This window comes from Citrobacter sp. RHBSTW-00881 (assembly GCF_013728515.1).
GTDB lineage: Bacteria > Pseudomonadota > Gammaproteobacteria > Enterobacterales > Enterobacteriaceae > Citrobacter > Citrobacter braakii.
In genome coordinates, this window is record NZ_CP056269.1 from 518,078 (window position 1) to 1,440,823 (window position 922,746).

Annotated in this window: 819 protein-coding genes, 14 tRNA genes, 3 rRNA genes, 3 other RNA genes, 17 pseudogenes, 1 CRISPR repeat array, 1 riboswitch and 1 other annotated feature (2 of these 859 only partly in view); of the genes and pseudogenes, 488 read left to right on the forward strand and 368 right to left on the reverse strand. The window is 52.3% G+C overall.

The window, feature by feature from the left end; genetic code table 11:
• Positions 1 to 4,453, reverse strand: the 5' portion of a protein-coding gene (gene gltB, locus HV311_RS02565; RefSeq protein WP_049040924.1) for a glutamate synthase large subunit. The gene continues 8 nt to the left of window position 1, outside the view; only the first 4,453 of its 4,461 coding nucleotides appear in the window; it begins with the start codon at positions 4,451 to 4,453; the stop codon falls past the left edge of the window.
• A 684-nt stretch (positions 4,454 to 5,137) separates the two neighbouring features.
• Between gltB and HV311_RS02570 the strand changes: the two genes are divergently transcribed.
• From HV311_RS02570 to mtgA, 4 genes are all read left to right on the forward strand, one after another.
• On the forward strand, positions 5,138 to 6,067 hold the full coding sequence (locus HV311_RS02570) for a TIGR01212 family radical SAM protein (RefSeq protein ID WP_049040958.1): 930 nt from the start codon (positions 5,138 to 5,140) through the stop codon (positions 6,065 to 6,067).
• A 167-nt stretch (positions 6,068 to 6,234) separates the two neighbouring features.
• Positions 6,235 to 8,571 carry an aerobic respiration two-component sensor histidine kinase ArcB gene (gene arcB / locus HV311_RS02575; protein ID WP_016154693.1) on the forward strand — a complete coding sequence of 779 codons (2,337 nt, stop codon included), beginning with the start codon at positions 6,235 to 6,237 and terminating at the stop codon, positions 8,569 to 8,571.
• Positions 8,572 to 8,800: 229 nt separating this feature from the next.
• The gene (elbB, locus tag HV311_RS02580) at positions 8,801 to 9,454 is read left to right on the forward strand and encodes an isoprenoid biosynthesis glyoxalase ElbB (RefSeq protein WP_016154692.1); all 654 of its coding nucleotides are present in this window, start codon (positions 8,801 to 8,803) and stop codon (positions 9,452 to 9,454) included.
• Complete coding sequence (gene mtgA / locus HV311_RS02585) at positions 9,451 to 10,170, forward strand: monofunctional biosynthetic peptidoglycan transglycosylase (protein WP_016157575.1); 720 nt, start codon at positions 9,451 to 9,453, stop codon at positions 10,168 to 10,170. The genes elbB and mtgA overlap by 4 nt, the downstream gene beginning before the upstream one ends.
• A gap of 86 nt (positions 10,171 to 10,256) precedes the next feature.
• Here the strand turns inward: mtgA and npr are convergent, their stop codons facing one another.
• The 11 genes from npr to HV311_RS02640 all read right to left on the reverse strand — a co-directional run bounded on the left by npr (position 10,257) and on the right by HV311_RS02640 (position 18,176).
• A complete protein-coding gene (npr, locus tag HV311_RS02590) occupies positions 10,257 to 10,529 on the reverse strand; it encodes a PTS phosphocarrier protein NPr (RefSeq protein WP_003828770.1) in 273 nt (90 codons plus the stop codon).
• Entirely contained in the window at positions 10,526 to 11,380 is an 855-nt protein-coding gene (gene rapZ / locus HV311_RS02595; protein ID WP_003025085.1) for an RNase adapter RapZ, read from the reverse strand. The genes npr and rapZ overlap by 4 nt, the downstream gene beginning before the upstream one ends.
• A gap of 45 nt (positions 11,381 to 11,425) precedes the next feature.
• The gene (gene ptsN / locus HV311_RS02600) at positions 11,426 to 11,917 is read right to left on the reverse strand and encodes a PTS IIA-like nitrogen regulatory protein PtsN (RefSeq protein WP_016154690.1); all 492 of its coding nucleotides are present in this window, start codon (positions 11,915 to 11,917) and stop codon (positions 11,426 to 11,428) included.
• An 83-nt stretch (positions 11,918 to 12,000) separates the two neighbouring features.
• Positions 12,001 to 12,288 (reverse strand): ribosome hibernation promoting factor, encoded by a 288-nt coding sequence (hpf, locus tag HV311_RS02605; RefSeq protein ID WP_003025078.1) that lies wholly within the window; start codon positions 12,286 to 12,288, stop codon positions 12,001 to 12,003.
• A gap of 22 nt (positions 12,289 to 12,310) precedes the next feature.
• Positions 12,311 to 13,744: an RNA polymerase factor sigma-54 gene (gene rpoN / locus HV311_RS02610; protein WP_016154689.1), complete on the reverse strand. Its 1,434-nt coding sequence runs from the start codon at positions 13,742 to 13,744 to the stop codon at positions 12,311 to 12,313.
• A gap of 46 nt (positions 13,745 to 13,790) precedes the next feature.
• Entirely contained in the window at positions 13,791 to 14,516 is a 726-nt protein-coding gene (gene lptB / locus HV311_RS02615; RefSeq protein WP_003025073.1) for an LPS export ABC transporter ATP-binding protein, read from the reverse strand.
• A 6-nt stretch (positions 14,517 to 14,522) separates the two neighbouring features.
• On the reverse strand, positions 14,523 to 15,071 hold the full coding sequence (gene lptA / locus HV311_RS02620) for a lipopolysaccharide ABC transporter substrate-binding protein LptA (RefSeq protein ID WP_016154688.1): 549 nt from the start codon (positions 15,069 to 15,071) through the stop codon (positions 14,523 to 14,525).
• Positions 15,040 to 15,615, reverse strand: a complete 576-nt coding sequence (gene lptC, locus HV311_RS02625; RefSeq protein WP_047358522.1) for an LPS export ABC transporter periplasmic protein LptC — start codon at positions 15,613 to 15,615, stop codon at positions 15,040 to 15,042. The genes lptA and lptC overlap by 32 nt, the downstream gene beginning before the upstream one ends.
• On the reverse strand, positions 15,612 to 16,178 hold the full coding sequence (gene kdsC, locus HV311_RS02630) for a 3-deoxy-manno-octulosonate-8-phosphatase KdsC (RefSeq protein WP_046276014.1): 567 nt from the start codon (positions 16,176 to 16,178) through the stop codon (positions 15,612 to 15,614). The genes lptC and kdsC overlap by 4 nt, the downstream gene beginning before the upstream one ends.
• A 20-nt stretch (positions 16,179 to 16,198) precedes the next feature.
• Positions 16,199 to 17,185, reverse strand: a complete 987-nt coding sequence (gene kdsD / locus HV311_RS02635) for an arabinose-5-phosphate isomerase KdsD (RefSeq protein ID WP_016154685.1) — start codon at positions 17,183 to 17,185, stop codon at positions 16,199 to 16,201.
• Positions 17,186 to 17,198: 13 nt separating this feature from the next.
• Positions 17,199 to 18,176, reverse strand: coding sequence for a calcium/sodium antiporter (locus HV311_RS02640; protein WP_016154684.1), 978 nt, complete (start codon positions 18,174 to 18,176; stop codon positions 17,199 to 17,201).
• A 214-nt stretch (positions 18,177 to 18,390) separates the two neighbouring features.
• Here HV311_RS02640 and mlaF point away from each other — a divergent pair, with 214 nt between their 5' ends.
• The 7 genes from mlaF (at position 18,391) to murA (ending at position 23,239) form a co-directional block, all read left to right on the forward strand.
• Positions 18,391 to 19,203 (forward strand): phospholipid ABC transporter ATP-binding protein MlaF, encoded by an 813-nt coding sequence (mlaF, locus tag HV311_RS02645; RefSeq protein ID WP_016154683.1) that lies wholly within the window; start codon positions 18,391 to 18,393, stop codon positions 19,201 to 19,203.
• A gap of 7 nt (positions 19,204 to 19,210) precedes the next feature.
• Complete coding sequence (gene mlaE, locus HV311_RS02650) at positions 19,211 to 19,993, forward strand: lipid asymmetry maintenance ABC transporter permease subunit MlaE (protein WP_003025053.1); 783 nt, start codon at positions 19,211 to 19,213, stop codon at positions 19,991 to 19,993.
• A gap of 4 nt (positions 19,994 to 19,997) precedes the next feature.
• Positions 19,998 to 20,555, forward strand: coding sequence for an outer membrane lipid asymmetry maintenance protein MlaD (mlaD, locus tag HV311_RS02655; RefSeq protein ID WP_016154682.1), 558 nt, complete (start codon positions 19,998 to 20,000; stop codon positions 20,553 to 20,555).
• Positions 20,556 to 20,573: 18 nt separating this feature from the next.
• Positions 20,574 to 21,209, forward strand: coding sequence for a phospholipid-binding protein MlaC (gene mlaC / locus HV311_RS02660; protein ID WP_016154681.1), 636 nt, complete (start codon positions 20,574 to 20,576; stop codon positions 21,207 to 21,209).
• Entirely contained in the window at positions 21,209 to 21,502 is a 294-nt protein-coding gene (gene mlaB, locus HV311_RS02665; protein WP_191220682.1) for a lipid asymmetry maintenance protein MlaB, read from the forward strand. The genes mlaC and mlaB overlap by 1 nt, the downstream gene beginning before the upstream one ends.
• A 169-nt stretch (positions 21,503 to 21,671) precedes the next feature.
• On the forward strand, positions 21,672 to 21,926 hold the full coding sequence (ibaG, locus tag HV311_RS02670; RefSeq protein WP_003025040.1) for a BolA family iron metabolism protein IbaG: 255 nt from the start codon (positions 21,672 to 21,674) through the stop codon (positions 21,924 to 21,926).
• Positions 21,927 to 21,979: 53 nt separating this feature from the next.
• A complete protein-coding gene (murA, locus tag HV311_RS02675; RefSeq protein WP_003839949.1) occupies positions 21,980 to 23,239 on the forward strand; it encodes a UDP-N-acetylglucosamine 1-carboxyvinyltransferase in 1,260 nt (419 codons plus the stop codon).
• Positions 23,240 to 23,298: 59 nt separating this feature from the next.
• Here murA and sfsB read toward each other — a convergent pair whose 3' ends face one another.
• Positions 23,299 to 23,583, reverse strand: a complete 285-nt coding sequence (gene sfsB / locus HV311_RS02680; RefSeq protein WP_191220683.1) for a DNA-binding transcriptional regulator SfsB — start codon at positions 23,581 to 23,583, stop codon at positions 23,299 to 23,301.
• 222 nt (positions 23,584 to 23,805) lie between these two features.
• Positions 23,806 to 24,777, reverse strand: a complete 972-nt coding sequence (gene ispB, locus HV311_RS02685; protein ID WP_019077785.1) for an octaprenyl diphosphate synthase — start codon at positions 24,775 to 24,777, stop codon at positions 23,806 to 23,808.
• Between the two features lie 257 nt (positions 24,778 to 25,034).
• Here ispB and rplU point away from each other — a divergent pair, with 257 nt between their 5' ends.
• The 4 genes from rplU to cgtA all read left to right on the forward strand — a co-directional run bounded on the left by rplU (position 25,035) and on the right by cgtA (position 27,904).
• The gene (gene rplU, locus HV311_RS02690) at positions 25,035 to 25,346 is read left to right on the forward strand and encodes a 50S ribosomal protein L21 (RefSeq protein ID WP_003025032.1); all 312 of its coding nucleotides are present in this window, start codon (positions 25,035 to 25,037) and stop codon (positions 25,344 to 25,346) included.
• Between the two features lie 19 nt (positions 25,347 to 25,365).
• Positions 25,366 to 25,623 carry a 50S ribosomal protein L27 gene (gene rpmA / locus HV311_RS02695; protein WP_003025030.1) on the forward strand — a complete coding sequence of 86 codons (258 nt, stop codon included), beginning with the start codon at positions 25,366 to 25,368 and terminating at the stop codon, positions 25,621 to 25,623.
• A gap of 127 nt (positions 25,624 to 25,750) precedes the next feature.
• Entirely contained in the window at positions 25,751 to 26,716 is a 966-nt protein-coding gene (locus HV311_RS02700) for a DMT family transporter (protein WP_016154677.1), read from the forward strand.
• Positions 26,717 to 26,731: 15 nt separating this feature from the next.
• Complete coding sequence (gene cgtA / locus HV311_RS02705) at positions 26,732 to 27,904, forward strand: Obg family GTPase CgtA (protein ID WP_016154676.1); 1,173 nt, start codon at positions 26,732 to 26,734, stop codon at positions 27,902 to 27,904.
• A gap of 95 nt (positions 27,905 to 27,999) precedes the next feature.
• On the opposite strand, the gene dacB is transcribed toward cgtA, so the two are convergent.
• Positions 28,000 to 29,433: a serine-type D-Ala-D-Ala carboxypeptidase gene (gene dacB, locus HV311_RS02710; RefSeq protein WP_191220684.1), complete on the reverse strand. Its 1,434-nt coding sequence runs from the start codon at positions 29,431 to 29,433 to the stop codon at positions 28,000 to 28,002.
• A 248-nt stretch (positions 29,434 to 29,681) separates the two neighbouring features.
• Here dacB and greA point away from each other — a divergent pair, with 248 nt between their 5' ends.
• A complete protein-coding gene (greA, locus tag HV311_RS02715; RefSeq protein ID WP_016154674.1) occupies positions 29,682 to 30,158 on the forward strand; it encodes a transcription elongation factor GreA in 477 nt (158 codons plus the stop codon).
• A 153-nt stretch (positions 30,159 to 30,311) separates the two neighbouring features.
• Here the strand turns inward: greA and yhbY are convergent, their stop codons facing one another.
• Positions 30,312 to 30,605: a ribosome assembly RNA-binding protein YhbY gene (gene yhbY / locus HV311_RS02720; protein WP_003025016.1), complete on the reverse strand. Its 294-nt coding sequence runs from the start codon at positions 30,603 to 30,605 to the stop codon at positions 30,312 to 30,314.
• 125 nt (positions 30,606 to 30,730) lie between these two features.
• Between yhbY and rlmE the strand changes: the two genes are divergently transcribed.
• The 4 genes from rlmE (at position 30,731) to glmM (ending at position 35,671) form a co-directional block, all read left to right on the forward strand.
• Positions 30,731 to 31,360: a 23S rRNA (uridine(2552)-2'-O)-methyltransferase RlmE gene (rlmE, locus tag HV311_RS02725; RefSeq protein ID WP_003025015.1), complete on the forward strand. Its 630-nt coding sequence runs from the start codon at positions 30,731 to 30,733 to the stop codon at positions 31,358 to 31,360.
• Between the two features lie 99 nt (positions 31,361 to 31,459).
• Entirely contained in the window at positions 31,460 to 33,394 is a 1,935-nt protein-coding gene (gene ftsH, locus HV311_RS02730) for an ATP-dependent zinc metalloprotease FtsH (protein WP_019077783.1), read from the forward strand.
• 98 nt (positions 33,395 to 33,492) lie between these two features.
• A complete protein-coding gene (folP, locus tag HV311_RS02735; RefSeq protein WP_181636214.1) occupies positions 33,493 to 34,341 on the forward strand; it encodes a dihydropteroate synthase in 849 nt (282 codons plus the stop codon).
• On the forward strand, positions 34,334 to 35,671 hold the full coding sequence (glmM, locus tag HV311_RS02740; protein ID WP_047413953.1) for a phosphoglucosamine mutase: 1,338 nt from the start codon (positions 34,334 to 34,336) through the stop codon (positions 35,669 to 35,671). Before folP ends, glmM begins: the two co-directional genes overlap by 8 nt.
• A 45-nt stretch (positions 35,672 to 35,716) precedes the next feature.
• On the opposite strand, the gene dcuC is transcribed toward glmM, so the two are convergent.
• Positions 35,717 to 37,183: a C4-dicarboxylate transporter DcuC gene (dcuC, locus tag HV311_RS02745; protein ID WP_016157568.1), complete on the reverse strand. Its 1,467-nt coding sequence runs from the start codon at positions 37,181 to 37,183 to the stop codon at positions 35,717 to 35,719.
• A 10-nt stretch (positions 37,184 to 37,193) separates the two neighbouring features.
• Positions 37,194 to 38,327: a beta-aspartyl-peptidase gene (gene iadA, locus HV311_RS02750; protein WP_103284281.1), complete on the reverse strand. Its 1,134-nt coding sequence runs from the start codon at positions 38,325 to 38,327 to the stop codon at positions 37,194 to 37,196.
• Between the two features lie 148 nt (positions 38,328 to 38,475).
• Between iadA (HV311_RS02750) and HV311_RS02755 the strand changes: the two genes are divergently transcribed.
• The 3 genes from HV311_RS02755 to HV311_RS02765 all read left to right on the forward strand — a co-directional run bounded on the left by HV311_RS02755 (position 38,476) and on the right by HV311_RS02765 (position 39,965).
• Positions 38,476 to 39,369 (forward strand): LysR family transcriptional regulator, encoded by an 894-nt coding sequence (locus HV311_RS02755; RefSeq protein WP_191220685.1) that lies wholly within the window; start codon positions 38,476 to 38,478, stop codon positions 39,367 to 39,369.
• Positions 39,370 to 39,536: 167 nt separating this feature from the next.
• On the forward strand, positions 39,537 to 39,869 hold the full coding sequence (gene secG / locus HV311_RS02760) for a preprotein translocase subunit SecG (RefSeq protein ID WP_003025000.1): 333 nt from the start codon (positions 39,537 to 39,539) through the stop codon (positions 39,867 to 39,869).
• Between the two features lie 9 nt (positions 39,870 to 39,878).
• Positions 39,879 to 39,965 (forward strand) — tRNA-Leu (locus HV311_RS02765).
• 204 nt (positions 39,966 to 40,169) lie between these two features.
• On the opposite strand, the gene argG is transcribed toward HV311_RS02765, so the two are convergent.
• Complete coding sequence (gene argG, locus HV311_RS02770; RefSeq protein ID WP_003024998.1) at positions 40,170 to 41,513, reverse strand: argininosuccinate synthase; 1,344 nt, start codon at positions 41,511 to 41,513, stop codon at positions 40,170 to 40,172.
• Positions 41,514 to 41,847: 334 nt separating this feature from the next.
• Here argG and HV311_RS02775 point away from each other — a divergent pair.
• The 12 genes from HV311_RS02775 to mtr all read left to right on the forward strand — a co-directional run bounded on the left by HV311_RS02775 (position 41,848) and on the right by mtr (position 55,808).
• A tRNA-Met gene (locus tag HV311_RS02775) sits at positions 41,848 to 41,924 on the forward strand.
• Between the two features lie 207 nt (positions 41,925 to 42,131).
• The gene (gene rimP / locus HV311_RS02780; protein ID WP_003024996.1) at positions 42,132 to 42,584 is read left to right on the forward strand and encodes a ribosome maturation factor RimP; all 453 of its coding nucleotides are present in this window, start codon (positions 42,132 to 42,134) and stop codon (positions 42,582 to 42,584) included.
• 28 nt (positions 42,585 to 42,612) lie between these two features.
• Positions 42,613 to 44,100, forward strand: a complete 1,488-nt coding sequence (nusA, locus tag HV311_RS02785) for a transcription termination factor NusA (RefSeq protein WP_003024992.1) — start codon at positions 42,613 to 42,615, stop codon at positions 44,098 to 44,100.
• Positions 44,101 to 44,124: 24 nt separating this feature from the next.
• Positions 44,125 to 46,815: a translation initiation factor IF-2 gene (infB, locus tag HV311_RS02790; RefSeq protein WP_016154667.1), complete on the forward strand. Its 2,691-nt coding sequence runs from the start codon at positions 44,125 to 44,127 to the stop codon at positions 46,813 to 46,815.
• Positions 46,816 to 47,035: 220 nt separating this feature from the next.
• Positions 47,036 to 47,440: a 30S ribosome-binding factor RbfA gene (gene rbfA, locus HV311_RS02795; protein WP_003024988.1), complete on the forward strand. Its 405-nt coding sequence runs from the start codon at positions 47,036 to 47,038 to the stop codon at positions 47,438 to 47,440.
• On the forward strand, positions 47,440 to 48,384 hold the full coding sequence (gene truB, locus HV311_RS02800; protein WP_047413954.1) for a tRNA pseudouridine(55) synthase TruB: 945 nt from the start codon (positions 47,440 to 47,442) through the stop codon (positions 48,382 to 48,384). Before rbfA ends, truB begins: the two co-directional genes overlap by 1 nt.
• Positions 48,385 to 48,656: 272 nt before the next feature.
• Positions 48,657 to 48,926 (forward strand): 30S ribosomal protein S15, encoded by a 270-nt coding sequence (gene rpsO / locus HV311_RS02805; RefSeq protein WP_000059465.1) that lies wholly within the window; start codon positions 48,657 to 48,659, stop codon positions 48,924 to 48,926.
• A 246-nt stretch (positions 48,927 to 49,172) separates the two neighbouring features.
• Entirely contained in the window at positions 49,173 to 51,305 is a 2,133-nt protein-coding gene (pnp, locus tag HV311_RS02810) for a polyribonucleotide nucleotidyltransferase (protein ID WP_008785911.1), read from the forward strand.
• Between the two features lie 109 nt (positions 51,306 to 51,414).
• Entirely contained in the window at positions 51,415 to 52,299 is an 885-nt protein-coding gene (gene nlpI / locus HV311_RS02815) for a lipoprotein NlpI (RefSeq protein ID WP_003024982.1), read from the forward strand.
• Between the two features lie 106 nt (positions 52,300 to 52,405).
• Complete coding sequence (gene yrbN, locus HV311_RS02820) at positions 52,406 to 52,486, forward strand: protein YrbN (protein WP_010723222.1); 81 nt, start codon at positions 52,406 to 52,408, stop codon at positions 52,484 to 52,486.
• Entirely contained in the window at positions 52,479 to 54,410 is a 1,932-nt protein-coding gene (locus HV311_RS02825; protein WP_191220686.1) for a DEAD/DEAH family ATP-dependent RNA helicase, read from the forward strand. Before yrbN ends, HV311_RS02825 begins: the two co-directional genes overlap by 8 nt.
• 153 nt (positions 54,411 to 54,563) lie before the next feature.
• Positions 54,564 to 55,808 (forward strand): tryptophan permease, encoded by a 1,245-nt coding sequence (gene mtr / locus HV311_RS02830; RefSeq protein ID WP_016154664.1) that lies wholly within the window; start codon positions 54,564 to 54,566, stop codon positions 55,806 to 55,808.
• A gap of 89 nt (positions 55,809 to 55,897) precedes the next feature.
• On the opposite strand, the gene HV311_RS02835 is transcribed toward mtr, so the two are convergent.
• From HV311_RS02835 to ubiU, 3 genes are all read right to left on the reverse strand, one after another.
• Entirely contained in the window at positions 55,898 to 56,905 is a 1,008-nt protein-coding gene (locus HV311_RS02835; protein WP_191220687.1) for a luciferase-like monooxygenase, read from the reverse strand.
• Between the two features lie 80 nt (positions 56,906 to 56,985).
• Positions 56,986 to 57,864: a U32 family peptidase gene (locus tag HV311_RS02840; RefSeq protein WP_019077776.1), complete on the reverse strand. Its 879-nt coding sequence runs from the start codon at positions 57,862 to 57,864 to the stop codon at positions 56,986 to 56,988.
• A gap of 8 nt (positions 57,865 to 57,872) precedes the next feature.
• Entirely contained in the window at positions 57,873 to 58,868 is a 996-nt protein-coding gene (gene ubiU / locus HV311_RS02845; RefSeq protein ID WP_016154661.1) for a ubiquinone anaerobic biosynthesis protein UbiU, read from the reverse strand.
• A gap of 219 nt (positions 58,869 to 59,087) precedes the next feature.
• Here ubiU and ubiT point away from each other — a divergent pair, with 219 nt between their 5' ends.
• Positions 59,088 to 59,612 carry a ubiquinone anaerobic biosynthesis accessory factor UbiT gene (gene ubiT / locus HV311_RS02850; protein WP_016154660.1) on the forward strand — a complete coding sequence of 175 codons (525 nt, stop codon included), beginning with the start codon at positions 59,088 to 59,090 and terminating at the stop codon, positions 59,610 to 59,612.
• The gene (locus HV311_RS02855; protein WP_016157563.1) at positions 59,606 to 60,109 is read left to right on the forward strand and encodes a GNAT family N-acetyltransferase; all 504 of its coding nucleotides are present in this window, start codon (positions 59,606 to 59,608) and stop codon (positions 60,107 to 60,109) included. Before ubiT ends, HV311_RS02855 begins: the two co-directional genes overlap by 7 nt.
• Here HV311_RS02855 and HV311_RS02860 read toward each other — a convergent pair.
• Positions 60,096 to 60,405, reverse strand: a pseudogene (locus HV311_RS02860) (GIY-YIG nuclease family protein). The gene HV311_RS02855 and the pseudogene HV311_RS02860 sit on opposite strands and share 14 nt — an antisense overlap.
• A gap of 43 nt (positions 60,406 to 60,448) precedes the next feature.
• Here HV311_RS02860 and HV311_RS02865 point away from each other — a divergent pair.
• Entirely contained in the window at positions 60,449 to 60,877 is a 429-nt protein-coding gene (locus HV311_RS02865; protein ID WP_016157562.1) for a YhbP family protein, read from the forward strand.
• Positions 60,878 to 60,914: 37 nt separating this feature from the next.
• A complete protein-coding gene (locus tag HV311_RS02870) occupies positions 60,915 to 61,550 on the forward strand; it encodes an NAD(P)H-binding protein (protein ID WP_016154656.1) in 636 nt (211 codons plus the stop codon).
• 49 nt (positions 61,551 to 61,599) lie between these two features.
• Here the strand turns inward: HV311_RS02870 and dolP are convergent, their stop codons facing one another.
• Genes dolP through HV311_RS02890 form a run of 4 tightly spaced genes read right to left on the reverse strand, consistent with a single transcriptional unit; the run spans position 61,600 to position 65,214 of the window.
• Positions 61,600 to 62,175, reverse strand: coding sequence for a division/outer membrane stress-associated lipid-binding lipoprotein (gene dolP, locus HV311_RS02875; RefSeq protein WP_003024954.1), 576 nt, complete (start codon positions 62,173 to 62,175; stop codon positions 61,600 to 61,602).
• Between the two features lie 9 nt (positions 62,176 to 62,184).
• Positions 62,185 to 62,775, reverse strand: coding sequence for a DnaA initiator-associating protein DiaA (diaA, locus tag HV311_RS02880; protein WP_003024948.1), 591 nt, complete (start codon positions 62,773 to 62,775; stop codon positions 62,185 to 62,187).
• A 34-nt stretch (positions 62,776 to 62,809) separates the two neighbouring features.
• Positions 62,810 to 63,205 (reverse strand): YraN family protein, encoded by a 396-nt coding sequence (locus tag HV311_RS02885; protein WP_019077774.1) that lies wholly within the window; start codon positions 63,203 to 63,205, stop codon positions 62,810 to 62,812.
• Positions 63,163 to 65,214: a penicillin-binding protein activator gene (locus HV311_RS02890; RefSeq protein ID WP_191220688.1), complete on the reverse strand. Its 2,052-nt coding sequence runs from the start codon at positions 65,212 to 65,214 to the stop codon at positions 63,163 to 63,165. Before HV311_RS02890 ends, HV311_RS02885 begins: the two co-directional genes overlap by 43 nt.
• A 63-nt stretch (positions 65,215 to 65,277) precedes the next feature.
• Here HV311_RS02890 and rsmI point away from each other — a divergent pair, with 63 nt between their 5' ends.
• Positions 65,278 to 66,141: a 16S rRNA (cytidine(1402)-2'-O)-methyltransferase gene (rsmI, locus tag HV311_RS02895; RefSeq protein ID WP_016154652.1), complete on the forward strand. Its 864-nt coding sequence runs from the start codon at positions 65,278 to 65,280 to the stop codon at positions 66,139 to 66,141.
• Positions 66,142 to 66,143: 2 nt separating this feature from the next.
• On the forward strand, positions 66,144 to 67,145 hold the full coding sequence (locus HV311_RS02900; protein WP_191220689.1) for a Fic family protein: 1,002 nt from the start codon (positions 66,144 to 66,146) through the stop codon (positions 67,143 to 67,145).
• Here HV311_RS02900 and HV311_RS02905 read toward each other — a convergent pair.
• From HV311_RS02905 to garD, 8 genes are all read right to left on the reverse strand, one after another.
• Positions 67,142 to 67,915 (reverse strand): DeoR/GlpR family DNA-binding transcription regulator, encoded by a 774-nt coding sequence (locus HV311_RS02905; RefSeq protein ID WP_003828620.1) that lies wholly within the window; start codon positions 67,913 to 67,915, stop codon positions 67,142 to 67,144. The two genes, HV311_RS02900 and HV311_RS02905, sit on opposite strands and share 4 nt — an antisense overlap.
• A 111-nt stretch (positions 67,916 to 68,026) precedes the next feature.
• On the reverse strand, positions 68,027 to 69,070 hold the full coding sequence (gatD, locus tag HV311_RS02910) for a galactitol-1-phosphate 5-dehydrogenase (protein ID WP_191220690.1): 1,044 nt from the start codon (positions 69,068 to 69,070) through the stop codon (positions 68,027 to 68,029).
• 44 nt (positions 69,071 to 69,114) lie between these two features.
• A complete protein-coding gene (locus HV311_RS02915; protein WP_016154648.1) occupies positions 69,115 to 70,488 on the reverse strand; it encodes a galactitol-specific PTS transporter subunit IIC in 1,374 nt (457 codons plus the stop codon).
• Between the two features lie 4 nt (positions 70,489 to 70,492).
• Positions 70,493 to 70,777, reverse strand: coding sequence for a PTS galactitol transporter subunit IIB (gene gatB / locus HV311_RS02920; protein WP_003828616.1), 285 nt, complete (start codon positions 70,775 to 70,777; stop codon positions 70,493 to 70,495).
• Between the two features lie 29 nt (positions 70,778 to 70,806).
• The gene (gene gatA, locus HV311_RS02925; RefSeq protein ID WP_019077770.1) at positions 70,807 to 71,271 is read right to left on the reverse strand and encodes a PTS galactitol transporter subunit IIA; all 465 of its coding nucleotides are present in this window, start codon (positions 71,269 to 71,271) and stop codon (positions 70,807 to 70,809) included.
• Positions 71,272 to 71,285: 14 nt separating this feature from the next.
• Positions 71,286 to 72,557, reverse strand: coding sequence for a tagatose-bisphosphate aldolase subunit GatZ (gene gatZ / locus HV311_RS02930; protein ID WP_191220691.1), 1,272 nt, complete (start codon positions 72,555 to 72,557; stop codon positions 71,286 to 71,288).
• Positions 72,558 to 72,689: 132 nt separating this feature from the next.
• Positions 72,690 to 73,544 (reverse strand): tagatose bisphosphate family class II aldolase, encoded by an 855-nt coding sequence (locus HV311_RS02935; RefSeq protein WP_103284275.1) that lies wholly within the window; start codon positions 73,542 to 73,544, stop codon positions 72,690 to 72,692.
• A 179-nt stretch (positions 73,545 to 73,723) separates the two neighbouring features.
• A complete protein-coding gene (gene garD, locus HV311_RS02940; RefSeq protein ID WP_016154637.1) occupies positions 73,724 to 75,295 on the reverse strand; it encodes a galactarate dehydratase in 1,572 nt (523 codons plus the stop codon).
• 403 nt (positions 75,296 to 75,698) lie between these two features.
• Between garD and garP the strand changes: the two genes are divergently transcribed.
• From garP to HV311_RS02975, 7 genes and pseudogenes are all read left to right on the forward strand, one after another.
• Positions 75,699 to 77,033 (forward strand): galactarate/glucarate/glycerate transporter GarP, encoded by a 1,335-nt coding sequence (gene garP / locus HV311_RS02945; protein WP_003024898.1) that lies wholly within the window; start codon positions 75,699 to 75,701, stop codon positions 77,031 to 77,033.
• 15 nt (positions 77,034 to 77,048) lie between these two features.
• Positions 77,049 to 77,819 carry a 2-dehydro-3-deoxyglucarate aldolase gene (gene garL, locus HV311_RS02950; protein WP_005131731.1) on the forward strand — a complete coding sequence of 257 codons (771 nt, stop codon included), beginning with the start codon at positions 77,049 to 77,051 and terminating at the stop codon, positions 77,817 to 77,819.
• 30 nt (positions 77,820 to 77,849) lie between these two features.
• Positions 77,850 to 78,740, forward strand: coding sequence for a 2-hydroxy-3-oxopropionate reductase (gene garR, locus HV311_RS02955; RefSeq protein WP_016154635.1), 891 nt, complete (start codon positions 77,850 to 77,852; stop codon positions 78,738 to 78,740).
• A 65-nt stretch (positions 78,741 to 78,805) separates the two neighbouring features.
• Positions 78,806 to 79,951: a glycerate 2-kinase gene (garK, locus tag HV311_RS02960; protein WP_047358544.1), complete on the forward strand. Its 1,146-nt coding sequence runs from the start codon at positions 78,806 to 78,808 to the stop codon at positions 79,949 to 79,951.
• Positions 79,952 to 79,983: 32 nt separating this feature from the next.
• Positions 79,984 to 80,360, forward strand: an RNA gene (gene rnpB / locus HV311_RS02965) — RNase P RNA component class A.
• 1,000 nt (positions 80,361 to 81,360) lie between these two features.
• Positions 81,361 to 82,299 carry a transcriptional regulator TdcA gene (gene tdcA / locus HV311_RS02970; RefSeq protein WP_003828596.1) on the forward strand — a complete coding sequence of 313 codons (939 nt, stop codon included), beginning with the start codon at positions 81,361 to 81,363 and terminating at the stop codon, positions 82,297 to 82,299.
• A 98-nt stretch (positions 82,300 to 82,397) separates the two neighbouring features.
• A pseudogene (locus tag HV311_RS02975) lies at positions 82,398 to 82,808 on the forward strand (pyridoxal-phosphate dependent enzyme); the annotation flags it as partial.
• Between the two features lie 146 nt (positions 82,809 to 82,954).
• Here the strand turns inward: HV311_RS02975 and HV311_RS02980 are convergent.
• The gene (locus HV311_RS02980) at positions 82,955 to 83,935 is read right to left on the reverse strand and encodes an IS5-like element ISKpn26 family transposase (RefSeq protein WP_000019445.1); all 981 of its coding nucleotides are present in this window, start codon (positions 83,933 to 83,935) and stop codon (positions 82,955 to 82,957) included.
• Positions 83,936 to 83,996: 61 nt separating this feature from the next.
• On the opposite strand from HV311_RS02980, the pseudogene HV311_RS02985 reads away from it, so the two are divergent.
• The 8 genes and pseudogenes from HV311_RS02985 to HV311_RS03020 all read left to right on the forward strand — a co-directional run.
• Positions 83,997 to 84,587 (forward strand): annotated as a pseudogene (locus HV311_RS02985) (pyridoxal-phosphate dependent enzyme); the annotation flags it as partial.
• Positions 84,588 to 84,609: 22 nt separating this feature from the next.
• Positions 84,610 to 85,941 carry a threonine/serine transporter TdcC gene (gene tdcC / locus HV311_RS02990; RefSeq protein ID WP_016154633.1) on the forward strand — a complete coding sequence of 444 codons (1,332 nt, stop codon included), beginning with the start codon at positions 84,610 to 84,612 and terminating at the stop codon, positions 85,939 to 85,941.
• A 31-nt stretch (positions 85,942 to 85,972) separates the two neighbouring features.
• The gene (gene tdcD / locus HV311_RS02995) at positions 85,973 to 87,181 is read left to right on the forward strand and encodes a propionate kinase (RefSeq protein ID WP_016154632.1); all 1,209 of its coding nucleotides are present in this window, start codon (positions 85,973 to 85,975) and stop codon (positions 87,179 to 87,181) included.
• Positions 87,182 to 87,209: 28 nt separating this feature from the next.
• The gene (pflB, locus tag HV311_RS03000) at positions 87,210 to 89,504 is read left to right on the forward strand and encodes a formate C-acetyltransferase (protein ID WP_016154631.1); all 2,295 of its coding nucleotides are present in this window, start codon (positions 87,210 to 87,212) and stop codon (positions 89,502 to 89,504) included.
• Between the two features lie 13 nt (positions 89,505 to 89,517).
• The gene (locus HV311_RS03005) at positions 89,518 to 89,913 is read left to right on the forward strand and encodes an enamine/imine deaminase (protein ID WP_016157544.1); all 396 of its coding nucleotides are present in this window, start codon (positions 89,518 to 89,520) and stop codon (positions 89,911 to 89,913) included.
• 87 nt (positions 89,914 to 90,000) lie between these two features.
• Entirely contained in the window at positions 90,001 to 91,365 is a 1,365-nt protein-coding gene (tdcG, locus tag HV311_RS03010) for an L-serine ammonia-lyase (RefSeq protein WP_047413964.1), read from the forward strand.
• A gap of 325 nt (positions 91,366 to 91,690) precedes the next feature.
• Positions 91,691 to 93,022 (forward strand): amino acid permease, encoded by a 1,332-nt coding sequence (locus tag HV311_RS03015; protein ID WP_016157542.1) that lies wholly within the window; start codon positions 91,691 to 91,693, stop codon positions 93,020 to 93,022.
• Positions 93,023 to 93,046: 24 nt separating this feature from the next.
• Positions 93,047 to 94,357 carry an L-cysteine desulfidase family protein gene (locus HV311_RS03020; protein WP_137367095.1) on the forward strand — a complete coding sequence of 437 codons (1,311 nt, stop codon included), beginning with the start codon at positions 93,047 to 93,049 and terminating at the stop codon, positions 94,355 to 94,357.
• Positions 94,358 to 94,410: 53 nt separating this feature from the next.
• On the opposite strand, the gene HV311_RS03025 is transcribed toward HV311_RS03020, so the two are convergent.
• Together HV311_RS03025 and HV311_RS03030 are read right to left on the reverse strand one after the other, a co-directional pair.
• Positions 94,411 to 94,560, reverse strand: coding sequence for a hypothetical protein (locus HV311_RS03025; RefSeq protein ID WP_016157540.1), 150 nt, complete (start codon positions 94,558 to 94,560; stop codon positions 94,411 to 94,413).
• A 26-nt stretch (positions 94,561 to 94,586) separates the two neighbouring features.
• Positions 94,587 to 95,288, reverse strand: coding sequence for a pirin family protein (locus tag HV311_RS03030; RefSeq protein ID WP_016157539.1), 702 nt, complete (start codon positions 95,286 to 95,288; stop codon positions 94,587 to 94,589).
• 104 nt (positions 95,289 to 95,392) lie between these two features.
• Here HV311_RS03030 and yhaJ point away from each other — a divergent pair, with 104 nt between their 5' ends.
• Entirely contained in the window at positions 95,393 to 96,289 is an 897-nt protein-coding gene (yhaJ, locus tag HV311_RS03035; RefSeq protein WP_016154624.1) for a DNA-binding transcriptional regulator YhaJ, read from the forward strand.
• A gap of 64 nt (positions 96,290 to 96,353) precedes the next feature.
• Here the strand turns inward: yhaJ and HV311_RS03040 are convergent, their stop codons facing one another.
• From HV311_RS03040 to HV311_RS03090, 11 genes are all read right to left on the reverse strand, one after another.
• Positions 96,354 to 96,719 carry a DUF805 domain-containing protein gene (locus HV311_RS03040; protein WP_016154623.1) on the reverse strand — a complete coding sequence of 122 codons (366 nt, stop codon included), beginning with the start codon at positions 96,717 to 96,719 and terminating at the stop codon, positions 96,354 to 96,356.
• A gap of 124 nt (positions 96,720 to 96,843) precedes the next feature.
• Complete coding sequence (gene yqjG / locus HV311_RS03045) at positions 96,844 to 97,830, reverse strand: glutathionyl-hydroquinone reductase YqjG (protein ID WP_016154622.1); 987 nt, start codon at positions 97,828 to 97,830, stop codon at positions 96,844 to 96,846.
• Positions 97,831 to 97,901: 71 nt separating this feature from the next.
• Positions 97,902 to 98,294 (reverse strand): DoxX family protein, encoded by a 393-nt coding sequence (locus tag HV311_RS03050; protein WP_003024847.1) that lies wholly within the window; start codon positions 98,292 to 98,294, stop codon positions 97,902 to 97,904.
• Positions 98,295 to 98,468: 174 nt separating this feature from the next.
• Positions 98,469 to 98,768, reverse strand: coding sequence for a YqjK-like family protein (locus tag HV311_RS03055; protein WP_003024845.1), 300 nt, complete (start codon positions 98,766 to 98,768; stop codon positions 98,469 to 98,471).
• Complete coding sequence (locus HV311_RS03060) at positions 98,768 to 99,163, reverse strand: phage holin family protein (RefSeq protein ID WP_016157537.1); 396 nt, start codon at positions 99,161 to 99,163, stop codon at positions 98,768 to 98,770. The genes HV311_RS03055 and HV311_RS03060 overlap by 1 nt, the downstream gene beginning before the upstream one ends.
• A gap of 2 nt (positions 99,164 to 99,165) precedes the next feature.
• Positions 99,166 to 99,471 (reverse strand): DUF883 family protein, encoded by a 306-nt coding sequence (locus tag HV311_RS03065; RefSeq protein WP_003024832.1) that lies wholly within the window; start codon positions 99,469 to 99,471, stop codon positions 99,166 to 99,168.
• A gap of 33 nt (positions 99,472 to 99,504) precedes the next feature.
• Positions 99,505 to 99,873 carry a DUF1090 domain-containing protein gene (locus HV311_RS03070; protein ID WP_016154619.1) on the reverse strand — a complete coding sequence of 123 codons (369 nt, stop codon included), beginning with the start codon at positions 99,871 to 99,873 and terminating at the stop codon, positions 99,505 to 99,507.
• A gap of 147 nt (positions 99,874 to 100,020) precedes the next feature.
• Complete coding sequence (mzrA, locus tag HV311_RS03075; RefSeq protein WP_029139667.1) at positions 100,021 to 100,389, reverse strand: EnvZ/OmpR regulon moderator MzrA; 369 nt, start codon at positions 100,387 to 100,389, stop codon at positions 100,021 to 100,023.
• Positions 100,390 to 100,407: 18 nt separating this feature from the next.
• The gene (gene yqjA / locus HV311_RS03080; RefSeq protein ID WP_003024820.1) at positions 100,408 to 101,070 is read right to left on the reverse strand and encodes a DedA family general envelope maintenance protein YqjA; all 663 of its coding nucleotides are present in this window, start codon (positions 101,068 to 101,070) and stop codon (positions 100,408 to 100,410) included.
• A 348-nt stretch (positions 101,071 to 101,418) separates the two neighbouring features.
• Positions 101,419 to 102,195: a transcriptional regulator ExuR gene (exuR, locus tag HV311_RS03085; RefSeq protein WP_016157536.1), complete on the reverse strand. Its 777-nt coding sequence runs from the start codon at positions 102,193 to 102,195 to the stop codon at positions 101,419 to 101,421.
• 133 nt (positions 102,196 to 102,328) lie between these two features.
• Positions 102,329 to 103,630: an MFS transporter gene (locus HV311_RS03090; protein ID WP_016154616.1), complete on the reverse strand. Its 1,302-nt coding sequence runs from the start codon at positions 103,628 to 103,630 to the stop codon at positions 102,329 to 102,331.
• Between the two features lie 472 nt (positions 103,631 to 104,102).
• Here HV311_RS03090 and uxaC point away from each other — a divergent pair, with 472 nt between their 5' ends.
• The 3 genes from uxaC to HV311_RS03105 all read left to right on the forward strand — a co-directional run bounded on the left by uxaC (position 104,103) and on the right by HV311_RS03105 (position 107,779).
• Positions 104,103 to 105,515 (forward strand): glucuronate isomerase, encoded by a 1,413-nt coding sequence (gene uxaC, locus HV311_RS03095; protein ID WP_191220692.1) that lies wholly within the window; start codon positions 104,103 to 104,105, stop codon positions 105,513 to 105,515.
• Between the two features lie 15 nt (positions 105,516 to 105,530).
• Positions 105,531 to 107,018 (forward strand): UxaA family hydrolase, encoded by a 1,488-nt coding sequence (locus HV311_RS03100; protein ID WP_016157534.1) that lies wholly within the window; start codon positions 105,531 to 105,533, stop codon positions 107,016 to 107,018.
• Positions 107,019 to 107,224: 206 nt separating this feature from the next.
• Positions 107,225 to 107,779 carry a YgjV family protein gene (locus HV311_RS03105; RefSeq protein ID WP_016154613.1) on the forward strand — a complete coding sequence of 185 codons (555 nt, stop codon included), beginning with the start codon at positions 107,225 to 107,227 and terminating at the stop codon, positions 107,777 to 107,779.
• A gap of 14 nt (positions 107,780 to 107,793) precedes the next feature.
• Here HV311_RS03105 and sstT read toward each other — a convergent pair whose 3' ends face one another.
• From sstT to HV311_RS03125, 4 genes are all read right to left on the reverse strand, one after another.
• Positions 107,794 to 109,038, reverse strand: coding sequence for a serine/threonine transporter SstT (gene sstT, locus HV311_RS03110; RefSeq protein ID WP_016154612.1), 1,245 nt, complete (start codon positions 109,036 to 109,038; stop codon positions 107,794 to 107,796).
• A gap of 242 nt (positions 109,039 to 109,280) precedes the next feature.
• Positions 109,281 to 110,249 carry a TerC family protein gene (locus HV311_RS03115; protein WP_016154611.1) on the reverse strand — a complete coding sequence of 323 codons (969 nt, stop codon included), beginning with the start codon at positions 110,247 to 110,249 and terminating at the stop codon, positions 109,281 to 109,283.
• A gap of 271 nt (positions 110,250 to 110,520) precedes the next feature.
• The gene (locus HV311_RS03120; RefSeq protein WP_181636232.1) at positions 110,521 to 111,519 is read right to left on the reverse strand and encodes a Gfo/Idh/MocA family protein; all 999 of its coding nucleotides are present in this window, start codon (positions 111,517 to 111,519) and stop codon (positions 110,521 to 110,523) included.
• Positions 111,520 to 111,591: 72 nt separating this feature from the next.
• Positions 111,592 to 112,092 carry a M48 metallopeptidase family protein gene (locus HV311_RS03125; protein ID WP_016154609.1) on the reverse strand — a complete coding sequence of 167 codons (501 nt, stop codon included), beginning with the start codon at positions 112,090 to 112,092 and terminating at the stop codon, positions 111,592 to 111,594.
• Positions 112,093 to 112,175: 83 nt separating this feature from the next.
• Here HV311_RS03125 and rlmG point away from each other — a divergent pair, with 83 nt between their 5' ends.
• On the forward strand, positions 112,176 to 113,312 hold the full coding sequence (gene rlmG / locus HV311_RS03130) for a 23S rRNA (guanine(1835)-N(2))-methyltransferase RlmG (protein WP_191220693.1): 1,137 nt from the start codon (positions 112,176 to 112,178) through the stop codon (positions 113,310 to 113,312).
• 56 nt (positions 113,313 to 113,368) lie between these two features.
• Here rlmG and HV311_RS03135 read toward each other — a convergent pair whose 3' ends face one another.
• The 4 genes from HV311_RS03135 to HV311_RS03150 all read right to left on the reverse strand — a co-directional run bounded on the left by HV311_RS03135 (position 113,369) and on the right by HV311_RS03150 (position 119,053).
• Positions 113,369 to 115,387, reverse strand: coding sequence for an oxidoreductase (locus HV311_RS03135; RefSeq protein ID WP_191220694.1), 2,019 nt, complete (start codon positions 115,385 to 115,387; stop codon positions 113,369 to 113,371).
• 141 nt (positions 115,388 to 115,528) lie between these two features.
• A complete protein-coding gene (locus tag HV311_RS03140; RefSeq protein ID WP_049040409.1) occupies positions 115,529 to 116,596 on the reverse strand; it encodes an ABC transporter ATP-binding protein in 1,068 nt (355 codons plus the stop codon).
• Positions 116,593 to 117,981 (reverse strand): phosphomannomutase CpsG, encoded by a 1,389-nt coding sequence (locus HV311_RS03145; protein ID WP_191220695.1) that lies wholly within the window; start codon positions 117,979 to 117,981, stop codon positions 116,593 to 116,595. Before HV311_RS03145 ends, HV311_RS03140 begins: the two co-directional genes overlap by 4 nt.
• Positions 117,982 to 118,006: 25 nt before the next feature.
• Positions 118,007 to 119,053 carry a LacI family DNA-binding transcriptional regulator gene (locus HV311_RS03150; RefSeq protein WP_191220696.1) on the reverse strand — a complete coding sequence of 349 codons (1,047 nt, stop codon included), beginning with the start codon at positions 119,051 to 119,053 and terminating at the stop codon, positions 118,007 to 118,009.
• Between the two features lie 211 nt (positions 119,054 to 119,264).
• Here HV311_RS03150 and HV311_RS03155 point away from each other — a divergent pair, with 211 nt between their 5' ends.
• The 5 genes from HV311_RS03155 to HV311_RS03175 are packed head-to-tail and all read left to right on the forward strand — an operon-like array spanning position 119,265 to position 124,892.
• Positions 119,265 to 120,551, forward strand: coding sequence for an ABC transporter substrate-binding protein (locus tag HV311_RS03155; protein WP_191220697.1), 1,287 nt, complete (start codon positions 119,265 to 119,267; stop codon positions 120,549 to 120,551).
• A 9-nt stretch (positions 120,552 to 120,560) separates the two neighbouring features.
• Complete coding sequence (locus HV311_RS03160) at positions 120,561 to 121,427, forward strand: carbohydrate ABC transporter permease (protein ID WP_016154602.1); 867 nt, start codon at positions 120,561 to 120,563, stop codon at positions 121,425 to 121,427.
• Entirely contained in the window at positions 121,428 to 122,255 is an 828-nt protein-coding gene (locus HV311_RS03165; protein ID WP_016154601.1) for a carbohydrate ABC transporter permease, read from the forward strand. It begins immediately after the preceding gene.
• An 11-nt stretch (positions 122,256 to 122,266) separates the two neighbouring features.
• Positions 122,267 to 123,850: an alpha-glucosidase gene (locus HV311_RS03170; protein ID WP_191220698.1), complete on the forward strand. Its 1,584-nt coding sequence runs from the start codon at positions 122,267 to 122,269 to the stop codon at positions 123,848 to 123,850.
• Entirely contained in the window at positions 123,834 to 124,892 is a 1,059-nt protein-coding gene (locus tag HV311_RS03175; protein ID WP_149382533.1) for a glycoside hydrolase family 130 protein, read from the forward strand. Before HV311_RS03170 ends, HV311_RS03175 begins: the two co-directional genes overlap by 17 nt.
• A 213-nt stretch (positions 124,893 to 125,105) precedes the next feature.
• Here the strand turns inward: HV311_RS03175 and HV311_RS03180 are convergent, their stop codons facing one another.
• From HV311_RS03180 to ebgR, 4 genes are all read right to left on the reverse strand, one after another.
• The gene (locus HV311_RS03180; protein ID WP_191220699.1) at positions 125,106 to 126,539 is read right to left on the reverse strand and encodes an amino acid permease; all 1,434 of its coding nucleotides are present in this window, start codon (positions 126,537 to 126,539) and stop codon (positions 125,106 to 125,108) included.
• 65 nt (positions 126,540 to 126,604) lie between these two features.
• On the reverse strand, positions 126,605 to 127,054 hold the full coding sequence (locus HV311_RS03185) for a beta-galactosidase subunit beta (protein ID WP_016154597.1): 450 nt from the start codon (positions 127,052 to 127,054) through the stop codon (positions 126,605 to 126,607).
• On the reverse strand, positions 127,051 to 130,143 hold the full coding sequence (gene ebgA, locus HV311_RS03190; RefSeq protein WP_191220700.1) for a beta-galactosidase subunit alpha: 3,093 nt from the start codon (positions 130,141 to 130,143) through the stop codon (positions 127,051 to 127,053). The genes HV311_RS03185 and ebgA overlap by 4 nt, the downstream gene beginning before the upstream one ends.
• Positions 130,144 to 130,349: 206 nt before the next feature.
• Positions 130,350 to 131,333, reverse strand: coding sequence for a transcriptional regulator EbgR (gene ebgR / locus HV311_RS03195; protein WP_109017958.1), 984 nt, complete (start codon positions 131,331 to 131,333; stop codon positions 130,350 to 130,352).
• Positions 131,334 to 131,542: 209 nt separating this feature from the next.
• On the opposite strand from ebgR, the gene HV311_RS03200 reads away from it, so the two are divergent.
• Entirely contained in the window at positions 131,543 to 131,875 is a 333-nt protein-coding gene (locus HV311_RS03200; protein ID WP_016157522.1) for a tRNA-binding protein, read from the forward strand.
• A 90-nt stretch (positions 131,876 to 131,965) separates the two neighbouring features.
• Here HV311_RS03200 and ygjG read toward each other — a convergent pair whose 3' ends face one another.
• Positions 131,966 to 133,345, reverse strand: a complete 1,380-nt coding sequence (gene ygjG / locus HV311_RS03205) for a putrescine aminotransferase (RefSeq protein ID WP_049259762.1) — start codon at positions 133,343 to 133,345, stop codon at positions 131,966 to 131,968.
• Positions 133,346 to 133,775: 430 nt separating this feature from the next.
• Here ygjG and HV311_RS03210 point away from each other — a divergent pair, with 430 nt between their 5' ends.
• The gene (locus HV311_RS03210) at positions 133,776 to 135,296 is read left to right on the forward strand and encodes a methyl-accepting chemotaxis protein (RefSeq protein ID WP_016154592.1); all 1,521 of its coding nucleotides are present in this window, start codon (positions 133,776 to 133,778) and stop codon (positions 135,294 to 135,296) included.
• A 52-nt stretch (positions 135,297 to 135,348) separates the two neighbouring features.
• Here HV311_RS03210 and HV311_RS03215 read toward each other — a convergent pair whose 3' ends face one another.
• Positions 135,349 to 136,023, reverse strand: a complete 675-nt coding sequence (locus HV311_RS03215) for a PadR family transcriptional regulator (RefSeq protein ID WP_161623113.1) — start codon at positions 136,021 to 136,023, stop codon at positions 135,349 to 135,351.
• 236 nt (positions 136,024 to 136,259) lie between these two features.
• Here HV311_RS03215 and HV311_RS03220 point away from each other — a divergent pair, with 236 nt between their 5' ends.
• The gene (locus HV311_RS03220; protein WP_191220701.1) at positions 136,260 to 137,033 is read left to right on the forward strand and encodes a siderophore-interacting protein; all 774 of its coding nucleotides are present in this window, start codon (positions 136,260 to 136,262) and stop codon (positions 137,031 to 137,033) included.
• Here the strand turns inward: HV311_RS03220 and HV311_RS03225 are convergent, their stop codons facing one another.
• The gene (locus HV311_RS03225; protein ID WP_016154589.1) at positions 137,034 to 137,882 is read right to left on the reverse strand and encodes a helix-turn-helix domain-containing protein; all 849 of its coding nucleotides are present in this window, start codon (positions 137,880 to 137,882) and stop codon (positions 137,034 to 137,036) included.
• A gap of 67 nt (positions 137,883 to 137,949) precedes the next feature.
• Between HV311_RS03225 and cfa the strand changes: the two genes are divergently transcribed.
• Entirely contained in the window at positions 137,950 to 139,104 is a 1,155-nt protein-coding gene (gene cfa / locus HV311_RS03230; protein ID WP_019077741.1) for a cyclopropane fatty acyl phospholipid synthase, read from the forward strand.
• Positions 139,105 to 139,169: 65 nt separating this feature from the next.
• Here the strand turns inward: cfa and HV311_RS03235 are convergent, their stop codons facing one another.
• A complete protein-coding gene (locus HV311_RS03235) occupies positions 139,170 to 140,828 on the reverse strand; it encodes a glycerone kinase (protein ID WP_191220702.1) in 1,659 nt (552 codons plus the stop codon).
• Between the two features lie 561 nt (positions 140,829 to 141,389).
• On the opposite strand from HV311_RS03235, the gene HV311_RS03240 reads away from it, so the two are divergent.
• Entirely contained in the window at positions 141,390 to 142,487 is a 1,098-nt protein-coding gene (locus tag HV311_RS03240) for a glycerol dehydrogenase (RefSeq protein WP_016154586.1), read from the forward strand.
• Between the two features lie 92 nt (positions 142,488 to 142,579).
• On the forward strand, positions 142,580 to 144,505 hold the full coding sequence (gene dhaR / locus HV311_RS03245; protein WP_016154585.1) for a dihydroxyacetone kinase operon transcriptional regulator DhaR: 1,926 nt from the start codon (positions 142,580 to 142,582) through the stop codon (positions 144,503 to 144,505).
• Here the strand turns inward: dhaR and HV311_RS03250 are convergent.
• From HV311_RS03250 to HV311_RS03265, 4 genes are read right to left on the reverse strand one after another with little or no spacing between them, the layout of a single operon-like run.
• The gene (locus HV311_RS03250) at positions 144,483 to 145,013 is read right to left on the reverse strand and encodes a cob(I)yrinic acid a,c-diamide adenosyltransferase (RefSeq protein ID WP_016157513.1); all 531 of its coding nucleotides are present in this window, start codon (positions 145,011 to 145,013) and stop codon (positions 144,483 to 144,485) included. The genes dhaR and HV311_RS03250 overlap by 23 nt on opposite strands.
• Complete coding sequence (locus HV311_RS03255; protein ID WP_049040240.1) at positions 145,014 to 145,367, reverse strand: glycerol dehydratase reactivase beta/small subunit family protein; 354 nt, start codon at positions 145,365 to 145,367, stop codon at positions 145,014 to 145,016.
• Positions 145,368 to 145,383: 16 nt separating this feature from the next.
• On the reverse strand, positions 145,384 to 146,547 hold the full coding sequence (dhaT, locus tag HV311_RS03260) for a 1,3-propanediol dehydrogenase (RefSeq protein ID WP_191220703.1): 1,164 nt from the start codon (positions 146,545 to 146,547) through the stop codon (positions 145,384 to 145,386).
• Positions 146,548 to 146,569: 22 nt separating this feature from the next.
• Entirely contained in the window at positions 146,570 to 146,998 is a 429-nt protein-coding gene (locus HV311_RS03265; protein ID WP_049040241.1) for a GlcG/HbpS family heme-binding protein, read from the reverse strand.
• Positions 146,999 to 147,389: 391 nt separating this feature from the next.
• Here HV311_RS03265 and HV311_RS03270 point away from each other — a divergent pair, with 391 nt between their 5' ends.
• The 5 genes from HV311_RS03270 to HV311_RS03290 all read left to right on the forward strand — a co-directional run bounded on the left by HV311_RS03270 (position 147,390) and on the right by HV311_RS03290 (position 152,343).
• Positions 147,390 to 149,057 carry a propanediol/glycerol family dehydratase large subunit gene (locus HV311_RS03270; RefSeq protein ID WP_016154580.1) on the forward strand — a complete coding sequence of 556 codons (1,668 nt, stop codon included), beginning with the start codon at positions 147,390 to 147,392 and terminating at the stop codon, positions 149,055 to 149,057.
• An 11-nt stretch (positions 149,058 to 149,068) separates the two neighbouring features.
• Positions 149,069 to 149,653 carry a propanediol/glycerol family dehydratase medium subunit gene (locus HV311_RS03275; protein WP_016154579.1) on the forward strand — a complete coding sequence of 195 codons (585 nt, stop codon included), beginning with the start codon at positions 149,069 to 149,071 and terminating at the stop codon, positions 149,651 to 149,653.
• 2 nt (positions 149,654 to 149,655) lie between these two features.
• Positions 149,656 to 150,084, forward strand: a complete 429-nt coding sequence (locus HV311_RS03280) for a diol dehydratase small subunit (RefSeq protein WP_047358662.1) — start codon at positions 149,656 to 149,658, stop codon at positions 150,082 to 150,084.
• Between the two features lie 10 nt (positions 150,085 to 150,094).
• Positions 150,095 to 151,906 carry a diol dehydratase reactivase subunit alpha gene (locus HV311_RS03285; protein WP_191220704.1) on the forward strand — a complete coding sequence of 604 codons (1,812 nt, stop codon included), beginning with the start codon at positions 150,095 to 150,097 and terminating at the stop codon, positions 151,904 to 151,906.
• Between the two features lie 113 nt (positions 151,907 to 152,019).
• Positions 152,020 to 152,343 (forward strand): DUF1889 family protein, encoded by a 324-nt coding sequence (locus tag HV311_RS03290; protein WP_071524484.1) that lies wholly within the window; start codon positions 152,020 to 152,022, stop codon positions 152,341 to 152,343.
• Between the two features lie 475 nt (positions 152,344 to 152,818).
• Here the strand turns inward: HV311_RS03290 and HV311_RS03295 are convergent, their stop codons facing one another.
• From HV311_RS03295 to HV311_RS03310, 4 genes are all read right to left on the reverse strand, one after another.
• Positions 152,819 to 154,381 carry an ATP-dependent nuclease gene (locus HV311_RS03295; protein ID WP_103767092.1) on the reverse strand — a complete coding sequence of 521 codons (1,563 nt, stop codon included), beginning with the start codon at positions 154,379 to 154,381 and terminating at the stop codon, positions 152,819 to 152,821.
• Positions 154,382 to 154,472: 91 nt separating this feature from the next.
• Positions 154,473 to 155,489 carry a phage integrase gene (locus HV311_RS03300; protein ID WP_103767093.1) on the reverse strand — a complete coding sequence of 339 codons (1,017 nt, stop codon included), beginning with the start codon at positions 155,487 to 155,489 and terminating at the stop codon, positions 154,473 to 154,475.
• Positions 155,490 to 155,492: 3 nt separating this feature from the next.
• Positions 155,493 to 156,386, reverse strand: coding sequence for a BRCT domain-containing protein (locus tag HV311_RS03305; protein WP_191220705.1), 894 nt, complete (start codon positions 156,384 to 156,386; stop codon positions 155,493 to 155,495).
• Between the two features lie 11 nt (positions 156,387 to 156,397).
• A complete protein-coding gene (locus HV311_RS03310; protein ID WP_103767161.1) occupies positions 156,398 to 157,021 on the reverse strand; it encodes a phage repressor protein CI in 624 nt (207 codons plus the stop codon).
• 100 nt (positions 157,022 to 157,121) lie between these two features.
• Here HV311_RS03310 and HV311_RS03315 point away from each other — a divergent pair.
• Positions 157,122 to 157,274: pseudogene (locus HV311_RS03315) on the forward strand (regulator); the annotation flags it as partial.
• A gap of 483 nt (positions 157,275 to 157,757) precedes the next feature.
• Here HV311_RS03315 and HV311_RS03320 read toward each other — a convergent pair.
• Positions 157,758 to 157,833: transfer RNA gene (locus HV311_RS03320), tRNA-Ile, on the reverse strand.
• A gap of 125 nt (positions 157,834 to 157,958) precedes the next feature.
• Between HV311_RS03320 and mug the strand changes: the two genes are divergently transcribed.
• The gene (gene mug, locus HV311_RS03325) at positions 157,959 to 158,465 is read left to right on the forward strand and encodes a G/U mismatch-specific DNA glycosylase (protein WP_103767095.1); all 507 of its coding nucleotides are present in this window, start codon (positions 157,959 to 157,961) and stop codon (positions 158,463 to 158,465) included.
• A gap of 45 nt (positions 158,466 to 158,510) precedes the next feature.
• On the opposite strand, the gene rpoD is transcribed toward mug, so the two are convergent.
• The 3 genes from rpoD to rpsU all read right to left on the reverse strand — a co-directional run bounded on the left by rpoD (position 158,511) and on the right by rpsU (position 162,720).
• The gene (gene rpoD / locus HV311_RS03330; RefSeq protein WP_016154549.1) at positions 158,511 to 160,355 is read right to left on the reverse strand and encodes an RNA polymerase sigma factor RpoD; all 1,845 of its coding nucleotides are present in this window, start codon (positions 160,353 to 160,355) and stop codon (positions 158,511 to 158,513) included.
• Between the two features lie 164 nt (positions 160,356 to 160,519).
• Positions 160,520 to 162,265 (reverse strand): DNA primase, encoded by a 1,746-nt coding sequence (gene dnaG / locus HV311_RS03335; RefSeq protein ID WP_019077713.1) that lies wholly within the window; start codon positions 162,263 to 162,265, stop codon positions 160,520 to 160,522.
• Positions 162,266 to 162,504: 239 nt separating this feature from the next.
• The gene (rpsU, locus tag HV311_RS03340; protein ID WP_001144069.1) at positions 162,505 to 162,720 is read right to left on the reverse strand and encodes a 30S ribosomal protein S21; all 216 of its coding nucleotides are present in this window, start codon (positions 162,718 to 162,720) and stop codon (positions 162,505 to 162,507) included.
• A 235-nt stretch (positions 162,721 to 162,955) separates the two neighbouring features.
• Between rpsU and tsaD the strand changes: the two genes are divergently transcribed.
• The gene (gene tsaD, locus HV311_RS03345) at positions 162,956 to 163,969 is read left to right on the forward strand and encodes a tRNA (adenosine(37)-N6)-threonylcarbamoyltransferase complex transferase subunit TsaD (RefSeq protein ID WP_003024694.1); all 1,014 of its coding nucleotides are present in this window, start codon (positions 162,956 to 162,958) and stop codon (positions 163,967 to 163,969) included.
• Between the two features lie 48 nt (positions 163,970 to 164,017).
• On the opposite strand, the gene ureG is transcribed toward tsaD, so the two are convergent.
• From ureG to ttdA, 10 genes are all read right to left on the reverse strand, one after another.
• Positions 164,018 to 164,635 carry an urease accessory protein UreG gene (gene ureG, locus HV311_RS03350; protein ID WP_019077712.1) on the reverse strand — a complete coding sequence of 206 codons (618 nt, stop codon included), beginning with the start codon at positions 164,633 to 164,635 and terminating at the stop codon, positions 164,018 to 164,020.
• Between the two features lie 9 nt (positions 164,636 to 164,644).
• Positions 164,645 to 165,316, reverse strand: coding sequence for an urease accessory protein UreF (locus HV311_RS03355; protein WP_016154546.1), 672 nt, complete (start codon positions 165,314 to 165,316; stop codon positions 164,645 to 164,647).
• Positions 165,316 to 165,774 carry an urease accessory protein UreE gene (ureE, locus tag HV311_RS03360; RefSeq protein WP_094168675.1) on the reverse strand — a complete coding sequence of 153 codons (459 nt, stop codon included), beginning with the start codon at positions 165,772 to 165,774 and terminating at the stop codon, positions 165,316 to 165,318. Before ureE ends, HV311_RS03355 begins: the two co-directional genes overlap by 1 nt.
• A gap of 9 nt (positions 165,775 to 165,783) precedes the next feature.
• Complete coding sequence (gene ureC / locus HV311_RS03365) at positions 165,784 to 167,487, reverse strand: urease subunit alpha (protein ID WP_181627439.1); 1,704 nt, start codon at positions 167,485 to 167,487, stop codon at positions 165,784 to 165,786.
• Complete coding sequence (locus tag HV311_RS03370) at positions 167,480 to 167,800, reverse strand: urease subunit beta (protein ID WP_016154543.1); 321 nt, start codon at positions 167,798 to 167,800, stop codon at positions 167,480 to 167,482. The genes ureC and HV311_RS03370 overlap by 8 nt, the downstream gene beginning before the upstream one ends.
• 9 nt (positions 167,801 to 167,809) lie before the next feature.
• Positions 167,810 to 168,112, reverse strand: a complete 303-nt coding sequence (locus HV311_RS03375) for an urease subunit gamma (protein WP_019077709.1) — start codon at positions 168,110 to 168,112, stop codon at positions 167,810 to 167,812.
• Positions 168,113 to 168,122: 10 nt separating this feature from the next.
• Complete coding sequence (locus HV311_RS03380; RefSeq protein ID WP_220131812.1) at positions 168,123 to 168,947, reverse strand: urease accessory protein UreD; 825 nt, start codon at positions 168,945 to 168,947, stop codon at positions 168,123 to 168,125.
• A gap of 123 nt (positions 168,948 to 169,070) precedes the next feature.
• Positions 169,071 to 170,534, reverse strand: coding sequence for an anion permease (locus HV311_RS03385; protein ID WP_049283285.1), 1,464 nt, complete (start codon positions 170,532 to 170,534; stop codon positions 169,071 to 169,073).
• 48 nt (positions 170,535 to 170,582) lie between these two features.
• Positions 170,583 to 171,188 carry a L(+)-tartrate dehydratase subunit beta gene (gene ttdB / locus HV311_RS03390; RefSeq protein ID WP_016154539.1) on the reverse strand — a complete coding sequence of 202 codons (606 nt, stop codon included), beginning with the start codon at positions 171,186 to 171,188 and terminating at the stop codon, positions 170,583 to 170,585.
• Positions 171,185 to 172,093 carry a L(+)-tartrate dehydratase subunit alpha gene (ttdA, locus tag HV311_RS03395; protein ID WP_016154538.1) on the reverse strand — a complete coding sequence of 303 codons (909 nt, stop codon included), beginning with the start codon at positions 172,091 to 172,093 and terminating at the stop codon, positions 171,185 to 171,187. Before ttdA ends, ttdB begins: the two co-directional genes overlap by 4 nt.
• A gap of 212 nt (positions 172,094 to 172,305) precedes the next feature.
• Here ttdA and ttdR point away from each other — a divergent pair, with 212 nt between their 5' ends.
• On the forward strand, positions 172,306 to 173,247 hold the full coding sequence (gene ttdR, locus HV311_RS03400) for an L-tartrate utilization transcriptional activator TtdR (RefSeq protein WP_191220707.1): 942 nt from the start codon (positions 172,306 to 172,308) through the stop codon (positions 173,245 to 173,247).
• A gap of 31 nt (positions 173,248 to 173,278) precedes the next feature.
• Here ttdR and plsY read toward each other — a convergent pair whose 3' ends face one another.
• Positions 173,279 to 173,896: a glycerol-3-phosphate 1-O-acyltransferase PlsY gene (gene plsY, locus HV311_RS03405; protein ID WP_016154536.1), complete on the reverse strand. Its 618-nt coding sequence runs from the start codon at positions 173,894 to 173,896 to the stop codon at positions 173,279 to 173,281.
• 106 nt (positions 173,897 to 174,002) lie between these two features.
• Here plsY and folB point away from each other — a divergent pair, with 106 nt between their 5' ends.
• Both folB and bacA read left to right on the forward strand, forming a co-directional pair.
• Positions 174,003 to 174,371 carry a bifunctional dihydroneopterin aldolase/7,8-dihydroneopterin epimerase gene (gene folB / locus HV311_RS03410; RefSeq protein WP_003828442.1) on the forward strand — a complete coding sequence of 123 codons (369 nt, stop codon included), beginning with the start codon at positions 174,003 to 174,005 and terminating at the stop codon, positions 174,369 to 174,371.
• An 86-nt stretch (positions 174,372 to 174,457) separates the two neighbouring features.
• Positions 174,458 to 175,276, forward strand: a complete 819-nt coding sequence (bacA, locus tag HV311_RS03415) for an undecaprenyl-diphosphate phosphatase (protein ID WP_016154535.1) — start codon at positions 174,458 to 174,460, stop codon at positions 175,274 to 175,276.
• A 52-nt stretch (positions 175,277 to 175,328) separates the two neighbouring features.
• Here the strand turns inward: bacA and HV311_RS03420 are convergent, their stop codons facing one another.
• Positions 175,329 to 176,564: a multifunctional CCA addition/repair protein gene (locus tag HV311_RS03420; RefSeq protein WP_047414044.1), complete on the reverse strand. Its 1,236-nt coding sequence runs from the start codon at positions 176,562 to 176,564 to the stop codon at positions 175,329 to 175,331.
• Positions 176,565 to 176,625: 61 nt separating this feature from the next.
• Complete coding sequence (locus HV311_RS03425) at positions 176,626 to 177,246, reverse strand: TIGR04211 family SH3 domain-containing protein (RefSeq protein ID WP_016154533.1); 621 nt, start codon at positions 177,244 to 177,246, stop codon at positions 176,626 to 176,628.
• Positions 177,247 to 177,487: 241 nt separating this feature from the next.
• Between HV311_RS03425 and HV311_RS03430 the strand changes: the two genes are divergently transcribed.
• The 4 genes from HV311_RS03430 (at position 177,488) to glgS (ending at position 183,762) form a co-directional block, all read left to right on the forward strand.
• Complete coding sequence (locus tag HV311_RS03430; protein ID WP_191220708.1) at positions 177,488 to 178,789, forward strand: CYTH domain-containing protein; 1,302 nt, start codon at positions 177,488 to 177,490, stop codon at positions 178,787 to 178,789.
• A 125-nt stretch (positions 178,790 to 178,914) separates the two neighbouring features.
• The gene (glnE, locus tag HV311_RS03435; protein ID WP_191220709.1) at positions 178,915 to 181,755 is read left to right on the forward strand and encodes a bifunctional [glutamate--ammonia ligase]-adenylyl-L-tyrosine phosphorylase/[glutamate--ammonia-ligase] adenylyltransferase; all 2,841 of its coding nucleotides are present in this window, start codon (positions 178,915 to 178,917) and stop codon (positions 181,753 to 181,755) included.
• Positions 181,756 to 181,814: 59 nt separating this feature from the next.
• Positions 181,815 to 183,248, forward strand: coding sequence for a bifunctional D-glycero-beta-D-manno-heptose-7-phosphate kinase/D-glycero-beta-D-manno-heptose 1-phosphate adenylyltransferase HldE (gene hldE / locus HV311_RS03440; protein WP_016154530.1), 1,434 nt, complete (start codon positions 181,815 to 181,817; stop codon positions 183,246 to 183,248).
• Positions 183,249 to 183,555: 307 nt separating this feature from the next.
• Entirely contained in the window at positions 183,556 to 183,762 is a 207-nt protein-coding gene (glgS, locus tag HV311_RS03445; RefSeq protein ID WP_019077704.1) for a cell surface composition regulator GlgS, read from the forward strand.
• A 34-nt stretch (positions 183,763 to 183,796) separates the two neighbouring features.
• Here glgS and ubiK read toward each other — a convergent pair whose 3' ends face one another.
• Positions 183,797 to 184,093 carry a ubiquinone biosynthesis accessory factor UbiK gene (gene ubiK / locus HV311_RS03450; RefSeq protein WP_003024618.1) on the reverse strand — a complete coding sequence of 99 codons (297 nt, stop codon included), beginning with the start codon at positions 184,091 to 184,093 and terminating at the stop codon, positions 183,797 to 183,799.
• 132 nt (positions 184,094 to 184,225) lie between these two features.
• Positions 184,226 to 184,375, forward strand: a riboswitch (FMN riboswitch).
• 106 nt (positions 184,376 to 184,481) lie between these two features.
• On the opposite strand from ubiK, the gene ribB reads away from it, so the two are divergent.
• Positions 184,482 to 185,135 carry a 3,4-dihydroxy-2-butanone-4-phosphate synthase gene (ribB, locus tag HV311_RS03455; protein ID WP_016154529.1) on the forward strand — a complete coding sequence of 218 codons (654 nt, stop codon included), beginning with the start codon at positions 184,482 to 184,484 and terminating at the stop codon, positions 185,133 to 185,135.
• An 83-nt stretch (positions 185,136 to 185,218) separates the two neighbouring features.
• Here the strand turns inward: ribB and dsbI are convergent, their stop codons facing one another.
• The 3 genes from dsbI to HV311_RS03470 are packed head-to-tail and all read right to left on the reverse strand — an operon-like array spanning position 185,219 to position 188,399.
• Positions 185,219 to 185,896 (reverse strand): protein-disulfide oxidoreductase DsbI, encoded by a 678-nt coding sequence (dsbI, locus tag HV311_RS03460; RefSeq protein ID WP_103928607.1) that lies wholly within the window; start codon positions 185,894 to 185,896, stop codon positions 185,219 to 185,221.
• A 14-nt stretch (positions 185,897 to 185,910) separates the two neighbouring features.
• The gene (locus HV311_RS03465) at positions 185,911 to 186,579 is read right to left on the reverse strand and encodes a thiol:disulfide interchange protein DsbA/DsbL (RefSeq protein WP_019077701.1); all 669 of its coding nucleotides are present in this window, start codon (positions 186,577 to 186,579) and stop codon (positions 185,911 to 185,913) included.
• Positions 186,580 to 186,602: 23 nt separating this feature from the next.
• Entirely contained in the window at positions 186,603 to 188,399 is a 1,797-nt protein-coding gene (locus HV311_RS03470) for an aryl-sulfate sulfotransferase (protein ID WP_191220710.1), read from the reverse strand.
• Positions 188,400 to 188,796: 397 nt separating this feature from the next.
• Between HV311_RS03470 and HV311_RS03475 the strand changes: the two genes are divergently transcribed.
• Positions 188,797 to 188,973, forward strand: a complete 177-nt coding sequence (locus HV311_RS03475; RefSeq protein WP_016154525.1) for a hypothetical protein — start codon at positions 188,797 to 188,799, stop codon at positions 188,971 to 188,973.
• Between the two features lie 65 nt (positions 188,974 to 189,038).
• Here the strand turns inward: HV311_RS03475 and zupT are convergent, their stop codons facing one another.
• The gene (gene zupT / locus HV311_RS03480) at positions 189,039 to 189,812 is read right to left on the reverse strand and encodes a zinc transporter ZupT (protein ID WP_191220711.1); all 774 of its coding nucleotides are present in this window, start codon (positions 189,810 to 189,812) and stop codon (positions 189,039 to 189,041) included.
• Positions 189,813 to 189,959: 147 nt separating this feature from the next.
• Between zupT and ygiD the strand changes: the two genes are divergently transcribed.
• Positions 189,960 to 190,748 (forward strand): 4,5-DOPA dioxygenase extradiol, encoded by a 789-nt coding sequence (ygiD, locus tag HV311_RS03485; protein WP_131380106.1) that lies wholly within the window; start codon positions 189,960 to 189,962, stop codon positions 190,746 to 190,748.
• Between the two features lie 87 nt (positions 190,749 to 190,835).
• Here ygiD and HV311_RS03490 read toward each other — a convergent pair whose 3' ends face one another.
• The 3 genes from HV311_RS03490 to tolC all read right to left on the reverse strand — a co-directional run bounded on the left by HV311_RS03490 (position 190,836) and on the right by tolC (position 194,305).
• The gene (locus tag HV311_RS03490; RefSeq protein ID WP_019077698.1) at positions 190,836 to 191,996 is read right to left on the reverse strand and encodes a glutathionylspermidine synthase family protein; all 1,161 of its coding nucleotides are present in this window, start codon (positions 191,994 to 191,996) and stop codon (positions 190,836 to 190,838) included.
• A 5-nt stretch (positions 191,997 to 192,001) separates the two neighbouring features.
• Entirely contained in the window at positions 192,002 to 192,679 is a 678-nt protein-coding gene (locus tag HV311_RS03495) for a DUF1190 family protein (protein ID WP_016154521.1), read from the reverse strand.
• 147 nt (positions 192,680 to 192,826) lie between these two features.
• Positions 192,827 to 194,305: an outer membrane channel protein TolC gene (tolC, locus tag HV311_RS03500; RefSeq protein ID WP_137367411.1), complete on the reverse strand. Its 1,479-nt coding sequence runs from the start codon at positions 194,303 to 194,305 to the stop codon at positions 192,827 to 192,829.
• A 199-nt stretch (positions 194,306 to 194,504) separates the two neighbouring features.
• Here tolC and nudF point away from each other — a divergent pair, with 199 nt between their 5' ends.
• Genes nudF through parE form a run of 5 tightly spaced genes read left to right on the forward strand, consistent with a single transcriptional unit; the run spans position 194,505 to position 198,910 of the window.
• The gene (gene nudF / locus HV311_RS03505; RefSeq protein WP_019077696.1) at positions 194,505 to 195,137 is read left to right on the forward strand and encodes an ADP-ribose diphosphatase; all 633 of its coding nucleotides are present in this window, start codon (positions 194,505 to 194,507) and stop codon (positions 195,135 to 195,137) included.
• Entirely contained in the window at positions 195,134 to 195,556 is a 423-nt protein-coding gene (locus HV311_RS03510) for a DUF1249 family protein (protein WP_003024582.1), read from the forward strand. Before nudF ends, HV311_RS03510 begins: the two co-directional genes overlap by 4 nt.
• A gap of 24 nt (positions 195,557 to 195,580) precedes the next feature.
• Positions 195,581 to 196,408 carry a 3',5'-cyclic-AMP phosphodiesterase gene (cpdA, locus tag HV311_RS03515; RefSeq protein ID WP_016154517.1) on the forward strand — a complete coding sequence of 276 codons (828 nt, stop codon included), beginning with the start codon at positions 195,581 to 195,583 and terminating at the stop codon, positions 196,406 to 196,408.
• Positions 196,408 to 196,989: an esterase YqiA gene (gene yqiA / locus HV311_RS03520; protein WP_003024575.1), complete on the forward strand. Its 582-nt coding sequence runs from the start codon at positions 196,408 to 196,410 to the stop codon at positions 196,987 to 196,989. Before cpdA ends, yqiA begins: the two co-directional genes overlap by 1 nt.
• A 28-nt stretch (positions 196,990 to 197,017) precedes the next feature.
• Positions 197,018 to 198,910 carry a DNA topoisomerase IV subunit B gene (parE, locus tag HV311_RS03525; protein WP_046276169.1) on the forward strand — a complete coding sequence of 631 codons (1,893 nt, stop codon included), beginning with the start codon at positions 197,018 to 197,020 and terminating at the stop codon, positions 198,908 to 198,910.
• A gap of 100 nt (positions 198,911 to 199,010) precedes the next feature.
• Here the strand turns inward: parE and HV311_RS03530 are convergent, their stop codons facing one another.
• From HV311_RS03530 to qseB, 4 genes are all read right to left on the reverse strand, one after another.
• Positions 199,011 to 199,325: a putative quinol monooxygenase gene (locus tag HV311_RS03530; protein ID WP_016154515.1), complete on the reverse strand. Its 315-nt coding sequence runs from the start codon at positions 199,323 to 199,325 to the stop codon at positions 199,011 to 199,013.
• A 30-nt stretch (positions 199,326 to 199,355) separates the two neighbouring features.
• On the reverse strand, positions 199,356 to 199,937 hold the full coding sequence (locus tag HV311_RS03535) for an NAD(P)H-dependent oxidoreductase (RefSeq protein WP_047358646.1): 582 nt from the start codon (positions 199,935 to 199,937) through the stop codon (positions 199,356 to 199,358).
• A 109-nt stretch (positions 199,938 to 200,046) separates the two neighbouring features.
• The gene (gene qseC / locus HV311_RS03540) at positions 200,047 to 201,396 is read right to left on the reverse strand and encodes a quorum sensing histidine kinase QseC (RefSeq protein ID WP_047499227.1); all 1,350 of its coding nucleotides are present in this window, start codon (positions 201,394 to 201,396) and stop codon (positions 200,047 to 200,049) included.
• On the reverse strand, positions 201,393 to 202,052 hold the full coding sequence (gene qseB, locus HV311_RS03545; RefSeq protein WP_191220712.1) for a quorum sensing response regulator transcription factor QseB: 660 nt from the start codon (positions 202,050 to 202,052) through the stop codon (positions 201,393 to 201,395). Before qseB ends, qseC begins: the two co-directional genes overlap by 4 nt.
• Before the next feature lie 152 nt (positions 202,053 to 202,204).
• Here qseB and HV311_RS03550 point away from each other — a divergent pair, with 152 nt between their 5' ends.
• The 4 genes from HV311_RS03550 (at position 202,205) to ftsP (ending at position 207,394) form a co-directional block, all read left to right on the forward strand.
• Entirely contained in the window at positions 202,205 to 202,600 is a 396-nt protein-coding gene (locus HV311_RS03550; protein WP_016154511.1) for a YgiW/YdeI family stress tolerance OB fold protein, read from the forward strand.
• 118 nt (positions 202,601 to 202,718) lie between these two features.
• Positions 202,719 to 204,977 (forward strand): DNA topoisomerase IV subunit A, encoded by a 2,259-nt coding sequence (gene parC, locus HV311_RS03555; protein ID WP_016157479.1) that lies wholly within the window; start codon positions 202,719 to 202,721, stop codon positions 204,975 to 204,977.
• 195 nt (positions 204,978 to 205,172) lie between these two features.
• Positions 205,173 to 205,910, forward strand: a complete 738-nt coding sequence (gene plsC, locus HV311_RS03560; RefSeq protein WP_016154509.1) for a 1-acylglycerol-3-phosphate O-acyltransferase — start codon at positions 205,173 to 205,175, stop codon at positions 205,908 to 205,910.
• Positions 205,911 to 205,981: 71 nt separating this feature from the next.
• A complete protein-coding gene (ftsP, locus tag HV311_RS03565) occupies positions 205,982 to 207,394 on the forward strand; it encodes a cell division protein FtsP (RefSeq protein ID WP_191220713.1) in 1,413 nt (470 codons plus the stop codon).
• A 16-nt stretch (positions 207,395 to 207,410) separates the two neighbouring features.
• On the opposite strand, the gene HV311_RS03570 is transcribed toward ftsP, so the two are convergent.
• A complete protein-coding gene (locus HV311_RS03570) occupies positions 207,411 to 208,886 on the reverse strand; it encodes a TrkH family potassium uptake protein (protein WP_016157477.1) in 1,476 nt (491 codons plus the stop codon).
• 199 nt (positions 208,887 to 209,085) lie between these two features.
• Between HV311_RS03570 and HV311_RS03575 the strand changes: the two genes are divergently transcribed.
• Positions 209,086 to 211,257 (forward strand): YgiQ family radical SAM protein, encoded by a 2,172-nt coding sequence (locus HV311_RS03575; RefSeq protein ID WP_003024532.1) that lies wholly within the window; start codon positions 209,086 to 209,088, stop codon positions 211,255 to 211,257.
• Positions 211,258 to 211,342: 85 nt separating this feature from the next.
• Here the strand turns inward: HV311_RS03575 and HV311_RS03580 are convergent.
• The 3 genes and pseudogenes from HV311_RS03580 to yqhD form a co-directional block, all read right to left on the reverse strand.
• A pseudogene (locus tag HV311_RS03580) lies at positions 211,343 to 211,480 on the reverse strand (hypothetical protein); the annotation flags it as partial.
• Between the two features lie 91 nt (positions 211,481 to 211,571).
• Complete coding sequence (gene dkgA / locus HV311_RS03585; protein ID WP_016154506.1) at positions 211,572 to 212,399, reverse strand: 2,5-didehydrogluconate reductase DkgA; 828 nt, start codon at positions 212,397 to 212,399, stop codon at positions 211,572 to 211,574.
• Between the two features lie 306 nt (positions 212,400 to 212,705).
• Entirely contained in the window at positions 212,706 to 213,869 is a 1,164-nt protein-coding gene (gene yqhD, locus HV311_RS03590) for an alcohol dehydrogenase (RefSeq protein WP_003838168.1), read from the reverse strand.
• Positions 213,870 to 214,063: 194 nt separating this feature from the next.
• Here yqhD and HV311_RS03595 point away from each other — a divergent pair, with 194 nt between their 5' ends.
• On the forward strand, positions 214,064 to 214,963 hold the full coding sequence (locus HV311_RS03595) for an AraC family transcriptional regulator (RefSeq protein ID WP_191220714.1): 900 nt from the start codon (positions 214,064 to 214,066) through the stop codon (positions 214,961 to 214,963).
• Between the two features lie 77 nt (positions 214,964 to 215,040).
• On the opposite strand, the gene yghB is transcribed toward HV311_RS03595, so the two are convergent.
• Together yghB and metC are read right to left on the reverse strand one after the other, a co-directional pair.
• Positions 215,041 to 215,700, reverse strand: a complete 660-nt coding sequence (gene yghB / locus HV311_RS03600) for a DedA family general envelope maintenance protein YghB (RefSeq protein WP_016154504.1) — start codon at positions 215,698 to 215,700, stop codon at positions 215,041 to 215,043.
• Between the two features lie 131 nt (positions 215,701 to 215,831).
• Positions 215,832 to 217,019, reverse strand: a complete 1,188-nt coding sequence (metC, locus tag HV311_RS03605; protein WP_016157474.1) for a cystathionine beta-lyase — start codon at positions 217,017 to 217,019, stop codon at positions 215,832 to 215,834.
• Positions 217,020 to 217,269: 250 nt separating this feature from the next.
• On the opposite strand from metC, the gene exbB reads away from it, so the two are divergent.
• The gene (exbB, locus tag HV311_RS03610) at positions 217,270 to 218,004 is read left to right on the forward strand and encodes a tol-pal system-associated acyl-CoA thioesterase (RefSeq protein WP_016154502.1); all 735 of its coding nucleotides are present in this window, start codon (positions 217,270 to 217,272) and stop codon (positions 218,002 to 218,004) included.
• Between the two features lie 6 nt (positions 218,005 to 218,010).
• The gene (exbD, locus tag HV311_RS03615) at positions 218,011 to 218,436 is read left to right on the forward strand and encodes a TonB system transport protein ExbD (protein WP_016154501.1); all 426 of its coding nucleotides are present in this window, start codon (positions 218,011 to 218,013) and stop codon (positions 218,434 to 218,436) included.
• A 71-nt stretch (positions 218,437 to 218,507) separates the two neighbouring features.
• Here exbD and HV311_RS03620 read toward each other — a convergent pair whose 3' ends face one another.
• Entirely contained in the window at positions 218,508 to 218,915 is a 408-nt protein-coding gene (locus HV311_RS03620; protein WP_191220715.1) for a cytoplasmic protein, read from the reverse strand.
• Position 218,916: 1 nt separating this feature from the next.
• Entirely contained in the window at positions 218,917 to 219,321 is a 405-nt protein-coding gene (locus HV311_RS03625; protein WP_016154499.1) for a hypothetical protein, read from the reverse strand.
• 104 nt (positions 219,322 to 219,425) lie between these two features.
• On the opposite strand from HV311_RS03625, the gene HV311_RS03630 reads away from it, so the two are divergent.
• Complete coding sequence (locus HV311_RS03630; protein ID WP_016154498.1) at positions 219,426 to 219,929, forward strand: ESA_00282 family adhesion-associated protein; 504 nt, start codon at positions 219,426 to 219,428, stop codon at positions 219,927 to 219,929.
• Between the two features lie 68 nt (positions 219,930 to 219,997).
• Here the strand turns inward: HV311_RS03630 and HV311_RS03635 are convergent, their stop codons facing one another.
• Positions 219,998 to 221,038: an aldo/keto reductase gene (locus HV311_RS03635; RefSeq protein WP_053388758.1), complete on the reverse strand. Its 1,041-nt coding sequence runs from the start codon at positions 221,036 to 221,038 to the stop codon at positions 219,998 to 220,000.
• A 156-nt stretch (positions 221,039 to 221,194) separates the two neighbouring features.
• Here HV311_RS03635 and yghX point away from each other — a divergent pair, with 156 nt between their 5' ends.
• From yghX to hybG, 11 genes are all read left to right on the forward strand, one after another.
• Positions 221,195 to 222,082: a YghX family hydrolase gene (gene yghX, locus HV311_RS03640; protein WP_191220716.1), complete on the forward strand. Its 888-nt coding sequence runs from the start codon at positions 221,195 to 221,197 to the stop codon at positions 222,080 to 222,082.
• A 214-nt stretch (positions 222,083 to 222,296) separates the two neighbouring features.
• Complete coding sequence (locus tag HV311_RS03645) at positions 222,297 to 223,937, forward strand: methyl-accepting chemotaxis protein (protein WP_191220717.1); 1,641 nt, start codon at positions 222,297 to 222,299, stop codon at positions 223,935 to 223,937.
• Between the two features lie 85 nt (positions 223,938 to 224,022).
• Positions 224,023 to 224,310, forward strand: a complete 288-nt coding sequence (locus HV311_RS03650; protein ID WP_016154494.1) for a DUF2623 family protein — start codon at positions 224,023 to 224,025, stop codon at positions 224,308 to 224,310.
• 189 nt (positions 224,311 to 224,499) lie between these two features.
• Complete coding sequence (gene hybO / locus HV311_RS03655) at positions 224,500 to 225,618, forward strand: hydrogenase 2 small subunit (protein ID WP_016154493.1); 1,119 nt, start codon at positions 224,500 to 224,502, stop codon at positions 225,616 to 225,618.
• 2 nt (positions 225,619 to 225,620) lie between these two features.
• A complete protein-coding gene (gene hybA / locus HV311_RS03660; protein ID WP_003828357.1) occupies positions 225,621 to 226,607 on the forward strand; it encodes a hydrogenase 2 operon protein HybA in 987 nt (328 codons plus the stop codon).
• Complete coding sequence (gene hybB / locus HV311_RS03665; protein ID WP_016154492.1) at positions 226,597 to 227,775, forward strand: Ni/Fe-hydrogenase cytochrome b subunit; 1,179 nt, start codon at positions 226,597 to 226,599, stop codon at positions 227,773 to 227,775. Before hybA ends, hybB begins: the two co-directional genes overlap by 11 nt.
• Positions 227,772 to 229,475 carry a hydrogenase 2 large subunit gene (gene hybC, locus HV311_RS03670; protein ID WP_003024476.1) on the forward strand — a complete coding sequence of 568 codons (1,704 nt, stop codon included), beginning with the start codon at positions 227,772 to 227,774 and terminating at the stop codon, positions 229,473 to 229,475. Before hybB ends, hybC begins: the two co-directional genes overlap by 4 nt.
• Entirely contained in the window at positions 229,475 to 229,969 is a 495-nt protein-coding gene (locus tag HV311_RS03675) for a HyaD/HybD family hydrogenase maturation endopeptidase (RefSeq protein ID WP_016154491.1), read from the forward strand. The genes hybC and HV311_RS03675 overlap by 1 nt, the downstream gene beginning before the upstream one ends.
• Positions 229,962 to 230,450 carry a hydrogenase-2 assembly chaperone gene (gene hybE, locus HV311_RS03680; RefSeq protein ID WP_016154490.1) on the forward strand — a complete coding sequence of 163 codons (489 nt, stop codon included), beginning with the start codon at positions 229,962 to 229,964 and terminating at the stop codon, positions 230,448 to 230,450. Before HV311_RS03675 ends, hybE begins: the two co-directional genes overlap by 8 nt.
• Positions 230,443 to 230,784, forward strand: a complete 342-nt coding sequence (gene hypA, locus HV311_RS03685; protein WP_016157467.1) for a hydrogenase maturation nickel metallochaperone HypA — start codon at positions 230,443 to 230,445, stop codon at positions 230,782 to 230,784. Before hybE ends, hypA (HV311_RS03685) begins: the two co-directional genes overlap by 8 nt.
• Before the next feature lie 30 nt (positions 230,785 to 230,814).
• Entirely contained in the window at positions 230,815 to 231,063 is a 249-nt protein-coding gene (gene hybG, locus HV311_RS03690; protein WP_003024459.1) for a hydrogenase maturation factor HybG, read from the forward strand.
• Positions 231,064 to 231,113: 50 nt separating this feature from the next.
• Here hybG and yghU read toward each other — a convergent pair whose 3' ends face one another.
• Positions 231,114 to 231,980 carry a glutathione-dependent disulfide-bond oxidoreductase gene (yghU, locus tag HV311_RS03695; RefSeq protein ID WP_137367415.1) on the reverse strand — a complete coding sequence of 289 codons (867 nt, stop codon included), beginning with the start codon at positions 231,978 to 231,980 and terminating at the stop codon, positions 231,114 to 231,116.
• Positions 231,981 to 232,198: 218 nt separating this feature from the next.
• Here yghU and HV311_RS03700 point away from each other — a divergent pair, with 218 nt between their 5' ends.
• The gene (locus tag HV311_RS03700) at positions 232,199 to 234,487 is read left to right on the forward strand and encodes an FdhF/YdeP family oxidoreductase (protein WP_191220718.1); all 2,289 of its coding nucleotides are present in this window, start codon (positions 232,199 to 232,201) and stop codon (positions 234,485 to 234,487) included.
• A 153-nt stretch (positions 234,488 to 234,640) separates the two neighbouring features.
• Positions 234,641 to 236,503: a bifunctional glutathionylspermidine amidase/synthase gene (gene gss, locus HV311_RS03705; protein WP_047358635.1), complete on the forward strand. Its 1,863-nt coding sequence runs from the start codon at positions 234,641 to 234,643 to the stop codon at positions 236,501 to 236,503.
• A 180-nt stretch (positions 236,504 to 236,683) separates the two neighbouring features.
• On the opposite strand, the gene HV311_RS03710 is transcribed toward gss, so the two are convergent.
• Genes HV311_RS03710 through HV311_RS03720 form a run of 3 tightly spaced genes read right to left on the reverse strand, consistent with a single transcriptional unit; the run spans position 236,684 to position 238,253 of the window.
• On the reverse strand, positions 236,684 to 237,223 hold the full coding sequence (locus tag HV311_RS03710) for a redoxin domain-containing protein (protein WP_053388763.1): 540 nt from the start codon (positions 237,221 to 237,223) through the stop codon (positions 236,684 to 236,686).
• Between the two features lie 41 nt (positions 237,224 to 237,264).
• Positions 237,265 to 238,005: a hypothetical protein gene (locus HV311_RS03715; protein WP_191220719.1), complete on the reverse strand. Its 741-nt coding sequence runs from the start codon at positions 238,003 to 238,005 to the stop codon at positions 237,265 to 237,267.
• A gap of 8 nt (positions 238,006 to 238,013) precedes the next feature.
• On the reverse strand, positions 238,014 to 238,253 hold the full coding sequence (locus HV311_RS03720; RefSeq protein WP_046276182.1) for a thioredoxin: 240 nt from the start codon (positions 238,251 to 238,253) through the stop codon (positions 238,014 to 238,016).
• A gap of 183 nt (positions 238,254 to 238,436) precedes the next feature.
• Between HV311_RS03720 and HV311_RS03725 the strand changes: the two genes are divergently transcribed.
• The 23 genes and pseudogenes from HV311_RS03725 (at position 238,437) to HV311_RS03835 (ending at position 269,596) form a co-directional block, all read left to right on the forward strand.
• Entirely contained in the window at positions 238,437 to 239,024 is a 588-nt protein-coding gene (locus HV311_RS03725) for a MarR family winged helix-turn-helix transcriptional regulator (protein WP_141875638.1), read from the forward strand.
• Positions 239,025 to 239,135: 111 nt separating this feature from the next.
• Positions 239,136 to 239,310 (forward strand): annotated as a pseudogene (locus HV311_RS03730) (IS3 family transposase); the annotation flags it as partial.
• 579 nt (positions 239,311 to 239,889) lie between these two features.
• On the forward strand, positions 239,890 to 240,387 hold the full coding sequence (tssB, locus tag HV311_RS03735; protein WP_016154481.1) for a type VI secretion system contractile sheath small subunit: 498 nt from the start codon (positions 239,890 to 239,892) through the stop codon (positions 240,385 to 240,387).
• Positions 240,388 to 240,420: 33 nt separating this feature from the next.
• Positions 240,421 to 241,968: a type VI secretion system contractile sheath large subunit gene (gene tssC / locus HV311_RS03740; protein WP_191220720.1), complete on the forward strand. Its 1,548-nt coding sequence runs from the start codon at positions 240,421 to 240,423 to the stop codon at positions 241,966 to 241,968.
• A gap of 17 nt (positions 241,969 to 241,985) precedes the next feature.
• Positions 241,986 to 243,326, forward strand: coding sequence for a type VI secretion system baseplate subunit TssK (gene tssK / locus HV311_RS03745; protein ID WP_053388769.1), 1,341 nt, complete (start codon positions 241,986 to 241,988; stop codon positions 243,324 to 243,326).
• On the forward strand, positions 243,323 to 244,012 hold the full coding sequence (tssL, locus tag HV311_RS03750; RefSeq protein ID WP_191220721.1) for a type VI secretion system protein TssL, short form: 690 nt from the start codon (positions 243,323 to 243,325) through the stop codon (positions 244,010 to 244,012). Before tssK ends, tssL begins: the two co-directional genes overlap by 4 nt.
• Positions 244,009 to 245,718 (forward strand): OmpA family protein, encoded by a 1,710-nt coding sequence (locus HV311_RS03755; RefSeq protein ID WP_181636280.1) that lies wholly within the window; start codon positions 244,009 to 244,011, stop codon positions 245,716 to 245,718. The genes tssL and HV311_RS03755 overlap by 4 nt, the downstream gene beginning before the upstream one ends.
• Before the next feature lie 5 nt (positions 245,719 to 245,723).
• Positions 245,724 to 246,215, forward strand: coding sequence for a type VI secretion system effector Hcp (gene hcp / locus HV311_RS03760; RefSeq protein WP_016154476.1), 492 nt, complete (start codon positions 245,724 to 245,726; stop codon positions 246,213 to 246,215).
• A gap of 174 nt (positions 246,216 to 246,389) precedes the next feature.
• Positions 246,390 to 249,044: a type VI secretion system ATPase TssH gene (gene tssH, locus HV311_RS03765; protein WP_191220722.1), complete on the forward strand. Its 2,655-nt coding sequence runs from the start codon at positions 246,390 to 246,392 to the stop codon at positions 249,042 to 249,044.
• Positions 249,041 to 251,536 (forward strand): type VI secretion system Vgr family protein, encoded by a 2,496-nt coding sequence (locus tag HV311_RS03770; RefSeq protein ID WP_191220723.1) that lies wholly within the window; start codon positions 249,041 to 249,043, stop codon positions 251,534 to 251,536. Before tssH ends, HV311_RS03770 begins: the two co-directional genes overlap by 4 nt.
• 1 nt (position 251,537) lies before the next feature.
• Positions 251,538 to 252,587 (forward strand): T6SS immunity protein Tli3 family protein, encoded by a 1,050-nt coding sequence (locus tag HV311_RS03775; protein ID WP_191220724.1) that lies wholly within the window; start codon positions 251,538 to 251,540, stop codon positions 252,585 to 252,587.
• Positions 252,577 to 254,508, forward strand: a complete 1,932-nt coding sequence (locus HV311_RS03780; RefSeq protein WP_181633250.1) for a T6SS effector phospholipase Tle3 domain-containing protein — start codon at positions 252,577 to 252,579, stop codon at positions 254,506 to 254,508. Before HV311_RS03775 ends, HV311_RS03780 begins: the two co-directional genes overlap by 11 nt.
• Before the next feature lie 156 nt (positions 254,509 to 254,664).
• Positions 254,665 to 255,714 (forward strand): T6SS immunity protein Tli3 family protein, encoded by a 1,050-nt coding sequence (locus tag HV311_RS03785; RefSeq protein WP_191220725.1) that lies wholly within the window; start codon positions 254,665 to 254,667, stop codon positions 255,712 to 255,714.
• On the forward strand, positions 255,704 to 257,638 hold the full coding sequence (locus HV311_RS03790; protein ID WP_191220726.1) for a T6SS effector phospholipase Tle3 domain-containing protein: 1,935 nt from the start codon (positions 255,704 to 255,706) through the stop codon (positions 257,636 to 257,638). The genes HV311_RS03785 and HV311_RS03790 overlap by 11 nt, the downstream gene beginning before the upstream one ends.
• Positions 257,639 to 257,728: 90 nt before the next feature.
• Positions 257,729 to 257,992: a PAAR domain-containing protein gene (locus tag HV311_RS03795; protein ID WP_181636284.1), complete on the forward strand. Its 264-nt coding sequence runs from the start codon at positions 257,729 to 257,731 to the stop codon at positions 257,990 to 257,992.
• Positions 257,992 to 259,422 (forward strand): hypothetical protein, encoded by a 1,431-nt coding sequence (locus HV311_RS03800; protein WP_161623261.1) that lies wholly within the window; start codon positions 257,992 to 257,994, stop codon positions 259,420 to 259,422. Before HV311_RS03795 ends, HV311_RS03800 begins: the two co-directional genes overlap by 1 nt.
• A gap of 5 nt (positions 259,423 to 259,427) precedes the next feature.
• Positions 259,428 to 262,832 (forward strand): ImcF-related family protein, encoded by a 3,405-nt coding sequence (locus HV311_RS03805; RefSeq protein ID WP_191220727.1) that lies wholly within the window; start codon positions 259,428 to 259,430, stop codon positions 262,830 to 262,832.
• Entirely contained in the window at positions 262,832 to 264,433 is a 1,602-nt protein-coding gene (gene tssA / locus HV311_RS03810; protein ID WP_181547388.1) for a type VI secretion system protein TssA, read from the forward strand. Before HV311_RS03805 ends, tssA begins: the two co-directional genes overlap by 1 nt.
• A 42-nt stretch (positions 264,434 to 264,475) precedes the next feature.
• Positions 264,476 to 266,230, forward strand: coding sequence for a type VI secretion system baseplate subunit TssF (gene tssF, locus HV311_RS03815; RefSeq protein WP_191220728.1), 1,755 nt, complete (start codon positions 264,476 to 264,478; stop codon positions 266,228 to 266,230).
• Positions 266,194 to 267,279: a type VI secretion system baseplate subunit TssG gene (gene tssG, locus HV311_RS03820; protein ID WP_191220729.1), complete on the forward strand. Its 1,086-nt coding sequence runs from the start codon at positions 266,194 to 266,196 to the stop codon at positions 267,277 to 267,279. The genes tssF and tssG overlap by 37 nt, the downstream gene beginning before the upstream one ends.
• Complete coding sequence (tssJ, locus tag HV311_RS03825; RefSeq protein WP_181636289.1) at positions 267,257 to 267,802, forward strand: type VI secretion system lipoprotein TssJ; 546 nt, start codon at positions 267,257 to 267,259, stop codon at positions 267,800 to 267,802. Before tssG ends, tssJ begins: the two co-directional genes overlap by 23 nt.
• Entirely contained in the window at positions 267,802 to 268,254 is a 453-nt protein-coding gene (gene tssE, locus HV311_RS03830; RefSeq protein WP_181636686.1) for a type VI secretion system baseplate subunit TssE, read from the forward strand. Before tssJ ends, tssE begins: the two co-directional genes overlap by 1 nt.
• Position 268,255: 1 nt before the next feature.
• Positions 268,256 to 269,596, forward strand: a complete 1,341-nt coding sequence (locus tag HV311_RS03835; RefSeq protein WP_191220730.1) for a VasL domain-containing protein — start codon at positions 268,256 to 268,258, stop codon at positions 269,594 to 269,596.
• Between the two features lie 54 nt (positions 269,597 to 269,650).
• On the opposite strand, the gene HV311_RS03840 is transcribed toward HV311_RS03835, so the two are convergent.
• The 4 genes from HV311_RS03840 to HV311_RS03855 form a co-directional block, all read right to left on the reverse strand.
• Positions 269,651 to 270,247: a dienelactone hydrolase family protein gene (locus tag HV311_RS03840; protein ID WP_181636290.1), complete on the reverse strand. Its 597-nt coding sequence runs from the start codon at positions 270,245 to 270,247 to the stop codon at positions 269,651 to 269,653.
• A gap of 48 nt (positions 270,248 to 270,295) precedes the next feature.
• Positions 270,296 to 271,372: a methyl-accepting chemotaxis protein gene (locus tag HV311_RS03845; protein ID WP_191220731.1), complete on the reverse strand. Its 1,077-nt coding sequence runs from the start codon at positions 271,370 to 271,372 to the stop codon at positions 270,296 to 270,298.
• A gap of 625 nt (positions 271,373 to 271,997) precedes the next feature.
• A tRNA-Phe gene (locus HV311_RS03850) sits at positions 271,998 to 272,073 on the reverse strand.
• 105 nt (positions 272,074 to 272,178) lie between these two features.
• A complete protein-coding gene (locus HV311_RS03855; RefSeq protein WP_047357842.1) occupies positions 272,179 to 272,886 on the reverse strand; it encodes a DUF554 domain-containing protein in 708 nt (235 codons plus the stop codon).
• A 468-nt stretch (positions 272,887 to 273,354) separates the two neighbouring features.
• Between HV311_RS03855 and HV311_RS03860 the strand changes: the two genes are divergently transcribed.
• A complete protein-coding gene (locus tag HV311_RS03860; protein ID WP_191220732.1) occupies positions 273,355 to 275,490 on the forward strand; it encodes an ornithine decarboxylase in 2,136 nt (711 codons plus the stop codon).
• Between the two features lie 55 nt (positions 275,491 to 275,545).
• Here HV311_RS03860 and HV311_RS03865 read toward each other — a convergent pair whose 3' ends face one another.
• The 4 genes from HV311_RS03865 to mutY all read right to left on the reverse strand — a co-directional run bounded on the left by HV311_RS03865 (position 275,546) and on the right by mutY (position 279,548).
• Positions 275,546 to 276,802 carry a nucleoside permease gene (locus HV311_RS03865; protein ID WP_016157449.1) on the reverse strand — a complete coding sequence of 419 codons (1,257 nt, stop codon included), beginning with the start codon at positions 276,800 to 276,802 and terminating at the stop codon, positions 275,546 to 275,548.
• Between the two features lie 210 nt (positions 276,803 to 277,012).
• A complete protein-coding gene (gene mltC / locus HV311_RS03870) occupies positions 277,013 to 278,098 on the reverse strand; it encodes a membrane-bound lytic murein transglycosylase MltC (RefSeq protein WP_016154410.1) in 1,086 nt (361 codons plus the stop codon).
• Positions 278,099 to 278,192: 94 nt separating this feature from the next.
• Positions 278,193 to 278,468, reverse strand: a complete 276-nt coding sequence (locus HV311_RS03875) for an oxidative damage protection protein (RefSeq protein ID WP_016154409.1) — start codon at positions 278,466 to 278,468, stop codon at positions 278,193 to 278,195.
• A gap of 27 nt (positions 278,469 to 278,495) precedes the next feature.
• Complete coding sequence (mutY, locus tag HV311_RS03880) at positions 278,496 to 279,548, reverse strand: A/G-specific adenine glycosylase (RefSeq protein ID WP_029139658.1); 1,053 nt, start codon at positions 279,546 to 279,548, stop codon at positions 278,496 to 278,498.
• 160 nt (positions 279,549 to 279,708) lie between these two features.
• Between mutY and trmB the strand changes: the two genes are divergently transcribed.
• The 4 genes from trmB (at position 279,709) to ansB (ending at position 282,758) form a co-directional block, all read left to right on the forward strand.
• Positions 279,709 to 280,428 carry a tRNA (guanosine(46)-N7)-methyltransferase TrmB gene (gene trmB, locus HV311_RS03885; protein ID WP_016154407.1) on the forward strand — a complete coding sequence of 240 codons (720 nt, stop codon included), beginning with the start codon at positions 279,709 to 279,711 and terminating at the stop codon, positions 280,426 to 280,428.
• Positions 280,428 to 280,754: a YggL family protein gene (locus tag HV311_RS03890; protein ID WP_016154406.1), complete on the forward strand. Its 327-nt coding sequence runs from the start codon at positions 280,428 to 280,430 to the stop codon at positions 280,752 to 280,754. The genes trmB and HV311_RS03890 overlap by 1 nt, the downstream gene beginning before the upstream one ends.
• A 49-nt stretch (positions 280,755 to 280,803) precedes the next feature.
• On the forward strand, positions 280,804 to 281,523 hold the full coding sequence (locus tag HV311_RS03895) for a DUF2884 domain-containing protein (RefSeq protein WP_016157447.1): 720 nt from the start codon (positions 280,804 to 280,806) through the stop codon (positions 281,521 to 281,523).
• 188 nt (positions 281,524 to 281,711) lie between these two features.
• Positions 281,712 to 282,758 carry an L-asparaginase 2 gene (gene ansB, locus HV311_RS03900; protein ID WP_137351894.1) on the forward strand — a complete coding sequence of 349 codons (1,047 nt, stop codon included), beginning with the start codon at positions 281,712 to 281,714 and terminating at the stop codon, positions 282,756 to 282,758.
• 63 nt (positions 282,759 to 282,821) lie between these two features.
• Here the strand turns inward: ansB and HV311_RS03905 are convergent, their stop codons facing one another.
• The 8 genes from HV311_RS03905 to HV311_RS03940 all read right to left on the reverse strand — a co-directional run bounded on the left by HV311_RS03905 (position 282,822) and on the right by HV311_RS03940 (position 289,277).
• Complete coding sequence (locus HV311_RS03905) at positions 282,822 to 284,123, reverse strand: TRAP transporter large permease (protein ID WP_016157446.1); 1,302 nt, start codon at positions 284,121 to 284,123, stop codon at positions 282,822 to 282,824.
• Positions 284,123 to 284,626: a TRAP transporter small permease gene (locus HV311_RS03910; RefSeq protein WP_191220733.1), complete on the reverse strand. Its 504-nt coding sequence runs from the start codon at positions 284,624 to 284,626 to the stop codon at positions 284,123 to 284,125. The genes HV311_RS03905 and HV311_RS03910 overlap by 1 nt, the downstream gene beginning before the upstream one ends.
• 44 nt (positions 284,627 to 284,670) lie before the next feature.
• Positions 284,671 to 285,657, reverse strand: coding sequence for a TRAP transporter substrate-binding protein (locus HV311_RS03915; RefSeq protein WP_141875634.1), 987 nt, complete (start codon positions 285,655 to 285,657; stop codon positions 284,671 to 284,673).
• A gap of 313 nt (positions 285,658 to 285,970) precedes the next feature.
• The gene (gene hemW / locus HV311_RS03920) at positions 285,971 to 287,107 is read right to left on the reverse strand and encodes a radical SAM family heme chaperone HemW (protein WP_019077663.1); all 1,137 of its coding nucleotides are present in this window, start codon (positions 287,105 to 287,107) and stop codon (positions 285,971 to 285,973) included.
• Positions 287,100 to 287,693 carry an XTP/dITP diphosphatase gene (locus HV311_RS03925; RefSeq protein WP_016154402.1) on the reverse strand — a complete coding sequence of 198 codons (594 nt, stop codon included), beginning with the start codon at positions 287,691 to 287,693 and terminating at the stop codon, positions 287,100 to 287,102. Before HV311_RS03925 ends, hemW begins: the two co-directional genes overlap by 8 nt.
• Positions 287,694 to 287,700: 7 nt before the next feature.
• A complete protein-coding gene (gene yggU / locus HV311_RS03930; RefSeq protein ID WP_005123286.1) occupies positions 287,701 to 287,991 on the reverse strand; it encodes a DUF167 family protein YggU in 291 nt (96 codons plus the stop codon).
• Complete coding sequence (locus tag HV311_RS03935; RefSeq protein ID WP_016154401.1) at positions 287,988 to 288,554, reverse strand: YggT family protein; 567 nt, start codon at positions 288,552 to 288,554, stop codon at positions 287,988 to 287,990. The genes yggU and HV311_RS03935 overlap by 4 nt, the downstream gene beginning before the upstream one ends.
• A gap of 18 nt (positions 288,555 to 288,572) precedes the next feature.
• Positions 288,573 to 289,277 carry a YggS family pyridoxal phosphate-dependent enzyme gene (locus HV311_RS03940; protein ID WP_016154400.1) on the reverse strand — a complete coding sequence of 235 codons (705 nt, stop codon included), beginning with the start codon at positions 289,275 to 289,277 and terminating at the stop codon, positions 288,573 to 288,575.
• A gap of 17 nt (positions 289,278 to 289,294) precedes the next feature.
• On the opposite strand from HV311_RS03940, the gene HV311_RS03945 reads away from it, so the two are divergent.
• Positions 289,295 to 290,275 carry a type IV pilus twitching motility protein PilT gene (locus tag HV311_RS03945; protein WP_191220734.1) on the forward strand — a complete coding sequence of 327 codons (981 nt, stop codon included), beginning with the start codon at positions 289,295 to 289,297 and terminating at the stop codon, positions 290,273 to 290,275.
• Here HV311_RS03945 and ruvX read toward each other — a convergent pair.
• From ruvX to metK, 8 genes are all read right to left on the reverse strand, one after another.
• Positions 290,272 to 290,688: a Holliday junction resolvase RuvX gene (gene ruvX, locus HV311_RS03950; protein WP_003825428.1), complete on the reverse strand. Its 417-nt coding sequence runs from the start codon at positions 290,686 to 290,688 to the stop codon at positions 290,272 to 290,274. The genes HV311_RS03945 and ruvX overlap by 4 nt on opposite strands.
• Entirely contained in the window at positions 290,688 to 291,251 is a 564-nt protein-coding gene (locus HV311_RS03955; RefSeq protein WP_016154395.1) for a YqgE/AlgH family protein, read from the reverse strand. Before HV311_RS03955 ends, ruvX begins: the two co-directional genes overlap by 1 nt.
• Before the next feature lie 176 nt (positions 291,252 to 291,427).
• Positions 291,428 to 292,375, reverse strand: a complete 948-nt coding sequence (gene gshB / locus HV311_RS03960) for a glutathione synthase (RefSeq protein ID WP_047414456.1) — start codon at positions 292,373 to 292,375, stop codon at positions 291,428 to 291,430.
• A gap of 12 nt (positions 292,376 to 292,387) precedes the next feature.
• Positions 292,388 to 293,119 (reverse strand): 16S rRNA (uracil(1498)-N(3))-methyltransferase, encoded by a 732-nt coding sequence (gene rsmE, locus HV311_RS03965; RefSeq protein ID WP_191220735.1) that lies wholly within the window; start codon positions 293,117 to 293,119, stop codon positions 292,388 to 292,390.
• Between the two features lie 126 nt (positions 293,120 to 293,245).
• A complete protein-coding gene (endA, locus tag HV311_RS03970) occupies positions 293,246 to 293,902 on the reverse strand; it encodes a deoxyribonuclease I (RefSeq protein WP_191220736.1) in 657 nt (218 codons plus the stop codon).
• A 94-nt stretch (positions 293,903 to 293,996) separates the two neighbouring features.
• A complete protein-coding gene (locus tag HV311_RS03975) occupies positions 293,997 to 294,494 on the reverse strand; it encodes a SprT family zinc-dependent metalloprotease (protein WP_016154391.1) in 498 nt (165 codons plus the stop codon).
• Between the two features lie 77 nt (positions 294,495 to 294,571).
• Positions 294,572 to 295,966, reverse strand: coding sequence for a galactose/proton symporter (gene galP, locus HV311_RS03980; RefSeq protein WP_016154390.1), 1,395 nt, complete (start codon positions 295,964 to 295,966; stop codon positions 294,572 to 294,574).
• Positions 295,967 to 296,364: 398 nt separating this feature from the next.
• Positions 296,365 to 297,519: a methionine adenosyltransferase gene (metK, locus tag HV311_RS03985; protein ID WP_003027071.1), complete on the reverse strand. Its 1,155-nt coding sequence runs from the start codon at positions 297,517 to 297,519 to the stop codon at positions 296,365 to 296,367.
• A 538-nt stretch (positions 297,520 to 298,057) separates the two neighbouring features.
• Here metK and HV311_RS27940 point away from each other — a divergent pair.
• From HV311_RS27940 to speB, 5 genes are all read left to right on the forward strand, one after another.
• Positions 298,058 to 298,195: a hypothetical protein gene (locus tag HV311_RS27940; RefSeq protein ID WP_269149342.1), complete on the forward strand. Its 138-nt coding sequence runs from the start codon at positions 298,058 to 298,060 to the stop codon at positions 298,193 to 298,195.
• 91 nt (positions 298,196 to 298,286) lie between these two features.
• Entirely contained in the window at positions 298,287 to 298,418 is a 132-nt protein-coding gene (yqgB, locus tag HV311_RS03995; RefSeq protein ID WP_049041971.1) for an acid stress response protein YqgB, read from the forward strand.
• 8 nt (positions 298,419 to 298,426) lie between these two features.
• Positions 298,427 to 300,403, forward strand: a complete 1,977-nt coding sequence (speA, locus tag HV311_RS04000) for a biosynthetic arginine decarboxylase (protein ID WP_016154389.1) — start codon at positions 298,427 to 298,429, stop codon at positions 300,401 to 300,403.
• A 152-nt stretch (positions 300,404 to 300,555) separates the two neighbouring features.
• A complete protein-coding gene (locus tag HV311_RS04005; RefSeq protein WP_191220737.1) occupies positions 300,556 to 301,287 on the forward strand; it encodes a hypothetical protein in 732 nt (243 codons plus the stop codon).
• A gap of 132 nt (positions 301,288 to 301,419) precedes the next feature.
• Complete coding sequence (gene speB / locus HV311_RS04010) at positions 301,420 to 302,340, forward strand: agmatinase (RefSeq protein ID WP_016154388.1); 921 nt, start codon at positions 301,420 to 301,422, stop codon at positions 302,338 to 302,340.
• 111 nt (positions 302,341 to 302,451) lie between these two features.
• On the opposite strand, the gene HV311_RS04015 is transcribed toward speB, so the two are convergent.
• A complete protein-coding gene (locus HV311_RS04015) occupies positions 302,452 to 303,210 on the reverse strand; it encodes a M48 family metallopeptidase (protein ID WP_191220738.1) in 759 nt (252 codons plus the stop codon).
• A gap of 279 nt (positions 303,211 to 303,489) precedes the next feature.
• Between HV311_RS04015 and tkt the strand changes: the two genes are divergently transcribed.
• The 11 genes from tkt (at position 303,490) to HV311_RS04070 (ending at position 315,889) form a co-directional block, all read left to right on the forward strand.
• A complete protein-coding gene (tkt, locus tag HV311_RS04020) occupies positions 303,490 to 305,481 on the forward strand; it encodes a transketolase (RefSeq protein WP_016154386.1) in 1,992 nt (663 codons plus the stop codon).
• Positions 305,482 to 305,797: 316 nt separating this feature from the next.
• Complete coding sequence (gene cmtB / locus HV311_RS04025; RefSeq protein WP_016157436.1) at positions 305,798 to 306,241, forward strand: PTS mannitol transporter subunit IIA; 444 nt, start codon at positions 305,798 to 305,800, stop codon at positions 306,239 to 306,241.
• 27 nt (positions 306,242 to 306,268) lie between these two features.
• On the forward strand, positions 306,269 to 307,648 hold the full coding sequence (locus tag HV311_RS04030; protein ID WP_191220739.1) for a PTS mannitol transporter subunit IICB: 1,380 nt from the start codon (positions 306,269 to 306,271) through the stop codon (positions 307,646 to 307,648).
• A 24-nt stretch (positions 307,649 to 307,672) separates the two neighbouring features.
• Positions 307,673 to 308,950, forward strand: coding sequence for a zinc-binding dehydrogenase (locus tag HV311_RS04035; RefSeq protein ID WP_016154383.1), 1,278 nt, complete (start codon positions 307,673 to 307,675; stop codon positions 308,948 to 308,950).
• On the forward strand, positions 308,947 to 309,918 hold the full coding sequence (gene glpX, locus HV311_RS04040) for a class II fructose-bisphosphatase (protein WP_131346837.1): 972 nt from the start codon (positions 308,947 to 308,949) through the stop codon (positions 309,916 to 309,918). The genes HV311_RS04035 and glpX overlap by 4 nt, the downstream gene beginning before the upstream one ends.
• Positions 309,919 to 309,933: 15 nt before the next feature.
• On the forward strand, positions 309,934 to 310,443 hold the full coding sequence (locus HV311_RS04045) for an MltR family transcriptional regulator (RefSeq protein ID WP_016154381.1): 510 nt from the start codon (positions 309,934 to 309,936) through the stop codon (positions 310,441 to 310,443).
• Positions 310,440 to 311,150: a nucleoside/nucleotide kinase family protein gene (locus HV311_RS04050; RefSeq protein ID WP_016157432.1), complete on the forward strand. Its 711-nt coding sequence runs from the start codon at positions 310,440 to 310,442 to the stop codon at positions 311,148 to 311,150. The genes HV311_RS04045 and HV311_RS04050 overlap by 4 nt, the downstream gene beginning before the upstream one ends.
• A gap of 287 nt (positions 311,151 to 311,437) precedes the next feature.
• On the forward strand, positions 311,438 to 312,466 hold the full coding sequence (epd, locus tag HV311_RS04055) for an erythrose-4-phosphate dehydrogenase (protein ID WP_016154379.1): 1,029 nt from the start codon (positions 311,438 to 311,440) through the stop codon (positions 312,464 to 312,466).
• A gap of 39 nt (positions 312,467 to 312,505) precedes the next feature.
• Positions 312,506 to 313,669 (forward strand): phosphoglycerate kinase, encoded by a 1,164-nt coding sequence (gene pgk / locus HV311_RS04060; protein WP_003027032.1) that lies wholly within the window; start codon positions 312,506 to 312,508, stop codon positions 313,667 to 313,669.
• An 88-nt stretch (positions 313,670 to 313,757) separates the two neighbouring features.
• A complete protein-coding gene (gene fbaA / locus HV311_RS04065; RefSeq protein WP_003027029.1) occupies positions 313,758 to 314,837 on the forward strand; it encodes a class II fructose-bisphosphate aldolase in 1,080 nt (359 codons plus the stop codon).
• 191 nt (positions 314,838 to 315,028) lie between these two features.
• Complete coding sequence (locus HV311_RS04070) at positions 315,029 to 315,889, forward strand: small-conductance mechanosensitive channel MscS (RefSeq protein WP_016154372.1); 861 nt, start codon at positions 315,029 to 315,031, stop codon at positions 315,887 to 315,889.
• Between the two features lie 41 nt (positions 315,890 to 315,930).
• On the opposite strand, the gene dctP is transcribed toward HV311_RS04070, so the two are convergent.
• Positions 315,931 to 316,977 (reverse strand): TRAP transporter substrate-binding protein DctP, encoded by a 1,047-nt coding sequence (gene dctP / locus HV311_RS04075; RefSeq protein WP_191220740.1) that lies wholly within the window; start codon positions 316,975 to 316,977, stop codon positions 315,931 to 315,933.
• 200 nt (positions 316,978 to 317,177) lie between these two features.
• Here dctP and argO point away from each other — a divergent pair, with 200 nt between their 5' ends.
• The 3 genes from argO (at position 317,178) to srsR (ending at position 319,712) form a co-directional block, all read left to right on the forward strand.
• Complete coding sequence (argO, locus tag HV311_RS04080) at positions 317,178 to 317,813, forward strand: arginine exporter ArgO (protein WP_016157426.1); 636 nt, start codon at positions 317,178 to 317,180, stop codon at positions 317,811 to 317,813.
• Between the two features lie 93 nt (positions 317,814 to 317,906).
• On the forward strand, positions 317,907 to 318,629 hold the full coding sequence (locus HV311_RS04085) for an oxidative stress defense protein (protein ID WP_029139653.1): 723 nt from the start codon (positions 317,907 to 317,909) through the stop codon (positions 318,627 to 318,629).
• A gap of 186 nt (positions 318,630 to 318,815) precedes the next feature.
• Positions 318,816 to 319,712 carry a LysR family transcriptional regulator SrsR gene (srsR, locus tag HV311_RS04090; RefSeq protein WP_191220741.1) on the forward strand — a complete coding sequence of 299 codons (897 nt, stop codon included), beginning with the start codon at positions 318,816 to 318,818 and terminating at the stop codon, positions 319,710 to 319,712.
• Here srsR and HV311_RS04095 read toward each other — a convergent pair.
• The 5 genes from HV311_RS04095 to argP all read right to left on the reverse strand — a co-directional run bounded on the left by HV311_RS04095 (position 319,709) and on the right by argP (position 326,248).
• Positions 319,709 to 321,175 carry an acetyl-CoA hydrolase/transferase family protein gene (locus HV311_RS04095; RefSeq protein WP_016154368.1) on the reverse strand — a complete coding sequence of 489 codons (1,467 nt, stop codon included), beginning with the start codon at positions 321,173 to 321,175 and terminating at the stop codon, positions 319,709 to 319,711. The genes srsR and HV311_RS04095 overlap by 4 nt on opposite strands.
• A gap of 24 nt (positions 321,176 to 321,199) precedes the next feature.
• Positions 321,200 to 321,985, reverse strand: coding sequence for a methylmalonyl-CoA decarboxylase (gene scpB, locus HV311_RS04100; RefSeq protein ID WP_016154367.1), 786 nt, complete (start codon positions 321,983 to 321,985; stop codon positions 321,200 to 321,202).
• Between the two features lie 10 nt (positions 321,986 to 321,995).
• Positions 321,996 to 322,991 (reverse strand): methylmalonyl Co-A mutase-associated GTPase MeaB, encoded by a 996-nt coding sequence (gene meaB / locus HV311_RS04105; protein ID WP_047357829.1) that lies wholly within the window; start codon positions 322,989 to 322,991, stop codon positions 321,996 to 321,998.
• Positions 322,984 to 325,128 (reverse strand): methylmalonyl-CoA mutase, encoded by a 2,145-nt coding sequence (gene scpA, locus HV311_RS04110; RefSeq protein WP_191220742.1) that lies wholly within the window; start codon positions 325,126 to 325,128, stop codon positions 322,984 to 322,986. The genes meaB and scpA overlap by 8 nt, the downstream gene beginning before the upstream one ends.
• Before the next feature lie 226 nt (positions 325,129 to 325,354).
• Complete coding sequence (gene argP, locus HV311_RS04115; RefSeq protein ID WP_003825477.1) at positions 325,355 to 326,248, reverse strand: DNA-binding transcriptional regulator ArgP; 894 nt, start codon at positions 326,246 to 326,248, stop codon at positions 325,355 to 325,357.
• 170 nt (positions 326,249 to 326,418) lie between these two features.
• Here argP and rpiA point away from each other — a divergent pair, with 170 nt between their 5' ends.
• Complete coding sequence (gene rpiA, locus HV311_RS04120; RefSeq protein WP_016154364.1) at positions 326,419 to 327,078, forward strand: ribose-5-phosphate isomerase RpiA; 660 nt, start codon at positions 326,419 to 326,421, stop codon at positions 327,076 to 327,078.
• Positions 327,079 to 327,349: 271 nt separating this feature from the next.
• The gene (gene serA, locus HV311_RS04125; RefSeq protein WP_016154363.1) at positions 327,350 to 328,582 is read left to right on the forward strand and encodes a phosphoglycerate dehydrogenase; all 1,233 of its coding nucleotides are present in this window, start codon (positions 327,350 to 327,352) and stop codon (positions 328,580 to 328,582) included.
• A gap of 381 nt (positions 328,583 to 328,963) precedes the next feature.
• Here serA and HV311_RS04130 read toward each other — a convergent pair whose 3' ends face one another.
• From HV311_RS04130 to zapA, 3 genes are all read right to left on the reverse strand, one after another.
• Complete coding sequence (locus tag HV311_RS04130; RefSeq protein ID WP_191220743.1) at positions 328,964 to 329,560, reverse strand: 5-formyltetrahydrofolate cyclo-ligase; 597 nt, start codon at positions 329,558 to 329,560, stop codon at positions 328,964 to 328,966.
• A gap of 19 nt (positions 329,561 to 329,579) precedes the next feature.
• A non-coding RNA gene (gene ssrS / locus HV311_RS04135) (6S RNA) lies at positions 329,580 to 329,763 on the reverse strand.
• Between the two features lie 41 nt (positions 329,764 to 329,804).
• Positions 329,805 to 330,134, reverse strand: coding sequence for a cell division protein ZapA (gene zapA, locus HV311_RS04140; RefSeq protein WP_003026980.1), 330 nt, complete (start codon positions 330,132 to 330,134; stop codon positions 329,805 to 329,807).
• A gap of 167 nt (positions 330,135 to 330,301) precedes the next feature.
• Here zapA and HV311_RS04145 point away from each other — a divergent pair, with 167 nt between their 5' ends.
• From HV311_RS04145 to HV311_RS04180, 8 genes are all read left to right on the forward strand, one after another.
• Complete coding sequence (locus HV311_RS04145) at positions 330,302 to 330,880, forward strand: YecA/YgfB family protein (protein WP_191220744.1); 579 nt, start codon at positions 330,302 to 330,304, stop codon at positions 330,878 to 330,880.
• 24 nt (positions 330,881 to 330,904) lie between these two features.
• Positions 330,905 to 332,230: a Xaa-Pro aminopeptidase gene (gene pepP, locus HV311_RS04150; RefSeq protein WP_047499310.1), complete on the forward strand. Its 1,326-nt coding sequence runs from the start codon at positions 330,905 to 330,907 to the stop codon at positions 332,228 to 332,230.
• On the forward strand, positions 332,227 to 333,405 hold the full coding sequence (gene ubiH, locus HV311_RS04155) for a 2-octaprenyl-6-methoxyphenyl hydroxylase (RefSeq protein ID WP_016154358.1): 1,179 nt from the start codon (positions 332,227 to 332,229) through the stop codon (positions 333,403 to 333,405). Before pepP ends, ubiH begins: the two co-directional genes overlap by 4 nt.
• Before the next feature lie 139 nt (positions 333,406 to 333,544).
• A complete protein-coding gene (ubiI, locus tag HV311_RS04160) occupies positions 333,545 to 334,747 on the forward strand; it encodes an FAD-dependent 2-octaprenylphenol hydroxylase (RefSeq protein WP_191220745.1) in 1,203 nt (400 codons plus the stop codon).
• A gap of 452 nt (positions 334,748 to 335,199) precedes the next feature.
• Positions 335,200 to 336,294: a glycine cleavage system aminomethyltransferase GcvT gene (gene gcvT / locus HV311_RS04165; protein ID WP_153646916.1), complete on the forward strand. Its 1,095-nt coding sequence runs from the start codon at positions 335,200 to 335,202 to the stop codon at positions 336,292 to 336,294.
• 25 nt (positions 336,295 to 336,319) lie between these two features.
• Positions 336,320 to 336,709, forward strand: a complete 390-nt coding sequence (gene gcvH / locus HV311_RS04170) for a glycine cleavage system protein GcvH (protein ID WP_003026965.1) — start codon at positions 336,320 to 336,322, stop codon at positions 336,707 to 336,709.
• Between the two features lie 176 nt (positions 336,710 to 336,885).
• Complete coding sequence (gcvP, locus tag HV311_RS04175; RefSeq protein WP_191220746.1) at positions 336,886 to 339,759, forward strand: aminomethyl-transferring glycine dehydrogenase; 2,874 nt, start codon at positions 336,886 to 336,888, stop codon at positions 339,757 to 339,759.
• Positions 339,760 to 339,820: 61 nt separating this feature from the next.
• Positions 339,821 to 340,564, forward strand: coding sequence for an SDR family oxidoreductase (locus HV311_RS04180; protein WP_191220747.1), 744 nt, complete (start codon positions 339,821 to 339,823; stop codon positions 340,562 to 340,564).
• Between the two features lie 94 nt (positions 340,565 to 340,658).
• On the opposite strand, the gene bglA is transcribed toward HV311_RS04180, so the two are convergent.
• Both bglA and HV311_RS04190 read right to left on the reverse strand, forming a co-directional pair.
• A complete protein-coding gene (bglA, locus tag HV311_RS04185) occupies positions 340,659 to 342,092 on the reverse strand; it encodes a 6-phospho-beta-glucosidase BglA (RefSeq protein ID WP_016154353.1) in 1,434 nt (477 codons plus the stop codon).
• A gap of 120 nt (positions 342,093 to 342,212) precedes the next feature.
• On the reverse strand, positions 342,213 to 342,941 hold the full coding sequence (locus HV311_RS04190; RefSeq protein ID WP_003838265.1) for a MurR/RpiR family transcriptional regulator: 729 nt from the start codon (positions 342,939 to 342,941) through the stop codon (positions 342,213 to 342,215).
• 52 nt (positions 342,942 to 342,993) lie between these two features.
• On the opposite strand from HV311_RS04190, the gene yqfB reads away from it, so the two are divergent.
• Both yqfB and trhA read left to right on the forward strand, forming a co-directional pair.
• Complete coding sequence (gene yqfB / locus HV311_RS04195) at positions 342,994 to 343,305, forward strand: N(4)-acetylcytidine aminohydrolase (protein ID WP_181598894.1); 312 nt, start codon at positions 342,994 to 342,996, stop codon at positions 343,303 to 343,305.
• Between the two features lie 163 nt (positions 343,306 to 343,468).
• Complete coding sequence (gene trhA, locus HV311_RS04200) at positions 343,469 to 344,128, forward strand: PAQR family membrane homeostasis protein TrhA (RefSeq protein WP_049282171.1); 660 nt, start codon at positions 343,469 to 343,471, stop codon at positions 344,126 to 344,128.
• Between the two features lie 79 nt (positions 344,129 to 344,207).
• On the opposite strand, the gene ygfZ is transcribed toward trhA, so the two are convergent.
• Positions 344,208 to 345,188: a tRNA-modifying protein YgfZ gene (ygfZ, locus tag HV311_RS04205; RefSeq protein ID WP_016154350.1), complete on the reverse strand. Its 981-nt coding sequence runs from the start codon at positions 345,186 to 345,188 to the stop codon at positions 344,208 to 344,210.
• 257 nt (positions 345,189 to 345,445) lie between these two features.
• Here ygfZ and sdhE point away from each other — a divergent pair, with 257 nt between their 5' ends.
• Together sdhE and HV311_RS04215 are read left to right on the forward strand one after the other, a co-directional pair.
• Positions 345,446 to 345,712 carry an FAD assembly factor SdhE gene (sdhE, locus tag HV311_RS04210; protein ID WP_016154349.1) on the forward strand — a complete coding sequence of 89 codons (267 nt, stop codon included), beginning with the start codon at positions 345,446 to 345,448 and terminating at the stop codon, positions 345,710 to 345,712.
• Positions 345,693 to 346,100, forward strand: coding sequence for a protein YgfX (locus HV311_RS04215; RefSeq protein WP_016154348.1), 408 nt, complete (start codon positions 345,693 to 345,695; stop codon positions 346,098 to 346,100). Before sdhE ends, HV311_RS04215 begins: the two co-directional genes overlap by 20 nt.
• 100 nt (positions 346,101 to 346,200) lie before the next feature.
• Here HV311_RS04215 and fldB read toward each other — a convergent pair whose 3' ends face one another.
• Complete coding sequence (gene fldB / locus HV311_RS04220) at positions 346,201 to 346,722, reverse strand: flavodoxin FldB (protein WP_016154347.1); 522 nt, start codon at positions 346,720 to 346,722, stop codon at positions 346,201 to 346,203.
• 113 nt (positions 346,723 to 346,835) lie between these two features.
• Here fldB and xerD point away from each other — a divergent pair, with 113 nt between their 5' ends.
• The 5 genes from xerD to lysS all read left to right on the forward strand — a co-directional run bounded on the left by xerD (position 346,836) and on the right by lysS (position 353,051).
• Complete coding sequence (gene xerD, locus HV311_RS04225; RefSeq protein ID WP_016154346.1) at positions 346,836 to 347,732, forward strand: site-specific tyrosine recombinase XerD; 897 nt, start codon at positions 346,836 to 346,838, stop codon at positions 347,730 to 347,732.
• Positions 347,733 to 347,755: 23 nt separating this feature from the next.
• Positions 347,756 to 348,469 carry a bifunctional protein-disulfide isomerase/oxidoreductase DsbC gene (gene dsbC / locus HV311_RS04230; protein ID WP_047357820.1) on the forward strand — a complete coding sequence of 238 codons (714 nt, stop codon included), beginning with the start codon at positions 347,756 to 347,758 and terminating at the stop codon, positions 348,467 to 348,469.
• A gap of 5 nt (positions 348,470 to 348,474) precedes the next feature.
• Positions 348,475 to 350,208, forward strand: coding sequence for a single-stranded-DNA-specific exonuclease RecJ (recJ, locus tag HV311_RS04235; protein ID WP_016157413.1), 1,734 nt, complete (start codon positions 348,475 to 348,477; stop codon positions 350,206 to 350,208).
• Between the two features lie 217 nt (positions 350,209 to 350,425).
• Positions 350,426 to 351,524, forward strand: a protein-coding gene (prfB, locus tag HV311_RS04240) for a peptide chain release factor 2 (protein ID WP_100250065.1) whose coding sequence is annotated in 2 segments (ribosomal slippage) — positions 350,426 to 350,500 and positions 350,502 to 351,524 — 1,098 coding nt in all. Because the reading frame shifts where the segments join, the coding sequence is not laid out codon by codon here.
• 9 nt (positions 351,525 to 351,533) lie between these two features.
• Positions 351,534 to 353,051, forward strand: a complete 1,518-nt coding sequence (gene lysS / locus HV311_RS04245) for a lysine--tRNA ligase (protein WP_005123357.1) — start codon at positions 351,534 to 351,536, stop codon at positions 353,049 to 353,051.
• A gap of 85 nt (positions 353,052 to 353,136) precedes the next feature.
• Here the strand turns inward: lysS and idi are convergent, their stop codons facing one another.
• Positions 353,137 to 353,685 (reverse strand): isopentenyl-diphosphate Delta-isomerase, encoded by a 549-nt coding sequence (gene idi, locus HV311_RS04250; protein WP_053389487.1) that lies wholly within the window; start codon positions 353,683 to 353,685, stop codon positions 353,137 to 353,139.
• A gap of 166 nt (positions 353,686 to 353,851) precedes the next feature.
• Here idi and actS point away from each other — a divergent pair, with 166 nt between their 5' ends.
• The 12 genes from actS (at position 353,852) to vexE (ending at position 369,336) form a co-directional block, all read left to right on the forward strand.
• Complete coding sequence (actS, locus tag HV311_RS04255; protein ID WP_191220748.1) at positions 353,852 to 354,610, forward strand: amidase activator ActS; 759 nt, start codon at positions 353,852 to 353,854, stop codon at positions 354,608 to 354,610.
• Positions 354,611 to 354,689: 79 nt separating this feature from the next.
• A tRNA-Gly gene (locus HV311_RS04260) sits at positions 354,690 to 354,763 on the forward strand.
• Positions 354,764 to 356,003: 1,240 nt separating this feature from the next.
• Positions 356,004 to 356,531 carry a Vi polysaccharide biosynthesis protein TviA gene (locus HV311_RS04265; protein ID WP_046274927.1) on the forward strand — a complete coding sequence of 176 codons (528 nt, stop codon included), beginning with the start codon at positions 356,004 to 356,006 and terminating at the stop codon, positions 356,529 to 356,531.
• Between the two features lie 256 nt (positions 356,532 to 356,787).
• Positions 356,788 to 358,065: a Vi polysaccharide biosynthesis UDP-N-acetylglucosamine C-6 dehydrogenase TviB gene (tviB, locus tag HV311_RS04270; RefSeq protein ID WP_016157409.1), complete on the forward strand. Its 1,278-nt coding sequence runs from the start codon at positions 356,788 to 356,790 to the stop codon at positions 358,063 to 358,065.
• Positions 358,066 to 358,067: 2 nt separating this feature from the next.
• Positions 358,068 to 359,108 (forward strand): Vi polysaccharide biosynthesis UDP-N-acetylglucosaminuronic acid C-4 epimerase TviC, encoded by a 1,041-nt coding sequence (tviC, locus tag HV311_RS04275; RefSeq protein WP_191220749.1) that lies wholly within the window; start codon positions 358,068 to 358,070, stop codon positions 359,106 to 359,108.
• Positions 359,109 to 359,137: 29 nt separating this feature from the next.
• Positions 359,138 to 361,633: a Vi polysaccharide biosynthesis protein TviD gene (gene tviD / locus HV311_RS04280; RefSeq protein ID WP_191220750.1), complete on the forward strand. Its 2,496-nt coding sequence runs from the start codon at positions 359,138 to 359,140 to the stop codon at positions 361,631 to 361,633.
• Entirely contained in the window at positions 361,633 to 363,369 is a 1,737-nt protein-coding gene (gene tviE, locus HV311_RS04285; RefSeq protein ID WP_191220751.1) for a Vi polysaccharide biosynthesis glycosyltransferase TviE, read from the forward strand. Before tviD ends, tviE begins: the two co-directional genes overlap by 1 nt.
• 45 nt (positions 363,370 to 363,414) lie before the next feature.
• On the forward strand, positions 363,415 to 364,482 hold the full coding sequence (vexA, locus tag HV311_RS04290) for a Vi polysaccharide ABC transporter protein VexA (protein WP_016154313.1): 1,068 nt from the start codon (positions 363,415 to 363,417) through the stop codon (positions 364,480 to 364,482).
• A 9-nt stretch (positions 364,483 to 364,491) separates the two neighbouring features.
• The gene (gene vexB, locus HV311_RS04295; protein ID WP_047499331.1) at positions 364,492 to 365,286 is read left to right on the forward strand and encodes a Vi polysaccharide ABC transporter inner membrane protein VexB; all 795 of its coding nucleotides are present in this window, start codon (positions 364,492 to 364,494) and stop codon (positions 365,284 to 365,286) included.
• Positions 365,287 to 365,311: 25 nt separating this feature from the next.
• Entirely contained in the window at positions 365,312 to 366,007 is a 696-nt protein-coding gene (vexC, locus tag HV311_RS04300) for a Vi polysaccharide ABC transporter ATP-binding protein VexC (protein ID WP_047499332.1), read from the forward strand.
• A 22-nt stretch (positions 366,008 to 366,029) separates the two neighbouring features.
• On the forward strand, positions 366,030 to 367,334 hold the full coding sequence (gene vexD / locus HV311_RS04305) for a Vi polysaccharide ABC transporter inner membrane protein VexD (RefSeq protein WP_191220752.1): 1,305 nt from the start codon (positions 366,030 to 366,032) through the stop codon (positions 367,332 to 367,334).
• Positions 367,335 to 367,353: 19 nt separating this feature from the next.
• Positions 367,354 to 369,336: a Vi polysaccharide transport protein VexE gene (vexE, locus tag HV311_RS04310; protein ID WP_191220753.1), complete on the forward strand. Its 1,983-nt coding sequence runs from the start codon at positions 367,354 to 367,356 to the stop codon at positions 369,334 to 369,336.
• A 228-nt stretch (positions 369,337 to 369,564) separates the two neighbouring features.
• On the opposite strand, the gene HV311_RS04315 is transcribed toward vexE, so the two are convergent.
• A complete protein-coding gene (locus tag HV311_RS04315) occupies positions 369,565 to 370,101 on the reverse strand; it encodes a GNAT family N-acetyltransferase (protein ID WP_047414402.1) in 537 nt (178 codons plus the stop codon).
• 949 nt (positions 370,102 to 371,050) lie between these two features.
• Between HV311_RS04315 and pgaA the strand changes: the two genes are divergently transcribed.
• The 6 genes from pgaA to HV311_RS04345 all read left to right on the forward strand — a co-directional run bounded on the left by pgaA (position 371,051) and on the right by HV311_RS04345 (position 377,975).
• Positions 371,051 to 373,513, forward strand: coding sequence for a poly-beta-1,6 N-acetyl-D-glucosamine export porin PgaA (pgaA, locus tag HV311_RS04320; protein ID WP_191220754.1), 2,463 nt, complete (start codon positions 371,051 to 371,053; stop codon positions 373,511 to 373,513).
• Between the two features lie 9 nt (positions 373,514 to 373,522).
• The gene (pgaB, locus tag HV311_RS04325; RefSeq protein ID WP_191220755.1) at positions 373,523 to 375,544 is read left to right on the forward strand and encodes a poly-beta-1,6-N-acetyl-D-glucosamine N-deacetylase PgaB; all 2,022 of its coding nucleotides are present in this window, start codon (positions 373,523 to 373,525) and stop codon (positions 375,542 to 375,544) included.
• A complete protein-coding gene (gene pgaC, locus HV311_RS04330) occupies positions 375,541 to 376,875 on the forward strand; it encodes a poly-beta-1,6-N-acetyl-D-glucosamine synthase (RefSeq protein ID WP_191220756.1) in 1,335 nt (444 codons plus the stop codon). The genes pgaB and pgaC overlap by 4 nt, the downstream gene beginning before the upstream one ends.
• Positions 376,872 to 377,378: a poly-beta-1,6-N-acetyl-D-glucosamine biosynthesis protein PgaD gene (gene pgaD / locus HV311_RS04335; RefSeq protein WP_049041934.1), complete on the forward strand. Its 507-nt coding sequence runs from the start codon at positions 376,872 to 376,874 to the stop codon at positions 377,376 to 377,378. The genes pgaC and pgaD overlap by 4 nt, the downstream gene beginning before the upstream one ends.
• Positions 377,379 to 377,460: 82 nt before the next feature.
• On the forward strand, positions 377,461 to 377,691 hold the full coding sequence (yjdI, locus tag HV311_RS04340) for a 4Fe-4S mono-cluster protein YjdI (protein WP_016154303.1): 231 nt from the start codon (positions 377,461 to 377,463) through the stop codon (positions 377,689 to 377,691).
• A gap of 11 nt (positions 377,692 to 377,702) precedes the next feature.
• The gene (locus tag HV311_RS04345) at positions 377,703 to 377,975 is read left to right on the forward strand and encodes a GNAT family N-acetyltransferase (RefSeq protein WP_016157396.1); all 273 of its coding nucleotides are present in this window, start codon (positions 377,703 to 377,705) and stop codon (positions 377,973 to 377,975) included.
• 42 nt (positions 377,976 to 378,017) lie between these two features.
• Here HV311_RS04345 and HV311_RS04350 read toward each other — a convergent pair whose 3' ends face one another.
• Complete coding sequence (locus HV311_RS04350; RefSeq protein ID WP_016154301.1) at positions 378,018 to 378,947, reverse strand: LysR substrate-binding domain-containing protein; 930 nt, start codon at positions 378,945 to 378,947, stop codon at positions 378,018 to 378,020.
• 391 nt (positions 378,948 to 379,338) lie between these two features.
• On the opposite strand from HV311_RS04350, the gene HV311_RS04355 reads away from it, so the two are divergent.
• The 7 genes from HV311_RS04355 (at position 379,339) to HV311_RS04385 (ending at position 387,842) form a co-directional block, all read left to right on the forward strand.
• Complete coding sequence (locus HV311_RS04355) at positions 379,339 to 379,944, forward strand: ankyrin repeat domain-containing protein (protein WP_016157395.1); 606 nt, start codon at positions 379,339 to 379,341, stop codon at positions 379,942 to 379,944.
• A 126-nt stretch (positions 379,945 to 380,070) separates the two neighbouring features.
• Positions 380,071 to 380,859, forward strand: coding sequence for a DUF2877 domain-containing protein (locus HV311_RS04360; RefSeq protein ID WP_191220757.1), 789 nt, complete (start codon positions 380,071 to 380,073; stop codon positions 380,857 to 380,859).
• Positions 380,837 to 382,384 carry an acyl-CoA synthetase FdrA gene (gene fdrA, locus HV311_RS04365; RefSeq protein ID WP_016157393.1) on the forward strand — a complete coding sequence of 516 codons (1,548 nt, stop codon included), beginning with the start codon at positions 380,837 to 380,839 and terminating at the stop codon, positions 382,382 to 382,384. The genes HV311_RS04360 and fdrA overlap by 23 nt, the downstream gene beginning before the upstream one ends.
• Positions 382,384 to 383,802, forward strand: a complete 1,419-nt coding sequence (locus HV311_RS04370; RefSeq protein WP_016154297.1) for a DUF1116 domain-containing protein — start codon at positions 382,384 to 382,386, stop codon at positions 383,800 to 383,802. The genes fdrA and HV311_RS04370 overlap by 1 nt, the downstream gene beginning before the upstream one ends.
• Positions 383,803 to 383,919: 117 nt before the next feature.
• Positions 383,920 to 385,470, forward strand: coding sequence for a hypothetical protein (locus HV311_RS04375; protein ID WP_016154296.1), 1,551 nt, complete (start codon positions 383,920 to 383,922; stop codon positions 385,468 to 385,470).
• A 26-nt stretch (positions 385,471 to 385,496) separates the two neighbouring features.
• On the forward strand, positions 385,497 to 386,447 hold the full coding sequence (locus HV311_RS04380) for a carbamate kinase family protein (RefSeq protein WP_047499340.1): 951 nt from the start codon (positions 385,497 to 385,499) through the stop codon (positions 386,445 to 386,447).
• A 12-nt stretch (positions 386,448 to 386,459) separates the two neighbouring features.
• The gene (locus HV311_RS04385; protein WP_016157391.1) at positions 386,460 to 387,842 is read left to right on the forward strand and encodes an amidohydrolase family protein; all 1,383 of its coding nucleotides are present in this window, start codon (positions 386,460 to 386,462) and stop codon (positions 387,840 to 387,842) included.
• Positions 387,843 to 387,887: 45 nt separating this feature from the next.
• Here the strand turns inward: HV311_RS04385 and HV311_RS04390 are convergent, their stop codons facing one another.
• Complete coding sequence (locus HV311_RS04390) at positions 387,888 to 388,754, reverse strand: nickel/cobalt efflux protein RcnA (protein ID WP_019077611.1); 867 nt, start codon at positions 388,752 to 388,754, stop codon at positions 387,888 to 387,890.
• A 120-nt stretch (positions 388,755 to 388,874) separates the two neighbouring features.
• Here HV311_RS04390 and rcnR point away from each other — a divergent pair, with 120 nt between their 5' ends.
• Positions 388,875 to 389,147 (forward strand): Ni(II)/Co(II)-binding transcriptional repressor RcnR, encoded by a 273-nt coding sequence (gene rcnR / locus HV311_RS04395; protein WP_003825567.1) that lies wholly within the window; start codon positions 388,875 to 388,877, stop codon positions 389,145 to 389,147.
• A 53-nt stretch (positions 389,148 to 389,200) separates the two neighbouring features.
• Here the strand turns inward: rcnR and HV311_RS04400 are convergent, their stop codons facing one another.
• Both HV311_RS04400 and HV311_RS04405 read right to left on the reverse strand, forming a co-directional pair.
• Positions 389,201 to 390,430, reverse strand: coding sequence for an amino acid permease (locus HV311_RS04400; RefSeq protein WP_029139645.1), 1,230 nt, complete (start codon positions 390,428 to 390,430; stop codon positions 389,201 to 389,203).
• 142 nt (positions 390,431 to 390,572) lie between these two features.
• Complete coding sequence (locus tag HV311_RS04405) at positions 390,573 to 391,028, reverse strand: multidrug/biocide efflux PACE transporter (protein ID WP_016154290.1); 456 nt, start codon at positions 391,026 to 391,028, stop codon at positions 390,573 to 390,575.
• 101 nt (positions 391,029 to 391,129) lie between these two features.
• On the opposite strand from HV311_RS04405, the gene HV311_RS04410 reads away from it, so the two are divergent.
• The 4 genes from HV311_RS04410 (at position 391,130) to kduD (ending at position 395,435) form a co-directional block, all read left to right on the forward strand.
• On the forward strand, positions 391,130 to 392,014 hold the full coding sequence (locus HV311_RS04410) for a LysR family transcriptional regulator (RefSeq protein ID WP_016154289.1): 885 nt from the start codon (positions 391,130 to 391,132) through the stop codon (positions 392,012 to 392,014).
• Between the two features lie 102 nt (positions 392,015 to 392,116).
• Positions 392,117 to 393,295 (forward strand): acetyl-CoA C-acetyltransferase, encoded by a 1,179-nt coding sequence (locus tag HV311_RS04415; RefSeq protein WP_016157388.1) that lies wholly within the window; start codon positions 392,117 to 392,119, stop codon positions 393,293 to 393,295.
• Between the two features lie 484 nt (positions 393,296 to 393,779).
• Positions 393,780 to 394,616: a 5-dehydro-4-deoxy-D-glucuronate isomerase gene (gene kduI, locus HV311_RS04420; protein WP_016154287.1), complete on the forward strand. Its 837-nt coding sequence runs from the start codon at positions 393,780 to 393,782 to the stop codon at positions 394,614 to 394,616.
• Between the two features lie 57 nt (positions 394,617 to 394,673).
• The gene (gene kduD / locus HV311_RS04425; RefSeq protein ID WP_016154286.1) at positions 394,674 to 395,435 is read left to right on the forward strand and encodes a 2-dehydro-3-deoxy-D-gluconate 5-dehydrogenase KduD; all 762 of its coding nucleotides are present in this window, start codon (positions 394,674 to 394,676) and stop codon (positions 395,433 to 395,435) included.
• A gap of 144 nt (positions 395,436 to 395,579) precedes the next feature.
• Here kduD and HV311_RS04430 read toward each other — a convergent pair whose 3' ends face one another.
• Positions 395,580 to 395,906, reverse strand: coding sequence for a cupin domain-containing protein (locus HV311_RS04430; RefSeq protein WP_191220758.1), 327 nt, complete (start codon positions 395,904 to 395,906; stop codon positions 395,580 to 395,582).
• 137 nt (positions 395,907 to 396,043) lie between these two features.
• Here HV311_RS04430 and HV311_RS04435 point away from each other — a divergent pair, with 137 nt between their 5' ends.
• Positions 396,044 to 396,751: an aspartate/glutamate racemase gene (locus HV311_RS04435; RefSeq protein ID WP_191221177.1), complete on the forward strand. Its 708-nt coding sequence runs from the start codon at positions 396,044 to 396,046 to the stop codon at positions 396,749 to 396,751.
• Here the strand turns inward: HV311_RS04435 and HV311_RS04440 are convergent.
• Positions 396,723 to 397,658 carry a LysR family transcriptional regulator gene (locus HV311_RS04440; protein ID WP_191220759.1) on the reverse strand — a complete coding sequence of 312 codons (936 nt, stop codon included), beginning with the start codon at positions 397,656 to 397,658 and terminating at the stop codon, positions 396,723 to 396,725. The genes HV311_RS04435 and HV311_RS04440 overlap by 29 nt on opposite strands.
• A 118-nt stretch (positions 397,659 to 397,776) precedes the next feature.
• On the opposite strand from HV311_RS04440, the gene lysA reads away from it, so the two are divergent.
• Entirely contained in the window at positions 397,777 to 399,033 is a 1,257-nt protein-coding gene (lysA, locus tag HV311_RS04445; RefSeq protein WP_191220760.1) for a diaminopimelate decarboxylase, read from the forward strand.
• A gap of 51 nt (positions 399,034 to 399,084) precedes the next feature.
• Here the strand turns inward: lysA and HV311_RS04450 are convergent, their stop codons facing one another.
• Both HV311_RS04450 and galR read right to left on the reverse strand, forming a co-directional pair.
• A complete protein-coding gene (locus tag HV311_RS04450) occupies positions 399,085 to 400,086 on the reverse strand; it encodes a LacI family DNA-binding transcriptional regulator (RefSeq protein ID WP_191221178.1) in 1,002 nt (333 codons plus the stop codon).
• 22 nt (positions 400,087 to 400,108) lie between these two features.
• Positions 400,109 to 401,137 (reverse strand): HTH-type transcriptional regulator GalR, encoded by a 1,029-nt coding sequence (gene galR, locus HV311_RS04455; RefSeq protein WP_016157382.1) that lies wholly within the window; start codon positions 401,135 to 401,137, stop codon positions 400,109 to 400,111.
• A gap of 598 nt (positions 401,138 to 401,735) precedes the next feature.
• Here galR and aas point away from each other — a divergent pair.
• Positions 401,736 to 403,895 carry a bifunctional acyl-ACP--phospholipid O-acyltransferase/long-chain-fatty-acid--ACP ligase gene (gene aas / locus HV311_RS04460; protein ID WP_016154280.1) on the forward strand — a complete coding sequence of 720 codons (2,160 nt, stop codon included), beginning with the start codon at positions 401,736 to 401,738 and terminating at the stop codon, positions 403,893 to 403,895.
• Complete coding sequence (gene lplT / locus HV311_RS04465) at positions 403,888 to 405,093, forward strand: lysophospholipid transporter LplT (RefSeq protein WP_016154279.1); 1,206 nt, start codon at positions 403,888 to 403,890, stop codon at positions 405,091 to 405,093. The genes aas and lplT overlap by 8 nt, the downstream gene beginning before the upstream one ends.
• A gap of 100 nt (positions 405,094 to 405,193) precedes the next feature.
• On the opposite strand, the gene HV311_RS04470 is transcribed toward lplT, so the two are convergent.
• From HV311_RS04470 to mutH, 4 genes are all read right to left on the reverse strand, one after another.
• Positions 405,194 to 406,234: an NADP(H)-dependent aldo-keto reductase gene (locus HV311_RS04470; protein ID WP_191220761.1), complete on the reverse strand. Its 1,041-nt coding sequence runs from the start codon at positions 406,232 to 406,234 to the stop codon at positions 405,194 to 405,196.
• A gap of 106 nt (positions 406,235 to 406,340) precedes the next feature.
• Positions 406,341 to 406,559, reverse strand: coding sequence for a lipoprotein YgdR (ygdR, locus tag HV311_RS04475; RefSeq protein ID WP_000758660.1), 219 nt, complete (start codon positions 406,557 to 406,559; stop codon positions 406,341 to 406,343).
• 144 nt (positions 406,560 to 406,703) lie between these two features.
• Positions 406,704 to 407,417: a TerC family protein gene (locus HV311_RS04480; protein WP_016154277.1), complete on the reverse strand. Its 714-nt coding sequence runs from the start codon at positions 407,415 to 407,417 to the stop codon at positions 406,704 to 406,706.
• A 75-nt stretch (positions 407,418 to 407,492) separates the two neighbouring features.
• The gene (mutH, locus tag HV311_RS04485) at positions 407,493 to 408,188 is read right to left on the reverse strand and encodes a DNA mismatch repair endonuclease MutH (RefSeq protein WP_181626981.1); all 696 of its coding nucleotides are present in this window, start codon (positions 408,186 to 408,188) and stop codon (positions 407,493 to 407,495) included.
• Positions 408,189 to 408,872: 684 nt separating this feature from the next.
• On the opposite strand from mutH, the gene rppH reads away from it, so the two are divergent.
• The 12 genes from rppH (at position 408,873) to recD (ending at position 427,227) form a co-directional block, all read left to right on the forward strand.
• A complete protein-coding gene (rppH, locus tag HV311_RS04490; protein ID WP_003825602.1) occupies positions 408,873 to 409,403 on the forward strand; it encodes an RNA pyrophosphohydrolase in 531 nt (176 codons plus the stop codon).
• A 12-nt stretch (positions 409,404 to 409,415) separates the two neighbouring features.
• A complete protein-coding gene (ptsP, locus tag HV311_RS04495; protein WP_016157379.1) occupies positions 409,416 to 411,662 on the forward strand; it encodes a phosphoenolpyruvate--protein phosphotransferase in 2,247 nt (748 codons plus the stop codon).
• 164 nt (positions 411,663 to 411,826) lie between these two features.
• Positions 411,827 to 412,702, forward strand: a complete 876-nt coding sequence (gene lgt, locus HV311_RS04500) for a prolipoprotein diacylglyceryl transferase (protein ID WP_003825606.1) — start codon at positions 411,827 to 411,829, stop codon at positions 412,700 to 412,702.
• Positions 412,703 to 412,708: 6 nt separating this feature from the next.
• Complete coding sequence (gene thyA, locus HV311_RS04505) at positions 412,709 to 413,503, forward strand: thymidylate synthase (protein ID WP_003033990.1); 795 nt, start codon at positions 412,709 to 412,711, stop codon at positions 413,501 to 413,503.
• Between the two features lie 183 nt (positions 413,504 to 413,686).
• Positions 413,687 to 414,157, forward strand: a complete 471-nt coding sequence (locus tag HV311_RS04510) for a prepilin peptidase-dependent protein (protein ID WP_047359083.1) — start codon at positions 413,687 to 413,689, stop codon at positions 414,155 to 414,157.
• Positions 414,148 to 414,711 carry a prepilin peptidase-dependent protein gene (locus HV311_RS04515; protein ID WP_016154273.1) on the forward strand — a complete coding sequence of 188 codons (564 nt, stop codon included), beginning with the start codon at positions 414,148 to 414,150 and terminating at the stop codon, positions 414,709 to 414,711. The genes HV311_RS04510 and HV311_RS04515 overlap by 10 nt, the downstream gene beginning before the upstream one ends.
• Entirely contained in the window at positions 414,708 to 415,115 is a 408-nt protein-coding gene (locus HV311_RS04520) for a DUF2509 family protein (protein WP_016154272.1), read from the forward strand. Before HV311_RS04515 ends, HV311_RS04520 begins: the two co-directional genes overlap by 4 nt.
• Positions 415,100 to 415,423, forward strand: coding sequence for a prepilin-type N-terminal cleavage/methylation domain-containing protein (locus tag HV311_RS04525; RefSeq protein WP_016154271.1), 324 nt, complete (start codon positions 415,100 to 415,102; stop codon positions 415,421 to 415,423). Before HV311_RS04520 ends, HV311_RS04525 begins: the two co-directional genes overlap by 16 nt.
• 12 nt (positions 415,424 to 415,435) lie before the next feature.
• Complete coding sequence (recC, locus tag HV311_RS04530; protein ID WP_191220762.1) at positions 415,436 to 418,798, forward strand: exodeoxyribonuclease V subunit gamma; 3,363 nt, start codon at positions 415,436 to 415,438, stop codon at positions 418,796 to 418,798.
• Between the two features lie 185 nt (positions 418,799 to 418,983).
• Positions 418,984 to 421,872 carry a pitrilysin gene (gene ptrA / locus HV311_RS04535; RefSeq protein WP_191220763.1) on the forward strand — a complete coding sequence of 963 codons (2,889 nt, stop codon included), beginning with the start codon at positions 418,984 to 418,986 and terminating at the stop codon, positions 421,870 to 421,872.
• Positions 421,865 to 425,410, forward strand: a complete 3,546-nt coding sequence (recB, locus tag HV311_RS04540) for an exodeoxyribonuclease V subunit beta (protein WP_191220764.1) — start codon at positions 421,865 to 421,867, stop codon at positions 425,408 to 425,410. The genes ptrA and recB overlap by 8 nt, the downstream gene beginning before the upstream one ends.
• Positions 425,407 to 427,227 carry an exodeoxyribonuclease V subunit alpha gene (gene recD / locus HV311_RS04545; protein WP_191220765.1) on the forward strand — a complete coding sequence of 607 codons (1,821 nt, stop codon included), beginning with the start codon at positions 425,407 to 425,409 and terminating at the stop codon, positions 427,225 to 427,227. The genes recB and recD overlap by 4 nt, the downstream gene beginning before the upstream one ends.
• Positions 427,228 to 427,273: 46 nt before the next feature.
• Here the strand turns inward: recD and argA are convergent, their stop codons facing one another.
• Complete coding sequence (gene argA, locus HV311_RS04550) at positions 427,274 to 428,605, reverse strand: amino-acid N-acetyltransferase (protein ID WP_008785703.1); 1,332 nt, start codon at positions 428,603 to 428,605, stop codon at positions 427,274 to 427,276.
• 235 nt (positions 428,606 to 428,840) lie between these two features.
• Here argA and amiC point away from each other — a divergent pair, with 235 nt between their 5' ends.
• A complete protein-coding gene (gene amiC / locus HV311_RS04555; protein ID WP_016154266.1) occupies positions 428,841 to 430,094 on the forward strand; it encodes an N-acetylmuramoyl-L-alanine amidase AmiC in 1,254 nt (417 codons plus the stop codon).
• A gap of 73 nt (positions 430,095 to 430,167) precedes the next feature.
• On the opposite strand, the gene HV311_RS04560 is transcribed toward amiC, so the two are convergent.
• The 3 genes from HV311_RS04560 to HV311_RS04570 all read right to left on the reverse strand — a co-directional run bounded on the left by HV311_RS04560 (position 430,168) and on the right by HV311_RS04570 (position 430,466).
• Positions 430,168 to 430,244: transfer RNA gene (locus HV311_RS04560), tRNA-Met, on the reverse strand.
• Positions 430,245 to 430,278: 34 nt separating this feature from the next.
• Positions 430,279 to 430,355 (reverse strand) — tRNA-Met (locus HV311_RS04565).
• Between the two features lie 34 nt (positions 430,356 to 430,389).
• Positions 430,390 to 430,466, reverse strand: a tRNA-Met gene (locus HV311_RS04570).
• 205 nt (positions 430,467 to 430,671) lie between these two features.
• Here HV311_RS04570 and mltA point away from each other — a divergent pair.
• Positions 430,672 to 431,769: a murein transglycosylase A gene (mltA, locus tag HV311_RS04575; RefSeq protein WP_019077597.1), complete on the forward strand. Its 1,098-nt coding sequence runs from the start codon at positions 430,672 to 430,674 to the stop codon at positions 431,767 to 431,769.
• Positions 431,770 to 431,808: 39 nt separating this feature from the next.
• Positions 431,809 to 432,615, forward strand: a complete 807-nt coding sequence (gene tcdA, locus HV311_RS04580; protein ID WP_019077596.1) for a tRNA cyclic N6-threonylcarbamoyladenosine(37) synthase TcdA — start codon at positions 431,809 to 431,811, stop codon at positions 432,613 to 432,615.
• A gap of 47 nt (positions 432,616 to 432,662) precedes the next feature.
• Here the strand turns inward: tcdA and csdE are convergent, their stop codons facing one another.
• Both csdE and csdA read right to left on the reverse strand, forming a co-directional pair.
• The gene (gene csdE, locus HV311_RS04585; RefSeq protein ID WP_016154263.1) at positions 432,663 to 433,106 is read right to left on the reverse strand and encodes a cysteine desulfurase sulfur acceptor subunit CsdE; all 444 of its coding nucleotides are present in this window, start codon (positions 433,104 to 433,106) and stop codon (positions 432,663 to 432,665) included.
• A complete protein-coding gene (csdA, locus tag HV311_RS04590) occupies positions 433,106 to 434,311 on the reverse strand; it encodes a cysteine desulfurase CsdA (RefSeq protein WP_181547522.1) in 1,206 nt (401 codons plus the stop codon). The genes csdE and csdA overlap by 1 nt, the downstream gene beginning before the upstream one ends.
• Before the next feature lie 192 nt (positions 434,312 to 434,503).
• On the opposite strand from csdA, the gene HV311_RS04595 reads away from it, so the two are divergent.
• The 4 genes from HV311_RS04595 (at position 434,504) to rlmM (ending at position 437,519) form a co-directional block, all read left to right on the forward strand.
• Positions 434,504 to 434,731, forward strand: coding sequence for a YgdI/YgdR family lipoprotein (locus tag HV311_RS04595; RefSeq protein WP_016154261.1), 228 nt, complete (start codon positions 434,504 to 434,506; stop codon positions 434,729 to 434,731).
• A 363-nt stretch (positions 434,732 to 435,094) separates the two neighbouring features.
• Entirely contained in the window at positions 435,095 to 436,012 is a 918-nt protein-coding gene (gcvA, locus tag HV311_RS04600; protein ID WP_016154260.1) for a glycine cleavage system transcriptional regulator GcvA, read from the forward strand.
• Between the two features lie 18 nt (positions 436,013 to 436,030).
• Positions 436,031 to 436,426 (forward strand): DUF423 domain-containing protein, encoded by a 396-nt coding sequence (locus HV311_RS04605; RefSeq protein WP_003034037.1) that lies wholly within the window; start codon positions 436,031 to 436,033, stop codon positions 436,424 to 436,426.
• Positions 436,419 to 437,519, forward strand: coding sequence for a 23S rRNA (cytidine(2498)-2'-O)-methyltransferase RlmM (rlmM, locus tag HV311_RS04610; RefSeq protein WP_003034040.1), 1,101 nt, complete (start codon positions 436,419 to 436,421; stop codon positions 437,517 to 437,519). Before HV311_RS04605 ends, rlmM begins: the two co-directional genes overlap by 8 nt.
• A 35-nt stretch (positions 437,520 to 437,554) precedes the next feature.
• On the opposite strand, the gene fucR is transcribed toward rlmM, so the two are convergent.
• The 4 genes from fucR to fucI all read right to left on the reverse strand — a co-directional run bounded on the left by fucR (position 437,555) and on the right by fucI (position 442,058).
• On the reverse strand, positions 437,555 to 438,283 hold the full coding sequence (gene fucR / locus HV311_RS04615) for an L-fucose operon activator (protein ID WP_019077594.1): 729 nt from the start codon (positions 438,281 to 438,283) through the stop codon (positions 437,555 to 437,557).
• Between the two features lie 57 nt (positions 438,284 to 438,340).
• On the reverse strand, positions 438,341 to 438,763 hold the full coding sequence (gene fucU, locus HV311_RS04620; protein WP_191220766.1) for an L-fucose mutarotase: 423 nt from the start codon (positions 438,761 to 438,763) through the stop codon (positions 438,341 to 438,343).
• 1 nt (position 438,764) lies between these two features.
• Positions 438,765 to 440,183, reverse strand: coding sequence for an L-fuculokinase (fucK, locus tag HV311_RS04625; RefSeq protein ID WP_191220767.1), 1,419 nt, complete (start codon positions 440,181 to 440,183; stop codon positions 438,765 to 438,767).
• Positions 440,184 to 440,282: 99 nt separating this feature from the next.
• Positions 440,283 to 442,058, reverse strand: coding sequence for an L-fucose isomerase (fucI, locus tag HV311_RS04630; RefSeq protein ID WP_075847504.1), 1,776 nt, complete (start codon positions 442,056 to 442,058; stop codon positions 440,283 to 440,285).
• Between the two features lie 463 nt (positions 442,059 to 442,521).
• On the opposite strand from fucI, the gene HV311_RS04635 reads away from it, so the two are divergent.
• From HV311_RS04635 to fucO, 7 genes are all read left to right on the forward strand, one after another.
• Positions 442,522 to 444,021, forward strand: coding sequence for a sugar ABC transporter ATP-binding protein (locus HV311_RS04635; protein WP_046276142.1), 1,500 nt, complete (start codon positions 442,522 to 442,524; stop codon positions 444,019 to 444,021).
• A 3-nt stretch (positions 444,022 to 444,024) separates the two neighbouring features.
• Positions 444,025 to 445,008: an ABC transporter permease gene (locus tag HV311_RS04640; RefSeq protein WP_003034055.1), complete on the forward strand. Its 984-nt coding sequence runs from the start codon at positions 444,025 to 444,027 to the stop codon at positions 445,006 to 445,008.
• 73 nt (positions 445,009 to 445,081) lie between these two features.
• A complete protein-coding gene (locus HV311_RS04645; RefSeq protein ID WP_016157361.1) occupies positions 445,082 to 446,032 on the forward strand; it encodes an ABC transporter substrate-binding protein in 951 nt (316 codons plus the stop codon).
• Positions 446,033 to 446,085: 53 nt separating this feature from the next.
• Entirely contained in the window at positions 446,086 to 447,666 is a 1,581-nt protein-coding gene (locus HV311_RS04650; RefSeq protein WP_191220768.1) for an FGGY-family carbohydrate kinase, read from the forward strand.
• A 66-nt stretch (positions 447,667 to 447,732) separates the two neighbouring features.
• Positions 447,733 to 448,731: a LacI family DNA-binding transcriptional regulator gene (locus HV311_RS04655; protein WP_016154251.1), complete on the forward strand. Its 999-nt coding sequence runs from the start codon at positions 447,733 to 447,735 to the stop codon at positions 448,729 to 448,731.
• Between the two features lie 141 nt (positions 448,732 to 448,872).
• A complete protein-coding gene (gene fucA, locus HV311_RS04660; protein WP_003034062.1) occupies positions 448,873 to 449,520 on the forward strand; it encodes an L-fuculose-phosphate aldolase in 648 nt (215 codons plus the stop codon).
• 27 nt (positions 449,521 to 449,547) lie between these two features.
• Positions 449,548 to 450,696: a lactaldehyde reductase gene (fucO, locus tag HV311_RS04665; protein ID WP_019077588.1), complete on the forward strand. Its 1,149-nt coding sequence runs from the start codon at positions 449,548 to 449,550 to the stop codon at positions 450,694 to 450,696.
• Between the two features lie 91 nt (positions 450,697 to 450,787).
• Here fucO and xni read toward each other — a convergent pair whose 3' ends face one another.
• From xni to queF, 5 genes are all read right to left on the reverse strand, one after another.
• A complete protein-coding gene (gene xni / locus HV311_RS04670; RefSeq protein WP_016154249.1) occupies positions 450,788 to 451,543 on the reverse strand; it encodes a flap endonuclease Xni in 756 nt (251 codons plus the stop codon).
• Positions 451,544 to 451,680: 137 nt separating this feature from the next.
• On the reverse strand, positions 451,681 to 453,048 hold the full coding sequence (locus HV311_RS04675) for an L-serine ammonia-lyase (RefSeq protein WP_016154248.1): 1,368 nt from the start codon (positions 453,046 to 453,048) through the stop codon (positions 451,681 to 451,683).
• 53 nt (positions 453,049 to 453,101) lie between these two features.
• Positions 453,102 to 454,391, reverse strand: coding sequence for an HAAAP family serine/threonine permease (locus tag HV311_RS04680; RefSeq protein ID WP_016154247.1), 1,290 nt, complete (start codon positions 454,389 to 454,391; stop codon positions 453,102 to 453,104).
• Positions 454,392 to 454,953: 562 nt separating this feature from the next.
• Complete coding sequence (gene ppnN / locus HV311_RS04685; protein WP_003840366.1) at positions 454,954 to 456,318, reverse strand: nucleotide 5'-monophosphate nucleosidase PpnN; 1,365 nt, start codon at positions 456,316 to 456,318, stop codon at positions 454,954 to 454,956.
• 113 nt (positions 456,319 to 456,431) lie between these two features.
• Entirely contained in the window at positions 456,432 to 457,280 is an 849-nt protein-coding gene (gene queF / locus HV311_RS04690; protein WP_191220769.1) for an NADPH-dependent 7-cyano-7-deazaguanine reductase QueF, read from the reverse strand.
• Between the two features lie 69 nt (positions 457,281 to 457,349).
• Between queF and syd the strand changes: the two genes are divergently transcribed.
• The 8 genes from syd to HV311_RS04730 all read left to right on the forward strand — a co-directional run bounded on the left by syd (position 457,350) and on the right by HV311_RS04730 (position 465,753).
• Entirely contained in the window at positions 457,350 to 457,895 is a 546-nt protein-coding gene (gene syd, locus HV311_RS04695) for a SecY-interacting protein (RefSeq protein ID WP_191220770.1), read from the forward strand.
• 631 nt (positions 457,896 to 458,526) lie between these two features.
• Complete coding sequence (locus HV311_RS04700) at positions 458,527 to 458,856, forward strand: YqcC family protein (protein ID WP_016154244.1); 330 nt, start codon at positions 458,527 to 458,529, stop codon at positions 458,854 to 458,856.
• The gene (gene truC / locus HV311_RS04705) at positions 458,856 to 459,638 is read left to right on the forward strand and encodes a tRNA pseudouridine(65) synthase TruC (RefSeq protein ID WP_003825671.1); all 783 of its coding nucleotides are present in this window, start codon (positions 458,856 to 458,858) and stop codon (positions 459,636 to 459,638) included. The genes HV311_RS04700 and truC overlap by 1 nt, the downstream gene beginning before the upstream one ends.
• A 19-nt stretch (positions 459,639 to 459,657) precedes the next feature.
• Complete coding sequence (locus HV311_RS04710; RefSeq protein WP_047499385.1) at positions 459,658 to 460,107, forward strand: flavodoxin; 450 nt, start codon at positions 459,658 to 459,660, stop codon at positions 460,105 to 460,107.
• Between the two features lie 365 nt (positions 460,108 to 460,472).
• Positions 460,473 to 461,825, forward strand: coding sequence for a galactarate/glucarate/glycerate transporter GudP (gudP, locus tag HV311_RS04715; RefSeq protein WP_003034105.1), 1,353 nt, complete (start codon positions 460,473 to 460,475; stop codon positions 461,823 to 461,825).
• Between the two features lie 2 nt (positions 461,826 to 461,827).
• Positions 461,828 to 463,168: an enolase C-terminal domain-like protein gene (locus HV311_RS04720; RefSeq protein ID WP_029139643.1), complete on the forward strand. Its 1,341-nt coding sequence runs from the start codon at positions 461,828 to 461,830 to the stop codon at positions 463,166 to 463,168.
• A 20-nt stretch (positions 463,169 to 463,188) separates the two neighbouring features.
• Positions 463,189 to 464,529 (forward strand): glucarate dehydratase, encoded by a 1,341-nt coding sequence (gene gudD / locus HV311_RS04725; protein WP_191220771.1) that lies wholly within the window; start codon positions 463,189 to 463,191, stop codon positions 464,527 to 464,529.
• Between the two features lie 81 nt (positions 464,530 to 464,610).
• A complete protein-coding gene (locus tag HV311_RS04730) occupies positions 464,611 to 465,753 on the forward strand; it encodes a glycerate kinase (RefSeq protein ID WP_191220772.1) in 1,143 nt (380 codons plus the stop codon).
• A 59-nt stretch (positions 465,754 to 465,812) separates the two neighbouring features.
• Here the strand turns inward: HV311_RS04730 and barA are convergent, their stop codons facing one another.
• Entirely contained in the window at positions 465,813 to 468,560 is a 2,748-nt protein-coding gene (barA, locus tag HV311_RS04735) for a two-component sensor histidine kinase BarA (protein ID WP_016154237.1), read from the reverse strand.
• A 57-nt stretch (positions 468,561 to 468,617) separates the two neighbouring features.
• Between barA and rlmD the strand changes: the two genes are divergently transcribed.
• The 5 genes from rlmD (at position 468,618) to eno (ending at position 476,421) form a co-directional block, all read left to right on the forward strand.
• Complete coding sequence (rlmD, locus tag HV311_RS04740; RefSeq protein ID WP_016157350.1) at positions 468,618 to 469,916, forward strand: 23S rRNA (uracil(1939)-C(5))-methyltransferase RlmD; 1,299 nt, start codon at positions 468,618 to 468,620, stop codon at positions 469,914 to 469,916.
• Between the two features lie 100 nt (positions 469,917 to 470,016).
• Positions 470,017 to 472,251, forward strand: a complete 2,235-nt coding sequence (gene relA / locus HV311_RS04745; protein ID WP_016154235.1) for a GTP diphosphokinase — start codon at positions 470,017 to 470,019, stop codon at positions 472,249 to 472,251.
• Positions 472,252 to 472,381: 130 nt separating this feature from the next.
• On the forward strand, positions 472,382 to 473,173 hold the full coding sequence (mazG, locus tag HV311_RS04750; protein WP_191220773.1) for a nucleoside triphosphate pyrophosphohydrolase: 792 nt from the start codon (positions 472,382 to 472,384) through the stop codon (positions 473,171 to 473,173).
• 224 nt (positions 473,174 to 473,397) lie between these two features.
• A complete protein-coding gene (gene pyrG / locus HV311_RS04755; RefSeq protein WP_016154233.1) occupies positions 473,398 to 475,035 on the forward strand; it encodes a glutamine hydrolyzing CTP synthase in 1,638 nt (545 codons plus the stop codon).
• A gap of 87 nt (positions 475,036 to 475,122) precedes the next feature.
• On the forward strand, positions 475,123 to 476,421 hold the full coding sequence (eno, locus tag HV311_RS04760) for a phosphopyruvate hydratase (RefSeq protein ID WP_003034129.1): 1,299 nt from the start codon (positions 475,123 to 475,125) through the stop codon (positions 476,419 to 476,421).
• Between the two features lie 47 nt (positions 476,422 to 476,468).
• Here eno and HV311_RS04765 read toward each other — a convergent pair whose 3' ends face one another.
• From HV311_RS04765 to HV311_RS04810, 10 genes are all read right to left on the reverse strand, one after another.
• Complete coding sequence (locus HV311_RS04765) at positions 476,469 to 477,104, reverse strand: helix-turn-helix transcriptional regulator (protein ID WP_191220774.1); 636 nt, start codon at positions 477,102 to 477,104, stop codon at positions 476,469 to 476,471.
• Positions 477,105 to 477,356: 252 nt separating this feature from the next.
• Positions 477,357 to 477,872 (reverse strand): fimbrial protein, encoded by a 516-nt coding sequence (locus HV311_RS04770; protein ID WP_191220775.1) that lies wholly within the window; start codon positions 477,870 to 477,872, stop codon positions 477,357 to 477,359.
• A gap of 39 nt (positions 477,873 to 477,911) precedes the next feature.
• Positions 477,912 to 478,937 (reverse strand): fimbrial protein, encoded by a 1,026-nt coding sequence (locus tag HV311_RS04775; RefSeq protein ID WP_191220776.1) that lies wholly within the window; start codon positions 478,935 to 478,937, stop codon positions 477,912 to 477,914.
• Positions 478,938 to 479,017: 80 nt separating this feature from the next.
• On the reverse strand, positions 479,018 to 479,518 hold the full coding sequence (locus tag HV311_RS04780) for a fimbrial protein (protein WP_191220777.1): 501 nt from the start codon (positions 479,516 to 479,518) through the stop codon (positions 479,018 to 479,020).
• Between the two features lie 31 nt (positions 479,519 to 479,549).
• On the reverse strand, positions 479,550 to 480,086 hold the full coding sequence (locus HV311_RS04785) for a fimbrial protein (RefSeq protein ID WP_181627001.1): 537 nt from the start codon (positions 480,084 to 480,086) through the stop codon (positions 479,550 to 479,552).
• A 39-nt stretch (positions 480,087 to 480,125) separates the two neighbouring features.
• A complete protein-coding gene (locus tag HV311_RS04790; RefSeq protein ID WP_191220778.1) occupies positions 480,126 to 481,079 on the reverse strand; it encodes a fimbrial protein in 954 nt (317 codons plus the stop codon).
• Between the two features lie 68 nt (positions 481,080 to 481,147).
• Positions 481,148 to 483,727 (reverse strand): fimbria/pilus outer membrane usher protein, encoded by a 2,580-nt coding sequence (locus tag HV311_RS04795; RefSeq protein WP_191220779.1) that lies wholly within the window; start codon positions 483,725 to 483,727, stop codon positions 481,148 to 481,150.
• 59 nt (positions 483,728 to 483,786) lie between these two features.
• Positions 483,787 to 484,461, reverse strand: a complete 675-nt coding sequence (locus tag HV311_RS04800; protein WP_220131813.1) for a fimbrial biogenesis chaperone — start codon at positions 484,459 to 484,461, stop codon at positions 483,787 to 483,789.
• An 88-nt stretch (positions 484,462 to 484,549) separates the two neighbouring features.
• A complete protein-coding gene (locus HV311_RS04805) occupies positions 484,550 to 485,080 on the reverse strand; it encodes a fimbrial protein (RefSeq protein ID WP_046276152.1) in 531 nt (176 codons plus the stop codon).
• Between the two features lie 400 nt (positions 485,081 to 485,480).
• Positions 485,481 to 486,113, reverse strand: a complete 633-nt coding sequence (locus HV311_RS04810) for a winged helix-turn-helix transcriptional regulator (RefSeq protein WP_223952806.1) — start codon at positions 486,111 to 486,113, stop codon at positions 485,481 to 485,483.
• Between the two features lie 382 nt (positions 486,114 to 486,495).
• Between HV311_RS04810 and HV311_RS04815 the strand changes: the two genes are divergently transcribed.
• Entirely contained in the window at positions 486,496 to 487,152 is a 657-nt protein-coding gene (locus HV311_RS04815) for a winged helix-turn-helix transcriptional regulator (RefSeq protein WP_046276166.1), read from the forward strand.
• A gap of 113 nt (positions 487,153 to 487,265) precedes the next feature.
• Entirely contained in the window at positions 487,266 to 487,937 is a 672-nt protein-coding gene (gene queE / locus HV311_RS04820) for a 7-carboxy-7-deazaguanine synthase QueE (protein WP_016154229.1), read from the forward strand.
• A gap of 52 nt (positions 487,938 to 487,989) precedes the next feature.
• On the opposite strand, the gene HV311_RS04825 is transcribed toward queE, so the two are convergent.
• Together HV311_RS04825 and HV311_RS04830 are read right to left on the reverse strand one after the other, a co-directional pair.
• Positions 487,990 to 489,468 (reverse strand): FGGY-family carbohydrate kinase, encoded by a 1,479-nt coding sequence (locus HV311_RS04825; protein ID WP_191220781.1) that lies wholly within the window; start codon positions 489,466 to 489,468, stop codon positions 487,990 to 487,992.
• A gap of 26 nt (positions 489,469 to 489,494) precedes the next feature.
• Positions 489,495 to 490,793, reverse strand: coding sequence for an MFS transporter (locus HV311_RS04830; protein ID WP_047414311.1), 1,299 nt, complete (start codon positions 490,791 to 490,793; stop codon positions 489,495 to 489,497).
• A gap of 318 nt (positions 490,794 to 491,111) precedes the next feature.
• On the opposite strand from HV311_RS04830, the gene HV311_RS04835 reads away from it, so the two are divergent.
• From HV311_RS04835 to HV311_RS04855, 5 genes and pseudogenes are all read left to right on the forward strand, one after another.
• Positions 491,112 to 491,897 (forward strand): SDR family oxidoreductase, encoded by a 786-nt coding sequence (locus HV311_RS04835; RefSeq protein WP_016154226.1) that lies wholly within the window; start codon positions 491,112 to 491,114, stop codon positions 491,895 to 491,897.
• A gap of 59 nt (positions 491,898 to 491,956) precedes the next feature.
• On the forward strand, positions 491,957 to 493,411 hold the full coding sequence (locus HV311_RS04840; protein ID WP_047357892.1) for an FAD-binding oxidoreductase: 1,455 nt from the start codon (positions 491,957 to 491,959) through the stop codon (positions 493,409 to 493,411).
• Between the two features lie 45 nt (positions 493,412 to 493,456).
• A pseudogene (locus HV311_RS04845) lies at positions 493,457 to 494,815 on the forward strand (MFS transporter); the annotation flags it as partial.
• Positions 494,793 to 495,575 (forward strand): electron transfer flavoprotein subunit beta/FixA family protein, encoded by a 783-nt coding sequence (locus HV311_RS04850; RefSeq protein WP_191220783.1) that lies wholly within the window; start codon positions 494,793 to 494,795, stop codon positions 495,573 to 495,575. The pseudogene HV311_RS04845 and the gene HV311_RS04850, both read left to right, overlap by 23 nt.
• Positions 495,572 to 496,426, forward strand: coding sequence for an electron transfer flavoprotein subunit alpha/FixB family protein (locus HV311_RS04855; RefSeq protein ID WP_191220784.1), 855 nt, complete (start codon positions 495,572 to 495,574; stop codon positions 496,424 to 496,426). The genes HV311_RS04850 and HV311_RS04855 overlap by 4 nt, the downstream gene beginning before the upstream one ends.
• Before the next feature lie 50 nt (positions 496,427 to 496,476).
• Here the strand turns inward: HV311_RS04855 and HV311_RS04860 are convergent, their stop codons facing one another.
• From HV311_RS04860 to queD, 4 genes are all read right to left on the reverse strand, one after another.
• Positions 496,477 to 497,052 (reverse strand): glycerol-3-phosphate responsive antiterminator, encoded by a 576-nt coding sequence (locus tag HV311_RS04860; RefSeq protein WP_016157338.1) that lies wholly within the window; start codon positions 497,050 to 497,052, stop codon positions 496,477 to 496,479.
• A gap of 16 nt (positions 497,053 to 497,068) precedes the next feature.
• The gene (locus tag HV311_RS04865) at positions 497,069 to 497,329 is read right to left on the reverse strand and encodes a ferredoxin family protein (protein ID WP_103847974.1); all 261 of its coding nucleotides are present in this window, start codon (positions 497,327 to 497,329) and stop codon (positions 497,069 to 497,071) included.
• The gene (locus tag HV311_RS04870) at positions 497,320 to 498,591 is read right to left on the reverse strand and encodes an FAD-dependent oxidoreductase (RefSeq protein ID WP_191220785.1); all 1,272 of its coding nucleotides are present in this window, start codon (positions 498,589 to 498,591) and stop codon (positions 497,320 to 497,322) included. Before HV311_RS04870 ends, HV311_RS04865 begins: the two co-directional genes overlap by 10 nt.
• Positions 498,592 to 498,672: 81 nt before the next feature.
• Complete coding sequence (gene queD, locus HV311_RS04875) at positions 498,673 to 499,035, reverse strand: 6-carboxytetrahydropterin synthase QueD (RefSeq protein ID WP_016154218.1); 363 nt, start codon at positions 499,033 to 499,035, stop codon at positions 498,673 to 498,675.
• Positions 499,036 to 499,340: 305 nt separating this feature from the next.
• Between queD and cysJ the strand changes: the two genes are divergently transcribed.
• The 11 genes from cysJ to cas2e all read left to right on the forward strand — a co-directional run bounded on the left by cysJ (position 499,341) and on the right by cas2e (position 512,320).
• Positions 499,341 to 501,140, forward strand: a complete 1,800-nt coding sequence (cysJ, locus tag HV311_RS04880; protein ID WP_191220786.1) for an NADPH-dependent assimilatory sulfite reductase flavoprotein subunit — start codon at positions 499,341 to 499,343, stop codon at positions 501,138 to 501,140.
• Positions 501,140 to 502,852 carry an assimilatory sulfite reductase (NADPH) hemoprotein subunit gene (cysI, locus tag HV311_RS04885; protein ID WP_016154216.1) on the forward strand — a complete coding sequence of 571 codons (1,713 nt, stop codon included), beginning with the start codon at positions 501,140 to 501,142 and terminating at the stop codon, positions 502,850 to 502,852. Before cysJ ends, cysI begins: the two co-directional genes overlap by 1 nt.
• Before the next feature lie 15 nt (positions 502,853 to 502,867).
• Complete coding sequence (cysH, locus tag HV311_RS04890; RefSeq protein ID WP_019077568.1) at positions 502,868 to 503,602, forward strand: phosphoadenosine phosphosulfate reductase; 735 nt, start codon at positions 502,868 to 502,870, stop codon at positions 503,600 to 503,602.
• Between the two features lie 191 nt (positions 503,603 to 503,793).
• Positions 503,794 to 506,481 carry a CRISPR-associated helicase Cas3' gene (cas3, locus tag HV311_RS04895; protein WP_191220787.1) on the forward strand — a complete coding sequence of 896 codons (2,688 nt, stop codon included), beginning with the start codon at positions 503,794 to 503,796 and terminating at the stop codon, positions 506,479 to 506,481.
• A gap of 18 nt (positions 506,482 to 506,499) precedes the next feature.
• A complete protein-coding gene (gene casA, locus HV311_RS04900; protein ID WP_191220788.1) occupies positions 506,500 to 508,062 on the forward strand; it encodes a type I-E CRISPR-associated protein Cse1/CasA in 1,563 nt (520 codons plus the stop codon).
• Positions 508,055 to 508,660, forward strand: a complete 606-nt coding sequence (casB, locus tag HV311_RS04905) for a type I-E CRISPR-associated protein Cse2/CasB (RefSeq protein ID WP_191220789.1) — start codon at positions 508,055 to 508,057, stop codon at positions 508,658 to 508,660. Before casA ends, casB begins: the two co-directional genes overlap by 8 nt.
• Before the next feature lie 14 nt (positions 508,661 to 508,674).
• Positions 508,675 to 509,733: a type I-E CRISPR-associated protein Cas7/Cse4/CasC gene (cas7e, locus tag HV311_RS04910; RefSeq protein WP_191220790.1), complete on the forward strand. Its 1,059-nt coding sequence runs from the start codon at positions 508,675 to 508,677 to the stop codon at positions 509,731 to 509,733.
• Between the two features lie 9 nt (positions 509,734 to 509,742).
• Positions 509,743 to 510,462, forward strand: coding sequence for a type I-E CRISPR-associated protein Cas5/CasD (gene cas5e / locus HV311_RS04915; protein WP_191220792.1), 720 nt, complete (start codon positions 509,743 to 509,745; stop codon positions 510,460 to 510,462).
• Complete coding sequence (gene cas6e / locus HV311_RS04920; protein WP_191220793.1) at positions 510,462 to 511,121, forward strand: type I-E CRISPR-associated protein Cas6/Cse3/CasE; 660 nt, start codon at positions 510,462 to 510,464, stop codon at positions 511,119 to 511,121. The genes cas5e and cas6e overlap by 1 nt, the downstream gene beginning before the upstream one ends.
• Positions 511,118 to 512,032, forward strand: a complete 915-nt coding sequence (gene cas1e, locus HV311_RS04925) for a type I-E CRISPR-associated endonuclease Cas1e (protein ID WP_191220794.1) — start codon at positions 511,118 to 511,120, stop codon at positions 512,030 to 512,032. The genes cas6e and cas1e overlap by 4 nt, the downstream gene beginning before the upstream one ends.
• Positions 512,033 to 512,035: 3 nt before the next feature.
• Positions 512,036 to 512,320: a type I-E CRISPR-associated endoribonuclease Cas2e gene (cas2e, locus tag HV311_RS04930; RefSeq protein WP_046274804.1), complete on the forward strand. Its 285-nt coding sequence runs from the start codon at positions 512,036 to 512,038 to the stop codon at positions 512,318 to 512,320.
• 93 nt (positions 512,321 to 512,413) lie between these two features.
• Positions 512,414 to 517,139: a CRISPR direct-repeat array (repeat unit 29 nt; unit sequence GTGTTCCCCGCGCCAGCGGGGATAAACCG).
• A gap of 94 nt (positions 517,140 to 517,233) precedes the next feature.
• On the opposite strand, the gene HV311_RS04935 is transcribed toward cas2e, so the two are convergent.
• Positions 517,234 to 518,280, reverse strand: a complete 1,047-nt coding sequence (locus tag HV311_RS04935) for an aminopeptidase (RefSeq protein ID WP_191220795.1) — start codon at positions 518,278 to 518,280, stop codon at positions 517,234 to 517,236.
• Positions 518,281 to 518,534: 254 nt separating this feature from the next.
• Between HV311_RS04935 and cysD the strand changes: the two genes are divergently transcribed.
• The 10 genes from cysD (at position 518,535) to HV311_RS04985 (ending at position 525,999) form a co-directional block, all read left to right on the forward strand.
• Complete coding sequence (cysD, locus tag HV311_RS04940) at positions 518,535 to 519,443, forward strand: sulfate adenylyltransferase subunit CysD (protein WP_003034152.1); 909 nt, start codon at positions 518,535 to 518,537, stop codon at positions 519,441 to 519,443.
• Between the two features lie 9 nt (positions 519,444 to 519,452).
• Positions 519,453 to 520,880: a sulfate adenylyltransferase subunit CysN gene (cysN, locus tag HV311_RS04945; RefSeq protein WP_016154213.1), complete on the forward strand. Its 1,428-nt coding sequence runs from the start codon at positions 519,453 to 519,455 to the stop codon at positions 520,878 to 520,880.
• A complete protein-coding gene (gene cysC, locus HV311_RS04950) occupies positions 520,880 to 521,485 on the forward strand; it encodes an adenylyl-sulfate kinase (protein ID WP_019077557.1) in 606 nt (201 codons plus the stop codon). Before cysN ends, cysC begins: the two co-directional genes overlap by 1 nt.
• 47 nt (positions 521,486 to 521,532) lie before the next feature.
• The gene (locus tag HV311_RS04955) at positions 521,533 to 521,856 is read left to right on the forward strand and encodes a DUF3561 family protein (protein WP_016154211.1); all 324 of its coding nucleotides are present in this window, start codon (positions 521,533 to 521,535) and stop codon (positions 521,854 to 521,856) included.
• A gap of 215 nt (positions 521,857 to 522,071) precedes the next feature.
• On the forward strand, positions 522,072 to 522,383 hold the full coding sequence (gene ftsB, locus HV311_RS04960) for a cell division protein FtsB (RefSeq protein WP_003034163.1): 312 nt from the start codon (positions 522,072 to 522,074) through the stop codon (positions 522,381 to 522,383).
• A gap of 18 nt (positions 522,384 to 522,401) precedes the next feature.
• Positions 522,402 to 523,112, forward strand: coding sequence for a 2-C-methyl-D-erythritol 4-phosphate cytidylyltransferase (gene ispD / locus HV311_RS04965; protein WP_191220796.1), 711 nt, complete (start codon positions 522,402 to 522,404; stop codon positions 523,110 to 523,112).
• Positions 523,112 to 523,591 carry a 2-C-methyl-D-erythritol 2,4-cyclodiphosphate synthase gene (gene ispF / locus HV311_RS04970; protein ID WP_016154209.1) on the forward strand — a complete coding sequence of 160 codons (480 nt, stop codon included), beginning with the start codon at positions 523,112 to 523,114 and terminating at the stop codon, positions 523,589 to 523,591. The genes ispD and ispF overlap by 1 nt, the downstream gene beginning before the upstream one ends.
• Complete coding sequence (gene truD / locus HV311_RS04975) at positions 523,588 to 524,637, forward strand: tRNA pseudouridine(13) synthase TruD (RefSeq protein WP_191220797.1); 1,050 nt, start codon at positions 523,588 to 523,590, stop codon at positions 524,635 to 524,637. Before ispF ends, truD begins: the two co-directional genes overlap by 4 nt.
• Positions 524,618 to 525,379, forward strand: coding sequence for a 5'/3'-nucleotidase SurE (gene surE, locus HV311_RS04980; protein WP_016154207.1), 762 nt, complete (start codon positions 524,618 to 524,620; stop codon positions 525,377 to 525,379). The genes truD and surE overlap by 20 nt, the downstream gene beginning before the upstream one ends.
• Complete coding sequence (locus tag HV311_RS04985; protein WP_003034172.1) at positions 525,373 to 525,999, forward strand: protein-L-isoaspartate(D-aspartate) O-methyltransferase; 627 nt, start codon at positions 525,373 to 525,375, stop codon at positions 525,997 to 525,999. Before surE ends, HV311_RS04985 begins: the two co-directional genes overlap by 7 nt.
• Positions 526,000 to 526,031: 32 nt before the next feature.
• On the opposite strand, the gene HV311_RS27945 is transcribed toward HV311_RS04985, so the two are convergent.
• Positions 526,032 to 526,259 carry a hypothetical protein gene (locus HV311_RS27945; protein WP_223870215.1) on the reverse strand — a complete coding sequence of 76 codons (228 nt, stop codon included), beginning with the start codon at positions 526,257 to 526,259 and terminating at the stop codon, positions 526,032 to 526,034.
• On the opposite strand from HV311_RS27945, the gene nlpD reads away from it, so the two are divergent.
• Together nlpD and rpoS are read left to right on the forward strand one after the other, a co-directional pair.
• Positions 526,162 to 527,244: a murein hydrolase activator NlpD gene (gene nlpD / locus HV311_RS04990; RefSeq protein ID WP_230330220.1), complete on the forward strand. Its 1,083-nt coding sequence runs from the start codon at positions 526,162 to 526,164 to the stop codon at positions 527,242 to 527,244. The two genes, HV311_RS27945 and nlpD, sit on opposite strands and share 98 nt — an antisense overlap.
• Positions 527,245 to 527,306: 62 nt before the next feature.
• On the forward strand, positions 527,307 to 528,299 hold the full coding sequence (gene rpoS / locus HV311_RS04995; protein ID WP_000081498.1) for an RNA polymerase sigma factor RpoS: 993 nt from the start codon (positions 527,307 to 527,309) through the stop codon (positions 528,297 to 528,299).
• A gap of 79 nt (positions 528,300 to 528,378) precedes the next feature.
• Here rpoS and mutS read toward each other — a convergent pair whose 3' ends face one another.
• The 11 genes from mutS to HV311_RS05050 all read right to left on the reverse strand — a co-directional run bounded on the left by mutS (position 528,379) and on the right by HV311_RS05050 (position 541,386).
• A complete protein-coding gene (gene mutS, locus HV311_RS05000; protein ID WP_191220798.1) occupies positions 528,379 to 530,940 on the reverse strand; it encodes a DNA mismatch repair protein MutS in 2,562 nt (853 codons plus the stop codon).
• A gap of 409 nt (positions 530,941 to 531,349) precedes the next feature.
• Positions 531,350 to 531,955 carry a hypothetical protein gene (locus tag HV311_RS05005; RefSeq protein ID WP_047414282.1) on the reverse strand — a complete coding sequence of 202 codons (606 nt, stop codon included), beginning with the start codon at positions 531,953 to 531,955 and terminating at the stop codon, positions 531,350 to 531,352.
• A gap of 136 nt (positions 531,956 to 532,091) precedes the next feature.
• Positions 532,092 to 532,766: a Crp/Fnr family transcriptional regulator gene (locus HV311_RS05010; protein WP_191220799.1), complete on the reverse strand. Its 675-nt coding sequence runs from the start codon at positions 532,764 to 532,766 to the stop codon at positions 532,092 to 532,094.
• Between the two features lie 24 nt (positions 532,767 to 532,790).
• Positions 532,791 to 533,264, reverse strand: a complete 474-nt coding sequence (locus HV311_RS05015; protein ID WP_047414279.1) for a hypothetical protein — start codon at positions 533,262 to 533,264, stop codon at positions 532,791 to 532,793.
• A complete protein-coding gene (locus tag HV311_RS05020; protein ID WP_191220800.1) occupies positions 533,261 to 534,037 on the reverse strand; it encodes a winged helix-turn-helix domain-containing protein in 777 nt (258 codons plus the stop codon). The genes HV311_RS05015 and HV311_RS05020 overlap by 4 nt, the downstream gene beginning before the upstream one ends.
• 219 nt (positions 534,038 to 534,256) lie before the next feature.
• Positions 534,257 to 535,237 carry an IS5-like element IS5 family transposase gene (locus tag HV311_RS05025; RefSeq protein ID WP_064349473.1) on the reverse strand — a complete coding sequence of 327 codons (981 nt, stop codon included), beginning with the start codon at positions 535,235 to 535,237 and terminating at the stop codon, positions 534,257 to 534,259.
• Positions 535,238 to 535,323: 86 nt separating this feature from the next.
• Complete coding sequence (locus tag HV311_RS05030; RefSeq protein WP_153646956.1) at positions 535,324 to 537,828, reverse strand: fimbria/pilus outer membrane usher protein; 2,505 nt, start codon at positions 537,826 to 537,828, stop codon at positions 535,324 to 535,326.
• A 33-nt stretch (positions 537,829 to 537,861) separates the two neighbouring features.
• Positions 537,862 to 538,527, reverse strand: coding sequence for a fimbrial biogenesis chaperone (locus HV311_RS05035; protein ID WP_223952813.1), 666 nt, complete (start codon positions 538,525 to 538,527; stop codon positions 537,862 to 537,864).
• Positions 538,528 to 538,610: 83 nt separating this feature from the next.
• Complete coding sequence (locus HV311_RS05040) at positions 538,611 to 539,171, reverse strand: fimbrial protein (RefSeq protein WP_047414269.1); 561 nt, start codon at positions 539,169 to 539,171, stop codon at positions 538,611 to 538,613.
• A 917-nt stretch (positions 539,172 to 540,088) separates the two neighbouring features.
• The gene (locus HV311_RS05045; RefSeq protein WP_016154204.1) at positions 540,089 to 540,601 is read right to left on the reverse strand and encodes a hypothetical protein; all 513 of its coding nucleotides are present in this window, start codon (positions 540,599 to 540,601) and stop codon (positions 540,089 to 540,091) included.
• The gene (locus HV311_RS05050; RefSeq protein ID WP_137380304.1) at positions 540,601 to 541,386 is read right to left on the reverse strand and encodes a winged helix-turn-helix domain-containing protein; all 786 of its coding nucleotides are present in this window, start codon (positions 541,384 to 541,386) and stop codon (positions 540,601 to 540,603) included. The genes HV311_RS05045 and HV311_RS05050 overlap by 1 nt, the downstream gene beginning before the upstream one ends.
• Before the next feature lie 456 nt (positions 541,387 to 541,842).
• Here HV311_RS05050 and HV311_RS05055 point away from each other — a divergent pair, with 456 nt between their 5' ends.
• Complete coding sequence (locus HV311_RS05055) at positions 541,843 to 542,445, forward strand: helix-turn-helix domain-containing protein (protein WP_016154202.1); 603 nt, start codon at positions 541,843 to 541,845, stop codon at positions 542,443 to 542,445.
• 230 nt (positions 542,446 to 542,675) lie between these two features.
• Complete coding sequence (locus HV311_RS05060; RefSeq protein ID WP_016157329.1) at positions 542,676 to 543,473, forward strand: EAL domain-containing protein; 798 nt, start codon at positions 542,676 to 542,678, stop codon at positions 543,471 to 543,473.
• A gap of 108 nt (positions 543,474 to 543,581) precedes the next feature.
• Here the strand turns inward: HV311_RS05060 and sitD are convergent, their stop codons facing one another.
• From sitD to HV311_RS05080, 4 genes are read right to left on the reverse strand one after another with little or no spacing between them, the layout of a single operon-like run.
• On the reverse strand, positions 543,582 to 544,433 hold the full coding sequence (sitD, locus tag HV311_RS05065; RefSeq protein WP_191220801.1) for an iron/manganese ABC transporter permease subunit SitD: 852 nt from the start codon (positions 544,431 to 544,433) through the stop codon (positions 543,582 to 543,584).
• Positions 544,430 to 545,287 (reverse strand): iron/manganese ABC transporter permease subunit SitC, encoded by an 858-nt coding sequence (gene sitC, locus HV311_RS05070; RefSeq protein WP_016154199.1) that lies wholly within the window; start codon positions 545,285 to 545,287, stop codon positions 544,430 to 544,432. Before sitC ends, sitD begins: the two co-directional genes overlap by 4 nt.
• 2 nt (positions 545,288 to 545,289) lie before the next feature.
• On the reverse strand, positions 545,290 to 546,105 hold the full coding sequence (gene sitB, locus HV311_RS05075) for an iron/manganese ABC transporter ATP-binding protein SitB (RefSeq protein ID WP_191220803.1): 816 nt from the start codon (positions 546,103 to 546,105) through the stop codon (positions 545,290 to 545,292).
• Positions 546,102 to 547,019 (reverse strand): metal ABC transporter substrate-binding protein, encoded by a 918-nt coding sequence (locus HV311_RS05080; protein ID WP_019077550.1) that lies wholly within the window; start codon positions 547,017 to 547,019, stop codon positions 546,102 to 546,104. The genes sitB and HV311_RS05080 overlap by 4 nt, the downstream gene beginning before the upstream one ends.
• A gap of 188 nt (positions 547,020 to 547,207) precedes the next feature.
• On the opposite strand from HV311_RS05080, the gene HV311_RS05085 reads away from it, so the two are divergent.
• Positions 547,208 to 547,552, forward strand: coding sequence for a nitrous oxide-stimulated promoter family protein (locus HV311_RS05085; RefSeq protein WP_003825888.1), 345 nt, complete (start codon positions 547,208 to 547,210; stop codon positions 547,550 to 547,552).
• A gap of 106 nt (positions 547,553 to 547,658) precedes the next feature.
• Here the strand turns inward: HV311_RS05085 and flhA are convergent, their stop codons facing one another.
• The 6 genes from flhA to hypA (HV311_RS05115) all read right to left on the reverse strand — a co-directional run bounded on the left by flhA (position 547,659) and on the right by hypA (HV311_RS05115) (position 553,631).
• Positions 547,659 to 549,737 (reverse strand): formate hydrogenlyase transcriptional activator FlhA, encoded by a 2,079-nt coding sequence (gene flhA, locus HV311_RS05090; protein ID WP_191220804.1) that lies wholly within the window; start codon positions 549,735 to 549,737, stop codon positions 547,659 to 547,661.
• Between the two features lie 206 nt (positions 549,738 to 549,943).
• A complete protein-coding gene (gene hypE, locus HV311_RS05095) occupies positions 549,944 to 550,954 on the reverse strand; it encodes a hydrogenase maturation carbamoyl dehydratase HypE (protein ID WP_016157324.1) in 1,011 nt (336 codons plus the stop codon).
• A complete protein-coding gene (gene hypD / locus HV311_RS05100; RefSeq protein ID WP_019077547.1) occupies positions 550,951 to 552,072 on the reverse strand; it encodes a hydrogenase formation protein HypD in 1,122 nt (373 codons plus the stop codon). The genes hypE and hypD overlap by 4 nt, the downstream gene beginning before the upstream one ends.
• Positions 552,072 to 552,344, reverse strand: a complete 273-nt coding sequence (hypC, locus tag HV311_RS05105) for a hydrogenase 3 maturation protein HypC (protein ID WP_003037411.1) — start codon at positions 552,342 to 552,344, stop codon at positions 552,072 to 552,074. The genes hypD and hypC overlap by 1 nt, the downstream gene beginning before the upstream one ends.
• The gene (hypB, locus tag HV311_RS05110) at positions 552,335 to 553,207 is read right to left on the reverse strand and encodes a hydrogenase nickel incorporation protein HypB (RefSeq protein ID WP_016154192.1); all 873 of its coding nucleotides are present in this window, start codon (positions 553,205 to 553,207) and stop codon (positions 552,335 to 552,337) included. Before hypB ends, hypC begins: the two co-directional genes overlap by 10 nt.
• 52 nt (positions 553,208 to 553,259) lie before the next feature.
• Positions 553,260 to 553,631, reverse strand: coding sequence for a hydrogenase maturation nickel metallochaperone HypA (gene hypA, locus HV311_RS05115; protein WP_016154191.1), 372 nt, complete (start codon positions 553,629 to 553,631; stop codon positions 553,260 to 553,262).
• 198 nt (positions 553,632 to 553,829) lie between these two features.
• On the opposite strand from hypA (HV311_RS05115), the gene hycA reads away from it, so the two are divergent.
• From hycA to hycI, 9 genes are all read left to right on the forward strand, one after another.
• Complete coding sequence (gene hycA, locus HV311_RS05120; protein WP_016154190.1) at positions 553,830 to 554,288, forward strand: formate hydrogenlyase regulator HycA; 459 nt, start codon at positions 553,830 to 553,832, stop codon at positions 554,286 to 554,288.
• 141 nt (positions 554,289 to 554,429) lie between these two features.
• Positions 554,430 to 555,041, forward strand: a complete 612-nt coding sequence (gene hycB, locus HV311_RS05125) for a formate hydrogenlyase subunit HycB (protein ID WP_016154189.1) — start codon at positions 554,430 to 554,432, stop codon at positions 555,039 to 555,041.
• Positions 555,038 to 556,864 carry a formate hydrogenlyase subunit 3 gene (gene hycC, locus HV311_RS05130; RefSeq protein WP_047414258.1) on the forward strand — a complete coding sequence of 609 codons (1,827 nt, stop codon included), beginning with the start codon at positions 555,038 to 555,040 and terminating at the stop codon, positions 556,862 to 556,864. The genes hycB and hycC overlap by 4 nt, the downstream gene beginning before the upstream one ends.
• A gap of 2 nt (positions 556,865 to 556,866) precedes the next feature.
• A complete protein-coding gene (locus HV311_RS05135; protein WP_191220805.1) occupies positions 556,867 to 557,790 on the forward strand; it encodes a respiratory chain complex I subunit 1 family protein in 924 nt (307 codons plus the stop codon).
• Positions 557,791 to 557,807: 17 nt separating this feature from the next.
• Positions 557,808 to 559,517 (forward strand): formate hydrogenlyase subunit HycE, encoded by a 1,710-nt coding sequence (gene hycE / locus HV311_RS05140; RefSeq protein ID WP_016154186.1) that lies wholly within the window; start codon positions 557,808 to 557,810, stop codon positions 559,515 to 559,517.
• A gap of 9 nt (positions 559,518 to 559,526) precedes the next feature.
• Positions 559,527 to 560,069, forward strand: a complete 543-nt coding sequence (gene hycF / locus HV311_RS05145) for a formate hydrogenlyase subunit HycF (protein WP_016154185.1) — start codon at positions 559,527 to 559,529, stop codon at positions 560,067 to 560,069.
• Positions 560,069 to 560,836: a formate hydrogenlyase subunit HycG gene (gene hycG / locus HV311_RS05150; protein ID WP_003037388.1), complete on the forward strand. Its 768-nt coding sequence runs from the start codon at positions 560,069 to 560,071 to the stop codon at positions 560,834 to 560,836. Before hycF ends, hycG begins: the two co-directional genes overlap by 1 nt.
• Positions 560,833 to 561,243: a formate hydrogenlyase maturation HycH family protein gene (locus HV311_RS05155; protein ID WP_003037385.1), complete on the forward strand. Its 411-nt coding sequence runs from the start codon at positions 560,833 to 560,835 to the stop codon at positions 561,241 to 561,243. The genes hycG and HV311_RS05155 overlap by 4 nt, the downstream gene beginning before the upstream one ends.
• The gene (gene hycI / locus HV311_RS05160; RefSeq protein WP_016154183.1) at positions 561,236 to 561,706 is read left to right on the forward strand and encodes a hydrogenase maturation peptidase HycI; all 471 of its coding nucleotides are present in this window, start codon (positions 561,236 to 561,238) and stop codon (positions 561,704 to 561,706) included. Before HV311_RS05155 ends, hycI begins: the two co-directional genes overlap by 8 nt.
• A 74-nt stretch (positions 561,707 to 561,780) precedes the next feature.
• On the opposite strand, the gene HV311_RS05165 is transcribed toward hycI, so the two are convergent.
• On the reverse strand, positions 561,781 to 562,020 hold the full coding sequence (locus HV311_RS05165) for a SymE family type I addiction module toxin (protein ID WP_016154182.1): 240 nt from the start codon (positions 562,018 to 562,020) through the stop codon (positions 561,781 to 561,783).
• A gap of 270 nt (positions 562,021 to 562,290) precedes the next feature.
• Here HV311_RS05165 and HV311_RS05170 point away from each other — a divergent pair, with 270 nt between their 5' ends.
• A complete protein-coding gene (locus tag HV311_RS05170; protein WP_016157319.1) occupies positions 562,291 to 562,755 on the forward strand; it encodes an OB-fold putative lipoprotein in 465 nt (154 codons plus the stop codon).
• 83 nt (positions 562,756 to 562,838) lie between these two features.
• Here the strand turns inward: HV311_RS05170 and HV311_RS05175 are convergent, their stop codons facing one another.
• Together HV311_RS05175 and ascF are read right to left on the reverse strand one after the other, a co-directional pair.
• Positions 562,839 to 564,263 carry a 6-phospho-beta-glucosidase gene (locus HV311_RS05175; protein ID WP_191220806.1) on the reverse strand — a complete coding sequence of 475 codons (1,425 nt, stop codon included), beginning with the start codon at positions 564,261 to 564,263 and terminating at the stop codon, positions 562,839 to 562,841.
• 22 nt (positions 564,264 to 564,285) lie between these two features.
• Entirely contained in the window at positions 564,286 to 565,740 is a 1,455-nt protein-coding gene (ascF, locus tag HV311_RS05180; RefSeq protein WP_046274835.1) for a PTS cellobiose/arbutin/salicin transporter subunit IIBC, read from the reverse strand.
• Between the two features lie 264 nt (positions 565,741 to 566,004).
• Here ascF and HV311_RS05185 point away from each other — a divergent pair, with 264 nt between their 5' ends.
• The 3 genes from HV311_RS05185 to hypF all read left to right on the forward strand — a co-directional run bounded on the left by HV311_RS05185 (position 566,005) and on the right by hypF (position 570,044).
• Positions 566,005 to 567,018 (forward strand): LacI family DNA-binding transcriptional regulator, encoded by a 1,014-nt coding sequence (locus HV311_RS05185; RefSeq protein ID WP_103766755.1) that lies wholly within the window; start codon positions 566,005 to 566,007, stop codon positions 567,016 to 567,018.
• A gap of 145 nt (positions 567,019 to 567,163) precedes the next feature.
• Positions 567,164 to 567,709, forward strand: coding sequence for an electron transport protein HydN (gene hydN / locus HV311_RS05190; protein WP_003037366.1), 546 nt, complete (start codon positions 567,164 to 567,166; stop codon positions 567,707 to 567,709).
• Between the two features lie 94 nt (positions 567,710 to 567,803).
• The gene (gene hypF / locus HV311_RS05195) at positions 567,804 to 570,044 is read left to right on the forward strand and encodes a carbamoyltransferase HypF (protein ID WP_191220807.1); all 2,241 of its coding nucleotides are present in this window, start codon (positions 567,804 to 567,806) and stop codon (positions 570,042 to 570,044) included.
• Between the two features lie 110 nt (positions 570,045 to 570,154).
• Here the strand turns inward: hypF and norW are convergent, their stop codons facing one another.
• Positions 570,155 to 571,288: an NADH:flavorubredoxin reductase NorW gene (norW, locus tag HV311_RS05200; RefSeq protein WP_049268539.1), complete on the reverse strand. Its 1,134-nt coding sequence runs from the start codon at positions 571,286 to 571,288 to the stop codon at positions 570,155 to 570,157.
• Positions 571,285 to 572,733, reverse strand: a complete 1,449-nt coding sequence (norV, locus tag HV311_RS05205; protein WP_049268540.1) for an anaerobic nitric oxide reductase flavorubredoxin — start codon at positions 572,731 to 572,733, stop codon at positions 571,285 to 571,287. The genes norW and norV overlap by 4 nt, the downstream gene beginning before the upstream one ends.
• Positions 572,734 to 572,923: 190 nt before the next feature.
• On the opposite strand from norV, the gene norR reads away from it, so the two are divergent.
• Positions 572,924 to 574,441 carry a nitric oxide reductase transcriptional regulator NorR gene (norR, locus tag HV311_RS05210; RefSeq protein ID WP_047414247.1) on the forward strand — a complete coding sequence of 506 codons (1,518 nt, stop codon included), beginning with the start codon at positions 572,924 to 572,926 and terminating at the stop codon, positions 574,439 to 574,441.
• Here the strand turns inward: norR and gutQ are convergent.
• From gutQ to srlA, 7 genes are all read right to left on the reverse strand, one after another.
• Positions 574,438 to 575,403, reverse strand: coding sequence for an arabinose-5-phosphate isomerase GutQ (gutQ, locus tag HV311_RS05215; protein WP_131379923.1), 966 nt, complete (start codon positions 575,401 to 575,403; stop codon positions 574,438 to 574,440). The genes norR and gutQ overlap by 4 nt on opposite strands.
• Entirely contained in the window at positions 575,396 to 576,169 is a 774-nt protein-coding gene (gene srlR / locus HV311_RS05220) for a glucitol operon DNA-binding transcriptional repressor SrlR (protein ID WP_003037350.1), read from the reverse strand. Before srlR ends, gutQ begins: the two co-directional genes overlap by 8 nt.
• Positions 576,170 to 576,239: 70 nt before the next feature.
• On the reverse strand, positions 576,240 to 576,599 hold the full coding sequence (gutM, locus tag HV311_RS05225; RefSeq protein ID WP_016154172.1) for a transcriptional regulator GutM: 360 nt from the start codon (positions 576,597 to 576,599) through the stop codon (positions 576,240 to 576,242).
• Positions 576,600 to 576,696: 97 nt separating this feature from the next.
• Positions 576,697 to 577,476, reverse strand: a complete 780-nt coding sequence (gene srlD / locus HV311_RS05230) for a sorbitol-6-phosphate dehydrogenase (protein ID WP_003037345.1) — start codon at positions 577,474 to 577,476, stop codon at positions 576,697 to 576,699.
• A gap of 17 nt (positions 577,477 to 577,493) precedes the next feature.
• Complete coding sequence (srlB, locus tag HV311_RS05235; RefSeq protein WP_103928514.1) at positions 577,494 to 577,856, reverse strand: PTS glucitol/sorbitol transporter subunit IIA; 363 nt, start codon at positions 577,854 to 577,856, stop codon at positions 577,494 to 577,496.
• A gap of 13 nt (positions 577,857 to 577,869) precedes the next feature.
• The gene (gene srlE / locus HV311_RS05240) at positions 577,870 to 578,841 is read right to left on the reverse strand and encodes a PTS glucitol/sorbitol transporter subunit IIB (RefSeq protein WP_191220808.1); all 972 of its coding nucleotides are present in this window, start codon (positions 578,839 to 578,841) and stop codon (positions 577,870 to 577,872) included.
• Complete coding sequence (gene srlA / locus HV311_RS05245; protein ID WP_016154169.1) at positions 578,838 to 579,401, reverse strand: PTS glucitol/sorbitol transporter subunit IIC; 564 nt, start codon at positions 579,399 to 579,401, stop codon at positions 578,838 to 578,840. Before srlA ends, srlE begins: the two co-directional genes overlap by 4 nt.
• Positions 579,402 to 579,665: 264 nt before the next feature.
• Between srlA and mltB the strand changes: the two genes are divergently transcribed.
• The 15 genes from mltB (at position 579,666) to luxS (ending at position 591,096) form a co-directional block, all read left to right on the forward strand.
• Positions 579,666 to 580,745, forward strand: coding sequence for a lytic murein transglycosylase B (gene mltB, locus HV311_RS05250; protein ID WP_032947148.1), 1,080 nt, complete (start codon positions 579,666 to 579,668; stop codon positions 580,743 to 580,745).
• 191 nt (positions 580,746 to 580,936) lie between these two features.
• On the forward strand, positions 580,937 to 581,434 hold the full coding sequence (pncC, locus tag HV311_RS05255) for a nicotinamide-nucleotide amidase (protein ID WP_016154167.1): 498 nt from the start codon (positions 580,937 to 580,939) through the stop codon (positions 581,432 to 581,434).
• A gap of 92 nt (positions 581,435 to 581,526) precedes the next feature.
• Entirely contained in the window at positions 581,527 to 582,591 is a 1,065-nt protein-coding gene (gene recA / locus HV311_RS05260) for a recombinase RecA (protein WP_016154166.1), read from the forward strand.
• Positions 582,592 to 582,660: 69 nt separating this feature from the next.
• Positions 582,661 to 583,161 (forward strand): recombination regulator RecX, encoded by a 501-nt coding sequence (recX, locus tag HV311_RS05265; protein ID WP_016154165.1) that lies wholly within the window; start codon positions 582,661 to 582,663, stop codon positions 583,159 to 583,161.
• A 128-nt stretch (positions 583,162 to 583,289) separates the two neighbouring features.
• The gene (alaS, locus tag HV311_RS05270) at positions 583,290 to 585,917 is read left to right on the forward strand and encodes an alanine--tRNA ligase (protein WP_016157306.1); all 2,628 of its coding nucleotides are present in this window, start codon (positions 583,290 to 583,292) and stop codon (positions 585,915 to 585,917) included.
• A 238-nt stretch (positions 585,918 to 586,155) separates the two neighbouring features.
• On the forward strand, positions 586,156 to 586,341 hold the full coding sequence (gene csrA, locus HV311_RS05275) for a carbon storage regulator CsrA (protein WP_000906486.1): 186 nt from the start codon (positions 586,156 to 586,158) through the stop codon (positions 586,339 to 586,341).
• A gap of 336 nt (positions 586,342 to 586,677) precedes the next feature.
• Positions 586,678 to 586,770 (forward strand) — tRNA-Ser (locus tag HV311_RS05280).
• A gap of 3 nt (positions 586,771 to 586,773) precedes the next feature.
• Positions 586,774 to 586,850, forward strand: a tRNA-Arg gene (locus tag HV311_RS05285).
• A gap of 91 nt (positions 586,851 to 586,941) precedes the next feature.
• Positions 586,942 to 587,018, forward strand: a tRNA-Arg gene (locus HV311_RS05290).
• A 192-nt stretch (positions 587,019 to 587,210) separates the two neighbouring features.
• Positions 587,211 to 587,287 (forward strand) — tRNA-Arg (locus HV311_RS05295).
• Positions 587,288 to 587,479: 192 nt separating this feature from the next.
• Positions 587,480 to 587,556: transfer RNA gene (locus HV311_RS05300), tRNA-Arg, on the forward strand.
• A gap of 249 nt (positions 587,557 to 587,805) precedes the next feature.
• Positions 587,806 to 588,372 (forward strand): fructose-1-phosphate/6-phosphogluconate phosphatase, encoded by a 567-nt coding sequence (yqaB, locus tag HV311_RS05305; RefSeq protein ID WP_019077532.1) that lies wholly within the window; start codon positions 587,806 to 587,808, stop codon positions 588,370 to 588,372.
• Positions 588,369 to 588,797: a YqaA family protein gene (locus HV311_RS05310; protein ID WP_096755992.1), complete on the forward strand. Its 429-nt coding sequence runs from the start codon at positions 588,369 to 588,371 to the stop codon at positions 588,795 to 588,797. The genes yqaB and HV311_RS05310 overlap by 4 nt, the downstream gene beginning before the upstream one ends.
• 77 nt (positions 588,798 to 588,874) lie before the next feature.
• Positions 588,875 to 590,431, forward strand: coding sequence for a glutamate--cysteine ligase (gshA, locus tag HV311_RS05315; protein WP_191220809.1), 1,557 nt, complete (start codon positions 588,875 to 588,877; stop codon positions 590,429 to 590,431).
• Between the two features lie 149 nt (positions 590,432 to 590,580).
• Positions 590,581 to 591,096, forward strand: coding sequence for an S-ribosylhomocysteine lyase (gene luxS, locus HV311_RS05320; RefSeq protein ID WP_191220810.1), 516 nt, complete (start codon positions 590,581 to 590,583; stop codon positions 591,094 to 591,096).
• Between the two features lie 141 nt (positions 591,097 to 591,237).
• Here the strand turns inward: luxS and emrB are convergent, their stop codons facing one another.
• The 14 genes from emrB to HV311_RS05390 form a co-directional block, all read right to left on the reverse strand.
• The gene (gene emrB / locus HV311_RS05325) at positions 591,238 to 592,776 is read right to left on the reverse strand and encodes a multidrug efflux MFS transporter permease subunit EmrB (RefSeq protein WP_016154159.1); all 1,539 of its coding nucleotides are present in this window, start codon (positions 592,774 to 592,776) and stop codon (positions 591,238 to 591,240) included.
• Between the two features lie 16 nt (positions 592,777 to 592,792).
• Positions 592,793 to 593,965 (reverse strand): multidrug efflux MFS transporter periplasmic adaptor subunit EmrA, encoded by a 1,173-nt coding sequence (gene emrA / locus HV311_RS05330; protein ID WP_049282740.1) that lies wholly within the window; start codon positions 593,963 to 593,965, stop codon positions 592,793 to 592,795.
• 130 nt (positions 593,966 to 594,095) lie between these two features.
• The gene (emrR, locus tag HV311_RS05335) at positions 594,096 to 594,626 is read right to left on the reverse strand and encodes a multidrug efflux transporter EmrAB transcriptional repressor EmrR (protein ID WP_003037300.1); all 531 of its coding nucleotides are present in this window, start codon (positions 594,624 to 594,626) and stop codon (positions 594,096 to 594,098) included.
• A 90-nt stretch (positions 594,627 to 594,716) separates the two neighbouring features.
• Entirely contained in the window at positions 594,717 to 595,052 is a 336-nt protein-coding gene (gene ygaH, locus HV311_RS05340; RefSeq protein ID WP_016154157.1) for an L-valine transporter subunit YgaH, read from the reverse strand.
• The gene (locus tag HV311_RS05345; protein ID WP_191220811.1) at positions 595,042 to 595,779 is read right to left on the reverse strand and encodes an AzlC family ABC transporter permease; all 738 of its coding nucleotides are present in this window, start codon (positions 595,777 to 595,779) and stop codon (positions 595,042 to 595,044) included. Before HV311_RS05345 ends, ygaH begins: the two co-directional genes overlap by 11 nt.
• A gap of 122 nt (positions 595,780 to 595,901) precedes the next feature.
• Entirely contained in the window at positions 595,902 to 597,086 is a 1,185-nt protein-coding gene (locus HV311_RS05350) for an MFS transporter (RefSeq protein WP_191220812.1), read from the reverse strand.
• Between the two features lie 180 nt (positions 597,087 to 597,266).
• Entirely contained in the window at positions 597,267 to 598,262 is a 996-nt protein-coding gene (proX, locus tag HV311_RS05355; RefSeq protein ID WP_016154154.1) for a glycine betaine/L-proline ABC transporter substrate-binding protein ProX, read from the reverse strand.
• Between the two features lie 68 nt (positions 598,263 to 598,330).
• Entirely contained in the window at positions 598,331 to 599,395 is a 1,065-nt protein-coding gene (gene proW, locus HV311_RS05360; RefSeq protein WP_016157302.1) for a glycine betaine/L-proline ABC transporter permease ProW, read from the reverse strand.
• Entirely contained in the window at positions 599,388 to 600,590 is a 1,203-nt protein-coding gene (gene proV, locus HV311_RS05365) for a glycine betaine/L-proline ABC transporter ATP-binding protein ProV (protein WP_016157301.1), read from the reverse strand. Before proV ends, proW begins: the two co-directional genes overlap by 8 nt.
• Before the next feature lie 354 nt (positions 600,591 to 600,944).
• On the reverse strand, positions 600,945 to 601,904 hold the full coding sequence (gene nrdF, locus HV311_RS05370) for a class 1b ribonucleoside-diphosphate reductase subunit beta (RefSeq protein WP_019077528.1): 960 nt from the start codon (positions 601,902 to 601,904) through the stop codon (positions 600,945 to 600,947).
• A gap of 10 nt (positions 601,905 to 601,914) precedes the next feature.
• Positions 601,915 to 604,059, reverse strand: coding sequence for a class 1b ribonucleoside-diphosphate reductase subunit alpha (nrdE, locus tag HV311_RS05375; protein WP_191220813.1), 2,145 nt, complete (start codon positions 604,057 to 604,059; stop codon positions 601,915 to 601,917).
• On the reverse strand, positions 604,032 to 604,442 hold the full coding sequence (nrdI, locus tag HV311_RS05380) for a class Ib ribonucleoside-diphosphate reductase assembly flavoprotein NrdI (protein WP_016157298.1): 411 nt from the start codon (positions 604,440 to 604,442) through the stop codon (positions 604,032 to 604,034). Before nrdI ends, nrdE begins: the two co-directional genes overlap by 28 nt.
• Positions 604,439 to 604,684, reverse strand: a complete 246-nt coding sequence (nrdH, locus tag HV311_RS05385) for a glutaredoxin-like protein NrdH (RefSeq protein ID WP_016154148.1) — start codon at positions 604,682 to 604,684, stop codon at positions 604,439 to 604,441. Before nrdH ends, nrdI begins: the two co-directional genes overlap by 4 nt.
• A 225-nt stretch (positions 604,685 to 604,909) precedes the next feature.
• A complete protein-coding gene (locus HV311_RS05390; protein ID WP_131346641.1) occupies positions 604,910 to 605,341 on the reverse strand; it encodes a carboxymuconolactone decarboxylase family protein in 432 nt (143 codons plus the stop codon).
• 90 nt (positions 605,342 to 605,431) lie between these two features.
• Here HV311_RS05390 and pdxR point away from each other — a divergent pair, with 90 nt between their 5' ends.
• Both pdxR and HV311_RS05400 read left to right on the forward strand, forming a co-directional pair.
• Positions 605,432 to 606,766 carry a MocR-like pyridoxine biosynthesis transcription factor PdxR gene (gene pdxR / locus HV311_RS05395; RefSeq protein ID WP_191220814.1) on the forward strand — a complete coding sequence of 445 codons (1,335 nt, stop codon included), beginning with the start codon at positions 605,432 to 605,434 and terminating at the stop codon, positions 606,764 to 606,766.
• A 125-nt stretch (positions 606,767 to 606,891) separates the two neighbouring features.
• Entirely contained in the window at positions 606,892 to 607,242 is a 351-nt protein-coding gene (locus HV311_RS05400) for a DUF2002 family protein (protein ID WP_016154145.1), read from the forward strand.
• A gap of 36 nt (positions 607,243 to 607,278) precedes the next feature.
• Here HV311_RS05400 and alaE read toward each other — a convergent pair whose 3' ends face one another.
• Positions 607,279 to 607,728: an L-alanine exporter AlaE gene (gene alaE / locus HV311_RS05405; protein ID WP_016154144.1), complete on the reverse strand. Its 450-nt coding sequence runs from the start codon at positions 607,726 to 607,728 to the stop codon at positions 607,279 to 607,281.
• A gap of 557 nt (positions 607,729 to 608,285) precedes the next feature.
• Here alaE and stpA point away from each other — a divergent pair.
• The gene (gene stpA, locus HV311_RS05410) at positions 608,286 to 608,687 is read left to right on the forward strand and encodes a DNA-binding protein StpA (RefSeq protein ID WP_019077523.1); all 402 of its coding nucleotides are present in this window, start codon (positions 608,286 to 608,288) and stop codon (positions 608,685 to 608,687) included.
• A gap of 36 nt (positions 608,688 to 608,723) precedes the next feature.
• Here stpA and HV311_RS05415 read toward each other — a convergent pair whose 3' ends face one another.
• The 3 genes from HV311_RS05415 to HV311_RS05425 all read right to left on the reverse strand — a co-directional run bounded on the left by HV311_RS05415 (position 608,724) and on the right by HV311_RS05425 (position 609,820).
• Positions 608,724 to 608,903, reverse strand: a complete 180-nt coding sequence (locus HV311_RS05415; RefSeq protein ID WP_191220815.1) for a hypothetical protein — start codon at positions 608,901 to 608,903, stop codon at positions 608,724 to 608,726.
• A gap of 80 nt (positions 608,904 to 608,983) precedes the next feature.
• Complete coding sequence (locus HV311_RS05420) at positions 608,984 to 609,511, reverse strand: rhodanese family protein (protein ID WP_016154140.1); 528 nt, start codon at positions 609,509 to 609,511, stop codon at positions 608,984 to 608,986.
• Positions 609,512 to 609,520: 9 nt separating this feature from the next.
• Positions 609,521 to 609,820: an ArsR/SmtB family transcription factor gene (locus HV311_RS05425; protein WP_016154139.1), complete on the reverse strand. Its 300-nt coding sequence runs from the start codon at positions 609,818 to 609,820 to the stop codon at positions 609,521 to 609,523.
• A gap of 184 nt (positions 609,821 to 610,004) precedes the next feature.
• Here HV311_RS05425 and HV311_RS05430 point away from each other — a divergent pair, with 184 nt between their 5' ends.
• Both HV311_RS05430 and lysM read left to right on the forward strand, forming a co-directional pair.
• Positions 610,005 to 610,163 (forward strand): YqaE/Pmp3 family membrane protein, encoded by a 159-nt coding sequence (locus tag HV311_RS05430; protein ID WP_049270951.1) that lies wholly within the window; start codon positions 610,005 to 610,007, stop codon positions 610,161 to 610,163.
• Between the two features lie 96 nt (positions 610,164 to 610,259).
• The gene (lysM, locus tag HV311_RS05435) at positions 610,260 to 610,709 is read left to right on the forward strand and encodes a peptidoglycan-binding protein LysM (RefSeq protein WP_016154138.1); all 450 of its coding nucleotides are present in this window, start codon (positions 610,260 to 610,262) and stop codon (positions 610,707 to 610,709) included.
• A gap of 12 nt (positions 610,710 to 610,721) precedes the next feature.
• On the opposite strand, the gene csiR is transcribed toward lysM, so the two are convergent.
• The 7 genes from csiR to HV311_RS05470 form a co-directional block, all read right to left on the reverse strand.
• Positions 610,722 to 611,408: a DNA-binding transcriptional regulator CsiR gene (gene csiR, locus HV311_RS05440; RefSeq protein ID WP_016154137.1), complete on the reverse strand. Its 687-nt coding sequence runs from the start codon at positions 611,406 to 611,408 to the stop codon at positions 610,722 to 610,724.
• Between the two features lie 45 nt (positions 611,409 to 611,453).
• Entirely contained in the window at positions 611,454 to 612,854 is a 1,401-nt protein-coding gene (gene gabP / locus HV311_RS05445) for a GABA permease (RefSeq protein ID WP_181627034.1), read from the reverse strand.
• 153 nt (positions 612,855 to 613,007) lie between these two features.
• Complete coding sequence (gene gabT, locus HV311_RS05450; RefSeq protein WP_019077521.1) at positions 613,008 to 614,291, reverse strand: 4-aminobutyrate--2-oxoglutarate transaminase; 1,284 nt, start codon at positions 614,289 to 614,291, stop codon at positions 613,008 to 613,010.
• Between the two features lie 25 nt (positions 614,292 to 614,316).
• Entirely contained in the window at positions 614,317 to 615,765 is a 1,449-nt protein-coding gene (gene gabD, locus HV311_RS05455) for an NADP-dependent succinate-semialdehyde dehydrogenase (RefSeq protein WP_191220816.1), read from the reverse strand.
• Positions 615,766 to 615,788: 23 nt separating this feature from the next.
• Positions 615,789 to 617,057, reverse strand: coding sequence for an L-2-hydroxyglutarate oxidase (gene lhgO, locus HV311_RS05460; RefSeq protein ID WP_191220817.1), 1,269 nt, complete (start codon positions 617,055 to 617,057; stop codon positions 615,789 to 615,791).
• 19 nt (positions 617,058 to 617,076) lie between these two features.
• Positions 617,077 to 618,054, reverse strand: a complete 978-nt coding sequence (gene glaH / locus HV311_RS05465) for a glutarate dioxygenase GlaH (protein ID WP_016154132.1) — start codon at positions 618,052 to 618,054, stop codon at positions 617,077 to 617,079.
• 260 nt (positions 618,055 to 618,314) lie between these two features.
• Positions 618,315 to 618,917 (reverse strand): short chain dehydrogenase, encoded by a 603-nt coding sequence (locus HV311_RS05470; protein WP_191220818.1) that lies wholly within the window; start codon positions 618,915 to 618,917, stop codon positions 618,315 to 618,317.
• Between the two features lie 98 nt (positions 618,918 to 619,015).
• Here HV311_RS05470 and HV311_RS05475 point away from each other — a divergent pair, with 98 nt between their 5' ends.
• Positions 619,016 to 619,906 carry a LysR family transcriptional regulator gene (locus HV311_RS05475; protein WP_016154130.1) on the forward strand — a complete coding sequence of 297 codons (891 nt, stop codon included), beginning with the start codon at positions 619,016 to 619,018 and terminating at the stop codon, positions 619,904 to 619,906.
• A gap of 43 nt (positions 619,907 to 619,949) precedes the next feature.
• Here the strand turns inward: HV311_RS05475 and HV311_RS05480 are convergent, their stop codons facing one another.
• The 3 genes from HV311_RS05480 to HV311_RS05490 are packed head-to-tail and all read right to left on the reverse strand — an operon-like array spanning position 619,950 to position 622,901.
• A complete protein-coding gene (locus HV311_RS05480; protein WP_191220819.1) occupies positions 619,950 to 621,464 on the reverse strand; it encodes a tripartite tricarboxylate transporter permease in 1,515 nt (504 codons plus the stop codon).
• Between the two features lie 10 nt (positions 621,465 to 621,474).
• Positions 621,475 to 621,909, reverse strand: a complete 435-nt coding sequence (locus tag HV311_RS05485) for a tripartite tricarboxylate transporter TctB family protein (RefSeq protein WP_016154128.1) — start codon at positions 621,907 to 621,909, stop codon at positions 621,475 to 621,477.
• A 14-nt stretch (positions 621,910 to 621,923) separates the two neighbouring features.
• Positions 621,924 to 622,901, reverse strand: a complete 978-nt coding sequence (locus tag HV311_RS05490) for a Bug family tripartite tricarboxylate transporter substrate binding protein (RefSeq protein WP_080859118.1) — start codon at positions 622,899 to 622,901, stop codon at positions 621,924 to 621,926.
• A 153-nt stretch (positions 622,902 to 623,054) separates the two neighbouring features.
• Between HV311_RS05490 and tctD the strand changes: the two genes are divergently transcribed.
• The gene (tctD, locus tag HV311_RS05495) at positions 623,055 to 623,729 is read left to right on the forward strand and encodes a transcriptional regulator TctD (RefSeq protein WP_016157281.1); all 675 of its coding nucleotides are present in this window, start codon (positions 623,055 to 623,057) and stop codon (positions 623,727 to 623,729) included.
• Entirely contained in the window at positions 623,716 to 625,167 is a 1,452-nt protein-coding gene (locus tag HV311_RS05500) for a sensor histidine kinase (protein WP_191220820.1), read from the forward strand. The genes tctD and HV311_RS05500 overlap by 14 nt, the downstream gene beginning before the upstream one ends.
• Here the strand turns inward: HV311_RS05500 and HV311_RS05505 are convergent.
• Genes HV311_RS05505 through HV311_RS05520 form a run of 4 tightly spaced genes read right to left on the reverse strand, consistent with a single transcriptional unit; the run spans position 625,160 to position 630,117 of the window.
• Positions 625,160 to 626,242 carry a fimbrial protein gene (locus HV311_RS05505; RefSeq protein ID WP_191220821.1) on the reverse strand — a complete coding sequence of 361 codons (1,083 nt, stop codon included), beginning with the start codon at positions 626,240 to 626,242 and terminating at the stop codon, positions 625,160 to 625,162. The two genes, HV311_RS05500 and HV311_RS05505, sit on opposite strands and share 8 nt — an antisense overlap.
• A gap of 10 nt (positions 626,243 to 626,252) precedes the next feature.
• Positions 626,253 to 628,805: a fimbria/pilus outer membrane usher protein gene (locus HV311_RS05510; RefSeq protein WP_191220822.1), complete on the reverse strand. Its 2,553-nt coding sequence runs from the start codon at positions 628,803 to 628,805 to the stop codon at positions 626,253 to 626,255.
• Between the two features lie 13 nt (positions 628,806 to 628,818).
• Positions 628,819 to 629,490: a fimbrial biogenesis chaperone gene (locus HV311_RS05515; RefSeq protein WP_047499484.1), complete on the reverse strand. Its 672-nt coding sequence runs from the start codon at positions 629,488 to 629,490 to the stop codon at positions 628,819 to 628,821.
• A gap of 54 nt (positions 629,491 to 629,544) precedes the next feature.
• Positions 629,545 to 630,117 carry a fimbrial protein gene (locus tag HV311_RS05520; RefSeq protein WP_169330488.1) on the reverse strand — a complete coding sequence of 191 codons (573 nt, stop codon included), beginning with the start codon at positions 630,115 to 630,117 and terminating at the stop codon, positions 629,545 to 629,547.
• Between the two features lie 1,048 nt (positions 630,118 to 631,165).
• Between HV311_RS05520 and HV311_RS05525 the strand changes: the two are divergent.
• From HV311_RS05525 to HV311_RS05580, 13 genes and pseudogenes are all read left to right on the forward strand, one after another.
• Positions 631,166 to 632,581 (forward strand): annotated as a pseudogene (locus tag HV311_RS05525) (undecaprenyl-phosphate glucose phosphotransferase).
• A pseudogene (locus HV311_RS05530) lies at positions 632,571 to 633,689 on the forward strand (capsular biosynthesis protein); the annotation flags it as partial. The pseudogenes HV311_RS05525 and HV311_RS05530, both read left to right, overlap by 11 nt.
• A gap of 68 nt (positions 633,690 to 633,757) precedes the next feature.
• Positions 633,758 to 634,738 (forward strand): IS5-like element IS5 family transposase, encoded by a 981-nt coding sequence (locus HV311_RS05535; RefSeq protein WP_064349473.1) that lies wholly within the window; start codon positions 633,758 to 633,760, stop codon positions 634,736 to 634,738.
• Between the two features lie 141 nt (positions 634,739 to 634,879).
• Positions 634,880 to 635,056: pseudogene (locus HV311_RS27950) on the forward strand (capsular biosynthesis protein); the annotation flags it as partial.
• A gap of 1 nt (position 635,057) precedes the next feature.
• Positions 635,058 to 635,615 (forward strand): polysaccharide biosynthesis/export family protein, encoded by a 558-nt coding sequence (locus HV311_RS05540; protein WP_016154118.1) that lies wholly within the window; start codon positions 635,058 to 635,060, stop codon positions 635,613 to 635,615.
• A gap of 2 nt (positions 635,616 to 635,617) precedes the next feature.
• On the forward strand, positions 635,618 to 637,747 hold the full coding sequence (locus HV311_RS05545) for a GumC family protein (RefSeq protein ID WP_191220823.1): 2,130 nt from the start codon (positions 635,618 to 635,620) through the stop codon (positions 637,745 to 637,747).
• On the forward strand, positions 637,744 to 638,955 hold the full coding sequence (locus HV311_RS05550) for a lipopolysaccharide biosynthesis protein (RefSeq protein ID WP_115190319.1): 1,212 nt from the start codon (positions 637,744 to 637,746) through the stop codon (positions 638,953 to 638,955). Before HV311_RS05545 ends, HV311_RS05550 begins: the two co-directional genes overlap by 4 nt.
• Positions 638,952 to 640,322, forward strand: coding sequence for a hypothetical protein (locus HV311_RS05555; protein ID WP_016154115.1), 1,371 nt, complete (start codon positions 638,952 to 638,954; stop codon positions 640,320 to 640,322). Before HV311_RS05550 ends, HV311_RS05555 begins: the two co-directional genes overlap by 4 nt.
• 4 nt (positions 640,323 to 640,326) lie before the next feature.
• Positions 640,327 to 641,316: a glycosyltransferase gene (locus HV311_RS05560; RefSeq protein WP_016154114.1), complete on the forward strand. Its 990-nt coding sequence runs from the start codon at positions 640,327 to 640,329 to the stop codon at positions 641,314 to 641,316.
• Positions 641,317 to 641,330: 14 nt separating this feature from the next.
• Positions 641,331 to 642,542, forward strand: coding sequence for a glycosyltransferase family 4 protein (locus HV311_RS05565; protein ID WP_191220824.1), 1,212 nt, complete (start codon positions 641,331 to 641,333; stop codon positions 642,540 to 642,542).
• Between the two features lies 1 nt (position 642,543).
• Positions 642,544 to 643,656, forward strand: a complete 1,113-nt coding sequence (locus tag HV311_RS05570) for a glycosyltransferase family 4 protein (protein ID WP_019077506.1) — start codon at positions 642,544 to 642,546, stop codon at positions 643,654 to 643,656.
• Between the two features lie 2 nt (positions 643,657 to 643,658).
• Positions 643,659 to 644,066, forward strand: a complete 408-nt coding sequence (locus HV311_RS05575) for a hypothetical protein (RefSeq protein ID WP_016154111.1) — start codon at positions 643,659 to 643,661, stop codon at positions 644,064 to 644,066.
• Positions 644,067 to 644,097: 31 nt separating this feature from the next.
• A complete protein-coding gene (locus HV311_RS05580) occupies positions 644,098 to 645,489 on the forward strand; it encodes a DUF4832 domain-containing protein (protein ID WP_191220825.1) in 1,392 nt (463 codons plus the stop codon).
• A gap of 46 nt (positions 645,490 to 645,535) precedes the next feature.
• On the opposite strand, the gene galE is transcribed toward HV311_RS05580, so the two are convergent.
• The 7 genes from galE to melR all read right to left on the reverse strand — a co-directional run bounded on the left by galE (position 645,536) and on the right by melR (position 653,600).
• Positions 645,536 to 646,552, reverse strand: a complete 1,017-nt coding sequence (gene galE / locus HV311_RS05585; RefSeq protein ID WP_191220826.1) for a UDP-glucose 4-epimerase GalE — start codon at positions 646,550 to 646,552, stop codon at positions 645,536 to 645,538.
• 66 nt (positions 646,553 to 646,618) lie between these two features.
• Positions 646,619 to 647,557 carry a glucosamine inositolphosphorylceramide transferase family protein gene (locus HV311_RS05590; RefSeq protein ID WP_049270986.1) on the reverse strand — a complete coding sequence of 313 codons (939 nt, stop codon included), beginning with the start codon at positions 647,555 to 647,557 and terminating at the stop codon, positions 646,619 to 646,621.
• Positions 647,558 to 647,709: 152 nt separating this feature from the next.
• Positions 647,710 to 648,741 (reverse strand): IS630-like element ISEc33 family transposase, encoded by a 1,032-nt coding sequence (locus HV311_RS05595; protein WP_032425611.1) that lies wholly within the window; start codon positions 648,739 to 648,741, stop codon positions 647,710 to 647,712.
• Between the two features lie 179 nt (positions 648,742 to 648,920).
• Complete coding sequence (locus HV311_RS05600; protein ID WP_043017275.1) at positions 648,921 to 649,556, reverse strand: carbonic anhydrase; 636 nt, start codon at positions 649,554 to 649,556, stop codon at positions 648,921 to 648,923.
• 154 nt (positions 649,557 to 649,710) lie between these two features.
• Entirely contained in the window at positions 649,711 to 650,883 is a 1,173-nt protein-coding gene (locus HV311_RS05605) for a MalY/PatB family protein (protein WP_191220827.1), read from the reverse strand.
• Positions 650,884 to 651,007: 124 nt separating this feature from the next.
• Entirely contained in the window at positions 651,008 to 652,468 is a 1,461-nt protein-coding gene (gene nhaC / locus HV311_RS05610) for a Na+/H+ antiporter NhaC (protein ID WP_016154105.1), read from the reverse strand.
• Between the two features lie 193 nt (positions 652,469 to 652,661).
• Positions 652,662 to 653,600, reverse strand: a complete 939-nt coding sequence (gene melR / locus HV311_RS05615) for a transcriptional regulator MelR (protein ID WP_181633347.1) — start codon at positions 653,598 to 653,600, stop codon at positions 652,662 to 652,664.
• Between the two features lie 309 nt (positions 653,601 to 653,909).
• On the opposite strand from melR, the gene HV311_RS05620 reads away from it, so the two are divergent.
• A complete protein-coding gene (locus HV311_RS05620; RefSeq protein ID WP_191220828.1) occupies positions 653,910 to 654,410 on the forward strand; it encodes an anti-virulence regulator CigR family protein in 501 nt (166 codons plus the stop codon).
• Between the two features lie 64 nt (positions 654,411 to 654,474).
• Here the strand turns inward: HV311_RS05620 and HV311_RS05625 are convergent, their stop codons facing one another.
• Positions 654,475 to 656,223, reverse strand: a complete 1,749-nt coding sequence (locus tag HV311_RS05625; RefSeq protein WP_191220829.1) for a sigma-54 interaction domain-containing protein — start codon at positions 656,221 to 656,223, stop codon at positions 654,475 to 654,477.
• A 376-nt stretch (positions 656,224 to 656,599) separates the two neighbouring features.
• Between HV311_RS05625 and dpaL the strand changes: the two genes are divergently transcribed.
• The 6 genes from dpaL (at position 656,600) to HV311_RS05655 (ending at position 666,391) form a co-directional block, all read left to right on the forward strand.
• Positions 656,600 to 657,814: a diaminopropionate ammonia-lyase gene (gene dpaL / locus HV311_RS05630; protein WP_442780720.1), complete on the forward strand. Its 1,215-nt coding sequence runs from the start codon at positions 656,600 to 656,602 to the stop codon at positions 657,812 to 657,814.
• 36 nt (positions 657,815 to 657,850) lie between these two features.
• Positions 657,851 to 659,035, forward strand: a complete 1,185-nt coding sequence (locus HV311_RS05635) for a YgeY family selenium metabolism-linked hydrolase (RefSeq protein WP_047499508.1) — start codon at positions 657,851 to 657,853, stop codon at positions 659,033 to 659,035.
• A gap of 67 nt (positions 659,036 to 659,102) precedes the next feature.
• Complete coding sequence (locus tag HV311_RS05640) at positions 659,103 to 660,695, forward strand: N-acyl-D-amino-acid deacylase family protein (RefSeq protein ID WP_016157258.1); 1,593 nt, start codon at positions 659,103 to 659,105, stop codon at positions 660,693 to 660,695.
• A gap of 78 nt (positions 660,696 to 660,773) precedes the next feature.
• The gene (locus tag HV311_RS05645; RefSeq protein ID WP_047358943.1) at positions 660,774 to 662,060 is read left to right on the forward strand and encodes an MFS transporter; all 1,287 of its coding nucleotides are present in this window, start codon (positions 660,774 to 660,776) and stop codon (positions 662,058 to 662,060) included.
• 469 nt (positions 662,061 to 662,529) lie between these two features.
• Positions 662,530 to 663,144: an acid-sensing system DNA-binding response regulator EvgA gene (evgA, locus tag HV311_RS05650; RefSeq protein WP_016157256.1), complete on the forward strand. Its 615-nt coding sequence runs from the start codon at positions 662,530 to 662,532 to the stop codon at positions 663,142 to 663,144.
• A 4-nt stretch (positions 663,145 to 663,148) separates the two neighbouring features.
• The gene (locus HV311_RS05655) at positions 663,149 to 666,391 is read left to right on the forward strand and encodes an ATP-binding protein (RefSeq protein ID WP_191220830.1); all 3,243 of its coding nucleotides are present in this window, start codon (positions 663,149 to 663,151) and stop codon (positions 666,389 to 666,391) included.
• Between the two features lie 74 nt (positions 666,392 to 666,465).
• On the opposite strand, the gene HV311_RS05660 is transcribed toward HV311_RS05655, so the two are convergent.
• A complete protein-coding gene (locus HV311_RS05660) occupies positions 666,466 to 667,092 on the reverse strand; it encodes a YfdX family protein (RefSeq protein WP_016154099.1) in 627 nt (208 codons plus the stop codon).
• 280 nt (positions 667,093 to 667,372) lie between these two features.
• Here HV311_RS05660 and HV311_RS05665 point away from each other — a divergent pair, with 280 nt between their 5' ends.
• Both HV311_RS05665 and HV311_RS05670 read left to right on the forward strand, forming a co-directional pair.
• Positions 667,373 to 667,969: a DUF308 domain-containing protein gene (locus HV311_RS05665; RefSeq protein WP_191220831.1), complete on the forward strand. Its 597-nt coding sequence runs from the start codon at positions 667,373 to 667,375 to the stop codon at positions 667,967 to 667,969.
• Positions 667,969 to 668,316, forward strand: a complete 348-nt coding sequence (locus HV311_RS05670) for an HdeA/HdeB family chaperone (RefSeq protein WP_047414838.1) — start codon at positions 667,969 to 667,971, stop codon at positions 668,314 to 668,316. Before HV311_RS05665 ends, HV311_RS05670 begins: the two co-directional genes overlap by 1 nt.
• A gap of 361 nt (positions 668,317 to 668,677) precedes the next feature.
• Here HV311_RS05670 and HV311_RS05675 read toward each other — a convergent pair whose 3' ends face one another.
• The 5 genes from HV311_RS05675 to HV311_RS05695 form a co-directional block, all read right to left on the reverse strand.
• On the reverse strand, positions 668,678 to 671,794 hold the full coding sequence (locus HV311_RS05675; protein WP_016154096.1) for an efflux RND transporter permease subunit: 3,117 nt from the start codon (positions 671,792 to 671,794) through the stop codon (positions 668,678 to 668,680).
• A 28-nt stretch (positions 671,795 to 671,822) separates the two neighbouring features.
• Positions 671,823 to 672,980: an efflux RND transporter periplasmic adaptor subunit gene (locus HV311_RS05680; RefSeq protein ID WP_181630005.1), complete on the reverse strand. Its 1,158-nt coding sequence runs from the start codon at positions 672,978 to 672,980 to the stop codon at positions 671,823 to 671,825.
• A gap of 278 nt (positions 672,981 to 673,258) precedes the next feature.
• Positions 673,259 to 673,825, reverse strand: a complete 567-nt coding sequence (locus tag HV311_RS05685) for a Slp family lipoprotein (RefSeq protein WP_191220832.1) — start codon at positions 673,823 to 673,825, stop codon at positions 673,259 to 673,261.
• A 269-nt stretch (positions 673,826 to 674,094) separates the two neighbouring features.
• Complete coding sequence (locus HV311_RS05690; RefSeq protein WP_047414843.1) at positions 674,095 to 674,607, reverse strand: hypothetical protein; 513 nt, start codon at positions 674,605 to 674,607, stop codon at positions 674,095 to 674,097.
• Positions 674,597 to 675,367, reverse strand: a complete 771-nt coding sequence (locus HV311_RS05695; RefSeq protein WP_047499516.1) for a winged helix-turn-helix domain-containing protein — start codon at positions 675,365 to 675,367, stop codon at positions 674,597 to 674,599. Before HV311_RS05695 ends, HV311_RS05690 begins: the two co-directional genes overlap by 11 nt.
• A 996-nt stretch (positions 675,368 to 676,363) precedes the next feature.
• On the opposite strand from HV311_RS05695, the gene HV311_RS05700 reads away from it, so the two are divergent.
• Positions 676,364 to 683,278, forward strand: coding sequence for an autotransporter outer membrane beta-barrel domain-containing protein (locus HV311_RS05700; protein WP_223952865.1), 6,915 nt, complete (start codon positions 676,364 to 676,366; stop codon positions 683,276 to 683,278).
• Positions 683,279 to 683,394: 116 nt separating this feature from the next.
• Complete coding sequence (locus HV311_RS05705; RefSeq protein WP_191220834.1) at positions 683,395 to 684,828, forward strand: EAL domain-containing protein; 1,434 nt, start codon at positions 683,395 to 683,397, stop codon at positions 684,826 to 684,828.
• A 58-nt stretch (positions 684,829 to 684,886) separates the two neighbouring features.
• On the opposite strand, the gene HV311_RS05710 is transcribed toward HV311_RS05705, so the two are convergent.
• The 10 genes from HV311_RS05710 to smpB form a co-directional block, all read right to left on the reverse strand.
• Positions 684,887 to 685,243 (reverse strand): hypothetical protein, encoded by a 357-nt coding sequence (locus tag HV311_RS05710; protein WP_016157245.1) that lies wholly within the window; start codon positions 685,241 to 685,243, stop codon positions 684,887 to 684,889.
• 1,138 nt (positions 685,244 to 686,381) lie between these two features.
• Complete coding sequence (locus tag HV311_RS05715; protein ID WP_191220835.1) at positions 686,382 to 686,837, reverse strand: hypothetical protein; 456 nt, start codon at positions 686,835 to 686,837, stop codon at positions 686,382 to 686,384.
• 1 nt (position 686,838) lies between these two features.
• Positions 686,839 to 687,702: an STAS-like domain-containing protein gene (locus tag HV311_RS05720; protein WP_191220836.1), complete on the reverse strand. Its 864-nt coding sequence runs from the start codon at positions 687,700 to 687,702 to the stop codon at positions 686,839 to 686,841.
• Positions 687,703 to 688,143: 441 nt separating this feature from the next.
• Positions 688,144 to 689,385 carry an integrase gene (locus HV311_RS05725; RefSeq protein WP_191220837.1) on the reverse strand — a complete coding sequence of 414 codons (1,242 nt, stop codon included), beginning with the start codon at positions 689,383 to 689,385 and terminating at the stop codon, positions 688,144 to 688,146.
• A 203-nt stretch (positions 689,386 to 689,588) separates the two neighbouring features.
• Positions 689,589 to 689,952: a transfer-messenger RNA gene (gene ssrA / locus HV311_RS05730) on the reverse strand.
• A 72-nt stretch (positions 689,953 to 690,024) separates the two neighbouring features.
• A complete protein-coding gene (locus HV311_RS05735) occupies positions 690,025 to 691,188 on the reverse strand; it encodes an HlyD family efflux transporter periplasmic adaptor subunit (RefSeq protein ID WP_085951071.1) in 1,164 nt (387 codons plus the stop codon).
• A 7-nt stretch (positions 691,189 to 691,195) separates the two neighbouring features.
• Positions 691,196 to 693,382, reverse strand: coding sequence for a type I secretion system permease/ATPase (locus tag HV311_RS05740; RefSeq protein ID WP_191220838.1), 2,187 nt, complete (start codon positions 693,380 to 693,382; stop codon positions 691,196 to 691,198).
• Positions 693,379 to 694,788, reverse strand: a complete 1,410-nt coding sequence (locus tag HV311_RS05745) for a TolC family outer membrane protein (RefSeq protein ID WP_191220839.1) — start codon at positions 694,786 to 694,788, stop codon at positions 693,379 to 693,381. The genes HV311_RS05740 and HV311_RS05745 overlap by 4 nt, the downstream gene beginning before the upstream one ends.
• Before the next feature lie 100 nt (positions 694,789 to 694,888).
• On the reverse strand, positions 694,889 to 706,147 hold the full coding sequence (locus tag HV311_RS05750; RefSeq protein ID WP_191220840.1) for a BapA/Bap/LapF family large adhesin: 11,259 nt from the start codon (positions 706,145 to 706,147) through the stop codon (positions 694,889 to 694,891).
• 581 nt (positions 706,148 to 706,728) lie between these two features.
• Positions 706,729 to 707,211 carry an SsrA-binding protein SmpB gene (gene smpB, locus HV311_RS05755; RefSeq protein ID WP_003031211.1) on the reverse strand — a complete coding sequence of 161 codons (483 nt, stop codon included), beginning with the start codon at positions 707,209 to 707,211 and terminating at the stop codon, positions 706,729 to 706,731.
• 154 nt (positions 707,212 to 707,365) lie between these two features.
• On the opposite strand from smpB, the gene ratA reads away from it, so the two are divergent.
• Both ratA and HV311_RS05765 read left to right on the forward strand, forming a co-directional pair.
• Positions 707,366 to 707,809, forward strand: coding sequence for a type II toxin-antitoxin system toxin RatA (ratA, locus tag HV311_RS05760; RefSeq protein ID WP_003031213.1), 444 nt, complete (start codon positions 707,366 to 707,368; stop codon positions 707,807 to 707,809).
• On the forward strand, positions 707,793 to 708,089 hold the full coding sequence (locus HV311_RS05765; RefSeq protein ID WP_003839823.1) for an RnfH family protein: 297 nt from the start codon (positions 707,793 to 707,795) through the stop codon (positions 708,087 to 708,089). The genes ratA and HV311_RS05765 overlap by 17 nt, the downstream gene beginning before the upstream one ends.
• A 50-nt stretch (positions 708,090 to 708,139) precedes the next feature.
• Here HV311_RS05765 and bamE read toward each other — a convergent pair whose 3' ends face one another.
• The 3 genes from bamE to nadK all read right to left on the reverse strand — a co-directional run bounded on the left by bamE (position 708,140) and on the right by nadK (position 711,259).
• Entirely contained in the window at positions 708,140 to 708,484 is a 345-nt protein-coding gene (gene bamE, locus HV311_RS05770; protein WP_003826401.1) for an outer membrane protein assembly factor BamE, read from the reverse strand.
• 149 nt (positions 708,485 to 708,633) lie between these two features.
• On the reverse strand, positions 708,634 to 710,295 hold the full coding sequence (gene recN / locus HV311_RS05775; RefSeq protein WP_016157188.1) for a DNA repair protein RecN: 1,662 nt from the start codon (positions 710,293 to 710,295) through the stop codon (positions 708,634 to 708,636).
• Between the two features lie 85 nt (positions 710,296 to 710,380).
• Positions 710,381 to 711,259, reverse strand: a complete 879-nt coding sequence (nadK, locus tag HV311_RS05780) for an NAD(+) kinase (protein WP_016154073.1) — start codon at positions 711,257 to 711,259, stop codon at positions 710,381 to 710,383.
• Positions 711,260 to 711,381: 122 nt separating this feature from the next.
• On the opposite strand from nadK, the gene grpE reads away from it, so the two are divergent.
• The gene (gene grpE / locus HV311_RS05785) at positions 711,382 to 711,975 is read left to right on the forward strand and encodes a nucleotide exchange factor GrpE (RefSeq protein ID WP_003031221.1); all 594 of its coding nucleotides are present in this window, start codon (positions 711,382 to 711,384) and stop codon (positions 711,973 to 711,975) included.
• Between the two features lie 50 nt (positions 711,976 to 712,025).
• Here the strand turns inward: grpE and HV311_RS05790 are convergent, their stop codons facing one another.
• The gene (locus tag HV311_RS05790) at positions 712,026 to 713,315 is read right to left on the reverse strand and encodes an HlyC/CorC family transporter (RefSeq protein WP_008785520.1); all 1,290 of its coding nucleotides are present in this window, start codon (positions 713,313 to 713,315) and stop codon (positions 712,026 to 712,028) included.
• 18 nt (positions 713,316 to 713,333) lie between these two features.
• Positions 713,334 to 714,125, reverse strand: coding sequence for a cytochrome C assembly family protein (locus HV311_RS05795; protein WP_003031224.1), 792 nt, complete (start codon positions 714,123 to 714,125; stop codon positions 713,334 to 713,336).
• 165 nt (positions 714,126 to 714,290) lie between these two features.
• On the opposite strand from HV311_RS05795, the gene ffh reads away from it, so the two are divergent.
• The 5 genes from ffh to rplS all read left to right on the forward strand — a co-directional run bounded on the left by ffh (position 714,291) and on the right by rplS (position 717,922).
• Positions 714,291 to 715,652 (forward strand): signal recognition particle protein, encoded by a 1,362-nt coding sequence (ffh, locus tag HV311_RS05800; RefSeq protein ID WP_003031226.1) that lies wholly within the window; start codon positions 714,291 to 714,293, stop codon positions 715,650 to 715,652.
• Between the two features lie 253 nt (positions 715,653 to 715,905).
• A complete protein-coding gene (gene rpsP, locus HV311_RS05805; protein WP_003031228.1) occupies positions 715,906 to 716,154 on the forward strand; it encodes a 30S ribosomal protein S16 in 249 nt (82 codons plus the stop codon).
• A gap of 18 nt (positions 716,155 to 716,172) precedes the next feature.
• The gene (gene rimM / locus HV311_RS05810; RefSeq protein WP_003031230.1) at positions 716,173 to 716,721 is read left to right on the forward strand and encodes a ribosome maturation factor RimM; all 549 of its coding nucleotides are present in this window, start codon (positions 716,173 to 716,175) and stop codon (positions 716,719 to 716,721) included.
• A 44-nt stretch (positions 716,722 to 716,765) separates the two neighbouring features.
• A complete protein-coding gene (gene trmD / locus HV311_RS05815) occupies positions 716,766 to 717,533 on the forward strand; it encodes a tRNA (guanosine(37)-N1)-methyltransferase TrmD (RefSeq protein WP_016157187.1) in 768 nt (255 codons plus the stop codon).
• A 41-nt stretch (positions 717,534 to 717,574) separates the two neighbouring features.
• Positions 717,575 to 717,922, forward strand: a complete 348-nt coding sequence (rplS, locus tag HV311_RS05820; RefSeq protein ID WP_002914145.1) for a 50S ribosomal protein L19 — start codon at positions 717,575 to 717,577, stop codon at positions 717,920 to 717,922.
• A 127-nt stretch (positions 717,923 to 718,049) separates the two neighbouring features.
• Here rplS and HV311_RS05825 read toward each other — a convergent pair whose 3' ends face one another.
• From HV311_RS05825 to HV311_RS05840, 4 genes are all read right to left on the reverse strand, one after another.
• Positions 718,050 to 718,532, reverse strand: a complete 483-nt coding sequence (locus HV311_RS05825; protein ID WP_016154071.1) for an OmpA family protein — start codon at positions 718,530 to 718,532, stop codon at positions 718,050 to 718,052.
• 10 nt (positions 718,533 to 718,542) lie between these two features.
• A complete protein-coding gene (gene dgcN, locus HV311_RS05830; RefSeq protein ID WP_047414892.1) occupies positions 718,543 to 719,769 on the reverse strand; it encodes a diguanylate cyclase DgcN in 1,227 nt (408 codons plus the stop codon).
• Positions 719,762 to 720,280, reverse strand: coding sequence for a YfiR family protein (locus HV311_RS05835; protein ID WP_016157185.1), 519 nt, complete (start codon positions 720,278 to 720,280; stop codon positions 719,762 to 719,764). Before HV311_RS05835 ends, dgcN begins: the two co-directional genes overlap by 8 nt.
• 158 nt (positions 720,281 to 720,438) lie before the next feature.
• Entirely contained in the window at positions 720,439 to 720,813 is a 375-nt protein-coding gene (locus HV311_RS05840) for a DUF2799 domain-containing protein (protein WP_016157184.1), read from the reverse strand.
• A 215-nt stretch (positions 720,814 to 721,028) separates the two neighbouring features.
• Between HV311_RS05840 and aroF the strand changes: the two genes are divergently transcribed.
• Positions 721,029 to 722,099: a 3-deoxy-7-phosphoheptulonate synthase AroF gene (gene aroF, locus HV311_RS05845; protein ID WP_016154067.1), complete on the forward strand. Its 1,071-nt coding sequence runs from the start codon at positions 721,029 to 721,031 to the stop codon at positions 722,097 to 722,099.
• A 10-nt stretch (positions 722,100 to 722,109) separates the two neighbouring features.
• On the forward strand, positions 722,110 to 723,231 hold the full coding sequence (gene tyrA, locus HV311_RS05850) for a bifunctional chorismate mutase/prephenate dehydrogenase (RefSeq protein ID WP_016154066.1): 1,122 nt from the start codon (positions 722,110 to 722,112) through the stop codon (positions 723,229 to 723,231).
• A 101-nt stretch (positions 723,232 to 723,332) separates the two neighbouring features.
• Here tyrA and pheA read toward each other — a convergent pair whose 3' ends face one another.
• The 4 genes from pheA to bamD all read right to left on the reverse strand — a co-directional run bounded on the left by pheA (position 723,333) and on the right by bamD (position 726,088).
• Positions 723,333 to 724,493, reverse strand: a complete 1,161-nt coding sequence (pheA, locus tag HV311_RS05855) for a bifunctional chorismate mutase/prephenate dehydratase (RefSeq protein ID WP_191220841.1) — start codon at positions 724,491 to 724,493, stop codon at positions 723,333 to 723,335.
• A 22-nt stretch (positions 724,494 to 724,515) separates the two neighbouring features.
• Positions 724,516 to 724,641, reverse strand: a sequence feature (Phe leader region).
• A complete protein-coding gene (gene pheL / locus HV311_RS05860) occupies positions 724,593 to 724,640 on the reverse strand; it encodes a pheA operon leader peptide PheL (RefSeq protein ID WP_100250063.1) in 48 nt (15 codons plus the stop codon). (Overlaps the previous feature by 48 nt.)
• 102 nt (positions 724,642 to 724,743) lie before the next feature.
• A complete protein-coding gene (raiA, locus tag HV311_RS05865; RefSeq protein WP_003031244.1) occupies positions 724,744 to 725,082 on the reverse strand; it encodes a ribosome-associated translation inhibitor RaiA in 339 nt (112 codons plus the stop codon).
• A 268-nt stretch (positions 725,083 to 725,350) separates the two neighbouring features.
• Entirely contained in the window at positions 725,351 to 726,088 is a 738-nt protein-coding gene (gene bamD, locus HV311_RS05870) for an outer membrane protein assembly factor BamD (RefSeq protein WP_016154064.1), read from the reverse strand.
• A gap of 131 nt (positions 726,089 to 726,219) precedes the next feature.
• Here bamD and rluD point away from each other — a divergent pair, with 131 nt between their 5' ends.
• From rluD to HV311_RS05910, 8 genes are all read left to right on the forward strand, one after another.
• Positions 726,220 to 727,200: a 23S rRNA pseudouridine(1911/1915/1917) synthase RluD gene (gene rluD, locus HV311_RS05875; RefSeq protein WP_191220842.1), complete on the forward strand. Its 981-nt coding sequence runs from the start codon at positions 726,220 to 726,222 to the stop codon at positions 727,198 to 727,200.
• Complete coding sequence (gene yfiH / locus HV311_RS05880; protein WP_191220843.1) at positions 727,197 to 727,928, forward strand: purine nucleoside phosphorylase YfiH; 732 nt, start codon at positions 727,197 to 727,199, stop codon at positions 727,926 to 727,928. The genes rluD and yfiH overlap by 4 nt, the downstream gene beginning before the upstream one ends.
• Positions 727,929 to 728,057: 129 nt before the next feature.
• On the forward strand, positions 728,058 to 730,631 hold the full coding sequence (gene clpB / locus HV311_RS05885; RefSeq protein WP_016154061.1) for an ATP-dependent chaperone ClpB: 2,574 nt from the start codon (positions 728,058 to 728,060) through the stop codon (positions 730,629 to 730,631).
• A 416-nt stretch (positions 730,632 to 731,047) separates the two neighbouring features.
• Positions 731,048 to 732,589: ribosomal RNA gene (locus HV311_RS05890) — 16S ribosomal RNA — on the forward strand.
• Positions 732,590 to 732,674: 85 nt separating this feature from the next.
• Positions 732,675 to 732,750 (forward strand) — tRNA-Glu (locus tag HV311_RS05895).
• Positions 732,751 to 732,970: 220 nt separating this feature from the next.
• Positions 732,971 to 735,877, forward strand: a 23S ribosomal RNA gene (locus HV311_RS05900).
• Between the two features lie 96 nt (positions 735,878 to 735,973).
• A 5S ribosomal RNA gene (gene rrf / locus HV311_RS05905) occupies positions 735,974 to 736,089 on the forward strand.
• The 16S, 23S and 5S rRNA genes sit together here with 1 tRNA gene alongside, the layout of an rRNA operon.
• 284 nt (positions 736,090 to 736,373) lie before the next feature.
• A complete protein-coding gene (locus HV311_RS05910; RefSeq protein WP_016154060.1) occupies positions 736,374 to 737,672 on the forward strand; it encodes an MFS transporter in 1,299 nt (432 codons plus the stop codon).
• Here HV311_RS05910 and HV311_RS05915 read toward each other — a convergent pair.
• The 5 genes from HV311_RS05915 to trxC all read right to left on the reverse strand — a co-directional run bounded on the left by HV311_RS05915 (position 737,669) and on the right by trxC (position 743,391).
• Positions 737,669 to 737,941 (reverse strand): YfiM family lipoprotein, encoded by a 273-nt coding sequence (locus HV311_RS05915; RefSeq protein WP_231040545.1) that lies wholly within the window; start codon positions 737,939 to 737,941, stop codon positions 737,669 to 737,671. The two genes, HV311_RS05910 and HV311_RS05915, sit on opposite strands and share 4 nt — an antisense overlap.
• 95 nt (positions 737,942 to 738,036) lie before the next feature.
• Positions 738,037 to 739,392 carry a CDP-diacylglycerol--serine O-phosphatidyltransferase gene (gene pssA, locus HV311_RS05920; RefSeq protein WP_191221180.1) on the reverse strand — a complete coding sequence of 452 codons (1,356 nt, stop codon included), beginning with the start codon at positions 739,390 to 739,392 and terminating at the stop codon, positions 738,037 to 738,039.
• 114 nt (positions 739,393 to 739,506) lie between these two features.
• A complete protein-coding gene (locus tag HV311_RS05925) occupies positions 739,507 to 742,167 on the reverse strand; it encodes a bifunctional acetate--CoA ligase family protein/GNAT family N-acetyltransferase (RefSeq protein ID WP_191220844.1) in 2,661 nt (886 codons plus the stop codon).
• 36 nt (positions 742,168 to 742,203) lie between these two features.
• Complete coding sequence (tapT, locus tag HV311_RS05930; RefSeq protein ID WP_104651142.1) at positions 742,204 to 742,902, reverse strand: tRNA-uridine aminocarboxypropyltransferase; 699 nt, start codon at positions 742,900 to 742,902, stop codon at positions 742,204 to 742,206.
• A gap of 69 nt (positions 742,903 to 742,971) precedes the next feature.
• Complete coding sequence (gene trxC, locus HV311_RS05935; RefSeq protein ID WP_003037559.1) at positions 742,972 to 743,391, reverse strand: thioredoxin TrxC; 420 nt, start codon at positions 743,389 to 743,391, stop codon at positions 742,972 to 742,974.
• 207 nt (positions 743,392 to 743,598) lie between these two features.
• On the opposite strand from trxC, the gene HV311_RS05940 reads away from it, so the two are divergent.
• The gene (locus HV311_RS05940) at positions 743,599 to 744,678 is read left to right on the forward strand and encodes a tRNA/rRNA methyltransferase (protein ID WP_153647080.1); all 1,080 of its coding nucleotides are present in this window, start codon (positions 743,599 to 743,601) and stop codon (positions 744,676 to 744,678) included.
• Positions 744,679 to 744,711: 33 nt separating this feature from the next.
• Here the strand turns inward: HV311_RS05940 and ung are convergent, their stop codons facing one another.
• Entirely contained in the window at positions 744,712 to 745,401 is a 690-nt protein-coding gene (gene ung / locus HV311_RS05945; protein WP_016154055.1) for a uracil-DNA glycosylase, read from the reverse strand.
• 317 nt (positions 745,402 to 745,718) lie between these two features.
• Here ung and grcA point away from each other — a divergent pair, with 317 nt between their 5' ends.
• Positions 745,719 to 746,102: an autonomous glycyl radical cofactor GrcA gene (grcA, locus tag HV311_RS05950; protein WP_003037563.1), complete on the forward strand. Its 384-nt coding sequence runs from the start codon at positions 745,719 to 745,721 to the stop codon at positions 746,100 to 746,102.
• A 112-nt stretch (positions 746,103 to 746,214) separates the two neighbouring features.
• Here grcA and srmB read toward each other — a convergent pair whose 3' ends face one another.
• Positions 746,215 to 747,543, reverse strand: a complete 1,329-nt coding sequence (gene srmB, locus HV311_RS05955) for an ATP-dependent RNA helicase SrmB (RefSeq protein ID WP_191220845.1) — start codon at positions 747,541 to 747,543, stop codon at positions 746,215 to 746,217.
• Between the two features lie 130 nt (positions 747,544 to 747,673).
• On the opposite strand from srmB, the gene trmN reads away from it, so the two are divergent.
• Positions 747,674 to 748,411, forward strand: a complete 738-nt coding sequence (gene trmN / locus HV311_RS05960; protein WP_075847623.1) for a tRNA(1)(Val) (adenine(37)-N(6))-methyltransferase TrmN — start codon at positions 747,674 to 747,676, stop codon at positions 748,409 to 748,411.
• Here trmN and nadB read toward each other — a convergent pair.
• Positions 748,396 to 750,018 carry an L-aspartate oxidase gene (nadB, locus tag HV311_RS05965; RefSeq protein WP_047358259.1) on the reverse strand — a complete coding sequence of 541 codons (1,623 nt, stop codon included), beginning with the start codon at positions 750,016 to 750,018 and terminating at the stop codon, positions 748,396 to 748,398. The two genes, trmN and nadB, sit on opposite strands and share 16 nt — an antisense overlap.
• Positions 750,019 to 750,323: 305 nt before the next feature.
• Here nadB and rseD point away from each other — a divergent pair, with 305 nt between their 5' ends.
• The 12 genes from rseD (at position 750,324) to acpS (ending at position 759,962) form a co-directional block, all read left to right on the forward strand.
• The gene (gene rseD, locus HV311_RS05970) at positions 750,324 to 750,446 is read left to right on the forward strand and encodes a rpoE leader peptide RseD (protein ID WP_223306697.1); all 123 of its coding nucleotides are present in this window, start codon (positions 750,324 to 750,326) and stop codon (positions 750,444 to 750,446) included.
• Positions 750,443 to 751,018 (forward strand): RNA polymerase sigma factor RpoE, encoded by a 576-nt coding sequence (gene rpoE / locus HV311_RS05975; RefSeq protein WP_003037573.1) that lies wholly within the window; start codon positions 750,443 to 750,445, stop codon positions 751,016 to 751,018. The genes rseD and rpoE overlap by 4 nt, the downstream gene beginning before the upstream one ends.
• Before the next feature lie 31 nt (positions 751,019 to 751,049).
• On the forward strand, positions 751,050 to 751,700 hold the full coding sequence (gene rseA, locus HV311_RS05980; RefSeq protein WP_019077408.1) for an anti-sigma-E factor RseA: 651 nt from the start codon (positions 751,050 to 751,052) through the stop codon (positions 751,698 to 751,700).
• A complete protein-coding gene (rseB, locus tag HV311_RS05985) occupies positions 751,700 to 752,656 on the forward strand; it encodes a sigma-E factor regulatory protein RseB (RefSeq protein WP_016154050.1) in 957 nt (318 codons plus the stop codon). The genes rseA and rseB overlap by 1 nt, the downstream gene beginning before the upstream one ends.
• Positions 752,653 to 753,117: a SoxR-reducing system protein RseC gene (gene rseC, locus HV311_RS05990; protein ID WP_016157173.1), complete on the forward strand. Its 465-nt coding sequence runs from the start codon at positions 752,653 to 752,655 to the stop codon at positions 753,115 to 753,117. Before rseB ends, rseC begins: the two co-directional genes overlap by 4 nt.
• 215 nt (positions 753,118 to 753,332) lie before the next feature.
• Positions 753,333 to 755,132 carry a translation elongation factor 4 gene (gene lepA, locus HV311_RS05995; RefSeq protein WP_003037577.1) on the forward strand — a complete coding sequence of 600 codons (1,800 nt, stop codon included), beginning with the start codon at positions 753,333 to 753,335 and terminating at the stop codon, positions 755,130 to 755,132.
• A gap of 15 nt (positions 755,133 to 755,147) precedes the next feature.
• Positions 755,148 to 756,122 carry a signal peptidase I gene (lepB, locus tag HV311_RS06000; RefSeq protein ID WP_191220846.1) on the forward strand — a complete coding sequence of 325 codons (975 nt, stop codon included), beginning with the start codon at positions 755,148 to 755,150 and terminating at the stop codon, positions 756,120 to 756,122.
• Between the two features lie 269 nt (positions 756,123 to 756,391).
• Positions 756,392 to 757,072: a ribonuclease III gene (gene rnc, locus HV311_RS06005; protein WP_003037579.1), complete on the forward strand. Its 681-nt coding sequence runs from the start codon at positions 756,392 to 756,394 to the stop codon at positions 757,070 to 757,072.
• On the forward strand, positions 757,069 to 757,974 hold the full coding sequence (era, locus tag HV311_RS06010; RefSeq protein WP_003037581.1) for a GTPase Era: 906 nt from the start codon (positions 757,069 to 757,071) through the stop codon (positions 757,972 to 757,974). Before rnc ends, era begins: the two co-directional genes overlap by 4 nt.
• A gap of 132 nt (positions 757,975 to 758,106) precedes the next feature.
• Complete coding sequence (gene recO, locus HV311_RS06015) at positions 758,107 to 758,835, forward strand: DNA repair protein RecO (protein WP_016154047.1); 729 nt, start codon at positions 758,107 to 758,109, stop codon at positions 758,833 to 758,835.
• A 15-nt stretch (positions 758,836 to 758,850) separates the two neighbouring features.
• On the forward strand, positions 758,851 to 759,582 hold the full coding sequence (gene pdxJ / locus HV311_RS06020; RefSeq protein ID WP_016157172.1) for a pyridoxine 5'-phosphate synthase: 732 nt from the start codon (positions 758,851 to 758,853) through the stop codon (positions 759,580 to 759,582).
• Positions 759,582 to 759,962 (forward strand): holo-ACP synthase, encoded by a 381-nt coding sequence (gene acpS / locus HV311_RS06025; protein WP_003037588.1) that lies wholly within the window; start codon positions 759,582 to 759,584, stop codon positions 759,960 to 759,962. Before pdxJ ends, acpS begins: the two co-directional genes overlap by 1 nt.
• A 40-nt stretch (positions 759,963 to 760,002) precedes the next feature.
• Here acpS and HV311_RS06030 read toward each other — a convergent pair whose 3' ends face one another.
• Positions 760,003 to 760,263: a YfhL family 4Fe-4S dicluster ferredoxin gene (locus HV311_RS06030; protein WP_191220847.1), complete on the reverse strand. Its 261-nt coding sequence runs from the start codon at positions 760,261 to 760,263 to the stop codon at positions 760,003 to 760,005.
• Positions 760,264 to 760,477: 214 nt separating this feature from the next.
• Here HV311_RS06030 and HV311_RS06035 point away from each other — a divergent pair, with 214 nt between their 5' ends.
• Positions 760,478 to 761,875 (forward strand): tyrosine-type recombinase/integrase, encoded by a 1,398-nt coding sequence (locus HV311_RS06035; RefSeq protein WP_180208582.1) that lies wholly within the window; start codon positions 760,478 to 760,480, stop codon positions 761,873 to 761,875.
• A gap of 198 nt (positions 761,876 to 762,073) precedes the next feature.
• On the opposite strand, the gene HV311_RS06040 is transcribed toward HV311_RS06035, so the two are convergent.
• From HV311_RS06040 to HV311_RS06085, 10 genes and pseudogenes are all read right to left on the reverse strand, one after another.
• Complete coding sequence (locus HV311_RS06040; RefSeq protein WP_191220848.1) at positions 762,074 to 762,646, reverse strand: 3'-5' exonuclease; 573 nt, start codon at positions 762,644 to 762,646, stop codon at positions 762,074 to 762,076.
• A 1-nt stretch (position 762,647) separates the two neighbouring features.
• Positions 762,648 to 762,983: a hypothetical protein gene (locus HV311_RS06045; protein WP_230133379.1), complete on the reverse strand. Its 336-nt coding sequence runs from the start codon at positions 762,981 to 762,983 to the stop codon at positions 762,648 to 762,650.
• Positions 762,976 to 763,524 carry a DUF550 domain-containing protein gene (locus tag HV311_RS06050; RefSeq protein WP_326928879.1) on the reverse strand — a complete coding sequence of 183 codons (549 nt, stop codon included), beginning with the start codon at positions 763,522 to 763,524 and terminating at the stop codon, positions 762,976 to 762,978. The genes HV311_RS06045 and HV311_RS06050 overlap by 8 nt, the downstream gene beginning before the upstream one ends.
• A gap of 9 nt (positions 763,525 to 763,533) precedes the next feature.
• On the reverse strand, positions 763,534 to 764,289 hold the full coding sequence (locus HV311_RS06055) for a hypothetical protein (RefSeq protein WP_088583037.1): 756 nt from the start codon (positions 764,287 to 764,289) through the stop codon (positions 763,534 to 763,536).
• 1 nt (position 764,290) lies between these two features.
• Positions 764,291 to 764,725, reverse strand: a complete 435-nt coding sequence (locus tag HV311_RS06060) for an ead/Ea22-like family protein (RefSeq protein WP_191220849.1) — start codon at positions 764,723 to 764,725, stop codon at positions 764,291 to 764,293.
• Positions 764,722 to 764,976: a hypothetical protein gene (locus tag HV311_RS06065; protein ID WP_044711969.1), complete on the reverse strand. Its 255-nt coding sequence runs from the start codon at positions 764,974 to 764,976 to the stop codon at positions 764,722 to 764,724. The genes HV311_RS06060 and HV311_RS06065 overlap by 4 nt, the downstream gene beginning before the upstream one ends.
• The gene (locus HV311_RS06070) at positions 764,973 to 765,149 is read right to left on the reverse strand and encodes a hypothetical protein (protein ID WP_181502018.1); all 177 of its coding nucleotides are present in this window, start codon (positions 765,147 to 765,149) and stop codon (positions 764,973 to 764,975) included. Before HV311_RS06070 ends, HV311_RS06065 begins: the two co-directional genes overlap by 4 nt.
• Positions 765,137 to 765,676: pseudogene (locus HV311_RS06075) on the reverse strand (HD family hydrolase). Before HV311_RS06075 ends, HV311_RS06070 begins: the two are co-directional and overlap by 13 nt.
• Before the next feature lie 128 nt (positions 765,677 to 765,804).
• Positions 765,805 to 766,632: a YfdQ family protein gene (locus HV311_RS06080; RefSeq protein WP_101701130.1), complete on the reverse strand. Its 828-nt coding sequence runs from the start codon at positions 766,630 to 766,632 to the stop codon at positions 765,805 to 765,807.
• Between the two features lie 56 nt (positions 766,633 to 766,688).
• Positions 766,689 to 767,060, reverse strand: a complete 372-nt coding sequence (locus HV311_RS06085) for a hypothetical protein (protein ID WP_001515608.1) — start codon at positions 767,058 to 767,060, stop codon at positions 766,689 to 766,691.
• Between the two features lie 356 nt (positions 767,061 to 767,416).
• Between HV311_RS06085 and HV311_RS06090 the strand changes: the two genes are divergently transcribed.
• On the forward strand, positions 767,417 to 767,617 hold the full coding sequence (locus HV311_RS06090) for a hypothetical protein (RefSeq protein ID WP_191220850.1): 201 nt from the start codon (positions 767,417 to 767,419) through the stop codon (positions 767,615 to 767,617).
• A gap of 42 nt (positions 767,618 to 767,659) precedes the next feature.
• A complete protein-coding gene (locus HV311_RS06095; RefSeq protein ID WP_191220851.1) occupies positions 767,660 to 768,541 on the forward strand; it encodes a BRCT domain-containing protein in 882 nt (293 codons plus the stop codon).
• Here HV311_RS06095 and HV311_RS06100 read toward each other — a convergent pair.
• Positions 768,533 to 769,219 (reverse strand): XRE family transcriptional regulator, encoded by a 687-nt coding sequence (locus HV311_RS06100; RefSeq protein WP_048220746.1) that lies wholly within the window; start codon positions 769,217 to 769,219, stop codon positions 768,533 to 768,535. The two genes, HV311_RS06095 and HV311_RS06100, sit on opposite strands and share 9 nt — an antisense overlap.
• Before the next feature lie 136 nt (positions 769,220 to 769,355).
• Between HV311_RS06100 and HV311_RS06105 the strand changes: the two genes are divergently transcribed.
• From HV311_RS06105 to HV311_RS06145, 9 genes and pseudogenes are all read left to right on the forward strand, one after another.
• Positions 769,356 to 769,598 carry a transcriptional regulator gene (locus tag HV311_RS06105; RefSeq protein ID WP_044702968.1) on the forward strand — a complete coding sequence of 81 codons (243 nt, stop codon included), beginning with the start codon at positions 769,356 to 769,358 and terminating at the stop codon, positions 769,596 to 769,598.
• A gap of 28 nt (positions 769,599 to 769,626) precedes the next feature.
• Positions 769,627 to 770,179: pseudogene (locus tag HV311_RS06110) on the forward strand (YmfL family putative regulatory protein).
• 172 nt (positions 770,180 to 770,351) lie between these two features.
• The gene (locus HV311_RS06115; RefSeq protein WP_071681479.1) at positions 770,352 to 770,531 is read left to right on the forward strand and encodes a DUF4222 domain-containing protein; all 180 of its coding nucleotides are present in this window, start codon (positions 770,352 to 770,354) and stop codon (positions 770,529 to 770,531) included.
• The gene (locus tag HV311_RS06120) at positions 770,521 to 771,387 is read left to right on the forward strand and encodes a conserved phage C-terminal domain-containing protein (protein ID WP_047722330.1); all 867 of its coding nucleotides are present in this window, start codon (positions 770,521 to 770,523) and stop codon (positions 771,385 to 771,387) included. The genes HV311_RS06115 and HV311_RS06120 overlap by 11 nt, the downstream gene beginning before the upstream one ends.
• On the forward strand, positions 771,384 to 772,262 hold the full coding sequence (locus HV311_RS06125) for a phage N-6-adenine-methyltransferase (protein ID WP_191220852.1): 879 nt from the start codon (positions 771,384 to 771,386) through the stop codon (positions 772,260 to 772,262). The genes HV311_RS06120 and HV311_RS06125 overlap by 4 nt, the downstream gene beginning before the upstream one ends.
• On the forward strand, positions 772,259 to 772,657 hold the full coding sequence (locus tag HV311_RS06130; RefSeq protein ID WP_000780154.1) for a RusA family crossover junction endodeoxyribonuclease: 399 nt from the start codon (positions 772,259 to 772,261) through the stop codon (positions 772,655 to 772,657). Before HV311_RS06125 ends, HV311_RS06130 begins: the two co-directional genes overlap by 4 nt.
• A gap of 86 nt (positions 772,658 to 772,743) precedes the next feature.
• Entirely contained in the window at positions 772,744 to 773,631 is an 888-nt protein-coding gene (locus tag HV311_RS06135; RefSeq protein ID WP_326928881.1) for an ORF6N domain-containing protein, read from the forward strand.
• On the forward strand, positions 773,628 to 774,623 hold the full coding sequence (locus tag HV311_RS06140; protein ID WP_191220853.1) for a DUF968 domain-containing protein: 996 nt from the start codon (positions 773,628 to 773,630) through the stop codon (positions 774,621 to 774,623). The genes HV311_RS06135 and HV311_RS06140 overlap by 4 nt, the downstream gene beginning before the upstream one ends.
• Positions 774,624 to 774,639: 16 nt before the next feature.
• A complete protein-coding gene (locus HV311_RS06145; RefSeq protein ID WP_191220854.1) occupies positions 774,640 to 774,984 on the forward strand; it encodes an antiterminator Q family protein in 345 nt (114 codons plus the stop codon).
• On the opposite strand, the gene HV311_RS06150 is transcribed toward HV311_RS06145, so the two are convergent.
• Both HV311_RS06150 and HV311_RS06155 read right to left on the reverse strand, forming a co-directional pair.
• Positions 774,981 to 775,538, reverse strand: coding sequence for a hypothetical protein (locus tag HV311_RS06150; protein WP_326928883.1), 558 nt, complete (start codon positions 775,536 to 775,538; stop codon positions 774,981 to 774,983). The genes HV311_RS06145 and HV311_RS06150 overlap by 4 nt on opposite strands.
• Positions 775,510 to 776,436 (reverse strand): hypothetical protein, encoded by a 927-nt coding sequence (locus HV311_RS06155; protein WP_191221226.1) that lies wholly within the window; start codon positions 776,434 to 776,436, stop codon positions 775,510 to 775,512. The genes HV311_RS06150 and HV311_RS06155 overlap by 29 nt, the downstream gene beginning before the upstream one ends.
• Positions 776,437 to 776,755: 319 nt before the next feature.
• Here HV311_RS06155 and HV311_RS06160 point away from each other — a divergent pair, with 319 nt between their 5' ends.
• From HV311_RS06160 to HV311_RS27960, 28 genes are all read left to right on the forward strand, one after another.
• A complete protein-coding gene (locus tag HV311_RS06160; protein WP_191220855.1) occupies positions 776,756 to 777,808 on the forward strand; it encodes a DNA-methyltransferase in 1,053 nt (350 codons plus the stop codon).
• A 146-nt stretch (positions 777,809 to 777,954) separates the two neighbouring features.
• Positions 777,955 to 778,341 (forward strand): phage holin family protein, encoded by a 387-nt coding sequence (locus tag HV311_RS06165; protein WP_065944628.1) that lies wholly within the window; start codon positions 777,955 to 777,957, stop codon positions 778,339 to 778,341.
• Positions 778,328 to 778,609 carry a phage holin family protein gene (locus tag HV311_RS06170; protein ID WP_024160547.1) on the forward strand — a complete coding sequence of 94 codons (282 nt, stop codon included), beginning with the start codon at positions 778,328 to 778,330 and terminating at the stop codon, positions 778,607 to 778,609. Before HV311_RS06165 ends, HV311_RS06170 begins: the two co-directional genes overlap by 14 nt.
• Positions 778,609 to 779,226 carry a glycoside hydrolase family 19 protein gene (locus tag HV311_RS06175; RefSeq protein WP_047722322.1) on the forward strand — a complete coding sequence of 206 codons (618 nt, stop codon included), beginning with the start codon at positions 778,609 to 778,611 and terminating at the stop codon, positions 779,224 to 779,226. The genes HV311_RS06170 and HV311_RS06175 overlap by 1 nt, the downstream gene beginning before the upstream one ends.
• Positions 779,223 to 779,762: a DUF2514 domain-containing protein gene (locus HV311_RS06180; RefSeq protein WP_191220856.1), complete on the forward strand. Its 540-nt coding sequence runs from the start codon at positions 779,223 to 779,225 to the stop codon at positions 779,760 to 779,762. Before HV311_RS06175 ends, HV311_RS06180 begins: the two co-directional genes overlap by 4 nt.
• 215 nt (positions 779,763 to 779,977) lie before the next feature.
• Entirely contained in the window at positions 779,978 to 780,466 is a 489-nt protein-coding gene (locus HV311_RS06185) for a DUF1441 family protein (protein ID WP_137348429.1), read from the forward strand.
• Complete coding sequence (locus tag HV311_RS06190) at positions 780,466 to 782,568, forward strand: phage terminase large subunit family protein (protein WP_191220857.1); 2,103 nt, start codon at positions 780,466 to 780,468, stop codon at positions 782,566 to 782,568. The genes HV311_RS06185 and HV311_RS06190 overlap by 1 nt, the downstream gene beginning before the upstream one ends.
• A complete protein-coding gene (locus tag HV311_RS06195) occupies positions 782,565 to 782,780 on the forward strand; it encodes a hypothetical protein (RefSeq protein ID WP_001082414.1) in 216 nt (71 codons plus the stop codon). The genes HV311_RS06190 and HV311_RS06195 overlap by 4 nt, the downstream gene beginning before the upstream one ends.
• The gene (locus tag HV311_RS06200; protein ID WP_191220858.1) at positions 782,777 to 784,285 is read left to right on the forward strand and encodes a phage portal protein; all 1,509 of its coding nucleotides are present in this window, start codon (positions 782,777 to 782,779) and stop codon (positions 784,283 to 784,285) included. The genes HV311_RS06195 and HV311_RS06200 overlap by 4 nt, the downstream gene beginning before the upstream one ends.
• Positions 784,212 to 786,242: a ClpP-like prohead protease/major capsid protein fusion protein gene (locus tag HV311_RS06205; protein WP_191220859.1), complete on the forward strand. Its 2,031-nt coding sequence runs from the start codon at positions 784,212 to 784,214 to the stop codon at positions 786,240 to 786,242. Before HV311_RS06200 ends, HV311_RS06205 begins: the two co-directional genes overlap by 74 nt.
• A 90-nt stretch (positions 786,243 to 786,332) precedes the next feature.
• Positions 786,333 to 786,659, forward strand: coding sequence for a DUF2190 family protein (locus HV311_RS06210; RefSeq protein WP_008784475.1), 327 nt, complete (start codon positions 786,333 to 786,335; stop codon positions 786,657 to 786,659).
• Positions 786,652 to 786,927, forward strand: coding sequence for a DNA breaking-rejoining protein (locus tag HV311_RS06215; RefSeq protein WP_008784476.1), 276 nt, complete (start codon positions 786,652 to 786,654; stop codon positions 786,925 to 786,927). Before HV311_RS06210 ends, HV311_RS06215 begins: the two co-directional genes overlap by 8 nt.
• Before the next feature lie 12 nt (positions 786,928 to 786,939).
• The gene (locus tag HV311_RS06220) at positions 786,940 to 787,494 is read left to right on the forward strand and encodes a phage tail protein (RefSeq protein ID WP_191220860.1); all 555 of its coding nucleotides are present in this window, start codon (positions 786,940 to 786,942) and stop codon (positions 787,492 to 787,494) included.
• Positions 787,491 to 787,889, forward strand: a complete 399-nt coding sequence (gpU, locus tag HV311_RS06225) for a phage tail terminator protein (RefSeq protein WP_008784478.1) — start codon at positions 787,491 to 787,493, stop codon at positions 787,887 to 787,889. Before HV311_RS06220 ends, gpU begins: the two co-directional genes overlap by 4 nt.
• 7 nt (positions 787,890 to 787,896) lie before the next feature.
• On the forward strand, positions 787,897 to 788,634 hold the full coding sequence (locus HV311_RS06230; RefSeq protein ID WP_155553803.1) for a phage tail tube protein: 738 nt from the start codon (positions 787,897 to 787,899) through the stop codon (positions 788,632 to 788,634).
• 36 nt (positions 788,635 to 788,670) lie between these two features.
• Entirely contained in the window at positions 788,671 to 789,078 is a 408-nt protein-coding gene (gene gpG, locus HV311_RS06235) for a phage tail assembly chaperone G (protein ID WP_191220861.1), read from the forward strand.
• Positions 789,079 to 789,128: 50 nt separating this feature from the next.
• A complete protein-coding gene (locus HV311_RS06240) occupies positions 789,129 to 789,407 on the forward strand; it encodes a phage tail assembly protein T (RefSeq protein WP_230852506.1) in 279 nt (92 codons plus the stop codon).
• Positions 789,385 to 791,901: a phage tail tape measure protein gene (locus tag HV311_RS06245; protein ID WP_191220862.1), complete on the forward strand. Its 2,517-nt coding sequence runs from the start codon at positions 789,385 to 789,387 to the stop codon at positions 791,899 to 791,901. Before HV311_RS06240 ends, HV311_RS06245 begins: the two co-directional genes overlap by 23 nt.
• 3 nt (positions 791,902 to 791,904) lie before the next feature.
• Positions 791,905 to 792,252: a phage tail protein gene (locus HV311_RS06250; protein WP_155553800.1), complete on the forward strand. Its 348-nt coding sequence runs from the start codon at positions 791,905 to 791,907 to the stop codon at positions 792,250 to 792,252.
• Positions 792,249 to 793,004, forward strand: coding sequence for a phage minor tail protein L (locus HV311_RS06255; protein ID WP_191220863.1), 756 nt, complete (start codon positions 792,249 to 792,251; stop codon positions 793,002 to 793,004). Before HV311_RS06250 ends, HV311_RS06255 begins: the two co-directional genes overlap by 4 nt.
• A 1-nt stretch (position 793,005) precedes the next feature.
• Positions 793,006 to 793,716 (forward strand): C40 family peptidase, encoded by a 711-nt coding sequence (locus HV311_RS06260; protein WP_191220864.1) that lies wholly within the window; start codon positions 793,006 to 793,008, stop codon positions 793,714 to 793,716.
• A gap of 30 nt (positions 793,717 to 793,746) precedes the next feature.
• On the forward strand, positions 793,747 to 794,082 hold the full coding sequence (locus HV311_RS06265; RefSeq protein WP_166465650.1) for a hypothetical protein: 336 nt from the start codon (positions 793,747 to 793,749) through the stop codon (positions 794,080 to 794,082).
• Positions 794,083 to 794,133: 51 nt separating this feature from the next.
• On the forward strand, positions 794,134 to 794,736 hold the full coding sequence (locus tag HV311_RS06270) for a tail assembly protein (RefSeq protein ID WP_032941793.1): 603 nt from the start codon (positions 794,134 to 794,136) through the stop codon (positions 794,734 to 794,736).
• Positions 794,737 to 794,790: 54 nt separating this feature from the next.
• A complete protein-coding gene (locus tag HV311_RS06275) occupies positions 794,791 to 797,976 on the forward strand; it encodes a host specificity protein J (RefSeq protein ID WP_191220865.1) in 3,186 nt (1,061 codons plus the stop codon).
• Positions 797,976 to 798,290 (forward strand): hypothetical protein, encoded by a 315-nt coding sequence (locus tag HV311_RS06280; RefSeq protein WP_191220866.1) that lies wholly within the window; start codon positions 797,976 to 797,978, stop codon positions 798,288 to 798,290. Before HV311_RS06275 ends, HV311_RS06280 begins: the two co-directional genes overlap by 1 nt.
• On the forward strand, positions 798,291 to 798,965 hold the full coding sequence (locus tag HV311_RS06285) for a hypothetical protein (RefSeq protein WP_075847268.1): 675 nt from the start codon (positions 798,291 to 798,293) through the stop codon (positions 798,963 to 798,965).
• A 108-nt stretch (positions 798,966 to 799,073) separates the two neighbouring features.
• Positions 799,074 to 799,313, forward strand: coding sequence for a phage exclusion lipoprotein Cor (gene cor / locus HV311_RS27955; RefSeq protein ID WP_241008074.1), 240 nt, complete (start codon positions 799,074 to 799,076; stop codon positions 799,311 to 799,313).
• 58 nt (positions 799,314 to 799,371) lie between these two features.
• Positions 799,372 to 800,520 (forward strand): tail fiber domain-containing protein, encoded by a 1,149-nt coding sequence (locus HV311_RS27960; RefSeq protein ID WP_326928884.1) that lies wholly within the window; start codon positions 799,372 to 799,374, stop codon positions 800,518 to 800,520.
• A gap of 13 nt (positions 800,521 to 800,533) precedes the next feature.
• Here the strand turns inward: HV311_RS27960 and HV311_RS06295 are convergent, their stop codons facing one another.
• The gene (locus HV311_RS06295) at positions 800,534 to 800,776 is read right to left on the reverse strand and encodes a DinI family protein (RefSeq protein WP_191220867.1); all 243 of its coding nucleotides are present in this window, start codon (positions 800,774 to 800,776) and stop codon (positions 800,534 to 800,536) included.
• A gap of 95 nt (positions 800,777 to 800,871) precedes the next feature.
• Positions 800,872 to 800,949, reverse strand: a pseudogene (locus tag HV311_RS06300) (DinI family protein); the annotation flags it as partial.
• Between the two features lie 146 nt (positions 800,950 to 801,095).
• On the opposite strand from HV311_RS06300, the gene HV311_RS06305 reads away from it, so the two are divergent.
• Positions 801,096 to 801,485: a HumD family translesion DNA polymerase gene (locus tag HV311_RS06305; protein ID WP_191220868.1), complete on the forward strand. Its 390-nt coding sequence runs from the start codon at positions 801,096 to 801,098 to the stop codon at positions 801,483 to 801,485.
• Positions 801,486 to 801,729: 244 nt separating this feature from the next.
• Here HV311_RS06305 and HV311_RS06310 read toward each other — a convergent pair whose 3' ends face one another.
• On the reverse strand, positions 801,730 to 802,578 hold the full coding sequence (locus HV311_RS06310) for a MurR/RpiR family transcriptional regulator (protein ID WP_016154045.1): 849 nt from the start codon (positions 802,576 to 802,578) through the stop codon (positions 801,730 to 801,732).
• Between the two features lie 117 nt (positions 802,579 to 802,695).
• On the opposite strand from HV311_RS06310, the gene murQ reads away from it, so the two are divergent.
• Genes murQ through tadA form a run of 4 tightly spaced genes read left to right on the forward strand, consistent with a single transcriptional unit; the run spans position 802,696 to position 806,157 of the window.
• Complete coding sequence (gene murQ / locus HV311_RS06315) at positions 802,696 to 803,589, forward strand: N-acetylmuramic acid 6-phosphate etherase (RefSeq protein ID WP_016154044.1); 894 nt, start codon at positions 802,696 to 802,698, stop codon at positions 803,587 to 803,589.
• A 9-nt stretch (positions 803,590 to 803,598) separates the two neighbouring features.
• Positions 803,599 to 804,963: a PTS transporter subunit EIIC gene (locus HV311_RS06320; protein ID WP_016157168.1), complete on the forward strand. Its 1,365-nt coding sequence runs from the start codon at positions 803,599 to 803,601 to the stop codon at positions 804,961 to 804,963.
• A gap of 3 nt (positions 804,964 to 804,966) precedes the next feature.
• Positions 804,967 to 805,602, forward strand: coding sequence for a phosphatidylglycerophosphatase C (gene yfhb, locus HV311_RS06325; RefSeq protein ID WP_016157167.1), 636 nt, complete (start codon positions 804,967 to 804,969; stop codon positions 805,600 to 805,602).
• Between the two features lie 57 nt (positions 805,603 to 805,659).
• On the forward strand, positions 805,660 to 806,157 hold the full coding sequence (gene tadA, locus HV311_RS06330; RefSeq protein ID WP_016157166.1) for a tRNA adenosine(34) deaminase TadA: 498 nt from the start codon (positions 805,660 to 805,662) through the stop codon (positions 806,155 to 806,157).
• A 48-nt stretch (positions 806,158 to 806,205) separates the two neighbouring features.
• Here the strand turns inward: tadA and mltF are convergent, their stop codons facing one another.
• The gene (gene mltF, locus HV311_RS06335) at positions 806,206 to 807,756 is read right to left on the reverse strand and encodes a membrane-bound lytic murein transglycosylase MltF (protein ID WP_191220869.1); all 1,551 of its coding nucleotides are present in this window, start codon (positions 807,754 to 807,756) and stop codon (positions 806,206 to 806,208) included.
• Between the two features lie 257 nt (positions 807,757 to 808,013).
• On the opposite strand from mltF, the gene purL reads away from it, so the two are divergent.
• From purL to glnB, 5 genes are all read left to right on the forward strand, one after another.
• Entirely contained in the window at positions 808,014 to 811,901 is a 3,888-nt protein-coding gene (gene purL / locus HV311_RS06340) for a phosphoribosylformylglycinamidine synthase (protein WP_191220870.1), read from the forward strand.
• Positions 811,902 to 812,479: 578 nt separating this feature from the next.
• Positions 812,480 to 813,910, forward strand: coding sequence for a two component system sensor histidine kinase QseE/GlrK (qseE, locus tag HV311_RS06345; protein WP_049282310.1), 1,431 nt, complete (start codon positions 812,480 to 812,482; stop codon positions 813,908 to 813,910).
• A gap of 22 nt (positions 813,911 to 813,932) precedes the next feature.
• Positions 813,933 to 814,676: a two-component system QseEF-associated lipoprotein QseG gene (gene qseG / locus HV311_RS06350; protein WP_049041523.1), complete on the forward strand. Its 744-nt coding sequence runs from the start codon at positions 813,933 to 813,935 to the stop codon at positions 814,674 to 814,676.
• A complete protein-coding gene (glrR, locus tag HV311_RS06355; RefSeq protein ID WP_304412487.1) occupies positions 814,676 to 816,010 on the forward strand; it encodes a two-component system response regulator GlrR in 1,335 nt (444 codons plus the stop codon). Before qseG ends, glrR begins: the two co-directional genes overlap by 1 nt.
• Before the next feature lie 60 nt (positions 816,011 to 816,070).
• Entirely contained in the window at positions 816,071 to 816,409 is a 339-nt protein-coding gene (glnB, locus tag HV311_RS06360; protein ID WP_002914032.1) for a nitrogen regulatory protein P-II, read from the forward strand.
• Here the strand turns inward: glnB and HV311_RS28200 are convergent.
• Together HV311_RS28200 and hmpA are read right to left on the reverse strand one after the other, a co-directional pair.
• Positions 816,406 to 816,501 (reverse strand): annotated as a pseudogene (locus HV311_RS28200) (hypothetical protein); the annotation flags it as partial. The gene glnB and the pseudogene HV311_RS28200 overlap by 4 nt on opposite strands.
• A gap of 3 nt (positions 816,502 to 816,504) precedes the next feature.
• The gene (gene hmpA / locus HV311_RS06365; RefSeq protein WP_049041525.1) at positions 816,505 to 817,695 is read right to left on the reverse strand and encodes an NO-inducible flavohemoprotein; all 1,191 of its coding nucleotides are present in this window, start codon (positions 817,693 to 817,695) and stop codon (positions 816,505 to 816,507) included.
• 326 nt (positions 817,696 to 818,021) lie between these two features.
• Between hmpA and glyA the strand changes: the two genes are divergently transcribed.
• Positions 818,022 to 819,275, forward strand: coding sequence for a serine hydroxymethyltransferase (glyA, locus tag HV311_RS06370; RefSeq protein WP_003835277.1), 1,254 nt, complete (start codon positions 818,022 to 818,024; stop codon positions 819,273 to 819,275).
• Positions 819,276 to 819,333: 58 nt separating this feature from the next.
• On the opposite strand, the gene HV311_RS06375 is transcribed toward glyA, so the two are convergent.
• On the reverse strand, positions 819,334 to 820,527 hold the full coding sequence (locus HV311_RS06375) for an ROK family transcriptional regulator (RefSeq protein ID WP_016154034.1): 1,194 nt from the start codon (positions 820,525 to 820,527) through the stop codon (positions 819,334 to 819,336).
• A gap of 115 nt (positions 820,528 to 820,642) precedes the next feature.
• Here HV311_RS06375 and HV311_RS06380 point away from each other — a divergent pair, with 115 nt between their 5' ends.
• The 6 genes from HV311_RS06380 to HV311_RS06405 all read left to right on the forward strand — a co-directional run bounded on the left by HV311_RS06380 (position 820,643) and on the right by HV311_RS06405 (position 829,595).
• Positions 820,643 to 823,924, forward strand: a complete 3,282-nt coding sequence (locus tag HV311_RS06380; RefSeq protein WP_191220871.1) for a DUF5107 domain-containing protein — start codon at positions 820,643 to 820,645, stop codon at positions 823,922 to 823,924.
• Between the two features lie 139 nt (positions 823,925 to 824,063).
• Positions 824,064 to 825,047 carry a substrate-binding domain-containing protein gene (locus HV311_RS06385; RefSeq protein WP_016157157.1) on the forward strand — a complete coding sequence of 328 codons (984 nt, stop codon included), beginning with the start codon at positions 824,064 to 824,066 and terminating at the stop codon, positions 825,045 to 825,047.
• Positions 825,048 to 825,077: 30 nt separating this feature from the next.
• A complete protein-coding gene (locus HV311_RS06390; RefSeq protein WP_191220872.1) occupies positions 825,078 to 826,595 on the forward strand; it encodes a sugar ABC transporter ATP-binding protein in 1,518 nt (505 codons plus the stop codon).
• Between the two features lie 27 nt (positions 826,596 to 826,622).
• Positions 826,623 to 827,615 carry an ABC transporter permease gene (locus tag HV311_RS06395; RefSeq protein ID WP_016154030.1) on the forward strand — a complete coding sequence of 331 codons (993 nt, stop codon included), beginning with the start codon at positions 826,623 to 826,625 and terminating at the stop codon, positions 827,613 to 827,615.
• A 27-nt stretch (positions 827,616 to 827,642) separates the two neighbouring features.
• Complete coding sequence (locus tag HV311_RS06400) at positions 827,643 to 828,704, forward strand: zinc-dependent alcohol dehydrogenase family protein (protein WP_049041530.1); 1,062 nt, start codon at positions 827,643 to 827,645, stop codon at positions 828,702 to 828,704.
• A gap of 9 nt (positions 828,705 to 828,713) precedes the next feature.
• Positions 828,714 to 829,595 (forward strand): aldose 1-epimerase, encoded by an 882-nt coding sequence (locus HV311_RS06405; RefSeq protein ID WP_016157153.1) that lies wholly within the window; start codon positions 828,714 to 828,716, stop codon positions 829,593 to 829,595.
• Between the two features lie 101 nt (positions 829,596 to 829,696).
• On the opposite strand, the gene hcaD is transcribed toward HV311_RS06405, so the two are convergent.
• Genes hcaD through hcaE form a run of 5 tightly spaced genes read right to left on the reverse strand, consistent with a single transcriptional unit; the run spans position 829,697 to position 833,914 of the window.
• On the reverse strand, positions 829,697 to 830,899 hold the full coding sequence (gene hcaD / locus HV311_RS06410) for a phenylpropionate dioxygenase ferredoxin reductase subunit (RefSeq protein ID WP_191220873.1): 1,203 nt from the start codon (positions 830,897 to 830,899) through the stop codon (positions 829,697 to 829,699).
• Positions 830,900 to 830,908: 9 nt separating this feature from the next.
• On the reverse strand, positions 830,909 to 831,721 hold the full coding sequence (gene hcaB / locus HV311_RS06415) for a 3-phenylpropionate-dihydrodiol/cinnamic acid-dihydrodiol dehydrogenase (protein WP_019077395.1): 813 nt from the start codon (positions 831,719 to 831,721) through the stop codon (positions 830,909 to 830,911).
• Complete coding sequence (hcaC, locus tag HV311_RS06420) at positions 831,718 to 832,038, reverse strand: 3-phenylpropionate/cinnamic acid dioxygenase ferredoxin subunit (RefSeq protein WP_016154025.1); 321 nt, start codon at positions 832,036 to 832,038, stop codon at positions 831,718 to 831,720. The genes hcaB and hcaC overlap by 4 nt, the downstream gene beginning before the upstream one ends.
• Positions 832,038 to 832,556 (reverse strand): 3-phenylpropionate/cinnamic acid dioxygenase subunit beta, encoded by a 519-nt coding sequence (hcaF, locus tag HV311_RS06425; RefSeq protein WP_191220874.1) that lies wholly within the window; start codon positions 832,554 to 832,556, stop codon positions 832,038 to 832,040. Before hcaF ends, hcaC begins: the two co-directional genes overlap by 1 nt.
• Positions 832,553 to 833,914: a 3-phenylpropionate/cinnamic acid dioxygenase subunit alpha gene (hcaE, locus tag HV311_RS06430; RefSeq protein ID WP_191220875.1), complete on the reverse strand. Its 1,362-nt coding sequence runs from the start codon at positions 833,912 to 833,914 to the stop codon at positions 832,553 to 832,555. The genes hcaF and hcaE overlap by 4 nt, the downstream gene beginning before the upstream one ends.
• 135 nt (positions 833,915 to 834,049) lie before the next feature.
• On the opposite strand from hcaE, the gene hcaR reads away from it, so the two are divergent.
• Positions 834,050 to 834,931, forward strand: a complete 882-nt coding sequence (gene hcaR / locus HV311_RS06435; protein ID WP_191220876.1) for a DNA-binding transcriptional regulator HcaR — start codon at positions 834,050 to 834,052, stop codon at positions 834,929 to 834,931.
• Positions 834,932 to 834,934: 3 nt separating this feature from the next.
• Here hcaR and HV311_RS06440 read toward each other — a convergent pair whose 3' ends face one another.
• The 4 genes and pseudogenes from HV311_RS06440 to HV311_RS06455 all read right to left on the reverse strand — a co-directional run bounded on the left by HV311_RS06440 (position 834,935) and on the right by HV311_RS06455 (position 840,297).
• Positions 834,935 to 835,996: a fimbrial protein gene (locus tag HV311_RS06440; RefSeq protein WP_404842028.1), complete on the reverse strand. Its 1,062-nt coding sequence runs from the start codon at positions 835,994 to 835,996 to the stop codon at positions 834,935 to 834,937.
• A gap of 11 nt (positions 835,997 to 836,007) precedes the next feature.
• Positions 836,008 to 838,503: a fimbria/pilus outer membrane usher protein gene (locus HV311_RS06445; RefSeq protein WP_191220878.1), complete on the reverse strand. Its 2,496-nt coding sequence runs from the start codon at positions 838,501 to 838,503 to the stop codon at positions 836,008 to 836,010.
• A 52-nt stretch (positions 838,504 to 838,555) separates the two neighbouring features.
• Positions 838,556 to 839,170: pseudogene (locus HV311_RS06450) on the reverse strand (fimbrial biogenesis chaperone); the annotation flags it as partial.
• Positions 839,171 to 839,316: 146 nt separating this feature from the next.
• A complete protein-coding gene (locus HV311_RS06455; RefSeq protein ID WP_064349473.1) occupies positions 839,317 to 840,297 on the reverse strand; it encodes an IS5-like element IS5 family transposase in 981 nt (326 codons plus the stop codon).
• 522 nt (positions 840,298 to 840,819) lie between these two features.
• Here HV311_RS06455 and HV311_RS06460 point away from each other — a divergent pair.
• Positions 840,820 to 841,968, forward strand: a complete 1,149-nt coding sequence (locus tag HV311_RS06460) for a 3-phenylpropionate MFS transporter (protein WP_101700133.1) — start codon at positions 840,820 to 840,822, stop codon at positions 841,966 to 841,968.
• Here HV311_RS06460 and csiE read toward each other — a convergent pair.
• From csiE to HV311_RS06495, 7 genes are all read right to left on the reverse strand, one after another.
• Complete coding sequence (gene csiE / locus HV311_RS06465) at positions 841,963 to 843,240, reverse strand: stationary phase inducible protein CsiE (RefSeq protein WP_191220879.1); 1,278 nt, start codon at positions 843,238 to 843,240, stop codon at positions 841,963 to 841,965. The two genes, HV311_RS06460 and csiE, sit on opposite strands and share 6 nt — an antisense overlap.
• A 247-nt stretch (positions 843,241 to 843,487) precedes the next feature.
• Entirely contained in the window at positions 843,488 to 844,087 is a 600-nt protein-coding gene (locus HV311_RS06470) for a KpsF/GutQ family sugar-phosphate isomerase (RefSeq protein ID WP_047358248.1), read from the reverse strand.
• Positions 844,084 to 845,721 (reverse strand): FGGY-family carbohydrate kinase, encoded by a 1,638-nt coding sequence (locus tag HV311_RS06475; protein ID WP_003847100.1) that lies wholly within the window; start codon positions 845,719 to 845,721, stop codon positions 844,084 to 844,086. The genes HV311_RS06470 and HV311_RS06475 overlap by 4 nt, the downstream gene beginning before the upstream one ends.
• A gap of 17 nt (positions 845,722 to 845,738) precedes the next feature.
• Complete coding sequence (locus tag HV311_RS06480; RefSeq protein WP_003037658.1) at positions 845,739 to 846,692, reverse strand: ABC transporter permease; 954 nt, start codon at positions 846,690 to 846,692, stop codon at positions 845,739 to 845,741.
• Position 846,693: 1 nt separating this feature from the next.
• Positions 846,694 to 847,683 (reverse strand): ABC transporter permease, encoded by a 990-nt coding sequence (locus tag HV311_RS06485; RefSeq protein ID WP_191220880.1) that lies wholly within the window; start codon positions 847,681 to 847,683, stop codon positions 846,694 to 846,696.
• On the reverse strand, positions 847,676 to 849,184 hold the full coding sequence (locus HV311_RS06490; protein WP_016154014.1) for a sugar ABC transporter ATP-binding protein: 1,509 nt from the start codon (positions 849,182 to 849,184) through the stop codon (positions 847,676 to 847,678). The genes HV311_RS06485 and HV311_RS06490 overlap by 8 nt, the downstream gene beginning before the upstream one ends.
• A gap of 103 nt (positions 849,185 to 849,287) precedes the next feature.
• Entirely contained in the window at positions 849,288 to 850,271 is a 984-nt protein-coding gene (locus HV311_RS06495) for an autoinducer 2 ABC transporter substrate-binding protein (RefSeq protein WP_003037665.1), read from the reverse strand.
• Positions 850,272 to 850,691: 420 nt separating this feature from the next.
• Between HV311_RS06495 and HV311_RS06500 the strand changes: the two genes are divergently transcribed.
• Together HV311_RS06500 and HV311_RS06505 are read left to right on the forward strand one after the other, a co-directional pair.
• Complete coding sequence (locus HV311_RS06500; protein ID WP_019077386.1) at positions 850,692 to 851,330, forward strand: DUF1007 family protein; 639 nt, start codon at positions 850,692 to 850,694, stop codon at positions 851,328 to 851,330.
• Positions 851,321 to 852,301 (forward strand): nickel/cobalt transporter, encoded by a 981-nt coding sequence (locus HV311_RS06505; protein ID WP_016157141.1) that lies wholly within the window; start codon positions 851,321 to 851,323, stop codon positions 852,299 to 852,301. Before HV311_RS06500 ends, HV311_RS06505 begins: the two co-directional genes overlap by 10 nt.
• A gap of 84 nt (positions 852,302 to 852,385) precedes the next feature.
• Here the strand turns inward: HV311_RS06505 and suhB are convergent, their stop codons facing one another.
• On the reverse strand, positions 852,386 to 853,189 hold the full coding sequence (suhB, locus tag HV311_RS06510) for an inositol-1-monophosphatase (RefSeq protein ID WP_191220881.1): 804 nt from the start codon (positions 853,187 to 853,189) through the stop codon (positions 852,386 to 852,388).
• Between the two features lie 118 nt (positions 853,190 to 853,307).
• On the opposite strand from suhB, the gene trmJ reads away from it, so the two are divergent.
• The 11 genes from trmJ to sseB all read left to right on the forward strand — a co-directional run bounded on the left by trmJ (position 853,308) and on the right by sseB (position 862,116).
• Positions 853,308 to 854,039: a tRNA (cytosine(32)/uridine(32)-2'-O)-methyltransferase TrmJ gene (gene trmJ / locus HV311_RS06515; protein ID WP_016157139.1), complete on the forward strand. Its 732-nt coding sequence runs from the start codon at positions 853,308 to 853,310 to the stop codon at positions 854,037 to 854,039.
• Between the two features lie 217 nt (positions 854,040 to 854,256).
• Complete coding sequence (gene iscR / locus HV311_RS06520) at positions 854,257 to 854,748, forward strand: Fe-S cluster assembly transcriptional regulator IscR (RefSeq protein WP_005120405.1); 492 nt, start codon at positions 854,257 to 854,259, stop codon at positions 854,746 to 854,748.
• 167 nt (positions 854,749 to 854,915) lie between these two features.
• Positions 854,916 to 856,130 (forward strand): cysteine desulfurase, encoded by a 1,215-nt coding sequence (gene iscS / locus HV311_RS06525; RefSeq protein ID WP_016154009.1) that lies wholly within the window; start codon positions 854,916 to 854,918, stop codon positions 856,128 to 856,130.
• A gap of 25 nt (positions 856,131 to 856,155) precedes the next feature.
• Positions 856,156 to 856,542, forward strand: coding sequence for a Fe-S cluster assembly scaffold IscU (gene iscU / locus HV311_RS06530; RefSeq protein WP_002913991.1), 387 nt, complete (start codon positions 856,156 to 856,158; stop codon positions 856,540 to 856,542).
• Positions 856,543 to 856,562: 20 nt separating this feature from the next.
• Positions 856,563 to 856,886, forward strand: a complete 324-nt coding sequence (gene iscA, locus HV311_RS06535; RefSeq protein ID WP_003835203.1) for an iron-sulfur cluster assembly protein IscA — start codon at positions 856,563 to 856,565, stop codon at positions 856,884 to 856,886.
• Positions 856,887 to 856,994: 108 nt separating this feature from the next.
• Positions 856,995 to 857,510 (forward strand): co-chaperone HscB, encoded by a 516-nt coding sequence (gene hscB, locus HV311_RS06540; protein WP_016154008.1) that lies wholly within the window; start codon positions 856,995 to 856,997, stop codon positions 857,508 to 857,510.
• A 15-nt stretch (positions 857,511 to 857,525) separates the two neighbouring features.
• Positions 857,526 to 859,376: a Fe-S protein assembly chaperone HscA gene (hscA, locus tag HV311_RS06545; RefSeq protein ID WP_191220882.1), complete on the forward strand. Its 1,851-nt coding sequence runs from the start codon at positions 857,526 to 857,528 to the stop codon at positions 859,374 to 859,376.
• A gap of 1 nt (position 859,377) precedes the next feature.
• Positions 859,378 to 859,713 carry an ISC system 2Fe-2S type ferredoxin gene (gene fdx / locus HV311_RS06550; protein WP_003037690.1) on the forward strand — a complete coding sequence of 112 codons (336 nt, stop codon included), beginning with the start codon at positions 859,378 to 859,380 and terminating at the stop codon, positions 859,711 to 859,713.
• Between the two features lie 11 nt (positions 859,714 to 859,724).
• The gene (gene iscX, locus HV311_RS06555) at positions 859,725 to 859,925 is read left to right on the forward strand and encodes a Fe-S cluster assembly protein IscX (protein WP_003037694.1); all 201 of its coding nucleotides are present in this window, start codon (positions 859,725 to 859,727) and stop codon (positions 859,923 to 859,925) included.
• Between the two features lie 60 nt (positions 859,926 to 859,985).
• Entirely contained in the window at positions 859,986 to 861,269 is a 1,284-nt protein-coding gene (gene pepB / locus HV311_RS06560) for an aminopeptidase PepB (protein ID WP_016157137.1), read from the forward strand.
• Positions 861,270 to 861,339: 70 nt separating this feature from the next.
• A complete protein-coding gene (sseB, locus tag HV311_RS06565; protein ID WP_016157136.1) occupies positions 861,340 to 862,116 on the forward strand; it encodes an enhanced serine sensitivity protein SseB in 777 nt (258 codons plus the stop codon).
• Positions 862,117 to 862,134: 18 nt separating this feature from the next.
• Here sseB and HV311_RS06570 read toward each other — a convergent pair whose 3' ends face one another.
• The 4 genes from HV311_RS06570 to sseA all read right to left on the reverse strand — a co-directional run bounded on the left by HV311_RS06570 (position 862,135) and on the right by sseA (position 866,971).
• Positions 862,135 to 862,905 (reverse strand): MurR/RpiR family transcriptional regulator, encoded by a 771-nt coding sequence (locus tag HV311_RS06570; protein WP_191220883.1) that lies wholly within the window; start codon positions 862,903 to 862,905, stop codon positions 862,135 to 862,137.
• A 127-nt stretch (positions 862,906 to 863,032) separates the two neighbouring features.
• On the reverse strand, positions 863,033 to 864,394 hold the full coding sequence (locus HV311_RS06575) for a 6-phospho-alpha-glucosidase (RefSeq protein ID WP_016157134.1): 1,362 nt from the start codon (positions 864,392 to 864,394) through the stop codon (positions 863,033 to 863,035).
• Between the two features lie 11 nt (positions 864,395 to 864,405).
• On the reverse strand, positions 864,406 to 865,947 hold the full coding sequence (locus tag HV311_RS06580) for a PTS transporter subunit EIIC (RefSeq protein WP_016157133.1): 1,542 nt from the start codon (positions 865,945 to 865,947) through the stop codon (positions 864,406 to 864,408).
• A 163-nt stretch (positions 865,948 to 866,110) separates the two neighbouring features.
• Positions 866,111 to 866,971, reverse strand: coding sequence for a 3-mercaptopyruvate sulfurtransferase (gene sseA, locus HV311_RS06585; protein WP_191220884.1), 861 nt, complete (start codon positions 866,969 to 866,971; stop codon positions 866,111 to 866,113).
• A 207-nt stretch (positions 866,972 to 867,178) separates the two neighbouring features.
• Here sseA and HV311_RS06590 point away from each other — a divergent pair, with 207 nt between their 5' ends.
• From HV311_RS06590 to HV311_RS06650, 13 genes are all read left to right on the forward strand, one after another.
• Entirely contained in the window at positions 867,179 to 872,113 is a 4,935-nt protein-coding gene (locus HV311_RS06590) for an alpha-2-macroglobulin family protein (protein ID WP_191220885.1), read from the forward strand.
• Positions 872,114 to 874,426 carry a peptidoglycan glycosyltransferase PbpC gene (gene pbpC / locus HV311_RS06595; RefSeq protein WP_191220886.1) on the forward strand — a complete coding sequence of 771 codons (2,313 nt, stop codon included), beginning with the start codon at positions 872,114 to 872,116 and terminating at the stop codon, positions 874,424 to 874,426. It begins immediately after the preceding gene.
• A gap of 136 nt (positions 874,427 to 874,562) precedes the next feature.
• Positions 874,563 to 874,994, forward strand: a complete 432-nt coding sequence (gene ndk, locus HV311_RS06600) for a nucleoside-diphosphate kinase (protein WP_003037710.1) — start codon at positions 874,563 to 874,565, stop codon at positions 874,992 to 874,994.
• A 256-nt stretch (positions 874,995 to 875,250) separates the two neighbouring features.
• Positions 875,251 to 876,417, forward strand: coding sequence for a bifunctional tRNA (adenosine(37)-C2)-methyltransferase TrmG/ribosomal RNA large subunit methyltransferase RlmN (locus HV311_RS06605; protein ID WP_016154002.1), 1,167 nt, complete (start codon positions 875,251 to 875,253; stop codon positions 876,415 to 876,417).
• A 284-nt stretch (positions 876,418 to 876,701) separates the two neighbouring features.
• Positions 876,702 to 877,691, forward strand: coding sequence for a cytoskeleton protein RodZ (gene rodZ / locus HV311_RS06610; RefSeq protein WP_191220887.1), 990 nt, complete (start codon positions 876,702 to 876,704; stop codon positions 877,689 to 877,691).
• 26 nt (positions 877,692 to 877,717) lie between these two features.
• Positions 877,718 to 878,836 carry a flavodoxin-dependent (E)-4-hydroxy-3-methylbut-2-enyl-diphosphate synthase gene (gene ispG / locus HV311_RS06615; protein WP_016154000.1) on the forward strand — a complete coding sequence of 373 codons (1,119 nt, stop codon included), beginning with the start codon at positions 877,718 to 877,720 and terminating at the stop codon, positions 878,834 to 878,836.
• Between the two features lie 110 nt (positions 878,837 to 878,946).
• Complete coding sequence (gene hisS, locus HV311_RS06620) at positions 878,947 to 880,221, forward strand: histidine--tRNA ligase (protein ID WP_019077380.1); 1,275 nt, start codon at positions 878,947 to 878,949, stop codon at positions 880,219 to 880,221.
• Positions 880,222 to 880,234: 13 nt separating this feature from the next.
• Positions 880,235 to 880,855 carry a YfgM family protein gene (locus HV311_RS06625; protein ID WP_191220888.1) on the forward strand — a complete coding sequence of 207 codons (621 nt, stop codon included), beginning with the start codon at positions 880,235 to 880,237 and terminating at the stop codon, positions 880,853 to 880,855.
• A gap of 10 nt (positions 880,856 to 880,865) precedes the next feature.
• Positions 880,866 to 882,044 (forward strand): outer membrane protein assembly factor BamB, encoded by a 1,179-nt coding sequence (bamB, locus tag HV311_RS06630; RefSeq protein WP_016153997.1) that lies wholly within the window; start codon positions 880,866 to 880,868, stop codon positions 882,042 to 882,044.
• 118 nt (positions 882,045 to 882,162) lie between these two features.
• Positions 882,163 to 883,635, forward strand: a complete 1,473-nt coding sequence (der, locus tag HV311_RS06635; RefSeq protein WP_016153996.1) for a ribosome biogenesis GTPase Der — start codon at positions 882,163 to 882,165, stop codon at positions 883,633 to 883,635.
• Positions 883,636 to 883,935: 300 nt separating this feature from the next.
• Positions 883,936 to 885,477 carry a peptide MFS transporter gene (locus tag HV311_RS06640; RefSeq protein ID WP_047358235.1) on the forward strand — a complete coding sequence of 514 codons (1,542 nt, stop codon included), beginning with the start codon at positions 883,936 to 883,938 and terminating at the stop codon, positions 885,475 to 885,477.
• 63 nt (positions 885,478 to 885,540) lie between these two features.
• Positions 885,541 to 886,623: a Gfo/Idh/MocA family oxidoreductase gene (locus HV311_RS06645; RefSeq protein WP_191220889.1), complete on the forward strand. Its 1,083-nt coding sequence runs from the start codon at positions 885,541 to 885,543 to the stop codon at positions 886,621 to 886,623.
• Positions 886,624 to 886,674: 51 nt separating this feature from the next.
• Complete coding sequence (locus HV311_RS06650) at positions 886,675 to 886,890, forward strand: zinc ribbon domain-containing protein (RefSeq protein WP_016157125.1); 216 nt, start codon at positions 886,675 to 886,677, stop codon at positions 886,888 to 886,890.
• Here the strand turns inward: HV311_RS06650 and xseA are convergent.
• A complete protein-coding gene (xseA, locus tag HV311_RS06655) occupies positions 886,887 to 888,260 on the reverse strand; it encodes an exodeoxyribonuclease VII large subunit (RefSeq protein WP_191220890.1) in 1,374 nt (457 codons plus the stop codon). The genes HV311_RS06650 and xseA overlap by 4 nt on opposite strands.
• Before the next feature lie 160 nt (positions 888,261 to 888,420).
• Between xseA and guaB the strand changes: the two genes are divergently transcribed.
• The gene (gene guaB, locus HV311_RS06660) at positions 888,421 to 889,887 is read left to right on the forward strand and encodes an IMP dehydrogenase (RefSeq protein WP_181633409.1); all 1,467 of its coding nucleotides are present in this window, start codon (positions 888,421 to 888,423) and stop codon (positions 889,885 to 889,887) included.
• 63 nt (positions 889,888 to 889,950) lie between these two features.
• Positions 889,951 to 891,528, forward strand: a complete 1,578-nt coding sequence (gene guaA, locus HV311_RS06665; protein ID WP_016153990.1) for a glutamine-hydrolyzing GMP synthase — start codon at positions 889,951 to 889,953, stop codon at positions 891,526 to 891,528.
• Positions 891,529 to 892,082: 554 nt separating this feature from the next.
• On the opposite strand, the gene HV311_RS06670 is transcribed toward guaA, so the two are convergent.
• The gene (locus HV311_RS06670; protein ID WP_047416419.1) at positions 892,083 to 892,286 is read right to left on the reverse strand and encodes a YfgG family protein; all 204 of its coding nucleotides are present in this window, start codon (positions 892,284 to 892,286) and stop codon (positions 892,083 to 892,085) included.
• 350 nt (positions 892,287 to 892,636) lie between these two features.
• On the opposite strand from HV311_RS06670, the pseudogene HV311_RS28205 reads away from it, so the two are divergent.
• Positions 892,637 to 892,723 (forward strand): annotated as a pseudogene (locus tag HV311_RS28205) (hypothetical protein); the annotation flags it as partial.
• 148 nt (positions 892,724 to 892,871) lie between these two features.
• Here HV311_RS28205 and HV311_RS06675 read toward each other — a convergent pair.
• Entirely contained in the window at positions 892,872 to 893,852 is a 981-nt protein-coding gene (locus HV311_RS06675; protein WP_064349473.1) for an IS5-like element IS5 family transposase, read from the reverse strand.
• A gap of 53 nt (positions 893,853 to 893,905) precedes the next feature.
• On the opposite strand from HV311_RS06675, the pseudogene HV311_RS06680 reads away from it, so the two are divergent.
• Positions 893,906 to 896,107 (forward strand): annotated as a pseudogene (locus HV311_RS06680) (sensor domain-containing phosphodiesterase); the annotation flags it as partial.
• Here the strand turns inward: HV311_RS06680 and ppx are convergent.
• The 4 genes from ppx to purM all read right to left on the reverse strand — a co-directional run bounded on the left by ppx (position 896,087) and on the right by purM (position 901,588).
• Complete coding sequence (gene ppx, locus HV311_RS06685; RefSeq protein WP_016153985.1) at positions 896,087 to 897,628, reverse strand: exopolyphosphatase; 1,542 nt, start codon at positions 897,626 to 897,628, stop codon at positions 896,087 to 896,089. The pseudogene HV311_RS06680 and the gene ppx sit on opposite strands and share 21 nt — an antisense overlap.
• Before the next feature lie 4 nt (positions 897,629 to 897,632).
• The gene (gene ppk1 / locus HV311_RS06690; RefSeq protein WP_003835119.1) at positions 897,633 to 899,699 is read right to left on the reverse strand and encodes a polyphosphate kinase 1; all 2,067 of its coding nucleotides are present in this window, start codon (positions 899,697 to 899,699) and stop codon (positions 897,633 to 897,635) included.
• 210 nt (positions 899,700 to 899,909) lie between these two features.
• Positions 899,910 to 900,554 (reverse strand): phosphoribosylglycinamide formyltransferase, encoded by a 645-nt coding sequence (gene purN / locus HV311_RS06695; RefSeq protein WP_016153983.1) that lies wholly within the window; start codon positions 900,552 to 900,554, stop codon positions 899,910 to 899,912.
• Entirely contained in the window at positions 900,551 to 901,588 is a 1,038-nt protein-coding gene (gene purM / locus HV311_RS06700) for a phosphoribosylformylglycinamidine cyclo-ligase (protein WP_016157121.1), read from the reverse strand. Before purM ends, purN begins: the two co-directional genes overlap by 4 nt.
• Positions 901,589 to 901,883: 295 nt before the next feature.
• Here purM and HV311_RS06705 point away from each other — a divergent pair, with 295 nt between their 5' ends.
• From HV311_RS06705 to HV311_RS06720, 4 genes are all read left to right on the forward strand, one after another.
• On the forward strand, positions 901,884 to 903,314 hold the full coding sequence (locus tag HV311_RS06705) for a 6-phospho-beta-glucosidase (protein WP_155574448.1): 1,431 nt from the start codon (positions 901,884 to 901,886) through the stop codon (positions 903,312 to 903,314).
• Between the two features lie 183 nt (positions 903,315 to 903,497).
• A complete protein-coding gene (upp, locus tag HV311_RS06710; protein ID WP_003835110.1) occupies positions 903,498 to 904,124 on the forward strand; it encodes a uracil phosphoribosyltransferase in 627 nt (208 codons plus the stop codon).
• 95 nt (positions 904,125 to 904,219) lie between these two features.
• Complete coding sequence (uraA, locus tag HV311_RS06715) at positions 904,220 to 905,509, forward strand: uracil permease (RefSeq protein WP_016157119.1); 1,290 nt, start codon at positions 904,220 to 904,222, stop codon at positions 905,507 to 905,509.
• Positions 905,510 to 905,604: 95 nt separating this feature from the next.
• Positions 905,605 to 906,306 (forward strand): DnaA inactivator Hda, encoded by a 702-nt coding sequence (locus tag HV311_RS06720; protein ID WP_200049399.1) that lies wholly within the window; start codon positions 905,605 to 905,607, stop codon positions 906,304 to 906,306.
• A gap of 35 nt (positions 906,307 to 906,341) precedes the next feature.
• Here HV311_RS06720 and arsC read toward each other — a convergent pair whose 3' ends face one another.
• Together arsC and bepA are read right to left on the reverse strand one after the other, a co-directional pair.
• Positions 906,342 to 906,701 (reverse strand): arsenate reductase (glutaredoxin), encoded by a 360-nt coding sequence (arsC, locus tag HV311_RS06725; RefSeq protein ID WP_046275209.1) that lies wholly within the window; start codon positions 906,699 to 906,701, stop codon positions 906,342 to 906,344.
• Between the two features lie 87 nt (positions 906,702 to 906,788).
• Complete coding sequence (gene bepA, locus HV311_RS06730; protein ID WP_047501595.1) at positions 906,789 to 908,252, reverse strand: beta-barrel assembly-enhancing protease; 1,464 nt, start codon at positions 908,250 to 908,252, stop codon at positions 906,789 to 906,791.
• A gap of 226 nt (positions 908,253 to 908,478) precedes the next feature.
• Between bepA and HV311_RS06735 the strand changes: the two genes are divergently transcribed.
• From HV311_RS06735 to iadA (HV311_RS06750), 4 genes are all read left to right on the forward strand, one after another.
• Complete coding sequence (locus HV311_RS06735; protein ID WP_016153975.1) at positions 908,479 to 909,543, forward strand: AI-2E family transporter; 1,065 nt, start codon at positions 908,479 to 908,481, stop codon at positions 909,541 to 909,543.
• A 166-nt stretch (positions 909,544 to 909,709) separates the two neighbouring features.
• Entirely contained in the window at positions 909,710 to 910,369 is a 660-nt protein-coding gene (locus tag HV311_RS06740; protein WP_016153974.1) for a nucleoside recognition domain-containing protein, read from the forward strand.
• Between the two features lies 1 nt (position 910,370).
• The gene (locus HV311_RS06745) at positions 910,371 to 910,832 is read left to right on the forward strand and encodes a YjiG family protein (RefSeq protein ID WP_016157115.1); all 462 of its coding nucleotides are present in this window, start codon (positions 910,371 to 910,373) and stop codon (positions 910,830 to 910,832) included.
• 11 nt (positions 910,833 to 910,843) lie between these two features.
• Positions 910,844 to 912,007 carry a beta-aspartyl-peptidase gene (iadA, locus tag HV311_RS06750; protein WP_191220891.1) on the forward strand — a complete coding sequence of 388 codons (1,164 nt, stop codon included), beginning with the start codon at positions 910,844 to 910,846 and terminating at the stop codon, positions 912,005 to 912,007.
• A gap of 115 nt (positions 912,008 to 912,122) precedes the next feature.
• Here iadA (HV311_RS06750) and bcp read toward each other — a convergent pair whose 3' ends face one another.
• Both bcp and HV311_RS06760 read right to left on the reverse strand, forming a co-directional pair.
• Complete coding sequence (bcp, locus tag HV311_RS06755) at positions 912,123 to 912,593, reverse strand: thioredoxin-dependent thiol peroxidase (RefSeq protein WP_003835095.1); 471 nt, start codon at positions 912,591 to 912,593, stop codon at positions 912,123 to 912,125.
• Positions 912,593 to 913,165: a glycine cleavage system transcriptional repressor gene (locus tag HV311_RS06760; protein ID WP_019077363.1), complete on the reverse strand. Its 573-nt coding sequence runs from the start codon at positions 913,163 to 913,165 to the stop codon at positions 912,593 to 912,595. The genes bcp and HV311_RS06760 overlap by 1 nt, the downstream gene beginning before the upstream one ends.
• Positions 913,166 to 913,310: 145 nt before the next feature.
• On the opposite strand from HV311_RS06760, the gene dapA reads away from it, so the two are divergent.
• From dapA to ypfH, 6 genes are all read left to right on the forward strand, one after another.
• Positions 913,311 to 914,189, forward strand: a complete 879-nt coding sequence (gene dapA / locus HV311_RS06765; RefSeq protein ID WP_016153972.1) for a 4-hydroxy-tetrahydrodipicolinate synthase — start codon at positions 913,311 to 913,313, stop codon at positions 914,187 to 914,189.
• Between the two features lie 16 nt (positions 914,190 to 914,205).
• Positions 914,206 to 915,240, forward strand: coding sequence for an outer membrane protein assembly factor BamC (gene bamC / locus HV311_RS06770; RefSeq protein WP_191220892.1), 1,035 nt, complete (start codon positions 914,206 to 914,208; stop codon positions 915,238 to 915,240).
• Positions 915,241 to 915,351: 111 nt separating this feature from the next.
• Entirely contained in the window at positions 915,352 to 916,065 is a 714-nt protein-coding gene (gene purC / locus HV311_RS06775; RefSeq protein WP_003835086.1) for a phosphoribosylaminoimidazolesuccinocarboxamide synthase, read from the forward strand.
• Between the two features lie 128 nt (positions 916,066 to 916,193).
• A complete protein-coding gene (gene ypfJ / locus HV311_RS06780) occupies positions 916,194 to 917,060 on the forward strand; it encodes a KPN_02809 family neutral zinc metallopeptidase (RefSeq protein WP_016153970.1) in 867 nt (288 codons plus the stop codon).
• 15 nt (positions 917,061 to 917,075) lie between these two features.
• Complete coding sequence (locus HV311_RS06785) at positions 917,076 to 919,091, forward strand: tRNA(Met) cytidine acetyltransferase TmcA (RefSeq protein ID WP_191220893.1); 2,016 nt, start codon at positions 917,076 to 917,078, stop codon at positions 919,089 to 919,091.
• A 73-nt stretch (positions 919,092 to 919,164) separates the two neighbouring features.
• Entirely contained in the window at positions 919,165 to 919,863 is a 699-nt protein-coding gene (ypfH, locus tag HV311_RS06790) for an esterase (RefSeq protein ID WP_016153968.1), read from the forward strand.
• Positions 919,864 to 919,911: 48 nt separating this feature from the next.
• On the opposite strand, the gene HV311_RS06795 is transcribed toward ypfH, so the two are convergent.
• The 3 genes from HV311_RS06795 to HV311_RS06805 are packed head-to-tail and all read right to left on the reverse strand — an operon-like array spanning position 919,912 to position 921,627.
• Positions 919,912 to 920,112 (reverse strand): YpfN family protein, encoded by a 201-nt coding sequence (locus tag HV311_RS06795; protein ID WP_003835080.1) that lies wholly within the window; start codon positions 920,110 to 920,112, stop codon positions 919,912 to 919,914.
• A gap of 27 nt (positions 920,113 to 920,139) precedes the next feature.
• Positions 920,140 to 921,267: a succinyl-diaminopimelate desuccinylase gene (gene dapE / locus HV311_RS06800; protein ID WP_016153967.1), complete on the reverse strand. Its 1,128-nt coding sequence runs from the start codon at positions 921,265 to 921,267 to the stop codon at positions 920,140 to 920,142.
• A gap of 3 nt (positions 921,268 to 921,270) precedes the next feature.
• On the reverse strand, positions 921,271 to 921,627 hold the full coding sequence (locus HV311_RS06805) for an ArsC family reductase (protein WP_016153966.1): 357 nt from the start codon (positions 921,625 to 921,627) through the stop codon (positions 921,271 to 921,273).
• Between the two features lie 389 nt (positions 921,628 to 922,016).
• On the opposite strand from HV311_RS06805, the gene ypfM reads away from it, so the two are divergent.
• Complete coding sequence (gene ypfM / locus HV311_RS06810; protein ID WP_001386977.1) at positions 922,017 to 922,076, forward strand: protein YpfM; 60 nt, start codon at positions 922,017 to 922,019, stop codon at positions 922,074 to 922,076.
• A gap of 75 nt (positions 922,077 to 922,151) precedes the next feature.
• On the opposite strand, the gene acrD is transcribed toward ypfM, so the two are convergent.
• Positions 922,152 to 922,746 carry the final stretch of a multidrug efflux RND transporter permease AcrD gene (acrD, locus tag HV311_RS06815; RefSeq protein WP_016153965.1) on the reverse strand. The gene runs 2,519 nt beyond the window's last position, so 595 of the gene's 3,114 nt are visible here — the last part of the coding sequence; the start codon falls outside the window, past its right edge; it ends in the stop codon at positions 922,152 to 922,154.

Here is a 922,746-nt window from a genome sequence, read left to right on the forward strand (position 1 = left end):
CCTGCACACGCAGCTCTGCTGCGCTACGACTACGGTGACCCAACAGTGCTTTCACATCACTGGATTTCGGTTTTACCAGCGCGAATTTCGCCGAGAATGCTGGCCAGTTCGCCAGGATCTCTTCGCCGTGTGAAGAACCGGTATGTTGTACGTGCTCGGTAATCAGGCCGCGCAGGTGTTCCTCATGAATAGCCAGCGAGTCCACGCTCAGTACTTCTACCAGTTCCGGGTTCACGCGTTTGCGGAATTCACCGTCTTCGTCGAGCACGTAGGCGAATCCGCCGGTCATGCCTGCACCGAAGTTGACGCCGGTTTTGCCGAGAATACACACGATGCCGCCGGTCATATATTCACAGCCGTTGTCGCCAATACCTTCAACCACGGTAATAGCGCCGGAGTTACGCACCGCAAAACGCTCACCCGCACGACCCGCAGCAAACAGGCGGCCACCGGTAGCACCATACAGGCAGGTGTTACCAATGATGCTCGCCTCATGGCTACGGAAAGCAGAGCCAACCGGAGGACGCACTGCCAGCAGGCCGCCCGCCATGCCTTTACCGACATAGTCGTTGGCATCGCCGGTCAGATACAGCTCCACGCCGCCCGCGTTCCACACGCCGAAGCTCTGGCCTGCGGTACCGCTGAAGTGCGCTTTAATCGGGTCAGATGCCAGCCCCTGATCGCCATGCGTCTGAGCGATATAGCCCGACAGCGATGCGCCGACGGAACGGTCGGTGTTGCGGATATCGAACCAGAAGGTTTTGCTCTGGCGCTCATCGACAAACGGTTTCGCCTGCTGTAACAGCTGGGCGTTCAGCACGCCGTTATCAAACGGCGGATTGTTTTCAGTGCAATGCAGCGCTTTACCTGGATGCGGTTCAGCGGTTTCCAGCAGACGAGACAGCTCCAGCTTCTGCTGCTTGGCGGTAAACCCTTCCAGCTCTTTGAGCAGGTCGGTACGACCAATCAGATCCACCAGACGTTTCACGCCCAGTTGCGCCATCAGCTCGCGGGTTTCGCGGGCGATAAATTCAAAGTAGTTAGTCACTTTGAACGGCAGACCGTGATAGTGGTTCTTACGCAGTTTGTCATCCTGAGTTGCCACGCCGGTTGCGCAGTTGTTCAGATGGCAAATACGCAGGTATTTACAGCCCAGCGCGACCATGGGGCCGGTGCCGAAACCGAAGCTTTCTGCACCCAAAATTGCCGCTTTAATGATATCGACGCCGGTTTTCAGACCGCCATCGACCTGCAGACGGATCTTGTGACGCAGACCGTTAGCCACCAGTGCCTGCTGGGTTTCCACCAGACCGAGTTCCCACGGGCAGCCCGCATACTTCACGGAGGAGAGCGGACTTGCACCGGTACCGCCATCGTAGCCGGCAATGGTAATCAGGTCCGCATAGGCTTTCGCAACGCCGGTGGCAATAGTGCCGACGCCTGGTTCGGAAACCAGCTTCACCGAGATCATCGCTTTCGGGTTGACCTGTTTCAGGTCGAAAATCAGCTGCGCTAAGTCCTCGATAGAGTAGATATCGTGGTGCGGCGGTGGGGAGATCAGCGTCACGCCCGGCACCGAATAACGCAGTTTGGCGATGTACGGGGTGACTTTATCACCCGGTAACTGACCGCCTTCGCCCGGCTTCGCGCCTTGAGCGACTTTAATCTGAATGACATCAGCATTGACCAGGTACGCTGGGGTTACGCCAAAGCGACCGGAAGCCACCTGCTTAATGCGCGACACCTTGTTAGTGCCGTAGCGCGCCGGATCTTCGCCGCCTTCACCGGAGTTCGAGTTACCGCCGATGCTGTTCATGGCTTCGGCCAGCGCCTCGTGTGCTTCCGGGCTTAATGCCCCGATAGACATCGCTGCGGTATCAAAGCGTTTAAACAGTTCGGTTGCGGGTTCTACTTCGCTAATGCTTACGGCTTCATCGCCAGGTGTAATCGCCAGCAGATCGCGCAGCGTGGCCGCCGGACGCTCATTGACCAGCTTTGCATATTCCTGATAGTCGCTGTACTCGCCGCTTTGTACTGCCTGTTGCAGCGTGCGCACCACGTCCGGGTTGTAGGCGTGGTATTCGCCGCCGTGAACGTACTTCAGCAAACCGCCCTGGCTGATAGGCTTACGCGCCAGCCAGGCATGTTTGGAGAGGTTCAGCAGATCCTGCTGGAAGTCGGTAAAACCCGCGCCGCTGATGCGACTGACCACGCCCTGGAAGCATAAAGCCACAACATCATCGTGCAGACCAACGGCTTCAAACAGCTTCGAGCAGCGGTAAGAGGCGATGGTCGAGATGCCCATTTTGGACATGATTTTGTACAGACCCTTGTTGATGCCGTTACGGTAGTTCAGCATCACGGTCCGGTAATCTTTGGCAATCGCCTGAGTGTCGATCAGACGTCCCAGCGTTTCATACGCCAGATACGGATAAATGGCCGTCGCGCCAAAACCGAGCAGAACGGCAAAATGGTGCGGGTCACGGGCGCTGGCGGTTTCAACGATGATGTTGGCATCGCAACGCAGGCTTTGTTCTACCAGACGTGTTTGTACTGCGCCAACGGCCATCGGTGCCGGAACCGGCAAGCGGTTTTTTGCGATATTACGGTCAGAGAGCACCAGTAGCACTGTGCCGTTACGCACCATCTGTTCAGCCTTATCGCACAATGCCTTGACGGTCTCTTCGAGCGTGGTTTCAGTCACGTCGAAGGTGATATCCAGTCGGTCAGCGCGATAATGCTCCTCTTTCATGGTGGTGAGCTGGGTGAAATCGGAGTACAGCAGGATCGGCGACTTAAAGCTCAGACGGTGCGCCTGACCTTCGGCTTCGCAGAAGACGTTCATCTCACGACCGATGCTGGTGGCCAGCGACATGACGTGCGCTTCACGCAGCGGGTCGATCGGCGGGTTGGTGACCTGGGCAAACTGCTGGCGGAAGTAGTCATAAATGATGCGCGGCTGGCTGGAGAGCACGGCAAACGGGGTATCATCGCCCATTGAACCGACCGCTTCCTGACCATTTTCACCGAGCACGCGGATAACGGAATCCAGCTCTTCAGCGCTGTAGTTAAACTGTTTCTGGTAGCTGGCGAGGGTGTCATCGTCCAGTTCACGGCTGCCGACCTGATCGTCAGCCAGGTCTTCGAAAGGCACCAGACGGCGGACGTTCTTCTCCATCCACTCTTTGTAGGGGTGGCGGCTTTTCAGATCGTCATCGGTTTCAGCCGAATGCAGAATGCGCCCGCTGCGGGTATCGATAACCATCAGCTCCCCTGGGCCGACGCGACCTTTCTCAACCACTTCATCCGGCTGATAATCCCAGATCCCGACTTCAGAAGCGCAGGTAATCAGCTTGTCTTTGGTGATGACGTAGCGCGCCGGACGCAGGCCGTTGCGGTCAAGGTTACAGGCGGCAAAGCGACCGTCGGACATAACGATACCCGCCGGACCATCCCACGGCTCCATGTGCATGGAGTTAAAGTCGAAGAACGCGCGCAGCTCCGGGTCCATATCCGGGTTGTTCTGCCAGGCCGGCGGCACCAGTAGACGCATGGCGCGGATGATATCCATCCCGCCCGCCAGCAGCAGTTCCAGCATGTTATCCATCGAGCTGGAGTCGGAGCCGGTTTCGTTAACGAACGGTGCGGCGTCGTGCAGATCAGGGATCAGCGGCGTCTGGAATTTATAGGTACGAGCGCGCGCCCACTGGCGGTTGCCGGTGATGGTGTTGATTTCACCATTGTGCGCCAGGTAGCGAAACGGTTGCGCCAGCGGCCAGCGTGGTACGGTGTTGGTGGAGAAGCGCTGGTGGAACAGGCAGATGGCCGATTCCAGACGCAGGTCCGCCAGGTCCAGGTAAAAGCGCGGCAGATCCGCCGGCATACACAGACCTTTATAGATATTGACCAGGTTCGACAAGCTACAGACGTAGAAGTCTTTATCTTCCTGGAGGCGTTTTTCGATACGACGGCGCGCGATGAACAGGCGACGCTCCATATCACGCGGACGCCAGCCCGCAGGGGCATTAACAAAAATTTGCTCGATACGAGGCAGGGAGGAGAGCGCAATTTCACCGAGAACACCTTCGTTAGTCGGCACGTCGCGCCAGCCGACAATCGACAGGGTCTCCTGCTGTAATTCTTCTTCTACAATGCGACGAGAAGCCGCTGCCAGCTCAGCGTCTTTATTTAAAAAGATCATGCCGACGGCGTAGTTTTTGGCTAAACGCCAGCCGCGCTCTTGCGCTACGATGCGGAAAAAGCGGTCAGGTTTTTGTAACAGCAGGCCGCAACCATCGCCGGTTTTTCCATCGGCAAGAATTGCGCCACGGTGCTGCATGCGGGCCAGTGCGTGTATGGCGGTACGCACTACCTTGTGGCTAGGTTCGCCTTCTATGTGGGCGATCAGGCCGAAACCACAGTTATCCCTCTCAAGGGATTTATCGTACAACATATCAGTGAACCTCCCCAGGCTCTGCGGGATTCCCATCTGGACCGTTGCGCACGGGCACACCAAGAGCATGGCGACGGGGTTTGCGTGTCATACGCTTACCTCGCATTCGCCCTCTTTATCCTTTTCGCACAGGTCAAACAAGTTTGAGGACTTGCTTCAGAGGGAATCTCAATTACTGCATAAATATGATGAGCAGACTGCTCATCCAGAAAGCTTCCAGCGGATTTCCAAGTTATCGGGAATCCACACACAGGTCAAATGGCAATCTTATTTATGCAAAAATGTGCTATTGGGCAATTAACTTTATGAAAATATTGAAATAAAAGGGTTTTATACATTGATATAACCTGAGGAGGATGCCCTGGGAAGTGTGATCTGTCTCACTGTAAGAGAGGCCGGATATCTCTCGTCCTCCCTTTGTTTATCGATATACTTGGCATTTTATGCTGGTTTTTAGAGTTTTGGCGTCTTAAAGATACTGTTTTTACGCTGAGAGTATAAGAAGATAAAAAAAACAGCTGGATATAAGGAAAAGTAATTATATTTTGAGTGAATGTAATTTCGATTATTTTGATTTGTTATGCAATAAATAAAGGCTCGCCAGGGCGATTGATCCTGGTCATCGCCGACTGGGGCAAAAAATGGCAGGCTTTGGCCTCTTTTCAAGGCGCGGTCTACCAGATTATGCAGTTACAGAAATTAGTCAATATGTTTGGTGGGGATCTTTCTCGCCGTTATGGGCAAAAGGTTCATAAACTCACGCTGCACGGCGGATTTAGCTGTCCAAACCGTGATGGCACCATCGGACGCGGCGGATGTACTTTCTGTAATGTCGCCTCGTTTGCCGATGAAGCACAGCAGCACCATTCAATTGCCGAGCAGCTTGAGCATCAGGCTCAGTTGGTCAATCGCGCCAGACGCTATCTGGCCTATTTCCAGGCTTATACCAGCACCTTCGCGGAAGTACAGGTGCTGCGCTCGATGTATCAACAGGCGGTCAGCCAGGCCAACATCGTCGGGTTATGCGTTGGGACGCGCCCCGACTGCGTGCCGGATGCGGTACTCGATCTGCTTTGTGAGTATAAAGACCTCGGCTATGAGGTATGGCTGGAGCTCGGTCTGCAAACTGCGCATGACAAAACTCTGCACCGGATTAACCGCGGCCATGATTTTGCCTGCTATCAGAACACCACGCGGCTGGCGCGCGAGCGCGGGCTGAAAGTGTGCTCACACCTGATTGTTGGTCTGCCGGGAGAAGGACAGGCAGACTGTCTGCAAACCATGGAACGTGTGGTGGAGACGGGCGTTGACGGTATTAAGCTGCATCCGCTGCATATTGTGAAAGGCAGTACGATGGCAAAGGCCTGGGAAGCTGGACGGCTGAACGGAATTGAACTGGACGACTACACGGTTACCGCAGGGGAGATGATCCGCCATACGCCGCCAGAGGTGATTTATCATCGAATCTCTGCCAGCGCGCGTCGCCCAATGTTGTTGGCTCCGCTATGGTGTGAAAACCGCTGGACCGGGATGGTCGAACTGGATCGCTATCTCAATGCTCATGGTGTTCAAGGCTCTGCGCTTGGCACTCCGTGGATTCAGCCTGGGAGCTAACCATCCGGCAATCTGCGCCTGCTTGCCTGATGACGCTACGCTTATCAGGCCCACGTTGAATCTCTCCTCGGTCATTTCACCGATAACCTCCGCATTTCTTGCACAATCTTCAACGTCACGCTGAGAATTGAGTATTATTGTGCCAAGTTGTCGTGAAGGAACCCTCTATGAAGCAAATCCGTATGCTGGCGCAATATTACGTCGACCTGATGATGAAATTGGGTCTGGTGCGCTTTTCGCTGTTATTGGCGCTGGCGCTGGTCGTGTTGGCGATTGTGGTGCAGATGGCTGTCACCATGGTGCTGCATGGCCAGGTAGAAAGCATTGATGTTATCCGCTCTATCTTTTTTGGTCTGTTAATTACCCCCTGGGCCGTCTATTTTCTGTCAGTGGTGGTGGAGCAACTGGAAGAGTCCCGGCAACGCTTGTCACGACTGGTACAAAAGCTGGAAGAGATGCGCGAGCGCGATCTCAAGCTCAATGTGCAGTTGAAAGATAATATTGCCCAGCTTAATCAGGAAATTGTTGAGCGCGAAAAAGCCGAAGCGGAGCGCCAGGATACGTTCGAGCAGTTGAAGGTTGAAATCAAAGAGCGCGAAGAAGCGCAGATTCAGCTTGAGCAGCAGTCTTCCTTTTTACGCTCTTTCCTTGATGCCTCGCCGGATCTGGTTTTTTATCGTAATGAAGATAAAGAATTTTCCGGCTGTAACCGTGCCATGGAACTGCTGACCGGCAAGAGCGAAAAGCAGTTGGTGAATTTAAAACCGGCTGATGTTTACTCCCCTGAGGCGGCAGAAAAGGTCATTGAAACCGACGAGAAGGTGTTCCGTCATAACGTCTCGCTCACCTACGAACAGTGGCTAGACTATCCGGACGGGCGCAAAGCCTGCTTTGAAATTCGCAAAGTACCTTACTATGACCGCGTAGGTAAGCGGCATGGTCTGATGGGTTTTGGGCGCGATATTACCGAGCGTAAGCGTTATCAGGACGCGTTAGAGCGCGCCAGCCGCGATAAGACCACCTTCATTTCTACCATCAGCCACGAACTGCGCACCCCGCTTAACGGCATTGTCGGCTTAAGCCGGATCCTGCTGGATACGGATCTGACCGCTGAGCAGGAAAAATACCTGAAAACAATCCACGTCTCTGCCGTGACGCTGGGAAATATTTTCAACGATATTATCGACATGGATAAGATGGAGCGACGTAAAGTTCAGCTCGATAACCAGCCGATCGATTTCACCAGCTTTATGGCGGATCTGGAAAACCTCTCTGGCCTGCAGGCGCAGCAAAAAGGGCTGCGTTTTGTGCTTGAGCCGACGTTACCACTACCGCATAAGGTCATTACCGACGGCACGCGTTTGCGCCAGATTCTGTGGAATCTGATCAGCAACGCCGTGAAGTTTACCCAGCAGGGACAGGTAACCGTGCGGGCGCGCTATGACCAGGGGAATATACTGCATTTCGAAGTTGAAGATTCCGGGATCGGTATTCCGCAGGATGAGCAAGATAAAATCTTCGCCATGTATTATCAGGTTAAGGACAGCAATGGCGGCAAACCGGCAACGGGAACCGGGATTGGACTGGCCGTATCGAAGCGTCTGGCGAAAAACATGGGCGGCGATATTACGGTCTCCAGCCAGGCTGGCAAAGGCTCCATCTTTACGCTGACCGTGCATGCGCCTGCGGTAGCGGAAGAGATTGAAGACGCCTTTGAAGACGACGACATGCCGCTGCCAGCCCTGAATGTGCTGCTGGTGGAAGATATCGAACTGAACGTTATTGTCGCGCGTTCAGTGCTGGAAAAACTGGGCAACAGCGTGGATGTCGCCATGACCGGGAAAGCCGCGCTGGAAATGTTCACGCCGGGCGAATATGACCTGGTGTTGCTGGATATTCAGCTACCGGATATGACCGGTCTGGATATCTCGCGCGAGCTGACGCAAAAATACGCCCGTGAGGACCTGCCGCCGCTGGTTGCGCTTACCGCCAACGTTCTGAAAGATAAAAAAGAGTATCTGGACGCGGGAATGGACGACGTGCTGAGTAAGCCGCTGTCGGTTCCGGCGTTAACCGCCATGATCAAAAAATACTGGGATACCCGAAACAAAGAGGAGAGCACTGTGACATCTGAAGAGAGCAGTAAATCGCAAGCGCTGTTAGATATTCCTATGTTGGAACAATACCTCGAGCTGGTGGGACCGAAGTTAATAACCGACGGGCTGGCGGTGTTTGAGAAGATGATGCCGGGATATTTGAGCGTGCTGGAGTCTAATCTGACCGCACGGGATAAAAAAGGCGTTGTTGAGGAAGGCCATAAAATTAAAGGCGCGGCAGGTTCCGTGGGGCTGCGCCATCTGCAACAGTTAGGTCAGCAAATCCAGTCGCCAGACCTTCCAGCCTGGGAAGATAATGTTGCTGAATGGATTGAAGAGATGAAGCAGGAGTGGCAGCACGACGTGGCGGTATTGAAGGCCTGGGTGGCGAGCGTGGAAAAAAAATGACCCCGGCTTGACCGGGGTGCGCGAATACTGCGCCAACACCAGGGAAATCGTGGCTGCGCCGTAAATTATTATCATTGTTTACAAGGGCGCAGCCCTAATTTTCAGGCCGCACGCAGTTAAGATAGCAAATCTTAAATAATTTGTTACATGAATCAGTTAAATGTGTGAAGCGTAGCATTTAAATCATAATAACTAATATGTTTCAGCCAGTTGAGAAAGGAGTATCACGATGAAAAAAGTGGGTGTAGTGCTCAGCGGATGCGGCGTGTATGACGGCGCAGAGATCCATGAAACTGTTCTCACGCTTCTGGCGATTGCCCGCAACGGCGCTCAGGCCGTCTGTTTCGCACCGGATAAACAACAAGCGGATGTGATTAATCATCTGACCGGCGAGCCGATGCAGGAAACGCGTAATGTGCTGATTGAAGCCGCCCGTATAACACGCGGTGATATTCGCCCACTTGCTCAGGCAGTCTCAACGGAACTGGATGCGTTGATCGTGCCAGGCGGGTTTGGCGCGGCTAAAAATCTGAGCAATTTTGCCAGCCAGGGCAGTGAGTGCCGGGTTGATAGCGACTTAGCTGCGCTGGCGGTGGCTATGCATCAGGCGGGTAAGCCGCTGGGATTTATGTGCATTGCGCCTGCCATGTTACCTAAAATTTTTGACTTTCCGCTGCGTCTGACCATCGGTACTGATATTGATACGGCAGAGGTGCTGGAAGAGATGGGCGCAGAACATGTGCCTTGTCCGGTTGATGACATTGTCGTTGATGAAGACAACAAAATTGTCACTACTCCCGCCTATATGCTGGCGCAGGACATCGCTCAGGCCGCGAGTGGTATCGATAAACTGGTATCACGTGTGCTGGTGCTGGCTGAATGAGAAAAGGAGTTACCGCCTTTCTGCGACGTATCTTTCTGCGGGCGGTCGTTGTCCTCGCCGTATTTTGGGGCGGGGGCATCGCACTTTTCAGCGTGATGCCAGTCCCTTTCTCTGCCGTGATGGTCGAGCGGCAACTGAGCGCATGGCTGTCCGGTGATTTCGGTTATGTGGCGCACTCAGACTGGGTGAGCATGGATGAGATCTCACCGTGGATGGGACTGGCGGTGATCGCCGCGGAGGACCAGAAGTTTCCCGAGCACTGGGGATTCGATGTTTCCGCCATAGAGAAAGCGCTGGCGCACAACGAACGTAATGAAAACCGTATTCGCGGGGCGTCGACGTTATCGCAACAGACGGCAAAAAACCTCTTTCTGTGGGATGGACGTAGCTGGGTGCGTAAAGGTCTCGAAGCCGGGCTAACGCTGGGTATGGAAACCGTCTGGAGCAAGAAGCGTATTCTGACCGTTTACCTGAATATTGCTGAGTTTGGTGATGGGGTTTTCGGCGTGGAGGCAGCGGCGCAGCGCTATTTCCATAAGCCAGCCAGTCGGCTGAGTCTGTCTGAAGCGGCCTTGCTGGCGGCGGTATTACCCAATCCTTTGCGTTTTAAAGCGAATGCGCCTTCTGGTTATGTACGTAGCCGTCAGGCGTGGATTATGCGCCAAATGCGCCAGCTAGGCGGTGAGTCGTTTATGCGGGAAAATAAGCTGTATTAACGGGTTTATTGCCGGATACGGATCCGGCCTACGGGAGTGAGACGTTGCCGTGTAGGCCTGATGAGCGCAGCGCTTCAGGTACTCGACTAATCTTCATCAAACCCTGAATTAAACAGGGCAATCACCGCTGCCAGGGCTTCCACTTCCTGTGGACCCGTGGCTTCAACTTCTATCTGACGCCCTTTGGCGGAATCCAGCATCAGCAGAGCGATAACACTGTTTGCCTCGGCTTCCGTTCCTTCATCATTACGCAGCAAAACTTCTGCTTCAAAACCCTGCATCAATTCAAACAGTTTCATGGCTGGGCGAGCATGCATACCCAGCTTATTCGTGATTTCAACGGTTTGCTTCACGGTCATGATTTACGTTTTTCCAGCGTACGATGGCGTGACTGTACGTTTTTACCGCGTGAGCGGAAGTAGTCTGCCAGCTGCTCTGCAATATACACCGAACGGTGTTTCCCGCCGGTACAGCCGATAGCTACGGTGAGGTAGCTGCGGTTGTTGGTCTCCAGCATGGGTAACCATAGCTCAAGATAGCTGCGAGTCTGGTAGATAAAATTGTGTACTTCTGTGTGCCTGTCAAGGAAGGCGGCAACGGGGCGGTCAAGACCGGTCATCGGGCGCAGCTTCGGATCCCAGTGCGGGTTAGGCAGGAAGCGCACGTCAAAGACGTAATCCGCATCAATTGGGATACCGTGTTTGAAACCAAAGGATTCGAATACCATCGTCAATTCGCGTTCACGCTTGCCCAGCAGGCGAGTACGCAACATTTCCGCCAGTTCGTGCACGGACATTTCGGAGGTATCCACGATCAGGTCAGCACGAGAGCGCAGAGGCTCCAGCAAATCGCTTTCCTTATCGATAGCGCTCTCCAGAGATAAGTTCTTGCTGGAAAGAGGATGCAGGCGACGCGTGTCGCTGTAGCGGCGAATCAGGGTGTTACGATCGGCGTCAAGGAACAGCAACTGTGGTGAGAAGCCTTCAGGCAGATTGTTCATTGCCTGCTCGAAAATCTCTGGGGACTCAGGCATGTTGCGCACATCAATGCTGACGGCCGCAGAAATCTGGCGATCGGCCAGAGTACGAGCCAGATCGGGCAACAGCACTACGGGAAGGTTATCCACGCAGTAAAAACCCATATCTTCCAGCGCTCGCAGGGCGACAGATTTTCCTGACCCCGAACGACCGCTGACGATCATCAGTACCATGTACTGTTTCTCCTCACAACGACAAAAAAGGATGCCATTGGGTTGTTATGCTTCATCCAGTCCACCTTCGGTGTCCGTGATGATTTGATACAACTCCTGGTCACTCTGTGCTGCGCGCAGGCGGCGGCAGATGGTTTTATCGGCCAGACGTTTGGCGACCAGCGACAACGTATGCAAATGCGTCTTGGTTTGGTCTGCCGGAACCAGCAGGGCGAAAAGCAGATCGACGGGTTGATTATCAATGGCGTCGAAAGCAATTGGCGTTTCAAGTTGCACAAACACGCCAACTGCGCGCATCGTGTCTTCTTCCAGCTTTCCGTGCGGGATAGCAATTCCATTACCGATGCCGGTACTGCCCATTTTTTCACGCGTCAGAATGGCTTCAAATACCACCTGAGAGGGCAAGCTGAGCTGTTTTGCCGCCAGTTCGCTGATGATTTCCAGCGCGCGTTTCTTGCTTTGGCAGTGAACGCCAGCGCGTGTACATTCCTGGTTAAGAACATTGCTCAGTTGTAGAGTCGTATCGTTATTTGTCATAATTTCACCTAAGCGCTAACTGTACAAATGGCCCGTTGTGCTACACAACAGGCCGTCCTGCACCCGCTAACTGCCCGGACAAGTTAGTGCTGTTTCAGTTTATCTTTATGTTTTGTTAACTGCCGAGCCAGTTTATCAATTAAACCGTCAATGGCGGCGTACATATCCTGACCTTCCGCGCTGGCATGAATTTCGCCACCGTTCACATGCAGTGTTGCATCCGAGATATGTGTCACCTTCTCCACTTTCAACACAATATAGACCTGATTAATCCGGTCGAAATATTGTTCTAGCTTGGCGAATTTTGTATTAACAAAATCGCGTAAGGCTTCAGTGATTTCGACGTTGTTTCCAGTGATGTTGAGCTGCATAGTGTCTTCCTTATCGGTTGGGTCAGACCAGCTGTTTGCGCTGGTTTGACGGCGGAATGGATAAAGACTCTCGGTACTTCGCAACAGTGCGGCGTGCCACCATGATACCCTGTTCTGACAGCATAGAGGTTAACTTGCTGTCACTCAGCGGTTTCGCGGGGTTTTCCGCAGCAATTAATTTCTTCACCAGTGCACGTATAGCTGTGGATGAGGCTTCGCCTCCGCCTTCAGTGTTAACGTGACTGGAAAAGAAATACTTCAATTCAAAAATGCCGCGCGGACTGTGCAGATACTTTTGCGTGGTCACTCGGGAAATGGTCGATTCGTGCATCTCGACGGCCTGGGCGATATCCGCCAGCACCATCGGTTTCATAAACTCTTCGCCTTGATCAAAGAAGGCTTGCTGCTGTTCAACGATACAGCGACTGACGCGCAGCAGCGTATCATTGCGACTTTCCAGGCTTTTAATCAGCCACTTTGCATCCTGCAGATTGCTACGAATAAACTGGCTGTCAGCGTCGTTGCGCGCGCTGTTGCACATGGCGGCGTAGTGCTGGTTAATCTGCAACCGTGGAATGCTGTCGCCGTTGAGTTCGACCACCCAGCGATCGTTATGCTTACGCACCAGTACATCCGGAATAACGTATTCTGGCTCCCCGGTCTGGATAGACTGCCCAGGTCTGGGGTCCAGGGACTGAATAAGATTGACGGCTTCTTTCAGCACATCTTCTTTCAGCCGGGTTACGCGCATCAGCGTGCGGAAGTCATGGTTGGCTAACAGATCGAGGTGATCGCTGATGATCAGGCGCGCTTCTTCCAGCCACGGCGTGGCTTTATCAAACTGGGAAAGTTGGATCAATAAGCAGTCGCGGAGATCTTTGGCCGCCACGCCCACGGGATCAAAACGCTGAATGCGTTTAAGCACGGCTTCGATTTCGTCCATGCCGACGTCGTCATCGCCCATGCTTTCGAGAATATCGTCCAGGGTTACGGTGAGATAACCGGTTTCGTCTACCGCATCAACAATGGATGTCGCAATTGCGCGATCGGTATCCGAGAACGGGGTCAGCTCCACTTGCCACATCAGGTAATCCTGCAGCGATTGCGTGGTCTCACCCTGATACACAGGCAGTTCGTCGTCGATGTAATCCCCGCTGGTGCCAGAAGGCGTACCGGCGGTGTAAATTTCATCCCAACTGGCGTCAAGCGGCAGCTCCTCTGGCATCTCTTTTTGTTCGAGAGCATCTGCGGTGTCGAGGGATTCGCTGTCCTGTTTTTCCTGGGTATCAATTTCGTCGTGAAGATCGGTTTGCTCGAGCAGTGGATTACTTTCCAGCGCTTGCTGAAGTTCTTGCTGAAGTTCCAGCGTGGACAGCTGCAACAGACGGATAGCCTGTTGTAGCTGAGGCGTCATCGCCAGTTGTTGGCTAAGCCTGAGTTGCAAACCTTGCTTCATGTTCAGAGTTGTTCTCTCCTGCGGTGACGTGAAGTCTTCTACCCTATCAGAGTCTGAAGTCTTCCCCAAGGTATACGCGTTTAACGTGCTCATCCTGCAGTATTTCTGTTGGCGTGCCATGCGCGATCAGGTGGCCCTGACTCACGATGTAGGCGCGCTCACACACTGCCAGCGTTTCGCGAACGTTATGGTCGGTAATCAGCACCCCAAGCCCGCTGTCGCGCAGGTGTTCGATGATCCGTTTGATATCAATAACGGAAATCGGGTCAACACCGGCAAACGGTTCATCCAGCAGGATAAATTTCGGATTCGCGGCCAGTGCGCGGGCGATCTCCACGCGGCGTCGTTCACCACCGGAGAGCGACTGTCCCATGCTGTCACGCAGGTGTTCGATGTGGAACTCTTCCATCAGCTCGTTGGCGCGATCTTCCCGCTGCTCGCTGGTAAGATCGTCACGAATTTGCAGCACCGCCATCAGGTTATCAAACACGCTCAGGCGACGGAAAATAGACGCTTCCTGCGGCAAGTAGCCGATGCCGCGACGCGCGCGCGCATGCAGAGGCAGCAGGCTGATGTCTTCGTCATCAATGATAATGTTGCCCGCATCACGTGGGACAATGCCGACCACCATGTAAAAGGTCGTTGTCTTGCCCGCACCGTTAGGACCGAGCAGACCGACGATCTCCCCGGAGTTGACGGTCAGACTGACATCTTCCACCACACGGCGGCCCTTATAGGCTTTTGCAAGGTTCTTTGCAGTTAATGTTGCCATAACGAATCAGTTACCTTTTTTCTCTGCCGGAGCCTTGTTTTTGTCCTGCAACTGCGACGGTACCAGAACGGTGGTGACGCGTTTGCCTTTATCGCTGAAGGCCTGCATTTTCTGCTCTTTCACCAGATAGGTGATCTTATCGCCCGTGATGTTGCTATCGAGCTGTTCCAGGTAAGCCTTACCGGTGAGAACGACGAAGTCTTTCGCCAGTTCATAATGCATGTGTGAGGCGTGGCCTTTAACCGGTTTACCGTTGTCCTGCATCTGGTAAAAGGTTGCAGGATTACCGTAGCCATCAATGACTTCTTTACCGTCTTCACCGCCAGGGCGGGTTACGACGACTTTATCGGCGTTAATTTTGATGGTGCCCTGAGTCACAATCACATTGCCAGTAAAGGTCACCACGTTGCCTTGCATATCAAGAGACTGCTGGTCCGACTCAATGTGAATCGGCTGCTCGGTATCGCCGGTAACGGCGAATGCCGGGATGCTGGCGGCCAGAAGTGCGCTGGCAAGCACAAGATTAAGGCTGAGTTTGTTTGTTTTGGATTTCATATGAGGTTCTAACCTTTTCAATCAGCTCGGCGTTCTTGCTGCGTAAGTTGCCGCGCATCTTCAGTCCGCTGGAGTTAAATGTTGTGCCATATAACGTGACGAGATCATCGGAAGTGACGTCTTGTGTCACCAGGTTAATCTGTGCGTTATCGGTCGTCATTCTGCGTAGTTGAGAGTCGGGCACCAGGGCGTTGACCTCAACATGGCCGTACAGATATAGCATCCGATCGTTGGTCAATTTGGCTTTATCAGCCTTGATCGTCCAGGTCGGTACTTTATCCTTATCAAATGTGGTTAATACCGGTTGAGTAAACCACGAAACCGCTTGTTCCGAATAATATTCAACGTTTTGCGCGATCAAGTGATAGCTCAGTGCGCCTTCGGGACTATACACAACGGTATCAGTATGTTCGCTCTTATAGGTTGGCTCGTTATTATTTACGACGACCTCAGCGGTGTCGTCTTTGTCTGCCAGATTAATACCAATCATCACAAGGACAGCCAGCGACAGTAGAATGATAACCCAACGTCTGGTTTTGCTCATATCGATTGCCCTTTGGCCTCGTCCAGTTTGCCCTGCGCCAGGAGTAATAAATCGCAGACTTCGCGTACCGCGCCGCGTCCCCCATCGATGCGGGTGACATAATCAGCCCGCGGGATCAGCAAAGGATGAGCATCCGCCACCGCCACGCTTAATCCCACTTGTGCCATCACCGGCCAGTCGATCAGATCATCGCCAACGTACGCAACATTTTCAGGAGCGATCGCCAGTTTGCTAAGGAGATCGTTAAAGGCGACCAGTTTGTCTGACTGCCCTTGATACAAATGCGTGATCCCCAATGTGGCACAGCGATCTTCTACAAGTTTAGCCTTTCGTCCGGTAATAATGGCAACCTCGATACCGGAAGTGAGCGCACAGCGAATTCCGTAACCATCGCGGACGTTAAAAGCCTTCAGCTCTTCACCGTTGTTGCCCATATAAATCAGACCATCAGACAGTACGCCATCCACATCCAGGATCAGCAAACGGATGTTCTCTGCCCGGGTGATAACGTCTGTGCTGACGGGTCCATAACAGGTCGCAAGCGACGCACCTGCTTTACTCATTTTCTTTATCCTTGAGTTTCTTACACTACACCTGCACGCAGCAGATCATGCATATGTAACACACCAAGTAACCGGTCGCCATCAGCAACCATTACCGAGGTGATATGGCGGGACTGCATTAAGTTCAGGGCATCGACGGCAAGAATGCCCGGACGCACGCGAATGCCGCCAGGGGTCATCACATCGGCAATGCCTAACTGGCGAACATCAACGCCCATATCGAAGACGCGACGTAAATCGCCATCGGTGAAAATACCGTCAATCTTCATGTCATCATCGCAAATGACGGTCATGCCGAGATTTTTACGCGTGATCTCAAGTAAGGCGTCACGCAGGCTGGCGCTTTTAGTCACATGCGGGATCTCATCGCCCGTATGCATAATATCGTTAACGCGCAGTAAAAGCTTACGGCCTAGTGCGCCACCGGGATGAGATAACGCAAAATCTTCCGCGGTAAAGCCACGCGCTTTTAATAATGCCACGGCTAGCGCATCGCCCATCACCAGCGTTGCGGTCGTGCTGCTGGTCGGCGCCAGGCCTAACGGGCAAGCTTCCTTGGGCACTTTAACACACAGATGCACATCTGCCGCACGCGCCATGCTGCTTTCCGGACGACCGGTCATGCAGATAAGCGGTACATGAAGGCGTTTTAACACCGGGATTAACGCCGCTATCTCATTGGATTCACCGGAGTTAGAGATGGCGATGACTACATCCTGCGGCGAGACCATGCCCAGATCGCCATGTGCGGCTTCGCCTGGATGCACGAAAAATGAGGGGGTGCCGGTGCTGGCAAATGTGGCTGCCATTTTCCGCCCGATATGTCCAGATTTCCCCATCCCCATCACTACAACTTTGCCCGGGCAGCTGAATATTTTCTCGCAGGCGAGAGTAAAATTTTGGTTGATGTACTGATCAAGCTCCGCCAGGCCTTCACGTTCAATTGCTAGGACTTCCTTGCCTGCTTGCTGAAAGTCAAAACCCGGTTGCAACTCTAAGTGCGACATAATGCGTTTCCAGTTATCCAACGAGAAGTGGCGATAACCAATACAGCATCGCCAGCCATATGATAAAACCGCCGGTCAGCAGCGCTCCCGCGCCGCGACCAATCTGGCGCGGACGTCGCCAGCAGAGTAGTGCAAAAATTACGCTCACCAGCAGCATGACGCTATAGTCACGGGTGAAGGCCATCGGATTAACTTCACCCGGCGTAATCAGCGCCGGCAGTCCGAGGACGATAACAATATTAAAAATGTTCGCGCCGATGATGTTGCCGACGGCAATATCGTTTTCGCCTTTACGCAGACCCGCAATTGCCGTTGCCAGCTCCGGCAGGCTGGTACCAATGGCGACAACCGTCAGCCCGATGGTGAGTTCGCTCATGGCGAAGTAGTTCGCCAGTACGGTTGCGTTATCTACCACCATACGCGTTGCCATTGGCATAATAATTAGCGCAATACCCAACCACAAAAAGGCGACCGGTAATCCACCTTCGCGCGGCAGTTCCGCGATCTGCTCGCGGGTCAGGCTGTCGTTACCTTGTCGCTCAGCCAGACGGGCGATTTTAACAATGAATAACAGCCATAGCACGGCCAGAAGCAGAAGAAAGAAACCATCGCTGCGACTCAATTGCCCGTCATACAGGACCGATGCGGCTAAGATGCTTACCAGCAACATTAGCGGTAATTCACGACGCAGAACATCAGAATGCACGGTAAAAGGATGAATCAGCGCCGACAGGCCTAAAATAAGCAGAATGTTGGTAATGTTAGAGCCGATGGCGGTACCGACGGCTAAATCAAGCTGCCCGTTCATCGATGCGGCAACGGAGACAATTATCTCGGGTAACGATGTACCAATGCTGACCACGGTCATCCCGATGATAATGGGGGGAATACCGAAGTTTCGACATAAAATGGATGCGGCAAATACCAGTCGGTCGGCACCGTAGACCACCAGAAGTAAACCAATTATTAACAGCGCCGTCGCTAAAAGCATCTAAAGTCCTTTCTTCAGGTATACTCGCCGGTCCACTTGAAGGATTTCTGGAAGCCGTCACGAATTCTTAATTTTGACTTTATGCGGCTAAAAAGTAAAACAAATGCCAGCTTTCGCTAACCAGGACAGGTAATAATCTGTAAATATGTTGGGTTCAGGGCTAAATTGAGCGCCAAGCTCTTCGATCAACGAGGCAATAGTAAAGGATGAATCAATGGGTCAGTCTGTGGCGAATCTAATCGATATGCGCGATGTCAGCTTTTCCCGAGGCGACCGCTGCATCTTTGATAATATTTCCCTGACGGTGCCGCGTGGTAAGGTGACGGCGATCATGGGGCCATCAGGCATCGGCAAAACGACGCTGTTGCGTCTGATCGGCGGACAAATCTCCCCGGATAAGGGCGAGATCCTGTTTGACGGCGAAAATGTCCCGGCCATGTCCCGTTCGCGTTTATTTACCGTGCGTAAGCGCATGAGCATGCTATTCCAGTCTGGTGCGCTGTTTACTGATATGAATGTGTTTGACAACGTTGCATACCCGTTGCGCGAGCATACAACGCTGCCTGCGCCGCTGCTGAAAAGCACGGTAATGATGAAGCTCGAGGCCGTTGGTCTGCGGGGCGCGGCAAAATTAATGCCTTCTGAATTATCCGGTGGGATGGCGCGTCGTGCAGCGTTAGCACGTGCTATCGCGCTGGAGCCAGACCTTATTATGTTTGATGAGCCGTTCGTCGGCCAGGATCCCATCACCATGGGCGTGCTGGTGAAGCTGATTTCTGAACTGAACAGCGCGCTGGGCGTCACCTGCGTGGTGGTTTCCCATGATGTGCCAGAAGTGCTGAGTATTGCGGATTACGCCTATATTATGGCGGACAAAAAAATAGTGGCCTACGGTAGTGCTCAGGCGCTGCAAGAAAATGCCGATCCGCGTGTGCGTCAGTTCCTCGATGGCATTGCCGATGGACCGGTTCCGTTCCGTTACCCGGCGGGCGACTACCACATCGATTTACTCAAAACAGGGAGTTAAGCCACCCATGTTGTTAAATGCGCTGGCATCACTCGGACATCGGGGAATAAAAACCCTCAGGACGTTCGGGCGAGCCGGATTAATGTTGTTCAATGCAGTTGTCGGCAAGCCGGAGTTTCGCAAACATGCGCCGCTGCTGATACGCCAGCTCTATAATGTCGGTGTCTTATCGATGCTGATCATTATTGTTTCTGGCGTGTTCATCGGCATGGTGCTGGGGTTGCAGGGATACCTGGTGCTGACGACCTACAGTGCGGAAACCAGCCTCGGTATGCTGGTGGCGCTGTCATTGCTACGTGAGCTGGGGCCGGTGGTTGCGGCGCTGTTGTTTGCCGGGCGGGCCGGATCGGCCTTAACCGCAGAGATTGGCCTGATGCGGGCGACCGAGCAGCTTTCCAGCCTGGAAATGATGGCCGTCGATCCACTGCGCCGAGTGATCTCCCCGCGTTTTTGGGCCGGTGTCATTTCATTGCCGCTGCTGACGATTATATTTGTCGCGGTGGGGATCTGGGGTGGGTCGTTGGTTGGCGTAAGCTGGAAAGGTATTGATGCAGGCTTTTTCTGGTCGGCTATGCAAAATGCCGTCGACTGGCGTCTGGATCTGGTCAACTGCCTGATTAAGAGCGTGGTTTTTGCCATTACGGTCACCTGGATTGCATTGTTCAATGGTTATGATGCTATCCCGACCTCTGCCGGGATTAGCCGGGCAACGACACGCACCGTAGTGCACGCCTCTCTTGCCGTTCTGGGGCTGGATTTTGTGCTGACCGCACTGATGTTTGGGAATTGAGTTCATGCAAACGAAAAAAAATGAAATTTGGGTCGGGTTATTCCTGCTGGTTGCGCTGCTGGCCGCGCTGTTTGTCTGCCTGAAGGCGGCGAACGTCACCTCAATGCGTACTGAACCGACTTATACGATTTATGCGACCTTTGATAATATCGGCGGTCTGAGAGAGCGCTCTCCGGTGCGGATTGGCGGGGTCGTGGTAGGACGCGTATCGGACATCTCGTTAGATCAGAAAACGTACCTGCCGCGCGTGACGCTGGAAATTGAATCGCGTTTTAACCATATTCCTGACACCAGTTCTCTGAGCATCCGTACTTCCGGTCTGTTGGGCGAACAGTATCTGGCATTGAACGTAGGTTTTGAAGATCCTGAGCTGGGAACGTCTATCCTCAAAGATGGCGGTACGATTCAGGACACGAAATCTGCGATGGTGCTGGAAGATATGATTGGTCAGTTCCTTTACAACAGCAACAGTAAAGGTGATGACAATAAGAATTCTGGCGATGCGCCAGCCGCAACTGAAGGCAATAATGAAGCCACTACGCCTGCGGGCGCAACGAAATAATCTCAGGAGAATCGACGTATGTTTAAACGATTGATGATGGTGGCTATGCTGGTGATTGCTCCACTTAGCGCGGCAACCGCAGCGGACCAGACGAACCCGTACAAACTGATGGATGAGGCGGCGCAGAAGACGTTTGACCGTCTGAAGAACGAGCAACCTAAAATCCGTTCCAACCCGGATTACCTGCGTCAGGTAGTCGATCAGGAACTGCTGCCTTACGTGCAGGTTAAGTATGCAGGCGCACTGGTACTGGGCCGCTACTACAAAGATGCGACCCCGGCTCAGCGTGACGCCTATTTCGCCGCATTCCGTGAATATCTGAAGCAGGCTTACGGTCAGGCGCTGGCGATGTACCACGGCCAGACCTATCAGATTGCCCCTGAGCAGCCGCTGGGTGATGCGACCATCGTGCCTATCCGCGTAACCATCATCGATCCAAACGGTCGTCCTCCGGTACGTCTGGATTTCCAGTGGCGTAAAAATTCCCAGACGGGTAACTGGCAGGCGTATGACATGATTGCTGAAGGCGTAAGTATGATCACCACCAAACAGAATGAGTGGAGCGACCTGCTGCGTACGAAAGGTATTGATGGCCTGACGGCACAGCTGAAATCTATTTCTCAGCAGAAAATCACGCTGGAAGAGAAAAAATAATGACGCAGTCACTCACCTGGATGCGTGAAGGCGACAAGCTGGTGCTGGTGGGAGAGCTGGATCAGGACGTGTTAAACCCATTATGGGATGCGCGAGTTGAGGCGATGAAAGGGGTATCTTGCATCGACCTGAACCAGATTTCCCGGGTGGATACCGGTGGTCTGGCATTACTGCTGCACCTGATTAATGAGGGCAAGCAGCAGGGGAACAGCGTTTCGCTCGCTGGCGTTAACGATAAAGTGTACACGCTGGCGCAGCTTTACAATTTGCCTGAAGACGTTCTTCCGCGTTAATTTTTGTAGGCCGGATAAGGTCTTGTGCCGCCATCCGGCAAATCTTCTGCGGGGGATCTGCCACTAAAGCCTTGTCTGATTTATCAGCGGGGCTTTTTGCTTATTTATGACAGCGCCACTTTGCTCTAAGATGTTGGGCTGTTTTCACTATCTGACGAATGAAGAGCCCATGGAAAATAATGAAATTCAGAGCGTGCTGATGAATGCACTCTCCCTCCAGGAAGTCCACGTTTCTGGCGACGGCAGTCACTTTCAGGTTATTGCCGTGGGTGAGATGTTTGAAGGCATGAGCCGGGTCAAGAAACAGCAATCGGTCTATGGCCCGTTGATGGAGTACATTGCGGACAACCGCATTCATGCCGTGTCGATTAAGGCGTTTACTCCAGCGGAATGGGCGCGCGATCGCAAACTTAACGGTTTTTGAGCTACGGGTGATATGCCGGTAGCGAAGATAAATTCTTAACAGAGAACAGAATAATGGATAAATTTCGTGTTCAGGGGCCAACCAAGCTCCAGGGCGAAGTCACAATTTCAGGCGCTAAAAACGCCGCGCTGCCGATCCTGTTTGCGGCGCTGCTGGCTGAAGAACCTGTAGAGATCCAGAACGTCCCGAAACTGAAGGATGTTGACACCTCAATGAAGCTGCTGAGCCAGTTGGGGGCGAAAGTTGAGCGTAATGGTTCTGTGCACATTGATGCACGTGACGTGAACGTCTTCTGTGCGCCGTACGATCTGGTCAAAACCATGCGTGCATCCATCTGGGCGCTTGGGCCGCTGGTTGCCCGCTTTGGCCAGGGCCAGGTTTCACTGCCGGGCGGCTGCACCATCGGCGCGCGTCCGGTTGACCTGCACATTACTGGTCTGGAGCAGTTAGGCGCGACTATTAAGCTTGAAGAAGGCTATGTGAAAGCGTCCGTTGATGGCCGCCTGAAAGGCGCGCATATCGTCATGGACAAAGTGAGCGTCGGCGCGACGGTCACTATCATGTGCGCAGCAACGCTTGCTGAAGGCACTACCATCATCGAAAACGCCGCGCGTGAACCGGAGATCGTGGATACCGCGAACTTCCTGATTGCGCTGGGCGCAAAAATCACAGGCCAGGGTACCGATCGTATTACCATCGAAGGCGTTGAGCGCCTCGGCGGCGGTGTGTATCGCGTTCTGCCTGACCGCATCGAAACCGGTACTTTCCTGGTCGCAGCGGCAATTTCTCGCGGCAAAATTATCTGTCGTAATGCACAACCTGACACGCTGGATGCCGTTCTGGCGAAGCTGCGTGATGCGGGAGCGGATATCGAAGTCGGTGACGACTGGATCAGCCTGGACATGCACGGTAAACGTCCGAAAGCGGTCAATGTGCGCACGGCACCGCACCCGGCGTTCCCTACCGATATGCAGGCCCAGTTCACGTTGCTGAACCTGGTGGCAGAAGGGACGGGTTTCATCACGGAAACCGTGTTTGAGAACCGCTTTATGCACGTGCCTGAGCTGAGCCGTATGGGCGCTCACGCAGAAATTGAAAGCAATACCGTGATTTGCCACGGCGTGGAAACGCTCTCCGGCGCACAGGTTATGGCGACCGATCTGCGCGCATCTGCAAGCCTCGTGCTGGCAGGGTGTATTGCTGAAGGTACGACGGTAGTCGATCGTATTTATCACATCGATCGCGGCTATGAGCGCATCGAAGATAAACTGCGCGCGCTGGGCGCAAACATTGAGCGCGTGAAAGGCGAGTAATCGTCTACGTCTCTTGTAACCCCCAGTTCTGTGAACCGGGGGTTACTACTCATCAGTGTTCATTCAGGATTCTTTTTCTCTTTGCGTCCCCTCATCATCCGCGTTCTGTCGATAAACTCATGTGTTTTTGCATCGTGATAGCGTGACGGCCAAATCACCCACGGGTCGGTTCCCAACGATCGGGCGATAATCAACTCACCTTTTGGCCATGGGCGTGTTAACGCATTGGCCAGCGTTGATGAGCTTAATCCATTTTTACGTGATTCAGCGGCCATTGAGGTCCCTTTCTTGCGCAGTCCGGCGATGATATCGGCCGGATGCCAGTCAATCAGCTTGTTTTCCATAAACTCATCTCTCCTTTGGTTATCGACTTATGGTTCCACGATCGGTTGTGGAGACACTATAACGCCCGGAGAACGAATGTTCTAAAATGTTCATGTAAAGTGTGAGAATATTCAGAATATGCCAAATTTATGCGAAGATTGCTGGAGAGGGGGGAAGTATTTATTGGAATTTATAAAAGCATCCCGTGCAGGGCACGGGATGATGAAAGATGCCGCAGGGTATTAACGGTCGCGCTGTACGGCGATATGCGCCAGACCAATCAGCGCTTCTCTCCACGGCGTATCAGGCAGTACCTGCAGCGCAGCGATGGCCTTATCAGCCTCTTCTTCTGCACGTTGGCGAGTCCACTCCAGGGAACCACAGGCGTTCATCGCTTCCAGAACAGGCTCCAGAAGGTGACGGCCATTACCCTGCTCAATAGCCTGGCGGATCATTTGTGCTTGTTCAGGGGTGCCGTGGCGCATGGCATGCAGCAGCGGCAGCGTTGGTTTACCCTCGTTGAGGTCATCACCGACGTTTTTACCCAGTTGCTCGCCATCCGCGTTGTAATCCAGCAAATCGTCAATTAACTGGAAAGCAGTACCGAGATAACGGCCATAATCCTGCAACCCTTTCTCTTGTTCTTCGCTGCAACCAGCCAGAATGCCAGAGCATTGGGCAGCCGCTTCAAACAAACGCGCAGTCTTACTGTAGATAACGCGCATATAGTTTTCTTCAGTGATGTCCGGGTCGTTGACGTTCATCAACTGCAAGACTTCACCTTCGGCGATGACGTTGACCGCTTTCGACATGACTTCCAGCACTTTCAGCGAACCGAGGCTGGTCATCATCTGAAAAGCGCGGGTATAGATAAAATCGCCGACCAGCACGCTGGCCGCATTGCCAAACGCCGCATTCGCCGTGGCTTTTCCGCGGCGCATGTCGGACTCATCCACAACATCGTCGTGCAACAGGGTCGCGGTGTGAATAAACTCGATGAGGGCTGCAATCGTAACGTGCGCATTTTCCTGGTAGCCAACTGCACGCGCGGCGAGTACGGCGATCATTGGGCGAATGCGTTTTCCGCCGCCGCTAACGATGTAGTACCCCAGTTGATTGATCAGCTGCACGTCGGAATTGAGCTGTTCAAGGATTGTCGCATTGACCCCCGCCATATCTTGCGCGGTTAACTCATTGATTTTTTCTAAATTCATCGCAAAAGCCGGGCTTCTCGCCCCGATTACCTCACTGTATCGGAAGGTAACGTCGGGTTTAGGGTTATAAATATATGCTGATTGTACTGAAAAAACGCCATAGATAAACGTTACCGTACGTGTTGTGTTTTTTTTCTTCATGTATTGACGTAGCACTTGTCAAAGGCTCGCGTTTTGCGTAATATTCGCGCCCTATTGTGAATATTTATAGCGCACTCTGAATCATCAAAAAGGTGTGCGCGGAAGCGGAGTTTTTTATGTACGCGGTTTTCCAAAGTGGTGGTAAACAACACCGAGTAAGCGAAGGTCAGACCGTTCGCCTGGAAAAGCTGGACATCGCAACTGGCGAATCTGTTGAATTCGCAGAAGTTCTGATGATCGCAAACGGTGAAGAAGTCAAAATCGGCGTTCCTTTCGTTGATGGCGGCGTTATCAAAGCTGAAGTTGTTGCTCACGGTCGTGGCGAGAAAGTTAAAATTGTTAAGTTTCGTCGTCGTAAACACTACCGTAAGCAGCAGGGCCATCGTCAGTGGTTCACTGATGTAAAAATCACTGGCATCAGCGCTTAAGTTAAGGGGAGCAGATTAAATGGCACATAAAAAGGCTGGCGGCTCGACTCGTAACGGTCGCGATTCAGAAGCTAAACGTCTGGGCGTAAAACGCTTCGGCGGTGAAACAGTTCTGGCTGGTAGCATCATCGTTCGTCAACGTGGTACTAAATTCCACGCTGGCTCCAACGTTGGTTGCGGCAAAGACCACACTCTGTTTGCTAAAGCAGACGGTAAAGTGAAATTTGAAGTGAAAGGCCCGAAAAACCGTAAATTCATCAGCATCGTTGCTGAATAAGTTTTTCGCGTCCCGGTAACGGATAAAAGCCCCGCAACACGTTGCGGGGCTTTTTACATTCGACGGCCGGTAAATACGCTCGTCGCGCCGTGATAACCCGGAAACGAGCCCTTGCAGGGAATACGGCATGAAGCAGCAGGCAGGTATTGGTATTCTGTTAGCACTCACAACGGCAGTATGTTGGGGCGCTTTGCCAATAGCGATGAAGCAAGTGCTGGAGGTGATGGAGCCTCCTACCGTGGTGTTCTACCGTTTTTTAATGGCAAGCATTGGCCTTGGCGCTATTCTTGCGGTTAAAAAAAAGCTCCCTCCGTTGCGTATTTTTCGCAAAGCGCGTTGGCTGATCCTGTTGGCTATCGCTACCGGTGGGTTGTTCGGTAACTTCATTCTGTTTAGTTCATCCTTGCAATATTTGAGCCCAACGGCTTCGCAGGTTATCGGTCAGCTGTCACCGGTTGGTATGATGATTGCCAGCGTCTTTATCCTAAAAGAAAAGATGCGCGGTACGCAGGTGATTGGCGCCATTATGCTTCTGAGCGGTCTGGTTCTGTTTTTTAATACCAGTCTGATCGAAATTTTTACCCGTCTCACCGATTACACCTGGGGCGTTATCTTTGGTGTTGGTGCGGCGATGGTCTGGGTGAGCTATGGGGTCGCGCAAAAGGTGTTATTGCGCCGCCTGGCATCACCGCAGATCCTGTTTTTACTGTACACTTTATGTACGATTGCGTTGTTGCCGTTGGCTAAACCCGGTGTCATCACGCAGCTCAGTGACTGGCAGCTGGCATGCCTTGTATTCTGCGGCCTGAATACGCTGGTAGGATACGGTGCTCTCGCGGAAGCGATGGCGCGTTGGCAGGCGGCACAGGTGAGCGCCATTATTACGCTCACTCCGCTGTTTACGTTGTTATTTTCAGATTTATTATCACTGGCCTGGCCCGATTTCTTCGCCAGACCGATGCTAAACCTATTAGGTTATCTCGGTGCGTTTATCGTGGTTGCGGGCGCGATGTATTCCGCCATTGGTCATCGAATTTGGGGCGGTTTACGTAAGCATGAAACGGTGGTTTCGCAGCCCCGCTCAGGCGAATGATTTACGGAGAGTAAAATGAAGTTTGTTGATGAAGCATCGATTCTGGTCGTTGCAGGTGATGGCGGTAATGGTTGCGTCAGCTTCCGCCGCGAAAAGTACATCCCAAAAGGCGGTCCGGACGGTGGAGACGGTGGTGACGGTGGTGACGTTTGGCTGGAAGCCGACGAAAACCTGAACACGCTGATCGATTACCGTTTTGAAAAATCATTCCGCGCGGAACGTGGACAGAATGGCGCGAGCCGTGATTGCACCGGCAAGCGTGGTAAAGATGTCACGATTAAAGTGCCTGTAGGTACGCGTGTAATCGATCAGGGCACGGGCGAAACCATGGGCGACATGACCAAACACGGTCAGCGTCTGATGGTCGCTAAAGGCGGCTGGCACGGTCTGGGCAACACCCGTTTCAAATCCTCGGTCAACCGTACTCCGCGTCAGAAAACGATGGGTACACCGGGCGATAAACGCGATCTGATGCTGGAGCTGATGCTGCTGGCGGACGTGGGGATGCTGGGCATGCCAAACGCCGGTAAATCGACGTTTATCCGTGCGGTGTCCGCGGCGAAGCCGAAAGTCGCTGACTATCCGTTCACCACCCTGGTTCCGAGCCTGGGTGTGGTGCGTATGGACAACGAAAAGAGCTTCGTGGTTGCCGACATTCCGGGTCTGATTGAAGGCGCGGCTGAGGGCGCAGGCTTGGGTATCCGCTTCCTGAAACACCTGGAACGTTGCCGCGTACTGCTACACCTCATTGATATCGATCCGATTGACGGTTCCGATCCGGTTGAAAATGCCCGTATCATTATTGGCGAGCTTGAAAAATACAGCCAGGATCTGGCATCTAAACCGCGTTGGTTAGTGTTCAACAAAATTGATTTGCTGGACAAGGCTGAAGCGGAAGAGAAAGCGAAAGCGATCGCCGAAGCGTTAGGCTGGGAAGGTAAATATTACCTGATCTCCGCCGCCAGCCAGTTGGGCGTGAAGGATCTCTGCTGGGATGTGATGACCTTTATCATCGAGAACCCGATTGTTCAGGCTGAAGAAGCGAAACAGCCAGAGAAAGTCGAGTTCATGTGGGATGATTATCACCGCCAGCAGCTCGCTGAAGTCGAAGACGAAGCAGAAGATGACTGGGATGACGATTGGGACGAAGACGACGAAGAAGGCGTTGAGTTCATCTACAAGCGTTAATCACATTAAAAACCCCGGCCATGTTGCCGGGGTTTTGTTTCCAGGTTTCAGAAGGCCGGATTAGGTGCGTTAGCGCTGCCATCCGGCAAACATACTCAGTTATTCTGATAAATATCCTTGTATAACCGGCTCTCGAAGCGGACCAGTGGAATACGGCGATTACGCTGATCGGCTGGCTCTACCGCATAACCAGACAGATACTGCACAAATGCCATGCGCTGACCGCTTGCCGTGGTGATGAAGCCTGCCAGGTTATAGACCCCCTGCAGTGAGCCTGTCTTCGCCGATACTTTGCCATCTACGCCAGCCTGATGCAGACCCGCACGGTATTGCAAAGAGCCGTCATGGCCTGCCAGCGGCAGCATGGTGATAAAGTTCAGCTCGTTATCGTGCTGAGCGATATATTGCAGTACCTGCATCATGGTCGCCGGGGCAATCAGGTTATGGCGCGAGAGACCAGAACCGTCGGCAATAATGGTGTTGCCGATATCAATACCCGCTTGCTGACGCAGAATCTGGCGTACGGCATCAGAACCTGCTCGCCAGGTGCCAGGCACGTTAAATCGTACATGGCCAATCATACGGAAAACGGTATCGGCAATCATGTTGTCCGATTTTTTCAGCATAATCTTAAGCAGGTCGTGCAGCGGCGCCGACTGCTTACTGGCTACCACGGTCCCCGGCTCGTTGACCAGCGTCTGGCGCAGCAGAGTCCCGCTGTAAGTGATACCGGCTTGTTTTAGCTCATCTTTGATAATCGCCCCGGCATAGCTGGCGCCGTCCTGAATAGCGAATGCCAGCGGCAGCGGATCGGCTCGTTGGGGCAGGCATCCGGTCAACGTAAAGCGGTTGAGATCGCCTGGAACCACGTCCAGTTCACAATATTGCGCTTCGGCAGAGCCACGAGCGAGAGTACGCACCTGACTGAACATGGTGACCGGGTAGTAAGATGCCACGCGGATAAAGGCGAGATCGTTAGGTTTTTGCGCGCTATAGAGTGAAACCGAGAAACAGTTACGATCGACAATGGCTGCCGCGGGCGGTGCGCTAAAACACTGCGTCATGTCGTTCCAGGGCCAACCAGGCGCTTTATCATGGCTGGCGAAAATGGAGGTGTCGATCATGACATTTCCAGCAATTTGCGTCACGCCTGATTTTTTCAGGGTTGCCACCATATTGCGAATATCCTGACGTTTTAGCGTCGGATCGGCACCAAATCGCGCCACTAAGTCACCTTTCAAAACGCCGCCTTCCACGTTGCCTTTAGTCTCAAGCGTGGTGGTAAAACGAAAGTCAGGCCCGAGCTGAATCAATGCCGCCAGCGCGGTGATCACTTTCTGGGTACTGGCCGGCAGCGCCATCTGCTGGCTATGGTAATCAATAGCAGGAGCAGGTGCGCCAACCTTCTGTACCATAAGGGCGAGGTTGGCCCCGGCAGGGAGCTGATTGATATACTCGTCGACGTTCGCAGCCTGAACGCTGAACGCTATACTGGCAGTCAATCCAATGGTAAATCTGGAAAATCGCATAATCTCGCGCTAACAACCTGGAAACAGGCCGTCATACTACGGCGCAACGCCCCAAAAAGTAAACGATGACCCATAGGGAACTCCAGGGTAAAATGATCATCAAATAGAGAATTGTAGCTGACCTGGGACCCTGAGCCCCGGGTCGGTATTTTTTTGCTTCTGACTCTGGCATGGCGTATGCCAGAGTGGGCTTAGCAGCCGGGGTGAGAGCAGCCGCCCCCTACAGGAATGTTCAAGAGGTATAACAAATGCAAGCTATCCCAATGACCTTACGTGGTGCTGAAAAACTGCGCGAAGAACTGGATTTTCTGAAATCGGTGCGCCGTCCTGAAATCATTGCCGCTATCGCAGATGCGCGCGAGCATGGAGACCTGAAAGAAAATGCAGAGTATCACGCGGCGCGCGAACAGCAGGGTTTCTGCGAAGGGCGCATTAAAGATATCGAAGCTAAACTGTCCAACGCGCAGGTTATCGACGTCACAAAAATGCCGAACAATGGTCGCGTAGTTTTCGGCGCGACGGTTACCGTGCTGAATCTCGATAACGACGAAGAGCAGACCTGGCGTATTGTCGGCGATGATGAAGCCGATTTTAAACAGAACCTGATTTCGGTGAACTCGCCTATTGCTCGTGGCCTGATCGGTAAAGAGCAGGATGACGTGGTGGTTATCAAAACGCCGGGCGGTGAAGTGGAATATGAAGTAACGAAGGTAGAATACCTGTAATTCGCATCTTGGTTAAGATGTTGATACATTGTAAAGAAAGGAAAAAGGCCGCTTAGCGGCCTTTTATCAACGAAGAGAGCGTGGCATTTTGCTCTCCTGCTAGCGGAAAATCCCGCGTTTTACACAAACTTCGTGTGCAACTTTGGGATATTCTTAGCGTGGCAGCGAGATTTTACGTTCTTTAGTCGGGCGATACAGTACCAGCGTTTTACCGATGACCTGTACATTGCAGGCGCCGGTTTCGCGTACGATAGCTTCCACGATCAAGGTTTTAGTATCGCGATCTTCCGAGGCGATTTTCACCTTGATAAGTTCATGGTGCTCTAACGCTTGTTCAATCTCGGCCAGTACCCCTTCGGTCAAACCATTGTTGCCAAGCATAACTACAGGCTTGAGCGGATGTGCCAGACCTTTCAGGTGCTGTTTTTGTTTAGTACTCAGATTCATCGTATATTTTTGCTTACGTTGGGATTGAAAACGGGTCATTCTACCGCCATCTCCCATATATCGCCAAATAGCTGTGTAGAAATTTACACCATTGGTTACGATGAACTGCCCTTTGGGAATGTGAAATGACAGGTAAAAAGCGTTCTGCCAGCTCGAGTCGCTGGCTTCAGGAACACTTTAGCGATAAATATGTTCAGCAGGCGCAGAAAAAGGGGTTACGTTCCCGTGCCTGGTTTAAACTTGATGAAATACAGCAAAGTGACAAAATTTTTAAACCGGGGATGACGATTGTTGATCTCGGTGCTGCACCCGGTGGCTGGTCGCAATATGCGGTTACGCAGATCGGCAACACTGGCCGCATTATCGCTTGCGATCTTTTACCTATGGATCCAATCGTTGGTGTGGACTTCCTTCAGGGCGACTTTCGTGATGAATTAGTCCTGAAAGCGTTACTTGAACGCGTAGGTGACAGTAAAGTACAAGTTGTCATGTCTGATATGGCGCCAAATATGTGTGGAACACCGGCGGTGGATATTCCCCGGGCCATGTATCTGGTAGAGCTGGCGCTTGGAATGGCTCGTGATGTATTAGCGCCAGGTGGTAGTTTTGTAGTGAAGGTGTTCCAGGGCGAAGGCTTCGATGAGTATCTAAGAGAGATTCGCTCCCTGTTTACGAAGGTCAAAGTTCGTAAGCCGGACTCTTCTCGCGCCCGTTCGCGTGAAGTGTATATTGTAGCGACCGGGCGTAAACCATAACCGGTAGATTTCAAACGAAAGTTTGAAAGAAACTGGATATAGAGTATCCTGACGCTGTTTTTAACACAGTTGTAATATGAGGTTAATCCCTTGAGTGACATGGCGAAAAACCTAATTCTCTGGCTGGTCATTGCCGTTGTGCTGATGTCAGTATTCCAGAGCTTTGGGCCCAGCGAGTCTAATGGCCGTAAGGTTGATTACTCTACCTTCCTGCAAGAGGTCAATCAGGACCAGGTTCGTGAAGCGAAGATCAACGGACGTGAGATTAACGTTACCAAGAAAGATAGTAACCGTTACACGACCTACATTCCGGTTAACGATCCGAAGCTGCTTGATAACCTGCTGACCAAAAACGTCAAGGTTGTTGGTGAACCGCCTGAAGAGCCGAGCCTGCTGGCTTCTATCTTCATTTCCTGGTTCCCAATGCTGCTGCTGATTGGTGTCTGGATCTTCTTCATGCGTCAAATGCAGGGCGGTGGTGGCAAAGGTGCCATGTCGTTCGGTAAGAGCAAAGCGCGCATGCTGACGGAAGATCAGATCAAAACGACTTTTGCGGACGTTGCTGGTTGCGACGAAGCAAAAGAAGAAGTTGCTGAGCTGGTTGAGTATCTGCGCGAACCGAGCCGTTTCCAGAAGCTGGGCGGTAAAATCCCGAAAGGCGTCCTGATGGTCGGTCCTCCGGGTACGGGTAAAACCCTGCTGGCGAAAGCTATCGCAGGTGAAGCGAAGGTTCCTTTCTTCACCATTTCCGGTTCTGATTTCGTGGAAATGTTCGTGGGTGTCGGTGCATCTCGTGTGCGTGACATGTTCGAACAAGCCAAGAAAGCGGCACCGTGCATCATCTTCATCGATGAAATCGACGCCGTAGGCCGCCAGCGTGGTGCAGGTCTGGGCGGTGGTCACGATGAACGTGAGCAGACACTGAACCAGATGCTGGTTGAGATGGACGGCTTCGAAGGTAACGAAGGCATTATCGTTATCGCGGCAACTAACCGTCCGGACGTTCTTGACCCTGCGCTGCTGCGTCCAGGCCGTTTCGACCGTCAGGTTGTGGTTGGTCTGCCGGATGTCCGCGGTCGTGAACAGATCCTGAAAGTGCATATGCGTCGCGTACCGCTGTCTCCGGATATCGATGCGGCAATCATTGCACGTGGTACGCCTGGCTTCTCCGGTGCAGATCTCGCGAACCTGGTCAACGAAGCGGCGCTGTTTGCAGCTCGTGGCAACAAGCGTGTTGTATCGATGGTTGAATTCGAGAAAGCGAAAGACAAAATCATGATGGGTGCGGAACGTCGCTCCATGGTGATGACGGAAGCGCAGAAAGAATCTACCGCGTATCACGAAGCAGGCCACGCGATTATCGGTCGCTTGGTACCGGAACACGATCCGGTGCACAAAGTGACGATTATCCCGCGCGGTCGTGCGCTGGGTGTGACCTTCTTCCTGCCTGAAGGCGACGCAATCAGCGCCAGCCGTCAGAAACTGGAAAGTCAGATCTCCACGCTGTACGGCGGTCGTCTGGCCGAAGAGATCATCTACGGTGTTGAACATGTTTCTACCGGTGCGTCGAACGACATTAAAGTCGCGACTAACCTGGCGCGTAACATGGTTACTCAGTGGGGCTTCTCCGAGAAACTCGGTCCGTTGCTGTACGCTGAAGAAGAAGGCGAAGTATTCCTGGGACGTTCTGTGGCGAAAGCTAAACATATGTCCGATGAAACGGCTCGTATTATCGATCAGGAAGTTAAACTGCTGATTGAGCGTAACTATGACCGTGCGCGTCGTCTGCTGAACGAAAACATGGACATTCTGCACTCGATGAAAGATGCGCTCATGAAATATGAGACCATCGATGCGCCGCAGATTGATGATCTGATGGCTCGCCGCGAGGTACGTCCGCCAGCGGGTTGGGAAGAACCGGGTTCTTCTAACAACAACTCTGGCAGCACCGGCAAGCCAAGTGCGCCGCGTCCGGTTGATGAACCGCGTGCGCCGGACTCTGGCACCATGTCAGAGCAACTGGGCGACAAATAAGTTATCGTTGATGATGACCGTGTTTTAATTTAAAACCCTGGGGCTTGCCCCGGGGTTTTTCTTATTTGTATATTCAAGATGTTATCAGGGATAAAACTATGAAACTCTTTGCTCAGGGGTCTTCACTGGATCTCAGCCATCCACACGTCATGGGGATTTTGAACGTCACGCCAGATTCCTTTTCCGATGGTGGTGCGCACAACTCTCTGGTTGAGGCGGTAAAACACGCAAACCTGATGATTAACGCCGGGGCGACTATCATTGATGTGGGTGGTGAATCCACACGTCCAGGCGCGGCCGATGTGAGCGTGGAAGAAGAGTTGCAGCGAGTGATCCCGGTGGTGGAGGCGATTGCTCAACGTTTTGAAGTGTGGATTTCGGTCGATACTTCAAAAGCAGAAGTGATTCGCGAGTGCGCCAGAGTCGGCGCACATATCATTAATGACATTCGCTCACTCTCGGAGCCTGGGGCGCTGGAAGCCGCAGCAGAAACGGGATTACCGGTTTGTCTGATGCATATGCAGGGTCAGCCGAAAACCATGCAGGAAGCACCAAAGTACGAGGATGTTTTTGCTGATGTAAACCGTTACTTTGTTGAACAAATAGCACGCTGCGAGCGGGCTGGAATCACAAAAGATAAATTGTTGCTCGACCCTGGGTTCGGATTTGGTAAAAATCTCTCTCATAACTACACATTACTGGCACGTTTGGCTGAGTTTCATCATTTTAATCTGCCATTGCTGGTTGGAATGTCACGAAAATCAATGGTTGGCCAGTTATTGAATGTGGGGCCATCCGAACGCTTGAGCGGGAGCCTTGCGTGCGCGGTCATTGCGGCAATGCAGGGGGCGCATATCGTTCGTGTCCATGACGTCAAAGAAACCGTAGAAGCGATGCGTGTGGTGGAAGCCACATTGTCTGCAAAGGAAAATAAACGCTATGAGTAATCGTAAATATTTTGGCACCGATGGGATCCGTGGTCGCGTAGGCGACGCCCCAATTACCCCTGACTTTGTGCTCAAACTGGGTTGGGCTGCAGGAAAAGTGCTGGCACGTCATGGTTCACGTAAAATTATTATCGGCAAAGATACGCGTATTTCTGGCTATATGCTGGAGTCCGCACTGGAAGCGGGTCTGGCTGCCGCCGGACTGTCGGCTTCTTTCACGGGCCCAATGCCAACACCCGCCATTGCGTATCTGACGCGCGCCTTCCGTGCTGAAGCTGGGATTGTTATCTCCGCTTCGCACAACCCGTACTATGACAACGGGATTAAATTCTTCTCCATCGATGGGACCAAACTGCCGGATGCGGTTGAAGAAGCTATCGAAGCCGAAATGGAAAAAGCGATCACCTGCGTGGACTCGGCTGACCTGGGTAAAGCTACCCGTATCGTTGATGCTGCCGGTCGTTATATCGAGTTTTGCAAAGGCACCTTCCCGAATGAATTGAGTCTGAGTGAGCTTAAAATTGTGGTGGATTGCGCTAATGGTGCGACGTACCACATTGCGCCAAATGTACTGCGTGAGCTGGGCGCAAACGTGATTGCTATTGGCTGTGAGCCAAACGGTGTGAATATCAATGAAGAAGTCGGCGCTACCGACGTCCGTGCCCTGCAGGCGCGCGTGATGGCGGAAAAAGCTGATCTGGGTATTGCGCTGGATGGTGACGGCGACCGCGTCATTATGGTTGACCACGAAGGCAATAAGGTCGATGGCGATCAGATCATGTACATCATTGCCCGTGAAGCCCTGCGTCAGGGGCAACTGCGCGGTGGCGCGGTAGGCACGCTGATGAGCAATATGGGCCTCGAGCTGGCGCTGAAACAGTTGGGTATTCCGTTTGCCCGTGCGAAAGTCGGCGACCGCTACGTACTGGAAAAAATGCAGGAAAAAGGCTGGCGTATCGGTGCTGAAAACTCAGGCCATGTGATCCTGCTGGACAAAACCACCACCGGTGACGGTATCGTGGCGGGCCTGCAGGTACTGGCGGCGATGGTGCGCAACCATATGAGTTTGCACGACCTGTGCAGCGGCATGAAAATGTTCCCGCAACTGCTGGTTAACGTACGTTACACCGCAGGTAGCGGCGATCCGCTGGAACATGAAAACGTGAAAGCGGTGATGGCTGAAGTTGAAGCTGCACTGGGCAATCGCGGACGTGTTCTGCTGCGTAAGTCAGGTACTGAACCGTTAATTCGCGTGATGGTTGAAGGTGAAGATGAAGCGCAGGTGACTGAATTCGCTCACCGTATTGCCGATGCCGTCAAAGCGGTGTAATCACTAAAGACAGTGAAAACCGGAGTCTGGGACTCCGGTTTTTTTTTACTGTACGGGAAGCGATTGTTTATGTCGGCGCTGCCAGAAGTAACCACCGATCATTAATATTACAAGGACTGCCAGCCACGGCAGAACCGCCAGCAAATGCCCTGACCGGGCAAAGGTCAGCGCAATCATCAGTAACCAACCGCCCAGCATCGGAATCGCGGTGCGCTTAACAATGTCCACAGGTGAGACGCCTGCAATTCCCGCGATAGCAATGATGACGCCGGCAATGGGGGATAACGTACGACCAATACCCGCCGATATCTGGATAGGCAACATCATGACTGCGATATCGCTACCGATATGACGGCTGATGTCCGGTACCATTGGGGCGAAGGAGAAAAACGCCGCATTTCCGGAGCCCATTAGCGCTGAAATTGCAAAGGTGATAAGGGTCATCAGCAGGATAATAGAGGCGGCGCTGAGGCCAAATTCACCGGAAAGCGACAGCAGCGCATCGACGGCGCCAATAGCTTTCAGTCCGGCTGAAAAGACTTCACCGGCGATAATCAGCGTGACGACGGTGGCAAAAACGCTGCCCATGCTGTCAAAGACTTTTTGTACGCCTGCCATCACCTCGCGCGCCTTACGATGACGGCAATACTCACAAACCAGGGTAATGGCGAGGCTTATCAGTACGGCGGTATCCAGCGTAATTTTGAGCGAACTGAATACTAAATCACTGCACACCAGCATCAACACCAGAGGTAGCATGGGCAGAAAAAGCCAAGCGATCGGTGCTTCAGTTTCATCGGTCGACGTTAATGTCTGCATCTGCTGAGCCACACCGTCACTGCTTTCCCGATGGTCGAAAAAGCGTTGCACAACAATATGTAACAGGGCGATGAACAGAATAACGGGGACGACGATCGGCAACTGATCCTGCACGAAATAGTTCACCACCTCGATGCCTGCGGTTTTGGCGGCGAGAACCGAGTTGCCGGAACCTGGACCAAATTCAACCGCACAGGTACTGGCGATAACGGCGGCAACGGCAGCGCGGCTACAGCCAAGACGGGTCAGCAGCGGGTAGAGCGTCGCCATCAACAGCAGACCCAGCCCGGTGGCGCTGCTGATAAACAGCGACAGGAATTGACCCAGCAACAGCGCCAGCCCCAACAGCAGATACGGTGAGTTCAGGCGTTGCAAAGGGCGAGATGTCACCCGAACCAGCACCTGGCTTGCGCCAATGGCCGACATATATGTAGCGAAACCACCAATCAGCATAATTTGCAGCCCAAGGCCGCCGAGGCGCACGCTCAGGGTATCGCGAATAAACTCGAAGGCATCAAAGGGGCCGAATCCGGTGCTTTTTTTCACCAGGTCACTGAGCGTGGTCATCCCGCTAAAATGCGCGATAAGCAGCAGCACAATCCCGGTCAACAGCAACACTGACTGGGGGTGATATTTTTTGAGGATCAGACGTCCGGCAAAAATGATGGCAATTAGCGCCAGTAATAATGACATTCTTGCCCCCTTACTCGAAGTTGCCAGTAACCAGGCACTCGCCATCCCGCAGCAACGGCTTACCCGCAGCGAACAGATGGGCCAGCGAGAGGTCATCATTGAGTACACAGATATCAGCACGTTCCCCGGCGCAGAGCACGCCGCCGGAAATACCCAACGAGCGCGCAACGTTTGCCGTCAACATCGCGATCGCTTGTGGCACAGGGATCCCCACATCAATCAAGCGAGGAAGAAGATTAAGGTTACCTGCGACCGGTGCCGCGCTTAAGCCTTCCACAATACCCTGGGCGTTGAAGCGCGGAACGCTGCCATTACCATCAGAGCTGATCGTGATGCGATCGGCTGGAACCTGGGCTTCCAGAGCGTGGAGGATTGCCTGCTCCTGAGGCATAAAGCGACTACCGCCAGACGTAACGTCGATATGGCCGCCACGATGAGCGAACGCAATCGCCTGTTCGAACAAGGGCGCTGTTCTCGCAACATGGGTCGGTGAAATGTGGTGAATCGGAATGCCTGCATCACACAGCTCAATAAGCTGCGACATCCCTTCCGGCAGATTCCCAAGATGTACATGCAGTAACCCTTTTTTGCCTGCCAGCAGGGAAGCCACGCGGATATCGCTTACTATTCTCAGCAATTCCTGGAAAGAGGGGTAAGAACCACGGTGATCGGCGAGGGCGATTTTGACGCCAAGTATCGCCGGAATGAAGGTCATGTCATCGCGGATGGATCGCGTAATGGTTGGGCTGGGTACCGCGTAGGCTCCCGTATGCATAAATGCGCGTAATCCCTCAAGGTTGAGAGACTGCATTTTGGCGTAGAGGTCTTTGGGCGAACGAGAAATGGCATCGGTACCTAACACGCCGACAACCGTGGTAATACCTGCCTGAATCAGATCGCGTAGCTTGACGGCTGGCGTTCGGCTGGCAAATCCAGCCTCGCCACCGCCACCGGTAAGATGGACATGCTGATCGATTATGCCTGGGATAACCCATTTGCCATGACAATCGACGACCTCGTCGACGCCATCAAACAGGGAAATATCTTTTTCTACCGCCACAATTCGGTCGGCATGAATGAGCAGGGAGCAGAGGCCTAAATCCTCGGGAGAAAAAACACGGGCATTGGTCAATAAAGTAAACATATCGGTCCTGTCAAACGTCGTGGGTGAGAGTCGGCAGGTGAAAAGGAATATTGTTGTTATGATGCCCACCATAAAGCCATTACTATAACTATGACTATTACCGATTTGGTATTGGAGGATGCGGTTATGGCATGGTGGAGAGTTCAACGTGGATTGTAAGTGGCTGGAAGATTTTCTGGCATTGAGTCAGCATGGAAACTACTCTCAGGCCGCGGCGCAGCGGCATATTACTCAACCCGCACTCAGTCGGCGTATAAAGGCGCTGGAAGAGGTGTTAGGGGTACCGTTGTTTGACCGGACCACGACCCCCGTTACGCTGACACGCTATGGTGAACGCTTTGAACCCTATGCCCGGCACGTCCTCAGTACACTAACAGAGGCGCGCCACGAGCTATCGGCGATGACGCCAGCAACGGACAATACGCTGGTGATGGTTAGCCTGCATACGCTGTCGGTGAATATCCTGCCGGATATGATCAACTATCTGCGACAGAGCGAACTGCAGTTAAATTTTACGGTTAATGCCAGTATTCAGGGGATAGACAACCACTTTAACGCCTTGATAGATCGGCAAATCGATCTGCTGGTGACCTACGATTTACCGTCTTCGCAGCCGGGGCTGGAGATTGCCGGAGGGTTAAAACGTTCACTATGGCGGTATGAGCGATTTATACCGGTTATTTCTGCGCAGTTGGCTAATGCGCTTAACGATCCGCATGCGCCGATCCCATGGCTATGCTATAGCGACTACACCTTTGTCAGACGCATTATTGAGCCAGCTGAACAACGCGTCCGCCCACGTCTGAAAAAAGTGTTTGAGAGTGGTTTAAGCGAAACGATACGAGAAATGGTGCTGCGGCATATGGGAATGGCATGGTTACCCGAATCGATGGTGGCGGAAGAGTTGGTGAACCAGCAAATTATTCACTGCTGGCCAGAAAACGCTGACCTGATTTGTGAAATCCCCGTTGTGGTATGGGCGAATCTTGACGATCAACGCGCCGTCATGCAGAGATGCTGGGAGAAGTTGCTGCGTTTTTGATTGATATGGCGATTTTTTCCGCAGTTGATACAATGCCAACAAATTGCCCTTGCGAAGGTTATTCGCTTTGGTTAGTATTCACACCCGCTTCAGTGGGAAACAGTAAACATTCCCGCTTTAATGGTCGAAGCATTGTACGCGGCAACTCCGCAAGGAACAGGTTGATTATGCACGAAGCTCTTTTAGTAGTTTTCCTTATTGTGGCAATTGGCCTGGTAGGCTTGATCATGCTGCAGCAAGGCAAAGGCGCTGATATGGGAGCCTCTTTTGGCGCAGGCGCTTCTGGTACTCTGTTTGGTTCAAGTGGTTCTGGTAACTTCATGACCCGCATGACAGCTGTATTGGGAACCTTGTTCTTCATCATCAGTCTGGTGCTGGGTAACATGAACAGCAATAAGACCAATAAAGGAAGTGAGTGGGAAAATCTGAGTGCACCGGCGAAAACCGAGCAAACTCAGCCAGCTGCTCCGGCTCAGCCGACCAGCGATATCCCACGTTAAGTATTCTGTACCGAGGTGGTGGAATTGGTAGACACGCTACCTTGAGGTGGTAGTGCCCTAACGGGCTTGTGGGTTCGAGTCCCATCCTCGGTACCAAATTCCAAAAAAAAGACGCTGCAAAGCGTCTTTTTTTTCGTCTGTCATTTGTGGTAGTTCTGTAGGTCGGATAAGACATTTAGGACGCCATCCGACTATTACAATACCTGATGATGCCAAGCTTATCAGGCCTCAGGGTAACAGAACATCCCTATTTTCTGCGCATAAAAAAGGCCGCTTTCGCGGCCTGAAGATGATGAATATTTACTTCGCCTTGTTTTCCAGATTTTCAACCTGCGGCAGGCCGGTTGTGGAAGAGGCGGTCAGCAGGCCAGACTGCGCATAACCGAACAGCTTCTCGCGGGTATCAGTGATATCCAGATTACGCATGGTCAACTGACCGATACGATCATCCGGAGAGAATACCGAGTCGCCTTTTTCCATCGTCAGACGTTCTGGTTTGTAAGTCAGATTGTCAGACACGGTGTTGAGGATTGAGTAATCATTACCGCGACGCAGTTCCAGCGTCACTTCACCCGTAATCTGGCTGGCAACCCAACGCTGCAGACCGTCACGCAGCATCAGTGCCTGAGAGTCAAACCAGCGACCCTGATACAACAGACGACCAAGCTGGCGACCGTGTGCGTGATACTGCTCGATGGTGTCTTCGTTGTGAATCCCGGTCAGCAGACGCTCGTAGGCGATGTGTAGCAATGCCATCCCCGGAGCTTCGTAGATGCCCCGGCTTTTCGCTTCAATGATACGGTTTTCAATCTGATCGCTCATACCCAGACCGTGACGACCGCCGATGCGGTTGGCTTCCAGCATCATCTCAACGTCGTCGCTGAAGGTTTTACCGTTCAGCGCAACCGGATGACCCTGCTCAAAACGCACGGTGACTTCTTCTGCCGGGATCTTCACGCTCTCATCCCAGAATTTCACGCCCATAATCGGGTTGACGATTTTGACGCTGGAGTTCAGAAACTCGAGGTCTTTTGCTTCGTGGGTCGCCCCGAGCATATTGGAGTCCGTTGAGTACGCTTTCTCAACGGACATCTTGTAGTCGAAACCACAGGCAATCATAAATTCGGACATCTCATGGCGACCGCCGAGTTCATCGATAAAATCGGTATCCAGCCATGGTTTGTAAATCTGCAGTTCGGCGTTGGTCAGCAGACCGTAACGATAGAAGCGTTCAATATCGTTACCTTTATAGGTGCTACCGTCACCCCAAATATTTACGCCATCTTCTTTCATGGCCGCAACCAGCATGGTGCCGGTGACAGCACGGCCCAGCGGAGTGGTATTGAAATAGGTCAGTCCGCCGGTGGTGTTGTGGAATGCTCCGCACTGAATCGCAGCAATCCCTTCGGCAACCAGCTGCTTACGGCAATCTACCAGGCGAGCATTCTCAGCACCATATTCCATTGCACGGCGAGGAATGGCGTCATAGTCATCCTCATCCGGCTGGCCCAAATTCGCAGTATATGCATATGGGACAGCCCCTTTTTGTCGCATCCACAGCAGTGCTGCACTGGTGTCCAGGCCGCCGGAAAAAGCGATACCAATACGTTGACCTACCGGGAGATGCTTGAGAATCGTCGTCATAAAATAAAACCCTGCTTGATAGACTGGTGAAGAGGTCGGCTTATTATACTAATTGCATTTTTATGCAAAATAAGTGAGTTTTCATTTAATCATCTTTTCTGGATGACAGGAAGAGTTTAGTGATAATTTCGTTAAATAACGGCGCGGGTGACACATTTATCTGGTCGAATATTCGCTGGGCAGCATTCATTGATTTGCATAGTCGTAACAAGGTTGACATACCGCATAGTGAATCAATATACTGTGCGCAGATTTTACGTCCCGTCCTCGGTACCAAATCCCAGCAGTATTTGCATTTTTTACCCAAAACGAGTAAAATTTGCCACGTTTCAGGCGCGGGGTGGAGCAGCCTGGTAGCTCGTCGGGCTCATAACCCGAAGGTCGTCGGTTCAAATCCGGCCCCCGCAACCACTTTCCCTTAGAGTTCTTTTTCAAATATACTGTGAAGACTTAGGCCTTCGTAGCTGGATTTGAAAAAAATTCTTTCGGAAGGTTTTCCGAACCGCAGGTGCGGTTATAGGGTTCAGTTATATAAAGCCCCGATTTATCGGGGTTTTTTGTTATCTGACTACAGAATAACTGGGCTTTAGGCCCTTTTTTTATGTCTTGGGGGTGGGCTTGTCCACATTAGAGCAAAAATTAACAGAGATGATTACAGCGCCAGTTGAAGCCCTGGGCTACGAGTTGGTCGGCATCGAATTTATTCGTGGTCGCACATCCACACTGCGCATCTATATTGATAGTGAAGATGGCATCAATGTTGATGATTGTGCTGATGTGAGCCATCAGGTAAGCGCCGTGATGGATGTCGAAGACCCAATCACCGTTGCCTACAACCTGGAAGTCTCCTCTCCGGGTCTCGACCGTCCTCTGTTCACAGCTGAACACTACGTGCGTTTCCTGGGTGAAGAAGTGACGCTGGTTCTTCGTATGGCGGTACAAAACCGTCGTAAATGGCAGGGCGTTATCAAAGCGGTGGATGGTGAGATGATCACGGTCACAGTCGAAGGTAAAGATGAAGTGTTCGCGCTGAGTAATATCCAGAAGGCGAACCTGGTTCCCCACTTTTAACAGTCTGGATTGAGGTGAAAAGCCCGCGATGAACAAAGAAATTTTGGCTGTTGTTGAAGCCGTATCCAACGAAAAAGCGCTGCCACGCGAGAAAATTTTTGAAGCGCTGGAAAGTGCGCTGGCTACAGCAACAAAGAAAAAATATGAGCAAGAGATCGACGTTCGCGTAGAAATCGATCGTAAAAGCGGTGATTTCGATACCTTCCGTCGTTGGGTAATCGTAGAAGAAGTTACTCAGCCGACCAAAGAAATTACGCTGGAAGCGGCACGCTTCGAAGACGAAAGCCTGAACGTGGGCGAATATGTTGAAGATCAGATTGAATCTGTCACCTTTGACCGTATCACCACCCAGACCGCGAAACAGGTTATCGTACAGAAAGTACGTGAAGCCGAACGCGCAATGGTTGTCGATCAGTTCCGCGAACACGAAGGCGAAATCGTCACCGGTGTGGTGAAGAAAGTTAACCGCGACAACATTTCTCTGGATCTGGGCAGCAATGCTGAAGCCGTGATCCTGCGTGAAGACATGCTGCCGCGTGAAAACTTCCGCCCAGGCGACCGTATCCGTGGCGTTCTTTACTCTGTACGCCCGGAAGCGCGCGGTGCCCAGCTGTTCGTAACCCGTTCCAAACCGGAAATGCTGATAGAGCTGTTCCGCATTGAAGTGCCGGAAATTGGCGAAGAAGTGATCGAAATTAAAGCGGCTGCTCGCGATCCGGGCTCACGTGCGAAAATCGCCGTTAAGACCAACGACAAGCGTATTGATCCGGTCGGCGCCTGTGTGGGTATGCGCGGTGCGCGCGTTCAGGCGGTTTCTACCGAACTGGGCGGCGAGCGTATCGATATCGTCCTGTGGGATGATAACCCGGCGCAGTTCGTGATTAACGCAATGGCGCCAGCAGACGTCGCTTCTATCGTGGTGGATGAAGACAAACACACCATGGATATCGCGGTTGAAGCCGGTAACCTGGCTCAGGCGATTGGACGTAATGGTCAGAACGTCCGCCTGGCTTCACAACTGAGCGGTTGGGAACTCAACGTGATGACCGTTGATGACCTGCAGGCGAAGCATCAGGCTGAAGCACATGCAGCCATTGATACCTTCACCAAATATCTCGATATCGATGAAGATTTCGCGACGGTTCTGGTAGAAGAAGGTTTTGCGACGCTGGAAGAACTGGCCTACGTGCCAATGAAAGAGCTGCTGGAAATTGACGGCCTGGATGAACAGACCGTTGAAGCGCTGCGCGAGCGTGCTAAAAACGCACTGACCACTCTGGCACTGGCCCAGGAAGAAAGTCTCGGTGATAACAAACCGGCTGACGATCTGCTGAATCTGGAAGGATTGGATCGTGAGATGGCCTTCAAACTGGCTGCCCGTGGTGTTTGTACGCTGGAAGATCTCGCTGAACAGGGCATTGATGATCTGGCTGATATCGAAGGGTTGACCGACGAAAAAGCCGGTGAGCTGATTATGGCTGCCCGTAATATTTGCTGGTTCGGCGACGAAGCGTAATAAACTGTAGCAGGAAGGAACAGTATGACAGATGTAACCGTAAAAACGCTGGCTGCAGAGATACAGACCTCCGTGGATCGCCTGGTACAGCAATTTGCTGATGCAGGTATCCCGAAGTCTGCTGACGACTCTGTGTCCGCACAAGAGAAACAAACCTTACTGGCGCATCTGAACCGTGAAAACGGCTCAGCGCCCGATAAGTTGACATTGCAGCGTAAAACGCGCAGTACTCTCAATATTCCAGGTACCGGTGGAAAAAGCAAATCGGTACAAATCGAAGTCCGCAAGACACGCACCTTTGTGAAACGCGATCCGCAAGAGGCTGAACGCCTTGCCGCGGAAGAGCAGGCGCAGCGTGAAGCGGAAGAGCAAGCCCGTCGTGAGGCAGAAGAAGCTGCCAAACGCGAGGCGCAACAAAAAGCCGAACGTGAGGCCGCAGAACAAGCTAAGCGTGAAGCCGCTGATAAAGCGAAACGTGAAGCTGCGGAAAAAGACAAAGTGAGCAATCAACAGACCGACGATATGACTAAAACCGCCCAGGCCGAAAAAGCCCGCCGTGAAAATGAAGCCGCAGAACTGAAGCGTAAAGCGGAAGAAGAAGCACGTCGCAAGCTTGAAGAAGAAGCGCGCCGCGTAGCGGAAGAAGCTCGCCGTATGGCGGAAGAAAACGAGAAGAATGGTGTGAATAACGCTGAACCTGTTGAAGATACCAGCGATTATCACGTCACCACCTCTCAGCATGCTCGCCAGGCAGAAGACGAGAACGATCGTGAAGTAGAAGGCGGCCGTGGTCGTACTCGCAGCACGAAAGCAGCGCGTCCGGCGAAGAAAGGTAACAAACACGCTGAATCTAAAGCTGACCGTGAAGAAGCGCGTGCAGCGGTTCGCGGCGGTAAAGGCGGTAAGCAGCGTAAAGGTTCCGCTCTGCAGCAGGGCTTCCAGAAGCCGGCTCAGGCCGTTAACCGTGACGTTGTGATCGGCGAAACCATCACCGTTGGCGATCTGGCGAACAAGATGGCAGTCAAAGGTTCTCAGGTCATCAAAGCGATGATGAAGCTGGGCGCAATGGCGACCATTAACCAGGTCATCGACCAGGAAACCGCACAGCTGGTTGCCGAAGAGATGGGCCACAAAGTTATCCTGCGTCGTGAAAACGAGCTGGAAGAAGCAGTAATGAGCGACCGTGACACCGGCGCTGCGGCAGAACCGCGCGCACCGGTAGTGACCATCATGGGTCACGTTGACCACGGTAAAACATCTCTGCTGGACTACATTCGCTCCACGAAAGTTGCCTCTGGCGAAGCGGGCGGCATTACTCAGCACATCGGTGCGTACCATGTTGAAACTGACAACGGTATGATCACCTTCCTGGATACCCCGGGTCACGCCGCGTTTACCTCCATGCGTGCTCGTGGTGCTCAGGCAACGGATATCGTTGTTCTGGTTGTTGCAGCAGATGACGGCGTGATGCCGCAGACTATCGAAGCTATCCAGCACGCGAAAGCGGCAGGTGTGCCGGTAGTGGTTGCAGTCAACAAAATCGATAAACCAGAAGCGGATCCAGATCGCGTTAAAAACGAACTGTCCCAGTACGGCATCATGCCGGAAGATTGGGGCGGCGAGAGCCAGTTCGTCCACGTTTCTGCGAAAGCGGGTACCGGTATCGACGAACTGCTGGATGCTATCCTGCTGCAGGCCGAAGTACTGGAACTGAAAGCTGTGCGTAAAGGTATGGCGAGCGGTGCGGTTATCGAATCCTTCCTGGATAAAGGTCGTGGTCCGGTTGCTACCGTGCTGGTACGTGAAGGTACGCTGAACAAAGGCGACATCGTACTGTGTGGTTTCGAATACGGCCGTGTTCGTGCGATGCGTAACGAACTGGGTCAGGAAGTACTGGAAGCGGGTCCATCCATTCCGGTGGAAATCCTGGGTCTGTCCGGTGTTCCGGCTGCGGGTGACGAAGTTACCGTTGTTCGTGACGAGAAGAAAGCCCGTGAAGTTGCACTGTACCGTCAGGGCAAATTCCGTGAAGTTAAACTGGCTCGTCAGCAGAAATCTAAACTGGAGAACATGTTCGCCAACATGACCGAAGGCGAAGTTCACGAAGTGAACATCGTTCTGAAGGCCGATGTTCAGGGTTCTGTAGAAGCGATTTCCGACTCTTTACTGAAACTGTCTACCGACGAAGTAAAAGTGAAGATTATCGGTTCTGGCGTAGGTGGTATCACCGAAACCGACGCGACCCTGGCTGCGGCATCCAACGCGATTCTGGTTGGCTTCAACGTCCGTGCTGATGCCTCTGCACGTAAAGTTATCGAATCAGAAAGCCTGGATCTGCGTTACTACTCCGTCATCTATCATCTGATCGACGAAGTGAAAGCAGCGATGAGCGGCATGCTGTCTCCGGAACTGAAACAGCAGATCATTGGTCTGGCTGAAGTTCGTGATGTGTTCAAATCACCGAAATTCGGCGCTATCGCAGGCTGTATGGTTACCGAAGGCACGATTAAACGTCACAACCCAATCCGCGTACTGCGCGACAACGTGGTTATCTATGAAGGCGAGCTGGAATCCCTGCGCCGCTTCAAAGATGACGTCAACGAAGTCCGTAATGGCATGGAATGTGGTATCGGCGTTAAGAACTACAACGACGTTCGCGTTGGCGATATGATCGAAGTGTTCGAGATTATCGAGATCAAACGTACCATCGCATAATCTTCGTCGTCTTTTGGGCCGCAACTGCGTTAGCTGCGCTCGATCACCCCGGTCACATAGTTATCTATGCTCCCGGGGATTTACGAGTTTGCCGCCTTGCTGCAACCCAAAATCCTTAGAAGATGATTAAGTGTAGGCTGGGGAAGCGAAGCGCCACCCGGCAAGAAATTTAAAAAGGGGCTTATGGCCCCTTTTTTGTCTTTATTCTGGAGAATTTATTATGGCGAAAGAATTTGGTCGCCCACAGCGTGTCGCGCAGGAGATGCAGAAAGAAATCGCACTCATCCTGCAACGCGAAATCAAAGACCCGCGTGTTGGTATGATGACCACCGTATCGGGTGTTGAGATGTCCCGAGACCTGGCATACGCTAAAGTGTTCGTGACTTTCCTCAACGATCAGGACGAAGCTGCCGTGAAAAACGGCATTAAGGCACTGCAGGAAGCCTCTGGTTTTATCCGCTCTTTGCTGGGTAAAGCAATGCGTCTGCGTATCGTGCCTGAGCTGACCTTCTTCTACGACAATTCGTTAGTTGAAGGAATGCGCATGTCCAACCTGGTGACCAGCGTGGTGAAACATGACGATGAGCGTCGTGTGAACCCAGCGGACGACAGCAAGGAGGACTGATGAGTCGTCCTCGTCGTCGTGGTCGCGACATTCACGGTGTTCTGCTGCTGGATAAGCCGCAGGGCATGTCCAGCAATGACGTACTGCAAAAAGTAAAGCGCATCTACAATGCCAACCGCGCGGGACATACCGGCGCGCTGGATCCGCTGGCGACAGGCATGCTGCCTATCTGCCTCGGTGAAGCGACTAAGTTTTCCCAGTATTTGCTGGATTCTGACAAACGCTATCGTGTGGTTGCCCGTCTGGGCCAGCGTACCGACACCTCCGATGCCGATGGGCAAATCGTGCAGGAGCGTCCGGTAACCTTCAGCGCAGAGCAGCTTGCCAGCGCGCTGGAGACTTTCCGCGGCGATATCGAGCAGATTCCGTCAATGTATTCGGCGCTGAAGTACCAGGGTAAAAAGCTGTACGAATATGCGCGTCAGGGCATTGAAGTGCCGCGTGAAGCGCGCCCGATTACCGTCTATGAGCTGCTGTTTATTCGCCACGAAGGTAACGAGCTGGAGCTGGAAGTTCACTGCTCCAAAGGCACTTATATTCGCACCATCGTTGACGATCTCGGTGAGAAGCTGGGCTGCGGCGCGCACGTAACGTATCTGCGTCGTCTGACGGTCAGTAAGTATCCGGTGGATCGTATGGTTACGCTGGAACATCTGCATGAGCTGGTTGAACAGGCCGAACAGCAGAACATTCCGGCGGCGCAGTTGCTGGATCCTTTGCTGATGCCAATGGACAGTCCTGCATCGGACTACCCTGTTGTTAATTTGCCTTTAACATCGTCGGTTTACTTTAAAAATGGTAACCCGGTACGGACGTCAGGTGTGCCGCTGGAAGGGTTGGTGCGCGTGACGGAAGGCGATGACGGCAAGTTTATCGGCATGGGGGAGATTGACGATGAAGGTCGTGTCGCCCCTCGTCGCCTGGTGGTTGAGTATCCTGCATAGCGCTCTCTGTCTTGCGATAAAAGGGCGCTGCGAGTAGAATACTGCCGCTTAACGTCGCGTAAATTGTTTAACAATCTGCGTGGCGTGTACACAAAATCATTCGAGCTGCATCAAGGCAGCAGGTCTGAGGATCCTCAGGAGCTTACTCAGGTAAGTGACCGAGGTGAGCGGACACAGCCAGCGCAGGGTCAGTTTGAAGAAGGCGTGTATACACTGGGATAGCTGAATTAGAGATCGGCATCCTTTCATTCTTAACACTTTGGAGTTTTAAAATGTCTCTAAGTACTGAAGCTACCGCTAAAATCGTTTCTGAGTTTGGTCGTGATGCAAACGACACCGGTTCTACCGATGTTCAGGTTGCTCTGTTGACTGCACAGATTAACCACCTGCAGGGCCACTTTGCAGAGCACAAAAAAGATCACCACAGCCGTCGTGGTCTGCTGCGCATGGTTTCTCAGCGTCGTAAACTGCTCGACTACCTGAAACGTAAAGATGTTGCACGTTACACCGCGCTGATCGAGCGTCTGGGTCTGCGTCGCTAATTCTTTCGAGTTTCAGAAAGAGGGGGCCTTCATGGCCCCTTTTTTCCAGCAGATGGCAGCAATTCGCTGGAAACTAATGTATTGTTGCTATGAATGATCTTCCGTTGCAGAGGTTCGCGCGGCTAATGAGAGGCTTTACTCATGCTTATGGGTTAGGGTTGTCATTAGTCGCGAGGATGCGCAGAAGATCGGGTATTAACGATGGCGCAAAAATGTGCCGTCAAAAAATAGAGAAAGGATATTAATTTGCTTAATCCGATCGTTCGTAAATTCCAGTACGGTCAGCATACCGTTACGCTGGAAACCGGCATGATGGCGCGTCAGGCGACTGCCGCTGTTATGGTTAGCATGGATGACACTGCGGTATTCGTTACCGTTGTTGGCCAGAAAAAAGCGAAACCAGGCCAGGACTTTTTCCCACTGACCGTTAACTATCAGGAGCGTACCTACGCTGCTGGCCGTATCCCGGGTAGCTTCTTCCGTCGTGAAGGCCGTCCGAGTGAAGGCGAAACTCTGATCGCGCGTCTGATTGACCGCCCGGTTCGCCCGCTGTTCCCGGAAGGCTTCGTTAACGAAGTTCAGGTTATCGCGACCGTTGTTTCCGTTAACCCGCAGGTTAACCCGGATATCGTGGCAATGATTGGTGCATCTGCTGCGCTGACTCTGTCTGGTATCCCGTTCAACGGCCCGATCGGTGCTGCACGTGTTGGTTACATCAATGACCAGTACGTACTGAACCCGACTCAGGACGAACTGAAAGAAAGCAAGCTGGACCTGGTTGTTGCTGGTACTGAAGCTGCCGTACTGATGGTTGAATCCGAAGCTGAACTGCTGAGCGAAGACCAGATGCTGGGCGCTGTAGTATTCGGCCACGAACAGCAGCAGGTTGTTATTCAGGCTATCAACGAGCTGGCGAAAGAAGCTGGCAAACCGCGTTGGGACTGGCAGCCAGAAGCCGTCAACGAAGCGCTGAACGCACGCGTTGCCGCACTGGCAGAAGCTCGTCTGAGCGATGCTTACCGTATCACTGACAAACAAGAGCGTTACGCTCAGGTTGACGTGATCAAATCTGAAACCATCGCGACTCTGGTGGCTGAAGACGAAACCCTGGACGCTAACGAACTGGGTGAAATCCTGCACGCTATCGAGAAAAATGTTGTTCGCAGCCGCGTACTGGCAGGCGAGCCGCGCATCGATGGTCGTGAAAAAGACATGATCCGTGGTCTGGACGTGCGTACTGGCGTTCTGCCGCGTACCCACGGTTCCGCACTGTTCACCCGTGGTGAAACTCAGGCGCTGGTTACTGCGACCCTGGGCACCACTCGTGATGCGCAGAACCTTGACGAGCTGATGGGCGAGCGTACTGACAACTTCCTGTTCCACTACAACTTCCCTCCGTACTGCGTAGGTGAAACCGGTATGGTCGGTTCTCCGAAGCGTCGTGAGATTGGTCACGGTCGTCTGGCGAAGCGTGGCGTACTGGCAGTGATGCCGGAACTGGATAAATTCCCGTACACCGTACGTGTGGTTTCTGAAATCACCGAATCTAACGGTTCTTCTTCCATGGCTTCCGTATGTGGTGCTTCTCTGGCGCTGATGGACGCAGGCGTGCCGATCAAAGCTGCCGTTGCGGGTATCGCGATGGGTCTGGTGAAAGAAGGCGACAACTTTGTTGTTCTGTCTGACATCCTGGGCGACGAAGACCACCTGGGCGATATGGACTTCAAAGTGGCGGGTTCCCGCGACGGTATCTCTGCACTGCAGATGGATATCAAAATTGAAGGTATCACCAAAGAGATCATGCAGGTTGCTCTGAACCAGGCTAAAGGTGCGCGTCTGCACATCCTGGGTGTGATGGAACAAGCGATCAACGCACCGCGTGGTGACATTTCTCAGTTCGCCCCGCGTATCCACACCATCAAGATCAGCCCGGACAAGATCAAAGACGTTATCGGTAAAGGCGGTTCTGTTATCCGTGCTCTGACCGAAGAAACCGGCACCACCATTGAAATTGAAGATGATGGTACTGTGAAGATTGCTGCGACCGACGGCGAGAAAGCGAAATATGCTATCCGTCGTATCGAAGAGATCACCGCAGAGATCGAAGTAGGCCGTATCTACAATGGTAAAGTGACCCGTATCGTTGACTTTGGCGCATTTGTTGCCATTGGTGGCGGTAAAGAAGGTCTGGTACACATCTCTCAGATCGCTGACAAACGCGTTGAGAAAGTGACCGATTACCTGCAGATGGGCCAGGAAGTACCGGTCAAAGTTCTGGAAGTAGATCGCCAGGGCCGTGTACGTCTGAGCATTAAAGAAGCAACTGAGCAGTCTCAGCCTGCAGGCGAACCGGAAGCTCCGGCAAGCCAGGGCGAGTAAGGTTGCCATTGCCCTCCGTGAAAGCGGAGGGCTTTTAACCCGGCAGGACGCCTTGTTAGCAACCGGGGAACCTGGACGTTCATTCAATCGTTGTCTTCGGGAGTGGGAAATGAAGCCTTTTTTGCGCTGGTGTTTCGTTGCGACAGCACTCACGCTGGCTGGATGCAGTAATTCCGCCTGGCGTAAGAGTGAAGTCCTCGCAGTACCATTGCAACCGACTTTGCAGCAGGAAGTGATTCTGGCACGTATGGAACAAATTCTTGCCAGTCGGGCTTTAACCGATGACGAACGCGCACAGCTTTTATATGAGCGCGGAGTGTTGTATGATAGTCTCGGTCTGAGGGCACTGGCGCGAAATGATTTTTCACAAGCGCTGGCAATCCGACCAGATATGCCTGAAGTATTCAATTACTTAGGTATATATTTAACGCAGGCAGGCAATTTTGATGCTGCCTATGAAGCGTTTGATTCTGTACTTGAGCTTGATCCAACTTACAACTACGCGCACTTAAATCGCGGTATCGCATTGTATTACGGCGGTCGCGACAAGTTAGCGCAAGATGATCTGCTAGCGTTTTATCAAGACGATCCCAATGATCCTTTCCGTAGTCTGTGGCTTTATCTCGCCGAGCAGAAGCTCGATGAGAAGCAGGCTAAAGAAGCGTTAAAGCAACGCTTTGAGAAATCGGATAAAGAGCAATGGGGATGGAACATTGTCGAGTTCTACCTGGGCAACATTAGCGAAGCAACGCTGATGGAACGCCTAAAGGCGGACGCAACGGATAACACCTCGCTCGCTGAGCATCTCAGTGAAACCAACTTCTATTTAGGTAAGTACTACCTAAGTCTGGGGGATTTGGACAACGCTACGGCATTGTTCAAACTGGCGGTGGCTAACAACGTTCATAACTTTGTTGAGCACCGATACGCATTGTTGGAATTATCGCTCCTGGGCCAGGACCAAGATGACCTGGCAGAATCGGACCAGCAATAGCTGACGTACACATCAGCCCGTAATCTTTTTTGATTGCCATCACCTTCACGGGTGAGGGCGTTGTTGTTCGTTAATACACCTACTTTGAGCCGGTTCACACTTTTCAATGAAAATTGCAGATCAATTTCATGATGAGTTATGTAGACTGGCCGCCATTAATTTTGAGGCACACGTACTACATGGCTGAATTCGAAACCACTTTTGCAGATCTGGGCCTGAAGGCTCCTATCCTTGAAGCCCTTACCGATCTGGGTTACGAAAAACCATCTCCAATCCAGGCAGAGTGCATTCCGCATCTGCTGGGCGGCCGCGATGTTCTGGGTATGGCCCAGACGGGTAGCGGCAAAACTGCAGCGTTCTCTTTACCGCTGCTCAACAATCTTGATCCTGAGCTGAAGGCACCTCAGATTCTGGTGCTGGCACCGACCCGCGAACTGGCGGTTCAGGTTGCAGAAGCCATGACGGATTTTTCTAAACACATGCGCGGCGTGAACGTGGTTGCCCTGTACGGCGGCCAGCGTTATGACGTGCAATTACGTGCCCTGCGTCAGGGACCACAGATCGTTGTCGGTACGCCGGGCCGTCTGCTGGATCACCTGAAGCGCGGTACTCTGGACCTCTCCAAACTGAGCGGTCTGGTACTGGACGAAGCGGATGAAATGCTGCGTATGGGCTTCATCGAAGACGTTGAAACCATCATGGCGCAGATCCCGGAAGGTCATCAGACCGCTCTGTTCTCCGCGACTATGCCGGAAGCGATTCGTCGTATTACCCGCCGCTTTATGAAAGAGCCGCAGGAAGTACGCATTCAGTCCAGCGTAACTACCCGTCCTGACATCAGCCAGAGCTACTGGACCGTCTGGGGCATGCGTAAAAATGAAGCGCTGGTGCGTTTCCTGGAAGCAGAAGACTTTGATGCGGCGATTATCTTCGTTCGTACCAAAAATGCGACCCTGGAAGTGGCAGAAGCGCTGGAGCGTAGCGGTTATAGCAGCGCTGCACTGAACGGCGACATGAACCAGTCCCTGCGTGAGCAGACTCTGGAGCGTCTGAAAGATGGCCGTCTGGATATTCTGATTGCTACCGACGTTGCGGCCCGTGGCCTGGACGTTGAGCGTATCAGCCTGGTTGTTAACTACGACATCCCGATGGATTCCGAATCTTACGTTCACCGTATCGGCCGTACCGGTCGTGCGGGCCGTGCGGGTCGCGCGCTGCTGTTCGTTGAGAACCGTGAGCGTCGTCTGCTGCGTAACATCGAACGCACCATGAAGCTGACTATTCCGGAAGTAGAACTGCCGAACGCAGACCTGCTGGGCAAACGCCGTCTGGAAAAATTCGCCGCTAAAGTACAGCAGCAGCAGGAAAGCAGCGATCTGGATCAGTACCGTGCTCTGCTGGCGAAAATGCAGCCGGAAGAAGAACTGGATATCGAAACGCTGGCAGCCGCTCTGCTGAAAATGGCTCAGGGCGAACGTCCGCTGATCCTACCGCCAGATGCGCCGATGCGTCCGAAACGCGAATTCCGCGACCGTGACGATCGTGGTCCGCGTGACCGCAACGATCGTGGCCCGCGTGGTGACCGTAATGAGCGTGGTGGTGAAGACCGTCCGCGTCGTGAACGTCGTGACGTTGGCGATATGCAGCTGTACCGCATTGAAGTGGGCCGTGATGACGGTGTTGAAGTCCGTCATATCGTTGGTGCGATTGCTAACGAAGGCGATATCAGCAGCCGTTACATCGGTAACATCAAGCTGTTTGCTTCCCACTCTACCATCGAGCTGCCGAAAGGTATGCCGGGCGACGTGCTGCAGCACTTTACCCGTACTCGCATCCTGAACAAGCCGATGAACATGCAGCTGGTTGGCGATGCAGTTCCGCACACCGGTGGTGAGCGTCGTGGCGGTGGCCGTTTCAGCGGTGAGCGTCGTGAAGGCGGTCGTGGCGAAGGTCGTGGTTTCAGCGGCGAGCGTCGTGAAGGCGGTCGTAGCGAAGGTCGTCGTTTCAGCGGCGAACGTCGTGAAGGCAACCGCGGTCCGCGTCGTGACGATTCTTCTGCTCCGCGTCGTGATGATTCCGCTGGTCGTCGTCGTTTCGGTGGTGATGCGTAATCCATGCGAAATTACGGTTTAATACCGTAAAGTAAAATATACAGCCCCGATCTCAACAATCGGGGCTTTTTTTATTTCATTTGTACTCGTGTACTGGTACAGTGCAGCACATTGAAATGTAGTCACAATATAAATGACTGGAGAGATGGCTAAATGGCAACACTAACCACCACCCAAACGTCACCTTCGCTGCTTGGCGGCGTGGTGATCATCGGCGGCACCATTATTGGCGCAGGGATGTTTTCTCTGCCAGTGGTCATGTCCGGGGCGTGGTTCTTCTGGTCAATGGCGGCGCTGATCTTCACCTGGTTTTGCATGCTGCACTCCGGACTGATGATCCTTGAAGCTAACCTCAATTACCGCATTGGTTCCAGCTTTGACACCATCACGAAAGATCTGCTGGGCAAAGGCTGGAACGTTGTGAACGGCATCTCGATTGCTTTCGTTCTCTATATCCTTACCTATGCGTATATCTCGGCGAGCGGTTCGATCCTGCATCACACCTTCTCGGAGATGTCGCTGAACGTTCCGGCGCGTGCGGCGGGTCTTGGTTTTGCGCTGCTGGTGGCGTTCGTGGTGTGGTTAAGCACCAAAGCGGTTAGCCGCATGACGGCGATTGTGCTGGGCGCGAAGGTGATTACTTTTTTCCTGACCTTCGGCAGTCTGCTGGGGCATGTTACGCCCACGACGCTGTTTAACGTGGCGCAGAGCAACGCTTCGTATACGCCGTACCTGCTGATGACGTTACCGTTCTGCCTGGCCTCATTCGGCTATCACGGCAACGTCCCGAGCCTGATGAAGTATTACGGCAAAGATCCGAAGACCATCGTTAAGTGCCTGGTGTACGGCACGCTGCTGGCGCTGGTGCTGTATACCGTATGGTTGCTGGGGACGATGGGTAACATCCCGCGTCCGGAATTTATCGGTATTGCGCAGCAGGGTGGTAACATTGATGTGCTGGTACAGGCGCTGAGCGGCGTGCTGAACAGCCGCAGTCTGGATCTGCTGCTGGTGGTGTTCTCCAACTTTGCGGTGGCGAGTTCATTCCTCGGGGTCACGCTCGGTCTGTTTGACTATTTGGCGGATCTGTTTGGCTTTGATGACTCGGCAATGGGACGTTTTAAAACGGCATTGCTGACGTTTGTCCCGCCGATTGTCGGTGGCCTGTTGTGGCCGAACGGTTTCCTGTACGCCATTGGCTATGCAGGGCTTGCCGCGACCATCTGGGCCGCCATTGTTCCGGCGCTGCTGGCCCGTAAATCCCGCGAGCGTTTCGGCAGCCCGAAATTCCGTGTCTGGGGCGGCAAGCCGATGATTGCGCTGATCCTGGTATTCGGCATCGGCAACGCGGTTATCCATATTCTGTCGAGCGTGAATTTGTTGCCTGTGTACCAGTAACCTTTTAGTGCCGGATGGCGGTTGCGCCTTATCCGGCCTATACGATCTCGTAAGCCCGGTAAGCGAAGCGCCACCGGGCAAAACAACGATTACCCCACCAACTCTTCTTTCACCTGCATCGCCAGGTCAAACGAATGTAGACGTGCCTGATGATCAAAAATCTGGCCGTTAACCATAATTTCATCGGCCTGGGTTTCACGCAAAATGGCGTCGAGACCGTGTCGCACTTTCGCTTTATCACCAACCAGCGACATGCTCAGAGCCTGTTGTACGCCGTACTGCTCGGAAGCGGACCACAGCTGATGCATATTCTCTACCGGTGGCGGTAGCTGGCCGGTTTCGCCACGACGCAGTTTCACACACGCCTGCTGCATTGAGGTGAAAAGAAATTCGGCATCGCGGTTGCTGTCGGCGGCAATGATGTTGATGCACACCATTGCATACGGCTTTGCCAGACGCGCTGAGGGCTTGAACTGGGTGCGATACAGATGCAGCGCCTGATGCAACATATCCGGAGCAAAGTGCGAGGCGAAGGCAAATGGCAGGCCGAGCTGGGCTGCCAGCTGTGCGCTGTACAGGCTGGAGCCTAATAACCAGACCGGGATCTGCTCGCCGTAGCCGGGAACCGGACGTACATGAGGATTTGGATCGCGGGCGTCGAACCAGTCCACCAGTTCAGCTACGTCGCGCGGGAAGTTATCGATATCACCACTCATATGGCGGCGCAACGCGCGCATGGTCGGTTGGTCGCTACCCGGCGCGCGGCCAAGCCCGAGATCGATTCGTCCCGGATACAGCGTATTCAGGGTACCGAACTGCTCGGCGATCACCAGCGGCGAATGGTTGGGCAGCATAACGCCGCCAGAACCAAGATGCAGCGTGGTGGTATTGGCCGCCAGATAGCCAATCAGCACAGAGGTCGCAGCGCTGGCGATGCCGGTCATGTTGTGATGTTCTGCCAGCCAGTAGCGGTGGTAGCCGCGCTTTTCGGCCAGTCGAGCGAGATCAAGCGAGTGTGTGAAGGCCTCTTTTGCCGAAGATCCTTCAGGGATCGGCGCCAGATCCAGCACCGAGAACGGAATAGTTTTGTCAGTCATAACGGCTCACTTTGTTACCGGTTAATCTTTTAATACTGCATTAAAGATTAGCGAATGTTGTTAACAAAGTGAGCTATTAATCACGGCTGTAGTTCAAGACCTGCCAGCCGTTTCCAGTAGCCGTTGCAGTCGCTGTGGGCAGCAAGCGGTAATGGGGCAGTGCCATTTTCATTGGCGCGGAAGGCATCGAGCATGGCGAACGTGTCGCTGCCTGAAGGGGACAGACGCACAATATCAACCAGACCCTGCATCGATGTCAGCTCGTTGCCGAGGTTGTAAACATAGCCGCTCATGGTCTGGATGCCGTTGAGGACAAAGACCTGCTGATTCTCCTGCGACAGCACATCGCGCCCATTCGGGTATTTGATGCAGCAGGTTTCACACTCATCTTTTGGACGGTCTTCAGAGCGTGCGGTAAAGCAGCGGGCAGAGTACGCCAGCGGCAGATGCCCGTAGCTCAGCACCTCTACTTCAAACTGATTGCGAATACCCAGCTCTTCACACTGGTTAAGCAGATTGACCAGCCAGTCACGGGACAGTTCTACCGGCATACACCAGCGCACCATGCCCTGCCTGAGCAGCAAACGCAGGGTTACCGCGTTGTAGCAGTTGAGCGCATGCCCGGCGACAAACGGCAGCTTACGCTCGGCACACATGTTTACCACGCCGAGATCGCTGGCTTCCAGCAGGAAGTCGCCGTTTTCGACATAGCGCTTCAGTTCTCCCAGCTCAGAGGAGGCCTGCACCAGCGCCAGCGTTGACAGCACCACCTGTTTACCGCTGCCAGCGAGCGATTTCGCCATATCGATCCAGTCGCCTACTTTGGTAGCGCGGCGTTTACTGCACACCGCTTCGCCAAGATAGATAACGTCGGCCTGGCTGGTGGCGGCCTGCTGATAAAAATCTTCCAGCGTTTCTTTCGGCCAGTACCACAGCACCGGCCCTAAGGAATATTTCATTGCTTCTCTCACTGCCATTTACGGTGATACGCGCCAAGCGTGGTCTGCGTGCCTTCGGACATTGAACCGAGCGTTTCCATCCACGCGGCCTGTGGGGCGTAGTTTTGCGGGTCGGCCATACAGCGGTCGATCGCCTGGCGCCACACTTTCGCCACCTGGCTGACGTAGGCCGGGCTACGCTGACGCCCTTCGATTTTCACCGAGGCAATATTGGCCGCCAGCAGTTCTGGCAGCAGCTCCAGCGTATTCAGGCTGGTGGGTTCTTCCAGCGCATGATAGCGCTCGCCATCAACCAGATAGCGGCCTTTACACAGCGTCGGATAACCGGCGTTTTCTCCGTCCTGATAGCGGTCGATCAGCACTTCATTAAGACGGGATTCCAGCCCTTGTTGGGTCTGCTGCCAGCGAACAAAACGGGCAGGAGAGCAGGCGCCAACCGTATTAGGAGACTCGCCCGTCAGATAGGATGAAAGATAGCAGCGGCCTTCCGCCATAATGCACAGACTGCCAAAGGCGAACACTTCCAGGGGAACTGGCGTGACGCGAGCGAGCTGCTTCACCTGGTGAATAGACAGTACGCGCGGCAGTACCACGCGGGCGACATCAAAGTTGCGATGATAGAAATTAATCGCCTCTTCATTGGTTGCGGATGCCTGAACAGAGACATGACGCTCAATATGCGGGTAGCGCTCTGCGGCATACTCAAGCATGGCGAGGTCGGCGAGGATCAGCGCATCCGCACCCAGTTGCGCCGCCATATCTACGGCACGTTGCCAGCGCGCGTAACCATCCGGATGCGCAAAGGTGTTAATCGCGATGTGCAGCTTACGGCGGTGCTGATGGACAAAACTCACCGCTTCCTGCAATTTTTTCTCGGTAAAATTAAGGCCGGCGAAATGACGGGCGTTGGTATCATCTTTCAGCCCGATGTAGACCGCATCAGCGCCGTTCTCGATGGCCGCCTTAAGCGCCGGGAGGTTTCCGGCAGGGCAGAGCAGCTCCATAATTTATCCTGAACGTTGCGCCGTAAAGGGCGCAGAAATGTTAACGAAGAGGGATTTTAGTTAACCTTGCTGAGACAATTTTTGATTTGAGGCAGTTAAAGTCGTATTGGTGATACCAATAAGAGGTAACAATTTCGTAGCGAATTGTTGATTTATGCCGCTATGTCGTTTATTTGATATGGCAAAATAGCAGGATAATTGAAACAGGGAGTAAAGCTCGTGTTGGATAAACTGCGTTCACGCTTAGTACATTTTGGTCCTTCTCTGATGAGTGTACCGGTTAAACTGACGCCCTTTGCGCTGAAGCGCCAGGTTCTGGAGCAGGTCCTGAGCTGGCAGTTTAGTCAGGCGCTGGCCGATGGGGAGCTGGAGTTTCTCGACGGTCGCTGGCTGAGCATTCATGTGCGTGACATTGGCCTTAAATGGTATACCTCTGTTGAGAACGATAAACTTATCGTCAGCCAGAATGCAGAGGCGGATGTGAGTTTTAGCGCGGATGCCAGCGATCTCCTGATGATCGCGGCGCGTAAGCAGGATCCGGATACGCTGTTCTTCCAGCGTCGCCTGGTGATTGAAGGTGATACAGAATTAGGGCTGTATGTAAAAAATCTGATGGACGCCATCGAACTGGATCAGATGCCTAAAGCGTTGCGCGTCATGCTGATGCAGTTGGCGGATTTTGTTGAGGCGGGGATGAAAACGTCGCCAGAAACCAAACAGACTTCGGTAGGTGAGCCATGCTGATTCGAGTTGAAATTCCCATTGATGCCCCAGGTATTGATGCATTGCTGCGTCGTTCATTTGAGAGCGATGCGGAAGCGAAATTAGTGCACGACCTGCGTGAAGACGGTTTCATAACGCTGGGTCTGGTTGCTACCGATGACGAAGGTCAGGTAGTGGGTTACGTCGCGTTCAGCCCTGTCGATGTCCAGGGCGAAGACCTGCAATGGGTAGGCATGGCGCCGCTCGCGGTGGATGAAAACTACCGTGGGCAGGGCCTGGCGCGTCAGCTGGTCTATGAAGGACTCGATTCCCTGAACGAGTTTGGTTACGCCGCGGTGGTTACGCTGGGCGATCCGGCGCTGTACAGCCGCTTTGGTTTTGAGCTGGCTGCCCATCATGACCTGCGTTGCCGCTGGCCGGGTACCGAAAGCGCGTTCCAGGTTCATCGCCTGGCGGACGATGCGCTGGAGGGTGTGACGGGCCTTGTGGAATACCACGACTACTTCAATCGTTTTTAAGCGCCGGGGGTTTGCAGGCTGCTCAGTAGTGCCTCAAGCCCTTCGCCTTCAACAAGGCGCTCTTTCTGCCGCTTTGTAAGCTGTTTGACGCGATATTCTAAGCGCAGGGCCAGCGAACGGTCGCCGACCTGAGCCGCAAATGCCAACGTGAGTTCCCCCTTTCCGCGCAGCGCCTTCGCGCCTTTCCCACTTTGATGCTGCTTATAGCGGCGCTGCACATCGGTGGTTATTCCGGTGTATAAGGCGTTGTCCGCAGTACGGATCAGGTACAGATACCAGGGTGTCATTGTCACCATCGACGTGATAATTTTCAGGCCTACAGTATAAAAGAGAACAGAAATGGAAACACTGACTGCGGTGACCCGCTGGCTGGCAAAGCAGCACGTCGTGACCTGGTGTGTACATCATGACGGTGAATTATGGTGCGCCAATGCGTTTTACCTGTTTGATGCGCAGAAGATGGTGTTCTATGTGCTGACCGAAGAAAAAACGCGCCATGCGCAGATGTCCGGGCCGCGCGCGCCGATTGCCGGCACGGTAAATGGTCAGCCCAAAACGGTCGCCCTGATTCGCGGCGTACAGTTTAAAGGGGAAATCCGGCGTCTTGAAGGGCAGGAGAGTGAAGCCGCGCGTAACGCCTACAACCGCCGTTTCCCGGTCGCCAGAATGCTGCCAGCGCCCGTATGGGAGATTCGACTGGATGAAGTCAAATTCACGGACAACACGCTGGGCTTTGGCAAAAAAATGCACTGGCAACGTGATCTATAGTTAATAGAGTGATTAAAGAGTCAGGGGAAGATTAGCGATGAGTCAGGTATTAATAACAGGCGCAACGGGGCTGGTAGGCGGAAATTTGCTGCGTATGCTGCTCAATGAACCCCGGGTCAATGCCATCACGGCGCCGACGCGTCGACCGCTGGCTGATACGGCTGGCGTCTATAATCCCTATGATCCGCAGCTAACCGATGCGCTGGCGCAGGTCACCGATCCGGTAGATATTGTCTTTTGTTGTCTGGGAACCACCCGGCGTGAAGCGGGTAGCAAAGAAGCGTTTATCCATGCTGACTATACTCTGGTGGTGGACACGGCCCTGACGGGGCGTCGGTTGGGCGCTCAGCATATGCTGGTGGTCAGTTCGATGGGGGCCAATGCCAATTCACCGTTTTTTTATAACCGGGTGAAAGGGGAAATGGAGCAGGCGCTGATCGCGCAAAATTGGCCGCGGCTGACGATTGTTCGGCCTTCAATGTTACTCGGAGAGCGGGATAAACAGCGGGCGAATGAGAGGTTTTTAGCGCCGTTATTTCGGCTGCTGCCGGGGAACTGGAAGTCGATTGAGGCGCGTGATGTAGCCCGGGCTATGCTGGCGGAGGCACTGGCGCCTGGACATGAAGGCGTTTCGATCCTGACCTCTTCCGAACTGCGCGAAAGAGCCAAATAAAATGCCGGAGAGGACGCTCTGGCGTCCCCATCCGGCATTTGTAGCAGTCTTACTTAATAAACGTAAAAGCCGTCGTGACGCGTTTCACGCCGCTTACCCGGCTGGCGATGTCTGCCGCAGCCTTCGCTTCACGTTCAGTCACCAGACCCAACAGGAACACTTCCCCGTTTTCGGTGGTGACTTTCACGTTAGAGGATTTCACCTGATCGCTGGTCAGCAACTGGGAACGTACTTTAGTGGTTATCCAGGTATCGTTAGACGCATCGCCCAGCCCGATTGGCTGACCCTGACGGATCTCGTTAAAGACCTCAGTGGTACCTTCTACGCCCATCGCAATCTGTTTTGCTCGCGCAGACAGTTCGCTATTTGGCGACTGACCGACCAGCAGCACTTTACCCTGATACGCGCTCACGTTGATACGCGCCTCTTTCTTGATCTGGGCATCTTTCGACAACGCGGTATTGACGCGTAATTCCAGGGTTCCGTCATCTACCTGGGTGCCAACACTGCGAGGATCCGTCGCGGCTTTGGTGCCGACAGCAGCAGTTCCGACAACGGCGGCAGCGACACAGCCTTGCAGTAGCAGGGCAGCGATAATCACAGCAAGCGGCGAAAATGCCTTCATGTGTACTCCTTAATCATCCTGGTGAGGGAAAAGCGTGTTATCGATGAGATCGCAAAGGCAGTTGACCGTCAGCATATGCATTTCCTGAACGCGGGCGCTGTGGTGTGAAGGGATACGGATTTCAACATCCTGCGGCCCCAGTAACCCGGCCAGCTCCCCTCCGTCATACCCGGTCAGTGCGACAATTGTCATGTCGCGTGTCACGGCGGCTTCAACGGCTTTTACGATATCGCGGCTATTACCACGCGTAGAGATTGCCAGCAGAACATCCCCTGCATGTCCCAGCGCACGGACTTGTTTTGCATAAACTTCGTCGTGCAGGCGATCGTTGGCAATCGCAGTTAAGACCACATTATCAGTATTTAGTGCAATCGCAGGTAAACTTGGGCGCTCTGTTTCAAAACGATTGATCATGCTGGCAGCAAAATGCTGTGCGTTGGCAGCGGACGTCCCATTACCACAACAGAGAATTTTGTTGCCATTGAGCAGGGACTGAACCAGCGTCATGGCTGCACGGGAGATCGCATCCGGAAGTGCTTCAGCCGCAGCTATCTGAGTTTGAATGCTTTCTGTAAAGCAGACTTTAATTCTATCTAACACGCTAATCCTTAAGAACCAGGCTCTGAATCTTCAACTATGAGCGGTCGTTGAACGCGTCCTTAAACCACTCAACATCATTTCCGGTGAAGGCTAACACATCGAACCGGCAATCCACAGTATCAAAACTTCCATTGTGGCGCGCAAGCCACAAGCGGGCAGTCTGTAATAATTTGTGTTGTTTGCTCCGGGTCACACTCGCCGCTGCACCGCCAAACTGGGCTGAGCGCCGATAGCGAACCTCAACAAATACGGTGGTGTTGCCTTCACGCATTATCAGGTCGATTTCGCCGCCACGCTCATGCACGTTGGCGGCGATAAAATGCAGTCCCTTGCTCTGCAGCCAGTCACGCGCGGTGGATTCCCACGCGTCACCGGTCTGTTTACTCGTTAACTGGCGGGGACGACTTGTCCTTGCTGGTATTTGAGCCATGATAACTTCCTGTTAATCACACAATCCTGCGTTGCGGTTAAGGCTCCGGTGTTGCCGTTAATTTCGAAACCCTGCACCTGACGCATTTGCGAGAAGTGGTTGGCAAGCGACCAGGCATCGACGCCCATCGCGTACATACGCGCCAGCGAGTAGTCGTTACGAACCGCGCCCAGCGCCTGCTGCATGAGAGGGGCGTTAGCGCCTGCCAGCATCGGAATTTCGCTGTATTGCAAGCCTTCCATCTCCAGACGGAAATCCGGGCCGGCAGTTCCCTGCGCGCTACGGGAGCTGGCGTACAGCGTGGCACCGCTCTGGCTACCGTTGCGCATGGCGATCATCGGCTTTATAAATGCAATTTCTTCCGGCGTTGCCAGAATATATACGGCATCAACACGACCGCTGCCGCCGGTGATTTGCGCATCGGTAGGTGCTGCCGGAATGGTCAGACCGCCAATCGTCACGCCAGGCTGCGCGGGTACAGAAGAGGCGACCGGGCTGCCCGTCAGGGAGATCCCCGAGCCGCCGTTGACGCCCATTTTCAGCTCAGCGGTGGAGCCGAACTTCTGCTGCAGCACCACGCCGCCACCCAGTTTTTGCCACTCCTGTGCAAAGGCGTTGGCAACGCGATCGCCTAACGAACTCCGCGGGATCAACAACAGCGGCGTCTGTTTTCCTTGATCGCGAATGTGGCGTGCTGCGTCGCGCGCTTCATCTTCTGGCGACAGAGCGAAGTAGCAGACGTTCGGCAGGTTTTTCACCGACTCCGGCTGATTAAGCGCCAGGACGTTTAATGGCGTGTTGCTTTTCATCAGCTCTTCAACATTGTTCTTCAACAGTGGGCCAACCACGATGCTGGCGCCATCCTGCTGAACCTGAGTCAGGATCTGATTCAGTGGCTGTGATGACGTGTCGTAGATTTTCAGCTCCGCGGACGGATTCGCTGGTGCGCTGGCGGTTGTTGGCTGCGCAGGCGCTGTTGGCTGTGGGGCTGTAGCTTCTGGCTGTGCTGGCGTCTCGTTGGTCAGATCGCTTACTGACGCCTGAGCCGGGCTGGCAACACCGTCAGTCGTTTGCGGCTGTTCCGTGGTCGTCGCAGCCGCTGTATCCGCAGCAGGCGCGGCAACAGCAGGGTCCGCTACGGGTTGAGTACCCATATTTTTCGCAGCTTCAAAGCCTTGCTGAATAGTACGGCCAAATACAGCGGCCTGACCGTTCAGCGGCAGCAGCAGAGCAATTTTGCTGGTGGAAGCGGGTTTAAAGCTCTGCACGTTAACCAACTGCGTTGGCAACAGTTTTGCCCCCGGGTTTTGTGGATAACGTTTCTGCCAGTCAGCAATACCGGCTTTCATCATGTCTGGATCGTTACGGTTATCGAACCAGACGCGCTGGAGATCTAACCAGCCTTGCAGCACGTTTTCATCCGCATTGATGACCAACGCCTGCGCTTGCTCCTGGGTCATGGATGACAGCGCCAGCCAGGTAGCATCCATGTTTTTCTGCTTAGCGTTCGTGGCCAGCAGCGGTTCCTGGGCGATCAGGGCGCGCAGTAGCGTCAGCGATGGACGACCCTGGTTGACGTCGATTTGCGCCTGCCAGTATCTCACCTGCTGGTTTTGATCAAAATCGGCGGGGGTTAGCTTATCCAGCAGGGCCTGTGCGCCAGCGACATCTTTCTGCGTGAGCTTAATTTCGACGGCCAGCAGTGACTGCTCACGACGCTGGGTATCGCTTAGCTTCTGTGGTAGCTGGTTGAACAGCTCGATAGCCTGCTGGCTCTTGCCTTCTTTCAGCAGTGCACGAATGGCGAGTAATTGCCAATTGGTCTTGCTATCATCTGAGCTTTGCTGCATTTGTTGCAGATAAAAGCCGGAATCAGCCTGCGCAGTGCCCTGCATATGGGCTGCACTCTGGTCTGGCGCCTGGGTGCCACAGCCTGCAAAAATCAGTGCTGCCAGAATGACTGGTAGCGCGCGTGCGGCTTTCAAACGAGAAAATGTTGAGGGTACCATACTGTATCCAGTGATATTTTTTTACTCAATGCTCAATATTAAATCGGCAATACGGACGACACAATGAAACAACACGAATCGGCGGATAATTCTCAAGGCCAACTCTTTATTGTACCTACTCCTATAGGAAATTTGGCTGATATTACCCAACGAGCGCTCGAAGTTTTACAAGCCGTTGATTTGATTGCCGCTGAAGACACTCGTCATACAGGACTCTTGTTACAACACTTCGCGATTAACGCGCGTTTGTTCGCTTTACATGATCACAACGAGCAGCAAAAGGCCGAAACGCTGGTGGCGAAGCTTAAAGAAGGGCAAAACATTGCGCTGGTTTCCGATGCCGGAACGCCGCTGATTAACGATCCTGGCTACCATCTGGTACGGACCTGTCGCGAAGCAGGGATCCGCGTTGTTCCCCTGCCAGGCCCTTGCGCGGCGATTGCTGCCCTGAGCGCTGCAGGTCTGCCTTCAGACCGCTTTTGCTATGAAGGTTTTCTGCCTGCCAAATCGAAAGGGCGTCGTGATGCGATGAAAGCCATTGAGGCTGAACCGCGTACGCTTATTTTTTATGAATCCACCCACCGTTTGCTGGATAGCCTGGAAGACATGGTTGCCGTCTGGGGCGAATCCCGCTACGTGGTGTTGGCGCGTGAGTTGACCAAAACCTGGGAAACTATTCACGGTGCTCCGGTCGGCGAACTGCTGGCGTGGGTCAAGGAAGATGAAAATCGTCGTAAAGGCGAAATGGTGCTGATTGTCGAAGGACACAAAGCGCAAGAAGACGACCTTCCGGCTGATGCGCTGCGTACGCTGGCCTTATTGCAGGCAGAGCTGCCGCTGAAAAAGGCCGCCGCACTGGCCGCTGAGATCCACGGCGTGAAGAAGAATGCGCTGTATAAGTACGCGCTGGAACAGCAGGGGGAGTAACGGTGAGCACCTACCAACCACCTTTCGTCATCACTCCATTGATCCTCAATCAAGTCATTGAAATTGGGGAGTTGATGGGAAATTGGGCGGCGATGGCTGGTAGGGCATCTCCTCTTTTGCGCAAAGAGAATCGTATTCGCACTATTCAGGCCTCTTTAGCGATTGAGCATAATTCGTTGACTACGGAACAAGTCACCGCTCTGATGGAGGGGAAACGTATTCTGGCTCCGGCTAAAGATATACAGGAAGTCAGAAATGCGATTCTGGCCTATGAAAAAATGTCAGAGTGGAAAAGTGAAAGACTCTCCGATCTTTTACAGGCACATCAAATCCTGATGATGGGGCTTGTCGATAACCCGGGTCAATTGCGAACCGGCAATGTCGGTGTTTACAGGGAGAAACAGCTTATCCATATGGCCCCACCGGCGTCACAAGTTCTTCGATTGATGAATGACCTACTGGGCTGGTTAAAAACGACAGAGCTCCACCCACTGATTGCTGGTGCTATTTTCCATTATGAATTTGAATTCATTCATCCTTTTGCCGACGGCAATGGACGGATGGGCCGGTTGTGGCAGACATTAATCCTCCGTGAGTGGCGATCGGAATTGGCGTGGTTACCAGTAGAGACACTGATCCACTACCAACAGGATCGCTACTACCAGGTGTTAGGGCAGTGCGATCGGCAAAGTAGCTGCACGCCATTTATAGAATTTATCCTTGAAAACATCATCTCTGCTTTGCAAGAGGGATTGGGGAAATCATCAGCCCTGTCGGAAGAAATGTCGGAAGAAATGTCGGAAGAAATGTCGCCTGATTTACTGGATATTGAAAAACGCATACTACAAATCTTGTCGAATCAGCCAGGCAGATCCGCCAAAAGTATCGCTGATGAGTGTGAAATCTCAGCCCGAACTGTAGAACGCTATCTGAAAGCGTTGCAGCTAAAAGGCAAACTGCAACGCGTTGGCGCGACGAAAGGGGGGCTATGGAGGGTAATTTAAACGACCAGCAGTTCAACCCCTGTTTTGGCCAGCGCTGATTTATCCTGTTTGCTGATACTGTCGTCGGTTATTACGCAGTTAATCTTCTCCATTGGAAGTACCTGATTAAAACCTCGTCGGTTAAATTTTGTTGCATCCAGTACGGCAATAACCTTATGTGCCGCAGCAGCCATCACGCTACTAATCGAATAGCCTTCGTTGAATGTCGTTATACCATTAGTGGCATCAATCCCGTCGGCGCCAACGAACATCAGGTCTGCGCTTATCCCTTGAAGGGAACGTTCAGCGATAGTGCCATGCATTGAATGAGTTTTGTGACGCACCGTGCCGCCGCAGACGACCAGCGTAATGTCTTTGTTTTCCGATAACGTAAACGCAGCGGGCAGGCTATTGGTAATAACTGTGATATTACTTTTTCGGTTTAGCGCCTCAGCGATCAGTAAGGTCGTGCTTCCGCTATCCAGAATCACGGTCATTCCTTCCTCGACCATTGCCGTTGCAGCCTGAGCGATCCGCTTTTTGGGATCGCTGGCAAGCTGATACCGGTCTTCTAATAATACTTCCTGATTGTCACCTTCAGCCAGATGGCTTCCTGGTTTTGCCGCACCGCCATGAAAACGGGTGACCAGACCCTTCTCTTCTAATAACCGCAGGTCAGCGCGAATGGTTACTTCAGAAATACCAAAGGTATTCGAAAGATCCATTACCAGTACGCTACCTTGCGTATTAATCAGGTCGACAATTTTATTCCTTCTCTCAAATGAGTTCATATTGATTTGCCTGATAATTTGACTGCCACTAGTTTAATCGAAGGATTGCGAAAGGTGAACGCTAAATTTCGAAAGTAAATGTGAGCCAGCGCAGGTTGCTGGCTCGTTGGGTCAGGAGAGTTTGAGCAGAATTTTCCCCTGCATCGGCGCGCCATTGAGTGACTTGACTGCGCTGGCAAAGCTGTCGGCATCACCACTGTGGGCAATTAACGGCTCAAGCTGTAAGCGTTTCTCCGTGAGTAAACGGGCAGCGGTTTCCCACTCTTCTCCAGGCCATGGGCTGGAATAGTTCATCCAACTGCCAAGGATGGTTAACTCTTTACGCAATATTTGCCCAAAAACACCTGAAGCTAGCGCCAGATCGTGATGCAGCGTACCGACTAATGCCAGTTGAGCGCGAGGTCCGGCAATTTCGATCGACAGAGTAACAGTTTGTGGGGTTCCCGCAGTCTCCAGGATGAGTTGGTCAAATTGAATGTTCTCCAGACTGGAGTGGATCTCGGTCGCAGTCATCTCCCTACTGTTAAACACATAGGTTGCCCCCAGTTCTTTTGCTAACGCCAGCTTCTGCGGGTTGATATCAATCGCCGTGATGCTTTTTGCGCCGAGTTCGCGAGCACATTGCATTGCCAGTAAACCGATAGTACCTGCACCAACGATGATCACGTTTTTGCCTTCGCATCCCTGAGCGAGGTGAAAAGCATGCAGGCCAACGGTAATGGGCTCAATGAATGCGCCATCATCAATCGGCATTTCTGAAGGCAGGCGGAACAGGTTGGCGCGTTTTACCACCACATATTCTGCATTGCCGCCTTCGCTGCGCGATCCGACAAACTGATATTGCTTACACAATGAGAAATATCCACGCTCGCACTGAGGACAGTGGAAGCAGGGGAGCAGCGGTACGCAGGCAACGGCATCTCCGGGTTGTAGATCGGTTACGCCCGCGCCGTAAGACTCAACATAGCCACTGAACTCATGCCCAAGTGTGATTGGATAATAGTGAGCGCCATGATTGAAGACTCGGGGAATATCTGAGCCGCAAAGCCCTGAACTGACCACCTTGACCAGTACATCTTCATCAGTTTGTAGTTGTGGTATGGGACGTTCTTCAACGCGTACGTCGCCCTCAGCGTGAATAACCACTGATTTCATAAGTGTCTCCAGAAAAGTGAAGGGGAGCAAATGCTCCCCAGAAATTAAGATGCGGTCTGGCTTTCTGTTATGGCTGCCGCTTTTTCAGCCGCCACGAAATTACGCGCCCGACGCCAGGTCAGCAGTACACCCAGCAGGTAAATAGCACCGATAATGATGAAACCCACCACGTTCTGCCAGGTGAAGAGCTGGATTAGCAGCCAGGTGATTGGGGAACCGCCCTGGTCCATTGAAGCCACCATGCCACCAGCTTTCAATGCGCCCGCATTGGCGGCTAGCTGGGTATGTAAACCAATGGTTTGCGTGGCTATCCACAGGGTGATACCCATGATGATGACGCCGGAGATCAGCGTGCGGAAAAGGTTTCCCTGATGAACGGCTACCGCCATGGCGACAAAGAAACCAATGGTCGCGAGATCGCCGAATGGCAGAACCTGGTTTCCTGGTACCAGAACGGCAATCAGAATGGTCAGCGGGATAAAGATAAGACTGGCGGAAACCACCGACGTATGGCCGAGCAGTAGCGCAGGATCCAGGCCAATCAAGAACTCCTGGCCACCAAATTTTGCCTGCAGGCGCTTGCGAGCATGCTTTGCAATGGGAGTGAGTCCATCCATAATCGGTTTAATGACGCGCGGCATGAGCAACATAACGGCAGCTGTTTTCACCGCCAGTTGGAGCACTGCTTTAACGTCATACCCTGCCAGCATGCCGATCACTAACCCCATCACAAAACCGACGGTCACGGGCTCGCCGAAGGGGCCGAAGCGTTTTTGTACATCATCCGCACTGAAATGAATGCGGTTCAGACCTGGGATTTTTTCAATGATCGTATCAACCAGGACCGCTATCGGGCCCAGATATGCCGAGGAACCATGTGGAATGGCGATGCCTTCCAGGCCAAAAAAGTCGCGCGTGTCTTTGGCAAACCAGTCGCCCAGTTTGTAGACGAAGGCGGCATGAACAACCACACCGAGGATGCCCAACCAGTATGAACCGGTCGCCAGATGCAACATGGCGCCGGTAAACGTCATATGCCAGATATTCCAGATGTCGACATTCACCACGCGGGTCATGCGGGTAACCAGCATCAGGATATTCACCCCAATGGCGACAGGAATCGCAATTAACGCAATTTGTGAAGCCCAGGTCATCGGTGATGAACCAGGCCAGCCGACATCGATGACGTGCAGGTTGATTTGAAACTGTTCTGCCATTGCTTTTGCGGCAGGTCCAATAGAGTCCAGCATCAGGCCGATTACCAGACCGATGCCGACAAACCCAATCCCGATATGCAGACCAGATTTAAAACAATCCCCGAGCTTCATTCCCAGCAATTTTGAGAAGATGATGATCACTAACGGCAGCATAACCGTTGGACCTAAATCGAGGATATAACGCATTATTTCGCTAAACATGGCGTTACCCCACGAGGATGGTCAGGATTTTTTGCTGCAATGCTTCGATACCCACGCCTGAGACAAAAGGCATGCCGTGAACCACCGGGATATCGCCAAATGTACGGTCAACGCGAGCCGTGGTACAAATGAGGTCTGCGCCGTCCATATAGGTTTCGATTTCTGTTACACGACACTGAACCAGGTCGAGTTGTATATTGTTGGCTTCACAGAGTTCTTTAATTTCTTCTGCAGCCATTGTTGAAGTTGCTACAGCACCGCCACAGGCCACAATTACTTTACGTTTCATAGGGTATTCCTTTTATTATCAGTTTTTTATCAAATCTGGGCACAGAGCTCAGACTCAAGGATTTTTTCCCGAAAGAGCATTGCCAGTTCTGCATCGGGCGCATTCAGTAATGCTTCAATGGTGTTCGGGTTTTGTAGCTCACTAAACAGACGACGCAGGAGCTTCAGTTGTGCCGTCGGGTTCTCAACGATTAAGGCGATAATTAAAGAGACGGCGATCTCTTCATCATCATCCGCTTGTTGAAAGTTGACCGGTGTATCCGGGCGAATCAGATAGATAGCAGGAGATTTAGCATGGACAGCTTCACAATGTGGAATCGCAACGGCATGACGTTCCAGCGCTATTCCAGTTGGAAAGGTTGCTTCACGCTCAATCAGGGCCTGCGGGTAGCTTTCGTGCACGACCCCTTTGGCCAGCATCTCCTCCCCAATATGTGTCAGCGCATGCTGACACGAGCTAAAGTTAATTCCTGTTCGGACAAAAAGTTGGCTCATATATTCTCCTGATTTCAGGCAAGTGCTGGTGCGCAACCAAAGCGATAGGCGCGCAGAACGTCCTGAATTTTGTCGATAATCAGATTGTGTGGCGTCGCGGTTAACGTTCCTTCAGACAGACGCTCAAATTGCACGGGCATAAATTGGCTAATTAGCCCCAGTGGTAAAGCGACGTCATTAAGATTGGTTATTAATTTCTCTACGCTTTGACGAATGCGGGGATGCGGCCAGTAGTAACGAATACGGTCGGAGAGACTGAAGTGAATATCAACCATCGCCTGACTCCAGGTTGGGCGATAGTATTTTTTCCAGTAGTCCGGTTCATTCAACATAACTTCGTCAATCACTTCCAATACCCGGCTTCTTTGCTCCGGAGATACCAGTTCATTTTCCATTTGCGCAAGGGCAAAAATAGCTTCACGCAGAGCGAAGGTGAGTGCTGGACCTACTTTCAAAATCGCATAGTGATCGCGTACCAGCGCACGGTATGCCTGGCGGGTTTGATAATCGGTAGAATGCGCTTCGTAGACCATTGGGGTCTCTTTGATCCAGGCGGAAAGCGCTTTTGCAGCTTGTGGCTGATAGTGAATAATTTGAGTGTGATCGAATTCGACGCCGGGCTGGACCACAATGGCGATTACGCGCGTTAACGCTTCTTCAAGCCCTAATGCACTGAAGGCAACCTGATGGGTTTCCAGTGTCCGGGCGGCATCTTCTTCACGTGTGACATGAACGGTACCGATGGTGGTGGCTTCTCCACCAGGTACGGGAACTTCAGTGCCAATCACGTAAGTCAGATGGCGTTTCTGTTCTTCGGTTGCTGTTGATTCTGCTGCCTGGCAAAGTATGGCTGCTCGCTGAGCAACAACCATCGGGTCTAGCGGTGTCGGATCGTCAGCGCAGGGCATTGAAGCATCAAGATGGATTTTGCTGAATCCTGCGGCGACGTAAGCTTTAATCAAGGCTACGGATTTCTCCATCGCTTCTGCCGCTACTTCATTTTGCCAGCAGTTAGGGCCGAGGTGATCGCCCCCCAGGATCAGTCTTTCTCGAGGGAAGCCAATTTCTTGTGCGATGCCATAGACAAAATCACGGAAATCGGCGGGTTTCATCCCGGTATAGCCACCAAACTGATTAACCTGATTAGACGTTGCTTCGATCAGAACTTTACTGTCCGTATTGAGATCAAAGCGTAATGCGGATTCAATGACCAACGGATGTGCTGAACAAACAGAACAAATACCTAAATGTTCACCTGCTTTATGACGAGAGATTATTTCTTTCACTTCTATCTCCGATATCTTTTGTTTATCTTCATAATATTTTTGGATTGAAGGCAAAGGGTAAAAGCAGCTTTCGTGATCCAGCTTTAAAACAGACCTTTGCCAGAATTCATACAATTCATATTAATCAATTGCTTATAGTTTTCCTTCGCAACCGCAGTCGGCAATGACTTTACGTACCACTTCTTTCATGGCGGCTTTTGCTGGCATCATGTAATGCCGTGGGTCATTCGCATTGGTATGTGTACTCAGATAGGTTTTGAGTGCGCCAGAAAAGGCGATTTTGAGTTCGGTAGCGACGTTGACTTTGCAGATCCCTAAAGAGATGGCGCGCTTAATATCATGTGCTGGCAGGCCGGAGGCGCCATGTAGAACCAGTGGAATATCAACCGACTGACGAATTTCTGTTAGCCGTTCAAAATCCAGTTTAGGTTCAGTGCTATACAGACCATGAGCCGTGCCAATCGCGACCGCCAGTGAGTCGATACCGGTTTTTTCCACGAACTCCCGAGCCTGTTCTGGGTGGGTATAAAGCGCATCTTTTCCGTCCACGATTAGGTCATCTTCTTGTCCACCCAACCGTCCCAGCTCAGCTTCAACGCTAACGTCATAGCGATGGCAGTAATCTGTTACGTGTTTAACTAACGCAATGTTGTCGACAAACGGCAGATGGGAACCATCGATCATGACGGAGCGAATACCTGTAGCGACTTTCTCTTCAATATCGGTGGCGCTTTCATGGTGATCGAGATGGATGGCGAGAGGATGGTTCCAGCATCTTGCCAGTTCACTGGCGATTGCAACGATATTACCGACACCGGCATAGCTAAAAGTGCCAGGCGTGCCGGCGACGATCAACGGAGAGCGTAGTTCGGCTGCTGTTTCCACGACAACCTGTAAGGTCTCCAGGTTGTGAATGTTAAACGCCGGTACGGCATAGCCTTCTCGCTGTGCCTTCTTCAGCATCATTTTGCTTGAGATGATAAACATACTTCCTCCGAAGTCTTTCGATTGCTTTCTTCGAAATAAAGTATAGGGTTTCGTAACGTTTTTTTGTGATTTCGATCTGATAAATGAAAGTTTCGAAAGAAAAGGGAGGGTTGCGAAAGTATATGGCGAAAAAAAAAAGCATGCCCGAAGGCATGCTCATGAAGAAAAAACGTGGATAATCAGGTCACTGGCGCCGGGTTAAACACCGCCAGTTGGTTATGCAGTCCCCATTGATCCGAGAAGGTTTTCTTACGCCCGCTGGCGACGTCGAGAATAAACTCGAACAGTTTCAGACCCACGTCTTCAATGGTTTCTTCGCCGGTGGCGATGGTGCCTGCGTTGATGTCCATCAGGTCAAACCAACGGTTGGCCAGCTCGGTACGGGTCGCCATTTTTATCACCGGCACGGCCATCAGGCCGTACGGCGTACCGCGACCGGTGGTGAACACCTGCACGGTGATCCCGGAAGCGACCTGCTGCGTACCGCAGACAAAATCACTGGCGGGTGTAGCCGCGTAAATCAGGCCGCGTTTGGTTGGGCGTTGGCCCGGCGACAAGACTTCGACAATCGCGCTCTTGCCAGACTTGGCAATAGAACCCAGCGCTTTTTCCACCACGTTTGCCAGACCGCCTTTCTTGTTGCCTGGAGAAGGGTTGGCGCTGCGATCCGTTTTGCCCATATCAAGGTAGTTATCGTACCAGGCCATCTCTTCAAGCAGGCGTTTACCTACTTCTTCGTTAATCGCACGTGGGGTCAGAAGATGGATGGCATCGCGCACTTCGGTAACCTCAGAGAACATTACGGTGGCACCGCAGCGTACTAACAGGTCGGAGGCATAACCGACCGCCGGGTTGGCCGTCACGCCGGAAAACGCATCGCTGCCGCCGCACTGCATGCCGACCACCAGTTCTGACGCCGGGCAGGTTTCACGCTGGCGTTGATTGAGTTTTGCCAGATGGCGTTCGGCCACCTGCAAAATATCGGCAACCATCGATTGAAAGCCAACGTGTTTTTCATCCTGCAGGCTGACGATGCTGGCGCTGTCGACCGGAATACTTTTCACGTCGTGCGTGCCTTCCAGCAGGCGCTCTGGCTGCAGTTTTTCGCAGCCGAGTCCAATGACCATCACTTCACCGCCAAAGTTCGGGTTTAGCGCAATATTGTGAATGGTACGAATCGGCACGATGGCGGCTGGGGCATTAATCGCCACGCCGCAGCCGTACAGGTGATTGAGTCCGACCACGCCGTCAACGTTCGGGTATTTGGGCAGCAGATCGCGCTCAATGATTTTCACCACATAATCCACCACGCCCGCCACGCAGTGCACGCTGGTGGAAATACCGAGCAGATTCTTGGTGCCGACACTACCGTCCGCATTGCGATAACCTTCGAAGGTGTAACCTTCAAGAGGCGGCAGCGGCTCTGGCACTTTGGTTGCCAGCGGCAGCGTCTCCAGCGGCGGGGCCTTGGGTAGCTCAACCATTGATTCATCAATCCAACTGCCGCGAGGGATATCGCGAACGGCATAGCCTATCACTTCGCCATAACGCACGATTTCGCCGCGAACAGGAATATCCAGGAGGGCCACTTTATGTCCCTGAGGAATATGTTCAATGAGTTCCAGTCCGTCTGGAAAACGCGTCCCAGCTTTCAGACCATTGTCATTGACAATTATCGCCACATTATCTGTTTCGTGAACTTTAATATAAAACGCCGTTGGCGATTCTTGTCTGATTTCGATGTCGGCCATTGTCCAGTATTCTCCAACAAGGTGGTGATAATAGTGTGGATATTTATATTTTGAATCTAATTATAAGTAATAAAGATTCGGTATCGTGAAATAAGAATGTCAGGAGTTTATCGCCAAGAATGTGATGATGATCACTTAAACTCAGCAAGGCCGCCCCACCAGGGGTAGCAATACGTAAATGTGTGCATTAGCGCCCATGCATGTGTGCATATGCCCAAAACATTATTTTAATAACGCATGTTTAATGAGCGCTTGCACAATGATTAACGTGGCGCTGCTGATTATACTAAATCACGGTTTCATAGTGTCTGATAAATTATTATGCGTTCTTATTATCAGTAATTTATCACCAGGAATATCTACCCAATAATAATAAAAATTTAATGTACCCGAGGTAATTAGAATGATTCTGGATACAGTTGTCGAGAAAAAGAAAGGCACGCACACCCGTTACTTAATATTGCTGATAATATTTATCGTTACAGCCGTTAACTATGCGGACCGTGCAACGCTGTCAATTGCCGGCACGGAAGTAGCGAAAGAGTTACAGCTCAGTGCCATCTCAATGGGGTACATTTTCTCCGCTTTCGGCTGGGCTTACCTGTTAATGCAAATCCCCGGCGGCTGGCTGCTGGATAAGTTCGGTTCAAAGAAAGTCTACACCTACAGCCTGTTCTTCTGGTCGCTGTTTACCTTCCTGCAGGGCTTTGTAGACATGTTCCCGCTAGCCTGGGCGGGTATTTCAATGTTCATCATGCGCTTTATGCTGGGCTTCTCGGAAGCGCCGTCCTTCCCGGCGAATGCCCGTATCGTGGCGGCCTGGTTCCCGACGAAAGAGCGCGGTACGGCGTCCGCAATTTTTAACTCCGCACAGTATTTCTCTCTGGCGCTGTTTTCGCCGCTGCTGGGCTGGCTGACCTTCGCCTGGGGCTGGGAACACGTCTTTACCGTGATGGGCGTGATTGGTTTTGTGCTCACCGGACTGTGGGTAAAGTTTATTCATAACCCAACCGATCACCCGCGTATGTCGCAAGAAGAGCTGAAGTTTATCTCTGAAAACGGCGCGGTCGTGGATATGGACCATAAAAAGCCGGGTGATGTGAAGTCAGGCGGTCCTAAATTGCATTATATCAAGCAGTTGCTCACTAACCGTATGATGCTCGGCGTGTTCTTCGGACAGTATTTTATCAACACAATTACCTGGTTTTTCCTCACCTGGTTCCCGATTTACCTGGTACAGGAAAAAGGCATGTCGATCCTGAAAGTGGGCCTGGTGGCTTCGATTCCTGCGCTGTGCGGATTTGCCGGTGGCGTACTCGGCGGCGTGTTCTCTGATTATCTGATTAAACGTGGCTTCAGCATCACTCTGGCACGTAAGCTGCCGATTGTGCTCGGAATGCTGCTCGCCTCGACCATTATTCTGTGTAACTACACCGATAACACCACCCTGGTGGTGGCGCTGATGGCGCTGGCGTTCTTCGGTAAAGGCTTCGGGGCGCTGGGGTGGCCGGTGATTTCCGATACTGCGCCGAAAGAGATTGTCGGTCTGTGCGGTGGGGTATTTAACGTATTTGGCAATGTGGCTTCCATCGTCACGCCGCTGGTGATTGGGTATCTGGTGAGCGAGCTGCACTCATTTAATGCTGCGCTGATGTTTGTAGGGTGTTCGGCGCTGATGGCAATGGTTTGCTACCTGTTTATTGTCGGTGACATTAAACGTATGGAATTGCAGAAATAAACAAAGGTGTAAGCGATGAATAACACGATTTTTCCGAATAAGTTTAAAGCGGCTCTCGCGGCGCAACAGATTCAGATTGGCTGCTGGTCTGCATTAGCCAGCCCAATCAGTACCGAAGTTTTAGGCCTGGCGGGTTTTGACTGGCTGGTGCTGGACGGCGAACACGCGCCGAACGACATATCGACGTTTATCCCGCAATTGATGGCGCTGAAAGGCAGCGCCAGCGCGCCGGTAGTGCGTGTACCGACCAACGAGCCGGTAATTATCAAACGCCTGCTGGATATCGGATTTTACAACTTCCTGATCCCGTTCGTGGAGACGGAGGAAGAGGCGGTGAACGCCGTGGCGTCGACCCGCTATCCGCCGGAAGGTATTCGCGGTGTGTCCGTATCCCATCGCGCCAATATGTTTGGCACCGTACCGGACTATTTTGCGCAGTCGAATAAGAACATCACCATCATCGTGCAGATCGAAAGTCAGCAGGGCGTCGATAACGTTGACGCAATCGCGGCGACAGAAGGCGTCGACGGGGTCTTCGTCGGCCCAAGCGATCTGGCTGCGGCGTTAGGCCACCTCGGCAATGCGTCACACCCTGATGTGCAGAAAGCTATCCAGCACATTTTTGCCCGCGCGAAAGCACACGGCAAACCAAGCGGCATTCTGGCCCCGGTAGAGGCGGATGCGCGTCGTTATCTGGAGTGGGGCGCGACGTTTGTTGCCGTTGGCAGCGATCTTGGCGTGTTCCGTTCAGCCACGCAAAAATTGGCTGATTCTTTTAAGAAATAACCCCCCTCGACAGTAGAGAGAGATAAAGACATGACAATGAAAGTTGGTTTTATTGGCCTCGGTATTATGGGTAAACCAATGAGTAAAAACCTCCTCAAGGCAGGTTACTCGCTGGTGGTTGCTGACCGTAACCCGGAATCCATTGCGGAAGTAATTGCCGCAGGCGCAGAAACCGCCGCTACGGCGAAAGATATTGCCGAGCAGTGCGATGTGATCATCACCATGCTGCCGAATTCTCCGCATGTGAAAGAAGTGGCGCTGGGAGAGGGTGGCATTATTGAAGGGGCGAAACCGGGGACAGTGCTGATCGACATGAGCTCCATCGCGCCGTTAGCCAGCCGTGAAATCAGCGACGCGCTGAAAGCGAAAGGCGTGGATATGCTGGACGCGCCGGTAAGCGGCGGCGAACCGAAAGCCATCGACGGTACTCTGTCGGTGATGGTTGGCGGTGATAAAGCGATTTTTGACAAATATTACGATCTGATGAAGGCGATGGCAGGTTCCGTGGTACATACCGGTGATATCGGCGCAGGTAACGTCACCAAGCTGGCGAATCAGGTGATTGTGGCGCTGAACATTGCGGCAATGTCGGAAGCGCTGACGCTGGCGACCAAAGCGGGCGTAAACCCGGATCTGGTGTATCAGGCGATCCGTGGTGGGCTGGCGGGAAGCACCGTACTGGATGCGAAAGCGCCGATGGTTATGGACAGAAACTTTAAGCCGGGTTTCCGTATCGACCTGCATATTAAGGATCTGGCGAACGCGCTGGATACCTCTCATGGCGTTGGCGCTCAGTTACCGCTGACTGCTGCAGTCATGGAGATGATGCAGGCGCTACGCGCAGATGGGCTGGGCACCGCCGATCATAGCGCACTCGCATGCTACTACGAAAAACTGGCGAAAGTGGAAGTCACTCGCTAACAAGAAGGGCGCGGATGCGCGCCCTGTATTTCTTGCCTTGCGCGGCACTGTCAGGCTACATAACTATGAAAATCGTAATTGCCCCAGACTCTTATAAAGAAAGCCTTTCTGCCACCGAGGTAGCTCAGGCAATAGAAAAAGGATTTCGGGAAATTTTCCCCGATGCGCAATATGTTTCTGTCCCGGTTGCCGATGGCGGTGAAGGAACGGTCGAAGCCATGATTGCCGCTACGCAGGGGAGTGAACATTCAGCGTGGGTGACGGGGCCGCTGGGCGAAAAAGTGAATGCCTGCTGGGGCATGTCTGGAGATGGTAAAACCGCGTTTATCGAAATGGCGGCAGCCAGCGGTCTGGCGTTAGTTCCTCCTGAAAAGCGTAACCCGTTAGTCACCACGTCGCGCGGCACCGGGGAGTTGATTTTGCAGGCGCTGGATAGCGGTGCGCAGAGCATTATTATTGGTATTGGCGGCAGTGCGACCAACGACGGCGGCGCGGGTATGGTGCAGGCGCTGGGGGCGAAACTCTGCGACGCCAACGGGACAGAGATTGGCAACGGTGGTGGAAGCCTGGAGAGTCTGAACACCATCGATATAACGGGCCTGGATCCGCGCTTAAAAACCTGCTCAATTCGCGTGGCCTGCGATGTAACCAATCCACTCACCGGCGATACTGGCGCTTCGCGCATTTTTGGCCCGCAGAAAGGGGCGACGGAAGAACGCATTATCGAACTGGACCGCAATCTGTCTCACTATGCCGACATCATTAAAAAATCGCTGCGGGTTGATGTGAAAGACGTTCCTGGCTCTGGTGCGGCTGGCGGAATGGGCGCCGCGTTAATGGCTTTTTTAGGTGCGGAGCTGCGCAGTGGTATTGAGATTGTGACCCAGGCGCTCAATCTGGAAGAGCATATTCATGACTGTACGCTGGTGGTGACCGGAGAAGGGCGGATTGACAGCCAGAGCATTCACGGCAAAGTGCCGGTGGGTGTGGCGAATGTCGCGAAGAAGTACCACAAGCCGGTAATTGGTATTGGCGGCAGCCTGACGCGCGATGTGGAGGTGGTGCATCAATATGGTATCGATGCGGTGTTTAGCGTATTAACCACCATCAGCACGCTGGAAGAGGCCTTTCGTGGGGCATTTGATAATATTTATCGCGCTTCAAGAAACATCGCCGCCACGTTGGCGATAGGAATGCGCAGTGCGGGGTGACAATGCCCCGCAAACCCTCTATACTGCGCGCCGAAGCTGACCAGACAGTCGCCGCTTCGTCGTCGTCCTCTTCGGGGGAGACGGGCGGAGGGGAGGAAAGTCCGGGCTCCATAGGGCAGGGTGCCAGGTAACGCCTGGGGGGGAAACCCACGACCAGTGCAACAGAGAGCAAACCGCCGATGGCCCACGCAAGTGGGATCAGGTAAGGGTGAAAGGGTGCGGTAAGAGCGCACCGCGCGGCTGGTAACAGTCCGTGGCACGGTAAACTCCACCCGGAGCAAGGCCAAATAGGGGTTCACAGGGTACGGCCCGTACTGAACCCGGGTAGGCTGCTTGAGCCAGTGAGCGATTGCTGGCCTAGATGAATGACTGTCCACGACAGAACCCGGCTTATCGGTCAGCTTCACCTCTTTATAAAACCCCGCTTCGGCGGGGTTTTTTGCTTTATAGGCAGACTGTCCACGACGCTATGCTCAAAAGAACTCGGCTTATCGGTCAACTTCACTCTTTATAAAAACCCCGCTTCGGCGAGGTTTTTACTTTGTAGGCAAGTGAGATGAATGACTGTCCACGACGCTATGCTCAAAAGAACGCGGCTTATCGGTCAACTTCACTCTTTATAAAACCCCGCTTCGGCGAGGTTTTTTGCTTTATAGACCGGATAAGACGTTTACACTGCCATCCGGCAGACGTTTTTCCTGTCGTGTTGTAGTTGGTTCACCACGAATCTGGCCTTTATTTCCCATTAATCTCATCGTTATTTGACCTTTATTTACGCATTGGGCTTCTTTTATCTGAGGGAATGTCTCGCGGGATAATTCATTTTTTGTGATGACTAGCACAAAACGCTGCGCGATACGTTTTTATCGAGAATAATCGAACGCAATCGATCGCCATCACAAAATTACTGGCTGATAAATCGTACAAAACTACTGTTAATGCAATGTTGCATTTGATAGTTCTTTGTATGTTTTGGTTTAAATATTAATAAATGCAATGTTTCTTTACAAACAAATAAGGCTAAAAAACGTGATGCATAACGTTATTTGACCACTATAAACGATAAAATATAATTATATTTGATAAGTTGCTTATTAAATTTAAGCGCTGTTTTGCCTGGTAATTACTCTGTAATTGATTGAAATATAGCCTTTCGTGGTTTTAAGAAATAGCAGGAGAAATGGTGTTGTTATAGCCATAAAAAATCGTTATCCCCCCATCTTTTTTTGATTAAAGTCAGGATAAAGTGAGATCGATATTTCATATCTATATGATTATTAAGTGATTTCAATTTAAATAATAGTCTTACAAAATGTAAGTCAAGGGGATTTGTGAGTGGTAGCACATATCCTCGTTCGCTTAATTTGGTACACTTCCTGCCGTCAACAAAGTAATTAGCGCAGGTCGATATGAATACTATTACACTCCCTAAAACACAGCACTTAGTGGTCTTTCAGGAAGTCATTAGAAGCGGTTCTATCGGCTCAGCTGCAAAAGAATTAGGTTTAACTCAACCGGCTGTCAGCAAAATCATTAATGATGTAGAAGCTTATTTCGGTATTGAGTTAGTCGTACGCAAAAATACTGGTGTGACTTTAACTCAGGCAGGTCAGGTTATGCTCTCATGGTCTGAATCTATTACCCGTGAAATGAAGAACATGGTTGATGAGATGAACAGCATGACGAGCAATGCGGTCGTTGATGTGTCGTTTGGCTTTCCTTCACTGATTGCCTTCACCATCATGTCCGGCATGATTAAAAAATTCAAAGAAGTGTTCCCGAAAGCGCAGGTTTCCATGTATGAAGCTCAGCTCTCCTCGTTCTTACCTGCGATTCGTGACGGGCGTCTGGACTTCGCGATCGGTACGCTGAGTGATGAGATGAAACTGCACGATCTGCATGTTGAACCGCTCTTTGAGTCAGACTTCATCCTGGTTGCCAGCAAGTCCCGAACATGCACCGGCATCACCTCGCTGAGCGCGTTGAAAAACGAACAGTGGGTGTTGCCACAAACGAATATGGGGTACTACAGTGAACTTCTAACCACGTTACAAAATAATGGCATCAGCAGTGAAAACATCGTTAAAACAGACTCCGTCGTTACGATTTATAATCTTGTTCTCAATGCTGATTTCTTAACAGTAATTCCCTGCGATATGACCACACCATTTGGCTCAAACCAGTTTATTACTATCCCGGTAGAAGAAACCTTACCCGTCGCGCGTTATGCCGCCGTATGGTCGAAAAATTATCGAATTAAAAAAGCAGCATCTATTTTGGTGGAATTAGCCAAAGAGTATTCATCATATAATTGTCGGAGACGAAGGCAATTAATTGAAATTGATTAAAGATTGAATTTGTTTTAACACGAAATCAACGCCATCTGTCTATTTCTGACAATGGTCACGGCTATCTATTTACTTTAATACCCTAGTAAGAGGTTCTAATGCACATTACATACGATCTCCCAGTTGCAATTGAAGATATCCTCGAAGCGAAAAAAAGACTGGCGGGGAAAATTTATAAAACGGGAATGCCTCGCTCTAACTATTTTAGTGAACGTTGCAAAGGGGAAATTTTCCTCAAGTTTGAAAATATGCAGCGTACCGGTTCATTTAAAATCCGTGGCGCGTTTAACAAGCTCAGTTCATTAACCGAAGCTGAAAGATGTAAGGGCGTGGTGGCTTGCTCTGCAGGTAACCATGCGCAAGGGGTTTCTCTCTCCTGCGCCATGCTCGGAATCGACGGCAAAGTGGTCATGCCGAAAGGCGCGCCGAAGTCTAAAGTTGCTGCAACCTGCGATTATTCCGCAGAGGTTGTGCTGCACGGCGACAACTTCAACGACACCATCGCTAAGGAAGGTGCGAATAAGCAGGTCATTTCTTCCCAAGCTGACTCGCTGATTAAAATTTCGCGGATCTGGGCCGATTTTTTTCCCGCAAACACATCGAATCAGCCTATTTAGGCTATTTTTTCCACCATTTCTGGCGTTATTTCCGGTTTTTACTGAGATCTCTCCCACTGACGTATCATTTGGTCCACCCGAAACAGGTTGGCCAGGGTGAATAACATCGCCAGTTGGTTATCGTTTTTCAGCAGCCCCTTGTATCTGGCTTTCACGAAGCCGAACTGCCGCTTGATGATGCGAAACGGGTGCTCCACCCTGGCACGGATGCTGGCTTTCATGTATTCGATGTTGATGGCCGTTTTGTTCTTGCGCGGATGCTGCTTCAAGGTTTTTACCTTGCCGGGACGCTCGGCGATCAGCCAGTCCACATCCACCTCGGCCAGCTCCTCGCGCTGTGGCGCTCCTTGGTAGCCGGCATCGGCTGAGACAAATTGCTCCTCTCCATGAAGCAGATTACCCAGCTGATTGAGGTCATGCTCGTTGGCCGCGGTGGTGACTAGGCTGTGGGTCAGGCCACTCTTGGCATCGACACCAATGTGGGCCTTCATGCCAAAGTGCCACTGATTGCCTTTCTTGGTCTGATGCATCTCCGGATCGCGTTGCTGCTCTTTGTTCTTGGTAGAGCTGGGTGCCTCAATGATGGTGGCATCCACCAAAGTGCCTTGGGTCATCATGACGCCTGCTTCGGCCAGCCAGCGATTGATGGTCTTGAACAATTGACGGGCCAGTTGATGCTGCTCGAGCAGGTGGCGGAAATTCATGATGGTGGTGCGATCCGGCAGGGCGCTATCCAGGGATAATCGGGCAAACAGGCGCATGGAGGCGATTTCGTACAGGGCATCTTCCATGGCACCGTCGCTCAGGTTGTACCAATGCTGCATGCAGTGAATACGCAGCATGGTCTCCAGCGGATAGGGCCGTCGGCCATTGCCCGCCTTGGGATAAAACGGCTCGATGACAGCGGTCATATTCTGCCATGGCAGAATCTGCTCCATGCGGGAGAGGAAAATCTCTTTTCGGGTCTGACGGCGCTTAGTGCTGAATTCACTATCGGCGAAGGTGAGTTGATGGCTCATGATGTCCCTCTGGGATGCGCTCCGGATGAATATGATGATCTCATATCAGGAACTTGTTCGCACCTTCCCTAAGGTTAGCGAGATTGTGGAAACTGAAGGCCGTATCTTTATTCCACCCTATGATGACCCGAAAGTGATTGCTGGTCAGGGCACTATTGGTCTGGAAATTCTGGAAGATCTGTACGATGTCGATAACGTGATTGTGCCAATTGGCGGTGGTGGACTGATTGCTGGTATTGCAGTGGCAATTAAATCTATTAACCCGACTATTAAAATTATTGGCGTACAGTCTGAAAATGTTCATGGCATGGCGGCTTCTTTCCACGCTGGAGAAATAACCACGCACCGAACGACCGGCACCCTGGCGGATGGTTGTGACGTTTCCCGCCCGGGTACTTTAACGTATGAAATTGTTCGTGAGTTGGTGGATGACATTGTCCTGGTCAGCGAAGATGAAATTCGCAACAGCATGGTGGCATTAATTCAGCGAAATAAAGTTGTGACTGAAGGTGCCGGCGCGCTGGCTTGCGCAGCATTATTAAGCGGGAAATTAGATAGCTATATCCAGAACAGAAAAACAGTCAGCATTATTTCTGGCGGTAATATCGACCTTTCTCGTGTATCTCAAATTACTGGTTTAGTTGACGCTTAATATACTTCGTTGAGGATAGGATATGAGTACTACTGATAGCATTGTATCCAGCCAGACAAAACAGTCGTCCTGGCGCAAATCGGACACCACCTGGACACTGGGTTTATTTGGTACAGCCATCGGCGCCGGGGTGCTGTTCTTCCCTATCCGCGCAGGTTTTGGCGGACTGATCCCCATTCTGATAATGCTGGTGTTAGCATACCCCATCGCCTTCTATTGCCACCGTGCGCTGGCACGCCTGTGTCTTTCCGGTTCTAACCCTTCCGGTAACATCACAGAAACGGTTGAAGAGCACTTTGGTAAAACGGGCGGCGTGGTTATCACGTTCCTCTACTTCTTTGCGATTTGTCCGCTGCTGTGGATTTATGGCGTCACCATTACCAACACCTTTATGACCTTTTGGGAAAACCAGTTGCAGATGCCAGCGTTAAACCGTGGCTTCGTGGCACTGTTCCTGCTGCTGTTGATGGCATTCGTCATCTGGTTTGGTAAGGATCTGATGGTTAAAGTAATGAGCTACCTGGTATGGCCGTTTATTGCCAGCCTGGTGCTGATCTCTCTGTCTCTGATTCCTTACTGGAACTCTGCGGTTATCGATCAGGTTGATCTCAGCAATATCGCTCTGACTGGCCATGACGGCATCCTGGTTACCGTGTGGCTGGGTATTTCCATCATGGTGTTCTCTTTCAACTTCTCACCTATCGTTTCTTCCTTCGTGGTCTCTAAACGTGAAGAGTATGAGAAAGATTACGGTCGCGAATTTACCGAGCAGAAATGTTCAAAAATCATCTCCCGCGCCAGTATGCTGATGGTTGCCGTGGTGATGTTCTTTGCCTTTAGCTGCCTGTTCACGCTCTCTCCGGCAAACATGGCGGATGCGAAAGCGCAGAACATTCCAGTACTGTCTTACCTGGCGAACCACTTCGCTTCACTGTCCGGTTCGAAGTCCACCTTCGCGACCGTTCTGGAGTACGGCGCTTCAATCATCGCACTGGTTGCTATCTTCAAATCTTTCTTCGGCCACTACCTGGGCACGCTGGAAGGTCTGAACGGTCTGGTACTGAAGTTTGGTTACAAAGGCGATAAAACTAAGGTTTCCGCTGGCAAACTTAATACCATCAGCATGATCTTCATCATGGGCTCCACCTGGGTTGTGGCTTACGCCAACCCGAACATCCTGGACCTGATTGAAGCAATGGGCGCGCCGATTATTGCCTCTCTGCTCTGCCTGCTGCCGATGTATGCCATCCGTAAAGCGCCGTCACTGGCGAAATACCGTGGCCGTCTGGATAACGTGTTTGTTACCGTGATTGGTCTGCTGACTATCCTGAACATTGTCTACAAACTGTTTTAATCCTTAAGCTCAGGATGAGCGGAGTAGTGAAATGAATGAGTTTCCGGTAGTACTGGTTATTAACTGTGGTTCGTCTTCCATTAAATTCTCAGTGCTGGATGCAGCGAACTGTGAAGTTTTAATGGCGGGAATCGCGGACGGTATTAACTCTGAAAATGCGTTCATAGCAATTAATGGAGGAGAGCCAGCTAAGCTGGCTCACCACAGCTACGAAGACGCATTAAAAGCAATCGCCGTTGAACTGGAAAAACGTAATTTAATGGACAGCGTGGCCTTAATTGGCCACCGCATTGCCCACGGTGGAAATATCTTTACCGAATCAGCAATTATTACTGACGACGTTATCGATAATATTCGCCGGGTATCGCCTTTAGCACCGTTACATAATTATGCGAACCTCAGTGGGATTGAATCCGCACAGCACCTTTTCCCAGGCGTGCAGCAGGTTGCGGTATTTGATACCAGCTTCCACCAGACGATGGCCCCAGAGGCCTATCTTTACGGTCTACCGTGGAAATATTTTGAGGAGTTAGGCGTTCGTCGTTATGGCTTCCACGGCACGTCGCACCGCTATGTATCTCAGCGAGCGCATGAGCTTCTTGAGCTGCAGAGTGATGACTCCGGTCTGGTTGTGGCTCACCTGGGGAACGGCGCGTCAATCTGCGCGGTGCGTAACGGGCAGAGCGTTGATACCTCAATGGGCATGACGCCGTTGGAAGGACTGATGATGGGCACACGCAGCGGTGACGTCGATTTCGGCGCCATGGCGTGGATTGCCAGCGAAACCAACCAGACGCTGAGCGACCTTGAGCGCGTTGTGAATAAAGAGTCCGGTTTACTGGGTATTTCCGGTTTGTCCTCTGACTTACGTACGTTAGAAAAAGCCTGGCACGAGGGACATGAGCGTGCGCAGTTGGCGATTAAAACGTTTGTGCATCGTATCGCGCGCCATATCGCCGGACATGCCGCTTCGCTGCATCGTCTTGATGGGATTATTTTCACCGGTGGAATAGGTGAGAACTCGGTATTAATTCGTCGTCTGGTTATTGAACATCTCGCCGTTTTAGGGGTGAATATCGACAGCGAGATGAATAGCCTGCCAAATTCCCATGGCGAAAGAATTATCTCTAATAAAGATGCTCGTGTTATTTGTGCGGTTATTCCCACAAATGAAGAGAAAATGATTGCGCGTGATGCCATTGCGTTAGGCAAAATTAATATACCAGTAGAATTTGCATAATTAATTTTCAGCAGAGAGATTATTTTTCATGAAGGTAAATATCGATACCAGCGATATGCTGTATGCCGAAGCCTGGAATGGCTTTAAAGGTACGGACTGGAAAGAAGAAATTAATGTCCGTGATTTTATTCAGCACAACTATACGCCTTATGAAGGGGATGAATCTTTCCTCGCCGAAGCAACGCCAGCGACCACTGCATTGTGGGAAAAAGTCATGGCGGGCATCCGTATTGAAAACTCGACGCACGCGCCGGTTGATTTCGATACCAATATTGCCACCACGATAACCGCACATGATGCGGGTTATATTGAACAAGAACTGGAAAAAATCGTCGGTCTGCAAACGGATAAGCCGCTCAAGCGCGCTCTGCATCCGTTTGGCGGCATCAACATGATCAAAAGCTCTTTTGATGCTTATGGTCGTGAGATGGATGCTGATTTTGAATACCAGTTTACTGAACTGCGTAAAACCCATAACCAGGGCGTATTCGACGCCTACTCTCCAGATATGCTGCGCTGCCGTAAATCTGGCGTGCTGACCGGTCTGCCGGACGGCTATGGCCGTGGTCGTATCATCGGCGACTATCGCCGCGTCGCGCTGTACGGTATCCGCTACCTGGTACGTGAGCGTGAACTGCAGTTTGCCGATCTCCAGTCGAACCTGGAGTGGGGCCAGAATCTTGAAGCCACGATTCGCCTGCGCGAAGAGCTGTCTGAGCACCGTCGCGCCCTGCTGCAGATGCAGGAAATGGCAGCGAAGTACGGCTGCGATATCTCCCGTCCGGCGCGTAATGCGCAGGAAGCGGTGCAGTGGGTTTACTTTGCTTACCTGGCTGCGGTGAAATCTCAGAACGGCGGCGCAATGTCGTTGGGCCGTACCGCATCGTTCCTCGACATCTACATTGAGCGCGATTTCAAAGCGGGAATTTTAAACGAGCAGCAGGCGCAGGAGCTGATCGACCACTTCATTATGAAGATCCGTATGGTGCGCTTCCTGCGCACGCCGGAATTCGACACCCTGTTCTCAGGCGACCCTATCTGGGCGACTGAAGTTATCGGCGGCATGGGGCTGGATGGTCGCACGCTGGTGACGAAAAACTCGTTCCGCTACCTGCATACGCTGCACACCATGGGACCGGCGCCTGAGCCGAACCTGACGGTGCTGTGGTCTGAAGCGCTGCCGATTGCCTTCAAAAAGTACGCCGCCCAGGTGTCTATCATCACCTCGTCTTTGCAGTATGAAAACGACGATTTGATGCGTGCCGACTTTGACAGCGATGACTATGCCATTGCCTGCTGCGTAAGCCCGATGGTTATCGGCAAACAAATGCAGTTCTTCGGTGCGCGTGCCAACCTCGCCAAAACGTTGCTGTACGCAATCAACGGCGGCGTGGATGAGAAGCTGAAAATTCAGGTTGGGCCGAAAACGGCACCGCTGATGGATGACGTGCTGGATTACGATACGGTGATGGAGAGCCTGGACCACTTTATGGACTGGCTGGCCGTGCAGTACATCAGCGCGCTGAACATCATCCACTATATGCACGACAAGTACAGCTATGAAGCTTCGCTGATGGCGCTGCACGATCGTGATGTCTATCGCACGATGGCTTGTGGTATGGCGGGTCTGTCCGTGGCGGCGGATTCTCTGTCGGCTATCAAATACGCCCGCGTGAAACCGATTCGTGATGAAAACGGTCTGGCTGTCGATTTCGAAATCGAAGGCGACTATCCGCAATACGGCAACAACGACGAGCGAGTAGACAGCATTGCCTGCGACCTGGTTGAACGCTTCATGAAGAAAATTAAGGTGTTGCCAACCTACCGTAACGCGGTGCCGACGCAGTCCATCCTGACCATCACCTCCAACGTGGTGTACGGACAGAAAACCGGTAACACGCCGGACGGACGTCGCGCAGGTACGCCGTTTGCGCCGGGGGCTAACCCGATGCACGGTCGCGATCGTAAAGGCGCGGTTGCGTCATTAACCTCGGTGGCCAAACTGCCGTTTACCTATGCCAAAGACGGTATCTCGTACACCTTCTCCATTGTGCCGGCTGCACTGGGCAAAGAAGATGGGGTGCGTAAAACCAACCTGGTTGGTCTGCTGGACGGTTACTTCCACCATGAAGCGCATGTGGAAGGTGGGCAGCATCTGAACGTTAACGTTATGAACCGTGAAATGTTGATGGATGCTATTGAGCACCCGGAAAACTATCCAAACCTGACGATCCGCGTGTCTGGCTATGCGGTGCGCTTCAACGCGTTGACCCGTGAACAGCAGCAGGATGTTATTTCACGTACTTTCACCCAGGCGCTCTGACGCCGGAGGGATTATGAGAAAAGTTATTGCAACCGAATGTGCGCCAGGGGCGATTGGGCCTTACGTACAGGGGGTGGATCTGGGCAGCATGGTGTTGACGTCAGGTCAAATCCCGGTGTGTCCACAGACCGGTGAAGTGGCAGAAAACGTGGCCGATCAGGCACGTCAAAGCCTGGAAAACGTGAAAGCGATCGTCGAGTCCGCAGGTTTGAAAGTGAGCGATATCGTGAAGACTACCGTTTTCGTATCCGACCTGAACGACTTCGCCACCATTAACCAGGTGTACCAGCAGTTCTTTGATGAGCATCAGGCTATCTACCCCACGCGCAGTTGCGTACAGGTCGCCCGCTTACCAAAGGATGTGAAGCTGGAGATTGAAGCCATCGCCGTACGTGGCGACACGCTGTAATCCCTTGCGGGGCGATCTCAGGATCGCCCCGATCCTTAATGAGTGTGAAACCTGGTCTTCACTGAACGGCAATCCGAGGGTGTGGATATGATTAGCGCATTCGATATTTTCAAGATTGGCATTGGACCTTCCAGCTCCCATACCGTGGGGCCAATGAACGCAGGTAAAAGCTTTATCGATCTGTTGGTCAGCAGCGGCGAACTCCCCAGAACCACGCATATTGTGGTCGATCTTTACGGATCGCTTTCCCTGACCGGGAAAGGTCATGCGACAGATGTCGCGATCATGATGGGGCTGGCCGGTAACAGTCCGCAAAACGTTAATATAGACTCAATCGCTGGTTTTACTCAGGAAGTGGCCCGTACCGGACGTTTGCCGGTTGCTGAGGGCGCGCATGTTGTCGATTTCTCTCCAGATGAAAATATTCTCTTTCATACCGAAACGCTGCCGCGCCATGAAAATGGCATGCGTATCACCGCGTGGAACGGCACCGAGAGGCTATTAAGCAAAACCTATTACTCCGTCGGCGGTGGTTTTATCATTGAAGAGGAGCAATTTGGGCAGGTGCATGATGTTGAAGCACACGTGCCCTACAATTTTCATTCCGCCAGCGAACTGCTGAAACTGTGCGAGCGCAATGGGCTGTCTGTTTCCGGCTTGATGATGCAAAACGAGCTGGCGATGCGCAGCAAAGAGGAAATCGATGCTGGCTTTGCCGCCATTTGGGACGTCATGCACGCCGGGATTGAGCGCGGCATGAACACCGAAGGCGTCCTGCCGGGGCCGCTTAACGTTCCGCGTCGCGCCGTGGCGTTACGCCGGTTGCTGGTTTCCAGCGATAATCTGTCCAGCGACCCGATGAACGTTATTGACTGGATCAACATGTTCGCGCTGGCCGTGAGCGAAGAAAACGCCGCCGGGTGCCGGGTTGTGACGGCGCCGACCAACGGTGCATGTGGGATTATTCCCGCCGTATTGGCCTATTACGACAAGTTCCGCCGTCCGGTGAATGCGAACTCCATTGCCCGCTATTTGCTGGCCGCGGGGGCGATAGGCGCGCTGTATAAGATGAACGCCTCTATTTCTGGTGCTGAGGTGGGCTGCCAGGGTGAGATTGGCGTAGCCTGTTCAATGGCGGCTGCCGGGCTGACAGAACTGCTGGGCGGTAGCCCGTCGCAGGTCTGCATTGCAGCGGAAATCGCCATGGAGCATAACCTGGGGCTGACCTGCGATCCGGTAGCCGGACAGGTGCAAATACCGTGCATTGAACGTAATGCGATCAACGCAGTAAAAGCCGTCAACGCCGCGCGCATGGCGCTACGTCGAACGTCAGAACCACGCGTTTCGCTCGATAAAGTGATCGAGACCATGTATGAAACGGGCAAAGATATGAACGACAAATACCGTGAAACCTCACGCGGTGGGTTGGCAATTAAAGTGGTTTGTACCTGATGTGAAAAGACGTGCCTGGTCAGCGCAGCGCTATCCAGCAATAAATTAATCAATATGGCATGATAAAAAAGGTGCACGTTAGTGCGCCTTTTTTGTTGTGATCTGCTTCAAATATAGAAATTCAATTCTTTATATGGAAATAAAAGAGAAAATATTTCTTAACTTTTAGAAATTACAGGGGTTTGTTTGTGAAGTTTTTCTCTGATCCTGCGCGTATGATTTCCTCATTACTCCAATAGCTCACCTGCACCGTAGTACTGCGTATCGCATTGAGGCAGTACGAAAAAAATATAAAAACCTCTACCTACACATTGAGCGGAAAATTATGGAAACGGCAACGAATAACAGCGTAATACTCGACGCATCTGCTCCGGCACGTCGGGCGGGGATGACCGAAAGTGAATGGCGCGAAGCCATTAAATTCGACAGCATGGACACCGGCTGGGTCATTATGAGTATCGGTATGGCAATTGGTGCGGGGATTGTTTTTCTTCCCGTCCAGGTGGGTTTGATGGGGCTGTGGGTGTTTTTGCTCTCCTCTATCATTGGCTATCCAGCCATGTATCTGTTCCAGCGTCTGTTTATTAATACGCTGGCTGAGTCCCCAGAGTGTAAAGACTACCCGAGCGTAATCAGCGGCTATCTGGGTAAGAACTGGGGCATCCTGTTAGGTGCGTTGTATTTTGTGATGCTGGTTATCTGGATGTTCGTCTATTCCACCGCCATCACCAACGATAGCGCCTCCTACCTGCATACTTTTGGCGTTACTGAAGGTTTACTGTCCGACAGCCCGTTCTATGGCCTGGTGCTGATTTGCATCCTGGTGGCTATCTCGTCCCGCGGGGAAAAACTGCTGTTTAAAATCTCCACCGGTATGGTACTGACCAAGCTGCTGGTGGTGGCGGCGCTTGGCGTGTCGATGGTTGGGATGTGGCATTTATATAACGTAGGTTCACTGCCGCCGATGGCGCTGCTGATCAAAAACGCGATTATCACGCTGCCGTTTACCCTGACCTCGATTCTGTTTATTCAGACCTTAAGCCCGATGGTTATCTCCTATCGTTCTCGCAATAAATCCATTGAAGTGGCACGCCATAAAGCCCTGCGAGCCATGAATATTGCGTTCGGTATTCTGTTTGTGACCGTCTTTTTCTACGCCGTTTCCTTCACGCTGGCGATGGGCCATGACGAAGCGGTTAAAGCTTATGAGCAGAACATTTCCGCTCTGGCGATTGCCGCGCAGTTTATCAGCGGCGCGGGTGCTGGCTGGGTGAAAATCGTCAGCGTTATTCTGAACATCTTTGCCGTAATGACCGCTTTCTTCGGCGTTTACTTAGGGTTCCGTGAAGCCACTCAAGGGATCGTGATGAACGTGCTGCGCCGCAAAATGCCAGCCGAGAAAATCAATGAGACCCTGGTTCAGCGCGGCATTATGGTTTTCGCTATCCTGCTGGCGTGGGGAGCCATTGTGCTCAATGCGCCGGTACTGAGCTTCACTTCTATTTGTAGCCCTATCTTCGGCATGGTGGGATGTCTGATCCCGGCCTGGTTGGTCTACAAAGTTCCTGCACTGCACAAATACAAAGGCGCCTCCCTGTATCTGATTATTGTCACGGGCCTGCTGCTGTGCGTTTCTCCGTTCCTGGCATTTTCCTGAGATATCTGAGCAAAGGTTGTTGTTATGTTTGAGACTACATTGAATCCATTATGGGATAGTTTTATCCGCGCGGTGCAGGAAGAAGTTAAGCCTGCGCTGGGCTGCACGGAACCTATCTCTCTGGCTCTGGCGGCAGCGGTCGCCTCCTCTGAGCTGGACGGCGCGGTTGAACGCATTGATGCGTGGGTCTCACCGAACCTGATGAAAAACGGCATGGGCGTTACCGTGCCGGGTACCGGAATGGTTGGGCTGCCTGTCGCGGCGGCACTGGGTGCGCTGGGGGGAAGTGCCCACGCCGGTTTAGAGGTACTGAAAGACGCCTCGCCTCAAGCGATTGCCGATGCGAAAGCGATGCTTACCGCCGGGAAGGTCGCGGTGATGCTGCAGGAGCCATGCGAGGACATTCTCTTCTCCCGTGCGAAGGTTTATAGCGCTGAGGGATGGGCGTGCGTGACGATTGTTGGTGGGCATACCAACATTGTGCACATTGAGACCAATAAGGGCGTGGTGTTCACGACAGAACAGAACGCTCAGGAAGAGGAGCAAGAGTCACCGTTGGCGGTATTGTCTCACACATCGCTGGAAGAGATTCTGGCGTTCGTGAACGCGGTACCGTTTGAGTCAATCCGCTTTATTCTCGATGCGGCGAAACTGAACGGTGCGCTGTCCCAGGAAGGGCTGCGCGGTAACTGGGGCTTGCACATCGGAACCACGCTTGAGAAGCAGTGCGCGCGTGGCCTGCTGGCGAACGATCTCTCCACCTCTATTCTGATCCGCACCAGTGCGGCATCGGATGCGCGAATGGGCGGGGCGACGCTTCCGGCAATGAGCAACTCGGGCTCTGGAAATCAGGGGATTACCGCGACCGTTCCGGTAATGGTGGTGGCTGAGCACTTTGGTGCGGATGAAGAAAAACTGGCGCGTGCGCTGATGTTGTCTCACCTGAGCGCTATCTACATCCATCATCAGCTTCCGCGTTTGTCTGCACTGTGTGCGGCAACCACGGCGGCGATGGGCGCCGCGGCGGGGATGGCGTGGATTGTTGATGGTCGCTACAACACCATCGCGATGGCAATCAGCAGCATGATTGGCGACGTGAGCGGAATGATTTGCGATGGCGCCTCAAACAGCTGCGCGATGAAAGTTTCAACCAGCGCATCTGCGGCGTGGAAAGCGGTGCTGATGGCGCTGGATGACACCGCAGTGACCGGCAATGAAGGGATTGTGGCGCACAACGTGGAGCAATCGATCACGAACCTGTGTGCGCTGGCATGTCGCTCGATGCAGGAAACCGACAAGCAGATCATTGAGATCATGGCCAGTAAGGCACATTAATCTGCAGGCCGGGTAAGGCGGAATCGCCCCCGGCATAACTCTAAGCCGCCTTTTCAGGCGGCTTCTTCGTCTTCCAGACGTAGCTCGGCATCCGCCACAATCGCTTCCAGCTCTGTCAGCATTTCTTCATAGCCGAAGGTCACAGTATCCTGTTTTTTCGGCTCAACCTGCGGCTGGCGTTTTTTTGATGATTTCTTGCTCAATAGTCGTACTCCATTGTTTTCCCTGACTATACGGGCAAATCTATCAGCAAAGCGCGCAGCGCGGTATCGGCGACTAACGTTATGTTAGTTTCGTCACGAATAAATGCACCATCGCCGCAGGTGAGCGCTTCCTTTTCGGCGCCAGATGTCACCGCATGGAATCTGCCGTGGATCGACTGTAAGTAAGCCCGCGGCCCATGTAACTGAAAACTCAGCGATTCACCTTGTTGCAGTTCAACGTGGTGCACCCATACCTGTTGACGCAGATGCAGGCTGCCTTGTTCTCCATCCGGCGAGGCGAGCAACTGATGCTTACCGGCACTCAGCGTGGCTTTCTGTACGCAGGCGTTTTCGCGCTGCGGGCAGGCATCCAGCCAGAGCTGCATTCGGGTTAACGGTTTATCTTTGCTGATATTGTGTTCGCTGTAGCTAATTCCCGGCTGTGTGGCGAGCAGTAAAACTTCTCCTGCCTTGGCCTGGATATGGTTACCTTCACTGTCGCGATACTCCGCTTCCCCTTCGAGGATCAGATTGACGATATCCACCTTCGGATAGGTACGTGGCTGGAAAGAGGCTCCCGGTGCCAGAACTTCCTGGTTCAGAACACGCAGCGAGGCATAACCCAGCAGTTTAGGATCAAAATAGTGTCCAAAGGAGAAGGTATAACGGGCCTGCAGCCAGCCGTAGTCTGCTTGCCCGCATTGTTTGGCTGTACGGGTAGTAATCATAGTTCTTGACCTCTCTTTACTTCCTTTTATGTTAAATGGCTAGACGCTGCATTGTTAGCCAGATATTCTGCCCGGTATGTTCAAATTTCCTGAATGAGAACGAGATGGCCAAAGAAAGGGCTTTAACGCTTGAGGCGTTACGCGTCATGGACGCAATAGACCGGCGTGGCAGCTTTGCCGCCGCAGCGGACGAACTGGGGCGCGTTCCTTCCGCGCTCAGCTATACCATGCAGAAGCTGGAGGAAGAGCTGGACGTCGTGCTGTTCGACCGTTCAGGTCATCGCACAAAATTCACCAACGTCGGGCGTATGCTGCTGGAACGTGGGCGTGTACTGTTGGAAGCTGCGGATAAGCTGACCACCGATGCCGAAGCGCTGGCTCGCGGTTGGGAAACGCATCTGACCATCGTCACCGAAGCGCTGGTGCCGACGGCGGCGTTTTTCCCGCTGATCGACAGACTTGCCGGGAAGGCCAATACCCAGCTTTCCGTTATTACCGAAGTTCTGGCCGGGGCGTGGGAGCGTCTGGAGCAGGGGCGGGCGGATATCGTGATTGCGCCGGATATGCATTTTCGCTCATCTTCGGAAATCAACTCGCGCAAGCTGTACTCGTTGATGAACGTATATGTGGCGGCCCCGGATCATCCAATTCATCAGGAGCCGGAACCGTTGTCGGAAGTCACCCGCGTGAAGTACCGAGGAATCGCGGTGGCGGACACGGCCCGCGAACGCCCGGTGCTGACGGTTCAACTGCTGGATAAACAGCCGCGTCTGACGGTGAGTTCGATAGAAGATAAACGCCAGGCGCTGTTGGCCGGCCTTGGCGTGGCGACGATGCCATATCCGCTGGTGGAAGAGGACATTGCGGCGGGTCGGTTGCGTGTGGTTAGCCCGGAATCGACAAGCGAAATTGATATTATTATGGCCTGGCGTCGAGACAGCATGGGCGAAGCGAAATCCTGGTGTTTGCGGGAAATTCCCAAGCTGTTTGCGGGTAAATAGCAGGGCTGTTACGCCGGATGCGGTGCAAATGCACCTTATCCGGCCGACAAGATGGTGTATTACATCAGGACAGTTGTTTAGGGTCAGCGCCGAAGCGGTTGCTCCCCTGAGTCCCGTTTTGACAGTTGAAAATGATGATTACCAACCAGCCTACGATCGGGATCAGCAGCACCAGTAGCCACCAGGCCGAGCGGTCGGTGTCATGTAAACGCCGGAACTGCACCGCCCACCACGGGATAAAGACCAGAACCCCATAAATCGTCGTTAATATGCCTTCCCCTCCGGCGCGTTCCCAGCCAAGCATTCTGTCCAGAATGCCCAGCACGAACGTAAAGATGATGTTGACCAGCACAAACATCCAGTATTCTTTACGACGCGCGCGGCCCCCAAAACCAAAGTAGTTCTTTAATACGTTTAAATACCAATCCATTTTTGCCTCGTTCTGTATTCAATTACTTGTTTTTAAAGCAATCAAATTAAGAATAGCTGCGAATGGAATACTGGTAAATATTTGCAGTATTAATTATTTGGCCCCCAAAGGGGACCCGTGTCATTCAGGCAAAACGGTCATCACGCCCGTGGGGTTCGTTGAGGTCCTGCCACGGTCCGACAGAAATAATGCCGGTCGGGTTAATGGTTTTGTGGCTACGGAAGTAGTGATTGCGGATGTGATCGAAATTAACGGTCTCCGCAATGCCTGGCATCTGGTAGATATCGCGCAGGAAACCGTACAGGTTCAGATAGTCGCTAATCCGGTGTTTGTCGCACTTGAAGTGCGTCACATACACAGGATCAAAGCGCACCAGCGTGGTCCACAGGCGAATATCGGCCTCTGTTAACTGGTCCCCGGTCAGGTAGCGATGTTGCCCAAGGATCTGCTCCAGTCGCGCCAAAGATTGAAAGACTTTTTCTACGGCGTCGTCGTAGGCTTCCTGACTGGTGGCAAATCCGGCTTTATACACGCCGTTATTGACGTTGTCATAAATCCAGCCGTTCAGCTCGTCGATTTTAGTTTGCAGAGCGGGTGGATAGTAATCCCCGGCTTTCGCGCCCAGCGCATCAAACGCAGTGTTAAACATACGGATGATATCTGCAGATTCGTTGCTGACAATGGTGTGGTTCTTTTTGTCCCACAGCACCGGAACGGTCACCCGACCGCTGTAGTGCGGATCGGCGTGTAAATAGAGTTGATAAAGAAATTCGTGCTGATACAGGGTATCGCCGGTTGCCGCCGGGAAGTTATCGTCAAAGGTCCAGCCGTTTTCCAGCATCAGCGGATGCACAACGGAAACGGAAATAAAAGGTTCCAGCCCTTTGAGTTTACGCAAGATCAGCGTGCGATGCGCCCACGGACAGGCCAGAGAAACGTAGAGATGATAGCGGTCTTTTTCGGCGGCGAAACCCCCTTCGCCCGTTGGACCCGGTGCGCCATCCGCGGTGAGCCAGTTACGGAAAGCTGATGCAGAGCGTTGGAATTTTCCCCCGGTTGATTTGGTGTCATACCAGGTGTCATGCCATACGCCGTCAATGAGTTGTCCCATGTTTTCGCCTCCTCAGATAGCAAAAGCGAGGAGATGTCTCCTCGCTTTTTGATGCGTTTAGTATAGCTCGCTTACCATTTTTTATTCAGTACACGGTCGATGCTGAATGCGCCCGGACCGGTGATAGCCAGCAGCAGGAAGCCGCCTGCGATGGTCAGGTTTTTCATAAACATCAGAGAGTTCACACCTTCCGCAAAGTTGCTGTGGAAGAGGAACGCCGTCAGCAGCGTGAAGCCCGCGGTGAACAGTGCGGTAGTACGGGTCAGGAAACCAAACAGGATGGCCAGACCGCCGCCAAACTCAAGCAGGATAACCAGCGGTAACATAAATCCTGGGACGCCCATGGCTTCCATGTACTGTTGGGTACCCGCATATCCGGTGATTTTTCCCCAACCTGCGGTAATAAACAGGATTGGCATCAGAATGCGCGCTACCAGTACACCAACATCTTCTAATTTCTTCATCATACTCTCCAGGAAACCACTCAGGCGGCTTATTGTGTTTTTTTGTGCAACTACGTCGCAGAGCGCGTCGTTGCTGTCGATGGAGAGAATCATAAACGCGGCTAATGACAATTGTTAGCAAGGAAAACTGTCAGAAATTTTCAAAAAATTTGAGGTTAGGGGGAGGAGAGGTGATTAGCCGCGCAGTTGCTGTTGTCTGATGGTCGATTTAACCAGACGCCAGATGCTCCACACGCTAAAGCCGCGTTTAGCCCAGCGTACCAGCAGATTCGGGTTACGAATGGTGCGAACCGCCATAATACTGCTTCCGACCAACACCCAGCCACGCAGGTTCAGCAGCGTCTTCCAGCCACGATCGTAAACTTCGGTGGCTTCCAGCCAGTCGCGGCGAGTGGCAGACAGATCCAGCCTTTGCTGCTGGATCTGTCCAAGCAGTTGCGCCTTACGTTGTTGACGTTCGACTTTACTGCTCATTATGCATCATCCTCCAGGGCCTGCCTGTCGTTAGCGAGTTCATTGCGCGTATGGCGTAGCAGCGTTGTTTTACGCGCTTTACTCAGCGTCCATAGCCCGCCGATAAGCGCTAAAAGCAACAGCACAACGGTGGTGGCAATCATGGCGTTCAGGCGATACTGCGGGTCTATGGCCCAGATGATAAGCACCATCAGACTCATCAGACCAAACGCCGCGAACAGCATGGTCAGCCCAAGCATCAGCAGGATCTGGATGAGATTGGCTTTTTCCTCTTCCAGCTCAACGACGGCCAGCCGCAGCCGCGTCTCTACGATCTCAACGAGAATCGTCAGGATCCGCTGTCCAATACCCAGTACGCCTTTGCCTGGACCTTGTGCGTGTTGAGAGTCTGCCATTATTAACGGCGCGACAGCAGTACACCAAGTACCACACCGACTGCAGCGCCAATGCCGACGCCTGTCCATGGGTTTTCGCGTACGTAGTTATCGGCTTTTGCCGCGGCCTCACGGGTCTGTTTGGCAATCACATCGCTGGTTTCGCTCAGACGATGGCGGCTCTCGCGTAACGCATGTTCGGCTTTGCTGCGAATTTTACTCATCTCTTCCTTCGACTTATCGCCAGAGGAGCTAAGTACTTCTTCAAGCGTATCCGCAAGAGATTTCAGCTCAGCGCGCAGGTTTTCCGTAGCATTATCTTTCGACATAGTTTTCTCCAGTTGAGTGGCTAGTTACCGTACTTAGTAATCGCGTGTCTCGAGTTCTTTCAGCTCTTGCTGAGCTTCAGCAAGCTTATGTTCGCGCTTGGCTATCTTATCCGCATCGCCTTTTTGCTTCGCTTCGGCCAAATCACGTTGACGCTCGGCTATCTCATTTTTCTGCTCGGCGATTTTTTTCTGATGGTCGGCGCGCAGTTTGCTGTCAGTACAATTTGCCCGAACTTCGCTCAGCGCTTTGTTCAGACCATTGATGCGGTTTTGATTGTTGTGCTTTTCGGCATAGCTTATCTCCCGCTGAATATCCTGTTCTTTTTCCTGACAGAGGGTGGAGGCGTAACTGCCGGCACTGAGAGCGAAAAGACTAATTGCTAAAGCGATGCGGTATTTCATTCTTGAACCTTCCATTGTGATTCGACCTTGTGGCTTTGGCCGATGCTCCAGAATAATAAAGCAATGGGTCATAAACCCAGTTTATTAATCATAGGCGCTAAATGATGAAATCACCAAAGTGAGTGATCTAATTCAGATTCCTGGAGATTAACCAAAACGGTGCGGGGTATCACGTAAGCGGGATAACCACTGTACCGCCTGATTATCATCATCCTGCTGAGCAATAACGAAACCGTGCGGTAACGTTCGGTCCAGCACGACCTTTGCGGCTGCGCTTTGCGCGCTGGAATCAAAGGTGATCAGCAGCGCGTCATTTTGCGGAGTAATGCTTTTAAAGCGAATGCCGTTGGCGTCCAGGTGATGCCAGATAGAGAAGCCATCAGGCATGGTGGCTCCCTGGTTTACAGCACGAATGGCAAGCGTTGACTCCTGCTGGCGGATGACCGACCAGGTCAGGAGCAGCGCGCCGATAAACAGCATAAAAGTAGTCGTCCAGGCCAGTCGTCGGAGTGTTATGCATGATTTCAGCATAATTTACCCTCGGTTCCCGTATTTCTTTTTCCAAAGCACAACCAGTGAACCTGCCAGACCAAACACCAGTAACACCACGGGAAGCAGCATCAGACAAGACATCAGCTGATCTTCATATTTGAGAAACACTGGCGTTTTGCCCAGCAGATAGCCAAGCGTTGTGAGAATCAGAACCCAAAGCAGTCCGCTCATCCAGTTAAAGAACTGAAAGCGCGCATTGTTCAGACCGGACAATCCTGCGATGGTCGGCAGTAATGTTCTGACAAACGCGATAAAGCGACCGACCAGCAGGGCAGACAAGCCATGCTTATGGAACAGATGATGTGCGCGCTGATGGTAGTGCGCGGGTAGATGAGACAGCCAGTTTTGAACGGTGCGGGTATTTCCCAGCCATCTCCCCTGGATATAGCTGAGCCAGCAACCCAGGCTGGCCGCGGTGGTGAGCAGCAGTACCGTTTGCGGAAAACCCATCGCGCCTTTAGCGATAAGTACGCCGACCAGTACCAGTAGACTGTCGCCAGGTAAAAAGGCTGCTGGCAGCAGTCCGTTTTCCAGAAACAAAATGGTAAACAGTACGAAATAGAGCATGCCAATCATGGAGGGATTGGCCAGCGTTTCAAAATCCTGAGCCCATAAAGCATTCAGTAATTGAGTCAGTAGTTCCATTCAATATTCCTGGAGAATCGGTTGTCGTCATGCCGGTATTCTGGAGTTTGTAACGCCGCAATTTTATTGGTGTTTTTTACATGGATCGCGGTCTGACACAAATTCACGGCCTGAACTATTCCCTGTAAAGTTGTGAAGTAAGCAAGCTCTCAAACACAAAAATTCAAATAACAACTAATTGTAACAAAGGTCAACGTAGTCCGTTATAGAAATTACGGGTGTTGTCCTGTGATTTTGCTTATCGCAATGGAGGGAGGCGAGAGGATTTACACAGGCTGACACTTTATACCTAATGCTTACCAAGCGTCAGAAACAGGCGCTTTGTCGCGCCTGCATCGTTAAGATTGTTTATTTTGCGCCGTTAGCTGCCGTATCGAGATGAATGACGGGATTATCGGTAAAAAGATAACGGTCTGCGTTGAATTCAAAATCATCGCTGGTTTCGTTAAACAGCATCTGCTTTGTGTTCTCAAGATGCTGCCACATCGCCAGTTTGGCGGCGTGTGGATCTTTGCGAATCAGCGCCCGCAGGATCTGGTCATGGTCGTCGCACCAGTTATCTACCGTACGCAGGTCGATGTGGTCGTGCAGCTTCTTCCAGTAGGGGTTGTGAATACGCTGAGTCCACATTTTTTCAACAATCGCGGCCAGGGCAGAGTTCTGTGTTGCCAGCGCGACCTGCACATGGAACAGGAGATCCCACTCGGAGTCACGAAAGCTTTTTTCGTTACGCGACTTCTCCTGAATTTCCATCAGTTTCATGATGTCCTGTTTGGTCACCTGGGTGGCGGCAAACTCAGCAATATTGCTTTCTATGAGCTGGCGAGCCTGGAGCAGCTCAAACGGACCGTAGCTGGCGAACTCCAGACTTTCATCTGGCGCGACATAGTGTTTGGGTTGGTTTGAAATGACGTGGATCCCCGATCCTTTACGCACTTCAACGTAGCCCTCAACCTCGAGCATGATAATCGCTTCACGAACCACGGTGCGGCTGACATTTTTTTCATCGGCGATAAAGCGCTCGGCGGGGAGTTTGTCACCCACCAGGTAGACACCCTGCTCAATGCGTTCTTTCAGATCAGCGGCAAGTTGTTGGTACAAACGTCGTGGTTCGGTGATTTCCATATGCGCTCCAGGCATGATACGGCAGACTCTATTTGTTATACCACTTTTGCGATTACGGCTCCACTCGCGGCGATAAAAAAGCCGCCAGATGACTGGCGGCTTAGATTACATAACCTTGTTAAATCGTGTCTGGTTAACTTTGCGCAGCGGGATCGCCAGTTTGCGAAGCCGACTCTACCTCGCTGGCCGATTTGTTCTGCAATACCGTCCAGATGACTAACGCGCCGAGCAGGTCGAATACCGCCAGTACGGCGAACAGCGGGCTGAAGCCGATGGTGTCAGCCAGCGCGCCAACGACCAGCGCAAACAGCGTACTTGCAAGCCAGGCGGACATACCGGTCAGACCGTTCGCGGTTGCCACTTCATTACGACCAAATACGTCAGAAGAGAGCGTGATCAGCGCACCGGACAGCGCCTGGTGAGCAAAGCCGCCGACGCACAGCAGGGCGATAGCAATGTACGGGCTGGTGAACAGACCGATCATCCCTGGGCCAATCATCAGCAATGCGCCCATGGTGACGACCATTTTACGGGAAACGATCAGGTTAACGCCGAACCAGCGCTGGAACAGCGGCGGTAAGTAACCCCCTACGATACAACCCAGGTCAGCAAACAGCATCGGCATCCAGGCAAACATCGCAATCTCTTTCAGGTTAAAGCCGTAGACTTTAAACATGAACAGCGGGATCCAGGCGTTGAAGGTACCCCAGGCCGGCTCTGCCAGGAAACGCGGCAGCGCGATGCCCCAGAACTGGCGGTTACGCAGGATCTGACCGAGAGACATTTTCTTGGCGGTGCTGTTTTTATGCTGTGATTCCTGACCATTCAGAATGTAATCACGTTCTTCATCAGACAGTTTTTTCTGGTCGCGTGGGTGTTTGTAAAATACCAACCAGCACATGGCCCAGATAAAGCTCAGGGCACCGGAAATAATGAAGGCCATCTGCCAGCTGTGCATGACGATAGCCCAGACGACCAGCGGCGGAGCAATCATCGCGCCGATAGAGGAACCGACGTTAAAGTAACCCACGGCGATTGAACGTTCTTTTGCCGGGAACCATTCAGAACTGGCTTTCAGACCCGCAGGGATCATCGCAGCTTCAGCGGCACCGACTGCGCCTCGCGCCAGCGCCAGTCCACCCCAGCTACCAGCCAGTGCGGTCGCGCCACAGAAGACGGCCCACAGAACGGCGAACATCGCGTAACCAATTTTTGTGCCGAGCACATCGAGCACATAGCCGGCAACGGGTTGCATTACGGTGTAAGCAGCAGAATACGCTGCGATGATATAGGAATACTGTTGGGTGGAGATGTGTAACTCTTCCATCAGAGTTGGCGCAGCTGCCGCCACAGTGTTACGTGTCAGGTAACCCAGCACGGTGCCAAGCGTCACCAGTGCGATCATGTACCAACGTAACCCTTTAATTTTACGCATGTAAAACCTCATCGTTTTGTTATGTCCGCGAACGAGCGGTCATCTTCCAGTTCAGGGAGGAGGATGTTCTTTTACGAGGGGGTGACCGAAAAAAAGCCGGTACTCCCCGAACTCTGCCATGTCAATATTTGTGCTAATTCGGTTTCCGTACCGGTTAATCCGATGGTGATACATCGGTAATTTGCATTCCGTCGGCTTATGTATCGCGACGGCAAAAAGATAACTTGTCATACAGCTTTAAAAGGTGAGTGCCATCACAAAAGTGTGAATCTTCGTGTGGTCATTATTTCGATTCAGCAAAGCCAGTGCTGGTGCGGCTTGGCGCGCGGTTTACCTCTTTGAGAGTAATTTTTTTGTCGCCATTTGTTGATCTAACTCACGAAAATATCTTCAGTGTATGGAAATTGGTGTGATAACTTTGTCAACATCAAAACATAAGCAATCTGACGCACTCGCTGAGAGGAAGACGATAATGACCCCGTTTATGACTGAAGATTTCCTGTTGGACACCGAATTTGCCCGCCGTCTGTATCATGATTACGCCAAAGACCAGCCAATCTTCGACTACCACTGCCATTTGCCACCGCAACAAATCGCGGAAAACTACCGTTTTAATAACCTGTATGACATCTGGCTGAAGGGTGACCACTACAAGTGGCGTGCGATGCGTACTAACGGCGTCGCTGAGCGCCTGTGTACCGGCGATGCGTCCGATCGCGAGAAGTTTGACGCCTGGGCCGCCACGGTTCCGCACACAATCGGTAACCCGCTGTACCATTGGACCCACCTCGAATTACGTCGCCCGTTTGGTATTACAGGTAAGCTGCTGTCTCCGGCAACGGCTGACGAAATCTGGAACCAGTGCAACGAACTGCTGGCGCAGGACAAATTCTTCGCGCGCGGCATCATGCAGCAGATGAACGTGAAAATGGTCGGTACTACCGATGACCCGATCGACTCTCTGGAGCATCACGCTGCCGTTGCAAAAGACGGAAGCTTTGATGTGAAAGTGCTGCCGAGCTGGCGTCCGGATAAAGCCTTTAACATTGAGCAGGCGACCTTTAACGACTATATGGCGAAGCTCGGTGAGGTGTCTGACACGGATATCCGCCGCTTCAGCGACCTGCAAGCTGCGCTGACCAAACGTCTGGATCACTTTGCGGCTCACGGCTGTAAAGTCTCTGACCACGCGCTGGACGTGGTGCTGTTTGCTGAATCTAACGAATCTGAACTGGATAGCATTCTGGCACGCCGCCTGGCGGGTGAAACGCTGAGCGAGCATGAAGTTGCCCAGTTTAAAACCGCGGTGCTGGTGTTCCTCGGTGCGGAATACGCGCGTCGTGAATGGGTACAGCAGTACCACATCGGCGCGCTGCGTAATAACAACCTGCGTCAGTTCAAACTGTTGGGTGCGGATGTCGGCTTCGACTCCATCAACGATCGCCCGATGGCCGAAGAGCTGTCCAAACTGCTGAGCAAGCAGAACGAACAGAACCTGCTGCCGAAAACCATTCTCTACTGCCTGAACCCGCGCGATAACGAAGTGCTGGGCACCATGATCGGCAACTTCCAGGGCGAAGGTATGCCGGGCAAGATGCAGTTCGGTTCCGGCTGGTGGTTCAACGATCAGAAAGACGGTATGGAACGTCAGATGACGCAACTGGCCCAGCTCGGTCTGCTGAGCCGTTTCGTCGGCATGCTGACCGATAGCCGTAGCTTCCTGTCATACACGCGCCATGAATACTTCCGTCGCATCCTGTGCCAGATGATTGGCCGTTGGGTTGCTGCAGGTGAAGCGCCGGCAGATATCCAGCTGTTGGGTGAAATGGTCAGAAATATTTGCTTCAACAATGCGCGTGATTATTTCGGCATTGAACTGAACTAAGGCCTGGGTGAAGGTATGCAATACATCAAGATCCATACGCTGGATAACGTCGCGGTAGCGCTCGCTGATTTGGCTGAAGGAACCGAAGTCACCGTTGATGGGCAAGCGGTAATCCTGCGCCAAGCGGTTTCTCGTGGCCATAAATTCGCTTTATGCGATATTGCGCAAGGCGAAAACGTCATTAAATACGGTTTGCCAATCGGTCATACATTGGTGGACGTGGCGGCGGGTGAGCATATTCATGCTCACAACACGCGCACGAATCTGAGCGACCTGGACACGTATAGCTACCACCCTGATTTTCAGGCAGAGCTTGTTCAACCCGCCGATCGCGATGTACAGATCTACCGTCGCGCCAACGGCGAGGTCGGCGTGCGCAACGAACTGTGGATCCTGCCGACGGTCGGCTGCGTCAACGCCATGGCGCGTCAGATGCAGAACCGCTTTCTGAAAGAGACCAACGACGCCGAGGGTATCGACGGCGTGCATCTCTTCAGTCACACCTACGGCTGTTCACAGCTGGGTGATGACCACATCAACACCCGTACCATGCTGCAAAATATGGTGCGCCACCCGAATGCGGGTGCGGTGCTGGTGGTCGGCCTGGGCTGTGAAAACAACCAGGTTGATGCCTTCCGCGAAACTTTAGGCGAGTACGATCCTGAGCGTGTTCACTTTATGGTCTGCCAACATCAGGAAGACGAAGTGGAAGCGGGGATTGAACATCTCCATCAGTTGTACAACGTGATGCGTAACGATAAGCGTGAGCCGGGTAAGCTGGGCGAGCTGAAGTTTGGTCTGGAATGCGGCGGCTCTGACGGCCTGTCTGGTATTACCGCCAACCCAATGCTGGGGCGTTTTTCCGATTACGTGATTGCCAACGGCGGCACCACCGTGCTGACTGAAGTACCGGAAATGTTCGGTGCCGAGCAGCTGCTGATGGACCACTGCCGTGACGAAGAAACCTTTGGCAAGCTGGTGACCATGGTCAATGACTTTAAGCAGTACTTCATTGCTCACGACCAGCCGATTTACGAGAATCCATCGCCGGGCAACAAAGCGGGCGGGATCACCACGCTGGAAGATAAATCTCTGGGCTGCACGCAAAAAGCGGGCTCCAGCCAGGTGGTGGACGTACTGCGCTACGGCGAACGCCTGAAGACACACGGCCTGAACTTACTGAGCGCGCCGGGTAACGATGCGGTTGCTACCAGTGCCCTCGCGGGCGCGGGCTGTCATATGGTGCTGTTCAGCACCGGCCGCGGTACGCCGTACGGCGGTTTTGTGCCGACGGTGAAAATTGCGACCAACAGCGAGCTGGCGGCCAAGAAAAAACACTGGATCGATTTTGACGCCGGACAGCTGATCCACGGTAAAGCGATGCCTCAGCTGCTGAGCGAGTTTGTCGATACGATCGTTGAGTTCGCCAATGGCAAGCAAACCTGCAACGAGCGCAACGATTTCCGGGAACTGGCTATCTTTAAAAGCGGCGTAACATTGTAATTACCCTTCATCTTTCGCGTGACAGCCGCGTTGGCTGCGTCCATTCACCCCGGTCACTTACTCCAGTAAGCTCCCGGGGATGTCTGAACTTACCGCCTTGCGGTAGCACGAAATCTATTGGGTAATCGAAATGGAGTGGATTTTAAAAACGGCGTTTCATAATATGGAGCGCCGTTTGTTTTTGCGTTTCCTCACAAGGATCTCCCATGACCGCGTATTGGCTGGCCCAGGGCGTAGGTGTCATCGCCTTTTTGATCGGCATTACCACCTTTTTCAATCGAGATGAGCGCCGGTTCCGGCTGCAACTTGCCGTCTACAGCGCCACCATTGGCGTGCATTTTTTTCTGATGGGCGCCTGGCCTGCGGGAATGAGTGCAGAGCTAAACACCATCCGCACACTCGTCTCGATGCATACCCGCAAACTGTGGGTAATGACCGTTTTTATTATCCTTACCCTGGTTCTCGGGCTGGCGAAATTACAGCATGCGATGGAGCTGTTACCGATTATTGGCACGCTGGCCAGCACCTGGGCGCTGTTTCGCTGCCAGGGGCTGACCGTGCGCTGCGTAATGTGGTGCGCAACCGCCTGTTGGGTTATCCATAATTTCTGGTTGGGATCGATTGGTGGGACGATGATCGAAGGTAGTTTTCTGGTGATGAACGGCCTGAACATTATTCGCTTCCGGCGGATGCAAAAACGCGGAATTGATCCATTCAAAATTGAAAAAAGCGTACAAGAAGAGAACCCCTCCGTCCGGTGACGGAGGGGCAGAGATTAGCCGCGCAGGGCGTTATTTGCCAGACGTTCGTCTTCAGCCTGGCAGGCCGCAGCGGTAAACAGGACGTCTGTAGAAGAGTTCAGCGCCGTTTCACAGGAATCCTGCAATACGCCGATGATAAAGCCAACGGCAACGACCTGCATGGCGATGTCATTCGGGATACCGAACATATTACATGCCAGTGGGATCAGCAGCAGAGAACCGCCCGCCACGCCCGATGCGCCGCAGGCGCACAGCGAAGCCACCACGCTCAGTAACAGCGCCGTCGGTAAATCGACCGGAATACCCAACGTATTCACCGCCGCCAGCGTCAACACGGTAATGGTGATCGCCGCGCCTGCCATGTTGATGGTGGCTCCCAGCGGGATAGACACCGAATAGGTATCACGATCCAGGTTCAGCTTCTCACACAGCGCCATATTCACCGGAATGTTTGCCGCGGAGCTGCGGGTAAAGAAGGCGTACACGCCGCTTTCACGCAGACAGGCCAGCACTAACGGATATGGGTTGCGGCGAATTTTCCAGAATACCAGCAGCGGGTTGACCACCAACGCTACCAGCAGCATACAGCCTACCAGCACGGTCAGCAGATGTGCGTAGCCCCAAAGCGTGGCGAAACCGGTGGTTGCCAGCGTGGAGGAGACCAGGCCGAAGATACCGATCGGCGCGAAACGAATCACCAGCTTCACCATAAAGGTGACTGCGTTGGACATATCGTTGACCAGATTTTTGGTCGTTTCATTACCGTGACGCAGCGCAAAGCCCAGACCGACGGCCCAAACCAGGATGCCGATGTAGTTGGCGTTAAGCAGTGCATCAATTGGGTTAGAAACCATGCTCATTAGCAGGCCACGCATCACTTCAATAATGCCGGACGGCGGTACGATATCGCTGGCGCTGCTGGAAAGATGCAGTGTCGATGGGAAGGCGAAGCTGAAGACAACGGCCGCTAACGCTGCGGAAAATGTTCCGAGCAGGTAGAGGAACAGGATTGGGCGGATATTGGTTTTTTGCCCGTGCTGGTGGTTGGCGATAGAAGCCATTACCAGCATCAGAACCAGAATTGGTGCGACGGCTTTTAACGCGCCGACGAACAGAGTACCCAGTAAACCAACGGCTTCTGCCGCAGGTTTTGACACCAGTGCCAGTAAAATCCCCAGAACCAAACCGATCAAAATTTGTTTAACCAGGCTCCCTTGCGCCAGGCGCGAGAATAGCCCCGATGAACGTTGCGTAGTCATGTAGTAATCCTTTCATTGTGTTGTTGCCCTGCCTTTGTGCGTTCTGTAGACGCATCTTTCAGGATGGGGCAAATGTTTGCATGGCTGAGTATAAGGAAAGAACAGGGTTCTGGAAGCGAAATATCCTGGATTTCGCGTTGAGATCATATTTTATAACTTTGAGTTAACATTATTTTGACATGATAAACAAAAAGCCCGACGCACGCAGTGTGCTGTCGGGCTTTTCAGCTAGCAGATGAAACTTACTGTATTTGTTGCTTTTTATCGTGCTGGTGGTTGACCCAGGCGTTCACAATCAGTGTCACAAACAGAATGCCAAATACCACGCCTAACGAGATAGCGATCGGGATATGGTAGAAATCGACGATCAGCATCTTAATACCGATAAACACCAGAATGACCGACAAACCGTACTTCAGCATGGAGAAACGCTCCGCCACGCCCGCCAGCAGGAAGTACATTGCGCGCAGACCCAAAATAGCAAACAGGTTTGAGGTCAGCACGATGAACGGGTCGGTAGTGACGGCAAAGATAGCCGGAATACTGTCGACGGCGAAAATGACGTCGCTCAGCTCAACCAGAATCAACACCAGCATCAGCGGCGTAACAAACAGCAGGCCGTTTTTACGCACGAAGAATTTTTCATCTTCGATGGTATCGGTCATGCGCAAATGACCGCGCAACCAGCGTACTAACGGTCTGTCGCCAATACCGGAAGCATCTTCTTTCGCCAGCGCCATCTTCACGCCGGTAAACAGCAGGAATGCACCGAACACGTACAACAGCCACTCAAATTGGGTGATAAGCCAACTGCCGGCGAAGATCATGATCGTACGCAGAACAATGGCTCCCAGCACGCCATACACCAATACCCGACGCTGCAACGCAGGCGGTACGGAGAAGTAGCTGAACAGCATCAACCAGACAAAGACGTTATCTACTGCCAGCGATTTTTCGATCAAATAGCCGGTAAGGAAAGCCAGCGCCTGTGGGTCGGCAACGGCGCGGCCCTGAGTTTGTGCCAGGTACCACCAGAAGACGGCGTTAAACAGTAACGACAGCGTTACCCAAACGATTGACCAGGCCGCAGCCTGCTTCATCGACATCGTATGCGCGCCACGACGACCCTGCAACAGCAGGTCGATGGCCAGCATAATTACCACCACGACAGCGAAGCCACCCCATAACAACGGTGTGCCGACAGTATTCATTGTATTTCCCCATGCATAAAAAAAACGGCCAACGCCGAATGACGTTAGCCGCTGCTTTTTATGCATAGACCTTGCCATTCGGCAAGGTCTCACTTACAACAACAAAGGAATACGATGGCGTATTCCTTTGTTATCGCCCGGCGACCGGATGTGGTTTTTCACACATCGTAATGACGATCAACCGACAACGAAGTTACTCCCCTTTGCGGGTTACAAAATATTACAGGCCATGCATTCAGTCAATGGCCTGCAACATTCGTTTTACATACCTTTACGCAGTCAGCGATGTTACCGCTTCATCTGCCGGGAAAATCACGCCGGTCTGGCGGCGAATCTCTGTTTGCAGTTTGGCGGTGATACGGCTGACGGCCAGTGCGGGGTGATCCACTTCGCCGGATTCAACCAAATGAGCAAAAGCCTCTGCCTCATACAGCATAGTATTGATGTGCTGAGGCGTCGTCAGATCCTGGGTTTTCCCCCCGCGAGGAACGAAGCACACTTTCTGACACTCGGAGATATGCTCGATCACCAGCGATCCCTGCTCGCCCTGAATTTCACTGGCTAACACCGAGTCGCTTACTTTTGAGTGCTGGAGTGTGACGCTGAAATCACCGTAATTCATCACCACCACGCCGTGGGCATCTACGCCGCTTTCCAGCAGACTGGCGCTGGCCTGAACGCTTTGCGGTTCACCCCACAGCGCAACCGCTGAGGCCAGGCAGTAAAAACCGATATCCATGATCGAGCCATTTGAGAACGCCGGATTAAACGTGTTCGGATTTTCACCGTCCAGATAGCGCTGATAACGCGAGGAGTACTGGCAGTAATTAATAAACGCTTTCCTGATTCTTCCGACTTTGGGTAGAGATTGCTGCAACAGCAGGAAGTTAGGCAAGCTGGCGGTCTTAAACGCTTCAAACAGCACGACCTGATTTTCGCGCGCGCAGGCGATAGCGGCTTCGGCTTGCGCCAGGTTTGAGGCCAGCGGCTTTTCGCAAATAACATGCTTTTTGTGCCGCAAAAACAGCTCGGTCTGCGGGAAGTGCAGGGAGTTTGGACTGGCGATGTAGACGGCGTCGATCGCCTCGCTTTGCGCCATCGCGTCCAGCGAGGTAAACAGATGCTCGACGGGGTAATCGTTGGCGAAGGTCTGCGCCTGTTCAAGGCTACGGGAATAGACCGCGGTTAACTTATATTTGCCGGTTTCATGGGCGGCATCGACAAACTGGCGGGTGATCCAGTTTGTGCCAATTACTGCGAAACGTATCATAATGGCCTTCAGGCTGCGAAAAGGGATCCTTTCGTCAATTTAGCATGCTCTGAAGACAAAGCCAGTGCGCGACTACGCAGTTTGCTTTAACGATTGTTGCGTTAACCACAGGCGGGTATCGAACTCCAGTTGATGATACTGAGGCTCCATATGACAGCACAGCTGGTAAAAGGCTTTGTCGTGCTCTTTTTCTTTCAGATGCGCCAGTTCATGAACGACGATCATGCGTAAAAAAGGTTCAGGGGCATTGCGAAACACGGTGGCAACGCGGATCTCCGCTTTGGCTTTTAGCTTACCGCCCTGCACGCGAGATACGGCGGTATGCAGCCCCAGCGCATTCTTCAGAACATGTATCTTGCTGTCATACATGACTTTATTCAGCGGCGGGGCATTACGCAGGAACTGATTTTTCAGATCCTGAGTATATTGCCAGAGCGCTTTGTCGGTCGCGAAATCATGCGTCCCCGGATAGCGCTTCTCCAGCACTGCGCCCAGACGCTGTTCAGCAATCAGCGTTCTCACCTGAGAAAGCAAATGTTCCGGGTAGCCCTGGAGATAAGTTAGTTGGTTCATCTTTGCCCATGCCAATCATAAAAAGTGTATACTCACGCACCCTTTTCAGGGATACGCCGAAATTTTACCATTCAGGAGGGCCGATGAGCCACATAGACAACGGTTTCCGTTCGCTGTCACTTAAACGTTTCCCGGAAACGGATGACGTTAACCCGCTGCTGGCGTGGGAAGCGGCAGATGAATATCTGCTGCAACAGTTGGACGATACCGAGATTAGCGGCCCGGTGCTAATCCTGAATGATACCTTTGGCGCGCTGGGCTGTGCGCTGGCGCAACATGCGCCGTACAGCATTGGCGACTCCTATCTCAGCGAGCTTGCCACACGCGAGAACCTGCGTCATAACGATATTGCCGAGTCGAGCGTCAAGTTCCTCGACAGTACGGCTGACTACCCGCAGGCGCCGGGCGTGGTGCTGATTAAGCTGCCAAAAACCATGGCGCTGCTGGAGCAGCAACTGCGCGCACTGCGCGAAGTGGTAACGCCGCGAACGCGTATCATCGCCGGGGCAAAAGCGCGTGATGTGCATACCTCGACGCTGGAGCTGTTTGAAAAAGTATTGGGTCCAACCACCACCACGCTGGCCTGGAAAAAAGCCCGTTTAATCAACTGTACGTTCAGCAAACCTGAGCTGGCCGCTGCCTCGCAAACGCTAAGCTGGAAGCTGGAAGGTACCGAATGGACTATCCATAACCACGCCAACGTCTTCTCCCGTACCGGACTGGATATCGGCGCGCGCTTTTTTATCGAGCATCTGCCGGAAAACCTCGAAGGGGAGATTGTTGACCTCGGCTGTGGTAACGGCGTCATCGGTATGACGCTGCTGGCGAAGAACCCGGAAGCCAGCGTGGTATTTGTTGATGAATCGCCGATGGCGGTGGCTTCAAGCCGCTTGAACGTGGAAAGTAACATGCCTGAAGCGCTGGATCGCTGTGAGTTTATGATCAACAACGCGCTGTCGGGCGTCGAACCGTTCCGCTTTAACGCCGTGCTGTGTAACCCACCGTTCCACCAGAAGCACGCGCTGACGGATAACATTGCCTGGGAGATGTTCCACCACGCTCGCCGCTGCCTGAAAATCAACGGTGAGCTGTACATTGTGGCTAACCGTCACCTTGACTACTTCCACAAGCTGAAGAAGATTTTCGGCAACTGCGTGACCATCGCCACCAATAATAAATTCGTGGTGCTAAAAGCGGTCAAAACCGGTCGCCGCCGCTAATCGTGTGTGCCGGATGGCGGCGTGACCGCCTTATCCGGCCTACGAAATACATACTGTTAAATTTCCAGCGCCAGCGTCGTCCCTTGGGCAATAGCGCGTCGGGCATCCAGCTCCATCGCCACATCGCAGCCGCCGATCAGATGCACCGTTTTACCTGCTGCGTGGAGTGGATCAACCAGTTCACGGCGCGGCTCTTGTCCGGCGCAAATCACCACGTTATCCACGTTAAAGATCAACGGTTCGCCGTTCAACACGACGTGTAACCCATCATCATCAATTTTCTGATAGCTAACTGCCGGGATCATTTTCACGCCGCGTGAGAGCAGGGTGGCGCGATGGATCCAGCCCGTCGTTTTCCCTAAACCTTGTCCCGGTTTGCTGGCTTTGCGCTGCAACATCACTATCTGGCGCGGGCTGCGGGATAAGTGCGGGCCTTCCAGGCGTAAGCCGCCAGGCTGTTGCAGGCTGGTGTCGATCCCCCATTCCACGCAGAATTCCGCAATGTTTTGGCTGGTGGGCTCACCGGGCTGGCTCAAATACATGGCGGTATCAAAACCGATCCCGCCGCAGCCAACGATCGCTACGCGTTTGCCCACCGGCATTTTATCGCGCAGGACGTCGAGATAGCTCAGCACTTTAGGATGCGCGATCCCCTCGATCGGTGGCATACGTGGCTCGATCCCGCTGGCGAGGATCACTTCGTCGAAGGGGTACAGATCGCGTGCGCTGACAAAGTGATTCAGCTTCAGCGACACGCCAGTCACATCGATCATCCGGCGGTAGTAGCGCAGGGTTTCATAAAATTCTTCTTTGCCGGGGATCTGCTTAGCGATATTAAACTGCCCGCCAATCTCGCTATGCGCGTCAAACAGCGTCACGTGATGACCGCGTGCGGCGGCATTAATGGCGAAGGCGAGGCCTGCAGGACCTGCTCCGACAACCGCCAGATTTTTCGGCGCAGTGGCGGCAACGATCGGCATTTTGGTCTCATGGCAGGCGCGCGGATTCACCAGGCAAGAGGTGACTTTGCCGACGAAGATCTGATCCAGGCAGGCCTGGTTACAGCCGATACAGGTATTGATCTCATCCGCTCGCCCGGTTTGCGCTTTTGACAGCAGTTCGGCATCGGCGAGGAACGGACGGGCCATCGACACCATATCGGCATCGCCACGGGCCAGAATGTCATCGGCGACTTGAGGATCGTTAATGCGGTTGGTGGTGACCAGTGGGATCGTCACATGCCCTTTCAGCTTACGTGTCACCCAACTAAACGCACCGCGCGGCACCGGGGTGGCGATAGTGGGAATACGCGCCTCATGCCAGCCAATACCGGTGTTAATAATGGTCGCCCCTGCGGCTTCTATCGCCTGCGCCAGCTGGACGGTTTCGTCGAAGGTTCCGCCGTTTTCCACCAGATCGAGCATCGACAGGCGGAAGATAATAATAAAGTCATTACCGGCACGCTGGCGTACCGCGCGCACCACTTCCACGGCAAAACGCATGCGGTTGGCATACTCGCCGCCCCATTCGTCATTGCGCTGATTGGTACGCAGAGTCAGGAATTCGTTGATGAGATAGCCTTCCGAGCCCATCACTTCGACGCCATCATAGCCCGCTTCCCGCGCCAGTTGAGCGCAGTGGGCAAAATCTTCAATCAACTGCAGCACCTCATCGTGCGTCAGCTCATGTGGCGTAAAGCGGTTGATTGGCGCCTGAATGGCAGAAGGTGCCACCAGATGCGGCTGGTAGCTGTAACGCCCGGTATGCAGGATTTGCAGGGCGATTTTGCCGCCTTCGTCATGCACGGCGTCGGTAATGACGCGATGATGTGCAAGCTGGCTGGTGTCGTTCAGCATCGCGCCGCCTTCCATCCCCACGCCGGAAAGCGCAGGCGCAATACCTCCGCTCACAATTAATGCTACGCCGTGACGGGCGCGTTCGGCGTAGAACGCGGCCAGCCGTTCTGCACCGTCGGGATACTCCTCCAGCCCGGTATGCATTGAACCCATCAGCACGCGGTTTTTAAGCGTGGTGAAGCCTAAATCGAGCGGGGCGAACAGCGACGGATAGCTCATAAAGGTGTCCAGTATGTAAAATTATTGTTATGTGGTCGGATGAGTTAATAATTTAGCCGTCGCCGCGTAAAAGGGAAAAGGGGAATGCCGTGATTGTGATGGGATTCAAAAAATGCCCCTGCGGACGCAAGGGCAAGTGGGTCAGAACGCCAGTCGTTTACCCAGACCGTCAAAGAGGTGCAGGTGCGACTCTTGTACGGTGAGCGTAAGCGGTGTATCCGGCATGAAGCTAAGCTGTTGAAAAGACTTCAGGCACACGGGGTGGCCGGCTAAATCCAACCACACCAGCGTGGAGTCGCCCTGTAATTCACACAGCCGGGTACGCCCTTGCAATGTGAAATCCCCGGTCTGCTGGTATTGCATATGCTCCGGGCGGATGGCGACAAACAGTTTGTCCCCGTCGCTAACGCCTGCGGGCTGACGGGTGAGGCGGAAGACGAGGTTATCGGCGATATGCAGCGCGCCTTCGCGCCATACCGCTGGCAGAACATTGATTTTCGGCGTGCCGATAAACTCAGCGACGAACAGGTTTGCCGGGGTGTTATACAGCTCCAGCGGCGTGCCCACCTGCTCAATTTTTCCCTTGTAAAGCACCACGATGCGATCGGCCAGCGTCATCGCCTCCACCTGATCGTGCGTTACATAAATCATGGTGTTTTTCAGGGTGTTATGCAGCTGCTGGATCTCCTGGCGCATCCCGACCCGCAACGCGGCATCCAGGTTAGACAGCGGTTCATCAAACAGAAACAGTTCCGGTTGCTGGACAATAGAACGCCCGATCGCCACACGTTGGCGCTGCCCGCCGGACAGATTCTGCGGCAGCCTGTCCAGCATCTCTTCCAGCTTCAGCATGCTGGCGGCGTGAGCGACCCGCTTATCAATCTCGGCGGCGGGCGTATTGATATTACGTAAACCGAATGACAGATTTTCCCTGACGGTCATATGCGGGTAGAGGGCGTAGGACTGAAACACCATCGACAGGTTGCGTTTGCCCGCCGCAAGCCTGGTGACCTCTTTTCCCCCCATCACCAGTTTACCGCCGTCGGGGATTTCCAGTCCGGCGATGATCCGCAGCAGCGTGGATTTCCCGCATCCGGAAGGGCCAACCAGCACAATGAACTCCCCGGAGGCGATCTCCAGCGACAGATTTTCAATGATGGTGTTCTTGCCCCAGGCTTTATGAATATTGCTCAGGCTTAGCGCGGTCATAACCTCTCCTTGTCAGAATCCCAGGCTGCAATCAGCGTTAAAAGTTCATCGGTTTTGCGCGCCAGCAGTGCCGTATCCGCGCGGGTTTCCACGTTCAGGCGCAGCAGCGGCTCGGTGTTGGAGGCGCGTAAGTTGAAGCGCCAGTCAACGAAGTCGATGCTCAACCCATCGCAATCGTCACGCAGGCCGCCGGCTTGCAGATAGTGAGCGGCGATGGATTGCATGACCGATTGCGGATCGGCCACCGTCAGATTGATTTCGCCGGAAACCGGAAAGCGCACCTGGGCGTGTTCGATATACGCCGACAGCGGACGGCTGTCGCTGCCGATAATTTGCAGCAGCAATACCAGTGGGATCATCCCGCTGTCGCAATAGCCAAAATCGCGGAAGTAGTGGTGGCCGCTCATTTCTCCACCGTAGACCGCGTCCTCTTCGCGCATCCGCGCTTTGATAAAGGCATGCCCGGTTTTGCTGATGACCGGGATTCCGCCGCAGCGAGTTACAACGTCCAGCGTATTCCACGTCAGGCGCGGGTCGAGAATGATGTGACTGCCTGCGGAGCGTTGCAGGAAGTGCTCGGCGAACAGGCCAACCAGGTAGTAGCTCTCAATAAAGCGGCCACACTCATCAAAGAAGAAGCAGCGATCGAAATCGCCGTCCCAGGCGATGCCGAAATCAGCCTGATTCTCGATAACCGCCTGCTGGGTGATTAGGCGGTTTTCCGTCAGCATCGGATTGGGCACGCCTGCCGGGAAATGACCGTCCGGCTGATGGTGCAGGCGAATAAACTCAATGTGAACGCCCGCACGGGCCAGTCCGTCGGCGATCGCGTCAAGCGCAGGCCCGACGGTGCCATGTCCGGCGTTGGTCACAATACGTAGCGGGCGAGTCGGCGGATGCTGAAGGAAGCGCAGCAGGCAGGCAATCCAGGCGGGGCGATTATCATAAGGGATGAGGCTGCCACGATGGACGATCGGAGCAAAGTCATTGCGCTCCGCCAGCGCTTTTATCTCCAGCAGGCCGTTGTCGTTACTGATCGGACGCGCCTCTTCGCGCACCAGCTTCATACCATTGTACTGCGCCGGATTATGGCTGGCGGTTATCTGAATGCCGCCGTCGGCACGCAGTTCCCGGGTGGCGAAGTAGATCTCTTCGGTGCCTGACAGACCAAGGTCGATAACATCCACGCCGCTGGAAATCAGCCCGTCGGTCACGGCGGATTTTAACGATTCCGAGCTAAGGCGAATGTCGGCGCCGATCACTACCCGGCGCGGATGGCGCCAGGCGGCGTAAGCGCGACCGATGCGAAAGGCAATATCCGGCGTCAGGTTGACGCCAACCTCACCGCGAATGTCGTAGGCTTTAAAACAGGTTAGTTCATCCATAATCTACTCTTCTGTAATTAATGAGTCAGGCTGACTCCCGAATGATGAGCTGGTAAGGCAATTCATAGTGGGTCACCGGTCCTCTGGTGAGCAGCAATTTGACGGCCATTTCCCCTTTCTTTTCCGCGTTTTGCGCGATGGTGGTCAGGCGTATTCCCGCCACCTCAACGGCGAGATTATCGAAACCGGTAACGGCAACCCGCTGCGGAACCGCCAGCTGCTGCCGTTGGCAGTAGTGGATCGCGCCGACGGCGAAGCGATCGGAAAGGCAGATAAGCGCAGTGATCTCCGGATGGGTTTCCAGTAACGCTTTGGCCGCCTGTTCGCCGTGTTCTTCATCGTGTCGGGTTTGATACAGCCAGCACGTATCAAGGGCGAAGCCGCGCTGCTGGAAAACCTCCCGGCAGGCATTCACGCGGGAGAGCATCAGCAGGTTGTCGCCGGTGACGGGGGCGGTCAGATCGCACATTCCCTGCGCGGAGGGCTGTGACGGAAAGGCGATGATGCCGAAATGTCGATGACCTTTATCGGCCAGATAGCGGGCAATATCGCGCATGGCGCAGGCGTTATCGATGGAGACGCTGCTGTGGTCGGGAAACTGAAAATCGAGCGTGACCACCGGACGCCCATGAGCCAGCGCGTGCTGGATCATGGCCGCATTGTTATGCGTGGCGTTGAGAATATAGCCATCAACCAGGGTGTTGAGCGGCGTCTGTTGCCGCTTACGCAAAGGGATCAAGACCAGATTGACGTTTTGTTCTTCACACTGGACGGCGATCCCCCGCATCAGCGCAATGTCGTGGGGATCGATAAACACGTAACTCATAGAGTCGTTGAATATCACGCCGATGGTGTCAGATTTGCCGGTACGCAGCGCGCGCGCCAGCTTGTCTGGTCCCTGAAAGCCAAGCTCGCTGGCGTATTGCAAAATTCGCTGGCGCAGCTCCGGAGATAATTTTTCCGGATTATTCCATGCGTTCGATACCGTGGTATGGGAAATACCCATAATCTTGGCCAATGATTTTATCGTAATACGTTTCTTATCTTTATTATCATTAACGTTTATTTTCATGTTTAATATATTTGTTGGGTTTATATATTGGCGTGAATTATTTATTTCTATCGTCCATTGCGTTGAACGTTGATGCAAAGTTTAACGTTAAACAAAAATCGTTTTGTGATTTGTTTAACGTTAAACATAAAAAGGGGGTGTTAATTTACGCTCCATTCAATAGCAGGGTAGCGGTAAATCAATACTTATTGAAAGTAAATGGAGAATTATCGTGAGAATTGTAAGGTTAGCTAAATTAACAGCCTGTGTACTATTCGCATTTTTTATTTCTGGTTGCGGTCCGGATGATAAAAAATCCGCAGAGACAGCAAAAACGCCAATTAAAATGTGGGTGGCACCAAACGAAAATGAAGAAGCCTTCTGGAATACTATGGTTAAAGAATGGAATAAAGACCCGGCGCATACCCCGGTCGAATTTACGCCCATTCCTGCCGCCAGCAGTTCTGAAGAGGCAATAATGAACGCGCTGGCTTCCGGCACGGAACCCGATATTTCCAGTAATATCTTTATCGGTTTTGCCAGCCAGTTGGTGGAAATTGGTCAGCTTGAAGACCTGTCTAAAATGAGTGGTTTTAATGAACTCGTTAATAACCGACAGATGGGCAAAATTATTCCTGCCTGGCAATTAAACGGCGAGCAACACGTTCTGCCAATCTATATTAATCCTATCGTCTGGTGGTGGCGGGGCGATTTACTCAAGCAGTATGGTTTTGACCATGTTCCGACCCGTTATGATGAGCTTTATCAGCTGGCAGAGCGCCGGGCGGCGGATAATAATGGCTATGTTATCCAGATGACCGCCGGGAAAAACTGGTGGGAACGCTGGTTCGATTTTATTCCGCTTTATTATGCGCAAAACGGCGGTAAACCTTACCTCGCGGGTCATCAGGCGACGTTTGCCGATCCTGCCGGACAGGCGGTACTGACCTTTATGGGGAAAGTCTTTAACAGCAAGTGGAGCAGCTACGACTTCACCGCCGCCGACGATCCGTTAGCGACCGGACAGGTGCTGGCATCCGCGCGCGGTCCGTGGGATATCGCTCGCTATCACAAGCAGTATCCGGAGATCCTCAAAACGCTGCAAATTGGGCCGATGCTCACCGAGAAAGGCGACGCGCACCCGTATACGTTCGGCGACAGCAAAGGGGTGGTGATCTTCAGTTCCAGCAAGCGCAAAGCGCAGGCGTGGGCGTTTATTCAGTGGGTCTTTAACAACGCCGAGCACGACCGGAGCTGGCTGGAGCTGACCGGTATGCCGCCAGCACGCAGTGATTTAATGAGTAATCCGCTGTTTGTGAATTACTTTGAGAAAAACCCGCTGGAGAAGGCGATCGCATCTTACGTGGACGTCGCGCTGCCGCCAGCGGCCACTACGCAAACCACGGAGATTCAGCGCAGCATGACGCAGATGCTGGAGCAGGTCATTTTCAACCACGCCGATCCGGCAGCCACCCTCGATAAATCCGCGCAGGAAATTAACACGTTGCTGGCGAAATAAGGGGAAAAAATGGCTGGATATGAATCCCGCACCGGAGGCCTGTTGGCCTCCACGTGGATCGGTTATTCGTTGCTGTTCTGGTTTTATCCGCTGTGCTGGCTGGTCGTGCTTAGCGTGACGAACTGGCAATTTATTGGCACGCCGACGTTTAGCGGATTACAGAATATCATTGGCGTGTTTCATGACGCGTTATTCTGGCAGTCGATGTGGAACGTGTGCCGTTTTTTAATGTGGTATATCCCGATTGTCTTTCTTGCCTCGCTGCTGTTTGCCGCGGGATTACGAAAAATTAAGTACGGGAAAAGTTTTATTGCCCTGAGCTTTTTACTGGCGAATATCTCTTCGGGGGTGGCCTATTCCATCGTCTTTGCAAAACTGTTCAGCGAATACGGGCCGGTCAATCAATTTTTACAGGCCAGTTTCGGCATCTCTGTGCCCTGGTTTACCAACCCTGACTGCGCCATGTTATCCATTGCGTTAATTGTTACCTGGAAATTCGTCGGTTATTACGGGCTGATTCTCTATTCCGGGATGGTGGCGATCCCCGCGGATATTTACAGCGCGGCGCAGTTGGATAAAACCGGGAAGTTTAAGCAAAGTTGGGCGATTACCCTGCCGATGATGAACGCGCAAATCGTGATGGTGATGGTGCTGGCGATTACCGTGGCGTTCAGCATCTTTACCGAGCCGTATCTTATCACCGGCGGTGGACCGCTCAACAGCACCACCAGTCCGATGGTGGTGATGTATGAAGTGGCGTTCCAGAAAATGAAGCCAACCTGGGCGGCGACCATGTCGATTATCGTTGCGGCATGCAGTTTCCTCGCCATTTGGGTCTTCCGCAAAGTATTCGAAAAACATATCGAGATTGTGTGAATGAAGAAACTGACTCCCTTAACGCTGCTCATTCACGCCGTGATGTTTTTGCTGGCGCTCACCTGGCTGTATCCTTTTATCTGGATGGTGATCTCTTCGTTGAAACCGACGGCGCAAATCTACACGACCGGGCTGTTTTCCGGTCATCTGACGCTGGAGAATTACGCTTTTCTTTTCGATAACAGCAACCGGGCGGACAAACCTTTTTTGCGCACCCTGGTTAACTCGCTGTTCGTGTCGCTCACCATTACCGTCTGCGTCACGCTGACCTCAATGCTGGTGGGATATGCCGTCGCGAAAACCGAGTTTCGCGGCAAAAATGCGTTTCGCAACCTGTTGATTGTGCAGATGGTTTTCCCGGTCTTTATGTTCATCATTCCACAGTTTGTCCTGATGCGTGAACTGGGGCTGATCAACAGCTACGGGGCGATGATCCTGCCGTATGCGATGAGCGCCTGGGGCATTTTTATGGTTTCGCAGAGCTTTAAAGGCACGCCGAATGATTACCTGTATGCCGCAAGGCTCGATCACGCCAGCCTGTGGGGGATCTTGCGGCATGTGATGATGCCGCTGAATAAATCCATTCTGGCGATTGTCGCACTGTTCACCTTTTCCAGCTCATGGGACAACTTCCTCTGGCCGCTGATCGTGATGCGCGAAGTGGACAAAATGCCGTTTTCGGTGCTGCTGGCCACCTTCAGCAAATCCTATGGCATCTACCTGGGACCGGTGCTGGCGGGGTCGGTGGTGCAGATGCTGCCAATCGTTGTCCTGTTTATTCTGTTCAGAAAATACTTCCTCGAAGGCATGTCGTTATCACTGAAATAAGGAATGTGACGGTGAAAAAGCAACCGTGGTGGCAGGCGTGTACCTGTTATCAAATTTATCTGCCTTCGTTTTGCGACGGCAATAACGACGGACTGGGCGATTTTCCGGGCCTGATTTCCCGGCTGGATTATTTGCAGGCGCTGGGCATCGGCGCGGTGTGGATCACGCCGTTTTATCCCTCTCCGCTGGTGGATAACGGCTACGATATTAGCGATTACTGCGCCGTTGACGCCCGTTTCGGCACTCTCGACGATTTTCGCCGGGTGGTTGACGGCTGCCACGCCAGAGGCATTCGGGTGATTATCGATCTGGTGGTCAATCACGTCTCCTCAGAACATCCCTGGTTTTGCGATGCGTGGAATAATCCGGACAGCCGCTATCGTGATTATTTCCTTTTTCGCCGCCAGCCGAATAACTGGCGTTCTTTCTTTTCCGGCAGCGCGTGGACCGCGGAGCCTGACACCGGCGAATTTTATTACCATAAATTCGCGCCCGGCCAGGTGGATCTCAACTGGGCCAACCCCGCGGTGGAACAGGAAATTTACCGGGTGGTTGATTTCTGGGTTACGCAGGGGGTGGACGGTTTTCGCTTTGACGTCATCAACTTTCTTACTACCGACGGCATTGGGCCTGATAACCCGGAAGAGAACGGCGAGCAGCGCCATGAATTTGACATCAATCAGCCGCGACTCCCTGAAACGCTGCAACGGCTGTGTGCCCATGTTCGGGCGCAGGGCGACTATTTCCTGATTGGCGAAATCGGCAGCGAAGACCCTGACGTGCTCAGCCGCTATCAAAGCCCGCAGCTGATGGACGTGGTGTTTAATTTCAATATCGGCAGCCAGAAAACCTTTGATGTTTCCCGTCTTTTCAGCCAGTTAAAAACCACGCTGGCTGCGCAGTCGGGTTTACCGACGCTGTTTTTCTCCAGCCATGATATGTCGCGGATGATCAGCCGCTTTGGCGAAAACGAGCGCGATACCGGGCGGGCGCTGGCGGTGCTGGCGCTTCAGTTAACGGTGAGCGGCGTGCCGTTTATCTTCCAGGGCGAAGAGCTGGGGGTGACCGACTACCGTCCGCACACGGCAGAGCAGCTTTTTGATATTCAGGGAAAAACCCATTACCGCACCGCCCTTGCCGCAGGCAGCAGCCCACAGCAGGCGCTGGCGCTGGCTATTGAACATTCGCGGGATGGTTCGCGCGCGCCGCTGCCCTGGCGCGACGCCCCCTTTGGCGGATTTTCCTCCGTCGCGCCGTGGATGCCCGTCGGCGGCGATATCGCCCTGATTAACGCGGAGCGCCAGCAGCAGGATGAAACATCGTTCTGGCATCAGTACCGGCTGCTTATCGCCCTGCGCCGCCGCGTTGCGGCGCTGCATCAGGGACAGCAGGACTCGCTTGACCTCACTGACGAATGCGTCTGGTTTACCCGTTCGACGGCGGCGGAGCAGGTCTGGGTCGCCATCAACTTTGGTGCGCCCGTTCGCAATCCGTGGCAGGAGATTGAGGCTGAAGTGCTGTACGGGGAGGACGCGCAATGGATTGGCAAGAATCAATGTTTGATCAAAAGGAGAGTACATGGACAGGCACAGTAAAAACCCGTTGATTACCCCGGCGGACGTGACGCCTTCACTGCCCGGCAGGAAGGTCGATTGTGTTTTCAATGCTGGCGTAACGGAGTGTGACGGGGAGATCGTTTTGCTGCTGCGGGTGGCGGAAAGCGTGATCAATTCCGACCCGCAGCAGCGTGTCGTACCGCTGTTGGAAAAAACCGATGCGGGCTGGGTACAGGCCACAGCGAGTTTCGATCGTCGCGATGAACGCTATGATTTCAGCGATCCGCGGGTGATCGTGCTGAAAAGCGATCCGGCGCGGGTGTGGCTGACCTCCATGTCGCATCTGCGTCTGGCGCGCAGTCGCGATGGGGTGAACTTCCGGATTGACAGCCAGCCGTTTATCATCGCCGATACGCAATATGAAGAGTTCGGCTGCGAAGATGCGCGGATCACCCGCATCGATGATACCGCGTACATCAACTACTCGGCGGTGTCGTCGCTGGGGATCTCTACCGCGCTGGCGGTGACCAAAGATTTTGTCACGGTGGAGAAAAAAGGGTTGATCCTCTGTCCGGACAACCGCGACGTCTGTTTTTTCCCGGAAAAGATCGCCGGTAAATATCACGCCCTGACCCGTCCAGCCCCGTGCCACTTTGGTCATCCGGAAATCTGGATCTGCGAGTCGCCGGATATGCTGCACTGGGGCAACCATCGCCACCTGCTGGGACGGTCCGGCGATGCCTGGGACTGCCGTAAATCAGGCGGCGGCGCGCCGGTATTAAAAACCGATCGCGGCTGGCTGGAGATCTACCACGGTGTGGATGCCGATCAGCGCTACTGCCTCGGCGCGCTGCTGCTGGATCTCAACGATCCGACCCGCATTCTGGCGAAATCACCGGTGCCGTTGCTGGAGCCAGATGCGCCCTACGAGCGCGAAGGCTTCTTCGGCAATGTGGTGTTCACCTGTGGGGCGCTGATCCGCGATGAGACGCTGCACGTCTGGTATGGCGCCGCCGATGAGTGTGTCGCGCTGGCGACAATGCCGCTGGACAAACTGTGGCGGCATTTGGGGGTTGAATAAATGCCGCAGAGCGTCCTGGGTTGCTAAACCTCCTTCTGGCAGGGGGTGTCGATTCACACGTTGCGGCCGCTGGTGGACGAATCTTTGCTGCAAATAATGAAAATACACAACAGAAGAGCAGGGCAATAAATGCCCTGCAAGTCTGTATATTTAATTTCACATTGTATTTCAGGCGCGCAAGAAAACAGACAGCCTTTTATCGTTATCAATATTTTAATTAATATTTGTAGCAGGGGATGCTTCAATATCCTTTTCTTCTTTGGTTAAACTTTTAATGTATCTGCTGTATTTCCACCAGGCAAAACCGAGGAAAATGACAATCCCGCCCACGTTATAGAAAATAATCGTCAGAATATTGCCTCCGGTTGGGAAGGTTGAGGCGATAAAGCCGACGGTGAAGATGGCGATTAACATTGAAACGATAATAATACCGGTCCTTTGCGAACCCATGCGGAAGTCGCGCGGTAAGTGGTCCAGTTTTGCGCGCAGATTCAGGTAAGCCAGCATAATAAACAGCGGCGGCAGCATTGATGCGGCGGCGGTCATGTTGATGATAGTGTTCATTAAATCCTGCACGGTATTGGAGCCGAGCGTTGGGATAATCATCAGCGGGATAACAATCAGGAACTGAATCCAGGCTGCGCGGGCCGGAACGCCGTTTTCATTCAGTTCGACGGTTTTTTTACCGAAAATTCCCGCCGGAATTTCAGAGAAGAAAATTTTCACCGGCGTTGCGGTCCACATCAGCAGAGAGCCGAACATCGCGGTAAAGGAGACCAGGCCGACAAAGCGGTTAACGATCAGTTCCGGCAGGCCAAAGTATGCCGCCAGGCCGTGGAATACCTGTACCGAACCACCGGTAAATTTCAGCTCTTTGCTGCTCACGAAGACGTTGATCAGTACCGAGGAGATGGAATAGAGCACGCCGATAAAAATCCCGGCAATGATAATGACCTTCACGAACGATTTTGACCCGCCCTTGACGTCGTTGACGTACACTGCCACCGACTCCGCACCGCCTGCCGCCATAAAGATCCAGGTGGTGATACCGAGGAAGGCCCAGTTAAAATTCGGGATCATTGCGTCTACGGTGATAGGGTCAGCAGGCTGTACGCCGCCAACCAGCGCAGTACCCGCCAGCAGGATGTAGGACAGGGTCAGCAGCAGCATCAATGTGGAGGTGACCGAAGTAATTGGTCCTAACATTTTTGCACCGTTGGTCGAAACCCAGGTGGAGAAGGCAAACAGCACCATACTTAACACAGTGGTTGCGAACGGCGTCAGAATGTATTCGTAGCCTAAAAAAGCATATGAGGCGTAGGCGATAACACGGGGTAACAGCGAGGTAAAAAAGAACAGGTTAACGAACCAATAGGTATAGGCGGTAATAAATGCCCAACGTCCGCCCAGCGAACTTTTCACCCATGCATAGACACCGGCTTCGGAGTTTTTATTCAGCGAAACAAATTCAGCGATGATTAAGCAGAACGGAATAAAGTAGAAGATCGTCGCGAGGAAAAACATCGGTGCGGATGCCAGACCCAGCTCAATATTATTGTTGATAACGTTATTAAAACTATAAACCGCGGCAAAGGTGAGTGAAAGTAAGCCGAACTTGCCGATGGTATTACGTTTGGTATCAGACATAGCACATCTCCGATTCCTGATTATTATAGGGTACTGGCGGCGCAACGTCGGCGCCGCCTGTGTTTTTATTTATTATGAAAATAACCATCTTCGATGGTGACTTTGAGTACGACTTTCTTCACTGCGTTATTACAAATAAAACGATAGGCTTCATGGTTGTCACAAATAACCATTTGTCCTTCGCGCACTTCTACGGTTTTTCCACAGCCTTTCAGATATTCGCGATCGGTTTCATCGCGATAATATTCAACCACCTGGAGATCCTCTTTGGCGGCATACTCTATTTTTTGCTGTCCTTGCAGGTAGTAATGGATTTCAAAATAACGACGATGACCGGTAAACAGCGCATCGGTCGCGGAGTCTGTCTCCACGCGATAGCTCAGGGAATCACCGATAGAGTGGGCGACGCCTGGTTGAATATTATCAATATTTTCAATCGCTTCGACGCAGCGCTGCCACTTCTTCCCGGATGCGTAAATTTGTTGGAACTGCGCTAAGTTGTCGATGATCCTCATTTTGTATTCTCGCTGTGCAAATTCGTGGAAAAGAACCCGGTACCAAAGACGCGGCTGGCGGCGGTTTGAGCGCTAGATTCGCTACCGGAAACCGGCAACAACGTGAAGCCGTAGCTGAACGAACGGAACCAGACGCGCCAGGAATCAAGCACCTCGCTTCCCCAGGAGTTGGAGCCTAAGCCCAGCACCTGGTGGTCCAGATTCAGGGTGATGTCATCGCTGCGCTGCAGCGCATTACAGTGCTGTGCGGCAAAGATATTTTCTGGCGTATAGCGCCAGGCGCTCAGGTTGACAGGGCGCTGCGGAACCACCAGCAGACCGTTGCCGTGGCGGTTGGTTAGCGTTGCCCAGCGCACGTCCTGACGATTGCCGTTGTTTTGCGGGAACGGATAGTTTTCGAACATCTCATCCACGCTGCTGCGCCAGATATCGATGATGTTGGCCTGCTGGCTATCGGCATAGTTTTCACCGGGACCACGTCCGTAATACGCCACCTGCCCCAAATCGCCGTTGATGCCCATCGTGAAGCCGATGCACGGAATAATGTCCCGGTACTCGCCGTAAGGCTGGCCGGAAAGCTCCACGTTCAACTGACCGTCTGCGGCAATCCGCCAGCGGTAGGTACAGCGCATACCGAAATCAAATACCGGCGGGGCGATAATCGTCTGGCTGGTTATCAACAGCGCGTCATCGGTTTGCTCAATGGCAAAATCGCGCAGATGCTCCTGCATAATCTGTAAATGATTTGGTTGCCAAAGGCCTTCGAACTCTTGTTTGTGGTTATCAATGGTTGGTTTGAAGAAATTAATCTTCGGCTCGCGGGTAATCAGCTCCTCACCGTTAACGGTCCAGCTAATGGGCTTACCGTTCAGTTTTGAGAAGGTCAGAAGGAAGTTATAACCGCGTATGGTGCAGCTCTGGCGGCTGTCTTCCAGCGTCAGAGGGGTAGCGTTTTGCTGGCTAAACGGTACGGCAGCCGCCGTTCTGGCCTTCAGCGGGAACTGATAAGTCGCGATGTGGTGCCCGGCTTCGCTGTATGCCGTACGGGAATCTTTCGTCACGATGACGTTGAGGAACGCTTCGCGCGCATCCAGCTCCGGCAGTGTGCATTGCACGAGGGTATCGCTGTCAGGAGGGACGTCGCGCAGTTTTATCTGCTGAGCAGAAAGCGTATCTCCTTCGGCGCGAACCTCAATATGCAAGGTGTAGTCGTCAAGCGTGGTAAACCACAGTTTGTTTTCTACCCGTAGCTCGCCGCGAGCCAGATCCTGTGCGCGTACTTTTACTGGCGCAATCACCTGCTTGTATTCCTGCAGACCCGGCCCCGGGGTTTGATCGGAATAAATCAGGCCATCAAGGCAGAAGTTGTAGTTGTTCGGATAGTCGCCGTAGTCGCCGCCATATTTGTACCAGACGTTGCCGTCGTCATCTTTGGCCTGAATCCCGTGATCGCACCACTCCCAGACATAGTGTCCCTGAATGCAGTCATGCTGATAAAAGACGTTCTGATATTCCGTCAGCCCGCCGGGACCGTTGCCCATGGCGTGAGCATATTCGCAGATGATGCGCGGCTTAGGATGTGGATATTCGCCAAACTCATTCATCAGCGGCACACGGGTGTACATGGTGGAGATGATATCCACCACTTCGGCGTCACGATCTTCTTCGTAATGGATCAGACGCGTGTCATCCAGCGCTTTCGCGGCGTGATACATGGCGCGGATGTTACAGCCGTATCCGGATTCGTTGCCGAGCGACCAGATGACGATCGACGGGTGGTTTTTTTGTGCATGGATGTGGCGCACGATGCGCTCAACGTAGACGTTTTCCCACAGCGGATCGTCGGTTATCCGGCTGATATCGCCGATATTGGCGAAGCCGTGAGATTCAACGTCGGTTTCGGCCATCACGAACAGACCGTAGATATCGCACAATTCATAGAAACGCGGATCGTTCGGGTAATGGGCGGTACGCACGGAATTGATGTTGTGCTGCTTCATTAACAGCAGATCTTTTTCAACGCGATCCATGCCAACCGCACGGCCTTTAAGATGATCGTTATCGTGACGGTTAACGCCATGCAGCATCACGTAGCGGTTATTAATGTAAAACAGACCGTCGCGAACTTTGATATCGCGGAATCCGACCCGCTGTGGCACGACCTCAAGGAGATTGCCGTTGGCATCTTTCAGCGTCATCACCAGATGATAAAGATACGGCGATTCCGCTGACCACTGCTGCGGCGCGCTAACCTTGAAATTAAAAGCGGTGCGGGTGTGTTGATCCACTGCCAGATTGTTAATCACGCCGCTATGCAGCGCCTGCTCACCGTCAAACAAGGTGTATTCGAGCGACGCCATCGCTGGCGTGGCAGCCAGGTTTTCCAGCGCAATGTCGCAGGTGAGGATGGCGTCGCGATAGTCATCATCGAACTCGGTGCGAACGGTAAAATCCTGAATATGGGTCGCCTGTTTGCCTACCAGATAGACGTCGCGGAAAATTCCCGCCGACCACCACATATCCTGGTCTTCAACGTAAGTGGAATCAGCCCATTGCATTACGCGAACGCACAGCAGGTTGTCACCGGTCTTCACCACCGCGCTGATATCAAATTCAGCCGTCAGGCGGCTGCCTTTGCTGAAACCGACGTACTGACCATTCACGTAAACTTCGAAGTAGGTTTCTACGCCATCAAATTTAATCAGCGTTTGTTTGCCCTGCCAGCCTTCGCTGAGGGAGAAAATGCGCTGGTAGGCTCCGGTGGGGTTATTGGTCGGAACGTAGGGGACATCAATCGGGAAAGGAAAACCTTCGTCGGTATACTGCAGTTTGCCGTGTCCTTCCATCTGCCACATGCATGGGACGGTGATGCTGCCCCAGTCATTCATAAACTGCGACGTAAAGATTTCCGGCACCTGCAGCGGATGCTCAAAGAACTGAAAATTCCACTGACCGCTTAGCAACTGAAAGAGGCTGCTGGTTTCGCGGGCAAACGAGCGAGCCTGCGCAACGGAGTCATAAGAGAAAAAATATGCGCGTGGCGCCAGTCGATTTTCGTGGGTGAGCTGAATGTTTTCCCAGCGATTCATAAGGCCTCCCGGTGGAGAAAAATCGGAACCATTCATTGTAATGGTGAGTAAGTGTAATTGATGGTGATTTTAGTAAAAGTTTTACTAAAATATAGCGAGTGAGGTGATTTACTTTAACTGGATCACGAAAATAATGGGGCGCAGAAAATAATGCATGACAATGCGCGCCCGGAATCAGAAGAAACCGGGCGTGTTTACTGGGGATTTTAGCGGGTGGTGCCGCGCAGTTTCAGCTTGCTGGGAACAAAAACCAGCAGAGGAAGCGCACGCCCGTCGCGGGCTTTCTCAAACAGCAGGTTGACGCCCTGACTGCCCATCATTTCTGAATGGATGCGAACGGTGGAAAGCGGAGGAAAGGTGAAGCGCGCTGTCGGGATATCATTAACGCTAATCAGCGAAATGTCCTGCGGAATGTTCAGGCCACGCTCGTGAATGGCGCGCAGAACGCCAATAGCAATCGAGTCTGAAGCCACAAACAGGGCACCGGGATAGTCGGCTTTCGCCAGCATTTTTTTTGCCAGTTCATACCCTGATGAACTGGAGAAACCGCCGCGATAGATGTCCTGTTCAGAAACGACCTGCTGCAGACGACCGTATTCGACAAACGCGGCTTCACGGATATCTGCCTTGCCGGGTTCGTCTTCACCGCCGATGAAGCCAATGCGAGTGACGCCCTGGGCGATGAAGTAGTCGATGCTCTCTTTACTGATGCGGGCCAGATCGATATCGACGGCGTCATATTCGCTGCCGGGTTCATGGAAATCGATAAAGCAGATGTTGTCGGTAAGCGCTGCTGCTGCATTACGCAAAACCGGAGAAGGCTTGCCGACAATAAGAATGCCGGTAATGTTTTTGCTCTCCGGCAGCCCACTGTGCTCATAGCAGTTGGTCAGTTCGATCCCCAGCTTCTCACACTGGGTTTCTATTCCGTGACGGATCGCGAGATAGTAAGGATCGTTGATTTCCAAATCCTGCTGGTAGCTGTAGAGCGCCAGAATATGCTGGGGGCCGAGCGAGCTGGTCTGGTTTTTACGAGCACTGCTGGTTTTGTACTCCAGTTTTTCCGCGATCTCCAGAATGCGATGCTTGGTCTCTTCTTTTACATTCAGCGTGGGGTCATCATTTAAAACCCGGGACACTGTCGCCAGGGACACGCCAGCTTCGATTGCGATGTCTTTAAGTGTTGCCATGTTTGCCTTTTCCCTGAGTTACCTGCGCATTGTAAATGAAGTGCTTATCTATTCATCTGTTTTCAGTAAAAAAAGTACGTTTAATTGACATGCCTGGGGTAAAACTGGGCCTTCAGAGTGTGATGACTACGTCATTTTCCCGCTTTTGAGAACCATGCCCGGAAAATATTTTGCTAGCATTTAGTAAAATTTTACCAAAGGAGAACACAATGGATACCGTCGCATTTGCTGATTTTGCCCGAATGGAAATACGTGTTGGAAAAATCGCACAGGTAAAGCGCCATGACAATGCTGATAAGCTGTATATCGTGCAGGTGGATGTGGGAGAGCGTACGCTGCAAACCGTGACCAGCCTGGTGCCTTATTACAGCGAAGAGGAGCTGATGGGGAAAACGGTGGTGGTGCTGTGTAATCTGCAAAAGGCCAAAATGCGCGGGGAAACGTCAGAATGCATGTTGCTCTGCGCTGAGACGGACGATGGCAGCGAAAGCGTGCTGCTGACGCCAGAACGCCTTATGCCTGCGGGTGTGCGGATTGTTTAAGTTGTGCTAATTGCCGGATGGCCGCTACGCTTTTATCCGACCTACATTTGATCCCGTAAGCCTGAGATGCGCAGCGCCATCCGACATGTATTACACCTGCTCCACGCTCACCCGTAATGCTGCCAGGGCTTTGCGCGTCGATCGCAATACCAGATCGCATTGCTCGATCGTTAACGTTAACGGCGGTTCGATACGGATCGTCTTTGCATTGTTGAGCGTGCCGGCAACCAGTACCCGCTGGCGGAACATCTCACTGGCAAAGTTGTAGCCGATTTCATTATCGACAAACTCAATTGCCATCAGCATGCCTTTACCGCGTACATCATGCACCAGGTCTGGGTACTCCCGCGCAAGCTGGCGGAAACCATCCAGCAACATATCGCCTTTCTGCTCTGCCTGAGCCGGTAAATTTTGCTCCAGCAGGACGTTAATGGTGGCTAGCGCAGCCGCACAAGCGAGCGGGTTGCCGCCAAACGTGGTGGTATGCAAGAAGGGATTGTCGAACAGGACGGAAAACACCTCTTCGGTGGCAATGGTTGCGCCAATTGGCATCACGCCGCCGCCCAGCGCTTTGGCCAGACACATAATGTCGGGCTGCACGTTTTCGTGCTCGCAGGCGAACATTTTGCCGGTACGACCCATGCCGGTCTGCACTTCATCAAGGATCATCAGCGCGCCAAACTCATCGCAAAGTTTACGCACGGCGGGCAAATACCCTTGCGGTGGCAGGATCACGCCCCCTTCACCCTGGATAGGTTCGAGGATCACGGCTGCGACGTCGTCACCGGTCTTTTTACACTCGCTGAGCATGGTGCGCATCGCGTTAATATCGCCAAACGGCACATGGCGGAAACCCGGCAGCAGCGGCATAAACGGTTTGCGGAAGGTTGATTTAGCCGTAGCGGACAGTGCTCCCAATGATTTGCCGTGGAATGCGCCGCTGGTGGCAATGAACGTAAATTTACCGCGCGGCGATTGATACGCTTTCGCCAGCTTCAGAGCGGCTTCAACCGACTCGGTCCCGCTGTTACAGAAAAAACTGTATTTCAGTTTACCTGGTGCCAGCGCGGCGAGGGTTTTTGCCAGCATGGCCCGCAGAGGGTCAAGTAGCTCCTGGCTGTGCAGAGGTTGTTTCGCGAGTTGATTCTGTACGGCGGAAACCACGACTGGATTACGGTGCCCCACGTTGAAAATTCCAAATCCACCCAGGCAATCGACGAACTCCTGCCCCTGGGTGTCGACAAGCGTATTCAGGCTTCCCGCTTGCCACTCTACGGCTCCGTAATCCCCGCCTGCAGTTACAGATTTTCGATACTCTAAGAACCCCGGATTGACATGCTCCTTGAAGTATTCAATCACCTCTCGGTTTAATGATTTCATTTCCTCATGATCAAGCGTGCGCTTTTCGATGAGATTCAGTGCGTGTGCGCTGCAGGCCAGGGCCGATGCGCTGGAAGGTAACCTGTTCAAAATATGCTCCCGGAGCTCGCGTATCACATGATACTGATTTAAGTATTGCAGTGATTGCGCCATTCCGGCGCGCTTAGCAAAAATCGGGATAAACACCAGGAAACATCTCATTCACGCAACATTTAATGCTGATGTTTAACATTTGCTGGCGTTTTGCCCAGGTTAAGGCCGCGAAAACAGATCGGAAAAGCACTTTTCTGCGCTAAAAGTGAGCAATGTTTGCACTGTGACGGTGCGTTGGTAGAAGTGCAGTTGAATAGTTACTGAATGAAAGTATTTTAAATCAATGGATTAGAATGCGTACAGATTTTGAGGTTTAATCGCAAATTGCGATCTAAATCAAATTTAACAACTAAAGATAAAAAAATTATCGCCGAAATAACATAAGCCGAAAGAGTTAACAACCAGATAACCTGCACAGGACGCAATCATGTCTTCTCATCCCTACGTTAGTCAGCAAAATACACCGCTGGATGATGATATCACCCTCATGTCGACCACCGATTTACAAAGCTATATCACCCACGCGAACGATACTTTTGTCCAGGTCAGTGGCTATCAACTGAATGAATTGCTTGATAAGCCGCACAATCTGGTTCGTCATCCGGATATGCCAAAAGCGGCGTTTGCGGATATGTGGTACACCCTGAAACAGGGCGAGCCATGGAGCGGGATTGTGAAAAACCGACGTAAGAATGGCGATCACTACTGGGTAAGGGCCAATGCGGTGCCGATGGTACGGGAAGGTCGTGTCACCGGATATATGTCGATTCGTACCCGGGCCACTGACGAGGAGATTGCGGCGGTAGAGCCTTTATATAAAGCGCTGAATGAAGGGCGTTGCAACCGACGTATCCATAAAGGACTGGTGGTACGCAAAGGCTGGCTGGGTAAACTCCCGGCGCTGCCGATTCGCTGGCGAGTGCGCAGCGTAATGGCAATTATGTTTATCGTACTGGCAGCCGCATTGCAGCAAATGGGCGCCGAATGGCCGTTACTGCTGATAAGCGCGCTGGTGATGATGCTGGGAACGGCTATTTTCGAATGGCAGATTGTGCGTCCTATTGAGAATGTCGCTCGTCAGGCGCTAAAAGTGGCGACCGGTGAACGAAACAGCGTGTCGCATCTTAACCGCAGTGATGAACTGGGCCTGATGCTGCGAGCGGTGGGGCAACTGGGGCTAATGTGCCGTTGGCTCATCCATGATGTCTCCAGCCAGGTGAGCTGTGTGCGCAGCGACAGCGAAACGCTGGCGAAAGGCAGCGATGATTTAAACAAGCATACGCAGCAGACCGTAGAGAACGTGCAGGAAACGGTGACCACCATGAATCAGATGGCGGCATCGGTGAAGCAAAACTCAGAGACCGCCGCCGCGGCCGACAAGCTCTCCATTGCAGCCAGCAGCGCGGCGACGCACGGCGGCGAGGCGATGGATACCGTCATCAAAACTATGGACGATATCGCCAACAGCACCCAGCGGATCGGCACCATTACCACGCTGATTAACGATATTGCTTTCCAGACTAATATTCTGGCCCTGAACGCCGCTGTTGAAGCCGCACGGGCGGGTGAGCAGGGGAAAGGGTTCGCCGTGGTGGCGGGAGAAGTGCGTCATCTTGCCAGCCGCAGCGCCAGTGCAGCCAATGATATCCGCAAGCTGATTGATGCCAGCGCCGATAAGGTGCAGTCCGGATCCGACCAGGTTCACGCCGCAGGGCGCACGATGGATGATATTGTGGCGCAGGTGCAAAACGTGACGCAGTTGATCGCCCAAATCAGTCACTCAACGCTGGAACAGTCAGATGGTCTTTCGAGCCTGACTCGCGCAGTGAATGAATTAAGCAACATTACGCAGAAAAACGCCGAACTGGTTGAAGAGAGCGCCCAGATTTCCGCGATGGTGAAACATCGCGCTGGTCGTCTGGAAGATGCGGTTACGGTGCTGCATTAATATTAACGATAAGGCGGAACGCAGGGCAAACGCGTTCCGCCTGCTCTGTAGATTAATCCAGTTGAGTAATATCCAGCGCAGCGCGATCGATAATACCGATGATTTTTTTGATCTGCGCATCGCTGGTATCACCATGATTGACCCGTAGGTCCAGCACGGCTTTGAAGTTCTCCAGCGCGCGTTTCATCTGCGGGTTCTTGCGTAATTCAAAACCCACGCAGCGGGCTTTAATACGTTCGTGGATATGTTCCAGATGCTCACGGTTTTCATCCAGCCACTGCTGGCCCTGGGTTGTGATCGCAATCTGTTTACGCCCGCCTTCCTCGTCGCTGATAGTGATCAGCTCTTGATCCTGCAAGAAATCCAGCGTCGGATAGACGACGCCCGGGCTCGGGGTATAGTTGCCCTGAGTCAGGGTTTCAATCGCTTTAATCAGCTCATAGCCGTGGCTGGCGTCGCGGGTCAGGATATCCAGAATGACCAGGCGTAATTCTCCGTGACCAAAGAAGCGCTGGCGACGACCGCCGCCGCGACCGTGGCGGTGTCCACACCCCTGTTCGTGGTGATGTTCTTTGTTGCAGCCTTCATGGCGATGTTCTTCACCTTTGCAGCAACCTGCATGGTGTTCGTTGTGGCGGCCTTCGTGGTGATGCCCTTCACCCTTGCAGCAGCCTTCGTGTTGGTGCTCTGTATGCTTGCAGCAACCTTCATGATGGTTTTGCATCATCGTCTCCTGATGTGTTTTAGATATATCTAATTTATATCTAAATATCATTTTTGTGCAAGGGTATAAAATATTTTTTATTTAACTTGTTGATTTTTATCTTTTTTTAAAATTGTGCGTTAGCCAGTTAATCAGAAGGCGACTATATCAAAAAAGTGCTTGCAATCTTGCTGATTAGCAATCATTATCATTTAAAAATTAATTTAGATATATCGTATTATCTTTCCGAAGGCGAAAAAATGACAAAAAACACCTCACGCTACCCGCAGCGCGTTCGCAATGAACTGCGTTTTCGGGAACTTACCGTCCTGCGCGTCGAACGTATTAGCGCGGGCTTTCAGCGCATTGTACTGGGCGGTGACGCTCTGGATGGTTTTAGCTCACACGGCTTTGACGACCATACCAAGGTCTTTTTCCCTGAACCGGGCAGCCACTTTGTGCCGCCGGTTGTCACCGATGAAGGTATTGTCTGGGCTGACGGCGTGCGTCCGATATCCCGTGATTACACGCCGTTGTATGACGAAGCACGCCATGAGCTGGCACTGGATTTCTATATTCATGACGGTGGCGTGGCAAGTACGTGGGCGATGAATGCCCGCGAGGGTGACAAGCTGACGGTAGGCGGACCGCGCGGTTCTTTGGTGGTGCCAGAGGACTATGCGTATCAGGTTTACGTGTGTGATGAATCGGGAATGCCTGCGCTGCGCCGACGCCTGGAGTCGCTCAGCCGTTTAGCGGTACGTCCGAACGTCACGGCGCTGGTAAGTGTGCAGGATGCCGCGTACCAGGACTATTTTGCTCATCTCGACGGATTTACTATTCAGTGGTTTATCGGCCATGACGAGCAGGCGGTGAATGAACACTTATCGCGGCTAAGCGTACCCGCAGATGATTATTACATCTGGATTACCGGCGAAGGTAAGGTGGTCAAAAACCTGAGTGCTCGCTTTGAAACCGAGGCGTTCGATCAGCAACTTGTTCGCGCAGCGGCTTACTGGCATCAGCGCCGTTAATCAGTAATTAGATGGCGGCACGCCAAACGCCTGGCGGAATGCGTAGCTAAATGCCGCGGTGCTTGAATACCCTACGTCGAGCGCCACGGCGGTCACGCTTTTATTTTTCTTCAGCATTAATACGGATTCCAGAATACGCATTTTTTGCTTCCAGACGCTGAAAGGCAATCCGGTTTCTTTTTTGAAATGGCGTGAAAAGGTACGGGCAGACATACCCAGATGCTGCGCCCAGTATTCAACCGAATGCTCCAGCGCCGGGGATTCTTGTATTGTTCGACAAACTTTAGTTAATTCGCGATCCTGCGGCCAGGGTAATACAAAAGCGACTTCCGGAAGCTGCAGAATAATGTCGACCAGGACGCTAACCAGCTTGCCCTCTTTTGACTGGCTATCATAATGGCCCGAAATTAAATTCGTGGCGTAATGAATAAACTCTCTGGCGAAATCACTGATAGCCACCACTTTACATTCATTGATGCTCTCTTCAAGAAAGCTCGGTTTAATATCCAGATTCTCTAAATGCACATCATCCAATGCCCAAACCGCATGCTCCGTATGATTTGGGATCCAGATGCCATAATGCGCCGGGATTATCCAGCACTTGCCGGCAACATCAATACGCATACTGCCTTTGCGGGCGAAATGAAACTGCATAAAAGAGTGTGAATGCTGTGGAACATGATGATTGGCTTCCAGGACATAAGAGCGAAAGTAAACATCCTGCGGCAGTTCCGTCATGGAGTTATCCGGGAAGGAGTTCCACTGTTTTTGCACGAGAGTTTCCATAAATAGATCGTCAATGCTCCCGATGGTGTGTCCGCTGCTCGATAGATCTTGTCCGCGGATCATAATACATACACTCTTTTTTCCATAATAATCTTGCGTAAGAATTTTTAGCCCACCTTTGGTAAATACCATGAACTCGCTTTGTTCAGATGCTGTCATCGTCAATGAAACAAATGATAACTGGACCCGAATGGGAAAAGAGCTGCTTTCGCAAGCGGATATCAGGATTAATGGCTCCCGTGCCTGGGACATTCAACTTCATCATGCCGGTTTCTTTAAACGGGTACTGCAACAAGGCTCGTTAGGGCTTGGCGAAAGCTATATGGAAGGCTGGTGGGACTGCGAGCGGCTCGATATTCTGTTCTGCAAAATCCTGAAAGCAAAACTTGACCAGCAGATGCCGGGTAACCTGAAAGATATTTTACGTATTGCCAGCGCACGCCTGTTTAATTTGCAGTCGCGGAGCCGCGCGTGGATTGTCGGCAAAGAACATTATGATATTGGTAACGATCTCTTTGCGCTGATGCTTGATCCACATATGCAATATTCCTGCGCTTACTGGAAAGATGCGACCACATTAGACGATGCGCAAAATGCTAAATTAAAAATGATCTGTGAGAAGCTACAACTTAAACCGGGCATGCGTTTACTCGATATTGGTTGTGGCTGGGGCGGGCTGGCGGAATATGCGGCGCGTCATTATGGCGTGGCGGTGGAAGGCGTCACCATTTCCAAAGAGCAGCAAAAAATGGCGCAGCAGCGCTGTGAAGGACTGGACGTTAAGATTCTGCTGCAGGATTATCGCGACCTCGATAAACACTACGATCGCATTGTCTCCGTGGGGATGTTTGAACACGTCGGGCCAAAAAACTACGACACCTATTTCAGCATCGCCGACCGTTGTTTAAAACCGGACGGACTGTTCCTGCTACATACCATTGGTAGCAATAAAAAAGGGATGAGCGTCGATCCGTGGATCAATAAATACATTTTCCCGAACGGCTGCTTACCGGCGATCTCCCATATTGCCGAAGCCAGCGAATCACGGTTTGTGATGGAAGACTGGCATAACTTTGGCAGCGATTACGATAAAACGCTAATGGCGTGGCACGAGCGCTTTAATCAAGCATGGCCGGAGCTGTCATCACGTTATTCCGCCACCTTCAGAAGAATGTTTAACTACTATTTATGCGCCTGCGCCGGGGCTTTCCGCGCCAGAGATATTGAACTTTGGCAGGTGCTGTTTAGTCGCGGCGTAGAGGGCGGGATCCGCGTGTATCGTTAACGTTCTGCCTGATAAGCGAAGCGCCATCAGGCAGTAAATACCTGAGAAGCGCTCCTTGTTACATCTTAGCCCAGCTCACTCTCCGCTAGCGCTTTAAACACCATCGCTACGGCGTGCGCGCCGGGGTCCATGTTTCCGAGCAGGCTTTCGCTGCTCAGATACGATGCGCGACCCGCATTGGCTTTGCTCGACAAACAGGTTCGTTCGGCTCCCGCTTGCGCGGCGTCGAATGCGGCCTGCAGATTTTTCGGCTGTGCGAGCAGCGAGGTCAGGGCCGGTTGCAGCGCATCAATCATCGTGCGATCGCCTTCGTCTGCGCCGCCGTAGAACTTCATCTGCGCCAGCCCCGTATTTAGCGCTTCGACAACGTTAGCGCCCTGTTCCAGTTTCTGCCCGGCGGCGGTAAAGAAGATTGACATCAGCACACCGCTGGAACCGCCCATCACCACGGTCAGACGTTCGCCAATCAGCGCGAACAGCGTGGCAAGGTTATTCAGCGGCAGCTGCTGGCGATGCAGCAGGCTGGCAATTTCACGCGCGCCGGCGGCAAAGGTCGAACCGGTATCGCCATCGCCGACTTTGGCGTCCAGCGCATTCAGATGAGTCTCCAGATCGGAAAGGGTTGCGGTGACCAGCTCCACAATCCCGGCCACCAGGGCGTTTGCCGAAGGCTGGAATTCCACGCGGGCGCTACGCTGAGATGACGCTACGCAGCTGATTTCACGCGGTGGGACCGGCGTCGGCCAGTTGCTGGTTTCCACTTCGGTGAGCAGTGCTTTTTCGATGCTCTCTTCCAGCACGATGGCCGTCAGTGAGAAGCCTTTCATATCCAGCGCGGTGACCAGCGAGGCCGGGCCAATTAGCCAGTCGATACGCGAGTGCAGCGGGCTGCTGGCGAGTTCGCGGGTGATGATGGCCATTTCAGCCACGGAAACGCCGCCAAGATTATTAATCATCACCGCCAGACGACCGGTTTCAGGCAGGGAGGCCAGCAGTTTATCCACCATCAGGTTCACCACTTGCGCACTGTTTTGGGTGTCGATAACCGATGCGCCTGGTTCGCCGTGAATGCCCATACCCAGCTCCGCATGACCCGGATGATGACGAGGGGCTGCGTCGGTTTCTTGCGGCAAATGACAGCTGGAAAGGGCTACGCCCAGGCTAAAGGTGTTGCTGGCTGCGTACTGCGCTTCACGCAGGACGGTGGCGAGGTTATAGCCGCGTTCGGCAAAATAGCCTGCGATTTTATGCACCAGGATAGTTCCCGCAATGCCACGTGGGTGTTTGTTATCCGGCAGGGAGATGTCGTCGCCGACAATCAGCATTTCAACGTTATAGCCAAGGCGACGCGCCTTCTCGGCGGCGAGACCAAAATTAAGACGGTCACCGGTGTAGTTTTTCACAATCAACAAACAGCCAGCCTCACCGGTCACCGCCTGAATGGCGGTCAGTACAGCATCCACGCTCGGGGAGGCGAAAACGTCGCCGCAGACCGCAGCGGTTAGCATGCCTTTACCGATAAACCCAACGTGCGCGGGTTCGTGTCCCGAACCGCCGCCGGAAATGACCGCTACGTTATTTTTATTAAGGTCACGACGGACCACGATGCGAATGGCCGGATCGCTTTCCAGACGCGCCAGGTTATTCCATGGGCTGGCGATAATCGCCCCGTCGATGACGTCGCTCACAAGATGGGTGCGTTGGTTAAAAAAGAATTGAGACATAACGGCTCCTCGAGGTTGAGTGAAAGACAAACCCCCGAATGTAGGATCATGGTGCGGAGGCAATGAAGAGATTCTGGCGAAGTCAGCGTGGAAAAAAACAACGCTAAAATGAGTTTCATTACGGAACGCTGACGTTGTTTTTTGTTCCGAAATGAAACTTAAAAAGGCGGGGAATGATCATAATGCGAGCTCGCTCGACTTTTTTCTCCTGCGATCAGCGCCGCTCATACGGCGCAGCCAGCCTTTTTTTGCCGGTTTTAATATAACTGCATGAGTAAAAGAGGAACTGAGCTTCGTGTTTGCTGGAGATTTGGGGGTAAATGAACGGATCGGGATCGCAAACCTTATCATTTTTGTGGATAAGCGTTCCAGAATGGAACGTGCGTCGTTTTTATCTGTTTCATATCAGAACAAAATGACGAAAGATTTTTTTGTTCACGCCTCGCCATACAGTTATTGCATCGCTCCGGTACCTCCTGTTTTTGCCGACAGCAACAGGCCAAACAGGTTAACGCCAGGGCTCACCATGTAAAAACATGTACTTATTTGAGGATGAAAGGAATGCTAAAAGTTATTCAATCTCCAGCCAAATATCTCCAGGGCCCTGACGCTTCCACCTTATTTGGTCAATACGCTAAAAATCTGGCGGACAGCTTTTTCGTGATTGCGGATGACTTCGTGATGAAGCTGGCGGGAGAGAAGGTACTCAATGGCCTGCACAGCCACGACATTAGCTGCCACGCGGAACGCTTCAACGGTGAATGCAGCCATATTGAAATTAATCGCCTGATTGCCATTCTGAAACAGCACGGTTGCCGCGGCGTGGTTGGGATTGGCGGCGGGAAAACGTTGGATACCGCCAAAGCGATTGGTTACTACCAGAAGCTACCGGTGGTGGTGATCCCGACTATCGCCTCTACCGATGCGCCAACCAGCGCGCTGTCGGTTATCTATACCGAAGCCGGTGAGTTTGAAGAGTATCTGATCTACCCGAAAAACCCGGATATGGTGGTGATGGACACCGCAATCATTGCCAAAGCGCCGGTACGCCTGCTGGTGGCCGGGATGGGCGATGCGCTCTCAACCTGGTTTGAAGCGAAAGCCTGTTATGACGCCAGAGCGACCAGCATGGCGGGCGGACAGTCCACCGTAGCGGCGCTGAGCCTGGCGCGCCTGTGCTATGATACCCTGCTGGCGGAAGGCGAAAAGGCACGCTTTGCCGCGCAGGCTGGCGTGGTGACTGATGCGCTGGAGCGTATTGTCGAAGCGAACACTTACCTCAGCGGCATCGGCTTTGAAAGCAGCGGTCTTGCAGGGGCGCATGCTATCCACAACGGTTTTACGATTTTGGAAGAGTGTCACCATTTGTACCACGGTGAAAAAGTCGCCTTTGGTACGCTGGCGCAGCTGGTGCTGCAAAACAGCCCGATGGAAGAGATCGAAACCGTGCTGAATTTCTGTCAGAAAGTAGGCCTGCCGGTAACGTTAGCGGAAATGGGCGTGAAAGACGACATTGACGGCAAGATCATGGCCGTAGCCAAAGCGACCTGCGCAGAAGGTGAAACCATCCACAATATGCCGTTCCCGGTGACGCCTGAGAGCGTACATGCCGCGATACTGACGGCAGACCTGCTGGGACAGCAGTGGCTGGCGCGTTAATCAGTCGTCGGTAAGTTTTTATCCGGCATCTTCTCCCCCCTCTGACAGTCTCTGCCGGAGGGGTTGTCTATGGTAAAACAGCGGAAAGGGATATGACGACGCACACTCAGGACATTGGGAAGGAAGTCTCTTCGGTCATTGCCCAGTCATGGCATCGTTGCAGCAAGTTTATGCAGCGGGAAACCTGGCAGGCGCCGCATCAGGCGCAGGGCCTGACCTTTGAGTCGATCTGTCGTCGCAAAACGGCGCTGCTGACGATTGCTCAGGCCGCGCTGGAAGATGCCTGGGAGTTTATGGACGGCCGTCCGTGCGCGTTGCTAATTCTGGATGAATCGGCCTGTATTCTCAGCCGTTGCGGCGATCCGCAGACGGTGGAGCAACTGGCGGAGCTCGGTTTTCGCGACGGCAGTTACTGTGCGGAAAGCATTATTGGCAGCTGCGCGTTGTCGCTGGCGACGATGCCGGGGCAGCCGACAAAAACCTCTGGCGATCAGCACTTTAAACAGGCGTTGCATCCGTGGTCGTTCTGCTCTACGCCAGTATTCGATAACCATGGTCGACTGTTTGGCTCCATCTCGCTGTGCTGTCTGGTAGAGCATGAGTGCGTTTCTGATTTATCCCTGACGCTGGCGATTGCCAGAGAAGTCGGCAACTCATTGCTGACTGACAGCCTGCTGGCTGAATCCAACCGCCATCTGAACCAGATGTACGGGCTGCTGGAGAGTATGGATGATGGCGTGATGGCCTGGAACGAACAGGGCGTATTGCAGTTCCTCAATGCGCGCGCGGCGCTGCTTTTGCATCTCGACGCGCAGGCCAGCCAGGGGAAGAATATTAACGACCTGCTCAATCTCCCCATGCTGCTGCGTCGGGCGATCAAACATGCCCGCGGCCTGAATCATGTCGAAGTCACCTTTGAAAGCCAGCACCAGTTTGTTGATGCCGTCATCACCCTGAAACCGATTGTTGAAGAGCAGGGCAACAGCTTTATCCTGCTGCTGCATCCGGTGGAGCAAATGCGTCAGCTGATGACCAGCCAGCTCGGCAAGGTGAGCCACACCTTTGAGCAGATGTCGACAGACGATCCAGAAACCCGACGCTTGATCCATTTCGGTCGTCAGGCGGCGAGGGGAAGTTTCCCGATCCTGCTGTGCGGGGAAGAGGGCGTCGGTAAAGAGCTACTGAGTCAGGCCATTCACAATGAAAGCGAACGCGCCAGCGGGCCGTATATCGCCGTGAACTGCCAGTTGTATGCCAACAGCGTACTGGGGCAGGATTTTATGGGCAGTGCGCCCACTGATGATGAAAACGGGCGGCTGAGCCGTCTTGAACTGGCGAACGGCGGCACGCTGTTTCTGGAAAAAATTGAATATCTGGCGCCGGAGTTACAATCCGCGCTGCTGCAGGTGATTAAGCAGGGCGTTTTAACCCGCCTGGATGCCCGGCGGCTGATTCCGGTGGATGTCAAAGTGATCGCTACCACCACGGTTGATCTCGCGAATCTGGTGGAGCAAAACCGCTTTAGCCGTCAGTTGTATTACGCGCTGCACTCTTTTGAGATCGTAATCCCGCCGCTGCGGGCGCGGCGTAACAGTATTCCATCGCTGATTTATACGCGGTTGAATAGCCTGAAAAAACGCTTTTCATCCAGCCTGAAGATCGACGACGACGCATTGGCACAACTGGTGGCCTATTCGTGGCCGGGTAATGATTTTGAGCTGAACAGCATTATTGAAAACATCGCCATCAGCAGCGATAACGGCCATATTCGGCTGAGCAATCTGCCGGATTATCTGTTTGCCGAACGCCCTGGTCTGGAGACGGCATCTTCACTGCTGCCCGCCAGCCTGACTTTTACCGCCATCGAGAAAGAGGCGATTATCCATGCCGCCCGCGTGACCAGTGGGCGTGTTCAGGAGATGTCGCAACTGCTGAATATTGGTCGCACCACCCTGTGGCGTAAGATGAAGCAGTACGACATTGATGCCAGCCAGTTTAAGCGCAAACATCTGGAGTAGTTTCTTCGATTCTGGCCATCGAGAACAGCGCATCCGACAGCCGGTTGATATAACGCCTGGCCTCATCGCGTAACGTCAGCGTTCTGCCCATCGCGATGAGGATCCGCTCCAGCCGACGCGTCAGGGTTCGCGCAACGTGCAGTTGTGCCGATGCCAGATTTTTCCCCGGAATAACAAACTCTTTGAGCGGGCCGCTTTGCGCCATATTGCGGTCAATAAGCTGCTCCAGCGCCTGAATATCCTCTTCGCCAATACGCTGTTTTAAGCGTGTGAGTCCTTTCTGATCGCTGGCGAGTTCCGCCCCCAGTACGAACAGCATCTTCTGCATAGCGTGCAATTCCTGGCGTAGCTCGGCCTGGCGCGTGCTGGCATAGCAGACGCCAAGCTGGGAAATCAGTTCATCCACCGTGCCGTAGGCCTCAACGCGGATGTCGTCTTTATCGATACGGCTGCCGCCAAACAGCGCGGTCGTGCCGTTATCGCCGGTTCGGGTATAGATGCGGTACATTTATTTTATCTCGCTGAAGGGAAGAACTTTAACCAGTTGACCGGCATTGGCGCCGAGCGTGCGGATCTGTGCTGTCCCGGCGCGGGTATGCCCGCAGACCAGCGCCCGATCCTCGGGCAACTGGGCATGGGTTAAGGCAATATCACCGGTGGCGTTGAGACCGAGACCCACGCGCAGCGTCGAACTTTTGGCCGCCAGTTTGCCGAGCGCCAGCGCGCAGTCATGATCGTCGCAACAGATTGCCCGGCAGGGAACGCCTTGCTCTTCCAGCCCCCAACACAACTCATCAAGCACGCGAGTACCCTGCCAGCGTGAGTGATAAAACAGATGTACGCCCGGTGATGAAAGTGACATTGCGCCCCCTGCGTTATCAGAATGCCTGACGGAAGATCCCGGCAATTTCTTTCTCGTTCCCTTTGCGCGGGTTGGAGAAGGCGTTGCCGTCCTTCAGCGCCATTTCCGCCATATACGGGAAATCGGCTTCTTTGACGCCCAGATCGCGCAGATGCTGCGGAATACCGATGTCGGCGGAGAGGCGGGCAATAGCATGAATGGCCAGCTCGGCGGCATCCATGGTGGAGAGTCCGTCCGTGTTCTCGCCCATAAACTCTGCGATGTCGGCAAATTTTTCCGGGTTAGCGATCAGGTTATAGCGTGCCACGTGCGGCAGCAGTACGGCATTCGCCACGCCATGCGGCATGTCGTAAAGACCGCCAAGCTGATGCGCCATCGCGTGAACGTAGCCGAGGTTGGCGTTGTTGAAGGCCATACCCGCCAGCAGGGAGGCGTAGGCCATGTTCTCGCGAGCTTTCAGGTTGCTGCCCAGCGCCACGGCCTGGCGCAAGTTACGGGCGATCAGGCGGATCGCCTGGATAGCGGCAGCGTCGGTGACCGGGTTGGCATCTTTGGAAATGTAGGCTTCCACGGCGTGGGTCAGGGCGTCCATCCCGGTGGCCGCAGTCAGTGGGGCTGGCTTGCCGAGCATCAGCAGCGGATCGTTAATAGAGACCGACGGCAGGTTGCGCCAGCTGACAATCACAAACTTCACTTTGGTTTTGGTATTGGTCAGTACGCAGTGGCGGGTGACTTCGCTGGCGGTCCCGGCGGTGGTATTCACCGCAACGATCGGCGGCAGCGGGTTGGTCAGGGTTTCAATCCCGGCATAGCTGTAGAGATCCCCTTCGTGAGTCGCGGCGATACCGATGCCTTTACCGCAGTCATGCGGGCTACCGCCGCCAACGGTAACGATGATGTCGCAATGCTCTTTCTGAAAGACCTCCAGGCCGTCGCGCACGTTGGTGTCTTTGGGGTTTGGCTCAACGCCGTCAAAAACCACGACGTCAATACCGGCTTCACGCAGATGTGTGAGGGTTTTATCTACCGCGCCGTCTTTAATCGCCCGCAGACCTTTATCAGTGACCAGCAGCGCTTTTTTACCGCCCAACAGTTTGCAGCGTTCGCCGACCACGGAAATAGCATTGGGGCCAAAGAAGTTCACATTTGGCACCAGGTAATCAAACATACGATAGCTCATAATATACCTTCTTAGATTTAAATTATAATTCAGAGAAACAATTCAATGCGGTTTCTGCTAATAATCTGTCTTGTTCGACGGTACCGCCACTTACGCCAACGGCACCGATTACTTTGCCGTTTAATATGACAGGTAAACCGCCGCCAAAAATAACAATTCGTTGTTGATTGGTGAGCTGCAAGCCATATAGAGAGGCACCTGGTTGTACCGCGTCGGTAATTTCATGGGTACCCTGTCGCAGGCAGCAGGCGGTATAAGCTTTATTAAGAGAGATATCACAGCTGGTGACAAACGCGTCGTCCATACGTTGCATTAGCAGCGTGTTCCCGCCGTGATCCACCACGGAAAAAACCACCGCAACGTTGATTTCAAGCGCTTTAGCCTCGACGGCCTGCGCCATTTTCTTTGCAGCCGCCAGCGTAATGGTGGCGATTTGTTGGCTCTTATTCACAGTCTCTCCTGAAAAGGTTGTAGGGCTGAGGTCACGAAAACATCGCGCAACAGCTATTTTTATCATTGGCTTTATCTTATTTTCTCGCCCCGCGTTATTAAGTCAATAGGGTGGGAATTTCAAAAATATTACCTTCAGTTTCCTGTCGCGGCGTTTATTGATAATGATCATTTAACCTCGTCACAATTCGCGGTGAATATTCCTGAGTCGCGTTTCAATATGAAACGATGGGTTTTTATTACGTACCAAATTGGAACGAAATTAATTTTATTTTTTTATTGTCCTGCTCATTTAGAGTTCGGCTATTGCTGATGAAAGGCGAATGCCGGGTGTTGTGTCCCCGGCAATACGGCCCGGCGTCCCTATTTTTTATCTTTTGAGTCCATAAACTATGAGAAGATCAAAACGATTCGAAGTGCTTGCCCAGCGGCCTGTAAATCAGGATGGGCTAATTGGCGAATGGCCTGAAGAGGGGCTGATCGCAATGGAAAGCCCTTACGATCCGGCTTCGTCGGTGAAGGTGGAAAATGGTCGTATTGTTGAGCTGGACGGCAAGAGCCGCGCCGAGTTCGACATGATTGACCGGTTCATTGCCGATTACGCGATTAACGTGCCCGAGGCCGAGCGCGCCATGCAGCTCGACGCGCTGGAGATCGCCAGAATGCTGGTGGATATCCACGTCAGTCGGGAAGAGATCATTGCCATTACGACTGCCATCACCCCGGCGAAAGCGGTGGAGGTGATGGCGCAAATGAACGTGGTGGAGATGATGATGGCGCTGCAAAAAATGCGCGCCAGACGCACCCCCTCCAATCAGTGCCACGTGACCAACCTGAAAGATAACCCGGTACAGATTGCTGCCGACGCTGCTGAAGCGGGGATCCGTGGTTTTTCCGAACAGGAAACAACGGTCGGGATCGCCCGCTATGCGCCGTTTAACGCCCTGGCGCTGCTGGTGGGGTCCCAATGCGGTCGCCCCGGCGTGCTGACGCAATGCTCCGTTGAAGAGGCCACGGAGCTGGAGCTGGGAATGCGCGGGCTAACCAGCTACGCCGAAACGGTGTCGGTATATGGCACGGAGTCGGTGTTTACCGATGGCGATGATACGCCGTGGTCAAAAGCGTTTCTTGCCTCGGCGTATGCTTCTCGTGGTCTGAAGATGCGCTACACCTCCGGCACCGGTTCGGAAGCGCTGATGGGCTATTCCGAAAGTAAATCGATGCTTTATCTGGAGTCGCGTTGCATTTTTATCACCAAAGGCGCGGGCGTACAGGGGTTACAAAACGGCGCGGTCAGCTGTATCGGCATGACCGGCGCTGTGCCGTCGGGGATTCGCGCGGTGCTGGCGGAAAACCTGATTGCCTCTATGCTCGACCTTGAAGTGGCCTCCGCCAATGACCAGACCTTTTCCCACTCCGATATTCGTCGTACTGCTCGCACCCTGATGCAGATGCTGCCGGGCACCGACTTTATCTTCTCCGGCTATAGCGCGGTACCGAACTACGACAACATGTTTGCCGGGTCGAACTTCGACGCTGAAGACTTCGATGATTACAACATTCTGCAACGCGATCTGATGGTTGACGGGGGCCTGCGTCCGGTCACGGAAGAGGAGACAATCGCCATCCGCAATAAGGCCGCGCGCGCCATTCAGGCGGTTTTCCGCGAACTGGGCCTGCCGCTGATTAGCGATGAAGAGGTGGAGGCCGCCACTTACGCTCACGGCAGCAAAGATATGCCCGCGCGCAATGTGGTGGAAGATTTGGCTGCCGTGGAAGAGATGATGAAGCGCAATATCACCGGGCTGGATATCGTTGGCGCGTTGAGTTCCAGCGGCTTCGAAGATATCGCCAGCAATATCCTCAACATGCTGAGGCAGCGTGTTACTGGTGATTACCTGCAAACGTCGGCCATTCTGGATCGTCAGTTCGACGTCGTCAGCGCCGTTAATGACATCAACGACTATCAGGGACCCGGCACCGGCTATCGCATCTCTGCCGAACGTTGGGCGGAAATTAAAAATATTGCGGGCGTGGTTCAGCCCGGCTCGATCGAATAAGGCGGTACACAGTGGAATGCACAACTGAACGTAAGCCGGTTTTCACCTTGCAGGTGAGTGAAGGCGAGGCGGCTAAAGCGGACGAACGCGTGGATGAAGTCGTGATAGGCGTCGGCCCGGCCTTTGATAAGTATCAGCACAAAACATTGATTGATATGCCGCACAAAGCGATTTTGAAAGAACTGGTTGCCGGCATTGAAGAAGAGGGGCTGCATGCACGGGTGGTGAGGATTCTGCGCACCTCGGATGTTTCATTTATGGCATGGGATGCGGCAAATCTCAGCGGTTCTGGCATCGGGATTGGTATCCAGTCGAAAGGAACCACGGTGATTCATCAGCGCGATCTGCTGCCTCTGAGCAACCTTGAGCTGTTCTCTCAGGCTCCGCTGCTGACGCTGGAAACCTATCGCCAGATTGGTAAAAACGCCGCGCGCTATGCACGTAAAGAGTCGCCTTCGCCAGTGCCAGTGGTTAATGACCAGATGGTACGACCCAAATTTATGGCCAAGGCCGCGCTGTTTCATATCAAAGAAACCAAACACGTGGTGCAGGATGCTGCGCCTGTCACGCTGCATATTGCACTTGTAAGGGAATGACCATGAACGACAACATCATGACCGCGCAGGATTATCCATTAGCAACCCGCTGCCCTGAGAAAATCCAGACTCCTACCGGCAAACCGCTAACCGAGATTACCCTTGAGAATGTGCTGGCGGGCCGCGTAGGTCCGCAGGATGTGCGTATTTCTCAGCAAACGCTGGAGTACCAGGCGCAGATTGCCGAACAGATGCAGCGTCACGCCGTGGCGCGTAATTTCCGTCGTGCGGCGGAGCTTATAGCAATCCCGGATGCCCGTATTCTTGAAATTTACAACGCGCTGCGGCCGTTTCGTTCTTCGTTCGCCGAGCTTCAGGCCATTGCCGATGAACTGGAACATACCTGGCATGCCACGGTGAACGCCGGGTTTGTCCGCGAGTCGGCAGAGGTGTATCTGCAGAGAAACAAGCTGCGTAAAGGCAGCCAGTGACGGAGGTTGTATGCCGTTAATTGCAGGGATTGATATCGGCAACGCCACCACCGAAGTGGCGTTGGCGCAGCATGGCCGGTTTATCTCCAGCGGGATTGTCGCTACGACCGGTATGAAAGGCACACGGGACAATATTGCCGGGGTGGTGGCCTCCCTGCAGCAGGCGCTGAATAACACCCCGTGGTCGCTTCAGGACGTGGCGAAAATCTGCATCAACGAGGCGGCACCGGTGATTGGCGATGTGGCGATGGAAACCATCACTGAAACCATCATTACCGAATCAACAATGATTGGGCATAACCCGCAAACGCCCGGCGGCGTTGGCGTGGGAATGGGAACTACCATCGCCGTGGAGAAGCTGGCGGCGTTGAGTGAAGATAGGTTTGCCCTGGGCTGGATCCCGCTGGTCGGTGAGGAGAGGGATTTCCTCGAGGCGGTTTGGTATATCAATGAGGCGCTGGATCGCGGCGTCAACGTGGTGGCGGCGATCCTGAAAAAAGATGATGGCGTGCTGGTGAACAATCGCCTGCGTCGAACAATGCCGGTGGTAGATGAAGTCACCCTGCTGGAGAAGGTGCCGGAAGGTGTGCTGGCGGCGGTGGAAGTGGCAGCCCCAGGACAGGTGGTGCGTGTGCTGTCGAATCCTTACGGCATCGCGACCTTTTTTACCCTGACGCCCGAGGAAACGCAAACCATCGTCCCCATCGCCAGGGCGCTAATTGGCAACCGTTCCGCCGTGGTGCTGAAAACCCCGCAGGGTGATGTGCGCTCAAGGGTGATCCCGGCGGGTAAGATCTTTATCCGCGGCGAAAAGCGTGGCGGTGAAGCCGACGTAGCGCAAGGCGCACAGGCCATTATGCAGGCGATGAGCACCTGTGCGCCCGTGTGCGATATTCGTGGTGAAGCAGGTACGCATGCAGGCGGTATGCTGGAGCGGGTGCGTAAAGTGATGGCCTCGCTGACCGGTCACGACATGAACGCGGTGTATATTCAGGATCTGTTGGCGGTGGATACGTTTATTCCCCGCAAGGTGCAGGGCGGTATTGCCGGGGAGTGTTCAATGGAGAACGCCGTTGGCATTGCGGCGATGGTGAAATCCGATCGCTTACAGATGCAGGCCATCGCCAGTGAGCTGAGCGCCCGGTTAAACATCCCGGTTGAAGTCGGCGGCGTGGAGGCCAACATGGCTGTCGCCGGTGCGTTAACAACGCCCGGATGTGCTGCACCGCTGGCGATCCTCGATTTAGGCGCAGGCTCCACCGATGCCGCCATTATCAATAGCGATGGCGTTGTGAAAGCGGTCCATCTGGCTGGCGCGGGGAATATGGTCAGCCTGTTGATTCAAACCGAGCTGGGCTTAAGCGATCCGTATCTGGCGGAGGAAATTAAAAAATACCCGCTGGCAAAAGTGGAGAGCCTGTTCAGCATTCGCCACGAGAACGGCGCGGTGGAGTTTTTTCGCGAACCGCTCAGTCCGTCAGTGTTTGCCAAAGTCGTTTATCTGAAAAACAGCGAGCTGATCCCCGTAGATAACCAGACCTCGCTGGAAAAAATTCGGTTGGTGCGCCGACAGGCCAAAGAGAAAGTTTTTGTGACCAACTGCCTGCGCGCTTTACGCCAGGTGTCACCCGGCGGCTCTATTCGCGATATGACTTTTGTGGTGCTGGTGGGCGGCTCCTCGCTGGATTTCGAAATCCCGCAGATGATCACCGACGCGCTGGCGCATTACGGCGTGGTTGCCGGACAGGGCAACATCCGTGGTACCGAAGGGCCGCGTAATGCGGTAGCGACCGGGCTGGTTTTGGCCGGGATAGCGAATTAATCGTGCAGAAAACAGCCGCCGCAAGCGTTTAGCTGCGGGGTAAATCAAATAAAGGTGATGTTCTCTTTGATATCCCGGCGGAGTTGGGTACATAGTATAAATGTGTCTCTCACGTGGTTAATTTTAAGGATAAGAGCATGCCAACAGCAATTGAGAAAGCATTGGATTTTATTGGTGGTATGAACACTTCGGCGTCAGTACCCCATTCAATGGATGAAAGTACCGCTAAGGGAATCTTAAAGTATTTGCATGACTTAGGTGTGCCAGCAAGTCCAGAAGCTGTGATGGCACGGGGTGAGCAGGAGGGATGGAATCCCGAGTTCACGAAAAAAGTGGCCGGATGGGCAGAAAAAGTGGCCTCCGGTAACCGCATCCTTATCAAGAACCCAGAGTATTTTTCAACCTATATGCAGGAGCAGCTCAAAGAGCTAGTTTGAGCTGACTATCGAATCAAACTCTAACGGACGTTTCCATCTTTGGATGGCGACGTCCAGAGGGGGACAGTGACCAGCTTGTTGCTGGACAGAGGCATCCCGTAATATATCTTCAGGCCCCGCCTGCCGTATTCTTCCCGGCTCTTATTTCACATTCTGGTGCGAACAGATATTGATTTGTTCCAGCAGGAATCCTTTTGGCTCGCGCCAACATCTACGGAAGAACCCCCAAAAAAAAGGACCTGCGATTACTCGCCAGCCCTTGCTGTGTTTGGTGGCCCCTGCTGGACTTGAACCAGCGACCAAGCGATTATGAGTCACAATTTGAAGTGAGTGAAATCAATAACTTGCTGATTTTAAAGATTTCTCTGAGCTGAATAGTGATGAAAAGTGGCGAATAGAGTTGCGCTCTGCTGCCACTTTGCTGCCAATTTATGGGACGTATTCGGAGACAAATTTAAAAATCCAAAATTCAGGCTTATTCAGATAATTTATTTTTTATGAAATCGACAAGATAACTTACATTGTCGGGACACATCATCGCTAGGTTTATGCAGCATCTATCCAGCATTTCAGATTCATTAACACCAAGCAATAGCGCAGCTTCGTAAAATTCTTTATGTTTTTCTGAGCCTGCACCACGATTTAGTGCAGCTGTAGTAACGTCAGGTTCCCCATTTACCAGTATTGAAAGATTATCTACATATTCTAAATTTTTACTTATAATCCATTTTTCAGGCCACTCATTGCCGGGCATGTAGTTTATATTCTCTGAGAACCACTGCGTGAACTCTTCGTGGTTCTTTTCTAGCATAGAATGTGCACATTTTAGGTTGTCTTTATAAAATCTTTTTTGGTCACCATCAAAAATTGTTATTACTTTATTTTTCTTCCCCCTTTGGAAAATAGCGGCCATTTGACGTGACAATGAGCTAGCTGAGCCAATTACTTCAATTTGCAATCTTGAACGGATATTACTAGGAAGAACGCTTGATAAAAGCTTTGCTGCAACTACATCCTCAACCAATACATCGAGTTCTTGAGAGTTTTCCGAGCTTAATTTTCCAAAGGCATATTCAGGAGATATTTCAGTATTAATTATGGTTTTAGAGTTTATACTTTCAATATAGACTCTGGCATCGTCTGGGATACATCCAAATATTATATCTGAGTGAGTGGTGAATATAATTTGTAGCTTTCTTTTATGAGAGGCGGACTTTAATCTTTCAATAAGCTTAACCTGTGCTTCCGCATGAAGGCCCAACTCGATTTCATCAACAATGATTAATGCTCCAGGTTCTGCTGAATATAATATCGAGAATATTTCGAAGAGCGCATTCTCTCCCGCCCCCATGTTGAATCCAGATATTGTTTTACCTTCATGCGTGACAATTGGTAACCTATATCTTGAGTGTGAAACAAATTTAAAATCATCATATTTTTTGTTAAGTATATAACCTACATTGTCTCTTATTTCATTTTCACACCCTAACTCATGGCCATTAAATATAAATAACTTAGCATAACTCTTGGATTGACTTTTTTCACTGTGGGGAACTATTCGTTCAATTCCCAAGAAGATTACTTGACGTTTCACTCTCTTGTCGTAATTATTCCATTTTCCTCCTTTCTTTTTAAAACGTAGTTGCCTACCAATCCCTTTTCCTGTGGGTACTGTCTTAGACGGTGTCCAGTTGTTATGAGCAATATGATATCCTATTGCTATTCCTTCTTGAGGCACTTCGTCAGAATGCTGAATGAAAAAATCTGCAAAAGTATAATAAGGCTTTCTTTTTCCAGACATAATATGCTTATCTTCAGCACTATGATAAGCACAAGCAATCATAGCTAATAAAGTCGATTTTCCAGATCCATTTCTTCCAGCTATTGCTAGCAATGGATAATCTATTTTAATTTCAAATGAGGATAAGGAGCGTAACCTTCCTTGCTCGAGAGCTACTTTTCTTAAAAGCGCGTGCTCTAGTGAATTTGAAAACCATTTTCTTAAACTTAAGTCAGTTTGACTTTCTCTATACTTCATTTTTTCCTCAGTATAAATTTGTAATTTTTTTACTCGAAGTTATTGAATCGGAAATTATGTGTAAGAATATCAAAAGGTTTTGTTTTCATTATTAACTCAGCCTATCAAGAGGGTTAAGCAACATAGCTTCTGATAAATGATCTGGTGCAAAGTGTGCATATCGCATTGTCACTTTAATGTCTGTGTGCCTAAGTATACGTTGAAGCACTAGTATGTTGCCGCCGTTCATCATAAAATGAGACGCGAAGGTATGACGCAAAACATGCGTAAGTTGTCCAGCTGGCGTCTCAATGCCTGCACGTTGCATAGCTTTTCTAAAAGCTGAATAGCATGGTTTAAAAAGCAACTGCGCCTTCCTGCTTGATGGTAGCTCAACCTGTGATTTTTCAGTTATCGGAACCGCGCGATTTTTCTTGCCTTTGGTTTCTACGTAGATGATCTGGCCGGCGCGGATTTGGTTTCCTTTCAAACCTTCTGCCTCACTCCATCGTGCGCCAGTTGCCAAGCAGATTTTCACAATGGTAGCCAGGTCTTTGGAGCGGCTTTTCTCACATTCAGCGAGGAGGGTTCTAATTTCCTCAATGGTAAGATACGCCATCTCCGACTCACTGATTTTAAACTCGCGCATATTCTCTAACGGATTTGGAGCGGTCCATTCGTCCAACCGGCGCAGTTCATTAAACATCGCCCTGAAATACGCCAGTTCTAAATTTACTGTGCGAGGCGTAACCGTCTTCACTCGAGTGGAGCGGGTTATTTTTCCACTTAATCGCTGCTCGCGATAAGATGCAAAAATCTTGGCGTTAAACTCGGTTGCTAGTGGGTTTCCCATCGACTCACAGGCGAACGCCATTGTGGTTCGCCGCTTCTCACCATCAGCCAAAGTAATACCATGCGTGTTAAACCACAATTCAACCAGTTCGATTACTCGCCGCTTATCTGCTTTCTCTCCCAGCCAAGGCTTATCCTGAGCCTGTTCTTTTACAAACTTCTCATAGGATTGTGCTTCACCCTTAGTTGCAAACTGGCGGCGTATCCTTTTGCCGTTACGGCCGTTTGGGAAAACCTGAGCCTGCCATTTACCGTTGCTTAATTTGCTGACTGCCATAGCTTAACTCTGGTTTGTTGAACGCATTAGGCTTTGCCAGTGTTCCTCACTGAGGATTTTAAGAGGGACGCCTTTATTGTCGCGGTAGTCAATAGCCTGCTCAATTTTTCTACCAAAACTTTGGAATTTCCAATCTTTAGAGCTAAGTGCTCCTATGATGAGGTAATCCAAATCTTGGGTTACGCGATCTGATATTTTACAACCTAGTTTAATTAGGTCGGCTTCACACTGGCGGCGAGAGCCACATAAGAACTTCCCTGTGAGGCACACCTTGCTGCTTTCTGAGGTGAACTTTTCTATGAAGTCCACTGGTGACGTTGTCGAATACCCGTCTACTATGCCCTCAGAGATGTTAGAGCCTGTGAACGCGGTGATCTCCTGTAATAATTCAATGCGTTCGTCCCCAGTTATTATCCCGTCACTGAGAATTTCTCTGACTAATTCATACAAATGTTTACCAGGATAGTTATTTTTAAGGCAAGCATTAGTGGAGAGGAACCAATTAAGATAGCTAATTTCGTCATTACTCAGATGATAATCAGAAGCCATTCCTTTGCATAACCCTTCTAGTAGATGCTTGTCTGAATCAACAGAATAAAGGTCAATATTTGGAGTGTCGATTAGGCCGCGCTGCATCTCAAGCAGTAATTCTTTTAAATCGTCTAGTTCGTTTTGTTCAACGATACCATCAGAGAGAATGTCTGTAATCTTATCTCTAATGCAACCCACATAATAGTTTTGAGAAATTATTTCTGATTCTAATAACCATGTATCAAGAAAAATCATTTCCTTTTCACTAACTTTTCCATCGCAGGTTATACCTTCGATAATGTTAATAAGGTTTGCTATGGCTTTATCTCTATTATTTGAGTAGTTTAATGCGCTGAACTGACTCATTTTAAATCTCCTTATTCCATAAACTCAGTTTTGCTGATGACTTTTCCGAGAACCTTGATTTCAGATACAGAGCATTCAAATGATGCTTTGCCGTTCTCTACGCGTATACGGCCTCCTGGGAAGCGGTAAAGCTCTCGTACACTCGCGATTCCATCAATTTCAATAAACCAGAAACCGTCTACCAGCTCGCCTTCATAGCTGTCTGCTAGATATGTTGTTTTATCAGCCGTCAAAATGAATGGTGATGTTAAGCCGTCGGGAATGGTTGACCTATCAGTTATGATTTCTTTTTGGGTAGCAATGTTCCCATTTGTGATGTCTATGTGTTTTAGATGCACGGTTTCGTGATCGCGCCCATCCACAAATTTATTGCCAGTGCCCGTACTTAGCCAGATTAATGATGCGCCCGTTTCGAGATGGCAAACTATGACCCAATCAGCCGGGAATGTGTCGCGCGCATACCTGTTCGCCATGGTGCTCTGAGATACACCTAATTGATTACATAGGGATATTCTGGTCGTAAACCCATAGGCTTCAAGGATGCGCCCTATCACCTCTTTACCACCTCTATTCTGGAATATAAAATCTCGAATCAAGCTGATATCATCATTTTTCGTTAAGCTTGTGGTTGACACGTTCATTTGGTGATCCTAATATCTCGATTCAAGATGTTGTGAATAGTGTGAAACAGTGACGAGTAGTAAGTTCGTCGCTCAAATTGAGGAATAGTGCATCATGAATCGTAACTTTTCAATGCGCCCCAGCATCAATCTTGTGGTGTCTGAGCTATTCATCACACTGGATGAGTTCTGTTGTCGCACTGGCTACAAGCTTAGCTATGCCCGTCAGATGATCCGCGAGGGTCGTTTACCTATCCGCAAGAAGGAACGCTCAACCAATGGTTTGCATTTCGTCACAGCATCTACCAGATTCTTATCAAAGTTGCACTGGGTGTCAGTGTTAGAACATACCTTTGGAGTTTCAGCTGCTTTTTCATCGTCACCACTGCCAACGAAATACATGATTATTCCCACAATGATAATCAGTATCAGACAGCCGCTAAGTTTCTGCTTTGCACCAAAGCCAGGATCTTTTACGCCACAGTGTGGGCAGGTCTTTGCAGAGGTTGATACTTCTTTTTTGCATTCTTTGCATTTAGTGAGTGCCAGAAACATTTCCTTATAAATTTTGCGCCTGAATCATAACCAGCCATGAGCAAAATGTAAAAAATGGGCATGGTGTTGGATTAGGATGCGGACGAGGAGGGGGGCTCTTTTGGCATGAGGGGACAAAAAGGGGACACTGACTATTTAAAATAAAAAAGCCACCTTCTCAAATGTGGCTTAATTATATGATTTTAAAGCTAAAATTTGGTGGCCCCTGCTGGACTTGAACCAGCGACCAAGCGATTATGAGTCGCCTGCTCTAACCACTGAGCTAAGGGGCCGTGGCGATGGATTATAAAGTAACTCCGCGTTGCAATCCAGACATAAGCGTACGGATGCTGTTTTTATAAACAATGTATTTTCAGTCCGTTATACTTGTTCCTCTGATGTATTGATGGGAGTAATTATGGTTAAGGACATACTGGCGCCGGGGCTGCGGGTGGTGTTTTGCGGCATCAATCCGGGGTTGTCTTCCGCAGGTACAGGATTCCCCTTTGCACATCCCGCTAATCGCTTCTGGAAGGTCATCCATCAGGCGGGATTTACCGATCGCCAGCTCAAACCCGAAGAGGCACAACACCTGCTGGACTTCCGTTGTGGCGTGACTAAATTTGTCGACAGACCGACGGTGCAAGCCAATGAAGTGAAGCTACAAGAGATGCGCAACGGTGGTCGTAAGCTCATTGAGAAAATAGAAGAGTATCAGCCTGCTGCACTCGCAATCCTTGGGAAGCAGGCATTTGAGCAGGGCCTCAGCCAGCGTGGGGCGCAGTGGGGAAAACAAACGCTGACTATTGGCGCGACGCAAATATGGGTTTTGCCGAATCCCAGCGGGTTAAGTCGGATTACGCTGGATAAACTTGTGGAGGCGTATCGGGAAGTGAATGACGCCCTGGCCAGGCGGGGACTATAAAGAAAAACGCCACCTTGCGGTGGCGTTTATGCTTATGCGGCGAGATTAATCGTCGAGGAAGCTACGCAGCACTTCAGAGCGGCTCGGGTGGCGCAGTTTACGCAGCGCTTTCGCTTCGATCTGACGGATACGTTCGCGGGTAACGTCGAACTGTTTACCGACTTCTTCCAGCGTGTGGTCGGTATTCATATCGATACCGAAACGCATACGCAGAACTTTCGCTTCACGGGCGGTCAGGCCAGCCAGAACGTCGTGCGTTGCGGCACGCAGGCTCTCGGTGGTAGCAGAATCCAGCGGCAGCTCGAGGGTGGTATCCTCGATGAAATCACCCAGATGCGAATCTTCATCGTCGCCGATCGGCGTTTCCATGGAGATAGGCTCTTTAGCGATCTTCAGCACTTTACGGATCTTGTCTTCCGGCATCAGCATGCGTTCAGCCAGCTCTTCCGGCGTCGGCTCGCGGCCCATCTCTTGCAGCATCTGACGGGAGATACGGTTGAGCTTGTTGATGGTCTCAATCATATGTACCGGGATACGGATGGTACGTGCCTGATCCGCGATCGAGCGGGTGATCGCCTGACGGATCCACCAGGTTGCATAGGTAGAGAACTTGTAACCACGACGGTATTCAAACTTATCAACCGCTTTCATCAGACCGATGTTACCTTCCTGAATCAAATCCAGGAACTGCAGACCACGGTTGGTGTATTTCTTGGCGATAGAGATAACCAGACGCAAGTTCGCTTCAACCATCTCTTTTTTCGCACGGCGGGCTTTCGCTTCACCGATGGACATGCGACGGTTGATGTCTTTAACCTGCTCGATGGTCAGGCCGGTTTCTTCTTCAATCTGCTGCAGTTTCTGCAGTCCGCGGTGAACATCATCTGCCACGTCGTGCAGTTTTTCAGACCACGGTTTGTTCATCGCGATTGCCGCGTTGAACCAGGTTTCGCTGGTTTCGTTGCCAGTGAACAGGGTGATGAAGTTTTTCTTCGGCATTTTGCACTGCTCAACGCAGAGCTTCATGATCAGACGTTCCTGAGTACGCACGCGGTCCATCATGACGCGCATGCTGTTTACCAGGTAGTCGAATTGCTTCGGCACCAGGCGGAACTGTTTGAACACTTCAGACAGCTTCTGAATTTCTTCCTGCGCGGCAGCATGGCTGCGGCCTTTCGCTTTGATGGTGTCGCGAGTGATTTCGTACTGAGTACGCAGTTCACCGAATTTTTCACGCGCTAATTCAGGGTCGATGCTGTTGTCGTCATCGCTGCTGTCGTCATCATCTTCTTCATCTTCGTCTGCATCGTCATCCATCTCTTCCTGAGAGAGCTCAGAACCGACGTGTGTCGCCGTTGGCGCCATGTCTTCTTCCGCGTTCGGATCGACAAAGCCGGTGATCAGATCGGAAAGACGCGCTTCTTCAGCTTCTACACGATCGTATTGCTCAAGCAGGTAGGTGATGGCTTCCGGGTATTCGGCAACGGAGCATTGAACCTGGTTAATCCCGTCTTCGATGCGTTTAGCGATGTCGATTTCGCCTTCACGGGTTAACAGTTCAACGGTACCCATTTCACGCATGTACATGCGGACCGGGTCAGTTGTACGACCGATTTCGGACTCAACGCTGGACAGAACCTGGGCAGCCGCTTCTTCCGCGTCTTCATCGGTGCTGTTGGAGGTTTCAGCAAGCAGCAGATCATCGGCATCAGGTGCTTCTTCCATCACCTGAATACCCATGTCATTGATCATTTGGATGATGTCTTCGATTTGATCTGAATCGACGATATCTTCCGGCAGATGGTCATTGACCTCGGCATAGGTCAGATAGCCTTGCTCCTTACCACGTTGGACAAGTAGCTTCAGCTGTGACTGCGGGTTTTGCTCCATAAGACGGTATCCACACTTAATTCGTTTGATTGGTGTTGGGCGGTAAAACCGCCAACGGCAAAACGAGGGCATACTTATATTTTGCCGCTGCCTCTCCGTGCGGCTGTCGGGGGCTTCCCGAGCGATATTCGGCAGTTAAGCCGTTAAATACTTTTGTCTTTCTGTTATTTCTTGGCCAGTTCCTGGTTCAGCGTCCAGAGTTCCCGGCGTTCTTCGCTGCTTAAACCGTGTGTGCGCTCACGAGCTATCAACTCTTCCTGGCGCAGCTCAAGCATCGAATCAAACATATGGTTGAGTGAGTCGGTGAAGGTTTTTTCTGCGATATCTTTATCTGCTATATCGTCCCACATCGACAGTTTTTCAAGGGTCGCAGCATCATTTGTGCCACGATAGTGTTCTAAAAGTTGTCCGGTGGTCAGACCTGGCTGAGCCAGACAAGTGTTGACCAGTTCTCTGAATAAGCCAAGTCCAGGCAGTTTATTGCTATCCAGTGCGCCTAACGGCGGAACCAGCGGGGCGAGACCCGGGTTCTGTACCAGCAACCCTATAAGTATACGCATGGTCGTACGTTTTAGCTGTGGAACAGGGCGGGAAGCCCCATTTTCTGCCAGTTTTGGCATTAAACGTTCAAGCTGGCTGTCATCCAGAATGCCGAGCTTGTTTCCCAACTCCTGTCGCAGATAAATGCGTAACGTTTCGCCTGGTACCTGAGTAATCAGCGGTAATGCCAGCGTGCTGAGCTGTGCGCGTCCGTCCGGGGTACTCAAATCCACCTGCGGCATCAGGCTGTTAAATAAAAACGCGGAGAGTGGCAGCGCCTGCTCCATCCGGGCTTCAAAGGCCTCTTTCCCTTCTTTACGCACCAGCGTATCGGGGTCTTCGCCGTCAGGTAAAAACATAAAGCGTAGCTGGCGTCCGTCTGTCATATAGGGCAGTGCGGTTTCCAGCGCGCGCCATGCTGCGTCGCGTCCGGCACGGTCACCGTCGTAACAGCAAATTACGTTGTTCGTCGCGCGGAACAACAACTGGATGTGATCGGCGGTGGTTGACGTCCCAAGGGATGCCACTGCGTAGTTAATGCCGTATTGCGCCAGCGCCACCACATCCATATAGCCTTCTACCACTAACAGGCGCTGCGGATCGGCGTTATCCTGCTGGGCTTCATAAAGGCCATACAGCTGGCGACCTTTATGGAAAATATCGGTTTCCGGGGAGTTGAGATACTTCGGCAGGGCATCGCCCAGCACGCGTCCACCAAAACCAATGACTCGACCACGTTTGTCGCGGATGGGGAACATCACCCGTTCGCGGAAGCGATCGTAACTGCGTCCCTGATCGTTGGTGACCAACATTCCCGCATCGACCAGCGATTTACGATTCTCAGCATTGCCGCCAAACCGTTTCAGGACGTTGTCCCAGCCGGGGGGCGCAAAACCAATAGCAAAACGGGTGATAACGTCGCTACTTAATCCTCGCTTTTCCAGGTACTGGCGCGCGGGGGTAGCGGCGGGTTGCATCAAAGACTGTTGATAAAAAGTGTTCAGGCCGTCCATCAATTGATAAAGGCTTTGCCGTTGATGGCGCTCTATCTGACTAGGGCCACTGCCTGCTTCATAGGGCACTTCAAGGTTGTGCATTGCGGCCAGTTCTTCGACGGTTTCCACAAACTCGAGCTTGTCGTAGTTCATGAGAAAGTCGACGGCGTTGCCATGTGCGCCACACCCAAAGCAGTGATAAAACTGTTTTTCACCGTTTACGGTGAAAGAGGGGGTTTTTTCGTTATGGAACGGACAGCACGCGTGATAATTTTTGCCCTGTTTCTTCAGCTTTACCCGCGCGTCGATGAGATCGACAATGTCGGTTCTTGCCAGCAGGTCATTTATAAATACGCGTGGAATTCGTCCAGCCATATGCCCCGTTTATTTTTTATGACTTATATACACAAAATCATTCAAGATGCATCAAGACGGCAAGGGAGCGAATCCTCAGGAGCGTACATCAGTACGTGACTGGAGGGAACGACTGCAGCCAACGCAGAGGCAGCTTGAATGATGACGCGTATAAACGAAAACAAGCCGCGCATTCCTTCCGGAAGCACGGCCTTACAACTACAACTCTGTCTGAATTGAGAGCCTTGGCTCTCAATGGATTAGTACAGACGAGTACGGCGTGCGTTTTCGCGAGCCAGTTTCTTCGCGTGACGTTTCACAGCAGAAGCTTTAGCGCGCTTACGTTCAGTAGTCGGTTTTTCATAGAACTCACGACGACGAACTTCCGCCAGAACACCTGCTTTTTCGCATGAACGCTTGAAGCGACGCAGTGCTACGTCGAACGGCTCGTTTTCACGTACTTTAATTACCGGCATGTAACTCTCACCTTTATAAATTCGGTTTGCCGCTGGCATCAACGCCAGCTTATTTCAAAATGGTGCGGAATTTTACTGCAATTGCTGCTGCTTTGTAAAGCACCGACGCGATTTTGAAAGGGACTTTTATAAGGATAAGGAGTATACACGAGCGGAACTCCTGGGGCGAACAAAGTTTTACATCAACCCGCATTGGTCCTACACTGCGCGGTAATAGAGCGAGGTAAAACAAGTCATGCGTGTACTGGGTATTGAAACATCCTGCGATGAAACCGGCATCGCCATTTACGACGATGAAAAAGGTCTTTTAGCCAACCAATTGTATAGTCAGGTGAAATTACACGCTGACTACGGCGGCGTAGTGCCAGAACTGGCCTCGCGCGATCACGTACGTAAAACCGTACCGCTGATCCAGGCCGCGCTGAAAGAAGCGGGACTGACGGCAAAAGAGATTGATGCGGTGGCGTATACCGCAGGTCCTGGTCTGGTTGGCGCGCTGCTGGTCGGCGCAACCGTAGGACGTTCGCTGGCGTTCGCCTGGGGCGTACCGGCAATTCCTGTGCACCATATGGAAGGGCATCTGCTGGCGCCGATGCTGGAAGATAATCCCCCTGCTTTCCCGTTCGTTGCGCTGCTGGTTTCCGGCGGTCACACGCAACTGATCAGCGTCACCGGTATTGGGCAGTATGAATTGCTGGGTGAATCGATAGATGATGCCGCCGGTGAAGCGTTCGATAAAACGGCCAAGCTGCTGGGGCTGGATTATCCTGGCGGCCCAATGCTGTCAAAGCTTGCATCGCAAGGCGTTGAAAAACGCTTTGTCTTCCCGCGCCCGATGACCGACCGTCCGGGTCTGGATTTCAGCTTCTCCGGCCTGAAAACTTTCGCCGCGAATACCATTCGTAATAACGAAAATGACGATCAGACGCGTGCAGATATCGCCCGTGCGTTTGAAGATGCTGTGGTTGATACGCTGATGATCAAGTGTAAACGCGCGCTGGATCAAACCGGTTTTAAACGTCTGGTGATGGCGGGGGGCGTGAGCGCTAACCGTACGCTGCGTGCAAAACTGGCCGAGATGATGCAAAAGCGTCGTGGCGAAGTGTTTTACGCGCGTCCGGAATTTTGCACCGATAACGGGGCGATGATCGCCTACGCGGGCATGGTGCGTTTTAAAGCGGGTGCAACGGCGGATCTTGGCGTGACCGTGCGTCCTCGCTGGCCGCTGGCGGAATTACCGGCGGCATAAGTACATAATATTGTAGGCCCGGTAAGCGTAGCGCCACCGGGCAATACTCTACTCCCGCAGCATCCCTTTCTCTTCCAGAAACGCGATAATTTTTTCCAGACCCTCTCCGGATTTTAAATTACTAAATGTCCACGGACGCTCGCCGCGCATGCGTAGGGTATCGCGTTCCATCACCTCCAGCGAGGCGCCCACGTAAGGGGCCAGATCGGTTTTATTGATCACCAGAAAATCAGATTTGGTGATCCCCGGGCCACCCTTACGCGGGATCTTCTCACCTTCGGCAACGTCGATCACATAGATCGTCAGATCCGCTAATTCCGGGCTGAAGGTGGCGCTCAGGTTATCGCCGCCGCTTTCCACAAAAATCAGATCCAGATTGCCGAATTTCTCGCTCAGCGCCTCTACGGCGGCCAGATTCATCGACGCATCTTCACGGATAGCGGTGTGCGGGCAACCGCCGGTTTCCACGCCGACGATCCTGTCTGGCGCCAGTGCGCCAGCCTCGGTGAGAATGCGCTGATCTTCTTTGGTATAGATATCGTTGGTTACCACCGCCAGTTGATAGCTGCTGCGCATGGATTTGCATAACGCTTCCAGCAGCGCCGTTTTGCCGGAGCCAACCGGGCCGCCAACGCCCACGCGCAGGGGATGCTTGTTGTTACTCATTTTTTCTCCTCAGGAGCGGAATAATCGGGAATATTGGGTTTCATGCCGGGCAGATGCGATGGCCGCCAACGGCGTTGCTGAGCCGAGGCTGGCGTCAGGACACGCCAGCGCCTGTGCCAGACCTTGCGCATACCGATTGCAGAGCGCAATGATCAAACGCTGGGCCGCCTGCTGCCCAAATGGAACCAGTTTGACGCCAGCCATCACTGCGCTCTCAATCCAGCTGTAGCCGAGGCTTAACGCCAACTCCGTCAGGGGGATTTTCCAGCGCACGCCTAGCCAGGCCATACCGCAGAGTTGGCTGTCGACAAAGAGCGCGCGCCACTCCCGCGAGCAATCCGCTTCCCAGTCGGTGACCAGCCGCGTAAACGCCGCGCCCCGACTGCGTTCTTCATCCCGTAGTTCGCGGGTTTCCCGACAGGCCAACAGGTAAGCGCTCCAGCGGCGTGCAGCAGCGAGATCGTCCTGCTCGCAGGCGCGATACAGTCTCGCCAGTAGCGGTAGGTCGACGGTAAAGAAGTTCTGCTCCATCTGCTGGATTTGCCAGTCAGAGAAGTCATCGGCGCTTTTCACCCAGCCGATTTCAACCGCCCACTCCAGACCCTGGGACCAGGTAAACGACCCCACCGGGAGAGCGCTGCTGGCAAGCTGCATCAGACGCAGCTGTTGGATGTTATGCATCAGTGCGCATGGGCGTGATGATGCCCGTGTGATTCACTGGCATAAGCGCCTGCTTCCGGTTCAAACGGTAGTTGAGCAAACGTCACCTCTAGGTTGAACTGGCGCAACATGGTGTCCAGCACATGATCGTGATGGTAGCGCAACTCATCCGGCAGAATTTGCAGCGGGACGTGGCGATTGCCGAGGTGATAACAGGCTTTGGCGAGCAGGAAAGGATCGGCGCAGCGCACCACGGAAACCGACTCCGGCGCGGCGATCACTTCGATCACCTCGCTGCCATCTTCGGTGGTCAGCAGATCACCACTGCGTAACAGCAAACCGCGCGGAAGCATTAGCCCGGCTTCGCGACCGTCGTTCAGCGTCACTCTGGCACGGCTTTTTACTCGAATATCAATGGGTAGCGTGACGCTTGCGGTGACGCGATGGGCGTGGTCAAGGCGTTGGGTCAGGTAGATCATCGTCACTCCTCAAAACAGGAAATAGCGTTGCGCCATCGGCAAAACGTCTGCCGGTTCGCTGGTGATAAGTTCGCCATCAATGCGCACCTCATAAGTCTGAGCATCGACGGTAATATTGGGTTGCAGGTCGTTGTGGATCATGTCGGCCTTTTTCACCGTCCGACAGCCTTTGACGACGGCGATGGCGCTTTGCAAATTGAGCTGCTGCGGGATGTTTTGCGCGTTAGCGGCCTGCGAAATAAAGGTCAGCCGAGTACGATGCCGCGCCGCGCCAAGTGCGCCGAACATCATGCGGTAATGCACCGGCTGCGGGGTGGGGATCGAGGCGTTGATATCGCCCATCGGCGCACACGCGATCATCCCGCCCTTTACGATCGTCGCTGGTTTTACGCCAAAAAAGGCTGGGGACCACAGCACCAGATCGGCCAGTTTGCCAGGCTCAACGGAGCCAACTTCGTGGGCGATGCCGTGGGTTAGCGCCGGGTTGATGGTGTATTTGGCGACGTAGCGTTTAACGCGCTGGTTGTCGTTGTCGCCTGTTTCTTCTGCCAGCGGACCACGCTGAACCTTCATGCGGTGCGCCACCTGCCAGGTGCGCAGGATCACTTCGCCCACGCGCCCCATCGCCTGTGAATCGGACGAGGTCAGGGAAAACGCGCCAATGTCATGCAGCACATCTTCGGCAGCGATCGTTTCCCGGCGAATACGTGATTCGGCAAAGGCCACGTCTTCGGCGATATCCGGATCGAGGTGGTGGCAAACCATCAGCATGTCGAGATGCTCGTCGATGGTGTTGACGGTATAGGGCAGCGTCGGGTTAGTGGAGGAGGGCAGAATATTCGGATGCGCGCAGGCGGTGATGATATCCGGCGCATGGCCGCCGCCCGCGCCTTCGGTGTGGAAAGTATGAATGGTGCGATCGCCAATCGCCGCCAGCGTATCTTCAACGAAACCGGACTCATTGAGCGTATCGCTGTGCAGCGCCACCTGGATATCCATCTCCTCTGCCACTTCCAGGGAACAGTTGATGGCGGCTGGCGTAGCGCCCCAATCTTCATGGATTTTCAGGCCAATGGCGCCCGCGGTGATTTGCTCGCGAAGGGCGTCAGGATTTGAGCCGTTGCCTTTACCCAGCAAACCGATGTTAACCGGCAAGGCGTCTGCCGCCTGCAGCATGCGCGCGATGTACCACGGACCCGGCGTGCAGGTGGTGGCGTTAGTTCCTGCTGCCGGGCCGGTGCCTCCGCCGATCATCGTCGTTACGCCGGAAACCAGCGCCTCCTGTGCCTGCTGTGGGCAGATCCAGTGAATATGCGTATCCACGCCGCCCGCGGTGACGATCTTGCCTTCCCCGGCGATGACTTCAGTTCCCACGCCGATCGGGATCGTGACGTCGGGCTGAATATCAGGATTACCCGCTTTGCCGATGGCGAAGATCCTGGCGTCCTTGATGCCGATATCCGCTTTCACGATCCCCCAGTGATCGACGATCAGCGCGTTGGTTATCACCAGGTCCACACACGCTTGCGCGCGCATTTGTCCCTGGCCCATGCCGTCGCGGATCACTTTCCCGCCGCCGAATTTGACCTCTTCGCCGTAGGTGGTGAAGTCTTTTTCCACCTCAATCCACAGGTCGGTATCCGCCAGACGTACCTTATCGCCGGTGGTTGGGCCAAACATGTCGGCGTACGCCTGCCGTGAAATTTCACTCATCATTTGCCTCCAGCGCGCCCATCACTTCGCTGCGAAAACCCACGATCCTTTGTGCGCCAGCGACGCGTACCAGTTCGACTTCGCGTTTTTGTCCCGGCTCAAAACGTACCGCCGTGCCCGCAGGAATGTTTAGACGAAAGCCGCGTGCAGCCCGCCTGTCAAAGCGCAGCGCCGGGTTCACCTCGGAAAAGTGATAGTGCGATCCCACCTGGATGGGTCTGTCGCCATGGTTTTCCACCACGATCGTACAGGTTTCCCGCCCCTGATTGAGCGCGATATTGCCTTTGGCTATCTGATATTCACCAGGGATCATTGCCGCTCCTTAAACGATCGGGTTGTGGACGGTGACCAGCTTTGATCCGTCCGGAAACGTCGCTTCAACCTGAATATCTGGGATCATCTCCGGTACGCCTTCCATCACCTGATCGCGGCGCAGGATGTGACGCCCGTCTTCCATCAGCGAGGCCACAGTTTGACCATCGCGTGCCCCTTCCATGATGAAAGCGCTAATTAGCGCCACCGATTCCGGATAGTTCAGCTTCAGCCCGCGGGCCAGGCGACGTTCTGCCACCAGCGCGGCGGTAAACAGCAACAGCTTGTCTTTTTCTCTGGGGGTCAGTTCCATACGGGGTCTCTTAGGTTTGCCAGATTCGCGGTACTACGGGCGGTTTGTGTGTCAAAAGCGGGCGCAGAAATTGCCAAATGTCACGCATAACGCGCTGAACAATCAGGTTGTCGTCGGCAAGAAAGCGGATCGTCAGCAGTGAGTCGTTAAGCGTTGCCCCGGCGTAATCGCCAAGCGGCGTCAGCCGCTCGCGCGTGCCTTCCAGCATGTTTTCAGTGGCCGGATAACACAGCAACGTACCGACCCAGGGATGGTGCGCGACGCCGCTCAGCTCCCCCTTCTGCAACTGCAAGCGCTCTATCAGCAGCGGCTGCCCATTTCGCCACACTTCCAGACGGTTTTGCAGCGTGCCGTGGCTGAAGGACTCCTGCATAACTGGTCGCCCGAGGCACAGCAGATCCCAGGCCAGCAGTCGACTCTCCGACGCGATGTGAAAGACGGACTGGATAGTGGCGTTGGCGCCAGGAAAGAGGATCGTATCCTGGGGGAGCCACTCCAGCGTGGCGTGCGGGGCGAGCGTGAAATGTTGGAGCAGCAACGCTTGCGGCCCACCGCTGCGATAAAACTTTCCCGCGCCGGGCTGGGTGATTAACGCATGGCTGTTTTCGTTGAGAGTTACGGCAATGTGTAGTTCATCCCCGCCGACGATCCCCGCGGGTGGATGAAGCAAATAGAGGTGGCAGACGTCCTCTTCCGGGTAAAACGGACGCTGAACCGTCAATGGACCATGATGACGCGCCGAGGCGAGCACCGTGTTGTGCCCAGTGCGGGTGAAATGCAGATCCAGTTCGGCCTGCCAGCCCCGTGTGAGTGTCTCGTGCGCAACCGTGTCCAGAGCGTTTCCCTTATCAGCATGAGGGTGTTTGCATACAAAAAAGTATGCCTCAGCGCATCGGGAAATCGATCATATGAGAAGCTTATGGATAAAGGGGCGACAATATGCCGCCCCAATGGGGTTTTACAGTAAAACGAGGGGCATCCAGACCAGACCGGTAATCACCAGCAGCACAAGGAAAATCAGGCCAAAAATAGCACCGAGTCGCCAGTAATCTACCGTCGGCAAATAGCCGCTGCCGTAGTAGATAGGGCTAGGACCGGTGGCATACGGGGTCAGAATGCTGCCGAGACCAATGGCTGCGCCGACCATCAGGCAGAAGACCGGAAGTGGAATTTCCGGCATTGCCAGTGCGGCGGCAATCATCATCGGCGCCAGGGCGGAGGTATACGCCGTGGCGCTGGCAAAGAAGTAGCGCAGCAAATAGAACACCACAATGAGCGCCACCATCACCATCATCGGCGAATAACCGCTCAACCCGTTTGCCAGCAGCTTGCCGAACCAGGTAATAAAACCGGTGTTATTGAGCCCGGTCGCCAGCGTTATCAGCGAGGCCAGCCAGAAAAAGACGTTCCACGCGGCTTTATTACTGACGATGTCATCCCAGCTAATGATGCGCAGTACCAGCATCAACGCCACTACGCTGTATCCGACCATCGCGGCGTCAATGTAATCGCCGCCGAAGATCCACAGCACCAGTGCGCCGACCATCAGCACCAACATCTTTTTCTCGCGTGCGCAGAGCGGTCCCATTGCTTTTAGCTCGGTATCCGCCCAGCGCGGAACCTGATCGCCGGATTTCAGCACCGGTGGATACAACACGTACGCCAGCCAGGGCACAATCAGCACCAGTAAAATACTCAGCGGCAGCATGCCTAAGAACCAGTCGCCCCAGCTCAGCGCCGTGTGTGACGCGCCTTTCATCAGGCCGATTAACAGCAGGTTCGGTGCCATCGCCGTTAAGAAAATGGCGCTGGTGACGCAGTCGGCGACAATGCCCATCCACATAATGTACGAGCCAATGGAGCGAGAACTGGCGCTATTGGGCTGCGAGTTATACAGCGGCGGCAGGTTGCGGATAATCGGGTAGATTATTCCGGCCCCGCGCGCGGAGTTGGATGGCGTGACGGGAGCGAGGATAAGCTCAGAGAACATCACCGCATAGCCGAGAAACAGCGTCCGGTGCCCCATCTTTTTCACCAGCATCAGCGCGATACGTCGACCGAGCCCGGTTTTCTCATAGCCGGTACCAAACATAAAGGCCGCGAAGATAAGCCAGATTACCGAGTTTGAAAAACCTGATACCGCCCATGACAGCGATTTGGCGGTAAATTTAAAACCGTCCTGCGCGAGTTGCTCCGGGCTGAACAGCAGCCACGGTGAAAGGACGGCGATGATCGAAATGCCAATCATCGCTACCACCGCGCCCGGTACAGGTTCCAGAATAAGCCCCACAATCACACCGGTAAAAACGGCAAAATAGAGCCAGGTGTGGCTCTCAAGGCCGTTGGGGACGGGCAGTACAGCTATAATGGCGATGACCACCAGCGGAGCCAGGTATCGCCACCAACCAGCTAAAGGTGCCATTGTTGTATCCCTACGAAAAGGGAGAGGCGCAGCGCCTCTCCGGGAGGGTTATTTGATGTAGTGCACGTGCTCGCAGATTTCATCGACGATAGGATCGCGACGTTCAGCGAACAGCTTTTTGTTTTCGGCGATCAGGTTATTGCCGTGGGTATCGATGGAAACGATCAGCGGGCCGAACTCTTTAACCCGACATACCCACAGGGACTCCGGCATGCCAAGTTCGGTCCAGTGTACCTCTTCGATCTCTTCAACCTGGGTTGCCGCCACGACCGCACAACCTGCCGGGAAGATTACGTGCAGCGCTTTAAACTGTTTGCAGCCTGCTTCCGTTAGCGGTCCCATGCCGCCCTTGCCGACTACCAGTTTGACGCCCGTCTGCTCGATAAAATCTTTCTCAAACGCTTCCATACGCATGCTGGTGGTTGGGCCAACGGAGACCATCTCCCATTTTTCACCGTTCTTACGTACGATGGGCCCCGCGTGGAAAATGGCTTTGCCGTTCAGGTCATAAGGAATCGGGCGCTTCAGTTCGATCAGGCGGCGGTGACACACGTCACGGCAGGTCACCAGCGTACCGGTCAGGTAGATGACATCGCCAACGCGAATGTCGGCCAGATCTTCGGCTTTGATCGGGGTTGTGAGGATCTTTTTCATAACGCGCTCCGGGTGTGAGACAGGTTTTCGAAGGAGAGGTCAGCATGAACCAACAGCGTGCCGCGACGGTGTGCCCAGCAGCCGGTAGAAACGGCAACGCCGATAGTCGACGGATGGCGTGCGGCGGATTCGATATGCACGCCCATCACCGAGCTATTCCCGGTCAACCCTTGCGGGCCAATGCCCAGACGGTTCAGCCCTTCTTCCAGACGCAGTTCCAGTTCGGCCGCTTTTGGATTCGGATGACGTGATCCGATAGGACGTAGCACCGCTTTACGAGAAAGGACGGCGGCGGTTTCCACGGAGGTGGCAATACCTACGCCCACCAGCACTGGCGGGCAAGCGTTGACTGCCAACGTGGAGATATTTTCGAAGACAAATTTCACCACGCCCTCGTAGCCTTCAGAAGGCATTAACACTTTTGAACGTCCCGGCAGCGTACAACCGCCGCCTGCCATGTAGACTTCGATTTCCGCGTCGTCGTTATCAGGGATGATGTCCCAGGTGACCCACGGCACACCGGTACCGGTATTTTTGCCGGTATTCACTTCGTCAAAAATCTCGACCGCGTTATGGCGCAGCGGCGCTTTTACCGTGGCGTCTTCAACGGCCTGTTTCAGGATGCTTTGCAGTTCGCCCAGCAGCGGAAAACGGGAGCCTACCTTCACAAAGAACATAATCTCGCCGGTGTCCTGACAGGCCGGACGGTTCAGGTCGATAGCTTTCTGCATGTTGTCAAACATGGTGTGGTAGATGATTTTACCCATCGGCGAAGTTTCGCCTTCACGCAGCTGTTTTAATTTATCTACGACGTCGTCAGGCATGCGGGTAGAAATCATGGCGGTAAAATCGGCGACAATGTTTGTCAGCGTAGTTATCGCATTTTGGTTATTTTGATTGCTCATCTTGTTAACTCCAGTTCTTTTATTTATCTGGAAATAAATTCTCCGCCACAAACTAACACTAAAAATGTGGGTTTATATTATTTGCCACTGTGAATATCCAATTAACAGATCGTGAATGATGTTCAGATAAGCAATAAAAATTGCGCAAAGGCAGGGTTTAATACGCATGAGGGAATTACACTGCGGTTAACAACTTTACGGATATACCGATCATGCTGAACACGTATCCCCTCGCGAAAGACCTGCAGGTCCTGGTTGAAATTGTTCATAGCGGCAGCTTCAGTGCCGCCGCCGCGGCGCTGGGCCAAACACCCGCGTTTGTGACGAAACGCATTCAGATCCTTGAGTCCACGCTGGGGACGACGCTGCTAAGCCGCTCCGCGCGCCGCGTGACACTCACGGAGAGTGGTCAACGTTGTTATGAACATGCGCAGGCTATTCTTGCGGGCTATCAGCATCTGGTCGATGACGTCACGCAACTCAAAACACGCCCGGCAGGGATGATTCGTATCGGCTGTAGCTTTGGCTTTGGGCGCAGTTATATTGCACCGGCTATTACCGAACTGATGCATAGCTATCCTGAATTACAGGTGCATTTTGAACTTTATGATCGGCAAATTGATTTGGCGCAGGATAATATCGATTTGGATATTCGTATTAATGACGAGATTCCGGATTATTATATTGCGCATTTGTTAACGAAAAATAGAAGAATATTATGTGCAGCGCCGACGTATTTACAAAAATACGGTGAGCCGACAACGCTGCAGGAATTAAGTCGTCATGATTGCCTGGTCACTAAAGAACGCGATATGACGCACGGGGTGTGGGAGCTGGATAACGGCCAGGAGAAAAAGTCGGTCAAGGTGGCGGGACATCTTTCCTCTAACAGCGGCGAGATTGTGTTGCAGTGGGCGCTACAGGGAAAAGGGATTATGCTGCGTTCCGAATGGGACCTGCAGCCGTTTCTGGCAAGCGGTGAACTGGTGCGCGTGCTGCCGGACTATGCGCAAAGCGCCAATATCTGGGCGGTTTATCAGGAGCCGCTGTATCGCAGCGTGAAGCTTCGGGTGTGCGTGGAGTTTCTGGCGACGTGGTGCCAGCACCGATTAGGCAAACCGGTAGAGGGGTATCACATTCCCCACGCCGGATAAGACGCTGTGGCGTCGCTATCCGACATTAAAATCACTCTGGGTCTCTTTCGCGTTTTTTCTTCAGCTTGGTCCAAATCTTTGGCTCCTGACGACGCCACAGACGCTGAATGTTGTCATGGTGGCGTAACAGAATTAAGCACGACAGCATGGACACCGGGAAAGTGAACTGGGGATTGAACCACCAGACGTAAAAGGGAGCGATCAGCGCGCTGACGATAGCGCCTAATGATGAATAGCCGCTTAATAAGACGGTCAGCAGCCAGGTTCCGGCCATCACGCCGGTTAAATCCCAACCAATCGGCGCAATTGCGCCAAAGGCGGTGGCAACGCCTTTCCCACCTTTAAAGCCGAAGAAGACCGGCCAAATGTGACCCAGACAGGCGGCGATCGCGATCAATCCCAGCCAGAAGGGGCTAATGCCTAGCGCATAGGCACCCCAGACGGGTAACATACCTTTCAGGACGTCGAAAATCAGCACCGCGACGGCGGCTCCTTTGCCACCGATGCGCAATACGTTTGTCGCGCCCGGATTCCCAGATCCGCTGTCACGCGGGTCCGGTAATCCAGCAAGGCGGCATACCAGAATAGCACTGGAAATTGAGCCACAGAGGTACGCGAAGATAATCATTCCAGGCGCGATTGCACTCATAAGCTGTTCCGTTTTGAAAATGTCGTGTAAAACGCTACTTCTGTGGATAATACGCATATTTCGCCGGAAGTGGTATCCGGGTTAGCCAAAAAGCAGGCAGGTCGTGATGGATATTGTATTTATAGAGCAACTTTCTGTAATCACCACTATTGGTGTTTACGACTGGGAACAAACGATCGAACAACAGTTGGTGTTCGATATCGAAATGGCGTGGGACAACCGTAAATCGGCTAAAAGCGATGATGTGGCTGATTGCCTGAGCTATGCTGATATTGCTCAAACGGTTGTTAATCATGTGGAAGGCGGGCGCTTTGCGCTGGTCGAACGCGTGGCGGAAGAGGTGGCGGATCTGCTGCTGAGCCGTTTTAATTCTCCATGGGTGCGGATCAAACTCAGTAAACCTGGCGCGGTAGCCCGTGCGGCGAACGTCGGGGTTATCATTGAGCGTGGCAATAATCTGAAAGAAAATAATTAAAATAATAATATCTAAACCAAACGGGTATAAAAGGGTCTTTATGTCGGCTCGTTTTCGCCGTGGTTTATCTATCTAGAGGTTCATTAATGAGTGATATGCACTCGCTGCTGGTGGCGGCAATTTTAGGTGTGGTCGAAGGATTGACGGAGTTTTTACCCGTTTCCAGTACCGGCCATATGATTATTGTTGGCCACTTGCTGGGTTTTGAGGGTGACACCGCAAAAACATTTGAGGTGGTTATCCAGTTGGGCTCTATCCTGGCGGTCGTGGTGATGTTCTGGCGACGCCTGTTTGGCCTGATTGGCATTCACTTCGGTAAGGTCCCACATGAAGGCACTGGCAAAGGTCGGCTGACGCTGGGCCATATCCTGTTGGGGATGGTTCCTGCCGTCGTACTGGGACTGATTTTCCACGACATCATCAAATCGCTGTTTAACCCGATCAACGTCATGTATGCGCTGGTGGTAGGGGGCGTGCTGCTGATTGCCGCAGAATGCCTGAAGCCGAAAGAGCCGCGTGCGCCGGGTCTGGATGATATGACTTATCGCCAGGCGTTTATGATTGGCTGTTTCCAGTGTCTGGCGCTGTGGCCGGGTTTTTCTCGTTCCGGGGCGACGATTTCTGGCGGTATGCTGATGGGAGTAAGCCGTTACGCGGCCTCCGAATTCTCCTTCCTGCTGGCCGTGCCGATGATGATGGGCGCAACGGCGCTGGATCTCTACAAAAGCTGGACGTTCCTCAGCGCATCAGATATTCCGATGTTTGCAGTTGGTTTCGTGACGGCGTTTATCGTGGCGTTGGTGGCGATCAAAACCTTCCTGCAGCTGATTAAGCGCATCTCGTTTATTCCGTTTGCGATTTACCGCTTTATTGTGGCGGCAGCCGTTTACGTCGTGTTCTTCTGATTTTGCTAGCTTGCCGGATAGCGGCGTTAACGCTTATCCGGCAATGCACTGTCTATGCTTTTGGGCAACGTTGTTCTTTCCAGGCGGCCACCGCCGCGATCCGACGCCGGGTCAGTTCCTCGCGAATAGCCTGACCTTTGAATCCCGCCTCAACGACGTCTTTCGTTGGTACCGCCTGCGCAACCTGCCAGGCTTCACGCAACAGCCTGCCTTGCGGATAATCCGCCGCTTCAAAACCGGTTCGCCCACGCACGTCGGCCTCGCTGGTCAGGGCGATTTGCTCCACGCGCTGCGGTTTGCGCCAGGCATCGATGGAATCAAACAGCTTAACGATGGTTTTCGGCTGCAGGATCGGGAAGGTATGAATGAGGTCGTGGAACTCGGCTACCAGTTTGGCTAAATCACGGATGTCATTCGGCACGCGCAGGCGTTGGCACAGTTGCTCGACCAGCTTCACGCCAGCCGGACCGTGACCGTGGTGGCGTGGCCACAGCGCTTTTGGCGTCAATGCCTTGCCAAGATCGTGGCACAGCGTGGCGAAACGCACGTCGACCTCCGGACTTAACATGGCCGCCATCGACAGCGTCATCAGCGTGTGAATACCGGTATCAATTTCAGGATGCCATTGCGCGGGCGCGGGAACGCCAAACAGGGCATCTACTTCCGGAAACAGGACGTGCAGTGCGCCGCAGTCGCGCAGGACCTGAAAAAATACCTGTGGGTTGCGGGTGGTTAAAGCACCTTCTGTTTCTTTCCACACCCGCTCTGGCGTCAGGTGTTCCAGTTCCCCTGCGGCGTTCATATCGCGCATCAGCGTCATGGTTTCTTCAGCGATACGAAAACCGAGGTGCGCATAGCGGGCAGCAAAGCGCGCCACGCGCAGCACGCGCAATGGATCTTCGCTAAAGGCGGGGGACACATGGCGTAGCAGACGGTTTTCCAGATCGTCGCGTCCGTTATACGGATCGATAATCTCGCCGTCGTCATCGCGGGCCATTGCGTTGATGGTCAGATCGCGACGCTGAAGATCAGCCTCCAGCGTCACATCCGGCGCGGCGTAACAGGTGAATCCGGTATACCCCGAGCCTGATTTGCGTTCGGTACGCGCCAGCGCATACTCTTCCCGGGTTTGCGGATGCAGAAACACAGGAAAATCGCGGCCTACCTGCTGGTAGCCCGCGTCGAGCATCTCTTGCGGCGTGGCGCCGACAACAACCCAATCTTTATCTTTAATCGGTAGCCCTAATAACGCATCCCGAACAGCACCACCGACAAGATAAATCTTCACGCCACTTTCCTTTTGAAATTATGATCCCTTAATCATATGCCAGTGTGGCGGAGAAGGCGATTCAGTTCATCCAGCGATCTTTACGTTTACGGCTGGGGATCATGTGTGGCAGAACCAGGCCGAGCAACAAACCAAGACCTAGCACGCCGCCGCCGTACATAAACCACTGCATGATGATGGTGCGCTGTTTGTCATCAAGCTGAAGGTTGGCTGCGCTGACCTTCTTTTGCGCCACGATAAGCTCGTTCCTCAGCTTCTGGTTTTCTTGTTTCAGCCCGTCGATTACGCTGTCGCTTTGCGACACTTTTTGCTGCATATCGGCGGTGCGCTGATTCCACGTGGTGTCGATATTATTGAGCTTATCGGTCAAGGTCTTAACCTGGTTTTCCAGATCGGGAACGCGGGTACGCAGGCTCGGCGTACTGTTCAGCTCTTTCAGTGGGATCCAGGCGGTACGTCCGGTGCTGTCTTTCACCTGGGCGTAGTTAGTGTTGGCATCGGTCTGTAATAGCGTGACTTCCTCGCCGGCGTTAACCGTACCCACGAGGCGATAATTATCTCCCGGACCGCTGCGGACCCAGGTGTTCAGTTCGTCAGAAACATAGCGCTTTTCTTCGGCATGAGAGACTGCAGTGGCGCTAAGTGCGAGTAAAGTTAATCCAATCAGGCGTAATTTTGGCATCAGGCTGTCGTTATTGTCATAGAAAGTGGAACGATAGTAGTGGCATCAGTGTCTCTACGCAAAGCATTCGACATCAATCGGAATCATCTGTGTCCTTTTTGCCACCACTCGAAACTTTTACGCCCGTCAAATTGCTCGTTGCATGGCAATTTGGCGCAAAATACTATCTACTGACCATAAAGAACGAGCTTAGTTCGCAGTCAGCTTTCTCAACTGTGACATAACCCATAAGTACAAGACCATGGCCCAGGAAATCGAATTAAAATTTATCGTCAATAGTGACGCTGTAGATGCGCTACGTGAACGTCTGAATACGCTGGGGGGAGAGCATCATGCGCCCAGCCAGTTGCTGAATATCTACTACGAAACGCCCGATGCGTGGCTGCGTGGTCACGATATGGGGCTGCGTATTCGCGGTGAGAACGGTCATTACGAAATGACCATGAAAATTGCAGGACGAGTGACGGGCGGCCTGCATCAGCGGCCGGAGTTTAACGTTGTGCTGAACGCGCCAGAGTTGGATCTCACCCTGTTTCCAACGGAAGTCTGGCCTGATGGCGAACTGCCCGCTGAACTTGCCTCTCATGTACAGCCGCTCTTCAGCACCGATTTTTACCGTGAGAAATGGCACCTTGATATCGACGGTAGCCGCATTGAAATGGCCCTCGATCTCGGGGAAGTGAAAGCGGGCGAGTTGGCTGAACCTATCTGTGAGCTTGAACTGGAGCTGTTAAGCGGCGATACCCGTGCGGTATTGAAGCTGGCAAACCAGCTGGTATCGCAAACCGGTTTACGCCAGGGCAGCCTGAGTAAAGCGGCGCGCGGCTATCATCTGGCTCAGGGGAATGCACCGCGTGAACTCAAACCGACGCGCATTTTGAAGGTTCCGGCAAAAGCGAGTATTGAGCAAGGGCTGGAAGCGGCGCTGGAGCTGGCATTATCACAGTGGCAGTACCATGAAGAGCTGTGGGTGCGCGGCGTCAAAGGGGCGAAAGCCGAGGTGCTGGCTGCGATGGGCCTGGTGCGTCACATTCTGATGCTGTTTGGCGGTAATGTGCCGCGAAAAGCGAGTGCTCACTTACGTGATTTGCTGACCCAGTCGGAAGCGATCATTGCGTCTGACGTTTCTGCCGTTTCCGCGGTTTACAGCACGCAAACGGCGATGGCCAAGCTGGCGCTGACCGAATGGCTGGTGACCAAAGGGTGGCAGCCGTTCCTTGATGCGAAGGCGCAGGGTAAAATAGCCGACTCCTTTAAGCGTTTCTCAGATACCCATCTCTCGCGCCATGCTGCTGAACTGAAAACAGCTTTTGCTCAGCCGCTGGGCGATCAGTACGCCGATCAACTTCCGCGCCTGACGCGCAACATTGATAGCATGCTGATGCTGGCGGGATACTACGACGAAAAGGTCGCATCGGAATGGATCGCCACCTGGCAGGGTTTACGTCACGCCATTGCGGCCAACCAATACATTGAAATTGAACACTTCCGCAACGAGGCGATCGCTTTGGAACCGTTCTGGCTGCACAGCGGAAAACGATAATCAGGGTGAGGCCGGGATGCCTGATGGCGCTGCGCTTATCAGGCCTACGCGATGGGCGGAAGCGGCATGCAGGCTGGATAAGGCAACATGCCGCTGCCCGGTACTATTCAAAGGATAATCCATAAATGAAGCAGCTCTCTTCACCGTTACAGCAGTACTGGCCGACCGTTGTTGAGCGGCTGCCAGCAGCAATATCTGAGTCCTCGCTTAGTATTCAGGCGAAGTCAGTGCTTACATTCAGTGATTTTTTTCGCGACAGCATTATTGCCCATCCTGAATGGCTGGTCGAACTGGAGAGCACGCCACCCGGGGCGGATGAATGGCAACACTATGCTGATTGGTTACAGCAAGCATTGGTCGACGTTAGCGATGAAAACACGCTGATGCGTGAGCTGCGCCTGTTTCGCCGTCGCATCATGGTGCGTATCGCCTGGGCGCAGACGCTGTCGCTGGTGACGGAAGAGAGTATCTTGCAGCAGCTAAGCCATTTGGCTGAAACGCTGATCGTCGCCGCGCGTGACTGGTTATACGCCGCCTGCTGTCGTGAATGGGGTACGCCCTGTAATCCACAAGGTGTTGCGCAACCGCTGCTGATTTTAGGCATGGGGAAACTGGGCGGCGGCGAACTGAATTTTTCCTCTGATATCGATCTAATTTTTGCCTGGCCGGAGCACGGCAGTACGCAGGGTGGACGTCGCGAGCTGGATAACGCGCAGTTCTTTACCCGTATGGGCCAGCGGCTCATCAAAGTGCTGGATCAGCCCACAATGGATGGATTTGTCTATCGGGTGGATATGCGTTTACGCCCGTTTGGCGACAGCGGCCCGCTGGTGCTGAGCTTCTCCGCGCTGGAGGATTATTACCAGGAACAAGGGCGCGACTGGGAACGCTATGCGATGGTCAAGGCCCGCATTATGGGCGATTGCGACGGTACTTACGTCAGTGAGCTTCGCGCTATGCTGCGGCCTTTTGTTTTCCGCCGCTATATTGATTTCAGCGTGATCCAGTCTCTGCGTAACATGAAAGGAATGATTGCCCGCGAAGTGCGCCGCCGTGGTCTGAAAGACAACATTAAGTTGGGCGCGGGCGGTATTCGTGAAATCGAATTTATCGTGCAGGTATTCCAGCTTATTCGCGGTGGGCGCGAGCCGTCATTGCAATCCCGCTCGCTGTTACCCACGCTCAGCGCCATCAATGCGTTGCACCTGCTGTCAGACACCGACGCGGAACAACTGCGCGCAGCCTATCTCTATTTACGTCGTCTGGAGAACCTGCTGCAAAGTATCAATGATGAGCAGACCCAGACGTTGCCAGGCGATGAACTGAATCGCGCGCGGCTGGCGTGGGGGATGAACGTCGATGACTGGCAGCAGCTAACCGATGTGCTGGCCAGTCATATGGACAACGTGCGCCGGGTGTTTAACGAGTTGATTGGCGATGACGAAGCAGAAACCCAGGAAGAGTCGCTCTCAGAACAGTGGCGTGAACTGTGGCAGGACGCATTACAGGAAGATGACACCTCGCCGGTGCTGACGCATCTGGCGGATGACGATCGCCGGCGCGTGCTGTCTCTGATCGCCGATTTTCGCAAAGAGCTGGATAAACGCACCATTGGCCCACGCGGACGCCAGGTGCTGGATCACTTAATGCCACATCTGCTGAGCGATGTCTGTTCGCGTGACGACGCCTCAGTCCCACTGTCGCGCATCACACCGCTGCTGGTAGGCATTGTGACCCGTACGACCTATCTGGAGCTGCTGAGCGAATTCCCCGGAGCGCTTAAGCATCTGATTTCGTTATGTGCCGCTTCGCCGATGATCGCCAGCCAGCTGGCGCGGTATCCGCTGTTGCTCGATGAACTGCTGGATCCGAACACCTTGTATCAACCCACTGCGACGGATGCCTACCGTGATGAACTGCGTCAGTATTTGCTGCGCGTGCCGGAAGATGACGAAGAGCAGCAGTTGGAAGCGCTGCGTCAGTTTAAGCAAACGCAGCTGTTGCGCATTGCCGCGGCAGATATCGCTGGTACGCTGCCGGTGATGAAGGTGAGCGACCACTTAACCTGGCTGGCGGAAGCTATTATTGATGCGGTAGTCCAGCAGGCGTGGATGCAGATGGTCGCTCGCTACGGGCAACCCACTCATCTTAACGAGCGCGAGGGGCGCGGTTTTGCCGTCGTCGGGTATGGCAAACTGGGCGGCTGGGAGCTGGGCTACAGTTCGGATCTTGATTTGATCTTCCTGCATGACTGTCCTATGGACGTGATGACGGATGGTGAGCGTGAGATTGACGGGCGACAGTTCTATTTGCGTCTGTCGCAGCGCATTATGCACCTTTTCAGCACCCGCACCTCATCCGGTATTTTGTATGAAGTGGATGCGCGGTTGCGTCCGTCCGGCGCGGCGGGAATGCTGGTGACATCAACCGAGGCTTTCGCTGATTACCAGCGCAACGAAGCCTGGACGTGGGAGCATCAGGCGCTGGTGCGCGCTCGAGTGGTGTACGGCGACCCACGGTTGACCTCTCAGTTTGATGCGATTCGTCGCGATATCATGACCCTCGTCCGCGATGCGAAAACCTTGCAGACCGATGTGCGCGAAATGCGTGAGAAAATGCGGGCCCATTTGGGCAATAAGCATCGCGATCGTTTTGATATCAAAGCGGATGAAGGCGGCATCACCGACATTGAGTTTATTACGCAATACCTGGTGCTGCGCTATGCGCATGAAAAACCGAAGCTGACGCGCTGGTCGGATAACGTGCGCATTCTGGAGTTACTGGCGCAAAACGACATTATGGATGAGCAGGAAGCGCTGGCGCTTACCCGTGCTTATACGACGCTGCGTGATGAACTTCACCATCTTGCATTGCAGGAACTTCCGGGCCATGTGGCGCCGGAGCACTTCGACGCTGAACGTACGCTGGTGCGTGACAGCTGGCAGAAGTGGCTGGTTGCCGAGTGAAGTGTGCTATTATCGCGCGCAAATTTTAAGACCCTCAGAGAATCTCTCAGGAGACAGGAATGAAAGTAACGCTGCCAGAGTTTGAACGTGCAGGAGTCATGGTTGTCGGTGATGTGATGCTAGATCGCTACTGGTACGGTCCTACCAGCCGTATTTCACCTGAAGCGCCGGTTCCGGTGGTGAAGGTTGATACCATTGAAGAACGTCCCGGTGGCGCAGCAAACGTGGCGATGAACATTGCCTCTCTGGGAGCGAATTCGCGTCTGGTTGGCCTGACTGGGATTGACGACGCGGCGCGTGCGCTGAGCAAAACGCTGGCGGATGTGAACGTAAAATGTGACTTCGTTTCTGTGCCAACTCATCCGACGATCACCAAACTGCGCGTGCTTTCCCGCAACCAGCAACTGATTCGCCTGGATTTCGAAGAAGGTTTTGAAGGCGTGGATCCGCAGCCACTGCATGAGCGTATTAACCAGGCTCTGGGCTCCATTGGCGCTTTGGTGCTCTCCGATTACGCCAAAGGCGCGCTGGCAAGCGTGCAGCAGATGATTGCTCTGGCGCGTAAGGCTGGGGTGCCGGTGCTTATCGATCCGAAAGGGACCGATTTTGAACGCTATCGTGGCGCAACGCTGCTGACGCCGAATTTGTCTGAATTTGAAGCGGTGGCCGGTAAGTGCAAAAGCGAAGATGAACTGGTTGAGCGCGGCATGAAAGTGATTGCAGATTTCGACCTTTCCGCGCTGCTGATCACGCGTTCCGAACAGGGTATGACGCTGCTGCAACCGGGCAAATCGCCACTGCATATGCCGACGCAGGCGCAGGAAGTGTATGACGTGACGGGGGCGGGCGATACGGTGATCGGCGTGCTGGCTGCGACGCTGGCGGCGGGGAACACTCTGGAAGAGGCGTGCTATTTTGCTAATGCCGCAGCGGGTGTTGTCGTCGGTAAACTGGGGACTTCAACCGTTTCCCCGATTGAACTGGAAAACGCCGTGCGCGGTCGGGCCGACACTGGCTTTGGCGTGATGAGCGAGTCTGAGCTGAAACAGGCCGTAGCCAGCGCCCGCAAGCGCGGTGAGAAAGTGGTGATGACCAACGGCGTGTTCGACATCCTACATGCGGGCCATGTTTCCTATCTGGCGAATGCGCGCAAGCTGGGCGATCGTCTGATCGTGGCGGTAAACAGCGATGCTTCGACCAAACGTCTGAAAGGCGAAACGCGTCCGGTCAACCCGCTGGAACAGCGCATGATCGTGCTGGGCGCGCTGGAAGCCGTCGACTGGGTGGTCTCTTTTGAAGAAGACACACCACAGCGTCTGATTGCCGGCATCCTGCCGGATCTGCTGGTAAAAGGCGGCGACTATAAGCCGGAAGATATTGCGGGCAGCAAAGAAGTGTGGGCGAACGGCGGAGAAGTGCTGGTGCTGAACTTTGAAGATGGCTGCTCAACGACCAATATCATCAAGAAGATCCAAAAAGACAGCGATAAATAACAAATGCTGGAAACGTATCGAACTTTTGGATTCGATACGTTTCTTGCTATTGATGCTGCTGTTTTCTTCAACCCAGAGTAAAGGAATAAGGGGAGAGGGGATTTCTCCCCCCGATTTACTTTTACATGACGTTACAATAAGCGTGCGTCACGCTGACCTTAAATCCGACCCCTCTTAGATTTCGTGGGAAACTGTGAACCAGCGCAGTGGTTTTGCGCACAATATGTACAGAATAACTTCGCATCCAGGGAAATACTGAAATTAGAAAAAGCATATGGCCTTAACAGATATTCAATAACTGGAGGGTATGCTCATGAACAGCAATATGTATTCAATGAACAATTTCGATTTCCTGGCCCGTAGTTTTGCCAGGATGCAAGCTGAGGGCCATCCCGTAGATATCCAGGCGATAACTGGGAATATGGATGAAGAACATCGTAGCTGGTTTTGCAAACGCTATGCGCTGTACTGCCAGCAGGCGACGGAGGCCAGGAAGCTAGAACTGGAACACTAACAGAAAAAACGGGCCTTGCGGCCCGTTGTCGTTTTTACTCTTGCGGATCGACTGACGGGATCGCGGGAGCAGGCTTAACTTCTGCCGTTTTTTCACGCGATTCCAGCTCCGTCAGACGTTGCTCAAGCAGCGCCAGCTTTTCACGGGTACGCAGCAAAACCTGAGTCTGTACATCAAACTCTTCACGGCTTACCAGATCCAGACGGGTCAGCTGTGACTGCAGCGTTTGACGAATTTTCTTCTCGACGTCTTCGCCAAACTCGCGGATCCCTTTCGGCATCGACTCGTGAACCTGACGAGCAATCTGCTCAATTTTTTTCGGGTCAATCATTGTGGTTTCCCTGAACTGGTACGTGTTGTTGCCTATTGTAGTGCGAACTGGCACAGGCATAAACCAGAATTGTGTGAAGCTAAGACGAGCAAAGGCGTTGATGAAGGTAATCAATAGCGTTATAGTTAACCCGCTTATTCTCAGGGCGGGGCGAAATTCCCCACCGGCGGTAAATCAACTCAGGTTGAAAGCCCGCGAGCGCTTTGGGTGCAAACTCAAAGGTCAGCAGATCCGGTGTAATTCCGGGGCCGACGGTTAGAGTCCGGATGGGAGAGAGTAACGATCCAGTCGGGCATGGACCCGCTCACGTTATTTTTTTGCCGCTTAGACGGTACTCCTAAGACTGCCCTGATTCTGGTAACCATAATTTTAGTGAGGTTTTTTTACCATGAATCAGACGCTACTTTCCTCTTTTGGTACGCCTTTCGAACGTGTTGAACTTGCGCTGTCTGCGCTGCGTGAAGGACGCGGTGTGATGGTGCTTGACGACGAAGATCGTGAAAACGAAGGCGATATGATTTTCCCGGCAGAAACCATGACTGTTGAACAGATGGCTCTGACCATCCGTCACGGCAGCGGTATTGTATGCCTGTGCATCACTGAAGACCGACGCAAACAGCTCGATCTGCCAATGATGGTGGAAAATAACACCAGCGCTTACGGTACCGGTTTTACCGTCACCATTGAAGCCGCAGAAGGCGTGACCACCGGCGTTTCCGCTGCGGACCGTGTTACTACGGTGCGTGCGGCAATTCAGGATGGCGCTAAACCTTCCGATCTTAACCGTCCGGGGCACGTTTTCCCGCTGCGTGCTCAGGCAGGTGGCGTGTTGACCCGCGGTGGTCACACTGAAGCAACCATCGACCTGATGACGCTGGCAGGGTTTAAACCGGCAGGCGTGCTGTGCGAACTGACCAATGACGATGGCACCATGGCGCGTGCGCCAGAATGTATCGAATTTGCCGGCAAGCATAATATGGCGGTAGTTACTATCGAAGACCTGGTGGCTTACCGTCAGGCGCATGAGCGCAAAGCCAGCTAATCGCAAATTACCACGTTAGTCGCGGTAAGCATAAAAAACCGAAGCCATCTTCCAGGCTTCGGTTTTTTTGTTTCTTGCTCCGATTATTTGGTTCTCACCCGCTTTAATGCCCATGCGCCGCTCATAATGACGAGCAACAGTAAGCACAAACTAAAGGCCAACAAACAGGCCTGCGCCATGTTCATAAAATGCCAAGGCGGGATCAGATACCAGCCTTCTGACTGCTGGTACAGATCGACAAACCACTTTTGCGTACTGCTGAGCGCCACGCCGTCGGGAACAATGGGAGCGTCATAGCCGCAATCTCCTGTGGGTTTAAACCACTCCGGTGCCCAGTTGGCCAGAGGCAAATTAAAAGGGAATGTCGGATCGGTGGAGCATCCCTGTACGCCAAACAGCGAATCCGGGTCCGGGTTATGTACAGCATAATGAATGCCGTTAAGTTTGATGGAGAACTTAATGCCCAGGATGCTGCCGTAAAATGCCGCGATACAACCGATGAGCTTCAGAACAACATTTTTGGGGTTGATTGCCGCAATCAATCCGCCAAAAACCATCACCAGCATGGCAAAGCGAATGTAGACACATTGTTCGCAGGGGGCCATGTAGAGATAGATTTGGAAGAACGAATGCGCCAGAATAATCAATCCACCCATTGCGCAAGCCATCAACAGCCACAGAAAGCGCTGTTCCTGCCATCTCACCAGGGTATCAACCGGTGTATTGCGTAAGTCTCGCCACGATCCTTTTATGAAAGCCATAGCCGGGTCCCTGTTTATTTTTTCGCGAGCTCTCTGACAAGCTCAGCCATGGAATCAATAGATTTGATATTTTTGGTGTAGATCAGGTATTTACCATTGACGACGTAAGCCGGAACGCCCTGGATTTTGGCGACATCATATGCTGCTTTCCATTTCTCCAGCGTTTGCTGGACGGCTGGATCCTTCAATGCCGCGTCAAAATCAGCCTGGCTCATGCCCGCTGCATCCAACCCTGTTTTGATGAATGAGGCGGGATCTTTACCCTCTGACCAGCGCTCTTTCTTATCGTGGTAGGCGGCGTAATAAGCGAACTTGGCTTTTTTAAACTGTGATTTGGCGTCAAACAATGAAATACCTGCAGCCATGTCCCTGGCAATCATTACGGCAAAGATTTCACTGGCCTGCTTACCGTATTCCCCTTTGGTTTCCAGATGAAACGGAGTGAAAGTAACGACATCGGCGACTTTGTCTGACACGGGCCCTGTCACGGCTTTATCATATTTGTAGCAAAATGGGCAGGCGTAACTGAATACTTTGATCAACGTCTTATCAGCATTGGGAATTGGTTTTTCCAGAACCATATAATCAGTGCCTTCAGTAAACGCTGATGCTGCAAACGGTGAGGCAAGCGCGGCGGTTAATACCACACTTTTAAATAATGAAGTGATCCATTTAGATGACATAATTAATCCTTAATCTAACGTAATTATTTAAACATTTGGCGTGGATGAACCAGCAATGCACGGTAGTGAGTTTGATTTGGCTTATCGGACAGGACATTAATTTCGACTTTGACTTCTTTTGTTTTGTAGTCAATTTCGTTGATTTTGCCGATGGTTGGCTGTCTAACGTCAAATAAATTAATCGAACCACCAAAGCCAAACATGGTGTCGCGATCTTTTTGATATTCGATAACCGAGGTGATAGGGCTATAAAAATCATAACCGCGCTCTTTTCCGTACTCCCAAATTTGCTGGACGGTCCCTTTTTTCTCGTCAATTTTATATTCGACGAAACGGGAGTATTTCATCGTTGGTAACGCCGGTTGTTCGAGTCCGCGGCCATCGCCGTTGTCAAAAATGGTGAGCGTTCCTTTGCTGGAGAGCCATGCGGTGTGTTGAGTGTAGGTAAAATCAAAATCGGTATTCTCGCACTTGCCATTTTCATCACATTTCAGTGCGTTGCCTTTATCATCAACCGGTTTTAACAGCTTGCTTGCCAGCGCCTTATTCCAGCCTTTAGACGGTGCAAGGATCCACTTCACCTGTTTATCTCGACCGATTTTGACAACCCCCTGATGGCGGGAAGAGATAATGATGGCGTCATCTTTGGCGTCAAAGGCGATGGAGTTAACGTGCGCCCAGTTACGACCCGCACCCACGCCGAGGGCATCACCGTAGGGGGTATCTGGCTCCAGTTTTGCCTGCTGGCCGGCATGAGCGAGGTCCACGTTGACGCATACCGCGCCCGCATCCAACGCACCCAGCAGTGCATCACGCATCGGATCGAGAATTTTTGTCAGATCCCACACGTCAACAACACGACCGGATTTGTCGACTTCAATAATCTGGTCGCGGATAGTTTGCACGTGAATGCCATCTTCCTTGCGATAGTCCCGTTTACCCACGCGAAGCAGTACGGTGCCGTTCACCGTTTCGACGGACTCATGCGATGCGTCGAGGAATCCGCGCGGCAGCTTATGGTCGGCCAGAATCTGGCCCATCATATCGAACTCATACCAGTGCTGGCCCTGTACGGCGGTGAAGGTGCCGCGCGGTGTCTCCCGTATGCCCATCAGGTAACCGCGCTTGTTGATATCCATGTCATGACCGTCATAGAAAGTGTCCTGATCCAGCCACCAACGATATTCGCCTTCCGTATCAACGACAAAGGTAAAGGGTGCGATATCAAAGGGTAATGCGCCACCGGCCGGACCTGCATCCAGGATACCGGCATTTTTATCTTTTTCACCATGCCAGTGGAATTCTGCGCCCTGCGCGGTAAAGGTGTGGGTATTCACCAGATAGAGACGGTCTTCAAAGCCAGGTGCGACCTTAATAACGTTTGTTTGCTGTAAATCGGAAATAGAACGGCTATCCATGTAGTGATTAACGATGGCAGATGTTTGCACCACGTAATCTTCCTTGATGGCCTTGCCATTTTCTTTATATTCAACAGTGACCTTATTAGCAAACTTTTGATAAAGGCCAAAAATAGGAACCCCATCGTAGGTGGCGAGGGATTCTTTGCCGACGGTATAGGTAATTGGGACTCCTTTTTCACCTTTACCATGAACGGTGACTTTAACATCCGAAATAACGTGACTATCTAATTCAACCAGTGCGGTAAGAGGGGCGTTTCCGTATGGGTCAACGACTATCGCACCCAATTTTCCTGCGGGCTGGGCTGGTTGGAAACCTGCGGCAAATGAATTCCCTGCGGCAAAGCCAAACGTCAGTGCAAGCGTTCCGGCTAGAAGTGTTTTTCGGTACTGTGTAAACATGGATATATCTCCTTATATTATCTTTAAATATAACAGTGCTGAATATATTATGTTTTTACGATGTGAATATAATAAAAAATGGTATTGCTGATGCTACTTTTATGGTGAATATATTAATATTGATGAAATGTATTATTTTGCAGGTGCTAATTTTTATTATTTTGGGGATGGTATGAGTGCGTTATTTTAAGGGCAATATTTATTATTGCGCAGTGTGATCTTGTCGACATTGTTTTATTTTTTATAACGGTGTTAACTATTTGCATAGCTGCTGGTTTATATGATCGAAATCATATATTTGTTTCTGGAATATGCCACTATAGGAGTATGTCAGAATAAGGTTGTGTAAAATTTTAACGTTAAATGTTTAATGATGTTAAATTTTAAGGGTAAAAGAATGTTTATCGCCTGGTACTGGATTGTATTAATTGCACTCGTTGCAGTTGGTTATTATTGCCATATGAAGCGTTATTGTCGGGCATTTCGGCAAGACCGGGATGCATTACTCGAGGCGCGAAACAAACTCTTTCGTCGTTCTGGCGAAGATAACAGCGCGGTTAAGGAACAGGAATAGTCCTTCACGTTCTGCTATGGATGAGCGGATGCTGTAAATTAGCAGGGTGGCATCCGCCCTCTGAATTAGCCGATCCCCATGGACTGGAGGATGACAAGACTTAACCCCATCACCGACATTCCACAAAGTACCCCATAGCTGGGATTATTATTCGGGTCGATCTCTTTTGCCAACGGCATTAGCTCATCGACGGACAGCGCCACCATAATTCCTGCGACTGCTGCCATTATTGCCGCCATCACCACCGGTGAGATCAGGCTCCCCAGAATTAACCACGCCAGTACGCCGCCCAGGATTTCCGCCATGCCCGAGATCCCGGCCCAGAATATCGCCGTCCGTTTGGAGCCCGTGGCTGCATAGACTGGACCCGCAACGGCTAATCCTTCAGGAATATTGTGTAATGCGACGGCAAGGGCAATACCAAAGCCTAGCTCGAGGTTGCTGCTGGCGGTAACAAACGTCGCTATCCCTTCCGGGAAGTTGTGCAGGCTAATGCCGAGCGTTAATAAAATCGCGGTACGTTTAATGGAGCCGGGCAGAGGCCGCGTGGTTTTCTGTACCAGATCCTGAGGGTGCGCATGCGGCAATAGGCGGTCAAGGCCAAAGTATCCCAGTAAGCCAACGATAAACATTCCGTAGCCCAATACCGGCGACATGCCTTCAGCAGCCAGTGCGGCTGGGAGCATCTCCATCAGTGAGATCAGTAACATAATCCCTGCGGCGAAGCCTAACGAAAAGGCGAGTACGCGGTTGGAGGGTTTTTGCTCTAACACGCCGAGAAATGCGCCGATAAACGTGGCGGCGCCTGCCAGTAAAGTCAGAAGTAAAGGTACTGACATCGACAAATAAAACTCCTTATCAATCTGCTGTCCGGGTCAGATCGTCAAAATAACTGATGATCTTCATCATGGTTATCTGAGTTCTTCATCAGCCGAATAAGCGTATTGTGGTGGTATCAAAATGACTCCCTCAGTAAGGATATCATCATGTCTTCAACTCGTATGCCAGCATTGTTTTTGGGTCACGGTAGCCCGATGAATGTTCTGGAAGATAACGTTTATACCCGCGCCTGGCAGCAACTGGGGGAAACGTTGCCGCGCCCGAAAGCCATTGTGGTGGTCTCGGCGCATTGGTTCACTCGTGGCACGGGCGTGACGGCGATGGAAGCGCCTAAAACGATCCACGATTTTGGCGGTTTTCCGCAGGCGCTGTATGACACCCATTACCCGGCTCCTGGATCACCGGAACTGGCGCAGCATCTGGTTGACTTGCTGGCCCCAGCGCCCGTTACCTTAGACAAAGAGGCGTGGGGTTTTGATCACGGTTCATGGGGCGTGCTGATCAAGATGTACCCGCATGCGGATATTCCGATGGTGCAGCTGAGCATTGACAGTACCAAACCTGCGGCCTGGCATTTTGAAATTGGCCGCAAGCTGGCGGCACTGCGTGATGAGGGCATTATGCTGGTAGCCAGCGGCAACGTGGTGCATAACCTGCGCACTGCGCGTTGGCACGGTGAGAACACGCCATATCCGTGGGCGACCTCATTCAACGAATATGTTAAAGCAAACCTGACATGGCAGGGACCGGTTGAACAGCACCCGCTGGTGAACTATCTCGATCATGAAGGGGGATCGTTATCGAACCCGACACCGGATCACTATCTGCCGCTGCTGTATGTATTAGGTGCCTGGGACGGCAAAGAGCCAGTGACTATTCCTGTTGACGGGATTGAGATGGGAAGTTTGAGTATGTTGTCGGTGCAGGTCGGATGATAAATGCGCCCGATGGCGCTGCGCTTATCGAGCCTACAGTTCGTGCTGTAGGCCGGGTAAGACGCAGCCACCACCCGGCACTCTCAGTCATTCGACAAAAATATGCGGATAGAAACGCGAGAGATCCTGCGTGATCAACGCGCGGTCTTCGCGAATGCCAATGCCAGCTGGTTGATCGTTGATTAGCCAACTGCCGATCAACATATAGCTGTCGCCAAACTTCGGTAGCTGATGGAATTGCTGCACGATCATACCTTCTTCGCCGTACGGCCCTTCCACTGCTTCGATCGTTTTACCGTTTTCGATAATTGAAACGTTCGCGCCTTCACGTGAGAAGATCGGCTTTACGACGAATTTATCCATCTGAGGATAGTCATCTTCGGCGAAATACGCAGGCAGCAGATTCGGATGATCCGGGAACATTTCCCACAACAGCGGTAATAACGCTTTGTTGGAGATGATGCTCTTCCAGGCTGGTTCCAGCCAGCGAACGCCAGCGTCTTCCAGCTTAGTGGAGAACATTTCACGCAGCATGAATTCCCACGGATAGAGCTTGAACAGGTTAGCTATGACCTGATCTTGCATATCCGTGAACTGACCTTTTTCACCAAGACCAATATCTTCGACATAGAGGAATTCAGTGGCGATTTCAGCTTCGGCAGCGCAATCCTGCAGATACTGGATCGTTCCGCGGTCTTCCACCGTATCGCGACAACAGGTCAGATGTAGCAACTGAAAACCATACTGCTCACGCAGCTCGGCGAAACGCTCGATCAGCTTTTCCTGCAGACTGTTGAATTGATCGCTGCCTTCCGGCAGGTTGCCTGCATTGAGTTGGTCTTCCAGCCAGATCCACTGGAAAAACGCAGCTTCGTACAGAGAGGTTGGCGTATCGGCGTTGTTTTCTAACAGCTTAGGCTCGCCCGTGCCGTCCCACGCCAGATCGAGACGCGAATAGAGCGACGGTTGCTGTGTCAGCCAGGACTGGCGGACAAAGCCCCAGGTATGCTTCGGAATGCGAAACTTGGTCATCAGCTCATCGCTGGCGATGACCCTTTCCACCACTTTGAGGCACATTTGATGCAGCTCTGCGGTGACCTCTTCCAGCTTTTCGACCTGAGCAAGCGTGAGCTTATAATACGCATCCTCACACCAGTACGGCTCGCCGTACATAGTGTGAAAGTTGAAACCGTATTCGGTGGCTTTATCGCGCCAGTCCGGGCGCTCAACAATACTGACTCTTTCCATGACGATCAGCCGCCCATTGAACGAGTGGTAGTACCGCTTGCGCTACGCTGCATGGTGCTCTGTTTAGCCACAGATTCGCCAAATCCGCCGCGGGTTACGGTAGAGGTGGTAGCCGGTTTCGGCGCCATGGCGGTTTTCGGTACGGTCATGGTGCGACCCGGCGTTGCGGCGCCGTAGTTTTTGCCGCCGGCATCCGTATATTTGCCGTATGCCGGGCTGGCCGGATTTTTCGAGCTGAACAGCGGCTGCTGAGCGCCCATACCGCCACCCATCATGCGGCCCATCATATAGCCTGCCATCAGCGGCATCCAGAAGCTGCCGCTGCTTTGATTCTGCGCCTGAGCCTGGCCTTCACCGGTCGGCGCCATGCCCGCTTGTGCAGGTGCCTGTTGGCACTGGCCTTCGCCGAATTCAGCGATACAGTCTTCGCGAGTGGCGTATTTTGGCGCGGTGCGTTCAGCTTCTTTCAGCGCATTGTTAAACGCGGTGGTACATTCGGCGCTTTTACCCGGATTAGCTGCAGAGCAGTCGTCCGCGTTCTGATAAAGCGAAACCGTTTCGTCACTCTTTTCACAGCCCGCGAGCATAAAAACAGCGGTAACTGCCAGAGCGACAGGAGTCAGGTGGCGCGCGCTCCAGCTTTTGCGGAACGAGGCGTGATGTATAGATTTTGTCCGTTTCATTTATGTCTTCCAGGACCCAGTGGTAACTCTGCTCAGAATAGAGGATGACTGGTCGAAATTGAAGCGGGAAGAGGCGAGAATGCGGAAGAAGGGGCGGATCTTTACGTTGCCTTACGTTCAGACGGGGCCGAAGCCCCGTCATCAGCATCAGTTACGGAACGGGTTGTTACCGTTGCTGCTGGTTGAACGTGCAGCCGTTGGTTGAGCCGCAGGCATATTGCCGTTGCTGTTAAAGTCATTCACAGCGGCATCTTGCTGCGGATTTTGCGGCGCTACGTTATCCGGAGAAGTCGGGATCGGTTTACCCAGCGTATTGTTCAGAGCCACCAGATCCTGCTCGTTCAGCGTACCGAGCGCAGATTTGACGTTAAGCTGGTTGATAAGATAGGTATAACGCGCATTCGCCAGTTGCTGCTTGGCGTTGTACAGCGTGGTGGTGGCATCCAACACATCCACGATGGTACGGGTACCTACGGAATAGCCTGCTTCCATCGCATCTAAAGAGCTTTGGGCAGAGACAACCGCTTGTTTGTACGCGTTAATGCTACTGATAGAAGCATTAATGTTGTTGAACGAAGAACGCACGGTTTGCACCACGCTACGGTGTGCGCTTTCCAGTTGTTCGCTCGCGCCAACAAAGTTGTACTGCGCTTGTTTCACCTGCGAATTAACCATCCCACCCTGGTACAGCGGCAGCGAGAAGTTCAGACCGATTTTGTTCTGGCCCATGTTGCTGTCGTCATACTGGGAGGTGTTGGTTTTCGACCCGCTGTAGGAGGTGTCAGAAACGCCGGTAGAGGCGGTCAAACCCAGCGTTGGTAAGTGACCATCCTGCGCCAGACGAATCTGTTCACGCGCCAGATCCTGGCTCAAACGCGCCTGCAATAATGAGAGGTTGCGGTTTTCTGCTTCTTTCAGCAGCGCGTTCACCGCCTGCGGTTTGTTGGTTTTAAAGCCATCAACGTTCAGCGAAGCCAGTTCCGGGTAGTAGTTACCTGTCACCTGGCGCAGCTGTTCTACCGCGTTGTCCAGATTGTTACGCGCGGTCACTTCGTTCGCCAGCACGGTGTCGTATTGTGAACGGGCGTTCTGTACGTCAGTGATGGCGACCAGGCCAACGTTAAAACGCTGTGTGGTCTGATCTAACTGACGATAGACCGCATCTTTCTGTGCCTGAGTGTAAGACAGCACGTCAATCGCGTTCAGTACGTTAAAATAAGCGGTAGCGGTATTCAGGATCAGCGTTTGCTGATCGGTCTGATACGTTACGTCCTGGATGCCTGCTGCTTTTTCTTGCAGCGTCAGGGCACGCCATTTAGACATGTCGAACAGCGTCTGAGTCAATTGTAATGACGCGCTGGTTGCGTTGGAGTTGACGCCATTTGCATCACGGTAGCCATTGCTGTAGGTGTAATCGGCACCTAAACCTAGTTGCGGCAGTAATGGGCTACGCGCTTCGTTAATTTTTTCGAATGCAGCATCGCGATCGGCGGCGGATTTACGCAATTCCGGGTTGCTCAGGCGTGCTTGCTGATAAACCTGCATCAGGTTTTCTGCCTGGCTCAAAGTAGTGAACCCCGACAGGCTCAGGCCGATAAGGATGGGGAGCAATTTCTTCATTTGCATTCCTTGTTGTGAAGCAGTATTTAGCGCTGATCAAATTGTAAAAATATTTGCTGATTCTAGCAGAATCCGCCACTTCAAAAAGTTGGCGTTACGTGCCATACGGCGTTAATTTGCATCAATTTAACACAAGGGCGTTCAAACATCAGTCAAACGACCTTGAAATTCACATTTTAATCACTATTGGTTTCAGGACAGCACAATGCGTAAACCAGACAACTTGCCAATGACTTTCACTAAAAATGATGTAGAAATTATTGCACGAGAAACGCTATACCGCGGTTTTTTTTCACTGGATCTTTATCGGTTCCGCCATCGCCTGTTTAACGGCGGTATGAGCGGTGAGGTAAAGCGCGAAATTTTTGAGCGCGGACACGCGGCAGTCTTGTTACCCTTTGACCCTGAGCGGGACGAAGTTGTTTTGGTCGAGCAGATCCGTATCGCAGCGTTTGATACCAGCGAAAGCCCTTGGCTCCTGGAAATGGTGGCCGGAATGATTGAAGAGGGCGAAACCGTTGAGGAAGTGGCTCGTCGTGAAGCGATGGAAGAGGCCGGGCTGGAAGTTAAACGTACGAAGCCCGTTCTGAGCTATCTGGCAAGCCCTGGCGGCACCAGTGAGCGCCTGTCTATTTTAGTTGGCGAAGTGGACGCCACGACCGCGAGCGGGATCCACGGTCTGGCTGATGAAAACGAAGATATTCGTGTTCATGTGGTGAGCCGGGAGCAGGCTTATCAATGGGTTGAAGAGGGGAAAATCGACAACGCGGCTTCTGTCATCGCCTTGCAATGGTTACAGCTGCACTATCAAGAGTTAAAAACTGAGTGGAAAAAATGAAGCGTTACACACCTGACTTCCCTGAAATGATGCGCCTGTGCGAAACCAACTATTCGCAATTGCGCCGCCTGCTGCCACGTAATGATGCAGCCGGTGAAACAGTGAGCTATCAGGTAGCAAACGCACAATATCGGTTAACGATCGTTGAATCGACCCGATACACTACGCTTGTCGCGATCGAACAAACGGCACCCGCGGTTACTTACTGGAGCCTGCCGTCATTGACAGTCCGCCTGTATCATGACGCGAGGGTGGCTGAAGTGTGTTCGAGTCAGCAGATCTTTCGCTTCAAAGCGCGGTATGATTATCCAAATAAAAAGTTGCATCAACGCGACGAAAAGCATCAAATTAATCAGTTTCTGGCCGACTGGTTACGGTACTGTTTAGCACATGGAGCGATGGCGATTCCGGTTTATTAGCGTCGTGAAACCTAAGGACACCATTTGGAAAGCCTGTTAACCCTTCCTTTGGCTGGTGAGGCCAGAGTCAGGATCTTACAAATTACAGACACTCACCTGTTTGCCGAAAAGCATGAAACGCTGCTGGGTGTAAACACCTGGGACAGCTATCAATCCGTACTGGATGCAATACATGCAGAGTCGCCTGAATACGATCTGATCGTCGCGACTGGTGATTTGGCGCAGGATCAATCCGCTGCGGCCTATCAGCATTTTGCTGAGGGCATCGCAAGCTTTCGTGCGCCCTGCGTTTGGCTACCGGGCAATCACGATTTTCAGCCGGCAATGTACAGCGCGCTACAGGACGCGGGGATCTCACCCGCTAAACGCGTCTTTATTGGTGAACAGTGGCAAATCCTGTTGCTGGACAGCCAGGTATTCGGCGTTCCCCACGGTGAATTAAGCGAATTTCAGCTCGAATGGCTGGAACGTAAACTTGCCGATGCGCCTGAGCGCAATACTTTGCTGCTTCTGCATCATCATCCTCTGCCAGCAGGTTGTAGCTGGCTCGATCAGCATAGCCTGCGTAATGCCGCAGAGCTGGATAACGTGCTGGTGAATTATCCTCGTGCCAAGTATTTGTTGTGTGGGCATATTCATCAGGAACTGGATTTGGACTGGAACGGACGCCGCCTGCTGGCGACGCCGTCGACCTGTGTGCAGTTTAAGCCACACTGTTCCAACTTCACGCTAGATACCATCAGCCCAGGCTGGCGGACGCTGGAGCTTTTTGCTGACGGGACGTTGCAGACGCAGGTACGCCGTCTGCAGGGTAATCGGTTCCACCCTGATACCGCTTCAGAAGGCTACTGATGTCTACGCTTCTTTATCTTCACGGATTTAATAGTTCTCCTCGTTCGGCGAAGGCATGTTTGCTGAAAAACTGGCTGGCGGAGCATCATCCGCACGTTGAGATGATCGTACCCCAGTTGCCACCGTATCCGGCCCAGGCCGCAGAGATGCTGGAATCGATCATTCTTGAACATGGCGGAGAGTCGCTGGGAATTGTCGGTTCCTCGCTAGGAGGCTATTACGCCACCTGGCTGTCGCAATGTTTTATGCTGCCCGCGGTGGTGGTGAACCCTGCTGTCCGACCTTATGAACTGCTGGTCGACTATCTCGGTCAAAACGAGAACCCCTACACGGGGCAGCAATATGTGCTAGAGTCACGCCATATTTACGATCTTAAAGTCATGCAGATTGACCCGCTGGAAGCGCCGGATTTGATCTGGCTGCTTCAACAAACGGGCGATGAAGTGTTGGACTACCGCCAGGCGGTGGCGTATTACGCCTCCTGCCGCCAGACAGTTATTGAGGGCGGAAACCACGCATTCACGGGCTTCGAAGATTATTTCAACCCGATTGTCGATTTCCTTGGACTGCACAGTTTCTGACGATCAATTCGAATTGCTTATTTAAACCATGACGCAAACTTATAACGCTGATGCCATTGAGGTACTCACTGGGCTTGAGCCGGTACGCCGTCGCCCGGGGATGTACACCGATACAACCCGTCCGAACCATCTTGGACAGGAAGTGATTGATAACAGTGTGGATGAAGCACTGGCGGGCCACGCAAAACGCGTGGACGTGATTTTACATGCCGACCAGTCTCTGGAAGTTATTGATGATGGCCGCGGCATGCCGGTAGACATTCACCCTGAAGAGGGCGTTCCGGCGGTAGAGCTGATCCTCTGTCGTCTGCACGCAGGCGGTAAGTTCTCCAACAAAAACTATCAGTTCTCTGGTGGTTTACATGGGGTGGGGATCTCCGTGGTCAACGCCCTGTCGAAGCGTGTGGAAGTGAACGTGCGCCGCGACGGGCAGGTGTACAACATCGCGTTTGAGAACGGCGATAAGGTGCAAGATTTACAGGTTGTCGGTACCTGCGGTAAACGCAATACCGGAACCAGCGTGCACTTCTGGCCGGATGAAAGCTTCTTTGACAGCCCGCGTTTTTCCGTTTCGCGCTTAACGCACGTACTGAAAGCCAAAGCGGTGCTGTGCCCTGGCGTTGAGATCACCTTCAAGGATGAGGTCAATAACAGTGAACAGCGCTGGTGCTACCAGGATGGACTGAATGACTATCTGAGCGAAGCGGTGAATGGCTTGCCGACGCTGCCGGAAAAACCGTTTATCGGTAATTTCAGCGGTGAAACAGAAACCGTGGACTGGGCGCTGCTCTGGCTGCCGGAAGGCGGCGAGCTGCTGACTGAAAGCTATGTGAACCTGATCCCCACCATGCAGGGCGGTACGCACGTTAACGGCCTGCGCCAGGGTCTGCTGGATGCAATGCGCGAGTTCTGTGAATACCGCAATATTCTGCCGCGCGGCGTGAAGCTGTCGGCGGAAGATATCTGGGATCGCTGTGCTTACGTGCTGTCAGTAAAAATGCAGGATCCGCAGTTTGCCGGACAAACCAAAGAGCGCCTCTCTTCGCGGCAGTGCGCGGCATTCGTCTCTGGCGTGGTGAAAGATGCTTTCAGCCTGTGGCTGAACCAGAACGTGCAATCAGCCGAACTGCTAGCTGAGATGGCGATTTCCAGCGCCCAGCGTCGTCTGCGGGCCGCGAAAAAAGTGGTGCGTAAAAAGTTGACCAGCGGTCCGGCGTTGCCGGGGAAACTGGCGGACTGTACCGCACAGGATCTTAATCGCACCGAACTGTTCCTCGTCGAAGGTGACTCGGCGGGCGGATCGGCTAAACAGGCGCGCGATCGTGAATATCAGGCGATCATGCCGCTGAAAGGTAAGATCCTCAACACCTGGGAAGTCTCTTCCGATGAAGTGTTGGCCTCGCAGGAAGTTCACGATATTTCGGTGGCGATCGGCATCGATCCGGACAGTGATGATCTGAGCCAGCTGCGCTACGGTAAGATCTGTATTCTGGCGGATGCGGACTCCGATGGTTTGCATATCGCCACGCTGCTGTGCGCGCTGTTTGTGAAACACTTCCGTACGCTGGTGAAACACGGTCACGTCTATGTGGCGCTGCCGCCGTTATACCGTATCGACCTCGGTAAAGAGGTGTATTACGCGCTGACGGAAGAAGAGAAAGCGGGCGTGCTGGAGCAGTTAAAACGCAAGAAAGGCAAGCCGAACGTGCAGCGCTTTAAAGGTCTGGGTGAAATGAACCCGATGCAGCTGCGTGAAACTACGCTGGATCCAAACACCCGCCGCCTGGTGCAGCTCATCATCGAGGACGAAGACGATCAGCGTACCAACGCAATGATGGATATGCTGCTGGCCAAGAAGCGTTCTGAAGATCGCCGTAACTGGTTGCAGGAGAAAGGCGACCTGGCGGATCTCGAAGGGTAATTGACCGTGAATGCCTGGTGGCGCTGGGCTTACCAGGCCTGAGGATTGCAATATAAGCCGGATACGTCTGTTTATGGCGTTATCCGGCAAATCGACAATCTTAAATGCCAGACTCCAGAATACGAATACTCATGTCCAGCACGTCGCCTTTCACGGCTTCGCTATAGGCTTTCATATGCGGTGTCTGCAAATGCGCTTCAAGATGCGCAATGCTTTCCCACTGTTCAACCATCACGATTGAGTCCGGGGCTGTGGTCTGAAAACTGACGCCAGCAGCATGATCGACCATCGGCGCGTAGCCGTGGCAGCCTTCTTCTTTTAATACGGTTGGAACGATTTTAGCGAATTGATCCAGTACCGCCTGGCGGTGATGTTGACCTGGACGTGTACGGATTTCTGCAATAACGGTAAGCATGGTTAACTCCTTCTAATTCCAGGTTACCAGTTAACCAAAAATTTCGTTCAGATGCTTGCGATATTCTGCGATATAACGCGGGACGTCCGGCATTTTAATCACGTCATTGGTGATAAAGGTCGGCAGCGCTTCCATTCCCAGGAACTGGTTTGCTTTATGGAACGGGAGATAAACGCCATCAACGCCAACGCCATGGAAGAACTGATCTTTTTCAGTAAAAGCTTCCATCGGTGCGTTCCAGGTCAGTGACAGCATGTATTTTTTGCCCTGAATCAGCCCACCGGAGCCGTATTTTTTAGACGCATCTGAACGCGTGCGACCATCGCTGGCGTACAGCGTACCGTGACCTTCGGTAAACACGTCATCAATGTATTTTTTCACGGTCCACGGCGCACCCATCCACCAGCCAGGCATTTGCCAGATAACCACATCGGCCCAGACGAAGTTCTGTACTTCATCAGAAATGTCATAGTCGCTGTCGGCGCGCACGATTTTAACATCATGCCCGAGGTCGCGCAGAAGGCCATCCGCGACCTCGGTCAGGGTGTCGTTTAACTGACCGTTGGAGTGGGCGAATTTTTTCGCACCATTGATAATCAGAATGTTGCTCATTTTGTGTCCTCAGGGAAATACGTTTGAAGACGATTTTACCCCTACCAGCGACGCGGTGAAATTAGCAAAATGTGCAAAGTCTTTTGCTATTTGAGCAATAATAACGCAATTACCAACTGACCTTCGCTTCAAAGCCACCTTGCGGAGCGTTGCCAAACGAGGCTGACATTCCATGCAATATTGCGATACGGCGGACAATCGATAGGCCAAGACCGCTGCCGGTCACGCTTTGTCCCGGTGGACGATAAAAGCGTTCCCCGATGTGCGTCAGGACCTCTGGCGCAACGCCAGGACCATTATCCTTGACGCTAAAATTACGGGCGTTGAGCGTCACTTCCACAATGCTACCCCGCGGGCTGTAACGGATCGCATTATCCAGCAGATTTCGTACCATCAGGCTCAGTAACAGCGGCTGTCCTGTGCGCATGATGTTATGCGCGTTAATCTGCAAACGCACGTCGATGTGCGCCTGCTGGGCTGGATGGTAGATATCCATCACCGCGGATTGCAAAAGCTCCTCCAGCGAGATTTCCGCCACATCCTGAAGATTGTCGAGGGAGTCGAGGCGTGAAAGCGTCAGTAACTGATCGACCAGTCGGGTGGCGCGTTCAATTCCCGCATGCAACTGTACCAGCGCTTTTTCCCGCGTTTGCGGGTCGTCGTCTGACAGTTGCACCACTTCCGTTTGTACTTTAAGCGCGGTCAACGGGCTGCGCAGCTCGTGGGCAGCATCAGAAGTGAAGCGCCGTTCGCGGACCATCATGGAATGGGTGCGGGTAAACAACTGATTGAGCGATTCAACCAACGGGCGCACTTCGCTAGGTACACCTTTCGGATCGAGCGGCTCTTCCGATTCCGGTGAGCGCCAGCGCAGAGCCTGCGCCAGTTTTTTCAGCGGCCTGAGTTCACGGCTAATCATGACCACCAGGATTAGCAACATCAGCGGCAGCGCAATCAACCACGGTGTTAACTGGGCGGTGACGATCGACAGCGCCATATCCTCTCGATACTCCCACTCCTGGCCTACCACAATGCGGTATTTGCCGTCAGCGGAATTCAGCCACAGAAAACGCCATGCGTCGTTGTCCCCCTTGAGTTGGCCATCGGTAAAGCCTTCGCGGGTGTAGCTGTAGGGAATGTCCTGGCCGTTGTCGCCATCGTGCAATACCATTTTTCCGTCGATGGTGAAGATGGCAAACGTCAGCGCGTCGTCATCAATATGGCCGTGCTTGAGCTTCTTCGGCGTGCGAGCCATATTGCTTGAGGTGGTGACGTCGCTGATATCCAGCGTGCTAAGCCGCTTGGCGAACAACATCAGTTGGGTATCAAACAGCTCATCGACATTGTCGGTGGTCTGCTTCCAGGCTACAAAGCTCGAAACGGCCCAGGTTGCTGATGCCAGAATCAGAAAAATAAGCGTTAGCCTGACGCGCAGGCTGAGGCGTTGTGTGAGTTTCATGCGTCACCCAGGGTGTAGCCAATGCCATGCACGGTACGGATAAAGTCGCTGCCGAGCTTACGGCGTAAGTGATGGACGTGTACCTCAATCGCATTGCTGGAGACGTTTTCGTCCCAGGTATACAGTTTTTCTTCAATCAGTTTGCGGGGCAGGACGCGACCCTTATTGCGCATCAGCAGTTCCAGTAGCGCGAACTCTTTGGGTTTGAGAGACAAAGGCTCACCTGCCGCCGTGGCAACCAGCGCACCGGGATCGAGCGTCACCTGACCATGGCGCAATATGTTGCTCGCCTGGCCGCTGGCACGGCGCACCAGCGCCTCCAGCCTGGCGGCAACTTCGATCAGCGCAAAGGGTTTGCACAGATAGTCATCCGCGCCGAGACGCAGACCCTCAACGCGTTCCGCCAGCGCGTCGCGAGCGGTCAGAATCAGCACTGGCTCCTGCTTTCCGTTGGCTCGCCATTCGCGCAAGATGTCCCGTCCGTCGATGCCTGGCAGCGTCAGGTCGAGGATCACCGCATCATAAGGGGCGCTGTAGAGCGCTTCTTTCCCCTGGCGGCCCTCGGTAAACCAGTCGATGCTGAAACCCATTTTACTCAGACCTGTTTTCAGGCCGTCGCCGATCAACGTGTCATCTTCGATCAGTAAAATACGCATATGTTCTTCCCTGCAGCCGCTCTCATTAGCGTCAGTAAACCTTGTGACTACAGCCTCTGTACAGCAAAAAAAGTATCTTTTTTTGCCTTAAGAACTTGTTAAGGATTAACTTATTTAATAGTCGTAAACCAAAATGAAAGGGAGACATGACGATGAAAAAATTAGCTGCAATGGTTGCTGTAATGGCACTGTGTTCCGCACCTGTTCTGGCAGCGCAGCAGGGCGGTTTCTCTGGACCGACAACCACCACGCAAAGCCAAAATGGCGGATTTGTCGGCCCGAATGGTAGCAGCGCGACGGTAGAAAGCGCCAAATCACTGCGTGATGACACTTGGGTTACCCTGCGCGGGAACATTGTTGAGCGTATTTCCGACGACCTGTATGTGTTTAAAGATGCGACCGGCACGGTGAATGTGGATATCGACCACAAGCGCTGGAACGGCGTAACCGTCACACCGCAGGATGTGGTTGAAATCCAGGGTGAAGTGGATAAAGACTGGAACTCCGTTGAAATCGACGTGAAACAGATTACCAAAGTTGCCAAATAATCCCCATCAGGGCCGCACTCGTGGCCCTTTTCTTTGTGACTCAACACGCCAGATAGGGTAGTATCTGCGGCAATATTGCCCTTCAATAGAGGGGTACAAAGTTGAGGAACCACGATTAATGAGCGATATGGCAGAGCGCCTGGCGCTGCATGAATTCACGGAAACCGCCTATCTGAACTACTCCATGTACGTCATCATGGACAGGGCGTTGCCGTTTATTGGCGATGGTTTGAAACCCGTTCAGCGTCGCATCGTGTACGCGATGTCCGAACTAGGGCTGAATGCCAGCGCCAAATTTAAAAAATCCGCCCGTACCGTCGGTGACGTACTGGGTAAATACCACCCACACGGCGACAGCGCTTGTTATGAAGCGATGGTGCTGATGGCGCAGCCGTTCTCTTACCGCTATCCGCTGGTCGACGGGCAGGGGAACTGGGGGGCGCCGGACGATCCGAAATCTTTCGCGGCGATGCGTTATACCGAATCCCGCCTGTCTAAATATGCGGAAGTTCTGCTGGGTGAACTTGGCCAGGGAACGTCGGACTGGGTGCCAAACTTCGACGGCACCATGCAGGAGCCGAAGATGCTGCCTGCGCGTCTGCCAAATATTCTGTTGAACGGCACGACCGGTATTGCCGTTGGTATGGCGACGGACATTCCGCCACACAACCTGCGTGAAGTGGCGAAAGCGGCGATTACCCTGATTGAGCAGCCGAAAACGACGCTGGATCAGTTGCTGGACATCGTGCAGGGGCCGGATTACCCGACCGAAGCGGAGATCATTACCTCGCGGGCGGAGATTCGTAAGATTTACGAAAACGGACGCGGCTCCGTACGTATGCGCGCGGTATGGACGAAAGAAGACGGCGCGGTGGTGATTTCCGCACTGCCGCATCAGGTTTCCGGAGCAAAAGTGCTGGAGCAGATCGCCGCTCAAATGCGCAATAAAAAGCTGCCGATGGTAGACGACCTGCGCGACGAATCGGATCACGAAAACCCGACCCGTCTGGTGATTGTCCCGCGCTCCAATCGTGTGGATATGGAGCAGGTGATGAACCACCTGTTTGCCACCACCGATCTGGAAAAAAGCTACCGCATCAATCTGAATATGATCGGTCTTGATGGTCGTCCGGCGGTGAAAAATCTGCTGGAGATCCTCACCGAATGGCTGGCGTTTCGCCGCGATACCGTACGTCGTCGCCTGAACTATCGTCTGGAAAAAGTGCTTAAACGCCTGCATATCCTTGAAGGTTTGCTGGTGGCGTTCCTCAACATTGACGAAGTAATCGAAATTATTCGTCATGAGGATGAACCTAAGCCCGAGCTGATGTCGCGGTTTGGCATTTCTGAAACCCAGGCTGAAGCCATACTTGAGCTGAAATTGCGCCACCTTGCCAAACTCGAAGAGATGAAAATCCGCGGCGAGCAGGATGAGCTGGCGAAAGAGCGCGATCAGCTGCAAGGCATTCTGGCTTCCGAGCGTAAAATGAGCAACCTGCTGAAGAAAGAGCTGCAGGCTGATGCCGAGGCCTATGGCGACGAACGCCGCTCTCCGCTGCAGGAACGTGAAGAAGCGAAGGCGATGAGCGAGCACGACATGCTGCCGTCAGAGCCAGTGACCATTGTGCTGTCTCAGAGTGGTTGGGTGCGTAGCGCGAAAGGCCACGACATTGATGCGCCGGGATTAAGCTATAAAGCGGGCGACAGCTTTAAGTCTGCGGTGAAGGGTAAGAGCAACCAGCCAGTGGTGTTCGTGGACTCGACCGGACGCAGCTACGCCATCGACCCGATTACGCTGCCGTCGGCGCGTGGGCAGGGTGAACCGCTGACCGGGAAGCTCACGCTGCCGCCGGGCGCGACGGTTGAGCACATGCTGATGGAAGGCGACGATCAGAAACTGCTGATGGCATCCGATGCGGGTTACGGTTTTGTCTGCACCTTCAACGACCTGGTAGCTCGTAACCGTGCTGGTAAGGCATTGATTACGCTGCCAGAAAATTCGCGCGTTATGCCGCCGGTTGTGATTGAAGATGAAACCGATATGCTGCTGGCAATCACCCAGGCCGGTCGCATGTTGATGTTCCCGGTAAGCGATTTGCCGCAATTGTCAAAAGGCAAAGGGAACAAGATTATCAATATCCCTTCAGCGGAAGCGGCGAAAGGTGAAGATGGCCTGGCGCAGCTCTACGTGCTGCCGCCACAAAGCACGCTGACTATCCACGTCGGTAAGCGCAAAATTAAACTGCGTCCTGAAGAGTTGCAGAAAGTGACCGGCGAGCGTGGCCGTCGCGGTACGCTAATGCGTGGTCTGCAGCGTATCGATCGCATTGACATTGACTCGCCTCGACGCGCCAGTCACGGCGACAGCGAAGAATAACGCTACCGTCCGGCTCTCCCTGTTTTAGCCCGGGGAGAGCCAACGTTAAAAATTCCCGTGAAACCGTTGTTTATTCGTGCGTTGCGATTAACAATACGCTTTTCCAGAGAGCCGCCCTTAACAAAGCCCTAACCTGATACTGCGTGATGAATCAGGTGACGTAAAATGCCAGGCTCTTAGGCCTCAGAGGTTGTTATGCTATATATTTTTCGTTTAATCATTACTGTTATTTACTGCGTTCTGGTCTGTATTTTCGGTTGCATATACTGTCTGTTCAGCCCACGAAATCCAAAACACGTCGCAACGTTCGGTCATATGTTTGGCCGCCTGGCTCCCCTTTATGGCCTGAAGGTTGAGTGCCGCATGCCGGCAGACGCGCAGAACTATGGTAATGCTATCTATATTTGTAATCATCAGAACAACTATGACATGGTTACCGCTGCGAATATCGTTCAGCCGCCGACGGTGACAGTAGGCAAAAAAAGCCTGTTGTGGATCCCATTCTTCGGGCTGCTGTACTGGTTAACCGGCAACCTGCTGATTGACAGAAACAACCGTACCAAAGCGCACAGCACCATTGCGGCGGTGGTGAATCATTTCAAAAAACGTCGTATTTCTATCTGGATGTTCCCGGAAGGAACGCGCAGCCGTGGTCGCGGTCTGCTGCCGTTTAAAACCGGCGCGTTTCATGCGGCGATTGCGGCGGGTGTCCCGGTTATTCCGGTGTGCGTTTCAACCACCTCGAATAAGATAAAACTCAACCGACTCAATAATGGTCTGGCGATTGTAGAGATGTTGCCGCCGGTAGATATTAGCCACTTTGGGAAAGATCAGGTTCGTGAACTGGCAGCGCATTGCCGTACGCTGATGGAACAAAAAATCGCAGAACTCGATAAAGAAGTTGCTGAGCGGGAAGCCGCCGGTAAGGTTTAATCCGCGCAATTCGGGTTTGTTACAGGAAAAGATTTCCTGCGTGTTAATCGCCAGTTTTTCATGGAGTTTATATGTCATTCAGTCGGCGTCAGTTCATTCAGGCATCGGGGATCGCACTGTGTGCAGGTGCTGTTCCGCTGAAGGCTAATGCTGCCGGTCAGCAACAACCGTTACCCATACCTCCGCTGCTGGAGTCCCGTCGGGGGCAGCCGTTATTTATGACGCTGCAACGCGCCCACTGGTCCTTCACGCAAGGCACGCGCGCACCTGTCTGGGGGATTAACGGTCGCTACCTGGGACCGACGATCCGCGTCTGGAAAGGGGATGACGTCAAGCTTATCTACAGCAACCGTCTGACTGAAAATGTCTCGATGACTGTCGCTGGATTACAGGTGCCAGGCCCGCTGATGGGCGGCCCGGCGCGCATGATGTCCCCTAATGCAGACTGGGCACCAGTGCTGCCGATTCGTCAGAATGCCGCTACGCTGTGGTATCACGCCAATACGCCAAATCGTACTGCCCAGCAGGTTTATAACGGTCTTGCCGGAATGTGGCTGATTGAAGATGAAGTGAGTAAATCACTGTCTATTCCCAACCACTACGGCGTGGATGATTTTCCGATCATTATCCAGGACAAGCGTCTGGACAACTTTGGTACGCCGGAGTACAGCGAACCCGGCAGCGGTGGTTTTGTCGGTGATACGCTGCTGGTCAACGGGGCGCAAAGCCCGTATGTCGAAGTCTCTCGCGGCTGGGTGCGTTTGCGTTTGCTGAACGCTTCAAACTCGCGTCGTTACCAGTTGCAAATGAGCGATGGCCGCGCGCTGCATGTGATTTCCAGCGATCAGGGCTTTTTACCTGCGCCCGTTTCGGTGAAGCAGCTCTCGCTGGCGCCTGGCGAGCGCCGTGAGATCCTGGTGGATATGACTAACGGAAATGAGGTCTCTATCACCTGTGGTGAGGCGGCCAGCATTGTCGACAGGATCCGCGGATTCTTTGAGCCTTCCAGTATTCTCATCTCCACGCTGGTATTGACGCTGCGCCCGACCGGTCTCCTGCCGCTGGTGACCGACAGTCTGCCAATGCGCCTGCTGCCAACGGAAATCCTCAGTGGTTCACCGATTCGCAGCCGTGATATCAGTCTGGATGACGATCCCGGCATCAACGGTCAGCTGTGGGACGTCAACCGCATGGATATTACCGCTCAGCAGGGCTCCTGGGAGCGCTGGACGGTACGAGCGGATATGCCTCAGTCTTTCCATATCGAAGGCGTCTCGTTCCTGATCCGTAATGTGAATGGCGCAATGCCGTTCCCGGAAGACCGGGGCTGGAAAGATACCGTCTGGGTCGACGGCCAGGTTGAATTACTGGTCTACTACGGACAACCTTCTTGGGCTCATTTCCCGTTCTACTTTAACAGTCAGACGCTGGAAATGGCGGATCGTGGTTCGATCGGACAGATATTGGTGAACCCGGCGCCGTAATGCGCCGGAGTTTCCGTTACGCCCGCCAGAACATGCGCGAGAACAGGATCAGAATGGGGTAAATCTCCAGACGCCCCATGATCATGGCCGCGCACATCAGAAGTTTTGCCTCCTCGTTTAAGGTGCCAAACGTCGTTGCGGTGATGCCAAATCCCAGCCCCATGTTATTGATGCAGGCGGCAACGGTGGCGAATGAGGAGAAGAGATCGTAGCCCATCAGATTGAGCGCCCAGATAAAAAAGCTGGTAAATAAAACGTAGAGAAAGAAAAAGCTCCATACCGAACGCACTACTCGGTCGCTTACTACGTTATTGCCCACTTTGATATTCAGCAGGGCGCGAGGATGCGCGAGCTGGTGTAACTCCTGACGGCATTGCTTGAACATAATCAAAAAACGCAGCACCTTAATCCCCCCGCAGGTCGAGCCGACACAACCGCCGAAGAAACTGGCGCTGAGCAGCATGAAGATCGTGTGCGAAGGCCACTGCGCATAATCCGCCGTCGACAGGCCATTATCTGTCAGCATCGAACTGGCCAGAAAAAAGGCATGCACCAGGCTGTCCGTTATCCCGTACATACCCGCCCGCCAGACCTGCCAGGTGGCGATCAAGGTGACAACCAGCGCAATAAGCAGAAAGAAACGCAGCTCGGCATTACGACGAAAGGGCTTAAAGGTACGTTTCACAATAGCTACGTACCAGAGGGTGAAGTTAAACGCAGACAGCAGTGAAAACAGTCCGGCGACTAACTCAATAGCGTGGCTGTTATAAAACCCGATGCTCTCGCTACGGGTGGAAAATCCGCCGAGAGAGACCGTCGACAGCCCGTGGCATAAGGCATCGAAAAACGACATCCCGGCAACCCAGTAGGCCAGAGTACAAATAAGGCCGAGAATGACGTAGGTCAGCCACAGCGTACGTGCGGTATCAGCAAGCCTTGGCGTGAGGCGTTCTTCTTTAAAGGGACCTGGCATTTCAGACTGATACAGCTTCATACCACCAATACCCAGCAGGGGTAATACCGCCACGGCAAGGACAATAACCCCCAGGCCGCCAATAAAATTGAGCTGAGCCCGATAGTACAGATACGATTTCGGCAAGGCGCTGACGTCGTCAATCACCGTAGCGCCAGTGGTGGTTATCCCGGAAACCCCTTCGAACAGGGCATCGGCAAAGGAGAGATTTAAGCCATCGTCCATCCACATCGGCATGGCGCTGATAAACGAAAACAGCAGCCAGAACAGGACGATAATGACGAAGCCATCCCGGGTTCGTAGTTGAATTCCTGCATGTTTGGTTGCCAGCCACGCTCCACCGCCGAGGGTAAAGAACGTCATAAATGTGCTGAAAAAGGCGAAAAAGCTCCGCTCTTTATTTAACAGAGCAATGGTCATCGGCGGCAGCATGGAGAAGCTGTAGAGAAGAACCAGAAATCCGCACAGGTGAACAACTACCCGTAACTGGGAAATATGCAGTGAATCGTTGAGTCGCAATGAAAAATCCCCCGCCGAAAAAGAGTTATCTCAGCTGGCCGGCATGGTGTTAATTATGAATGATAAAAATGGGCGTCGTAAAATTTAACAATTTAAATCACTTTCTACTTGTCTGACTCAGACTCCACTTCATTTCTTGCCGACATACAGCGTATAATCCCCGGCCTTTGATTATTTTTTTACCATTTTTGGAAGCACTATGAGCGCAATATCCCTGATCCAGCCGGACAGAGACCTTTTCTCCTGGCCGCAGTACTGGGCTGCCTGTTTTGGCCCGGCACCATTTTTGCCGATGTCACGCGACGAAATGGACCAACTTGGCTGGGATAGCTGCGACATCATTCTGGTTACCGGCGATGCATACGTCGATCATCCCAGCTTTGGCATGGCAATTTGCGGCCGTATGCTGGAAGCGCAGGGCTTTCGTGTTGGGATTATCGCCCAGCCGGAGTGGAACAACAAAGACGATTTTATGCGTTTGGGTAAACCGAACCTGTTCTTTGGTGTAACCGCAGGCAACATGGATTCGATGATCAACCGTTATACCGCCGATCGCCGACTGCGCCATGACGATGCTTATACGCCAGACAACGTGGCGGGCAAACGCCCGGACCGCGCGACGCTGGTCTATACCCAGCGCTGTAAGGAAGCATGGAAAGATGTGCCGGTTATTCTCGGCGGTATTGAGGCCAGCCTGCGCCGTACCGCGCACTACGACTACTGGTCTGATACCGTTCGTCGCTCCGTGCTGGTGGATTCAAAAGCCGACATGCTGATGTTCGGTAACGGCGAACGTCCGCTGGTGGAAGTGGCGCATCGTCTGGCGATGGGTGAAACTATCGATCAGATCCGCGACGTGCGTAACACCGCGATTATGGTTAAAGAAGCGCTGCCGGGCTGGAGTGGGGTGGATTCCACGCGTCTCGACACGCCGGGCAAAATTGACCCGATCCCGCATCCGTACGGCGAGGATTTGCCGTGTGCCGACAACAAACCTGTCGCACCGAAAAAGCAGGAAGCGAAAGCGGTAACCGTACAGCCGCCGCGCCCGAAACCGTGGGAAAAAACCTACGTGCTGCTGCCGTCCTTCGAAAAAGTGAAGGGCGATAAAGTGCTGTATGCACATGCGTCGCGCATCCTGCACCACGAAACCAACCCAGGCTGTGCGCGTGCGCTGATGCAAAAGCATGGCGATCGCTACATCTGGATCAACCCGCCAGCCATTCCGCTCTCTACCGAAGAAATGGACAGCGTCTTTGCGCTGCCGTACAAGCGCGTGCCGCATCCGGCGTATGGCGACAGCCGCATTCCGGCCTACGAGATGATCCGTTTCTCGATCAACATTATGCGTGGCTGTTTTGGCGGCTGCTCGTTCTGTTCGATCACCGAGCACGAAGGCCGCATTATCCAGAGCCGCTCTGAAGACTCGATCATCAATGAAATCGAAGCTATTCGCGACACCGTTCCGGGCTTTACCGGCGTGATTTCCGATCTCGGCGGCCCAACGGCGAACATGTATATGCTGCGCTGTAAGTCACCGCGTGCGGAGCAAACCTGCCGTCGTTTGTCATGCGTCTACCCGGATATCTGTCCGCATATGGATACCAACCACGAGCCGACGATTAACCTCTATCGCCGTGCGCGTGATTTGAAAGGCATTAAAAAGATCCTTATCGCTTCAGGTGTGCGCTATGACATCGCGGTTGAAGATCCGCGCTATATCAAAGAGCTGGCGACCCACCACGTGGGCGGCTATCTGAAGATTGCGCCAGAGCATACTGAAGAAGGCCCGCTGTCGAAGATGATGAAGCCGGGGATGGGCAGCTACGATCGCTTTAAGGAATTGTTTGACACTTACTCTAAACAGGCCGGTAAAGAGCAGTACCTGATCCCGTACTTTATTTCTGCGCATCCTGGGACGCGTGACGAGGATATGGTGAATCTGGCGCTGTGGCTGAAGCAACGTCGTTTCCGTCTGGATCAGGTGCAGAACTTCTATCCATCACCATTGGCGAACTCCACAACCATGTATTACACCGGGAAAAACCCGCTGGGTAAAATTGGTTACAAGAGTGAAGACGTGGTGGTGCCGAAAGGTGATAAACAGCGTCGTCTGCATAAAGCGCTGCTGCGTTACCACGACCCAGCCAACTGGCCGTTAATCCGCCAGGCGCTGGAAGATATGGGGAAAAAGCATCTGATCGGTGGTCGTCGCGAATGTCTGGTTCCGGCGCCTACGCTGGAAGAGATGCGCGAAGCGCGTCGCCAGAACCGTCATACTCGTCCGGCGTTGACCAAGCACACGCCTGTGGCGCATCAGCGCCAGACGCCCGCCGCGAACAAAAAACGTGGGAAAGTAGCAGGGCGCTAATCTGTCTTGCCCGGGAGTGAAATGTTTACCGGGCCTGAAAGACCGTCGGCCGGATAAGGTGCCATCTGGCAGAAGTGCTCAGTAATTATGCCTCACGAATTCTGGCCGCTAATGCGGCCAGTTTTGCATCATCCGCCCGTTCACGATCGCGTGACGACAGATATCCTTCATACTGCTCGAAAAATTGGTTCTGCTGCGATTCAATCGGCTTCCAGTGGGGCAGAACGCATGGGACTCAATTAGCTGTGCACGTGGTCTACGTCGAAATTCAAATCAGTAAAGGCCCGACGAGAGGTCGGGCAGGAGAGAAGGGGTTAACCGCCGAACTGGTCCGGGTCTGGTCCCAGACGTTTGCCCTGATCGAGCTTTGCGATTTCGCCTAATTCATCTTTATCCAGGCGGAAGTCCCAGACGTTAAAGTTTTCTGCGATACGCGCAGGGGTGACTGATTTCGGAATAACTACCAGGCCGCTATCCAGATGCCAGCGGATGACAATCTGCGCCGGTGATTTGCCATATTTCTCTGCGAGATCGCGAATGATCTTTTGATCAAAGACGTCTTTGCCGCCCTGCGCCAGTGGGCTCCAGGATTCGGTCTGGATTTTATGCGTTGCGTTCCAGGCGTGCAGTTGGCGCTGTTGCATAAGCGGATGAAGTTCTATCTGGTTAATCACCGGTGGTACGCCGGTTTCATCCATCAGTCGCTGGAGATGATTGATCTGAAAGTTACACACGCCGATGCTCTTAATCAGCCCTTCTTTTTGCAGATCGATCATGCTTTCCCACGCTTCAACGTAGTGGTCGATCGCCGGAACCGGCCAGTGCATCAGATAAAGATCGAGGTAATCAAGCTGGAGTTTCTCCATGCTTTCGAGCAAGGCTTCCCGAGGGCGTTTCTGGTCATCATTCCACAGCTTGGTGGTGATGAATAACTCTTCCCGCGGTACGCCCGCATCGCGTATTGCTTTGCCGACACCTTCTTCGTTTTTGTACGCCGCAGCGGTATCAATTGAGCGATACCCCACTTCCAGCGCTTTATGAATGGCGGTGATGACCTCTTCATTACTTGCCTTCCAGACCCCCAGGCCCAGTTGCGGCATGACGTTACCATCCTGTAGTTTAATAATGGTTGGACCGGTCATAATTCCTCCCCTGAATTGAGTTTACCGAGGCAAGCCCCGGTAAGTTAGGTGTGACTTAAGTCTGGCCTATCCTCGTCATACTTCAAGCTGCATATGCGTTGGCTTTATTACTCGACCCATGCATGGGCCTCGCCCTTTCAGGGCCGCTGCAAGCAGCATTCAAATCTGCTCCCGGCAGGTTTGTCGTTTCACCCCCAGTCACTGACTTATGTAAGCTCCTGGGGATTATCTCCTTTGCCGCCTTTATGCAACTCGAATTATTTAGAATATAAATACCCAAAAATGAAAGGCGGAGGTGAAAAAAACTTAGCGGGCAGCTTCGTAAATCCGACGGCTGACCTCGAGCGTAATGTCCTGATGTTCGCCCAGTTTCGTACCGCCGTGCGCTTGCAGTTTTTCCAGTAGCGCCGGGATGGAGCTACCGTCCAGGCCGTAGTCAGACAGACGAGTCGGTACGCCCATTTGTTCGAAGAAAGCGCGGGTTGCGGCAATAGCGGCGTCGATGCGTTGGTCATCGGAACCTTCGGTGATATTCCAGATACGCTCTGCGTATTGCAGCAGTTTGGCACGTTTGGTATCGCGTTTTTCATTCCACAGCGCTGGCAGAACGATCGCCAATGTTTGAGCATGATCCAGACCGTGCATTGCGGTCAGTTCGTGGCCCAGCATATGCGTTGCCCAGTCTTGTGGTACGCCTGCGCCAATCAGACCGTTCAGCGCCTGGGTTGCCGCCCACATAACGTTCGCACGCACGTTGTAATTTTCCGGCTCCTGCAATGCTTTCGGGCCTTCTTCTACCAGCGTAAGCAGAATACCTTCAGCAAAGCGATCCTGAATTTTCCCGTCAACCGGATAAGTCACATACTGCTCAACGGTATGTACGAAGGCATCTACGACGCCGTTCGCAACCTGACGCGGCGGCAGGGTATAGGTGTAAACCGGATCCAGCACGGCAAATACCGGCTGCACAAATGGGGTCATAAAGGCCAGCTTATCGCCGGTGGTTTTACGCGAAATGACCGCGCCGGAGTTAGATTCAGAGCCGGTTGCTGGCAGGGTTAATACGGAGCCCATCGGGATAGCGCTTGTTACGTCGTTGCCGTGGGTTTCCAGAATACGCCATGGATCGATGCCGTCAGCGTATTGTGCCGCAGCCGCGATGAATTTGGTGCCATCCAGCACCGAACCGCCGCCTACCGCCAGCAGGAACGTCACTTTCTCATCACGCACGATTTTTACCGCGTTCATCAGCGTTTCATAAGACGGGTTCGGCTCAATACCGCCAAACTCCAGCACGTCCAGGCCTTTCAGCGCATCCTGAACCTGTGCCAGGACACCGGTTTTTTTCACGCTACCGCCGCCATAGGTAACCAATACGCGAGCATCCTGAGGGATTTGATCGCGCAGCTCAGCAATCGCACCTTTACCAAACAGAATGCGGGTTGGGGTATGGAGATTAAAGTTGTTCATTGCTCGTTCCCTTATGTGGGTAAAAAAAGAGGGCAGGAGAGTGTCTGCCGGATGATGAACATTGTGGGCGTCAGCCGCGCTGCTCTCAATGCTCATTTCTGCCGATGTCTTGCCCATTTCTACAGACTGCTGGAGAAAACGGATAAATCTGCGCATTATGTCAGGGTTGCAAACCGATGATGAAATGGTGCTCTATGAACCGTGATGAGATCTGCCTCCTGCTGGCAGATAAAATTAAGCAGCTGAAAAACAATGAAAATAAACTCAGCGAACTGCTGCCAGATGTCCGCCTGCTGCACGGCACTGAGCCGGCAGCGCGTACACCGGTAATGTATCAGCCAGGAATCATATTTCTCTTTTCGGGACATAAAATTGGTTATATCAATGAACGTGTATTTCGTTATGACGCCAACGAATACCTGTTGCTAACCGTACCGTTACCCTTTGAATGTGAAACGTATGCAACGCCGGAGGTTCCCCTGGCCGGTATCTACCTGAATGTCGATATTCTGCAATTGCAGGAGCTGTTGATGGACATTGGGGAAGATGAGCTGTTCCAGCCCGCCATGGCGGCCAGCGGGATCAACTCCGCGACGCTTTCTGACGAAATTCTTTGCGCCGCTGAGCGCCTGCTGGATGTGATGGAGCGACCGCTGGATGCGCGTATTCTGGGGAAACAGATTATTCGCGAGATCCTCTACCATGTGCTGACCGGGCCGCGCGGCGGCGCATTACTGGCGCTGGTTAGCCGCCAGACACATTTCAGTTTGATAAGCCGTGTGCTAAAGCGCATTGAAACCAAATACACCGAAAATCTCAATGTCGAACAGCTGGCGGCAGAAGCGAACATGAGCGTGTCGGCGTTTCATCATAATTTTAAAGCGGTGACCAGCACGTCGCCGCTGCAATACCTGAAGAGCTATCGTCTGCATAAAGCACGGATGATGATGATCCACGACGGGATGAAGGCCAGTGCGGCTGCCATGCGCGTCGGCTATGAGAGCGCATCGCAATTCAGTCGGGAATTCAAACGTTTCTTTGGCGTAACGCCGGGGGAGGATGCAGCCAGAATTCGAATGATGCAGGGGAGTTAAACTTGCTCAGCGCTGGCCTGATAAGCGAAACGTCATCAGGCGAAAATGCCGGGGGAACCCCGGCCTACGGTTAATACTCAGGCGCTACAGTATTTTTTTTTAATCACGACAAACAGGGTACCCAACAGACCCGCGGTTAACAGGGCAATCGGCAGGATCATTAAAAAGGTCATCACCTGATCTTCATGGCGTTTGACGAACGGGATCATGCTCAGCGCATAGCCAAAGCCGGTGACGACGGTGACCCACAGCAGACCGCTCAGCCAGTTAAAAAACTGGAACCGACGGTTTGGCAGACCCGAAATTCCCGCCATTGTTGGCAGCAAGGTACGAACGAATGCCAGGAAACGCCCAGCCAGCAGTGCCATCAGCCCGTGTTGGTCAAACATGCAGGTAGCGCGCTGATGATATTTATCAGGTAATTGCGCCAGCCAGCCTTTTACCGTCCGCGTGTTGCCCAGCCAGCGTCCCTGAATGTAGCTCAGCCAGCAGCCCAGACTGGCTGCGGCAGTCAGAATAGCTATGGTAGGTATAAAACTCATCACGTCCTGAGCGATCAGCGCCCCTGCCAGCAATAACAGGCTGTCTCCGGGTAAAAAGGAGGCAGGCAGCAGGCCATTTTCTAAAAACAGTGTGGCGAACATTACGAAGTACACCACGCTCACAACATGCGGATCCGCCAACGCGGCAAAATCGTGTTGCCAAAGCGCGGAGACAATATCTTGAATGACTACCATGGACTTTCCTGTGGAACAGCGTTTATGTGTGGATTGTACTCCTGAATTGTCCGGGATGCCTTGATCCCGGACGCAACAATTGCAGACTTTTCCACCAGAAGTGTCTGCATATATGTCCATCTATGGCAATTTTACTCGATTCGGGCAAATCCTGCGGCCAAATCGGCAATCAGATCGTCAACATTCTCTAAACCGATATGCAAACGGATGAGCGTTCCGCTGAAGTCCACCTCGCCTTGCGGACGGATTGCCGCAATGTGTTCCGGCTGATTAGCGAGAATCAGCGACTCAAAACCGCCCCAGGAGTAGGCCATGCTGAACAGGCTGAAGTGGTCCAGATACGCGGCCAGCTCTTCATGATTTAGTTTCTTATTCAATACAAATGAGAACAGTCCGCTGCTGCCGGTGAAATCACGCTTCCAGAATTCGTGGCCTTTACTGCCGGGCAGCGCGGGGTGGTTCACGCGGGCGACCTGCGGATGGCTGGCCAGCCACTCGGCGACCTTTAAGCTGCTTTCATGATGTTGGCGCAGGCGAACGCTTAGCGTACGCAGTCCGCGGCTGGTCATATAGGCGGTATCGGCGTCCAGCATTTGCCCCATCAGATAGGCATTTTCGCGCAGTTGATCCCAGCAACGGGCATTAGCTACCGCAGTGCCGACCATGGCGTCGGAATGGCCAATCAGATATTTGGTACCAGCCTGAATAGAAATGTCGATGCCAAAATCCAGTGCTTTGAACAGCACCCCGGCAGCCCAGGTGTTATCAATTATGATGATCGCATCCGGCGCGACGCTTCTGACGGCGGCAACAATAGCAGGGACATCATGTACTTCCATGGTGACAGAGCCGGGAGATTCCAGAAATACGACTTTAGTGTTCGGCTGTATGTGCTTCACAATATCGGCACCAACCAGCGGATCGAACCATCCGGTGGACACGCCGAGTTTGCCGAGAATTTTGGTGCAGAAATCCTGGCTGGGTTCATAGGCGGTGTTGGTCATCAGCACATGATCCCCTTGTTCCACAAAGGCGAGGATGGTGTTGGCAACGGCCGCCGCGCCGCAGGGGAATAACGCACAACCCGCGCCGCCTTCCAGTTCACACATTGCCTCCTGCAGGGAAAAATGCGTCAAGGTTCCGCGACGTCCATAGAAAAGCGCACCGTTAGCACGGTTGTGCGTAGCCTGCTTTTTGGCCTCTACGGTGTCAAACACTAGCGAAGAAGCGCGCTGGATCACGCTATTTACCGCGCCCAGCGTGTACTTTTTACTGCGTCCTGCGTGAACGAGTTTGGTTTCAAGTTGCTTATCTGCCATGTCGTCTTACCTGTTTTTATACGTCTGGATGTCTAAACTACCATGAATCAAAGATGACGCATCCTGCAGAACGGTCATACAGTAGAAAATAATCTCAAAATGCTTCTGGTGACTTTTTTACTGCGTAAGCGCAAGGAAAAGAAACCAAAGGTGCGGCAATATGTAAATAGTAATGAGAACGACTATCAATTCGACGTCGTTTTGATATCATTACGCTCAGATTTTGTGATTTGCGTCCTGGAGATACAGAGTGGGTAATAATTTGATGCAGACGGATCTTTCCGTCTGGGGTATGTATCAGCACGCCGATATCGTGGTTAAGTGCGTGATGATTGGGCTGATTTTGGCATCAGTGGTCACCTGGGCTATCTTCTTTAGTAAGAGCCTTGAGTTCTTTACTCAGAAACGCCGCCTTAAGCGTGAACAGCAACTGCTGGCGGACGCCCGCTCTTTAGACCAGGCAAATGAGATTGCTGCAGGATTTGATGGCAAAAGCCTGGGCGCACAGTTGATTTACGAAGCGCAGAACGAACTGGAATTGTCAGAAGGCAGCGACGACAACGAAGGTATTAAAGAGCGTACCGGCTTCCGTCTGGAGCGTCGTGTGGCGGCGGTAGGTCGTCATATGGGACGTGGTAACGGCTACCTGGCCACCATCGGGGCTATCTCTCCATTTGTGGGTCTGTTCGGTACCGTATGGGGCATCATGAATAGCTTCATCGGGATTGCACAAACCCAAACGACCAACCTGGCCGTTGTTGCGCCGGGTATCGCAGAAGCACTGTTAGCGACGGCGATCGGTCTGGTCGCGGCAATTCCTGCGGTCGTTATCTACAACATTTTCGCACGTCAGATTGGCAGCTATAAAGCGATGCTGGGCGATGTCGCGGCACAGGTGCTGTTGCTGCAAAGTCGCGATCTGGACCTGAACGCTAGCGCTTCTGCCCATCCGGTACGTGCAGCGCAGAAATTACGTGTAGGATAATGTTCCATGGCAATGAGCTTTAATGAAAACCTGGACGATAACGGTGAAATGCATGAAATCAACGTGACGCCGTTTATCGATGTTATGTTGGTTTTATTGATCATCTTTATGGTGGCCGCACCGTTGGCAACGGTGGATGTGAAGGTGAATCTCCCGGCTTCCACCAGCACGCCGCAGCCGCGTCCGGAAAAACCGGTTTACCTGTCTGTTAAAGCCGATAAGAGTATGTTTATTGGCAACAATCAGGTGACGGATGACACCATGATTAGCGAATTAAATACGCTGACCGATGGGAAGAAAGACACCACGATTTTCTTCCGTGCGGATAAAACCGTCGATTATGAAACCATGATGAAAGTTATGGATACGCTGCATCAGGCGGGTTTCCTGAAGATTGGTCTGGTCGGTGAAGAGACCGTGAAAGCGAAGTAATCCTGATTGCCGGGTAATGGTTGTTGCCTTACCCGGCCTTCCTCTCCTGATTCAGCTCTCCCCAGACGCCCTTATCTGTCCTCATCCAGTGCGACTGCCGTTATCCTGGTGGGTTCGTAGTTCCTTTCAGACAGTTTACGCGTCAGGCGTAAGGTGGCTGTTTCTCGCTTGAGTATATGCTGGTATGTGCTCTCCAGCCGGGCCATGATTTTGTCCCGTAGTTCTGGTTGCTGCTCCATAATGGCTTCAATCGCGGCGCCATAGATCTCTTCTTTAGCCTGTAGCGCATAAATTTCGCGACGATTTTGCCATTTCATCCGCACCAGCGCGGCGGGAATAGAGACCATCTCCTGGGCAACGCTTTCCAACGTCGCATTTTTATTGGCAATCAATACGGCCAAATTTTGCTTTAAGACAAACTCATCGCTTTTATGGTCATCTAAAGCCAAATAAACATTATTATCCTCAACATCTTTCATTTTATTTCTCTTCCAGAGAATAAAAAATAGGATCGCTGGTCTCACGCGTAATTAAATTAAGCCAAATTTTATTGCCCTGTTCATTTACGCTGGCTGTTTTTGTAGATAAAATTTTACTTAATTCTTGAGCGTTAATGTCGCCTTCCGCTTGTAGTGAATTGAGCAGGCGAGTGAAGGACTCAATTTTTGCGGCACGAAACAGGCGCTCTTTTAAATGGCGATCGCACTCTTCAAATAACATATTGCGCGCCTGGCCGTTAGCTGTAGAGCTAATCAAAATATCGGGTTCGTAATCGCTTAATGTTCTCTTTCCCTGAGTCAAATTTTCACTATTATCTGTGGAACTGGTATTAGTAGATGAGCTGGATAAGTGAAAACGCGAGGGAACAAGATGCTCGGGAAGCATGTTGAAATATCCTTTGATGCCAATGATATGTTGTTCTAAATAAACCAGGCTGCGTTGACAATAGCATGGCGTAATTTTAAAATCAAAAAAAATGGAGCCAGTATATGAACAGTATATTTTATTCTGTTATTACCCTGCTATTGCTTACCTGCGGGGTACTTTTGTTGATGCGCAGTGCAAATAAAAACCGATATGCAGAAAATGGGCACTCTGAAAACCAGCCGGAAATGCTGAGTAAAGAAGAGGGGGAAGATCATTTTTCGGTACTGATGAATTCGATTACCCCAGTATGGTATTGGCGCGTTAATCACGAATATATCGATTTTATCCACTCAACGATCAAGCGGATGACAATGGTGGAGCTAAATGAGACGCCAGGGCTATTTGATGCACAGCGGCGTTGTAGCGATCTCAACTCTGCGGTGTATAAATATTACGACAATATAAAAAAGCGCTGTCTGAGCGGTGAGAAAGTCCCGCATGCCGATCTGGATGTGCTTAACTTACGCCAGTGCTTCAGGGAGTTCAGTCTGGAGGCTTATCCTGCGCTTGTCGCGCTGGTGTGGCCGGAATTTCAACGTCCAGAGATCAAAGCGGAAGAGGTGTGAAGGGATTGGCTGGCCCTGTTACGTGCCGGGGAGGCTAACGCCGCTTCCCGGCACAGAGTTACAAACGGCTATTTGTCAGATGAGGCCTGCCACAGGTTCAGCTTACCATCCGCGACATGCTTATCGATCTGCGCCAGTTCTTCGGCGCTGAACGTCAGGTTAGCCAATGACTGAACGTTCTCCTCCAGTTGCTCCGGTCGGCTGGCGCCAATTAATACCGACGTCACCCGGTTGTCTTTCAGCAGCCAGCTTAAGGCCATTTGCGCCATCGACTGTCCGCGCTGTTGCGCCATCTCATTGAGCAAACGCAGGCTGTTAAGGTTTTCTTCCGTCAGCATATTTTCCGTCAGCCCACGAACTTTTTTCCCTTCACGCTGCATACGTGAACCTTCCGGAATGCCGTTGAGGTATTTCCCCGTCAGCAGCCCCTGGGCCAGCGGCGTAAATGCGATGCAGCCCATGCCATTGGATTCCAGCGTATCCAGCAGACCGCTGCTGTCTACCCAACGGTTAAGCAGGTTGTAAGAAGGCTGGTGGATCAGCAGCGGAATTTTCCATTCCCGCATCAGCTCGGCCATTTTCTGCGTACGCTCCGGGGAATAGGATGAGATGCCGACATACAGCGCTTTACCGCTTTGCACCGCATGGGCCAGCGCTGAGGCGGTCTCTTCCATTGGCGTATTTTCGTCAACACGGTGCGAGTAGAAGATATCGACATAGTCGAGGCCCATGCGTTTAAGGCTCTGGTCGAGGCTGGCGAGCAGGTATTTGCGCGAACCGCCAGAACCGTATGGCCCTGGCCACATGTCATAGCCTGCCTTGGTGGAGATGATCAGTTCATCACGATAGTGTGCAAAATCCTCGCGCAGTAATCGGCCAAAATTCTCTTCTGCGCTGCCCGGAGGCGGCCCGTAGTTATTGGCTAAATCAAAATGCGTGATGCCTAAATCAAATGCTTTACGCAGCAGAGCGCGCTGTGAATCCAGCGCCTGAACGTGCCCAAAACTGTGCCACAAACCCAGCGATAGCGCGGGTAAACGTAAACCGCTGCGCCCACAGTAGCGATAGAGCATCTGCTCGTAACGTTCAGGATTGGCAAACCAGTCCATGAGATCTCCTTAGTGCAGGTGAATTTCGAAACAACGTTTCTATTCTAGCGGGTTCATGATGAATATCCCGTTCACCAGGTCACACTGGAATGAAAAACTGGGCAAAAACAGACCACTGTGCTTTGCTTAAAAAAAACATCGATCTGGAGTGCTGCCATGCCGCGTCTAACTGCCAAAGACTTTCCGCAAGAATTGCTCGACTACTATGACTATTACGCTCATGGCAAAATAACGAAACGCGAGTTTCTCAATCTTGCTGCGAAATATGCTGTCGGCGGTATGACGGCGCTGGCATTATTCAATGTATTGAAACCCAATTATGCCCTCGCAACGCAGGTGGAGTTCACCGATCCTGATATCCTGGCGGAATACATGACTTATCCTTCACCTGAAGGGCATGGTGATGTGCGTGGGTATCTGGTTAAACCTGCGAAAGCGATGGGGAAAGTTTCGGCGGTAGTGGTGGTACATGAGAATCGTGGGCTGAATCCGTATATTGAGGATGTGGCACGGCGGGTGGCGAAGGCGGGCTATATTGCACTCGCGCCTGATGGATTAAGTTCAGTGGGGGGCTATCCTGGCAATGATGATAAAGGTCGGGAGTTGCAGCAGCAGGTTGACCCCGTAAAGCTGATGAACGACTTCTTTGCCGCCATTGAATTTATGCAGCGTTATTCAGGCGCGACGGGAAAGGTGGGTATCACCGGATTTTGCTACGGTGGTGGCGTATCGAATGCCGCAGCCGTTGCTTTTCCTGAACTGGCCTGCGCAGTGCCTTTTTATGGGCGTCAGGTTCCTGCATCAGATGTCCCTAAAATCAAAGCGCCTTTATTACTGCACTATGCGCAATTAGATACCCGAATTAATGAGGGATGGCCTGCCTATGAAGCGGCGCTCAAAGCCAATAAGAAAGTCTATGAGGCATATATCTATCCCGGCGTTAATCATGGTTTTCATAATGACTCCACACCGCGTTATGATAATGCTGCCGCTGATTTGGCCTGGGAGCGTACTCTTGCATGGTTTAACAAATATTTACGATAGAAAACAAGGGATTATTTAATGCTTCAGGTTAATTATCTGTATAATAATGCTAGCTAATTTCATTAGCATTCATGTTGATATAGTGTAAATAATATTGGATGTACTTAAGAAAGTAAAAAAATAAAGAATGCGTTATATCTTCTCTGTTGCCTGCCGATAACAAGGATAAGTATCGCCTGATGGCGAATTCCTCATCAACGGCAAGGAAATTATTATGCGTTTGCTGAAAAACTTCACTATTCGTATTGTCATGTTGGCAATACTGGGACTTTTTTGCCTGCTCTGGTCGGGCGTGGGTTTATTCAGTCTTCATTCTTTATCAAAAATATCTGAAGGCAATGATATTGACCGTCATCTTGTCCATCAGATGACGGTGCTCAGTCAGGGGAACGATCAGTATTTTCGCTTCGTAACGCGCTTAAGTCGCGCCATGGATGTCAAAATGAGCGGCGGAACGCCTGATTTTGCACCAGCGCAGCAGTCCCTGGAGAATATGAGCAAAAAACTCCAGGAGATGAAAACGTTGTCTCCGGGGCCTATGGATCCGGACGTTGCCGCGGCGGTACTGGCGAAGTGGCAGGCGCTGCTGGATAACGGGGTGATTCCGCAAATGCAACTGGCGCAGCAGGGCACGCTTACGGCCTTTGCGGAGCATGCCAGCACCGTTACGCCAGCGCTGAGCCGTGAATTTGGCGCCAGTGCCGAACGTTTTAACGCCACGGCAGGCGAGCGGCTTGATACCACCCGCGTCATGGTCGATGGCAAAACGTCTATCATCCGGACGCTAATTATTACCGCCGTGATCCTCGGTATTGCCCTCCTGTTCTTCACAGACCGTTACCTCGTCGCCATGATGGTGAAACCCCTGGGACGTATCCGCCAGCAGTTCCAGCAGATTGCTCAGGGCGATCTCAGCCATCCAATCGAAGATTTTGGTCGTAACTGCGTGGGCCAACTGGTGCCGTTATTGTGCGCGATGCAGGACAGCCTGCGCGAAGCCGTCAGTACAATTCGCTCAGGTAGTGACAACATCTGGCGAGGGGCTACGGAAATTTCCACCGGCAATAACGATCTCTCATCGCGTACTGAGGAGCAGGCTGCGGCGCTGGAAGAGACCGCTGCCAGCATGGAGCAACTGACCGCAACGGTAAAACTGAACGCCGAAAATGCGCGTGAAGCCAGCCAGCTTGCCGATACGGCGACAGAGACGGCAGGTAAAGGGAGCAGCCTGGTTTCAGAAGTGGTTGAGACGATGGACGGCATTGCCGCCAGCTCTAAACAGATTGCGGAAATTACGTCTGTTATTAATAGCATTGCCTTCCAGACCAATATTCTGGCGCTGAACGCGGCAGTTGAAGCTGCCAGAGCAGGTGAGCAGGGGCGTGGTTTTGCCGTTGTTGCCGGTGAGGTGCGTAACCTCGCCAGCCGTAGCGCCGGGGCGGCGAAAGAGATTGAGACGCTGATTGGCGAATCGTCGCGTCGCGTCGATCAGGGCGCTCGACTGGTTAAAGAGACGGGATTAACCATGGAGGCGATTCTGCGCGGAGCCACCGAAGTGACCGTTATCATGAAGCAAATTGCTTCTGCCTCAGAAGAACAGAATAAGGGCATTTCGCAGGTGAGCGTGGCGATCACGCAGATGGACAGCGTAACGCAACAGAACGCCGCGCTGGTAGAGCAAGTTTCCGCCGCGGCTGTGGCGCTTGAACGGCAAACGGAAGAGCTGCAACGCTCGGTACAACAGTTCCGCCTTTCAGCAAACGATGTGCAGTACGCCGCCGCCAGTACCGCTTCCCCTTCAGCAGACAGCAAAACGTCTGTGGCCGCTAAAAAGGATGAATGGGTGTCCTTTTAAGCGGACATAAAAAAGTACGTGATACCTCTGGTCTTTGCTTAAAAAATCGCTATATAATTTATTATATAGCGATTGGAGGTTATGCATGGACAACCATTTTGGAAAAGGCTTGATGGCCGGATTAAACGCGTCAAGTGCGGATAGCGCACGCACGGCGGCCAATTTTTGTGCTGATTATAAACGCGGTTTTGTGCTGGGATTTTCTCATCGAATGTTTGAAAAAACGGGCGATCGACAGCTCAGCGCGTGGGAAGCGGGGATCCTCACGCGTCGCTATGGGCTGGATAAAGAGATGGTTATGGATTTCTTTAAAGAGAACCAGTCCAGTACAACAATTCGTTTTTTCATGGCTGGCTATCGTCTCGAAGCTTGATCCGAAAGGGGTATTATCTTGCTTTAATTAATTACACTATTGACCTACGCCTTCGTTTTGTTGCTCCGCCGAAGTATTATAATGCACATAACCATATAAAAAGTGTGGTAAATGGCGCGCCGATCGCAATATGCAACATGCGAAAGGTGCAAAATAAAAGCCAGGTCTTCGCAACGGAATAACTATAAAATGACTGGAGATAACTCTCTCATCAATTCGAACGGCATCAATCGCCGTGATTTCATGAAGCTTTGTGCAGCACTGGCCGCTACCATGGGGCTCAGTAGCAAAGCCGCCGCAGAAATGGCCGAATCAGTTTCTCGTCCTCAGCGTCCACCGGTTATCTGGATTGGTGCGCAGGAGTGTACGGGTTGTACTGAATCGCTACTTCGCGCGACACACCCTACAGTGGAAAACCTCGTTCTGGAGACAATCTCTCTGGAATACCATGAGGTACTCTCTGCGGCTTTCGGCCACCAGGTCGAAGAGAATAAACATAACGCTCTGGAGAAGTACAAAGGGCAATATGTTTTGGTTGTAGATGGTTCTATCCCACTGAAAGACAATGGTATTTACTGCATGGTTGCCGGTGAGCCGATCGTAGATCACATCCGCCGGGCCGCAGAAGGCGCTGCCGCTATCATTGCCATCGGCTCTTGTGCCGCGTGGGGTGGTGTTGCTGCTGCTGGCGTTAACCCAACGGGTGCCGTCGGCTTGCAGGAAGTTCTGCCAGGCAAAACCATCATCAACATCCCCGGCTGTCCTCCGAACCCGCACAACTTCCTTGCAACGGTCGCGCATATCATCACTTACGGTAAGCCGCCGAAGCTGGATACCAAAAACCGTCCGACATTTGCCTATGGTCGTTTGATTCACGAACACTGCGAACGTCGCCCGCACTTCGATGCAGGTCGTTTTGCTAAAGAGTTTGGCGATGAAGGTCACCGTGAAGGATGGTGCCTCTACCATCTGGGCTGTAAAGGACCAGAAACCTACGGCAACTGCTCAACGCTGCAATTCTGCGATGTTGGCGGCGTGTGGCCGGTGGCAATCGGTCACCCTTGCTACGGCTGTAACGAAGAAGGTGTCGGTTTCCATAAAGGTATTCACCAGCTTGCTCATGTGGAAAACCAAACACCGCGTTCCGAGAAACCTGACGTCAATATGAAAGAAGGCGGCAATATTTCTGCCGGGGCGATTGGGCTGCTTGGTGGCGTAGTAGGACTGGTTGCCGGTGTCAGCGTGATGGCGGTTCGTGAACTGGGGCGTCAGCAGAAGAAAGATAACGCTGACTCACGGGGAGAATAACCGTGAACAGACGTAACTTTATTAAAGCAGCCTCCAGCGGGGCATTGCTGTTGGGCGCTGCGCCGTCCATCAGCCATGCGGCTGCAGAAAACCGTCCGCCGATCCCAGGTTCTCTTGGGATGCTCTATGACTCGACGCTGTGCGTAGGCTGCCAGGCCTGTGTCACCAAGTGTCAGGATATCAACTTCCCGGCGCGTAACCCGGAAGGCGAGCAGACCTGGTCGAACAACGACAAACTGTCACCGTATACCAATAACATCATCCAGGTGTGGCGTAGCGGAACAGGCGTCAACAAAGACCAGGAAGAAAACGGCTACGCATACATTAAGAAGCAGTGCATGCACTGTGTCGATCCGAACTGTGTCTCCGTTTGCCCGGTCTCTGCGCTGAAGAAAGATCCGAAAACCGGCATCGTCCACTATGACAAAGATGTCTGCACGGGCTGTCGTTACTGCATGGTCGCCTGCCCGTACAATGTGCCTAAGTATGACTACAACAACCCGTTTGGTGCGCTTCACAAATGTGAACTGTGTAACCAGAAAGGTGTTGAGCGTCTGGACAAAGGCGGTTTACCGGGTTGTGTTGAAGTGTGCCCTGCCGGTGCGGTGATTTTTGGTACGCGTGAAGAGCTGATGGCTGAGGCGAAAAAACGTCTCGCGCTGAAGCCTGGCAGCGAATACCACTATCCGCGTCAGACGGTGAAAGCAGGCGATACCTATCTGCATACGGTACCGAAGTATTACCCCCATCTGTACGGCGAGAAAGAGGGTGGTGGTACACAGGTTATGGTACTGACGGGCGTTCCTTACGAGGATTTGGATCTGCCGAAACTGGATGATCTTTCAACCGGTGCGCGTTCCGAACATGTTCAACATTCCTTGTACAAGGGCATGATATTACCCCTGGCTGCGCTGGCGGGCTTAACCGTGCTGGTTCGTCGTAACACGAAAAACGACCATCACGATGGAGGAGACGATCATGAGTCATGATCCTAAACCGCTGGGCGGAAAAATAATCAGCAAACCGGTCATTATTTTTGGGCCGCTTATCGTCCTGTGTATGCTCCTGATCGTGAAACGTCTGGTCTTCGGATTGGGCTCAGTCTCCGATCTGAACGGCGGTTTCCCATGGGGTGTATGGATCGCGTTTGACCTGCTGATTGGTACCGGCTTCGCGTGCGGTGGCTGGGCTCTGGCGTGGGCGGTGTATGTTTTCAACAGAGGACAATACCATCCACTGGTACGTCCGGCGCTGTTGGCGAGCCTGTTTGGCTACTCGCTGGGTGGTCTGTCGATCACCATTGACGTCGGTCGTTACTGGAACCTGCCGTATTTCTACATTCCGGGCCACTTCAACGTGAACTCGGTACTGTTCGAAACGGCGGTCTGCATGACCATCTATATCGGCATCATGGCGCTGGAATTTGCTCCGGCTCTGTTTGAACGTCTGGGGTGGAAAGTCTCTCTCAAACGTTTGAATAAAGTGATGTTCTTTATTATTGCCCTTGGCGCTCTGCTGCCAACTATGCACCAGTCTTCAATGGGTTCATTGATGATTTCTGCGGGCTATAAAGTGCATCCGCTATGGCAAGCTTATGAAATGTTGCCGCTTTTCTCCGTATTAACCGCTTTTATTATGGGCTTCTCGATCGTCATCTTTGAAGGCTCGTTGGTACAAGCCGGGCTGAAAGGTAATGGTCCGGACGAGAAAAGTTTGTTCATCAAGCTGACGAATACCATCAGTGTGCTGTTGGCGATTTTCGTGGTCCTGCGCTTTGGCGAACTGATCTATCGCGACAAGCTGTCCTATGCGTTCTCAGGCGATCTTTACTCCCTGATGTTCTGGATTGAAGTCGTGCTGATGGTCTTCCCGCTGGTGGTGCTGCGCGTCACTAAGCTGCGTAACGACTCGCGCATGCTGTATCTGTCTGCGCTGAGCGCATTGCTGGGTTGTGCGACATGGCGTCTGTCCTATTCGCTGGTCGCGTTCAATCCTGGTGGTGGCTACCACTACTTCCCGACCTGGGAAGAACTGTTGATTTCTATTGGTTTTGTGGCTATTGAGATTTGTGCATACATCGTACTCATTCGTCTACTGCCGATACTTCCTCCTTTAAAACAAAACGATCAAAATCGTCATGAGGCGAGCAAAGCATGAGCCAGAGAATTACTATTGATCCGGTAACCCGTATTGAGGGGCATTTACGCATCGACTGCGAAATCGAAAATGGCGTGGTATCTAAAGCATGGGCTTCCGGTACCATGTGGCGCGGCATGGAAGAGATCGTGAAAAACCGCGATCCGCGCGATGCCTGGATGATTGTGCAGCGTATCTGTGGCGTTTGTACTACCACTCACGCTATCTCTTCCGTTCGTGCAGCAGAAAGCGCGCTGAATATTGATGTTCCGGTGAACGCACAGTATATCCGTAACATCATTCTGGCCGCGCACACCACGCATGACCACATTGTTCACTTCTATCAGCTCTCTGCGCTGGACTGGGTGGATATCACCTCTGCACTGAAAGCAGATCCAGCGAAAGCGTCTGCCATGCTGAACGGCGTGTCCTCCTGGCACCTGAACAGCGCAGAAGAGTTCACTAAGGTTCAGAACAAGATCAAAGACCTTGTTGCCAGCGGTCAGTTAGGCATTTTTGCCAACGGTTGCTGGGGTCACCCGGCGATGCAGCTGCCGCCAGAAGTGAACCTGATTGCGGTCGCTCACTACCTGCAGGCGCTGGAATGCCAGCGTGATGCTAACCGTGTTGTGGCGCTGTTGGGCGGTAAAACGCCGCACATTCAGAACCTGGCGGTAGGCGGGGTTGCTAACCCAATTAACCTCGACGGCCTTGGCGTGCTGAACCTTGAGCGCCTGATGTATATCAAGTCCTTTATCGATAAGCTGAGCGACTTCGTTGAGCAGGTTTACAAGGTTGATACCGCAGTTATTGCTGCGTTCTACCCTGAGTGGCTGGAACGTGGTCAAGGTGCGGTTAACTATCTGAGCGCACCGGAATTCCCGACTGACGGTAAAAACGGCAGCTTCCTGTTCCCGGGTGGTTACATCACCAATGAAGATCTGTCGACCTATCGTCCGATCACCTCTCACTCCGATGAGTACCTGATCAAAGGGATTCAGGAGAGTGCGAAACACGCGTGGTACAAAGACGAAGCGCCGCAGGCTCCGTGGGAAGGCACAACGGTTCCTGATTACACTGGTTGGTCAGATGACGGCAAGTACTCCTGGGTTAAAGCACCGACCTTCTACGGTAAAACGGTTGAAGTGGGTCCGCTGGCCAACATGCTGTGTAAACTGGCGGCCAAACGCGAGTCTACCCATGCCAAGCTGAATGAAATCATCGCGATTTACACCAAGCTGACCGGTAAAACTATCGAAGTGTCACAGCTGCACTCTACGTTGGGCCGTATTATTGGCCGTACCGTTCACTGCTGTGAACTGCAGAACGTTCTGCAGGATCAGTACAACGCGCTGATTGTGAACATCGGCAAAGGCGACCACACCACCTTCGTGAAACCGGATATCCCGGCAACGGGTGAATTTAAAGGTGTCGGTTTCCTCGAAGCGCCGCGCGGTATGCTGTCTCACTGGATGGTGATCAAAGATGGCATTATCAGCAACTACCAGGCGGTAGTACCGTCAACCTGGAACTCTGGCCCACGTAACTTTAATGATGAAGTGGGACCGTATGAGCGCTCGCTGGTAGGTACGCCGATTGCCGATCCAAACAAACCGCTGGAAGTGGTTCGTACCATTCACTCCTTCGACCCTTGTATGTCATGTGCGGTGCATGTGGTGGACGTTGATGGGAACGAAGTGGTCTCAGTTAAGGTTCTGTAATGCGGATATTAGTCTTAGGGGTCGGCAATATTTTGCTGACCGACGAAGCCATCGGGGTACGTATCGTTGAAACATTAGAACAACGGTACGTCCTGCCAGACTTTGTTGATGTTCTGGACGGTGGTACGGCTGGGATGGAGCTTCTCGGTGATATGGCGAACAGAGATCATCTGATCATTGCTGACGCCATTGTGTCGAAGAAAAACACGCCAGGAACGATGATGGTCCTGCGGGATGAAGAGATCCCGGCGCTGTTTACCAACAAAATCTCACCGCACCAGCTTGGTCTGGCCGACGTATTGTCGGCCCTGCGTTTCACCGGCGAGTTTCCGAAAAAGCTGACGTTAGTCGGTGTTATTCCGGAATCGCTGGAGCCGCATATCGGACTAACGCCAACGGTTGAAGCGATGATTGAACCTGCGCTTGAGCAGGTTCTTGCCGCGCTTCGCGAATCAGGTGTTGAAGCGATCCCGCGGGAGGCGGCTCATGTCTGAGGAGTTTGTCGGTTTTCAGACGGCCCCGAAGATGCAAATTCAGGCAGCGTTTGAAGAGGTTGCCCGGCGTTCAATGCACGATCTCTCTTTCCTGCATCCGAACATGCCAGTATATGTCTCTGAATTTACGTTGTTTGAAGGACAGTGGACGGGGTGTGTTATCACGCCCTGGATGCTCAGCGCACTGATTTTCCCCGGACCGGACCAGATCTGGCCGGTGCGTAAAGTCAGCGAAAAAATCGGACTGCGTCTGCCGTATGGCGAGATGACCTTTACCGTTGGTGAACTGGAGGGCGTATCGCAATACCTTTCCTGCTCACTGATGTCGCCGCTTTCGCACAGTATGTCGGCGCAAGAAGGCATGCGTCTGACTGACGATTGCGCGCGAATGCTGTTATCGCTGCCGGTTAGCGATCCGAATGCGCCGCAGCTTAATCGCCGCGCGTTGCTGCTGGGTCGTCGGAACTGCGAAAATGCATGAGCTGTCCCTTTGTCAGAGCGCGGTTGAGATTGTTCAACAGCAGGCAGAGCAGCACGGTGTCAAACGTGTAACCGGTGTTTGGCTGGAAATCGGGGCGCTCTCCTGCGTTGAAGAGAGCGCCGTTCGTTTCAGTTTCGACATCGTCTGTCAGGGGACGCTGGCTCAGGGTTGTGAGCTGCATATTGATTACAAGCCAGCCCAGGCATGGTGCTGGGATTGCAGTCAGGTTGTGGAAATAACCCAGCATGATGCGCAGTGTCCACAATGTCAGGGCGATCGTCTGCGGGTTGATGCTGGCGATTCACTGAAAGTGAAAAGTATTGAAGTCGAATAACCCATAGGTTGCTATGGGGCGGAGTCAGATATGTGTATTGGAGTCCCTGGTCAGGTTCTGGCCGTTGGTGAAGATATTCACCAGCTTGCGCAGGTTGAAGTGTGCGGCATCAAACGTGATGTCAATATTGCCCTGATTTGTGAAGGTGATACAGCTGAGCTGGTCGGGCAATGGGTGCTGGTGCACGTAGGGTTCGCCATGAGCATCATTGATGAAGATGAAGCTAAAGCCACGTTAGACGCACTTCGCCGCATGGAGTACGACGTCACCAGCGCGTGACAAATCCTGAATGAAATTGCCGGATAGCGGTTGCCATCCGGCAATTTATTTTAGTTCTGGCGCTTATCTTCGGTTTGGGTATCGAAGTCGCTGGCGTCATGGCGTTCATGAAGCTGCTCGTTCAGCGGTCCGTTAGTGCGGTTTACAATACGACCACGCTTAACCGCCGGACGCGCTGCAATCTCTTTTGCCCAGCGTTGTACGTGCGTGTAGCTTCCTGCGTCAAGGAACTCTGCTGCGTCGTAGACGTTGCCCAGAACCACATTGCCAAACCATGGCCAGACCGCCATATCGGCAATGGTGTATTCATCTCCGGCCACAAACTGATGTTGCGCCAATTGTTTATCCAGCACGTCGAGTAAGCGTTTGGCTTCCATGGTGAAGCGGTTGATAGCGTACTCAATTTTTACCGGAGCATAGTTATAGAAGTGGCCAAAGCCTCCGCCGAGGAACGGCGCTGCGCCTTGTAACCAGAACAACCAGTTCAGCGTTTCGGTGCGTTTTGCCAAATCCTGCGGCAGGAAATAACCATATTTTTCCGCCAGATAGAGCAGGATTGCGCCAGATTCGAATACGCGAACTGGTGGGTTTTGCGAGTGATCGCGTAGCGCCGGGATCTTCGAGTTCGGATTCACCTCAACAAAGCCGCTGGAAAACTGATCGCCATCGCCAATGCGGATAATCCAGGCATCGTATTCCGCGCCCTTCACCCCCTGCGCCAACAACTCTTCCAGCATAATCGTCACTTTCTGCCCGTTTGGCGTACCCAGCGAATAGAGCTGCAGGGGATGTTTGCCAACCGGCAGCGTTTTCTCGTGGGTGGCTCCGGAAACCGGGCGGTTGATATTGGCGAATGCGCCCCCGTTCGATTTTTCCCACGTCCAGACTTTCGCGGGCTGATAGGTATTGTCTGACATATTGACCTGCCTTCTGAGTGGTTGTGTTGATGCAGTGTAGCAGTTAGGTAGAACTCAATTTAACAGATTGGGACTTTATGTCGCTTTGTGCTGAAAGGGGAAGATAAATCTAACCCGTTCATTGTACCCGCTCCGTACTCCATGAAGAGGAAATCAATGTTGGACGGAAATTGCTACCGTATTCACCATTAAAAATTGGCGGTGAATAAGCAGTAATAATGAAAAATGGTGTTCCAGGAGTAAGCGGTTATCAGGGCCCGGCGGGTGGGTGGGGCGCGGTAAAAGCCGTCACTGCTTCGGTGTTTTCGCAAAAGGCTGTCGCCCGCGACATTATCGCGATGTTCAAAATGAACCAGGTGAAAGGGTTCGACTGTCCGGGCTGTGCGTGGCCGGACCCAGGGCACCGTGCGCCAATGGAGCTGTGCGAAAATGGCGTTAAGGCGGTCTCCTGGGAGACAACCAGTAAAAAAGCGTCACCGGAATTTTTCAGCCGTCACCCGGTTTCCACACTCTGGCACTACAGCGATTATGAGCTGGAAAATATCGGTCGTTTGACGCATCCGATGAAATACGATGCAGCATCAGATACCTGGCAGGCGGTGGATTGGGATATCGCCTTCCAGGAGATAGGCGAGCGTCTGCGCAGCTATGATTCACCCCAGCAGGTTGAGTTTTACACCTCCGGCAGAACGTCAAATGAAGCGGCGTTCCTGTATCAGCTTTTTGCCCGCGAATATGGCAGCAGCAACTTTCCTGATTGCTCAAACATGTGCCACGGACCGACCAGCGCAGGGCTAACGCCGGCCATTGGCCTCGGAAAAGGGACCGTTGAACTTGACGATTTTGACCATTGCGATCTGGTGATTTGTATCGGGCATAACCCTGGCACTAATCATCCACGTATGCTGACCACCTTACGCGACGTTGCCAAACGCGGGGCTAAAATTATCTCTATCAATCCGCTGAACGAAAGGGGGCTTGAGCGCTTTAGTTTCCCGCAAAGCCCGAAAGAGATGTTCACCGGTCAGTCGACGCAGTTGAGCAACGACTACTACCAGGTAAAAATGGGCGGTGACGCCTCGCTGCTCAAAGGCATCATGAAGGCGCTGATCGAAATGGATGAAGCGCGGATCTTACTGGATCAGCAACCGACACTCGATCACGCGTTTATCGATGAGCATACCGCTGGATATGCAGCGCTGTATGATGACTTACGTCAGCATAACTGGGCGGAGCTGGAACAGGACTCGGGCCTGACGCGCAGTCAGATGGAGGACCTGGCACACAGCTACAGTAAATCTCGTGCCACTATTATTTGTTACGGGCTGGGCATCACCCAGCATAAAAACGGTACTGAGAACGTCCAGCAACTGGTAAACCTGCTGCTGCTGAAAGGCAATATGGGTAAGCCTGGGGCGGGGATCTGCCCGTTGCGCGGTCATTCTAACGTGCAGGGCGACCGTTCCGTTGGGATCAACGAAGCGGCATCCGAAGACTTCCTGCAACGCCTTGAGACGCATTTTTCTATCCGTGTGCCGCGTAAACATGGCCGCTCCAGCGTGGAGAGTATTCGGGCCATCGAACGGGGAGAGGCAAAAGCGCTCATTTGCATGGGTGGCAATCTGGCGGTGGCGATGCCGCAGCCGCAGCGCACCTTTGCGGCGATGAAAAATTTGGATCTGCAGGTCCATGTTGCGACCAAGCTGAACAGATCGCATTTGCTGCTGGCAAAGCATAATTATCTGCTGCCTGCATTAGGTCGAACGGAGCGCGACATTCAGGCGACGGGGATCCAGTCGGTGACCGTCGAAGACTCGATGTCGATGGTCCATGCTTCCTGCGGCGCGCTGAAGCCAGCTTCCCGCTGGTTAAAATCGGAGCCCGCGATTGTGGCGGGCATGGCACACGCAACTCTGCCGCTTTCGCCGATCAACTGGGAAGCGTTAACAGGGGACTACGCGCTGATCCGTGACGCCATTGAAGCCGTGATCCCGGCGTTCCACGATTACAATGCCCGTATTGCCGAGCCGGGCGGATTTCGTATGGATACGCCCGCTTCGCGCCGTGAATGGCGAACGGCGAATGGTAAAGCCAACTTTATCGTCAGCCATCAGCGGGCGGTAGAGCGAGAAAATCAGCCTGCCGATGCACTGGTTCTGGCGACGCTGCGCAGCCACGATCAATACAACACCACTATTTATGGTATGAACGATCGCTACCGTGGCATTACCGGTCGTCGGGATGTGGTGTTTTTAAGCGCTGAAGAAGCGGCGACTCGCGATCTGAGCCAGGGAGATGTGGTCAACGTTCAGGCGCTGGACGACCGCGGCCAGCCCTGTGCGGATCGCATTATGTGCGGCTTGACGGTGGTGATTTACAACATGGCGGTGGGCTCAATAGGCGCTTATCTGCCAGAAGCGAATGTCCTGCTTTCGCTGGATGCGGTGGACACACAAAGTTTGACTCCGGCGTATAAAAGCGTACCGGTCACCGTGACAAAAGCGTAGTTCCTGCTGCGAATTTTTCGCCTCTGAGCGCCAGCCGCTGCGTTGAGGTGTATGATGATGTCGACCTCTGTCCGGTTAGTGTCGCAGAGCAGGCAATCAGAGCGAAAAATTCACGCCAACCTGCTCAGGCTGTATTGTTTTGAGGTAAGGTGCATGAGCAAAGGAACGACCAGTCAGGATGCCCCATTCGGGACATTATTGGGCTACGCCCCAGGCGGCGTAGCAATCTACTCTTCAGATTACAGCTCCCTCGACCCACGGGACTACGACGATGATGCGGCATTTCGCAGCTATATCGACGACGAATACATGGGCCACAAATGGCAGTGCGTAGAGTTCGCACGCCGCTTTCTCTTCCTTAATTATGGCGTGGTCTTCACCGATGTAGGCATGGCCTGGGAGATCTTTTCCTTACGCTTTCTACGCGAAGTAGTGAATGACAATATCCTGCCGTTACAGGCATTTCCGAATGGTTCACCCCGCGCGCCGGTAGCCGGTGCTCTGCTTATCTGGCAAAAAGGCGGTGAGTTTAACGATACCGGCCATGTGGCGGTCGTCACCCAGTTGCTGGAAAACAAAATCCGTATTGCCGAACAGAACGTGCTCCATACGCCGTTGCCTCCCGGACAGCAGTGGACCCGCGAACTGGAGATGGTGGTTGAAAACGGTTGTTACACCCTGCGTGATACCTTTGACGACACCACCATCCTTGGCTGGATGATCCAGACCGATGATACCCGTGACAGCCTGCCGCAGCCGGAGATCGCCAACGACTCGTTGAGAATTGGCGGCGCGCGACTGGAAGATAACGGGCAGTTTGACGGTAAATGGCTTGATGAACAGGATCCGCTGCAGAAAGCCTACGTGCTGGCGAACGGCCACGTGATTAATCAGGATCCGCATCAGTACTTCACCATTACCGAGAGTGCTGAGCAGGAGCTGATCAAAGCCACCAACGAGCTGCACCTGATGTATCTGCACGCGACCGACAAAGTGCTGAAAGATGACAACCTGCTGGCGCTGTTCGATATCCCGAAAATCCTCTGGCCGCGTCTGCGCCTTTCCTGGCAGCGTCGTCGGCATCATATGATTACAGGACGTATGGATTTCTGTATGGATGAACGCGGACTGAAGGTGTATGAGTACAACGCCGATTCCGCATCGTGCCATACCGAAGCTGGTTTGATCCTCGAAAGATGGGCCGAGCAGGGCTATACAGGACAGGGACACAACCCAGCTGAAGGATTGATCAACGAACTGGCGGGGGCCTGGAAGCACAGCCGCGCGCGTCCTTTTGTCCACATCATGCAGGATAAAGATATAGAGGAAAACTACCACGCTCAGTTTATGCAGCAGGCGCTACGTCAGGCCGGGTTTGACAGTAAAATTCTGCGTGGCCTCGATGAGCTACGTTGGGATGACGCTGGTCAGCTGATTGACGGGGACGGTCGTCTGGTGAACTGCGTCTGGAAAACCTGGGCGTGGGAAACCGCAATTGAGCAGGTGCGAGAGGTCAGTGAAACGGAGTACGCTGCGGTACCAATTCGTACCGGGCATACGAATCAGGAAGTGCGTTTAATCGACGTGTTGCTGCGCCCGGAAGTGCTGGTCTTTGAACCTCTGTGGACGGTGATCCCTGGTAATAAAGCGATTCTGCCGATCCTGTGGCAACTGTTCCCACACCACCGCTATCTGCTTGATACTGATTTCACTGTTAATGAAGAGCTGGCGCAAACCGGTTATGCAGTGAAACCTATTGCAGGACGTTGTGGCAGCAACATCGATCTGGTAAGCCATCAGGAAGAGTTACTGGATAAAACCAGCGGTAAGTTTGCCGAGCAGAAGAACATTTATCAGCAGCTTTGGTGTCTGCCAAAAATTGCCGGTAAATATATTCAGGTTTGTACCTTCACCGTAGGCGGTAACTATGGGGGGACCTGCCTGCGCGGCGATGAGTCGCTGGTGATTAAAAAAGAGAGCGATATCGAGCCGCTGATTGTGGTGAAGGAAGAGTAATCTTTTTGCGTGTTCTTGATTGAAATGCGAAAAGCCGGAGTATATCTCCTAATGCTTGTCAGTTTAGCTTTTGATGGAAACCGTAATGCGTAGCGTTGCGGTTTCTTTTTCACTGCCCGGGGATAATGTTTCACTCTTCCCACGGGCAGGAAAAAACTCTCCGCCATATCCAGTATCTCATTATGTAGTGGCACACTGCCCATCACTGCACCCTGATGCCATAGACGCGTCCTCGGAAACAGACAACGACTCATTCAATAACGCCCCGATTTCTGCTCCCAGCGCGAGGTCGTCTACCTGACCAAAATATTGCTGGCGTAGGTATCCCTGCTGATCAATTAACGTCAACGTAGGTGTACCGCGCATAGCGTAGGACAGCATGGTCTGGGGGACATCATTGTCAGGAGACGGCATATCCACCCCGACGGGGAAAGGGATGCGGTATTCTGATAGAAAGGTTTCCAGTGCCTGTGCGGTCATTACCTCATGATGTTCAAAAACCGTATGTAGGCCAATAACGGCCACCTTATCCGGTGGAAAAGTGGCGTACACACGTGAAACCTGCGGCAGTCCATGGGAAACACAGCCAGGACACAGCATCTGAAATGATTCCATTACCACGACCTTGCCGCGTAATGATTCCAGGGTTATCGGCTGTGACGTATTAAACCAGCGTTCAATTGTCAATGCTGGTGCTCGCGGATGACGAATGATATTCATGTTAACTCCAGAACCCGCACTGTGGTGCGGGTTAATTTCCGTTACTGGTTTACTTTCCCCGGCAGCGTCAGCTTGCCAGAGGCCACTTTAAATACATCCTCGACGCAAAGTAGCGGCGCATGAACGGAGGCATTAACTCGTAGCCCGGCAGTTACGCCATCAAACTGGCTGGCAGTGACCACGCCAATATTATCGAACGGAACTTTCACTTCTACAGTTTCACCTGTCAGCGTAGGATTCCAGCCCGGACTGTCCAACAGTACCGGCAAGCCAGGCCAGGTTTTTGGCAGCCGGGGTTTTTGTCCCTCAGGAATATCAACTACGGCCAGTGCGCCAGGCCCGCAGACCTCGTTAGGCTTCAGCACCACCCAGTGGGTATGCCACAGATCGCCATCATTGTTGCGGTTACCATCGCCATTTTCATCATACAGCGGCGTATCATCCAGATCAGGATGGGATGTTACCGCCAGCGCCAGGATACCGGCCTTATGTTCAAATCCCACTTCATACGGATCGATCGTTGTCGGCCAGACATAAGAGAAAATTTCCGTTCCCGCCAGCTTACCTGTTACTGCAGGCTTACTTTTACCTGCCTTGCCGGAAACTGCCATATGGAAGGTGGCAACATTCCCTTCGGTAGTGACTTTAGTGTGCACAATATCAAACTCAGCCAATACAGCCTTGTCGGCGCTGGTTTTAATACCGCCCTGATGAGGCTCATTGCCATGTGCACTGGCAGAGGTGGCGATAGTCATTGCTAATACAATCGCAATACGTTTCATTTTTATCCTTAAAGCAGATCTTTAATAAACGCACCAAAGTTGATGTGAAGCGGGATACCACCATCCAGTACCAGGGCTGGAACAGATTGCACACCAGCTTCGATGGCCTCATTCAGTCGGGTTTTATCATTTCCGAGATGAACGATTTCTACCGTGTATTGTGCGGGATCCAGTGCCAGTGCGATTTGGTGTTCTGCATCTACGCATACCGGGCAACCTGCATGAAAGAAAACGGCTTTTTTACTCATGATGACTTTCCTTGTGTAATATTAAATAGTATCGAGTCGACACCATTTAATATTACACACACACTGAAAATATTGTCAATATGGTTTTGAATCGATACTATTGATGACAGTAAATCCCTATCGTTAGAAAGTTTGGACGTTTGCTTATCCAGCACGTATCCCGGCAAGCAGAGGCAGGTAACTGTGACACTCTTTGATATTCTTGAACGCCTGGTGAGCCTGCAAATGGGCAGCTTTTATCGCCATCCGCAACTGAAAGGACTCCCCACAACATGGGTTCAGATTCTTTTCTATTTAACGCGATGCAATGGTTATTCCAATACGCCCGCTGCAACCACGGAATACCTCGGGCTGACTAAAGGCACGGTATCGCAGTCCCTGAATAAACTAGAGCGTGAAGGTTGGATTAGAAGAGAAAATGACGGTAAGGATAAACGGGTTGTCCATCTGGTTCTGACATCCAAAGCGAGTGAAGTGATGCATAGCATCATGCAGGAGACACTGCAGGAGCCGTGGGATTCATTAGCTTTTTCTGAGGAACAACTGAAAACAGTTTTTCTGGCCCATCTGCGGAGTATGCAGAAAAATCAGGGGGCCAGAATGTTTGGTGAGTGCCGTTTTTGCCGGTTTCATCAGTCGATAAATGGGCATCCCTGGTGTGGTCTAACAGAAGAGCCGATTCCCATGGAAAGTATCACATTAATTTGTCGTGAATTTGAGGAGCCGGAAAATAGTTGCAGCGTTAGCGCTCAGAATGAGAGAAAGGGCTAGATACTGGCTTTTGAACGGGTAAAGTGCGGACATAAAAAAATCCAGAAAATGGTATGCGCATTCTCTGCATTTTGTAGTGGAACACTGAATTTGGCCACCTGAACAGAGGTGATATGCTCACTCTGCCACGTGTTCGGGGTTCATCGCAGCAGTTAAACCCCCTGAAAAACCAGACGGCAGACGGGCTGTATTACGCGGTCAGGTTCTGGCGTTGCATAACATCAACCATGGTTTTGCTGGCGCAAGAAGTATCGTGACCATGTCAACGCTGAGAGGCTTCCGGATGAGGGCAGGCTGATTGCACCGATTGAATTTCTTGTGACTGGGGATTTGTCATCGTGTATGGCGGTTTCCCAGGCCCGTGCACTCCTGGCCGTCATGCTGAAGCCTGACAGGAGCGCCATACAGCCCTGACATTAAATGAAACGCTCTCTTTCGGGACATAAAACCGATTATGTTCCTGATGCTTTCCTTATGGCTATTGCGGTGTTTCCCACATGAAGCAAGGCTATGACTTACTGCCCCCTTTGATTTCTTTCTGATCTAAAACCATTTCCTTGAAAGCGCATTGGTGTTTTTAACTTTCTTATATTGATGTAGATCAAGTCAAGATCCATTTATCAATAATTATCCGTTCATTTTAACTACTGCGACATAAATGTTTGTTTTGTGTGCTGGTAATAGTCCATTTTACTGACATCTCAGCACTATTCACTATTAACATTTAGAGGAAAATTCCTAAGAATTTACTTAAAATAGATTAAAGATCGGTAAATTTGATCTATTGTCGATCATTGTTCTATTATCACATGTAAAGAACTTTCGTTTGAAAGATGCACGCAGTGATAAACCGAGGGATGATGAGATGGCTGATAGTTTCCAGAATGAAGTGCCAAAGGCACGTATTAATCTAAAGCTTGACCTGCATACAGGGGGAGCCAGCAAGAAAACTGAGCTCCCTCTGAAATTACTGGTGGCGGGCGACTTCAGTAATGGTCAGGAATCTGCACCACTGTCTGAGCGCAAAAAAGTTAACTTGAACAAGAATAATTTCGACTCAGTTCTTTCCGAATATTCCCCAAAAGTCAATCTGACCGTTAAAAACACGCTCGCCAGTGATGGTAGCGAAGACAATATCAGTCTGATATTCCAGAGCATGAAAGATTTCACCCCGGAGCAGGTTTCCCGACAGATCCCTCAACTGAAGGCAATGCTTTCCATGCGTAACCTGCTTCGCGATTTAAAAGCGAACCTGCTGGACAATCAGGCTTTCCGAAAGGAGCTGGAAAAAATTCTGCTCGACCCGGCGTTAAGCGCAGAACTCCGCTCAGAGCTGTCTGCTCTGGCACCTAAACAGCCATAACGGTCACGATGATTTAACGGATTAAAAAGGAAGATGCTGATGTCTGTAAAAAATGAGAATGCGACTGGTGGCGAAAGCGTGGTGCTGGAACGCCCTGCTGCGGGCGGGGTTTATGCGTCCCTGTTTGAAAAAATCAACCTGAACCCGGTCTCTGAGCTGAGTGCGCTGGATATCTGGCAGGACGCGCAGGCGATGTCGGATGCGACTGCAGATGAACGTTTAACGGCGGGGATGCAGGTATTTCTCGAATGCCTGACGAAAGCGGGCTCAAAAGTTGAAAAACTCGATAAAAACATTATTGACCACCATATCGCAGAGCTGGACTACCAGATTAGCCGTCAGCTGGATGCGGTAATGCATAGCGAAGAATTCCAGGCGGTGGAGAGCCTGTGGCGTGGCGTGAAATCCCTGGTCGACAAAACTGATTTCCGTCAGAACGTGAAGGTTGAACTGCTGGATATGTCCAAAGAAGACCTGCGTCAGGACTTCGAAGACAGCCCGGAAATCATCCAGAGTGGACTGTATAAACATACATACATTGATGAGTATGACACCCCGGGCGGTGAACCGATTGCCGCGCTGATTTCCGCTTACGAGTTTGATGCGTCTGCGCAGGATGTTGCCCTGCTGCGCAATATTTCAAAAGTGTCTGCTGCAGCGCATATGCCGTTTATCGGCTCTGCTGGCCCGAAATTCTTTCTCAAGGATTCAATGGAGGAAGTGGCGGCCATCAAAGATATTGGTAACTACTTTGACCGTGCGGAGTACATCAAGTGGAAATCCTTCCGCGAGACGGACGATGCCCGCTATATCGGTCTTGTGATGCCGCGTGTACTGGGTCGTCTGCCTTATGGTCCGGACACCGTGCCAGTGCGCAGCTTCAACTATGTGGAAGAAGTGAAAGGTCCGGATCACGACAAATACCTGTGGACTAACGCCTCGTTTGCGTTCGCTTCTAATATGGTTCGCAGCTTCATCAACAACGGCTGGTGTGTGCAAATCCGTGGCCCGCAGGCCGGTGGTGCCGTGCAGGATCTGCCTATTCATCTGTACGATCTGGGCACCGGCAATCAGGTCAAGATCCCGTCAGAAGTGATGATCCCGGAAACCCGCGAATTTGAGTTCGCGAATCTGGGCTTCATTCCGCTGTCCTACTATAAAAATAGAGATTATTCCTGCTTCTTCAGCGCTAACTCCACCCAGAAGCCGGCACTGTATGACACCGCGGATGCCACGGCTAACAGCCGTATCAACGCCCGTCTGCCGTACATCTTCCTGCTGTCGCGTATTGCGCACTACCTGAAGCTTATCCAGCGCGAAAACATCGGCACCACCAAAGACCGTCGTCTGCTGGAGCTTGAGCTCAACACCTGGGTGCGCAGTCTGGTGACTGAAATGACCGATCCGGGCGACGAGCTGCAGGCTTCTCACCCGCTGCGTGACGCCAAAGTGGTAGTGGAAGACATTGAAGACAACCCGGGCTTCTTCCGCGTGAAGCTGTACGCCGTACCGCACTTCCAGGTGGAAGGCATGGACGTCAATCTGTCACTGGTTTCCCAGATGCCGAAAGCCAAGTCATAAGCTAAGGCAGGAAGCCAATGAAAACGGAACAACCGTTATGGGGCAGGGGCGTTATGGTCTCTCCCCAGCACTTCCAGCAACAGGCCGCATACGCGGCCTGGTCTGCGGAATGCATTGCCCGACTGGGCCTCTCCCATCCCTGGGGGATGATTGATGCCACTTTCGAACCGGATGCACTGAAACTGGGCCGCCTGCAGGCCCGTCATCTGCACATCCGTTTCCCCGACGGCACGCTTATCGACACGGATAATGCCGACTCCCTGCCGCCGGTGCTGGCGCTTGAGGGCGAATCACAGGAAGTGGCGGTGGTTCTGGCGCTTCCGCTACTGCGGGCAAATGGCGGCAACTGTCTTAAACCCGATGAGGTGGCCGAGCGCCCTGTGCGTTATCGCCAGCGCTGGCGGGATGTCCGTAACGCCTTTGGGGACGATACCCGTCAGATTGCGGTGATGCAGCCCGAGCTGACTCTGCGTTTCGCCCATCAGAACAACAGTGATTACCTGACCTGTCCGGTCGCCCGTCTACAGCAGGATTCACAGGGGAGCTGGGCACTCGATGAAACCTTTCTTCCGCCACTGCTGGCTCTGCAGGGTAGCCGCTGGCTGGTGACCCAGCTGGAACAGCTGATGATGCAACTGCGTGCCCGTCTGAGTCGCCTGATGGACATGCGTCGTGAAAGTAACGAGCGCATGGCCGATTTTGCCGTGGCTGACGTGTCTCTGTTCTGGTTGCTCAATGCCCTGAACAGCGCAGAACCCGTGCTCGGACAGTTTCAGCGACACCCGCAAAGTCCGCCGGAGCGTCTGTATCCGGAGCTGGCAAGGCTCGCGGGCAGTCTGCTGACCTTCTCGCTGGAACACCAGGTGAGTGCTATTCCTGTCTGGCAGCATGAGCAACTGAATAACGTCTTCCCGCCGCTCTTTGACCTGCTGGGCGACCTGCTGGAAGCCAGCCTGCCGTCGCGGGTGGTAGCGATCGAGCTTGAGCATGATGCCCGGCTTCACTTCTGGCAGGCCCGTCTGCATGACCCACGCCTGCGCGAAGGGGCGGATTACTACCTCTCCGTGCGTTCACCGATACCGGTGGCACAGCTGCAGGAACAGTTCCCGCGCCAGTGCAAGGTCGGCAGTCCGGATCATGTCAGGAGTATCGTCAATTCATCACGGGTGGGTGTGCCCCTGATGCCCCTGCGTCATGTGCCGGCCGCCATCCCACTGCGTCTGGAAAACCAGTATTTCAGCCTCGATGTCTCTCATCCTCTGGCCAGCGAAATGCTTCAGGGCGGCACCTGTATGTTTTACGTTCCGGGCATGCTCGGCGAGCTTGAACTTGAACTCTTTGCGGTACTGAGAACATGAGTGAGCCTAAACGCAGCACTGCTGCGTCGATTGATATTGATGCCCTGCTGCAGGACACCTGGCTGCAGGTGATCAGCCTGCGTCACGGTCCGAAGTTTCAGGATGGAGAAGGGCGCACGTTTTGGGAGCGCTGCATTGCTGATGTCGAACGCGTGCAGCGTGAGCTGAAAGCGGGCGAACTCGATGAAGCCAGCTGTCAGCATATTCTCACTGCACAGTGTGCGCTGCTTGATGAAGCCGTCAAAGGTCGCGGTGTGGAGGATGATGCCTGCCTGCAGTGGTATGACATTCCTCTGCAGGGGCACTTCCTTGGCACCATGGATGCCGGTGATACGCTGTGCGATCGGATGCGCGATGTGCTGCGTGAACCGGCGCCCGACCACGCTGTTGTGACCTGCTTCCAGCGGGTCATGATGCTGGGGTTTCTCGGCAGTTTCCGCTCGCTGAACGATCCGGAGCGCCAGAAACTCGTCAACGCGCTCAGTGAACATGTCACGCCGTTCAGCTATCCGCAGGCTCACCCGATACTGGCAGAAAGCCGTACCGGACGAGGAATGGGTGGTTGGCTGGCGTCATGGCCCGTGCGTATCGGCCTGAGCGTGATGGTAGTCGCCGCACTCTGGTGGGGACTGGATCACTGGTTGGATCAGACGCTGCTGACCCTGCTACCGGGAGCCGTGAAATGAGTCCTGAACAACAGCGCGGGCTTGCGTTGTGGGCCGCCCAGCTGAGTGCAGTGGTCTGCTTGGGTTTCCTGCCGGTGTCCCGACTGGTTTCTGTGCTTGTTCTGTTGGCGATGCTGGGGCTTATCCTGGCGTTCTGGTATGTCGCCAGTCGTCGTGCGGAGCATGACGTCACCCTGCGTCTGGATGACCTCCCGGAAGCCACTTATCGTCAGCCCGTGGTGTTGGTCTGTGGCGATCTGCCGCTGGCATGTATGCAGCAGTCACCGGTGCTCACTGTCACGCAGGGATGCTGGATCCGCGTGGAGGATCATCAGGATCTGGAGCAGGCAGCCCGCCAGGTACTGTGGTTGCGACCTGACTGGGGTCGCCAGCTGTCGGTGATGGTCAGCGTCTGTCCACAGAAACACGCCGACAGCGAGCGCCTTACCAGCCGTCTGCTGGCCTTGCGCTGGCAAATCAGCCAGTTGCGTAAAGAAACCGGGCATTCCGTGCCGCTGGTTCTGAATGGTCAGGTTGGCAGCGCGATGACGAATGATCTGCTCTGGCAGGCGGCTATCCCGGGGGAAGGGGTGAGGGTCTGGCGTGAATCTTCAGCGCCGAGTTCAATCGCTACATGGGTTACCACCGGTGGGTCGCCTGCGATGCAGCAACAGGTGTTGATGAACAGCCTGATGAGCTGGTTCCATCAGCACGTCAAAGCTGTCTTTATGGATAAGAACCCCGACGTTCCTGTCATTGCGCCTACCGCGGTGCTGTGGGGAATGGGACCGATCCTTGCCGGAAGTCTGGCCACATCTGCCTGGACTGCGTGGCTTTCCCGTCACACTGCGATGCAGCAGGTAGCGGGCTGGCAGCCGGTAGGAACGGACAGTACGGTTATCTCTCCCTTCCCGGATTTTATCCTGCCACTGCTGCCCGAAGGGCGAGGCCTGACGCCGCGTGGGCGAGCCTTCCGTTGTGCGCTCGGGATTTTCACGCTGGCGGCCATTGCTGCGCTGCTCAGTAGTGGCTGGAACAATCGCCAACTGCTGCAGCGTGTGAGCTTCGATATTGCCCGCTATGACCGTATCCCGATGCATGATTTCGGACCCAAAGCCGATGCCGTTGCTGTCCTGCGTGACGATGCGGCAGAGCTGAATGATTGGGCGCGCAATGGCGTACCGGTGCGGATGGGGCTCGGTCTGTATCAGGGGGAGCGTCTGCGAATGCCTGTGCTGGATGCGATCCGTTCCTGGGTGCCTCCACTTCCGCCGCCTGAACCACAGCCGAAACCCAAACCGGTACCGAAAATTGTCCGCCTCGACAGCATGTCGCTGTTCGATTCCGGTAAATCCGACCTCAAGCCGGGCTCCACCAAAATGCTGGTGACCTCCCTGGTTGGCATCAAAGCTAAACCGGGCTGGCTGATTGTGGTGTCAGGTCACACCGACAACACCGGCAATCCAAAACTGAACCAGACGCTTTCACTTAAGCGTGCCGAAGCGGTGCGCAACTGGATGCGTGATACCGGTGATGTACCGGAAAGCTGTTTTGCGGTGCAGGGCTATGGCGAAAGCCGCCCGATCGCAACGAACGACACCCCGGAAGGGCGCGCACTTAACCGTCGTGTCGAAATCAGTCTGGTACCGCAGGCCGATGCCTGTCAGATACCGGGCAATCCCCAGGCGTCATCGGATGATGGCGCAGATAAAACTGTAATGGAGTAAATCACATGGCAATTCCTGTTTATCTTTGGCTTAAAGACGACGGCGGCGCGGACATTAAAGGTTCTGTGGACGTTCAGGATCGTGAAGGCAGCATCGAAGTTGTCGCTCAGGAGCATAACCTGTACATCCCGACCGATAACAACACCGGCAAGCTGACCGGTACCCGTATCCACACCCCGTTCCTGTTCACCAAGGAAATCGACTCGTCCAGCCCGTACCTGTACAAGGCTGTGACTACCGGTCAGACCCTCAAGTCTGCGGAATTCAAGTGGTACAAAATCAACGACGCGGGTCAGGAAGTTGAGTACTTCAACACGAAGCTTGAGAACGTGAAGGTGGTGAAGGTGAATCCGGTGATGCACGACATCAAGGATCCTTCCTACGAAAAGCACAACCATCTGGAGCAGATTGAGTTGCGCTACGAAAAAATCACCTGGACTTACAAAGACGGCAACATCATTCATTCCGATTCCTGGAACGAACGCGCCACCGCGTAAGCCTGATGCGGACAGGGTTTCCTGTCCGCATTTTTTTTGCTGAGAGCCTGTCTGAAACGGGTTTTCAGCAAAGAAAACCACAAACTGCCAGCCTGACCGTATGCGCTTTGGTCCCCTTCACGGAAAACAGCGATGGGCGGTAGCGTGTCCAGGAACCGACAAAGAGAGAGATTCATGGAAAATCCAGCCATCCTGTTGCGACGTCTGAACCCTTACTGTGCCCGTGCGATGGAAGGGGCGGCTTCGCTCTGTCAGACCCGCGCCCATGCGGAAATTTTGCCGGAGCACTGGCTGCTGAAGCTGCTAGAACAGGGGGAAGGTGACCTGACGGTGCTGGCACGCCGCTACGAGTGGGATATGGATGCACTGTGGCAGGCGTTGCTCGGCTGGCTGGATAATCAACCGCGTTCGGTTCGCAGCCGCCCGCAGCTATCCGCGGATATTCAGAAGCTGATGCAGGAAGCCTGGATGCAGGCCTCACTTGCCGGAGAGGAAAGTATCCGAAGCCAACACCTGCTGATGGCGCTGACGGAAAATCCACGACTTGCTCGCTGTGATGGTCTGTGGCCTTTGCTGACCCTGGGGCAGAGCCAACTGGAACGCCTGCGCCCGCTGCTCGACGCGCAGTCCGATGAACGCCCGGAAGTACAGCAGGAAGCCGAACTGGCAAAGAGCCATGGTGGAGAAGTGGAGTTCGTCGGGCGTCCTGTCGGCGCGGAGGTAAAAGAGGGGGAACTGACCCCGGCGCTGCAAAACGCGCTGGATAAATTCACGCTCGACGTCACTGCTAAAGCGAAAGAGGGCAAGATTGACCCGGTATTCGGTCGCGACACTGAAATCCGCCAGATGGTTGACATTCTCTCGCGGCGTCGCAAAAACAATCCGATCCTGGTCGGTGAACCGGGCGTCGGCAAAACCGCGCTGGTGGAAGGCCTGGCGCTACGAATCTCTGAGGGTAACGTGCCGGAATCGCTCAAGCCTGTTGTACTGCGCACCCTTGACCTCGGCCTGCTGCAGGCAGGGGCTGGCGTGAAAGGTGAATTCGAACAGCGCCTGAAAAATGTCATTGATGCGGTACAACAATCGCCGGTGCCCATTCTGCTGTTTATCGATGAAGCACACACCATTATCGGCGCGGGCAACCAGGCGGGCGGCGCGGATGCGGCCAACCTGCTGAAACCGGCGCTGGCGCGCGGTGAACTGCGCACCATCGCCGCCACCACCTGGTCTGAATACAAACAATATTTTGAACGTGATGCGGCTCTTGAGCGCCGCTTCCAGATGGTGAAAGTCGACGAGCCGGATGACGATACGGCCTGCCTGATGCTGCGTGGTCTGAAATCACGCTATGCCGAACACCATGGCGTGCATATTACTGACGATGCGGTACGCGCCGCCGTCACGCTGTCCCGCCGTTATCTGACCGGACGCCAGCTACCGGACAAGGCCGTCGATTTACTCGATACAGCCGCAGCCCGCGTGCGCATGAGCCTCGACACCGTGCCGGAGCCGCTGACCCGTATTCGCGCGCTGATGACCTCGCTGGACATAGAGAAGCAGGCGCTGCTGGAAGATATCGCAGTCGGCAATCAGAGCCACGGCGAACGCCTGACCGCCATTGAGCAGGAAGAGAAGGACCTTATCGCTGAACTTGACGAACTGGAAGCCCGGTACGGCGAGGAGCTGAAACTCACCGAACAACTGCTGGAAAGCCGCCAGGACATCTCCCGTCAGAGTGAGACGCACGCGCTGCAACAGGCGCTGAACGGCATACAGCACAGCAACCCGCTGCTGTCGGTGGATGTGGACGTCCGCACCGTCGCCAATGTGATTGCCGACTGGACCGGTGTGCCGCTCTCTTCCCTGATGAAAGACGAGCAGACTGAGCTGCTGACCCTGGAAAATGAAATCAGCAAACGCGTGGTGGGTCAGGACGTGGCACTCAACGCTATCGCCCAGCGCTTGCGCGCGGCGAAGACCGGGCTGACGTCAGAGAATGGTCCGCAGGGTGTGTTCCTGCTGGTCGGTCCAAGTGGCGTCGGCAAAACTGAAACCGCGCTGGTGCTGGCGGATGTGCTGTACGGTGGCGAGAAGTCACTCATCACCATCAACCTGTCCGAGTACCAGGAGCCGCACACGGTGTCCCAGCTGAAAGGCTCGCCGCCGGGCTACGTCGGCTACGGTCAGGGCGGCATTCTGACCGAAGCGGTCCGCAAGCGTCCGTACAGCGTGGTGCTGCTCGATGAAGTGGAAAAGGCGCACCGCGACGTGATGAACCTGTTCTACCAGGTCTTCGACCGTGGCTTTATGCGCGACGGCGAAGGGCGCGAAATCGACTTCCGCAACACGGTTATTCTGATGACCTCGAACCTCGGCAGCGACCACCTCATGCAGTTGCTGGACGAACAGCCGGAGGCCAGCGAAGGCGACCTGCACGAACTGCTGCGCCCGACTCTGCGCGACCACTTCCAGCCTGCGCTGCTGGCCCGCTTCCAGACCGTGATTTATCGTCCGCTAGCGGAAGCGGCGATGCGCACCATCGTGGAAATGAAGCTGGCGCAGGTGAGCAAACGCCTCAACCGTCACTACGGCCTGACCACGCAGATTGATGAGAGCCTGTATGACGCACTGACTGCCGCCTGCCTGCTTCCGGATACCGGGGCGCGTAACGTCGACAGTCTGCTCAATCAACAAATTCTGCCGGTGCTGAGCCAGCAACTGCTGACCCACATGTCTGCGAAACAGAAACCACAGTCGCTATGCCTTAGCTGGAGTGAGGAAGAGGGTATCGGGCTGGAGTTTGACCGTACACAAGGAGTGCACGCATGAGCAGTAATCCCCCGATCAGATTCAGCCACAACCATCACCAGCTGGCGGTGAAGGGCTGTGCAGCAGAGCTCGATGTGCTGGCGTTTGAAGGCGATGAAGCCCTGAGCTCGCCGTTCAGCTACCGGATTGAGTTCACCAGCGGCAACCATGCCATCAGCAAAGAAATGATGTTGATGAAAGCGGCCTCCCTGACGCTGCAGGCCCCGGTTGACCAGGGTTACGGCATTAAGCTGCAGCAGCCGGTGCGGGTGATTCAGGGTTTGGTGAGCGGCTTTGAACGCCTCAACACCTCAAAGGATGAAACCCACTATGCCCTGACGCTCCAGCCACGCCTGGCGCTGCTTGACCGTTCGCATCAGAACGTCATTTATCAGGACATGTCGGTCCCACAAATCGTGGAAAAAATTCTGCGCGAGCGTCACAACATGCGCGGTCAGGATTTTCTGTTCTCACTCTCAAAAGAGTACCCGCGTCGTGAGCAGGTGATGCAGTACGGCGAGGATGACCTGCACTTTATTACCCGTCTGTTGGGTGAGGTGGGCATCTGGTTCCGGTTTACTACTGATACGCGCCTGAACATCGACGTCGTGGAGTTTTATGACGGTCAGCAGGGGTATGAAAAAGGCCTGACGCTGCCATCGGTTCCGCCATCAGGACAGCATTCAAAAGGCGTGGACTCGGTCTGGGGCATGGAGAGCCATCATAACGTGGTGCAGAAGCAGGTCAGCACCCGTGATTACAACTACCGTCAGGCGACGGAAGACATGAACACCCGGGTCGATGCGAGTCGCGGGGATGCCACCACCTACGGTGATGCCTACCACTATGCCGACAATTATCTGACGCCGGGCAGCGCATACGACCGCAATCCGGCGCCGGAATCGGGGGCGTTCTACTCCCGCATTCGTCATGAGCGCTACCTGAATGGTCAGACGCAGACGCATGCCATCACCAGCTGCCCGACCCTCTCTCCTGGGCAGGTGCTGAAAGTCACCGGCGGGTACGAAGTGGCAGAGGTGTTTGCTCAGGGCGTGGTCGTCACAGCGATGCACAGCCATGCGCGCCGTGATGAAGACTTCGGCGTCAGGTTCGACGGCATCCCGGACAGCACTGATTTTAGTTTCCGCCCTGAGCCTGGCTCACGCCCGGTGATGGCCGGCACATTGCCGGCCCGCGTCACCAGCACCACCGAGAACGATACCTACGGCCATATCGATAAAGATGGCCGCTATCGCGTCAACATGCTGTTTGACCGTGATAACTGGGAAACTGGATTCGAGAGCCTGTGGGTACGGCAGTCCCGCCCTTATGCGGGTGATACCTACGGCCTGCACCTGCCGCTGCTGGCGGGCACCGAAGTGGCGATTGGCTTTGAGGACGGTAACCCGGACAGACCGTACATTTCTGGCGTACTTCACGACTCGGCCCACGGCGATCACGTCACCATCCGCAACTACAAACGTAACGTCCTGCGCACACCGGCGAACAACAAAATCCGCCTCGACGATGAGCGCGGGAAAGAGCATATCAAGGTTTCCACTGAGTACGGCGGCAAGAGTCAGCTGAATCTCGGACATTTAGTGGATGCGGAGAAGCAGAAGCGCGGTGAAGGTTTTGAGCTCAGAACCGACAGCTGGGGAGCCATCCGGGCACAGAAAGGGCTGTTTATCAGTGCGGACGGGCAGGCGAAAGCGCAGGGGCAGGTTCTTGATATGGAGCCTGCGCTCACGCGGCTTTCAGCAGCATTAGTGGAGATGGAATCTCTTGCGGCCAGCGCACAACAGGCTCAGGCGCTGGCAGCGGATATCGGCCGCCAGCAAAAACTCCTGAAGCAAAAAATCGAGCAGTTGCATGAAGAGGTCATCCTGGGCAGTGCGCCGAAAGGCATGGCGCTGGTGAGTGGCGAAGATTTGCAGGTATCAGCCAGTGACAATCTGACGCTGACGGCAGGTAAGCAACTGGATGTCGGAGCACAGAAAGATTTCACGCTGGCTGCGGGTAAACAACTCAGCCTGTACAGCCGTGAAGGTGCAAAATTGTTTAGCTCGCATAACGATATTGATATTCAGGCTCAGGGGGGAAATATCACCACGTGGTCGACACAGGACACGCATATTTCGAGTGGCAGGAAACTGGTCGTGACGGCGCAGGATGAACTGACGCTGATATGCGGGGGGGGATATATCAAAATTAAGGGTGGGAATGTTGAGATTGGCGGGCCAGGTAAGCTGCTTATCAAAAACACCGGTATCAAAAAAGCGGGTTCTGGCAGTCTGCAGGGGGTAATGAAGTCGTTTGAGCCAGCAACATTTGATGAGAAGTTTGTTGTCAGAAATGCGCTAACAAAAGAACCGATACCTGGTAAGGCGTACAAAATCACTATGCCAGATGGTTCTGTCGTTTCCGGTGTTACAGATTCGTCGGGCGCGACGTCGCTGAACTCATCTGATGTTATCGACAATATGCTCATTACCCTGGTTAAGGCGCAATAATATGAAATGGAATCAGTCAGACAGAAAAGTACTCACAATTATAGCCATTACTGGTGTGCTCCTGTATGCCATTTATAAAGGACTTCAGTTTTTAGCTGGTGTATCAATGGGGGCCAGTTTTGGGGTCGGTCTGGGAGGAATGAGCGGGTCTCAACAGGTAGAAGAATCACGAAAAGTTGAAACGGATGCGCCGACTCAAATTATTTATCGCATAGATAAAAATCGATATCTGACACTGGAAAACTACATATCTTGTGATAAGGGGGGGCAGGTTTATTATAATGATACTGAAAGGGAAATAAAAACCCAACTGGGATGGGATACAGATTTTTATGATTTCTCATATCGTCGTGGTAATAATGTTGCGGCTTATCAGGGAACCATTATTAATGGTGCAGATAATGGTTATCTGGCATTCCCCGGTGCATCAACCAGGCAATATTGTGGTAGCGGAAGGTCAGAAAGAGGTTGTCCTGTGTTTTTCTTCTTTTCAGCAGATCATGGAAAAACCTTTATCTATAAAATTATAGCTGAGGAGTACAACACCCCTGAACGATTCAGTAAGCTTAAAGTGGTAGTGGCTAATGATGGTGTTTATCTAAGGGATGAGTCCAAGAAAGAGCCAGTTTATAGTGATGGATATACTGATGGTCTTTCTGGTGTGAATAAATTTCGCTTCGATAGCAATAGCGGTAAGTTAATAAATGTATTTAATGATATGGATATTGAAGTTGAAAAACGGATAAAGAAGGAAGTGTCTCGAAGAAAACTACCATATGCTAATGATTATGGTCCGCGTTTTAATATATTTGACTATGCAAGGGAGTCTATTCCGCCTAAATCGCATGACGAAACTAATAGACTGGCAAATGAGCTATCTGATATAGCCACAAAAATGACAAGAGATGTTTATAAAAATAGAATTGGGTTCCCCCGATTATCTGATGAAGGTAGTGATAGAGCTTATCAATGCAATAATGAAGTTAAAGCCAAAACTATAATCTATATATCGAAATATGGTAAAAGGGAGGTAGTGAAAAATGAGCAATAGCAAAGAGCCAATCCGAGAGCTTGAGTGTAAGTTCGATGATAATGGACACCCTTCCTGGAGTTCATTTCCTTCACATAAGAATTGTCAGGTTAGAGGTGGATGTGATTTACCACCTCATTTACCTGGGATTATTATACTGGTCCATGGTGTTAATTCAACGGGAGAATGGTTTGAGAGCGCTGAAGAAAGCCTATGTGTAGGTTTAAATAAACGGCTTGGCCTTGAAAAACCATATCTTCTAATTAAGAATAAATACAAAAGCGATTCTGTGGTTTCAACTACACCATTAGTTGAAAGAGATGCGACAAACACAAAAGAATCAAACTCTCCTGTGATTAGATTCTATTGGGGGTATTCCTCACCTAAAGGTAATGAAGATAAATACGTTATACCGTTAGCCAATAGGAAAGGCGTTGATTATCATCAGTTGAAAATGCAAGGTGTTTCTCATGAAAGCATTATTGCTCAGGGGCCATTTTTCTGGGGCGGGGGGCCATTCCAGAACGGTACAAATAATCTACATTCTTTATGGAGTGAGAAAGGGTTTAAAGAGAGCGTTGCAGGTATTAAAGTCCAGTGGTTTAATGAAGACAAAGATCGCCTGTTAACCAATGCGCCACCGCGAAAATATTATGCGCATGCAGCCAAACGCCTTGCAGACATGGTTGACAGTATTCGTAATAAATATCCCAAAGATACGGTGACCATTATTTCTCACAGTCAGGGAACCATGGTCGCAATGGCTGCCGTAGCAATTGCTGAACAAGCACCTGATGCATTATTTGTACTTAACTCCCCCTATGCACTGGATCACAACGATCTCAATGGTGCGTCGCTTCCTGCAGAGGAATGTATCTCACCTAAAGGGAGGCAAAGTACATTGTCTGCCATTGTTGATAAGGTCGCTTCCAGAAAAAATCATTTGTCATCACTGGGCTATGAAGGGCTTTGTGTCGGACAAACGGCAGATAAAAAAAACTGGCGACCTGATGTCACTCTTGCTGATGAAAATGGTACCAGTCTTACCGAACGCGATAATCACGGGCGCACTTATATCTACTTTTGTCCTCATGACCGTGTTATGGGATCACGGCCGCTACGCTCAATTGGCTGGCAGGGATTACCCAATGATTCTCAGGGGCATCCTCATCCTCTGCTGAAAAAGCATCAGGGAAATTTATTTCAGCGGATGCTGGCTCGCAGTACTCCATGTGGCGAAGCTCCAAATCCCGTGACGCCTTTTGCAAAATTGCCGGATGGAAAACCTTTCTGGGATGATAAAGGCGACCAGTATCAAAGCAGTAGTTTCACCTATCCGGATCCTCCAGAATGGCAAACGGTTTTTATTAATGCCGAAAAAGTTCCGGAGCCTATTGATGCTACTAAATTGGCAAATTTTGATGTAACACGAGTGGGGATGGAACATGACGCCAGGCAAATAGATGGCTGGGGAGAGTTCAACCCGGATAAAAAAAATAAAAACGACAATACCTATGACAACTACATTAATCTTTACCCTAATCAGGATATTGTGATTGGCTTTAAGAATTTGGGGACACAATCAGAGCCTCGACTGGTACCCGTGACTCGCAAAGAAACATTTGAAGAGAAAGATGCTCGCCTGAGAACCTACGTTTCCCAGCCCACGGACCATAGTACTTTGCCAATGCGTGCTGATTTCATGTCGCAGGTGGTAGCTTATGATTTGCCGATTGGGTATTGCGATGCAACCTGGGATAAGGAATTTATGGCTGATTTACGGCGAAAAGCTGACTGGGTACAGGGGGAGGATCCCTATCTCTTTAGTGGAATCCCTGACAAAGTGCCAGAGCCTGATTTAATTAGCCGGGATACTGTTGGTGATGAGTTTAATACAGAGCAACGTAAGTTACCCGCTTACAGAGTTGTAAATAAGGCATAAATATATTTTTGTAGATTACAGTACAGGGAAAGAACACGTAACGATCATTTTTATACATATAAAAAGCAGGCGTGCCAGATTCGTCGGGCGCGACGTCACTGAACTCATCTGATGTTATCGACAATATGCTCATTACCCTGGTTAAGGCGCAATAATATGAAATGGAATCAGTCAGACAGAAAAGTACTCACAATTATAGCCATTACTGGTGTGCTCCTGTATGCCATTTATAAAGGACTTCAGTTTTTAGCTGGTGTATCAATGGGGGCCAGTTTTGGGGTCGGTCTGGGAGGAATGAGCGGGTCTCAACAGGTAGAAGAATCACGAAAAGTTGAAACGGATGCGCCGACTCAAATTATTTATCGCATAGATAAAACCAGGTTTCTGACGCTGGAGAACTACATTGCGTGTGATAAGGGGGGGCAGGTTTATTACAATGATACTGAAAGGGAAATAAAAACCCTGCTGGGATGGGATATTGATTTCAATGATTTCTCATATCGTCTTGGGAATAGCATGGCGTCATATCAGGGAGGCATTGTCAATGGAGCGGATAATGGGTATCTCGCATTTCCTGGAGCATCCACTGATCAGTATTGTGGTAGCGGAAGGTCAGAAAGAGGTTGTCCTGTGTTTTTCTTCTTTTCAGCAGATCATGGAAAAACCTTTATCTATAAAATTATAGCTGAGGAGTACAACACCCCTGAGCGATTCAGTAAGCTTAAAGTGGTAGTGGCGAATGATGGGGTTTACTTAAGAGATGAGTCTCAAATAGAGAGTGTATATTCTCACCCTGTAGGTCTTCGCGATCTTCATTCAGTGAATAAATTAAGATTTTCAGATGGAAGCTTAATAAGCGTTTATGACGACTGGCAAAAAAAAGTTGATGAGTTAGTAAAAGAAGAATTGATAAGAAAAAAAATTCCTTATGCAAACGAGTATGGACCGAGGTTTAATATATTCGACTATATCAGAACATTAACACCACCGAAAACTCATGAGGAAAGTAATTTGATGGCAAATGAACTGTCAGATATTCAAATCAGGATTGAAGATGAGGTTTATAGCAATAGGATTAAATTTCCAATTCTTTTAACTCAGGGCTTAGATAGTAAATATCAGTGTAATAAAAACATTAAAGCTAAAACCATCACGTATACCAATGTGTCAAGTGGGAAAAAGGTGGTGGTGAAAAATGAACAGTAATTCTGAACCCATCCGGGAACTTGAATGTAAGTTTGATGATAATGGGCATCCCTCCTGGCGCTCATTCCCGTCTCATAAAAATTGCCAGATCAGAGGCGGGTGTGATTTGCCGCCGCACTTACCAGGTATAATTATACTTGTACATGGCGTCAATTCGACAGGTGAGTGGTTTTCAATTGCGGAGAATAAACTTTGCGAAGGTCTGAATAAGAGGCTTGGATTAACCGGGACATCATACGAACTGAAAACCAATAAGTATCTTTCTGATGATAAAATAGATGCTGAACCTCTCATAGAAAGAGTTCTGCCTGCACCTAAGAAGCAAAAATCTCCAGTTATTCGTTTTTACTGGGGATATTCTTCATCGAAAGGTAATGAAGATCAATATGTTATACCGTTAGCCAATAGGAAAGGTGTTGATTATCATCAGTTGAAAATGCAAGGTGTTTCTCATGAAAATATTATGGCTCAGGGTCCATTTTTCTGGGGCGGCGGGCCATTCCAGAACGGTACAAATAATCTGCACTCTTTATGGAGTGAGAAAGGATTTAAAGAGAGCGTTGCCGGTATTAAGATACAATGGTTTAATGAAGATAAAGACCGCCTGTTAACCAATGCCCCGCCGCGCAAATATTATGCCCATGCGGCCAAACGTCTTGCAGACCTGGTTGACAGTATTCGTAAAAAATATCCCAAAGATACGGTGACCATTGTTTCTCACAGTCAGGGAACCATGGTCGCAATGGCTGCCGTAGCAATTGCTGAACAAGCACCTGATGCATTATTTGTACTTAACTCCCCCTATGCACTGGATCACAACGATCTTAATGGCGCGTCACTTCCGGCAGATGAGTGCATTTCGCCAGAAGGGCGGCAGAATACGTTATCTGCCATCATTGATAAGGTGGCTTCAAGAAAAAATCATTTGTCATCACTGGGCTATGAAGGGCTTTGTGTCGGACAAACGGCAGATAAAAAAAACTGGCGACCTGATGTCACTCTTGCTGATGAAAATGGTACCAGTCTTACCGAACGCGATAATCACGGGCGCACTTATATCTACTTTTGTCCTCATGACCGTGTTATGGGATCACGGCCGCTACGCTCAATTGGCTGGCAGGGATTACCCAATGATTCTCAGGGGCATCCTCATCCTCTGCTGAAAAAGCATCAGGGAAATTTATTTCAGCGGATGCTGGCTCGCAGTGCTCCATGTGGCGAAGCTCCAAATCCCGTGACGCCTTTTGCAAAATTGCCGGATGGAAAACCTTTCTGGGATGATAAAGGCGACCAGTATCAAAGCAGTAGTTTCACCTATCCGGATCCTCCAGAATGGCAAACAGTTTTTATTAATGCCGAAAAAGTACCTGAGCCATTATCAGCGGCCACATTGGCTAATTTTGATGGGTCCCGAGTTGGAGCTGAACATGATGCCAGTCAAAAAGATGGATGGGGTGAGATTAACCCGAAGAACAATCAAAAAAAAGACAATACCTATGACAATTACATCAATCTATATCCTAATCAGGATATTGTGATTGGCTTTAAGAATTTGGGGACACAATCAGAGCCTCGACTGGTACCCGTGACTCGCAAAGAAACATTTGAAGAGAAAGATGCTCGCCTGAGAACCTACGTTTCCCAGCCCACGGACCATAGTACTTTGCCAATGCGTGCTGATTTCATGTCGCAGGTGGTAGCTTATGATTTGCCGATTGGATATTGCGATGCAACCTGGGATAAGGAATTTATGGCTGATTTACGGCGAAAAGCGGACTGGGTACAGGGGGAGGATCCCTATCTCTTTAGTGGAATCCCTGACAAAGTGCCAGAGCCTGATTTAATTAGCCGGGATACTGTTGGTGATGAGTTTAATACAGAGCAACGTAAGTTACCCGCTTACAGAGTTGTAAATAAGGCATAAATATATTTAAGCTGACTTTAAGTCTCGGTGAGTTTTCTAAAATTAAGCACTATGGAGTCAGGTGTTTAATTATAATTAAAGGAATAGAAAGTGGGGAAATTTGCAGTTGTTTTAGGGGATGTCACTACACATGGTGGTAAAGTCACATCAGCCTCATCCAGTTTTGATATATCCGGTAAAAATGCCGCACTCTTAAATGATACCGTCACCTGCCCTGAGCATGGCATAAATAAAATTATTGAGTGCAATATTTCTGCCTATGAAGAAAACGGGCGTGGAATTGTTCTACATGGCTGTAAAACGCAGTGTGGTGCAAGCGTCATCGCAAGCTTGCAGGATATGGAGGTTGGCTGATGGGATGGTCTCTGCCGGAGGTGCCTGAAAAAGCGCAGGCAACGGCCTGGTCGCCCTGGGTCTGTCTTTTGATTATCGTATTAGGCCTTTTCATTGGCCTAATTGTTGCTGTGCTGAAATTACCGACGACAGGGTTGCCTTCGTTGAGCAGTGGGTACTGGTTACCACTGACTATCCGGACATTTACAGGCATTTCGGCAGCTATCGCTGTCTATAGTTTCTGGTGGGAAACGCTCGCAATTCGAGTCTGGAACTGGAATGAGTGGTGCCGGAGTATGCGTCTGAAATGGCGCTTACGCGCGCATCAGCATCTCGTCATTCTTAGCCATGTTTTCATCACTGCCAATACGAACCTGTTGTCTCGTCTTGCACATACACAGGCAGGGGATAGCGCGGACCCGCCACCTTTAACGTTGTTGTCGGACGCCCCTATTACGCCCGGCATTTCACGTTTTGAGCAGCTACTTCGTCATCTCATCGCTCAGATAAGTCCTTCGATTCAGCGACGATATCCTTCCGGCCCACTCCAGATTATTGTTCAGACCAATGGTAGCGACAAAGATCGTGAATCTCAGTCATTCCATCGCATCTGGTCAGTAGGTCCCACACCTTGGAATGTCGACGTTCATTTTCAGGATGCAGATTCATCCTTTGGTGACTGGAATCAGTTTGTAGGGTCAACAAAGCGGCCCGTACTGGTACTGGCAATGCACTATCGGCTTCCCGATGATGTTCTACCTGAATTTGCCAGCGCGTTGTTTATGATTCATCCGTCGATGCTAAATCAGGGTGAAGGAAAAAATGCGTTACGGATTTTCCGGGCGATGCCGCTCAACACCCGTACGCTTGCAACGGAACTCAGTGAATTACGGGATATGGCCCTCACGCCTGCCAGCAAGAAACACCTTGTCTGGCACAGTGGGCTGTCAGATGCGCCACGGCAGTCAGTGAATAGGGTGCTGAATGATCTGCCGGTTCCTCTGTACGATAGCATTGGAACTGGTGGTGTCATTGACTTTGACACCGCATGTGTCTGGTATGGCGGCCTTGCTGGCTGGGCAATGATTGGCGCTGCGGCTGAGATGGCTGCTTATGGCCCAGCCAGTCAGTGGCTACTTCTCGAAGGCGAGGAAGATGCCTGGGCAGTGACGATCGGAAACAACGCCCCCGAAGTCGGGTCTGATCATTTCGTTATTCAGCCACCCTTCCCCGGAGGATCTGTTCTGATGGCATTACTGCTCAATGCCGGGCTGTACAGCCTCATGATCCGCTATTTCCCTTCAACGGCATTCTCCTGGTCAGGGATCACTCTTCTTCTGCTGTCACTGATAGTGATATTGCCCGGGTTGGCTATTTTGCTGAGGCGAATTACAGCTCGTCTCCAGCGCCCGGAATTTATCAGGGTTGCACGACACTCCGTAAAGGAATAACCGGCATGAAAAAGATTTCAAAGCCACTGGGGGCTGGGCTACTCATCGTGGCAGTCCTGCTGTTGATACTCTTTATTTTTGCACAGACAACGCAGTTGCCCTCTGATAGTGGTGACGATAATTTCTGGTATGTGATGGCTGGTTTCATCATCCTGACTGCCACATTATGCACCTTGGTATTTTTTACGTGGTCCAGGCAACAAAATCCCTCTCCCGTTACGCCTGATGGTGAAAATAATCACAAAGAAGAAAGAACGTCGGATCAAAATGATTTTTCAGCACTGAACAAACATCTCAGAAGACGGTACTCGTTCTTCTGGCGTTATAAAGTCCGTCTGCTACTGGTCACTGGCGACGAAGCCGCTATCGAACAGCTGGTTCCCGGCCTGCAGGAAAGCCAATGGCTGGAAGGGAACTGCACGGTGCTGATTTATGGTGGCAGCCTGACCGCAGAGCACGACACAGAAAAATACGCTGCACTACGCAAATTACGCCGTGGACGCCCACTGGACGGGATTGTCCGGGTAATACCTCAGTCTTTTAACCTGACGCCACAGGTCAGTGACAACGATTTACGCGGGCTGGAAAAAATCAGCGAGCTGCTGCGTTATTCTGCCCCGGTCTGGCTATGGCAGTTATGCGACAGCAACTGGTCGCAGACAAAACGCCCTGAGCAGACTGTCGGGGCACGCTTTCCGCTGCGTGCAAAAGAAGACGATATTACCCGCCAGCTTGAAAGGATACTGCCGGAATTGCGGGCACAGGGTATTAGTCAGGTCGCTGAGAACAACGGTCACGACTTCCTGCTGCGCCTGGGCCAGCACCTCAAAGACGGCGGTATCGCCCGCTGGGCTCAGCAACTTGTGCCATGGCTGTCTGCCTCCCAGCAACGCGTTCCGCTGCGTGGCCTGATGTTCAGCCTGTCGGGAAGTCAGTCGCCTGAAAACGCAGTTGCTTATACCGATGCGGAGACTTATGTCCCGGAATCACAGCGCCATGCGCTGACTCTGCCAGCGACCTGGCAGGGTATCGTTGACGACTGCCCCCGTGTACGTGGCCGCCGTGTCGGGATGGCGTGGGAACAAACGCTTGCCTGGATACTGATGATCAGTATCGGGGTCTGGGGGGGCGGGACGCTGCTTTCGTTTTCACTGAACTACGGGCAAATCTCTTCTGTCGCGACAAAAGCACGCAACCTGGTGGAACATCCTTCCGTATCGGATTACCAGCTGACGACACTGCATGAACTGCGTAACGATGCGGGTCGTTTACAGCATCACATTCAGAATGGCTCACCTTTGTATCAGCGCTTTGGCCTTGATCATAGCCAACATCTGCTGAGCGCGATGCTGCCGTGGTACGGTGTCGCGAATAATCGCCTGATTCGCGATCCGGCCAATGCCGCTCTGACGGAAAAACTGACCGCGCTGATCAACTCTGTGCCGAACAGCGATCGGCGTGCGCAGCTTGCTAAACCCGGTTATGACCAATTGAAGGCGTGGATGATGATGGCCCGGCCGGATAAAGCCGACGGCGCATTCTACGCGCAGACCCTGAAAACCGTGCAGCCAGCGCGGACGGGCATCTCTACCGGTCTGTGGCAAAGCCTGTCGCCGGATTTGTGGGCCTTCTATATCGCCACACTCCCAAAACAGCCACAGTGGAAAATCACGCCGGATGCGCAACTGGTCAGCCAGAGCCGCCAGGTGCTGTTGCAGCAAATCGGGCGTCGCAACGCGGAAAGTACGCTGTATGAAAACATGCTCAAATCGGTGCGCCGTAACTTTGCAGATGTATCTCTGGAGGACATGACCAGCGGTACTGATGCCCGCCGCCTGTTCACCACTGATGAAGTGGTACCAGGCATGTTTACCCGTCAGGCGTGGGAGGGCGGTATTCAGCAGGCGATAGAGAAAGCGGCTAACTCCCGTCGTGACGAAATTGACTGGGTGCTGAGCGACAGCCGAAAAGCAGTGTCCTCAGACCTGTCGCCGGAAGCCCTGAAAGCGCGCCTGACGCAACGTTACTTCACTGATTTTGCGGGTAGCTGGCTGAATTTTCTCAACAGTCTGCGGCTTAACCCGGCAAACAACATTGCAGACGTCACTGACCAGTTGACGCTGATGAGTGATGTGCGCCAGTCGCCACTGATTGCTCTGATGAATACTCTCGCCTGGCAGGGGCAGACCGGCCAGCAAAGCGAGGGACTTTCGGATTCCATTATCAAATCGGCTAAGGATCTTGTCGGCGGGAAAGACAAACCGGTGATTGACCAGTCTGCGTCAGGGCCGCAGGGTCCGCTGGATGAAACCTTTGGTCCGCTGCTTCAGCTTCTGGGTAAAAACAAAGGCAGCAACGTCATGTCGGCTGACACTTCGCTGAGCCTGCAGACCTATCTGACCCGTATCACCCGCGTGCGTCTGCGCCTGCAGCAGGTGGCAAGCGCTTCTGATCCACAGGAGATGATGCAGACTCTCGCCCAGACCGTGTTTAAGGGCAAGAGCGTCGATCTGACCGACACCCAGCAATACGGTAGCCTTATTTCGGCAAGCCTTGGCGAAGAGTGGAGCAGTTTTGGCAGCACGATGTTCGTGTTGCCACTGACTCAAGCCTGGGAAACGGTGCTGCAGCCGTCGGCGGCGAGCCTGAATGATAAATGGAGCCGCGCCGTGGTGGCGAACTGGCACACGGCCTTTGACGGGCGCTTCCCGTTTGCGGTGAGTAAAAGTGATGCCTCTTTGCCGATGCTGGCTGAATTTGTGCGTAAGGACAGCGGACGTATAGAGCGCTTCCTGACGACAGAGCTCAACGGTGTGCTGCACAAAGAGGGTAGTCAGTGGGTACCGGATAAGGTCAACAGCCAGAGGTTGAACTTTAACCCGGCCTTCCTGCGGGCCATTAACCAACTGAGTCAACTGTCAGACATTCTGTTCACAGATGGCAGCCAGGGCATCAGCTTTGAACTGCAGGCGCGTCCTGTGCCGCAGGTGGTGGAAACCCAGTTGACCATTGATGGACAAAAGCTGCACTACTTCAACCAGATGGCCGACTGGCAAAGCTTCCGCTGGCCGGGAGATACCTACAAGCCGGGGACGATGCTGACCTGGACCACGGTCAATGCCGGTGCGCGTCTGTTCGGGGATTTCAGTGGGACCTGGGGCTTTATTCGCTGGCTGGACCAGGGCAAGCGCCAGCAGCTTGACCGCAGTCAGTGGATGATGAGTTTTACCGCCCCGGATGGTCGCACCCTGCAGTGGGTGCTGCGCTCACAACTCGGAAAAGGTCCGCTGGCGTTGCTGGAACTGCGTGGTTTCACGCTGCCGGATCAGATATTCAGTGTTGACAGCGAGGCCACCGCGCAGGCGCTGATGGCCAACACCAGAAACAATGACATGGAGGGGGGCGAATAATGAGCACACTGCAGAATCTGGTTGCCGCCTGTCAGGCTGACGAAACTCAGTTGCGGCAACAGGCGCAGGCACGCACGGAAAACTGGCAGCCCTGGCTTGCTCCGGTAAATGACACCAGTCCGACCGGAGAAGACCCCGGTTATGACGATGATTTTCAGCGTATCCGCGAGGAGGTCAATAAACTATCCGGCATCGATACCGGCCTGATTTGCACGCTTGCCGAAAAACTGCTGACCACCACAGCCAAAGATATCCGGATCGCCACCTACTACTGCTGGGCGCGTCTGCATCAGGACGGGGAGACCGGCTTTGCCGAAGGGCTTGAACTGCTGGCCAGATTGCTACAGCGCTATGGAACGCAGCTTCATCCTCAGCGTGAGCGGAGCCGTAAACCGGCGCTGGAGTGGCTCGCAGGCTCCCGCGTTCTGGACAGCCTGTCACTCTGGCCGGAAGTGGTACGCGATGATGCACTGCGCACTGCCGGTGCGCTGCTGCTCATCCGCGACAGTCTGGAGCCAGAACCAGAAGCGTCACGGCCAGAGCTCAATGCACTATACAGTGCTCTGGAGTCTCGCCTGATGAAGGCCGGTGGCGTGGATGCTGTGGTACCGCAGAACGCTGGTAATAAGGCTCAGTCACAGAGCGCTATGCATACCATCGAGTCAGACACGCCGGTTTTGAGCCGCATCACCTCTGGTCAAGATTTGTTGGCCCAGGCCCGTACCCTGACCGGATATCTGCGTGAGCAGCCCGATGGCTGGCTCGCCGCACACCGGCTGATGAAAAGCCTGCGTCATGACACGCTGAGTGCTATTCCGGCACCTGATGCCGAAGGGAAAACGCGCATCGAACCGCCGCGTGCTGACCAGCGGGCCATGCTCAAACGCCTGTATCTGCAGCAGAGCTGGCTGGAAATACTGGAGCAGGCGGACAATACCTTCTCGCGCGGTGCCAATCACCTCTGGCTGGATTTGCAGTGGTATATCCACCAGGCACTGATAAAGTCAGGGCAGGATGTACTGGCCGATATCATCACTGCAGACCTGAAAGGGTTGCTGCGCCGCCTTACCGGGCTTGAAACCTTGGCCTTTAATGACGGAACGCCGTTTGCCGATGAAGTCACGCTGAACTGGATAAATCAGAGCGTACTGGACGATATGTCCGGCTGGCGCGATGAGCCGGTCAGTGCCGTCAGTGAGACGGGCAACGATATTCTGGCCCTTGAGCCGGAAGCGTTGGAGAAAGCGGACACTGACGGTCTGGATGCCACACTACACTGGCTGCAGACCCGTCCGGGCTCCGACTCCACAAAAGACAAATGGCTGCTGCGCCTGCTGATGGCCCGTGTAGCCGAGCAGAAGGGCAAGAATGAACTGGCGCTGCATCTGCTGGGCGAGCTCGATGGTGCTGCGCAGTCCATCACCCTCACGCAGTGGACACCGGCGCTGCTGTTTGAAGTGAAATCGCGTCGCCTCAGACTGCTGCGTATGAAAGCTACACGCAGTGAAACCGATAAATCACGGCTTCAGCCTGAGATGGACCAGCTTCTGGCTGGTCTGATTGCGCTCGATCCGGCAGGCAGTGCAGTGCTTTGCGGGTAACACCACTTGGCATACCTTTAAAACACACATATTCAGGTTTTTATGGACGATTTAACCCTGCGTTATTACGACGCTGAAATGCGCTACCTGCTGGAAGCGGGCGAAGAGTTTGCCCGTGCTCACCCGGAGCAGGCGGCAATGCTCAATCTCGATAAAGCGGGCGCGCGCGACCCGTATGTGGAACGCCTGTTTGAAGGCTTTGCCTTCCTGATGGGCCGCTTGCGCGAGAAACTTGATGACGATCTACCGGAACTAACCGAAGGGCTAGTCAGCCTGCTGTGGCCGCATTACCTGCGTACCATTCCGTCAATGTCGGTGGTGGAGTTCACCCCTGACTGGCGTGAGATGAAAGAGCAGATGCGTATCGTCAAAGGTTTCGAGGTAAACTCGCGACCGATCGGTGAGAAGGGTACGCGCTGCCGGTACACCACTACCAAAGAGATTACCCTTCAACCGTTGTCGCTGGAGCACGCCCGACTGTCCACCGACCCTGACGGGCGTTCGGTCATCACGCTGCGCTTTAATTGCAGCCATCTTGCCGACTGGAGTCGTGTCGATCTCAGTCAGCTCCCGTTCTACTTCAATGCAGACGCTCCGCTGGCCTGCGCCATGCATGAAGCTTTTACCATGAACACGGCCCGCCTATGGTTGCGGATGCCGGGAGGCATGGACAGAAGACCGCTCGACGGATATTTCACTGCGCTGGGCTTTGGTGATGACGATGACCTGTGGCCGAAGGGAAGCAGCAGCTTTAGCGGCTATCAGCTGTTGCTGGAGTACTTCACCTTCCGTGAGAAATTCATGTTCATGGGGCTGCATGGGCTGGAGACCGTGGCCTTTCCGGCTGAGCTCCCATGGTTTGAAATCGACGTGGTACTGGCGGAGCGCTGGGAGCATGATTTCAGCTTTACCGAAAAGCATTTGCGCCTGAACTGTGTGCCGGTGATTAACCTGTTCCCGCTGGAATCCGACCCGCTGACGCTCAACTCCCTGCAGACCGAATACATGCTGCGCCCAATGCGCGTGCAGGATGGCCATACCGAGATATACGCGGTGGATTCGGTAATGTCATCGAGCCAGCACACCTACGTGCCGTTTTCGAGTTTCCGCCACAAAGGTGGAATGATGCGTCATGAAGCGCCGGAATATTACTACCACACCCGCGTGCGCCGTGGCCCGTCGGGCCTGCATAACACCTGGCTTATCCTTGGTGGTGAAGCCTTTGATAACCACACCGTACCGGAAGACGAAAGCCTGTCGCTGACGCTCACCGGCACCAACGGCCAGCTGCCACGACGAGCACTGCAGAGCACGGTGCTTGATACGGTGATGAAAACCACCTCGACCAGTATCGCCGTACGTAACCTGTGCGCGCCGACGCTGCCCTGTTATCCGCCGGCGCAGGACCGTTTCCACTGGCGCGTGCTGAGTCACCTCGGCAGCGGATTCCTGTCGATGATGGATAATGCCGATGTGCTGCGCGGTACCCTGGCGCTGTACGAGTGGACCGACAGCGAGATGAACCGCCGCCGCCTGGAAGCCATCATTGACGTGAAGCACAGCGAAACCGAGCGCTTTGAGCAGGGCTACCTGGTACGCGGTGTGCAGATTGAGGTGGCGCTGGACAGCCACGGCTTTGCCGGGCGGGGCGATATCTGCCTGTTTGGTGAGATGCTCAGTCGCTTCTTCGCGCTGTATACCGATATCTATTTGTTTAACCGCCTGATTATCATCCTGCAACCAACCGGAGAGCGCCTGGAATGGGAAGAGAAGCACAATCGCCGTATTCCCGGCTGACCCCGCGGCTCGAAGCCGACCTTCACCGCATCAACTTTTACCGTTTATGCCAGTTGCTGGAGAAACTGAATCCGGACCGGCCGCTGATGGGCTCAACCAGCCACCCCGAAGATGACCCGGTGCGGTTTGCGCCGCATCCGGGGATGGGTTTCCCTGCAAGTGAACTGAAAGCTGTCGAATATGACGAGGATGATGACCGCAGGCCACCGCTCATCCGCACGACCTTTATGGGGATGTATGGTGTCGATTCTCCTTTGCCCACAGCGTACCTTGATGACATCACCCAGCGCCGGGAAGGGCATGAGGCATTACAGGGTTTTCTGGATATCTTCAGCCACCGCATCCTGACTCAGTTTTATCGTATCTGGCGAAAATATTCCTACCCGGCCACATTCGAGCCTGGCGGGACTGACAGCATCTCGCAGTCGTTGCTGGGCCTGGTGGGGTTGGGCATTCCCGGTACGGCAAACCATATTGCCACGCCGGTATCCCGATTTCTTGCGCTGCTGGGCGTACTGCAACAGCCCGGTAAAACCGAGGAGGGAATGCAGGCGCTGGTGACGCTGCTGGCCCCGGATACCACTGTGAAGGTCAGCCCCTACTGTCTGCGCCCGGTGGAGGTCAGCCAGCCACTGGGCTTTTACGGTGATGACGATTTTCTTCTGGATGGCAACACGCCGCTCGGCGACGAAGCGATGGATGCCAACAGCCAGCTGCTCGTTGCTATCACCACGGAAAATGAACAGGAAGTACAGGGCTGGAAGCCGGATGGCCTGCTGTATCAGGACTTTCTGGCGATGCTGCGTGTCTATCTCGGCTGGCGCTTCAGGGCAAAAATCACCCTGACCACCCGAACCCGACTGCTGGCGGCTCCGCCGCTCGGCGAAGGCCCCTTCTGGCTTGGGATGAATGGCGTGCTGGGCGCGGAAGACGAAGACCTCCCGGACGATATCCCCCAGACCTTTACGACCGAACTGGGCTATTACACCGGACTTCAGCCCGCGACACCACAACAAGGAAACCGACGTGTTACGTACAAGTTTAACTAATACAGCGCGCTGGCTGTTACCCCTACTGGCATTCAGTCTGACGGGCTGCGGGGTGGCGCAGGGCATCACCGATGGCACCAAATCGACCTTTAACGCAGTGTTCTACAAAAAGATTAAGGTGCTGCTCCTGGATTTCACCGCGCGTGAGGCGCTGAACACCGATTCGCGCGAGAGTAACTCGCTGTCTGAACCGGTAGTGATCCGTATCTACCAACTGAAAGACCGCAAAACCTTCGACAAAACGGTCTACCAGCAGTTGCTGATAGACGGGGAGACCATTCTGAAAGCTGACCTGCTGGCAAGCCGTGATGTGGTGGTTAAGCCGGGCGGTGATGCGACCCTGAATATGCCGATGGAGGCCGATACACTGTTTGTGGCGGTGGTGGGTCTGTTCCGTCACCCGGATATGGTCAACAACACCTGGAAGCTGGTGATAGGCCGCGAAGAACTTGAGCCGGATAAGCCGCGCATTCTGGAAGCCGGTAACAACCATCTGACGCTGCAACCGCTCAAGGACGAATGATGCCCCAGGGACATAACACGCCTTCGCTGTATGAAATGCTGACCGGAAATTTTACCGGTGGTCTCAATCTCAACCAGGTCAGTGAAGAAAATCAGGTCATCCTCTCGGTACTGGATAACATGCAACGCATCCTCAACTGCCGTGCCGGCACTCTGGCGCATCTGCCAGACTACGGCCTGCCCGATATGACGAAAATCCTTCAGGGCATGCCGGGAACGGCCCATGAGCTCATGGGGACATTGTCTGCTGTTCTGCTCAAATATGAGCCTCGCCTGAAAAAAATAACGGTTGTCCTGCTGGAGCAGCACGTTCCTGGTGAACTGCGCTATGCCATTGATGCTGAGCTTAAGGGGATTGGCCTCGTGCGTTACGGAACCGAGTTTATGCCCGAGGGGCGGGTTCTGATTCGGCACCTCAAGAGGCAGGGTTGGCTTGAGACTGGAGTGTTCTGATATGGAAAAGAATCGCATCAGCACCGGGGGGGACCCGCGTGCTTTCATGGAGTTCGGGCAGTTACGTGATGAAATTAGCAAGCTGACTCACCCTGCGCGCCCGGACGTTGACTGGCAAAAAGTTGAACAATTAAGCCTGTCATTGTTTCGTCATAATGGCGTCGAACTGCAAACACTGGCCTGGTACACCGTAGCCAGAATACGTAATGCGGGACTGGAGGGACTTGCCGAAGGCACGGAACTTCTGGAGGCCTTACTGACGCACCACTGGAATGCAATATGGCCACAGCAAACCCATGCCCGCGTTGAGATCCTGGCATGGCTGTCTGTTCGCTTACAGCAAGAATTGCGTACGCTAACGCTGTCATATGCTGATTTATCAAAGGTGTATCGGGTTGAACAAAGTTTAAAACATGCCTGCGCAGTGCTGCAACGGCTTGAATTGAAAGCGCTTAGTAAACTGGAGGTTATCGTGACCTGGATGCACAATGCAGCTTTGCGTCTGGAGAAGTCCGATCCCGATTCGGGATCGGCCGTAGTGATGATACCGGCTCCAGGTGCAACAAATAACGTTGCGACGTCTTTGCCACAACTGGTCTTTGTGGTTAATGAGCCAGCGTCGTCCGGGCAATCGAGCACTGCGGTTTTAGCTACCAAAATCGATCATGGAACCCGACGCATGTGGCTGGGGTTTGCTATCGGTGTCATGGTTACAGCAGTGGTGAGTACAGGCGCTTTTCTTGGTATCAACCCTATGCGAGCTGACGGATATGAACTGGTTAAGCCATTGCCGCAGGTGCTGACACCTGAACAATTGTCCACGTTGAAGCAGTCCTCAGATTTGAAGGGGAAGAAGCAAGATATAATTGCTGCAACGCAAGGGCAATTGGACGTTTTACATCGCTTGTCACCTTTGTGGTCGCGGGAATATGCTGCATCATTAGCGCAGCAGTTAGTCACTCTGTGGCCGGAAGAATCGCAGACGACAGTATTCACGAGCAGATTACAGAAACAGTTAATCACGGAAGCGTTGTCAGAAGGCGCTCTGCAAAACTGGCATCATGCCCAGCAGGGGCTGGAAGCGTTAACCGCCCAGCTAAATGCGCTTGATGAACGCAAGGGTAAATACCTGACAGGGTCGGAGTTGAAATCAGCCATTTTCACTATCCGCCGCCAGCTTGACCAAACGCCGCCGACAGAAGAATTGTTGCGTCAAATCGATGAGGAATTTAAAAAACAGGGGAGTGTGTCACCCGCTTTGTATCAGCAGCTCGATATACGGCTTAACCAGCTTCTTAATCGTTATACGCTGCTGAAACAAAATGCCATTCGAGGGCGGTAGCACTGGAAATAAGCCAGCCAAAGACCATCAAATGAGTCAGACGTTTATATTAACTTAGTTAATGATCTTCGTTATAAAATCATGCGAAAGAGTCAGCGCTTTCGCTGATTCAGGCGGATTGTATGCCTTATTATAAGGATCGCAAAATCCGTGACGGCTGTTGAGTATATGAAACGATACTAGTGGATACTGACGGAGTTTATGCTGGAGAAAGTAAGGATCACAGGCTTCTTCATATTTCGCCTGGATAACCAGTGTTGGGCTGTTGGGCATTATATCAGTATAATCACGTATACGGCTTCCGTAGAAACTGACGATACCATCGCATTGTGTATTCTCCGAACAAAGCCATGCTAATGTCCCTCCAACACTGAATCCGACGATTATTATTTTTTTATAATGATCACGTATTCTTATCAGTAAATCGAAGATCATTGATGTATCGAATCCGCAGAACTTCATAAAATAATCGTATGCCTGGCTATGTTGATCGTATGAGAAAGGTTCTTCGCGGTTCAAAAAATTGGGGCAATATACATCAAGTCCTGAATTGTGCAGTTCTTTACATACTTGCTTGATATGATTATTCAATCCATAAATTTCATGTAAAACTATCACAGCATTTTCATTTTTAGATAATAGAGTATACATCAACTGTCTCCAATAGCTTTTAACTATCTATTTTAATAATAAAGTTTGTCAAGGGTTATCACCGGGCGTAAATTTTACAACCTCCCTGAAAATCTCGTTACCAAGGATCTCGAGCTGATTCATTACCTCATCACTGGCCTGTTCCATTCTTTTTAACGCCAGGGACATATGCTCATGGTCGCCAGAAATCGAATACTCGATTGCAAGAACGCCGGAGTTATGTAACATCTGGTGAGGGTCCTCCAGATTTTTAAATCCCGTTAAATGAGCGAAACATCTTCCAGTATCACCGTAATACCATTTCCCCAATCTGCACTGACTATATGATGTCAACGTATCATCTAATTTATTCTCGGTAAGTTTTTTATATAGATCTATTTTCCAGATAACATGATCCATTTTAATGATACTTAAAAATAGTAAATTTGATATGTAGTCAATAATTGCCTTCATTGCGGCTGATTTTTCAATTACACTTTTAATAGAAAAAACAACTTCATTCATATGCTGAGTGATTTTCGTGATTATTGCTAGCTGTGCTTCGATGGAGGTATCAACCGTAGAACCATTATTCTGGAGGGTTTCCGTTTGCAAGAATATATGGTTAGTGCACGTTTTAACATTTTCAGCCAGTTGTCTAACCTCTTTAGATATAACGCTAAATCCTCTTCCCGCCTCACCTACACGGGCAGCTTCAATCGCTGAATTTATTGCGATTAGATTTGTATGATTGGCAATTTTTTGTATGTCTTTAATTGCATCATTAATTTCAGTCAGTGATAACTTCAGATGAGTCATTTGTTTTTGAATTTCTGCTGATTCTTTGCCTGCCTCATTGATCTCAATAACGAGTGATTCAAGGGAATGCATTGCTTTATTATTTTGTGCGTTTAGTTCTGTTATTTTATCTTTTTCTGTATTTAATTGTTCATGAGTTGAAATTAATGATGTTCTGATCAGGTTGAGTGTTGATATGCCAGAAGTGAAATGATGGCAGATGATTTTATTGTAGTTTTCTGCTTTTTGTTCAGCGATGGGGGTGTCAGTTTCGATGATTTCGGAAGAAGTGTTGTAATTATAGTTACTATTTCTTTTAACTATCTTAGCGATAATTTTCCTGATCATCTTATCAATCCTTTTTCGATAATAGCTTTAAGAAAATAATGGTTTAATAGTTTATCGCCTATGTTATAGATTACGTCAATATATTTTTAATTAGTATTACTTGATGTATTATATTTTCTTGATAATTGTTTTGTTGAATTATTTTACAGAAATGGCCTGGTGTTTTTTAAATGCGCGTGTTATCTATTAAGATAAGAATTATACTTCAGTTGAACACTACAGATAATGATGTTTCAGTGTATTAAAATCTCCATCTGTTAGTTTTATATTTTAGCTTAACCTAAATATTCTTGTGATATCGCTCCCCAACCTGGATGTGTAGTTGGATTACATCATTTATGTGTGCATTGAAAAATTCAGAGAGTGGTTAGATGTATCACTATATATCGAGTACATGAGCAAAATTGAGATTGTGATAACCGCCGGTTAAAATGCAACATTATTAATGTATTTATAATAACAGCGGTGTCCGGACCCGGACTAACGCCGCAGGGGGTGAACAACGCGCTTGTCGCGCTGGCCCCGCAAGGGTGAGTCGCTGGAGACGAATAATCGAACGGAGCTTGATGGAGAGTCCGTTTCTCCAAAAGCAAAAACCCGCCTCTAGGGCGGGTTCTTTAAATAGTGGTGCCCGGACTCGGAATCGAACCAAGGACACGGGGATTTTCAATCCCCTGCTCTACCGACTGAGCTATCCGGGCAACGAGGCGCATTAAACCCGATTCGCTTCGCTTCGTCAACGAAATTTCTTCAAATCAATGCAGACTGCACAATCTATCACCACATTGCTGCTAATGCACGCATTCTCAGGCAAAAAATGCCGTCCAGGCGGCGGAAAGCGGCATTGCCAGCAGCAGAGCAGGAAGCATATTCACAACCGCAAACATTTTAATGCCGCAAATACGCAAACCGGTTGCCAGCAGCAATAGACCGCCTACGGCGCTGAAATCGGCCATCATAGCTGGCGTCGTCAGGGGCAAAATCAGTGCTGCACAGGTGGCAAGCGTTAGCTGGATTGCCAGCATCGGCATGCAAATGGCGGATACCGCGATTCCTAATGAGCAGGCAAAAATGATGGCCGTGAAGAAATCCAAAAATGACTTGGCGATTAAAATATTCGGGTCGCCGGTCATCCCTTCATGTATCGCACCGAAGATCCCGGTACCGCTGGCGCAAAACAGCACAATGATAGCCACATAGCTTTGAATAAAGGATTCGTGCGTTACGTTGGCGTCCGAGCGGGTGAAAAGCTGCTGCGCTTTGGCTACCGCAGCATTGATCCCTTTTTCCAGATGACAAAACTCGCCAATTAACGCGCCGACCAGCGTTGCCAGAACCATCACCGGTAGATTGGCGCATTTGATAACCAGCAAGATACCAATCCCTAACGAGGCCAGCCCGAAAATAGAGGTCATGGAGACCCGAATACGTTCTGGTATATGCTGGCTGAGCAGCGCGCCGAGAATGCCACCAAATAAAATGGCGCTGGCATTAATAAAGGGTCCGATTACCACATTTGCTCCTGCATACCCATCATCGTCTTGATACTAAAGGCAATTAGCTGGGTGAAATTATGTTTCAGATTGCATTATTATGCCGCAACTTTCAGACGAAATACTTGCTTATCTGTAAGGTTTTCGCACAGGATTTTATCTTGCGCCTGTAAGTGAAAGGTGCCATGATTGCGCGAATTTTCTCCTGTCTGAATGGGGCTGCCTGGGATGATATTACTCCCCCTACATCGCCTTCAACATCGCCTTTTTGCGCGACGTTTGCCCCTTCCCGCGACTTATCTTTACGCTCCCACCATGCGGTGAGGGCAGCGCACGCTCACTGCAGGATAACAGTAAAATCAGAGGCTATCTGCTTTTACTGATGTCTGGCGGTCGGGGCTGGTAACCAGTTTGACCTGTCATTTCGTGGGCAAAGCCATGCGGCGTTGTCCGGGACTTTTGATTTTCCCGAAACGGGTTATTGCGCTTATGAAATCAATGAAAATTGCCGCCAGTAGTGAACTGGTTTCTCGTCTGTCCAGCCATCGTCAGGTGGTGTCGCTGGACAGCACCGATTTTACTGACGTTGCGGCAGTCGTCATTACCGTTGCGGACAGCCGCAGTGGGATCCTGGCTTTGCTGAAACGCACCGGTTTTCATCTACCTGTGTTTCTGTTCGCAGAGTCTGATGTTGATGTGCCTGCGGGCGTTAATGCGGTAATTCGCGGTCAGGCCCAGGACTGGCTGGAGCTGGAGTCTGCTGCCTGTCAGTATGAGGAAGAGCTGCTGCCGCCCTTCTATGACACGCTTACCCAGTATGTCGAAATGGGGAACAGCACGTTTGCCTGCCCGGGACACCAACACGGTGAGTTTTTTAAGAAGCATCCTGCGGGCCGACATTTCTATGAGTTCTTTGGTGAGAATCTGTTTCGCGCGGATATGTGCAACGCTGACGTTAAGCTTGGCGATCTGTTGATTCATGAAGGATCAGCGAAACATGCGCAGAAATTTGCTGCGAAAGTTTTCCACGCGGATAAAACCTACTTTGTGCTGAATGGGACCTCTGCGGCCAATAAAGTGGTCACCAATGCTCTGCTGACGCGCGGCGATCTGGTGCTGTTTGACCGCAACAATCATAAATCGAACCACCACGGGGCGCTGATCCAGGCGGGTGCTACGCCGGTTTATCTGGAAGCGGCGCGTAATCCGTTTGGCTTTATTGGCGGCATTGATGAGCACTGCTTTGATGAGGAGTATCTGCGCCAGCAACTTCGAGAAGTTGCGCCGCAAAAGGCTGATCAACCGCGCCCGTTCCGTCTGGCGATCATTCAGTTGGGTACCTATGACGGTACGATCTACAACGCCCGGCAGGTGATCGACAAGATCGGTCACCTGTGCGATTACATCCTGTTTGATTCCGCATGGGTCGGTTACGAGCAATTTATCCCGATGATGGCCGATGGGTCGCCGCTGCTGCTAGAGCTCAATGCTAACGATCCGGGGATCTTTGTCACTCAGTCGGTACACAAACAGCAGGCCGGATTCTCGCAAACCTCGCAGATCCATAAAAAGGATAACCATATTCGCGGCCAGGCGCGCTTCTGCCCGCATAAGCGTCTGAACAATGCGTTTATGCTGCATGCTTCCACCAGCCCGTTTTACCCGCTGTTTGCGGCGCTGGACGTTAACGCCAAAATCCATGAAGGCGAGAGCGGCCGTCGGCTATGGGCGGAATGTGTGACGCTGGGGATCGAGGCCCGCAAAGCGATTATTACCCGCTGTAAGCTGCTTCAACCGTTTATTCCTCCGGTAGTAGATGGCAAACCGTGGGAAAGCTATCCGACACAGGTGATTGCCAGCGAGCGTCGCTTCTTTAGTTTTGAACCTGGTGCTAAATGGCATGGTTTTTCTGGATATGCGCGCGACCAGTATTTTGTCGATCCCTGCAAACTGCTGTTAACCACTCCGGGCATTGATGCGCAAACCGGGCAATATACTGAGTTTGGTATTCCGGCGACGATTTTGGCGCATTATCTGCGTGAAAACGGTATCGTGCCGGAGAAATGCGACCTTAACTCGATTCTGTTCCTGCTGACCCCGGCAGAAAGCGCTGAGAAACTGGCGCAACTGGTCGCGATGCTGGCGCAGTTTGAGCAGCATATTGAAGACGATACGCCGCTGGCAAACGTGCTGCCCACCATCTTCAACAAGTATCCGGTACGTTACCGGGATTACACGCTGCGTGAACTGTGTCAGGAGATGCACTCACTGTACGTCAGCTTTGATGTGAAAGATCTGCAAAAAGCGATGTTCCGTCAGGAGGGTTTACCTGCAGTGGCGATGAACCCGCAGGATGCTAACAGCGCCTTTATCCGCGGTGATGTTGAACTGGTGCGAATTTGTGATGCCGCTGGTCGCATTGCGGCAGAAGGCGCGCTGCCTTATCCTCCGGGCGTACTGTGCGTGGTACCGGGCGAAGTATGGGGCGGGGCGGTGCAACGTTACTTCCTGGCATTGGAAGAGGGCATAAACCTGCTGCCGGGCTTCTCGCCGGAGCTGCAAGGGGTTTACAGTGAAACGGATGCAGACGGCATTAAACGTCTGTATGGATATGTTCTGAAGTAAGCGTCATCTGACCAAATAGGGCCACCATCAGGTGACCCTATTTAATCAATAAAGATTAGTGCGCGATAGTCTGGGCGCCTGCCGGAACGCGTACGTGTTTGTATTTAAACAGCGCAACGAAGGCAAAAGCCAGAACCAGCGAGTAACCTGCGAAGATCAGCCACACGGTCTGCCAATCGGTAATACCGTTCAGCGTATAGTGTTCAACTACTTTACCGCTCACCAGACCGCCCAGAATACAACCGAAGCCGTTGGTCATCATCAGGAACATGCCTTGTGCGCTGGCGCGGATTTCAGGGCGAACTTCTTTCTCTACAAACACGGAGCCAGAGATGTTGAAGAAGTCGAAGGCGCAGCCGTAAACAATCATCGACAGAACCAGCAGCACGGTACCAAACGGTGTTGGATCGCCGTAGGCAAACAGGCCAAAGCGCAGCATCCACGCCACGATACTGATAAGCATCACGTTCTTAATACCGTAACGGCTTAAGAAGAACGGGATGGTCAGGATAAACAGCGTCTCGGAGATCTGCGAAATCGACATCATCACCGACGCGTGTTCAACGATGAAGCTGCCGGAGAACAGCGGATTGTTATCGAAGCTGTGCAGGAAGGTATTACCGAACATATTGGTAATTTGCAGCTCTGCGCCCAGCATCATAGAGAAGATGAAGAAAATCGCCATACGCTTGTTTTTAAACAGCGCGAAGGCATCCAGGCCCAACATGGAAGACCAGCTCTGGTTTTTCTGCTGATTGGCGACCGGGATATGCGGCAGCGTCAGGGTGAACAGCGCCAATACGACGGACAGCGTCGCGCCGATATACAGCTGCATATGGCTCAGTTCAAAGCCGGAGAAGCTTACCGCCCACATCGCCAGAATAAAGCCGATGGTGCCCCAGATACGGATTGGCGGGAAGTCTGTAACAATATCCATCCCGGCTGATTGCAGGCGATAGTAAGAGATGGTGTTGATTAACCCCAACGTTGGCATATAGGCCAGGGAGTTAAGCAAGATCACGAAGAACATGGCACCTGGCGTGGTGACTTCGGCTGCGGCGAACAGCGTTGCTGCGCCGACCAGGTGACAAATGGTGTACACCCATTTTGCACTGATCCATTTGTCAGCCACGATCCCTAACAGCGTAGGCATAAACACGGCGGCGATCCCCAGCGAGCTGTACACCGCGCCAATGGATGCACCATCAAATTTAAGGGTGACAAACATATAGGAGCCGAGGGTAGTGAGCCAACTACCCCATAAGCAGAACTGCAGAAACGAGAGAACTTTCAGCTGCAGCTTAAGATTCATGTTAATTTCCTCACACCGTAATGCGGATGAATGTTTTAAAAGGCACATTTGCCGTGGCTATATGATGTGATTCTATCAACGAGAGGCACTCTTTTTTTGTTACCTGTGACAAATATTTGCAAACAATTTCGGATTGCAAAGCAAAAGAGTGATGGAGTTAACGTTTTTCCCTCTTCAGGCCCCCGTTTTAGGGGGCAAGAGAGGGATACATTAGCGGCGACGATATGATTTTTGTGCGGAATTGACCTTGTAAAGATATCGGCGTGATTCAGCAGATGGGTGTCGGGTGGTCAGCGTTTGATAAACGTCCCCAGGGGACATGCTGTTAATGATGTTTGCGGCCTGAATTTTATCGTTCGAGAACACGCGCAGCACGCTGCCCGCACCGCCGTTATACGCGGTGATCACCGCATAGCGACGTGAGGTCGGATTATCAATGCCGCCCAAATAGACATTATTCAGCATTGCCAGATAGGCAGTACCGGTATCAATGTTGCTGGCCGGGTCAAACAAGAAGCTACGGCTTGGCGTGCCTGAGCGCCCCTGGGAACGGAACACATCTTTTCCGGCGCTGTGTTGTACCACCTGCATGAGTCCCAGCGCATCGGCATGGCTGACCGCATACGGGTTAAACGAGGATTCGGTTTGCATGATGGCCAGAATCAGCGACTCGTCGACGCCATACTTACGTGAAGCCTGACGTACCATGCCGACGTATTTATGCGCGCGCTTATCAAGGTGGTTCGGGACCAGATTGATCGTCACGCTATAGATGATACGCAAGCCATTGCTGCGCTTTTTCAGTCGCGTTTGTAGCAGGTAGTTGGCAAAGTTGGTTGCACGTCCCTCCCAACGAATAGGCTGGCCGGTATTATCGACTACCTGCCCGTACAGGAACGGCTCTTTGGAAATCTTAATGTCGTCGACATCGGAATAGAGGTCGATAGAACCCGGATCATCGCCCATCAGCAACGTCTTGATAATCGCTAGACGCAGATGTCCGGCGGGATCTGTCCCGGCAATGGTCTCGACGGTTATCGTACCGTCATCAAAATTGATATGGCTGCGGGTTTGATACTGATCGGTATACTTTACGTAGTCCTTCGGACCCGCAATCAGCACTTCCTTAAATCCCCACAGATTCTCAATGTTATGGGCAAATTGCCCCATCAGAATATCAAAACCGTTGGTATCCTTGACCCAGGCTTCGTTATAGGAATCGCCTTTTTTGGTCGAACTGGAACAGGAGATGAGCAACGGCGCGATAACGGCAAGCGCGAGAAATTTTTTCATCATTCCGGGAGTGCGTGTTGTGTTTGTTGTTGTATCGTTTTGCCGGATGGCAGTGCAAGCACCCTATCCGGCCTACGAGATTGCCAGCAAGCGATGCTTATTTTTTTTCTTCAGGCGTATAGCCTTCAATATGCACATCCTTACCTTCAAACAGGAAGTTAATCATCTCCTGTTCCAGTAACTTACGGTGTTCAACGTTCATCATATTGAGTTTCTTCTCGTTAATCAGCATGGTTTGTTTATGCTGCCATTGCGCCCATGCTTCTTTAGAAATCTCGTTATAGATGCGTTTTCCCAGATCGCCCGGGTACAGCTGAAAATCCTGTCCTTCTGCTTCGCGTTGCAGGAAAGTACAAAAAATCGTTCTGCTCATAAAAAATCCTCTTTATCGACCGGTACGTTAAACCTGTGTGCCGGCACGTAATTGCTGTAACAAACGCTCCACGGGGGCCGCCAGTCCGACCGACGGCGGTTGCGCTAAGTTATACCAGAGCGCGTTGCCTTCATCCATGCATGAGGTGAATGAGGACACGGGAAGCCACATAGGCACAATATCTAAGTGGAAATGGCTAAAGGTATGGCGAAACGCATTAAGTTGGGTCAGATTATCTGCGTTAATTTGCCGTTGCGCCAGCCAGTCGCGTAGCCCATCCTCATCATCAAACTGCGGAAAACAGTATAAGCCACCCCATAAGCCGCTGGGTGGTCGCTGCGTGAGCAACACCTCGTTTTCATGCTGCATCAGTAAAAAATAGCCCGTCCGTTCTGGTAATGTCTGTTTGGGTTTTTTACCCGGGTACAGCGCCCAGCTTGCATTGGCGCTCGCCACACAGCCATTTTCCAACGGACACAGGGAACATTTGGGTTTTGAGCGCGTACAGACCATGGCGCCTAAATCCATCATCGCCTGATTAAACCGCTCAACCCCATGGGCTGGCGTAACCTGCTCGCTCAACTCCCACAGTTTCTTTTCGACCTCTTTTTTACCCGGCCAGCCGCTTACAGCATAACAGCGAGCCAGCACTCGTTTGACGTTACCGTCAAGAATCGGAAAATGCTGACCCAGGGAGAGCGAAAGGATCGCGCCTGCAGTTGAACGTCCGACGCCTGGCAGGGCGGCCACTTCATCAAAGGTTTGCGGGAATGAGCCGCCGTGCTGCGTCACAACCTGTTGCGCGGCTTTATGCAGATTACGCGCTCGGGCGTAATAGCCCAGCCCGGTCCATAAATGCAGGACTTCATCCAGCGGCGCATGGGCTAAATCCGTTACCGTTGGGAAGTGCGCCATAAAGCGCTCAAAGTAGGGGATAACGGTCGCAACCTGAGTTTGTTGCAGCATCACCTCAGAGAGCCATACTTTGTAAGGCGTCTTATCAATTTGCCAGGGCAGCGTTTTCCGCCCGTATTTGTCGTACCAGCTCAAAACCTGAGCCGAGAATTGAGACGCTTGCATGATTACCGTTTCATTATTGCCGGGGGCAAGATTGCAGCACAGCGGCAACGGGGTGTAAACCGGAACTTTCCGCTGCTCACTTTCTTCCTTTACTTGCATCCGGCAACTAACTTTGGATAATGCCCGTTTTCAGAACTCAAACACAGCAGACTAAACTTTTATGAAGAACGACGTCATTTCACCGGAATTTGATGAAAACGGCCGCCCGCTGCGCCGGATTCGTAGTTTTGTTCGTCGCCAGGGGCGACTGACGAAAGGGCAGGAACACGCGCTGGAAAACTACTGGCCGGTGATGGGCGTTGAGTTCAGCGAAGAACCTGTGGATTTCGCTGCGCTGTTTGGTCGCGATGCGCCAGTCACGCTTGAAATTGGTTTTGGTATGGGGGCTTCGCTGGTAGCGATGGCGAAAGCGCGTCCGGAGCAAAATTTCCTCGGCATTGAGGTTCACTCACCGGGCGTTGGCGCGTGTCTGGCTTCAGCTCATGAAGAGGGCGTCGAGAACCTGCGTGTCATGTGCCATGATGCCGTCGAAGTCCTGCATAAAATGATTCCTGACAATTCTTTATCTATGGTTCAGCTGTTTTTCCCTGACCCGTGGCATAAAGCACGTCATAATAAACGCCGTATCGTTCAGGTACCGTTTGCTGAGCATATCTTAAGCAAGCTGAAGCTGGGCGGCGTGTTCCACATGGCAACCGACTGGGAAGCCTATGCGGAGCACATGCTTGAAGTGATGTCATCGATTGACGGGTATAAAAACCAGTCAGAGAGTAACGATTACGTACCGCGCCCGGAATCGCGCCCGGTAACCAAATTTGAACAACGTGGTCATCGTCTTGGCCACGGCGTATGGGACTTAATGTTCGAGAGGGTGAAATAATGGCAAAGAACCGTAGCCGTCGTCTGCGTAAAAAAATGCACATCGACGAATTCCAGGAAGTAGGATTTTCGGTTGCATGGCGTTTCCCGGAAGGTACATCTGGAGAGCAGGTCGATCAAATCGTTGATGATTTTATCAATGAAGTTATCGAACCGAACAAGCTGGCCTTTGACGGCAGCGGCTATCTGGCCTGGGAAGGTCTGATCTGTCTGCAGGAAATCGGCAAATGCACAGAAGAACATCAGGCTATCGTGCGTAAGTGGCTGGAAGAGCACAAACTCGAAGAAGTGCGCACCAGCGAACTTTTCGATATTTGGTGGGACTAAGTAGCAAAGGGTCGGCAAATGCCGGCCCAATTTGTATTGAGGGAAAGATATGATGCGCAAAACGCTGCTGGCGGCAGTCCTAACGTTCACGGCGATGGCCGCACATGCTGATTATCAGTGCAGCGTCACCCCGCGTGACGATGTGATTTTGAGTCCACAAACGGTACAGGTGAAGGGTGAGAACGGCAACCTGGTCATTACCCAGGCCGGTGATGTCACCTTTAACGGTAAACAGTACAACCTGAACGCCGCGCAGCGTGAACAGGCCAAAGATTATCAGGCGGCGTTGCGTAGCAGCTTGCCGTGGATTGATGAAGGTGCCAGAGCGCGCGTGGAGAAAGGTCGCGTGGCGCTGGATAAAATCATCGCCAAAGAGGTCGGCGAAAGCAGCAACATGCGTGGCCGCTTAACTAAGCTGGATGCGCAATTGAAAGAGCAGATGAACCGCATTATTGAGCATCGTACTGACGGCCTGACCTTCCATTATAAGGCGATTGATCAGGTCCGCGCGGATGGACAACAGCTGGTCAATCAGGCGATGGGCGGTATTTTGCAGGACAGCATCAATGAGATGGGGGCAAAAGCCGTGCTCAAAGGCGGTGGTAATCCGCTGCAGGGCGTGCTCGGAAGCCTCGGAGGTTTGCAAACCTCAATTCAGAACGAATGGAAGAATCAGGAACAAGACTTCCAGCAGTTTGGCAAAGATGTTTGTGCCCGCGTCGTGACGCTGGAAAACGATCGTAAAACGCTGGTTAGCACTCTGAAATAATCTTCACCTCTTTTTAACGGCACAGAAACATTCTGTGTCGTTTTATTCTGTATTTTTCTGTTTTTTTGATATCCATCTCTAAGAATAACAATTTGATGGAGATATAAATCTGGTTAATTGGATGGCGTCACATTATTCATCTGTAAGATAGACATAATGCTGCAAATTCAAGTAACTGGAGAAATAACATGGAGTTTTTCAAGAGAACGGCACTTGCCGCACTGGTTATGGGTTTCAGCGGCGCGGCGCTTGCACTGCCAAACATCACTATTTTAGCTACCGGCGGGACGATTGCCGGCGGCGGTGACTCCGCAACAAAATCTAACTACACGGCAGGCAAAGTCGGCGTAGAAAATTTGGTTGATGCCGTACCTCAGTTGAAAGATATCGCCGTTGTGAAAGGCGAGCAGGTGGTAAACATCGGCTCCCAGGATATGAATGACGAAGTCTGGCTAACGCTGGCGAAAAAGATTAATACCGAGTGTGATAAAACTGACGGCTTCGTGGTAACACATGGTACGGATACCATGGAAGAAACCGCCTATTTCCTCGATCTCACAGTCAAGTGCAACAAGCCTGTGGTGCTGGTCGGCGCAATGCGTCCGTCTACGGGTATGAGCGCTGATGGCCCTTTCAACCTGTATAACGCCGTGGTAACCGCCGCAGACAAAGCCTCTGCCAACCGTGGTGTGCTGGTGGTGATGAACGACACCGTTATGGATGGTCGCGACGTGACCAAAACTAACACCACGGATGTCGCTACTTTCAAATCCGTTAACTATGGTCCGCTGGGGTATATCCATAACGGTAAAATCGACTACCAGCGTACGCCTGCGCGTAAGCACACCACATCCACGCCGTTCGATGTATCTAAGCTGACCGAGCTGCCGAAAGTTGGGATTGTTTACAACTACGCTAACGCCTCCGATCTGCCAGCCAAAGCATTGGTAGACGCGGGTTACGCCGGGATCGTCAGTGCGGGTGTAGGTAACGGTAACCTGTATAAAACCATTTTCGATACGCTGGCAACTGCCGCGCATAAAGGTACTGTTGTGGTGCGTTCATCCCGTGTACCAACGGGCGCCACCACCCAGGATGCTGAAGTTGATGATGCGAAATACGGATTTGTGGCTTCAGGCTCTCTGAACCCGCAAAAAGCGCGTGTTCTGCTGCAACTGGCTCTGACCCAAACCAAGGATCCTAAGCAGATCCAGGAAATATTTAATCAGTATTAATGGCATAAAAAATGCCCCTCCCGTAGCGTTGGGGCATTCTCCAGAGGTAGTTACTCTTCGTATTTACATCAACCCCAGCATCTGTGGAATAAACAGAGAGATCTGTGGAATGTATACGATCATCATCAGTGCAACCAGCAATGCGGCGTAAAACGGCAGCAGGGGTTTGATCAATTGCTGGATCTTCACGCCAGAAATCGAACAGCCTACAAACAATGCACTTCCTACCGGCGGTGTCAGCAGACCAATGCACAGGTTGGCGACCATCATGATGCCGAAATGTACCGGATCCATACCTAACTCTTGAGCGATTGGCAAGAAAATGGGGGTAAAGATCAGGACTGCCGGTGTCATATCCATAAAGATCCCAACAACCAGTAGTACAATATTGATTAACAGTAGGATGATCAGTGGATTATCGGAAATACCCATTAATGTGTCACTGATCATGTAGGGAATATCGGCATTGGTCATCGCCCAGGACATGCCGACAGAGAAGCCGATCAGTAATAGTACGATAGAGGTCATCACGACTGATTCCAGGATCAGCTTTGGTAAATCACGCCATTTTACTTCCCGGTAAATCAGCACCGAGAGAATGAAGGTGTAGACGACCGCAATCGCTGAGGCTTCTGTTGCGGTAAAGATCCCACCTAAAATCCCCCCCATCACAATGATGACCAGTAACAGACTCGGTAGCGCATCCAGAAGTGCTTTTACTGCCTGTGCGCAGGTTGGCCTTTCCGACAGGGGATAACCACGGCGTTTGGCGATAATGGCGCATACCACCATGATCGAAAGCCCCATCAGGATCCCTGGTAAATAACCCGCCATAAACAACGAAGCAACTGAAACACCGCCAGCAGTAAGAGAAAACACAATTAACACATTTGATGGTGGAATTAACAGCCCGGTAATACAGGAGGAAACGTTAACGGCTGTCGAGAAGGTTGGGTCGTATCCTTGCTTTGTCTGAATAGGATTAAGCGTACCGCCAACGGCTGCAGCAGCGGCAACGGCAGAGCCGGATATCGAACCAAACATCATGTTTGCCAGCACGTTGACATGACCAAGTGAGCCGGGAACTCGCCCAACCATCACTTGCGCCAGGTTAATTAGCCGGATGGCGATCCCACCGCTGTTCATCAGCGTACCTGCGAAAATGAAAAACGGGATCGCCAATAGGGCAAAATTATCTAATCCGTTTGCCAGACGTTGAGAGACAGTGATAACGGCAACATCCCAAGGAAACATCAGCAGCATTGAGGCTACAGTGGCGATACCGATGGAGAACGAAATAGGTACGCCAATGAACACCAGGACAAAGAAGCAGCCAAACAGGGTTAGTGCGATATAGCCTTCCATCAAATTACTCCCTGCGAAGATTGTTTCAGTTGCTGAATATTTTGGTGAATAAACCACAGGGCATAGAACATCATGACTGCGCCGCTGAGCGGCAGGATGATATACACGTAACCCATTGGAATTTGCATGGCCGCAGAAACTTGCACCGTTGCCAGCGTTTTATTAATCAGCTTGATACCGCCGGTAACGATGACTGAACCTGCAAAGCCAAAAATCAGCAGATTAATGAATAAGCACAATAACGCCTGTTTACGTTTATTAATCGACATGAACAGTAGATCGATAGACAGGTGGCGCTGGGCGCCTACGGTATAGGCTGCACCTAATAATCCGACCCAGATCATTAAGAAGCGTGCCAGTTCGTCAGTTAAGGTGCTGGGCTGATTGAGCACGTAGCGGCTAAAAACTTGCCAGACTACGCACATGACCAGCGCAATCATTACGATGACCGAAAATGCGGCAATGACGCGGTCTACCGCAAGCTTAAGGCGGTTAAATATCATGGTGAGTTTCCTGGTGAAACAGGGCCAATCAATGGCCCAAAGGGTTATTGTACTGCGTCTTCAAACTTCGCCAGCAGGGCTGCATGTTTTGGGTCTTTTTTGAAGTCATCAAACAGCGGTTGAACAGCGGCGCGGAAAGGGGCTTTATCAACTTTGATAATCTCGCCACCCATAGCTTTTGCTTGAGCGCGGGTATCAGCATCGATTTTATCCCACAACTTTTGTTGATAAGCCTCGGAATTTTTAGCCGCTTGACGAAGGATCAGTTGTTGCTCCGGGGTCAGCTTATTCCATGTTTTGGTTGAGATAACGAGAAAATCTGGAATAGAGGCGTGCTCATCTTCGGAGAAGACTTTAGCTATTTCGATATGACGTGTTTGCACCCACGATGGAACGTTATTCTCTGCGCCATCTACTACACCTTGTTGCATAGCGGTATAAACCTCACCGAAGGAAATGGGGGTCGGCGATCCGCCCATCAGTTCAACCATTTTAATGGTTGTGGGGCTGGGTTGAACGCGGACTTTCAGACCTTTCAGATCCTCTGGTTTGGTAATAGGTTTTTTGGCATAAAAACTACGCGTGCCGGCAACGTAAGCAGATAACGCAAAGAATCCCTTTTCTTTTGTGGATTCCATAATGTCTTTACCTACCTCACCAAATACAACGTTATTGAAATGGTTTTGATCTTTAAATAAGAAAGGTAAATTATAAATGGCATAAATATTATCAAATGACTCTAAATCACTGGCAGAACCTTTTGTCATATCCAACGCGCCATTTTGTAACAATTCCATCGTTTCTCGGGCATTACCCATTTGGCTACTGGGATATATACGTACAATCATTTTACCGTCGGAGAGTTGTTTTACCTCTTTGGCCATTTCTTCGAAAGCCTGGTGAACCACATGGCTACGTTCAAGGTTGTGTGCCAGTTTGAGAGTCACTTTTTCAGCAGCATTTGCGCCAGTGCTAAGTAGCGCCAACAAGGACGCACAGACTAGCGAGCGGGAAAAGGTTTTGATTTTCATAAGTAAGCTCCGTGCTTTAAGGTACAGTAATTGGTTGACATCTGATGATGGTTCACCTTTTTCTGTATGATAAATTAATATAGTTGTCAGACATCTATCCACTATATAGATCACATACCTTTTGCATGGCAGCAGTTTGATCTTATTTTGTGCGCTGTGTTCAATATATTTATGTTGGTGAAGAGGCTATTTAAAATGAATAAAATAATTAATATGGGTATTTTCAATAAATGACGTGCATTGTACTCGGTTTTTCCGAGTACAATATTTAGAGGAATTTGTAGAAGAAAATGCGCCGACAGGCGCACAGAGATTACTCCGCCAGAAACAGCTCCAGCAGAGAATTCAAAAATAGCTTACCGTGTTGGGTAATCTGCCAGTATTCATCGCATTCACTCAGATAGCCCTGGGCAATGGCCTCATCGATCTGTCGACGAATAACGTCTTCGGTAAGCCCGGTATATTGCGTGAACTCCGCGCGAGGCGCGGCTTCCAGCAGCCGGAAACGGTTCATAAAGAACTCAAACGGCTTATCGGCCTCGGCGACATCTCGCTGGCTTTCCAGATAACGTCCTTGCATGTATCCGCGCGGATGTCGCGTTTTGGTAGTGCGCAGGATGCGACCGTCTGGGAAAGTGACTTTGCCGTGCGCGCCGCAACCAATGCCTAAGTAGTCGCCAAAACGCCAGTAATTTAGGTTGTGCTGACACTGATAACCCGGTCTGGCGTAGGCTGAGGTTTCGTACTGCTGATACCCCGCGGCGGTCAGCAACTGGTGGCCTTGCTCAAAAATATCCCACAGCGCGTCGTCGTCCGGTAATACCGGTGGTCGGGACCCGAACAGCGTATTCGGCTCGATGGTCAACTGATACCAGGAAAGATGCGGCGGGTTGAGCGCGATGGCCTGCTGTAAATCGCTCAGCGCCTCTTCCAGCGTCTGATCCGGTAAACCGTGCATCAGGTCGAGGTTAAAGCTGCGTAGTCCCAGACCGCTCGCCAGGTGCGCTGCACGTTTGGCTTCTTCCGGTCCGTGAATACGTCCCAGACGTTCGAGTTTGGCGGAGCTAAAGCTCTGTACACCAATGGAGATACGGTTTACGCCAGCACGTTGATAATCCACAAAGCGATCGGCTTCCACCGTACCGGGATTCGCCTCCATCGTGATTTCTGCATCTGCGGCGAGATTCAGCCGTGCGCGCACGCCGTCGAGCAGCGTTTGCATTGCCGGGCCAGAAAGCAGGCTCGGCGTACCACCACCGATAAAAATCGTCTTTACCTCACGGCCCTGGGCGTGGGCCACCTCAGAATCCAGATCGCTCAGCAGATGCTGCACATAGTCGTCATGAGGGACTTCGCCTTTAAGCGCATGCGAGTTGAAGTCGCAGTACGGGCATTTCTGCACGCACCACGGGATGTGTATGTAAAGACTTAACGGCGGAAGCTTAACCATTACGCAGGGCATCCAGCAGCAGCTTCAGCGCTTGTCCGCGGTGAGAAATCGCGCTCTTTTCTTCGCGGGTCAGTTCGGCGGCGGTTTTCCCTTCAGAGGGCACAAAGAAGATTGGGTCGTAGCCAAAACCACCGTTTCCGGCAGGTTCACGGGCAATAACGCCCGGCCAGCGTCCGTGGCAAACCACAGGTGTTGGATCGTCTGCATGGCGCATATACACCAGCACGCAGTGGAATTGTGCCTGGCGCTTGTCATCAGGAACATCCTGCAGGGTGTGGAGCAGTTTTTCCAGGTTCTGCTGATCGGTTGCATCTTCGCCGGAATAGCGGGCTGAATAGATGCCCGGCGCGCCGCCAAGGGCATTTACCGCCAGACCAGAGTCATCAGCAATGGCGGGTAAACCGGTAATTTGCGCGGCATGACGTGCCTTCAGAATGGCGTTCTCAATAAACGTCAGCCCGGTCTCTTCTGCAGAATCAACACCCAGATCCGTTTGAGCGACAACATCAAGACCGAAATCACTCAGAAGAGAGGCGAGTTCACGCACTTTACCGGCGTTGCCGGTCGCGAGGACAACTTTTTGCATGGGATACCTAATCAGTTAGCGCCGCAATTTCGGGCGGGATCTGTTGCGGATGAATGATTTTAACCTGTTTGTGACGACCAAGCTCGCCCTTCTCAATGACGACCTGGCTTTTTGCCACGCGGAACTGTTTGCCGAGAAACTTCACCAGATGGCTATTGGCTTGCCCATCAACCGGTGGGGCGGTAATGGCGACTTTTAGTTCGTCGCCATGTAAACCTACAATACTGTCACGGCTGGCTTTAGGCTGAATGTAGAGCCGTAAAACCAGACCGTCATCGCAGGGGGTAACGGCACTCATAGCGCCATCCACAGCCCCGGCAGCAGCATGTTACCTGTCGCCTGTAATACTTCTGCGATGCCCATATTAATGACATACAGCAGCAGAACCAGGATCATTGGCGAGAAATCGATCCCGCCCATGCCTGGAAGTAAGCGACGAATAGGACGCAGCAGCGGATCCGCCAGTTGAATCAGCACGTACTCCACAGGGCTGCGGCCCTGGCTGACCCAGCTCATAATCGCCATCACCAGCAGAACCCAGAAGATCAGCAGTCCGATAGTCTTCAGGACAATCAGCACGGCGGCGATCCAGATGATCGGCTGGAACGTAACCACCTTAAACAGCACGATGGCCTTGATAAAGCTCAGAACGAGCGCAACTAATGCCGATGCGCTGTCAATTGGCCCCATCGGGGGAATGATACGGCGTAACGGCCCAATAATGGGCTGAGTGATTTTCACAATAAACTGCGAGAACGGGTTGTAGAAATCGCAGCGAGACCATTGCATCCACACGCGCAGCAGCAGCGCCATGGTATACAGCTCAATTACCGTTGAGAGCAGGAAGGTCAACGTATTCATGGTGTTCCTTAGTTTTCCTTATTTTTTAGTGTAATCACGAGCACCAAAAATGGCAGTGCCGATGCGCACCATCGTGCTACCCGCCGCAATGGCGGCATCCATATCATCAGACATCCCCAGTGAGAGCGTGTCGATACTTGGGTAACGTGTTTTCAACCCGGCAAATGCTACCGCCATTTGCTGTGCAACTTCAAACTGCCTTACATAATCTGACTCTGGCGCCGGAATCGCCATCAAACCACGCAGGGTAATGCGTGGCAGCGCGGCGACTTCAGCGGCCAGTGCGTCAAGCTCTGCAAGCGGAATACCTGACTTACTGTTCTCATCGCTGATATTAATCTGAATCAACACATTGAGCGGCGGCAGTTCCGCAGGGCGCTGTTCGCTCAGACGGGCAGCGATACGCAGACGATCAATCGTATGGCACCAGTCAAAATGTTCAGCGACCAGACGACTTTTGTTCGACTGCAGCGGGCCGATAAAGTGCCACTGCAGATCGTTAACGCCTTTTTCCTGAAAGTAGCGGATCTTATCCACCCCTTCCTGGACATAGTTTTCACCGAAGGCACGCTGCCCTGCGGTCATGGCTTCTTCGATGGCGCTCGCAGGTTTGGTTTTGCTGACTGCAAGCAACATAACTTCTTCTGAAGACCGCCCGCAACGCGTCGCGGCGGCTGAGATTTTGTCCCGGACATGTGCCAGGTTATGCGCGATATCGTTCATTTTCCGAGGATGTTCATATGAATATGGAAGAAATAGTGGCCCTTAGTGTAAAGCATAACGTGTCGGATCTACACCTGTGCAATGCATGGCCTGCGCGCTGGCGCATAGGTGGAAAAGTCGAAACCGCACCATTTACTACGCCTGACGTGGAGAATCTGCTGATGTGCTGGCTCAGTGAGCAACAACAGGTACAGTGGCGGGAACAGGGGCAGATTGATTTTGCCCTTACGCTGGCGGACTCCCGGCGTCTACGCGCCAGCGCATTTGTTCATCAACAGGGAACCTCGCTGGCGCTAAGATTGCTACCGCTTGAATGTCCTCGTTTAGACGATCTTCAGACCCCCGAGGCCATACCTGAACTGCTGCACGGTGAAAATGGATTAGTTCTGGTCACTGGAGCCACCGGCAGCGGTAAATCAACCACCCTGGCGGCGATGGTGGAGTACCTTAATCAACATATTGCGGGGCATATTCTGACGCTGGAAGATCCGATTGAATATCGCTACACCAGCCAGCGTTGTCTTATTCAGCAGCGGGAGGTGGGCGTACACTGCGCTTCTTTTGCTGCCGGTTTGCGCGGCGCGTTACGCGAAGATCCCGACGTCATTTTGCTGGGCGAGCTGCGCGACGTGGAAACTATTCGTTTGGCCTTAACGGCAGCGGAGACCGGGCATCTGGTGTTGGCAACCTTACATACGCGAGGGGCGGCGCAGGCCATCGCGCGGCTGGTGGACACCTTTCCCGCTCAGGAGAAAGATCCGGTGCGTAACCAACTGGCAGACAGCCTGCGGGCGGTACTTTCGCAAAAGTTGGAGGAAGATAAGCAGGGAGGACGCGTGGCGCTATTCGAACTGCTCGTCAACACTCCCGCCGTGGGCAATTTGATCCGCGAAGGGAAAACGCATCAGCTACCCGGTGTGATTCAAACCGGGCGGCAGACAGGGATGCAGACGTTTGCACAAAGTCAGCAGCAGCGCCAGGCGCAGGGGCGACTTTAGTAGCCCTGCTCGAAATAGCTTTCAAGGATAATAACGGCAGAAGCGGAATCTACTTTGCCTTTATTCAACGCCCGGTATCCGCCTTGCTCAAACAGACCTGAGCGGGCTTCGACGGTGCTCAAACGTTCATCGTGCAGCGTTACGGTTACGCCAAAGCGACCGTGAATGCGGTTAGCGAATTTGCGCGCGCGCGCAGTAAGGGGTTGTTCGGTGCCATCCATGTTGAGCGGCAGGCCGACAATGATTTCGTCCGGCTGCCACTCTTTTAGCAGACGTTCAATTAAACTCCAGTCTGGCGTGCCGTCCTGTGCTTTGATGGCGGGCAAGGGTCTCGCCGTACCGGTAATGCGTTGACCAACCGCGACGCCGATACTTTTCGTACCAAAATCAAAAGAGAGTAATGTTCCGCTCATCAGGCGTGTCCCGCCACGCCAGGCATGGTCTGAATATCAATCCCGATAAGCTTCGCCGCATCGCGCCAGCGGTCGGCAATCGGCGTTTTAAATAAGATGTTCAGGTCTGCGGGAGCAGTGAGCCAGGCGTTATCCAATAGCTCTTGTTCCAGTTGACCTTTTTCCCATGATGAATAGCCCAGCGCAACCAGCACTTCGGATGGCTGCTCCTGCGTACCCAGGGTTTCAAGTACATCGCGGGAGGTGGTGATGATAGTGTTATCTGAAATGCGAATACTGGAGGCAAAGCGTGACGGCGGGGTGTGTAGAATAAATCCACGGTCTTCCGCCAGCGGGCCGCCGAGCATCACCGGTTTGTCCAGACGAATGGCAGGATCGCGTGCTTCTGGAGTAATCTTTAGCTTTTCCAGAATCCCTTCAATTTGTAAGTTTTCCAGAGGCTTATTGACGATAATCCCCATTGCTCCGTTCTCATTGTGTTCACAGATATACACCACGGAACGGCGGAAAATCGGATCCTGGAGAGCAGGCATGGCAATTAGAAAGTGATGCTGTAAATTCATTGTCAGAGGTTCTGTTTCCTGGTTCAAAAAAGCAACAGAGCCCAGTATGTGGGCAAAGCGCGAAGATGTCACCCTCTGAAGATAGCTTTGCCGGATGGCAGCTTTGCCTTATCCGGCCTACGGGGTGCAAATGTAGGCCGGATAAGACGCGAAGGCATCGCCATCCGGCAACTTATTTATTTCTGCAAACGTGCCTCGATGGCGTCCATCAGCATACCGGTAATCGAAACCGGGAACTCCGCTTCAATTTCACGAATACAGGTTGGGCTGGTGACGTTAATTTCCGTCAGACGGTCGCCAATGATATCCAGACCGACAAAAATCAAACCTTTTGCTTTCAGCGTTGGCCCAATGCGACGTGCAATTTCCCAGTCGCTGTCGGTTAATGGACGCGGCTCGCCACGACCGCCGGCTGCCAGGTTGCCACGGGTTTCGCCGCCTTGTGGAATACGCGCCAGGCAGTACGGAACGGGTTCGCCATCGACCACCAGCACGCGTTTATCACCGTCTTTAATTGCCGGCAGATAGTTCTGCGCCATGCAATAACGGGTACCGTGCTCGGTCAGCGTTTCGGCAATAACGCCAAGGTTCGGATCGCCTTCCTTCACGCGGAAAATAGATGCACCGCCCATGCCGTCCAGCGGTTTGAGAATGATGTCGCTGTGTTTTTGCCAGAAGGCTTTCAGCTGCGCTTTGTTACGCGTGACCAGCGTTTCCGGCGTCAGGTCGGCAAACCATGCGGTGAACAGCTTCTCGTTACAATCGCGCAGGCTCTGCGGTTTGTTAACGATTAGCGTCCCTTTCTCCTCTGCACGTTCCAGAATATAGGTTGCGTAGATGAACTCGGTATCAAACGGCGGATCCTTACGCATCAGAATGACGTCCAGATCTGCCAGCGGGAGATCCTGCTCGCTTTTGAACTCATACCATTTGTCGTAGTTCTGCTCTACGCTCAGGGTACGCGTACGGGCGCGGGCTTCACCGTTGATCAGATAGAGATCGGCCATTTCCATATAATGAATTTCGTAACCGCGACGTTGCGCTTCCAGCAGCATAGCGAAGCTGGAATCTTTCTTGATGTTGATGCTTGCGATGGGATCCATCACGATGCCGAGCTTGATCATTGTTCTTCTCCGTTAGCCCAGATCGCCAAAACGCACCTGTAGCGCGGTGATGGCGGTGAGCGCAGTTGTCTCAGTACGCAGAACGCGAGGTCCTAACAGAATATCAGTAAACTGATACCGTGCGGTCATGGCAATTTCATCTGCCGACAGCCCACCTTCGGGGCCAATCAGCAACCGGATGCGTTCCACCGGGAGCGGCAGCGTATTGATGCTGGCGCTGGCGCGGGGATGCAGGTTCAGTTTCAGACCTTCATCCTGTTCGGCGCACCACGCTTCCAGATCCATCGTCGGGCGAATTTCAGGCACCCGATTACGACCGCACTGTTCGCAGGCGGCAATGGCGATTTTCTGCCACTGCTGGAGCTTCTTGTTCAGGCGTTCGCTGTCCAGTTTAACGCCGCAGCGCTCAGAAAAAAGTGGCGTAATGAGGCTTACACCCAGTTCAATCGATTTTTGGATAGTAAATTCCATTTTTTCACCCCGCGACATCACCTGGCCCAGGTGGATGTGTAGCGGCGATTCTCGATCGTCGAGTTCAGCGTTAAGCACCTTCACGTCCACGCTTTTCTTACTGGCGTGGGTGATTTCGGCGTCGAATACCTGATTGCTGCCATCAAACAGCTGTAGCGCCTGGCCTGGCCCCATACGCAGTACGCGGCCGATATGGTTGGCTGCATCTTCACACAGTGAAATTTGGCTGCCGGAAGTGAGTGGCTCAGGGTGATAAATGCGAGGAATGCGCATAGTTAAACATCCGCGTCATGGCCCTGAGCTGCAAAAGGCCAGGGCATGGTTAAAAAATATTGCTGCTAGTGTAGGTTAGCTCTTTTGCGCCTGGCAAGCGCGTTGCACATAGGGGTTATGGTTCCCTTATACCTTCGCAATGCGTTCGTCGCGCTCACACTCCCAATCGGTGACCGGATACTGCTTATTCCAGGCATTAAAAAGCTGAGTTTGCTGGCGGGAGAGCGTCAGGTTGTATTGGTCGCGCATGTAAAAATAGGTACGCGCGATGGCGCCACGGGCGCGGGCTGGTGGCTCGGCAACTTTCTCTTTGAAGTCAACCTTCATTGTGCATTGTCCATATTGGCCTTCGCCACCGTTCCACTGGCTGTACATAAAGTTTGCGCGATCGCCATTGACCTCACCCACCGCGGGCTGCAGGTTATGCATATCGCTTTCCATTTTGCGATAGACCGGATCTTTAGCGCAGTTTTTACGCCCTCCGTCCTGCCAGCACTGGCGCTGATGACCAAATTGCCAGGCGGGGACCACGTGTTCCCATTCAATTCGACTGGCGCGGTTTTCATTTTTTCGCACTTTATAGCCGCAGGATTCGAGGTCAACGACCCCTTTTTTTCCTTGCCAGTTAATTTTACATCCGCAATAGAAATCGCCTGGCGCATCGGCGTTAACTTTAACGCCTGCTGCTTTTGCCTGAGAAAAACTGTTGATGCCTTCGGCTAAAACCGAGCCTGAAAACGCAGCGGCTAACAAGGCCGCAGCAAAAGAAAGATTACGGTACATCACGAACTCCGTGTCAAAACGAGCCCGCAACGTAGCGAAAGTCATTCCTGTATGCAATCAGTTAGATCAGAAAAGTTCCTGATAATTCTGAAGATTATTCTGCAACCAGCGGTTGACCGCAGTGAACGCAGCGGTAGGTGGCTTCGCCGCGTACAACGCGGTTATGGCGGCGGACGGTCAGTTGGTGCTCCTGACACTTACAGCGGTATGTAAAGGTCTTACGCTGCACGGATTGCAGCTCAAACTGATGCGTGCGCCGGGCCGGTACGCCCAGCACGCTCTCCATCATCCATTTCCACTCTTTCCCGTGCGGCGGTACGCGGCCAAAGTGTTTCCACACCAGTAGATGCGCCAGTTCATGGGGCACCACTTCGTTAACGAACGCGTCAACATTCTCCATCAGCAAAACTGGATTAAGACGAATTTCGTAGGTTTGTAGCCACGCGGTACCCGCGGCGGTTCCGCGCTGTTGGTAAACCAGCTTTGGTTCCGGGTATTGGCGTTCGAGCTTGAGATTGGCCTGAGCGAGTTTTTCCCGCAGGCTGCGCATAACGGCTTGCTGGATGGCGATCGGGAGACGGGAGGTTTTCATGACGCCAGAGGATAGTGCGACAGGGAAGGGACTGCAAGAGGAAGGCTCCCTCCCACGGGGGAGGAAGCCTAACGAGATTAGTCGTGTGCGCCAATTTCGCGCAGTTTACGACCTTTCATCAGGTTACGTTCAATGTGTTCCAGAGAGACGTTTTTAGTTTCAGGGATCAGCCACAGGGTCAGGAAGATGAACAGTACGTTCAGGCCACCGTAGACCCAGAAGGTGTTGGCGCTGCCCAGCGAGTTCAGCATCGTCAGGAAGGTTGCGCCGACAATCATGTTGGCAATCCAGTTAGTTGCGGTAGAGCAGGTGATGCCGAAATCGCGACCTTTCAGCGGCTGGATTTCAGAGCACAGTACCCAAATCAGCGGACCGGCGCTCATCGCAAAGCCAACGATAAACATTAGCAGCATCAGGACAGCGAAGTATTGTGCGGCTGGCGAGTGAATACCCACGTGCATCATGGTACCCAGCACGCCCATACCGACGGCCATGACGATAAAGCCGAGGATCAGCGTAGGTTTTCGGCCCCAGCGGTCAACCAGGCCAATGGCGATAAAGGTTGCCAGCACGTTGGTCAGACCGACAATAACGGTCCCCCACATCTGTTCGGTGGTGTTGGTGTAACCCGCCAGCTCAAAGATTTTTGGCGCGTAATACATAATGACGTTCATCCCGGTGAACTGCTGCATCACCTGTAATAGAACGCCAAGGAAAACTGCGCGGCGGAAGTTGCTGTTTTCTTTAAACAGCGCCCAGCCGCTCTGCTTCACTTGCAGGCTTTCACGAATTTCATCCAGCTCGCGTTTGGCTTCAGCGCTGGTGTCACGCAGACGCAACAGAACGCGTTCGGCATCGACAAAACGACGTTTAGCCGCAAACCAACGCGGGCTGTCCGGCAGGAAGATGACCCCAACCAGCAGTAACAGGGCAGGGATGATGATCACGCCCAGCATCCAGCGCCATGCGCCGCTGTAGCTAAACGCCGTATCGGAAAGATACGCACCTAAAATACCGATGGTGATCATTAACTGATACATAGAAATCATGCTGCCGCGAATTTTTTCCGGGGCGATTTCGGACAAGTACAACGGTGCGGTATAAGACGCAACGCCGACTGCCAGGCCGAGCAGCACGCGGGAAACCAGCAGCACTTCAACGTTTGGCGCTGCGGCGGAGAACAGCGAACCGGCAACAAACAGGATTGCGCCGATCATCAGGCTTTTTTTACGCCCCAGCTTGAAGGAGAGCCAACCGCTGCCGACGGCGCCCACTGCCGCACCAAACATCATGGAACTCACCACCCATTCCTGAGTGTGTGGGGTAATTTGGAACTCGTCGGTGATGAATGGTAAAGCACCGGCAATAACACCGATATCCAGGCCAAAAAGTAATCCAGCCAGGGCTGCCAGGAAGCAGACAAAAAATGTCATGGCTTTGTTGGAATGCCCCGTTTTTTTATTGTCAGGCATGATGCCCTCCGTTGGGTAGCTAGTTTTGTTGATGTTAAGGGTAGGTGAGTACGGGGTAAAAAAATGCGAATCACATCACATTAGTGTAATCGGTTACACTAACATTCATGTGGATTATTGCTTAATGAATTGAAAGTTAACATTATTTATTATTATAGAATAAAGTTGATTGGCTGATTTTAAGACAATGCTGAAATATGATGTAACAGTGATGCAATGCTGGTAACGAAGAGATGTGAATTCAAGGTGGATAGAAATACCGTGCTATGTAATCGCTTTCATTTGTTATTGAAGCAAATGAAATTAGCGTGGTTATAGCGATGGGGGATGGGAAAGCAAATGACATAAAAAAAGACCAGCACGAGGCTGGTCTTCATAAGCATTGAGCCGTCGGGGAATTACTTCAGACCGGCAGCTTCACGCAGCAGGGCGGCTTTGTCGGTTTTTTCCCATGGGAAATGTTCGCGACCAAAGTGACCGTAAGCGGCGGTTTCTTTGTAAATCGGGTGCAGCAGATCCAGCATCTGAATCAGGCCATACGGGCGCAGGTCGAAGAACTCACGCACCAGCAGGGTCAGCTGTTCTGAAGGCACTTTTTCAGTACCGAAAGTTTCCACCATGATAGAAGTCGGTTCAGCCACGCCGATTGCGTAGGAAACCTGAATCTCACAACGGTCAGCCAGGCCAGCGGCAACGATGTTTTTCGCTACGTAGCGGGCTGCATAAGCTGCGGAACGGTCAACTTTAGACGGATCCTTACCAGAAAATGCGCCGCCGCCGTGACGGGCCATGCCGCCGTAGGTATCAACGATGATTTTACGACCCGTCAGACCGCAGTCACCCATTGGACCACCGATAACGAAACGACCGGTTGGGTTGATGAAGAACTTGGTTGAAGCTGTCAGCCATTCAGTCGGCAGTACCGGCTTGATGATCTCTTCCATAACGGCTTCTTGCAGCGATTTCTGATCGATATCTTCAGAGTGCTGAGTCGACAGAACAACCGCATCAATACCGACGATTTTACCGTCGTCATACTGGAAGGTTACCTGGCTTTTTGCATCCGGGCGCAGCCAGGATAAGGTGCCGTTTTTACGCACTTCAGCCTGACGCTGCACCAGACGGTGAGCATAGGTAATCGGGGCTGGCATCAGCACGTCGGTTTCGTTGGTTGCATAACCAAACATCAGACCCTGGTCGCCTGCGCCCTGTTCCAGCGGATCCGCACGGTCAACACCCTGGTTGATGTCCGGAGACTGTTTACCAATCGCGCTCAGTACCGCACAAGAGTTGGCATCAAAGCCCATGTCGGAATGCACATAGCCAATTTCGCGAACCGTGTTACGGGTGATCTCTTCGATATCAACCCATGCGCTGGTGGTGATCTCACCGCCAACTAAAACCATACCGGTTTTGACGTAGGTTTCGCAGGCAACGCGTGCTTTCGGATCCTGCTCCAGGATTGCATCCAGCACGGCATCAGAGATTTGGTCAGCGATTTTGTCAGGATGCCCTTCTGATACGGACTCGGACGTAAAAAGGTGTTTTGCCATATTTAATTTCACCTAAGGAGAATGTAGTTAGCTCAAACTGTCGAGTGGAATAGCCATGTGTAGAAGATTCTACCATGAGTCTGCAGATGACGGACACTGGCAGTCTGAGTGTTAATCGGTATAGATGGATTAACATCTGGACGGCTATTTTAAGTCGGTTCTGCGCCTGATTTCCAGCTTTTTTTGATTGAGCTCGCATTGTACTGAAAATGTAACTGGAAATTTTTCCTGACGGTGCTGGCAATGCGCGTATTTATCTTTTGCTTTTTCGTACTGTTGTCGGTATAAAACGCGGCGCGCGGCTCATATCCGTCATACTTCAAGTTGCATGTGCGTTGGCAATACTCGCCCAGTCACTTACTCCTGTAAGCGCCCGGGGATTCACTGCGTTGCCGCCTTCCCGCAACTCGATTTATTGAGGATAGACAAAAAAGCACACGACGTTTTCATCGTGTTGCCACTTCCAGCCGGGTTAAAACTTTAGCTTTGGCTTGTGGGTTCGTTCCGTCAGGAGCAACCGTGGAGGTGATACGAGATAATGAACCGTTGTATTCTGCTGAATCTGTCGCACCGTTCTGGTGTACATATGTCCCCCGCAATCTGCATCTTGCATACCTGCCGATGTTATACCCATCTCGGCGCTTCTCAGGACTCCAGGGCCGGCAACGGTCACTAAGAACTGAACAAGGGCGCTCTTGGTAAACAAGAGTTTTCTCGTGGTTTCGCCGAACCGTCAGCATTAAGTTCGGTTACGTGTTTACATTGATATGAAAAAGAAACCGGTCGCACAGTCGGAGCGTCAGCACTATCTGCTGGAAATTCTGCCTGTATTTGGGTTGTTATCGCGTCTTCGGATTGCGATAGTAGTCAACTGTTTTACACTTGTTAATAAAATTTGAGGTTCGCTATGTCTGACGACATTTCTTTGGGTTCGCCTTCGTCAGCAGGCGAACACGGTGTACTACGCTCCATGCAGGAGGTTGCAATGAGTTCCCAGGAAGCCAGCAAGATGCTGCGTACTTACAATATTGCCTGGTGGGGTAATAACTACTATGACGTCAATGAACTGGGCCACATCAGCGTGTGCCCGGATCCCGACGTACCAGAAGCGCGCGTTGACCTTGCTGAGTTGGTGAAAGCCCGTGAAGCGCAGGGCCAGCGTTTGCCTGCATTGTTCTGCTTCCCGCAGATCCTGCAACACCGTCTGCGTTCGATTAACGCCGCGTTTAAGCGCGCCCGTGAGTCTTACGGCTACAACGGTGACTATTTCCTCGTTTACCCGATCAAGGTTAACCAGCACCGTCGCGTGATTGAATCGCTGATCCACTCCGGCGAACCGCTGGGGCTGGAAGCCGGTTCTAAAGCTGAACTGATGGCCGTTCTGGCTCATGCTGGAATGACCCGCAGCGTGATCGTGTGTAACGGCTATAAAGACCGCGAATACATCCGCCTGGCGCTAATTGGCGAAAAGATGGGCCATAAGATCTACCTGGTCATCGAGAAGATGTCTGAAATCGCTATCGTGCTGGATGAAGCTGAACGACTGAATGTTGTTCCGCGTCTGGGCGTGCGTGCGCGTCTGGCGTCGCAGGGTTCCGGCAAATGGCAGTCCTCCGGCGGAGAGAAATCGAAATTTGGCCTGGCGGCAAACCAGGTGCTGCAACTGGTAGAAATGCTGCGCGAGCGCGGTCGTCTGGACAGTATTCAGTTGCTGCACTTCCACCTCGGCTCACAGATGGCGAACATTCGTGATATTGCCACCGGCGTACGTGAGTCGGCGCGTTTCTACGTTGAGCTGCACAAGCTTGGCGTAAATATCCAGTGCTTCGACGTGGGCGGTGGCCTGGGCGTGGACTACGAAGGTACCCGTTCGCAGTCTGACTGCTCCGTAAACTACGGCCTGAACGAATACGCGAACAACATCATCTGGGCCATTGGCGACGCCTGTGAAGAGCACGGTCTGCCGCACCCGACGGTAATTACCGAATCCGGTCGCGCTGTTACCGCGCATCATACCGTGCTGGTGTCTAATATTATCGGCGTTGAGCGTAGTGAGCATACCGAAGCAACGCCTCCGGCTGACGATGCGCCGCGTGCCCTGCAAAGCATGTGGGAAACCTGGCAAGAGATGCATGAGCCGGGAACCCGTCGTTCGCTGCGTGAATGGCTGCACGACAGCCAGATGGATCTGCACGATATTCACGTTGGGTATTCTTCAGGCACCTTTAGCCTGCAGGAACGCGCGTGGGCAGAACAGCTCTATCTGAACATGTGTCACGATGTGCAAAAACAACTCGACCCGAGCAACCGCGCGCACCGTCCGATTATCGACGAGTTGCAGGAGCGTATGGCGGATAAGATTTACGTCAACTTCTCGCTGTTCCAGTCGATGCCGGATGCGTGGGGGATCGATCAGCTGTTCCCGGTGATGCCGCTGGAAGGGCTGAACAAAGCTCCTGAGCGCCGTGCGGTGCTGCTGGATATCACCTGTGACTCTGATGGCGCTATCGACCACTATGTTGATGGTGACGGCATTGCGACCACCATGCCGATGCCGGAATACGACCCGGAGAATCCGCCGATGCTGGGCTTCTTTATGGTGGGTGCGTACCAGGAGATCCTTGGTAACATGCACAACCTGTTCGGTGATACCGAAGCGGTTGACGTGTTCGTCTTCCCTGACGGCAGCGTGGAAGTTGAGCTGTCTGACGAAGGGGATACCGTGGCGGATATGCTGCAATACGTGCAGTTGGATCCGAACACCCTGCTAACGCAGTTCCGTGACCAGGTGAAAAACACCGATCTGGATACCGAGTTGCAGCAGCAGTTCCTCGAAGAGTTTGAGGCAGGACTGTACGGATATACCTATCTCGAAGACGAGTAATTAAGATATATCTGCTTGAGAGCCGGCTTATTTATATAAACCGGCTCTTTTTTTATTAACGAAATCTGAAATATGGTGGCAACTCTTTCTTTTATCTTTTTAGAACTCTACTGTTGCCGATGTAATAACTCGGAAACAGAAAAGGAATCGAGATGAAGGGATTTAAGTGGAACGTATTTTTTGCCGTATTTTTTTTACTTGCTGGTGGCTGTTCGGTGCCCGCATATTATAGCAGTGCACCTTCGCCAGGCGTGGGAACGGCCTGGGGCGGCGACGTGCACTCAACGGTAACGGGCGTATCTGTAGAACGTGCGGAGCGCGACCCTGCCGAAGTCATATTAATAAATTATTCTGCAAAGTATTCGACGGGTTACGATAGAGTATACAGCATACGCATTAGTGATTTGGAATATGCTGTTCGCGATGCTAATTTTAATTCTATCCCTATTACCCGTCTTTACAACTCCTCTGTTGGGCAATGGCAATATAGTCTTCCAGCCAGGGTGGGGACAAATTATCAATTGTATGTGCGCAATCACAGTCGAGATACGAACTATGAAATCGTCGCGACTGTAGATGGGCTTGATGTACTTAACGGCAAACCTGGTTCGCTGAATAACAGCGGTTATATTGTTAATGCGGGAGATTCGCTGGCAATCAAAGGGTTCAGAAAAGATAAGTATACTGAAGCCGAATTTCGGTTTTCTGATGCTTCAAACTCCTACGCCGCTAACTCTGCGCAGGGTGACAGGCGCAACATCGGAGTGATTGGTTTCGCCGCATTTGCTTTGCAGGGCCTGGTCGTTAAAACGCTCCCGCCTTGCTCTGCGCAGGCATTCCCGGCGGACAGTAATGGTTATGCCCCGCCGCCATGTCGTCAATAAAAGCGCTGCTTGAAGCGGGGAAGTTTTAAGGCGATAATTACACAAAATCTGTTTTAAAAAATCTAACCCTTCCTCGTCGGGCCTAACGACGCGGAAGGGTTTTTTTATACCGACGAATATGAGGTTTTTGCCATGAGCACCTTAGGTCATCAATACGACAACTCCCTGGTTTCTAACGCCTTTGGTTTTTTGCGTCTGCCGATGAACTTCATGCCGTACGACAGCGACGCCGATTGGGTGATCACCGGCGTACCGTTTGATATGGCAACGTCTGGCCGCGCGGGCGGTCGTCATGGTCCGGCTGCGATCCGTCAGGTTTCCACTAACCTGGCGTGGGAACACAATCGCTTCCCGTGGGACTTCGATATGCGCGAGCGTCTGAACGTGGTGGACTGCGGCGATCTGGTTTATGCGTTCGGTGATGCCCGTGAAATGAGTGAAAAACTGCAGGCGCATGCTGAGAAGTTGCTTTCTGCCGGTAAGCGCATGCTCTCTTTCGGCGGTGACCACTTCGTCACGCTGCCCCTCCTGCGCGCGCATGCTAAACACTTTGGTAAAATGGCACTGGTGCACTTTGATGCCCACACCGACACCTACGCTAACGGCTGTGAATTCGACCACGGTACCATGTTCTACACTGCGCCGAACGAAGGTCTGATCGATCCGAATCACTCTGTGCAGATCGGTATTCGTACCGAGTTCGACAAAGATAACGGCTTTACCGTGCTGGATGCTTGCCAGGTGAACGATCGCGGCGTAGATGACATCATCGCCCAGGTTAAGCAGATTGTTGGTGATATGCCGGTGTATCTGACCTTTGATATCGACTGCCTCGATCCGGCGTTTGCTCCAGGAACCGGTACGCCCGTGATCGGCGGTCTGACTTCCGATCGCGCGATCAAGCTGGTACGTGGTCTGAAAGATCTGAATATCGTCGGGATGGATGTGGTGGAAGTGGCTCCGGCCTACGATCAGTCAGAGATCACCGCGCTGGCGGCGGCTACGCTGGCACTGGAAATGCTGTATATCCAGGCGGCGAAGAAAGGCGAATAACGGGTTTCGGACTATTTTGCCGGATGTCGCTGACGCTAGTCCGGCCTACATTATTGCTGAATTTGTAGGCCGGATAAGGCGTTCACGCCACCATCCGGCACTGTTCGAGGATTATTTTATCCCGTCTGCGCTCATGCGATCGCGAATGTGTTGCGCACGTTCTGCAGATGCCGGGTGATCGTCAAACATTGAGCTTTGGCGTCCTGCTTCCAGTTTAGCCAGTTTCTCAAAGCTGGTGGCCAGTCCTGCCGGATTGAGCCGACGTTTGCGCAACAAATCATACGAGTAATCATCCGCTTCGGATTCCTGACGCTGGGAGAACTGCGAGTTCACCAGTTTCTCGCCAAGATCGCCCAATTGCGACTGCGACAGGCTGCCGACAATGCCGCCAGCGGAAGCCGCTGCTGCACGTACGGCGTTAGTGCCCAGCGCGACCTGCATGCCTTTTTTCACGTGACCCAGCGCGACGTGGCCCATTTCGTGGCCGATCACCGCTTCGACTTCGTTATCGGTCATCATGTCCATCAGGCCGCTGTACACGCGGATACAACCGTTCGCCATGGCAAAGGCATTCACATCTTTCGCCATATAGACTTTGTAGTTCACCGGCTGGCCGTTAATGTTGTCGCCAAGCGCGGCGGCGATTTTGCCAAGACGCGTTGCGTACTCGCTGCTGGCAGGGGCGATAGTAGCCTTGCTGTCCATATCTTTACAGGCCTGATCGCTCAGCGCTTTTACCTGAGTATCGCTCAGACTATAGGCCTGAAAAGCCTCTGCGCCAGAAGAAAGCAGTCCGTTTGAGTCCATGTTCTGGCAGCCGGTCAATGCCGCCGCCATGCTCGTAGCAAGCAGTAAAGCGCGAATTTTCATTTTTTCTCTTCCGCACAAAGTCAGGATTTTTCTAAAAAATGCGTCGTTTGCAGGTAAACCGACGCTCGGCCTTAGTATAAAGAAAAGAACATTCAGCGGGCGAGAAGATTGCGCAACTTGCGCGCATGATCCAGAGATTTCTGAAGCGGTAAAAGGATGCTCCATGTACATGACACGCGGCTTGGGTTACATTGTTGGCACTTTTTTCCGGCGTAGCCCAAAACGCGCTGTCGTCAAGTCGTTAAGGGCTCAGCCTTCATTATCCGATCTGGAGTCAAAATGTCCTCACGTAAAGAGCTTGCCAATGCTATTCGTGCGCTGAGCATGGACGCAGTACAGAAAGCCAAATCCGGTCACCCGGGTGCCCCGATGGGTATGGCTGACATTGCCGAAGTCCTGTGGCGTGATTTCCTGAACCACAACCCGACTAACCCGTCCTGGGCTGACCGTGACCGCTTCGTGCTGTCCAACGGCCACGGCTCCATGCTGATTTACAGCCTGCTGCACCTCACCGGTTACGATCTGCCGATGTCCGAGCTGCAGAACTTCCGTCAGCTGCATTCCAAAACGCCGGGTCACCCGGAAGTGGGTTACACCGCGGGTGTTGAAACCACTACCGGTCCTCTGGGTCAGGGCATTGCGAATGCTGTGGGTATGGCTATCGCCGAAAAAACGCTGGCGGCGCAGTTTAACCGTCCTGGTCACGACATCGTTGACCACTTCACCTATGCTTTCATGGGCGACGGCTGCATGATGGAAGGTATCTCTCACGAGGTATGTTCCCTGGCTGGTACGCTGAAGCTGGGTAAACTGGTAGCGTTCTACGATGACAACGGCATCTCTATCGATGGCCACGTTGAAGGCTGGTTCACCGATGACACCGCTAAGCGTTTCGAAGCTTACGGCTGGCACGTGGTTCGTGGCGTTGATGGTCACGATGCTGACGCGATTAAGCGCGCAGTTGAAGAAGCTCGCGCTGTGACCGACAAACCGTCCCTGTTGATGTGCAAAACCATCATCGGTTTCGGTTCCCCGAATAAAGCTGGTACCCACGACTCTCACGGTGCGCCGCTGGGTGATGCAGAAATCGCACTGACCCGCGAACAGCTGGGCTGGAAATACGCGCCGTTTGAAATTCCGTCTGAAATCTACGCGCAGTGGGATGCGAAAGAAGCAGGCCAGGCAAAAGAAGCTGCATGGAACGAGAAGTTCGCTGCTTATGCGAAAGCCTTCCCGCAGGAAGCCGCTGAATTCACCCGTCGTATGAAAGGTGAAATGCCGTCTGACTTCGACGCAAAAGCGAACGAGTTCATCGCTAAGCTGCAGGCTAACCCGGCGAAAATCGCCAGCCGTAAAGCGTCTCAGAACGCGATTGAAGCGTTTGGTCCTCTGCTGCCTGAATTCCTCGGTGGCTCCGCTGACCTGGCACCAAGTAACCTGACTCTGTGGTCTGGTTCTAAAGCTATCAACGAAGATACTGCCGGTAACTACATCCATTACGGTGTACGTGAATTCGGTATGACCGCTATCGCTAACGGTATCTCCCTGCACGGTGGCTTCCTGCCGTACACCTCCACCTTCCTGATGTTTGTGGAATATGCCCGTAACGCGGTGCGTATGGCTGCGCTGATGAAACAGCGTCAGGTGATGGTCTATACCCACGACTCCATCGGTCTGGGCGAAGATGGCCCGACTCACCAGCCGGTAGAGCAGGTAGCTTCGCTGCGTGTGACCCCGAACATGAGCACCTGGCGTCCGTGTGACCAGGTTGAATCTGCCGTTGCATGGAAATACGGTGTAGAGCGTCAGGACGGTCCGACCGCGCTGATCCTCTCCCGCCAGAACCTGGCACAGCAGGAACGTACCGAAGAGCAGCTGGCGAACATCGCGCGCGGTGGTTACGTGCTGAAAGATTGCGCCGGTCAGCCGGAACTGATCTTCATCGCGACCGGTTCTGAAGTTGAGCTGGCTGTGGCTGCCTGGGACAAACTGACCGCTGAAGGCGTTAAAGCGCGCGTGGTTTCCATGCCGTCTACCGACGCGTTCGACAAACAGGATGCCGCTTATCGCGAGTCTGTACTGCCGAAAGCTGTTTCCGCACGTGTTGCAGTGGAAGCGGGTATCGCAGACTACTGGTTCAAATACGTGGGCCTGAACGGCGCTATCGTTGGTATGACAACCTTTGGTGAGTCTGCACCGGCTGAGCTGCTGTTTGAAGAGTTTGGCTTCACTGTCGACAACGTTGTCGCGAAAGCAAAAGAACTGCTGTAATTTTGATTACAGGTGAAAACGGGTCGCTTATGCGGCCCGTTTTTTTAAAGTAAGTAAATTTATTTGATCGTGCGCAACCCGAAAATGTAGATTTGCATCACAAATATGATATTTAGCGATGTTTTATATTTGCAACTTGAATCACATTATTACTGTTGATTTTTATATTTCTTTTCTCAATCCATTGTTTTTAAAGGAATCACCAAAAAACATTCTGCGCTGTATGTAGTTTTCTCCTCGATTGATTTCATTTCGCCGTGCGCGTATTTTATTTTTAACGCTAACTCGTACCCTAAAAATAAAATAAGGAAAATGTATGCGGCTGATTGATTACTTTCCCGAATCATCTATCTCAATAAAAAATTCAGCAAAGAACTGGCAGGAGGCAATTGACTTTTCTATGTCATCCTTACTTGCCAATCATTATGTCAATTCAGATTATATTCAGGCCATTAAAGACTCAACGATTAACAATGGTCCTTATTATATTTTAGCGCCAGGCGTCGCCATGCCGCACGCTCGACCGGAGTGTGGCGCGTTAAAAACCGGTATGTCATTAACGCTTCTCAAACAGGAAGTGAAATTTGCCGAAGATGATGAAGGTATCAGATTATTAATCGGATTGTCGGCGGCTAATGCTGATTCACACATTGGCGCTATTCAGGCCTTAAGCGAATTATTATGTGAAGAGGAAGCACTAACCGCTTTGTTAGCGGCTAAATCAGAAAAACAATTGGCGGATATTATCGCTCAAGCATAATTAACGGTTTCCTTTCAGGACATTATTATGGAAAACAAGTCTGCTCGTGCCAAAGTCCAGGCTTTTGGTGGGTTTTTGACTGCAATGGTCATTCCTAACATCGGCGCATTTATTGCCTGGGGTTTTATTACCGCATTATTTATTCCTACTGGTTGGATGCCGAATGAGCATTTCGCCAAAATTGTCGGTCCGATGATTACCTATTTACTGCCCGTCATGATTGGCTCCACAGGGGGACATCTGGTTGGCGGGAAACGCGGTGCAGTGATGGGGGGCATTGGTTCTATTGGCGTTATTGTGGGCGCGGATATCCCGATGTTCCTTGGCGCAATGGTAATGGGGCCGCTTGGCGGTTGGGTGATTAAGCATATCGACCGTCTGCTGGAAAAACGCATTCCTGCAGGCTTCGAGATGGTTATCAATAATTTCTCTCTTGGTATCGCGGGAATGCTCTTATGCTTGCTGGGGTTTGAAGTTATCGGCCCGGCGGTTCTCATTGCCAATAATTTCGTGAAGGAGTGTATTGAAGCGTTGGTTCATGCGGGCTATCTGCCGTTGCTATCCGTAATCAATGAGCCGGCAAAAATCCTCTTTCTGAACAATGCCATCGATCAGGGGGTGTATTATCCGCTGGGGATGCAGCAAGCTTCTGAAACGGGAAAATCAATTTTCTTCATGGTGGCATCTAACCCAGGGCCGGGATTAGGTTTGTTACTCGGCTTTGCTATCTTTGGCAAAGGAATGAGTAAAAAGTCTGCGCCAGGCGCCATGATTATCCACTTCCTCGGTGGTATTCATGAACTGTATTTCCCGTATGTGCTGATGAAGCCTCTGACCCTGATCGCGATGATTGCCGGGGGAATGACCGGGACGTGGGTATTCCACCTGCTGGACGGTGGGTTAGTTGCGGGGCCAAGCCCAGGATCCATATTCGCCTATCTGGCATTAACGCCGAAAGGTTCTTTCCTCGCGACCATTGCAGGAGTCACCGCGGGAACCGTTGTTACTTTTGTTATTACCTTTGTCATCCTGAAAATGGAAAAGAACGTTGAAACAGAAAGTGAAGATGACTTTGCTGAATCAGCCAGAACCGTCAAAGCGATGAAGCAGGAAGGGAAATTCTCTTATAAAAACATTAAACGTGTCGCTTTTGTCTGTGATGCAGGAATGGGTTCCAGTGCTATGGGGGCAACCACGTTTCGTAAGCGTCTGGAGAAAGCGGGATTGAATATTACTGTGACGCATTATGCTATCGAAAACGTTCCGCAAGATGCCGATATTATTGTCACCCATGCCAGTCTTGAAGGTCGTGTTAAACGTGTAAGTGAAAAGCCATTAGTGCTGATTAAGAACTATATTGGTGACCCATTGTTGGATGATTTATTTAAACGCATTACTGCGAACTAGCCTTCTTATATTTTTGGAGTGAATATGAAAACGAAAGTTGCTGCCATATATGGCAAGCAGGATATTCGTATCCGCGAATTTGAACTGCCTGCAATTACAGATAATGAATTGTTAGTAAGCGTAATATCCGATAGCGTTTGTTTGTCCACCTGGAAAGCAGCAGCATTGGGGAGCGATCATAAACGCGTACCGGACGATCTGGAAAATCATCCGGTTATTACCGGGCATGAATGTGCAGGTATCATTGTTGAGGTGGGAAAAAACCTGACGGATAAATATAAGAAAGGTCAGCGTTTTGTGTTGCAACCCGCGATGGGATTGCCTAGTGGATATTCAGCGGGATACAGCTACGAATATTTTGGCGGCAATGCGACATATATGATTATCCCGGAAGTGGCGATTAACCTGGGATGCGTTTTGCCTTACCACGGCTCTTATTTTGCCGCCGCCTCATTGGCAGAACCGATGTGCTGCATTATTGGCGCGTATAACGCGAATTTTCATACCACGCCTTACGTTTATGAGCATCGCATGGGGATTAAGCCAGGGGGGAACATTGCGCTTCTGGCCTGCGCCGGGCCGATGGGTATTGGTGCAATAGATTATGCCATTAACGGGAATATTCAGCCGTCACGCGTGGTGGTGGTCGACATTGACGAAGCACGACTGGCGCAGGCTAAAAAACTGTTGCCCGTTGAGCTGGCGGCAGAAAAGGGGATTGAGCTCATCTATGTGAATACTACTGGCATGGATTCTCCGACAGCGATGCTGCGAGCGTTAACTCATGACGCAGGTTTTGATGATGTCTTTGTGTATGCGGCAGTGCCTGCAGTTGTTGAGATGGCTGATGATTTACTCGCGGAAGATGGTTGCCTGAATTTTTTTGCCGGTCCTACGGACAGTAACTTCAAAGTGCCGTTTAATTTTTATAACGTGCACTACAACAGCACTCACGTTGTCGGGACATCCGGTGGTTCAACGGATGATATGAAAGAGGCTATTGCGCTCAGTGCAACTGGCCAACTGCAACCGTCGTTTATGGTGACGCACATTGGCGGCCTTGATGCAGTTCCGGAAACTGTATTGAATTTACCGGCGATCCCCGGCGGTAAGAAGCTGATATATAACGGCGTTACCATGCCACTAACCGCCATTGCTGATTTTGCCGAGAAAGGGAAAACTGACCCATTATTCAAAGAACTGGCGCTACTGGTGGAGGAGACGCACGGTATCTGGAATGAAAAGGCAGAAAAATACCTTTTGGCACACTTTGGCGTTGATATCGGGGAGGCGGCGATATGATGTCGCTGGCATGGCCGCTATTTCGTATCACGGAGCAGGCTGCACTGGCAGCCTGGCCGCAAACCGGGTGCGGCGATAAAAACAAGATTGATGGTCTGGCTGTGACGGCAATGCGGGAAGCATTGAACAGTATTGCCATTCGCGGACGCATCGTTATTGGCGAAGGGGAGATTGATCAAGCCCCGATGCTGTGGATTGGTGAGGAAGTGGGAACCGGCAGCGGACCTGAGGTAGATATCGCCGTTGATCCTATCGAAGGAACCCGAATGGTGGCTATGGGGCAAAGCAATGCGCTGGCCGTCATGGCGTTTGCCCCTCGCGGTAGTTTGTTACACGCCCCTGATATGTACATGAAAAAACTGGTTGTTAATCGGTTTGCGAAAGGGGCGATTAATCTGGCGCTGCCGTTGGCAGATAATTTGCGTAATGTGGCAGAGGCATTGGGTAAACCGCTGGAGCGACTGCGGATGGTGACGCTGGATAAACCGCGCCTTCAACCAGCGATTGCCGAGGCGACACGGCTTGGCGTCAAGGTCTTTGCTCTGCCCGATGGTGACGTGGCCGCCAGCGTGCTGGCCTGTATGCAGGAGAACCCTTATGATCTGATGTATACCATTGGCGGCGCGCCTGAAGGGGTTATTTCAGCCTGTGCGGTTAAAGCGCTGGGGGGCGATATGCAGGCTGAACTGATTGATTTTTGTGAAGCGAAAGGAAATAACGCAGATAATCGTCTGATTGCGGCACAGGAACATCAGCGCTGCGCGGAAATGGGCGTTGAGATCAACCGGATCTACGCGTTGGACGAACTGGTAGGGGGAAATAAGATCCTCTTTAGCGCGACAGGGGTCACGGGCGGAGATCTTGTGAAAGGGATCCAACAGGTTGCGAATGGTGTGCGCACGCAAACTTTACTGATCGGCGGCGCGGATCGAACGTGTAATATAATAGACTCTCTGCATTCATGGTGATTTATCGAGAAACGAATGACGACGCTGACAGAAGACGATGTGCTTGAGCAACTGGATGCTCAAAATAATTTACTCTCGTTTATGACGACGGCACATAACATTTTGCTCCAGGGCATTAAGCGCTTTCTACCGTCGCTGTTCGTTAATAACGATGAAGAGATCGTGGAATATGCAGTGAAGCCGTTACTCGCCCAGAGTGGACCGCTTGACGATATCGACGTTGCGTTACGTCTGATTTATGCGTTGGGAAAAATGGATAAATGGCTTTATGCCGACATCACCCATTTCTCTCAGTTTTATCAGTATCTGAATGAGCAGGATAATATCCCCGGTTTTGCCGATGACATTACCTGGGATTTTGTCAGCAACGTGAACAGTATCACCCGCAACGCAACGCTCTACGGTGCGCTGGAGTCGATGAAATTTGCCGACTTTGCTGCGTGGTCCGAAGTGCGCTTTAGCGCAATGGTCAAGACGGCAATGACGCTGGCAGTGACGGCGATTTTAAAGGAATTAACGCCGTGAAAATCAAACTAACGGTGAATGGGCTACAGGTTGAAGCACATTACCGTGATGATGAGATAGAGAACGTCCACAAACCGTTATTACAACAGCTGGCAAAAATACACGCCACTCACCCGCAGCGACGAACGATCGTTTTTCTCAGCGCACCGCCTGGTACGGGTAAATCGACGCTGACCACCTTCTGGGAATATCTCTCCCGTCAGGATCCTGGCCTGCCGGAGATCCAGACGCTGCCGATGGATGGCTTCCATCACTACAACACCTGGCTGGATGCTCATAACCTGCGAGCATACAAAGGTGCGCCGGAAACCTTTGATGTGGATAAGCTTGCACAGAATCTACGTTTGATAAGGGAAGGGGAGGGCACCTGGCCTCAGTACGACCGGCAAAAACACGATCCGGTAGAAGCGGCTATAACAGTGACCGCGCCGATTGTGATTGTGGAAGGAAACTGGTTATTACGCGATGATGAAAGGTGGCGGGCGTTAGCTGAGTTTTGTGATTACTCGCTGTTTATTCGTGCACCTGCCAACGCGCTCCGTACACGACTGGTAGGCCGTAAACTGGCGGGCGGACTATCACAAGCAGACGCTGAGGCGTTTTATGAGCGTACCGACGGACCGAATGTTCGTCGGGTACTGGAAGCGAGTCTGCCTGGAGACCTGACGCTGGAGATGCTGGAATCTGGTGAATATCGGATTGCGTGAAGGCCAATTATTCCTGTTAAGCCGTAATGATTATTACGGTTTACTGGAATAATTTCCCCCGGTCTCAGCGGGAAAAATGTGATGTACGTCAGATAACTGTTTTCTTTGGCTGGACAATCATTCCTTTTATTCCGCGTTTCGCTTATTCTAGCTGAAGCGTTTCAGTCGATTAAATGTTCGACAATTAACCAATTAGTCGCAGTTTGCGACAGGTAAGGTTTCCCTGAGCGATTTGCTGCATTACTCTGTCTGCCACATCGTTTCTGAGAAATCCTTGCAGGAGACCTATGACCGTACGCGTAGCGATTAATGGTTTCGGTCGCATCGGACGCAACGTGGTTCGTGCTTTGTATGAATCCGGGCGTCGGGCGGAAATCACCGTGGTGGCAATCAACGAACTGGCGGATGCTGCAGGCATGGCGCATTTGTTGAAATATGACACCAGCCATGGACGTTTTGCCTGGGATGTTCGTCAGGAACGTGACCAGCTCATCGTTGGCGATGACGCGATCCGCATTCTGCATGAGCGAACGCTCGATGCGCTTCCCTGGCGCGAACTGAGTGTCGACGTTGTGCTGGACTGTACGGGGGTTTTCGGCAACCGCGAACACGGCGAGGCGCATATTGCCGCTGGTGCAAAAAAAGTGCTCTTTTCACATCCTGGTAGTCACGACATCGACGCAACCGTTGTGTATGGCGTTAATCAGGATCAGCTGCGCGCTGAACACCGGATCGTTTCCAACGCCTCCTGCACCACGAATTGCATAATACCCGTCATTAAATTGCTGGATGATGCTTACGGCATTGAGTCTGGTACCGTCACCACGATCCACTCCGCGATGCACGATCAGCAGGTTATTGATGCCTATCATCCTGACCTGCGTCGCACGCGAGCGGCCAGCCAGTCTATTATTCCGGTTGATACCAAACTGGCGGCGGGCATCACGCGAATTTTCCCGCAGTTTAACGATCGTTTTGAAGCGATTGCGGTGCGTGTACCGACCATAAATGTGACGGCGATCGACTTAAGCGTGACGGTGAAAAAACCAGTAAAAGCCAGTGAAGTCAACCAGTTGCTGCAAAAAGCAGCACAAGGTGCATTTCATGGTATAGTTGACTATACTGAATTACCGTTGGTCTCTGTAGATTTTAACCACGACCCGCACAGCGCCATCGTTGATGGTACGCAAACGCGCGTGAGTGGCGCTCACCTGATCAAAACGCTGGTCTGGTGTGATAATGAATGGGGCTTTGCTAACCGTATGCTCGACACAACGTTAGCGATGGCTGCTATTGGTTTCAGGCTCGACGCTTGAGCGTCGACAAAACTTTATGAATCAACGAGAGGATTCACCATGTCTGTAATTAAGATGACCGATCTGGATCTGGCTGGTAAACGCGTTTTTATCCGTGCGGACCTGAACGTACCAGTTAAAGAAGGGAAAGTAACCAGCGATGCGCGTATCCGTGCTTCCCTGCCGACCATCGAACTGGCCCTGAAACAGGGTGCTAAAGTGATGGTAACTTCCCACCTGGGTCGTCCTACCGAAGGCGAGTACAACGAAGAATTCTCTCTGCTGCCGGTTGTTAACTACCTGAAAGACAAACTGTCTGCTCCGGTTCGCCTGGTAAAAGATTACCTGGACGGCGTTGAAGTCGCTGCCGGTGAACTGGTTGTTCTGGAAAACGTTCGCTTCAACAAAGGCGAGAAGAAAGACGACGAAGCGCTGTCCAAAAAATACGCTGCGCTGTGCGACGTATTCGTAATGGACGCTTTCGGTACAGCTCACCGTGCACAGGCTTCTACCCACGGTATCGGTAAATTCGCCGACGTAGCTTGCGCTGGTCCGCTGCTGGCTGCTGAGCTGGATGCGCTGGGTAAAGCGCTGAAAGAACCTGCTCGTCCGATGGTGGCTATCGTTGGTGGTTCTAAAGTTTCTACCAAACTGACCGTTCTGGACTCTCTGTCAAAAATCGCTGACCAGCTGATCGTTGGTGGTGGTATCGCGAACACCTTCGTTGCTGCTCAAGGCCACAACGTCGGCAAATCCCTGTACGAAGCTGACCTGGTTGATGAAGCTAAGCGTCTGCTGACGACTTGCGATATCCCGGTCCCGACTGACGTTCGCGTAGCGACTGAATTCTCTGAAACTGCACCGGCTACGCTTAAATCCGTTAGCGATGTAAAAGAAGACGAGCAGATCCTGGATATCGGCGACGCTTCTGCACAGCAGCTGGCTGACATCCTGAAGAATGCGAAAACCATTCTGTGGAACGGCCCGGTTGGCGTGTTCGAATTCCCGAACTTCCGCAAAGGTACTGAAATCGTTGCTAATGCTATCGCAGACAGCGAAGCATTCTCTATCGCAGGCGGCGGTGACACCCTGGCAGCAATCGACCTGTTCGGCATTGCTGACAAAATCTCCTACATCTCTACTGGCGGCGGCGCATTCCTCGAATTCGTGGAAGGCAAAGTACTGCCAGCAGTAGCCATGCTCGAAGAGCGTGCTAAAAAGTAAGACATTGATGGGCAGGGAAACCTGCCCAATTATTAGCGCGCTGTCGAGCGCGCCCCCTTTCCAAGGCCGAAGATACAGGACTCGCAACATGTCTAAAATTTTTGATTTCGTAAAACCAGGCGTAATCACTGGTGATGACGTACAGAAAGTTTTCCAGGTAGCTAAAGAAAACAACTTTGCTCTGCCAGCTGTTAACTGCGTTGGTACCGACTCCATCAACGCCGTTCTGGAAACCGCTGCAAAAGTTAAAGCGCCGGTCATCGTCCAGTTCTCCAACGGTGGTGCTTCTTTCATCGCGGGTAAAGGCGTGAAGTCTGACGTTCCTCAGGGCGCTGCAATCCTGGGTGCTATCTCTGGTGCGCATCACGTTCACCAGATGGCTGAACACTATGGTGTTCCGGTTATCCTGCACACTGACCACTGCGCGAAGAAACTGCTGCCGTGGATCGACGGTCTGCTGGACGCGGGTGAAAAACACTTCGCAGCAACTGGCAAACCGCTGTTCTCTTCTCACATGATCGACCTGTCTGAAGAGTCTCTGGAAGAGAACATCGAAATCTGCTCCAAATACCTGGCGCGCATGTCCAAAATGGGCATGACTCTGGAAATCGAACTGGGTTGCACCGGTGGTGAAGAAGATGGCGTGGACAACAGCCACATGGACGCTTCTGCACTGTACACCCAACCGGAAGACGTTGACTACGCATACACCGAGCTGAGCAAAATCAGCCCGCGTTTCACTATCGCAGCGTCCTTCGGTAACGTACACGGCGTTTACAAGCCGGGTAACGTAGTTCTGACCCCGACCATCCTGCGCGACTCTCAGGACTATGTTTCTAAGAAACATAACCTGCCGCATAACAGCCTGAACTTCGTCTTCCACGGTGGTTCCGGTTCTACTGCTCAGGAAATCAAAGACTCCGTAAGCTACGGCGTAGTGAAAATGAACATCGACACCGATACCCAATGGGCTACCTGGGAAGGCGTTCTGAACTACTACAAAGCAAACGAAGCTTACCTGCAGGGTCAGTTGGGCAACCCGAAAGGCGAAGATCAGCCGAACAAGAAATACTACGATCCGCGCGTATGGCTGCGTGCTGGTCAGGCAACCATGATCACCCGTCTGGAACAGGCTTTCAAAGAACTGAACGCGGTTGACGTTCTGTAATTTACGCCGTCCAACGTGACATGAGGCCCGCAAATGCGGGCCTTTTTTATTGCCATTTCAATGTGCTGCTGACAGAGAATTCTGTGATCTGTTTGGCAAAATCTGAGTTTATTGTTTACCCTTGTCAGGTTGCCAGTCCCGTTAGGGCGGCTTTATTTCTCCCGTTTGGGTAAGCAAAAAAGGAATATTGAATGGAAGATTTGAATGTTGTCGACAGCATAAACGGTGCGGGCACCTGGCTGGTCCGCAATCAGGAGCTACTGTTGAGCTATGCCGTCAACATCGTTGCGGCCATCGCGATTGTCATTATCGGTATGATCGTGGCGCGTATCGTATCAAACACCGTTAATCGCCTGATGCTGGCGCGTAAAATTGATGCCACCGTTGCCGACTTTCTTTCTGCACTGGTGCGCTACGGTATTATCGCTTTCACGCTGATTGCCGCGCTGGGTCGCGTTGGGGTGCAAACTGCCTCCGTGATCGCCGTTCTCGGTGCCGCGGGTTTAGCTGTCGGTCTGGCACTGCAAGGGTCGCTGTCCAACCTCGCCGCAGGCGTGCTGCTGGTGATGTTCCGTCCGTTCCGCGCGGGTGAATATGTAGACCTTGGCGGCGTTGCGGGAACCGTGCTTAACGTGCAGATTTTCTCCACAACTATGCGTACCGTAGACGGTAAGATTGTGGTGATCCCAAACGGTAAAATTATTGCCGGGAACATCATTAACTTCTCTCGCGAGCCGGTCCGTCGTAACGAATTTATTATCGGCGTGGCCTACGACTCCGATATCGATCAGGTGAAAAAAATCCTCACTGATATCATCCAGTCTGAAGATCGCATCCTAAAAGACCGTGAAATGACGGTACGCCTGAATGAGCTGGGCGCATCCTCGATTAATTTCGTCGTACGCGTCTGGAGCAACAGCAGCGATCTGCAAAGCGTCTACTGGGATGTACTGGAGCGTATTAAGCGCGAGTTTGATGCCAACGGTATCAGCTTCCCGTACCCGCAGATGGATGTGAACTTTAAACGCGTGAAAGAGAACGCGACCGAGTAACTTCAGCTAAAAACGCCCGCCAGAGAGAGGCGGGCGTTGATTTATCTCGTCTTGTTAAGAATTGCGCTGACACCCTGCATCAGCTCGCCAACATCGCTTATTCCTTTACTTTCCTGTTGGGCAATCCATTGGGCCTGAACGTGCTGATATCCGGTAGCGGCTTGCCACGCATTCAGCTCGCTGTTGGTCAGGTAGTGAACGTGTGCGCCCTCTTTTGCCATCTTTTTCGCCATTGCGGTCAGGCTTGCGTCCTGCACTGCGCCAATGCGCTTTTGCGTCATGGCGGCGGCCCGATTGATGGCTGCGCGATCTTTCACGTCCAGGCTATCCCTGACGTCTTTATTCATCACCATAAGATAAACGTGTCCGAGCCAGAGCGAAGGGGAGAGCTGAATATAGGGGGCCGCCCGCTGGGCATGGATATCATCTCCGCTGTCGAGGTTAACCATCAGGCCGTCAAGCTGTCCGGTCTGAAGCGCATCGGTAATTTTTTCATTCCATGGCATGCTGACCGGCACGCCGCCCGCGTTGCGTAAAAATGATTGATGCCAAAAGCTGGCGGTCCGCCATTGGCTTGCATTCAGCTGTGCCAAATCGACGTTCGGTTTGGTAGTAAAAAATCCAACCGGATAGCCGAGGAAAAACTGAAGAGTCACCAGATTGTTGTTTTCCAGCTCGCGACCAAACTGGCGATACTCGCGGAAAATCCGCTGAAAGGCGTTAACCTGCGCTTCACCACGACCCGGTCCGAGGGGGAAGCTCTTAAAAATCTGGTGTCGCGGCAGTTGTTCGGGCGTGTACTCAGGGACCACGATCCCCATATCCGCCACGCTGCCCTGGCCGATCGTTTTTAAGGCGTCATAGCTGGTGGACAGCTCGCCGTTCCAGTGAGCGTCGATTTTCAAACGTCCAAGCGACTCTTGTTCGATCGCACGAAAAAAAGTCTCTTTTATGAGCCGGGTACGCATGTTGCCATATGGCTCGTGATCGGTATAGCGCAGCGTTCTGTCTGCGCTGGCGACAGTGGGCCACAAACTGGTAACTATCAGCGAGGCACAGAAGAGAAAAATGTTCGCGTTATGCTTCATACCCATTCCTTTGGTATAGACAGATTTATCTTTCAGCATACCCCGGGTAACGCACAATCGCTATTGTCAGAGACTGAATATGGAGGGGAGTGTGCGCGGTATTATTAATAATGCTAATTACTGATTAATATTATCCATTTCCTCTAATGAATCCCGCGCAGTATAGTCTGCCCACAAGACAATTATGTGAGATGTTTTACATGTTATCCTACTATTTTCAAGGGCTTGCGCTTGGTGCAGCCATGATACTTCCGCTTGGTCCACAAAATGCCTTCGTGATGAATCAGGGGATCCGTCGTCAGTATCACATCATGATTGCTTTACTCTGCGCTATCAGTGATTTAGTGCTGATTTGCGCGGGGATCTTCGGCGGTAGCGCCTTGCTGATGCAGTCGCCATGGCTGATGGCGCTGGTCACCTGGGGTGGGGTCGCATTTTTACTCTGGTACGGATTCGGTGCGCTAAAAACGGCGATGAGCAGTAATCTGGAACTGGCCAGCGCCGAGGTGATGAAGCAGGGGCGCTGGAAAATCATCGCCACTATGCTGGCGGTGACATGGCTCAACCCACATGTTTACCTGGATACTTTTGTGGTGCTCGGGAGTCTGGGGGGACAACTGGACGTTGAGCCTAAACGCTGGTTTGCACTGGGAACCGTCAGCGCTTCGTTCCTGTGGTTCTTCGGTCTGGCATTGCTGGCGGCCTGGCTGGCACCGCGTCTGCGAACTGCGAAAGCACAGCGCATCATCAATACGCTGGTAGGATTAGTGATGTGGTTTATCGCTTTTCAGCTGGCAAAAGAAGGTGTTGCGCACGTTCAAGCGCTGTTCAACTAAGTGTTGTCTGATGGACAACGCAGCGAGATCGGCTAAGCTTGCCTGCATGTGCCCTGAGTTTTGGGGTAATTAATGAAACATGGAGGAACGACCGTGAAGTTCAAAATAATGGCCCTGGCGGCATTAGTCGGATTCAGCGCACTATCGGTACAGGCAAATGAGTTGCCAAATGGACCGCACATCGTGACTTCCGGAACGGCAAGCGTAGATGCAACACCAGACATCGCCACCCTGGCGATTGAAGTGAACGTTGCTGCAAAGGATGCGGCTTCCGCGAAGAAGCAGGCCGATGAGCGCGTGGCGCAATATCTGTCCTTCCTTGAACAGAACCAGATAGCGAAGAAAGACATTAGCGCTGCAAACTTGCGTACGCAGCCGGACTACGACTACCAGAACGGCAAAAGCATCCTCAAAGGTTATCGTGCAGTGCGCACCGTTGAAGTCACGCTGCGTCAGTTGGACAAACTCAACGCTCTGCTTGATGGCGCGCTGAAGGCCGGTCTGAATGAGATTCGTTCGGTATCGCTGGGCGTTGCCCAGCCGGATGCTTACAAAGACAAGGCGCGTAAAGCGGCGATTGATGATGCTGTTCATCAGGCTGAACAGCTGGCCGCGGGCTTTAATAGCAAACTGGGTCCCGTTTACAGTGTGCGTTACCACGTTTCCAATTATCAACCGAGCCCGATGGTACGGATGATGAAAGCAGATGCAGCGCCTGCAACCTCCGCTCAGGAAACCTACGAACAGCCGGTTATTCAGTTTGACGATCAGGTTGATGTCGTCTTCCAGATTGAGCCTACAGTAACCAATAAGTAGTCTTGATAAGGCGTAAGTCGCCATCCGGCAAGATTTTAGCCTGATGGCGATGCTTACGCGTCTCATCAGGCCGACAAAACATTCCAGCCGGTTTTTTCTGTGAGCAACTGTAAAAATGAGACCTCACATTCAGTCTTTTTTTTCGTGGTAATGAGGATAGGCCATAGCGATTTTTAAGGGGACGCTATGGATATTTTTATCTCGAAAAAGATGCGTAATTTCATTCTGCTGGCGCAAACCAATAACATCGCCAGAGCGGCAGAAAAAATACATATGACCGCATCGCCTTTCGGTAAAAGCATTGCTGCACTGGAAGATCAAATCGGCTATACGCTGTTTACCCGTAAAGATAACAACATCAGCCTGAATAAAGCCGGACAGGAGCTGTATCAGAAGCTGTTTCCCGTCTATCAGCGCCTCTCTGCCATTGATAACGAAATCCATAACGCCTCTTGTCGCTCGCGGGAAATCGTCATCGGTATCGATAATACTTATCCAACGATTATTTTTGACCAGTTGATTAGCCTTGGCGATAAATATGACGGCGTGACGGCCCAGGCCGTTGAATTCAGTGAGAATGGGGTGATTGATAATCTGTTCGACCGCAAACTGGATTTCATTATCTCGCCACAGCACGTTTCCCCCCGCGTACAGGAGTTGGAAAATTTGGCGATCAGCGAACTGTCTCCGCTGCGTCTGGGGTTTCTCGTTTCCCGGCGCTACGAAGGGAAACAGCCGCAGGATCTGCTGCGCGAGCTACCCTGGCTGCAAATGCGCTTCCAGAATCGCGCCAACTTTGAGGCAATGCTGGATGCTTATATGCGGCCCTGCGGGATCAATCCGACGATTATCTACCGTCCGTACAGCTTTATGGCCAAGATTAGCGCGGTGGAGCGCGGGCAGTTTTTGACGGTGATTCCTCATTTTGCCTGGCGGCTGGTGAATCCGTCGACGCTAAAGTATTTCGACGCGCCCGGCAGCCCCATGTATATGCAGGAGTTTCTCTATTCGCTGAAAAATCATCGCTATACCGGCACCATGCTCCAGCATATTGCTGAAGATCGTGACGGTACGGCAAGTTAACCGAGCATCGATCCTGTCTCGAGAAGGTTGCGATGCAGATCGAACGCATGGCTGAGATCGTGATGGATATGCCCGCCGGGCGCTTTTTCCAGATAGCGGTGCAGGTAGTCCCGGTAAAGGGGATGCGCACAGTTATCGATAATCGTGTGCGCCCGCTGCATCGGAGATAACCCACGCAGATCGGCAATCCCTTGTTCGGTCACGATCACTTTAACGCTATGTTCGCTGTGGTCGACATGGCTGCACATCGGCACGATGGTTGAGATTTTCCCGCCTTTGGCAATCGACGGCGCCATAAAGATAGACAGGTAGGCGTTGCGCTCGAAATCCCCGCTGCCGCCGATCCCGTTCATCAGGTTCACGCCCGCAACGTGCGTGGAATTGGCATGGCCGTAGATATCAAACTCAAGCCCAACGTTGAGCGCAATGACCCCCAGCCGACGGATGATTTCCGGGTTATTGGAGATCTCCTGCGGGCGCAGCACAATTCGGCTGGCGAAGAAGTCCATATTGTCGTAAATCTTCTGTAGCGACGGGGCTGAGATGGTCAGGCTGGAGGCGCTGGCACCGGTGATCTTGCCCGTTTCCAGCAGATGCACCACCGATTCCTGTAACACCTCTGAATACATCATAAAGGGCGGAATATCCGGATTCTCCCCCAGTCGCGCCATTACCGCGTTGTTGATATTGCCCACGCCGCTTTGTAAGGGCAGAAACTCTGCTGGAATGCGTTTGTGCGCCATTTCTGCCAGTAGGAAAGTGACTACGTTATCGGCAATTTGTTGGCTGACCGGATTGGTTTTATCCGACACATTCCCGGCATCGGGCAGCTCGGTATCCACCACCGCGACCACTTTCCTGGGGTCTATCTGCACGCACTGACTGCCCACGCGATCCATGGTATGAAATATGGGTACGCTGTTACGCCGCGGCGGTGCGCCGGGTATTACGATGTCGGCAAACTCAGCCACGCGTGGATTATGGTAATGATTCAACTCGATAATCACCTTTTTCGCCCGTAGCAGCCAGGTGGGTGCATTGCCAATACCGCTGGAAAGCCAAATCCGGCCATCCGGCGCAATGGCGGAAGCTTCAATGACGGCAACATCGATATCGCCAAAAAAGCCGTAATTAACCATCTGCGCGACTTCGCTCAAATGGAGATCGACAAACCTCACCTGGCCCTGGTTAATTTTCTCGCGCAGGCCAGATGAGGTTTGATAAGGCGCACGCCAGGAAACGGCATCCGCCGCGGATAGTGCATCATCAGCGGCGGCGCCAATTGACGCCCCGGTCAGCAGGCGGATCTGAAAAGGCTGCCCGTCCTGATGCCGTTCGCAGGCGCGTTGGGCAATTGCGGTGGGTAACGCTTTTGGCGAACCCGCGGGGGTAAAGCCGCTGAACGCCACCATATCATCGTGCTGGATAATTTCTGCCGCCTGTTCGGCGCTCATCCGTTTCATGGCCGTCTCCTTCGTCGGACGTGATTAATGGCCAACAAAATTAGGTTTACGTTTTTCCATAAACGCGTTCATCCCTTCCTGATAATCCTCGCTGTCATACACCGCGCGGCGCATGCCCTGAATGCGCTCGAATTCGTCAGAGTTCATGGTGTGTGCTTCGCCCAACACGCGCAGTTCTTCTTTGATGACGGCGATTGCCAGCGGCGCTTTTTCCGAGATGTGATGCGCCATTTGCAGGGTGAAATCTTCCAGTTCCTCGGTTGGAACGACATGGTTGAGGATCCCGACCGCCATAGCGCGTTGAGCGGTGATGGGCGAGGCGGTAAAAATCAGCTCCTTAACGATGTGAAAACCAGCGTCGCGGGTCAGGTTGTGGATGCCCACCAGGTTATAGGGCACGCCGAGGTTGACCGGGGTCATGGAGAAGGTAGACGTACTGGCTGCGATGATCAGATCGGAACTCATGATCATCTCAAACGCGCCGCCCCAGACGCTGCCTTCAACCATGGAGATCACCGGCTTCGGATATTTTTGGATCATACGAGTTATCTGACGCAGCGGATCGTCATAAGAGAGCGGATCGCGACGTCCGGTGGGGAGCTCATGAATATCATGCCCGGCAGAGAACACTTTGGCCCCGCTCGGGGCGCGCAGAATGATGCAGCGAATGTCCGGACGATTGAGGTCGTTCAGCGCCTGCATCAGATCGTCAATAAACACTTTGCTCAGGGCATTGAGCTTGCGGGCGTAATTGAACTCAATGACCGCGACTTTCTGGATGATGACCACGTTGACGTATTGATAAGACATAATGTTCTCTTTATTGAAAGTAATGATGCTGGATAAATTCGCTGATGTGCCGCAGGCCGGTGCGCGGCGAAAGATCATTGTTTTTGACGGCCAGCAGCGTCTGCTGGAAATACTGGTCGAAATCAGCCCGTGCAAACAGCAGATGCAGGGCTTCTTCTTCAGCCTGCTTGTGTAGCCATTCCACCGCCTGCTGCTGGCGGACTTTTTCCAGTCGACCGCTGGCGGTAAGGCACGTTTTAAAGTCGGTTATCGCCTGCCAAACCTCCTCAATGCCGCGTTTTTCCAGGGCGCTGCAGGTCAGAACCTGCGGCTGCCACTCGTCATATTTGCGGCGCAGAATATGCAGGGCGGATTCGTACATATGGCGGGCGATGGCAACGCTGGTACGGTTATCACCGTCGTCCTTGTTGATGACGACCAGATCCGCCATCTCCATCAGGCCTTTTTTGATGCCCTGCAAATCGTCGCCACCGCCGGCGATTTGCAGTGAGAGAAAGCAATCCACCATGCCTGCGACTTCGGTTTCCGACTGTCCAACGCCGACGGTTTCCACAATCACCACGTTGAAGCCCGCCGCCTCGCACAGCAGCATTAATTCGCGGGCGCGCTGGCTGGCGCCGCCTAAATGACCGCTGGAAGGAACCGGACGTATAAACGCAGATTCTGCGCGAGCCAGTTCCGTCATGCGGGTTTTATCACCAAGAATGCTGCCGCCGCTAACCGGGCTGCTGGGATCGACGGCGATCACCGCTACCCGTAACCCGCGGCGAATTAACAGCATGCCGAATGCTTCCAGAAAGGTGCTTTTACCCGCGCCCGGCGTGCCGGTGATCCCCAGACGCAGGGCGTTACCGGTGAACGGCATAATCGCGTCCAGCAATTGCGTACTCAGCGGCTGGTGGCGCGGGTGATTGCTTTCGACCAGCGTCATCGCCTGGGCGAGCGTAGCCCGTTCACCGAGTCGCAAGCGGCGGACGGTATCCTCAAGCGTGGTGGCGTTAATCATGATGTTTACTGATACGGGTTAACACATCGCGGACGCTGTCGAGCATCGGCGTGCCTGGGCCATAAATGGCTGCTACGCCATGCTCGTGCAGGAAAGCGTAATCCTGTGGCGGAATAACCCCGCCGGCGACGACGCAAATGTCTTCGCGTCCCCAGCCTTTGAGCGCGGTGACCAGCTCCGGGATCAATGTCTTATGACCCGCCGCCAGCGATGATGCGCCAATGACATGCACATCGTTTTCTACCGCCAGACGGGCAATTTCCTCCGGTGTGGAGAACATCGGGCTGAGATCGACATCAAAGCCGAGATCGGAGTAGGCGCTGGCGATCACTTTTGCGCCGCGATCGTGGCCGTCCTGACCCATCTTGGCGATCAGAATACGCGGGCGGCGGCCATTTTCTGCGAGGAACTGTTCAGTTTGCGCAACAATGGCATCGAACTCATCGGCGGATTTGTCGGACTGGTGATAGCTTTGCGCAATCACCCCAGTAACACACTGGCTGGGAACCAGATAACGGTCAAAGGCGGCCTCGAGCGCATCGGATATTTCGCCGAGCGTGGCGCGAACGCGGGCGGCGTTGACGGCGGCTGCCAGCAGATTTTCATTCTGCTGTGCGGCGTGGGTCAGCGCGGATAGCGCGGTTTTAACCGCATCATTGTCGCGGGTGGCGCGGATATGCTGCAGTGAGGCAATCTGCTCGTTGCGCACCTTCACGTTGTCGATCTCCAGCACCGACGTGTCGTCTTCTTTATCCAGCTTGTATTTGTTCACCCCGACGATAACGCGCTTACCCTGGTCGATCAGCGACTGTTCGCGCGCGGACGCTTCTTCGATCATCCGTTTAGGAAGTCCGGCTTCAATCGCCTTCGCCATGCCGCCTGCCTCATCAATCTGCTTGATGATCGTGCGCGCCTGCTTCACGATTTGATCGGTGAGTGATTCGACGTAATACGATCCGGCCAGCGGATCGACGGTGCGGCAGATCTCTGATTCTTCCTGAATGATGATCTGCGTATTACGCGCAATACGGGCGGAGAAATCGGTGGGCAGACCGAGCGCTTCATCAAAAGCGTTGGTATGCAGAGACTGGGTGCCGCCAAGTGTAGCGCCGAGCGCCTCAATGGTGGTTCGTACCACGTTGTTGTACGGGTCCTGCTCGGTCAGGCTCCAGCCTGAGGTCTGGCAGTGGGTACGCAGAGCGAGAGATTTCGGGTTGGTCGCGCCAAAACTGCTGACCGCTTCGCTCCACAGATACCGTGCAGCGCGCAGCATGGCGACGTTCATAAACAGATCCATGCCGATGCCGAAGAAGAATGACAGGCGCGGGGCGAAGTCATCAATTTTCAGTCCGGCGGAAAGCGCGGCCTTGATGTATTCAATACCGTCTGCCAGCGTAAACGCCACCTGCTGTACGCAGTTTGCCCCGGCTTCACCCATGTGATAGCCGCTGATGCTGATGGTATTAAAGCGCGGCATGTTGCCTGAGCACCAGGCGATGATGTCGGCGATAATGCGCATGGAGGGTTTTGGCGGATAAATGTAGGTGTTGCGGCACAAGTACTCTTTCAGAATATCGTTCTGAATGGTCCCGGTGAGCTGTTCCGGCGTCACGCCTTGCTCCTGCGCCGCGACGATATAAAACGCCAGTACCGGCAGCACCGCGCCGTTCATGGTCATCGATACCGACATCTTATCCAGCGGGATCTGGTCGAACAGCACCTTCATATCTTCGACGGTATCGATCGCCACGCCGGCTTTGCCGACGTCGCCCGCTACGCGCGGGTTGTCTGAGTCATAGCCACGATGAGTGGCAAGGTCAAAGGCGACGGAAAGCCCTTTTTGCCCAGCGGCGAGGTTACGGCGGTAAAAGGCGTTGGACTCTTTGGCGGTAGAGAAACCGGCGTATTGGCGAATCGTCCACGGCTGCGCGGTATACATAGTGGCGCGCGGGCCACGCACGTAAGGCGGCAGACCGGGCAGGGTGCCCGTGACTTCCAGATTATCGAGGTCCGCTTCGGTGTACAGCGGCTTGATGACAATCCCTTCCGCCGTCTGTCTTTCCAGCGACTCAACGGTTTTTTCCCGTCGACTGAGTTCTTTATTGGCGAGTGTTTGCCACTCCTGCACGTTTGCCATTTTTTGCTCCGTATTACGCAATAAGTTGAATCTTTGCGAATACGGTGTGCTTTTTCATTTGGCTTGTCGCCAGCAAAAAATAGCCAACAGGACGTCGTTTTTTGCCGTGTGGCGTGTTTTATTTTGTGATTTATTTCAAAGACGTGGCGGGAATAGCATGAAATGAGGGGAAAGGCTTGTAGGCCGGATAAAGCGTTACGCCGCTATCCGGCCTCTGTTCGAGGAATTAATCCTGACGCAGTACGTTGTGGCCATAGGCCAGCAGCGCGTCGGTGACGTTGCGCATCATGCGGCTTTCTGGCGCAAAGCGGTGCCAGTATAGCATCCGACGCTGGAACAGGCCTGGCGTTAAGTCGATAAGCTCACCGCTTTCCAGCTCTTTCTCAATCTGTAAGTGTGGGATCATGCAGCAGGTTGTTCCCTGACGGGCTAACTGGACGAAGGCTTCAGACGAGTTAACGATATGGCACGGTACGCTGCCCGGCGGCAGGTCGAAGTTTTGTTGCAGGAACGCCTGGTGCATATCATCAAGATGGTCAAACGCGACCGCCGGGGCTTTCAGCAGGGCGGAACGGGTGACGCCGTTTGGGAAATAACGCTCGGCGAAAGGTTTAGAGCCAACAAACAGGTAGTCCAACGCGCCCAATTTATCCACCAGACAGCTTGGCAGCGCCTGATGTTGAATACTCACCGCGCCGACTACTTCACCCCGACGCAGACGTTCCTGGGTTCGGGTTTCATCTTCAACCTGCAGGTTCAGTCGAATCGGTGAATTAGCCAGTACCGGGGCCAGCGCCGGAAGTAACCAGGTCGCCAGACTGTCGGCGTTCACCGCCAGCGAAAGCAGAAGCGGCGTCGAGCCGGTTTGTTCATCGCCCAGCCACTCGTCTTCCAGCAGTTCAACCTGGCGCAGAAGCGCCAGTAGTTTCTGTCCCTGTTCCGTTGGGCGCGGCGGTACGGTGCGCACCAGCAGCGGTTGTCCGAACATATTCTCAAGCTGTTTTATGCGCTGTGAAACCGCGGATTGCGTGATGCACAGCTTTTGCGCCGCGCGCTCAAATCCTCGTTCACGAATAACCGCATCCAGTGCTTGTAGTGTTCTGTAGTCCGGACGTTTCATTGCTTTGACGCACTCCTGAAATTTTTGCTTGTTCTGCACTATGACACAATTTTTGATTGGGTAAAGACGAAATCCGCCGCTTGCGAGCGGGTGTGGGGACATTTTTCTGCACAATGTTCTATAATGCGCGTGAATTTTCCCACCATATTCACACCACAGGCGAAACGATCATGACGCAGGATGAACTGAAAAAAGCAGTAGGATGGGCGGCACTTCAGTATGTACAGCCCGGCACCATTGTGGGCGTAGGTACAGGTTCAACAGCCGCACACTTTATTGATGCGCTGGGCACAATGAAAGGTCAGATTGAAGGTGCGGTATCCAGTTCGGACGCATCGACTGAAAAACTCAAAAGCCTTGGCATCCACGTGTTCGATCTTAACGAAGTGGACAGCCTCGGCGTATACGTTGACGGCGCGGATGAAATCAACGGTCACATGCAGATGATCAAGGGCGGCGGCGCAGCGTTGACCCGTGAAAAAATCATTGCTTCCGTGGCGAAGAAATTTATCTGCATCGCGGATGCGTCTAAAGAAGTCGATATTCTCGGTAACTTCCCGCTGCCGGTCGAAGTGATCCCAATGGCGCGCAGCGCTGTGGCTCGCCAGTTGGTGAAGCTAGGCGGTCGTCCTGAATATCGTCAGGGCGTCGTGACGGACAACGGCAACGTGATCCTCGATGTGCACGGTCTGGAGATCCTCGACGCCATCGCGCTGGAGAATGCCATCAATGCGATTCCAGGTGTGGTAACCGTCGGCCTGTTTGCCAACCGTGGTGCGGATGTCGCGCTGATCGGTACTCCTGACGGCGTGAAAACTATCGTAAAATGATCTGACGGGAGCGTCTTCTCCCGTTAAAAAAATTTTGGCAGGGCAAATTTGGTGACTTGTGTCACGTTTATAATATTGTCCTGCCGATCTCTCCAAAGAAAAAGTTATCCCCAGTATTTTCCTCTGACATTTCCCGTTGAATGACATTTCTTCAGCACGGCGACGCAAACGTTCATATTGCCGCAATATTATTTTTTGATATGTTGAAGAGACGGATGAAAATCCCACACACAACACATCAGTTTGAACAAAAAAAGACAGGGTCGGGGAAATGGCAAAGGTATCACTGGAGAAAGATAAGATTAAATTTCTGCTGGTTGAAGGCGTGCACCAAAAAGCACTCGAAAGCCTTCGTGCAGCAGGTTATACCAACATCGAGTTTCACAAAGGTGCTTTGGACACTGAACAACTGAAAGAGTCCATCCGTGATGCCCACTTCATTGGCCTGCGATCCCGTACCCATCTGACTGAAGATGTGATTGACGCCGCAGAGAAACTGGTCGCGATTGGCTGCTTCTGCATTGGCACCAACCAGGTTGATCTAAGTGCAGCGGCAAAGCGCGGGATCCCTGTGTTTAACGCACCATTCTCTAACACGCGTTCCGTTGCTGAGCTGGTGATTGGCGAACTGCTGCTACTGCTACGTGGCGTACCCGAAGCGAACGCCAAAGCGCACCGCGGCGTGTGGAATAAACTGGCTACCGGCTCTTTTGAAGCGCGTGGTAAAAAACTGGGGATCATCGGCTACGGCCACATTGGTACTCAGTTGGGCATTCTGGCGGAATCGCTCGGGATGCATGTCTTTTTCTATGATATTGAAAATAAACTCCCGCTTGGCAATGCCACGCAGGTACAGCATCTTTCCGACCTGCTCAATATGAGTGACGTGGTGAGTCTGCACGTGCCGGAAAATGCCTCCACCAAAAACCTGATGGGCGCGCGTGAGATTTCGCTGATGAAACCGGGTGCGCTGCTGATTAACGCCGCACGCGGTACGGTTGTTGATATTCCTGCGTTGTGCGACGCGTTAGCGACTAAACATCTGGCGGGGGCTGCAATCGACGTATTCCCAACCGAACCGGCAACTAACAGCGATCCTTTCACTTCGCCGCTGTGTGATTTCGATAACGTGATCCTGACGCCGCACATTGGTGGTTCAACGCTGGAAGCGCAGGAAAACATCGGTCTGGAAGTAGCTGGGAAACTGACCAAGTATTCCGACAACGGGTCTACGCTGTCTGCGGTAAACTTCCCGGAAGTTTCGCTGCCGCTGCACGGTGGTCGTCGTCTGATGCACATTCACGAAAACCGTCCGGGCGTACTGACGGCACTGAACCAGATTTTTGCCGAGCAGGGCGTCAACATTGCCGCGCAGTATCTGCAAACTTCCGCGCAGGTAGGTTATGTGGTTATCGATATTGAAGCGGATGAAGATGTGGCGGAGAAAGCGCTGCTGGCGATGAAAGCCCTTCCGGGAACCATTCGCGCTCGTCTGCTGTACTGATTTCCTCTACATGGGCAGGCGGTTGACCTGCCCATCTTTCCTCTGATTTCCCTGCCTCAAAATCTCTTTCTGTAACGCATACATTCTGTTTTCGAGCTTTGCCGCAGTTGGCAACTAAAGGCAGCGTTGCGTGTTGTACAGCAATAAAAGGAATTTACGATAGGGGCGCAGCATAGCGCTGAAACGGGAAAGCCCCTACCGAAGCAGGGGCTCTAAAAAGGAAAGGGACGATGATGAGATACGTCATCATGCTGCTGATCCTGTTAATCATCGCTTGGCCAGCATATTAACAGAGAGTACGCAGGAGGGAGGTTCGCCTCCCTCACCCTTCACCGAGGAATTTAGGTCAAAAAAACGGCGCTGTCAATCGGCAAAAAACGGCTACCACTCCCAGATTTTGGACGGCGTCACCACCGCTGGCAGCGGGATATCCCACTCTTCAACCGGCAATTTTTCTACTAACTGGCAGTCATGCGCGTAGCCCACGGGTTGGATCTTATGCTGCTGCCAGTTTTGTAGCGTGCGGTCGTAAAATCCACCGCCCATGCCCAGGCGTTGCCCGTCCTCATCAAATGCCACTAACGGCGTAATCAGTACGTCCAGCTTTGACAGCGGCAATACGTCACGTACATCAAGCCGTGGTTCCTGGATCTTTAAGCGATTGGTCACCAGGTCGCTGCGCGGATGATAGTGCAGGAACAGTAAATTACCGGGACTGAAGGGATGAAGAACCGGAAGGTAAACGCGCTTGCCCGCTCGCCACAGCTGATCTATCAGCGGCTGGGTATCGAGTTCGCCATCGAACGAGAGAAATACCGCCACAGTATGCGCGAGTATAACAGGGGGAAAACTGAGCATTCGGGTCGCGGCTTGCTGACCGTATTGTCGTTGCTGTTCAGAGGTCAGCGCGCGACGACGCTGTCGAATCAGTTGACGAATTTCTTGCCGGGATAAAGGGAGTTCAGAAAGTAGTGTCATGGCTGTTGCCAGGTAGAAGGGAATCTCCGAGATGCCGCCGCAGGCTGTAACCCTTGAACCCTTGGTTCAAGGTGAATGCGTCGTCACAGTTTTAAGGCTTCTCGGACGGGCCGAGCATGCTCACCAACCATGGAGCGCCACATTCTTGTGGTATGAAATATCGGCTCAGGGGACTGGCCCGCTTGCAAACATCTCAGAGAAATTTTGTCTTCACGGTCACTCTACCACAGTAAACCGAAAAGTGTTATTCAAAGTTTTGGCCCGTTTTTTCGGTTATGCGACCCTGATCAAGCAACGCTTGTTCGATGGTCTGTTGTAGCATCCGAATACGTTGTTCCATGCTCGCCGCGTACTCACGCGTCTTCGCTTTTTCCTGAGTTAATTCATAGCTGATGTTCAACGCGGCGATGAAAACCAACTGCTCAGTATTTGTGACTCTAGTGCGAACTTTCAGATCTTGCAATCGCTGATTGAGATCGTCCGCAGCCTGATTCAACGCATCCCTTTGTTCAGGCGGGCAATTCACTCGCAGTGAACGGCCAAATATTTGGATATCGACGGGTTGTGCAGACATGCCACCTTCCTGCTGATTGACTGCGCTGCCTTCGTCTCCAGACCTTGGGTCCGCGAAGGGGCGACACTATAGCTACCCTGGTATCAAGATACAAGCCCTTTTCTGGTCCACCAGGGCCCAAAGTGGTAGCATACCATGAATATTCCTCCCTTTGATGACGAATGCTTATGTCTATACAGAACGAAATGCCTGGCTACAACGACGTTAGCCAGTTTTTGAACCAACAAGGGGCTGGATTAACCCCGGCCGAAATGCACGGCTTGATCAGCGGGATGATTTGCGGCGGCAACAACGACAGCTCATGGCAGCCGCTGCTGCACGACCTGACGAACGAAGGTCTGGCCTTCGGTCACGAGCTGGCTCAGGCACTGATGAAAATGCACTCTGCCACCAGCGATGCCCTCGAGGACGACGGTTTCCTTTTTCAGCTTTTTCTGCCTGAAGGCGACGACGTTAGCGTGTTTGATCGTGCTGATGCGCTGGCGGGGTGGGTAAACCACTTTTTGCTGGGCCTTGGCGTTACGCAGCCAAAGCTCGACAAAGTGACCGGTGAAACCGGTGAAGCGATTGACGACCTGCGCAATATCGCTCAGTTGGGATATGACGAAGACGAAGATCAGGAAGAGCTGGAAATGTCGCTCGAAGAGATTATCGAATACGTGCGCGTAGCCGCCTTGCTGTGTCATGACACGTTTACGCGTCAGCAGCCGACCGCGCCGGAAATCCGTAAACCGACTCTGCACTAAGAACGAAACGCAAAGGAGAGTGTGATGAGCGAGATATCTCAGCAAGAATTCCAGCGTCGTCGCCAGGCTTTACTGGCACAAATGCAGCCCGGCAGCGCCGCGCTGATTTTTGCCGCGCCTGAAGCGACGCGCAGCGCGGACAGTGAATACCCGTACCGCCAAAGCAGTGATTTCTGGTACTTCACCGGTTTTAACGAACCGGAAGCCGTGCTGGTGCTGATTAAAAGTGATGACACTCATAACCACAGCGTTTTGTTTAATCGAGTTCGCGATCTGACGGCGGAGATCTGGTTTGGCCGCCGTCTGGGCCAGGATGCCGCACCGGCAAAACTCGGCGTTGACCGGGCGCTGGCCTTCAGTGAAATCAACCAACAGCTGCACCTGTTGCTCAATGGCCTGGACGCGGTGTACCACGCGCAGGGCGAATATGCCTGGGCAGATGAGATTGTGTGCACGGCGTTGGATAAACTGCGTAAAGGCTCCAGACAAAATCTGCACGCACCCGCCGCGATCATCGACTGGCGTCCAATGGTCCATGAAATGCGCCTGTTCAAATCACCAGAAGAAATTGCGGTCATGCGTCGTGCCGGAGAGATCAGTGCGCTGGCGCATACCCGCGCGATGGAAAAATGCCGTCCGGGAATGTTTGAATACCAGTTGGAAGGGGAGATTCACCACGAGTTTACTCGCCATGGCGCGCGTTACCCATCCTATAACACGATTGTCGGCAGCGGCGAAAACGGCTGTATTCTCCATTACACCGAAAATGAAAGTGAAATGCGCGATGGCGATCTGGTGTTAATTGACGCCGGGTGTGAATACAAAGGTTATGCGGGCGACATTACACGTACCTTCCCGGTAAACGGCAAATTTTCCCCTGCTCAGCGTGAAATCTACGACATCGTACTGGAGTCATTAGAGACCAGCCTGCGCCTGTATCGCCCGGGGACGTCCATCCAGGAAGTCACCGGCGAAGTGGTGCGCATCATGATTACGGGTCTGGTGAGGCTTGGCATTTTGCACGGCGAGATCGACCAACTGATTACCGAAAATGCGCATCGCCCATTCTTTATGCATGGTCTTAGCCATTGGCTGGGACTGGATGTGCACGACGTTGGCGTTTATGGTCAGGACCGCTCACGTATTCTCGAGCCAGGAATGGTGCTCACCGTCGAACCGGGGCTGTATATCGCGCCGGACGCCGATGTGCCGCCTGCTTATCGTGGTATCGGCATTCGTATTGAAGATGACATCCTCATCACCGAGGACGGCAATGAGAACCTGACCGCCAGCGTGGTGAAGAAAGCGGATGACATTGAAGCCTTAATGGCTGCGGCGCGACTGCAATGAGCGTGATTATCGTTGGCGGTGGTATGGTCGGTGCGACGCTGGCGCTGGCCATTTCTCAGCTCAGCCACGGGACTTTGCCTGTTCACCTGATAGAAGCGAGCGAACCTGAAACTGACCGCCATCCAGGGTTTGACGCCCGGGCGATCGCGCTGGCGGCAGGGACCTGCCAACAGCTGGCGCGAATTGGCGTATGGCAGGCGATTGCCGATTGCGCAACGGCGATCAAAACGGTTCACGTCAGCGATCGCGGCCATGCCGGATTTGTGACGCTGGATGCGCAGGAATACCGTATTCCGGCGCTGGGCCAGGTGGTAGAACTGCACGATGTCGGGCTGCGTTTGTTTGCGCTGTTGCGTAAAGCGCCGGGCATCACGCTGCACTGCCCCGACCGTGTAGCCAGCGTGTCACGCACGCAGGAACGCGTTGAGGTTACGCTGGAAAATGGCGAGATGATCAATGGTCGCCTGTTGGTGGCCGCCGATGGCACGCGCTCCGCGCTGGCTACCGCCTGCGGCGTTGACTGGCAGCAACAACCCTATGAACAACTGGCGGTGATTGCCAACGTCACGACCTCCGTTGCGCATGACGGGCGAGCGTTTGAACGTTTCACACAATATGGTCCGCTGGCAATGCTACCGATGTCTGATGGTCGCTGCTCGCTGGTGTGGTGCCATCCGCTGGAGCGGCGTGATGAGATTATGGCCTGGTCCGACGAACAATTTTGCCGCGAACTGCAAACTGCGTTTGGCTGGCGGTTGGGGCGTATTACCCAGGCCGGTAAACGCAACGCCTATCCGCTTTCATTAACCTCGGCGCAAAAAGCCATTACCCATCGTACTGTGCTGGTGGGGAACGCAGCACAGACGCTGCATCCCATTGCCGGACAAGGTTTCAACCTTGGTCTGCGCGACGTGATGAGCCTGGCTGAGACGTTGACGCAGGCGCAAAACTGCGCGGAAGATATCGGTGATTATGCGGTGCTGGCACGCTATCAGCAGCGCCGCGAACGCGATCGCGAAACGACGATTGGTGTGACCAACAATTTGGTGTATTTGTTTGCCAATCGCTGGGCCCCGCTGGTCGTTGGGCGTAATGTCGGGCTGATGGCGATGGAATTATTCACGCCTGCGCGCGATGCGCTGGCGGAGCGGACCCTCGGTTGGGTTGCGCGATAGATATAACCTGTAGGCCGAATTAAAAAAGCAGGCCTGATTAGCGCAGCGCCATCAGGCAATGTCGCGGAAGTAATGCCGGATGGCGGCTTTTCCTTATCCGGCCTACGGTTTTTGATTGTCCTATTTTCAGGAGCAAACAGTGCAAAGTGTTGATGTAGCAATTGTTGGTGGCGGCATGGTGGGACTGGCGGTTGCCTGCGGCTTGCAGGGCAGCGGGTTGCGCGTTGCAGTGTTAGAACAACATGTTCCGCCGCCTTTGGCGGCGGATGCACCTCCTCAGCTTCGCGTATCGGCCATTAATGCCGCCAGTGAAAAACTGCTTAGCCGACTGGGCGTCTGGTCCGACATTGTTGCCCGTCGCGCTTGTTGCTACCACGGCATGGAAGTCTGGGACAAAGACAGCTTTGGGCGTATTGCGTTTGATGACCAGAGCATGGGCTACAGCCATTTAGGCCACATCGTTGAAAACTCAGAGATCCATTACGCACTCTGGCAAAAAGCGCAGCGTTCAGCGGATATTACGCTGATGGCGCCCGCTGAGTTACAGCAGGTAGCCTGGGGTGAGAATGAGGCATTTCTGTCCCTGAAAGATGGCGCAATGCTGACCGCTCGCCTGGTGGTCGGCGCCGATGGCGCTAACTCCTGGCTGCGCAACAAAGCGGATATTCCGCTCACTTTCTGGGATTACCGTCATCATGCGCTGGTGGCGACTATCCGTACGCAGGAAGCTCACGGCGCGGTTGCGCGGCAGGCGTTTCACGGTGAGGGGATCCTGGCGTTCCTGCCGCTCAGTGACCCGCACCTGTGCTCTATCGTCTGGTCGCTTTCGCCGCAGGAAGCAGAACGCATGCAGCAGGCAAGCGTTGACGAGTTTAATCAGGCGCTGAATATCGCTTTTGATAATCGCCTGGGGCTGTGCAGCCTTGAAAGCGAGCGTCAGGCGTTTCCGCTGACGGGACGCTATGCCCGTCAGTTCGCTGCTCATCGTCTGGCGCTGGTGGGGGATGCGGCGCATACCATCCACCCGCTGGCGGGTCAGGGGGTTAACCTTGGCTTTATGGATGCGGCGGAGCTGATCGATGAGCTGAAGCGGCTCCAGCGTCAGGGCAAAGATATTGGTCAGTATCTCTATTTGCGCCGCTACGAGCGCAGCCGTAAGCACAGCGCAGCGATGATGCTGGCCGGTATGCAGGGCTTTCGTGAACTGTTTGCAGGCGAGAATCCGGCGAAAAAACTGCTGCGTGATATTGGTCTGAAACTGGCCGATACCCTGCCAGGCGTAAAACCACAGCTCATCCGCCAGGCGATGGGACTGAACGATCTTCCTGAGTGGTTACGCTAGCGTCCGTAAGGACAATCTTAAGAGTTTGAGACCCGTCACACTTTCCACTCCCGGCCTGCGCGCCGGGGTGCTTCTCTCATTTGAAATAATCTAATTCCACGCCTTTTTTCGCATTAGTTTTTTTAATATTACGTTTTTTTCATAACGCCATTTTTGACAATTTTTCCACATTTAATGTTGGTTGGTGCTGTTAATTCCAGCTTGTATTTATTTTTTATTCTGATTATTTGCCGTATGGATGGGGTTTTGTTCTGCCGGTGATTTTGCTGTTTTTGGCCATAAGCTAATGTGATGGTTAATTTTGCCTTATGGTTTAGCGTCTGTTTCGGTGGTAAGTTCAGGACAAAGAGAACGTTTGCGTCGTGGCCCCTGGAGCGGCTGCGGTGCTGGGTTTCGTGGCGAAAATTTCACCGCGAAAGAGTTGGTAGCCCCGCTTATTCAACGAGGAAAAGATGGCTCAACAGACTCCTTTGTACGAACAACACACGCTATGTGGCGCGCGCATGGTAGATTTCCATGGCTGGATGATGCCACTGCATTACGGTTCTCAGCTTGATGAACACCATGCTGTTCGCACCGATGCCGGAATGTTTGATGTGTCACATATGACCATCGTCGACCTGCGCGGTAGCCGCACCCGGGAGTTCTTGCGTTATCTGCTGGCAAACGACGTCGCGAAGCTAACGAAGACGGGTAAAGCCCTCTACTCCGGTATGCTCAACGCTTCGGGCGGCGTGATAGATGACCTGATTGTCTACTACTTCACTGAAGATTTCTTCCGCCTCGTTGTAAACTCCGCCACCCGCGAAAAAGACCTCTCCTGGATTACCCAACACGCTGAACCTTACGCCATCGACATCACCGTTCGAGACGATCTGTCGCTGATTGCGGTGCAGGGCCCAAACGCGCAGGCAAAAGCAGCCACATTGTTTACTGACGAGCAGCGTCAGGCGGTAGAAGGCATGAAGCCGTTCTTCGGCGTTCAGGCGGGTGATTTGTTTATCGCAACCACCGGTTATACCGGCGAAGCAGGCTATGAAATTGCCATGCCGAGTGAAAAGGCGGCAGACTTCTGGCGTGCGCTGGTACAAGCAGGTGTCAAACCTTGCGGTCTTGGCGCGCGCGACACGCTGCGTCTGGAAGCCGGCATGAACCTGTACGGTCAGGAGATGGACGAAGCCATTTCTCCGCTGGCGGCCAACATGGGCTGGACCATCGCGTGGGAACCGACTGACCGCGACTTTATCGGTCGGGAAGCGCTGGAAATGCAGCGTGAAAAAGGCCACGAACAGTTGGTTGGACTGGTGATGACCGAGAAAGGCGTACTGCGTAATGAACTGCCGGTGCGTTTCACCGATGCTTCCGGCAATCAGCAGGAAGGCATTATCACCAGCGGGACATTCTCCCCAACCCTGGGTTACAGCATCGCGCTGGCGCGTGTCCCTGCGGGTATTGGTGAGAATGCGATCGTACAGATCCGTAACCGCGAAATGCCGGTAAAAGTGACTAAACCTGTTTTTGTGCGTAACGGCAAAGCCGTCGCGTAATTCATCCTTTTTTGGAGATTGATTGATGAGCAACGTACCTGCAGAACTGAAATACAGCAAAGAACACGAATGGCTGCGCAAAGAAGCTGACGGCTCTTACACCGTTGGGATCACCGAACATGCTCAGGAGCTGTTAGGTGACATGGTTTTCGTTGACCTGCCCGAAGTTGGCGCAACCGTCAGCGCGGGCGATGACTGCGCCGTTGCGGAATCCGTAAAAGCGGCATCCGATATTTATGCGCCAGTAGGCGGTGAGATTGTTGCGGTTAACGACGCGCTCAGCGACTCCCCGGAACTGGTCAACAGCGAGCCGTATGCAGGGGGCTGGATCTTCAAAATCAAAGCCAGCGATGAAAGCGAAATTGAATCGTTGCTGGATGCGACTGCATATGAAGCTTTGTTAGAAGACGAATAAATACGCTTCATTCTTCACGTTGCAGGTGTGTTGGCTTTCTTGCACACCTCAGTTACTTACTGATGTAAGCTCCTGGGGATGTGCTGCGTCGCCGCCTTCCTGCAACGCGAATTTTTTGCGTATTCAGGTTAGTAGAGACACCTACGATTCACTGCACGTTTCAGGAACCATCGCCCATGACACAGACGTTAAGCCAGCTTGAAAATAGCGGCGCTTTCATTGAACGCCACATCGGACCGGACGCCGCGCAGCAGCAAGAGATGCTGAATGCGGTTGGCGCCGAGTCGTTAAACGCGCTGATCGGCCAGATTGTGCCGAAAGACATTCAGCTCGCAACCCCGCCACAGGTGGGCGAGGCGGCGACCGAATACGCTGCGCTGGCTGAATTAAAAGCCATCGCCGGGCGTAACAAGCGCTTCACGTCCTACATTGGCATGGGCTACACCGCCGTGCAGCTGCCACCGGTTATCCTGCGTAACATGCTGGAAAACCCGGGTTGGTACACCGCCTACACCCCGTATCAACCGGAAGTCTCCCAGGGCCGTCTGGAAGCACTGCTGAACTTCCAGCAGGTGACGCTGGACCTGACCGGCCTGGACATGGCTTCCGCTTCTCTGCTGGATGAAGCTACTGCTGCAGCTGAAGCCATGGCGATGGCCAAACGCGTCAGCAAACTGAAAAACGCTAACCGTTTCTTTGTGGCGGCTGATGTTCATCCGCAAACGCTGGACGTAGTGCGTACTCGTGCGCAAACTTTTGGTTTTGACGTCATTGTTGATGACGCGGCAAAAGCATTGGATCATCAGGATGTGTTCGGCGTGCTGTTGCAGCAGGTTGGCACCACCGGTGAAGTGCACGACTACAGCGCCCTGATGGCTGAGCTGAAATCCCGTAAAATAGTGGTCAGCGTCGCTGCCGACTTTATGGCGCTGGTACTGCTGACTGCACCGGGCAAACAGGGCGCGGATATCGTTTTCGGCTCTGCGCAACGCTTCGGCGTACCGATGGGCTACGGCGGCCCGCACGCGGCATTCTTTGCCGCTAAAGACGAATTCAAACGCTCCATGCCAGGCCGTATTATCGGCGTCTCCAAAGATGCAGCGGGTAATACCGCCCTGCGCATGGCGATGCAGACTCGCGAACAGCATATCCGCCGCGAGAAAGCGAACTCCAACATTTGTACCTCGCAGGTTCTGCTGGCCAACATCGCCAGCCTGTATGCCGTTTATCATGGCCCGGTTGGCCTGAAACGCATCGCTAATCGCATCCATCGTCTGACCGATATTCTGGCAGCCGGTCTGCAACAGAAAGGATTGAAGCTGCGTCATGTGCACTACTTTGACACTTTGTGTGTTGAAGTGGCCGATAAGGCTGCGGTACTGGCGCGTGCTGAAGCGGCAGAAATCAACCTGCGTAGCGATATCCATAACGCGGTAGGTATTACGCTTGATGAAACCACCACCCGTGAAAACGTGGTGCAGTTGTTCAATGTTCTGCTGGGAGACAGCCACGGTCTGAACATCGAAACGCTGGACAAAGACGTGGCGCTCGACAGCCGTTCCATTCAGGACAGCATGCTGCGTGATGATGCGATCCTTAGCCATCCGGTGTTTAATCGCTATCACAGCGAAACCGAGATGATGCGTTACATGCACTCGCTGGAGCGCAAAGATCTGGCCCTGAACCAGGCAATGATCCCGCTGGGATCTTGCACCATGAAGCTGAACGCTGCCGCCGAGATGATCCCTATCACTTGGCCGGAATTCGCTGAACTGCATCCGTTCTGCCCGCCAGAGCAGGCAGAAGGTTATCACCAGATGATCGGCCAGCTTTCCGAATGGCTGGTAAAACTGACCGGTTATGACGCAGTCTGCATGCAGCCGAACTCCGGCGCGCAGGGCGAGTATGCGGGTCTGCTGGCGATTCGCCATTATCACGAAAGCCGTAACGAAGGCCATCGCGATATCTGTCTGATCCCGGCCTCTGCCCACGGTACCAACCCGGCCTCCGCACAGATGGCGGGTATGCAGGTAGTGGTTGTCGCCTGTGATAAGAACGGCAACATCGATCTTGGCGATCTGCGTGAAAAAGCGGCACAGGCGGGTGAAAACCTCTCCTGCATCATGGTGACCTATCCCTCTACTCATGGCGTGTATGAAGAAACGATCCGTGAAGTGTGCGACGTTGTGCACCAGTTTGGCGGCCAGGTTTATCTTGATGGCGCGAACATGAATGCTCAGGTTGGGATCACCACACCGGGCTTTATCGGTGCCGATGTCTCACACCTTAACCTGCATAAAACATTCTGCATTCCGCACGGCGGCGGCGGCCCAGGTATGGGACCAATCGGTGTTAAATCGCATCTGGCGCCGTTCGTGCCGGGTCATAGCGTAGTACAGATTGAAGGGATGCTCACCCGTCAGGGCGCGGTTTCTGCGGCACCGTTCGGTAGCGCATCCATTCTGCCGATCAGCTGGATGTACATCCGTATGATGGGCGCAGAAGGTCTGAAGCAGGCAAGCCTGGTGGCGATCCTGAACGCTAACTACATTGCCAGCCGTCTGAAAGATGCCTATCCGGTGCTGTATACCGGTCGCGATGGTCGAGTGGCACATGAATGTATTCTCGACATTCGCCCACTGAAAGAAGAGACCGGCATCAGCGAACTGGATATTGCCAAGCGTCTGATCGATTACGGTTTCCATGCGCCGACCATGTCGTTCCCGGTAGCGGGTACGCTGATGGTGGAACCGACTGAATCGGAAAGCAAAGTGGAACTGGATCGCTTTATCAATGCGATGCTGGCAATCCGCGCAGAGATCGATCGCGTGAAAGCCGGTGAATGGTCGCTTACAGATAACCCGCTGGTTAACTCCCCGCACACGCAAAATGAGCTGGTCGCGGAGTGGAATCACGGTTACAGCCGCGAAATCGCCGTCTTCCCGGCAGGGGTGGCAAACAAATACTGGCCGACCGTGAAGCGTCTGGATGACGTTTACGGTGACCGCAATCTGTTCTGCTCCTGCGTGCCGATGAGCGAATATCAGTAATCGGCTGATTCGACTATGTTTTAAAGGCGCTTCGGCGCCTTTATTTTTGGGGAGAATAGTGATGGCTATAGCACTGGTTACGGGGGGCAGTCGCGGCATTGGTCGGGCAACCGCGCTGCAGTTAGCGCAAGAGGGTTACACGGTCGCCGTTAATTTTCATCACAATATTCGTGCGGCAACGGAGGTGGTGAACAATATCGCCGCTGCGGGGGGAAAGGCGTTTGCTCTGCGGGCAGATATCAGCGATGAAAGCCAGGTCGGGGCGATGTTTGAGTCCATTGACCGTGAAGGCGAGCCGCTGACTGCGCTGGTGAACAATGCCGGGATTTTGTTTGAACAGAGCACGGTGGAAAGCCTAACCGCTGAGCGCATTAATCGCGTCCTGGCGACTAATGTTACCGGCTATTTTCTGTGCTGTCGGGAAGCGATAAAACGCATGTCGTTTAAGCACGGTGGTCAGGGCGGGGCGATTGTGAATGTCTCTTCGGCGGCGTCACGGCTTGGTGCCCCGTTCGAATATGTTGATTATGCAGCCTCAAAAGGTGCGGTGGACACGCTCACCACCGGCCTCGCGCTGGAGGTTGCGGCGCAGGGGATACGCGTGAACTGCGTGCGACCCGGTCTTATCTACACGGAAATGCATGCGTCAGGCGGTGAGCCGGGAAGGGTGGATCGCGTGAAATCCATGTTGCCTATGCAGCGCGGCGGACAGCCGGAAGAGGTCGCGCAGGCGATTACCTGGCTGCTGAGTGAGAAGGCGTCTTACGTCACGGGCAGTTTTTTGGAGCTGGCCGGCGGGAAGTAATGCGTTGCTTGCCGGATGGCGGCGTAAATGTCTGCTCTGGTCTACAAGTTCAGTTCCCGTAAACCCGATAAGCGCAGCGCCATCCGGCAAAAAATTACAGATTCTCGCCGTTGCTGGCAATCACCGCTTTATACCACTCAAAACTTTTCTTACGCGAACGCGACATATCGCCGGTGCCGTCGTCGTGTTTGTTCACATAGATAAAACCGTAGCGTTTGCTGTACTGGCCGGTGGTGAACGAGACGCAGTCGATGCAGCCCCACGGCGTGTAGCCCATCAGATCTACGCCGTCATACGTTACCGCTTTCATCATCTCTTCGACGTGGGCGCGCAGATAGTCGATGCGGTAGTCGTCGTGGATGCTGCCGTCTTCTTCCACTTTGTCGTAAGCGCCAAATCCATTTTCAACGATAAACAACGGCTTCTGATAACGCTCGTACAGTTCGCATAAGGCGTAACGCAGGCCGACCGGATCAATCTGCCAGCCCCAGTCGGATGCTTTGACGTGCGGGTTCGGCACGCTGCCCTCAAAACCGGAAATTGCATCGCCGCTACCACCTTCCGCTTTTACCGCGTTGGTCATGTAGTAGCTAAATCCGAGATAGTCGCAGGTACCTTCACGCAGGATTTGTTCATCGCCAGCTTCCATTCGAATATTGAATTCGCGGCGCTCCCACTCGTTCAGTACATAAGATGGATAGTAGCCGCGCAGTTGAACGTCGGTGAATACATAGCGTTCACGCATCGATTCCTGCGCGAACATCACATCTTCAGGCTTACAGGAGTACGGGTATAGCGGGACCATTGCCAGCATGCAGCCGACTTTCATTTCAGGGTTGATGCGACGTGCGGCTTTCACCGCCAGAGCGCTGGCCACGAACTGGTGGTGCAGCACCTGGTACATAGTCTCTTCCGGGTTTTCATGCTCGGTATACACCACGCCGGAGCAGCAATAGCCAAACAGCGGTGCACGCCAGTTACGCTGGTTGTTGATTTCGTTGAAGGTCATCCAGTATTTGACCTTGTGCTTGTAGCGCTCAAAGACCACTTCAGCAAAACGGACAAAGAAATCGACGACTTTACGATTGGTCCAGCTACCGTACTGTTGAACCAGGTGTAGCGGCATTTCGAAGTGGGAAAGGGTGATAACCGGTTCGATATTGTACTTCAGCAGTTCATCAAACATGTCGTCGTAGAATTTTAGCCCTTCTTCGTTTGGCTGGGTTTCGTCCCCTTTGGGGAAGATACGGGTCCAGGCAATTGACGTACGGAAGCATTTGAAGCCCATCTCGGCAAACAGCTTAATGTCTTCTTTGTAATGACCGTAAAAATCGACGGCTTCGTGGTTGGGGTAGTACTTACCTGGCACGACGTCCTGAGTGATTTCTCGCGGAACGCCGTGTGCCCCCCCGGTCAGTACGTCGCAAATGCTGGGCCCTTTGCCACCTTTATTCCAGCCGCCTTCAACCTGATGCGCCGCAACCGCGCCGCCCCATAAAAAATCGTTTGGTAAGGTAAGTTTTTTCATCTGCGCTCAGTCTCAAATTAATACAATCTGATTTTGAGTCTAACAAAGGAAAGATAAATGTCACGATATAACAAAATAGCGTTAATGTGATTTGTTACATCAAAAAAACATATTGTTTTTTTACGCTATTCTTTTCGCCAGCTTGCGACCGAGTGATTCCAGAATATAAATAACGGGGATCTGCGTGGTTATATCGTATACCCCGGCAATGCGTGTCTGTGGAACGTGCCAGGAGAGATTAAAGTCGGCAAGTTTCGCGAGGCGCGAATGTTCATGGCTGGTGACCGACAGAACCTTACAGTTATGCAGACTGAACTGGCTGGCAAAGCGTAGGATCTCTTCGGTTTCTCCAGAAACGGAAAGCACGATCGCCAGCGCGTTTCTGGCCATATCATTAGTTACCGGGAAATAAGGGTCATCGATGTGGTTACTGAATTTTCCGACGTTTGAGAAAAAACGTGCGCCATATTTTGCCAGGGCTCCGGATGTTCCCGCCCCGACGAATATAATACGCTCGGAAGATAATATAATATCAACAGCCTGATCGAGTAGTTTGTCGAACTCGTCGTTATTGACGCCTTTAAAGAAGCTGATAATTTCGCTGGCACCGAAATTAGCCTGTTGCGGTTCATTCTGCTCTAAATATAATTTGAAGCGTACGCGAAATTCTGAGTAACCTTCACACTTAAGCTTGCGGCAAAAGCGCAGTACGGTGGTGGTGGAAACGCCCACGGCATCCGCCAGTTCGCGAATGGTCATGTACATGACTTTGTCACGGTTTTTGATGACATAGTTGTAGACCAGCATCTCAAGATTGTTGAGACTGGCGATGGCAGCGTGGGAGAACATACTCACAATGGCAAAACTCACTCATCAGACTTCATCTACAGGGAATAATAACATGCAGCCAAATGACATCACTTTTTTTCAGCGTTTCCAGGATGACATTCTGGCCGGACGCAAAACCATTACGATTCGTGACGAGTCCGAATCACACTTCAAAGCCGGTGACATTCTACGGGTTGGGCGCTTCGAGGATGAGGGGTACTTCTGCACGATTGAGGTTGTTGACACCTCAACCGTCACGCTGGATACGCTGACAGAGAAACATGCTCACCAGGAAAACATGACGCTAGAAGAACTTAAACACGTGATTGCCGAGATTTACCCGGATCAAACACAATTTTATGTGATTGATTTTAAATGCCTTTGATTCTAAAGGTACGCATGTTAGCTGAATATTAAAATATAACATCATGATTTTTATGGATTGTTATTTAGTTGGCAAATATTTTAGCTAACAGGTGTTCACTGGAACCATTCTCAGTTACGCTAGAGGAGCAATCACGATAGTGTTCGTTTCTCGGGAGTAAAATATGGTTCAGAAGCCATTAATTGCGCAGGGATATTCGCTGGCAGAGGAAATAGCCAATAGCATCAGTCACGGTATCGGGCTGGTGTTTGGGATTGTCGGACTGGTATTGTTGCTGGTTCAGGCAGTGGATACCAACGCCAGCGCCATGGCGATAACCAGCTATAGCCTGTATGGCGGCAGCATGATCCTGCTGTTCCTCGCCTCAACTTTATATCACGCGATCCCCCATCAAAGAGCAAAAGTCTGGCTGAAAAAGTTCGACCACTGCGCGATTTATCTGCTGATTGCCGGGACCTACACGCCATTTCTGCTGGTGGGGCTGGATTCGCCGCTGGCACATGGACTGATGATTGTTATCTGGAGCCTGGCGCTGCTCGGTATTTTATTCAAACTGACCATTGCGCACCGGTTTAAGGTCCTGTCGCTGGTAACCTACCTGGCGATGGGCTGGCTATCGCTGATTGTGGTGTATCAACTGGCGGTTAAGCTGGCGGTGGGTGGTGTGACGTTGCTGGCAGTTGGTGGTGTGGTGTATTCGCTGGGCGTTATTTTCTACGTCTGTAAGCGCATTCCATACAACCACGCGATCTGGCACGGCTTTGTGCTGGGTGGCAGCGTTTGCCATTTCCTGGCGATCTACCTGTACGTGGGGCAGGCGTAATTATCATTACCCAGCGGTGCTGTGCTTACCGGGTCTTTAAAACGCGCGACCCGGTAAGATAAAGTCACCACCCGGCGATTTACTCTTCCAGCGAATAAGGCAGCGGTACGATATGCAGCGTTTTCGCGTCGTCACGAACGCGGAACACGCTGTCGGCTTCCATGTCGTTATTCATCACAACCTGCACCAGTACCTGTCCATCCGCCAGTTGCACCGCGGCGAGTACGGTGCCGGTACGACGCCAGTTCTCGCCCATTTTCAGCTCCAGGTCTTCACCTGCTTCCGGTACCCGACTGGCCGCACCTGCCAGCGTCCACATGGCACGTTTGTTGGCTCCGCGGAATTTTGCGCGAGCAACCATTTCCTGACCGGTATAACAGCCTTTTTTAAAGCTGATCCCGCCCAGAGCCTGCAGATTGGTGGCTTGCGGAATAAACTGTGCGCTGTTGGCAGTATCAATCACCGGAATACCTGCTTCGATATCCAGCGCCAGCCACTGTTGGCTGTTATTTAACTCCGCTTCACCGCGCAGCTTCTCTACCAGGGTTTCCGCCGTTGCAACATCAACGATCAGCAGGAAACGCTCAGCGGGATGTTCGAACCACAATATGGTGGAAGAACCTTCAGTAATGACCTGCTTATCGCTGTTTGGTAATTCGCTAAAGAGATTGGCCAGCGCAGCACGCGCCTGGAATCCCGCGACGCCCAGCAGTACGCGCTCGTCGTCCGGGGCAATCGCCACCTTCGAGAAGACCGCATATTTTTTCAGTTCGGTGAGCTGCGCATCGCGCAGACTACGGCGCTCAAGCCATGCAAAACCGTCACCCTGGCGGAACAGACGCAGGTTGCTCCACATTTTACCTTTGGCGTCACAATGTGCTGCCAACACGTGCTGATGCTCAGTCATCTGGCTGACATCCGCTGTGACCTGACCCTGAATATACTTCTCACTGTCGACACCGGTGATGGTGGCGAGCGCCCATTCATCGAGCGTCATTAGCGTCAGAGGCAAGCGCGTTGACGCGAAAGGCTGGCGAGGAGGAAAAGATATAAAAGCCATAATTAATGTCCTGATTTGCTTAACGCAGTGATAATGACTAATGGTAAAAGAGCTATGGCCCATTGCAAGCGGTTTAAACAGGCTATTTGTGCCATATATTAAGCTTTGCGAGGAGACATCCAAAAATGCTGAATCCTTTGACTTAATGTGGTTTTATTTAGCGAGCACGCTTCCGTTTGCTGATATTCCCGTAAATATGAGGGAAAAACACGTTACAATAGCGGGATACTTCGTTTTCGCGAGACAGGAAGAAGAACATGGATATTAACAACAAAGCACGTATTCATTGGGCATGCCGTCGCGGTATGCGTGAGCTGGACATCTCGATCATGCCGTTTTTCGAACATGAATATGACAGCTTAAGTGACGAAGAAAAACGTATCTTTATCCGTCTGCTAGAATGTGATGATCCAGACTTATTTAACTGGTTGATGAATCATGGGAAACCGGCTGATGCTCAGCTAGAGCAGATGGTGCGACTTATCCAGACACGGAATCGGGAACGTGGTCCAGTGGCAATCTGATTTACGCGTTTCATGGCGCGCGCAATGGCTTTCGCTGCTCATTCATGGGCTGGTCGCGGTATTTATTTTATTGATGCCCTGGCCATTGAGCTACACCCCATTATGGCTGGTTCTGCTCTCTCTGGTGGTGTTCGATAGCGTCCGTAGCCAGCGCCGAATCAATGCCTGTCAGGGCGAGATTCGGCTGTTGATGGACGGTCGTCTGCGCTGGCAAGGGCAAGAGTGGACTATTGCTAGCGCACCCTGGATGGTCAAAACAGGCATGATGTTGCGTTTACGTTCCGATGCCGGAAAACGTCAGCATTTGTGGCTGGCGGCAGACAGTATGGATGACGCGGAGTGGCGGGATTTGCGGCGGTTAATACTGCAACAGGCGAAGCAGGGATAATGCTGATGAATGCCTGATGGCGTGCAGCGTTAAGGTCTACGGTTCGGTGCGGCATGTAGGCCGGATATGGCGTTTACGCCTACATCCGGCAAAATGGTTATCAGGACCAGTGTTCGGCCATTTCACCAAGGATTTGCTCGCACCAGGCCTGAATGCGTTCATCGCTGAGATCGTACTGGTTTGTTTCATCCAGTGCCAGGCCAACAAACAGCTGTCCATCGGCAATGACGGGCTTATCGCTGGTAAATTCATACCCTTCGGTTGGCCAGTAACCAACAAATTTTACGCCTTTGGTGACCAGTTTATCGTGCAGCATACCCAGCGCGTCCAGGAACCATTCACCGTATCCCAACTGATCGCCCATACCGTAAAGCGCAACAATTTTGCCTTCCAGGTTGAGGTCGTCCAGTTGCTCCCAGACCGCTTCCCAGTCCTCTTGGATTTCACCGAAATCCCAGGTTGGGATGCCTAAAATGAGCACGTCATACTGCTCCATTAAGGTCGGGGAATCATCTTTGAGGTTGTGCAGTGTCACCAGTTCGGGACCCAGGATATCGCGGATTTTTTCTGCTGCCATTTCGGTATAGCAGGTGCTGGAACCGTAAAAAAGACCCATGTTCATGACGTAAACATCTCAATTCTGCTGTAGCGTTGCGGGTAGTGTAACAGAATCGCCGCATTCTCGGCACAATGAGGCATAATGCATCAAAAATGAGAGTGAAATAAGGGGCGCGAGTGGAACAGGATCTGGCGCGCATCGAGCAGTTTCTTGATGCCCTGTGGCTGGAACGAAATCTGGCGGAAAACACGCTAAGTGCGTATCGTCGCGATCTGACCATGCTTGTTGAATGGCTACATCACCGCGGCGCCTCGCTTGCGACCGCGCAGAGTGATGACCTGCAAGCATTGTTGGCTGAGCGGATGGATGGGGGATATAAAGCCACCAGTTCCGCACGCTTGCTCAGTGCAATGCGGCGTTTTTTTCAGCATCTGTACCGTGAAAAATATCGCGAAGATGACCCCAGCGCCTCGCTTGCATCACCTAAACTTCCGCAGCGTCTGCCCAAAGATCTCAGCGAAGCACAGGTCGAACGACTTCTGCAGGCGCCGCTGATAGAACAACCGCTGGAACTTCGCGACAAAGCCATGCTGGAAGTATTGTATGCCACAGGCCTGCGCGTGTCTGAACTGGTGGGGCTGACGATGAGTGACGTCAGCCTGCGTCAGGGCGTGGTTCGGGTGATCGGTAAAGGTAATAAAGAGCGCCTTGTCCCGTTAGGTGAGGAGGCGGTGTACTGGCTGGAAACGTACCTTGAGCATGGGCGTCCGTGGTTGCTCAACGGTGTATCAATAGATGTGCTGTTTCCCAGCCAGCGGGCGCAACAGATGACTCGTCAAACCTTCTGGCATCGTATCAAACACTATGCTGTGTTGGCTGGAATCGACAGCGAAAAGCTGTCCCCGCACGTCCTGCGGCATGCGTTTGCCACGCATCTGCTCAACCATGGCGCTGATCTGCGCGTGGTGCAGATGCTACTGGGGCATAGCGACCTCTCGACAACGCAGATTTATACTCATGTCGCAACGGAGCGCTTGCGGCAACTACATCAACAGCATCACCCGCGAGCGTGAGTGCTGACAGGAAAGGATAGGTTATGAAAAAACGTTTTATGATGTTCACCCTGCTGGCGACGGCGTTTTCCGGCATGGTACATGCAGACGATGCGGCGATTCGCCAGTCATTAGCGAAGCTGGGTGTTAAGAGTACCGAGATTCAGTCTGCTCCGGTTGCGGGCATGAAAACTGTACTGACCAATAGCGGCGTGTTGTACGTTACCGAAGACGGTAAACATATTATTCAGGGACCGATGTATGACGTGAGCGGTGCAAGCCCGGTAAACGTCACCAACCAACTGCTGATGAAGCATTTGAACGCGCTGGAAAACGAGATGATCGTCTACAAAGCGCCGCAGGAAAAACACGTCATTACCGTTTTCACCGACATCACCTGTGGCTACTGCCACAAGCTGCATGAAGAGATGAAAGACTACAATGCGTTAGGGATCACCGTACGCTATCTGGCCTTCCCTCGTCAGGGACTGGAAAGCCAGGCCGAGCAGGACATGAAATCTATCTGGTGTGCGAAGGACAAAAACAAAGCCTTTGACGACGCCATGGCTGGCAAAGATGTGAAGCCAGCGACCTGTAATGTGGACATCGCTAACCACTACGCGCTGGGCGTACAGTTTGGCGTCAGCGGTACGCCGGCGATTGTGCTGAGCAATGGCTATGTAGTGCCTGGCTATCAGGGCCCGAAAGAGATGAAAGAATTCCTCGACGCACATGCAAAACAAACCAGCGGTAAATAATTCGCGTGAAACAACAGATACAACTTCGTCGGCGTGAAGCCGACGAGACCGCCGAGCTACCTGCCGACTTGCCGCCATTGCTGCGCCGTTTATACGCCAGCCGTGGCGTGCGCAGCGCGCAGGAGCTTGAGCGTAGTGTGAAAGGCATGCTGCCGTGGCAGCATTTGAACGGTGTCGAAAAAGCGGTTGAAATCCTCTATAACGCTTTTCGCGAAGGAACCCGAATCATCGTGGTCGGCGATTTTGACGCCGATGGCGCGACCAGCACCGCGCTCAGCATTCTGGCGATGCGCGCGTTGGGCTGCAGTAACGTGGACTACCTGGTGCCTAATCGTTTTGAAGACGGTTATGGCTTAAGCCCGGAAGTCGTTGATCAGGCCCATGCCCGGGGCGCTCAGCTGATTGTCACCGTCGACAACGGCATCTCGTCCCACGCGGGTGTTGAACATGCCAGAACGCTGGGGATCCCGGTCGTTGTGACCGATCACCATCTGCCTGGGGACACGCTGCCGGGCGCTGAAGCGATCATCAATCCTAACCTGCACGATTGTGAATTCCCGTCTAAATCGCTGGCTGGCGTTGGCGTGGCCTTCTATCTGATGCTGGCGCTGCGCACCTTCCTGCGTGACAAAGGCTGGTTTGATGAACGAGGAATTGCGCCGCCGAACCTGGCGGATTTGCTTGATCTGGTTGCGCTTGGCACGGTGGCCGACGTGGTTCCGTTGGATGCCAATAACCGCATTCTGACGTGGCAAGGCTTAAGCCGTATTCGTGCCGGAAAGTGCCGCCCTGGTATAAAAGCGCTGCTGGAGATTTCCAATCGCGACCCACTCAAATTGGCTGCCAGTGATTTAGGTTTTGCCCTCGGACCACGGCTGAATGCAGCGGGGCGTCTGGACGATATGTCCGTTGGCGTGGCGCTGTTGCTGTGCGACAACATTGGTGAAGCACGCGTGCTGGCCAATGAGCTGGACGCACTCAACCAGACGCGTAAAGAGATCGAGCAGGGTATGCAGGCGGAAGCGCTGACTCTGTGTGAAAAGCTGGAGCGCAGTAGCGATACGCTACCGGGCGGTCTGGCGATGTACCATCCCGAGTGGCATCAAGGAGTGGTGGGGATTCTGGCATCGCGTATTAAAGAGCGCTTTCACCGTCCGGTAATTGCGTTTGCCCCGGCCGGTGACGGTACGCTGAAAGGCTCCGGGCGCTCGATTCAGGGGCTACACATGCGCGATGCGCTGGAGCGCCTGGACACTCTTCATCCAGGTATGATCCTCAAGTTTGGCGGTCACGCTATGGCGGCGGGTTTGTCGCTGGAAGAGGCGCAGTTTGAGCGTTTCCAGCAGCGTTTCGGCGAACTGGTAACCGAGTGGCTGGACCCCGCCTTACTGCAGGGCGAAGTGGTGTCAGACGGTGCTCTGAGCGCGGCGGAGATGACCATGGAGGTCGCGCAAATGCTGCGTGATGCCGGACCGTGGGGACAAATGTTCCCGGAACCGCTGTTTGACGGGCATTTCCGTCTGCTCCAGCAGCGTCTGGTCGGTGAGCGTCATCTGAAGGTGATGGTGGAGCCCGTCGGTGGTGGACCGTTGCTGGACGGTATTGCGTTTAACGTTGATACCACCTGCTGGCCGGATAACGGTGTTCGCGAAGTTCAGCTTGCCTACAAACTGGATATTAATGAGTTTCGCGGCAACCGCAGCCTGCAGATTATAATCGATAATATCTGGCCACTTTAGCGTCACTTTACACAAAATCATTCAAGCTGCATCGAGGCGGCAAGTGGATGAGTCTCCATGAGCGTACGAGTAGTACGTGACTGGGGCGAAATCGCGCAGCCAACAAAGAGGCAGCTTGAAGGATGATGTGTATATTCGCTATAAAAAAGGGTGTGGATTCGTTACAATCCCGCTCTTATAACCGCATTTTGACTAGTCCAATAAAAGAAATCAGACAATGTTTGAAATTAATCCGGTAAATAACCGCATTCAGGACCTCACGGAGCGCTCTAACGTTCTTAGGGGGTATCTTTGACTATGATGCCAAGAAAGAGCGTCTGGAAGAAGTAAACGCCGAGCTGGAACAGCCGGACGTATGGAACGAACCCGAACGCGCGCAGGCGCTGGGTAAAGAGCGTTCCTCCCTTGAGGCCATCGTTGATACGCTTGATCAGATGAGCCAGGGCCTGGAAGATGTCTCCGGCCTGCTGGAACTGGCTGTAGAAGCCGACGACGAAGAAACCTTTAACGAAGCCGTAGCAGAACTTGATACGCTGGAAGATAAGCTGGCCCAGCTGGAATTCCGTCGTATGTTCTCCGGTGAATATGATAGCGCAGATTGCTATCTCGATATTCAGGCTGGCTCAGGCGGTACGGAAGCACAGGACTGGGCAAGCATGCTGATGCGTATGTACCTGCGTTGGGCTGAAGCGCGCGGCTTTAAGACTGAAATTATTGAAGAATCTGAAGGTGAAGTGGCGGGTATTAAATCCGTGACCATCAGAATTGCTGGCGAATATGCTTACGGTTGGCTGCGTACTGAAACCGGTGTACATCGCCTGGTGCGTAAAAGCCCATTCGACTCCGGCGGTCGTCGCCATACGTCGTTCAGCTCTGCGTTTGTCTACCCGGAAGTTGACGATGATATTGATATCGATATCAACCCGGCGGACCTGCGTATTGACGTTTACCGCGCTTCTGGTGCGGGCGGTCAGCACGTTAACCGTACCGAATCTGCGGTGCGTATCACCCACATCCCGACCGGGATTGTGACGCAGTGTCAGAACGACCGTTCCCAGCACAAGAACAAAGACCAGGCCATGAAGCAGATGAAAGCGAAGCTTTATGAACTGGAAATGCAGAAGAAGAATGCCGAGAAACAGGCGATGGAAGATACTAAATCAGATATCGGCTGGGGTAGCCAGATTCGTTCTTATGTCCTTGATGACTCCCGCATCAAAGATCTGCGTACCGGGGTTGAAACCCGCAACACGCAGGCGGTGCTGGATGGCAGCCTGGATCAATTTATCGAAGCAAGTTTGAAAGCAGGGTTATGAGGAACCAACATGTCTGAACAACACGTACAGGGCGCTGACGCGGTAGCCGACCTTAACAATGAACTGAAAACGCGCCGTGAGAAGCTGGCGAGCCTGCGCGAGCAGGGGATCCCCTTCCCGAACGATTTCCGTCGCGATCATACCTCAGACCAACTGCATGCTGACTTCGATGCAAAAGAAAACGAAGAGCTGGAAGCGCTGAACATTGAGGTTTCCGTTGCTGGCCGTATGATGACCCGCCGTATTATGGGTAAAGCATCATTCGTTACGCTGCAGGATGTTGGCGGCCGCATTCAGCTGTACGTTGCTCGCGACGATCTGCCGGAAGGCGTCTACAACGAGCAGTTCAAAAAATGGGATCTGGGCGATATCCTCGGCGCGAAAGGTAAGTTGTTCAAGACCAAGACCGGTGAGCTGTCCATCCACTGTACCGAGCTACGTCTGCTGACGAAAGCGTTGCGCCCATTGCCGGATAAATTCCACGGTCTGCAGGATCAGGAAGCGCGCTATCGTCAACGCTACCTGGACCTCATCTCTAACGATGAATCCCGCAATACCTTTAAAGTGCGTTCACAGATTATGGCTGGTATCCGCCAGTTCATGGTTGGTCGTGGCTTTATGGAAGTAGAAACCCCGATGATGCAGGTGATCCCAGGCGGGGCGGCAGCGCGTCCGTTTATCACCCATCATAACGCGCTGGATCTGGACATGTACCTGCGTATCGCGCCGGAACTGTACCTCAAGCGCCTGGTGGTTGGCGGCTTCGAACGCGTATTCGAAATTAACCGTAACTTCCGTAACGAAGGCATCTCTGTTCGCCATAATCCAGAGTTCACCATGATGGAACTCTACATGGCTTATGCGGACTACAAAGATCTGATCGAACTGACCGAATCGCTGTTCCGTACGCTGGCGCAGAACGTTCTGGGAACGACTGAAGTGCCTTACGGCGAAGAAGTCTTTGACTTTGGTAAGCCGTTCGAAAAACTGACGATGCGCGAAGCGATTCAGAAATACCGTCCGGAAACCAACATGGCCGATCTAGATAACTTCGATTCTGCAAAAGCGATTGCGGAATCTATCGGCATCAAAGTTGAGAAGAGCTGGGGTCTGGGCCGTATCGTGACCGAAATCTTTGAAGAAGTTGCAGAAGCGCACCTGATTCAACCGACCTTCATTACCGAGTACCCGGCAGAAGTTTCTCCGCTGGCGCGTCGTAATGATGAAAATCCGGAAATCACCGATCGCTTCGAATTCTTCATTGGCGGACGTGAAATCGGTAACGGCTTCAGCGAGCTGAACGATGCAGAAGATCAGGCGCAGCGTTTCCAGGATCAGGTTAACGCCAAAGATGCAGGTGACGACGAAGCGATGTTCTACGACGAAGACTATGTTACCGCTCTGGAACACGGTCTGCCGCCGACTGCGGGCCTGGGCATTGGTATCGACCGTATGGTTATGCTGTTCACAAACAGCCATACTATCCGCGACGTAATCCTGTTCCCGGCAATGCGCCCGGTTAAGTAAGATGTGAAATGCCGGATGGCGGCTGATGCCTTATCAGGCCTACGATGCGTTATGTAGGCTTGATGGGCGTAGCCCCGTCAGGCAATCAATTCCCGTTGGCAAACTTGCGCAGTAACTCTCGCGCCTTAACATCTGAAACCTGCATTACCATCCACGGGCTAAAAGCCCACGGCGTCGCGTCAATCCCGCTTAAAACATCCTCAAGATTGCTCCACTGGGAATCCATCACTTCATCTGGGTTTAGCTGTAGCTCACTGACGATATGTGCGGCATAAACCGGGCATACTTCGTTTTCCACTATTCCACTCGGATCCGTGGCGCAATAACGAAAATCAGCATACACGGGGCTGAGCGAGTCGATGTCTGCACCCAGCTCGAAGCTAGCCCGGCGGATAATAGCGGCTTCGGTGGTTTCACCCAACTGCGGGTGACCGCAGACAGAGTTGGTCCAGACGCCTGGCCAGGCTTTTTTGTGCAGCGAACGGCGGGTGACCAGCAGTTGACCCTGCTCGTTAAATATCCAGCATGAGAAAGCAGAGTGCAGGGGGGTTGTGGCGGTATGCGCCGCATACTTTTCCAGTGTTCCACAGGGCTGGCCCTGCTCATTCAATAAAATGACATGTTCCTGTCGCATAGCGTCCACCATCAATCTTAAGCATTCACATTATATGCTGTATTAAGTCAGAATGATTAACAGAGGGTGTGAAATGCCAGAGTCGACGCTTCGTTGCGCGATATGATTTGGCATCCGGTTTCTGGCTGCTATGATAAAGCGTCTGAAAATGTTGCGAGGTATTGTTTTGAGTGCAGGACGCCTGAAGAAAAATGGCCTGAGTATCGCGATACTGCTGTGTGTCGGTCTGCTGTTAGCAGGCTGTTCCGGGAGCAAGTCGTCTGATACAGGAAGTTATTCCGGCTCCGTGTATACCGTGAAGCGGGGAGATACGCTATACCGTATTTCGCGCGCCACCGGGACCAGCGTAAAAGAGCTTGCACGCCTGAATAATATTTCACCGCCCTATACCATTGAAGTGGGGCAAAAGCTGAAGGTCAGCGGCGGCGCGAAAACCAGTTCAGGCTCTGGCAAAACAACGACGAAATCCTCAACCAAAACGGCAGCGGTCAGACCATCTTCGTCCGTACCGCAATCCTCCTGGCCTCCGGTAGGGCAGCGCTGCTGGCAGTGGCCTGCCAGCGGTAAAGTGATTCTGCCTTATTCAACCGCGGACGGCGGCAATAAAGGCATTGATATCTCAGCAGCGCGTGGTACGCCGATTTATGCCGCCGGAGCCGGGAAGGTGGTTTATGTCGGTAATCAGCTACGGGGTTACGGTAATCTCATTATGATTAAGCACAGTGAGGACTACATCACTGCGTATGCGCATAATGACACCATGTTGGTGAACAACGGTCAAAACGTGAAAGCCGGGCAGAAGATCGCGACGATGGGCAGCTCGGATGCGACCACGGTGCGGCTGCATTTCCAGATCCGCTATCGGGCGACGGCTATCGATCCGCTGCGTTATTTGCCACCAAAGGGCAGTAAGCCAAAATGCTGACGGTGAATTAATCGCCAGTCAGTCAGTTAGTCCCTTGCCAAGAAGAGCGTAAGGTTTATAATCCCTTACGCACTCCAATGCGGGCGTAGTTCAATGGTAGAACGAGAGCTTCCCAAGCTCTATACGAGGGTTCGATTCCCTTCGCCCGCTCCACGACTTACTTCTCACAGACTCTCCTGATTCAATTATCCTTCGTAATCTCAATGTGTTTCTTTGTTTAACGGCCAGACAGACTCAATGCACGACTATGCAGGCTAAAGCGATTGTGGGAGACGATAGGCCCCCCTTTCGGGAGATACCTCATATGAAACTAACTATCCACAGGGGCCAAAGAGAAATCTTTGACGTTCTCGGATAGTAGAGCTTTGTATATGCTGGTTAATCCTTTCAATTCGCGATACTGGTGTCTTAAATATCGCATTTCCCCCGTGGTACAAAAAATCAACTATCAATCAATTGAATTTATTTAAGAAATTTTAAGGAGTATGTTTGATTGTCTGTCTGAAAATAGAGCAACGCTAATACAGGTCACGTAGTTAACTGTTAGATTATAATTCCATAGTTATCTTTTTTGAACACGATATAAGATTGGTCATTCTTCATAAATAAGTAATGTAGCCTTTTTGTAGGTCAATTTTCTCTAATCGGCAGTAACAGGTTTTAAATGGTTTAGACTTGGTAGGATTTTACCTGGATAAATATGGTGACATCTATTTTGTTAAAAATATCTTCCGGAGTTTAATCACTGCTGATAATTTCTTGAGGTGACTAGTTTTGTTCTCATTATCCGGTCAAGAAATTATGTAGATACACAAAAATATACGAGTTAGTTTAGTACTTTGTACCATTTTGAATGCTTGCTATGCCGGGTGGCTCGTTAGCCTTGTGTATATTATGTCATTGTTGTTGAAAAATATGGAAAATATAGTTAGATAGACTTCAGTTGTACTGATTAAAATCTCACACGGTATAGCTAAGAATTTAAAGGTAGAGACATGGGTGACCATTCAGGCAGGCTACCTTTAACCCCAGTATGTATGCTGGTAATTTGTAAGTAAATGTTTCTGTGTGTTTTGGGAATTTTCTCATTTTGAATAAAAGATGAAAGTGCGGTTTCACAGGTAGTGCTAATAATACAACCAATAATCGTATTAAAATGCCGATATCCATTAGTAATTCAAATCTAAGAATGAGTGATTGATAGCTTTTAGCTATGAATGGCGAGGGGTTGATATCACATCCTTGTTGTGTAAAAGTTCATCTCATGTATTTAGCAATATTAATAAAATCAATTACTCGATTGTTAGGTATTTTTTAGAGGGTCGGTGTGCTTAAAAGTACACACTTACCTTTCCATGGATGAAATAGAGTTTTTTGAGGTTATGGAGGCTTCATGAAGTATCAACATTTCTGGCCACCTAATGATATTTACTTTGGGGGTGGTGTCGCTAGTGTTATTGATGAAATGTCACTGATTACAAACGAAAGAAATTATTTATTCGTGAATCTTAATCAATATAGCTTACGTAGCACCTTGGTTTTTTTCTCACGGAATAAAAATATCAATAAAATCATAATCATCATTTCCAGCTCACGGTTGATGCCTTTGGCTCTTTTTTGGCTGGATAATATCAAAAATGTTATTGCTGTTTTCGATACCTCAACATCTGTGTCGGAGATGATTAAGAAAATAAGCCTATATCGACGAAATGGTGACAAGATAACGGCAGGGCGAAGGGAATGTAACTTTAAGATTAGCAACAAAGATATCATGAAGATGAAGTACTTCCTAACCGAAAGCGGTATGGAGGAGCTTCAGGATAGATTTATGAACTCGCCGTCAACATTGTATCGTTGGAGAAAAGAGATCGCCCTTAAATTTGGCGTGCGAGACCCTCGATATCTTCTATTGCCAGAATAAAATGCTATGCGTTTCTCATTAAGAATTACAATTAAAGATCCGATCTTTAATTGTTGTTTTAGAACGGATACTGCATACGACCTCCATTTAACTAAAATTAGGAAATATAAAATTTCTAGCCTTGCTTAGACTAGAAACTGTCGTGATTTCGATAAGAATAGATACGCTGGCTAAGAACGTCAGGGGCGGTAGCGTTCCAGAAAACATCTGGGATTTATTTAAAGTTAATAATTATTAAATAAGGGACTTATCAGTAATGATCAGCAAAGATGATGTAAAAATTGCCATTATTGGACTCGGGTATGTTGGCTTACCATTGGCTGCTGAATTTGGGAAAATTCGTCAGGTGGTTGGTTTTGATGTTAATCATAAACGTATACTCGAGCTAAAAGAAGGGATCGATGTCAATCTCGAAACCACAGAAGAAGAGCTACGTGATGCTCGCCATCTGACGTTTACCTCATCAATTGATGAAATCAGAGAATGCAATTTTTACATCATTACCGTCCCGACGCCGATCAACGATTATAAGCAACCAGATCTCACTCCTTTGATTATGGCAAGTGAAACTGTTGGCAAAGTACTGAGGCCGGGGGATATCGTGGTGTATGAATCTACGGTATATCCAGGGTGTACTGAAGAAGAATGCGTGCCGATCCTTGAGCGTATGTCAGCGATGACATTTAACAAAGACTTCTTTGTCGGATATAGCCCAGAGCGCATCAATCCCGGCGATAAAAAATATCGTCTGACAACTATCAAGAAAATTACCTCAGGTTCAACTGCAGAAACGGCCTGTCTGGTTGATGAGATCTATCGACAGATCATCACGGCAGGAACGTACAAAACGGAAAGCATTAAGATCGCGGAAGCGGCAAAGGTGATTGAAAATACCCAACGCGATCTCAATATCGCGCTGGTAAATGAATTGGCGATTATCTTTAACCGATTAGAGATTGACACTGAAGCCGTACTGCGAGCAGCGGGAAGTAAATGGAACTTCCTGCCATTCCGTCCTGGACTGGTTGGTGGTCACTGCATTGGCGTCGATCCCTATTATCTGACTCATAAATCTCAGGGCATCGGTTACTATCCGGAAATTATCCTCGCGGGTCGTCGACTGAACGATAATATGGGTAACTATGTTTCGGGACAGTTGATCAAAGCCATGATCAAAAAAGGGATTAATGTTGAGGGTTCTAACGTTTTGATTCTGGGGTTCACCTTTAAAGAAAACTGCCCGGATATCAGGAATACCCGCATTATCGATGTTGTAAAAGAGTTGGGCAATTACAGCTGTAATGTTGATATTTTTGACCCTTGGGTGGATGCTGAGGAAGTCGAAGAGGAATACGGGATTATACCTGTATCGGAAATCAAGGCGGCTTCTTATGATGCCATTATTGTTGCCGTTGGCCATGAGCAGTTTAAGAAGATGGGGAGTACTGATATTCGTGGCTTTGGAAAAGATAAACATGTGCTTTATGATTTGAAGTATATCCTTTCGCCTGAGCAGTCAGATGTGAGGTTATAATTATGACAGCCTATGATGAATTAAAAATACAACTCGTTCTTGAACCAAAACGTTGGCTTATTACTGGCGTAGCAGGTTTTATCGGCTCTGGATTATTAGAAGAACTACTCTATTTAAATCAAACAGTAATTGGGTTGGATAACTTTTCAACTGGCTATCAACATAATTTAGAGGATGTGCGTGCCGCTGTCAGTGAAGAACAATGGTCGCGGTTTACCTTTGTTCATGGGGATATCCGGTCGTTTGCCGATTGTCAGGCTGTTTGTGAGAATGTCGATTACGTTTTACATCAGGCCGCTCTGGGAAGCGTACCACGTTCCTTGCAGGATCCTATCACGACAAATAGCGCTAACATTGATGGTTTTTTAAATATGTTGACGGCGGCGAGAGATGCACATGTATCTGGTTTCACCTATGCCGCAAGCAGTAGTACTTATGGTGACCATCCCGATTTACCTAAAATTGAGGAACGGATCGGCCGGCCATTAAGCCCGTATGCGGTTACAAAATACGTCAATGAATTGTACGCCGAGGTGTTTGCTCGCAGCTATGATTTTAACACTATTGGCCTGCGCTACTTTAATGTATTTGGCCGCCGCCAAAACCCTAACGGAGCATACTCTGCAGTCATTCCTCGCTGGATACTATCGCTTCTTAAAGATGAACCAATTTATATCAATGGCGATGGTTCAACAAGCCGCGATTTTTGCTATATAGAAAATGTGATTCAGGCAAATTTATTATCAGCAACGACTAATGATTTAGCCTCAAAAAATAAAGTCTATAATGTGGCTGTTGGAGACAGAACTTCGCTAAATGAGCTTTATTATCTCATCCGCGATGGGTTGAATTTATGGCGGGACGAACAAATTCGTGCTGAACCAATTTATAAAGATTTTCGTGACGGTGACGTTAAGCATAGTCAGGCAGACATTACCAGAATAAAAACATTTCTTTCATATGAGCCTGAGTTTGATATCAAAGAAGGACTTAAGCAGACTCTAAAATGGTATATCGATAAACAGACTGCTTTGTATTCCTGAGTATAACTACTCACTTTCTTTTCACGTGGATGAATTTAATGAAATCGTCAGAGATGTTTACGCTTACCGCCATTGGTAGTTGCCGTATCGCGAGTCCGGTAAAAAGAGCTCAGCCTTATTTTAATTTTAAGGCTAATTTTAAGAAAATATATGGATTTACGCATACGAGCAGCGAGGCATTACAGCAGGTCCGTTTTATTTTGGGATTGATAGATATTCCTGAAAAGGTCCGGCCTTTTATTTTTAGAACTGCTGTAAATTATTCAAAAACCGACGTTCATAGTCGTTCTGATTTCTATATCGTTGAGATTTCAAGTCAGAAGAAGATTATGGCCTATGGGTTGTGCTTACAACAAAATTATATAACTCGTCATTTTTATGAGTTCTTTAGCCAAACAGAGCGAGCGCGTGTGTACTGGTCGCTGGCCACGCAAGGGAATCAACACAAACTGCTGGCCTATCTCAAAGACGATCCCTGTTTTGCCGGAATGTCGGAAGACGATCGTGCCTTATTAAGCAATATTAATGTTGAGCAGATGGATGAGCATGCTATCGAACAGGATATGATGGAAATCATTCAGCTTCTTGGTCGCGATCGCGTTATGTTTATGACCCATGTTGATGCTGTGACTCGTGCTGGAACCGTCATTCAGTCCCGCAGTCGGTTGATTAAAAATGTCGAGACCATCGCCGCCAGGATGGATATTCCCTGCGTTAACCCGACAAATTTGATGGAAAAGTGGGGGCAGAAACGAGCCCTGGAAAAAAATGGCGACGATCTTACTCATTATACCGACATGTTTGGTGATGCGATCGTTGCGGCTATTTTTAAGGGAGTGATCAACAATACTAAGCATCATCTTGATGAGAGGCGGCAAGAGAAACAGGACCAAATACGTGAGATTACATTATCGATCACTAAGCTGCTTGCCGATGGCGACATTATTGCTGCATCACAGCAACTTTTTGCCGCATTAAGAAATCAGCAGCAAGAGCCCGTTCTGATCCAACTTCGGTCCGTAATCTTCAGCCGTTTAGGTTATTATGAACAGGCTTATCAGGATATTAGTGATGTTGAGAAAATTATCGGTACGACGGACAGCACATTACGTTGTCGGCTGAGGTCTCTGCATGGATTAGCGCGTTGGCGGGAAGCCTTATCGACGGCCGAGATGATGCTTTCCAATGAAATTGAAGATGAAGAAGTCCTTACCGTTGCCGCCGGCTCAGCCGATGCTTTACAGCTGTTTGATAAGTCATATCAATACTGGAAAAGTGTACTGTTATTGAATCCTGAAACCCAAAGCGGATGGGTTAATTTCCTGAGCAGCACGCAATATTTCAATGATGGCAACGCATTCTCCGAAGCTTTCCATGCCGGCATTCAATCGCAGCGCCTAAATGATGCGTTTATGGAAACAGCGTTATCTTTGGCAATCAAATTCAGTGATGAATTGATTTTCAAGCATGCGCTTGAGCAGTTACTCCGCCATGAGTCAGAATTTGCGCTGACGGTATTGTCGACGATTCATGATACCGGTCTCGTCATCCACGCAGCTTTCTGCATCAAGAATATGAGCTATCATCAGGCGCTTAGCACCTCGTATAAAGATAAACTCCACGACGTTTTTGTGGCATGGAACAATACCGCGCTGTCGCTACATTCGGTTGATGATTTTGTCTCACTGAGTACTTCGCTGGTGTACACCTTCTCTGCATTTATGGTTTATCCCCATGCACGTATTTCTCGCTTTAATAATGAAGTTAAAACGGCATGGCGCGAGAAATTAAGAGAAATGTATGAGCGTGAGGATTATGAAAATATCCTGGTAGGGGCGAAAATTGTGTGGCCACTTCTGGAGTTCGATCCTGTTAGCACAGTATATTGTGCAAGAACGCTGGTGAATCTTGGTGCCTGGAAGGATGCGTGCACGTTGGCCCACATGACCTTGACTCGTAACTCGAACATTACCAGCCTGCAGTCGATTATGTTACGCAGCATACGTCATATTAACGACATTCCGTTCCTCATTGATTTGATTGCTAACGTCATGAGCATTTCTCCATCATTCCAGAATGCCTCGATGAACGAGCTGTTTGAGAAAGAGTGTCGCAATGTTGCAACCAGAGCCCTTAAATATGTACGCCAGAAGAAAACTGAAGGGCGTCTGGATGAAGCATTGTCTGTATTGATTAGCCTGAAACGAATTGATCCTGATGTTTCTCGCCTGATGCGTGAATATAAGCAAATTATCAGATTATTTAATGATTCACTGAAGGATGGCGGCAGCACTATCGCGTCTTATGAACATCTGGATTATGCGAAAAAATTACTCGTTTTTGATAGCGAAAATGCCTATGCCTTGAAATATGCCGCATTAAATGCAATGCATTTACGCGACTACACCCAGGCTTTGCAGTATTGGCAGCGACTGGAGAAAGTGAATGGGCCAACGGAGCCGGTGACAAGGCAGATCTCGACCTGCATAACCGCATTACAAAAAAATATATCAGGGAAGTCGTAATGATTACGGAGGAAGAAAAGTTAGCTGCGCTAGGGAAAACGCTTTTAACATTGAAACAAGAGAGGAAGCTTGCGCAAGCTATTGCGTTAATTGACAGTGAATTACCGGCTGAGGCTTTAACTTCATTAGCGATGCTAAAAAAAGCAGAATTTCTTCATGATTTCAATGAAACGGCGCGTGCATACGCGCTCTACGAAACGCTGATTGCACAAAACAATGATGAAGCACGTTATGAGTATGCGCGGCGTTTATATAATACGGGGCTAGCCAAAGATGCGCAGCTAATTCTTAAAAAGGTTAGCACTGGCGTGCAGAAAAAATATAACAATTATTTAGGCAAAATAAATAAGATCTGCGATTTGCTTGAACGCCTTGAAGGGGAAGCGATCCCTGTGGGGACCAACACCCGTATTATTGCAATGAAGCATGCCATCTTGTTTTATCGAAATCGTCAGCCGCGGCAGCTTCCCGTCGGATCTTTTGGTCGCCTTGCGCTCTGTACAGGCTCGCTAGGTAGCGGCGGTGCAGAGCGTCAGATTTCCAGGCTGGCTATCGAGATCGCCAGAAAATATCGGCAACAGGGGAAAATTGGCGGCCTGAAAGTAGAAGAGCCGGTAGAGCTCATTATTCGCTCCCTGGCACCGGAACTCAGACAAGACTTTTTCCTGAAAGAAGTGTTGGAAGAACAGGTCGAGGTGCTTGAAATCGCGAAGATTACCGGAAACTTCTTTGACGATGCGACAATAGAATCTCCGGAGTTGCGCTTATTGCTCTCTCATCTGCCGCCGGTGTGTAACTACGGCATCAAGCATCTGGTCCCCCACTTATGCGAGCGCAAGCCGGATTATCTCTCCGTTTGGCAGGATGGCGCTTGTCTGATGATTGCGCTTGCAGCGCTGATTGCTGGCGTGCCCAGAATTCAACTGGGATTACGTGGCTTACCACCGGTGGTGAGAAAGCGTCTGTTCAAGCCGGAATATGAGCCTCTCTACCAGGCGCTGGCGGCCGTGCCTGGCGTTGATTTTATGAGTAACAACCATTGTGTGACCCGCCATTATGCCGACTGGCTAAAGTTGGAGGCGAAGCACTTCCAGGTTGTATATAACGGCGTCTTACCGCCATCTACCGACCCCTCTTCTGAGGTGCCACATAAAATCTGGCAGCAGTTTACGCAAAAAACCCAGGATGCGGACACAACTATTGGTGGCGTTTTCCGCTTTGTAGGTGATAAGAACCCTCTTGCATGGATTGATTTTGCAGCACGCTATTTACAGCACCACCCCGCCACACGCTTTGTGCTGGTAGGCGATGGTGATTTGCGCGCTGAAGCGCAGAAACGCGCCGAACAGTTGGGGATTCTGGAGAGAATACTATTCGTTGGCGTCTCGCGTGACGTGGGGTATTGGCTGCAAAAAATGGACGTATTCATTTTGTTTTCGCGTTATGAAGGACTACCCAATGTACTCATTGAAGCACAAATGGTCGGGGTGCCGGTGATTTCAACCCCTGCAGGTGGATCGGCAGAATGCTTTATTGAGGGTGTTTCGGGTTTCATTCTTGATGATGCACAGACGGTCAATCTTGACCAGGCTTGCCGCTATGCAGAACAGTTGGTCAATTTATGGCGCAGCAGAACCGGTATTTGCCAACAGACGCAGTCATTTTTACAAGAACGCTTCACCGTTGAACATATGGTGGGAACGTTTGTACAAACCATTGCCTCTCAGCCTCGTTAATTAATGGGCAGCATTTTTTCAGCTATTTCATTTATAAAATAAGTTATGAAAAAAATTATTATATTGTTAACGACGTTTTTTCTGCTTTCGGGATGCACTATTCCCAGGGCGGTATTTAAATCCAGCCTGATTAATCAGGACGATCCTCATTATCATCTGGTTGAAGTCACACCGACATTAAAACTGAGTGATGCCGATACTGTGCCGAAAACTATTGTCGATCCGGTCTTTGCCGAAAATAACTGGCACTGGACATCTTTGGCTAAAGGCGATGTGCTGCATATCACTATTTTATCCTCGGGCGGGGCGGGGTATTTATCCAATAACGCGAGCGGCGACCGGGCGGATTTTGAAAATATTCTTGTGACTGACGGTAATATCGTTCAGGTGCCTTATGCCGGGATAATCCCGGTTACCGGGCTGGATGTGACACAACTGGCTGAAGAGATCAGAAAGCGACTTTCGCGCGTTGTCCTGAATCCTCAGGTGCTGGTGACGCTTACCGCCCGCACTGGAGCCATGGTGACGGTCGAGGGCAGCGGGAAAACGGGTCGCTACCCTCTCGAACAGAGTATGAATCGTCTTAGTCATTTTTTGGCAACGGCGGCGGCAGTAGAAAATACCAGCGCAGATATGATGGAAGTTCACGTGACGCGCCAGCAGCATTATTTCAATGCGCGACTGTCAGATATTTATCAGTATCCCGGGTTGGATATTGTCTTACAGCCGGATGACCGTATCACTCTGCGTCAAGTGACCGAGTATGTTAATGTGCTCGGCGCGGCGGGTGTTCAGGGGAAACATGCTCTGGTTCAGCGTCATTCCAGCGTAGTGGATGCTTTGGCGCTGGCGAAAGGATTAAACGACAATCTTGCCGATCCGCAGGCGGTTTTTCTGTACAAGCATGACGAAGCGGAACAGGCGAAACAGCAGATGCGTAAGCTGAATATCTATCATGTCGATATGAGCCAACCTGACTCGGTGTTTTTAGCACAGGCCATGCGGGTGGAAGACGGCGATGTTATCTATATCTCGAACGCCTCTTTGACTGATTTCGCTAAGGTGAAAGCCGCATTCGATAGCTTTTTGATCCGCGGCTCTAATTCTTTCTAACGTCGCCATATGAATATTTTGAAAAATAATACTTATTATTTTATGAAACTCATTACCGTCTGTGAGTTAATCATTTTGTTAATGTCACGCGATATCAAAACACGCTATAACGGTAATTTGCTAAACTATATGATGGTGCTGGCCGTACCACTGGTATGGATAACCATTACCGTTATTTCTTTTCAATATTTAAATCGCACCGTACCAATATTTACTGACGATATCAGCTTTGTTATTGCAGGTATATTACCGTATCTGTTATTTCGTTATACCATTACCGCAACCATGCGTACCCGTTCATTCTCCACATCGTTGGCGGTTGTCTCGCAGGTTAAGAAAAGACATGTGATTTTTGCTCTTGCCGCAGTCGAATTTGTTAATGCGGTTATCATTTATATTATTGTTTCATTAATTAACTTTCTTATCTTCTCCCGCTGGGAAGCCCAGAAACCGATCCTGATTTTTGAAGGGATGGTTATCGCATGGCTTCTGGGGTTATCGTTTGGTTACTTTTGTGACGCACTGTCTGAACGGTTTCCGCTGGTCTACAAAGCCGTTCCTGTGGTGCTAAGACCGATGTTTTTGATTTCAGCTGTCTTTTATACGGCGAATGAATTGCCCTATTCATTATTGAGCATATTCAGCTGGAACCCTCTACTTCATGCTAATGAGATAGTCAGAGAAGGAATGTTTGAGGGATATAACTCCTTGTACCTTGAACCTCTTTACCCTCTGGCATTTTCCGCAACGTTATTCCTCGCGGGCATCATTTTTCACCTGATTTGTGACACTGAAAATCACTGACTTTGGCTTCAGGAGAGACGCGTTCGTGTTCGGTTTATTAGGTTGTACACGCTATTTTGAGTCTGATAAGGGCCCGCGGGTGGTCCTTGATAAAACAGATTTTGTCATGGATTACCATGAGCATATCGGTATTCTGGCGGCCCCTGGTTCAGGCAAAACGACGCTAACCCGATTGCTGTGCGGTATAGATGCTCCTGATGAAGGGGATTTTATTGGGCTACGGGGTGATGCGCTCCCACTGGGGGCAAATGCTTTTGTTCTGCCGGGGTTAACCGGCGAAGAGAATGCGCGCATGATGGCCAGTCTTTATGGCCTGGATGGCGATGAGTTTTCACATTTCTGCTATCAATTGACCCAGCTTGAACAGCGCTATACCGACAGGGTGAGTGAATATTCTGTCACGATGAAAGCGCATCTGGCATTTGCCATTAATTTACTGCTTCCCTGTCGCCTTTATATTGCCGATGACAAGCTGTACACCGGGGATAATACCTCACAGTTGCGTATGCAGGCGGCGCTAGCTTATGAGCTGCAACAGAAAGGGTTGATTGTGCTAACGCGCAACCCTCGGCTTATTAAAGAACACTGTCATGCGTTTGGCGTACTGCTGCATGGGAAAATTACGATGTGTGAAGATTTAGCACAGGCATCTGCGCTTTTTGAACAATATCAGTCAAATCAGGCGATGCTTCAAACTGATAATTATTCCTTTGATATATAAATAGAAAATATACGGATAGAGAGTGGAAAATTCAGAACGTATTAAAAAATGGAAAGAGGAAAGGGCGAAGGTAGCAGAAGAAAGCCGAGCCTTGCGACTGAAACAAAAAGAGGATGAACGCGCCCTTCGCCAGACAGAAAAAACGGCCGATGCGAAAAGTCAACATCGCCCAGACGCCGGTTGGTCCGCGACGGATGCTGATTCCGTCCGTAGAGCGTCATTGGTTATTAAAGAGCGACGTGTTCAGCAAGCCAAACAATCGCTACGTCGGCTCTTTCTTTATATTGCTTTGCCGCTGCTGGTTATTATGCTTATGTCGTGGCTATTAACTTCGCGTTTTTATAGCGCGGATGCCACCTTTATTGTGCAAACTGATGCCAGCCAGGATAATTTTTCTGGAACAGCTTTCTTTGGTGCAGGCAATGAGATGTCGGAGGGCTTTCAGGTTCGCGAGTTTATACTTTCGAAAGAAATGATGGAGCGGATGGAAAAAGATCTCGGTTTTTTATCTTATTTCGCGCAAGACGATATCGCATTATTTTCCCGCTACCTCGCACCGCTGGGTATTAATGATGATCCTTATCGTTACTATTTATCGAAAGTCTCGGTTGCTGTCGATATTCAACAGGGCATGCTGCGTTTAAACGTCAAGGCGCGGAGTGCGAAACAGGCTGAGTTTTTTGCCCAGCGCATTCTGGCTTTTGCTGAACAGCACGTTAATACCGTTTCAGCGCGGATGCAGCAGGAACGGATTTTATGGCTGGAAAACGATGTTAAATCGGCCCAGGAAAATCTGGGGGCCGCTCGGCTTGAATTGCTAAAAATACAGCATATACAAAAAGATATTGAACCGCAGGAAACCGTGACCGCGATTTATCAATTAATTGCTGGCTTTGAAACGCAGTTGGCGGAGGCGAAAGCGGAATACGCGCAATTAATGGCTAATGGTTTGGATCAGAACCCCCTTATTCCTCGCCTGTCGGCCAAAATCAAGGTCCTGGAAAAGCAGATCGGCGAACAACGTAACCGCCTGTCAAATAAGTTAGGGTCGCAAGGCTCTTCAGAAAGCCTGTCCCTGTTTGAAGATCTTCGTCTGCAGAGTGAGATCGCCAAAACACGCTGGGAATCTGCCTTACAGACCTTACAGCAAGGGAAGCTTCAAGCGTTACGTGAGAGACGGTATTTGCTGATCATTTCTCAACCGATGGTGGTGTCTGACACCACTCGCTATGCCGATGGAACAAAGTGGTTACTGTTCTTCGTGTTGCTGGGCATCGCATACCTGGTGACTTCTCTCCTGATAACTATCAGGCGGATGCGTGAATAAGGCGGAGTAAGGAAATACGATGAGCTTGCACTCTACATGTAAAAAAAAATCGCCAACCACCCTGCTCAAACAAGAGGATTGGGAGGGGCTATGTCACTATTTCGGGCAGCATCCCGAAAAAGTGCGAGATAGTGCTGGAAATGAGCAAAACATTATTCTCTTCGCTATCGCGTGTTTGCGTAAAGATGAAACAGATGCCGCGCTGACTTTGTTGTCCGACCGTGTGCTGACAGCAAAGAATAGCCGTGATTTATTGCGACGCTGGGTTATTTCGCCGCTGGCATCACATCATCGGGAGGCTGTACTACAGGTGGTTAACAAACTGCTGGCGGTGAATGTGTGCCAGCCGGAGGATGTCCTGCTGGTCGCAAGCGTGCTGCTTAAGAGTAAACAATATGCGACTGTTGCTGACTTAGCCGAGCGGGCATGGCTCGCTTTTTCGGGCAATAGCAAAATTTTTGCCCTCCATCTGCGCAGCCTGACGCTGGTGGATAAAGAGTTACAGGCAATCTCGTTGGCCAGAACACAGGCGCAGGAAGTTCCCCCGCGGGGAGATATGATTGAGACCTGCCTCCGTTTCTTAAATAAAAGCCGCCTACCAGAAGATCATGACCTGGCCCGCGCATTGCTCCCTTTCTTCGCGTTAGAAAAGCAGGAGTCGGCGGGGCTGGCGGTTGATACGCTGTGCGCTGTCGGTAAATATCAGGAAGCCATTCAGACTGGGGAGTCCGCATTAGCCCGTGGGTTGGATGGTGCAGCGCTGCGTCGTAGCCTGGGGCTTGCCCACTATCAATCTGGCCGCAGCCGGGAAGCGAAGCTTCAGGCCGCTGAGCATTGGCGTCATGCCCTGCAATTTAACCCTGATAATTTACGGATCGTGACCCTGTATGCCGATGCCTTAATCAGAACGGGTCAGAATGAGAAAGCCATTCCGTTACTGCAGCAGTCGCTCGCGACTCATCCTGATCTTCCTTATGTCAGAGCCATGTATGCCCGAGCACTGCGCCAGGTTGGGCAATACGCTGCTGCCAGCGATGAGTTTGTACAACTGGCAAGGGAAAAAGGGGCGACCAGTAAATGGAACCGTTATGCCGCGGCGGCGTTGTTACAGGCGGGGAAAACAAGCGAAGCGGAAAGCGTCTTTGAGCACTATATTCAGGCCAGAGCAAGCCATCTGCCTCAGTCATTCGAAGAGGGGCTGCTGGCGCTTGATGGGCAAATATCTGCCGTTAATCTACCGCCTGAGCGCCTTGACTGGGCATGGGAAGTTGCCGGCAGACAGTCCGGTATCGAACGCCATGAATGGGAACGCCGGGCGAAGTGGGGGTATCTTGCCGATAATTATCTCCTCGACTGGCTTGAATGCCGTGGAGAGCAGGCCGACGAACCGATGTATCGGTTGGCCGATATATCGCATGTCGAGCAGTTTTTCCAACGGCTGCAGCTCGATAAGCGTGGTTGCATTGTTGTATCGGCTCATATGGGCGCAATGTATGCCGGGCCGATGATCCTCTCCTTGCTGGAAATGAACAGTAAATGGGTGGCTTCCACGCCTGGCGTGCTCAAAGGGGGCTACGGTGAGCGGTTGATTTCGGTTAGTGACAAAAGCGAAGCGGACGTGGTCAGGGCCTGCATACAGACCTTACATAGTGGGCAGTCGCTTGTTGTGGCGATCGACGGCGCGCTGAATTTGAGCGCGCCGACTATCGACTTTTTCGGCCAGCAGATTACCTACTCCACCTTTTGCTCCCGACTTGCCTGGAAAATGCACCTACCCACCGTATTTGGTGTTCCTGTGTGGCGAGACGGGCGCATCCATTTTGTTTTGGAGAAAATGGTCGATCCGCAGAGGTTCGAAAGCCAGTCTTCTTTTATTGAGCGCTGGAAAGACAACTACCTGAAATGTGTAACCCAAATCCTGAATAGCGGGCCTGAAAATCTGAGACTGTCGGGGGGGATTTGGCGAAATATCACGCGCAGGGATGAAACATCTTCGGGCTGAAAAGACGTTTGCCCCGTGATGCCTTTGGCGCACCAGGCGGGGCCGCCCGCTAAGTAAAACTGAGTTATTCGATTTAGAAAGCATCCGTTCATTAACGTTCGGGTGCTTTTTCCGTTCTAACGAGCTGAAAAACGGAGAGTTATATAATAGCTACGTGATACCTGATTGTGGTTCTGTTTGTCTGAGGGTTACCAGAAGACAGTATCCTGAAGTCATCCCTTAGCAATGTTAAATAGCGGCATCGAAATCTGCTGGTAGCGTACTGTTTCCTGTGCCCAGGCTGCGTTGCATTAATACCGTATCAAGCCAGAGCCCATGCTTGAATCCAATGTTCGTCAGCGTGCCTATTTTCGTAAATCCGGCCTGCTGATGGACTTTCAGCGATCCCTGATTATTGCTGTCGCCGACGATAGCGATCAACTGCCGATAACCCTGCGTTTCAGCCCACTCAATTACATGGCGTAGCAACGCTTTTCCCACCCCCTGACGCTGTGCCGTCGGGTCAATATAAATCGAATCTTCGAGTGTATAGCGATAGGCATAACGCTCGCGGTAGCGGGTGAGATAGCAATACCCGATGACCTTATCTTCTTGCAATGCGACAACCCATGGCAGTCCCAGACTGCGGATTTTTTCCAGACGATCCTGCATCTCGCGGGTATCCGGCGGGTCAGTTTCAAAGCTGCCGGTACCGTGAATAACATGATGGGCGTAGATATCGCGTATGGCGGGGATGTGTTTTTTTTCAGCGTTAACGATTTTCATTGACCAGCTCCCATTGGCATCTTTGTCCAAATTACCTCAAAGGCTGGAGGGAAGGTAAGTGCAAAAAATTATGCGTCTATACCCGTCATTCTTTAAGCTGCATGTGCGTTGGCTACGCTAGCTCACTTCAGTCACATAGTTCGCTATGCTCCTGGGGATTTACTCACTTGCCGCCTTCATGTAACTCGAATTATTTAGGGTATATAAATTATTTTCAATGTAAATAAGCTTTCAAATTGTAAGGGTAAAGTGAGTGGGGTTGATACTGTCAATAATACGCAAAGTTGGTAAATACATTAGCGAGTTGAGCGATGCACAATTCTTCGCGCATGTATTATGGCGGATACCAAAATACCAATTTTGGTAGATTTCAAGGATAGGTTAAGAAGTCATTTGATTTTATTGATTTTTTACTGTACTTAGTTCTGCTTATGACTGTACCTTTAATTTCATTTTATCGACCCTGTTCGAAACTTAAAATTAGGTTATATTATTTACATTGTTATCTTTGTTGTTATCAGGGGCATTATTATCAGAACTTTCTCTATCCGCACACAATAGTTACCATGCAAACAGTTGCGCGGTGTAGCTATGCTAACCAGCAATAGTTATCATCGTCACAAGGTTTCGTCATGCAAACTTAATCTAAATCCAGAATTCAATCCCAAGAGTATTAGGATTATTTAGTCTAAAATACTTTTTTGTCTAAGAGTTTTCGTATCGCATAGCCACGAACTACGCTGAGTGATAAAATTTTCGAGTTTACGCCTGCTTTCCCACGATTAGAGGGCGAGGCGCGGGTAGTCAATAAGACGAAAGAGTTAATTGCTTCATAACCCTATTGCAAAATAAGCGGCAGTGCATCTTACATGGTCGGGTATCGTTAGTAACCGACTGTAATATATTGAAAACGCTTATTTTTACTCTGATGTAAGTTATAAGGGCAGATATGTTAAGTATGCGTCGACATGCCAACTTCATTAAACGTTTTAAGTCTTTAAGCTGTTTATTTACGGCAAGCGTTCTTTTCCCTATGCAAATCTCTGCAGCGACATCAGATTATGACGCTTTGGTTATTGAAGCGCGGGGTGGTAATAGTGCACCGTTATTGCGTTATCTAGAGGATCAGGGAAAGCAAAGCGCGCTAACGCCAAATCAGGTTGCCGACTGGCTGCAAGTTTCCAGTTGGGTTGATAACAACGATAAAGCCACTATTGAAATCTGGCAGCGCTATCGTGGGCAGATGGATGTGCCTGCGCGCGGCAAAGTCGCCGCTGCACGTGCGTACCGTAACCAGAAAAACTGGAATGATTCATTGGCGGTATGGGAAAGCGTTTTACAGGAAGATCCTGACAACGTTGACGTACGCACCGGCTGGATAATGACGTTGGCAGATGCTCGCTACAATCAGCAAGCCCTTACTGAAGCGAATAAATGGGCACAGGCACATCCGGGGGCTGACTCCGATGCGCTACTTGCCTACGTATATCATTCTCAGGGGAAAAACTGGGACGCGCTGTTGGTTGCCAGCCAGGCGGATGACGTTGATCCTGGCAACAAAAATGCAAAATCCACGCTGCTGTCTGCTCTGTCAGCAAACCGTGTTTCCGGGCCCGCCTTAAATATGGCGGAGGTAGTGCCTACGGCAGATCCTGTGAAGCGCCGCCTTGAGCTTGATGCGGCCGCCGAAATGGTACGTTCCTCCTATACGTCCGCACGTAATGAAGAAGAGCGGTTTATCGTGGCGGATAAAGCGCTGGCCCGCTATGACCAGTTGCTGGCTGCCTGGAAGGATGAGCCGTCCGCGCAGAATGATGTCCGTCGGGCGAGAATTGACCGCATGGGGGCTTTGCTGGTTCGTAAGCGAACGTCTGAAGTGATTAAGGAATACGAATCGCTTTCTGCGAGCGGCGAAGTACCAAACTACGCAAAACGCTGGGTAGCATCGGCATGGTTAAGCGAACGCCAGCCAGAAAAAACCGAAGCGATGCTGATGAGCATCTACTACCCGAATGGACCGATTCCCGTTACGCCGCTTGGTCCTGAGGATCAACAGGATCTGTTCTACGCGCATATCGATAATGAAAACTTTGATGCCGCTAAAAAACAGGCCGAAAACCTAATCAAAGAGAGTCCGTACCTGCGACGCATCTATGGTTCGCCAACGCCACAGCCTAACGATAACTGGCTGCTCGGACAGTCGATGCTGACGCAATATTATATTGCTGCCAATGAACTACCTGAGGCTGAAAAGCTCGCAGAGCATCTGGCGCGAACAGGTTCAGGTAACCAGGGGCTGCGCATATCTTATGCCTCCGTTCTTGAAGCACGTGGCTTGCCGCATGCGGCGGAGAAAGAGCTGAAGCTGGCGGAAGTGATTGAGCCAAGTAACCTGGAACTGGAGCGTCAGCAGGCTTATGTTGCGTTGGATCTCCAGGAATGGAGGCAGGCCGATGAACTGACGGATGACGTCATCGCCCGTAGCCCGGATGATGAAGCGACGCTGCGCCTCGCGCGTATTCGTGATGTCCACAAAATGTCGGAAGTGCGCATTAGCGGCACACAAGGGATCTCGTCCGATAGCCCGGTCAGCGGTAAGAATGACTTCAACATCAATACTGCCATTTACAGTCCGCCAATTAACGACAACTGGCGATTGTTTACTGGATTCAACTTTGCTACCGGCGAATTTGAGGAAGGTAAAGGCATCAGCCGCGATCTGGCTGCGGGGGCGGAATGGACTTCCCGCGACTACTGGGCAGAAATGGAAGTCTCTGGCCGAAATTATGGCGATGGTCAGAAAATTGGCGGTCGTCTTTCCGGCTGGCATGACTTCAATGACAACTGGCGCGTAGGCGGTTCGGCCGAGCGCTTGTCGCGTAATACGCCACTGCGCGCGCTGCGTAGCGGCGTGTATGCCAACGGCGGCGATATGTTTGTTCGCTGGTATCAAAACGAACGACGTGAATATCAACTGTCGTTTGCCGCATCACATTTCTCAGATGGTAACGATCGCATCGAATACGGACTCAGCGGAAAAGAGCGCATTTGGACAACGCCGCGCTTCACCCTGGACTTTACCCCGGGCATCGGCGGGAGCACCAACACCAAAGAGAATGTGCCGTATTACAACCCGAAGAGTGATTTTTCCGTGGTACCGGGTCTGAGCGCGGAGCAGGTTCTTTACCGCCATTATGACACCGTGTGGACGCAGCAAGGTCTGGCTGGCGTAGGTGGCTATTGGCAGCAAGGCCAGGACGCTGGTGCCATCGTTCAGGTGGGATACGGACAACGGCTCAAATGGAACAACGTCGTAGATGGCGGGGTGATGCTGATTTGGGATAAACGCCCCTACGACGGTAAACGTGAGCGGAATATCTCCCTCGCTTTCGATTTAAATGTCAGGTTTTAAGGATTGTTCATGCTGAAAAGATGCCTGTGGCTTAGCGCATTAATCGCTGGCTGGTTGATGATTACCGCGTGCAGTAGCGCGCACAATACAACGCCTCGCTACGTTCCTCCCGCAGAGAGAACGCCGCTGACGGCGGATCATCCGTGGCCGAAAAATAGCTTCCTGGTGCTCGGCTACCACGATGTCGAGGATGGTGCCGCCGACCAGCGCTATCTTTCTGTGCGGACCAGCGCGTTGAGCGACCAAATGGCCTGGCTGCGTGATAATGGCTATAACCCGATCAGCGTGCAGCAAATCCTGGACGCCCATGACGGTAAAATCGTGTTGCCGGAAAAAGCGGTATTACTCACCTTTGATGACGGATATAGCAGTTTTTATACCCGCGTCTGGCCGCTGCTGAAAGCCTATAACTGGCCTGCGCTCTGGGCGCCGGTGGGGAGTTGGGTTGATGCTCCCGCCAACAAAAAAGTCGATTTTGGTGGCTTAATGACGGCGCGAGATAAATTCGCTACCTGGAAAATGGTCGAAGAGATGGGCAAATCACCGTTGGTGGAAGTCGGTGCGCACACCTGGAATTCGCATTTCGGTGCACAAGCCAACCCGCAGGGAAGTAAAGAACCGGCGGTGGCGAACCGCCTGTATGATAAGAAAACCGGCACTTACGAAACGGATGAACAGTACACGCGCCGTATAAACGCGGATATCTCTCTCATCACCAACAAGATCAAATCGGTGACCGGGAAATCACCGCGCGCGTGGGTCTGGCCTTACGGTGCGGCCAATGGCACAACGTTAAACCTGGCTAAAGAGCATGGCTATAAGATGGCCTTCACGCTCAACGAAGGGTTGGCGAATGCCGCGTTTCTTGATGACATCCCGCGCGTGCTAATCTCTGATAACCCCTCTCTTAAGCGCTTTGCCAGCCAGGTCGCTCAGGTACGTGAACCGCAGACGATGCGTGTGATGCATGTCGATCTGGATTACGTGTATGACAAGGACCCGGCTCAGCAGAAGCGAAACATCGACAAGCTTATCCAGCGCGTTTATGACATGCGTATTTCTCATGTCTTCCTGCAGGCCTACGCCGATCCGCAGGGCGACGGAAATATTCGCGAGCTCTATTTCCCTAACCGCTGGCTGCCGATGCGTGCCGACCTCTTTAACTATATCTCCTGGCAGTTACAAACGCGGGCAGGGGTGACGGTGTATGCCTGGATGCCGGTTCTGGCTTTCGATCTCGACGCTTCCATCCCACGCGTAACCGCCTGGGATCCGAAAACGGGACGTACAGCGATCAACCGCGAGAACTATGTCCGTCTGTCCCCCTGGAGCAGCGAAGCGCGTCAGCGCATCACTGAAATCTATGAAGACCTGGCCAAACACGCCAGCTTCAAAGGGATTTTGTTCCATGACGATGCTTTCCTGACGGACTTTGAAGACGCGTCACCGGAGGCGTTGGCTGCCTACCGCGCCGTAGGGCTTCCCGGAAGCATTGAGCAAATCCGTAGCAATCCACAGGCGTTCGAGCGCTGGACGCGACTGAAAAGTAAGGTGCTGATCGACTTCACCAAACAACTGACCCAGGCGGTGCGTAATATTCGCGGTCCGCAGGTGCAAACGGCGCGCAATATTTACGCGATGCCGGTACTGGAGCCGGAGAGTGAAGCCTGGTTTGCGCAGAACCTGAATGATTTCCTCAATACCTATGACTGGACGGCACCAATGGCGATGCCTTTCATGGAGCAGATCCCGGCTAATGATGCCAACGCCTGGCTCGACAGATTAGTGAATGCCGTTGCACAAACGCCCGGCGCGCTGGACAAAACCGTGTTTGAACTACAGGCACGAGACTGGCGTAAATCCGGGGACGAGGCTGAAATCAGCGGAAAACAAATAGCCGAATGGATGCGCCAGCTGAAATTAAGCGGTGCAGGTAACTACGGCTATTACCCGGATGATTTCATCAGCGACAAACCTGAGATGTCAGAGATTCGCTCGACGTTCTCCTCATACTGGTACCCGCAAAAATGACCGATCGCATAATTGCTTTCCTGATACTTTGCCTGATGTTCAGCCTGCCGTTTGGCGTGGCGGTCATCTTTACAGGTGAAGTGATGTTGAACTTCGTCTTCTTCTGGCCCTTGTTTATGTCTGCTTTGTGGATAAGCGGCGGGGTCTATTTCTGGTTCTACCGTGAGCGTCACTGGAAATGGGGAGATGACACACCGCCACCGACGCTGGAGGGGAATCCGCTGGTTTCCATTCTGATCCCCTGTTTTAACGAAGGGATCAATGCGCGCGAAACCATTGAGGCCGCGCTGGGGCAGCGATATAAAAATATTGAAGTGATTGCCATTAACGATGGTTCAACGGATGACACCCACGACGTGCTGGAACAACTGGCGGTGGAATACCCCAGTCTGCGGGTGATTCATCTGGCTGAAAACCAGGGCAAAGCGCTGGCGCTCAAGACCGGGGCAGCAGCGGCGCGCAGTGATTACCTGGTGTGTATTGATGGCGATGCGTTACTGGACCGTGATGCCGTTGCCTATATTGTGGCGCCGCTGATCCAGTTCCCGCGCGTCGGTGCGGTGACCGGGAACCCACGTATTCGAACCCGCTCCACCTTAATCGGTCGGGTGCAGGTCGGGGAGTTTTCTTCCATTATCGGCTTGATTAAGCGCACTCAGCGAGTTTATGGGCAGATCTTTACCGTTTCCGGCGTGGTTGCTGCGTTTCGTCGTCGCGCGCTGGCCGAGGTCGGTTACTGGAGCCCGGACATGATCACCGAAGACATCGATATCAGTTGGAAGCTGCAATTGCGCCACTGGTCGATATTCTTTGAACCGCGCGCACTGTGCTGGATCCTGATGCCTGAAACGTTAAGAGGGTTATGGAAACAACGACTGCGCTGGGCGCAAGGCGGTGCGGAGGTGTTTATCGTGAACATGCGCCGCCTGTGGTCATGGGAATATCGCCGTATGTGGCCGCTGTTTTTTGAGTTCTGTTTTTCTACCACCTGGGCGTTTGCTTATGCGATCAGTATCGTGCTGTTCCTGTTAGGGCTGATGATCCCGATGCCGGACTCGCTGTATGTACAACATCTGTTCCCGCCGGCCTTTACTGGGCTAATCCTCGGCGTGGTGTGCTTGCTGCAGTTTGCGGTGAGTCTGATGATTGAGCGGCGCTATGAAAAAGGCATTGGCGCGTCGTTGTTCTGGATTATCTGGTTCCCGGTGGTGTACTGGATGCTAAGCCTGTTCACCACGCTGGTCGCTTTCCCGAAAGTAATGCTCAAACGCAAACGCGGCAGGGCGCGTTGGGTGAGTCCCGATCGTGGAATTGGGAGGATCGAATCATGAGCCAGCCGCTGATCTTTACGGAGCAGCGTTTGCTGCCGCGCATCATTGACGTGTTGTTAACGCTTTTTGCCTGGGTTGGCTTTTTATATTTGATCTATAAAGGGCTGATCACCGCTCTGGCGCACTCACCTTATATAGGCGTGCGACCCTTTTTCACCACGCTGGATACGGTCACGTTTTACATCCTTGTCGCGCTGGTCAACGGACTGGTGCTGATTGGTTGGGCGAAGTACAACCAGTTTCGTTTTCGGGTGGAACGTCGCAGTCGCAGGCCCGGACTGGAAGATCATGAGCTGGCGGAAAGTTTACGTATTACCCGGGAACTGGTGACAGAGCTGAACAAAGCGCGGGTGCTGACGGTTCACCATCATGAAAGTGGTGAAATCAGTCATATCGATGTGGACAGGGACATCGCCGATAACCGTCTACCGCCGCCGACGCCTGCGATGCTGGAGTATTTGCCGCCTGAGCCGCAGCCGTCGTGGCAGAAAAGGCCTGAGTGATATTTCTACTTTCAGCTGCTTCCTTCAGCCTCGCACAGGTCTATGATTAGACCCAGACAATAAAAAAATGCGAGGCAATGTCGTGGATAAGGAACTACTGGATGCCGGTTACCGGGCCTATACCGGCGAGAAGATTGACGTCTACTTCAATACGGCGATATGTCAACATTCGGGCAACTGCGTGCGGGGAAGCGCAGCGCTTTTTAACCTGAAACGTAAACCGTGGATCATTCCGGATGAAGTGGATGTCGCGACGGTCATTAAAGTGATTGATACCTGTCCGAGCGGTGCGCTGAAATATCGCCAGAAATGAGTGAGGGGACCATGGAAATTCTTGCAGGCCACAACAAATTTTATGTTAACGATGCCGAAGGCAATCAGGTTGCCGAGATTGTCTTCGTGCCGACGGGTGAACATCTGAGCATCATTGAACATACCGATGTCGACCCCAGCCTGAAAGGCCAGGGAGTCGGTAAACTGCTGGTGGCGAAGGTGGTGGAGAAAATGCGCGCCGAAAACCGCAAAGTTATTCCGCTGTGCCCGTTTGCCAAACATGAGTTTGATAAAACCCGCGAGTACGACGATATTCGCGCCTGATAATCTTACGTGCGCCGGAAGGCATGACCGCCGTCCGGCGCATCACTCCCGATGCAGCAAATCCTGATAAATTCCCGTCAATACCCCTTGTGGGCCAAACTCTTTTTTAATCCACTGGGTTACACGACCGGTGGCCGAATGCTGGGTCGCCAGCAGCATCCTTGAATCCTGACGCGGGTTGTGGATCTGCCGCGTGACCAGCAACGACTTTTCCATCGCCTCGCGTACCATATAGTCCGGCAGAAAACCGATGCCCTCACCCAGGATCTGGCACTGGCATTTGGTATTAAAATCAGGAACCAGAATCGACTCCTGTCCGTGTAACAGCCAGCCGACCTTCTTGTTGATGGTGTGCGCGGTGTCTTCCACCATGATGTTCGGGTACAGGCGCAGCTGGCTCTCAGAAATCGGTTCAGGCATAAAAGCCAGCGGATGATCCGGGGCAATCGCAAACGACCAACGGATCGCGCCGATCTCGGTGTAATCAATCCCCCCGCCGTCCAGTAACGTATCCGGCGCGCCGATAGCGATGTTGGCGAGGTTGTTAATGATCGAATCCCAGACGCCGTTATACACCTCGGTGGTGACGGTTATCTGGCAGGTTGGAAACTGTTTCTTGAGTACCTGCAGCAGTCGTGCCGTATGTTGAGGGGTATACAACAGTTGATTAATACAGATGCGTACCCGGGCTTCAATGCCCTGAGCAATGGTATCAATACTGCGCTTGATGGCGTGGAAATCGTTGAGCAGGTCGGTCGCCTTGCGAAACAGATAGCGTCCGGACTCAGTCAGCTCAATGCTGCGGGTACTGCGGGTAAACAGCACCACGTCGAGCCCCAGCTCCATGCGCTTAATGGTGTAACTAATTGCTGATGTGGTTAAGCCAAGTTCCTCAGCCGCCTTGCTGAAGCTGCTGTAGCGGGCTGCCATCGTAAATGCCAGCAGGTTTTCCTCGGTAAAAATTGAATTCATCTTCCTCCCCTCCGGCGACAAACGCACATCCGCGACGCGATGATTGTTGAATGTATTTGTAATCCTTATGCAGAGCAATCAGTTTTGAACAGAATTTAACACTAGTTTTACAATTGATTTGAAGGCAATCACACTTCTGTATATTAATTGCAGGCCGCTATCCGTGTAGCATCACGCCTGATTTTCCTGACAACTGATTAATGGCTAAAAGCGGCTCTGTCATAAGGAAAAGATTGCACTACAGCACGTTTTGTTCTCATTGTTAAATTTGATTCAATAATCGACACGCTTACGATGAATGAAATTTAAGCGGATATTATTCTCTGCACTCTGTTGCTATTCTCAGCTTATCGGATATTTAAAAAGTCTAAAAAACTGCAGGAGAGCGATTATGTCAGAGAAAGAACTCATTACTGAATTTCTGCTGGCGGCAGAGCAGGGTGATGCCGATGGATTAAAATCCTGCCTGGCAAAAAATGTGGATATTAATGCCACTAACCGCCAGGGGCGCACTGCCATAATTATTGCCAGCCTGAATAAACATTATGACTGTGTTTCTTTATTGATTGCTGCCGGTGCCGATATTAATAAACAGGATCAAACCTGTTTTAATCCATTCCTGATTAGCTGTCTGACTAACGATTTAACGCTGCTGCGTACCGTATTACCGGCCAACCCCGATCTTAATTGCCTGAGCCGTTTTGGCGGCGTCGGTATTACGCCAGCCAGCGAAAAAGGTCATGTAGAGATCGTGCGCGAACTGCTGCTGCGTACCGATATCAATGTTAATCATACCAACTTTGTCGGCTGGACGCCGTTACTGGAAGCCATCGTGCTTAATGACGGCGGCGCGAAACAGCAGGAAATCGTCAAGCTGCTGCTCGACCATGGCGCAAACCCGCACATGACGGATAAATACGGTAAAACCCCGCTGGAGCTGGCGCGGGAGAAAGGATACCACGAAATTGCCGAGCTGCTGATTGCGGCCGGAGCCTGACAGAGGAGCGCCACTATCGCTACGCCATCACGGCGATGCGTACGGGCGCTAACCGCAGACGGCGCGTTTCTCGCTTTCCGGGGAACGGGACGGGTTGAACAGGTTTTTTCCCGCGCGGTAAACCTGTTGATACCTGAACAGCAGCGGTTGCTGACGTTACTGAGTGAAGGTTGTGATAACGCGCCTAACAGCTGTCGGCTGGCGCTGACGCATTGTGAAGAGCTGTTTCACCCCGGTGAGAGAGTCAGTTTTACCGAATCGGGGATAGCCGTTGGCAACGATAAATGGATAGAAACTTCCGGTTGTCTGCCGTGGCGCATACCACAGTGGAGGCCTGATGCAATAAGCCTTGCTGCAATCCGCTGGCTGCGCTGGGAAGAGGTTATCCGCCAACAGCTAAGAAGCGCTGACACATTATTTCTGTACCAGGGGGATAACCCGTTTTATCTGGAAATCACCCGTCAATTACTGAGTCGCCGACAAACATTACTGGCGGCGTTGCATACAGGAGAAAATATCTCTACAGCGGTCAGCCATTTAATTGGTCTGGGGATTGGTCTGACGCCTTCATCTGATGATTATTTAGTGGGCTTAAGCACTATTTTATTTATTCCGGGACATCCGCTGGGGAAATATCGTGATGATTTTTTAGCAGTCTTACAACGTGCCGGAAATAATACCACGCTACTCAGCAAAATAACGCTAGAGGAAGCCTTTCATCAACGTTATAGGGAAAGCGTCGGACGGCTGCTGAACCATATTATTACTGAGCAACAACCCGTTTCTACGCAATATATTACTGACATTAAAAATATCGGCTCAAGTTCTGGCTGCGACATGCTGTATGGCATGGCGGATGCCTGCGCCCTGAGCCACAGGTCCGGAGGGAATTATGTCGATCAGGATAGTTGTTAAAAAGAACACGTATTTTGATTCTGTCTCACTGATGTCTATCTCCACACGCGCAAATAAGCTCGATGGCGTTGAGCAGGCGTTCGTGGCTATGGCGACAGAAATGAATAAGGGCGTACTGAAGAATCTCGGTCTGCTCACGCCTGAACTTGAAGAGGCGAAAAGTGGCGACCTGATGATTGTCATTAAAGGTGCCAGCGAGGCGGCGAACGATCAGACGCTGGTGGCGATTGAAGATTTGTTTACGCATAAAGAGCAGGGGGGGCAGCATGAAGCGCGTTATGCCACGCTTGCCAGTGCGAAGAAGCATGTTCCTGACAGCAACCTGGCGGTGATCTCGGTCAATGGTCTGTTTGCCGCGCGTGAAGCGCGTCAGGCGCTGCAAAATAACCTCAACGTGATGCTGTTTTCTGACAACGTCTCTCTTGAAGACGAACTGGCGCTCAAGCAACTGGCGCATGAAAAAGGGCTGCTGATGATGGGGCCCGATTGTGGAACCGCCATTATTAACGGCGCGGCGCTGTGTTTTGGCAATGCGGTGCGTCGCGGCAACATCGGAATTGTTGGCGCCTCCGGTACCGGTAGCCAGGAGCTGAGCGTACGCATTCACGAGTTTGGCGGCGGGATTTCCCAACTGATTGGCACCGGTGGACGCGATCTGAGCGAAAAGATTGGCGGCCTGATGATGCTTGACGCGATTGGTATGCTAGAGGCCGATCCGCAAACCGAGATCATCGCGCTTATCTCCAAACCTCCTGCGCCAACAGTAGCGCGCAAGGTGCTGGAACGTGCGCGCGCCTGCCATAAGCCCGTCGTGGTGTGTTTCCTCGGACGTGAAGCCGCGCCTGCGGATGAAAACGGTCTGCTGTTTGCACGCGGCACTAAAGAGGCGGCGCTGAAAGCGGTTCTGCTGACTGGCGTGAAAAAAGAGAGTCTGGATCTGCATCCGCTCAACTGGCCGCTGATTGAAGAGGTCCGCGCCCGCCTGACCCCGCAGCAAAAGTACATTCGCGGCTTGTTCTGTGGCGGCACGCTGTGCGATGAGGCGATGTTTGCTGCCATGGAAAAACATGCAGAAGTTTACAGCAACATTCATCCGGATCCGGCTTTTCGCCTGACAGATCTCAACCGCAGCGTGGGACATACCTTCCTTGATTTCGGAGATGACGATTTTACCAACGGTAAACCGCACCCGATGATCGATCCAACCAACCGCATTAGTCGTCTGTTGCAGGAAGCACGCGATCCTGAAGTCGGCGTGATCGTTATGGACTTCGTTCTTGGATATGGGTCACATGAAGATCCGGTTGGCGTGATGATCGAGGCGATCGTCGAAGCCAAAGCGATCGCCGCCGCAGAGGGGCGTCCGCTTGAGATCCTCGGCTACGTGCTGGGAACCGATCTCGATACGCCGTCGCTGGAAAAACAGTGCCAGATGCTGACCGATGCAGGCGTGATCTGGGCGAGCAGTAGCACCAATACCGGATTGCTGGCGCGTGAATTTATCTGTAAAGGGGAGGAAGCCTGATGAGCCAGACACTGTTTAACCAGCCGCTGAACGTGATTAACGTCGGCATCGCGATGTTCAGCGATGACCTGAAAAAGCAGAATGTTCCCGTGACCCAGCTCGACTGGACGCCGCCGGGCCAGGGCAACATGCAGGTCGTGGCCGCACTGGACGAAATTGCCGATTCGCCGCTGGCTGACAAAATCGCTGCCGCTAACCAGCAGGCGCTGGAACGCATTATCCAGTCGCATCCGGTGCTGATTGGCTATGACCAGGCGATCAACGTCGTGCCGGGCATGACCCGCAACACCATCCTGCACGCCGGACCGCCCATCTGCTGGGAAAAAATGTGCGGCGCAATGAAGGGCGCGGTCACCGGGGCTTTGGTGTTTGAAGGGCTGGCGAAAGATCTGGATGAAGCCGCCGACCTGGCCGCCTCGGGTGAAATCATCTTCTCACCGTGCCACGAGCATGACTGTGTCGGTTCGATGGCGGGTGTGACGTCGGCGTCGATGTTTATGCACATCGTCGAGAACAAAACCTACGGCAACCGCGCATATACCAATATGAGCGAGCAGATGGCGAAGATCCTGCGCATGGGCGCGAACGATCAGAGCGTTATCGATCGCCTGAACTGGATGCGCGATGTGATGGGACCGATGCTGCGCGACGCCATGAAGCTGGCGGGCGAAATCGATCTGCGCCTGATGCTGGCGCAGGCGCTGCACATGGGCGATGAGTGTCATAACCGCAATAACGCCGGGACGGCGCTACTGATACAGGCACTGACGCCGTGGATTATTCAGACCGGCTATCCGGTTGAGCAGCAGCGTGAGGTATTCGAGTTCGTCCTCAGCAGCGATTACTTCTCCGGACCGACCTGGATGGCGATGTGTAAAGCCGCAATGGACGCCGCACACGGGATCGAATACAGCACCGTAGTCACGACGATGGCGCGTAACGGCGTTGAATTCGGTCTGCGCATCAGCGGCTTACCGGGTCAGTGGTTTACCGGTCCGGCGCAGCAGGTGATTGGCCCGATGTTTGCGGGCTATAAGCCCGAAGATTCCGGACGTGATATCGGTGATAGCGCAATTACCGAAACCTACGGCATCGGCGGTTTTGCCATGGCCACGGCACCGGCCATCGTGGCGCTGGTGGGCGGTACGGTTGAAGAGGCGGTCGATTTCTCTCGCCAGATGCGTGAAATCACTCTCGGCGAAAACCCCAACGTTACCATTCCGTTACTTGGTTTTATGGGCGTACCGACCGCTATCGACATTACGCGCGTGGGTAGCACCGGCATTCTGCCGGTGATTAACACCGCAATTGCGCACAAAGATGCAGGGATCGGCATGATCGGCGCCGGAATAGTCCATCCGCCGTTCGCCTGTTTTGAAAAGGCGATCCTCAACTGGCGCGACCGCTACTGCCAATAACAACAATCGGGGCTAACGCTGTTAGCCCCACAGTAGCGAAGCAAAAAACGTTGCTTACCTGCAGGGCTGGGCGATCCCCGGGATCGCAAACGATGCTTAACCTGTTAAGGATATTCCATGAACAGCATAAAACTAGAATGGAAACGTGGTGACTGGGCTGCTTACTTTGGGCTGATGACCAACAACCTGACTAACCTGCTGACAATGATGGGGCTGCTCATTTTTGTCGTCGGGATCCCTACCGAAATTGTCTATGGTCGCATTGCGCCTGCCTTTGGTCTGGCGGTGCTGGTGGCCAGCGTCTGCTACGCCTGGTTTGGCCTGCAGATGGCAAAGCACACCGGGCGTAAAGACGTGACGGCGCTGCCGTCTGGGCCGAGCGCACCGTCAATTTTTACCGTGACCTTCCTGGTGCTAATGCCGGTATATCAGCAAACCAAAGATGCCAACTTTGCTATCCAGATAGCCCTGGTGTGGTGCTTTGTAGAAGCGTTGATCCTGGTCGGCGGCTCCTTCCTGGGCGAGACCATCCGCAAGATGATCCCGCGTACGGTATTACTTTCTTGTCTGTCCGGTCTGGGACTGTTGCTGCTGGCGATGAACCCGATGCTGCAGGCATTCGAAGCGCCGACCGTCTCTTTCATCGTCTTGTTGTTAATCTTCATTAACTGGTTCGGTAAGAAGCCGATTTTTGCCCGCATCCCCACCGGTTTGCTGCTGCTGATTGCCGGTACAGCGTTGGCGTGGATCTCCGGTTTGCAAAGCCCGGAAGCCATTAAATCTTCGATGTCTTCCTTTGGCTTCAACCCGCCGGAAATCCATGTCGACAGCTTCCTGCAGGGGTTGCCGCACGCGCTGCCGTACCTGGCTTCTGCGGTTCCTCTGGGTCTGGCGAACTACATTTTTGACCTTGAGAACATTGAAAGTGCGCATGCGGCGGGTGATGAGTACAACACCCGTAAGGTCATGATGGCGAACGGTTTTGCCTCCATGCTCGGCTGCATGCTGGGCAACCCATTCCCGGTGACCGTATATGTTGGGCATGCGGGCTGGAAAGCGATGGGGGCCAGCATCGGTTATACCCTCGCTTCAGGCATCACCATGTTCCTGGTACCGCTGTTTGGGCTGGGGGCGTTTATGCTCGCGATTATTCCGATGACTGCGATAGTGCCGATTCTGGTGTTTATCGGCGTGGTGACCGCCAACCAGGTGGTGCGAGAGACGCCCAAAGTCGAGGTTCCCGTTATCTTTATCTGCTTGTTCCCGTGGATCGCTAACTGGGCGTTGACCATCGTCAACAGCGTGATGGGCGCCGCCGGAACATCCGCGGGGAAACTGGGTAGCGACCTGCTGCACAGCAAAGGTGTCTATTACGATGGGCTGGTGCATCTGGGAAGCGGCGCGCCGCTGGCCAGTATGCTGTGGGGCTGCGTCGCTATCTTCGCCATTATGAATAAGCCGCTGCGTGGGGCGATTGCCGCAGCTTTTGGCGCGCTGTTATCGCTGTTTGGTGTGATCCACTCTCCGGCGGTTGGCTTTGCAGAAGGCAGTTCGATGATGTTTGTTGTGGCCTACCTGATGATGAGCGGCATGTTTGTCCTCAAGCATGTTCTTGATAGCCGTGAAGCGGTGACTGCGCCTGAGCAGGAACCGACGAAAACGACCTGAATCGCCTGTAAGCGGAAGATAACACTATGAAAGAACTTGTGGTCGTTGCCATTGGCGGCAACAGCATTATCAAAGATAACGCCAGCCAGTCGATTGAGCACCAGGCTGAAGCGGTGAAAGCGGTGGCGGACACGGTGCTGGAGATGTTGGCATCGGACTACAACATTGTGCTGACGCACGGAAACGGGCCGCAGGTGGGGCTGGATCTACGGCGTGCGGAAATCGCGCATGAGCGTGAAGGGTTGCCGCTCACCCCGCTGGCAAACTGCGTCGCCGATACGCAGGGCGGGATCGGCTATCTGATCCAACAGGCGCTGAACAACCGCCTGGCGCGGCGCGGTGAGCAGAAGGCGGTTACGGTGGTCACGCAGGTGGAGGTCGACAAAAACGATCCGGGCTTCGCTAACCCGACCAAGCCTATCGGCGCGTTCTTTAGCGAAGCGCAGCGCGATGAACTGCAGCGGGTCAATCCGGGCTGGCGCTTTGTTGAAGATTCGGGACGCGGCTACCGCCGGGTCGTCGCCTCTCCGGAACCGAAGCGTATTGTCGAGGCGGAGGCGATCAAAACGCTGACCCAGCAAGGCTTTGTGGTGATTGGCGCGGGGGGCGGTGGGATCCCGGTGGTGCGTAGCGATCAGGGGGATTATCAGAGCGTGGATGCGGTGATTGATAAAGATCTCTCCACGGCTCTGCTGGCGCAGGAGATCCGCGCTGACATTCTGGTGATCACCACCGGCGTCGAACAGGTCTGTATTCATTTTGGCAAACCCAACCAGCAGGCGCTGGATACGGTGGATGTCGCAACGATGACCCGTTACATGCAGGAGGGACATTTCCCGCCGGGGAGCATGTTACCCAAAATCGTTGCCAGTCTGGCGTTCCTGGCGCGTGGCGGTAAGCGAGTGATCATCACCACGCCGGAATGCCTGCCGGCCGCACTGCGCGGCGAAACGGGCACCCATATTGTCCATTCCTGAGAGGAAATGTGAATGAAGGAAAGTAACAGCCGCCGTGAATTTTTAAGTCAGAGCGGAAAAATGGTGACCGCTGCCGCGCTGTTTGGCGCAGTGGCTCCAGTCGCGTATGCTGCTAATCCTGTCGGGAACACCTGCGGGGCGAAGAGCACAATGACGATTAACGATAAGCACTATTACCTGGATAACGTCCTGCTGGAAGCGGGGTTTGATTACGAAAACTCGGTGGTGGTGCATACCCGTACCGCGCTACAAACCGTTGAAATTCAGGACGGGAAAATTGTTGCCCTGCGTGAGAATAAGCAGCATCCGGATGCGACGCTGCCGCACTACGATGCGGGTGGAAAGCTGATGCTGCCCGCCATGCGCGACATGCACATCCATCTGGATAAAACCTTTTACGGCGGTCCCTGGCGTTCGCTGAATCGCCCGGCTGGCACCACCATTCAGGATATGATCCGCCTTGAGCAAAAGCTGCTGCCTGAACTCCAGCCTTACACGCAGGAGCGCGCGGAAAAGCTCATCGATCTGCTGCAATCAAAAGGCACCTCGATCGCCCGCAGCCACTGCAATATCGAACCGGTTTCCGGGCTGAAAAACCTGGAAAATCTGCAGGCGGTGCTGGCGCGTCGCCAGCCGGGTTTTGCCTGTGAAATCGTGGCGTTTCCGCAGCATGGCCTGCTGTTATCGAAGTCTGAACCGTTGATGCGTGAAGCAATGCAGGCGGGGGCGCATTACGTCGGCGGTCTGGACCCAACCAGCGTGGACGGGGCGATGGAAAAATCCCTCGACACCATGTTCCAGATTGCGCTGGATTACGATAAAGGCGTGGATATCCATCTGCATGAAACCAGCCCGGCAGGCGTTGCGGCGGTGAATTACATGGTGGAAACGGTGGAGAAAACGCCGCAGTTGAAGGGCAAACTGACCATCAGCCACGCATTTGCGCTGGCAACCCTGAACGAACAACAGGTGGATGCGCTGGCGAGCCGCATGGCGGCGCAGCAGATTACCATTGCCTCGACGGTGCCGATCGGTACCTTGCATATGCCGCTCAAGCAGTTGCGTGACAAAGGCGTGGAAGTGATTACCGGGACCGACAGTGTGATTGACCATTGGTCGCCGTACGGGCTTGGAGACATGCTGGAGAAGGCGAATCTGTACGCGCAGCTCTATATTCGTCCCAATGAACTCAACCTGTCGCGGGCGCTGTTCCTCGCCACCGGCGATGTGCTGCCGCTTAACGATAAAGGTGAGCGCGTCTGGCCGAAGGCGCAGGATGAAGCCAGCTTTGTACTGGTGGATGCCTCCTGCTCAGCGGAAGCGGTCGCGCGAATCTCGCCACGCACCGCGACCTTCCATAAAGGCCAACTGGTGTGGGGGAACGTCGCAAGCTAGCCTGGTTTGATGCGCAGCGGCAATCGCTGCTGCGCTCTCTGCTCGTTAACCGACGATCCCCATATAGCCGTGAATCCCCATATATAAGCCGACCATCGCGATAAGCGCGCTGGAAAAATAGGGCGCTTTGCGTGCCAGTGTGTTAAATCCGCTCCAGCGTTTGGCCGCCTGCTGCACGCTGATTGCCGCTCCCACGCCCACCGTTACCAGCGTTAGCGCCAGCCCGAGGCTGAAGCACAGCACCATAGTGGCACCCAGCGTGAAGGCTTTGAGCTGGATGCAAATCAGCAGTACCGTAATGGCGGCAGGGCAGGGGATCAACCCGCCGGTCAGACCAAACAATAATATTTGGCCGTTGGTGACCTCTTTGCCTGCAAAGCGGCGCTGAATATCGGTAGCATGTGCCCGCTCGTGCGCGTCCTGATACGCTTTTGAACCCTCGCTCAGCCCTGCTAACGCAGCATGGTTATGATCGTGGTCGTGGTCATGTTCGTGATGATGGTGGTGATGGTCATCATGATCATGGTGATGCTCATGATCGTGGTCATGATGCGTCTGGGTCAGCCAGTTCTGTTCTCCCTGCCAGGTTCGCCAGAACATCCAGAATGCGGTCCCGAGAATAATAATCGCCGAGACAAACTGCAGCCAGGGCTCAACGGCCTGGGCAGTAAACGCTTTGCTGATATACATCCCGCCGAGCGCAATCAGCCATACCACTGCGGTATGCGACAGCGTTGCCGCCAGCCCCAGCATCACCGCCTGTTTGATGGTTCCCTTAATGGCAATAATAAAGGCCGCCATCATCGTCTTGGAATGCCCCGGTTCCAGACCGTGTAACACTCCTAATAGAATCGCGCTGGGAATGAAAAACCAGGCGTTGCCTTGCTGAAGAAGCGTAGAAAACTCACCCATGAGAATGATTCTTAGTTGTTTAATTTTGCCAGATTCTACTCCCCCCCAGTATTAAATACTACCCCCCAGTAGAATGACGATGGTATTGTCGCTACAGCCAGACGTTGAAAAGGTATTGCTATGTCACACACGATCCGCGACAAACAAAAGCTGAAAGCCCGAACCAGTAAGATTCAGGGGCAGGTAGCGGCGTTGAAAACCATGCTGGATGAACCGCATGAATGCGCGGCGGTATTGCAGCAAATAGCGGCGATCCGCGGTGCGGTAAACGGGTTAATGCGCGAGGTGATTAAAGGTCATCTGACCGAGCACATTGTGCATCAGGGCGATGAAATTAAGCGCGAAGAAGATTTGGATGTGGTTTTGAAGGTACTCGATTCGTACATCAAATAAGTCAGTTTAACGGCTCATCCACATACTGATGAATGAGCCGTTAAAAACACGTTCTAGCCAAAAAACATCACAGATACGCACAACAGACCGACAATCAGGGTGATCAGATTACCCACTGAACGGTACGGCTTTAGCGCCGGGATCAGATAGGTAGATAATGTCGGCATGATAAACAGAATCATGGCAATCAGCGGCCCGCTAATCGCGTAAATCATTGAAATTGCATTAGGGTTAATGCAGCAAATGATAAACGTAATGGTCGAAACCAGCATAATGGACAGGGCGCGGTTAAAGGCCCGGCTTTTCTTCACTCCCACCTGATGCAACGATGTTTTTACCACCTCGGTTGCCCCTTCAATCACGCCAAAGTAGGTGCCGAGGAACGATTTTGACATCGCCACGACGGCGACAATGATCCCAGAAATCGACAGCCATGCTGGTGCGTTTGGCATCATCGATAGCGCTGACAGAATGGTCACCCCTTCATTTTTCGCGTCCTCGATATAGTTTGTCGGAATCGAAAGCAAACAGCTGAAGACGAAAAACAGCACGCTCAGGCAGATGATGACGTAGGCTACCTTCATGATTTTTTTGCATTTACCCATGGCCTGCTCGCCATATTTCTCACGTCGGTCGATGGCGAACGTCGAGATAATTGGCGTATGGCTAAAAGCAAAAACCATCACGGGAATAGATATCCAAACCTGATGAAGCGTGTGCTGATCGAAAGACATCTGGCCAGTGAGTAGCGTTGGCTGCCAGCTTCCGGTCAGGTAGAGCGAAAGGAACAAAAAGTACGCGATGAGCGGGAACACCAGAAAGCCCATTACCCGAATGGTTGCTTGTCGGCCCATCAGAAAAATCAGGTTCAGCACCAGCACCACGCCAAGGCTGACCAGCATGCGAACACGCAGATCGATGGCGATATGTTTTGCCAGTTGTTCAGTAAGTGAATTGGTTATCGCCACGGCGTAGATCAGCACCACCACAAAGAAGGCAATAAAATAGAGGGTCGTGATCAGGCTGCCTATCTTTTTGCCGTAGTAGTGCGTAACTGCACCAGTGATCCCTTCACCTGCCGAGGTTTTTGAGGACAGGATAAACTGGCACAGCGCCTTGTGCGGCCAGTAGGTTAAAGGCCAGGCGACGAGTGCGGTGATAAACAGCACCACCGCGCCTGCAGAACCCAGCTGTATGGGGAGGAAGAGGGTTCCTGCGCCGACGGCAGTCCCATATAGTGCGAAGCTCCAGAGAGTCTCTTCTTTTGACCAAAATTTCGACATTATTTGAACGTATCAACTATAAAATAAACAAAAAGAAGCGCAATTTACCACAAATGGCAGGGGCTGGGGGAGGTGTCAACAAGCGGGCGAGTGAATGGATCAAAAGCCGGAACCGAGAAGATTCCGGCTATTGTTTGAATTATCAGGCAGTAACGCGCTGCTGGCGACGCTTCATAACGCGCTCGCGTAAAGTGTCATAAGCCCAGTTATAGAACATGGTGTATGGCAGGAAGAACAGGAAGAAACCTATTTCCAGCGTGAATGCCTGGAGCAGGCTGACGTTCAGCACATACGCCACGATGCTCACCCCGATGACAATAAAACCGCTCTCGAAGCCTAAGGCGTGGAATGCCCGCACTTTAGCCGTACGTTTTACCAGGTGCGACGGCCACAGTCGGTCAAACAGGGCGTTATAAATGATATTCCAGATCATCGCCGTGGTGGCGAGAAGAATGGTCAGTCCGCCCATTTCCAGCACCGAGCGCTGCATCAACCATGCGGTGGTTGGTGCGAGGATCGCGGTGGCAATGCCCTCAAAGCAGACGGCATGAAAAATTCGCTCCAGTAACGAGCGGCGTTGGACTGTATCGTGTTGCATAATCTAAAACCTTCTTTGATGCCCGGATAACGGAATGGTGGCAATTTTATCGTTTTATGTGATATCTAAAAGATAGTATCCATCGATAAAGTAGATAGTTCATGCGTTACTCCCCTGAAGCGTTAACGGCATTTGTGGAGACCGTTTCCTGCGGCTCATTTTCTGCTGCGGCCCGGCGGCTGCGTAAAAGTCAGTCCACCATCAGCACGGCCATTGCGCATCTGGAAGCCGATCTCGGTTTTGCGCTGTTTGACCGCTCATCACGTCAGCCGACGCTAACCGAAGAAGGTAAGCGGGTGCTGGGCTATGTGCAGGCAATTTTGACGGCCAGCGAACGTCTTGATGAGGCAGCGATTTCGCTGTCGGGTGAAACGGAAGCGCGTCTGACCTTCGTTTTGTCTGACACGCTGCACCCGGATGTGCTGGAAGAATTGATGGTGCAGTTTGACCACAAGTTTCCCCATACCGAGTTTGAATGTCTGATTGGCGAAGATGAAGACGTTATCGATCTGCTGCAAAAAGGACGTGCTCAGGTTGGGTTGATCGAAGCGCGGGAGGATTACCCGACCGACATGGGCGTCACGCGTCTGCCGATGCAAACCTGGATGGGATTATACGTTGCGGCATCACATCCACTGGCGACTCAAGAAAAACTGCAGTGGGAACAGCTACATACCTGGCGAGAGCTGCGGCTGAATACCTATCTGGAGAGCGGCACTAACGTGGCGCGCGGCCCCGTCTGGTCGGCGCCTAACTATTTGTTGCTGCTGAGTATGGCGGTGCAGGGATTCGGCTGGTGCGCGCTCCCTTGTGCGCTGGTGGAGGAGTTTGCGGCAGAAAAACCGCTGGTCCAATTGATGCTGCCCGGCTGGCCAAAGGCTATCTCTATCGATCTGCTGTGGAATAAGAAATCACCGCCTGGCGTGGCGGGAAGTTGGCTGCGCGACCATTTACAGCAGAGTGGCGTTCAGATGACCAATAAATGATACGAATTTCCTTTGTGATAAAAATCACCGTTTTTAAACAACCTTGATAACTCTTTTTAACAATCATCTACTATTGCGATGTTATTTTGCGCTGAGGTGGTGATGAAAGAGGTTGTGATAGTCGGGGCGTTACGGACACCAATCGGCTGCTTCCAGGGGACGCTGGCGCGCCACTCTGCCGTTGAATTAGGTAGCATGGTAGTCAGGGCGTTACTGGAGCGCACGGGCGTGGACGTTCACGCTGTGGATGAAGTGATCCTCGGACAGGTGCTTACCGCAGGTGCCGGGCAAAATCCGGCGCGTCAGTCCGCCATCAATGGTGGGCTACCCAATACCGTCTCCGCCATCACCATTAACGATGTCTGCGGCTCGGGTCTGAAAGCGCTGCATCTGGCGACCCAGGCTATCCAGTGCGGCGAAGCCGACATTGTGATTGCGGGCGGACAAGAGAATATGAGCCGTGCGCCGCATGTCCTTACTGATAGCCGTACCGGCGCACAGTTGGGCAACAGTCAACTGGTCGACAGCCTGGTGCATGACGGCCTGTGGGACGCTTTCAACGATTACCATATGGGCGTGACTGCGGAAAATCTGGCGCGGGAATATGGCATCAGCCGTGAACTGCAGGATGCCTACGCACTGCATTCGCAGCACAAGGCGCGGATGGCAATTGACGCCGGGCGCTTTAAAGATGAAATCGTGCCGGTGGTAACGCAGCGTAATGGGCAATCGTTCGTGGTGGATACCGACGAACAGCCGCGCACCGATGCCAGCGCAGAAGGGCTGGCGCGTCTGGATCCTACCTTCGACAGGCTCGGTTCAGTAACCGCGGGCAACGCGTCATCCATCAATGATGGCGCCGCTGCGGTGATGATGATGAGCGAGGCCAAGGCCCTGGAGCTGAATTTGCCGGTGCTGGCCCGCATTCGTGCCTTTGCCAGCGTCGGGGTCGATCCCGCGCTCATGGGAATTGCGCCGGTGTACGCGACGCGCCGTTGCCTTGAGCGTGTGGGCTGGCAACTGGCTGATGTTGATCTTATCGAGGCCAACGAAGCCTTTGCCGCACAGGCATTGTCCGTTGGAAAAATGCTGGAGTGGGATGAACGGCGAGTGAATGTGAACGGCGGAGCCATTGCGCTCGGTCATCCGATTGGCGCATCTGGCTGCCGTATTCTGGTTTCACTGGTGCATGAAATGGTGAAGCGTCGGGCGCACAAGGGCCTGGCAACGTTATGTATCGGCGGTGGTCAGGGCGTGGCGCTCGCTATCGAGCGAGATTAACCACCCGAAGTTTTCTCTGCTTAAACGCCTTTCCCGCTGTATATCCCCTGCATCTATAAAAAAGCCCTCCAACAGGAGGGCAAGGCCAGTTACAGAAACATACACTCTAAACTCTGCTAACGTATCAAAACGGTGTTTCATTTCATGTGATTAACAGCGCACTTTGTTAGAAAAGGTGTGTGAACGGCATGTGAGGCTGGCTGTATTTTCAATGTCTTATCCCTACCCCTCATGAACTACTCTTGTTTATTTTTATCTATCTAATTGTTTTAAATAATTTTATTGAAACCGTTCCCGCGATTTATATGCGCTAGCGTGATCGCAATTACACTTTTGATAATAAGATGCAGAAAAAGTGAAACGTTGTTTTATTTGTAATTGAAAACCCATTCCGGGAGGGATATCATGAGCGCATAAGATAAAACGGAACAGCGTTTTGCTATTCGTTTAAGCATTCACGGTCAATTTATCACTGGAGGTAAATGTGGACGTAAGACAAAGCATCCATAGTGCGCATGCGAAAACCCTGGACACTCAGGAGCTGCGTAATGAGTTTTTGGTCGAAGAAGTGTTTGTCGCAGATGAATACACCATGGTCTACAGCCACATTGACCGCATCATTGTTGGCGGCATTATGCCAGTGGCCAAAACCGTCTCTGTGGGTGGCGAAGTCGGCAAACAGCTGGGCGTAACCTACTTCCTCGAGCGTCGTGAGCTGGGGGTGATTAACATCGGTGGCCCGGGCACGATTACCGTTGACGGCCAGTGCTATGAAATTGGTCATCGTGACGCGCTGTACGTCGGGAAAGGGGCCAAAGAAGTGGTATTCGCCAGTATCGATACGGCGAAACCGGCGAAGTTTTACTACAACTGCGCGCCGGCCCACACGACTTATCCCACCAAAAAAGTCACGCCAGCAGACGTTGCGCCAGTGACGCTGGGCGATGACCTCACCAGTAACCGTCGTACCATCAACAAATATTTTGTGCCGGATGTGCTGGAAACCTGCCAGTTGAGCATGGGTCTGACCGAACTGGCGCCGGGTAACCTGTGGAACACCATGCCGTGTCATACCCATGAACGTCGTATGGAAGTCTATTTCTATTTCAATATGGAAGAAGATACCTGCGTCTTCCACATGATGGGGCAGCCTCAGGAAACGCGTCATATTGTGATGCACAACGAGCAGGCGGTGATTTCGCCGAGCTGGTCAATTCACTCCGGCGTTGGCACCAAAGCTTATACGTTCATTTGGGGCATGGTCGGCGAAAACCAGGTCTTTGATGATATGGACCATGTAGCGGTCAAAGATCTGCGCTAGTTGCGGGCGATAGCCGTGCCTGCTGCGGCGGGCATTATAAAAAATTAAGGATTTACAATGATTTTGAATGCATTCTCTCTTGAAGGTAAGGTCGCCGTTGTGACCGGTTGTGACACTGGCCTGGGTCAGGGTATGGCATTGGGTTTGGCTGAAGCGGGCTGCGATATCGTGGGGATCAACATCGTTGAACCGACGGAAACTATCGAACGCGTGACCGCGCTGGGGCGCCGTTTTTTAAGTCTGACCGCCGACCTGCGTCAAATTGACGGCATTCCGGCGCTGCTGGAGCGCGCAGTGGCAGAATTCGGTCATATCGATATTCTGGTCAACAACGCAGGTCTTATCCGTCGTGACGATGCGATCGACTTCAGCGAAAAAGACTGGGACGACGTGATGAACCTGAACATTAAGAGCGTGTTCTTTATGTCTCAGGCCGCGGCGAAGCACTTTATCGCTCAGGGTAACGGCGGCAAAATTATCAACATCGCCTCTATGCTTTCTTTCCAGGGCGGGATCCGCGTGCCGTCTTACACCGCGTCTAAAAGCGGCGTAATGGGCGTCACCCGCCTGATGGCGAACGAGTGGGCCAAACATAACATCAACGTCAACGCAATTGCGCCGGGTTACATGGCGACGAACAACACTCAACAGCTGCGCGCTGATGAGCAGCGTAGCGCAGAAATTCTCGATCGTATCCCGGCGGGTCGTTGGGGTCTGCCGAGTGACCTGATGGGGCCGATTGTGTTCCTGGCATCCAGCGCATCTGACTATATCAACGGCTATACCGTTGCGGTAGACGGCGGCTGGCTGGCGCGTTAATCCGCTTTCCAGAACCGACAAACCCTGCCCTTTGGCAGGTTTTGTCGGTTAAACATAAGGTGAATGTAGCAATACACCGGAGGCGACATATTCATTCCCTCTGGAACAACATTATGCCGCCAGGCAGATTACGAACAGATAAAATTACGCGGGCAGAAAATCTTCGCGCATGGGCGTAAAGGTATCCAGTAGCGTTCCCGGTTTTAAACAGATGCAGCCATGCATAATGTTGGGCTGTTTATATAGGGTATCGCCTGCCCTAACGACATGCATTTCTTCGCCGATGGTAAATTCAAACTCCCCAGACAAAACGTAAGTCAGCTGCTCATGCGGATGATTGTGCATCGGGCCAATCGCGCCTTGCTCGAAGTTCACCTCAACCGCCATCATTTTACCGTCGTGAGCAAGAATGCGTCGGGTAACGCCATTGCCCAGATCTTCAAGAGTGCTCTCTTTATGAAAAATAAACATCTGGCCTTCCAATAATTAAAACAATGTTTCATTAAACCTATATCAGAAAATTAAAAAAAGAAATGCACGCCAACAGATGTGGAAAGTTGATCACATCTTTGGTTCACTGGAGAGATAACAACAAATCAGGGGAAATGATGAAAACGATCGGTCTGTTAGGCGGTATGAGCTGGGAATCCACCATTCCTTATTATCGACTCATTAATGAAGGGGTAAAACAGCGTCTGGGTGGCCTGCACTCGGCACAGATTCTGTTGCACAGCGTAGATTTTCACGAGATTGAAGCCTGTCAGTCTGGCGGTGACTGGCAGCGGGCTGGGGAGATCCTCGCGCAGGCCGCCGCAGGGCTTCAGCAAGCCGGAGCGGAAGTGATTGTGCTGTGTACCAACACCATGCACAAAGTTGCTGAGGCGATTGAAACCGCCTGTGACGTGCCGTTCCTGCATATTGCCGATGCGACGGGTCGGGCCATACAAAAACAGCAGATGAGCAACGTGGCGCTACTGGGTACGCGCTACACTATGGAGCAGGATTTTTACCGCGGGCGCCTACAGACTGAATTTGGTATTAGCACGCTTATTCCTGAGGCTGATGATCGTCAGAAAATAAACCAGATTATTTTCGACGAGCTGTGCCTCGGTGAGTTCAGCAACGCTTCCCGCGACTACTACCTGAGCGTAATTGATCAGTTGGCTAAACAGGGCGCTCAAGGGGTTATCTTTGGCTGTACCGAGATTGGTCTGCTGGTTCCAGCCGAGCTAAGTCCATTACCGGTTTTCGACACCGCGGCAATCCATGCGCAAGATGCGGTGGCGTTTATGCTTTCGTCTGTGGATACAAAATAGCCTCCAGCGGATCGATAAGTCTCGGGAGATGGGCTTGCAGATGCGCCGTAAAAGCATCGACCAGCGCCGAGGCAGGGCGATGAAGTGGGTGGATCAGGCTGACCGTAAAGGGTACCGAAATACTGAAGCGGCGGATAACCACTCCGCTGCTGGCATAATCCAGCGCGGTCAGTGGGTTTACCACCGAGATCCCCACGCCCGCCCGCACCATTGCACAAATTGAAGCGGCGCTGTGGGTTTCAATCACCATGCGGCGCTTCACCTGATGTTCGTTAAACAGGGTGTCCAATAGCTGACGGTAACTGTCGGTCCGCGACAGGCTGATATAGTTCTCTCCCTGAAAATTCTGCGGCGTTAATACCGCTTTCTCGGTCAGCGGATGCCCCTGCGGCAGTACACACACTTCATCCAGCGCCAGCAATTCGGTGCGTTTCGTTCCGGCTGGCGTATGCAGCGTTTCCGTTAACCCCAGATCGTGGCGCTGCGCCGACAGCCACTCTTCCAACAGTGGTGACTCCTGCGGCACGATCTGAATGTTGACCTGCGGATAGCGCGCGAGAAATGGCTGTAGCAGCGGCGGTAAAAAGGACTGCGAAAATACCGGCAGGCAAACAATCGACAATTCACCTTGACGAAATTCGCGCAGGCTTTCGGCGGCGCTCACAATTCTGTCCAGGCCGTACCACGAACGTTGTACCTCTTCAAACAGACGTAAGCCTTGCACGGTTGGATGCAGTCGGCCACGCGTGCGTTCAAACAGCGTTAATCCCAGGACTTTTTCGAATCGGGCCAGTTCCCGGCTGACGGTGGGCTGCGAGGTATGTAGCATGCGCGCGGCTTCCGTCAGATTGCCTGCGGTCATGATGGCGTGAAAAATTTCAATGTGACGCAGGTTAACCGCGGGCATAAGCAATCCTCAAATGAGCTAATCCATATCATTTTTGCATAGACTCAAGATAAAACGATATTTTTTATTCTTTTTGAGCTGTGGCGTAATCATAAAAAAGCCAATACCGGAGCACGCCATGCCACGCCCACTCAACAACACAGACACTGACCTGACCGCCGACAACCTGTTGCGCCTGCCTGCCGAATTCGGCTGCCCGGTGTGGGTCTATGATGCGCAGATTATTCGCGCGCAGATTGCCAAACTGAGTCAGTTTGACGTGGTGCGTTTTGCCCAGAAGGCATGTTCGAATATTCATATTTTGCGCCTGATGCGCGAGCAGGGCGTGAAGGTCGATTCCGTCTCGCTTGGCGAAATTGAACGCGCGCTGGCGGCAGGTTTTGTACCGGGCAAAGATGAGATTGTCTTTACCGCCGATATGATTGATGAAGCGACGCTCGCCCGGGTGCATGAATTGAGCATTCCGGTAAATGCCGGGTCGGTCGATATGCTGGAACAACTGGGCCAGCTCTCGCCGGGCCATCGCGTGTGGCTCCGCGTAAACCCTGGCTTTGGGCATGGACACAGTCAGAAAACCAATACCGGGGGTGAGAACAGCAAGCACGGTATCTGGTACAGCGATCTTCCGGCGGCGCTGGAGGTAATTCAGCGCTATAAGCTGAAGCTGGTAGGTATTCATATGCATATCGGCTCTGGCGTGGACTACGCGCATCTGGAGCAGGTGTGCGGCGCGATGGTGCGTCAGGTGGTGGAATTTGGTCAGGATCTGGAGGCGATCTCCGCAGGCGGCGGTTTATCAATCCCGTATCGCGAAGGTGAAGAGGCGATCGACACCGATCACTATTTTGGATTGTGGAACGCCGCGCGCGATAGTATTGCGCGTCATCTGGGTCATGCCGTCAAACTGGAGATCGAACCAGGGCGTTTCCTGGTCGCGGAAGCCGGCGTGTTAGTGGCGCAGGTGCGCAGCGTGAAAGAGATGGGCAGCCGTCACTTTGTGCTGATCGATTCGGGCTTCAACGATCTGATGCGCCCGGCCATGTACGGTAGCTATCACCATATCTCCGCGCTGGCGGGAGATGGTCGTTCTCTGCAACAAACTCCTCAACGGGAAACCGTGGTGGCCGGACCGCTGTGCGAATCAGGCGACGTGTTTACCCAGCAGGAAGGCGGAAATGTGGAAACCCGTCTGTTGCCTGCGGTGGTGCCGGGTGATTATCTGGTTTTGCATGATACCGGGGCGTACGGAGCGTCAATGTCGTCAAACTACAATAGCCGCCCGCTGCTGCCGGAGGTCTTGTTTGATAACGGCGTGGCGCGACTGATTCGTCGTCGCCAGACCATTGATGAGCTGTTAGCGCTGGAATTAATCTGAGTAAAGCAGGCCGGATAAGGTGCTTGCGTCGCCATCCGGCTCTTTTTCATATTACTTAAAGTACGGTCCGAGCGTTACTGAGTCACGTAATACCAGTTTGCCGGTAAACGGAGGGATCGGCTCCACGCTCTCATCGTTGGCCAGACGGATAGCCTGGTCGATTGCCGTGGTTATCATGGTATCAATCGGCAGATAAACGGTAGATAACCCCGGTTCCAGCCATTTGGCGCTGGGCGCATCATCAAAACCAAACAGCGAGACGTCCGTCGGGATCCTCAGTCCGGCCTGATGTAACGCTTTTGATGCACCTAATGCCATGTCATCGTTACAGGCGAACAGGGCGCTGAATTTCACCCCTTCCTCCAGCAGTTCTCGACAGGCTTCATAGCCTCGCGTCATCGTGGAGTCGCCGTATTTAACCTTATCAGGATCCCAGGGAATACCGTTTTTTTCCAGAGCCTTACGATACCCCATCAGGCGGGATTTACCGGTAGGCGTATGGCCTGGCACGGTGATACAAGCAATATCGCTGTGCCCCTGCGAGATCAGATAATTGACCGCCTGATACGCCGCGTCTTCCTGCTCAAAGAAAATCGCGCGATCGCGGGCCTGACTGACATCACGGTTGATGACCAGCAAGGGCATCGCAATGCTGTTCATCAGCGACATAATCGCCGTTTCACTCATATAGCGGGTATAGAGAATAATGGCGTCGCACTGCCTGTCGGCCAGCATTTGCACGGCTTCCTGCTCACGCTCCGGCGTGTCGTGACCATCGGTGACGATCAACTGCTTGCCGTGAGACTCCGTCTGGCGCGAGGCCTGTTGCAGCAGGCGGCCAAAGTAGAATCCATCAAATGTGGAAACCACCAGGCCAATGCTGTTGCTGGTGCGATTCGCTAAAGAGCGCGCTAAAAAGTTGGGCCGATAATCGAGTGCCTGCATGGCCTTGAACACTTTCTGGCGCGTGCTCTCTTTTACCTGACCCGTTCCATTTAGTACGCGCGAAACGGTCGCTTTTGAGACGCCTGCGTGTCGTGAAACGTCCAACATCGTAGTCATGACGCAATCCTGGTTAATCGTTTGACGATGAGTTCCCCGGTTCTGTCAGCGCCGAAACGGAATGGCGACGCACCAGAGTTGGGTTAAAGACGTGGGTAATTTCAGGTGCGGGTCGCTTCTCCGCCAACGCGAGCGCGAGTTCAGCGGCCTGGGTTGCCATAGTTACGATGGGATAGCGTACCGTGGTCAGACGTGGGCGCACATAGCGGGAAATCAGCACATCATCAAAGCCAATCAGCGAGATTTCTCCCGGCACATCAATGCCGTTATCATTCAATACGCCCATGGCGCCAGCCGCCATTGAGTCGTTGTAGCAGGCTACCGCAGTGAAGTTTTTGCCACGACCAAGTAACTCGGTCATGGCCTGTTCACCGCCGCTTTCATCCGGTTCGCCGAAGGTCACCAGTCGATCGCTTACCGGTATATTGCTCTCCGCCAGCGCGTCGTAATAGCCTTGCAGACGATCTTCCGCATCAGAAATACTGTGATTGGAACACAGGTAGCCAATGCGCGTATGGCCCTGCTGAATAAGGTGTCGGGTAGCGAGCCACGCGCCGAAACGGTCGTCGAGGGCAACGCAGCGTTGTTCGAATCCCGGCAGAATTCGGTTAATCAATACCATGCCGGGGATTTGCTTCATTAATGAAGCCAAATCCGCATCCGGGATGATTTTGGCATGGACAACAAGGGCCGCGCAGCGGTGGCGAATGAGCTGTTCAATCGCCTGACGTTCCTTCTGTTCATTATGGTAGCCGTTGCCAATCAGCAAAAAATTCCCGGTGTTATAGGCCACCTGCTCGACAGCTTTAACCATTGCCCCAAAGAATGGATCGGACACATCACCAACGACCAGTCCGATGGTTTCAGTGGATTGTTGCGCCAGTGCACGCGCATTCGCATTGGGGTGGTAGCTGAGTGATTCCATTGCACTCGTTACGGCCAGACGCGATGCTTCGCTGGCTTTGGGGGAATCATTGATCACTCGAGAAACGGTGGCGACTGATACACCAGCTAGTCGGGCTACATCCTTTATGGTCGCCATGATAGTACCTGTTGTGGGTAAACGCTTACATTCCGTCAGTGTTACGGAAAATGGCTGGCTGTTCAAGCAGATTGCCCGTCAGGACCTCGCAAATGTGAGCGCGCGCGAGCGAAGTAAGACAGAAAATAGAAAATGCTAATTTTTGCTTACACTTTGCGATGTGCTGTTGCGATTGTTCGCTGGTGGGAGAACTGAGCGGATTGCTAAAGTTGGGATCCCAGAGGTATTGATAGGTGAAATCAACTTTCGGGTTGATCACTAGAATTACACCAGCCTGCGCAGATGCGCAGGTTTTTTTTTGCCTTCAGCCTATCTGTAACAGTAACCGATAATTTACACAACTCGTTGCATTTGGGTTCATTCCTTTGCGTTTTCGTACTGGCGTATCTGGCTGCTGACGACCACAATCAAGATCCCAGAGGTATTGATTGGTGAGATTATTCGGTACGCACTTCGTACCTGTCTCTTGCACCGACCTGCGCGGATGCGCAGGTTTTTTTTCGGACTGTATTTACCTGTTTACCTGTCGCGCCCATTCCCCAACTCGTATACTCTCCCACCATTAATGTTTCTATAATTAATGGCACAGGGAGTTGAGATGCTATTTGGCTTTTTTCGTAATCTGTTTCGCGTGCTTTTCCGCGTTCGCGTCACGGGCAATGTCAGCGCGCTACAGGGAGAACGCGTTCTAATCACTCCCAACCATGTCTCATTTATAGACGGCATCCTGCTGGCGCTATTTTTACCGATTCGTCCCGTCTTCGCCGTTTACACCTCGATCAGCCAGCAATGGTATATGCGCTGGCTAACCCCGCTGATTGACTTCGTGCCGTTAGACCCAACCAAACCGATGTCGATTAAGCATCTGGTCCGTCTGGTCGAGCAGGGCCGTCCGGTGGTGATTTTTCCCGAAGGACGCATTTCGACCACCGGTTCGTTGATGAAAATATATGACGGTGCCGGGTTTGTCGCCGCGAAGTCGGGAGCGACGGTCGTTCCTGTCCGCATTGAGGGGGCAGAGCTTTCCCACTTCAGCCGCTTGAAAGGTCTGGTTAAACAGCGATTCTTCCCGCGTATCCAACTGCACATTCTACCGCCGACCCAAATGCCAATGCCGGAAGCCCCGCGAGCTCGCGATCGCCGCAAAATCGCCGGTGAAATGCTGCATCAAATTATGATGGAAGCACGCATGGCGGTACGCCCGCGTGAAACGCTATACGAGTCGCTGCTGGCGGCAAAATACCGTTTTGGCGCGGGCAAAAACTGCATTGAAGATGTTAACTTTACGCCAGACAGCTACCGCAAACTGCTGACTAAGACGCTCTTTGTGGCCCGTATTCTGGAAAAATACAGCGCCGAAGGTGAAAAAATCGGCCTGATGCTGCCAAATGCGGGGATCAGCGCGGCGGTCATTTTTGGAGCCATTGCGCGTCGACGCATTCCGGCCATGATGAACTACACGGCGGGCGTGAAAGGGTTAACCAGCGCCATTACTGCGTCTGAAATCAAAACGATCTTCACTTCCCGACAGTTTCTCGATAAAGGCAAACTCTGGCATCTACCGGAACAGCTCACCCAGGTGCGCTGGGTTTATCTGGAAGATTTAAAAGCCGATGTGACGTTGAGCGATAAGCTGTGGATTTTCTCACATCTGCTGGCACCGCATCTGGCGCAGGTGAAACAGCAGCCGGAAGAGGCTGCGGTGATCCTCTTTACGTCTGGTTCGGAAGGCCATCCGAAAGGCGTGGTCCACAGCCACAAGAGTATTCTGGCGAACGTTGAGCAGATTAAAACAATTGCCGATTTCACCGCCGATGACCGCTTTATGTCGGCACTGCCGCTGTTCCACTCCTTTGGCCTGACGGTGGGATTATTCACGCCGCTACTGACCGGTGCGGAAGTGTTTCTTTATCCCAGCCCGCTGCATTACCGCATTGTGCCGGAGCTGGTATACGACCGGAACTGCACCGTGTTGTTTGGTACTTCAACGTTCCTCGGCAACTATGCGCGTTTCGCGCATCCGTACGATTTCCACCGCCTGCGCTATGTGGTGGCAGGCGCGGAAAAACTGCAAGACAGCACAAAGCAGCTATGGCAGGAGAAATTTGGTCTGCGCGTCCTTGAAGGCTATGGCGTGACGGAATGTGCGCCGGTTGTGTCGATCAATGTACCGATGGCGGCAAAATCAGGAACGGTAGGGCGCATCTTGCCTGGCATGGATGCCCGACTGCTGGCTGTTCCGGGTATTGAGGACGGTGGGCGTTTACAACTGAAAGGCCCGAATATTATGAGCGGCTATTTGCGCGTCGAAAAACCTGGCGTGCTGGAAGTGCCGACGGCAGAAAATGCGCAGGGTGAGATTGAGCGCGGCTGGTATGACACCGGAGACATCGTCCGCTTTGATGAAAACGGCTTTGTACAGATCCAGGGACGCGCCAAGCGTTTTGCTAAAATTGCCGGAGAGATGGTCTCGCTGGAAATGGTTGAGCAACTGGCATTGGCGGTATCTGCAGACAAAATGCACGCCACGGCGATCAAGAGCGATGCCAGCAAAGGTGAGGCGCTGGTGCTGTTCACTACCGACAGCGAACTCACGCGTGAAAAACTACAGCAGTATGCGCGAGCGCATGGCGTGCCTGAACTTGCCGTGCCGCGTGATATTCGCCACCTGAAGCAACTCCCATTACTCGGCAGCGGTAAGCCGGATTTTGTTACGCTGAAAAGCTGGGTCGATGAGCCGGAAAAACAACATGATTGAGTCAGCGCACACTAACACTTCAATCTGGTCCAAAGGGATGATGTCCGTCATCGCCGCGCAGTTTCTGTCGGCGTTTGGCGATAACGCGCTGCTGTTCGCCACGCTGGCGCTGCTGAAGGAACAATTTTATCCGGACTGGAGCCAGCCAATCCTGCAAATGGTGTTTGTGGGCGCTTACATCCTGTTTGCGCCATTTGTTGGACAGGTGGCGGATAGCTTTGCCAAAGGCAGAGTGATGATGTTCGCGAACGCCCTGAAACTGCTGGGCGCGGCGAGTATTTGCTTCGGCATTAATCCGTTTCTCGGGTATACGCTGGTGGGGATTGGCGCGGCCGCGTACTCACCGGCCAAGTATGGCATTCTCGGTGAATTGACCACCGGTGACAAACTGGTCAAAGCTAACGGCCTGATGGAAGCCTCCACCATCGCCGCGATTTTGCTCGGTTCTGTCGCCGGCGGCGTTCTGGCCGACTGGCATGTGATTGCCGCGCTTTCTGCCTGTGCGCTGGCCTATGCTGGCGCCGTGGTGGCTAACCTGTACATCCCGAAACTGGCCGCGGCTCGTCCTGGCCAATCCTGGCATCTGGGGAAAATGACGCGCAGTTTCTTCTGCGCCGCTTCTTCGCTGTGGCGCAACGGTGAAACACGTTTTTCGTTGGTCGGAACCAGCCTTTTTTGGGGCGCGGGCGTCACGCTGCGTTTTCTGCTGGTGCTGTGGGTTCCGGTGGCGCTCGGCATCACCGATAACGCTACGCCGACCTACCTCAATGCTATGGTAGCGATTGGGATTGTCGTAGGCGCGGGGGCGGCAGCGAAGCTGGTGACGCTGGAAACCGTGTCGCGCTGTATGCCTGCGGGGATCCTGATTGGCGTCGTGGTGCTGATTTTCTCACTTCAGCATGCGCTGCTTCCGGCTTACGCGTTGCTGATGCTTATCGGCGTGTCAGGTGGCTTCTTTGTGGTACCGCTGAATGCGTTGCTGCAGGAGCGGGGCAAGAAAAGCGTCGGTGCGGGTAATGCGATCGCGGTGCAAAACCTGGGCGAAAACAGCGCGATGCTGCTGATGCTTGGGATTTACTCACTGGCAGTGCTGGTGGGGATCCCGGCGGTAGCGATTGGTATTGGATTCGGCGCGCTGTTTGCGCTGGCGATTGCGGCGCTGTGGATTTGGCAGCGCCGCCAGCCTGGTACGAGATGAGTGAACAATGAATGTGCCGGATGGCAGCGTCGCCTTATCCGGCCTACAGAGAGCAGCAATTTGTAGGTCTGATAAGCGTAGCGCCATCAGGCACTAACCGTCACGGTGCAGGATAGGTATACACCTGATGCACCGCTTCAATCTCTGTCAGTACTTCTTCGCTCAACTCCAGATGCAGGCTTTCAACGTTGGTTTTTAGCTGCTCCATCGTCGTGGCTCCCAGCAGGGTGCTGGCGACAAACGGCTGACGACGCACGAATGCCAGCGCCATTTGCGCAGGATCCAGATTATGGCGTTTCGCGATATCCACATAGGCCGCAACGGCTTTTTGCGTTTGCTCGCCGCTGTAACGCGTGAAACGGCTAAACAGCGTATTGCGTGCACCGGCAGGCTTCGCGCCGTTCAGGTATTTACCGGTTAATGTACCGAAGCCAAGGCAAGAGTAGGCCAGCAGTTCAACGCCTTCATACTGGCTCACTTCCGCCAGTCCAACCTCATAGCTGCGATTCAGCAGGCTGTAGGGGTTCTGGATGGTGGCGATGCGCGGCAGATCGTGTTTGTCCGCCAGGTGCAGGTAGCGCATCACGCCAAACGCGGTTTCATTGGACACGCCGATGTAGCGAATTTTCCCCGCGCGCTGAAACTCTGCCAGCGCGTCCAACGTATCCAGCAGCGAAACGACTGGCGCAGAGTCCGTCCAGCTGTAGCCTAACTTACCAAAGCAGTTGGTCGGGCGCTGCGGCCAGTGAACCTGATACAGATCCAGGTAATCGGTTTGCAGTCTTTTCAGGCTGTCGTGCAGCGCTTCACGAATATTTTTACGGTCCAGCGCCTGATTCGGTCGAATACCGCTGTCGTTGTTACGTGAAGGTCCACTGACCTTAGAAGCAACGATTAGCTTTTCACGGCTACCGTGTTTGGCGAGCCAGTTACCTACGTAGGTTTCGGTGAGACCCTGGGTTTCAGGACGCGGCGGTACCGGATACATCTCGGCAACGTCGATCAAATTTATGCCTTGTTCTACGGCATAATCGAGCTGTGCATGTGCGTCGGCTTCGCTGTTTTGTTCACCAAACGTCATTGTGCCCAGCCCCAGTGTACTGACTTCAAGCGAGCTGTGGGGTATACGGTGATATTGCATAGCCGTTTCCTTTTTATAATCACGACATAAGGATTATAAAAATGGCTGAGGGAAGAGAAAAAGGGAAGTAAAATTGTTAAGGCCAGCGCGCTGCTGACCTCAACCATCAGCGTTCAATGATTTGAGACACATCATCGCGATTAATCTGCATCGCATTGCCTTGCTGGTCGTGATAGCTCACCAGACCGGTATCATCGTCAATTTCTGGTTTTCCATCGGTCAGGATCATTCGACCATCTTTTGTCGCCATTACATAATCACTGCTGCATCCGGAAACGGCAAAAGCCAGTCCTACGGCGGAAATCAAAACTGCCCATTTTTTCATCTGCTTATCCTCACATGGCCTGCATCTGACAATAGTTTAGTAATAACGCGAAGTTGTGCATGGCGAAAGCAGTAAAATCTTAAACTGTGAGAAGAGGTAGGTGTGGCGCGCATTCGCTCCCCGTGCGGGGAGCGATGGATTTCATCAGAGCGGATTTTTTTTATTACGCCACAGGTTCAGCGTCTCTACCGCAATAGAGAAGAACATGGCGAAATAGATATATCCTTTCGGAACGTGGACGTCGAAACTTTCCAGAATTAGCGTGAAACCGACCAGAATCAGGAACGAGAGCGCCAGCATTTTTACCGAAGGATGGCGATCGACAAAATCGCCAATCGGGCGTGCAGCAAACATCATCACACCCACGGCAATCACCACTGCCGCCATCATGATAAACAGATGATCGGACAAGCCTACCGCAGTAATCACGGAATCCAGGCTGAAGATAATGTCTAACAACATGATCTGCACAATCGCGCCCAGAAAAGAGGAAACGCGGGTTTTCAGCCCCTCTTCCTCACCTTCAATGGATTCGTGGATCTCCTTACTGGCTTTCCAGATCAGGAACAATCCCCCGAGTAGAAGGATCAGGTCGCGCGCTGATATTGCCTCGCCAAACACTTCGAATAGCGGGTTTGTCAGACGCGTTACCCAGGCGATAGAGGCCAGTAGTGCCAGACGCATGATCATCGCCGCCGCAAGCCCAATACGTCGGGCATGATTGCGTTGCGCTGTCGGGAGTTTGGCTACTACCAGAGAGAGGAAAATAATATTGTCGATCCCAAGAACGATCTCCAGCAGCGTCAGCGTACCGAGCGCAAGCCAGGCGTTAGGATCGGTTATCCATGCAAATAACATCGAACAAAGTCCTGCCAAAAAAAAGAAGCGGTAATTATAGGCCCGTAACGCGGCGGGTGAAAGACCGGACGGTGCCTATTGCGCCTGGAACAAGAAATGTCGCTCAAGCAATGCGCGCGTGAAGTTCTTTTTCAAGTAAAAACCGCGTGGTAGGGTCAGGATGGGTTCGCCATGGGCGCCAATGGCCTCGGTAAGCGCTCGGGCGTTGGCGGCTTTAGGACGCAGCTGTAGCACTTCCCCATGGCGGGCAGTGATGCGTTCGACGTGGCCTAACACAATCATATCCATCAACTCTTCCCAGTCCAGACGCAATTGCCGGTCTTCTTCTTCATTCGGGCTCCACAGCAGGGGAGAACCGACGCGGCGCTCAGCCAGCGGGATGCTGCGTTCGCCTTCTACCGGGATCCACAGAACGCGTTTAAGTTTGTGCCGCACATGGCTGGTTTCCCAGGTAACGCCGGTATTGCCGGTTAACGGTGCCACGCACACAAAGGTGGTTTCCAGCGGTCTGCCAAGGCTATCCACTGGGATTGTTTTCAGCTCCACGCCCAGCGCCGCAAAATCCTGTTCCGGTTTGCTGCCCGCACTGGCGCCAAGCCAGATTTCCAGTAGTACGCCAATCCAGCCTTTATCGCGCTTGAGATCCTTGGGTGCGACGAGTCCCGCCATTGCCGCCAACTCTCCCAGCGCGTAGCCCGAAAGCTGCCGTGCCTGACTCAACAACTGGGCTTCAGATTCAGGGGGAGAAAGCAGCGGATGGAGTTCTGACATCGGGTTAACCCTTAGGTGAAAAAATGAGCAAAGATTTTATACCGTGTGGACAGAGTTTATCTTTTTCCACATGCTTTATTCAATTCTATGATTTATATTGGTTTTTAGATTCACATACGCAGAGTTGCGCAACAGCGAAGCGGGTTTTCCAATTCTGGTCACTGACAATGAACAGGATCTTACACCATGTTATCCACAGAAAGATGGGATAACTGTGAAAAACCCCCACTACTGTTTCAATTTACAGCCTTGACGTGCGACGAAAATCGAATTTTCACACAAATTGTGCCTAACTTATTGGCATAATCTGTGGATAAAACCAACGCTGGTCGATCTTTCATCAGCCTGAAGATCGTGTGCGTGATATACGTCACGTTTCTATGGGTTTATTTGCGCTGAACGGTTTTAACTTTATGAATATAGAAGACTATTTTTGATATGTGACGAATGTCTTATTCGGACTGTTCTGGGTTTTCCCATAGTAATTCCGTACTTCTTCACAACTATATCCACAGAAAAGGTGAATAAAATCGCCTTGCTTGCCCTTCTTCTGTTTATAACTCCGCCCTTAGCTGTGAGTTATTCAATTGTTATTAGAGTATCGCGCCCTTAACAGAGTGGTTTACCGCCTCTCTGGAGTGTGAAACAATCGTTTGTATATAAGGTTTATATTGAGGTAGTCCGGTGATTGATGACGATGGCTACCGCCCGAATGTAGGGATAGTAATTTGTAACCGCCAGGGGCAGGTCATGTGGGCCCGGCGATTTGGTCAGCACTCCTGGCAATTCCCGCAAGGTGGGATAAATGCAGGAGAGACAGCAGAGCAGGCGATGTACCGGGAACTCTTTGAAGAAGTGGGTCTCAGTCGTAAAGATGTACGGATCCTTGCTTCTACTCGTAACTGGTTGCGTTACAAGTTACCGAAACGTTTGGTGCGTTGGGACACGAAGCCGGTTTGTATCGGCCAGAAACAAAAATGGTTTCTTCTGCAATTGGTTAGCAGCGATGCTGAAATCAATATGCAAACCAGCAGTACACCTGAGTTCGACGGCTGGCGCTGGGTGAGTTACTGGTATCCGGTTCGACAGGTGGTGTCATTTAAACGCGATGTCTATCGCAGGGTGATGAAAGAATTCGCAAGTGTTGTCATGGCGCTTCAGGAGAGCACTCCTAAGCCCCAAAGCGCACCTGCGTACAGACGTAAAAGAGGTTAAGCTACGCAAATTATGCTCACCCGCCTGCGCGAAATAGTCGAAAAGGTGGCCAGTGCTCCGCGTCTGAATGAAGCGCTGAATATTCTGGTTACCGACATCTGTCTTGCGATGGATACAGAGGTCTGTTCGGTTTACTTGGCCGATCACGATCGACGTTGTTATTACCTCATGGCGACCCGTGGACTGAAGAAACCGCGTGGTCGTACTGTCGCACTCGCGTTTGATGAAGGTATCGTTGGCCTGGTTGGCAGGCTGGCGGAACCTATCAACCTCGCCGATGCGCAAAAACATCCCAGCTTTAAATACATCCCTTCGGTAAAAGAAGAGCGCTTTCGTGCGTTCTTAGGCGTACCGATTATTCAGCGCCGTCAGCTGTTAGGTGTGCTGGTGGTCCAGCAGCGCGAATTGCGCCAGTACGATGAAAGTGAAGAGTCTTTCCTCGTCACGCTCGCCACGCAAATGGCGGCTATTCTTTCGCAGTCGCAGCTAAACGCACTGTTCGGCCAATACCGGCAAACGCGCATCCGCGCATTGCCCGCCGCCCCTGGCGTGGCAATAGCCGAAGGCTGGCAGGATGCGACGCTGCCGCTGATGGAGCAGGTCTATCAGGCTTCAACGCTGGATCCGGTGCTTGAGCGCGAGCGGCTCACCGGTGCGCTGGAAGAGGCGGCGAATGAATTCCGCCGCTACAGCAAACGCTTTACCGCCGGGGCGCAGAAAGAAACGGCGGCGATTTTTGATCTCTATTCACACTTGCTTTCCGATACTCGTCTGCGCCGTGAGCTGTTTGCGGAAGTGGATAATGGTTCGGTGGCCGAGTGGGCCGTTAAAACGATCATTGAAAAGTTTGCCGAACAGTTTGCCGCGCTGAGTGATAACTACCTCAAAGAGCGGGCCGGAGATTTACGCGCGCTGGGCCAGCGTCTACTGTTCCATCTTGACGACTCGATCCAGGGGCCGAATACCTGGCCGGAACGCTTTGTGCTGGTGGCGGATGAACTTTCCGCCACCACGCTGGCGGAACTTCCTCAGGACCGCTTAGTCGGTGTGGTTGTCCGGGACGGCGCGGCCAACTCTCATGCGGCTATTATGGTTCGTGCACTGGGTATCCCTACCGTCATGGGAGCCGATATCCAGCCGTCGGTGTTACATCGCCGTACGCTGGTAGTGGACGGTTATCGCGGTGAACTGCTGGTCGATCCAGAGCCGGTATTGATCCAGGAATACCAGCGTCTTATCAGTGAAGAAATTGAGCTGAGCCGCCTGGCGGAAGATGACGTCAACCAGCCAGCACAGTTGAAAAGCGGCGAGCGTGTGAAGGTGATGCTCAATGCGGGCCTCAGCCCGGAGCATGAAGAGAAGCTGGGGAGCCGGATCGACGGCATTGGCCTGTATCGCACCGAAATCCCGTTCATGCTGCAAAGCGGTTTTCCTTCGGAAGAAGAACAGGTTGCGCAGTATCAGGGCATGCTGCAAATGTTTAACGACAAGCCGGTGACCCTACGTACGCTGGATGTCGGCGCCGATAAACAACTGCCCTACATGCCGATCAGTGAAGAGAACCCGTGCCTTGGCTGGCGTGGGATCCGCATAACGCTCGATCAGCCGGAGATCTTTTTGATCCAGGTTCGGGCCATGCTGCGTGCCAACGCGGCAACCGGCAACCTGAGCATTTTGCTGCCGATGGTCACCAGCATTGATGAAGTGGACGAAGCGCGACGTTTGATTGAACGCGCCGGACGCGAAGTGGAAGAGATGATCGGCTACGCGATCCCAAAACCGCGCATTGGCATCATGCTGGAAGTTCCGTCGATGGTGTTTATGCTGCCGCATCTGATAAACCGGATAGACTTTATCTCGGTCGGAACCAACGATCTCACCCAGTACATTTTGGCTGTCGATCGTAACAATACGCGGGTGGCCAGCATTTATGACAGCCTGCATCCGGGTATGTTACGTGTGCTGGCGATGATTGCGCAGGAAGCCGAAAGAAGCGGTATCGATTTGCGATTGTGCGGTGAAATGGCGGGCGACCCGATGTGCGTGGCCATTCTGATCGGCCTGGGTTTTCGCCATTTGTCGATGAACGGTCGTTCCGTGGCTCGCGTTAAATATCTGCTGCGCCATATCGATTTTGATGAGGCGCAAACGCTGGCGCAACGCAGCCTGGAAGCGCAGATGGCGACAGAAGTACGCCATCAGGTGGCGGCTTTTATGGAACGCCGTGGCATGGGGGGACTGATTCGCGGGGGATTGTGAATCGAGGGCTGGTAACAGTAGGTATACATATCTTTTAACTGTAATCGGCATCCGCTGCGATCCCCATGTGCTATCATTCGCACCTTTGGAGCGCCTGCATTATGCAGGCGCGCTTATCAATTGCTGTCTGACTTCAGCGAAATAACAAGAACTTGTGGTGACAGATGACCAGTAGCTATCTGCATTTTCCGGATTTCGATCCGGTCATTTTCTCAATCGGACCCGTCGCGCTTCACTGGTACGGCTTAATGTATTTGGTGGGGTTTATTTTTGCGATGTGGCTGGCGACGCGCCGTGCTAATCGTCCGGGCAGTGGCTGGACCAAAAATGAAGTAGAAAATCTACTGTATGCGGGCTTCCTCGGGGTTTTCCTTGGAGGGCGTATTGGTTACGTACTGTTCTATAACTTCCCGTTATTCCTCGATAACCCGCTGTATCTGTTCCGCGTTTGGGACGGCGGGATGTCCTTCCACGGTGGGCTTATTGGTGTGATCCTGGTGATGATTATCTTCGCCAAACGCACCAAGCGTTCGTTCTTCCAGGTTTCTGATTTCATTGCCCCGCTGATTCCGTTTGGTCTGGGGGCAGGGCGTTTGGGCAACTTTATCAACGGTGAGCTGTGGGGACGCGTTGATCCGAATTTCAAGTACGCCATGCTGTTCCCGGGCTCCCGTACCGAAGACATTTTACTGCTGCAAACTAACCCGCAATGGCAGTCTATTTTTGATACCTACGGCTCGCTGCCGCGCCATGCCTCACAGCTTTATGAGATGGCGCTGGAAGGCGTTGTGTTGTTTATCATTCTTAATCTGTACATTCGTAAACCGCGCCCGATGGGTTCGGTATCCGGTCTGTTCCTGATTGGTTATGGCGCGTTTCGTATTATCGTTGAATTCTTCCGCCAGCCGGATGCGCAGTTTACCGGCACCTGGGTACAGTACATCAGCATGGGACAGATCCTCTCAATCCCGATGATTGTCGCAGGCATTATTATGATGGTTTGGGCGTACCGCCGCAGCCCACAGCAACACGTTTCCTGAGGAACCATGAAACAGTATTTAGAACTGATGCAAAAAGTGCTGGATGAAGGCACACAGAAAAACGACCGTACCGGAACCGGAACGCTTTCCATTTTTGGTCATCAGATGCGTTTTAATCTGCAGGAAGGGTTCCCGCTGGTTACGACTAAACGCTGTCATTTACGCTCGATCATTCATGAACTGCTGTGGTTTTTGCAGGGCGACACCAACGTTGCCTACCTGCATGAAAACAACGTCTCAATCTGGGACGAATGGGCGGATGAAAACGGTAATCTGGGGCCGGTTTATGGCAAACAGTGGCGTGCGTGGCCTACGCCAGATGGTCGCCATATTGACCAGATCACCACGGTGTTAAACCAGCTCAAAAATGACCCGGACTCTCGCCGAATTATCGTTTCTGCATGGAACGTCGGTGAGCTGGATAAAATGGCACTGGCGCCGTGCCACGCGTTCTTCCAGTTTTACGTGGCGGATGGCAAGCTCTCCTGCCAGTTGTATCAGCGTTCGTGCGATGTGTTCCTCGGTTTGCCGTTTAACATTGCCAGCTACGCCTTGCTGGTACACATGATGGCGCAGCAGTGCGATCTGGAAGTGGGTGATTTTGTCTGGACCGGCGGCGACACGCACCTGTACAGCAACCATATGGATCAAACGCATCTGCAGCTTAGCCGCGAACCGCGCGCGCTGCCGAAGCTGGTCATCAAACGTAAGCCTGAATCTATCTTTGACTATCGCTTCGAAGATTTCGAAATTGAAGGCTACGATCCGCATCCTGGTATTAAAGCGCCAGTGGCTATCTAATCGGCTTCATGCTGTCACAACCGACGCCCGTGCGCGTCGGTTTTTTTTGTCTCAAATCGCGTTCTTCGGCGTGGGTTCCTGAAATATTGCAACGACCTGCAACGCGACAAATATTCCTCGTAGCTCGCCGTAGAAACCGAATTTCCCGCTCGTTATTCATTTTCCTCACGCCATACTGGCGGCATGAAAAAACAACACGGCTACACGCTTATCGAAACCCTGATTGCGATGCTGATCGTCGCGGCGCTTGGCGCCTCGGGGCTGTATGGTTGGCAGCGCTGGCAACAGCAACAGCGGCTATGGCAAACCGCCATTCAGGTGCGAGATTACCTGCTGCAACTGCGTGAAGATGCTAACTGGCGTAACCGCGATCACGTCATCAGCGTGATTCGGGATGGCACATCCTGGTGTTTTGTCAGCTCTGCTGCTGTGCAAACCACGTGTCTACCCGTTTCGCCCTTGGTTTTTACACCGCCCTGGGACGATGTCGAAATGGCAGAGATAACGCCTTCACTGGCCTTTTTTGGTCTGCGCAATACGGCATGGGCTGGACATATTCGCCTGAAAAATACGACAGGGGAATGGCGCGTGGTGGTGTCAGGCTGGGGGCGAATCAGGCTTTGCGAGAAAGATGAGGCCAGGTTATGTCAGTAAATGAACGGGGCTTTTCACTCCTTGAGGTGCTGATTGCTATGGCGATTAGCAGCGTTTTATTGCTTAGCTCAGCGCGATTTTTACCCGCGCTGCAGCGAGAGATCCTGCGCAACACGCGCCAGTTAGCGCTTGAAGATGAAATATGGCAGCGGGTATACACCGTGGCGAAGCATCTTCAGCGGGCAGGGTACTGCCGCGGAAACTGTGTCGGAGAAGGGCTGGAGATATCGGCTAAGGGCGACTGTGTCATTGCGCGCTGGGATGCCAATAGCAACGGCATTTGGGAGAGCAGTCCCGCGAAAGAGGCCGATACGATTGGATTTCGTTTACAGGACAAGGTACTGGAGACCCTGCGGGGAGTAACGGACTGCAATGGAAAAGGGTGGGAGAAAATGACCGATCCAGCCACGATACAGATTGAGGCATTTCAGGTCGAACGTCTGAATATCAGCGGATATTCCCCGCTCCTTACGCTGCGTTTGCGCGGAGTGAACAATGCCGAACCACAAAAGGTTATTGAAGCAGTCTACAGCGTGACAGGATTCAACCTGTGAACCGTGAGCGGGGCGTTTCATCTTTAGCGATGGTCTTGTTGCTACTGGTGCTCGGTAGCCTTCTGCTGCAAGGCGTTAGCAGGCAGGAGTCCCGTTTTGCTTCGCGAGTGGTCACGCAAAGTCAGGCTCTGCAGCGCCAGGCGGTGGTGCAATCCGCGATGGAATGGGGGCGTATGCAGCCCTGGCGCTTACAACTCGCCGTACAGTGTCGGCGTTATACCACGCAGGATGCCGCGGTTTGCCTGCGACTGCTTACTAATAATTTCGTGCTGCTAATAGTCCATTATGAAGGGGTATCGTTATGGCGGCAGGGGGCGATTATTGATGACAATATCGAATATTCGGTGCATGGCTGGAGCGATTTTTGTCCGCTAAAGGAGCAGGCGCTATGTCAGATCCCCTGAACAGACAGCGTGGCTTTAGCCTGCCGGAAGTGATGCTGGCAATGGTGCTGATGATCATGATTGTGACCGCGCTGTCAGGATACCAGCGGGCGCTGATGAACAGCTTTATCATCAGAAACCAGTATCAGCAACTCTGGCGTCACGCCTGGCAGCAAACCCAGCTGTATCCGTTTTCATCGCCTTTGAACTGGCAGGTTAACCGAATGCAGACAACGAGCGCGGGATGTGTCAGCATCAACGTTAAAATTTCTTCACCCTTGGGCAGGCAGGGTCAGATGACGCGTCTGCATTGCCCGAATCGTCAGTAGTCAGGAGTCGCTATGTTAAGGGTCTACCACTCCAATCGTCTGGATGTGCTGGAAGCGTTAATGGAATTTATCGTTGAGCGCGAGCGGCTGGACGACCCCTTTGAACCTGAGATGATCCTGGTTCAAAGTACCGGTATGGCGCAGTGGCTACAAATGACCCTTGCACAGAAGTTTAGTATTGCCGCCAACATTGATTTTCCGCTGCCCGCGAGTTTTATCTGGGATATGTTTGTGCGCGTGCTGCCGGATATCCCGAAAGAGAGCGCGTTCAGCAAACAGAGCATGAGCTGGAAGTTGATGACGCTGTTGCCGCAATTGCTGGATGGCGATGACTTCGCATTGCTGCGCCACTATCTGACGGACGACACCGATAAACGTAAGCTGTTTCAGCTTTCCTCGCGCGCGGCTGACCTCTTCGACCAGTATTTAGTCTATCGCCCTGAGTGGTTGACCCAGTGGGAAGCTGGGCGACAGGTTGAGGGACTCGGTGAGTCTCAGGCCTGGCAGGCGCCGTTGTGGAAAGCGCTGGTGGAACACACCGAGGAATTGGGCCAGCCGCGCTGGCATCGCGCCAATTTATACCAACGATTTATTCAGTCTCTGGAAAGCGCGTCCGAGTGCCCGCAGGGACTGCCTTCTCGCGTCTTTATTTGCGGCATTTCGGCGCTGCCGCCGGTTTATTTGCAGGCATTGCAGGCGCTGGGCAAGCACATTGATATTCATCTGCTGTTTACCAACCCTTGTCGCTACTACTGGGGAGATATAAAAGATCCCGCCTGGCTGGCGAAGCTGATGGCGCGTCAGCGTCGGCACAGCTTTGAAGAACGCCATCTACCGCTGTTTCGCGATAGTCAGAAAGCCGAAGGGGTGTTTAACAGCGATGGTGAACAGGATGTGGGCAACCCGATGCTGGCCTCGTGGGGCAAACTGGGGCGCGATTACATTTATCTGCTTTCAGAACTGGAAAATAGTCAGGAGCTGGATGCGTTTGTCGATATTACGCCTGACAATCTTTTGCATAATATTCAATCGGATATTCTGGAACTTGAAAGTCATGCCGTGGCGGGCGTTACGCTGGAAGAGTATTCGCGTAGCGATAATAAACGACGGCTTGAGCTGAACGACACCAGCGTGACTTTCCATGTTTGTCATAGCCCACAGCGCGAGGTAGAAATTCTTCATGACCGCCTGCTGGCAATGCTGGAAGCGGATCCCACGCTGACGCCGCGCGATATTATTGTGATGGTGGCGGATATCGACAGCTACAGCCCGTTTATTCAGTCGGTCTTTGGCAGCGCACCAGCTGAGCGTTACTTACCTTATGCGATTTCCGACCGTCGGGCGCGCCAGTCTCATCCCGTCTTACAGGCCTTTATTAGCCTGATGTCGCTGCCGGATAGCCGTTTTGTCTCAGAGGATGTGCTGGCATTACTGGATGTGCCCGTGCTGGCGGCGCGTTTCAATATCGATGAAGAAGGGCTGCGCTATCTTCGTTTATGGGTCAATGAATCCGGGATTCGCTGGGGAATTGACGACGATAACGTGCGTGAACTGGAACTTCCGCCTACAGGTCAGCATACCTGGCAATTTGGTTTAACCCGCATGCTGCTCGGCTACGCGATGGAAAGCGCGCAGGGCGAGTGGCAATCGGTATTGCCATACGATGAGTCCAACGGTTTGATTGCCGAGTTGGTAGGGCATCTGGCCTCGTTGCTGATGCAGCTCAATCTCTGGCGTAGAGGGTTAGCGCAGGAGCGCCCGTTGGAAGAGTGGCTGCCCGTTTGTCGGGACATGCTTAATGATTTCTTCCTGCCGGATGCAGATACCGAAGCGGCGATGACGCTGATTGAACAGCAGTGGCAGGCCATTATCACTGAAGGTCTGGGGGCTGAGTATGGTGATGCCATACCGCTCTCTCTATTGCGTGATGAGCTGGCCCAGCGTCTTGACCAGGAGCGCATTAGCCAGCGCTTCCTGGCGGGGCCAGTTAACATTTGTACGCTGATGCCGATGCGCTCTATTCCTTTCAAGGTGGTGTGCCTGCTGGGTATGAACGATGGCGTTTATCCGCGTCAGCTTGCACCGTTGGGCTTTGATTTGATGAGTCAAAAACCGATGAGGGGCGATCGCAGCCGTCGCGATGATGACCGCTACCTGTTTCTTGAAGCATTGATTTCAGCACAGCAAACGCTCTACATCAGCTACATTGGCCGCTCCATTCAGGACAACAGCGAGCGCTTCCCGTCGGTGCTGGTGCAGGAACTGATGGACTACATCGGGCAAAGCCACTATCTGCCGGGCGATGAATCATTGACCTGCGATCAAAGCGAAGCACGGGTAAAAGCACACATTACCCGTTTGCATACCCGTATGCCCTTTGATGCACAAAACTATCTGCCGGGCGAACAGCAAAGCTATGCCCGGGAATGGCTGCCTGCGGCGAGCCTGTCAGGAAAAGCGCACACGGATTTTGTCCAGACGCTTCCCTTTGAGATGCCTGAAACGCTGACGCTGGAAACGCTGCAGCGATTTTGGGCTCATCCGGTAAGGGCTTTTTTCCAGATGCGGCTGAGGGTCAACTTCCGCTCTGAAGAAAGTGAGATCCCGGAAACGGAACCGTTCACTCTTGAAGGATTAACCCGCTATCAGCTTAATCAGCAATTGCTTAACACGCTGGTTGAAGAGAAGGATGCTGAACAACTGTTTCGCCGTTTTCGTGCGGCGGGCACGCTTCCCTATGGGCCATTTGGCGAAATTCTGTGGGATACGCAGCGTCAGGAGATGCAGTCGCTGGCTGAACGCATTATCGCCTGTCGTCAGCCCTGCCAGAGTATGGAAATCGATCTTAACTGTAACGGCGTGCAAATCACCGGTTGGCTGCCACAGGTGCAAGAGGACGGTTTGTTGCGCTGGCGCCCATCTTTGATAAGCATTGCGCAGGGTGTGCAACTTTGGCTGGAACATCTTGTCTATTGTGCCAGTGGCGGTACGGGAGAGAGCCGGTTGTTCCTGCGTAAAGACGGGGAATGGCGTTTTCCGCCACTGGATGCAGAGCAGGCACTGCTGTACCTGTCGCAGCTCATTGACGGGTATCGGGAAGGCATGTCGTCACCATTGCTGGTATTGCCCGAAAGCGGCGGCGCCTGGATAAAAACCTGTTATGACGCCGTAAATGATGCCATGTTAGATGACGATGCAACGTTGCAAAAAGCGCGCAGTAAGTTTCTGCAGGCCTATGAAGGTAACATGATGGTACGGGGTGAAGGTGATGATATCTGGTATCAGCGCCTTTGGCGTCAGCTGGATGCGGCTACGCTGGAGACCATTGTTTTACAGTCTCAGCGCTACCTGTTACCGATTTTTCGCTTTAATTAGTCATGATGATTGTATAAAAATTGCGCAGTTCGATGGCTTCCACTATGATGCGCATTCTGTCACGGACTGATTCTTACAAAGAGAGGATGCTGGCTCGTTCAGCACATAGTCTTGCCCTGTTCAGACCACGTATTTATGCGTGCTTTGCTGTGAACAGGTGAATACGTTAATGATGAGGTTTGTGAATGCCCCGCAGCACCTGGTTCAGCGCATTACTGTTGTTCGTCGCCCTTTGGGTTCCCGTAAGTCAGGCAGATACCGGTTGGCAGCCTTTAGCTGAAACCATCCGTAAAAGCGATAAAGACACCCGCCAGTATCAGGCCGTGCGCCTTGATAACGGCATGGTCGTGTTGCTGGTATCCGATCCTCAGGCCGTGAAATCCCTTTCTGCACTGGTGGTTCCCGTGGGCTCGCTGGAAGATCCGGACGAGCATCAGGGGCTGGCGCATTATCTCGAACACATGTGTCTGATGGGCTCGAAAAAATACCCGCAGCCGGACAGTCTGGCTGAATTCCTGAAAATGCACGGCGGCAGCCACAATGCCAGCACCGCGCCTTACCGTACGGCCTTCTATCTTGAAGTCGAAAACGACGCGTTGGTGGGGGCGGTGGATCGCCTGGCAGACGCTATTGCCGATCCGTTGCTGGATAAAAAATATGCCGATCGTGAGCGTAACGCGGTTAACTCCGAGCTGACGCTGGCGCGCACCCGAGACGGGATGCGTATGGCGCAGGTGAGTGCTGAGACCATCAACCCGGCGCACCCTGGCTCGCGTTTCTCCGGCGGAAATCTCGAGACATTAAGCGATAAACCGGGAAACCCGGTGGTGCAGGCATTACAAAAATTTCATGAAAAGTACTACTCCGCGAACCTGATGAAGGCGGTGATTTATAGCAATAAGCCCCTGCCAGAGCTGGCGCGGATAGCTGCTGACACCTTTGGACGCGTACCGAACAGAAATATCGCAAAGCCTGAAATTACCGTACCGGTAGTCACCGACGCGCAAAAGGGCGTCATCATCCACTATGTTCCGGCAATGCCGCGTAAAGTACTGCGCGTCGAGTTTCGTATCGATAACAACAGCGCGCAGTTCCGCAGTAAAACCGATGAGCTGGTGACCTATCTGATTGGTAATCGTAGCCCTGGCACGTTGTCTGACTGGCTGCAAAAGCAGGGACTGGTTGAAGGTATTCGTGCGGATTCCGATCCGGTGGTCAATGGGAACAGCGGCGTGTTAGCCATTTCCGCGACGTTAACCGACAAAGGGCTGGCGAACCGCGATGAAGTTGTTGCGGCAATTTTCAGTTATCTCAATCTGTTACGCGATAAAGGCGTCGATAAACGCTATTTTGACGAACTGGCGCACGTACTGGATCTCGATTTCCGTTATCCCTCCATCACCCGTGATATGGACTACGTGGAATGGTTGGCTGATACCATGATCCGCGTTCCTGTCGAACATACGCTGGATGCGGTGAATATTGCCGACCAGTACGATGTGCAAGCCGTTGAGCAACGCCTGGCAATGATGACGCCACAGAATGCGCGTATCTGGTATATCAGTGCGAAAGAACCGCATAATAAAACCGCTTATTTTGTCGATGCGCCTTACCAGGTGGATAAAATCAGCGACAAAACCTTTGCCGACTGGCAGCAAAAAGCGCAGGGCATTGCGCTGTCGTTACCGGAGTTGAACCCCTACATTCCGGATGATTTCACGCTGATTAAAACGGATAAAAAATACGCTCACCCGGAACTGATTGTTGATGAGCCGGATCTACGCGTGGTGTATGCGCCGAGCCAGTATTTTGCCAGTGAGCCGAAGGCTGACGTCAGCGTGATCCTGCGTAACCCGAAGGCCATGGACAGCGCCCGCAACCAGGTATTATTCGCACTTAACGATTACCTGGCGGGGATTGCGCTCGATCAGTTAAGCAATCAGGCGTCGGTAGGTGGAATTGGTTTCTCTACCAACGCTAACAATGGGTTGATGCTTAACGCCAACGGCTACACCCAACGTCTGCCGCAGCTTTTTCAGGCTCTGCTGAGCGGCTATTTCAGCTACACCTCAACGGATGAACAACTGGAACAGGCGAAATCCTGGTATGCCCAGATGATGGATTCTGCAGAGAAGGGTAAAGCCTACGATCAGGCAATTATGCCAGTGCAGATGCTTTCTCAGGTGCCGTACTTCTCACGCGATGAGCGCCGTAAACTACTGCCTTCTATCACCCTGAAAGAGGTGATGACGTACCGCGACGCCTTAAAAACCGGTGCGCGGCCTGAATTCCTGGTAATAGGTAATATGAGCGCCGCTCAGGCGACGACCATGGCGCGGGATATCCAACAACAGCTTGGCGCTAACGGGTCACAGTGGTGTCGCAATAAAGATGTGGTTGTGGACAAGAAGCAGTCCGTCATCTTTGAAAAAGCAGGCAGTAGCACGGACTCCGCGCTGGCGGCGGTATTTGTGCCAACCGGATACGATGAATACGCCAGTTCAGCCTACAGCGCCATGTTAGGGCAGATTGTTCAGCCGTGGTTCTACAATCAACTGCGTACTGAAGAGCAGTTAGGCTACGCTGTATTTGCTTTCCCGATGAGTATCGGCCGTCAGTGGGGAATGGGGTTCCTGCTGCAAAGCAATGATAATCAGCCGTCTTATCTTTGGGAGCGTTATAAAGCGTTCTTCCCGACGGCGGAAGCGAAGCTGCGGGCGATGAAACCTGAAGAGTTTGCGCAAATTCAGCAGGCGATTATTGCGCAAATGCTGCAGGCGCCGCAAACGCTGGGGGAAGAAGCCTCACAGTTAAGCAAAGATTTTGATCGCGGCAATATGCGCTTCGATTCACGTGATAAAATAGTGGCTCAGATTAAACTGCTGACGCCGCAAAAACTTGCCGACTTCTTCCATCAGGCGGTGGTTGAGCCGCAAGGCATGGCGATACTGTCACAGGTTTCCGGCAGTCAGAACGGGAAAGCAGAATATGTGCACCCGGAAGGCTGGAAAGTGTGGCAGACAGTCAGCGCGTTGCAGCAAACCTTACCCCTGATGAGTGATAAGAATGAATGATGCCGCTGAGTCCCTTGATCCACTGCGCTTGCCCCTGACGGGCGAGCGCCTGATTGAAGCCTCTGCGGGCACCGGTAAAACCTTTACCATCGCCGCCCTGTATTTACGTTTACTGCTTGGACTGGGCGGCTCTGCCGCCTTTCCTCGTCCTCTGACCGTTGAAGAACTGCTCGTGGTCACCTTCACCGAGGCAGCCACCGAAGAGTTGCGCGGTCGAATTCGTAGCAACATTCATGAACTGCGAATTGCCTGCCTGCGTGAAAAGACCGACAACCCGCTATATGCCCGTTTGTTAGATGAAATCGCCGATAAAAAACAGGCCGCTCACTGGCTGCTATTGGCTGAAAGACAGATGGATGAAGCGGCGGTGTTTACCATCCACGGCTTTTGTCAGCGTATGCTCAGTCTCAACGCCTTTGAATCAGGCATGCTGTTCGAACAGCAACTGATAGAAGATGAATCGCTGCTGCGCTATCAGGCCTGTGCGGACTTCTGGCGTCGGCACTGCTATCCGCTACCCCGCGACATTGCGCAGGTGATTTTTGAAACGTGGAAAGGACCGCAGGCTCTGCTGAGAGACATCGATCGCTATCTGCAGGGGGAAGCGCCGGTCATCAAGGCTCCGCCGTCTGATGACGAAACGCTGGCTTCCCGGCACGAACAAATTCTCACGCGCATTAACCAGATCAAGCAGCAATGGCGTGATTCCGTTGATGAGCTGGATGGCCTGCTGGAAGCCTCCGGGATCGACCGGCGTAAATTTAATCGTGGTAACCAGGGCAAGTGGATCGAAAAGATCAGCGCATGGGCGCAAGAAGAAACCCAAAGTTATCAGCTTCCTGACGCGCTGGAGAAATTCTCACAGCGTTTTCTGGAAGAGCGCACTAAAGCGGGCGGAATACCCCCTCAGCACCCGCTGTTTGTCGCTATTGATGAACTGCTTAGCGAACCGTTAACTCTCCGCGATCTGGTGATCACCCGGGCGCTGGCGGAGATCCGTTCAGCGGTTGCCGAGGAGAAACGACGCCGCGGTGAGCTAGGCTTTGACGATATGCTCAGCCGTCTGGATGTGGCGTTGCGCAGTGAAAGCGGCGATGCCCTGGCGACGGCTATCCGTACCCGTTTTCCGGTCGCGATGATCGATGAATTTCAGGATACCGATCCGCAGCAGTACCGTATTTTTCGCCGGATCTGGCAGCATCAGCCGGATACCGCACTGCTGCTGATTGGCGACCCAAAACAGGCGATTTACGCGTTTCGCGGCGCGGATATCTTCACCTATATGAAGGCGCGCAGCGAGGTCAGCGCACACTATACGCTCGATACCAACTGGCGTTCGGCCCCCGGCATGGTCAATAGCGTAAATACGCTTTTCAGCCAGATGGATGACGCCTTTATGTTCCGCGAAATCCCCTTTAGCCCGGTAAAATTTGCAGAAAAAAACCAGTCGTTTCGGTTTGTTTTACACGGTGAGACACAGCCAGCCATGAGCATGTGGCTGATGGAAGGGGAAAGCTGCGGCGTAGGCGATTATCAGAACTACATGGCCCAGGTGTGCGCCACGCAAATTCGCGACTGGCTTAAGGCCGGGCAGTCTGGCGCTGCGCAACTGGTCAGTGGTAAAACATCCAGTCCGGTACGCGCGTCGGATATCAGCGTACTGGTTCGTAGCCGCCAGGAGGCGGCACTGGTCCGTGATGCGCTGACGCAGCTGGCAATTCCCTCCGTCTACCTTTCCAACCGTGACAGCGTATTTGAAACGCTGGAAGCGCGGGAGTTGCTGTGGGTGCTGCAGGCGGTGATGACGCCGGAGCGTGAGAACACGCTGCGTAGCGCGCTGGCGACCTCAATGATGGGGCTGAATGCGCAGGATCTTGAAGCGTTAAATAACGACGAAAATGCCTGGGATGCGGTGGTCGAAGAGTTTGATGGCTATCGTCAGATCTGGCATAAACGCGGCGTGATGCCGATGCTGCGCGCGCTGATGACAACCCGCCAGATTGCGGAAAACCTGCTGGCGACGGCGGGGGGCGAACGCCGCCTGACCGATATTTTACATATCAGCGAACTGTTGCAGGAAGCAGGCTCGCAGCTGGAAAGCGAGCATGCGCTGGTGCGCTGGCTGTCCCAGCATATTCTTGAACCCGACAGCAACGCGTCCAGCCAGCAACTCAGGCTGGAAAGCGACAAGCATCTGGTCAAAATCGTCACTATCCATAAATCTAAAGGGCTGGAGTATCCGCTGGTCTGGCTGCCGTTTATCACGAATTTCCGCGTCCAGGATCAGGCTTTCTACCACGATCGCAGCTCTTTTGAAGCCGTGCTGGATCTCAGCGATGCCGAGGAGAGCGTTGAGCTAGCTGAAGCGGAACGTCTGGCGGAAGACCTGCGTTTGCTCTATGTCGCGCTAACCCGTTCGGTATGGCACTGCAGCCTTGGCGTGGCGCCGTTGGTGCGACGTCGGGGCGATAAAAAAGGGGATACCGATGTGCATCACAGCGCCCTTGGTCGCCTGTTGCAAAAAGGTGAGCCGATGGATGCCGCGGGTCTGCGTAGTGCGATTGAAGCGTTGTGCAGTGATGATATTGCCTGCCAGACGCCTGCGCAGCCTGACGGTGAACGCTGGCAAGTTGCGCAAGCTGTTAGCTGCGAACTGAGTGCGAAAATACTGCAGCGTACGCCCGGCGATAGCTGGCGCGTGACCAGTTATTCCGGTCTGCAGCAGCGTGGGCATGGAATCGCGCAGGATCTGATCCCGCGACTGGATATTGATGCCGCAGGCGTTGGTGAGGTTATTGAAGAGTCAGGGCTTACTCCGCATCAGTTCCCGCGCGGCGCTTCGCCAGGTACATTCTTGCATAGCCTGTTTGAAGATCTCGACTTTACTCAACCGGTAGATCCGCGTTGGGTCGAGGAAAAACTGGCGTTGGGCGGTTATGACGCGCACTGGACGCCGGTTTTGACCGAATGGCTGGATGCCATTTTGCAGGCGCCTCTCAACGAGACGGGCGTGAGTTTGAGCCATCTTTCCGCGCGTGAAAAACAGGTGGAGATGGAGTTTTACCTGCCGATTTCGCAGCCGCTGATGGCCAGCCAACTTGATGCGTTAATTCGCCAATACGATCCGCTCTCCGCGGGGTGCCCTGCGTTGGAATTTATGCAGGTACGCGGCATGCTGAAAGGATTTATTGACCTGGTTTTCCGCCACAAGGGGCGTTATTACCTTCTCGATTACAAATCGAACTGGCTTGGGGAAGACAGCTCAGCGTATACGCAGCAGGCGATGGCCTCTGCCATGCAGGCGCATCGCTACGACCTGCAGTATCAACTTTATAGCCTGGCGCTGCATCGCTACTTGCGCCATCGCATTGCTGATTATGATTATGAACGCCATTTTGGCGGTGTTATCTATCTCTTCTTGCGTGGCATTGACAGTGAAAATCCGCAACAGGGAATTTACGCGACCCGACCTGACGGGGAGTTAATCGCCTTGATGGACGAGATGTTTGTCGGTGCGCCACTGGAGGAGATGTCATGACAATCCAGAAACGATTACTGGAAGCTGTGGAGCAAAAACAGCTCCGGCCTCTGGATGCCCAGTTTGCGCTGGCGGTTGCCGGAAATGATAACCCTGCCGTTGCGCTGGCGGCGGCGTTGCTTAGTCGTGAAGCAGGTGAAGGGCACGTCTGCTTACCACTTTCACGGTTATCCCTGAGCGAGGATGCCCATCCCCTTTTAAGCGCCTGGCTCGCTGAAGTGGGGGAGCCAGAAGACTGGACGGAATGTTTGCTGGCCTCCGGGGCGGTAAGCCGTGGTGAGCAACCCACGCCGCTGGTGCTGCACGGCGATCGCTTGTATCTGAACCGGATGTGGCATAACGAACGGGCAGTGGCTCGCTTTTTCAGTGAAGTTAACCACGCCATTGAGGTGGATGAACAACGGCTTACCCACACGCTGGCGGCGTTGTTTCCACCAGCGGAAGGTGTTAACTGGCAAAAAGTGGCCGCTGCGGTGGCGTTGACCCGTCGTATATCGGTGATCTCCGGCGGGCCGGGGACCGGAAAAACGACAACAGTTGCGAGGCTTCTGGCGGCGTTGATTCAGATGACTGAGGGGGAACGCTGCCGTATTCGCCTGGCGGCTCCTACTGGAAAGGCGGCAGCGCGCCTGACTGCCTCGCTGGGCGCAGCGCTACGAGAACTGCCGTTAACCGAAGAGCAAAAGAAACGCATTCCCGATGACGCCAGTACGTTGCATCGATTATTAGGCGCTCAGCCAGGCAGTCAGCGCCTGCGTCATCATGCGGGAAACCCGCTGCATCTGGATGTGCTGGTGGTGGATGAAGCCTCGATGATTGATTTGCCGATGATGTCGCGCCTTATCGATGCGCTGCCGCCGCACGGGCGGGTGATTTTTCTTGGCGATCGTGACCAGCTCGCTTCCGTCGAAGCGGGGGCGGTGCTGGGGGATATCTGTGCTTTCGTCGGTAACGGGTTTACCCCGGAACGCGCCCGCCAGCTCAGTCGTCTGACCGGAAGCGCTATTCCGGCAGGTCCGGGAACTCAGGCCGCCGCTTTGCGCGACAGTTTGTGTCTGCTGCAAAAGAGTTACCGTTTCGGTAGCGATTCCGGAATCGGTCAGTTGGCTGCTGCGATTAATCGTGGTGACAAAGCCGCGCTCAAAACGGTCTTCCAGCAGGGGTTTAGCGACATCGAAAAACGCACGCTACATAGCAGCGAAGATTACGCCGCGATGTTGGATGAGGCGCTGGCGGGTTATGGGCACTATCTGGATTTACTGCGAGAGGGCGCTGAGCCGGATGCTGTCATTCAGGCCTTCAATGAGTATCAGCTGTTGTGTGCCCTGCGTGAAGGTCCGTTTGGCGTGGGTGGTTTGAATGAACGCCTTGAGCAGGTGATGGCGCAAAAACGTAAAATTCATCGTTCAACGCATAGCCGCTGGTATGAGGGAAGACCGGTGATGATCGCGCGCAATGACAGTTCGCTGGGATTATTTAACGGTGATATCGGCATTGCCCTCGATCGTGGACAGGGCCTGAGGGTGTGGTTTGTGCTGCCGGACGGTTCTATCAAATCAGTCCAGCCCAGTCGCTTACCTGAACATGAAACCACTTGGGCGATGACCGTGCACAAATCGCAGGGATCTGAGTTTGACCATGCGGCGTTGATTTTACCCAGCCAGCATTCACCCGTGGTTACCCGCGAGCTGGTCTATACCGCCGTCACCCGCGCGCGCCGGCGTCTGTCACTGTATGCCGATGAGCGGATATTAAGTAACGCCATTGCCACCCGCACCGAACGTCGCAGCGGATTGGCGGCGTTGTTTAATCAATAAAATTCGTTGCCGGATAAGGCATTTATACCGCATCCGGCAACGACCACTACCCCAAATCCGCCATCAGCACCTTTGACCGCCGCTGATAGTTGTACATCTCTTTCTTGCTTTCCGGCAGCAGGTCGATATCCACCGGCGTGAAACCACGTTCCTGGAACCAGTGGATGCTGCGCGTGGTCAGCACGAACAGTTTGCTCAGTCCCATTTGCCGGGCCTGCGCGGCGATCCGCTCCAGCAATACTTCCCCGCGCGATGAGCTACGGTAGTCCGGATGCACCGCCACGCACGCCATTTCGCCAATTCTCTCCTCCGGGAAAGGGTACAGAGCGGCGCAGGCGATGGTCAGGTTATCGCGCTGAATAATCGTGAATTTGTCGATCTCCATTTCCAGTTGTTCGCGGGAGCGACGTACCAGAATGCCTTGCTGCTCCAGCGGGCGGATCAGCTCCAGAATCCCGCCGATATCGTTAATGGTAGCGCGGCGGATCTGCTCGGCGCTTTCCATTACGATCTGCGTACCGATCCCGTCACGGGAGAACAGTTCCTGCAGCAATGCGCCATCTTCCTGATAGCTGATCAGATGGCAGCGCCGTACCCCACTGCGACAGGCTTTCACTGCCCCACGCAGAAAGCGCACTGTGCCGGAGCTGTAATCGCCTTTCTCTTCCTGCAACTCAACGCGCGCCTGGGCTTCGTTAGGAAACAGCTCGGAAATAATATCGCCATCATCGTTGGTGACGCCCTGAGAGGAGCAAAAGCCGATCATTTTCTCTGCCTTCAGTTTGATAGCCAACTGTGTGGCGACCTCTTCTGAAGTCAGGTTAAAGCTCTCTCCGGTGACGGAAACGGCGACCGGGCCCATCAGCACAATCGCGCCACTGTCTAACTGGCGGTGAATGGCATCTTCATCAATACGACGAATACGTCCGCTATGGCAGTAATCCACGCCGTCATCAACGCCCAGCGGCTGGGAGATAATAAAATTACCGCTGACCACATTGATGTGCGCCCCCTGCAATGGCGTATTATTCAGGCTCATTGACAGGCGGGCGGTAATATCAAGCTGAAGTAACCCTGCCGCCTGTTTGACCAGCTCCAGGGTTTTAGCGTCGGTAACGCGCGTATTCTTGTGGTACACCGGTTCATGATGATGCGCCGCAAGATTGGCATCAATCTGCGGTCGTGCGCCATAGACCACGACAAGGCGGATGCCGAGACTATGAAGAAGGCCAATGTCATTGACGATACTGGAAAAGTTTTCATGCTCGATGGCTTCGCCGCCCAGCATAATGACAAACGTCTTTCCCCGATGGGTATTGATATAGGGAACAGAATGGCGGAATCCCTGTACCAGTTCGGTTCTACGCTCCTTCACCACGGCACATCCTCATTGCATGATTATTCGTAATTTGTGTATTTTTATTCTGTTTTGGCGCTGTGTGCAAGCGTAATTTTTACCCATGCCGAAGATTTTTCTCAGTAATACCGTGAATATAAAAAGAATGTTTACCCTTTTATAGATGACAGATTATGCGTCATTCGCTAAAGTTTCCGGTCAATTCAGTCGTTTTACGTATTACCTCAATAAAGATTTCTTTTTGCTCGGGAGAAGCATGTCGGGATCCAATTCAGCAATCAGTCGCCGCCGTTTACTGAAAGGTGCGGGTGCTATGTGGCTTTTGAGCGTCAGCCAGGTTGGTCTGGCTGCCATGAGTCAGGTCGTTGCCGTACGTGTCTGGCCAGCGTCCAGCTACACCCGCGTCACGGTAGAATCTAACCGTCTGCTGAAATACAAACAGTTTGCCCTGAGTAATCCTGAGCGTGTGGTTGTGGATATTGAAGGCGTTAATTTGAACTCGGTGCTCAAGGGCATGGGGGCGCAGATCCGTCCTGACGATCCGTATATTAAATCGGCGCGCGTCGGGCAGTTTGACCCACAGACCGTGCGGATGGTGTTCGAGCTGAAACAGAATGTGAAGCCGCAACTTTTTGCGCTGGCTCCGGTGGCTGGCTTTAAAGAACGTCTGGTGATGGATCTCTATCCCGCCAATGCCCAGGATGTTCAGGATCCGCTGCTGGCGTTGCTGGAAGAATACAACAAGGGCGATCTGGACAAACAGGTTCCGCCTGCGCAAAGTGGCCCGCAGCCGGGTAAAGCGGGGCGCGATCGTCCCATTGTCATTATGCTCGACCCAGGGCATGGCGGAGAGGACTCCGGTGCGGTGGGGAAATACAAGACGCGTGAAAAAGATGTGGTGCTGCAGATTGCCCGACGCCTGCGAGCCCTCATAGAGAAAGAGGGCAACATGAAGGTCTTTATGACGCGAAATGAAGATATTTTCATTCCGCTTAAAGTCCGCGTGGCGAAAGCGCAGAAGCAGCGTGCAGACCTGTTTGTCTCTATTCACGCCGATGCATTTACCAGTCGACAGCCCAGAGGTTCGTCGGTGTTTGCGCTCTCGACCAAAGGGGCGACCAGCACCGCCGCGAAATATCTGGCGCAAACTCAGAACGCCTCGGATTTGATTGGCGGCGTCAGCAAGAGCGGCGATCGCTACGTCGACCATACCATGTTTGATATGGTGCAATCGCTGACCATCGCCGACAGCCTGAAGTTTGGTAAAGCGGTATTGAATAAGCTCGGTAAAGTTAACAATCTGCATAAGAACCAGGTTGAACAAGCCGGGTTTGCGGTACTTAAAGCGCCGGATATTCCGTCTATTCTGGTGGAAACCGCATTTATCAGTAACGTTGAGGAAGAGCGCAAGCTCAAAACTGCGACCTTCCAGCAGGAAGTTGCAGAGTCGATTTTGGCGGGGATCAAAGCCTACTTTGCCGATGGTGCGACGCTGGCGAGAAGGGGATAACAAAAAAGCGCTGAAAAGCGCTTTTTTATGGACCGCAGATACAAAAAAACACCCTTCAGGGTGTTTATAATGTTGGTTGCGGGGGCCGGATTTGAACCGACGACCTTCGGGTTATGAGCCCGACGAGCTACCAGGCTGCTCCACCCCGCGTCACCGTACTGCTTTATATTTTATCAAATTTGATTGGTTGCGGGGGCCGGATTTGAACCGACGACCTTCGGGTTATGAGCCCGACGAGCTACCAGGCTGCTCCACCCCGCGTCACCGTACTGCTTTTATTTCATCAAATTTTAATTGGTTGCGGGGGCCAGATTTGAACTGACGACCTTCGGGTTATGAGCCCGACGAGCTACCAAGCTGCTCCACCCCGCGTCCGTGGATGCGCACTATACTCTGCTCGCATTTTCATGCAACCCTTTTTTCACCTTGATCACGTTTTTAAGGTGAAAATGAACAAAAACAACGCATTCTGGATTGTTTTTTGCTCAAAATTTGCGTTCGGGTATGTATACGCATTTCATTAGGTTCGTGGGTTTGTTATCTTCGTCTCGCATTCAGGCAACATAAGACGAGAACAATGAAAGGACGTTGGGCAAAATATCTTCTTGCGGGAGCTGTCGTCGCGATGCTCGCCGCGTGTTCCTCAAAACCCACCGATCGTGGGCAGCAGTATAAAGACGGGAAATTTACCCAGCCTTTCTCACTGGTGAACCAGCCTGATGCGGTTGGCGCACCAATCAATGCCGGTGATTTCGCCGAGCAGGTTAATCAAATTCGCAGCGCTTCGCCACGTTTGTACGGCAACCAGAGCAACGTTTACAACGCTATCCAGCAGTGGTTACGTGCGGGCGGTGATACGCGCAGTATGCGCCAGTTTGGTATTGATGCCTGGCAAATGGAAGGGGCGGACAACTACGGTAACGTCCAGTTTACCGGTTACTACACGCCGGTTATTCAGGCGCGCCATACGCGCCAGGGCGAGTTTCAGTATCCTATCTATCGCATGCCGCCAAAACGTGGGCGCTTACCAAGCCGTGCCGAGATTTACGCGGGCGCGCTGAGCGACAACTACATTCTGGCGTACAGCAACTCCCTAATGGATAACTTCATTATGGATGTGCAGGGCAGTGGTTACATCGATTTTGGCGATGGCAGCCCGCTTAACTTCTTTAGCTATTCCGGGAAAAACGGCCACGCCTATCGCAGCATCGGTAAGGTGCTTATCGACCGTGGCGAAGTGAAAAAAGAAGATATGTCGATGCAGGCTATTCGCCATTGGGGTGAAACGCACAGCGAAGCCGAAGTGCGTGAGCTGTTGGAGCAGAACCCATCGTTTGTCTTCTTTAAACCGCAATCTTTTGCACCGGTCAAAGGGGCCAGCGCGGTACCGTTGATTGGCCGCGCATCTGTGGCTTCTGACCGCAGTATCATTCCGGCGGGCACAACATTGCTGGCGGAAGTCCCGTTACTGGACAATAACGGCAAGTTTACCGGCCAGTACGAACTGCGCCTGATGGTGGCGTTAGATGTGGGTGGCGCTATTAAAGGGCAACACTTCGATATCTATCAGGGCATTGGTGCTGACGCCGGACACCGTGCGGGGTGGTATAATCACTACGGTCGCGTCTGGGTACTGAAAACAGCGCCGGGTACGGGTAACGTGTTCAGCGGTTAATAGCCGGATGGCGCTCGATATTAATGAATTTGAGGTGTTATGTCTGTGGTTATCAGTGATGCCTGGCGCCAGCGTTTTGGCGGTACGGCGCGTCTGTATGGCGAAAATGCGCTGCAGTTGTTTGCCCAATCGCACGTTTGCGTGGTCGGGATTGGCGGGGTAGGGTCGTGGGCGGCGGAAGCGCTGGCGCGTACCGGTATTGGCGCCATCACGCTCATCGATATGGATGATGTGTGCGTCACCAATACTAACCGCCAGATCCATGCTCTGCGCGATAACGTCGGCCTGGCAAAAGCTGAAGTGATGGCTGAACGTATCCGCCAGATTAACCCGGAGTGCCGGGTGAACGTGGTCGATGATTTTGTCACGCCGGATAATGTTGCTGAGTATATGAGTGCGGGTTATTCGTATGTCATTGATGCGATTGACAGCGTGCGCCCAAAAGCGGCACTGATCGCCTGGTGTCGGCGTAACAAAATTCCGCTGGTGACCACCGGTGGTGCGGGAGGGCAGATCGACCCGACGCAGATACAGGTCGTTGATTTGGCAAAAACTATCCAGGATCCGCTGGCAGCCAAGCTACGCGAGCGACTGAAAAGCGATTTTGGCGTGGTGAAAAACAGCAAAGGCAAGCTGGGCGTGGACTGTGTGTTCTCGACCGAAGCGCTGGTTTACCCGCAGGCAGATGGCTCGGTATGTGCGATGAAGGCGACGGCGGAAGGGCCGAAGCGCATGGATTGCGCATCCGGTTTTGGCGCGGCCACTATGGTGACCGCCACCTTTGGCTTTGTTGCCGTCTCACACGCGCTGAAGAAGATGATGGCGAAAGCGGCGCGCCAGAGTTGAGTGTGTTGTGCCGGATAAGACGCGTTCGCGTCGCCATCCGGCAACCATCAAACCTGTCGGGCAGCCTCAAGAATCGCCTCGTTCAGAGCATGCAGCCCCTGGGTACGCGAGGCGCTGAGCTGCGCGCGTAAACCTAGCTCGTCAAATAATGCCATAGGCGAATGCGCCAGTAACTCGGCTGCAGTTTTACCTTCGACCGCCGTGAGTAATACCGCCAGCAGCCCGCGAACAATGCGACCTTCGCTGTCGCCGAAGAAATGCAAAGTACCATTCTCATGAAGGGTATGCCCCAGCCAAACGCGGTTTTCGCAGCCCGCGATCTCTTTGGCCTGTGCCTTTAGCGAATCAGGAAGAGCTGGCAACTGCTTACCCAGCAGAATCAGCTGGCGATATTTATCTTCCCACTGGGTGAGCGGGGTAAAGGTATTGCGTAACGTCTCTTCCGTTACGGTTGTGCCAAACGGGTGTCCGGCGAACAGAGGGCTTGTCATTAATCCACCAATATTTCCAGCGCGCGGTCAACGGCTGCGACCAACGCATCTACATCACTTTGCGTATTATAAGGTGCAAATGAGGCGCGTAGCGTCCCGGACACGCCCAGTTCTGCCAGCAGCGGTTGCGCACAGTGTTGTCCTGCACGCAGTGCAATGCCATATTCGGCCAGCAACGTCACCATGTCGCTGTGATGAACGCCTGCGAAATCAAAGGCTAACAGACTGGAGTCCTGGCAGCGGAAGGAGCGAAAGCCGGGGCGTTTCGCCAGCGCATCTTCTGCCAACGTCGCCAGACCCCGGCTCCAGTTTTCGGCCTGCACCACGTCAACGTCCGCCAGCCATTCGAGCGCCGCGCTTAGTCCGATAACGCCAGCAACGTTAGGCGTACCGGCCTCCAGCTTCCATGGAGCAGCCTGGGTGGTGAAACCGTCAAAACTGACTTCGCTAATCATTTTACCGCCACCGAGCCAGGGAGACATGGCATCCAGCAGTTGCGGTTTACCGTACAGCACGCCAATGCCGGTGGGACCATACAGCTTGTGGCCCGAGAACGCATAGAAATCAATGTCTAATTGCTGTACGTCGGCGGGGAAATGGACAATCCCCTGTGCACCATCCACCATCACCACCATGCCAGCCGCATGGGCGAGCGTAATGGCGCGGGCCAAATCCGGGCAACCGCCGGTAACGTTCGACATCTGCCCAAGCGCCAGAATGCGACTGCGTGGAGTGATGAGTTGCGCGAGGCTTTCAACGTCTGGCAATAAATGGTCGTTAAGCGGTAGTCTGACGACCTTCGCCCCCGTTTGCTCCGCCACCATCAGCCAGGGCACGAGGTTGGCATGATGTTCTGCTGCGCTAACGATAATCTCATCACCCGGTTGTAACCGCGGTCGCGCATAGCTTTGGGCAACCATGTTGATCGCTTCCGTCGTACCGCGGGTCCAGACGATTGTTTTGTCATCCGGCGCATTAATCAGGCTTGCGACTTTTTCCCGCGCGGCTTCATAGCGTGCGGTCAGGCGCTGTGCTTCGGCAAACTGGCTGCGGTGGACGTTCCCGGCGCTCAGGCTATAAAACTGATGGGTGGCCTCAATCACTGCCTGCGGCTTCAGTGCGGTAGCAGCGCTGTCGAGATAGACGCCAGCATCGTTGAGTGCGGGAAATTGCGCGCGAAACTGCGCGGGGTTAAAAGCGTTCATGGTATTCCTCAGTTCAGTAAACCGATCGTGGCGCAAAAAGGGCGCTGATACAAGGGGTGTGCTAACCATCGGAATACTCTGGATATCCTGGCAAAGTCCACGCAGTGTCTTATGCTATATACCGTTAGGCGAGCAATTTAGCCTGTTACGGAGTGTGTTTTTAATAGCATAAATCGCTTTAAGGAGAAAAAGATGAAAAAGACTGCCGCAATTATCTCTGCTTGTATGCTGACTTTTGCCCTGAGCGCCTGTTCTGGTTCGAATTACGTGATGCACACCAATGATGGTCGATCAATCGTATCTGATGGTAAGCCACAGACCGACAATGAAACGGGGATGATTTCGTATAAAGACGCTAACGGCAACAAACAGCAGATTAACCGTACCGATGTGAAAGAGATGGTAGAACTGGATAACTAACCGGTCGTCCATCGACAAAGAGTCGGACAAAAAAAAGCACCGCAATTTGGCGGTGCTACATTAATCACTATGGACAGACAGGGTAAATGTACAGGAAGTGAAAAAGGGTAGCTTTGCTACCATGGTCTGAATCGCAGACCAATTGCAAACACAACAACACAACATCACAACCGTAAGCCAAAAGCCCACCAGAACACGCATTCCGATAAAACTTTTCGTTCCGGCTTCAGGAAGTGCCGCCACTATAGGTATTTGCTGGTAGAACCTCAACGGACAATTTATAATGGCTCAGATAAAAAAAACTAATAGGTTACAACCTGTTGGTTAATTGTTAAATTCATTTAACATCAAAGCCTAAAAGTCATGTCAAAACGATTACCACCCCTAAATGCGTTGCGTGTTTTTGATGCTGCAGCGCGTCATTTGAGCTTTACTCGCGCAGCAGAAGAGCTTTTTGTGACGCAGGCCGCAGTAAGTCATCAAATCAAGTCACTTGAGGATTTCCTAGGGCTGAAGCTGTTTCGTCGACGCAATCGATCTTTGCTGTTAACGGAAGAAGGCCAAAGCTACTTTCTCGACATCAAAGAGATTTTTTCGCAATTAACCGACGCGACGCGTAAACTTCAGGCACGCAGTGCAAAAGGTGCGCTCACCGTGAGTTTATTGCCCAGTTTTGCAATCCAATGGATGGTTCCCAGACTCTCTAGCTTTAACTCAGCTTATCCGGGAATCGATGTCAGGATCCAGGCGGTGGACCGTCAGGAAGACAAACTGGCTGACGATGTTGATGTGGCGATTTTCTATGGACGCGGCAACTGGCCGGGTCTGCGCGTTGAAAAATTGTACGCAGAATATTTATTGCCGGTCTGCTCGCCGCTATTACTCACCGGTGATAAACCGCTAAAGACGCCCGAAGATCTGGCGAAACACACATTATTGCACGATGCGTCGCGCCGTGACTGGCAAGCCTATACGCGCCAGCTTGGCCTGAATCATATCAACGTACAGCAGGGACCCATCTTCAGCCATAGCGCCATGGTGCTCCAGGCTGCTATCCATGGACAGGGAATTGCGTTGGCTAATAACGTCATGGCGCAATCCGAAATAGAAGCCGGACGTCTGGTCTGTCCGTTTAATGATGTTCTGGTCAGCAAAAACGCATTTTATCTGGTTTGTCATGACAGTCAGGCAGAACTGGGTAAAATAGCCGCCTTCCGTCAGTGGATTCTGGCGAAAGCGGCCACGGAACAAGAAAAATTCCGCTTTCGTTATGAACAATAATTTACGTAGGGTATTCACATGACCAGCCGTTTTATGCTGATTTTTGCCGCCGTAAGTGGCTTTATCTTTGTGGCGTTGGGCGCCTTTGGGGCACATGTTCTGAGTAAAACCCTCGGTGTCGTTGAGATGGGGTGGATCCAGACTGGCCTCGAGTATCAGGCGTTCCATACGCTGGCTATATTTGGCCTGGCCGTCGCCATGCAACGGCGCATTAGCATTTGGTTTTACTGGAGTAGCGTGTTTTTGGCATTAGGAACCGTGCTGTTTAGCGGCAGCCTGTATTGCCTCGCGCTCTCGCATTTACGCCTGTGGGCGTTTGTTACCCCCGTCGGCGGTTTCAGCTTCCTTGTGGGCTGGGCGCTGATGTTAGTGGGCGCTATTCGATTGAAACGTAAGGGCGTTAGCCATGAATAAGGTTGTATTGTTGTGTCGCCCAGGTTTTGAAAAAGAGTGCGCCGCAGAAATTACGGATAAAGCAGGACGCCGGGAAATCTTCGGTTTTGCCCGCGTGAAAGACAATGCGGGTTACGTCATCTTCGAATGCTATCAGCAGGACGATGCCGAAAAGTTAGTGAAAGAGTTGCCGTTTAGCTCGCTGATTTTTGCCCGTCAAATGTTTGTGGTGGGTGAACTGCTGCAATATTTACCGCCGGAAGACCGCATTACGCCGATTGTCGGCATGTTGCAGGGCGTGGTGGAGAAAGGCGGCGATCTGCGCGTTGAAGTTGCTGATACCAATGAAAGCAAAGAGTTGGTTAAATTTTGCCGTAAATTTACCGTACCACTGCGCGCGGCGCTGCGGGAAGCGGGCGTGCTGGCAAAATATGAAACGCCAAAACGTCCGGTGGTTCATGTGTTCTTTATCGCACCAGGCTGTTGCTATACTGGCTATTCCTGGCCCGACAATAACTCCCCGTTCTACATGGGCATTCCGCGTCTGAAGTTCCCGGCCGATGCGCCGAGCCGTTCAACACTGAAGCTGGAAGAAGCGCTGCACGTGTTTATTCCTGCTGATGAGTGGGATGAACGTCTGGCTAACGGAATGTATGCGGTGGATTTAGGGGCATGCCCGGGCGGTTGGACCTATCAACTGGTTAAACGCAACATGTGGGTTTACTCCGTGGATAATGGTCCGATGGCGCAAAGCCTGATGGATACCGGACAAGTTACCTGGCTGCGCGAAGACGGATTTAAGTACCGGCCAAATCGCAATAACATTTCGTGGATGGTTTGCGACATGGTGGAAAAGCCCGCGAAGGTTGCCGCCCTGATGGCGCAATGGCTGGTCAACGGCTGGTGTCGAGAGACTATCTTCAACCTCAAGCTGCCGATGAAAAAACGCTACGAAGAGGTGTCGCAAAACCTGGCTTATATTCAGGCACAGCTTGACGAGCATGGCGTAAATGCCCAGATTCAGGCGCGTCAGCTGTATCATGACCGTGAAGAAGTCACCGTGCACGTCCGTCGCCTGTGGGCTGCTGTTGGTGGTCGTCGCGACGAGCGATAAGGTAAAATTGCAGGCCGGATGAAGGCGTAAATGTCTCATCCGGCCTGCATTGTTTCAATCAGCGGCGTATCTGAAATAATATGCGTCACATCATCCAGATGCCCAATCCGGGCCTCTCCCGAACGATTAAATTTACTTTTATCGATCAGCAATAATGACTGCGCTGCGCGCTTAAGCAGAATGGACTTGAAGTCGGCATTGGTCGCGTTAGAGTCCCAGAGTGCGCCGTCGCTGTCGATCCCTGCGCAGGAAAAAATAAACAGATCGATCTCGAGTGGTTTGAGCTGCGAGATGAGCGAGGGGTTAACATAGCAACCGTATTTACGCTCAAGGCGACCGCCGGAGCTGATTAGCTGAAGGTGTTCGCGTTTAGCCAATTCCTGGCAAATGGGCTGGCTGTTGGTAAAGACGTGAATGTTGATGTCCGGTAACTGTCGCGCCAGGTACCAGCACGTTGAGCTGGCGTCCAGGGCTATCACCATACCTTCTTCGATCCATGCCAGCGCTTCGCGGGCAATATTCGCTTTGTGGGCATAGTGGCTTTTGAGTCGCATATGAAACGGGTCGCCGCTGTCCTGATTTTCCCGATGAATCACTTTGGCCCGCCCGTGATTGCGCAGCACTTTTCCCTGGGCTTGTAGCTCGCTGAGATCGCGGCGGATGGTCTCTTTGCTGACCTTAAGTTGCAAAGCAAGGGTTTCGGTTGTCAGATTTTTGTGGTTGGTAAGCAGATCTACGATCGCCTGCTGGCGCGCCGCTTTCATGTTCTGATCCTCATCTTATGATGAATGCCCGTAGCTGACGGGCATTCAGACCAGAGATTACGGGGTTACTCCTTTTTTTAATAGAATATTCCCGTACTTTGCCCGCTCTCCTGTGATAACGATCGCAAACGCCTGTTGCGCGCGTTCATAGAAGGCATAGCGGTCAATACGCGTGATGTCCGGGCAGGGGGTTTGCAGTGAAAGCGCCTGACGATAGCGGGCCTCGACGTCAGGATCGAGGGCATCGCCTTCAACAGCCGCCATCATCACCAGCGGTGGGGCATAGCTGTCCAGTTCAAAGAGCGGAATAATCGCCTGTAGCAGGTCGCTGACCAGCAGACCGTCGGTGCGGATAACCTGCGGTCCCGTGCTGTGGGCCGGGAAGTGGGCATCGGAAAATATAATCTCATCGCCGTGCCCCATTTCAGCCAGTACCTTCAGCAGGTCGGGCGAAATTAAGGGAGATATTGTTTTGAGCATATTACTCAACTCCTGTTAGTTCGGATTCGGTTTGCGGATAAAAGTAACGGTACTGGTAGCGTACCTGCCCGCGTGCCTGTTCCGGTGAGGCAAATTCCCCAATGCCCGACCACGCAAACATTGCGGCACCTGCCACGGTGGTTTCGGCGTCATCCAGCACTTTGACAGGTATCCCGAGAACATTCGCTTTGATCTGATTCCACAACGCGTTGCGGCTTCCCCCACCAACCAATAGCAGTTCTGTGGCCTGGAAATGACCGATTTTTTCCAGCGTATGGAGGTTTCGCTGCAGCTGTTCTGTCAGTCCTTCCAGCGCGGCGCGATAAAAGTGCCCACGGGTGGTATTGAGCGTAACCCCTTGCCAGCCCGCATTCTGACAGGCCAGCAGGTCGCAGTGCATCTTCACGCCTTCGGCGCCTGCCGGGATGACCCTGGCTTCGTCAATTAACGTCTGCCAGGGGGTGTCGGCAGTCCACAACAGCTTACGCACCCACTCAAGTACACCGGAAGCCAGCCACTGCATGCCGGGGTTATTCAGTCCAGCCTGGCTATCCAGCTCACAAGTGGAACCCGCATATTGGCTGAGCTGGGAGGTATCCACCTGCGCACTGCGCACCATCAGAATTTCCCATGTGCCGGAAGAGAGCACCGGTTCATCTGGCTGGGCTCCAGCGCCAAATAGCGCAAACTGCGTGTCGTGTCCGGCAGAGATGACCGGAATTCCCGCCGTAAGCCCGAGCAGGCTGGCAGCCTCCGGTTGCAAAGCCCCAATCTTTTCGCCTGCTTCAACCAGGCGCGGGAACAGACGGCGCGGTATACCCGTAGCCTGTAAAATGTCATGACTAAAATCGCGCTGCCGGATGTCCAGCAGCTGGCTGGTGCCCGCCATGGTGATATCTGTAGTGAACTCGCCGGTTAAACGGTGGTTGATAAGCGACGAGATAAACAACCATGCGTGCGCCTGCTCCAGAAATTGCGGATGGTTTTCTTTCAGCCACACCAGTTTATACAGCGTGTTGAAGCTAAATGCGCCGACGCCGGAAATTTCCTGCAATTGCTGCGGTGATATGTAGCGGTGAATATTCTCCATCACCGCTGCGGTGCGTGGGCATTTCCAGCTAATCACCGGATACAGCTGCTTGCCGTTCTTATCAACCAGCGCGCCGTCTACGCCAAAAGTGGTGACGGCGATCCCGCGGACATGGCAGGCGGCCAGTTGCGTGCAGAGGCGCTGACAGCAGTCGGCGAAGCGTTGCAGAATGGCCTCCAGCGACCACTGATGCCAGGTACTGTTTTCTGTTGCGATGTCACTGGCGTTCGGGGTTGCTGCGCGGGCGACAATCTTTCCCTGTCGGTCAACGGCGATAGCCCGCACGTTGGTCGCGCCACAGTCGAGAACCAGGATAACGTCTTGTTTCATAATCGCTCCCCAAACGTAGCCGGATGGCGCAGCGCTTACCCGGCTTACAAAATTCACCGCGCAGGCCCGGTAAGCTTGCGCCACCGGGCCAGAGTCGCATTAACGCTTATACAGCGGGCCGTAGTTCTGGCAGGCGCGATAATCCTGGCCTTCCATATCCATACCATGGGCTGCCCAGGCTGAAGGGCGGTAAATTTTTTCGTCTTCCACGTTGTGCATACAAACCGGGATACGCAACATGGCGGCGAGCGTAATAAAGTCCGCGCCCACGTGACCTATCGTCAGTACGCCGTGGTTTGCGCCCCAGTTAGCCATGACGGAATAGACATCGCTGAACGGGCCTTTACCGGTTAAGCGCGGAGCGAACCAGGTGGTTGGCCAGGTGGAGTTGGTGCGCGCATCAAGCTGGTCGTGCATCTCTTTCGGCAATTCCACGCTCCAGCCTTCCGCGATTTGCAGCACCGGGCCCAGGCCTTTGATGATGTTGATGCGGGTCATGGTGAACGGCACGCCGCCCTCGGTCAGGAAGCGAGAAGAATAGCCGCCGCCGCGGAAGTATTCGTGAATAGCCGGACACCATTCGGTAGCCGCCAGGCAATCATCCGCCTCTTTCTGTGAGATCTCCCAGTGCGGCTTCATGGTCGGTTTCCCTTCGCCGTCGCGCTGTTTGCAGGAGCCATCCAGCGCTGCCGAGCCGGAGTTAATCAGGTGAATAATACCGTGCTCAGCAAGGCCGGTCAGTGGTTTACCCGTGACACGTTCAACCGCCTCTGGCGACCAGTAGGTACGCACATCGGCAAAGACCTGCGCTGTGCCGGTGAGTTGATGACCAAACAGCATCGCCACCCCGTTCAGGCTGTCGTTTTCGGTGGCGACAACGAACGGTTCGCGAATGCCGTTCCAGTCAAAGGAGCTGTTGAGCAGTGCTTCGGCGGTATCGCCATTCGGGTATTGATCGGTCCAGTGACGCTGGCCCTGGAAGCCTGCGGCAATCGCGTTGTACCCCAGCGACTCTTCAACCCGACCTTTGTCTGCCAGTTTCTGGTTACCCTGCATCATGTCGCGAATGCACATGGCCATCAGCAGGCTCTCTTTCAGCACCGCACGGCTCTGCTCTGCGTTACGCTTATATTGCTGTGCGTTCTGATCTTCACCGTAGCGGAAGTTTTTATCCGCCCACGCCAGCGCCATTTCCAGCTCAGCTTCGTCATAGATTTTTTGGTCGATGCGACGACGCAGTTCAGTCATATCAACGGGTTGAACCTTCATTCCCAGCCAGGATTCAAAGAAGTTATGATCGACAATCGAGCCGGCAATGCCCATTGAAACGCCGCCTACGGACAGGTAGCTTTTGCCTTTCATACTGGCAACCGCCAGGCCCGCGCGGGCAAAGCGCAGCAATTTTTCTTCAACATCGGCAGGGATCGTGGTGTCGCCGGCATCCTGTACGTCATGGCCGTAAATAGAGAAGGCGGGAAGCCCTTTTTGATTATGCGCAGCCAATGCTGCGGCCAGATAAACTGCGCCGGGACGTTCTGTTCCGTTAAAGCCCCAGATAGCTTTCGGGCGCATCGGATCCATGTCGATGGTTTCGCTACCGTAGCACCAGCATGGGGTAACAGTAATTGTCACGCCTACGTTCAGGCTGCTGAATTTTTCTTCACAGGCGGCAGATTCAGCCATCCCGGCAATGCAAGTGTCGGCAATCACACATTCAATTTGTGCGCCACTGGCGTGACGAAGTTTCTCTGTGATCAGCGCAGCAGTGGCTTTAGCCATATTCATGGTTTGCTCTTCGAGCGATTCACGAACACCCATACGGCGCCCATCAATCACCGGACGAATTCCAATTTTCGGTAAGCTATTTTTGTTCATTCGAGGTTCCTCATCTCACTTTATGCCGTGCTGCAAAAGCGGATGTTGAACACCACTGTCGCAGTTGGCTGAATAACCCATTTTTGCTAACTCGAGTTAGCTTAGGTATTAGAGAGTTTTTTGCACAACTTTTTTGTTGTGGAACTGTGAGAGGCTTCACGAGAAGTGGTTAAAATTCGATCTGCGTCAAATAAACCAGGACGGGTATTTTCAATAAATCCTTTTTAAATTAATTGGTTGTAATAAATTGTCTGTTCAGCGTCACAGTTTTAAACCAAATGATTTGGCTATTTTGAGTAGCTAAAATAGCTTTAAAAGGCACTTCGCTAACTCGAGTTAGCATAATTGATAAAACGCATATGAACTTATAGGTAGTATTCGCATTAACGGTGACGATGGCTTCCTGGCAACGTTTTGCGCCTGATTCACTGATTGCAGTTTCTGTATATTGAGGAAAGCAGCAATGTCTGAAACATTTTTACAGATGAGTCATATTACGAAACGTTTTCCCGGCGTATTAGCGTTGAGTAATGTGGATTTTGCTTTACGCAAAGGAGAGGTTCATGCGCTGCTGGGTGAGAATGGCGCAGGAAAGTCTACGTTGATGAAGATTTTATCCGGTGTTTATCAGCCTGATGAAGGGGATATTATTTTTGAGGGACAACCTGTTACTTTTGCGAACCCGTTGAGTGCACAAAGCGCAGGTATCACCATCATTCACCAGGAGTTTAACCTTTTCCCTGAACTCACGGTGGAAGAAAATATATTTATTGGCAGGGAGTTTTGCAAAAATAATCGCTGGCGTCTGGATGAAAAACAACAGCGACAGGCAGCTATCGATATTTTGCAAAAATTAAACCTGAATATCTCTCCAGAAACGCTGGTGGCCGATCTGACCGTCGCGCAACAACAAATGGTTGAGATTGCTAAAGCGATATCGGTGAATGCCAAGATTCTTATTATGGATGAACCGACGGCAGCACTGACTGAAACGGAAATTGACAGCTTATTTCAGGTAACTCGTTTGCTGAAAGAACAGGGAACGGGCATTGTTTATATCTCGCACAGGTTAGAGGAACTGGCGCTGATCGCCGATCGCGCGACGGTGATGCGGGATGGTCAGTTTATTGCCACTGTGGATTATGATGCGGTTAAAATTAGCGATCTGATTGCCATGATGGTTGGGCGCGATCTTGGCAATATCTATCCTCGCCGCGAACCTTTGGCTCAACGCAAACCGGTGTTGGAAGTAAGCGGTCTGACGCGCAATGGCGTATTAAACAATATTGATTTCACTCTGTATCAGGGCGAAATTTTGGGCTTCGCCGGTCTGATGGGGGCAGGACGTACTGAGCTGGCGCGGGCGATTTTTGGTGCGGATCCCATTGATGGCGGAACCCTCAAGCTGAACGGTAACGTGACGGTAATTAAAGATATTCCTGATGCTATCAAACAGGGTATCAGCTATTTAACCGAGGACAGGAAAAAAGAGGGGCTGGCATTAGGACTGTCCGTTGAGCGCAATATTATGTTGGGCAATTATCCTGAGTATTCCGATCGTTATGGCAACGTGGACAGCAAACGTTGTCAGAAAACCAGCGAAGAACAGGTGAAAGCCCTACGCATTAAAACACCACATTTAGAACAGGCTGCTCTGAATTTAAGTGGTGGTAATCAGCAGAAAATTATTATTGCCAGATGGGTGTGTAAAGACACCGATATTCTCATCTTTGATGAACCCACTCGCGGTATTGATGTGGGTGCCAAACTTGAGATTTATGAATTAATGAATCGACTGGTGGCAAAAGGGAAGTCAATTATCATGATCTCCTCTGAATTACCGGAAGTGCTGGGTATGTGCGATCGCATTTTAGTGATGCGTAATGGACGTATTACCGGGGAGTTAGCTTCTGATGACGCCACACAAGAAAAAATCATGCAATATGCGACGTTAGAGGACTAATTTATGACTATCTCTGTAACCTCTTCAGACAGCAATAATAAGAAAATAAAAATTAACAAAGAACTTTTAATGCGCCTTGCGCCGCTTTTGAGTCTGATTATTTTAGTAATATTTTTTAGCTTTGGTTCGCCATTTTTCTTTAACACTGAAAACATCATGACAATCGCTCTGCAAACTTCAGTGATTGGCATTATGGCGATTGGCGTTACCTTCGTCATTATCACGTCAGGAATCGACCTTTCTCTTGGCTCGGTGGTGGCCTTTTCGGGTGTTGCGGTAGGCATCAGCGCCACGCTGGGATTGCCTCTGCCCGTATGTATTCTGGCCGGAGTGCTGGCCGGTGGATTATGCGGCTATATCAATGGTCTGCTGGTCACCAAAATGACTATCCCACCTTTTATCGCCACGCTGGGCCTGATGATGTCCGTCAGAGGCATCAATATGGTGATGACAGATGGTCGTGCGATTTATTTCGCTGATTACCCCACCTTCAAAATGCTGGCCCAGGGACGTTTGTTCGATGTGTTGCCTTATCCCGTTTTTTACCTGGTGGTGGTGGCGCTAATCGCCGCCTACATCCTGAAGAAAACGGTGATTGGTCGCTATGTTTACGCTGTGGGTAGCAATGAGGTGGCCGCACACCTATCCGGAATTAAAGTTCAACGCGTCAAAATTTTCGTCTACGCCTTTTGCGGTCTGCTGACCGGGATCGCCGGCGTTATTCTGGCCTCACGTTTGAACTCTGGTCAGCCAACGGTTGGCGTGGGTTATGAACTGGAAGCCATCGCGGCGGTTGTTATTGGCGGTACGAGCCTGATGGGGGGAATTGGCACCATCGGCGGGACTATCATCGGCGCATTCATTATGAGCGTGTTGAAAAACGGTCTGAACCTGATGGGGGTTTCCCAGTTCTGGCAAATGGTGGCCATGGGCGTGGTGGTCATTGCTGCGGTTTATCTCGATACATTACGCAAAAAAATTCGTTGATTTACGCTCCCGGAAGTCACGGGACATCATAACCCTGACGTTTAGGGTGACTCACTCAGAACGGAGTAAAACAATGAGAACCAGGAATTTTGTCTATGCGTTATCCCTGCTGGCCTGTATGACATCCAGCGTATTGGCTAAAGATATGAACCTTCCGGTGGTCAGTAAAGGTTTCCAGCATGAATTCTGGCAAACCGTAAAAATGGGGACGGAAGCGGCAGCAAAAGAGTCGGGTGATAAAACCAGCTATGTTGGCCCGGCGGATGAAACTCAGATTGCCGAGCAGATTCAGCTAGTTGAAAACGCGATGGCGCAAAAACCCAATGGGCTATTGCTGGCAGCGTTAGATGCCAATGCGCTGGCGCCATTAGTTGAGACCGCAAATTCACGCGGCATTAAAGTTGTGACGTTTGACTCCGGTGTGAATTCCGATATCCCAGTGAGCTTTGTCGCCACGAATAACCGTAAAGCCGGTGCTGAAGCGGCGGATGCACTGGCAGCGGAAGTGGGCAGCAAAGGTAAAGTGGGCATTATTGCGCACGTAGCGGGGACCTCCTCAGCGATTGAGCGTTCGGAAGGGTTTATTGCCCGCATGAAGGAGAAATACCCGGAAATCCAGGTGCTACCGGTCCAGTACAGCGATGGCGATCCGCAAAAAGCGATGGATAAAACCATCGATATGATCCAGGCCAACCCTGATATTGCAGGGATTTATGGCACCAATGAAGGCTCAACGCTGGGCGTAGCAAACGCCATTGATAGTCAAAACCTGAAAGGCAAAGTGAAAGTGATTGGTTTTGATAGCACCGAGGCAATCATTGCTTTCCTGAAGTCTGGGGTCATTCAGGGCTTTGTCGTGCAGGACGCTTATCAGATTGGCTACCAGGGTATCAAGACACTAAATGCAGCGGTATCGGGTCAGTCTGTACCGAAAGAAATTGATATTCCGGTTAAATTCGTTAATGCGAAGAACATTGACACCCCGGAAATTGACAAGCTGTTACACCCATTCGGTAAAAAATAACACCGTTGGGGCGAAGTGCTCGCCCCATCATTCGCCAGCGTCAGGGAGTTACTATGGGCAGTGGATATTTCCTCGGTGTGGATGTCGGTTCCGCCAGCGTCAGGGCTGGTGTCTTTGATGCCAGTGGCAAACGGCTGGCTTTTGCGACATACGCCATCTCGCAGTTTCGACCCGGTCTTGAGCGGGTTGAGCAGTCATCTGCAGAAATCTGGCAGCAGGTTTGCCATGCAGTGAAGGAGGCGGTGTCGTCATCCGGGGTTCGCATTGAGGAGATTCGCGCATTGGGATTTGATGCCACCTGTTCATTGGTAGCACTGGATGAGCAGGGGCGGGGTCTGGCGGTTTCACCTGGCGAACCATCAGACCATAACATCATCATGTGGATGGATCATCGTGCGGCGCAGGAGACGCAACGTATAAACGCCACGCAGGATCCGGCTCTGCGCTACGTTGGCGGTGAAGTCAGCGTCGAAATGGAGCTTCCTAAAGTACTGTGGCTGAAAAACCATTTTCCAGCCACCTGGCAGAGTGCGTATCGCTTCTACGATCTGGCGGACTTTCTGGTCTCTAAAGCTACCGCCTGTGATGTTGCTGGTCTGTGCACGCTGACCTGTAAATGGAACTATCTGGCACATGAACAACGCTTTAGCCACTCTTTGCTTGACGCTGTTGAGCTAACGGATTTGTTGGGCAAAATCCCGTCGCGGATCCTGCCGCCAGGCGCCGCCGTTGGAACGCTTAGCGCCGATGCGGCCCAGGCGCTGGGGCTGACGACTGCAGTGGTCGTCGCCAGCGGAATGATTGATGCCCATGCGGGCGGAGTAGCGCTTGCCGGTGTTGAGCCTGAGGGGACGTTGGCGTTGATCAGCGGAACGTCAAATTGCCATATGCTGTGCAGCGAGCAGGAAATTCATACACCTGGTGTATGGGGGCCGTACTGGTCAGCCATGCTGCCAGGCTACTGGCTGACAGAAGGGGGGCAAAGTGCCGCTGGGGCGTTAGTCGACTGGACGCTTCAGGAGTCAGGAGCCAGCGCGGCGCTATTTCACAAGGCTGAGGCGCGGGGTTGCCATCCCATCGTTTTAGTTAATGAATGGGTTGCCGCACTTGAGGCGCAGGAGTCAGAGCCTGGTCGTTATTTGCATGTGCTGGCCGATCATCACGGTAATCGTTCACCGCGCGCGCGACCCGATGCCCGGGGGAGTGTTTGCGGTTTGACTCTTGAGCGAGGCGAGATGCAGGTTGCTCGTCTGTACCTGGCGACATTACAGGCGATCGCCTGCGGTACGCGGCATATTATGGAAGTGATGCGCGAAAACGGTCACACCATTTCCCGACTGACGCTGTGCGGCGGCGCAACGCATAATCCACTGTGGTTGCGAGAATATGCCGATGCCACCGGATGCGATATTCATCTGATGCAGGAAGAGGATGCGGTGACGTTAGGTGCAGCCATCACCGGTGCGGTTGCCTGCGGCGCGTGGGAAAATATTCCATCTGCATGCCAGGCGATGGTTCGATCAGGCGAGGTGATTAAGGCTAACCCGGCACGGCGCAACTTCTATGACCGCAAATATCAGGCTTATCTGATGATGTGGGATCAGCAGCAGGCGATTAACCAACTTATGCAGTAAGACAAAAGTTTAAAATACTTTTATGATTGTAGATTGACGTTTTTGGATGTGAACTGGGGCATATAAATGGCTAAAACAGTAGAACAGATAGCCAGCGATCTGAATTTATCGGTTACGACCGTACGACTGGTGCTGAACGGGAAAGCAGAGCAATATCGAATCAGTGTCAAAACCCAAACGCGTATTAATGAATATGTCGAGCGCTATGGTTACGTCATTAACCATTCAGCACGTAGCCTGAAATTGAATAAAACGGATACGTTGGGATTGATTGTGCCCAATATTTCCAACGTGTTTTTTGCCACACTCGCAGAAAAACTTGAGCAACGCTGTCGTCGTTCCGGTTATCAGCTAACGATTAGCTGTACCTATGACGACGTTGATTACGAAAATAAACTGACTAAAGCGTTAATAGCTCGCAATGTCGATGGCCTTTTTATTGTTCCCTCAACATTAGAAAATCAGCAGCACCATTTACGTCAGGTCAGAAAACCGATGGTGTTACTTGACCGTGATTTTAAGTATACCGATAACGCTCTGGTAGAAAGCCATAACATTTTGGGCGGCGAAAAGTTGACGCAAAGTTTGTTTGACGCTGGAAAGTCGCCGATCTGGTTTTTGGTGGGAGATACCGGATTACCCAGCATCGGCGACCGTTTACAAGGTTATCTTAATGCATTGAACAATAATGGTATTTTGCATAGCGATTGGGTGCGCGAAGGTCCAGACAACACGCCCGAGGGGGGTTATCGACTGATGGATGAGTTGATCGGCGAACAGGGCTGCCCACAGGCATTTATCGCCTCATCATTACCCGTACTGGAGGGGGCCATTAATGCTATTCGTAATCGTTTTGGCACAATTCCACCTGAAATTAACATTGGGACATTCGATGAACACCCAATGCTGGGATTCCTCGCCAATAATGTCTGGTCAATGCAGCAGGATGAAAATGTTTGGGCGGAAAAAGCGTTCGATATGATGATGAGTGCTATTGATGACCAGCCAATTAAAGAAACTGTAAAAGTTGAGATGAAACTTATTAAGCGCGTAAGACAACCTTAATACGCCGCTATAAATAAATCGGCCTACTGAACCTGAATATATACGTTCAGTGGCTGCCTGTATCTGAAACCTGACCCGTCTTACTCTGCGGCTGCATTTTTCGCAATAAAGACGAGGGGAAACTGTACCCGGAGAATCATTATGGAAAGAATGCGTTTGTCGCGAGAAATCATTGAAACCTGCCTTGAAATGACCAGCCTTGGATTGAATCAGGGGACGGCGGGAAATGTGAGTGCGCGTTATGAAAATGGGATGCTGATCACGCCCAGCGGTATTCCTTACGAAAGACTTACTGAAAATATGATCGTGTATGTAGATAACGACGGGAAATATGATAAAGGACAATTACCCTCCAGTGAATGGCGTTTTCACCTGGCGGCATATCAGACGCGTCCGGATGCCAATGCGGTTGTCCATAACCATGCCGTACATTGCACGGCCGTTTCTATTCTTAATCGCCCTATCCCGGCAATTCACTACATGATTGCGGCGGCAGGGGGGAACTCTATTCCGTGTGCGCCTTATGCGACGTTTGGTACACGAGAGCTGTCAGAGCATGTGAGCGTCGCCCTGAAAAACCGTAAGGCAACGCTTTTACAGCACCATGGGTTGATTGCTTGTGAAGCGAATTTGGAAAAAGCACTGTGGTTGGCGCATGAAGTGGAAGTTCTGGCCCGCCTTTATCTGAGCACGCTGGCGATTGTTGACCCGGTGCCGGTGCTGGATGACGAGGAGATCGCCATTGTGCTGGAGAAATTCAAATCTTACGGATTACGCATTGAAGAGTAATTTCGCATAGCGAAAAGGAGAAATACGATGGCGAACAGAATGATTCTGAACGAAACGGCATGGTTTGGCCGGGGAGCTGTTGGTGCATTAACCGATGAAGTCATCCGTCGTGGTTATCGCAAGGCGTTGATTGTGACTGATAAAAATCTGGTGCAGTGCGGCGTTGTCGATAAGGTGACTTCCCGAATGGATGCTGCAGGTCTGGCATGGGAAATCTATTCAGGCGTTATTCCTAACCCAACCATTGCGGTGGTGCAGGAAGGGTTGGGTGTCTTTCAGCAAAGCGGCGCAGACTATCTGATCGCCATCGGCGGAGGCTCCCCTCAGGATACCTGTAAAGCGATTGGCATTATCAATAATAACCCTGAGTTTGCGGATGTACGCAGCCTTGAAGGGTTATCGCCAACGCGCAGCCCGAGCGTGCCGGTTATGGCTATCCCAACCACCGCGGGAACGGCAGCGGAAGTGACCATTAACTACGTGATCACTGACGAAGAAAATCGGCGTAAGTTTGTTTGTGTCGACCCCCATGACATCCCACAGGTAGCGTTCATTGATGCTGACATGATGGACGGCATGCCAGCGGCGCTAAAAGCCGCCACCGGAGTGGATGCCCTGACCCATGCTATTGAGGGGTACATTACGCGGGCGGCGTGGGCGCTTACCGATGCGCTGCACATTAAAGCTATTGAAATGATAGCCGGGGCATTACGTGGTTCCGTTGCGGGCGATACCCAGGCCGGGGAAGCGATGGCGCTGGGCCAGTACGTGGCCGGGATGGGCTTTTCCAACGTTGGTCTGGGATTAGTGCATGGAATGGCACACCCGTTAGGCGCGTTTTATAACACGCCGCACGGCGTAGCAAATGCCATTTTGCTGCCGCACGTGATGCGCTATAACGCCGAATTCACCGGGGAAAAATTTCGCGATATCGCCCGGGTGATGGGAGTTAAGGTTGAAGAACTGACGCTGGCAGAGGCACGTAAAGCGGCAGTAGATGCCGTCTTCGCCCTTAACCGCGATGTAGGGATCCCGCTGCATTTACGCGATGTTGGCGTACGTAAAGAGGATATTCCTGCGCTGGCGCAGGCGGCATTTGACGATGTTTGTACCGGGGGAAATCCCCGTGAAGCGAATCTTGGGGATATCGTTGAGCTGTACCACACCGCCTGGTAATTTTTCAGCGTGACGGCGTGAAAGCCTTATCCGGCCTACCGGGGTGTTCGACGTGTAGGCCAGATAAGCACAGCGCCATTCGGCAACAGAGCTATCGCACCAACCGTAATTGCTGCAGGTTTCCGTCGATATGTAAGTCCGTTTGCAGCCGTGCGATATCGCGACACAGAAACGCCATCTCCTGGTGCATCTCTAGTTTCTTGCGCCACTTGTCCGGTACTTCATCAAGATGCGCGTAAATGCCTTCCAGATGTTGAAACTGTACGAGCAGCTGCGTGGCGCTTTTGGGACCAATACCTGCAACCCCCGGTACTTTCGAACTGCTGATCCCGGCCAGTCCCCAGTAATCAGGCAACTGCTGCGGCAGCACGCCAAACTCTTTCTCAATAAACGGTGCATCCAGCCAGCGCTTCTGGAAGTAGTCACGAATACGTAGCGTCGGGGAGAGCAACTGACAATAGCCTTTATCGGTTGATACGATGGTAGCCTGATGTCCCGCCTGGCTCACTTTAACCGCCAGGGTTGCGGCTAAATCATCGGCTTCATTCCCGCTGGAGACCCAACAGCAGACGCCGCGCTGTTCAAAAGCGGCGCGTAAGGCGGGCATTTCCTGGTGCAATTCATCAGGCATCGGTGGGCGACCGGCTTTGTAGTCAGGCAACCGTTGGTGACGCCAGCCGCTGTTGCGCGCTTCATCATCGAATACCGCCACGGCGTGCGTAGGCTGACTGTGCACAATCAACTGATCGAGCGCGTGCTGGCACGTCTCTACGCAGGGTGAGCCCTGTACGGCGTGAATGCGGCGGATAAGGTTCAGTGCATCGACAATGAGCAGGTGGACGGCCACGGTGTTCTCCCTAACAAATAAGTTTGTAGGGTAACATTCACGGCGAGGGGAGGCGAGTGTTGCGAAATAGCGTTATCTGTAGGCCGGATGGCGGCGAGCGCCTCATCCGGCCTACAGATCCTGAAACGTGGTGGGACTTAATCGCAGGTGACAATCTTCATCGCCAGACCGCCGCGAGATGTTTCACGGTATTTGGCGTTCATGTCTTTACCGGTTTCGTACATGGTCTCGATGACTTTATCAAGGCACACGCGTGGTTCGCTGGTACGGCGCAGCGCCATACGTGCGGCGTTCACTGCTTTAACCGAAGCAATGGCGTTACGCTCAATGCACGGTACCTGCACCTGGCCGGCAACCGGATCGCAGGTCAGACCCAGGTTATGTTCCATACCGATTTCCGCCGCGATGCACACCTGCATTGGGCTACCGCCCAGCAGTTCAGCCAGACCGGCCGCAGCCATGGAGCAGGCAACGCCGACTTCACCTTGACAGCCCACTTCGGCGCCAGAGATAGAGGCGTTCATCTTGTACAGCGAACCAATGGCGCTCGCGACCAGCATGTAGCGTGCCAGCGAGTTAGCGTTCACTTCGCGGATAAACTTGTCGTAGTACGCCAGCACGGCAGGAACAATCCCGCATGCGCCATTAGTTGGCGCCGTAACCACGCGTCCACCGGCAGCGTTTTCTTCGTTCACGGCCAGCGCGAACATGTTGATCCAGTCAACAACCGCCATCGGATCAGTGGTGGTTTTGTCGCTGCTGACCAGCATACGACGCAGCGCCGCCGCGCGACGTGGAACGCGCAGTTTGCCCGGCAATACACCTTCGGTGGTGATGCCGCGCTCAATCCCGCTGCGCATGACGTCCCAGACGTTGGCGAAGTGTTGTTCCAGCTCTTCTTTGCTGTGCAGCGCCAGTTCGTTTTGCATCATCAGACCGGAAAGTGACAGGCCGGTTTCCTGGCAATGACGTTGCAAATCAGCCGCAGATTTATACGGATACGGCACGTTTACCGGAGAGTTGTTCGGTAAACCAAAATGTTCTTCATCAACGATGAACCCACCGCCAATGGAATAGTAAGTCTGGCTGTAAATGGCTTTTTCGCCCGCCAGTGCGGTAATACGCATCCCGTTTTCGTGCAGAGACAGATTGTCCGCATGGAAATTCATGCACTTGTCGACCGGGAACTCGACCTCATGTTGACCGTCCGCCAGCAGCAAACGTCCATGAGTATTCACATCCTGGATAAAGGCCGGGATGGCATCAATGTCTACGGTATCCGGCAGATTACCCGCCAGGCCCATAATAATCGCGATGTCGGTATGGTGACCTTTCCCCGTCAGAGACAAGGAGCCATAGACATCAACCACTACGCGGGTTACGTCAGTGAGAATTCCGCGTGCAATCAGGTCATCCGTGAATTGTTTGCCTGCTTTCATCGGGCCAACAGTGTGGGAGCTGGAAGGGCCAATGCCGATTTTGAAAATATCGAATACGCTAATCATGAGGCGTCCATTGTGTATCGAGGTGCGCCGCCCCGAGGAGCGGCGCAAGGGAATTAACTGAACAGAGAGTAGAAAATAGCGGAGATAGCGATCAGGCCCATAATCACAACGAAGACGTTGCTGATATGGCCGCTGTATTTACGCATTGCCGGTACTTTCTGAATTGCATACATCGGCATCAGGAACAGAATCATCGCGATGATTGGGCCACCCAGGGTTTCAATCATACCGAGGATACTTGGGTTCAGCGTCGCCACAATCCAGGTGGTTACCAGCATGAACAGCGCAGTGATTTTGTTCAGTTTGTTGATTTCGATGGTTTTGCCTTTGCCGCGCAGAGACTTAATCACCATACCGTTGAAACCTTCACGTGCGCCCAGGTAGTGGCCGAGGAAGGATTTGGTGATAGCGATAATCGCGATGATCGGTGCCATCCAGGCAATGATCGGCGCGTTAAAGTGGTTTGCCAGGTAAGACAGGATAGAGATGTTCTGCTCTTTCGCTGCGGCCAGATCCGCTGGGGTCAGGCTAAATACGCAGCTGAAGACGAAGAACATAACGGTCAGCACCATCATGATGTGAGCGAATGCCAGAATCTTAGAGCATTTCTTCTCAGCTTCATCACCGTATTCTTCACGCTTCGCCACGGCGAAGGAGGAGATGATTGGTGAGTGGTTGAAGGAGAACACCATTACCGGAATTGCCAGCCACAGGGTCAACAGCAGTCCGTTGCCGGTGGTTGCTGCAGAGTCAAAGGACAGGGTTTCCAGAACTGCACCGCTCCACTGAGGGATCAGGTACAGCGCCAGCAGCATCAGGGCGGCAACAAACGGGAATACCAGGATGCTCATCGCCTTCACGATCATCTGCTCACCGAAACGCACGATGGTCATCATGCCGACAATCAGGATCAGAGACAGGATTGCGCGCGGCGGCGGCGTAATTGCCAACTGGTGGGTCAGGAAGCTTTCGACGGTGTTGGTGATTGCTACGCTGTAGACCAACAGAATTGGGTAGATAGCGAAGAAGTAGAGCAGGGTAATCAGTTTACCTGCGCCTACACCAAAGTGCTCTTCTACAACTTCAGTAATGTCTTCACCCGGATTTTTACCGGACAGCACGAAGCGAGTCAGGCCGCGGTGTGCAAAGAAGGTCATTGGGAAAGCAAGGATCGCCATGATGATCAGCGGAATCATACCGCCTACGCCTGCGTTAATCGGCAGGAACAATACACCCGCGCCAATCGCCGTGCCGTAAAGGCCCAGCATCCACATGGTATCTGTCTTGCGCCATGCGCTGCGGGTCTGGCCCGTAACGATAGTGCTGGTTTGAGTGTTTTCCATCTATTTCTCCTGGAGGAAGCTTAAAAAGTCGGGTTTGGGGTCAATCCAATGAGAAAATACCCGACTGTAAATCGAAATTCGTTGAGCGATTTTTTATATAATTTTTCGCCGTAATAATTTGCGGGCGGAAAGATACATTTTAGTAATGAATGTATCAGTGATCGCGATCCCAAATGCAATAATCCACCTTTTATGTGGATAAATTTGGACCATTAATCTGTTAAAAAATAGTCAAAGCGAATTTACGGGCGCGAAGGCTAACATTAACGACATATATCATGAAAGCGAAGGCGCGAAGATACGAGCGTTACGCTGTAAAAACTGTTGTTTTTAGAGGATTTTGGCGACTAATAATAATTTCTTAAGATAAATCACGGTTGGGTTTTAAAGGTAATCGTTTGCGTAGCGCGTTATTTTTAATGAAACATCATTGGTATTTATATGATCGTCTGAGCTATGTGACTGGTATCACTAAAAAAAGCCGGGAGGCTGATGCGCCAAACCCGGCTTTGATATGGACAAAACTGTCACCGCGATAGCGTCTGCTGGCGGCTGTTGGAGGTTAGGCGCAAATCTCGTAGCAAGGGATATACGCGGAGCCAGGTAACTTCATACGATGCTGTGCAACAAAGCCCTGCAGGAGATCGTCCATGCGGCGCATCATTTCGCGGTCACCGTGGATTTTGTACGGGCCAAACTCTTCGATGGCGCGGATCCCGACTTCCTTCACGTTACCGGCTACAATCCCCGAGAACGCACGGCGCAGGTCTGCCGCCAGTACTTCCACGGGTTGATCCGGGTACAGCTTCAGGTTAGCCATGTTTTCATGGGACGGCTCGAACGGCATCTGCAAATCAGGCGCGATACGAATCGACCAGTTAAAGCTGTAGGCATCACCGGTGTCACGGCGGTTCTCTTTCACCAGCGGCATCGCTTTTTTCATCAGACGAGCCACTTCTGCTGCATCGTCTATGATAATGCGATAGTGGCGACGCGCATCTTCCCCCAGCGTGTGCACGATAAATTCGTCCAGCACGCGGAAGTAATCGGCGCTCTCTTTTGGTCCAGTCAGGATCAGCGGTAAAACCTGATCTTTGTTGGCCGGGTTCATCAGGATCCCCAGCAGATACAGCAGCTCTTCTGCTGTCCCTACGCCGCCTGGGAAGATGATTATACCGTGGGCGATACGCACGAACGCTTCCAGACGTTTTTCAATGTCCGGCATGATGATCAGTTCGTTAACCAGCGGGTTAGGCGGCTCAGCGGCAATGATTGACGGTTCGGTCATACCGATAAAGCGGCTGTCTTTGTATCGTTGCTGGGCGTGACCGACCGCAGCGCCTTTCATTGGCGCTTCCATCGCCCCCGGACCACAGCCGGTACAGATGTTCAGTTCGCGCAGGCCCAACTGGGTACCAACGCGACGGGCGTACAGGTACTCGTTTTCGTTGATGGAGTGACCCCCCCAGCAGACGACCATGTTCGGCGCTTCACCCACGTGTAGCGCCCGGGCATTGCGCAGGATCGAGAATACCAGGTTGGTAATATGCACCGAGCTTTCAAGATCCAGATGCTGAAAACGACCGGCGTTATGGATCTGGCCATTGACGAACAGAATGTCGCGCAGCACAGCAAACAGGTTGGCCTGCAGTGCGCGAATAATGCGTCCATCAACAAACGCATCTTCAGGTGGGTTGATCAGTTCCAGCTTCACGCCCCGTTCGCGGCGCAGCACGTTAATGTCGAAACTTTCAAAGCGTGACAGCAGCTCTTTGCTGTTGTCGGTCAAACTGCCGGAGTTCAGAACGGCAAGCGAACAGTTACGAAACAGTTGATACAGGTCGCTGCTGGCCGTGCGTTTAAGCATATCGACTTCCAGCTGCGACAACATGTCCATTGAGCCAAGCGGGCTAATATGTGTAATCAAGTAAACTCCTTATGGGACGCAACACGTCATTCCCTGTTGATTACAATAGCCCTGGCTTATGACCTTTCACAACCTTGCGCGCGGAATCCGGCACGCAAAATTGAGAAAAAAGATTACTGACGTACCAGACGCCCCGTTGCTGGGGTGAAATCGGTGTTGGTACGCCATGGGTTAATGTCCAGGCCGCCACGTCGCGTGTAGCGCGCGTAAACGCTCAGTTTCTCCGGCTGGCAGAAGCGCAGAATGTCATTGAAAATGCGCTCCACGCACTGCTCGTGAAACTCATTATGGTGACGGAAGGAGACCAGATAACGCAGCAGCTTCTCGCGATCGATTTTTCGTCCGCGATACTGAATCTGTATGGAGCCCCAGTCCGGCTGGTGGGTGATCAAGCAGTTAGACTTCAGCAGATGGCTGACCAGCGTCTCTTCCACCGCTTTTTCACCGCCAACGGCATTTTCCAGATACTCTGTGCTGAACTGGTAGTTATCGATGACGATATCCTGATTGTCGATACAGGTGCCGTTAAAGTGGGCTATCGGTTGTCCTTCCAGTTCGTCAAGACGGTACAGCGCTACGCTGACATCACCCTGAGCACAAGCGCGCAGATCGTTTTCCAGCGTCTGGCGTACCGCATCCCAGGAATCAAAACGCGTCTGGTTAAAACTGTTCAGGTAAAGCTTAAAGCTTTTCGATTCGATCAGATTTACGCTGGTGTAATCCAGTTCTACATGACCGACCGCTACCTGCGGTAAACCGTTGGCATTCAGCCAAGACAGTTCATATAGCGTCCAGATATCGGCACCGTGAAAAGGTAGATTATCGGCCTGTAAATCCAGCGGGTCGCGGTTCAGGCTGCGTGGAACGCCCTGCAGCAGGCTGGAATCGTAATTGTCACGGTAATCTGTTGATTTACCAAGAGTCAGGCCATCAAGCGCCTGATGATTTTCATAAGAGGACATGTTTCACCGTCATAAACCAGGATACACTATGCGACAAGTGTATCCTGGCTTTTGTGAAGAGAGAAATCAGTGGACGAATTGACAGCGCAGGCGTTGACAGCCTTTACGACACGTTATTGCGACGCATGGTACGAAAAAAACAACAGCTGGCCCCTCAGCGAAGAGCTGTATGGCGTACCTTCTCCGTGCATCATTTCTTCCACAGACGATGCGGTATTCTGGCAACCTCAGCCTTTTGTTGGCGAAAAAAACCTCAATGCGGTTGAACGCGCCTTTGATATCGTGATACAACCAGCCGTTCACGCTTTTTACACCACCCAGTTTGCCGGGGACATGCACGCGCAGTTTGCGGATGAAAAGCTAACGCTGCTGCAAACCTGGAGCGAAGACGACTTCAGGCGCGTTCAGGAAAACCTGATTGGTCACCTGGTTACGCAAAAGCGCCTCAAGCTGTCGCCTACGCTTTTTATTGCCACCCAGGACAATGAGCTTGACGTCATTTCGGTGTGCAATCTCTCCGGTGAAGTGTGCAAAGAAACGCTGGGAACCCGTAAACGAACGGTACTGGCGGGCTCACTTGCGGAATTTCTCACTCAGCTTAAGCCAGTTCTGTAATCCAGATTGCCCTGAACCTTGTGAGAGATCTCTTACAAACCCTGTAGGACATTGCCAGGTAATAAGTAAAGACTTAATGAACGGATAAAATAATTATCCCTTATTATTCATAAAGTTAATGTTTTATTGTCAACTTTCATACGAAAATAATCTTAAGGGAGTGTCTGTAAGCATCTTGTAAGACAAGGCGAAACAGGCGATTCTATATCTGTCGACAAGGAGTCGCACAACGAAGAGAACATCAGGATGATGGCTCTTCGGCAGGACACACCAGGACGGTGTTACAAGGACAGGCTTCAGGATGAAGCGAAGCGGAAAGCGCTGGATGCGTTAAGGGACACCTCCAGGATGGAGAATGAGAGCCGGTCAGGATGTTTGGCGGGTCAGGATGGCCAGGACACTTCAGGATGAAGTTTTCACATCGGGGTGATGTGAGCAGGATGCACAAGTTCAGGATGAACAAGGTCGCAAGACCACAGGAAAAGTTGTCACGGATGAGCAGGGAGCACTAAAAGTAGCTGGAACGCTGCGAAACGAACCGGGAGCACTGTTTTTACAGTGCTCCCTTTTTTTATTTCCCTTCACTAGTGCTATTCTTCGCGCCAGATTTTTCATCATTGAGGTTAATTTCATGACGACTCATGACCGTGTGCGCCAGCAGTTACACGCGCTTGAAGCGCTACTGCGTGAACATAATCACTGGCGGTTGGATGAGCCTGCAGAGCATCTGTTTACCAGCACGCAGCCTTTTTGTATGGATACCATGGAGCCGGTTGAGTGGCTGCAATGGGTATTGATTCCCCGCATGCATACGCTGATTGATAACGCTCAGCCGCTTCCGCAGGCTTTTGCCGTCGCACCGTATTACGAAATGGCGTTGGCAGCCGATCACCCGCAACGCGAAATTCTGCTGACGGCATTGCAGGAATTGGATGCTCTGTTTACAAGTGATAACGCCTGATGCTGGAGATTCTGTATCAGGACGAATGGCTGGTCGCAGTTAACAAACCTTCGGGCTGGTTGGTTCACCGCAGTTGGCTCGACCGGGATGAGAAAGTGGTGGTGATGCAAACGGTACGCGACCAGATTGGTCAGCACGTTTTTACCGCCCACCGACTCGACAGACCGACTTCCGGGGTACTGCTGATGGGGCTGTCCAGCGAAGCCGGGCGGCTGCTGTCACAGCAATTTGAACATCATCAAATTCAGAAACGCTATCATGCGATTGTGCGTGGCTGGCTGATGGATGATGCCGTGCTGGATTACCCGCTGGTCGAAGAACTGGATAAGATCGCCGATAAATTTGCCCGTGATGATAAAGGCCCGCAGCCTGCCGTCACCCATTATCGCGGTTTGGCGACGGTTGAGATGCCGGTAGCGACCGGACGTTATCCGACGACCCGTTATGGATTGGTGGAACTGGATCCTAAAACCGGTCGAAAACACCAGCTCAGACGCCATCTGGCGCACTTACGCCATCCAATTATCGGCGACAGTAAGCACGGTGATTTGCGGCAAAACCGCAGCGCCGCTGAGCATTTTGGCTGTCAGCGTTTGATGCTTCATGCCAGCCAGCTTGCGCTGACTCATCCTTTCACCGGCGAACCGCTGGTTATTCGCGCCGGGCTGGATGATGTCTGGATGCAGGCGCTATCACAGTTTGGCTGGCGTGGACTTCTCCCTGAGAATGAAAGGGTTGAGTTCAGCGGGCTGTCAGGTCAGGATGAGCAGATAGATTCTTAAGTCCCAGGAGATTACGGTTATGGCGGAAATTGGAATTTTTGTCGGCACGATGTACGGAAACGCGTTGCTGGTTGCCGAAGAGGCCGAAGCTATTTTGACGGCGCAGGGTCATAAAGCCACGGTGTTCGAAGATCCCGAGCTCAGCGACTGGCAGGCATATCAGGAAAAATATGTGCTGGTGGTGACCTCAACGACCGGGCAGGGCGATCTGCCAGATAGCATCGTGCCGCTGTTTCAGGGGATCAAAGATAATCTCGGTTTCCAGCCAAATCTGCATTACGGGGTAATTGCGCTGGGTGACAGTAGCTATGTTAATTTCTGCAATGGCGGCAAGCAGTTCGATGCACTGTTGCAGGAACAAAGCGCCCACCGTGTAGGGGAAATGCTGCTGATTGACGCCAGCGAGCATCCTGAACCGGAAAGCGAATCCAATCCGTGGGTAGAAAACTGGGGAACCTTGCTTAAATAACCTTGCGCCCGGCAGCGCTTTGTTTGCACGGGCCTGTTACTCTCTTTTGGATCGTAGGCCGGGTAAGGCGTTGCTACCCGGCAACAAATCGCCCACCAAACGCCAATTTCGTGAAGCATCTTCCATTCCCTTAGGCTTATGCCATAAACAACCTCATTCACCTCCCGCAATGTTGTGTTTTTGCACGGTGAGGGTAAGAGGCACTCCTTCATATACTTTTCCCGTCAGTTCCCGAAAAGGCAGCGAGTCAGAATAAAACGGCCCTGAGCTGTACCAAAACTGCCACACACTAACCTCTCATTCTGATCACCCTACAGGTGCTGTACAGAATGAACTGGCGAAAGCCAAGATTCAGGAGTGCAACAATGAGTTCATTAAGTCAGGCGGCGAGCAGCGCGGAAAAACGCACTAACGCTCGCTACTGGATAGTGGTGATGCTGTTTATCGTCACATCCTTCAACTACGGCGATCGCGCCACCTTATCCATCGCCGGCTCGGAGATGGCCAAAGATATTGGTCTGGATGCGGTAGGGATGGGGTATGTATTCTCCGCTTTTTCATGGGCCTATGTTATCGGTCAGATCCCCGGCGGCTGGCTGCTCGACCGCTTCGGTTCAAAACGTGTTTACTTCTGGTCCATTTTTATCTGGTCCATGTTTACCCTGCTGCAGGGCTTCGTCGATATCTTCAGCGGCTTCGGCATTATCGTTGCGCTGTTTACCCTGCGCTTCCTCGTGGGGTTAGCCGAAGCGCCATCCTTCCCTGGCAACAGTCGTATTGTGGCGGCGTGGTTCCCGGCGCAGGAAAGGGGCACGGCGGTCGCTATTTTTAACTCGGCGCAGTACTTTGCCACAGTTATCTTCGCGCCAATCATGGGCTGGTTGACCCACGAAGTGGGCTGGTCGCATGTGTTCTTCTTTATGGGCGGTCTCGGGATTGTTATCAGCTTTATTTGGCTGAAGGTGATTCATGAACCGAACCAGCATCCGGGCGTAAACCAAAAAGAGCTGGAGTACATTGCCGAAGGCGGAGCGCTGATCAATATGGATCAGGCGGCAGCCAAAGCCAAAGTGCCGTTCAGCGTGAAGTGGGGGCAGATCAAGCAACTGCTGGGCTCACGGATGATGATCGGTATTTATATCGGCCAATACTGCATAAACGCGCTGACCTACTTCTTTATCACCTGGTTCCCGGTTTATCTGGTACAAGCACGCGGTATGTCGATTTTGAAAGCCGGTTTTGTTGCCTCGGTTCCGGCCATTTGCGGATTCGCAGGCGGCGTACTCGGCGGCATTATTTCCGACTGGCTGATGCGCCGTACTGGTTCGCTGAATATCGCCCGTAAAACGCCAATCGTACTGGGTATGCTGTTGTCGATGGTGATGGTGTTCTGTAACTACGTCAACGTGGAGTGGATGATCATCGGCTTTATGGCGCTGGCCTTCTTCGGCAAAGGTATCGGTGCGTTGGGATGGGCGGTGATGGCCGATACTGCGCCAAAAGAGATCAGCGGTTTGAGCGGCGGTCTGTTCAATATGTTTGGCAACATCTCCGGTATCGTCACGCCAATTGCTATCGGCTACATCGTAGGTACCACTGGCTCGTTTAACGGTGCGTTGATTTACGTCGGGGTGCATGCGCTGATTGCTGTAGTGAGCTATCTGGTGCTGGTGGGTGATATTAAACGTATCGAACTGAAACCTGTCGCAGGGCAATGATGATGACAACACAATCGAGTCCCATTATTACCGATATGAAGGTCATCCCGGTGGCCGGTCATGACAGCATGCTGCTCAATATTGGCGGGGCGCATAACGCATACTTTACCCGCAATATCGTCGTGCTCACCGATAACGCCGGAAATACCGGCGTCGGTGAAGCACCGGGCGGTGAAGTGATTTATCAGACGCTGGTGGACGCGATTCCACAAGTGTTGGGCCAGGAAGTCGCGCGCCTGAATAAGGTGGTTCAGCAGGTGCATAAAGGCAACCAGGCCGCTGATTTTGACACCTTTGGCAAAGGTGCCTGGACCTTTGAACTGCGGGTAAATGCGGTGGCCGCGCTGGAAGCCGCACTGCTCGACCTGCTGGGCAAGGCGCTGAACGTACCGGTCTGCGAACTGTTAGGGCCAGGCAAGCAGCGCGATGCGGTCACCGTGCTCGGCTATCTGTTCTACGTGGGAGATCGCAGCAAAACCGATCTGCCGTATCTGGACAGCACGCCGGGTAACCATGAGTGGTATCACCTGCGTCACCAGCAGGCGATGAACAGTGAGGCGGTGGTACGTCTGGCTCAGGCTTCGCAGGATCGCTACGGCTTTAAAGATTTCAAACTCAAAGGCGGTGTGCTGCCTGGCGAGCAGGAAATCGACACCGCTCGCGCGTTGAAACAATGTTTCCCGGATGCGCGTATTACGGTCGATCCTAACGGTGCCTGGCTGCTGGATGAAGCTATCTCCTTGTGTAAAGGGCTGAACGATGTTCTGACCTACGCCGAAGATCCGTGCGGCGCAGAACAGGGTTTTTCTGGCCGCGAAGTGATGGCCGAGTTCCGCCGTGCAACCGGCCTGCCGGTAGCAACGAATATGATAGCCACCAACTGGCGTGAGATGGGCCATGCGGTGATGCTCAACTCGGTAGATATTCCACTGGCCGATCCGCACTTCTGGACCCTTTCCGGCGCGGTGCGTGTGGCACAGCTATGCGATGACTGGGGACTGACCTGGGGCTGCCACTCTAACAATCATTTTGATATTTCCCTGGCGATGTTCACCCACGTCGGTGCCGCTGCGCCGGGCAACCCAACGGCGATCGACACCCACTGGATCTGGCAGGAGGGCGATTGCCGCCTGACCAAAAATCCGCTGGAGATTAAACACGGAAAAATTGCGGTACCCGACGCGCCCGGCCTGGGCGTGGAACTGGACTGGGATCAGGTACAGAAAGCGCATGAAGCCTATAAGGCGCTGCCCGGCGGCGCGCGTAATGACGCAGGCCCGATGCAGTATCTGATCCCTGGATGGACTTTTGACCGTAAACGTCCCGTTTTCGGCCGCCACTAATTTTGAATAAGGACTTAATTATGAGCGCACAATTTACTACCCCAGTCGTAACCGCGATGCAGGTGATCCCGGTTGCGGGCCATGACAGCATGCTGATGAATCTGAGCGGCGCACATGCCCCGTTCTTCACGCGTAATATTGTGATTATCAAAGATAACTCCGGTCATACCGGCGTGGGTGAGATTCCCGGCGGCGAAAAAATTCGTCAGACCCTGGAAGATGCCATTCCGCTGGTGGTGGGCAAAACGTTAGGTGAATACAAAAACGTACTGAATGCGGTCCGCAATACCTTTGCCGATCGTGATGCCGGTGGCCGTGGTTTGCAGACCTTCGATTTACGTACCACTATTCATGTGGTTACCGGGATCGAAGCGGCCATGTTGGATCTGCTGGGTCAGCATCTGGGCGTTAACGTCGCATCTCTGCTGGGCGACGGTCAGCAGCGTAGCGAAGTTGAAATGCTGGGTTATCTGTTCTTCGTCGGTAACCGTAACGCGACGCCGCTGCCGTATCAGACCCAGCCGGATGAGAAATGCGACTGGTATCGCCTGCGTCATGAAGAGGCGATGACCCCGGATGCAGTGGTGCGCCTGGCGGAAGCCGCATATGAGAAATATGGTTTCAACGATTTCAAACTGAAAGGCGGGGTGTTGGCCGGGGAAGAAGAAGCGGAATCTATTGTGGCACTGGCGAAACGCTTTCCACAGGCACGCGTCACGCTCGATCCCAATGGCGCTTGGTCGCTGAATGAAGCGATTAAAATTGGTAAATACCTGAAAGGATCACTGGCTTATGCGGAAGATCCGTGCGGTGCCGAGCAGGGGTTCTCAGGCCGTGAAGTCATGGCGGAATTCCGTCGTGCTACCGGTCTGCCGACCGCCACTAATATGATCGCCACCGACTGGCGTCAGATGGGACATACGCTGTCGTTGCAGTCCGTGGATATCCCGCTGGCGGATCCGCACTTCTGGACTATGCAGGGTTCTGTCCGCGTTGCGCAGATGTGTCATGAGTTTGGGCTGACCTGGGGCTCGCACTCTAACAACCACTTTGATATTTCGCTGGCGATGTTTACTCATGTTGCGGCGGCGGCGCCGGGCAAAATTACCGCTATCGATACCCACTGGATCTGGCAGGAAGGCAATCAACGCCTGACCAAAGAGCCGTTTGAAATCAAAGGCGGCATGGTGCAGGTACCGGCGAAGCCGGGTCTGGGCGTGGAGCTGGATATGGATCAGGTTATGAAAGCTCATGAGCTGTATCAGCAACATGGACTGGGAGCGCGCGATGATGCCATGGGAATGCAGTATCTGATCCCGAACTGGACGTTTGATAATAAGCGTCCGTGCATGGTACGCTAAGCGAACTGGGACCGCTCCCACAAAGGGGCGGTTTTTCTCCTGGTGTATGCTTAACACAGTCAACATGCGTAAGGATGCTTTATGAAAATAGTAATCGCACCGGATTCCTATAAGGAAAGTTTGAGTGCGCTTGAAGTGGCAACGGCTATTGAGCTGGGATTTCGTGAGATCTGGCCTGAGGCGAATTACGTGAAGATCCCGGTCGCGGATGGCGGTGAGGGAACGGTCGAAGCGATGGTTGCCGCAACGCAAGGCCACCTTGTGCATGTTGATGTTACCGGCCCCCTGGGTAAAACGATTCAGGCATTTTATGGTTTATCCGGGGATGAGCGTTCGGCGTTTATCGAAATGGCGGCCGCCAGCGGACTGGAGCAGGTTCCCGCAGGTTTACGCGATCCGCTGAAAACGACCTCCTGGGGAACCGGGGAGCTAATCCGTCATGCGCTGGACGCGGGCGTTGAACATATCATTATCGGCATTGGCGGCAGCGCCACCAATGATGGCGGTGCCGGGATGGTGCAAGCGCTGGGAGCAAAATTACTGGATGCGCAAAATAACGATATTGCTCATGGCGGGACTGGCCTTGAATCACTCGCCCGGATTGATATTTCTCAGCTAGACCCGCGTCTTGCCGCGTGCCGTATTGAAGTGGCCTGCGATGTGACTAATCCGTTGACCGGTGAAGAGGGGGCCTCTGCGGTCTTCGGTCCGCAAAAGGGGGCGACGCCGGAGATGATTCTTCGTCTTGATCGGGCGCTCATGCATTATGCGCAACTCATTGCCCGCGATCTGGACGTCAACGTGCTGGAACTGGCGGGTGGTGGCGCGGCTGGTGGTATGGGGGCGGCACTGTATGCGTTTTGCGGTGCGCAGTTACGCTGCGGTATTGAGGTCGTGACGGATGCGTTACACCTCGACGACTGCGTTGCGGATGCGGATTTAGTGGTCACGGGTGAAGGACGTATCGACAGCCAGACCATTCACGGTAAGGTTCCGGTTGGCGTGGCGAAGGTGGCAAAGCGTTACAACAAACCGGTTATCGGCATTGCTGGCAGCCTGACAGCTGATGTCGGTGTTGTACATGAGCATGGGCTGGATGCGGTTTTTAGCGTTATCTATACCGTTTGCACACTGGAAGAGGCGCTGAAGAACGCGAGTGAGAACGTGCGAATGACAGCGCGAAACGTGGCCGCGACCCTGAAAGCGGGTCAGCAATTACGTTGAATGATGTGGCATGAAGGCCGGATAAGACGCGTGAGCGTCGTCATCCGGCAATCAGATCTTTACCCTAACAACTTCTTCGCTTCGCGCGCAACGTTATCCATTTCATCCAGAAGCTCTAAAAACTCAGGCTCCAGCTCTTCTTCTTTGCTCCCGCTACGTAATTGCTGCTCAATCAGCTGACACAGGTTTTTCATGCGGGGAACGCCGCTATAACCGCAACTGCCATGCAGTTTATGGATCATATCCACCAGTCCTTCAGGGTTTTCACCTACCAGCTGTTCTTCAATTTTGTTACGCACTTCGGGTAGAAAATCGAGCAGCATTTGCAGCATATCCCGCGCCAGATCGTTTTTACCGGCGGCTTGCCTTAACGCCAGTTGCCAGTCGAGTGTGGTATTCGGATTGACGACCGGTTCAACAGCGAGCGCCCTCAGCGATGTGCTCGCGCCGGGTTTGTAGCGTAACAACAGATTATGCAGCTTATCTTCTTCGATAGGCTTCGCCAGGTAATCGTTCATCCCGGCGCTGAGCAGCTTCTCTTTTTGCCCGGCCATGGCATGTGCGGTGACCGCAATGACCGGCGTCTGTTGTTGATGAGGAAGCTGGTGGATCAGTTCGCAGGCGCGAATACCGTCCATGTCTGGCATCTGAATATCCATCAGGATGAGATCAAACTGCATCTGTTTGGCGCGATCCACTGCCTGATGTCCGCTGTCGCAGAGCACGACGTGCTGCACTTTATCTTCCAGCAGTGCGCCAATCAGCTTGAGGTTCGCCGGGTTGTCGTCCACCGCCATGACGGTCATCGCAATTTTGCTCTCGTCTAACAGTAGCGGAGCCGCGCTGTGGTTCAGTTGACAATACTCTGTCAACGCTGGCAGTAAGCGGGTTGAGGTAAGAGGTTTCAACAGGCACGCCGCCGCGCCGCCCTGCTTTAATTTCTCGGCGTTAATCTGCGCATGGCAAGGCAGAGCCAGTAACAAAAAGTCGGTCATCGCCGCTGCGCTTGCCAGCCGCTCATGCTGCATGGTGAGCGGTTCGCGTAAAGTGACCGGTATGCCAAGCAGCAGAATATCGTAGTGATCCTTCGGCAGCCCGGAGAATGAAGGGCTGTAAATCACCTCCAGCGGCGTTTCACTCAAGATATCTAACGTGCATTGCGCGGCTGTTGCGTTAGGTTCAACGTAGGCCAGCCGCTTTCCGGCCAGACAGTGCGTGGTTGAGCGATCCACGAGAACGTTAGGGTTGAGATCGAGGCTGATATGGAACCAGAACGTGGAGCCCCGGTTCGGCTGGCTGTGGAAGGAGATATCCCCGCCCATTTCATTGACCAGCTTTTGCGTAATGACCAGACCCAGTCCGGTCCCGCCGTGGCGGCGGGAAATACTGGCATCGGCCTGGCGGAAGGCCTGGAACAGGCGTGACTGATCGCGCTCAGGGATGCCAATTCCGGTATCGCGGATTTGCACTTCAATTTGCACTTTCGTGTTACTGAGGGCGCGTTTCTCGACCAGAATGTCGATATTGCCACCTTCGGTAAATTTGATGGCATTGCCAACCAGATTAGTGATTACCTGCTGTAAGCGCAGCGGGTCCCCGATGACGTTGTCCGGCACGTCATTCTTAATATTTAGCGTCAGCTCAAGCCCTTTATCATGGGATGAGTGCGCTAACAGCGTGACGACGTCATCCAGCGTGCTACGCAGCGGGAATGGGATGCTTTCCAGAATCAGTTTGCCCGCCTCAAGTTTGGAGAAGTCGAGCACATCATTGATGATGGCCAACAGATTGTTGGCCGAGCGTTCAATCGTATTCAGGTGATCGCGCTGCGTCGTGTTGAGCTCGGTTTTAAGCGTCAGGCGGGTGAAGCCAATCACGCCATTCAGCGGCGTACGCAGCTCATGCGACATGTTAGCCAGAAACTCAGACTTAATACGCGCCGCTTCCTGGGCGCGTTTCTTCGCCAGATCCAATTCGACGTTCTGGATTTCCATCTGCTCCAACGTTTCGCGCAGGTCAGAGGTGGCCTGGTCGATGTTGTGCTGCATCTCTTCATGGTAGGCCGCAAGTGACATCGCCATCGAGTTGATGCCATTTTTGAGCATATCCAGCTCGCCCAACATGAAACCTTCGACGCGGCTGTCGAGCTGTCCTCTACGTATTCGGTCAACGGTATTTACCATATTGCGAATCGGGCCAGTCACGTCGCGCATCAGACGCCAGCCAAAAATTAACGCAATACCGATACAAAACAGCATCATTACGCTGGAGATAAAGATCTCTTTATACTGCTGCAATCGTACTGACTTGAGGTCCAGCTCAAGCGCCACATACCCCAGCATATTTTCCGTATTTTTGGCGTCGCTGACGGCAGATTCATCCGGCGAATAGCTTTCCGATATAATTGGCGTTCGCAGGATCATGATATCCCCGAGCCGGGTGACGCTCAGCTTTCGGGGAAATGGTGAACCGGTTGCCAGCTGCATTTCAGACGGATCGAGATGAAAATTGGATGTGACAAACAGCCGGTTATTCTCGTCATAGACAGAAATTGCCCGCACGATATCGGAATGGCGACGATGCAGCACGCTGATAAGTTGGCCGATGGATTCTCTGTTTTGCAGATTCATACCATATTCGCTGGAGACCGCGAGTGGCTCAATGATGCTGGCGCCAGCATCTTCCAGTTGACGCTGCAAGTCGTTATAGCGATGCACAACAAAAAAGATACTGAGCAGCAAACCAATCAGGACGGTCGGGGCCAGGATCAGAATCATCATGCGTGCGCGCAGGCTGTAGTTGGTCATGGAGTTCCGTTATGGGACAATTAGGGTCACACTGTTAAATAGAGATATATCTCGTCGATGGCGCAATTCTACTCTGCAAAACGACGCGTGACGACGCGTCAGATCATAACCGTTACCGTCAATGACCTTGATCCTTTCGGCCAGGGCGTTGCTCGCCATAACGGAAAGGCGTTGTTTATACCGGAATTGCTACCTCAGGAAAGCGCCGAGGTGGTGATTACCGAAGATAAAAAACAGTTCGCCCGCGCGCAAGTAAAACGACGTTTAAATGACAGTCCGCAGCGTGAAGTGCCACGTTGCCCGCATTTTGGCGTGTGCGGCGGCTGCCAGCAGCAGCATGCCAGCATCTCGTTGCAGCAGCGTAGCAAAAGCGCGGCGTTGTCGCGTTTAATGAAATGTGAAGTGTCGGATGTTATAGCTGATACCCCGTGGGGCTATCGTCGTCGCGCCAGGTTGAGCCTGAACTATCGGCCAAAAGAACAAAAATTGCAGATGGGGTTTCGCAAATCCGCATCCAGCGACATTATCGATGTTAAACAATGCCCTATTTTGGTGCCCCAGCTTGAAGCGCTCTTGCCCCACATCCGGGCGTGTCTGGAAAGTCTGCAAGGGTTACGCCATCTTGGTCATGTCGAGCTGGTGCAGGCGGGGAGCGGAACCTTGATGATTTTGCGCCATACGGCGCCATTAAGTGTTCAGGATAAAGAAAAACTGGAATGCTTTTCGCATTCTCAGGGGCTGTCTTTGTTTCTGGCCCCGCAAAGCGAGATACTGGAATCAATATCAGAAGAGTCGCCCTGGTATGACTCAAATGGACTACGGTTAACCTTCAGTCCGCGTGATTTTATTCAGGTCAATGAAGGGGTAAACCAACAAATGGTGGCCCGTGCGCTCGAATGGCTGGATGTGCAACCTGAAGATCGCGTACTCGATCTGTTCTGTGGAATGGGTAATTTTACCCTGCCGTTGGCAACCCGGGCTGCAAACGTGGTGGGGGTGGAAGGGGTACCGGCGCTGGTGGAAAAAGGCCGGGAAAACGCGCTGAATAACGGATTACACAATGTGACATTCTTTCATGAAAACCTTGAGGAAGATGTTACCCGGCAGCCGTGGGCGAAAAACGGATTCGACAAAGTATTGCTCGATCCTGCGCGTGCGGGGGCTGCAGGTGTGATGCAACATATTATAAAATTAGAACCTATACGCGTTGTTTATGTATCCTGTAACCCGGCAACGCTGGCTCGTGACAGCGACGCTTTGCTCAACGCGGGATATGCCATACGGCGACTGGCGATGCTTGATATGTTCCCGCACACTGGACACCTGGAATCAATGGTCCTGTTTGAGCGTATGTAATAAATTTTGTACCCATTGGATTTCGGGTGGTAATGCAGCGTGAAAGACAATGGGTATGGCTTGTCGACTTCGACAGGCCAGGCCCCTTAAGGAGAGGACAATGGTTGCGGTAAGAAGTGCACATATAAATAAAGCTGGTGAGTTTGATCCAAAGAAATGGATCGCGAGTCTGGGGATCTCCAGCCAGCAGTCGTGTGAACGCTTAGCCGAAACCTGGGCGTACTGCCAGCAGCAGACACAGGGGCATCCGGATGCGGATCTGCTGCTGTGGCGTGGCGTGGAGATGGTAGAAATACTCTCCATGTTGAGCATGGATATCGACACGCTGCGCGCAGCAATGCTGTTCCCTCTGGCAGATGCCAACGTGGTCAGTGAAGACATCCTGCGCGAGAGCGTGGGCAAATCCATTGTTCATCTTATCCACGGCGTGCGGGATATGGCGGCAATACGCCAGCTTAAGGCCACTCATACCGATTCAGTCTCATCCGAACAGGTCGATAACGTTCGCCGCATGCTGCTGGCTATGGTGGATGATTTCCGCTGTGTGGTCATCAAGCTGGCGGAGCGGATTGCACATCTGCGTGAAGTGAAGGACGCTCCGGAAGATGAACGCGTTCTGGCGGCAAAAGAGTGCACCAATATCTATGCGCCGCTGGCCAACCGTTTGGGTATCGGGCAATTAAAATGGGAACTGGAAGATTACTGCTTCCGTTACCTGCACCCGGCTGAATACAAACGTATTGCCAAGCTGCTGCACGAACGTCGCATCGATCGCGAGCATTACATTGATGAGTTCGTCGGTCATTTGCGCTCAGAGATGAAAACGGAAGGCGTCAAAGCCGAAGTGTATGGACGTCCGAAACACATCTACAGCATCTGGCGCAAAATGCAGAAAAAGCAGCTGGCCTTCGATGAACTTTTCGACGTGCGCGCAGTGCGTATCGTGGCGGAGCGTTTACAGGACTGCTATGCCGCGCTCGGGATAGTGCATACTCACTATCGCCATCTGCCGGATGAGTTCGATGACTATGTCGCTAACCCGAAACCCAACGGCTATCAGTCAATTCATACGGTTGTGCTGGGACCGGGCGGGAAAACCATTGAAATTCAGATCCGTACGAAACAGATGCACGAAGATGCCGAACTGGGCGTTGCGGCACACTGGAAGTATAAAGAGGGCACCGCTTCAGGCGTGGCGCGTTCTGGTCATGAAGATCGTATTGCATGGCTGCGTAAGCTGATCGCCTGGCAGGAAGAGATGGCGGACTCTGGCGAAATGCTGGATGAAGTCCGTAGCCAGGTCTTTGATGACCGAGTGTACGTCTTTACGCCAAAAGGCGACGTTGTGGACTTACCTGCGGGCTCCACACCGCTCGATTTTGCTTATCATATTCACAGTGATGTGGGGCATCGTTGCATTGGCGCGAAAATTGGCGGGCGCATCGTACCGTTTACCTACCAGCTGCAAATGGGCGATCAAATTGAAATTATCACCCAGAAACAGCCCAACCCAAGCCGCGACTGGTTGAACCCTAACCTCGGCTATGTAACCACCAGTCGGGGGCGTTCGAAGATCCACGCCTGGTTCCGTAAACAGGACCGCGACAAAAACATCCTTGCTGGCCGCCAGATCCTCGACGATGAGCTGGCGCATTTAGGCATTAGCCTGAAAGAAGCGGAAAAGCACCTGCTGCCGCGCTACAGCTTCAATGAGCTGGATGAGCTGCTGGCGGCGATTGGTGGGGGGGACATTCGCCTCAACCAGATGGTGAACTTCCTGCAGGCGCAGTTTAATAAGCCAAGCGCAGCCGAACAGGATGCCGCCGCGCTGAAACAGCTTCAGCAGAAAACGCAGGCGCCGCAGAGTCGCCGTAAAGACGACGGTCGCGTGGTGGTGGAAGGGGTGGGTAACCTGATGCACCACATCGCGCGCTGCTGCCAGCCGATTCCAGGCGATGAAATTGTCGGGTTTATCACTCAGGGCCGCGGTATTTCCGTGCACCGGGCGGATTGCGAACAGTTGACCGAGCTGCGCTCCCATGCGCCGGAACGGATTGTTGATGCGGTTTGGGGCGAAAGCTACTCGGCAGGATATTCGCTGGTGGTTCGCGTCCAGGCTAACGATCGCAGCGGCTTATTACGTGATATCACCACGATTCTTGCCAACGAGAAGGTGAACGTGCTGGGGGTTGCCAGCCGGAGTGATACCAAACAGCAGCTGGCTACCATCGATATGACCATCGAAATCTATAACTTGCAGGTGCTCGGGCGCGTGCTCGGCAAGTTGAACCAGGTGCCGGATGTGATCGACGCACGTCGTCTGCACGGTAATTAATTATTTAATAGGCCAGATAAGTTTGCATGCCTGGTGAGGCGCGTTAGCGTTGCCATCAGGCATTGCCATGTTGCCGGATATCGGCTGTCGTCTTATCTGGCCTCGCGTATTGAAATTTCAGGATATTCCAATGAATCAAATCGACCGACTGCTCGGTATTATGCAGCGCCTGCGCGACCCGGAAAACGGTTGTCCCTGGGACAAAGAGCAGACATTCGCCACTATTGCCCCTTACACCCTCGAAGAAACCTATGAAGTGCTGGACGCAATTGCGCGGGAAGACTTCGACGACCTGCGTGGAGAGCTGGGTGACTTGCTGTTCCAGGTGGTGTTTTACGCCCAGATGGCGCAGGAAGAAGGACGTTTCGATTTCAATGATATTTGCGCCGCCATCAGCGATAAGCTTGAGCGTCGCCACCCACATGTTTTTGCTGATGTTTCTGCCAGTAACAGCACTGAGGTGTTGACCCGCTGGGAGCAAATCAAAAGCGAAGAACGCGCCGAGAAGGCGCAGCATTCCGCGCTCGACGATATTCCCCGTAGTTTACCGGCGTTAATGCGCGCCCAAAAAATCCAGAAACGCTGCTCTAATGTTGGCTTTGACTGGAAAACATTAGGACCGGTTGTCGACAAGGTTTACGAAGAGATTGATGAAGTCATGTTTGAGGCGAAGCAGGCTGTTGTCGACCAGGCTAAACTGGAGGAGGAAATGGGCGACCTGCTGTTTGCGACGGTCAATATGGCTCGGCATTTAGGCACTAAAGCTGAGATCGCATTGCAAAAAGCGAACGAGAAATTTGAGCGCCGTTTTCGTGAGGTTGAGCGAATTGTAGCGGCTCGGGGTCTGGAAATGACTGGTGTTGATCTGGAAACTATGGAAGAAGTCTGGCAACAGGTAAAACGGCAGGAAATTGATCTCTAAGGGATTTCGTCGGTCAAGGGCGATTTGTGTGATTTTTTAAATAACAAGCGCTTGATTTACGTCAAAAACATTTACCCCAAAGGGGCTATTTTCTCACTCCCGATGTTTATGTGAGCCTGGTGAAGAGGAGGAATAATGAAAGTTTGTGGCGCTCGTCATGTTCGGGTATACTACTTTCCCGTCTTGGTAATTCCATCGTTTCACCCTAACTTCTCAGGTCCAGCATGACAACGAACTATATTTTTGTGACCGGCGGGGTCGTATCCTCTCTGGGTAAAGGCATTGCCGCAGCCTCCCTGGCAGCCATTCTTGAGGCTCGTGGCCTCAACGTGACCATGATGAAACTGGATCCGTATATCAACGTCGATCCAGGTACTATGAGTCCAATCCAACACGGGGAAGTGTTCGTTACTGAAGACGGCGCTGAAACCGACCTGGACCTGGGTCACTATGAGCGTTTCATTCGTACCAAAATGACTCGCCGCAATAACTTCACTACCGGTCGAATTTACTCCGATGTCCTGCGCAAAGAGCGCCGTGGCGACTATCTGGGTGCAACCGTACAGGTTATCCCGCACATCACCAACGCGATTAAAGAGCGTGTCCTTGCCGGTGGCGAAGGTCATGACGTCGTTCTGGTTGAAATCGGCGGTACGGTCGGTGATATCGAATCCCTGCCATTCCTGGAAGCGATTCGCCAATTAGCGGTAGATATCGGTCGTGAACACGCGCTGTTCATGCACCTGACTCTGGTTCCTTACCTGGCCGCTGCCGGTGAAGTCAAAACTAAACCGACTCAGCACTCGGTAAAAGAGTTGCTGTCTATCGGTATCCAGCCTGACATTCTGATCTGTCGTTCCGATCGCGCGGTTCCGGCCAACGAACGTGCAAAAATTGCATTGTTCTGTAACGTGCCAGAAAAAGCCGTTATTTCAATGAAAGATGTCGATTCCATCTATAAAATTCCAGGCCTGTTGAAATCCCAGGGCCTTGACGATTATATTTGTAAACGATTCAGCTTGAACTGTCCGGAAGCTAATCTGTCAGAATGGGAACAGGTTATCTACGAAGAAGCGAATCCGGCAGGCGAAGTGACTATCGGTATGGTCGGCAAGTATATTGAACTGCCGGATGCCTATAAGTCAGTTATCGAAGCATTGAAGCACGGTGGTCTGAAGAATCGTGTCACCGTCAACATTAAGCTGATCGATTCGCAAGATGTCGAAACGCGCGGCGTTGAGATCCTGAAAGGTCTTGATGCAATCCTGATCCCTGGCGGCTTCGGCTACCGTGGTGTTGAAGGTAAGATCGCGACAGCGCGCTTTGCGCGTGAAAACAATGTTCCTTATCTGGGTATTTGCCTGGGTATGCAGGTTGCGTTGATTGAGTTTGCACGTAACGTAGTGGGTATGGATAACGCCAACTCCACGGAATTTGTGCCAGACTGTAAGTACCCGGTGGTGGCCCTGATTACCGAATGGCGCGATGAAGACGGCAACGTTGAAGTCCGTACCGAGAAGAGCGATCTGGGCGGCACAATGCGCCTTGGCGCCCAGCAGTGTCAGTTGAGCGACGATAGCCTGGTTCGTCAGCTGTACGGCGCGCCGACAATTGTTGAACGCCATCGCCACCGTTACGAAGTCAACAATATGCTGTTGAAACAGATTGAAGCTGCGGGTCTGCGTATTGCAGGCCGTTCCGGTGATGATCAGTTGGTCGAGATCATTGAGGTACCGAATCATCCGTGGTTCGTGGCCTGTCAGTTCCACCCGGAATTTACTTCCACGCCACGTGATGGGCACCCGCTGTTTGCCGGCTTTGTGAAAGCCGCCAGTGAACATCAGAAGCGTCAGGCGAAGTAAGAAGTAAAAAAGTTAGAACGGCAATGCACCCATCCGGGTGCATTGTTTGTCTGGAGTTTTAGTTTAACTTGTACTGAGGAAAATCTAATGTCCAAAATCGTTAAAATCATCGGTCGTGAAATCATCGACTCCCGTGGTAACCCGACTGTTGAAGCCGAAGTACACCTGGAAGGTGGTTTCGTTGGTATGGCAGCAGCTCCGTCAGGTGCTTCTACTGGTTCCCGCGAAGCACTGGAACTGCGCGACGGCGACAAATCCCGTTTCATGGGTAAAGGCGTACTGAAAGCTGTTGCAGCTGTTAACGGCCCAATTGCTCAGGCTCTGCTGGGTAAAGATGCTAAAGATCAGGCTGGCATCGACAAGATCATGATCGATCTGGACGGTACTGAAAACAAATCCAACTTCGGTGCAAACGCCATCCTGGCTGTGTCCCTGGCGAACGCCAAAGCAGCAGCTGCTGCTAAAGGCCTGCCGCTGTATGCACACATCGCTGAACTGAACGGTACTCCGGGCAAATACTCCATGCCGGTTCCGATGATGAACATCATCAACGGTGGTGAGCACGCTGACAACAACGTTGACATCCAGGAGTTCATGATTCAGCCGGTTGGCGCTAAAACCCTGAAAGAAGCCGTACGTATGGGTTCTGAAGTGTTCCATAACCTGGCTAAAGTTCTGAAAGCTAAAGGTATGAACACTGCAGTTGGTGACGAAGGCGGCTACGCGCCGAACCTGGGTTCCAACGCTGAAGCTCTGGCTGTAATCGCTGAAGCGGTTAAAGCAGCTGGCTACGAGCTGGGCAAAGACATCACCCTGGCGATGGACTGTGCAGCTTCTGAATTCTACAAAGACGGTAAATACGTTCTGGCTGGCGAAGGCAACAAAGCATTCACCTCCGAAGAATTCACTCACTTCCTGGAAGAACTGACCAAACAGTACCCGATCGTGTCCATCGAAGATGGTCTGGACGAGTCTGACTGGGACGGTTTCGCATACCAGACTAAAGTTCTGGGCGACAAAATCCAGCTGGTTGGTGACGATCTGTTCGTAACCAACACCAAGATCCTGAAAGAAGGCATCGAAAAAGGCATCGTTAACTCCATCCTGATCAAATTCAACCAGATCGGTTCTCTGACCGAAACTCTGGCTGCGATCAAAATGGCGAAAGACGCTGGCTACACCGCTGTCATCTCTCACCGTTCTGGCGAAACTGAAGACGCTACCATCGCTGACCTGGCTGTTGGTACCGCTGCAGGCCAGATCAAAACCGGTTCTATGAGCCGTTCTGATCGCGTTGCTAAGTACAACCAGCTGATTCGTATCGAAGAAGCTCTGGGTGAACAAGCACCGTACAACGGTCGTAAAGAGATCAAAGGTCAGGCGTAATCCTGTTCTTTAACTCTTAACGTAAAAACCCGCTGCGGCGGGTTTTTTTATGCGTTCAGCGGAATTTGACGCAGATAAATTTGCTGGCTGTTTTTACCGGCAATTTTCTGAAGGAAGCAAAATAGCGCATGATTCGTTCGCAGATTAAACTTTTTGCGGATGATGTATTTATGCACATAGAGCGTTTTCTCTGAGATTGACATGTTGCGGGCAATCTCAGATGTCGTTATGCCCTGACAGATAAAGGACATAATGCGCCTTTGCTGTCTGGTCAGGACTTTATGTGGACAATGAAAACATAATGTTTTCCCTGGCTGTATTTGCTTTTTTCTTGATTCCCGCCAGGCAGTTAATACTTTCTCTTTAACTGTCGACAGTGAGTCCTGTCGGTGAATAAAAATGATCCGGGCAATGCAAAAGGGCAGATCGGAAGGAGAGTCAATCACTTCATCGGTTAAGCCAATAATAATGCCTGTTGTCCTGTTCTGCAGTTCAGGAAAACACATGAGATGCTCTCCCGGAGCCAGAGAAATAACGACGATATCTGCCTTATCAAAGTTTTGTTGGGAGTCGGATGTTAAAAAGCCAATTTTATTGGCGGTTCTTCCAAGGAATATCTCTATAAAAAAATGTTTCAATCCTTCGCGATAAAATTCGTAAGGGTCCTGTATGAGTATTTTCATATTAAATATACCAGAGCCAGTAGAGGCATTTATTAATAATAATTAGGGTGGTTTTTTAGTAATTCAAATTCATTTGCACCAAAGAATTAAACGTATTGGGAAGGGGGCAGATACCAGTCAGTAAAAAGATCGCTGGATACAGGGGACAAAGCGCCAGGATAGAATAATTCATTTGTTGCACCATGATAAATATCCTTTACACAGAAATAGTTCGGTTTACTGATAAGTCATTGTGAATTGCAAAATAGTAACTTAATTGTAAGTAAAGTTGGCCTGAACGATACCAGCGATCGTCCCCGGCATCACATTGCCTTTGGAATAGGCCCGGGCACGTAAATTGTATGTAACGGTACGATCGACCAGGACTGATTGAGTAATATTCGTATTATTTCCTTTCAGGTAACCGGTGCTGACCTGGATCAGTTCTATCGCAACGTTCGCCGTTCCGGTATTTTTATAGCGTACCGGAAAGTCGGGATCTTCCGTTCCGGTAAATGTCACGACCACGCTGGTGGTTCCCACCGGGCAACTGGCAAGGTTAATGGTAAAATTTACCGGGGTAGAGGTTGTACCTGCCGCTGCAATATCTGCAGCCGGGATGTCTCCCAAATTAACATTGATATTGCTGCCACTGGCTACGACACACGGGGACGCAATAACTTTCCCGGTAATATTAATATTGACCGGTTCGGCCCCGGCAATATGGATTGTCGCTCCCAGATACAGCCCCGCCAGCGCCAGATGAATGAATCTTTTTTGAATATTCATTTTATGCCTCTCCTTGTATAATTCTGATGGCCGAGTCGCCTACTGATAAGTAATATTGAGCGTCGCAGTGGCGTTAGCGCTGCCTGCGGTCACGTTGTCTTTCGTCTGAAAATAGCGTGCGGTGAAGGCTCCCGGAGGGAATTCCTGCCCGCCTGCTGAGGTTTTCAGCACGATGTTGTTATTCAGCTTCAGGGGCGCGCCCCCATAAAGCAGCTGGATCCCGATTCCGCTCGCAACCCCTGACATCCCAGCTCCTGATAATGCCAGGATACTGTCATTGGCGGTTTCAGTACTTTGCGTCCCGCTTAACGATGCGTTAATCCGGGTGCCCGCATCACAGTTAAGGTCTATTGTGAAAGTCCGATCGCCTTTGGTGGATCCTGCACCGCTAAAACTATCCGCTAATACCGAATCCAGGGGGACAGCGATACTCGAGTTATTTATTGCGCATGCCTGGACCGTCACCACCACTGACCCCGCACCTGACCAGATGGGATTTAAATCCCACTGTCCGCTTTGATTATTTAACGAATAGCTTGAGGTTACAGACGGTATTGTCGTTATTGCTCCTGAGGAGACATTGGGCCTGGTTTTCACAAATTGCAATGATGCACCCATGGATAAACCCTGCGTGTCCTTTTTAAGTATATGGCAGGTATAAGTCCGGGTTGAGTTTGAAATATGATCGTCAAACTGCACCGGGCAAAAAGACAATGAGCCTGTATTCAGGGCAAAATTATAACGAACGCCAATTCCGTCAACATTCGTGGGATAGACATCGGTATAACCTGCAACGGGGGCTGAATTAACCTGTAAACGCAAGTACACATCTCTGTCGGCGTCAGGATCCCCAAAGCAACCCAACCCCCATACTTCGCTGCCAATAGATCCAAATTTATCACTGAAGACATTCATGGTGGCGTCGTCACGTTGATAATTTAACGTTCCTGAGAACGTGTAATACCCACCGGAATTATTACAGCTGGCCGCTTCAACAGAGGCAGTAAACGCACCGGTTAACCCAAGTACCAGGACGAATATATGATTCTTCTGTATCTGTAACATAACGCATACCCTCGCCGCTATTTCAGGTGACTATTCTCAGCAACCCATTCAGAGCCTGGCTCTAAGCAGGGTGGTTTTGTTTATCGGTAAGTAAAATTCATTTGTACCAGGGAATTAAACGTACCGGGGAGGGTAGTGTCAGAGACAATCACCCGACCAGCCAGTAAAAAGGTCGCCTTGCGCTGAGCGTCAACCAGGACGTTCATGCTGCTGCCGTTGCCCTGCACCTGCGCCTTGTTTGTGTCCTGGGCCATTTGCACGGCGGCGTTGGCGGCGGTCCCCGTACTGGCATACAGCGTGGGATCTTCTACGGCCGGCTGTCCGTTGAACGTCACGTCCACCGATGTCGTTCCTGCCGGGCATTTGAAAAGCCTCACCTCAAAGGATTTCCACGCGGAAGCATTTCCGTCGGCGCGCATTTCATTTAAGCGGAGCTGGCCGAAATTAACGCTCTGGTTTTGCGAGGCGATATCGACCACGCAGGGAGAAGCCACAATATGACCACCGATATTGATCTCCGCAGCATATGCAGGGCACGCCAGACAAAGCGCCGGGAGAACATATTTCATTTGTTGCTGCATAATAAACACCCGTTGAGCAGAGAAGTCAGGTTTACTGATAGGTGAAGGTGACTTGTGAAACGCTCACTATCGTGCCGGGCATGACGTCTGCCGCTGCAGCAATGGCGCGTGCGCCTATCGGGAAGGAGACAGTGCGGTCGGTTGCAACATTACGCTTTAATGTGGTTCCCGGACCTAAAAACTTACCGTTACCGGAACCCAGACTCTCTTTAAGCTGTACGTTAACATTGGTTGCCGTCCCGGTATTGGCATAATCCCCGGGGCTGTTTGCTGCTGGCGTTCCGGAAAAGGCAGCCGTTACCGATGTTGTGCCAAAAGGACAATCTTTTAAGATTAAATAAAAGATTTTGAATGTTGTGACGTTACCAGGCTGTGCCAGGGCGGTGGCCTGAATATCATCACCCAAATTAACATTGAGCTGTGATTGGGTGGTGTCAACGGTACAAGGTGAGGCGACGACTTTGCCGGTAATATTAATATTGACCGGATTGGCCCCGGCAATATTGATTGTTGCCGCTAAATACAGCCCCGTCAGCGCCAGATGAATGAATCTTTTATGAATATTCATTTTATTCCTCTCCTTGTATAACTCTGATGGCGGAGCCGCCTACTGATAAGTAATATTGAGCGTCGCAGTGGCGTTAGCGCTGCCCGCGGTCACGTTGTCTTTCGTCTGAAAATAGCGTGCGGTAAAGGCTCCCGGAGGGAATTCCTGACCGCCTGCTGAGGTTTTCAGCACGATGTTGTTATTCAGCTTCAGGGGCGTATTGTCATACAGCAATTGGATCCCGATTCCTCTCGCAACCCCTGACGTTCCGGCCCCTGATAACGCCAGAATACTGTTATTGGAGGTCTCTGCACTTTGCGTCCCACTTAACGATGCGTTAATCCGGGTGCCCGCATCACAGTTAAGATTGATGGTAAAGGCAGTATCGCCTTTAGTTGTACCTCTTCCTGTAAACGCACTGCCTAATGCATCAGGCAACGGTACGGTAATCGTTGAACTATTCAGCGAACAGGCTAACTGAATAACCTGACCTGCGACGATACTTCCCCTGATAACCTCAAGGTCACCGTAGGTTTTTTGAAAATACAATCCTCTATCAATATTTTTGGATGTTATCGGTCCGGTCTTATAAAGATCCACCGTTACACCACTATCGATATTGACCGCACCCTGTCCCATTATTCCTGTCCTGGGTGGGTTATCAAATGTACTTTGCGTGTACGCCGTATAATAGACCTTTATCCCGACGCCGGGGATGCCTGTATTATAGATATGGGGAAAACCGCTGATTGCATCGCGAAACATGGATACTGAAATTAATTCTCCCCCCTGACAACCGAGCCATTTGCCAGTAAAGGGCGGAAGTAATTCTATCGTACCGATCTTCTGACCCACAGGAATATCACGTTGCGCATAGATTGTACCAATATCTATATTATCCCAGGCCATAACCCCCTTTTGTTGTTCGATACTGCAGGTTGCAAACGCAGGAAATGAGCTGCACATTAGAAAAGCAGCGCTCCAGATGATTTTCAGAAATTTCATTTTGCTCATTGCTATACCTCAATACGCAACAGGTATCAGATAAAAATTTAGTTTCTTTGAACAGCTAAGTTATTTACTTAATGACACCGCTCGCTAATGATCTGAATACCGCTATTTTCCGGCGGCGCTTTATCCAGGGAATAATTCACCTGACACTGCTGCTCTGCGCCGTTCCCCCATTTCACTCTTAGTTCACCGCTGTCGGCCAGACCGGTCAGATACACCTGTCCGCCATCGCCAACGATAAACGCCTGGGCGCTTTTCTGCGCGGTATCGCTGACCGTCGCGCCAAATGGCACTGGCATTCCACCTTGCAGCAATAGCGTCATCATCACGCGCTGGCCCACGCTGGCGTTAAAGCTGGCCTGCACCACGGCTCCCCGCGTCGGCACCACGTTGCGGGTGGTCTGCATCAGCTCTACGTTATCGGGCAGTGTCAGCGTATTCAGCTGCACCTGGTTTTTACGGTAGGGCGAGGTATAAGGCACGATGGCATAGCCGCGCCAGTCGGTTTTCACCCCGCTCTGATTGCTTACGCCAACCCCGGAGGCTCCCGGTGCCTGAACCAGCGCCATGGTTTCACCCAGCGGTTGGCCGAAGGTGACGCCGCTGGCGTGCGCGACTATCCCGCCCTGTAGCCCGTAGTTCAGCCGCTGGCTGTTTTTGTCGTAAGCATATCCCGCAGTGACTTCAGCATAGGTTCCGCGATAGTCGGCGTTCAGATTGCCGCCGTTGCCCGTTCCCTGGCTGCCGTAACCCTGCTGGATGCTCCAGCTCAGGTTATTGCCCTCAAGCGTCGTACCATTGAGACCCACGGTGTGATTGGTGCTCCCTTTCTGGCTGCTGCTGACGTTCCACGACGCGTGGGTATTACTCAACCAGCGATTCAGTGGAATGCTGACGTTCAGTGAGAACACCTGGTCGCGTTCATAGACCTTTTCTTTGCCGGAGCCCCCGCTGCGCGACGTCGAGTTAATGTTATAGCTGTAATTAAGCCCGTAGCTGATGCCGTTCCAGCTATTGTTGTAACCGGCGCTCATCGACCGCAGGGTCCGGCCGCTGTTCCAGTAGTCTTCGTTTATCAGGCTCAGCGACAGCGAACCCGCTCTTTCCCACAAATTCTGGCTCAGCGACAGTTCAGTACGGTTTCGTCTGCGCTCGAAAAACGTCGGGGTATTCCCGCCGCGCCAGGTATCCATGACTTCTGCCAGCGTGTAATAGCCGTCGGTCGAGTAGCGATAACCGGCAATGGCGAAGTTAGTCCCGGTTTCGACAATATTTTTGCTGTAGCGGATCCGCCATGACTGGCCTTTCTCCTTCGGCTGGCTCTGTATCTTCGACCAGCCCTGGGTGACATCCAGCGAAAGCGCGCCAATTTCCCCCAGATTTTTACCGACGCCCAGCGCCAGCGACTGATAGTGGTTCGCAAACTGGCCGCCGCCGTAGAGGGTAAAACCCCGTGGCAGGCCGTAGATCAGCGTCGCCTGGCTAAACGGCGTCTTTTCCACGCTGCGGTCATACGAACGATACTGGCCACTGGTCAGTGAATATTTCAGCCGTTGTTCACGCTGGAGCACCGGCAGTGAGGCAAACGGTACGACGAGATTCTGCTCGCTGCCGTTATCTTCTTTAATCGTCACATAGAGATCCCCGCTGCCGCCGGTGGCGTACATGTCGTTGATTTCAAATGCGCCCGGTGCCACATAGCTCTGATAAATAACATACCCGTTCTGCCGGATAATCACCTGCGCGTTGGTTCGCGCAATGCCTTTGATCGCCGGTGCATAGCCCTTCATGCTGTCGGGGATCATCTCCTCGTCGGACGCCAGCTGCGCGCCGCGAAAGGGAACGCTGTCGAAAATATCGGACGGGGAGGCGCTGTCTCCCAGCACCAGCTGGCTCTTCAGGACGCGAATATCACGGGACAAATAGGTATAGACGGTGTCCCAGCTGTCGCGACCGTTATTATCCCGCTGAAAAGTCGTGTAATTACGCAGCCGCCAGGGACCGATGTTCATACCGGGACGCAGGTTGGCGTACTGGGTCGTACTGTCCGTGCCGCTACGATCCCGCGCCCGGGTACTGGCGCCGTTCACGCTGTAATTAAGCAGCAGGGCGGTGATCCCATCATCCCACTGCGTTTCAGGAACGTAATCGCGTGGATTCATCACAATGGCGGCCTGCGGAATGCTCAACAGCAATTGCTGCGCGCTAAAGCGAAACTCTGCGCTGGCCTGCGGGATCGCGTCCAGCCTGGCGCACGGCGCGGCGGCATCGCCCAGATCCGGGAACAGGTCGGTTTTGACTCCCATCGCGTTAAGCTGGCTCACGCTCAGGCATGGCGACAGAAGCGCTTTCCCGTCCGGGCCGGGCTGCATGCTGAATTCCACTTCCCGGGTTTCCTGAAACTGGTTGTTGACAGAGATATCGACCCGGTAAATGCCCGGCGCCTGGCCGTTTTCCTCTTCAAATACGCTAAGATCGGTTTTTTCCTGATGCGGATTGTCAATTTCCAGCATCAGCGGATTAAAATATTCCCTGGCGTGTGAGGCAAAAGTTGTCAAATTCAATAGTAAAAAGGGTGCCGAAAAAAGATAAATCAGCCTGCCGATATTATTGGGCTGTGGATATTCGCGCTGGTTTTTTGGGCTCCTCATCTGTGTAGTCCTTCCCTGAGGGGTAAATAATTAACGCCGGATTCCTGTGCTGTTATTTATCAGAATGAAGCACGATGAAGCTCGCCGATTCCGCCGTAATCATTAATTATTTTCCAGCTCACGCTATTACCCGCACCGCTGGGTAATTCAAAAATGGCGCTACTCTGCGGCGCAATATACCGGGCATCTTCCAGCTCTTTACCTGCAACGGTAACGCTCTGGAAATTCATATAAAATGAAGTCGGGTTACTCACCTCCAGCCGGTTGCCGCGGCGCTGCCAGGACAGCTTATGGGTTAACGCTTCCGCGGAGCCTGTTAAACCTTCAGGGCGATAGATCAGTTTGATGCGCGTCTTGACCGCGATCTGCAGCAGGTTTTTACCCTGATCTTTTTCTATCGAGGGGATACTCTTAATATTCAGCCAGTACAGCGATTCCCTATCCTGCGGTAGATTCCCGCCCGCCCGCACGACGCGCAGGACATTTTCCTGCCCGCCGTCCAGACGAAATAACGGCGGGGTGATCACAAACGGCGTTTTCTCTGCGCGATTAATTTCGGGCTCGACCCAGCTTTGCACCAGATAAGGTGCCTGGTCCGGGTTGCTTACATTAATTGAAGACTCTTTCTTACTCCCATCGTAAATTAAGCGGGTGCCACCCACAATCAGGCCAGCCTGGGCTAAACCTGAGGTTATTATTATTGCAGTCAGCAAGGTGAGAGGAATAAGTTTCATCATTAATCATTCATTAAAAGAGTAAGGACGGACCGACAATAATCCATCGGCCCGAATAACAATTTCGCTATGCAGGAATGACGGGCTATTAATTATAAACAATGGTGAAACTTGCCATTGAATTAGCCTTGCCTGCGGTAACTGTTGTCGATGTGGCGATATAGCGCGCAATAAAATCCAGATTATTCACCACGCCGGTACCTGACGTCAGAGGGTATTGTTTGGATGCGTTATACAGCGGAATCGCGGTATTGGCATCGTCGTATAATTGAATCCCCACGCCGCCTGCCACGCCAGTTTCTGCGGTCAGGGCCAGCACGCCAGGACTCCCTGCTACCGGGGAGCCGTCAAACTTCACGGCCGCCTTGGTTGCGCTTACCGGGCAATCCGTGAGCTGCAACGTGAACTTGGTCGGTGCAGCAGTAGAGCCTGCGTTGGTAAAGGCGCTCTTACTGACCTGACCTAATGTCACCGTCAGCGGACTGGCCGGACTATTGGTGACTTTACAGGCAGCATCAATAATTTCGCCGTTAAAATTCACCTCTCCGTCAGCTGCCATCGCTGAAACTCCAGCCAGAGACGAAATCAGCACTCCCAGTGGCAGTAATTTGCTTTTCATGATCTATTCCTTGAGTATATTCAATTTATTAGTATTAATGTATTGCCAGGCAAACGGCAGCTTTTTGAAATTTATCAATAGAATATCGTCCCGTTTCCAGGCTCACAGATCTCTAATGATAATATTAATAGAATGACAGTTCCCTGCTTTTATATTTAAAACGGGCTTGTCAAACGTTATAATTTGTATGAGATTATTCTTGTACATTTCAAAATATCCGGCAACACTTTTTTGGGTGTAATTTTACACCCTGTGTGTTTTCCGCGATAAAAGGGTTATGCCAGAGGGGACGGTAAGTCTTGGGAAAATAGCGACTGCCAGTTAACAAAACAAGAACATATTATAAGGGTAAACATTTCATCGAAGAGAGTACGTTATTTTTCTTCGTTGATACAATAGGTTAGTACTTTAACGGAAGATGCTCGATTGTCAAAAGGATGCCGTTTTCAATGCTGATATAGCCCCCCTTTTTAAGCTGTGCGAGGATTTTCATAATGCTGCTACGTGAAAGGCTGGTTTTCTGCTGGATATACTGCGCGGCAGAAACATCATGTCTGTATTCCGCTGGTTCACTCATCAACTCCTGTAATTGAACGCGGACAATTTCATAGGCACAGGTGGCCATGAGCCTGGTATTTATCGTATACAGTCGTGAGGTGACTCTGAGGCTATGGCAGGCCAGCAGCCTCCAGAGATTGTGCTCGGTGACGAACTGGTTGACCTTATCGGTACGGGTAATGGCGATCTCAGAGGTACTGTGGGTCTGAATAAACATCCCCGCCTCGGCGTAAAGTGTTCCACTGAGACCCATGATCCCTGGCACATACAGCGTGCCCAGCAGAATTTCACTCGTCTGATGATAGACGTTGCACACGCCGCTTCGTACCAGATAGCAGTACGCAACGCCATTATTATAAAGATATAACCGGGTGTTGGGAGGATACATAGCAAAAGTCGCCAGAGGAGCCAGGCTTTCCAGCAGTTCGGCGGTAGCGGAGAGGTTCAGACTGCGATCCGGATGTTCGGTATCCATAACATACTCCTCATGTTGATTGACGCTCACTTAAAATTTGACTCAGAATTATCCGATAGATCTTAATCTTATTTCTTTTTAAATCAATATCTTCAAAGTAATATTTAATTTTGTTTATATAACAAAATAATTCTGATAAATAATTTATGGTTTTATTACTTATTTCCTTTTGCTAAAATGGCTGTAATATCAAACTGGATGATTTTTAAGAAGAATGAATTCAGTACCCATAATAGTATTATGGATATTTATGCAAGTTATTTATGGGTGTAATTTTACACCCATAAATAACTTTTAAAAATCTAAAACAATTATCATAATTATCGTTTATGTGAGGGGAGTCGTTAGGGGGATGTTCATAAGCCTATGGAGGGATTTATTTGTGAATAATAAAAAAAGAGCCACCTCAATAAGTTACAGCATCAGACACAAAAAGCCTCTGGCTGATATCAATCAACTGATAAGTATCCTTACACCTTCAGCCAATAAGTTGACGCTCGCCAATAAGCAGTCACTTAACTTTAGAGTGGAAGGGGAGCATAAATGTTTTTTACTTCATCACGGTAACATTACGCTTTATCGCCATGCCGACGGTATTGCCTTAAATTCAGAATCAGCTCCCTACATATTTGGCTTAAGTACGCAGTTGCTGGAGCATGATTATTTCTATATCAGAACGAATGAGACTTCTGATATTAGCGTTCTTTCTATTGCCGATGCTAACCGGATTATCGACAGGAGTAACCTGTGGAAAGGCGTAGCCGCGCTATTAATTTATAGTGCGACAAGAATGTTCGATCACTGCACGAAGATCTCGGCATTATCTTCTTATGAGATTATATGCTATCAGCTCTATGAACTGATGGATGAAACAGAAGAAGTGAGAAATAATGTCAGCATTGTTTCTTATATTTTAAGCCGTACCTTTCTGTCACGCAGCAGCATCATGAAGATACTGGCTCAACTGAAGACTGGAAATTATATCGAGACTGAAAAAGGCCTGCTCAGAGCGATAAACAACATACCTTCAAAATATTAAATCATCACCGCTGGCGACAGCACCTGAAGCCACAGAGGCGCGGCGGCTCCCGTACATGACCTGATGACCGAAATCTGCGATACTTATGCTTTATCCCCCTCACAGAGATGACTATGCAGTACCCGATTAACGAGATGTTCCAGACCCTGCAAGGTGAGGGTTACTTTACCGGCGTCCCCGCCATTTTTATTCGTTTACAGGGATGCCCGGTTGGCTGTGCCTGGTGCGATACCAAACACACCTGGGATAAGCTTGAGGATCGGGAAGTTTCCCTGTACAGCATCCTGGCTAAGACCAAAGAGAGCGATAAATGGGGCGCGGCGAGTAGCGAGGATCTGCTGGCGGTCATTGTGCGTCAGGGCTATACCGCCCGTCACGTGGTGATAACCGGTGGCGAGCCCTGCATTCATGACCTGATGCCGCTGACAGACCTGCTGGAAAAGAACGGCTTTAGCTGCCAGATTGAAACCAGCGGTACCCACGAAGTGCGCTGTACGCCGAATACCTGGGTGACCGTATCGCCGAAGGTGAATATGCGCGGCGGTTATGATGTGCTGTCGCAGGCGCTGGAGCGTGCGAATGAAATCAAACATCCGGTTGGTCGCGTTCGCGATATTGAAGCGCTGGATGAACTGCTGGCTACGTTGAGCGACGACAAACCGCGTATCATCGCCTTACAGCCAATCAGCCAGAAAGAAGATGCCACGCGTTTGTGTATTGATACCTGTATTGCGCGTAACTGGCGTCTGTCGATGCAGACCCATAAATATCTGAATATTGCCTGATGATAATGGGTTTATCGGCCTGCATTGAGTGCTACATGCAGGCCGGACAACCTTATGCGTTAGACCAGCTCTGAATCGAATTAACGTTATCCAGGCCGCCATGCAGTACTTCATACGACTTTTTCAGGATCACATCGGTGTGCTGGGTTAAATCGCGGAAAATCCCTTTGTTCAGCGCGTCATAGCGTCTGGCATTGCTTTCTATTGGTGTGAATACATCTTTCACCCGTACCATTTTTTCAATTGCGGTCTCATAGTTCGGATAGAGACCAAGCCCTACCGCCGTGTTAATTGCCGCGCCCAGGCTGGCGCAACCGTTAATGGCATTCCGTCTTGCGGGAAGATTGAACACGTCGGCAAAGATTTGCATGAATAGATCGCTGTTTGAACCACCGCCCGTAATGATCACTTGTTTAGCGAAGTGATTCATTTCGTTACACATATTGTCGTAATTGTTTTTCAGCGTCAGCGCAACGCTTTCCAGAATAGAGCGGTAAATCCATGCGTAGTCCATGCTGGAGTCAAAGCCAATCATGATCCCACGTTTGAACGGTTCCCACGGGTTGGTCAGCCAGTCCAGGACGGTCATCAGGCCATTGCAACCGGGTGGTACGCTGGCCGCTTTCTTATTCAGCAAATCTTCCGGCGACAGATCCTGTGCTTTCGCATCCTGGATTAGTGATTCCCCCAACATATCCCGCAGCCAACTGACCGTCCACATCCCTTTGCGAATGCCATAGCCTTCGTAGAGCAGCGTTTGCGGAATCGAAGACATAATTGGCCAATAAGCGATTGGATCTTTGGGCAGCGCTTTGCCGTTCATCATCAGGGCGATATAGGTGCCTAATGAGATCACCGCGGTTTCGTCGTCCAGCAATCCTGCGCCCAGGGCCTCTACCGGTTTGTCGCTGGTGGTGCAAACCACCGGTAATCCGGCGGGGAAGCTGGTCGCTTTCGCCGCTGCATCCGTCAGGTGCCCGAGCACGGTTCCCGGCATCTGCACCTCGAACAGCATCCTGCGCGGGATATTGAATTTCTTCACCACCTCCGGGTCGTCGCTCCATGTCCAGGTTTTGTAATCCACCGGCCACTGACCAAAGTAGTTGGCGATATTGTCTTTAAATTCACCGGTTAAGCGATGTGACAAATAACCTGAAAATGAGGTGACGTAAGCCACATCAGGATTGGCGTGCTCATAGGGGCGGGTGACGCGCGCGTCCTGCCAGCTGATCAATGGCGCAGCGGGCGTGCCGTCTGCTTTGAGCAATGCGCGACAGCAGCGAATGGAGCCCAGACCAATCCCGACAATGTCTTTTGGATCTCCCGCGAACTGGCTCATTAAGTCTTTGCCAGCAAAACACAATGAAGCCCATAAATCGTCGTCGGGATGCTCTGCCGTATCGGCGTCGGGAGTAAACATCGGTTGCAGGAGACCTTTTCCTTCACACACCACGTTACCTTCCAGATCGTACATCACAACCTTGGTACTCTGACTTCCGCCATCAATTCCAATGATGTATTTCTTTGACATTGTCATTCTCCTTTAATTTTCCATCTTCACTCGCCGGAGGTTTCTGCGGCCAGTGAGGTTATCTTTTCCGGTGCGGCGTTGTTGGTGCGAATTTTGCGAAACAATAAGAACGTGAAGAGGATGACCATGCACAGCGCCGCCAGTCCCATCAGCCACATATTGCGATAGGCTTGTGCCGCCGGGAGCGTATCCTGCCAGTGGCCGACAATCGGATAGACGAACACGTCGGGCAGAAAACCGATCACCGAGCAGATCCCTACGGTGGTTCCCATGATGTAAGAAGGGGTTCTGGCCTCGCCGGGACAAGCCCAGTAAAGCCCGCGCGAGGCGTAGCAGGTGAAGCCCAGCAGCAGAATCAGGCCGATCCCCATAACTACGGACTGCGGATTTGAGTTCGTCACCAGCAGGGCAATCAGCGCAGCGGCGCCGACAATTGAAAGCAGTTGCACCACGCGCGTTGGCGACTTAATTTTGCTGTAGGTGGTGATGATGCCGCCCAGTGGCCCACAGATAGCCCGGAAGATCTTGTTGATGACGATCCCCATGTAGCTCGCCGCGACCAGCGACATGCCGTACATTTCAGTCAGATAGTTGGTGGAGTAGCTGAGAATGGCGTAGATCGTAAAGACGCCAAAAATAACCATGCTGCAATACCAGGTGGTGCTGATACGCAACACGGCGATGATATCTTTGAGCTGAAACGGCTGCTTATCCTCTTTCGCACCGTGGCTGCGGCTGTTGCCATCGTTCACGAAGAACCAGCACAAAATTCCCAACAGGATGTAAACCACGCTATAAATCAGGATCACGGCCTTCAGGCTGTTGCTGTCGTCCGGTGCGAAGCGAGAAAAGACCCACATGGTAAATACCGCCAGCGACATGACGCCGACGCCGCGCAGGCCTTCCATCCAGCCCATGATTTTCCCTTGTTCACTGTGATCCCCCAGCAGCGAGGCGGCTTTAATTGATACCGACCACAGCATCAGGATTGTCGTGATGGCAAAGGCGACCTGAATACAGAGCATGACCCACAGCGGTGGATAGGTCATCATCAGCAGACCGAGCAAGCCGGTAATTATCATGGCTGAGGTGATCATTTTGCGATGGGAGAATTTATCGGCAATAACGCCGCTGGGCGCATACAGAATAATAGCGGCAACGCCAAAGGTACTCATTATTAATCCAATTTCGGTATTGCTAAATCCCATGAATTTTGCCATGGGAATTTGATAGATATAACGTAAATAGGCTAAATCAAAACTAACGCCACCACTGAAACTAATAATGGCGAGTGTTATCCAACGGCGATATGAGGATTGTTGCATATCGGGCTCTCATTTTATGCAGACAAAAAAAAGAGAAAAGTAAACCGCCCTTTCAGGTGGATTACTTTTCTCAGGTCTCTAGTAATTGCGCTTAGAAATAACATGGAAGTGTGGGTTATAGTGTGAGAATAATCACGCTTCTTGTTTTTAGTCATCAATACAGAATGAACAAAACATCTGTGATTTTGATCACGTTAGATATTTTCTCGTTATGCTAAAAATTCATTCCAGTTACCAGAGATAATGAGAAAGGTGACTTCCCTCTAGCGGGGGAAGTTGCCTTTCTTTTTTTTTGCCTAAAGGAATTTGGAGCCAGCTATGTCAATCGAATCTCTCAATGCATTCTCAATGAATTTTTTCTCCCTGAAAGGGAAAACGGCGATCGTAACGGGTGGCAACAGCGGTCTGGGTCAGGCTTTTGCGATGGCGCTGGCGAAAGCCGGGGCGAATCTGTTTATCCCAAGTTTTGTAAAAGATAACGGTGAAACGAAAGAAATCATTGAGAAACAGGGTGTTGAAGTTGAATTCATGCAGGTGGATATCACCGAGAAAGGTGCCCCGCAGAAGATTATTGCCGCCTGCTGCGAGCGTTTTGGCACCGTTGATATTCTGGTGAACAATGCCGGAATTTGTAAGCTGAATAAGGTACTGGACTTTGGTCGTGCGGACTGGGATCCGATGATTGACGTCAACCTGACGGCGGCGTTTGAACTGAGCTACGAAGCGGCAAAAATTATGATTCCGCAAAACAGCGGTAAAATTATAAATATCTGTTCTTTGTTCTCTTATCTTGGCGGACAGTGGTCTCCGGCTTATTCAGCGACAAAACATGCGCTTGCCGGTTTTACCAAGGCGTATTGCGATGAATTGGGGCAATATAATATTCAGGTTAACGGTATCGCACCGGGATATTATGCAACGGATATTACGCTGGCTACGCGCAGCAATCCGGAAACGAATCAGCGCGTATTGGATCATATCCCGGCTAATCGTTGGGGCGATACCCAGGATTTAATGGGGGCTGCGATATTCCTTGCCAGTCAGGCTTCTAATTATGTTAACGGTCATTTACTGGTCGTCGATGGCGGTTATTTAGTTCGCTAATCTCTACCTATAGTTTCTGTATTATTAATTGTTCTGCTAATTATCAGGAAGGAATAGCTATGCCTTTATCTCGCGAAGCGATTGTTGACCAGTTAAAAGAAATTGTTGGGTCCGAACGCGTAATTACCGATGAAACGGTATTAAAGAAAAACAGTATTGACCGCTTTCGTAAATATGCCGACATTCACGGTATTTATACACTACCCATTCCGGCGGCAGTGGTAAAACTCGGTTCGACAGAGCAGGTTTCCCGCGTTCTGGCGTTTATGAATCAGCATAAAATCAATGGAGTTCCGCGTACCGGCGCATCCGCGACGGAAGGGGGGCTGGAAACGGTGGTTAAAGACTCCGTGGTGCTGGACGGGGCAGGGATGAACCAGATCCTGAGCATTGATATTGAAAATATGCAGGCGACGGCACAATGCGGCGTGCCGCTTGAGATTCTGGAAAACGCATTGCGCGAAAAAGGGTATACCACCGGGCACTCGCCGCAGTCTAAGCCGCTGGCGCAGATGGGCGGCCTGGTTGCAACCCGCAGCATCGGGCAGTTCTCCACTCTTTACGGTGCCATTGAAGATATGGTCGTGGGGCTGGAGGCGGTGCTGCCGGACGGCACGGTAACCCGCATCAAGAACGTGCCACGCCGGGCTGCCGGGCCGGACATTCGCCACATCATCATTGGGAACGAAGGCGCGCTGTGCTATATCACTGAAGTGACGGTGAAAATCTTCAAGTTCACGCCGGAAAATAACCTTTTTTACGGCTACATTCTGGACGATATGAATATCGGTTTCGACATCCTGCGTGAAGTGATGGTGGAAGGCTACCGTCCTTCGATTGCACGCCTGTATGACGCCGAGGATGGCACCCAGCACTTCACTCATTTTGCTGACGGGAAATGCGTGTTGATCTTCATGGCTGAGGGCAATCCGCGAATGGCGCAAGCCACTGGCGAGGGCATTGCGGAGATCGTCGCGCGTTATCCACAGTGTAAGCGTGTGGACAGCAAGCTGATTGAGAACTGGTTTAACCATCTGAACTGGGGCCCGGAAAAAGTGGCTGCCGAACGCGTGCAGATCCTGAAAACCGGCAATATGGGCTTTACGACGGAAGTTTCCGGCAGCTGGAGCTGCATCCATCAAATTTACGAAAACGTGATCCATCGTATTCGTACTGAATTCCCACACGCGGATGACATCACCATGCTGGGCGGTCACTCTTCCCATAGTTATATCAACGGAACCAACATGTACTTTGTGTATGACTACAACGTGGTGGACTGCAAGCCGGAAGAGGAGATTGATAAGTACCACAACCCGCTTAACAAGATTATTTGCGAAGAGACGATCCGTCTTGGCGGCTCAATGGTGCATCACCACGGCATCGGCAAGCATCGTGTTCACTGGAGCAAGCTGGAACATGGCAGCGCGTGGCCGCTGCTGGAAGGTCTGAAACGTCAGTTTGATCCAAACGGCATTATGAACACGGGAACGATCTACCCGATTGAGAAATAAACATCAGCTGGCTTCCTGACCGGGAAGCCACAATTTTACCGGACAGGGGTAGAAATGAACACTTCACCGGTGCGAATGGACGATTTACCGCTTAACGGTTTTCACTGTCGTATTGCCGCCTTGACCTTTGGTGCTCACCTTACCGACGGCTATGTTCTTGGCGTTGTCGGCTATGCCATTATTCAGTTAACACCTGCCATGCAGCTCACGCCGTTTATGACCGGGATGATTGGCGGCTCGGCGCTGCTCGGGTTGTTTCTCGGTAGTCTGGTGTTGGGCTGGATTTCAGACCACATTGGTCGACAGAAGATCTTCACTTTCAGCTTTGTGTTGATCACCATCGCCTCTTTTTTACAGCTTTTCGCCACCTCGCCGGAACAGCTTATTGGTTTACGTATTCTGATTGGGATTGGGCTGGGAGGCGATTATTCCGTAGGGCACACTCTGTTGGCCGAATTTTCTCCACGGCGACATCGGGGAGTGTTGCTGGGGGCTTTTAGCGTGGTATGGACCATCGGCTATGTGCTGGCAAGCCTGGCGGGGCACTATTTTATCACCGAAAGCCCGGATGCCTGGCGCTGGCTGCTGGCGTCGGCGGCGCTGCCCGCACTATTGATTACCCTGCTTCGCTGGGGGACGCCGGAATCGCCTCGATGGCTGCTGCGCCAGGGGCGTTTCGCGGAAGCCCACGCTATTGTTCACCGCTATCTTGGGTCGCACGTATTGCTCGGCGACGAGGTTTCTGCGGCGTCCGGGAAACATATCAAAACGCTCTTTTCCCCTCTCTACTGGCGGCGAACCGCGTTTAACAGCGTGTTTTTTGTTTGTCTGGTGATCCCCTGGTTTGTTATCTACACCTGGCTGCCTACCATTGCCGGGACCCTCGGCCTGGAGGATGCGCTCACCGCCAGCCTGCTGCTGAATGCGTTGTTAATCGTTGGCGCACTGCTGGGGCTGGTATTAACACATCTGCTGGCGCACCGCCGGTTTCTGCTTGGGAGTTTTTTTCTGTTGGCTGCCACGCTGGTGGTGATGGCTTGTCTGCCATCTGGTAGCTCGTTGACGCTGCTGCTTTTTGTCCTGTTCAGCACCACAATTTCTGCGGTCAGTAATCTGGTAGGGATCCTGCCTGCTGAAAGCTTCCCGACGGATATCCGTTCGCTGGGCGTGGGTTTTGCGACGTCGATGAGCAGATTGGGCGCAGCAATCAGCACCGGCCTGCTGCCCTGGACGCTGGCGCAATGGGGGATGCAGGTCACGCTGCTGCTGCTGGCTGGCGTGCTCCTCATTGGATTTATGGTGACATGGCTATGGGCACCGGAAACGAAGGCATTGCCGCTGGTGGCGGCCGGAAGCGTGGAGAAAAGACAGGGAGGATCACATGAACATTCTGTTCGCGTTTAAGGCCGAACCAGACTCCGGCATGTTGGCGGAAAAAGACTGGCTGGCGGCGACGGAAGATAACCGTGGCCCGGACACCGCGCTGCTGCGCTGTTCTCCTGGTGCCGATGAGCAGGCGGCTGCGGCATTACTGCTGGCGCAACGTCGTGAAGGTTGTGATATGACGTTAACCGCGCTAAGCATTAGCGATGAGCGTGCGATTCATTGGTTGCGCTATTTTGCCGCGCTGGGTTTTGATAAGCCGGTGTTGCTGGAAACGACGGCGGATCTGCGCTTTGCGCCGGAATTCATTGCCCGGCAAATAACTGGCTGGCAGCGTCATCACGGCGCGGATTTGATTATCACTGGCTGTCAGAGTAGCGAAGGGCAGAACGGGCAAACGCCATTTTTGATGGCTGAAATGTTGGCCTGGCCCTGCTTTACCCAGGTGGAGCGTTTTACGCTGACGCCGCCTTTTGTTGTTGTCGAGCAACGAACGGCGACCGGGTTGCGCCGCTGCCGGGTGCGGCTTCCGGCTGTAATTGCCGTCAGGCAATGTGGTGAAGTTGCGCTTCCCGTCCCCGGAATGCGTCAGCGTCTGGCGGCGGCAAAAGCGGCAATTTTACGTCAGCCTGCGTCCAGTGATGAAACTCCGAACGTGCAATGTCAGAAGCTGGCGCGACCGGCGCAGCGGCGCAGCGCCACGCTTATCGACGGCGCGACGGCGCAGGAAAAAGCGCGGATATTGTGGAATGATTATTTGCGCCAGAGGATGCAGCCATGAAGATCGTTGTGATTACGGAATCGGGTGAATGCGCTGCACTGGCAGGCTGGATTGCAGAAAACGCGCTTAATGCAGCAGAACTGGAACGCTGGACTCTAGACCCGATGCCGGACGTGGCGGAGCAGGTGCTGGACGCGCTGGCGACGCAGTGGTTGCTGACGCCAGCCGACATCCTGATTTTTCCGGCGGGTGCGCTGGGGGATGAGCTTGCGACGCGGCTGGCCTGGCGCCTGCATGGCGGCAGCGTTTGCCAGGCGCAGACGCTGGATGCGCAACAGGGGCTGGTGACGAAATCCCACTGGGGGAATGCGCTGACGGCCAGGCTACAAATCACCGCGCGTCCCTTGTGCCTTTCACTGGCGCGACAACCGGAAACGCGCGCGTCGGGCAACGTTCTCCCAGCGCTGGTGGAACGCCGCATTGTCCCCACGACGACGCCGGGCTGGCTGGATAGCGTAGAAAGCATCGACCGTGTTACAGCTCATCCTTTGTTGCAGGCCGGGCGTGTGCTGGTGGTAGGGCAGGGAAGAAGTGACGCCGATGCCGAAAAAATTACCGCTCTCGGTAAGGTGCTTGGTGCCGAAGTGGGCTACAGCCGTGCGCGGGTGATGAACGGTGGTTTTGACGCTGAGCGCGTGATTGGGATATCGGGGCATCTGCTTGCGCCGGATGTCTGCATTGTGGCGGGAGCGTCCGGCGCGGCGGCGCTAATGGCCGGGGTTCGTCAGAGCCAGTTCGTCGTGGCAATAAACGGTGATGCCAGTGCGCCTGTCTTCTCACAGGCGGATGTCGGGATTGTGGATGACTGGCTGCCGGTGCTGGAGGCGTTGGCAGCCATCGCAGAAAATTAATTCAGGGGGAGGCCGGATCAGGTGTTTACACCGCTATCCGGCACCTCGGGTTAATGCAGCTTTTTCGCTAACGTCCAGACGTCGGTGTTGGTAGTTGAAAGTGCTGCTACACCAGCTTTCATCGCATTGCGGGCGTCCTCTTCATCGCAAACCAGACCACCGGCAATCAACGGCTGGCGTATTTTTTCCGTCACCCATCCCAGCACTTTTGGCATGCATCCCGGCAGGATTTCAATACAGTCCGGGTTCGACTGTGCGACCTGCTTATCAATGTTGTGAAAAGAGATAGAGTCGACGATAAACAGGCGATGAATACAGAAAAAGCCCTCCGCCCGCGCGGCTTTCAGCATCGACGCTTTGGTACTGATGATGCCGTCGGCCTCGGTGACCAGCTTCAGAAACTGGATCACCACCTCTTTATTAGACGCGCCCTCCAGCAGATCAACGTGGATAAATGCGTACTTACCGGCATTTTTAATTTTCTTTACGATATGGCTGATGGTGCAGATATTGCCGTACAAAACAGAGATGAACTGGCATTCGGAATCAATGGCTAATTGCAGGCTGGCGTTGTCTTTCACGGCGGCAATAACCGGATTCTGGCGAAGCAGGTGTAACAGGGGCATAAATTATCCTATTAAATTATCCAAATCGGTAAGTGATGCCAAAGCCGGACGCGGGGTAGCGCCACTGTTGCAGCGTTTTTTCATCACACAGCAGTCGACAGGTGCCGCACTCCAGGCAGCCGCGAAAGTTGACCCGTAGCTCACCTTCCGCCGTAAGAGAAAACAGTCCGGCGGGGCAGGATGCGATCAGCCGTTGTGCCGTTTTGCTGTCAATAACGGTCGCAGGAACGATATGTGAAATGTCGGCGGGACGCCAGACGTTACGGGCTACAGACATCGTAAGCTCCTGATGATATCGCCTGCCAGATGACGCAGGCCGTGACGACGAAACTGACGCCAGACAATCTGGCGCAGCGGGGCTACCGGGCGGTCGCCCTGATGCCAGATTTCACGGGAAATAGCCTCCATCAGCATGGGCCATTGACGATACCATCCGGGGCGCTGGAGCAACGCCGGAACATCCCGGTAACGTTGCAGAACGTCCCACAGCAGGCTGTGCTGGATGTCGTGGTGATAAGCCGGAAACAGATTTTGCGGCTCGCGTTTCTGACAGGCGTTAATCAATGTTTGCGCCGCCGCCTGAGCACCAATGAGCGCCATATCCATGCCGCGAACGGAGAAACCGGTATTCACACAGCTGCGTAGCGCATCGCCCACCAGCAGCCAGCCGTCTCCGGCGTACTGTACGGGCAGGCTGTGCAGGCCGCCTTCTGGTACCAGATGTGCGCCATATTCCAGCGTTTCGCTGCCTCTGAGCAGCGGATGTAACGCCGGATGCGTCTTGAGCCGTTCCAGCAGTTCAGCCGCCGGGATATCGCTCTGTGCCAAAGAGGAGAGCGGACAAACCACGCCCAGAGAGAGTGTATCTTGATTGGTATAAAGAAACGCGCCGCCGGGAAGCTCGCCACAAATATTGCCACTAAACAGCATTGCCGCGCCTTCGTCATTGGATAAGCGGAAACGTTCCTCAAGTAACGATTTATCCAGCGCCAAAGTCTCTTTAATGCCTAATGCCATTGCGGCTGTCGAGGGACGCGGCAGGAATCCGTAGCGCTCGGCCAGCACGCTGTTTGCCCCTTCCGCCAGTACCACATAACGGGCGCGCAGCGTCTCGTTATCGGCAATAACGCCGCAGGCTCTGCCCTCTTCGATATGGAGCGCCTCGACCGTCACACCGTTGATAAACTGTACGCCTTCGGCCTCGGCCTGGGCGACAAACCACGGGTCGAAGCGGGCGCGCAGCAGGCTCCATGAGTCTCCATCCGGTTGCAGGCTGGAGTACGTCGTTGCGCCATCGCGAGTTAACAGCGAGAGATTTTCCTGGGTAATTCGGCGTTCAAGTGGGGCTGAATGTTGGAAGTGGGGAAGAAGTTCACCGAGCGCGTGAGTATACAGACGCCCGCCTGAAAGGTTTTTACTGCCGGGAAGCTCGCCGCGTTCAATAAGCAAAACTGACAGTCCTGCTCGCACGCAGCGTAAAGCACAAGCGGTGCCCGCTATCCCTGCACCGATAATAATAATATCGAAATCGTCAGACATGTTGTGCTCCAGATATCCAGAGCACATAACCCTAACAGAGTGTTAGTTAAGGAAAATTGACCGTTGCCACAGACGATACAATCATTCCCCGCGATACACGCAGCCTGCTGTGCAGGTCTCTTTCACCATTACGGCACTCAGCAGAGGGACAACCGGTTTAACCTGATCCCAAATCCATTTGGCCAGTACTTCACTGGTTGGGTTTTCTAAGCCAGGAATATCGTTCAGATAGTAGTGATCGAGTCTGTTGTAAGTTGGCTTAAACGCGGCTTTTAACTCAGAAAAATCCATGATCCAACCGGTATGCGGATCGACTTCACCGGTAATTTCAAGACGCACCATAAATGAGTGACCATGCAGGCGGCCACACTTATGCCCTTCCGGTACATGCGGCAGGCGGTGAGCGGCTTCGAAGGTGAAATCTTTAAACAAGGTGGTGGACATTTTTTACTCTCAAGAATGCGAAAAACCGCCGTAGGGTACCGTAAAGAGCGAATTTTATCATTAGTTAAAAGGGCGCTGAGTATCAGAACGACCTATTCATGATGGTAATATTTAATAATTATTGATATATCATATGGTTATCCAATCTGTTTTGCTGTTAATAACTATAACTAAAACAGGTTAGTTCATTTGGTTATTTGTTATTTCTATCCCTTCTTTAATTGTTACTATCCCCGCCGTTAACCTTATCTTCAGTTTGGGTTTTATTGCTGAAATCCGCTTTGCTTACTGGAACATGACAACGCATGACGACACAGGCCCCACCTTCCGCTCTGCTACCGCTAAACCCGGAGCAACTGGCACGCCTTCAGGCGGCCACGACCGATTTCACTCCCGCACAGCTTGCGTGGGTTTCTGGCTATTTTTGGGGCGTGCTGAATCAGCAGCCAGGCAGCAATGCGGCGACTCCTGCTCCTGCTGCTGAAATGCCTGGCATTACGCTTATCTCCGCCTCGCAAACCGGTAATGCGCGTCGTGTGGCGGAAGCCCTGCGCGATGATCTGATCGCTGCGAAGCTCAACGTCACTCTCATCAATGCTGGCGACTATAAATTCAAACAGATCGCCAATGAGAAATTGCTGATCGTAGTGGCGTCGACGCAAGGGGAAGGTGAACCGGCGGAAGAAGCCGTAGCGTTGCATAAATTCCTGTTCTCGAAAAAAGCGCCGAAGCTTGATAACACCGCTTTTGCCGTGTTTGGTCTTGGTGACACTTCTTACGAGTTTTTCTGTCAGTCAGGAAAAGACTTCGATGCAAAACTGGCTGAGCTGGGCGGTGAGCGTCTGCTTGATCGCGTGGATGCCGATGTGGAATACCAGAATGCAGCCGCCGAATGGCGTGCGCGCGTGGTTGAGATGCTGAAATCCCGTGCGCCGGTCGCCGCGCCTGCTCAGGCCATTGCCAGCGGAGCGGTAAATGAGATCCACTCCAGCCCGTATACCAAAGAATCTCCGCTGACGGCGAGCCTGTCGGTGAATCAGAAAATCACCGGTCGCGACTCGGAAAAAGATGTGCGCCATATTGAAATCGATCTCGGCGATTCCGGCCTGCGCTACCAGCCGGGCGATGCCTTAGGTGTCTGGTATCAGAACGATCCTGAGCTGGTCAAAGAGCTGGTTGAATTGCTGTGGCTGAAAGGAGATGAGCCGGTCACGGTTGACGGCAAAACCCTGTCGCTCACCGAAGCGCTGCAGTGGCATTTCGAGCTGACGGTTAACACCGGCAATATCGTCGAGAACTATGCCACTTTAACCCGTAGCGACTCTCTGCTGCCGCTGGTGGGCGACAAAGCGCAATTGCAGCATTACGCCGCAACCACGCCAATCGTCGATATGGTGCGTTTCTCCCCAGCGCAACTGGACGCCCAAACGTTGGTTGATCTTCTGCGCCCGCTGACGCCGCGTTTGTATTCTATTGCCTCTTCTCAGGCGGAAGTGGAAAGCGAAGTGCACGTCACCGTGGGCGTGGTGCGTTATGACATTGAAGGTCGGGCCCGTGCTGGTGGTGCGTCCAGTTTCCTCGCCGATCGCGTGGAAGAAGAGGGCGAAGTGCGCGTGTTCATCGAACACAACGATAACTTCCGCCTGCCGGCTAACCCGCAGACACCGGTGATTATGATTGGACCAGGCACGGGGATTGCGCCGTTCCGTGCATTCATGCAGCAGCGTGCGGCTGACGGAGCCGAAGGCAAAAACTGGCTGTTTTTTGGCAACCCACACTTTACCGAAGATTTCCTGTACCAGGTGGAATGGCAGCGTTACGTCAAAGAGGGCGTGCTGAGCCGTATCGATCTGGCCTGGTCCCGTGACCAGAAAGAAAAAATATACGTACAAGACAAACTGCGCCAACAGGGTGCGGAACTGTGGCGCTGGATAAACGACGGTGCCCACATTTATGTCTGCGGCGACGCCAATCGCATGGCGAAAGACGTTGAGCAGGCTTTGTTGGAAGTGATTGCCGAATTCGGTTCTATGGATATCGAAGCGGCGGATGAATTTTTAAGTGAGCTGCGCATTGAGCGCCGTTATCAGCGAGATGTCTACTAATGAGCGAAAAATACCCAGGACCATTGGTGGTCGAAGGCAAGCTGTCCGACGCTGAGCGTATGAAGCTGGAAAGCAACTATCTGCGCGGTACGATTGCCGAAGATTTAAACGACGGCCTGACCGGCGGCTTCAAAGGCGACAACTTCCTGCTGATCCGTTTTCACGGTATGTACCAGCAGGATGACCGCGATATCCGCGCCGAACGAGCCGAGCAAAAGCTGGAGCCGCGTCACGCGATGCTGCTGCGCTGCCGTCTGCCGGGTGGGGTGATCACCACCAAACAGTGGCAGGCGATCGACACGTTCGCCCATGACAACACGATTTACGGCAGCATTCGTCTGACCAACCGTCAGACCTTCCAGTTTCACGGCATTCTGAAGAAGAACGTTAAGCCGGTACACCAGATGCTGCATTCGGTCGGGCTGGACGCGCTGGCGACCGCCAACGACATGAACCGTAACGTTCTGTGTACCTCTAACCCGTACGAGTCCGAGCTGCACGCCCAAGCCTATGAATGGGCGAAGAAGATCTCCGAACATCTGCTGCCGCGTACTCGCGCCTATGCAGAAATTTGGCTGGATCAGGAGAAGGTTGCGACCACCGACGAAGAGCCGATCCTCGGTCAAACCTATCTGCCGCGTAAGTTTAAAACCACGGTCGTAATCCCGCCGCAGAACGATATAGATCTGCACGCCAACGACATGAACTTCGTGGCGATTGCCGAAAACGGCAAGCTGGTGGGCTTTAACCTGCTGGTCGGCGGTGGTTTGTCGATTGAGCACGGCAATAAGAAAACCTACGCCCGCACCGCGAGCGAGTTCGGCTATCTGCCGCTGGAGCACACCCTGGCGGTAGCAGAAGCTGTGGTGACAACGCAGCGCGACTGGGGTAATCGTACCGATCGTAAAAACGCCAAAACCAAATACACGCTTGAACGCGTTGGTATCGACACGTTCAAAGAGGAAGTGGAGCGTCGCGCGGGCATCAAATTTGAGCCGATCCGCCCGTACGAGTTCACCGGTCGCGGCGATCGTATTGGTTGGGTAAAAGGGATCGACAATAACTGGCACCTGACGCTGTTTATTGAAAACGGTCGTATCCTGGATTATCCGGGCCGTCCGCTGAAAACCGGCCTGCTGGAGATCGCGAAGATCCACAAAGGGGATTTCCGCATCACCGCCAACCAGAACCTGATCATTGCTGGTGTGCCGGAAAGCCAAAAAGCGAAGATCGAGAAGCTGGCGCGCGATCACGGATTGATGAATGCGGTGAAGCCGCAGCGTGAAAACTCGATGGCCTGCGTGTCGTTCCCGACCTGTCCGCTGGCGATGGCGGAGGCCGAACGTTTCCTGCCATCGTTCACTGATAAAGTGGAAGCTATTCTCGAAAAACACGGCATTCCTGACGAGCATATTGTGATGCGCGTTACAGGTTGCCCGAACGGCTGCGGCCGCGCGATGCTGGCGGAACTGGGCCTGGTGGGTAAAGCGCCGGGGCGCTACAACGTACACCTTGGCGGTAACCGCATGGGCACGCGCATTCCGCGTATGTATCGCGAAAATATTACGGAATCGGAAATTCTCGACTCCGTTGACGAACTGGTTGGGCGCTGGGCGAAAGAGCGCGAAGCGGGTGAAGGCTTCGGTGATTTTACGGTGCGTGCGGGCATCATTCGCCCGGTGCTCGATCCCGCCCGGGATTTCTGGGAGTAACCACGAGAGGTAATTATGTCCGTACTCGATCTAAACGCCCTTAATGACCTGCCAAAAGTCGACCGCATTCTGGCGCTGGCGGAAACCAACGCACAGCTCGAAAAGCTGGACGCCGAAGGGCGCGTGGCGTGGGCGCTGGAAAACCTGCCTGGTGAATATGTACTGTCATCAAGCTTTGGTATCCAGGCGGCAGTAAGCCTGCACCTGGTGAATCAGATTCACCCGGATATCCCGGTGATCCTCACCGATACCGGCTATTTGTTCCCGGAAACCTACCAGTTTATTGATGAGTTAACGGACAAACTCAAGCTTAATCTGCAAGTCTACCGGGCGAAGGAGAGCGCGGCCTGGCAGGAAGCGCGCTACGGCAAACTGTGGGAGCAGGGCGTTGAAGGCATTGAGAAATACAATGAGATCAACAAAGTCGAGCCGATGAACCGCGCGCTTAAAGAACTGAACGCGCAAACCTGGTTTGCGGGTCTGCGCCGCGAGCAGTCGGGCAGCCGGGCGCATTTGCCGGTGCTGGCTATCCAGCGCGGCGTGTTTAAAGTGCTGCCGATCATCGACTGGGACAACCGTACCGTTTACCAGTATCTGCAAAAGCACGGCCTGAAATACCATCCACTGTGGGATCAGGGCTATCTGTCAGTGGGTGATACCCATACCACCCGCAAATGGGAGCCGGGTATGGCGGAAGAAGAGACGCGGTTCTTCGGATTGAAGCGCGAGTGCGGATTGCACGAAGGGTGATCGTCTCATCAGCACCGGAAAATAGAGGGAAATATTTCTGGTGCTTATTTATATAATTCATCTTATTCATATTTATTATTATCTTGCATAAATACTTTATTTTGCGCGTTAAGGTGTGATTCTGATCACCGATATTATTTCTTAGTCTGTAATTCTCTTAATATATTTGGATTCGGACTTGTTATTAATAAATGGCTAATTACGCACCTTATTTTGCTTACTGGGGAAAAACCGGTAAAAAGGAAAATATTCACGACCAGGGGGATGCATACCATTTGCTGCCCTATCACTGTCTGGATGTGGCGGCCTGCGGTTGGCAAATGGTGATGCGCAATCGCTTTCATGCGGCAGATATCTTTGCCGAATTAGGTTTCTCCCGGGAAGAGGCTGCGCGCTGGTTTGCCTGGATACTGGGGCTCCACGATATAGGGAAATTCGCGCGGGGTTTTCAGCAGCTCAATAAGACGTCTTACCCGGATTTGGTGCCCGGTATCAGCGGGATTGGCTATCCTGAACGACACGACTCGCTGGGATACTGGTTCTGGCAGGGGTTGAGAAAAGCATGGCCCAATGCGTTACCTGCGTTAACACGCGAAAGTGAAAGAACGCTGGATATCTGGCTCAACGTCGTCACCGGTCATCATGGTGTTCCGCCATTAAAGGATGTCAAAGGAAGCGTTGCTTTTACCCCCGAAGACAAAGTGGCTGCCGAAGAATGGATGGCGGCGCTCTCTTCTCTCCTCAATGTCACTGATTTCCCCGACCGGTTTTGCGACAAAATCTGGCGTAAAAAACTCTGTCAACAAAGCTGGCTGCTGGCTGGACTGACAACGCTTGCGGACTGGATGGGATCGAACCAACATGATTTTCCACTGGTCAGTACCGTTATGCCAGATAGCGCGTACTGGCAGAGGGCCTTAGCACAGGCCACGCACGCGCTGGCGCAACTTCCTCAGCTTTCTTCGGTAGATACCCACCGTAATCCGGCCGATCTGTTCCCGTTTATTCAGCACTTAACGCCGCTTCAGCAAAGCGCTATGGACATAGCGATTTCAGCCGAAGGCCCACAACTTTTTGTACTGGAGGATGTGACCGGTGCAGGCAAAACGGAAGCGGCGCTGATCCTCACCCAGCGGTTAATGGCTCAGGGGAAAGGTGACAGCCTGTACGTTGGACTGCCGACTATGGCAACCTCAAACGCCATGTTTCAACGGCTGGCAACGGCTTATCGCGCGTTATTTGTAGCAGAGCAACGCCCGTCGCTGGTGCTGGCGCATGGCTCAAGCGGCATGTCGGAGGCCTTCACGCATTCCCTGTGGTCATCGCGGAATGCCGGACAATCTGCCTATATACCGGATGAACAGGCTGCCAGCAGTACCTGCAATATCTGGTTTGCTGATTCACGCAAGAAATCGCTGCTGGCTGAGGTGGGGGTCGGAACTCTCGATCAGGCATTAATGGCCGCCATGCCATTTCGTCATCAGTCTCTACGTTTGCTCGGGCTGTATCGCAAGATCCTGCTTTTGGACGAAGTACATGCTTATGACAGCTATATGGTGCGTCTGCTGGAAGGGCTACTGACCTTTCATGCGGCTCAGGGCGGTAGCGTCATCATCCTGAGCGCCACGCTGCCCTCGTCTTTACGCCATACGTTACTGAATGCTTTCCAGCGCGGTATTAACGGTGCTCCCGTTATTGCCGATCAAAATGCAGGCTATCCCTGGCTTTCGCATCTCAGTTCGCAGGGGGTATCTGAACGCTATATTCCCACGCGTCCTGAAGTGGCTCGTCGCGTTGCGGTGCAGTGGCTCAACGATCCGGACAGCGCCCGCGAACTGATCCTCCGCACCGTTGAAAGCGGGCAATGCATCTGCTGGATCCGTAACACGGTGGATGACGCGATTACCGTCTATCGCCAGTTGCTGGATAGTGGGCTTGTTCCACCAGAAAACCTGCTGTTATTCCACAGTCGTTTTGCATTTATCGATCGTATGGCAATAGAAAATCGGGCGCTGGAATGGTTCGGAAAATCAAGCACGCCAAGGTTGCGGCGCGGCAAAGTGCTGATCGCAACACAGGTTGTGGAACAGAGTCTGGATCTGGATATCGACGTCATGATTAGCGACCTGGCCCCGGTCGATTTATTGATTCAGCGCGCAGGACGTTTACAGCGCCATATTCGCGATCGGCACGGGGCGCTAACCGGGCAGATGCCAGATGGTCGTCTGTCTCCAGTGTTGCACATTCTGGCGCCGGAGTGGCAACCGGAAGCGGAAAGTGGCTGGCTGGGTGAACATCTCAAAGGTACAGGCTATGTCTACGAAGACCACGCTTGCCTGTGGCGGACACAGGCAATATTGCGCGACAAAGGGGAGATTCGCATGCCGGAAGATGCCCGCGAACTGGTGGAAAGCGTATACGAAGCATGGATAGCCGCGCCCGTTGGCCTGCAAGCTCAGGAGGATAACGTTTACGGCAAAGATCTCAGTGTGAAGGCTGCCGCAAAGCAAAACATTCTGGATTGGGAAACTGGCTATCACCGTACCGCAAGCATGGCGGGATGGAGTGACGACGTGGAGCTTTCCACCCGATTAAGCGAGCCCACCGTCGATTTGTTTCTTGCCTGGCGGGCGGAGGGAGGCTCTCTGCAATCCTACGCCCGGCTGGAACCGTTTTCCTGGCAACAAAGTCGCCTCTCGTTGCGGGAAACGCTCTGGCAGAAAATTGCTGCTAACGCGCCGTGTTTGCAGGGGGAAGAACTCGAACATTTTCGCCACGAAATTCACAACCCGAAGGCACAGGTGCTGTTGCTTACAGAGGGGGATGCGTCGGCAGTTTATAGCAAGGCGTGGGGGTTATCGAGCCAGCATTTGCAGTAATTTATTTCAGGAGGAATCATGTTTTCACTTATCACGGAGCCCTGGCTACCGATTATCGACAGGCAGGGGCAGCGGCGAAAAATTTCGCCACGCGAGCTGGCTGATAATGACATTATCGAACTGGCGTGGCCGCGCGCAGATTTTCAGGGGGCGGCATATCAGTTATTGATTGGCCTGCTACAAACGGTATTCGCGCCGGAGGATGAAGAACAGTGGGGGGATATCTGGGAAGATGGTATCGATCCGGACCGCTGGCAAAAAGCGCTGGAACGCGTGGCGGTTGCCATGCAGTTTGGCCCACAGAAACCCGCTTTTTTGCAGGATTTTTCTGGGCTGGATGTTAAAAACAGCGCAATCGCGAGGTTATTGATTGATGCTCCCGGCGGCAACACTGTTAAGTTAAATAAAGATCACTTCGTAAAACGTCGTATTTATCGGCATTTTTGCCCGCACTGTGCAGTGATGGCGCTTTATACCGTTCAGACCAACTCCCCCGAGGACGGAGCCGGGGGGCGTACCAGCATGCGCGGCGGTGGACCGCTGACGACGCTGTTAATGCCAGTTCAGCCAAATGAGCCGCTGTGGCGCAAACTTTGGCTGAATGTTATGCCTGGGCAGCAGCAATGGCAGGATGAGCAACTGGCTCTGATTTTCCCGTGGCTGGCCGCAACCCGCAGTAGTGAAACGGCAAAAAATAGGGTGACGCCCGAAAATGCACATCCGCTCCAGGCCTATTGGGGCATGCCGCGACGGCTGGAAATTGATTTCAGCCATACGCAAAGCGGCGAGTGTGATTTGTGCGGTGAGCCTCATCCTGCATTGCTCAGCCAGATCCGCAGCAAAAACTACGGCGTGCAGTATGACGGCTGGGTTCACCCGCTTTCACCGTATCGAAAAGCGCTGAAAGACGCGGCGTCACCGATGCTGGCGCTCAAGGGACAATCCGGTGGTCTGGTCTATAAAGACTGGCTGGGACTGGCGATGACGACGGAAGATAAACTGAGTTGCACGATCCCTGCGCGCGTTGTGCTCGGGAATCCAGAGCCGGGAGCTACCAGATTATGGTGCTTTGGTTTTGATATGAAGAGCGCCAAGGCGTGCTGTTGGTATGAGCATCGTTTACCTCTGATCGCTTTATCTGCCGATGAAGCGGAAAGCTTTAAAGACCTGCTTTCAATTGCACTCGAACTGGCGATCTCCGTTCGACCTCTCCTCGTTCAGGCGCTTAAACAGGCCTGGTTCGGGAGTCCTAAAGAGGCGAAAGGGGATTTCAGTATGGTGGATATCGCCTTCTGGCAGCAGACCGAGACAGGATTTCGTCAGCTATGGCAGACGTTAAGCCAACATCCTTCTTCTCTTCAGCCTCAGGCGCGCGCCGCGCTGCGGGAGTGGGGAGGGAACCTGCAACGCGGGTTGCTACAAATATTCGACCAGAGCGCTTTTACCAACCCCGATAATACGGCTGATTTGCAACGAATTTTGTCTGCCCGGCTCAGTCTTATCAAGAATGTCAAAAAACTCACCAGCCTGAAAACACTGAAGGAGCTCGCTATGGAACATAAGGAGCAGGCGAATGTTTGAAACTAACACCGGAAAAGAGCTGATTATTATCGACGGTGCGCCTGGCATTATTCGCCGTTGGTTTCGGAGTTTGCAGGAACGCAATAGCGTCGATGCTGCTTTTACAGGCAATGGTCGAGCCTGGCGAGCAGAGCTGCGTCATGCGGTTTTACCGTATGGGGCGCTCACCAGCCAGGCTTTTCATCATCTGAACCGTGCGCTGACGGGAGTTGAAAAGCAGGCCAGCGACAGACTGGCACTAGCCATTTTTACAGGCATTGCGGCCCATGCCCATCACGACAACGCCACCGGCTCTTTCGCCCGCCAGCTTGGTGAAGAGATTAAAAGCGGCCCCTGCCTTTCACGTCAGCGTTTCGATCGTCTGTTGGCGGTCAGAACCCCGGCGGAACTCTCCAGTCAACTGATTCGTGCGGTAAAACTGCGCGGTGACCAGGGCGTTAACCTTGTGTCGCTGGCTGACGGGGTTTTCTTATGGATGCGTGAATGGCAGGCGAAAGAAGCATATCTGGCGGCTGAAAGTAACCCTTTTAAGCGCCTCTCCGTACGCTGGGCCAGTGAATATCTGCAGGCTGGCGAAAAATCTCCCAGGAACAAATAAAAAGGATTTCACTCATGACGACATTTATTCAATTGCATATTCTGACGGCTTACGCCCCCGCTAACCTGAACCGTGATGATACCGGACGTCCGAAAACCGCCATTATGGGCGGAGTAGAACGCCTTCGGGTCTCCTCACAAAGTCTCAAGCGCGCATGGCGTACCTCGGAAGTTTTTGAAAGCGCGCTCAGTGGACATATTGGCACCCGTACTCGCCGTCTGGGCAGTGAGATCTATAAACATCTGCTGGCTGGTGGAGTTGCAGAAAAGATGGCGCTTTCCGCCGCTGGAAAAATAGCCAGCCAGTTCGGCAAATTAAAAGCCGATAAAAATGCGAAGGCGGAAGAGAACCTGAATATCGAACAACTGGTGCATATCAGTCCGGATGAATACCGGCATATAAACCAACTGGTTGAAACGCTGATTGCGGATAAACGTGAACCGGAAGAGAGTGAGCTGAAGCTGTTACGTGAAACTGCCAGCGGCGTTGATATCGCGCTGTTTGGTCGCATGCTGGCGTCCAGCCCGGCGTTTAACGTTGAAGCCGCTTGCCAGGTGGCTCATGCTCTTGGCGTCAGCGCCGTTACGGTTGAAGAGGATTTCTTTACGGCAGTCGACGATCTGAACCGTAAAGAGGATGACGCCGGGTCGGCGCATATGGGTGAGAAGGGCTTCGCCTCTGCGTTATTCTATTCTTATATTTGCATCAGTCGCGACCTGTTACTGGAAAACCTCAATGGTGATGAAGCCCTGGTCGCGCGAACCCTTAAGGCGCTGGCCGAAACGGCGCTCACCGTCTCGCCAACCGGAAATCAGAACAGCTTTGCCTCGCGTGCTTACGCATCTTACGCACTGGTGGAAATGGGACGCCAGCAACCTCGTGCGCTTTCAGTCGCTTTCTTTAATCCTGTTCGTGGAGAAGATCAGCAGACACAGGCCATTCAACGCCTGAAAGAGCAGCGGCAGAAGTTTGAACGCGCTTACGGGTCACGTGAGGGGGAGCGCCACTACGAGATGAATGTGGAATCGAGCGAAGGTTCGCTCCAGGAACTGCTGGAGTTTGTCAGCCAGTAAGGAGTTGCAATGTCCCGCTATCTTGTTTTTCAACTTTACGCGCCGTTGATGTCCTGGGGCGAAGCCGCCGTGGGCGAGGTGAGGCACAGCAACGCTGTGCCCAGTCGTTCAGCATTATTGGGGTTGCTTGCTGCCGCCTGTGGTATCCGGCGTGAGGCTGCTCATCTGGATGATTTTAACCGACACTACCATTTTGCCATACGACCGTTTTCTTCCCGCGAGCAATGGCTGCGTGACTATCACACTGTCGAAGTACCAAAAGAGAACAGAAAGCGCATTTATTTCACCCGGCGTGATGAGCTGGTTCTGGCGCCGGAAGATCTCAACACGATGATCACCACCCGCGAATATCGGTGCGATGCGCTGTTCCATATTGCTGTTCAGGAAACTGAAGGGGCACCGATAGTTCTGGAAAAACTGGCAGCTGCGCTGGAGGAGCCTGTATTTCCTCTGTATCTGGGGCGAAAATCTTGCCCTCCAGCCTTGCCGCTGGCGCCGCTGATACTGGAAGGAACGTTGGCCCAGGTTTTTTACCAGGCAGAGCAGGCGTTGATTTGCCCGGAACTGGCGGCAATCACTACCGCGTCCGATCTTTGCTATTGGGAAGGCGAGCCGCAGGGCGTTGTGCCTGCTATTTCCGTTCAGAGAAGCGATCAGCCACTCAGTAAAGTACGCTGGCAGTTTACTACGCGTACTCTGTTTGCAGGCCAGCTCAGGGAGGAAAAATAATGTTTCTGTCACGCGTAACGCTGGACCTCGGCAAGCTAACGCCTGAAATGATGCAGAAGTGGCAGAGCGCCAGCCCCTATGCCAGTCATCAATGGCTCTGGCAGCTTTTTTCTCATCAGGATGAACGCCGTTTTCTGTTTCGCCATGAGTCTGCAGAACGGGGCGAGCGTTTTTATGTGCAGTCGGATGTTCCACCTCTGGATGGGCATAATATTTTTGCCGTAGAGAGCAAACCGTTTCAGCCACATCTGACAAAAGGCATGTTTCTGTATTTTTCGCTACGCGCGAATCCCGTTATCACCCGATCCGGTAAGCGTAGCGACGTGATGATGGATGCCAAATACCAGGCAAAGCAGAAAGGGATACCTGCTGAACAACACTGGCCACTGCAAATCATCGCGGCGAATAACTGGCTACGCCGTCAGGGGGAACAGCATGGTTTCATGCTTTCTGATAAGCAGGATTACGTGGTGAGTTACCAGCAACAACGTTTCAGTCGACTGACCGGGGAACGTCCTATCAGTTTTGGCAGCGTTGATTTTGCGGGACTGTTACGGGTAGACGATGTGACGCGTTTTACTCACGCTCTCAGGAATGGGTTTGGTAAAAGCAAAGCGCTGGGCTGCGGTCTGATGTTGATTCGGCGAGGGGAACAATGAATTGGCTACCGCTGAGCCCCATCCCAATGAAAGATCGTACCTCAATGATCTTTCTGCAATACGGGCAGATTGATGTGATCGACGGAGCGTTCGTGCTGATCGACAAAACGGGAATACGAACGCATATTCCGGTGGGATCGATAGCCTGCATTATGCTGGAGCCAGGCACGCGTGTTTCTCATGCCGCAGTGCGACTGGCGGCAACCACGGGCACCTTACTGGTATGGGTTGGTGAAGCAGGTGTACGACTGTACGCCTGCGGACAGCCGGGAGGCGCGCGTTCAGACAGACTGTTGTATCAGGCAAAGCTGGCGCTGGATGAAGAACTCCGGCTGAAAGTGGTGCGTAAAATGTTCGAATTGCGTTTTGGTGAGCCTGCTCCCAGCCGTCGCTCCGTTGAACAACTCCGCGGCATCGAAGGCGCGCGGGTACGCCAGAGCTATGCTCTGCTGGCAGAGCGCTACGGTGTGAAGTGGCATGGTCGACGTTACGATCCTAAAGACTGGAAAAAGGGCGACACGGTTAATCAGTGTATTAGTGCTGCCACATCCTGCCTTTATGGTATTACCGAAGCGGCGGTATTAGCCGCAGGTTATGCACCTGCTATTGGTTTTGTTCATTCCGGTAAGCCGCTCTCTTTTGTGTATGACATTGCTGATATCGTCAAATTTGATGGTGTTGTTCCGGTTGCTTTCGAGATTGCCGCCCGTGCGCCAGTCAGTCCAGATAAAGAGGTTCGTCTGGCCTGTCGGGATATATTCCGCAGCCAGAAAACGCTGGCGCGGATCATCCCATTGATTGAAGAAGTACTGGCTGCCGGGGAAATTGAAATCCCTAAATCTTTTGCAGATGCCCAGCCTCCGGCGATCCCTGAGCCTGTTTCATTGGGCGATGCAGGGCACAGGGGGTAGCGCATGAGTATGCTTGTTGTTGTCACCGAAAATGTTCCTGCTCGTTTGCGCGGTCGTCTGGCTGTCTGGTTATTAGAAGTTCGCGCAGGTGTTTACGTTGGCGATACCTCACGTAAGGTGCGAGAAATGATCTGGCATCAGGTCACTACCCTGGCAGACGAAGGGAATGTTGTTATGGCTTGGGCGGTGAATAATGAGTCTGGTTTTGATTTTCAAACATGGGGTGAAAACAGGCGCATGGCGGTGGAACTGGATGGATTAAGGTTAGTGTCATTCCATCCTTCGTAAAATCAATGGGTTATAGTTCTTTAATAATGTGGAAAATTTGGTGAATTTTTTCTACGGCTATAACCCCTTTTAGATCAGTGATATAGTTTTAGAGTGTTCCCCGCGCCAGCGGGGATAAACCGTCGATAGCACTTTTAATGGTCTGGTCGGCATGGTGTTCCCCGCGCCAGCGGGGATAAACCGCGCACAGACAGGTAGGTATATGACTTAGTCGAGTGTTCCCCGCGCCAGCGGGGATAAACCGCTATCAGTACGAAACGTGAGGCCGACCAGGCCGTGTTCCCCGCGCCAGCGGGGATAAACCGCTGGGGTTACGCCACGTGGAGATCGTCCCGCAGTGTTCCCCGCGCCAGCGGGGATAAACCGATTTAACACGCATTGCTGCTCAGGTTGATCCGGTGTTCCCCGCGCCAGCGGGGATAAACCGATATCGGGCGAACCCTGATAAATCATGGTGGTGTGTTCCCCGCGCCAGCGGGGATAAACCGCGTGTCAGTAACTGCGCTTGCGTTGACACTGGGTGTTCCCCGCGCCAGCGGGGATAAACCGGCTGGAGACATTCTAGCCCTATGGGAGTGGGAGTGTTCCCCGCGCCAGCGGGGATAAACCGTCACTGTTGCGCATCATTTTTATATATTCTATGTGTTCCCCGCGCCAGCGGGGATAAACCGGACCATACTGGAAACATGAGATTGTTAACATTGTGTTCCCCGCGCCAGCGGGGATAAACCGGTGGCAGTGCAGATTTCAGGTCATCCGGCATCGTGTTCCCCGCGCCAGCGGGGATAAACCGTCGTGAATATGCGCCCCTTCAACATAGTCAGGGTGTTCCCCGCGCCAGCGGGGATAAACCGGGATGCAGCAGGCAATGATGAGTTGCTTTTCGGTGTTCCCCGCGCCAGCGGGGATAAACCGGTGCATCGCCACCGTCCTTCTTGAACAGGACGGTGTTCCCCGCGCCAGCGGGGATAAACCGTGCTCCCATTCCCCCTGGGTCATTACTTTTTTGTGTTCCCCGCGCCAGCGGGGATAAACCGTTACCGCGCACCTCGATTTCCCACGTCCGGGCGTGTTCCCCGCGCCAGCGGGGATAAACCGCATTCAGTCAGACCCCTCTGGGTTTGACCCGGGTGTTCCCCGCGCCAGCGGGGATAAACCGGAGACCCGACCATCGAAACGGTAAAATGTGCGGTGTTCCCCGCGCCAGCGGGGATAAACCGCACGTAAACGGTGATAAATGGCAACGATTTCGGTGTTCCCCGCGCCAGCGGGGATAAACCGAATCCCAGGCGCTAACGTATAGCGGACGTCTGGTGTTCCCCGCGCCAGCGGGGATAAACCGGGGTACATCTGTTACCCAATCCTCGGTACGATGTGTTCCCCGCGCCAGCGGGGATAAACCGACCGCACCCTATACATTTGAATTGCGTGATGAGTGTTCCCCGCGCCAGCGGGGATAAACCGAACGGTCAGAATTAAATCGGCACTGGCGCTAAGTGTTCCCCGCGCCAGCGGGGATAAACCGGATTTTAGCTGGTCTGCTGTGAGTTCAGCAGCGTGTTCCCCGCGCCAGCGGGGATAAACCGATCTGCCGGATCTATCGCAGCCTCTTGTTGTTGTGTTCCCCGCGCCAGCGGGGATAAACCGTGTTCTGCTGTTTCGATTTCTTCGGTGATCCGGTGTTCCCCGCGCCAGCGGGGATAAACCGCAACTATATCGCAAGCCAGGTGGGAAGCTGATGTGTTCCCCGCGCCAGCGGGGATAAACCGAGACTACGTTGATTATCGGCGGGTTGTCTCCTGTGTTCCCCGCGCCAGCGGGGATAAACCGGGACCCCATTGCAGTTCTATATAGCTTGATCAGTGTTCCCCGCGCCAGCGGGGATAAACCGTGTTCGTCGACTCGCAAATGTCCTATCGGGAAGTGTTCCCCGCGCCAGCGGGGATAAACCGGAAATGGCTCTGCCTAAACGCTGCGTTGCGCTGTGTTCCCCGCGCCAGCGGGGATAAACCGGTCCGGCACGCTTTATGGCGTAGGCGATTGCGGTGTTCCCCGCGCCAGCGGGGATAAACCGTGCCCATGCGCTGCATTGCCAGCTTTCGGGCTGTGTTCCCCGCGCCAGCGGGGATAAACCGGCCTACAACTGGACAGGATTTGATGTTTTACCGTGTTCCCCGCGCCAGCGGGGATAAACCGTGTGCCTATGACCCCGACACGGGTAATCGGTAGTGTTCCCCGCGCCAGCGGGGATAAACCGCGGCTTAAACAGCGTGTCCGAGGGGGTGGGGTGTGTTCCCCGCGCCAGCGGGGATAAACCGGGGATTGTTAATTTCTGCAACCTTTGTTGCTTGTGTTCCCCGCGCCAGCGGGGATAAACCGTGACACGCTCCATCAGGTCAAAACGAACCGCTGTGTTCCCCGCGCCAGCGGGGATAAACCGCACCTGCAATTGCAGCCAGCACAGCAACAGCCGTGTTCCCCGCGCCAGCGGGGATAAACCGCCGTGGGTCGCAGGTTCAAATCCTGCATGCTAGTGTTCCCCGCGCCAGCGGGGATAAACCGTATCCACGGCGCTTTACCTTTGCTGTTCCGGTGTGTTCCCCGCGCCAGCGGGGATAAACCGGAATCAGCGCCATGCCGTACTTCTCTTGCTCCGTGTTCCCCGCGCCAGCGGGGATAAACCGTATTTGCTCGACCTTTGCCTCAAGCTCCCACTGTGTTCCCCGCGCCAGCGGGGATAAACCGTATTTGCTCGACCTTTGCCTCAAGCTCCCACTGTGTTCCCCGCGCCAGCGGGGATAAACCGGCTTACCTCCTTAGCGACACAGCCCGCATACTGTGTTCCCCGCGCCAGCGGGGATAAACCGGTTCCCGGTCGCAGCGGCTTTAAATACACCACGTGTTCCCCGCGCCAGCGGGGATAAACCGGATTGTAGTATATTTTGGCATCCGCTATAGGTGTGTTCCCCGCGCCAGCGGGGATAAACCGGCAGGTTGCCGATCGTCTTACGCGACGCGATCGTGTTCCCCGCGCCAGCGGGGATAAACCGCCAGCATGTGCCCTGGCTGCGTGAGAATCCCGGTGTTCCCCGCGCCAGCGGGGATAAACCGGCGAGGGGCTATTAGTTGCCACTGGCGATCATGTGTTCCCCGCGCCAGCGGGGATAAACCGTACGTATCTTCACTCTGGACGGCCTGAAAGGGGTGTTCCCCGCGCCAGCGGGGATAAACCGGTGAACTTGATTGCCGCGTCGAATTTCGCACCGTGTTCCCCGCGCCAGCGGGGATAAACCGGCAACGCTGGGTAATCCACAGGGCGGCTCCTAGTGTTCCCCGCGCCAGCGGGGATAAACCGATCACCGCGACGGTAAAAGATGCTGCTGTGAAGTGTTCCCCGCGCCAGCGGGGATAAACCGAGTAAATTACATAGAAATCTGGTCATTATTCGGTGTTCCCCGCGCCAGCGGGGATAAACCGCGAACCGGCCTGGCGTAATGCGTGGTGCAGGTGTGTTCCCCGCGCCAGCGGGGATAAACCGGTGGGCGGTGTGGGTGTGGCCGGGCAGATGATGTGTTCCCCGCGCCAGCGGGGATAAACCGACAACGGCGGTTACGTTTTTCTACAGAGTCCTGTGTTCCCCGCGCCAGCGGGGATAAACCGAATTATTAGATATTGAAAATACGTTAATTGACGTGTTCCCCGCGCCAGCGGGGATAAACCGGCTATTGAATTTATTTCACTGTCTTGGCCTATGTGTTCCCCGCGCCAGCGGGGATAAACCGCGAAACGCCCAGGAATTAGTAGACCGCATGAAGTGTTCCCCGCGCCAGCGGGGATAAACCGGGGTGGGCAAATTTCTTCGGGGATAGCTTTGAGTGTTCCCCGCGCCAGCGGGGATAAACCGGACCAGGCCCGCGCCGCCCTGAAACTACTGGAGTGTTCCCCGCGCCAGCGGGGATAAACCGTATCAGGCGCTACTAATCTAGCCGAGTATGGAGTGTTCCCCGCGCCAGCGGGGATAAACCGAGACTGATGACCTCGCCGCCGGCCATATTGCTGTGTTCCCCGCGCCAGCGGGGATAAACCGCCGCACACGTCGATTAGAGAGGCAATTGACGCGTGTTCCCCGCGCCAGCGGGGATAAACCGGTGATGGACGTGGCGATCTGCTTCATCTGGCTGTGTTCCCCGCGCCAGCGGGGATAAACCGTCAACAAGCTGGGGCAGGAGTTCCCGGGACTCGTGTTCCCCGCGCCAGCGGGGATAAACCGCAACATGGGTTGGATGTGCAGGCTTTGTGGGGGGGTTCCCCGCGCCAGCGGGGATAAACCGGGACTCTAGCAGAGTCCCTTTATTAGTTTTATGTGTTCCCCGCGCCAGCGGGGATAAACCGCATGGCTGTCAGTCTCAAAAAAATTTCATCCTGTGTTCCCCGCGCCAGCGGGGATAAACCGACATTTTCACGACAGGCGCACGCCAAAACTTGGTGTTCCCCGCGCCAGCGGGGATAAACCGATCAGAAATACCAGGTTATCTACCGGGGACAGGTGTTCCCCGCGCCAGCGGGGATAAACCGATTACAAAATTTATCACGAGGGCAATCTTACGGTGTTCCCCGCGCCAGCGGGGATAAACCGGGGTGCTGTACGGGGTGCTAACACACACAAAAGTGTTCCCCGCGCCAGCGGGGATAAACCGATTGAGGACGTTCAGGCGCAGCTCTACGAGGCGTGTTCCCCGCGCCAGCGGGGATAAACCGATTGAGGACGTTCAGGCGCAGCTCTACGAGGCGTGTTCCCCGCGCCAGCGGGGATAAACCGACCAGTGGTTCTCCTCCTTTATGCTGCGTATCGTGTTCCCCGCGCCAGCGGGATAATCCACTTTGAAAGCAGAAATATTATGTGGTTGGATGGGTTACGAGGATTTTCCCGCTTTTGCCAGTTCTTTCACCAGCGGGAGCATAATGCGTACCACGTCGCGGCTACGGTGCTCTATCCTGCCCGGTAAGGCTTTATCGATATGCTGCTGGTTATCCAGTTGCACATCGTGCCAGCTGTTGCCTGCCGGGAACGAGGCGCTTTTGGCGCGCTGTTGATAGCCATCTTTCTTGCCCAGACTCCAGTTGGTTGCTTCAACGGAGAGCACGGCAATGCCCGCGTCGTCGAAGACCTCTGCATCGTTACAACATCCAGTACCTTTCGGATAGTTTTTGTTCAGTCCCGGATTGGTGCTGGCTACGATACCGCGGCTGTGCGCGATGGCCAGCGCCCGGTCGCGCGTCAATTTTCGCACCGCTTCAGGGGTTTTCTTACCGCTATTGAAATAGAGCTTATCGCCGACGATCAGGTTATCGAGGTTGATAACCAGCAGCGTATTTTTCTTCTCGGCGGCGCTCATTCGCTTCAGGATGTTCTCCGCGCCCAGTTTGCCTTCTTCCTCGCCGCTGGTGGCGATAAATCGAATGCCGTACTGCGTCGGCACGTCTTTGAGTTTTTCCGCCAGTTCCAGCATCACGCCAAGTCCTGCGGCGTTGTCATCAATACCTTGCAGGGTCAATCCACCCAGATTGGCATCGGAATCGGCGTCGCTCTGTGCGGCGTAGGTGTCGAGGTGCGCCATGATAATAATCTGCTGTGGCGCTTTACCCTCATGTGCGGCAATAACGGTACTCCCCGTGACGTTATGCCAGTTTTTACGGTTATTTTTGGCGGTATAAACATAACGGCTATTAAACGTGCGAATATCACTGCTGTAGCCCATCTGCTGAAATTGCTGACGAATATAATCAGCAGACAACATTTCTGCCGGAGAGCCCGTTACGCGGCCTGGGAAAAACGTTGCGATATATCGAGCCTGGGTATTTGCGATATCTCCAGGTTTGGAAGATGTTGCCTGTGCGGGAAGGATAAAGCACGCGCCGAGCGCCAGGATTGCAAGAAGTGGGCGCGTTGCGGAAAACATAATGAGTCCTTAAATACCAAGCAGAAATTTTTAGCCGCTAGTATGAAACCGTGATCGAGGTAAAACAATTTCATTTGCTCCTAAATGCCCTAAATTCGGTAGCTTAAGCACTTTTTGATATTTGCTTTTCCGGATCGTTATTCCTTTGAGGAACTACTCATTCCAATTCGTAATTTCATTCGCCCTCTTGCCCTCCCTATAGTCAGGTTATCTGAGCATCGTTAGCAAAATAACGGCATTACATAGGAACGGTTATGGATCAAAAACGACTTACCCACCTGCGGCAACTGGAAGCGGAAAGCATCCATATTATTCGTGAGGTGGCCGCCGAGTTTTCGAATCCGGTGATGATGTATTCCATCGGCAAAGATTCCAGCGTAATGCTGCATCTGGCGCGTAAAGCGTTTTATCCTGGCACGTTGCCGTTCCCTCTGCTGCACGTTGATACCGGCTGGAAATTTAGCGAGATGTACGAGTTTCGTGACCGCACGGCGAAAGCCTACGGTTGTGAACTGCTGGTGCATAAAAACCCGGAAGGGGTGGCGATGGGCATCAACCCGTTTGTTCACGGTAGCGCCAAGCATACCGATATTATGAAAACCGAAGGGTTGAAGCAGGCGTTGAACAAATACGGTTTCGACGCCGCGTTCGGTGGCGCTCGTCGTGACGAAGAGAAATCGCGTGCCAAGGAGCGCATTTATTCTTTCCGCGATCGTTTTCATCGCTGGGACCCTAAAAATCAGCGTCCGGAACTGTGGCATAACTACAACGGACAGATTAACAAAGGCGAAAGCATTCGCGTATTCCCGCTCTCAAACTGGACTGAACAGGATATCTGGCAGTACATCTGGCTGGAAAATATCGACATCGTGCCGCTGTACCTGGCAGCGGAGCGTCCGGTGCTGGAACGCGACGGCATGCTGATGATGATTGATGACGACAGAATCGATCTGCAACCGGGTGAAGTGATTAAAAAACGTATGGTGCGTTTCCGCACGCTCGGCTGCTGGCCGTTGACAGGCGCGGTGGAGTCGAATGCGCAGACGCTGCCGGAAATCATCGAAGAGATGCTGGTCTCAACCACCAGTGAACGTCAGGGCCGCGTGATTGACCGCGACCAGGCGGGCTCCATGGAGCTGAAGAAACGTCAGGGGTATTTCTAAGGAGCCGCCATGAACACGACACTTGCACAACAAATTGCTAATGAAGGCGGCGTTGAAGCCTGGATGGTCGCCCAGCAACACAAAAGCCTGCTGCGTTTTTTAACCTGCGGTAGCGTGGATGACGGGAAAAGCACCCTGATTGGTCGCCTGCTGCACGACACGCGTCAGATTTATGAAGACCAGCTTTCATCGCTGCACAACGACAGTAAACGTCACGGTACTCAGGGCGAAAAGCTCGATCTGGCGTTATTGGTTGACGGCTTGCAAGCCGAGCGCGAGCAGGGTATCACCATCGACGTGGCGTACCGTTATTTCTCTACCGAGAAGCGTAAATTTATTATTGCGGATACTCCCGGCCATGAGCAGTACACTCGCAACATGGCGACCGGTGCGTCGACTTGCGACCTGGCGATCCTGCTGATCGATGCGCGTAAAGGCGTGCTGGATCAGACCCGTCGTCACAGCTTTATCTCCACGCTACTTGGGATCAAACACCTGGTGGTGGCGATCAACAAAATGGATCTGGTGAACTTTAGCGAAGAGACATTTAACCGCATTCGCGAAGACTATCTTACTTTTGCTGAACAGTTGCCGGGCAACCTGGATATCCGGTTTGTGCCGCTCTCTGCGCTGGAAGGCGACAACGTGGCTTCACAAAGCGCCAGCATGTCGTGGTACAGCGGTCCGACGCTACTGGAAGTGCTGGAAACCGTTGAGATTCAACGCATAGTTGATACTCAGCCGATGCGCTTCCCGGTGCAATATGTGAACCGACCGAATCTGGATTTTCGTGGTTATGCCGGGACGCTGGCCTCCGGTAGTGTGAAGGTAGGGCAACGTGTCAAAGTGCTGCCATCCGGCGTTGAGTCGAGCGTGGCGCGAATCGTAACCTTTGATGGCGATTTACAGGAAGCGCATGCGGGTGAAGCGATCACCCTGGTATTGAAAGACGAGATCGATATCAGCCGGGGCGACTTGCTACTTGATGCCGGTGAAGCGTTACCTGCGGTACAAAGCGCTGCCGTTGATGTGGTGTGGATGGCGGAACAACCGTTGTCGCCTGGGCAGAGCTACGACATCAAAGTCGCCGGTAAGAAGACCCGCGCACGCGTTGATAACGTGCAGTACCAGATTGATATTAATAACCTGACCCAACGTGATGTTGAAGCGTTGCCGCTAAACGGCATCGGTCTGGTTAATCTGACCTTTGATGAGCCGCTGGTGCTGGATACCTATCAGCAGAACCCGGTTACGGGCGGGCTGATTATCATTGACCGCCTGACCAACGTTACTGTTGGCGCGGGGCTGGTACGTGAGCCAATCGTCCAGGAGCACACCGCGGCTTCTCAGTTCAGCGCGTTTGAGCTGGAGCTTAATGCGTTGGTGCGTCGCCATTTCCCGCACTGGGGCGCGCGCGATCTGCTGGGAGGAAAATAATGGCGCTGCATGACGAAAACGTCGTCTGGCATGCCCATCCTGTTACACCGCAACAGCGGGAACAACGCCACGGTCATCGTGGTGTTGTGCTGTGGTTTACCGGGCTGTCTGGTTCCGGTAAATCCACGGTAGCAGGGGCGCTGGAAGAGGCGTTGCACAAGCTGGGAGTGAGTACCTATTTGTTGGATGGCGATAACGTGCGCCACGGCCTGTGCAGCGATCTTGGGTTTAGCGATGCCGATCGTAAGGAGAATATTCGTCGGGTTGGCGAGGTGGCTAACCTGATGGTGGATGCGGGTCTTGTGGTGTTGACTGCCTTTATCTCTCCACATCGCGCCGAACGCAAAATGGTCCGTGAACGCGTTGGCGAAGGGCGTTTTATTGAGGTTTTTGTGGATACGCCGCTGGCAACGTGCGAATTACGCGATCCAAAAGGGCTGTATAAAAAAGCGCGGGCGGGTGAGTTGCGCAATTTCACCGGAATTGATTCCGTATACGAAGCGCCTGAATCGCCAGAGATTCACCTTGATGGTGAACAATTGGTAACAAATTTGGTACCCCAATTATTAGACCTGCTGAGGCAGGAAGATATTATCAGATCCTGAGACACCCGAGCTTGTATGCCCGGTCAGTCACGGTCACAGGATTAGATATGCGTAACAGCCATAACATTACTATTACAGAGTCAGATACCTTCGCCGCCGACGATGAAACCACCTGGTCACTACCGGGGGCCGTAGTCGGTTTTATCGCGTGGTTGTTGGCGCTGGGGATTCCGTTTCTGATTTATGGCCCTAACACACTCTTTTTCTTCATTTATACCTGGCCCTTTTTCCTCGCATTGCTGCCCGTGGCGATTGTCGCGGGTATTGCGCTGCACTCCCTATTGAAGGGGCTGTTGCTGCTGAGCATTACCTGCACCCTACTGGTGGTTGGGGCGATGTTTGGCGCGCTATTTCTGTGGTTGTTGGGTTAGGCAAACGCCTTTTTTTAACAATCGCTGATGTTGTTCACTCTCTGGTCATAATTCAAACCGTAACCAACAATGAGATTATGTTCTCCTTACACGGGGTATACGTAACAACGGGCAAATGTGGTACATTTGCCCGCGTTGTCGCGGCATTCCCGACCGTTGATGTAAAGTTGTCTGCGGAAGTTATGGGATGTTAATGCCGTTTTTCAGGGGGCAGGATGGGTAAACTAACGCTGCTGTTGCTGGCTTTATTGGTCTGGCTGCAGTATTCGCTGTGGTTCGGTAAGAACGGCATACATGACTATAGTCGCGTCAACGATGATGTTGCTGCGCAGCAAGCTACGAACGCGAAACTTAAAGCACGTAACGATCAGCTCTTTGCCGAAATTGACGATCTCAATGGCGGACAAGAGGCTATTGAGGAGCGCGCGCGCAACGAACTCAGCATGACTAAGCCGGGCGAAACTTTTTATCGTCTGGTGCCTGACGCGTCTAAACGCGCTCAGACTGCAGGGCAAAACAATCGATAAACCGTCCAGGGATTTAACATGGCAGCCACTTTATTGGACGTTTGCGCCGTGGTGCCGGCTGCCGGGTTTGGCCGCCGAATGCAAACAGAGTGTCCTAAGCAGTACCTCTCTATTGGCAATAAAACCATTCTTGAACACTCGGTTGATGCGCTGCTGGCTCATCCCCGGGTGACGCGAGTCGTTATCGCTATCAGCCCAGGCGACAGCCGCTTTGCCCAACTTCCACTCGCCGCGCATCCGCAAATTACCGTAGTGGATGGCGGCAACGAGCGTGCCGATTCTGTCCTTGCTGGTTTGCAAGCCGCAGGTGAGGTCAGTTGGGTACTGGTGCATGACGCCGCGCGTCCGTGTCTGCACCAGGATGATTTAGCCCGTTTGCTGGCAATTAGTGAGACCAGCCGCACCGGCGGGATCCTGGCGGCACCAGTACGCGACACGATGAAGCGCGCGGAGCCGGGCCGAACAGACATTGCCCATACGGTCGATCGCACCGATTTATGGCACGCGTTGACGCCGCAGTTTTTCCCTCGCGAGCTGTTGCACGACTGCCTGACCCGTGCGCTCCTCGAAGGCGCAACCATTACGGATGAGGCCTCGGCGCTGGAATATTGCGGCTTACACCCTCAGCTCGTTGAAGGACGGGCTGATAATATTAAAGTAACGCGTCCAGAGGATTTGGCGTTGGCCGAATTTTATCTGACCCGGACTACCCACCAGGAGAAGACATAATGCGAATTGGACACGGTTTCGACGTACACGCTTTTGGCGGAGAAGGCCCAATTATCATTGGTGGTGTGCGCATCCCGTATGAAAAAGGATTGCTGGCGCATTCTGATGGCGATGTGGCGTTACACGCGCTAACCGATGCTCTGCTGGGCGCGGCTGCGCTGGGGGATATCGGTAAACTCTTCCCTGACACCGACCCGACCTTTAAAGGTGCCGATAGTCGTGAATTATTGCGAGAAGCCTGGCGGCGTATTCAGGCCAAAGGCTATACGCTTGGTAATGTGGATGTGACAATTATTGCTCAGGCGCCGAAGATGCTGCCGCACATTCCGCAAATGCGCGTGTTTATTGCCGAAGATCTCGGCTGCCATATGGATGATGTTAACGTGAAAGCGACCACCACGGAAAAACTCGGTTTTACCGGGCGTGGGGAAGGGATTGCCTGTGAAGCGGTGGCGTTACTCATTAAGGCACCGAAATGACTGTGTTTGACGATCTGACGTATCTCCATGGCAAACCACTGGGCCATGGCGTCCTGAAAGCGAATCCGGAAGACTTTGTTGTCGTCGAAGATTTAGGCTTCGAACCGGATGGCGAAGGCGAGCATGTTTTGGTGCGCATCCTGAAAAACGGTTGTAACACCCGTTTTGTGGCTGACGCGCTGGCGAAATTCCTGAAAATTCACGCCCGTGAAGTGAGCTTTGCCGGGCAGAAAGATAAGCATGCGGTCACGGAACAGTGGCTGTGCGCGCGCGTACCGGGCAATGTAATGCCTGATCTAAGCAAATTTGAGCTCGAAGGCTGTAAAGTTCTGGAGTACGCGCGCCACAAGCGTAAGCTGCGTTTAGGGGCGCTGAAAGGCAACGAATTTACGCTGGTGTTGCGTGAAGTGAGCGAGCGAAATGACGTTGAAGCGCGTTTGCAGGCGATTAGCGAACGCGGCGTACCGAACTATTTTGGCGCTCAGCGTTTTGGTATTGGCGGTAGCAACCTGCAAGGGGCGCTGCGCTGGGCACAAAGCGATGCGCCGGTGCGCGATCGCAATAAACGCAGTTTTTGGTTGTCGGCGGCCCGTAGCGCGTTGTTTAATCAGATAGTCAGTGAACGCTTGAAAAAAACAGACTTTAATCAAGTTGTTGACGGCGATGCGCTACAATTATCCGGACGCGGAAGCTGGTTTGTCGCCACACAGGAAGAACACACTGAATTACAGCGTCGCGTCGATGAGAAAGAATTGATGATCACAGCGGCATTACCGGGCAGCGGTGAGTGGGGAACTCAGCGCGACGCACTGGCGTTTGAAAAAGCCGCTGTTGCTGATGAAACCGCGCTGCAGTCTCTGTTATTGCGCGAGAAAGTTGACGCGTCGCGTCGCGCTATGTTGCTGTATCCACAACAATTAAGCTGGAACTGGTGGGATGACGTAACCGTCGAGTTACGCTTCTGGCTACCGGCAGGTAGCTTCGCCACCAGTGTTGTAAGGGAACTTATTAACACAATGGGTGATTATGCGTATATTGCTGAGTAACGATGATGGGGTCCACGCACCCGGTATACAAACGCTGGCGAAAGCGCTGCGTGAGTTTGCTGACGTACAGGTGGTTGCCCCGGATCGTAACCGCAGTGGCGCGTCTAACTCGCTGACGCTGGAATCTTCACTTCGCACCTTTACCTATGATAACGGCGATATCGCCGTACAAATGGGTACGCCCACCGACTGCGTCTATCTGGGCGTGAACGCATTAATGCGTCCGCGTCCGGACATTGTCGTTTCTGGTATTAATGCGGGTCCTAATCTGGGTGATGATGTTATCTATTCCGGTACCGTTGCGGCGGCAATGGAAGGTCGTCATCTGGGGTTCCCGGCGCTGGCTGTTTCACTCGATGGCCATAAACACTACGATACTGCTGCCGCAGTAACCTGTCGTATCTTACGGGCGCTGAGTCGTGAACCGCTGCGCACCGGTCGCATTTTGAATATCAACGTGCCGGATTTACCGCTGGATCAGATTAAAGGTATTCGCGTCACGCGCTGCGGCAGTCGCCATCCGGCGGATCAGGTTATTCCACAGCAGGACCCACGCGGTAATACCCTGTACTGGATCGGGCCACCGGGTGAAAAGTGCGACGCCGGGCCGGATACGGATTTTGCCGCCGTCGATGAAGGCTATGTTTCTATCACGCCGCTGCATGTCGATTTAACCGCATACGGCGCGCATGAAGTGGTTTCTGACTGGTTAGACAGCGTGGGAGTCGACACGCAATGGTAAGCAGACGCGTACACACTCTTCTTGAACAATTACGTGCGCAGGGCATCAGAGATGAGCTTGTCCTCGATGCGCTCGCCGCCGTGCCGCGTGAAAAATTCATTGATGAGGCGTTTGAACATAAGGCCTGGGACAATATTGCCCTGCCGATTGGTCAGGGGCAGACGATTTCGCAGCCTTATATGGTTGCGCGAATGACCGAACTGCTTGAGCTAACGCCGCAGTCTCGGGTGCTGGAAATTGGTACTGGCTCTGGCTACCAGACGGCGATTCTGGCGCACCTGGTGCATCATGTGTGCTCCGTTGAGCGCATTAAAGGTTTGCAATGGCAGGCGCGTCGCCGCCTGAAGCAGCTTGATTTACATAATGTTTCGACCCGTCATGGTGATGGATGGCAAGGCTGGCAGGCGCGAGCTCCGTTTGACGCTATCATTGTAACGGCAGCGCCGCCCGAGATCCCGACCGCATTGATGATGCAACTGGATGAGGGCGGCATTCTCGTCTTACCCGTGGGCGATGAGCACCAGTTTCTGAAGCGGGTGCGTCGTCGGGGAGGCGAATTTATTATCGATACCGTGGAGGCCGTACGTTTCGTTCCCTTAGTGAAAGGGGAGCTTGCGTAGATAGCGCTGCTGAATACCTGGAGTTTTCCTGGTTATTCTCGAAAGAGTAAGCGTATTGTGACGGGGCCTTGCACGGTGATTACGTCACTGGTTTTAACCAATTTTCCTGGGGGATAAATGAGCGCGGGAAGCCACAAATTTACCGTTCGCCGCATTGCGGCATTGTCACTGGTTTCACTATGGCTGGCAGGTTGTTCAAACACCTCGAATCCACCAGCGCCGGTCAGCTCGGTTAACGGTAGTGCATCAACGAACACCAGTTCTGGCATGCTGATTACGCCTCCACCCAAAATGGGCTCGACGTCGACCGTACAGCAGACTCCACAGATCCAGTCGGTGCAGCAACCAACCACACAGCCAACGCAAATCCAGCCTGTTGCTCAACAGCCTGTGCAGATGGAAAACGGTCGTATTGTATACAATCGTAAGTATGGGAATATTCCGAAAGGTAGCTACACGGGCGGCAGTACCTATACTGTTAAGAAAGGCGATACCCTTTTCTATATTGCCTGGATCACCGGGAACGATTTCCGTGACCTCGCACAACGCAATAACGTTCCGGCCCCGTATGGCCTGAATGTCGGTCAAACTCTGCAAGTGGGCAACGCGTCTGGCGCACCGATTACCGGTGGCAATGCCATCACCCAGGCGGATGCAGCACAGCAAGGAGTTGTGACCAACCCTGCACAAAATTCCACCGTTGCTGTTGCTTCGAAACCAACAATTACGTATTCTGAGGATTCAGGTGAACAAAGTGCTAACAAAATGTTGCCGAACAACAAGCCTGCTGGGACTGTGGTCACAGCGCCTGTAACGGCTCCAGCAGTTAGCACAACCGAATCAACTGCAAGCTCAACGTCGACTAGCTCGCCAATCTCTACCTGGCGCTGGCCGACTGACGGCAAAGTGATCGAAAACTTTGCGGCTACCGAAGGTGGCAATAAAGGGATCGACATTGCAGGCAGCAAAGGACAGGCTATTGTCGCGACCGCAGATGGACGCGTCGTCTATGCCGGTAATGCGCTGCGTGGTTACGGTAATCTTATTATCATCAAACATAACGATGATTACCTGAGCGCCTACGCCCATAACGATACAATGCTGGTCCGGGAACAACAAGAAATCAAGGCGGGGCAGAAAATAGCTACCATGGGTAGCACCGGAACCAGTTCAACACGCTTGCATTTTGAAATTCGTTACAAGGGGAAATCCGTAAACCCGCTGCGCTATTTACCGCAGCGATAATTAGGCGGAACCAGGCTTTCACGTGCTAGTTCCGTTAGGGATCACGGGTAGGAGCCACCTTTATGAGTCAGAATACGCTGAAAGTTCATGATTTAAATGAAGATGCGGAATTTGATGAGAACGGAGTAGAGGCTTTTGATGAAAAAGCCTTGAGTGAAGAGGAACCCAGTGATAACGACCTGGCTGAAGAAGAGCTGTTATCGCAGGGGGCCACACAGCGTGTGTTGGACGCGACTCAGCTTTACCTTGGTGAGATTGGTTATTCACCACTGTTAACAGCCGAAGAAGAAGTTTATTTTGCGCGTCGCGCACTGCGTGGAGATGTCGCATCTCGCCGTCGCATGATTGAAAGTAACCTGCGTCTGGTGGTGAAAATTGCTCGTCGTTATGGCAATCGTGGTCTGGCATTGCTGGACCTGATTGAAGAGGGCAATTTAGGGCTTATCCGTGCCGTCGAGAAGTTTGACCCGGAACGTGGGTTCCGCTTCTCAACATACGCAACCTGGTGGATCCGCCAGACGATCGAACGGGCGATTATGAACCAAACCCGTACGATCCGGCTGCCGATTCACATTGTAAAAGAGCTGAACGTCTATCTGCGTACCGCGCGTGAGTTGTCGCATAAACTGGACCACGAACCGAGTGCAGAAGAGATTGCTGAACAACTGGATAAACCGGTTGATGACGTCAGCCGTATGCTCCGACTCAACGAGCGTATTACCTCGGTAGACACCCCGCTGGGTGGCGATTCCGAAAAAGCGTTGCTGGATATTCTGGCCGATGAAAAGGAAAACGGTCCGGAAGACACCACGCAAGACGATGATATGAAACAGAGCATCGTCAAATGGCTGTTCGAACTGAACGCCAAACAGCGTGAAGTGCTGGCACGTCGTTTTGGTCTGCTGGGGTACGAAGCTGCGACACTGGAAGATGTGGGCCGTGAAATTGGTCTCACTCGTGAACGTGTTCGCCAGATTCAGGTTGAAGGTCTGCGTCGTCTGCGTGAAATTCTGCAGACTCAGGGACTGAATATCGAAGCGCTTTTCCGCGAGTAAGCACAAGTTCTATCAAGAAAGGCCAGTCTCATTGAGACTGGCCTTTTTCTTTAGGGCTAACGCTATCGGGCTCTTTTTACTACACCAGACTTTTCAACCGGTAGATCCACTCAAGCGCCTGGCGAGGCGTTAGCGAATCCGGGTCGAGGTTTTCCAGCGCATCAACGGCGGGTGACGTTTCTTCCGGTACTGACAGCAGCGACATTTGCGTACCGTCGACCTGGGTTGCGGCAACATTTGGCGCGATGCTTTCCAGTTCGCGCAGTTTTTGCCGCGCGCGTTTGATCACCTCTTTCGGTACGCCAGCCAGGGCAGCGACTGCCAGACCATAGCTCTTGCTCGCCGCGCCATCCTGCACGCTGTGCATGAAGGCGATGGTATCGCCGTGCTCTAACGCATCCAGATGCACATTAGCGACGCCCTCCATCTTCTCCGGTAACTGCGTCAGTTCGAAGTAGTGGGTCGCAAATAAAGTTAATGCTTTGATTTTATTCGCCAGATTTTCTGCGCATGCCCATGCCAGCGACAGGCCGTCGTAGGTGGAGGTACCGCGTCCAATCTCATCCATCAGTACCAGACTGTTCTCGGTGGCGTTATGCAGAATGTTGGCGGTTTCGGTCATTTCTACCATGAAGGTGGAACGACCCGATGCCAGATCATCCGCCGCGCCCACGCGGGTAAAGATACGATCGATAGGCCCGATCTCGACTTTCTGTGCCGGAACGTAGCTACCGATATAGGCCAGTAGCGCAATCAACGCAGTCTGGCGCATATAGGTACTTTTACCCCCCATGTTTGGGCCGGTGATGATCAGCATCCGTCGCTGAGGCGAGAGGTTAAGCGGGTTGGCGATAAACGGCTCGGTCAGCACCTGTTCAACCACCGGATGACGTCCCTCGGTAATACGAATGCCGGGTTTATCGGTGAAGATCGGACAGGTGTAATTCAAGGTATAAGCACGCTCCGCGAGGTTGACCAGCACGTCCAACTCCGCCAGCGCGCTGGCGCTCTGTTGCAAATCAGCCAGGTGTGGCAGCAGCATGTCGAACAGTTCGTCATACAGCTGTTTTTCCAGCGCCAGCGCTTTGCCTTTTGAGGTCAGAACTTTGTCTTCGTACTCTTTCAGTTCCGGAATAATGTAGCGTTCGGCGTTTTTCAATGTCTGGCGGCGTACGTAGTTAATTGGTGCCAGATGACTTTGCCCACGGCTGATCTGAATGTAGTAGCCGTGCACGGCGTTAAATCCTACTTTCAGCGTGTCCAGACCGGTGCGTTCGCGTTCGCGGATTTCCAGTCTGTCGAGGTAGTCCGTGGCGCCATCAGCCAGCGCTCGCCACTCATCAAGCTCTTCATTGTAGCCTGGGGCAATGACGCCGCCGTCACGTACGAGCACCGGCGGAGCTTCCACGACGGCACGTTCCAACAGTTCACGCAGCTCAGTAAACTCACCCATTTTCTCGCGCAGCATCTGCACGGGGGCGCTATCTACGTTTTCCAGCTGCGCGCGCAGTTCGGGTAATTGCTGGAAGGCATGACGCATGCGGGCCAGATCGCGCGGGCGCGCAGTACGCAGGGCCAGACGCGCCAGAATACGTTCCAGATCGCCTACCTGACGCAGCACGGGTTGTAATTCGCTGGTGGTATCCTGCAGCGCGCCGATAGTCTGTTGGCGCTCGATGAGGATTTTGGTGTCACGGACCGGCATATGCAGCCAGCGCTTGAGCATACGGCTACCCATCGGTGTCACGGTGCAGTCGAGTACTGAAGCCAGCGTGTTTTCCACCCCGCCCGCCAGGTTCTGGGTGATTTCCAGATTGCGGCGTGTGGCGGCGTCCATGATGATGCTGTCCTGCTGACGCTCCATGGTGATGGAACTAATATGCGGCAGCGAGGTGCGTTGGGTATCTTTTACGTATTGCAGCAGACAGCCGGCAGCGCATAATCCGCGTGGGGCGTTTTCCACGCCAAAGCCAATCAGATCCCGCGTGCCGAACTGCAGATTTAACTGCTGACGGGCGGTATCAATTTCAAATTCCCACAGCGGACGACGACGCAGGCCGCGACGCCCCTCTATCAGCGAGGTTTCGGCAAAATCCTCGGCATACAGCAATTCAGCGGGGTTGGTGCGCTGCAATTCCGCGGCCATGGTTTCGCGGTCAGCGGGTTCACTGACACGAAAACGCCCGGAGCTGATATCCAGCGTAGCGTAGCCGTACCCTTTACTGTCTTGCCAGATGGCGGCCAGCAGGTTGTCCTGGCGTTCCTGCAACAACGCTTCATCACTGATGGTGCCTGGTGTGACAATACGTACCACTTTGCGCTCAACCGGGCCTTTGCTGGTCGCCGGATCGCCAATCTGTTCACAAATAGCAACGGACTCACCCTGATTGACCAGCTTGGCGAGGTAGTTTTCTACCGCATGATGAGGAATGCCTGCCATCGGGATTGGCTCGCCCGCAGATGCGCCGCGTTTGGTCAGCGAGATATCAAGCAGCTGAGACGCGCGTTTCGCATCGTCATAAAACAGTTCGTAAAAGTCGCCCATGCGGTAAAACAGCAGTATTTCCGGGTGCTGAGCCTTCAGCTTCAGATACTGCTGCATCATTGGGGTGTGGGAGTCTAAGTTTTCTATTGTACTCATTGGTTTATGATGTCCATTTTCTTAATTTTTAATGAGTTAGTGATTTTTTGGTTATCATTAAGTTTCACGTTGTCTCATCGAATATCATGAAATCCTACATTTAAAGGTAGGTTAACGTGTGCCTTGCCAACCTATACCTGGGTAAAATATGGGCATATACAGAGTAACCTACCTTGATGTTCATGACTGCATAAGGTGCATGATAACGGAGTCTTTATGGCAGGAAAACAAGAGGGAAAGCTACTTTCGTTTAAAGCGGTAGAAATGATGAAGCCTGGCGACAAAGATAAGTCCATAAATGACTCTGAGGTGTCTGTTAAATCCGTAGTGATTCAACCTGTACGACAACCGGGGCGATACCTCAGTCCGGAGGCCATTAGACAGGCCTCGTCGTGAGGATCGAATCTGCTTACAGATGTGGGGTCGATCCATTATTCTGGAATACACCGGTATCAGGACGATGTTTCATGCAATTTATCTGCTGGAGTTCCTCAATGGTATATTCGCGGTACAAGAAATACTGGATTTGGGTACCGTACCTGAGGTTCATTTTCTGAGCCAAGGCTGATACCCGCTGATACACTGCTTTCGTTGAGCAGTGCAGAAGTTGGGATGTGGCAGTAATATTTATTTGTCGGCGTAACGCACAGGCTACGGAAATCTCGGTATGGGTAAGGTTACGTAGCTCCCGCAAAGAATCAATTATGGTGAGTATATGATAGACAGTATATCTTCGGCCTTCATTAATATACCGGATAAACTCCGTTACAGAGGCGGTTCTGGAGATCCCCTCCAGTGATGAAAGCACCTTTGATAACATTCCACGGCCTTTTACAAAAATGATAGAATAGCCGTCGGTCAGTTCATTGCAAACACGATGTTTAATATCATGCAAGCTGAAGAAAGATTCAATATCAATAATACATAAGTTCTCTTCGCGCAGGCTATCTATTGGCATCAGCCCTCCCGCAGACCGGGTAAAAAAAATATCATCAGAGAATACGACAAACGACATTGGGAAAAACCTTAACTCTTTGTTTTTAAGAAAAATGAGTCCGGTGCTTTCCTCAAAGGGATACACTGGACAATAAATGATTTACTGATTTTTTGAGATGAAACTAAGAAATTACAAGAACATCCTCATTCAGACGCTATTTTTTGTCTGACACCATTAGCGTTATCTCTTTTTTATTTAGCATGGAAATAATCCCCTGCTCCTTCAGGCTATCCAGGGCACGCGACAAGGTGGATATCGAAATGCCCAGAACCTGGGCCAGTTCTTTCTTACTGATCGGTAACTCAAGATTGAGATGCTCAAAGCCATACTCTTTATAAGTGCGAGACAACAGTTGCAGGAAATATTGAACCTTCTGCAAGGTATCACTTTTGGTCAATACTGAAATAAATTGCTGTTTTTCCTGCGCCGAACGTGACAGGATCCTGACAATAAAATCTGTAAATCCTGGCATCAGCTGGCTCATTTCGTAGAAATGATCGCTTCTCAGTACGCAAACTTCTATTTCCGTTGCGGCTTGAATATCCTGCTGACTGTACCCGATGTGCAGCTCTTCCACGCCCATCACCTGTCCTGGCAAAACGATCCCCATCAGTTGCCCGCGCGTATCGTAAACCTTAGCGGCCCCGCTACGTAGGGCATATAGCGCGTCTATTTTCTCTCCTCGACGATAAATATATTCACCTCTGGCAATCTTCTTTTTTGTCTCCAGATTGCGGATAAACAATGGATCTTTCTGCCTGAACAGATAGGCGGAGCACAGTTCTGCAAAACCGCACTCTTCACAATTGACACAATTATTTCTTTTCATAGTGAATGTATAACACTATCCCTGTTATTGAATCACACAGTTCATTAAGGGTGATAAGGTATTTGCAATCGTAATATAGTTATTGTCTTTTTTGTCTAAGGAGATAACGTATTCCCCTTCCATCCCAAATATTTTTGTTGTCAGCAGGGTAATGTCTTCCGGCACATTATCGTGAGCCATGATATCTTTTGTCGTCGTATTCATACGATACTGGTTGCCGCTGACGTTATGGTAGGTAAATGTTATATAACGCGACAATCGATATTGACGCCCCTGATAGTCAATGTTGCCGGAAAGATTAAATACACCCGTTTCGTTCTTGTTAAATTCAAACGTGATATTTCCTTTGAATAAGAGAGCGTGATCTGAAGCGTCAACATAGGTGATATTCGCAAAGCAGCGTTTGTCAAAATAAACACCCGATCGCAGGCTTAGTTGCCATGTTAACAGACAAATCAACGCGACCACTGCCAGCACTAAGGTTGTCATCAGCTTCATTTTAATTTCCAGTTAAAAGCATAATAGTTCTCACAATAGACAATTTTTGCTGTTGCCTTATCTGTTGGACAATAAGAGTAGAAAAACCGACCATGACTACCGTAAAGAACACTGGGTTGAAAATAAACCATAATCTGCGCGGGTTTCCGGGCGCACTTTTGCTCAAGTTCAGGCTGTAGCTGACGGATAATATTCATGACCTGAGGGTCAACTTCCTCCGATAAATCTTCATAGGCAGTAAATTTGCAGTTCCCGATTTCACCAATACTGTATTCGGCTGCAAAACGCGGTGAACCCTGTTTCTGGCTGAGTATCCAAAGGTTGGCCAGCAGCAAAAACGCGATAGCCGCGATCAGCCAGAGGTTTTTTTTATCCTTAGTTGCCGCCTTACGCAGGGATACCGGAAGAGGTGTGGTACTCACCATTTCTTCATCATTCTGCAGTTCAACGGCGATTTCCGGTGAGAAGTAAAAGCCCACCTTGGGTACGGCTACAATAATTTCCTCAATGAATATTAAGGATGTTAATGTTTTTCTGAGGATACTAATGTACTGGCTCAGCGATGAACTGGAACCCGGATGGCCCGCTTCCTCCCAGACTTTATCCAGAAGATAATCGCGTTCAAGTACCCGGCCTGGCGACGCAATCAGTAACGAAAGAATACGGTTAGCGGTATTTGTTAGCCTTTTACTTTGCTCGTTTCCGGGTTCCTTGACCACAAGTTCCCCGCTCTCGCTATCGTAAATGACTCTATTGGCTATCAAATATTTCATTCGCGTTTTCTTTCGGTAAATTTATACAATATGCATTCTGCGCGGCTGCGATTTCAGGTTATGCCTGGCTTAGGGAAGGTGCGAATAAGCGGGGAAATTCTTCTCGGCTGACTCAGTCATTTCATTTCTTCATGTTTGAGCCGATTTTTTCTCCCGTAAATGCCTTGAATCAGCCTATTTAGACCGTTTCTTCGCCATTTAAGGCGTTATCCCCAGTTTTTAGTGAGATCTCTCCCACTGACGTATCATTTGGTCCGCCCGAAACAGGTTGGCCAGCGTGAATAACATCGCCAGTTGGTTATCGTTTTTCAGCAACCCCTTGTATCTGGCTTTCACGAAGCCGAACTGTCGCTTGATGATGCGAAATGGGTGCTCCACCCTGGCACGGATGCTGGCTTTCATGTATTCGATGTTGATGGCCGTTTTGTTCTTGCGTGGATGCTGTTTCAAGGTTCTTACCTTGCCGGGGCGCTCGGCGATCAGCCAGTCCACATCCACCTCGGCCAGCTCCTCGCGCTGTGGCGCCCCTTGGTAGCCGGCATCGGCTGAGACAAATTGCTCCTCTCCATGCAGCAGATTACCCAGCTGATTGAGGTCATGCTCGTTGGCCGCGGTGGTGACTAGGCTGTGGGTCAGGCCACTCTTGGCATCGACACCAATGTGGGCCTTCATGCCAAAGTGCCACTGATTGCCTTTCTTGGTCTGATGCATCTCCGGATCGCGTTGCTGCTCTTTGTTCTTGGTCGAGCTGGGTGCCTCAATGATGGTGGCATCGACCAAGGTGCCTTGAGTCATCATGACGCCTGCTTCGGCCAGCCAGCGATTGATGGTCTTGAACAATTGGCGGGCCAGTTGATGCTGCTCCAGCAGGTGGCGGAAATTCATGATGGTGGTGCGGTCAGGCAAGGCGCTATCCAGGGATAACCGGGCAAACCGACGCATGGAGGCGATTTCGTACAGAGCATCTTCCATCGCGCCATCGCTCAGGTTGTACCAATGCTGCATGCAGTGAATGCGTAGCATGGTTTCCAGCGGATAAGGTCGCCGGCCATTACCAGCCTTGGGGTAAAACGGCTCGATGACTTCCACCATGTTTTGCCATGGCAGAATCTGCTCCATACGGGACAAGAAAATCTCTTTTCTGGTCTGACGGCGCTTACTGCTGAATTCACTGTCGGCGAAGGTAAGTTGATGACTCATGATGAACCCTGTTCCATGGCTCCAGATGACAAACATGATCTCATATCAGGGACTTGTTCGCACCTTCCTTAGCTGAGTAAACTGAGTTAGCGACAAATATTTTCAGCATGCTCTGCAGGCTGGGAAATAGTGCAGAATTTTTTAGTCTTACCTTTGCTGATATTCACCTTCAGGCTGGCGGGAAGCGTCTCTGACTTAATAAAAATCTGACTCCCCTGTGCGACATAGCCGACTTCTTCATTCCCGGCACCGCTGACAACCGCGCCAAACGGCAACTGACCCCCTTCAGCGGTTTGCACATCAAAAGTGAAGAGTCTGCGCGTGTCAGTTTTGTACTTCAGCCAGCTGATACTGCCTTCGTACGGCGCCACATTGAGTAAATTACCTTCAAGGTCGACGTCGCTTTTTTGGGTTCCATCCTGCTCCAGATGGAAATTATTCTGTCGGTACGGTGTCGCGCTAGTGATGAGGGCGATACCTTTGCTGTTGGTGTGTGCGGAGGTATCGCCGTTAACGACCGCGTTCACCACTCCTGGCGCTTCAATAATGACAAAATTACGTCCGTTATGAGGAGACGCCAGCAGCCCACCCTTCCATGCCAGCAGATTGCCGCTGGCACCCAGGCTTAGCTGGCGATATTCACGGGCCAGGGTCGCGCCGCTGTTCATGCTGGTATAGTCATTTTTCCAGCTGGTGTAGAGATCGGCTGCCCGCGAATCGTTGTCACTGTCGTGGCTCAGCATCAGGCTGTAGTCAACATCATGCATATTCCCGCTCATGCTGACGTCAGAAGAGGAATATTTGCCGTTCTGCACGCTGGCATGAGAAGACAGGCTGCCGCCGCTGCCGAATATCGACATCGGTATCGTGACAGAAAAATAGAGGTTGTTTTCCGTCTTACCGCGTGAACGCAACGCGCTCACCAGGTCGCCTTCATAATTGGTTTCATAGTCGTAATAGGACTGCGTAACCTCCGAGCGGCGCAGCGAAACCGAGTAGTTGATGCCGTGACTGGCATTGCTCCAGGTCAGGTTGTACTGACGGCTACTTTTCTGACCGCGCCAGTAATCGCGCCAGTAGGCTGAAAGTGACAGTCTTCCAAATTGTTCCCCCAGCGGCTGATTAATATTGGCGCTAAAGGCTTGTTTGCTGTTGATCGTTGAGGTGCCCGTTCCGCCATAATCCTTAATATTGGATTTGGTCAGGATATAATCGCTAAAAGAAGCGTAATCCTGAGTACGGTAATAATACGAAGCCAGCGAAATATTGGTGCGGGTCGGGAAGTATTTACTCCAGGACAGCGCGTATTTTTCTCCGTGGCGACGGCTCTCGCCAGGCAGACGATACTGCGACTCCTCCACGGAAGCCGAGAGTGACCCAGCGTAGGGGACGGAAACCGCTCCTCCCAGAAGCAGAGACTGATAATCCTGGCTCCAGATCCCGCCCGCTGACGCGGTGAGGTAGTTATTCACCCCACGTGAATAGCTCACCTGGGTAAAATGGCTGCTATCGTCGACGTTGCGCATGTCCACAGCCCCGACGTTAATCTGATAGTCGCTGCTGCCGGGGCGCTGCATATCCGGGATCGAGGAGAATGGCACAATGAAGTGCTCAATGTTGCCGCCGGTGTTTTTTACCTCGACGGATAAATCGCTGCGTGAGCCGGTAGGCATCAGATCGCGGATGGCAAAGGGACCAGGCGGGACATTGATCTGGTGGATGATATGACCATCCTGGGAGATACTGACCACCGCAGAACTGGTTGCAACACCTTCGATCACCGGCATATAAACGTTTTCGCTGTCCGGTAACATCTGACGACTTTTATTCAGTGTCACCCCACGAAAACGGACCGTGTCAAAATAATCAGACGTCGTATAGCTTCGACCAATGCGCAGTACCGAATCGATTGCCGCAATTGGTTTTTCAACAAAACGCGTGGTATTTATCCAGCTACCTTTGTTCATTGCGCTGTAGCGCATCCACGATGAGCTATCGAGAAAATGCCAGCCATACATGTTTAGTCCGCTGTTCAGCGATAAATACAGATTATCGCTGTCACTATAGCCATTCTGCAGGCCGTGAAAATTGTAATAGTTGAAATTGTAATTGGTATACAGGCCATTAATTCCCTGATCCCATTTTTGCGGTGACACCCAGTTACGGCTATATTCTTTTACGAAAGCCTGAGGTACTTCTAAATCCAAACGCAGTGTGCCGGGTATCAGGGCGCTTTTCCCTCCGTGTAGCAGGGTATTAACGTCGAGCTTTTCAGCGGTGCTTTTATTTACAATATCATCCAGCCCCTGAATATCCAGTAGAGATGCGTCGTCTTTATTAATAAGCAGAGTACCTTTATCGTCATTAGCGACGGAAATATTAAATTTCCCGCGCCAGACGTTATTCACATAAACATCCAAATCATAAGCCCCCGGCGTCATAACCAGCCGAGAATTACTCCAGTCCATATCTGCTGAATTACCTACCAGCAGGCTGCTATTAAAATCCTCCGCCAACGCGCCGTATGAAAATATCGCGAGGCTGACAGAGTGAACTAGCAAACTTATACGAAACAGAGAACTGTTTTTCATCAGAATTGAACCTGGAGTCATTTATCTGGGATATCAGTGGATAGTGCTGAATCTCTTTGCGCCATAATCATCAAGCCAGGTAAGGCGATATTGCCCACCGGACTGAATTTTGCTGGATACCAGCGCGCAGCCAAACGGCGGTATAAACGCAGTCTCAGCCAGTAAATTATCTTTTCGGCTTTGCTTTAGCTCGCCCCCCTGCCAGGTCACGACCTGAGGGATGGTCATGTAATATGGCGAATTATTCTTCAGGCAGGTGTGACCGCCAGAAGTCGAAACGGTAATTTTCTCCGCCACGCTGCTGTCGAGATCGCTCAGTTGATCCGGACGATAGAACAGTTTTATACGATTGCGAATGGCCACTTGTAGGTAGCTATCGCCACTCCCTTCAGGGACGGGAGGGACATCCAGAACGTTAAGCCAGAACACACTTTCGCGGTCTTTTGGCAGCGAATGGGTGTTCATCGCCGAGATTTTCAGAGCCTGTCCGGCGTGTCCGCTCATTTTTACGACCGGAGGCAGCAGAGAAAACGGCACTTTGACTTTCTCCGGCGCGGCGGAAGCATCGCCCTCGTCAATCCAGGACTGCACCAGATGGGTTTGTTCGCTGTCGTTTACCAGTTGCACCGACACAAATTTGGCGCTGGCCGGATAAATAACACGCGTTTCGTTGATCACAACGCTTGCGCTGGCATTCATGGAAATGAACGTAGCCGCAAGAAAAAATATCAGAGTTTTCATAATGTCGTAGAGGAGAGCCGGGGAGACCCCGGCTGAATGAGTTAGTCGTAGCTGAAGGAATAAGTTGCGTCAGTAACTACTTTACCGGTTGTTACGGCCGCGCCACCGTAGTTGTAGTAGTTGGCATACATGGTCAGTGTGACGCCATCTTCGGTGGCAGCGTCAGCGGAACTCAGACCAGTATCGAAAGCGGTATCAAACGGTACGGCAGTGTTACCGTCTTTGGTTAGCGCAATACCCACACCCTCGGCGCCATTGTCGCTGTAGTTTTTCAGGTATTTAGCGTCATCCGACAGATTGCTGCTGCTGAAAGTGATTTTAAGCGTTTTAGCTTCGTCCGATGCCGCAGAGCAGTTTTTCAGATTCATGGTGAAGTCTTTGGCGTTGGTTTTAACAACACCGGCGGTGGTGCCCATATCACCCACAGCAATAGGGGAAAGGTTTACCGTGAAGTCTGAACCGTTATTGGTCACCACGTTACAGGTGGTATCGGACACTGAACCGTTAAAGGTAATAGTGCCACCCGCTACGCCGGTTGATTCAGCTGCAAATGCAGAGCCGGAAACCATCAATGCCGCTACGATGAATGTTTTGTTAAACATTTGTGTATATCCCATTTTCATAATCAAATTTACTTTTGTCAGTAGCGTGAAACTTTTTCCCTGCTCCCTGGTTCGCGCTACATCATCCCTGGCATCTGAACAGATGTTGATGATTCATTTCACCTTCTCTGGAGTGGCGCATTCGGTTGCAGAACAACATTTCGCGTCACGCTGTAAGGTTGGAATATAAGACCATTGTTTGAATATTTGGTAAATGTAAATATCGATTAAATTATATTTTTAAGATTAAAACGCTATTTTTAATGTTTTTTATAAATTTATATCATGAGCGAGGGGATGAAGAGGCTAGCGTTAAGAAAGTAATTACTGGTTAGATGATGGACAAAAGCTGCAAATGACGTTTTTGCAGAACAGAGGAATAGGCGAATGAATAAATTAATTAACCAATTGTTATCAAAAACTTAATAAAATAAACGTGTTAGATACAATTACTGTGTCGGCCCTGGGCTAAAGTGGACTCCCGGGCAGGGCAATCAATCGGATTATGAACATGATCAATACCTGTCTGACCGGATGATTGTGCCGAATTGCAGAATATCAGCTTGGCACACCGTCAAATTTCACCGCTAACTCTGCGCCTGAAAAGTCGCCCGAGCTATAAAATCATCGTTGCATCAATATACAACTGTCGGTGACATTTATTACCGGCGGTCAGAGAGGGAAGAGATTATTGGAAAACCAGAAAGTTATAACGCTGGACGAGCAGGGTAACAATGTTCGCATAATCAGTGAGTTATGGTAGTGTAGATTAGAATGGGTTTTTTATATTATGAGAGAAAATAATCTTTATTAATCAGCATTAACACACCAAGGCATCATTGGCGTGTGGTTCGTGAAGTCCGTATCAAGTGACTCTTTCAAATCGTTTTTGCTCTTTTTTAATCTTCGCTTATTGATTATTCATTTTCCGGCAACGCATAATTCTGGCAGTACAGATAGGGGATCCCCTCTTTGGTAATCAAATACGTCTCTCTATTCAGCGCAAAAAAATCGACGTTGGATACGCTGGTGTTGGTCAGGAAGAAGTCGGGGAGGAGTTCCTGAATGAGACTGGCGGGTGCTGTTTCGCGATTGGAGATTTGGATTTTCTGCGAAATCCAAACCGGGCTTGAGCCGTAGCTGGATTGTGTAAAAAGTACCATGCGTTGCACGGTCTGCTCATTATTTTCGGCATCTTTGATAATGCCATCAATATTCACAATACCTTTGCTGCCGCCGGTTTTGATATCAATGATCCCTCGGAATGAGCTTGTATTGCGTACAATCTCGATGGCAGACCGACAGGTCAGATTATGTAACTGACCATTGTTTTTACTGTACCGGTAGACGGCGGTAACAATTAGCGCAGCAAAACAAAGCAACAGGATAATACCTGTCTGGATGCGGGGCGTTCGGGAATAAAAATTCATTAGCTATCATACCGTGGGTAATAAACCGACTGACAGGCGTTTTCCTGCCTGTTTTTCATCGGTGAGCGACATACAAGCACGGATAATTTCTTGGATTCAGGGTAGGTGGTGATATAGATAAATTTATGGCTCTGACACAGCCCAGGATTTTTGTTGATAAATGCCGTATGTCGGGAGAAATTACTGGCATCATTATTAAAATAATACTGACAGTCAGTGGGGGCTTTGTCTGCGGTGATATAGCCGGAGAAATAGTTATCACTGGTTTGCCACGGATACATTATAAGCACACAAATTATCAGGGTAATAGCAAGTATTACCATTTCAGCAGTGGTGATCAAAGGTTGGCGCGCTGTGTCATCTGACCGTTCTTCTATGGCGACATCCGGCACTAAGGGTTCTGCTGTAAAAGATACGCTCTCCTCCGGAGTTTCAATCACCTGAATATTGAACTCTTCCTGGATGATCAGCCCTTTGCGGGGGATTGTGGTGATAAGCGGTTGCTCCAGTTCCAGCTGCAGCAAACTTTTGCGCAAAGAGAGAATGCTTTGATAAAAGGCGTTGAAGCTCACCTGGCGGTGATTTTTACCCCAGCCGAATTCCAGTAGTTCGTTTTGGGAAACCACTTGCCCACGATGTTGAATAAGTAATAAAAGACATAATGACGCCGAGTGTTTGAGTTTTATCCGCTGATTGGGTTGATCTATCCGCGCCAGCGATTGTGTAGCTGGCGTAAATATTATTATTTTTTCAATCAGATAACTGACATTGCCAGTCTCAGACATGATGTTTCTACTCTTGCTGGTGCGCCAGGCGGTTGGCGAGTCATGATACCACTTAGCCCATAAAGACCACCAGTATGGACCCGACCCTGCAGCGAGAACCGCGAAGTGTTTCAATTTCGTATCATAATATAACAACAATGATAACTTTTTAATGAAAATAAACTATATATAAATCAATGTATTGTATCTTTTTGGCTACGTTGCAAAGAACAGAAAGATGAAATAACAACGACAAAGATGATTGCCATTAATTCTTTATGGACAGCGTCATATACTGCCTGGCGCCACCACGCGAAAACAGCATGAGTCTGAACGCGTCAACGGCACCAGGGAATGCCGGTGGTAGATGTAGATGGGAATAAATGTCAGCTTGTTGGTGAGCTGACATTTATTTTTCGTGTTGAGTAAAATTCCACCCTCGTTTTGACAAAGCCATAATTTGCGGTAGAGAGTCCCATGTTCCAGAAAGATATTGAAAATGCTGTAGTGCTTGTTGGTGATGAAATGAAAAAGTCAGATAATGCCTGGCTGTCCTTACGCAAAAAACGCCAGCGTATTGATCTGAAGAGTGATGGAAATATCTTGTTTCTGGAGAAAGGGGCCGTCTCTGTTCATCGTGTGGAAAATGATTTGGTGATGGTAAGTATATCTGCACCGGCCATCCTCGGCTTGCCACAAATGCGTACGGAAGTTGCCGGACACTATTTACGTTGTGATACCGATTGTGAAATGTGGGCGATGAGTGCACCCAATGCCGAACTTTTGTTCACTGCAAAGAATCTTTGGAAACATGCATTTGATATTTTAACGCTACATCTGCAACGCTATTTTCAGCGAGAAAAATTGCAATCGCATCGCACTATCCGTGAATTGATTATTGAGCACCTGAAATATATTTGGTCGATGGAGCCAGAGATGCGTGAAAACACATCTGTGTATACATTCATTCTCGCTCGAAATCATATCTCACGCAGTGCTATCCACAAAGTATTGCAGGAGTTAGTGAGTGACGGAAAAATAATTATGAAGCGAGGGAAACTCTCTTTTTTTGTATGTTAAAGTTAACATTAAAAGCATCTGACGTGTTTTTTTTTGCACTCAGCTGGAATGATAATGAAAAAACTGGGTTTGTGATTTTTGTTGATTATCAGTATGTTGGTTTTTGTCTTTTTCTTCACCGCTGATGCCAGCTACGCGGAATGTCCATTTTTATCTATAAATTAGTATTTATTTATTAATTTGATATGAATATGATGTTCCCTCCAATAATAACAAAAGTCATATCGCCAATGACCAACGGCAGGCCGGAAAACCTTGAGGCACAGCATAGCCGACTGTTTGGCAACCCTACTACCGATACAACGGATGTTCGCGCTGCACTGCAAAACGCGTTGGATCACAATACCTTTGTCCTGCTGGCCCAGCCTATCGTCAGTACTCGTGGTGATGAATCCTATCATGAGATACTGATCCGCATGCTCAATGAGCACGGGGAATTTCTTTCCCCTGACCATTTTCTGTCGGTTGCACGCGACACAGGGTTAGCACCCGATATCGATCTTTGGGTTATTGAGAACACCCTGAAGTACATGCGCTACCATCCGCTGAGTTGTTTTTCCATTAACCTGGCGCCAGTGACGCTATGTCGTTCAGGTATCGTTGCAAAGATAACTGCGTTGTTGCAGGAATATGTGGTGATACCGCAACGGATTATTTTTGAGATAACCGAGGCTGATACCCTGTCAGATAAAGAACACACGGCAGATACACTACGCTTACTACGTCAATTGGGATGTCGGATCGCGATTGATGACTTCGGTGCCGGGTTTGCAAGCTATGAACGCCTGATGAACATTGAAGCAGATATTTTGAAGATTGATGGGTCTTTCGTTCGTGGGATTATAAAATGTGAGGTTAGTCGCTATATCATCGAATCTTTCTGCCGGGTTGCGGCAATGAAAGGTATGCAGGTTGTCGCCGAGTTTGTTGAAAGTGCCGAAATCCAGATGCACCTGGAACACATGAATGTCGGGTGGTTACAGGGATACCACATTGGCAAGCCAAAACCGTTGTTCACGTTAGAGTAATCTATAATCCGTTTATTTAAACGTATCATCATGATGCTGTAATCTGCCGATAATATAACCCCCTGGCGGAGGCTATATTAATATCAAGAACATTAGCTGACCCATAATTTACGGATCCTGCAGCTGAAGCTGATTCTCTAAACGCCGATCGCGCAGGGTTGCATAAATAAAGGTAATCACAAACAGCAGAGAAAATAGTACGACTATGGTGGGAGCCGGTGCGCTGTCGATGAAAAATGACAGGAACACGCCCATAAATGAGGTAATGACCGACATCGCCACCGCCAGCCATAAGGCGTGGGAAAATTTCCTCGTCATTAAAATCGCGATGGCGCCAGGTGCAATCAGTAATGAAATTGACAAAATAATCCCTACCGATTTTAGCGTGGCGACAATCGTCAGGGCGATCATGCACAACAGGCCGTAATGCAGCAGTGCGGTGTTAAGCCCACTGGCCTTTGCCTGATGTGGGTCGAACGCATGCAGTAGCAAATCTTTCCATTTAAGTCCGATGATAAGCGCGATCCCCAGAGTAATAACCGCGGTTTGCATGATATCGCTTAACGAGACGCCCAGCATGTCGCCGAACAGAATATGATCGAGATGGACTTCTGACTGGATAGAGACGTACAGCACCAGACCCGCACCAAACATCCCGGAGAAAACAATACCCATGATGGTGTCGCGTTTGATGCGGCTGTTATCGTCGAGGTATCCGGTCGCCACCGCGCAAAACAGACCGGCGATAAACGCGCCAATTGCCAGCGGGATGCCCGCAATCCACGCCAGTACAATCCCTGGGAAAACCGCATGACTCATGGCATCGCCCATCAGCGCCCAGCCTTTGAGTACTAAAAATACCGACAGCAGCGCGCAGGGCACAGCGACGATGGTAGAGATGACCAGCGCATTAACCATAAAGCTAAACTGAAAAGGTTCCAGCAGCGTTGTTAAGATCATACTTGCTCCTTGTTCACCAGACGGGCGCGGCGGCGATTCGCCAGCAGACCGTGTTTTGGTGCGAAGACAAATGCCAGCAGGAACAGCAGCGTTTGCAGAACGACGATAATTCCGCCGGTTGCACCGTCCAGCCAGTAGCTTAGCCAGGCGCCGAAAAAGCTGGTCAGGCTGCCGAGCGCCACGGCGATGGTGAGCAGGCGAGGAAAACGATCGGTCAGCAGCCAGGCCGTCGCACCGGGCGTAACCACCAGGCAAATCACCAGAAAGGCACCGACGGTTTGCAGTGCGGCGATCGTGGAAACGGAGAGCAGCGTAAAAAACAACAGCTTCAGCCGACCCGGATTCAGACCGATAGACCGCGCGTGGTTTTCATCAAAAAAGACCACCATCAGATCTTTCCACTTCAAAAACAGAATGGTCAGGGAAACCACGCCGATGATCGCCAGTTGCAGAATATCTTCCGGCGCAATCGCTAGGATGTTACCCAGAATAATGGTCTGGATGTTCACCGACATCGGATTAAGCGACACCATAAATAGCCCGATACCGAAAAAGGACGAAAAAATCAGCCCGATAATGGCATCTTCCTTCAGGCGTGAACGCTGATTGAGAAACAGCATGCTGCCCGCCGCCAGTCCACCGGAAAGAAATGCGCCCAGCGCGAAGGGAAGCCCTAACATATAGGCTCCGGCTACGCCTGGAACGATCGAGTGTGACAGCGCATCGCCAATCAGCGACCAGCCTTTGAGCATCAGATAGCAGGAGAGAAATGCGCACAGGCCGCCGACCATCGCCGAAACCCACATGGCGTTGAGCATGTACTGGTAGCCAAACGGCTCCGTCAGCCAGTTCATGATTACTCCCCCTCGCTTGCCGCGCGTCGCGAAATAAACGGACGTTCATCATCGGTAATCACGTGTTGTTCACCGCCGCTCAGCGCGACGTGACGCAGAACGCCGCTGAATGCCAGCTCGAGATTCTCGTGGGTAAAGGTGGTTTCGGTTGGCCCACTTGCCAGCACCGTGCCCTTAATCATCACCGTGTAATCGCAAAATTCGGTGACGGATCCCAGATTATGGGTAGAGACCAGCATGGTCCGGCCTTCATCACGCAGTTCACGCAGCAGATCGATGATCCGGGCCTCGGTTTTCACATCCACGCCGGTGAAGGGTTCATCCAGTAAAATAACCTGCCCGTCCTGTGCGATGGCTCTTGCCAGAAAAACGCGTTTTTTCTGCCCGCCGGACAGTTCACCTATCTGGCGATGGCGATAGTCCAGCATATCTACCCGCGCCAGCGCCGCATCCACGCAGTCGTGGTCGATCTGTTTTGGTCGACGCAGCCACCCCATATGGCCAAAGCGGCCCATCATCACTACATCTTCCACCAGTACCGGAAACGACCAGTCCACCTCTTCTGACTGGGGGACATAGGCGATAAGATTCTGTTTGAGCGCCTTATTAACCGGTAGTTGCAGAATAGATATTTCCCCTTTCGCCAACCGGACAAAACCCATCAGCGCTTTAAAAAGCGTTGATTTTCCCGAACCGTTTACGCCGACCAGAGCGGCAATTGAGCCGCCCGGAACCTGAAAAGTGGCATCCCGCAGCGCGGTGTGGCCGTTGCGATACGTCACCGTAACCTGATTCACGGTAATCGCAGATTGACTCATTTTTGGCTCCTTAACCCGTCGTTGATGCCGCTGACGATGGTTTCTGTCGTCACGCGCAGTAAATCCAGATAGGTCGGTACCGGACCATCGGCAGCGCTGAGCGAATCGACATACAGCACGCCGCCGTAATACGCGCCAGACTCGCGGGCGACCTGACGCGCAGGTTTGTCGGACACGGTGCTTTCGCTAAATACGGTAGGGATTTGATGTTTTCTGATCGCATCGATCACTTTGCGTACCTGCTTGGGCGTGCCTTGCTGATCGGCATTGATCGGCCACAGATACAGCTCTTTCAGGCCGTTATCACGCGCGAGGTAAGAGAATGCGCCTTCGCTGGTGACCAGCCAGCGTTTATCTGCAGGGAGCTTCGCCAGTTCTGCATGCAGTGGCGCCAGAGTTTGCTGGATTTTCGCTTTATAATTCTCCGCATTTTTCTGGTAGGTTGCGGCATGGTCGGGATCGTATTTCATCAGCGCATCGCGAATGTTGTCCACGTAGATAAGCGCGTTCTCCGCTGACATCCAGGCATGCGGATTCGGTTTGCCGTTGTATGGCCCTTCGCTGATACCCATTGGCTGCACGCCATTTGAGACCATGACCTCCGGTACGCCGGACAAATTTTGGTAGAAGCGGGCAAACCATAGTTCGAGATTAAGGCCGTTGGAGAGAATAAGCTGTGCGCCTTGCGCCCGTTTAATATCCCCCGGTGTGGGTTGATATTCGTGAATTTCTGCCCCGGGTTTGGTGATGGAACTGACGTCCGCCGCGTCACCTGCCACGTTGCTTGCCATATCGGCAATCACCGTAAAGGTGGTTATCACTTTGAACTTTTCTTTCGCCCAGGCAGGTGACAGCGTAAGCGCCGTTAACACGCTGGCAAGGAGAAATGACTTCAGATGGGGCAGATGCGGCATAGTATCCCTCACAACAAAGTGGTTAATTTATCATCGAATATAGCCTTTGCTATGTTATATAGCACATGGCATAAACAAATGAAAATAATTCTTATTTGCGTAGGGTGCTAAGGAATGTATCACCGCCAGGTAATAGTCCTGCGCTTAGTTAAGGTGTATTATTTATGCAACTTAATTATGGAGGCATCATGTCCGGCAAACGTATTGCACGTGAGAAAATGACGATCCAGAGAATGATCTCGCTGTATGAGAGCCAGTGTCCGCAGGCTTCAGATGAACCGGGGCATTACGATGCGTTGTTTGCCTATGCGCAAAAGCGCCTGGATAAATGCGTATTTGGTGAGGAAAAACCGGCCTGCAAACAGTGTCCGGTGCACTGTTACCAGCCCGCTAAACGCGAAGAGATGAAGCAAATTATGCGTTGGGCTGGACCCAGAATGCTCTGGCGTCATCCGATCCTGACCGTGCGTCATCTGATTGATGACAAACGTCCGGTGCCGGAGTTACCCGAGAAATACCAGCGGAAGAAGTGATTTAGCAATTCTATGCCGGATGGCGGCTGCGCCTTATCCGGCCGACAAAGACAAACGCACCAGTGGCGTAGGCCCGATAAGCGTAGCGCTATCGGGCAATAATCCGTTAAACCAGTGCGTCCTTATCAATGCCCAGGCGCTTCATGCGCGAGAGTAACGTTGTGCGTTTCAACCCCAGTCTTTGTGCCGCGCCTTTAGGACCGGCGACAACGCCATTGGTTTCTTTCAGAACGCGCATTATCAGCTGGTATTCATCTTCGCCATCCTGCGCGACTTCGGTCGCCACCGGCGGCGTAGACGGCGCCATAGCGATTACATCCGGCAAGGACAGTTGCAGCACGTTGCCCCGGGTGAGCAGAACCGCGCGTTCTACGACGTTTTCCAGCTCGCGCACGTTACCCGGCCATTCCATGTTGCTCAGCGTACGCAGGGCTTCGGCGGGAATGCTGTCGATATTGCGCCCCATCCGGCGGGCAATTTTGAAGGTGAAGGCTTTCACCAGCAGCGGAATATCTTCCGGGCGCTCGCGCAGCGGCGGCAGATGGATCGGGAAGACGTTCAGTCGATAGTAGAGATCGTTACGAAACTCGCGATCGGCGACCATCTTTTTCAGATCGCGGTTAGTGGCAGCGATCAAGCGAACGTCGGTCTGGATCAGTTTATTGCTGCCCAGACGTTCAAACTCCTGCTCCTGCAGAACGCGCAGCAGCTTGGGCTGAAGTTCCAGCGGCATGTCGCCAACTTCATCGAGAAATAACGAACTTTTGTCCGCCAGTTCAAAGCGTCCAATCCGCTGCGTGCTGGCCCCGGTAAATGCGCCACGCTCATGGCCAAACAGATCGCTTTCCAGCAATCCGGCAGGCATTGCCGCGCAGTTCATTTTCACCATCCGACGGGCGTTACGTCCGCTCAGGTTGTGAATTGCTCGTGCGATCAGCTCTTTACCCGTCCCGGTTTCACCAAGAATCAGGACAGTGCTATCGCTTTGCGCCACCATTTCGACCTGTTTGAGTACGCTGTACATCGCTTCGCTGCGGCCAATGATTTCTCCGAACTCACTTTCTACGTTGTTGAGTTGTTCAGTCAGCGCCAGGTTTTCATCGACCAGCCGCTCCTTCAGGCGGTGGATCTCCTGGTAGGCGAGGGCGTTATCCACGGCGATCGCCACGCGTTCTGCGATTTGGCGCAGCAGTTTGAGATTGGCAGTGGTGAATACTTTCTCTTCACATTGCGCCAGCTTAAGTACGCCGAGCATATTATTGCCGGACATCAGCGGCAGCAGGCACAGAGTCTGTAGCTGGTTGCCCCAGGTTTCGAACAACATTCTTTCGTAAGGGGCCAGGGTATCGCGTTCGCTCAGGTTAATCAGCAGCATCTCTTTGCTTTTGAAGACCCGTTCAGAGAGCGTACCGGCTTCGTCCACTTCACTTTGTTCGTGTGCCGGATGATGTTCATCCAGATAGTGAGTGGAATAAATGCTGAGCTTGTTTTTGCGATCGCTGCGTAACACGATGCTGATGGCATCAATGTCGAAGTAGTGATGGATCTCTTTAGCGACTTCGCTGACCAGCTCATCAATATCCAGGCGGGAGAGCACAGCATTGGTGATGGCGACCAGGATGCGAAAGTTATCACGCTCACGGCACAGGAGATCGTAATCGACATTGTTGCTGACCCGGCTTTGAATTTGTTCAGCAACGACGCCGACTATTTGGGTGAAGGTCTGCAGCCGGTTGTACTCTTTTTCACTCCACGGTTGGTCTTCGTTACGGATAAATTCGCAACCGCCAAAGATTCGCCCATCTGCCGCCAGCGGCAACAGGCAGTAGTGACCAAATTTAGAATACAGCCCGCCAGAGGCCAGCTGTGGCCAGGTTTCGCTAAACTCGTGATAGTTGCAGTGCAGCGCATCGGGGCGAGACAAAATACGGCGTACCGGGCCATGCGCCAGCACCGTTTCGTCTTCATAATCGATGGGGGTACCATTTTCACGCGTCGCAAAATAACGCGCACGCTGCGTTTGTGCCTGCCATAAGACAATAGCCGCGCAGTCGGCCAGCGCTGAACGCTTGACCAGTTGCGAAAGCGCCTCGCTGAGAGACGGCAGGTCGGGCTGCTGTAATAATGTACGAGTAATATCGAACAGGCCTTGCTGTCCGAGGTCACTCATCGGTGTATACGACATATTGCTTTTCCAGGAAAAGCACCGCAGAACGGTGCGAAAACGGTAAATGAATTATAGGTATAAGTCGTAAATTATTGCCGGACTGGTCCAGCTACTCGAACCGTAGACCCGATCGGCAAAACGCCATCAGGTGATAATGCAGCGTTAAGGCCGGATGTCGACGCAAATGCGTCTTACCCGGCCTACAGCTTGCTGCCAACCGGCTGTTAGCATATACGAGGTAATGGTTCGGCGTGTGGTAAATCGAGAGTGCGTTTCACGCCGTAGAGTCCGGCAAGACGCACACCTTTGCGTTCTACCACTTCACCAATCATTGCGGCATCGCGTCCTAACGGATGTGCGCGCAGCGCGGCAAGCACCGTTTCAGCAGCCTGACGCTCAACGGCAATCACCAGCTTGCCTTCGTTAGCAAAGTTAAGCGCATCCAGACCCAGCAGTTCGCAAACGCCACGCACCGCGGGCTTCACGGGCAGGGCCGCTTCAGACAGCTCAATACCAAACCCGCATGAGGCGGCAAACTCATGCGTTACCGCATTCACGCCGCCACGGGTCGCGTCACGCAGCGCCTTCACGCCGGGAATATCACGCAGCGTCTGGATAAGCGGTGTCAATACCGCGCAGTCGCTGACCAGTTCGCCATCAAGACCCAGCTGTTCGCGCAGGTTAAGGATAGTTGCGCCGTGATCGCCAAGCGTACCGCTGACCAGCAGCACATCGCCAGGGCCGAGGGTCTGTGCGCCCCAGTGAATGTTGGCGGGGATCGCCCCCATTCCGGCCGTGTTGATGAACAGCTTGTCTGCAGCGCCGCGCTGCACGACTTTGGTATCGCCGGTCACGATGGCGATGCCTGCTTCACGCGCGGTCGCCGCCATACTGTTGACGACGGTTTTCAACGTCTCCATCGGCAAACCCTCTTCGAGGATAAAACCGCAGGAGAGGTAGCGAGGGATCGCGCCGCTGACCGCCACGTCGTTAGCCGTACCGCAGATGGCCAGCTTGCCGATATTGCCACCCGGGAAGAACAACGGATCGATAACATAGCTGTCGGTTGAAAACGCCAGACGATCGCCTTCTGCAACCAGTTGCGCTAGGTCCAGACGGGCCTGATCTTCTTGTTCCGCCAGCCACGGATTAGCAAAAGCCTCCATAAACAGACTGTTGATCAACTGCTGCATAGCCTGACCGCCGCTACCGTGGGCGAGTTGTACGCTGTTCATGCTTCACACTCCTGCTGACGATACTGATACCAGGCGGCACATGCGCCTTCTGAGGAGACCATCAGGGCGCCAAACGCGGTCTCCGGGTTACAGGTTTTGCCAAATAGCGGGCACTGATGCGGTTTGCATCTGCCGGTCAATACCTCGCCGCAACGCGCGCGCGGATCGTCATACACCTGCTGCGGCGCTGGCTGGAAATGCGCTTCGGCATCAAAGCGCTGATAGTCTGGCGTCAGGTGAACGCCAGAGGATTCAATGACGCCCAGACCGCGCCATTCGCTATCGCCATTGACGCAGAATACTTCGGCGATGGCCTGTTGCGCTAACAGGTTACCGGCGTCCGGCACCACGCGGCGATACTGGTTTTCAACCTGGCTATGCGCGGCAATCTTCTGTTCAATCAACATCACCACGCCCTGCAGCAGATCGAGCGGTTCGAAACCGGCGACCACCAACGGACGATGGAAATCTGAAGCAATGAAATTATAGGCATCAGTGCCAATCACCATGCTGACATGGCCCGGCGCTAAGAAGGCGTCGATGCCGTTGTCCGGCTGTTCCAGCAGGCTGCGCAGCGTAGGGATAAGCGTGATGTGCTGGCAGAAAAAGTAAAAGTTCTGCACGTCACGCTGTTTTGCCTGCTGAAGGGTGATGGCGGTGGTTGGCATTGTGGTTTCAAAACCCAGGCCAAAGAACACAACCTTACGCGTTGGGTTTTCCTGCGCCAGCTTCAGCGCATCCATCGGTGAATAGACGATGCGGATATCCGCGCCGCGCGCTTTGGCTTGTAGCAAAGAACCTTGTTTACCCGGAACGCGCATCGCATCGCCAAAGGTGCAAAAAATCACTTCCGGATGGCTGGCGATTTCCACACAGCTGTCGATTCTGCCCATCGGCAGAACGCAAACCGGGCAGCCCGGGCCATGAATAAACTCGACGTTGTCAGGCAACAATTGGTCGAGACCGAACTTGAAGATAGCGTGGGTATGACCACCACACACTTCCATGATGCGCAGCGGACGTTCAGCAGTGTAGGGGAGGTGTGCGGCACGTTCACACAGGTGCTCTATCAACTGCATCACCTGTTCTGGTGCGCGGTATTCGTCAACAAAACGCATTATTTTTCCTCGCCATACAACAACGCGCCGACATCCGGCTCAACGTCAAACATGTTTTGCAGCGCGTCGAGCGTGTCGCGCGCTTCAGCTTCATTAATGATGCTCATGGCAAAGCCGACGTGGACCAGTACCCACTGGCCCAGACGGGGTTGGCCATGTTCATCGCAGCTTCCGACCAGCGTCAGGTCGACGTCGCGCTGAATACCGCAAACGTCGACTTTGGCCTGGTTGCCATCAATGGTGCGGATTTGACCCGGAACACCTATGCACATCGCTGCGTCTCCAGCCAGGAGAGCCATTGGTCCATGCCTTCGCCACTGGTGGCGGAAATCAGGATAATCTCAATTTCCGGGTTCACTTCCCGGGCGCTGGCGATGCACTTTTCTACGTCAAAATTGAGGTACGGCAGTAGGTCTACTTTGTTGAGCAGCATCAGCGACGCGGCGGCAAACATATGCGGGTATTTCAGCGGCTTGTCTTCGCCTTCGGTGACGGAAAGCACCGCCACTTTATGGCGTTCGCCGAGGTCGAAGCTGGCCGGGCAAACCAGGTTCCCGACGTTTTCAATGAACAGGATGCCGTTGTCTTCAAGCGGCAAACGTGGCGCGGCGTCAGCAATCATTTGTGCGTCAAGATGGCAACCTTTACCGGTGTTGACCTGGATGGCGGGCGTACCTGTGGCGCGAATACGGGCGGCATCGTTAACCGTCTGCTGGTCGCCTTCAATGACGGCGCAAGGCACGCTGTCTTTGAGCTTCATCAGCGTTTCGGTCAGCAGCGTGGTTTTACCGGAGCCTGGGCTTGAGACAAGGTTTAATACCAGATGTTGACGGGCAGCAAAGCGGGCGCGGTTGCGCTCGGCCAGACGGTTGTTTTTATCCAGCACGTCAATTTCCACTTCCAGCATCCGGCGCTGACTCATGCCTGGTGCGTGGGTGCCTGCTTCACCGTGACCGTAATGCAAATCGCCTTCTTCAGTCTGGCTCGGTGTGAAACTGGAGGTCTTCACCCCGGTAATATTCAGCGCCGGACGAGCCGCTGGGGCAAATGGCGCGCTGCGAAACGCCGAGTGGGGATTATGCTCATCACCCTCTATATAAAGGTTGCCTTCAGCGCAACCACATGTCGTACACATCGCTCACTCCTGATTTATTACTTGCGATACTTCAGTTGCCGGATGATGACGCTTAGGCGTCGGCATCCGGCGCTGGAGTTTCATCTATTTCAATACGTCGAATCTGTAAGCCGTCATCGGCCACAATTCTCAGCATATCGCTGTTGCATTGCGGACATCTGCGCACGCGTTGCGTCAGTAAGGTGACGTATTGCTGACAAGATTCGCACCAACATTCGGCTTCTTGTTCTTCGAGGTGGAGTTTACAACCTTCTGCAAGGGTCCCGCGGCATACCAGATCAAAACAAAAGGCGAGAGCGCTGGTTTCTACGCAAGAAAATGCGCCAATTTTGAGCCAGACCCCAGTTACTCGCTGTGCACCGTATTGCGTGGCCTGTTGTTCAATCAATTCCAGTGCCCGTTGGCAGAGGGTTATTTCGTGCATACCGCCTCCTATGAAGTTGCCGTATTAAAAGCAATAAACATGCCAGCTTGAATTTTTTCGATCGTGACAATGACGACGATGACGAAATGACATGTCGTCACCGCTCTTTGATTTTTTATCTATATGAAAATTAAGGTTTTTAATTTTGGCATGAAATGTGCTTAAAGCTGTTCATCTCTGCTAAACGGGTAACCTGACATGACTATTTGGGAAATAAGCGAAAAAGCCGATTACATCGCTGAACGGCATCGTCGCCTACAGGACCAGTGGCGTATTTACTGCAACTCGCTGGTTCAGGGGATCACCCTGTCAAAAGCGCGTTTGCATCATGCAATGAGCTGCGCACCGGACAAGGATCTCTGCTTCGTCCTTTTTGAACACTTCACTATCTACGTCACGCTGGCGGACGGCTTTAACAGCCACACCATCGAGTACTACGTTGAAACGAAAGACGGTGATGATAAGCAACTGATTGCACAGGCTGAGTTGACCATCGACGGTAAGGTTGATGAGCGTATCAGCAACCGCGATCGCGAGCAGGTGCTGGAGCACTATCTCGAAAAAATCGCCACCGTCTACGACAGCCTCTATACCGCGGTTGAAAACAATATGCCGGTGAATTTAAGCCAGCTGATTGAGGGACATAGCCCGGCTTAAGCCTTGGGTGTGCCCACTTTTGTCATGATGCACTTTCATACTGCGTCACGACGTTTAGGGAATGGGCATGTCGAAAAATGTCGAAATGACATTTTCCAGACATGTTTTCGTCAAAAATGACTATCACCTGAGGAATGCCTGGTGAATCGTTTTGTAATTGCTGACTCCACTCTTTGCATCGGCTGCCACACCTGTGAAGCCGCCTGCTCAGAGACACATCGCCAGCATGGCCTGCAGTCAATGCCGCGCCTGAAAGTGATGTTAAATGAAAAAGAATCCGCCCCGCAGCTTTGCCATCATTGCGAAGATGCGCCTTGCGCCACCGTTTGTCCGGTTAATGCGATTAATCGCGTTGATGGTGCCGTGCAGCTGAATGAAAGCCTGTGTGTAAGCTGCAAACTGTGCGGGATCGCCTGTCCGTTTGGCGCGATTGAGTTTTCCGGTAGCCGTCCGCTGCATATCCCGGCAAACGCCAATACGCCAAAAGCGCCTCCGGCTCCGCCAGCGCCTGCCCGCGTGAGCACGTTGCTGGACTGGGTTCCGGGTATTCGTGCCATCGCGGTGAAATGCGATCTGTGCAGTTTTGACGAGCTTGGTCCGGCCTGCGTACGCATGTGCCCGACCAAAGCCCTGCACCTGGTGAGTAACGTGGATATTGCCCGCGCCAGCAAACGTAAGCGTGAGCTGACTTTCAATACCGACTTCGGCGATCTCACCTTGTTTCAGCAGGCTCAGAGTGGGGATGCAAAATGAGCGCAATTTCACTGATTAACAGCGGCGTAGCCTGGTTTACGGCGGCTGCGGTTCTGGCATTTCTGTTTTCATTTCACAAACCGCTGAGCGGCTGGATTGCCGGGGTTGGCGGTGCGGTTGGCAGCCTGTGTACAGCGGCTGCGGGTTTCACCGTACTGACTAATGCCCTGGCTTTAAGCGGTGTGATGCCGTTTATTGGTCACAGTGTGCAAATTACCCCGTTGAACGCTATCTGGCTGATTACGCTGGGCCTGTGCGGCCTGTTTGTCAGCCTGTTCAACATTGACTGGCATCGTCATCCGCAGGTAAAAGCCAACGGGCTGCTGGTGAATCTGCTGATGGCCGCAGCGGTATGTGCGGTGGTTGCCAGCAACCTCGGAACGCTGGTGGTGATGGCGGAAATCATGGCGCTGTGTGCCGTGTTCCTCACCGGCTGCAGCAAAGAGGGCAAACTGTGGTTTGCGCTGGGCCGCGTCGGCACGCTACTGCTGGCTATTGCCTGCTACCTGATGTGGCAACGCTACGGCACCCTGGAGCTGCGCCTGCTTGACCTGCGCACTCAGGAGCTGCCGCTCGGGTCTGATATCTGGCTGCTGGGCGTGGCGGGTTTTGGCCTGCTGGCCGGGATTATTCCGCTGCACGGATGGGTGCCACAGGCACACGCCAACGCCAGCGCACCGGCTGCGGCTCTGTTCTCTACCGTCGTCATGAAGGTGGGGCTGCTGGGTATTCTCTCCCTGTCGCTGCTGGGCGGTAACGCGCCGCTGTGGTGGGGCATTACGCTGCTGGTGCTGGGAATGATCACCGCGTTTGTCGGCGGTCTGTATGCACTGATGGAACACAACATTCAGCGTCTGCTGGCATACCACACGCTGGAAAACATCGGCATTATTCTGCTGGGTCTGGGCGCTGGCGTAACCGGAATTTCCCTGAATCAACCTGCGCTGATTGCGCTGGGTTTGACCGGCGGTCTGTACCACCTGGTAAACCACAGCCTGTTCAAAAGCGTTCTGTTCCTGGGCGCAGGCAGCATCTGGTTCCGTACCGGTCATCGTGATATCGAAAAACTGGGCGGTATCGGTAAACGTATGCCGGTTATCTCTCTGGCGATGCTGGTTGGCCTGATGGCGATGGCCGCACTGCCGCCGCTGAACGGTTTTGCCGGTGAGTGGGTTATCTACCAGTCCTTCTTTAAGCTTGGCAACAGTGGTGCTTTTGTCGGTCGTCTGTTAGGACCGTTGCTGGCGGTGGGACTGGCGATTACCGGCGCGCTGGCGGTGATGTGTATGGCGAAAGTCTATGGCGTTACGTTCCTTGGCGCACCGCGCACGAAGGAAGCTGAAAATGCCTGCTGCGCGCCAATTCTGATGGGCGTTAGCGTAGTCGCGTTGGCTATCTGCTGCGTGATTGGGGGCGTTGCTGCGCCGTGGCTGCTGCCGATGATCTCCGCTGCCGTTCCGCTGCCGCTGGAAACCGCGAACACCACCGTTTCTCAGCCAATGATCACGCTGCTGCTGATCGCATGTCCGCTGTTGCCGTTCATCATCATGGCGATTTTCAAAGGCAACCGTCTGCCATCGCGTTCACGCGGTGCGGCATGGGTGTGTGGTTACGATCACGAGCAGTCAATGGTCATTACCGCACACGGTTTTGCCATGCCGGTGAAAGAAGCCTTTGCGCCGGTACTCAAACTGCGCAAATGGCTGAATCCGGTATCACTGGTTCCGGGCTGGCAGAATGCGGCTGCACCGGTGCTGTTCCGTCGCCTGGCGCTGATTGAGCTGGCGGTACTGGTGGTGATTGTGGTTTCACGAGGAGCCTGAGAATGAGTGTTTTATATCCGTTAATTCAGGCGCTGGTGCTGTTTGCCGTTGCGCCGCTTCTGTCCGGTATTACCCGCGTGGCACGTGCGCGTTTGCACAATCGCCGCGGTCCGGGCGTTTTGCAGGAATACCGCGACATCATCAAACTGCTGGGCCGTCAGAGCATTGCGCCTGCAGATTCCAGTTGGGTTTTCCGCCTGACGCCGTTTGTGATGGTGGGTGTGATGCTGACTATCGCCACCGCGTTGCCGATAGTGACCGTTGGCTCACCACTGCCGCAACTGGGCGATCTGATCACCTTAATTTACCTGTTCGCCATCGCCCGCTTCTTCTTCTCTATCGCGGGCCTGGATACCGGTAGCCCGTTTACCGCTATTGGCGCCAGCCGCGAAGCGATGCTCGGCGTGCTGGTTGAACCTATCCTGCTGCTGGGTCTGTGGGTAGCGGCGCAGGTTGCTGGCTCAACGCATATCAGCAATATCGCCGATACCATTTATCACTGGCCTACTGCACGCAGCATTCCGTTGATTCTGGCGCTGTGCGCCTGTGCTTTCGCCACCTTTATCGAAATGGGCAAACTGCCGTTCGATCTGGCAGAGGCAGAGCAGGAGCTGCAGGAAGGTCCATTGACCGAATACAGCGGCAGCGGTTTTGCGGTGCTGAAATGGGGCATTAGCCTTAAGCAACTGGTCGTTCTGCAAATGTTCGTTGGCGTGTTCCTGCCGTGGGGACAGATGGAAACCTTCACCTCGGGTGGGCTGCTGCTGGCGCTGGTGATTGCCGTCGTCAAACTGGTTCTCGGCGTGCTGGTCATCGCCCTGTTCGAAAACAGCATGGCGCGTCTGCGTTTTTGCGCCACTTCACGCGTGACCTGGGCCGGTTTTGGGTTTGCGTTTTTAGCGTTCGTCTCCTTGCTGGTGGCGTGATTTAAGAGAGTTTGAGCATGTCTGAAGAAAAATTAGGTCAACAATATCTCGCGGCGCTGCACCAGGCCTTCCCGGGCGTCGTGCTGGATGAAGCCTGGCAGACCAAAGATCAGCTGACGATCACCGTCAAGGTGAACTACCTGCCGGAAGTGGTGGAGTTCCTGTACTACAAACAGGGGGGCTGGTTGTCCGTGCTGTTTGGTAACGACGAACGTCAGCTGTGCGGTCATTATGCTGTGTACTACGTGCTGTCGATGGAGCAGGGTACCAAGTGCTGGATTACCGTGCGCGTTGAAGTCGATGCTAATAAGCTGGAGTTCCCGTCCGTCACGCCGCGCGTGCCTGCTGCGGTCTGGGGCGAGCGCGAAGTGCGCGATATGTACGGTTTGATCCCGGTTGGTTTGCCCGATGAGCGTCGTCTGGTACTGCCGGATGACTGGCCGGACGAACTCTACCCGCTGCGTAAAGACAGCATGGATTATCGCCAGCGCCCCGCGCCGACTACCGATGCTGAAACCTACGAGTTCATCAACGAACTGGGAGACAAGAAAAATAATGTAGTGCCGATTGGCCCATTGCACGTCACCTCTGATGAACCCGGTCACTTCCGTCTGTTTGTTGACGGCGAGAACATCATCGACGCCGACTACCGTCTGTTCTATGTCCACCGCGGCATGGAGAAGCTGGCGGAAACCCGCATGGGTTACAACGAAGTGACCTTCTTGTCCGACCGCGTGTGCGGCATTTGCGGCTTTGCGCACAGCACCGCCTATACCACCTCCGTCGAGAACGCGATGGGCATCGTCGTGCCGGAACGTGCGCAGATGATCCGCGCCATTCTGCTGGAAGTTGAACGTTTGCACTCGCACCTGCTGAACCTCGGCCTGGCCTGTCACTTTACCGGTTTTGACTCCGGCTTTATGCAGTTCTTCCGCGTGCGTGAAACCTCCATGAAGATGGCGGAGATCCTCACCGGGGCACGTAAAACTTACGGTCTGAACCTGATCGGCGGTATTCGTCGTGATCTGCTGAAAGAGGATATGATCCAGACCCGTCAACTGGCGCAGCAGATGCGTCGTGACGTGCAGGAACTGGTCGATATGCTGCTCAGCACGCCGAACATGGAACAGCGTACCGTAGGTATTGGTCGTCTGGATCCGGAAATTGCCCGTGACTTCAGTAACGTCGGCCCGATGGTACGCGCCAGCGGCCATGCGCGTGACACCCGCGCCGATCACCCGTTTGTGGGCTATGGCCTGCTGCCGATGGAAGTTCACAGTGAGCAGGGTTGCGACGTTATTTCTCGTCTGAAAGTCCGTATCAATGAAGTCTACACCGCACTGAATATGATCGACTTTGGTCTGGACAACCTGCCAGGCGGCCCGCTGGCTGTGGAAGGTTTTACCTACATTCCACACCGCTTTGCGCTGGGCTTTGCTGAAGCGCCGCGCGGGGATGACATCCACTGGAGTATGACTGGCGACAACCAGAAACTGTATCGCTGGCGCTGTCGCGCGGCGACTTACGCCAACTGGCCGACGCTGCGCTACATGCTGCGTGGCAACACCGTTTCCGATGCCCCGCTGATTATCGGTAGCCTCGATCCTTGCTACTCCTGTACCGACCGTATGACCGTGGTCGATGTGCGTAAGAAGAAGAGCAAAGTCGTGCCGTACAAAGAACTTGAGCGCTACAGCATCGAGCGTAAAAACTCGCCGCTGAAATAAGGAATCGCCATGTTTACCTTTATCAAAAAAGTCATCAAAACCGGGGCGCCGACGTCGTCGTATCCGCTGGAGCCGATTGCGGTCGATAAAAACTTCCGTGGCAAACCGGAACACAATCCGCAGCAGTGCATTGGCTGTGCGGCCTGTGTGAATGCGTGCCCGTCGAACGCGCTGACGGTAGAAACCGATCTGGTCACCCATGAGCTGGCGTGGCAGTTCAACCTCGGCCGTTGCATCTTCTGCGCCCGCTGCGAAGAAGTCTGCCCGACGGCGGCAATCAAGCTGTCGCAGGAGTATGAACTGGCGGTGTGGAAGAAAGAGGATTTCCTGCAGCAGTCCCGCTTTGCGCTGTGTAATTGTCGCGTATGTAACCGCCCGTTTGCGGTACAAAAAGAGATCGATTACGCCATTGCGCTGCTTAAGCACAACGGTGACAGCCGTGCGGAAAACCACCGTGAAAGCTTTGAGACCTGCCCGGATTGTAAGCGCCAGAAATGCCTGGTGCCGTCTGACCGTATTGAACTGACTCGCCATATGAAAGAGGCCAGCTGATGAGCAATTTATTAGGCCCACGTGACGCCAACGGTATTCCGGTACCGATGACGGTGGATGAATCCATTGCCAGCATGAAAGCGTCGCTGCTTAAAAGCATCAAGCGTTCAGCGTACGTTTACCGTGTGGACTGCGGCGGCTGCAACGGTTGTGAAATCGAAATCTTCGCTACGCTTTCTCCGCTGTTTGATGCCGAACGTTTTGGTATCAAAGTTGTACCATCACCGCGCCATGCGGATATCCTGCTGTTTACCGGCGCGGTAACGCGTGCCATGCGCTCTCCGGCGCTGCGCGCCTGGCAGTCTGCGCCAGATCCGAAAATTTGTATCTCTTACGGTGCCTGCGGTAACAGCGGCGGTATCTTCCACGACTTATACTGCGTATGGGGCGGCACGGATAAAATCGTACCGGTGGATGTGTATATTCCTGGCTGTCCGCCAACGCCTGCGGCTACGCTGTACGGTTTTGCAATGGCGCTGGGTCTGCTGGAACAAAAAATTCACGCGCGTGCGCCAGGTGAACTGGACGAACAGCCGGCTGAAATTCTGCATCCGGACATGGTTCAGCCGCTGCGCGTGAAGGTGGATCGTGAAGCACGCCGTCTGGCGGGCTACCGCTACGGTCGCCAGATTGCTGATGACTATATGACACAGTTAGGGCAGGGCGAGCATCAGGTGGCGCGCTGGCTGGAAGCGGAAAACGATCCGCGTCTGACCGAGATCGTCACGCATCTTAATCATGTTGTCGAAGAGGCGCGTATCCGATGAGTGAAACGGTGGTGTTCAGTCAACTGAGCCGTAAGTTTATTGATGAGAACGATGCAACGCCCGCTGAGGCGCAGCAGGTTGTCTATTACAGCCTGGCGATTGGTCACCACCTTGGGATCATCGATTGCCTGGAAGCGGCGTTAACCTGTCCGTGGGATGAATATCTGGCGTGGATTGCCACGCTTGCCGAAGGCAGTGAAGCCCGCCGGAAAATGGAAGGCGTGCCGAAGTACGGCGAGATCGTCATCGACTTCAACCATGTGCAGATGCTGGCGCGCGCGTTCGATGATGCGCGTGCCGTGCAGACTCCGCAGCAGCAGGAGTGGAGCAAGCTGATGCTCAGCATGCTGCACGATATCCACCAGGAAAGCGCCATCTATCTGATGGTGAGGAGACATCGTGACTGACGTTTTATTATGTGTGGGTAACAGCATGATGGGCGATGACGGCGCGGGGCCGCTGTTGGCCGAAATGTGTGCTGCAAATCCTCAAGGTCAATGGGTTGTCATCGACGGCGGTAGCGCGCCGGAAAACGACATCGTCGCCATCCGTGAGTTGCGTCCGCAGCGTCTGTTGATTGTGGATGCCACCGATATGGGGCTAAATCCTGGTGAAATCCGCATTATCGATCCTGATGATATTGCCGAGATGTTCATGATGACCACCCACAACATGCCGCTGAACTACCTGGTCGATCAGCTGAAAGACGACGTTGGCGAGGTGATTTTCCTTGGCATTCAGCCGGATATTGTCGGTTTTTACTACCCGATGACACAGCCGATCAAAGATGCGGTAGATACCGTCTATCAGCGATTAGCCGGGTGGGAAGGACACGGTGGATTTGCTGAATTAGAGGCACCGGAAGCCTGAGCCTGAGGGCACTGAATACCGGATGGTGTGTCGCATTACCACCATCCGGATAACGTCGAGACCCTCGAAACAGACTATTCACCTGCTTGTTCAATAATTAATTTCCCCTGCGTAACCGATACTTTTACCGACGTGCCCGTTGGGAACCCCGCCTGTTCCAGCCAGTCTCCGTTCATCGTGAGTGAAGCATGGCGGCTTATACGTCGTGTAAAACCGGTTTTGCGATCTTCATGCCGTACTCTGACATAGCTGACTTTAAAATGACGTAATGGCTTGTTGATAACCGCTTCGGCATTACCATTTTTACCAGACATAAACACTCCCTTGTTACGAATAAAACGATGGAAAACTACTGAATAAAATGCCAGTAAAAAGGCGGGAGGGCAAACCCGAAACTGGAAGGCAGATCCAGAAAATAGAATGCAAATAATGAACGGATGAGAAGTTGATAATAGCTGGGGGGGAATATTCTCTTCTTTTACTAATACGGGAGTTATATTATATTTCGGCGTTGTTCAGGGAGGTTATATACTCGAATTATTTAGAATTTGAATATATGGGAAATTAATATACAGGAGTTATTTATGCGTTCAGGTATACGTTTGGTAAATTTAATTATTATTTCCTCTCTTCTTAGCGGGTGCGAGACGGCGGCTGACGCGTTCTTCTCTGCGGGAGACCGATTATTTCAACCGGGGGAGTCATCAGCTGCGTCAATGCCAACCTTGTCCGTCGCTGATTTTGTCGCGCCCTATACCTTAAATCCTGTTAAAGCCAATAAGGACTATCTTGGTGAATGGGTGAAGCTGCGGGGCGTGGTCATTGATATTCGTAAGGTTAATGGTATTTCCAATGCTTATTCTTATCTTGTCAGCCTGAAAGACGAAAATAATAAAACGAACAACGTGATTCAGTTCCAGTTTGGCTCCCATAATAGTACGAATGTTGAGTCATTACAGATTGGCCGGAGCGCGACAATTATTGGTCAGGTCCACGCGTTGGGCGAAGCGCCTTTGCCGCTGCTGCAAAATCCTAAAGTTGTACAATAAAAATGATAACAGACAGCGGGTATATATATTCTGAATAATACGTGTTGCCGGATGGCGGCGTCATCCGTTATCCGGCAACATTGTTATTCCAGATCGGTCCCGTTGCTCGCAATCACTTTCTTATACCACCAGAACGATTTTTTGCGTTTACGCGCTAACGTGCCGTTGCCCGCGTCATCGCGGTCCACATACACAAAACCGTAGCGTTTGCTCATCTCACCGGTTGAGGCTGAAACCAGATCGATACAGCCCCAGGTGGTGTAGCCCAGCAGCGGCACGCCATCCTCAATAGCATCTGCCATGGCGCGAATGTGCTCGCGTAAATAGCTAATGCGATAGTCGTCATTGATTTCGCCGTTAGCATCGATTTCATCTTTCGCCCCCAGCCCGTTTTCCACCAGAAACAACGGCTTCTGGTAGCGGTCATACATCATATTCATGGTGATGCGCAGACCGAGTGGGTCGATGCCCCAGCCCCATTCGCTGGCGGCAATGTACGGATTACGCAGCGACTTCACCACGTTAGCGGCGCTGGTATTGCCAGTATTCATTTCAGCGGAGGCGCAGCGCGATGCGTAATAGCTAAACGAGACGAAATCGACGGTGTTTTTCAGGATATCGTCATCTTCCGCCGCTTTTTCTATCACCACGCCTTTTTCGCGAAACACACGGGCAGAGTAAGCGGGGTAAGCCCCGCGCGCCTGCACATCAATAAAGAACAGGTTTTCGCGGTCTTTTTCCAGCGCGGTCCACACATCTTCCGGTTTACAGGAATAAGGATAAAAATTACCGCCCGCCAGCATACAGCCGACCTGGTTTTGCGGATTAATTTCATGGGCAATTTTAGTTGCCAGGGCGCTGGCAATCAGTTCGTGGTGGGCGGACTGATATTTCACCTGATCCTGATTTTCACCTTCTTCAAACACCAGTCCGGCGCCAGAAAAAGGGCTGTGCAGCATAATGTTGATTTCGTTGAACGTTAGCCAGTACTTCACCAGACCGTCAAAGGCCTCGAAGCAGGTACGGGCGTAGCGGGTAAAGAACTCTACCATTTTGCGGTTACGCCAGGAGCCATACTCGCTGACCAGATGCATCGGCACATCAAAGTGACACAGCGTAACTAACGGCTCAATACCGTATTTTTTACACTCGGCAAACACGGCCCGGTAAAACGCGATACCCTCTTCATTTGGCGTTAGCTCGTCACCGTTAGGGTAGAGACGGCTCCAGGCAATGGAAGTACGAAAAACCGTAAACCCCATTTCCGCCATCAGCGCGATATCTTCTTTATAGCGATGATAAAAGTCGATTGCCTGATGGCTGGGATAAAATTCGTCATCCCGCAGCGTAAAGCGTTTTTCCTGACCCAGTTTGACGGCCATGCGGTTTGTGCCGTGGGGGATCATATCGACGGTGGTCAGCCCTTTGCCGACTTCCTGGTATGCCCCTTCTGACTGGTTGGCGGCCAGTGCGCCGCCCCATAAAAATCCTTGCGGAAAAACAGACATAGTTAACCTCAGTTCATACCAGTCAAATGCTGGCTCTATTGATATTGCCTGGTTGCGCGGCCTGGTTTTTTCTGGCCTGCGCGGCTGCATCTTCGACAGGAATATCTTCAAAGCCGAGGAGCAGTGTTAATACAAAGGAAAGCACGACCGCCAGTGCCATCACGCCAAACACCCAAACGATGGTCATCGGATTGGCTGGATCGAAAAACTGTACGCTGGTGAACAAGCCTGGAGCCGCCATGGAGTGGCTCGCCAGTCCGGCCATTCCGGCAACGGCACCGCAGATAAAGCCGCTGATAAGACTCGCAATCAGTGGGCGTTTCAGGCGGATCGCCACGCCATACAGCGCGGGTTCGGAAATGCCTGCCATGATGGCCGAGGCGGCTGCCGCTAACGCCGTCTGACGCAGTTCCGGGTTTTTGGTTTTCCATGCTACTGCCAGCGATGAACCGCCCAGCGACAAATTGGCGCCGATTTCCGACGGCATCACCATGCCTTCTTTTCCGGTTTCGGCAATGGTCTGAATAATGGTTGGCGTGAAGACGCGGTGCATACCGGTCATCACCAGCAGCGGCCACAATGCGCCCATAATGGCCACCGACAGCCAGCCGAGATAGCCGTGAATGGTATAAACCAGCGCTGAAATTGCACTACCGATCCAGATACCGATAGGGCCAATGATGACGATGGCGAGTGGGGCGGCGATCAGCACGATTAGCATCGGTTTAAGGAAGTTTTTGGTTACCGCCGGAGTGATGCGATCGACCCAGCGTTCGATGTAGGACAGACACCAGGTCATGACCAGCGCCGGGATCACCGTGTAGGTGTATTTCACCGCCGTCACCGGGATCAGGGCAAACTCAACGTGCTCACCCTGCGCGGCCTTCGCCATCAGTTCGATGAAGCTGGGATGCACCAGTACGCCTGCGATGGCGATTGCCAGCGACATGTTGGTTTTGAATTTTATGGCTGCTGAGGCGGCGACCATCAATGGCAGGAAGAAGAAGGCGCCGTCGCCGATTACGGTCAGAATAGTGAGCGTGGACGATCCTTTTACCAGCACGCCGGTCATTTCGAGGATCATTGCCAGTAGCTTGAGCATTGATCCGCCGATAATAGCCGGGATCAACGGGGACATTGTGCCGATCAGCGCGTCGAGGATCCCCGCGCCAATCCGCTTCAGCGTCAGCCGAGGTTTGGTTTGCGGCTCTGCAGGTTGCATATTGGCAGGTAACAGGCTGACTACCTCGCGATACGCCTGCGAAACGGTGTTGCCGATGATCACCTGGCACTGGTTATCGCTGCGCACCACGCCGAGCACGCCAGGGAGCGTCTTCAGCGTCGTGCTGTCGACCTGCGAGTCATCTTTGATAACGAAACGCAAACGGGTCATACAGTGGGTCACTGCTGTGATGTTGTCCACGCCTCCCAGAGCCGTCACAACCGAGCGCGCCAGCGCTGCATAATTTTTGGACATCGGATTTAATCCTGTTTTATCAGTAGAGTACGTTATGTTTTATCCGTTCACGTTGGTCGCTTTTCTGGGTTGATGAAACGCAGATAGGAAACCGGTTCCACAAAATCATGTTTAAATTACACGTAATTGGCAAGGTTTAATTTTGATCGTTTTTTATAATTGTGACTCCGATCACCAGATGTCAGCGTTTGCAATTGAGCAGCAAGGACAGCGGCGAAACGGTGCAGTACACTGCGTCACATTGAGAGAAAAGGGATGAGTAATATGACCACGATGCTGGAGGTGGCGAAGCGTGCCGGGGTGTCAAAAGCGACGGTTTCCCGGGTGCTTTCCGGGAATGGCTATGTCAGCCAGGAAACCAAAGACCGCGTGTTTCAGGCCATTGAAGAGAGTGGTTACCGCCCTAACTTGCTGGCACGCAGTCTGGCAGCGAAAACTACGCAGACGCTGGGTCTGGTGGTAACTAACACCCTTTATCACGGCGTCTATTTCAGCGAACTGCTGTTTCATACCGCGCGGATGGCGGAAGATAAGGGACGCCAGTTGTTGCTGGCTGACGGTAAGCACAGCGCAGAGGAAGAGCGTCAGGCGATCCAGTACCTGCTCGACCTGCGCTGTGACGCGATTATGATCTATCCGCGTTTTCTTAGTGTGGATGAGATAGACGATATCATCGACGCCCACGCCCAGCCGATTATGGTGCTTAATCGGCGGCTGCGGAAAAATACCAGCCACTGCGTGTGGTGCGATCAAAAGCAAACCAGTTTTAACGCCGTTACTCAGCTCATTGCCGCCGGGCACAAAGAGATTGGCTTTATTACTGGCTCGATGGATTCGCCTACCGGCGTGGAGCGACTTTCAGGCTATAAAGACGCGCTGGCACATCATGGCATTCCGCTTAATAATGATTTGATTGTTAAAGGGAAATGGACGCCAGCCTGCGGCGCGGCGGGAGTCGATACTTTGCTTTCGCATAAGGTCAATTTTACCGCGCTGGTGGCCAGCAATGATGATATGGCGATCGGTGCGATGAAGCAGTTGCACGCGCATGGCGTGCGCGTCCCTGCTCAGGTGTCGGTGATTGGCTTCGATGATATCGCTATCGCGCCATACACTATTCCGGCGCTTTCCAGCGTCAAAATCCCGGTAACGGAAATGATTCAGGAAACGATAGGCCGCCTGATCTTTATGCTGGATGACGGGGCGTTTACGCCGCCAAAAACCTTCACCGGTGAACTCATTCAACGCGACTCTGTTGCGCCGCTCGTTTTGCGCTGACGGCTGTCATTTGTCATCGTCACTAGTGACGATGACACGGCTTCTCTGCATTCATCAAAATAAAAAACCTTTAATAACAGTTAATTAAATTCTGGCACGATTTATGAATGCTTCGGCAGATAATCTGTCATTGCTGGAGAAATTGATGAACCGTTTCATCATTGCAGACGCCAATAAATGCATTGGTTGCCGTACCTGTGAAGTGGCCTGCGTGGTATCCCATCAGGATAACCAGGACTGCGCATCGCTGACCCCTGAAACCTTTTTACCCCGCATTCACGTCATCAAAGGCGTTAATGTCTCCACGGCGACGCTGTGCCGCCAGTGTGAAGACGCGCCGTGCGCTAACGTCTGCCCGAACGGTGCAATCAGCCGTGATAAAGGCTTTGTTCACGTGATGCAGGAGCGCTGCATTGGGTGTAAAACCTGCGTTGTGGCTTGCCCTTATGGCGCAATGGAAGTAGTCGTGCGTCCGGTTGTTCGTAACAGCGGGGCAGGTCTGAACGTCCGGGCAGAAAAAGCCGAAGCCAATAAGTGCGACCTGTGCCACCATCGTGAGGCCGGTCCTGCCTGTATGGAAGTCTGCCCGACTCACGCGCTGATTTATGTGGATCGCAATAAGCTTGAGCAACTGAGTGCTGAAAAACGCCGTCGCGCGGCGCTGGATTCCACTGCATCTTTGCTGTTCTGATATCTGAAAATCCGCGTAAAATACGTGCCGGATAAGGCGAAGCCGCCATCCGGCAAACGGACATTTCAGGGATACAATACCGCGGGAATTCATCATGACAATAAACAACCACTCCGGCGTACAGCTGCGTATTCGCGGTAAGGTACAGGGCGTCGGATTTCGCCCCTACGTCTGGCAACTGGCGCAGCGGTTACAGCTACATGGCGATGTGTGTAACGACGGTGACGGTGTGGTTGTGCGTATACAGGAAGATCCGGCAGAGTTTATTGCGCAATTGCATCAACACTGCCCGCCGCTAGCGCGCATTGACAGCGTTGAGAGCGAACCGTTCGCCTGGAAGCAGCCGCCTGCCGACTTCTCGATTCGGCAAAGTGCTGGCGGAACGATGAATACGCAAATCGTTCCGGATGCCGCGACCTGTCCAGAATGTCTGGTTGAAATGAACACCCCCGGTGAACGCCGCTATCGTTATCCCTTTATCAACTGCACCCACTGTGGCCCGCGCTTTACGATCATCCGCGCCATGCCCTACGATCGCCCGTTTACCGTGATGGCGTCATTCCCACTCTGTGCGCAATGCGATAAAGAGTATCGTGATCCATACGACCGTCGCTTCCATGCCCAGCCCGTTGCCTGTCCGGCATGCGGTCCCCACCTCGAATGGTTTAGCGCGGGTGAGCGGGCGGAGAAAGAAGAGGCGTTGCAGGCGGCAGTATCGCGCCTGAAAGCGGGCGGTATTGTGGCCGTTAAAGGGATCGGTGGGTTTCATCTGGTGTGCGATGCACGAAATGATGACGCCGTAGCGCTGCTCAGGCTGCGCAAACACCGTCCGGCAAAACCTCTGGCAGTGATGCTGCCCGGTGATGATGGACTGCCTGAACCTGCTCGTCGTTTGCTGACAACCCCAGCCGCGCCGATCGTGTTGGTGCAGAAACGCTATGTCGCAGCATTGAGCGAGGGCATTGCGCCAGGGTTAACGGAAGTGGGCGTCATGCTGCCAGCGAATCCGTTGCAGCATTTGCTCTTACAAGATATGAATTGTCCGTTGGTAATGACCTCCGGCAATCTCAGCGGCAGACCGCCCGCTATTACCAACGCGCAGGCGCTGGAAGATTTACACGAAATTGCCGATGGTTTCCTGCTGCATAACCGCGAAATTGTGCAGCGGATGGATGACTCTGTGGTACGCGACAGTGGGGAGATGCTGCGTCGTTCACGGGGTTACGTGCCGGATGCGGTGGCGCTGCCGCCAGGATTTCACGACGTGCCGCCGATGCTTTGCCTGGGCGCAGATCTGAAAAATACCTTCTGCCTGGTGCGTGGTGAACAGGCGGTTATCAGCCAGCATTTGGGCGATCTCGGCGATGACGGCATTCAGCAGCAGTGGCGTGATGCGCTGCGCCTGATCCAGAACATTTATGACTTTTCGCCGCAGCGTATCGTGCATGATGCACACCCTGGTTATGTTTCCAGCCAGTGGGCCAGCGAAATGAATCTGCCAACCGAAACGGTGCTGCATCACCATGCGCATGCCGCTGCGTGTCTGGCCGAGCACGGCTGGTCGCTCGATGGTGGTGACGTGATTGCCCTGACGTTAGACGGTATCGGCATGGGGGAAAATGGCGCGCTGTGGGGGGGAGAGTGTTTGCGGGTCAACTATCGTGAATGCGAACACCTTGGCGGCTTGCCAGCGGTAGCGCTGGCGGGGGGCGATCTGGCGGCAAAACAGCCGTGGCGCAATTTGCTCGCGCAGTGCCTGCGTTTTGTTCCTGACTGGCAGCGCTACCCGGAAACATCGGTGCTGCAACATCAAAACTGGAACGTGCTGGCGCGCGCCATTGACCGGGGGATTAACACACCGCTGGCGTCATCGTGCGGACGGCTGTTTGATGCCGTTGCCGCCGCGCTTCAATGTGCGCCGGAATCGCTGAGTTATGAAGGTGAGGCGGCCTGCGCGCTGGAGGCGATGGCATCGCATTGTGCTGGCGTTGAGCACCCTGTCACGGTGCCGCTTGATGGCAATCAGCTGGACTTAGCGGTTTTTTGGCAGCAATGGCTGACCTGGCAGGCCAAACCTGCCGAAAGAGCGTGGGCGTTTCACGACGCGCTGGCGCGTGGGTTTGCTACCCTGATGCGTTTGCAGGCCGAAGAGCGGGGGATTAAGACGCTGGTATTCAGCGGAGGTGTGATGCATAACCGCTTATTGTCAGCCCGGCTGGCGTTTTATCTGCATGATTTTACCTTACTGTTCCCACAGCGTTTACCGGCGGGCGACGGCGGGTTGTCGTTGGGGCAGGGCGTGATTGCCGCGGCGCGGGCGTTGGCGCAAAAATAAAAAAAGCCCCGGGACTGGCGGGGCAAGAACAACAGGTCGGGGCATACCGACAAGTGGCAACGCACATCCATGTGCGTGAGGTTAATAAATCAAGCAACGGTATCCTGTACTTACACGGGCAGCGTTTTCAGCAGCGCAAAGGCCTCTTTCATGCGGTCTTCGCTGACGACAAAGGCACATAGCTGGCCTGCATCGTTCATCCCTCTGGCCACCATCCCTTGCACTTCGGCGGCAATATGCCAGTTCAGATCGCGGCGCTGGGTTTCCCCAGCCAGATGCAAGGGTAATTCCGGCGTTTTGACTTTTACCAGCATGGCAGGCAACTTCAATGGTGCATTGCCGCCGAGCAGGTTTTTCGCCAGATACATGGCGCTCAGCTGAATCGGTTGCAGGAACGGGAGTACCTGACTGTTAATTTCCGCACAGTCGCCGAGAGCATAAATGTCCGGGTGGCTGGTTTGCAGGTAGCTGTCGACGCAGACGCCGCGATTGATGTTCAATCCGGCGCGACGCGCCAGCGCGGTTTCAGGGCGCAGACCCGTAGCGGCGATCACCGCATCGACTTCTACGCTGCGGCTACGATCGAGCGTGGCGCGAATCCCCGACTCCGTTTTCTCCAGCCCCTGAAGCTGCGATTTCAGCAGCAGGTGTACGCCCATATCGGTCAAACGATGCTGTAAGCGACTGCTTACTTCTGGCGGCATCAGCGAAGCCAGAATGCTGGCGGCGTTGTCGATAAGCGTCACCGCTTTACCAGCACGACAAAAATCCATCGCCAGCTCGCTGCCAATCAAGCCGCCGCCGACAATCAGCACCCGTTGGGCGTCACGCAGTTGTGTTTCACAGGCGCGATACTCTTGTTGGCTGTTCAATGTGAACATTAACTCACGTCCGGTAATCGGCGGTACGAACGCCGACGCTCCCGTCGCCAGCACCAGTTTGTCGTATGGCCACTGTTGCTCCTGGTTTTTCACTACGTGAGCATCGGCATCGATGTCGGTTACCCAGGTGTGCGGAAAGAGGCGCAAATTAAACTGTTCGGCAAACTCCCCCGCCGACTGGCGGGTGAGGTCGTCTGCACGTTGCGACTGACTGATAACATGGCTGAGATCGGGCTTGTTGTACTCATCCATACTGTCTGCAGCAATCAGGGTCAGCGGGACATCTGCATCCTGCTTACGGATATTTTTGACTAACTGGCGGGCGGCGAAGCCTGAACCAATAATGACAATTCCGCGGCTCATTTTGCCTCCGTTGCCAGTACGTCAAAGACGTCTTTACCTAATGAACATTCCGGGCACAGGAAGTTATCCGGCACGTCGCTCCACGGTGTTCCCGGCGCGACATCCTGCAGCGGTTCACCTTTTGCCGGGTCGTAAATCCACTGGCATACGCTGCACTGCATGCTTGGACCAAGATCAGCGGTAGCCGCAGCGGCACAGGCGCACTCTTCCTCTTTGGTTGCCGTTTTGACGATTGTTTCCGGCAGCGGAGCAAGCGCCCACTGACGTGCGATTTCACGGCCATGCTGGCGACACAGTTCCAGCGCGTCCAGATCCGGACGCCATTTCGCTTTCAGACTCAGCGACATCTCGAAACCGGCATCCTGCAAGCGTGTGGACAAACGGTCTACCGCACCGCCGCTCCAGCCGTGTGAACCAAAGGCGCTGGCGCGTTTGTTACGAAAACGCAGGCCGGTCATCTCTTCTACCAGACCGGCGATTTTTGGCATCATTACGTTATTCATCGTTGAAGTACCAACCAGCACGCCTTTAGAGCGGAAGACGTTAGTCAGGACTTCGTTTTTGTCGCTACGGGCGACGTTAAAGATTTTCACCGCCACGTTCGGGTCAACTTCGTTGATGCCCTGGGCAATGGCGTCCGCCATCATGCGGGTGTTGTTGGACATGGTGTCGTAGAAAATGGTGATACGGTCTTCCTGATAGTCAGCCGCCCATTTCAGATACATTTCAACGATTTGTGTCGGGTTGTCGCGCCATACCACGCCGTGGGAAGTGGCAATCATATCCACCGGCAGGTTGAAGCCGAGAATCTCAGTGATTTTCGGTGTAACCAGACGGCTGAACGGCGTCAGGATGTTGGCGTAGTAACGCTGGCACTGTTCGAACAGTTCGGTCTGGTCAACTTCGTCGTTAAACAGACGTTCATCACAGTAGTGCTGGCCGAAGGCGTCGTTACTGAACAGCACCGCATCGCCGGTCATGTAGGTCATCATGCTGTCAGGCCAGTGCAGCATCGGCGTTTCAACGAAGATCAGCTGCTTAGCGTTGCCAATGTCCAGCGAGTCGCCGGTTTTCACCACGTTGAAGTTCCACTCCGGGTGGTGGTGGTGCCCGTTGATAGAGTCAATAGCGTTGGCTGTGCAGTAAATTGGCGTGTCAGGGATGCAGGACATCAGCTCAGTCAGCGCACCGGCATGGTCCTCTTCCGCGTGGTTAATGATGATGTAGTCGATATCTGCCAGGTCAATTTCACTGCGCAGGTTCTGCACGAATTCACGGCTAAACTTGTGGTCTACTGTATCGATCAGGACATTTTTTTCTTCACGGATGAGATAGCTGTTGTAGCTGCTACCGCGCAGCGTTTTATATTCAGTCCCGTGGAAATCACGAACTTCCCAGTCACGTTGGCCAACCCAATGAATGTTATTTTTAACCAGAATAGACATAGCAACCTCAGTAATTAATTCAGCGTTTTTCTAAAAAAGATGTTTTGCTTATTGCAGGTTGCGTGCCAACTTTTTATTTGTTGATTTTAAAGGGTTTGTTTTTTAATGCCTATAAGGTGGTAGTCAAAATGACTATTCATTTTATTGTCAATATGACAATATGAATTGTCAAAATGACAATGAGGTCGTCATGAGTTTTTCCGTAGACGTGCTGGCGGGTATCGCCATTGAATTACAAAGCGGTATTGGACATCAGGACCGTTTTCAACGCCTGATAACCACCTTGCGTCAGGTGTTGGAGTGCGACGCGTCGGCATTGCTGCGCTATGAGTCGCGACAGTTTATTCCGCTGGCGATCGATGGGCTGGCGCAGGACGTTCTCGGCAGGCGCTTTACCCTGGAAGGGCATCCTCGTCTGGAGGCGATTGCCCGCGCCGGGGACGTGGTTCGTTTCCCTGCTGACAGCGATTTGCCAGACCCTTACGATGGGCTGATTCCGGGCCAGGAGAGCCTGAAGGTACACGCCTGCATTGGCTTACCGCTGTTCGCCGGTCAAAATCTGATTGGCGCGTTAACGCTGGATGGCATGGAGCCCGATCAATTCGATGTTTTCAGCGATGAAGAGCTTAGGCTGATTGCCGCGCTGGCGGCGGGCGCGCTGAGCAATGCGCTGCTGATTGAACAACTGGAAAGCCAGAATATGTTGCCGGGCCCGTCGACGGCCTTCGAGCAGGTGACTGAAACCCAAATGATTGGCCTGTCGCCCAATATGCTGCAGTTGAAAAAAGAGATTGAGATTGTGGCGGGATCCGATCTCAACGTACTGATTAGCGGCGAAACGGGGACCGGGAAGGAGCTGGTAGCTAAGGCTATCCATGAAGGTTCGCCGCGCGCGGTGAATCCGCTGGTGTATCTGAACTGCGCGGCGTTGCCGGAAACCGTAGCGGAAAGTGAGCTGTTTGGTCACGTAAAAGGCGCCTTTACCGGGGCTATCAGCAATCGTAGCGGTAAGTTTGAAATGGCTGACAATGGGACGCTGTTTCTCGATGAGATTGGCGAGCTCTCGCTGGCGTTACAGGCTAAGTTGCTACGTGTGTTGCAGTACGGCGATATTCAGCGTGTGGGTGACGATCGCAGCCTGCGCGTGGATGTTCGGGTGCTGGCCGCAACGAACCGTGATTTACGAGAAGAGGTGCTGGCCGGGAATTTCCGTGCGGATTTGTTCCACCGTCTGAGCGTCTTTCCCCTTTCCGTACCGCCCCTTCGTGAACGCGGCGAAGATGTGGTGCTGCTGGCCGGTTATTTTTGCGAACAATGTCGGCTGCGGCTGGGACTTTCCCGCGTGGTGTTAAGTCCCGGCGCGCGTAGCCATCTGTTGAATTATGGCTGGCCCGGGAACGTGCGTGAGCTGGAACATGCCATTCACCGGGCGGTTGTTCTGGCAAGGGCCACCAGGGCAGGGGATGAAGTGGTGCTTGAAGCGCAGCATTTTGCCCTGCAGGATGAAACCCCGGCTCTGCAGGCGGAGGTTGTTGCGGAGATCCCGCAGCATCGCAACCTGCGTGAGGCAACGGAGTCATTCCAGCGGGAGATGATCCGCCGGGCGTTGGCGCAAAATAATCACAGTTGGGCGGCAAGTGCGCGGGCGCTGGAAACAGATGTCGCCAACCTGCACCGGCTGGCGAAACGTCTGGGGCTGAAGGATTAGATAATACCTGCCTGATAGAAATCCTGCAGGTTGATAGCACCGGTGAGTTTACCGTTTTCATCTACCACCGGTGCGGCAGTGATTTTGCGCTTCATCAGGATCTCTTTGGCGTCAATGGCGCGGCTCTGGGCCTGCAGCGTAATGCCATTATGGGTCATTGCTTCGCTAACCTGAGTGGTGAGCGCTCCGCCGCCAACCAGCCAGCGGCGCAGGTCACCGTCGGTAAAGACGCCTTTCACCAGCGACTCGTCGTCGCAGACTGCCACCAGGCCAAGACCCGTACGGCTTAGTTCCAGCATCGCGTCCATGACGCTGGTGGTGAGCGTCACCTGCGGAATGGCATCGTCACGGCGCATCAGATGATGCACTTTATTTAACAGACGAGCGCCCAGCGCACCCGCCGGATGCGAGCGGGCAAAATCTTCTTCGTTAAAGCCGCGCGCCTGCATTACGGCGATTGCCAACGCGTCGCCCATCATCAGAGTGTTCACGGTGCTGGAAGTCGGTGCCAGGCGCATCGGACAGGCTTCGCGCTCAACAGAAATATCCAGCACGGCTTTGGCTGCCAGACCCAGCGGTGAGGTCGGTTTTCCGGTCATAGCCAGCAGAGCGATGGACTTATCTTCCAGGCGCGGAATGATGAGATCCAGTTCTTTTGCGCCGCCGGAGTAGGAAATAAACAGCATGACATCACGGCTTTCAATCATCCCTAAGTCGCCGTGCAGCGCTTCAGCCGGATGCACAAAAAAGGCGGGCGTGCCGGTACTGGCGAGGGTCGCGGCTATTTTTTTGCCAATATGGCCTGATTTGCCAATCCCGGAGACAATCACTTTGCCTTCGCAGTGGATGATAGTATTGGCGGCGCGGACAAAATCATCGCCCAGTCGTTCAGGCAGTCGGCTGGCTTCCTGTAGCTCCAGCATTAACGTCTGACGGCCCGCGTTCAGTAGTGCATCACTCATTGGTTTCTCCGGTTATGATCACTTCAATCCCTTTTGCTTCCAGCGCCTGACGAAACGCAGGGTCGATACCCGCATCGGTAATCAGCTTGTCGACGCTTTCCAGACTGCACACAACATTGGGGCTTTTGCGTCCAAATTTTGACGAGTCAGCCATCAGAATCACTTCGCGAGCGGCATTGCACATCGCTTTACTGACGCTAAACACCTCATTAAAGGTGGTCACGCCGGCATTGAGGTCAATGCCGTCGGTGCCCATGAAGAGTTTATCAAAGCTGAACTGCTCAAAGGCGTTTTCTGCCAGCTGACCGTGAAATGACGCAGATTTTTTGCGAAAGGTCCCGCCGGGCATCAGGATAGTTTGCTCGTTGTCCAGCTCTGAAAGGGCGTTAACAATGTGCAGACTGTTGGTCATGACGGTGATGTTGCTAAAGCGGGTGAGCATCGGCACCATCTGCAATACGGTGCTGCCCGCATCCAGAATAATCGAGTCGCCATCGTGAATAAAACGGACGGCGGCTTCAGCAATCTGCTCTTTTTTATGCGTATTGATTAGCGTTTTGTGATCGATTGGCGGGTCGGATTCGTCTTTATTTAATACCACGCCGCCATAGGTACGAATGACGGTTCCGGCATTCTCCAGAATGACCAGGTCTTTGCGAATGGTCGTGCCGGTTGTGTCAAAGTAGTGGGCCAGTTCTTCAACCGAGCATTTCCCCTGCTTTTGCAGGTGCTCCAGTATGGCCGCCTGTCGCTGACGAGGTTTCATAGGCGTGATTACCCTGACTTATTAGGTTGCAAAATGATAATTTCGCAAGCTATTAGCATTCACAACGAAATTACCCATGTTTCAGTTTAAGCGCCAATGATAGTGCATTCTGCGCTAGCGGATCATGGGGAAAGATCACATCAGGCTGTAAATCATCAAGATGTTTGCCCATTATCGTGGCAATTTTACCGGGCCTGGCAAATACAGTAAGACCTTTCATAAATAACGAATCGGTAACCCGCTGCTGTTCATCCAGCGCGATGGCGACCACCACGCGGGGTTTAAACCGTCCACCGGAACGACCTACGCCAACCCGACCCCGCTGGCAGAGTTGATCAAACGCCCGGTTAAAGCGGGATATTTGCCAGCCACCGAGCGCCAGTTGCAGGCACCAGGCGATAGCGGCGACGGTAATCAGTGCGGAAACCATAATGTGCTCCTTTGATTTTGCCGGATGGCGGCTGTGCCTTATCCGACCAGATGTGTGTAGGCCCGGTAAGCGCAGCGCCACCGGGCAATCATGTTTCTTAGAACATCACCTGACCACCGGTCACGTTAATGGACTGACCGGTGCAGTAAGAGGCTTTCGGGCTGGCGTAAAACAGCAGCATGTTCAGCACGTCCTGATAATCGCAGCCGCGCTTAAGCGGAACCTTATCAATGTAGTACTGCTCGACTTCGTCTGGCTTAAGGCCAAGCTTGGTCGCATATTGCGGTAATAATGACTGAAACATCGGTGATTTCAGCAGATTGCCGAGCATCAGTGAATGCACGGTGATCCCGTACTCTGCCAGATCCAGCGCCAGCGACTGGGTTAAACCTACGCCGCCAAATTTTGCCGCGCTATAGCCTGAGTTGTGTTTACTGCCCACTTTCCCTGATTTAGAGTTGATCTGGATAATGCGTCCCTGGACGCCATCGCGGATCATCAGGCGTGAAAATTCCCGTGCGCAGAGAAAGTAGCCGACCAGATTCACCTGCAACGAGCGATCGAAATCCCCAAGCTGAAAGTCGCTGATAAACGCGGCTTTTGCGATACCCGCGCTGTAAACCAGCAGATCGACGCGGCCAAATATTTCATCCACTCCGCGCGACAGCGCCAGCACACTCTGTTCGCTGGTGGCATCAGCGCCAAAACCGTAGGCGGTGCCTTCGCCAAACTCGGCGTTTATTTCCTGCGCGACGTTGGCGGCTTTATCGCTTTGGATATCCACCACCGCGACGCGGTACCCTTCTGTCGCAAGCCCACGGCAAAGGAATGCCCCCAGGGTCTGGCCTCCACCAATGACAACGGCAACCTGATTCATCTTTATCTCCTTCAATCTTAAGCAATAAACTTCAAAATACAGCCCGGTGCGATACCGTCCGGTACGGGGCCCGCAACGTGTACGGTGCCGGGAAATTCCGCTTCACTCAGTCCGTCAAAACGCAGAGTGATATGCCCCAGTTCACGTAAGTTTTGTTCCGCCACGTTGCCAACGGCTGTGACCGGGTAGTGATGCTGGCCTAGCTCCAATTGGATCCCAGCCTGCAAAGAGCCGTTCAGCTCCCCATGGCAATGAATGAAGCAAAATTCTTCGATATCCGCAGGCGCGCCTTCACGAAAGGTAATTAGCATCTGGTCGCAGAGTGCATCCGGGGCACTCTGGCCGATGCGGGTGATGGTGGTTTCATAAATCACGGTCATTTTTGAGTGCCTCTTATTGGTAAATAAAGCCGGAAACAAACCAGGCGATGAGAACGGTCGGTGCGCCGGTCAGAAAACGACTCACCAGTACGGATGGCACACCGACGCGGACCGTGTCCTGGCGCGCTTCGGCTAGCGACAATCCGACTGGAATAAAGTCGCATGCCGCCTGAGCGTTAATGGCGAACAAGGCAGGTAGCGCCAGATGCGGAGGAATGTTCCCCAAACCAATCTGTACGCCGATCAGGACGCCGATAACCTGGGCGATGACCGCACCAGGGCCGAGGAAAGGGGACAGCAGCGGGAAAGAGCAGATCAGCGCCAGGGTTACCAGCCCCAGCGGATGGCTGGCCAGCGGTGCGAGTCCATGGGCAATCCAGTCCCCCAGGCCAGACGCCATAATGATGCCGATCAGCGCCGAGACGAACGCCATAAACGGCAGAATGGTTTTCAGGACGGTATCGATAGTGTCTCGCCCGGCCTGAAACAGAACCGCAACGGCTGAACCCATTCCCATGCCGACTTTTGCCAACAGACCGTCGCTTTGTTCGGTAATTTTCTTGCTGGTGTCGTACTCGCGACCCATCGTGCTGTTTGCAGGCGTTGGCGCAGCGGATGCTTCACCGATAACGCTAATGTTTTCTTCTTTCACGCCGGAGACATAGATATCTTCGATAATATATTGGGCCAGCGGACCGGATTTACCCGTCGCGTGAATATTCACTGTTGGTATACGGCGTTTTGGATAGATCCCGCAGCGCAGCGTGCCGCCGCAGTCGATGATCGCCACGCCAATTTCGTTCTCTGGCGGCTCGCCTTCTTTGAAACCATCAACGGCCTGCCAACCTGTCAGGCTGGCTATCCTGTCGACTATTGCGGGGCGAGTCCCTGCGGTGATATAGACAATTTTCTTGCCTGGCACGGCATCCAGTTCAAGCGGGCCGCCCCAGCCGCCGGTGCCTTTTTCAATACGAATACGCGTCATGATGCAGCTCCCGCCAGATGTACTTTCTGCTCAAGTTGAATGCCCATTTTTTTCTCAAAGATGGTGGTGGTGAAATCGGTCACCCAGCCGCGGAAGAAGTTGGTCACCAGGCCGACCAGCAAATAGCTCACCGCCAGCGGGCCGAGCGGAAGACCCAGCGTGGTCAGACCGCTGGCGATCCCCAGATAGACGAACAGCTCACCGGGATTGATGTGGGGAAATAAGCCGTTCATTGAATGGCAGCTGTAAGAGGCGGCTGCGTAGTAGCTGGGCTTGAACTTTTCCGGCATAAAGCGGCCCAGGCTCAGTGTCATAGGATTACAAAACACAAATGTGCCGATGCACGGCAGCAGTAGATAGCGGGACAGCGGGTTTCCGGCGCAGCGCTGGGCAAAACGTTCAATACGTTGCTGACCGATAAAGTTAATCAGCGCATTCATGATGACCAGCAGACTGATCAGCAGAGGCAGAATACCGGTCACCATGCCGGTAAACACCTCTCCGCCTTTCTGGAACAATCCGATAAACCACTCAGCACCGAGTGTGATGGTGTCGATCATTATTCTCTCCTGTAGGGGTTTTAGTTATCTTGCCAAACGGTAACTAATTTTAATCAGATCGAAAGATTTAAAAGTGTTATTTTGATCGCAAAATGAAAGATAAATATTTTAATTTGAAAGATTGTGCGTGAGAACGCGCAAATGTGCCGGTCAGGAGTGTAAGAGGGGGGAAATTCTGTGAAGGAGAGCGACTACTGCTTCCTTGTGTGGCGGAGGATGCTTTACCATACTTCTCCCAGGCTGAATTTGTTTAATGGATGTCTCATGTTCAAGCGTCGTTATGTAGCGTTACTTCCCCTTTTCGTATTGCTTGCTGCTTGTAGCAGCAAACCTAAACCTTCAGAGACTCAAACGACTACGGGTACGCCATCCGGCGGCTTCCTGCTTGAGCCACAGCACAATGTCATGCAAACGGGCGGCGATTTTGCCAATAATCCGAACGCGCAACAGTTCATTGAGAAAATGGTGAACAAGCACGGCTTTGACCGCCAGCAGTTGCAGGAGATTCTGTCGCAGGCCAAGCGTCTGGACTCGGTATTGCGTTTGATGGACCGCCAGGCGCCGACGACTCAACCGCCAGCCGGACCTAACGGTGCATGGCTGCGGTATCGTAAACAGTTCATCACCCCGGATAACGTACAAAACGGTGTGGCCTTCTGGAACCAATATGAAGATGCGCTGAACCGTGCATGGCAGGTCTACGGCGTACCGCCGGAAATTATCGTTGGCATTATTGGCGTAGAGACTCGCTGGGGCCGCGTGATGGGTAAAACGCGGATTCTGGATGCGTTGGCGACGTTGTCGTTTAACTATCCTCGTCGTGCGGAATATTTCTCTGGTGAACTGGAAACCTTCCTGCTGATGGCGCGAGATGAAAGCGACGATCCGCTCGATTTGAAAGGTTCTTTCGCAGGGGCGATGGGCTACGGCCAATTTATGCCATCTTCCTATAAACAATATGCCGTTGATTTCAATGGCGATGGTCACATTAACCTATGGGATCCGGTTGATGCTATCGGTAGCGTGGCGAACTATTTCAAAGGCCACGGTTGGGTGAAAGGCGATACGGTCGCGGTTCCGGCGAATGGCCAGGCGCCTGGGCTGGCGAACGGCTTTAAAACCCAGTACAGCATTTCTCAGCTTGCCGCCGCAGGCCTGACGCCGCAGCAGTCTCTGGGTAATCATCAGCAGGCCAGCCTGCTGCGACTGGATATCGGTACCGGTTATCAGTATTGGTATGGACTGCCAAACTTCTACACCATCACCCGCTATAACCACAGTACCCACTATGCAATGGCCGTGTGGCAATTGGGTCAGGCGGTCGCGCTGGCGCGCGTGCAGTAATCATTTGTTATCGGTCTACAGGGGCAATTCCTTGTAGACCGAATACGCTATCCTGGTGCGTTATCCGGTACTCTTTTGAATGCGGTTTATCTATTTTCTGAATGCCCCTCGTAAAATTGTCTCCTCATCCCCATCTTGGTTATGAAAGTGCTATCTTGTCCGGCATATTTTTTTAACTGACAGAGGCTGAAATGACCGACAGTGAACTGATGCAGTTAAGCGAGCAGGTTGGCCTGGCGTTGAAAGCGCGCGGGGCAACCGTGACGACGGCGGAATCCTGCACCGGCGGCTGGGTAGCCAAAGCAATTACGGATATTGCCGGCAGCTCCGCCTGGTTTGAGCGCGGGTTTGTGACCTACAGCAATGAAGCCAAAGCGCAGATGATTGGCGTGCGCGAAGAGACGCTGGTCCAGCATGGGGCGGTGAGCGAACCTGTGGTGGTGGAGATGGCGATTGGCGCGCTAAAAGCGGCCCGCGCGCATTTCGCTGTTTCGATTAGCGGTATTGCGGGGCCAGATGGCGGCAGTGAAGAAAAGCCCGTGGGGACGGTATGGTTCGCTTTTGCCAGCGCGAGCGGCGAGGGGATTACCCGCCGGGAATGCTTCAGCGGCGATCGCGATGCGGTACGTCGACAGGCGACCGCCTACGCGTTACAAACCCTGTGGCAACAATTTCTACAAAATACTTGATACTGTATGAGCATACAGTATAATTGCCCCAACAGAACATTATCTATCACGTTTCGCGGTTTAACCCGAAAGCGGCATGACAGGAGTAATTAATGGCTATCGACGAAAACAAACAGAAAGCGTTGGCGGCAGCGCTGGGTCAGATCGAAAAGCAATTCGGTAAAGGCTCCATCATGCGCCTGGGTGAAGACCGTTCCATGGATGTGGAAACCATCTCCACCGGTTCGCTTTCTCTGGATATCGCATTGGGCGCGGGCGGTTTGCCAATGGGCCGTATCGTTGAAATCTACGGGCCTGAATCTTCCGGTAAAACGACGCTGACCCTGCAGGTTATTGCTGCCGCACAGCGCGAAGGTAAAACCTGTGCGTTCATCGATGCGGAACACGCACTGGATCCCGTCTATGCGCGCAAGCTTGGCGTTGATATCGACAACCTGCTGTGCTCTCAGCCGGATACCGGTGAACAAGCGCTGGAAATCTGTGATGCGCTGGCGCGCTCCGGTGCGGTTGACGTTATCGTTGTCGACTCCGTTGCCGCATTGACGCCGAAGGCAGAAATCGAAGGCGAGATTGGTGACTCTCACATGGGCCTTGCGGCACGTATGATGAGCCAGGCCATGCGTAAGCTGGCCGGTAACCTGAAGCAGTCCAACACGCTACTGATTTTCATCAACCAGATCCGTATGAAGATTGGCGTTATGTTCGGTAACCCGGAAACCACCACCGGTGGTAACGCCCTGAAATTCTATGCTTCTGTTCGCCTGGATATCCGTCGTATTGGCGCGGTGAAAGAAGGCGACAACGTGGTTGGTAGCGAAACCCGTGTTAAGGTCGTGAAAAACAAAATTGCAGCGCCGTTCAAACAGGCTGAATTCCAGATTCTTTACGGTGAAGGTATCAACTTCTACGGCGAACTGGTTGATTTGGGCGTGAAAGAGAAGCTGATTGAAAAAGCCGGTGCATGGTACAGCTACAACGGTGAGAAAATTGGTCAGGGTAAAGCGAATGCCACTAACTGGCTGAAGGAAAACCCGGCAACGGCGAAGGAAATTGAGAAGAAAGTACGCGAGTTACTGCTCAATAACCCGGATTCAAAACCAGACTTCTCTGTTGATGACAGCGGTGAAGATGTAAAAGAAACGAACGAAGATTTCTGATAATCTGACGTTATCGCACATAGAAGGGCTGCATACGATGCAGCCCTTTTCCATTTCTGAAGGCTCACTATGACAGAAGCAACTTCCCGCCGCTCCGCTTATTCCCGACTTCTTGACCGCGCTGTACGTATACTGGCGATGCGCGATCACAGCGAGCAGGAACTGCGGCGTAAGCTGGCCGCTCCGGTGATGGGAAAAAATGGACCGGAAGACATTGATGCAACGCCGGAGGATTACGACAAGGTCATCGCCTGGTGTATTGAAAGTCGTTATCTGGATGATGACCGCTTTGTTCAGCAGTTTATCTCCAGCCGTAGCCGTAAAGGTTATGGACCCGCGCGTGTGCGTCAGGAATTAAACCAAAAAGGGATTTCGCGGGAAGCCGTTGAACGAGCCATGCGCGAGTGCGAAATTGACTGGGCAGCACTTGCGCGCGCACAGGCCATTCGTAAATACGGAGAACCTTTACCTGTAGATTTTTCAGATAAGGTAAAGGTCCAGCGCTTTTTGCTCTACCGTGGCTATCTGATGGAAGATATTCAGGCAATATGGCGAAATTTTGACGATTGAGCGCATACGGGATTTTACTTCCCAGTAAAGAAAACTTATCTTATTCCCACTTTTCGATTGCCAGAGGCGCAGTTTACGTGCCGATGCTGGTAATGACATTTCGTTAGCTTGATTTCTTCAGGATAATTATGAGCAAGAGCACCGCTGAGATCCGTCAGGCGTTTCTCGATTTTTTCCATAGTAAAGGACATCAGGTAGTTGCCAGCAGCTCCCTGGTACCGAACAATGACCCTACTTTGTTGTTTACCAACGCCGGGATGAACCAGTTCAAGGATGTGTTCCTTGGCCTCGACAAGCGTAATTATTCCCGCGCAACCACCTCGCAGCGTTGCGTGCGTGCGGGCGGTAAGCACAACGACCTGGAAAACGTCGGTTACACTGCACGTCACCATACTTTCTTCGAAATGCTGGGCAACTTCAGCTTCGGCGATTATTTCAAACATGATGCTATTCAATACGCATGGGAACTGCTGACCGGTGAAAACTGGTTTGCCCTGCCAAAAGAGCGTCTGTGGGTCACCGTCTATGAAACTGACGATGAAGCCTATGAAATCTGGGAAAAAGAAGTCGGCATTCCGCGCGAACGTATCATCCGTATCGGTGATAACAAAGGCGCGGCTTATGCTTCCGACAACTTCTGGCAGATGGGTGATACCGGCCCTTGCGGTCCGTGCACCGAAATTTTCTACGACCACGGCGACCACATTTGGGGTGGCCCTCCGGGAAGCGCAGAAGAAGATGGCGATCGCTACATTGAGATCTGGAACATCGTCTTCATGCAGTTCAACCGTCAGGCTGACGGTACCATGGAACCGCTGCCGAAGCCGTCCGTGGATACCGGTATGGGCCTTGAGCGTATTGCGGCCGTGCTGCAACACGTTAACTCCAACTATGAAATCGACCTGTTCCGTTCACTGATTGAGTCCGTGGCGAAAGTCACCGGCGCGACCGATCTGAGCAACAAGTCGCTGCGCGTTATCGCTGACCATATCCGCTCCTGTGCATTCCTGATTGCCGATGGCGTTGTCCCGTCGAATGAAAACCGTGGTTATGTGCTGCGTCGTATCATTCGTCGCGCGGTACGTCATGGCAACATGCTGGGCGCGAAGGATACCTTCTTCTACAAGCTGGTTGGTCCGCTGGTGGACGTCATGGGCTCCGCAGGTGAAGAACTGAAGCGTCAGCAGGCTATGGTTGAGCAGGTTCTGAAAACCGAAGAAGAGCAGTTTGCGCGTACATTGGAGCGTGGTCTGGCGCTGCTGGATGAAGAACTGGCAAAACTGTCCGGTGATACACTGGATGGCGAAACCGCATTCCGTCTGTATGACACCTACGGTTTCCCGGTTGACCTGACGGCGGACGTTTGCCGCGAGCGCAACATTAAGGTTGACGAAGCGGGCTTTGAAGCCGCAATGGAAGAACAGCGCCGTCGCGCGCGTGAAGCCAGCGGCTTTGGCGCAGACTACAATGCGATGATTCGTGTTGATGGCGCCTCTGAATTTAAAGGCTACGAACACCTGGAACTGAATGGCAAAGTGACCGCGCTGTTTGTTGATGGTAAAGCGGTAGACGCAATTAACGCAGGTCAGGACGCAGTTGTCGTACTGGATCAGACTCCGTTCTATGCGGAATCTGGTGGTCAGGTTGGCGACAAGGGTGAACTGAAAGGCGCAGGCTTCGCGTTTGCCGTGAGCGACACGCAGAAATATGGCCAGGCCATTGGTCACATCGGTAAGCTGTCTGCGGGTTCTCTGAAAATTGGCGATGCAGTACAGGCTGATGTTGATGAAGCTCGTCGTGCGCGCATTCGCTTGAACCACTCCGCAACGCACCTGATGCACGCGGCGCTGCGCCAGGTACTGGGCACGCATGTGGCACAGAAAGGCTCGTTGGTTAACGATAAAGTGCTGCGCTTCGACTTCTCTCATACTGAAGCTATGAAGCCTGCTGAAATCCGTGCCGTTGAAGATCTGGTGAATGCGCAAATTCGTCGCAATCTGCCGATTGAAACGAACATCATGGATCTCGAAGCGGCGAAAGCCAAAGGCGCAATGGCGCTGTTTGGCGAGAAATATGACGACCACGTGCGTGTTCTGAGCATGGGTGATTTCTCTACCGAACTGTGTGGTGGTACTCATGCCAGCCGTACGGGTGATATCGGTCTGTTCCGTATTGTGTCTGAGTCAGGCACTGCGGCGGGCGTTCGTCGTATCGAAGCTGTGACCGGTGAAGGCGCTATCCAAACCGTGCATGCTGAGAGCGATCGCTTAAGCGATATTGCGCAGCTGCTGAAAGGCGATAGCCAGAATATTGGTGACAAAGTTCGTTCCGTGCTGGAGCGTACGCGTCAACTAGAAAAAGAATTGCAGCAATTGAAGGAACAGGCTGCGGCGCAGGAGAGTGCAAATCTCTCCAGCAAAGCGGTTGATATCAATGGCGTGAAGCTGCTGGTCAGCGAACTCGCGGACGTTGAGCCGAAAATGTTGCGTACCATGGTTGATGATCTGAAAAATCAACTGGGGTCTACCGTTATCGTTCTGGCAACGGTAGTGGAAGGTAAGGTTTCTCTGATTGCGGGTGTGTCTAAGGACGTGACAGATCGCGTGAAAGCAGGGGAACTGGTTGGAATGGTCGCTCAGCAGGTAGGCGGTAAGGGTGGTGGTCGTCCGGACATGGCGCAAGCCGGTGGTACGGATGCTGCGGCTCTGCCAGCAGCGTTAGCCAGTGTGAAAGGCTGGGTCAGCGCAAAACTGTAATAATTATAAGCGTAAGTCGACGCTGCGGACTTCAATCCGCAGCGTTTGTATCAACGCTATCGACAACGATAAAGTCAGGTTGAAGTTGTGTATATCGGCTAAACTTAGGTTTAACAGAATGTGATGCCGTGACTGCTTACACTTAGGTGTTTGTCATCGCTTACTTTTTGGCGTTATATGATGGATAATGCCGGGATACAGAGAGACCCGACTCTTTTAATCTTTCAAGGAGCAAAGAATGCTGATTCTGACTCGTCGAGTTGGTGAGACCCTCATGATAGGCGATGAGGTCACCGTGACAGTTTTAGGGGTGAAGGGCAACCAGGTGCGCATTGGCGTAAACGCCCCGAAAGAAGTTTCTGTCCATCGTGAAGAGATCTACCAGCGTATCCAGGCTGAAAAATCCCAGCAGTCCAGTTACTAAGGTTTTCGCGTCTCACCTTTCTGGTGAGGCGCAACCTGATTGAATTATCCCTTTTCTTCTCTTTTCTTCTTCGTCTTCCTCATTTTTTCGATTCTCATCCGCGTATTGCCTTTCCCTGCGATTTTTCCGTTTGTTCATTGCCTCAGGAAATTGCCAATTTATCTGTTGATAAAACACTCTTTTTGCCGTTTTTGCAGACTAATTGCGCGTGAAATGTGCAAACGATAAAAGCGCTGGAAAAATTGTTTGACTTATAAGTCCCAGAAAGTAATATGTGCGCCACGCAGCGACGATGAGCAGAAACAAGTTCTTCGAAGCATTCGCAAGAGGCGTGTTGGTGAGGTGGCCGAGAGGCTGAAGGCGCTCCCCTGCTAAGGGAGTATGCGGTCAAAAGCTGCATCCGGGGTTCGAATCCCCGCCTCACCGCCATTTGCATCCGTAGCTCAGCTGGATAGAGTACTCGGCTACGAACCGAGCGGTCGGAGGTTCGAATCCTCCCGGATGCACCATCTTCTCTGCAATAGCGCATTAGCGTTGTTACAGAAAATCGATATCACTTTAGCAGCGATATCAAATCTGCAGTAAGTAAGTTTCCCTGATGCATCCGTAGCTCAGCTGGATAGAGTACTCGGCTACGAACCGAGCGGTCGGAGGTTCGAATCCTCCCGGATGCACCATCTTCTCCGAGATAACAGCAAAACTGTTGTTTCATGGTCTGCGAGATAATCGCGAGCACCAGGGAGGATAACGTTGCTTCAGCAACGGCCCACAGGGCGAGGCGCAGCCGAGTAATCCTCCCGGATGCACCATCTCTTACTTGATATCGCTCATTACGATATCAATATCGGCAGTAAAGCAAGTTTCCCGATGCATCCGTAGCTCAGCTGGATAGAGTACTCGGCTACGAACCGAGCGGTCGGAGGTTCGAATCCTCCCGGATGCACCATCTTCTCCGAGATAACAGTAAAACTGTTGTTTCATGGTCTGCGAGATAATCGCGAGCACCAGGGAGGATAACGTTGCTTCAGCAACGGCCCGCAGGGCGAGGCGCAGCCGAGTAATCCTCCCGGATGCACCATCTTACTTGATAGCGCTTTAGCAGCGACATCAAGTCTGCAGTAAAGCAAGTTTCCCTGATGCATCCGTAGCTCAGCTGGATAGAGTACTCGGCTACGAACCGAGCGGTCGGAGGTTCGAATCCTCCCGGATGCACCATCTTCTCCGAGATAACAGCAATACTGTTGTTTCATGGTCTGCGAGATAATCGCGAGCACCAGGGTGGATAACGTTGCTTCAGCAACGGCCCCAGGGCGAGGCGCAGCCGAGTAATCCTCCCGGATGCACCATCTTCTCTCCTTTGAATCATTTCCACATACTCCCGGAACACCCCTTAATTCGCTGTCAGCGACAAAATCAATCAATTACGATAAAATAACGTCTGGTCATTCGGCTTGTGAGAAGACGATGTACGAACGTTATGCGGGTTTGATTTTTGATATGGATGGCACCATCCTGGATACCGAGCCAACGCACCGTAAGGCGTGGCATGAGGTATTGGGGCATTATGGATTACGTTTTGATGAACAAGCCATGGTCGCCCTCAATGGCTCCCCAACGTGGCGTATTGCCCAGTCGGTAATTGAATTGAATCATGCCGATCTTGACCCTCATGCATTGGCGCGTGAAAAAAACGACAAGGTGAGAAGCATGCTGCTGGATAGCGTCCAGCCTTTGCCATTGGTTGACGTCGTGAAAGCCTGGCATGGTCGTCGTCCTATGTCGGTAGGTACGGGGAGTGAAAGCGCGATTGCGGAAGCTCTGCTCGCACACCTTGGGCTGCGTCGCTATTTTGATGCTGTAGTCGCAGCCGATCACGTACAACACCATAAACCTGCTCCTGATACGTTTTTGCTCTGTGCCGAACGTATGGGTGTTGCTCCGGCGCGCTGTGTCGTATTTGAAGATGCCGATTTTGGACTGCAGGCGGCGCGTGCCGCAGGAATGGACGCGGTGGATGTCCGGTTATTGTGAGTGATGGACTATCGCTCCTGTCACTGTTTGCCAGCAGTTTTCTCAGCGCTACGCTATTACCCGGCAATTCTGAAGTTGTTTTAGTTGCTTTGCTGGTCTCTGGGGTAAGTCATCCCTGGGTCTTAGTCTTAACAGCAACAATGGGTAATAGCCTTGGAGGGTTAACTAACGTTATCCTTGGGCGTTTCTTTCCATTGCGTAAAACATCGCGCTGGCAAGAAAAAGCCACTGGCTGGCTGCAGCGCTATGGCGCTGTCACACTATTATTAAGCTGGATGCCGGTTGTGGGTGATTTACTGTGCCTGTTAGCTGGATGGATGCGCATCTCGTGGGGTCCAGTACTTTTTTTCTTATGCCTTGGCAAGGCGCTGCGCTATGTAGTTGTCGCAGCGGTTACGACGCAAGGCATTATGTGGTGGCACTAATTGTGTTGTGAGATAGCCTTCAGGGTAACCAATACCATTATGCTAATTAAAACGATTTTGACAGGCGGGAGGTCAATTTGATCCCGGACGTATCACAGGCGCTGGCCTGGCTGGAAAACCATCCTCAGGCGTTAAAGGGGATTCAACGTGGGCTGGAGCGCGAAACGCTGCGCGTTAATGCAGATGGGTCATTAGCAACGACAGGCCATCCTGAGGTGTTAGGCTCAGCGCTAACGCATAAATGGATAACCACTGACTTTGCCGAAGTACTACTGGAGTTTATTACGCCTCCAGGCGACGACATTGAGAAAATGCTCACGTTCATGCGCGACCTGCATCGGTATACCGCCAGGAACCTGGGCGACGAGCGTATGTGGCCGTTGAGCATGCCTTGCTATATTGCCGAAGGTCAGGATATCGAACTGGCGCAGTACGGTACGTCGAATACTGGTCGTCTGAAAACGCTGTACCGTGAAGGCCTCAAAAACCGTTACGGCGCGTTGATGCAGACTATCTCTGGCGTACACTACAATTTCTCATTGCCGATGGCTTTCTGGCAGGCGAAATGTGGCGTAACGGACGGCGAAGATGCTAAAGAGAAGATCTCCGCGGGTTACTTCCGTCTGATCCGCAACTACTACCGTTTTGGTTGGGTGATCCCGTATCTGTTTGGCGCCTCTCCGGCCATTTGTTCCTCTTTCCTGCAAGGAAAACCGACAACCCTGCCGTTTGAAAAAACCGACTGTGGGATGTATTACCTGCCGTATGCGACGTCGCTGCGCCTGAGTGATTTGGGCTATACCAATAAGTCGCAAAGCAATCTCGGAATTACGTTTAACGATTTGCATGAGTATGTGGCAGGATTAAAGCGCGCGATTAAAACCCCTTCCGAGGAGTACGCGGCGATCGGTCTGGAGAAGGACGGTAAGCGTCTGCAAATCAACAGCAACGTTCTGCAGATTGAAAATGAGCTGTATGCGCCTATTCGCCCGAAACGCGTCACTCGTCGTGGCGAAACGCCTTCTGACGCGCTTCTGCGTGGCGGTATTGAGTACATCGAAGTTCGCTCACTGGATATCAACCCGTTCTCACCGATCGGCGTGGACGAGCAGCAGGTGCGCTTCCTCGATCTGTTTATGGTTTGGTGTGCGCTGGCCGATGCCCCGGAAATGAGCAGCGATGAATTGCTGTGTACGCGTAAAAACTGGAATCGGGTGATTCTTGAAGGTCGTAAGCCTGGGCTGACGTTAGGTATTGGCTGTGAAACAGCCCAGTTCCCGTTGCCTAAGGTAGGGAAAGATCTGTTCCGTGATCTGAAACGCGTGGCACAAACGCTGGACAGCATCGATGGGGGAGAGGAGTATCAAAAGGTCTGTGATGAACTGGTTGCCTGTTTTGACAACCCAGAACTGACTTTCTCTGCCCGCATCCTACGGTCTATGATTGATGAAGGCATTGGCGGCACGGGTAAAGCGCTGGGTGAGGCTTACCGAAATCTGCTGCGTGAAGAGCCGTTAGAAATATTGCAGGAAGCGGAATTTATTGCTGAAACCGAGGCTTCAAAGCGTCGTCAGCAGGAGATCGAAGCGGCTGATACTGAGCCGTTTAGAGTGTGGCTGGAAAAGCACGCTTGATACAAAAGAAAAAGGCCACTCGGGAGTGGCCAAAATTTCATCTCTGAAAACAGGGATGATGATAACAAATGCGCGTCTTTCATATACTCAGACTCGCCCCGGAACAAAGAGTTCAGATTATTTTCAAAAAATTTATCGGAGGTGGCTAAATGCCGTTGTTAGATAGTTTTACTGTCGATCACACCCGGATGGAAGCTCCCGCGGTCCGGGTTGCAAAAACGATGAACACCCCGCATGGCGACGCAATCACCGTGTTTGATCTGCGTTTCTGCATTCCGAACAAAGAAATGATGCCTGAGAAAGGTATCCACACGCTGGAACACCTGTTTGCAGGTTTTATGCGTAACCACCTCAACGGCAACGGCGTGGAGATTATCGATATCTCTCCGATGGGATGCCGCACTGGCTTTTACATGAGCCTGATTGGTACGCCAGACGAGCAGCGTGTTGCCGACGCGTGGAAAGCGGCGATGGCGGACGTGCTGAAAGTGCAGGATCAAAACCAGATCCCGGAGCTGAACGTTTACCAGTGTGGCACGTATCAGATGCACTCTCTTAGCGAAGCACAGGATATCGCACGTCATATTCTGGAGCATGATGTACGCGTTAACAGCAATGAAGAGCTGGCGCTGCCGAAAGAGAAACTGCAGGAACTGCATATTTAGTCATACTGATTAGTTGTTCCAGTATTTAAATTAACCTCGGCTTATAACCGGGGTTTTTTATTGCCTCCCCTCAACCATATCCCTGGGAGGTGGTTTACGGGACAATAAAAAAGGGATCCGCAGATCCCTTTTATCAGCTATTTAGTGCGCGCCACCGCCGCCGCCGCCCGCACCGAAGGGCGGTTTGGCAAACCACACCAGGCCAAGCAAGACCAGGAAGATCCCCGCCGACATCCAGAAGATTTCGTTGGCGGAAATAATCAGCCCCTGATTGGTGATCTGCTGGGCTATCCAGCCTGACGCCTGCTGGTGCGTCATCCCTAAATCCTGCAGCTTATCGTACATTGCCTGCGCATTTGGATTGTAAGGATTAACGGATTCCGTTAACTGCGCATGGTGAAGTGACTCGCGGTTAGTCCACATCGTCGTCGTAATTGATGTGCCAATAGAGCCGGCCAGCGTTCGCGTAAAGTTCGACAAACTTGATGCCGCGGCTAGACGCTCAGGCGGTAAGCCGGACAGCGTGATAGTCGTCAGCGGCATAAAGAAGCAGGCTACCGCGAAACCCTGAATAAACTGTGGCCAGGCCGATGCGCCAAAGTCCATACCCGGTTCGAACGTCCACGCACGCCAGTAGAAACAGACGGCGTACATAATAAAACTGAACGTGACTAACCGACGCATATCAAGCTTGTGCGCGAAGCGGCCGATAATCGGCGATAAGATCACCGGAATCACCCCAACCGGCGCTGACGCCAGACCGGCCCAGGTTGCCGTATAGCCGTATACCTCCTGCAACAGCTGCGGCAGCAGGACGATTGCGCCGAAGTAGAGCATATAGGCCAGACTGATACACAGACAGCCGATGGTAAAGTTGCGCGACTTAAACAGCGAGAGGTCGACAATGGGGTGCTCGTCGGTAAGCTCCCAGACGATCAGGAAGCTGATGGCGACAACGGCGACCACCGTCAGGATGATAATCTCCTGTGAGGCGAACCAGTCCAGCTCTTTGCCGCGGTCGAGCATAATCTGCAAACTGCCGATACCAATGACCAGCAGGGCCAGACCAATGGCATCGATGCGCCGCTGCTCGGTTTTGGTTTCCCGACCGCGCAGGGTTTGCAGAGTCATCAATACCACCGCAGCACCGATTGGCACGTTGATGAAAAATATCCAGCCCCAGTGATAGTTGTCGCTGATATAGCCCCCAAGAATAGGGCCACATATCGGGGCAACAATCACCGTCATCGACCATAGCGCCAGGGCGATGGAACGCTTGGCGGGAGGATAGTTATTCAGCAACAAGCTTTGTGACAGCGGAATTAATGGACCGGCGACAATCCCCTGGATTACGCGGAAGAAAATCAGCATGTTCAGGCTGGTGGACATCCCGCATGCCCATGACGCAATGACGAAGGCGATAGTTGACCACATGAATAGCCTTACTTCGCCAAAGCGCTTTGCCAGCCAGCCGGTGATCGGAATCGAGATAGCGTTCGCCACCCCGAATGAGGTGATCACCCAGGTACCCTGGCTCAGTGAAGAGCCGAGGTTCCCGGCGATAGTGGGGATCGCCACGTTAGCAATGGTGGAGTCCAGCACCTGCATGAATGTCGCCAGGGACAGCGCGATCGTCATAATGACGAGCTGCGCGCCTTCCAGCGGTTTTTGCTGTTGCATCACACGCACCTTTGAATTAGCCCGCGTTGGCCTGCACGATCTCTTCGATCATCTTATTGACCGGAGCAAGGTTGATTTCCCGTGCATTACTTTCTGATACCGGCGTGGTGCGAACCTGGCTTGCCAGAATTTGTCCGTCACGATTTGAGGTATCTACCGTAACCAGCGTAGATAAACCGATACGCAGCGGATGCTGCGCCAACTGCTGTGCATCCAGTTCAATACGCACCGGTAGACGCTGGACGACTTTGATCCAGTTACCCGTCGCGTTTTGTGCTGGCAGCAGAGAAAAGGCGCTGCCTGTACCCATATCCAGCCCGACAACCTTACCGGTATATTTCACGTCATCGCCGTAAATATCGCTGATAACGGTCGCCGGTTGACCGATACGCATGTGCGCGAGCTGTGTTTCTTTGAAGTTGGCATCCACCCACAGGTTAGTGGCTGGAACAACCGCCATCAGCGGCGTGGTCGGGCTAATTTGCGCTCCCGGCTGCACGGAACGACGGGAAACATAGCCAGTCATTGGGCTGACGATTCTGGTTCGTTCCAGCGCCAGCCAGGCATTGCGCACTTCAGTGGCAGCCTGTTGCACGGCGGGCTGGTCTTCCAGCTTACTGCCGAGAATCATCGCCTGGTTGGCATTATATTGTTGGATCGCGACATCAAGCTGAGCCTGAGCGCTGGCGACGGCATCACGCGCATGTTGCAGCTCTTCGCGGCCAATCAGGTTGGCGTTGCCCAGCGGGACACGGCGATTAAAGTCGCTTTGTGCCTGCGCCAGCGCGGTTCTCTGCACTTCAATGCTTGCCTGTAACTGCTTGCTGTTGATCATCAACTGGTGCGTCTGACGCACGCTGGAAGCCAGCGCAGTTTTGGCTTTTTCAAATGCCTGCTTTGCGTCCGTCTGGTCGAGGGTGACCAGCACATCGCCTTGTTTTACAAAGTCAGTGTTATCAGCCCAGACTTTCGTCACGCTGCCTGATACCTGCGCCATGATTTGAACCTGGTTCCCTGCCACGTACGCATCGTCTGTCTCTTCGACATGACGCAGTACTAAAAACCAATAAATCCCATATGCCACGGCAATGATAATAAAGAGCAAGGTCAGAAGGAGCAGCATACTTTTACGTTTGCCATTCTTCTTGACCGGTTGCTGCGGGGTTTGAGTCTCCGCATTTGCGCTCATGTTGTTCTCCACGATCTTCTTTTTTTTCACATCGGCTGAGCCGACCTGTTTATCAGACAGGCCAGCAGTATGCGTGCTGGCCTGTCGGTTTTTTCATTTATAAATCTGGATTTCTGAGCGAGTCGGCGCGTTAGCGCAACGCTTCTAATACCGCGCCATCCTGCTCCATCTGGTCAAGACGGGTCAGAAGTTTACGGGTAATTTGCTCAAGCTGATCTTTTTCGGTGGTGCTGAGAGATGACCAAAGCTGATGCAGGCAGTTATGCTGAGGCGGTAACACCTCTTGCAAAAATGCGTGGCCTTTCTCGGTCAATTGCAGATGCAGACAGCGGCGATCGTTATCGCTTTCGCGACGTTCGATCCAGCCACGTTTTTCTAACTCATCCGCAATGCGGGTTGCGTTAGTGCGTGACGAGCCAAGCGCGCAACTCAGTTCAGAAGGCTGAATACTGTGGTTTTCCTGAGACTCCAGCGTAATCAACGCCATAAACAATGTCTCGTTAATCCCTTGAGCTTTCAGCATCTTATTGCGGTTTTCCAGCAGCTTGCCCTGCATGTGCATGCATAGACGAGTCAGAAGCACTTCCTGATAAGGGAACTCTTCGTAGCGGCTGGCGCGAAATTTTAGCATTTGTTCAATGGGCGTAAACGAACTATCCATTTGGGTATAACCTCATTAATTTCAGCCGATATAGTAACGACAGTGACAAATAAAGTAAATGTATTATTTATTTAAAATGATTGTTTTTATCTATAAGACAATCAGCATTTTCCAGGCTAATCCATAGCCCAGAGCACTCAGTAAGGTTGGAATGATGATGCTGCGGGTCTTATAGAAGCTTGCGCCCAGTATGACAAACCCCACCAGCGTAGGCACGAACCGACGAGAATCGTGCATCACTTCTGGCGCGGTAGACACCACCAACAGGGCGCAAATTGATGCAATGCCAATGGTGTCGAGTAATATGCCCGTCGCGCCGCGCTTCGTCGGGCGAACATTCCCCACTCCAAGACGGAGCGGCAAATAACGAAAACAGTAGTTAACGCAGCCGACCAACAGGCCAAGCAGCAGGACCTCATAGCTCATCGGGACCTCCCTGCCAAAATGACTGGATAAGAGCCGTCAGACATCCGCAGACAATGCCTGCAAGGATGGCGGCAGGAATGGAAAACAGCATGACGCCAGCCAGCGCGCCGGCCAGTGCTGCAGTTACACAAAGTGCTTGTTGACGCTGGAAAGAGGCGAGCAGGAAGCTCATGAACAGCGCCGGGAGCATGAAGCCCAACGCCGCTTCAACTGCCGGGTAATCCTTGAGTAAACCACTACCGGAAAACGCGCCGATCACCGTGCCAAACATCCAGGAGGCCCAGGAGCATAGCGCAATGCCGATCATCCAGTTTTCACTCCAGCGCCGGTTATCCCGTACCAGTTTCGCCGTGGCGGCGGCAAAGACTTCATCGGTGAGGCCAAAGGCCCACAGCGCGCTTTTGGGTTTGCTCAGTCGCTGGGCGATTCGGCTACGCAGGGAAGGTCCGTACAAAACATGGCGTACATCCATGGCCATGACGGTCAGTGCGGCGACCCACAAAGAACTGCCTGCGGCGAGCATTGTGGTGATGACAAACTGGCTGGCTCCCGCATAGATAATGCAGGAGAAAAACACGCTTTCAACCGGAGTAAAGCCAAGGCGAGTGGCATTGAGACCAAATGCAAAAGCGACCGGAATATAGCTGATGACTATTGGCAGGCTGTCTTTGAATCCTTCAGTTAGCGTCGCAGAACTGGGTTCAGACTGGGATATCGGGCTTTCCATAGGGTTATAGGTTTCATTACCGAAATTAATATAACTTGGTTCAATGAGTTATAACCTTAGCAGACTGATGGGCTCCTTAACACCCTGCGGAGCCCAATCAGCGGTAAACATACGCTATATGCTTAATTTACGGCTTCCTGACGGTGATATCCTCGCCACCAGACCAACAGGTTGAGTAGGGCAACGGTCGTACCGGCCAGACAAACGCCAGCCCAACCGGCATGCTGCCAGGCGGAGGCCGAAATCAGCGAACCTGCCGCCCCGCCAATAAAATAGCTGGTCATGTATCCGGCGGTCAGGCGATTACGCGCGTCCGGATGAATGCGATAGATAACCGTCTGGTTGGTGATATGTACACCCTGAACGGTGAGGTCCAGGACCAGGATACCGATAATCAGCATTGGCACGGAACTATGCCCTAACCAGATAGGCCACCAGGAGAGCAGCAGTAATAACAGACCTGTGGTCGTGGTGAGATGTGATTTTCCCTTATCGGCAAAACCACCTGCCGGACGCGCGCCTAACGCCCCTGCGGCCCCTGCCAGGCCAAACAGCCCGATCGTTCCTTCGGAGTAGTTAAACGGCGGCGCGGCGAGCAAAAACGCCATAGAGGTCCAGAGAATACTGAAATTGGCAAAGGTCAGGCAGCCCAACATCGCGCGGGTACGCAGCAATTTATCATGGATAAACAGGCTGAATACGGAGCCTAACAGTTGCGGATAGTTGAGATGAGTATCTGATTTCATCTTCGGCAGACCGCGCCACAGCGCAATCGCCATCAGCGCCATTAATATCGATGCGACCCAAAATACGGTGCGCCAGCCGCCAAGATTGGCCAGTAATCCCGCCACGGTGCGCGCCAGCAGGATACCCAGCAGCAGGCCGCTCATAATGGTGCCGACAACTTTACCGCGCTTATCCGGCGTGGCAAGCGTCGCCGCCAGCGGAACCAGAATCTGTGCCACTACCGAGAACAACCCGGTCAGGGCGGTGCCGAGGATCAGCATGCCCAGCGACTGGCTACTGGCGGTAATAAGCATGCCGCCTGCCGCTAACAGCGTCATGGAGACGATCAGCATCCGACGTTCAAACATATCGCCAAGCGGTACTAAAAATAGCAGGCCGGCGGCATAGCCGAGCTGGGCCGCGGTGACGATAAAGCCAGCGGTGCTGGCCGATAGCGAAAAGTTACGTGCGATAGTGTCGAGCAGCGGCTGCGCGTAATAGTTACTGGCGACGGCGAGGCCGGTGGCGATAGACATTAACAGGATCAGCGAAGGGCTAAGTCCCTGAGTGGTTTTCGTCATGGTTTTCAACTGAAAAATGGGTTGCAGAAAACAATCATAACGTAAGTGATTAAATGTTGCTGATTTGTTGGGTGATGGATTGTGCGGTTGGGAGGAGGGCGTGTAGGCCGGATAAGGCGCATCGCGCCACCATCCGGCATTGGTGTGATGGCGCTACGCTTATCAGACCTACGAGGGGGGTTATTTCTGCGCAGCCAGCGCTTCTTTCACCCAGCCATCAAACTGTTGCTGGTGGGCTTTGATCCAGCCGTCAACGTGACCCTGCACGTCGGCTTCAGATGCCTTCCCGTCGTGCATCATCGCGTTCTGCGCGTTGATATCCGCCAGCGGCAGCTTCATGACGGCAAACAGTTTCGCCGCAGCCGGGTTTTTCTCCGCCCAGGCTTTGTTGGCGACGATATGCATAGTGTTCACCGGGAAGCCGTAGTTGGCGCCGTTTGGCAGCTTGGTATCAATGTCTTTCTGCTCGCCTGGCAGGGAAGAGAACGGTACCTGCAGCCAGACCACATCTTTACCCGGTTTCATTACGTCGCTCACCCAGTACGGTGTCCAGGTGTAGTAAAGAATGGGTTTGCCTTCTTTAAAGCGGGTAATGGTGTCAGCCATCATCGCCGCATAGTTACCGTGGCTGACCTCGACGGTTTTTTCCAGATCGAAGGCTTTGTTCTGGTGGTTGATCACCGCTTCGCAGCCCCAGCCCGGCGAGCAGCCCATCATGTCTGCTTTTCCGTCGCCGTTGGTGTCAAAGATTTTGGCGATCTTCGGATCTTTTAACTGGGCAATGTTGGTGATTTTATACTGCTCAGCGGTTTTTTTATCGATCAGGTAACCTTGCGCGGCACCCGTAACGAATACCCCCTCGCGATAGAACTTTTTGTCTCCGCCCGCTGCGGCATACATATCATCATGCAGCGGCTGCCAGTTCACAGCGGTAAAAGTTGCATCGCCAGAGGCAATGGAGGTATAGCCGACGTTGTAGTCAACTTCGCTTGTTTTGTTAACGGTATAACCCAGTTTCTCCAGCGCACGGGCGACCAGTTGCGTCTGGAAGGATTCTTCAGAGATAGTGCTCTGGATTGGCTGTACAGTGATGCCTTTGCCTGGCAGATCGGCAGCGAAAGTGCTGGTGGAGACAAGGGTGGCAAACGCTGTGGCAATAATGACGTTCTGTCGCATCGTTGTTCCTTAATTATTGGAGGGACGTATAGGCCCGGTAAGCAATGCGCCACCGGGCAACGGGTGAATTACTTCGTGAATGGGCGAGTGATAAGCCCAACGGGACCGGTGGTGTACCAGCGACGGTTGCCACGGCTACGGGCGTCGCGACCGACAGCCTGCGTCAGGCGGTCGAGAATGATGGCGAGGATCACGATCCCAACCCCGCCGACGGTGGCAAGCCCCATATCCAGACGACCGATTCCGCGCAGAACCATCTGACCCAGTCCGCCGACGGCGATCATCGACGCGATGACGACCATTGAGAGCGCCAGCATCAGCGTCTGGTTGACCCCGGCCATAATGGTAGGCATCGCCAGCGGGAGCTGGACTTTAAACAGCATCTGACGCGGGCTGGCGCCAAATGAGCGCGAGGCTTCAATCAAGTCGGCTGGCACCTGGTTAATCCCCAGAATGGTCAGACGCACGATTGGCGGCAGGGCGAAGATAATCGTCACCACCACGCCCGGGACGTTGCCGATACCAAACAGCATGACGATCGGCACCAGATAGACGAACGCCGGTGTGGTTTGCATGGCGTCCAGCAGCGGACGAACAATTTTTGCCGCCCGTGGACTGCGCGCCAACCAGATCCCCATCGGCAGACCGATCACCACGCAAAACAGCAGCGCGGTTAGTACCAGCGCCAGGGTGATCATGGCCTGCGACCACGCGCCGATGGCCCCGATTGCAATCAATGAAATCAGCGTAGCAACGCCCATTCCAACGCCGGAAATCTGCCAGGCAATCAGAGCGAACAGGATAATCGCCACCGGGGCAGGCATACCCAACAGAAGCTGCTGGAAGCCGTTCAGAATATAATCCACCGGGACTCGAATGCCCTGGAAGACCGGACGGAAATGGGTAACGACCCAGTCGATCCCTTCTGTGACCCAGCTATCCAGCGGGATTAGCGTTTTATGGAACGGATCCATAATATTGAAATGCTCTGGCGCCGGCGCGGGTGCGCTGGTCAGCCAGTCTGCGCCACCGCCGTCAGCTGGCGCGCCTGATGGCGTACTCCAGGCATCGGCGGTTTGTGCGGCACTGTCGGCCGCTGGTGTGGTATCCCACGGATTGGTTTGATCAGCCATTGTTTGCCCCCTCACGATCTAAAGCCTGTAACAGCATGCGTTTTGAAATAATGCCCACATACTGCTGTTCCTCATCAACAACCGGCACCGCGCACGGGGCCTGGCCGACATGAGAAAGCAACTCGCTGAGAGGAGTTTGTGCATCCACGGCTAGCGGCTCATCGATCAATGCCGCTTCAATACCTTGCGCCTGACTTAATGCTGTTTTTAAAGAGTCGATAGAGACAACGCCGACGAATTTATTGCCGCGCTCGATCACGTAACCATATTCGCGATCTTTGTCCTGCAATAATTGCAGCGCTGAACGTGGACCGACCCCGGGCGTTTTACGAATTAAACCTTCAGGGCTACGACGTGAAATATCCTTGGCACTAAAGACCTGGCTAATATCAACGCCGCGGAAGAAGGTGCGTACATAATCATTGGCCGGATTATTCAGGATTTCATCTGGCGTGCCGACCTGGACCACTTCACCGTTTTGCATAATGGCAATTCTGTCGCCAATACGCATAGCTTCGTCGAGATCGTGGGAAATAAAGACCACGGTACGTTGATGTTTCGCCTGTAGTTTTACCAGTTCATCCTGCATCTCGGTACGAATTAACGGATCGAGGGCAGAAAAGGCCTCATCCATTAATAAGATGTCAGGGTTAATGGCTAATGCACGGGCGAGGCCCACACGCTGGCGCATCCCTCCGGAAAGTTCATCCGGGTATCCGTGAGCATAATTCTCCAGACCAACCTGACGCAGCGCATCTAACGCTTTTTCACGACGTTCATCCGCGCCAACACCGGCTAATTCCATGCCGAATGCCGTATTGTCCAGGACCGTCATGTGCGGCATCAGGGCAAAGGACTGGAAAACCATCGCAATCTTTTTTCTGCGCACCTCGCGAAGCTCAGCATCGGATATCCGGGCGATGTCTACGCCGTCAATCAATACTTGCCCGCGGGTGGGTTCAATCAGGCGATTGAGAAGGCGTACCATTGTGGATTTACCCGAACCGGATAATCCCATGATGACAAATATCTCGCCTTCTTCAATGGCCAGACTGGCGTTCTTAACGCCAAGCGATAGCCCTGTTTTATCCAGAATCTGCTCTTTTGAAAGTCCTTTTTCAATATATTTGAAGGCTCTCTGCGGATGCTCTCCAAATATCTTATAGAGATTTTTAACTTCTAATTTAATTGCCATGCAATAGAATGATTCCTGTTATTTGTTTATATCGATATATTACCTGATGGAAATAGTGACCTTTTTCTACCCTAACATACTGAGAATCTGAGACAACCCTGAATTTGTTTGTGGCACGAATATTGCTGAAGGCCATGTGGCGGGACTTCCCGTGATATAAGGGCTGAGCGCGAATGTGAATGGGGTAATATTTTTTGTAAATGGCAATGAAAAGTCGCCTGAATTGCTGAAATGCAGGCGAATAATGCGGCTGATATTGAGTGTAGATCACACAATTATATTTGCACGACAAAAGTGTGATCCTGTTAGAATATTTCCGCGAAAAATGTACGGTATTTTCCGCGGAAATGAGCGCTAGAAATTCCAGTCGTCGTCTTCGGTTTCGACAGCTTTTCCCATCACGTATGATGAGCCGGAACCCGAGAAGAAATCGTGGTTTTCGTCAGCGTTGGGCGACAGCGCGGCAAGGATTGCCGGGTTAACCTCCGCCATTTCTGGCGGGAATAATGCCTCATACCCCAAATTCATTAATGCCTTATTGGCGTTGTAGCAAAGGAAGGCTTTGACGTCATCCACCCAGCCGGTTTCTGCATACAATTCTTCCGTATAACGCGCTTCGTTATCATACAATTCCATCAGCAGGTCGAGGGCAAAATTCTTTAACTCCTCGCGTGCGGATTCAGAAATGTGCTCCAGACCTTTTTGATATTTATAACCAATGTAATACCCGTGAACGGCTTCATCACGAATGATCAGACGAATGAGATCGGCGGTATTGGTCAGTTTTCCGCGGCTGGAGAAATACATTGGCAACCAGAAGCCGGAATAGAACAGGAAGGATTCCAGAAACACGCTGGCAATTTTTTTCTTCAACGGTTCGTCGCTGGCGTAATGTGTCAAAACGATCTGCGCCTTGCGCTGGAGTGGGGTATTTTCTTCACTCCACGCGTAAGCCGCATCCACGTCTTTGGTCTGGCAAAGAGTGGAGAAAATTGAGCTGTACGAACGGGCGTGCACCGCTTCCATAAAGCTGATATTCGATAGCACCGCCTCTTCATGCGGCGTTAACGAATCGGCCATCAATGCTGGCGCACCGGCTATGTTCTGAATGGTGTCGAGCAGCGTCAGCCCGGTAAAAACGCGGATAGTCAGCTGCTGTTCGGCGGCGTTCAACGTTTGCCAGGCCGGGATATCGTTGGAGAGCGGGACCTTTTCCGGTAGCCAGAAGTTACTGGTCAGGCGATTCCAAACCTCGAGATCTTTATCATCCTCAATCTTGTTCCAGTTGATGGCACTCACGCGGGATAATGTCATGTTGTCCTCCTTACAGCGCGCATGACACGCAACCTTCGATTTCGGTTCCTTCCAGCGCCAACTGGCGTAGTCGGATGTAGTACAGCGATTTGATGCCCTTACGCCAGGCGTAAATTTGCGCTTTGTTGATATCGCGAGTGGTGGCGGTATCGGGGAAAAAGAGCGTCAGTGAAAGCCCCTGATCGACATGCCGCGTTGCTTCAGCGTAGGTATCAATGATTTTTTGTGGACCAATCTCGTAGGCATCCTGATACAAGGCCAGATTCTCATTGGTCATAAACGGGGCAGGGTAGTAAACGCGCCCGGTTTTGCCCTCTTTGCGAATCTCCACTTTTGACACGATCGGGTGAATGCTTGATGTCGCATGGTTGATGTAGGAGATAGAACCCGTTGGCGGAACCGCTTGTAAATTCTGGTTATAAATGCCGTAGCGCATGACATCTTCACGCAGCTGCGACCACATTTCACGCGTTGGCAGCGTAATGCCGCTGGCGGCAAACAGTGTGCGAACCTTGGCGGTTTTTGGCTGCCAGTCGCCCTGCAGATACTGGTTAAAATACTCACCGCTGGCGTAGCGGGACTGCCTGAATCCGGCAAAAGTTTTGCCGCGTTCCCGGGCGAGCTTCATCGACGTATTCAGCGCATGCCAGGTGATGGTGTAGAAATAGAGATTGGTGAAATCCAGCCCTTCAGGTGAGCCGTAGGCGATACCTTCCCGTGCCAGATACCCGTGCAGGTTCATCTGCCCAAGACCGATGGCGTGCGATGCGCTGTTCCCGGCCTCAATTGAGGGTACGCTGCGGATATGGCTCATGTCCGAAACGGCCGTTAAACCGCGAACCGCCGTTTCCACGGTGCGCCCAAAGTCTGGCGAATCCATGGTATGAGCAATATTCAACGAGCCGAGGTTGCAGGAGATATCGTGCCCTGTTTGCGCGTAATTGAGGTTTTCATCGTAGGTGGAAGCGCTGTTAACCTGCAAAATCTCCGAGCACAGGTTGCTCATATTGATACGACCGGCAATCGGATTGGCGCGATTCACCGTGTCTTCAAACATGATGTAAGGGTAGCCGGACTCGAACTGGATCTCGGCCAGTCGCTGGAAGAAATCGCGGGCGTTAATGTATTTTTTGCGCACTCGTTTGTCGGCAACCAGTTCGTCATACCGTTCAGTTACGGCGATATCACCGAATGGTTTGCCGTAAATTCGTTCCACGTCATACGGTGAAAACAGCGCCATTTGGGCATTTTCTTTGGCTAACTGGAAGGTGACATCCGGGATCACCACACCAAGCGAGAGCGTTTTGATACGGATTTTCTCGTCGGCGTTTTCACGTTTGGTATCGAGAAAACGCAAAATATCCAGATGATGCGCGTGCAGATACACCGCGCCTGCACCCTGACGCGCCCCTAATTGATTCGCATAAGAAAACGCATCCTCCAGCATTTTCATTACCGGGATCACCCCAGAGGACTGGTTCTCAATGCGCTTAATGGGCGCACCCGCCTCACGCAGGTTAGAGAGCAAAAATGCCACGCCGCCGCCGCGTTTGGAGAGTTGCAGCGCCGAGTTGACCGCCCGTCCAATTGACTCCATGTTGTCTTCAATGCGTAACAGGAAGCAGGAAACCAGCTCGCCGCGTTGCTGTTTACCGCAGTTTAAAAAGGTTGGCGTGGCGGGTTGAAAACGCCCGGAGAGCATTTCATCGGTCAGTTGCAGAGCGAGCGCTTCATCGCCCTGCGCCAGCGTGAGCGCCACCATCGTTACGCGATCCTCAAAGTCTTCGAGATAGCGCTTCCCGTCGAACGTTTTCAGCGTATAGCTGGTGTAGAACTTCCATGCGCCGAGGAACGTCTGGAAACGGAATCCGCTGGCGTGGGCGTGGGCGAATAGCTTCAGCACAAACGCGCGATCATAGCGGGCTAACACGCTGGCATCGTAATAGCCTTCATCCACCAACGTGTCCAGACGCGCCTGCTGGCTGGCAAACGCCACCGAGTTGGGGCGGACGTGGGCGGTAAAGAATGCTTCCACCGCCTGATGGTCTTTGTCGAACTGAATGCGCCCGGCCTTATCGTACAGATTCAGCATGGCGTTCAGGGCGTGATAATCCAGCGTCTGCTGTTCTACACGTTCTGCGGTTGTCGTTGCCAAAATTCGCTCACTCCTTTTTGCACGTTGTCGATATCGCTTTGGGTGCCCATCAGCTCAAAGCGATAGAGCCACGGCACGCCGCATTTTTGTGAGATGACATCACCCGCGCGACCGTAGGCATCCCCGAAATTGCGATTGCCGGAGGCGATCACTCCACGGATTAACGCCCGGTTGTGCGTATCGTTTAAAAAGCGGATCACCTGTCTCGGGACCGCGCCAGCTGTACCGCCGCCACCGTAGGAGGGCACGATTAAAATGTAAGGTTCGTCTACCCGGATCCGCTCGCGTTCGTTAAGCGGAATGCGGATGGCAGGCAGCCCCAGACGCTGCATGAAGCGGTGCGTATTTTCGGAGCTGCTGGAAAAGTAGACGAGCTGACTCATGCGCTGGCCACTTGAGGGGCCGAGCGCAGACGGTTGATCATGTCCGGGCGAAATCCTGACCAACTGGTTTCCCCTGCGACCACGACCGGTAACTGACGAAAGCCTTGATCGCGCAGGCGATCAGCCATATCAGGGTGTAAATCGACGTTTACCATCTCAAAGTCAAACCCGCGGCTTTCCATCGCCCGCTTAGTGGCGTGGCACTGAACACAGTTGTTACGAGTGTAAATAACAATGCGCATGATTCGTATTTCCATCTAAAAGTAAAAGAATGACGCGATAGAGGGCGTCAGGTTGTGTGTGTCTTGATAGAGGAGATACTAGATGTAGTTTTAAAAAGATTCAACCATACAAGATATGGTAATTTTAGATTGATGAGGGCATGGGTGATGAGCGTGACGGAGGAAGTGATAGAAACTATGGCAGGTTGCCGGATGGCGTTTATGTCGCCATCCGGCAGCGCAGAATCACATGCGCATCCCTACCGCCAGACGGTTAAAGCAGTTCATCAGGCTAATAGCAAACGTCAGATCGCTAATCTCTTTCGCGCTAAAATGGTTGAGCAGCGGCAGATAAACGTCATCTTCGGCATGGGTGCTGGCTATATGGGTGACGGATTCGGCCCACGCCAGCGCCGCACGCTCCTGCTCGCTGAAGTGATGACTAACCCGCCAGCCTGCCAGCGCGTCCAGTTTGGCCTGCGCAACACCGGATTTGCGTAGCGCCTTACTGTGCATTTCCAGGCAAAAGGCGCAGCCGTTGATTTGCGAGACTCGCAGGTAAATCAGTTCCGTCAGCGTAGGTTCCAGCGCGCAGTTTTCCAGCGCTTTGCTGGCCTGAACCAAAGCGTTATAGATTTCAGGACTGAGTTCATAATAGGGCTGGCGTAACATTGTCATGGTATTTCTCCTCGTTTGGATGACCCGCAATGTAGCACTATAATGGACTGCTACAGAGAGCCATATTGTTGCCAAAAAAGCAGACCATAAATGCCACGCTATCAGCAAATTGCCCGTCAGTTAAAAAACGCCATTGAGAAAGGTGAACTAAAGCCAGGCACAAGATTGCCCTCCAGTCGGACCTGGGCCCAGGAGCTGGGGGTATCACGTTCGACGGTGGAAAATGCCTATGCAGATCTGGTGGCGCAGGGCTGGCTCGCGCGACGCGGGCAGGCAGGAACATTTGTCAGTGAGCAACTGCGACCGGAAAACGCACCTGTGTCTCCCGCTATCTTCGCCGGAGAAAACCCCAGGCCGCAGCCTTTTCAGATGGGATTACCCGCACTCGATCTCTTCCCGCGGGATGTCTGGGCGCGGGTGATGGGGCGGCGTTTACGCACCCAAACGCGTTTTGACCTGGCCGTGGGCGATGTTTGCGGTGAACGGGTGTTACGTCAGGCGATTGTCGATTACCTGCGCGTCTCACGCAGTATTGAGTGCCAGCCGGAGCAGATTTTTATTACTTCAGGTTACGCGGCATCAATGACGTTAATCCTGCGCGCTCTGTCTCAACCCGGTGAGGGGATGTGGGTCGAAGATCCTGGCTTTCCGTTGATTCACCCCGTGGTGGCTCAGGAGCGCATTGAGCTGATGCCGGTGGCAGTTGATGCCGATGGCCTGGATGTCTGCGCTGGGATCCGTGACTACCCGCAGGCGCGTTTTGTGCTGCTCACACCCGCACACCAAAGTCCGCTGGGCGTCGCCCTGTCATTAGACCGTCGCCACCAACTGCTTGAATGGGCGACTCGGGAGCAGGCGTGGATCATTGAAGATGATTACGACAGTGAATTTCGCTACCACGGTAAACCGTTGCCGCCGCTAAAAAGTCTGGATGCGCCCCAGCGGGTGATTTATGCCGGAACGTTCAGCAAATCGATGTTTCCGGCTTTGCGCACGGCATGGCTGGTGGTACCCCTGAATCAGGTCGAACATTTTCGTCAGCAGGCGGCGCTAACGGCCTGTAGCGTTCCGGTTTTATGGCAGCAAACGCTGGCGGATTTTATGCAAGATGGCCACTTCTGGCGGCACTTAAAACGTATGCGCCAGAATTATGCCCTGCGACGTCAATGGATGGAAAACGCGCTGAGCGAACAAGGATTTAACGTCATTCCTCAGGAAGGAGGGATTCAGCTGGTGATAACTGTCGACGGAGATGATGTTGCGCTAGTGCGCAAAGCGAATCAGGCCGGGCTGGCGGTTCAGGCGTTAAGCCGCTGGCGAATAACTTCAGCAGGAAAGGGGGGAATATTGTTGTCGTTTACTAACATCAGCTCGGTGGAAATGGCGCAGCAGGCGGCGTATCAACTGCGGATGTCGCTGACATAATTCTGCGCGGTTCTTAAGATATTCGTCCCACCATCGCCACTCGTTTATGGACTTTTCTGAAAGCGTTGCTAATGCTGAATCAGGTAAGGTAAGCCCGCAGTAAAAAAGATAACGAGGAAAAAAATATGTATTTACGACCTGATGAGGTGGCGCGCGTACTTGAAAAAGTGGGCTTTACCGTCGATGTAGTGACGCAAAAAACGTACGGCTATCGTCGTGGCGAAAATTATGTGTACGTTAACCGTGAAGCACGTATGGGACGTACCGCATTAGTTATCCATCCCACGCTAAAAGAGCGCAGCTCTTCGCTGGCGGAACCTGCGACGGATATTAAAACCTGCGATCACTACCAGCAATTCCCGCTATATTTAGCCGGAGAGACTCACGAACATTATGGTATTCCGCACGGCTTCAGTTCGCGAATTGCGCTTGAGCGTTATCTGAGTGGGTTGTTTGGCGACGTTAGTTCAAACTAATAATGCGACTGGCAGGGCCAGTCGCGAAGAGATCTGTCAGGCTTTAGCCTGGTGATAGCTGCTGACCTTAAACAGGCGGCGGCAATAATCAAGAAAGTAGCCATAGACCGCGCCCATCAGCATTGATACCACGATGTTCGAACTTACTGCAGCCGTAATCTGGTGCCAGTCGGCGCCAACCGTCAATAGAATAATCACATACACTGGTGACTGGAAGGTGACATAAGCCAGCACGTCCGCCAGGTTTTTCCCCCATCCTGCTTGCGTGGCTTTACGCGCCGCGCGCATAAACAAATCGCGATACATGCCGTATGGCCACGCGATCAGTATGTTGACGGGGATAGCCACCAGTCTGGAGTACAGAGACTGTTCGAAGCTCATTCCTGAAAGGAATATTTCGATCAACATGTTCACGACAGAACAATAAACAACCATCGCGAACGTGTCTGCTACTGCATGACGCAAGCGTGACTGCGGAGAGAACATGTTAATGCTCCTTGTAAAAAGGGAAAAAAAGGTTTTGAATACCTTCTTGCTAGTGATTTGTCTTGCTGCTTTCGCGTTTGAATAGGATATCTGCCTGGATAATAACTAGCAACTAGCTTAAAATTTTTATTTATTACCTTTTTGTCGATAAAATGCTCTGCAGTGGTTTGTTTTTTGTTCGTTTTGGTATTTTCGTTGCTGATTTAATTAAAGGCATTTTAGATCAATGGGTTATGGGAATTTGTTTTTCTGAATTTTTTGCGCTCCTTTTCTCAATGTTGACTAATGTGCAATATGTATACGCACCGGCTCCGCGCGATGTTGTGGCCTGTTTCTCGACTGATACCCTGAGACTCCTTGCAGGTATATTTATAGCGACTAGCAGAGGAATAGAATATATCGCATAGGCGATGTCAAAATGGATGCTATAAATACATGAATTAGCTTTTTTGATTAGTAATATGCGAATAAATTAGACTGGAAATATAATAAGCAGTTGCATACAATATTTAGGGTAATACCGTTTTTATGTTTTACGTTAAAGAGGTTTTGTTAATATGAGTTCAATGTTAAAAAACTTAAATAATATCCGCTCGCTGCGTGCAATGGCTCGTGAATTTTCCGTTGATGTGCTGGAAGATATGCTTGAAAAATTCAGGGTAGTGACCAAAGAACGCCGCGATGAAGAAGAACAACTACAGCGCCAACGTGCAGAACAGCAGGAAAAAATTAATACTTTGCTGGCGCTGATGCAGGCAGACGGGATCAATCCGGAAGAGCTGCTAAGCATGACGCCTGCGACGGCACGTTCAGTTAAAAAACGTCAGCCGCGCCCGGCGAAATATCGTTTTACCGATCTCAATGGTGAAACAAAAACATGGACCGGACAGGGTCGCACACCGAAGCCAATTGCCCAGGCACTGGCTGCCGGTAAATCTCTTGATGACTTTTTGATCTGATTATTAATGCGGTGAGGGCGACCTCACCGCTTATTTTCAGCAAACGCCAAAATCACCCTCTTCGGTATATCGCGTCACGTCAGCTGATTTTAGCGTGAATTTTTCGCCGCTTTCATTACTGGCGTGTACCGCCACAATGTGATCGCCATTGACTTCGACAACTTTCAGTTTAGGTCCACCCATGCGTGGTTGAACCAGATCGCCAGGTTTAAACATATTGCTCTCCTTTATTTATCGCAGAACTCACCATAGATCACGTCAATCAGCGGGTACAGCGCAGTTTCAATGATTACCGCTTAATGAGTACGTCGGTTCCAGGGCATGATATCCAGCAATCGCGCCATGCCGCAAAAGCCGGTCACGCCAGCGAGTATTAGCCCGGCGCCCACAAAACCGCTCAGCAGGAAGAAGGCGCTGCTAACGGTGTAGCCCAGAATGACGCCGAGTAAGGCAAGGCTGCCGGCGGCTATCTGCACCTGGCGCATCAGCGGTAACGGTTGTGAACGATCTTTTGCCACCGGAAAACCTGCGGCTTTCCAGCCGTCAATACCACCTTCCAACAACCAGACCTGCGCAGGCGCGGCAATAGCGTTCAGTTTTGTCGCCGCGTTTTGTGTACGTTTGCCTGACTGGCAGTGAAAAATCACCTGCCCGGCGCGTAAATTCGCAGGCAGCGATCCCTGCTCTAGCGTAGGTAATGGCGCCAGATGCGCCTCCGGAATATGCTCGTACAGATACTCGTCAGCATCGCGGATATCAATCAGTTTTGCGCCTTGTGCGACCAGCGTCTGCGCCTCGCGTGGGGAAATCGTCCCAATGGTCATGATGGCTCCTTATGGGCAATACAGTGTTTTTAATGTGGCGATCAGTGAATTCACGGCCGCATTTTTGATGGAGTACAGGATGCGCTGGGCATCGCGTTGGCTGTCTATCAGGCCCTCTTCACGCATACGCGCCAGATGCTGCGAAGTGGCGGAAGGACTCAGGCCGGTAACACGGGCTAATTCGCCCGCGCTGGTACCGGGTGAGCCGCAGAGCATGCACAAAATCAGCAACCTTTTCGGGTTACTCATCGCTTTTAGCAGGGCGGCAGCCTGCTCAGCGCTGGCCTGGAGTTGTTCAAGTTCAGTCATATGTATTTAAGCATGTTCTAAATTAAGCTTATTCTAAAATAAACGGTCAACGTACGCCAGCGTAAAGAGCGTAAAGGAGGGTAAAACAGCAGGGGAAGGCTGGCAGAGTTAGGTACACTGACTATGCTTAGAGATAAAATCTCTTTTTAAACAATGAGTAACTTTTTGCTTGTATGGAGTGTGTATGGGTTTCTGGAGAATCGTTTTTACTATTATTCTGCCCCCGCTTGGCGTGCTGCTGGGGAAGGGGTTCGGCTGGGCATTTATCCTCAATATTGTTCTGACGCTGCTGGGCTACATCCCGGGTCTGATCCACGCCTTCTGGATACAAACGCGTAGCTAATTACCTTTCTACTACGGCGCTCTGGCGCCGTTTTCTTTGCGCTCCTTTCTCCTCTGCTACACTTCCTGGTGTTGATTGTTAACTACCGAGGTGGATATGGGACTCTTTAATTTTGTAAAAGATGCGGGTGAAAAACTGTGGGATGCGGTTACTGGCAACCATGACACTGCCGATCTGGCAAAAAAGGTACAGGAACACCTGAACAAAACGGGCATCCCGGATGCGGATAAAGTGAACGTCCAAATTAACGAAGGTAAAGCCACCGTTTCTGGCGATGGATTAAGTCAGGAAGCGAAAGAAAAAATCCTGATTGCGATTGGTAATATCTCTGGTATTGCCAGCGTCGACGATCAGGTAAAAACTTCTGCGCCGGCGAGTGAAAGCCAGTTTTATACCGTAAAATCAGGAGATACCCTGAGCGCTATTGCCAAACAGGTATACGGTAACGCCAACCTGTATAACCAGATATTTGAAGCGAATAAACCGATGCTGAAAAGCCCGGATAAAATTTATCCAGGGCAGGTTTTGCGTATTCCAGAACAATAAGAATGTTCAGGCTTATTGCGTCAGCAATTTGCCGGACATCGCGTGTTGAATAATCGGAATGGGCGTCAGCAGGTGCTGGCGCATTAATTCACTGGCACGTGCGGCATCGCGTGCCAGAATTGCTTCGGTCAGCGTTTGGTGCTGATCGTGTTTATCTTCCAACATCTCCACCGACAGCACCGTCTTTCGCAGCCAGATAAACCGGTAGCGCGCCGCCAAATCGAATAGCCGTTCGCGCATTTGCAGCAGATACTGTGAACCGCAGCCAGCGACAATTGCCGAATGAAAAGCCTGATGGCGCTGATCCCACTCGTCGAGCATCTGTTCACTGGCGTCAACGGCTTCAAGCTTGCCGAGCATATGCGCCCGCGCCAGAATTTCAGCTTCCCAGGCGTCGCCGCCGCGTTCAATGGCCAGCGCGACCAGCATGGCTTCCATATTGGCGCGGGCATCGAAAATATCGAGCAACTCCTGTTCGGACATTGGGGCGACACGATACCCTTTCTGATTGACCACCGTGACCAGCCGCTCGGCAACCAACTGCGAAAGCGCTTCGCGTAGCGGTCCCACGCCAAGCTCATAGCGTGAGGTCAGCAGGCTCATACGCAGTTTTTCATCAGGCTGATACACACCGCGGATGATGTCGTTTTTCAGCCAGCGGTATCCATCAATGGCCGTCGGTTGGGGAATGGCGGTCATGGTCTTACTCCTGAACGGTTTTCCCGGCCTGCGCCGGGAAAAGGTTTAATGCGTATTTTGCAACGTTGCTTTTTGCCACGATAGCAGTTTTTTCCAGCGTGACATAATAGGCACGGTGCAAATAATTCCTATGGCTAACAACCCGGTAGAGATAACTTCCAGTTGTTGAGCCGGGCGAAAGAGCATCACCACCAGCACAAAGATAATAAAGGCGATTACCAGCCAGGTAAGCCACGGATAGAGCCACATTTTCAGTTTAATTTCACCGCCTCGCGCCAGCAGGATTTTGCGCATCCGCAGTTGGGAAATTGCAATCACCAGATAAACCAGCAGGGCGATGGCGCCGGAGCTGTCGATCAGGAATTTGAACACCTTGGCCGGGGCATAATAGTTGACCACCACGGTGAGGAACGCGGCACCCGTAGACAGCAACACCGCCACATAAGGCGTTTTACTCCGGTTCGTTTTACCCATAAAGGCGGGAGCATCGCCACGACGGCTCAGGGAGTAAAGCATACGCGAGGACGTATACAGCGCGGAGTTCAGACAACTGGTTACCGACAGCAATATGACACAGTCCATGATCAGCTTCGCGTGTGGGATATGCAGTAACTCCAGCACCGAGCGGTATGAGCCCACCTCTTTCAGTCCCGGCATGTTCCACGGAATCAGCGCGACGACCACGAAAATAGAGCACAGATAGAAGATGGAGATACGCCAGATAACCGAGTTGGTGGCGCGGACGATGTGCTTATCCGGGGTATCGGACTCGGCGGCGGCGATGGTAACAATCTCTGCGCCCATAAAGGAGAACATGGTGATTAGCATCGCGCTGATCACCGCGCCAAAGCCGTTGGGCATGAAGCCGCCCTGATCCCACAGACGCGAAACTCCGCTGACCTCGGCATAGGGATAGAAACCGCTAATCGCCACCGCGCCGAGAGTGATAAACGCCAGTATGGCAATCACTTTGCACAGCGCCAGCCAGAACTCGAACTCACCGTAATTTTTGACGCTCAGCAAATTACTGCCGGTTAATGCCAACGTGATAACCAGAGAAAACAGCCAGATAGGAATGCCTGGAACCCAGGAGTGCAGAATGATGGCGGCGATATTCGCTTCCAGCGGGATAACCAACACCCAGAACCACCAGTACAGCCAGCCGATGGTATAACCCGCCCACGGGCCGATGGCCTTATCGGCGTAGGTGGAAAAGGAACCGGTATCCGGGGTGGCAACGGCCATTTCGGCCAGCATGCGCATAATCATCACCACCAGCAATCCGGCGAACAGATAGGCCAGTAATACTGCGGGACCGGCTTCTGCAATCGCCACGCTTGAACCCACAAACAAACTTGCGCCGATAACCCCGGCAATAGACAGCATGGTGACGTGGCGTGATTTCAGCCCGCCCCCTAAATCATGTGATTGTGACACTTGCCCCATCTTTTAAACCTCTCGAAAGTATTTCACTTGGGAGAGCACCCCGGCATTCCCGCGCCGGGGCACGCGTATTTATTGTTATTGACCCTGTCTGCCGGATGGCGGCTCCGCCTTATCCGGCCTGAGGATTGCGTTTTTTATTGGTCGAATGCGGTGTTAACCCTGCTTCGCTTCGGCAAAACACTGAGCGATAATGTCCAGCCCCTGGCGGATTTGGGCATCTTCAATGGTCAGTGGGACAAGAATGCGCAGTACGTTGTAGTAAGGTCCGCAGGAGAGCAGGATCAGCCCTTTATCGCGCGCACGCGCGACGATTTCCGCAGTCAGTTTGGCGTCTGGTTTCGTGTGATCGCCGTCTTCAAACAGTTCGATTGCGATCATCGCTCCCAGCCCGCGTACATCACCAATCTCGCGGTGGCTTTCCGCGATAGCCAGCAGGCCTTCGCGCAGGGTTTGCCCCAGGTCGTTGGCTTTTTGCAGCAGATTTTCCTGTTCGAAAATATTCAGTACCGCCAGGGCGGCGGCACAGGCAATCGGGTTACCGGCATAGGTACCGCCCAGACCGCCCGGTGGGATAGCGTCCATGACTTCGGCGCGCCCGGTCACTCCCGCCAGCGGGAAGCCACCGGCGATAGATTTGGCGAAGGTGGTGAGATCGGGCGCAACGCCCATCTGCTCCATAGCGAACAGCGTACCGGTACGGCCCGCGCCGCTCTGTACTTCATCGGCAATCAGCATGATGCCGTGCTCGTCACAAATAGCGCGCAGACGTTGCATAAAAGCAGGAGAGGCGGCGTAAAAACCACCTTCGCCCTGGACGGGCTCAATCACGATGGCGGCAACGTCTTCCGGAGCGGCATCATTTTTGAAGATACGGTGAATGCTGGCGATAGCATCGTCTTCACTGATGCCGTGCAGCGGGCAAGGATAAAGCGCACGATACACGTGGCCCGGCATTAACCCCATTCCTGCAGAGTACGGATTTACTTTCCCGGTCAGCGACAGGGTGTAGTGGGTTCGACCGTGGTAAGCGCCGCTGAAGGCGATAGTGCCGGTTCGTTTGGTGGCGGCGCGGGCGATTTTCACCGCGTTTTCCACCGCTTCCGAGCCGGTTGTCACCAGCAGGGTTTTTTTGGCGAAATCGCCCGGCACTTTCTTATTCATGATTTCGCACAGCTCCAGGTACGGCTCATAGGCCAGCACCTGGAAACAGGTATGGGACAGCTTTTTCAACTGTGCTTCTACCGCAGAGACGATCTGCGGGTGCAGGTGGCCGGTGTTCAGCACCGCAATACCGCCAGCAAAATCGAGGAATTCACGGCCTTCAACGTCCCAGACTCGACAGTTTTCTGCACGCTCGGCAAAAATAGGGTGGATTTGTCCTACGCCACGGGGAACGGCGTTGCTGCGGCGTTGCATAAGTTCTTTGTTGGTGCTCATCAGGTGTTCTCCAGTATTTATTTTATTAAAGGCCGATGCACATATATTTGATTTCTAAGTAGTCTTCGATGCCGTATTTCGATCCTTCACGGCCAAGACCGGAGGCTTTGATTCCCCCAAACGGGGCGACTTCGTTGGAGATAATGCCGGTGTTAATCCCGACAATGCCGTATTCCAGCGCTTCGCCAACGCGAAAGACACGGCTCAAATCACGGGCGTAGAAATAGGCGGCCAGACCAAACTCGGTGTCATTGGCCTGAGCGATGACGTCAGCCTCGTCCTTAAACCGGAACAGCGGAGCCAGCGGGCCGAACGTCTCTTCTTTGGCGACCTTCGCGTTGTCAGGCACATCCACCAAAATGGTGGGCTGGAAGAAGTTGCCGCCGAGTGCGTGAGGTTTGCCACCCGCGATAATGCGCGCGCCTTTATCCAGAGCATCGGCGATGTGTTCCTGCACTTTGGCTACCGCTTTCTCGTCGATCAGCGGCCCGGTGGTGACGTCAGGTTGCAGACCATCACCGAGGTGCAGTTTGCTCACTGCCTGCTGGAGTTTTTCGGCAAAACGGTCATACACGCCGTCCTGCACGTACAGGCGGTTGGCGCAGACACAGGTTTGGCCTGCGTTACGGAACTTCGATGCCAGTGCGCCTTCCACGGCTTTATCAAGATCGGCATCGTCAAAGACGATAAACGGCGCATTGCCGCCCAGCTCCAGCGACACTTTTTTGATGTCTTTGGCGCACTGCTGCATTAACTGACGGCCAATTTCGGTTGAGCCGGTAAATGACAGCTTGCGTACCAGCGGGTTGCCGGTCAGCTCGTTGCCGACCGCGCTCGCTGAACCGGTCACCACACTGAAAACGCCTGCCGGGATCCCGGCGCGATTGGCAAGCTCTGCCAGCGCCAGTGCGGAGTAGGGGGTCTGGCTGGCCGGTTTAAGCACCATTGTGCAACCAGCCGCCAGCGCCGGACCAGCTTTGCGGGTAATCATCGCCGCGGGGAAGTTCCACGGCGTAATCGCGGCGGTAACGCCGATCGGCTGTTTGATGACGATTAGGCGTTTGTCGGCCTGGTGGCCGGGGATCGTATCGCCATAGATACGTTTGCCCTCTTCGGCAAACCACTCAATAAAGGAAGCGGCATAGGTGATTTCACCTTTGGCTTCTGCCAGCGGTTTACCCTGTTCCAGGGTCATCAGACGGGCGAGATCGTCCTGATGCTCAATCATCAGGTTGAACCAGCTGCGCAGGATGTTGGCCCGCTCTTTGGCGGTCAGCGCACGCCAGGCGGGCAGAGCGCGGTTAGCGGCGTTAATCGCTTCGCGGGTTTCATCCGCCCCCATTTTCGGTACGCTACCTAATTGCTGACCGTTGGCGGGGTTGGTCACCGCGATGGTCTCGCCGCTGTTGGCGTCACGCCAGTTGCCGTCGATCAGTGCTTGCTGGCGAAATAAGGTTGGATCGTTAAGTTGCATAATTGCGTCCTGTCTAAATCGTTTTAACGGGTGAATGCGGCGTGTAATGTTTCCACGCTACGTGCCGCACGCAGCGTGCGTCCGGGATTACTCTGGTTCTCCAGCAGCGCATGAACTTTGCTGACAATATGCGCGCCGATAGGGATCGCCGACGTTGCTGCCGGAGAAGGCGCGTTACAGGTGTGAATTGAGCGTGGCGTGGTGACAAACAGGAAATCGTCGATTAGCTTGCCGTCCGGCGACACAGCCTGTGCCCGCACGCCTGCAGGCCAGGGCTGCAGATCCTTGAGCGTCAGACTCGGGCAGTACTTTTGTACCAGCCGCAGATAACCGCTTTTGCACAGCGAATTCTTCATTTCGCCAAGTCCTGAGCGCAGGTTGTTTTGCAGCACGCGACGAATGCCGGAAGAGCTGAGGATCTCCAGCGTATCGCTGAGCGAGAAGTCGCGTTTACGGTAGCCTTCACGTTTAAATGCCAGTACCGCGTTGGGGCCCACGGTGACGCTGCCGTCAATCATCCGGGTCAGATGAACGCCGAGAAACGGCATCGCCGGGTCGGGGATGGGGTAGATCAGATGGTTGACTATCTGGTTATGTTCTGACGCCAGACGGAAATATTCGCCACGGAACGGACAGATGATAAAGCCGGGTTCAACGCCGAGCATTTTCACTAGTCGGTCCGCCATCAGGCCAGAGCAGCTGATCAGCGTCGCTCCCTCAAATTCCTGACCCTGACGGGTATGTACGACAACGCCCGCAGCGTGCTCTTTTAGCGCGCTGACCTCAGCGTTGTAGATAATCTCACCGCCTTTGGCCTGAAATATCTTCGCCATCGCGGCGGTGACTTCGCGGTAGCTGACGATCCCGCTCGACGGAACAAAAATACCGCCCAGCCCGGTGATGTTGGGTTCACGCTCGCGAAGCTCCTGCGCATTCAGCCATTCGCGCTCAAGGCCGTTAGCGGCGGTGCGATCCCACAGCGCGCGCATGCGCTCCATTTCCAGTTCGGAGGTGGCAACCAGCATTTTTCCGCAGACTTCGTAGCGGATGCCGTTTTGATCGCAAAAGGCTTTTGTGGCGCGATTTCCGGCCAGGCAAAACTGCGCCTTCAGGCTGCCGGGGGTGTAATAGACCCCGGCATGAATTACGCCGCTGTTGTTGCCCGTCTGATGACAGGCCGGGCCGGACTCTTTTTCCAGCAGCGCGATTCTGGCGTCCGGATAGACATCAATCAGCTGCATGGCGGTCGACATGCCGATAATGCCGCCGCCAATAATCACAAAATCATACATCCGCTTTATTCCTTCGCGCTTACTGATGGGTCTGGTAGTGGTTTGTCGCATAAGCGAAATAACCACGCTGGCGCATCAGTTCGCGGCGCAGGTCAGGATGTGAAGTGAAGCGATCGCGACCGTGCAACCAGAACAGGTTGTTGATTAGCAGGAATTTACCGACTGAAACCGGAACGGAAATAATGGCCTTGCTGGTTTCCAACGCATCGGACAAATCGCTCAGCCAGACGCCTTCTTCATAATCTTTTGGCTGGACGAACTGGTCGATGTAGCGCATCACCGGGCGGCCCTGCTGGTCAACGTCAAACACCGGATGGAACACTTCCTGGCTGACGTTTTTGCTTGGCGGTGCGGCAAAGCGCATGGCGCGACGCGCCAGCGGGTGGGTAAAGTACTGATCCAGATGTTCCCAGTCGTCGAGGTGCAGCAGCAGCGAGTTACCGCCGGTCATGTTCTGCTCGTCAATCTTCATCATCAGCACATAGTCGGTGATTTCTTCGAGGTAGGTTCCGTCGTTATGCAGCTCCATTACACGGTGCGGCTGGCGCAGATAGCTGTCTGAGTTATCAACGTTTTTCACCACAAAACGGGCATAGTATTGACCGCTCATCGCATCAAAATTGGAGCGCCCGATAAGATGCGCTACCGCCGTCGCCAGCTTGACCATCTCTTCAGCCTGTGCCACATCATCCACGCCGACGGCGTTGATCAGCAGTGCGCCTTCGGCACGATCGAGCAACGTTTTCAGCAGCAAAGGCTGCAACTGATTGCCGCACAGGTCGTCGAGGATCTTGCCCACTTTGAAGCGCAGGAAGGATTTGTATTCCAGTGCCTGCACCGGCCACTGCGCTACGGCTTTCAGAAATTGCTCAGTGGTCTCAGCGGAAAAAGTCAGCTCCAGCAGGCGTGGGGACTGGGCTGATGGTTTCAACGTGAAACCGCTGTAGTGCTGGGCTGGATCATCAGCGTTCGGTTTTACGGCAGTCAGTGCGTTCATCAAATCGTTCCTCTCAGTAGATTGTCAGGGAGATATGGCGCAGCTCGTTTCGTAGCCATAAATTAAAAATATCTACATTTTTGAAAAACGCGCACAGAATGAGCTTGTTTGTTTATTATTTGTGATCAAAAACAACAATTATTTAACATCATAAAGAGTGAGGTTAAGTGCGGGGAGGAGAAGGGAGGACAGGTAATGTTATTTTAAAACAAAGAGTTAATTATTCTGCCGCTGAGGGTAACTCAACGGCAGCAGCAAAGTCAGTAACCGACTTTATAAATGCGTCCGGTTTGGATGCCTTCCACGCTGCGGCGATAGGCGTTGGCAACGGTAGCGGCGGGGACGCTTTCAAAGCCTGGGAAGAAACCATCGTATGCTTCGGCGGATTCACTGAGTACGGTTGGGCTTATCAGGTTTATGCGCTGACCACGACCTAGCTCACAGGCAGCAGCGCGCACAAATCCTTCCAGTCCGGCATTGATCGTTGCCGCATTCGCCCCTTGTGCGATGGGTTCATGGGCGATAATGCCGCTAATCAGCGTAATCGAGCCGCCATCATTGAGGAAATGTTGCCCGGTTAATGCCAGACGTATCTGGCCTAACAGCTTATCCTGTAATCCCTGATTAAAGTCCTCGTCGGTCATTGTCGACAGCGGGCCAAAGAACAGGTTGCCGGTGGCGGAAACGATCGCATCTACCCGATCGACTTTTTCAAACAATGCCTCGACACTCTCCTGCGAGGTGATATCGACTTGGTAATCTCCCTGCGTGCGACCTACGCGGATCACCTCATGTTTACGGCTTAACGTTTCTGTGACTGCGCGCCCCACTGTACCGCTGGCACCAATAATGACGATTTTCATAACCACCTCCAGAATAGTGTGAGCCGCTATTCTTTAATGAAAATGAAATCGGATAAACTGGCTATAAGTTAGATGATTACTAACCAGAGGTTTGTAATATGGATAAGCTGCGCGGCATGGAAACGTTTATCGCCGTGGTGGAGAGCGGAAGCTTTACCTCCGCGGCAACAAGACTCGAGATGTCTGCGGTGATGGTGGGAAAATATATCACCCAACTGGAAGCACAGCTCGGCACGCGTCTGCTGGAGCGCAATACTCGCCGCCAGAGCCTGACTGATGCCGGGCGTGTCTATTTTGAAGAAGCCCGCCGCGTGCTGGAGCAGGTGTCGATAGCTGAGCGTTCGGTAGAGCATCTGCGGCTGGCCCCTGCGGGGACGCTGCGCATTAGCGCGCCTACTTCTTTTGGCGCTTGCGTTATCTCGCCGCTGGCCGCTGCGTTTTTACAGGCCTGGCCAGAGGTGCGCATTGAGCTGGATCTGACCAACCGGATGGTTGATCTGGTGAATGAAGGCGTCGACCTGGCGATCCGTATTGGCGATATCCATCAGACTGATGTGGTGGCGAAATACCTGTGTCCTTACCGTATGGCGATCTGTGCATCAAAGGATTATCTTGCCCGTCATGGCACGCCCCTTACGCCAGCGGATCTGGTGGATCATCTGTGCCTGTCCCATACCGTGTGGACCGCTCGCAACGAATGGATACTGCCTGGCGTGACGGGCGAAGTCAGATGGAAGCGCGATGCGATCCTGCGCTGTAACGATGGTCATGGCCTGCGTATGGCGGCGGTAGCGGGGGCCGGACTGTTATTGCAACCGGAGGTGCTGCTGGCGCAAGAGCTGGCTACCGGGAAACTGATTCGGATACTGGAAAAGTTTACGCCGCAGCCGCGGCCGATTCATCTACTGTGGCGACAAGATTTGCGTCCGCTGCCCAAGCTGACGCGGTTTGTTGAGCACGTACTCAGTGCCGTTCAGGAATTAAGATGAAAATGCCGGATAAGGCGCGTCAGCGCCGCTATCCGGCATATTATTAGCTGATATCCACCTGCGGTTTGCTGTTACGTTTACGAATCAGGCGTAGCACCGGCGGGACAACGATAACCAGTACCGCCATCACCAGCAGCACTTTCGCCACGCCGCTGGCCCACAGAATATCCATATTACCGTTACTGATAGACAGCGCCCGACGCAGGTTCTGCTCCAGCATTTCCCCCAGAACGAAGCCTAAAATCAACGGCGACATCGGGAAGTGCATTTTGCGCAATATGTAGCCCAGCACGCCGAGGGCAACCATCAGCACCAGATCGAAAGTGGTGCTGTGGACGGCGTACACGCCCACCGCGGAGACTGCCGCGATAGCCGGTACCAAAAACCACAAGGGGATGGTCAGCATACGGGTAAACAGGCCGATCAACGGGATGTTCATCACCAGCAGCATTACGTTAGCAATCAGCAGCGCCGCAATCAGCCCCCAGACGATGTCCGGCTGTTCGGTGAACATGGCCGGACCCGGGGTGATATTGTACAACGTCAGCGCGCCCATCATCACCGCCGTGGTGCCGGAACCCGGTACGCCGAGCGTCAGCATCGGGATAAAGGAGCCACAGGCCGAGGCGTTGTTGGCGGCTTCGGGGGCCGCCACGCCGCGTATATCCCCTTTGCCGAAGCTGTCGCTATTGCCGCTGAGCTTTTTCTCGGTCATGTAGGTGATAGCGCTGGCAATGGTTGCGCCCGCGCCAGGCAGGACGCCGACGAAAAAGCCAATCACCGATGAACGCAGGGTTGCGCCAACGCACTGCGCACCTTCTTTGGCGTTAAATAACATGCGGCCCGTTTTACGCACCAGCGTCTGGCCACTGCTGGTATGTTCCAGCATTAACAGTATTTCAGAGACTGAGAACAGCCCAATCACTACCACGATAAACTGCACACCGTCGGAGAGATGAACGCTGTCAAAGGTAAAGCGATAAACCCCGGTATTGGCGTCTACGCCGACGGTCGCAAGGCCGAGACCGATAAGCGCTGCCAGAAATGATTTCAGCGGGTTTTGCGCCATCATGCTGCCGAGGCAGGCAATGGCGAAAACCATTAAGGCAAAGTATTCCGCCGGACCGAAGGCCAGCGACCATCGGGCTAACGCCGGGGCAAACAGAATGATGCCGCCGATAGCGATAAGCGAACCAATGAAAGAGCTGACCGCCGAGATAGAGAGCGCAACGCCGCCGCGGCCTTGCTGCGCCATCGGGTAGCCATCCAGCGCGGTCATAATCGCCGCCGCATCGCCGGGAACATTCAGCAGGATGGAGGAGATACGTCCGCCGTATTCACAACCTATGTAGACCGTAGCCAGCAGGATCAGCGCAGATTCTGCAGGCAGATGCAAAGCGAAGGCCAGAGGCAGGAGGATCGCCACGCCGTTAATGGGTCCAAGACCAGGCAACAGCCCGACAATGGTACCGACAAAACAGCCAATCAGGGCGATGACCAGGTTTTCCGGCGTCATGGCCACCGCGAAACCCTGAGAAAGATAAATCCAGGTATCCATCGTTTCTCCGTTAACCCAGCCAGGCGCCGAGTGGTAAGGTGACGTCAAGCAGTCGGTCAAAGGCATACCACAGCAGAATGCCGAGTACCGCGCCGGAAATACCCGCAGCCGGAATGGTTGCGCCGAACAGCATGCCAATCACCACGGTGAGAATGGCGGTGGAGATGGGAAAACCGAGCCATTCGAAACCCCAGGCGTACATCAACAGAACAATCACCATCGTCAGCAGCTTTTGCAGCACGTGACGGCGGGGCCAACTGATGGTGTCGGGATGGCGCAACAGCAGCGCCACGGCGCATACCAGCATCAGGCTGATAATGCCAAGCGGAAAGGGACGCGGCCCAACCGGCTCATAGCTGTATTCGCTGGTGATTTGCCAGGCTACGAACAGCCCGGCTATACAGAGCAACAGCCAGATACCTGCAAAAATACGATCGCTCATCATCTTTGCCTCTGCGCTTATTTCGCCAGACCAAAGGCTTTCGCCTGCTCACGGTAATCCGTGACCTGCTTTTTCACGTATTCGTCGAGCTGCTTACCGCTCATGTTGAATTCAAACAGGCCGCGCAGATCGCGCTGCTTTTTAAACTCATCGGTCTGCTGGAGTTTGTTAAAGGCATCAACCCACCACTGATACTCGGCGTCGCTGACTTTTGGTCCAACGTAGAAGCCACGAATGATGGGCCACACGAGGTCGTAACCCTGCTCTTTGGCGGTTGGTACGTTAGCTAACTGGCCTGGCAGACGTTCATCAGAGAACACGGCGAGCACGCGGATTTTGTCGCCGCTAAGATAAGGCACCATCTCGCTGAGATCGCCGGAAACCACCTGGACGTGATTCCCCATCAGCGCGGTGACCGGTTCGCCGCCGCCCTCAAAGGCCACATAGCGCATCTTATGTGGATCGACGTTGGCTTTTTGCGCCAGCAGCGCCGACTTCATCCAGTCCTGACTACCGATAGAGGCGCCTGCGCCAATGACCACGCTGTTAGGATCTTTCTCCATAGCCGTCAGCAGATCTTTCAGCGTTTTCCAGGGTGAGTCCTGGCGTACGGCAATCATGCCGTAGTCAGTGCCCACACTTGCCAGCCAGCGGACATCATCAACGCCGTAGCGACCAAACTTCCCTTGTGACAGGTTCAGCAGCGAGCCGCCGGAGAATGCCACTACGGTACCCGCTTCAGCCGGACGTTGCGCGACGATCGCGTTATAGGCCACGGCGCCAACGCCACCGGGCATGTAGGTAACGCGCATCGGTTTTTCGATAGCGCCGGTTTCCATCATGCTCACTTGAATCAACTTACAGGTGAGATCGAAACCACCGCCAGGTTTAGCAGGGGCGATACATTCTGTGCGCGATGGCGCTTGTTCCGCCAGAACAGAGGTACTCATCAGTAAAATGCTTGCAGTAAGGGTACGAAGTAACTGTTTTTTCATTGTTTATCCTCACGCCGGAAAACCGGATTTTCGGGTACGGAAGAAGATTTTTGTGATTATGTGAGCCGATGTGTAGCAGTTCGGTTGCGTGATTGTTAAAACATTAACCTTTCAATTCCCTTTCAATGCGGCAGAAACTTTACAGGATGTGATATGCGTCTCTTATTAGCGGAAGATAACCGTGAGTTAGCTCACTGGCTGGAGAAAGCGCTGGTGCAAAACGGTTTTGCCGTCGACTGCGTTTTTGATGGCCTGGCGGCCGACCATCTTTTACATAGCGAAACGTACGCGCTGGCGGTGCTGGACATCAATATGCCGGGACTGGATGGTCTTGACGTCGTTCAGCGCCTGCGCAAACGCGGGCAGACGCTTCCTGTGCTGCTGTTGACGGCGCGCAGCGCGGTGGCCGATCGGGTGAAAGGATTGAACGTCGGGGCCGATGATTATCTGGCAAAACCGTTTGAAATCGAGGAGCTGGATGCCCGGCTGAGGGCTTTGCTACGCCGCAGCGCGGGGCAGGTGCAGGGCATACAGCAACTGGGCGAACTGGCGTTTCACGATGAGGGCTATTTTCTGTTGCAGGGGCAGCCGCTGGCGCTCACGCCGCGCGAACAGGCATTGCTGACGGTGCTGATGTACCGTCGATTGCGACCGGTTTCGCGTCAGCAGTTGTTTGAACAGGTCTTCAGTCTAAACGATGAGGTCAGCCCCGAAAGCATTGAATTGTACATCCATCGTCTGCGTAAAAAGCTACAGGGAAGCGATGTGCGCATCGCCACGCTGCGCGGGCTGGGCTATGTGCTGGAGCGTAGCGATGAAGTGGGTTAAACCCCAATCGTTGTACCTGCAACTGCTGATGTTTCTGGGTTTGCCGCTCATGTTGTTGTGGGGGCTGTCGGCATTTAACAGCTATGTCAGCGCGCTACAGGCGGCGACGCAGGCGTATGACCGGACGCTGCTCTCGTCTGCCAGAACCGTCTCCGAGCGACTGGTGGTGCACAACAAACAGCTGGAAGTGAATGTGCCGTGGGTGGTGCTGGACAGCTTTGAGCTGAATATGAACGACAGATTGTATTACAAGGTGGTCGACCCGGCGGGGAAGGTTATCTCAGGTTATGACGATTTACCTGCGATGCCGCCTGCGACATCGCGTACGCGGCTTTATCCGGCGCTGGCGTGGTTTTATCACACTGAATATCGCGGGGAGGCAATTCGCGTGGCGCGTCTGCTGCAGCCCGTCAACGAGGGCGGCATTATCGGCATGGCCGAGATTTATGTCGCCGAAACGCTGCAATCGCGACGTTACCTGGCGCGACAGCTGCTGTTTTCCTCGTGGGTTTCGCAAGGGCTACTGGTGCTGCTCACGCTGGTGCTGGTCGGCTGGTTGCTGCGTCGGGTGTTACGCCCGATGCGCCAGCTGTCATCGCTGATGGTGCGTCGCGAGCCTGGGCTGCTGACGCCGCTGCCGGAGCTGCTGCCGTGGTCGGAAACCCGTCTGTTGATTGTGGCATTCAACCGTTATCTGGACCGACTTCGCGGCCTGATCTCTCGCCAGGAGCGCTTCAGCGCGGATGCTTCCCATCAGCTTAAAACGCCGCTGGCGGTGCTAAAAACTCAGGCGGCGGTGGCCCTCGCCAGCCAGCAGCCGCAGCAATGGTATGAGAGTCTGCAAGCCATGAGCTCCACGCTGGACAACACCATTCAACTGACGGAAAGGCTGTTACAGCTGTCGGCTGTGAAGCGCAAAGAGCAAGGAGAAAGGCACTTCTCGCCGGTTAATTTGTATGAGGTGGTGCAAAGCAGTTGTTTCACGCGACTGGCGCAGGCGCGCAGTAAAGGGATCGATCTGGGCTATGAAGGGGAACAGAATGCGGTGTGGATTGAGGGCGATGAAGTCCTGCTTGGCGAACTGTGCGGGAATCTGCTGGATAACGCACTGAAATACACGCCGCCGCATGGTGTGGTAACCGCCCGTCTGCTGCGAAAAGGAGAGGCGGTGGTGCTGGTGGTTGAAGATAGCGGGCCGGGCATCGATGAGCAGATGGTGCACCAGGCGCTGCTACCGTTTCACCGCCTTGATAACGTCGGTAATGTCCCTGGCGCCGGGATAGGCCTGGCGCTGGTCAACGACATTGCTCGTCTGCACCGCACGCACCCTCAGCTATCACGGAGTGAAGCATTAGGCGGGTTAAGCGTACGACTGCGGTTTTTATGCCTGGTGCGAGACGCTCAGGACGATCAGCATCGTCCTGCGCCTGTTATTTAAAGGTCACCGTAGCATTGACAGGGATACTAAATGTGCCGGGTTGGGGAGGATTTTTCAGCCAGAACAGGGTTGCCATGAACTCTTTGCGTCGGCTGTCGCTCTGGTTGGTAAACGCGCTGCTGGCAAAATCGATACGGTTGCCGCTGATAATGTCCCCGGAGCCGGGGTGTGCAGCATCCTGAAGCGTAACGCCGATATCTGGCGTCCCCTGACCGGTAAAAACTGCGCCGCTGTTGCTTGTGGTGCCGGTAAACGTTACCGCGTAGTTGATGCCGCGACATTCATGCTTCCCGGCGGCTTCTGCGGCAATAACGGCAAACTGTTTACTGTGGCTGTTATCTTTTCCCACTTTTGCTTCGGTAATGCTGATCCTGCCAAACTCGACGGTATCCGTTCCTTTGTCAGAGCTGATAGAGACGATCGGTTCGCAGTTGATATAACTGATGTTATTCAGGCCATTAAGCGCGGGGCCAAAGTTTTTTGCCGGATTGCTGGTGGAGCAATGCGAACCGCAGGCGTTAATGCTGCCAATACCGTCGACGACGAAAACTTTGTTGATGGTGCGACCGGCCAGCGCAGGCAAAGGATCCGGGAGTTTTCCGGTAGCGACCAGACTGAGGTTAAAGGTGAAAGAAAATGTTTGTGGGCGCGCCTGGCAGTCACTGGCATGGCTGTGGCTATTACTGCTGCAGTAGTTGTCTGAACGTGTTCGGGGCAACGTTGCCTGATATTGGGTGGCGACGGCCTGGGCACTTTGATCGTAGGGGCGACCATCAATGCTCACCACCAGTTTCATATTGGTTCCCTGCAGAAAATGCGCAAACTCATGATCAGGGTCGATGTAGATTTTGGCGGCTTCGCCGTGGGGCATATAGTCTGTGTCGCTGCAGGTGACGCTAACGGTTTGTGGATTGGACACCCAAACGGTGTCCCCGGCGGTGGTACTGTGGCTGATTTTAATGGGATCAACCTGTACGGAGATGTTGTTTGCTTTACAGGTAACTGCATAGCTTGCACTACTGAATATCGGCAAACAAAGCAGCACCACGAGTTTAACTATTTTTAACGGATTCATTGATTGCACCTTACGAGCCGACGCACTGGGCGGTAATTTGTGTATATCCGATTTTCTTCACCGGCTGGTTATGGTTATCCGGCATTTGAATAAAGCAGTGTTCATTTGCATGGGAGCCCCAGCGCACTTCCAGGCGAGAATTGTCTTCCACGCCGCTGGCATACAGTGCGCCATGCATACCGACCAGACCGTGGCTACGACCTTTGGTATCTCGTACGTTCGCGCCGACCGGGGGGGCAATATTGCCGGGCATGACGGCATTGACCAGATAGTTGCGGCCGCTGAAGGTTTCAAACACCACTTTGCCGATGGCTTTCTCTGTTGGAACAATTTTTTTCTGTGCCTGCGGAATATCCAGCCCGGCACCAATATCAGCGGTATTCAGACTCACCACGTTGTAATGCCATGCGTTTGCGGCGGTAAGGACCGCATAGCCGTTACCGTCAATTGCCACGCCATTTTGTTGCTGGATATGGACACCGTCGGCATTTTTGGCCTCGACCAACACCATGGTGTCGCCAGGAGAGTGCATGAGCGTCACGCCGCCTGCGTGCAGCATTGCCCCGCCGCTGATGCCCATATTCATATTCTGGTAGTTGCGTCCTGCGCTGTAGCCCCCCTGAACATTCATCTTATCGCCTTGCCAGGCGGCGTTAACCCCGGCAGAGGAATCCTGTCGATCGGTGGTACTGCCCTGAACGCCCCAGCTCAGACGATCGTCAAATGCTGTATTGCTGTAGCTGGTGGAGTAGCTGTCGCCATTCTGCTGGCTATGCATGATGTTGGTGGAGACAAAGCCGCGGCTATCCATGAAATCGAATGGAATGGAAAGCGTCAGGTTGATACTGCGGTCCTGGTAGTCGTACTGGTTACGGGTATCCTGTACATAAACGCTCCAGTTGATTTTCCCCAGTGTATCGTTGTAACCCAGCTGTATCGTGCGGTCGTGACTCCCGTTGTGCCAGTAGTTTTGCTGGCTGGCGCTGACGTAAAGAGAGGCGTTATCCCACAAACGCTGGTTAACAGAGACCTCAAAACGTTGACGGCGATTATTGTAGTTAGTGGTGTAGTAATGCTTTTTGTTGTGCTCTTCGCCAGGAAAACGCAGCTGTTGATTCGGGTCGTCATAGGCGATGTCGTAATAGCCCGAGGACCAACTGTTATGCTCGTTAATGGTGTCGCTAAAGCTGTAATAACCGGAGGTATTGTAGCGGTAGCCTACCAGACGGAAATCCGTACCGTACTGGTTCAGCGATTTGGAGTATAAGAAACGATAACTTTGTCCTGTGGACGCATCTCCACTGGCGAGCTGCGCTCTGGCGGTAGTGATATCGAAAGAGATCGCGCCGAACTGGTGCAGATCCTGCGCGATCCCGGTGGCAATCGCATTATAGCTTTCTGCGGTCAGGAAACCACCGTACAACGTGGAGCCAAAGCTGAGACCATAACTCAATGTGCCTTGAACAAAGCGGGGCCGCCAACCGCCGCTGTAACCGTCGCGGTATTCCCCTGCCGTAAACTGAAAGCGGTTGTTACCTGCACGCAGCATGTTCGGTACCGCCGAATAAGGCACACTGAAATTACGCCGACTGCCATCGGCTTCAATAACGCTGACGTTCAGGTCGCCGCTTTGGTTGCTGGGGTTAATATCGTCGATGTCAAACGCGCCTGGCGCGACGTTTTTACTGTAAATCAGATAGCCATTTTGACGGATTTCGATTGTGGCATTGCTATTGGCGACGCCGCGAACGACTGGCGCAAAATCGCGTTGGCTATCAGGCAACATGTTTTCATCGCTGGTGAGCTGTGCCCCGGTAAACTGGATGCTGTCAAATACATCGTCGTCAGTATATGTTTGCCCGAAGCGCAAGCGGCTACGCAGCGCAATAATATTACGTTCCACCCACGTGGAAACCGCCTGCCATTGACGGCCTGAACCGCTGGCATAGCTGAAAGTAGACTGGTTGCGAAAATGCCATCCCGCCAGGTTTATACCGTTGGCAAAACTGGCAAAAACAGAGTCATGATCCTGGCCCTGTTCAATCAGGTGCGTCGTATTGGCGTTGTAGCCGACAAAAGCGGCATTAATCCCATCGTCATAGGCCGATTCAGGCACGGCGTCATGCGCAGTCGAAAGCAGAAACGCTTCCGGCACTGAAATATCAATGCGCTGGTAGTTTGCATCTGCCGTCAGGCGGCTGTTTGCGATCAGAGCCGTGAGCTCCACGCAGGTATCGGCGTTACCTTCAGGAATTTTAATCCCGTATTTGCGCAGATCGTCCGCGCTCAGGCAAGGTTGCGGCTTGCCTTGTGGTTGACGTCTTTTAAAGTCAACATTGCGCGTTTCGACGAAGCTATGGTCAAGATATATATCGTATTCAAACGTACCTTCGCTAAGTCCGTCATTACGGTCTATTTGCACTACGGAGGTAATATTTTGCGTACCATGTACAAAACGGGTATTAAACTGCGGCGTGCTGCTGGCGTATGCAGGTATGCACACGGCCAGCGTTGACAGCGTAAAGAGGGTGTACCGTTGCGGGTGCTTATTTTTTTTCATCATGTGCAACCCTAACTTAATTGCAAGATACCGGGACGTTATTAACCGCGTTAGTGCCGCCGTAATCATCTACCCAGCTAAAACCGATATGGCTGACTTTTTGCTGTGACAACGCAAACGTGCGTTCGCCATGCGGATTAATCATGTCGGCATCAATGTTTTGGCCGTTAATATGTAATTGCGTCAGGGAGATATGTAACGGCGTCGCATTGACCGCCCGCAGAGTATGACCGTGGCACTGCCACTGTAATTTCTCAACGGCTTCAGGTAGCGTCATATTCAGCCCAACAGGGCGATAAAATAGTTTGATGCGAATACGCTGCGCCAGCTGTAAGGTATTTTCTTCATTCTCGATGGTGGGGATTTCCTGCACATTAATCCACACTACAGATTCAACATCCTCAGGAAAGCCGTTGCCCTGATAAATAGCTCGCAACACGGCTGATTTATGGCCGTCAAGTTTCAGGATCGGGGGCGTAATTAACATTGGCAGATTGGCAGGCGTCTCATCCGGATTACCATTATCCAGCCACGTCTGTACCATATATGGCTTGTCTGTATTATTGTTGACGTCAAACATCGCCGCTTTATCGTTCTCATTATAAATAACGCGTGTTTGACCCAAATTAATTGCGCTGTGAGCGGTGCTAACCACACACAGCAACAGGTAAAAGAATATTTTATTCATCAGGTGCACTTTCCAGGTTCAGGGAAGAGTGCCATCCATAGCAATCAACGTCCGTTATTTATAAATGACGGTGTAATTCATATCCGCAGTGATCGTGCCAGCCGCAGGCAGCGTTGCGCCAATTTGCTGATATTTGGCGACCAGATCGATTTGTGCATCGCCATTATGATCTGGTGTTAATATCACCTCATTACTACCTGAAGCGAAATTAAGGGCATGACCCGCTTGATCCACTTCGATGCCAACATCGGTGGCAGGAGTCGAACCACGAGTCGCTTGCAGAAGTGCTGCGTTACTGCCAGGGGTTTTACCAGTAAAGACCACCACATAGCCGCTTCCTCCAGTTACCCCACTACAGCCGCTAAATTGCAACGTAAACGGAGTATTACCGGTGCTAGAGCCCGCGCCGCTAAATAGCTGGTTGGTAACTTGTGGCAATGCCACTGTTTTACCTGACTGGTTTGCTGTGCTCACCACGCAGGTACTGGCAACAATTTCACCGGTAAAATGGACCGTCGCGGTGGCTTTAGAACCTGTTGCGGCAGTGGTAACGTAATTCGCTGCTGCGCCAGCATTAGCGGCAAACAAAGCGACCAGTACACTGCTGGTAAGTGCAGTTTTCATCATCATAACTCCGTTAAATTTATTATTTACCCAGAAAAGTACTTGTCAGAGGCACAGATTCAGCTGGAGTTCATCAACGTCAAAAAATGATGTAGGACTTCATTTGAAAGAAATGATTAACGTGCGTAAATTGCTCAACAAGTAATCCGGCGCGGATATTATTTATTTGCGAAAAATAAGTAAACAAAATTTTTTGGCATGATTGAATGGCTTTGGAAGGTGTTTTTATATATATCTTAACAAAAGTATATACATTGTTATCAATAATTCGTTGGGGCGATTTACGCTGCTTTTAACAAAATTTTAATGCTGTCATTTATTCTCTTCTCTTTATTTTAAATCGATGTGTTGGTAAGCGCTGAAAATTCTGATGTTAAAGGTGTGTTCATGCAGAATGTTGACATTAGTAATATGTAACACGCATTTTCTCAATGATTGGCTATCGTTTTAATTTAAGCCATGCTTGCCACTTCTACTCATCGGAGTTGCTACAATTATTTAAACTAAATTTTTTTTACTATTCGTTTTTTTTTGAATTTTGAGCGTGAAAATGAAAGCAATCGCAGACTCTTCGTAAAATACCTTATTTATAATAAGGTTGCTAATCATTGCTTTGTAAATGTGTTACTAAGTTATTTTTATGGTGGGAATTATAAATAGACTTATTGATTTCTTCTGTCGCTCTCCAGGACTCTCATCACTGGCCGTAGCGCAACGAGGTTTGGGCAAAGTATTGCTTTTTGTAAGGTTAACCCGTTGTCAGGCGCTCATCATGTGATTCTACCCGCTGGTAGCTTATGAATTGTGATCTGTCAATGACGTTTATGTTGCAATTAATCATGTTTTTTAAGGATGAAATTAAAAAATATTACCAATAAATAATCATCTAAATCATTGGGTTGCATTTGTATGGTGCGAAACCCATCACATTGTATTACATTGTTTTTTACATTTACTGACAGTGTGCCATTGCGTTTTTAAGACTTGTGATATAATTAGCAACATAAATGAGAAAAAAACAATTAAAGATCAATAAATAATGGGCTGAGATATGCTTAAAAAATCGCTAAAGATTAGCAGCCAGGGATATCCAGTCTTTTTAAAGCTGGTCGATTTCATTGTAATCAATGCGACGTTAATTTTTAGCGCCCATCTGTTAGGTCTGGCGCCATTTAACACCATTGCCATTCTGAGTATTCTCTTCTCAGTCTTTTTCTTACTGTTTGCTGAATACATTAAAATGTATCAACAAAAGATTAAGACGATCGGTTTACGTAATCAAAAACGGTTGGTTTTTTGTACACTACTGGCGATTTTTCTGAACGAACTGGTCAGCATGACGGTGGCTGAACCCGAGTCTCTCGGCTACTTAGACAAACTGCCTTCCCCCTTTTATTCAGCGATTATTTACTGGTACTTCATCCCATTACCTTTTCTTTATTACATTCGCTTTTTCATTTTTAAATATTCAACGAAAAAGAGTATGCGCGTGGCGATTATTGGTCTGACTGACAATGGTCTGGCGGCAGAAAACGCGTTAATGGATGAATACGCTAATATCACATTAGATCTGGCTTTTTATGATGAGCGCGCCTTATCCCGCTGTGGCGATATCGTCGATAAGGTTAAAAGCCCCTTTCGTGGGCCGGTGATCAATCTGGTTGAGGAAGCCCGGCAGGGAAATATAGACGAAATCTACATCGCTTTACCGATGGTAGCTTTACAACGCATTCGTCATTTTTTGGCGATGATGTCAGACACCACCGTAGATACGTATATTGTTCCTGACTTCTACACCTACAGTAACAACATGTCCAAGCTGCGCTCCATTCACAACCTGCAAACTATTGGCATTTTTAGTTCGCCGTTTGAAGGGGCGGGGTCGTTTATCAAGCGGGCGGAAGATTAGGTACTTGGTAGCATCATTATGGTGATGATTTCTTCGCTGATGTTGGCCATTGCCATTGGAATCAAACTCACTTCCCGCGGGCCAGTCTTTTTCAAACAAGATCGGTATGGTCTTAGCGGGCAAAAAATTAAGGTCTGGAAGTTTCGCTCGATGCGCGTTATGGAGAACGCCGATACGGTTATTCAGGCCACTAAAAACGATCCGCGGGTAACCAAGTTTGGTAGTTTCTTACGCCGCACCTCACTGGATGAACTGCCGCAATTTATCAATGTATTGCAGGGAAGTATGTCGATTGTCGGTCCCAGACCTCATGCGGTTACGCATAATGAGCAGTACCGTAAACAGGTCGAAAATTACATGATCCGCCATAAAGTTAAGCCTGGGATCACCGGGCTTGCGCAGATCAACGGTTTCCGCGGGGAAATCGATGCGCTTTATAAGATGGAAAAAAGGGTTCAGTACGATATTGAGTACATTCAAAACTGGTCTTTATGGTTGGATATAAAAATTATTATTAAAACTATTTTCAAAGGATTTATCGGTAAGAATGCATACTAAATTACTCGTGATTACCGGAATCGTGATATCGCAGCCCGTATGGGCTGATTTAACACCGAAATCACACATTGGCTTTGCGGGGATCGACTTCCAGGGCAAGGTCGCTGTGGACTATGGTTATAATGATAACGTGTCTTATCAGCCACATAGCAGAGATGCTATCGGTTCCTCGTTTCAGAGCGCAGCGCCCGTTTTGAGTATGATCGGAGAGCGCGGTCAGGATAAGTATTTACTGATGTACTCCGGTGATTATCGTAACTACTCAAGCGATTCCGCTGATAACTATAACGATCATTTTTTCCGTTTTAACGGTGCCTGGCGCTATGGGCTCAAGCACGGCTTAACACTCAATCTGGAGGATACGCTTGGGCACGAATCCCGCGGTCGAGGGATCACTGAGGGGTTTCTACCGGGTCAATTCGAGCAGTATGGGATTAAATCTCCGCTGACGACGAATTTTATCAACAGTGAATTGCGCTACAGCTATGGCGCGCCGGATGGGCGCGGGAAAGCGGAACTGGCGTTGTTATACAAAAAACTGACGTTCGGTAATACGTCCGACGCCCAGGAGAGTAGTGAAGATTTCTACAATTACATTCAGGAACAGGAATGGCACGAAAATAGCCTGGTGGCAGAAATTTTTGACCAATACACATCCAGAACGCGTTTTCGCTATAGCTTTATTACTAACCAGCGTCACTATGATAACAACTCAGAAAAAGACACTAATGAGTATTATTTACTGTATGGCCTGAAGTCACAGTTGACGGGAAAAACCAATGTCGACATGAATATTTCATGGTTGTACAAGACATTTGAAAACAACGCAAACTCGCATGATTTTAATGGTCTAAACTGGGATATAAAAGGGGAGTGGAAGCCGTTACAGCAGTCTGTTTTTACGGTGCACTCAGCGCAAAGCATTAAAGACCCATCGGAAGTTGGGGGATATATTTTAGTCACCCAGTATGGTCTTTCTTACCAGCACTTCTGGTTAGGCAACCGTTTTTCTACCTTGCTGGATTACTCATACACTTCAGAAGACTATAAAAAACAGAATAAAGATCGGCATGATAAAGATGGGGTATTTAGCGTAACCATGAGCTATGGAAGGTGCGAACAAGTCCCTGATATGAGATCATGTTTGTCATCTGGAGCCATGGAACAGGGTTCATCATGAGTCATCAACTTACCTTCGCCGACAGTGAATTCAGCAGTAAGCGCCGTCAGACCAGAAAAGAGATTTTCTTGTCCCGTATGGAGCAGATTCTGCCATGGCAAAACATGGTGGAAGTCATCGAGCCGTTTTACCCCAAGGCTGGTAATGGCCGGCGACCTTATCCGCTGGAAACCATGCTACGCATTCACTGCATGCAGCATTGGTACAACCTGAGCGATGGCGCGATGGAAGATGCTCTGTACGAAATCGCCTCCATGCGTCGGTTTGCCCGGTTATCCCTGGATAGCGCCTTGCCTGACCGCACCACCATCATGAATTTCCGCCACCTGCTGGAGCAGCATCAACTGGCCCGCCAATTGTTCAAGACCATCAATCGCTGGCTGGCCGAAGCAGGCGTCATGATGACTCAAGGCACCTTGGTCGATGCCACCATCATTGAGGCACCCAGCTCGACCAAGAACAAAGAGCAGCAACGCGATCCGGAGATGCATCAGACCAAGAAAGGCAATCAGTGGCACTTTGGCATGAAGGCCCACATTGGTGTCGATGCCAAGAGTGGCCTGACCCACAGCCTAGTCACCACCGCGGCCAACGAGCATGACCTCAATCAGCTGGGTAATCTGCTGCATGGAGAGGAGCAATTTGTCTCAGCCGATGCCGGCTACCAAGGGGCGCCACAGCGCGAGGAGCTGGCCGAGGTGGATGTGGACTGGCTGATCGCCGAGCGCCCCGGCAAGGTAAGAACCTTGAAACAGCATCCACGCAAGAACAAAACGGCCATCAACATCGAATACATGAAAGCCAGCATCCGTGCCAGGGTGGAGCACCCATTTCGCATCATCAAGCGACAGTTCGGCTTCGTGAAAGCCAGATACAAGGGGTTGCTGAAAAACGATAACCAACTGGCGATGTTATTCACGCTGGCCAACCTGTTTCGGGCGGACCAAATGATACGTCAGTGGGAGAGATCTCACTAAAAACTGGGGATAACGCCTTAAATGGCGAAGAAACGGTCTAAATAGGCTGATTCAAGGCATTTACGGGAGAAAAAATCGGCTCAAACATGAAGAAATGAAATGACTGAGTCAGCCGAGAAGAATTTCCCCGCTTATTCGCACCTTCCCTATGACTACACGCCGTCGGTCAATTTTGAGATTAAATATCAAATAGATATGTTGAATTCGAATAAGGATACTGATTCGTTTTATATCGGTCCCAACGACAATCAGGAAGTCATCAGAACGTTGGGTTATGATAATTCTATGATTATGCTTAAAGCTAAGGTTCAGATCTAAAATGAAAATAATAGAACTGTGCGCGGTTTTGCTATTCAGTATCCTGATGGTCGGATGCACAACGTCCAGCCCGAGATTAATGGACGATCCTGCTACTGTTCAGCAGGATTACCGACTTGGGGCAGGGGATACTGTCAATATCGCTGTTCATGGTCAACCCGATATGACGATGCGGTTTATTTTGGATAAGAGTGGGGAGATTAATTTCCCGTTTGTTGGTGCTCTTATATTAAAAGATAAAACTGTTGAACAGGTGACTAACGAATTAACTCAACGCCTGACTGGAGATTATTTTACTACTCCGATGGTGACGGTGAGTATTGCCGAGTTCCGTAAATACTATGTTTCTGGCGAGGTGAAAAGTCCGAATGGATTCGCTTATGAGCCAGGACTTACCGTTGAGAAATCTATTGCGCAGGCGGGGGGATTTACAGATCGTGCTGACCGTCAAGATATCAACATTCGCCTGTCAGGTAGCAATCAGTTGCTTGAGAATGTTGATTTAACGCACTCTGTTCATCCTGGGGATGTCGTGATTATTGGCATGGGGTTCTTCTGACGATGAAACTATCAATAGTGGAAAACGGCAAAAAACGAGAAAGCACTGTTGAATTCTCCCGCTTTGCCAAAGCGCTGAAAAAGAACGCCTGGAAAATCGCGCTGGCCGGTATCGTTGCCGGGGTCGTGGCTTATCCGTTAATCAGCATGATGTCCTCAAAGTATGTATCAACGGCGACGGTGCTGATTAAGGCGCAGGCCGATAACGTTTCTCCGTTCCCACAGGTTGATGGTTTCGATTCAACGCGCAGTGGTTACTACGAAACGCAATATGCGTTGATGCATTCACGAATTGTGCTCGAGCAAGCCGTTCGCGATATGAAGCTGGATGAAAATCCGGCATTTACCGGGGAAAAAGCCGATGATCAGGGCGCTGATAGCAGTGAAAGTCGGCAACTGAGAATGGAGCTGGCGCTGAAAACGTTGTCGAAAAACCTGAATGTCATCGGTATTCGGACAACGAACCTCGCCTCTATTACCTATGAATCGACTTCGCCCCAGGTTGCGGCTGATATCGCCAACGGCGTCGCGCAGGCTTTCATCAACTATACGCTGGAGCAAAAGCGTCAGAAAGTAGAGAAAGCCCGCGAACTGAATTATGAAAAAATGGAAGAGATTCAGAAGTCGATAGCGAAGCAAAAAGAAGAGATGGAAAGCTATCTGAAAAATGCCGGGCTGTTGACCTTTCGCGGTATCGATGGTTTTGAAACCGAGCAGTTAAGTATCGTGACCAATCGTCTGGCCGACGCGACCCAACGTCGTGTTGCCGCTGAATCCGTTTATAACGAAGTGAATGGAGCAGGGAAGTCCGCCGAGAGCGTTATCTCGCTGCCTTCGGTCTCTAACCATGCTCAGATTCAGGATCTGCGCATTGCGTTGATTCAGGCGCAGCGTACGTTGTCTGAACTGCGCAAAGTTTATGGGCCAAAAAACCCCGCCATTTTAAAAGCAGAGGCCGATGTTCAGTCGATCCAAAGCCAAACCGGACGGGTGTTGGGTGAGCTGAAAGTCGGCTTACGTCAGCAATATCTGGCGGCGCTGGCGGATGAAAAGAACTATCAGCAACAGGTGGAACAGCAGAAAGAGATCTTCCAGAAAATGGCGTCAAAACGGGATGCCTGGAACGGCCAAAAACTGTCGTTAGATAAAATGGAAGACCTGTATAAATCGCTCTATCAGCGTACTCAGGAGTTGTCGCTGTCCGGCGTGAATGCCGATGCGGTGTTATACGATCCCGCAGTTCCTGCATTAAAACCGGCGAAGCCGAATAAATCACTGCTGTTGGTGATGGTGGTCATGCTGGTGGTCGTGTTCAGCATCATGTATTTCATTGTCAAAGCGGCGATGGATAACTCAATCGCTAGCCTGAGTCGCATGAAAAAGCGCCTCAACGTTACCCCGCTGGGCGAAATCCGTCGTTTTAGTGGAACCTCAGGGCGTGCGCAAGTGCGGGACATGATCCTGAAGAACCCGCTGAATGCCGATATTGTGCACGGTATCCGTACCCGGATTATGCTGGATAATCGTCCATTACAGACGCTCGCCGTGGCATCGACGGAACACGGTGATGGGCGTTCTTTGTTGGCGAATCTGTTAGCGAACTCCTTTAGTTTTGACCAGAAAACGCTGCTTATTGATGCGGATTTCTTTAATACGGGCGGGCTTTCTTCTGAACTGGCATCAGCCACATCCGCAGGCCTGGCTGAGCTGCTGCGCGGAGAGACTCAGCTGGAACAGGCGCGGATCACGCTCAGTGATAATCTCGACTTTATTGCGCACGGCAAGAGCACCATCTCTTCTTTACTGATGTTGTCGTCGGAGCACGTTGAACCCTTAATGCGCGAACTGAAATCGCATTATCAGCGCATCATTATTGATGTTGCTGCTGTGAATCAGAGTCAGGATGTTCAACTGATCAAACGTGCCGTCGATGGGGTTGTTTTCATTGTGAAAGCCGGGATGGGGTCGGCGGGACACATCGCCAGCGCGCTGGATAAGATTGAGGAAAATAACGGCGTGGTGATTGGCGCGGTGCTCAATGCGGTTGAAGAAAGAGATCTTGAAACCCAGGAGGGTCTGCGTTCACTTAACTTCAGTACCGATCAACTGTTGACGACGCCAGGCCGGGTATGAGTCTACTGAAGAGCGCTTCCACGATAGCCGGTTCATCAGTCATCTCGCAGTTGATTGGTGCGCTGTCTATCTGGTTGATTTCGCACAAGTATGATATGGCTGAGGTGGGGCTTTATGCGCTCAATTACAGCATCGCCGTGGTGGGCGCGCAGGTGTGTACCTTTGCATCGCAGCTTTTAATTCCAAAACAGCACGACGACGAACTGGTACAGAACGTCGTTTTTTGCCTGATCCAAAGCACGATCATTGCCTTACCGTACGCCGTACTGACAGCGTGGCTGTTTCACCAGAACATCCTGTTCCTCTATTTGCTGACGCTGGCGACGGCGTGGGTTTTAATCTCGGAAAACCTGTCGCTGCGCACGGCCAATTTTCGTTTTCTGATTTTCCAGCGCATCTCTGTCTCTGTGGTGGTATTACTTTCGGTGCTGGTTACGCATCAGGTGCAACTGTTTTATTGGTCATGGGCCTGCGCGACGATGCTGCTGACCATAAGCTGTATTTTGCATTCGTTTGATATTCGTTCCGTGGCGGCCAGACATTTGCGACCTGCCAGTAACTGGCATTTTTTCAAACAAAATATCCATCACATTACCAAAGTCGGTAGTGCGGAAGTGCTGGCGATGGCCAGCAGTAATTTGCCGATTATGTTGATTAACTTTTGGTTCTCGGCGCTGACGGCAGGTTATTTTTCCGTGGTTAGCCGCTTTTGTCTGGCGCCAGTGGTGATCATTGGCAACGCAGTGCGCAATACTATTTTTTCCAAGTGGTCTATCGACTTCAGAAATAATACCTTTAATTATCAGGAATATACCAGGGTACGGATGCTACTGTTGGTTCTGGGGGTTATCTGTACTCTCGGGGTGTTTATTTTCTATCCAATAGTGATGCGTCTGGGCTTTAGCGAAGACTGGATTAACTCCATTGAGACGTCGCGCTACATGTTGCCCTATTTATTCCCGGCGCTGGCGATAAGCCCTCTGACGGTGATTGAGCTTATTTTTGGTTCCCACCGCTATTTTCTACGTATCCAACTTGAACAGCTGGCGATTGTGTTATTCGCATTTGTCGTCATTCCCTATTTTCATAAAGATTATGCCACGTCGGTTATCCTGTTTTCTTCACTGACATTTATTCGCTACGCCTTCATTTATCTGAAAATGAATAAGCGAGCCAATCTTCTGAAAGATAAGCCGGTGATACTATGACGCTGAATACCGGATACTATTTACAGGTTTTTAGCTTTGTCACGCTGATCCTGTGTGGCCTGGTGCAATACTTTACCGGCATGCAGTCGGTGCTGTGGATCCCCTTTTTCCTGACCCTGTTGATGGTGGGATTATTGGTGATGCAGACGCGTGATGGCTCGCTGCAGCTGGATGCGCAGGAGACGATTGTCCTGGCGTTGTATTTTTCGTTCCTGATACTGGCCGGAACATCGACGCTGATTCAGGGCGGGATCACCGTCGCGATTGTGGCATTTAAAAATGAAATCGCATTGTCACTGGTGATGATCTGTTTGCTGCTGGGATTTTGCCGGGAGTCGCAGATTTACCGTGCAACGCGCTATCTGTACTGGGTGTTTTACGCGCAAATCCCGGTAATGATTTATCAGGTTTTACTGGTCGTTCCCCAGCGCGTTGCGGTGCGTGGCGAAGATGAGAAATGGGACTCCGTGGTTGGTACGTTTGGCGGTGACCCCATGGGGGGCGGTAACACTGCTGCGATGGGCCTGTTTTGCCTGTTGATTATGTTGTTAAAAGTCTCTGAGTATAAGCACGGATTGACCACGTTCAAGTCCATGGCGTTGCACATTGTTCTTGGGATCGGGCTATGTATTATTGGTGAAGTGAAGTTCGTTATTCTGCTGTCACCTCTGTTCCTCGCGTGGGTGTGGATCTCACCGAGCTACGTCAAAGACGTCAGTAAGGTTAATCTGAAAACGCTGTTGGTTATTGTGGCGGGCATGCTGCTGCTTATTAGCCTGTCGATAGTGATCCTCGCGTACTATTATTCTTCCGCGTTTGGCGGCGATCCGTCGAAAAGTTCGTTAAGCATTTTCATCGACTCCTTAAGCTATATCTTTGACCCGAACTACATCATGTCTACGGGGGAGTTAGGGCGCTTTACGACGTTCCTGTTCTGGTTGAAAAATAACGATCTGTGGGGGCTTTCAGGAACGTTATTTGGTTATGGGCTCAACGCCACAAACAGCGGGAGTACGGTGTCGCCGGGCTTTTTGAATATCATTTATAACTTAATTCTCGACTCGACTTCCCTGAGTATGCTGCTGTGGGAAGTCGGGGTGATCGGCACGTTACTTTTTATTAGCTTATTCATTTATATCCTGAAAGTTTGTCAGCCAAAGCCATTACTGACGCTTGAACAACTGGACCAGCAGGATCTTCAGTTGCTGAGCTTTGCACCGGCGTTTAACGCTTTTGCTATCAGTTGCTTAATTAGCTTACCTTACAGCCAGATACTGATGATTACACCGATGTTACAATTCCTGTTCTATTTATCACTAGGATCAAGTTTAGTGATTCGTCGAACCGTCCTTCGCTGTGTAGGGTAATTGTATGGACCAAAAACCGTTTATTTCAGTGAGTATTAAAACACTCAATGAATCTGAATGTATTGAGAAAACGATAGACAGTATCCGCAGGCAGCTTGTTGATTATCCACATAAAATTATAGTGGCAGATAGCCTGTCAACGGATAACACCCAACAGCTTGCGATCGATAAAGGGGTGACCGTGGTCTCTTTAACTGACCCAGGCGATCGCTGCTGCGGCGTCGGGCATCAGTTAGGTTATCTGTATAGTGAAGGGGAATATCTGTTGCTGATGGACGGCGACATGGAGCTGGAAGAGGGCTTTGTGGATCAGGCTGTCGCTTTTTTGCAGGCTGAGCCGGAATATGCAGGTGTCGCGGGAACCGTTGAAATGGACGATGCCGTTAACTATGAATTTAAATCGCGTAAGCAGCGTATTAGTAAAATCTATCCGCTTGGAGATAGCGACCATTTAGGCGGTGGTGGGTTATATCGCCGCTCTGCGATTGAGAAAATTGGTTATCTCACCAACCGTAATTTGCACGCTTATGAAGAAGCTGAACTTGGCCTGCGTTTGCTCGATGCGGGTTATAAACTACGCCGTCTGAATATTCCGTATTTTATTCATACTTCGCATACCATGCCGACCTTTCAGATGCTGAAGCACCGCTGGAAAAGTGGATACTATCAGGCACCGGGCGAGCTTTTACGTTGTGCGTGGGGAAAACCTTATTTCGGCAAAGCGTTAAAAATGGTTAAGAACGAGGCGATTTTTTCTGTGTATCTGATTGCCTTGTTTATTGCGGCGGTGACCTTCAATCTCGAACTTTTCGATATTGCATTTCTACCCTTGCTAGCCTTTATTATCTTGAAAACCGTGCAGAATCGATCGTTATTGAACGGATTGCAGAGCGTAATGAACCTGGCCGTGCTTTCTGCGGGACTTGTTAAAGGGTTGACTAAACCAGTACGCGATCCGTTGACTCCGCCTGACAGTAAAATCATTCATGAATAACTAAGGCTGGCGCAATGAAAGTTTTATTAGTGAATAAGTTTTTTTTCATTAAAGGCGGCGCGGAAACCGTTTATTTTCAAGAGCGCGAGATGCTGAAACAGGCCGGAGTGCAGGTTGTTGATTTCTCGATGCAGCATGAGAACAATTTCCCTTCGGACTATGCGGATTATTTCGTCAGCAATGTGGACTACCACCAGGAGAGCAATCTGCTGGGCGGGCTCAAAACGGCGGTTAACTTTATTCATAATTCGCAAGCCTGCAAAAAGATGCTGGCGCTACTACAAAAAGAGCGTCCGGATATCGTCCACTTCCATAACATTTACCATCAGTTAACGCCAGCGTTGATTAAAGTGGCCCGCAATTTTGGCTGCAAAACGGTGCTGACCGCGCATGACTATAAAATCGTCTGTCCTGCCTATTCCATGCTGCGCGACGGTAAAGTGTGTGATTCCTGTATTACCGGGACGGTTTTCAATGCCTTCAGGTATCGTTGCCAGGAAGGCTCTGCTTCAAAAAGCCTCCTGCTCTCTTTAGAGGCGACCTGGCAATATATTGCGCAAAATTACCAGGCGCTGGATGTGATCGTTTCGCCGAGCGTCTTTTTACGTGGCGTATTGTTGCGTACGCTGCCGAATTCGCGCATTGATGTCATCGTCAATGGCGTTGATGACAGCCGTCCTCTGGGTGAGGTAAGCGATGCGGGCTATATGCTGTACTTCGGTCGCCTGAGCCGTGAAAAGGGCGTGGCAACGTTATTGGCGGCGCATGAGAAAATGCAGAACAAAGCGCCGCTGAAAATTGTAGGGCACGGTCCACTGCACGATGAATTAGTCGCCCAATACCCGGACGTTGAGTTTTTAGGTTATGTGCAACAAGGGGAAGCTCTCGATAACCTTATTAAGCATGCGCGGGCAGTGATCCTTCCTTCAGAATGCTATGAAAACTGTTCTATGGCGATATTAGAGGCGATGTCCTTAGGCAAGCCGGTGATCGGATCGCGCATCGGCGGCATCCCGGAACAAATTCGTGATGGTATCGAAGGGATTTTATTCGAACCTGGCAATGTGCAAGAGTTAGCAAATGCGCTGGATGCACTGGCCGACTCGCCAGAGAAGGCGCGGGTCATGGGCTTACAGGGTCGTGCGCGATTGAGTGAAAAATATGCGCTGAGTAAACATATGGATACTCTACTGGCGCTCTATAAAGAACTGCTGAGCAGGCCATAGTATGAGTAAAAAAATAACGGTTTTTGGTACGCGTGGTATTCCCGATGTATTGGGTGGGGTGGAGACACACTGTCAGAATCTATATCCTGCCATTAAGCAGCAGTTGGACGTTGATATTTGCGTGATTGCACGCTCGCCGTATGTAAATTACAAACGATCGTTATATAAGAAAGTTGAAACCTACGCGCTGTGGGCACCCAAAAAGCGCTCGCTGGAAGCGATTGTCCATTCCGTTTTAGCGGCATTTAGGACAAGTATCGACCATTCGGATATTGTGCATGTCCATGCTATCGGGCCTGGGCTTGTGATCCCATTATTACGCATGTTAGGGAAGAAGGTGGTTTTCACCCACCATGGACCTGATTACGATCGTCAAAAATGGGGATTCATTGCTAAAAAAATATTGCTGCTGGGTGAGCGTTGGGCAGTGAGATATGCCAACGAAGTGATTGTGATTTCTGAGGTTATTAATCAACTGATCCAGAAAAAACACGCTCGCTATGATGCGCATTTAATTCACAATGGCGTCAACGAGCCGCGGTCGTTATCTGCGCTGACCATCGACAATACGCTCTCCCGCTTTGGGCTGCAGCCGAAAAACTACCTCGTGGTGGTTGGGCGATTTGTGGAAGAAAAAGGGATGCATGATGCCATCGCCGCCTATCAGCGCAGCGGTTTAACTATGCCGTTAGTGTTAATTGGCGATGCGGATCATCCGACCGAATACAGCATTCGCCTCAAAAAGCTTGCCGCGGACACGCCTGGCGTTGTGATGACGGGGTTCTTGCGTGGTGATGAGCTTCAGGCGGTGTTTTCGCAGGCCCAGCTGTTTGTGATGCCTTCATACCATGAAGGATTGCCCATTGCGCTGCTGGAAGCGATGTCATTTTCTCTTCCTGCCGTCGTCAGTGATATTCCGGCTAACCTCGAAGTTCAACTGCCGTCCGAGGCCTATTTTAAGGTGGGGGATGTGACAAGCCTGGCCGAAAAATTAACCGAGTGGGCGGCAACCAATAGCGTGGACTATCGTGTATATTTGCAAAACTATAACTGGCATGAAATTGCCAAAAAGACGATTAACGTCTATCACTCAATTGATAAAGATATAGGTTAATTTTGACCAGTCCTCAAAATCGTCCTCCCGTCATCGAACGATTTTATGCTCACCTTGACGAGCCGATTGCGCAAGGGTTGACTCCTGAACAAAAAGAAGGGGTGGAAAAAGCGATCCTGGCCTCGACTCTGACTTCGCGGCATCAGATCGATATTCGCCGAAGCTTTCCCTTTTTCAGTAAACGCTATTATCTGGTTTTTTTGTTTGGCAGAGATTTGCGTCGGCAGCATCGTCAGGAATCGACCCTGTCGAGAATATTGCTCACTTTTTTGCTGCTGATTGCCGTGTTGTTCGTTACCTGCTGCGTATTGCTGACGCTGTATATGATCAAATCAGCATTAGGTATTGATGTGTTTCAAAATTTTCATGTAGGCATATGGGACTGGTGGTTAAGCCTGAAAAACCGCTAGCGTAAACAAACCTGTGGAGGGCGTCACTGCGATGAAGTGTAAATGGGTTTCTGCGCTGTTGTTGATGTCCTTTCCGTTGGCGGTTATGTCTGCATTAACGACCGTAACCCCCAAAGCATTAACGGGCCCGTTAACCAATCCGGGGATTGGCGTGGCAAGTTTTCATCAGGGGTACGGTGAAACGCTGGGTCTGGCGGATTATCCCAATACCGGATTTGAATACGAGCGATTTTACTGGCGAGAGCTGGAGCCTGTTGAAGGTCAGTATAATTTTGCGCTGGTGGATGATGCCTTCAAATACGCGGTAGCGCATCGTCCCGCGATGAATGTCGGGCTGCGGTTTATGGTGCTTGCCGATTCGGGGGATGGCACCAAAATTCCCGATTGGCTGATTAAAAAAGGCGTGAAAGGCAGCTGGACGCCCGATAATAAAACATTTATTCCGGATTTAAGCGACCCGCTGTTTATTGAGTACAGCCAGCGTCTGCTGAACGCATTCGGAAAACGTTACGACGGTAATGAGAATCTCGCTTTTGTGGATATCGGCATGGTGGGGGCCTGGGGTGAATGGCATAACAGCAATTTCCCTGATCTGAAACCACTGTTGGAGCAGTACACCACCGCGCAGTTAGACCCCTACGTCGCAATGCACTTTTCTGCCTTCCCTTCGACGCCGAAAATAATGTTGATGAGCGGTGGGCAAAGCCTGGCTAATGCGGTGGCGCGAGGGGCTGGATGGCGGGCGGATTGCTGGGGTGACCTGCGCGTATTTTCGGACTCCTGGAGCCATATGGCCGATGATTACCCGCAGCGATTACTGGCAGCACAGCAGAGCTATTCAGGGTTTAACGATGCCTGGAAACGTGCGCCGGTCAGTCTGGAAATCTGTTCATATATGCAGGACTGGAAGAACACCTTCCACTATACGCGTGCCGAAGTGCAGGGCATTTTTGACTGGGCGGTCAAGCAGCACGCCAGCACGATCAACCTGAAATCGAGAGCGATACCCAGCGATTATCGACCGATTGTTGACGACGCGCTGACCAAACTGGGCTATCGGTTTCGCTTAGCGTCTCTGAGCCATGAGTCCGTGTGGGACGGCGGACAAACGCTGAGGTTGAACAGTACCTGGTATAACGAAGGTATCGCACCGATTTATCTGCCCTACACGCTGGCATTTCGTGTGGTGGATAGCGCCAATAAGGTGGTGGCGCAGGGGAATGCGGCGGATGATATACGACGTTGGCTCCCGGGCGTTTATCAGGTTAGCTACGCATTGCCCATGCCGGGCCGACTGGCGAAAGGGCAATACGCCATTGAGGTTTCGATGCTGGATAAATCCGGGGTGGCAAGAATTAACTTTGCCAACGAAGGAAAGCAAAGCAGCGGCTGGTATCGCGTATCAACGATAACGGCACGCTAGCCCGTCACGGCAACGAGCCTGAGGCTCAGGCTCGTTGCCGGGTACATCAGATGTTATAACCATTCGGGTTGTTTTTTTGCCAGTTCCAGGTGTCACGCATCATTTCATCAAGGTTGTAGATGGCCTTCCAGCCCAACTCTTTGTATGCCAGTGACGGGTCAGACCAACATTCGGCAATGTCGCCGGGCCTTCTGTCGACAAATTGATAACTTATATTTTTCTGCGCCGCTTTTTCAAACGCCTCAATCAGATTAATCACAGAATAACCGACCCCGGTACCGAGATTAATCACCTTGTAGGCTGCGCCTTTGTTCTGGCTATCCAGCGCGGCTAAATGGCCTGTCGCCAAATCCATGACGTGGATATAATCACGAACGCCGGTGCCGTCGGGGGTTGGATAGTCATTACCGTAAACCGACACAGTTTTCAGCTTACCAATCGCAACCTGGGAGATGTACGGCACCAGGTTATTGGGGATACCGTTGGGATCCTCACCAATTCGACCCGATGGGTGGGCGCCGACTGGGTTGAAATAGCGCAGGCAGGTAATGCGGAAAGCGGGCTGCGCGCGGGAGAAATCGGCCAGAATCTGTTCGACCATTAATTTAGAGGTACCGTACGGATTGGTGGTACCCCCCGTACGCGATTGCTCGCTCAGCGGCACGCTTTCCGGATTACCGTATACCGTAGCTGATGAGCTAAAAATGAATCGATTAACGCCTGCGGCCAGCATCTCATCCAGTAAAACCAGCGTTCCAGTGACGTTGTTTTCGTAGTAAGCAAGGGGTTCTTTTATCGACTCGGAAACCGATTTGAGGCCCGCAAAATGAATGACATCAGTGATGTTATGGTTGGCGAAAATGTTTTTTAATGCCTGCCTGTCGAGAACATCAGCGATATAGACAATGGGTTCCCTTCCTGTGAGTTCCGCGACCCTGTCCAGCGAGATTCGGCTGGCGTTTGCCAGATTATCGATGACAACGACATCATCGCCTCTTTCCAGTAGCGTTAAAACAGTATGTGAACCAATATAACCTGCACCACCAGTGACAAGAATAGCCATACAGACTCCAGAAAAATGCTAAAAACCCGAGCGATTTTCCAGCAATGTACCCAAGGATCCAGTGGATCAGTTATTTTGCCGGGAAAGGTATACGTTTCTATATTTTATCATACACTTATATGATATTTTTTTAAAGATTGCCAACAGACTGAACTTATTTATTTTTGTATCATAGGCAATATAATTACTTGAGAAATTTAGCGTGTGAACGCCGTCACTGTGGTTGATCGACGAATTGATTTGTTCGATCAGATTCTCATCAAAAGTAGCGTCATTCAGTGTAACTAATTCTTTGATGTAGATAGATTTTCCATACGTTTCAGGTGTGCATTCCTGGGTTAAGAAATACATTTTGTTATCGACAAGATAAGGCGCACCCGCTCCCCGATGATGATGATTGCTCACCTTCAATGCAGGAGTAATTCTCTGCCACTGTCCGTGGAGATGCTCGGCCGAATGAATAATTATTTTATTATCCATGGTGGTCGACATAAGATAGCAGGTCTCATTCATTGAAAGAAAAATGTTATCTGTCACTTCGGTGTCAGAGATTAGAACTTTAATTTTCTTCCAGCGCGTAGGAAACTCTACAGACTGAAACAGTATCACTTCTTTTCTTTCTGATGATTCAGGAATCATGAAGAGCTGATCGTTAATATTAATCAGGAAAGGAAATGACAAATGACACATCAGGTCGTCAAAACCTTCAAGTTTCACGTCATCAATTTCAACCAGTTCACGATCAAGAATACGGCATCGGAGCGTGCCTTTCGAGTTGCGAAAGCTAAAAGCTTCATAAAAAACAAACAGTTTATCATCTTTTTCAATAAGAAAAGGATCGGCCTGAAACGTATATTTCTTTTTTAACTGCTGTGCAGCGGATTTACTTAATATATCCAGTGTATTATTCGGGAATAAGTGTGTACCATGATCCTTAATAATCATGATATCCCACGACTCATGATAGAATAACATATTTATTATTCTTTTTATTTTTGCTTGCATTCGTACCCGCTCCTTTTTATCGCCTGCATCATGTATGAACAGCTATTTGCGGCTCAGTTCATGAGACCTGTCGCAACGTTGTATGAATGTGCGAAAACTGATGTGAGAATACCAGTGGCTATTTTAAAACTAAATAGCTGCGCCTAATACCGCTACACTTTTGCCTGACCATGTTTTCCTCCGGGGAATGGGCTGGCGGTTTCCATAAAATGGCGGACCTTTTTCAGTAACTGCCACATTGAGCGGCACTGATGATTACGGGTTATCGTGTCATGAAGTGCCTGCCATAGCCGTTCCACATGATTCACCCACGGCGAGTAAACCGGCTGGTAAATTACCCTGAACTTGGGATTTGCTTTCAACCAGCGCTGTGTTTCGCGGCTTTTATGGATAATGTAGTTATCAACGATCAGCGTGATTGTTTTCGCCCGCCGGTAAGTGGCTTTCAGGTGCTTCAGCAGAGCGATAAACAGCGCTGAACTTTTGCTGTTGCCGCCCACGTAGCTGACTTTACCCGTGCCACTGTGCAGTGCGCCGGCCAGATAGTATTTTTCGTTCTGCCCCGGCGTCACTACCCGTTTCTGCTGTCCGCGCAACTGCCAGTCCGCACCGATTTTAGGATTAAGGTGGATATCCACTTCATCTTCATAAAATACCGGATGCTCTGCGCTGCATTCATCCAGCGCTTTGTGGATTACCGCCATCTTTTCATCTTTATGTGGGTCACGGATACGCAGAGTTGGCGCGGCCCTGCGCCATACAAGCCCCGCAGATGGCAACCAGCGGCGAACGGTTCCTGCATGTAACTGGCAACCGGTTATCTCATTGATTTTTAATGCCAGTAATTCGGTGCTCCAGCGTGAACGTTGATAACCAAAATCGCCGGGAGAATGCTTTATCAGCTCACGTAACAGGGTGCAGATATGTTCAAAAGGCCAGCGTCGGGAGCGCCCTGCGGGTAAGGATTTCAGGCCTTCAATACCTGAGTGCGTAAACCAGTTAATCCAGCGACCAACGGATGAACGAGCACAACAGAGAGTTCTGGCAACATCGCTGACCCGTTCACCCCGATGAAGCATCAGCATGGCCGTGAGTCTGCGGGCATGATTTTTATCGCGCGTTTTATGAATAGCTTTCTGCATCAGGCGTCGTTCGCCACGGGGTATTGGTGCTATGATCGGCATCGCTCAGTCCGGTTGGTGGTTTTGGTTGGTTTGGCGATTGATCAGATCGCACAATCCGGGCTGAGTTCCCTTTCAGTGATCTACTATTCCGCGCATCTATTTAGTCGCAAGCATGTTTTTTGTCTATAGCACAAAAGTAGGTAAAAGCTCTCCAGAGCATCCTTGCTCCAGTGGACGATTTACTCGAAATGCACCTGCGGGTTATCTGCAAGGGAAACGTAGGTTTTGCTGTTTTTATCCAGGGTACGGATTTCACCGCTTTCGATGTCATATACCCAGCCGTGCAGACGAAGCGCATTATTTCGCAGCCCAACCGCGACGCAAGGATGCGTTTTAATATTATTGAGCTGTGCGATAACGTTTTCTTCCACCATGGCGTTAACTTTATCGATTGGGTTATCCCAGGTTTTCTTATCAACCACGGCTTTCGCGGCATCGGCATAGTGCAACCAGTGAGCCACAGCGGGCATCGGATCCAGAGGCTGGCTATCAGCAATGGCTTTCATCGCGCCGCAGTTGGAGTGTCCACAGATGACGATATCCGTCACGCCAAGTGCGACAACCGCGTATTCAATCGTAGCAGATACGCCACCGGGTTCCGGTCCAAAAGACGGAACGATATTACCGGCGTTGCGGATAACGAAAAGCTGTCCGGGCTCTTGCTGAGTAACGAGTTCTGGCACCAGGCGGCTATCGGAACAGGAGATGAAAAGTGCTTTGGGATTCTGGCTGGATGCCAGGCTGCGAAAGAGTTCCTTACGTTGAGGGAAAATCTCTTTTTGGAAGTTGAGGAAGCCCTCAATGATATGTTGCATAGCAGTGTCTCTTTTCTCTGTTTAAGCAGGTTATGATGAAGATCACACTTTCCAGTTTAACACCAGCCGACAGAACGGAAAAACTTTATAGCAGTTCTGCAACATCTTTGTATAGTTTTGCCCCACCGTGGCGGGGCAAAGAGTGTGATGCGCGCTACGCGTTCTGTCGTTTTTGGTACGCGGCTTTCAGTCGGTTCATCGCTTCTACCAGTACCGAGCGCGGGCACCCAACGTTGAGTCTCATGTGACCCTCTCCGCCGGGGCCATATTGCGCGCCTGGTGACAGACCCAGTTTTGCTTCCTGCACAAAAAATGCGCCTAGCTGTTCATCGCTAAGATTCATTTTTTCCGCGTTCAGAAACAGAAGATACGATGCTCCGCCATACACAATGGAGATTAAGGGACAGTGCTTTTCAATTTCACTTTTAACAAACGCCACATTGTCGGCCAGGTAGGCTAATAATTTTTGGTGCCAGTCGCCACAATGGGTAAAGGCGCTGTAAATGGCCGCCTGCTGTAATGAATGTGTCTCGGCAAGGTAGCAGTTATCCAGGAAACCATAGAACTGATGGCGTAATTCATTATTTTTAATAATGGCAATTCCGCCCTGGATCGCCGCCGTGTTGAAGGTTTTACTGATTGAGGTCAGCACGATTGACTGGCTCCCTGTCGCTTCGTCTAAAGTAAAAAACGGCAGATGGCGCTTGCCTGGCAGGGTTAAATCACTATGCACTTCATCTGAGAGAATAATGACGCCAGCTTGCTGACAATAGTGACTTACTTTTTCCAGCGTTTCCCGCGACCATACCATACCGCCCGGATTATGCGGCGAAGGGAAAAGAAACATTTTGCACTGCTTGAGTTTTTCGCTGAAATCATGCCAGTCAAATTCGTAATGACCATCTTTCTCAATGAGGCGCGTTTGAATCAAATTCCTGCCGCTGGTATTTACCAGATTAGGGTAGGGGTCATATATTGGCGTACAGGTTAAAATATTATCACCTGGTCGGGTAAACACCATCAGAGAGAGCACGATAGTTTTTATGACGCCGGGAATAAAATGCAACCAGTGTGGCTTTATGTCGACATCATACTGTTGCGCATACCAATGAATAACGGACTCTTTCCATTGCGGATAATCCAGGTTGTAGCCTTGTACTGGCTGCGATACCACTGAACGCAGTGTGCTCATGATTGGCTCTGGCGTCACAAAATCCATATCTGCAATCCACAACGGTAATACATCGGTGGTGCCGTACATCTGTTGTAATTGACCGTATTTACGGCAATTAACATCCCTTATGACAATATCATCAAACAAAGACATTGCTGACTCCTGGACAGTCTCTGAAAAATAGTTTAAGCAACGCAACAGTGAAGAATATTTCTGTATATCTAATCGATATATTAAATTTACCCTGGTGGTAGCCAATATTTAGCTATTTATTAGCCTATGATTTTTGCTCAACCATATGCTCTGTAGCTTCATTTGGTTCATATTTAGCAATACCAATACCGGTGGCCGCCCACAGCAGGGCAAAGATGATGCCGCTGTAGCAGAGGATTGCCCATGGCAAATAATCAAGCGTCGCCACGCCCAGCATCGTGGCGCAATAAACGCCTGAGGCAGACCAGGGGATAATCGGTTCGACAACGGTTCCGGCATCTTCGGTAGTACGCGAGAGGTTCTTTGTCGCAAGTCCTCGTTTTTTATATTCTTCTTTAAAGGCATCGCCGCACAGCAGCAGTGGCAAGGTTCCATTTGCCGTACAGGCACAGATGGTGAACGTCGTCACAATCGTGGTGGCCACCAGGCGGAATGTGGATTTAACGCCTTTCGTGAGCGCGTTTATCACGGTGTGCAAAGAGCCTGTCGCACTCATTGCGCCGGCAAAGCTGAAGGCGCTGAAGACGGTGACGAAGCTGCTAAACATTGAAATGGCGCCGCCTCGTTCCAGTAAGCGCGAAACATCTGATGACAGTGTTGGCAGGTTATCTCCGGTGAGCATCGCGAGCTTAAAACCGCTAACCACGGATTCGCCAACCGATGATGCGGTAAATTGCTGAAAGGCTAATGCCAGAATCATCGAGACTATTGTGGATAAAAAGAGCATCGGGATTGGCGGTCTTTTTGACAATGAGCCATACAAAACGATGATCGGTGGCAACAGTAGCAGAATGTTAAAGTGATAAATCTGGCCGATAGCGTTCATCAAGTTGGTGATATTGGCTGGCGCGCTGGATGAGGCATCAATGCCCATGCCCATATAGCTGTATACGACGCAGCAAATAATAAATCCCGGGCCGGTGGTCCACAGCAGATGGCCGATATGCGAGTACAGGTTTACACCGGCAGCCAGCGCCGCCATGTTGGTTGAGTCAGAAACCGGAGAAAGCTTATCACCAAACCAGCAGCCGGAGACAATAGCGCCAGCAGCAATGGGCAGCGAAACATTCAGACCAATCGCTACGCCAATCATGGCAATCCCGACGGTTCCGATGGATCCCCAGGAGGTGCCGGTACAGACTGAGATCAGCGCTCCCAGCATAAATGCTGAAATATAGAAATACTGCGGGTTAATCCACTTCAGACCATAATAAATCATCATTGGAATAGTGCCTGACACCATCCATGCGCCAATTAAGAAACCGATACTGGCGACGATTAATATGACAGGAAGCGCTTCAGATATTTTATTGCAAATAGATTGTAGAATGTCATCCCATGTGTAGCCGTGAGCGATGGCGATAAACGAGGCGGTTGCGGTTCCCATGAGGATCATGGGTTCAGCTCGAATATTGAAGATAAAATATCCGATGCTAATGCCACCCAGCATGACTATCATGGGTAAAACTGACCAAAAGAAAGACAATGGCTTTCTGTTGTTGGCGGTGCAGCTATTTAATTCCATAATTCCATCCCAATCGTTAATGGTTGAACACGTCAAATAAATACCTGCTACAGGTCACCCATAACTGAGTAACATAGTTGCCAGAGTTCATGTCTGAACCCTATTTTATTAACTGCTGCAGATTATCTATTTTGACCTGCTATTCTGATGCTTATATTTTGGTTGTAAGGTAAGAGTGAGTTTGACGAATAAATTACCCCTCGGCATAAGGTGAATGATTTCGGCGCTGTTGGCTCAGTTTGCGATATTGCTGCGGCGGCATGCCGACGTATTTATGAAATGAGCTATAAAAACGGCTGCTGGATCGGAAACCTGCAATTGTAGCGATATCCAGAATTGTTTTATCCGTATCGCTAAGCAAAGCCCGCACATGGTTGATGCGCATTGCGGTAATATACTGTTTCATGGTTAGTTGCATCACGCGATGAAAAATGCCCATCGCATAATTTGGGTTGAGCTTAACGTGTTCGGCAATAGCATCGACCGTAAGCTGTTTGTCGCAGTTTGCGGCAATAAACTCCAGCATCTGGCTGACGTAAAACTGTGAATGCCGTGAAATACTGTTTTTCTGGGTGCGCGATGTTTTGTTACCCAGCACTGGCCGCCAGCCAGCGAGGCTAAATCGCTTGAGCATCAGGGCAATCTCATCAATGGCTAATTGACGAATTTGCTCATTGTTGCTGTTGAGTTCACTCTGCCAACGCTGCACTTCAAAAGCGCTCAACTGCTGCGAGGCAAGCGACGTAATCACCATCCCATGCGTCACGTGGTTAATCAGTTCCCTGTCCAGCGGCCAGGACAAAAAAAGATGCATCGGTAAGTTGAAGATGGCCATCTGTTTACAGTGCCCGGCATCCGTCAGCTGATGGGGTGTGCAGGCCCAGAACAGCGTGATAAAGCCCTGTTTGCTTTTCACCACTTCGTCATTGAAAAGGTACTCCACATCGCCATCAAACGGCACATTCACTTCAACCTGACCGTGCCAGTGGCTGTAGGTCATGGCCAGCGGAGCCCGCAGCTCGACGTCCATCCGCTGATACTCTGAGTAGAGCGCCAGCGGACTTCGCGACTTTTTTTCATAGCTGCGACACATATGTGGGTCGAGCGGCAGCTGCGGGGTACTTTTTGCCATTATGGGTGGTTTCCTGAATAGTGAATCTGACCATGGGTAGCGCCAAAGCATGAACATAGCTTAACCGAAAAAAAACGCCGTTTTCTCTCCATTTTCGCGAAGTTATTCCCAAAAACTCAGATCCTGTGCCTGTCGCTTGCCGATCTGAGTTAACGGGAATGGCGGTTTTTAATTTAAAAAACGGTCAATCAAAGCTGCTCACTTTGCAAAGCGACAGCGTTTTTCTGCCAATAAATCGGATTCATAGCGATAGCCAATATTCACGCAATACCATACATTTTGTATGTATCCATATCTTAAGGAATCATCATGTCCAGGCTCCGTACTTTAGCAACGGCTTTAGTTGCCGTTGCCGCGATGTCGATGTGCGCTATCCCCGTTTCGGCTAACCCCGGTAATGGCAACGGAAATGGTAATAGCGGCAACCATGGTAATAGTGGGAATAAGGGTAATAGCAGCCATAGCCAGAAAGGAAACCCAGGCCCAAAAAACAACTCGCAATCGGAACAGCGTAAAAATTATGGCAAGCCGGACCATGTTGATAGTGATATTAGCTATAACGTGGCCAGGCAGTATGCCGTCAGATATGGTTTGACGGGATATAAGTCACTGCCTCCGGGCATCGTCAAAAATCTGGCGCGAGGAAAACCACTTCCTCCGGGGATCGCTAAGAAAAGTGTCCCATCCTCGATGCTGAATCAACTGCCGTATTACCCGGGTTATGAATGGCAGGTTGTTGGCGACAATCTGGTGTTGATTGCACTGAGCACGGCAATTGTCACCGCTGTTATCAATGGTGTGTTTGATTAAGTATCCCTGTACTTAACCACCAAAAGCCCGCGCTACGCGGGCTTAATTGTTAAAAAAATGGGGCTCACAAACCATACAGTTTTATTTTTCGATAGAGCGTGGCAATACTGACTCCCAGTTCTGATGCAGCCTGTTTTTTGCCCTCCACGCTTGAACCAAATCGCTGGATGGCATTTTCGATGGCGTCCCTTTCCGCTTGTTTTCCTTGGTTCGCCAGCTGTCGGGGTTGTGCGGTCATCGTGGTTTTCCTGCTGTCAGCCGGGGAGAGTAAATAAGGGGGCAGATGGCTGGCGTTGATCCCGGCGGCTTCTCCGCGCATCACAAAAATGTATTCGATGACGTTGCGTAATTCACGAATGTTCCCCGGCCAGTGCCAGGCATAAAGGCGATTAATAACGTCATCGGGCAGTTTTTGCGGTGAACGCTGGTAACTGACCGAAAACTCATCGGCAAAGTATTGTGCGAGGACGGCGATATCAGCCCTGCGTTCACGCAGGGAAGGAAGCACCAGAGGGACGACATTCAGGCGATAGAAAAGGTCTTCGCGAAACTGATTATTCTCCACCATCGCGCTAATATTTTTGTTGGTCGCGGCAATAATGCGCACATCAATATTAATGATGTTATTAGAACCCACGCGGGTGATCGCTTTTTCCTGCAACACCCTGAGCAGCTTGGCCTGCAGGTGCAGCGGCATATCGCCGATCTCATCCAGAAACAGGCTGCCGCCGTTGGCCAGTTCAAATTTCCCCATTCGTCCTTTGGGATCTGCACCGCTAAATGCACCGCGTACATAGCCAAACAGTTCGCTTTCCAGTAGTTGCTCGGGGATTGCCGCGCAGTTGATTGTCACGAAAGGGGCGGCTTTACGGGGGCTGTTTTGGTGAATGGCAAATGCCACGACCTCTTTACCCGAGCCGCTTTCCCCGGTGATGAGCACGCTGGCGTAGCTGTTGGCAATTTTGCTAATGGTGCTTCTGAGCTGCTCCATTGAGGAAGAGTGACCAATCAGCCGCACCTGCGTGTCAGACTCGTAAGGGGATGGAGTAAGGTTACTCAGGTAGTCGTGCGCATCACGAAAGATGACCATCGTTAAGCGATCGTTATCCAGCGAGGAGAGCGAAATTTGTTTGCACAGTACATGGTGTTTCTGGCCTTCAAGCGTCAGCCATGCTTCTTCATCGCCATACAAACTGTCCCCGGTTGTTTCAATGGTCAGCGGTAATCCCTGAACTTCGCGGTTGAGAATGCGATCGGCTGAATGATTGGCATGCCAGATAAGACCATTGCCATCAATTGCTACAACGCCGCGGTCCATGGCATCGATCAGACGCCGAAATGCGCCGAGGGTTTCCTGCGCGCGTAAACGCTCCAGACATTCAAAGACCTTACTGGAGATCATCACCGCGATTTGCTCAATAAAAGTGACAAATTTATCAATCTGGCTCAATAACGCGTCACGCTGCGCCTGGGTTGAGCAAATAATTCCGATCACGCCAATCACTCGATTGTTGAGAAAAATTGGTGCGTTCAAATCCAGCATTTCAGAACAGTAGTGGTGTTTTTCACATAACTGACACAGCGGATGTTCGCCGGGGTTTTTGATAAGAACCGTTTCTCGGACCTGCAAAACGTGGTGGTAGATGTAGCCATTTTTTGCCACGTTTTCATTGCGCATATGTCGGTATTTACCGGTGCCAGCGATGCGCATTAAGGATTCATCGATGATTTCAACATCCGTTCCGGTTATGCCAGAAATAGCGTCGGCATAATTGCAGATATCATCCTGAATATTGCTGAGTACTGAAATCATGGTACTTCTCCGGCAGCGAGTGGCATTTCTCAAGGGAGATGATAAATATGCGAATCAATGCAAAAATGATTTGCGAAAAATCAATCTACCACTCTGTTTTTGGATGTTTTTTTTATTTTATCTTCCGCGATCACACTATTTATCAATTGTGAGAATTTATCAAACGAGGCGATAAACTAACGCTGTGGTATTTTTCAGTACCCATCTTGATCTCTTTTTAATTGGTTGAAAATAAAGCCTTTATTAAAATATTTATAAAGTTTTACTCGATTAATAAAAAACTGGTAAGCATTTTGCTCTATTGGCAATGCCGATAGCGTAAATATCTCTGTATACGTCTATTACAGGGAGTGAAATACCAGAACAATGAGGTTTTATGATGCAGGAAAACTTATCATTTTTTATCAACCAGACGCCGTTTACCGAACATCCAAACGCGCCGCTGGCACCGTTTAGTCGCCAGGAACTGGTAAAAGCGTTGAATTTTCATCGGTCTATTCCGGATTATGCGCCGACGCCGTTATATACGCTGCCGGCTCTTGCACAAAAGCTGGGTGTTAAAAATATCTATCTCAAGGATGAGTCTCAGCGTTTTGGCCTGAAAGCCTTCAAAGCGCTGGGCGGCTCCTATGCGATGGCGTGCCATATCGCGGAATTAATCGGTAAGGATATCAGTGAACTGCCGTTTGACGTGATGACCAGCGAAGAGGTACGCCGCGATCTCCAAACCGTCACGTTTGCCACCACCACCGATGGCAACCACGGTCGCGGTGTGGCGTGGATGGCGCGCCAACTGAAGCAAAACGCCGTGGTTTATATGCCGAAGGGCTCTTCGCAGCAGCGTTTGACCTCCATCCGTAATGAAGGCGCTACCGCTGAAATCGTCGATATGAACTATGACGATGCGGTTCGCATGACCGCGGAACAAGCACAAAAGCATGGCTGGATTGTGGTGCAGGATACCGCCTGGGAAGGGTATGAAAAAATCCCGCAGTGGATTATGCAGGGCTACGGCACGCTGATGCTGGAGGCGATAGACCAGCTGCATCAGGTTGCGCCGACGCATATTTTTGTTCAGGCAGGCGTTGGCTCGTTTGCCGGAATGGTGCAGGGAATGGTGGCTGCAGCCTGGGGTGAACACCGCCCGAAAGTGATCGTCGCTGAAGCGTTAATTGCCGATTGTCTTTACCGCTCTGCCCGTTCTAAAGAGGGGGATGCAATTGCGGTGGGCGGCGATTTGCAAACCGTGATGGCTGGTCTCGCCTGCGGTGAGGCGAACAGCATCGGCTGGAAACTGCTACGTGATTATGCCAACGCATTTGCCTCCTGCCCTGATGAAGTTGCAGCGCTGGGCATGCGCATGCTGGGTAATCCGTTGGCGGGCGATCCGCAGATCGTATCTGGTGAGTCCGGCGCGGTCACTTCCGGTCTGCTGGCGCTGCTGATGACCTCACCTGAACTGGCGCAAACGCGTGAACAACTGGGGCTGGATGCGCATTCCCGCGTGCTGTTGGTCAGTACCGAAGGCGACACCGACCCGCAACAATATCTGGATATTGTCTGGGGCGGTCAGTACCCGGGCATCAAATAACACATTTCCTGATTGAGAGAAATAACGGAGAAACCCATGTTATCTGCAAAACGTATTGATGAAGTCATTAAAAACTGTCAGGCGCTGATCCAACAAAAAAGTTATTCCGGTCAGGAAGGGGAAGTGGTTAATGCCATAAAAAAAATGATGCAGCATTACCAGTTCGATGACATCCACGTTGATAAGTACGGCAACATTGTGGGCGGCATTGTCGGCAATCAGCCGGGGAAAACGCTGGTTCTCGATGGACATATCGATACCGTGCCGGTCAACGAAGAGAAGTGGAGCCGCAACCCGTACGGCGGCGATATCGACGATGGCAAAATTTATGGTCGCGGTACAACCGATATGAAAGGTGCCGTGGCGGCGATGATTTCCGCCGTGGGTTTTTTCGGCCAGGACAATCAGCGTAATTTTGCCGGCAAAATCTACGTTGCCTGCATTGTGCATGAGGAGTGCTTTGAAGGTATTGCTGCCCGGCTGGTCAGCGAGCGCTATAAGCCGGACTACGTGATCATCGGTGAAGCTTCCGAGTTAAACCTGAAAATTGGTCAGCGTGGCCGCGCTGAAATTGTGGTTGAAACGTTTGGTAAACCCGCGCACTCCGCCAACCCGCAGGCAGGCATTAACGCGGTGTACAAAATGGCGCAATTGATCGACAAAATTCGCACAATCACTCCGCCCACGCACCCGGTACTGGGGCCTGGCATTCTGGAGCTTACCGACATTAAATCTTCGCCATACCCGGGAGCTTCGGTAGTGCCGGATTATTGTCGCGCAACCTACGATCGTCGTTTGCTGGTGGGTGAAACCAAAGAAAGTGTTATTGCCCCACTGGAAAATGCGCTTGCGGAACTTACCGCACAGGATCCGCAGTTTAAGGCCCGTGTCTCCTACGCGGTAGGTCAGGAGTCTTGCTATACCGGTGCCACGATTGAGGGCGAGCGCTTCTTCCCGGGCTGGGTGTATGACGAGTCTGACGAATTCGTGCAGGCCGCTCTGGCTGGCGTTCGCGAGGCCGGGTTTAATCCAACCATCACACAGTACTCATTTTGCACCAACGGCAGCCACTATGCGGGCGAAGCGGGAATTAAAACTATCGGCTTCGGACCTTCACGCGAAAACCTGGCCCACACCATCGATGAATATATCGAGATTGATCAGTTAACCGGCTCGGCCAGCGGCTATTACAGCATCATTCAGACACTCTATCGCCAATAAAAAGAAAGATAACAACCTCTTACCTTACAAGTGGTGTCGTGAAGCGACACCGCTATGGAGAATAACGATGAAAACCATTTTCAAAAACGGAAATGTAATCGATGGAACGGGCAGTGAAGGCAGAATTGCCGATGTGATGGTTGACGAAGGACGCATTGTCGCAATCGGACAAATTGACGTTGGCGTTAATGAGCAGGTTATTGACGCAACGGGAAAAATTATTTGTCCTGGTTTTATTGATACCCATACGCACTCTGACCTGTCGGCCATTATTAACCCCGCGCTGTCGGCAAAAATTCGTCAGGGTATTACCACCGAGCTGTTAGGGCAGGATGGTGTCGCCCTGGCGCCGTTGCCTGAAGAATATATTCCGGCCTGGCGTAAAAATATCGCCGGACTGGATGGCGATACCGACAAAATAGACTGGAAATATAAAAACACAGACGGCTACCTCAATCTGCTGGCATCGCGTCATCCGGCGACAAACCTCGCGTATTTAGTTCCGCATGGCAACGTACGCATGGAAGCCATGGGCCTGGATGGGCGCCCCTCTACTCGTGAGGATGTGGCGAAGATGTGCGAAATCCTTGAGCGGGAGTTACAAGCGGGGGCGTTTGGTCTTTCCACTGGGCTCATCTACATGCCTTGCGCCTTTGGCGATACCGCCGAAATGATTGAACTGTGCAAAGTGACGGCGAAATATGACGGGATCTTTGTAGTGCATCAGCGCAGTGAAGCAGACGATATTATCAACTCAACGCAGGAACTGATTGATATCGCCACCGCCACCGGTGTCTGGCTGCATATTTCACATATGAAGGTTTGCGGTAAGAAAAACTGGGGGCTGATTGACCAGATGCTGGGCATGTTGGAACAGGCGCAGGAAGAGGGGATTCGTATCTCTTTCGACCAGTATCCGTATGTGGCGGGCAGCACGATGCTCGGCGTGATCCTGCCGCCGTGGGTCCACTCCGGTGGCACTGACAAATTACTTGAGCGGCTGGCCTCGCCTGAACTGCGCGCCAAAATGATCGACGATATTCAGCAGGGCATTCCTGGCTGGGATAACTTTATCGATTTTGCCGGGCTGGACCAGATTTTTGTCACCAGCGTGAAAACGACAAAAAACCAGGATGCCGTCGGTCTTAACCTCGTTCAGTTGGGCGAGCTACGCGGAAAAGATCCGTACAACGCCACCTTCGATCTGCTGTTTGAAGAAGAAAACGCCGTTGGGATGGTCGACTTTTACGGTACTGAAGAGCATGTGATTAAGTTCCTTTGCCGTCCTGAGCAAAACGTCTGTACCGACGGTTTAATGGGGGCTGGCAAACCGCACCCGCGCGTGTTTGGCGCATTCCCTCGTGTGCTCGGTAAATATGTGCGTGAAGAGGGATGTCTGAGCTGGGAAGCGGCAATCCGTAAGATGACTGGCAAACCCGCTGAGGTATTAGGCCTGCAGGATCGTGGGCTGCTGAAAGTGGGTTATGCGGCGGATATTGTGATGTTCGATCCTAACACCATTGCCGATAAGGGCACTTTTGTTGAACCCAATCAATATCCGGAAGGGATTGAAATTGTCATGGTTAATGGGCGCATTGCCTTAATCAATGGCACTGAAAGTTATGCCTGTAGCGGTACGGTTATTAGAAAACAATATTAATAAATAACGCTAAACACGCATTGATTTATCGCGACCATTTATGGCCGCGGTAGATCACTACACCCTAAGGACATCACAATGAACCTACAAACGTCTTTACCTTCAGGTAAACCAAAGACCTGGAAAGCAAGGTATACCGTCCTGACATTGATCTGGCTGGCGTGGCTGCTCTCTTTTCTCGACAGAATGGTGATGAGCGTTTCGCTCCCTTATATCGGCAAAGATTTAAATCTGGATACAACCCAACAAGGGTTAATTATTAGCGCCTTTTTTATTGGTTATGCCGCATTTCAAATTCCCGGCGGTTTACTGGCGGATAAGTTTGGTTCGCGCAAAATCATGGCCATCGGTATTGCCTGGTGGTCTGTTTTCACCAGCTTAACCGGTGCCGTGTTGACGCTGCCGCTAATGCTGGCCGTTCGCTTCTTCTTTGGTGTTGGTGAAGGTTGTTTCCCGTCGGCTTCCTGGAAGATGATATCAACCTATTTCCCGTCGAAAGAGCGTGGTCGCGCCACGGCGATTCAGTCAACGGTAAACACCTTAGGCCCGGCGCTGGCGGTAGTGGTAGCTGCAAGCATAATCGGAGCCTTTGGCTGGCACATGGTCTTTATCGTGCTAGGTATTCCGGGTCTGTTTATCGCGGCGGGGATCTACTTATTTACCCGTGACAATCCGAAAGATCACCCCGCAATTACGCAGCAGGATCTGGCGGAACTGGCTGCTGACGAGCAGGGAAGCCTGCAAAACACCAGCGGTATCGCGTTTAAAGACGTCCTCAAAATGCCGGTGCTCTGGCAAATGGCAAGTATCTGGTTTTTGTTTGATATCACCTTCTGGGGCTTTTCAACCTGGCTGCCAAGCTACCTGATCACCGTTCGTGAGTTTTCTCTGGCAAAAACCGGCGTCATGGCGGCCATTCCCTTCCTGTTTGGCGCAGGCGGAACGTTGTTAGGCGGCTATTGCTCAGATAAATTTAAACCCCAGCGTAAAACGTTGTATGTCGTGACCTCCGTTATTGCCGCGGGTTTCCTGTACCTGACCTTCAGCGTGAGCAGTGCAGATATGGCGGTGGTTTATCAGTGTATTTCAGCCCTGTTCATGTTCTTCGCCATGGCGACATTCTGGGGCATTCTGATGGACACCATTCCCAGCAACATCATGGGGCGGGCATCCGGGATCGTTAACTTTGGCGGTCAGATGGCGGGAGTCGTTTCTGCACCTATCATCGGCTGGCTGATCCAAAGCAGTGGTGGAAGTTATAACAGCGCCTTTATCTTTATGATTGCCGCGCTGTTGTGTTCTGCCGTCGTTACGCTGACCGTGAAAAGCTCCCATGCTATTGGGGCGTTGCCCAGTAAAGCCTGATTCATGACTGACTCCTGTGGCTCTGCTGATTCCTGAGCCACAGGGCGTTTTACTATCAAATCAGCAGGTTTATTATCTTTTTCTCCAGATTTGACCTGGTATAAAAATGATTCTTAGATAGCTATTCTGCATATACACCTTTGCCGTTGTGATGAAAACTCCCCCTGGTTATATGACCCCGGCCATTAAGAATGAATCATAATAAATGAGAGATTTATCCTACGCGTGTAGGAATATTCCTTTTGGTTGTGTTAATGGTTTGATATTTAGATAGGCTCAAGGTTTAAAATTTGTAAAATACAGTGTTGCATTTATGCCTTATTCTTCGTTTTTATAAAAAACTAATAAATATACGTGTGAATGTGTTAGGATTTACCTGATAACGCCTTATTTTTATAAATTATAATGCTTAAGGCTCACCTGCTCGATAGCCATCGCCTCTCTTTATTTATCGGGATTCTTATACGCAATGAACGCGATAATCGTTGATGATCACCCATTAGCTCGCATAGCCATCCGCAACTTACTCGATACTAATGGTATTACCGTAACCACCGAGCTCGACAGCGGAGAGCATGTGGTCCAAACCGTTGAGAAAACTAAGCCGGAGCTACTGATTATTGATGTGGATATTCCGGGCATCAGCGGCATCGAAGTGCTGGAGCAACTGCGAAAGCGGCACTATGCTGGTGTAATCATTATCATTTCAGCCAAAAATGAATTTTTTTACGGCAAACGTAGCGCCGAATACGGTGCCAACGGATTTGTGAGTAAAAAAGAGGGTATGAATAATATTCTTGCAGCAATCGAAGCTGCAAAAAATGGGTATAGCTATTTTCCCTTTTCCCTTGAGCATTTTACTGGCTCATCTGTCAGCGAACAGGATAAGCTTGATACGTTGTCGACCCAGGAAATGAGAGTGTTGCGTTATATTCTTAACGGTATGGATTACAGCACTATTGCCAGCAAAATGAACATCAGTAATAAAACGGTAAGCACCTATAAAAGCCGTTTGATGGAGAAATTAGATTGCTCGTCATTAATGGAAATTTATGATTATGCGCAAAGAAATAAAATAGGATAGAGTAATGCTGGAACGCTTGTTTATTTTTTTGATGGTCATATTTACCATCGGGTTTTCTACGGGTGTAAGCTCAGCCCGGCAAGTTGAGCTAAAAAGTAACTATAATACCTCAGTACAACATATCGGCTTGAACAGGGAAGAAACAAACTGGTTAGCGCATAAAAAAACCTTGGTTGTTGGCACCTGGTTACCGGAAGTCTCCCCCATTGTTTATCAAAATAGCGGTGAATATTATCGGGGCGTCAACGCGGATTATCTTGCGCTAATGCAAAAGAATCTCAATATAAAAATTGTTATAAAGCAGTATGATAATGAGCATGAAGCGCTGACCGCACTTGCCAGTAACGATGTAGATACATTGATAACTCAGCTGTCCCGGCGACAAGATGTCGGCGGCCATTTATTGCGCACTTCGGCATTACTGACGACGTGGCCGACGCTTGTGACCTCGCTAAAAAACACCATGCTGCCGCTGACCTCGGAGCATCCGGTTAGCGTCGCGTGTGTGCGAGATTGTCCTTTTCTTGATGTTATCCAGGATGCTTTTCCTGAAGCTAAAGTCTCATTTTACGACGACGAGTATCAGGCCATGGCATCGGTAGTGAACGGTGATAACCAATATTATATTGGGAACAATATCACCAGCAGTCATTGTGTATCCCGATATTTTTCGCAATCACTGGTTATTACGCACTACTTTGATAAACAAGAGCAATATAATTATTTTGTGGTGAAGGACGACCAGCCGGTATTAAGAAATATTCTTGATGGTTTCATTACGTCAATCAGTAATGAAATTCATATGCAGGTCATGCAGAACTGGCTGAACCGCGGTAACCTTGCTTTTCTGAATGCGCCTATTCCTTTTACCGATCAGGAAAAAGCGTGGCTGAAGAAGAAACATACTATTCGCATTCTTATCAATCCAGATTATCCGCCTTACACGCTTGTCGATCGCAGCGGTGAGTTACGTGGAATTCTTGGCGATTTGCTGAATATTATTCATCTGCAAACGGGGATTGATTTTGAGCCGGTTTTAGCCAACACCAAAAGTGAACAGACAAAACAAATAAGCGGCGAACGATGGGATATGTATCCCACTATCACCCTGACAAATCAAAATCAGCACAATTCGACCTTTAGCGATCCGCTGATGAATGTGGCATTTGTGATTATCACTTCCCGCGATGAAACGGCCGACTCGTTACTGAATACACCGATCCGTATTGCGTTGCCCGCCGGACATGTTTTGGAAAGTGACCTGAAACAACGCTACCCGCAGGCCACCTGGGTGGATGCTGATACTGGCAGCGTCGCGATGACTATGCTCAGGGATGGCAAGGTTGACGCGGCAATTGCTACCGAATTGTCGGCAAGGTTCATGGTCGATCATGACTACCAGAAAAACATGCACTTTTTTAGGCTACCGGATATGCCTGGCGCGTCGGTGAGCTTTGCGGTTTCTCCCCACGAGCCCATGTTGAAGTCAGTAATGGATAAAGCGCTGCAGGCGATACCGCCGCGTGAGATTTTGCAGATGACGGAGAAGTGGTCGAAAATTTCTAATACGCAGGTCGATCTCTGGAGTCGGTATAGCAAACAGTTCTATCAACTGGTGGTGTTTGCGCTGTTGCTGATAGCAATTAGCCTGATCTGGGGGATCTCACTCTCCCGTGAGGTAAATAAAAGAAAACAATCACAGCGGCAGCTGGAAGAGCAGCTTCATCTCAAAGAGGCATTGTCTCAAGAACTGGAAACCGAAAAAAATAAAGCGATTGAAGCAACCAAGGCCAAAAGTCGCTTTCTTGCGAGCATGAGCCATGAATTACGTACCCCTGTCAGCTCGATTGTGGGCTTTCTGGAATTACTGTCGAGCTCAGAACTCAGCCCGGCACAACGAAAAGAGGCGATTGCTCTTACCGCAGCGACAGCCCAGTCACTGCTTGGGCTGATCGGTAAGATTCTGGACGTTGATAAGATTGAGTCTGGTAAATATCAGGTTGTTCCTCAATGGACGGATCTCTCGCAGCTCATTGAATTGCAGTGTCACTCTTTTGATGCCTTAGCCAGACAGAAAGGCGTTACGCTTGCTTGCGTAAGCCAGTTGCCGGCAAACGAGCGGGTGTTTGTCGATCAACAAGCTTTGCGGCAAATTCTCACCAACCTGGTGGGCAATGCGCTCAAGTTTACCGAGCAGGGTAGCATTCATGTGACAGCCCGTTTAACACCTGACGGGGAGAATCACGGTACCCTGACCATCGCCATTAGCGATACCGGTTGCGGGATTAGCGAAGAGGAGCAGGCCGGGCTGTTTCGTCGCTACGCTCAGGGGCGCTGTGGGCGTCAACAAACGGGGTCTGGTCTGGGATTATTTATCTGCAAAGAGCTGGTGACGCTGATGGGCGGTACGCTGGAGCTGATGAGCGTCCCGGCGCAAGGAACCACGTTTACCATAACGCTGCCGGTTGAGACTGCCCGCCAGTCAATTGTACCGGATAGCAACACGCCGGGTGCGCTGTTGCCGCTGCCGTGTCTGTCTATTTTGATAGCAGATGACAACCCGACCAATCGCCTGCTGCTTAAGCGACAGTTGAACGCCATTGGTTACAGCGTGGATGAAGCGTGTGATGGTGAGGAAGCCGAAGCCAAACTGGCTAAAAAATCATACGACCTGTTGATAACCGATGTGAATATGCCGAAGAAGGACGGGTTTGATCTTGCGGCTTCGTTACGTCGTCAGCAGCCTCATTTACAAATATGGGGACTGACGGCCAGCGCGCTCCCACAGTCACGTGACAGGTGTCTGCAAAACGGCATGAATTTGTGTCTGTTTAAGCCCGTGTCGATTCAGACACTGACGCATGAATTAAGCAAAATCGAAACCGGTTATTCGTCTCCTTGTGCAATCCGGCATTTGAAATTCAATGTCTTGACGGAAAATACCGGCGGCGATCGCGCATTAATGAACGAGATACTCGAAACATTCCGCGAGGCAACGTTTAGCGATTTACAGGCGGCCGAGAAAGCCGTTGAGCAAGACGAACCCCAGCTGTTTTTGCGAGCCCTTCACCGGTTGCATGGTTCGGCGCAAATTCTGGGCATTACTGCTCTTCAGACGCTATGCGAACCTTTTGAATCGATGCGACATGACGATCTTCCTCTGGCAGTACGCCATGAAGCATTACAGAAGATTGTTGCCGTCATGCGGGAAATTGAGATTGAGATTAACAGTTTGATTAGCCATTAACCCCCCTGATCGGGTTGCCGTAGCAACCCGATCAGGAGAGAAAGTCCTGGTTCAACACTCCATAGTGCTGAGTATTACTGGCCTGCGCCCAGCATCTCGCTATCGATCACAATGCCTTCTTCAGCACCCTTTAACACAAGGTTTGCTTCATAGTATTTACCGGAAGACAGCAGTTTTTGAGCGCTGGCAACGGCTTTACGCGTCTGATTCAGGGGCATCAGGTATTGGGTCTGAAGCACGCTGATACCCGCCAGTTGCAAGGTATCCACAGCACCTTTCCAGTCGCCTTTAGCCATTTTGCCATTCGCTGTATTGATAGCGGATTCTTTAGCTGGGGTGGCAATATAGTCTTCTGACAGCGCAATCGTAGCGTTAATAATCACGTACTGATCGTCAATCATCTTGGCTTTAGGCGCAGCTTTTACAAATTTCGCCCAGTCGTGGCTGTCACCCGCAAGCAGGGAAGCGGCGTCATCGGTTAATTTTTTAGCACTGTCAGGCTGTCCATGAAACAGGGCCAGACGGGCAAGCTGAATATCACGCATCGCGTTTGCACCTTGTACTGCGACCTGCATAATATCGGCAGCTTCTTTTTGTACATTGGCGGTAGCAGTTTGTGCCGGCGTGGTAGTGGTAGCTGCCAGTACCGGGGCTGAGCCCATCATGGTTGCAAGCAGACCTGCAAGAATAATCTTTTTCATTACTTTCTCCTGAATAAATTTGGTATATCTCACCAAACGAAATAAGCATATTAAATAACTTCGAAGAGTGGAATCAGAGCCAGGATAGAATAATGAGCGTTTAATCTTACAGGTGTCAGACGTCTGACACGTGTAGGATTATACGGATAATGACATTCCTTTATTCTTATATACGAATTCGGAGTGAAAGTCTTATCATCTTATTGTAAGTGATATGTATTAAGTGAATATTACTCTTTTATTAGTAGGTTACATTGCGTTTCTATGTAACGGAGGATATATGTTTGTTTTTAATCAGCAAAGCCTGAAAGCATTTAATGAAAAAACACTATTTCATTATAAAAGACACGCCACAATCATGGCCGTGCTGTTGTTGGTTTGCGGCATCTGCTGCTTAATCTATCCAATCGCTGCAGGTGTTTACTTAAGCTATGCAACAGGTTTTATGTTCCTGGTGTGTGGCTTCTATTCTATTTACAGCCTTTTTTTCTCGGGTAAAAAGCAGTTGAAAGCCAAATTTACCTATGCCTTTTTTGCTATCGCATGGTTGCTGCTAGGATACTGTTTCCTCGAAAATCCTGTGATAGGTATGAATTCATTAGCAATGGTTTTTTGCTGCCTGTTTATTCTTGGCGGGATTTTTCGTGTTGCTTCCGGCGTCAAAATGTTCCGCAGTCCGGGCTATGGATGGAATATTTTTATCGGTATTTTTGACCTGCTTATTGCAGCCGTGTGGCTGAATATGGATCCTGACCGCTCTTATGTGTTTACCTCTATCTTTATAGGCGTTGAGATGATCTTTAGTTCTTTGGCTTTTATCAGTCTGCGCAGAAATGCGTCGTTGGTACAAACTGAAAAACTCGCCGATAAAAATTAATGCTACTTCTGGAGCGCATTGTGAATATTAAATTGATTGTCTCTGCAGCTATTCTTATGACCTCTGTTATGGCGCCGATGAGCCGTGCTTTAGCTACACAGGCAACGGAAGCGGCGCCACAAGATATGACCTGTAAAGAATTCGTTGATATGAGTCGGCAATACATGACAGCAATTGCCTTTGTGATTGTTAATAAAAATTCGGACTTTAAAGGCGATGATTATGTTCCCCTGCATGAGGTGGAAACTGTCGCTGTACCGAAGATGATTAAAATGTGTCATCGACACCCTGATACTAAATTGGGCGAGCTGGCCGTAAATCTGAAGGGTTCCGGTCTGCACTATTGATTACCCGTTTTGATAGCCTGGCATGAGTCAGAATTGACAACCTCTGTACCTACCTTAGTTGTTACCCTACAAGAAAAAATCCCCGTAATGTTTACCCTGCTATCCACGAGAAATTCGCTGGATAACAGGGCCCGCTAACAACCGTAGACCTGATAAGCGAAGCGCCACCGGGCATTGATTACCCGCAGAGCAGAGGGACTCAAGTGTGGTGGAGAATGCCACTCTTAACGTAGTCACAGTATCGTCGCTGTAATGAAATGAAGAACTTAAGGTGAACGGAACCCTTTCTCTGAGAGAGCATTGAGAATCCCTGGGATTTAATAAACTTATCCCAGGGATAATCACGTACGAGGGCAGGGAATCAGCGCCGTGTTTTGAATCGCGCCAGCATGTTTTCTACGAGAACAAAGAACAGCGGAACAAAGTAGATCGCCAGCACTGTCGCGGCCAGCATCCCACCAATAACACCCGTACCGACGGCATTTTGCGCGCCAGAGCCCGCGCCGTTGCTTATTGCCAGAGGGATAACCCCTAAGATAAAGGCCAGTGACGTCATCAAAATAGGGCGTAAGCGCATTTGCGCGGCCTCTACTGCGGCTTCAAGCGGCGTTTTTCCTTCCTTTTGCATGATCTCGACGGCGAACTCGACGATCAGAATGGCGTTTTTAGCCGAGAGCCCCATGGTGGTGAGCAGGCCTACCTGGAAGTAAACATCATTGCTCAGGCCGCGCAAGTCGGTCGCCAGCAAAGCGCCGACCACCCCGATTGGCACAACCAGCATTACCGAGAACGGTATCGACCAGCTTTCATACAGTGCCGCCAGTGCCAGAAACACGACGATCAGCGAAATGCCGTACAGCATTGGTGCCTGGTTTGTGGACAGCGCCTCCTGATAAGACAGACCGGTCCAGGCATATCCGACGCCCGCGGGCAGTTTATTTATCAGCGATGCCATAAATTTCATCGCATCGCCGCTGCTTTTCCCTTCGACCGGCTGGCCCAGAATTTCCATTGCAGGTTGACCGTTGTAGCGTTCAAGGCGGGGAGAACCGTAGGTCCATTCGGTGGATGAGTAGGCCGAAAGCGGCGTCATAGCGCCGGAGGCATTACGTACGTACCAGTGATTAATATTATCCGGCAACATACGGAACGGCGTATCGGCCTGGACATACACTTTTTTAACGCGTCCCTGATTCAGGAAATCATTGACATAGCGACTACCGAACGCCGTGGAGATGGTCTGATTGATATCCGATAATGCAACGCCCATGGCTTCTGCCTTCGTGGCGTTAACATGAATGCGGAACATCGGTGTATCTTCCAGACCATTCGGGCGCACCCCGTCGACCTCACCGGACGACTGGTTGGCCAGCGCCAGAAGCTCGTTTCGGGCCTGCATCATTTTTTCATGCCCAAGGTTACCGTTATCCAGCAGCTCCATGTCAAAACCTGAAGCCGTTCCCAGTTCTGCAACAGCGGGTAAATTAAACGGATAAACGACGGCATTATTGATGGTGCTTAAGGCCATCATCGCCCGTCGAATAATGGCGGTAACTGAGTTTTCTTCACCAACGCGTTCTGACCACGGTTTCAGGCTGATAAACGCCAGACCGTTGTTTTGCCCCTGGCCGCTAAAACCAAATCCGCCTACGGTGAAAACCGAAGCGACATTTTTCTGTTCTTTCGTCAGGTAGTAATCCGTTATTTCCCCGAGCACTTTGCTGGTGTTCACCATCGTTGAGCCCGAAGGCAATTGCGCGGTGGTCATGAATACCCCCTGGTCTTCTTCAGGCAAAAAGGAGGTCGGGGTACGTAGAAACAGCACAATCATGCCCGCGCCAATCACTAAGTACACGACCATATAACGGCCTGTGCAACGTAGCAGTTTACGGGTGCTGTCCGTGTAGTGCTGAGTACATTTCTCCATGAAGTGATTGAAACGGGTAAACAGAAAATGTGTGTTTGCTTTTTCTCCCTCGTGGGATTTCAACAGCATGGCGCAGAGTGCTGGCGTCAGGCTCATCGCCACAAACACCGACAGCAGCATGGAGGAGATTAAAGTGATAGAAAACTGGCGGAAAATTTCACCGGTTGCTCCGCTCATAAATGCCATCGGCATAAATACGGCGGATAACACAACGGCAATACCGACCAGCGCTCTCTGCAACTGGCCCATCGCTTTGTGGGTCGCCGCTTTTGGTGACAAGTGTTCTTCGGCAATAATGCGTTCTACGTTCTCAACCACCACAATGGCATCATCGACTAGCAACCCTATCGCCAGCACCATGCCAAACATCGTGAGCGTATTAATCGAAAAACCCGCGACGTCGAGTATCGCAAAGGTGCCAAGGATCACTACCGGAACGGCGATTGTGGGAATAAGCGTTGCGCGGAAACTTTGCAAAAACAGATACATGACGAGGAATACCAGAATGATTGCCTCAATCAAAGTATGAAAAACCCCCTGAATCGAAATTTCGATAAACGGAGTGGTGTCATAGGGATAAACGGTTTTCATGCTGGCCGGAAACCAGGCCGATAATCTGTTCAGCTCCTGTTTGACTGCCTGGGATGTTTCCAGGGCATTTGCGCCAGCGGCAAGTTTAATTGCAATCCCGGCGGCGGGTTTTCCGTTGTAGCGTGCAACCGTTGCATAATTTTCCGCACCCAGCTCAATTCGCGCGACATCGCGCAGCAGAACCTGGGAGCCATCTTGCTGAACTTTAAGGAAGATCTTGCCAAATTCATCGGTAGTTTGCAGGCGCGTCTGGACGATTATCGACGCATTTAGCTGCTGATCGGCTGACTGAGGCATGCCTCCCAACTGCCCGCCCGATATCTGGTTGTTCTGAACTTTGAGCTGGGTAATGACGTCCTGAGGTGTGAGGTTATACTTGTCGAGCTTTTGCGGATCCAGCCAGATACGCATGGCGTATTGCGAACCGAATAACTGTACGCTCCCCACCCCGGCAGTGCGGCTTATTGGGTCTTTGATGTTCGAGGCCACATAGTCGGCAATATCATATTGGCTCAGGCTGTTATTATCAGAGATAAAGCCGGCGACCATCAAAATATTGCTGCTGGATTTATCAACACTGATCCCTTGCTGCTGTACTTCCTGCGGTAAAGAAGGCATCGCCAGCTGCAGTTTATTCTGTACCTGAACCTGCGCAATATCGGGTGACGTGCCCGTTTTGAAGGTCAGGATAATCGACGCATTACCTGCCGCATCGCTGGTGGATGACATATACATCAGGCCATCAAGACCATTCATGTTCTGTTCAATCACCTGAGTCACGGAGTCTTCAACGGTCTTTGCGTCTGCCCCTGGGTAGGCAGCGCTGATGGTAATGGTTGGGGGAGCAATTTGTGGATACTGGGCGATCGGCAGGTTCATTATCGCGATACCGCCCGTAAACATCATGATAATGGCGAGCACCCAGGCGAAAACCGGGCGCTCAATAAAAAAGTTGGCCATGAAGAAAGTGTCCTTAATACCTGAAATATTACTGTTCAGTTCCCGCGTCAGGAGTGGTCAGTTTTGAAGGGAGGACCCGGGCTTTGATTCCCGGACGAATTCTTTGTAATCCGGACACAATGACCCGATCGCCGGGGCGTAATCCTGCGGTCACCAGCCATTGATTGCCAACGGCCTTCACGGCGTTTATTTCGCGCAGTTGCACCACGTTTTGCTGGTCAAGGATCAGCGCGGTGGCTTTTCCTTGTTCGTTATGCGTAATCCCTTGTTGGGGGACCATCAAAACATTCTGCTGGCTGCCTTCGTCCAGCAACGCCGTGACATACATGCCGGGTAAAATTTCACCTTCAGGATTGGGGAACACGGCGCGCAAAGTCACCGATCCGGTGGTCTCATCGACGGCGGGATCGGAAAACTCAAGCGTACCGGTATGGCGATAGGGTTTGCCGTTTTCCAGCATCAGCTCAACAGGAATTTTGCCTTGTTGCTGGGCAATTTTGCCGTTGGCTTTCTCTTCTTTCAGGCGTAAGAAATCTTGTACTGACTGTGTTAAATCAACATAAATCGGATCCAGCCGCTGAACGGTGACCAGCGCGTTTTCCTGATTTGCGGTGACCAGGGCACCCACGGTTACGGAGGATTTACCGCTGATGCCATCAATCGGTGAGGTGACATTAGCGTAACGAAGGTTGATGGTGGCCTGCTCAAGATCCGCTTTGGCGACGGCGACATTGGCTTCTGCTTCATTAAGCTGTGAGCGTGTCGTGTCGTAGTCCTGGCGGCTGACGTAATTGGATTTTATTAACGCTGACTGCCGATTTAATGTCAGACGCACATTATTGGCCGTCGCCAGTGCCTTTGCCAGCGCGCCTTTGGCTGAATCCAGTCGTGCCTGCAGCGGGGCTGGATCAATTTGATACAGTGACTCTCCTTTGCTGACTTTATCACCTTCAATAAAGTTGCGTTTTATGATGATCCCACCAACCTGAGGGCGGATTTCGGCGATCTCGAATGAAACCGCGCGACCTGGAAGTTCACTTTTAATATTCACTGAAGAGGGCTCTAAGGTAACAACGCCGACCTCGGGCTCCATCGCGGTGGTTTTTACTGCAGGTTTATTATCGCAGGCGGTGATGATGACGCTACTAAAAAATAATGGTATCAACAGTAAGCATTTTCTGTTCATAGTAATCCCTGAATAAATCGTAAACACCAATGTTCTTTTATTACAGGCAGGGTGGGAGAGTTATCGGTAAATAACAAAAGATGCTCAGGCATGAGATGGCTAAAGCCCATTTTTTCGCTCAAGTGTTAGCGGGTAAAATTATATGTAACAGGAAGAATGCGTGCTAAGCGAAGGATCTCATAAAGCAGGATGGCGCAATAAGGTAAACGCGGGGTGATGTGGTGAGCGTTTGTCAGTACCCGACTCCGGTATATATTCGCGCCATCTTACTACAGAGATTATTTCACTAGCTCCGGAGTTACCTGAGTTACTGTATTAGCGTAATAGGGGGCGCCCCACATGGCTTCAGGCCAGAACGCGCCATAGCCGTAATCCCACATATTATAGGTGGTGTTGACTGACTCCGTTAAATGCCAAACTTGAATGCCTTGTAAATCAACTTTAACAAAGTTGTACGGGACTTTGTTGATGAATCCTGGTTCATCTCCTTGAATTGTCCCCAAAATAGTAACGAAATGGTTTCTGTAGTTTACCGGATCGAGAAAACCTTTCTGCTGGGCAAGAATACGCCCCTGATAGCTCGCGTCTATTTGCGGTTTAGCATAGTTGTTCAGTGGCAGAACGGCGATTTCCAGTAATGTATCCGTTTTGGTGTTAATCACATTGATAACTTTACCCCCAAAGCGGGCCTGCTGACCGGTATATAATCCCGGTTGGTTATGCACGGAGATAAAGTTTTTTTGTATATCTGGTTGATTATTACCTTTGATATTCTCAGGAATTGAAGCACATGACGCCAGGGTGAAAGCAAGGGCAACAATTATCAACCCTTTTGTTTTTTTCATTTTACTTTCCTGCTAAAAAAAAGACAGGCCTATAGTAACCCTTTGCTCATTATTGTCAGCAAACGTGCCGTTGATTATCTAAAATTAATATTATTGTAGCTTATGGTAATAACAGGCTGTATTTTATCTGGTCGCTGGATAGGGCGAAAGTGTGTGGCGACAGGGAAAGCGATTTACTGTCGCCACACGTGGAGTCAGGTCCAATGCGTTACCGTGGCCCTGCTCTGGTTTAGCCCGGCGGGTAGGCAATCCTGGATTACGGCTTATTACTACGATTTACTAACGCAGACGTTCGTTGGCGAAAAGGTATTGCCTAACAGGTAGGCATTATCAATTTTATATATTTGCGCACGCTTACTGGGTGTGAACGGGTCATAGATATTATGGATAAACATCTCATCCGACACGTTATCCAGACTGTGTTTACTCATTTTCACGTCTTGCAGAAAAACGACGCCTTTATCTTTTATCCGATAATTAAAACTGACGGAGCGTTGCAGGATAAGGCGACGTCCTGGGCGGTTGTCTGCCAGTGGGGTTGTGGTAATAATCCCTGAGAAATCAATGACGCCAGTGTTATCTGTTTGCAACTGGATCATCAGGCTACCATCGTATTTCCCACCCCCGGGCAGTTCGGGTAGTGAAAGTGTGGAGACGCAATGCACGCTTATTCCCTGATTGACTGGAATGAGGGTGATTCCATTCGCGCTTAACAAGGCGCTGACAGCGACCAGAACGGCCGCTCCTGCAAGTAATATCTTGGTTTTATATTTAGTATTCATGGATATAAAGATCCTTGCATCCAGCAAACTTTGTTTTTTCTGCATTATTGAAAGTACAGCGGGATAAAAATATGCGACCTTTTTCGCCGTAGACGTACAGATCGTCAGGCTGGAAAATAAACAATGCGCCAGCCAGACACTTCAGGTGTAAATCAGCCATTTTTTTGGCTTTTTCAAGTTTCGCAGTTGCCACTTCTCGTGAGCTTTCAAAAACGGTATAGACCGGACAGAGATCGATATTGCCAAGTTTATACAACTGCACGACGGGAAGGTTGTTTTGAGTGCTGTTAAACAATGTGTTGACTGGGTAAAGAAGCATGAATAACGAGACCCCCCCAGCTGCAAGCAGCATCATTTTTACGCGTTTTGACAGGGAAGGTGTGGCTTTTGCGGGAGTGAGGGACGCCGCGGAAACCAAAGGCGATTCCTCTATGGTGGTTACCAATCCTTCAGCGATGAAAAAGCCGACCCGTGGTACGGTTTGAATGATCTCGTGTTCACAACCGAGCTCCTGTAATCCTTTACGAATCAAAGAAATATACTGGCTTAATGAGTTGTTTGAGGCTTGCAGACCATTTTTGTCCCAGACATTCGTAAACATCTCTTCTCTCGAGACTACTTTCCCTTCCTGCTCGAGGAGATAGGTGAAGATCCTGTTTGCGGTAATAGACAGGGTGAGTGAGTTGTCCGACGGACTCAGACTCGCCAAAACGCCATCATCAGTCCTAAATGTAACTTCATTGTTAATTAGATATTTCATTTTTTCATCATTAACAGGGTATTACGTAATTATAAACCATAGTGGTATTTCTTCTTCACTACAGTATCGTGAGAGGTGACAGGGCTGAGGCAGGAGGAGGGGCATTTTAGCATTATAAAATATCCCCTCTGGCATAAAAAACTATGAAATTGTTCATTTTAAGTATAAATACCTGCTTCACTCTGCTTAAATTATAAGAGTGCTACTATTTTCAGATAGACCATTATAATCATTCGCCGGTTTGAGAACTGCGTAGTTCTGAGTCTCTGGTTGATTTACAAATTGTCAGTAACTTTAGTAAGTGGCATTTTTATAATGAGTAAACGAAAAGTTACTTAAGTAAAATAATCTAAAAATAGTATGGTATCAAGCGTCTTAAACAACAATTAGAAAGGCTTTGATATTTTTCACTTATTACATTCAACCCCTGGCGGTACAGATGCCGCGGAACTTGCTTATCGTGAGATGTGTTTTCGACTGACTGAAATCCCTGTTTCTCGCAGTTATAATTTAAGTAACTCAAATGGGTTATGTTTTTCAATATAACCCATGCAATAAGATTTCTCTTATAAGTTGTTAGTTGTTTAAGAGCTGTTATTATAGAGTTTTTTTTACGAGATCTGAAATAAATTAATATGCGTTTTATTTAATTTGAAATGTTTGTTTATTGTGTCGAAAATTAGTTCATCATATTACATTGTTTATGCAATTCATTAACAGTTGCCTATGTGCTCCTGTGATGATATCGATACTTAAATCTATAATTACTTATCTTTTTAGATAAAACATCTATAAATTGCAAATTTATCAGTATAAATAGATTGGTTGTTGATGCGGTAATACCATTCGTCATGTACAGATCGCTCAATGTTTCAGCGGAAAAAACTCCAGAGAAGAGGTATCTGACCGCTGGGTAACTATGAGCATCCCATAATGCTATGTGACCACGAATTTTTCCCAGGAAGGATATTCGTGGAATTATTCGGAATGGTAATGATGAACAAGATTTTTAAAGTGGTATGGAGTGTTTCGCACTCTTGCGCGGTTGTTGTTTCTGAACTGGCAAAACGTTGTGGTGCTTCTGTGGAAACCAATAGTTCTGCCCGCATTGAATCTGGAACGCATAAATTCAATATTTCAAGAATTGCGCTAAGTATAATAGGTGCCGTACTGGCTACGCATTCAATATATGCTTTTGCCGCTGACTACGTCTTGCCTGATTACTTACCGTCGACTAACGCTAATGGCGCAGGGCAACTTGTTGTCGGTGACGGTGAAAACATGAATATTATCACCGGTACTAAAGGATATGGCAGCATTGCCTCTGGTGCATCGGGCTTTAAAACGATGACTATTCAGCAGGCAATGGATAATGGTTATATTTCGTCAGGTAGTGAAAATATAAATCTGACGCAGACGACTTTAGGTGGTCGTACCCACAGCATTCAATACGTTGACCCCATCACCGGGGCTTCGCGTACAGTCCAGGTGTATGACAGCGATAATTTTGCCTCTACCAGCGTTGGCGATCTGACGACTTATCTGGGGGTCAGCGTCGGTGATGGGCAGTATGTGAATATGAAGCTGGCGACAGTGACATCAGGCGGCACGCTTGATGTGAATGTTGGTTCAACGGAAAGCGGCTGGGCATCGAACTCGGCAAATATCTTCAATGCTGTCACCAAGGTCTCTGGAGTTTATAACGTTGAGAGCAGCGCCAGTGACACTAAAGACGCGGTACTGAATTACAACGCCAAAACCATCGTGCAAAGCGGTAACGTTGGTAATGTCGCGAAAAATACCGGTAAAGATTATAACTTTGATACCGCAACCTATAACGGCACCTTCTCCAGCGCGCTTGGCGAGTATACGGTTAATAATCTTGATGATTTAAAAAACTACAATGATGCTCTGGTGAAAGCCGTAGAGGCTGGGCAACTTTCGCCCACGGACTACGAAGCTGAGCTTCATAAAGCCTATACCACGGAACAGAAAAACATTCACTTCGACACCAATATCCCGGATGGCGATGCGGTGTTGCAGGCTGCGAATCGTGATGTGAACAGTTTTATTAAAGCTTCCGGTGCGCGCTCTGTCGTCAATATTTCTGCTGATGCCAATATTCAGGCGGTTTTTAGCGATACCTCCGTGGTGACGCTGACCGACGGAGCCACCCTCAATAACAACGGCACACTGGGGGTTGCCGCCGGTGCAGCCGGTGGTGATTATGTCGTTTCAGCGCGTGATAGCATCGTAAATAACAATGGAGTTATTGATGCGGGTACCAGTCTTGATGTGAAAAATGCGTGGGTTGGCGCCCATACCGGGATTCTCGCGACCGGGACGACAAAGGTACAGAACGACGGCGTCATCAACCTTGCCTCGCATCAGGATATCTATAACGCCTATGGCGTGCTGATGAATGACACGGCGACCTTTATTAATAACGGAGTAATGAATATTGCCACCGGAGGTGAGCCTGCGAAATCTTCCGATGGTGTCTATACCTACGGTGTGTTTGTTCAACGTAATGCAGTGGCTACTAATAACGGGACGCTCTACATCGGACGAACTGCACAAGCGGTAAAAGATGAGGCGACCAGTGAAGTCCAGGTCACTCTTCCAGCCATTGGTATGTTTGTGAAGAGTGGAACCATCAATAACACCGGGAACATCACGATCGGAGAAAAAGTCGAGAATGCTGTTGCCATTCAGGCAAACGGCAGTGCGTCTCCTGGTGCAATCAACGTTACCCAGGACGGCGTCATTGACATCAATGGCATCGGCTCAGCGCAAAATATTGGCCTGATGGGAATTAACGGTGCAAAAGGGCTGGTAAACAGCGGCACGATTAACCTCAATGGGTACAGCGCCAGCGGTATTGAACTGCAGGGAGGGAGTCAGGCGCTTCATTCGGGTACGATAAATATCACCAATGGTAGTACCACGGATAATACATTAAAAAATATTGGTGCCTGGGTCGAGGGGACCGGGTCTCAACTTACGATGAGTGGGAGTGTGAATCTTGCTGCTGATAACGCCATTGGTCTGCACGTTCGTGACGGCGGTGTTATCGATATTACCGATACAGGCAAAGTCTCATTTACCAGTGGCAAAAACCAGATTGGCTATTTTATTTATGGTGAAGGTTCAAAAGTAAACGCCTCCTCTACCAATACGCAAGATGTCTCGACTGAAGGGTCAACATTATATCGCATAGAAGGTGGTGCGACTTTTGATGGCAGCGGGTCGTCTGGTACGACAATGACGGCATCAGGCACCGACAGCACTATTCTGCAGGTGACCGGGACGGGGAGCCATTTTGATTCCGGCTCGCAATCGCTGAGTATCACGGGTGACGGCGCGACCGGGATTCGGGTTGAAGGCGGAGCGGATGGGGTTATCACCAAAGACGCGGTGATCGTGAAACTTTCCGGTAAAGACACCACCGCCGGGATTGTGGACGGTAATTATTATGACTTGTCCGGGAATGTCGATGAAAATCAGAAAGGTGACTCAACCCTGACCAGTTACGCCACGCTGAATACCAGTAATACGGCGGATGGTGCTTTCGGCTACATCGCCCGCAACGGCGGTACGCTCAACCATAAAGGCAGCATCGACTTTGACCAGGCGGGCAGCACAGGCGTGCTGGTTTCCGGTGGTTCGTTGAATAACGACGGCGACATCAAGGTTAATGGCGTGGCGGTCAGCATCGAAGGCGCTGATTCCGTTGTGAACAACAATGCGACGGTTACCGCGACGGATGGCACCGCAGCCTATCTCGTGGGCAATGATGCGTCATTAAGTTTGACGGGTTCGGGAGAAACCAAAGCATCGGGAGACGCGCACGGTATCTTGTTGGCCGCTGGTGCGAAAGGTCTGCTGGTCGATGGAGCCATCATCACGATGGACAGTACGGGTAAAGGAAGCGCGATTGAAAACGTCGCCAACATTGCGGGTATCCAGCTAAAAGATACAACTATCAGTGTGGGGAATGGAATCGGTATTCATACCGGAGCATCCCTGGCGCAGACCAACTCCGGAACGATTAATGTAACGGGGAGCGGTACGGGGATCCTGTTTGAAAATATCGACGGCAGCGAAACGAATCAAACGCTGGATATGTCTGACTCACGCGATCTGGTTATCAATGTTGAGCAGGCTGCGGGTAAAGGGATCGTCACCAATGCGTCAACCGACCTGAAAACGGGCGTCAGCGTTAACGTACTCGACGCTAACGGTGGTGAAGCGTTGATTGTCGGTGGCACGACCAAAAATGTTGAACAGGCCGGTGAGTTGACATCGAAATCGACCAGCCACGCAGTGGTGAATGTTAATAACGGTTCCCTGGAAACGTTTATTAATAAAGGCGTTATTAAAGCGCTGGATGCGTCGCAAAAAGCGGTAGAAATGCTCTCGGGGGCAGGCATCGCGTTTACTAACGCGGCGGGTGCCAGCATTGTTGGTCAGGTTAACCTGATGAGCGGTGATAACACCGTTACGCTGGAGTCTGGCAGTACCGCAACCGACATCAAGACGGGCGGCGGTAACGATCTGTACCTACTGAAAGATGTCAAAGAGACAGAAACCTCGCTGTTTACCAGCCTCAATGGTGGTGATGGGGAGGATACACTTCAGTTGAATAACGCACAGTACATCCTCAATCACGCCGATGCTATTACCGGCATGGAGCATATCGATCTCACTGCTGGTTCAGTATTTACCGTTAATAATGTTGATTTTGCGTTGGGTGATAACCAAAACGATGCGACTGGTACGGGTTACAACATTGATACGACCAGCACCTTGTCGCTGAATTCTGACGCTGCGCTGGCTTTTAATAGCCATCTGGCGGGAACCGGAACTGTCGCCGTTGATGCCAGCGGTAATGCGTTTGATTTTACCAGCAACAATGCGGCAGATGGATTCAACGGTACGCTGGCGCTAACGAACAGCACCTTTGAGCTGGCTGGATTAAATACTCAGGCGCTGAGCCAGGCAACATTAAATGTAGGCGAGGGGAACGTCACCCACGTGGGGTCCGGTGAGCAAAATATCGGAGGCCTGGCGTTTAACGGCGGCACCGTCAGCTTTGACGGGGTGACGCCGGGGCAGAGCAGTTCCGAAGGAACAATTCATGCTGGCGCGATGGATCTCTCCGGACGCGGAACCGTGCAGGTTGATACCGGCACGATTACGAACGATCGTCCGCTGGCTGATACCACGCTATCACTTCTTGAGCAGGACGATGCGCAGTCCCTGATTCAACTGGCAACATCTGATTCTTCCGTCACCGGCGGTGCGGGCAATCTGACGCTGACCGATAGCAATGGCAATATCATCAGCGATGGGGTTGAAGCCGGTATCAGCCAAAATGGCGAGATTGTTGCGAATGGAACCTATGATTATCGCCTCACCGGAGGGGATAACGATGATGGACTGTACATTAGCTATGGTCTGACACAAGTCGAACTGCTCGCATCCGGAGACAATGCACTGGTCCTGGATGCGAACGGAAAAACCGGTAATGCTGCAGATCTGAGCGCTCGCGTGACTGGCAGTGGCGATCTGGCGTTTGACAGCGCCAAAGGCCAGACGGTATCGCTATCGAATATGGATAACGATTACACCGGTATCACCGATGTGCGCAGCGGCAACCTGCTGATGAAAAACGATAATGTTTTGGGACAGACCGGTGAACTACGTCTGGCCGCCGATACCGGTTTTGACATGAATGGTCATAGCCAGACTGTCGGTAAGCTGACGGCGGGGGCTGACTCACTGCTGAACATCAATGGCGGTAGCCTGACCCTGGAGCAGGGCGGAACAGCCGATGGAATATTGACCGGAAACGGCACGCTAAACATCAATGGCGATACGCTGACCATCACCGGTGAAAACAGCACGCTGACGGCAAAAACGACCATTGCAGAAGGCGCGCGCGTGCTGATGAACACGACGCTGGGTCTCGGCACGGGCGATATTGTGGCGGCGGGAACGCTGACGATGAATAAGGCGGCAGGTGTACTTTACAACAGCATCAGCGATGCCGGACGGATTGAACTTACCGAAAGTGATGTCGCGCTGGTGGGCAATAATAGTGCCTTTACGGGACAATTTGCTATTGATGCGGATTCCCGGCTCACCGCGTTCACCGCAGAAAATCTGGGCATCGCAGAGGTGCACAATAGCGGTTCACTGGTGCTGGACAGTCATACCGACTGGCAGCTTAATAACGACGTTTATGGTAGCGGCGACGTGACCAAGCTGGGAGCCGGATCCATTACTGTCGGTGATAACGCCGCCTGGACGGGGAAAACGGATATTGAGCAGGGCGGCCTGGTTCTGGGTGACGGCATATCTCCCGTCACGCTTGCCAGTACCGAGGTCAACATTGCTACGGCGGGGATGCTCTCGGGTGTAGGGGGTGTCGCAGGTAATGTGAATAACGCCGGTGTGCTGCAGGTGGGTACCGGGACCGGTGACAACCTCCTGTTCACTGTGTGGGGAGACCTGGTTAACAGCGGTATCCTCGCAACCGGTGTGAATGGTCAGCAGGCCGGTAATCAACTGGTGATCAATGGCAATTACACGGGTAATGATGGTCATCTTTCCTTAAACACTGCGCTGGGGGATGACAATTCCGTTACGGATAAGCTGGTGGTGAAAGGTGATACCAGTGGCACTACTTCTGTCAGCGTCACTAACGCCGGTGGGAAAGGTGCTGCAACGATTGATGGTATCGAAGTTATCCATGTTGATGGCGTATCGGACGGTGAGTTTATTCAGGCTGGACGTATTGTGGCGGGGGCATATGACTACAGCCTTGGACGTGGTCAGGATGAAAACAGCGGCAACTGGTATCTGACCAGCGGTAAAACCAACCCCGATCCGCAGCCAAACCCGGATCCGGATCCCGATAAAGATCTGCGTCCGGAAGGCGGCAGCTACACGGCTAACCTGGCGGCAGCCAACAACATGTTCGTCACCCGTTTGCACGATCGTCTGGGCGAAACGCAGTATATCGATGCCCTGACCGGCGAGCAGAAAGTCACCAGCATGTGGATGCGCCACGTCGGTGGGCACAACAACTGGCGTGACGGTAGCGGCCAGTTGAAAACCCAGAGCAACCGTTACGTATTGCAACTGGGGGGCGACATTGCGCAATGGAGCCAGAATGGGCTTGATCGCTGGCACCTTGGCGTGATGGCGGGCTACGGTAACGATCACAGCAATACCCAGTCTTCACGCACGGGCTATCGTTCAAAAGGCTCAGTGAATGGCTACAGCACCGGTGTTTATGCCACGTGGTATGCCAATGATGCGTCGCATAACGGCGCCTGGCTGGACAGCTGGGCTCAGTACAGCTGGTTTGATAACAATGTTAAAGGCGATGACCTGCAAGGCGAATCGTACAAATCGAAAGGGGTTACCGCTTCGCTGGAAATGGGATATGCCCAAAAAATGGGCGAGTTTGCCGGCAGTCACGGAACGCTGAACGAATGGTACATACAACCTCAGGCGCAGGCAGTCTGGATGGGAGTGAAGGCGAACGACCATCGTGAAAGTAACGGTACCCGTATCACCAGCAACGGTAATGGTAATGTGCAGACCAGACTTGGCCTGAAAACCTGGATTAAGAGCCATCATCAGATGGATAACGATAAAGAGCGTGAATTCCAGCCGTTTGCCGAGCTGAACTGGCTGCACAATTCACGCGATTTCAGTACGACCATGGATGGCGTGAATGTGCGCCAGGATGGAGCGAAAAATATTGCCGAGGTAAAAGTGGGTGTGGAGGGACAGGTGAGTCCTCGTCTTAATCTGTGGGGCAATATCGGGGTTCAGGCTGGCGACAAAGGGTATAACGACAGCGCTGCGATGGTAGGTGTGAAATGGAACTTCTAAGCTGATTCTACCGGGCAAGTTCAGCCAGACTGGCGCATGTCAGTCTGGCCATTTCCTCCTGAAATAATCTCAAAAAGCGTCCTTCGGGGCGCTCTGTTCAACAACACGAGTTAATCATGTCTGTAACCAAGAAAATCACACCCATCATGCTGGTGTTGCTTTTTCTTCTGGCCGGTGTGCTGACGTCATGGCAGCAATGGGATAGAGAGGGACAACTTGTCAGAGAACATGCGATAAATAGCCTGGTCGAAGAAATCGATACGATATTTGACGACGTAAATACACTGGCTGTGTTAGCCAGCGCACATATACAAGAGAATTGCACTGACGATCTGCTACGAAAATTGCGTCTTCTTACGGCGTCTGGCGAGAAGATTCGTTCAGTCAGTATCATCAGGAACGGTGAGTGGAACTGCTCTTCTCTTGAAGGTCGAGAATCGCCGGGGATTATTTCCAATGGAACGACTACACACTCACTGATGATTGAACAGATTTATCGGCTGAACACGGAGATGTATATAATCTATTTTCCGTTTCAGGGGCAGGTGGTGGCCGTTGCAGTATATAAAGCGGCAATCGATAAAATTCTTATGGATTTTGCCCGTAAAGAAAAAATTGATGTGCATTTTTTATTGTATCCAGAAAAACATCCTTTCGTGCAGATGGCCTCGCAAAACTATCCTTTCTGGATTGTGACGGATTCACAGGATGGCATTGCGGATTATGTGTGGGATAATCATTATCTTCTTATTTTATTTGTGGTTCTGTCTTTGCTGTTATATTTCCACTTACGCCGGGCGCAGCGGATATCACCGATAAAAATACTGCAGCGTGCGATTAATAATGATGAATTTATTCCGTTTTATCAGCCCGTCGTTGAACTCGCTTGCGGAAAAATCGTCGGGGCTGAAGTCCTTGTTCGCTGGAATCACCCTGAGCAGGGAATTATTCCCCCTAACGAATTTATCCACACGGCTGAACATAGCGGCTTGATCAATGCGCTGACGCTGAAATTGTTGACGCAGGTAGAGGTTGATATGCGGTGCCTTAGGGCTCAGTGTGATATACCATTTCATATCGGTATTAACGTACCTCCACTTTCACTGGAGGATCATGAATTTACCGATGCCACTATCGCCTTTATTCAGCGGATGAACTTGTTTCATATTGGCGTAATGCTGGAAATCACCGAACGGCAGCAGAATCTGATCCGTGAAAGTGTTCTGAGGCGCTTGAAAGAGGCAGGCGCTGCGCTAGCCCTGGATGACTTTGGGACCGGATATTCTAACTATGCTGCGCTGCAACGCATTTCGCCGCGGTTCTTGAAAGTTGATAAGATGTTTATCGACTCACTGGGTAAAGGCGGCGTGAGTGATACTATCATCAGCAATATTGTTCACCTGTCTGAACTGGCCAGGATCCCACTGGTGGCGGAAGGAATAGAAAGTGAAGAACAGATGGAGAGGCTGCGACGGATTAACGTTAGCTTTGGTCAGGGGTATCTGTTCAGTAAACCAATACCCTTTAATGCGTTTCTACGTTTATTATAAGGATTGCTAATAATAAAAAACCGCGAAAGCGGCTTTTTATTATTGAATCGCTGGAAGATTACTCGCTGACTTTTTTCTCAACGGAGGCAGCACCTTCTTTGGTCTTATTCCAGCCTTTCTCGGTACCTTCTTTTGTTGCATTCCAACCTTTTTCAGTACCTTCTTTGGTTGTATTCCAGGCTTTTTGTGAGCCTTCACTCACTTTACTGCTCAGGTCATCTTGTTTACCTTCAGCAGCATGTTTTGCTTTTAACTGTTGCTCTTCGCCCTGATTCTGCGCCTGATGCAGTTTTTCTTTTGCGGTATTAGCATTTTCGTGCGCGGCGGCTACATCATTATCAGTTGCGTGTGTCGTCGCGGCAATAACGGGAGAAGCCAGCAGAATTGCAGATAATGCGATAATTGTCTTTTTCATAATATCCTCGCTTAGCGTTATAAGTTATTAGCGTGATTAAGCATGGCACACGAACGAAGCGCTGGCTTTAGGAAAAAACTGTAAGTGCTGATAACGGTATTTATCCATTTTGTGCAGCTGGGAGCGATCAATACGGTAATTTTGTGGTGGGGCAAAAAGACGCATTCAGTGTTAGGTTAAATAATAAGTGGTTGTCGTTATTAAGCATGGATATATTAAGTATGTGTAAGTCTCCATGCGTTTAGGCCCAACGAAAACAATAGAACTTTTCGTTGGGCCTATCAATGGGCCTAAAAGGTTCGGATTTAATTAGTTCTCTTCAGACTTCGCGGGACAAATTGAAGGCACAAAAAAGCCCGCAGGGCTTGTGCCATGCGGGCTCTTTAGACTTTATCGGATGACTCTGGTAATCATCGATTGAAGATTTTGGTGGGGTGGCGGGAGTTGAACCCGCGTCCGAAATTCCTACATTCTTATAATTACTCAGTTTAATCAATAAGTTGTCAGCTTTACTTCAGACCGAGCCCAGATTTTTTTTCCGGAAGCTCGCCAGCATGCTGGTTGAATCGGTCGTCTGAGAGCTGATGGTAAGCAAGGAAAGCGAAGCAGTCTACTGAAGGCCTTGGAGGAAAATTTTGTAGCCGTAAATCTTGGAAAGTTCCGTTTTGAGCCAAGAGCGGTAATTAGCACTAACTTTATTGACTGTTGGTTCGATGGGAATCATAATTATGATACGGGTATGTTATTTGTAATATTTATATTTAGTATAACTTAAAAAGTGCAGGCCGGAGAAATTTTACATTAACTTCCTATATAATGAATGGCTTGCATTTTCCTCGCATAAGGCAGATACATACAGTCTCTGAATAATACACACAGCCTTATTTTTGTCCTGAATACAGGTGTTCGAGCAAAGCAAATAAGGTAGGTAAATACATGCTGTCCGGTATGCTCTATTAAAGAAGATGCACCGTTAGAACACTCCATCTACAGAACGTAGGCACTTCTTAAGCACTTTTCTCCGCCGCAATGAAATGTTACGTAGCAACGGTGTAAGTAAGAAAAAATGGCTGGAGAAGTACCCAAAAAAATTTCTTACATAGACTGATTGTTAAATATTATATCACTATTAACATGATTAATATTTTTTTAATCTCGAATTATATAATTCTATTTTTAAATCTTCAGAGGATATTAAAACCTTTCTGATGTATTCTGGGGCGTTAGATATTCCCCTGTTTTCAGTGCTAAAGTCAGAACCAGTGCAAGAGTCACAAAAATCAGCCAGTTTCTCTTCAATCTGAGATAATGGAGATATATGGTATTGTTCCGCAAGGTGAGATATTAACATTGACACTTGCTCTTGCTTCCCTATTATTTTTGCCTCTAGGATTTTATTATTTTCATCAAGGGTATGCCAATATTCGCAAGAAGTATCTTCTAAAGAGTCAATTTTTTTTATAACTTCTTCAATTCTTTTGGAGAAGTCTTGTGCTTTTACAGTGTAACGGGTGCGCCAGTAGTTTGTGAATATGGCAATTGCCCCGGCTACTAAGCCAGACAACAGTCCTATAAATATTTTCTCAGCATCCATTTTAGCCGCCTTTGATATATTTTTGGATTTGTGCAATAATGAATTTCTTTTCAGAAATTAAGTTTAGCCTTGCTAATAATTCATTGTTATTAAATCCTTTCCTTAATAACCCGCCAAAAACCTCTTCTAAAAATGAAGAAGCATATCCCATGACTCCATCAAGCTCAATATTTACTATATCGTAATTATTTAAAGCTGGTATTAAGTAATCATCCCTGAACTCTTCAGCGCTTGCATTTCCGTCATGTTTTTTTCGACCGAATGGATATTTACCAATTGTATTTATTACACTAATGGTAGTGGATTTTGATATATATTTAGGTTCTGTAAATTTAACTATAAAAGAAATCTTTGTACCTTGTAAAAAAGATTTTTTATTCTCAAAAAAAACCACGCCTTCTGAAGTGGCTTCTAGGAATGCGAAACCAGTCTGTATTTTAAAATTAACAATATTTTTATTATCTAGGGAGGTCAGCAATGATGGTAATCCTTGACCTCGGTGCTGACTTAATCCTAACTGGCCTTCCACTGCCATGTTTAATATTGAGTCATCTTGTTGTGTTAATCCTAAATCGGGAAGTTTATTTAAAACAGTAACAGGTATAGTCGCACCATAATCTAAAAACTCAATTTCAAAACAATCTTCACTTTCATTAATCATTATTGAGCATATGTTGTTACCTTTCCTTTTGAACGTTTCTGGGTATCCATGAGATATAGTATTAAGAACAACTTCAGCTCCGCAGCTATATATGGAAGCAAAAGTGAATTCATCTAAAGGATAACATTCTAAAGTTTCGCTAACTTTCCTTAATATATCTACGCCGCCATGGGTCTCATCAAAATGAAAAATCTTTCGTTCCATTTAGAACCTCTTAACAATACCATTAAATAAAATTATGCTGCCACTAACAATAGTGATGATATTCTATGTCTATTCAATTAACAATGTGATTTTTATGTGCTTATCCAGTGAGTTGACCACTTCAGGATATCTCCGCAAAGCAAATGGGAGATTGCGAGATGAAGTTGGAAACCCGACATATCATTCGTCGGGCCGTCAATTTTAACGAGATAAATGGATTTGTTTGGGTTGAAAATTGTAGCTCATGCATAAGGAGAGAAGAGGCAGCCTGTCTCTCAAAGGCATTGTGCTGATTGTATTTATCGGAACTAACCTCAGCGGCATCCATCGCTTGAACTTACCATACAAACAAGACTGTCAGATCCGATTGTGATTAACCTACGAAACATGCAGAGCATGTTCGAGCTATAGCACTTTTCCTTGGAAAAATAATCAATCCATTCAGCCCACAAGTTTTAACTTCCTTTTCCCAGTTTCAACAATGCCCCCGCTGTCGGCCTTGCTTACGAAATTAGCCCACCACTGCATCATCGGTCGTCGTTGCTCAAGATAGTCACTTCGATTGTAAGCGCGACGAACCTCATTCTTATCCACATGAGCAAGTGCAGCTTCAATGACATCAGGCGGAAATCCTTGTTCATTGAGAGCGGTACTGGCGATAGAACGCAAACCATGGGAGACGAGAACGCCTCCTAAGCCTGCACGCTTAAGGGCTGCATTCACTGTCTGGCTGTTCATCGGCTGGGTAGGCTTAATGCGACTGGGAAAGATAAATTCTCGGCCACCACTGAGTGACTTCATCATTTCCAGAATAGAGAGAGCCTCATTGGATAGTGGAACCGTATGGTCCCGGTTCATCTTCATTCGGGCTGCTGGAATTTTCCATTCGCTAGCAACAAAATCGATCTCATCCCATCTAGCCTCTGCAGCTTCGGCAGGACGGGTGATGGTGAGAAGCTGCCACATGAACAGACACCTCGTGGACACACTGATACTTGCTGTACGCATTGTTTGCATTAACTGTGGAAGTTGATCCGGGCGGATACTCGGCATATTTTTCTTCTGCGGTTTCTCGAATGCTTTCCCGATGTTTACGCTGGGAACCGCATCAATCAGGCCCGTGTTCTGCGCATAAATCATGACTTCGTTAATACGCTGACAAAGGCGGCGAACAGTCTCTAATGCCCCTCTGGCCTGAACAGGCTGAACTGCTTTAACCAGAGTATGAGCCTTAATCTCAGTGACACTGATATCACCGATTGCTGGGAAAACATCTCTCTCAAGCGAGCGCCAGATATCGTCGGCATAGTCCTCTGTTACGCTGGCTTTCTTCACATTCCACCAACGTTCGGCGACTAACAAGAAAGTGTTGGTTTTGGCCTCTTGTGAATTTCTGACCTGTTCTTTCTGATGTTCCTGCGGATCAATGTCTTTCGCCAATAAAACTTTAGATTCGGCTCTGAGTTTACGTGCATCAGAAAGCGAGACGATAGGGTAGGCACCGAAGCTCTGTTTGGTTCTCTGCTTGGTTAGAGGCCTATAGTAACGGAATTGCCAGAGCTTACTACCGCTGGACTTGATTAGAAGAGTAAGCCCGTCACCATCATACAGCTGGTAATCGGCATCTTTAGGTTTGGCGGCTTTGATTTCCGTATCGGTTAACGGCTTGGTTTTTCTTGCCATGGGGAGTCTCCATGCGTTTAGGCCCAACGAAAACAATAGAGCTTTTCGTTGGGCCTATCAATGGGCCTAAAAGGTTCGGATTTAATTAGTTCTCTTCGGACTTCGTGGGACAAATTGAGGGTACAAAAAAGCCCGCAGGGCTTGCGCCGTGCGGGCTCTTAGGACTTCATCGGATGACTCTGGTAATCACCGATGGAGAATTTTGGTGGAGCTGGCGGGAGTTGAACCCGCGTCCGAAATTCCTACATCCTCGGTACTACATGCTTAGTCAGTCTTTACATTCGCCTGGCACCTGCGGACAGACACGCCACTACCAGACTAGCCTGATTAGATTTAACGCTTCAACCCCAGGCAGGGCCTCCACGCGATCTCTTTTGGGTTTGACCTCTCTTTGATCCCCGTCTTAAGAGCGGAAGCTAGGGAGAGAGGGCTCAGAGCAGGTTATTAAGCTGCTAAAGCGTAGTTTTCGTCGTTTGCGACTATTTTTTTGCGGCTTTTTACGAGGCCAACCGCCCCTCGGCATGCACCTTGGGTTTCGCGAATCCCGTCGAATCCAGAATCAGCCCCAATGTGTTAGAGCAAGTATAACAGACTTGTGACACGCGTGACCAGCCCCCGCAACCCCTAATCCTCAAGGATTTACCGCTCGCGCAGCGCTTCTTTTGCGCGATTAAACGGTTTGATTAAATAGTCGACGATGGTTTTTTCACCTGTTTTTATATCCACTGTGGCAATCATTCCCGGTACGATGGAGAAATGGCGTCCCAGTTTGTTCTGTAAGAAGTCCTGATGGGTGCGGATAAACACGCGGTAGTAGAATATTTCCGGTTTCACTTTGTCCTGAATAGTATCCGGGGAAATAGTTTCGACTACGCCTTCCAGACCGCCGTAAATCGCGTAGTCATAAGCGGTTATCTTCACCAGCGCCCGCTGGCCGGGGTGGATGAAAGCGATATCGCGCGGAGACAGGCGGGTTTCAATCAGCAGATGATCGTCCAGCGGTACAATCTCCATCATCTCGCCATTGGGCGGGATAACGCCGCCAATGGTAGTGACCTGGATGTTTTTCACAATACCGCGCATCGGCGCGCGCACGGTCAGGCGGGTGACGGAATCCTCGCGTCCTTTCAAAATAGCCGCCAGCATATCCACTTCGGCATTGGCTTTTGACAGCGCTTCCCGCGCCTGCACGAAGTATTGTGAGCGCAGATCGGTGATTTTTAATCCTAAATCGCTTTTTTGTCGTTGCAGACGCAGCACTTCAACGTGGCTGGCTGCACCACTTTTTTCCAGCCGTTGGGTTATGGCCAGCTCTTTATTTACCGAGACCAGCGCATCCTGCAGTTCTGCCATAGAATCAGCGAGCTGCGCGCGGCGGCTTTTATACAAGCGCGTTTCGGAGGCGATGAGATCCGGCCAGGCGCGTAGTGAAGCGGGAAAAACGAGCGGCAGATCGTTAACTTCGGCATTGAGCCTTGCGCTGGAAGCCAGTGAAGCGCGATAGCGGGCGGCGCTCTCCCCAACGTTGGACTCAGAGCGAGTGGGGTCGAGGCGCGCGACAATCTGATTAGCCTGTACTTTATCTCCTTCGCGTACCGTGAGCTCGGCGAGAATGCCGCCATCCAGCGACTGCAAAACCTGCTCGCGCGAGCTGGGGATTACCTTCCCGCTGCCGGTCGAGACTTCATCCAGCTTGCCGAAATACGCCCAGATACCCAGGACGGCAAACAGCAGCGTGCTGAGCAGAATAATGCGGCTGGCCCCGGAGAAACGGTGCTCGCGGCGGATATCGAGGTCGTCCATGGCAGCGTCATGCGGATTGGTTTTCATTTTTCCACTCCCGACCGTGAGTAGGGGCTGGTGCCCGGCTCGCATTCAGCGCCTGCGCTTTCGGGGCATCCATGACCAGTTGACCTTCTTTTAACACCACTACGCGCTCGACCAGCTCCAGAACCGGCACGCGATGGGTGGCGACAATCAATGTTCGGTTGCCCAGCCACTGGTTCAGGCGCTGAATAAACTCTCGTTCGGTATGTTCATCCAGCGAGGCGCTGGGTTCGTCGAGCAGCACGATATTGGGCGATCGCAGCAGCATTCTTGCCAGCAGGATCGACTGCCGTTGTCCACCGGACAGACCGTTGCCGCCCTCCATAATGGGGTGCGCCAGCCCTTTGGCGAGTTGTTTAACGAAAGCCGCCGCGCCGCTGACCTCCAGCGCTTCGAAGATCTGCGCGTCACTGGCATGCGGTGCGCCGAGGGTCAGGTTCTCGCGCAGGGTGCCAAAAAACAGCCGCGCATTCTGACTGAGAAAACCGATATTGCGGCGTAAATCGGCCATATCGATCTGCGCCAGACTCAGGTTATCGAGTCGGACATCGCCCTGGATAATCTCCACGCCGCCCGCCATGGCCTGTAGCAATGTTGATTTCCCGGCGCCGTTACGCCCGAGGATCGCCACCCGTTCACCGGGCATGACCTCCAGACGCGAGATGCGCAGCGGAACGCGTTGATCGTCGCTATGGTAGCGAAAGTGCGCGTTTTCAAACAGATAATGGCCGTGAAAAATCTCCTGATGCACCCGGTCTTCATCGTACTGCGTTTCGGTGGGAAGCTGCATGATGCTGTCTAACCCCATCTTCGCCGCCTTGACCTGCTGCCAGCGGGCCAGCACGCCGCACAGGTTCGCCATCGGGGCAATCATTCTGGAACCGAGCATCGACGCGGCCACCACCGCCCCGGTGGTCATTGTGCCTTCAATGACCATCGGCGCGCCGAACATAATGATGGCGGCGTAGACCAGGCTTTGTACCGACATGCCCCAGCCAATCAGCCCCTGAGTCAGCTTGCGCGTGCGCAGTCCGGACTCTCCGGTAATACGGATGTAGCTGTTCCACTGTTGTAAAAAGCGGTTTTCCGCCTGCATCAGCTTGATATCTTCCAGCCCCTGAACGCTCTCGACCAGCACCGCGTTGCGCAGGGTGGATTCATGCGCTGCCTGGTTGGCGAGTACCGCCAGTTTCTTCTGTAACAGCAAACCGGGCAGGATCATCAGCAGGGCCGCGACGGGGGCTATCCACGCCAAGGGCGGGGCGATAAAGGCCAGCACCACGATAAACAAAAAGAAAAACGGTAGATCGACAATCGTCGACAGGGTCGAGGAGGTGATCATCTCGCGAACCTGTTCCAGCTCGCGCAGTTGAGAAATAAAGCTCCCCGTCGAGCGGGGGACGGCACTGTTGCGCAGCCGCAATGCGTGGCTGAACACGCGATCGGAAATGCGCATATCGGCGCGTTTGCCGAGCAGGTCCATTATGTGGGTACGCGCTTCGCGCAGCAAAAAGCCAAACAGCACCGCCACCAGAACGCCGGTGGAGAGAACATACAGCGTTGGATAAGACTGGGCGGGGATCACCCGATCATAGACCTGCATCGAAAAGATAATCCCGGCAAGCGACAGGACGTTAATCAGAAAGGCGGCAACCATGACCGGCAGGTAAGGGCGGATGTCCTGTAACACCAGTTCGCGCATCCAGTCGGGCCTGAAGCGCGAAATATAGCGGTCTACCCGACTGTCCTTCAGCGCTGACAGCGGGCGCAGCGCGGTAATGCTCACGATCTCCGGCAGAAGTTCTGCAACTGTGAGTCGGTTACGCTGGCCCTCTTCGGCGATGATAAAAACATCCAACGTATCTTCACCGTTGAAATGTTCTATCACCATCAGTTGGCCGTCGCGCAGTTCCGCCACCACCGGCAGACGCCACTGGCCGAACGCCTGCGTGGCGGTATCCAGCGCATGAAATGACAGCCCTGCCTGACGCGCCAGCTGCGACAGGGCCATAGCTCGGCTTTTTCCCGCAAACCACGGGGCGTTGGCCTGGATTGCACCGGGCGAACAGGCAACGCGATAGTGGCTGGCAATATGCGTCATCGCCAGCGCCCACTGGCTCAGGGCGTGTTCGCCAATCGCATCTTCCGCATGTGTATCGACGTCGCTCATAGCTTTATCTCCACCGATTGAATACTGCGGTTATTTAAGGCGAACGCCTGGCGAAGCGAGCCGGTGTTATAGAGGCAGTTCAACTGGAGCTGGCGCAGCTGGTTTTGAGTCTGGAGTTCAGCAAAACGGGCCTGATATACCTCCTGCTCGACGTTAAGCACGTCGAGCAGTGGGCGTGACCCGAGGTCCAGATACTGCTGTTGATAAAGCTCGCGCGTTTGTTCACTCAGCCGTTGCTGGCGACGCAGGATCTGCAGGGCAGTGGCGAGGCTCATCGCCTGGCTGCGGGATTCCAGTAATTTCTGCCGCACTTCAAGTCGGGTACGCTGGATGGAGTACTGTGCAGACTCTACCGCGTGACTGGCGGCGTTGCGTCTGGCGGTGAGTCCGCCCCCCTGATACAGCGGCATCTCGACTTTTACCCACGTGGAGTACTGGGTTTTGTCGAGCACCTCATGGCTGGGGTATTTGTCGTTGAGATAGTGCTGAACCGACGGCTCCAGGGAGATAGTGGGCGTCATCTGCGCGTTGGCGTAATCGAGATTTGCCTGCGCCACATTCGCCTGCGCCCATGCCGCCAGCACCGCGGGAACCAGCTTATCGTCCGGTTTGACCACATCACAACTGCTGTCCAGTTTGACCGGAAATTCGTTGCTGATGCCGTTAAGCGAGTTCCAGCCGAGGAAGCTCATCAGCGTTGCCTTGCTGCTGTCGAGATTGGCCTGATACTGCGCCAACTGAGAACGTGCAGACTCGATACGCGCATCGGTTTGCACCACGTCGGATAGCGAGGTTGCCCCTTCATCATTGCGTTGACGGGTCAGCCGACCAATACCGTTCAAGGCGCTGAGCTGCTCTTCGGCGGCGTCCACCATTTGCTGCCACGTCTGCACCTGGACTATCGCGTTGGCGGTTGCGTGGGCGATGGTATCAATACTGAGTAACACATTCGCCTGCTGTTGTGCGGATCCGGCGGTTTCAGCACGGACCTGGCTTGCCACTTTGCCGAAGTCGTACAGCATTTGCGACACTGAAATAACCAGAGCCGGGCTAAAGCCGTGATCGGTGTAAGTATTGCTGTAACCGTTGTTCATCCCGGCAGAAACCTGCGGGTAATATTTTGATTTCGCCACATCGATCTGCTCATTTTGTGAGAGCAGTTTGCCGATGGATTCACGAATAGAAGGATGCCAGCTCACGGCGCGACTCACCGCGTCGTTGAGCGTCAGGCTGCCGGGGGCGGCGGCGCTCAGCGGCAGATCGGCAACCGCGCCGTCCAGCGAGGGCAGCATCTGGCTGGTGGCCAGGCCTTCCGGCGTAATAATTTGCGGTTCATCTTCGGCATTCACCCGAAGGGTACAGAGCGTTAATGCCAGCAGTAAGGCAACAGGCGCGACATTTCTCATAGTTTATCCCTTACAAAATACGGCAGCGACGACTGTTATTGCCCCGGACGTCATGGCATCCGGGGCTGTAGTTATGGCGCTTTAACGTTATGCGTTAGCTTCAGGGCACAATGTGATTTTGTTGCACCAGCTCATCGAGCGTGGTGTGTACGTTCTCCAGCGTTATGAGATTGGTTGAGTGATAAGTGTTGCCCGTACCGTCGCGGTCGATAGCAATCACCGTGTTGTTACCGTTGGTGGTCACGGTGAGGTAGTTGCCGAGCGTAGCGTTCTGCCCGTTCCAGCCCACCAGCAGGTCGCCGATATCGATTTTGTCGCCCTGGGCCAGCGAGAAGTTGGTCCAGTTGTCGGTAGCGCCATTGCTAATGTTGCCGCCGGTAGCGTCGTTGGCGTTGAGCAGGTGATAAATCAGCGTATCGCCGTAGACCGATCCGGTGATCACCTCATGCTGTGCGGTGCTTACCATCTGCGGATTCATATTGATGGTCAGCGTAGCGGTGTCCGTATGCCCGTTTTGGTCGTTAAGCGTATAGGTAAAGGTCTCTTTGCTGGTGATCGATGCTACGGTTGCACCCGGCTTCAGCGTGTAGATGTATGAGCCATCCAGGTTCATGGTCAGTGATCCATAATGACCCTGAATTATTGCGCTACTGGCGCTGCTGGCCGGATTGAGGGTGGCAGTACTGCCGTTAAAGCCGGTGACGGTGAGCTGGGTATGGACGGTTGAGAGCTGATCGTGCGCGCCGGCGGCATCACTGCCATCAAAAATATTGCCATTCACCGTGGTGGCGTTAACGTCATAGGTATTGAGGTGCCATGTCGTGCCCGTGACGTTTGGCGTAATGCTGACGTTGCCAACTGCTAGTCCTCCCATTGTTCCGGTGAAGCTGATGTTGTAATGGCCTGCGACCAGCTCGGCATTACCCAGCGAGATGGCAATTGAACTGCCTAACAGGCTGATGGAACTGGCGGGTACAGAGCCAGAAAGCGAGAATCCGTCGGGACCGGTGATTGTCCAGGCAATGCCCAGCGTACCGACGGTGATAAGCGTGCCGATGTTGAAGTTGAGCGTGGCGCTTTTCAGTACGTCATTTGTCGCGATATCAAACGAACCTGTACCGGTTGCTTTGTTCCCAAGCGTCGGAATTGTCGCTGTTCCCAGCGCGCCGCTTCCGTATGCAGCAGAATCCTGAACGGTACTTACCGCCATCGTGCTGCTGACGTCATTTACGGCGTCCAGCGGCTGCGGCGTTGGTTTGATATTCAGCGAGGCGCTGCCGGTATCGCCGTTTGGTGCTCTGACCTTATACACGAAGCTGTCCGGGGTGTTGATACCGTCTGCACCCAGTCCGCTTCTTAGCGTGTAGGTGTAGTTCCCCTTCGCATCGATAGTCAGCGTGCCGTACTGCCCATTAATAGTGGTAGTGCCCGTCCCGTTAACGACGATACCGTTTACTTCGGTGATAACGGTATTGGCCGGAGCCGAGTCGTTGACCAGCAGATTGCCATTGGTTGTCGCACTCAGGCTGTCGACGGCGTAGGTGTGATCGGCCTGAATATTCAGGGTATAGCTGGTCAGCAGCGTCAGGCCGCCGGAAGCGTTAAGCAGGAACAGATAATCGCCACCCGGTAGCGTAATGGTATACGCTGACGAACTTCCGCCCAGTAGGGCAGTGACCCAGTTTGGCTGTACCCGGTACTGCTCATACTGCTGAATTGACTCGTTGAAGCGATAAACATAGAGATCGAAGCCGCCAAGCGTCACGCCGAGAACATTCGCCTGTACGGTCAGCGTGCGGGTTGCGCCATCGTCAACGTTGAACTTAATCGGGTTAGTCAGACCGTTGACCAGGCTGACATCCAGCACATTACCCAGTCCGACGTTGGCGAGCGTGAAGCCAGTTTGTTGTGAAGGCAAGTGGTCAACCGCGATGACTTGCGTTCCGTAAGTCAGCGCAGCTACATCGTCTGCCGCGGTTACCGTACTGGTGGTTGGAGCCTGACCGAGCGTTACCACCAGTTTTGCCGAGGAGTGATCGCTGCCATGCGTCAGCGTGTAGGTGAAACTTTCAGAACGACCATACACTGAGATTGACGTATTGGTCAGGGTATAGGTGTAGCTACCGTTCTGATTGATATGCAGGATGCCGTATTTCCCCTGCACATCAATGCCGCCCGCCGGGATATTCACGACGTTGCCGTTACCGTCGGTGATGGAGGTGACCAACGTGCCGGAAGGCGCATTATCCTGCCCGTTGGCGGGATCGGTATCCGTGATGATGTTCCCGGATTCCGTGGTACCGCCGATGATGGTCCCTGCGCTGGCTTTCACCACCGAGACATCAAGGCTGGTGTATGCGCCGGTCGCCAGCAGGTTGGTGTTGTAGCTGACCACGCGGTAATCACCGCCAGTCAGCCCGCTGTAATTGAGCGTTACGCCCGAGGCGCCCAGGGTGAGCAGGCTGGCGAAGTCTGGTTTCCCGGTATCCACCACCGTTACCCAGGCATTCAGCGAGGTGTCAAAGCGCTGGATAACGACTTCAAGCGTGTTTAACAGCGACAGCACCACGCCGGTCGCGGCGGCATTGATCGTAATGGACCCGCTGCCGCCAGAAGCGATGCTGAAATTAACGCTTGCCGTATCGTTCCCCAGCACGTTGGCGACATTCCCCAACGCATTAACCAGCAGGAAACCATAATCGCTTTGATGATCGGTGCTGACGATAACATCGGTTTGCAGAGGCAGGCTGGTGACGTTGTCTTCAGCCAGCAGCGGCAATACCGGTGCGATAGCGCTTGTCGGCGATGAGGTATTGCCCGCTGCATCGGTCGCCGTGGCGGACAGCGACTGACCTTCAATCTGGCGAACCGGCAGGTTGAAGCTGTAGACACCGCTGCTGTTGGCGATTGCCGTCACGCTGGTGCCGCCGGGCAGGGAGATAGTGACCGTGCTTCCCGCTTCGGCGACGCCGCTGACGGTGCCGCCATCGGCGCTGATCAGTATCGTTGGCGCTGTCGGTGGCGTGGTGTCCACAATCACGCTGAACGAGCTGGACAACCCGCTTGCGCCGTTGGCGTTTGTTGCAGTGGCGGTAAACGCGTGGTTACCTTCGCTGAGCGCCCCGGATGGGGTAAAGCTCCAGATCCCGTTACCGTCTGCGGTCGTGGTGCCCATTAGCACGCCGTTGTTGTACAGGCTGACGATGGCGTTAGCCTGCGCCGTTCCGCTGAGCGTTGGCAGCGTATCATTGGTTGTTTTGCCCGCCGCGACGGGCCCCGTGATCGTACCGACGTCATCAAGTACGCTGGCAATAACCGGCGCAGGCGGTACGCCAGTAAACGGTGCCAGAACGTTACCCGCCGTGCCGATGTTGCCTGCGGCATCCTGGGCGCTGACCTGCAGCGTTTGCCCACTGATTTGCGGTGGGTTCAGCGTGAAGGTGAAATTACCGGAGGCGTTGGCGGTTGCCGTGCCGAGCACCGTTCCACCGCTGGAGGTAATAATGACCGTGCTGTTTGGCTCGGCAACGCCGATGAGCGTGGTACCGTTGGCGTTTACCGCCAGCCCTGTAGGAATGCCCGGGGCGACGGTATCGACCACGATCGCTGCCGCAGACGATATGCCACTGGTATTACCCGCACTGTCCGTTGCGGTGATGGTAAAGGAGTGGGTACCTTGTGCCAGCGCGGTGGTTGGGGTGTAACTCCAGTTACCGCTGCCGTCCGCCGTCACGCTGATGACAAAGCTGCCGTTATCGTAAATATCGACCCGCGCGTTGGCTTCTGTGGTGCCGTTTAACGTTGGGCGTGCGTCGTTGGTTGGCTGATTAGCGCCAATCGCCCCGGTGTTTGGCCCGACGTCGTCAATAATGCTGCTGATTGAAGGCTGTGTCGGCGCCGTGGTGTCGACCACCACGCTAAAGCCTGCCGTCGCACTGCTGGTGTTGCCCGCCGCATCAGTCGCGGTGACGGTGAAGGTGTGCGATCCATTCGTCAGCGGCGTAGTTGGGGTAAACGACCAACTGTTATTACTTTGCACCAGCGCCGTACCCAGCAGGGTGCTTCCATCATAGATGCTGACGGTGCTGCCTGCCTCGGCGGTACCGTTCAGCGTCGGGCGTGCATCGTTGGTCAGTTGTCCGTTGTTGAGCGCCGCATTGAACACGCCGCCTGCGATATCATCCACCACTGAGACCAGCAGCGGGGCGGATGGCGCAATGGTGTCGACATTAATAATAAACCCGCCGGAGGTGGGACTTACGTTTCCGGCGGCATCGGTGGCGATAGCGGTAAACACATGCTGACCGTTACCCAGCGCGGCAGGCAGATATTCCCAGGTGCCGTCTATCGCCGCAGTTACCGTTGCCAGCAGCGTGCCATTATCGTAGATGGCTACCCGGGCACCGGCTTCCGCCGAGCCGTTGAGTACGGGACGGGTGTCGTTGGTAAAGGCCCCGCTCGACAGCGTTCCGGTTCCCGGTAGCACGTCATCAAAAGCCTGGATAATCGTTGGTGCAAGCGGGGCGACGGTATCAACAACGATGTTAAATCCAGCGGACGTGGGGCTGACGTTTCCGGCAGCGTCGGTGGCTGTCACTGTCAGCGCGTGGTTACCGTTGCCAAGCTCGGTTCCTGGCGTGAAGCTCCAGGCGCCCGTGCCATCCGCTGAGGTAAAGCCGATAAACGATCCGTTATCGTAAACTCTTACCGTGGCATTGGCTTCAGCCGTGCCGCTTAGCGTCGGGAGTGGATCGTTCGTGGCCTGACCGTTGTTCAGATTACCGATCAGCGGGCCGACATCATCTGCAACCTGAGTAATCGCTGGCGTACCAGGCAACACGGTATCCACGATAAGCGTGAAGCTATTGGATGGCTGGCTGGTATTACCGGCGCTGTCGGTGGCGGTGACGGTCAGCGTATGCGGGCCGTTACTGAGTGCATCCGTTGGGGTTAAGCTCCAGGTGCCGTTTGCCCCAACGGTGGTGGTGCCGATGGGCTGACCATCGCTGAGGACGGTTATGGTCGCGCCAATTTCACCGGTGCCGCTCAGGGCCGGACGGGATTCATTCGTGGTCTGCCCGTTGGTTATCGGGCCTGTTGTCGGTGCGGTGCTGTCCTGAACTGAGCTGATGACTGGGATTGACGGGGCAACTGAGTCCAGCTCAATAGTAAACGATGATGATACTCCGCCGGAGTTACCTGCCTGATCGGTGGCAACGGTGGTGAATATATGTTGTCCCTGTCCCAGCGGTGCATCCGGTGTGAAGCGCCAGTTGCCTGACTCGTCCACCTGCGCTGTACCGATGGCGTCGCCGTTATCACGGATCGTGATGATGGTACCGATCTCGCCTTTGCCGTTCAGCGTAGGCTGCGCATCGTTCGTCAGTTGTCCGTTGGTCAGCGCTGTATTGCCAGGCTGATCGTCAATTACGGAGGTAATGGTCGGTGCCGCTGGCGGCAGCGTGTCGACGACAACCACAAACGGTGGCGTTGCCGGGCTGATATTGCCCGCGGCATCTGTGACGGTGGCAGTCAGCGAGTGACTGCCTTCACCGAGGGCAGGCGCAGGCGTAAAGCTCCAGTTGCCGTTTTCATCGCTGATGGTTGTGCCGATGACCGCCCCGTTATCGCGGATGGTAACAAGCGAATCCGCCTCGGTAACGCCAGCAAGCGTTGGAGTATTATCGTTGGTCAACTGCCCGGAGGTCAGGGTCTGAATCGCACCAACGTTGTCCGTGACTGTCACAATAGAGGGGGCATTCGGCACCAGGGTATCGACAATGATCTGGAAATCACCGGATGGATCTCCCTGGTTGCCTGCGGCATCTGTTGCGCGAGCGGTAAAGATATGGTCGCCTTCTCCCAGCGGAGCGGTCGGGGTAAAACTCCAGAATCCGTTGCTGTTTACCGTGGTAGTGGCATAAGCGATGCCATTATCGTAAAGGGTGATGGTTGCCCCCGCCTCGCCGGTTCCGTTAAACGTCGGGCGTGAATCGTTGGTAATTTGTCCTTTATCCAACGATCCGGTTCCGGGGGCAATATCGTCAATAATGCTGGTGATAGTTGGCACCTGCGGGGGCGTGGTGTCGATGGTGATTGCGTAGTTGGGCGACAGACCACTTGGGGTACCGTCCACCGTTTGTGAAACCGTGAAGTTATAGGTTATGCCGTTAGTCAGCGCAGTGGGTAGCTGATAACTCCATGCGCCAGACACGGCATCGGCGGTTACCGTGGCGATGGATGCGCCATTTTGATAGATAGTCACCGATGCCCCTGCAGTGGCGGTCCCTTGCAGCAGCGGTAAGGTGTCGTTGGTGGTTTTACCGTTGCCAATCACCCCCATGATGGGCGCGATGTCATCAACGATCTCAAGAGTCGGTGGATGCGGAACGCTGGAGGTAGCGGCGTTAAACGTTGTCGGATCACTTTGATTTCCGTCGGTATCCTGAGCGATGGCGTTGAGCGCCTGACCGGTTGTTTGCGCTGGCGAAATGGTGACAGCAAAGTTACCAGAACCGTCTGCCACCCCCTGGCCGAGAATGGTGTTACCGCTGCGAATAATCACGGTGCTGCCGGCATCGGCCGTACCGCTTACCAGCGTCCCGTTAGGATCTACGCTGGTAACCGTAGGCGTTGCAGGCGGCAGGGTATCGACAATCAACGTCAGCGGGTTATCTGCAGCCAGTGAGTTACCTGCGGCATCCACTGCGCCGAACGTCAGTGTGTGAGTGACGTTCGGCGTGAGGGGAACATCCACACTCCAGGTGCCGTTAGCAGCAACCGTAGCCGTAGCAATTGCGACGGGATTATTGCCATCGAAAATTAACACTGTACTGCCCGGTGTGCCGGTCCCGCTAATGGTCGGGGAGGTATCGTCCGTGACGCTGCCACTGGTTAGCGAACCGGTAAAGATTCCAACGTTATCCTGAATATCTGTTACCTGCGGCAACGTCAGCTTCGTGTTGTTAACCGTAAACGAAATGCTGTTTGAATTGTTGCTGATGTTACCTGCCGCATCGGTTGCGGTGGCGCTTAACGTGTAGCTTCCGTTCGCCAGCGCAGTCCCTGGCGTAATACTCCAGGTTCCGCCAGCCACCGTTGTAGTACCGATTACCGTCCCCCCGTTATACAGGGTGATGGTATCCCCGTCTGTGCCAGTACCGCGAATGGTTGGCGTGGTGTCATCAGTCACGGCATCTGTCGCAAGGTCGCCCGTGACATCACCGACATTATCGTTGGCGGCGATAATCACCGGAGGTGCAGACGGCGTCGTGTCGATGTTCAGTGTTATGGCGTTAGATGGCTGGCTGACGTTGCCTGCTGGATCGGTTGCGGTGAGAGTTACCTGATAACTACCAGGAGCAACCGGTGCTGACGGAGTGAAGCTCCAGGTACCGTCTGCACCTACTGTTGCTGTTCCCTGCAATGGGGGAGTACCGGCAAGATAGAGGGTAATCAGATCCCCGACGTTCCCCGTGCCGCTAAAGGTTGGCGTGGTGTCATTGGTGTTGCCATTAGTGACCACTCCCGTTACCGGAGCCACATCGTCGGTAATGATTGGCGCGGCTGGTTGTGCGGGAGGCGTATTGTCTACTGTCAGAGTAAAGCTTGCCGACGGGATCCCCGTGTTGCCCGCGACGTCGGTCGCCGTGGCGGTAAATTTATGCGGCCCGTCGACGAGTGAGGTTGGGGTAAATGTCCAGGTGCCGTCTGGCTGTACGGTGACGATGCCAATAGAACCGCCATTATCATAAATCGTAATCTTCGCGCCGGGCTCGCCGGTTCCGGAGAGTTCGGGATTCGAGCTCTTGGTACTGCTGCCGTTACTCAGCGTTTGAAGATTTGTCCCAATCAGACCTTCTGCGGAGCTGATAACCGGGGCAGCTGGTGGGGTGGTATCAATCGTCAGCGTAAAGTTCCCGGCATTGCTGGCGTTGCCTGCAGCGTCCGTGGCGATAGCAGATAAATTGTGTGCGCCTTCACTGAGCGGTTGGCTGAGTTGAATACTCCAGGTGCCGGCGGGTAAAACCGTTGTGCTGCCAATTGGCGTGGAACCCTCATAGAGGGTGATTGTAGAACCGGCTATTCCGGTTCCTTTCAGCTCTGGCAAGGTATCGTTTGAACGGCTTCCGGAAGGCAGATCGATCGGCGCATTCCCAACGTCGTCCGTGGCGCTCACAATAACGGGCGCTGCGGGTGCCAGGGTATCAACGGTCACGATGACAGGGTTGGGGGAAGTGACGACGTTCCCGGCGGCATCCGTTGCGGTCACCGTAAAACGGTGAGTGCCTTCGGCGAGGGCCTCATCGGTTGTAACGTTATGGCTCCAGGTGCCTGTTCTGTCGATAAAAAAGGCTGCCATTTGCAGACCATTATCATACAGCGTCACCAGTGAACCTGGTTCACCGGTACCCGAGAGGGTTGGCGTGTTATCGTTGGTGACCCAACCGTTATTTGCAACGTTGCCCGTAATGCTGCCAACATCATCGTTAACCAACGTTATTACTGGAACGGTTGGGGCGATGCTATCGACAATAATTTTCCAACTGGCGGCGCTGCTGGTGTTGTTGGCAGCGTCTGTTGCCGTCACCGTAAATACGTGCGCGCCCTGGCTTAGTGCTGCGGTGGGCGTATAGTTCCAGTTACCGTTGTTATCAGCGTTAACGGTCGCAAGCAGGGTGCCATTATCATAAATTTTGACCCGCGAACCTGCTTCGGCGATGCCTTCAATTTTCGGTTTATCGTCGTTGGTTAACGCATTGTTATTGATGGGGCCAGTGAAATCGTCAACATCATCAGTAACGGCAATAATAACTGGCTGGTTTGGTGCAGTGATATCCGGAGCCAACGCGGAGGTAGGCTGACTCTCGTTATTGCTACTGTCCGTTGCGGTGACTTTTACCGTTTCGCCGTTCTTTTGCGACGGCGCTATAGACACGGTGAAATTGCCGCCGCTGTCAGCCTGGCCTATGCCAATCGGGTTACCGTTGCTGTCTTTAACGGTGACGGTGCTTCCCGCTTCAGCATGTCCGCTTACAGAACCGCCGTCTCCGGCGACGGTGACGCCGGTTGGCGCATCAGGTGCCGTGGTGTCCGGTGCGGTGACAGAGGCGTTGTCGCCCTTGTTGCCTGCGGTGTCGGTCGCATTTGCCGTAAGGGTCTCGCCGTTGGTTTGCGGCGGAACCAGCGTTGCGGTGAAATCCCCATCCGTATCGGCAGTTGCCGTACCAATGATATTGCCATCTGGATCCAGAATATTGACCGTACTGTTGGGTTCGGCCTTGCCGGTGACCTGGTCGCCAGTGCCATTAACTAGCAGGTTTGTTGGGGGCTGTGGCGCGGTAATGTCTGGTGCAAGCGCCGTTTCTGGCAGGCTTGGGTTTCCTGCCGGATCGGTTGCGATGGCTTCAATGGTTTCGCCATTGGTCTGTGGTGGGTTAATGGTGATGGTAAATGAGCCGTCTGTTCCGGCGACGCCGGTGCCGATCTGAGTTCCGCCACTGCCGGTGATAACCACGGTATTGCCTGGATCGGTCGTTCCGGTGACGACAGTCCCATCTGCAGATACGTTGAGATCATCAGGTGGCGACGGTGGCTGGGTGTCGATGTTGATATTGAACGCTGGTGACATACCTCCTGTACCTGACTGGTTTGTCGCGGTGGCGGTGAAGGCGTGTAGCTCATCTGATAACGGGGAGCTGGAAGTCCATGTCCAGTTACCGTTAACGTCAGCCAGTACGCTGTCGATAATTGTGCCGTTGTCGTAAATAGTCACCGTGCTGTTGGCGTCGGCAGTGCCAGAGAGCGTGGGGGTATTATCGTTGGTGGCCTGATTATTGCTCAATGGTCCGGTTGAGGGGGCAAAATCATCCATTATGCTGACGATAACGGGCACGCCCGGGTAGCCAGAGTTGGTGGCATTGAAAGAGGTATCTGGCCCGATGTTGCCTGCCTGGTCCTGAATTTTCGCGATCAGCGCTTCACCGTGCGTCTGTGAGGGCGAAATCGCGATGACGAAATTGCCGGTTTGACCGACCGTTGTTGAACCCAAAACCTGATTATTACTGCCGATGATAATGACCAGGCTTCCCGCCTCAGCGCTACCAGTTACCTCGGTACCTTCTGGATTAACGGAGGAAATGACTGCGGCTGCAGGCGGGGTGGTATCAACCGTGAATGTCGGTACGCGCGTTTCCGCGCTCACGTTACCTGCGGCGTCAGTTTGCGTCAGCGTCAGATTGTGAACACCATCGCTGAGCGGAATGTCCGGTGTAAATGTCCAGTTCCCATTGTCATCCACCCTGGCCATGCCAATCAGAATGCCGTTATCAGAAATGCTGATGAAACTACCTACTTCGCCTGTACCAGTGAGCGTCGGCGTAGCATCGTCGGTTACGCCGTTATTGGCGATAAAGCCGGTAATGGAACCGACATTGTCGGTTTCCTGAGTGACCACGGGGGCGTCGGGGGCAAGCGAATCGACAATAATTTCCCAACTGTCCGACATGCCGCTGCTGCCAGCACCGTTTGAAGCGCTGACGGTAAACTGGTGTGTGCCGTCTGCCAGAGGAGAGGATGGCGTAAACGACCAGTTGCCGTTGGCATCGATTGTGACCTGGCCTATTTCGACGCCGTTATCAAAAATATGTAATGTGGCATTCGCGGGGCCGGTGCCCTGGAGTGTCGGCGTATTATCGTTGGTGGATTCCTGCTGATTGACAGGGCCAGTAATCAGCTCCTGGTTATCGATTATGCTGGTGATAACGGGTACGTCAGGCCTGTTAGGGGTTGTCGTTGGCGGTGTGCCGCCGTCACCGTCACCATCACCGTCGCCATTACCGTTACCTTCGCCGTTGCCACCGTTGCCATTGCCGCCGCTACCATTGCCGTTCCCGGCATTACCGTTTCCAGCGTTATTATCACTCCCACCACCACCGCCGCCACCACCACCACCCGCAGCGAGGCCAATCCCGCCAGCGACAGCGATCCCGCCAAGAACCCACGGCCAGACGGCGCCGCCTTCATGACTGCCTTCGGCCGTCATCAGCGGTGTGAGATCGTCCAGGTGCTGGAAATGGAATGCTCCGTCAGTATCCTGAACCCACCACAGTGCGCCATTACTGTCCTCCAGAACAAGTTGGTTTTGCGCTTCGCCTTTTCCGAGGTAGAAATTTTTAATGGTGATGGTTTCACCTGAGCGGAGTGTGACAACCAGATCTTGATTAACGCGCGTGAGTTGACTCACCTCCTCACGCGACACAGACAGTTTCACGATAGAAGGTGAACTGAGCGTAACTTCAGAGGCTTCAACATTTGTGGAAACGCCAGTTAATTTTGATACAACGGCGAGTAGACGCATATGTTCACTCCTGATGGCATGCCGGGAGTATTAATCCGCAACAGCGCGCTGGGAAAATGAGCAGACAGGGGCTCCGTTCATCATAAAGATGAATTTACACATGTAATTTCATTGATTAGGTCACATAGATGTTAGTTTATTGATTAAATACGTCTGGGCCCTTTCGGCTGAATAGTTCTTTCGTATTAGATGATATAGTCAGAAAGAAAGTATTCTGCAACTTATCCATATTAAAAAAGTAATTAGTCATTTGAAAAGGATACTTTCCAGTTTGCTTTTAACGGTTGTTTTCATGGCAACTAATTGTATTTAAATGATTTTGTTTTTATTGAAATGAATGTCAATATAATAAACAATAGTAATAATAGTGTTATTAAATAAATGGAAATATGAATGCTATGGTCTTGAACTTTTATATTATTGGACTATAGACCGCAACGGTAATGGCAGGGGTTTTATTTCATATCTGAACGATTCAGCATAAATAAACTATAAACTCGGTGAATGTATTGTGTGGGTTTCGATAACTAAAAAATAAGAACCAGTCTCAGGAGGAGAGACTGGTCACAGGGGAGTAGCATTTAGCGGCCAGCATTTTTCATGATACGCGCTTTATCTAACTGCCATTCGCGTTCTTTCACATCAGAGCGCTTGTCGTGCTGTTTCTTACCTTTCGCAACGCCAATTTTCACTTTGCACCAGGCATTCTTCCAGTACAACGAAAGCGCAACGACGGTATAACCATCACGATTCATACGACCATACAGGGAGTCGAGTTCACGCTGGTTTAACAACAGCTTACGGGTCCGAGTGGGGTCGCATACCACGTGTGTTGAGGCCACCGCCATTGGCGTGAAGTTGGCGCCAAACAGGAACGCTTCGCCGTCTTTGAGTATGACATAGCTGTCGCCGATGTTGGCTTTACCCGCGCGCAGGGATTTGACTTCCCAACCTTGCAGGGCGAGTCCTGCTTCGAACTCTTCTTCAATAAAGTATTCGTGTCGTGCGCGCTTGTTTAGCGCGATTGTGGCTGAGCCAGGTTTGTGTGCTTTTTTCTTCGTCATAATGCCGCTCAGTATAGGTAATCTGGAATCGAAAAACACCCCATTTCATCCAGCGGGGCGCAAGGCGCTATCTTAGCACGAGTTAGGCTATAGCGTTTTTTTTAGCGGGTGATAAATGGTATTATTTGTGTGATTGATATTGATGGGAATTGTTATGCCTCAGATTAGCCGGACCGCTTTAGTACCCTACAGTGCGGAACAGATGTATCAGCTAGTGAATGATGTTAAGTCCTATCCTCAGTTTTTGCCGGGTTGCACCGGTAGCCGCGTACTGGAGTCGACTCCGGGACAAATGACGGCCGCTGTGGATGTCTCGAAAGCAGGGATCAGCAAAACGTTCACCACGCGCAATCAACTGACCAGTAATCAGAGCATTCTGATGCATCTGGTCGATGGGCCGTTCAAGAAGCTGATTGGCGGCTGGAAGTTTACGCCACTGAGTCATGAAGCGTGTCGTATTGAATTTCACCTCGATTTTGAGTTCACCAATAAGTTAATCGAGCTGGCGTTTGGCCGTATCTTTAAAGAACTGGCTTCAAATATGGTGCAGGCCTTCACGGTTCGCGCGAAAGAGGTTTACAGTGTCAGCGTCGGCTAAAATTGTCGTTGAAGTGGCGTACGCGCTACCCGAGAAACAGTATTTACAGCGCGTAACGCTGCAGCAGGGCGCAACGGTGGAAGAGGCTATCCGCGCTTCCGGGCTGCTGGAATTACGTACCGATATCGATCTCAGTAAAAATAAAGTGGGTATCTACAGCCGTCCGGTAAAGCTTGCTGATGTTCTGCATGACGGCGATCGGGTGGAAATTTACCGGCCACTGATTGCTGACCCAAAAGAGCTGCGCAGACAGCGAGCAGAGAAATCCGCTAAAAAGTAACAGACAATAAAAAAGGTGCTCATTGAGCACCTTTTTTTGATCTCTCAAACCTACTTGTTATCGGTCAAAGCGGGTTTGTTATCAATGTTGGTCAATACGCCGCTGCTGTTAAAGGTCAGCGTCAGCGTTTGCTGGGTTACGCCTTCATGTCCAGGTTGCTGACGGAACACATAAAACCAGGTGTTAGTGCCAAAAGGATCGGACATCATTGGTGTACCCAGAGCATAAGCAACCTGCTGTTGCGTCATACCCGTGCGCACTTTAGCGACATCGGTAGGTGTCAGATAATTTCCCTGGTTGATGTCAGGGCGGTAAACCACTCGCTCCAGAGTGGAACAGCCTGCAGTCAACATCAGTAGTACTGCTGCAGCAGCAGTCAGCGTTTTACAGCGCATAGTGATTTGATTCCTTTTCGGGCCCGAGCAGTACGCGGCTCATATGTAATATGCCGATGATAATAGACCTTTCACCACTTTAAAACCTTTTGCTGTCGGGTCGGTCGGCGATTTTATGTTGAACTCAGACCTTCACAAGGTAAAAAAGTTTATGCCGCCAGCAGTTCTTTTGCATTTGCGAGGGTATTGCGCGTCACTTCGCTACCGCCAAGTAGACGGGCTAATTCCTGCAGGCGAGCGCGTTTATCAAGCGGCTGCATGTGTGTTTCCGTCATCGCGCCATCTGTTTCTTTGCTGACATAGAAATGTTGATGACCACAGCCCGCAACCTGCGGCAGGTGAGTAACACACATTACCTGCGTTGACTCGCCCAACTGTCGCAACATTTTACCCACTACCGCAGCCGTCGGGCCGCTGATACCAACATCCACCTCATCGAAAATTAGCGCAGGCGTTTCCATCTTACGTGCTGTAATGACCTGAATAGCCAGCGCAATACGTGACAGTTCCCCGCCGGAAGCGACTTTCGCAATTGGCTGTAACGGCTGACCTGGGTTAGTGGTCACTTTAAACTCCACGCGATCGGCACCGTCTGCGCTCAGATGATGTTCCTCAAATTTCACATCAATGCAAAAGACACCGTGTGGCATCGAGAGAGCATGCATGCTCTCTGTAATAAGTTGTCCCAGTTCCTGCGCATAATGCTGACGCTGTTGGTGCAGCATTTTTGCCGTTTCCAGCGCCTGCTGGTGGTGATTGTTCACCGCCAGGGTTAAGGTTTCGAGCGAGTCGGCCTGATCGTCCAGTTGCTGTTGTTCATCCAGCAACGACTGATAGAACTGTGGCAGCACTTCAGGGGCAACATGATGCTTACGCGCCAACGAGATTTGCCTGGAGATACGCTGTTCGAGTTCGAACAAGCGGTTAGGGTCTAAATCCAGACGATCGCAATAGTGGCGCAGCTCGTCGCTGGCTTCGCTGAGCTGGATGGTGGCCTCTTCCAGCATATCCAGAATACCTGAAAGTTTGCCGTCCATGCCTGCCAGTTCAGTGACCAGGTGTTTTGCGGTGTACAGTTGGCTTTGCAGATTGATGTCTTCACCATCAGCCAGGATAGCCAGCGCCTGTTGGCTGGTGGTGAGCAATTGCCCACTGTTAGCCAGGCGCTTGTACTCTTCATCGATTTGCTCAAACTCACCCGGCTGCGGATTGAATTCGTTCAGTTCCTTTAACTGGTATTGCAACAATTCCGCCCGGGCTGCGCGTTCCAGGCTTTGTTGCTGATGATGCGCCAGGTCACGGCAACTTTGGTGCCATAGTTGGTAGCGCGCAGCCATTTCCTGGGTCAGAGACGCTTCATTGGCGTAACCATCAAGCAGGGATTTTTGGTGTTCTGATTTTGTCAGGAGCTGATGCGCATGCTGGCCATGGATTTGAATAAGTAACTGGCCCAGCTCGCGCAACTGCGATAACGGAACGGCGGTTCCGTTAATAAACCCACGGGAGCGGCCATCGCTGCTGATAACGCGACGCAGCAAACACTCACGGCCTTCCTCAAGCTGGTTCTCTTCCAGCCAGCGCAGGGCTGCGGGGGTATCTTTTAAGGCAAAACGGGCGCAGAGGTCGGCTCGCATGGCGCCTGCACGCACCATGTCTGCGTCTGCGCGTCCGCCCAGACACAAACCGAGAGCATCAATGGCAATGGACTTACCCGCACCGGTCTCACCGGTGATAACGGTCATTCCGTTCTGGAAATCGATCTCAAGTTCACGAACGATAGCAAAATTGCTGATGGTCAGTTGTGCCAACATAGCTGTTTTCCTGTATGAAAAACCATAACTGTAATTTCATACAGTATAAACTGGTTTTTTATACAGTAAAGAGGTTGGCGTTAAATTAGAATAATTTTTTTGACCAACCAAGCTTAGTGCTTAATGTGTTGAAATAGCTGTAATCTTTTGGATGTATCAGGTTCAGATGATAATCACAGCGGCGAATCAATACGTCTTCACCTTCCTGTATAGGTAGGGCGATTTGGCTGTCACAGCTGATCTCCAGATCGTTACGGCGATGGGAAAAGCGCAGGCGAATGGTGCTGCTACTGTTGATCACCAGCGGTCGCGCGGAAAGCGTATGCGGAAACATGGGTACCAGCGTAATAGCATCCAGAGAAGGCGTCAGAATTGGGCCTCCGGCAGAGAGCGAGTAGGCGGTAGAGCCGGTCGGCGTCGAGATAATCAGCCCATCTGAACGTTGGGAGAAGGCAAAAATTTCATCGATATAGACTTCAAATTCAATCATGTGCGCCACTTTCCCGGGGTGCAGCACAACTTCATTGATGGCAGTGCTAATGCGCTTCTGGCAATCCTGTTGACACACCTGAGCTTCGAGTAAAAAGCGCTTTTCGCTGATGTAGTGGCCTTCCAGCACGTCAGCTAACTGTTGCTGGGCATTGTCTGGGTCAAGGTCGGTCAAAAAACCGAGGTTGCCGCGGTTAATGCCAATAACCTTGATGTCATAACGTGCCAGGGTGCGTGCGGCGCCCAGCATATTGCCGTCGCCGCCGACTACCACGGCGAGGTCTGCCTGTTGGCCAATTTCTGCGAGCGTGCCGGTTTTCACATTTTTCAGCTGCAGTTCGTGGGCGATTTGTTGCTCAACGATAACCTCATAACCTTTGGTGCACAGCCAACGGTAGAGCATTTCATGTGTGGTCAGTGCAGTGGGGTGACGTGGATGCCCCACAATGCCAATACACTTGAAATGTTTGTTCATTTTCTCGAGGTCCTTGTAACGAAGATTAGTGACAATGTGAGTACTTCCCTTGAATCCCTGAATCTGATCCCCATAATAAGCCAAGTTAGCGAGATGAATGCGAAAAAAACGCGGAGAAATTCATGAGTAGTAAAGAACAGAAAACGCCTGAGGGGCAAGCCCCGGAAGAAATTATCATGGATCAGCACGAAGAAGTTGAGGCGGTTGAATCAGACGCTTCTGCTGAGCAGGTGGATCCGCGCGATGAAAAAATTGCGAATCTGGAAGCTCAGCTTGCTGAGGCCGAAACTCGCGAGCGCGACAGCGTGTTGCGTATCAAAGCGGAAATGGAAAACCTGCGTCGTCGTACCGAACTGGACGTAGAAAAAGCGCATAAGTTTGCGCTGGAAAAATTCGTCAACGAACTGCTGCCGGTGCTGGATAGCCTGGACCGCGCGCTGGAAGTTGCGGATAAAGATAATGACGCTATGGCGGCGATGGTTGAAGGTATTGAGCTGACCCGTAAGTCAATGCTGGATGTCGTGGCGAAGTTTGGTGTACAGGTGGTTGCGGATATCGATGTGCCGATGGACCCGAACGTGCACCAGGCAATTGCAATGGTAGAGTCTGACGACGTTGCTGCCGGTAATGTGCTGATGGTAATGCAGAAAGGCTATACGCTGAACGGACGTACCATCCGCGCCGCGATGGTCTCTGTGGCGAAAGCCAAAGGCTAATCAGCCTTCAGGCCGGGTAATGCTCACGCGCTACCCGGCCTGAATTATTCTCACTGGTCCGACACGCTTTCCCGTAGCGGTTTGACCGGCAATACCTGCACCTGTTTAATCATATTGTCCTGCACGTCGAGAATATCGATATCGTACTGTCCGATGCGCACACGCGTGCCGGCAACCGGGATCTCTTCCAGCGCTTCAAGAATAATACCATTCACGGTACGTGCGTCATCTTCCGGCAGGTGCCAGTTAAACGCCTTATTGATTTCACGAACGTTGGCGCTGCCGTCAATGATCACCGAGCCATCATTCTGCGGCGTTACCTCTTCGGCAAGCGTGGGTGACATTGAAGTGGTGAAGTCGCCGACAATCTCTTCCAGAATATCTTCGACCGTGACCAGCCCCTGAATATCGCCATATTCATTAACAACCAGACCCACTTTCTTCTTGTTTCGCTGAAACTTAATGAGCTGGGTGCTGAGAGGCGTACCTTCCGGGACGTAATAAATTTCGTCGGCGGCACGTAACATGGTCTCTTTGGTGAACTCTTTTTTCTCTGCCATCAATCGCCAGGCTTCACGTACGCGCAGCATACTGATGGCGTCGTCCAGCGAGTCGCGGTACAGCACAATACGGCCATGTGGAGAGTGCGAAAGCTGACGCACGATTGACTTCCAGTCATCGTTAATATCAATGCCGATGATTTCGTTACGCGGGATCATGATGTCATCGACGCTGACTTTTTCCAGATCCAGCACTGACAGCAGCATATCCTGGTTACGGCGTGAAATTTGCGAGCGCGATTCATTCACCAGCGTTCGCAGTTCATCTTTACTCAGCGAACCGCTCACCACGATATCCGTTTTGATGCCCATCATGCGCATAAGTAGCCGCGTGATGGTGTTGAGTAGCCACACCAACGGCATCATCAGAATCTGCAGTGGAGCCAGCAGTACACTGCTCGGATAGGCGACTTTTTCTGGATACAGCGCAGCAATAGTCTTGGGCAGTACTTCGGCAAAAACCAGCACGACAAACGTCAGTACCCCAGTGGCAATGGCGACACCCGCATCGCCATACAGGCGCATACCGACAATGGTGCCGAGCGCGGAGGCCAGAATATTCACCAGATTATTACCGATGAGCACCAGGCTTATCAGGCGGTCCGGCTTACGAAGTAGCTTTTCAACGCGTTTTGCCTGACGATTTCCCTGCTTGGCCCGATGACGTAGACGATAGCGATTCAGGGTCATCATTCCGGTTTCAGAACCGGAAAAATAGGCGGAAATGACCACCATGATGAGAAGCGTGATAATGAGCGTGGTGGTGGAGATGTGTTCCACGTAGGGTTCCTTAAAGATTTAACTCACGAACTGCTGCAGGATACGACTGCCGAAATAGGCCAGCGTTAGAATGCCTGCGCCTGCGACGTTAAACCATACGACGCGACGTCCGCGCCAGCCTTCATGGTAATGCCCCCACAACAGAACGATATAGACAAACCATGCCACGATAGAGAGAACGGCTTTATCAATGTTCTCGGTACTGAACAGGTTATGCATGTAAAACAGGCCAGTGCACAGGGTGAGCGTCAGCAGAACCACGCCAATTTGGGTGATATGAAACATTTTCCGCTCAATACTCATTAGCGGCGGCATCTCATTGCTGAAGGCCAGTTTTTTGTTTTTCAACTGGTAGTCGATCCATGCCAGTTGCAGCGCATACAGTGCGGCGATAATCAGCGTGGCGTAAGCGAATAGCGATAGCCCGATGTGAATCATCATGCCCGGTGTAGCTTCGAGATGGGTGATGAACTCGTTCGGCATAAACGTGGCGAAGGCCAGGTTGATTAGCGCAAAGGCGTAGACAATGGGCAGCAATAGCCAGCCACGATTGCGGGAAGCGACGATAGTCATTACCGTACAGATCATCAGGCTAACCAGCGAGCCGACGTTCAACAGACTCAGGTTTTGTCCGCTTTCACCGCCGGGCAGAATTCGCGCTTCCAGGGCGATAGCATGACTTACCAGCGCGACGACCGCAGAGAGAATAGCCATACGCCGCCAGCCGCTGTTTTTTTGCAGCAGAGCGGGAATAATCAGCGCAAGGCTGACTGAGTAGGCGACAAGGGCAAGCAGAGCAAAAACGGGCATATAGGTGTCGACAGTTGGCCAGTGATAAAGAAAAACAGTATAGCGTTACGTGACCGCTGCTCCAACCGTTGCATAACAACAAAGGCGGCTTCATGTTATACTGCGACAAATTTCTGTTGATGTGTCGCTGTCGCGACCGACCGTTTCCACCCCAGGCGAGAGACAATGTTTGATAATTTAACCGATCGTTTGTCGCGCACGCTGCGCAATATCAGTGGCCGTGGACGCCTTACTGAAGACAACGTTAAAGAGACGCTGCGCGAAGTGCGCATGGCGCTGCTGGAGGCTGACGTAGCGCTGCCGGTAGTGCGTGAGTTTATCAATCGCGTAAAAGAGAAAGCGGTTGGTCATGAAGTTAACAAAAGCCTGACGCCGGGTCAGGAGTTCGTCAAGATTGTCCGTAACGAACTGGTTGCGGCAATGGGCGAAGAAAACCAGACCCTGAATCTGGCTGCACAGCCGCCAGCCGTTGTGCTGATGGCTGGTCTGCAGGGGGCGGGTAAAACGACCAGCGTCGGTAAGCTGGGGAAATTCCTGCGTGAGAAGCACAAGAAGAAAGTGCTGGTGGTCTCCGCGGACGTTTATCGCCCGGCGGCGATAAAACAGCTGGAAACGCTGGCCGAGCAGGTCGGTGTGGACTTCTTCCCGTCGGATGTCGGCCAGAAGCCGGTCGATATCGTTAACGCCGCGCTGAAAGAAGCCAAACTCAAATTCTACGACGTGCTGCTGGTGGATACCGCCGGTCGCCTGCACGTTGATGAAGCGATGATGGACGAAATCAAACAGGTCCACGCTTCTATTAAGCCGGTTGAAACGCTGTTTGTGGTCGATGCCATGACCGGTCAGGATGCCGCGAATACCGCAAAAGCCTTCAACGAAGCGCTGCCGTTAACCGGTGTCGTGCTGACCAAAGTTGATGGTGATGCTCGTGGTGGTGCGGCGCTCTCTATTCGTCATATCACCGGCAAGCCGATTAAATTCCTCGGCGTCGGCGAGAAAACCGAAGCGCTGGAGCCGTTCCACCCGGATCGTATTGCTTCGCGTATTCTCGGCATGGGTGACGTGCTGTCGCTGATCGAAGATATCGAAAGCAAGGTCGACCGCGCGCAGGCAGAGAAATTAGCCAGCAAGCTGAAAAAAGGCGACGGCTTCGATCTCAACGATTTCCTTGAGCAGCTCAACCAGATGAAAAACATGGGCGGCATGGCAAGCCTGATGGGCAAGCTGCCGGGCATGGGGCAGATCCCAGACAACGTGAAATCGCAGATGGACGATAAAGTGCTGGTGCGTATGGAAGCCATCATCAATTCGATGACGATGAAAGAACGCGCTAAGCCGGAAATCATCAAAGGTTCCCGTAAACGCCGTATTGCTGCCGGCTGCGGTATGCAGGTACAGGACGTAAACCGCCTTCTGAAACAGTTCGACGACATGCAGCGCATGATGAAGAAAATGAAGAAAGGCGGTATGGCGAAGATGATGCGTGGCATGAAGGGTATGATGCCGCCAGGCTTCCCTGGTAGATAAATATATCGGGCTACCTAATTTGCCTTTTTGGCGTCGGGGTGGGCTCGAAATGCTCACGTACTGCATGTACGTTCCGCTTTCTGCGCGCACACTGACGCCAAACTGGCTGCAGTGGTAACGCCCTGGTATAAAGCCTCATCACATGTTGATTGCTTTTTTCCCAGAAATCAGTAAAATTTTCGGGCTTTTAATATGACACCCGGGCTCCGTTCCTCGATGGGGCCTGGGTGTTTTATTCACACAAGAGGATGTTATGGTTACTATTCGTTTAGCTCGTCACGGCGCTAAAAAGCGTCCGTTCTACCAGGTTGTTGTTACCGACAGCCGTAATGCACGCAACGGTCGCTTCATCGAGCGCGTTGGCTTCTTTAACCCAATCGCTAGCGAAAAAGAAGAAGGCACTCGCCTGGATCTGGATCGCATCGCTCACTGGGTTGGCCAGGGCGCGACTATTTCTGATCGCGTAGCTACGCTGATCAAAGCAGCAAACAAAGCAGCTTAATCTGTCACGGTGGTCATGATGAGCAAGCAACTCGCCGCGCAGGCTCCTGTGGAACCCATCGTTTTGGGGAAAATGGGGTCTTCTTACGGTATCCGTGGTTGGCTCAGAGTGTTTTCTTCCACTGAAGACGCCGAAAGCATTTTTGACTATCAGCCCTGGTTTATCCAGAAGGCGGGTCAGTGGCAGCAAGTACAGCTGGAAAGCTGGAAGCACCACAATCAGGATCTGATCATCAAGCTGAAAGGCGTTGACGATCGTGATTCGGCGAATCTACTGACTAATTGCGAAATTGTCGTGGATTCCTCGCAGTTGCCAGCGCTGGAAGATGGTTCCTACTACTGGAAAGACCTTATGGGCTGCCAGGTAGTGACCACTGAAGGTTACGATCTCGGTAAAGTCGTCGATATGATGGAAACCGGTTCGAATGACGTCATTGTCATTAAGGCAAACCTGAAAGATGCGTTTGGTATCAAGGAACGTCTTGTACCGTTCCTCGATGGGCAGGTTATCAAGAAAGTCGATCTCGCTACTCGTACTATCGAAGTAGATTGGGATCCTGGTTTTTAAACCACCGGATAAACGGTAAAAGTCGGCGTTATGGGGATTGGCTTGTGTTTATAGGTATCGTTAGCCTGTTTCCAGAAATGTTCCGCGCAATTACCGATTACGGGGTAACTGGCCGGGCAGTAAAAAATGGCCTGCTGAACATCCAGAGCTGGAGTCCTCGTGACTTTACTCATGACCGGCACCGTACCGTGGACGATCGTCCTTACGGCGGCGGACCGGGGATGTTAATGATGGTGCAACCTTTACGGGACGCCATTCATGCAGCAAAAGCTGCGGCTGGTGAAGGCGCAAAGGTGATTTATCTGTCACCTCAGGGACGCAAGCTTGATCAAGCGGGCGTTAGCGAACTGGCCACGAATCAAAAGCTGATTCTGGTGTGTGGTCGCTATGAAGGAATAGATGAGCGCGTGATTCAAACCGAAATTGACGAAGAATGGTCAATCGGCGATTACGTTCTCAGCGGTGGTGAGTTACCGGCAATGACGCTGATCGACTCCGTTTCTCGGTTTATTCCGGGAGTTCTGGGTCATGAAGCTTCAGCAATCGAAGATTCGTTTGCTGATGGGTTGCTGGATTGCCCGCACTATACCCGACCTGAAGTGTTAGAACAGATGGAAGTACCGGCAGTGTTACTGTCGGGGAACCACGCTGAGATACGTCGCTGGCGTTTAAAACAGTCGCTGGGCCGGACCTGGCTTAGAAGACCTGAACTTCTGGAAAACCTGGCTCTGACTGAAGAGCAAGCAAGGTTGCTGGCGGAGTTCAAAACGGAACACGCACAACAGCAGCATAAACATGATGGGCTGGTCTGAGACCCCCAAATATCAGTTTACCCAGGATAAGAGATTAAATTATGAGCAACATTATTAAGCAACTTGAACAAGAGCAGATGAAGCAGGACGTACCTTCCTTCCGTCCGGGTGATACCGTGGAAGTGAAAGTATGGGTTGTTGAAGGTTCCAAAAAACGTCTGCAGGCATTCGAGGGCGTGGTTATCGCTATTCGTAACCGCGGTCTGCACTCTGCATTCACTGTTCGTAAAATTTCCAACGGCGAAGGCGTTGAGCGTGTCTTCCAGACTCACTCTCCGGTAGTTGACAGCATTGCTGTTAAACGTCGTGGTGCTGTTCGTAAAGCTAAACTGTACTACCTGCGTGAGCGCACTGGTAAGTCTGCTCGTATCAAAGAGCGTCTTAACTAAGATTCGCGCAAGCGACATCCTGTTAGAAAAGGGCTGGCCGAAAGGCTGGCCCTTTTTTTATTCCGACCTTACTCTTTTGTTTTATTGCAATTGGATGACTGCGCGGCGCGCAGCCAGTTGAAGACTTTTACGGCGTAGCGATCACGACTGCAACCCGGCGGTTTTCAGCACGACCTTTTGACGTCTGATTACTGGCGATCGGGTATTTTTTCCCGAGTCCCTGCGTTGTCAGATTAGTGCGGGGAATGTTGGCGCCCTGTGCCCACGCATCGGCAACCACATTCGCGCGTTTGAGCGACAGCGCTTCGTTGTAGCTGTCTTCGCCGTAGTTATCGGTATGACCATCCATACGCGCATGGTTTAGCCCGGTAGCTGCCAGTTTGGATGCCATTTCCTGGATCTGTTTTTCACTTTCAGGGCGGAGCTTATAGTCGTTTTTGTCAAACAGGATGTTGTCAGACAGACCAAGAGACCAGTCTCCGGAAGCTTCGGTAAATCCGTACGATTTCATGGCTGCAATTTGCTCCGGGGTAAATTTTCCCTGAGGTGCCTGACAGCCTGCCAAAATCAGTAAAAGCAGAAGGAAAGGGGATGATAGACGTTTTAGCATGTGTAAGTCCTTATTTTTTAATAATGCGTTCAGAACGCAAATTTTTGGCCTGATACATATTTTTATCGGCAAGTTCTTGTAATTTCTCGGCAGAGGCATGTTCCCACGTCAGCGCAAAACCAATGCTGAGAGTCATGCTTGCCTGATGACCGTTATGCAGGTCAAAAGGTCGGTTAAACTCGTGTGACAGTGCCGCACAGATCCGCTGAACTTCGTATTCAGAGTGAACGCTGTACAGCACCATAGCGAACTCATCGCCGCCAAGTCTGTAGGGGTGATGTCGATTACCACCAAACTCGGACAGCCTGTTTGCAACTTCAATCAGGACCCGATCCCCCGCTGCGTGGCCCCAGGTATCATTAATAAATTTAAAATTATCACCATCAAGGAATAACAGTGCGGAGCTGCTGTGGGCGGCATGGTCATTCATCAGGGCGTTAATGCTGCTGCGAAATGCGGCGCGATTCGCCAGGCCGGTCAGCGGATCGTGTAGCGCCGTACGCAAAAGCTGGGCGTTCTTTGCCTGCAGTTTAAGTTGCCACTCCTCCATCTCGTCCAGCAGACTATTAAAATCCTGGGCAAAAAGGTGAAACTCTTCAATGCGCTCTTCTGAAACGCGCCGTGAAAAGTTACGGTTGGTACGAACATCATGTACCACCTCGGTTATATTTTGCAGGGCTTCCACGACGCCATTATGTAAATAACGAGTGAGCATTAATGCAATGCCAGAGGCCAACAGAATGCACCCGGTAAGGACGGCCAGCGACAAATAGATGAAATGGCTGATAACGCTATCGCGCGCAGTCAATCGCACTTCGCCGATGACGTTGCCATTATGCAAAATAGGTTGAGTGACCGGTTGTGGGAACAGCCAGTGGCTGATAAGTCCGCTGATTTTTTCAGTGGTATCCTGCGCGTTATAGCGCCAGGTGGCGATCACCTTCTGGTTTTTATTACGAACTTCTGCAACGGAAAATTGCCCCTGCTGGCCCAGTGCTGCCAGCGTTTCAGTTGCCGCGACGCCATCAGAAAAAACTAATGCTGCTTCAAGTGTGCGGGTCATGGTTGCAGCGGTCAGATCCAGGTTCTTTTGCGCATACTGTCTCAATGCCAGCACCGAAGAAATGCTGAGCAGCAGCCAGATCAGCGTCATAGTTACCAGAACGCTGATTATGCTGATACGCCGTAATGTCCGCTTAAACGTCGGGCGTGTTATGGGAGAATGGCCCTTATCCATGCTTCTGATTCCGTGCAAGCATTAATACGTCCGGACTGACCCTTACGCCACTGCGTGAAAGGGAATCCATATTTACGGAAAATCTCACATCTTCATCTTTAATTATGAGGCAAAAGGCGCTGCCAATAACGCATTCGGGGTTCTGTTCGGCAATTAATAGCAATGCCTTAGACGGATATTTATTCTTTAATTCCACCTGATAAGTAGGGGATTCTTTTCCAAAATAAAAGCCATCACACTGCGAAACTAATATTTCTTGTTCCGTACGAATGATGACGGGGAGATAGGGTAATGCTCCGGCACTGGTATCTCCCAGGACACTGGAAAAACGCGATGAAGAGAAAATACACAGTTTGGGGGGCCCGGACAGTGCAGGCCAGCGCGTATAACTGACGATGCCGGAAACCATAGCGCGTACAGATTTTGCTTCTTCCGTAACGCTTTGGGCGTACAGCGGTAATCCGGTCAGGAGCAGTGCCAGTAGAAGTATGAGTCGGTAAGAATAGCTCATGAATAGTTACCTACCAGCGTTTGCTGTAAAACGTCGAAATACATTCAAGATTATTTAGGACAAAATAACATTATTTTCCTAAGCCGTCATTATGCCAGGTGGAAAGCTATTAGTGATTTAAGTTAAATCTTAGTAATTTATAAAATATAAGCTATTGTTTAATTTAATCTTATTGAGGTGGCTCCTTCGTTTGCTCCTTTTTGCCAGGCACTGTGTAACTGGTCAATATTTTCGACCGTATCACAACTTGGGGGAAAGGTTTTACCGGTCAAACCTCTGGCGTAAACAAAATCCGGCTGGCAGATTTTACGTTGTCCCTCGGCATAACCCTTAAGATATTCCGTACGATCGACTTCGGGGTCATTGTAGTTGTCGGCAAGAGTTTCATTATCTTTAACGGCATACCCCGAAATGGCATCTTGTATTCCGGCGTCGTACCAGGCGGTCCCCGTCCATGTGGGGGCGTGGGTATAAGGATCTATCTGACATCCGCTAAGAAGTAATAGAAATAGGGTGCTGATGAGTTGCTTCATTGCCTGTACTCCCTCGTTTTTTTAAGCATAGTGGATCTCAATATCGGATGGTGTAAATTTTAATGTACGAAACAGAGGGCGTGTTCTGTCATTAAATTGCATTCTGTAAATTAAAATTTACGGTTTGTGGATTGAAATCTTTACCTGTTGTGTTATCGTTATCACCTCCTCGCTGAGGATCAACTATCGCAAACGAGCTAAACAGGATCACCATCATGCAAAAAGACGCGCTGAACAACGTACATATTACCGACGAACAGGTTCTGATGACTCCGGAGCAGCTGAAAGCTGAATTCCCGCTGAGCCAGGCGCAAGAAGCGCAAATCTCCCAGTCGCGTAAAACCATTTCAGATATTATCTCTGGTCGCGATCCGCGCCTGCTGGTGGTATGTGGTCCGTGTTCCATTCACGATCCTGAAATGGCTATTGAGTACGCTCGTCGGTTTAAAGCCCTTGCCGCAGAGGTCAGCGATAGCCTCTACCTGGTGATGCGCGTCTATTTTGAAAAACCCCGTACCACCGTCGGCTGGAAAGGGTTAATTAACGATCCTCATATGGATGGCTCTTTTGATGTTGAAGCCGGCCTGAAAATTGCGCGTCAGCTGCTGCTTGAACTGGTGAATATGGGACTTCCGCTGGCAACTGAAGCGCTGGATCCCAATAGCCCGCAATACCTGGGCGATCTGTTTAGCTGGTCTGCAATCGGTGCGCGTACCACGGAATCGCAGACTCACCGCGAAATGGCTTCCGGTCTTTCGATGCCGGTCGGCTTTAAGAACGGTACTGACGGTAGCCTGGCGACCGCCATTAACGCGATGCGCGCGGCGGCACAGTCGCACCGCTTTGTTGGTATTAACCAGGCTGGACAGGTTGCACTGCTGCAAACTCAGGGTAACCCGGACGGTCACGTGATCCTGCGCGGTGGTAAAGCGCCGAACTACAGCCCGGCAGATGTCGCCCAGTGCGAAAAAGAGATGGAGCAGGCGGGACTACGACCTTCTCTGATGGTAGATTGCAGTCATGGTAACTCCAATAAAGATTACCGCCGCCAGCCTGCCGTGGCTGAATCCGTGATTGCACAAATCAAAGATGGCAATCGCTCGATCATTGGCTTGATGATTGAAAGTAATATTCACGAAGGCAACCAGTCTTCTGAACAGCCGCGTAGCGAAATGAAATACGGCGTGTCTGTAACTGATGCCTGCATTAGCTGGGAAATGACGGATGCGCTACTGCGTGAAATTAGCCAGGATTTAAACGGCCAGCTGTCGGCGCGTGTAGCATAAGAGGTTGGTTATGGTTGCTGAATTGACCGCATTACGCGATCAAATTGATGAAGTCGACAAGGCGCTGCTGGGTTTACTGGCACGTCGCCTGGAGCTGGTGGCCGAAGTCGGTGAAGTAAAAAGCCGCTTTGGGCTGCCTATCTACGTGCCGGAACGGGAAGCCTCTATGCTGGCCTCCCGCCGGGCGGAAGCGGAAGCCCTTGGCGTGCCGCCGGACCTGATTGAAGATGTGCTGCGCCGGGTTATGCGCGAGTCTTACTCCAGTGAGAACGACAAAGGATTTAAAACGCTTTGTCCTTCTCTGCGACCGGTGGTGATTGTCGGCGGCGGCGGTCAGATGGGACGTCTGTTCGAAAAAATGCTCACCCTGTCAGGTTATCAGGTACGGATCCTGGAACAGCAGGACTGGGATCGTGCGCCGGAGATCGTCTCTGATGCTGGCATGGTGATCGTCAGTGTGCCGATCCACGTCACTGAGCAGGTGATCGCCAAATTACCGCGTCTGCCGTCCGACTGCATCCTGGTGGATCTGGCTTCGGTGAAAAATGGTCCTTTGCAGGCGATGCTGGCGGCGCACGACGGCCCGGTGGTGGGATTACACCCCATGTTTGGCCCGGACAGCGGCAGTCTGGCAAAGCAGGTTGTCGTCTGGTGTGACGGACGTCAGCCGGAAGCTTATCAGTGGTTTCTGGAACAGATTCAGGTGTGGGGTGCGCGACTGCATCGGATCAGTGCTGTTGAACACGACCAGAACATGGCATTTATTCAGGCATTGCGTCACTTTGCGACCTTTGCTTACGGTCTGCATTTAGCGGAAGAGAATGTTCAACTGGAGCAGTTACTGGCACTCTCTTCGCCGATTTATCGCCTTGAACTGGCGATGGTCGGACGTCTGTTTGCCCAGGATCCGCAGCTCTATGCCGATATCATTATGTCGTCTGAGAGTAACCTTGCGCTGATCAAACGCTACTACCAACGTTTTGGTGAGGCGATTGGTTTACTGGAGCAGGGCGATAAGCAAGCGTTCATCGACAGCTTCCGTAAGGTGGAGCACTGGTTTGGTGATTATGCGAAACGCTTCCAGAATGAAAGCCGTACTTTGTTGCGCCAGGCTAACGATAGTCGCCAATAAATACGATGCTTGATGGCAACGCTGATGCGTTGTATCAGTCATACAAAGATCGGCTAAATAGAATGCCGGATAAGCGTAGCGCCATCCGGCATTGTCAAACGTTAACTTGGATCGACCGGCACCACATTCTCACTTGGATAGCAGCCAAGTACTTTCATCGAGCGCGTAATCTCACCTAACTCCTTCAATGCTTTTTGCATCTGGGGTGATTCCAGGTTGGCCTGGATATCAAGATAAAACATTTCTTCCCACGGATTGCCGTGAATCGGGCGTGACTCTAGTTTAGTCATAATCAGATTATGGTTGCGCAGTACCAGCAGAGCTTCTACCAGCGCACCGGCTTGTTGTCCTGTCGCCATCAGCAACGTGGTTTTTGCTGGCACCTGATCGGAAACATTGATTGCCTTGCGCGCCAGTACCACGAAGCGGGTGATGTTTTGCGTCTGATTAGCTTCGATATGCTCAAGAACCTGCAAACCGTATAGTACGCCTCCGGCTTCGCTCCCCAGAGCCGCCACGCGCGGTGAGTTAGCCTGCGCAACTTTTTCCATCGCCGCCGAGGTGCTTTCGGTGTACTCAATCTTCCAGTGTGGGTAACGACTCAGGAATTTGCTGCACTGCTGGAATGGCTGCGGATGGCTATATACCGTTTCAATGGTCTCGAGAGCTGTCGTGCCGGACACCAGTAGGCAGTGGTCAATCGTGATAGTCATCTCGCCAACGATAGACAGGCTGGTGTGCTGCAGCAGGTCGTAAACATCATTAATCCCACCGGAACTGGTGTTTTCAATCGGAACCACTGCGTAGTCAGCTTGTCCGGTTTCGACCTGATTAAAGATATCGGCAAATTTCGCGCAGCCGCTTTCTATAAATTGTTCAAAATGGCGGGCAGCATACTGACGTGCGGCAAGATGAGAATATGACCCTTTTGGCCCAAGGAAAGCAACGCGTGCTGAGTGCGGGTTAATTTTGTTCAGATGCTGCTGGAGCAGTGCCTGCTGAGTCAGGACGGAGTCTTCGATTATGAGCTGGAACAGGCGAGTGATGTAGTGAGCATCAAGATGATGTGCTTTGCCAAGCTGAATCAGTCGGTCCAATAGATCGCGCTCACGGTCGATATCACGAACTGGACGATGCGAAAGCAGCTTAGCTTTGCCAACTTCTACGGCCAGTCCACGTCGCTCAGCCAGTAGGGCCAGTAATTTTTCATCCAGCGTGCTGATCTTATCGCGCAGCGCCAGCAATGGGTTATCCGATGTCATAGTGTTGCCTTTCTTGTTATCAATAAAAAAGGCCCCCCGTTGTGGGAGGCCTTATTGTTCGTCTTCGCATTCTTTATCACACGACGAAACGCCTCCCATTCAGGGGAAGGTAAAAAAGAATGCGAAGAAGAACGGGACAAGTTTCATGTAATTTTCCTTTGGCTACGTCAGTAAAGTACCCGTACTGTTTTCACCCTGTCAACAAAAAACGCGCCCGGAGGCGCGTTGGCGATACACTCAATGTAAGGGACTACTCTTCTTCTGCTTCGACGAAGTTGGCGTCTTTGACTGAAGTTGTTGCACGACGGGCTTCGCCTTTGTGCTGCACTTTATTGAGCTGCCGTTCCAGCTTGTTGATCAAATCGTTAATTGCGGTGTACATATCCTCGTGTTTTGCGCTGGCGACCAGATGTCCGTTCGGTGTATTGATGGTGGCATCAGCAATGAAACCCTGCGGCTCCTTAGACAGAATGATATGTGGATTAATCAGATGAGTTTGCCATTTTTCGAGTTTGGCGAGACGGTCTGCGACATGCTGGCGAATTGCCGGAGTAATTTCCATTTGTTTACTGGTAATGTTCATTGTCATAAATTTTACCTCTTGTCTTTCCCGTCTTGGTGATTCCAGCATACCGTTCCTAATGTCAAAATGTGTGATGTTAATCACATTTTTTTGTCGCTTTTTGTCAAGAAAACCTTTTTGTGAGGCACCGCAGGAACAAGCGATTTTTTACTTGAGGAATACCTGAAAGCAAGCCATATTTGATGAGATGCGTTGCAGCTAAACCGCTTCAGTTGTGGCGTTTACGGATAAAAAAACGGCAGCCTTTGGGCTGCCGTTTGCATTCTGAGATAAATCAGGTATTGCTGCTGTTGGCGGCAATGATTTTCGCTACTTTTTCTGCCTGCGCATTCATCTGCATCTGGCGATAAGCATTTTCCATTAACGGCAGGGCATTGCGTGTTGCCTGGGTATCCGGGAAGTCGCGCAGCATGCCTTCCACACGGTTTACCACGGCAACCCATGCACCGCGGGCAGTGTAGTATTCCACAACGGAATATTCATACTTCGCCAGACGGTCTTTCAGGAATACCAGACGTTTGGTGGCGTCAGTGGTGTACTGGCTGTTCGGATAGCCACGTACCAGTTTGGAAAAGTCATTAAACGCAGCTCGGGCATGTTGCGGATCGCGATCGCTGCGATCAACACCAAAGAATCCTTGCAGTGCGCTATCATCCAGCGCCATATTGGTCAGGCCACGCATATACATGACATAATCAATGTTAGGGTGTGTCGGGTTAAGACGAATAAAACGATCGATGGCAGCCTGAGCAAGTGGCAGATCGGCGTTTTTGTAGTAGGCGTAGATGAGATCTAATTGCACCTGCTGAGAATACGGTCCAAATGGATAACGGTTATCCAACGCTTCTAATTGCGTTATTGCCTGTTTCCAGTTACCGTCCTGCAGCTTTTGCTGAGCAGTCGCGTAGATTTCATTTGGCGGATTATCGGGCACCTCTTCCTTTGAACCAGAGCAACCCGCCAAAAACAGGCTCAACGTGGCTGCTGCCACCAGATATTTCATGCGCGTCATGACGTTTTGACTTTCCTCAAAATGTTTTACGGGAGATTCTCTGTTCCTGCTCCCGGTTAAGACCAGCTACAATAGCACACTATATTAAACGGCAAAGCCGTAAAACCCAACGTTAAACGAAGAAGCAGTTTATGGCACAACGAGTAGAACTCACCGCAACAGTCTCCGAAAATCAGCTCGGTCAACGCTTAGATCAGGCTTTGGCCGAATTGTTCCCTGATTATTCGCGATCGCGCATAAAAGAATGGATCCTTGACCAGCGCGTACTGGTAAATGGCAATCTTTGCGATAAACCGAAAGAAAAAGTGTTGGGTGGAGAGCTAGTCTCCATCACTGCAGAAATTGATGAAGAGGTTCGTTTTGAACCTCAGGATATCCCACTGGATATCGTTTATGAAGATGATGATATTCTTGTCATCAACAAACCCCGTGACCTCGTAGTGCATCCGGGGGCCGGTAATCCTGATGGCACGGTATTGAATGCATTACTGCATTACTACCCGCCAATCGCGGATGTTCCACGTGCTGGTATCGTGCACCGTCTGGATAAAGACACGACCGGATTAATGGTGGTGGCAAAAACCGTTCCGGCGCAAACGCGTCTGGTGGAGTCGCTGCAACTGCGTGAAATTACCCGTGAGTACGAAGCCGTGGCGATTGGTCATATGACGGCAGGCGGAACCGTTGAGGAACCGATTAGCCGCCACCCGACCAAGCGTACGCACATGGCGGTACACCCGATGGGGAAACCGGCGGTGACGCACTATCGCATAATGGAACACTTCCGTGTGCACACGCGTCTGCGGCTGCGTCTGGAAACCGGACGTACGCACCAGATCCGCGTGCACATGGCGCATATCACCCATCCGCTGGTGGGCGATCAGGTCTACGGCGGTCGTCCGCGTCCACCGAAAGGCGCTTCTGACGAATTTATCTCCGTGCTGCGTAAGTTCGATCGTCAGGCGCTGCACGCGACTATGCTGCGTTTATATCACCCAATTTCAGGTATCGAAATGGAATGGCACGCACCGATTCCACAAGATATGGTGCAATTGATTGAAGTGATGCGCGCTGATTTCGAAGAACATAAGGATGATATTGCCTGGCTATGAGTAAGCTAATTGTCCCGCAGTGGCCGATACCGAAAGGTGTTGTGGCGTGTAGTTCTACCCGTATTGGCGGTGTTAGCATGCCGCCTTATGATTCGCTGAATCTGGGCGCCCATTGCGGCGACAACCCGGAGCATGTTGAAGAGAACCGCAAGCGGCTGTTTGCTGCGGGCAATCTGCCGTCAAAGCCAGTCTGGCTGGAGCAGGTCCACGGTAAGGATGTCCTGAAACTGACCGGCGAGCCTTATGCCTCCAAACGTGCGGATGCTTCTTACAGCAATACGCCGGGCACCGTGTGTGCAGTGATGACGGCCGACTGTCTGCCGGTGCTGTTTTGCAATCGCGCTGGAACGGAAGTCGCGGCGGCACATGCGGGTTGGCGCGGATTATGCGCCGGCGTGCTGGAAGAGACGGTGGCGTGTTTTGCCGACAAACCTGAAAACATTATTGCCTGGCTAGGCCCGGCGATTGGCCCGAACGCGTTTGAAGTGGGAGCAGAAGTTCGCGCAGCGTTCATGGCGAAAGATCCGCAAGCGGACCTCGCATTTGTACCGCATGGTGATAAATATCTGGCGAATATTTACCAGCTTGCGCGTCAGCGTCTGGCAAATATCGGAGTAGAGAACATCTACGGTGGCGACCGTTGCACCTTCAGCGAAAGTGAGACGTTCTTCTCTTATCGTCGCGACAATACCACGGGTCGTATGGCAAGTTTTATTTGGCTGATATAACCTAAAGAATCAAGACGATCCGGTACGTGTAATTTTCTTTTCACATAATTCAGGTCATTCACCTTGAATAATTGAGGGATGACCTCATTTAATCTCCAGTAGCAATTTTGACCTGTTATGGGAGGAGTTATGCGTCTGGATCGTCTTACTAATAAATTCCAGCTTGCTCTTGCCGATGCCCAGTCACTCGCATTGGGGCACGACAATCAATTCATCGAACCACTTCATCTAATGAGCGCCTTGCTGAATCAGGAAGGGGGATCGGTACGTCCTTTATTAACGTCTGCTGGCATTAATGCTGGCCAGTTACGTACAGCCATTGACCAGGCGTTGAGCCGGTTGCCGCAGGTAGAAGGTACCGGCGGTGATGTGCAGCCTTCTCAGGATCTGGTGCGTGTACTGAATCTTTGCGACAAGCTGGCGCAAAAACGTGGGGACAACTTTATTTCGTCAGAACTGTTCGTACTGGCGGCGCTTGAGTCACGCGGTACGCTGACCGATTTACTAAAATCAGCAGGTGCGACGACCGCGAATATCACTCAGGCAATTGAACAAATGCGTGGAGGTGAAAGCGTGAATGACCAGGGGGCTGAAGACCAACGTCAGGCCTTGAAAAAATATACCGTCGACCTGACCGAACGTGCCGAGCAGGGCAAACTCGATCCGGTTATCGGCCGTGATGAAGAAATTCGCCGTACCATTCAGGTACTGCAGCGGCGTACTAAAAATAACCCGGTGTTAATCGGCGAACCAGGCGTCGGTAAAACGGCCATCGTTGAAGGGCTGGCCCAACGAATTATCAATGGTGAAGTGCCGGAAGGCTTAAAAGGTCGCCGTGTGCTGGCGCTGGATATGGGCGCGCTGGTGGCTGGGGCCAAATATCGTGGTGAGTTTGAAGAACGCTTAAAAGGCGTGCTGAACGATCTCTCGAAACAGGAAGGCAATGTCATTCTGTTTATTGATGAGCTGCATACCATGGTTGGGGCGGGTAAAGCCGATGGCGCAATGGACGCCGGGAACATGCTGAAACCGGCGCTGGCACGCGGGGAACTGCACTGTGTAGGCGCAACAACGCTTGATGAATATCGCCAGTACATCGAAAAAGATGCGGCACTGGAACGTCGTTTCCAGAAAGTATTTGTAGCCGAACCTTCAGTAGAAGACACCATCGCGATTCTGCGTGGCCTGAAAGAACGTTATGAGCTGCACCACCATGTGCAGATCACTGACCCGGCGATTGTTGCGGCAGCTACGCTGTCTCACCGCTATATTGCCGATCGTCAGTTGCCGGACAAAGCTATCGACCTTATCGATGAGGCGGCATCCAGCATTCGTATGCAGATTGACTCCAAGCCGGAGGAACTCGACAGACTCGACCGCCGTATTATCCAGCTCAAACTGGAACAGCAGGCATTAATGAAAGAGTCTGATGAGGCGAGTAAAAAACGTCTCGATATGCTCAACGAAGAGCTGGACGATAAAGAGCGCCAGTATTCTGAATTAGAAGAAGAGTGGAAAGCTGAAAAAGCATCCCTTTCGGGAACGCAAACTATCAAGGCTGAGCTGGAGCAGGCGAAAATCGCTATCGAACAGGCGCGTCGTGTCGGCGACCTGGCGCGGATGTCTGAACTGCAGTACGGCAAAATTCCTGAACTGGAAAAACAGCTGGAAGCAGCCACCCAGTCTGAAGGCAAAACCATGCGTCTGCTGCGTAATAAAGTCACGGATGCAGAAATTGCAGAAGTGCTGGCGCGCTGGACCGGGATCCCGGTTGCTCGCATGCTGGAAGGCGAACGGGAAAAACTGTTGCGTATGGAGCAGCAGTTGCACAGCCGCGTGATTGGCCAGAACGAAGCGGTGGAAGCCGTTTCTAACGCTATCCGTCGTAGCCGTGCTGGCTTGTCCGATCCTAATCGCCCGATTGGTTCATTCTTGTTCCTCGGCCCAACCGGTGTCGGTAAAACTGAACTGTGCAAAGCGCTGGCAAACTTTATGTTCGACAGTGATGATGCCATGGTGCGTATCGATATGTCCGAGTTTATGGAGAAACACTCGGTGTCTCGTCTGGTCGGGGCGCCTCCGGGATATGTCGGCTATGAAGAAGGTGGATATCTGACAGAAGCGGTACGTCGTCGTCCTTACTCTGTCATCCTGCTGGATGAAGTGGAGAAAGCGCACCCGGATGTGTTCAATATTCTGTTGCAGGTGCTTGACGATGGTCGTCTGACTGACGGGCAGGGGAGAACGGTCGACTTCCGTAATACGGTTGTCATCATGACCTCGAACCTGGGGTCCGATCTGATTCAGGAACGCTTCGGCGAGCTGGACTACGGCCACATGAAGGATATGGTCCTGGGCGTCGTGAGCCATAATTTCCGCCCGGAATTCATCAACCGTATAGATGAAGTTGTTGTATTCCATCCGTTGGGTGAGCAGCACATTGCTTCTATTGCACAGATCCAACTGCAACGTCTGTACAAACGTCTGGAAGAGCGTGGCTATGAAATCCATATCTCTGACGAGGCGCTTAAACTGCTGAGTGCGAATGGTTACGATCCGGTGTATGGCGCACGTCCACTCAAACGTGCTATCCAGCAACAGATCGAAAACCCGCTGGCGCAGCAAATTCTGTCTGGTGAGCTGATTCCAGGCAAAACGATTCGGCTGGAAGTGAATGACGATCGCATTGTGGCAGTGCAGTAAGTCACAAAACGACAATAAACGAGCCCTGCGGGGCTCGTTTTTGTTTAAAAACAAAGCAAAAATCAATGTAATGGTTGAAAAGTAGTCGCTTGATAAGTTTTTTGTATTTTTAACTTGTCAGCCTGAAATAACTCCCTATAATGCGCCTCCACTGACACGTAACAACGGATTATAAACCGCCGGGTCAGCGGAGAAAGGCGAAAATAAACGCTTGACTCTGTAGCGGGATGGCGTAATATGCACACCCCGCGCCGCTGAGAAAAAGCGAAGCGGCACTGCTCTTTAACAATTTATCAGACAATCTGTGTGGGCACTCGAAGATACGGATTCTTAACGTCGCAAGACGAAAAATGAATACCAAGTCTCTGAGTGAACACGTAATTCATTACGAAGTTTAATTCACGAGCATCAAACTTAAATTGAAGAGTTTGATCATGGCTCAGATTGAACGCTGGCGGCAGGCCTAACACATGCAAGTCGAACGGTAGCACAGAGGAGCTTGCTCCTTGGGTGACGAGTGGCGGACGGGTGAGTAATGTCTGGGAAACTGCCCGATGGAGGGGGATAACTACTGGAAACGGTAGCTAATACCGCATAACGTCGCAAGACCAAAGAGGGGGACCTTCGGGCCTCTTGCCATCGGATGTGCCCAGATGGGATTAGCTAGTAGGTGGGGTAACGGCTCACCTAGGCGACGATCCCTAGCTGGTCTGAGAGGATGACCAGCCACACTGGAACTGAGACACGGTCCAGACTCCTACGGGAGGCAGCAGTGGGGAATATTGCACAATGGGCGCAAGCCTGATGCAGCCATGCCGCGTGTATGAAGAAGGCCTTCGGGTTGTAAAGTACTTTCAGCGAGGAGGAAGGTGTTGTGGTTAATAACCGCAGCAATTGACGTTACTCGCAGAAGAAGCACCGGCTAACTCCGTGCCAGCAGCCGCGGTAATACGGAGGGTGCAAGCGTTAATCGGAATTACTGGGCGTAAAGCGCACGCAGGCGGTCTGTCAAGTCGGATGTGAAATCCCCGGGCTCAACCTGGGAACTGCATCCGAAACTGGCAGGCTAGAGTCTTGTAGAGGGGGGTAGAATTCCAGGTGTAGCGGTGAAATGCGTAGAGATCTGGAGGAATACCGGTGGCGAAGGCGGCCCCCTGGACAAAGACTGACGCTCAGGTGCGAAAGCGTGGGGAGCAAACAGGATTAGATACCCTGGTAGTCCACGCCGTAAACGATGTCGACTTGGAGGTTGTGCCCTTGAGGCGTGGCTTCCGGAGCTAACGCGTTAAGTCGACCGCCTGGGGAGTACGGCCGCAAGGTTAAAACTCAAATGAATTGACGGGGGCCCGCACAAGCGGTGGAGCATGTGGTTTAATTCGATGCAACGCGAAGAACCTTACCTACTCTTGACATCCAGAGAACTTAGCAGAGATGCTTTGGTGCCTTCGGGAACTCTGAGACAGGTGCTGCATGGCTGTCGTCAGCTCGTGTTGTGAAATGTTGGGTTAAGTCCCGCAACGAGCGCAACCCTTATCCTTTGTTGCCAGCGATTCGGTCGGGAACTCAAAGGAGACTGCCAGTGATAAACTGGAGGAAGGTGGGGATGACGTCAAGTCATCATGGCCCTTACGAGTAGGGCTACACACGTGCTACAATGGCATATACAAAGAGAAGCGACCTCGCGAGAGCAAGCGGACCTCATAAAGTATGTCGTAGTCCGGATTGGAGTCTGCAACTCGACTCCATGAAGTCGGAATCGCTAGTAATCGTGGATCAGAATGCCACGGTGAATACGTTCCCGGGCCTTGTACACACCGCCCGTCACACCATGGGAGTGGGTTGCAAAAGAAGTAGGTAGCTTAACCTTCGGGAGGGCGCTTACCACTTTGTGATTCATGACTGGGGTGAAGTCGTAACAAGGTAACCGTAGGGGAACCTGCGGTTGGATCACCTCCTTACCTTAAAGAACCGACCTTTGTAGTGCTCACACAGATTGTCTGATGAAAAGTAAATAGCAAGGCGTCTTGCGATTGAGACTTCAGTGTCCCCTTCGTCTAGAGGCCCAGGACACCGCCCTTTCACGGCGGTAACAGGGGTTCGAATCCCCTAGGGGACGCCACTTGCTGGTATGTGTGAGTGAAAGTCGCCGACCGAAGTATCTCAAAACAGACTTTCGAGTCTCGTTTGAGATATTTGCTCTTTAAAAATCTGGATCAAGCTGAAAATTGAAACGACACACTGTTTCATTTCTCCGTAAACAAGAAATGAAAAGCGGTGTGTCCGAGTCTCTCAAATTTTCGCAACACTGAAGTGTTTTACGAAACATCTTCGGGTTGTGAGGTTAAGCGACTAAGCGTACACGGTGGATGCCCTGGCAGTCAGAGGCGATGAAGGACGTGCTAATCTGCGATAAGCGTCGGTAAGGTGATATGAACCGTTATAACCGGCGATTTCCGAATGGGGAAACCCAGTGTGATTCGTCACACTATCATTACGTGAATACATAGCGTAATGAAGCGAACCGGGGGAACTGAAACATCTAAGTACCCCGAGGAAAAGAAATCAACCGAGATTCCCCCAGTAGCGGCGAGCGAACGGGGAGCAGCCCAGAGTCTGAATCAGCATGTGTGGTAGTGGAACGGTCTGGAAAGTCCGGCGATACAGGGTGATAGCCCCGTACACAAAAGTGCATGTGTTGTGAACTCGAAGAGTAGGGCGGGACACGTGGTATCCTGTCTGAATATGGGGGGACCATCCTCCAAGGCTAAATACTCCTGACTGACCGATAGTGAACCAGTACCGTGAGGGAAAGGCGAAAAGAACCCCGGCGAGGGGAGTGAAAAAGAACCTGAAACCGTGTACGTACAAGCAGTGGGAGCCTCTTTATGGGGTGACTGCGTACCTTTTGTATAATGGGTCAGCGACTTATATTCTGTAGCAAGGTTAACCGAATAGGGGAGCCGAAGGGAAACCGAGTCTTAACTGGGCGTTAAGTTGCAGGGTATAGACCCGAAACCCGGTGATCTAGCCATGGGCAGGTTGAAGGTTGGGTAACACTAACTGGAGGACCGAACCGACTAATGTTGAAAAATTAGCGGATGACTTGTGGCTGGGGGTGAAAGGCCAATCAAACCGGGAGATAGCTGGTTCTCCCCGAAAGCTATTTAGGTAGCGCCTCGTGAACTCATCTTCGGGGGTAGAGCACTGTTTCGGCTAGGGGGTCATCCCGACTTACCAACCCGATGCAAACTGCGAATACCGAAGAATGTTATCACGGGAGACACACGGCGGGTGCTAACGTCCGTCGTGAAGAGGGAAACAACCCAGACCGCCAGCTAAGGTCCCAAAGTCATGGTTAAGTGGGAAACGATGTGGGAAGGCACAGACAGCCAGGATGTTGGCTTAGAAGCAGCCATCATTTAAAGAAAGCGTAATAGCTCACTGGTCGAGTCGGCCTGCGCGGAAGATGTAACGGGGCTAAACCATGCACCGAAGCTGCGGCAGCGACACTATGTGTTGTTGGGTAGGGGAGCGTTCTGTAAGCCGTTGAAGGTGTGCTGTGAGGCTTGCTGGAGGTATCAGAAGTGCGAATGCTGACATAAGTAACGATAATGCGGGTGAAAAACCCGCACGCCGGAAGACCAAGGGTTCCTGTCCAACGTTAATCGGGGCAGGGTGAGTCGACCCCTAAGGCGAGGCCGAAAGGCGTAGTCGATGGGAAACAGGTTAATATTCCTGTACTTGGTGTTACTGCGAAGGGGGGACGGAGAAGGCTATGTTAGCCGGGCGACGGTTGTCCCGGTTTAAGCATGTAGGCGGAGATTCCAGGTAAATCCGGAGTCTTGTTAACGCTGAGGTGTGATGACGAGGCACTACGGTGCTGAAGTAACAAATGCCCTGCTTCCAGGAAAAGCCTCTAAGCATCAGGTAACACGAAATCGTACCCCAAACCGACACAGGTGGTCAGGTAGAGAATACCAAGGCGCTTGAGAGAACTCGGGTGAAGGAACTAGGCAAAATGGTGCCGTAACTTCGGGAGAAGGCACGCTGATATGTAGGTGAAGTGATTTACTCATGGAGCTGAAATCAGTCGAAGATACCAGCTGGCTGCAACTGTTTATTAAAAACACAGCACTGTGCAAACACGAAAGTGGACGTATACGGTGTGACGCCTGCCCGGTGCCGGAAGGTTAATTGATGGGGTTATCCGTAAGGAGAAGCTCTTGATCGAAGCCCCGGTAAACGGCGGCCGTAACTATAACGGTCCTAAGGTAGCGAAATTCCTTGTCGGGTAAGTTCCGACCTGCACGAATGGCGTAATGATGGCCAGGCTGTCTCCACCCGAGACTCAGTGAAATTGAACTCGCTGTGAAGATGCAGTGTACCCGCGGCAAGACGGAAAGACCCCGTGAACCTTTACTATAGCTTGACACTGAACACTGGTCCTTGATGTGTAGGATAGGTGGGAGGCTTTGAAGTGTGGACGCCAGTCTGCATGGAGCCAACCTTGAAATACCACCCTTTAATGGCTGGTGTTCTAACGTAGACCCGTAATCCGGGTTGCGGACAGTGTCTGGTGGGTAGTTTGACTGGGGCGGTCTCCTCCTAAAGAGTAACGGAGGAGCACGAAGGTTAGCTAATCCTGGTCGGACATCAGGAGGTTAGTGCAAAGGCATAAGCTAGCTTGACTGCGAGAGTGACGGCTCGAGCAGGTGCGAAAGCAGGTCTTAGTGATCCGGTGGTTCTGAATGGAAGGGCCATCGCTCAACGGATAAAAGGTACTCCGGGGATAACAGGCTGATACCGCCCAAGAGTTCATATCGACGGCGGTGTTTGGCACCTCGATGTCGGCTCATCACATCCTGGGGCTGAAGTAGGTCCCAAGGGTATGGCTGTTCGCCATTTAAAGTGGTACGCGAGCTGGGTTTAGAACGTCGTGAGACAGTTCGGTCCCTATCTGCCGTGGGCGCTGGAGAATTGAGGGGGGCTGCTCCTAGTACGAGAGGACCGGAGTGGACGCATCACTGGTGTTCGGGTTGTCATGCCAATGGCATTGCCCGGTAGCTAAATGCGGAAGAGATAAGTGCTGAAAGCATCTAAGCACGAAACTTGCCCCGAGATGAGTTCTCCCTGACCCTTTAAGGGTCCTGAAGGAACGTTGAAGACGACGACGTTGATAGGTCGGGTGTGTAAGCGTAGCGATACGTTGAGCTAACCGATACTAATGAACCGTGAGGCTTAACCTTACAACGCCGAAGATGTTTTGGCGAAAGAGACATCGAAATTCAGCTTGATTACAGATTACATCGACATGCGAAAAGCGTGTTGATAAACAGAATTTGCCTGGCGGCTGTAGCGCGGTGGTCCCACCTGACCCCATGCCGAACTCAGAAGTGAAACGCCGTAGCGCCGATGGTAGTGTGGGGTCTCCCCATGCGAGAGTAGGGAACTGCCAGGCATCAAATAAGTGAAGAAGCCCATCCTGCCGGATGGGCTTTTTTGCGTCTGCAGGGAGTGAAAACTGCCGGATGCAGCGTACCATTTTATCCAGCCCATAAAAGTCCACTCTATTTCAAACCGATTTTTCTCATTCTCGAACATATCTGAATCCTTTCTCTGCTAATGAAAACCGTGATCTTTCTCTCATAATAAATTATAACAATTATATAACATTTATTTCACCAAAAAAGACACAACCACCATTGATAAATTAATGCAATCGTTGGCAGGGGTACAATTCTAATGGCTGATAGCAGTGTAACTGAGAACGGGGCGCTGGCAGACGGCGATACTCGGCGTCGTATATGGGCGATTGTCGGAGCATCATCAGGGAATCTGGTCGAATGGTTTGATTTCTATATCTATTCTTTCTGCTCTCTCTATTTTGCTCATATCTTTTTTCCATCAGGAAACACCACTACGCAACTCTTACAAACAGCCGGAGTTTTTGCTGCAGGCTTTCTGATGCGACCGATTGGCGGCTGGCTGTTTGGTCGCATCGCGGATAAGCACGGGCGTAAAAAGTCGATGCTGCTATCAGTTTGTATGATGTGTATGGGATCGCTGGTGATCGCTTGTCTTCCGGGATATGAAACCATCGGTACCTGGGCTCCTGCTCTATTGCTGCTGGCTAGGTTATTTCAGGGGCTGTCTGTGGGTGGTGAATACGGGACCAGCGCTACCTATATGAGTGAAGTAGCAGTTGAAGGTAAGAAAGGTTTTTATGCTTCCTTCCAGTACGTGACGTTAATCGGCGGGCAGTTACTGGCACTGCTGGTTGTGGTCATATTACAGCAAACGTTAGAAGACTCAGCGCTAAGATCGTGGGGTTGGCGTATTCCATTTGCGTTGGGCGCCGTACTGGCTATTGTTGCGTTATGGCTGCGTCGACAGTTGGATGAAACCTCGAAACAGGACGTTCGCGCGCTGAAAGAAGCTGGCTCTCTGAAAGGTCTGTGGCGTAATCGCAAAGCGTTCATCATGGTGCTTGGCTTTACCGCTGCTGGCTCGCTCTGTTTTTACACGTTCACAACCTACATGCAGAAGTACCTGGTTAACACTGCCGGTATGCATGCCAACGTAGCCAGTGGGATTATGACGGCGGCACTGTGTGTGTTTATGCTAGTGCAACCGTTGTTCGGTGCCTTGTCAGATAAAATTGGCCGACGTACTTCAATGCTGTGTTTTGGCGCGTTGGCCGCGATTTTCACCGTCCCCATTCTGACAGCGTTGCAAAGCGTGACGTCCCCGTATATGGCGTTTGCTCTGGTGATGTGTGCCTTGCTGATTGTGAGTTTCTATACGTCAATCAGCGGTATTCTGAAGGCCGAGATGTTCCCGGCACAGGTGCGCGCTCTGGGGGTTGGATTATCTTATGCGGTGGCCAATGCTCTGTTTGGTGGCTCAGCCGAATATGTTGCGTTATCCCTGAAGTCTGTCGGTATGGAAACAACATTCTTCTGGTACGTTACAGCACTGGCAATAGTCGCATTTTTGGTATCGCTGATGCTGCATGGGAAGGGGAAAGGTCTGCGCCTCTAGTGATGTGCCAGTTGCCAGACCGCATAGCCGGTAGACGCACCTGCAACATCCCAGGCGAAGTCTTTCCAGCTCCAGCCGCTCCCAGCGGGACGGCTGTCCCATAACTCTTTTGATGCGCCCAGGCTGACAGAGAACATCAGGCCGATAGCCGCGCTGCGATCGCGGCTGTTGCCCTGATGTTGAGCATATTCGTTTCCAGCTGCGGAGAGCATAGCGGAGGCGATAAAGTGTTGAGCCTTGTCTTGTCCGCTCCAGCGGTCGTTTGCCATGTGGCTGCAGCCAGAAATGGCCAGAATACTGAAAAGAATAAACAAGCGCACCGTTGCCTCCATAGGAAAAACCCCGTCACTGGACGGGGTCTTGGTTACAGAATACGGCTAATTAGTCTGTCGATACGGATTCGGCGTAGTCGACGGATGAGCTTACGCACTTTGACTGGATAGTCGGCAATGCTTTGCAGGTCGCGATAGTGCTTAACGACGGTGGTATGCGTGCGAATAAGCTCCAGTTCTTTATCGCGCTGGGGAGTCAGCTCTTGCTTCGGATCGTGGATAAGGATGGCGTTTTCCAGATCCAGACGCCAGGCGCGAGGGTTAAGGTTGTTGCCGGTGAGCAGCATCCATTTATCATCAACCCACATGCCTTTCAGATGATAGGTGTTGTCATCATCTTTCCATAAGCGCACGACCAGTTGGTCGGTATTCACGTAATATTGCAGTCTGCTCAGGAAACGGCGCAGGTTAATTTCATACAGGTAGGGCAGCGCGCCGATGATTTTAAATGGCTCATCTTCTGGAATGAAAAAGTCGTTGGCGGTTTTATCACCGACAATGATCTCGACCTTTTTGCCTTCACGCAGCAGCTGAATGATATTGCGCACCAGTATAGCGGGCAGGTTGAAATAAGGGGTACAGATTGTGAGCTTGTGCTCCGCGCAGGGCATAAGGTGGAAAATGGTCTTATTTAACAGACTGGATTTTCCAAGGCCTACCAGAGGCGTTACCGAGAGCTGTTCATTATCCGCATCACCCTGAAAATGGAATGACGCATTGCGCAGTTCCTGACGGTAAAGGCGGATGTCGTTTTTAATTTCCGGGCTTTTAGGGCGATTAATATCATCAAGACGATTAACGCCGCGACCGTTCATCAGGTTCTGCGTGACCCAATCGAACATGATATCGGCCATTTGCGCGTTGCGAATCAACTGATAACGGTCATAGCGATATTTATCATGCTGATGCAGATAAACATCATTCAGGCTGGCCCCGCTGTACAGGACGCTGTCATCGATGATAAAGCCTTTAAAATGCAGGACGCCAAGCGCTTCTCGGGTGTTAATCGGAACACCGTAGACAGGAATATCAATACCTGGGTTTTCTTGTGCCATTCGGCAATACCAGTCAGCGTTGGTATTCGATGCCGCAGCACCAATACGTCCGCGCTGGGCTCGGTGCCAGTCGACAAGCACCCGGACATCCAGTTCAGGACGCTGCCGTTTTGCCGCATAGAGCGCGTCGAGTATGCCTTTGCCACCGTCATCCTGTTCCAGGTACAGCGCAATAATGCAGATCCGTCGCGTCGCGCTGGCTATTTTTTCCAGCAGAGTCTCCCTGAAATTAGCGGGAGCATAAAAGAAATCTACATCATCAACTGACTGAGAAATCTTGGGTAGTTGGGCAAGGTGTTGTTGATGTTTATTACGCTTAAATTTTGACAACATCACAGTGCATTTCTTCTCTGTTCATTGAAGGGTCCTCTGTGCTATGCAGACGACATAAGCGGGTAATGATACCACCAGTACCTATTAATGTGGTCAACATTTCCAGTACCTTACTCACGATTCCTCAAATTGGGCCAGATTAAGCGTTAGCCCAACAATTCCCTCTTCGAGTTGGACGTCAACAGCGAACCCGAGTTTCCGGGCCAGGGCGACCATCCCACGATTGTTTGGCATCGTAATACCATTCAAACGTCTAAGTCCGTGATCTCGGGTATATGCAATTAATTTTTCCATCAACCGGCGACCCAGTCCAAGCCCTTTGAGATCTGAACGAACCAGCACGGCGAACTCGGCGTCAATGTTATCAGGATCCGAGATTGCTCGCGTTACGCCGAGGATCTCTTGCTGATTGTTTTTACAGCGTACCGCAACAAAGGCCATTTCCCGATCGTAGTCGATCTGCGTCATATTGGCTAAATCTTCGTGGGTAAATTCGTTGATCTCACTGAAATAGCGATAATAAAGATCTTCTTTTGTTACCTGAGAAATGAACTGCTGCAGATGAGGTTCATCCTCGGGCAAAATAGGGCGGAACAAGCAACGCTCGCCGTTCTTCAACTCCACCCATTCTTCAAGCTGATGGGGGTAGGGACGTATAGCCAGCCTGCTTTCGTTATCGCCCGTGAAAGGGGCAATGTCCAGCGTGACATCCAGCGCGGTAAATTCACCGGCGGAGGCCAACAGCGGATGAATATCCAGACGCTGAATTTCCGGACAATCGACGATCAGATTGGAGACCTGCACCAGAAGCTGACTTAACCCGGCGATATCCAATGGGCGTAATGCGCTGCGAGCGCGGATCTTTTTATTTTTGATCCCCTGGATCACCAGATAACGCGCCAGATTCATGTTCAATGGCGGCAACGCCACCACGGCTTGCTCTTCTGGTCGCCACTCAACTCCGCCTTCACCAAGCATAATCAACGGGCCAAATACCGGGTCATGTTCAACGACGACGCGCAGCTCCTGAGCGCCAGCGCGATTCGCCATACTTTGTACTAATAAACCGTGAATGCGCGCCTGCGGCCAGGCCATTTTTACCCGATCAAAAATCGCATTGGCTGCCTGCTGCACCTCTGTTGCCGTTCGCAGGTAGAGCATTACCCCCTGAACTTCTGATTTATGCGGGATATCAGGAGAACGTAGCTTTAGCGCCACCGGGTAACCGATTTGCTCCGCGATGTGTACGGCTTCAGCGCTGTCGCTGGCGATCCACGTCGGCAGCGTGTGTAAGCCATAGGCTTGTAAAATCGGCTGCACTTCATGGGTATCCAGCGACGTTGCTCCTTCAGCAATCGCCTGCTGTAACAGATTATGCGCCTCGGCGGTGTTGGTGGTCAGGTAATCGGGCAGCGCAGGGGTTTCCCGCAGTTGCTTCTGGTTACGCCGGTACTCCACCATATGCATAAACGCGGTGATGGTGCCTTCTGGCGTGCGGTAGGTAGGTAATCCGGCTTCGCTAAACAGTCTACGGGCTTCCTGGGAGGAAAACTCTCCGCACCAGTTGGTCAGCAACGAGACGAACTTACCGCGGGGATGACGTTTTACCGCTTCGATTAACGCTTGTGCGCTTTCTGTTCCCGGGGCGGCTGCGCTGGGTGAGTGAATCACCATCAGTGCATCGAAATCCTGGCTGGCGAGCAAGATATCCAGCGTCTTAATGTAGTGTTCGCTGCTGGCGTCGTCACGCAGATCCAGCGGGTTGGCGATATCAATATGTTCAGGTAACGCATCGCGTAATTTCTGGCAGGTATCTTCACTCAATGTCGCCAACTTGCCATTTTTTGACCACAGCTCATCTAATGCCAGTGCGGCAGGCGCGGCCCCATTGCTGATGATCATCAGCCTGTCGCCGCGCAGTGGACGCATGTGGCTCAGGGTTTCTACCGCAGAGAAGAGCTCGTGAGTGTCTTGTACGCGTAATAAACCGGCGCGCTGGATAGCTGCGTCCCACGCAGGGTCCATCCCTGCACTGGTATGCAGTAAACGCTGTGCCGCCGGACTACGACCACTCTTAATCACCAGAATGGGTTTATTGCGCGAGGCGCTACGGGCGGCGGAGACAAAGCGCCGGGCATCACTTAAATGTTCGAGATAAAGTAATATCGCGCTGGTTTTACTGTCGCGCGCCAGGTAATCCAGCAGTTCATCAACGTCGATATCAAGGCTGTCGCCCAGCGCGATAAACCAGGAAAAACCCATGTCGCGCTGTTGCGCCCAGTCCAGAATGGTGTTGGAAATCGCCGCTGACTGGGAAATAAATGCCAACTTACCGCGCTTGATGGGAACGGGGGAAAAGCTGGCGTTAAGCCCCTGCCAGGGCGCGAGAAGTCCCAGGCTGTTTGGGCCGAGGAGACGTATGTTGTAGCGTGCGGCGCAGGCCAACAATTCCAGGTGCTGCGATGCGGGAGCTGAAAGAATAATGCAGGTTTTACAGCCTTTCTCGCCAAGCGCTTCGAGTAATGCCAGGTTGCGGCTGGCATTGGTGCACAACACGGCAAGGTCTGGGCTAAAAGGCAGGCTGTTGATATTGGGCCAGGCCAGGACGCCCAACACCGCTTTCCATGCTGGCGTCACTGGTAAAACAGGTCCATTGAAACCGCCGGCAAGCAGGTTACGCATCATTAGGTAACCTGCGCGATTAGGCTTCATTGACGCCCCAATCACCGCAATGGATTTCGGTCGCAGTAGTGCTTCCAGACCACGCTGACTCATATCGGCTTCCTTAATGACACCAGTGACCGAATGATTTTAAACGCTTTCTGGCGAGTCTGCTGTGACGCTTCCCTGATGTTGAGTTTTTCCTGCCAGGTAGCGGGTTTTAAAGCGAGTGAAATGATCGCTCAACCCCTCCGCGGCTTGCGTATCGCCCGCCAGATCCAACAACGCGATGGCCACTTCGGCAGTACAGTATTGCCCTTCGGCGTGAATGCCACGCAGGTGGTAAGCGGAAAGTCGCGATAAATCAACGGAGATCACCGGCAGGTTATCAAGGTACGGGCTTTTGCGGAACATTTTACGCGCTTCAGGCCAGGTACCATCAAGCATGATAAACAACGGTGGTTTACCGGCTGGTGGCGCGAAAATCACCTCACGCTCTTCGCCCGCATAGGATGCCGGGAATACAACCATAGGCTGGTAATCCGGATTTTTCACCAGTTCGAGCAGCGCCTGTGGCGGTTCGGTGCGTGACCACTGAAAAGCCGTGGTATCGGGCAAAATATCGGCAATCAAACGTCCCGTATTGCTGGGCTTCATCGGCTCGGTATCAAACATCACCAGACAAAAGCGGCTTTTGGCCTCAGACGACACAAGCGTTGCGCACAAGCAGAGCTTCAGAGGCAGCAGGCAGCGCTGACAGCGGCGAATGCGATTACCTCGGGCAAGGAAAGGACGCGTGGCGCGCGCGAGGCGCTCAGCGCGTAACTGAAGAACAGCGTTATCGGTCATGGGAGAACACGTTGAAAAACGCTATTGTCGCAGAGGTGAAAACGGGGCACAAGATGCGCCCCGTAGAGATTATAATGATTCGTTAAGCCAGCTATCAAACGGGGCTTTAGGTACGGCGCCATTAAGCATGTCGACGATTTCACCTTTTCTGAAGATCATAATGGTCGGGATGCTGCGGATACCGAAACGGGCGCTGAGTTCACGCTCGGCTTCTGTATTCACTTTAACAAAACGCACTTTACCGCTACGCTCTTCCGCGACATCTTCAAAAATCGGGGCGAAGTTACGGCATGGACCACACCAGGGGGCCCAAAAATCAACCACCACCGGGAGATCGTCTTTTAACAGTTTATCCAGTGTTTCACCGGTCGCATTGATCACCTCCCCATCAAACAGGTCGTGACCACAGCGTCCGCATTTAGCCGCTTCCTGGACACGATCGTCGGGGATGCGGTTGATAGCCTGGCAGCTGGTACAAACGGTATTCATAACTAACCTCTGGATGAGTGGAGTGGACTTCACGGCAGTAACGCCAGTATGTTTCTATTATGTTACATATTATCGGGGAGTCTGTGCTAAACAACAATGCGTTTTATTCAATGAGTACAATAGTCCTTAGCTTTTAAATGAAATAATGGCTAACGACGTGCACATCGGGTAATCTTCGCGCTTCGCGCAGAGCAGGTGGAGAAAAACATGAGCGACGAACTGAAGAACAAAAACGGCAAGGTCAAAGTGATGTACGTCCGCAGTGACGATGACTCGGACAAACGCACCCAAAATCCACGTACTGGTAAAGGCGGCGGTCGCCCCGGTACTTCCCGAGCCGAAGGCGGTCGTCGCCCTGCCCGTGATGACAGAAAGGGTCCGAACAGCGAACGTGGTCGTGAACGTGGTCGTGGCCGCGATGTAGAACGCGATCGTGGACGTGAAGATTCACCATGGCGTACCGTGTCCCGCGCACCGAATGATGATGCAGCAGACAAAGCCGATCACGGTGGTATCAGCGGCAAAAGCTTTATCGATCCTGAAGTATTACGTCGCCAGCGCGCGGAAGAAACCCGCGTTTACGGTGAGAATGCCTGTCAGGCTCTGTTCCAGAGTCGTCCGGACGCTATTGTTCGCGCCTGGTTTGTTCAGAGCGTAACCCCGCGCTTTAAAGAAGCATTACGCTGGATGGCGGCGAACCGCAAAGCCTACCACGTGGTTGACGAAGCCGAGCTGGCGAAAGCCTCCGGCACTGAACACCATGGCGGCGTCTGTTTCCTGATCAAAAAACGTAACGGTACCACTGTTAAGCAGTGGGTTGGTCAGGCCGGGGCGCAGGATTGCGTGCTGGCCCTGGAAGACATTGCTAACCCGCACAACCTGGGCGGCATGATGCGTAGCTGCGCGCACTTCGGTGTGAAAGGCGTAGTGGTACAGGATGCGGCGCTGTTGGAATCAGGTGCGGCTATCCGCACTGCTGAAGGCGGAGCTGAGCACGTTCAGCCGATCACCGGTGACAGTATTGTCGATGTGCTGGACGACTTCCGTAAAGCGGGTTACACGGTAGTGATGACCTCAAGCGTGAAAGGCAAGCCGCTGTTTACTACCACGTTGCCGGAAAAAATGGTGCTGGTATTAGGGCGTGAGCGTGAGGCTCTGCCAGAAGCAGCATGCTCAGCCGACGACCTGTGCGTGGCGATAAACGGTACGGGCAACGTAGAAACGCTCAACGTTTCTGTCGCGACCGGCGTGCTGCTCGCGGAGTGGTGGCGTCAGAACAAAGCCTGATAATAAAAATGCCAGCGATTCGCTGGCATTTTTTTACTCGCTTTCTGCGGGTAATACCGGCGTCCAGTCAATCGGCTTTTCACCTCGCTGTTCCAGCCACTCATTAGCCAGTACAAAATGATTGCAGCCAAAGAAACCGCGATGCGCAGAGAGCGGTGATGGGTGCGGCGCTTTCAATACATGGTGACGCTGCGCATCAATAATCGCACCTTTCTTTTGTGCGTGTGAACCCCAGAGCAGGAATACCACGCCTTCCCGATGTTGGTTAATCAGGCTGATGACTTTATCGGTAAATGTTTCCCATCCCAGACTGGCGTGCGAATGTGCCTGCCCGGCGCGGACAGTAAGCACGGTGTTGAGTAACAGCACACCCTGGCGTGCCCAGCTTTCCAGATATCCGTGCGTTGGGCGTGTGAAGCCAGGAATCGTTGCTTCCAGCTCTTTGTACATGTTCAGCAACGAGGGCGGGGTGGCAATACCGGGGCGGACAGAAAACGCGAGACCGTGTGCCTGGCCCGGACCGTGGTAAGGATCCTGACCCAGGATGACGACTTTCACGTCACCAAGTTCGGTAAAGCGAAAAGCGTTGAATACATCTTTTTGTGGCGGATAAATTGTCATACCCGACTGACGCTCGCCCGCCACAGTATGCAGCGTGTTAACAAAATAAGGCTGCTGTTTCTCTTCTGCCAGCACATCGTGCCAGGTTAATTCGGTGGCCATCTCGCTCTCCTGCGAATTTTCAATCCCCCTAGCTTAACTGCTTCTTTCGACGTCGCAAAATTCTGTACGTTTCTCAAGGGTCTACCCCTTAAAGATAGTTGAAAATTTATGTAAAAAGTTTAGCTGCGCATGTGGTGTAAGTTGATGTAAAACAATAAAATCCACCTATCACCACTTTTCATGTGTGGTTTTTATTGATTTAAATCAAAGATTCAAGGGTGTGTGAGGGGTATATATACACTCAAGCAACAATGGTTTTACCAATTGGCCGGATGACGGCCAACCGAGATCAAATAATTTTGCCGGGGAGGCATCAAATGATTACAGGTATCCAGATTACTAAAGCTGCAAATGACGACCTGCTGAACTCTTTCTGGCTGCTGGACAGCGAAAAAGGCGAAGCACGCTGCATCGTTGCGAAAGCAGGTTTCAATGCTGATGAAGTCGTTGCTGTCAGCAAACTGGGTGAAATCGAATACCGTGAAGTACCGGTAGACGTACAGCCGGAAGTCCGTGTGGAAGGTGGTCAGCACCTGAACGTGAACGTTCTGCGCCGCGAAACTCTGGAAGATGCGGTTAAGCATCCGGAAAAATATCCGCAGCTGACCATCCGTGTTTCTGGTTATGCCGTGCGTTTCAACTCTCTGACGCCAGAACAGCAGCGCGACGTTATTGCTCGTACCTTTACTGAGAGCCTGTAAGGTTCACGGGGAATAACCCCTTCTGGCAGAGAATCTGAAAGCGGAAGATGCCAACGTATCTTCCGCTTTTTTGTGCACAAAAAATGCCGGGCTAAACGGCCCGGCATTCGGTTTACTCTTTGTCGGACTGCTGGGTAGCAGCTCCGCTCGGCTTACGGCGTTTGCCGACATTTTTGGCGTCGCGGTGACGTTTTTTCACCCGCGGTTTCTCTTTCTCTTTTGCTTTTTGCTCGGCGCGCTTCGCCAGCACTTTCTTGGATGGCTTACCGTTAGATTTCTCACTTGGCGCGCGCGTGGTTGGACGCAGTTCGTCGATGACGCGTGCTTTCAGTGGCTCGTCAATATAGCGGCTCGCTTTGCCGAGCAGCAGATGGTCGTGGGCTTCAACCAAAGAGATCGCAGTACCTTTACGGCCTGCACGACCGGTACGGCCAATGCGGTGCAGATAGGCATCGCCACTGCGCGGCATGTCGAAGTTAAACACGTGGCTGACGTCAGGAATATCGATCCCACGAGCGGCAACGTCGGTTGCTACCAGTACGTTCACACGACCATCGGTCAGGCGTTTGATCGCTTCATTACGTTTGTTCTGCACCATCTCGCCTTCGAGATAGCAGTTATTAATGCCCGCCTGGCGCAGCCAGCCTGCCAGCTCGTGCACACGCTCGCGTTTACGTACGAAGACAATCGAGCGGGTCGCTTCCGGCTGTTTTAACAAATGGATCAGCAGGGCAGTTTTGTGCTCGATGTCATCGGCACGGTAGTAAAACTGATGAATCTTCTTGCGTTCGCGCGTAGACGGATCCGCCGAAACTTCGACCGGATCCTCCAGCAGACGCTCAGCAAAATCTTTGATCGCATTGCCTTCCAGCGTGGCGGAGAACAGCATGGTTTGCTTACGCCAACGGGTTTCTCCAGCGATATGCTCGATGTCCTGGGCAAAGCCCATGTCCAGCATGCGGTCTGCTTCATCGAGGATTAGTGTCTCAACCGCATGGCAGTCGAAGTTTTCTTCTTTAATGTACTGCAGCAGACGACCGGTAGTGGCGACCACGATGTCCTGGTTTTCGCTAAAGACTTCCATGTGGTTCATGTAAGCCACGCCGCCGGTAATCGTGGCGATATCCAGATGCGTATTCTTCGCCAGTTCACGGGCGTGTTCGGCAACCTGCATCGCCAGTTCGCGCGTCGGTGTCAAAATCAAAATGCGCGGCGGGCCAGATTTCTTGCGCGGGAAGTCGAGCAGGTGCTGCAACGCTGGCAGCAAATATGCCGCCGTTTTACCGGTGCCTGTCGGCGCAGAACCGAGTACATCACGGCCATCGAGCGCAGGCGGAATGGCGGCAGCCTGAATGGCGGTCGGGCGAGTGAAACCTTTTTCCTGGAGGGCATCCAGAAGGCTTTCATCGAGTTCAAGTTCGGAAAAAGTCGTTACAGTCATGTTCTACCTCTGAGTGGGGCGCTGATTATAGACGTTACGGCTGCAATCTTCATCTGTTTGTATGGATATACCTTCTCAGGTATTGTTTTTATCCTATGTTATCGTTTTTTTTCCAGGAAGGTTGTTCTTCATGCCTCAGTCTACATCCGTACTTAGACGTAATGGATTTACTTTTAAGCAGTTTTTTGTGGCACACGATCGTTGTGCAATGAAAGTCGGAACGGACGGCATTTTATTGGGGGCCTGGGCCCCTGTTGCTGGCGTAAAGCGGATCCTGGATATTGGTACCGGGAGCGGCCTGTTGGCGCTGATGCTGGCCCAGCGCACAGATGAAAACGTCATCATTGACGCTGTGGAGCTTGATGTTGATGCCGCGCAGCAGGCGCAGGAGAACATCGCGCAATCCCCGTGGATGCATCGCGTGAACGTTCATACGGAAGATGTGCAGCAGTGGATACCGCGCCAGACCGTGCGCTTTGATTTGATCATCAGCAACCCTCCCTATTATGAACAGGGAGTGGAATGTGCCACGCCGCAGCGCGAGCAGGCTCGCTACACCACCACGCTCGATCATCAAGTATTGCTAACGCTGGCGGCAGACAGCATTACGGAAGAAGGTTTTTTCTGTGTGGTGCTGCCCGAACAGATTGGTAACGCATTTTCCCAGCAGGCACTGGGCATGGGCTGGCATCTACGATTGCGCACGGATGTAGCAGAAACCGAGGCCCGACTACCGAATCGGGTACTGCTGGCATTCTCCCCGCAGGCCGGGGAGTGCTTTAGTGACAGGCTGGTGATCCGTGGGCCAGACCAACGTTACTCTGAAGGTTACACGGCGCTGACCCAGGCGTTTTATCTGTTCATGTGATGACTTAGCGGCGAGAGAATGGACGGGCCCGCCTCTGGAAGCTGTTCTGGATAATCCAGCGTATAGTGCAGGCCCCGACTCTCTTTACGCATCATCGCGCAGCGGACAATCAGCTCAGCAACCTGCACCAGATTGCGCAGTTCCAGCAAGTTGTTCGACACGCGGAAATGAGCGTAATACTCGTCGATTTCCTGTTGCAACATGGTGATACGGCGCAGGGCGCGCTCCAGACGTTTAGTTGTGCGCACGATACCGACGTAATCCCACATAAATAGCCGCAGCTCATGCCAGTTATGCTGAATCACAACCAGTTCATCCGGGTTTTCTACCCGGCTTTCATCCCAATCCGGGAGGGTGCTGACGCTGCGAGCATAAGGCATTCGCCTGTCGATATCTTCAGCCGCGGACCAGCCGTAAACCAGGCACTCCAGTAATGAGTTTGACGCCATCCGGTTGGCTCCATGCAGGCCGGTGTAACTCACTTCGCCGATCGCATACAGCCCGTCGACATCCGTACGGCCAAAGTCATCCACCATCACGCCGCCGCAGGTATAGTGCGCGGCAGGAACGATGGGAACCGGTTCTTTGGTCAAATCGATGCCCAGCCCCAGCAATTTTTCATAAATCATCGGGAAATGCTGACGAACAAATTCTTCCGGTTTATGGCTGATGTCGAGAAACATGCAGTCAGCGCCCAGGCGCTTCATTTCGTGGTCGATGGCGCGGGCAACAATATCGCGGGGAGCCAGTTCGCCACGCTCGTCAAAATCGGGCATAAAGCGCGAACCGTCCGGGCGCTTCAGATGTGCACCTTCGCCACGCAGCGCCTCGGTTAGCAGAAAGTTGCGCGCCTGCGGGTGATACAGCGCCGTCGGGTGAAACTGGTTAAATTCCAGGTTGGCGACACGGCATCCCGCGCGCCAGGCCATCGCAATCCCGTCACCCGAGGAAATATCTGGATTGGTGGTGTATTGGTACACCTTTGACGCGCCGCCGGTGGCCAACACTACTGACTTGGCATGGCAGGTTTCTACGGCTTCTTTATTACGGTTCCAGATCCAGGCTCCGACAACCCGACGCGTTCCCGGCAGACCGATTTTATCGGAGACAATCAGATCGACGGCATTACTGCGCTCAAGAACCCGTATGTTGGGGTGATTTTGTGCCTGGCTGACGAGGGTGGTTTCGACTTCTTTACCGGTGGCATCCGCAGAGTGCAGAATGCGTCGATGGCTATGACCACCTTCACGGGTCAGGTGATAGCTCTCCTCACCGTTGGGCTGAACCTGCGTATCAAATAAGACGCCCTGATCGATAAGCCACTGAACGCAGGTGCGGGCATTGCTGGCGACAAATTCAACCGCATGGCGATCGCACAGGCCGGCCCCGGCAATCAGGGTATCTTCAACGTGGGAATCGATGCTGTCGGTTTCATCAAACACCGCGGCAATACCGCCCTGGGCATAAAATGTCGAGCCTTCGCTGACCGGACCTTTGCTCAGGACAATAACCTGATGTTTTTCGGCCAGGCGCAGCGCCAGTGAGAGTCCGGCAGCCCCGCTGCCAATGATCAGCACGTCACAGGATAATTCAGGAGTCGTATTCATGATTTTTGTTTAATTTACTAAACAGTGTTTGGTCACCATAGCACCTCTTTGCGCGATACTGCACGTTTTATTTTTAAATGTGTTGCAGTGACTAAACATGAAAAAAAAGCATGACGAGGACGAAATGAGCAAAAATATTTTGTGAAGCAGGCCGTTAGCACCAGATTATGTGATGAAATAAAGTGGCCGTTGGGTTACTCTGCAAGCGGTGAAATGGGCATTTCTAAACAGATAGTGCGTCGATCGGATTATGTAGACTTATAATGAGAGATAAGACCTGTCTACAACATGACAAACAAAAAACAATGCGTAACGGAACTTTACGAAACTTGAGCACTCTAAGCATTTGCTTGCTCATAGTGAAGCTGATGGAGTGGCGTTTCGAAGGCGCGTGGAAATTTGGTTTGGGGAGACTTTACCTCGGATGAGCGAGCAGTTAACGGACCAGGTCCTGGTAGAACGGGTCCAGAAGGGAGATCAGAAAGCCTTTAACCTACTGGTAGTGCGCTATCAGCATAAGGTGGCGAGTCTGGTTTCTCGCTATGTACCGTCGGGCGATGTACCCGATGTAGTACAAGAAGCATTTATCAAGGCCTATCGTGCGCTGGACTCGTTCCGGGGAGATAGTGCTTTTTATACCTGGCTGTATCGTATTGCAGTCAATACAGCGAAGAATTACCTGGTCGCTCAGGGGCGTCGTCCACCTTCCAGTGATATTGATGCGATTGAAGCAGAAAATTACGAAAGTGGCGGTGCGCTGAAAGAAATTTCGAACCCTGAGAACTTAATGTTGTCAGAAGAACTGAGACAGATAGTTTTCCGGACTATTGAGTCCCTCCCGGAAGATTTACGCATGGCAATAACCTTGCGGGAGCTGGATGGCCTGAGCTATGAAGAGATAGCCGCTATCATGGATTGTCCGGTAGGTACGGTGCGTTCACGTATCTTCCGAGCGAGGGAAGCTATTGATAATAAAGTTCAACCGCTTATCAGGCGTTGACGATAGCGGGATACTGGAAAAGGTATTAGGCATGCAGAAAGAAAAACTTTCCGCTTTAATGGATGGCGAAACGCTGGATACTGAGTTACTCAAAGAGCTGACTCAGGACCCGGAAATGCAAAAAACCTGGGAGAGTTATCACCTGATTCGCGATTCTATGCGAGGTGATACCGCCGACGTTCTCCATTTCGATATTTCCGCCCGCGTAATGGCTGCCATCCAGGATGAGCCAGTACGTCAGACGGTGCCATTGATTCCTGAGGCCCAGCCAGCACCGCACCAGTGGCAGAAAATGCCATTCTGGAAGAAAATGCGTCCATGGGCCGCGCAGCTTACCCAAATGGGTGTGGCCGCGTGTGTATCACTTGCAGTTATTGTTGGCGTCCAGCACTATAATGGGCAATCTGAAACGTCCCAGCAGCCCGAAACGCCGGTATTTAATACATTACCGATGATGGGTAAAGCCAGTCCGGTAAGCTTGGGTGTACCCTCTGACGCGACGGCCAGCGGTGGTCAGCAACAGCAGGTACAGGAGCAGCGTCGTCGTATTAATGCCATGTTGCAGGACTACGAACTGCAACGTCGACTGCACTCTGAACAGCTTCAGTTTGAGCAGGCCCAAACACAGCAAGCCGCTGTGCAGGTGCCAGGAATTCAAACTTTAGGAACGCAATCGCAGTAATGAAGCAACTTTGGTTTGCCATGTCACTTGTGGCTGGTAGCCTGTTTTTCTCTGTAAACGCCTCGGCCAATCCTGCGTCCGGGGCGTTGTTGCAGCAGATGAATCTGGCCAGCCAGTCGCTAACCTATGAGCTGTCATTTGTCAGCATCAATAAGCAGGGTGTTGAATCCCTACGTTATCGCCATGCCCGCCTGGATAACCGTCCGCTAGCGCAACTGTTGCAAATGGATGGACCGCGCCGGGAAGTGGTGCAGCGTGGCAATGAAATTAGCTATTTTGAGCCTGGTCTCGAACCGTTCACGCTGAACGGCGACTATATCGTTGACTCTCTGCCTTCTCTGATTTACACCGACTTCAAACGTCTTGCTCCCTACTATGATTTTATCTCAGTAGGTCGCACCCGCATTGCCGATCGGCTCTGTGAAGTGATCCGCGTAGTCGCCCGTGACGGTACGCGTTACAGCTATATCGTCTGGATGGACACGGAGACTAAGCTGCCGATGCGCGTCGATCTTCTCGACCGTGATGGTGAGACGCTGGAACAGTTCCGTGTTATCGCGTTTACCGTAAACAACGGCGTTAGCGATAGCATGCAGGCGCTGGCGAAAGCCAATCTACCGCCGTTGCTGTCAGTTCCTGCTGGCGAGAAAACCAACTTCAACTGGAGTCCGTCGTGGTTGCCGCAAGGCTTCAGCGAAGTTTCCAGCAGTCGACGTCCGCTGCCGACGATGGATAACATGCCGATCGAATCGCGCCTATATTCTGATGGCCTGTTCAGTTTCTCCGTGAACGTAAACCGTGCGATGCAAAACAGCGCCGATCAGCTGTTGCGAACCGGGCGTAGAACGGTTAGCACCAGCGTGCGTGATAACGCAGAAATTACGATTGTGGGCGAGCTTCCACCGCAAACGGCGAAGCGTATCGCGGACAATATTAAGTTCAGGGCTGCACAATGATTAAAGAGTGGGCGACAGTCGTCTCCTGGCAAAATGGTCTGGCGACGGTCAGCTGTGATGTTAAAGCATCATGTAGCAGCTGTGCTTCGCGGGCCGGATGCGGGAGCCGCGTGCTGAACAAACTTGGGCCGCAGACCACGCATACCATCGTGGTGCCCAGCGACGAACCCTTAGCGCCCGGTCAAAAAGTTGAACTGGGTATTGCCGAGGGTAGCCTGCTGGGTTCAGCGATGTTGGTCTACATGTCTCCGTTGGCGGGGCTCTTTCTCTTCGCGGCGCTATTCCAGGTGCTGTTTGGTTCCGACCTTGCGGCATTAAGCGGAGCCGTGCTGGGGGGCGTGGGCGGATTCCTGATTGCCCGTGGATACTCTCGTAAGCTTGCTGAGCGCGAAGCCTGGCAGCCGGTCATTCTGAACGTTGCTCTCCCACCCGATCTTATTCGCGTCGAAACCCAACAGTGATAGCTTTGCCTGATGGCGCTTGTGTCGCCATCCGGCAAAAGTTTCACCGACTTTGCAAAGTTGTTTCCAGTTCCCGCTATCCTTGCTCTATGAACATTTCCTCGCCTCAGCGTTGTAGTGTAGAATGCGGCGTTTCACTTAAACAGACGTTAAGCTCAGATCAGCGACTTCTCAGAGCCTGCTCAGGCGGGCGTAAGGCACAATAATTACACTATATGAAGAACATACGTAACTTTTCAATCATAGCTCACATCGACCACGGTAAATCGACGCTGTCTGACCGTATTATCCAGATCTGCGGTGGCCTGTCTGACCGTGAAATGGAAGCGCAGGTTCTCGACTCGATGGATCTTGAGCGTGAGCGCGGTATTACTATCAAAGCGCAGAGCGTGACGCTCGATTTCAAAGCATCTGATGGTGAAACCTATCAGCTTAACTTTATCGACACCCCGGGCCACGTTGACTTCTCGTATGAAGTTTCCCGCTCGCTTGCCGCCTGTGAAGGCGCACTGCTGGTGGTTGATGCCGGACAGGGCGTCGAAGCACAGACCCTGGCTAACTGCTATACCGCCATGGAAATGGATCTGGAAGTGGTGCCGGTACTGAACAAAATTGACCTGCCAGCCGCCGATCCTGAGCGTGTGGCGGAAGAGATCGAAGATATCGTCGGTATCGATGCGACGGATGCCGTTCGCTGTTCGGCGAAAACCGGCGTTGGCGTCACTGACGTTCTTGAACGTCTGGTGCGCGACATCCCGCCGCCGGAAGGCGACCCGGAAGGTCCGTTACAGGCGCTAATCATCGACTCCTGGTTCGATAACTACCTGGGCGTCGTGTCACTGGTGCGTATTAAAAACGGCACCATGCGTAAAGGCGACAAAATTAAAGTGATGAGCACCGGTCAGGTCTATAACGCTGACCGTCTGGGCATCTTCACGCCAAAACAGGTTGACCGTACCGAGCTGAAATGCGGCGAGGTGGGTTGGTTGGTTTGTGCGATTAAAGACATCCTGGGCGCACCGGTTGGCGATACCCTGACGCAGGCGCGTAACCCGGCGGACAAGCCGCTGCCAGGCTTTAAAAAAGTGAAGCCGCAGGTTTACGCCGGTCTGTTCCCGGTGAGCTCTGACGACTACGAAAACTTCCGTGACGCGCTCGGCAAGCTGAGCCTCAACGACGCCTCCCTGTTCTATGAACCGGAAAGCTCAACCGCGCTGGGCTTCGGCTTCCGCTGTGGCTTCCTCGGTCTGCTGCACATGGAGATCATTCAGGAACGTCTGGAACGTGAATACGATCTGGATCTGATCACTACCGCGCCGACCGTAGTCTACGAAGTCGAAACCACGGCGAAAGAGACGATCTACGTCGATAGCCCGTCCAAGCTGCCGCCGTTGAACAACATTTACGAACTGCGTGAGCCGATTGCTGAGTGTCATATGCTGCTGCCGCAGGCTTACCTCGGTAACGTCATCACGCTGTGTATCGAGAAGCGCGGCGTACAGACCAACATGGTTTACCACGGTAACCAGGTGGCGCTGACCTATGAAATTCCGATGGCGGAAGTGGTACTCGACTTCTTCGACCGTCTGAAGTCAACTTCTCGCGGCTATGCGTCGCTGGACTATAACTTCAAACGTTTCCAGGCGTCTGACATGGTGCGCGTTGATGTTCTCATCAACAACGAACGTGTCGATGCGCTGGCGCTGATTACCCACCGCGACAACTCCCAGAGCCGTGGTCGTGAACTGGTCGAGAAGATGAAAGATCTGATCCCTCGCCAGCAGTTTGATATCGCGATCCAGGCGGCCATTGGTACGCACATCATCGCGCGTTCAACGGTTAAGCAGCTGCGTAAAAACGTTCTGGCGAAATGCTACGGTGGCGATATCAGCCGTAAGAAAAAGCTGCTGCAAAAACAGAAAGAGGGTAAAAAGCGCATGAAGCAGATCGGTAACGTCGAACTGCCACAGGAAGCCTTCCTCGCCATTCTGCATGTCGGTAAAGACAGCAAATAATCTTAAGGAGTTGGCATGGCGAACATGTTTGCCCTGATTCTGGTGATTGCCACACTGGTGACGGGCATTTTATGGTGCGTAGATAAATTCATCTTCGCGCCTAAACGCCGGGAGCGTCAGGCAGCAGCGCAAGCTGCTGCAGGTGATTCACTGGATAAAGCAACGCTGAAAAAAGTGGCCCCTAAGCCGGGCTGGCTGGAAACCGGGGCATCCGTTTTCCCGGTTTTAGCTATTGTGCTGGTGGTGCGTTCATTTATTTATGAGCCGTTCCAGATCCCGTCTGGTTCGATGATGCCGACACTGCTTATCGGTGACTTTATCCTGGTGGAGAAATTTGCCTACGGGATCAAAGATCCGATTTACCAGAAAACGCTGATCGAAACCGGCCATCCGAAACGTGGTGATATCGTGGTGTTTAAATACCCGGAAGATCCGCGTCTGGACTACATCAAACGTGCTGTCGGTTTACCGGGAGACAAAGTGACGTACGATCCGGTGGCGAAAGAGATAACTATTCAGCCAGGATGCAGTTCCGGTCAGGCGTGTGAAAACGCGCTGCCGGTAACGTACTCTGATGTTCAGCCAAGTGATTTTGTGCAGACCTTTGCGCGTCGTAACGGCGGTGAAGCGACCAGCGGTTTCTTTGAGGTTCCGCTGAATGAAACGAAAGATAACGGTATTCGCCTCTCCGAGCGTAAAGAAACGCTGGGTGAGGTAACGCACCGCATTCTGACCGTGCCAATTGCGCAGGATCAGGTGGGGATGTATTACCGTCAGCCAGGCCAGCAGTTGGCAACCTGGATCGTCCCGCCGGGACACTACTTCATGATGGGTGATAACCGTGACAATAGCGCGGACAGCCGTTACTGGGGATTTGTGCCGGAAGCGAATCTGGTTGGTAAAGCGACCGCTATCTGGATGAGTTTCGATAAGCAAGAAGGCGAATGGCCGACCGGTGTGCGTTTAAGCCGTATTGGTGGCATTCACTAATCGCTGATAATCGTTCACGTTGTCGTCATTATGGCGACAACGTGAATTATTTCTCGGATAAATTCCCGCAGACTAACGACATCCCTTGTCGTTGTGTATAGAATATTCCCCCGAAGTTTGAGGTTGGCACCGACAGGTTGCCACGGCACACGAAACAGCATTGGTTTGTGTATAAATGCATTCAGCCGAAGCGGGATGGCTAAGCGAAATGCGTATATCAGGTCTGTTTCGTGTGCTGAATTGTTGACGCATTCATTTATTGGTATCGCATGAACCCCATCGTAATTAATCGGCTTCAACGGAAGCTGGGCTACACTTTTAATCATCAGGAGCTGTTGCAGCAGGCATTAACTCACCGTAGCGCCAGCAGCAAACATAACGAGCGTTTAGAATTTTTAGGCGACTCTATTCTGAGCTTTGTTATCGCTAATGCGCTGTATCACCGTTTTCCGCGAGTGGATGAAGGTGATATGAGTCGCATGCGCGCGACGCTGGTTCGCGGCAATACGCTGGCTGAATTAGCCCGTGAGTTTGACCTCGGTGAATGTTTACGTTTGGGGCCAGGCGAGCTGAAAAGCGGCGGTTTCCGTCGTGAATCGATCCTGGCAGATACCGTTGAAGCTTTGATCGGCGGCGTCTTCCTCGACAGCGATATTCAAACCGTTGAACAACTGATCCTGAACTGGTATCAGACTCGTCTGGATGAAATTAGCCCAGGCGATAAACAAAAAGATCCGAAAACGCGCCTGCAGGAATATTTGCAGGGTCGCCACCTGCCGCTACCGTCCTATCTGGTGGTGCAGGTTCGTGGTGAAGCACACGATCAAGAATTTACTATCCACTGCCAGGTCAGCGGCCTGAGTGAACCGGTGGTTGGCACAGGTTCGAGCCGTCGTAAGGCTGAGCAGGCTGCCGCCGAACAGGCGTTGAAAAAACTGGAGCTGGAATGAGCGAAGAGAAAACTTACTGCGGATTTATTGCCATCGTCGGTCGCCCGAACGTCGGCAAATCCACCCTGTTGAATAATCTGCTTGGGCAGAAGATTTCCATAACCTCACGTAAGGCTCAGACAACACGTCACCGTATTGTTGGCATCCATACCGAAGGTGCGTATCAGGCGATTTATGTTGATACCCCGGGCCTGCATATGGAAGAAAAACGGGCGATCAACCGCCTGATGAACAAAGCGGCAAGCAGCTCGATTGGTGATGTTGAACTGGTTATTTTCGTTGTGGAAGGCACCCGCTGGACGCCGGACGACGAAATGGTGCTCAACAAGCTGCGCGACGGTAAAGCCCCGGTTATTCTGGCTGTGAACAAAGTGGACAACGTTCAGGAAAAAGCCGATTTACTGCCGCACCTGCAGTTCCTGGCAAGCCAGATGAACTTCCTTGATATTGTCCCGATTTCTGCCGAAACCGGCCTGAATGTTGATACCGTTGCGGGCATCGTGCGTAAGCACCTGCCGGAAGCCATTCATCACTTCCCGGAAGATTACATCACCGACCGTTCTCAGCGCTTTATGGCGTCTGAAATCATCCGTGAAAAGCTGATGCGTTTTCTGGGGGCTGAACTGCCGTACTCCGTTACCGTGGAGATTGAACGTTTTATCTCTAACGAACGCGGTGGTTACGATATTAACGGTCTGATCCTCGTTGAACGTGAAGGGCAGAAGAAGATGGTTATTGGCAACAAAGGGGCCAAAATTAAAACCATCGGCATCGAAGCGCGTAAAGACATGCAGGAGATGTTCGAAGCGCCCGTTCACCTCGAGCTGTGGGTGAAAGTGAAATCCGGTTGGGCCGATGACGAGCGCGCGCTGCGTAGCCTCGGTTACGGCGACGACGTCTAATTTTTCATAGGTTATGGCTTTCGAGGTGCAGGAAGGCGGCAAGACCGCAGATCCTCGGGAGCTTACTCAAGTGAGTGACTGGGGTGAGTGGGCGCAGCCAACACACCTGCAGCTTGAAAGACGGCAGGTATGATGGAAGGATGGCAACGCGCTTTTGTCCTGCATAGCCGCCCTTGGAGCGAAACCAGTCTCGTGCTGGACGTCTTCACGGAAGAATCGGGTCGTGTGCGCCTGGTGGCTAAAGGCGCGCGCTCCAAACGTTCTAATCTCAAAGGCGCGCTCCAGCCTTTTACTCCGTTGTTGCTTCGCTTTGGTGGACGTGGTGAGGTCAAAACCTTACGCAGTGCCGAAGCCGTTTCTCTGGCTCTCCCCCTTAGCGGTATCACACTGTACAGCGGCTTGTATATCAACGAGCTTATCTCTCGTGTACTTGAGTATGAGACCCGCTTTTCTGAACTCTTTTTCGACTACCTGAACTGTATTCAGGCGCTGGCTGGCGCGACGGGTTCGCCAGAGCCTGCGCTGCGTCGCTTTGAGCTGGCCTTACTTGGACATCTGGGGTACGGCGTCGATTTTACCCACTGTGCGGGTAGTGGCGAGCCGGTGGACGACACCATGACCTATCGTTACCGGGAAGAAAAAGGGTTTATCGCAAGCGTAGTGATTGATAACGCCACCTTTACCGGACGCCATCTGAAAGCACTCGAATCGCGTGAATTTCCGGATGCTGATACGCTTCGCGCCGCGAAACGCTTTACCCGCATGGCGTTAAAGCCGTATCTTGGTGGTAAGCCGTTAAAAAGCCGGGAACTGTTCCGGCAATTTATGCCAAAACGCGCAGTAAAAACAAAAAATGATTAACGAGGATGGATTGCCATGGCCGAATTACTGTTAGGCGTCAACATTGACCACATTGCCACTTTACGTAATGCACGCGGCACCGCATACCCTGACCCGGTTCAGGCGGCGTTTATCGTTGAGCAGGCGGGCGCAGACGGCATTACTGTGCACCTGCGTGAAGACCGTCGCCATATTACCGATCGCGACGTGCGCATTTTGCGCCAGACGCTGGATACGCGTATGAATCTGGAAATGGCGGTAACCGAAGAGATGCTGGCGATTGCCGTTGAGACTAAGCCGCATTTTTGCTGCCTGGTGCCGGAAAAACGTCAGGAAGTGACGACTGAAGGTGGCCTGGACGTCGCGGGTCAGCGTGACAAGATGCGTGATGCCTGCAAACGCCTGGCGGACGCAGGCATTCTGGTTTCGCTGTTTATCGATGCTGATGACGAACAGATTAAGGCCGCTGCTGAAGTCGGCGCGCCGTACATCGAAATTCACACCGGCTGTTACGCCGATGCGAAAACCGACGCTGAACAGGCCAGCGAACTGGCGCGTATCGCCAAAGCGGCGACCTTTGCCGCCAGCCTTGGTCTGAAGGTGAATGCGGGGCACGGCCTGACGTACCACAACGTTAAAGCCATCGCCCGGATCCCGGAAATGCACGAGTTGAACATTGGCCATGCCATTATCGGCCGCGCGGTGATGAGCGGTCTGAAAGATGCAGTAGTCGAAATGAAGCGCCTGATGCTGGAAGCGCGTGGCTAATGGCGATTCTGGGATTAGGTACGGATATCGTGGAGATTGCCCGCATCGAAGCGGTGATCTCCCGTTCCGGCGACCGTCTGGCAAGACGCGTGCTCAGCGACAACGAATGGGCAATCTGGGAGACGCATCAGCAACCGGTGCGCTTTCTGGCGAAGCGTTTTGCGGTCAAAGAGGCGGCAGCAAAAGCCTTTGGTACCGGTATTCGCAACGGTCTGGCGTTTAATCAGTTTGAAGTCTTTAACGACGAACTCGGTAAGCCGCGTCTGCGGTTATGGGGGGAGGCGTTAAAACTGGCGGAAAAACTCGGTGTCGCACATATGCATGTGACGCTGGCCGATGAGCGTCACTACGCCTGCGCCACGGTGATTATCGAGAGCTAACGTTTCATCGGCCTGATAAGCATAGCGTCATCAGGCAACGTTACAGCTTATCGGCGTGGTGCATCAGTACAAACTTATCCCACAGCTGCTCTTCCGTTTCGACACGTGCCGGATCTTTCAAAATAGTATTAGGGATCGGGCACACCTTCTGGCAGGTTGGCGTGTCGTAATGGCCTACGCATTCCGTACACTTGTCGCTGTTAATCTCGTAAATGCTGTCACCCATCGAAATCGCCTCATTCGGGCATTCGGGCTCGCACATATCGCAATTGATACAGCGTTTAGTAATTAGTAATGACATTTCAATGAATTACCGTTAAATCATTTTAAAATCAGTAAGTTAAAAAGTTTCTCTATCACTCTCTATTATTTACTTACTGTATGTTGATACAGTGTATTTAACCCTGATAAACTCAGTCCAGTAACACAAAGCCGCAACACATTGCATTTTGTCCCGCTGAAAAGACCTGCATGTGTGAGCTTGTTTTCTGTGCCTTCGCAGATAAGGATTGAGAATGCCGCGCACTGTAACACATAAACCGGATAGCCCCAATAATGACGATGTTTTAGCCGCGTCTGAAAAGTGGGATGCCTGTAAACCCCCCTATACCAGCGCACACATGAAAATCTGTGTTGCTGCCGCCAAAATTATCCTCTCCGCTTCTGGCGTCGCCCGTCGTTCCAAATACGAAAAAGAAAATTATCTCCGTATTGATTTTAGTAAAGCAGGTAAGGTGACCTTTTACGCTGAGTTCCCTAAAAAGATGGGGCTGAAAGGTAAAAAACTTGGCGAATGGCCGGAACTCGCAATTCAAATAGCCAGAGAGAAAGCATCAGAAATGGCAGAGGGTGGGTTGCGTGCTGAATCCGTCCACGCCGCTTTGGAAATGTACCGTGACGACCTTAAAGCAAAAGTCGACCGGCAGAAGTTAAGTCCTGATAGCTTCACGACCTACGGGGTACGTATCGACAGAATCAAAGCAACGTTCGGAGAGCGTGAAGTATTCAGTGATGTGACATACAGTCGGCTGGTGGATGTTCTGGATGAGTGGATCGCAACACGTTCCAATAATAACGCGCTAGAATTATTTGGTGAGCTTCGTCGGTTCTGGAAATTTTGTGCTCCTACACTTTGCAATGGGCGTAACATTGCCGCCAGTTTGCCAGATGATTATGTTTCTTCTCGTGTGCAGAAACCAACCCCAACGCGACTATTTACGGATATTGAATCAATCGCCCGCCTTTGGCTCAATGTGGCTGCCTGCACCTCTATACACCAGAAAAATGCCGTTAGATTCATGATTATTACTGGCGTTCGCCCGATAAACATTAATAACTTGCGCTGGGATTACGTCAACGAGGATGCAGATGAAATCGTTTATCCAGAAGGCGTGATCGGTATGCGCGGGGCGATGAAAACACAAAAGGCTTTCCGTCTGCCAATAACGCCAGAGATCAGGAGGATTATCGACGAGCAGAAAGCCTGGCGCGATTCAGTTCCTGAGTGCAATAAAGATTATGTGTTTTTGCAGCCGCGCGACCCTATGCAAGCATTTTCAAAACGATCACTGGATAAACTGGTGAAAACATACAGCCCGGAAGGGGCGGTAAAGGGTATGAAGCATGACGGGACAATAAAAGGGAAAGAGGGGGCATTTAATACGATGTGCCGTAAATTCCTTAAGAGCAATGTTATTGCCCTGATGAAGGAAAGAGGCTACTCCCGATCAGATAGAAGGGAAGTAAGCCTCCTGTGCCTTCACCATTCCAGCAAGTCAGATGACCCGATGGCAGAACACTACGACTTTTCAGATGAGATTTTGCAGGAAGAGATTGCGTTAAAGCGCGAGGCATTTGAGGCTCACGAGCGGAGCATACTCGCGCAGGTTGCACTGCTAAGACGACGGGGTTAATACTGGCTCCGGCATTTCTGGATAAAAGCCTCTACATTACGGCGCTCATAGCGAACGACTTTAGCGCTGAATTTTACAGGGGCTAATGTAGAACGGTGCCGGTGTTCTGTATTCCATTTACATAATGTTTTTTGCGTAATCCCTAATTTCTGGCATACCTCGTCCGGAGTGAGGAGATCATCAGGTTGTTCAGTCATGTTATTCCTCACTGTTATCGATGGTGATGATGAGCCGCTTCCAGATAGCTGAGACATACTTAGCCTGATGTTTTGCATCGGCTAGGGCATTATGCATGTCACCTTCAAACGGTATGTCCCGGCGTGGGTTGATTCCTATTTTCCTTCCTAATTCGACGATAGTTCGGACATCACGATCATTCCAGAATTTCCACATGCAGGGGATTAATTCACGGTCATAGCTGGAACGGAGGATTACATTATCAAAGGTAGCGCCATTACCCCAGACCTGAACTTTATCAATGTCAGAGTTATCAAGAATAAAGGTATTCAGCTTTATCAGGGCGGCTGAAATCGTTGTCGCATCCTCATCGCAAATAGCCATTCGAGCTTCTTCGCTTTGCTGCATCCACCAAATTATTGTTTCAGGGTCAGGAACGGCACCTCCAGCAATCGCGCTTTTCAGGCTAACAACCCGGTAAAATTCAGGGCCCAGTTCACCAGTTGAAGGATCAAAAAACACAGCACCGATAGAGACGATGGGGGCATTTGGTTTATTCCCCATAGTTTCAAGGTCGATCATTAAATTGTTCACGTTAAATATTCTCCTGTTTCGGTGCTGCTTTAATCATTGCTGCCCAGCACAACTCAGCCCGGCGCGCCGCCTGTCGGCATCCACTCAATGCTTCGTATTCCTCCCACTCTTTTTCATCGCTGAAGTGCGGGTCTGGAACCGATTCGAAGCCGTTAATAATCATGTCCTCGGTCGGAACGATAGGCACCAGCACATAGCCATTCGGAATCACAGGAGAGTTGCCAGCTTTGCGGCGCTCACTATCCAGGTCTGTTTGCAACTGGATTACCCATCGGGCAAGCTCTCCCTTTTCACCACTTTCGCGCCGCATATCCTCCAAAAGGTATTTATCAATCATTACTGTTATCCTCGCAGCAGTAGTGCCGTCCCTCTGGGTCAGTAGATACATGTCCGCAGATACCGCATTCAATTCCCGGAAGCACCGATTCTGACTGCTCTTTGATATGCAGTCGCGGTTCACCTTCTTTCGGCTCAGGCCATTCGCGCTGCTTGTTCACTGCCAGCTTTTCTACTATCGCCTGGTTAATCTGCTCATCACTGATACCAGCACGACGTTGCGCATCCCATAACAGGAATTGCATGTCAGCCCATTCGCTAAGGTCGTCTGGTTCAGCAGCAGCCTCGAGCGCTTCTTTGGAAAGGTGCTTCAGCGGACCAACTGGGCCGACATCGCCGAAAGTAGTCAGTGACCATGCAGCATGTTCACGGCGTATTTGCTCACGGGCAATCACCCCGGCAATCACCTTCACAGCATCAGCCATCGCATAGCCGACATTACCGCCGTGGCTTTGTGCTGCTGCCTTGGTGAGTATTTCGCGTATCTGGTGCAGGCGATCGAGTGATACAGGACCGTGCGCCCGGTGGTTGTTAGTTGTCATGGTTAGTCCTTACACTGCTAATTGCAGTTGCATGTCGAACCGGTCACGCTGCTCGCAGTACGCGAGAGAGCCTGGGCTGTTATGCGATTCAATGCGCTCTACCATTAACGCGGCGCGGGTTTCTTTTGAAGCTGGTGCGTAAGCACCAGACCATGCTTTATCGATGCCGATGTTACGGGCGACATTTGTACTATCAGCGCTGGCTAATGGTAACTTTGTAAAAATGAGCGGGTTAAGCATACGCAAGCCGTGCAACTTCGTGACAGGCTGGCTGTGAGCATCAACAACATGGCGAATCAGGTCTTTCATCCGAGCTACGGCCAGATTCGGACGCTTAACGTCATAGTCACCGCATGAACCGATTGCGACTCTGGGATACTCGTTGCAGAGCCTGATAAAACGTTCGTCGCTTTCATTCATGTGCCAAACGGGAACGCCGAAAAATTCCCCATGCGGCCATTCATCAAGAAGCGCCTCGTTCTCTTCCTCTCCGCCGTCGATAACATCCGGGATGATGGCGAAATCAAAGCCAGGATGATTCTTCCAGCGGGCCACAAACTCGTAGTAATCGCTCCAGTCGATTTTGTTTTTGCCAGCTGCTTTCCATGCGGTGAATGCACCGTTGTCCAGCGCGAATGACTGGCAGTATTCAGCCGCGAGGTTAATTTGTCCGGAGTGCGCGAAACTTATAAACGCATGGCGTCCTTTCCACGCTTTCATGGCGCACGTATCCGGCGTGATTGGACCGCCGTGATAGTGAATCATCTCACTCCCCCTTTACGCCAATGCCAGCGGCGATTAGTGCCTCTTTGTCGGCCTTTCCGCGAGCATTCCAGCCCTCATCAAACCAGGCCGTTGCCTCATCTTCTGGAGATTCAGATTCTGCCGCGTTATCTGCTGGCAACTGCACTGTGACGGTCCGCGCCTCCAGTTCTGCTATGCGCTGGCGCAATGCTGTAATATCGCGATCAGCATTAGCCAGTAGCTGATTTTCAAAGTTATGCTCTGCTATGCGCTTCTCTGCGGCATCCAGATCCTCGCCTAACTTCTGCGCCATTTGAAACCAATTGGCGCGTTGTTCTTCTTTGGTTTCCAGCTCATCCAGCAACGACAGGGCCAGTTTTCGCAGGTGGTGATTGCTGCCTATTGCGGGGTTTGAAAGCTCTTTGCGCAATTCCCTGTGTTTGTTGAGTACTGTCATTGGGCTGCTCCTTGTCTGGCTCTGCTCAAGAGCTGGTTAAACATCATGGTTAGGCTGTTACTACACCCAAACGGCATATCGTTAACACGGTAAGTAGGAATTCCCTTGCGAACACCAGACTTCACGATCCGGCCGGTGCCATAGAGTTGCGATAATGCGCCAGCGACCGCGGGTGTCTTTTTGTTCATACCTTTGGCGATTTCACCGCTGGTGGTATTCGGATGAGCCTGGAGATATTCAAATACGGTCATGGCGTTTTACCTTTACGTTCCTGTTCCAGTTGCACCAGAGACTCTTTTAATGCTGCGAACGTAGCCTCCAGTCTGGTGGCGACTTCGCGCATAAGCGGTGCATGCTTTGGTGGCAATTCATCAACGGAGGCAAAAGCCTCCGCTACGAGCTCTTTTACCTTCATGCGGCGCATTGGCGCAGCTCCACCAGTTCGTTAAAGCGATTCATGAACATGCCATATGACTGGCCTGGACGAACTGGGTTGATGATGAATAGATCCGTTGGGACAACTCCCTCGAGGCAAGGCCACACGGAACCTTCGTCAATCTCAAAATCGCGGCGTTAGCTGACAAGCATCACCAGATCGGCATATTTCACGGTTGGGTGTTGCCCCGTCGGTAGGCCAAATTTCTGGCGAATAGCTGCGTCTACGCGAGCTTCGATCACCTGGTAATCAGGTAACAGGCGCTTAAGCGGTGAGGGTATATCCTGCAGGTAGGCTTCGGCGGCATCATGAAGCAGGGCTTCTAATGCAAACTCCTGCGGAACGAGGTGGCTGGTTAAAACGCTATGTTGGCCGACGCTGTAAAACTCAGGAAGATGCCCTGCAAAGCGGCAGATATGAGACAACGCGGTAGCGATATCTTCGATCACGATATCGTCCTGTTGGATATCGAGGTAATTAAAGTGTTTGCCGGATAATGTCTGAATGTAGCTCATGGTTTTCTCCATATTGGCGCGCTGCACCGCGCAGATTTTGGTTGCACGAATCCCTCGCCGGGTGGCGATAATTAATGGAATTACGCTTCAATAAATCCCCGCGGCGCCGGGGATTTAATGCAGAGCAATTAGGCTTTAAAGTTACCGATGAAAGTTTCCACTGATTCACCTTCGAACTTGCTGATCAGCAAATCGCGGAATTCGTTGGCGATCTCTTCTTCCTGGGCTTCAAGTTGGACGATGCGCAGAACAAAGCAGGGTTCATCGCTGGTCAGCAGGCTGTTACGCAAGTTAAAGCGGCGTTCGCCCAGACCTTCATACGGCACACATTTGAACTCGAACGCCACAGGCATTACGTCTTTGCTGCTTGCTTCAACGCTTTGCATCAGCGATTTTTTACCAGCGAAATCACCAGTTTCATGGTCCTGCTGTGTTGCTTGCTGAATAGTGATACGACGCACAGCCTGAGCTGCCTGGGAAATCTGCATCGTATTGCCATCAGCATCAAACGCCAGAAGGTAATCGCTCCAGTCTTCCAGCCATTCGGCGATTTGCTTTTGCTTCAGACGTTGACCGTCGATTTGCAGTAGCGCGCGGAACGGGGCGGTTTTCTTCAGGGTGATTGAAGCAACGTTATCGGCGTGACCGGGATTATCCAGGGTGCCGATGTTGAACACTGAACGGGCGGTCATGTTGTCAGCGTCAATAAAGCAACGAGCTGGCTCACTGTCGCTGGCGTAACCTTTAGAATAACGTGCGAAGTCGTCAATACTGGTTGTGGCCATGGTGCCACGAAAGCGGAAACGCTCCAGAGAAAAGCGCTCGAGGCTTTCAACGCCAGTACCCTCTGGCAGTAATGCGGTCGGGCAAGCCAGGCCATGAATATCATTCAGGTGATAACCGGAAAGAACCAGGTCTTTGACCTGCTTGAAGGTACCGCTGTCTAACTGAGACATAAAAATTCCTTATTAACTGATGATCAAAGTGGTATCAGTGAGTTTGTTGTTGCGGATCACTGAGCCGCTTTAAGCTTTCCATCCACCGCGCCAGTGATCCCGAACAGCTGACCCTGATCTTCCTGCAGGATGGTGAGCTTCCCGCCTTTGTTGACCCACATCGGTGTTTCGGTTGTGTCCTCTTCGGAGGCTTTACCACGCGGTGTTGGGGTGCTGTAGTTCAGCTTGTGCTTGATCTTCACGCGCTTCTCTTCAACGGAATTACCCATACGCTCAAAATCAAATGTGAGGACTACTTTGCCTTTGTTGCCGTTGTTCAGAACCCCAAGCGCGGTGGTATTAAGTGCTGCCGCGATTTTGTTCATGAACACGCCGGCATCCAGTTCGCCAAGAAAATCTGGCACTACGGTCATGCGGTCATTACTCATGGTTTTACCCTCGTTAAGGCGGCTGCAACCGCCGAACTTTCTCCATACACAACAGAGAAGGGCACCTGCATTTGTCGGCGACTGCAATCGCCATCCTCTTGCCCGGGTGGATTGGGTTATGAGCCCGTCGCCCGGTGATGCCCTTTTCTGTTGTGCCCTGAAAAAGGCTGGCGGTTACCGGAAATACACGGGAAAACACCGGACCGCCAGAACAGGGAGTTACTTGTTATTGCTTTGGCCTGCTTTTAACCACATCAGGCGCGGTGGTAGGTATCTTCGGGCGGGGCGCTGGCGACCAACCAGCTACAACCCCTACGGTATTTACACTCCACGCCGTGGGTTAACGGCTCCGTATCGTGGCTGAGTTTCTGTTGCTGGTGGTCAAGCCAGCTTCGCAACCCCTCCCGAAGACACCTGTCAGCGAATCATCCGGTTATTCATATGCCACCGGCGGCTACTTCGTGGGCGTCCTGCCTGTTCGCTATTGTTTAACACCTTTAAGTTGTAATTTAGTTGTGGTGATGCACAATGTCAACAACTTTATGTGGTTTGATTGAAGATGAGATGAATGCAAGGATGTATAAAAAAGAGGAGGCTGTATGGAAGACAAGCTTTACGTATTTAATTACACACACAATAGAGATAAGTTGTTTGCGAACCTAATCAGTATCATTGATGGTATTGTTGCTGATGGGGTGGTAAGAGATGAGGAAGTTCTTTACCTTGACACATGGCTACTTGAAGCAAATCAAATTATAAGAAATGGTGTTATTAAGAGTCTATCGGCGAGGGTCTCAGATATCTTAGCTGATGGTGTCATTACAGAGGAAGAAAGAAAAGAACTCAAAAACAGTCTGACAAAAATCCAAAGAGAAATTTTAGATATTCCTGGAATTGATTTTTACTCTGCTGAAATGGATCTACATCTTCTTAATGGATTGTGTAAAGGGCTGATCTCGGATAGGACCTTGACGGAAGATGAAATTAGATATCTCGATTGGTGGTTAACCCAAAACGGGGCTCTTAAGAGTAACTACCCAGGGAAGGATTTGTACATTCTAATAAAAGATATCCTTAACGATGGGGTAATAACTCCAGAGGAAAGCGAAACTCTACATAAAGCACTTGTTGACTTTACTGGATGCGATCTAGACAGCGGGGTTGTTGATGGATTGGCGACGAGGCTACCGATTGATAATGATGCACTCGTTGATCTTGAGGACAAAACCTACTGTTTAACGGGTACCTTTATGGCAGGTAAACGAGCGGTGGTAGAGGAACGGATCAAAAGTGCAGGGGGAAAAATAAGTAATGGAATTACCCAAAAACTGGACTTCCTTGTTGTCGGAACCCTATCATCCAGAGACTGGAAATTTTCCAGCCATGGGAGAAAGATAGAGAAAGCTGTTAGCTATCGCGACGATAATGGTGCAAAGCTAAAAATTATTTCAGAGGAAATGCTATTTAGCGTATTACCATGAACGTGATGACCAGAACACTCTGCCGATAACATGAATTCTTGCGCGGCGTTCATTGAAGGTGAGTATTTCATCTGGATACTCATCTTTGTTGAAGCTTCTTATAATTAAACCACCATCAGGTTGGTTTATTAGCACTTTGACCCTTAGCAGGACCCCATCTCTAACAGCGTATAAATCGCCATCTCGAATAGGATTTGTCTGTGCGATATCAACAGCAACATGATCGCCGTTATTGAGAACTGGCAATAAGCTGTTCCCCCAAATTTTTACGATCCTAGCATTTGTAGCGCTGACTCCAGCTTTCCTTAAATCCATTCTTCGGATAGGAAACCAGTCAATTACAGATTCCACAATTTCGGCTTCACACCCATTTCCGGCTGATAACTCAACATCTAGTACTGGTATGTCAGCGAAAATGGCAGGGTCTAAACTGGCACTTTCAGCCTCTCCAACCACAAAATCAGAAAGTGAAGCATTTTCCTCAATGCCTAGTTGCAACCACTTTTGGCTAACGCCTAATACATTTGCGATTTCTTTTATCTTTCGCGGTTGCAATGTATCTCCGTTTTCTATTTTTGCTACGGATTGTTGAGAAACACCTATGGATTCAGCGAGTTGAGCTTGGCTTAACCCTGTTTTTTCTCTCGCAATTTTCAGTCTTTCCGCCAGTGTGTTCACAACTTCCCCCCTTATTTATGGTGAGATTACAACTTTATGTTTTAGCTTTCCAACACCTAAAAGTTGTGATAAAAGTTGTTAGGGTTGTATAATCTCTATCGGCAACAACTTTTATGTATTGATACAGGAGAAAACTATGACTCCCGAGCAGTTAGCCCTTTCAGAGGCAATCGCTCTGGCTGGTGGCCAATCAGAGTTAGCGCGCAAGCTTACCGCTAGTTCTGGGCGATTAGTGAAACAACAGCAGGTCTGGAACTGGCTGAACAGAGAGAAAAAACCACCAGCAAAACTATCAGCGCTAATTGAAAAGGTCACCGGAGTTTCAAGAGAGAAATTACGTCCTGATATTTTTCAAAAGATTAAAGATTCAGCAGCGTAATTGTAACCACAGAACTAAGGGGTTAACCGTGGGTAACGAACCTATTTGGAAAGTTGAACGTCAGCCAATCTGGCTGGTGGTAGCGATTAAAAAGACGATTACCGATCTGCCTGGTGGCTACGCCGAAGCGGCGGAATGGTTGGGGGTAACAGAGAATGCGCTGTTTAACCGCCTTCGTGTCGACGGGGATCAGATCTTCCCTATGGGATGGGCGATGGTTTTACAGAAAGCCGCCGGTGTTAGCTACATAGCTGATGCGTTTTCTCGCCAAACAGATAACGGGATCCATATCCCGGGTGCGGCACCAGAAACAGAGAACGAAGAGATTGGCTTAAAACTGGCTGAGCTGGTGGGCAGGCTTGGTGACCTGGTTAACGCATATCGTCGATACATCGATGATGGTGTGGTTGATAAAGGGGAGTGGGACAGTCTGAACGAAATCGCCTACCAGTTCCGGGTAACGCTTATGACGTTTCTGAACCTGATTTCACGAGTCTATTGCCTTCCAGAAAAGAGTGACGCCCGCGAGTGTGCAGCTCCGGGCGCCTTGGCGAACATACTCTTCGAGTATGGAGAAATAATCCGCATGAGCAGTTTAACGGCTTTTAACCGTCTACCGCAACTCAGGATGATCCCAGTTTCGGGTACTCCGTTATTTCGGTATGAACGCAGATTATCAAACCGCTGGGTTCCGTGTAACCACAGTAGGGCGGTTTCAATTGTGGGGGTCTACAACCGGAGGGCAAAACGCCTGTGCGCGAACTTAACCGAAGGTTCAAAGACCACCGCGGAGTGCAAGTCCGTGTTATCCGCTGGGAGCCAGAAACACAGCGTGTTATCTACCTGCGCGATGGCTACCCACACGAATGTTTCAGGCCGCTTGAGCAGTTCAGGCAAAAGTTCAGGGAGATAACGGACGATCATGAGCACTAAATTAACCGGCTACGTATGGGATGGTTGCGCAGCGTCGGGCATGAAGTTGTCTAGTGTCGCGATCATGGCTCGCCTCGCTGATTTCAGCAGCGATGAGGGCGTGTGCTGGCCGTCCATTGAAACTATTGCTCGCCAGCTTGGCGCTGGTCCGAGCACCATTAGAACAGCAATCGCTAAGCTTGAAAAAGATGGCTGGCTCACGCGTACACAGCGCCGTAATGGTAACCGTAATGCATCGAACGTGTACCGCCTGAATGTGGCGAAACTTCAGGCTGCCGCATTTTCTCAACTGTCAGATTCTGACACGTCAAAATCTGACGCATCAAAATTTGACACCTCAAAAACTGACCCGTCGAAATCTGGCAAAAACAGCGGTTTTGACCCGTCAGAATCTGGTGGGGATCCGTCAGTAAAATCAAAACAAGATCCACAAGTAACTTCAAAACCCTTTTGTCCGGTTGCGGCGCAACCAGACCCTGAGGTTGTGATTACTGATCAGGCCAGACAGGTCTTGTCTTACCTGAACCAGACAACTGGCTCACGCTACCAGGTATGCAGTACGTCGCTGGAGAATATTCGCGCCCGTCTTCGGGAACAATTCACGGTTGATGACCTGTGCCTGGTAGTGGATTACAAAAATGCCGATTGGCGTGATAGCGAGCAGGCGCAATACCTCCGCCCGGCAACTCTGTTCATTCCAAAAAACTTCCCTGGTTACCTGCAAAGCGCGACCAAATGGTCCAGTGCTGGCCGGCCTGAACGCGTTAACGGCAAATGGGAGACTAACTCAGCCAGCCGCGCAAACTTCCAGAGTGTTGATTACTCACTGCCAGAAAATTCGGGGTTCCGTTCATGATGACCAATAAATATTGCCAGGCGCTGGCGGCACTGCGTAGCAAACCAGCTCACGAATTGAAAGAGGTTGGCGATCAGTGGCGGACACCGGATCTGCTTTTTTGGGGGATCAACGCGCTATTTGGTCCATTAGTTCTGGACTTGTTTGCTGACGACGACAACGCGAAATGCCCGGCATGGTACACCGCCGAAGATAACGCGCTGACCCAGGACTGGTCTGAACGTCTGGCAGAACTGGGTGGCGCTGGCTATGGCAACCCCCCGTATATCCGTTCTCAGTACCACGAGAAACAGGCGATCACCGGCATGACGCACATCATGAACTACGCAACAGCCCAGCGCGAAAAGGGCGGGCGTTATGTATTCCTGATAAAAGCTGCGCCGAGCGAAACGTGGTGGCCGGAAAATGCCGATCACATCGTATTCATCCGTGGGCGCATTGGGTTCGATCTGCCTGTGTGGTTTGTCCCTGCTGACGAAAAACAGAAGCCCACCAGTGCGTTTTTTGCCGGTGCCATAGCTGTATTCGATAAGTCGTGGCGTGGTGAGCGGTTCAGCTATATCAACCGCACAGAACTGGAGGCAAAAGGTCGGGCATTTATGGCGCTGGCTCAATTCGCTGTTGGCAAAGAGCAGACAATTGCAATGCGGGCACCCCAAGAGCCAGTCATACCATCGGAAACTGAGTCACGTATCTGGCCTCTCGAGGTTGGTCTGGTGTTTAACCAGGTGGAAGGCGTTGACGTATTGAGTGAGGCTCAGCAGAACAAACTGAAAGCCAATATCAATCAACTCTGGCTGGAGCGGACGGCCACCAGCGAAATCATTACTGCAGTTTCTGAACTTGTTCGCAATATGCGGGGAGAGGCCGCATGAAACTGGTCCTGCCTTTTCCTCCGAGCGTGAACACTTACTGGCGCGCCCCTAACAAGGGGCCGCTGGCCGGTCGTCACCTCATTAGCGCTGATGGTCGTAAATACCAAAGTGCTGCCTGCGTGGCGATCATTGAGCAATTACGACGTCTCCCGAAGCCATCGACTGAACTGGCAGCGGTAGAAATCACTCTGTACCCGCCGGATGCGCGCCGCCGGGATATCGATAATTACAACAAAGCCCTGTTTGACGCGCTGACGCATGCGGGTGTCTGGGAAGACGACAGCCAGATTAAGCGCATGCTGGTGGAATGGGGGCCGATAGTACCGAAGGGAAAAGTTGAGATAACCATAACGGCATATAAAAAAGAGGTGGTTATATGTCCAGCTGTGGGTTGAATATTGGTCAATATGGCAGTAATGTCGGAAAGTGCAAGCGAAACGGGCGTGCAGGCCCTTCGCAACAATCAGAGTATGGAGATAATATGAGCAATCATCATGTTATGGGCGCTGCTACGCCCAAAAATAGCACTTCATCAGTAATTTCCGTTAATCACTCATCGGTGCCGGTGATCACTTATCGCAATCAGCGCGTAGTGACTACGGAATCTTTAGCAAGCGGCTACGGTACAACAGCGCAAAACATCACGAATAACTTTAACCGCAATAAAATACGTTTTGTTGAGGGTAAGCATTACTTTCGAATTGAGGGTGATGAAGTCGAAAATTTGCGCAACTCTTTCAGCAGTGTGCAAATATCATCAAAGGCTCGCAGCCTTTATCTTTGGACTGAGCGCGGCGCCTCCCGCCACGCAAAAATGCTTGAAACCGAATTAGCCTGGGACTTCTTTGAACAGCTTGAAGATCATTACTTCAATCTTCGTGAGGTCCACGGTGTCATGCTGCCGAATATGTCTGATCCAATAACCCTGGCGCGTGCGTGGGCGGATGCCATGGAGGCAAAGCAGCAAGCTGAGGCGCTTACCCACCAGCAAGCCGAATATATCGAGCATCTCGAGAGCCTATTCACTGATGGGCTTTCCCCGGTACAGTTCTGTAAACGTCTGAATGGTGTTAATACCTCAAAAATTAGCGCCTGGCTTGTTTCGATGAACTGGTTATATGACGACAATCCGGAAGGACGCAGCGCACAATGGCGTGTCCGGTCATACGCGCGTGATAAATACCTCACCGAGAAAAGCAGCAAAGTCTCTCCAAATTCAACAGTCAGCTTTACCACCTATCAGCCTGTTCTTCTCCGGGATGGAGCCATCTGGATCTACAAAAACTACCTGAAAGGGAATCTTCCGATGAAGGTGACCTGGAACGGGAGCTTCACCCACGATAAAGAACTGGCTGGTGGCGACAATTGAGGGCATTACTCACACCTGAAATAGCCCCCCGTATGGGGATTGTGTTGTTTCGTCCCGGCGCGGAACTGATGCATCTCTTCATGCGCGGTCGCGTTCTGCTCGAGCCTGAACCAGAAGAAATGGCGTCATTCAGTACCGGGGCTGTTCCCGCAGTCATTCAGCCACTGGCTGATGATCCGGTAATGCGGAAGGTCTTCGGGAATGAGCGGGTTATACAGCGTGCCGGTGGGCTTCCTTCCCTTGAGCAGTGGCTGAGTTCTCGGTTTGAATGCCAGTGGCCACATTCATCGTGGCACGACAAGAACTTCACAACAATGCGGCACTCACCAGGAAGCATTCGCCTGTGCTGGCATTGTGATCACACTTTGTCCGGGCAGCATACCGAACAGCTTGCAGGTATAGCGGCCGGTAACCTGGTATCCTGGATTCTGGAAGTCATTCGGCGTGATTCTGGTTTTCCCGAGTCGCATGTACTGACGCTTCCTGAACTGTGCTGGTGGATGGTCAGGAACGACCTGGCTGATGTAATACCGGAAAGCGTTGCGCACAAGGGGCTACGCCTTCCGGATGAAAACATCCGCTCTGTCATGAGGGAAAGCGACATTGTGCCTTCTGCGTCTGCAACCAGCCTCGTGCAGGAGAAGGCGAAGAAGATCCTCACGCTCTCTGTTGATCCGGAGTCGCCAGAGTCTTTCATGCTCAGGCCAAAACGTCGCCGCTGGGTAAATGAGACGTACACCCGCTGGGTTAAAACACAACCCTGTGAGTGTTGCCGACGGCCAGCAGATGATCCGCACCATATCGTAGGGCACGGTATGGGTGGTACAGCAACAAAAGCCCATGACCTCTTCGTGATCCCTCTGTGCAGAGAGTGCCACGACGAGTTACACGCCGATGTACCGGCATTCGAGCAGAAGCATGGTACGCAGCTTGAGCTGCTACTGCGTTTTATGGATCGGGCGCTGGCGATCGGCGTAATTGCGAAAGCTTAAGTGTATGGAGAAGAAAATGCGAGATATGTATGAAGTAATGGATTTGTGGGGTGCCTGGGCAGCAGCAGAGAGTAGTGGCGTAGACTGGCAGCCGATTGCTGCGGGTTTCAAAGGGCTATTACCTTATGGAAAAAAATCACGGCTTCAATGCGATGATGACGAAGGGGTTATGATAGATGGATGCGTAGCGCGCTTGAAAACTCATAATAAAGATAGCTATGAGTTGGTAATCGCTCACTTTGTTGTCGGATTATCTTTAAGGGCCATAGCAAAAAAAAGAAAGTGCTGCGATGCGACCATCAGGAAGGAGCTACAAACAGCACTTGGATTTATTGACGGCGTACTTTGCATGATGCATTAATTTTTTTGATGCAACATATTTTTAATGTGCTCGCGGATTAATATCAAGGAATTCATTAAAAAACATATGGTTAGCAATGCTAGCCATATGCATACAACAGATAAAATACCATAGTCGGCCAACCCAACAGTAAACTGAGCTACAGCTGTTAATATGGATAACCAAACAGATATGTTGATAAATGATGATAAGGTATCTAGAGGTTTCAATAACTCCATTTCATCTATTTGTGCATCCAAAGCTAAATTTTTGCTTGTTAAAAATTTTTCTTTATATCGATCAGTTGTAAATAATTTATCTTTTAGATTAACTATGACAAAGGTATGTAATGAAAGGAGCAAAGAACCAACAGATATAAAACCTGAAAACAGATACCCGCGTATTGAAGTCTGATAAAATGCGAAAAAGGCTTTTCCTTGATGGTGTGTGAGGTTCAGATAGAAAAAAGTCATTATAGCAATAACGATCCAGGAGATTATGAGCAATCCCCATATCTGTGCTTTAAAGCTTAATCTTATAAACTTATCAATTAAATTCATTTTTCTTTTTGCCATTTTCGATTTCATCCTTTATTAAGGATATTATAGCATTGTTAACATAGTTGTCATTCTTAAGGCCATTTACGGATTGGGCGATAGTATCAAAATCATACTCACTAAAGAAGCAAGGGGAATTGATAAGGTCAATTAATCGTTCATTTTTTGAATGGTCAACTACGGTTACAACACCTTTGGAGATATCTTTGATTTTTGTTACCATTTGATTAATGCTATTTGCAATTTGTCCAACCTTTGGTTTGTCACTATCACTGATGTTAAAGGTGACTTCAGTATTTCTTGTGAATTGCTCAATGCCTATCATTTCTGATTTAGTGAAATCAACAGAATCAAATTTAAATGTTGCTGATTTTATTTGACTAAAGCTTGTTAGCATTGATACCAAACTGGATTTATCAATTATTACTTTAAATTCCAGGCGTTGTTCATATTTCTTATTAATGTTATCAACTTTGGTTTGATCTGGGTTTTTTCCTAGTGCAGATATCTCGTTACGTATTTTTTTTCTAATTACAAAATTGCTATACGATTGCCATGAACTGAAAAGGCTATTTAATGAGCAAGAACCGCGGTAATATAAATATAGGCCCTTTAAACTTTTTTTATTTATGCAGAAAAAATTAAAATTAACAAGTTTGTCATCGCCCTTTAAATCCTCGACTTTTATCTCAAACATTCCATTTTTTATTGTTGAAAGACAGTTTTTTGTTTGGTTTTTATATGTAAGTACAAGCCCTGAGTAATAATTACCATCGTCAGAAAGAAGAATTTGCCTATCAAAGTCTGCGCGTTTAATTTCATGTGTTGATTGCTGAATAAAATAATTAATAATATCAGCAATTTGAATGTTTTTATTTTTATTGATAATTGCAAATCCTTGGCTTTTTATCTTCATTGTCTCATCGCTTTAGTTGTTATGTGCTATGTATGCCGTGTCAGCGGCGACGATGTAACTGTATAAAAAAATTAACGCGTACGCAAAAACTTATGTATTGTGATAAGAGCTGTCACAAAGGCACAAGCTTATCAAGCAGCAAAATGAGTGTGATTCAAATCTTGGATGGCACTTCTATCTCGCTGTGTAAATGGGCGGCTGGAGGGTGTTGTAGCACCCTACCAGCCATCAGCTCATGCTTTCAGGTCACAAGCTAACCAAGGCCCACTGCTTTAGCGCAAAAGCATAGTGAGCCTATCAGAGTAAAGCTTACTGATCTATGAAAAATACTGTAAAAATAAACAGTGTTGAGTTAATCAACGCTGATAGCCTGCATTACGTCGCCACCCTCCCGGATAACTCTATTGATCTGATAGTTACGGATCCTCCGTACTTCAAAGTGAAGCCCAACGGCTGGGACAACCAATGGAAGGGTGACGAGGACTACTTACGCTGGCTTGATAGCTGTCTGGCTGAGTATGCTCGCGTTCTTAAACCTGCTGGCAGCATTTACCTGTTTTGCGGTCACCGACTGGCCTCAGATATAGAGATTATGGTGCGTGCCCGGTTCAACGTTTTGAATCACATAATTTGGGCAAAACCATCAGGCCGCTGGAATGGATGTAACAAAGAAAGCCTGCGTGCGTACTTTCCATCTACGGAACGGATTTTGTTTGCTGAGCACTATCTTGGGCCGTACACAGGTAAAGAGGATGTTTACGAAAGGAAAATCACAGAGCTAAAACAGCACATTATGACGCCGCTGATTGATTACTTCCGTAATGCCCGTGAATCACTGGGTGTCAGCTCGAAAGAAATAGCTGAGGCAACAGGAAAGAAAAACATGGCGTCACACTGGTTTGGTGCAAGCCAATGGCAACTACCAAATGAAGTGGACTATAGAAAATTGCAGGAACTGTTCACGCGGATCGCTATCGATAAGCACATTCAGCAGAAGCTTGAACATCCTCACCACCAACTGGTAGCTACCTATCAGTCATTAAACCGCAAGTATTCAGAATTGCTGGAGGAATACAAAACCCTCCGGCGCTGCTTCTCTGTTTCCGCTCTTGTTCCGTATACCGACGTATGGACGCATAAGCTTGTTCAGTTTTATCCAGGCAAACATCCATGCGAAAAACCTGCCGACATGCTGAAGCAGATCATTAGCGCCAGCAGCAGACCAGGGGATATCGTTGCCGATTTCTTTATGGGCTCTGGTTCAACTGTGAAAGCTGCAATAGAACTTGGTCGTCGGGCGATCGGGGTAGAACTGGAAGCTGACAGATTTATTCAGACCACCGAAGAGGTGGAAAAGCTGAACAAAACATAACGATCATCACGCCCCTGTGGATGTGGTGATTACCATTTTCAGGCACCGGGAATCATCCTTACTTTTATTTGAACAAAAGAGCCCGGTTGCCTGATTCCACATCCCCTCATTTCTGAGAGGAATCACAGCAATTAAGAGGGGGCTAAATGTCCGATCCGATTTCCGGTACTGGGCTGGCTGGTGGTGTCCTGACGGGGGCCAGCGTCTATGGATTTCTGTCCGGAACCGATTACGGCGTGGTGTTTGGCGCGTTTGCCGGAGCTGTATTTTACATTGCAACCACAGCGGACCTGAGTGCAGCGCGCCGACTGGCATATTTTCTGGTTTCGTATATCGCGGGGATCCTTTGTTCCGGGCTGGTGGGTTCAAAGCTGGCTCAGGCTACCGGCTACAGTGATAAACCACTGGATGCCATTGGCGCCGTAATCGTTTCTGCTTTAGCCGTCAAAATCCTGACGTTCCTGAATAATCAGGATGTCGGCTCGCTGGTGGCGCTGATAACGCGCCGGGGAGGTTCAGGTGGTACAAAATGACCCATCGGCAACTTTTAATGCATTGCTTTGTGCTGGGGTAGTGTTAACCCTGATGTTTTACCGTCGCGGCGACTCGCGACATCGACCGTGGATATCTCGTTTAGCGTGGCTGCTTACGGTTATCTACAGCGCCGTTCCGCTGGCGTATCTGTGCGGTATTTACCCGTACTCATCATGGGCCACTATCGGGGCCAACTTTATTTTCCTGTCCGTGCTGGTCGCCGTAAGAGGCAACGTGGCACGTCTGGTTGATCATCTGAGGCACTAATGAACCAATCACAATTTCAGCAGGCGGCTGGTATCAGCGCCGGGCTTTCTGCACGCTGGTTTCCGCATATTGATGCGGCAATGAAAGAGTTTGGAATCACAGCAGCTAACGATCAGGCCATGTTCATTGCACAAGTTGGGCATGAATCTGCTGGTTTTACCTCGCTGGTCGAGAGTTTCAACTACTCGGTAGACGGGCTGAAGAAAACCTTTGGTAAACGCCTGACACCGTATCAGTGTGAAATGCTGGGGCGTGTCGATGGTAAGCAGGTGGCCCACCAGCCGCAAATAGCCAATCTGGTTTATGGTGACCGCATGGGGAATAACAGCCAGGGTGATGGCTGGAAATATCGTGGTCGTGGCCTGCTTCAAATCACCGGCCGCGAGAACTACGCCAAATGCGGAGCGGCGCTGAAGCTTGATCTGATCAGCACACCAGAGTTGCTGGCAAAGGAGAAGCATGCAGCCCGTTCTGCTGCATGGTTTTTCACATTACGTGGTTGCCTGATGTATTCAGGTGATGTTGTCCGTGTCACGCAGATCATCAACGGTGGCCAGAATGGACTGGCTGACAGAAATAGTCGTTATAACAAAGCGCGGGCGGCGTTGCTGGTATGACAGCGGCCTTTGCTTTCGTTAAGGCGCGGTGGAAAACAATCATTGTTTTGCTGATGTTGGCTGGTGCATTTCTTGCTGGGAACATCTGGAGTGAGCGGGGCTGGCAAAAGAAGTGGGCTGACCGTAATAGCATGGAATCTTCACAGGAAGCGAACGCGCAGACTGCCGCACGCTGGATTGAACAAGGGCGCATAATTGCCCGTGATGAGGCTGTAAAAGATGCACAAGCACAAGCCGCTAAATCTGCTGCCACTGCTGCTGGTCTGTCTGCCACTGTTAGCAAGTTGCAGCAACAAGCCAAAAAACTCGCTACCAGCCTGGACGCCGCAAAGCACACCGCAGATCTTGCCGCTACCGTCCGAAGCAAAACAACCAACGCCGACGCCAGAATGCTCGCCGACATGCTCGGAGATATTGCAGCAGAAGCTAAGCGATATGCTGGAATCGCTGACGAACGCTACACCGCCGGGATGACGTGTGAACGTATTTACGATTCGGTGAGAGAGTCAAACAACAACCCCATAGCCTCGCAATAGCGGGGCTGTTTTATGATCACTGTCAATCATGAAAATGATAACCATTACCATTTTGGCGGGTCCTCCTGGCGGGGCGGCCTGCCACGGGGCGGCGTGCTCGCGGAAAACGGCTAGTTTTTCGGATCTAAGGTCATCATCATCATTTGCGCAGGTTATTGATCTCATTAGAGGCGATTTCGTGCAGATGTCGAATCGTTTAAAAAGTGTTCACCATCATGGACCAGGAAATTGCCGCTTTAAAACTGAACATCAACCAGCTGGCGGGGATCACTGGCGTACACCGTCAGACGGTTGCCGCTAGGCTGAAAAATATTGAACCGGCACCAGGTAGCAACAGCAAATTAAAGCTTTACCTGATCACCGACATTCTGACCGAACTGATGATCCCTACTGTGTCAGCCAATATCGATGACATGCCGCCATCGGACAGGCTTTCCCACTGGAAAGCTGAGAATGAGCGACTTAAGTTTGAGCAGGACACGGGGCAGCTCATTCCCGCCGATGAAGTTGCGCGCGAATTCTCATTGATGGCGAAAGCGGTCGTCATGGTACTTGAAACCCTCCCTGATGTACTTGAGCGTGACTGTGCATTAACGCCTGTTGCGGTTTCTCGCGTGCAGAGCGTTATCGATGACCTGCGCGATCAGATGGCGGAGAGGGTACAGGATGCTGAAGCAGAGGAGGAAGAGCCAGAGGAGGACTGATGGCAAAGCGGGCATCAGCCAGAGGCATCCGCCGCGATGTTTCCGGTATCTTACGTGCCCCGCGTCGAATGCAGGTGGCCGATGCGGTCAGTACTTATATGCGCGTGCCAATGGGGGCGGGTAACTCCGTTCCATGGGATCCGGATCTGGCACCTTACGTGATTGAACCGATGAACTGTCTGGCATCACGTGAATATGACGCGGTGGTGTTTGTTGGTCCGGCGCGAACCGGTAAAACCATTGGTCTGATTGATGGCTGGATTGTTTACAGCGTTGTCTGTGATCCGGCTGATATGCTCCTGATTCAGATGACTGAGGAAAAGGCGCGCGAGCACTCCAAAAAGCGTCTTGATCGTACATTCCGTTGCAGCCCTGAAGTGAAATCCCGACTGAGCCCGCGGCGTAATGATAACAACGTATATGACCGCACGTTTCGCGCCGGGAACTACCTGAAAATCGGCTGGCCATCGGTCAATATCATGTCCTCATCGGACTATAAATGCGTGGCACTGACCGACTATGACCGTTTCCCGGAAGACATTGACGGGGAAGGTGACGCCTTTTCACTGGCATCAAAGCGAACAACAACGTTCATGTCGTCAGGTATGACACTGGTTGAGAGTTCGCCGGGCCGCGACATACGTGACACAAAATGGCGCCGTAGCTCACCGCATGAAGCACCTCCTTCAACGGGGATTCTGGCGCTGTACAACCGTGGTGATCGCCGTCGCCTTTACTGGCCGTGCCCACATTGCGGTGAATATTTCCAGCCTGAAATGGACAATATGACAGGTTACCGCGATATCGCGGACCCTGTTCAGGCCAGCGAGAAAGCCTGTCTTCAATGCCCTGCCTGTAAAGAGCACATCACTGCGGATATGAAGCGTTCGCTCAATATGAAAGGGAAGTGGCTGCGGGATGGGCAAACCATCGACAACGATGGTGTTATCACTGGGGAAGGGCGACGCTCGCGCATTGCCTCCTTCTGGATGGAAGGCCCTGCCGCCGCGTACCAGACCTGGGCGCAGCTCATCTATAAATTTCTTACCGCTGAGCAGGACTATCAGGCCACTGGCAGCGAGGAAGCACTGAAGACGGTAATCAACACCGACTTTGGGCGTCCGTATCTTCCTCGCTCCAGCATGGAACAGCGCAAAAGTGAACTGCTTGAGCAGCGTGCGGAGGTTGTACCAAAGCGCTCTGTTCCGGACGGGGTTTGTTTCCTTATGGCGACTGTCGATGTTCAGGCGGGGCGCAACCGGCGTTTTGTTGTTCAGGTTACTGGCTACGGCAGCATGGGAGAGCGCTGGCTGGTGGACCGCTACAATATCAGGCAGTCGATGCGCTATGACGCCAATGGCGAGAGCCAGCAGATTGACCCGGCAAGCTATCCGGAAGACTGGGATTTATTGCTGACCGATGTGTTTAACAAAGCCTGGCCAATGGCATCGGATCCGACTAGGTGTATGCGGCTGATGGCGATGGCCGTTGACTCCGGCGGTGAGGATGGTGTGACCGACAACGCTTATAAATTCTGGCGTAAGTGTCGTCGTGAAGGACTCGGAAAACAGATTTACCTGTTCAAAGGCGACAGTGTCCGCCGATCCAAACTTATCTCCCGAACCTTTCCTGATAATACCGGACGTTCAAGCCGACGGGCACAGGCTTCTGGTGATGTCCCGCTTTACTTGATCCAGACCGATGCTCTGAAAGACCGGGTGAACAACGCTTTGTGGCGTGATTCACCAGGCCCTGGCTATGTGCATTTCCCTGACTGGCTCGGCAGCTGGTTTTACGATGAACTGACCTATGAGGAGCGATCGACTGATGGCAAATGGAGTAAGCCGGGACGTGGTGCAAACGAAGCATTTGACCTGCTGGTCTACGCTGATGCGCTCGCCATCCTCCACGGCTACGAGAAAATCAAATGGCCCGCTGCTCCTGAGTGGGCGAGGCGGGAAACCTGGCTGGAGAACGCGCCGCCGGAAGCTGGCGAAGCGGCATCCCAGACACCAGAACCAGTACCCACCAAAAAACGGAAGCGGAAAAAGCCCGTAACCGATGATTCTAACCCCTGGAGTACATCAGGAGGATGGTTGTGAACCGTGTTGATATTGAAGCCATGATCCAGCGATATACCGAAGCCGAAATGGCGGTGCTGGATGGCAAAACTATCCGTTTCAATGGGCAGGAAATGACGATGGAGAACCTGTCTGAAATCCGAAAAGGGCGTCAGGAGTGGGAGCGTCGGCTCTCTTCTCTTATTTCTCATCGCCGCGGGCGACCCGGTTACCGACTGGCGAGGTTTGAATGAGCCTTTTAGATGATGCGATTGGGGTCTTTTCGCCAGGCTGGAAAGCAGCCCGTCTGCAGGCGCGCGCGAAAATCAGGGCATATGAAGCAGTTACCCCGACCAGAACGCACAAAGGGCGCCGTGAAAATCGTTCAGCTGATCAGCTCAGCAAAATGGGGGCGGTATCACTGCGGGAGCAGGCCCGGTGGCTCGATAACAATCACGATCTGGTGATTGGGGTGTTCGATAAGCTGGAAGAGCGAGTGGTTGGGAAAGCCGGAATTATTGTTGAACCCCATCCCAAACTGATGAACGGTAAAATCGCCAAAAAGCTGGCAGATCAGATCCGTAATAAATGGGCAGAATGGTCTGTCAGGCCTGATGTCACGAACCAGTTTACCCGCCCGATGCTTGAGCGCCTGATGTTGCGCACCTGGCTGCGGGATGGCGAAGTGTTTGCCCAGCTTGTCAGTGGAACCGGGAATGGTCTTACGCCAGCAGCCGGTATCCCTTTCTGGCTTGAAGCGCTTGAACCCGATTTTATTCCCATGAACAGCGATGCTGCCAGCCAGCTTAATCAGGGGGTATTCGTCGACAACTGGGGCAGACCAATGAAATATCAGGTTTATAAAAGCCTGCCCGTTTCAGGCCGTCAGCTTGATACCAAAGAAGTGGATGCGGAAAACATGCTGCATCTTAAATTTGTCCGCCGTCTGCACCAGACCCGGGGCGTATCGATGCTATCCGGTGTACTGATGCGTCTGAGCGCACTTAAAGAGTATGAAGATGCTGAGCTCACCGCCGCACGTATTGCTGCTGCGCTGGGTATGTACATCAAAAAGGGAGACGGGCAAAGCTTCGAAGAGAGTAACAGTTCTTCCGATGATGATGATCGGGAAGTGATGATTCAACCAGGCATCATTTATGACGATCTGAAGCCTGGTGAAGATATCGGCATGGTGAAATCTGACCGGCCCAATCCTAACCTTGAAACCTTCCGTAATGGGCAACTTCGCGCTGTCGCAGCAGGCAGCCGACTCAGCTTTTCAAGCACAGCCAGAAACTACAACGGCACCTACAGCGCGCAGCGGCAGGAACTGGTGGAATCAACAGATGGCTATCTCATTTTACAGGACTGGTTTATTGGCGCGGTGACCCGGCCAATGTACCGCGCCTGGCTGAAAATGGCGGTGGCCGCTGGCGAGATTAAATTACCCCGCGGTCTAGATATGGAGTCGCTGTACTCGGCGGTGTATTCCGGCCCTGTTATGCCGTGGATCGATCCGGTTAAAGAGGCCAATGCCTGGAAGTTACAGATCCGGGGCGGAGCGGCAACGGAATCCGACTGGGTCCGCGCCAGCGGACGTAACCCGAACGATGTGAAGGCGCGCCGGAAGGCAGAGATCGACGAAAATAAAGAGATGGGGCTGGTGTTTGACACTGACCCTGCTAATGACAAAGGAGGCACAAGTGCCGAAGCCAAAGAACCGGGCGCACCACCGTCCGAAAGCCAGCGCAAAAAGTAATTCCTGGTTTCGTATGCAGGCCAGCGCCGACAACGAAGCAGATATTTATATCTACGACGAGATCGGCTACTGGGGGGTGACGGCGCGCCAGTTTGTGAATGACCTTAAGGCGCTGGGCGACATTACCCATATCAACCTTCACATCAATTCGCCCGGTGGCGATGTCTTTGATGGCATAGCCATTTTTAATGCCCTGAAGCATCACGGCGCGGCGATCACCGTTCACATTGATGGTCTGGCAGCTTCAATGGCTTCGGTGATTGCGATGGTTGGCAACCCGGTAATTATGCCGGAAAACACGATGATGATGATCCATAAACCATGGGGATTTGCGGGTGGTGATGCCAACGACATGCGGGATTATGCCGATCTGCTGGATAAGGTCGAGTCTGTCCTGATCCCTGCCTACGCGGAGAAAACTGGAAAAACGACCGAAGAAATCGCCGCCATGCTGGACGATGAAACCTGGATGGACGGTAAAGAATGCTTAGAGCATGGCTTTGCCGATCAGGTCACTACCTCTCTGCAGGCAATGGCCTGTATTCAATCAAAACGTATCGAGGATTTTGAAAAGATGCCAAACAGCATTCGCAACATGATCACCCCACCGCGCAATACCACTGCGCGTGAGCCACAACAACCTCAGCCGCAGGTGACTACGCCTCAGCCGGCAGCATCAGATGAAGCGACAATCCGTGCTCAGGTTCTCGCCGAGCAAAAGAGCCGCGTAAATGGTATCAACGATCTCTTTGCGATGTTCGGCGGCAAGCATCATGAGCTGCAGAATAAATGCATTGTGGATCCTGAATGCTCTGTCGCTCGGGCTAAAGATGAACTGCTGGCGGTGCTGGGCAAAACTGCCACCCCGTCGAATAAAACCACGGATGCGCATATTTACGCCGGGAACGGTAACTTTGTTGGAGATGGTGTCCGCCAGGCGCTGATGGCGCGCGCGGGCTTCGAGAGCATGGAGCGGGACAACGTCTATAACGGCATGACGCTGCGCGAATATGCCCGTATGGCGCTGACCGAGCGCGGCATCGGCGTTTCCAGCTATAACCCGATGCAGATGGTCGGTATGGCACTGACACACAGCACGTCTGACTTCGGTAATATCCTGCTCGATGTTGCTAATAAAGCGTTGCTGCAGGGCTGGGAGGAAGCGGCAGAAACTTTCGAGCAGTGGACTAAGAAAGGCCAGTTGTCAGACTTTAAAACGGCACATCGTGTCGGTCTTGGTGGTTTTTCTTCCCTGCGCCAGGTTCGCGAGGGGGCTGAATATAAGTATGTGACCACCAAAGATAAAGGTGAAAGCATTGCGCTGGCCACCTACGGGGAAATCTTCTCTATTACCCGTCAGGCGATCATCAACGACGATCTGAATCAGTTAACCGATGTACCTATGAAGATGGGCCGCGCGGCAAAAGGGACGATCGGCGATCTGGTGTATGCCGTTCTGACCGAAAACGCGAAATTGTCTGATGGCAAGCCGCTGTTCCATGCTGATCACGGCAATATCTCCGCAGGCGCGATTTCTGTAGCCAGCCTTGATGAAGCGCGCAAGATGATGCGTCTTCAGAAAGAGGGAGAACGTCCCCTGAATATTCGCCCGGCATTCATGCTGGTGCCAGTCGCGCTCGAAACCCTGGCAAACCAGACGATCAAGTCTGCCAGTGTGAAAGGGGCGGATATCAACGCCGGTATCATGAACCCAATTCAGAACTTTGCTGAAGTTATCGCGGAGCCGCGTCTTGATGCAAAAGACACCAGCGCCTGGTATCTGGCCGCCGCTAAGGGCACAGACACCATCGAAGTGGCTTACCTGAACGGCGTTGATACGCCGTATATCGATCAGCAGGAAGGTTTCACTACCGACGGTATTGCCACCAAAGTGCGCATCGATGCCGGTGTATCACCTCTGGATTATCGCGGCATGGCGAAATCAACCGGGAAATAATTCCTTCCACTCAAGCAGCACATCACAGCCCATCAGGGCTTTTTTGTATCTGAATTCGGCCCCGTATGGGGCTGGATGGAGACTGAATTTATGGCGAAGAATTTTGTACAGCATGGCAAAACTATTGAGATTGCCAACACGGGCAGCGTTGAGATCCTGAGTGGTTCGCCGGTGATGGTGGGGAAAGTCGTGGCGATTGCCATTACTGATATTGCGGCAGGCCAGACGGGAGACGGTTTTACCGAAGGTGTTTTCCTGCTGCCTAAGCTGACTACCGATGCGATCACCATCGGTGAGCAGGTTCATATCAAAGATGGAAAAGTGCAGAACGACGCGACAGGTGCCGATCTGGCTGGGGTTGCCTGGGAAGATGCTGCTGCCAGTTCCGCAATTGTAGCCGTGAAAATCAATGCCTAATCCCTTTGACAGACTTGTCAGCCGCATGGATGCGGTCACGGTGAACAAAATGGGCAAGCCAGCGACCATCAACGGGGAGCCCATGATTGTTATTCCGGCTGAGTTTCTGGAAGAAATGGGGCCTTTGAGCGGAACAGGGCGATCGCTGGTGGTGTTTACTGCAGGATACAGGCCGCGTCGTAATGACGTGGTGATTTTTGAAGGGGAGGAATTCCATCTTACCCGTCACGAACGCTTTAACGGCAAACCGCGCATCTTTATCGAGTAAGCAGGAGGGAGTATGTCGATTAAGGGGCTGGAGCAGGCCATTGCTAATCTGAACAGCATCAGTAAAAGAGCTGTACCGCGCGCTTCCGCCCAGACGGTGAACCGTATCGCCACGCAGGCGGTCAATCGCAGTGTGTCCGCTGTCGCGAAATCAACCCGCGTTCCCCGAAAACTGGTCAGGCAGCGTGCACGGATACGTCGGGCTACGGTGGAGAAGCCGCGCGCTCTGATTCGCATAAACCGCGGGAATCTTCCCGCTATCAAACTGGGACCATCCAGTATGCGTCTGTCACGGCGTAAACGTGATAAGCCAGGTACGAACAGTGAGCTGCGTGTGGGGCGTTTTCGTTTTCCCGGTGCCTTTATTCAACAACTGGCAAACGGTCGCTGGCATGTCTTGCGGCGTACCACAAAGAGTCGGTATCCAATTGAAGTGGTCAGTATTCCCCTTTCCGTTCCTCTGACCGAAACGTTCCGGGCTGAAGTGCCAAAACTTATGGACGAACGTATGCCGCAAATTATGCGACAAAATCTGTCTAACCAACTGAGGCTGATCCTTAAACGATGAAAAACAGTGATATCCGCAAAGCCGTACTAACCGCGCTCCAGCGCAATATCTCAGATGCAGTGACATGGTTCGATGGTCGTCCTGGGTTTCTGGATGAGCAGGATCTTCCGGCGGTTGCGGTTTACCTTTCTGACGCCCGAGCCTCGGATGAAAGTGTTGATGAAGATATGTGGACAGCCGTGCTGCATGTTGAGGTGTTTCTAAAAGCCACGGCTACAGACAGTGCTCTGGATTCCTGGATGGAGGACCGCATCTATCCGGCAATGGCTGATGTTCCCGAACTGGCAAATCTTCTCGAATTGATGGCGGCTCAGGGGTATGACTATCAGCGCGATGAAGAGGCCATGACGTGGGGATCTGCCGACCTCAGTTATTCCATCAGCTACATTATGTGAGGACGTAATGACTACACCAAACCCACTGGCGCCGGTAAAGGGTGCCACCACCACACTCTGGATTTATTCCGGGTCGGGCAACCCGTTCGCTAACCCATTATCGGATGTTGACTGGACGCGCCTGGCAAAGATTAAAGACCTGCAGCCCGGTGAACTGACTGCCGAATCAAACGACGACACCTATCTGGATGATGCGGATGCTGACTGGACGTCCACTTCACAGGGCCAGAAATCGGCGGGGGAGGCCAGTTTTACGCTGGCCTGGAAACCTGCCGAGAGCGGGCAGCAGGATCTAGTTCGCTGGTTTGATGACGGTACCGTGCTGGCGTACAAAATTAAATATCCAAATGGCGCCATCGATGTGTTCCGTGGCTGGGTAAGCAGCCTGGGTAAAACGGTGACGGCAAAAGACACCATTACCCGTTCTGTCAAAATCAGCAACAACGGCAAACCAAGTCTTGCTGAAGACAGCGCTGCTGCAGTGATTGACGTAACCGGCGTCAGCCTGGATAAATCGACCACCACCGTTGCGGTTGCTGCCACCACCACGCTGAATGTCACCGTGGCGCCAGCCAGCGCAAGCGATCCATCTTTCCGGGCCACCACCACGGATGCAGGTAAAGCCACGGTGACTGTCGCTGGTACAGTGCTGACGGTAACCGGCATTTCCGCCGGAACCGCCGACATTATCGTGATGACCAACGACGGGCTTTTTGTCGCGACCTGTAAAGTCACCGTTTCCTGACTTCCGGGGCTGTGGCCCCGCTTTCTGGAGTAATGCATGTTTTTAAAAAGTGAGCCGTTCGAACGCAACGGCAAGACCGTCACGCTCTACGAACTGTCGGCGCTGCAGCGTATTGAGCATCTTGAACACCTGAAGACGCTGGAAAGTATCACCGATGCCGACATGCAGGCGGCGATGGATATGACGATTAAATCCGGCGCACTGCTGGTGGCCATGTCTTTATGGCATGGACATCCCCTGAAAGGGGCGCACAAAACGCCGAAAGAAGACGTTGAGCAGATCCAGAATGAAGTACTGATAACCTGGCCGCTGGAGATTGTTTCCGCAGCAGAGTACTGCGTGAAGCTGCTGTCCGGCATGGTGCCGCCGCAGGAAGCGAATGATCCAGAGGATGTTGCTGTGACTGAGCCGGTCAGTCTGGAAAAGTCCTCGCCAGCGAGCTGACATTCGTCCTGAAACTGGCGCGTGAATTTCGCCGCCCGGACTGGCGCGCCATGCTTGCTGGTATGTCGTCAACGGAATACGCCGACTGGCGAACGTTCTACCAGGACAATTTTTTTAATGATGTGCAACTGGATGCACATTTTTCCTCGCTGATGCATATCGTCATTACCGCGCTTGACCCCAAAACCACATCAACCCCTGCCAGCTTCAGCCTTCTTTCACCTTCAGCGGAGGATATTGCCGACGATGAACCCGGTGACGCTGTGCTGATGGCAAAGGCCGAGGGCATTTCAGGAGGTGTTCGCTATGTCCCAGACGGCAGTGGGTGACCTGGTCGTTAATCTTGATGTTAACTCGTCAAAGTTCAACGAGCAGATGGAGTACGTAAAAAGGCAGTTTAAGCAGACGGGTGACGCAGCGAATGACTCGGCGCTGAAGGTGCAGCAGTCATTTACCCGCCAGGAGAGCGCCGCGAAGAAGGCCGGCATTTCTGTAGGACAGTACAACGCGGCGATGCGTATGCTGCCTGCGCAGTTTACGGATATCGCCACCCAGCTGGCCGGTGGGCAGAGTCCGTGGCTTATCCTGCTGCAGCAGGGCGGTCAGGTGAAAGACTCCTTCGGCGGTATTATTCCGACCTTTCGGGCGCTGCTGGGCACCATATCGCCGGTGATGGTAGGCGTTGGCGCGCTGGCTGCCGCCACTGGCGCGGTGGTTTACGCCTGGTATCAGGGCTCGTCCACGCTGTCTGATTTCAACAAAACGCTGGTTCTGTCCGGTAATACTGCCGGGCTGACCTCAAACCGCATGCTGGTGCTGGCGAAATCCGGCGAGCAGGTGGGACTCACGTTTAACCAGACCAGCAGCGCGCTGACGGAGCTGGTCAACGCCGGAGTGCGTGCCGGTGCCCGGTTCGATGAGATGAGTCAGGCGGTAGCGAAATTTACCGATGCGTCGGGTGTGCCGGTCGATAAGGTGGCGGCGGCATTCGGCAAACTGACGAACGATCCGACCTCTGGTCTGATTGCCATGGCGCAGCAGTTCCACAACGTTACCGCGGAACAGATTGCTTATGTGGCGCAACTGCAACGCGCCGGTGATGAAGCAGGGGCGCTGCAGGCAGCTAATGATGCGGCGACGAACGGTTTTCGTGAGCAGACAAAGAGCCTACGCGACAATATGGGGTCGATTGAGACTGCTGCCGACAGCCTGAAGCGCGCTTTTAAATCGATGTGGGATGCGGCGCTCGATATCGGGCGGCCTGACACCGCGCAGGAGATGGTTGCCAAAGCGGAAGCGGCCTTTAAGCGGGCGGATGAAATCTGGAATCTGCGTAAAGGTGATGGTTATGTCAATGATGATGCGCGTGCCAGCTACTGGAACGATCGGGAGTCTGCCCGCCTTGCACTGGAAATGGCGCAGCAGCAGGCCAGTGTGGCAAAGGCCACTGAGGATAACGCCGCCCGCGAGGCGGTGATTGAATCTGACCGCCAGAAGTATGCCGCGCAGGCTCAGTCGAATTATGCAAAGACGCAGACTGCGCTGGAGAAGTACACGGCCCGTCAGAATGAACTGAACAAGGCGCTGAAAGACGGTCGGATCCTCCAGGCTGACTACAACATCAATCTGGAAGCTGCGAAAAAAGAATACGACGACTCGCTGAAGAAAACCAAAGCCCCTTCAGCGGTAAAAACACCTGCAGGTGTAAAAAGTGTCGATACTGCCAGCGCGCAAACGCTGGAGCTGGAGGCGCAGTTACGTACTCTGCAGGAGCATAAGAGCATCACAGATACCATCAGCCAGCAGCGGCAGGAATTGTGGAAACAACAATCCCGCTTTTCGGTGCTGGAAGAGGCCGCTAAAAAGCGCGCGCTGACCGCCGATGAAAAATCGGTGCTGGCGAACAAAGACGAGGTACTGGCGCGGGCCGAAGTGAATGCCCGGCTGGGCGATCAGATTGTTGCCCAGGAACGGTTAAACCGTCTGCAGGACAGCTCGCAGAAGTACGTTACCCAGATTGGGGAGAAAACCCGGGCGCTGGTGGCCGGGGGCAGCATGAGCAGTCGCGGCGCACAGCGGCAAAACGAAGAGGCACAGCTGCGGCAGGGCTGGATGAATGCCGGCGGTACGGACACCGATCAGGGTTATCAGAACGAACTGGATGCACTGAAGAAATATTATGCCGCACAGGACGAGCTCCGCGGCAACTGGCAGGCCGGGGCGAAATCAGCGTGGGCTGACTATGCCGATTCAGCGGCTGATGCCTATGGTTCGATGAAGTCCGCTGCTTCAGCCACATTCGATGGTATCAGCCAGAATATGGCCGATATGCTGACGACAGGGAAAGCAAACTGGGCAGATTTCACCCGTTCCACGTTGTCGATGCTGACGCAGATCCTGATGAAGCAGGCCATGGCCGGCCTGGTCAGTTCTGCCACGTCAGCGCTGGGTTTTGCTGGTGGTGGTTATACCGGGTCCGGCGGCAAGTATGAGCCTGCAGGTGTGGTGCACCGTGGAGAGTTTGTCTTTACGCAGGAAGCCACCAACCGAATCGGTGTCGGCAACCTTTATCGCATGATGCGCGGCTATGCGACTGGTGGTCTGGTCGGGGGGAGTGGCGGTGGCGTTGCTTCTCCTTTTGGCGTCAGCGTGTATGCGCCAGTTTCGGTTACAACAGGCCAGGGGGATTCCGGTCAACAGAAAGGAAGCGGTGATGCGCTGGGGAAAGCCTATCAGCAGGTGATCAACAGTTCCATCAGGGAAGGTATCACCAGAGAGGTCCGGCCCGGCGGCATCATCTGGAATGCAACAAAACAGAGGTAAGCAATGGCGATCGAGCATTTTGCGTGGCGGATTAAAGCATCCAGCCAGCCAACCCTGAAAAGTAAGGATACCGTCCGTACGGCGCAGTTTGGTGATGGCTATAAGCAGGTGTCAGGTGCCGGGCTGAATGATGAAACGCTCAGCTATGAGTTTTCATTTACCGGCGAACCGCAAACCGTCCGGGATATTTATGCTTTCCTGCGGCGCCATAAGACGAAATCATTTTCGTTTATCCCGCCAGGCGGTGATCTTGCGCTGTGGCGCGTTGAGGCAGACAGCCTGCAGCGCGTCACCAAAAGTAAAACGGTGGAAACCGTATCAGCCACCTTTGAACAGGCGTTTGCACCATGAGCTTAAACAGTGATTATCAGAAACTTGAGCCGGGCAACGTTGTCCGGCTTTTTGATGTCGATGGCACCGCATTTGGTGTTTCCGACGTTCTCCGCTTCCACGCCCACAATATTGCCCACACTGCCGATGAAATCGCCGCTGCTGGTGGCGATGAAAATAAGCTACCGGCGAAATCGATCTGGTGGCAGGGGCAGGAATATAAAGCCTGGCCCTGCCAGATAGAGGGTATTGAGACGGCGACCGACGGGGCCAGCGCGCAGCCGACGCTGTCGGTCGCTAACCTGGATAGTTCCATTACGGTGCTGTGTCTTGCTTATGATGACCTGCTGCAGGCAAAGGTCACGATTCATGACACGCTGGCGCAGTATCTGGATGCGAAAAACTATCCGGAGGGTAACCCGTCAGCGGATCCTCAGCAGGAAAAGCTGAAGGTGTTTTACATTGACGCCAAGAGCACTGAAACCAATGAGGTGGTGGCGTTTACGTTGTCCAGTCCGATGGACCTGCAGGGGCTGATGATCCCGACGCGCCAGCTACATTCGCTTTGTACCTGGTGTATCCGAAACAAATACCGCTCCGGTGATGGATGCGACTATGCCGGGACGCGTTATTTCGACAAGCACAACAATCCGGTTAACGATCCATCACTCGATGAATGTCCCGGTACGCTCACTGCGTGCAAGTTGAGGCATGGCGAGGGGAACGAGTTGCCGTTTGGTGGTTTCCCTGGCACATCCCTGATCAGGAGCTGATATGCGTCAGAAAATTATCGACGCCATTATGGCGCATGCTGCTGCTGAATATCCGCATGAATGCTGCGGCGTAGTGGTGCAAAAAAGCAGGGTGCAGCGGTACATTCCCTGCCGTAATCTGGCAACCGATCCGACAGAGCATTTCCACCTGTCGCCGGAAGATTACGCCGCTGCCGAAGACTGGGGAACAGTGATTGCCATTGTCCACAGCCACCCGAATGCCACGACGCAGGCGAGCGAACTGGATAAGGCACAGTGTGACGCTACGTTACTTCCGTGGCACATCGTCAGCTGGCCGGAGGGGGATCTGCGTACCATTCAGCCGCGGGGCGAGCTGCCGCTACTGGAGCGCCCATTTGTGCTCGGTCACTTCGATTGCTGGGGGCTGGTGATGAGCTATTTCCGGCAAACGCACGGCATTGAGCTGACGGATTACCGCGTGGATTATCCCTGGTGGGAAGACAGTTATCCCGAAAACTTCTACCACGATTGCTGGTATGAATGCGGATTCCGTGAATTCAGTGGCGTACCGCAGCCAGGTGATATGGTTATCATGCAGGTCCAGTCCAACAAGTGGAACCATGCCGGGATCCTGCTGGAGGGAAATATGCTTCTCCATCATCTGTATGGTCATCTGAGCCAGCGTGTGCCATATGGTGGCTACTGGCAAGAACGGACGATGAAGGTTCTACGGCATAAGTCTCTGTGCTAATCTTTTGTATTATCAAAAGGGGATAGGGATATGAAAAAAAACATATTATTGATTTCATTACTGGGTTTATTTGGTTGTAGTGCATCTTCCTTACAGGAAGGACAGCCTATTTATTCTGGTCATACCTCAAAGAGTGCTGCACAACTCAACAAATGCATGTCTCCTAAGTGGCAGGAACTGCATCCACAGGCTACAAGTATAGAAACTGAAACTGGGTATAGAATATCAGCCGCTGATGATTTATTCGGTGTTCTTTCGATGGCTATTATTCAAGATGGCTCTGAGGGAGGGGCCGATGTGAAAGTCTATGCTGCAAATAAAGGTATCGGTGACCCGTGGGGTAAAATAGCGCGATCATGTATTTAATTTATTTCTGTTTTCCAAAGCCACGTTAGTGGCTTTTTTATTGGAGTAAATATGCAAGAAATAATGACTAGGATTGAACTAGGTGGCGCGTTAGGTAAAGTATTTGGTAGAACCCATGACAGACTAATACGAACAACAGCAGAGGCTATCAATGCATTATCAAAAACAATTTGTGGATTTGAACAATATTTAAATACGAGTAAAAATCGTGGTCTAACGTATGCTGTATTTAAAGGGAAAAGAAATATTGGAAAAGATGATTTAGGTTTTCCAGTTACAGGAGAGGTGATAAGAATTATCCCTGTTGTAATTGGCAGTAAAAAGGCAGGCCTACTTCAAACAGTTTTAGGGGCTGTACTTGTTGTTGTTGGTGCTTTGGGGGCTACTATCGGCCAAGCATGGGGCGGTGCAGCTTGGGGCCCTGCCGCTATGAAAATAGGCGCTGCAATGATGCTTGGTGGTGTTGTTCAAATGCTTTCGCCACAGCCAGCAGGACTTGCCAGCAAACAGGATGCCGAAAATAGGGCATCGTATGCATTTGGTGGTGTAACTAACACTGCTGCTCAGGGTAATCCAGTTCCGCTTCTATACGGACGCAGGCGTATTGGTGGGGCGATCATCTCTGCTGGTATATACGTCGAAGACCAGCAATAACAAAATAATCTTCCTTTCAGGCTACCAGATGGTGGCTTTTTTTATGGGCGCAATATGGCTACAACACCCCAGATTAAAGGCCGCAAGGGCGGCAGTTCCAGTTCCCGAACCCCTACCGAACAGCCTGATGATCTGCAATCTGTAGCGAAGGCCAAAATCCTCGTTGCGCTTGGGGAAGGGGAATTTGCAGGGCAATTAACCGGAAAAAATATCTACCTGGATGGCACGGCGTTGGAAAACTCCGATGGCTCCCAAAACTTTAGCGGCGTGACGTGGGAGTTTCGCGCGGGAACTCAGGCACAAAATTACATTCAGGGCATTCCCGGTACCGAAAACGAAATCAACGTTGGAACAGAAGTATCAAGCGCAACAGCCTGGACGCGTACCTTCAGCAACACCCAACTATCAGCCGTTCGCCTGCGACTGAAATGGCCTTCACTGTTTAGGCAGGAGGACAACGGCGATCTGGTAGGGTATTCCATCAATTATGCAATAGACCTGCAAACTGATGGTGGGACTTGGCAAACCGTTCTTAATACCAGCGTAACCGGCAAAACGACGTCTGGTTATGAGCGCAGCCACCGTATTGATTTACCGCAGGCTGGCAGCACCTGGACAATCCGACTGCGTAAGATTACCGCTGACGCAAACAGCGCCAAGATCGGCGACACGATGACGCTGCAAAGCTTCACGGAGGTGATTGATGCCAAGCTGCGCTATCCGAACACCGCGCTGCTGTACATCGAATTCGACTCAAGTCAGTTCAATGGTTCGATTCCACAGATATCCTGTGAACCACGTGGCCGGGTGATCCGAGTGCCTGATAACTATGACCCCGATACGCGGACTTATAGTGGTACATGGCAGGGCGCGTTTAAGTGGGCCTGGACCGATAACCCGGCGTGGATATTTTACGATCTGGTTATTACCGATCGCTTTGGTCTGGGTAATCGCCTGAGTGCAGCCAACATCGATAAATGGACGTTGTACCAGGTATCACAGTATTGCGATCAGCTGGTACCGGATGGAAAGGGTGGAAGCGGGACAGAGCCACGCTATACCTGTAACGTCTATGTTCAGGACAGGAATGACGCTTACACTGTGCTGCGTGACTTTGCGGCTATATTCCGGGGTATGACGTACTGGGGCGGCGATCAGATTGTTGCGCTTGCCGATATGCCGAGAGATGTGGATTACGCTTACACCCGCGCTAACGTTATCGACGGACGCTTTACCTATTCCAGCAGCACGACAAAAACGCGGTATACCACCGCGCTGGTTTCCTGGTCTGATCCGGGTAACGCTTATGCGGATGCGATGGAGCCAGTATTTGAGCAGCCTCTGGTGGCCCGGTACGGATTTAATCAGCTGGAAATGACAGCCATCGGATGTACCCGGCAATCAGAAGCGAACCGAAAGGGGCGCTGGGGTATTCTCACCAACAATAAGGATCGCGTTGTTTCGTTTGATGTTGGCCTGGACGGAAACATTCCGCAGCCGGGATACATCATCGCAGTGTCAGACGAGCTTCTGTCCGGCAAAGTTATGGGTGGCCGCATCAGTGCTGTTAACGGTCGCGTGATAAAACTTGACCGCGTAGCTGATGCAGCAGCAGGCGATCGCCTTATTCTAAATCTTCCCTCCGGTGCGTCACAGAGCAGGACTATTCAGGCGGTTAACGGGGAATCAGTCACAGTCACCACGGCATACAGTGAGACACCACAGGCCGAAGCTGTATGGGTGGTTGAGTCAGATGAACTCTACGCCCAGCAGTATCGAGTTGTCAGCGTCTCCGATAATGATGATGGCACTTTCTCTATTACCGGCGCATGGCATGACCCGGATAAATATGCCCGTATCGATACCGGAGCCATCATTGACCAGCGGCCGGTGAGTGTGATCCCGCCGGGTAACCAGTCGCCGCCAGCCAACATCGTAATCAGTTCGTTTTCGGTGGTGCAGCAGAATATCAGCGTCGAAACCATGCGGGTGAGCTGGGACCAGGCGCAGAATGCTATCGCCTATGAAGCACAGTGGCGTCGCAATGATGGTAACTGGGTAAATGTGCCGCGCAGCTCCACCACGTCATTTGACGTTCCGGGGATTTATGCCGGGCGTTACCTTGTGCGCGTGCGCGCAATAAATGCCGCTGAAATATCCTCTGGCTGGGGCTACTCCGAAGAGAAAACGCTGACGGGTAAGGTGGGAAATCCGCCGAAACCTGTCGGCTTTGCGACAACGCCGATCAACTGGGGGATTCGCCTGAACTGGGGATTCCCGGCTAACACCGGGGACACGCTGAAAACGGAAATTCAGTACACCGCGAACAGTGATTTCTCTAATCCTCTTTTGCTGTCGGATGTGCCTTATCCGTCTGCAGAATATATCCAACTGGGGCTGAAGGCGGGGCAGGAATTCTGGTACCGCGCGCAGCTGGTAGACAGAACGGGTAATGAATCAGGCTGGACCGACTGGGTTCGTGGCGAATCTAATGCGAATGCTGACGACTACCTGGGCGATATTGCTGATGACTTCCTGTCGTCTGCCGACGGTGACCGCCTGACAAGCGACATTGATACCAACCTGGAAGCTGCATTGCAGAACGCACTGGCCAACCATGGAACGGTAGAGCATCAGTGGGCGCAGTACGGCGAGGTACGCGCGGATATTCTGGTGGTTAAAACGACCATTGCGCAGGTCGATAAAGCGATGGCTGAAATGTCGACGCAGGTGCAGGCACAGTTCAATGATGTGACTGCCGCGCTGGAAGATAAGCTCACCGCCGTGGTTGATGCCACCGGAGCCTCTGCAATTTACACCCTCAAAACTGGAGTCCGGATTAACGGTGTGATGTATAACGCCGGAATGTCGATTGCGGTGCTGGCGGAGGCGGGTAAGCCGGTAGTCACTCGTGTCGGATTTAACGCCAATCAGTTCGTCCTGATGAGTGGCAGCGGTGATACGCAATATTCACCCTTTGCTGTTGTTAATGGTCAGGTGTTTATCAGCGATGCTTTTATTCAGTATAGCCAAATCACTCTGGCAAAAATTGGCGAACTGCGCTCCGCTAATTATGTTCAGGGACAAACGGGCACCATCATGAAATCGGACGGAACGTTTGAAATGAATGGGGCAGTTTCCGGGGAGGGTGCAACGAAAATGACCAATCTGAATTACAGCGTTAAAGATGGCAATGGCGTTCTTCGCGTACAGATTGGCAAATTAACAGGGGTATTCTGATGACATGGGGAATTCAGACATGGGACGCTAACGGCGTTCCGAATAACTATGGCATTAAACCTGTAACCGTGGTGGGCATCATCGATCTTGCTTTAGGTCAGAAAACGGGAAGCTACCAGTTCAGCCTTGAGCCTGGCTTAAAGGTTGGGTTTGCGGTTGGTACTCTGGAGGATAAAGGGACAATAAGTTACACAGATAAAAGAAATATTATTGCATCTGGAAACACCATAACAATACAGCCTTCAGGTAGTGATGGGATTAATGATTACCCGGCAATCAAAGTGCAGTTAATCGTTTTTGCGGAGACTGCGTAGATGGCTAAATATGGCGCATTGATTTCATTACCTAACGGGAACCCTTTTATCACACCTGATTCCACACCAATGACGCTTTACCGAAAAGTAACTGTCAACTCAACTTTTGGGGGGAATTTTAACAGTGCTTCGGCGTCCGTGACTATCGACGGTCAGAAGGGAGGGATTGCATTTGCAAGAACCAGCGCCCCGGCGAAGATATCAGCTTCAAAAAGTGGCAATACGTTCAGTGTTGATGCGTCTAATTACAGGGGATCGGCTTTTGTCCTTGAGGCCTATTTTTTTGCCATATATCCGCTTACCCTTCCGGCCTGGGGTGTGGCTATATGGGATGCCGAAGGAACACTGGTACTTACGAATGAGTCCCGGGTATTAAGCGACCTTACAACTATTGGTTCACCAGGTGCTGTAAGTGGTGGGCTTAACATTGATACATACATGGCAGGCAAATGGGCCGTAAATCCGATGGGGCTGGGTTCTGTCATCCTCCATGCGGGTTCTGCACCAGGTGGACAGCCAATATTTCAGTCTGTTGATGTGGGGACGGGTTGCCATGACGACACTGGTGGTACAAGAATTAGGGGGCAAAGTTCAACCACTGCAAGTGGTTCCTCTGTCGGATCAACGAATAGCGGAATTGTGATAACGGCGATAAACACAGCCGCATATGATTAAACTGATCGATTTAAACGATCAATTTTAGAATATTGATCTATTAAAACTATTTTTATTATTCAATGCCATTGGTTATTTTTTGTTTAAATAATTAGTTCTGGTGTCGAAATGAAAAATATAATTATTCCAGTTATTGTCTGCCTGGTGCTTTCAGCCTGTTCAGGACCTGTTCTGGAGAAACAGAAACCGGTTTGTCAGGCAGAGTTTGCGCCTGGCGGGCTGCCCCAGTCAGTACAGATTTACGGTGTACGAAAGATTGCTAATCAGACTGAGTACAGGGCCGGTTATCCCTTTAACTGGCGATGGGTGAATAAAAATAACTTCACCAGTTCGAATTGCCCTCAATGAAATACCAAAAATAACCCGCTCCGGCGGGTTTTTTATTATCTGAATTCAGGAGATACCCATGTCAGCAGGAACTTTAACCCTGACGCATAACTCTGCTGCGGTCGCTGGCAGCGGGACCACGTTTATCACTGAGGTAGCGGCAGGCGATTTCATTGTTGTCACTGTCGGTGGCGTTCCCTATACGCTTCCGATTAAATCAGTGGAAAGCGGCACAGCGTTGACGCTGGTCAGTAACTTTACCGGGCCAACACAATCTGGCGCGGCCTGGTCTGCCGTTCCCCGCGTGGCGCTGAACATGGTCACCGCTGCAATGGTCGTTCAGAATACCCAGGCGCTTCTCGGTCTGAACTACGACAAACAGAACTGGCAGCAGGTATTCAGCGGTACCGGGACAATAACTGTAAAATTACCTGACCAATCAACGTTTACCGGCCCGTCGTGGCTGTCTCTTTCGCAGTCCCTGTCAGGAAAGGTTAATTCTGATGATTCACGCCTGAGAACCGTAAATGGCAAATCAGGTGGAACTATAACGAGTCCTGTAATTGTTACGGGGGAAGTTCGAACCTCCGTAAATGCAACCGCAAGCGATACCGCCATATCTGCACCAGGGTTTATATCCGGTTTTAGTGGAGTTTTAACGCCGCACAATTCAACGTTCAGACACCGCGTGGACCAAACGAGGGGATCGTATTCATATATTCAGGTCACGGCGGGGCCTGAAATAAGCTACTTTCGATTTACGTCATCCGGTAGCTTCACTGTAAATAACGCATTGTATAACAGCAACGGCGATATTGCGGGCGCGGCCTGGACCGTATCGGGGACGACAAATTTACAGGCGTATTTAACGAAGATGTACGCGCCGCTGTCCTACCGTAAGCTAAAAGAAAATATCGAGCTTATAACGGAGGAGGATGCGATTGCTGAAGTACGGTCCTGGAAAACCTATAATTATGATTTTATTTACGGGAAGAAAGGCAGTGGCATTATCTCTGATGAAGTGAACCCGCGATTTGTCTCCACACTTCCATATGAGTTTGAGGGACTGGAAGGCGTAGAGACGGTGGATCAGACCAGTATGTTAATGGGGTATGTTCCACCAGTGCTCCAGTTCCTGCTGAAAAAAGTGGCCACACTGGAAAATGATATTTCTGAGCTTAAGGAAAAAGCCGGGGTGAAACCAGCGGACCGTACTGAAGCAAAATGATGGTTAGAGGCGTTTAGTCTGACATCAGCCACATATCAGACTCTTCAAACATTTCCTGAACAGTACGGCTTATCTGTTCTTTCTCATGCTTGCTGGCGTCAGTATTGATCGCCGGCAGTGTCATCATCGGCTTTACCCGGACATCAGCATCGGGGAAAATCCGGTGAACCCTCCTGGTCAACTCGCCCAGAATGATATCTTTTGCACCGGGCAGACCATCAAAATTCCTTTTGTCATAAACGAGTTCCACGAACATTGCTCATTGCCTCTTTACTGGATGGATATACAGTATTTATACTGTGTTTTTATCCGGTATTCAAGAGGGAGTAAATGATGCCACGACGTAGCGATATTGAAATAGCCTGGTATGCTTCGATACAGCGAGAACCGAATGGCCGGAAGACTGTCACCACACAGCGGTTTGTCCAGGAACTGGGTAAGGTTAACTGGCACTGGACGATGAAGCAGGCCAATGATTGGATAGAATGTTATGTGACAACATTCCGCGATGTATCAACGCAGGAAGGCGAGAACCGAACCTTTCAGCTGTTCAATCCAAACGGAGGACTTTAGCCATGGGCTTCCCTTCACCGGCCAGCGATTACGTTGAAACGAGGATCTCCCTCGATCAGCAGCTTATCAGCCAGCCAGCAGCGACTTACTTCATGCGTGCATCACGTTCACATTTCAGGGAAGGGATACTCCAGGGTGCGCTGCTTGTGGTAGATGCGTCACTTACTGCCTGCGATGGGTCACTGCTGATATGTGCAATCGATGGGGAGTTCAGGATCAAGCGATATCGAACTCATCCACAACCCCACCTGATTAATCTGGAGAACGGGAGAAGGGAAACGCTGCCAGATGATGGTGATGGCTACAATTCCTCACACCCAATATTCGGGGTGATCACCTACATCATTAATGATGCCAGGAACGCGGAGTTTGATGACTGCCCGGTGATGTAAGCGACAAGCGATGTGTTGCTATGTCGATTTAAATTTTGTGTTGCTGGGTTTGTATTAAATATATTTTTGCTACAAAAATCAGCAACGCAATCAATAACACATGCTGCTATTATATTGAATATATTGTTATTTTTCCTGTTTGTCTCACATATCGCAATTGATACACTTTTTAGTGATTAACAGGGCCATCAGGAAACTCTCAAAACATCACAAATCGGGCGGGCATTATACCCGCATTCTTTGCTCAGACCAGTTTTTTTACCAGTGCTTCGCTGTGGCGAATGCGTTCCGGAGCATGCTCCAGATCTTGCTGCACCAGCGCCATAAACAGTAAATCAGTGAGCATCATTTGCGCATGGGTAGAGGAAATCGCTGCGCTGCGCGTGGCCTGTTCTTCAGCAATCGTGTACAGACAATGAGTTGCGCGCTGTTGCAGGGCGTTAGGTGTAAATCCGGTGATGGCGAGAATTTTGGCTCCGGCGCGCAACGTTTCATCCGCAGCCAGGTTGAGTTCGCGGCGTTCTCCGGTATACGAAATGGCCAGCAGCAGATCGTTGGGTGAAAGCGCCTGCACCGCCGCCAGCAGGGCGTGCATATCGCGTTCAACCACCGCGTTAAACCCAATCTTTAGCAGTTTCCAGGCAAAATTCTGCGCTACCAGACCCGATGCGCCAATCCCGGTCAGGATAATGCGCCGGGCTGAGCGCAGCATCGTGACGCTCTCTATCAGTTTCTCTTCGCTGTTGACGTCCAGCGTCGCATGCATCGCCGCCACGTTCTCTTTAATCAGTTTTTCGCCCACCATACGCATGGGGTCGTCACCGCGAATCTGATTATGCACCGGAATGGAATGAGGGTTGGGATTGCTGGCCAACGCTTCGCTAATCGCCAGTTTCAGCGCCGGAAACCCTTTAAAGCCCATCTTTTGCGCGAACTTCACCACGCTGGACTGGCTGACGCCTGCTTCAAAGGCCAGCTGCTGTGAGCTGAGATGACGCGCGGTATCCGGCTGAGCAAGAAGATAATCCGCAAGTTTTTTATCGCTTTGCGCGAGATCCGGGTAACGCTGACGAATGCGAATTAAACAGTTCATGCTGTCTCCTGGCGAAAACGTGATGGCGATTGCAAAACAAAATTTCACTCGCCTGGATGAATATAATATTCCATTATGACAGATTATTATGAATTAAAAATTCCTAAGGAACAAAAAATGAATCTCGGTGCATTAGTTTCAGAAACCCGCAATCCACAGACCATGGATCTGGATGCGCTCTCAACGTTGGAGTTGGTTCATCGATTTAATCAACAGGATACGCTGGTAGCGGAAGCAGTAAAAGCAACTCTGCCTCAAGTTGCGTGCGCGGTCGATGCGGCAGCCAACGCGTTAAAAGCCGGTGGACGCATTATTTACATGGGTGCAGGTACCAGCGGGCGTCTTGGGGTGCTGGACGCGTCTGAGTGCCCACCGACTTTCGGTGTACCGCATGGTCTGGTGGTTGGGCTGATTGCCGGGGGGCCGGGCGCGCTGCTCAAGGCGGTAGAAGGCGCGGAAGATAACCCGCAGTTAGGCGAAGACGATCTGCGCGCACTCAACCTTACCGCACAGGATCTGGTGGTTGGTCTGGCGGCTTCAGGTCGCACGCCGTATGTGATTGGCGGGCTGAAATATGCGCGTTCGGTGGGGTGTACGACGGCGGCTATTTCCTGCAATCCGGATTCTCCTGTCGCGCATGAAGCGGATATTGCAATCTCCCCGGTGGTGGGACCGGAGGCGTTGACCGGGTCAACACGACTGAAATCCGGCACCGCGCAAAAATTGGTGCTCAATATGATCTCCACCGGTGCGATGGTGAAATTTGGCAAGGTGTACCAGAACCTGATGGTGGATATGCAGGCAACCAACGTCAAACTGGTCGATCGAGCGTGTCGTATGGTGGTTGAAGCCACCGGCATTGCGCGTGAACAGGCGCAAGCGCTGTTAAAGCAGACTGATTTTGACGTTAAGCCAGCGATTTTAATGGCGCTCACCGGCCTGGATGCCGCTGCCGCCCGTGAAAAGCTTGCCGCTCACCAGGGTTTTTTACGCGCGGCGTTAGAACACTAAGAGGTGTATATGGATAAGACGGCGGTGCTGGCCAGCGACATTCTGCTGGGCGTAGGCGGAGAGCAAAATATTCTGCGCCTGGAAAACTGTATGACCCGCGTCAGGGTGGAAGTTCAGGATGATGATCAGATTGATATTCCCCGTCTCAGGCAACTGCCCGGTGTTAGCGGTTACGTGAAGCAGGGCGCGCAGCATCAGATAATCGTCGGCCCCGGTAAAGCTGCCAAGGTGGTGGATGCCATGCGCTCCCTGATTGCCGGTGGCGGCGAGCGTGCAGATGTGAATAATATCGAGCGCACCAAATCAGAGGCCAAAGCGAAGTACAAAGCGCCAATGAGCGATGCGCTGCGCAAGCTGGCGAACGTCTTTATCCCTCTTATTCCGGCGTTTATCGCCTCCGGTTTGATTACCGGCATTATTAACATCCTTAAGCGACCGGATATCGTGGGGGATTTTGCGACCCATTATCCGAATATGCTGGGGCTGATGGGCATATTTGGTAGCGCCGTGTTTGCCATCATGAATATTCTGGTTGGGGTGAATACCGCCAAAGTCTTCGGCGGCTCTCTGGCGATGGGTGGGGTGATGGCGGGGATCCTCTCCAGTCCGCAGCTGGCGCAGATTACCCTGTTTGGCGAAGCGTTGCAGCCGGGGCGCGGCGGGGTGATCGCAGTGCTGCTGGTGGTTGCGCTGATGTGTTGGATCGAGCGCAAATTCCGCGAGCTGTTGCCGGAATCGCTGGAGCTTATCCTTAACCCGCTGCTGACCACCATCATTACCGGGGCCATCGCGATTGTGGCGCTACAACCGCTTGGAGGCTGGATTTCTGAATCTATCGCTCACGGCGCATCCTGGGCTATCGACCGCGGCGGTTTCCTGGTTGGTGCCATACTGGCGGGAACTTTCCTGCCATTGGTGCTCACCGGACTTCATCAAGGGTTGGTGCCCATCCACGTTGAGCTGGTACAGGCGCACGGTTATAACGCGCTCTTTCCTATCCTGGCGATGGCAGGCGTTGGACAAGTAGGGGCTGCGATAGCGGTGTTGATGAAAACCCGCAATGCGCGGCTAAAGAAAGTGATCAAAGGAGCGCTGCCGGTCGGGCTGCTGGGTATTGGCGAGCCGCTTATTTTTGGCGTCACGCTGCCGTTGGGTAAACCGTTTATCGGTGCCTGCCTTGGCGGAGCGGTAGGCGGGGCGCTGATTAGCTACTGGAAGGTGGCGACGGTTATCACCTTTGGCATCTCCGGTTTGCCGCTGGCACTGACGATTGTTGCCGGAAAAGTGATGTTCTATCTGTTAGGCTATCTGGTAGCAGTTATCGCCGGGTTCCTGTTTACCTGGCTATTGGGGTTCAACGATCCAGAGGAATAAGGTTTGACCAATCACCAGCGCCGCGTTGTTTTTTTTGATTTGGATGGCACGTTACATCAGCAGGATATGTTCGGTAGCTTTATACGTTATCTGCTGCGTCGCCAGCCGCTGAACGCGTTGCTTGTGCTGCCTCTGCTACCGGTGATTGCGCTGGCGCTGCTGATACAAGGGCGCGCCGCCCGCTGGCCAATGAGCCTGCTGTTATGGGGATGCACTTTTGGTCGTAGCGAGGCGCGTCTGAAAGGGCATCAGGCTGACTTTGTGCGCTGGTTTCGCAGTAACGTGACGGCCTTTCCGCTCGTTCAGCAGCGGCTGACAACCTACCTGTTAAGCTCTGACGCCGAAATCTGGCTTATTACTGGCTCCCCGCAGTCGCTGGTCGAGCAGGTGTACTTCGACACGCCGTGGCTACCGCGTGTCAATCTGATCGCCAGTAAAATGGCGCGGGGATTCGGCGGGTGGGTGCTGCCTCTGCGCTGTCTGGGCCATGAGAAAGTGACGCAACTGGAACGCCACATTGGTGCGCCGCTTCAGCTTTACAGTGGCTACAGCGACAGTAATCAGGACAATCCTCTGCTCTCTTTTTGCCAGCATCGCTGGCGCGTCACGCCGCGCGGAGAGCTGCAACAACTCGAATAGAGTAAACGATAGCGTCTGTGTATAATGCGCCCGCTTTGATTACTGGAGTTACCCCCTTTGTCTGAAGTTGAATTTAGCCACGAATACTGGATGCGTCATGCTTTAACGCTGGCTAAGCGCGCCTGGGATGAGCGTGAAGTCCCGGTGGGCGCGGTATTGGTACATAACAACCGCGTGATTGGCGAAGGCTGGAACCGTCCGATTGGTCACCATGATCCGACTGCCCACGCTGAAATTATGGCGCTGCGTCAGGGCGGCCTGGTGCTGCAAAACTACCGTCTGTTGGATACCACGCTGTATGTCACTCTGGAGCCGTGCGTGATGTGCGCAGGCGCGATGGTGCACAGCCGTATCGGCCGGGTCGTTTTTGGCGCGCGCGATGCGAAAACGGGGGCTGCCGGGTCATTAATGGATGTACTGCATCACCCTGGAATGAATCATCGGGTGGAGGTGACCGAAGGGGTGCTACGGGATGAATGCGCCACGTTGCTCAGTGATTTCTTCCGCATGCGTCGTCAGGAAATCAAAGCGCTGAAAAAAAACGCCAATTTGTAAATGCCGGTCTGATTGCCTGATGACGCTGCGCTTATCAGGCCTACGAGGCTACTTGTCCTCTTTTTTCTGCGGTGAAAACAGCAGGGAAGGGGAGTGCGACAGGAAATTTGACGACGTCTGAGACAGAAACGCCGAAAGCGGCAATTCATCTTTACCTATTAGCTCTGCCGGCGTCACCGCCGGGTAATCCTGCGCCAGTTGCTGCGTTTCAAGCGCCCGTTTTTCTTTCTCCTGCAGATACCCCACCAGGCTAATCTGGTACTTACGGATATTTTCCACATAAGCGTAGGCTTCGTGGCCACGCGCATAACCATAGGTCAGCTTGTTGTAATACGGCTTTTGGCTGAGCAGCGGCAGACGCTGTTTTACGTCGGACCAGCTGTTCGGATTGCCTTTGGTTTTCACTGTCAGCGCCCGTGCATCCAGCATGTGCGCATAACCCATGTTGTAGGCTGCGAGCGCAAACCAGATGCGTTCCCCTTCGGGGACGGTATCGGGCACTTTACTCATCATATCCTGCAAATACCGTGCGCCGCCGCTGATGCTTTGTTCGGCATCGGTACGGTCAGTCAGTCCGAGACTTTGAGCGGTATTTTTGGTCAGCATCATCAACCCGCGTACGCCGGTCGGGGAAGTAGCCTGCGCGTCCCAGTGTGACTCCTGATAAGAGATTGCGGCGAGCAGTCGCCAGTCTATCTCCTGCGCATATTTCTCAAACAGCGGCTTAAGGTCCGGCAATACGCTGTCTACGGCGCGTAAAAAGGTGCGGGTATCAACATAGTCAAAATCATCGCCATGTCCGAGATACTTTTCTTCCAGCCGCGCCAGAGAGCCGTCTTCATTCATGGTGTTAAAAAAATCCAACAGGGCGGCAGACAGCGTGTTGTCATCGTCCAGGCGACTAAACCAGGTCACCGGCTGTTCGTCAGATACGTCCAGCGCTACGGCCAGTTCAGGATGTACGCGTTGGTATAAGCTGATGGCGACGGAATCGGCAATGGTGTAATCCAGCTTCCCGGCGATAACATCATCAAGCAGTTCAGTAGTGCCCTTTTTGTCATCCACCTTCCAGCTCAGATCGGGAAATTTATTCTCTTTAAGCAACTGGAGATCGTTAACCACCACGTGTCCCGGGGCGATGGTCAGTTGATTTTCGTTCACGGTGGCAAGAGTACGCGGGCGGTATTGCCCAACCCGATACACCAACTGTTGTGAAACCGAATAGTAGGTTGGGCCGGGCTGGTAATTTTTCACCCGCTCGCTGTTATATACCAGGCCTGCGGCTAACAGATCGGCATGGCCGTTATCCAGGTCGTCAAAGAGCTGGCTGATGTTCTGGCGCACGGTGACTTTTAACTTCACGCCCAGGTAGTTGGCGAACGCCTGAGTCAGTTCATAATCCAGGCCGAATTTCTTGCCGTTGAGGGTCGCGTAAGTTAATGGCGAGTCGAGGGTACTGACGCGCAGTTCTCCCCGCGACTGAATGGCGGCGATACGATTTTCGGCTTTACCGAACCAGGGAATAGATGGCCAGAGGGCCGCTGCCAACAACAGCGTTAATATGCCGATGAACAGATAATTAATCTTTAATTTTTTCAATTAGTTAATTCTCTGAACCGTACGTTGTCTCTGCCTGCTGTGGTGATGATTAAGAAGTGAAGTCGTCATTAATGAGCGGCATTTTGCTTAAACTTGCGTCAGTTGGCAACTTATTCAGAAACCAGACCGCATTTGATGATAAGAGAAGGTCGTGATTTTATTTCGACGCAAACGGTTTCGTCGGCGCGGTAGATTCTTTATAATGACGCCCGTTTCCCCCACTTGGGCACACCGAAAGCTTAGAAGACGAGAGACTTATGATGGAAATTCTGCGTGGTTCACCTGCACTGTCTGCATTCCGTATTAACAAACTGCTGGCACGTTTTCAGGCTGCCAACCTCCAGGTCCACAATATTTACGCCGAGTACGTCCATTTTGCCGATCTGAATGCACCGTTGAATGAGGATGAGCACGCCCAGCTTGTACGCCTGCTGAAATATGGTCCTGCTCTTCACAGCCATGCCCCTGAAGGCAAACTGCTGCTGGTTACGCCTCGCCCTGGCACCATCTCCCCGTGGTCTTCTAAAGCGACTGATATTGCCCACAACTGCGGCCTGCAACAGATTAGCCGTCTGGAACGTGGCATTGCCTGGTATGTAGAAGCCTCTACGCTGACCGCTGAGCAGTGGCAGATGGTTGCCGACGAACTGCACGACCGCATGATGGAAACGGTTTTCTCTGCGCTGAACGATGCCGAAAAACTGTTTGTCCATCACCAGCCTGCGCCGGTCTCCAGTGTTGATCTGCTGGGTGAGGGACGCCAGGCGCTGATCGACGCTAACCAGCGTCTCGGTCTGGCGCTGGCGGAAGACGAAATCGACTATCTGCAGGATGCGTTTACCAAACTGGGACGCAACCCGAACGACATTGAACTGTACATGTTTGCGCAGGCTAACTCTGAGCACTGCCGCCACAAAATTTTTAACGCCGACTGGGTTATCGACGGTAAACAGCAGCCCAAGTCGTTGTTCAAGATGATCAAAAACACTTTCGAAACTACGCCGGACCACGTGCTGTCTGCTTATAAAGACAACGCCGCGGTAATGGAAGGTTCTGAAGTGGGGCGCTACTTTGCCGACCACAAAACCGGCCGCTACGATTTCCATCAGGAGCCAGCCCACATCCTGATGAAGGTTGAAACCCACAACCACCCGACGGCTATCTCTCCGTGGCCGGGCGCGGCTACCGGCTCCGGCGGCGAAATCCGCGACGAGGGTGCAACCGGTCGCGGTGCAAAACCGAAAGCCGGGCTGGTGGGCTTCTCCGTTTCCAACCTGCGTATTCCTGGCTTTGAACAGCCGTGGGAAGAAGACTTTGGTAAGCCGGACCGTATTGTTACCGCGCTCGATATCATGACCGAAGGTCCGTTGGGCGGCGCGGCGTTTAACAACGAATTCGGTCGCCCGGCGCTGACCGGCTACTTCCGCACCTACGAAGAAAAGGTCAACAGCCACAACGGCGAAGAGCTACGCGGTTACCATAAACCGATCATGCTGGCGGGCGGGATCGGTAACATCCGTGCCGATCACGTGCAAAAAGGTGAGATCGTCGTTGGCGCCAAGCTGATCGTCCTCGGCGGCCCGGCGATGAACATCGGGCTTGGCGGCGGGGCGGCCTCCTCTATGGCTTCCGGCCAGTCTGATGCCGATCTTGATTTCGCTTCGGTACAGCGCGACAACCCGGAAATGGAACGTCGTTGCCAGGAAGTTATCGACCGCTGCTGGCAGATGGGCGATGTGAACCCGATCCTGTTTATCCATGACGTTGGCGCAGGCGGTCTGTCTAACGCCATGCCGGAGTTGGTAAGCGATGGCGGTCGCGGCGGTAAGTTCCAGCTGCGCGATATCCTTAGCGACGAGCCGGGTATGAGCCCGCTGGAAATCTGGTGTAACGAATCCCAGGAGCGTTATGTGCTGGCGGTTGCCGCTGACCAGCTACCGCTGTTTGACGAACTGTGTAAGCGCGAGCGCGCGCCGTATGCGGTGATCGGTGAGGCCACCGAAGAACAGCATCTCACACTGAGCGACAGCCACTTCGATAACCAGCCGATCGACATGCCGCTGGATGTGCTGCTGGGTAAAACCCCGAAAATGACTCGCGATGTGCAGACGCTGAAAGCCAAAGGCGACGCCCTGAATCGTGGCGAAATCTCGATTGCAGATGCGGTTAACCGCGTGCTGCATCTGCCGACTGTCGCTGAGAAAACGTTCCTCGTGACGATCGGCGACCGTACCGTTACCGGCATGGTGGCGCGTGACCAGATGGTTGGTCCGTGGCAGATCCCGGTAGCCAACTGCGCGGTCACCACCGCAAGCCTGGATAGCTACTACGGTGAAGCGATGTCTATCGGTGAGCGTGCGCCAGTTGCGCTACTGGATTTCTCGGCCTCTGCGCGTCTGGCGGTAGGTGAAGCGCTGACTAACATTGCGGCAACGCAGATTGGCAATATCAAACGCATTAAACTGTCGGCCAACTGGATGGCGGCTGCGGGTCACCCCGGTGAAGATGCCGGGCTGTACGAAGCGGTAAAAGCCGTTGGGGAAGAATTATGTCCGGCGCTTGGCCTGACTATTCCGGTGGGCAAAGACTCTATGTCGATGAAAACCCGCTGGCAGGAAGGTAATGAGCAGCGTGAAATGACTTCGCCGCTGTCGCTGGTGATCACCGCCTTTGCCCGCGTGGAAGACGTGCGCCGCACGATAACCCCACAGCTCTCTACTGAAGACAACGCCCTGCTGCTGATTGACCTCGGTCTTGGTCACAACGCGCTGGGCGCGACGGCGCTGGCACAGGTTTATCGTCAACTGGGCGACAAGCCTGCCGACGTGCGTAACGTTGAGCAACTGAAAGGCTTCTACGACGCCATTCAGGCGCTGGTCGCGCAGCGTAAGCTGCTGGCCTACCATGACCGTTCCGACGGCGGACTGCTGGTTACGCTGGCGGAAATGGCCTTCACCGGTCACTGCGGTATTGACGCTGATATCCACTCGTTGGGTGACGATCGTCTGGCGGCGCTGTTTAATGAAGAGCTGGGCGCAGTGATCCAGGTTCGCGCTGCTGACCGTGAAGCGGTTGAGGTGTTGCTGGCACAACATGGCCTGGCAGATTGCGTGCACTATCTTGGCCAGGCGGTAACGGGTGACCGTTTCACCCTGAGCGCCAACGGTCAGCCGGTGTTCAGCGAAAGCCGCACCACGCTGCGCATGTGGTGGGCGGAAACCACCTGGCAGATGCAGCGTCTGCGCGACAACCCGGAGTGTGCCGATCAGGAACACGACGCGAAAACCAACGATGCCGATCCTGGCCTCAACGTTAAACTGTCGTTTGATATCAACGAAGATGTTGCCGCCCCGTACATCGCTACCGGCGCGCGTCCAAAAGTGGCCGTGCTGCGCGAGCAGGGCGTGAACTCCCACGTTGAAATGGCTGCTGCCTTCCACCGTGCGGGCTTTGACGCCATCGATGTGCATATGAGCGACCTGCTGGGCGGACGCATCGGTCTGGGTAACTTCCAGGCGCTGGTAGCCTGTGGCGGTTTCTCTTACGGCGATGTGCTCGGCGCAGGGGAAGGCTGGGCGAAGTCGATTCTGTTCAACAACCGCGTCCGCGATGAGTTCGAAACCTTCTTCCATCGCCCGCAAACGCTGGCGCTCGGGGTGTGTAACGGTTGCCAGATGATGTCTAACCTGCGTGAACTGATCCCGGGAAGCGAGCTGTGGCCACGCTTTGTGCGTAACCACTCCGATCGTTTTGAAGCCCGCTTCAGCCTGGTCGAAGTGACGCAAAGCCCGTCTTTACTGCTTGCTGATATGGTTGGTTCGATGATGCCGATTGCCGTTTCTCACGGTGAAGGCCGTGTGGAAGTGCGTGACGGCGCGCATCTGGCCGCGCTGGAGAGTAAGGGACTGGTGGCGCTGCGCTACGTTGATAACTTCGGTAAGGTGACCGAGACCTACCCGGCTAACCCGAACGGTTCGCCGAACGGAATTACTGCCGTTACTACTGAAAATGGTCGCGTCACCATTATGATGCCGCACCCGGAACGTGTATTCCGTACCGTGAGCAACTCCTGGCACCCGGAAAACTGGGGCGAGGACAGCCCGTGGATGCGTATCTTCCGCAACGCGCGTAAACAGCTCGGGTAATCAGCTCGATAACCCTTAAGCCCCTCCGCGTGAGGGGCTTTTTTTTGTCTGTCATTTTGTATGCCGGATAAGGGAATTATGCGGCTATCCGACAATGCGTTTAAGTGTCGGGAAATCCCGACATAGGCGGGGTGATGCTGTCGTCAAAAAGAGACACTTAATTATATGATTTACAATGAATTTGTTTTTAAGTGCTGCAAGTGTTGTTGATTGGAGACAGTAAGGGTGAAAAATAGCCAAAATCATTTTTCATATGAATAAGAACATTTTCTATATTTATCATTGTGTTAATAAAGTGTTTTGAATATTGGCACAGATGCTGCATAATATAACCCAGTGGCTCATTCACCTTCTTATGTCAGCCCCTTCGGGACGTGCTACATAAACTTCGAATGACGCACAACAAGGTGCCTGCCGTCCAACATCTGATATTAGCATCGCTCATATCAACCTTCGGGCGAAACGTCGAGTTAGGCACCGCCTTATTCCACAACAAAGCCGGGTTAATCCCGGCTTTGTTGTATCTGACGTTCCCCTCAGTTAGCATCAACCTATTCCTGTCCATTGAGAGTAACGCCTTGAAGCGCTGGTCTGTTTTCCCCCGATCTCTACGTCAATTGGTTACGTTGGCATTTTTGCTTATCCTGCTGCCGTTGTTAGTTTTGGCCTGGCAGGCGTGGCAAAGTCTGAATGCCCTGAGCGCGCAGGCGGCGCTGACGAACCAAACCACGCTGATTGACGCCAGACGCAGTGAAGCGATGACCAATGCCGCGCTGGAGATGGAGCGAAGCTACCGGCAATACTGTGTGCTTGATGACCCAACGCTGGCTAAGGTTTACCAGAGCCAACGTAAACGCTACAGCGACATGCTGGATGCGCATGCGGGCGTGTTGCCGGATACCAAGCTTTATCAGGCATTGCGTCAGGACCTCAACGATCTCGCGCAGTTGCAGTGCACTAACAGCGGTCCTGACAGCGTGGCGGCGGCGCGGCTGGACGCTTTCGCCAGTGCCAATACTGAAATGGTACAAGCGACGCGCACGGTCGTCTTTTCTCGTGGGCAGCAGCTACAGCAGGAAATCGCCGAACGTGGGCAGTTCTTTGGCTGGCAGGCGCTGGTGCTGTTTCTTGTCAGCCTGGCGATGGTGTTGCTGTTTACCCGCATGATAATCGGTCCGGTGAAGGGCATAGAAAAAATGATCAATCGTCTGGGGGAAGGGCGCTCGCTGGGCGATAGCGTATTATTTACGGGACCCCGGGAGCTGCGGTCCGTGGGGCAGCGCATTATCTGGCTGAGCGAACGTCTCTCCTGGCTGGAGTCACAACGACATCAGTTTTTACGCCACCTGTCTCATGAGCTGAAAACGCCTCTGGCGAGTATGCGCGAAGGTACTGAGCTGTTAGCCGATCAGGTCGTTGGGCCGTTAACGCCAGAGCAAAAAGAGGTGGTCGGTATTCTCGATGACAGTAGCCGCAACCTGCAAAAACTGATTGAGCAACTGCTCGATTACAACCGCAAGCTGGCGGATGACGAGGTTGAGCTTGAACGAGTGGAAATCGCGCCGCTGGTGGAAAGCGTTGTTTCTGCACATAGCCTGCCCGCTCGCGCCAAAATGATACATACTGATGTTGCGCTTGCGGTGAACGCCTGCCTGGCAGAACCGATGCTATTGATGAGCGTGCTGGACAATCTTTATTCCAATGCGGTGCACTATGGCGCTGAATCCGGTAACATTTGGATCCGCAGCAGTTTGCATGGCTCAATGGTATACATTGATGTAATGAATACCGGCACACCGATTCCAGAAGCAGAACAGACCATGATCTTCGAGCCTTTTTTCCAGGGTAGCCATCAGCGAAAAGGGGCGGTAAAAGGAAGCGGGTTGGGGCTGAGCATTGCCAGAGATTGCATCCGCCGTATGCGGGGCAAACTGTATCTGGTTGATGAGCATGCGCAAAACGTTTGTTTTCGCATAGAACTGCCGCTATCTGCAGCGAAAAATCACTAAAATAAACCTAAGTCTGGTGAGTATGCCATACGTTGTTGTCCGAATGCTTAAACGACATTTTTTTCGTCGCGTCATCCTCGCAAGCCTGCCGTGTCTGGCGCTGGTAGGCTGCGTCCCGAACGCGGTGAATCATATTATCGGCGACCCCTCGCAGGAGAAAATTCCGCCTCATCAACTGGCGGACTACCTTGCAACCGACTGTAGCGATATCTGGTCGCTGTCTGGTCAGCCCACAGAGACCAATCCGCTGTACTGGCTGCGGGCGATGGATTGCGCCAATCGCCTGATGCCGGTACAGGCGCGTAGTGAAGCCAGCACGATGATGCCTGATACCTGGCAGGGGGCTTTCAGGCGCGGGATTCTGCTTGATAACGCCAACATTACGCCGCCTGAAAGGCGGGAGACGGTTACGCGCCTCGACGCATTAAGCCCGCAAATTCCGCCACAGGTACGCCCGCTGTATCAGGTCTGGCGCAGCAGTCAGACGTTGCAGTTGCAACTGGCCGAAGAGCGTATGCGCTACAGCAAGCTTCAGCAGGCGTCAGACAGCGATCTTGATACGCTACGTCAGCAGCAGCAACATTTGCAGTCTCAGCTCGATCTCACGACCCGCAAGCTGGAGAATCTAACCGATATTGAACGCCAGCTTTCTACGCGCAAACCTGCCGGTAGTTACAACCCTGATGCGCCGCACGGGAACGATAAACTCACCCCACCTGATAACGAGGAAGGCGCAGCGCCGTCTGCCGATGAGGTCACGCCATGATAAGCCGTAAGCCCGCGCATCTGCTGCTGGTGGATGACGATCCCGGCCTGTTGAAATTACTTGGAATGCGCCTGACCAGCGAAGGCTACAGCGTCGTAACCGCAGAAAGCGGGCAGGAAGGGCTACGAGTGCTGAACCGTGAAAAAGTGGATCTGGTTATTAGCGATCTGCGCATGGATGAAATGGACGGCATGCAGCTGTTTACTGAAATCCAGAAAGTGCAGCCGGGAATGCCGGTTATTATCCTCACCGCTCACGGTTCCATCCCCGACGCCGTTGCGGCGACTCAGCAAGGGGTGTTCAGCTTTCTCACTAAGCCGGTGGATAAAGACGCGTTATACCATGCGATCGACGGGGCGTTGGAACAGTCTGCGCCTGCCGCTGATGACAGCTGGCGTGAGTCCATCGTCACCCGCAGCCCACTGATGCTGCGCCTGCTAGAACAGGCGCGCATGGTGGCGCAATCGGACGTAAGCGTATTGATCAACGGCCAAAGCGGAACCGGGAAAGAAGTTTTTGCCCAGGCCATTCATAACGCCAGCCCGCGCAGCCACAAGCCTTTTATTGCCATTAACTGTGGCGCATTGCCGGAACAACTGCTGGAGTCTGAGCTGTTTGGTCATGCGCGCGGCGCCTTTACCGGCGCGGTGAGCAATCGTGAAGGGCTATTTCAGGCCGCGGAAGGCGGGACGCTGTTTCTCGATGAGATTGGCGATATGCCCGCGCCGTTGCAGGTTAAATTGCTACGTGTATTGCAGGAGCGAAAAGTCAGGCCGCTGGGCAGTAACCGCGATATCGATATTGATGTGCGGATCGTTTCCGCGACCCACCGTGATTTACCCAAAGCGATGGCTCGGGGGGAATTTCGCGAAGATTTGTACTATCGCCTCAACGTGGTGAGCCTGAAGATCCCGGCGCTGGCCGAGCGTACGGAAGATATTCCGCTGCTGGCAAACCATCTGCTGCGCCAGTCTGCTGAACGACACAAACCGTTCGTGCGCGCCTTTTCTACCGATGCCATGAAACGACTAATGACCGCCAGTTGGCCTGGTAACGTGCGTCAGTTGGTTAACGTGATTGAGCAGTGCGTGGCGTTGACCTCTTCGCCGGTGATCAGCGACGCGCTGGTGGAGCAGGCGCTGGAAGGGGAGAACACCGCGCTGCCGACCTTTGTTGAAGCGCGTAACCAGTTTGAACTCAACTACCTGCGTAAGCTGTTGCAAATCACCAAGGGCAATGTGACTCATGCGGCGCGAATGGCGGGGCGCAACCGCACCGAATTCTACAAGTTGCTCTCTCGCCATGAGCTGGATGCAAACGATTTCAAAGAATAAATCTGCGGATTATGTTAGTTTTATTCGATCAAAAGACAGGCGACCTTTTCAAGGAATAGCATGAAAAAGATTGATGCGATTATTAAACCCTTCAAGCTGGACGACGTCCGCGAAGCGCTGGCTGAAGTCGGCATTACCGGTATGACTGTAACAGAAGTGAAAGGGTTTGGCCGTCAGAAAGGCCATACTGAGCTGTACCGTGGTGCGGAATATATGGTGGATTTTCTGCCGAAGGTAAAAATTGAAATTGTGGTCACCGACGACATCGTCGATACCTGCGTCGACACCATTATTCGTACTGCCCAGACCGGTAAAATCGGTGACGGTAAGATTTTTGTCTTCGACGTGGCACGCGTGATTCGTATTCGCACCGGTGAAGAAGACGACGCGGCAATCTAAGCCGCGCCGTGCTTGCCGGATGGCGGTGTAAACACCTTATCAGGCCTACAATATCCCGTAGGCCTGATAAGCGCAGCGCCATCCGGCATGAGTAATTACAAGACTTTATGCGGGCCGAAGCATTCGTAATGAATGTTCTCGTTTTTCACGCCCAGGCCGATCAGCTGCTTCGCGGCAAACTGCATAAAGCCAACCGGACCGCACAGATAAAACTGCATCGCCGGATCGCTGATTGCGCCTTCCAGTTTGTTCAAATCCATCAGACCAACGCTATCAAACGCACCTTTCGCGCGATCGGCTTCGGTTGGCTCACGATACCAGGTGTGTGCGCTAAAGCGTGGCAGCGTTTTGCCCAGTTCATTCACTTCATCGGCAAAGGCATGTACATCGCCATTTTCTGCCGCGTGGAACCAGTTAACCTGCGCCGTATGATTCGCTTTTGCCAGCGTATCCAGCATCGCCAGCATCGGGGTTTGACCCACGCCTGCTGAAATCAGAGACACTGGGGTATCGGTCGCAACGTCCATAAAGAAATCGCCCGCAGGTGCAGCTAAGTGAACGACGTCGCCCACATTCGCATGGTTGTGCAGCCAGGTGGAAACCTGACCACCGTCTTCACGCTTCACGGCAATACGGTAGCCTTTGCCATCGGGTTTACGGGTCAGTGAGTACTGACGAATTTCCTGATGCGGGAAACCTTCCGGCTTCAGCCAGACGCCCAGGTATTGCCCCGGATGATATTCAGCCACTGCGCCACCGTCGACAGGTTCAAATTCAAAGCTGGTGATAAGCGCACTGCGTGGGGTTTTTGCCACGATGCGGAAAGGACGGGTACCTTCCCAGCCGCCATTTTTATTGGCATTTTCGCTGTAGATCTGCGCTTCACGGTTGATGAAAACGTTCGCCAGCACGCCGTATGCTTTGCCCCATGCATCCAGAACTTCCTGGCCCGGACTGAACATTTCGTCCAGCGTTGCCAGCAAATGGCCACCTACGATGTTGTACTGCTCCGGCTTAATTTGGAAGCTGGTATGCTTCTGCGCGATTTTCTCAACGGCAGGCAACAGCGCCGCCAGGTTCTCGATATTGCTGGCATACGCGGCAATAGCGTTAAACAGTGCTTCCCGCTGATCGCCATTACGCTGGTTACTCATGTTGAAGATTTCTTTCAGCTCTGGGTTATGCGTAAACATGCGATCGTAGAAATGGGCGGTCAGCTTCGGGCCTGTTTCAACCAGCAGGGGAATGGTGGCTTTCACTGTAGCGATGGTTTGTGCGTCAAGCATACGGTCTTCCTTTATCTGAAATTTTAATGATGTATGTCAAATGCATCTTATAAAAAATACCCCTGCATTGTAAATGGTTCTTTGTAACTTTGCGTTGTAAAGGTTACATCGTGAAAAATCTGCATCACAAACCTGAAAAGAAATCCGTTGAAATTCAGCAGACCTTTGTTCTCCAAAGCCTTGCGTGCCGTGAAGGTAATCGTTTGCGTAAAATCCTTTGTCAAGACCTGTTATCGAAGAATGATTCGGTTATACTGTTCGCCGTCGTCCAACGGGACTGCCTTTTTAGGCCGAAATTCTATTGTTAGCTGAGTCAGGAGATGCGGATGTTAAAGCGTGAAATGAACATTGCCGATTATGATGCCGAACTGTGGCAGGCTATGGAGCAGGAAAAAGTACGTCAGGAAGAGCACATCGAACTGATCGCCTCCGAAAACTACACCAGCCCGCGTGTTATGCAGGCGCAGGGTTCTCAGCTGACCAACAAATACGCTGAAGGTTATCCGGGCAAGCGCTACTACGGCGGTTGTGAGTACGTTGATATCGTTGAGCAATTGGCTATCGATCGTGCAAAAGAGCTGTTTGGCGCTGACTACGCTAACGTACAGCCGCACTCCGGCTCCCAGGCTAACTTCGCTGTTTACACCGCTCTGCTGCAACCGGGTGATACCGTTCTGGGTATGAACCTGGCGCAAGGCGGCCACCTGACTCACGGTTCCCCGGTTAACTTCTCTGGCAAGCTGTACAACATCATCCCTTACGGTATTGATGAGTCCGGTAAAATTGACTACGAAGATATGGCTAAGCAGGCCAAAGAGCACAAGCCGAAGATGATCATCGGCGGCTTCTCTGCTTACTCCGGCGTTGTTGATTGGGCAAAAATGCGTGAAATCGCCGACAGCATTGGCGCATACCTGTTCGTTGACATGGCGCACGTTGCGGGCCTGATCGCCGCAGGCGTTTACCCGAACCCGGTTCCACACGCACACGTAGTGACCACCACCACCCACAAAACCCTGGCAGGTCCGCGCGGCGGCCTGATCCTGGCGAAAGGCGGTGACGAAGAGCTGTACAAAAAGCTGAACTCCGCGGTGTTCCCAAGCGCACAGGGCGGCCCGCTGATGCACGTGATCGCGGCGAAAGCCGTGGCGCTGAAAGAAGCGATGGAGCCTGAGTTTAAGGTTTACCAGCAGCAGGTTGCCAAAAACGCCAAAGCGATGGTGGAAGTGTTCCTGAACCGTGGCTACAAAGTGGTTTCTGGCGGTACTGAAAACCACCTGTTCCTGCTGGATCTGGTTGATAAAAACCTGACCGGTAAAGAAGCTGACGCCGCACTGGGTCGTGCTAACATCACTGTTAACAAAAACAGCGTGCCGAACGATCCGAAGAGCCCGTTTGTGACTTCCGGTATCCGTATCGGTTCTCCGGCTGTAACTCGCCGTGGCTTTAAAGAAGCGGAAGTGAAAGAGCTGGCTGGCTGGATGTGTGACGTTCTGGACAACATCAATGACGAAGCCGTTATCGAGCGCGTCAAAGGTAAAGTTCTGGATATCTGCGCACGCTTCCCGGTTTACGCGTAATTCTGCTTAACGCAAAACGAAAGGCCGCTGATGCGGCCTTTTTTAATGCTCATCCCGGTCAACGAATCGTCTGTAGTTGCTCCTCCACATACAGATAACCAATTCCCATCAGCTGTTGTGCGCGGCTCAGCTTGCCAAAGCCGATTTGGGTTGCTCTGGTGCGAGTCGCGTCACGATGATCGAAGGGGTTAAATCCCGTCTGCCTGATGATGATATTCAGCCACTCTTCCCCAAAGCCACAGCTGCGGCCGTATAACAAAATATTATTTATATTTAAGGTATTCAGGAAGTTGTAGAGACTAAGTCCGATGGCGTTGGCCGAGTCTTCAACCCAGGCATGAAGGCGTAAATCCCCCTGTTGCCATTTTTCAATCAAGGCATCAATGGTTAGTGCTTCAGGATTATCAGCGAGATCGGGGCGCGTTTTTAACCACATTCTCGCCTGTTTTTTTAGCGCGCTGAGGGACGCTACGGTTTCCAGACAACCGTATCGACCACAATCGCAGGCTACGCCATCAGGGTTGATAATCGTGTGCCCGATTTGTCCGCTGCCGTAGAGACTGCCGCGCCATACCTGGTCGTTGATAACAAATGAGGAGCCAATACCATAATCGACATTGATGACGCAAAAGTCCCGATACTGACCGTCGTTTTGCCATTTTTCCGCCAGCGCCAGCATCACACAATCGTTATCGACCATGACGCGCACGTTGAGTTTTTCTTCCAGCAGGTATTTCAACTCCACGGGCTGTTTCCAGGGCGCCTGCGGCATCGTCTGCGATACGCCCGTTCCCGCATCAACCTGTCCATGAACCGCCAACGCCAGATTGATTTTTCGATTAGGCCAATTTTTACGGTACTGATGCCAGCATTTCTCAATGGCCGCGAGTAATGCCTGGGGATGGGGGGCGTCAATCGCATGGTATTCAACGTCGCCTTTTGGACTCAGGCAGGCGTTGCCAAGCTGGCACTCGATACTGGTTGGCGTGATGTTCATGCATAAGGTCCAGTCACCCTCCGGGGCGATAAGCCAGGCACCGCTGCTATGGCCGCGTGACAGACGGTCGTCCGGTACATTTACGACGCGTCCCTCTTCCTCCAGCTCCTGAAGAATATTGCTGACGGCAGGAATCGAGATTTGTGCCAGTCGGGCGAGGGTCGATTTGCTGGCTCGTTTCTTGCGATACAGGTACTCCAGCAGCACACCCTTGTTGTAATGGCGAATTTGCTGATTGTTAATGCAGGCTTTCATACACTAAACCTAGTTAACTAAATTGCGTGATTATTGTGCGTAAAACCCGTAATTCTGTCCATTACACTGCTCTCATTATTTCACTCCAGTATGTCTTGTTAACTTTGAGGGCGTTATGAGTTCAGTAAACGTTTGGCAGGAGACGGTACATATTCCGACCTATGAAACGGGGGCGCAGGATGTACATCCCATGTTTCTGGAGAATCGGGTTTATCAGGGGTCTTCCGGGGCCGTATATCCCTACGGTGTGACGGATACGCTGAGCGAGGATAAAACGTTAAAGGCCTGGCAGGCGGTATGGCTGGAAAATGATTATATCAAAATCATGATCCTGCCCCAGCTCGGGGGCCGCGTGCATCGCGCATGGGATAAGGTGAGGCAGCGTGATTTCGTTTATCACAATGACGTTATCAAACCCGCGCTGGTGGGGCTGCTTGGTCCGTGGATCTCCGGGGGGATCGAGTTCAACTGGCCGCAGCACCATCGACCCACTACGTATATGCCGGTGGATTTTACGATTAGCGAAAATGACGATGGCTCAAAAACAGTGTGGGTTGGCGAGACAGAGCCGATGCATGGGCTGCAGGTGATGACCGGATTTACTCTGCGCCCGCAACGTGCAGCGCTGGAGATTGGCAGTCGCGTCTACAACAGCAATGCCACGCCGCGTCATTTCTTATGGTGGGCGAATCCGGCAGTGAAAGGTGGCGACGGGCATCAAAGCGTCTTTCCACCGGATGTCACCGCGGTGTTTGATCACGGCAAACGTGCAGTTTCAGCCTTCCCGATCGCCACCGGAACGTATTACAAGGTGGACTATTCGGCGGGTGTTGATATCTCTCGCTATAAAAATGTTCCGGTACCGACCTCCTACATGGCGGAAAAGTCAGAATACGATTTTGTCGGTGCCTGGAGCCATGATGAAAATGGCGGGCTGCTACATGTTGCGGATCATCATATCGCGCCGGGGAAAAAACAGTGGAGCTGGGGGTATAGCGAATTTGGTCAGGCATGGGATAAAAATCTGACCGATGAGAATGGGCCTTATATCGAACTGATGACCGGTATTTTTGCCGATAACCAACCGGATTTTACCTGGCTTGACCCATTTGAAGAAAAGCGTTTTGAGCAATACTTCCTGCCTTACCACTCGCTGGGCATGGTACAGAACGCCTCGCGCAATGCGGTGATTAAACTACAGCGTGATGACGAGGGGATCGCCTGGGGTGTGTATGCCATTTCGCCTCTTTCCGCCCACCGTCTTACCCTTTGCGAAGAGGGGAACCCGCAGCCGCTGTTGGATGAAGTGATTGAGTTGATGCCATGCGCCGTTATTCAGGGGACGTTAACCGGGATTAATCCCGCTCGTCTGACGATAACGCTGTCCGATCGCCACGGCAGGAGCGTATTGCGTTATCAGGAACATCAGCCGCAGGAGATACCGCTGCCGGAAGTGGCGAAAGCCCCGCTAAGCGCGGATGAGATCGGCAGCGTGGATGAGGCGTGGTTTATCGGCCAGCATCTGGAGCAATATCACCACGCCAGCCGTTCACCTTTCGACTATTACCTTCGCGGCCTTGAGCTGGATCCACTGGATTACCGCTGCAATCTGGCGCTGGCGATGCTGGAATATAATCGCGCCGACTACGTACGAGCGAGCGATTATGCCACTCAGGCGTTGGCGCGTGCGCATCGCCTGAACAAAAATCCGCAGTGCGGGCAGGCAAGCCTGATCCGCGCCAGCGCCAGAGAACGGCTACAGCAATGGCACGATGCGCAGGAGGATTTTTGGCGCGCAGTGTGGAGTGGTAACAGCAAAGCGGGCGGATATTACGGGCTTGCCAGGTTGGCTACGCGAAATGAGCGTTACGATGATGCCCTGAATTTTTGTAGGCAGAGTCTGCTGGCGTGTCAGACCAACCAGGATGTGCTGTCTCTCGAAACATTATTACTGCACCTCACCGGTCATCGCGACGAGGCGCTGCAACAGACCGAAAACCTGCTGCGTGACTATCCGCTGAATCCCACTTTCTGGTGGGTGAAAGCGACGATCTCTGCAGCCGAATCGGACATGGCCCGCTGGGTGGGCGTCTGCCAGTCGCGGGATATTAACGCCTTGCAGACCGCCGGATTATTACTGGACTGGGGAATGACTGAGCGGGCGAAAGCCGTCCTGACCGCGCTTAACTGCCAGAAAACGCTCCCGCTCTATTTGCAAGCCAGTTTGAGCGAGGGGAATGAGCGCCTTGCGCTGATAAACCGCGCGCGCGAGGTGTTTCCTGACTTTGTGCGTTTTCCCAATCTGCTGCCGGAAGTGGCGGCGCTGGAAAATGTCACAGAGTGCTATTTTGCTCAGCACCTGCTCGCCTGCTTTCACTACAGCCGACGTAACTATGAGAGAGCGACTCAACTGTGGCAGCGCTGTGTTGAGATGGCCCCTGATTTTGCTGATGCCTGGCGAGGGCTGGCGATTCATGCGTGGAATAAACTGTCTGATGCCAGTCTGGCGACGGCGTATCTGGATAAAGCGTGTGAGCAACAACCGCAAGACGCTCGTCTTTTGTTTGAGCGCGATCTGCTGGATAAGCTCACTGCCGCAGAGCCAGGCAAACGCCTTGCCCGGCTGGAGGCAAATCTCGCTACGGCACTGAAACGCGACGATTTAACGGCGGAGCTGCTGCATCTTTGGCATCTCGCCGGGAAAACGGATCACGCGGCCGGGATCCTTTCTTCGCGTAAGTTTCATCCCTGGGAAGGTGGCGAAGGAAAAATAACCAGTCAGTTTATTATCAATCACCTTTTGCGAGCCTGGCAGCATATTCAGCACCAGCGTCCGCAGCAGGCTGAAGCGTTGCTGACTGCCGCGCTGCACTACCCGGATAACCTCAGCGAAGGACGGTTGCCGGGTCAGACCGATAACGATATCTGGTTCTGGCTGGGGATTTGCGCCCGGCAGCAGGGTATGGAAGAACGTGCTGTCGAGTGTTTCCAGAAAGCGGCGCGGGGCGATCGGACGATCAACATTCATAGCTACTACAACGATCAGCCGGTGGATTACCTCTTCTGGCAAGGTATTGCCTTGCGGATGACGGGTGAAAACGCGGCCAGCCACCAGCTTTTCAACGATATGCTGCAATGGTCGCAACACATGGAGGCTGAGCAGGTGGAGGCCGATTTCTTCGCGGTATCCCAACCCGATCTCCTCTCGTTATATGCCGATATCCAAAAGCAGCATCAGGAGAAATGTTTGCTTGTGCGCTCCCTGGCGACGGCAGGACTGGGCGGTGGAGCAAGCTACGAGCAGGCGCTATCTGAGCTGGAAGCGCTCAATCCCGCCTGGGCGAAAGCTGCGCTGTTTCGACAGACAATGCCCTTCGTGCTGCACCTCATTAACTAAAGAACGTTTACTGTAATCTTTGAGCGGCCTGACCCGCCGCTTTCTTCGGGATGTTTAGAATATGTGAAATCGCCCGGCGGACGCTTATGTTCCGCCGAAGCTAAACAACAATAAATGCCTGACCCTACAGGAGGCACGTATGTCTAAAAATAAGGTAGTCTCATTTTTTTCATATTTACTGTTAACGTTGTTGAGTATTTCATTCCCCGGCTTTAGCGCAGAGAAAGAGATTACCGTCGGTGCAATCTACCTTGATACTCAGGGGTATTACGCTGGCGTACGTCAGGGCGTTCAGGATGCGGCACTAGAGAATCAGGCAAAAATTCAGCTCATTGAAACCAATGCTCAGGGCGATATTTCCAAAGAGAGTTCGTTTATCGATACGCTGGTCGCGCGCAACGTGGACGCCATTATTCTCTCTGCCGTTTCAGAAAACGGCAGCAGCCGCGCGGTTCGCCGGGCCAGTGAAGCCGGTATTCCGGTGATTTGCTACAACACCTGTATCAATGATAAAGGCGTGGACAAGTATGTCTCTGCCTACCTGGTTGGCGATCCGGTTGAATTTGGTAAAAAGCTGGGGGAGGCCGCGGCTGATTATTTTATTGCACAAAAAATCAGTGCCCCAAAAATTGCGATAATTAACTGTGAAGCGTTCGAGGTCTGTGTGCAGCGGCGTAAAGGCTTTGAAGAGGCGCTAAAAGCACGCGTTCCGGATATGCAGATTGTCGCGAATCAGGAAGGAACTGTTCTCGATAAAGCCATCTCTGTGGGCGAAAAGCTGATTATCTCCTCATCCAGTCTGGACGCCATTATGGGGGAGTCCGGCGGGGCGACGCTGGGTGCGGTTAAAGCGGTCCGCAATCAAGGGAAAGCGGGCAAAATTGCCGTGTTCGGCTCGGATATGACAACGGAAATCGCTCAGGAATTGCAAAGCTATCAGGTGCTGAAAGCCGTTGTCGACATTTCGGGTAAGAAAATGGGCAATGCCGTTTTCGCACAAACCATGAATGTGATTAATAAAACCCCACAGGCAAACAAAATCATCCCTGTGGACATCGATACCTACGTTAAATCTGAAGATGGTAAGCAGTGGCTGACTACGCATGTCGACGGTCTGCCTTGATGACTCTTGTCCGTTAACTGAGGTAGAGATGTGATGACAGCAAGTGAAAAAACGTCGACACCGGTCGCGAAGATAGTCGCAGGAAATAAGCGTTATCCCGGCGTCGTGGCGCTGGATAACGTGAATTTTATGCTCTCAAAAGGTGAGGTTCGGGCGCTATTGGGGAAAAATGGCGCGGGAAAGTCCACGCTCATTCGTATGCTGACCGGCAGTGAAAGTCCTGATAGCGGCGAAATTTGGTTGGGTGGAACCCGCCTTGAGGGCAGCGATGCCACGCTGACGCGACGCGCAGCGGAGTTGGGGGTCAGAGCCGTATACCAGGAGCTGAGTCTGGTTGAGGGATTGACGGTTGCTGAAAATCTCTGTCTTGGTCAATGGCCGCGTCGTAATGGCATGATTAATCAGACTATGATGGCTCGCCAGGCGACAGAGGCACTGGCGGCTCTCGGTGTTGATGTTCTACCCGATGCTTTAGTCGGGACGTTGAGTCCGGCACAAAAGCAGCTGGTGGAGATTGCCCGTGTAATGAAAGGCCAGCCGCAGGTGGTTATTCTCGATGAACCGACCAGCTCGCTGGCTAATGCGGAAGTTGAGTTGGTGATCAACGCGGTAAAACGGATGTCAGCGCTGGGCGTCGCCGTGATTTATGTCAGTCATCGCATGGAGGAGATCCGCCGTATCGCCTCTTGCGCAACGATCATGCGCGATGGTCAGGTCGCCGGGGATGTTACGCTGGAGAGCACGACCACTCAGGAAATCGTATCGCTGATGCTGGGCAGGGAACATATCGATCTCCCGCGGGTTAAACCCGGCATCTCGCTAAAGACTCCGGTTCTGCAGGTTGCGCAATTATGCCACTCGCCAAAGCTGCACAATATTAGCTTTACGCTGCACCGGGGCGAAGTCCTGGGGATTGCAGGCCTGCTGGGATCGGGCCGTAGCGAATTACTCAAGGCAATCATTGGATTAGAGTCATTTTCCCGCGGAGAAATCACGCTGAACGGCGTGAATATTTCGCAGCCTGATTATGCCGCAATGCTCAAAAGCGGCGTGGGCTATACCCCGGAAAACCGTAAAGAAGCGGGGATCATTCCGCTACTGGGCGTGGATGAGAACACGGTAATGACCAACCGACACAAGGTGAGTCAACGTGGCGTGTTGAACTGGCAGCGGATCCAGGCGCTGACGGCGGCGGTGATGAGCAGGATGACGGTAAAAGCGGCAAATACGCAGACCGCAATCGGGACGTTATCGGGCGGCAATCAGCAAAAGGTGGTCATTGGACGCTGGGTATATGCCGAAAGCGAAATTTTGCTCCTTGATGAGCCGACGCGCGGCGTCGATATTGAAGCCAAACAGCAGATATATCGTATCGTACGCGAGCTGGCCGCAGAAGGAAAAAGTGTCATCTTCATTTCCAGCGAAATAGAAGAACTGCCTTTAGTTTGCGATCGTATTTTGCTGCTGCAAAACGGCGAATTTACCCGCGAGCTTTTAGCCCCTGTAAATGTCGATGAATTAATGTCGGCCATTCTATCCACGCACTAGCCATTATGTTTATTGAGGAAATAACAGATGTCTGCCTCATCATTAACGCTGCCGCAAGGCAAAAGTACCGCGCCAAAGCAATTTATTAGCAATCATATTAATGAAATTGGTTTGCTGGTGGTTATTGCTATTTTATATCTGGTATTTTCATTGAACGCGCCAGGATTTATTTCGTTAAATAACCAAATGAACGTCCTCCGGGATGCCGCAACTATTGGGATTGCCGCATGGGCAATGACGCTCATTATTATTTCCGGTGAGATAGACGTGAGTGTTGGGCCGATGGTGGCGTTTATCTCCGTCTGTCTGGCCTTCCTGTTACAGTTTCAGGTGCCGCTTAGCCTTGCCTGCCTGATGGTGTTAATTCTGGGCGCCGCGCTGGGCACGCTTGCTGGCGTATTGCGTGGCGTATTTAGCGTTCCAAGCTTCGTGGCCACATTAGGTTTGTGGAGCGCCTTACGCGGTATGGGACTGTTTATGACCAACGCGCTTCCGGTACCGATTGATGAAAATGAGGTGCTGGAATGGCTCGGTGGGCAGCTTTTTGGCATCCCGGTGTCGGCACTCATTATGCTGATTCTGTTCGTCATCTTTGTCTTTATCAGCCGCAAGACTGCGTTTGGTCGCTCCGTTTTTGCCACCGGCGGGAATGCGACCGCCGCGCAGCTTTGCGGGATTAACGTTAAGCGGGTGCGTATTTTGATTTTTACGCTCTCCGGTTTGCTGGCTGCCATTACCGGGATTCTGTTGGCCGCCAGGCTTGGCTCAGGTAATGCGGGGGCGGCAAATGGACTGGAGTTTGACGTCATTGCGGCGGTTGTGGTCGGAGGCACCGCGCTGTCCGGCGGTCGCGGTTCACTGTTTGGCACTTTATTAGGCGTACTGGTGATTACCCTTATTGGTAATGGACTGGTGCTGCTGGGAATTAACTCTTTCTTCCAGCAGGTTGTTCGCGGACTAATTATTGTGGTGGCAGTGCTGGCGAATATATTGCTGACCCAACGTAACAGTAAACATTAATATTTATTAATTTATGTAGAGGGAATGATGAAAACAATGCTGGCTGCTTTTTTACCGGGAAATTCCACCGTTGAACTCAGAGAAATTCCTGTGCCAACGCCGGGGATCAATCAGGTTCTTATTAAAATGAAGTCATCAGGAATTTGCGGGAGCGATGTTCATTATATTTATCATCAGCATAGGGGGACTGCTGCTGCGCCGGATAAGCCATTGTATCAGGGGTTTGTTAACGGTCATGAACCTTGTGGACAAATTATTGAAACCGGGGCTGGCTGTCGACACTTCAAAGCGGGTGACCGGGTGCTGGTTTACCATATTTCCGGCTGCGGATTCTGTTCCAACTGCCGACGGGGTTTTCCGATCTCCTGTACCGGGGAGGGCAAAGCCGCCTACGGCTGGCAGCGCGACGGGGGTCATGCTGAATATTTATTAGCGGAAGAGAAAGACCTGATTCATCTCCCGGATGCCCTGAGCTATGAAGACGGGGCGTTTATTAGCTGCGGCGTTGGGACAGCCTACGAAGGTATTCTGCGTGGCGAAGTGTCCGGCAGTGACAACGTTTTGGTTGTCGGCCTCGGGCCTGTCGGCATGATGGCCATGATGCTGGCGAAGGGGCGTGGGGCGAAGCGCGTTATTGGCGTTGATATGCTGCCGGATCGCCTGGCGACGGCAAAACAGCTGGGCGTGATGGACAACGGATTCCTGGCCACGACGGAGAATCTACCGGCGCTGATTGCCGAACTGACGCACGGCGGCGCGGACGTGGCGCTGGATTGTTCCGGTAATGCAGCGGGTCGTCTGCTGGCATTGCAGTCGACAGCGGACTGGGGGCGGGTTGTCTATATCGGTGAAACCGGGAAAGTTGAATTTGAAGTGAGTGCCGACCTGATGCATCACCAGCGGCGTATTATTGGCTCCTGGGTAACCAGCCTGTTCCATATGGAGAAATGCGCCCGCGATCTGACCGACTGGAAGCTTTGGCCGCATAGTGCGATTACGCATCGTTTTTCTCTTGAACAGGCAGGGGAAGCCTATGCGCTGATGGCGAGCGGGAAGTGCGGCAAAGTGGTTATTAACTTTCCGGATTAAGGGGGCCAGATGACGCTTTATACGCTGGAAAATAGCAATCTGCGGCTTCAGGTTGCGGAGCAGGGCGGGGCGATTGAGGGACTGTGGTGGCAACATCAGGGGGAAATGAGCCCCGTGCTGCGCCCAGGCCTGAAAAGCGGAATTGCGGTGGAATCGTCTTGTTTCCCCCTCGTGCCGTTCGGTAACCGGGTGAGCGGAAATCGGTTTCGCTCACCGGCGGGAGAGCATCAGCTGCAACCTAACGTTGAGTGGGACCGCCATTACCTTCACGGCGATGGCTGGCTGAATCGCTGGCGCTGTGTGGCACACTCTCCGACGCAGCTCAGACTGGAGTATATCCATCGGCAGGGAGTCTATCTTTATACGGCGCAGCAGGTTTTTACCCTGAGCGCCAGCGGGGTTGAGGTTGAACTGATCGTCACCAATGAGGGGGATTCGCTCCCGTTTGGCCTGGGCTGGCATCCCTATTTCCCGCTGTCGCCGGGAACCCGTATACAGGCGCATGCCAACGGCTACTGGCTTGAGAAAGAACACTGGCTAACCGGCGCGCACCAGGAGAGCTTGCCGCAAGAGCTGGATTTCAATCAGCCCGCTCCGCTGCCTGAACATTGGGTGAATAATGGTTTCTCCGGCTGGGATGGGGCTGCGGCAATCCAGCAACCCGATTTGGGGTATCAGCTTTTGATGACTACCGAGCCACCTGCGCCCTGCTATTTTGTTTTTGTTTCCGATCCGGCATTTGATAAGGGATATGCATTCGATTTTTTCTGTTTTGAACCCATGAGCCATGCGCCTGACGATCACCATCGCCCGGATTTTGGTCAGTTAACCCTGTTGGCATGCGGCGAAAGCATGCGGCAAAAGATGACTCTGAATATTCAGTCTTATTAAACTCCCTGCCCGGAAACGGGCAGGAATAACGTCAACTTCGGCGGCTTCTATACTTATTCCGGCGTTGTTGACTGGGCAAAAATGCGCTTATCAGGCTGCTATCACAACGACTTCAGCGCTACGCCTTCATCGCATAGCGCTTCCTCGCTTACTACTCGTCCTGAATGAATTAACTTACGCAGTGCGCGCACTTCGCGTCCGTTGTTGAGCGCTACTGCGCCAATTAGCTTCCCATCACGCAGGTGGAACCAGATAGCCTTGCCGTCATCCGGATTGCCACGACATAGCCATGTTTGCCCTTGCATATCGCCAACAAATTGCAGATTGTCATTAAATTGGTCGGTCCAGAACCAGCCTGGCGTCTTCTCCGGCAACGGCAGGTTGAGCATTGCGGCAGCGGCAATCTGTGCCTGGTTATTGGCATTTTCCCAGCTTTCTACTCGTTCTAACGAACCGTCAGGCTGGCGCGTTATCGCCACATCACCGGCGGCGAAAATCGCGGGATCGGAGGTGATGCAGGCGGAGTCAACGATAATACCGTTAGCCGTCTCCAGCCCCGCTTCGCGAGCCTGCGCATCATTCGCCACGATGCCGATGCCATAAACCAGCGCATCGGCCTGTAGCGTCTCGCCGTTTTGCAGGGTAAGCGAGAGAAACTCTCCCGCTTCAGCGTGCTCAATGGCGCTGTTGAGCAGCACCCGCACCCCTGCCTGTCGGTGGCGGTTTAGCAGATAGTCGCGCACCGGAGCAGGGGCGTTGCGACCCATTACCGTTGAGGCCAGCTCCACTAACGTCACCCTACAGCCGCGTTGGATCGCGCTGGCCGCTAATTCCAGGCCAATGGTGCCCGCACCGACAATCACAATCGACTTGCCCGGCAGCAAGGCACCGCACAGACGCTCGGCATCTGTGGCGTGACGCAGGGTAAAGCAACGTTCGCCCAGTTTATCCAGTAGCGGCAGCGGTCTGGCGGCGGCCCCGGTCGCCAACAGCAACTGCGACCAGCGGTAGGACTGACCATCGGCGAGCATCAGCGTGCGCGAGGTGCGGTCAATCTGACGCAGCGTGACGCCAAGATGCAGCTGTACGTTGTTCTCCCGCCACCAGTCAGCGTTCAGGATCGGCTGTCGCTGTGGATTTTCGTCCAGCAGCATCGCTTTGGAGAGCGGAGGGCGTTCATAGGGCAGATACGGCTCATCGGAAAACAGATGCAATTCGCCGTTAAATCCTTGCTGACGCAGTGCGACGGCGGCCATTGCCGCAGCCTGACCACCGCCGACGATAGCGATAACTTTATGGCTCATAACGCCTCCTCAGAGATCCAGTCCGGCGGCAACGTGACGAATACCGCGAATGCCCAAACCGGCATCGGCATTGATCATCACGCCACTCAATGTGCGATTGTTGCGCTTTGACGCCAGCATCACATACGGGCCGGTAAAATCCGCTGGCTCAGGAAAAAACTGCAACGGCAAAATGGCGGCGATTTTTTCCGGCGTCAGCGACTGCATAATCGACGTATCGCCCTGGCCCAGCGCCTGTGGGCCGCGCAGATCGGTCGCCATGCCGCACGGACCGACGCCGTTGACGCGCACCTTTGGCGCCAGCTCGTAGGCTAACTGGCGAATCAACCCGGTGGCGGCATGTTTAGAGGCGGTATACAACGGACCGCCGCCGCCGGGATACCACGCCGCGTTGGAAAGGGTAAAGATGATGTTGCCTTCGCTGGCGATAAGTGCAGGGGCGCAGGCTTTTGCACCCAGCAAATAGCCCAGCACGTTGACGTTAAACAGCTCATGAAAGCCGCTCTCCAGCGCGTCCGCTGGCGTATTGACCAGCGAGGCGTTGTGATCCCATATCCCGGCGTTGCCGATCAAACAGTCCAGGGTGCCGTAGCGCGCCAGAATTTGATCCACCGCGCGCTGATAGTCGGCGTAGCAGGTGACGTTGCCTTCTACTGCCAGCACATGTTCGCCAAAACGTTGGCGCAGGCTGGCGACTTTGGCTGGCGAAAGTTCCAGCGTGGCGACCCGCGCGCCTTCCTCAATGAAACGCTCGACCAGCGCCAGGCCAAGACCGGAGCCGCCGCCGGTGATAAAGACCACGTTATCGCGTAAATCGCTCATCTCGCGTCCTCTGGAATATCAACGAACACATCGCTACCTTCCACGTACACCGCGTAGGTGGTCAGCGGATCGGTGGCAGGTAAACACAACGCCTTACCGGTTTTCAGGCAGAAACTGGCGGCATGCAGCGGGCATTCCACCGTCGCATCGTCTTCCAGATAACCTTCCGACATCGAGGCATTACCGTGGCTACAGCGATCGTTAATGGCATAAAACTCGCCGCCAACGTTGAACAGCGCGATGACGGGCGAGGTGTCGAGCCGGAGCGCTTCACCCTCCGGCAAATCCCCTACGGGGCAGGCATAAATACGACTCATCAGAACAATACACTCAGGTTATGGGAGGTGATCACCGCTTGATCCAGCACGATCTCACGCTCCAGTAAGCGCCACTCATCGCCCGGTAAACGGCGCACTTTGTCCATGCGCATGCCGACGTAAAAGGTTTCATCGCGCTCTTTTTGCGCGCGATACAGCAGATAGTTAAGGCGCACGGCGAACACATCCGGCACTTCGGTTTCACTGACCTGGCAGTTGCTGATCAGGTGCCGGGTACGCGACGGCGGCTCCTCTGCCCAGGCCATCCCGGTTTCCAGTCGCGCAATACGGCGTTCAAGCTGATCTTTGTTGTCGTTAAAAATCCAGGTGGTTGGCGGCTGCACGCCTTTGCGACGGTCGCGCGTCTGGGCATTGACCGTTGTGCGCATGGTATAGCGAATGTCGTCATCCAGCTGTGCCAGCCAGCCGCGAAACTGCCAGTCATCCAGCAGGCTGGCTTCATGGTAGAGAAACTGCGTAATGCGGTGATGCAGTTCCAGGGAAACTAAAGCACTCATTTCATCACCTCCTGCTGGTAAGCGGCGGTTTTTTCCTGCACTTCCTGCCAGCTTTCGCTGCTGAGTAAATCAGCCCAGCGCTGATACATGCCGCGGGCGGCGGTTTCTGAGAAGATGTAGTTGGTGATCCCCGGAATGCCGTCTTCACGACGTCTCTCCTGACCTAACCCCATTTCCAGGCACAGTTTGCTATTACGCGCCCGATGACCCTTCAGCAGTTTTTGAATTTCACTCCAGTTTTCCGAGTCGTCCTGCTCAAGGAATCCGGCGGGGCCAAAAGCGCGCGTAGCGCTGTTTTCAAATGCGGCTTTCACTTCATCAGAGGCGGCTTTATCGGTAATACAGAACGCCCACACTTCAACCTGATCAGGACCGCGCGGATGCCAGACGCGCAACGTAGCGGTACCATTGAGCCAGGAAAGCGTTGGAAAAATGTTGTTGTGACCGGCCAGACGCAGAGCACGAACCTTACCCAGACGCTGTTCAGCTTCTGCGTAGGTGTCGCGGTAGTAGCTAGAGACTTCGCCGTCGACCCACACGTTGGCATCCGGCTTTTCGGTAAAGAAGAAGCCGCTGCCGTGCCCGTCCTGGCCGAACTGTAGTGCATCTTTGGCGGTTTCCCACACCGGGCGAGCGGTTTGTCCGTCACCGAGGCGTTTATCGCTACCGTCGTCTTTTGCCCCCAACACCTGCACAGCGGAGGCATGGCTGAACAATGCGTGATACTGATCGCTGGCAAACTGTTCGGCGGGGAATTTCCAGTTACAGTCGATGGTCCACTTCTGTACGCCGCCGACGATTTCTGTGCCGCCTTCGCGGCGGTCAAGCACACCGTCGAGATACCACGCGATGTCGCCGAGATAATCGCGTAGCGTGGGCGCGGTGGTGTCCCAGTTGCCGAAAATCAGCCCTTTATAGCTCTCTACGCCAGGAACTTCGTTCAGTCCCCAGTGCGATTTGCATAGCCCTTGCGGGTAAGCGCGAGGCTCCAGCGGAACGTCGATCAGCTCGCCATTGATACCGTACGACCAGCCGTGATACGGGCAGGTAAAGGCGCGAGTGTTCCCGCAGTCGGCGTAGCTGACGCGCATCGCCCGGTGGCGGCACTGGTTGAGAAACGCTTTGATGCTGCCATCTTTCTGGCGAACCACCACGACCGCATCCTCGCCCATGTAGGTGTTAAAAAAATCACCGGCTTTGGGGATTTGGCTTTCGTGGGCGAGAAATAGCCAGCAGCGCCCGAAGATGCGCTCCAGCTCCAGTTGGTAAATTTCTGGGTCAGTATAAATCCGTGGGGTTACACGACCGTTTTGCGTGTCGATCAGTTGGTAGATGTCTAAATTTGAGGGTGTGGTCATATTTTTTAATCCTGAAAGATAAGATGTATTGACCTTCTATTTTTGTGCCATAAGGATGTTGCTGGTTAGTTATCAATCTGTGAAATAGTAAATTTCTACCAGTTGAGACATTTTTTCGATAACAAGGAGAAGGGCATGGAACTGAGGCACTTACGCTATTTTGTGGCGGTGGCGCAGGCGCTGAATTTCACCCGGGCGGCAGAAAAGCTGCATACCTCTCAGCCGTCGTTAAGCAGCCAGATCCGCGATCTGGAAACCTGCGTGGGCGTTCCGTTACTGGTGCGGGACAAGCGAAAAGTTGCGCTGACGGCGGCGGGGGAGTGCTTTTTACAGGACGCGCTGGCGATCCTTGAGCAGGCGGAAAATGCCAAAGTTCGCGCCCGTAAAACGGGGCAGGAAGATAATCATTTCGCTATTGGTTTTGTCCCTTCCGCTGAGGTGAATTTGCTCCCGAAGGTGCTGCCCTTATTTCGTTTAAAACAACCGGATACACACATTGAGCTGGTAAGCCTGATAACCACCGAACAGGAAGAAAGGATCCTCAACGGAGAACTGGATGTGGGCTTAATGCGTCACCCGGTGTACAGCCCGGAGCTGGATTATCTGGAGCTGATTCATGAGCCGCTGGTCGTGGTGTTACCGGTGAATCATCCGTTAGCCAATGAGCAAGCGATCTCCGCAGAACAGTTACACGGCGTAAATTTTGTCAGTACCGATCCCGCTTATTCCGGGGCGCTAGCGATGATTGTCAAAAACTGGTTTCAGCAGCAGAAAAGCCAGCCCAAAATTGTGCAGGTAGCGACCAATATTCTGGTGACCATGAATCTGGTCGGCATGGGGCTGGGGGTGACTTTGATACCCGGTTATATGAATAATTTTAATACCGGGCAGGTGGTTTTTCGGTCAATCGTCGGTGAAGCGCCAACGCTGGCATTGTTGATGGCATGGAAGAAGGGCGAGCTAAAGCCCGCCCTGCAGCAATTCATCGAACTGGCACAACGCCAGAGGATAGAGTAACCGCTATTTCACGAGAACGGTAATCGTGGCTGTACCGCTAAATTTACCTGGGGCTGGCGTTCCACCGAGGAGATTGATCGGCCATGCCTCCAGGCTGATGACCCCCCGGCCGGAAGGATGGATACCGATTAACCCATTTGTGAACGGGATATTGATGTGGGTGTCGTCGATACGAGCCATTCTCACGCCGATGTCTGGGGTATTATCGGCCTCCCGGCGGCGGGCGACTAATGTGTACTGATCAAGCAGATCATCGCCATCAATCCTCATTTCCATCTTATTGTTGATGCTTGATGTATCGCCACAGTCGTAGACAATATCAAAATTGACTGGTGTATAGCCGTCCGGCATCTCATTACGAGTAGTGAAACGGCTGGTGTTGATATAACCGAGATCGACCTGAATGACGTCGCCCTGGTTGATTTTACAGTCCTGAGGCACGGTAATGCTCCCCTGGATGCGCAGTTCGGCGATATCTCCCAGGCTGCTCATTGACGGAGGGGAGGTCGTCGTGCTCCATCCTGCCCGTACGGAGGCGATTGGGGTATCTGGAATCACCAGTTCACCTAAGAAGGGTTTGGTGACGTACAGCGTAAAACGGGTACGTGCGCCTATCGTCACCGGCGCGGCGCGATTCTCCGCCGGATCGTCGGTACACACGCTGCCTTTGGGGTTGTTTATTTCATACGAGCCATTTTCTCTCAATGGGTCACGGTTTGTCGGTAAGACGGCTGTGGCGCCGGGAATATCGTCAACTTCGGTTTTAATATCCAGATTATCATTCAGATGGTAAAAGCCGCTGAGTTGACCGATTCCGGGTAGCGCGCTGGTGACCGTATAGAACAGCGCCACTCTGCTACCCGCGCCACAGTCGCAATCAATTTGATAGGCACCGCCCGAGAGCGGTGTCGGCAGCTCCAGCGAGGTTCCGGCGACGTTCTGGGCTTGTGTCCAGTCGCTGGAGACATCGGCGTTAAAGCGACCTGCTGCGGCGCAGGACCCGTTCTCCGCGTAGACCGGGGCGATAGATAGCGCCAGCAGCGCGGCGGCAATCCCATTTTTCATCCACGAATTCTTTATTGACATAGTGCGTTCCCATTATGTATTGCGGCGCTGCGAGCGGCATCTTCCTGCAGGCTGAAGGTAAACTGGCACTGTTGATCAGGCTGATTGCCCCAGCGCACGGACCACCTCTGCGGCTGATTGTTCACGCCGGTGATATACAGCACGCCGCCTTCATCGACGATGCTTTGCTGCGTCTGGCTGCTGGCTACTGCGCCGAAGGGCAGCGCATTCCCTCGCGCATCGGTGATTTTCAACAGCACGCGGTAGCCTGTCTGGGCAATAAAGTGCGCCGTTACGGCGGCACCGCGATTAGGCACCACGGTACGCACGGTTTCGGTCACATCGACATTATCCGGCATCATAGTGGTATCGAGAGAGATGGCGTTTTCCTGATACGCGGTCAGATAGGGGATAATGGCATAGCCAAAATAGTCGGTGGCGATGCCCGGATAGTTTTTCACCCGGATACCTGCCGCGCCGTTGGCGTCAATCAGCGCAAAGGCATTACCCAGCGGCTGCGACAGCGTCACGCCGTGGGGATGGGCGACAATACCGCCGGAGAGGCCGTAGCTCATCTGTTGGCTATCGCTGCTGTAGTCGTAGCCCGCATTCATGGTGCCATAGGCAGAGCGATAGCTGCCGTACAGGCTGCTGCTATCACCGCCGCCGCCTTCGCTTTGCCGCTGTTTGAGGCTATAGCTCAGTCGACGGTCTTCCAGCATCGAGCCGTTGATACCCACTTCGTGCTGTGTGGCGCGATCGCGTTGATCGGTGGTGCGCCAGGTTGCCCGCGCATGCGACAGCCAGCGATCCAGCGGTACGCTCAGGCTGAGCGACAGCGTGCGATCGTTGTCGCTGTCCTGCGAATCGGTGAACTGGCCGCTGAGGTTATAGCTCACGCCCCATAGATTGCCGTTCAGACCGATGGACAGGTTTTTATCCTGCCCCCCGCGATCCCAGTACTTCTGCTGCGAGCCGGAGGCGTAGAAGCTGATACCAGAAAACAGCGACTGGCTGACGGTGAACTGAGCTTCATCGCGCAGGCGGTCGTCGGCGCTGATGTCCTTCTGGTTGGCGTCGGAGAAGTTGAAATAACCGCTGCTGGTGTAGCGATAGTAGCTTACTGACACGCTGGTGCCGCTTTCCGGTAGATCTTTGATGTACTGGGTACGCCAGCTGTAGCCGTGATAGTTTTCATCGTTATCAAGCTGGGTATCCGCACGGCTGACATCCATCGATACCGCCCCAAGTTCGCCGAGCGTAGAGCCGAGACCCAGCGCCAGCGCCCGATAGTCCTGCGAGGCATTCAGGCCACCGTACAGGGTCAACACGTTGTTCAGGCCATAGCTGGCGGTGCTTTCAAGGAACTCCGGTTCGTTGCTGTCCTGCGGGCTGGCGGCGCGAAAGCGCCCGGCGGTGGCGCTGTATTTGAGATATCCCGGCCTCTGCATCTGCGGTAGCGCGGAGAACGGCTGGACGAAGTGCCGCACGCTACCGTCGGCCTCTTCGATAGTGACGTCTAAATCGCCGCTGAAGGAAGAGGGGTAGAGGTCGTTGATTTCAAAAGCGCCGGCCGGGACATTGCTTTGATACAGGGTGTAGCCGTTTTGCCGTACCGTGACGATAGCGCTGGAGTTGGCGATACCGCGAATAGTCGGCGCAAAGCCGCGCTGGCTGTTGGGCAGCATGGTTTCATCGGAGTACAGTCGCACGCCGGTAAACTGATAGCTGGTGAATACCGTGCCTTCCGTTGCACTCTCACCCATTACCAGCTGCGATTTCAGACTTTTGATATCCCGCTGCAACCAGCTATTAATGCTCTCCCAGCGTGTGTCATTATCGTTGTGCGTCCAGGTGGAATAATTGCGCAGCCGCCAGGGGCCGATATTGGCGCCGTTTTGCATATTCAGATATTGGCGCTGGGTGTTATCGCTATCGTATTGGTTCTGCGAGCCGCTAAAGGCGTAGTTGGTAAACAGCACCGGCATACCGTCGTCCCAGCGGGAGGGGTCAATATAGCCGCGGGCGTCGCGGTACAATGCAATCTGCGGCACGCTGAGATTCAGCCGGCTGTGGTTGAAGTCGAACTGAGAGACGCTGCCGGGGATGGCCTGCGCCAGATCGGCAATTATCGTACGGTTGTCCTGCTCCGCAAGCTGCGGATAGTTGTCGATCTTAAAGCCTAACTCACGTAGCTGCCCAAGGGTGAACTGAGGAATCAGCTGGTGATCTTTACCGGCGATGAACGGCAGCGTACGTTGTACCGTTTTCTTTTTATTAATATAAATATCAACAAGATATTCACCAGGGAGCTGGGCGTTATTCTGAGAAAATACGTTGAGATCCACTGCCCGCTGGCCACTTTTCTCCGTTTCCAGCAGCGCCGGGTCAAAATAGAGATCGCTGGCCCAGGCCTGGCATGCGCTCAGGCATCCGCTGACAATCGCGCAATGTATCCAGACAGAGAGCCGTTTCGTGGTTAATAAATGCGGTGTTAATTGCACCATTTCGCTTGTCATTCCTTGAGAGCTATTATCGTGTGGTCAACGTGGGGGACGGCTATTGCAGCGTTCGGGTTTCCGTTTTGGTGGCCCCGCCGTAGTCGTTAATGGCTGCCCACTGCACCGTTTTCCCTGCAGAAGCGGGAACCTCGATCTGTTTATGCTCGCCGGGAGCGATATAGTCGATTTTACTGGTGAGATCGGTTTTCCCGAGCGCAATACCGGCAAAGACGACGTGATAAGCTGATGGGTTATAGATGTCTAACTTATTATTGCTATATTTATATTCGAGAGATTTATAGGCATCGTAAGGTTTACCCGTTAAATTGGCTGGCCGATAGAATAGTTTGATACGCGTTTTAAATACCAGGGTCAGCATATTATTATCGCTGTCGGCAGACTGGCTTTTTGCCGGGATCGCGCGGACGTTAATAAAGAAAAGTGATTCTTTGTTATTAATGATGTTTTCAGATGATTTAATTATTCGTAGTGATGAATCGCTGCCTGAATCCAGACGAAATAGCGGTGGCGTAATAATAAAAGGACCACGCGCCGTTCCTTGCGCATTATCGACCCACGACTGTAATAAATAGGGCAGGTTTTCGCTGCGGTTAGCCACCGGCAGGGCGGCCTCTTTTTTCCCGGCATCGTAGATGACGCGAGTTCTCTCTAGGGAAGGTGCGAATAAGCGGGGAAATTCTTCTCGGCTGACTCAGTCATTTCATTTCTTCATGTTTGAGCCGATTTTTTCTCCCGTAAATGCCTTGAATCAGCCTATTTAGACCGTTTCTTCGCCATTTAAGGCGTTATCCCCAGTTTTTAGTGAGATCTCTCCCACTGACGTATCATTTGGTCCGCCCGAAACAGGTTGGCCAGCGTGAATAACATCGCCAGTTGGTTATCGTTTTTCAGCAACCCCTTGTATCTGGCTTTCACGAAGCCGAACTGTCGCTTGATGATGCGAAATGGGTGCTCCACCCTGGCACGGATGCTGGCTTTCATGTATTCGATGTTGATGGCCGTTTTGTTCTTGCGTGGATGCTGTTTCAAGGTTCTTACCTTGCCGGGGCGCTCGGCGATCAGCCAGTCCACATCCACCTCGGCCAGCTCCTCGCGCTGTGGCGCCCCTTGGTAGCCGGCATCGGCTGAGACAAATTGCTCCTCTCCATGCAGCAGATTACCCAGCTGATTGAGGTCATGCTCGTTGGCCGCGGTGGTGACTAGGCTGTGGGTCAGGCCACTCTTGGCATCGACACCAATGTGGGCCTTCATGCCAAAGTGCCACTGATTGCCTTTCTTGGTCTGATGCATCTCCGGATCGCGTTGCTGCTCTTTGTTCTTGGTCGAGCTGGGTGCCTCAATGATGGTGGCATCGACCAAGGTGCCTTGAGTCATCATGACGCCTGCTTCGGCCAGCCAGCGATTGATGGTCTTGAACAATTGGCGGGCCAGTTGATGCTGCTCCAGCAGGTGGCGGAAATTCATGATGGTGGTGCGGTCAGGCAAGGCGCTATCCAGGGATAACCGGGCAAACCGACGCATGGAGGCGATTTCGTACAGAGCATCTTCCATCGCGCCATCGCTCAGGTTGTACCAATGCTGCATGCAGTGAATGCGTAGCATGGTTTCCAGCGGATAAGGTCGCCGGCCATTACCAGCCTTGGGGTAAAACGGCTCGATGACTTCCACCATGTTTTGCCATGGCAGAATCTGCTCCATACGGGACAAGAAAATCTCTTTTCTGGTCTGACGGCGCTTACTGCTGAATTCACTGTCGGCGAAGGTAAGTTGATGACTCATGATGAACCCTGTTCCATGGCTCCAGATGACAAACATGATCTCATATCAGGGACTTGTTCGCACCTTCCTTAAATTTATGAAAACATACAGGTTAAAATTAATTGCGGGGCGATGGTATTCGATATTCGTGCATAAGCAAGTTAAGGCGTGATGTTTTCAGATTATATTTATTAAAAATAAGCGAATTAACTGTCATTGTATTAAATAATATTAAATTAGTGAGGGGTGAAATATTATAATAACGAATGTTTTTGCTAAGTATTATACTTGTGATGATATTAAGCCCTTGATATTTAGTTGCGTGTTTTTTAGCTAATTTTTCCCTTCCTTGCATTCCTGTTTACTCATCCCATTACATCTTCTGCTGTAAAATTGTACAGGTGTAAATGATTGTGGAGTCGGATAGCCAACAGTGTTGGTTAAAAGTGATGTTTGTCACAATTATCTGGTAAATGTGAACAGTAGTACTCTTCAGAATGCGGCTTGTGTCATTAGACTAGGGCTTCTAAAACGGGAGGACCCATGGCTTTGCATTCCACGCGCTGGCTGGCGCTCGGTTATTTCACCTACTTCTTTAGCTACGGTATTTTTCTGCCTTTCTGGAGCGTCTGGCTCGAAGGGCTGGGGCTGACGCCGGAAACCATCGGTTTACTGCTGGGCGCGGGGCTGATTGCCCGTTTTCTCGGCAGTTTGCTGATTGCGCCGCGCGTAAGCGATCCCTCTCGTCTGATCTCCGCTTTACGTATTCTGGCCCTGTTGACGCTGGTGTTTGCGCTGGCCTTCTGGGCGGGCACCAACGTGGCGTGGCTGATGGTGGTGATGGTCGGCTTCAACCTGTTTTTCTCGCCGCTGGTGCCGTTGACCGACGCGCTGGCCAACACCTGGCAAAAACAGATAACCATGGACTACGGTCGGGTAAGACTGTGGGGATCCGTTGCCTTTGTGATTGGCTCCGCGCTGACCGGTAAGCTGGTGAGCCTGTTTGACTATCGGGTGATCCTGGTCCTGCTGTCGCTTGGCGTCGCGTCGATGCTATTGGGGATGATGATCCGCCCGAGCGTGCAGCCAGCGGGGGAAAACCGTCAGCAGGAGAGCGCGGGATGGCCCGCCTGGCGTGCGTTGATAACCCAAAGCTGGCGTTTTCTTGCCTGCGTGAGTCTGTTGCAAGGTGCGCATGCCGCTTATTACGGGTTCAGCGCCATCTACTGGCAGTCTGCCGGATATTCCGCTTCGGCGGTGGGCTATTTGTGGTCATTAGGCGTGGTGGCGGAAGTAATTATTTTTGCGCTCAGTCACAAGCTGTTCCGCCGCTTTAGCGCGCGCGATTTGCTGCTGCTTTCCGCCGTTTGCGGCGTGGCGCGTTGGGGGTTGATGGGCTGGAGCACTGAGCTACCGTGGCTGATTGTGGTGCAAATCCTCCATTGCGGAACCTTTACCGTCTGCCACCTGGCGGCAATGCGCTATATCGCGACGCGCCAGGGCAGCGAAGTGATACGTTTGCAGGCGGTGTATTCTGCGGTGGCGATGGGCGGCAGCATCGCCATCATGACCGTATTCGCAGGCTACCTGTACCAGAATCTGGGCAACGGCGTATTCTGGGTGATGGCGCTGGTGGCGCTACCGGCAATCTTTCTGCGCCCGAAGGTGGTGGCGCAGCCTGCAATGTTATGATTCGAGGATTTTGCGGATCTGCTGCTGCTGATGCGGCGTAAGTGCCAGATCCGCATGAATCAACGGCGGTGAAAACAGCGGCAGCGGCGTGGTATACGGCGTAATAATCAGAGTGACTCCGCGCGGCGTACCCTGTTTTTGAAAGTCCTGCATCGGCATATGTTTTACGTTGAGCGGTAGCAGCGTCAGTTCGCGCAGCTGTTGCTCAATATGCGCTTCAAGTTGTTCATTGTTGCCGGTCAGCAGGATAATCTGCTTCTCGTGCAAATCCTTCTCCTGCATCAGCCAGGCACCGAAAATAACGGCGACCAGCCCGATCTCTTCTTCTGAAAACTGCACATCGTACTCCGCTTCGAAGCCATGTATCGCCTCGCGGGTAGTACGAACCAGACGGGGATAAAGTCGGCTGAACTCCTCCGGCAGCGTGTTATCAATGCCAATGGCAAACACGCTGCGGTTAAGCGCCTGGGCAAGGTGAATATACAGCTGATCGTTCAGTCCTTGCTCATCGCTGAAGCGTACATTGCCATACTCGCGAAAACGCAGCACCAGCCGTGCAATAGCAAGACGCAGGCGACGATCCTGCTGGTGGTTATCGCGCACAGGGTCGGGGATACGGAGCATTGAGAACAACAACGCCATAAACAGCGATTCGCCCGGCGGCGCACTCTGCATGACGTGGCGCTGCCAGTGGCGGCCAATTTCCTCCGCGAGCGGATACTCTGCGCAGGATTGCGCCCAGCGTTGCTGGAGCGGATTAAATTCCGGGGTGACTCCCGCGTGATGCTGTAGCAGACAATACTGTAAATACAGGCGCAGGAACTGGACGTCACGGTACTCAAACGGCTTCTGCAAGCGCCGGGAGCACAGATTAATGAGCGCATGCAGATTGGTGTCGTCATACAGCGTACGCGCGATACCTTGTTGTTTCAGCGCCATTTTTAATGCGGGTGTGAAATGCTGGGCGATGAAAGTCGGGCAGATCCGCAGACCGCGGCGCAGCCACTGCAACAGACACAGGCGCTGATTTAGCGGGGTCCCTTCGATCGTATAGCCGCCATTCAGCGCGGTGGTAATCGCGAGCCGGTGATAGCGCTGGATTTCGAGTCCTGCGCCAATAATATCTTCCTCAACAGTGGCATCATCAACACCATTGAGGCTACTGAAGGTTTGAGCTGTAGCGATTTGCCCTGGCAGGAAAAGCGTCAGCAGCACCTGGCAACGGCGCTGGGGAGCGGAAAGTACAGATGGTGGAGCAAGCGTTGACATCATCTGTAGGATCTCCCGTAAGTATGTTTGATAAGAATAGCTAAAGTTTGCTCATAGATTTGGAGAATGGAATGCTTTCCACCAGGAATGCTGGAGAGCGTCACAGAATTTTTAACGTGCGGAACAGATAGCAGGAGTGGAACGCAGCGCGTTAACTGGCTTTTTCACTGTTTTATCTTCTATTGAGACATAAAAAAACCCGCCTGAGGGTGACGGGTTGAGAAGACGAGTGGAAATGCGCGGTCCGGTGTTACTGCTCGCGGCTCAGCGTTAATCCCACATCACCGCCGGGATGTACAGACAATAGCGTCTCTTTTGAGTAACCACTTTCGCTCATCAGACAGGCGCAGGCAGCGTCAAAGATAGCCAGGACCAGTAAAATTGAGGTGGTGGCCAACATGTTCAGCGGGTCGGCCTCACGCTGGACGCCGGTGGAAATCACCAGCCTCGACGCTTTAGCAATGGCTGAGTCGGCGTTTTCAGTCACGCTCAGGATGGGCACATTTCTCGCAGCCAGTCCGGGCAGCAGTCGGGTGAGTTCATCCGAATTTCCCCCGCGTGATAGCATAATGACCAGGTCGTCGGCGCGTAAAAAACCGAGATCGCCATGCGCCGCATCCGTCGCGTTGAGGTAAATCGCCGGACGTTCCACGCAGGCGAGCATGTGCGCGACTTTACGCGCCGCAATACCGGATGTACCGACGCCAGTGACGACGATTTTCCCCTGGCAACCGCGCAGCTCCGCCATTAGCGACTGCCAGACCGGTTCAGTCAGATGCTGTCCCAGACCTGCGAGGGCATCGCTATAGAGCTGAAATACGCCGGTGGCCTGAGACCAGGAGTCACTCATGCGTCCTCCTGCATCAGTTGGCGGTATTTCATATGATCCTGATACATCTCGTGGAATACCCGATATTTGCGATCGTAGTACTGCTTAATGCGATTGGTCTGCGGGGTGACCGTTTTACCAATACGGCTCATCGCCGACATCGCTTCCGGGAACGTGTCGAACACGCCTGCGGCGATAGTCCCCATCATCGCGCCGCCCAGCAGCATGGCTTCGCTCTCTTCAGGCAGCAGCATGGCGCAACCGGTGGCGTTGGCATGCTCCTGAACGAAGATCGGGTTTTTCGTCCCGCCGCCGCTGGCCATAATCGTATCGATGGTGTAGCCGCTTTGGTTCATCGTTTCAATGATATGGCGCGTTCCCAGCGCAATGGCCTGGATGGTTGCGAGGTACTGGAGCGCCATATCTTCCGGCGTGCGGGACAGCTTCAGTCCGGTGATTGCTCCCGTGAGCGTGGGGTTAGCGCGCGGCGAGCGGTTGCCGTGGAAATAGGGCAGAATGTGCATGTCACGGGTCAAAAAGGCGATATCTTCCGGCTCACCAGCCATTTTGCGCAGCAGCGCATTCAGCACTTCATAAATGGTTTGCCCCTGAGACTTAGCCTGCGTTAGCAGGGTTTCGTAACACGGGTGCGACTGAATAACGTGGTCGATTAACGCCCCGGTTGCTGACTGCCCGCCTTCATTAAGCCAGTATTCCGGCAGTACGGCTGAGTAGTAAGGGCCCCAGACGCCGCCGATAAAACGCGGCTCTTTGGAAATTGCCATGTGTCCGGTGGAGGTGCCACCAATTAACGCGACACGACGGTCAAAATCCGCCACCTCGCCGGAAACTCCGCTTGCGCCGAGCGTACCGAGTGTGCCGGCGTGGGCATCGATTATCGAAACGCTGACCGCGGTCCCCGGAATCAGTCCCATTTCGCTGGCGGCGCGCGCGGACAGCCCGTGACCGAGCGGTTCACCCATGGTTTTCACGTAGCGACCAATTTTGGCAGCATCATGTTCCAGCAGGTCTTCCAGCCCAATCTGGCGGAAATAGCTGGCATCCCATTTGTCTTCATGGCCCATATAGGTCCATTTACACACTGTCGAACACAATGAGCGTGTGTCATCGCCTGTTGCGCGCCAGGTCAGGAAATCGGGCAGATCAAAGTAGTAACCCGCATTGGCCCAGGTATTGGGCATATGCTGCTTCAGCCACAGCAGCTTGGGCGTTTGCATTTCCGGGGAGATAATGCCGCCAACGTAGTCCAGCACCCGATGATGCAGGGCGTTAATGCGTTCAGCCTGGGTAATGGCGCGGTGATCCATCCACACAATGATGTTCTGTTCGCTGCGCCCGGACGGGCTGATGGTCAGCGGTTTACCTTCTTTATCCAGCACCACCAGTGAGCAGGTAGCGTCAAAGCCCAGACCTTTCACCTGGATTGGGTTGATATCTGACTGGTTAATCGCATCGCGAACCGCGTTACACACCGCCTGCCAGATGTTATCGGAAGACTGCTCAACAAAATCGGCCTGCGGGCGGTAAATCTCGATAGCCCGACTGGCCTGGCCGACCATTCTGCCGTTGAGATCAAACACGCCGGCACGGGCGCTTCCGGTTCCGACATCCACACCAATAAAGTAACTTGCCATAATTTTTTCTCCTGAAATCAGGCTTTACGATTCTGTAATGCGATAAAGAGGATCAGCACCGCGCCCCACAGCGCCATCGTCAGATAGCTGCTCACCCCCAGCAAGTTAAGGCCGCTTTCCAGCATTTGCAGCACAATCAGCGCCAGTACCAGGCCGATAATGCGCCCGAAACCGCCATCCGGGTTGATGCCGCCGAGGACGGAGGCAAGGATGGTGACCAGCAGGTAGGACTCACCGTATCCGGCTTTTGCCGAGTTGAATTTCGCCATCATCAGAATGGCGGCGACCCAGCCGAGCAGGGCAGAAATCACGTACACGGAAATTTGTACCCGGACGGTATTTACGCCGCTGTAGCGGGTAGCCTGTTCATTGGAACCCACGAGATACAGACTGCGCCCAAGCGTGGTGTGCTCCAGCAGTACCCACAGCAGGATTGCCACCAGGAAAAAGAGCAGCAGCGCTACCGGAATACCGGCAATCGTGGCGTTACCAAGATATTGAATGGCGGTCGGGAAACCGGAAATCACTGTCCCATTGGAAAGCAGAATATTCAGCCCGGAGATAAGCGTCATCGTGCCGAGCGTGGCGAGAATCGGCGAAACCCCGACCCAGGCAATCAGCGCGCCGTTGAGCGTACCGATTGCGACCGCCACGGCAGCGCCTGCCAGCAGCGCCAGCACCAGAAACAGCGGGTTATCCGGATGGGTGACGATAATCGCCGCCATTACCAGCGAGCAGGCATTCGCTCCTGCAATTATCGACAGGTTTATGCCGCCGGTCAGCATGGTCATGCCCATCCCGAGGGCCAGCATGCCAAGGATCGGCAGTTGCGAGCCAATCGACTGGAAGTTAGCGACGCTGAAAAAACGGCTGCCGAGCAGGGCCGAGAAGACCAGGGCGACGACCACAATAATGACGCATTGCAGACGAATGATGGCATCACCGGGTAAAAATCTGGCGATTGTTTTCATCTCAAAGCTCCCTTGCCAGTTTGCGTTTTTCGTTCCAGGCCGTGGCGCTAATGCTGACCAGGATAATGGCGCCGCTGAACACGGTGTGCCAGTAAGAGGAGACGCTGAGCAGCGTCAGGCCATTTTGTAAGAAGGCCAGCAGGACCACGCCGAGCAGGGTTCCGGTTAATGTTCCGCGTCCGCCGCTCATGCTGGTTCCGCCGAGCACGACCGCCGCCAGCACCGTCAACTCAAAGCCGAGCAGCGAATTGGGCGCAACTGACTGGGTGATTTGCGCCTGAACCACGGCGGCAACGCCTGCCAGAATGCCCATGTAGCCATACACGTAGAAATGCAGCTTCAGCAGATTCAGCCCCAGGCGCGAGGCCGCATCACGATTACCGCCCATGGCGTAAACCTGACGGCCAAGACGGGTATAGTTCATCAGCACGGCGGTAAAGATGATCACAGCCGCCAGGCACAGCAGAGGCAGTGTCAAGCCGTAGTCGTAGCCATCCGCCGCGGTGAACGAGAACCAATTGATGCCGTTCATAAACCAGTCCGGAAAGCCGTACAGCCAGGTGCCTTTGGTGGCGTACACCAGCAGACCGTAGTAAACGTTCAACGTGGCGATGGTAATGATGATGGCCGGAACGCGCAGCCAGTAGACCAGGAAGCCATTAATAAGTCCCAGCAACAGGCCCACCGCAATCGCGATGATTAACGCCAGCGCGAAGTTGCCGCTGTGGCCGATAACCCAACTGGCCATCGCATACTGGGCTATCGCGGTCATCGCCGGAAATGAGATGTCGATCCCGCCGGAAATCAGTACCACAAACAGCCCGCAGGCAAGGATGCCGAGAATCGCATAGCTGGTAGCCACATCCGTCAGGTTCCCCAAAGACAAGAACTCATCGGTGCTGATGCTCAGCCCAACGGCAAGGGCCACAACCAGCAGGCCCAGCCAAAATTCATGTTGCCCGATTAAACGGGAGAGATGCATCTTATTCATTGATTACCTCGACCACTTCAGCAATCTCCTCTTCACGGCACTGATGAGGATTAAATTCCGCCACCAGCCTGCCGCGACGCATCACCAGCACGCGGTGGCTGTTGTAATACGCTTCCGGGATTTCATCGCAAATCATCAGCACCGCCATACCCTGTTCCGCCAGATCGCGGGCTATCTGGTAAATACCCTCTTTGTTGGCGATATCTACGCCTACGGTAGGGGAGTCGAGGATCAGGATGCGGGGATTAGTCGCCACCCATTTGGCAATGGCGATACGCTGGGCATTACCGCCGGAAAGGGTTTTAACCGGCAGGTGTGGATCGGACACTTTGATATTCAGCTCGCGGATCAAATCGGCGACCAGCTTTTGCGCTTTACGGTGATCGAGCAGGCCGCTGCCAGTATGCAGTTGATCAAACACCGTGACGATGGTGTTGTCGTAGATCGACTGCTCCATGATCAGCCCCTGCGTCAGGCGATCTTCTGAGACGTAGCCGATGCCATGTTTGATGGCATCATGGTTATTGCGAAGAGTGACCGGCTGGCCGTTAATGCGAATCTCACCGCTTTCTGGGTGCGTCATGCCAAACAGGCTCAGACAAAGTTCGGTGCGTCCGGCGCCCAGCAGGCCCACAATGGAGACAATCTCGCCGCCGTGCAGCGACAGATTAATGTTTTGGTATTTGCCTCTGCGGCTGAGGTTGCGCAGCTCCAGCAGGGGCTCTTGCTCAATAGCGGGTCTTTCCGGCAGCGGGCTATAGTGGAAGCGTTGTCCGGTCATCAGGAAAGCCAGCTCGTGGCTGTCGAGTTCGCTGGCAGGATAAGTGCCCACCAGTTTGCCGTCGCGCATCACGCTGATGCGGTCAGCCACTTCCATCACTTCATCCAGACGGTGGCTGACAAACACTACACAAATTCCGGCAGCTTTTAGTTCGTTAACGACCCGTAGCAGGCCATTAACCTCCTGACGGGTTAGTGAGGCGGTGGGCTCGTCCATAATCACCAGACGCGCATCGGCGGCAATCGCCCGGCAAATGGCGACCAGTTGTCGGTCGGCAATCGAGAGTTTTTCAACCTTTTTATCGGGATCGATGTTCACACCGATGCGCTTCATGGCTGCCAGCGCCTGCTGCTTCATGGCGCCACGACGTACCCAGATATCGCCACCGGGCAGATAGCGGTTGACCGCGATATTCTCCGCGACGCTAAAGTTAGGGAACAACGACAGGTCCTGGTAAATAACCTGAATGCCATAATGGGAAGAGAGCTGCGGCGTCAGGTGATGGAACAATTTGCCATCGAGTAAAATCTGCGCGCCTTTTTCCGGATGATAAACTCCGGAGATCACTTTAATAATGGTACTTTTACCACAGCCGTTTTGACCCGCCAGACAGTGAACTTCGCCTTTTCTCAGCGTCAGATTCACGTTATCCAGCGCCAGCACGCCCGGGAATTGTTTGCTGATATTCTCAAGAGTGATAAATGCGGTGGTGTCTGCCATGGACAATACCCCTGCGAGCGCCCGGATGGACGCTGAGTGTTAGTTTGGTTGATAGCGCCGGCCAGACGGCCGGCGTTAAGGTTCCCTGGTGTTGGCTAAAGCCTTAGAAACCAAGTGATTGTGCGTTGTCTTTGGTGACTTCGAGGATCTTGTTAAAGCGGATCACTTTCTTCTCCGTGTCGATATCGGCTTTCCCTAAACCATCGATACTCAGGTCGGCGTTAACTTCTTTGCCCTGCAACAGCTGATCGGCAACCGTTACCAGCGCGTAGCCCGCGTCTTTTGGATCCCACAACAGCGCTTTTTTGATATCACCGCGCATCAGGTAAGGTGCAGCCTGTGCTGGCATTGCAATCCCGACGACGGCGATTTTATCTTTGGCGCGTTTTTTCTGCACAGCCTGACCCGCCCCGATTGGACCCAGCGAGCCGAAACCGATAATGCCTTTCATCTGCGGATAGGTTTTCATCAGGTCCAGCGTCGTGGCGTAGGATTTATCGATGCTTTCCGCAACCGGCAGACGTGAAGTGACCTCAAACATTTCCGGATATTTTTCTTTCTGGTACTTAATTGCATAATCCGCCCACGCGTTATGCAGCGGCACCGTCAGTGAACCGACATAGATGGCGTAACCCCCTTTGCCGCCCATGTTTTTTGCTAACTCATCGACGTTAGCCTGCGCGTATTTTTCACTATCGATGGTTTCGATATCCCATTGGCCAATTTGCTCATCCGGGGATTCGTGCGTCAGAACGACAATGCCTTTATCGCGCGCTTTTTTCAGTACTGGCTCAAGGACCTTGGCATCATTCGGTACCACGATGATGGCGTTGACGTTTTTGGCGATCAGATCCTCAATCACTTTGACCTGCTGTGCCGGATCCGGCGTGGAAGGCCCGGTCTGGTAAGCATTCACATCCAGTTTTTTTGCTGCTTCATTAACACCGGTTTCCATCCGGTTAAACCACGGAATCCCGGTGACTTTGGCAACCACAGCAATTTCATATTTTTCCGCCGCAAAGGACGTGCCGGACAACATGCATGCAGAAACCAGGGTTGCACTGAGTAATGCGAGTTTGAATTTCATAGTTGTACCTTTCGTAGGGGGCAGGACATGTCACGGCGTGAAGTTAACAACGAATGGAAGAGGGAATGAATCACAAGTTTGGTGAATGTGATCTATGCCCATTATTGTAATTTTATGGAAAATAAACGGTTAAATATTGGTTAAATTCGCACGGAAATACACTCAGTAATTTAAATTCAGTGTTAACAAAACATTAAAATGAAACCATAAACTAACAAAATGTTATCATTTTACTTAAGTTGTGGCGACGAAAAGGTATTTGGGAGGATGTTGCTGAAGAAGAAATTGTTGAAATTGAGAACTGAATCGATACCGGAAAAGGAGGCTCAACATTTTTTCGTTCAATGGTATCCTCAGCACACTTTCGCCAAACACGGCATCATTATTTGTGGCGGTGTAGATTTTTCTCGTGGAGAACTCATGCAAGGCGTTAAACGTATCATTATGACGTTGTTTCTCGCGATCCTGTCCTTTGGCGCAGGTGCGCATCCCCACAGCTTTATCCATTTGAAAACCGAGATAGTGAGCGAGAATGACCAGTTCGTCGCGCTAAAAATGCGCTGGACGATGGATGAAATCACCTCGGCAGATCTGCTTTACGATGCGGGAAATGCCAAACCTGGTGATGAGATCTGGAAAAAACTGGCGGCGGAAGTGATGGCCAACGTCCTCGGGCAGCACTATTTCACCGAAGTGTGGCACGACGGGAAAAAGGTAAAGTTTAAAAACAGGCCGACGGAATATGGCATGGAGCGTGAAGAACATCAGGCAGTGCTGACGTTCGTGTTGCCGCTGGCAGAAGCTCAGCCGCTGAGCGGTCAAAAATATACCATTTCAACCTTCGACCCCACCTACTACGTTGATATGAGCTATGACAAAGACAGCGATGCCTGGCTGGCGCAGGCCATAAGTCAGCAATGCCGTATTTCAGTACATACGCCGACGCCGAATGAACAAATGCTGAGCTTTGCGCAGTCGCTGGATAAAGAAGACGCACCGCCGGAGGATATGGAATTGGGTAAACAGTTTGCACAGACGGTGACGCTGCAATGTCCGTAGTTTATCAACAACGCGCCGCCAGACGCCGCTGGCTCACGCTATGGCCGCTGGCGGTGTTTTTACTGCTGGCTGCAGTCGGCATACTGTGGCTATGGCAGGCCTGGCCGCAGGTGATGATGAAGAGTGTCGTCTGGCAGCGCGACGTTAACCAGCAGATGAGCGGTTTGCTGAAAGCCGTTGCCGCCAATCCGGCCCAGGCCGGGGGATCGCTGCTGCTGTTTAGTTTTCTCTATGGTGTGCTGCATGCGTTGGGACCAGGACATGGAAAAGTCGTCATTACCACCTGGCTGGCAACGCATCCCTCGAAGCTGAGGTCGAGTATTGGCCTGACGCTGGCCTCATCTTTATTACAGGGACTGGTCGCCATCGGGCTGGTGGTTGTGGTGCTCACCATTTTGCAGTTGCCTGCACGACAGCTACATATGAGTAGTTTCTGGTTGGAGAAAGGGAGTTATGCGCTGGTTGGCGTGTTGGGCGTTTTATTGTGCGTCCGTGCGCTGAAGAAATTGCGCCAGTTGTTGCGTCGCCCGAAATTTACCGCCTTCACGCCGCACCATGTGCATCACGAGGGCTGTGGCTGTGGGCATCAGCATTTGCCTGATCCTGAACAGTTGCAAAGCGGTGATGACTGGCGCGCCCGGCTGATGATCGTTTTGTCTATGGGAATGCGGCCATGCTCCGGGGCAATTATGGTTTTACTGTTTAGCAAAGTGGTTGGCGTTTTTAGCTGGGGCATGGCGTCGGCGCTGGCGATGGCGGCAGGAACCTCTTTGACCATTACGTCACTGGCTTTGCTGGTACACAGTTTCCGCTCGCTGGCGGTGAGACTTAGCGGACATAAAGCGCCGGTGCTGTGGCGACAGATTGGCTGGACGACGCTGGCATTAGCTGGTGGTGCGGTGCTGATTGCTGCTGCGGTAGTGATGTGGGTGAGCGCGGTGCCGGTGGGGCGAGGGATTAGACCGTTTTAATCAAAGCCGGATGGCGGCTTCGCCTTATCCGGTCTGTATCAACACGTAAGCCCGGCAAGCATGACACCACCGGGCTGTACTGAATTAACGCTTCAGCGCGTCGCTCAGTTCGTCACGCATGTTAGCCAGCATGGCTTTCACTACGCGCGGATTACCTGCAACGATGTTGCCAGTCGCCATGTAGTTATGACCGCCGGTGAAGTCGCAAACCAGTGCGCCTGCTTCACGAGCAATCAGCTCACCTGCGGCGAAATCCCATGGTTTCAGACCGATTTCGAAGTAACCGTCAACGCGTGCAGCGGCAACGTAAGCCAGATCCAGCGCAGCAGAACCTGTGCGGCGGAAGTCAGCGCACTCGGTAAACATCTTGCCAAGAATTTTCATGTAAGAAGTGGCGTGCTGTTTCGCTTTGAACGGGAAACCGGTGGCGATGATGGTACCGTCCAGATCGCGTGCAGTGCTGCCACGCAGACGGTAGCCGTTCAGCTGTGCGCCCTGGCCGCGGGTTGCGGTAAACAGTTCGTTACGCATTGGATCGTAAACAACGGCGACTTCAGTACGGCCTTTAATGCGTACTGCGATGGAAACCGCGAAGTGCGGCAGACGTTTTACGAAGTTGGTGGTGCCATCCAGTGGATCGATAACCCATTGAACATCCAGATCTTCACCAACATGCTCACCGCTTTCTTCGGTGATGATGGTGTGCTGTGGGTAAGATTTGCGAATTGTTTCGATAATAATCGCTTCGGCGGCTTTATCGACGTTAGTCACGAAATCATTGCTGCCTTTCTGGCTGGTTTCTACAGAGTCTGGCGTTTCGTAGTGTTTGGCAATTACATTACCCGCCTTGCGCGCTGCGCGCACGGCGATGGTCAGCATCGGATGCATCGGTCTCTCTCACTGGATGTTAAAGAACGGGAAAACGGCGCAGAGTATAGCAGCGAGTTCGGAATATGTCTTCGTTTTATGATAATATGCCCGAATAATCTTTAGCCGAAGAAATACAATGCTGCAAAATATTCGAATCGTGCTGGTGGAAACCTCTCACACTGGCAACATGGGCTCTGTGGCCCGCGCAATGAAAACCATGGGTTTAACTAATCTGTGGCTGGTAAATCCACTGGTTAAACCGGACTCCCAGGCCATCGCCCTGGCGGCAGGTGCCAGCGATGTGATCGGCAGCGCGCAGATCGTCGATACTCTCGATGAAGCGCTGGCGGGTTGCAGCCTAGTGGTGGGTACCAGCGCGCGCTCCCGGACGCTGCCGTGGCCGATGCTGGATCCGCGTGAATGCGGTTTAAAAAGCGTCTCTGAAGCAACGAACTCGCCGGTGGCGCTGGTGTTTGGTCGTGAACGCGTTGGCCTGACCAACGAAGAGCTGCAGAAGTGCCATTATCACGTCGCCATTGCCGCAAACCCGGAATACAGCTCGCTCAACCTGGCGATGGCGGTGCAGGTCATCTCTTATGAAGTTCGCATGGCCTGGCTGGCAACGCAGGAAAGCGACAAGACCGCAGAATACGAAGAAGCTGAGTATCCGCTGGTCGATGATTTAGAGCGTTTTTACGGTCATCTGGAACAAACGCTGCTGTCGACCGGGTTTATCCGCGAAGGACATCCGGGGCAGGTGATGAACAAGCTGCGCCGTCTGTTCACTCGTGCGCGTCCTGAGAGCCAGGAGCTGAACATTTTGCGCGGAATCTTAGCTTCTATAGAGCAGCAGAATAAAGGCAAGTAAGCGTCTTGATGCCGGATGGCTGCACGATTCCCAGGCCGGATTAGCGAAGCGCCATCCGGTAAATGAAAATGGCACTGAAGGTTAAATACCTGACTAAATTAGTCAAGTAAATAGTTGACTGATTTAGTCGGGAATGTCAGACTTGCCCCTGCTATGCAATACCCCCATTTTACAATAAAAAACCCCGGGCAGGGGCGAGTTTGAGGCTAAGTAAGACATGAGACTGACATCAAAAGGGCGTTATGCCGTGACCGCAATGTTGGACGTTGCGCTCAACTCCGAAACGGGCCCGGTACCGTTGGCTGATATTTCTGAACGTCAGGGAATTTCCCTGTCATATCTGGAGCAGCTGTTTTCCCGTTTGCGTAAAAACGGTCTGGTTTCCAGCGTACGTGGACCAGGCGGCGGGTATCTGCTGGGTAAAGATGCCGGCAGCATCGCAGTAGGTGAAGTGATTAGCGCTGTTGACGAGTCTGTAGACGCGACCCGTTGCCAGGGCAAAGGCGGTTGTCAGGGCGGCGATAAATGCCTGACCCACGCGCTGTGGCGCGATCTGAGCGATCGTCTGACCGGTTTCCTCAACAACATTACGTTGGGCGAACTGGTGAATAATCAGGAAGTCCTGGATGTGTCTGGTCGCCAGCACACACATGACGCTCCACGCAGCACCCGCACGCAAGACGCTATCGACGTCAAACTGCGTGCCTAATAAAAATTACGCAATAGCTTCTGGTTGCATTAAGGCAGCCAGAAAGATGAAGCGTAAAAAGTATTTCAGAATCAGGCCGGGGTGCCAGACGCCCCGTTAACTCGGTCGTACATCCAGCCGGTTGCCTGGTTCCTTGCATTGAAGCGATGTACGGAGTTTATAGAGCAATGAAATTACCGATCTATCTCGACTACTCCGCAACCACGCCGGTGGACCCGCGTGTTGCCGAGAAAATGATGCAGTGTCTGACCCTGGACGGAAACTTTGGTAACCCAGCGTCTCGTTCACACCGTTTCGGCTGGCAGGCTGAAGAGGCGGTAGATATCGCCCGTAACCAGATTGCCGACCTCGTGGGCGCTGACCCGCGTGAAATCGTCTTTACTTCCGGTGCGACTGAATCCGATAACCTGGCGATTAAAGGTGCAGCCAACTTTTATCAGAAAAAAGGCAAGCACATCATCACCAGCAAAACCGAACACAAAGCCGTGCTGGACACCTGCCGTCAGCTGGAGCGCGAAGGGTTTGAAGTGACCTACCTCGCCCCACAGCGTAACGGCATTATCGACCTGAAAGAACTCGAAGCCGCAATGCGTGACGACACCATTCTGGTCTCCATCATGCACGTTAACAACGAAATCGGCGTGGTACAGGATATCGCAACCATCGGCGAAATGTGCCGTGCCCGCGGTATCATCTATCACGTTGATGCGACCCAGAGCGTGGGCAAACTGCCTATCGATCTGAGCCAACTGAAAGTTGACCTGATGTCCTTCTCCGGCCACAAAATTTATGGCCCGAAAGGTATCGGCGCGCTGTACGTTCGTCGTAAACCGCGTATTCGTATTGAAGCGCAGATGCACGGCGGCGGTCACGAGCGCGGTATGCGTTCCGGTACGCTGCCTGTGCACCAAATCGTTGGGATGGGTGAAGCTTACCGTATCGCCAAAGAAGAGATGGAAACCGAGATGGCGCGCCTGCGCACTCTGCGTAACCGTCTGTGGAACGGCGTGAAAGATATGGAAGAGGTGTACCTCAATGGTGACCTCGAGCAGGGCGCACCGAACATTCTCAACGTTAGCTTCAACTTTGTTGAAGGCGAGTCGCTGATTATGGCGCTGAAAGACCTGGCTGTGTCCTCCGGTTCTGCATGTACCTCTGCAAGCCTGGAGCCATCCTACGTGCTGCGCGCGCTGGGGATGACCGACGAGCTGGCACATAGCTCAATTCGTTTCTCTTTAGGTCGTTTCACTACCGAAGAAGAGATTGACTACGCCATCAATCTGGTTCGCAACTCCATTGGCCGCCTGCGCGACCTTTCTCCGCTGTGGGAAATGTTTAAACAGGGCGTGGATTTGAACAGTATTGAATGGTCACATCACTAATCGGTACCGATAAGGAGAATTCATCATGGCTTACAGCGAAAAAGTAATCGATCATTACGAGAATCCACGTAACGTGGGCTCTTTTGACAACAGCGACGAGAACGTGGGCAGCGGCATGGTGGGTGCACCGGCCTGTGGCGACGTGATGAAGTTGCAGATCAAAGTCAACAATGAGGGTATCATTGAAGACGCGCGTTTCAAGACTTACGGCTGCGGTTCCGCTATTGCCTCCAGCTCTCTGGTTACCGAATGGGTAAAAGGGAAATCTCTGGACGAAGCACAGGCGATCAAAAATACCGATATCGCCGACGAGCTTGAGCTGCCACCGGTGAAGATTCACTGCTCTATTCTGGCTGAAGACGCGATTAAAGCCGCGATTGCGGATTACAAAAGCAAACGTGAAGCAAAATAATTAAGAGTTGAGGTTTTATTATGTCGATTACCTTAAGCGACAGTGCAGCAGCGCGTGTAAATACCTTCCTGGCAAACCGCGGTAAAGGGTTTGGTCTGCGTCTGGGCGTGAGAACCTCCGGCTGCTCAGGTATGGCTTATGTACTGGAATTTGTTGACGAGCCGGCGGCTGAAGATACCGTGTTTGAAGACAAAGGCGTAAAAGTCGTGATCGACGGTAAGAGCCTGCAATTCCTCGACGGTACGCAGTTAGACTTCGTCAAAGAAGGTCTGAACGAAGGGTTTAAGTTCACTAACCCGAACGTGAAAGACGAATGTGGATGCGGCGAAAGCTTCCACGTGTAACGCGCTTACTGATAACCCCACCGTGGTCGCCTGCGCGTGGGGTTTGTTTTACCTGACTCTCTGGTTTTGCCTCATCGAACAACAGAGAATCGATGCCCTGAGAATGTTATGGACTACTTCACCCTCTTTGGCTTACCGGCCCGTTATCAGCTCGATACTCAGGCGCTGAGCCTACGTTTTCAGGATCTGCAACGTCAGTATCATCCTGATAAATTCGCCAGCGGTTCTCAGGCGGAACAACTTGCTGCGGTTTCGCAGTCCGCCACTATCAACCAGGCCTGGCAAACGCTGCGTCATCCTTTGATGCGCGCCGAATACTTGTTGTCTTTACACGGCTTTGATATCCGCAGCGAGCAGCACACGGTGCGCGATACCGCGTTTCTGATGGAACAGCTGGAGCTGCGCGAAGAGCTGGACGAGATTGAACAGGCAAAAGACAATCAACGGCTGGATGCGTTTATGCAACGCGTCAGCGAAATGTACAACGTTCGCCATCAACTGATGGTGGAACAGCTGGATAGCGAGACGTGGGACGCAGCGGCAGATACCGTGCGTAAGCTGCGTTTTCTCGATAAACTGCGAAGCAGTGCAGAACAACTCGAAGAAAAACTGCTCGATTTTTAATTTCCGGAAGCGAAAATGGCCTTATTACAAATTAGTGAGCCTGGTCTGAGCGCCGCGCCGCACCAGCGTCGTCTGGCGGTCGGTATCGATTTAGGCACCACCAACTCCCTGGTTGCGACCGTACGCAGCGGCCAGGCCGAAACGCTGGCAGATCATGAAGGTCGCCACCTGTTGCCGTCAGTGGTTCACTATCAGCAGCAGGGCTACTCGGTCGGTTACGATGCCCGCGCCAATGCTGCGCTGGATACGGCAAACACCGTCAGCTCGGTAAAACGCATGATGGGCCGCTCTCTGGCGGATATCCAGGCGCGTTACCCGCATCTGCCTTATTCATTCCAGGCGAGCGAAAACGGCCTGCCGATGATTGAAACCGCTGCCGGTTTGCTTAATCCGGTGCGCGTATCCGCTGACATTCTGAAAGCGCTGGCCGCGCGGGCAACCGAATCGTTGTCCGGCGAACTGGATGGCGTAGTGATCACCGTTCCGGCTTACTTTGACGATGCACAGCGTCAGGGGACGAAAGACGCCGCGCGTCTGGCGGGCCTGCACGTATTGCGTCTGCTGAACGAACCGACCGCTGCGGCGATCGCTTATGGCCTGGATTCCGGTCAGGAAGGCGTGATCGCGGTCTATGACCTTGGCGGCGGTACTTTTGATATTTCTATTCTGCGCCTGAGTCGCGGCGTGTTCGAAGTGCTGGCGACCGGCGGTGATTCCGCGCTCGGCGGCGACGATTTTGACCATCTGCTGGCCGACTATATTCGCGAGCAGGCGGGCGTTGCCGATCGCAGCGATAACCGCGTACAGCGCGAACTGCTGGATGCCGCGATTGCAGCGAAAATCGCACTCAGCGACGCCGATTCTGTGACGGTTAACGTGGCAGGATGGCAGGGTGAAATCACCCGTGAAACCTTTAATGAACTCATTTCCGCACTGGTTAAACGTACGCTGCTGGCCTGCCGCCGTGCGCTGAAAGATGCGGGCGTTGAGCCGCAGGATGTGCTGGAAGTGGTAATGGTCGGTGGTTCAACGCGCGTGCCGCTGGTACGTGAACGCGTCGGTGAATTCTTTGGCCGTACGCCGCTGACCTCTATCGACCCGGACAAAGTGGTCGCTATCGGTGCGGCAATCCAGGCGGATATTCTGGTCGGGAATAAACCGGACAGCGAAATGCTGCTGCTGGACGTTATCCCGCTGTCTCTGGGACTGGAAACCATGGGCGGTCTGGTGGAGAAAGTGATCCCGCGTAACACCACTATCCCGGTGGCGCGCGCGCAGGACTTCACCACGTTTAAAGATGGCCAAACCGCGATGTCCATTCACGTGATGCAAGGCGAGCGTGAGCTGGTGCAGGACTGTCGTTCACTGGCGCGTTTTGCGCTGCGCGGTATCCCGGCGTTGCCGGCAGGCGGCGCGCATATCCGCGTGACCTTCCAGGTCGATGCTGATGGGCTGCTGAGCGTCACCGCTATGGAGAAATCCACCGGCGTTGAGTCCTCGATTCAGGTCAAACCGTCCTACGGTCTGACCGACAGTGAAATCGCCTCCATGATTCAGGATTCGATGAGTTTTGCCGAGCAGGACGTTAAAGCTCGTATGCTGGCAGAACAGAAAGTCGAAGCGGCACGCGTACTGGAGAGTTTATCCGGTGCGCTGAACGCTGATGCCGCGCTGTTAAGCACCGCAGAACGTCAGGCTATCGACACCGCCGCCGCGCACTTGAGCGAGGTAGCACAGGGTGACGATGTTGACGCGATAGAACAAGCCATTAAAAACGTAGACAAACAAACCCAGGAATTCGCCGCTCGCCGTATGGACAAATCCGTCCGTAGTGCGCTGAAAGGCCATTCTGTGGACGAGGTTTAATATGCCAAAGATTGTTATTTTGCCTCATCAGGATCTCTGTCCCGATGGCGCAGTTCTGGAAGCTGAGACCGGCGAAACCATTCTCGACGTTGCCCTGCGTAACGGTATCGAGATTGAACACGCCTGTGAAAAATCCTGTGCCTGCACGACCTGCCACTGCATCGTACGTGAAGGTTTTGATTCTTTGCCGGAAAGCACAGAAGAAGAAGACGACATGCTGGATAAAGCCTGGGGACTGGAGCCGGAGAGCCGTTTAAGCTGTCAGGCACGGGTAACCGAGGACGATTTAGTGGTCGAAATCCCACGTTACACAATCAATCATGCACGTGAGCATTAACAGAGGGTAGTATGGGACTGAAGTGGACCGATAGCCGCGAAATCGGCGAGGCGCTGTACGACGCGTTCCCCGATCTCGATCCCAAGACCGTTCGTTTCACCGATCTGCATCAATGGATCTGTGACCTGGAAGAGTTCGATGATGATCCACAGGCATCGAACGAAAAAATCCTTGAGGCCATTTTACTGGTCTGGCTGGACGAAGCCGAATAAGTCAACGGGCTGCCCACGGGTGGCCCGTTTTCCTGTATGCGCGAAATAAGGATAAATAAAATGACAGAAGCCATGAAAATTACGCTTTCCACGCAACCCGCTGACGCTCGCTGGGGTGAAAAGGCGACATACAGCATTAATAATGACGGTATTACCCTGCACCTGAACGGAAAAGATGATCTCAGCCTTATCCAGCGCGCCGCGCGTAAAATTGATGGCCTGGGTATTAAACATGTCCAACTGGATGGTGAAGGCTGGGATACCGAACGTAGCTGGGCGTTCTGGCAGGGTTACAAAGGACCAAAAGGCACCCGCAAAGTTGAGTGGGCCGCTCTGGACGAGGCGCAGCGCAAAGAGCTGGATAACCGTCTGAAGATTATTGACTGGGTGCGCGATACCATTAACGCACCTGCAGAAGAGCTGGGCCCGGAACAGCTGGCGCAACGCGCGGTAGACCTGCTGTGCGGCGTGGCCTGCGACAACGTCTCGTACCGTATCACCAAAGGTGAAGATCTGCGCGAGCAGAACTACATGGGGCTGCATACCGTGGGTCGAGGTTCTGAACGTCCGCCGGTGCTGCTGGCGCTGGATTACAACCCGACTGGCGACAAAGAAGCTCCAGTTTATGCCTGCCTGGTTGGCAAGGGAATTACCTTTGACTCCGGCGGATACAGCATCAAGCAAAGCGCATTCATGGACTCAATGAAGTCCGATATGGGCGGTGCGGCAACGGTCACTGGTGCGCTGGCGTTTGCCATCACCCGTGGCCTGAACAAGCGTGTGAAGCTGTATCTGTGCTGCGCGGATAACCTGATCAGCGGCAACGCCTTTAAGCTTGGCGATATCATTCACTATCGCAACGGTAAAAAAGTTGAAGTGATGAATACCGATGCTGAAGGGCGTCTGGTACTGGCCGATGGCCTGATCGATGCCAGCGCGCAAAAACCTGAATTGATCATTGATGCTGCCACGCTGACCGGCGCGGCGAAAACCGCACTGGGCAACGATTACCACGCGCTGTTTAGCTTTGATGACCAACTGGCCGCGCGTTTGTTGGCAAGTGCGGCGCAAGAAAACGAGCCGTTCTGGCGTTTGCCGTTGGCAGAGTTCCACCGTAGCCAACTGCCGTCAAATTTTGCTGAGCTGAATAATACCGGCAGTGCGGCCTACCCAGCGGGTGCAAGCACCGCGGCGGGTTTCCTGTCCCATTTCGTGGAAAATTACCAGCAAGGCTGGCTGCACATCGATTGCTCTGCAACCTATCGCAAAGCGCCGGTTGAGCAGTGGTCTGCGGGCGCAACCGGTCTGGGTGTGCGCACCATCGCGAATCTGCTTACCGCATAATTCACGACTGTATTGCCGGATGGCGCTACGCTTATCCGGCTTACATGTATTCATCCAATTTGTGATACTTATGTCCGAAACAAAAAATGAATTAGAAACGTTGCTGGAGCAAGCAGCGACAGAGCCTGCGCATCGTCCGGCATTTTTCCGTACTTTACTGGAATCCACCGTCTGGGTGCCGGGTACTGCCGCAGAAGGCGAGGCGGTAGTAGAAGACAGTGCCCTCGACCTTCAACACTGGGAAAAAGAAGACGGCACGACCGTGATCCCGTTCTTCACCTCCCTGGAAGCCCTGCAACAGGCGGTTGAAGATGAGCAAGCATTTGTCGTTATGCCGGTGCGTACGCTATTTGAAATGACGCTTGGCGAAACGCTCTTTCTCAACGCTAAACTGCCGACCGGCAAAGAGTTTATGCCGCGTGAAATCAGCCTGCTGATGGGGGAAGAGGGTAATCCGCTAAGCACCCAGGAAGTACTGGAAGGTGGTGAATCGCTGATCCTTTCTGAAGTCGCCGAACCTCCGGCGCAGATGATTGACTCACTGACCACGCTGTTTAAAACCATTAAGCCGGTAAAACGCGCATTTCTCTGCTCAATCAAAGAAAGTGCGGAAGCCCAGCCGAATCTGCTGATTGGTATTGAAGCTGAAGGTGATATTGAAGAGATCATCCATGCTGCGGGTAGCGTCGCGACCGATACGTTGCCGGGTGATGAACCCATTGATATCTGCCAGGTGAAGAAAGGTGAGAAGGGCGTGAGTCACTTTATCACTGAGCACATCGCACCGTTCTACGAACGCCGCTGGGGCGGTTTCCTGCGCGACTTCAAACAGAACCGGATTATCTGAGGCATTCGGGGTGAGCGCTCACCCCGTTGCTTCCAGCAGCAACAAATCCATGAGTAGCACCAGATTCGATTCAAAAGAGGTCACTCCGGCGGCCTCCGCGGCAAAGTGTACCGCTTCGTCATATAGCGCAAAGTGCAAATCCGCCATGCCCGCCAGCGAATTGGCCGACGCACGGGTAAAGGCCACAATCGTCATGCCAACGTTTTGCGCAATCCTGACTTTATCAATAACCTGTTCCGTTTCGCCGCTGCGTGACACCGCGACGAATACCTGATAGCGGGCGGCATTACTGAGAAAGATGTTCCGGCTGTCACCTGGCCCGGAAATAAAAGCGGTCTTACCGAGAACCTGCAATTTTTTGGTCAGATACTCCGCAAACAGATAGGAAAATCCGGCGCCATACAGAAAGAAACTCTCCTTTTGCCGTAATAAATCAACAAAATGGCGACGTTTTTCCTGGGTATTCCATTGAAAAGTAAGCTGATAGTTGGCGATGAAACGGCTAAGCATCGCCGGTAACTCGCCGCTCTCCGCGGCCTGCGCTGCGATGTGCGGCGTATCGGAGAGCCGCTGTTTGCAGTGCCATATAAACTCGCTGAAACCGCTGAAGCCCAGTTTCTGACACAACCGCATAATGGTGGCCGTGGAAACAAAAGTCGCCTGGGCCAGCTCACGTACCGTGATGTTACCTACCAGCAGCGGATGCTGTGTCAGGTGCGCCAGCACACGGTACTCTGCGCGGGTAAGCGGTTCTCCGCGCGTCAGCAGAGAGGCAAGCCGGTTGTCCATGATCAGGCCGGTTTCACTTGCCGGGCAGGAAGGGAGAAATATGGGATAGTCATTGGGCCTCCGTTTTCATCAATTCGCGGAATTGTCGGTGTTTTCATCCACACCGACAAGTCTTCCGCACCAGACTTTAGCGCAATTCCCCCTCCTGCCAGGCTTTTTTCAGCGCTGGCCAGTAGTCCCGGTTAGCCTCGATCATCTCATCAAGGAGGGTTTTGGCATGTACCATGGTTGGCACCGTCCGGTTCAGCGTGAAAGCCTGTAGTGCCTTCTCGTAGCTGCCTTCAATGGCGGCCTCAACCAGCAGTTGCTCTGAGGCCAGCTGTTGCATCAGCAGCGTCTGGTGAAACAACGGTACTGCCCCCATGCGAACCGGTTCAGCTCCCTGTGAAGTGATGTACGCAGGTACTTCGACCATCGCGTCATAGGGCAGATTGGCAATCGCGCCTCTGTTTTCAACAATCACCAGGTGACGCTGGCGTAAATCAAAAGCCAGGCTACAGGCGACATCAACGATAAACGCGCCGTGAACTCCGACGTGAAACGCATCGGGCAAAATCCCCGTGCTCTGGTATTCCTGAGCCGCGGCGAATAATTTCTTCTCACGCCCCTCCATCACTTCGTTGGCCCGGGTGTGATCTGGATCCTGATGGGCCACGATCTGTTCCGACATCAGGTAATACTGTAAATACGGATTCGGCAGATATTCCGGGAAGTTGTCCATGATCGGCTTGATGTTACGCCATGTTTTGACCCATGAAGGATCGGCATGCTGCGGATCCGTTTGTGCGGCATCTTCTGTCAGCAGGCCGAATTTAGCGATATGCCGCCGTAACGCCGGGAGCTGGTCTTCGCCATCAACCCGCACGCGGGTAAACCAGCCAAAGTGGTTAAGGCCGAAGTAGTCCACCTCCAGCTTATGACGGTCAACGCCCAGAATCGCACCCATGTTACGCATTGCAGCGACCGGCATATCACAAATATTGAGAACCCGCGCGTTCGGGCGTAAGCGACGTACCCCCTCTGCCACAATCGCCGCCGGATTGGCGTAATTGACAATCCACGCCGCTTTATCGGCAAAACGTTCGACCAGATCGATTAGTTCCACCATCGGCAGAATGGTGCGTAGCCCGTAGGCTAAACCACCGGGGCCGCAGGTCTCCTGGCCGACGACGCCGTGTTTTAACGGGATTTTTTCGTCCAGCTCGCGCATTTTGTACTGGCCTACGCGCATCTGCGAGAAAATAAAATGCGCCCCGCGAAAGGCCGTTTGCGCATCGCGGGTTACGGTAAATTTAATTGACTGGCTGTGATCGCGAATCACTTTTTCAACCACCGGTGCAATGGTGCTTTGACGTGCTTCGTCAATGTCATACAGACGAATTTCAGCCAGCGGAAAATCGGCAAGACGCACCATCAGACTTTTGACAATCCCGGGCGTATAAGTGCTTCCACCGCCAGCAATGGATAAAATAAAAGGGGGGGTAAACATGATTGGCTCCTTCAGAGAAACGCCTCTACGGCTTCTCGCATTTTCTTAACGTGCAGTCCGTAGACCACCTGAACGTTATTACCTTGTTTAATGACGCCTTTCGCGCCGGTCGCTTTGAGCTGCGGCTCGTTGATGATGGCGATATCTTTCACGGTGACGCGCAGACGGGTGTAACAGTTATCAACCACTTCAATATTGGCGCGACCGCCCAGCCCGGCAATAATGGCTTCGCCAGAATCATCGCGGCCTTTTGCCTGATAATCTTTTTTGCTGTACAAACGTGTCTCCCGCGCGTCCTCCTCACGACCTGGCGTTTTCATATCGAAATAGCGGATAAGAAAGCGAAAGATGACGAAGTAGAGAACGAACATCATCATCCCGACCGCGATGTACATCGGCCAGTTAGCCTTTTCGACGCCCAGCGGCAGGTTGTAGAGAATGAAGTCAATGACGCCGTTGGCGCCGATGGCGTGAACATCCAGCAGAGAAAACAGCATCATGCCGATGCCGGTCAGCACCGCGTGTACCACAAACAGCAGCGGAGCGACAAACAGGAAGGAAAACTCAATGGGCTCGGTGACGCCGACCAGTAATGAGGTCAGCGCGGCGGGGAGCAGAATGGCCTTCGCGGCAGCCCTGCGTTGTGGCGTGGCCGTCATATACATAGCCAGCGCAGCGGCAGGCAGGCCAAACATTTTACTGATGCCGCGAGCGTCCCACACCACCGTATTGCTGAGCTGTGCCACTGTCGGACAGGCCATCTCGGCGAAATAGATGTTGCGCGCCCCCTGATACACATTACCGCAAACCTCGGCAGTGCCGCCCAGTTCGGTATACAGAAACGGCGTGTAAACCAGGTGGTGTAGTCCGGTCGGCACCAGAATGCGTTCAAGAAAACCGTAAATAGCGACGCCGTAAGGTCCAGCGTCTTTAATGGTCAACGCCATGGTACTGATGCCATGCTGAGCGAAAGGCCACAGTTCGCTCATCGCTACGCCGAGAAGCATTGAGGTGGGCAGAATAATGATGGCGACGAAACAGTGGCCTGAGTAAATCGCCATCGCACCGCTGAACTGCACGCCGGAATAGCGGTTATAGAGATAACCTGCCACGACGCCCAGCAAAATCCCGGCAAAAACGCCCATCTCCAGCACCTGCACGCCAAGCACCATACTCTGACCCGCACCGCGCATCTGATCCGTCGCAACCAGATCGCCGCGTAGCTGAAGCGTGACGTTCATCGCGTTGATAAAAACAATAAAAGCGACAAGACCTGTCAAGGCCGCATAACCTTTATCACGGGTGGCAAGGCCAATGGGAATGCCGACGGCGAAAACCAGCGCCAGATTTGCCAGTACAGATACGGCGGATTTCGCAATTAACTGACCACTGTTTTGTAAAATGGGATGAGCGAGAAAAGGCAAATATTGCGCAAGATTGCCATTGCTAAGGACGTTACCGAAGGCAATGAACAAGCCCACGATCGGGAGAATGAGCACCGGACCATAGAGCGATTTGCCAAAATTTTGTAGGGCATTGACAGCTCTTTTCATCATGTTCTCTCTTATATGAACCGCACATCAGAGTGCGAAAACAGGACAAAGTTAGCAGCGTCAAAGGGGAGAATTCCAGCTATCTGGTTGTTTTAAAAACAAATGACGCATAACGTTACATGTAACGTTATGCGTTGTGAGCGGGGTAACAGCAGGGGGAGGGTTAAGCAGAGGGATTATGGGCGGCCGGTTCTACCGGTAAATCGTTGCGCGCGCCCCATTCGCTCCATGCACCGTCATACAATGCGACGTTAGAAACGCCCAGCGTGGCTAGCGCCAGCACAACCACCGCCGCCGTAACGCCTGAGCCGCAGCTGGCGATAATGGGACGGTCAAAGCTTACGCCGTGGCTGAATAAAATAGCATCCAGTTCGTCGGTAGTTTTCAGTTCACCGTCACGAACCAGCTCTGTCCACGGTACGTTAAGCGCACCAGGCACATGGCCACGCTTGAGGCCCGGACGCGGCTCGTCAACTTCGGCATTAAAACGCGCAGCCGGTCGGGCATCGACGATCTGCGCCGTTTTTTCATGACTGGCCAGCAGTACGTCGGTAACGCGCACAACCGCTTCAGGCGTAAATGCCACGTTAAATTCACCTTCCGGTAAATCCTCATTTCCTTCTTTGAGCATTAGCTCATCGCGCTGCCAGCCAGCCAGACCGCCCGCCAGAATGGAGACATTCTCGACACCAAATGTCCGCAGCATCCGCCATGCGCGTGGCGCGGAAAACAGGTTGCCATCATCGTAGACAACCAGGTGTTTATCCTGATGAACGCCCAATTCGCGCATCGCTACGGCAAAGGCTTCCGGTCGCGGCATCATATGCGGTAGCGGTGACGTATGGTCGGAAAGCGCTTCAATATCAAAAAAGACTGCGCCAGGAATATGGCCCGCGCGATACTCCTCGCCAACATCGCGATCTTCCTGTCCTGGAGGTGCCATCCGGGCATCAAGAATTTGTATTTCCGGGTCGTCAATGTGTTCGGCAAGCCAGTCGGCAGCGACAAAAAAGGCGGTGGTCATAGGCATCTCCATTTTTACCAGGTTTTGGCAAATTGTCGGATGTTTAGTGCAATGCGACAAGTAAAAGAGGCTGATTTGTCAGGCGAATCCACATTAATCACGAAAAAATAGGACAACGTAGAACAGTTACTGGCTTCCACAGCCGAAAATCTGACGCATAATAGTTGTTCTACGTAGCTAACGGGCCACTACGGCCAGGGATGAAAAATGAAACATTTACGCGTAGCGGCCTGTATGCTGATGCTGGCACTGGTTGGGTGCGATAATAATAACGAAAAATCACCGACGGCTGCGAAGCCTGATGCGCCTGCACCGCAGACTGCGCCAGCAAAAGATAAGGCCCAATTACAACAGCTGATTCAGCAAAGCCAGGGCAAGTCGCTGACGTTGCTTGATGCCTCCGAGGTCCAGCTCGATGGCGCGGCAACGCTCGTTTTAACCTTTTCCATTCCCCTCGATCCGGAACAAGATTTTTCTCGCGTAGTGCACGTTGTTGATAAAAAAAGCGGCAAAGTGGATGGTGCCTGGGAGCTGGCGCCAAATCTAAAAGAGCTACGCTTACGCCATCTCGAACCTAACCGGGAACTGGTGGTTACCATTGAGCGTGATTTGCTGGCGCTGAATAAAGCGACGTTCGCTATCGATTATGAAAAAAATATTACCACCCGCGACGTCCAGCCAAGCGTAGGGTTCGCTAGTCGCGGCTCGCTGCTGCCGGGAAAAGTGATTGAAGGGTTACCGGTGATGGCCCTTAATGTTGATAGCGTGGATGTAAACTTCTTTCGCGTGAAGCCTGAATCGCTCGGTGCGTTTGTCAGCCAGTGGGAATACCGTAATTCGTTGTCAAACTGGGAGTCAGACAATCTGCTGAAAATGGCGGAGCTGGTTTATACCGGACGCTTTGACCTCAATCCTGCGCGTAACACCCGAGAGAAGCTGCTACTGCCACTGAGCGATATCAAGCCGTTGCAGCAAGCAGGCGTTTACATTGCGGTGATGAATCAGGCCGGACACTATAACTACAGCAATGCTGCTACGCTGTTTACGCTCAGTGACATTGGTGTCTCTGCGCACCGTTACCACAATCAACTGGATGTCTTTACGCAGAGTCTGGAAAACGGCGCTGCGCAGCAGGGTATTGAGGTTACGTTACTCAACGAAAAAGGGCAGACGCTGGCGCAGGCTACCAGCGACGCGCAGGGTCACGTCAAGCTGGAAACTGATAAAGACGCGGCCTTATTGCTGGCCCGTAAAGACGGGCAAACCACGCTGCTGGACCTGAAGCTCCCGGCGTTGGATCTGGCTGAATTTGATATTGCCGGCGCGCCGGGATACAGCAAGCAGTTCTTTATGTTTGGCCCCCGTGACCTCTATCGCCCTGGCGAAACGGTGATCCTCAACGGATTACTGCGAGATAGCGACGGCAAAACGCTGCCTGACCAGCCGGTGAAGCTGGAGGTCGTTAAGCCCGACGGACAGGTGTTACGCTCGGTAGTGAGCCAGCCGGAAAACGGTCTGTATCGCTTTAGCTGGCCGCTGGACAGCAGCGCGCCAACCGGCATGTGGCATATTCGTGCCAATACTGGCGACAACCAGTCGCGGATGTGGGATTTCCACGTCGAAGATTTCATGCCTGAGCGGATGGCGCTCAATCTCACCGCCAATAAGATGCCGGTGGCTCCAACTGATGAAGTGAAGTTCTCGGTGGTGGGCTACTACCTGTATGGCGCGCCCGCCAACGGCAATGCTCTGCAAGGGCAGCTTTTCCTGCGCCCGTTGCGGGAAGCGGTGCAGGCATTACCGGGGTTCCAGTTTGGTAATATTGCCGAAGAAAATCTTTCTCGCAGCCTCGATGAGGTTCAGTTGACGCTGGATGACCACGGTCGCGGCGAAGTGACTACCAACAGCCAATGGCAGGATACGCATTCTCCGTTACAGGTGATTCTGCAAGCCAGCCTGCTGGAGTCGGGTGGCCGTCCGGTGACGCGTCGGGTTGAACAAGCCATCTGGCCTGCGGATACGCTGCCAGGTATTCGTCCGCAGTTTGCGGCGAGAGCCGTTTATGACTACCGCACCGATACTACCGTCAATCAGCCTGGCGTTGATGAAAACAGCAATGCCGCTTTTGATATTGTGTATGCCGATGCGCAAGGTGAGAAAAAAGCGGTGTCCGGTTTACAGGTGCGTTTGATTCGTGAACGCCGTGATTATTACTGGAACTGGTCTGAAGGCGAGGGCTGGCAATCGCAGTTCGATCAAAAAGATCTGGTTGAGGGTGAGCAGACCCTGGATCTTAAGGCCGATGAGACCGGTAAAGTCAGCTTCCCGGTCGAGTGGGGTGCCTATCGCCTGGAAGTGAAAGCTCCGAATGATGCGGTGAGCAGCGTGCGCTTCTGGGCTGGTTATAGCTGGCAGGATAACAGCGACGGCAGCGGGGCAGTGCGTCCCGATCGCGTGACCCTGAAACTGGATAAACCCGGCTATCGTCCCGGCGATACCATGAAGCTACACATTGCCGCACCCGCGGCTGGCAAAGGTTACGCGATGGTGGAGTCCAGCGAAGGTCCGCTGTGGTGGCAAGAGATAGACGTACCGACGGATGGTCTTGATATCTCCATCCCGGTCGATAAAACCTGGAATCGCCATGACTTGTATCTCAGCGCGCTGGTGGTTCGTCCTGGCGACAAGTCTCGTTCGGCAACGCCAAAGCGGGCAGTCGGCTTACTGCATTTGCCGTTAGGCGATGAAAACCGTCGTCTGGCGCTGGAGCTGGAAAGTCCGGCGAAAATGCGTCCAAATCAGCCGTTGACCGTCAAGATTAAAGCCAGCGTTAAAAATGGCGACGTGCCAAAACAGGTTAACGTGCTGGTCTCAGCCGTTGACAGCGGGGTGTTGAACATTACCGATTACGCCACGCCGGATCCCTGGCAGGCGTTTTTCGGGCAAAAACGCTATGGCGCGGATATTTATGATATTTACGGCCAGGTGATCGAAGGGCAAGGACGTCTGGCGGCGCTGCGCTTTGGTGGTGATGGCGATGAGTTAAAACGCGGCGGCAAGCCACCGGTTAATCACGTTAATATCGTGGCGCAACAGGCGCTGCCGGTGACGCTTAACGAGCAGGGCGAAGGTACGGTGACGTTACCAATTGGTGATTTCAACGGCGAGCTGCGGGTAATGGCGCAAGCCTGGACGGCGGATGACTTTGGCAGTAGCGAAAGCAAAGTGATTGTCGCCGCGCCGGTAATTGCTGAACTGAACATGCCGCGCTTTCTGGCGGGGGGCGATACCTCGCGCCTGACGCTGGACGTGACCAACCTGACTGACAAACCGCAAACGCTGATTATTAATCTCGCGGCCAGCGGTTTACTGGAGCTGATGGGGCAAGATCCCGCCCCGGTGAATCTGGCGCCAGGCGTACGGACTACGCTGTTTATTCCGGTGCGTGCGCGGGAGGGCTTTGGCGATGGCGAAATTCAGGCGCAAATTAGCGGTCTGAATCTACCGGGTGAAACGCTGCCTGTTCAGCATAAACAGTGGAAAATTGGCGTGCGACCGGCGTTCCCGGCGCAAACTGTTAATTACGGCGTCGCACTTCAGCCGGGCGCAACCTGGCAGCTTCCGGGCGAAGAACTGACGAATTTCTCTCCTGTGACGATGCAGGGACAACTGCTGTTTAGCGGTAAACCACCGCTGAATCTGGCGCGCTATATCCGTGAACTGAAAGCTTACCCTTACGGTTGCCTCGAGCAAACGGCGAGCGGGTTGTTCCCATCCTTATACACCAATGCCGCGCAGTTGAAGGCGTTAGGTATCGCGGGCGACAGTGATGAAAAACGCCGTGCGGCAGTAGAGATTGGCATCTCTCGTTTACTGCAAATGCAGCGTGATAACGGCGGTTTTGCGCTGTGGGATAAGAACGGGTCGGAAGAGTACTGGCTGACCGCGTATGTGATGGATTTCCTCGTTCGTGCGAATGAACAAGGCTATAGCGTTCCGGCAGAGGTGATTAACCGGGGTAACGAGCGGCTGCTGCGCTATTTGCAGGACCCGGGCATGATGTCGATTCGCTATACCGACGACGCATCAGCAAGCCGGTTTGCCGTACAGGCCTACGCCGCGCTGGTGCTGGCTCGTCAGCAGAAAGCCCCGCTCGGCGCGCTGCGTGAGATCTGGGAGCGTCGTGCACAGGTGGCTTCCGGTTTACCGCTGTTGCAACTTGGGATAGCGCTGAAAAACATGGGCGACGCCAACCGCAGTGAACAAGCGTTGACGCTGGCGTTGAATACGCCACGCCGCGATGCGCAGCAGTGGATGGCGGATTACGGCAGTCAGCTACGTGACAACGCGCTGATGCTGGCATTGTTGGAAGAGAACAAGCTTAAACCTGACGTGCAGAATACGCTGCTGAACACCTTGTCAGAACAGGCCTTTGGGCAGCGCTGGCTCTCTACTCAGGAAAACAATGCGCTGTTCCTTGCCGCGCGTACGTTGCAGGACTTGCCTGGCTCGTGGCAGGCGCAAACGTCACTCTCTGAACAGGCGTTAGCCGGGGAGAAATCACAAACGCGTAATCTGGATGCTGACGCGCTGTCTACGCTGAACGTCACCAATACCGGTAATCTGCCGCTGTGGCTGCGTCTGGATGTGAGTGGTTACCCGCAAACCTCGCCGACGCCTGCCAGCAACGTCCTGCACATTGAGCGTCAGATCCTGGGGCTCGACGGGAACAGCAAAGCGCTGGATTCTCTGCGCAGCGGCGAGCTGGTACTGGTCTGGCTGGAGGTGAAAGCCAGCCAGAACGTACCGGATGCATTGGTGGTTGACTTACTGCCAGCCGGCCTGGAGCTGGAAAACCAGAATCTGGCCAACGGCAGCGCCAGCCTGCAGGACAGCGGCAGCGAGGTAGCGAATTTGCTCAATCAGATGCAGCAGGCGGATATCCAGCACGTTGAGTTCCGTGACGATCGCTTTGTCGCCGCGGTAGCGGTCAACGAAGGGCAGCCGGTGACGCTGGTCTATCTGGCGCGGGCGGTAACGCCGGGGACCTATCAGGTTCCTGTGCCGCAGGTGGAGTCAATGTATGTTCCGCAGTGGCGCGCGACCGGTGCGACAGAGGGGCTTTTGATTGTCAGACCGTAAATGATGCGCGGGTTGGGGAAACGCGGCTGCTGGCTCTGGCTGGCAGCCGTTGCGCTATTGCTGGTAGCGTGGGTTTGGGCGGCAGATAAAATCTGGCCGCTGCCGCTTCACGAAGTCGATCCGGCACGTGTCGTGGTGGCTTACGATGGTACGCCGCTATGGCGCTTCGCCGACGCGGACGGCATCTGGCGTTATCCGGTGACTATTGATGAGGTGTCCCCCCGTTACCTTGAGGCGTTAATCAACTACGAAGACCGCTGGTTCTGGAAACATCCCGGCGTCAATCCGTTTTCAGTGCTGCGCGCGGCATGGCAGGACCTCTCCTCAGGTCGCGTCGTTTCAGGCGGCAGTACGCTCACCATGCAGGTCGCACGATTGCTCGATCCCCACCCGCGAACTTTCGGCGGCAAGTTCCGCCAGCTCTGGCGCGCATTGCAGTTGGAATGGCATCTTTCTAAGCGCGACATCCTGACGCTATATCTTAACCGTGCGCCGTTTGGCGGCACGCTGCAGGGCGTGGGTGCTGCGAGCTGGGCCTACCTTGGTAAATCACCCGCACAGTTGAGTTATTCCGATGCCGCGCTGCTGGCCGTGTTGCCGCAGGCACCGAGCCGTCTGCGCCCGGACCGCTGGCCGGACCGCGCTGAAGCGGCGCGCAATAAAGTGCTTGAGCGCATGGCGACGCAGGGCGTTTGGCCTGCCAGACAGGTGCAGGAGTCACGCGAAGAACCGGTCTGGCTGGCGCCCAGACAAATGCCGCAGTTAGCGCCGTTATTCTCGCGCATGATGCTGGGAAAAAGCCGGAGCGATAAAATCGTGACCACCCTTGACGCCGGATTGCAGCGCCAACTGGAAGAGCTGGCGCAAAACTGGAAGGGCCGCTTACCTGCGCGCAGTTCGCTGGCGATGATTGTGGTCGATCACACTGATATGAGCGTGCGTGGCTGGGTGGGGTCGGTAGATATGAATGACGACTCCCGCTTTGGCCATGTGGATATGGTGAATGCGATCCGCTCGCCGGGCTCGGTGCTGAAGCCGTTTATCTATGGTCTGGCGCTGGATGACGGATTAATTCATCCTGCTTCATTGTTGCAGGATGTGCCGCGTCGAACCGGAGATTATCGACCAGGGAATTCTGACAGTGGTTTTCATGGCCCGGTGAGTATGAGCGAAGCGCTGGTGCGCTCGCTAAATTTACCCGCCGTGCAGGTACTTGAAGCCTATGGCCCGAAGCGTTTTGCCGCATCGTTACGTAACGTTGGCTTACCGCTGTATCTGCCCGCAGGTGCCGCACCGAATCTGTCGCTGATTTTGGGCGGGGCAGGGGCCAGACTGGAAGACATGGCGGCGGCGTACAGTGCCTTTGCCCGTCAGGGAAAAGCGGGAAAACTGCGCCTGCAGCCAGACGATCCACTGCTGGAGCGTCCGTTGATGTCGGTAGGCGCGGCGTGGATTATTCGCCGCATTATGGCTGACGAAGCGCAACCGCTGCCGGATAACGCGCTGAGCAGAGTGGTTCCGCTGGCGTGGAAAACGGGTACCAGTTATGGCTATCGCGATGCGTGGGCGATTGGCGTTAACGCCCGTTATGTGATGGGGATCTGGACCGGCAGACCCGACGGTACGCCGGTGGTGGGCCAGTTTGGTTTTGCCAGCGCCGTGCCGCTGCTCAATCAGGTCAACAATCTTTTGCTCTCTCGCGGGACAAATCAGCCGGAGGATCCGCGCCCTGAATCCGTTAGCCGCGGCGTAGTGTGCTGGCCGGGCGGGCAGTCACTTGCGCCCGGAGACAGCAACTGTCGACGCCGTCTGGCAACCTGGCTGCTGGACGGCAGCCAGCCGCCCACGTTGTTATTGCCCGAACAGGAGGGTGTGAGTGGCATTCGTTTCCCCGTCTGGCTGGATGATGAAGGCAAACGTGTGGCGGCGGATTGCCCGCAGGCGCGCGAACAAACGTTAATCGTCTGGCCTTTACCGCTGGAGCCATGGCTGCCGGAGTCAGAGCGCCGTGGGGCGAGATTACCGCCGGTTTCTGCCACGTGTCCGCCGCTGGGGCAGGATGCTTCGCTGCCGTTGCAGTTGACAGGGGTTCGTGATGGCGCGATCGTGAAGCGTTTACCCGGTTCTGCGCTGGCCTCATTGCCGGTACAAACCAGCGGTGGGACTGGCGATCGCTGGTGGTTTCTTAACGGTGAACGGCTGGATGAACGCGGACGCCGTCTTACGCTACGGCTGGCGACCAAAGGGGATTATCAACTGCTGGTGATGGATGACGCCGGACAGGTGGCGACGGTGAGATTTTCGTTGCAGTAGACCACCAGGTGACTTTTGTTGCTAAAATTCATCTTATTTTAAAGAAATGTTATCTTCGTCAATAGTCAATTGCCGGGATGCTCTTTATAATCCGCGCCAGGTAAACAACAACAAAACATCTTTTTCAGAGGTAATCATGGCTATTGAACGTACTTTTTCCATCATCAAACCAAACGCGGTGGCAAAAAACGTTATTGGGAGCATCTTTGCGCGCTTTGAAGCAGCAGGGTTCAAAATTGTCGGTACTAAAATGCTGCACCTGACCGTTGAGCAGGCGCGTGGCTTCTATGCTGAGCATGATGGTAAGCCGTTCTTTGACGGTCTGGTTGAATTCATGACCTCCGGTCCTATCGTTGTTTCTGTTCTGGAAAGCGAAAATGCCGTGCAGCGTCACCGTGATCTGCTGGGTGCAACCAACCCGGCGAATGCGCTGGCGGGTACTCTGCGTGCAGACTACGCTGATAGCTTCACTGAGAACGGTACTCACGGTTCCGACTCCGTTGAATCTGCCGCGCGTGAAATCGCCTATTTCTTCGGTGAAGGCGAGGTTTGCCCGCGCACGCGCTAATCTCCTGCGTCTTTCACATCGCATAGTTTTCTATGCTTTCGGGGAGGCTCGAACGTGCCGCTTTCCTGCGATGCGAAATCCTTTGGAGAGGAATTAGCGATTTACATATTATTTTCGCTAATGCTTCGTGCAAACGTGGCATCCCTGCGCCAGACTTTGTACAATGCAACGCCCCGGAAGAGCAGAACGCTTGCCGGGGCGTTTCTTTTTAACCCTCCACGGGCCACAACGTGTAACAACGAGGCCGGAAAAAATTATGTCTGAATTAGTTAACACCTCTGAAGTCGTCATTCCTGCGGTTCCAAATAAAAATGGAAAAATTAACCTGCTGGATCTGAACCGTCAGCAAATGCGCGAATTCTTCAAAGATATGGGTGAAAAACCGTTTCGTGCCGATCAGGTCATGAAGTGGATGTACCACTATTGCAGCGACAACTTTGATGACATGACTGACATCAATAAAGTGCTGCGTAACAAGCTGAAAGAAGTGGCTGAAATTCGCGCCCCGGAAGTGGTGGAAGAGCAGCGTTCCTCTGACGGTACGATCAAATGGGCCATCGCGGTTGGCGATCAGCGCGTAGAAACCGTGTATATCCCGGAAGACGATCGCGCGACCCTGTGTGTTTCTTCACAGGTCGGTTGTGCATTAGAGTGTAAATTCTGCTCTACGGCGCAACAGGGCTTTAACCGTAACCTGCGGGTGTCGGAAATCATTGGTCAGGTCTGGCGTGCGGCGAAAATCGTCGGCGCGGTGAAAGCAACGGGCGTGCGTCCTATCACTAACGTAGTGATGATGGGGATGGGCGAGCCGCTGCTCAACCTGACCAACGTGGTGCCAGCGATGGAAATCATGCTGGATGACTTCGGTTTTGGGCTGTCCAAGCGTCGCGTCACGCTCTCTACCTCAGGCGTTGTCCCTGCGCTGGATAAGCTGGGCGATATGATTGATGTCGCGCTGGCGATTTCTCTGCATGCGCCGAACGATGAAATTCGTGACGAAATTGTACCTATCAACAAAAAGTACAATATCGAAACATTCCTTGGCGCGGTTCGTCGTTATCTGGAGAAGTCCAACGCTAACCAGGGTCGTGTGACCATTGAGTATGTGATGTTAGATCACATCAATGATGGTACTGAACACGCGCATCAGTTGGCAGAGCTGCTGAAAGATACGCCGTGTAAGATTAACCTGATCCCGTGGAACCCGTTCCCAGGCGCGCCATATGGCCGTAGCTCTAACAGCCGTATCGATCGTTTCTCCAAAGTGTTGATGAGCTATGGTTTCACTACCATCGTGCGTAAAACACGTGGCGATGACATCGATGCAGCCTGCGGTCAGCTGGCGGGTGACGTTATCGACCGTACCAAGCGTACTCTGCGTAAGCGTATGCAGGGCGACGCTATCGATATCAAGACCGTTTGATGTTGAGTGCACTACGGTATAATTCATGTACCGTAGTGCAACGTAAGCCAAATGAGGTTTTTTGTTGTTGTCGTCAGGTCAATAATAACGGTGCGTTTTTGTCGACTTTAAGGCAGTATGTAACGGCGCAACAAGCCTTTAGCCCTCAGGTTTACGTTGTTTTGTCTTTGATAGTCTGACCGTTTTATACTGTCTGACGAAGGTTAACTGACCAGATGTTTCGCGGTGTGGGTGAGCATTGTGGCTCGCCGGCATCAGAACCCAAATTTACGCAGCTGTAGCGAATGAATACTGAAGCCACGCACGACAAAAATGAAGCACTATCCACCGGCGTTCGTCTGCGCAATGCCCGTGAACAACTCGGATTCAGCCAGCAGGCAGTCGCGGAGCGACTTTGCCTGAAGGTCTCCACGGTACGTGATATTGAAGAAGATAAGGCACCAGCCGATCTCGCTTCAACATTCCTGCGCGGGTATATCCGTTCTTATGCGCGTCTGGTGCATATTCCTGAAGAAGAACTGTTGCCAGGGCTGGAAAAACAGGCTCCGATTCGCCCAGCCAAAGTCGCACCGATGCAGAGCTTCTCGCTCGGTAAGCGTCGTAAAAAACGCGACGGCTGGTTAATGACCTTTACCTGGCTGGTGCTGTTTGTCGTTGTCGGACTGACGGGAGCCTGGTGGTGGCAGAACCATAAAGCGCAGCAGGAAGAGATCACCACCATGGCCGATCAATCCTCCGCTGAGCTGAATGCCGGTAAAGATGGTGCGCAGAACGTACCGTTAGATACCAGCGCCGCAGCGGGCCAGGATACTACCCCGGCTCCAGACGATGGCGCAGTGGCGGACGCAGCGCCTACGCCAGATGTTGCTGCAACCCCGGCACCTGCCGCTGATGCGCAGCAGAATGCCGTTGTGGCACCTTCTCAGGCTAACGTCGATACCGCAGCTGCTGCGCCAGCTACCGCGGCGCCGCTGCCAACTGACCAGGCGGGTGTCACTACCCCAGCCGCCGATCCTAACGCACTGGTAATGAACTTTACCGCCGATTGCTGGCTGGAAGTGACCGATGCGACCGGAAAAAAACTGTTCAGTGGTATGCAGCGTAAGGACGGCAATCTGAATCTGACCGGTCAGGCGCCGTACAAACTGAAAATTGGCGCTCCGGCGGCAGTGCAGATTCAGTTCCAGGGTAAACCTGTCGATCTGAGTCGTTTTATCAGAACTAACCAGGTTGCGCGTCTGACCGTTAATGCCGAACAATCACCGGCTCAGTAACAGACGGCAATGCGGGAGATTTTTTAATGCATAATCAGGCTCCAATTCAACGTAGAAAATCGACACGCATTTACGTTGGGAACGTGCCGATCGGCGATGGCGCGCCCATCGCCGTACAGTCTATGACCAATACGCGTACCACAGATGTGGAAGCGACGGTTAATCAGATCAAAGCGCTGGAACGCGTCGGCGCAGATATTGTTCGTGTCTCTGTACCGACAATGGATGCCGCAGAAGCGTTCAAGCTTATCAAACAGCAGGTTAATGTCCCGCTGGTTGCCGATATTCACTTCGACTATCGTATCGCGCTGAAGGTGGCGGAATACGGCGTCGATTGCCTGCGTATCAACCCAGGCAATATCGGTAATGAAGAGCGTATTCGCATGGTAGTGGACTGCGCTCGTGATAAAAATATTCCTATCCGTATCGGCGTCAACGCCGGATCGCTGGAAAAAGATCTGCAGGAAAAATACGGTGAACCGACGCCGCAGGCGCTGCTGGAATCCGCTATGCGCCATGTGGATCACCTCGATCGTCTGAACTTCGATCAATTCAAAGTCAGCGTTAAAGCGTCTGACGTTTTCCTCGCTGTTGAATCCTATCGCCTGCTGGCGAAACAGATCGATCAACCGCTGCATTTGGGGATCACCGAAGCCGGTGGCGCACGCAGTGGGGCGGTAAAATCAGCGATCGGTTTAGGATTGCTGTTGTCCGAAGGGATCGGCGATACGCTGCGTGTCTCTCTGGCGGCGGATCCGGTGGAAGAGATCAAAGTTGGCTTCGATATCCTGAAATCGCTGCGCATTCGTGCGCGCGGGATCAACTTTATCGCCTGCCCAACCTGCTCGCGTCAGGAGTTCGACGTTATCGGTACGGTGAACGCGCTGGAACAACGTCTGGAAGATATCATTACGCCAATGGATGTTTCGATCATCGGCTGCGTGGTGAACGGTCCTGGCGAAGCGCTGGTTTCTACGCTGGGCGTCACGGGTGGTAACAAGAAAAGCGGTCTGTATGAAGACGGCGTGCGTAAGGATCGACTCGATAACGACGATATGATTACGCAGCTTGAAGCCCGCATTCGCGCCAAAGCGAGTATCCTGGACGAAGCGCGTCGTATTGACGTGCAGCAGCTTGAAAAATAACAACGTGATGGGAAGCGGCGTGCTTCCCGTGTATGATTGAACCCGCATGGCGCCCGCATTGTTCGGGTTAGCGCTGAGGGTTCATTTTTATATTCATAAAGAGAATAAACGTGGCAAAAAACATTCAAGCCATTCGCGGCATGAACGATTATCTGCCTGGCGAAACCGCCATCTGGCAGCGCATTGAAGGCACTCTCAAAAACGTGCTCGGCAGCTACGGTTACAGTGAAATCCGCTTGCCGATTGTAGAGCAGACCCCGTTATTCAAACGCGCGATCGGTGAAGTCACCGACGTGGTTGAAAAAGAGATGTATACCTTTGAGGACCGTAATGGCGACAGCCTGACGTTGCGTCCTGAAGGGACTGCGGGCTGCGTACGCGCCGGCATCGAACATGGTCTCCTGTACAATCAGGAACAGCGTCTGTGGTATATCGGGCCGATGTTCCGCCACGAACGTCCGCAAAAAGGGCGCTATCGTCAATTCCATCAGCTGGGTGTCGAAGTGTTTGGCCTGCAAGGCCCGGACATCGATGCTGAACTGATTATGCTGACCGCTCGCTGGTGGCGCGCGCTGGGTATTTCTCAGCATGTCAGCCTTGAGCTGAACTCAATTGGTTCGCTTGAAGCCCGCGCTAACTACCGTGATGCGCTGGTCGCCTACCTGGAACAGCACAAAGAGAAACTGGACGAAGACTGCAAGCGCCGTATGTACACTAACCCGCTGCGCGTTCTCGACTCCAAAAACCCGGAAGTACAGGCGCTGCTCAACGACGCACCTGCACTGGGCGACTATCTTGATGACGACTCTCGCGAGCACTTTGCGGGCCTGTGCAAACTGCTGGAATCCGCAGGTATTGCCTACACCGTCAATCAGCGTCTGGTTCGTGGTCTTGATTATTACAACCGCACCGTATTTGAGTGGGTTACCAGCAGCCTGGGCTCTCAGGGTACCGTGTGTGCCGGTGGGCGTTACGACGGTCTGGTAGAGCAACTTGGCGGTCGCGCAACGCCGGCCGTAGGCTTTGCCATGGGTCTGGAACGACTTGTTTTGTTAGTTCAGGCAGTTAATCCGGAATTTAACGCAGATCCTGTTGTCGATATATACCTGGTCGCTTCGGGGGCGGATACGCAGTCGGCGGCAATGCGGCTTGCAGAACGTCTGCGCGATGAAGTTCCTGGTGTGAAACTGATGACAAACCACGGTGGCGGCAACTTTAAGAAACAGTTCGCCCGCGCCGACAAGTGGGGCGCCCGCGTTGCACTGGTACTGGGCGAGTCCGAAGTGGCTGACGGTACTGTTGTAGTGAAGGATTTGCGCTCTGGTGAGCAAACGGCAGTAGCGCAGGATAGCGTTGCCGCGCATTTGCGCACTCTACTGGGCTAAGGAGAAGGACAGCGTGGAAATTTACGAGAACGAAAACGACCAGATTGATGCAGTAAAACGCTTCTTTGCTGAAAACGGCAAAGCGCTGGCTGTTGGGGTCATTTTAGGGGTTGGCGCGCTGGTTGGCTGGCGTTACTGGACCAGCCATCAGACGGAGTCCGCACGCTCTGCTTCTCTGGCATATCAAAATACGGTGACTACGGTTAGCGCGGGTAAGCCGGATAGCCTTCCTGCTGCAGAGAAATTTGCCGCAGAAAACAAAAATACCTACGGCGCGTTAGCTTCACTGGAACTGGCGCAGCAGTTTGTTGACCAAAATGAACTTGAGAAAGCCGCAAGCCAGCTGCAACAAGGCTTAGCAGCGACCAGCGATGAGAATCTCAAAGCGGTGATTAATCTGCGTCTGGCTCGTGTTCAGGTTCAGCTTAAACAGGCTGATACCGCGCTGAAAACACTCGACACCATTAAAGGTGAAGGGTGGACGGCCATTGTTGCCGACCTGCGCGGTGAAGCATTGCTGAGCAAAGGCGACAAACAAGGTGCGCGTAGCGCATGGGAAGCGGGCGTGAAAAGCGATGCCTCTCCTGCTCTGAGCGAAATGATGCAGATGAAAATCAATAATTTGTCCATCTGAGAGGGACCCGATGCAATTGCGTAAATTACTTCTGCCAGGGCTGCTTTCCGTTACCCTATTGAGCGGCTGTTCACTGTTTAGTGGCGAAGAAGATGTCGTTAAGATGTCCCCATTACCGGTGGTTGAAAACCAGTTTACTCCGTCTACGGACTGGAGCACCTCTGTAGGTAACGGTATTGGTGATTTCTATTCCAATCTTCATCCTGCGCTGGCGGATAACGTTGTCTATGCAGCCGATCGCGCCGGCGTCGTTAAGGCGTTGAATGCGGACGACGGCAAAGAAGTCTGGTCTGTTAATCTGGGTGAGAAAGACGGCTGGTTCTCCCGCGCATCTGCACAGCTTTCTGGCGGTGTAACCGTGTCCGGTGGCCATGTTTACATTGGCAGCGAAAAAGCGCAGGTTTATGCGCTGAACACCAGCGATGGTACCACCGCATGGCAGACGAAAGTTGCCGGTGAAGCGCTGTCTCGTCCTGTTGTGAGCGATGGCGTGGTATTAATCCACACCAGTAACGGTCAGTTGCAGGCCTTGAACGAAGCTGACGGCGCTATCAAATGGACCGTTAACCTCGACATGCCTTCTCTGTCTCTGCGCGGCGAATCTGCCCCAGCGACCGCCTTTGGCGCAGCTATCGTTGGCGGTGATAACGGCCGCGTAAGCGCCGTGCTGATGCAGCAGGGCCAGATGATTTGGCAGCAGCGTATTTCTCAGGCGACAGGTCCAACGGAAATCGATCGTCTGAGCGACGTTGATACCACGCCGGTTATCGTCAATGGCGTTGTCTACGCGCTGGCTTATAATGGTAACCTGACGGCGCTGGATCTGCGCAGCGGTCAGATCATGTGGAAACGTGAACTGGGCTCAGTGAATGATTTCATCGTCGACGGTAACCGTATCTACCTGGTAGACCAGAACGACCGTGTACTGGCGCTGACCACCGACGGCGGTGTGACGCTGTGGACGCAAAGCGATCTGCTGCACCGTCTGCTGACGTCCCCGGTATTGTATAACGGCAATCTGGTCGTGGGTGATAGCGAAGGCTACCTGCACTGGATTAACGTTGACGATGGCCGCTTTGTCGCCCAGCAGAAAGTTGACAGCTCTGGTTTCCTGACCGAGCCGGTCTCTGCTGATGGTAAACTGCTGATCCAGGCGAAAGACGGTACGCTGTACTCTATTACGCGTTAATCGTCCCGGCCGCTCGCTTTGAAAAACGGCTCCTGGTGCAGGGGCCGTTTTACTGTTTTTAACAACGGCGCAAAAAATGTGCCCGTTGTCTGATGATTTATTAAATGAGGCTTTAAACATGGTACCTGTGGTCGCGCTTGTCGGGCGCCCTAACGTTGGCAAATCCACGTTATTTAACCGTCTAACTCGCACCCGAGATGCGCTGGTTGCGGATTTCCCGGGTCTGACTCGTGACCGTAAGTACGGTCGTGCGGAAATTGAAGGCCGCGAGTTTATCTGTATTGATACCGGCGGTATTGATGGCACCGAAGACGGTGTAGAAACCCGCATGGCGGAACAGTCGCTGTTGGCGATCGAAGAAGCGGACGTTGTGCTGTTCATGGTAGATGCGCGTGCTGGCCTGATGCCTGCGGATGAAGCCATTGCGAAACATCTGCGTTCGCGCCAGAAACCGACGTTCCTGGTAGCCAACAAAACTGACGGACTCGATCCTGATCAGGCGGTCGTCGATTTCTACTCGCTGGGTCTGGGTGAAATTTATCCGATCGCGGCATCCCATGGTCGTGGCGTTCTCAGCCTGCTGGAGCATGTTCTGCTGCCGTGGATGGATGACGTTGCTCCTCAGGAAGAAGTGGATGAAGATGCAGAATATTGGGCGCAACTGGAAGCCGAAGAGAACGGCGAAGAAGAGCCTGAAGATGACTTCAACCCGCAGGACCTGCCGATCAAACTGGCGATTGTTGGTCGCCCGAACGTAGGTAAGTCCACGCTTACTAACCGTATTCTCGGCGAAGACCGCGTAGTGGTTTACGACATGCCGGGGACCACGCGTGACAGTATTTATATCCCGATGCAACGCGATGAGCGCGAATATGTGCTCATCGATACCGCGGGCGTGCGTAAGCGCGGCAAAATTACCGAAGCAGTAGAAAAATTCTCAGTTATCAAAACGCTGCAGGCGATTGAAGATGCCAACGTGGTGATGCTGGTGATTGATGCGCGCGAAGGTATTTCCGATCAGGACCTGTCGCTGCTGGGCTTTATCCTCAATAGTGGGCGTTCACTTGTAATTGTGGTCAACAAGTGGGATGGCCTGACGCAGGAAGTGAAAGAGCAGGTCAAAGAGACCTTGGACTTCCGTCTGGGCTTTATTGATTTTGCGCGTGTACACTTCATCTCTGCGCTGCACGGAAGCGGCGTGGGTAATCTGTTTGAATCGGTCCGCGAAGCGTATGACAGCTCTACCCGTCGCGTTAGCACCGCGATGCTGACGCGCATTATGACTATGGCGGCAGAAGATCATCAGCCGCCGCTGGTGCGTGGTCGTCGTGTGAAGCTGAAATATGCCCACGCCGGTGGTTATAACCCACCAATCGTGGTGATTCACGGCAACCAGGTCAAAGACCTGCCGGATTCCTACAAGCGCTATCTGATGAACTATTTCCGTAAGTCTTTGGATGTAATGGGGACGCCGATCCGCATTCAGTTCAAAGAAGGGGAAAACCCGTTTGCGAACAAACGCAATACGCTGACGCCGACGCAGATGCGTAAACGTAAGCGTTTGATAAAACACATCAAAAAAAGCAAGTAACCGTTGCTGATGCTGATAAAAACCCGTGCTTGTCGCGGGTTTTTTTTCGAAGTTCCATCGCCAGCCTCAGCCCGTGCAATGTCAATCACTATTCATTTTTTACCAAGTTTAAATCTAAGAAAGTAGACATTTGTCGAGTTTTCGTCTTAAAGTCCGGGGGCTGGTACTAGACAAAACTAGCCTTAGGTTATCAAATGGTTAAATAAATTTTCGCTGCATGTAAAAAATCGGTCAGATACGTAACTGGCTGGCGTACATCGCGGTGTTTACACACACGACGACATAACTTTCGGGAGAATTATGCAATCCTCTGTTAATCAAAAAGAAAGCCGAACTTTCTTCGGCCATCCTTATCCGCTCGGCTCGCTGTTCTTCACAGAGATGTGGGAGCGCTTCTCGTTTTATGGCATTCGCCCGTTACTGATCCTGTTTATGGCTGCTACCGTTTATGACGGCGGCATGGGGCTGGCACGTGAAAATGCCTCGGCGATTGTGGGTATCTTTGCCGGTACGATGTACCTCGCTGCGCTGCCGGGTGGCTGGCTGGCGGATAACTGGCTCGGCCAACAGAAAGCGGTGTGGTACGGTTCCATCCTGATTGCCCTCGGCCATCTGTCAATTGCGCTCTCCGCCATTATGGGGAACAACCTGTTCTTTATTGGTCTGATGTTTATCGTGCTCGGCTCCGGTCTGTTTAAGACCTGTATTTCGGTCATGGTTGGCACGCTGTATAAAAAAGGCGATGCGCGTCGCGACGGCGGTTTCTCGCTGTTCTACATGGGCATCAACATGGGGTCGTTTATCGCGCCGCTGATTTCCGGCTGGCTGATTAAAACCCACGGCTGGCACTGGGGCTTTGGCATCGGTGGTATCGGGATGTTGGTGGCGTTGATCATTTTCCGTGTATTTGCCGTTCCATCAATGAAACGCTACGACAGCGAAGTGGGGCTCGACTCCACCTGGAATAGCCCGGTAGTGAAACGTAACGGCGTGGGCGCGTGGCTGTTGGCGCTGGCTGTCGGTGCGGCGGTTATCGTTACGCTGATAGCGCAAGGCGTGATTGTAATTAATCCGGTCGCGGTTGCCAGCATGCTGGTGTACGTGATTGCAGCCTCCGTTGCGCTCTACTTTATCTACCTGTTCATCTTTGCCGGTCTGAACCGTAAAGAGCGCGCCAGACTGCTGGTCTGCTTTATCCTGCTGGTTTCCGCCGCGTTCTTCTGGTCCGCGTTTGAGCAGAAGCCAACCTCATTCAACCTGTTCGCCAACGACTACACTAACCGTATGATCGGTGATTTTGAAATCCCGGCGGTCTGGTTCCAGTCGATAAACGCGCTGTTTATTATCCTGCTGGCACCGGTATTCAGTTGGGCATGGCCGAAGCTGGCAAGCATGAATATTCGCCCGAGTAGCATCACCAAGTTTGTTATCGGTATCCTCTTTGCGGCGGCAGGCTTCGGTCTGATGATGATGGCGGCGCAAAACGTTCTCAGTAACGGCGGGGCAGGCGTTTCTCCATTCTGGCTGGTGGGCAGTATCCTGATGCTGACGCTTGGCGAGCTGTGCCTGAGTCCGATCGGTCTGGCGACAATGACGCTGCTGGCGCCGGAAAGAATGCGCGGGCAGATGATGGGCCTGTGGTTCTGCGCCAGTGCGCTGGGCAACCTGGCCGCAGGTTTGATTGGCGGTCATGTGAAGGCTGACCAACTGGATATGCTGCCGGATCTCTTCGCACGCTGCTCGATTGCGCTGCTGATCTGCGCTGCGGTACTGATCATCCTCATTGTTCCGATTCGTCGCATGCTGGAGAATACGCAAACTAAACCGGCAACTAGCGCCTGATAACACCTCGATTGTGCCGGGGCAGACGTTATGTCCCGGCTATTCAATTAACGAGGTAAGAGCATGCTGTTAGGATTTGTTGGGCTTGGTGCAGTCGTTGAAACGGCATACTTGCCCGCATTACGTAATATGTTCGGTGATGCACTACGCTGTGTGGGATTTGATCTTCAATCCGCAAAGCAGCCCGCAGACGTGACACGCTGTGCGTCGCTCGCTGAACTTCTTGCAATGCCGCTTGATACCCTGTTTATTACCACCGCATCCCTGCATCACCTCGATGTGCTTGAACAGGCGCTGGCGGCTCCCATCGCTCGTATCGTGGTCGAAAAGCCTATTGTCGCCACGCTTTCCCAAATTGAAAAACTGAAAACGCTGCTGGCTCAACCGGATGCTGCCAACCGTGTGCTGGCACTCGACCATTGGATGGCACGCAATGGCGCAATGCAGCTGGCGTTGGGCAAACTCGGAGCGCAGTGGCAGGGCGATATTCCACAACAGGCACTTGTCTCTCACTTTTCACACATTGCTAAAATCGACGGTTTTTTGCAGGAACCGAGCGGGTTTAATGCTGTTGGAGAACCTATTGCGCTAAACTTTGCCACCGGTGAGCCGGATACCCGTGAGCTTCGTCATCCGGACGGTGTGATTCTGGACATTGGCACACATGTACTGGCAATGCTGCGTGAAACAGTGCGTTACCTGGGCGGTAATGACAGTATGACCTTGCAGGTGAAGAGTGCTAAAGACCGTCTGGGACGAAATATTGTAGAGGGCGACCTGACCACAGCAGAAGGAGAGGCGCATCTGCAGGGACAGATTAGCGGCATTCCGCTGGACATCTGGCTGAATAAATACGCGGGGCCGGCTGGCGGACAAAAAGGCCTGCGCCTTTGTCTGCGCGATGGTCGTGTCATTAGCCATGATCGCCGTGGTGTCGAGGATGTGCTCGAATTGATTGACGGTGATGTTGTACAACGCTGGAGTCTGCCTGGTAGCGTATATGCCCATTGTCTGGCGGAGCATATTCTGGGCGCGCAAAGTCTGTTTGAACGCAGCCCACAGGAAGTGAGCCGCACGACGCAGCGCAGGCTGGAGGAAGTGGAGTGCCTGTTAACGTTACAGCAGCAGTTACGCGGGCGGCATTAAACGCATCGTGTTAAACTCAGCGCAGTAATGGATCCCTGTACTGGAGTCGCTATGTCTATTATTTGCCCGGATTGTCATGCAGAGCTGGAGCCGCAAAACGGTATGGCGCACTGTGATAACTGTAATAAAGATATTCAGTTAGAAGCGCACTGCCCGGAGTGCAATCAGCCACTGCAGGTGCTTAAAGCCTGTGGTGCGGTGGATTATTTCTGCCAGAACGGTCATGGCCTTATCTCGAAGAAACGCGTGGCGTTTGTGCCGCTTTAATCCTGTTTTTTCCTGCGAGTTTTCTTTGTCGTCGTGACTGCTCTCACTTCGCTTTCCACCCATCCGTCAGACAGGCGGGTGGTGAGCACATCACCTGCTGTAACCTGTTTAGTCTGTTTCAGCACTTCACCCTCTTTTGCGGTCGTCACGCTATAACCGCGGGCCAGCGTGGCCAGTGGGCTGACTGCCTCAAGATGGGTAACCGCGTTGCCAAAACGCTCGCGCTGTTCGCTTAAACGCGCACGGATATTTTCCGCCAGGCGGTATTCCAGTTGCTGAATGCGTGTTTGCGCACGGTAAATACGCGGCTGCGGGTTTTGCTGATTCAGACGCTGCAGCATGCGCTGCTGACGCTGATTTGCCTGTTTAATCTTATTCTCAAGTGCGAAGTTCATTCTCTGACGCAGTCGTTCCTGCACGGTCTGTTGACGGGCCAGACGCAGTTGCGGATGCTGCTGTTGCAAGCGGTGATGAAGCTGGGTAAATCGACGAGTACGATTGGCGAGGTAGTAGTCCATCGCCATCTCCAGACGCTGCTGACCATGCTGTATTTGACGCAGCAGTTCAAGCTGATTACGGCTGACAATTTCTGCCGCCGCCGACGGCGTAGGTGCCCGTAAATCTGCAATAAAATCGGCAATAGTGACATCGGTTTCATGGCCGACGGCGCTGACGACTGGAATGCGGCTGGCAAAGATCGCCCGTGCTACACGTTCGTCGTTAAAGCTCCACAAATCTTCCAGCGAGCCGCCGCCGCGCCCGACGATCAGCACATCGCACTCGCCCCGCGCGTTCGCCAGTTCAATGGCCCGAACGATCTGCCCTGGCGCATCATCGCCCTGGACTGCGGTCGGGTAGATAATAACGGGCAGGGAAGGGTCGCGACGCTTCAGGACGTGGAGAATATCGTGCAGCGCGGCGCCGGTTTTAGAGGTGATTACCCCGACGCAGTGGGCCGGTGAGGGCAGCGTTTTTTTGAACTGCTGATCGAATAGCCCTTCAGACTGCAGTTTGGCCTTGAGTTGCTCATATTTTTGCTGCAGCAAACCTTCGCCCGCTGGCTGCATGCTCTCAACAATTATCTGATAGTCGCCGCGCGGCTCGTACAATGTAATGTTGGCGCGTACCAGTACCTGCTGACCGTGCTGTGGTCGGAACGTTACCCGGCGATTGCTGTTGCGAAACATCGCGCAGCGTACCTGAGCGGTGTCATCTTTGAGCGTGAAATACCAGTGACCGGAGGACGGCTGAGTGAAATTCGAAATTTCACCGCTGATCCACACTTGTCCCATTTCCTGCTCAAGCAGCAAACGAACCGTCTGATTCAGGCGGCTTACGGTAAAAATTGAGGTGGTCTGAGAGGATAACATGTGAGCGGGATCAAATTCTAAATCAGCAAGTTATTCAGTCGAAAGTAACATGCTCACAGAGGAGCGCAAGGTTTTTTTGCAAAAAAGTGTGGATGCAATCGGTTACGCTCTGTATAATGCCGCGGCAATATTTAATAACCTCCCAGGTGAGATATTGCCCATGCTACGTATCGCAAAAGAAGCCCTGACGTTTGACGACGTCCTCCTCGTTCCCGCTCATTCTACCGTTCTGCCGAATACTGCTGATCTCAGCACCCAGTTGACGAAAACCATTCGCCTGAACATTCCTATGCTCTCCGCAGCAATGGACACCGTGACGGAAGCGCGCCTGGCAATTGCCCTGGCCCAGGAAGGCGGCATTGGTTTTATCCACAAAAACATGTCTATTGAGCGCCAGGCGGAAGAAGTTCGTCGCGTGAAGAAACATGAATCTGGCGTCGTGACCGACCCACAAACCGTACTGCCAACCACCACTCTGCGCGAAGTAAAAGAACTGACCGAGCGTAATGGTTTCGCAGGCTACCCGGTAGTGACTGAAGATAACGAACTGGTCGGCATCATCACCGGTCGTGACGTACGGTTTGTGACTGATCTGAATCAGCCGGTTAGCGTCTACATGACGCCGAAAGAGCGTCTGGTGACCGTTCGTGAAGGCGAAGCACGCGATGTTGTCTTTGCCAAAATGCACGAAAAACGCGTCGAGAAAGCGCTGGTCGTTGACGACAGCTTCCATCTGATCGGCATGATCACCGTTAAAGATTTCCAGAAAGCGGAACGTAAACCTAACGCCTGTAAAGACGAGCATGGTCGTCTGCGCGTTGGGGCTGCTGTAGGCGCAGGTGCGGGTAACGAAGAGCGTGTTGACGCGCTGGTTGCTGCTGGCGTGGATGTTCTGCTGATTGACTCCTCTCACGGTCACTCAGAAGGCGTACTGCAGCGTATCCGTGAAACTCGTGCTAAATACCCGGATCTGCAGATCATCGGGGGGAACGTTGCGACTGGTGCAGGCGCTCGTGCGCTGGCGGAAGCCGGCTGCAGCGCTGTTAAAGTCGGTATCGGCCCAGGCTCCATCTGTACTACCCGTATCGTTACCGGCGTCGGTGTACCGCAGATCACCGCCGTTTCTGACGCCGTTGAAGCGCTGGAAGGCACTGGTATTCCGGTTATTGCCGATGGCGGTATTCGTTTTTCCGGCGACATCGCAAAAGCGATCGCTGCGGGTGCTTCTGCAGTGATGGTTGGCTCTATGCTGGCGGGGACTGAAGAATCTCCGGGCGAAATCGAACTGTATCAGGGCCGTTCTTACAAATCATACCGTGGTATGGGCTCTCTGGGCGCGATGTCCAAAGGTTCTTCCGACCGTTATTTCCAAAGCGATAACGCCGCTGACAAACTGGTCCCGGAAGGCATCGAAGGTCGCGTTGCGTATAAAGGTCGCCTGAAAGAGATCATTCACCAGCAGATGGGTGGCCTGCGCTCCTGTATGGGTCTGACCGGCTGTGGTACTATCGACGCGCTGCGAACAAAAGCAGAGTTTGTACGTATCAGCGGTGCGGGTATTCAGGAAAGTCACGTTCACGATGTGACCATCACCAAAGAGTCCCCTAACTACCGCATGGGCTCCTGATAAGTTTCCGCGCCCGGCTATATGCCGGGCGAATTTGTTTCACTTGCCTCGGAATTAGCGTCAATGACAGACAATATTCATAAACATCGCATTCTCATCCTTGATTTCGGATCTCAGTACACTCAGCTGGTTGCTCGTCGCGTACGTGAACTGGGCGTCTATTGTGAACTGTGGGCGTGGGATGTTACGGAAGCACAAATTCGCGAATTCAACCCAAGCGGTATCATTCTTTCCGGTGGTCCGGAAAGCACCACTGAAGAAAACAGCCCGCGTGCGCCGGAATACGTTTTCACTGCGGGCGTGCCTGTGTTCGGCGTGTGCTACGGCATGCAGACTATGGCAATGCAGCTCGGTGGTCATGTTGAAGGTTCTAACGAACGTGAATTCGGCTATGCGCAGGTTGAAGTTCAGACCGACAGCGCGCTGATCCGCGGTATTGAAGACTCTCTGACCGCAGACGGCAAACCACTGCTGGACGTGTGGATGAGCCACGGCGACAAAGTGACCGCTATTCCGGAAGGTTTCGTGACCGTTGCCAGCACCGACAACTGCCCGTTTGCCATCATGGCGCACGAGGAAAAACGTTTCTACGGTGTGCAGTTCCATCCGGAAGTTACCCACACCCGTCAGGGGATGCGCATGCTGGAGCGTTTTGTGCGCGACATCTGCCAGTGTGAAGCGCTGTGGACCCCGGCAAAAATTATCGATGACGCCGTTGCCCGCATTCGTGAGCAGGTTGGCACTGATAAAGTGATCCTCGGCCTCTCCGGCGGCGTTGACTCCTCCGTCACCGCGATGCTGCTGCACCGTGCAATTGGCAAAAACCTGACCTGTGTGTTCGTCGACAACGGTCTGCTGCGTCTCAACGAAGCTCAGCAGGTGATGGATATGTTCGGCGACCATTTCGGCCTGAACATCATTCATGTTGAAGGTGAAAAGCGTTTCCTGGACGCGCTGAAAGGCGAGAACGATCCGGAAGCTAAACGTAAAATCATCGGCCGCGTGTTCGTGGAAGTCTTCGACGAAGAAGCGCTGAAGCTGGAAGACGTTAAGTGGCTGGCGCAGGGAACCATCTATCCGGACGTGATCGAATCCGCGGCTTCTGCCACGGGTAAAGCGCACGTCATCAAATCTCACCACAACGTGGGCGGTTTGCCGAAAGAGATGAAGATGGGTCTGGTTGAACCGCTGCGTGAGCTGTTCAAAGACGAAGTGCGTAAGATTGGTCTGGAACTGGGTCTGCCGTACGACATGCTGTACCGTCACCCATTCCCGGGGCCGGGTCTGGGCGTACGCGTGCTGGGCGAAGTGAAGAAAGAGTACTGCGACCTGCTGCGCCGTGCGGATGCTATCTTCATTGAGGAACTGCACAACGCTGACCTGTACAACAAAGTGAGCCAGGCGTTCACCGTGTTCCTGCCAGTACGTTCCGTTGGCGTCATGGGCGATGGCCGTAAGTACGACTGGGTTGTTTCCCTGCGTGCTGTTGAAACCATCGACTTTATGACCGCGCACTGGGCGCACCTGCCGTATGACTTCTTAGGCCGCGTCTCTAACCGCATTATCAACGAAGTTAACGGTATTTCCCGCGTGGTGTATGACATCAGCGGTAAGCCGCCAGCTACGATTGAATGGGAATAATATTCCTCCCGTTTAGCGGTTTCTGAACCGGTAGTATGTAAAAGCCCTCTTTTTACAGAGGGCTTTTTATTGCGCGAATTTTTATCGATGCGACAGTCCTGCTCGATAGTAGGGTTAATCACACACTTAACGTCTGCGCTCCATTCAACACCGCTTCTTATTTACGGAAATAATGAAAAATACTCAGGGTATTACCCTGTAGAATTTAATAACGGTAACAATTCAGATAAGCATTTAAGTTTATGCTAAATATGAATGTTTTAGTCAGTGATATTTTCTGGAGATATTAATTAGCGTCTATTTGAGCGCAGTGTCTCTTTTTTATATCCAGTACACTGGAACGTAAAAAATCAGTGCGAATGGCGCGGTGAAGTGGGATTAAAAGATTGTGTATTTGTGCGAAAAACACGGTTGATTATCCGATATATCAGCACATGTGGCGGGTAAGACTGCGTGAAGTTTCATCACTCAAATCCCTTACCGGATGGTTAAATGTCAGGCGATTAGCCATCCGGTAAGGAATCTTAATGCTGAGGTATCATCGGCGCGAGCGATCAGCGAACGTCAGTTTGTGCAGGAGATGCCTGTTGCGGCAGGGTGATCTGCTGAGATTCTTTTTTGTTCTGGTGGTGGTGCCACGCACCTATGGCGGAGTAGACGAAGCGTCCGAAGAAGAAAAGAAAGCTGATAAGCAGTACGATCCGGATCATGCGACTGTTAAATCGGTGTCGTTTGCGTAGGCTGGTAACCTGGCTCACAAAAGGTTCCTTGTAGTGTACCCAACTGAGGGCGATAGTCACATTAAGGCATACTGTGAGGGAATGGTCAATTTTTCATTATGTAAAATTGCTTCAGTTGTTTTATCTATTTATGTTATGGAAATTAATATTATTATTTGCATTAATAATGAGATAACGATAAAAAACCATGAAAAGAGTAATAATTGATTAATGAGGGACTTATTTATTGATGTGTATCAAGCATCACCCTTTGCTGACAACTAAAATTGATGAGTCATTTTAATGTATTTAACTTTATCGTTTTAACGTCAGGTGGGATGCCTGTCCGAATACCCCCTGCAGGATGTGCGGGATTCTACTGAGCATCTATGAAACTCAATAAAAATTATATTGGTATTAGAGATAGATGGTGGGCGTTACCTCTCATCTTGCCTTCTTTGCTGTTGCCTATATTGAGGGAAGGTGCGAATAAGCGGGGAAATTCTTCTCGGCTGACTCAGTCATTTCATTTCTTCATGTTTGAGCCGATTTTTTCTCCCGTAAATGCCTTGAATCAGCCTATTTAGACCGTTTCTTCGCCATTTAAGGCGTTATCCCCAGTTTTTAGTGAGATCTCTCCCACTGACGTATCATTTGGTCCGCCCGAAACAGGTTGGCCAGCGTGAATAACATCGCCAGTTGGTTATCGTTTTTCAGCAACCCCTTGTATCTGGCTTTCACGAAGCCGAACTGTCGCTTGATGATGCGAAATGGGTGCTCCACCCTGGCACGGATGCTGGCTTTCATGTATTCGATGTTGATGGCCGTTTTGTTCTTGCGTGGATGCTGTTTCAAGGTTCTTACCTTGCCGGGGCGCTCGGCGATCAGCCAGTCCACATCCACCTCGGCCAGCTCCTCGCGCTGTGGCGCCCCTTGGTAGCCGGCATCGGCTGAGACAAATTGCTCCTCTCCATGCAGCAGATTACCCAGCTGATTGAGGTCATGCTCGTTGGCCGCGGTGGTGACTAGGCTGTGGGTCAGGCCACTCTTGGCATCGACACCAATGTGGGCCTTCATGCCAAAGTGCCACTGATTGCCTTTCTTGGTCTGATGCATCTCCGGATCGCGTTGCTGCTCTTTGTTCTTGGTCGAGCTGGGTGCCTCAATGATGGTGGCATCGACCAAGGTGCCTTGAGTCATCATGACGCCTGCTTCGGCCAGCCAGCGATTGATGGTCTTGAACAATTGGCGGGCCAGTTGATGCTGCTCCAGCAGGTGGCGGAAATTCATGATGGTGGTGCGGTCAGGCAAGGCGCTATCCAGGGATAACCGGGCAAACCGACGCATGGAGGCGATTTCGTACAGAGCATCTTCCATCGCGCCATCGCTCAGGTTGTACCAATGCTGCATGCAGTGAATGCGTAGCATGGTTTCCAGCGGATAAGGTCGCCGGCCATTACCAGCCTTGGGGTAAAACGGCTCGATGACTTCCACCATGTTTTGCCATGGCAGAATCTGCTCCATACGGGACAAGAAAATCTCTTTTCTGGTCTGACGGCGCTTACTGCTGAATTCACTGTCGGCGAAGGTAAGTTGATGACTCATGATGAACCCTGTTCCATGGCTCCAGATGACAAACATGATCTCATATCAGGGACTTGTTCGCACCTTCCTTGAGCACTGCTAACACCTATGCCCATATTAGTACCGGGAACGTAATTCTTTTCTACCTGCCTTTAGCGCTGATGGTTAGCCTGATGTTGTTTTTCGGCTGGGCGGCATTACCAGGAATTATCATTTCCATCATCTGGTACAAATATCCGCAGGTTGGGTTATTTGAAATGCTCTCAATAATTTCGCACTTTATAGTTACGATAGTGCTTAGTTGGGGAGGGTATAAAGTTTTTGCTCCCCGGCGGAATAACGTTTCTTACGGTGACTCCCACCTGATGTTTCAGCACATGTTTTGGCAGGTTTTCTGCCCGGCAACGCTGTTTCTGCTATTCTTCCATTTCGCCGCGTTTGTGGGCGTCTATGAGAGCAAATCCGGCATGGTGGGCGTTATGCCCCTTAATACCGGCACGTTGATCAACTATCAGGCCATGCTGGCCGGGAATCTGGTTGGGGTTCCACTGTGCTACTTTATCATTCGCACGATTCGTAATCCTTTGTATATCAGAGGCTATTTATCTCAATTAAAGCAGCAGTTTGACACCAAAGTTACCAAAACAGAGTTTGCGGTCTGGCTGATTATATTGACCATACTAATGACATTGTTGTGTATGCCGCTAGATGAGCAAAGCTCGATATTTAGCACGAATTATACCTTGTCACTGCTGCTGCCCGTCATGCTATGGGGAGCAATGCGTTACGGTTATAAATTTATTTCGTTAATATGGATGCTCGTACTCATTACAGCAATTCATTATTATCAACGCTATATGCCCTGGTATTCGGGTTACGATGTGCAGCTTGCCATTACCTCATCGAGTTACCTGGTTTTCTCCTTCATCGTGAATTTTATTGCCGTACTGGCAACGCGCCAGAGAATTGTCGCCAGACATTCTCATCGTCTGGCCTTCTTTGACCCCATGGTGCATATTCCGAATTTGCGCGCTTTGAACCGGGATTTGAGAAAGGCGCCATGGTCAGTGCTTTGCTTTTTGAGTGTTCCGGGTATGGAACTGCTGGTGAAAAATTACGGCATTATGCTGCGTATCCAGTACAAGCAAAAACTTGCCCAGTGGGTAAAGCCATTGCTGAAACAAGATGAGCATGTCTATCAGTTATCGGGTAATGATTTAGTTCTGCGTTTTAACACCGAGTCGCATCAGGAGCGTATTGAAGCGCTGGACAGGCATATCAAGCAGTTTCGTTTTATCTGGGATGGCATGCCTTTACAGCCGCAGGTGGGGATTAGTTTTTGCTATGTCCGTTCTCCTGTTAACCACATCTACTTGTTACTGGGGGAGTTAAGCACCATCGCCGAGCTTTCTCTGGCGACTAATGCGCCAGAGAATTTGCAGCGCCGAGGCGTGATGCACCTGCAACGTGACCTGAAAGATAAGGTTGCGATGATGAATCGTCTGCAACTGGCGCTGGAGCACAATCGCTTTTTCCTGATGGCGCAGCCGATTTCAGGCGTGCGCGGCGATGTTTATCACGAAATTCTGCTGCGGCTAGAGGGGGATGATGGTAAAACCATCGGTCCTGACAGCTTCTTACCGGTAGCGCATGAGTTTGGATTGTCATCCAGCATCGATCTGTGGGTGATTGAAAATACGCTGAAGTTTATGGCGCAGAATCGGGAAAAAATGCCCGCCCGTCGGTTTGCTATTAACTTATCTCCCACGTCGGTATGCCGGGCCCGGCTTCCGCATGACATCAACCAACTACTGATTAAGTACAAAGTTGAACCGTGGCAGCTGATTTTTGAAGTAACGGAAAGCAATGCCTTAACCAATGCGGAACAGGCGCAGGCAACGCTACTGCAACTGCAATCATTGGGCTGTCAGATTGCGATTGATGATTTTGGTACCGGATATGCCAGCTATGCGCGGCTGAAGAATGTGAATGCCGATATCCTGAAAATTGATGGCAGCTTTATTCGCAACATCGTTTCGAATAGCCTCGACTATCAAATCGTGGCCTCTATTTGCCATCTGGCGCGGATGAAAAGAATGCTGGTGGTCGCGGAGTACGTCGAAAGCGAAGAAATACGCAGTGCGGTAATTTCGCTGGGGATTGATTACATGCAGGGGTATCTGATTGGTAAACCGCAGCCGTTGCATGAAATGCTGGAAGAACAGGTGCCAGAAGAACTGGCACCTGCTGAGAGCTTATGCGGCGATATCGGGTGAACTCTCTTCTTCAATTTTGAGTCGCCAGCCGGTAACGGCTTCCCAGTATTGCTGCTCTTTTTCCAGATCGAGCAGCACCAGCGCATTCTGGCTAAACCAGTCATGCGGAAAGCGTAAGGTCCAGTGGTTGTCGTCGGTAATTAGGGTCAGTGTCGGTGGCGTGGTGGTCGCCTGTCGCTGATTATTCAGCAGCACGCCCAGGCGCAACAGCTGAATTAACGGCAGAAACTGTTTTTTCTTGAACAGCGTAAAGCGGGGCAAATCATCCAGTTTCACCGCTTTGCGATGATATCGAACCAGGGTTGCCATCATCAGCTGTTGTTCCTGATTGAAACCCGGTAAATCGCTGTTTTGGAGGATATACGCCGAGTGGCGATGTAAACCGCTGTGGTTGATGTTCAGCCCAACCTCATGCAGCATCGCCGCCCAGCGCAGCAACGCTTCCAGTTGTGGATTGGCCAGCTTTGGCTGCTGCGTATGCCACTGGTCGTACATTTGCATCGTCGTTTCCAGTACGCGCCGGGCCTGTTCGCTGTCGATGTTGTACTGGTTCGCCAGGCTGCTCGCGGTACGGCTGCGAACGTCCTGGTGGCGAAAACGACCTTCCATCTCATACAGCACGCCTTCGCGTAGTGCACCATCAGAAAGGCGGAGTTCGCGGATAGCCAGTGCGTCAAAAACGCCGCACAGAATCGCGAGTCCCGGCACAAACACCGCTTTTCGCTCTTCAGACAGCCCCGGCAGGCTGAGCGCATCGAATGACGCATGCTTCAGCACTTCGGTTCGCAGTTTGTCCAGGCGTTCGGGGGTGATAAAACCATCTTTCTCACCCATCTCCAGCAGCACTTCGTGTGCCGCTTTAATCGTGCCCGACGCGCCCAGCGCAACGTTCCAGCCCTGAATGCGAAACTGCCAGGTTAAGGTTTCAAGCTTTTGCGCTGCCGCCATGCGCGCACGCTGGAAGTTTTCCCGACTAATAGCGCCGCCCGGGAAATACATCTGAGCAAAACTGACGCAGCCCATACGACGACTTTCCACCAGTTTGGGCTCGAAATCTTCGCCGATCACCAGTTCTGTTGAACCACCGCCGATATCAATAACCAGCTTACGACCCTTTTCCGGCTGGGTGTGCTCCACGCCCATAAAAATCAGTCGGGCTTCTTCATTACCGGAAATAATCTCAATCGGGTAGGGGATAACTTTTTCTGCTCGCTTGAGAAAATCGGTCGCATTTAGCGCCTGACGCAAAGTATGGGTTCCCACGATGCATACGCTTGATGGGGGAAAGCCCTGCAGACGTTCGGCGAACAGCGACAGGCAGCTTAATCCGCGCTCCATTGCCTCTTCGCTCAGCTTGTTATCTTCGCCGAGGCCATCCGCCAGATGAACGCGCTGTTTCAGTCGCCCGATAATCTGCATTGCGCCATCAACCACGCGGGCAATGACCATATGGAAACTGTTTGAACCAAGGTCGACCGCAGCAAATTCCTGCGGTCGTGGAGTCTTGTCGTGTATTGGCATAGCGTTAGTCAGGTTGCTCGAGTGATTTGATGTAGTCGTATATCGCCAATTGTGACTGAACCTTACGGCGGTTTCCGCGCGGTACGTAGCGATTACTGAGTTCTTTATCGATGAAGCGAGCCTTCACCGTGTCGCTGAACAGGATATCGATAATATCCAGCACACGCTGCTTAAGACGCGGGTCCAGCAGCGGTGTGGCGACTTCGATGCGATAGTCGATATTCCTGGTCATCCAGTCTGCGGAGGAGAGGTATACCTGCTTGTCGCCACCGTTTTCGAAGATATAAACCCGGTCGTGTTCAAGGTAGCGGTCAACTATGCTTATCACGCGAATATTGTCGCTAATGCCTTCCAGGTTCGGAATCAAAGAGCACATACCGCGAATCAATAAATTGACTGGCACGCCTGAGCTTGAGGCCGCATAGAGACGATCAACCAGGCCTTTATCGACCAGGTTATTCAGTTTTAGCGTGATACCGGAAGGCTGTCCTTGCTGCGCGTTGGCGATTTCTTTGTCAATCATCGCGTACAGCAAACGGCGCGAGTTCTGCGGAGAAACCAGCAGATAATCGAACGTCACCGGACGATACGGGTTCTCGATGAAGTTGAACACCCGACGAACCTCGTTGGTAATGCGTGAGTCGGCGGTAAGTAACGAGTAGTCGGTATAGAGACGCGCCGTTTTTTCGTTGAAGTTCCCCGTCCCGATATGTGCATAGCGCACAACTTCATCACCTTCTTTACGCGAGATAAGGAACAATTTGGCGTGAATTTTCAGGCCCGGCGCGGAGAAGATGACGTGAACGCCAGCCTCGGTAAGACGCTTGGCCCAATGAATGTTGGCTTCTTCATCAAAGCGAGCCTGCAACTCCACCACCACGGTGACTTTCTTACCGTTGTGCGCAGCATGGATCATCGAATCAATGATGCGCGAGTCTTTGGCCACACGGTAGATGTTGATTTTAATCGCCAGCACGCTCGGATCGAAAGAGGCCTGGCGCAACAGTTCAAGAACGTGCTCAAAAGTGTGATACGGATAATATAGCAGCACGTCGCGTTCGCGAACGGCGTCAAAGCCGTTACGAAACTTCTCGTTATCGAACCAGATATGGCGCAAACGCGGCAGCGGTTTGTTCACCAGGTTAGCTTTGCCAACGTTGGGGAAATTAATAAAGTCTTTGAAGTTATGGTAACGCCCGCCGGGAACAATCGAGTCGTAGCGAGAAATCGTCAGCTTTTCACGCAGTACCTCGACCAGCGCATTGGGCATGTCGCGCTGATAGACAAACCGTACAGGCTCTGCGGTCAGGCGCTGTTTCAGGCTGGACGACATTAGCTCCATCAGGCTCGATTCCATCTCGTGCACCAAATCGTATTCGGCGTCGCGAGTCATTTTCATCGAATAGGCGTTCAGCGCATCGTAATCAAAGAACCCTTTGAAAATGTCGTCAAGGCAGTAGCGTAAGATGTTGTCCAGCAGGATCATCGGTTTGCGACGGCGCGGGGTTTCCGGCGGTAGATTCACAAAACGGGGAACCTTGTCGGAAGGGATTTCCAGCAGCGCGTAGCGGATCGTATCGCCGCGGATAATTTCCACCGCCAGATAGGTGTAGTCATCTTTCAGAAACTGAACTAAATCCGTCTCGCGGTTAATCAGGATCGGTGTAATGTGCTGGCGAAGATATTGCTTGAAGTAATGGCGTAACCAGCTCTGTTGATTGACCGACAACTGACGTTCATTGATAAGGAAAATCTGGTTGCGCGCCATCTCCAGCAGCAACTCGTTGTACAGGCCGTCAAATTCCTGATCGGCTTTTAATACGCGGGCCTGGATTTTACCTAACAGATGGCGGGAGTGAGAGTTTGAACCCTGTTCTTCGCTAATAATGATTCGGCGCTTCAGTTCGGCAAAACGAACCTTATAAAACTCGTCGAGATTATTGGAATAGATGCCTAAGAAACGCATCCGTTCGATCAACGGGTTTGACTTATCAGCAGCTTCCTGGAGTACACGTTCGTTGAACGCTAACCAACTGAGTTCTTTCTCGATGTATAGCTTTTCCTGACCCATTACCACTTTTACTCCGTTTCATTCACGGGACACTACCGATTTATTATGGCGAGCATTGCTCTCAGATGTCCAACAGTGCCAGAAAAATATGACAATAAACCGTCTGATAGCAAAGAGAAAGGGGGAGCGTAGATGAATACCGGAGATGTTAACCGGAAAAGGTATTTATGCCTGTAAACCGGATGATGAGATCCGGTTTACAGGTTGATTTTATTCTTCGTCGGCGGCGTAGCCTTGTGGCGGCAGACGAACGCCGTCCAGCCATGCTGCGTTATCACGCATCTTCAGGCGACCATCAGTAAACCAGCTTACCACCAGCGGGTAAATGGTATGTTCCTGGGTCTGGACTCGTGCCGTGACATCATCTTCGCTGTCGCCTTCAAATACCGGAACCTTGGCCTGGAGAATAACCGGTCCGCCGTCCAGTTCATCGGTGACGAAATGGACGGAAGTGCCATGCTCTTCATCGCCGTTTTCCAGAACCTGACGGTGCGTGTGCAGGCCAGGATACTTCGGCAATAAAGACGGGTGGATATTCAGCAATCGTTCAGAATAGTGAGCAACAAACGCCGGACTTAGAATGCGCATATAACCGGCCAGCACCACGACATCGGGGGCATAAGCGTCGATTTCTTGTATCAGTTGCTGGTCGAATGCTTCGCGACTGGCAAACTGGGCGGCTTCCAGCGAGTGTGCAGGAATATTCGCTTCGCGTGCGCGCTCAAGGCCGAACGCATCGGCCTTGTTACTGAATACTGCACGTATGGTGCCATTGATTTTATTCTGTTCGCAGGCATCCATTATCGCCTGCAAATTGCTTCCGTTGCCGGAAATGAGCACCACAATGTTTTTCATTCAATGACCACACGCTGTTCGGAATCAGAAGCTTTGATGATACCGATTTTCCATGCGTTTTCACCTTTCTCATTGAGCAAAGCAAGGGCGTTGTCCACTTCAGAAGCTGGCAGGGCGATAACCATGCCTACGCCGCAGTTAAAGGTGCGATACATCTCATGCTGGCTGACGTTACCCGCCGTTTGCAGCCAGTTGAAGACGGCTGGCCACTGCCATGAAGATTCATCGATCACAGCCTGCGTGTTATCTGGCAGAACGCGTGGAATATTTTCCCAGAAACCACCGCCGGTCAGGTGGGCAATGGCATGCACATCAACCTTCTCAATCAATTCCAGAATGGATTTGACATAAATGCGGGTCGGGGCCAGTAAGTGATCGGCCAGCGGCTTGCCTTCAAGCTCGGTGGTTTCCGGGTCACAACCGCTGACTTCAACAATTTTGCGCACCAGAGAGTAGCCGTTGGAGTGCGGACCGCTGGAGCCGAGTGCAATCAGTACGTCGCCGTCAGCCACTTTTGAACCGTCGATGATCTCTGATTTTTCGACGACGCCAACGCAGAAGCCTGCCACGTCGTAATCTTCGCCGTGGTACATCCCCGGCATTTCAGCCGTTTCACCGCCGACAAGCGCACAGCCAGACTGCAGACAGCCTTCGGCAATACCGTTAATGACGCTGGCTGCGGTATCCACATCCAGTTTGCCGGTAGCATAGTAGTCGAGGAAAAACAGCGGCTCAGCGCCCTGAACCACGAGGTCGTTGACGCACATTGCGACGAGGTCAATGCCGATAGTGTCGTGGCGTTTCAGATCCATCGCCAGACGCAGTTTTGTTCCGACGCCATCAGTGCCGGAAACCAGTACCGGTTCACGATATTTTTGCGGCAATGCGCACAGCGCACCGAAGCCACCCAGACCACCCATAACTTCCGGACGACGAGTTTTCTTTACTACGCCTTTGATTCGATCAACCAGAGCATTACCTGCATCAATATCAACACCGGCATCTTTGTAGCTAAGAGAGGTTTTATCGGTCACTGCCTGCTTCCCCACATGTTTACTTGCAGTAAAAGTTAAATTCGGCGCAATTCTAACAGGGAAAGCAAACGTTTGCGAGCCTGCTCTGCATCAAGTTTTATGTGCTGATTTTTTCAGCATTTTACAATCATTTATCTATTTGTTTGAACTGCGCCACGAAAATGAAACCGGGTACAGTCTTGTGCTTGAAACCTGCCTGCTGAATACACAGTATCGTACTGAAACCGGTTTCTGTTTTCTGTTGCAGACCTCATCAACAGCGTTTTGCACAGAGTAATCACGAGAGGGGAAGGGGATGTCAGGATTTAAAGCAGATTTCATGTGGGGTGGTGCCGTAGCCGCTCATCAACTGGAAGGTGGCTGGCAGGAAGGTGGAAAAGGAATTAGCGTTGCCGATGTCATGACGGCGGGGGCGCATGGCGTGGCGCGTGAAATCACTGACGGTGTGATTGCCGGTAAAAACTACCCTAACCACGACGCCATCGATTTTTATCACCGCTATAAAGACGACATTAAACTGTTTGCCGAAATGGGGTTTAAATGTTTTCGTACTTCGATTGCCTGGACGCGTATTTTCCCCTTAGGCGACGAAGCGCAACCCAATGAGGCTGGCCTGCAGTTCTATGATGACCTGTTTGACGAATGCCTGAAATATGGCATTGAACCGGTGATTACGTTGTCGCATTTCGAGATGCCATACCATCTGGTGACGGAATATGGCGGCTGGCGTAACCGTAAGCTTATCGATTTCTTTGTCCGTTTTGCCGCAGTGGTTTTTACCCGTTACCAGCACAAAGTGAAGTACTGGATGACGTTTAATGAAATTAACAACCAGGCAAATTATCACGAAGACTTCGCGCCTTTTACTAACTCTGGCCTGAAATACCAGCCCGGTGAAGACCGCGAGCCGGTTATGTACCAGGCGGCGCACTATGAACTGGTGGCAAGCGCACTGGCGGTAAAGGCTGCGCGTGAGATTAACCCGGCATTGCAGATAGGGTGCATGATTGCCATGTGTCCTATCTATCCACTGACCTGCGCGCCGGACGATATGATGATGGCGATGAACGCCATGCACCGGCGTTACTGGTTTACCGATGTCCATGTGCGCGGCAAATACCCGCAGCATCTTCTCAACTACTTTGCCCGGCGTGGCTTTGATCTTGATATCACCGAGGAAGACCGTCAGGCGCTGACCGAGGGTTGTGTCGATTACATCGGCTTTAGCTACTATATGTCTTTCGCAACGCAGGCCACGGTAGACAACCCACAGCTGGACTACGACGAGTCGAAAAGCCTGGTTTCCAACCCGTACGTGCAGAAATCGGACTGGGGCTGGCAGATTGATCCCGTTGGTCTGCGCTATTCGCTGAACTGGTTCTGGGATCATTACCAACTGCCGCTGTTTATCGTAGAAAACGGCTTTGGTGCGATTGACGTGCAGCAGGCTGACGGCTCGGTAGATGATTCCTATCGTATTGACTATATGGCCGCACATATCAGCGAAATGAAAAAAGCGGTAGTGGAAGATGGCGTGGACCTGATGGGCTATACCCCGTGGGGCTGTATTGATTTAGTCTCGGCCGGGACGGGGGAGATGAAAAAACGCTACGGCTTTATCTATGTTGATAAAAATAATGACGGAAGCGGAACGTTAGCACGCTCGCCGAAGAAATCTTTTTCATGGTATCAAAACGTTATCCAGACCAATGCTGAATATCTATAAAATTCATAGTATTGACAGCCAGCCCCGCCAATAATGCGGGGCTTGTTTTATACTCATCATCCAGACGCAAACGACTTTGGTTGATCCATATCAAGCGTATCCAGTGTTGCGCCAGAGACGAAAAGCGGTATAATCCGGCGATTTTTTTTGTGGTTGCCACTCGTCTGAGGAAAGGAGAAGAGTATGAAGATCGTGGAAGTCAAACACCCACTCGTCAAACACAAGCTGGGACTGATGCGTGAAAACGACATCAGCACTAAACGCTTTCGTGAACTCGCCTCGGAAGTTGGCAGCCTGCTGACTTATGAAGCAACCGCTGGTCTGGAAACCGAAAAGGTGACCATTGAAGGCTGGAACGGTCCGGTTGAAGTTGACCAAATCAAAGGTAAAAAAATCACCGTTGTGCCAATCCTGCGTGCGGGCCTGGGCATGATGGAAGGCGTACTGGAAAACGTTCCGAGCGCGCGTATCAGCGTGGTTGGTATGTACCGTAACGAAGAAACGCTGGAGCCGGTTCCGTACTTCCAGAAGCTGGTATCTAACATCGATGAGCGTATGGCGCTGATCGTTGACCCGATGCTGGCAACCGGCGGTTCCGTTATCGCCACCATCGACCTGCTGAAAAATGCAGGCTGCACCAGCATTAAAGTGCTGGTCCTGGTTGCGGCACCGGAAGGTATCGCGGCACTGGAAAAAGCGCACCCGGATGTTGAGCTGTACACGGCCTCCATCGATCAGGGGTTGAACGAGCACGGATACATTATTCCGGGGCTCGGCGATGCCGGCGATAAGATTTTTGGTACCAAGTAAACGAATAAGTGAAAAGAAGCCGACTTTAAGAGTCGGCTTTTTTTTGAATATAACAACCCAAGGCTAATAACAAACAACACTCAGAGGAAAACACTATGACGCGCCGTGCTATCGGGGTGAGTGAAAGACCGCCGCTTTTACAGACAATCCCGCTTAGTTTGCAGCACCTGTTCGCCATGTTTGGCGCAACGGTACTGGTGCCAGTCCTGTTCCACATCAACCCGGCTACCGTTCTGCTGTTTAACGGCATTGGTACGTTGCTGTATCTCTTTATCTGTAAAGGTAAAATTCCTGCGTATCTGGGTTCCAGCTTCGCATTTATTTCCCCAGTACTGCTGTTGCTGCCGTTAGGGTATGAAGTGGCGCTGGGTGGTTTCATTATGTGCGGCGTTCTGTTCTGTCTGGTTTCTTTCATCGTTAAGAAAGCAGGAACCGGCTGGCTGGATGTCATGTTCCCTCCTGCGGCGATGGGCGCAATCGTTGCCGTCATCGGTCTGGAGCTGGCTGGCGTCGCTGCGGGCATGGCGGGGTTACTGCCCGCAGAGGGACAATTACCGGATTCAAAAACCATCATCATCTCAATGGTGACGCTGGCGGTTACGGTATTTGGCTCTGTACTGTTCCGCGGTTTTATGGCGATAATCCCGATTCTGATTGGGGTGCTGGCCGGTTACGCGCTCTCCTTCGTGATGGGGGTCGTGGACACCACGCCGATTGCGCAGGCCCACTGGTTTGCTCTGCCAACGTTCTACACGCCGCGCTTTGAATGGGTTGCCATTCTGACCATCCTGCCGGCGGCGCTGGTGGTCATCGCTGAACACGTTGGACACCTGGTGGTAACGGCGAATATCGTGAAAAAAGATTTGATTCGCGATCCTGGCCTGCATCGTTCTATGTTTGCCAACGGCCTGTCTACGGTTATCTCTGGTTTCTTCGGCTCTACGCCGAACACCACGTACGGCGAAAACATTGGCGTAATGGCGATTACCCGTGTTTACAGTACCTGGGTTATCGGCGGCGCGGCAATTTTTGCCATTCTGCTCTCCTGTGTGGGCAAACTGGCTGCGGCGATCCAAATCATTCCACTGCCGGTCATGGGGGGCGTATCGCTGCTGCTGTACGGCGTAATTGGTGCTTCCGGTATTCGCGTACTGATCGAGTCAAAAGTTGACTACAACAAAGCGCAAAACCTGATCCTGACCTCGGTTATTTTGATCATCGGCGTGAGTGGTGCGAAAGTTCACATTGGTGCCGCTGAGCTGAAAGGCATGGCGCTGGCGACCATTGTTGGCGTTTGTCTGAGCCTGATTTTCAAAGTTATCAGCCTGCTGCGTCCGGAAGAAGTCGTGCTTGACGCGGAAGATGCCGACAGTCCGCAACAGTAAATCTCTTACCGGGTGGCGATGCTGCCCGGTTCTATCACGACGTATTTCTGTGTTAAACTCAACGCGATTTTATGAAATCCTGGGTTGAGGTATCTCTGAACACACCGGCACAGCTCTCTTTGCCACTTTATCTTCCTGACGACGAAACTTTCGCAAGTTTCTGGCCGGGGGATAACTCCTCTTTACTGGCTGCACTGCAAAACGTGCTGCGTCAGGACCATAGCGGGTATATTTATCTCTGGTCGCGTGAAGGCGCTGGCCGTAGTCATTTGCTGCATGCAGCCTGTGCGGAACTGTCCGCGCGCGGCGATGCGGTAGGCTATGTGCCGCTCGACAAGCGTACATGGTTCGTCCCCGAGGTGCTCGACGGTATGGAGCATTTATCGCTAGTATGCATCGATAACATCGAATGTGTGGCCGGGGATTCGCTGTGGGAAATGGCGATCTTTGATCTCTACAACCGCATCCTGGAGTCGGGGAAAACGCGTCTGCTGATCACAGGCGATCGCCCGCCAAGACAGCTGAATCTGGGGTTGCCGGATCTCGCCTCGCGCCTGGACTGGGGACAAATCTACAAGCTGCAGCCGCTTTCCGATGAAGATAAGCTGCAGGCGTTGCAATTACGCGCCAGACTTCGTGGGTTTGAACTGCCGGAAGATGTGGGACGCTTCCTGCTCAAGCGTCTGGATCGAGAAATGCGTACGCTGTTTATGACGTTGGATCAGCTTGATCATGCATCGATCACTGCCCAGCGTAAGCTGACCATTCCATTCGTAAAAGAGATACTGAAGCTGTAAGCGCCGCAGCCGAAGAGACTGCGGCAGGTTTCAGGTTAACCGATGATTTCCAGTACCTGCTCCGGCGGGCGTCCAATTCGCGCCTGGCCTTTGGCAACCACAATCGGGCGCTCCATCAATTTCGGGTTTTCCACCATTGCCTGAATCAGCGCATCTTCACTCAGATTTACGTCCGCCAGATTAAGTGACTTATAGAGATCTTCTTTCTGGCGCATCAGCTCGCGCGCGCTGGACATGCCCAGCATCTGCAGCAATTCACGCAGGGTTGTGGCGTCAGCCGGGGTTTCCAGATACAACACCACTTCCGGGTCCACACCGTTAGACTTCAGTAACTCCAGCGTTTCACGGCTCTTGGAGCAGCGTGGGTTATGGTAGATTTTAATCGCGTCTGACATGACTTCTCCTTGCATAACAATCCTGCCGGATGGCGACCAAAAGACCTTATCTGGCCTACATATCGCCATCCGGCAAGGGTTCGATAATTACATTTTCGTATACGGTTTAAAGCGCTCTTGCAGTTGGCGTAGCTGGTCGATACGGGCATCGTATCTGGCCTGCTGCTGGCTACCCAGCTTGACTTGTGAGCTTGCGCTGCTGAGCATCGAAATCGCCTGATCCAGACGTCCTGCGAGGGCATACCCTTCCGCGCGGGCCGCCAGCTCCTGATCGCGGTTGTTCAGGTTGGCTTCCGTTTGCGCTAACAGATCCCAGCCGTTAGGGTCGTTCTTATGGTTAAACGTATAGCGATTCAGGATGGTCGCCGCCTCTTTGGCTTGCCCGGCCTGTAAATACGCATTTGCCAGGTTGAGCTGCAGTACCGGGTTGGTGCGCAGGTCGCGGGCGTTTTTCAACCGATTAATGGCATCGCTGGTTTTCTTCTGGCCGAGATCGATATCCGTTGCCAGGTCGAGGTACCAGGCATTGTTAGCATCTGCCGCCAGCAGCGGTTGTAGTGCTTTACGTGCCTCGTCATATTTACTGGCCTCCATTGCCTGCAATGCCCGGCCATACTGCGCCGCACGTTGCTCACGTATGTTGCCTTTCGACCAGTTACTCAGCAGGTCATCGGTCAGCTGGTTGCGACCAGAGTTGTACATGCCTAAGGTGCGTGCCTTGGCCAGATAAAAATCTTCTGAAGACTGGACGACAGCCGGACGCATTTGGTTGGCGCGGTTACGGGCATCCGACAGACGGCTTTCTGGCAGGGGGTGAGTCAGCAAAATTTCTGGTGGACGCGAAGAGTAACGGGCCTGATCGAGCAATTTTTCCAGAAATGTCGGCATGGCCTGGGGATCGAATCCCGAGCGTTGCAGTACCTGAATACCGATGCGGTCTGCTTCCTGTTCGTTTTGTTGCGTAAAGCTAATCATCCCCTGACGTGTACCCGCCAGCGTACCGGTCAGCGCCGCCATACCTGCTTGCGGGCTGGCCATCGCCAATAAAATTGACCCTAACGCACCCACCCACGTTAGCGGCGCGCTGCGTTTCTGGTCTTCCATTGCGCGCGCCAGGTGACGCTGCGTAACGTGGGAAATTTCGTGCGCCATAACCGATGCCAGTTGGCTTTCGTTATCGGAATAGCGGAACAGTGCGGAGTGCAAAACAACGTTGCCGCCAAAGAAAGCAAAGGCGTTGATTTCATCGTTGTTAATCAAAAAGAAGGTGAAGGGCGTTTTTACCGAGTCGGCGTGCGAGACCAGACGCATCCCCAGCGCATTAATGTATTGCGTCAGCAACGGATCGTTAATTAATGGCGCACTGCCGCGCAGCTGGCGCACATAATAATCGCCCATCTGCATTTCCTGTCCTATGGAAAGCGTACTCCCTGCCGAGGTTCCCATATCAGGTAGGGTGTCCGCGGTTTCTGCAAATGCGGGCGCAACCTGACCGATGGTCAGTGCAGCAATGAGGGTAGCAACCAGGTTTTTTTTCAACTGCCTGAACATAACCTCTGTCCTGTATTCTTTTTTGAGATAGCCATTTGACCAATGCCGTGAAGTTTCGTTCACACTCCGCAAGCTTAGGGAGTGTAACTGCGAAACCTGACGATGAACACCCAGGAAAAATGACTTTTCACTTTGCGTAATCCGCTATAAAAAGCGAAGTCTTTTTTGTGACATTTCGATACAATTCGGGATCGCAATCCCGCTATTGGATTCATGGAAGGGTTTTATGCTCGAAATGTTGATGCAATGGTATCGCCGCCGCTTTAGCGACCCCGAAGCCATCGCCTTGCTGATTATTCTGGTTGCCGGTTTTGGCATCCTGTTCTTTTTTAGCGGTCTTTTGGCGCCGCTGCTGGTCGCCATTGTGCTGGCGTACCTGCTCGAATGGCCGACAGTACGGCTGGAACATATTGGTTGTTCACGGCGTTGGGCGACATCGATTGTTTTGGTTGTGTTTGTCGGTATTTTGCTGCTGATGGCGTTTGTGGTAATGCCCGTTGCATGGCAACAGGGGATCTACCTGATCCGCGATATGCCCGGCATGCTCAACAAATTGTCTGATTTTGCCGCCACCTTACCGCGGCGTTATCCGGCGCTGATGGATGCGGGCATTATTGATGCGATGGCGGAGAATATGCGCTCGCGAATGCTCACCATGGGCGATTCGGTGGTGAAATATTCACTGGCTTCACTGGTCGGATTGCTGACGCTGGCGGTGTATCTGATTCTCGTCCCGTTGATGGTGTTCTTCCTGATCAAAGATAAAGGACAAATGCTGAACGCAGTGCGTCGGGTGCTGCCGCGTAATCGCGGACTGGCGGGGCAGGTGTGGAAAGAGATGAACCAGCAAATCACCAACTATATCCGCGGCAAGGTGCTGGAAATGGTGGTGGTCGGCGTGGCGACCTGGCTCGGCTTCCTGCTGTTTGGCCTCAACTATTCGCTGCTGCTGGCGGTGCTGGTAGGCTTCTCCGTGCTGATCCCGTATATCGGCGCTTTCGTGGTCACTATTCCGGTGGTCGGTGTGGCATTGTTCCAGTTCGGGCTTGGCACCGAGTTCTGGAGCTGTTTTGCCGTATACCTGATAATCCAGGCGCTGGACGGTAATTTGCTGGTGCCGGTGCTGTTCTCCGAGGCGGTAAATCTGCATCCGCTGGTGATTATTCTCTCAGTGGTGATATTCGGCGGCCTGTGGGGATTCTGGGGCGTATTCTTTGCTATTCCTCTGGCGACGTTAATCAAAGCGGTAATGCATGCCTGGCCGGATGGTCAGGTCGTTGATGAACCCTAATCTGTTTGCTTCGGCGATGCAATGTCGCCGGAGCCGAACTTGTCTGACCTCTATCCACACATTCTGAATAATCTCTTCTGGTGTCGTTTTTCTCTGCGTTTGTCTTTAACTTGACCCGCGTGATGTCTTTAAGTCACGCAAGGAATAAGGCCAACAGGAGAACAAAATGGGTCACAACACACACACGCAGCAGAAGGTGGGATGGGGCGGTTATCTCGCTTTTTTTATTACGATTATTCTTTTTTCCGGCATGTTTGCGAAAAGTACCGAATGGTGGCGAGTCTTTGATTTCACCGTTCTCAACGGTGCGTTTGGGCAGATTAATGCGGCGGGGGACACGGCGGTCTCTTTTCGCGGCACGGGCGGTATGGGCGCAAAAGACGGCTTCTTATTCGCGCTTGAGCTGGCGCCTTCCGTCATTCTTTCACTCGGGATAATTTCCGTCACCGAAGGGCTGGGAGGGTTGCGTGCGGCACAGCAACTGATGACGCCAGTCCTGCGCCCGTTACTCGGTATTCCAGGTATTTGTTCGCTGGCGCTGATTGCGAATTTGCAAAATACCGATGCTGCGGCAGGGATGACTAAAGAAATGGCGGAAGAGGGCATTATCACTGAACAGGAACGTGCCATTTTTGCCTGCTGGCAAACCAGCGGCAGTGCGTGTATTACCAACTATTTTTCCTCGGGTGCCGCGTTGTTTACGATGGTTACCGTTCCGGTGATTACGCCCCTGGCGGTGATCCTTGTCTTCAAATTTGTGGGTGCGAACCTGCTGCGTTTGTGGATTGCGCAGCTGGAAAATCGCCGTACGCAGCAGGAGGCGTGAGATGACAACGCAAGTACGTAAAAACGTCATGGATATGTTTATCGATGGCGCACGGCGCGGATTCACTATTGCAACAACCAGCCTGTTGCCTAACGTGGTAATGGCGTTTGTGATTATTCAGGCGCTGAAGGTGACGGGACTGCTCGAGATTGTCGGGCGGGTATGTGAGCCGGTAATGGCGCTGTGGGGACTGCCGGGGGAATCTGCTACCGTACTGCTGGCGGCGGTGATGAGTATGGGAGGCGGCGTCGGTGTTTGCGCCAGCCTGGTTATCGCCGGTACGCTTTCGGGACATGATGCTACGGTGCTGTTACCGGCTATCTACCTGATGGGCAATCCGGTGCAAAATGTGGGACGCTGTCTGGGTACCGCGGGGGTCCATCCCCGTTATTACCCGCTTATTATTGCGGTATGCGTAATTAATGCGCTGCTCTCTATTTGGGTTATGCAGGTTATTGCCTGACAAGGAAGGTTATGAACTGTTCCATTCTTAATTTGACGTTGTTCCAGCAGGGACACGTGTACGCGCCGGAAGACTTAGGGCGCCAGGATATACTGGTGTCTGACAGCAAAATTGTTGCCATCGCGCCGTCGATTTCCCCTGACGATTTTCCTGGCTGCGAGTGTATCAATCTTGACGGTGCGATTGTGTGCCCAGGATTTATCGATCAACACGTCCATCTGATTGGCGGCGGCGGAGAAGCGGGGCCGCACACCCGCACGCCGGAAGTGCGCTTGTCGCGGCTGGTTGAAGCTGGCGTCACCTCGGTGGTGGGATTGCTGGGGACAGATGGTATTACCCGTCACCCTGAATCGCTGCTGGCGAAAACCCGCGCGCTGGAATTTGAAGGCATCAGCGCATGGATGCTGACCGGGGCGTATTCTCTGCCTTCTCCGACCATCACCGGCAGTATCGATCGCGATGTGGTGCTGATCGATAAAATCATTGGCGTGAAATGTGCTGTTTCGGACCATCGTTCTTCAGCCCCGGACACCTCGGCGCTGGCAAACATGGCGGCGCAGTCGCGCGTTGGCGGATTGTTAGGGCGCAAGCCGGGGATTAGCGTCTTCCATATGGGCGACAGCCCGCGCATGCTGGAGCCGTTGTACCAGATCCTCGACAGCTGCGATGTACCGATTACCAAGCTGCTGCCCACACACGTCAATCGTGCGGAACCGTTGTTTCAGTCGGCGCTGGAGTATGCCCGCAAAGGCGGTTATATCGACATTACCAGCAGCATTGATGAACCCGTCGACCCGGCCACGGCTATCGCCACGGCGCTACGCCAGAACGTGCCGCTGTCGCGTATTACCTTGAGTTCGGATGGCAACGGTAGCCAGCCGGAATTTGATGACTACGGTAATCTTACCGGCATCGGTGTCGCAGGGTTTGAATCACTGGCTGAAACAGTGCGCCAGTTGGTGAAGGTTCATGCCATACCGCTGGAACTGGCGCTGTGTCCGCTGACGCGAACGGTCGCAGAATTTTTGGGACTGGAACATAAAGGGCGTCTGGCGGTGGGATGCGATGCCGACATTCTGGTGCTCAATGATGCGCTTGAAGTTCATCACCTGTGGGCGAAGGGAAAAGCCGTCGTCAGAGAGAAAAAAGCCTGTGTAAAAGGGACGTTTGAATAAACGACGTTGATGCCGGATGGCGGCGTAAACGCCTTATCCGGCTACGGAGTTATGCGGATGGTGGCCTGATAAGACGCGTGGCGTCACCATCAGGCGCTATCCGGCAAAATGTAAATCAGGCGTTCTCTTTCAGCCAGTTCATTACCACGTCGTGGTGGTTGCTGGTTTTGAAGTCATCAAACACATGCTCAATTTTCCCTTCAGCATCAATCAGGAAGCTGATGCGGTGGATGCCATCATAGGTTTTGCCCATAAATGACTTCTCACCCCAGACGCCGAACTGCTCGCAAACCTGGTGATCTTCGTCGGACAGGAGCGTGAAGTTAAGGACTTCTTTCTCCGCGAATCGGGAAAGCTTCTCTGGTTTATCGGTGCTGATTCCCAGCACTTCAACACCTGCTTTTTTTAACTCATCCATGTTATCGCGCAGGCCGCAGGCCTGAACGGTACAGCCGGGTGTCATGGCTTTCGGGTAAAAATAAACCAGAACACGCTGTCCCTGGAAGTCGGTTAAATTTACTTGTTCTCCGTCTTGATCCGGCAAGCTAAATTTCGGTGCGATATCACCGGCTTTCAGTGGGTTCATTACTTAACTCCATCCTGTTCATCATGCTGTGAGTAATTGACGACGTTAATACTGCCTTGCGCATTGAGTTCTGTACAGAGTGCTTTAAACGCATCTTCAATATTTGCCGAATCATGTGACGCAGGACTATGTGCGGTAATTTGAATAAACAGCTGTGCCGCCTTTTCGTTCTCAGCCGGTTGCGTGCGTGAAACCAGTTCCGCAATATTCATTTGGTGGCTGTCAAACAGGGCGGTAAAGCGTTCAATCAAATGCGGAGAATCAGGAACATCGACCTGCACCCATACCGTAGCGGGCATCGCCGGACGGGGGCGTGCGGTCGTGCGCTTCATCACAATCAGTAAATCCAGCTCTGCACCTTTCAACGGCAAGGTTGATTCAATTAGGGTAATGGCATTCCAGGTGCCCGACAGCAACATGATAAAGGTGAACTCGTCACCCAGCATGGCCAGTCGGCTGTCTTCGATATTACAGCCGCAACTGCTGACATGACGTGTGATGGTGTTCACAATTCCCGGGCGGTCAGCACCCAGCGCAGTAATGACCAGATAGTGTTGCGATGACGATGTCAAACCTGTTCTTCCTTTGAGCGGTGAGGTAATCATAAGGAAAGCATAAAAAAAACATGCATACAACAATCAGAACGGCTCTGGTCGCTTGCTTTTATTGTCGTACCAAACGTACCATTGAGACACTTGTTTGCACAGAGGATGGCCCATGTTCACGGGAAGTATTGTCGCGCTTGTTACGCCGATGGATGAGAAAGGTAAAGTCTGCCGGTCGAGCCTGAAAAAACTGATTGATTATCATGTCGCCAGCGGCACCTCGGCGATCGTTTCGGTTGGCACCACCGGTGAGTCTGCCACCCTGAGTCATGATGAGCATGGCGATGTGGTGATGATGACCTTGGAGCTGGCCGACGGGCGTATTCCGGTGATTGCCGGAACCGGCGCTAATGCGACCGCGGAAGCCATTAGTCTGACGCAGCGTTTCAACGACAGTGGTGTTGTCGGCTGCCTGACGGTGACGCCTTACTACAACCGCCCAACCCAGGAAGGTTTGTTCCAGCATTTCAAAGCCATCGCTGAACATACTGACCTGCCGCAAATTCTGTATAATGTACCGTCCCGTACCGGCTGCGATATGTTGCCGGAAACCGTTGGTCGCCTGGCGAAAGTAAAAAATATTATCGCTATTAAAGAGGCCACGGGGAACTTAAGTCGCGTTCACCAGATCAAAGAGCTGGTTTCAGACGACTTTATTCTGCTCAGCGGTGATGACGCGACCGGACTGGATTTTATGCAGCTCGGTGGTCATGGCGTGATTTCCGTGACGTCTAACGTTGCGGCACGCGATATGGCCGAAATGTGCAAACTGGCGGCAGCCGGGAACTTTGCCGAGGCGCGGGTGATTAACCAGCGTCTGATGCCGTTACACAACAAACTATTTGTCGAACCCAATCCTATCCCAGTGAAATGGGCGTGTAAGGAGTTGGGACTTGTGGCGACCGATACGCTACGTCTGCCGATGACGCCAATCACGGATAATGCTCGTGAAATCGTCAAAGCGGCGCTTAAGCATGCCGGTTTGCTGTAAAGTTTAGGGAGATTTGATGGCTTACTCAGTACAAAAGTCGCGCCTGGCCAAGGTTGCGGGTGTTTCGCTTGTTATGTTGCTCGCGGCCTGTAGTTCTGACTCGCGTTATAAGCGCCAGGTGAGCGGTGATGAATCCTATCTGGAGGCCGCACCGCTTGCTGAGCTTCACGCTCCAGCTGGGATGATTCTGCCGGTTATGTCGGGTGACTATAATATCCCGGTCACCAACGGCAGCGGTGCTGTTGGTAAAGCGCTGGACATTCGCCCGCCGGCTCAGCCGTTAGCACTAGTCACCGGCGCTCGCACTCAGATCGCGGGTGATACGTCGACATTGCTGGTGGAAAATGGTCGTGGCAACACGCTGTGGCCACAGGTCGTTAGCGTCATTCAGTCTAAAAACTACACGATCACCAAACGTGATGATGACAGCCAGACGTTGACCACCGACTGGGTTAACTGGAACCGTCTGGATGAAGACGAGCAGTACCGTGGACGTTATCAAATCTCGGTTAAACCGCAGGGTTATCAGCAAGCGGTAACGGTGAAACTGATTAACCTCGAGCAGGCCGGTAAACCTGTAGCTGATCCAGCATCAATGCAGCGTTACAGCGCTGAGATGATGAACGTTATCTCCGCAGGTCTGGATAAGAACGCCACTGATGCCGCGAATGCCGCGCAGAACCGCTCTGCCGCCACCATGGATGTTCAGAGTGCTGCCGATGACACCGGTTTACCGATGCTGGTGGTACGTGGACCGTTCAACGTGGTATGGCAGCGTCTGCCGGCAGCGCTTGAGAAAGTGGGGATGAAAGTGACCGACAGCACCCGTTCTCAGGGCAGCATCGCCGTGACCTACAAACCACTGTCTGATAGCAACTGGCAGGAGCTGGGCGCAAGCGATCCGGGTCTGGTATCCGGCGACTATAAACTGCAGGTCGGTGATTTAGACAACCGCAGTAGCTTGCAGTTTATCGATCCGAAGGGGCATACCCTGACGCAAAGCCAGAACGACGCGCTGGTCGCCGTCTTCCAGGCAGCGTTCAGTAAGTAAAAATAAAGGGCTGGATAACTCCAGCCCTTTTTTTCTGATATGATACGCAAACGTGTGCGTCGGCAGAAAAACGCAATATTTATCGTTAATTCACACCCAGGAGTAATAAAGATGCAAAAGCAAGCTGAGTTGTATCGTGGTAAAGCGAAGACCGTATACAGCACGGAAAACCCGGACCTGTTGGTGCTCGAATTCCGCAATGATACGTCAGCAGGGGATGGCGCGCGCATTGAACAGTTTGATCGTAAAGGCATGGTGAACAACAAGTTCAACCATTTCATTATGACTAAACTGCAAGAAGCGGGCATTCCTACCCAGATGGAGCGACTGCTTTCCGATACTGAATGTCTGGTGAAAAAACTGGAGATGGTACCGGTTGAATGTGTGGTTCGTAACCGCGCAGCAGGTTCCCTGGTTAAGCGTTTAGGCGTTGAAGAAGGTATTGAACTGAATCCGCCGCTGTTTGATCTGTTCCTGAAAAACGATGCTATGCACGATCCAATGATTAACGATTCCTATTGCGAAACTTTTGGTTGGGTGAGCAAAGAGAATCTGGCGCGTATGAAAGAGCTGACCTACAAAGCCAACGACGTGCTGAAAAAGATGTTTGATGATGCCGGTCTGATTCTGGTCGACTTCAAACTTGAGTTTGGTTTGTATAAAGGTGAAGTGGTCCTGGGCGATGAGTTCTCACCGGACGGCAGCCGTCTGTGGGACAAAGAAACGCTGGATAAAATGGACAAAGATCGCTTCCGCCAGAGCCTGGGCGGCCTGATCGAAGCTTATGAAGCCGTCGCGCATCGTCTGGGTGTGAAGTTAGACTAATCCTCCCCTGAGCCGGCGATCGCTCTCCGGCTCATCAATCCCGCCGATTTTGATTACTGTTTCTTATGGTAATCCTGTTCCGAACCGCCTACGATCATCATCATAATGAATAAAAAGTTGAGGTGATTATGCGCTGGCAAGGGCGTCGTGAAAGTGACAATGTGGAAGACAGACGAAATAGTTCCGGTGGCGGCCCTTCTATAGGCGGCCCTGGTTTTCGTTTGCCCAGTGGTAAAGGCGGCATCATCCTGCTGATTGTGGTGCTGGTGGCGGGATATTATGGCGTGGATCTCACCGGATTAATGACCGGCCAGCCAGTTTCCCAACAGCAATCATCACACTCCATTAGCCCAAACGATGATGAAGCAGCAAAATTTACCTCGGTGATTTTGGCCACCACGGAAGATACCTGGGGGCAGCAGTTTGAAAAAATGGGCCGGACCTACCAACAGCCGAAGCTGGTAATGTATCGCGGAGCGACGCGTACCGGCTGTGGCGCGGGTCAGTCCGTGATGGGGCCGTTTTACTGCCCGGCGGATGGTACCGTGTATATCGACCTCTCATTTTATGATGACATGAAAAACAAGCTGGGCGCCGATGGTGATTTTGCTCAGGGCTATGTTATCGCCCATGAAGTGGGTCACCACGTGCAGAAACTGCTGGGTATTGAACCGAAAGTTCGCCAGATGCAGCAGAATGCCTCACAGGCTGAGGTGAACCGTCTTTCCGTACGTATGGAACTGCAGGCGGACTGCTTTGCCGGCGTCTGGGGCAACAGTATGCAGCAGCAGGGCGTGCTGGAGTCCGGCGACCTGGCAGAAGCGCTGAACGCCGCTCAGGCTATTGGCGACGATCGCCTGCAGCAGCAGGGACAAGGACGCGTTGTGCCGGACAGCTTTACCCACGGCACTTCTGAGCAGCGGCTTAGCTGGTTCAAACGCGGTTTTGACAGCGGCGATCCGGGACAATGTAATACTTTTGGTAAAGGCATTTAAGCTACTGAGGCAGGGATGTCTGATAATACGGCGCTGAGCGCGTTAACTGAACAGATGGCCCACGAAGGGATCCGTCGTCTGCTGATTATCAGTGGCGAGGGGAACTGGTGTCAGAAGCGGGCTTTAGCGCTACGCGACACGTTACCCGGCGACTGGTTATGGGTGGGCGCACCCGCCCCTGCTGAGCCAAACTGTACGCCACAGGCGCTGCAAACGTTATTAGGCCGCGAGTTTCGTCATGCGGTTTTTGACGCCGGGCAGGGATTTGACGCTGCGGCATTTGCCGCCTTAAGCGGAACGCTGATCGCCGGGAGCTGGCTGGTTTTGCTGACTCCCCCCTGGCATACCTGGCACACGCATCCGGACGTGGATTCACTGCGCTGGAGCGACTGTGCTGAACCTATCCCAACGCCGCACTTTGTTGAACATGTCAAACGGGTGATTTCCCGTGACGGACAGGCTCTGCACTGGCAGCAGCATCACGCAGTTTCCAGCCCGCGTTTTCCTGTTCGTGCAGTCTGGCACGCGGCAACCGGTGACCCTCAGCCAGAACAGGCGATGATTTTAACCCAGTTGCTGGATATGCCTCCCGGCGTGGCTGCGGTCACAGCCGCACGTGGCCGGGGTAAATCGGCTCTGGCAGGGCAACTGATAGCACGTATCAACGGGACCGCGATTGTCACCGCGCCTGCTAAAGCGGCAACGGATGTGCTGGCGCAATTTGCCGCAGAGCGATACCGCTTTATGGCCCCGGATGCGCTGTTAAGCAGTTCTGCAACCGCAGACTGGCTGGTTGTGGATGAAGCCGCCGCGATCCCCGCGCCGCTGCTACACCAACTGGTTGCGCGTTTCCCTCGTACGCTGTTAACCACCACCGTACAGGGCTACGAGGGAACCGGCAGAGGTTTTTTGCTGAAATTTTGCGCCCGCTTTCCCCATCTTCGACGCTATGAGTTGCAACAACCCGTACGCTGGGCGCAGGGATGTCCGCTGGAGAAAATCGTCAGCGATGCGCTGGTGTTTGACGACGAAACCTTTGCGCATGCCCCCTTGGGGGAGCTTAGCTTCTCGGCATTTGAGCAACTCTCATGGCAGACAAACCCGGCGCTGCCGTTAGCGGTATATCAGCTGCTTTCCGGCGCGCATTATCGCACCTCGCCACTGGATCTGCGGCGAATGATGGACGCGCCGGGTCAGCATTTTCTTCAGGCTTCGGCTGCTGACTCGGTGGCGGGCGCCGTCTGGCTGGTCGACGAGGGGGGATTATCCGCAGAATTAAGCCAGGCCGTCTGGGCCGGATATCGCCGACCAAGAGGAAATCTGGTTGCGCAGTCACTGGCGGCGCACGGCGGAGACCCATTGGCGGCGACGCTCGTCGGGCGGCGGGTCAGTCGAATTGCGGTTCATCCCGCGCGTCAAAGGGAAGGTATTGGGCAACAGCTGATTCTGCAGGTCCGGCACTATTGCACGCAGTGCGACTATCTGTCCGTCAGCTTTGGTTATACGGCTGAATTATGGCGTTTCTGGCAGCGCTGCGGTTTTGTCCTGGTACGGATGGGCAATCATCGGGAAGCCAGCAGCGGCTGTTATACCGCTATGGCGGTGCTGCCCATCAGCGAAGCAGGAAAACGCCTTGCCTGGCGGGCGCACCAGCGCCTGCGACGGGATGCGGAGATTCTTGCTCAGTGGAACGCAGAGCGCATTCCGCTGGTACCACTGAAAGAGACTACGCTTAATGAGGATGACTGGGGTGAGCTGGCTGGGTTTGCCTTCGCGCATCGACCATTACTGACATCATTAGGTTGTCTGAGTCGTTTGCTTGAGCACAGCGAGTTGCCTCTTCCGGCATTACGCGGGCGTATACAGGCTCAACGCAGCGATGCTGAATTGTGCCAACAGCTGAAAATATCGGGTCGCAAAGCGCTGTTGGCAGTTCAGCGCGCCGAGGCGGCGCAGGCCTTACAACAGCTGGATGCTGAGCGTGAACAACGGCTACATAATCGCATTATGCAATGGCAATTTTTTCACTAACTTCTTCAATTTCCTGGCATGGTCATTGCGGTTAAGCGGCGTAGAATGATTCTCATCAGTTAAGGAGATCGCCATGAAACATGACCATTTTGTTGTTCAAAGTCCCGATAAACCCGCTCAACAGCTCTTGTTGCTGTTTCATGGCGTCGGCGATAACCCGGTTGCCATGGGCGAAATTGGCTCCTGGTTTGCGCCGCTGTTTCCTGATGCGCTAATCGTCAGCATTGGCGGGGCAGAGCCTTATGGTACGACTTCCGGCCGTCAGTGGTTTTCGGTACAGGGGGTAACGGAAGAGAACCGCCAGGCGCGTATTGACGCGATTATGCCGGTCTTTATCGAAACCGTTCGCTACTGGCAGAAGCAAAGCGGCGTTTCACCTCAGGCGACCGCGCTGATTGGTTTTTCTCAGGGCTCGATTATGTCGCTTGAGAGTATTAAAGCCGAGCCTGGGCTGGCGTCGCGGGTCATCGCCTTTAATGGTCGCTATGCCACGTTGCCGGAGGTTGCAACTACCGCGACGACGGTGCATTTGATTCACGGCGGTGAAGACCGGGTGATTGAGTTATCTCATGCCGTTGCCGCGCAGGAGGCGTTAATACGTGCCGGTGGGGATGTGACGCTGGATATCGTCGAAAATCTGGGGCACGCCATTGATGAACGCAGTATGCAGTTTGCGCTCGACCACCTGCGTTTTACCGTACCGAAGCACTACTTTGATGAAGCGCTGAGCGGCGGTAAGCCTCACGATGATGATGTGATTGAGATGATTTAACTCGCAGGCCGGATGGCGATGTGAAACCGCCATTCGGCCTGCGTTGGCTTATTTCTTCGGTTGATCCTTGTTTGGCCAATCGTCGTCGTCATCCCATTTATCGTTAAAATCACGATGCGGGGGAAGCTCCGGCTTATTGGCAAGAAATTTCTTGTGGTCGACGCGCTTGAGATCTTTAATCACGTTCAGCAATACGCCTACCAGAAACACCAACACCAGAATCCACCAGTATTTTGCCAGCCAGTCCATGCTCATTTCCTCTTACAGGAACACTCATCAGGCGACGAGTTGCTCCATGATACGTTGATACATACGGGCAAGCAGCTGCAGGTCGGCGGCATTAACACATTCATTAATTTTATGAATGGTGGCGTTGACCGGCCCAAGTTCTACTACCTGTGCCCCCATGCGGGCAATAAAACGCCCGTCGGACGTCCCGCCTGTAGTCAGTAACTGCGGTTTAATCTCATTATAGTGCTCAATGGCGTTCACCACCGCATCCACCAGTTTACCGCGTGCGGTCAGGAACGGCTGACCGGAAAGCCACCAGTCGACGGTATAACGCAACTGATGTTTCTCCAGCAGTTCCAGTACCCGGGACTTAATCATTTCATCGTTTAATTCGGTGCTGAAACGGAAGTTGAACTGGATAAACAGTTCGCCGGGAATAACATTGTTGCTGCCGGTTCCTGCCTGAATATTGGCAATCTGCATGCTGGTAGCCGGGAAGAATTCGTTGCCCTGATCCCACTCAATCGCCACCAGTTCATTAAGCATTGGCGCCGCGCGGTGTACCGGGTTATCGGCCAGATGCGGGTAGGCTACGTGGCCCTGCACGCCGTGAATGGTCAGATTGCAGGTCAGTGAACCACGACGCCCATTTTTCACCACGTCGCCAACGATTTCCGTGCTGGACGGCTCGCCAACCAGACAATAATCCAGTCGTTCATTGCGCGCCATAAGTGCTTCAACCACTTTTACGGTGCCGTTTTGGGCGCTGGCCTCTTCGTCAGAGGTTATCAAAAACGCCAGACGACCCTGATGGTTCGGATGCTGGGCGACAAAACGTTCTGCGGCCACGACCATTGCCGCCAGTGAGCCTTTCATATCGGCTGCGCCACGCCCGAACAACATGCCATCGCGAATGGTCGGTTCGAACGGTGGATTAATCCAACGATCGACATCGCCGACAGGCACTACGTCAGTGTGACCGGCAAATGCCAGAGTCTCACCTTTGCCGCGCCATGCCCAAAAATTCTGTGTGTCACCAAAATCCATACGCTCAACGGTAAAACCTACCGCGCGCAGGCGTTCAATCATTAACGCCTGGCACCCGGCATCATCCGGGCTCAGGGAAGGACGGCGAATAAGCTGCTGTGTCAGCTCAATAACCGGGCACGACATAGACTATACCTCATTAAAAAACTGCGTATAACTGGATTCACTAAAGCCAAGCAGCATAGGCTTACCCGGCGCGCAGAGCAATGGGCGTTTGATAATTGCAGGCATTTCAATCATCAATGCAGCAGCAGAGGACGCATCGGTGATTTGGTTACGTGTGGCTTCATCCAGTTTGCGCCAGGTGGTTCCACGTGTATTGAGCAGCGCCTCCCAACCTAATTCGCTGATAAAGGCGTGTAATAACGCGTTGTCCAGGCCGTCGACGCGATAATCATGGAAGCGGTAGTCGACCCCATTGTCTTCCAGCCAGCGTCTGGCTTTTTTAATCGTATCGCAATTCTTAATGCCGTAGAGGGTGATCATTTGAATCCTTATTGACGTAATTTGAATATTTATTCTCGTGTTCTATAAACATGAATAATACATATTGTCATCGAACCGTTATAGAAAAATATAACATTGTTGTTGAATGGTGAATAATGATTCCTGAAAGTTCCAAAATTCACGGGGAACTGAAAATCAGATTTTGCCTGTTTGCATCAGCCTGTTTTTCCATCAGAATTGCCAAAGTCGTAGATGATGTATGAATATTTCAAAATATTGCAGTAAGTCACATAAAATTTATGGGGTTAGCGCATAGTGATTACATATACCCCCGAACACTGGAGGATGTAATCGCAACCATTGGTTAAATGATCTTCTTTTTATGATGATGATTTCGTAGAATGCCCATAATAATAAGAGAGGTTGTTATGATTGAACGTGAACTGGGGAACTGGAAAGACTTTATCGAAGTGATGCTTCGTAAATAATTTTCTGGAAGAAATTCATATCCTGCAAAGGATAATAAAAGGCGACTCAACGTAAGTCGCCTTTTTTGTGTCCGATTATTCTGGGCGTGGCTTCAACGGGAAACGTCTGCGTACCAGCACAAAGAACAGAGGAACGAAGTAAATCGCAAGGACAGTGGCTGAAATCATCCCGCCCATTACGCCAGTACCCACCGCATGCTGACCGCCGGAACCTGCACCACTGCTGATGGTCATCGGCAACACCCCAAAGATAAACGCCAGTGACGTCATCAGAATTGGGCGTAAGCGTTGGCGACAGGCATGCAGCGTGGCGTCGAGCAAGTCGTGACCTTTCTCGTTCATCTCATTGGCGAATTCAACAATCAATATTGCGTTCTTCGCCGAAAGCCCGATAACGGTGAGTAACCCGACCTGAAAGTACACGTCGTTTTCCAGACCGCGCATCCAGGTAGCGAGCAGCGCGCCAATGACCCCCAGCGGAACAACCAGCATGACGGAGAAGGGAACCGACCAGCTTTCGTACAGGGCCGCCAGACACAGGAACACCACCAGCAAAGAAATGGCGTACAGAGCTGGCGCCTGAGAGCCCGACAGCCGTTCCTGGTAAGACATCGCGGTCCATTCGAGTCCGAATCCGGTCGGCAACTGGTGGACCAGCGATTCCATTATG

Bases quoted from the DNA above. Each gene is read 5' to 3' on its own strand.
- tssL (WP_191220721.1), top strand. From the start codon at position 243,323: ATGAGTGAGCCTAAACGCAGCACTGCTGCGTCGATTGATATTGATGCC.
- ispD (WP_191220796.1), top strand. From the start codon at position 522,402: ATGGCAGCCACTTTATTGGACGTTTGCGCCGTGGTGCCGGCTGCCGGG.
- HV311_RS03060 (WP_016157537.1), bottom strand. From the start codon at position 99,163: ATGGCAGACTCTCAACACGCACAAGGTCCAGGCAAAGGCGTACTGGGT.
- HV311_RS06495 (WP_003037665.1), bottom strand. From the start codon at position 850,271: ATGAAATTCAAACTCGCATTACTCAGTGCAACCCTGGTTTCTGCATGC.
- HV311_RS05540 (WP_016154118.1), top strand. From the start codon at position 635,058: ATGAAAATAATAGAACTGTGCGCGGTTTTGCTATTCAGTATCCTGATG.
- gabD (WP_191220816.1), bottom strand. From the start codon at position 615,765: ATGCAACTTAACGATCCAACCTTATTTCGCCAGCAAGCACTGATCGAC.
- HV311_RS03805 (WP_191220727.1), top strand. From the start codon at position 259,428: ATGAAAAAGATTTCAAAGCCACTGGGGGCTGGGCTACTCATCGTGGCA.
- npr (WP_003828770.1), bottom strand. From the start codon at position 10,529: ATGACCGTGAAGCAAACCGTTGAAATCACGAATAAGCTGGGTATGCAT.
- arsC (WP_046275209.1), bottom strand. From the start codon at position 906,701: ATGTCAGACGCGATTAAAATCTACCATAACCCACGCTGCTCCAAGAGC.
- kduD (WP_016154286.1), top strand. From the start codon at position 394,674: ATGATTTTGAATGCATTCTCTCTTGAAGGTAAGGTCGCCGTTGTGACC.
- HV311_RS06645 (WP_191220889.1), top strand. From the start codon at position 885,541: ATGCTGTTAGGATTTGTTGGGCTTGGTGCAGTCGTTGAAACGGCATAC.
- scpB (WP_016154367.1), bottom strand. From the start codon at position 321,985: ATGTCTTATCAATACGTCAACGTGGTCATCATCCAGAAAGTCGCGGTC.
- cas3 (WP_191220787.1), top strand. From the start codon at position 503,794: ATGGCTAATTACGCACCTTATTTTGCTTACTGGGGAAAAACCGGTAAA.
- rcnR (WP_003825567.1), top strand. From the start codon at position 388,875: ATGTCACACACGATCCGCGACAAACAAAAGCTGAAAGCCCGAACCAGT.
- fucA (WP_003034062.1), top strand. From the start codon at position 448,873: ATGGAAAGAATGCGTTTGTCGCGAGAAATCATTGAAACCTGCCTTGAA.
- HV311_RS06105 (WP_044702968.1), top strand. From the start codon at position 769,356: ATGACTCCCGAGCAGTTAGCCCTTTCAGAGGCAATCGCTCTGGCTGGT.
- HV311_RS05835 (WP_016157185.1), bottom strand. From the start codon at position 720,280: ATGAGCTATTCTTACCGACTCATACTTCTACTGGCACTGCTCCTGACC.
- nrdH (WP_016154148.1), bottom strand. From the start codon at position 604,684: ATGCGCATTGTTATTTACACTCGTAACAACTGTGTTCAGTGCCACGCC.
- HV311_RS04775 (WP_191220776.1), bottom strand. From the start codon at position 478,937: ATGTTACAGATACAGAAGAATCATATATTCGTCCTGGTACTTGGGTTA.
- ebgA (WP_191220700.1), bottom strand. From the start codon at position 130,143: ATGAATCGCTGGGAAAACATTCAGCTCACCCACGAAAATCGACTGGCG.
- HV311_RS03280 (WP_047358662.1), top strand. From the start codon at position 149,656: ATGAACGACAACATCATGACCGCGCAGGATTATCCATTAGCAACCCGC.
- HV311_RS06405 (WP_016157153.1), top strand. From the start codon at position 828,714: ATGACGCTTTATACGCTGGAAAATAGCAATCTGCGGCTTCAGGTTGCG.
- HV311_RS05715 (WP_191220835.1), bottom strand. From the start codon at position 686,837: ATGGATGCTGAGAAAATATTTATAGGACTGTTGTCTGGCTTAGTAGCC.
- epd (WP_016154379.1), top strand. From the start codon at position 311,438: ATGACCGTACGCGTAGCGATTAATGGTTTCGGTCGCATCGGACGCAAC.
- tdcG (WP_047413964.1), top strand. From the start codon at position 90,001: ATGATTAGCGCATTCGATATTTTCAAGATTGGCATTGGACCTTCCAGC.
- trmN (WP_075847623.1), top strand. From the start codon at position 747,674: ATGCCTCAGTCTACATCCGTACTTAGACGTAATGGATTTACTTTTAAG.
- HV311_RS06485 (WP_191220880.1), bottom strand. From the start codon at position 847,683: ATGAATAAGATGCATCTCTCCCGTTTAATCGGGCAACATGAATTTTGG.
- hcaF (WP_191220874.1), bottom strand. From the start codon at position 832,556: ATGAGTGCTTTAGTTTCCCTGGAACTGCATCACCGCATTACGCAGTTT.
- HV311_RS05680 (WP_181630005.1), bottom strand. From the start codon at position 672,980: ATGAACAGAAAATGCTTACTGTTGATACCATTATTTTTTAGTAGCGTC.
- HV311_RS04145 (WP_191220744.1), top strand. From the start codon at position 330,302: ATGTCTATACAGAACGAAATGCCTGGCTACAACGACGTTAGCCAGTTT.
- trxC (WP_003037559.1), bottom strand. From the start codon at position 743,391: ATGAATACCGTTTGTACCAGCTGCCAGGCTATCAACCGCATCCCCGAC.
- HV311_RS04595 (WP_016154261.1), top strand. From the start codon at position 434,504: ATGAAAAAGACTGCCGCAATTATCTCTGCTTGTATGCTGACTTTTGCC.
- HV311_RS03305 (WP_191220705.1), bottom strand. From the start codon at position 156,386: ATGAGTCAGTTCAGCGCATTAAACTACTCAAATAATAGAGATAAAGCC.
- csdE (WP_016154263.1), bottom strand. From the start codon at position 433,106: ATGACAAGCCCTCTGTTCGCCGGACACCCGTTTGGCACAACCGTAACG.
- HV311_RS04030 (WP_191220739.1), top strand. From the start codon at position 306,269: ATGGAAAACAAGTCTGCTCGTGCCAAAGTCCAGGCTTTTGGTGGGTTT.
- ftsP (WP_191220713.1), top strand. From the start codon at position 205,982: ATGTCATTCAGTCGGCGTCAGTTCATTCAGGCATCGGGGATCGCACTG.
- lysM (WP_016154138.1), top strand. From the start codon at position 610,260: ATGGGACTCTTTAATTTTGTAAAAGATGCGGGTGAAAAACTGTGGGAT.
- ispF (WP_016154209.1), top strand. From the start codon at position 523,112: ATGCGAATTGGACACGGTTTCGACGTACACGCTTTTGGCGGAGAAGGC.
- HV311_RS04345 (WP_016157396.1), top strand. From the start codon at position 377,703: ATGGAAATTCTTGCAGGCCACAACAAATTTTATGTTAACGATGCCGAA.
- pgaA (WP_191220754.1), top strand. From the start codon at position 371,051: ATGTTAAGTATGCGTCGACATGCCAACTTCATTAAACGTTTTAAGTCT.
- HV311_RS06265 (WP_166465650.1), top strand. From the start codon at position 793,747: ATGAAAAAAAACATATTATTGATTTCATTACTGGGTTTATTTGGTTGT.
- HV311_RS02890 (WP_191220688.1), bottom strand. From the start codon at position 65,214: ATGGTACCCTCAACATTTTCTCGTTTGAAAGCCGCACGCGCGCTACCA.
- HV311_RS03895 (WP_016157447.1), top strand. From the start codon at position 280,804: ATGATGCGCAAAACGCTGCTGGCGGCAGTCCTAACGTTCACGGCGATG.
- HV311_RS03625 (WP_016154499.1), bottom strand. From the start codon at position 219,321: ATGCTTCCCGAGCATCTTGTTCCCTCGCGTTTTCACTTATCCAGCTCA.
- HV311_RS03645 (WP_191220717.1), top strand. From the start codon at position 222,297: ATGCGTTTGCTGAAAAACTTCACTATTCGTATTGTCATGTTGGCAATA.
- HV311_RS03935 (WP_016154401.1), bottom strand. From the start codon at position 288,554: ATGAATACGTTGACCTTCCTGCTCTCAACGGTAATTGAGCTGTATACC.
- trmB (WP_016154407.1), top strand. From the start codon at position 279,709: ATGAAGAACGACGTCATTTCACCGGAATTTGATGAAAACGGCCGCCCG.
- HV311_RS03620 (WP_191220715.1), bottom strand. From the start codon at position 218,915: ATGAAAGATGTTGAGGATAATAATGTTTATTTGGCTTTAGATGACCAT.
- sitB (WP_191220803.1), bottom strand. From the start codon at position 546,105: ATGAGTCAATCTGCGATTACCGTGAATCAGGTTACGGTGACGTATCGC.
- HV311_RS05045 (WP_016154204.1), bottom strand. From the start codon at position 540,601: ATGAATTTTTATTCCCGAACGCCCCGCATCCAGACAGGTATTATCCTG.
- hybG (WP_003024459.1), top strand. From the start codon at position 230,815: ATGTGTATTGGAGTCCCTGGTCAGGTTCTGGCCGTTGGTGAAGATATT.
- guaA (WP_016153990.1), top strand. From the start codon at position 889,951: ATGACAGACAATATTCATAAACATCGCATTCTCATCCTTGATTTCGGA.
- HV311_RS03125 (WP_016154609.1), bottom strand. From the start codon at position 112,092: ATGAACCAACTAACTTATCTCCAGGGCTACCCGGAACATTTGCTTTCT.
- garD (WP_016154637.1), bottom strand. From the start codon at position 75,295: ATGGCCGACATCGAAATCAGACAAGAATCGCCAACGGCGTTTTATATT.
- glpX (WP_131346837.1), top strand. From the start codon at position 308,947: ATGATGTCGCTGGCATGGCCGCTATTTCGTATCACGGAGCAGGCTGCA.
- lysA (WP_191220760.1), top strand. From the start codon at position 397,777: ATGCCACGCCCACTCAACAACACAGACACTGACCTGACCGCCGACAAC.
- HV311_RS03105 (WP_016154613.1), top strand. From the start codon at position 107,225: ATGACCGCGTATTGGCTGGCCCAGGGCGTAGGTGTCATCGCCTTTTTG.
- gcvP (WP_191220746.1), top strand. From the start codon at position 336,886: ATGACACAGACGTTAAGCCAGCTTGAAAATAGCGGCGCTTTCATTGAA.
- HV311_RS06120 (WP_047722330.1), top strand. From the start codon at position 770,521: ATGAGCACTAAATTAACCGGCTACGTATGGGATGGTTGCGCAGCGTCG.
- HV311_RS05940 (WP_153647080.1), top strand. From the start codon at position 743,599: ATGAGCGACGAACTGAAGAACAAAAACGGCAAGGTCAAAGTGATGTAC.
- fucU (WP_191220766.1), bottom strand. From the start codon at position 438,763: ATGCTCAAAACAATATCTCCCTTAATTTCGCCCGACCTGCTGAAGGTA.
- HV311_RS05520 (WP_169330488.1), bottom strand. From the start codon at position 630,117: ATGATGAAAACTGCACTTACCAGCAGTGTACTGGTCGCTTTGTTTGCC.
- HV311_RS05085 (WP_003825888.1), top strand. From the start codon at position 547,208: ATGTCCGGCAAACGTATTGCACGTGAGAAAATGACGATCCAGAGAATG.
- HV311_RS06145 (WP_191220854.1), top strand. From the start codon at position 774,640: ATGCGAGATATGTATGAAGTAATGGATTTGTGGGGTGCCTGGGCAGCA.
- HV311_RS06320 (WP_016157168.1), top strand. From the start codon at position 803,599: ATGGATAAGACGGCGGTGCTGGCCAGCGACATTCTGCTGGGCGTAGGC.
- greA (WP_016154674.1), top strand. From the start codon at position 29,682: ATGCAAGCTATCCCAATGACCTTACGTGGTGCTGAAAAACTGCGCGAA.
- hypD (WP_019077547.1), bottom strand. From the start codon at position 552,072: ATGCGTTTTGTTGACGAATACCGCGCACCAGAACAGGTGATGCAGTTG.
- bamC (WP_191220892.1), top strand. From the start codon at position 914,206: ATGGCTTACTCAGTACAAAAGTCGCGCCTGGCCAAGGTTGCGGGTGTT.
- bepA (WP_047501595.1), bottom strand. From the start codon at position 908,252: ATGTTCAGGCAGTTGAAAAAAAACCTGGTTGCTACCCTCATTGCTGCA.
- glyA (WP_003835277.1), top strand. From the start codon at position 818,022: ATGTTAAAGCGTGAAATGAACATTGCCGATTATGATGCCGAACTGTGG.
- xseA (WP_191220890.1), bottom strand. From the start codon at position 888,260: ATGTTATCCTCTCAGACCACCTCAATTTTTACCGTAAGCCGCCTGAAT.
- HV311_RS03465 (WP_019077701.1), bottom strand. From the start codon at position 186,579: ATGTCATCTAAATGGATCACTTCATTATTTAAAAGTGTGGTATTAACC.
- HV311_RS05025 (WP_064349473.1), bottom strand. From the start codon at position 535,237: ATGAGTCATCAACTTACCTTCGCCGACAGTGAATTCAGCAGTAAGCGC.
- garL (WP_005131731.1), top strand. From the start codon at position 77,049: ATGAATAACACGATTTTTCCGAATAAGTTTAAAGCGGCTCTCGCGGCG.
- garR (WP_016154635.1), top strand. From the start codon at position 77,850: ATGACAATGAAAGTTGGTTTTATTGGCCTCGGTATTATGGGTAAACCA.
- tapT (WP_104651142.1), bottom strand. From the start codon at position 742,902: ATGACCGATAACGCTGTTCTTCAGTTACGCGCTGAGCGCCTCGCGCGC.
- HV311_RS04045 (WP_016154381.1), top strand. From the start codon at position 309,934: ATGACGACGCTGACAGAAGACGATGTGCTTGAGCAACTGGATGCTCAA.
- dolP (WP_003024954.1), bottom strand. From the start codon at position 62,175: ATGAAGGCATTTTCGCCGCTTGCTGTGATTATCGCTGCCCTGCTACTG.
- mlaD (WP_016154682.1), top strand. From the start codon at position 19,998: ATGCAAACGAAAAAAAATGAAATTTGGGTCGGGTTATTCCTGCTGGTT.
- mazG (WP_191220773.1), top strand. From the start codon at position 472,382: ATGAATCAAATCGACCGACTGCTCGGTATTATGCAGCGCCTGCGCGAC.
- cysN (WP_016154213.1), top strand. From the start codon at position 519,453: ATGAACACGACACTTGCACAACAAATTGCTAATGAAGGCGGCGTTGAA.
- bamB (WP_016153997.1), top strand. From the start codon at position 880,866: ATGCAATTGCGTAAATTACTTCTGCCAGGGCTGCTTTCCGTTACCCTA.
- HV311_RS03845 (WP_191220731.1), bottom strand. From the start codon at position 271,372: ATGATCAGGAAAATTATCGCTAAGATAGTTAAAAGAAATAGTAACTAT.
- HV311_RS05500 (WP_191220820.1), top strand. From the start codon at position 623,716: ATGAAGTGGGTTAAACCCCAATCGTTGTACCTGCAACTGCTGATGTTT.
- HV311_RS06310 (WP_016154045.1), bottom strand. From the start codon at position 802,578: ATGAACTGTTTAATTCGCATTCGTCAGCGTTACCCGGATCTCGCGCAA.
- ptrA (WP_191220763.1), top strand. From the start codon at position 418,984: ATGCCCCGCAGCACCTGGTTCAGCGCATTACTGTTGTTCGTCGCCCTT.
- recN (WP_016157188.1), bottom strand. From the start codon at position 710,295: ATGTTGGCACAACTGACCATCAGCAATTTTGCTATCGTTCGTGAACTT.
- dacB (WP_191220684.1), bottom strand. From the start codon at position 29,433: ATGCGATTTTCCAGATTTACCATTGGATTGACTGCCAGTATAGCGTTC.
- galE (WP_191220826.1), bottom strand. From the start codon at position 646,552: ATGGCTATTCTTGTCACTGGTGGTGCAGGTTATATTGGTTCACATACT.
- HV311_RS03780 (WP_181633250.1), top strand. From the start codon at position 252,577: ATGAGCAATAGCAAAGAGCCAATCCGAGAGCTTGAGTGTAAGTTCGAT.
- tctD (WP_016157281.1), top strand. From the start codon at position 623,055: ATGCGTCTCTTATTAGCGGAAGATAACCGTGAGTTAGCTCACTGGCTG.
- HV311_RS06640 (WP_047358235.1), top strand. From the start codon at position 883,936: ATGCAATCCTCTGTTAATCAAAAAGAAAGCCGAACTTTCTTCGGCCAT.
- HV311_RS06500 (WP_019077386.1), top strand. From the start codon at position 850,692: ATGCAAGGCGTTAAACGTATCATTATGACGTTGTTTCTCGCGATCCTG.
- HV311_RS04680 (WP_016154247.1), bottom strand. From the start codon at position 454,391: ATGGAAAACACTCAAACCAGCACTATCGTTACGGGCCAGACCCGCAGC.
- zapA (WP_003026980.1), bottom strand. From the start codon at position 330,134: ATGTCTGCACAACCCGTCGATATCCAAATATTTGGCCGTTCACTGCGA.
- HV311_RS03530 (WP_016154515.1), bottom strand. From the start codon at position 199,325: ATGCTTACCGTTATTGCAGAAATCCGTACACGTCCAGGTCAACATCAC.
- HV311_RS03070 (WP_016154619.1), bottom strand. From the start codon at position 99,873: ATGAAATACCGCATCGCTTTAGCAATTAGTCTTTTCGCTCTCAGTGCC.
- HV311_RS03510 (WP_003024582.1), top strand. From the start codon at position 195,134: ATGAAGCGTTACACACCTGACTTCCCTGAAATGATGCGCCTGTGCGAA.
- ureG (WP_019077712.1), bottom strand. From the start codon at position 164,635: ATGAGTAACAACAAGCATCCCCTGCGCGTGGGCGTTGGCGGCCCGGTT.
- HV311_RS03250 (WP_016157513.1), bottom strand. From the start codon at position 145,013: ATGTACCGCATCTATACCCGAACCGGCGATAACGGCACGACCGCGCTG.
- dsbI (WP_103928607.1), bottom strand. From the start codon at position 185,896: ATGGCTTTCATAAAAGGATCGTGGCGAGACTTACGCAATACACCGGTT.
- nadK (WP_016154073.1), bottom strand. From the start codon at position 711,259: ATGAACAAACATTTCAAGTGTATTGGCATTGTGGGGCATCCACGTCAC.
- HV311_RS03700 (WP_191220718.1), top strand. From the start codon at position 232,199: ATGAAAAATGGTGTTCCAGGAGTAAGCGGTTATCAGGGCCCGGCGGGT.
- HV311_RS05795 (WP_003031224.1), bottom strand. From the start codon at position 714,125: ATGCCCGTTTTTGCTCTGCTTGCCCTTGTCGCCTACTCAGTCAGCCTT.
- HV311_RS03535 (WP_047358646.1), bottom strand. From the start codon at position 199,937: ATGAGCAACATTCTGATTATCAATGGTGCGAAAAAATTCGCCCACTCC.
- tssE (WP_181636686.1), top strand. From the start codon at position 267,802: ATGCCCCAGGGACATAACACGCCTTCGCTGTATGAAATGCTGACCGGA.
- HV311_RS03575 (WP_003024532.1), top strand. From the start codon at position 209,086: ATGAGCGCAATATCCCTGATCCAGCCGGACAGAGACCTTTTCTCCTGG.
- purN (WP_016153983.1), bottom strand. From the start codon at position 900,554: ATGAAAAACATTGTGGTGCTCATTTCCGGCAACGGAAGCAATTTGCAG.
- purL (WP_191220870.1), top strand. From the start codon at position 808,014: ATGATGGAAATTCTGCGTGGTTCACCTGCACTGTCTGCATTCCGTATT.
- kdsC (WP_046276014.1), bottom strand. From the start codon at position 16,178: ATGAGTAAAGCAGGTGCGTCGCTTGCGACCTGTTATGGACCCGTCAGC.
- HV311_RS04830 (WP_047414311.1), bottom strand. From the start codon at position 490,793: ATGCAACAATCCTCATATCGCCGTTGGATAACACTCGCCATTATTAGT.
- HV311_RS06215 (WP_008784476.1), top strand. From the start codon at position 786,652: ATGCCTAATCCCTTTGACAGACTTGTCAGCCGCATGGATGCGGTCACG.
- cas2e (WP_046274804.1), top strand. From the start codon at position 512,036: ATGAGTATGCTTGTTGTTGTCACCGAAAATGTTCCTGCTCGTTTGCGC.
- fucK (WP_191220767.1), bottom strand. From the start codon at position 440,183: ATGAAACAAGACGTTATCCTGGTTCTCGACTGTGGCGCGACCAACGTG.
- HV311_RS06280 (WP_191220866.1), top strand. From the start codon at position 797,976: ATGACATGGGGAATTCAGACATGGGACGCTAACGGCGTTCCGAATAAC.
- HV311_RS05400 (WP_016154145.1), top strand. From the start codon at position 606,892: ATGTATTTACGACCTGATGAGGTGGCGCGCGTACTTGAAAAAGTGGGC.
- HV311_RS05345 (WP_191220811.1), bottom strand. From the start codon at position 595,779: ATGGAAAGCCCGATATCCCAGTCTGAACCCAGTTCTGCGACGCTAACT.
- clpB (WP_016154061.1), top strand. From the start codon at position 728,058: ATGCGTCTGGATCGTCTTACTAATAAATTCCAGCTTGCTCTTGCCGAT.
- queD (WP_016154218.1), bottom strand. From the start codon at position 499,035: ATGTCCACCACCTTGTTTAAAGATTTCACCTTCGAAGCCGCTCACCGC.
- dpaL (WP_442780720.1), top strand. From the start codon at position 656,600: ATGATGCAGGAAAACTTATCATTTTTTATCAACCAGACGCCGTTTACC.
- HV311_RS06735 (WP_016153975.1), top strand. From the start codon at position 908,479: ATGCTCGAAATGTTGATGCAATGGTATCGCCGCCGCTTTAGCGACCCC.
- HV311_RS02700 (WP_016154677.1), top strand. From the start codon at position 25,751: ATGAAGCAGCAGGCAGGTATTGGTATTCTGTTAGCACTCACAACGGCA.
- HV311_RS04400 (WP_029139645.1), bottom strand. From the start codon at position 390,430: ATGTCGAAATTTTGGTCAAAAGAAGAGACTCTCTGGAGCTTCGCACTA.
- norW (WP_049268539.1), bottom strand. From the start codon at position 571,288: ATGAGCCGCGGAATTGTCATTATTGGTTCAGGCTTCGCCGCCCGCCAG.
- HV311_RS03065 (WP_003024832.1), bottom strand. From the start codon at position 99,471: ATGTCGAAAGATAATGCTACGGAAAACCTGCGCGCTGAGCTGAAATCT.
- HV311_RS04700 (WP_016154244.1), top strand. From the start codon at position 458,527: ATGACGACTCATGACCGTGTGCGCCAGCAGTTACACGCGCTTGAAGCG.
- rpoE (WP_003037573.1), top strand. From the start codon at position 750,443: ATGAGCGAGCAGTTAACGGACCAGGTCCTGGTAGAACGGGTCCAGAAG.
- recX (WP_016154165.1), top strand. From the start codon at position 582,661: ATGACAGAAGCAACTTCCCGCCGCTCCGCTTATTCCCGACTTCTTGAC.
- cysD (WP_003034152.1), top strand. From the start codon at position 518,535: ATGGATCAAAAACGACTTACCCACCTGCGGCAACTGGAAGCGGAAAGC.
- norV (WP_049268540.1), bottom strand. From the start codon at position 572,733: ATGTCTATTCTGGTTAAAAATAACATTCATTGGGTTGGCCAACGTGAC.
- HV311_RS04730 (WP_191220772.1), top strand. From the start codon at position 464,611: ATGAAAATAGTAATCGCACCGGATTCCTATAAGGAAAGTTTGAGTGCG.
- HV311_RS02825 (WP_191220686.1), top strand. From the start codon at position 52,479: ATGGCTGAATTCGAAACCACTTTTGCAGATCTGGGCCTGAAGGCTCCT.
- HV311_RS03785 (WP_191220725.1), top strand. From the start codon at position 254,665: ATGAAATGGAATCAGTCAGACAGAAAAGTACTCACAATTATAGCCATT.
- HV311_RS04355 (WP_016157395.1), top strand. From the start codon at position 379,339: ATGTCAGAGAAAGAACTCATTACTGAATTTCTGCTGGCGGCAGAGCAG.
- thyA (WP_003033990.1), top strand. From the start codon at position 412,709: ATGAAACAGTATTTAGAACTGATGCAAAAAGTGCTGGATGAAGGCACA.
- hybO (WP_016154493.1), top strand. From the start codon at position 224,500: ATGACTGGAGATAACTCTCTCATCAATTCGAACGGCATCAATCGCCGT.
- HV311_RS05915 (WP_231040545.1), bottom strand. From the start codon at position 737,941: ATGGCAAACGACCGCTGGAGCGGACAAGACAAGGCTCAACACTTTATC.
- secG (WP_003025000.1), top strand. From the start codon at position 39,537: ATGCACGAAGCTCTTTTAGTAGTTTTCCTTATTGTGGCAATTGGCCTG.
- HV311_RS03090 (WP_016154616.1), bottom strand. From the start codon at position 103,630: ATGCGTAAAATTAAAGGGTTACGTTGGTACATGATCGCACTGGTGACG.
- HV311_RS05720 (WP_191220836.1), bottom strand. From the start codon at position 687,702: ATGGAACGAAAGATTTTTCATTTTGATGAGACCCATGGCGGCGTAGAT.
- HV311_RS03860 (WP_191220732.1), top strand. From the start codon at position 273,355: ATGAAATCAATGAAAATTGCCGCCAGTAGTGAACTGGTTTCTCGTCTG.
- yqjA (WP_003024820.1), bottom strand. From the start codon at position 101,070: ATGGAACTACTGACTCAATTACTGAATGCTTTATGGGCTCAGGATTTT.
- lepB (WP_191220846.1), top strand. From the start codon at position 755,148: ATGGCGAACATGTTTGCCCTGATTCTGGTGATTGCCACACTGGTGACG.
- HV311_RS04470 (WP_191220761.1), bottom strand. From the start codon at position 406,234: ATGCAATATCACCGTATACCCCACAGCTCGCTTGAAGTCAGTACACTG.
- rsmE (WP_191220735.1), bottom strand. From the start codon at position 293,119: ATGCGCATTCCTCGCATTTATCACCCTGAGCCACTCACTTCCGGCAGC.
- yrbN (WP_010723222.1), top strand. From the start codon at position 52,406: ATGAAAATTGCAGATCAATTTCATGATGAGTTATGTAGACTGGCCGCC.
- tssF (WP_191220728.1), top strand. From the start codon at position 264,476: ATGGACGATTTAACCCTGCGTTATTACGACGCTGAAATGCGCTACCTG.
- srsR (WP_191220741.1), top strand. From the start codon at position 318,816: ATGGATATTTTTATCTCGAAAAAGATGCGTAATTTCATTCTGCTGGCG.
- recD (WP_191220765.1), top strand. From the start codon at position 425,407: ATGACAATCCAGAAACGATTACTGGAAGCTGTGGAGCAAAAACAGCTC.
- mutS (WP_191220798.1), bottom strand. From the start codon at position 530,940: ATGAGTACAATAGAAAACTTAGACTCCCACACCCCAATGATGCAGCAG.
- HV311_RS03945 (WP_191220734.1), top strand. From the start codon at position 289,295: ATGAATATGGAAGAAATAGTGGCCCTTAGTGTAAAGCATAACGTGTCG.
- HV311_RS05490 (WP_080859118.1), bottom strand. From the start codon at position 622,901: ATGAAAAAACAGTTACTTCGTACCCTTACTGCAAGCATTTTACTGATG.
- rlmG (WP_191220693.1), top strand. From the start codon at position 112,176: ATGAGCCACATAGACAACGGTTTCCGTTCGCTGTCACTTAAACGTTTC.
- nusA (WP_003024992.1), top strand. From the start codon at position 42,613: ATGAACAAAGAAATTTTGGCTGTTGTTGAAGCCGTATCCAACGAAAAA.
- HV311_RS03355 (WP_016154546.1), bottom strand. From the start codon at position 165,316: ATGCATAACATCCAACAGCTGCGTCTGATGCAGCTTGCCAGCAGCGCT.
- HV311_RS06505 (WP_016157141.1), top strand. From the start codon at position 851,321: ATGTCCGTAGTTTATCAACAACGCGCCGCCAGACGCCGCTGGCTCACG.
- galP (WP_016154390.1), bottom strand. From the start codon at position 295,966: ATGCCTGACAATAAAAAAACGGGGCATTCCAACAAAGCCATGACATTT.
- HV311_RS03775 (WP_191220724.1), top strand. From the start codon at position 251,538: ATGAAATGGAATCAGTCAGACAGAAAAGTACTCACAATTATAGCCATT.
- ttdR (WP_191220707.1), top strand. From the start codon at position 172,306: ATGCTGAACACGTATCCCCTCGCGAAAGACCTGCAGGTCCTGGTTGAA.
- recC (WP_191220762.1), top strand. From the start codon at position 415,436: ATGTTAAGGGTCTACCACTCCAATCGTCTGGATGTGCTGGAAGCGTTA.
- HV311_RS03225 (WP_016154589.1), bottom strand. From the start codon at position 137,882: ATGATCCGCGGACAAGATCTATCGAGCAGCGGACACACCATCGGGAGC.
- hcp (WP_016154476.1), top strand. From the start codon at position 245,724: ATGGCAATTCCTGTTTATCTTTGGCTTAAAGACGACGGCGGCGCGGAC.
- HV311_RS04810 (WP_223952806.1), bottom strand. From the start codon at position 486,113: ATGGATACCGAACATCCGGATCGCAGTCTGAACCTCTCCGCTACCGCC.
- elbB (WP_016154692.1), top strand. From the start codon at position 8,801: ATGAAAAAAGTGGGTGTAGTGCTCAGCGGATGCGGCGTGTATGACGGC.
- hybB (WP_016154492.1), top strand. From the start codon at position 226,597: ATGAGTCATGATCCTAAACCGCTGGGCGGAAAAATAATCAGCAAACCG.
- HV311_RS03180 (WP_191220699.1), bottom strand. From the start codon at position 126,539: ATGTCTGATACCAAACGTAATACCATCGGCAAGTTCGGCTTACTTTCA.
- casA (WP_191220788.1), top strand. From the start codon at position 506,500: ATGTTTTCACTTATCACGGAGCCCTGGCTACCGATTATCGACAGGCAG.
- HV311_RS06445 (WP_191220878.1), bottom strand. From the start codon at position 838,503: ATGGTGCAATTAACACCGCATTTATTAACCACGAAACGGCTCTCTGTC.
- zupT (WP_191220711.1), bottom strand. From the start codon at position 189,812: ATGTCAGTACCTTTACTTCTGACTTTACTGGCAGGCGCCGCCACGTTT.
- sstT (WP_016154612.1), bottom strand. From the start codon at position 109,038: ATGACTACGCAACGTTCATCGGGGCTATTCTCGCGCCTGGCGCAAGGG.
- stpA (WP_019077523.1), top strand. From the start codon at position 608,286: ATGAGTTCAATGTTAAAAAACTTAAATAATATCCGCTCGCTGCGTGCA.
- HV311_RS03120 (WP_181636232.1), bottom strand. From the start codon at position 111,519: ATGATACGTTTCGCAGTAATTGGCACAAACTGGATCACCCGCCAGTTT.
- ypfH (WP_016153968.1), top strand. From the start codon at position 919,165: ATGAAACATGACCATTTTGTTGTTCAAAGTCCCGATAAACCCGCTCAA.
- HV311_RS06785 (WP_191220893.1), top strand. From the start codon at position 917,076: ATGTCTGATAATACGGCGCTGAGCGCGTTAACTGAACAGATGGCCCAC.
- gatB (WP_003828616.1), bottom strand. From the start codon at position 70,777: ATGAAACGTAAAGTAATTGTGGCCTGTGGCGGTGCTGTAGCAACTTCA.
- rlmM (WP_003034040.1), top strand. From the start codon at position 436,419: ATGAATAAGGTTGTATTGTTGTGTCGCCCAGGTTTTGAAAAAGAGTGC.
- HV311_RS03160 (WP_016154602.1), top strand. From the start codon at position 120,561: ATGGCTGGATATGAATCCCGCACCGGAGGCCTGTTGGCCTCCACGTGG.
- tcdA (WP_019077596.1), top strand. From the start codon at position 431,809: ATGTCTGTGGTTATCAGTGATGCCTGGCGCCAGCGTTTTGGCGGTACG.
- gudD (WP_191220771.1), top strand. From the start codon at position 463,189: ATGAGCGCACAATTTACTACCCCAGTCGTAACCGCGATGCAGGTGATC.
- HV311_RS05510 (WP_191220822.1), bottom strand. From the start codon at position 628,805: ATGATGAAAAAAAATAAGCACCCGCAACGGTACACCCTCTTTACGCTG.
- HV311_RS05750 (WP_191220840.1), bottom strand. From the start codon at position 706,147: ATGCGTCTACTCGCCGTTGTATCAAAATTAACTGGCGTTTCCACAAAT.
- ptsP (WP_016157379.1), top strand. From the start codon at position 409,416: ATGCTCACCCGCCTGCGCGAAATAGTCGAAAAGGTGGCCAGTGCTCCG.
- gabT (WP_019077521.1), bottom strand. From the start codon at position 614,291: ATGAGCACCAACAAAGAACTTATGCAACGCCGCAGCAACGCCGTTCCC.
- nhaC (WP_016154105.1), bottom strand. From the start codon at position 652,468: ATGGAATTAAATAGCTGCACCGCCAACAACAGAAAGCCATTGTCTTTC.
- fbaA (WP_003027029.1), top strand. From the start codon at position 313,758: ATGTCTAAAATTTTTGATTTCGTAAAACCAGGCGTAATCACTGGTGAT.
- bamE (WP_003826401.1), bottom strand. From the start codon at position 708,484: ATGCGCTGTAAAACGCTGACTGCTGCTGCAGCAGTACTACTGATGTTG.
- HV311_RS03285 (WP_191220704.1), top strand. From the start codon at position 150,095: ATGCCGTTAATTGCAGGGATTGATATCGGCAACGCCACCACCGAAGTG.
- HV311_RS04860 (WP_016157338.1), bottom strand. From the start codon at position 497,052: ATGCCCCTGTTACACCTGCTTCGCCAGAATCCGGTTATTGCCGCCGTG.
- HV311_RS06395 (WP_016154030.1), top strand. From the start codon at position 826,623: ATGTCTGCCTCATCATTAACGCTGCCGCAAGGCAAAAGTACCGCGCCA.
- grcA (WP_003037563.1), top strand. From the start codon at position 745,719: ATGATTACAGGTATCCAGATTACTAAAGCTGCAAATGACGACCTGCTG.
- HV311_RS05415 (WP_191220815.1), bottom strand. From the start codon at position 608,903: ATGTTTAAACCTGGCGATCTGGTTCAACCACGCATGGGTGGACCTAAA.
- vexA (WP_016154313.1), top strand. From the start codon at position 363,415: ATGAAAAAAATTATTATATTGTTAACGACGTTTTTTCTGCTTTCGGGA.
- gatA (WP_019077770.1), bottom strand. From the start codon at position 71,271: ATGAGCCAACTTTTTGTCCGAACAGGAATTAACTTTAGCTCGTGTCAG.
- HV311_RS02935 (WP_103284275.1), bottom strand. From the start codon at position 73,544: ATGTTTATCATCTCAAGCAAAATGATGCTGAAGAAGGCACAGCGAGAA.
- truC (WP_003825671.1), top strand. From the start codon at position 458,856: ATGCTGGAGATTCTGTATCAGGACGAATGGCTGGTCGCAGTTAACAAA.
- tkt (WP_016154386.1), top strand. From the start codon at position 303,490: ATGTCCTCACGTAAAGAGCTTGCCAATGCTATTCGTGCGCTGAGCATG.
- HV311_RS03550 (WP_016154511.1), top strand. From the start codon at position 202,205: ATGAAAAAATTAGCTGCAATGGTTGCTGTAATGGCACTGTGTTCCGCA.
- srlB (WP_103928514.1), bottom strand. From the start codon at position 577,856: ATGACCGTGATTTATGAAACCACCATCACCCGCATCGGCCAGAGTGCC.
- recB (WP_191220764.1), top strand. From the start codon at position 421,865: ATGAATGATGCCGCTGAGTCCCTTGATCCACTGCGCTTGCCCCTGACG.
- HV311_RS06160 (WP_191220855.1), top strand. From the start codon at position 776,756: ATGAAAAATACTGTAAAAATAAACAGTGTTGAGTTAATCAACGCTGAT.
- HV311_RS06575 (WP_016157134.1), bottom strand. From the start codon at position 864,394: ATGTTTACCCCCCCTTTTATTTTATCCATTGCTGGCGGTGGAAGCACT.
- lhgO (WP_191220817.1), bottom strand. From the start codon at position 617,057: ATGTATGATTTTGTGATTATTGGCGGCGGCATTATCGGCATGTCGACC.
- recA (WP_016154166.1), top strand. From the start codon at position 581,527: ATGGCTATCGACGAAAACAAACAGAAAGCGTTGGCGGCAGCGCTGGGT.
- gpU (WP_008784478.1), top strand. From the start codon at position 787,491: ATGAAAAACAGTGATATCCGCAAAGCCGTACTAACCGCGCTCCAGCGC.
- HV311_RS06795 (WP_003835080.1), bottom strand. From the start codon at position 920,112: ATGGACTGGCTGGCAAAATACTGGTGGATTCTGGTGTTGGTGTTTCTG.
- HV311_RS06205 (WP_191220859.1), top strand. From the start codon at position 784,212: ATGACAAAGGAGGCACAAGTGCCGAAGCCAAAGAACCGGGCGCACCAC.
- dctP (WP_191220740.1), bottom strand. From the start codon at position 316,977: ATGAAGCATAACGCGAACATTTTTCTCTTCTGTGCCTCGCTGATAGTT.
- pdxR (WP_191220814.1), top strand. From the start codon at position 605,432: ATGCCACGCTATCAGCAAATTGCCCGTCAGTTAAAAAACGCCATTGAG.
- HV311_RS05515 (WP_047499484.1), bottom strand. From the start codon at position 629,490: ATGAATAAAATATTCTTTTACCTGTTGCTGTGTGTGGTTAGCACCGCT.
- ftsB (WP_003034163.1), top strand. From the start codon at position 522,072: ATGGGTAAACTAACGCTGCTGTTGCTGGCTTTATTGGTCTGGCTGCAG.
- HV311_RS03475 (WP_016154525.1), top strand. From the start codon at position 188,797: ATGTTTATCGCCTGGTACTGGATTGTATTAATTGCACTCGTTGCAGTT.
- glnE (WP_191220709.1), top strand. From the start codon at position 178,915: ATGAAGCAGCTCTCTTCACCGTTACAGCAGTACTGGCCGACCGTTGTT.
- lplT (WP_016154279.1), top strand. From the start codon at position 403,888: ATGATTGAGTCAGCGCACACTAACACTTCAATCTGGTCCAAAGGGATG.
- arcB (WP_016154693.1), top strand. From the start codon at position 6,235: ATGAAGCAAATCCGTATGCTGGCGCAATATTACGTCGACCTGATGATG.
- ispB (WP_019077785.1), bottom strand. From the start codon at position 24,777: ATGAATTTAGAAAAAATCAATGAGTTAACCGCGCAAGATATGGCGGGG.
- fucR (WP_019077594.1), bottom strand. From the start codon at position 438,283: ATGAAAGCGGCGCGCCAGCAGGCGATCGTAGATCTGCTTACCAACCAC.
- rpmA (WP_003025030.1), top strand. From the start codon at position 25,366: ATGGCACATAAAAAGGCTGGCGGCTCGACTCGTAACGGTCGCGATTCA.
- HV311_RS03235 (WP_191220702.1), bottom strand. From the start codon at position 140,828: ATGTCTCAATTCTTTTTTAACCAACGCACCCATCTTGTGAGCGACGTC.
- tssA (WP_181547388.1), top strand. From the start codon at position 262,832: ATGAGCACACTGCAGAATCTGGTTGCCGCCTGTCAGGCTGACGAAACT.
- HV311_RS04410 (WP_016154289.1), top strand. From the start codon at position 391,130: ATGCGTTACTCCCCTGAAGCGTTAACGGCATTTGTGGAGACCGTTTCC.
- yqjG (WP_016154622.1), bottom strand. From the start codon at position 97,830: ATGGGACAACTCATTGACGGCGTATGGCATGACACCTGGTATGACACC.
- HV311_RS04605 (WP_003034037.1), top strand. From the start codon at position 436,031: ATGACCAGCCGTTTTATGCTGATTTTTGCCGCCGTAAGTGGCTTTATC.
- cysH (WP_019077568.1), top strand. From the start codon at position 502,868: ATGTCCGTACTCGATCTAAACGCCCTTAATGACCTGCCAAAAGTCGAC.
- HV311_RS06250 (WP_155553800.1), top strand. From the start codon at position 791,905: ATGGCGATCGAGCATTTTGCGTGGCGGATTAAAGCATCCAGCCAGCCA.
- gcvT (WP_153646916.1), top strand. From the start codon at position 335,200: ATGGCTCAACAGACTCCTTTGTACGAACAACACACGCTATGTGGCGCG.
- ttdA (WP_016154538.1), bottom strand. From the start codon at position 172,093: ATGAGCAATCAAAATAACCAAAATGCGATAACTACGCTGACAAACATT.
- rseC (WP_016157173.1), top strand. From the start codon at position 752,653: ATGATTAAAGAGTGGGCGACAGTCGTCTCCTGGCAAAATGGTCTGGCG.
- emrR (WP_003037300.1), bottom strand. From the start codon at position 594,626: ATGGATAGTTCGTTTACGCCCATTGAACAAATGCTAAAATTTCGCGCC.
- HV311_RS06385 (WP_016157157.1), top strand. From the start codon at position 824,064: ATGTCTAAAAATAAGGTAGTCTCATTTTTTTCATATTTACTGTTAACG.
- HV311_RS05545 (WP_191220823.1), top strand. From the start codon at position 635,618: ATGAAACTATCAATAGTGGAAAACGGCAAAAAACGAGAAAGCACTGTT.
- folP (WP_181636214.1), top strand. From the start codon at position 33,493: ATGAAACTCTTTGCTCAGGGGTCTTCACTGGATCTCAGCCATCCACAC.
- gcvH (WP_003026965.1), top strand. From the start codon at position 336,320: ATGAGCAACGTACCTGCAGAACTGAAATACAGCAAAGAACACGAATGG.
- HV311_RS03425 (WP_016154533.1), bottom strand. From the start codon at position 177,246: ATGCCAAAATTACGCCTGATTGGATTAACTTTACTCGCACTTAGCGCC.
- HV311_RS06060 (WP_191220849.1), bottom strand. From the start codon at position 764,725: ATGACAGTACTCAACAAACACAGGGAATTGCGCAAAGAGCTTTCAAAC.
- gss (WP_047358635.1), top strand. From the start codon at position 234,641: ATGAGCAAAGGAACGACCAGTCAGGATGCCCCATTCGGGACATTATTG.
- HV311_RS04515 (WP_016154273.1), top strand. From the start codon at position 414,148: ATGTCAGTAAATGAACGGGGCTTTTCACTCCTTGAGGTGCTGATTGCT.
- HV311_RS05735 (WP_085951071.1), bottom strand. From the start codon at position 691,188: ATGGACGACCTCGATATCCGCCGCGAGCACCGTTTCTCCGGGGCCAGC.
- vexB (WP_047499331.1), top strand. From the start codon at position 364,492: ATGAATATTTTGAAAAATAATACTTATTATTTTATGAAACTCATTACC.
- HV311_RS05350 (WP_191220812.1), bottom strand. From the start codon at position 597,086: ATGACGAAAACCACTCAGGGACTTAGCCCTTCGCTGATCCTGTTAATG.
- HV311_RS03790 (WP_191220726.1), top strand. From the start codon at position 255,704: ATGAACAGTAATTCTGAACCCATCCGGGAACTTGAATGTAAGTTTGAT.
- tolC (WP_137367411.1), bottom strand. From the start codon at position 194,305: ATGCAAATGAAGAAATTGCTCCCCATCCTTATCGGCCTGAGCCTGTCG.
- aroF (WP_016154067.1), top strand. From the start codon at position 721,029: ATGCAAAAAGACGCGCTGAACAACGTACATATTACCGACGAACAGGTT.
- HV311_RS05040 (WP_047414269.1), bottom strand. From the start codon at position 539,171: ATGTTTAACAAAACATTCATCGTAGCGGCATTGATGGTTTCCGGCTCT.
- csiE (WP_191220879.1), bottom strand. From the start codon at position 843,240: ATGATGTCAACGCTTGCTCCACCATCTGTACTTTCCGCTCCCCAGCGC.
- HV311_RS02640 (WP_016154684.1), bottom strand. From the start codon at position 18,176: ATGCTTTTAGCGACGGCGCTGTTAATAATTGGTTTACTTCTGGTGGTC.
- HV311_RS06650 (WP_016157125.1), top strand. From the start codon at position 886,675: ATGTCTATTATTTGCCCGGATTGTCATGCAGAGCTGGAGCCGCAAAAC.
- HV311_RS03840 (WP_181636290.1), bottom strand. From the start codon at position 270,247: ATGTATACTCTATTATCTAAAAATGAAAATGCTGTGATAGTTTTACAT.
- HV311_RS05080 (WP_019077550.1), bottom strand. From the start codon at position 547,019: ATGCCGCATCTGCCCCATCTGAAGTCATTTCTCCTTGCCAGCGTGTTA.
- pgk (WP_003027032.1), top strand. From the start codon at position 312,506: ATGTCTGTAATTAAGATGACCGATCTGGATCTGGCTGGTAAACGCGTT.
- HV311_RS04790 (WP_191220778.1), bottom strand. From the start codon at position 481,079: ATGAGCAAAATGAAATTTCTGAAAATCATCTGGAGCGCTGCTTTTCTA.
- HV311_RS03650 (WP_016154494.1), top strand. From the start codon at position 224,023: ATGGACAACCATTTTGGAAAAGGCTTGATGGCCGGATTAAACGCGTCA.
- bcp (WP_003835095.1), bottom strand. From the start codon at position 912,593: ATGAACCCACTGAAAGCCGGTGATATCGCACCGAAATTTAGCTTGCCG.
- HV311_RS03005 (WP_016157544.1), top strand. From the start codon at position 89,518: ATGAGAAAAGTTATTGCAACCGAATGTGCGCCAGGGGCGATTGGGCCT.
- nrdI (WP_016157298.1), bottom strand. From the start codon at position 604,442: ATGAGTCAGCTCGTCTACTTTTCCAGCAGCTCCGAAAATACGCACCGC.
- HV311_RS03430 (WP_191220708.1), top strand. From the start codon at position 177,488: ATGGCCCAGGAAATCGAATTAAAATTTATCGTCAATAGTGACGCTGTA.
- HV311_RS04770 (WP_191220775.1), bottom strand. From the start codon at position 477,872: ATGAATATTCAAAAAAGATTCATTCATCTGGCGCTGGCGGGGCTGTAT.
- parC (WP_016157479.1), top strand. From the start codon at position 202,719: ATGAGCGATATGGCAGAGCGCCTGGCGCTGCATGAATTCACGGAAACC.
- argO (WP_016157426.1), top strand. From the start codon at position 317,178: ATGTTATCCTACTATTTTCAAGGGCTTGCGCTTGGTGCAGCCATGATA.
- hydN (WP_003037366.1), top strand. From the start codon at position 567,164: ATGAACCGTTTCATCATTGCAGACGCCAATAAATGCATTGGTTGCCGT.
- HV311_RS04015 (WP_191220738.1), bottom strand. From the start codon at position 303,210: ATGAAAATTCGCGCTTTACTGCTTGCTACGAGCATGGCGGCGGCATTG.
- HV311_RS04805 (WP_046276152.1), bottom strand. From the start codon at position 485,080: ATGAAAAGCAAATTACTGCCACTGGGAGTGCTGATTTCGTCTCTGGCT.
- rpsO (WP_000059465.1), top strand. From the start codon at position 48,657: ATGTCTCTAAGTACTGAAGCTACCGCTAAAATCGTTTCTGAGTTTGGT.
- HV311_RS05600 (WP_043017275.1), bottom strand. From the start codon at position 649,556: ATGCAACATATCATTGAGGGCTTCCTCAACTTCCAAAAAGAGATTTTC.
- HV311_RS03040 (WP_016154623.1), bottom strand. From the start codon at position 96,719: ATGGATTGGTATTTAAACGTATTAAAGAACTACTTTGGTTTTGGGGGC.
- surE (WP_016154207.1), top strand. From the start codon at position 524,618: ATGCGTATATTGCTGAGTAACGATGATGGGGTCCACGCACCCGGTATA.
- HV311_RS04720 (WP_029139643.1), top strand. From the start codon at position 461,828: ATGACAACACAATCGAGTCCCATTATTACCGATATGAAGGTCATCCCG.
- HV311_RS06080 (WP_101701130.1), bottom strand. From the start codon at position 766,632: ATGTCTCAGTTAGACAGCGGTACCTTCAAGCAGGTCAAAGACCTGGTT.
- HV311_RS06210 (WP_008784475.1), top strand. From the start codon at position 786,333: ATGGCGAAGAATTTTGTACAGCATGGCAAAACTATTGAGATTGCCAAC.
- HV311_RS03300 (WP_103767093.1), bottom strand. From the start codon at position 155,489: ATGGCAGTCAGCAAATTAAGCAACGGTAAATGGCAGGCTCAGGTTTTC.
- HV311_RS06255 (WP_191220863.1), top strand. From the start codon at position 792,249: ATGAGCTTAAACAGTGATTATCAGAAACTTGAGCCGGGCAACGTTGTC.
- HV311_RS04850 (WP_191220783.1), top strand. From the start codon at position 494,793: ATGAACATTCTGTTCGCGTTTAAGGCCGAACCAGACTCCGGCATGTTG.
- hcaR (WP_191220876.1), top strand. From the start codon at position 834,050: ATGGAACTGAGGCACTTACGCTATTTTGTGGCGGTGGCGCAGGCGCTG.
- HV311_RS03240 (WP_016154586.1), top strand. From the start codon at position 141,390: ATGCTAAAAGTTATTCAATCTCCAGCCAAATATCTCCAGGGCCCTGAC.
- HV311_RS06155 (WP_191221226.1), bottom strand. From the start codon at position 776,436: ATGAAGATAAAAAGCCAAGGATTTGCAATTATCAATAAAAATAAAAAC.
- pflB (WP_016154631.1), top strand. From the start codon at position 87,210: ATGAAGGTAAATATCGATACCAGCGATATGCTGTATGCCGAAGCCTGG.
- HV311_RS06260 (WP_191220864.1), top strand. From the start codon at position 793,006: ATGCGTCAGAAAATTATCGACGCCATTATGGCGCATGCTGCTGCTGAA.
- HV311_RS04350 (WP_016154301.1), bottom strand. From the start codon at position 378,947: ATGAATTCAATTTTTACCGAGGAAAACCTGCTGGCATTTACGATGGCA.
- HV311_RS06095 (WP_191220851.1), top strand. From the start codon at position 767,660: ATGGAAGACAAGCTTTACGTATTTAATTACACACACAATAGAGATAAG.
- infB (WP_016154667.1), top strand. From the start codon at position 44,125: ATGACAGATGTAACCGTAAAAACGCTGGCTGCAGAGATACAGACCTCC.
- hpf (WP_003025078.1), bottom strand. From the start codon at position 12,288: ATGCAGCTCAACATCACTGGAAACAACGTCGAAATCACTGAAGCCTTA.
- HV311_RS03115 (WP_016154611.1), bottom strand. From the start codon at position 110,249: ATGAATACTGTCGGCACACCGTTGTTATGGGGTGGCTTCGCTGTCGTG.
- cas5e (WP_191220792.1), top strand. From the start codon at position 509,743: ATGTCCCGCTATCTTGTTTTTCAACTTTACGCGCCGTTGATGTCCTGG.
- mtr (WP_016154664.1), top strand. From the start codon at position 54,564: ATGGCAACACTAACCACCACCCAAACGTCACCTTCGCTGCTTGGCGGC.
- hldE (WP_016154530.1), top strand. From the start codon at position 181,815: ATGAAAGTAACGCTGCCAGAGTTTGAACGTGCAGGAGTCATGGTTGTC.
- mltA (WP_019077597.1), top strand. From the start codon at position 430,672: ATGAAAGGACGTTGGGCAAAATATCTTCTTGCGGGAGCTGTCGTCGCG.
- cysJ (WP_191220786.1), top strand. From the start codon at position 499,341: ATGACGACACAGGCCCCACCTTCCGCTCTGCTACCGCTAAACCCGGAG.
- HV311_RS05625 (WP_191220829.1), bottom strand. From the start codon at position 656,223: ATGATTTCAGTACTCAGCAATATTCAGGATGATATCTGCAATTATGCC.
- HV311_RS02840 (WP_019077776.1), bottom strand. From the start codon at position 57,864: ATGAAATATTCCTTAGGGCCGGTGCTGTGGTACTGGCCGAAAGAAACG.
- HV311_RS04435 (WP_191221177.1), top strand. From the start codon at position 396,044: ATGAAAACGATCGGTCTGTTAGGCGGTATGAGCTGGGAATCCACCATT.
- HV311_RS05010 (WP_191220799.1), bottom strand. From the start codon at position 532,766: ATGAAAAGAAATAATTGTGTCAATTGTGAAGAGTGCGGTTTTGCAGAA.
- HV311_RS05745 (WP_191220839.1), bottom strand. From the start codon at position 694,788: ATGAGAAATGTCGCGCCTGTTGCCTTACTGCTGGCATTAACGCTCTGT.
- tviD (WP_191220750.1), top strand. From the start codon at position 359,138: ATGAATTTAATGAAATCGTCAGAGATGTTTACGCTTACCGCCATTGGT.
- ureE (WP_094168675.1), bottom strand. From the start codon at position 165,774: ATGATCTACCTGACCCAACGCCTTGACCACGCCCATCGCGTCACCGCA.
- fucI (WP_075847504.1), bottom strand. From the start codon at position 442,058: ATGAACAAAAATAGCTTACCGAAAATTGGAATTCGTCCGGTGATTGAT.
- HV311_RS05005 (WP_047414282.1), bottom strand. From the start codon at position 531,955: ATGTCGTTTGTCGTATTCTCTGATGATATTTTTTTTACCCGGTCTGCG.
- pgaB (WP_191220755.1), top strand. From the start codon at position 373,523: ATGCTGAAAAGATGCCTGTGGCTTAGCGCATTAATCGCTGGCTGGTTG.
- HV311_RS05595 (WP_032425611.1), bottom strand. From the start codon at position 648,741: ATGCCGATCATAGCACCAATACCCCGTGGCGAACGACGCCTGATGCAG.
- HV311_RS03295 (WP_103767092.1), bottom strand. From the start codon at position 154,381: ATGAAGTATAGAGAAAGTCAAACTGACTTAAGTTTAAGAAAATGGTTT.
- glgS (WP_019077704.1), top strand. From the start codon at position 183,556: ATGCTCATGAACAGCAATATGTATTCAATGAACAATTTCGATTTCCTG.
- era (WP_003037581.1), top strand. From the start codon at position 757,069: ATGAGCGAAGAGAAAACTTACTGCGGATTTATTGCCATCGTCGGTCGC.
- trmJ (WP_016157139.1), top strand. From the start codon at position 853,308: ATGCTGCAAAATATTCGAATCGTGCTGGTGGAAACCTCTCACACTGGC.
- tviC (WP_191220749.1), top strand. From the start codon at position 358,068: ATGACAGCCTATGATGAATTAAAAATACAACTCGTTCTTGAACCAAAA.
- nrdF (WP_019077528.1), bottom strand. From the start codon at position 601,904: ATGACATTATCCCGCGTGAGTGCCATCAACTGGAACAAGATTGAGGAT.
- HV311_RS05560 (WP_016154114.1), top strand. From the start codon at position 640,327: ATGGACCAAAAACCGTTTATTTCAGTGAGTATTAAAACACTCAATGAA.
- lgt (WP_003825606.1), top strand. From the start codon at position 411,827: ATGACCAGTAGCTATCTGCATTTTCCGGATTTCGATCCGGTCATTTTC.
- hemW (WP_019077663.1), bottom strand. From the start codon at position 287,107: ATGGTTAAGCTTCCGCCGTTAAGTCTTTACATACACATCCCGTGGTGC.
- HV311_RS06085 (WP_001515608.1), bottom strand. From the start codon at position 767,060: ATGAGTAATGACCGCATGACCGTAGTGCCAGATTTTCTTGGCGAACTG.
- HV311_RS03020 (WP_137367095.1), top strand. From the start codon at position 93,047: ATGTTTGAGACTACATTGAATCCATTATGGGATAGTTTTATCCGCGCG.
- HV311_RS03595 (WP_191220714.1), top strand. From the start codon at position 214,064: ATGAACCGTGATGAGATCTGCCTCCTGCTGGCAGATAAAATTAAGCAG.
- HV311_RS05185 (WP_103766755.1), top strand. From the start codon at position 566,005: ATGACCACGATGCTGGAGGTGGCGAAGCGTGCCGGGGTGTCAAAAGCG.
- tssC (WP_191220720.1), top strand. From the start codon at position 240,421: ATGCTGATGTCTGTAAAAAATGAGAATGCGACTGGTGGCGAAAGCGTG.
- HV311_RS04825 (WP_191220781.1), bottom strand. From the start codon at position 489,468: ATGTCAAAGAAATACATCATTGGAATTGATGGCGGAAGTCAGAGTACC.
- HV311_RS04800 (WP_220131813.1), bottom strand. From the start codon at position 484,461: ATGAAACTTATTCCTCTCACCTTGCTGACTGCAATAATAATAACCTCA.
- HV311_RS03890 (WP_016154406.1), top strand. From the start codon at position 280,428: ATGGCAAAGAACCGTAGCCGTCGTCTGCGTAAAAAAATGCACATCGAC.
- gabP (WP_181627034.1), bottom strand. From the start codon at position 612,854: ATGGGGCAAGTGTCACAATCACATGATTTAGGGGGCGGGCTGAAATCA.
- HV311_RS02570 (WP_049040958.1), top strand. From the start codon at position 5,138: ATGCAGTTACAGAAATTAGTCAATATGTTTGGTGGGGATCTTTCTCGC.
- HV311_RS04855 (WP_191220784.1), top strand. From the start codon at position 495,572: ATGAAGATCGTTGTGATTACGGAATCGGGTGAATGCGCTGCACTGGCA.
- HV311_RS06455 (WP_064349473.1), bottom strand. From the start codon at position 840,297: ATGAGTCATCAACTTACCTTCGCCGACAGTGAATTCAGCAGTAAGCGC.
- ispG (WP_016154000.1), top strand. From the start codon at position 877,718: ATGCATAATCAGGCTCCAATTCAACGTAGAAAATCGACACGCATTTAC.
- HV311_RS06295 (WP_191220867.1), bottom strand. From the start codon at position 800,776: ATGTTCGTGGAACTCGTTTATGACAAAAGGAATTTTGATGGTCTGCCC.
- kdsD (WP_016154685.1), bottom strand. From the start codon at position 17,185: ATGTCGCACTTAGAGTTGCAACCGGGTTTTGACTTTCAGCAAGCAGGC.
- hcaC (WP_016154025.1), bottom strand. From the start codon at position 832,038: ATGAGTCGTATTTATGCCTGCCCCGTAGGGGATTTGCCGGAGGGTGAA.
- HV311_RS05390 (WP_131346641.1), bottom strand. From the start codon at position 605,341: ATGACAATGTTACGCCAGCCCTATTATGAACTCAGTCCTGAAATCTAT.
- csiR (WP_016154137.1), bottom strand. From the start codon at position 611,408: ATGACCGCCATTCCCCAACCGACGGCCATTGATGGATACCGCTGGCTG.
- lptA (WP_016154688.1), bottom strand. From the start codon at position 15,071: ATGAAATCCAAAACAAACAAACTCAGCCTTAATCTTGTGCTTGCCAGC.
- HV311_RS03375 (WP_019077709.1), bottom strand. From the start codon at position 168,112: ATGGAACTGACCCCCAGAGAAAAAGACAAGCTGTTGCTGTTTACCGCC.
- hycE (WP_016154186.1), top strand. From the start codon at position 557,808: ATGTCTGAAGAAAAATTAGGTCAACAATATCTCGCGGCGCTGCACCAG.
- murQ (WP_016154044.1), top strand. From the start codon at position 802,696: ATGAATCTCGGTGCATTAGTTTCAGAAACCCGCAATCCACAGACCATG.
- garP (WP_003024898.1), top strand. From the start codon at position 75,699: ATGATTCTGGATACAGTTGTCGAGAAAAAGAAAGGCACGCACACCCGT.
- hypA (WP_016154191.1), bottom strand. From the start codon at position 553,631: ATGCACGAAATAACCCTCTGCCAACGGGCACTGGAATTGATTGAACAA.
- proW (WP_016157302.1), bottom strand. From the start codon at position 599,395: ATGGCTGATCAAACCAATCCGTGGGATACCACACCAGCGGCCGACAGT.
- HV311_RS06130 (WP_000780154.1), top strand. From the start codon at position 772,259: ATGAAACTGGTCCTGCCTTTTCCTCCGAGCGTGAACACTTACTGGCGC.
- dapE (WP_016153967.1), bottom strand. From the start codon at position 921,267: ATGTCGTGCCCGGTTATTGAGCTGACACAGCAGCTTATTCGCCGTCCT.
- dsbC (WP_047357820.1), top strand. From the start codon at position 347,756: ATGAAAAAACGTTTTATGATGTTCACCCTGCTGGCGACGGCGTTTTCC.
- rsmI (WP_016154652.1), top strand. From the start codon at position 65,278: ATGAAACAACACGAATCGGCGGATAATTCTCAAGGCCAACTCTTTATT.
- HV311_RS03975 (WP_016154391.1), bottom strand. From the start codon at position 294,494: ATGAAAACCTCCCGTCTCCCGATCGCCATCCAGCAAGCCGTTATGCGC.
- iadA (WP_103284281.1), bottom strand. From the start codon at position 38,327: ATGTTTACTTTATTGACCAATGCCCGTGTTTTTTCTCCCGAGGATTTA.
- suhB (WP_191220881.1), bottom strand. From the start codon at position 853,189: ATGCATCCGATGCTGACCATCGCCGTGCGCGCAGCGCGCAAGGCGGGT.
- hycC (WP_047414258.1), top strand. From the start codon at position 555,038: ATGAGCGCAATTTCACTGATTAACAGCGGCGTAGCCTGGTTTACGGCG.
- cas1e (WP_191220794.1), top strand. From the start codon at position 511,118: ATGAATTGGCTACCGCTGAGCCCCATCCCAATGAAAGATCGTACCTCA.
- HV311_RS03490 (WP_019077698.1), bottom strand. From the start codon at position 191,996: ATGGAAAGAGTCAGTATTGTTGAGCGCCCGGACTGGCGCGATAAAGCC.
- ptsN (WP_016154690.1), bottom strand. From the start codon at position 11,917: ATGACAAATAACGATACGACTCTACAACTGAGCAATGTTCTTAACCAG.
- sseB (WP_016157136.1), top strand. From the start codon at position 861,340: ATGTCCGAAACAAAAAATGAATTAGAAACGTTGCTGGAGCAAGCAGCG.
- amiC (WP_016154266.1), top strand. From the start codon at position 428,841: ATGTCGGGATCCAATTCAGCAATCAGTCGCCGCCGTTTACTGAAAGGT.
- csdA (WP_181547522.1), bottom strand. From the start codon at position 434,311: ATGAACGCTTTTAACCCCGCGCAGTTTCGCGCGCAATTTCCCGCACTC.
- scpA (WP_191220742.1), bottom strand. From the start codon at position 325,128: ATGGCAAACGTGCAGGAGTGGCAAACACTCGCCAATAAAGAACTCAGT.
- hcaE (WP_191220875.1), bottom strand. From the start codon at position 833,914: ATGACCACACCCTCAAATTTAGACATCTACCAACTGATCGACACGCAA.
- pheA (WP_191220841.1), bottom strand. From the start codon at position 724,493: ATGACATCGGATAACCCATTGCTGGCGCTGCGCGATAAGATCAGCACG.
- HV311_RS04315 (WP_047414402.1), bottom strand. From the start codon at position 370,101: ATGAAAATCGTTAACGCTGAAAAAAAACACATCCCCGCCATACGCGAT.
- upp (WP_003835110.1), top strand. From the start codon at position 903,498: ATGAAGATCGTGGAAGTCAAACACCCACTCGTCAAACACAAGCTGGGA.
- HV311_RS03050 (WP_003024847.1), bottom strand. From the start codon at position 98,294: ATGAAGAAATTAGAAGATGTTGGTGTACTGGTAGCGCGCATTCTGATG.
- raiA (WP_003031244.1), bottom strand. From the start codon at position 725,082: ATGACAATGAACATTACCAGTAAACAAATGGAAATTACTCCGGCAATT.
- HV311_RS05175 (WP_191220806.1), bottom strand. From the start codon at position 564,263: ATGTCTGTTTTTCCGCAAGGATTTTTATGGGGCGGCGCACTGGCCGCC.
- HV311_RS03270 (WP_016154580.1), top strand. From the start codon at position 147,390: ATGAGAAGATCAAAACGATTCGAAGTGCTTGCCCAGCGGCCTGTAAAT.
- ygdR (WP_000758660.1), bottom strand. From the start codon at position 406,559: ATGAAAAAATGGGCAGTTTTGATTTCCGCCGTAGGACTGGCTTTTGCC.
- yghX (WP_191220716.1), top strand. From the start codon at position 221,195: ATGCCGCGTCTAACTGCCAAAGACTTTCCGCAAGAATTGCTCGACTAC.
- HV311_RS06200 (WP_191220858.1), top strand. From the start codon at position 782,777: ATGAGCCTTTTAGATGATGCGATTGGGGTCTTTTCGCCAGGCTGGAAA.
- mlaC (WP_016154681.1), top strand. From the start codon at position 20,574: ATGTTTAAACGATTGATGATGGTGGCTATGCTGGTGATTGCTCCACTT.
- HV311_RS05840 (WP_016157184.1), bottom strand. From the start codon at position 720,813: ATGAAGCAACTCATCAGCACCCTATTTCTATTACTTCTTAGCGGATGT.
- HV311_RS04795 (WP_191220779.1), bottom strand. From the start codon at position 483,727: ATGAGGAGCCCAAAAAACCAGCGCGAATATCCACAGCCCAATAATATC.
- hypB (WP_016154192.1), bottom strand. From the start codon at position 553,207: ATGTGTACGACATGTGGTTGCGCTGAAGGCAACCTTTATATAGAGGGT.
- ffh (WP_003031226.1), top strand. From the start codon at position 714,291: ATGTTTGATAATTTAACCGATCGTTTGTCGCGCACGCTGCGCAATATC.
- mltB (WP_032947148.1), top strand. From the start codon at position 579,666: ATGTTCAAGCGTCGTTATGTAGCGTTACTTCCCCTTTTCGTATTGCTT.
- HV311_RS06175 (WP_047722322.1), top strand. From the start codon at position 778,609: ATGAACCAATCACAATTTCAGCAGGCGGCTGGTATCAGCGCCGGGCTT.
- rseD (WP_223306697.1), top strand. From the start codon at position 750,324: ATGCGTAACGGAACTTTACGAAACTTGAGCACTCTAAGCATTTGCTTG.
- HV311_RS05620 (WP_191220828.1), top strand. From the start codon at position 653,910: ATGTCCAGGCTCCGTACTTTAGCAACGGCTTTAGTTGCCGTTGCCGCG.
- HV311_RS05705 (WP_191220834.1), top strand. From the start codon at position 683,395: ATGTCTGTAACCAAGAAAATCACACCCATCATGCTGGTGTTGCTTTTT.
- HV311_RS03470 (WP_191220710.1), bottom strand. From the start codon at position 188,399: ATGTTTACACAGTACCGAAAAACACTTCTAGCCGGAACGCTTGCACTG.
- HV311_RS05910 (WP_016154060.1), top strand. From the start codon at position 736,374: ATGGCTGATAGCAGTGTAACTGAGAACGGGGCGCTGGCAGACGGCGAT.
- HV311_RS06745 (WP_016157115.1), top strand. From the start codon at position 910,371: ATGACAACGCAAGTACGTAAAAACGTCATGGATATGTTTATCGATGGC.
- rluD (WP_191220842.1), top strand. From the start codon at position 726,220: ATGGCACAACGAGTAGAACTCACCGCAACAGTCTCCGAAAATCAGCTC.
- HV311_RS06055 (WP_088583037.1), bottom strand. From the start codon at position 764,289: ATGATTCACTATCACGGCGGTCCAATCACGCCGGATACGTGCGCCATG.
- HV311_RS03835 (WP_191220730.1), top strand. From the start codon at position 268,256: ATGGAAAAGAATCGCATCAGCACCGGGGGGGACCCGCGTGCTTTCATG.
- HV311_RS06590 (WP_191220885.1), top strand. From the start codon at position 867,179: ATGAAACATTTACGCGTAGCGGCCTGTATGCTGATGCTGGCACTGGTT.
- flhA (WP_191220804.1), bottom strand. From the start codon at position 549,737: ATGTCGTATACACCGATGAGTGACCTCGGACAGCAAGGCCTGTTCGAT.
- HV311_RS06440 (WP_404842028.1), bottom strand. From the start codon at position 835,996: ATGAAAAATGGGATTGCCGCCGCGCTGCTGGCGCTATCTATCGCCCCG.
- lptC (WP_047358522.1), bottom strand. From the start codon at position 15,615: ATGAGCAAAACCAGACGTTGGGTTATCATTCTACTGTCGCTGGCTGTC.
- HV311_RS05655 (WP_191220830.1), top strand. From the start codon at position 663,149: ATGCTGGAACGCTTGTTTATTTTTTTGATGGTCATATTTACCATCGGG.
- mlaF (WP_016154683.1), top strand. From the start codon at position 18,391: ATGGGTCAGTCTGTGGCGAATCTAATCGATATGCGCGATGTCAGCTTT.
- srlE (WP_191220808.1), bottom strand. From the start codon at position 578,841: ATGACGCGTATTCGTATTGAAAAAGGCACCGGCGGCTGGGGCGGCCCG.
- yghU (WP_137367415.1), bottom strand. From the start codon at position 231,980: ATGTCAGACAATACCTATCAGCCCGCGAAAGTCTGGACGTGGGAAAAA.
- speB (WP_016154388.1), top strand. From the start codon at position 301,420: ATGAGCACCTTAGGTCATCAATACGACAACTCCCTGGTTTCTAACGCC.
- emrA (WP_049282740.1), bottom strand. From the start codon at position 593,965: ATGAGCGCAAATGCGGAGACTCAAACCCCGCAGCAACCGGTCAAGAAG.
- guaB (WP_181633409.1), top strand. From the start codon at position 888,421: ATGCTACGTATCGCAAAAGAAGCCCTGACGTTTGACGACGTCCTCCTC.
- HV311_RS04985 (WP_003034172.1), top strand. From the start codon at position 525,373: ATGGTAAGCAGACGCGTACACACTCTTCTTGAACAATTACGTGCGCAG.
- cor (WP_241008074.1), top strand. From the start codon at position 799,074: ATGAAAAATATAATTATTCCAGTTATTGTCTGCCTGGTGCTTTCAGCC.
- tssK (WP_053388769.1), top strand. From the start codon at position 241,986: ATGAAAACGGAACAACCGTTATGGGGCAGGGGCGTTATGGTCTCTCCC.
- tdcD (WP_016154632.1), top strand. From the start codon at position 85,973: ATGAATGAGTTTCCGGTAGTACTGGTTATTAACTGTGGTTCGTCTTCC.
- folB (WP_003828442.1), top strand. From the start codon at position 174,003: ATGGATATTGTATTTATAGAGCAACTTTCTGTAATCACCACTATTGGT.
- ibaG (WP_003025040.1), top strand. From the start codon at position 21,672: ATGGAAAATAATGAAATTCAGAGCGTGCTGATGAATGCACTCTCCCTC.
- HV311_RS03710 (WP_053388763.1), bottom strand. From the start codon at position 237,223: ATGAATATCATTCGTCATCCGCGAGCACCAGCATTGACAATTGAACGC.
- cmtB (WP_016157436.1), top strand. From the start codon at position 305,798: ATGCGGCTGATTGATTACTTTCCCGAATCATCTATCTCAATAAAAAAT.
- pepB (WP_016157137.1), top strand. From the start codon at position 859,986: ATGACAGAAGCCATGAAAATTACGCTTTCCACGCAACCCGCTGACGCT.
- hycA (WP_016154190.1), top strand. From the start codon at position 553,830: ATGACTATTTGGGAAATAAGCGAAAAAGCCGATTACATCGCTGAACGG.
- ribB (WP_016154529.1), top strand. From the start codon at position 184,482: ATGAATCAGACGCTACTTTCCTCTTTTGGTACGCCTTTCGAACGTGTT.
- rodZ (WP_191220887.1), top strand. From the start codon at position 876,702: ATGAATACTGAAGCCACGCACGACAAAAATGAAGCACTATCCACCGGC.
- tviE (WP_191220751.1), top strand. From the start codon at position 361,633: ATGATTACGGAGGAAGAAAAGTTAGCTGCGCTAGGGAAAACGCTTTTA.
- mlaE (WP_003025053.1), top strand. From the start codon at position 19,211: ATGTTGTTAAATGCGCTGGCATCACTCGGACATCGGGGAATAAAAACC.
- HV311_RS06285 (WP_075847268.1), top strand. From the start codon at position 798,291: ATGGCTAAATATGGCGCATTGATTTCATTACCTAACGGGAACCCTTTT.
- proX (WP_016154154.1), bottom strand. From the start codon at position 598,262: ATGCGACAGAACGTCATTATTGCCACAGCGTTTGCCACCCTTGTCTCC.
- HV311_RS02885 (WP_019077774.1), bottom strand. From the start codon at position 63,205: ATGGCTCAAATACCAGCAAGGACAAGTCGTCCCCGCCAGTTAACGAGT.
- bglA (WP_016154353.1), bottom strand. From the start codon at position 342,092: ATGAAAAAACTTACCTTACCAAACGATTTTTTATGGGGCGGCGCGGTT.
- glaH (WP_016154132.1), bottom strand. From the start codon at position 618,054: ATGAACGCACTGACTGCCGTAAAACCGAACGCTGATGATCCAGCCCAG.
- HV311_RS04780 (WP_191220777.1), bottom strand. From the start codon at position 479,518: ATGCAGCAACAAATGAAATATGTTCTCCCGGCGCTTTGTCTGGCGTGC.
- HV311_RS05505 (WP_191220821.1), bottom strand. From the start codon at position 626,242: ATGAATCCGTTAAAAATAGTTAAACTCGTGGTGCTGCTTTGTTTGCCG.
- HV311_RS05035 (WP_223952813.1), bottom strand. From the start codon at position 538,527: ATGAATGCCAGCGCAAGCGTTGTGATCAACGAAACGCGTGTTATTTAT.
- HV311_RS04430 (WP_191220758.1), bottom strand. From the start codon at position 395,906: ATGTTTATTTTTCATAAAGAGAGCACTCTTGAAGATCTGGGCAATGGC.
- HV311_RS04480 (WP_016154277.1), bottom strand. From the start codon at position 407,417: ATGTTATTTGCATGGATAACCGATCCTAACGCCTGGCTTGCGCTCGGT.
- csrA (WP_000906486.1), top strand. From the start codon at position 586,156: ATGCTGATTCTGACTCGTCGAGTTGGTGAGACCCTCATGATAGGCGAT.
- HV311_RS03135 (WP_191220694.1), bottom strand. From the start codon at position 115,387: ATGAGCTATCCGTCGCTGTTCGCCCCGCTCGATTTAGGCTTCACCACG.
- alaS (WP_016157306.1), top strand. From the start codon at position 583,290: ATGAGCAAGAGCACCGCTGAGATCCGTCAGGCGTTTCTCGATTTTTTC.
- HV311_RS04450 (WP_191221178.1), bottom strand. From the start codon at position 400,086: ATGTTGGACGTTTCACGACACGCAGGCGTCTCAAAAGCGACCGTTTCG.
- gatD (WP_191220690.1), bottom strand. From the start codon at position 69,070: ATGAAATCAGTGGTTATTCACGCTGAGGGCGACGTACGCGTTGAAGAA.
- meaB (WP_047357829.1), bottom strand. From the start codon at position 322,991: ATGATTAACGCCACCACGCTTGAGGATACCGTCCGCCGCTTGCGACTC.
- HV311_RS05675 (WP_016154096.1), bottom strand. From the start codon at position 671,794: ATGGCCAACTTTTTTATTGAGCGCCCGGTTTTCGCCTGGGTGCTCGCC.
- parE (WP_046276169.1), top strand. From the start codon at position 197,018: ATGACGCAAACTTATAACGCTGATGCCATTGAGGTACTCACTGGGCTT.
- plsC (WP_016154509.1), top strand. From the start codon at position 205,173: ATGCTATATATTTTTCGTTTAATCATTACTGTTATTTACTGCGTTCTG.
- HV311_RS06230 (WP_155553803.1), top strand. From the start codon at position 787,897: ATGACTACACCAAACCCACTGGCGCCGGTAAAGGGTGCCACCACCACA.
- hmpA (WP_049041525.1), bottom strand. From the start codon at position 817,695: ATGCTTGACGCACAAACCATCGCTACAGTGAAAGCCACCATTCCCCTG.
- endA (WP_191220736.1), bottom strand. From the start codon at position 293,902: ATGTACCGTAATCTTTCTTTTGCTGCGGCCTTGTTAGCCGCTGCGTTT.
- yqfB (WP_181598894.1), top strand. From the start codon at position 342,994: ATGCAGCCAAATGACATCACTTTTTTTCAGCGTTTCCAGGATGACATT.
- HV311_RS27960 (WP_326928884.1), top strand. From the start codon at position 799,372: ATGTCAGCAGGAACTTTAACCCTGACGCATAACTCTGCTGCGGTCGCT.
- HV311_RS06805 (WP_016153966.1), bottom strand. From the start codon at position 921,627: ATGATCACCCTCTACGGCATTAAGAATTGCGATACGATTAAAAAAGCC.
- HV311_RS06245 (WP_191220862.1), top strand. From the start codon at position 789,385: ATGTCCCAGACGGCAGTGGGTGACCTGGTCGTTAATCTTGATGTTAAC.
- HV311_RS06045 (WP_230133379.1), bottom strand. From the start codon at position 762,983: ATGATTGATAAATACCTTTTGGAGGATATGCGGCGCGAAAGTGGTGAA.
- casB (WP_191220789.1), top strand. From the start codon at position 508,055: ATGTTTGAAACTAACACCGGAAAAGAGCTGATTATTATCGACGGTGCG.
- tsaD (WP_003024694.1), top strand. From the start codon at position 162,956: ATGCGTGTACTGGGTATTGAAACATCCTGCGATGAAACCGGCATCGCC.
- rpiA (WP_016154364.1), top strand. From the start codon at position 326,419: ATGACGCAGGATGAACTGAAAAAAGCAGTAGGATGGGCGGCACTTCAG.
- hycG (WP_003037388.1), top strand. From the start codon at position 560,069: ATGAGCAATTTATTAGGCCCACGTGACGCCAACGGTATTCCGGTACCG.
- ansB (WP_137351894.1), top strand. From the start codon at position 281,712: ATGGAGTTTTTCAAGAGAACGGCACTTGCCGCACTGGTTATGGGTTTC.
- ygiD (WP_131380106.1), top strand. From the start codon at position 189,960: ATGTCTTCAACTCGTATGCCAGCATTGTTTTTGGGTCACGGTAGCCCG.
- rimM (WP_003031230.1), top strand. From the start codon at position 716,173: ATGAGCAAGCAACTCGCCGCGCAGGCTCCTGTGGAACCCATCGTTTTG.
- yggU (WP_005123286.1), bottom strand. From the start codon at position 287,991: ATGAGTGCCGTTACCCCCTGCGATGACGGTCTGGTTTTACGGCTCTAC.
- HV311_RS03140 (WP_049040409.1), bottom strand. From the start codon at position 116,596: ATGACCGCGCTAAGCCTGAGCAATATTCATAAAGCCTGGGGCAAGAAC.
- nlpI (WP_003024982.1), top strand. From the start codon at position 51,415: ATGAAGCCTTTTTTGCGCTGGTGTTTCGTTGCGACAGCACTCACGCTG.
- HV311_RS05015 (WP_047414279.1), bottom strand. From the start codon at position 533,264: ATGAAGCTGATGACAACCTTAGTGCTGGCAGTGGTCGCGTTGATTTGT.
- HV311_RS05580 (WP_191220825.1), top strand. From the start codon at position 644,098: ATGAAGTGTAAATGGGTTTCTGCGCTGTTGTTGATGTCCTTTCCGTTG.
- nadB (WP_047358259.1), bottom strand. From the start codon at position 750,018: ATGAATACGACTCCTGAATTATCCTGTGACGTGCTGATCATTGGCAGC.
- HV311_RS03955 (WP_016154395.1), bottom strand. From the start codon at position 291,251: ATGAATTTACAGCATCACTTTCTAATTGCCATGCCTGCTCTCCAGGAT.
- cas7e (WP_191220790.1), top strand. From the start codon at position 508,675: ATGACGACATTTATTCAATTGCATATTCTGACGGCTTACGCCCCCGCT.
- ttdB (WP_016154539.1), bottom strand. From the start codon at position 171,188: ATGAAAAAGATCCTCACAACCCCGATCAAAGCCGAAGATCTGGCCGAC.
- HV311_RS04440 (WP_191220759.1), bottom strand. From the start codon at position 397,658: ATGCCCGCGGTTAACCTGCGTCACATTGAAATTTTTCACGCCATCATG.
- hscA (WP_191220882.1), top strand. From the start codon at position 857,526: ATGGCCTTATTACAAATTAGTGAGCCTGGTCTGAGCGCCGCGCCGCAC.
- HV311_RS05660 (WP_016154099.1), bottom strand. From the start codon at position 667,092: ATGAAAAAGATTATTCTTGCAGGTCTGCTTGCAACCATGATGGGCTCA.
- aas (WP_016154280.1), top strand. From the start codon at position 401,736: ATGCTATTTGGCTTTTTTCGTAATCTGTTTCGCGTGCTTTTCCGCGTT.
- dgcN (WP_047414892.1), bottom strand. From the start codon at position 719,769: ATGGATAAGGGCCATTCTCCCATAACACGCCCGACGTTTAAGCGGACA.
- HV311_RS03210 (WP_016154592.1), top strand. From the start codon at position 133,776: ATGTCTTCTCATCCCTACGTTAGTCAGCAAAATACACCGCTGGATGAT.
- gutQ (WP_131379923.1), bottom strand. From the start codon at position 575,403: ATGAGTGATGCACTACTGAACGCGGGCCGTCAGACGTTAATGCTGGAG.
- HV311_RS06135 (WP_326928881.1), top strand. From the start codon at position 772,744: ATGAGCAATCATCATGTTATGGGCGCTGCTACGCCCAAAAATAGCACT.
- srmB (WP_191220845.1), bottom strand. From the start codon at position 747,543: ATGACTGTAACGACTTTTTCCGAACTTGAACTCGATGAAAGCCTTCTG.
- HV311_RS04415 (WP_016157388.1), top strand. From the start codon at position 392,117: ATGAAAGAGGTTGTGATAGTCGGGGCGTTACGGACACCAATCGGCTGC.
- exbD (WP_016154501.1), top strand. From the start codon at position 218,011: ATGGCAATGAGCTTTAATGAAAACCTGGACGATAACGGTGAAATGCAT.
- exuR (WP_016157536.1), bottom strand. From the start codon at position 102,195: ATGGAAATCACCGAACCACGACGTTTGTACCAACAACTTGCCGCTGAT.
- HV311_RS04370 (WP_016154297.1), top strand. From the start codon at position 382,384: ATGAGCCAGACACTGTTTAACCAGCCGCTGAACGTGATTAACGTCGGC.
- HV311_RS03875 (WP_016154409.1), bottom strand. From the start codon at position 278,468: ATGAGCAGAACGATTTTTTGTACTTTCCTGCAACGCGAAGCAGAAGGA.
- HV311_RS06375 (WP_016154034.1), bottom strand. From the start codon at position 820,527: ATGAAAGCCTGCATTAACAATCAGCAAATTCGCCATTACAACAAGGGT.
- rpsU (WP_001144069.1), bottom strand. From the start codon at position 162,720: ATGCCGGTAATTAAAGTACGTGAAAACGAGCCGTTCGACGTAGCACTG.
- metK (WP_003027071.1), bottom strand. From the start codon at position 297,519: ATGGCAAAACACCTTTTTACGTCCGAGTCCGTATCAGAAGGGCATCCT.
- emrB (WP_016154159.1), bottom strand. From the start codon at position 592,776: ATGCAACAGCAAAAACCGCTGGAAGGCGCGCAGCTCGTCATTATGACG.
- ppx (WP_016153985.1), bottom strand. From the start codon at position 897,628: ATGCCAATACACGACAAGACTCCACGACCGCAGGAATTTGCTGCGGTC.
- HV311_RS03715 (WP_191220719.1), bottom strand. From the start codon at position 238,005: ATGAAACGTATTGCGATTGTATTAGCAATGACTATCGCCACCTCTGCC.
- hypE (WP_016157324.1), bottom strand. From the start codon at position 550,954: ATGAACAGCGTACAACTCGCCCACGGTAGCGGCGGTCAGGCTATGCAG.
- rbfA (WP_003024988.1), top strand. From the start codon at position 47,036: ATGGCGAAAGAATTTGGTCGCCCACAGCGTGTCGCGCAGGAGATGCAG.
- gpG (WP_191220861.1), top strand. From the start codon at position 788,671: ATGTTTTTAAAAAGTGAGCCGTTCGAACGCAACGGCAAGACCGTCACG.
- HV311_RS04035 (WP_016154383.1), top strand. From the start codon at position 307,673: ATGAAAACGAAAGTTGCTGCCATATATGGCAAGCAGGATATTCGTATC.
- HV311_RS06165 (WP_065944628.1), top strand. From the start codon at position 777,955: ATGTCCGATCCGATTTCCGGTACTGGGCTGGCTGGTGGTGTCCTGACG.
- queE (WP_016154229.1), top strand. From the start codon at position 487,266: ATGCAGTACCCGATTAACGAGATGTTCCAGACCCTGCAAGGTGAGGGT.
- ubiU (WP_016154661.1), bottom strand. From the start codon at position 58,868: ATGGAGCTGCTCTGCCCTGCCGGAAACCTCCCGGCGCTTAAGGCGGCC.
- HV311_RS06400 (WP_049041530.1), top strand. From the start codon at position 827,643: ATGAAAACAATGCTGGCTGCTTTTTTACCGGGAAATTCCACCGTTGAA.
- HV311_RS05635 (WP_047499508.1), top strand. From the start codon at position 657,851: ATGTTATCTGCAAAACGTATTGATGAAGTCATTAAAAACTGTCAGGCG.
- HV311_RS03925 (WP_016154402.1), bottom strand. From the start codon at position 287,693: ATGCAAAAAGTTGTCCTCGCGACCGGCAACGCCGGTAAAGTGCGTGAA.
- sseA (WP_191220884.1), bottom strand. From the start codon at position 866,971: ATGACCACCGCCTTTTTTGTCGCTGCCGACTGGCTTGCCGAACACATT.
- rpoN (WP_016154689.1), bottom strand. From the start codon at position 13,744: ATGAAGCAAGGTTTGCAACTCAGGCTTAGCCAACAACTGGCGATGACG.
- hybC (WP_003024476.1), top strand. From the start codon at position 227,772: ATGAGCCAGAGAATTACTATTGATCCGGTAACCCGTATTGAGGGGCAT.
- proV (WP_016157301.1), bottom strand. From the start codon at position 600,590: ATGGCAATTAAATTAGAAGTTAAAAATCTCTATAAGATATTTGGAGAG.
- HV311_RS05430 (WP_049270951.1), top strand. From the start codon at position 610,005: ATGGGTTTCTGGAGAATCGTTTTTACTATTATTCTGCCCCCGCTTGGC.
- galR (WP_016157382.1), bottom strand. From the start codon at position 401,137: ATGGCGACCATAAAGGATGTAGCCCGACTAGCTGGTGTATCAGTCGCC.
- argG (WP_003024998.1), bottom strand. From the start codon at position 41,513: ATGACGACGATTCTCAAGCATCTCCCGGTAGGTCAACGTATTGGTATC.
- HV311_RS03915 (WP_141875634.1), bottom strand. From the start codon at position 285,657: ATGAAAATCAAAACCTTTTCCCGCTCGCTAGTCTGTGCGTCCTTGTTG.
- glmM (WP_047413953.1), top strand. From the start codon at position 34,334: ATGAGTAATCGTAAATATTTTGGCACCGATGGGATCCGTGGTCGCGTA.
- idi (WP_053389487.1), bottom strand. From the start codon at position 353,685: ATGCGACAGGAACATGTCATTTTATTGAATGAGCAGGGCCAGCCCTGT.
- cgtA (WP_016154676.1), top strand. From the start codon at position 26,732: ATGAAGTTTGTTGATGAAGCATCGATTCTGGTCGTTGCAGGTGATGGC.
- HV311_RS04935 (WP_191220795.1), bottom strand. From the start codon at position 518,280: ATGTTTTCCGCAACGCGCCCACTTCTTGCAATCCTGGCGCTCGGCGCG.
- HV311_RS04675 (WP_016154248.1), bottom strand. From the start codon at position 453,048: ATGATTAGCGTATTCGATATTTTCAAAATCGGCATTGGCCCTTCCAGC.
- HV311_RS03720 (WP_046276182.1), bottom strand. From the start codon at position 238,253: ATGAGTAAAAAAGCCGTTTTCTTTCATGCAGGTTGCCCGGTATGCGTA.
- yqaB (WP_019077532.1), top strand. From the start codon at position 587,806: ATGTACGAACGTTATGCGGGTTTGATTTTTGATATGGATGGCACCATC.
- mlaB (WP_191220682.1), top strand. From the start codon at position 21,209: ATGACGCAGTCACTCACCTGGATGCGTGAAGGCGACAAGCTGGTGCTG.
- HV311_RS03865 (WP_016157449.1), bottom strand. From the start codon at position 276,802: ATGAATCTTAAGCTGCAGCTGAAAGTTCTCTCGTTTCTGCAGTTCTGC.
- hcaB (WP_019077395.1), bottom strand. From the start codon at position 831,721: ATGAGCGATTTACGCGATAACGTGGTCTTTATCACCGGCGGCGGCTCC.
- HV311_RS03675 (WP_016154491.1), top strand. From the start codon at position 229,475: ATGCGGATATTAGTCTTAGGGGTCGGCAATATTTTGCTGACCGACGAA.
- mltC (WP_016154410.1), bottom strand. From the start codon at position 278,098: ATGATGAAAAAATTTCTCGCGCTTGCCGTTATCGCGCCGTTGCTCATC.
- HV311_RS03370 (WP_016154543.1), bottom strand. From the start codon at position 167,800: ATGATCCCTGGTGAATATCAGATAGCCAAAGGCAATATCGCGCTCAAT.
- tssB (WP_016154481.1), top strand. From the start codon at position 239,890: ATGGCTGATAGTTTCCAGAATGAAGTGCCAAAGGCACGTATTAATCTA.
- uxaC (WP_191220692.1), top strand. From the start codon at position 104,103: ATGACCCCGTTTATGACTGAAGATTTCCTGTTGGACACCGAATTTGCC.
- HV311_RS04835 (WP_016154226.1), top strand. From the start codon at position 491,112: ATGTCAATCGAATCTCTCAATGCATTCTCAATGAATTTTTTCTCCCTG.
- relA (WP_016154235.1), top strand. From the start codon at position 470,017: ATGGTTGCGGTAAGAAGTGCACATATAAATAAAGCTGGTGAGTTTGAT.
- cas6e (WP_191220793.1), top strand. From the start codon at position 510,462: ATGTTTCTGTCACGCGTAACGCTGGACCTCGGCAAGCTAACGCCTGAA.
- pncC (WP_016154167.1), top strand. From the start codon at position 580,937: ATGACCGACAGTGAACTGATGCAGTTAAGCGAGCAGGTTGGCCTGGCG.
- HV311_RS03215 (WP_161623113.1), bottom strand. From the start codon at position 136,023: ATGATGCAAAACCATCATGAAGGTTGCTGCAAGCATACAGAGCACCAA.
- yhbY (WP_003025016.1), bottom strand. From the start codon at position 30,605: ATGAATCTGAGTACTAAACAAAAACAGCACCTGAAAGGTCTGGCACAT.
- HV311_RS03030 (WP_016157539.1), bottom strand. From the start codon at position 95,288: ATGATTACTACCCGTACAGCCAAACAATGCGGGCAAGCAGACTACGGC.
- iscA (WP_003835203.1), top strand. From the start codon at position 856,563: ATGTCGATTACCTTAAGCGACAGTGCAGCAGCGCGTGTAAATACCTTC.
- HV311_RS03175 (WP_149382533.1), top strand. From the start codon at position 123,834: ATGGACAGGCACAGTAAAAACCCGTTGATTACCCCGGCGGACGTGACG.
- HV311_RS06380 (WP_191220871.1), top strand. From the start codon at position 820,643: ATGAGTTCAGTAAACGTTTGGCAGGAGACGGTACATATTCCGACCTAT.
- HV311_RS05565 (WP_191220824.1), top strand. From the start codon at position 641,331: ATGAAAGTTTTATTAGTGAATAAGTTTTTTTTCATTAAAGGCGGCGCG.
- ndk (WP_003037710.1), top strand. From the start codon at position 874,563: ATGGCTATTGAACGTACTTTTTCCATCATCAAACCAAACGCGGTGGCA.
- hypF (WP_191220807.1), top strand. From the start codon at position 567,804: ATGACAATAAACAACCACTCCGGCGTACAGCTGCGTATTCGCGGTAAG.
- HV311_RS06050 (WP_326928879.1), bottom strand. From the start codon at position 763,524: ATGACAACTAACAACCACCGGGCGCACGGTCCTGTATCACTCGATCGC.
- rlmD (WP_016157350.1), top strand. From the start codon at position 468,618: ATGGCGCAATTCTACTCTGCAAAACGACGCGTGACGACGCGTCAGATC.
- sitC (WP_016154199.1), bottom strand. From the start codon at position 545,287: ATGAACTGGCTGACGGAGCCGTTTGGCTACCAGTACATGCTCAACGCC.
- HV311_RS03495 (WP_016154521.1), bottom strand. From the start codon at position 192,679: ATGAAACGGACAAAATCTATACATCACGCCTCGTTCCGCAAAAGCTGG.
- ftsH (WP_019077783.1), top strand. From the start codon at position 31,460: ATGGCGAAAAACCTAATTCTCTGGCTGGTCATTGCCGTTGTGCTGATG.
- gshB (WP_047414456.1), bottom strand. From the start codon at position 292,375: ATGATCAAGCTCGGCATCGTGATGGATCCCATCGCAAGCATCAACATC.
- HV311_RS05030 (WP_153646956.1), bottom strand. From the start codon at position 537,828: ATGAAAAACAGTTCTCTGTTTCGTATAAGTTTGCTAGTTCACTCTGTC.
- HV311_RS05685 (WP_191220832.1), bottom strand. From the start codon at position 673,825: ATGAAAAAAACAAAAGGGTTGATAATTGTTGCCCTTGCTTTCACCCTG.
- HV311_RS04070 (WP_016154372.1), top strand. From the start codon at position 315,029: ATGGAAGATTTGAATGTTGTCGACAGCATAAACGGTGCGGGCACCTGG.
- HV311_RS05060 (WP_016157329.1), top strand. From the start codon at position 542,676: ATGACCAACGGCAGGCCGGAAAACCTTGAGGCACAGCATAGCCGACTG.
- HV311_RS05165 (WP_016154182.1), bottom strand. From the start codon at position 562,020: ATGTCTGGTAAAAATGGTAATGCCGAAGCGGTTATCAACAAGCCATTA.
- HV311_RS06305 (WP_191220868.1), top strand. From the start codon at position 801,096: ATGGGCTTCCCTTCACCGGCCAGCGATTACGTTGAAACGAGGATCTCC.
- HV311_RS05055 (WP_016154202.1), top strand. From the start codon at position 541,843: ATGTTCCAGAAAGATATTGAAAATGCTGTAGTGCTTGTTGGTGATGAA.
- fdx (WP_003037690.1), top strand. From the start codon at position 859,378: ATGCCAAAGATTGTTATTTTGCCTCATCAGGATCTCTGTCCCGATGGC.
- qseB (WP_191220712.1), bottom strand. From the start codon at position 202,052: ATGCGTATTTTACTGATCGAAGATGACACGTTGATCGGCGACGGCCTG.
- eno (WP_003034129.1), top strand. From the start codon at position 475,123: ATGTCCAAAATCGTTAAAATCATCGGTCGTGAAATCATCGACTCCCGT.
- HV311_RS03165 (WP_016154601.1), top strand. From the start codon at position 121,428: ATGAAGAAACTGACTCCCTTAACGCTGCTCATTCACGCCGTGATGTTT.
- sfsB (WP_191220683.1), bottom strand. From the start codon at position 23,583: ATGGAAAACAAGCTGATTGACTGGCATCCGGCCGATATCATCGCCGGA.
- speA (WP_016154389.1), top strand. From the start codon at position 298,427: ATGTCTGACGACATTTCTTTGGGTTCGCCTTCGTCAGCAGGCGAACAC.
- HV311_RS04265 (WP_046274927.1), top strand. From the start codon at position 356,004: ATGAAGTATCAACATTTCTGGCCACCTAATGATATTTACTTTGGGGGT.
- HV311_RS06035 (WP_180208582.1), top strand. From the start codon at position 760,478: ATGCCGCGCACTGTAACACATAAACCGGATAGCCCCAATAATGACGAT.
- iscR (WP_005120405.1), top strand. From the start codon at position 854,257: ATGAGACTGACATCAAAAGGGCGTTATGCCGTGACCGCAATGTTGGAC.
- HV311_RS04765 (WP_191220774.1), bottom strand. From the start codon at position 477,104: ATGAAAATACTCATACAGGACCCTTACGAATTTTATCGCGAAGGATTG.
- HV311_RS03940 (WP_016154400.1), bottom strand. From the start codon at position 289,277: ATGAACGATATCGCGCATAACCTGGCACATGTCCGGGACAAAATCTCA.
- pgaD (WP_049041934.1), top strand. From the start codon at position 376,872: ATGAGCCAGCCGCTGATCTTTACGGAGCAGCGTTTGCTGCCGCGCATC.
- HV311_RS06740 (WP_016153974.1), top strand. From the start codon at position 909,710: ATGGGTCACAACACACACACGCAGCAGAAGGTGGGATGGGGCGGTTAT.
- HV311_RS05555 (WP_016154115.1), top strand. From the start codon at position 638,952: ATGACGCTGAATACCGGATACTATTTACAGGTTTTTAGCTTTGTCACG.
- serA (WP_016154363.1), top strand. From the start codon at position 327,350: ATGGCAAAGGTATCACTGGAGAAAGATAAGATTAAATTTCTGCTGGTT.
- HV311_RS03770 (WP_191220723.1), top strand. From the start codon at position 249,041: ATGAGCAGTAATCCCCCGATCAGATTCAGCCACAACCATCACCAGCTG.
- luxS (WP_191220810.1), top strand. From the start codon at position 590,581: ATGCCGTTGTTAGATAGTTTTACTGTCGATCACACCCGGATGGAAGCT.
- lepA (WP_003037577.1), top strand. From the start codon at position 753,333: ATGAAGAACATACGTAACTTTTCAATCATAGCTCACATCGACCACGGT.
- trhA (WP_049282171.1), top strand. From the start codon at position 343,469: ATGGTTCAGAAGCCATTAATTGCGCAGGGATATTCGCTGGCAGAGGAA.
- HV311_RS03145 (WP_191220695.1), bottom strand. From the start codon at position 117,981: ATGGATGAACTAACCTGTTTTAAAGCCTACGACATTCGCGGTGAGGTT.
- HV311_RS04180 (WP_191220747.1), top strand. From the start codon at position 339,821: ATGGCTATAGCACTGGTTACGGGGGGCAGTCGCGGCATTGGTCGGGCA.
- HV311_RS05725 (WP_191220837.1), bottom strand. From the start codon at position 689,385: ATGGCAAGAAAAACCAAGCCGTTAACCGATACGGAAATCAAAGCCGCC.
- bacA (WP_016154535.1), top strand. From the start codon at position 174,458: ATGAGTGATATGCACTCGCTGCTGGTGGCGGCAATTTTAGGTGTGGTC.
- hcaD (WP_191220873.1), bottom strand. From the start codon at position 830,899: ATGAGCCATAAAGTTATCGCTATCGTCGGCGGTGGTCAGGCTGCGGCA.
- HV311_RS05470 (WP_191220818.1), bottom strand. From the start codon at position 618,917: ATGAAAATCGTCATTATTGGTGCCAGCGGTACAGTGGGGCGCGCAGTC.
- cysC (WP_019077557.1), top strand. From the start codon at position 520,880: ATGGCGCTGCATGACGAAAACGTCGTCTGGCATGCCCATCCTGTTACA.
- lptB (WP_003025073.1), bottom strand. From the start codon at position 14,516: ATGGCAACATTAACTGCAAAGAACCTTGCAAAAGCCTATAAGGGCCGC.
- smpB (WP_003031211.1), bottom strand. From the start codon at position 707,211: ATGACGAAGAAAAAAGCACACAAACCTGGCTCAGCCACAATCGCGCTA.
- HV311_RS05825 (WP_016154071.1), bottom strand. From the start codon at position 718,532: ATGCTAAAACGTCTATCATCCCCTTTCCTTCTGCTTTTACTGATTTTG.
- dkgA (WP_016154506.1), bottom strand. From the start codon at position 212,399: ATGACCGGTCCAACCATTATTAAACTACAGGATGGTAACGTCATGCCG.
- pdxJ (WP_016157172.1), top strand. From the start codon at position 758,851: ATGGCCGAATTACTGTTAGGCGTCAACATTGACCACATTGCCACTTTA.
- HV311_RS06605 (WP_016154002.1), top strand. From the start codon at position 875,251: ATGTCTGAATTAGTTAACACCTCTGAAGTCGTCATTCCTGCGGTTCCA.
- rseA (WP_019077408.1), top strand. From the start codon at position 751,050: ATGCAGAAAGAAAAACTTTCCGCTTTAATGGATGGCGAAACGCTGGAT.
- fucO (WP_019077588.1), top strand. From the start codon at position 449,548: ATGGCGAACAGAATGATTCTGAACGAAACGGCATGGTTTGGCCGGGGA.
- HV311_RS04955 (WP_016154211.1), top strand. From the start codon at position 521,533: ATGCGTAACAGCCATAACATTACTATTACAGAGTCAGATACCTTCGCC.
- tviB (WP_016157409.1), top strand. From the start codon at position 356,788: ATGATCAGCAAAGATGATGTAAAAATTGCCATTATTGGACTCGGGTAT.
- srlA (WP_016154169.1), bottom strand. From the start codon at position 579,401: ATGATCGACACCATCACACTCGGTGCTGAGTGGTTTATCGGATTGTTC.
- argP (WP_003825477.1), bottom strand. From the start codon at position 326,248: ATGAAACGTCCGGACTACAGAACACTACAAGCACTGGATGCGGTTATT.
- HV311_RS04385 (WP_016157391.1), top strand. From the start codon at position 386,460: ATGAAGGAAAGTAACAGCCGCCGTGAATTTTTAAGTCAGAGCGGAAAA.
- yghB (WP_016154504.1), bottom strand. From the start codon at position 215,700: ATGGTAGTCATTCAAGATATTGTCTCCGCGCTTTGGCAACACGATTTT.
- HV311_RS03200 (WP_016157522.1), top strand. From the start codon at position 131,543: ATGGATACCGTCGCATTTGCTGATTTTGCCCGAATGGAAATACGTGTT.
- HV311_RS05710 (WP_016157245.1), bottom strand. From the start codon at position 685,243: ATGAAAAAGACAATTATCGCATTATCTGCAATTCTGCTGGCTTCTCCC.
- ascF (WP_046274835.1), bottom strand. From the start codon at position 565,740: ATGTCCAAAAATTATGCAGCGCTGGCGCGCTCGGTTGTGACGGCTCTG.
- HV311_RS06470 (WP_047358248.1), bottom strand. From the start codon at position 844,087: ATGAGTGACTCCTGGTCTCAGGCCACCGGCGTATTTCAGCTCTATAGC.
- HV311_RS05050 (WP_137380304.1), bottom strand. From the start codon at position 541,386: ATGTCTGAGACTGGCAATGTCAGTTATCTGATTGAAAAAATAATAATA.
- rplS (WP_002914145.1), top strand. From the start codon at position 717,575: ATGAGCAACATTATTAAGCAACTTGAACAAGAGCAGATGAAGCAGGAC.
- HV311_RS03800 (WP_161623261.1), top strand. From the start codon at position 257,992: ATGGGATGGTCTCTGCCGGAGGTGCCTGAAAAAGCGCAGGCAACGGCC.
- ygfZ (WP_016154350.1), bottom strand. From the start codon at position 345,188: ATGGCTTTTATATCTTTTCCTCCTCGCCAGCCTTTCGCGTCAACGCGC.
- vexE (WP_191220753.1), top strand. From the start codon at position 367,354: ATGAGCTTGCACTCTACATGTAAAAAAAAATCGCCAACCACCCTGCTC.
- dhaT (WP_191220703.1), bottom strand. From the start codon at position 146,547: ATGAGCTATCGTATGTTTGATTACCTGGTGCCAAATGTGAACTTCTTT.
- ypfJ (WP_016153970.1), top strand. From the start codon at position 916,194: ATGCGCTGGCAAGGGCGTCGTGAAAGTGACAATGTGGAAGACAGACGA.
- iscX (WP_003037694.1), top strand. From the start codon at position 859,725: ATGGGACTGAAGTGGACCGATAGCCGCGAAATCGGCGAGGCGCTGTAC.
- HV311_RS04390 (WP_019077611.1), bottom strand. From the start codon at position 388,754: ATGGGTGAGTTTTCTACGCTTCTTCAGCAAGGCAACGCCTGGTTTTTC.
- HV311_RS04510 (WP_047359083.1), top strand. From the start codon at position 413,687: ATGAAAAAACAACACGGCTACACGCTTATCGAAACCCTGATTGCGATG.
- HV311_RS04870 (WP_191220785.1), bottom strand. From the start codon at position 498,591: ATGTCTGACGATTTCGATATTATTATTATCGGTGCAGGGATAGCGGGC.
- alaE (WP_016154144.1), bottom strand. From the start codon at position 607,728: ATGTTCTCTCCGCAGTCACGCTTGCGTCATGCAGTAGCAGACACGTTC.
- ygaH (WP_016154157.1), bottom strand. From the start codon at position 595,052: ATGAGCTATGAGGTCCTGCTGCTTGGCCTGTTGGTCGGCTGCGTTAAC.
- HV311_RS04840 (WP_047357892.1), top strand. From the start codon at position 491,957: ATGCCTTTATCTCGCGAAGCGATTGTTGACCAGTTAAAAGAAATTGTT.
- HV311_RS06480 (WP_003037658.1), bottom strand. From the start codon at position 846,692: ATGAAAACAATCGCCAGATTTTTACCCGGTGATGCCATCATTCGTCTG.
- dhaR (WP_016154585.1), top strand. From the start codon at position 142,580: ATGACGACGCACACTCAGGACATTGGGAAGGAAGTCTCTTCGGTCATT.
- pgaC (WP_191220756.1), top strand. From the start codon at position 375,541: ATGACCGATCGCATAATTGCTTTCCTGATACTTTGCCTGATGTTCAGC.
- queF (WP_191220769.1), bottom strand. From the start codon at position 457,280: ATGTCCTCTTATGAAAATCATCAGGCGCTTGATGGCCTGACTCTTGGT.
- HV311_RS05485 (WP_016154128.1), bottom strand. From the start codon at position 621,909: ATGATGAGCGATCGTATTTTTGCAGGTATCTGGCTGTTGCTCTGTATA.
- rpsP (WP_003031228.1), top strand. From the start codon at position 715,906: ATGGTTACTATTCGTTTAGCTCGTCACGGCGCTAAAAAGCGTCCGTTC.
- HV311_RS05475 (WP_016154130.1), top strand. From the start codon at position 619,016: ATGGATAAGCTGCGCGGCATGGAAACGTTTATCGCCGTGGTGGAGAGC.
- ppk1 (WP_003835119.1), bottom strand. From the start codon at position 899,699: ATGGGTCAGGAAAAGCTATACATCGAGAAAGAACTCAGTTGGTTAGCG.
- iadA (WP_191220891.1), top strand. From the start codon at position 910,844: ATGAACTGTTCCATTCTTAATTTGACGTTGTTCCAGCAGGGACACGTG.
- yqhD (WP_003838168.1), bottom strand. From the start codon at position 213,869: ATGAACAACTTTAATCTCCATACCCCAACCCGCATTCTGTTTGGTAAA.
- HV311_RS06030 (WP_191220847.1), bottom strand. From the start codon at position 760,263: ATGTCATTACTAATTACTAAACGCTGTATCAATTGCGATATGTGCGAG.
- iscU (WP_002913991.1), top strand. From the start codon at position 856,156: ATGGCTTACAGCGAAAAAGTAATCGATCATTACGAGAATCCACGTAAC.
- gutM (WP_016154172.1), bottom strand. From the start codon at position 576,599: ATGGTTTCCGCACTGATTACCGTCGCCGCTATCGCCTGGTGCCTGCAA.
- pepP (WP_047499310.1), top strand. From the start codon at position 330,905: ATGAGCGAGATATCTCAGCAAGAATTCCAGCGTCGTCGCCAGGCTTTA.
- HV311_RS05170 (WP_016157319.1), top strand. From the start codon at position 562,291: ATGCGTTCAGGTATACGTTTGGTAAATTTAATTATTATTTCCTCTCTT.
- dcuC (WP_016157568.1), bottom strand. From the start codon at position 37,183: ATGTCATTATTACTGGCGCTAATTGCCATCATTTTTGCCGGACGTCTG.
- yqgB (WP_049041971.1), top strand. From the start codon at position 298,287: ATGAAAAAGAAACCGGTCGCACAGTCGGAGCGTCAGCACTATCTGCTG.
- tdcA (WP_003828596.1), top strand. From the start codon at position 81,361: ATGAATACTATTACACTCCCTAAAACACAGCACTTAGTGGTCTTTCAG.
- sitD (WP_191220801.1), bottom strand. From the start codon at position 544,433: ATGATCTTAACAACGCTGCTGGAACCTTTTCAGTTTAGCTTTATGGTT.
- hypC (WP_003037411.1), bottom strand. From the start codon at position 552,344: ATGTGCATAGGTGTTCCGGGTCAAATCCGCACCATTGATGGCAACCAG.
- rpoD (WP_016154549.1), bottom strand. From the start codon at position 160,355: ATGGAGCAAAACCCGCAGTCACAGCTGAAGCTACTTGTCCAACGTGGT.
- metC (WP_016157474.1), bottom strand. From the start codon at position 217,019: ATGGCAGATAAGCAACTTGAAACCAAACTCGTTCACGCAGGACGCAGT.
- HV311_RS04640 (WP_003034055.1), top strand. From the start codon at position 444,025: ATGACTATCTCTGTAACCTCTTCAGACAGCAATAATAAGAAAATAAAA.
- HV311_RS05690 (WP_047414843.1), bottom strand. From the start codon at position 674,607: ATGAATACTAAATATAAAACCAAGATATTACTTGCAGGAGCGGCCGTT.
- HV311_RS04645 (WP_016157361.1), top strand. From the start codon at position 445,082: ATGAGAACCAGGAATTTTGTCTATGCGTTATCCCTGCTGGCCTGTATG.
- HV311_RS06270 (WP_032941793.1), top strand. From the start codon at position 794,134: ATGCAAGAAATAATGACTAGGATTGAACTAGGTGGCGCGTTAGGTAAA.
- garK (WP_047358544.1), top strand. From the start codon at position 78,806: ATGAAAATCGTAATTGCCCCAGACTCTTATAAAGAAAGCCTTTCTGCC.
- fldB (WP_016154347.1), bottom strand. From the start codon at position 346,722: ATGAACATGGGTCTTTTTTACGGTTCCAGCACCTGCTATACCGAAATG.
- ruvX (WP_003825428.1), bottom strand. From the start codon at position 290,688: ATGAGCGGAACATTACTCTCTTTTGATTTTGGTACGAAAAGTATCGGC.
- HV311_RS05590 (WP_049270986.1), bottom strand. From the start codon at position 647,557: ATGCAAGCAAAAATAAAAAGAATAATAAATATGTTATTCTATCATGAG.
- HV311_RS06180 (WP_191220856.1), top strand. From the start codon at position 779,223: ATGACAGCGGCCTTTGCTTTCGTTAAGGCGCGGTGGAAAACAATCATT.
- cysI (WP_016154216.1), top strand. From the start codon at position 501,140: ATGAGCGAAAAATACCCAGGACCATTGGTGGTCGAAGGCAAGCTGTCC.
- dapA (WP_016153972.1), top strand. From the start codon at position 913,311: ATGTTCACGGGAAGTATTGTCGCGCTTGTTACGCCGATGGATGAGAAA.
- HV311_RS06065 (WP_044711969.1), bottom strand. From the start codon at position 764,976: ATGACCGTATTTGAATATCTCCAGGCTCATCCGAATACCACCAGCGGT.
- HV311_RS27940 (WP_269149342.1), top strand. From the start codon at position 298,058: ATGAACCGTTGTATTCTGCTGAATCTGTCGCACCGTTCTGGTGTACAT.
- HV311_RS05665 (WP_191220831.1), top strand. From the start codon at position 667,373: ATGTTTGTTTTTAATCAGCAAAGCCTGAAAGCATTTAATGAAAAAACA.
- fdrA (WP_016157393.1), top strand. From the start codon at position 380,837: ATGTCGATCAGGATAGTTGTTAAAAAGAACACGTATTTTGATTCTGTC.
- HV311_RS05155 (WP_003037385.1), top strand. From the start codon at position 560,833: ATGAGTGAAACGGTGGTGTTCAGTCAACTGAGCCGTAAGTTTATTGAT.
- mug (WP_103767095.1), top strand. From the start codon at position 157,959: ATGGTTAAGGACATACTGGCGCCGGGGCTGCGGGTGGTGTTTTGCGGC.
- HV311_RS05135 (WP_191220805.1), top strand. From the start codon at position 556,867: ATGAGTGTTTTATATCCGTTAATTCAGGCGCTGGTGCTGTTTGCCGTT.
- yhaJ (WP_016154624.1), top strand. From the start codon at position 95,393: ATGGCCAAAGAAAGGGCTTTAACGCTTGAGGCGTTACGCGTCATGGAC.
- HV311_RS06220 (WP_191220860.1), top strand. From the start codon at position 786,940: ATGTCGATTAAGGGGCTGGAGCAGGCCATTGCTAATCTGAACAGCATC.
- HV311_RS05740 (WP_191220838.1), bottom strand. From the start codon at position 693,382: ATGAGCGACGTCGATACACATGCGGAAGATGCGATTGGCGAACACGCC.
- ebgR (WP_109017958.1), bottom strand. From the start codon at position 131,333: ATGGCAACACTTAAAGACATCGCAATCGAAGCTGGCGTGTCCCTGGCG.
- rnc (WP_003037579.1), top strand. From the start codon at position 756,392: ATGAACCCCATCGTAATTAATCGGCTTCAACGGAAGCTGGGCTACACT.
- HV311_RS06490 (WP_016154014.1), bottom strand. From the start codon at position 849,184: ATGGCAGACACCACCGCATTTATCACTCTTGAGAATATCAGCAAACAA.
- HV311_RS03015 (WP_016157542.1), top strand. From the start codon at position 91,691: ATGGAAACGGCAACGAATAACAGCGTAATACTCGACGCATCTGCTCCG.
- HV311_RS04380 (WP_047499340.1), top strand. From the start codon at position 385,497: ATGAAAGAACTTGTGGTCGTTGCCATTGGCGGCAACAGCATTATCAAA.
- HV311_RS02855 (WP_016157563.1), top strand. From the start codon at position 59,606: ATGCTGATTCGAGTTGAAATTCCCATTGATGCCCCAGGTATTGATGCA.
- HV311_RS04710 (WP_047499385.1), top strand. From the start codon at position 459,658: ATGGCGGAAATTGGAATTTTTGTCGGCACGATGTACGGAAACGCGTTG.
- rlmE (WP_003025015.1), top strand. From the start codon at position 30,731: ATGACAGGTAAAAAGCGTTCTGCCAGCTCGAGTCGCTGGCTTCAGGAA.
- plsY (WP_016154536.1), bottom strand. From the start codon at position 173,896: ATGAGTGCAATCGCGCCTGGAATGATTATCTTCGCGTACCTCTGTGGC.
- bamD (WP_016154064.1), bottom strand. From the start codon at position 726,088: ATGACGCGCATGAAATATCTGGTGGCAGCAGCCACGTTGAGCCTGTTT.
- tssG (WP_191220729.1), top strand. From the start codon at position 266,194: ATGGGAAGAGAAGCACAATCGCCGTATTCCCGGCTGACCCCGCGGCTC.
- HV311_RS03100 (WP_016157534.1), top strand. From the start codon at position 105,531: ATGCAATACATCAAGATCCATACGCTGGATAACGTCGCGGTAGCGCTC.
- HV311_RS06475 (WP_003847100.1), bottom strand. From the start codon at position 845,721: ATGGCAAGTTACTTTATTGGTGTGGATGTCGGAACCGGAAGCGCCCGT.
- HV311_RS05695 (WP_047499516.1), bottom strand. From the start codon at position 675,367: ATGAAATATCTAATTAACAATGAAGTTACATTTAGGACTGATGATGGC.
- ung (WP_016154055.1), bottom strand. From the start codon at position 745,401: ATGGCCACCGAATTAACCTGGCACGATGTGCTGGCAGAAGAGAAACAG.
- HV311_RS04655 (WP_016154251.1), top strand. From the start codon at position 447,733: ATGGCTAAAACAGTAGAACAGATAGCCAGCGATCTGAATTTATCGGTT.
- HV311_RS03905 (WP_016157446.1), bottom strand. From the start codon at position 284,123: ATGGAAGGCTATATCGCACTAACCCTGTTTGGCTGCTTCTTTGTCCTG.
- tssH (WP_191220722.1), top strand. From the start codon at position 246,390: ATGGAAAATCCAGCCATCCTGTTGCGACGTCTGAACCCTTACTGTGCC.
- HV311_RS06675 (WP_064349473.1), bottom strand. From the start codon at position 893,852: ATGAGTCATCAACTTACCTTCGCCGACAGTGAATTCAGCAGTAAGCGC.
- srlD (WP_003037345.1), bottom strand. From the start codon at position 577,476: ATGAATCAGGTTGCCGTTGTCATTGGTGGAGGCCAGACCCTGGGGGCA.
- HV311_RS04095 (WP_016154368.1), bottom strand. From the start codon at position 321,175: ATGAAACGGATGAGCGCCGAACAGGCGGCAGAAATTATCCAGCACGAT.
- yqiA (WP_003024575.1), top strand. From the start codon at position 196,408: ATGTCTACGCTTCTTTATCTTCACGGATTTAATAGTTCTCCTCGTTCG.
- HV311_RS02870 (WP_016154656.1), top strand. From the start codon at position 60,915: ATGAGTCAGGTATTAATAACAGGCGCAACGGGGCTGGTAGGCGGAAAT.
- ubiK (WP_003024618.1), bottom strand. From the start codon at position 184,093: ATGATTGACCCGAAAAAAATTGAGCAGATTGCTCGTCAGGTTCACGAG.
- mtgA (WP_016157575.1), top strand. From the start codon at position 9,451: ATGAGAAAAGGAGTTACCGCCTTTCTGCGACGTATCTTTCTGCGGGCG.
- ratA (WP_003031213.1), top strand. From the start codon at position 707,366: ATGCCTCAGATTAGCCGGACCGCTTTAGTACCCTACAGTGCGGAACAG.
- HV311_RS06460 (WP_101700133.1), top strand. From the start codon at position 840,820: ATGGCTTTGCATTCCACGCGCTGGCTGGCGCTCGGTTATTTCACCTAC.
- HV311_RS05570 (WP_019077506.1), top strand. From the start codon at position 642,544: ATGAGTAAAAAAATAACGGTTTTTGGTACGCGTGGTATTCCCGATGTA.
- HV311_RS06150 (WP_326928883.1), bottom strand. From the start codon at position 775,538: ATGGCAAAAAGAAAAATGAATTTAATTGATAAGTTTATAAGATTAAGC.
- rpoS (WP_000081498.1), top strand. From the start codon at position 527,307: ATGAGTCAGAATACGCTGAAAGTTCATGATTTAAATGAAGATGCGGAA.
- norR (WP_047414247.1), top strand. From the start codon at position 572,924: ATGAGTTTTTCCGTAGACGTGCTGGCGGGTATCGCCATTGAATTACAA.
- iscS (WP_016154009.1), top strand. From the start codon at position 854,916: ATGAAATTACCGATCTATCTCGACTACTCCGCAACCACGCCGGTGGAC.
- pssA (WP_191221180.1), bottom strand. From the start codon at position 739,392: ATGTTGTCAAAATTTAAGCGTAATAAACATCAACAACACCTTGCCCAA.
- srlR (WP_003037350.1), bottom strand. From the start codon at position 576,169: ATGAAACCTCGTCAGCGACAGGCGGCCATACTGGAGCACCTGCAAAAG.
- HV311_RS05420 (WP_016154140.1), bottom strand. From the start codon at position 609,511: ATGACCATTGGGACGATTTCCCCACGCGAGGCGCAGACGCTGGTCGCA.
- melR (WP_181633347.1), bottom strand. From the start codon at position 653,600: ATGGCAAAAAGTACCCCGCAGCTGCCGCTCGACCCACATATGTGTCGC.
- sdhE (WP_016154349.1), top strand. From the start codon at position 345,446: ATGGATATTAACAACAAAGCACGTATTCATTGGGCATGCCGTCGCGGT.
- qseC (WP_047499227.1), bottom strand. From the start codon at position 201,396: ATGAAACTCACACAACGCCTCAGCCTGCGCGTCAGGCTAACGCTTATT.
- HV311_RS06190 (WP_191220857.1), top strand. From the start codon at position 780,466: ATGGCAAAGCGGGCATCAGCCAGAGGCATCCGCCGCGATGTTTCCGGT.
- dnaG (WP_019077713.1), bottom strand. From the start codon at position 162,265: ATGGCTGGACGAATTCCACGCGTATTTATAAATGACCTGCTGGCAAGA.
- HV311_RS03635 (WP_053388758.1), bottom strand. From the start codon at position 221,038: ATGGACTGGTTTGCCAATCCTGAACGTTACGAGCAGATGCTCTATCGC.
- purC (WP_003835086.1), top strand. From the start codon at position 915,352: ATGCAAAAGCAAGCTGAGTTGTATCGTGGTAAAGCGAAGACCGTATAC.
- HV311_RS03220 (WP_191220701.1), top strand. From the start codon at position 136,260: ATGACAAAAAACACCTCACGCTACCCGCAGCGCGTTCGCAATGAACTG.
- HV311_RS04865 (WP_103847974.1), bottom strand. From the start codon at position 497,329: ATGTCTGTAGCCCGTAACGTCTGGCGTCCCGCCGACATTTCACATATC.
- HV311_RS02905 (WP_003828620.1), bottom strand. From the start codon at position 67,915: ATGAACTCATTTGAGAGAAGGAATAAAATTGTCGACCTGATTAATACG.
- ubiH (WP_016154358.1), top strand. From the start codon at position 332,227: ATGAGCGTGATTATCGTTGGCGGTGGTATGGTCGGTGCGACGCTGGCG.
- HV311_RS05640 (WP_016157258.1), top strand. From the start codon at position 659,103: ATGAAAACCATTTTCAAAAACGGAAATGTAATCGATGGAACGGGCAGT.
- HV311_RS04190 (WP_003838265.1), bottom strand. From the start codon at position 342,941: ATGTTCTCCCACGCTGCCATCGCCAGTCTCAACAATCTTGAGATGCTG.
- HV311_RS04130 (WP_191220743.1), bottom strand. From the start codon at position 329,560: ATGACACTACTTTCTGAACTCCCTTTATCCCGGCAAGAAATTCGTCAA.
- recO (WP_016154047.1), top strand. From the start codon at position 758,107: ATGGAAGGATGGCAACGCGCTTTTGTCCTGCATAGCCGCCCTTGGAGC.
- HV311_RS03150 (WP_191220696.1), bottom strand. From the start codon at position 119,053: ATGAAAATAAACGTTAATGATAATAAAGATAAGAAACGTATTACGATA.
- hscB (WP_016154008.1), top strand. From the start codon at position 856,995: ATGGACTACTTCACCCTCTTTGGCTTACCGGCCCGTTATCAGCTCGAT.
- HV311_RS06185 (WP_137348429.1), top strand. From the start codon at position 779,978: ATGGACCAGGAAATTGCCGCTTTAAAACTGAACATCAACCAGCTGGCG.
- HV311_RS03255 (WP_049040240.1), bottom strand. From the start codon at position 145,367: ATGTCACTTTCATCACCGGGCGTACATCTGTTTTATCACTCACGCTGG.
- HV311_RS06580 (WP_016157133.1), bottom strand. From the start codon at position 865,947: ATGAAAAGAGCTGTCAATGCCCTACAAAATTTTGGCAAATCGCTCTAT.
- mutY (WP_029139658.1), bottom strand. From the start codon at position 279,548: ATGCAAGCGTCTCAATTCTCGGCTCAGGTTTTGAGCTGGTACGACAAA.
- murA (WP_003839949.1), top strand. From the start codon at position 21,980: ATGGATAAATTTCGTGTTCAGGGGCCAACCAAGCTCCAGGGCGAAGTC.
- HV311_RS05550 (WP_115190319.1), top strand. From the start codon at position 637,744: ATGAGTCTACTGAAGAGCGCTTCCACGATAGCCGGTTCATCAGTCATC.
- HV311_RS06070 (WP_181502018.1), bottom strand. From the start codon at position 765,149: ATGCGCCGCATGAAGGTAAAAGAGCTCGTAGCGGAGGCTTTTGCCTCC.
- HV311_RS03055 (WP_003024845.1), bottom strand. From the start codon at position 98,768: ATGAGCAGTAAAGTCGAACGTCAACAACGTAAGGCGCAACTGCTTGGA.
- rplU (WP_003025032.1), top strand. From the start codon at position 25,035: ATGTACGCGGTTTTCCAAAGTGGTGGTAAACAACACCGAGTAAGCGAA.
- gudP (WP_003034105.1), top strand. From the start codon at position 460,473: ATGAGTTCATTAAGTCAGGCGGCGAGCAGCGCGGAAAAACGCACTAAC.
- qseG (WP_049041523.1), top strand. From the start codon at position 813,933: ATGCCATACGTTGTTGTCCGAATGCTTAAACGACATTTTTTTCGTCGC.
- glnB (WP_002914032.1), top strand. From the start codon at position 816,071: ATGAAAAAGATTGATGCGATTATTAAACCCTTCAAGCTGGACGACGTC.
- HV311_RS02980 (WP_000019445.1), bottom strand. From the start codon at position 83,935: ATGAGCCATCAACTCACCTTCGCCGATAGTGAATTCAGCACTAAGCGC.
- cfa (WP_019077741.1), top strand. From the start codon at position 137,950: ATGAACTCGCTTTGTTCAGATGCTGTCATCGTCAATGAAACAAATGAT.
- der (WP_016153996.1), top strand. From the start codon at position 882,163: ATGGTACCTGTGGTCGCGCTTGTCGGGCGCCCTAACGTTGGCAAATCC.
- hybE (WP_016154490.1), top strand. From the start codon at position 229,962: ATGTCTGAGGAGTTTGTCGGTTTTCAGACGGCCCCGAAGATGCAAATT.
- HV311_RS06570 (WP_191220883.1), bottom strand. From the start codon at position 862,905: ATGGACAACCGGCTTGCCTCTCTGCTGACGCGCGGAGAACCGCTTACC.
- rapZ (WP_003025085.1), bottom strand. From the start codon at position 11,380: ATGGTACTGATGATCGTCAGCGGTCGTTCGGGGTCAGGAAAATCTGTC.
- acpS (WP_003037588.1), top strand. From the start codon at position 759,582: ATGGCGATTCTGGGATTAGGTACGGATATCGTGGAGATTGCCCGCATC.
- truD (WP_191220797.1), top strand. From the start codon at position 523,588: ATGACTGTGTTTGACGATCTGACGTATCTCCATGGCAAACCACTGGGC.
- truB (WP_047413954.1), top strand. From the start codon at position 47,440: ATGAGTCGTCCTCGTCGTCGTGGTCGCGACATTCACGGTGTTCTGCTG.
- yfiH (WP_191220843.1), top strand. From the start codon at position 727,197: ATGAGTAAGCTAATTGTCCCGCAGTGGCCGATACCGAAAGGTGTTGTG.
- HV311_RS03630 (WP_016154498.1), top strand. From the start codon at position 219,426: ATGAACAGTATATTTTATTCTGTTATTACCCTGCTATTGCTTACCTGC.
- HV311_RS05480 (WP_191220819.1), bottom strand. From the start codon at position 621,464: ATGGATACCTGGATTTATCTTTCTCAGGGTTTCGCGGTGGCCATGACG.
- HV311_RS03385 (WP_049283285.1), bottom strand. From the start codon at position 170,534: ATGGCACCTTTAGCTGGTTGGTGGCGATACCTGGCTCCGCTGGTGGTC.
- HV311_RS02835 (WP_191220687.1), bottom strand. From the start codon at position 56,905: ATGACTGACAAAACTATTCCGTTCTCGGTGCTGGATCTGGCGCCGATC.
- HV311_RS03185 (WP_016154597.1), bottom strand. From the start codon at position 127,054: ATGAGGATCATCGACAACTTAGCGCAGTTCCAACAAATTTACGCATCC.
- HV311_RS02915 (WP_016154648.1), bottom strand. From the start codon at position 70,488: ATGTTTAGCGAAATAATGCGTTATATCCTCGATTTAGGTCCAACGGTT.
- hypA (WP_016157467.1), top strand. From the start codon at position 230,443: ATGCATGAGCTGTCCCTTTGTCAGAGCGCGGTTGAGATTGTTCAACAG.
- mutH (WP_181626981.1), bottom strand. From the start codon at position 408,188: ATGTCAGAACTCCATCCGCTGCTTTCTCCCCCTGAATCTGAAGCCCAG.
- ureC (WP_181627439.1), bottom strand. From the start codon at position 167,487: ATGAGTGAAATTTCACGGCAGGCGTACGCCGACATGTTTGGCCCAACC.
- HV311_RS05700 (WP_223952865.1), top strand. From the start codon at position 676,364: ATGAACAAGATTTTTAAAGTGGTATGGAGTGTTTCGCACTCTTGCGCG.
- HV311_RS05020 (WP_191220800.1), bottom strand. From the start codon at position 534,037: ATGAAATATTTGATAGCCAATAGAGTCATTTACGATAGCGAGAGCGGG.
- HV311_RS04375 (WP_016154296.1), top strand. From the start codon at position 383,920: ATGAACAGCATAAAACTAGAATGGAAACGTGGTGACTGGGCTGCTTAC.
- evgA (WP_016157256.1), top strand. From the start codon at position 662,530: ATGAACGCGATAATCGTTGATGATCACCCATTAGCTCGCATAGCCATC.
- HV311_RS02865 (WP_016157562.1), top strand. From the start codon at position 60,449: ATGGAAACACTGACTGCGGTGACCCGCTGGCTGGCAAAGCAGCACGTC.
- rseB (WP_016154050.1), top strand. From the start codon at position 751,700: ATGAAGCAACTTTGGTTTGCCATGTCACTTGTGGCTGGTAGCCTGTTT.
- HV311_RS04525 (WP_016154271.1), top strand. From the start codon at position 415,100: ATGTCAGATCCCCTGAACAGACAGCGTGGCTTTAGCCTGCCGGAAGTG.
- tyrA (WP_016154066.1), top strand. From the start codon at position 722,110: ATGGTTGCTGAATTGACCGCATTACGCGATCAAATTGATGAAGTCGAC.
- HV311_RS03910 (WP_191220733.1), bottom strand. From the start codon at position 284,626: ATGATATTTAACCGCCTTAAGCTTGCGGTAGACCGCGTCATTGCCGCA.
- lysS (WP_005123357.1), top strand. From the start codon at position 351,534: ATGTCTGAACAACACGTACAGGGCGCTGACGCGGTAGCCGACCTTAAC.
- pyrG (WP_016154233.1), top strand. From the start codon at position 473,398: ATGACAACGAACTATATTTTTGTGACCGGCGGGGTCGTATCCTCTCTG.
- HV311_RS05925 (WP_191220844.1), bottom strand. From the start codon at position 742,167: ATGAGTCAGCGTGGTCTGGAAGCACTACTGCGACCGAAATCCATTGCG.
- HV311_RS04785 (WP_181627001.1), bottom strand. From the start codon at position 480,086: ATGAATATTCATAAAAGATTCATTCATCTGGCGCTGACGGGGCTGTAT.
- HV311_RS05670 (WP_047414838.1), top strand. From the start codon at position 667,969: ATGCTACTTCTGGAGCGCATTGTGAATATTAAATTGATTGTCTCTGCA.
- HV311_RS05535 (WP_064349473.1), top strand. From the start codon at position 633,758: ATGAGTCATCAACTTACCTTCGCCGACAGTGAATTCAGCAGTAAGCGC.
- hycF (WP_016154185.1), top strand. From the start codon at position 559,527: ATGTTTACCTTTATCAAAAAAGTCATCAAAACCGGGGCGCCGACGTCG.
- HV311_RS04405 (WP_016154290.1), bottom strand. From the start codon at position 391,028: ATGCAACACGATACAGTCCAACGCCGCTCGTTACTGGAGCGAATTTTT.
- HV311_RS06125 (WP_191220852.1), top strand. From the start codon at position 771,384: ATGATGACCAATAAATATTGCCAGGCGCTGGCGGCACTGCGTAGCAAA.
- grpE (WP_003031221.1), top strand. From the start codon at position 711,382: ATGAGTAGTAAAGAACAGAAAACGCCTGAGGGGCAAGCCCCGGAAGAA.
- HV311_RS04005 (WP_191220737.1), top strand. From the start codon at position 300,556: ATGAAGGGATTTAAGTGGAACGTATTTTTTGCCGTATTTTTTTTACTT.
- uraA (WP_016157119.1), top strand. From the start codon at position 904,220: ATGACGCGCCGTGCTATCGGGGTGAGTGAAAGACCGCCGCTTTTACAG.
- HV311_RS05645 (WP_047358943.1), top strand. From the start codon at position 660,774: ATGAACCTACAAACGTCTTTACCTTCAGGTAAACCAAAGACCTGGAAA.
- pbpC (WP_191220886.1), top strand. From the start codon at position 872,114: ATGATGCGCGGGTTGGGGAAACGCGGCTGCTGGCTCTGGCTGGCAGCC.
- gcvA (WP_016154260.1), top strand. From the start codon at position 435,095: ATGTCAAAACGATTACCACCCCTAAATGCGTTGCGTGTTTTTGATGCT.
- HV311_RS05425 (WP_016154139.1), bottom strand. From the start codon at position 609,820: ATGACTGAACTTGAACAACTCCAGGCCAGCGCTGAGCAGGCTGCCGCC.
- HV311_RS04650 (WP_191220768.1), top strand. From the start codon at position 446,086: ATGGGCAGTGGATATTTCCTCGGTGTGGATGTCGGTTCCGCCAGCGTC.
- HV311_RS05605 (WP_191220827.1), bottom strand. From the start codon at position 650,883: ATGTCTTTGTTTGATGATATTGTCATAAGGGATGTTAATTGCCGTAAA.
- HV311_RS03755 (WP_181636280.1), top strand. From the start codon at position 244,009: ATGAGTCCTGAACAACAGCGCGGGCTTGCGTTGTGGGCCGCCCAGCTG.
- HV311_RS06705 (WP_155574448.1), top strand. From the start codon at position 901,884: ATGTCAGGATTTAAAGCAGATTTCATGTGGGGTGGTGCCGTAGCCGCT.
- tdcC (WP_016154633.1), top strand. From the start codon at position 84,610: ATGAGTACTACTGATAGCATTGTATCCAGCCAGACAAAACAGTCGTCC.
- nudF (WP_019077696.1), top strand. From the start codon at position 194,505: ATGCGTAAACCAGACAACTTGCCAATGACTTTCACTAAAAATGATGTA.
- HV311_RS06240 (WP_230852506.1), top strand. From the start codon at position 789,129: ATGCTTGCTGGTATGTCGTCAACGGAATACGCCGACTGGCGAACGTTC.
- HV311_RS06275 (WP_191220865.1), top strand. From the start codon at position 794,791: ATGGCTACAACACCCCAGATTAAAGGCCGCAAGGGCGGCAGTTCCAGT.
- HV311_RS04635 (WP_046276142.1), top strand. From the start codon at position 442,522: ATGTCTGAAACATTTTTACAGATGAGTCATATTACGAAACGTTTTCCC.
- barA (WP_016154237.1), bottom strand. From the start codon at position 468,560: ATGACCAACTACAGCCTGCGCGCACGCATGATGATTCTGATCCTGGCC.